Below are 922746 nucleotides of genomic sequence, written 5' to 3'. Positions count from 1 at the left end.
TCACGAATCTCCAGGCCACGTTCGGAGGTGGCGTAGTCGGCGATGAGCTGGTCGAGGATGATGCGGAAGTATTCGCGGAGGCGACGGTCCTTCTCCCTGGCTTCGCGGGCAAGCTTTTTGTCGTCCTTGTTCGCGGACGCTGATTCGGCAGAGGGGTCGGTTCCCTGCTCGGTTGCGGCGGATGCTTCGGTGGCCTCGGCTTCTGAGACCGCGTCTGCGGGAAGGCCGGCCTTGGCTGGAGCTTCTTGGTTGGCTTCCAAGTCGGCGTCCAGATCGTCAGCGGTGCTCATGGCGGCGGCATCGGCTGCGGCGTGCTCGCGAAGGGCGCGGGCATGGGCTGCTTCCTGTGCGGCAGCCTCGTGCAGATGGCGATGGAGCTCTTCAGCGTGACGTGCGTCGAGTTCCTCCCCCTGCGGTTGCGCTTCGGCGTCAGGCTCTGCTTGAGCATGAAACTCAACCTGGTTCGCGGCGGCTCCAGTGAGGACCTCGCTGTTGAGATCGTCTTCGTCCAGAGAGCGCGGCTCAAGCGAGGAGCCGGCTGCGTCGTCGAGCGCCAGAGAGTGCTGCGCGGAGTCGAGGTGGTCCAGCTCGGCCTGGGCTTCATGGCCGAGGAGACCGGCCAGCTGGGCCAGCGTTACTGGTTCTTCTGAGGCGTAGATGACGGCTTCGATCTTTGCTTTAAGGCTCATAGTCTCGTTGGTGTACTTCTAAGCATACCAACGCGAAGGCTCCCCTTCCCTGCGACTCAGATAAGTCGTTGTAAAAGACCGTGTGGCCGGAGTTGGAGGCGAATCAGGGGCGGCTGCACGGGTTCTTGCGGCCAGCAAAAAAGAAGACCCGCTGCTTCGCGGGCCTCTCTTCACTGTAGGTTCTAAAGAGTTATTTTGTGACCGTGTTGAAGAGCCAGAAGAGGCAGCCCGAGAGCAGCGCCGCAACCGGCAGGGTGAAGACCCAGGCCAGAGCGATGTCGCGCAGGGTGGACATCTGGAGGCCGCTCTTGTTCGCAGCCATTGTACCCGCCACGCCCGAAGAGAGCACATGCGTTGTGCTGACCGGCAGACCGTACTGGTCGGCGGCAAGAATGGTCAGCATGGCAACCAGTTCGGCGGAGAGCCCCTGCGCATAGGTCAGATGAGTCTTGCCGATCTTTTCCCCAACGGTGACGACGATGCGCTTCCAGCCGATCATGGTTCCCAGGCCAAGCGCGAGGGCAACCGCGACCTTCACCCACGGCGGAATGAACTTGGTCGAGTTGTCCAGCAGGCCCTTGTAGTTCTTGAAGATCTTTTGATCCGCATCGCTAACCTTGGGGCCGTACTTCGGCATCAGGCGCAGCGTCTCGCTGGTGAGATACATCTGGTTGCGAACGTTGGCCTGCATGTTCGACGGCACAGCGCCGAGCGACTTGTACTGCGTCGCCTCATTGCGGATATCGCCGACCATCTCCTGCAGCGCAAGCATGGTGTGCGGGGAGAACTTGTGGCTACTGACGAAGGCCTCGAGTTCGGGACCGCTGTCGGCCACCGTGGTGTTCGGATCAATATAGTTGCCGATCGCTCCGATTACCTGCTGCGAGACCGCCGCGAAGGTCTGAACCTGGTTGACACCGACGGTGTGATTCAGAGCGTAGGCCGTCGGAACCGTTCCGACCAGGATCAGCATGATGAGACCCATGCCCTTCTGGCCGTCGTTGGAGCCGTGAGCAAAGCTGACGCCGGTGCAGGTGAGCACCAGCAGCGCGCGGATGTAGAACGGCGGAGGAGCAGCTCCCTCCGGTGCTTTGTAGAGCCGCGGATCCTTCAACAGCGCTTTGAGCAGCAGGAAGACCAGAGCCGCGCAGCCGAAGCCGACCAGCGGAGAGATCAGCAGCGCCTTGAAGACCTTGGTGACCTGCTCCCAATCCACGCCGCTGACACCGCTGGTGCCGTGCATCAGCTGGTTGGCGACACCGACCCCGATGATCGAACCGATCATGGTGTGAGAGCTCGACGCAGGCAGACCCTTCCACCAGGTGGCCAGATTCCAGAGGATAGCCGCGATCAGCAGCGCGAAGACCATCGCAAAACCTGAACCTTTGCTCACCTTCAGGATCAGCTCGACCGGCAGCAGGGAGATGATCGCAAAGGCCACGGCGCCGGAGCTGGTGAGCACACCGATGAAGTTCCACAGGCCCGACCAGACCACCGCGACATGGGGTTCAAGCGCGTGGGTGTAGATGACGGTCGCGACCGCGTTGGCAGTGTCGTGGAAGCCATTCACGAACTCAAAGCCGAGCGCGATGAACAACGCCAGACCGAGGAGCAGGTAGGGGAAGATCGAGCCCTCGTGAACGGGCAGCAGATCGGAGTAAAGACGGTTGGCGATGTAGCCGAGACCGCCGATCAGCAGGACGCCGAAGATAATGCCGCCTATCTTGCCGGGGGACGACTTTCCCATCTTCTGGTCGAGTAACGATCCGGTGGGGTGTATTACAGGAGTGGCCATTATGGTTTCGCCTAGGATTCAAGATGAGTGCGTGAGGCTGACGATAGGCGCGCTATGCGAATGGAGTGTTACAAAAAGGTGAAACATGCGTTCTTTTGATCTCCTGAAGATTCGTGGTCAGACCGCGACGCGCAGCCACGGTAAAGGACGATCTCCGATTGTTTGTAAGACCTTGCAGCATGAGCAACGTCTGACGAAGGGTCTACAGGCGCTCCCGGATGGCCGGCCATAACCATTCGAGTTGTAACGGAATCGCTACAATCAGCACTATTCCCTCCAAACGGCGGTACACCCGCTTTTAGCCGAGGCACCGAGCTACAACTATCGTTCGTCGCCGCATCCAAAGACCGACACTATAATTCAACTTTTCGAGGGTCATTTCTATGAAACGTCCTGCACACTGGCTTCATGCCTCGGCCGCCCTTCTCGTAGCAGCCACGATTTTTGTCTGCCCAAAACCGGCAGCCGCGGATACTTACACGATCTTCGATCTGGGCAATGCCAACGGCCGGGGCATCTATGGCATCGATGCCGGTGGAGATGTGGTGGTCTCCCAGACCTATGGGTGCGGCCTCGCGAGCTTTACCTGTTACGTGACCTATGTGGACGGCGTAGCAGGAACCCCGAGCTCCTCTCTCCCGGACATGGTCTATGACGATGGCACACCGTGCAGTTCGACCCCGTCGGGCTTTGACGCCTTAAAGAACGTCTGTAACCAGGGCGTGGTTGGACTGGGAACGGTATACAACCCGAATGGCAGCAAAAACGGGACCTACATCGGATCAGGAAATAATATGCAATTTCTTAGCGGCGGTTCGGCTGACCAGGCGTTTCTCAACTCTGTGGGAGACTTCGCCTGGACTGATGGACAGGGTGAAGAGATCTTCGAGGCGATTGATACCTCTGCTACAGCGGTTTCACCAATCCCTGAGCCCGGAAGCCTGTTGCTGGTAGGGACTGGTCTGCTATGGTTCACCGCTGCTGTTCGTCGCCGGGCGAATCGCTAAAGTGCGCCCTGCGCGGGCAGCGGTCACTTCGTGACTTGTATACCCTTCGGTTGGCGATCCCGTTGGTCGCGAAGAAAGATCTTGTGCCGACCATCGGGAGGCTTGAGGCGAAGCCGGTATACACGTCACGAAGTGACCGCCCCACGCGCAGTGGGCCCGTCCGGCAGGACCGTTCTTACCGCCAGTCATCCCGAGCCTGAGCCTGATCGGTGAAGACCTGGTCGAAGTTTTCCGTCTTCTTGATGAGAATGTCGCCTTGCGCATCCGGCTGATGGAGCAGCACGGCCTGCAGCCGCACGAGTTCTAACATCGCCAGGAACATGCAGATCAAAGCACGCTCGGTGTGGGTGTTGTGGAGCAGGCGCTTAAGGCTGATCGGCTTGTCTTCCATCAACAGACGGCGTTTGACATAGTCGATCATCTGCGCGACCGTGACCGACTCTTCATCAACGTTGAGGATAGGCCGTTCGCGCAGACGGAGGAGGATGTCCTGAAAGACGCGGACCAGATCGACCGTATCGGCGTCAATCTCGCGGTCTTCGTCGAGCGTGGGAGCACCGGCTTCACCAATATCCTTGCGAAAGTTTCTGAGGCCGGAGTTCGTCCAGGTCGCCTCTTCGATCTGCTGTTTCTGCAAGAGCATCTGGGCGGCGGCTTTGAAGCGCTCGTGCTCGAGGAGCCGCTCGACCAGTTCGCGGCGCGGGTCTTCGGGGTCGCCGCTGAGGACGTCAGAGGGATCGCGCGGGAGCAGTGTCTTCGACTTGATGTGGATCAGCAGCGAGGCCATATAGATGAACTCGCCCGCGGCGTCGACGTCGACCTGCTTGAGGTGATGGGTGTACTCGAGAAACTGGCTGGTAATGCGCGCGATGGGGATGTCGTAGATGTCGATATTTTGCTTGCGGATCAGGTCGAGGAGAAGATCGAGCGGACCGTCGTAGACCTGGCCGACGGTGACGGAGAAGGGCGACTGCGAGGCCTCCTCTTTTTCCTTGTCCTTCTCCCTGGCGACGCGCTTGGGGTCAGGCGCCGGGGGTGGGACAGGCGGATGCTGGAGCGCGAAGGGTTCGCTGGCCTCTGAAGTCGCCGGTTCCGTCCCGCCGGTAGAAGAAGCTGCTGGCATGCCGTCCGGGGCGTCGGAGACAACGTTCTCCGACACGGCCTCTTCAGCTGCGGTTATCCGCTCGTTGGGCTTTGCCTCTTCTGTCACGAATTGGGGAGGTAGAGTTTCGTCGGGCATGGTCGTTACTCGAGGCCGATAGCCTGCCGGACGTGCTGCAGGGTCTGGATGGCGCGTTGGCGGGCGCGGGCGGATCCATCCCACAAGATGGCGTCGACCTGGCCGGGGTCGGCTTCGAGGGCGCGCCGGCGCTCCTGGATCGGGGCGATCTCGCGGACGATCGCATCTGCAACCCAGCCCTTGCACTCGATGCAGCCGATGCCTGCCGTCGTGCAGCCCTCGCGAACCGCAGCCCGCGTCTCCTCCGTGGAGAAGACCTTGTGCAGGTCGAAGACGGGGCAGATGTCTGGATTGCCAGGGTCGGTGCGGCGGATGCGCGCCGGGTCGGTGACCATGGTCTTCAGCTTGGCCCGGAGATCGGTCTCAGGCTCGGAGAGCATGATGGTGTTTCCGTAGCTCTTGGACATCTTGCGGCCATCGAGACCAGGGAGCTTGGGCGACGGGGTCAGCAAAACCTTCGGCTCGGGCAGGATGCCGTCTACGACGGTGTTGGCGGAGAGCTCAGCGGCGAGAATCTCCCGGTCGGAGTGGTCTTCGCGAGCCTTCTCGATGGCGGGGGTTGGCTGCGAGCAGTAAAGCGCGTTGAAGCGGCGGGCAACCTCGCGGGTCAACTCCACGTGCGCGACCTGATCCTGTCCGACGGGGACAAAGTCGGGCTGGTAGAGGAGGATATCGGCGGCCTGAAGCAGGGGATAGCCAAGGAAACCGTAGGTGTTCAGGTCCTTCTCGCGGAGCTGCTCCTGCTGGTCCTTATAGGTAGGGACGCGCTCGAGCCAGGGCAGCGGCGTGAACATGCTGAAGAGCGTGAACAGCTCGGCGTGCTGGGGAACATGGGACTGGATGAAGATGGTGCTCTGCTCCGGGTCAAGACCGGCGGACAAAAAGTCGAGCGCCACGTCGCGAATGCTTTGACGGAGGGTAGTCGGGTCGGCGTAGTCGGTGGTGAGAGCGTGGAGGTCGGCGATGAAGAAGTAGCAGTCGTACTGGCGCTGGAGCTGGACCCAGTTGTAGAGCGCGCCCATGTAGTTGCCCAGATGGAGACGGCCGGTGGGCCGCATGCCGCTAAGGACGCGGGGGCGTGAAGATGGCTGTAAAGATGTCTGTGAAGATTTCAAGGAGTCGTTGGTTTTTTCAGTCATTGCGATCAAGTGCTAAGGGTAAATGATTCGGGCCGACAATGGCGCCAGCGTCCCGGGTAGGAAGGACCTTCGGGGCAAAAAGCAGGCAGAAAAAAGGGACGACCTACTCCGGTAAAAAGCAGCAGCGAAAATAGTTGAGATTCGTGGCGTATTTTTCAGCGTCGGAAGACGACGGTCAAGCCACCACGTTTACCACGCACTCCACCACGATTCCACCAGCAAAAAACCACGTCGAAACACCCGCTTTTTCCAAAACACCCCTCAAAAACTCCGGAAAATCAACGGAAAACGCTCCGGCCACCATCTCCACATTTTTCTCACAAACATCTGTTCTACAAGGTGAACAGAATGTGGTTGAAGGTGTTCAAAAGCGGAGTGAAGAAGACGCCAAAGATGAAGCTTCCGCCCACCAGAAACAGAAGGATCATGCCGAACATGGCGAAGCGGTCATAGACCTGAAGGACCCTGTAAGGCAGGAAGTGCCGTAGAACGTGGCTTCCGTCGAGCGGCGGGATCGGAATGAGATTGAAAACAAAGAGCAGCAGATTGATCAGGATGACAAAGTAGAGAAAGAGCGCGATGGGAAAGAGCGCCGGAAGATTGTCGGTAGCGATGCCGGGGATGTGCGAAGCCAGCGCCATCGCGGTGCCGATCGCGAGAATTCCGCCAGGGACAAGGTGTTTGATGAGCACAAGAAGGAGGAGCGCGACGGTAGCCGAGAGCAGGTTGCTGACAGGTCCTGCGAGGGTGACGAGGATGTCATCGCGTCTGTAGTTCTTGAAGTTGCGCGCGGTCACCGGAGTCGGCTTGGCCCAGCCGATGAGCGGCCAGTGATAGACCAGGGCCAGCAGCGGCATGAGGACAGAGCCGAAGGGGTCAAGGTGCTTGAGGGGATTGAGCGTGACGCGCCCGAGCATCTTGGCGGTGGGATCGCCGAGACGCCAGGCGGTCCAGGCGTGGGCCGACTCGTGGATGCTGAACGCCAGGACCAGAACGACGACCTGAAAGACGATGAGGACAACTTCCTGATTCATACAGGCTCGAGTTTACTGAAGTTCGCGTGAGGAGACCGTAAAGATGTTGTTCCGCATTCAAGCCGTCCTCTCTCGCAAAAATCTGCGAGAGAGGACGATGGTGCTTTGCAGGCGGCAAATCTGCAGGCAGCCGCTATGACTAAAGCGTTTCGGCGGCGAGTTGGGTAGCCTGCTTGCGGGTCTTTGCCTTGGCAGGGATGCCAACCGAGACGGTCTCCTGTGGCACGGGTTTGGTCGCGAGCGCCATGGCTCCGAGCATGCCGTCTTCGCCAATGTTGGCTCCGGCGAGGACGGTGGCGTGATAGGTAACACGGGCGCGGGGGCCGAGTTCGGTCACCTTATTGGTGATGTTCGATTGATTGTTGATGTCGTGGGTGTGCGAGTAGATATTGGCGTAGTCGGAGACGCTGGTGCCCTCATGCAGGATGATCTCGCCGCGGTCGTCGAGCAGAACGTTCTTGTGGATGGTGCAGGAGTCTTCGATGGTGAGGTTGTAGCCGTAGGTGAACTCGACATTGTGAAAGATTTTGACGTGCTTGCCGAGGTGCCGGAAGATGTGGCGGCCAAGCATGCAGCGGAAGCGGAAGCCGAGCCAGTGGTTGAGGCCGAGGGGGGAGCGGTCGAACATCTGCCAGAACCAGATGAGCGGCTTGCGGATAGCGTACTGCTCGGCGTCGATGTCGCCGTAGTACTCGGGTTCGAGCGTGATGTTGCGGGGATCGAAGCTCTCGGAGAGGCAGTACATGGCGAGTTCGCTGTTGAGGACTGCTTTGATATGTCCGCCGTGGGGGCGGCCGAAGTAGATCTGGTAGAGCTCGTCGCGGACGACCTCAGAGCGGCGTTCGACCGACTGCTGCCGGGTAAACTCGTCGTTGAGCTTGGCGAGCCAGCGGCGATAGAGGGCCTCAGCTTCGGGAGTGGGTTTGAGTTCGCGGTAGGTGTGGATTGGCATGGTTCCCTCGCTGTCTTTCGTCCGGTGGAGGACTGGCGAATCTTTGGTTCGCCTATTCTATGGCGAAGACGGCATAGACGGTTGCGGTTTTTTCTATCTGCCGGGGGTTGATGGCCAAAGGTGCTACGTCGGTCTTGGCCATTGGAGCAGCAGCCATTGCTCGCATGAGCGGACGCGGCGGTTCAGCCTGGGTTTCGTTGCTGGCGTAGAGAAGTGTGCCAAGCTTCGCATTCAGGCCCTTCGCCATCTCTTCAGCGACGGTGCGCGCTCGCTGGAGCGCTTTGGTGGCGGCTTCGGACTGCGGGGCGTTCTCATCCTTGAGGCTCCAGTCGATCTGTCCGGATTGATTAGCCCCGGCTTTGACGGCGAGATCGAGGACTTTGGCGGCGTCGTTGGCGTTGGTCCGGACCGTCCAGCTCTGCGTGACCTGGAACTTGCGCTGGGCCTTCTCGGCTGGGGTGAGTTTGTCGACCTGGTACTCCTGCACCGGCGAGACGTTCTGGTTTTCGCTCTCGATAGAGTCGTTGGGGACTCCGGCGGAAGTGATCGCCTTTATTACGGCGTTGGAGGTGCGGGAGCCGGCGGCGTAGGCAGAGTCGTTGTCCGGGCCGTAGGCGATGAAGCCGATGTGGAGGGTCGCGACGTCGGCGAGGACAAGGACCTTGTCGGTGGCTGTGATCGCAATGGTGCGGTTTTCCTTGCTGACTTGAATGGTTTGAGCGGGTGCCGTCATGGCCAGAAAGGTAGCACAGAGGACAAACGGAGTGAGGCGAAGGGCGTTCATTGATCTTCTCCTGAGGAGTTGAGTAGGTCGGCCAGAGTTGGTTTGTGCTTGGGGTTGGCTGCAAGCTTTTGTTTGGGATCGGGAAGAACACGTTCTGAGGGCGGAGTACCGACGCGCTCGCGGGCGTTGGCCTTGACGGCCTTGACCTTGGAGAAGACTTGCTTTTTGGGCTTGCTCATCCGTTTCCTTCCTGCGCCGGTTTCGGGGCCCACGAGCCCCTCGCGTGATTATGCATGACTCTTGCTTGTGAGGGGGCATCTGAGGCAGGATTGCAGAAGAGATTTGACCCCACGTTGGAGTCGAGGATCGGATGAGGTGCTGGATGGAAGAGCGGGACTTTTTTGATGAGCGGCCGGAGCAGCGGACTCATGTGATGACCTGTCCTCACTGCGGGCAGCAGGGGGAGTACCAGATTGAATGGGTGGTGAGAAGGAAGAAGGCGCAGCTTCCGAGGGGTGCCGACGATCGCGACCGAGCTCGTTTTGCCAAGGCTCAAAGTTATATGGTTCGCCGCGATGATCCAATGGGATGCAAGAACATCCGATGCCGCAAGCGGTTCGACGTGGTGGGGATACAGTCGGTCGCGTTTATCTAGCCGATCGCGAGAGGCAGCTGAGTGCTGATTTGGGCCCTCCAGCAAAGAGTTTTTAGGGCGACTCGGTCGATCCGGGCAGGCTGTGATTTAATACAAACTTAGACGCTGTTCCGGAGACTTTGCCCGGCTCAGGCTGTGATTTGAACAGGAAAGATCAGGGAGACCAAGAACGCGATGGCGAATGCACTGCTTCCAATCGAAGAACGCAACTTGACGCCGGATGAGGTGGAACGACTGGATAAGCGCCGGCGTCGCGGCCAACTCTTCCTGGTGCTCAGTTTTCAGAGTCTGATCGTGGCTACGCTGCTGACGTTGTGGAGCGGACAGGACCTGACTTTGTCGCCGGGCTGGGCGCATCCGGTCGTTTATTGGAACGCGATCACCTTCACGGCTGCGCTGGTCTTCGCCATCGTAGGGGTTCGATTGAAGCGCGGTAGCAACGAGTTTCTCAGCTACTGAAGTGACAGAACGCCCTACCCTTGAGGGTCTACATGACTTAGGAGTTGGGCGTTTATAAATGCTGTTGCCAATCGTCGTGATGCTGATATTCTTCGCGTTAGGGTCAGGCGACGCTGATGCCAGAGATGCAACAGCGTTTTCTGCTTAGAGGAATCCCGGTTGCTGAGCGATTCTGTGGCAGCACATCCGTATTGCGCCAAAAGATGAAATCACAAAAGTAGCCCCACGATCGGGTGCGGCTTGAGCATAGCCGTCTGATCCACTGATTCTGCAGAGATTCCGGCTTTATTTAGCTTCGCTTTTTGAGCCATTTGCATCTAAAGTTTGTAGATATTGGCAGTTGGCATCCGGGTACGTTTTCTTGATGATTAACGATGGAAATACCGCGATTCTGGAGCTGGAAGAGCAGGCGTTTCAGGTTCCGGCCAGACTGCGAGACAAGTTTGGCAGGTGCATTACCGACCTGCGTGTCTCGGTGACTGACCGCTGCAACTACAAGTGCGTCTATTGCCGGACTGGTAATGAAGGAGCCCAATTCGCCGAACTTCCGATTGAAGACTATCTGAGGATGGTGCGGGTCTTCGTCTCACTGGGAGTGGAGAAGGTGAGGCTGACCGGAGGGGAACCTCTACTGCGGTCGGGCCTGATCGAGATGGTTCGCGAGCTGTCCGAGATGCGGACGGCATTTCTACCCGATGGAAGCCCGGCAGGCAATCAGGGTGATCCGTTGGATATCGCCCTTACCACGAACGGTCATCTGCTGAAGGGACTTGCTCAGCCGCTGAAGGATGCAGGGCTGAATCGTGTCACGGTCAGCATGGATGCGGTGGATGCGGAGACGTTCGGTGCGATCACACGCGTTCCGCAGAGCTATGAAAGGGTGCTGGCGGGAGTTCGTGAGGCTCAATCGGTGGGGCTGGGACCGGTGAAGGTGAACTGCGTGCTGCTGCGCGGGTTCAACGATGGACAGATTGAGCAGTTCGCGGAGTTCTCGCGGCGTGAGGGAGTGATCGTTCGGTTCATCGAATGGATGCCTCTGGAAGAAGACCGAAGCTGGAAGAGGGAGTCTGTCGTCTCATTGGACGAGATCGTGGAGCGGCTGAATGCGTACCGCCCCCTGGTGGAGATGGCTCCGCACGCAGCCAGCGAAACAGCGAAGCGGTTCACCTTTGATGATGGGCTGGGAGAGATCGGGATTATTGCGCCGGTGTCGCGTCCATTCTGCGGGCACTGTAGCCGAGTGAGGCTGACCTCGGATGGGAAGATACGGACTTGTCTGTTTTCGCAGAGCGACCACGACCTCTATGGCGAGATGGTGCGAGGCGGAACGGATGAGGAGCTGGCTGCGTATATTCGCAGGATCGTGATGCGGAAGGAAGCGCGCCATCACATTGGCGAACCGGGTTTTGAAAAGCCATCGCGAAGTATGGTTCATATCGGTGGGTGAGCAACGCAGTCACTATGTCGTCTCTGCCGTGGACTGTTGAATTATGGCGAGAGCTATGAGAGGCTGATATGTGATATGTGCAAAAAAATGCACATATGCATGAGGACAGCGATTGAAGGATCGACGGCAGTTTGAAGTGATCGAAAGTCGTCAAATGGACCACCTTCGAGTGTTCCACGACGTGGCACGTGCGCTGACTTCGAGTCTCGAACTGGAAGAGATTCTGGGGGCCATCATGAACAAGATGGCGCAGTTCTTCGGACCCGAGCGGTGGTCGCTATTGATGGTGGATGATAAATCGGGCGAGCTGTACTATGCGATCGCGGTGGGAGAGAATGCGGAGACTTTGAAGGGGCTGCGGGTCCCGATGGGGGAAGGAGTTGCCGGATGGGTAGCGGCGACGGGGAACCCATTGGTGGTTCCGGACGTGGCGCTTGATCCGCACTGGTCTGCATTTGCGAATAAGCATCCTGATCTGAAGATCCAATCGATTGCCTGCGTGCCGGTACGATCGGGCGATAAAACACTGGGCGTGATTCAGTTACTGAACAGCAAGCTCGACCTGCTATCTGAACATTCGATCTCGTTTCTGCGGATTCTTTGCGACTACGCTGCAATCGCGATTCAGAACGCACGGTCGATGACACTGATTCAAGAATTGACCATTACGGACGACGTGACGGGACTTTTTAATGCTCGGCACCTATACACCATGCTGGAGGAAGAGGTGAGGCGCGGGCAGGTCTTCAGTTTGATGTTCGTCGATTTGGATCACTTCAAGTCGGTTAATGATACCCACGGCCATCTGATTGGGAGTCGGCTATTGGCGGAGGTCGGCGGGTTGATGAGACGCAGCCTGGGGCCGAACAATGCGGCTTTTCGTTATGGGGGGGATGAGTTTGTCGCACTCCTGCCGGGGATAGGGAAAGCTGCGGCGAGCGGGACCACGATGGCGCTGTGCGAGGACTTGCGGTCGGCGCGCTTTCTGGAGGGTGCAGGGCTTGCGCTCGGCCTCTCGGGAAGCTTTGGGCTGGCGAGCTTTCCCGAGGACGGGAATACGGTTCAGACGATTCTGCGGGCCGCCGATACGATGATGTATGAGGCCAAGTTGACGCGGGACAACGTCGCGGTGGCGGGTAAGGGTACGATCGGACGCGCAGGGTCGGCCAATCTCAGCGGTTCGCGCAGAGAAGTCTCGGGAATGTTTCTTGAGCGCGACTCCATTCCCCGTCAATAGGCAGCTTCTCTACTGAATTTACTGACAGTTTCTAGTTTTGGCCGGGGCCGCGGTGTTCTAGCGTGACTCCCCGGCGGGGTTCGGGCTTCAGGATGTCGCGATTTTCAGGGGAGACGGGGTGGACTCCGAAGTCCCAGACGCCGAGGTTGACGGCCTTGTCGGAGAGAACCTCCATAAGGGCGAACTCGCCGAAGTCGAGGGGTTCCTTTGGACTTATTTTTAGCCAGTGCCCCCCCGGCAGCAGCTCAGTGGTGGTTTCGACGACGTCTTCCTGGCGTTGGACCCCGCCGAGGAGGCCGATGCGGAAGCTGGCGATGACCCGGGCCCCCCGGCGGACGTCGGCGCGGACGATGACGTAACGGCTCGTAGCGGAGCCGCCGGTGGGGTCGTTTCCGGCTCGGGTGGTGGCGCCGTGGGTGTCGACGGTCAGGGGAGTGCCGGCGGTTGCGCCTACGCTCTCGTCACCGATGCGGAGGTAGAGGACGGGGTCTTTGACGTGGAGCTGGATGGGCGAGGATTCGCCTTTGAGCTCGACGATCTGGTGGGAGGCCGAGAGGGGGTTGACGGCGGCTTTGAGGAGATTGTGGCCGGTGTTTCGATTGAGGTCGCTGTCGGTCTGGGCGATGGGGACCAGCTCGGGGGTGCCGTGGTAGGTGTCGAGGGCGAGGGTGCTGTCCTGTTCGGGGAGGCGGAGGTCTTTGGCGACCTCGGGGGTGAGGGCGGCGCGGTCGGCTTCTTCTTTTAGGAGTTCGGGGTCGATGGCGGGGGGCTGGGGGTTGTCGGGGTTTGCGACGGGCTGGGAGTGCTGGCGGTCCCAGCGTTTGGTGGCGTCAAGGTCTACGAGGGAGAGGGGGATCTCCTCTTCGGCTCCGCCGCGTTCGGCGCTGATGTAGTGGACCACGTTGCCGACGATTCGGTAGCTCATGATGACCTGGTAGCTGCCGTCCTTGAGGATGAGGCGAGTGCGGTGCGGAGCCGCATCATCGGGCTGCAGCGCTGTGGTGTGTTGCAGCACAGCGTGGACATATTGTGGCGCGCTGATGGTGGCAGCAAGGAGAACTGCGGCGAGTTTTGTGGTGCGGCGTGGATGTTCCATCAGGTGATTCCACAGTTTAGACGCAGGTTCAAGTTTGGCAGAGTAGAGCTACCCCCTCCCCCCTGGGGTTGTGGGGTATTTTGCAGCAAAGTCTATTCTTTTGTTTGGCTTGCGGGAGGCCGACGTCCGCAAAATATTCCATTGAAAGGACTTGCCTGCAAAATATTCAAAAGAAAAGAGTTGTACGGCTTGAATAAAGAAGCCCCGGTATTCTTCCCCGAGGCATGTCTTTTGTGTTCCTTTACTACCTTACTTTCCATTATAGCGGACGGAAGAGGGTGTATGCGCCACGCGAATCTGCCCGTCTGGAGCGGGTTTCGAGCGATCAGGGGCTTGACAGGTTTTCGCGCCCTCGTCTATTCGGTGCGCAGCGCGATCATAGGGTCCACCTTCGCGGCGCGACGGGCTGGAATCAGACAACCAAGCACGGCGACGGCGAGGAGAAGTACGGCGATGGCGATGAAGGTGCTTGGGTCGTCCGGTTTGATTCCGAACAGCATTGTCGCCAAGACGCGAGTCGCGAAGGCAGCGGCCAGCGAGCCCATTGCAAGGCCAATCAACACGGGAAGCAGGCCGCGGGTCAACACGTTGCGCAGTATGTTCTGCCTGGTTGCTCCCAGAGCGATTCTGATTCCAATCTCCTTGGATCGTCGAGCCACAGAGAGCGCGAGCGTTCCGCTGACCCCGACGATGGTGATGAAGAGAGCAACGGCAGCGAAGAGGCTGAGAAGCACGCTGGTCACACGTGGAGTGCCTAGCTGTGCGCTGCGAATCTGCTCAATGGTCCGAACATCGGCGACGGGTTGTTGCGGATCGATCTGGTGAATGATCTTCTCAATCTGAGCGGCCAGATACATCGGGCTGCCCGAGGTTCGGACTAAGAGCGAGCCGTTGGACATTCCAGCCTGGTCAGGGGCAAAGTAGATCGTCTCCGTGGGTGCCTTGTCCAGCCCGTACTCACGAATGTCACTGGTGACGCCGACTACAGTCGCCCACTTCCTTTCTTTCTCTGATCCGAAGGCAACACGACGTCCGATGGGGTTCTCATGCGGCCAGTAACGGCGAGCCATCCGGTCGTTGACGATAACCACTGGTGGGGCATCGACTGCATCACTTGCCAGGAAGGGACGACCTGCGAGCAGAGGAGTTCCGAGTACGCGGAAGTAGTCAGGACTGACGATCGCGAAGTCGATCTGCGGCAGGGGTTCGTCCGGGTGCACGGGCTGCCCTTCGATCAGGACTCCTGTCTTCATCGGGCCCATATCGCTGTTCAGCGGAACCGCCATGCTCACTGCGGCGCCCTGCACTCCCGGCAACACCTGAACCCGTTCGAGTGCCTGATGGAAGAAGGCTCTGGAGGTCTCGCTCTTCTGATACTTCGTCCAATTCAAGGACAACCGCATCGAGAGCACATTCGCGGTTTTGAAGCCGGGATCGACCGACAGCAGGTTGTAGAGGCTGTGCAGCATAAGGCCAGCACAGAGGAGGAGTACGAACGAGATTGTGACCTGCGACGCGACGAGTATGCTGCGCATCCTTGTGCCGGTACCGCTTCCCGTAGTGCGCTCCCCAGAGTCGCTCAAGCTTGTCAGTCGAACCCGGCTGGCAACGTATCCGGGGAGAACTCCAAACAGCAGACCTGCCAGCAGCGACAGGCCAAGGTCGAACAACAGAACGCGCCCATCCACGTGAATTCCGTCCGCCAGCGTGGTCATACGTGCGGCGTAGTCGATCAGGAGCCTGGAGCCGATTGCTGCGATGCCTATACCCAGCACCCCGCCGGCCAGCGCAATCAATAGACTCTCGGTGAGCAGTTGAGAGAACAGGTTCCATTGGCTGGCTCCTGTCGCCATGCGAATGGCCATCTCGCGCGACCGCTGCATCTGCCGCGATAGGGCGATGTTGGCGAGATTGGCGCAGGCGAGCAGGAGAACAAGGCCGGAGGCTCCCAGCAGAATTAGAAAAGTTGGCCGCGCCGCGTGTGTCAGTTCGCTCTCGACGGCTGCAGTCAGCGGAGCGATGCCTGCAGAGGCGGGATACGACTTCGGATACTGAAGAGCAAGCCGCTGGGTGAGTGCGGCAAGATCAGAGTTCGCCTGGGCCAGGGTGACTCCGGGCTTCAACGTTGCGTAGCTGGTGACCATTCGCCCATCGCGATTCGCAATCGTCGCCGGCGCGGAACGGAACGGGCACGACGTCGTGGGCATGTAGACATCATTGGCGTCGGGATACTCCGGTAGTGGCGGAAGCACGCCGACGACTGTATGGACACGATCGTTCATCTCGAAGGTGCGTCCGATGATGTTTCGATCGCCGTTAAACTCCTTCTTCCAGTAGGCGTAGCTCAGCATTAAAACTGGAGGAGCGGTTTGACTTTCGTCGGAGGCAACGATGAGGCGTCCCAGTAGCGGCTTCACTCCGAGGACGGTGAAGTAGTTTCCGGAGACGACGCCAGTCGCCACCCGCTCCGGTTCCTTCGCTCCGAGCAGGGTGAAGGTCATCGCGTGGTATTCGGCGAGGTCAGAAAAGACGTGGTTCTGCTCCCGGAAGTCTCTTACTTCCTGAACGGAGAGCAGGAGAGGATCAGGGCCAAGCTTCGCCGAAGTTAAATCCACGTGGACCAGTTGCGCCGCATTGGCGTAGGGCAGAGGCCGCAGCAGAACACCATTGATGACGGTGAAGATGGCTGTATTAGCACCGATGCCGAGGCCAAGCGTAAGGATGGCTAGAAACGCGTAGCCGGGATTTCGCGCCAGCATGCGTCCTGCAAAGCGCACGTTTCGAAGTAGAGTCTCAAGCGGTGCAATGCTGTTGCGAGTCCATGCCTGCTCACGAACCTTCGTGGGGCTTCCGAACTTCACATAAGCTCTTCGCGACGCCTCTTGAGGGGGTATGCCTCGTGCGACGTTTTCGTCGATCTCCTCGGCCAGATGAAGGTTGATCTCCTGAACTAACTCTGCATCCGCCGGACGGCGGCGAAAAAATCTGCGCCAACTCATTCGTTTCCTCCTTCGGACGGCATCTCCCCCATGACCAGAGCGATAGCCCGGGCCATCTGACGCCACCGGCTTGTCTCCGACGTAAGTTGCTTCCTGCCCACAGCGGTTAGCCGGTAAAACTTTGCTTTGCGGTTGTTCTCGCTGACACCCCAATGGGAGGAGACCCAGCGCCTGTCCTCCAGCCGATGAAGCGCGGGATAGAGCGAGCCCTGTTCGACCTCGAGCATTTCTTCTGAGGTCCGCTCGATGACTTTGGCAATGGTATGGCCGTGAGCATCGCCCGCAACGAGAGTGCGGAGGATCATCATGTCCAGCGTTCCTTTCAGCATCTCGTTGTTGTCACGCTTTATCTTTGCCACGTTTCCCGCTCTCCACTAGAAATTCTATGCAAGACAGATCATAGACCACTCGAAGTTCTATGGGAAAACAGAAATCAAGTTTTTTTGCTGGATCGAGGGAGGACAGTCTGAGTGGAGGAGTTGACTTGACTAGACGACCAGTCTATTATTAGAAGGTTATGAGCACTGCTCTCTCAACTCGCGACCATCTGCTTGCGGTGGGCTTGGAGCGGCTTCGTTCGACCGGGTATACCGCGACCGGAGTGAAGGAGGTGCTCGATCTGGCGCAGGTACCGAAGGGCTCGTTCTATCACTACTTTCCGAGCAAAGAGGAGTTTGCCGTGGAGGTGTTTCACCTTTACGCGAAGGGTGAGGCGGAGCGGTCGGAGCGAATACTTGGAGATCGCAAGGTTGCTCCCTTGAAGCGGCTGCGGCGGTACTTCGAGGAGTTGATCTCGGTCTATGGGCAGGCCGGGGAGATTAGTGGATGTTTGATGGGGAGCCTGAGTCTCGAGGTTGCGGACCACAGCCCCAGGATGCGGTCGGAGCTGCAGGGGGTCTTTGCGGTGTGGCAGCAGGGGATTGCGGATGTGCTGCAGCAGGCGATTCAGCGGGGGGATCTGGCGAAGTCGATGCGGCCGGATGCGCTCGCGCAGTTTCTTCTGAACAGCTATGAGGGGGCGCTGATACGGATGAAGGCGGAGAAGAGTGACAAGCCGCTGGAGAATTTCCTCCACTTTGCGTTTGACGTGTTGTTGAAGAAGTAGCAGGTGTGCGCGGTTAAGGTTTGAAATGGGCCTTTGCTCCTGCTGGGCTATGATCGAGTCGGCCGTTGGCGGCGGATATCCTCTCCAAGAGTGACTATGATGCGAACTCGGATGCGAACTCGCTTCACCTCGTTTGTTTTGACTTGTGCCCTGCTGTCGGCAATGGGTTTTGCTCAGTCTGGCCATCATGACGCTCCTGAGAAGTTGGGGACGGTGAGCTTCAGCACGTCGTGCAGCGGCACGGTGCAACCGCAGTTCAATCGGGCGGTGGCGCTGATGCACTCGTTTCAGTTTGCGAGTGCGATTGAAGCGTTCCATGCGATTCTTGAGAGTGATCCGACGTGCTCGATCGCTTACTGGGGTATTGCATTGAGCGACTGGGGCAATCCCTTTGCTACGGGGCTGAAGTCGCAGGCTCAGCTTGATGCGGGTCTGAAGACAGTCGAACAGGGACGAGGTGTGCCTGCTAAGACGGAACGTGAGCGCGCTTATCTCGAAGCTGTTGCGCATCTCTATACGGATAACGCGACCACCGATCAGCGCTCTCGGAAGCTGGCCTATGAGAGCGCGATGGCTGCGGTGAGCGCTGCTTACCCTGAGGATACGGAGGCGGCCATCTTCTATGCGCTGGCTGTGTCGGCCGCCGCAGATCCGGCTGATAAGACTTATGCCCGGCAACTGAAGGCTGGCGCGATTTTGGATCGCCTGTACGTTCAGTATCCCGATCATCCTGGGCTGGCGCACTACATCATCCACACGTATGACGTTCCGCCACTTGCGGCACGGGCGGCTGGGGCGGCACAGCACTACAGCGAGATTGCACCATCGACTCCTCACGCGCTGCATATGCCGTCGCATACGTTTACTCGAGTGGGCGACTGGCAGGCTTCGATTGACGCGAATGTAGCTTCAGTGGCTGCTGCACGCAGCGCGGGACAGCCGGCGGACGAGCTGCATGCCAGCGATTATCTGGAGTACGCCTATCTGCAGACGGCACAGGACAACGCTTCGAAGGGAGTTGTGGAGTCGGCCGATCAGATTTTTTCGCGTTTTGATCCGAAGATGCTGATTGGTGGAGCGGGCGGGGCGACGGCGGCCTACTTTGCGAGGGCGGCGATTCCTGCTCGGTATGATCTGGAACGGCGGGATTGGGCTAGCGCGGTAAAGCTCCAGCCGCTGGCGAGTCCGTTTCCTTATACAGAGGCCATGACTTACTTTGCCCGGGGTCTGGGGGCTGCACATTTGAAGGATGGGGTGGGGGCACGGGCTGCAATCGACTCTCTTGCGCAGTGTCGCGACCGGCTGAACACTATGAAAGAGGGCTTCTGGGCGAATCAGGTGGAGATTCAGCGACTGGAAGTAGTTGCATGGCTGGCGTCTTCGCAGGGGCAACCCGAGGACGCATTGGCCGGAATGCGCAGAGCTGCCGAGATGGAGGACGCGACCGAAAAGAGTGTGGTTACGCCGGGGCCGCTCGCTCCCGCACGCGAGTTGCTGGCGGAGCTTCTACTGGAGTCGAAGCGGCCCGCTGAAGCGCTGGTGGAGTTTGAAGCGACGCTCAAGCGGGAGCCAAATCGCTTCTGGTCACTCTATGGGGCGGCGGAGGCAGCGAAGAGGGCCGGCGATCAAGAGAGGGCGAAGAGGTACTTCAACGAGCTGGTCCGGGTTGCTGAGCGAGCCGACCGGCCTGGACGGCGGGAGCTGATCGAAGCGCGAGGTAGTTTGTCCGGGCAGGATTAGAAGAGGAACGGCGTGGGAAGAGAACTTTGTTTAGGGAGAGTATTTTTGAATCTACTAACCAACCGGTCTACTCTAAGTAAGCGAATCAGTTTTCTGGTTCACACTTTTCGCAGGGACGGAGATTTTTATGACTACCTCAGCTACTTCTTCAAAAGGCACTGCTCTTGGCACTGCTCTTATTACTGGCGCATCGACAGGAATCGGTGCAGTTTATGCGGATCGGTTAGCACGCCGAGGCTATGACCTGATCCTGGCGGCTCGCAATGGCGAGAAGCTGAAGGAGCTGGCGGCTTCGCTGACTTCGGCGACTGGACGTTCGGTGGATGCTGTGGCCGCGGACCTTACAAACAAGGCGGATCTGCGTAGGGTCGAGGAGAGGTTGCGGTCGGATGCGTCGATTACGACGCTGGTAAACAATGCTGGCTTCGGCGGGACGACTTCGCTGGTGGACTCGAAGATCGACGAGTTGGAGAACATGATTGAGCTGAATGTGACGGCGCTGACGCGACTGACCTATGCTGTGTTGCCGGGGTTTCTGGCGAGGAGCAAGGGCGCGATCATCAACATCTCTTCGATTGTGGCGGTGGCTCCGGAACTGCTGAACGGCGTGTACAGCGGGACGAAGGCTTATGTGCTGAATCTTACGCAGTCGCTGCATAAAGAGGTGGGCGGCAAGGGAGTTCAGGTGCAGGCGGTGCTGCCGGGAGCTACGGCGTCGGAGTTCTGGGACCGCGCGGGGATTGGCGGGCATCAGAATCTGCCGTCGGAGATCGTGATGAGCTCGGAGGAGATGGTGGACGCTTCCCTGGCTGCGTTCGATAGCGGAGAGTTGGTTACGATTCCGGCGCTGCCTGATGCTGCGGATTGGGAGAAGTTCAATGCGGCGCGTGTGGCGCTGGGGCCGAACCTTTCGCATAAGCATTCGGCTAGGCGGTATGGCGTGCGGGTGTAAGGGTGCTGTCCTGCCGGACGGGCCCGCTGCGCGCGGGGCGGTCACTTCGTGACGCGTATACCGGTCTTGGCAGCGCCAGCAGCATAGGGCCTCCCGCTGGTCGGCGCAATTCCCCTCCGACCAACGGGAGGCCCAGCCGAAGGAGTATACCTGTCACGAAGTGACAGCCTCCCGCGCAGGGAGCCCGTCCGGCAGGACCGTTCGTTCAGGCTTTTGCGGCCAGCGTGATGCACTCCTCAAGGATGTCGAGGGCGATGTCTGCTTCCTGCTGGTTGACGATGAGTGGGGGGCAGAGGCGGATGGTGGTTTCGCCGCAGCCAAGAATGAGAAGGCCGCGCTCGAAGGCTAGGTCTACGATCTTGTCGCGCATGGGGCCTACGGGTGTGCGGGACTGCTGGTCCTTCACGATCTCTACGCCGATCATGAGGCCGCGACCACGAACATCGCCTACGGTAGAGTGTTTGGCGACCCAGGGACGGAGACGGTCAAGCATCTTTTCGCCTATGGTGGCGGCGTTCTGGAGACCTTCGCGTTCGAGGATGTCCATGGTGGCGAGGGCCGCGGCGATGCAGATGGGGTTGCCGCCGAAGGTGCTGGCATGCGAGCCGGGTACCCAGTCCATGACGTCGGCCTTCGCCATGCAGATGCCTAGCGGCATGCCGGAGGCGATGCCTTTGGCGATGCAGACGATATCGGGCTGGACGCCGGAGTGTTCGATGGCCCACCACTTCCCTGTTCTTGCGGCGCCGGACTGGACTTCATCGGCGATGAGGAGGATGCCGTGACGGTCGCAGATGCGGCGGATCTCCTGAAGGAAGTTGGTTGGGGCTACGACGTAACCGCCTTCACCCTGAATGGGCTCGAGGATGATAGCGGCGACTTCTTCGGGCGGGAGGATGGTCTTGAAGAGCTTCTCTTCGATGTAGCGGGCGCAGCCGAGGGCGAAGGCTTCCTCTGCCTGCGGGCCGCCGCTACAACCGCGGTAGGCGTAGGGGTAGCGGACGTGGTGGACGCCGGGGACGAAGGGGGCGAAGCGGCGCTTCTGCTGGGGCTTCGAGCCGGTGAGCGAGAGTGCGCCCATGGTGCGGCCATGGAAGGCTCCGAAGAAGCTGATGATGTTTTGCCGGCCAGTGTGATAGCGAGCGAGCTTCATGGCGCACTCGACAGCTTCGGCACCGGAGTTGCCGTAGTAGAACTTATGCGGGCCGGGCATAGGCGCGATAGCGGAGAGACGCTCGGCGAAGGTGGTCATGTTCTGGTAGTAGAAGTCGGTGCCGGACATGTGGATGAGTTCGGCGGCCTGATCTTGAATGGCTTTGACGACTTCCGGATGGCAGTGGCCGGTGGAGTTGACAGCGATGCCGGCGGCGAAGTCGAGGAACTCGTTGCCGTCGACGTCGGTGACGCGGAGGCCGCGGCCGGATTTGGCGACCATGGGGTAGCTGCGGGTGTAGCTGGGGGAGATGAGGCGGTCATCATCAGCGACGATCTTTTTGGCATTGGGGCCGGGGAGCGCGGTTTTGAGCTTGGGGCCGAACTCGGCGTAGTGCTTGGAGCGGATGGCTTCGCCGGCGGCGGGAGTGACTCCTTGCGCGGAGTTTTGCTTGAGGTCTTGCAGGGTGTTTTCAGTGAGTGTCTTTTCGGTCAGGGTGGACATGCGGGTCTCTCCTTAGGGGCAGCGGTGCGTTTGGTCTTTCCGTTCGTGCTCGACTCCGTTCCAAAGTGTGGACGGCGGCGCTCTGTGGTTGCAGAGAGAACGGTTTGCGCTGGTGGCGAGGACTTCGCCGGCTGGAGGGTGGTGCGCTTAGTCGCCGGCGAAGAGACTAGGTCGCGTGAGGCTGGGCAGGACGCGGAGATGGCGGCGCGGCATCTGGTGGCGCGGCATCTGGTGGTGTCCAGAGCGGCACTGAAAGGCTGCGCTGCGATTGGTCCGGGCTGTGTCGAACAGCGATCTCATGGGGGAGTCTGCCTTTGGCGGTGAGTATACCTTATCGGGATAACGCTCGAAAACCTAGTTCGTAAACCGCTACGGGTCAATCAGTTTGAAGTTGGTTGTTTCGGCCAGGTCCATGCGTGCCAGACGATTAGTGCGGTCAAAGTCATCTCTATCAGTCCATAGAGAATGTAGAAATGCCAGGCGCCTTTGATCGCGAGCACCATAATCGCGGTGTATATGGCGCCGAAGACGATGTTCATCCAGCGGTTGGCTTTTGCAGGCAGAAGCAGGGACAAAAGAGGCATGAGACTCGGAGCGATCATGATCGCTGACATACCCATTAAATTCCCTTGAGAGACGGGGCCGAATGGAGTTCTGCCGGCGATCATGTCCCGCAGTTTGCTGGGTTGATAAAGCTCGAAGTAGTCTCCGTAGATGTAAAAGAACATCACAGAGGACCACAACGCGAAGAGCTTGAACCTCACATTGACCTTGATGTCCTCGAATACAAAAGCGCTTTTCCGGGGCATTTTTGCTCCTCAAGTCCTTAGCAAAGACCACTCAGGCTGAATTCTCTGTTCACAATAACTCTCCTTGACAGCTTAGGGAAGTGGGTTTAGCCTCCTAATCATCTTAGGGGGACACTTGACCACCCAGGCCCAATTACTTCCCGGCACACTTGATCTTCTGATTCTGCGCGCGGTCTCGCTTGGGCCGTTGCATGGGTATGGCGTGCTTTTGCGCATCGAGCAGATCTCGGGTGGGGCGTTGCTGATTGAGCAGGGTGCTCTGTATCCGGGGTTGTTTCGGCTTCTGCGGCAGGGTCTGCTAAAGGCCGATTGGGGCACCTCGGAAAATAATCGCCGGGCCAAGTTTTACGAACTGACTGCAGTGGGCCTTAAGCGCCTGCAGGAAGAGACGGACAGCTGGAATCGTCTGGCCACAGCGATCGCCAACGCACTTGCACCGCAACCGGAGGAAATATGAGACTCTTCCATTCTCTTCGCTCCTTTGCTTCGAGTTTCTTTCATCGCTCAGAGACCGATCGTGAGATCGACGAGGAGCTTCGCTCGCACATTCAGCATCGTGCCGATGATCTCGAGAGTGCTGGTCTTCCGCGCGCAGAGGCAGAGAGACGTGCGCGGATTGATTTTGGTGGCTATCAACGGCTGAAAGAAGAGAGCCGCGATGCGCTGGGCGGGCAGCTCGGCGCGGGGCTGCTTCAGGATATTCGTTTCGCGGTACGCAGGATGGCCAAGAAGCCTGGCTTTGCGGTTGTTGCGATTTTGACACTGGCGTTTGCGATTGGGGCGAATGCAGTGGTGTTTGCTGTTTTGAATGCGTTTATCCTGCGGCCGCTGAATGTTCCCCAAGCGGAGAGCCTCTACGGATTGTGGCGCCTGTCCAGCAACGACATGTCCGAGTCTTATCCGGACTATCTCGATCTTCGGGACCGCAACCACAGCTTTGAGAGTGTGGCGGCTTACAACGTAGAGCAGGCGGCGCTCGACACGGGTAACGATCCCTCACGCGCCTGGATCGATGAGGCCAGCGGAAATTACTTCGATGCTTTGGGGCTGAAGCCGTACCTGGGCCGGTTCTTTCATGGCTCCGATGAACATGGACCGAACAGCGCACCCTACATCGTGCTTACGTACGACTACTGGCGCAGCCACTTTCAGGGTGATCCCGGCGTCATCGGTCGCGTGGTTCGGCTGAACAAATTTCCGTACAGCATCATCGGGGTAGCGCCGCCTGAGTTTCATGGCACTCTGATGTTCTTCAACCCGGATTTCTTTGTGCCGATTGTGAATCATGCGCAGTTTGATGAGAACGATCTGAACAACCGCGGAGATCGCTGGGTCTTTATGACGTTGGGACACCTGAAGGCGGGAGTGACTCCGGCACAGGCGATTGCGGATCTGAACGCTGTGGGAGCTTCTCTGGAGCGGGCCTATCCCAAAGACGATCCCAAGATGAGCTTCAAACTGGCGCGACCGGGGCTTTATGGCGACTACATCGGCCGACCCATGCGGACGTTTATGACTGCGCTCATGCTGTTAGCGGGACTGATTCTGCTGGCAACGTGCGCAAATCTTGGCAGCTTGTTTGCTGCGCGAGCTTCGGATCGATCGCGTGAGATCGCACTGCGGCTGGCGCTGGGGTCGAGCCGCAAACGGATTCTGCGTGGGCTCTTTGCCGAGGCTCTACTGATTTCGCTGATGGGCGGGGCGGTTGGGCTGGCAGGCAGCGTGGTGCTGTTGCGGGCATTGAGCGTGTGGCAGCCTATCTCCCGCTGGCCGATTCATATGTCTGTGAATCCGGACGTAAAGGTGTATGCAGTTGCTTTGTTTCTGGCGTTGGCGAGCGGATTCCTGTTTGGCGCGGTGCCGGTGGGGCAGGTGCTTCGCACCAATCCGTATGAGGCCGTCAAGGGTGGCGCGGTCGAGACAAGACGCGGCAGGTTTGGTCTGCGGATGAGCTTCCGCGATCTGCTGCTTGTGGTGCAGATTGCAATCTGCGCGGTGCTGGTCACTTCTTCGATCGTCGCGGTGCGTGGATTGGCGAATTCGCTGCACAACAACTTCGGCTTTGAGCTGCAGAACACGATGCTGGTAGAGACGGACTTGAATATGGCGGGCTATCGCGGCGACAAGGTGCCGCCGATGCAAAAACGTATGATTGATGCGGTGTCGGCGATTCCTGGCGTTGAGTCCGTAGGCCTGGCCGATCAGGTGCCGTTGGGAGATGCGCAACCGGACTCGAACGTCTTCGCCGACAGCACGGCGGATCTGAGGCCTGCAAATGCTGCGTCAAACGCAATGATGTTCAAGGTCTCGCCGGAATACTTCCACGCGGCGGGGACAGCGCTGGTGTCGGGCAGAGTATTCACCTGGCAGGAGAACAAAGACACGCCGCGCGTCGCGGTGGTGAATCGACAGTTTGCGCGGAAGATCTTCGGCTCCGAGGCAAAGGCGATGGGCGCATACTTCAAGTTGCCGGATGGAGCGCGTCTTCAGGTCGTGGGGATTGCGGAGGATGGAAAGTATGGAAGCCTCACGGAAGATCCGCAGCCGGTGATGTTTCTTCCCATTCTGCAATCGCCCTCGAACTCGGCCTATCTTGTGGTGAGGTCAAGCCGGGATCCGGAGCAGCTGTCACAAACTATCAGAGATACGTTGCGGAATATGGATGCCGGACTGCCAGTTTATATCCAGACGCGCTACAAGGCTCTCGATGCATTTCTGTTTGGTCCACGAATGGCGACGATCTCGCTTGGGGTACTCGGGGTAATGGGCGCGATGCTGTCGGTCGTTGGGATCTTCGGCATGGCGTCATACTCAGTGAGCAAGAGGCTACGGGAGTTTGGGATTCGCATTGCATTAGGGGCGCAAAAGAAAGAGTTGTTACAGGCGGCATTGGGACGCACCTTCCAATTGCTGGCGTTCGGTTCGGTTGTCGGAATGTTGCTGGGTCTTGCGGCAGGAAAAGTAATTGCTTTTATCGTGTCTCAGGCTACGCCGTGGGATCCGGTTGTGCTGGGTGGCGTGGTGGCGACGATGCTTCTGCTGGGGTTGATGGCTGGCTGGATCCCTGCGCGGCGTGCGCTGGCTACTAATCCTCTCCTGCTGCTTCGCGAGGATTAAAACGTGCGGGTGCTATTGTCCCCGTTGCTCAACACCATGCATGAGCTCTAACGGATGACACTGCCGGGGACCAGAGGCTGGGGCGTGTCGTTGTCGAACTGCAGGCTGAAGGCAAACAGGAGATGGTAGAGGTCGTTGTGCAAGGTGGTGAAGTCGAAGCAGAGAACGTGACGGGTGGGATCGACCGGGTCGGACTTCTTCTTCGCCTTGACGGGGATGTTGCCGAGGAAGCAGGCCTTCGCGGCGTAGGTGGTCTGTGGGACTTTGCCGGGCGTGGCCGGCATGGGGACTGAGGCCAGAACGATGGCTGCGGGATGGCCATCGATGGAGTAGCGGGTGGCTTCCTGGGTAACGGTGGGTTCACCGTACTGTTTGAGCTGGCGGATGATCTGCTCGCGGATGAAGGGGCCCAGGGTGGTAGCGCCGCGCAGGACGTTGGGGCAGGCGTTGTCGATGGTGGAGAGGACGAAGGAGGAGGTGTCGATTGGGGTGACCGAGTTGGCGAAGAAGGTGGAGTGGGCACACTTCGGCGTCGCGGTGGTGGTTGAGCTGGAGGATGCTGGGACGGTTCTCTCGCCGACGCTCGCGGGGTCGGGAACGAAGCGGCCGGGATAGAAGTAGGTGATGCTCAGATCCTGATCGTGGAAGCTCCGCGGCAGGTTGGAGTTGGGCTGAGCGGAGCCCTGGTCGGGCGTTTGAGCGAGTGCAGAGACACAGACGAGAAGAAGGAGAAATGAGGCAGCCGGACGAAGCACCATCTCCTTATCGTAGCACCGGGAGAGCTTTGCCTGCAGGCGCGGAGGCTCGTGGCAAAGGCGCGATACCATTGAGGAATGCCCGTCAATTCTGCGCCAAATCGAACGCGGATTCTGCTGTGCTTTGCGTGCGTGTATCTCTTCTGGGGATCGACGTATCTGGCGATGCGGTATGGGGTGGAGGTGCTGCCGCCGTTTGTGCTGGGGAGCGTGCGCTTTCTGATGGCGGGTGTGCTGATGCTGGGGGCGGCGGCTGTGCTGAAGAAGAAGATGTGGCCGAACCGGCAGGAGTTAGTGCGGCTGGTCATCATCGGTGTGCTGATGCTGGGGTGTGGGAATACGTCGGTGATCTGGGCGGAGCAGTATCTTCCGACGGGGCTGGCGGCGCTGTTGGTGGCGGTAGTCCCTTTGTATGCGGCGCTGATCGAGATTGTGTTGCCCAGGGGTGAAGGGTTGAGAGCGAAGGGGTGGGTTGGGATCTGCATCGGGTTCGCGGGCATTGTGTTTCTGTTGTGGCCCGGGTTGCGGGAGGGGTTGCGTGGCGATTCGCGGCAGATCGTCGCAGCGGGAGTGACGCTGGGGGGAGCGATGTGCTGGACGAGCGCGTCGGTGATCTCGCGTCGGTCGACGTTTCGGATTAGCGGGTTCGCGGCGGCGGGGTGGGAGATGCTGTTTGGCGGCGTGTTCAACGCGCTGATGATGGTGGCGACGAAGGGATACCACGGGGCGCAGTGGGGGTTGCAGGCCTGGGCTTCGACGCTCTATCTGGTGGCGTTCGGATCGATTCTTACTTACAGCGCTTATGTCTACCTGCTGGATCACGTTGCGGTATCGAAGGTGGCGACTTATGCATATGTGAATCCGGTGATCGCGGTGATTCTTGGGGTGATCCTGCTGAAAGAGCGTTTTGTTGCGGTGGAGTATGTAGGGATGGCGGCGATCCTGGTGGCGGTGTTTCTGGTGACCAGCTCGAAGATGAAGAGTGGCGCGGCGACCGCGGTGGACGAGGATGTCGCCGCTGGGCTGGAGGCTTAGTGCGCTGGTTCGCGTCTGCTAGTCTGCGGGCATGAGGCGATTTTTACTCGCGGCGATATGTGTGGCGGGGATGGGCGTATTGCAGGCTGCGACTCCTGCCGCGACCGATGCGCGGGCGAAGGAGTTGATTCGCACGCTGAAGTTGTCGCTGCTGCCGAAGGAGTCGGGGTATCTCGGGATCATCGGCGTTTCAGCGCTGAGAGTGAATATCGGCGGTCGCATGCTTGCGGTACAGAGCCAGAACTACTACATGCTTACGCGGGAGAAGCCGATCAATTATCTGCATTGGCTGGAGCCGGATGATACCCACATTCTGGTGGAGGGAGGTCCAGTGGACTACTTCATCTTTCATCCGAATGGGCAGGTCGAGAAGGTGACATTAGGGTTTGATTATGCGGCAGGACAGAGGCCGGTGGTTGCTGTGCCGGGTGGTTGCTGGAAGGCGTTGCGGCTACACGATGGAGCGAGATACGCGCTGATGGTGAATACACTTTCGCCTGAATTTACTCCGGATCGCGTGAGGATTGGCGAGGGCGCAGCGTGGTTGAAGCGGTTTGCTGGTGCGGCGCCGTGGGCTACGCCAGAAAAGCTGCGGGAGTTTATTGGACCGAACTGGATTCCATGAGAGTTAGGACATGCCAGTGATCTCACCTGCTGCATCGACGTTGATGTCCATCGCGCGGGAGGATTTGGGCAGGCCAGGCATCAGCATCATGGAGCCGGAGATGACGACGAGAAAGCCTGCGCCTGCGGAGAGAACGACGTCGGAGATGTGGAGGGTCCAGCCGGTGGGGGCCCCCATCAGTTTTGGGTCGTCGGTGAGGGAGTACTGCGTCTTGGCGATGCAGACGGGAAGCGCGCCGTAACCCCACTTTGTGAAGCGGGCGAGTTTTTCCTCGGCTTGGGACGAGAGTTCTACATTCGCTGCGCCGTACACTTTTTGCGCGACGGCGGTGATCTTCTCGAGCGGTGAGGCGTTAGACGTGTAGGTGCTGGTTGGCGAGACGTTGGGGTTTGCAGCGATGACGCTGACAACCTTCTCGGCGAGGGCGGCGGCTCCGGGTCCGCCTTTGGTGAAGGCTTCCGAAAGCGCGAAGGCTGCGCCCTGCGCCTCGCAGTATTTCTCGAGGAACTTCAACTCTTCGTCGGTGTCGTTTGGGAATCGGTTGATAGCTACGATGGCGGGGAGGTTGAAGCCGCGCACGATGGCGATGTGTTTCTTCAAGTTTTCGAAGCCGGCTTCGAGGTCGCCTGCGCCCTGGTTGCGAACCGACTGCACCGTGGTGACCAGAACGGCGGCGGAGGGCTTGATGCCGGACGACGGCATGACAATGTCCATGTACTTTTCGAAGCCGAGGTCAGAGGCGAAGCCGGTTTCGTTGACGACGTAGTCTGCGAGGCGGAGACCCATCTGCTGGGAGAGGACGGAGCTGGTGCCGTGAGCGATATTGGCGAAGGGGCCGCAATGCACGAGGGCAGGCGTCCCTTCGGTGGTCTGGACGAGGTTCGGCAGGATGGCTTCGTTGAGGAGCGCCATCATGGGGCCTGTGGCTTTAAGGTCTTCGGCGAGGACGGGTTTGCCGGAGCGAGTGGCGCCGATGACGATACGGCCGAGACGGGTGCGGAGATCTTCTCGGCTGGAGGCCAGCGTCATGATGGCCATGATCTCGCTGGCGGCGGTGATGAGAAAGCCGGTGTGACGGTTGGCTCCGTCGCGCTTTCCGCCTGCCTGCACGATGATGTGGCGAAGGGCCCGGTCGTTCATATCGAGCGTGCGCGGCCAGGTGATGGCATCGGGATCGAGGTCGAGATCGTTGCCGTGGAAGAGGTGCGAGTCGATGAGCGCCGCGAGGAGATTGTGCGCGGAGGTGATGGCGTGGAAGTCGCCGTGGAAGTGGAGATTGATCTTTTCGGCTGGCTCCACCTGCGAGCGGCCGCCGCCTGCTGCTCCACCCTTCATGCCGAAGACGGGACCGAGGGAGGGTTCGCGCGAGGTGATGATGGCTTTCTTGCCGATCTTTTCGAGACCCTGCACGAGACCGATGGAGGTGACGGTCTTGCCTTCGCCTGAGAGCGTGGGTGTGGTCGCAGTGACAAGGATGAACTTGCCGCGTACGGGGAAGGCGGGGTCGTCGAGGAGATCGAGCGTGAGCTTTGCACCGTAGCGGCCGAGGCGTTCGACGTACTTCTCGGGCAGATTGAGTTTTTTGACGATGGCTTCGATGGGGAGAAGATCTTTGGTCATTGGTCTCGGCGTGTTCGGGTTAAAGAAAGCTAGGGGGCAGCGGTGCCCATGGGAACTGGATAGAGCGGCGCAGCCTCGGCGCGGCCGAAGCGGACGGTGGTCTTGGTGATGCGATTGAGTGTGTCGATGTTGTTCGAAGAGAAGTACCAGACGAGGAGATGGCTGTTCCAGTTTGTGGAGAGGCCCATGGTGTAGAGCGACTGCGGAACAGTGGGCTGGTTTGCGGAGTCGGTGGTTGGGGCCTGCGGCTGCGCTGGACCTTGCGCTGGGCCTTGCGCGGCGGCCATGTGGACCTTCTGCCAGCCGACGTTGTACCAGGAGGGTTTCACGATCGCCTTCATGCCGGGGACCTTGGTGACGATCTCGGCGAGGTCGCCGAGCAGGGTGGTGCTGCTGCTCTCGTGCTCGGCGTTGACGCAGTCGACGTCGAGTTCGGCTAGCAGGATGGTCGCGGTGATGGCGGGCGTGATGGTGACCTGCGTGCCGCCGTCCGCGGTGGGTTGAGTGCTTGTGGTTTGCGCGGGGCCGGACTGGGGGAGTTCGAGCAGGAGTGCCGGGCGCAGGCAGTGGGTCTCGGCGGCGAGTTTTGGGTTGTCGACGTTGAAGAGGGTGAGGTGGCCGTCGTGAAGGACTTTTTCGGGATCCGCCTTGACGAGGTCGGAGGGATAGAAGAGGCGCAGCTTGAGAGCTTCGTTCTCCCACTCGGTTGTGCCGGGCGCAGGGGCTTGTGCGGCCGCAGCGACTGACAGAGCGGCGAGGACGAATGTGGCGAAGGTGCGGGGTGCGAAGGTCATCGATTCCGCTCCGGCGGGTTTATTTCTGTTGCAGCGAGTTTACTTTCTCTTCCAGCGAACGCCATCTTTGGAGTCTTCAATTAGGATGCCCTTTTGGAGCAGGTCGTTGCGGATGGCGTCGGCGCGGGCGAAGTTACGGGTCTTTTTGGCCTGAGTGCGTTCGGCGACGAGGGCGTCGATGGCGGCGTCGGAGAAGGCCAGAGTGGCGACGAGCTCAGGAGCGGCCTCGTCGATGCGACCCTCGGCTTCGGCCCAGGTGAGCGCGGCGCGAGTGATGGCGGCGTCGCGGTCTTCGAGGACGGCGAAGACTCCGTCGAAGAGTTCAAGGAGCTGAATGATCTCTGTCGCATTTTCGTTGCGCAGCGTTCCATTGTCCGCGGCCGTGTTGGCTGCACGAACGAGGTCGAAGATGGCGGCGCGGGCTTCGGCGGTATTGAGGTCGTTCGCGAGGGCGATGGTGTAGGCCATCCTTGCCTCGTCGGTGAGCAGCGAGAGGGCCTGATCGCATCCCTGTGGGAAGCCGCCCTTCACCATGCGCTGGTGGAAGGTGCGCAGGCGGTCGATGGCGTTGGTCGATTCGATGAGGCTGTCGAAGGTGAAGTTCATCTGGTGGCGGTAGGGCACGGAGATGAGAAGGAAGCGGATGGCAGAGGCGCGGTAGCCTTTGAGGAGCAGGTCGCGCAGAGTGTAGAAGTTGCCCTCGGACTTGGACATCTTCTTGCCTTCGACGAGCAGGAAGCGGACGTGCATCCAGTGGCGGACGAAGGGTTTGCCGGAGGCGGATTCGGACTGGGCAATCTCGTTCTCGTGGTGCGGGAACATGAGGTCTTCGCCGCCGGTGTGGAGGTCGATGTTGTCGCCGAGGAACTTGGTGGCCATGGCGGAGCATTCGATGTGCCAGCCGGGGCGGCCGATGCCGAGGGCTGTGTCCCAGGATTGTTCCTGGATTCCGTTGATGGCGGGTTTTACTGCCTTCCAGAGGGCAAAGTCGCGGGCTGCGTCTTTCTCGTACTCGTCGATGTCGACGCGGGCTCCGTCTTCGATACCGTCAAAGTCTTTTTTGGAGAGCTTGCCGTAGTCCGGGAAGCGGGCGATGCGGAAGTACCAGCTGCCGTCTTCGGCCTGATAGGCGATGTCTTTGGCGGCGAGCTGCTCGATGAGACCCACCATGTCGGGAATGCAGGCGGTGGCGTGGGAGATGTGCTCGGGGCGCTGGATGCCGAGGGCGTCGAGGTCCTCGAAGAACGCATCCTCGAACTTCTTGGTGTACTGGGCGATGGGGACGCCGGCGGCTGCGGCGTTGCGGATGATCTTGTCGTCTACGTCGGTGATGTTCATGACGTGCTCGACGGGGATACCCTGCTGGCGAATGACGCGGCGCAGGACGTCTACGTGGAGGAAGGTGCGGAAGTTGCCGATGTGGCCGTAGTCGTAGACGGTGGGGCCGCAGCAGTACATTCGCAGAGCTTTTTGGTCGACGGGGGCGAGGGTTTCGATCTTTCCGCCGAGGGTGTTGAAGAGTTCTATGGTTGCCACGTTGCTCTAGTATCCTGCCGCAGCCGGCTCGTGGCGCGGTGCAGACTGCTCTCGCTTGAGATTCCCTGATGATTTTAGCTGATATCGCGGGGCAAATTGTGCCGGGTTGGGTTACTGCTGGCCGAGGCGGAGCTGAGGGGCTGCGCCGAGGTCTTCGGTGGCAAAGTCTCGGGCGACCAGCTTTGGCCAGGCGGCGGCGGCGATCATGGCGGCGTTGTCGGTGGAGAGGGCCAGAGACGGGAAGGCGATAGGGAGGTTGCGGCGGTCGGCTTCGGCCTGGAGGCGGCGGCGCAGTTCGCTGTTGGCGGCGACTCCGCCGGAGACGACGATCGATCGCGCCCCCAAAGATTCAGCAGCTGAAAACGCCTGGCGTTGGAGGTTGCCGACGACGGCGTACTGGAAGGAGGCGATGAGGTCGAGGGTCTGCTGGTCGCAGAGGTTTACTATGGCTTCGGACTTAGGCGTTAGCGTGGGATTGGCTGCGAGGGTGGTTCGGCGGACTTCAATGCTGTCGCGCATGTTGTGGGTTTCGACGTAGCGAAGGACTGCGGTTTTGATGCCGCTAAAGGAGAAGTCGAAGTGCGGGCCTGCGTTGCTGGCGGGGGCTTTTTTGTTGGTAACTCCGGGGCGCGGGGCGCGATGTTTGATCTCGCCGAAGTTGAAGGGGACGGCGCGTGGATTGCCGTGTGGGGCGAGAGCGTCGATCCAGGGGCCGCCCGGGTAGCCGAGGCCGAGGAGCTTGGCAACCTTGTCGTAGGCTTCGCCGGCGGCGTCGTCTACGGTGCGGCCTACGTTGTGGTAAGTCCACGTTTCGCTTCCCTGCTCGTGCGTGGCGAGATAGAGGTGCGTGTGGCCACCGGAGACGACGAGCGCGAGTAAGGGAAGTTCCATGGGGATCTCGCTTCGCTGGCGCGTCTCCATAAGGACGGCGTGGATGTGGCCTTCGAGATGGTTGACGGAGATGAGTGGCTTGTCGAGGCCGAAGGTCAGGGCCTTCGCGTAAGTGATGCCGACGAGGAGCGCTCCGGCGAGGCCTGGGCCGGCGGTGACGGCTACGGCGTCCAGGTCGGCGAAGGTGATTGGATGGCCGGCCGCAACGCTGGCGCGGGCTATGGCTTCGCGGACAACGGGAACTATGTTGCGGAGATGTTCGCGGGAGGCAAGCTCGGGGACGACGCCGCCGTAGTTTGCGTGGAGCGATATCTGCGAGGCGACGACGTTGGACAGGGCTTCGCTGCCGGCGCGGACCACGGCGGCCGCAGTCTCGTCGCAGGAGCTTTCGATGCCGAGGATGAGGCCAGTGCCGAGGCCTGTGCCGAGGACTGTCCTTTCGCCAGTTGTTTGGCCGTTCGTCTGGCCACCGTGGGGGCTTTCGCGCATCTCTCTATGATATGGGAAGCAAAGGCGAGCATAGGGGAAGCATGAGCGAGCATTGGGGCGATAACGCGAGGTACAGGGCGGCGCGAGGGATCGTGATGTCTCTGCGCGATGCGGGATATACGGCTTACTTTGCTGGCGGATGCGTGCGCGACCTGCTGCTTGGCGTTGAGGCGAAGGACTTCGATGTGGCGACCAGCGCGACGCCGGATGTGGTGATGGGGATGTTTGCGAAGACGTATTCCGTGGGGGCGCACTTTGGCGTGGTGCTGGTTTGCTCGCCGGATGAAGATGGCAGTGAGATTGCTACCGAGGTCGCTACATTTCGGCATGATGGGGCTTACAGCGATGGTCGAAGGCCGGATGCGGTGCGTTTTTCGACGGACCCGCGTGAGGATGTTCAGCGGCGCGACTTCACGATCAATGGAATGCTGTTCGATCCGCTGGTTGGGCCCGGCGAAGAGGCGATTCTCGATTTTGTGGGTGGACGTGAGGACCTGACGAAGCATCAGGTGCGGACGATTGGCGTCGCGAAGGATCGGTTTGCTGAAGACAAGCTGCGGATGCTGCGGGCGGTGCGGTTTGCGGCTCGGCTGGAGTTCGAAGTCGACTCTGCGACGGCTGCGGCGATCAAGGAGCTGTCAGGAGAGATCATGCAGGTCAGCCTGGAGCGGATTCGCGATGAGTTGACGCTGATGTTGACGGAGGGACATGCGCGGCGGGCGTTCGAGATGCTGTACGAGTTCGGACTGTTGCAGCATATTCTGCCGGAGGCGGTGAAGATGCGCGGGGTGCAGCAGCCGCCGCAGTTTCATCCGGAGGGCGATGTATGGGTTCACACGATGCTGCTGCTGGAGAAACTGACGCCGGGCGTGTCGCCGACGCTAGCCTGGGGCGCACTTCTGCACGACATAGGCAAGCCTGCTACGTTTCGTCCGCCTAATCCTAAGAAGCCGGGGGACCGCATCCGCTTCGATGGGCATGTTGAGGTGGGAGTTCGCATCGCCGAGACGATTCTTGCGCGGCTGCGATTTTCGAATGAGGAGACCGAACAGATCGTGGCGCTAGTGAAGAACCATATGCGCTTTGGAGATATTCTGCAGATGCGCGAATCGACGCTGAAACGGTTTCTTCGGCTGCCGAAGTTCGATGAACACCTTGGGCTGCACTGGATGGATTGCATGTCGGCGCATGGGGATTTGCGGCTGTACGACTTCGCGAAGGAACGCTATGAAGCGGCCCCGGTCGAAGAGATGCGGCCGAAGCTGCTGGTCACTGGGCGGGATCTGATTGCTGCGGGATATCGCCCGAGCCCGCAGTTCAAGGAGATGCTCGAGGCTGCGGAAGATGCTCAGCTTGAGGGCGTCGTGATGACCACCGAAGAGGGGTTGGCGTTGGTGAGGGAGCGGTGGGGTGAGCCCTCGTGATGTTGCCTGACTAAACAACAGTCTGCGATCCGCTTCTTTGGTTGAGAGCCTTGGATGCGTCGCGGAGGCTCGACGGGTGCACTTTTTTGTCACGATTTTGTCAGTGTGCGTTAGGTGTAATGTGGTGAGAGATGGGAGTGGTCAGACCGAGCATCGCCTGCTACTCTGCTTTGCATCTTAGAGGGCTTATGGCAACTACGAAATCGCTGTTGAATACCCCCGCCGAGCATACTCCGAATACACAGTTGACCATTGATGGACTGCAGGTACCTGGCCGCTCCGGGGAGCTGTTGATCGACCTTCTGAATCGGCGTACCGCGGTGAACGCGCAGAAGCCTGTGCCGCAGGTTTGTTATATGAAGCAGATGGGGCCGATCGAGAGCTGCGATACCTGCCTGATGAAGGTGAATGGCGAGCTGGCTCGGGCGTGCTCGACCAGAGTCGTCGCAGGGATGAAGGTGGAGACCGCAGGCGAGACGGTCGATATTGCGCAGCGCGAGGCCTTCGACCGCATCCTCGAGAACCACATGCTGTACTGCACGGTGTGCGACAACAACAATCAGAACTGCACGATCCACAATACGACGGCGGTTCTCGATGTGAAGCACCAGCACCGCGAGTACAGAGGGAAGCCGTATGAGAAAGATATGTCGAACCCGTTCTACCGCTACGACCCGGACCAGTGCATTCTGTGCGGGCGTTGCGTGGAGTCGTGCCAGAACGTGCAGGTGAATGAGACGCTTTCAATCGACTGGGAGAGTGCCAACCCTCGTGTACTGTGGGATGGCGGAACGCAGATCGAAGGTTCCAGCTGCGTCTCGTGCGGACACTGCGTCACAGTCTGTCCCTGCAACGCGTTGATGGAGAAGTCGATGCTGGGCGAGGCGGGTTACCTGACCGACCTGCCGGCGGCGACGCTGAACAACATGATCGACGTGGTGAAGGGGGTCGAGCCGCCGATTGGGTATGGCCCGATCCTATCGCTCTCCGAGATGGAGTCGGAGATGCGCAACGAGCGCACGAAACGCACCAAGACTGTGTGTACCTACTGCGCGGTGGGATGCAGCTTTGAGGTGTGGACGAAGGAACGTCACATTCTGAAGATAGAGCCGACGCATGGACCGGCGAATGGAATCTCTACCTGTGTGAAGGGCAAGTTTGCGTGGGGCCATATCAACGCCGACGATCGGCTGGTGAAGCCGCTGCTGCGCGATGGAGAGAGCTTTCGCGAGATCGAGTGGAGCGAGGCGCTCGACATTATCGAGCACACGTTCAAGCGGATCAAGAACGAGCACGGGGCGGATGCGCTGGCGTTTATCGCCTCATCCAAGTGCACCAATGAAGAGAGCTTCGTGATGCAGAAGCTGGCGCGCGCGGTGATCGGGACCAACAACATCGACAACTGCGCTCGCTACTGCCAGAACCCTGCGACGATGGGGCTGCAGCGCACTGTGGGTTATGGCGGCGACTCGGGTTCGATTGCGGATATCGAAAAAGCCGGGTTGGTGTTGATCGTTGGGGCGAATCCCGCGGAGAATCATCCGGTGCTCTGCACGCGTGTAAAGCGGTCGCATAAGCATCGTGGGCAACGGCTGATCGTCGCCGACCTGCGCAAGCACGAGATGGCCGAACGCGCGGACATCTTCTTCCGGCCGAACCCTTCGACGGACGCAGTGTGGATGTGCGCGGTGTCGAAGTACATCATCGACAGTGGCTTGGCGAAGATGGACTTCGTCAACAAGTGGGTGAACCACTTTGACGAGTTCAAGAAGTCGCTTGAGCCATTCACATTGGAATATGCCGAGAAGATTACCGGCGTTCCCGCTGCAACATTGACCACGGTAGCGCATGAGATTGCGGCGGCGGATGGAACGTGCATCCTGTTTGCGATGGGCGTGACGCAACATTGTGGTGGGTCGGACACCGCGACGGCGATCTCGAATCTGCTGCTGGTCACTGGCAACTACATGCGGCCTGGGGCGGGTGCTTATCCGTTGCGCGGCCACAATAATGTGCAGGGAGCGAGCGACTATGGCTCGATGCCGAATGTCTTCAGCGGATACCAGCATGTGGACGACCCGGAGGTTCGCGCGAAGTTCGAAGCAGACTGGGGCGTTACGCTGCCGACAACGACGGGCAAAGACAATCACCAGATGATTGAGGCAATTCTGGCCGGGACGTTGAAATCGCTATATATCAAGGGCGAGGACACGATCACTTCGGACTCGAATGCGAACTTTGTCGGGAGCGCGTTGGAGAAGCTCGAGTTTCTGATCGTCCAGGACATTAACTTCTCAGAGACTTGCCGCTTTGCGGACCTGATCCTGCCCGCAGCGACCTCGCTCGAGAAGGACGGGACCTTCACCAGTACGGAGCGTCGCATTCAACGCATCTACAAGGCGATGGAGCCGCTGGGCGAGTCGAAGGCCGATTGGGAGATTATTCAGCTGATCGCGAACCGCATGGGCGGCAATTGGAACTACAAACATCCCTCCGAGATTATGGATGAGGTGGCGCGTCTGACTCCGCTGTTTGCCGGCGTGAGTTACACGCGGCTGGAGGGCTTCGACAGCCAGCAGTGGCCGGTACACGCAGACGGAACCGACTCGCCGCTCTTGTTTACTGAGGGCTTTCCTTTCCCTGACAAAAAGGCGCGATTTTTCCCGATCGAGTACATTCCGCCCTCGGAGGAGACGAGCTCGGTCTACGATCTGCACCTCAACAATGGCCGATTGCTGGAGCACTTCGAGCAGGGCAGCATGACTTACCGCACCCCCGGGATCAGGGAGATTACACCGAACAGCTGGATTGAAGTTTCGCCGGAGTTGGCGGCGGAGCGCGGCGTGACGACAGGCCGATTTGTGCAGGTGACCTCGCCGCACGGCAAGGCTCGGGTGCAGGTGCTGGTGTCGGAGCGCGTGAAGGGCAAGCAACTCTACATGACGCTGAACTCGGTGGAGGAGCCGGTGAACAGACTGACCAGCAGCTTTACTGATCGCGCGACGCATACGCCTGCCTTCAAGGAGACGGCGGTGAGCATGACGGTGCTGCCTGAGCAGGGGGAGAATCCTTTGCCGCGCCGAAACTTCCGCTATGGCACGCGAACGCCTCAGCCCGGTCTCGAGATTGAACGCAAGTGGGCGCGCAAGGACTACCACCTGCCGGGAACCGCTGCCGCCGACAAGCTCGTTCAGATTACTTCCACTACTGTTTAGTTTTTCGACCTCTTTTTCGACTTCAGGAGCTGCTATGGCCAAGCCAATTGCTTTCAAACCGATCACTGTCGACTTCAAGGCGGATCTCGCCCGCAAGCTTGAGAAGGCTCCAGAGGAGCATGCCGAGGCGCTGCTGCTGGCCTACGATGTGCTCGAAGAGGCACACCGGAAGGGCCTGCTAAGCCTGCTGCATGGCGCGATCGGCGCGAAGGATACGATCTTCAACACGTTGTCGAAGTATGCGGCGCAGCCGGAAGGGATTGCGGCGATCCGTAATCTTTTGACCGCCGCGAAGATACTTACCGAACTCGATCCGGAGGTGCTGGATCAGCTCTCGAAGGTGATGGCTCATGCGACCAAGGAGCATCAGGCGGAGCGAGAGGCGCCGAGCCTGTGGCAGCTTGCCAGTCGGGCTACGAGTGAAGACAGCCGCCGCGGACTTTCGTTCATGACGCTGGTGCTCTCCGGACTGGGCCGGTCACTGAAAAACTGAGCGACACGATCTCAGGTTCAGACGCGGGGTCATGGGCTATGGTCAAATAAACGTTGTGACTCATTCCTTCGACATTGGCAGTGCACCTCATCAAGTTCCGGTAGGCCGGGGCAAGCTTTTTCTCATCGCTGGACCGTGTGTGATCGAGTCCGAGAGCCATGCGCGCAGGATGGCCGATGCGATTCAGCGCGTCACCTCCGACCTTAGCGTTCCTTACATCTTCAAGGCCAGCTACGATAAGGCCAATCGCACCTCGATCAAGAGCTTTCGCGGCCCCGGACTGGTGGAGGGCTGCCGCATTCTTCGCGCAGTCGGCGAAAGCACGGGTCTTCCTGTATTGACCGATGTTCATACCGCGGTTGACTGCGACGCCGTTGCCGAAGCCGTGGATGTGCTGCAGATTCCCGCGTTTCTCTGCCGACAGACAGATCTGCTGATCGCTGCAGCCGAGGCAACGAAGAAGACTGGCGGTGCGATCAACGTGAAAAAGGGTCAGTTCGTTGCTCCGTGGGACATGCGGCATGCCGTGGAGAAGATTCGCGAGAGCGGAAACGATCGCGTCTCGCTGACGGAGCGCGGCGCGAGCTTCGGATACAACAACCTGGTGGTGGATATGCGCTCGCTGCCAGTGATGCGTGGGTTTGCCCCGGTGGTCTTCGATGGCACGCACTCGGTTCAGACACCCTCAGCGGGCAATGGTGTGAGCGGGGGACAGCCGGAGTTCATCCCTGTGCTGGCTCGTGCGGCGGTCGCTGCCGGAGTGGACGGCGTCTTTCTTGAGGTACATGACAATCCAGCGGAGGCGAAGTCGGATGGAGCCAATGCGCTTCACCTGAACCATTTGAAGGCTGTGCTGGAGCAGTTGCTGGCTGTGCACGCAGCCGTTCGCTAGAAGCATGTGTCCTGCCGGACGGGCTCCCTACGCGGGAAGCGGTCACTTCGTGACTTGTATACCTTGTCTGGGTGGGTTAAGGACGGAGGGCCTTCCGTTGGTCGGCATTTTTTGCTTCCGACCAGCGGGAGGACCTATGCTGCCGTGTCGTCAAGACCGGTAGACGCGTCACGAAGTGACCGCTTCCCGCGTAGGGAGCCCGTCCGGCAGGACATTAGCGCGTTAAAAAAAGCGGCCCCTCAGTGAGGGGCCAATCTGCCTTGGTTCTCTCTGGTTAGGAGAGGTTTTTGCGAGTGCGCTCTAGGTCGCTATCTCGGCAAACTTGCGGACGGTGCGGCTGTCTGCACCGTCCTGGGGGAGGGCTACTGATTCACCTCTTGCGGCGAGCTTACTCCCGCGTTGGAGGTCTTTGGCGTTGCTGTTGCGCTGGATGCCGAATCAGAACTCATCGACGCCAGACTGTTGTGGAGCAGCGTGACGCGAACACCATTCACGACTGCCTGCTCGCCATCTGCGAGCTTGGCAGTGTTCTTGCCAAGGCCAGTCTTGTAGATCCGGTAGACTGGAACCTGATGCTCGGTGACGAGATAGCGGACGACAGAGTCGGCCATCGCCTGTGAGGTCTGGACGCCAGCCTTGCTATATCCCTGCACCTCGATGATGTAGCCCTTCTCACCGGCGAGGGTGGTGGCCAAGTTGTCGAGGTCAGACTTACCTGTCGGTCCGAGAGCCGTGCGACCTGAGGCAAACTTCACCGAGGTGGAAGAGACGGTCTGGTATTGATCGAGATTTCCAACCGTGTTGCCGAGAGCGTCGGTACGGCTGCTTGCGCTGCCTGCGAGGGTCTGGGCAGAGTTGGCGCGATTTGCCGCATCTTGAGCGTGCTGGTCGGCGGTATTAGCCGCGCCCATTGCGTTCTTGATACCAGCTTGTGAGCGGGAGTCTACATCTTTGATGTCGTTGGCGTTTTTGGACTGAAGCTGGTCAAGCTCATTGACCTGACCCTTGATCGGCGCAGTCTGCCGGTTTACCCACTTCTTGCGGGCAAAGGGGTTCATATGACCCCAGAAGCCTTCCTTCGACTGATCGGCCAGGGGCTTGCCGGTAGCGTAGGTGGACTTGTCATCGGGATTCATTGCGCCCGAGGTGGAACTGCCTGCTGCGGAGTCCGGAGTCTGTGATGCTGGAGTGCTCGACTGGGCAAAGGCTGAGATACCTAACGCACTGCATAAGAGTAAAGCTGGGAGGCCGAAAGTATTTCCGGATTTCATCATTTGGTCTACTCTCCTTTTTCTAACTTTGCGCCTGTGTTGCAGACGTCAACATGCACATAGCTAGAGCAGGTGGCGTGCCAAACTACTTAACGTGTCAGCCAGTTGAAAATAAATGGCTTAGAGAAGTGGGGCAGCCTCAGCCCGCTGGGACATTACAACCGACTCACGCAAAATCTTCCGGCCAGGCGGGTAACTATTACCCGATGTCCCAGTGGGCAGCTATTTTGTGTCCACACTAATAATGTGAATCTCGGGCATTTGCGTGTTCCAGTTGGCTGGAATCGTCTCGAAGATAAGGCGAAAGTCCCGTTCCTCGCCCGGCTTCAGGGGAGCCGCGCTTATGGGCTGGGTATCGATATAGGGTTCACGCATCCGAACTACAGATAGCGGCAGTGTCTCTACCTGCGGGGGCATGGCCTCGTCGTTGCGGAAGATGACCTGTACGCTGATGCCTGAGACGGTCTGCCCCCCTGCGTTTTGGATATGGCCGTCAATAAAGGTCGATTTTCCTCCTGAGAGGCTGGTCGACTCGCTCATGGCAAGCTGCGAAAGGGGAAGCTCAGCGGCATAGGCGGCTAACGGCTGGATCGTATTGGGGGACGCCTGGGACTTGTGCCGCGTGGCAAAGACCAGGCCGAGGAGCACCACCAGCACGACCAACCCAGCTACCCCCCAGGCTGCGACCGGCACTCCGCCGCCCTCGGGCGGCTTGCTGGCGAACATCGCAGGCTGGCCGCTGCTGGTCTCGCTGCGTGGTGGGATCGGGGTACTTTGGGAGACAGATGGATCAACCGGGGGATCGAGAGGACGACGCTGTTCGCTCATAAGCGGAGATTTTATACCGCTGGAGGCGGCCAGCAGCGTGGGCTCCTGGCTTCACTGCCCCCAGTGGTTCTCAAAAAGAGAATCATCCAAGAGTCGGTCACAAAACTTTGACAAATTTTCACGTCAAGACCAGAACTTCCTGATGCATTCTCGCGTTAAGGAACATCTATAGGGTGTCGAGTAATGCACTTGCACGAGACTTTACCCAGCGGCATCTGAGACGCGACTTGAGGAGAGGCCAGGCATGAACGAGCAGATCGATCTTACGCAGCAGCTTCCCTTCTCACCGCTGGATTTGAACAAGGGCCTGCAGACAGCCGAGGGTGTTGTGGTTCCAATTGCGGCCGACCGCATGTATCAGTTCGCTGCACTGACGGCTGGCTTGTTTCTGCTATTTACGCTGCTCTAACCCTCGCCGGGCCTGCGTGGTACGGGCCTTTCCCTGTGTCCTGAAGCTGCGCCGCTCTTACTTGAAACAACAACACTAAGCGAAGCTGGCGCGCTTGACCTTCTGACGGAAGTCCTCGCCCTGCATCTCCACGACAACGCACATCTCCTGCAGGCGCGAGCGCATTCGTTCGCCGATCCTGTCGCCAAGGGTCTCCTCGCGCATTACGCCGCGTGGCCCGCTCTCTGTGCTCAGAGGACCTGCGTTGGCGTAGTTCGTGGTGATGATCGTGGTGCGGCGGTCGTTGTAGCGAGTGTTCAGAATGTGTGCGACCGTGTCCCAAACCCAGTCTGTGGGTTTGGAGGCGCCGAGTTCGTCCAGCACCAGCACCTCAGCGTCAAAGACGGGCGCCAGCACCTCAAGTTCTGTCGCAGAGACCTTGTTGTTGTAGCTGTTCTGCACCTGCTTCAACAGGTCGCGGTAGTCGAAGAAGAGGCCGGTCGCGCCACGTTCGGCTACCAGCGCCTGCAGTATCCCCACTGCCAGATGCGTCTTGCCTACGCCAATTGACCCGGTGAGCAACAGCCCGGTTCCAACAGTCTCCAGAGGGTAGCCGTCGACAAACTTCCGTGCGCGAAGATGGGCCAGGCTGAGCGACCGATTCGAAGAGGGAAAGTTCGTCTCGTAACTCTCGAGCGAGCAGTGTTCATAGCGCTTGGGGATGTGGGCGCGACCCAGCATCCGTTCAGCGCGCCGCTGTAACCGGCAGACGCAGTCTTTGACGAACTGCCTGCCATCCTCCTGCAGGACCAGCATTCCCGCCCCACCGCATATCGTGCAAACTTCGCTCATAGCCGTCCCTTCAGTATGGCAGCATCTGAATCCAATTGCCCCCTGTGCGAATCTGAGTTAAACTGAGGAAACTGCTTGAGCGCTCCGAAAAAGGCGCAAGCGGCGGCGCGACAGGCCCTTCGATGTGACGTGAACTCTTCCGTTGCAAGCGATCCGCGAGCCGGCAGGCATACCCCAAGATTGAGAAAAAGGATTCTGATCATGCCAAAAGAAGGTATTCACCCGAAGTACGACAACATCCACGTCAAGTGCGCCTGCGGGAACACGTTTGAGACCCGCTCCACGCACAAGGGCGACATCGTCGTCGAAATCTGCTCCGCCTGCCACCCGTTCTTCACCGGCAAGCAGAAGCTGATCGACACAGCAGGTCGCGTCGAGCGCTTCCGCCGCAAGTTCGCCAAGTCGGACGCCGGCAAGGCCGAGACCACCGCGAAGTAAGCGGACGCCTACATTCACCCAGGGGCCTCCGCACCACGCGGGGGCCTTTGTTTTGTCTGGATTGTCTACACTAGTCACGAACAAGGACCACGAGCACTGTTGCCATGAAGAAGCGATACACCCTCGAGCAGAAGCGCTGGGACGACCCAGCCGAACACGCGATGCCCGAGCACTCCCGCGTCCCTGCGAGCTTCACCATCGGCAACGTCAAGATTGCGCCTGCGACGGTTCTCGCTCCCATGGCCGGGGTGACCGACACGGTCTTTCGCCGTTTCATCAAAAACGCCAGCCAGTTTGCGACTCCCGCCGACGGATCTACTGGCTCCTCGGCCAACGTCGACAGCATGACTTCGAACCAGCAGTCAGGCTGCGGCCTCATCATGACGGAGTTCACCTCCGCCGACGGCCTCTCCCGCATGCGCGAGACCAAGCGCAAACGCTACCTGACTTATTACGACGACGAGCACCCGATCTCCGCTCAGCTCTTTGGTTCGAATCCCGTGACACTCGCCGACTCGGCACGCATCGTCGAGGACGCCGGCTTCGATCTTGTTGACCTGAACCTCGGCTGCCCGGCCAAGCGCGTGGTCGCCTGCAACGGCGGCTCCGGTCTGCTGCGCGATCTGCCGCTGATTGAGACGATCTTCAAGACCGTCCGCGCCGCCGTCTCCATTCCCTTCACCGTGAAGTTCCGCATGGGCTGGAACGATAAGCACATCGTCTGCGTCGAGCTGGCGAAGATGGCTGAGGACTGCGGCCTGAACGCAGTGGCCCTGCACGCCCGCACCCGCGAAGACGGCTACACCGGCCAGGCGAGGTGGGAGTACATCGCTGCCGTCAAGGACGCCGTGAAGATTCCGGTCATCGGAAACGGCGACATCCGCACCCCTGAGGACGCAGCCGCGATGGTCGACATGACCGGCTGCGACGCCGTGATGATCGGCCGCACTGCACCGTCGAATCCGTGGATCTTCCGCCAGATCGCGCAGTACACCGCGTCGAAAGAGGCCACCGGCGTGGGCACTTACGATCACCCCACAGACCAGGATCGCTATCGCATGATCCGCACCTACTTCCAGATGCTGGTCGACGAGATCGCCATCGAGGAGCGAGCCGAAGCAGCGCGCGCGGAGGCCATTACTGCGGCAGGCCAGGTCGCACGCGAGCAGCGCCACCGCGACTGCGTCGGGAAGATGAAGCAGTTCGCCAGCTGGTTCACGCACGGCGTTCCCGGCGGAGGCGCACTGCGCAAACAGATCTTTGAATCGAAGAACGGCGACGCAGTTCTCAGCGCGATTGAGAGTTTCTTCGCCACTCGCGTGACGGCCACCGAGAAGGAAGACGCCGTCGCAGAAGTCGACGAGACGATGCTCGCCTCAGCCGCTGCCTACTGCGACTGATCGACGACCATCCGTCAGACATTTCATCGCGTAACAGTCGCCAGAGAGTCAGACTCTGCCCTGCAGCACGTGCGTCGAATGTGATCCGGTGTCGGTATTTCGTTTGCGCCATACAGCCTTCACCTTTGCACGCCAACGCTCATCCAGCGCTACGAGTGTCCATTCGACCCGCGGCGAAAGATAGCGCAGAACGACCTCCGTCGCCGGATGAACTCGCAGCGCGGGAGCCACAAGATACAGGCGCGGAGGCTCGGTCGACAGCCGCAACCCACCGAAGTATCCATGTCGCTGAAACTCTCCAAGGCCCGTGGCGTTGTCGGGGTTCTGCAGATGATGCCACCGCACCCGCACCCAATAATCAAGCCCCTGCAGAGCAAGATGAAGATCTTCGTCGGCCTTCAACTCGATGACCGCCAGCCGTCCGTCATCGGTGACACCGAGCAGGTCGAGCATTCCGCGATCCGCTGCGGCGAACGCAGGCACCTGCGTGTAGACATGCTTCGGATCGAGGCGCGTATCGAGCGGCTCCACATCGCGCCGCAGCACGCTCTCGAGCCAGCGTTCGGGCTGCATGCGATAGAGCGGATCGCGCTTGTCGCCGCCGGCAATGCGCCGTGCAAACAAGCGCTCCACCAACTCCTGCAACTCGCTCTGGTTCTCTTCGGTCAGCGGAGTCTCATTGGCGCCGGCGCCGAACGTGATCTCCTGCGCACTGTTGAACGAGTTCCCTGCGTAGCCCATTCGCACCCGTGCAAACTCCAGACCATGCAGCAGAAACGCAAGCTCCGTGCCACTGCGAAGACGCTGCTCCACCACCTCGCGCATCGTCTCCGGCACCAGCGCCATCACGCGCTGCTTCGAGTCGGCGAATCGTTCGTGTGCGGCCTGCTCGTTGGGCGCATGCATCAGGCGTGTAGTTAGGTTGCCGTGGTCGGCGGCGTCGCGCTGCTCCAGCTCTTCGGAGCTTTGATCCAACTCCCACAGCTCCCACTGCGCGACCGCCGGGTTGAGCCAAGCCATCCGCGAGAGTGTTAGCATCGCCATTCCACGCGGCACGATCAGCTTCAACCCCTGATACAGCCTTCGCCCATCGCCGGACTCGCGGCAGTGTTGCAGCCACAGGATCCCCAGGGTCAGGATGCCATCGACGGTTGCCTGCGTCTCCTCTTCATTGACGGCGATCACGGCCCACACCTTCTGCCCCTGCAGAAGCGATCCCCGCGCATACGCAGGCCCAAAGCTCTTTTCCAGATCCATCGCCGTGCGAAGCCCATCCACCTTGAACTCAGGGAAACTGCGCAGCAAAACGCGCTCCAACACCTTCAGATAACGCACTCGCGTCGCCTCACGCGTAGACGGCGTGCGGCGATCACGATCGGTTACAAGTTCGAGAGTCTGTAGTTTGGTCTGTCCGAAGCGGTGCGTGCTCAGCCGCAGCACACCATTGCGCAGTACCGTACCGCTGACTCGCCGGACGAGATTGCGGTCCTCTCCCCACAGATGCAGCGTGCAACGGCCATGCTCGGTCGCGAGCTTGTACTTCGCCTCACGCATATCGAAGAGAGCCCTGCCATCCTCCAGCACCACGGCGCGAGGAGACTCAGCAAGAAAACTTTCGAGGGCGGCGGATATCTGTTCCACCGTCTGTACGGGCTCCGCGGAGGAGGCTCTTGGCGGCATAGCCGAACGTTAGCACATCTGCGAGCTTGAAAAGTTTTCGCGATCTACAACGAAAGCTTGAAGTGAAAGTCGGAGATGCGTAGCCCATGGCGGAAGTAGAACGCGTGCGCCTCGTGCCGGTGCGTTCCTGAGTCGAGCATGAAGGTGGTGCATCCCGCCTCTTTGGCCAGCGCAATCAGCCACGTCAGCATCGACTCGCCATGCCCCTTCGACCGCGCCGCCTCGTCCGTCACCAGATCATCCACATAGAGCGTCTTGCCGCTCCACAGCAGATTCTGCATGCGGAAGCCGGCGACCGACACGATCGCGCCGTCCGACTCAAGATAGGCGAGCTGATACCCCTCGGCCTGTTGGGTTTGAATGCGGCCAACGAACTCCTCAGCAGCTAACATGGGCCGAAGCTGGCGCATCACCGGGAAGCAGAGGTCAATCTCGCTTGGCATCGTAGCGATCTGAATGGTGGTCATACGCGGACTTCCGCTACCATCCTTCAGTCGCGCGCAGATGCGTGATGTGTGCCACATGATGGCGCGAGTGCCAGGCGTAAGTCAGCGCCGACAGCTCTACCGTGACCCGGCCATCCTGGGGATGGTTGTATCCACGCTGCCACTGCTGTTCGTTGAGTGACTGAAGGAGCATCACCCATCGCGCATGAAGTGCTTCCACCAACTCCAGGGACCACTCCACCGGCGCAGCCATGTCATGCAGCTTCGCCCAGGCGGCTTCATCGTAGGACTTGACCGCCGGCCAGTCCTCGGTCAGCGCAAGCTTCACCCGGACGAGGGCGTTCATATGACTGTCTGCGACGTGATGCACCACTTGGCGCAGCGTCCAGCCCCCTTCGCGATAGGGCGTGCTCAACTGTCCCGAGCTCAATCCGTCCACTGCATTACGCAGCTGTTCCGGCAGCTCTGCGAGGGTTGCAATCGCCCCGGTACGCTCGTCCGCAGAGATGGATGCGGGCGCTTCAAAGTCGCCTATAGGGTACCTCGGGTCGATATCTGTAAGCGCCATGGCCTCGCCTCCATACCTCTACCAGCAACTTAGCACACGAAATTGTGTAACCTACCATGAAGATTCAGTTGCGCATCTCAAAGCTTCCCCTTATGCGACTCTCAGCGTTTCACCCACTCCTCCTTCTTGTTTGCGTTATCAATAGTTATGCGCAGCAGCCCGTCGGTTCGGTTCTCACCATAGGCCCCTATATCGGCTTTGACAGCAATGACTACCCCGGCGATGAGGCTCTGCCTGCGCTGCGTCGACACTTCGCCTTCGTGGGTTACTGGCTTAACAATCCTCCGGGCGAAAGACAGAACGGCTGGATTGGCAAGCGCGAGACATTGGTGCGCAATGGCTTCGGCTTTCTCGTCCTGTTCAACGGTCGGCTGGAGGCGGAGATCAAGAAGGAGAAGCGCTCCGGAACATCGCCTGCCTCGCTGGGAACGAAGGACGCCACAGCCGCCGTCGTCGCAGCGCACCGTCAAAACTTCGCCGCCAACACCATTATCTTTTTGGATCAGGAGGAAGGCGGCCGCCTCACCGAAGACCAGTCTGCCTATCTTCTTGCATGGACAGAGGCAGTCGCCCACCTGGGCTATCTGCCCGGAGTCTATGGCAGCGGCCAGCCAGTCGGCGACGGCCCCGGCAAGACCATCACCACCATGCAGAATATTCGCGAGCAGGTGGCCGCACAGCATCTGCACCACATCGTGATCTGGGCCTACCAGGACGCCTGCCCGCCCGCCAACGGATGCAGCCTGAAGCCCCCTCCGCTCGACTCCAGCGGCACCCCGGACATAGCGGTGTGGCAGTACGCTCAGTCGCCGCGACGCAAGGAGATTACCGCGGCCTGCGGCAAAACCTACGCTACCGACGGCAACTGCTACGCTCCGGATCTGCCAAATTTCCCGTTGGACCTTAGTGTTTCAAGCTCCGCCGACCCGTCGCATGGGCGCTGAAACGAGCCCGAAAGCGAGCTGACCTTCGCGAAAAAGGGAGATAGACGAGCATACTCCAGCCGCACCTCCGAAAGGGCGTTATTTGCCGCGGCTCCCTTGGAAGCCTAGAATCAATCTAGATGACCATACCCGCACCTGACCACAAACGCTACTTCATCGAAAAACTTGGTCTCTCGGAACGCCTGATGGAACGCTGTCTGGGCGAGGCCCTCTCAGCCGGAGGCGAGTATGCGGACCTTTACTTTGAGTCGGTTACGTCCACCTCTCTGGGTATCGACGAGTCCCTGGTCAAGTCGGCGAGTCAGGGGATCAGCGTTGGTTGCGGCATCCGCGTCGTCTCGGGCGAGCGCACCGGCTACGCCTATACCGACGATCTTTCAAGCGAGCGCCTGCTCCGCGCAGCCCGAACCGCGGCCCTGATCGCCAGCGGCCCGGCCAAAGAGCTGATGAGCGGATTTCGCCAGACCGACACCCCCTCGCTCTACCCTGTCGCCGGAGCCACCAGCGATGCCGAGATCGCCGCAAAGCTAGCTCTGATCCAACGCGCCGACAAGGCCGCCCGCGCCTACGACTCCCGCATCACGCAGGTCCGCGCCGGCTTCAACGATGAACTTCGCCGCATCCTGGTCGCCGCCTCCGACGGCACCTTCGCCTCGGACACCCAGCCGCTTGCCCGCCTCAACGTCTTCGTCATTGCAAAGGACGGAGTAAACACAGCACGGGGCACCAGCGGCGGCGGCGGTCGCGTCACCATGGATTTCTTCGAAAGCGCCGGCGGCCCCGGAGGAACAGACAAATCCCCAGAGCATCACGCACGCGAGGCCGCACGAACCGCGATCCTCCAGCTCGGAGCCGTCGACGCCCCAGCAGGCGAGATGCCCGTAGTCCTCGGCCCCGGCTGGCCCGGCGTTCTACTGCATGAAGCCGTAGGTCACGGTCTCGAAGCCGACTTCAACCGCAAGAAGACCTCTGCCTTCGCCGGACTCATCGGCCAACAGGTGGCAAGCCCCAAGGTCACCGTCGTCGACAACGGACTGATGCCCGGCCGCCGCGGCTCCATCAACATGGATGATGAAGGAAACCCGACGCAGGAGACCACGCTGATCGAAAACGGCATCCTCAAAGGCTTCCTCTCCGACAAACTCAACTCCCGCCTGATGGGCATGCCCAACACCGGCAGCGGACGCCGCGAGAGCTATCACCACATCCCCATGCCGCGCATGACTAACACCTATATGTTGAATGGGGAAGACATGCCCGAGGACATCATTAAGAGCGTCAAGCGCGGACTCTACGCGGTGAACTTCGGTGGTGGACAGGTCGACATTACCAACGGCAAGTTCGTCTTCTCGGCCAGCGAAGCGTACCTGATCGAGGACGGCAAAGTAACTCGGCCCGTGAAGGGTGCAACGCTGATCGGCAACGGCCCTGAAGCATTGAAGTATGTGTCGATGGTCGGCAACGATCTGGCACTCGACGAAGGCATCGGCACCTGCGGCAAGGCGGGGCAAAGTGTGCCGGTCGGCGTAGGCATGCCCACAGTAAAGCTCGACCGCATGACGGTCGGGGGAACGGGACAATAATGGCTGTCGAACGCGAAAAGATCTACGAGTGCGAAGTAAAACGCCGGCGCGTAAAAACCGGCGGAGGCTACGAGCCTTTCTGGAAGGTCAAGCCAGTGGCCGACGCGCTCGTCGACAACGACACCGAGTTTCGCTGCAAAGATTGCTTCGGCGAGGTGAAGCTGCTCGGCCGCAACGGCAAGACCGGCACTGTACCGTACGTCGAGCATAAGTCCCCGGCAGACTCCGAGTACTGCGCCAACGGAATGCTCTTCAAGAAAGCCACCGACGGCCGCGAGCCCAGACCTTCGCAGCACCCCGTCGAGTAGCCGACTGCTTCGTTGCACCAACTTTTCCCAGGGCTCTGTGCGCACGACACCTGAAAGTACGACCAAACGTACGAACTAACCGCACCGAATCTCGAGGTATCCCCATGGCAGTCGAACGTGAAAAGTTTTATGAGTGTGAAGTGAAGCGTCGCCGCGTCAGAGCAGCAGGTGGTTACGAGTCGTTCTGGAAGGTCAAGCCGATCACAGTCGCACTCGAAGACAACGACACGGAGTTCCGCTGCATGAGCTGCGGTGGCGCAGTGAAGGTCTTCAAACGCCGCTCCGAAGACGGCCCCGCTACGCACATCGAGCACAAGCTGAAGACCGACTCCGAGTACTGCGCAGCCGGCATGTACTTCCTCAAAGCCACCGACGGCCGTCAGGCACGCCCCTCAGCTTCCCCTGTTCGCTGAGTGATAGCTCCAGCCGGGGCGATCGTTCCTGGCTATGCCCTTGGAATGACGCCAAGCTGCTGCATCATCATCAAGTTATCCATCAGGATTCGACTGTCTGTCATCTTGCCCCCGACCAGGCGGTCGATGACGACACCTTTGACGTTGACGCTCCTGCCCGTTGCAGGAACACCGAGAAATGTTCCTCGATGGGTGCCTGTCCACGTAAAGCGAGTGACAACCTTATCTCCACTAGCCACTGTCTCATCCGCAACCCAGTGAATGTCCGGGAATGCAGCGCGCAGCATCCCGATGACCTCTTTCAAACCCTCTCGTCCCTGCCGCTGACCCGGAAGAGGATCAAACTCGACAAAGTCAACCGCAACAATTTCGTCGGCCTGCTCCAGCCGCCCTTGATTGATGACCTCTTCCAAAAACCTGGCGATGACTGCGACGTTCCCAGATGCACTTCCGAACTCTGACACTCGCATCTCCTGATTCAGCCGGTGTGAAATAACATCGAGCATCATATCAGCCACTCTCCGCCCACTAGATACACCTGTTGCATCCGTCAGAAAAGTCAGCTCAAACCAATTATCCTTAAGAGACCATGCCAACCCAGACGACCGCGAACCTCCGCCAGCTTGCCTCCGATGTCCTCAGCCATGCCCTCAAGGCAGGAGCCACCGATGCTGAGGCTGTCGTCTACGAAGGCGATGAGTTCTCCGCGTTGGTGAGGTTAGGACAAGTCGAAACCCTGAAAGAGTCAGGCTCGCGAGCAGTCGGTCTGCGCGTCTTCCTCGCCTCAGGGAAAGCCCAGCGCACAGCGAGCACTTCCTCTTCAGATTTTTCGAATGACAGCATCGCGCGCCTCGTCGAGGGAGCCATCACGCTCGCGAAGATCACCAGCGAAGATCCCTTCGCCGGCCTGCCCGAAGCACACGAGTTCGGCCAGATCGAAGAGGATCAGCACCTCTTCTTCGATGACGTTAACGAGATGCCGCCTGCCGAGCGCATCGAGATCGCCCGACGCACCGAGGCCGCAGCCCTGGCCTACGACACTCGCATCCAGAACTCCGGTGGTGGTGACTTCGACACCTCCACCTCGCACAAGATCCTGATGAACTCCCGCGGCTTCACCGGCGAGTACCGCCGCAGCTACTGCGGGTTCTCCGCCGCGCCCATCGCCCACGACGAGAAGGGCAACATGCAACGCAACTACTGGTTCTCGAACTCGCGCACCGTGAAGAAACTCGAGAACCCCGAAGAGATCGGCCAGGAAGCCGCACGCCGCACCCTCAAGCGGCTCGGCGCACGCCAGGTCAAGACGCAAAAAGCTCCAGTCGTCTTCTCACCCGAGATCGCACGTTCCATCATCGGCAACATCTTCGACGCGGCCAATGGCGACGCCATCTACCGCAACGCCTCCTTCTTCAGCGGCATGCTAGGCGAGCAGGTCGCCGGCGAAAACATCACCGTCATCGACGATGGCACCATCATTCACCGTTTCGATGATGGAGCAGGCATCGGCGGCTTCGGCACCCGCCCCTTCGACGGCGAAGGCCTGCCCACGCGCCGCACCGTGCTGGTCGAACGCGGCATCCTCAAGAACTACGTCTCGAACACCTACACCGCGCGCAAGCTCAACATGAAGTCCACCGGCAACGCCTCCCGCGGACTCGCCGGCAACCCCGGCATCGGCGCAGGCAACTTCTTTCTCGAAGCCGGCACGCTAACTCCCGAGCAGATCATCGGCGACATCAAATCCGGCCTCTACGTCACCGAGACGATGGGCTTCGGCGTCAACCTCGTCACCGGCGATTACTCGCAAGGCGCTAGCGGCCTCTGGATCGAGAACGGCGAACTCGCCTACCCGGTCGAAGAGATCACCATCGCCGGCAACCTGAAAGACATGTACAAAAACATCGTCGCCATCGGCAACGACCTCATCTTCCGCGGAGCCAGCGCCGCCCCCACCATGCGCATCGAAGGCATGACCATCGCCGGCGCGTAAGTTGTAGCGCATCTTCAGATAAAGCAAGACTACAATTCACGTTGTGGCAACCAGCTTCCATTTCGATCACGTTCTAGACTTCACCCCGGGCCAAGCAGACGAGATCCTCCGCACCATCCCCGCCCTCCCCGGGGTCTTCGCGCTCTTCGGCGCCCGCAAAGAAGACGCACCCTACCTCACCCAGACCGCCGACCTCCGCCGTCGCATGCGGCGTCTGCTCGATCCACCCGAGTCGCAATCCAAGCGCCTCAACCTCCGCGAAAAAGTAGCGCGCATCGAGTACTGCGTCACCGGCTCCGCCTTCGAGTCCTCCCTCGTCCTCTATCAAGCAACAGCAGCACACTTCGGATATACTGAGGCACGCCGCCGCCTCAAGCTCCACACTCCTTACTTCCTTCGCATGACCATGGAGAACGCCTTCCCCCGCGTCTACTCCACCAACAAGCTCTCCAAGCGCGGCCTCGCCCAGATGTACGGCCCCTTCCCCTCGCGCCTCGCCGCCGAGCGCTACTGCGACGCCGTCCTCGACCTCTTCAAACTCCGCCGCTGCTACGAAGACCTCGCACCCTATCCCGACCACCCCGGCTGCGTCTACGGTGAGATGAACAAGTGCATCGAACCCTGCAAACAAGCCTGCACGCCCGAAGAGTACGCCACCGAAGCCGAGGCCGTAAAAAAATTCTTCGACACCCGCGGCGAGAGCATGATCATCGCCATCGGCCTCGAGCGCGAAGTGGCCTCCTCCGCGATGCAGTTCGAAAAGGCCGCCGCCCTCCACGCGCAATGGCAGAAAGTAAAAGCCGCGCAGGCCCTCGCCGACTGGATCGTGCGCCCCATCCCGAAGCTGAAGGCCATCATCGTCCAGACAGCCGCGCAGGAGAAGGAGCACGCGGAACAAGCCGCCCTGTTCCTGCTCAACGGAGGCTGCATCATCGGCCCCGAGCGCCTCTCCACCCTTGGCGTGCGTGCCGTACGCGAGCAGACCAGCGTCGGCAGCTCCCTCTTCGCGCAGCCGCTGATGCTGCACGCCATCCCGCTCGAAGGCGCGGCAACCGACACCCCCGGCACCTCCGACTCTCCCGAAGCCCGTGCCACACACGTCCTCTCTCTCCTCGAAGCCCGAGCTGAGCCGTCCAGCGATCTCGCGCTCCTCAGCGACCATCTCTCCCTGCTGCGCCGCTGGTACTATCGCCCCGAAAAGCAACGCAACGGCGAGATCTTCTTCCCCAACGAAGACGGGGGCGACAAGGGCGCGTGGCCCATCCGCAAGATCCTGCGCGGCGCGGCCCGCATGGTCCTCGGCGATCCCAAACCCATGGCCGAAACCCAGCGCGACGCCGCAAAGGAAGCCGCAAAAGGAATCAAGACAAAGATCCTCCACGAAGGCCGGCCAGACGTCGAAAGGGTCGTTCCTGTTTTGCCGAAGAATCGCTAAGGTCAGCTGGGAGAGCGATCTTCTCAGCGCCGCATGAGCCGCATGACAAGCTCGCCTGGGCATAAGACGTGACCAGTGTGCAAAAATGCTCCGGTAGGGTTATTGTCTCAATGTATTCATTCCTGCCCCATGGAGCTGCCCGATGCCTGAAGATGTAGCCCCCGCAGTCCCCGTCAAGCCATTAACCTATGAGATTAAACGTGAAGGTGAAACTGCCGTTGTGACGTGCCACGGCCGTCTAGTGGCCGGTCTCACGGACGTTTTTTACCAGGAGTTGAAGGAGGTTGCCGCCAGCAGCAAAGTGCTGGTGCTCGATCTCGGAGACCTGACCTATGTGGACAGCATGGGCCTGGGAACGATCGTCCGGCTGTATGCACACGCGAAGGGCGCAGGGTGCGAGTTCCAGCTCCTGCACCTCGGCAAGCAGTTGCGGAATCTGTTGAAGATGACCAACCTGTTGTCGACGTTCGCCTCTGCAGAAGATCATGGAATCACAGTCGCCTGAGCGCTCATTGCAAGGTTGTCACGACGCCGTGCAGCTAAACTGATCGACGATGCCTATACTCACTCGCCGAAGCTTCGTGGCAAACGGCTCCCTGGCCGCATGTGCCTTCCGAACCCGCAATCTTTTCGCATCGACTACCGCAGCGCCGACCATCGTCCGCACGCCCAGCGGAGCCTTGCGCGGCGAGAGCAGCGCGGGAGTCCGCGTCTTCCGTGGCGTTCCCTTTGCCGAGCCGCCCGTCGGGCCGCTGCGTTTTCTCCCCCCACAAAAAGTGACCCCGTGGAAGGGCGAGCGGGAGGCAACGCAGTTCCCCGCCGCGCCCATGCAGCATAAACAGCTCGACGTACCGCACAGCGAAGACTGCCTCTTCCTGAACCTCTGGGCTCCCGAAGGCAGCGGCCCATTCCCCGTCTTCGTCTGGATCCACGGAGGAGGCTTCACCGACGGCCACGCCTTCGAGTCCATGTACGACGGTACCGACTTTGCCCGTGAAGGCATCATCAGCATCTCGGTCGAGTATCGTCTTGGCGTCTTCGGCTTCCTGGACTACGAACCTCTCCTCGGTGAGCAATACGCAGGCTCCGCGAACAATGCGCTGCGTGATCTGATGACTGCGTTGTCGTGGATACAGAAAAACATCAGTGCCTTCGGCGGCGATCCCGCCCGCGTAACCATCGGTGGGGAATCTGCCGGCGCCAAGCTGATCGGCACCCTGATGGGCATTCCCACGGCTCAGTCGCTCTTCCACCAGATGATCTCCGAGAGCGGCGGAGCCGAACGTATCTGGGATCATGCCGCAAGCGCAGCCGTCGCAAAGGGCTTCGGCGACATCTGGCAGAAGCAGTCAGGCAGCGACCTCGCAAGCCTGAAGACAGCCGCAGGAGCAGCCCTCATCCAGGCCCAGCAAGAGTTCATGGAGACCTGGCCGCATCACTTCCCACTGCGTGCCGAACTCGACGGAACCCTCATCCCACGTCTTCCCGTAGAGACGATCGCCGACGGCTCAACCCGAGGCAAGAGACTGCTGATCGGGACCAACCGCGAAGAGAGCGCCATCTTCCTCGGGCCGCATCCGGCCAAAGATGCGACGGCGATTCAACTCGGCAACATGAGTGTCACGAAGTTCGATGCCGTCTATCAAAAGTACAAGCAGATCTATCCACAACTCAGCGTCGAGCAGCGCCGCATTCGTGCCGTCACAGCAGAAGAGTATTGGATCCCCTCCCTCCGTGTCGCAGAGGCGCATCTCAAAGGCGGCGGCAGCGCGTATGTCTACGAGCTGGAGTTCCAGGAGACCAGCGGCCGACTCAAAGACAACGCCTATCACTCACTCGACGTCGGCATGGTCTGGAATCATCCTCACGAGCACGTTGCGGATGCCGCAGCCGAAGCCGCCCTCGGCAAGCAGATGCACGCTGCCTGGGCCGCCTTTATCCGCGGCGAAGCTCCAGCAGCGCCTGGGCTTCCCGCATGGCCGCTCTATGACGAACAAAGCCGCTCAACCATGATCTTTGGAGAGAAGGCCAGCGCCGAAAGCCGCGTAGAACAAGCCCCGCAAGACGCCGAACTCAGGTTATGGAACGAAACTCTATAAAATTTATTCACTGGTCCCGAGCAGAAAGGACGCTACCTCATGGGAGTCCAAGAAACTTGAACGGCTTGCTGACCACAAAATCCTTCACAGCATTCCCCGCATAGACATGGCTCTGGTTCTTTCCCAGGTCGAGCTTCTTCACCTTCCCGGTCTCAGCGGAGAAATCGATATCCTTGAAGTTCACCCAGAAGGTATTTGGTGTCACCGCGGACTCGAAGAAGTAAATCATCCTCTTCTGATCGGCCACCGTTCTCCATCGCGTCGACGAGATATTCGGTTGATCCGGTGTCGTAAGACCATAAGGCACCGAGACATTGCGGATCACGCTGAAGACGCTGGCAACCGTAATATCCGCACTCTCTCCCTGTGGAATTGCATTGATGTAGAAAGAAGCTCGCGCAAACCTGTCCGCCGCACGATTAGTCCCCGGTAGCATCACCGTTCCACCAATACCCTTCCAGTAGGTATCCAGCGCCAACTGCTGTTCGAATGCGGGTGAGTTCGTCATCACCTGATACTTGCGGTCATGGTGAATCGTCTGCTTCCCATCGATGTACTCCACAATCGCGCTATCGCCTGTCGCGTCCGACATCGATAGGTGCACGGTTGCGAGCCTCCTCTCTCCCGGCACATTCGCAGTGACCAGCGTAAACGGCTCCTGCTCCAGAGCGTCCACCGCCTCTGCCACCGTAGAGAAGTTATCCAGCACCCACTGCGCCCACAAAGAGATCGCCATCCCTGGCTTCCCTGCAACCGGCTTCGGATACTCCGACTCCACCAGCCACAGCAGATTCGTCACCATCCCCTTCTCATTCATCCCATCGGTCGTCGAGACGTCATATCCCGTAGCCACCACGCTTCCGTACTTCGACCTCCACTTCAGCGACTCCGCTCCCACCTCCCCGTTCCGCTCCATCCCATGGGGGAGGATATAAAGATCCGTGCCTATATCTACCTGCCAATCCATTGAGCGAGAGGTAATCACCTCGCCGTCCGGTCCCAGGTAGACAGCCCGCGTACACGCCCAAGCACGCAAGTCTGTCTCAGGGGAAAGAGCGACGGTCAGGAGAAGAACGAAAGAGCACAGCCAACGAGCCATCCTCAACATAGGAACCTCCAGTACGCAAAATGATTCGGCGGGAGTCACAATAAACCTCCGCATGCCAATCGCCAACGAAAAATACGTCATCTTGCGCTGATAAACTCTTCCGCAGGAGTTTATTCACGTGATTGAACTGGCAGCATCCATCCTCGCCGCAGACTTCGCCCACCTCGCCGATGAAGTCGCCCTCGTGGAGCAGGGCGGAGCCACCATCCTCCATGTCGACGTCATGGACGGCCACTTCGTCCCCAACATCACCTTCGGCCCGCCTGTCGTCAAAGCGCTCCGCCCCATCACCAGGCTCCCCCTCGACTGCCACATGATGGTCGAAGATCCCGACAACTTCATCGCCGACTTCGCCGAAGCAGGAGCGGATATGATGAGCGTCCACCAGGAGGTCTGCCGCCATCTCCACCGCACCCTCCAGCAGATCATCCATCACGGCATGTTGCCGGCCGTCGTCATTAACCCCGCAACTCCAGTCGACACACTGGTCGAAGTCCTTCCGATGCTGCACCATGTGCTGGTAATGAGCGTGAACCCCGGCTTCGGCGGACAGAAGTTCCTGCCGCTCGCGCTCGACAAGATCGCCCACCTCGCAGAGCTGCGCGAGGAGATGGGCCTCAACTTTCGTATCGAAGTAGACGGCGGCGTCGCTCACGATACCGTCGCCCAGGTCGTCGAAGCAGGAGCCGACATGCTCGTCGCCGGCTCAGCCATCTTCAGCCCCGGCAAGACCGTGCAGAACGCCGTGGAATTTCTCAAAATCGCCCGGGCCGCAGCCCCGGCACAAGTCGTGTAGGAACGATTAGAATAGAACACAGCCTGAGCGCCCAGTCGCGCGAGGCGGATGGGGTCTATACCGGATGACAAAGCGTTCTTTCTTTCCAACTCTTAAGGCCGGCACGCTGGCCGGAGTCGCAATCGCCAGCCTGATCTTCGGTTCGCTCGCAGCCCAGGCGCAGGTAACCGGCTCGTCCCAGACGACCACCGACGCCAACGGTCAGCAGCATGAGAGCGTCACCCTCTCCGCAACTCCCCCAGACAAGAAGGGTAAAGTCGTCCAGTCCAAGGACACAAAAAAAGAGTTCCGCAAAGAGAAGGCCATGAAGCCGGCCGAAAAGCCCGACGCCAAGCTTCCCGACAAAGTGCTCTACGATAAGGCCGTGGACGCCACCAAGCGCGGCCACTTCGACGTCGCCCGCCTCGATCTGCAGACCCTGCTCAACACCTATCCTGACTCCCAGTATCAGATGAAGGCCAAGCTTGCCATCGGCGACAGCTGGTACAAGGAAGGCGGCACCGCAGCTCTCACCCAAGCTGAGCAGGAGTACAAGGACTTCATCACCTTCTTCCCCAACGCCCCCGAGGCCGCCGAAGCCCAGATGCGCGTAGGCGACATCTACTTCCGCCAGATGGACAAGCCCGACCGCGACTACGCCAAGGCTACTCACGCCGAAGAAGAGTACCGCCTCATGCTGCAGCAGTTCCCCGAGTCGACCCTGGTGCCCCAGGCCAAGCAGAGACTGCGCGAGGTGCAGGAGGTCATGGCCACTCGCGAGGCCAACATCGCAGCCTTCTACGGCACGCACAACAACTACCCCGCGACCATCGCCCGATACCAGACCGTCGTCGACACCTATCCGCAGTACAGCCACATGGACGATGTTCTGGTCGGCCTCGGCGACGCCTATGAAGCAGAGGCCCGCTTCGTCCGCTCCATGAAGCTGCCCGAAGCAGGCAAGGCGCGCCTCGAAAAGATCTACGACGACCAGGCCATCTCTGCTTACAGCAGGGTTGTGCTCGAGCACTCGGCCTCGCCCCACGTCGAAGACGCCCGCGACCGCCTCGACGCCATGAACGTCAAAATTCCGCAACCCACGCCCGAGCAAGTTGCCGCCAGCGTCGCACTTGAAAACAGCCGCCGCCAGTATCGCTTGCAGGATCGTGCCCGCCTGCTCGTCCTCCACCAGCCGGACGTCGTCATGGCCGCGCGTGATGGAGAGCCGACCCTCGCCGACCCAACCCCCACCATCGCGCCTCACGTCGTAAACCAGATCAAGACGGACTTCAACGAATCGCTAAACCCCAACGCGCCGGCCACGGGGGGTGCTCTCACCGCGAAGCCCGCGACGACAACTGATGCTGCACCCGCCACAGCACCAGCCGGTCCTGCAGCCCCCGCCGCGCCTCTGACTCTCTCGGACGTTCCTGCCGCCGACGCCGGTGCCGCCAGCGGAGCATCCTCGACCACCAGCATCTCCGGCGCCACACCAACTCCGCCCGCCTCCTCCGGCAACGTTATCAACGGAGTCGAGATTCTCAACTCCGGCGCCTCCGGAACTACCGTTCCAGCCGATGGCGGCCTGAAGGCGGTTGGACCAACCAACTCCACGCCTCTCCCCGCGGTTGAAAAGGCTGCGGCTGCGCCCGATGCAGTGAACGACATCAAGCCCGGAACCCAGCCCGCCGCACAGACCGGCAACGCCAACGGAAAGAACAAGAAGCCTGACTTCGACAAGGGCGACGAGTCCGACAGCAAGCACAAGAAGAAGAAGGGCTTGAACAAGCTGAACCCCTTCTAACCTCTGCGAAAGCCACACGAAACAGAAAGAGGATGCACCTTCAGGGCTGCATCCTCTTCTTCGTCTGAAGCGAACCCGTTCAGGAACTCTGACTGACCGCAATACGCCGCCGCACCTGCGGCACGAACAAAGCCGAGAGAAGCAACAACACCAACACTCCCAGCAAAACCGAAAACAGCGGACTCAACGACAGCCGTGGGTGCGCGCTCACCTGCCCGTGCGCCAGCGGCACATGCGACAGATGTCCGCCCAGCACATACGCACTACCCCCAAACGACTCATCGCTCTCATATACCGCGTTGCCGCCCAGCACCGTCGTATCGCCGCCAATCCGCGCCTGCGAATCGACCACCGCGTTCCCCCCGATCACGGTCGCGCCCTTCCCCACCTGTCCGGTCACGTTCAGGCTGCCGAACAGCACGATCACCCGCCCCGTCACGTCACCCTCCACCTGCACCGAGCAGAAGACGCACATTGCATTGTGCACCAACTGGCCTGAGGCAACATAAACGTCTTCTCCGACATAAGCCCGGTTGCCCGGCGCCTGAGCGAGCGCGGTCGAGGCAAACAGAAGCGTAAAAACGAGGCTGCGGAGCGCAAAGTTCGGCAAAGTTCCCCCAGAGGATAACGGCGTGCAGAAGGTAGTACGCATACACCGCAAGCCAGGTTCCCAGATCTTCTACACTACCTCAGCCCGCAGCCGCCGCCTAGAACCCGCGCCCTCGCGGAGGAACCGGATATGGATACCGGTTACGCCGAACAATAGACACGATCAGCCAAATGAGACCGGCGAGTATCAAAAACGGTGCGAGTGGCAGCAGCAGCCAGAACCTACCCGGCAGAACCGTCTGCTGGCCATGAATCGACGCCCCATCGCCCAGCTTCAAGTCTCCCGCAGCAATCGCAACATCGCCGCCCACCGTCGCATCCTGACCCATCTCGAGATCGCCGCCTAGCGAAGCCACATCGCCCGAGATCGTCCTCCCCGAATCCACCACCACCGATCCCAAGAAGGTCGCGATATCTCCCTTCACCTCGCCATGCACGCGCACCGTGCAAAACGCGCAGGCGATATCCCCCGCCGTCTCTCCATCAGCAATCGTAATATCGCTTCCAACCCCGGCGCGATCCTGCGAAGAACGGGCGAAGGCGGGTGCACAGGCAACAGTCAACACAGCAAGAGCGAGGAGCAGTCTACGCATGAAGAACCTCGTGGGCTAGTGTACGTGGATGCATCTCTCAACGAACCGCATTCCTCAAGCTCGAGCCGGCCACCGCATACCAACGGTTAACGCCCGTGGATGCTACCCTTAAAACACCGATGAGCCAGGAACTTCCAAAAGCATACGATCCGTCCGTTATCGAACAGCGCTGGGCCGAGTACTGGGTCAAAGAACATCTGTTTGACGTTCCGACCCCCGAAACTACGCACGCCGCGCAAAAGAAGTTCACCATTCTTTTGCCGCCCCCCAACGTCACCGGCCGCCTGCACATGGGCCACATGCTCAACCAGGCGGAGATGGACATCCTCACCCGCTGGCATCGCATGCGCGGCGAAGCCGCCCTCTGGGTTCCCGGCACCGACCACGCCGGCATCGCCACCCAGATGATGGTCGAGCGCCAACTCGCTGCCGAAGGCACGTCCCGCAAGGACCTCGGCCGCAGCGCCTTCGTCGAAAAGGTCTGGGCCTGGCGCGAGCTCTACGGCGGAGCCATCCTCGACCAGATGAAGCGCCTCGGCGCCTCCGTCGACTGGTCCCGCGAGTACTTCACCATGGACGACCGCCTCAGCCCCGCCGTCAACGAGGCCTTCGTCCGCCTCTACGAGCAGGGCCTCATCTATCGCGGCGCCTACATCGTCAACTGGGACCCCAGCATCCAGACCGCCGTCTCCGACCTCGAGGTCGAGCACGAAGAGCGCGTCGGCAAGATCTACCACATCCGCTATCCCTTAGCCGATGGCCCTCTGCCCGATGGAACCGCCTCGATCGTCATCGCCACCACCCGCCCCGAGACCATGCTCGGCGACGTAGCCGTAGCCGTAAACCCCACCGACGAGCGCTACCTCGCCCTGCAAGGCAAATTAGTCCGCTTACCGCTAAGCGAGATCAATGGAAGTCCCGCGCGCGAGATCCCCATCCTCGCCGACGACTGGGCTAAGCCCGAGTTCGGCACCGGCGCAGTCAAAGTCACGCCTGCGCACGACGCCAACGACTTCGCCATCGGCCAGCGCCACAACCTGCCCAACCTCACCATCCTCGACGAGACCGCGCACGTCCTCCTACCCGGCTCGCCCTACCACGGCCTCGACCGCTACGCCGCGCGAGAGAAGATCGTCGCCGACCTCGAAGCCCTTGGCCTCCTCGTCGAGATCAAGGAGCACACCAACTCCATCGGCCTCTCCCAGCGCACCGGCGTCGTCATCGAGCCCCGCCTCTCCCAGCAGTGGTTCCTTGCCGTCAACAAAACCCCCACCACCGGCGGCGACAGCATCGCAGCGAAAGCAATCGCAGCCGTCGCCCAGGGCCACATCAAATTCACCCCCGAGATGTACACGAAAGTCTACGACGAGTGGATGAAGAACATCTACGACTGGTGCATCTCCCGCCAGCTCTGGTGGGGCCATCGCATTCCAGCGTGGTACTGCAAAGCCTGTTCTGCCATTACCGTGGCGCGAACGACGCCCACCCACTGCGCCACCTGCAACTCCCCCGACCTCACCCAGGAGACCGACGTCCTCGACACCTGGTTCTCCTCCGGCCTCCTCCCCTTCACCGTCTTCGGCTGGCCCAATCCAAACCCCGACACCGGCATGCCGGACCTCACGCCCGACCTCGCCACCTTCTACCCCACCGACCTCCTCGTCACCGGCTTCGACATCCTCTTCTTCTGGGTCGCCCGCATGATCATGCTCGGCACTCACTTCATGCTCGACGTCCCCATGCCCGATGGCTCACCGCGTTCGCTTGAGAACGCCGTCCCCTTCAAAGCCGTCTACATCCACGGCCTCGTCCGCGACGCCGACCGCCAGAAGATGTCCAAGACCAAGGGCAACGTCATCAACCCCATCGACATCATCGAGCGCTTCGGCACCGACGCCGTCCGCTTCACCCTCGCGTCAATGGCCTCCCCCGGCACCGACATCGCATTCAGCGAAGCCCGCACCGAAGGCTACCGCGCCTTCGCCAACAAGATCTGGAACGCCGCCCGCTTCCTCTTCATGAACATCGAACGCGCCAAAGAAGCCGGCATCATCATCGACCTCACCAAGCCAAAAATCACCGGGAATCCGGGTGCCCCATCCTTCGCGCAGTTTGCGAAGGGTGGGGTATCGAGCGAAGCGAGACCGTCCTCGCCGGATCTCCCACCCTCCGACTCTGGAACGTTGAACCTCCCCGACAACACCCCGCTCGAGACCCGCTGGATCTTCTCTCGTCTCAGCGTAGTCTCCGCCGAAGTAGCCCGCGCCCTCGACGACTACCGCTTCGACGAAGCCGCCAACGCCATCTACCAGTTCTTCTGGGGCGAGTTCTGCGACTGGTACCTCGAACTTGCGAAACTCCGTCTCAACTTCGGCGCTCCTTCCGAAGCTGTCACTCTGAACGAAACAAACAACTCTCAAGCTGTCATTCTGAGCGGAGCGAAGAATCCCGAAGAAGCCAACGCCACCCCCTCCGCCAAAGAGCTTTCGGCCGCAGAGACAAACCCCACCACCGCCCTCACCCTTGCCTCCCTCGTCACCGTCTTCGAGAGCGCCCTCCGCCTCCTCAGCCCCTTCATGCCCTTCCTCACCGAAGAGATCTGGCACGCCCTCTACGAAGGCAACCCACCAGCAAAATCCATCGCGCTCACCCGCTACCCGCAGGCCACCGACTTCCCCGCCGACCCCGTAGCCGAGAGCGCCATGAAGACGTTGCAGGACCTCATCGTCACCTTACGCGGCCTGCGCAAAGAACTCGGCGTCCCCGAAAAAGAAGCAACACCAATCACCATCCACGCAGGCAATCGTGTCCTCGCATTAGCCGATGCCAACGCCGACGTCCTCGCCAAGATGGCCCGCGTACAAACAGTCGAATTCGCCAGCGAACCACTCACCGGCTCGAACGCCCGCTCCACCGCCGACTTCGACGTAGCCATAACCTACGAACGCCAGATAGACGTCCCCGCAGAACGCGAACGACTCACCAAAGACCTCACCAAGTACGAAAAGGGCCTAGCCGCCGCTGACAAGCAGCTAAACAACGAAGCCTTCACAGCCAAAGCGCCCGCCCACATCATCGACGGCCTGCGCAAACAGTCCACCGAAACCCGCATCCTCTACGACAAAACCAAAGCCGCCTTAGACGCTCTCGGCGATTGACGGAGCAGGTCGATCACACCATCGAGCGATGGTCTCGCATAAGTTGATGGTCTAGAATCAACTCGTTCCCACGTCTCGGACCACGACATGAGTCGAGTTCTCATCATCGGAAGTCACACCCCGATCAGCCGCGAGATCGGCCGCGCACTCACTGCCGCTCACTTGCCCACGGTGTATTCGGCAGGCCCCGCCGATGCGCTCAGGCGGTTGCGTACCCGGCGCTTCGACGTCGTCATTACCAGCGCCGATAGCGATATCGATGAGAACCTCGCGCTCCTCGAAGAGATGCGCTCCATCAGGCCCGAACTGAAGTGCATCGTCCTCGCGCAACACAGTACCCCCGACAAGGTCATCGCCGCCCTGAAAGCCCGGGTCTTCGGCTGTTTCACGCCTCCCTTCGACACTCAGGAGATCGCGGCCATGGTCGCCAGTGCGGCTTCCGACAACCACTCGCGAGACGACATCGAAATCCTCTCGGCCCGTCCCGGTTGGGTCTCCATCCGCGCCAACTGCCGCCTCGTCACCGCCGAGCGCCTTCTCTCCTTCGCGAAGGAACTCAGCGCCCAACTCCCCGAAGATGCGAGACAGGAGATCATCCAGGCCTTCCGCGAGATTCTTATGAACGCCATGGAACACGGAGCGAAGTTCAATCCCGAACAGGTCGTCGAAGTGAACGCCATTCGCACCGCCCGCACCATGGTCTTCCGTGTGCGCGACCCCGGCACCGGCTTCCAGAAGGAATCCCTCGCCCACGCGGCCATCGGAAATCCCGCTACCGATCCCACGGCCCACATCCTGCTACGCAAGGAACAGGGGATGCGCGCCGGAGGATACGGTCTTCTTCTAGCAAGCGGCACCGTCGACGAGCTAATCTACAACGCAATCGGCAACGAAGTAATACTCATCAAGTACCTGGATACAACCGCGAACAACGAGAAGCCCTGAAGCATAGCTCCGTTCATCCAGCAGACCTCTGCATCGAAACCGCGCCCATCATAAAACACAGCGCCGCCAGCGCGGACAACACCGCAGGCCCAACCGAAAAGAACTGCAGCGAAAGCACAGTTCCAAAGCACTGCAGCACAAACATCCCCACGCAATCCTGCGCGCTGCCATCTCCCCGGCGCGCACCATCGACCCCAGTGTCCATGCCAGCCATGCGCCGAAGAGATAAAGGCTCGAGATAAACAGTCCAAAGCCCTTATAAAACCCGCCATAGCTGAACGTCGAGCTCCCAGCAGAAAAGCGCACGCTGTTCATCGCCTCCCACACGGCACGACCCTCCGCCGTGTCCGGGCGGAAGGCCAGAAAGCCGTACGTATGGCCCACGGCAAACAGCAGCAACACCACAGCCGCAGCGCGAAACCACGCCGCCGCCCTCATACCCACTCATCCGCCTTCGCCGCAAACCGCTCCATCACGCCGACCCAGCCGGAGTTCACCTGCTCGTGCATCTTCGACCAGCCCGCACCGTGTCGCTTCATGTGGCGATGCTCCAGCTCCACCAGCGTCGTGCCATCATCCGCCGGAGTAAATCGCACCTCCACCTCACTACACCTGCTCAGATCCGGTTCGAACTGCCAGTCCGGACGAATCTGCCACGCCATAACAAAAAGATGTGGAGGCTCCCACGTCAACACCGAACCCCACGGACAGTTCGTCCCATCCTCCTGCTCGGAATAGATCGCGCCCATCGGCTTGCCCTCCACCACCACACGCTTCATCGGTGAGCTGCCAATGTGGTGCGTCCGCGGCCACCAGCTATCCATCTCCTCCGTAAACACCCGAAACGCGCGCGCAACCTCTGCCTTCACGCGAACACTCTTCCGCACGGGCTCCAACTCCTGCGAGTCCGCCAGCAGCGTCGCTTCATCCATCATCAGTTGTCTCTCCGGCATATCACTTCTCCTCGACCTTCGCTTGAAATGCTTCCAGAGCCTCGCCCCAGAAGTTGTCCAGATACTTTCGCAGCGCCTCAAATCCCTTCGGATCCAAACTGTAGTAGCGCCGCGTTCCTGCTGCCTCATCGCGCACCAGCTTCGCCTCCTTTAAAACCCGCAGATGCTGCGAGACTGCAGGCCTGCTAACCGTAAGACCACGCGCGAGCTCGCCAACCGGCAACGGCCCCCGGCGAAGCCGCTCCAGCAGCATCCGCCGCGTAACATCCCCCAAAGCATTAAGTTGCACCTGTTCGTAAGCTTTCACTTACCGTAAGCTAGTACTTACATAAAAATCTGTCAAGCATTTTTAGAGATAACGAAGTGCCCGCTGCGCGCGGGGCGGTCACTTCGTGACTTGTATACCCCTTCGGTTGGCGCTCCCTTTGGTCGCGATCAAGAATCTCTCCGCCGACCAACGGGAGGCCCAAGGCGAGCCGGTACACCCCCCACAAAGTGGGCGCCGCCCGTGCAGGGCGCGCTAAAATCGGAAGTCGATTTATCATGGAGAGTATGCCGTTTCCGATCAAAGTCTGCGCCATCTGCTCAGAAGAGTTCGAGCTAAAGCCGGATAAGCCCGGCTTCGCCAACCGCTGTCCCGAGTGCAGCGCCGAAGAGTTCACCGACCCCGTAAGCAAGCAACGCATGGACTCCGACGAGCGCAAAAACCAGACCGAAGCCAACGCCGCCCGGCGCCAGGCCATGCGCGAGCTCCTCTACCGCAAAGACAGCTAGCGGCCCCCGCACTTCTGGCAACGACTCTGCACTTCAGCGGTTGATCGCGGCACCCGCCCCGCATACTCTAAGTCCATGAGTTCTACGGCCAAGCCGACGCCCCAGGCGCCCTCCCTCCACCTGCGCGGAGTCCGCAAGGCCTTCGCCGAGGTCGTCGCCGTCAACGGTCTCGATCTCGAGGTCACATCCGGCGAGTGCTTCGGTCTGCTCGGGCCAAACGGCGCCGGCAAAACCACTACCATCGAGATCTGCGAAGGCCTCACCGCACCCGACAGCGGCGTCGTCGAACTCCTCGGTCTCAACTGGAGCACACACGCCGAAGAACTGCGCCAGCGCATCGGCCTCCAACTCCAGGAGACCCAGTTCTCCGAGAAGATGACCGTCGAAGAGACCCTGCGCCTCTTCCGCAGCTTCTTTCGCCGCGGCATCACCGTCGAAGACTCCATCAAAACCGCCCAGCTCGAAGAGAAGCGCAGCGCCCGCGTAGGCACTCTCTCCGGCGGCCAGAAGCAGCGACTCGCCATGGCCTGCGCGCTCGTCGGCGACCCCGAGCTGCTCTTCCTCGACGAGCCCACCACCGGCCTCGATCCCCAGGCACGCCGCAACCTCTGGGATCTCCTCGACCGCCTCAAGCAGGAGGGCCGCACCATCATCCTCACCACCCACTACATGGACGAGGCCGAGCGCCTCTGCGACCGCGTCGCGATCATGGACCACGGCCGCATCATCGCGCTCGACACCCCGCCGAAGCTCATCGCCTCCGTCGGCGGAGAACACATCGTAGAGTTCGCCGCCACCAGCCAGGACAACGGAGCAACCGGAGCAAACGGAGCCGCCGCAGTCGATCCAGCCCTGCTGACAGCCATCGACGGAGTAGAGTCACACCGCCTCACCGCCGGAATCCACCAGCTCTCCGTGCGCGAGCTCCACACCGCAGTCCCGAAGATCTTCTCCGTACTCGCCTCGCAGGGGCTTCACCTCGACGAGTTCCGCACCCACTCGGCCACGCTCGAAGATGTCTTCGTAGCCCTCACCGGAAGGAACCTCCGCGATGAATAAGCTGGAGTTCAGCAGCCTCTATCAACTCACGATGATGCGCTTCCGCCTCTTCCTTCGCGAGCCCGAAGCCATCTTCTGGATCTTCATCTTCCCCATCCTGCTCGCCGCCGGCCTTGGCATCGCCTTTCGCAACCGCCCGCCGGAGGTCCTTCAGGTAGGCGCGACCACGCTGCAACTCACCCAGGCACTCAACGCCGACAAAGGACTGACCTCCACAACGATGGATGAAGCAGCAGGCACGCAGGCGTTAGCGACGGGACGCATTCTGCTCCTCGCAGTTCAGAGGCCGGACACGACTGTCTACCAGTATGACTCCACCAACCCGGACGCACGAACCGCAAAGCTCCTCGCCGACCGCGCCATCCAAACCGCAGCCGGCCGACACGACGCCCTCCCCACCAAAGAAGAGTTAGTCCACGAAACCGGCTCCCGGTACATCGACTTCGTCGTGCCAGGCCTGCTGGGAATGAACTTGATGGGATCCGCCATGTGGGGCATGGGATTCGCCATCGTTGACGCGCGCCAAAAGAAACTCCTCAAGCGCCTCGTCGCCTCGCCCATGCCGCGCTGGCAGTACCTCGCATCGTTTCTCCTCTCGCGTCTGGTTATGCTCGTCATCGAAGTCGCCGCCTTCCTCGGCTTCTCCCGCCTCGTCTTCGGTGTGCCCTTCCGCGGATCGATCACGCAACTCGCACTCCTCTGCATGCTCACTTCACTAGCCTTCTCTGCCCTCGGCCTGCTCACAGCCTCCCGCGCCAAAACCATCGAAGCTGTCTCCGGCCTCATGAACTTCGTCATGTTTCCCATGTGGATCTTCTCCGGAGTCTTCTTCTCCTCCACCCGCTTTCCCGCAGTCGTCCAGCCCCTGATCCGAGCATTGCCTCTCACCGCCGCCATCGACGCCATGCGCGGCAACATGCTTCAAGGAATGAGCCTCCAACAACTCATCGCCCCAGTAGCCATCCTTCTGGCATGGCTCATCATCCCCTTCGCCATCTCCCTCCTCATCTTCCGCTGGCGCTAGATATCGGGGGACGAAAACTCAAGGGAAATACCAGTGGTAGGCCAGCTTCGGGTCCGACACAAGGAGCTGCCGAAAACCTCGTTTTTCGTGAAGTGCGGATAGCCGCCTGATCGTCGATGAGTGACTCGGCGATTTAGCGAGAATCCAGAAGGATGTCTGGCGACATGCGTGTTTCGTTACTCATCACGTACTATGGGTAGAAAATTAGCTAGCTAGTGCCCGCAGGCCGTGTTGGCGGCGTTATGCCATAGCCGAAACCCGCAGAGGAGACGGATCATGAGAAAGCTCAAAGTCGTCAGATGAGACTCTCGCTATTCTCTGTGCTGCTGGTGCCGCTAGCCTTGTTGTCGCTCTTCCTCTGCGCGGCCTCTGGACTTCATGCCCAGAACTTCAACCTGCAAACCGGACGCGAGCCCGTCGCCTCCCTCGATGGCCTCTGGCGTTTTCACATCGGAGACGATCCCGCATGGGCCGACCCGAACTTCGACGATTCGCAATGGCCTCTGCTCCGGTCCGATGAGGCTCCTGGCCAACAGGGCTATAAGAACTACAGCGGATTCGCATGGTATCGCTTCACCGTAGTGGTGCCTGACGGTAGCAGGAATTGGTCCATCAATTTAGGGCCCATGGAAACGGGCTATCAGCTCTTCGTCGACGGACGTCTCGCCGGTTCATTCGGCCCAATCCTCAGTTCTCTGAACTACGCCGTTTTAAGCCGCGTCTTTGCCCTATCCCCCGCCGCAACCGCCGGCCCGCGTACGTTTCACATTGCCATCCGCACCTGGCACCTTCCGGCCTGGGCAGATTATGTGCCGGGAGGGTTTGGGGTTTTCGGTAGCAGCTATTTCGGAGACTCTCGCCTCATCGCACAACGTGCGGCGACGGCCAGATCGCTGCAGTGGAACGGGCTCGTCAACGAATACACCTATGCCGTGCTCAGCACGCTCGTCGGCCTCGTCATGCTCGTCTTGTTTTTCATCCGCCGCGAAGAACGTGAATATCTATGGTTCGCGCTGCTTCTACTGGCGAACGCGATAGACATCGGACTGAGCTTCGGTCAGGTACTTGCTCTGATGCCTTTGCCGGTCTTTGATTTTATCGATGGCTTAGTGCGATCGGCTGCTCTCTTTGCTGCCATGGCTTTTTTCTCCATCGTGCTGCGCGCGCCGCGCTCCAAAGCATGGTGGCTCATTGCCGCGTTGTTGCTCATCAATCCGCTAGGGATTTTTCTTTACGTCTTCAATATCAATATCACCTCCGTGGGAATTGCCAGCTTGATTGCCACGCTGTCTGTGCTCCCTGCCACCGTCTGGATTCTCGTAACCCTGCTTAGGCGCGCGCTCCAACGCGATCGCGACGCGCTCATCCTGCTTGTTCCTACTCTGCTCTGGCAGGGATTTCCCTTCATCGACAACCTCCTCCTCATCACGTGGCAACTGGGCTGGCAGCGTTGGGCGTCACACTGGACTTTCGCTTTGCTAACCAAACCGTTCGTGCTGTTGCCTGGTCCAGCCGTCGGTACAGTCTTCATCTTTGCGCTTCTTCTATTTCTGATTCGGCGCTTCTCGCTCGCTCGGCAGGAGGGGGCGCGCCTTGCAAGTGAATTCGAATCTGCCCGCAACATTCAATCGCTGCTCTTCCCGGCAAAGCCGCTTGCTACCCCCGGTTTTGCCATCGAAAGCGTCTATCTTCCCGCCAGTGAAGTAGGCGGTGACTTCTTCCAGATCATGCCCGCCAACGACGGCTCTCTGCTCGTTGTCGTCGGAGACGTCAGCGGCAAGGGCCTCAAAGCTGCAATGACCGTCGGCAGCATCATCGGCGCGCTGCGTGGCTGCCCAGTGCGAAGACCCGACGAAGTCCTCGCTCACCTCAACCGCGTTCTCCACGGCCAGATAACAGGCTTCGTTATCTGCACCGCCGCGCTTATCGCCGCCAATGGCAACATGACCCTAGCCAACGCCGGAAACCTCCCGCCCTACCGCAATGGGCAAGAACTAGAGATTGAATCCGGTCTGCCACTTGGTATCACGCCGGATGCTTATTATTCCGAAAACACATTCCAGCTCAATCCACACGACCGCCTCACCTTCGTATCGGACGGAGTCGTAGAAGCCACGAACGAACGTCGCGAACTCTTCGGGTTCCACCGAACCCAGGCCATCAGCACCCAATCTGCAAGCGCCATCGCCGAAGCCGCAAAGCAATTCGGCCAGAGCGACGACATCACCGTACTTACCCTCACGCTCACGCCCTCTCTGAAAGCATCGCCCCGATAGCCATCCTGCTGGCATGGCTCATCGTCCCCTTCACCATCTCCCTCCGCATCTTCCGCTGGCGCTAGATATCAATAGACGAAAAAGCGTCGGTAGAAAACCGGTGGCAGGTCAGCTTCGACTGCGGCACAAGAACCTGCCGAAAGCCCCTTCTGGGGAATGACTGGCTTTGCAATCACCTCACTACCGATAAGCAGACTTATAGGCCTGATGTGGGCATAGTCAGACTCTCGGCGCACAGTTTGTTTCTATCCTGGCCACTTCACTGTGGAATTGATCGAGCCGTTGATTGCTGGCGCCATGGCCACTGCAGGTAACTGATTCTGATTATCAAATGTAGAGTTAAAGACAATCGCCCATACAACGCCGTCCTGTCTCCGCATCAGAAACGCCGAAGTTCCCGAAAAGTTTCCGCCGTGGAACTCCGATCGACCTTCCGGCTCTGTCGAGCTAACATGCCATCCATAGCCGTAGTATTCGGTAAAGTCGATGCCATTGGAGGACGTTCCCGACTCCGCGGGGCGCGAAAACATCTTGTCAATGGACTCGCCAGTCAAAGGGCCGTTTGGGTGTGCGATGTCTAACGATGCGCCGAATCGCGCGAGGTCCGATGCGGTTGCGATCCATCCGCCGTGCGAATCCATCGCCTCGACCTGGAAACCTCCGTACCGCCAAACCACGTCTTTCCCGCCGAAGACGTTTTTGGAGGTCGGAGTGGGATCGTCGGCGGAATAATACCGGACTTCTCCTTCTGCCCGCATTTCAGCCAGCGAATGGCCGATGCGAGCGTCTGCAATGCCGAGCGGCTTGAACAGTTCACTCGTCACGAAGTCCGCGTAGGGTCTACCGGAGACCTTCTCGATTACTCTTCCAAGGACACAGTAGCCGAAGTTCGAATACGAATAGTGAGTGCCGGGATCAAAATCTAACGGACGAGTCATCATGAATCGAACGATGTCTACAGGGCGTGCCGGTGATTGGCTTCCAAGACTTTGCGCGATCTGCAAAGTGGAGAACATCGGGTCGAAACCGGTCCACGTTTCGAACGGATTCCTCGCGAGGTTGGCCGCCCAGCCACCTGTGTGGCAAAGCACTTGATGGACGGTAATGGAATTCAGTCTCGGATCGAGTGGTGTCCGCTCATGAAACGGCATCTCCAGTGCGAGCAACGGAAACACTGGATCGGTGAGCCGCAGTTTGCCCCGCTGCACGAGGAGCATGATCGCAGCGGAGGTGAATGTTTTACTTACGCTTGCGATCCTGAAAAGAGACGATGGCTGAGCGGGCAACCTGGCTTCCACATCTGCATAGCCGAACGCACGAGCATAAATGACATCTCCGTTCCGCGCGACGGCAAGACTCGCGCCTGCAAGTGATGGATTGTTGCGGAGATAGTCCACCAGAACCTCGTCGAGATGTTTCAATTCAGGTACGGACTTTCCAGTTGTGGGGACCGGACCAGTTTGCGCGAAACCGGTCCAGCTGAGAACCAGCGTCCCAAAACCCGTCTTCGCAGTCAAAGCCAATGCTTCACGGCGGCTCATCGAGTCGGCTCTTCTGATCATGATTCGTTATCTCCAGACTGGTCTGCGTTGCTGGCCATCGAAAAGTATGCCATCAGAAAATCCCGATGCTGCGCCGCATAGTGTCTTCTTCGGACTGAGTATCCTGCTGATGGGACATACGCAGGAAAGGCAGAGAGGTTCCAAGTCAAGTAACGAGAAACGCGCTTCTGTTGACCTATCCGACGCAGTTCCTTAAAATCAGCTTTTCGGCAAATTGACCCCTTCACATCAAACTGACCCACTATCGAAAAACTTTCAGTCTGCGCATATGCCGACCGCAAGACACACAATGAATGTGAATTTTCTGCTAATACTGGTTGATGCGGAAAAAAGTAATTGAAATCAACCCAGCCGATCGCCAGGCCATACTCGAAGAACGTCGTCGCCTGAAGATGGCACGCTCTGCCCACGCCTATGTCCGTGGAAACACCCTCCAGTTCTACCAGTGGCTCAAGGAAGACTCCGCCCGCAAGCTCCCCCAGGGCCCTCCCGTATGGATCTGCGGCGACTGCCACGTAGGCAACCTCGGTCCCGTCGCCAACTCCGACGGCAAAGTCGAGATCGAGATCCGCGACCTCGACCAGACCGTCATCGGCAACCCCGCGCACGATCTCATCCGCCTCGGCCTCTCCCTCGCCACCGCCGCCCGCGGCTCCGACCTTCCCGGAGTCACCACCGCCCTCATGATGGAGCAGATGGTCCAGGGATATCGCAGCGCCCTCGTCCCGCAACGCGCAAAGAAGATCCAGAAAACGCCTGAAAACCTGCGCCCGGTCGAGACCGTGCTTCGTCAGGCCGTCAATCGCGAGTGGCGTCATCTGGCCCAGGAGCGCATTGAGGACGTCGAGCCAACCATTCCGCTCGGCGATCGCTTCTGGGCACTCTCCGAAGAGGAAAAGGAAGAGATCAAACAGCTCTTCCAGAAGGAAGACGCCCGCAAGCTCATCACCTCGCTCAAGCATCGCGACGACGACGCCAAGATCCGTGTGCTCGACGCCGCCTACTGGATGAAGGGCTGCAGCTCCCTCGGCCGCCTTCGCTACGCCGTCCTGCTCGGCGTAGGCCCGAAGAAAGACAAGGAGTACTGCCTCGTCGACATCAAGGAGGCCGTGCGAGCCGCCGCACCGGCAGCCAAAAACGCCGACATGCCCAGAGACTTCGCCCAGCGGGTCGTCACCGGCGCCTCGAACCTGTCTCCATATCTCGGCGAACGCATGCTCGCCGCGAAGTTCCTAGGCCGCCCAGTCGTCCTGCGCGAGCTCATGCCTCAGGACCTCAAGCTCGAGATCGACCGCCTCACCCGCGAGGAAGCCGTCAACGCCGCCAGCTATCTCGCCTACATCGTCGGCAAAGCCCACGCCCGCCAGATGGACGCTGCCACCCGCAAGCGCTGGGCTGCTGAGCTCACCAAAAACCAGTCAAAGACCCTCAACGCCCCCGGCTGGATGTGGACCAGCATCGTCGAGCTCATCGCCAGCCACGAAACCGCCTACCTCGAACACTGCCGCCTCTACGCAACCGCCTAGTGAAGAAGAGCGGCCTGCCGGCAGCCCGCTACGCGCGGTGCGGTCACTTCGTGACGGGTATACCCCTTCGGTTGACGCTCCCGTTGGTCGCGATGAAATATCAGCCGACCATTGGGAGGCCCGGGCGAAGCCGGTATACACCCCACGAAGTGGGCGCGGCCCGCGCAGGGCGAACCAAGGCATCTCTCGATCCAGAAAGGCAGGCATAACCTACGCACTCAACCCTCCTCACTCCCAATCAAAGATTTTCCACAGAAAAATCTCTAACAGTTGGCTTATTTTTAGCCCACCAAAAACACGCAGCTAAAACACCACCTTTCACCAGCGAACCACCACGATCACACCAGCAAAACACCACGTCAAAACACCTACTTTTCCCAAAACCCCCTCAAAAAAAGCCCAAAAACAGCAAAAAACTCCCCCTCCACCACGCCCATATTTTTTCTGCAAAACCAAGAGGTTTAGGATTAGAGAATGGACTGGAAGAGCAAACGGATTCGCACCATCCTTGAAGCTGCCCTGGCTGAAGACAAAGTCGCCAACGACGTCACCACCGCTCTCACCATCCCACCCAATCTCCGCGCCTCCGGAACCATCATCGCCAAGCAGGCCTGCGTCGTCTCCGGACTAGGCTGCATCCCCGTATTTCTCGATATCTTCGCAAAGATGCAGACCGCGTCAACCGGGCGTTTCGAGGTCATCAGCCACCCCGAGATCTTCGACGGCGTAAGCGTGAAGAAGGGCCAAACCCTCGCCGTGATTCGCCATAACGCTGCAGCCATCCTCTCCTGCGAGCGCGTCATCCTCAACCTCATGCAGCGCATGAGCGGCATCGCCACACTGACCAACGAGTTCGTAAAAGCAGTCGCCGGCACCAAGACAAAAGTCCTCGACACTCGCAAAACCATACCAGGCCTGCGCGTTCTCGATAAGTACGCCGTCTGCTGCGGCGGCGGCGTCAATCATCGCCTCGATCTGCAGGACGGAATCCTCATCAAGAACAATCACATCTCGCTCGGCGGCGGCCTTCCAACAGTGCTAGAGCGCGCCCTCCAAGGCCGAAAAACAGGCCAGGTCGTGCAGGTCGAAGCCCGCAGCCAGGCAGAATTAGATCAAGCTATCGCTGGCGGCGCAGAGTCCATCCTGCTCGACAACATGACTCCTTCGCAGGTAAAGAAAGCGGTCAAGCAGATTCGCGCCACCCTGCCAAACGTCCCAGTTGAAGCCTCCGGCAACATGAATCTGAAGACGGTGCGTGACTACGCCTTAGCCGGAGTGGACTTCGTCTCCGTCGGCGCACTCACCCACTCAGCCGTTGCAGTTGACCTGAGCATGCGCATAACAGCGGACATCTACTGAGGGCAGCGTGGCTGATTCGTTCGATCTTTCCTCCATTGTCGCTGCACTCGCCCGCTCCCCCTTCGCCGGCCATCTGCAGCATCTCCCAACGGTTGGGTCCACCAACTTGCTGGCGTTGGAAGCCGCACAAGCAGGCGCATCGCATGGCAGCGTGTGGGTCGCCGATGAGCAAACCGCAGGGCGAGGGCGCGGCGGCAACACCTGGCACTCCATACCCGGCGACGGGCTTTACCTAAGCGTGCTCCTTCGCCCGCAAATAGCCTTAGTCGACGCACTCTGGCTATCCCTAGCAACCGGCCTTGCTGCGCAAGCAGCCATCGCCGCCGTAACAGGCCTTAGACCAGATATTCGTTGGCCCAATGATCTTCTTCTCGATGAAAAAAAATGCGGAGGCATCCTGGTCGAAACCTCCTCGATTCCCTCGCAGTCTGACACTCCCACGATGCTTCGATACGCCGTCATAGGGATCGGCATCAATGTAAATCACAGCAACTTCCCTGCCGAAATTGAACCCTTCGCCACCTCGCTGCGCCGCGAAGGCGGAAGTTCGCATCCACGGGAACGCGTACTGATCGAACTTCTGCGCGCTCTCGACGAAGAGATTCACCTTCTCGAGGATGAGCTCCGTGAAGCTTCCACGCGCCCCTCCCTGTTAGAGAGATTTGAAGCAGCGTCAAGCTGGGTGCGAGGCAAACGCGTTCGAGTCGACGAGGACGGCGGATATACTGGCGTGACGACAGGGCTCGACCCTCGCGGCTTTTTGCGTATCGCAGGAGACGATGGAGAGCTGCATACGGTACTCTCCGGCGGAGTTCGTCCGTTCTAGACCGAACAGGGTGGGAGATTCGAACCATGCTACTGGCAATGGATGTGGGCAACACCAACACGGTTCTCGGGCTCTACCGGCTGGCCAACGAAGCAACGGCGACGGGGCCGGAGTTGGTGGCGAACTGGCGCATCACAACACCCTCGTCGAAACTGACCAGCGATGAGTTCGGCATTCTCCTGCGCAATCTCTTCGGCTTAAAAGGGCTGGAGATTGGAGTAGTCGACGGCATCGCGATCTCCTCAGTAGTCCCCCCACTGGACTCAACCCTGCGCCAGGTCTGCGAGCTGTACTTTCATGTTAGGCCCGTCTTCGTCGAACCTGGCGTGAAGACCGGCATTCCCGTCTTGACGGATAACCCCGCAGAGCTCGGCGCCGACCGGATCGTCAACTGCATCGCGGCCTTCGAGCGCTTCGGAGGACCGTGCATCGTGGTGGATATGGGCACTGCAACAACCTTCGACGTGCTCTCAAAAAAAGGCGAGTTCCTCGGCGGCGCGATCGCCCCGGGGCTAGGCATCTCCGCCGATGCTCTGTTCTCGCGCGCGGCCCGGCTGCCGCGAATCGATATCAAAAAACCCGCAAAGGTCATCGGAACCGGAACCGTCGACAACATCCAGATTGGCCTTTACTACGGCTACATCGGGCTCGTCGACGGCATCCTCGAACGCATGATAGCCGAGATGGGACCCGAGACTAAAACCGTTGCCACTGGCGGCCTCGCAAAACTCATTGCCGGCGGATCGAAGTACATCGGAGCAGTGGATGAGTTGCTGACGTTGACCGGACTGCGCCTCATCTACGAGCGCAATCTTGACCGGCACAAAAAGCGCGGGACCTAACTACGAAGCACGTTTAGGCACGCTCGTCCGCGCTGGCTTAAGCTGTAGAGATTCAATGCAGAACTACTTCAACTACTTCACGGAGATCGAGGAACGCTTTCAGCAGCGCCGCGGCTCGCTCCTGATGCTCTCTACCTTGGATTGGGCTCTGATCGAGACATGGCGGGAAGCCGGCGTGCCTCTGGAAGCGGTATTACGCGGAATCGATAACGCCTTCGACAAACATGATGCGAAAGCTCTTCGCGCCACAACAAGAACGCGCAAGGTGAACGGCTTGGCGTGGTGCGCCCAGAGTGTGATGGAGGCCGTGGAGCAGGCGATGGAAGCGTCTATCGGTGCGGCTCCTACACCGAACACTCAGACAGCAGAGAGCGGCTTCGAGACCGAACGCGTTGGACGATACCTAGACGACAACGCTGCAGCAATCGAGTCGGCAAAGCTGACTCCGCCGGCAGACGCAATGGCCTCCGAAGTCGCAGCGAGACTGCGAGCCCTGGCCACCGGCCTGCGCGGTGAAACGACGCATTCGCTCGAAGAGCTCGATAGGACGCTCAGCGTGCTCGAAGAGAAGATGTTTGCCGCTTTGATGACCGCCGCGCCTGAAGACGAATTGGTCGCCTTACGCGAACAGGCGGCTCGCGAACTGGCGCCTTACCGCGGCAAGATGCAGGCCGTCCAGATCAAACAAGTACAGCAGCAGTTTCTTCAGAAGCGGTTGCTGGAAGCGCGCCGACTGCCTCGCCTCAGCCTCTTTTATATGAGCCACGAATGAAGTTACAAATTGAAAAAGCAATCTATGGCGGAGCTTGCCTTGCTCATCAGTCCGATGGAGATTCTGTCTTTATACCCTTCGTGCTACCAGGCGAATTGGTCGAGGTCCAGATTCAGCAGCAGAAAAAGAACTTTGAGGAAGCCTCTCTTCTGCAGGTGCTGGAGGATTCGGTAGACCGTGTCCAGCCAGCGTGTCCACACTTCGGAGAGTGTGGTGGATGTCACTACCAGCACACCCAATATCCCGCGCAGGTGAAGATGAAGGCATCCATCCTGCAGGAGACGCTCGAACGTGCCGGGTTGAAAACGCTACCTGAGATTCAGCTTCATTCCGCGGCTCCCTGGGCTTACAGAAATCGTATGCGCCTGCGGCTCGAAGAGCTGGACTCCATCCTGAAAGTCGGCTACAACCGGCAGGGCACCAATGTGTTTCTTGCGATTCAGGAGTGCCCCATCACTGCGCCGTTGCTGTGGCGCGCGGCTCAAAGCCTCTTGCAAGTGGCGACAGAGAACACTGCTTCAAGTCGCTGGCTACTCAACGCTGTCGAAGCGGAGTTTTTTACAACAGCCGACGAAAAGAAGCTGCAGATGACCGTCTTTGTCCGAAAAGATCAACCTGGGTTAGCCCCATTGTGTGACCGCATGAAACAGCTCGTGCCAGAGCTCACGGGAGCTGGCACCTCTCTCCTAAAACCCGCAGGACCACAGCGACAGCTACAGAAGCCGCGTCCTTTAGAGAGTTGGGGAGCACAAGGCTTGAGTTATCAGGCAGGAAACGAAGACTACTGGGTGAGCCGCGGCGCCTTCTTCCAGGTCAACCGCTTTCTCATCGAGGAGCTTGTCCGGATCGTCGCAACAAATCGTCAGGGACAACTAGCATGGGATCTATACGCAGGCGTGGGATTATTTTCTCGAGCACTGGCGAAGACGTTTCAGCAGGTCGTAGCCGTCGAAGCCGCCGCCACCGATCTGATCAAATCCTTCAAAGGAACAGGCAGGCACGCCATCGAAGCCACCACCATTGAATTCCTCCGTCAGGCTGTGGTGCAGCGAGAACGCCCTCAGTTGATCGTCGTTGACCCTCCGCGGGCCGGTGTCGGAGCCGAGGTTTGCGCACTCCTCGCGCGCGTTGCGGCCCCCGAGATCGTCTACGTCTCCTGCGATCCCGTAACTCTGGCTCGAGACCTGAAAATGCTGGTAGACGCGGGCTACAACCTCGAAGAACTCCACTTGGTCGACCTGTTTCCTCAGACGTTTCATCTTGAGACGATCGTGATTCTGCGCAGATAAACGTGGCCACCTTGTGGTGAAATGGTTGATAAGTGCGGTCCGCAGGCAGAGCAATGAAGACCGGAAGAACCAACGAGCCGAACCCCGATCTCTGGCCGAAGGCAGTCGCACGCGTTCCCCAGCTCAAGTTCCGTCGCGCTCCTCTGCTGACGGCGGTCTGCTGGTTTGCTCTGGGCGAAGTGATGGCTCGGAATCACGTACCAACGATCATCGTGCTCGTTGCCATCTCACTCTTGTGCGGTCTGACGCTAGCCAGCCTGCGATGGTCTTTCCGGATCGCAATCGTCCCTCTTGCCACCGTTTGGATGGCCCTTGGACTCTTCTGCGCGGAGGTGCAGCCCGCTCCGCCTACTCAACACGCTCTGAAAGCGTATGCAGACGGACTGAGCCGACAAGTCAGAGGACGCGTCGTACGGGTTCGCGAGTTAGCTCCCGTGCAGGAAAACTCGGATCAGGATAAGGAAGCAGGTTGGTGGCCGGAGAAAGAGGCTGACGAGGAGGCGGCGGCTGTCGGCGCACTCTCAGTCGATATTCAAGTCGATGCGGTGGAGGAGGTAACGCCAGACGTTGCATGGATGGCCCCTGTCAAAGGTGGCGTGCGCATGAATGTCGTTCCTGACAAGCTTGCAACGAACGCCGCCGTTACAGGTCTCGCCGTATCTGCCAGTCAACCGCTTCCCACGCTGAAGTGTGGCGACCTGGTGCAGGCTCCCATGCGACTGAAGGTGGCCGAGTACTACCGTGATCCTGGCGCGTGGCAGTACGCAGACTACCTGCTTGCACAGGGAATCGGCGCTCATGCAAGCGTGCGTACCTCGAAGGTCTCCGTCCTCGACGAAGCCGGCTCAAAACTTGCGATGCAGTCCGAACGCGCAGCGCAGTGGCAATGCAGGATCTTCGCAGCACAAAGCTGGGCTTCGGGCCGCGTGGTTGGCTACGTGCATTCGAAGGCGAATCGAGGACTTCCAAACATCCTGCGGCTCTGCGCGGACGACGCAGGGATGCTCAACGCAATGCTGTTTGGCGACCGCGCCGGCCTCAATAAAACTCAACGCGTAGGCTTCGAGCGAACAGGGTCGTTTCATCTCTTTGTGGTCTCAGGAATGCACGTCGGCCTACTCGCTGGCCTCGTCTTCTGGCTGGCTCGCCGGCTCAAACTGCACGATTGGCTCGCAACGTCGCTTACCATCGCCTTGACCTTTGGCTACGCGTTGCTGACTGGCTTTGGCGCGCCCGTGCAACGAGCGCTCTTCATGACAACGGTCTTTCTCATGGCGCGTCTTTTAAGTCGGGATCGCAACGTACTGAACGCTCTAGGAGCCGCTGCACTGGCTGTCCTGGTGTTATCTCCAAGCGCGCTATTCGAAGCCAGCTTCCAGATGACGTTCCTCGCGATCGTTGCGATCGGCGGCATCGCGATTCCATTGGGAGAGCGCAGCTTTCTTCCGTATGCCAACGCCGCGGAGAACCTCTGGGACAAGTGGATCGACACGGGCCTGCCCCCTCGAGTGGCGCAGTTTCGGCTGATGCTGCGAATGGCCAGCGAAGCCATCGCAAAGTTACCGGGTCACTGGTCCAGGGAGTTGCTGCCCGCACTGATTCGTTGCAGTCTCTGGGCGTTGGAGTTGTCGTTGATAGGCGTAGTGGCCGAGATGGTAATGGTCTTGCCGATGGCAGTTTACTTCCACCGCGCAACCATGTTCGCCGTCCCCACCAATATGTTGAGCGTGCCGCTGGTCGCTATACTCGCTCCTACCGCAGTCGTTACATTTTGCGCCTCCCTCGTCAGCCCCTGGTTAGCGTTGCTGCCGGGCGCCATGACGGCTCTGTTGCTCCACGGAGTTGCGGGAGTGATCGGCCACGTCAGCGCAGTTCATGCAGCCGATCTGCGCGTCCCCGCTCCAGCGTGGTGGGTCGCTATCCTGGCAGTTATTGCGTGGGCCTTCTCCTACTGGGCCGTGCGACGATCCCGCAACTGGGCCTGGGCTGCAGTCGTCGCGCTTCCGCTGGTCGCCTTGATCGTGCTGTGGCCGGAGCATTCGATCGTCTCACCCGGCATGATGGAGGTGACAGCGATCGACGTCGGACAGGGAGACTCCATCTTCATCGTCAGCCCCGACGGTGCAACGATGCTGATCGATGCCGGCGGACCAGTCGGGAGAGTCACCGAGGCCGCAGAAGCGACAAGCCGCTTCGACGTTGGCGAGGAGGTCGTCTCGCCGTATCTCTGGTCACGCAGATTTCGTCGGCTCGATGTGCTTGCCCTTAGCCATGCCCACAGCGATCACATGGGCGGAATGCCCGCAGTCCTTCGCAACTTTCGCCCTCGCGAACTATGGGTCAGCATCGATCCCAACTCCGATGCCTACCGTTCGCTGCTCGACGAAGCAAAAGATCTTGGAGTCACCGTACGTCATTTTTACGCGGGCACCCAGCTTGCCTGGGCAGGAACGCAGATAACGATGCTCGCGCCCGAGTCCGGGTACGTCAACCCTCGAGAGCCCATCAACAACGACTCGCTCGTGATGCGAGTGCAATACGGCGACGCGTCCGTTTTGTTGGAAGGTGATGCCGAAGCCCCCAGCGAACGCGAGATGCTCTCGCATGGAAGAGTTTCGCCAGTCACGCTCTTGAAGATCGGCCACCACGGCAGCCGCACCTCGACGACTCAGGAGTTCTTCGCTGTCGCCGCCCCAAAAGATGCCGTTGTGTCGGTCGGCAAGGGGAATACATTTGGTCACCCCCGTTACGAAGTGATCGAACGAATTGCTGACGCTCGCACTAAGCTGTATCGAACGGACGAGTTTGGCTTGACCACCTTCCTGCTGGGCCGGGATGGAAAGATCCGTGAGCTTGTCGATGCGTCTAATCCATAAGTAGCTGACTTGATCGGGAGGTTTCGATGGAGTTGAATGGGCCAAATGCTGAGGCTGTCGTGATCAGCGCGGAAGAGCGGGCAGAAGAACAAAAACTGATCCGCAGAATGCAGATGATGATGAACATGGTGATGCAGGTCATCGCGCAGGACGGGTCGCTGACAGTGGACGAGGCAGCCCAGATGATCGCCGACAGCAGAAGGGCTGCCCTGGCCATGTTCCCCGGAAAAGAGTTAGCCTATGACCTCATCTGGCGTCCTCGCTTCCAACGCCTCATGCGCGAACGTTTTCGAATCATGTAGCTTCGGTTGCTTCGCACTCTCATGCAGCAGAAATTCGCATCGCCGCTCCTGTTACGCTGAGAAGACGATGCAGATCCGGCTGGCAACACAAGATGATCTCCCGGCGCTGATGAACCTCGTCAGGCGCGTCGTTCCGCTGATGCGTGCGACAGGCAATCTCCAGTGGGACGAAACTTACCCAAACGACGCCGTCTTTCAGCGCGACATCGATCTGAACCAGCTCTGGATCGCCGAAGCGAACGGCAACATCGCCGGTCTCGCTGCAATCACCATGGATCAGGACCCCGACTACTCCCAGGTCGGATGGGACATCAACGAACCTGCAATCGTAGTGCACCGTCTTGCGGTCGATCCTGCATTCCGCGGCCAGGGAGCAGCCGGCGCACTCATGCAGAGAGCCGAAGAAGTTGCAGTCGAGCGCGGCATCACCGCCCTCCGCGTCGACACCAACACCAACAACGAAGCGACACAGAGGCTCTTTCCGAAGCTGGGTTACCTGCTGGCCGGAGAGATCGGCCTCGAGTTCAGGCCGGGGCTGCGCTTCCTATGCTACGAAAAGCGGCTCCACGTAACGCCAACCAAACAGTTGCTTCCTCACAAAGGTTAGAATTTCGTGAGGCTCGTAGAAAATCTCGTGCCGCTTTCCGAAGAGGAGTGCATTGCAATGGGTCGAACTCGTTTCCTTATAAAAATCTGGTTGGTAATGCTGACAGTCATCGTGCTATCGGTCTCTGGACAAGCTCTTGACAACGGCCTTGCAAAAACTCCCCCCATGGGTTGGAACAGCTGGAACAAGTTCGGCTGTAAAGGACTCAATGAAAAGGTCGTGCGCGAGACCGCGGACACCATGGTGAGCAGCGGCATGAAGGATGCGGGCTATCAGTTCGTCATCCTCGACGATTGTTGGCAGACCGGCCGCGACGCATCAGGCAACATCATCGCCGACGCCGAGCGCTTCCCCTCTGGCATCAAGGCGCTCGCCGACTATGTCCACTCGAAGGGCCTGAAGTTCGGCATCTACACCGATGCCGGCGCCATGACCTGCGCCAAGCGTCCAGGCAGCATCGGCCACGAGTACCAGGACGCAAAGCAATACGCCAACTGGGGCGTCGACTACCTCAAGGAAGACTGGTGCAGCACGCTCCCCGGCCAGAACAGCGAGTCCTCCTACACCGTGATGCGCAATGCACTTGCCGACTCGGGAAGACCCATCGTCTTCAGCATCTGCGAGTGGGGATCGACCAAGCCATGGCTGTGGGCAGGACCAATCGGAAACCTGTGGCGCTCCACCGGAGACATACAAGACTGCTGGGACTGTAAGAAAGACTGGGGCGGCAACGGCGTAACCCAGATCATCGACCAGATGAGTGGACTCGAGACCTACGCCGGTCCCGGCCACTGGAACGATCCTGACATGCTCGAGGTCGGCAACGGTGGCCTCACCAAAGAAGAGTCGCGCGCACACTTCAGCATGTGGGCGATGTTCTCCGCGCCCCTGCTGGCGGGCAACGACATCTCCAACATGACGCCCGACACCAAAGAGATTCTGTTGAACAAAGAGGTCATCGCTATCGATCAGGACCCGCTCGGACACCAGGCACGCAGAGTCAAAAAGACGGGCGACCTGGAGATCTGGTCGAAGCAACTACAGGACGGCGGCCGCGCCGTCGCACTGCTCAACCGCAGCCCCGCAGCCGCGAAGATCGCCGTCGCGTGGACCGACCTCGGCTACCCCGACTCTGTCTCTGCCTCGGTACGAAATCTCTGGACGGTGAGCGATCTGGGCAAACAGAGCGGGAGCTACTCCGCCGACGTGCCCAGCCACGGCGTGGTCATGCTCACGATCAAACCGTAGTTACGAATCGACAGCAAACGAAGAGGCTACCGCCGCGTATCGTTGCAAGCAGTAGCCTCAACTCTGCGTGGTCAACTACCGGCCCTAAGGCGTCTCTGGCGGCCCCAGCACAGGAGTCTTCACCGGCGTTGCCAGTCCAACGATCTCCGTAAGCGTGCCGTTGTTGAAGTCCGTCACCCACAGATTGCCACTGGCATCAACCACAATCGCATACGCCTCAATAAATCCAGCATCCGGCGCATAGCCCGCAGTTGGAGACAAAATCGCGCCAGGTGAAGCCGCGGCCGAACCGGCCAGTTCTGTAATGGTGTGACTATGCAGGTTTGCGACCCATACATGACCCACCCCATCGATCGCGATCCCTTGCGGAGCAAGAATGCTGGCCTTGTTATCGCTGTAGCCGCCCGAGACCACCGTTCCATCATTCGCAAGCTCAGTGATGCTATTCCCTATCTGATTCGCGACCCATACGTAGCCGCGTTGATCAACCGCAATACCGTCCGGGCCGCCGACACTCGGGAAGCTGGTAATCTGGTTCCCATCAGCGGAGACCTTGCTGACGGTATCGTTGCCAAAGTTCGCCACCCACCCGTAATGATTCGAATCAATTGCGACTGCAAGCGGAAAACTGAACTGCAGTGACTCATATCCGGTTGTGCCCGAGAGCGGTTGACCGGTGCTCGAGAGCAGGGTGACCCGAGAGTTTCCATAGTCCGGAATCCATACCGTCCCATTCGGATCGATCGCAATCGCCGTCGGATAACTGATCCCGCCAGCGCTGTATCCCGTGGCGCCCGAGAGCACTTGGCCGCTCGAACTAAGCTCGGTCACGCTGCCAAAACCGCCATTGACCCCGGAACTTCCCCCGTCAGGAATCCACAAATTCCCCTGAGGATCGATGGCAAGCGCTTTCGAATCTGATAACCCACCGCCTGTAATGCCACTTGGAAACTTTGGAGTTCCTGTCGTCGAAAACTCAGACACAACACCCGAGTAGGTCGAAACCCAAAGATTGCCGGCAGCGTCCACGCCCAGACCGGACGGCAGCTTACTGTCGAGTGGCACCCCGTCACCGATACCCCCGCCATGGTAGCTGATGGAGAGAGTCCAATCCGCCGGCGCCGCAGAGAGAACCGGTGAAAACGGCGCGCCACTCACGGGAAGCTGCGCAAATAACATCGCAACATTACTCCCCGGATTGCGCACCATATTCAAAACCGCATCCAGCGTGTTGGTCGGAGCCGCCCCACCATTCGGCGTAGTGGCTGCGAAGAGCGAGCCGCATCCCGACGCCGTGGCCGTGCAGTTGTTGAGAAGATCAGCGACGATATTGATCTTCTTTACCGCACTGGTAGAGTCTCCGGTGGCGGGAAAGGTCGTCCCCGGCGCGGATCCCTTTGTGAGGTTCGCGAGGTTCGCCACCGTAGCCACGGCATTGGCCAACCCCTGAACGTTCGTCGCGCTCGCCCCAAGATTGCCCTCAGTGCCAAAGAACTGTGCAAGCCCCCAGGCAGTGGCCGCCGTCGTTACCTCGTTGACTACGAACTGAGACCCCGCCGTAATCTGATTGCATCCGCCAAGCGCACTCGCAAGCGTAATCGCAGTGTTATTGGGAGCGCCTCCCACCTGTCCCCCGCGAGCCACAACATAGATCTCCGAGCCAGCGAGAGGACAGGAATAACCCGCAGCCACAGTAAATAAACCGGTCGCATCCGTGGTGAGTGCGCTCGCAAGCAGCGACGTCGAGGCCGAGCCACTCCCGCCGGTTCCAGCTGCATAAAGCTGGACGGCCGCTCCGACGATCGGCAGAGAACCAGCCATCGCCTTTCCGGAAAAACTCACGCCAGGATTAGTGGGCGGTGGTGGTGGTGGAGGCGGGGGTGGTGGTGGCTGAGTCGGAGTTGAGCCGCCCCCGCATCCCGCAAGCGAGCAAGCCAGAATCCCGACCATCGCCGCGCTGAAAAGTCCCTGAAAGTTGCGCAAAAGTAATCTCACTGGATGGCCCAAAGATATCAAAGCTGAATGCAGTTACTGTCGGTAAGGCTTCGTGAGTCCGTCCAGGTTCGCCGAGCCGAGGAAAGACTGAAGATCTGTCGTCAACTGCCGTCGCGCCACCTCCACCGGCATCGTTGTGTCAATCGTCTCGACCTTCAGCAGGATCGGGATGGGGCGCTGCGCCTCCTGCGACAACAGAGACTGAGTAGTCGGCTTGCTATACACGAATCCAAAGTGGGTGCGGTCGCTCGAATACTCTCCGCAGGAACCGCTATTGCAGAGAGTCGTCGCCTCAAGATATTGGGTCGCGCCGTCGTTGAAGAAGGAGCCCGAAAAACCAATCTGCCCGTTCGCAGTAGGTATCGAGAGCTGGTCCCTCCAGATCGGATCCTCCCCGCGCGCCGAGTGGCAGATCAGCGTATCGTGAGACCCCATCACCGGCGAAATCCCAATCGACACATGCGCTCCTCCATCTGCCGGAGCGTACTCGGCCCAGTGATAGATCAGCGGACCAGCGAAGAGATTCTCGTTCCAGGTACGCGCCAGGGTGTAGCTCCCAATGCGGTCAGGGAACTGTCCCGGCGCATTCTGATCGGCCTTCCTCTGAGCAGCGGCAGTCCCGCTGTACGTGCTCACGTAGGCCCGCGCAACCCCATAGCCACTGACTAGTACCAGCGCAAGCATTCCGGCAAAGCGAAGATAGAAAGGCCGTCCCGCGACTGCGCCAGCCGAAGAAGCCGGGGTCAGGGCAGGAGGCTTGATCTGGCCGGGCGACTCGCTCAGGCGGCGGACAACGTGGAACAGCAGAAAGGTTCCCAGCAGAAAGAGGCACGCCCCAATGACGTAATCTCCCATCTCAGCCTTGCTCCGCAGAGAGGGGATGTGCAGTGCCACGATGTAGTACAGAACCAGAATGCACAGTCGTGCAAAGTTGAAGACGTAACCCAGCAGGATCGCGCCGGCCACCACCGCAGCATGCGCATACCAGCGAAAGCGATACACATAGCCCGCGATCAGCGCAATGAATCCCATCGTGACCGCACCACGAATCCCATTGCATCCCGGAGCGATGAACATGCCGAACTCAGGAGTAAACATCAGCCGAAGCTGGTCCGGGCTCAGTGGCTGGCCCAACGCGATCGCAAAGGCGCGAGCCACGTGGGCGGAGGCGCGCTGCAACGGCAAATCGACAAACACATTGAAGATGTGAGGAATCGGATTAACAAACCACAGCAGGATAAGCGGAAACAGAGAAGCCCGGAACAGCCGCTTCCCGCCAAACAGCAGAACCACTCCCGCGCCATAGGCAAAGGCCACAAGCGAGTGCGGCGGAACATAAATCGACCACTTCGGGGAGAACACAAACACCAGAACCGCCTGGTCCCGTATGTGCACAACCGCGGCCGTGACCACCAGGACGGCCAGGCCCCACCAGCTGCCCTCCATCTCCCATCCAAGCGACTGCCATGCCCGCAGTACCAGCACAAAGCTGACCAGCGGAATGAACATCCCGATTGACTTGAGAGCGTCCGTCGTCCAAAGATTCCAAAGAGCAGTCACCGTCGAAAAGATGGTGAATAGGCCAAACACCGAAACGATCGCCGCAAATCCTGCGGCACGGGGCAGACTAAGCCCCGCCGCCCCAGCCGATCGGAGTGGGCTGACTTCAGCGGTAGCAGGTAAACTTGACATGCGGTCTTTTTGATCCAGGCCAGCGCACCAGGGGAGTATCAGGTGGCAAGTCCTAGTGGCGGCTTACTTGGAAGAGTTGCGACGAGCCTTGATGCGAGCACGTACCGATACGAAAAATGCACCTGCGGAGCCTACAACAGCAAGAATAGCTGTCGGATTCTCCGGAGAGTTCACGCATCCGTCTTGAGCGTACAGCGGGAGGGCGACGGATGAGAGGAGGGCGATGCCGGCTAGTAAGAGACAGGTTTTCTTCATTGGTGTCCTCAATTGGGAAGGTACCGTTACGAAAGTTGAAAGTCAACGCAGAATGACTTCCACTTCATAACACTTTTGGGTACCCTGATCATTTTTACCGACCGTCCACAAAACCCAGCCCGAAGCGCCTCCGGTTCACCCCCTTCCAGCCGCAAGACAGACGCTGCCAAAGACTTGCCTCTTCTCGCGCCTCGCCCCGAAACGAAGCAGCTATCTCTCAACTTTGGCTGGACTTAAGTTGTACAGACCGCGCCTTCCTCACCTGGCCTGACCCTGAAGCCACGCATGCAGCTTCGGCTCCTGGACAGTCTGCAATTTAATGCAGTCGTTGATACTGTCAACAGCCTTTGCAAGAGTCCGTTCCGCTGCCGCGACCTTATGCGTCGTGAAAAAACTACTTACCTGATCCCTCTGTTCGACCGTGCAGAAGGACCCGGTAGCCCCCACCACCTCGGCCCCGGACGACACCGTGAACTGAGCACTCACCTTCTCCCAGTTCTGCCGCATATACTCCCAGGCTTCGTCCCGGCTCACGCGCTCGCGAAGCAGCACCGTCAGCATGGCCCAGCTATCCTGATTTCGAACCTCTCCTGAGGCGATCAGGTCGAGCGTCCGCCTTACCAGCGCAGGATCGCGAAACCGTGCCAGCAACTGCAGTGCATCGGTCTGCTCTCCCGGGTCACTGAAGTTCCTGCTCACCGCGAGTACCTTATCGTAGAGCGCCGCATCCCCATTGGCCGCGCTCACCTGCACGGCCGCGTCGGCCAGCGCCGAATCAAGCGTCTTGTCCTTCACCTTATCCCCCGCGAAGACCCGGGCCGTCAGCAGCTTCGCCTCAGCCAGAACGGCGGTATCGTGCGCCTCGCCCAGCAGCTCAAACAGCGTTCCGCGAAGCTGACGTCGGTCAAACGGCTCCTTCTTCTCCGGGCTACCCAAGGCGGAATACACCGGCCCAAACTGCCTCTGCAGCACCGCAGCCAGCGCCGCCCGATCCTCGTCACTGGCTATCTCCGAATCGATCTTCTGGATCTGCTGATGCGCCGTATCGAGCACCGCCGCACTGGAGTCTTCCTTCAAAGCCAAAATTAGATTTAGAAAATCCCCCACATCCGCCTGTCCCGACTGCACCAGAGCCCACCGGTCGCCCAGCAGCCCGATCCGCTCCGACGGCGTCATCGAACTCTCCGCCTTTGTCACAATCGTGCTCAGCTGCGCTGGAATGTACGCCGTTCGGTAGTATCCCTTAGCCCCGGCATTCGCATAGAAGAACGGCATCCCGGCATCCACCGGCTGCGGCACGCTAGACTCCCCAGGCGTCATCACCCGGCAGATCGGCTGGCCGTTCGTCTTCAGGCATACCGGCACAGTCCACTCCGGCACCTGCCCGGCCACAGGTCGGTTCATCTCCTCTGCCGACAGAAAAAACCTGCTCTGCCCCACCGGAACGCCTCCTGCTTGCCTCTCGGAGAACGTCAGCAGCGGCACTCCAGGCTGCGTCACAAAGCTCGACATGATCTTGTCTACCGGCAGATGCGAGTTCGCCGTCTGCGCGCCCCAGAAGTCTTCCGCGGTCGCATTGCCATACAGATGCGCCTGCAGATAGTTGTGCACCCCCTGCCGAAAGACCTCCTTCCCCAGGTAGTTCTCCACCATGCCAATCACGGCCCCGGCCTTGCCGTACGCAATCCCATCGAACATCTCGTTGATCTCATCCGGCGTGCTGGCCGTCGCGCGTATTGTCCGCGTGGTCCGCTGAGCATCAAGGTTCAGCGTCTCGTTCAGCCCCTGCGCGTCGTCCTGGTCGAAGTTCCACTCCGGGTGCCACGCGGCCGCCGGCTTGGTCTCCATCCACGTGGCAAATCCCTCGTTTAGCCACAGGTTGTCCCACCACTGCATCGTCACCATATCGCCGAACCACTGGTGCGCCATCTCATGCGCCACCACCGTCGCAACCCGCTTCTTCTCGGGAATATCGCCGGTCTTTTCGTTTACCAGCAGGTCAGTCTCGCGATACGTAATGCAGCCGAAGTTCTCCATCGCGCCCGCTTCAAAGTCCGGCAGCGCAACCATATCCAGCTTCGGCATTGGATACTTAATCCCAAAGTAGGTGTCGTAATAGTGCAGAACGTACTTCGCCGACTCCAGCGCAAACCGCGTCAGCTCCACCTTGTCCGGCGTCGAACACACACGAATCGGCACGGCATCCGACTTGCCCTCCGTGCATTTGAAATCACCCACCAGAAACGCAACCAGGTAGCTCGACATCTTCGGCGTCGTCGCAAACCGAATCGTGTGTTTGCCCGCAACCGGCCCCGCTTTATCCGAGATCATGTTCGAGTTCGAGATCGCCGTATCGCCACTATCGACGACCACCGCAATGTCATACGTAGCCTTCAGCGCAGGTTCATCGAAGCCCGGAAACGCGCGCCGCGCATCGGTAGGCTCAAACTGCGTCACCGCGTAGTTGCGCGCCTTGGTCTTCGAAAGATAGAAACCCCGCAGCTTATCGTTCAACACGCCCGAGTAGCGAATCGCCAGCGTCACCCTCCCCGCGGGCAGCTCCTCCGCGAAGCTAAACGTAGCCTGCTCCTTCTCGCCATCAAGCGTCACCGTCGCGGTCTGCGGATGCCGATCAGCCTCAACCGGGTTCAGCGGCTTCGGCTGCGATCCCAGCTTGCCGTAAGAGTACGCCGCCACCGGCAGAACATAGGCCTTCACCTCAACGAATTTAAGCTCCGCTGCATTCAGCGTGATTCGCTTGCTGGGAGCATCCAGCGCAACATCGATTGTCTCTTCCCCGCTGAAGCTTGCCGCCTTCAAATCCGGCGTCACCGTCAGCCCGTAGTGCTCCGGGTGTACCTCTGGGGGCAGCCGCTGTGCCTGCACTCCAACGGGAGAGGCAAGGAAAAGTGCGAAGGCAGATGCCAGGACAGAAAAGAAAGAAACAGAGTGACGAACGAACATCAAAGGGGCCTCGAAACGAAGGAGTGTTGGCGTATGGGAAGTGCCTTCGCGAAAAATCTACTTACTTGACCCGCCCCACGCAAAGCCGCGCCGGACGGTGCTCATTGATTGAGACGTTCCCCACGCCAATCTCGGCAGCAGTACATAGCCTCTGCCAATCCTCCACCACGAAGCTGCGCCGGATCGACACCGGCCCATCGTTCTTCACGAACGGGTGCCAGTTCGCAAACCGCGCCCACAACCGAAACAGTTGGTACGGCACCGGCTTGCGGTGAAGATCGTCGATAAACCATCCACATCGCGCCGTCTGTTCCATCCATCGCAGAAACAGCACGATCTGCGCATTCGTCAGATGGTGCGTTAGCAAGGAACAGAGGACAACGTCGATAGGTCCCTTCGTGTGATCGGCCAGCGCATCCCCCACCAACCACTCAATCTGCTGATTCGGCGGAGTAGCCTCCCGCGCCGCACGAATCGCATCCGGATTCAGATCGATGCCCGTCAGCGTCACCGCAAATCCCCGTTTAGTCGCCCATCGATCGATCTTCCGCAGCGTATCTCCATAGCCGCACCCAACGTCCACCACGCGCAGGGGAGCCGCCGAAGGAGGATGCGCCGCCATCAGTTCTTCCAGCCAGCCCAGCGTAGGCCGCTGCGCAAACGTCAGCCGGTTCACGCGGGCAATGTCATGCAGACACGCGCGCAGCTCCTCATAAGGGCAAGGCAAATCCATCAACTCCACCAGATCGGCACGCTGCGTGAAGTCGAGCCCGCCCGCAAACGCCGGCGAAGGAAACGCCGATAGCGAAGCTACTGCAATATCTTCAGAAGAATGGGCATCGAGAACTTCCTGCGACGAGATTTCGGGGGACGTAATAGAAGAGGTAGGCAAGATTAGTCGTGATCAGTATAACGGCTTGAGAAAAAACGGCTTGAGGGAAACCTGCCCCACAAAAGAAATCCCATGAAACAAGGGAGCATCCCGATATCTTCGGGATCAGGCTCTCTCCTCTGACTCAATCTCTTTCGTAAAGAAAGCACGTTCCAGAGATTTCATCCCCCGCATCTTCTGTCAATCCCCCGAATGCAAAAGATTCCTCTTTCACAAACATTCATTAGAGTATGAAATTCTGTGACGCATCCACGGGCCGCGACAGCCAAGTAAACCTAACCCAGGTAGTTCTCGAGATCTGCCGGGACTGGTTGGCCTCTAATTATCAGAACTCTTTTGAGCATATTTAGCATGTATTCTTCGTTCATAATTCGTGCGATGACGATGTTTTCGTGCATTTCGAATTCTTCCTTATTGAGCTTGCCAGCCTCAAGACTTTTTACAGCCTTGCGTTGAATATTATTGGCAATCATGTCCGCCATCTGAAGGGCTGGAGTAATTTTGTCGTCTTGAATAGTGAAGCCAGCCATCATCTTGGCTGTCTTCGGATTTTTTTTCTTAAAGTCCTTATAGAGCAATAAGAGTTCAGGGTAATCGTCACCTTCATCGTGAACGAATGCTATTTGAATCTTGCGCCCGAGATCGCGCCTGACCTTTTTGCAAGTCTGAAAAACTAGGCTCTCCAGCGCACGATGATAGGTATTTTTGCTGAAAATGGATTTGGCTTCAGGTCGCAAACAAACCTTTAGATAATCCTGAACATTTACCGCAACTGCGACTCCAGCGATTGTTTGGTGGTGATTCTTTACAATCTGCTGAAGTTCCGCCTTTATCTGTTTAGCGGTAGTTCTGCCGACAGATCGAAATCGCTCAAACTGACCTTTCATCATCTTGTACTCGGAAGTCTTGTAATAAGCGATACCGTGACGAATTAGGCATCTGTTCCACTCGTCGGTTAGGTGGGACCAGTCAATCTTGTTCGCGAGAAATCCGGCGGAAACGAAGACTTTTTCCTGCTTTGAATCCTTACTGTCGTCGATGTAACACTTGAGGATGAGCATGAGGAACTATCCGGCGAGACCCATTCTTAGACGAATAAAGCAGCAAGGAAAATAAGCCTGATAAAAATGCCTTTAAGTGGTCTTAACCGAAGCAGCCCGCTCCGAATACCCCGAGTTCTCCGACGCACGGGCCTCCGCATAAGCCGCCGCCCCAAGCAGAGCGCAGGTATCATCCAGAATCACGCGAACCGGAATCGACTCAACCAGCGGCGACAACCGCCCTTTATCGATAAAGGCCTGGGTAAACGTCCCGTTCTTCAACGTCTTCAAGATCTTCGGCGCAATGCCCCCGCCAAGGTACATCCCGCCCGTCGCAAGTACCTGCAGCGCGATGTTGCCCGCCTCCGCGCCATACGCTCCAGTAAAGATCTTCATCGTCTCAAAGCATAGCGAGCTCGAACCATCCTCCGCGCACTCGCCGATCACCGCGTTCGGATCCTCCGTCTGCATTCGGTCATGCAGCCACCCCGGCTCGGCAATCTTCTCCACATCGCGCAGAAAGGTGTAGATGTTCTTGATCCCAAGACCCGAAACCACCCGCTCCCAGCTCACCCGCCCCTTCAGCGTAAAGCGCAGGTACTCCAGTAGCGCGATCTCACGATTACTCCGCGCCGCAAAGTCGGCATGGCCGCCCTCCGACGCAATCGGGCGGTGCTTCTGCCCGTCCCAGATCAGCAGCGCCTGCCCCAGCCCGGTCCCCGCAGCCATCAGGCCCGCATGTCCGGTAGCCTCGGCATCGCCCTCGTGCAGCGTAAAGATGCTCTCCGGCGCAAGCTCGGGGATACCATAACCGTTCGCCTCAAGATCGTTGATCAGAGAGATATGAGGAATCGAAAGAGACTTCACCAGATCGCGCGTATCCAGCGTCCACGGCAGGTTCGTCAGCTTCAGCCGGCCATCGCGAACCGGCCCTGGACACCCGAAACAAGCCCCAAAGATATCTCCTCCCTGCGTCGTATTGGTCCCGTCTCCAGCCAAAAACTTGTGAACCACATCATCCAGGCTCGCAAACTCATGCGCCGGGAACTTCTGGTCGCGGATCGGGTGCAAACGACCGTTGGCAAAATCGTACAGTGCAAGGTGAACCTTCGTTCCGCCAACATCCCCAGCGAGAATCATCTATTTAAGCTCCAAAGTTCCCGTCTTAAGCTCCAAAGTTCCCGCCGAATCCGAATTCGCCGGTGCAGGCAGCTTAGCCGCTGCCGCCGAGTCGAGCAAGAGGGTCAATTGCCCGCTGGCCGGTCGAATCAGCTGCGAGGGATGAACCTCGGGCTGGTACGATCCCAGAAAGACATCGTGCAGAACCTGCGCCTTCCCTGTGCCCTCGATCAAAAATGCTACCTCCCGGCCCTGATTAATCACCGGCCAGGTCAGGGTGATGCGCCACGTATCCTTCTGCGGAACGTGATTTGGCACCACGATGTGGCTCATCTCGTTCAGCGCCTCGGTATGAGGAAACAGTGACGCCGTATGCCCGTCATCGCCCATCCCCAGCAGCACCAGGTCGAACGTAGGCGTCTCCGCACCCTCCAGCTTGAACGTATTTCGAATCGTCGACTCGTACCGCGCCGCCGCAACGTCAGGGGGAAGCTCCCCCTCCATCCGGTGCACCCGCTCCGCCGGCAGCGGAACCTTCGAGAGCAGCGCCTCCTTGGTCATACGGTAGTTCGACTCCGCGTTGTCAGGCGGCACACAGCGCTCATCGACCCAGTACAGGTCGAGCTTGTCCCACGGAACCTGCTTGAGAAACGGCTCAGCCGGGTCCGCCAGCAGGCCGAACATCGTCTTAGGCGTCGTGCCGCCGGAGATGGCAATCCGAGCCAGCCCGCGCGACTGAGCGGCCTTCCCTGCCGCCTCCGTAAAGAGCTGCGCACCGGCCCGAGCTGTGGCCGCTGGTGTTGGCGATACGCGATAGGTAACCGAAACTGGACGAGGCATAGGATCTCGCAACGAAGAATTTGAACTACCAACAATCCGAAAACGGACGAACTCCGGAACAAGTTTCACATGTCCCGGAGTCCAGCCCAACATAAGATGCAGAACCAATGAATCCGGCGCCAAAGAGACCTCCTTCAGCGTTACGGAGTGCTGCCTACAGCTTTTGCCACTTCTGATCGTCCTTCGCCAGAAGCTCATCCGCGCACTCCGGACCCTCGCTGCCAGCCGCGTAGTTGGGGAAGTGCTTGGCTTCCACCTTGGCCCACGCCTCGAGGATCGGCGTAAACAGCGCCCAGGTCGCCTCCACGCCATCGCGGTGCGCAAACAACGTCGCATCGCCCAGCATCGCATCCAGCAACAGCCGCTCGTACCCATTCGCCGACGACTTGCCAAACGCATCCGCATAGCTGAACGCCATGTTCACCTGTGCCAGATTCGTCGTCGGCCCCGGAACCTTCGCGCCAAACTGCAGCGAAATCCCCTCATCCGGCTGAATCCGCATCTTGATAATGTTCGGAGCAATATTGTCTTCGCTGCTGTTGGACTTGAACAGGTGCAGAGGCGGCTGCTTGAACACAATCGTCACCTCCGTCACGCGCTTGGCCAGCCGCTTCCCTGCGCGCAGATAAAACGGAACGCCAGCCCATCGCCAGTTCTCAATCTCCAGCCGGATCGCAGCAAAGGTCTCCGTGCTCGAGGTCGGCGAGACGCGGTCCTCCTGCCGATAGCCAACGACCTCCTTGCCATCCACCTTGCCCGGACCATACTGCCCACGCACCGTGTTGTTGACAGGAATGCCCTCAATCGCCCGCCACACCTTCAGCTTCTCGGTCCGCACCGCCTCAGCCTCAAACGAGTCCGGTGGTTCCATCGCCACAAACGAGAGAACCTCCATCACATGGTTCTGCAACACGTCACGGGTAGCACCGGCCTTCTCATAAAACGGCCCACGCCCCTCAATACCAATCGACTCCGCCGCCGTAATCTCGACGTGATCGATAAAGTTACGATTCCACACCGGCTCAAAGATCCCATTGCCAAAGCGGAAGACGAGAATATTCTGAACCGTCTCCTTCCCCAGATAGTGATCAATGCGGAAGATCTGATCTTCAGCCAGGACATCGTTGATCTCATCGTTCAGCTTGCGCGCCGACTCCAGATCAGTGCCAAACGGCTTCTCGATGATCACCCGCACCCAGTGCTTATCTCCAGCCTCAGGCTTCGCCATGCCGTGCTTGCCCAGCCGCCTCGTAATGTCGGCAAAAAACTCTGGCGCCACCGCAAGGTAGAACAGCCGATTGCCCTGGGTGTTGAACTTGCTATCCAGCTCCGCCAGGTGCGCCTTCAACTTATCGAAGCCCGCGTCGTCATCGAACTCAGTCGTAAAGTAAGAGACGCGATCCATAAACGGCTTCAGCTTCGGATCGTTCTCCTCCACCCCGCCGCCCTTCATAATTCCGTCCTTCATATCAGGGCCAAACGTTGCGCTCAGGTCGCGACGCGCCACACCTACCACCGCGAAGTCCTTCGGCAGCAGTCCCGACTGGTCCAGGTGATAAAGCGCCGGCAGAAGCTTCCGTTTGGTGAGATCGCCCGAGGCTCCAAAGATAACCACGATGCAGGGCTCCGGGATGCGCTCCCCCTTCTTGGCGACATCTGCCGCCGCTGCCGATACGCCGACTGGTACTGTGCTTGCGCTCATAATCCGCTCCTTACAATCCTTCCGTGCTGTGCCGACCGATAAAAATCCGCCAGGCAGATGAAATTCAAGGTCCATGCGCGACGCAAACATCTCGCCTCGCACGTCCAGCAAAACTACGTCTTCTTCACCTCGCGACCACCAGGGAATCCCAGTTCCATCTCTCTTCCTTCCCTATGCGGCCCGCAGGCCAAGTTGTGCAAGCTCATCTCTCAGCTGACCCGGTGACTCAAAACAAATCGTCTGCATCCCCAGCGCTGCCGCCGCGTCGCAGTTCTCAGCCTTGTCATCGATAAACAGCGCACTCTCCGGCAGATGGCCCGAGATCTCAACCGCCGCGCGATAGATGCCGGGATGCGGCTTCATCTCATGCACATATCCCGAGCAGATAAAGTAGTCAAAAAAAGGCCGCAGCCGAAACGCATTCAGCCGATGCTCGTTCAACTCACGGCTCTCATTATTGAGCGTGGCCAGCATATATCGTCCAGAGGTAGCAAGCACTCCAAGAATATCCACGCACTCCGGATAAAGAATCCTGCTTTCCGCACAGACCTGCGGCCAAAGCTCCTCAAAGGTCAGATTTAGATTCTGATTCAGCACCGTAATCTGGAAGAACTGCTCAGCCGTCGAGAGCCCCCGCTCCCACAGATAGTTCGCCTCCTCATGACGCAACTCGTAGTCTGCCAGATCCACACCCAACCGAGTCAGCACCTCCGCACGCTCGTTTCTATCCCACCCATTCGTGAGCAGAACTCCGCCGATATCCCAGAAGATCGTCTTGATGTACGAGGAAGAACTCACTCACCCTCCGGAAAATCTGCTCCAACCGTCAACGGCTCCCACGCTGCAATCTCCTTCTGCCAGTTCTCCAGCTTGCCGCGAAACCGCTGCAGCGCGCTCACCCCCAGCAGAAGATGCAGCGGTGGATTCGGCGACTCCACAACCTCCATCATCGCCTGAACCGCACGCAACGGATCGCCCTTCTGCTTGCCATCATTCTCGGCAAAGTATTTACGCATATTTCCAGCCGTGTTGTCGTAGTCCGAAATCTTAGTCTTAGCCACCACACCCGAGCGCCCCAAAAAATCAGTGCGAAACGGACCCGGCTCAATCACCGTAACGCGAATGCCCAGCGGCGCAAGCTCTGCAGCCAGAGCCTCCGACAGCCCCTCCACCGCAAACTTGCTCGCGTTATACATCCCGATGCCCTGTCCGCCAATCAAACCGCCGATCGAAGACAGGTTCAGAATATGTCCGCTGCGCTGCTTCCGCAGATGAGGGAGAAACGCCCGCGTCACCCTCAACAAACCGAAGACATTGGTCTCGAACATCGGCATAAACTCCGCCTCCGAGACCTCTTCAATCGCGCCGGCAACCCCATAGCCCGCATTGTTGACCAGAACATCTACCTGCCCGAACTGCGCAAAGGCCTGCGTCACGGCCGAATCTACCTGGCCGGCATCTGTCACATCAAGCGTCAAAGCCTTCGCACTCTGCGGATACTCTCTTTCAAGATCCGCAATCTTCTCCAGTCTCCTGGCTGTCGCCACTACTTTGCCGCCAGACTTCAGAACCTCTTCGGCAAGCAGACGGCCAAAGCCGGTCGATGCTCCCGTAATAAACCACACACGTTGAATCGATTGAGTCATCTTCTCCAGTACTCCAAAGGGCTGCGCCTCCTGGCCCGAATCAATGAGAGCCCGTACGGCCGCCGAAGGAAAAGCGGCAACACCGTCTCTCTCCGCGCCGACTCCGTCAAAGCGATACAGGATGCATGATCCGTCCGCGATCCTCTCCGCCTCAAACATCGTCCTGAAAGCACCGCATAGCGTTCAGAATAAGATGCGCGTGCGGTGCCACAAGGCGCAAAGGAGTCGCAGTCAGGCTTGAGTAGACACGGAGTTTGTTGCCAGACGGTGAAAAGGCGGGGCCATCAGCCCCGCCCCTCCCTTAATTCTTTACCAGCTTCTTTGCATGATCAATCACATTCGCAACGGTGAAGCCAAGCTTCTCCATAGCAATGGGCCCCGGGGCCGACGCGCCGAACCGATCCAGTCCAATCACGCCGCCATTGTGGCCGACATACTTGTACCAGCCCAGCGTCGCACCCGCCTCCACCGCCAGCTTCGGTGTACCTTCGGGCATCAGCTTCGCCTTGTATTCGTCACTCTGCTCGTCATATACGTGGAAGCTCGGCATCGAAACCACCGTCGCATTGATCCCGATCCCCTTCATCTCTTCCGCGGCCTTGGTAATCAGTCCAACCTCGGAGCCAGTCGCGATCAGAATCAGATCTCTGCCATGCGACACCACCTCATACGCGCCAAATCGCGCCCCGGCCTGAGCGATCGCCGCATCAATCGTCGGCAGATCCTGGCGCGACAGAGCCATAAAGCTCGCACTCTTTCGCTCCAGCGCCAGCCGCCAGCACGCCGCCGTCTCATTGGCATCCGCAGGACGGAAGTCCGTAAGCTGAGGAACAGCCCGTAAGCTCATCAACTGCTCCACCGGTTGGTGGGTCGGTCCATCCTCGCCCAGTCCAATCGAGTCATGCGTGAAGATGAACAACGAGTGCACGCTCATCAACGCCGCCATGCGCAGCGCATTGCGGCAGTAGTCCGAGAACGTAAAGAACGTGGACCCAAACGGAATCAATCCGCCGTGCGCCGCCATGCCGTTCACCATCGCGCACATGCCAAACTCACGCACGCCAAAGAACACATTCCGGCCCGCGGGGTCCACATGAAAACTCGGGGAATCCTTGAAGATCGTCTTGGTCGAAGATGTCAGGTCCGCCGCGCCGCCAAACAACTCCGGCACTACGTTCTCAATCGCTTGCATCACGGCCTGCCCGGCATTGCGAGTCGCCATCGGCTTTTCGGTCGGGAAGGTTGGAATCTTCTTCTCCCAGCCATCAGCCAGCTTCGCCTTGATCGTCCGGTCGAACTGCGCCGCCGGCTCCGGATACGCCTTCGCATACTCCTCGAACTCAGCCGTCCACGAAGCATGCAGATCTTTCCCGCGAAGCTTGATCGTGTCCCAGTTCTTGCGAGCCTCCTCGGGAACATAGAAGCTCTTATCCTCAGGCCAGCCCAGATTCTTCTTCGTCTCCTTGGTCGCCTCCGGTCCCAGCGCCTCACCGTGCACCTTGTTCGTGCCGGCCTTCGGACTGCCATAGCCAATCACGGTGCGAACGCGAATCAGTGAAGGCTTCGTCGTCTCTGCCTTCGCGGCAAGAATCGCCGCCTCAATCGCCACCAGATCGTTGCCATCGGCGACATGCTGCACATGCCAGTGATACGCCTCAAACCGCTTGGTCACATCTTCCGTAAACGAGAGCTCCGTCGGTCCATCCAGCGAGATCAGGTTGTCGTCATACAGCACAATCAGCTTGCCCAGAGCCAGCGTTCCCGCCAGCGAGCACGCCTCATGCGAGATGCCCTCCATCAAATCACCATCGCCGCATAGGGCATACGTATGGTGGTCGACGATGTTGTACGTATCGCGGTTGTAGACCGCAGCCATATGCCTCTCCGCCGTCGCCATGCCCACCGCCATCGCGAGACCCTGTCCCAGAGGTCCGGTCGTCACCTCCACACCCGGCGCCTCACCGTACTCCGGATGGCCCGGCGTATGCGAACCCCACTGCCGAAACTGCTCCAGCTGCGACATCGGCAGGTCGTATCCGGAGAGATGCAGCGCGCCATACAGCAGCGCCGAAGCATGCCCGTTCGAAAGTACAAAACGATCCCGGTCGATCCACTTCGGATCGGAAGGATCATGCTTCATCAGCTTGTGATAGAGCAGATAAGCGATCGGAGCACAGCCAAGCGGGGCTCCGGGGTGGCCCGACTTCGCCTTCTCCACCTGATCGACAGCGAGAAAGCGGAGGGCGTTGATCGAGATCTGGTCAATTTCGTGCTGCTTCGAATCCTGCTGGTCGCTCATTCTGTTCCTTTGCTCGTTTTGAGGAGATTCGTGCGCCGTTGCCGAGCGCAATCTGGAAGATTTGGTCAAACTCTATCAGTGTACAAGCGGGACCCGACTCGCTGCATCCTTACACCTAGCTCGCTGGCATCCTTACACCTTGGTAGATGCCGGAACCGGATCGACGGAGACATCAATATTTCGCCCCAGCCAGCGATCCGGCTGTCCCTCCACCGGCCACGCCATCGTGAAGGTAATCTTGCCGACCTGATCCGCGCCCGTCGGAATATCCACAAACGACGTCGAATACAGCACCGATCGCGAATCAAGCGTAAGCGTCGTAGCCCAGTTGTCATAAGTGTAGACAACGCGAAAATGCTCCGGGTCGACAATACGAAGCGTATACCCCGACCATAGCGAGGAGATCGGACGCCCTAGTTCAAATATTTCAATACGGTTACTAAACTTTCGCTTCTCCTTCGGCACAGCATAACGATCTTCCACCGCCTGAATCCGGTCAAACACCCGTCCATCCGCCGCCGAACGCAGCAGCTTCAAATACTCCGCATGGGCCCACACCAGCGGCTGCGCCGACCCCGCCGACCGTCCCCGATACATCCCCCGCGAAGGAATATCGTCGTGATCCCAGACCTGCTCCGGCAGCATCCCGCCCACCGAACTAAACTGCTCAATCGCCTTGATGTACTTACTAAAATCGCTCCCTGCACAAAGCTCGTAGTGGCCCCTCTCACCGGTCAAAATCGGCCACGCCCGTCCCTGCCCGGAGCCGTCATACGGGCCGCCATCTTTCTTCTGCCCATACCCATCATGGTTGTATCGCCGCCACGAAACCCCAAACGGCGTCTCGATCTTCAGGCAATGATCCACAACCTTCAGCGAATCGACGATCAACGGATCATCCGCGCGCCGAATCCCATACCGCACCAGCTCCAGAAACCCGCCATCAATCACCTCACGCGCCTCGAACACATTCCTCTCCCCCGGCTCGCGATTATTAATTCGAATCATTCCCTCTGGCACACTGTCGTCATGAAACGGCTCGCCCTTGGCCGGCGGACGAATCCTCATGTAGTGATACTTAACATCTGGGTGCAGAATCCCTTCCGTCGTCGTCGTCCACTCATCCAGATGCGATTCAATCCAGTCCGCATAGGCCTCCAGGTAATCCGCCAGCTCCAGAGACTTGCGGTCGCGAGCAATATCAGCGGCACAGATCAGCCCCGCGATCACTGCCGCCAGCGTAGACGGCGAGTACCCCGCAGCCTCCTCCCACCGCTCCTGCTGCGTCACCGGAGCGTACCGCATCAGGAAAGCCGCCGCCCGCGCCACAAACGGAAACACATCAAAGTTTCCCAGCCCGTCCTGCTTCCACAACCGCCACGCCAGAATGATCGGAAACGCCACCTCATCCAGCTGAATCCCCGTCCAGTACGGCGTCCCGTCGATCCAGAAGTTTTGCGCAAAACTCCCGTCCGGCCTCTGCGTACAAGCCAGATAAACCAGCGCCCGCAGCGCCGTGTCCGTCCTCCCACAAGCCAGCAACGCACTCGCTGTCTGCACCATATCCCGTGTCCACACCAGGTGATATCCACCCAGGTCCGAATCCCCCTTCGACGCCCCCCACGGTACCGAAGCCGAAGCAATGAACGCCCCCGAATATGTCTTATCCTCATGCGTCAGCAGCACATTCTGGCTGATCCGCATCAATCTCCCGCCATCCGCCGACACCGCCGCCAAACCAGCCGGCGGGTTCACCCTCTGCCACTGATCTATAAACCGCTTCTGATGATCTTCATAGGAAGTCGCCAGCGTCTGCATCATGTGCGCAATCGCCGCATGATGGCCGTCCCCAAATGAGATCGCCACCGTAAACTCACGATTCCGCGCAATATCGATCTCCCCCATCAACGCGATATTCCCATCCAGAGCCTGCCCAAACTGCCAGCTCATCCGCATATCCTGCAACAGATTCTGGTACCCATCGCTGGTCCCCACATACCCGCATGACGTCCGCACAAACCCGCAGTCCGCCCCGAACGCCAGCGAAGTGTCCCCCTTCCAAGCCAGCAGGCATCGCTGTCCCGCCACATCAATCGACCGCGCCGAGTTTCCCGCCCCGCCCCCATTCAAGTGCGGCGCCAGCAGCGCATAACACTTCAGCCGCGACAGAATCTCTTCGTCCCCGGTGATCTTCACATTCATCAGCACCACCGGATGATGTGGATCGCTGATGAACTCCTTGGTCACCGTATACCGGCCATCCAGGTCGCTCGCCACCACCCGAACCGCAGGAGCCGCCGCATCAATGTAGTGAAAGTCATACTCAAAGTTGCGCTTCTCTTCATGGAAGAACGTCTCGCCATCGCTGAACAGCAGCTCCATATCGCGGGTCTGCGGACGGTCGATCGTCGGGTAATAAATCTCGTTCAACGTCCCATGCGATACCGTAAACCAAACCCGGCTCGAGGCAGCATACGCCGTCGACACAGCGTCTTTTTCGCTCGAAGTCCAGCGCGGTTCCATCCCGGGAGCGCCAAAGGCAGCTCCATCATCGTCAAGCCAGCGGTAAGAAGCAGTCAGGTCGTTCATTGGTTCCTATTAGAGCGCAAAACTCGAAAGTCGGTTACATCTCTCCGTCAAAGAGCGATGAATCCATGGGTAGATTATGATTTTGAGGGGCTGTGCCGACCCGCCCCGGTGCATCGCGCACCCTCCGGACAGCATCGAACTCACTCAGGCAGTCAGGATCCTCCTGACTGACAACACGAACGACGACAGGAGAACTACTGTGGCCTACGAACTACCACCTTTGCCCTACGATTACGCGGCGCTCGAGCCCTCCATCGACGAAGCGACGATGAAGCTCCACCACGACAAGCATCACCAGACCTATGTCACCAATCTCAACGGCGCGGTAGAGAAGCACGCAGAGCTCGGCAAAAAATCCCCCGAGGATCTCCTCAAGGACCTCGCCAGCATCCCCGAAGACGTTCGCAAGGTCGTCCAGAACAACGGCGGCGGCCACGTCAACCACACCATGTTCTGGCAGATCATGAAGCCCAAGGGCGGCGGAGAACCCTCCGGCGAGATTGCCGCACAGATCAAAGCCGACTTCGGCTCCTTCGAAGACTTCAAGAAGCAGTTCAACGAGACCACCGCCAAGCAGTTCGGCTCCGGCTGGGGCTGGCTCACCTTCGATGGCGGCAAGCTCAAAATCTCCACCACCGCCAACCAGGACAATCCCATCTCGCAGGGCCACTACCCCATCCTCGGCAACGATGTCTGGGAGCACGCCTACTACCTCAAATATCAGAACAAGCGCCCCGACTACCTCGCTGCCTGGTGGAACACCGTCAACTGGGACGAGATCAACAAGCGCTTCGCCACCGCAAAAAGCTACAAGTAATCGCGGCAGATCAGCTCTTATTCTCCTCCGACCAGCGGGAGGACGAGTAGAACCAGTCGAGCCCAGACAAGGTATACAAGTCACGAAGTGGGCGCCGTCCCTACAAACAGGTCTTCGTTTGTGGGGTGACTGAGCGCAGGAGGCCGTCCGGCAAGACGTCTCTCCAACCCAAAAGAAACCGGTGCAACGAATCTTCCCGTTGCACCGGCGACTTTCAATCCCTAACACAAGCGGTGGACTTCATCCCTTCGGCCCAGGACCAGAAGTGACCACAGCCGTGGGCGTAACAGTATCCGTGCCACTCCACGAGCCCGTCGAGTTTGAACCTCCGCCCCCTCTCGCGCCCCCGATCACAAACTGCTTCCAGCGTTGATTCCTGTTATTGACGCCTTCAGGAGCGCCGGCGTGATCCCCGTTGCTCTGGCCGCAAGCCGTCTCATGCCCAGCCTTCACCCCAAGCGAGTTCGGGTCAGTCGCGATGCTGGTATAAACGGCAGCTCCCCACTTCCAATCGATCGACATCCCCGGCGCTCCCGTCGTGTCGAACACGCCGCTCCAGGTCACGTTGATCCCTCCCAACACCCCGCCCGTCGGCACAGGTATCGCCACGCCACTCAGGAAGATCTCGTCGTCTCCCTTCAACGGAACCGTGGTGATCCACGTATTGGTCATCGTACTGAACGTCGTCGAACTACAGGTCGCCGTCGGCGAAAACGTGATCTGAGCATTTGGCGCCGCACTCGTAAACAGCGAGCCATTCTCTACATCTAGAATCCTCGAACCCGTAAAAGTAATAACACCCCCGGTCTTGGGAATATTCTTCACACTGAAGTTCCCGTTGAACCACACATAGTCCCCCGACACCAGAGGAGTTCCGTTGAAACTCGCCGTGTCGATTCCCTTGCCCGAGTTGGGCGGCGGCGGAGGCTGGCCGCACGACAGGCTCGTCGGCGAAAACGCGATCGGCACCGTATTATGCCCCACCAGGCTGGCCGTACCGTTGAAGTTATAAGTCCCAATCAGAGCCGGAAAAGAACCCCAGATCGTAGCCTCGAAGGTCGTCGTGGAGCTCGCAGTAAACGGAATAACCCCGGTAATGGCCGGCCCGGCATACGGCGAAGTCTCAATCGTATAACTGATCTCGTACTTCGTCCCCGGGGATAGCGCGGACGCGTCTACCGAAAGGCTGAACGCGTTGCAGGTCACCGTAACGTTGGCAGTGTCCACATGATTAGCAAAAGCTGGAGTCGCACTCAAAATAGCGAAACCCAGAATCGTGCAGTAAGTCCTGCGAAGTCCGTCAAGCATGATTCACGCCCTCTCTCTGGCTGGCTTCCTGTACTCACTTCAGGCACGCTGGAGTCGCCATCCTTCAAGCATTCCTGCGAACCCACTCCACTATGCAGTCACCCACTAGTAACTGCACTACAACTTTGTAGTAATTGCGAAACCATCGAAGCGCTCCCGCTCATCCTCCAGCCAACGGGAAGAACGGCGAAGCTGATCCAGCCCGACCCAAGGTATACGCCGGGTGCCCCATCCTTTCGCAGTCTCATCGCGATAGGGTGGGGTATTCGCGCCGGCAGGCGCGAACCGCCTCCGCTAAACTAACCCCATGTCCCTGGGCCTGAACCGATACCATCAAACTGGCCACCTCCACTTCATCACCTTCAGCTGCTTCCGCAAACGAAACATCCTCGGCACCCCGAAGCCCGCGACCGCTTCGTAGAAATCTTCGAACAAGCCCGCCAAGAATATCTCTTCCACATCAACGGCTATGTCGTCGTGCCCAACCACGTCCACATCCTCGTCTCAGAGCCCGAGTGAGAGCCACACTATCCCCCGCCATTCAGATCCTCAAGCAACGCCGGGAGCCCCATTCATCGCAGTCTCATCGCGTTGAGTGGGAGGTAAGGACCTTCAGTCAGGCTCACATTTGCACTTGATTCTTGAACCAACCAAGCCAACCCCCTATCGCAACCCGGAGTGGCGTGGATGACCGCGAACCCACCTGTCCCGCGCCAGAACCACCACGGCGACGATCATCCCGGCAAACGGCAGCAGAAAAAACAGATACACGTAAATGTTCATCATCTAACACCTCTCCAGACATCTCTTGCACAAACCGCCAATCAGGAAGGCAGAACACACACTGTTGCCGCTGCCATTGCTATTGCCGTTGCCGTCATCCTGAACGGAGTGAAGGATCCCGACACATTCCACTCGCCTATACCGTTCGTACCTTCCAACCCAAACACTCCAACCTCTCCGCTCTTCCCCTCACAAAAATCGTCCTCTCGACCGAAGTCGCGCAGCCGTATCGGCGACGCAGAGGGTTGCGGCCACATCTCTCAGTTGCAGCAGGCCGATGCATTCTGCGGTATCCGTCAAGACCCCTGTATTTCGCCTTTATCTTCACAACTAGCTAATCACAAATAATATCGTGTTACGATATTTATAGAGTGAAAGATACTCCTCGAGTGAAGCCAGTGTCCAGAAAAACCGATCGCAACGAAATCCAGCTGCTGGCAAAATTCCGATCTGAGATTCGGCGCTTCCTGCAGTTCAGCGAGCAGGCCGCCACCGCAGCAGGCCTGCAGCCGCAACAGCACCAGCTTATGTTGCAGATCGCCGGCGCCCCGGACGGCGCCCTGGTCACCATCTCCCACATCGCCGAGGTGATGGGCCTGCGCCACCACACCGCCGTCGAACTCAGCAAACGCTGCGAGCAGGCAGGTCTGGTGCGAAGAACCCACGACCAGAATGATCGCAGGCGCGTCGTGCTCGAACTCACCCCGCAGGGCCTGGAGGCGCTTCGTCAGCTCTCCGAAGCCCACGCTCAACAGCTTCGCGAACTGGCCCCCAGCCTCATCCAGGCCCTCACCCGAATACGTAACTCAAAGTGACCGGAACACCAATAGCCGGAACGCAACATCAAACACCACTCAGACAAGGAACTCAAACTTGAAGTCAGAACCATCCATTCTCAAAGATTTCACGGTTGATCAACGGGTCTGGCTGCTCTCCGGCGTCTCCATCGGCATCGGAGTATGCGCCACCCTGCTCGCCGTCGTCCTCCTGCGCGCTATCGCATTTTCAACCAACATCTTCTACTACCACCGCTTCAGCCTCGCCCCGGTCTCTCCCGCCGGTAGTCCCCTGGGACATTGGATGGTTGTGGTGCCAATCCTTGGTGGCCTGCTCGTCGGCGTGATGGCGCGCTTCGGTTCGGACAAGATTCGCGGCCACGGCATCCCGGAAGCCATCGAAGCGATCCTCCTTCATCGCGCTAAAGTTGCTCCGAAGATCGCCCTCCTGAAACCCCTCTCCGCAGCCATCGCGATCGGATCGGGTGGTCCGTTCGGAGCCGAAGGCCCCATCATCATGACCGGCGGTGCCGTGGGATCGCTCATCGGCCAATGGATGCACGTCACCGATGCAGAGAGAACCACACTCCTCGTCGCCGGTGCGGCAGCGGGCATGTCGGCAACCTTTGCCACGCCCGTGGCAGCCATTCTGCTCGCCGTCGAACTTCTCCTCTTCGAATGGCGTCCGCGAAGCCTCGTTCCCGTAGCCATCGCCAGTGTCACAGCGGCGCTCCTCCGAGTCTATTGGCTCGGCGCAGGACCCATCTTTCCCATGCCGGCCATCACCGGAGCTCATGGCGTCTCCTTCGTCATCGGCGCTCTCCTCCTCGGTGCTCTCCTCGGTCTCGTTGCGGCAGGCATGAGCCGCATGATGTATGCCTTCGAGGATCTGTTCGAGCACCTGCATCTCCACTGGATGTGGTGGCCGGCGATCGGCGGCATCGGGATCGGAGTCGGTGGCCTATTCTTCCCCCGCGGCCTTGGCGTCGGCTACGACAACATAGCCGAGCTGCTTCACGGAACTCCCACGATCGGCCTCATCGTAGGAATTCTGCTCGCAAAGTCGCTCATGTGGGCCTTCTCCCTCGGCTCAGGAACCTCCGGCGGCGTGCTCGCTCCCCTCCTCATGATCGGAGGAGCGGTCGGCGCGCTGGCCGGTCACCTGACTCATGCCCCCGCCGAAACTCAGGCGCTCTGGGCCCTGATCGGCATGGGAGCGATGCTCGCAGGATCACTTGGCGTTCCCCTCACCGCCATCCTGTTCAGCCTCGAGGTCACCCACTGTCTCCCTGCCCTGCTCCCTCTCGCCACGGCCTGCATCGCCTCCTACCTCATCACCGCTCTCATCATGCCTCGGTCGATTCTCACCGAAAAGCTCGCCCGGCGAGGCTACCATCTGACCCGCGAGTACGGTGTCGATCCGCTTGAGCTCGTCCTCGTCCGCGAGGTCATGTCGCCCGTCGTCGCAGGAGCCACAACCACCCGGCTCCCAGTCTCTTACTCCTACGCCGACGCAACCACCCGCGGAGCCGCAGAGCTGATGGCGACCGAAGGTCTGGAGACATTGCCGGTCGTGGATCGAACCAGCGGGCAGATCTGCGGCGAGATCTCGCTCAAAGATCTCCTGCGCGGCAGAGAACGCTCACTCGAACGCGAAAGCGAGCGCCTGCGCCTCTTCGACTACGTCCCGCCCGAACAAGGCGGCCACAACTAACCGTTGATTCCCAGGCATCCCGTTGGCGAAGCTCGGATGACCCCTTTGCTGTCATCCTGAGCATTGGGCATTTGCTGTCACCCTGAGCCTTGGGCCTTTGCTGTCATCCTGAACATTGGGCCTTTGCTGTCATCCTGAGCGCAGCGAAGGATCCCGACGAACTCCGCCCCGCCCAAACCGCTCGTACCTTTCCACCCACCGCTTTCACGCAGTTGCCTATTCTTTCTCACCCTGGCAAGATGCGACGGCCTCGCTTCAAGCCAAAAATAAACTTCAAAACCGTGTCACTTTTTCAGAAGCCAGAAAAGTGGATGTTTAAACTCCACATCTACCACGCAAAACACCTTGTCCTCACCACCAAAAAGCCACATCAAAACACCCGCTTTTTCCAAAAACCCCTGCAAAAACCACCCTCCAGCCGCGAATAACTTTTCTTCAGTCCACAAAAAACTACGGCCGAACCTCAAAGGGTCCGGCCGTCAAAAAAACCATCTGCTGTCGGTTGTTATTCACTGCCGCCCTTGCGCGGACGACGGTTCGCCTGAAGCACCTTCTTCCGCATCCGCAACGACTTAGGCGTAACCTCCACCAGCTCATCATCCGCGATGAACTCAATGCACTGCTCCAGCGTCAGCTGCTTGTAAGGAACCAGCCGCACCGCATCATCCGAGCCCGAAGCACGCATATTCGAAAGCTTCTTCTCGCGAACGCAGTTGACGTCGAGATCGTTATCTCGCGAGTGCTCGCCAACTACCATGCCTTCATACACTTCCACGCCATCCGAAACAAACAGAACGCCACGGTCCTGCAGACCCTCTAACGCATAAGCAGTCGTAGTCCCCTGCCGATCCGAGATCAAAGCACCCGACTGACGCTGCGGAATCTCCCCCTGATAAGCGACATACCCATCAAGAATCGAGTTCATGATGATCGTTCCACGCGTCTCGGTAAGCATTTCAGAACGCAGGCCAATCAACCCGCGCGAGGGGATGCGGAACTCCATACGGACACGGCCTGAACCGTGATTGATCATCTTCACCATCTCGCCTTTTCTCGGCCCAAGGCGCTCAATCACAGTACCGACAAAGTTCTCCGGAACGTCGATCGAGAGATGCTCAACCGGCTCCATCAACTGATCGTCGATGCGTTTGGTCACGATCTCCGGACGGCTGGCCATCAGTTCGAAGCCTTCGCGACGCATCATCTCAATGAGAATGCCGAGCTGAAGTTCACCGCGGCCCAGCACCTTGAAGGAGTCCGGCGAACCGGTGTCCTGCATCTTGAGAGACACGTTGGTAAGCAGCTCTTTGTCCAACCGATCGCGAAGGTTTCGCGAGGTCACAAACTTGCCTTCGCGTCCGGCAAACGGAGAGTTATTCACATTGAACTGAATAGCAATCGTCGGCTCATCAATCGTTATCTGCGGAAGCGGCTGCGGATTCTCGAGGTCGCAGAAGCTCTCGCCGATAAAGATGCCGGGAATACCAGCAATCGCCACGATGTCGCCTACCTGCGTCTCATCAATGTCGGTGCGCTTCAGTCCAGAGAAGCTGAAGAGCTTGGTGATCTTGTGCTTGGTAAAGCTGCCGTCGATCTTGGCAACGTTGTACTCCTGACCAGTGCGCATGGTGCCATTGAAGACGCGACCGATGGCGAGACGACCAAGGTAGTCGGAGTAGTCGAGGTTGGTAACCAGGATCTGGAGGGTGCCTTCGGGGTCGCCCTTGGACACGGGAATGGTCTGGACGATCTGCTCGAAGAGAGGCTGAAGGTCCGTGCCGGGGGTCGCGAGATCGTTCGTCGCGGTCCCGAGCTTTCCATTGGTGTAGAGCACCGGAAAGTCGAGCACAGACTCGTCCGCATCGAGGTCGATAAAGAGGTCATATACTTCGTTCAGAACCTCCTGGGGGCGCGCGTCAGGGCGGTCAATCTTATTGATGACAACCATCGGCGTGAGGCCAGCTTCGAGCGCCTTCGAAAGCACGTACCGCGTCTGGGGCAGAGGCCCTTCCGAGGCATCGACCAGCAGAACAACGCCATCGACCATCTTCAAGGCGCGCTCTACTTCCCCACCGAAGTCGGCGTGGCCCGGAGTGTCGACGATGTTGATCTTGTTGTCGTGATAGTAGAGGGCCGTGTTCTTCGCAAGAATCGTGATGCCGCGCTCTTTTTCAAGATCGTTAGAGTCCATAACGCGGTCGGTAACGGCTTCGTTAGAGCGAAAGGTCCCGGACTGCCGAAGCATGGCGTCGACGAGGGTAGTCTTGCCATGGTCGACGTGGGCGATGATGGCGATGTTGAAGATAGGCTTAACGGCTACTGCGGTTGAGTTGCTCACTGCGTGTGTGTCCTGTCTGTGCGCTTAGGAGTGATGTTTTGGGGAAAGTGCGCGTCTTTACTAGTTTAGCCTAGTTCGGCACGCATTGGCCTTCAAAATCTGCGGAACCGCAAGAAGATACGGTGAATGGCAGAGCGTAAAACATTGATTCGACGTCTCTGGAGCAAGAGTAAGCGTGGCGCCATTCCCTGAACATGCGGAAGAACGTGCCCCCTCCATCTATCTGATCGGACAGTATTCTTTCGTTTGCGCAGGTGTTCTACTGCATGTTTTCAATCATCATCAGATTGCTGGAATGCCCATCGATTTGTGGGAACAGCATCCACTTCCCATCCGGAGAGACCGGCATTGCGCCGATCCAATAGGGAGCAGCCTTTTCGAGCGCGAAGACAGGGCGAACCTTTTGGGTACTGGTGTCGAACAGCTCGATCGTCGTCTTCCCATTCGCGTGGGTCATGAAATAGATTCCTGCTTTGGAGGGAAACCATTCGGCTCCCTGGAAGCTTAGCTCCGGCATACCTTTTAGCTCTTCGGGCGAAGAGCCATCCGGCATCATTCGCCAGAGCCTCTTTTTTCGGTAGAAGTAAACATACTGACCGTCAGGTGAGGCCAGAGGCGTGGCTGCTGGGACACTCGCAAGCTGTACAGCGTGGCCACCCTGCGACGGCGCTTTCCAGATGGAGGGCTCGCCGGTGTCATCACCCTGTGTGAAGTAGATCCACTTACCGTCTGGCGTCCAGCCTGGCTGAGATTTGTCGGGTATGTCGATATTGAGCTTGGCCGGAACGCCTCCCTCCGGATCGACCGTGTAGAGATTGGATTCGCCGCCGTATCGCGAGTCAAAAGCGGTTAGACCTCCGTCGGGAGACCAGCGCGGTGTGCCACTCATAACACCGAAGGAGGTCAGTTGGAGGACGTTGGATCCGTCGACGTCGCAGACCCAAATTTCAATGGCTCCGCTGCGGTCGGACTCGAACGCTATTCTTCTGCCATCTGGCGAGATGCTGGCTGATTCCTGTTCTGCCGAGGAGACGATTAGCTTGTGCGCTTGCACTGGAGATGCTTCGAGATCAAGCCGCCAGATGTTGGTGTTGGTGGAGCTTTGCAGATAGACAAGGCGATGGCCGGACGAACTCACGGTTAGATCCGAAACGTCATGTCCAATCGGTAGTCTTTGCGCGCGCTCCGGGTGAGTGAGAACGACTTCCCAAAGACCACCTCCAATCAAGGGGGAGCTGTAAAGGATGCTGTCGCCATCTCTCGACCAGGCGACGCCGCCGATCATCTCATGCACCTTCAGTAGCTCTGTGGTGCTTCCATCGCCCACATTCAGGAGTCGTAACGACTCGCTTCCCCACTTATCCGCACAAACCCATGCCATAAGTTCGCCTTTTGGGGAAAAGGAAGGCAAGACGGCTTCCTTACAGTCCTTTGTCACTGGCGTTGCCTTCAATGTGCTCATCGAAAGCAAATAGAGCATGATCGACTGGTAGGAGGTTTCCGGGTGATCCGTGAAAGCAAGATACTTGCCGTCGGGAGACCAGCTGAGTTCATTCCCATACCAGTACGTGGAGCTTCGAGAAGAGATCTTCCGTTCCGGGCCGCCGGTCGGCGGAACCAGAAAGATACCGGAAGCCCCCTCTTTTGAAACGCGGCTGATTGCGATGGCGCGCCCATCCGGCGACCAGGCTATCGAAAGTTTCTCGGACGGGTGGTGAGTAATGCGCAAAGGGTTCTCGGAACCGATCGCCTTCACATAGAGATCGTATCCTGCGCCGTTGGTCTCCCCATCCCACCCGAATGCGACCTCGCTTCCATCCGGGGAAAAGGCAGGCGAGGTGACATTGCCTGGCAGTGACGTAAATGGAACAACTGTGAGACGCTGAATCCTTAGCAGTCGCGACGCTTCTTCAAGCCTGGCTTTAAGTCGAATGCATGCCAGGCTGATGAGGATGCATGCAGCGACGGCCAGTGCAATCCACCACCTTCGGGAAGGTAGCTTTGCAGGTGGTCTCGGAGGTTCCGTCGAAGCAATAGGCGGCAATGGCGGAACCTGCTCGTCTTCGACCTTGGTCGCAGCGATAAACCGATAACCCTGCCGCGGGATGGTCTCGATGTATTTAGGATTTATGGCGGAGTCGCCGAGAATCTCTCGAAGTCGATTTACAGCGGCGTTCAGTCCGTGTTCGAAGTCTCCAAAGGACGTTTCCGGCCAGAGCACCTTATGAAGATGTTCGCGAGTGACGAGTCGTCCACGTTCCGAGGCCAGAACGATAAGGACCTGAAGTGCCTGCCCAGACACCTTGACCCGTATTCCATTCCTGCGCAGCTCTTCAGGTTCGAGCACCAGCTCAAACGGAGCGAATCGTATTGAGCCGGGACCCTCTGCGCGGTCGGCCATCGCTCACCTGTGGCACGGAGTTTATCATTTCGGCCCTCTTTCTGAGGACGCAGTAGCGCCTCGCGAGAGTCGATATATCGCTGATCCTGCTCCACTAAATCGATGATGTAGAACTATTTATTTTTGAGGTCGCGCGAATCAGGGTAGTGGCTGGAACGGGCTCGCTCAAGACCGGAAAGTTCTATTCCCAGATCGGCATTGGCTCGGACATCACAGTCACTGCTATCTCGATAAGAACGCAGAAGTTTAGCAGTGATCTGTTTGAGACACCATTTCGACCTACCTCGCATTGAGGTAGCAGGCCAAAGGGAGCAACGTAGGCGGGAACCAATGAGGTGCCTGCCATGAAAATCTTCACCGCTGTCATCTTTCTATGGGTGTCCTCCATCAGTGCGCAAACGACCTCAATTAGAATCCAGCCGGTAGACCTTCCAAAACGTCCTGCCTCTCTCTCGCGCGCTATCTCGTTCTCCTGCACACTTGATTACGACCCATCTCAATGTCTTACGAGCGCCTCGCTGCTGGCAAAGGTTCTCGAAAGATATCCAACTGAAAAAATGGGCCAGTGGACCTTCGTGCTTGCAGGTTCAGCACACTGGAGAAAGACGATAAAGCAGTTGGGCGGGGACCCGGAATCGCCCGCGTTCAGCGAGCTCAGCGCTCGCGTCACCGTGTTGGAAGAAGAACTCTTTGAAACCGTGGACTCTCGTCAGTCAATGGTCGCTCGCAGATTTGGTCTGCCACCAGGAAGTATTCTCGATTATGCGGTCACCCATGAGATGGGCCACGCAATATGCGGGGAACTCCAGGAAAAACTCGCAGAGAAGTATGGATCGGATCTACGGCGAGGAACTGCTCCGATCTGCGCAATTTATGGAAAGCGTATTAACACTCCGTAGACACTAGGCTTCGGTCGCGGCAAAACCTTGTCAAGCCCCCGAACGGCGAAAACCCGCGCCAATCCAGCACATTCGCGTGGCGTATTAGTTATGGTCAAACCGCTATACTGGATACAGATCGCAATATAGCCCCGGCCAACTCTGGGGCTACATTGCTTTAAAGGGTAGAACTGACTCGTAACCCCTTTGCTTGGAGGAATCTGCAAGCAACCCGTTTAGAATGAATATTTTGCAGAGGGTATCAAGCTGTAACTCATTAAAAATAAAGGAGTTACACGCGGGTAATGGGGGGGGGGGAGGGGGCACCTCATAGAATCAATACCCGTACTGCTCCACCCGCCGCAGCAGCCCGAGCTTCCGCTCCGGAGGCAGAAAGCTGGCCTCCACCGCATTTGCCGCCAGCTCCCGCATCTGCTCGAGCGAAAACTCGAACCGGCTCTGCACCAGCACGTACTCTTCCAGCAGATTGCTCCCGAACATTGGAGGATCATCGGAGTTGATCGTCACCATCAGCCCCGAGTCAAAGTAATGCTTCACCGGATGCTCGTCGAAGCTCTTGCAACAGCCCGTCCGGATGTTGCTGGTCACATTCAGCTCCAGCGGAATCTGTCGCTCCGCCAGCACCTCCAGCAGCTCCGCATCATGTTGGGCGGACAAGGCATGGCCCACCCGCTCCGCCCCGATATTGATCGCCGCCCAGATGCTCTCAGGACCGATCGTCTCGCCCGCGTGAGCCGTCAGCCGCAGCCCCGCAGCCTTTGCCTCCGCATACGACTCCTTGAACAGATCCGCACTCCCCCGCGCCTCATCCCCGCCGATCCCGATCCCAACGATGCTCGGATACAGCCTCCGCAACTCAGCGGCCTTCCGAAACACCTTCACCGCCTCCTCCGCCCCGAAGTGCCGCACCGCATCGATCAGCCAGTAGACAGTAGTCCCAAAGTCCTTCTCAGCCCGAACCCGGCCCCGCTCGATCGCCTCGACGTAAGGCTCCACCTGCTGGTTCTTCCAGTAATAGATAATCCCGAACGAGATATACACCTCGGCATGCACCACACCCTGTGCCGCCAGATCCCGAACCATGTTGTAAGCAATCAACTCATAGTCGTCCGGTCCCACCAGACGGGCCGAAACCGCCTTGAACGAGTCCATAAATCCAAGAAAATTCTCATAGACATAGAGCTTCTTCGCCGCCTCACTCGTCAGCGGCTCCGCATCATGCCGCTTGCTCAACTCCAGCAAAGTATCCAGCTGAATCGTTCCCTCGAGATGCAGATGCAGCTCAACCTTCGGCAGCTTTCGCAGCCAGTCAACTACATCGATCTCAGCGTCTTGTTTCGTCTGTCTTCGCGCCATCTGTCTATCTTAGACTTCCTGGACCGACTTCTTGGCCCATCTCGTCAGCTCCAGCTTGTTGGCCAAGCTGCCTAAACCTTCGGCGTGTAGAACTCACTCCGCTTGCGACTGTAGAAGAAGTAAACCACCAACCCGATGATCAGCCACACAAAGAACCTCACCCACGTGATCGCCGGCAGTCCAGCCATCAACAGGATGCAGAACAGCACCGACAGAATAGGAATCACCGGCCCAAACGGCACGCGGAACCCGCGATGACGCTCCGGCTCTCTGTGCCTGAGGACAATGACCCCGATCGAAACCAGCACGAACGCGAACAACGTACCAATGTTCGACATCTCCGCGAACGTACCTACGTCAAACAGCCCCGCCGGAATCGCCACGAGCACGCCTGCAACCCACGTCGCGAACGCTGGCGTCCGGAACTTCGGATGCACCCTGCTGAAGACATCCGGCAGCAACCGGTCCCGCGACATGGCAAACCATACTCGCGCCTGACCCAGCTGAAACACCAGGATCGACGAGATCATGCCCACCAGAGCACCGATCAACACCGCCAGTTGCACCCAATGCAGCTTGTGCCCCCCTGGCGTCAGAGCCACTCGCTTCAGGGCATTCACCACCGGCGCAGCGTCTCCCGCCACCGACAGCCACGGCACCATGCCCGTCAGCACCACAGCAACACCAATGTAGAGAACCGTGCAGACCAACAGCGTTGCCAGGATTCCAATCGGCACATCGCGCCGGGGCTGCCTGCACTCCTCGCTGGCCGTCGAGACCGAATCAAACCCGATATACGTAAAGAATATGATCGACCCGCCCGCCAGGACACCCGACCACCCATTGGGCGAGAAGGGCGTGTAGTTCGCAGGGTGAATAAAGCTCAAACCGAAAAAGACGAACAGCAGGATCGCCGCGATCTTGACCAGCACCATAATGTTGTTGGTTCGCGCCGACTCCCGAATGCCGCGCACCAGCACAACCGTCAGGAGCAACACAATCAGAAACGCCGGAATGTTGAATCCAGCGTGCCATCCGCTGGCGTAGATGTCCTTACCCTGCAGGTCCTGCAGGCCGAGCGGCAGGTAAGCCGGCGACAACCACATGGGAGACAGCGGAATTCCGATCCAATCCAGCAGAGCCACCAAATGAGCCGCGAAGCCTACGCTCACGCTCATGTTGCTGAAGGCGTATTCGAGGATTAGGTCCCACCCAATCACCCAGGCGATCAACTCGCCCAACGTCGCATACGTATACGTGTACGCCGATCCCGCAATCGGAATCATCGACGCCAACTCTGCGTAGCAGAGCCCGGTTAACGCGCAGACGATAGCCACCAGCACCAGCGACAGAGCCAACGCTGGCCCGGCGCCGGGACGTCCCGCCACTGCGCCGCTTGTGTGGTGCAGCCACCCGACAATCAGGTCAACAATCGGCGAGCCCTTCCAGTCCGCAATCTTCGCAGGATTGCCACCAATCGCCGTGCCGATCACCGTAAAGATGCCTGAACCGATCACCGCGCCAATACCCAGCGCAGTTAGTGAAACGGGGCCCAGCGTCTTCTTCAACGCGTGCTCGGGCCTCTCCGATTCTGAGATCAGCTTGTCTATCGACTTAGTTGCAAAGATTTGCCTGGCCAGCGCGCTCGCTCCTGCTTACAGATGAATTGGTGCGGGGCGTTTCCGACTACACAATGCGATTTCAGAAGACTTCTACTTCAATGGAGGCCGGGGATCACGCGGCTCAACACTTTAGCGAGCGACCCCAGCAGGGGCTACCGCTTGCTTTGGCCGCGGGCTGCCTTCTTTACCTTTTGCTTGTTCTCGCCGCGGGCACCGGTGCGTGGACCCTTCGCTGGTGCGGCTTTGCGTGCTGCGCGCTTTACCTTCTTGCGCTCCTGTGTGTCGGTGATGCTCTTGGTGTTTGCCATGTATCTTTGCCAATCTTTCTTCTAGACGCGATTTTTCGAAACTTAGAGGCGCTCCAGCTGGGCAAACTTCTCAACCAACTTCTTTACGCCGTGCTGTTGGAATTGTACTGTAATCTTCGCGTCATCCCCATCGCCTTCGCGACGAAACACGGTGCCTTCCCCATACTTGGGATGCCTGACCCGCGAACCCTGCTTCAACCCGGTCTTCCCAGTCTGCTCCTGAACTTCAAGTTTTGGACGCGAAATCTTCTGTCCCCGTGCGGCGAAGAAGCTGGCAATGTTATCCATCGATTGCCCCAGCGGCGCGGTTTTGGCGGGGTATCCGGCGCGACGGTTCACACTGGGAAGCCCAGAAGGCCTTGCCGGAGCTCGCTCCCCGCTTTGATCTTCGTCTTCATAGCTGTAGTGTCGATCGCTCTGCTCGGTACTCGGACGGCCGAACCTGTTTGCCTTGGGATAGGGCGTCGCATACGTCCCACCATATCCCGAACTGTAATCTGATCCAGAGAACTGCGGTCGCGTCGGCGGACTTCCCAGATCTTCCACAAGTCGGCTGGGGACCTCTTCCAAAAATCGCGAAGCGATGCTCGATTCAGGCATGTCGCTTCCGTACCGCCGCCGATATCTGGCGCGAGTCATGATCAGCGTATCCATCGCCCTCGTCATGCCGACGTAGCAAAGGCGGCGCTCTTCTTCCAGCCCAGGTGGATCGGTCAGAGTTCGAGAGTTAGGGAACAGACCCTCTTCCATCCCACTCAAGAACACCAGCGGAAACTCCAAACCTTTGGCAGCATGCAACGTCATCAACGTTACTCTCGCCTCTTCGCTGTAACTATCTGCATCGCTGACCAGCGCGGCGTGATCCAGAAACTCATGCAGTGTTTCCCCACGCTCCTGTGCATCCTGGGCTGCGTTGGCAAGCTCCTTCAGGTTTTCGATCCGCGAGAAAGACTCCGGAGTAGCCTCTTCTTCCAGCGCTCGAATGTATCCACTCCGGTCGTTCAGAAACTTAATCAACTCCGGCAGCGTGGCAGCATCACCAGGTTTGCGGAACGCTGGCTTTTCGTCTGCCATCTTGATTTCAGCAGTTTTATCCACTGTTGTCTCTGCGGACTTCTTGAGTATCACCGGTGCAAATGGATTGAAACTCACTGAGTCGATTCCGTGTGCCGCATCCGAGTCTGAAGAGTTCTCCGCTGCGAGGGTGGAGATCTCTTCGCTCGGACCAAAGTCGAAGCCGAAGTTAAAACTTGTGTCGAACGAAGTATTCGCGCCCGTGTCCTCAGGTTCTGGATCACCAAACCCGAACGAAACATCCGCTTCAATGTCTTCAACGGTCTCGGAGCGCAGGAAAGTGTCATCGTCCTGTGCGACGTCCTCAGCTAGCTTCTCTGCAAAACCAGGGCCCAGCATTGCCCGCGCGTCTTCAATCAGCCGTCGGAAGCTACTCAGAGCCTGCAATGCTCGCGCAGGTAGCAGCTTATCTTCAATCGCGCGTCCGATCGCGTCCCACGTGCTCATGCCGCTTGACAGAGCCATACGCTCCAAGGTCTCCATTGTGGTCTTGCCAATTCCACGAGGAGGCGAATTCACCACTCTTCCCAGCGCGATCGAGTCATGCACATTCTGCACCAGCTTCAGGTAGCTCAGAATATCTTTCACCTCGGCGCGGTCATAAAAGCTGAATCCACCCACCATGTGGTACTGAATCTGGTATCGGCGCAGAGCCTCTTCGACGAGCCGCGACTGAGAGTTCGTTCGGTAGAGTACAGCGCATCTCGGTAGATCTACCTGCCCCCCTGCCTCACGCAGATACCGCTGAATGCGATCGGCAATAAACAGCGCTTCGTTCTCACCATCGGGGGCTTCGTAGTAGCCGATCAAGCTTCCACCCTCTCGCGTGGTGAACAGATTCTTGCCCTTCCGCTGTGTATTCTGTGCAACAACCGCTCCCGCGCCTTCCAGGATGACCTGCGTTGAACGGTAGTTCTGCTCAAGCCGGATCGTCTTGGTTGCAGGAAAGTCCTTCTCAAACTCCAATATGTTTTTGATGTCTGCGCCACGCCAGCTGTAGATCGACTGATCTTCGTCGCCAACCACGCAGACGTTGGAATCAGGTCCGGCCAGCAGTTTCATCAACTCATATTGAGGTCGGTTAGTGTCCTGGTACTCATCGATGAGAAGATATTTGTAGCGTCGGTTGTATCTTTCTCTAGTTTCCTCAGACGACTTCAGCAGACGGACAGTCTCGAGGAGTAGATCATCGAAGTCCAGAGCGTTCGCTTTAAATAACTCCTTCTTATAAATCTCAAAGAGGTGAGCAATCTTCTCCTCCATCGGGTTCGTGCTCGCAAGAAAATATTCCTGCGGGTCAATCATGTGGTTCTTCGCCCATGAGATTCGCCCAAGAGCAACACGTGGCTTCAAAGACTTGTCGTTAATTGCAAGCCGCTTCAGCGCCTGCTTCACTACCGCCTGCTGATCGGTCTCATCGTAGATTGCGAAGGTCTTGGTCAATCCAACGCCTCCTACGCGGAGCGCTTCAATATCTCGCCGCAGCACGCGGACACAAAAACTATGAAACGTGGCCAGCATTGGTTTAGCCAGACTGCTATGCCCCAGAATCTTATCGACCCGCTCGGCCATCTCTTTGGCGGCCTTATTCGTAAAGGTCACAGCGAGAATCGCGTCGGCCGGTACACCCCGTTCCTGAATTAAATAAGCAATGCGATGGGTAATGACGCGCGTCTTGCCAGATCCTGCTCCTGCCAGCAGCAGCACCGGCCCATCCACTGAGCGGATGCCTTCCTGTTGTTGCGGATTCATATTCTCTAAAAGTCGGCTCAACAGCACACACTCCAATACCTATTTTAAGCTCTCGGCTCTAACTCATTTTGCAACCCGCCAGAAAGCTGTCGATGTTCAGTCCGTTGTTCATTAGCGAACAGCTTGTCCACTGATGGACATTGGGGAATCAAATTAAGACTGGATGGTTAATTCGAAAACGAAATTGATTTTTTAGGGAACTGGCATCGTCTAACTTGCGTAACTCAATTCACGACGGGCTCCCTGATCCATGGCAGAGAACTTCAGTCGAAATCTTGAAGTATGGAGCGTAGTATGAAACGTCACAATCTCTTGACCGTCGCAGTCGTCGCTACCTCTCTTGTCGCAGTTCCGGCCATATATGCGGCTCCCACAAGCATCTCATCTCCCGTTCATGCCATGTTCGGCAAAACAAAGACCAGTGCGGTTAAACTGAATCTTCGCAATGATACCGGCACTTCTCTGCAGGTCCTGGTAGGGGATAAACCGATGACGCTCGAGCCCGGCAAATTGATTAACCTCGAGGTTCCAGTGGGAACACGTATCGTCGCCAATAGCGCCACACCAAACCACGCTGTAGGATCGCTCATCGAAGAGGTTATTAAAGATCATAACGGTGCCACGATCGCAATTCGTTAGAACGGGGGACGATATCAACTGAATGTCTCCAAGGCCGACCGCTACTATCAAATTCGGTCGGCCTGCAGTTTTCTACCCCTTCACTTGATTGATCAACATTCGGACCATCGACGTGAAGCGCTTGATATCCTCAGCAGTATGATTCGCAACGTCGCTGTCTTCTGTGCTTCCGCCAATGGCTTCCATTCTGCATACCGAGCAGCGGCCGAGGACCTCGGGCGTGCGCTTGCTGCCCGCAATATTGGCGTAATCTATGGAGGTGCAAACGTCGGCTTGATGGAAGCCGTTGCTGGGGCTGCCCTATCCGCCGAAGGCAAAGTCATAGGTGTTATTCCAGAGGTGCTCGTCGATCTCGAAGTAGCCCACCGCGGTATCACTGAACTTCACATCACAAGCACCATGCACACCCGTAAGGCGCTGATTGGAGAAAAAGCCGACGCGTTCATCGCGCTACCAGGAGGTTTTGGTACCTTTGAGGAACTCTTCGAAGTCCTCGCCTGGCACACCCTCAAGCTCCATGCAAAACCTATTCTCTTGCTCAATACGCACGGCTTCTACGACAGACTCCTCACCTTTCTTGATCACTGCGTAACCGAGGGGATGCTCAAGCCGAAGAACCGCCAACTCCTTCTCGTCGCGCAGACAGTTGAAGAGGCGCTTACCATGCTGCAGTTAGACGACCAAAGAGCGTCTGCAGATAAATTCGGCTGAGTCTCGACAGCTACGGAATCAACGACATCGTTCGCACAGTCTTCAATCTTTCCTCAATTCCATCCCATAAGGCGAGCCTTGCTCGGAGGGCGATCTCTGCGGCTTCTCCGGCCTCACCCCACTTCACGTTGTCATTCCCGCAGAGTTCAGCAATCATTCGCAGCGCCATCGGCCCATGTTCTTCGCCATCCACCTCGATATGCCGCTCCATATACCAGCGCATCAGTTCAAGCTTTCCACGTAGCTGTCCATTCTGGTCGCGAATGAAACCGCGAAACATATCAGGGATCAGGTCTTCACGGCCGAACGTAAACGCCGCCGCTATGGCATGCAGCTTGCCATCGTCAATGATCAAAAAGGTGTTTCGCACAAACCGTTGCGCGGCTTCGGGAGCGCCGCTCAACGCCAGTGCCGGTTTCCAGGGGGAGCCATCGTGCAAGCTGGCTATTAGCGCTTCAATTGCTGCTGTCGATGCCCCACACTCCCTCATCGCCCGCAAATATAGTTCGAAGTGACTCACGGTCTCCGTCCCGTACACGTCGCTTTCTTCGCCAAGCACGATCTCGTTTATCAGTCGGCGGCTCGCGGCATATTTGCTCGGAACCCACGGAACCTCTACGCAGGTAAGTCCACGTTGTAGAGTCTTCAGCAGCGACATGAAGTCCCAAACAGCAAAGACGTGCAGCTCCATAAAGACATGAAGGTCTTCTATGGTCTCGAACGATGTATACAACCTGTGGCTCGTCAAACGGTAATACAAGGGTCTTAACCGCTCAGTTAGTATCTGTAACTGCTCTGTCTGTTTCAAAATCATTGGCCCCTATAGTCCTCGCTTTGCCAAACAGCTTTCACAATGGCACACCCGTCGCAGATATTCCCAGGAGTAGATTCCACTTTCGTGTCCGTCATTCCACTTGAACTTCAGCGCATATTTGCCAACCGGTGTCACCTCCAGCGGTTTCACTGGAGCCTCATACATCTTCAGCAAAGTCTGACCTTTGGCTTTCGCTTCCCCCGGTAACCTGCCTGTCGTCTCCCGGTCTTCATGGCAAGTGGCGCACGGACACGCATTCCGCAACCACGCAAAGCTCCACACGCTTCGGTGCCCATCCTGCCACTCGATCTCAACGCCAGTTCCCTCGGTCTTCTTCACTCGCACCTTTACCGGAGTCACCGAACTCGCGGGCATCTGCTCGTGCTCCGTATCTTCCCGGCGCGCCTGCTCTGCATTAACAATACGAATTCCTTCATGACTCATCGCCCGTTCTCCTCATGCCGCTGTCACCGAATGACATCTTCAAGATCACTCACTCTGATACCGTGGTTAGCCATTTCTCCAGAAAAAATAAGCCGCCATCACGCATCCTGTAATCACAACGATCGTTCGCAGCACAATTGCATTCATTCGCCGAGCATACTGTGCTCCAACATATCCACCAACGCCGGCAAATATCATTGAGATCAGGCAGTAACGCCAGATGACTGCGCCACTCACTACAAACGTAACCACAGCGCAGAAGTTGGACAAACACGCCGCAAGCACCTTCAGTGAATTCAGCGCATTCATCTCTTCGACACCAAATAAAGCCAGCGCGCTCATAATCAAGAAGCCGGCGCCGGCGCCAAAGTACCCAATGTAAAAACATACCGGCAGCAACACAAAAAACAGCGGCTTCACCGCTGGGGATCTCTTGATATGAGGATCAGACGACCGCTTCCGCAGCCGCTGCGATACCGGACCACTGATTCCAAACAGCAGGGAAGCAACCAGCAGCAGCCAGGGCACCATATGCAGAAACGTGACCTGCCGGGTATTCAGCAATACAACAGCCCCGCTTACTCCGCCAAAAACTGAAGCCGCACAGACAACCGGCAAGAGTTCCCGTGTTAGGTCTCCACGTAACGCGGCAACTGATGTCAGTTGTCCCGGCCATAGCGCGACGGTGTTTGTCGCATTTGCCTGGATGGGAGCCACCCCAATGGATAGCATAGCCGGAAAGGATACGAACGACCCTCCACCAGCCATCGCATTCATAACGCCAGCGACAAGAGATGCTGTGACCAGCCAAACGTAATGCCAATGCGAACTGAAATTCGAGATCATCCATCTTCCATTGTATCGAGTCGCAGCTGGCCTGCTAATTCTGAGCCTCGACCCTCTTGCAGTTCACACGCTGCTCACATCTCCGGAGTCGCCGCAATCAAGCGGCGCGTATATTCTTCTCGTGGCGCATCACAAACCTGTTCGCACTCCCCTAACTCGACCAACCGCCCGCTTTGCATCACCGCCACTCTGTCGCACAAGTACCGCACCAGCGGAATAGAATGCGAGATAAATAGATACGTTAGGCCAAATTCTTTCTGTAGCTTCTGAAGCAAATTCACAACCTGCGCGCCCACGCTCACATCGAGCGCGCTCACTGGCTCATCCAACACCACAAACTCGGGCCTAAGTGCCAACGCGCGAGCAATATTAATTCTCTGTCGTTGCCCACCGCTGAACTCATGAGGAAACCGCTCCAGCGCCGACTCATCCAAGCCAACCGTCCGCAACATCTCGCTCAGCCGCGAGGCCAGCCCCGCAGGTGGTTTCTCACGGTTAATTTCAAATGGCTCGGTCAGAATCTGCTTCACTCGCATCCGCGGATTCAACGCCGCGTAGGGGTCTTGAAATACGATCTGCATCTGTCGTCGTATGCCTCGCATCTCCTGGGAAGTCATGGATAGGAGGTCCAGCTCTTTGTATCTAACTTGGCCAAGAGAAGGTTCTTCCAATCTCAGCAAAAGGCGTGCAACAGTGCTTTTTCCTGATCCGGATTCGCCGACCAATCCTAACGTCTCTCCCGTCCGAATGGAGAACGAAACGTCGTCCACCACTCGGCGTCCTTTTACGAACTCCTTTGTCAGCCCTCGAGCCTGCACCAACACCGTCTCATCCATAGGCATAGCCGGATGGTAGCATCCGGTATGCCAGCGAACTGGCATCTACAAATCGCATTGCGCGGACCGAGACTAAACCAATCAAAAATGCGGCCAGTGCGAGCTTTAGTGATGCGATGCGGCGAAAGCGTTAGTGTAGACGAACTGTGACCCGATGATCAGAAGCCAGACCCAAAGAGCGAATCGTAGAGGTCTCTTGGGTATCCAGCGCACGGTAGCTGTTCCTAGAGCAACGCCCGCAAGTCCTCCGAGGATCAAGTGCCGAAGAAGACTTGAGTCGGTCCCATGAAAGAAGCCATGGGCTCCACTACCGATCAGCGAGAGAAGAAAGCCAAAGACAATATCGGTTCCAACTACCTGCGCCGGTGCGAGAGAGGTCAAGCTGAGCAGCGCCGCAGTACCCAACGCTCCAGCTCCGGCAGAAGAGAATCCCACCTCAACCCCGAGGGGCAGCATTAGAAAAGGGAGCAGACGACTACGATCCTTCGGTAGTACTTCGGTTCGCGCTGGACGAAAGGAGAAAAAAATCTGCCAGAGTGCCGTTAGAACCAATATGCCGCCCAGAAGGCCGTTAAGCAGAAGTTGCGGGCCGTGGACGTCAAGATGACGTAGCGCGAGAGAGCCAATGAGCACCCCAGGCAACCCGCCGACGAGCATAAGACCGAGGACACGCCATGAAATCTGCCTGCGAGCGATCTGCGATGGCACCAGAACAAGTTTGACAACGGCGGAGAACATGAGTCCGGTGGCCACAGCCATTGGCGCAGGAACTCCAAGAAACAAGATGAGCAGCGGTGTTGTGATCGTGCCGGCGCCGACGCCGGTTAGAGCGATGAACACGGCGATAGTAAACCCGATAGCGTATTCCATGAGTCTTCCTTTCGGCGATCGTATTGACGCCGATCACCGGTTTGGAGCGGCCTGAATGTGAATGCCGCACTCGACCTTGCGGCCAGCCCACCGACCAGAGCGTGGGTCATTGGGATCTGTAGGAATTGAGGTGCAAGGCTTACAGCCGATGCTGGTATAGCCGACATCGTAGAGGGGCAGGAGCGGAATATCGTAGGAAACACATGCCTGCCAGATGTCCCGCGCCGTCCAGTCGGCGAAGGGGCTGAGCTTGCGAACAATGATGCCGCTCGGCAGTGTGAAGTCCGCAATCTCTTCAAGTGAAGTGCGGCTACGTGCCTGTTCCCGACGGAGACCGGTAAGCCAGATTCTGTAGCTGCCGACCGCAGAGAAAAGCGGCTCGACTTTGCGTAAGGCACAACAGCGGTCTGGTGCGGTCTGGTGGAGCAGTCCATGCTCAAGCTCCTGTTCCGTCACTGTTCGGGCTGGAAGAAGATTCGTAAGGTTCAGTTTCCAGTCGGCTGCAATCCGGTCGCGGTAGGCGTATGTCTCCGGAAAGTGATAGCCCGTGTCCAGAAAGAGAACTGGTATAGCCGACCACAGTTCTCGAGCGAGATAGAGGAGGAGAACATCCTCGGCTTGGAAGCTGCAGGTGAGGCAGGCATCACCTTCAATAGGTGTTTCTGGCAACTCTCGAACGAGAAGTTCGCGAACGTGCGCGAGTTTCGCATCAAGCATGGGCGACTGGAGCGTAGTCATTATCGGTTTCCTCCAGTAATGATGGCTTGAGCCTTGAGGAAACGAAGGAGATCATCAACGCCGGACAGAGCGGTCTGCCTTGCACCAAAACGAACTGCCGTTTCCTCAGACGTATCGTGAGTCAAGACGAGGGCTCCTGCAGTGGTAAGCGCGGCGATGGATTCCTCAGAGGGAAACTCGGGGCGAACGATGAACGCACCCCGAAGAAAGAGGACCCTTTCCGCCGTGTCGGCGAAGTCAGCTGGACCGAAGAGATGAATGTGCGCTCCAGAATGGCCCCAACGCTCGCGTCGGTCAGCCTCTGTCACTACGTTTGTCTTTTTGGTGATCGTTTCAGCGCCGACAAAACGGATCATCCCTGCAGCGACAGTCAAATTAGTTAGAGGATCAATTAAAACGAAGCTTCCTGTAGTGCGGTTGGTGGAGTAGTTGTCAACAAAGAGCGGCAGAACAGATTCAATCTCTACCAGGCCGATATCGTTGAATCTCAGCGTTTCGGCGGCGTTCCGTCCCAGGGTCTCTACGTCAAGGCGGTGTCGAATATCCGCGATCTGAACCTGAACGATCCTGCTGGTGTGCTTCAGTAAGTAGCGCCGTGCGAGGTCAAGAGGCTTCTCGTCCATCCAGACAAGGGAAGCTGTGAAGTTCTGTGTCGTAACCGCCGGAGATTCAGGAGCGACGATCAAGTCTCCTCTACTAATGTCCAGTTCGTCAGTAAGAGTAAGAGTTATAGATTGAGGAGTTTGTGCCTGTTCAAGATCGCCGTCGAAAGTAACGATGCTGCGCACGCAGGTGATTCGGCGGGAGGGCAGCACCATGACGGTGTCCCCAGGGCTGATTGTGCCTGCCGCAATCTGTCCGGAAAATCCACGAAAGTCCTGGTGAGGGCGAAGGACACGCTGGACCACGAAACGAAAAGGATGCGAAACTCCCGCCTCTACTGCTGGGACTGATTCAAGCAGTTTGAACAGCGAAGGTCCTTCGTACCAAGGCATGGCGACGGTTGGGCGAACGACATTATCGCCGGTCAGCGCGCTGACTGGAACAAAGTAGAGGTGCGGCGGACGGATATCGCCAAGTTCGTCAAAAAAAACAGTGAAGTCCGCGCGAATTGCGTCGAACACTTGCCTCTCGTAGCTCACAAGATCCATCTTGTTGACTGCCACGACGATGTGCCGAACACCCAGAAGCGCGGCGATGTAGGCGTGACGTCGAGACTGAATGAGCACACTCTTTCGCGCATCGACAAGAACGATGGCAAGCGAAGCAGTTGAAGCGCCGGTGGCCATATTGCGCGTGTACTGCTCGTGACCTGGTGTGTCAGCGATGATGAATTTGCGGTTGGCAGTGGAAAAATAACGATAGGCGACATCGATGGTTATCCCCTGCTCGCGCTCGGCACGGAGCCCGTCTGTTAGAAGAGCAAGATCGACACCATCCGCGCCCGTAGTGCCCTTGCCTGCAATCGAACGGACCTGATCTTCGTAGACACTTTGCGTGTCATAGAGTAATCGACCGATAAGTGTCGACTTCCCATCATCGACCGAACCGGCTGTGGCAAAGCGAAGCAGATCGCGGGCATGCTCATTCGCAAGAAAATTGGAGAGAGAAAACGTTGAGTCTTCTTCAAACTGTGCCTCCACATCAAACTTCAGAATGGATTCGCTGATAGGCATTAGAAATAACCCTCGCGCTTCTTAAGTTCCATTGACCCTTCCTGATCGTGGTCGATAACACGATGCGCGCGCTCCGACGAGCGGAAAGAAAGTAGCTCTTCGATAATCTTGGGCAGCGTGTCGGCGTCCGAGCGGATTGCTCCGGTGCACGGACTGCACCCAAGGGAACGTAGCCTGGAGAGCACCATCTGCGGTTGTTCCCCACGCCGCGCAACAAAGCTCTGTTCAATCGGAAGAAGCACATCTCCGCGAACATACATCGGCCGCTCTCTGGCGAAGTAAAGATCCACGATGGGAATGTCTTCCTGCAGGATGTACTGCCAGACGTCCATCTCAGTCCAGTTCGAGAGCGGAAAGACACGGATGGACTCCCCCGGGTGAATCCGCGAGTTATAGAGATTCCAGAGCTCAGGACGCTGAGCCTTCGGGTCCCATTGGCCAGCTTTATCGCGAAAAGAATAAATCCGTTCCTTGGCGCGAGACTTCTCTTCATCGCGACGGGCACCACCAAACGCGGCATCGAAGCCATAATGATTCAGGCCGTCGAGCAACGCCTGTGTTTTGAGAAGGCCACAGCACCGCTTGGTGTCGAGCGCGATCGGATTCGTGCCCGAAGCAATGGCAGTCTCGTTACGCCAGACAAGAAGTTCAGCTCCAACTTCAGCTGCCATGCGATCACGAAACTCGATCATCTCGCGGAATTTAAACCCCGTATCGATATGAAGAAGCGGGAACGGAATTGGAGCGGGAAAGAAGGCTTTTTGTGCAAGCCGCAACATCACAGACGAGTCTTTCCCGATGGAGTAGAGCATGACGGGGCGTTCAAACTCGGACGCGACCTCGCGAAGGATATGAATGCTCTCGGCTTCGAGAAGCTGTAGATGCGTAAGTGCCGGTGCGGCCAATACCATGACGGACTCCAGAGGGAGTTTCGAATGCAACTTGCCCAAGCGCAAGCTCGGAGAAAGAATCTGAGAAACAGTTTTTCGAGTGGGAAGACTAGCGCGTGAGTTGACATGCCTGCTCGACGTTGAAAGGACAACAACAACGGAGCTGGCATGAGATGCGCATTTCTCTTTTCAGAGTAGCAAAGCGCAGAGGCTGAGGCAAATCTTGATCAGTCGGTTCGGGTCATCCAATAAAGACCGCGGCCCTAAGTTGATAAACAAAGGTGCTTTCCGGCTACCTGACTTAAGGCGGAAGACCGTAAGAGTCTTGCTCACTCAAAGCGAGACTGCGATCCGGTTGAATAAAAAACTCTGTGCTACTATTCGGTTTATGGCTCTGACCTTCCACTATGCCGTTACTGGCTGTCGTTGTTGTGAAGCAGGTCTGCGCCTCTCGCCGTCGCGAAACTAGTCTCCTCTAAAGCAGAACTCACGTCGACCAGTATCAGAGCGGGTCATCGTTCATTCAGGGATTCAATGTACTCAAGAATTTCAAGGCAGTTCCGGCAGACCAGCATCATAGTTTCCTCTCTGGAAACGATGCCAACCTGTTGTTGACGCTAGCCTTTCCGTCTCTCGAAACTTTATAAAGCCATCCCCCACCTACATACGTGTCCCGTTGAAGGCACTTGGAGATATCTTCGATGTTCCGTCGATCAATTTTTCTCATAGCCCCATTTCTACTTGCAACCGTTTCCAGTGCCCAGATCGTAGGTGGGACGATCAGCGGTATTGTCACCGATCCCGCCGGAGCAGTCGTTCCCGGTGCCCAGGTCACAATTCGCAATCAAGAGACAGGCGGGGAGCGCCACCTCATCTCCGATGCAGCCGGAGCATACGCGGCACCCTCGATTCCGGTTGGTGTTTACTCGATTTCGGTCGTGCGCGAGGGCTTCGCTCCGCAGACACGCGCTGGGATCTCTCTCACTGTAGGTCAAGCCACGCGCATCGATCTCACGCTGCATCCGGGTAATATCACAGAAGAGATCACCGTTACGGATGTGCCATCGTCTGTCAATCTTTCCACCCAGCAGATCTCTGGCCTCGTCAACGAGCGTCAAGTCAAAGACCTCCCGCTCAATGGCCGCTCTTACGATCAACTCATCACGCTGAATCCCGCGGCAGTGAACTACACAGCGCAGCGCAGCGGATCGGTTGGAACCTCCAACTCCTCCGTGGGCAGTATGTTTGCGATCTCTGGTCGACGCCCGCAGGACAATCTCTACCTGCTCAATGGCATCGAATACACCGGCGCATCGCTGATCAATGTCACCCCAGGCGGCACCAGCGGTCAGCTCCTCGGGGTCGATGCGGTACGCGAGTTCAATGTCGTCAGTGACACGTACTCGGCAAGTTATGGAAAACGTCAGGGAGCCCAGATCTCCATCGTCACGGCCTCGGGTACTAATAACGTCCACGGCTCGGCGTACGAGTTTCTTCGTAACTCTTTCTTCGATGCACGCAATTACTTCGACCAGGCCCATATCCCGAACTTTCAGCGCAATAACTATGGTGCCTCTCTCGGCGGCCCAATTCGCACCAATCGACTCTTTCTCTTTGGCAACTACGAAGGCTATCGACAGAACCTCGGAATCACTGATGTTACGCTCGTCCCTGACAGTCAAGCTCGACAAGGTCTGCTTCCCGATCCGGCTAATCCTGGCGGACCTCGCAAAAACTACGGCGTCGCGAACGGAGTTAGACCTTTACTTAACCTCTGGCCGGCACAAAACGGCCCAGAGCTCCTCGACGCCAAAGGCAACCCGACCGGAATTGGTGAAGCCTTCTCCAGTCCCACCCAACACATCCGCGAGGACTTCGGCACCGCGCGTTTTGACGCCAATCTCACCTCGCGCGACCTCCTCTTTGCCGTCTACACTGGGGATGATTCCGCGGCCAACACGCCCACGCAAAACCCCTTCTCGCTCATCAACGAGTCGCTTCGCGAACAAGTCGTCAGCATCCAGGAGCAACACGTCTTCTCCGTTCACCTGTTAAACACGGCCCGCGTTGGTTACTCCCGCGCCAGTTTTTTCTTCCTCGGCAATATTCCCTCTTCAATCCAGGCTGAAACTCCCGGCTTCCTCGCGGGCAAACCGACTGGCGCTATCGTGATCGCGGGTTCTACAGCCTCAAATGGCTCGTCGCAGATCACTGGCGCCGGCGCCAACGTTGGATCGAATAATGCCACAACGCGCAACCTCTACACCTTCGACGACCACGTCTTCTATTCCCGCTCGCACCACCAGATTGAAGCCGGTGTGTGGCTTCAGTCGCTTCAGTCGAACGATAATCTCGCCCAGAACCAGTACGGCCAAGCCTCCTTCGCTTCGCTCACTACCTTTCTGCAAGGAACTGTCAAGACCTTCACCGTCGTGCCAAACCCCACGCCGCTCAATTGGCGGAGCTTTATGAGTGCCGCTTACCTTGAAGATACCTGGCAACTTACGCCAACGTTCGAGATTCGCGGCGGGATTCGCTTCGAATCCACCAATGGCTGGAATGAAGCCCACGGTCGTGCCTCGCGATATGGCTTCACGAACGGCATCATTAATACCACTCCAACGACAGGAACCTCCGCCCTGTCGAATAACCGCGCGAAGATTCTCCCCGAACCACGCGTCGGCGTCGCATGGAACGTCTTCGGCAATGGCAAAACCTCGCTTCGCTCCAGCGTTGGCCTTCATCACTCTCTTCTCGACAATCTCGACTATCGCCTCGACCAGGCCGCGCCGTACAACACAACGCTCTCCTACTCCAACGTGCCTATTGCAAGCCCGATCGGCGGGCCAGCAGGGCTCATCTCTCCCTCAAACGTCCAACCCGATATCTCGACTCCGAGCGTTGTCTCTTATGCACTCAGCATCGAACAGCAGCTCGATCAAACGACCTCAATCACTGTTGGCTATGTAGGCTCTCACGGCTATCACCAGATCCTCTCGGAGGATCAAAACGAACCTGGATCTATCATCTGCTCTCCGAGCTCAAGCTGCCCCGTAGGCACTTCGACCGGAACGATCTACTACCCTACGACCGTCAAAGCGAACCCTCTGGTAGCCAACACTACATCATGGACCTCCGGCGGCTCCAGCAACTACAACGCCCTTGAGGTTGATCTTCGCCGCAACCTGACACACGGTTTACAACTTCGAGCCAACTACACCTTCGCCAAGAATCTCGACGACGGTTCTGCCTGGAATACAAGCGTCTCGGCCAACACTCCCGCGTTTGTCTCCTATCCAGCAAATCCTTCGTTGGACTACGGCCCCGCAGCAACCGATATTCGCCATCTCGCTGCTTTCAACGCCACATACGAGCTACCCGTTGGTCGTGGTCACTCTCTCTTATCCAGCGTGTCGCCGTTGATCAACCACGCGGTATCTGGCTGGAGTTTCAGCACCATCGCAACACTCCAGACCGGATTTCCCTTTAGCCCCCAACTCGGCTATAACCCTACCGGCTCAGGTGACACCCGAAACCCCGTCCGACCCAATATAAATCCCGACTTCCATGGGAGGCTTTACGCTAGCGGCAGCACCTCTGCTCGCGTTGCGCAATTCTTCTCTCCTGCCGCTTTCACCGCGCCAGCATACGGCACCATCGGGAACCTTGGCCGCGATACTCTTACCGGCCCAGGTTATGCAGACTGGGATCTCTCACTCCTTAAGTCTACTGTGCTGACTGAGGGGACCAGACTCCAGTTTCGCGCCGAGTTCTTCAACGTTCTCAACCATACCAACCTGCAAACGCCCAATGAAGTCGTTTACACAAGCGGACCCACTCAGGGCACACCCGCTAATCAGACCACAGCCGCTGTTCAAAGCCCCACCGCTGGTGTCGTCACCGCAGCTTCTACCAGCCGTCAGATCCAACTCGCGCTCAAGCTCGTCTTCTAGCGAGAACTTAGATTTTCGGAGACTCCACAGAGGCATCGATGGGTCAAGGTGCAACGCGAAAACTGTTGATGCGTGATAGGTGGCAGTGGAACACTTAGCGAAGGATCTATAGATATACTTCTCCGGGGAAATAAATCAGTCATTTCCTTCCTGTGAAATAGAAAAGCTTTACGGGAATCCCATTCATTCAGGCTGGAGCCTTCGAAATGTTTATGCGCTACCGTTCCCTCTTCACCTCCAGCGTCATCGGAGTTGGCGCTCTCTTTTTGACGAGTCTTTTCAGTTCCGCACAGTTCGTTGGTAACAACCCGCAAGCTGTCGACAAGCGTGTCGATGATCTCCTCGGCAAGATGACGCTCGAGGAAAAAATTGATCTCATCGGTGGAGACACGCCGTTTCGGACCCATTCCATTTCGCGACTGAATATCCCCTACTTCCAAATGGCGGACGGCCCTGTGGGCGCACACATCCCTGCACCGACTATTGCATATGCAGCAGGCATTGGTCTCGCGGCTTCGTGGGACAGAGCGCTCGCTCTTAGCATTGGCCAGCAACTGGGCCGCGATTCACGCTCTCGCGGCGCAGCTTTTATCCTCGGCCCAGGCGTCAACATCTATCGTGCGCCCATGAATGGTCGTAACTTCGAATACTTCGGGGAGGATCCTTTTCTGGCAAGCGCGATCGCTGTCGGTTACATACGAGGCGTCCAGCAGGAAGGAGTTTCGGCGACGGTCAAGCACTACCTGGGTAACAACTCCGAGTATCTTCGTCACGATTCAGACTCGATCATCGATGAACGAACGCTTCGTGAGATCTATATGCCCGTCTTTGAAGCTGCCGTGAAGACTGCCAAGGTAGGCGCGATCATGGACTCCTACAACATTACCAACGGCGAGCACATGACGCAGAATGGGCGTCTAAACATCACCGTCGCAAAAGATCAGTGGCATTTTCCAGGGATCATTATGTCGGATTGGGTTTCAACCTACGACACCGCAGCAACCGTCAAAGGCGGCCTTGATCTCGAAATGCCCTTTGGCGTCTACTTCTCCAAAGAAAAAATACTCCCCCTACTGAAAGATGGCACCATTACTCAGGCCGAGATCGATGAGAAGGTGCGCCGAATCCTCCGCGTAGCAGTCGACTTCGGTTGGCTCGACCGACCACAGATGGACACCAGTATCCCGCGCTATAACCTCGACGGGCGCACGGCGTCTTTGCAGGCAGCGCTCGAAGGGGCAGTCCTGCTCAAGAATGACAACAACGCACTTCCTCTTAACAAAACTGCACTTAAGACGATCGCGGTCATCGGACCGACGGCAACCCAGACTGTCACTACCGGCGGCGGCAGCGGCGAAGTAGTCAGCTTCGCCAATACGAATCTCCTTGTGGGCATCAGCAACTTCGCCGGCCCGCAGACAAAAGTTCTCTACGCTCGCGGTCTGCGTAGCGTCAATCAGATGTCACGTTTGACTCACTTCACAACCGATCCGCAAGGCACAGCACCAGGAGTCACTCACACAACCTTCGCGAAGGCAAACCTAGAAGGAGATCTCACAGGCACAGTCACCGAGACAGCCATGCTGACCGCTGGCTCCACTCGCCGCGAACCAGAAGAACAAGAACTCAATGCGCTTACCTCCCATAGGAGCGCATCTCCCTACGTCCGCACCACCACCAGCAGCCGCTGGACGGGTTATTACACCCCCACCGAAGCCGGCAAGTTCGCAATCTTTGTCCAGACCGATGGGAAATATCGGCTTCTAGTGGACGACGCGATTGTCTTTGACAGTTCCATAGTTCCCAAATACATCCTCAATCAAACAACTTTGGACCTCACCCAGGCTCCGCACAAGGTGGTTTTAGAGCAACTCTCCCAGCAACTCGGTTCCGTCTCCGGCATGCGAGTCGGCATTGCTCCTCTCAAAACCATCGTCGAGAACGATGCTCTTGAGATGGCTTCGCACGCCGACACGGTCATCCTTGCGGTAGGATTCAACGCATCCTCCGAGTCAGAAGGCGGCGACCGCACCTTCGAGCTTCCCGTCGGCCAGGAGCAGCTGATCCAGCAAATCACCGCCCTCGGCAAAAAGACAATCGTCTTCATCACCTCTGGCGGCAGCGTCGATATTTCAAACTGGAAAGATAAGGTTCAGGGAATCTTTGAGACCTGGTATGCAGGGGAGGAGGGTGGCACCGCAGCGGCTCGCCTCCTTTTCGGCGAAGATAATCCTTCGGGTCATTTGCCCATCAGTTGGGAAAAGAAGATCACGGATAATCCCAGCTACCGCAACTATTATCCGGATGCCGGCACCAACAAAATCGTCTATCGAGAGGGTATCTTTGTAGGTTATCGCGGCTATGAGCATAATCATGTAGAGCCGCAGTATCCGTTTGGATTTGGGCTCTCCTACACGACATTTTCTTTCAGTAAGCTAAAAAGCACTCCTTCGGTCGATGGTCACCTCACAGTAACGTGCGATGTCACAAATACCGGAAATCGTACAGGCGCAACTGTAGCCCAGCTTTATGTCGGTCAGGCTTCAGCCACGATAGAGCGCCCGTCAAAAGAATTGAAGGGGTTTGAACGAGTCGTTCTGCAACCCGGCGAGACAGGACACGTCTCGTTTACCCTCGACCCTCGCAGCTTCAGTTACTTTGACGTCAAGTCTTCAAGCTGGAGGGCAGATGCAGGAGCATACGATCTGACGTTGGGCGACTCCTCACAAGACACTCAGCAGAAGATTACGGTCAAACTTGAAAAGCCGTTGACAACATCCATAAGCGACTAGCCGACTGATCGAGGTCGGCTAGGGGTAATACCGCATCAATGATGCGCCATGAGAGCCGCCAGAAGAACACAATGACGAAGGCGTGAGAGAGATTCCGCGTAGCTGAATCCCTTCCAAAGGCCAAAATTGTAAAATTTATGTCTCCACTCTGGTAAATTGCGGTTCAGAGGTAGTACAGTACCCTCCAAACACTGCACGAGCCGTCAATCTTTTTGATTAAAGTATTGATGCATAAATGGATAGGCAAACCTGCCTACCCGCAGATTTGCGAATAGACACGATTTAGTGGTAAGTTCCCCGTTCTTAGTCTTACATTCACGTCAATATCGCTCTTTGATTGGGTTTACGTTCGTTGTCATCGGCACCACAAGTCTTCCGCTTCTTAGAAGGTGTCCAGCGATGAAATCTCCGTTTCACCTATCGCCCATTTCCCTGGCAGGATGGCTATGTCTTTGCATCTATAGCCTGATCCACCCCTGCAGCACGATCTGGGCAGTTTCTTCATCGGCTCCGGCTGACACCCAGGCGCTCGCTATAAAGACGCCAACTATTCAAAGAGACACGGTCATCATCCCCGGCCCTCTTCGATCTTTTCTCCGCATGGCTGGTATTAGTCAGAAGGCCTCCAAAGACGATGTGCTGGCTCTGCTAGCCCGAAATGTCTATCTTCGTGGCTATCAACAGAGCAGTCCGACCGAATTCCTTATCTTGATCGATCGTTATGTGAATCAGGCGAGAGAACTTCAAATTCTGGCAGGAGCGAGCAGCACGATCCGTGTCACCGGCTGTGACGACGCCGGTACCCTCGTTCATATCCTCGGTTATCGTCTTCGGGAAGGGTGCGGTCAGAAAAACTTCACGTTGGAGACGGCAAACCCGGAGAGAGCTTTTCTTACGATCGATTCGGGCTTTCCTCTCGTCGAGCTGGAAGAAGCTCTCCAGAAAGGCGCTCCTTTCACGTATCCATATCCAGTGTCTCGAGTTCCAGCCCTATTCCACGAAAGCGATTGGATGGGTCTAAGCCAAAATCCGAAGGCAAGCTCGGGGAGTCTGTTAGACGCGGTGCTCGGCGACCCTTCCGTAGCCCGTTTGTATTGGGCACTGGCCAAAACAGACGACGAGACCAGTCTCGCTTTGCGGAACTCCCCGGGCCTTAGAAAACTGCTCCCGCTTGGAAGCATCCTGGATTTTTATGGGAGCCAGATATGCATCCGCTCAGGACGCGTAGCCGTCCCAGGAGGAGAGAGTGTAGAAGCGGATTGGAAGGAACTGGTCGGCACAAGTCCAGAGAAGTCGGGGGAGTTCGTCACCAATCTGCTGGCAAAGGATAACGGCTGGCTTGCTGCCTACTTCGATGCTTTGTCCCGTGTCAGCCGGACGCAGCAGGTACACCTCACAGAAACTCCGCGGCTAAAGCAACTCTACGACGTCTTTCGGAAGGGTGCTGCTGGCACCAATGCGGTGAGGGGAGTATTCCCAAAAGCTCCCGATCTGTTAGTGCTGTTTACGCGCATTCAATGGGAGTCTAACGGCGATCCACACGTGCCGGGAAATCTTGAGGTTTGGAAGGAGATTCTTCTCCAAAAGTCAGAATCTAAGACTGTTCGTAGCTGGGTTAAGCGAGCTCGGAGTTGGGATCGTCCGGAGCAGTTGCTCGAAACGATGACGGCACTTTCCTCAATAGACAGTGATAACGGGCCGCTCCAGATCTATCTCACTTTGAGTGAATTAAATCGTGGACGGCAACCGGGTAACCGCCTATCCGCCGAGACAGTACATCAAATGGCCGATCGGTTTTCAGAACTGAACAACTGGTACCTCGTGTTCGCTGAGTTTCCGGATCTGAACGACGCCGGCATCTCCAGCTTCATGAAATCGACGGAGGCGATCGACAGAATTTCAAATCCTACACTGCGTGGGAATGCCCTGGGAGCATTTCAGGCGACCGTCGGACTCTGGCAAATTCTTGCCCGCCAAGGCCAAATTCCAGAGCCCGAGCTGAACACATCTTGGCAAAAAGTGATCGAACCATTCACCGCGATCTCTTCCTCAACTCAACTCTTCGACAGCACTCAAAAATCCCTGCAGGAACTTCTGCTTGCGGCAGGCATGAAGGCGGACTCCTCTCAAGGAGAACTCGTCGAATTGCTTGCAGGCCCGCGTCAAGCAACCCCGGACGGACTACGCGAGCACACCGCATTAGGCGCGAGGATCAATTCGGTCTTGGATGACCAGCGGCTGGTCTCTCTTGATACATTATTCGCCCTTAGCGAAGGCCTGAAAGAGATGGCACAGGGCAAAGGCAAAAGCGATGCCCTTCTTCCACTTGCAGCAGAGCTCCGGGAATTTGACCTGCCACGCCCGATCTTCACCAACAGCGAAAAAATCAGTTGGGCGCCTCCAAACTACACCGCCCATCACGCAGAGCTGCAAGTCCGCACGGATTTGACGAAGGTCATTAAAGAGCCAGGTTCGCACGCGCAGCTCGAAACTGCTCGTGGCCAGCTCATGCCTTTTTTGAGGGATACTCTGGTCGGTTTGAACTACGCGTACTATGAACCCCCCGGAGCTCAAATGCTTCACCATAATCCGCTCTTCGTCCGCTCCCACGACTTTCTGGGGGTTTCGATACAGAGCCCCGATCGACTCTGGAGTGCTCCCATATTGTTAGGTGCTGGATCGCCTGCCGGCGGCGGAGCGTATCTCGTCGGATCTCTAGTCGACCTGTCGTATGCCTTGGCAACGACGGAGCAGGACTTTCTCTCTCCAGAAAATGTACAAGCACTCATTTGGAAAGATCTAGTACCGGAACTTTTAGTCGGCGCAACACTTCCGCGTTGGTGGAGCGTGACCCCAGTCGAACTTCATGCTGCCACTCTTTACCAAAAGGCTGGAGAAGAGTTGTTGACGGCCTCTGCAGGCAACGCCCAAATCAGGGAGAAAGTTATCGCCATCCTCTCTGATCGTTTGACATCGCAACGACTAGAACGAGTTCAACAGTCACTGTTCCGTGCGGAAGATGTAGCTGTAATGCTTCCGCGAATGACGCCAGCCGAGACCGCCTACATTGCTGCCGAGTACCATAGCAGGTTTCCCGAAGAAAATAGCTCCTGGGGACCGGCAGGTCAACAACTTCAGGAGCTGCAACGGCGATATCCAGCCGAGGTAAGCTGGGAGCACCTCTCGAGAGATTTCGGTGTGCCCCATCCGACGATGGCCCGAACCAACGCTTGCCAGTTGCTGAATGTAAAACCCTTTCCGTTCTTTGGCTCTTATTCCAGCCGCCTGTTTGGAGAATCATGGGAGTCCAGCAACTTATATTGGGCTCGCCTCGCAGACGAGATGGGTTACTCCCCTGTGGCGCTAAACAGCCTTGTTCCAGAGCTGAGTCGGCGTGCGATCACCAAAATCTTTGCGACGGAGCCTGACGATTGGCCCGCAATCCTTCGTGCTATTCAAGAAACAGGAGATGAGTTTCGACAGAGCAAAACTGCCGGGGTCTCAGGGGTTAACACTACTGCTACTGCATCGGAGAAGATGAGAAATGATGCCAATACATATTAGGAAGCTTATGGTGAAGCGACATCTTCTACTTCTCTGGTTGCTATTATTTCCTCTCTATGGCGACGGCTCCGGTGCTGCCCAGAATGATACGTCGCGCATTCGAGTAAGCGTCGTCCTTGTACAGTTGAACGTCGCCGTAACTGACGGAAAGGGAAATTATGTCAGCGGTCTCAGCCCAGAAGACTTCTCTATAACCGAGGATAAAATCTCAGAAAAAACTGCGACCTTCGAGGAAGGAAACGAACCACCTCGCAGACTGATTGACGCTTCTCCGTCGGGCAATCACCCTTCACAGGACACTGGAAAAGGTGCGATAACCATAGTACAGAAATCCTCTGCCGGGGATCAGGGGAAGACTCCAGACCTATGGTCGGCGGGTGCTAACGTTTTTATTCTCTTTGACACGAGCAATTACATGTACCGGGGATTCGTATTCGCCCAAGACTCCATCGCAGATTTCATCCGGTCTCTCGAGGGCGTGAGCAAGGTAGCTCTCTACTCCTATAGCCGGGATCTTTCTCGCGTATCTGGGCTTACGTCCGATCGATCACAAGCCTTGCGTGGCGTGCGCAGTACGGTTGCGGGGGATGACGCTGCACTCTACAACTCCCTGTTGCTCACAGTAAAGGATGCCGCTCGTTTGACCGGGAAAAAAGCCATCGTTGTCTTTTCTAATGGCCCCGACAATGCAAGTTTGGTGCCCCCGGAGGACGTAGCAGAGCTGGCTCAATCCACTGGCACAATCATCTACATGATCAGCACTCAGCAAGCCGAAGATGAACCAATCTCTACCGCCGTCTTTGAGCGAATGAGCAAGGTCACAGGCGGCAAAGCCTATTTCTCGAAGAGTTGGAGAGACGAGAAGCAGGCGTTTGCCTCCATCAGGGATGACCTGGCTCATCTCTACACTCTCAGCTACTATCCGCAACCCAATCCAAACCGGGGATGGCGCACGATAACGGTAAAGCTCGTTGGCAAAAACCTGCAAAAGTATCACCTCCGAACTCGGGATGGGTATCGCTTCCTTCAGCAGACGGCGTCTACAGACAATTTACCGTTGCCGGGACCGGATCCTGTCTCGCAGTGATCCAGTTCAAGAAACACGATCGTCCTGCACGCGGTGACACTTCAGTTCGCCGTCCCATGTCATATGCGGGAGTTCGGCTAACTTTCTACTAAATTCAGGCACTGCGTACATCTGGCTTTTCCAGGGCGTCGTAATCCGTTTGTAGGATCGAACCACACAGCGCGAAGGGTAGCTTGACCTGATGAGTGATCGAGTAATTCGCGTAGCGCTGCTGACCGTAATGATAGCCATCCTTCCGGCTTGGGGTAGTAGCCAAGTAGGAGTAGTACCGGAGGCGGCAGCGGCGAAACGGCCGATGAAATTTGAGGATTTGGCGCGGATGAAGCAGGTGAGCGATCCGCAGATCTCTTCATCAGGCAAGTGGGTGGTGTTCTCAGCACCAGAGATAGATCTTAATAGAAATGTGGTCATAAACCATCTCTGGGCGGTACCGCTTGAAGACAAAGCCGGCACCATCGCGTCTGAACCGCATGAACGGCAGATTACGTTTACTAATGATGGAGAGTTCGGAGGTAGATTATCGCCGGATGGCAAGATGCTGCTGTTTGTCGCGAACGACGAGCAGACGGCGCGTTTGCAGATCTTCGTTGCACCCTGGGACGAGAAGGCAGGCAAGCCCGGTGCTCCGAAGCGCCTGACAAATGTGATCACAGGCGCAGATAGGGCTGTATGGTCGCCGGACTCGCAGCGGATACTGTTTACTTCGCAGGTCTATCCTGAGTGCAGTGATGAAGCGGCGTGGGCAGCCGAAGACGCATGCGATAAAGCCAAAGATGACGTTGCTGATGTAATCCCAGCGAACGCGCAGTCTTTGGACCATCTACAGTATCTGCGCCCAGATCACGATACCGGACCGAAGCGCAGCCACATGCTTGTGGTGTTTGCCGCGAATGGCGACGCGATACGCGACCTGACGCCGCGCCAAAGCATTGGAGATGCGGACGTTCCTGCAACTTCGTCAGACGACCGAATCGGATATGCGTGGGCTCCGGATTCGAAGGAAGTTGCTTTTATCACCAGCCCCAACAGGGCTTCTGCAGCAACTACAAACAACGGAATTTTTACACTGAGTCTGAATAACGCCGCAGCGCGGCCGGAGCAGGTTGCGAAGTCGGCAGAAAATGACGAAGCGCCAGCCTACTCGCCAGATGGTAAATGGCTGGCATTTCGTTCGCAGGCGCGAGCGCAGTACAGCAGGGCCCAATCTCGTCTGGTGCTCTTAAACCGCCAGACGGGCACGGCTACTCCCCTCCTGCCGAAGTTCGAACGCTCAATCAAGGAATTTACCTGGGCAGCCGATTCGGCCTCGATCTTTTTTTCAACCGATGATCGCGAAGAAGATCAAATCTATTCCGTCGCGGTGGCAGACGAAGATACGATCCACTACGTCGCCGTGCCGACCGGCCATTTAACCCTGCTGGTGCCGGAGACTAAATCCAACTTCAGTGAACTTCAGATCTCAAGCGACGGAACATGGCTGGTTTCAAGCGCAGGCAATCTAGAGCGGCCATCGGAGATATTTCGTATCAGCCTCAGAATCTTCACCGACGAGGATCCTGAGATAAAAAAGAAGATGATAGGTCTAAAGCTGGCGATAGCAGCGGATAAAACGGCCCCGCGAATCGATAGCGCTGTCCCTGTCGTGCCCGAAGCCTTGACTCAATTGAACAATAAAATGCTGAACAGAGTGGTGTCGAAATCTGTGAAGCCTCAGCCAAAGACCTCCGTATCAGTCGAGTCGGCAGAACTGCATATTCAACTGCCGCCTGTGCCCATGCCATCTGCGCCAACGTGGAAAACAATCACACCTCAGAGTTTGAGGTCGAACTCGCACGTGGTATCGCCCCCCATCGCTGCCGCAGCTACTCCGAATGCGGTTGCGACACTAAAAACGCAACCTGAACTCCAGGTAGCAAGTCCGGTCATTCCGAAGGCCGTGCAACCAACAGAGCCCCAAAAGCCAGAGGCGGTGCCAGCTTCGATTCCCTCTGCGGCTCACAACATCTCACAGGGATCATTCGCGATCACGATCAATGCTCCCACTGGCGGGCTTAGGGTTGGAGAGGACGCACGCGTGTTCATTACGTTGACGAATATCTCAGATCATCCAATCCTGTTCTCTCATAGACCGGGAACCGACAATCCAGAGTTCTCGTTTATCTTACTGGTGAGAAATTCGACAGGCCGCTTGATGGGTGAAAATATCGCTGGAAGCCTACAACCGTCAGACCTTCAAAAGATAGATCAAATTCCTTCAGGCGGATCAGTCACGCAGACCGCTCATCTGTCGAAGTTGGTAAACTTGAGCCTGCCAGGACACTACACCGTGCGGGTGTATCGCCGGGACGCCGACACCAATCAGGTGGTGCAGTCGAATGAGGTCGCGTTGACAATCACTACGTCAGTGCGTGCTCGATGAGCAAACTTATCTTGGGAGAAAGTTAGTTTCGAATGCAGGTGAAGATGACAAATACCAATCAACGACCCGTCGAGCCAAATATTGTAAGCGACTTCTCTGACAGGCTAAGCTACTCAGGCTACCTCTCCCTTGACGGCCTGCTTGCGCAACAGCGACCTCTATCCCAACCGCCGCATCATGACGAGATGTTGTTTATCGTTCAACACCAGGTTTCGGAGCTATGGATTAAGCTGGTCATTCACGAGCTTACGGCTGCGATCGATCACATACGCCAGGACAGACTTCCACCCACCCTCAAAACTCTGTCACGCGTAAAGCTCATTCAGATGCAGCTCTTCGAACAGTGGTCCGTGCTCGAAACTCTCACACCGTCGGAGTATATGGAATTTCGATCCGTCCTTGGAAGTGCATCAGGATTTCAATCCTTTCAATATCGCAAACTCGAATTTTTACTGGGCAATAAGAACGCAGACAATATCAAAGTCTTCGCGCACGATAAGACGATCCATGACGACCTCAAGCGCACTCTTGAATCTCCCAGCTTATATGACGAATTCTTGCTATACCTTTCTCGGCATGGCTATAGCATTCCCGACGAGTGCCGCGACCGGGATTGGTCTAAGCCCCACACCAGGAATGAGGCGCTCGTAGAAGCCTTTCGACAGATATACCGCAACCCAAAACAGCATTGGGAGGCTTACGAAATGTGCGAAAAACTGGTAGACGTTGAAGAATACTTTCAGCTCTGGCGCTTCCGTCACATGAAAACTGTCGAACGCATTATCGGTTTTCGGCAAGGCACTGGCGGCTCCTCTGGAGTAGGCTTCTTACGTCAGGCGCTGGAGCTAACGTTCTTCCCTGAACTCCTGGCTTCGCGAACCGAGGCCCCACAGGAATGAGTCTTGTAGATGCTCTCGCCACCATAGGCTCAGGTGCGCTTACTGAAGATCTTCTGCGCCTGCATGTCTTCCCGCTCTTCTCCAACACGCTCGCGGCACCCGGTATCTATCTGGCGAATCACTCGCTCGGTCGCCCACTCAATCAAACGGAAGAGGATCTTCGTAAAGGCTTTCAACTCTGGCAAACTAAGCTTGGGGATGCATGGGACCCCTGGCTCGAAGAAGAGCATGCACATCGCACACGGCTGGCTCAGCTTATAGGGGCTACCAGGCCCGACTGTATTGTCCCAAAGGCTTCAGCAGGACAAGGGCTGCGAACAGTTCTCAACGCCCTTCCAGGCACTCCCCGTGTCGTCTCCACAACTGGAGAGTTCGACTCAATTGACGTAATCCTGAAGCAGTATGCAGCCGTAGGAAGAATCAACCTTCAGCTCGTCTCCTGTGAAGCACCAGATGGCGCCATCGATCTTTCGCAACTAATCCAGAAAGTCCACGACGGCGCGGATCTCGTCGTCATCTCCCAGGTAATGTTTATGACGGGGCGGGTCGTGCCGAATCTCGATCTTCTCGCCGATCAATGCCATGCGGCAGGCGCACGTCTCCTTGTGGATGCTTACCATGCCGTCGGCGTATTCCCAGTGTCCGTCACCGACATGAAGGCTGACTTTATGATCGGTGGCAGTTACAAATATCTGCGCGGAGGTCCTGGAGCGGCGTTTCTCTATCTCTCTCCGGACGCTCTCTCCAGCGGTCTAAGACCAGTTGACATTGGCTGGTTCGCCAAAGACAAACCTTTTCTCTACGATCGACCCGATCCGCCACGCTTCGCATACGGTGGAGATGCGTTTCTCGAATCAACCCCATCAATTCTGACCTACTATCAAGCCCGAGCTGGTCAGCAGTTAGTTCTTCAGATGGGAGTGGCCCGAATCCGCACCTATTGCCTCGACCGTCTCAGCAAACTCAAACGATATCTCGCCGATGCCGGGATTGCAGCAGAGGGCGCGGACGACCAGCACGGTGGATTTCTCACAATAGAAAACCCTGCGGCCGTGGCGCTGGCAGAAGCTCTGAAACGCACCGGCATTACGACAGATGCACGCGGAAATCGGCTTAGACTCTCACCCGACTACCTCACACCAGATAACGCCTTACGCAAAGTGGCGGCCACCCTGGCATCTATCGGCGCAGCAGTCTAGACAAACAACTTCAGCGCTCGAGCTTGGTCTAATGCGATACCCTTTATTCCGGTTAGGAGCCCGGCATATCTCCGAGGGCACAGATCACCTGCTGTTTGTGCTCACGCTGTTGCTGCCAGCTCCGCTGATTGTGCGGAGTGGACAATGGAAAGAGCATGCCTCGCTCCGCCGAAGCGTCGACCCTCATGCGATGCAAGCCGAAGCCATAATCTAAGTAAATAGTTGATTTAATTGAGTAATACGCGATTCCAAGTCTTCCAGGAGCCTTTGGTAACTCTGTATTACCCTCTTCGTACTCCTCCAGAGCATAAAAAACAGCGCTCGACCACAACTCACCACAATTCAAGATTGGTGCATTAGCTACCGGATGCTATTCACCACAGTACCTCTTGCTGAGAAACTCCTGCATTGTGGCTCTTCCGTGTCATAGTCTGAAGCAGTATCCCGCTGAAACAATGCATTGATTGGGCTGATTCGATTGTTTACCGGCCTAGGGAAAGAGTGTGTGCAGACATTGATCCGCCAAAATCGTGATCTTCGCGTCGACTTTTTCCGTGGCTTTGCCCTCTGGTGCATGCTCATTGATCACTTTATTAATGGCTGGCTGCGAGCGATTACGCTAAAAGAGTATGGATTCTGCGACGCTGCCGAGTTGTTCGTTCTGCTGTCTGGCATCTCGGCCGGCATTGTCTATCACCGGACGGTGGTGCGCGATGGTCTACGACCGGCGTGGCTCAAAATCGCGCGCCGCATAGTCGCCATCTATCGGACGCATCTGATCATGTTCATGTTGTTTGCCGCCGAAGTCAGCATCCTGGTCGCCTGGCTAAATCCACCTTCCTTCTTGGAGTTTCTCGCGCTGGATGGCTTCAGAGCCCACCCCTTTCGCAGCATCATGAACGTCGCCCTGTTGGGTACCGAGCCGAAATTTTTCGATATTCTTCCGCTCTACATCGTTTTGCTGGTAATACTCGCGCTAACGCTTCCGTTGATCCGTTGGCCACGTTCGTTATTGGTTGGTTCGATCTTGTTGTACGTGGCGGCCCGTGTGTTCCACCTGAATTTAGGCTCATGGACAGAAAACTGGTTTTTCAATCCGTTAGCCTGGCAGGTCATATTCATGCTCGGAGTGACCTCGCCGTACATTCTGAAAGCCAAAAATTATTGGCGCGGCTGGGATTGGCTGGCGGCCTTGTTTTCACTTTTCAGCTTGTTTGAGTCGCATACGCGGCACCTTGATAACCACCTCCCGGCGGCCCTGCTGATTCACTTCGACGTGGATAAGCCGACGGTGCATCCGTTCAGGCTGCTGGCTATTGTTTCGCTCGGATGGCTAGCGTGGCGCTACATCCCCGCAGCAGCCGATTGGCTTCGATCCCGTTGGGCAGAGCCATTTGTTCTTCTCGGCCAGCACTCGCTTGGAGTGTTCTCCTCGAGCGTCCTATTTGCAGTTTTGGGCGAAGCGATACTGTTTACGCATCCAGGATGGATCTCACAAATCTTGGTTCAGGGTCTGGGTACCCTGGCGTTGGTTGCGGTGGCTGCACTGTCTGCCTGGAACAGCAACAAGAGCCGCATTGACGGCCGCGCCACGAACATCTCAATAAACTCAAACGATCTCTCGCCGATGCAGGGATCACAGCGGAGGGCGCGGATGGCCTACACGGTGGATTCCTTACAATAAGAGACCCTTCAGCGGTGTTGCTGGCAGAAACACTGGAACGCACCGGCATTACGGCAGATGCACGCGGTGATCGGCTTAGGCTCTCACCCGACTACCTCGCACGAGATAGCGCACTACGCGAAGTAGCAACCACCTGGCATCTATCAGCTCAGCAGTCTAGGCAAACAATTTCAGAGCTCGAGCTTAGTCTGATTCGACGCTCTTCTCTCTCCAAAAACTAAATATCCAGGTTCTTCACGTCCAGGGCATTTTCTTCGATGAACTTCCGTCGGCTCTCTACATCCTCTCCCATCAGAGTCGTAAAGATTTCTTCACAGGCCGCGATGTCTTCAAGCTTCACCTGCAACAGCGTGCGACGCTCTGGATCCATCGTCGTCTCCCACAGTTGCGGCGCAGTCATCTCACCCAGTCCCTTGTACCGCTGAACCTGATACTCCTTCTTGCCTTGTTCGATGACATACTCGAAGACATCGCGTGCAGTCTTCTTCTCCACCGGATCTTGAGACGCCTTGCTCGCTCTCTTGCTCGGCTTTATCTCTGCCACCGTTCCTGGAGCAGAGGCGGTCTCCGCGACGCCTTCTTCAGAAGCAATCTCCTCAGCTTCTTCTGCGGCCGCCTCAGCCTTGGTCTTCGCGGCATACTCGATAAAAAACGGCGCAACCAGTTGCTCTTTAATCTGTGCATGTTTCGCCAGCATCTGCCGGCTCTCCGGAGCTGAAGCCAGTGCCCAGTCAATCGTTCTTACTGCACCTTGCGCATCGGTATAGCTTACCGAGTAGCTTCTATGCTCCTCGTCCATCACGACATCGCCAACATTCTTGAACTGATAGGTCTTCTGCATCCCTGTCAGCCGCTCGCGCATGGCCTCTACCTTGGCGGGTGTTTCGAAGTCCACGCGTCGCACAGAATCTTTGCCCTCATGAGCAAACAACTCGGCGAACGCCTGCGTCACATCGTCATTCCTCAACCGCTTCTGCACCTTATCGAAGAAGCTGAGGTAGTCGTTCAACTGTCCCATGTACTTGGTTAGCGCAGCGCCTTCAAGCTTGCCGCCGTCCTTACCGTAGCGAATGACCATGCCATCGGAGGCGCGCTTCACCATAACGCTCACATACTCGCGATCGTCTTTGATGTACTGTTCGAACTTGCCCTTCTTGATGCGGTACAACGGCGGCTGAGCAATATAAACATGTCCACGCTTGATCAGCTCCGTCATATGGCGAAAGAAGAACGTCAACAACAGCGTGCGGATGTGCGATCCGTCGACGTCGGCATCGGTCATCAAAATCAACTTGCCATATCGCAGCTTGCTTGCGTCGAAGTCGTCTTTGCCAATGCCGCAACCTAGCGCCGTAATCATGGCGCGAATCTCTTCGTGACCCAGCATCTTGTCATATCGGGCCTTCTCGACGTTGAGAATCTTACCCTTCAACGGCAAGATCGCCTGGAACTTCCGGTCACGACCCTGCTTGGCCGTTCCACCGGCGCTCTCTCCTTCGACGAGATAAAGCTCACACCGATCCGGTTGACGCTCCGAGCAGTCTGCCAGCTTGCCTGGCAGCCCACCGCCATCAAGCGCACCCTTGCGTCGTGTCAGGTCGCGAGCTTTACGAGCAGCCTCACGCGCCCGTGCCGCATCAATCGCCTTGTTGATGATCTTCTTCGCAACCTGCGGGTTTTGCTCCAGAAACGCACCCAGCCGTTCATTCACAAACGCCTGCACCGTCCCGGCGATATCCGAGTTCAGCTTGCCTTTGGTCTGCCCTTCAAACTGCGGCTGCGACAGCTTCACGCTGATCACAACCACCAGGCCCTCGCGCACATCATCGCCGCTCAGGTTCTCCTTCACGTCCTTGAACAGGCCCAGCGACTGCCCCGCCGCGTTGATCGTCCGAGTCAACGCAGTCTTGAATCCCGAAAGATGCGTGCCACCGTCCACCGTGTTGATGTTATTGGCGAAGGTAAACACGGTCTCGGAGTAAGCGTCGTTATACTGCAGCGCAATCTCCATGGCCACGTTATCACGTTCGGCCTCCATGTAGATCGGCTTGTCATGCAGCACCGCCTTGCCCTTGTTCAGGTGTTTGATGAACTCGGCAATCCCGCCAATGTACTTGAACTCCTGGTGTTTGTACTCCCCGGTCTTCGAGTCCGTCGTGCGCTGATCCGTCAGGTGGATCTCCAGCCCCTTATTCAAAAAGGCGAGCTCCCGCAAACGTTGCGCCAGCGTGTCATAGTTGAACTCCGTCACCGTAAAGATCGACTTGTCCGGCAGAAAATGGACCTTCGTGCCCTTGCGCGTCGAAGCCCCCATCTTGCGCAGCTTACTGATCGGCGCGCCCTTGGAGTAGTCCTGCTCCCATGCGTGATTATCACGCCAGATCTCGACATCGAACTCCTCGCTCAGCGCATTCACGCAGCTCACGCCGACACCGTGCAGACCACCCGAGACTTTATAGTTCGACGCATCGAACTTGCCACCCGCGTGCAGCATAGTGAGAACAACCTGCACCGCCGGCATCTTCTCTCCATTGATGACCTTGTCATCAACCGGAATCCCGCGCCCGTCGTCGACCACCGTAATCGAATTATCGACATGGATCGTCACATCGATTTTCGTCGCATGGCCACCCAGCGCCTCGTCGACCGAATTATCGACCACCTCATACACCAGATGATGCAGCCCCTGCTCACCGGTCGAGCCAATATACATCGCCGGCCTTAGCCGGACCGCAGCCAGCCCTTCCAAAACGGTGATGTTTTCAGCCGAATAGCCGCCACCCTCTTTTCCTTTTGCGGGAGCGTCCTTCATTTTGCCAGCTTCAAGCTCTAAAAGAGCACCTTCGGTGGGGATTGCAGTCGATGCCATGTATCTCCGTTCAGCGGTTGCTGAAGTTGCAGGATTTTCAGCCCGTTCCGTGTCCGCGCAATCCGCGAAAACCCGCGCCGTTACAGCGCTTTACACACGTTCTAGCCTGACTCTCAGTGTCTTAAGTATAGCACGCGGAAGGGGTCTTGCAGGCCTCGCGCACCTCGGCTGAGCCCTCCCGCATAGCAATCCCTGGCCCATTGGTAACCGCCTCTCCTGCGCCCAAAGTTGTACTCCCCTAACCCACATGGCTTGTTATGCTTCGGCTCGTAACTCCCCGAGGTGAACCAATGAAATTGAACCGTTTGATCGTAGTATCGATCGTTGGACTCTCACTGCTTACAACCTCCAGCTCAGCCTTCGCCTGTGACCACGATCACGATAGCGGCAGCTCGTGGTCCTGGTTCGGCTGGTGCCATCATGATCATGACCAAAACCACGACCACGACCATGACCACGACGGCGGCAGTAAAGGCGGCAACGGCGGTAACTGCCCCGGCCACGGTGGTAGCAGCTCTGGCGGTGGTGGCAGCAGCACCGGCGGCGGCTCCAGCTCTGGTGGTGGCTCCTCTGTTGGTCCAAAGGGATAACGGAACACGTAATCCCTACCACCTGACAAACGCTCGCAAGAGCCCAAAAATGACCCTCTTCGGAGGGTCATTTTTATTGTTCAGGAGACCAGCTTCAACCAAAGCCTTCTTTCCAGTCAAAAATGAAGAAGGCATAATGATTGAAGATGATCTTTGTTCCTGCTACTTATGCTGACATCGACGAGCTAGTCACCTTTGTTAACAACGCCTATAAAGGCAAAAGCGCTGAAGCTGGATGGGCAAGCGAAGCTAAGTTAATAGGCGGCCAAAGAATCGATTCGACTATCCTCGCCGAGACAGTCGCAAACGGTAAAGCCACGGTTCTATTGATGCGCGATGACCACAAGGCCCCTCTCGCGGGGTGTGTCTCACTTGAGACCACTGACGAACCGGCCGTATGGTATCTCTCGATGCTCGCGATCGACCCTCAACGCCAGGCCGATGGACTGGGCCGAACGCTCTTGTCTTATGCCGAGGATTATGTAAAAGCCCGTAGAGCGCAAAAAGTCAGAATTACAGTGATCTGGCTTCGCCACAGTCTCAGCGAGTGGTATGAGCGTCGCGGATATCGCCGCACCGGCAAAACGGAACCATTCCCGTATGACGATCAACGGTTTGGTGTGCCAGCGCGGAACGACCTTTATTTTGAAGTATTTGAGAAGGTCCTCGACTAGATCTTCCGTTCACTCAAATCTCTTATTCTCTCGGTTTGCGCATTGGTCCCCAACTCTCTTCATAAAAGGCCTGCAAAGAGTTGAGCCCGCAATCGCAACCCTCGTATATACTTAGTAAGTTGTCCAGAACACAGTTTTCGTCAGGAACACCATGCCAAAGTTGAAGACACACAGCGGCGCAGCCAAGCGCTTTCATAAGACCGGCACCGGCAAGTTCAAGCGTGGCCAGTCCAAGATGCGCCACATTCTCACATCGAAGGCCACCAAGACCAAGCGCAAGCTAGGCGGGTCAGTGCTTATCTCCGATGCGGATCATCACAAGGTTGCCCGGATGCTTCCTTACGCCTGATAGAAAGACCAAGCAGGTCTTTCCTCCTCAGGAATAAGGGAAGTATAAGTTTTTCAAGTCGAGCCGCTCAAAAAGCAAAGGGCCAGCAAAGCGTTCCGGCCCCTGGAACCGCGTTAGCGATTCCACGAGACTTGAAGTTGCATAGCGAGTGAAGAGGCCACCATCGTCGTTCTCACGAAGCTCGATCAGAACACCCACCAGTTCTGATTGAGATAAGAATGCGACCCTTACCTCCAGCCGCTTAAACGAAGTACGCAAAAGGAGAAGCAAGATGCCCCGTGTAAAACGGAGTACAAAACGCAACGATCGCCGCAAAAAGATCCTCAAGCGCGCGAGTGGTTACTTCCTCACCAAGTCCAAGCTCTACCAGGCCGCTCAGGAAGCCGTCGAGCGCGGACTCAAGTTCGCCTACACCGGACGTAAACAGAAGAAGCGCCAGTTCCGCGCTCTCTGGATCGTCCGTATCAATGCTGCCTGCCGCATCAACGGCATGAGCTACTCGACCTTCATCAACGGCCTCAAGCTCGCCGGCAATCAGCTCGACCGCAAGGTTCTCGCTGACATCGCCGCCAACGACGCAGCTGGTTTTGCCGCTCTTACCCAGCAGGCAAAGTCAGCCCTGAAGATTGCAGCAGATAAGCACGCCGCAAATCGCACCTCTGCTGCCGCCTAACAGCGCAGTAGTTTCAGAAGAGGCACGGCACACGCTGTGCCTCTTCCTTTTTAATCACGCCATCGCTATGAACCAGTATCCTGTCCTTATGCCAGATTCAACCGCAACAGAGGAAGCGACCTCCCCAATGCAATCTCCCTTCGAATCCTGGGGCCGCTACCCTACCTACGGCGCAAAACTTCTTCCGCTCCACTGGCAGAGCGACTTTCCCGCACTCACTGCCAACCTCCACAACGGCGCACTCCCCGTCGGCATGGGCCGCAGCTACGGCGACGTCTGCCTCCTCAAGGACGGCAACCTCCTCGTCACCACCGCAATGAATCGCCTCATCGACTTCAACCCCGAGACTGGCCTCCTCACCGCCGAAGCCGGCGTCTCCCTCGCGCAGATCCTCGACTTCGCCGTTCCCCGAGGCTTCTTTCTTCCCGTTTCCCCTGGCACAAAATATGTAACTCTCGGTGGAGCAATCGCCAATGACATCCACGGCAAAAATCACCACAGCGCCGGGACCTTCGGCCGCCACATTACCCAGTTCGAACTCGTCCGCTCCGACGGCTCCCACATGCTCTGCTCGCCCACTGAGAATCCCGACTTCTACGCCGCAACCATCGGCGGCCTCGGCCTCACAGGCGTAATCACCTGGGCCACCCTCCGCCTCAAGCCCATCGTCTCCCGCAAGATTGACTACGAAGGCATTCAGTTCCATGGCATAGACGAGTTTCTCGACCTCACCAACCAGGCACACGACATCGAGTACACCGTTAGTTGGGTCGACGTAACCTCCAAAGGCGGCAACTTCGCACGGGGCGTCTTTATGCAGGGCGATCACTCGGCCAAAAAAGACGATCTCAAACCCTCGCCCAAACCAAAGCTGATCTTTCCCTTTGAAGCTCCCGGCTTCGCCCTCAACTCACTCTCCGTCAGCCTCTTCAACACCGCGTTCTTCCACAAGCAGATCCACAAGCGAGCCGTTGCCCTGCAGGACTACGAGCCCTTCTTCTACCCGCTCGATAAGGTTCTCCGCTGGAACCGTATGTACGGCAAACGCGGCCTCCTTCAGTTTCAGTACGTCATCCCCTGGGAGCACGCCAAAGAGGGCACCGTCGCCATCCTCCGTGAAGTCGCAAACTCCGGCCTCGCCAGCTTCCTCGCCGTCCTCAAAGCCTTCGGAGACGTTCCATCCCCGGGTATGATGAGCTTTCCAAAACCCGGCATTACCCTGGCCCTCGACTTTCCCATCAAGCCTGACAAGAGCTTCCCACTCTTCCAGCGACTCGCCGACATGACCCTCGAGTTCGGCGGCCGCCTCTATCCAGCCAAAGACGCCGCCATGACCGCCCATCAATTCCAGTCCTTCTACCCACAATGGGAGCAGTTCGCACGATTCCGCGATCCCATGCTTACCTCCAGCTTCTGGGAGCGCGTCACCCCAAATTCATAAGACCGGACAAAGCAAGCCTATGAGCACCACCCCGCAATCAACCTCAACCCCTCGCAAGATCCTTGTCCTCGGCGCAACCTCCGGCATCGCCGAAGCAACCTGCCGCATCTGGGCCTCACAAGGTGCAAGCCTGTTCCTCGTCGCGCGCAACGCCGAAAAGCTGGCAGCAGTAGCCGCCGATCTCAAGACCCGCGGCGCCAGCTACGTGGACACTGCCGTCGCCGACCTCGACGACACCGACCAGCACCCTGCGCTCCTGGCCCACGCGGTAAACTCCCTCACCGGCATGGACATCGCCTACCTCGCCCACGGCGTCCTCGGCGACCAGCTCGAAGCCGAGCGCGACTTCAACACCGCCGCCCAGATCCTCCACACCAACTTCATGGCCCCGATCTCACTCCTCACCTGGCTCGCGAACTTCTGCGTCCAGCGCCATGCAGGCACCCTCGCCGTGCTCTCCTCGGTAGCAGGCGAGCGAGGCCGCAAGTCCAACTACGTCTATGGCTCCTCAAAGGCCGGCCTCTCCGCATTCCTCGACGGCCTTAGAAACCGTATCGACCGCGAAGGCGTCACCGTGCTCACCATCAAACCCGGCCCCACAAAAACCGCAATGACCGCCGGCATGCCCAGGAGCGAGAAGTTCGCCGACGTCGACTCAGTCGCCGAATCCATCGTCAGCGCCATCGACAAGCGCAGGGACATACTCTACGTCCCATTCCAGTGGCAGCCCATCATGTTCATCATCCGCAACATCCCCGAGCGCATCTTCAAGAAACTCAACCTCTGAAAGATAGGTCCTGCCGGACGGGCCTCCTACGCGGAGGGCGGGCGTTCGCACGCCTTTTTAGAGCTTCGCGTGGTCCTCCCGTTGGTCGGAATAATCTTCCTCGCGACCAACGGGAGCGCCAACCGAAGGTATACAAGTCACGAAGTGACCGCGCGCCGCGCAGGCGGCCCGCCCGGCAGGACACACGCCTCTCCCAAAAACCTGTCAAGCCCCAGATTCACCAAACCCCGCACCAATCCAGCGAATTCGCGTGGCGTATTAGTTACACCCAAATCGCTATAATGGAGACAGGAAGAAAGAAGATCCCCAGCAAATACCAGGGTTCCCTGTTTTAATCTCATAACCCCTTTGTTTGGAAGAATCTGCAGGCAACTCGTTTATTATCAATATTTTGGCGGCCAATACTTCGCGCAAGCCCATGATTAACAAAAGGCTTACACGCAGGTAATAGGGGGGGTATCCCTCTAGGAGTTCTCCTGCTGCTGCTGCGCCATCTGCTGCTGACGAGTCGGCGGCGGTGGCTGCTCTGGGAGCTGTGTCGCCTTCTCCACCAGAATCGACCAATCCTCGGGCACCGGCAGCTCCTGATCGAGCGAAAGGGTTCCCAGGCTCGGAGTCACCCGAACCGCCACGGTCAACTCACTCGCTGCGCGCCCGCGAAAGATGCCGTGAGTCGGCGGAACATCGGAGTAGTCCCTTCCGATTGCCGTACGAATATGCCGGTCCCCCGCCACCAGCCAGTTCGTAGGATCGAACCCCACCCATCCCAGGTGTGGAATCAAAACCTCAATCCAAGCATGTGTTGCCGAACTCACCGACCGGTCCATGTCACTCTCGCCATGAAACAGATATCCGCTCACATACCGGCAGGGGATCCGCAGCTTCGACCGCACCAGCGTGATCATGATGTGAGCAAAATCCTGACAAACACCAGCCTTAGTGCTCAAAGCCAGATCGATCGGTGAATCGACATGCGTCGACTTCGGTTTGTAGTCGAAGTACTCATAGATCTGCTGATTCAGGTGATGCAGCACCATCAGCGGATCGTCCCTGCGCCTCACGTCCAACTCGGCAGCAAGAGCGTCCAGCGCCGGCGTCGGTATAGCAAACTCGCTAGGCAGCAGCATCTCCCAGTAGTCACCGTTCTCCACCATCGCGTCCAGATCCGCCCAGGCATCAGGAGCTAGAAACGCCGGAACCTGCGCCGCTGGCTGTACCTCGACCAGCGACTCAGCAACGATCACCAACTGCCCGTGCATTCCTGGAATATCGAAGTGGTGGACATGGTTCGCCAGATGATCGCGATAGCTGAAGACTCGGCATCGCGGGCTTACCGAAAGATGAAACGTCAGGCAGCGCTGATTCTGGTCGCTCCGCGGGTGCATCCGCGTCTCCATCATGCTCTCGCTGACCTGGTTGCTGTACAGGAACTTCGTCAGATGGCGAATCGAATAATACATAGCCCGTCCCTTCCGGTCTTACGAAGATGCTGCATCTGCTAGAACGGCCAATGAAAGAGCCATCCCAACCGCCATCTGTCCCGCTGATACCAAACAATAGCAGGTAGAACTGTCGCGAAAGCCGTCGGCAACAACAATTGAAGCCACAGGTTGTTAGTGTGAAACAAGTCAGACAACACAACACGGGTTGCTCCCTGCGCAAAGGCGCTTAGCAGGAAGATCGCAAGGGATGCCCGTCCCACCCAGACCAGAGCCTCGCCGATCCAGTGGTTCTCAAGCAATCGGGAAAGGAGAAAAAGACCAGCAGTCCCAGTCAGGCCAAGCACAATATACGTCCCGCGATTCACGAAACCATAAAGATAGATAGCCGCGAATTGGAAGGCGGCAAGCAGCATAAAACCAACCGCCGCCATCCACTTTGGAGTATGTTCCAGCCGAAAGATGTGGTGTCCGACCCACATTCCCACGGCCACAAAACAGAACTCCTGCAACACGTGGTCCGTGGTGAACGTTCCGTAGATCGGCGCCACCCCGGCAAGCACTGAGAGCAAAAAGCGCAGCCAATTCGGAAATCGCACGGTCAAGAGCGCCAGAAGCAAACACCAAAATAAGGTGAATAGAAACCAACTCACACTCCCGTCGGCGACATTCCTCAGAAATGTATTCCAGTGAAATGGCGAATAGGACATCTGGAATCGTCGGATCAAAGGGCCGAGCGCAGCTGAGATGGCCGCGAATAACAAATAGGGATACAGTACGGTCTTCATTTTCTCGAGCGTGAACTTGGCCGGTCCCCGTCGCTGAATGCTACCGAACACGAACAGTCCGGAGGCAAAGAAAAAGGCAGGCATGTGAAAGCTGTAGATGAAAGCTTTAGAAAAATCAGCCCACGGACCGGACCACCAGCCCCGATGCACAACACCTTGTGCCGTATGGCCATAGACGACCAGAATGATAGCAAGACCCTTAACAAGGTCCACAAGGTTCGACCGTCTCCCGCTGGTAATCGGTCTCCGTGTCTCTTCTGCCAGTGCCTGTTCGATCATCTACCCTGCCAGGGCCGCCTGAATGGAATAGTCCACGTATAGCTCGTAGATCGTCTCATGAATAGCTCGGCACTGTGCCTGAATCCCACCCAGGTACCCCAGCACATCCTGGCTCAGGATCTCGTCGACGCTACTGTAGTTTAAGGAGGATTGCAGACGACCGCTCAGTCGACGCAAGGTCTCGGCACGGACCTTACCGCTGTCTCCCTGGATCTTCTCCAGCGCGCACTGCAAGCTGTCGATCGAAAATCGAACCGAATGTGGAAACTCCTCGTCGAGCAGAAGAAACTCGAAGATCTGATCCGGTGTCAGATCCGCGGTATACACCTTGCAGTACGCCTCGAACGCGGTCGCCGAACGCAACAGTCCCATCCAGTCCAGGTATTCATTCCCATCAACGATCCTCTCTGGGTGCCCCCACAGGTCGACATGGTAAGCCTGAAGCAACAGCGCGGTCGCACACGCCCGTTCGATATACCGTCCCACCTGAATGAACTGCCAGCCTTCGCCGTGGTTCATAGTAGAATCTGTGACACCCTGAAACTGATGTACCGCCTCCATCACCGATTGCAGAAACTCGCTGGGGTGCGTCATACCTTGCACCAGCGCCTCCGACTGCCTCTGACTCTGAATCTCCGGCCGCGTTACCTGTAGATAGAGGCTGTTCAGGCGGTGCCATTGCTCGGTAGAAATCTGCTCCCTCACGTGGCGCGAGTTTTCCCGCGCAGCGATGATGCAGGACAGGATCGAAGCCTTGTTTTCCGTATCGAAAGTCAGCGTCTGCGTGAGCGCATACGGCTCACCGGTCCACTCAACATTCTTCGGCTTACCCAGAGCTTGCAGCACCCGTTGCCATCGACGCTCTGCACTGATCGGGCTTTCATCGAGCATCAGATTCAGATTCACATCCAGTAGTCGCGTCGTATGCTCGGCGCGCTCGAGATACCGGCTCATCCAGTACAAACTATCCGCGACGCGTGACAGCATTGGTCACTCCTTTCACTGGCTCAGCACCCAGGTATCTTTGCTCCCGCCACCCTGCGACGAGTTCACCACTAAGGACCCTTGATTCAGCGCTACCCTTGTCAACCCACCCGGCACAATCGTTACCTTATCTCCATACAAAACATAAGGTCGTAGATCCACATGCCGCGGTTGCAGTTCGTCCCCGATTAAACAGGGCGCTCGCGAAAATGAGATCGTCGGTTGCGCAATGTAGTTCCTCGGATCAGCCTCTATCTTCTGCGCAAACTCCTCTTGTTGTGCTTTGGTCGATTGCGGTCCGATCAGCATCCCATACCCGCCGCTCTCGCCCACCGCCTTCACCACCAGCTTGTCGAGATTCTGCAGCACATGTTGCCGTTCCTTAGGCCTGGTCAACAGATACGTTTCAACATTCTTCAGCACCGGCTCTTCGCTCAGGTAATACTTGATGATCTCCGGCACGTACGCATACAGCGCCTTATCATCGGCCACACCGGTACCAAACGCATTGGCCAGTGTCACGTTACCAGCGCGATAAGCATTGAACAGACCAGCCACTCCAAGAATCGAATCTCCGCGAAACGCCAGCGGATCGATGAAGTCATCATCCACCCGCCGGTAGATCACATCCACCCGCCGCAGTCCGATCGTAGTCCGCATGTACACAACGTTGTCATGCGTTACCAGATCGCGTCCTTCAACCAGTTCGATCCCCATCTGCCGCGCAAGATACGCATGCTCAAAGTAAGCAGAGTTGAACACTCCCGGCGACAGCAGCACGATATTCGGCTCTGGTCGTCCCTCCGGCGCCAGGGACCGCAACGTTCCTAGTAGCAACTGCGTGTACTGCTCAATCGGCCGCACATTGTAGCTTCGAAACAGCTGCGGAAAGATCCGCTTCATCACCCTGCGATTGGTCAGCATGTAGCTGACTCCGCTAGGCACGCGCAGATTATCCTCCAGCACTACAAACTCGCCGTTCTCCAACCGAATCAGGTCGGTCCCGCATACAGCAATGTAGACATTTCGCGGAACCTGCAACCCCATCATCTGACGCCGGTAGTGTTTGCAGCTATAGACCACCTCACGCGGTACTATTCCATCATCGAGAATCCGTCCCTCGTTATAGATGTCCTTCAGAAAAAGATTTAGTGCCGTAATTCGCTGCGTCAGCCCGTGCTCTACTGTCGCCCACTCGGCCGCAGTGATAATCCTAGGAATCAGGTCATACGGAAAGATCTTCTCTGTCCCCTCTTCGCGGCCGTAAACCGTAAACGTAATGCCCTGATTCAGGAAACTGAGGTCGGCCGCCTGTTTTCTGCGTTGTAGCTCTTCCGAAGGCAGCGCCGAAAAATGCTCCAACAGTGGTTCGCAGTGTCGATGCAAATCGCCGAGCCCGGTGAACATCTCGTCATAGGCATGGTCCAGCAAATAGTTTTTAAGGGACGCATGCTCGAACTGGGATGACTGGGTGGGATGCATTAGGAGCTTTGAGTATAGCGGACATCCCCGAGCATCCAAACCCAATCTCACGCTCACAGGTACCCAACAAACAGCTGCAGCGGCGGATGCGTCGATGCTCTCGACATCCGGCAGCGCGAGCACCGGGACACCACCTGCTAGGAGATTTATGCAGCTTTGCCGAGGCTGCGACCGCCTTATCTTTGAAGAAGTAGAGACCCAGACGTAGTGCCGATACCAGTTCACGATAGGTCTTCGCATCTTATCGGCCGCGGCCAGCACGAGATAGTGCAGCAGGGGATGGGGTGCGCGGTGCAGTCGTAGCTTAGCGACTTAAGAGCTTCGCATACCGCGCGATTGCCCATGCTGTGGGCAATAAGGTGAATCTTCTGTGAACCGTTGCGAGCCTAAGGAGGCAGGAAGCGTTCCAGATGATTGGCCGTCCGGCTAACGTTTGCGACATCGCTGGCATAGTCCTCAAAGGTGCCGTTGGCTGAGCGACAACACTATGGTCGATTTGAGGCGAGAAGTTTTTCTACTTCGGCGTGGAGGCGGGCGGTGATGGCGGCTGCGGTGTCGTTTGAGGAGAAGCGGATGGGTTGGCCCACGTTGATCTGAAGGGTGCCAGAACGGAACCAGCGACGGCGGCGAGTTTTGAGTTCGCCTAAGCCCTGGATGGCCATGGGCAGTACTGCTGCTGAGGATTGCTTGACCAGCAGGCCGATTCCAGGGCGGAAGGGGGCGAGGGTGCCGTCGGTAGAGCGGGTGCCCTCGGGGAAGACGACGACGTGGAAGCCGTAGTCGAGGGCGTTGCCTGCGTGGGCGAAGCTGAGCTGGAAGTCGCGCAGACGCGGGAGGGGAAAGACGTTGAAGAGCGCGGTGAGAAGGAGCCAGGTGGGTGGGCCGAGGGGGTTGAGCCAGTAGGGTTGCTGGTTGCGGGCGTGGCGAAAGTCTTCGAGCATCTCGCCGGACATGGCTACGGCGGTGCGGAGGCGGATAGCACGGGGAAGGGCGTAGAGGAGGAGGGGGAGATCGTAGGCGGTGACGTGGTTGGCGATGAGGAGGAGCGGTTCGGTTGGCTGCTTGTCTGTTTGCTGCGTGTCTGCTTGTTGCGGGTGGATTGATTGATATGGCCGAGCTGCTGGTGACACGCGGGGTGCGGCTAAGAACCAGACCAGGGGTTGGGCTACACACTCGACGAAGGCGGTGCGAATCCAGCGGATGGGTAGTTGCCAGGACCAGTGAGGGTAGAGGTAGTGGGTAGCTTCTGCCGGGATCGGCGCTTCGGGCTGTTGGGTCGCCTGAAGCTTTTTTGTCAGCGCGTTGAGGTCGGCGGTTTCGGCGAATTCAATTTGCTCGGGACGCGTAACCGATTGATCTTCCGAGACTCCTCTATTGCCAGAGTTTGCGACGAGGTGGCATAGCTCGGGGAGCGTCTCTACCTTGTCGTATTGCTCTTGGGGAAATGCGACGCCGAGTTTTTCTTCGAGCGCGTCCTGGAGCTGGACGCGGCCAAGGCTGTCGAGACGCAAGTCTTCGGCGAGGCGTAGGTCTTTATTTTGGATTTCGTTTTCGGGAGGGACGCCTTCGCCTGTGATGCGGGCTATGAGGGTTAGGAGCCAGTCGGTGGAGGTGGTGGCTGGTGTTGACGGGGCTGCGTTGCCGTTGTTGGCTTCCCTGCTGGTCAGCCAGTTGGCTACGGCTGCGCGTTTGATCTTGCCGGTGGAGGTGCGGGGGAGATCGGGTTCGGACCAGAGGGCCCAGCGGCGGATGCGCTGGAACTCGGCTAGGCGGGTGTTGGCACGTTGCAGGATGGCGGGGGCGCGGTCTGGGGCATGGTCGGGGGTGGTGCGAAGGGCTAGGACGGCGCAGGGTTCGGGTCCAGTGGGGGTTGCGATGGGGACTACGGCGCAGGCGGCTACCTCGGGTTCTGGCTCGAAGGCGGCTTCGAGGTCTTCGGGGTGGAGATTGACGCCGGTGGCGGTGACGATGGTCTCGCTCTTGCGGCCAAGGAAGCGGAGTTCGCCGGTGGGTTGGGCTTCGGCGAGATCGCCGGTGGCTAACCACTCGTCGGTGCGGGGTTGAAGGGCACCACCGGACCAGGTGGCGGGGGAGATCATGGGGCCGCGGACGAGGACTTCGCCGTCGGGCTGGATTTTGACGTCGCGACCGGGGAGGGGCTTGCCCATGGTGCCGCGGGCGACTTTGAAGGGGTGGTTGAGGGTGATGAGGGCGGAGGTTTCGGTCATGCCGTAGCCCTGGACGAGGACGAAGCCGAGGGCGTTCCAGAACTGCTCGATGGGTACGGGGAGGGCGCCGCCGCCGGTGACGAAGGCCCAGTACTTGAAGCCAAAGAGGGAGTGGATGTCGCGGAAGCGCCACCAGCGTTTTTGCGCGGAGATGCCTTTGGCGGCTTCAATACGTGCCGTGAGGTTTGAGTTTTCGGTTTCCAGGTGGGTTTTGAGCAGGGCGAGTACGCGGGGAACTCCGGCGAGGACGGAGATGCGTTCGCGGCGAATGGTTTCGATGAGGCGGGGGGCGGTGAGGCGGGATTCGAAGTGGACCTCGGCGGCGAAGATGGAGGGGACCCAGAGGCCCATCATCTGGCCGAAGACGTGGCTGAGGGGGAGGGTGTGGAGGAAGCGGAGGGGGTGGACGATGCGCTCGTAGCGCATGTAGGGTTGGGCGGCGGTGCGGATGGGTTCGAAGCTGGAGAGGATGTTGCCGTGGGTGTGGACGATACCTTTGGGGTCGCCGGTGGTGCCGGAGGTGAAGAGGATCTGGAGGGGCGTGTCATGGGAGAGGGTGGGGATGGGGTTGGCTTGATCTGCCGTTACGGCGGGGGGAAGGGTGGTGGGCCAGTCTTCGAACGAAAGATGTGGCCAGTCGTTGGGGAGGGTTTGTAGGAGCATGGCGTCGCCGACGATGAGGGAGGGCCGGACGTCGGAGGCTACTCTTGTGGCGAAGTCGGGGGTGCCGTAGGCGTCGAGTGGGACGACAATGATGCCGCGGAGGATGCAGGCGTGAAAGGCGGCGACCCATTCGGCGCTGTTCTGTGCCCAGAGGATGAGGCGGTCGCCTGGTTGGAGGTTGCGTGAGACCAGGAGTGCGGCGAAGCGTCCGGCCAGGTTTGCGATCTCTGCGTAGGTTGTCGCTTTGCGGCGGTTGCCGGTGTACTGGACGATGGCTGTCTGGCGGCCGAAGCGACGGAAGTCGTCGAGCAGTACGGCCAGGTGGGGGCGGGTGGGCATAGGCAGTCAGCTAGACAAAGATAACCCATTGCTACGCCATGCTCGACCAACGCAAGCTAGCCCAGATTGATAAACACAGGAAGATTCCCTGATACTGAAGCGACGACTCGTGCCTTCGCCGAAGCGATACACGCAGCGCGCAAGCCTTCTAAAGCTACTCGGAAGCGTATCTTAGCGAGGCTAACCATAGGTCGTGTGCTCGATGCATGTAAAAGCTGCCTTCGGTCCCCAGCTTCTTGTCGGCTGGTCCCACGCCTACCTCTTCTGTCACTGCTCTGCAGCCGCCCTCGACAGGTATGAAGTGCCACGCATGGTAGTGACTCGACTCAGATGGCGCGACAGTTTCGGGTGTCCAGCTTAGGCGCTTTCCGGGAACCCACTCCGTGATCTTTGCTGTGATGGGTGTGTTGAAGATGGATAGCGAGAGAGTACGCCCTAGTCCTGGAGTTTTGTTCGGTCCCTCAACCCTGACATCTTTTACCAGGATGAACCATTCTGGCCATGCGGTAACGTTTGCCATCTGCGCGAAGACATGCTCGCATGGTGCCGGAATGAGAAGCTCATTATGGCTGAACTGCGCGGCCGTTGCAGGGTCGAAACCTTTTGGCCAGTGAATAGTAGTGTCTCGGCGTGCCAAATCGTTCAGGGCGATGTCGCGCGCCATGGCTGGGGTCTGTGCACGGGAGGGTTTATGCGAACCCACGAATATCAGGAACAATACACCTAACAATACAAAGCCTCGCTGCATAACCCTACGATACAGAATTCTGCGAGTGCTCGTTAATCCCCGCAAACGCGCTTTTCATCAGTGGAGATCACTGACGCTAAACCTACTTATCCGTAGTATTTCGCGTGCTGGCAAGGTGTGGAATCGAATCGATTCCGCGGCCATCTAAACGACGAACTGGTAGAAACCATGAAAGTCATTGAGCTAGCAGCGCCACGTGTCGATTCACTGCATTCCTGCACTTATCCTGATCCCGTCCCAGGCCCGGGTGATGTGTTAGTTCGTCTGCGGGTCGCTTCGTTGAACTTTCTTGATATCGCCGTTGCCACCGGTAAGTACTCCCTCAACAATTTTCCGATCATCCCCGTAACAGACGGGGCGGGCGAGATCGCGGATATCGGCGCGCCTGTGGCCGACTGGAAGGTTGGAGAACGGGTCATCCCGCATTTCATTCCCAACTGGCAAGATGGCCGGATGCCCACCGCCGATGGTGGACCGCGTCGTGGCATCGATCTTCCTGGTAGCCTTGCGGAGTATGTGGTGGTTCCTGCGTTCGCTGGTCCGCACGCCGGCGCATCTATCGAACGCTGAATCTGCCACCTTACCGATAGCGGCAACCACGGCTTGGCGCGCCATTCGCAGTGCTGGACTGGGACCGCACAAGACAACTCTCGTGCTCGGCACCGGCGGCGTATCGCTTTTTGCAATGCAGTTTGCAAAGGCGCACGGGGCGCGTGTCCTTGTTACATCGTCCTCTGACGAGAAACTGGAGCGCGCCCGTAAACTGGGCGCCGATGAAGGACCTGGGCAGAGCGCAGTACGGTGGCCAGCATGGCTTTCTCATGATCGAGCCGAGGGAGAATGCGGGAAGCATCTCCCGACCGTCATACCCATAATCCCTGCGCCGCGTGGGCCAGTTAAGAGCCAGTAGCAGATCTCGCACATAGCGGGGTACAGGATGGGTATCGCATGAGCGTTTCCAGCCATCGCAGCGCAGTCAGTCAAAGGGCCATCAAGGGTTGCGCACCTCAATCGTTTATTGTTGACCCTGGCGCATGCGAAGAAGCGGACCGGGAACCTGGCCGTTATAGGCGACTGTTCGAATGTGGTGTTTAGGGGAAGCCTCGAGCGTGTACGGAGCGATCTCCAGCGTGGCGTCCGGAGGGCGCCGCTCCGGACGCTGCGCCCAGGAGAACCGACCCCGTGGCCATGCCCGAAAGCTGTGCAAAGCGCCGACGAGTCAACAATGCCGAATATCCTTGGTCTGTCATTACATCAATATCCTGAATGCGAACGGGTGAAAACCTGTCTTCGCAATACGGGCCTTTCGCTTGATTGGCCGCGCCAGGAAGAGTTACGGATCACACTGCAGAAGTTGCTACGGAGAAAGCGGGGATCTTTGTCGGCGAGTACGTCTGCTTTTACGTTTCCGAAGGTAGTCTCAGACTTGTGTTTGATGTTGTCGTAGAAGGCCTGCAGGATGTCCTCTTTGAAATGGGCTGCGGAGGCAGACGTGCGTGAAATGGCGGACGCTCATACCAATGCGCTCAGCGAGCGATTCGACGGTGAGGTCTTCACGAACGTGCTGGAGGCTCCATACCTGAAGCTCGCGCAATGGCTTTCAGGTGATGCCTGATGCGAAGCATGTGGCTGTATTGTGCTTGCCCGCCCGGACGCACGAGAACCATGACCAGGAAACGCGCGATCTTGAGAGCTGTTTCGTGTCCGTGGTCTTCTTCAACCAGGGCAAGAGAGAGGTCAATACCGGCTGTAGTACCTGCCGATGTGCAGATAGAGCCGTCGTGCAGATAGATCGGCTCGGGCCGCACAACGACTTTTTGGTATTCCCTGGCGAGACGGTCACAGAAGTTCAGTGGGTAACGGCTTGCTTCCCGTTGAGGAGGCCTGCTCTGCGAGAAGGAATGCGCCGGTACAGATGGATGCGACGTGCGCGAGATAAGCGCCTTTAGGGCACAGTGCTGCAGATGTTCTCGAGAATGACGTCGACTGCAGCGCAAGCCAATCGCTCAAGCTCCGCGTCATTTTCATGCTTACCGACTCCTGCCAGCAGGCGGTATAGGACGTCTCCTGTCAATGAGTCGTGAAGGATCACCGCCATCCGATCAATTGGGATCGTTGTTTTTCGCAGCTCTTCACGACGACTTTCCAACAAAGATCGTATGAACGAAGCTGTCCTGGCGGGACCGTGTGTATACCATGCCTCTCCTACTTCGGGACAGTTCGCTGCCTCGCCGATGGCGAGTCGGTGAAGCTCCACGGACCGTTTTGCGGTGATGAGCTTCAGGATGTGAAAAGAGAGCTTCTTAAGGCTCTCTTCAAGATTCAATCCTGAGTAATCGATCTTCGCGAGCGGCTCATTCGATTCGCGGCACAGATTCTCGATACTGCTGATGAACAGCCCACACTTCCCACCGAATTCGCTATACACCGTGCTCTTCGAACCGCCAGCCACCTCGACAATCTTGTCGATGGTGACGCCCTCATAGCCGCGCTTTAGGAACAGGTCTGCCGCGACTCTTTGGAGCTTGCTGTTTCGAACTTCTCCTCGCGATGGTTTGCTAGGCATTCATCTGCCTGTCGTGAATAAATATTTCAACGCGGTCCATAGCCGGAATCCTCCTGTATTAACAACATTTTATGCGTCCACTCTTGTTCACATCTGGGAATTTTTAGTGCGTCGTATTCGAACTTGAGTGCATCTTATTTGTACTGTACAGTACAGTACATAAGATGACAATCGCAAACTGTCTGAAATATGAAGACCACATGGAAATCAATTTCGAAGATTCGCTCATTCACCCGACAGCGGGAGCCTCCATTCGGACGGCATCTCAAACGGGATCGAATTCAGCAATCAGCATTGTGCATCCCGCTGAGTTGAGCACGGAAACGCAGCAGACATCAGGATCGCTAAGGATGTCCGCCATTACAGCGATCCACGGTATTGTTTCCTCGCTCTGGGCAGGCATATTTTTGGTCGAGCCTTTAGTGAAGACCGGCATTCACCACCACGGCGAACAGGACACGGTCGTTTACGTCCTTGAAGGAGAAGCTACTGTACGGTGGGGCGATTTCGGAGAACATTCGGCCACTGTTGGAGCGGGCGACTTTCTCCATGTGCCAAGTTGGTTGCCACATCAGGAACTCAACCCTTCGAAGGAACACCCGTTTCGATGGGTCGTTGTCCGAAGTACGCCAGAGCCGATCGTTGTCAATCTGCCTGACGATTTCTGGCCCGCCACCTGAGCGCAAACTGTGGGCTGGTAATACATTCCAAACTCTCAACACGAAAAGGAGCAGTCTTATGAATACGAATGAGGAACAGATTCTTTCAGCCGCAGGTGCAGGCACATTTGCCATCGGTGGCGAACTTACGGTCAACCGGCTAGGCTATGGAGCGATGCGGATCACAGGGGCAGGCGCGTGGGGATCTCCCCCGGACAAAGCTGCTTCAATGGCGACCCTCCGACGGGCGATTGAACTCGGAGTGAATCTGATTGATACCGCCGACTCCTACGGACCAGGCACCTCCGAAGAGTTGATCGCAGAGGCACTCTACCCATATCCGGCTGGATTAGTGGTCGCAACCAAGGGTGGATGGGAGCGTCCAGGCCCGGGCCAATGGACCCACAATGCGAGCCCGGAACATCTCACCGAAGCACTTGAGGGGAGTCTGAAGCGCCTGCGTCTGGATCGTATCGACATTTACCAACTGCACGCTCCCGATAATGCCGTGTCATTCGAGGCGTCGGTAGAAACACTGGCCAGACTGCGCGAGCAGGACAAGATTCGCCATGTCGCGCTCTCGAATGTAACCCGCGAGCACATTGAAAGAGCGCGCAGAATAGTTCCGATCGTATCTGTGCAGAATCGCTACAGCTTTGCTGACCGGGAATCGGACTTCATTGTCGATTACTGTGAGCAGAGCAACATCGCTTTCCTTCCTTGGGCTCCGCTCGGTCAAGCGAAGGAGGCACATGACGCCATCAAGAAGGTTGCAAACGATCTTGACGTGACTCCCTTGCAGGTCGCATTGGCGTGGCTACTCAAGCGTTCCAAACTGATCCTGCCTATTCCTGGAACGTCCTCGGTCAAGCACCTGGAGGAGAATATCGCTGCTGCGGGTCTTGAACTTTCCCAAGCCGCGTACGACAAGTTGGCCGCTGTAAGCCATGCTCCCGCAAGTCTTCGTGGTTGAAGGACTGCCCACTACTAAGCCATTGCACGATCGATTTTCGCCACACCTGGAGATGAAAATTATGACCGGCTTACACTTAGCGAAATTCCCCGTATTAACCCTTCTCGCCTTCACCACGTTTCTTCATTCTGCGCTGCAAGCTCAGAAGACGATCACCGGTCAGGCCGCCTTAGCCGACTACACTCAGCAGAAGCCGGGTGTCCGGCGAAAGATCACTGTGGCAGATCTGCCAGAGCCGAAACCGTCTGAGTCTGTCGACAACGGCCCCTCTCTTGTTCAAAGGCCGGAGGGCGCGTGGCCCATTGCCCCAGCCGGTTTTACGGTTCAACTCTATGCGGGCGGTGACGCGGCCACTCCTATGCAGCGCTCCGAAAATAAGAAAGAGACGCACGCGCCCACGTCTGGAACCTTCGTGATGCCACGCATCATTCATACTGCACCGAATGGTGATCTCTTCGTAGCGGACTCGCAGGCTGGCTCTATAATGGTGCTGCGTGGCGTGACGAATGCGGGTAAGGTAGCCACCATCAGCACCTACGTTACGGGCCTCGATCATCCCTTTGGCATTGCGTTTTATCCCGCTGGCGCGAATCCTCACTGGATCTACGTCGGAAACGCCACGACCATCATTCGATTCGCCTATAAATCCGGAGATCTGAAGGCTGCTAAGGCGCCCGAGACAATCGTGCCCGATCTTCCCGGCTATGCTCAACTGCGTGGCGGTGGTCACTGGACGAGAGATGTCGTCTTCTCTCCCAACGGCAAGGAGATGCTCGTGTCCGTTGGAAGTGGATCGAATGCCGACGACCCTGACACCCATCCCAACGAGTTTCATCGGGCGGACGTGTTGGAGTACACCCCAAAGGGCAAATTTGTCGAAGTGTACGCTTACGGTATTCGTAACTGCGTTGGCGAGGCAATAAACTCTGTTACCGGTCAACTCTGGTGCTCCACGAACGAGCGTGACGCCTTGGGAAACAATCTCGTTCCAGACTACGTGACTTCAGTGAAGGAAGGCGGCTTCTATGGCTGGCCCTGGTTCTATATGGGTGGACATCAGGATCCGCGACTTATGGGCACACACCCTGAACTCAAGTCCAAAGTCATCACCCCCGATGTCCTGGTTCAACCTCATATGGCCTCACTCGGAATGACCTTCTATCCCATCAACAAATCCACCTTCCCCTCCGAATACGACGGCGACGGATTCGCGGCCGAGCACGGGTCCTGGAACCGAGCGAAGCGCGGGGGCTATGAAGTGATCCGAATTCCCATACGGAACGGCAAAGCCACTGGCGAGTACGAGGACTTTCTTACCGGATTCGTCACCGCAGACGGGCAGGTCTGGGGTCGCCCAGTGGGAGTAGCAGTAGGTCATGATGGCGCTCTCTATGTGACAGATGACGGCTCTCGCAGCGTCTGGCGCATATCGTACACCGACAAATAGCCAGACCGTGCCGAGTTTCGAGCAGACCCTTATCCCAAATGGAGACAACCGACATGCTTTCCAAATATCACAGTATTCGAATTGCCACTATCGTCACCGGAGCATCTTTGACAGCCGTGCTCGCTCAAACCCACGCGAGTAGCGTTGCAAGCGGTCACCGCGAAATCCTGCTGCAAACAACCCAATCGTGGAACGGCCAGCCCTATACACACTACCCAACGGGGCAGCCACAACTCACGACGATCAAGCTGACCATCGCACCACACACCGTCCTGCCGTGGCACACCCATCCATTCCCAAATGCCGTCTACGTGCTTTCAGGCACTCTTACGCTGCATGACAAGGCTAGCGGCAAGACACAGGTTGTTCATCAGGGACAAGCGGTAGGAGAATCCGTGCATGATGTGCATCGAGGCGAGTCGGGTGATGAACCCACCGTGCTGCTCATCACGTATGCCGGCACCCTAGGCGTTCCGACCTCAGTTCCTGCGGCAGGCGAAAAGGCGGAGTACTGAATCATATCTGCTCAACCGAACCGTTAATGAAAGACAGTGGAGGTACTTATGCCATCAAGTGGAAAGCAAGAGTCAGCAACGGCGATCGTATCGCGCCGGTTTTTTCTCGCAGCCGGTTCAGCAGCATTGAGCGGGATTTCACTCGCACAAAACACGGAGGGGCAGATGACACAAATGAAGACAGAACCTTGGGGACGTATTCTCAATGGGAGAGTAGCTGTAGTCACTGGAGCGGCACGCGGAATTGGGCGCGCTGTAGCCTTAGCCTTGGCGAACAGCGGAGCTCACGTGGTTGGAATCGACATCTGTGCCGTCGTCGATCCGCGTTCAGGAGTAGAACCTGCTAGCCGCGCCGAACTCGATCAGACCGGTGAGATGGTTAAGAGCGAAGGCGTACAGTGGAAAAGCTTTGTGCTGGACCAGCGCGACCTTCCCGCACTGCGCATTGCCGCGGAGAAGATCCACGCAGAGTTTGGCCGCATTGACATTCTGTTTGCCAACGCTGGTATCCAGGCGTTCCGTCCACTACTTCAGATGGAAGATCCTGACTGGCATATCCAGATCGACGTCAATTTGACGGGCACAGCCAATGCGCTCCGTGCCTTTGCGCCGTACATGGTGCAGCAGGAGCACGGCCGGATCATCATGACGACATCGACTCAGGGAAGGCATGGCACCTTGAACGGGTCGGCTTATTCGGCATCGAAATGGGGCATTATTGGCTTGATGAAGTCTGCAGCGATGGAACTGGGGCCGCATGGCGTCACCGTTAATTGCCTTGTGCCAGGACTCATCGATACACCGCTCACGCGCCATGAGGAACGATATGAGCAAGCTCTGCAGATGGCGGGACGCACGCCAACGGGCGACAAAGCCGTGGACGAAGAAGCGGCTCGCAAAGTGCTACAGAGCAAATCAATTCTCGGTGTGCCGTGGATCGATCCGGCAGAGATGTCGCCCGTCGTCGTATTCCTTGCATCCGACGCGGCGCGAATGGTTTCAGGCGCGACCTACGATGTAACAGGTGGTGACAGTGCCAATAACGTCTAGCCATGCAGTTGGCTGGAAGTTGCATTGGCCAAACCCTAGCGATTAACGTGGAACTCCGCGGTTTGGCTATACGAAGGGATAACGCACCCTGGTTCGAGGACTGCAGCGGTCTGAGCACCATCAAACGCCGAGGCACGACGTCTGCCGACAATGGGCAGAGGTCTCAGGGGTAAACCAAGTCAAAATCGAGAGCGCGAAAAGACCACAATAACTGTCCTTAGGGTGCCTATCAGCGCTAAATCACTGTCACAGAATAGGTACAGTTGATAAATAGCTGCTATCTAGTTGATCACGCAAGTGGCCGCTGACGATGAAGTGCATGAGAGGACCGGAGTGCGCACGAAGTGTGTCCGGGTAGGTATCAATCCGGTCAAGCATGACGGGTGAAACCGTGAACGTCGTGCCAGGAGGCGTAAACTTCCTTTCTCCCGTACCAGATCTTCTACATCCGCTTTATTGCGCGTCAGCACCATCACATAACCGTACAGATGATCAGAGCGGCATCCTTACTAGTTGAATTTGGCGTTCCAATACATACAACATAAATTCCTTAGGGAAGAACTCATTCGCAGCTGCAATCCGCGTCGTGCGGTCTGGGGACCGGCCTTCTTCATGAAATTGAACCAACACTTCTGCTTAGATCGGAGGGAAGATCGTTCCAGTTTTGAATGCCTCCTCAATTCGGTCGGCAGCGACTTCCAATCCGCGGGTTCGTTTTATAACCTTTTGGAAGTAACGGGCTCTTGCGCGGTAACTCCAATTCTTAAGCACTTCCCGGATCGCCTCTAACATGTTTTCCCTTGTAAGCGCCGCAATCTCCAGAGATCTCCCTACTCTGTGATACTCGATTCTGGCAGCCACACCGGGCTGGTCATAGCCGATTGGAACAGCGACCATTGGTACTCCCTGGGCCAACGCTTCAAGGGTTGTATTTAGTCCTGCATGGGTTATACAAAGTGCGGCACGCTTCAAGAGTTGCAGTTGAGGGGCGGCGCGAACGATGATTGCGTCCGGTGGAGTTGGCCGCAGATCATCGGGATTGATGGACAGTCCAACTGAAAGAACAAGCTGAACCTCTTGAAGTTTTTCGGCAGCTTCAAGTATCGCCTTATAGGCATGGTCCAATCCGTTGACCAGGGTTCCCAATGAGGCGTAGATCAGAGGCTTGCCATTTAATTTTTCCCAAGGAAAAGCTACAGGCTCACGGCCTTCGTCATCGTGAAGCGGTCCGGCATAGTGAAATTGGGAAGGCCACGGGATGCCGGGGAAGTCGAACTCTTTCGGCGTCTGTGTAATGACAGCAAGCTTGGACTGGGTTGATCCAGGCTCCTGCCAAGCGCTTCGAAGACCGGCGCTGTCGGCGTAGTGCGTCGCCTCGATCAGTACCTGCGAGAGTGTCTGAACGACCTGATGTACTCCTTCGACGTTCCTGCTCACCGCCTCCGGGGTGGTCTCGTGTGGCCAGTTGAAGATAAATGGGGGCGTCGTTCCTGATGCGTCAAGATGTAAGGCGCAGCAGACCTGGACATAAGGGATGCTCATGTTGATGGGAACCAGTTCAAGGAAGAAGTGAATGGGATCCATTACCAGAGCTTCAATGCCTGTGTCTTGCAATATCCGTGGAAGATTCTTGAAAGCTGCCCGGGCGAGAGGCGCGAACACTTTCTCGCATGTATAGGTCACAACCTTCATACCATGCATCTTCGCTATCGGAGCATAGGCTTCAGCCAGCGATCCCGAGGGAAATTCTTGTTCGCAATAAGGGATAAAGGTCAATCCTGCAGCCCGAATGGCAGACTCGGTATCCGGAACACCGATGCAAATCACTTCATGACCCCGCGCTTGTAGTTTGCGTGCGAGGGCCGTCATCGGATACAGATGCCCGGAGGCGGGATAAGCTATAAAACCGATCTTCACTAATACCTCTCCTAGTTATGTGCCGACGTTATGTGCCGGCTATTTTCAGCAGGCGAGTATAGAAGGCTCTGAGTGTTCGTAAATTCAGAATGTCCTTGTGATGGCAATGATGTTTCCTCTCTGAATGTAGCCAGGAATTCCATAATGATCTTTTGTAAAGCTGCGATCTTTACAGAATCTCGTCACAGGATCTCGCAGGTGAGTCGAACGATATGCGAACGCATCTAAGTTGCATGGATATGGCAGGGCGCAAACCTTCGCAGCTTGTCGGCCTGATCCCCTCCGGCGCACAAATGCTCGGGACCAGCGAGTCACTCCCTTGGAAGGGCTTCTTTATCGAGAAGCATGCCATGACGCCGGGAGAACGGCCGCTCGGCGTCAGCCGCTGGCATCTGATCTCCGCATTAGGAAAGCGTCCTGCCATCTTTGAAGGCAAGACCGCCCATGGAGGTGTGCTGCCGTTCACAAAAGCGCCCGGCGCGCTTACGCTAGTTCCTCTCGGAACGATTCCGGCGGTGCGGCTGTGCTCCTCTTCCGAACTCATCAGCTGTGCGGTCGAAGACGCAGTCGTGCAGGCGATCGCGATGGAAGAGCGCAAGGGACAAATGCCCGAGTTGCTCTTCAAAACCGGTATACGCGACCGCGCCACCGAACATATCGTCAACCTGCTATCGGAGGAGATGGAAGCTGGTGGTCTCGCGGGACGCATGTATGCGGAATCCCTTGTACAGGCTCTTGTCAGCCGTTATCTTGCCCTTGCATCCAGCAAGTCTGTCCCACAGGCTCCCGCAGCTCCCGTGATGCATCCCCGACTGCTAAGGCGTCTTCGTGATTGGATGGAAAGTAACTTGCATCGTGACATATCGCTAGCAGCGATGGCACGCGAAGCAAACTACAGCTCGACGCATCTTTTGCGCTCCTTCCGTGCGTCTACTGGTATGACCCCGCATCAGTACCTGCTCGAACTGCGTGTGGCAAAGGCGGAAAGCCTGCTGCGCGACAAAGCTCCCCGTCTGATCGATATCGCGAGCGAGTGTGGGTTTGCAAGCCAGGCTCACTTCACCCAGATCTTCAAAGCTCGTCGAGGGCTTACGCCTGGTCAGTATCGTCGCCAGTTTGCTTCTTAGTCTCGAAGCAGACCGGGCAATCGATACGGCACAGAGCGGGTGGCATTTGAGATTGTCAACAAGATTAATTGCTGTTGCAGTTTGCTGCTCCGGGTTGCTCGCAATAGAAGGCTCGCATGCTGGAAGTTGTGTCCATGACATGCTCTTCAAGGCGAAATCTGAGGCGAGATCATGTAAAGATGGCAGTTTTACAAAAAACTATTCCAGACACTGTGTTTACCCTCAAAGAGGAGGAAACATGATTGCTATTACAGGAATAACTGGACGTATAGGAGGAGGGCTTGCGGGACATCTGCTAGCCCAGGGTCAAGCGGTTCGGGGCGTCGTTCGCGACCCGAAGAAGGGTGAAAACTGGAGGCAGCAGGGGTGCAAAATCGCTGTCGCTGAACCCTTGGACAAGAAAGCTCTTACTGCCGCTTTTCGAAGTGCCGAGGCGGTGTTTATCTTGCCGCCACCAATATTCGATCCTCATCCAGGCTTTGCCGAAGCATTTGCTGCCATGACCGCACATAGAATGCTGCGCGAAACGCAGGTGTCGGCAAAGTACTCTACCTTTCAACCATCGGCGCGCAAGCCCGGCAAACGAACCTACACTCTCAGCATACCGTCGGGGAATCGGCCTTCAGCGAGCGCGCTGCCCCGGTCACGTACCTGCGCCCAGCCTGGTTCTTAGAGAACGTTTCTTGGGACATCGATTCCGCTCGTGATGTCGGCGTCATACACAGTTTCCTGAGTCCGCTCGATAAGCTGGTCCCGATGGTGGCAGGTGAAGACATAAGCCGCGTGGCAGCCGAGCTGATCCAAGGGCGGTGGGATGGGCTTCGGGTGGTCGAGCTTGAGGGCCCGAAGCGCACGATCCGCAGAATATCGCGGACGCTCTCGGAAGGCTCTACGCCGGCAGGTCCACGCCAAAGCGGTTCCGCGCGAGTCGTGGGAAGGTTTGTTCATCGCGCAGGGGATGGTCAATCCGCATTCGCGCATCCGAATGCTGGAAGATTTCAAATGAGGGTTGGATTGAGTTCGAAGGCTCGCGCAAGAGAGAGACAACCGCTGAAACCGTCATTCGCACTCTGGTCAACAATGCGATCAGTCAACTTGCGAAGCTAGAGAAGTTGGCGGGATGAGGCTCCACTGACGCGGTGGCGCGCGTTGAAAGTTTGCGAGTGCCGTTCCGACTCCAAGTGATGGTAAATCTTCTAAAGATTAAGTCAGAGTAACGTAAGCCGTAATCCCCACGAATCCATCTCATGAGATCTGCGCGTTGGTGCGCTCGAATTAGGCATCGCATGGCAACAGGAAAATTCTTTGAAGCTAGGAACCTTTTGGACTACTATCCGTTGGAAAATCCTGATCCTCTTTTCACTCTCCAGCGTGGTCTCGGTGATCATGGTGACTGGCTTTTCGATAGCAGTCCTGAACGTGATCATACGACGGGAGAGCGCGTACCTGATTGAGGAACGAATCAAGGTTATCGTTGAAAGCCGCAAGGGGCTCATGGATCCCGTCCTTGAGAAGGTACAGGGATGCCGGTACGCCTCCGATTTGCCCCCTTTCGCAGCCTTCACCGAACAGTTGAATGCTACGTGGCCGGGTAGTGAAAGCATGGTTTCAATCCTGTCCCCAGAGGCCCGCCACAACGCCAATCCGCGGTGGCTTGATGCAACGTCCTTCGCTGGTCTCGTTGAAGATCGGGGGAGTGCCGAAATTCGCTTCCTGCGCACCGTGAAACGCGAGGGTTGTTCGGTAAGGGTTCTTGTCAGAATTCCTCTTGGCGGAATGTTCCTGAATCAATTATCAAAGGCTTCGGGCTTGGAGATCGTAGACAGCAGGCCAGTGCTGCTTCGTCCCTACCGGCGCGATGAGGGGATTGCTGGAGAAATCAAAGCCAACTTTATACCGGGTTCGTCCCAGCCGGTTCCTGTCGTGATTGTCGCGCGGAACTGGGAGACCGGCGCCTCCGAAAGCTGGGTGATATGCCAGCTTCGCCCCAGCTATGCACGGACTATAGAGGATCTCAGCCGTATGGGCCTGCGCAGAGCATCGTGGGTCGCTCCTCTAATCACCATTGGGTTCGGTCTGGGTTCCCTCTACGCATGCGGCATGTGGTTTTCTCTTCGCCTGAGCAAACGCATCGTCACTGTAATTAATACCTTGACCCATGCCGCGCATGTCGTCGGAATGGGTGATTTTTCGATCAGCATTCCTATTATCGAACACGATCAACTGGGATCGCTCGTGGGTTCGTTCAATGCCATGACTTCTCAGCTAGCCGGTCTGTACAAACAAGAGAATCATCGTATTACGCTGGAACGCGATATGACGTTGGCTCGTGAGGCACAGCAATATCTCTATCCGCGCGCGGCGCCGGTCCTGTCAGGGGCGACGGTGTGGGGCAGCACCACGGCCGCCCGTATCGTAAGTGGTGATCTTTATGATTTCTTTTCCTGCAGCAGCAGCTCGGTGGGCCTGCTATGCGCTGACGTAAGCGGCAAGGGTATGTCGGCAGCATTGATGATGGCGCACCTTCAGGCGGTCACACACGGCAGAATGCTTACCCCCGATGAATCATACGCGCGGCCCTCTCCTTCCGCCTTCGCTGCGGCGCTCAACCGTGATCTCTGTGGACGCTTTGGCGACAACCGATACGTCACTATGTTCTATGGAGAATACAATTCCCACAGCGCGCGGCTGCGGTATATCAATGCCGGGCATTGTCGACCCATTTTCATCTCAGAGACCGGCGAAGTCACTGCGCTCCTCCATGGTGATTTGCCGATCGGGTTATTCCCGGACGCGATTTATCAGGAGTTTCAGGTCACTGTATCGAAGGGTTGCACCGTCGTCGTGTACAGCGATGGATTGATAGACGCGTTGAATGCGGAAGGGGAGGAATTTGGTGAAGAAAGGCTGGTGGAGCGCTGCAGATCTCTGCCGAAGGGAGCTACGGCTAAGGAAATCTGCTCACTGCTGTCCCAGTGTCTTGCTGTATGGTCAGCGGGTGCCGAACAGTTCGACGATACGACCATTCTCGTTCTGACCGTGACTGACGGTCAAATCTCGGTGAATTGACGGCACCCGAGAGGGTGTAAGTCTGCTTGCTGAATCATGCCGCAGGAGATAGCTTGGACGTATCAGAAAGACGAGTTACAGCACTTACGGAAGCGAAGAGTGAAGGACGCAAGGGTACATCTGCACCTGCTAAAACTAACTTTGCCGCGGAGGCCCTGGCTCAGGCGTAACTTGCCAGGATTCAAGGACCTTCAGGCACGCCTGAAACCCTCCATAATGCGCGCAACTGACAGCGGTAGTCTTTGTCGACATGCATGCAAGTTGAGGACCTGCCTGACTGCCTTTGCACTGACCGGTGGTCTGCTATGCAACCTGCATGCGGCGAACCTGAAACAACTTCCGCAATTTACACGGACCGCGTGGCGTGTTCAGGACGGACTGCCCGAGAACACTGTCCAGGCGATTCAGCAGGCCAGCGCCGGATATCTGTGGATTGGTACTACGGGCGGAGGCGCACGTTTTGATGGCGCACGCATGACGCCCATCAGCGTAGTAGATGGAAGCATCTTTTCGATGGCGGCGACGCGCGATGGAAGCATCTGGCTGGGCACCGAGGGCTCGGGTTTATTTCACCTTCATCATGGTGTGACCACACCTTTTTCGGCAGCGCAGGGCCTGACGGATGGCTTTGTTCGCGCGATTCTCGAAGATCGCAACGGCCGTATATGGGTCGGCACCGACAACGGCCTCTTCTGGATCGAAGGCGACCGAGCCCGACAGGTCGACACTGCGCAATTCGGGAATCCTCTCAGCGTGCACGCGCTGATGGAAGACTCCTCCGGCCGAGTGTGGGTGGGAGGCTCAAAGCTTCTCGTCTTTGGACCCTCATTGAGCACGGGAGCCCCGCAAGGCAGGATCGTTCAGCACACACTTCCCGGGGCTTTCAGCGAGAACCGCATCAAGTGCATGCTCGAAGCAAGAGATCATACGATCTGGATCGGCACCGTGGGTGGACTGGATCGTCTCGTCGAAGGAAACTTCGTGCGGGTACCGGGCATCGTGGGCACGGTGCGAACCATGCTGCAAACGTCGGACGGGCTCTTCTGGGTAGGCACCATCGGCCATGGTTTGTATGTTCGCCGCCAGGAAGATGCCTTCACTCGCATCGGCGGTGAAGGGCTGGGGGGGATCAATACCGTTCTAGCGCTGTTCGAGGACGATTCGCAGCAGCTCTGGATCGGTAGCCAGGATGGTCTCTTCCGCATGCGCCGCACGCCGATTCGCATCATTCCTCTGCCCGGCGATACCGCGCCTGACTTCGCCACGATCTCGAACGATCAGGGCAACTCGCTTTGGGTGGTCTCGAGCCAGGTTTTTCACATCCAGGACGGTGTCGCACGGCCCTTCACGTTTCCCGGACTGGCGGGCGTTACGATTCGCAATATCTTCCGTGACCGCGCAGGAACACTTTGGTTCGGCACGGACGGTGGCGGGGTCTACCACGAGACAGTCTCAGGCCTGGTTCATTTCCTCGCACCCTCGCGCCTGGTGAACAACTTTGTACGTGGATTCCTGGAATCCTCCGACGGCACAATCTGGATCGCCACGGATGAAGGAGTCAGTCGCATTCGAGGCGAGACAGTGGAAAACCTTCGCATGTCCGACGGTCTCGCATACTTCAGTACCCGTAGCCTTCTCGAAGACAAAGACGGTGATATTTGGATCGGCACGGAGCGTGGTCTTTCCCGCTGGCACCGCGGCCGCTTCGTGCAGGACAGCACAACGGTAGCGCTGCAACACGAGAAGATATGGTCTTTGCTTGAGACGAGTGACGGATCACTCTGGTTCGGTACACGCGATCACGGTGTCTATCGCAAGACCGCCTCGCACCTGGAGCACCTTTCCGTCTCGCAGGGACTCGCAAGCGATCGAATCTATCAGTTACTGGAAGGTCCCGGAAAGCGCGTCTGGTTAAGTGGACCTTCTGTCCTTTCGTCGTTTCTGCTTAATCAGCCGAATTCAACGAGCGAGGGACACCTTGCGAGTACGGTCTACGAACTTCCCGAAAGTGCCTCCGGCACCCAGATGTATGGAGGGCGCCAACCATCGGGTGTAGTGGATCCGCAGGGTAACGTATGGTTTCCCAGCACACGCGGCGCAGTCGAAGCCATCGACGGAAGGTCTGCAAACCAGAGACCGCCGCGCATTGAGATTACCGGAATTGTTGCGAACGGTCAGCCGCTTGATACCAGGACAACTGACCTGGTGCTGCCTCCTTCCCTCTCCAGGCTTGAGATCTCCTTTGCACCGCTTCTCCTTCGTCCCCAGGCTGGGGTTCGCTTCCGGTACAGACTCGAGGGTTTTGATCCTGAATGGATCGACGGCGGCCCAGGCAGGCTCGCGGCCTATACGAGTCTGCCAGCCGGCAGTTATCGCTTTCGCGTTCAGGTCTTTGAGGCCAACGCCCCCGATCGCCTCTCCGAGACCGCTCTGGCCATCCGTATTCACCCTCACTTCTACAAAACTCCCTGGTTTGTGGGTGCTTGTCTGATTGCGTCTGGTCTACTCGCATGGGGCATCTATGAAGGTCGTCTGCGGCAGATTCGTCTGCGATTCGCCGCGGTGATCGAGGAGCGAAGCCGCTTGGCGCGAGAGATGCACGACACCGTCATCCAGGGGTGCACCGGCGTCTCGGCCCTGTTGGAGGCAATGTTCAGCCTTGAGTCTGCAAATCAACCGCTGCGCGATGATCTTCTCAATCACGCTCGCGCGCAGGTACGGTCCACGATCGACGAAGCTCGCCAGGCGGTATGGAATCTGCGCCATAACACGCAGCTATGCGAGGATCTGCCGGTTCGGCTGCAACGCTTAGCGGCCCAGGTTCAGCAGGATCTATCGACCGAGGTCATCTGCAACACGGACGGCCCAAACATTCCCCTGGGTGACTTCGCGGCGAGGGAGCTTCTGATGGTTGTTCGAGAGGCTGTATATAACGCTGCCATTCACGGCACCCCCACGCAGGTAGCCATCTCCTTGCTTTCTCTACCCGAAAGCATCTCGATTGAAGTCCGCGATGACGGTATCGGATTCCAGCCCGATCTTTCTGCCGCCCGCGCGGGGCTACACTATGGTATCGCTGGTATGCGCGAACGGGTGGAACGGATGAAGGGCGAATTTACATTAGCCAGCGAGATGGGAAAGGGCACAACCGTTCGGGCAGCTATTCGCCGCGTCCATCTGACACCCCGTAGATCGCAGGATGCGGAGTCATTGTGACTTCAAATAGTCCCGAGAGGCCGGTCGCGGAAGTTCACCAGGCACCCATTCGAGTGCTGGTTGTAGACGATCATCCTATCCTTCGCTTTGGCGTAATTGCGATCATCCAGGGATGCGGGGATATGACCGTGGTTGGGCAGGCTGGAACCGCCTTCGACGCTGTCCGGCTCTTTGAGGAGCATCGTCCTGACGTGACCCTGATGGACCTGTCTCTGCCGGACGGCAGCGGAGTAGATGCAATTCGCAAAATCAGGCGCTCGCATCCAGTGGCGCGCATCATTGTTCTGACAACGTACGAGGGGGATGAGGACATCTATCAGGCTCTTGAAGCGGGCGCGATGGGCTATTTGATTAAGGGGATGCCACATCAGAGTCTTATCGACGCGCTCCGCCGTGTCCATGCAGGGCGTCGATTCCTGCCGGCGCCGGTAACAACCGCACTCTCTTCCAGAATGCCCGATGGTGAACTGAGCACACGGGAGCGTGAGGTACTTGCACTGCTGGTGCGCGGATTCAGCAATTACGAGATCGCCGAGCAGTTATCGATCAAGGAATCAACAGTGAAGTGCCACGTCAGCGTGATCCTGCAACGGCTCGAGGTAACAGACCGAACCCAGGCAGTGGTCACTGCCCTTAAGCGCGGACTGGCACACCTCTAATCTCGCGGCTCTGGTCATCTTCATGACCTTCTTCGTTCACTCCTACTTTGGTCGGATTCGCCGACGATTTGTTTTCGGTAGAGTCGTCCGGTGCGAAACTTGACCCTCCTCACCGTGCCGAAGTGGACGCTCCCTCGCAACAGGGTGCTGTCGTATCTACTTCCGTCACTTGTTTTTTTTCTGAGCTTTTCTACTATTGCGCAACAGCCGGTGGTGATCGATGCACGTGCGCCAGTCAGTGGTCCGAAGCCAGTCCAGGCTGCGCTTGGCACGAGTACGCGTCCCGATGGGCAGAGCCTGACCGTGAACTCACAGTACCTGTTGCTTGACGATAAGCCCTGGCTGCCAGTGATGGGAGAGTTTCACTATAGCCGCGTTCCACGTCAGGATTGGGAGGCCGAGATCCTTAAGATGAAGGCGGGAGGGGTCCAGATCATCGCGACGTACGTGATCTGGCTGCATCAGGAGGAGGTCGAAGGCAAGTTCGACTGGAGCGACCGTCGCGATCTGCGTGCCTTCGTTGCTCTTTGCTCGAAGCATGGCATGTATGTTTACCCGCGCATTGGACCGTGGGCGCATGGAGAGGTTCGCAATGGCGGCCTTCCAGACTGGGTTCTCTCCAAGGGGCCGGTACGTCGCAACGATCCAACGTACCTTGCCGAAGTAGGAACTTTTTATCAGCAGATTGCGGATCAACTGCAGGGCGAACTCTGGAAAGATGGAGGGCCGGTCGTCGGCATCCAGATTGAAAACGAGTACCGCGACGATGGAAAGCCGGGCAGCGGCGTAGAGCACATCCGCATGCTGAAGAAGCTTGCTCGCGATGCAGGTCTAGATGTGCCGCTTTACACCGTCACCGGCTGGGATGGCGCTGCCATCCCGCTCGATGCCGTGCTGCCTGTATACGGAGGCTACCCGGACGCGCCATGGGATGGGTTAGCGAAGAAGATGCCACCCAATGAGGTCTACACCTTCCGCACCGCCAATCGCATCGGCGGCAATATGGGCATCATCGGCGGGCGGGGACAAAATCCAGCGTCATCCTATGCAGGCACTCCCTTTCTTACCGCCGAGGTTGGCGGAGGCCTCGAAGACACCTATTTCAGACGGCCGGTTCTCTCGACAGACGACATTGCAGCCATCCCCACTGTGCTGATCGGCTCGGGCGCGAATCTGATGGGCTTCTACATGTTTCAGGGCGGACGCAATCCCGAAGGCAAGTTGACCACGCTTCAGGAGTCCCAGGCTACCGGCTACCCTACCGATGTTCCTGTCAAATCGTATGACTTTCAGGCTCCCCTTGGTGAGTTTGGCGGGGAGCGGCCCAGCTTCCGCCGGCTCAAGCTGGTCAACTACTTTCTCAACGATTTTGGAGAGCTGCTGGCACCGATGACACCGAGCTTTCCTGCCGCACTTCCTGCGAGCCCCGCAGACCTCAGCGTGCCCCGCCTTTCGGCTCGCACCTCCGGAAACCATGGATTTCTGTTCATCAACAACTACCTGCGCGGGGAGACGATGCCGGACAGGAAGCAGTTCTCCGTAGCTCTAAAGACCTCTTTGGGTATGGTCGTCGTGCCTGCGAAGCCGATCGATCTTCCGTCGGGGGCCTACGGCATCTGGCCCGTGAACCTGAACCTCGGCGGCCTCACGCTTCGGTATAGCACCGCCCAACTGTTCCATCGGTTCACCGTGGGCGAGGAGGCATACTTCTGTTTTTTCGCCATCCCAGGTATAGATCCGGAGCTAGCACTTGAGACTTCGCAGAATCCTGTTTCTCTCAGTTCGTCACTTATAAGACACACGGAAGACGGAGTGACTTACCTGAACACCCACGATCCCGCGCAGATTCAGCAGATCGTGTATCAGATAGGGGCGAAAAAGATTCATCTCCTGCTGTTCTCTCGCGAACAGGCTGAGCATACCTGGCGTGTGCCTGGGCAGAGTTTTCCCTTGCTGACCTCCGCCGATTTCTACGCGGACGAGCATACGGTGACGCTGCAGTCGAACGGAGATCCGAATATCTCGTTTTCTATCTTCGATCGAAGCTCAAGGCCGACGACCTCGGCTTCCCTCCGGTCAAGCAAGCCGTCGGATCTGCTCACCACCTACGCCTCACGGTTGTCGGCCGTCTCTCCAAAGGGCAGCCTTCAGCTTGTCTCTCTTGGATCGCATCGTGATCCCCTTCATTACGGCTCAACATTCTCCTGGCGCAAGCAGCCGATTCCCGTTGCTCCGGATGATCAAGACTTCGAACATGCTTCGAGGTGGACGCTCGACCTGCCAAAACTTGCATACGGCGATGTGAGCGACATTCGCATCTTCATCGAGTACCAGGGAGACGTCGCACGTCTCAGCTCCGGAGGCAAACTTGTCGATGACGACTTCTGGAACGGTAGACCGTGGGAGCTCAGCCTGAAGGATCTGCGACAGGAAGGGGTAGACCGTCAGGCTGAGTTAAAGGTTCTGGGATGGCCCAAAGATTCACCGATGTATCTCGAAGCTCCAACTCCGTCCGAGGCCCCTCGGGATGGTCTCTCCGCAAAACCTGTCCTGAGGTTGATTCCACAGTACCAACTTGAGGTGCATTTAGCCCCATGAAACAACACCTCGTTCAAAAAAATGCTCTTTTTGGGTACGCCTGGAGGTTTTTTACGTTCAGTCCGACTTTGGTCGGATTCGCGGTCCGGTGTACGAGGCGTAGTGTACGTCTGCTCGACTGTACCTAGAAGCGTCGCTCTGAAGAAAGACGACGGGCAAGCGAGTGAAGATTCACATTCAGGAGAAGGTCATGGTGATGTCAAAGTGTTTCCGTGTAGTAAGTTTGGTTTTATTCGTTGCTCTCGTTGTGTCATCCGCATTTGCACAAACGACGAACGCCCGGTTGAGCGGAACTGTTCGCGACAGTGCGGGAGCTGTTATCCCAGACGCGACATTGACCATAACGAACCTCGGTACGAACCAGGTACGGACACTACGTTCAGGCGCAGAAGGGCAATTTGCGGACCCGTCTCTCATTCCCGGAAGCTATCGCGTCACGATTGAACATGCGGGCTTCCAGAAGAGTGTCCAGACCGGGGTTGTGCTTAACGTGAGCCAGGATGCGACCCTCAACGTTACTTTAAATGTAGGGAACATCTCTGAGACGGTAAACGTCGAAGCGGGCGTAGAGCTTATCAACACAACAACGGCGGAGATCAGCAGCGTAGTCGACCAGCATGCCGTCTCCCAGCTTCCTCTGAACGGTCGCGATCCATCAAGCCTCGTGTTCTTGGCCCCGGGAGTGACCAACGTTCTAAACACGGGTGGTGGCGCCCTGCAGGGCGGCTTCGCCTTCCCAACGGAGACTGGAGGCTCAGCCAATGGAGGCCGTCAGGGCAGCACATACTATCTGCTGGATGGCGTCCCGAATATGGATACATACCTTCTTTTGGCCGCTCCATTTCCTAACGCCGATGCCACTCAGGAGTTCCGTGTCATCTCGAATAACTTCGATGCACGCTACGGGTTCGCACCAGGCGCGGTCGTCACCATTCAGACCAAATCCGGTACAAACGACTTTCACGGCGGAGCCTTCGAGTTTTTGCGCAACAACGTCCTGAATGCCTCTAACTACTTCACCGGTACAGTTGACTCGCTTAAGCGAAATCAATTCGGTGGCTATATCGGAGGACCAATTATTAAGAACAAGCTGTTTTTCTTTGTGAACTATCAAGGCACACGTTCCAGCAGCGCGGCGGCTACCAACGTAACCTATACGCCCACCGCGGCTATGTTGAACGGCGACTTTTCGGCTGTGCCTCAACCCATCACGGCGCCTGGATTTGTCAACAACCGCATCGATCCAAGCCTGTTCAGTCCCGCAGCGCTTGCGATTGCAAAAACGGCTCTGCCGCTTGGCCAGGATCCCGCGACCGGGCAGGTGAACTACCAGAGCGGCGCCATTAAGAATCAATTCGACGAGGGGACGGGAAAGCTGGACTGGGTAATTAACGACCGCCAGCATCTGGTCGCGCGCGCCTATATCAACTACTTCAATCAGGCCGCCGGTACGATCAACGGCAATATACTCTCTGTGCTCGCCCTGAATCCATACACGATCATTCAGGGCAATCCACAACAGTATTACAACGGCATTGCCAGTCATAACTGGGTAATCGACGCGAAGACAGTCAACGTGTTTTCGGCATTTTGGACGCAGATGTCGTCGCATAGCTCAGCGGCGGTCAAGGATATCAACGGACAAGATGTGTGCCTCTCACGATATACCAAGGTGAATGAGGAGGGTTGCTATATCGAAGGTCTCAATGTAACAAACGGCTTCAGCACTGGCTACACGGAGCCCTCCCAGGAGATACGAACCACCATCGGTTTGTCCGATACGCTGACCCGCACCGTCGGAAGGAACACCTACACCTTTGGGGTGGACGTCTGGCACCAATACGCTAAGGAGTTTACGCAGTATCCCACACAGCCAATCGAGTCTTTCTACAACTCCACCGGCTTTGGCCTGGCCGACTTTCTTCTAGGCCGCGTGGGAGGGTTTACGCAGGGCGCGGGTGAGATCGCAAACGTGGTTGGTTGGCAGCTTGGTCTTTATGCACAGGATCAGTTCAAGCTGAAGCCAAACCTAACTTTGACCGCAGGGCTGCGCTGGGATCCGAATGTTCCGCCAGCCTCGCAGGGCGGCCGCGGCTCGGTCTTTGTTCCCGGACAGAAGAGCACGGTCTTCCCGAACGCGCCGACCGGCCTTGTCTTTCCTGGTGATAAGGGCATCAGCGACGGACTCATGAAAACTACTTACGGATATTTCGAGCCGCGCATCGGAATAGCATTCCAGCCGCGCTCGCTGCCGAACACCGTTTTCCGCGCGGGTTTCGGTTTGTTTACCGCTCCCCTGTCGTACTCGACCTATAATCACACAGCCGATATCGCGCCGTTCAGCCCTACCTACACGGTCTATGCGAACTACTCGAACGGTTCGTGTGAGATCTCATTCGACGATCCCTATGCCAGCCCGTGCACTTTCAACGGTGTCGCTCCTTTTCCTCCCTACGCCTCGGTCTCCCAGGCACCTCCGTCCAACTCTGCTTTTCCCAGCACTGTTACAGTTCCGGCGACCTTCTCGCCTGACTTCAAACTCGGTGTAACCCAGAGTTGGAATGCATCGGTAGAACAGCAGTTTCCGGGTAATCTCGCGATGCACCTGGCCTACGTAGGAAGTGAGAGCTATCACCAGACAACAGTGCTGGATCAGAATCCAGGCGTCTACTCGGCGACGAATCCTGCTATTAGCGGATCGCGCACTATCTATCCGGCCTTCGGACAAATTCTGACCGATACGTCGATCGGCACCGCCAACTACCAAAGCCTACAGGCTGGGCTCGAGAAGAAGTTCTCGCACAACCTGCAGTTCCAATCCAACTTCACCTGGTCGCACACGATTGACCTGACCTCCTCAGGTAATATCTCCTTCGGCAATCCTGCGCTGCCGAACCCGTTCGACATTCGCTACAACCGCGGAGACTCGCTGCTCAATATTCCTCTCATCTCAGCGACAAATTTCGTCTACACCACACCGGGACTGCGAAACACCAATCCTTTCGTCCGGTACACACTCGGCAGTTGGGAAGTGAGCGGCATCTTCACGATACAGTCGGGGTTCCCCTTTACGGTTAGCGCCGGAGGAAGCAACAACAACTCTGGAGCGCAACAATATAGCGACCGAGCAGACATCGTTCCAAGCGTTCCGGTACATATTCACCAAGGCAGCAAGGTCCAGTGGTTGCAGCAGTACTTCAACCCAGCTGCCTTCCAGCCGAATGCTCCGGGTACCTTTGGCAATAGCCCGAAAAACGGCTTCCGGGGACCCGGCACCAACACCGCTGATGCGGCTCTGATCAAGAACTGGCAGGTGCATGAGCGCTACGGTATGCAATTCCGATTTGAGCTATTCAACGCGTTCAACCATCCGAGCTTCGGCAATCCGAACACCAGCTTGTCAGCGGGTAATGTGGGGGCTATCACCTCAATCGGTTCCATTCCGCCACGGGTCGGACAGGCAGCTATCAAGCTGAGCTTCTAGGAAACAAAAAGGCATCATCGTTCTTCTTGTGAACATCCCTCATCTGCGATGGAACTATCTCGCAGATGAGTGTTTTTGCCTGAAAGCTGCCCTTCCGTGCTGCGGAGGATGCTGCACTTGTAACTTTCATACCACTTCAAAGAACCACCACTCCGACTTTTGGCGGATTCGTGCGGTCATGTCGTGTGTCTAGTCTGTTGCCTGGCAAGTCCAGTTAGGAATGGCCGGAGGTTCAGCATGGCAATCGGAAGTATCTTCGTGTGCAGGCGGGTTGCGGTCGGGGTAATTCTTCTGGCCGGCGCGGCAAGGATGTGGGCGCAACAGCCGGTTGAGCCAGTGGATCGCACACCGCAGGACGGTCAGGTTTACGAACTGATGAACCAAGCCAACGCGATGCAGCTTGCAGGCACCGGCGCCACTACGGTACTCGCGCCAAGAGACCTAACCAGCTTGGCACAGCGTTGGGCGCTCGAAAACACGGTTGTTCTCTCTCCGCGGCTTAGGTGGGAGCAGAAGGGGGCTTCGTTCGCAGAAGACCTGGCTGCCGGCGGTGTACTTCTGCGGAAATCCGAGCAAGTTGGTGCTCGAAAAGGGGCTCTCGCTGGGATCCTGTTGGAAGTAATACCTGCCGGTAGAGTGTCCTTGTGCGAAAGCACATAGCTGAGTATTTAGGATAAAACACCTTGGAGCATAAAAACTATCCGCTGAAGCGACTAAATTGAAGCGCTTCAAGAAAAACACATGTATGATTCTGATCGATGATAAAGAGGCTGCAAGTCTTGTTACACAGAACGGCAGTTTTCGTCACGCTCATGACTTGGCCTTCGATTGCGCTATGCCAGAGCGAGCCAGTACCTCTACTGTTGAACGGCCAGCCGGCATTGCGGGTTAGTGGGCAGGGGGCGGACGTAACAGAACCTTCTGACGAACTGTCGGCGCTCTCATGTTAATTTATCCGGCGTATCTACAGGAAGAGGATCGACGGCCACGAGATGCTTCTGGCTTCCTTGACATCCCCATCCTGAAGTCTGCACCTCCAACGTTCCTTGTCCGGGCAGAAGACGACACAGCCGGGGTGGGCAACTCGTTGGGTGAGTATTTGGCATTGGTAAAGGAGAAGATTCGGGCAGAGATGCACCTCTATGCAGTTGGAGGGCATGGATACGGACTGCGTCCAACGGAGGCTGAGGTGACGCATTGGACGACTCCTGCGACCTCGTGGCTAAAAAAACTGGAGTTTGTTAAGAGTGGCACCCCATGAAGCGGCGCGAATTCCTGCGAGGGGCCGCGATTGCAGGAGGCTCGACAGCGCTTCGGATAGGATCTGCAACTGCGCAGGCTCCAGTCTCCGCTAACCGAGATTCAACAGGAAAATTCGTTGAGCGTTTTAGTGCGGAAGGCAGGGCGCGAAGCGGAATGGCCCTCGGCGGAATTGGAGCCGGATACTTCGAGATACGCAAAGATGGACGGTTCTACGCATGGAACATAGCTAATAATTTTCCAAAAGAGACCGGCCCAAAGTTCTTGCTTCCGGATGATGAGCGTGAAGATCGGATGGAGGCCAACTTGTTCTTTGAGGTGCGCTACCAGGTGCAGGGAGAGTCGCCACGAATGAAGCTGTTGCAGCTTAGCGATGGTCTCTATGAGGGTGCGGAGATGGGAATCGCATATTCCCTTCCCTGGATGAAAACCATCCGAGAGATTGAGTACAGCGCACGCTTTCCGCTTGCTACGTTGGTCTTTCGAGATCCGGAGATGCCATTTTCTCTGAAGCTTGAAGCATGGTCGTCCTTTATCCCGCATGACGTTAAGAACTCCGCGCTGCCGCTTATTTTTTTTGACTTTGAGGCGGAATCTACATGCGCCAAGCCAGTGAATGTTACGCTGCTGATGACGGCGCGGAACTTCACAGGATATGCAGACGAAGAACGCTTTTACACTACAGTGATCGATAGAGATTCTAAGGGATTGACCATTTCGATGAGCTCTGGCGGTATGGATCGGAAGGCGTCGAGTTGGGGTGAAATAGCTTTGGGGGTATCGTCGCCGAACTCATCCTTCTACGCAGGGTGGGGGCACCGGCATCCCTACTATGAGCAGGTGCTACGTCGATCGACACTGCCAAACCTCGACGATACCAACGGTCGAGAAAGTATCGGCAACTTTGTGCCGGATTGGCTTCCCGATACTACTGGCCGCAACCGCGTTGATCAGCAGACAGGAGTGCGGAAGATGCACGATGACGATCTCTTCAGCACGATCGCGTGCACTTTTAAGTTGCAGGCATCAGGGGAAAACGCCAAGAGTGCTTTTCAATATGCCTGGAATTTTCCGAATCTCTACAACGAAGTGATCGATGGGGTTGGTGGAGACAGGATCGAAGGCCACTTCTATTCCAACTTTTTTTCTTCGGCAGCAGCAGTAATTGCTTACGGGTCTAAATATCACCGCTCACTGAAGCAGAGCACTATGGAATTCTTGAATAATTTCTTTGCGAGCGATGGAGAGGTCGCTTTACTGGAACAGGCTAACTCGCAGTTGAATACGTTTTTCACCAGCGGAAGGCTCACCCGTGACGGAAGTTTTGGCGTGCTTGAAGGATTATCTAAAAGTTATTCGTGGGGGCCAATCGCCACCATTGACGTCATGTTGTATGGCACAGCCCCAATTATCGCGCTGTTTCCGGAGTTGCAGAAAGCTACGATGCGATGTCATGCTCTCGTCCAGCTTCCCTCCGGCGAGATTGAGCACGGTCTCCGCAAAGACTTTTTACGCGGCGAGGACAGTACAACTGGGGTCTCGCATCGCATCGATTTGCCCGGCCAGTTTGCAATCATGGTGATGCGGGATTTTTTCTGGACGAACGACATGAGTTACTTGCGAGAACTATTTCCAGCAGCGCAACGAGCCGTTGAATATGTCTTGCGAGACCGTTCTGCAGGCAACGGCGCGATGCCGGTCACGCAAGGAATTGAGACCAGTTACGACAACTTTCCGATGACGGGTTTTGCCTCTTATCTTCTATCACAGTGGATCTGTGCGCTTGAAAGCGTTGCCGCTGGAGCGGCTGCGTTGGACGACACGCCAACAAGCGCGCGGTATCTCGCTCTTGCCGGCAAGACTCGAGAGACGATGGAGACAAAGCTTTGGAACGGCAGCTATTACAAGCTTTACGCTGCCGATCAGAAGGAGCCTGCCACTTCGAACGGTGATGGGTGTCTAACAGATCAGTTGGTAGGACAGTGGGCGGCGCGATGTTCGGGGCTATCTCCTATTCTTCAAGAAGAACGGATAGGGCTCGCTTTGAAGTCAATCCTGACGCGGAGCTATCATGCCGGATTTGGATTGCAGAATTGTAGCTTTCGGACCGGTGAGCAGTTGAGCGACGTCGATCGCGATATCTGGAACGATCAAGCGAACACATGCTGGAGCGGCGTGGAGCTCGCTTTTGCATCGCTGCTTATGTTTGAAGGGCTGTACGAAGAAGGTGTGATGGTGGCTCGGACGGTCGATACGAGGTACCGGGAGAATGGCCTCTACTGGAATCATCAGGAGTATGGAGGGCATTATTTTCGGCCGATGTCAGCATGGAGTTTGGTTAACGCAATGCTGGGCTTCAGTATTAACTGCGACCGCATGACCTTTGATCCGAAGGTTCCCCAGCTTGATCTTCAACTCTTTTTTGCGACACCTACGGGTACTGCATTTTATCGCCGCTCGGGCAAAACTGTGCAGCTTAGATGTCTGACCGGCCAACTAGCGTTTCGGGAAGTATGGCTTGGAGGTGTCGGTCCGAAGATTGCGACGATTGAAGGCAGACAGATTGAGACCAATACGTCTAGGCAAGGTGGGCTACAAAGTTTTAGTTTCGCGACGCAGCAGAAGATATCTTCGGGGCAGACGGTCACGTTTTCATGAAGCCTGAAAATAGACGTTTTTGGCGAAGGCGGTTGTCGATGATACATCGAAGTATGGCAGGTGATTTTCAGTCAACTGCCTTTGAGTTTGCAAAGATACTGTAGTTCAACGAGGACAGCAAGTCATGCGAGGACATTCGCGGCGAAGTTTTATCACCGCAGGAGCTACCACACTGCTCGCTTCTTTCGGGTCGGGCCCTTTTTCTGCAGAAGCTCGCACAAACAGTCGAACGCAAACTTCCGCGTCTTCGCGTCCATGCCGATGGGCACATGCTGGAGACCGAAAGGGGAGAGCCGTTCTTCTGGCTGGCCGATACTGCATGGCAGTTGATGCATGCCCTCGCCTATACCGATTGTGAGTATTATTTCGTAGAGAGAGCCCGTCAAGGCTTCACCGTGATTCAAAATCGTCGTTCTGTGTTAGACCCATGGAATCCATACGCCAAATGCTCTTGGGCTCACGCCATTTTCCGATCTCGATTCACTCCAACCGAATCAGGCGTACTTTGACCATTTGGTGCATGTGGTCGATTGCGCTGCCTCAAATGGCCTTTATGTAGCGTTGCTTCCGACTTAGGGTGACAAACTGACGGCGCCGTGGGGAGAAGGCCCCAGGCTCTTTCGCAGCGACAACCTTGCGGCAACGGGTAACTATGCCAGCTATTTGGCGAAGCTGCTTCATGACCGCCCCAATGTTGTTTGGATGTTGGGAGGAGACCGTCCTGCAAGACTATCTCCTTCTTCCCCTGACTGGATGCTTGAAGCAGGAGAGCGGGCCGGCTTTGAACTCACAATTGACTGGCGTCCGATCTGGAAGAGCTTCGCCAATGAGATTCTCAGTACCAGTGAGAAGCCATGTCTGATTCTTTACCATCCGCAAGGTGGAGAAGATTCTACGTCGGTGCTGTTGCGAGATTCAGAGTGGCTCAGTGTAAATGGCATGCAGAGCGGTCACGGTTCTGGCCACGATGTGCCCGTATGGGAGTGGGTAAGACGCGACGTTGCTTTGCTACCGCCGAAGCCCACACTCGACCTAGAACCGAACTACGAGGATCATCTCGTGAATCCATGGCCGCAGTGGAATCCCACCAACGGATTCTTCCGCGACGACGACGTTCGGCGGGCGGTGTTCGCAGGTGCTTGCGGTACGACCTACGGACATCACGCTGTGTGGCAGTTCGCGAGCGTGCGCGGGCCCGTCATCAATCATGCGGATATGGGTTGGAGACTCGCTATGCAACGACCAGCCGCGAGACAGATGAGCTATCTGCGTCAATTGATGTTGTCCCGGCCATTCTTCGGACGGGTAGAGGCACCAGAGATGCTTCCTGCAGGATCTTCAGACGATCCGAGCCGACAGGCTATCGCAACCCGGTCGGAGGATCGATCGTATGCTTTTATCTTCTTTCCGCAGGCCAGGCAACGGATTGAGATCGATTTTGCTGCGGTCCGTGGGCCGCGCCGAGCATGGTGGTTTGATCCTCAAGCCGGCATGGCAGAGAAGACGGCCCTACCAAATACGAAGACGCTCATTCTTATGACTGCCCCGAATGGAGTTGCTGATGCGGTACTTGTCGTCGATTGCGTGGACCGCAACTTTCCTTCTCCTGGTCTTCTGCAAGGTAGAATGAGTTAGTGAAGTCTTGACACTGCAGACGAAGAAGTATTAGATTTGCAGCGATTGAAGCGCTTCAAATTTAGGTATAACGAAGAGACCCTTTTGAACTGTCTGCGAATCTCATTCCTCTGCTTCGCTGCGTTGGCCGGAGCCAGGTTGGTTGCACAATCTCCGGATAAGCAGATCTACCGCGATCCAAGCCGAAGCGCCTCAGACAGAGCCGCAGATCTCGTCGGCCGTATGACGCTTGAGGAGAAGGTCTCTCAAATGATGAACGACGCTCCAGGTATTCCTCGTCTGGGGGTTGCTGCTTATAACTGGTGGAGCGAAGGGCTTCACGGCATCGCCCGTTCTGGATACGCAACGGCATTTCCGCAGGCGATTGGAGTGGCAGCGACGTGGGATCCCGAGTTGATGGGTGAGATCGGCGCGGCAGTTGCCGATGAGGCCCGCGCGAAGTATCATGACGCGCTACGCCAGCAGAATCATAGGATCTTCTATGGATTGACGATCTGGTCGCCCAATATCAATATTCTGCGTGATCCTCGATGGGGGCGTGGACAGGAGACCTACGGCGAGGACCCTTTTCTCACCGCCCAGATGGCGGTTCCTTTTATCCAGGGGTTACAGGGCAACGATTCTCGATACTACAAGACGATTGCAACGCCAAAACACTTTGCCGTGCACTCGGGGCCTGAGTCGGATCGGCACCGGGAAGATGTTAACCCAACAGCTCACGATCTTTGGGATACGTATCTTCCAGCGTTTCGTGCTGCAATTACCGAAGGAAGAGCCGGATCGTTGATGTGCGCTTATAACTCTGTGTATGGTGAGCCGGCGTGCGGCAGCCGGATGTTGCTTGAAGACGTATTGAGAAAGGATTGGGGTTTCCGTGGTTTTATTACCTCGGACTGCGGTGCCATCGACGATTTCTTCGAGACAAAAGCGCATGGCTTCTCTCCAGACGCAGATCACGCCGTAGTCACGGCCCTACGTGCCGGTACAGACACTAACTGTGGAACTAGTTACGAAGCTTTGTTGTCAGCTGTTCGCAGAGGTCTTGTCGGGGAGAGCGAGTTGGACGTCTCGCTCGAACGTCTCTTTGAAGCGCGCATGCAACTGGGAATGTTTGACGACGACAAGATTGTTCCCTATGCGCAAACGCCCTTTTCCGAAGTAAACAGTAGAGCCCACTCCGAACTGGCACGACGCGCTGCGCGGGAGTCGATTGTGTTGTTGAAAAACGAGGGAAACATTCTCCCGCTCGACCCTGAACATGTGCGATCGATTGCTGTCATCGGTCCAAATGCTGCATCTCTATCGGCATTGGAGGGAAATTACAACGCGATACCCAAGTTTCCTGTCGTTCCGTTGGATGGAGTAAGAGCCGCATTCCAGCGTTCACAGGTGTTGTATGCACAGGGCGCTCCGCATTTAGAAGGCGTGGCGCTTCCGGTGCCAGAAACAGCGTTGCGTCCTCGAGTTGGCTCAGAGGAGCATGGATTGACGGCTGAATACTTCTCCGGAGACTTAACAGGTAAACCTGTGGTCACACGTGTGGATCAACGCCTCGACTTCGACTGGACGGCTGCTGCCCCGGTTCCTGGAACTTCGGCCAAGAAATTTAGCGTGCGCTGGACTGGAACAATCGCGATGCCGCGGGCAGGAAGTTACAAGTTTCGCGTTGGTTTTCCGGAGTGCTTTCCTTGCGACGATATGGAACGCTTTCGCGTGTATCTCGACGACCGGCTCATAATTGCCTCCGAACCCACCTCGCCTGTAAAAGAGCGTCCGGCTGAGACCTCCCAGTTCGAAATTAGCTTCGCGGATACGGCCCCTCATTCTCTTAAAATCGAGTATCAACATGAAAGCGAGTTGTTTGGAGCAGGATTCCGTCTTGATTGGTCGCCTCCACCTGCCGCCCTTCTGGATGAAGCTCTACGTGCGGCCCATGATGCCGATGTAATCGTAGCTTTCGTGGGGCTTTCCCCTCTCCTTGAGGGAGAGGAGATGCCCGTCAAGGTGCCAGGATTCGCGGGTGGAGACAAGACCGACCTTGAACTACCCGCCGTCCAGAAGCGCCTGCTTGAAGAACTCGGTAAGACAGGCAAACCGATGGTGGTCGTACTTATGAACGGGTCTGCACTTGCCGTAAACTGGGCAAAGGAGCATGCTGCTGCGATTCTGGAGGCGTGGTATCCGGGGGAATCAGGTGGAACCGCCATCGGCGAGACGCTGAGCGGCGAGAACAATCCCGCAGGCAGGCTGCCGATGACTTTTTATACCTCTGTGGCGGATCTTCCAGCATTTAGCGACTACTCAATGGCACATCGTACCTATCGTTACTACGACGGTAAGCCACTGTTTCCGTTTGGATATGGACTTTCTTATACACAGTTCCGTTATGACGCCCTAAATCTGTCCTCCTCTCATCTGACGGCAGGAATGAGTCTCTCGGTTGAAACCACCGTGACGAATACTGGTGCCCGTGACGGGGATGAGGTCGCCGAGTTGTATCTCATGCCGCCTCGCAGCACCATCGCGCCTCGTCTTGCGCTAAAAGGATTCACACGTGTTCATCTTCGCTCAGGAGAGAGCAAACAGGTGAAATTCGTTTTGAATGACCGCGCCCTGTCTACAGTGAGCGATTCAGGAGAGCGTGCGGTCGAACCTGGGAGGTATCAAGTTTGTGTTAGGGGTGGGCAGCCTCTGGAAGATAGCCGGGGAGTTGTGACTTTTACGATAGACGGCCGAAAGACCGTGCCTCGATAGACAAAACTTTTTCTTGCCCTCTCCCTCCGGATTTGGTCTACAGCGAGGCTCAGAAGTGGTTGCTATTCGAGGCTAACCTAGATGTGGCTCGACAACGAAGCAGTCGCGCAAACAGCATAGAGGAATATTTATGAAGTCTTGTCTTGACATCTGAGAGATGGATAGTTCAGAGTGGTGCGGTATTTGAAGCGCTTCAAATAAATCTTTCATTTTATATGCTGACAGGAGTTTCCGATGAATCGACTTGTCTCTATTGCTACACCGAGCAGCTTGCTCTTAGCCACCCTAATTCTTTCCTCTGTTTCCTATGGACAGGATAAAGACCTTACCAGAAGCTACACCTGGAAGCCGGTACAGATTGGATCCGGTGGGTTCGTTCGCGGCTTTGCCGTTCATCCCAAAGACCCCAACACTCGTGTCGCTCGAGCCGATGTGGACAACATTTACCGCTGGGACGCGGCCACGGGAGCATGGGCTCCCTTGAAAATAAGCAGTGCGTTCTCTTCGGAGATTACGGGTGCTCCTACCTCTGGAGTCGAGGGCGCAGTCGCTTTGGATCCGAATGATCCCAAGGTGATTCTTGTGGCTTACTCCTTTACCCGGTCTTCTGATATTGCCAATACAAATCCCTCCATTAACATGAATGTCTATCGCAGCATCGACAGTGGCGCGACTTTTACCGCCAGCAATCTCTCGCTCACAACTAGTCTGTCGGGTGAGACGCGTGGAGAGAGGCTTGCGATCGACCCAACCAACAGCAATCTCGTCTACTTCGGAACTCCGGGCAACGGCCTTTGGCGCAGTCTGGATGGTGGCCTCCATTTCGAAAGCATCACGGGCAACGGAGCCCCTTCGGCCTCTACCGATGTCGCTCTGCCGCGCTTTGATCCGAATTGCGGCACGGCCTCTCTTCTCGGCAATACGGTATCGAAGTGTGTCTTTCTCACTCTTACAAATGGTTCTATCCTCCGCAGTAGCGATGGCGGAAAAAGCTTCAAGAACATCAGTGCCGGGCAGCCTGTTGACGGTTCACCGGGCTTTACAACGATCGATTCCAATGGCTCGCTTTGGACAACTGACGGACGGAGCGCCAATGTCTACCGGTATACCCGCGCTGGGATTTGGACGACCTTCACGACCCCGATCAGCTCAATAGGGGGTATCGCGGTCGATCCGTCGAACCCGCGACGAATCTTCGTTATAAGCGGCAGCGGCGCGTTGGCCCGGTCGACCGATGGCGGAGCGGTATGGACTAACCTGGGCGGAGTCTTCTTCTCAGAGTCTCAGCCGATCCAATGGCTAGCGCCGTCGGCGATTCGTCCTCAGCAACATTACCTTTCGACAGGCGGTATCTACTTCGACTCGAACGGTACCCTCTACATCCCTGGTGGCAATGATGGCGTCGTCTCGACAGTGCCGAACGATAAGACGGATGCGGCCGCAAATCCGCCTGTCTGGGCGAGCGCTCCAGGAATCGAAGAGCTTGTAGCGACCAACGCTGTACTGCCGCCTGGACAGCGCCCCATACTTGCCGGAGATGACGAGACGCTGTTTACGATCAATGACCCGGATCGCTTAAACGCTGATCATTATCCGATCGATCTATGGGGATACAATCCGGCTCTCGGCTACAACAACAACGGACTCTCAAGCGCACAGGACATTAACTTTGTCCCAAATCAGCCACGTTACATAGCCGTAGCCTCCGACAACTTCTTCGCTGGCGACCCTCAGAAGCAGCAGTTCTCCGGCTACTCTGAAGACGGTGGTCAAACCTGGAATCTCTTCAACTCGATTACCTACGGGACAAATCCCTGCATTCTCTGGGGCGGCACGATTGCGGTCTCTGCACGCGCAAAAGGGCACGTCGGCGATGCTGCTGGAGCCGACAATCTTGTGCGTCTACCGACAAGTCAGTTCACCTATGGGCCCGTCGCTCCTGCCCCTTTCTATTCGAAGGATGGCGGAGCTACCTGGACCCAAACGACCTCGTTCGACAATGCGGTAGACACCGCCTTTACTGGGCAGAGCTCAACGAAACAACAGCCATGTGAAGGAAATACAAACCAGTACACCTACATGCCACCATTCTGGGGCGACTGGGTAGGTGCTCTTGTGCAGCACTCCGTTGTCGCCGATCCTGTGAAGCCTGGCGTGTTCTATCTCAACCTTGCTGCCGGCGGCTTCTGGAAGAGCATAGATGGCGGCGTGACTTGGGCTCAACCAGCGGGCGCTTCAGTACTTCCGCTCAAGATGCACCACGGCAAGATGTATGCGGAGCCTGGGATCAGCGGGCATCTTTGGCTCGTTGATGGCCGCGAGGGCGCAACTGCACACGGGCTGTACCGTTCGACGGACGGAGGGAACACGTTTTCGCGAAATCCAAACTTCGACTTCGCTTGGGCGTTGACACTTGGCAAGCCGGCGGATGGTAGCAAACACCCTGCGATCTATGTGTATGGCTTGCATCGCGGGGACGGGCAGTGGGGCGTATTCCAATCGGTTGATGAGGGGAAGACATTCAACCGCATAGCCAACTATCCGACCGGACTGTTCGACTATGTCACAACACTCGCTGCGAGCCAGGATATCTTCGGGCAGGTCTATATCGGCTTCGGTGGCAATGGCTATGCCTATTCGACCTACGAACCGTAAACGCATTTGCATTGTGGGTGCTCTCGATTGCGATCCTGGGAGCACCCGCTATCATCGACCTCTTTTCGGAACTGGAGCGGCAATTCACAGTCTCTGTTTTGTTGCTGCATATTGAGGTGTCTAAAGCTGCTCCTTCGAATTGTCCTTGATGAAGGATGCTTCTCGAGTTCCTATCTTCAAAGTCAGGAAAGTGAGCATAAAGATCCCTGCCGGTACGATAGTAAACAGAAACTTGATCCCGTCGAGGACATGACCCGGTTGAGTCGGTGCAGCCTGGAAGCCAAGATGTCCAAGACTGGAAGATACGAGTACGGCCCCGAGTGCGCCACCGAGTTTGAGACTTATTAGAGAGCCGGAAGCGATGAGGCCAGCTGTTCTGTAGCCTCCAGCTGCGTCAAGACGTCCAGGAAGTTCAGCGAAGAGGGAAAATAGTGCCGGAAGTAGTGTCCCAGTGCTTACTCCAAAGAGGATCTGCAGCAAGATAAGTTTCGGTAGGCGAGGGTTGCCCCAAACCGCGGGCGGCAAACAAAGCAGCGAACCTGCCATTGCTCCGAGGATTGCGATTCTTCGCGGCGGTAGCCAATTTTGCCGAAGATATGGCAGAACGATACATGCGGCAAGAGCCGCAATCGAGTTGCTGGCGAGTGTAAATCCAATCCATGTTGAATGGCCTGCGTTGTAGCTTACGTAGAAAGGAGTAATAGTCCCGCGGCAGGTAAGTGCTGCGAGAGAAAGCAGAGTAGCCAGCAGAAGCCGAATAAAACTTCTGCTGTGGATCACCGCTAGCAGTGGTCGCGCTGGCTTATTTATTGTCACCGGCAGTGGCTGAACGATCTCTCGCGTGCCGGCAAAGCATCCGATCAGCAGCAGAGACCCTATAACTGCATAAAGCAGACTCACGCGCTGCCACCCGAGAGCAGCGTGGCCTAGACCAAAGTGTCCAACCAACGGTAGGGTAAAGGATTGCACCAGAAGAACCGATCCTGCGGCGGCAGCAAAGCGTGCTGCAGAGAGACCTACCCGCTCTTTCGGATCGTTTGTGATTGCCGAGAGCAGTGCTGTGTAAGCAACGTTAGCCGTCGCATAAAAGGCTCCAAAGATCATTGCAGTCGCAAAAGCCCAGCGAACACCTTGGCTTGTCCCTACGTGGCGCTGCAGCAAGACAGGCCATGCCGCCGGAGCACTGAACAAGAAGACTGTCGCCAATGCTAGCGGAGCGGCCGCCCAGAGGAGAAAGGGACGATAGCTGCCGAATCGCGATCGGGTGCGATCTGCCCAAGTTCCCATCAGTAGGCTGCACACGAAGTCTGCACCTCTTCCGGCCAGCAGAACCGGCGTTAGCGCCCAAGCTGGAAGCGCGAATACTTCGGCATAAAAGTAGATCAAAAACGAATCGAACAGGACCCAGACTAGATTGAAGCCGGCATCTCCCGACGCATAAGCAATTCGTAGCGGCCAGCGTGATCGCCGTACCTCTAAGAGCGGCCCCGTCATGTCGCCGTTGTCACGGCTAAAGGGCAAAAACGATATTGGAGTGGCGCCCGCAACCTCATTCGCGATACTGTGCAAAGAAGAAGTTGGAGGCGTATAAAGCGGTTCAAATGAATAAACCAAAAAAAACTGTGAGTCTGAAGTTTTTGGCTGAGCATTTGGGGCTCTCGCAAGGTACGGTCTCGATGGCACTCAGTCCTGATGTGGAATCGACCGGGGTTGCATTGAAGACTCGGGAGCGCGTCCTGAAGGCAGCTGCGGAGTACAACTACAGGCCGAATCATTTTGCGCGGTCCCTTTCTATCGGTCGAAGTAACACGATCGGTGTCATCGTTCCCGCCATAAGTGAGGGCTATTATTCCACATTGATCGCAAGCATCGAGTTGCATTTGCTTGAAACAGAGTATTTCTTTTTCGTCACGAGCCATCGCTGGAATAGATCGCTGCTGGAGCGGCTGCCGCAAACCCTCATGCGCAGAGGGGTCGAGGGCCTTGTCCTCATCAATACAGTGTTTGACCATGACTTGGGATTGCCCTCAGTCCGCATCGGCGGTAGAAAACCTCACGAAAACGCTACCAATCTATGCCTGGATGAGGAGCGCGGCACCCGACTTGCGCTGGAACATCTCTACCAATTGGGTCACCGCCAGATCGCATTTATGCGAGGCGAACAAGAAAGCACAGCAACTGCGGAACGATGGGCGGGGATTCGTAAAGCTGCTAAGGCGCTCGGTCTCAAGATTGACCCGGATTTAACGATTCAGCTCGAACTCGGCGACGAGAGAGGTTCGGCTCGCTATGGCTATGTGGGCTATCATGCAGCCAACGAACTTTTGGCCCGAAGGCGCCCATTTACGGCTCTGTTTGCCTATAACGACTCGACGGCGATGGGAGCGATGCGAGCCTTCCAGAGCGTCGGCTTGCGTGTACCGGATGACATCTCCGTCGTCGGTTATGACGATATCCCCGCATCCGAGTATGAACGTCCCTCCCTGACGACCGTGCACCAACCGCTCGACAAGATCGGGATGCTCTCCTCCAGCGTCCTTCTTGAGGCCATTCAAGGCAAAGCACAGCCGCCACTGATACTAGTTGAGCCCGAGATGCGTATCCGAGCCTCGACAAGTCAGCCGAAAGACGGCATACCTCGACAGAATAAGATCGGTAAGAGGCACTGAGTTGCTCATCCGCAGGTTGATTCGAGGCAAAGCTGATTTTCCTTGACAATCTTCTCCTTGCTTAGCTACCTTTTCGCGTGTGATTTGAAGCGCTTCAAATCCTATCGCATTTGCAAACCTTTGAAGGAGCGCCCGCATGTTCGCAACAAACAGAATGATCCGAAGCCAAATACAGCTTCGACACCTCGCACTGGCATTAACCCTGTTTTTCTCCGCTTACTCTGCGTCTGCGCAGTTTACGAGCAATGTTCAGGGCACAATTAAGGATCCATCGGGGTCTGTTGTGCCCAATGCCACCGTAATATTGACCAACACGGACACCAACATAAGTCAGACATCAACGTCCAGTCCTTCAGGTCAGTACTACTTCAACCGGCTGCCCCCCGGACCGTACCGGGTCACGGTAGAGGCTAAAGGATTCGCCAAGACCGTTCGAGACGCACAACTTACCACGGAACAAACAGCTGGCATCGATATCCAGGTCGCAATCAACGGTACCAATGACACTGTGACAGTTTCAGCCGAGGATAGCCACGGCTTGAACCTGGACGAAACCCGTCTGCAATACACCTTGAGCGCCCGTGAGATCGAAGAGTTCCCACTCCAGAATCGTTCCACGTTGAGCTTACTGCGGTCCGCGCCAGGAGCGACGGGCATCGATGAGGGACAGGTAAATATCCCCGTCAACCGCACCACTTCTGGGGAGAGCGCAAACGGCCGTTCCAACGCTGGCAACTTATATCTGCTCGACTTTATTCCGGTCAATAGTCAGATCGGCGGCTTCACGCAGACAGATACAAACGGTGCAGGCCCAGGAGCTGTCACGATCGTTCCACACCCGGACATGGTCCAGGAGATTGCGCTTCAGACGACGACCTTCTCCGTCGAGAATGGAACGAGCAGCGGCATCCAGACCAGCATTACTACAAAGTCCGGTGCAAATAAATTTCACGGCGATGCGGACTACACCTACACCGGTACTCCATTCGCGGCCGTGGCGCCCTTCGGTGTGAAGACGCCCTTCCGGAAACAGTTCGTCTCCGGTGCGCTTGGCGGACCAATTTGGAAAGATCGCACCTTCTTCTTTGGCTCTTACTTCAATCAGCAAGTCGGAACCCCCAACGCGGGCTTTCAGACCTACTACTCGAACGACTTCATCGCATGGGGGTTGGCGCACTATCCAAACTCTCAAAACATCGCAAAAGGGCTGGCGCCATTCCCTGCGGATCGGGCGATCTCGAATGCGCAGGTCACCCTCAGGGGCAGCGATGTGGACTCCAGTTGCGACCCCTCAGGCACCAGCGCTACGGTAATTCCGTGTAGCCTCGCAATCAATCAGCAGTCTCCCTTTGCCACGCCGCAGACGGATAATGGCGCCCAGTACAACTTCCGTCTCGATCACACCCTGCGCAGCGGGAAAGACCGTCTTTACGCAAGCTTCTTCCGGTTTGACCAAAACAGCGTCTCCGCGAGAATTCAATCCACCTACGATGGACAGACCCCAAGCACGGGGTATTACATCGCTGGAAACTACACTCATGAATTCAGCTCCTCGCTGCTAAACCAGGCAAGCTTCGGACAGACTCGTTTCGCCTTCAATTACGCGCCTACGGCACATAGCACTGTCTTATTGACTGTGCCTTACGTCAATGGATGCGGTGGATGCGGTGGCGGGAACGTGTCGCAGTTTCTAGAGACGCAGGCAGAGCACCAGACCTATGGCCGCGACACAGTGTCCTACGTCAAAGGCAGGCACAACATGACTTTTGGCTTCCAGGGATCCTATAACAACGAGTTCGCCGACCAAAGCGCGCTGTATGGCCGTGTCTTTCTGCAACTCAGCTTTGGAATTTATAACTTCCTGGACGACGTCACGAACGGTCAACAGATTTACACCTTATCGGCGCAGGACGGCAAGTTTCTTCCTCAGCTCTTCGGTGCTCAGGGAAGTCGCTTTGGTCTCTATGCGCAGGACGCCTGGAAGATCACACCTCATCTTTTACTCACTTACGGACTTCGCTGGGATGACTACGGTAATCCGGCCAGTTACGGCAAGAATGCTGAGCCGTACGCAAACGTGGTCCTCGGATCTGGATCCTCTCTTCAACAACAAGTCGCAAACGCATCCAGCGTCTCGGTTAGCAATGTGTACGCAAGCTCGCGCAACAAGAACTTTCTTCCGCGGGCCTCGGTTGCATATACGCTCCCCGGAACAAACAACAACACGCTGTTGCATGCGGGCGCCGGCCTCTATAGCGACGACCTGACCCTAACCCTGGTTGCCAATAACCTCCCCACACAACCGCCGACTCGCCTCTCCATCAGCCAATTCGGAATCACCACACCCTCGCTCTACGGCAACAGCACGGTACAAGGGCCTCCGGGAGGCAATCCTTACGGCTTTGTTCTACCGACAGTGCCTGTCTTCGGATTTTCGAAGAAGGGCGCTCCGCTGGACGCAAACGGGAACCCCCAGCCGTATGGCCTCAACGGAACCGATCCAAATGTAAAGCCGCAGAAGGCGGTCCTATACAACATCGGAATCGAGCAGCAGATGCCTGCGAAGCTTGTCTTCGGCTTGCTCTACTCGGGGTCCTACGGTTACGACCAGATCGTTCAGACCGACGTGAATACCTATCCTGGCCTAACCGCAGACCCGGCCAATCAGCGCTACAACACTGATTTTGCGCAGATCAAGTTCTTCAGAAACGCTGGTATCTCCAACTACAACGCACTCATCGCTACCGCGCGGCAAACTATCGGAAAGCTGACCTATCAGGCGTCCTACACTTGGGGTAAATCCCTCGGCGATCCAAATGTTTCCTTCACCGATCAGTACAACATTCATTCGCAGTACAGCAACCTGAATGGCGATATCCGCAACCGCTTCAGTCTCTCTCAGGTTTACGAAGTTCCAGCCAAGTTTCATCAGACCGCACTGAATGAAGTGTTGTCCGGCTGGAGCATCAACAATTCGATCATCGCTCAATCTGGTTCTCCGTTCTCCATCGCGACCACCTCCGGAGCGCACGACTACAACCAGGATGGTGTGCAATACGATCTTCCTGTCTATAGCGGCACCAAGCGCAGCTTTAGCCGTTCGGACGAACGACGCGCCGGCTATAGTCAAACCTCTGTGTTTGCTGGCGGCGCCGCAGACTTCTCCACTCCGTCTGGTCTAGGAGAAGGGCAAGGCAACAAGCAGAACACATTTCGTGGTCCTGGCTACTTTACGCTGGATACCGGCCTGAGCAAGAACTTCCAGATCAAGTGGTGGGGTGCGGAACACTCGACCTTCACGTTACGCGGCGAAGCTCTCAACATCCTCAACTACGCGAACTACGGTAACCCCGATCCGAGCTTTGATGACTCGACCTTAGGCTACGTGCAAACAGCGCATCAGGGCCGAATCATTCAACTGGGCGGTCGGTTCCAGTTCTAGTCGTTTTCACCAGACCTCTGCAGATGGGCGGCTTCACGAGACTCATCTGCAGGGATCGGCTGTCCAAATCATCGCTACCAGGGAGTCTGTACGAATAGCGTCCTGATCCGCCGGGACAGACTTGAAGCCCAACTTCTCCGCGGGTTGTCTAACCGAACTTTCAGCCCTGTTGCGGTTGCTTATGCACTTAAGCATTTTCAGGAACGACTACAGGGTCGCTTGCACGAACTCCGTGAATAGACGGACAGCGCCGCGAACGGAGTAGCAGCACTTCAGGCGAAGCGGCAGGAATTGAAGATACAAGTGAATAGCGTAACCGATGCGATTGCGACAATCGGGCATTCGCATAATCTTTTGTCGAAATTGGCCACCATCGAAGCGGAGATAGGAAGGTTAGACGACCGTTTGGCTGAGATGAATCAGCCGCAAAGGCTGTCGCTGTCTCTGGAGGAGTTAAAAAAAATTCTCTGTTATCAGGCCGCTGAGATTTGCAGGCTTCTGCACGGCGATGTCGAAATTGCACGGCAGATTATGGCTAAACATATTTGGCAGCTTATACTTACGCCGAAGAAAGCTCCCGATGGTCCTCTACTCGAAGTCTCCGGGGACGTTGAATTATTCAACGTATTGGAAGACTCTGAGGAAGTGTGTAGAAGTAATGGTGGCCAGAGACGGGATCGAACCGCCGACGCCGGCCTTTTCAGGGCCGCGCTCTACCACTGAGCTATCTGGCCTTGGCATGCGCGCCTGTTATCGGGGATCGCCAAGAACCGCCGTGCGCTAATGCTACATCTGTCGGCCCGGCTTTTCACGGAGCCCATTGCCGGTGGGGAAGCCAGCAACGCAAACGCATTCTAAGTATAGCAATCCCGAGCCATACCGCCAACTCACCCGTATCGCGCTATCCTTTCTCATCATTCGAACTTCAAGGACGCCCATGCTCCGTCGCCTTCAAAGCCTCACGTCTGTAGTATTGTCTCTTTGTTTCGTCACCGCCGCCCACGCGCAAGTTGCAACGCCACCGGCCACAGCAGCGGCCGTTGGGAAGGGAGCCGGAACAACTCCCACGCCACGCGAACAGCGCGCCATCAAAGCCTTCAACACCGCAAGGCAAAGTCCTCTCCAACTCAACGCCTTCCTCACCCGCATGCCCAAGGGTGCCGACCTGCACATGCACCTCTCGGGAGCCATCTACGCCGAGACCCTTATTAAGGATGCAGCCTCTGATCTTCTCTGCGTCGACCTAACCACCCACACCCTGGTCAAGCCAAGCGGCACCACTCGCAGCATCCCGCCGCAGCCCGTTTGTGGCGAGGGCCACGCCCGCGCCGAGGGCGCCTTCAAAGACCAGAAGCTCTACGACGCTCTCGTCGACTCCTTCTCCATGCGCGCTTTTGTTCCCAGTGCAGGCGTCAGCGGGCACGATCAATTCTTCGCCACCTTCGACCGCTTCCGCACTCTCAACAAATCCCATGCCGGAGAATGGCTTGACGAAGTCGCCACCCGCGCCGCCGCTCAGAACGAGCAGTATCTGGAGGTCATGGAGACACCCATATTCACCGACCTCTCCAAGATCGTCTCAAAAATTGACTGGCCCACGACCCCCGCAGATCCGGCGCAAAACCGCACCGGCGACGCCACCGGTACCACCCGAGAGGACCTCAGCCATCTCCGCGAAACCCTTCTTAACGCAGGCCTCCGCAACGAAGTCGCCGTCGATCGCAAAGAACTTGATGACGCCCTCGACGCTCGTGACCGCATCGAAGACTGCGGCCAACCCAGCGCCCGATCGGGCTGCTCCGTCAAGGTTCGCTTTCTCTACCAAGTCCTTCGCGCCTTCCCCCCGGAGCACGTCTTCGCGCAGACCCTCCTGGCCTTCGAGGTCGCCTCAGTCGACCCTCGCGTCGTCGGTCTCAACTTCGTGCAGCCCGAAGACGCCTACCTATCCATGTCCGAATACCACCGCCAGATGTTGATGCTCGACTACCTCCATAGCGTCTACCCCAAGGTCCACATCGCCCTCCACGCCGGCGAGATCGCCCCTGGCCTCGTGCCACCCGATGGTCTCCGCTTCCACATTCGCGAAGCCGTCGATCTCGGCCACGCAGAACGCATCGGCCACGGCGTCGACGTCATGTACGAGAACGAGCCGCAGGCATTGCTGAAAGAATTAGCCGACCGTCACATCATGGTTGAGATCAACCTCACCTCGAACGATGTCATCCTCGGAGTCACAGCCCCCTGGCATCCGCTTCCGTCCTATCGCGCTGCCCGCGTTCCCATCGCCCTCTCCACCGACGACGAAGGCGTCTCCCGCATCGATCTCACCAACGAGTACACACGCGCCGCCATGGACTTCGACCTTTCCTACCTCGACCTCAAACAATCCGCCCGCACCAGCCTTGAACACAACTTCCTTCCCGGCCCCAGTCTCTGGCAGCAGCCCGATGTCTTCACCAAAACTGTCGCCGCCTGTGCCGGACAGCCTCTGGGATCCGCAAACCCCACACCAAACTGCCTGAGCTTTCTTCAATCCAGCGAAAAAGCCGCCGAACAATGGGAGCTCGAACACCGCTACGATCTCTTTGAGTCCAATCTGAATTAGGGCCTACCAGATCCGCCGAACATCAACGTCGTCACATCAAACGGTGGTCGCACGTTGTCCGCTATATCTTTATGGACGCATACGTCATCACACTAGACCCAACCCGAGAGTTCATCCATGAAAAAAGCAGCGGTCACTCTTCTTCAATTTGTTCTCTTCCTGTTAGTTTTCGTCATCGGCAGCTTTGCCCATCCGTTCAATCTACAGTGGGGCCTTACGGTGACTACTCCTGCCGTAACACGATACTTCGTGGCGGATGGACTCGTCCTTATATTTCTCCTCTACGCGCTTATTCTCGTTATTGAAGCCTTAACCAAGCGCCTGCGAAGCTACGCACCGTGGACGACGGTTGCCCTCATTCTCGCAACAGTGCTCGGGTTGATGATCAAGATAGGTTTCGTCACTCGGTCTGCCTACTAGGGTTCTATGCGATACGACATCTTCCAGCTCCTCGCCGAAGCTCAGAGCCGCCTCGATGAAGGCTTTGCCCATCTGCCGCCCGCACCCGCGCCCCCGCTGGACGAAACAGCCTCTGCGATCCTCAATCAGGTAGCCAGCCGCCTGCAGGACAACTACCCCTACGCCCATCCTCTCTACGCCGGCCAGATGCTCAAGCCGCCCCACCCCATCGCCCGCGCCGCCTACGCTCTGGCCATGTCGGTCAACCCAAACAATCACGCCCTCGACGGTGGCCGCGCCAGCTCCGCCATGGAGATCGAAGCCGTCGCCGCTCTTGCAAAGATGTTTCACTGGCCCCAGCATCTCGGCCACCTCTCAAGCGGTGGCACTTTCGCGAATCTTGAAGCCCTCTGGGTCGCCGGCCAACTCGCACCAGGCAAGGCCATCGCCGCCTCTGACCAGGCCCACTACACGCACAACCGCATCTCAAGCGTCCTCGGCCTGCCCTTTCTCGCCATCCCCTCCGACGACCGCGGCCGAATGGACCTCCACGCACTCGAGCGTCTCCTCGAAACCCAAAACATCGGCACCGTCGTCGTCACGCTAGGCACAACGGCCATCGGCTCGGTTGATCCACTCGACCAAGTCCTCGTGCTGCAGAAAAGGTTCAACTTCCGCATACACGTCGATGCGGCCTACGGCGGCTACTTCACCCTCGCCTCCAATCTCTCCCCCGAGACCCGCGCTGCCTTCGACGCCATCCCCCACGCCGACTCCATCGTCATCGATCCCCACAAGCACGGCCTCCAACCCTACGGCTGCGGCTCCATCCTCTTCCGCGACCCAGCCGTCGGCCGCTTCTACAAGCACGACTCTCCCTACACCTACTTCTCCTCTAAAGATCTCCACCTCGGCGAGATCTCCCTCGAGTGCTCCCGCGCCGGAGCCTCCGCCGTAGCTCTTTGGGCGACCCAGCAACTCCTCCCCTACATTCCCGGCGGCGTCTTCGCCCAGGGCCTCGAAGCCAGTCACACCGCAGCCTTGGAACTCCACCGCCGCCTCACCGAATCCCCCCACTTCCTCACCCCCTCCAGTCCGCCTCAGCTCGACATCGTCTTCTGGGCCGTGAACGCCCCCACACCAGAAGCCTCCTCGGCGCTGGCTCAGTCCATCTTCGACGAAGCCGCCAAAAACGATCTCCACCTTGCTCTCGCCAAGCTTCCGGTGCGTTTTTTTTCACATAATACCTGGCAAGATACCCCCAAAAACGACGCGGCAAACAAAGTCACCTGCCTCCGATCCGTCCTCATGAAGCCGGAGCATCTCCTTTGGTTAGACCACTTATGGCAACGCCTTCAGGCCGCGGCCGTCCGCCAAGTCGGGTCAATACCCCGATAGCATGAGAAAACGTAACCAGAGTTCCATCTTTTGATGGAGAGTCGTTTGGTAGAATCAGCCATAATTTCAAGTTTCCAACGATCTCTTTCGGATCTCGCAGCGCATCTCACCCGCCGATAGAGAATCATGTGTCATCGCAACCTGGGCCATCGTCGCGACGAGATACAAAATCGGATGAGAAAAGGATTAACCACCGCATGACTCTTCCCTCCGCCTCCATCCCTGTTACGACGCCTGATCTCTCCACCCGCACCATCGCTTACTTCTCCATGGAGATAGCTCTCTCTCCGGCCCTGCCCACCTACTCCGGTGGCCTCGGCATGCTCGCCGGCGACACTCTCCGCTCCGCAGCCGACACCGCCGCCCCTATGGTCGCCATCTCGCTCGTCCATCGCTGCGGCTACTTCCGCCAGAAGCTCTCCGACATCGGCCAGCAGACCGAAGCCGACGTCCCCTGGTCCCCCGAGACCACCCTCCCCAGCGCCAACCAGATCATCGCCCTCACCATGCAGGGCCGGCAGGTTCTGGTCCGTGCTTGGCGCTTCGATGTCGTCGGCGTCACCGGCCACATCATCCCCGTCTTCCTCCTCGACACCGACGTCGAAGGCAACGACCCCTGGGACCGCCGCCTCACCGACCACCTCTACGGCGGCGACACCTACTACCGTCTCTGTCAGGAGACTGTTCTCGGCCTCGCTGGTGTCTCCTTACTTGACGCGCTTGCATGTAAACCGAAGGTCTATCACATGAACGAGGGCCACGCCGCCCTCCTCGCCATCGGCCTCCTCGAAGACCACCTGGCAGGCACCCCGCTCAAGGACGCAACCGAAGCCGACATCGAGTTCGTTCGACAGCAGTGCGTCTTCACCACCCACACCCCTGTCCCGGCCGGCCACGATCAGTTCGGTGTTGATCAGATGTACCAGGTTCTCGGCAACGACCGCGCCGCCGCCATCGACCAGTTTGGCTGCCTCCACAACGGCCTAATGAATATGACCTACATCGCCCTGCGCTTCTCGCGCTTCGTCAACGGCGTGGCCATGCAGCACGGCAAGGTCTCTCAGCAGATGTTCCCCGGCTACAAGGTCTACTCCATCACCAACGGCGTCCATGCCGCTACCTGGCTCTCGCCCCAGTTTCAGGAGTTGCTCGACGAAGAGATTCCTCACTGGCGCACTGACAACCAGTACCTCCGGTCGGTTTACGGCATCGACCCGGCCCGCATCGCCGCCGCGCACAACAAAGGCAAACTCCGCCTCTTTAGCGCTATCGCCAAACGCACCGGCCATCACTTCAATCCCAACGTCCTCACCCTCGGCTTCGCCCGCCGCGTCGCCACCTACAAGCGCGCCAGCCTTCTTCTGCACGACCCCAAACGCCTCGTCGAAATAGCAGAGAAGATCGGCGGCCTCCAGATCCTCTACGCCGGCAAAGCCCATCCCGCCGACGTCGCCGGCAAAGGCCTCATCCGCGACGTATTCGCCTCTGCCGCCAAGCTCAACTCTTCGGCCCTCAAGATCTACTACATCGAAAACTACGACTGGGAGTTGGGCGCTCTCCTCACCCAGGGCGTCGATGTCTGGGTCAACACGCCTCGCCGCCCCTACGAGGCTTCCGGCACCTCCGGCATGAAGGCCGCCCTCAACGGTGTCCCCTCGCTCTCCATCCTCGACGGCTGGTGGATCGAAGGCTGTGCCGAAAACACCACCGGCTGGGCCATCGAAGACGGCGAAGACGAAGCTGCCGAAGCAACCAGCCTGTACGAAAAGCTCGAAGAGTCGATCGCTCCCATGTACGCCAATCCTCACGCCTGGGCGCACATGCAGCAGCACTGTATCGCCATCAACGGCAGCTTCTTCAACACCCACCGTATGCTGGCGCAGTACTTCGAAAACTCCTACTTCCCACCCACATTGTTATCCCCAACTCAGACCAGCTACCTCGAGCATCGTCGCTCGACGGACACGGTAGTAGCCGAACCCGCCTTGGTCTAAACCCAACCCCAACAAGGCGCCGAAGGCGCGTCAGCCTCGATGGGAGATCGCGCCGTGCGCGCAGCACGCGGTTGCCTGTTTTTAGCTTTCTCAAGCAGTTGACTCAAACCATCTAATCCCCAGCCACAACCTCAGCCACCCGCCGCCGCCCAGCCCGTCGCCCCCGCACCGCCCGAGCAAACCTGCCCCTCACCCGATCGAAAAACAGATAAACCACCGGCGTAGTAAACAGCGTAAGCGCCTGCGACACAATCAACCCACCCACAATCGTGATCCCCAGCGGTCTCCGCATCTCACTGCCGGTCCCGCGACCAAGCGCCAGCGGCAGCCCTCCGAGCAGAGCCGCCATCGTCGTCATCATGATCGGCCGGAACCGCAGCATACAAGCCTCGAAGATCGCCTCCTGCGGCGTCTTGCCATGCTGTCTCTCCGCCACCAGCGCAAAGTCGATCATCATGATCGCATTCTTCTTTACGATCCCGATTAAAAGAATAATCCCGATCATCGCGATCACACTCAAATCCACGTTGAACAGCAGCAGCGCCACAATCGCGCCCACCCCAGCCGAAGGCAGCGTCGACAGAATCGTCAGCGGATGAATGAAGCTCTCATACAGAATCCCCAGCACAAGATAGACCGCAATCAACGCCAGCAAAATCAACCACGGCTCACTCTTCAGCGAATCCTTGAAGGCCTGTGCCGAACCAGCAAATCCGCCATGAATCGCCGACGGCATCCCGATATCCACGCGAGCCTGCTGAATCGCCTGCGTCGCCTGACTCAGCGAAGCCCCCGGCGCCAGATTGAACGACAACGTCGTAGCCGGCGACTGCGACTGGTGATTTACCGCCAGCGGAATTCTCTGCGCCTCAAAGTGCGTCACCGCCGACAGGGGCACCATCGCCCCCGTCGTGCTCTTCACATAGATACTCTTCAGCGCATCCGGATCTTCCTGGAACTGCGGCGCAACCTCCATCACCACGTGATACTGATTCAGCGGCATGTACGTCGTCGAAACCTGGGTCTGTGCAAACGCATCCGACAGCGTGGAATCAATCGTCAGCGGCGACACCCCCAACCGGCTGGCCGTCGCACGGTCGATCACCAACTGCCCACGTAATCCCAGCGCCTGTTGATCCGTAGCGACGTCTTTGATCTGCGGCAGTTGATCCATTGCAGCTTGCAACTTAGGACCCCACTCGTTCAACTCCTTCAGATTATCTCCAGTCAGGGTGTACTGATACTCCGTCGCCGTATTCCGTCCGCCAATCCGCAGATCCTGAAACGCCTGCAGGTACATAATCACGCCAGGCAAGTTGCTGACCTTGGGCCGCAACCTGTTCACGATCACCTGCGCCGTGTCTCCCGCCTTCTTGCGCTCCGCATCCGGCTTCAGCGACATGAACATGAAGCCGCCGTTCGAATTTCCGCGCCCACCCGCAAACGCCGTAACATCTTCAACGCCTGGATCCTGTTGCGCAATCGCCGCCAGCGCCAGCACATTCTTCTTCATCTGCGCGAACGATACATCCTGCTGCCCCTGTACCTGCCCACCGATACGCCCCGCATCCTGCTCCGGAAAGAATCCCTTCGGTACCAGGATGTACAGATAAACATTCAGCACAAACGTCAGCACCGTAATCACCAGCACCAGCCGTTGATGCTTCAACACCCAGCGCAACCCCAACTCATACTCCGCCGCCATCCACGCCAGCGCCCGCTCGCCCGAACGATAGAACCACCCATGCTCCCGCCTGCCATGTGGCTCCAGAAACTTCGCGCTCAACATCGGCGTAGTCGTCAGCGACACCACCAGCGAGACCATAATTGCGACCGACAGCGTCACCGCAAACTCACGAAACAGCCGCCCTACAATCCCACCCATTAGCAGAATCGGAATGAACACCGCAATCAGCGACGTGCTCATCGACACCACCGTAAATCCAATCTCCTTCGAACCCACCATCGCCGCCTGCAACGGCGTCATCCCGGCCTCAAGATGCCGGCTGATATTTTCGATCACCACAATCGCGTCATCGACCACAAACCCCGTCGAGATCGTTAGCGCCATCAGCGAAAGATTATCCAGCGTATATCCCAGCAGATACATCACCGCGAAGGTCCCCAGCAGGCTCAAAGGCACCGCGACCGTCGGAATCAAAGTCGACCGCACCTCCCGTAGGAACAGAAACACCACCAGGATCACCAGCAGGATCGAGATCACTAGCGTTCGCGTTACATCCTTCACCGAAGCACGAATCGTCGTTGTCCGGTCGAGTGCCACATGCACCGAGATCGCCGGTGGAATCGATGCCTCGAGCAACGGCAGCATCTTCTTCACGTTGTCCACCGTCTGAATCACGTTCGCCGTCGAAGTCTTGAACACGATCACAAGAATCGCAGGCTTGCCGTTGAACACCCCGGTAGCATGAACATCCTCAACGCTGTTGACGACATTCGCCACATCCTGAATCCGTACCACACCATGCGCCGTTCCAGGCCCGGCGCCCTTCCCGGTACTCGCAACGACAGGTGCAGCAACAGCCGCAGTCGAACTGTTCGCCACGGGCGCATTCGCAGCAGTCCCGGCACCACTCGAACCCGCACTTCCACCAACCGCCTGCGGATTGCTCGTCAACGCGCTCGCCACCGAAGCCGGCAGCCCCGAACTCGCAGCCGCAGAACTCACCGGCCCTTTGTCCGTCGCAACAATCAACGGAGCATACGCCGCCGCGCCAAACAACTGATCCGTCGCACTGACACTCCACCGCCGCGTGTCATCCTGCAGGTATCCCTTCGGCTGATTCACATTCACCGTGCCGATCGCCGCCCGCAACGCCTCCAGCCCCACGCCATAGTGCGCCAGCTGCATCGGGTTCGCCTCGATCCGCACCGAAGGCTTTGCGCTTCCTCCGCAGAACGTCTGCCCCACACCCGGGATCTGCGCGATCTTCTGTGCCAGAATACTGTCGCAAGCGTCATACAGCTGCGGCACATTCATCGTGTCAGAGGTCAACGCGATAATCATGATCGGCGAGTCCGCCGGATTCACCTTGTAGTACCCAGGATTACTTGGCAGATTCGCAGGCAGTTGACTCCGCGCTGCATTGATCGCCGCCTGCACATCCCGCGCCGCTCCATTCACATCGCGCGTCAGATCAAACTGCAGCGTAATCCCCACCACGCCGGTTGAAGAATAGGACGTCATCTCGTTGACGCCGGCAATCTTCGAGAACTGCCGCTCCAGCGGCGTCGCCACAGACGAGGCCATCGTCTCCGGATCGGCACCCGGCAAATTCGCACCTACCGAGATCACCGGAAACTCCACCTGCGGCAGACTGGCCACGGGTAGCAGCGTATAGGCCACCGCACCCGCCAGAATCACCGCCAGCGACAACAGAAACGTCGCTACCGGCCGCCGAATAAATGGTGCTGAAAAATGCATAATTCTTAATCCTTAACCATCAATCAGCTGACATCGCGTGCGCGTGCAACTCCACATCCTTGGAACCTTGAGCCCGCCTCGACCTGCGCGCGATCCGGTCGAAGAACAGATAAACCACCGGCGTCGTAAACAGCGTCAACACCTGTGACACAATTAGTCCGCCAACAATCGTGATCCCCAGCGGCCGCCTCAACTCACTACCCGTGCCCGTTCCAAGCGCCAGCGGCAAACCGCCAAGCAGTGCCGCCATCGTCGTCATCATGATCGGCCGAAACCGCAGCAGACAAGCCTGATAGATCGCCTCCGTCGGCGTCATCCCCTGTTCGCGCTCAGCCTCCAGCGCAAAGTCGATCATCATAATCGCGTTCTTCTTCACGATCCCGATCAGCAGAATGATGCCGATCAGCGCAATCACACTCAAGTCCACATGGAACAGCAGCAGCGCCAGAATCGCGCCAACTCCAGCCGACGGCAGCGTTGAAAGAATCGTAATCGGATGGATATAGCTCTCGTACAAAACACCGAGCACGATATAAACCACGATCAGCGCTGCCAGGATCAGAATTGGCTCATTCGCAATCGAAGACTCAAAAGCCTTCGCCGAACCCTGGAACTCACCCTTAACGCTCGGTGGCATATTCAGCTCCGCCTGGGCCTTATTCACCGCATCCACTGCGTCGCCGATAGACTTGCCCGGCGCCAAATTAAACGAGATCGTCACAGCCGGGAACTGTCCCTGGTGATTGATCACAAGCGCCGTGGGCTTCTCTTCAAAGTGCGTAAACGTCGACAGCGGCACTTGCGTTCCGTTCGAACTCTTCACATAAATGTTGTCGAGCGCCGCCGGATTTCGCTGGTACTTCGGAGCCACCTCCAGCACCACGTGATACTGATTCTGCTGCGTAAAGATCGTCGAAACCTGCCGCTGCGCAAATGCATCATCCAGCGTGTCGTCGATATTCTGCGGCGTAATTCCCAGCCGAGAAGCCGTATCGCGATCGATCACCAGCTGCGCCTCAAGCCCGCTCATCTGCTCATCGCTCGCCACGTCGCTCAGAATCGGAATCTGGTTGAGCTTCGCGACCAACCTGCCCGTCCACATCGCCAACTCCTCAGTATTCGCATCTTCCAACGAGTATTGATACTGCGTCCGGCTCACGCGGTCTTCCACCGTCAGATCCTGCAGTGGCTGCAGAAAGCACTGAATCCCATCTACCGTAGCAACCTTCGGCTCCAGCCGCTGAATCACCTCAAGCGCGGTAGAACTCCTCTGCTCCCGATCCTTCAAGTTGATCTGAATGCGTCCGCTGTTCAGCGTCGAGTTGGTCCCGTCGATCCCAATGAACGAGGAAACACTCTCAACATCTTTATCCTGCAGAATGATTCTCGCCAACGCCTGTTGCCGCGAGCTCATCGCATTGAAGCTGATCGTCTGCGGAGCCTCCGTAATTCCCAGCAGCACGCCCGTATCCTGCACCGGGAAGAACCCCTTCGGCACAATCAAAAACAGATACACCGTCAGTGCAAACGTAGCCAGAGTCACGAGCAGCGTGGCTGTCTGATGCCGCAGTACAAACCGCACCCCCACAGCATACTTCGCAATCACATACTCGAAGAACTCTTCGCTCTTCTTGTAGAACGCATTCTGCTCGCTCTCCGGCGTATGCCGCAGTAGCTTCGCCGCCATCATCGGCGTCAATGTCAGAGAAACCAGCGCCGAGACCAGAATTGTAACCGCCAGCGTTACAGCAAACTCGCGGAACAGCCGACCCACAATATCGCCCATGAAAAGCAGCGGAATCAGCACCGCAATCAAGCTCACCGTCAGCGAGACAATCGTGAACCCAATCTGTTCCGAACCCTTAAGCGCAGCCTCCAACGGCGAGTCACCCTGCTCCAGAAACCGCGCAATGTTCTCGATCATCACAATCGCGTCATCCACCACAAATCCGGTAGAGATCGTCAACGCCATCAGCGAGAGGTTATTCAGGCTGTACCCGAGCAGGTACATCACCCCAAACGTCCCCACAATCGACAGCGGCACCGCAACCGAAGGAATAATCGTCGCAGCAATCGACCGCAGGAACAGGAAGATCACCATCACGACCAGCCCGATCGTCAGCACTAGTGAAAACTGCACATCCTTCACCGAAGCCCGAATCGTATTCGTCCGATCCGTCAGCACCTGCAGTTGAACCGTCGCCGGCATCGTCGACCGCAGCTGCGGCAGAATCTTCTGCACCTCATCCACCACGCCGATGATGTTCGCCCCCGGCTGCCGCTGGATGTTCACAATCACCGCCGGCTTCAACACCGCATCATGCACCTGCTGGCCGCCCGCACCAGCCTGCGCCGCGGTCCCCATCCACGCTGCCTGAAACAGGTTCTCCGCGCTGTCTACCGCATTCGCCACATCCGACAACCGCACCGGCGACCCATTCCGATACGCAATAATCACCTTGTTATAAGCATCACTCGACGGCAGTTGATCGTTCGCGCCGATCGTATACGATTGACTCGCCCCATTCAGGTTTCCCTTGGCCTGATCCACATTCGTCGTTCCGATCGCCGCGCGAATATCCTCAAGGCTAAGTCCATAGTTAGCCAGAGCCGTAGGATTCGCTTGAATCCGCACCGCAGGCTTCTGCCCACCATTGATCGACACCAGCCCCACACCCGAAAGCTGCGAGATCTTCTGCGCGATCACCGTATCCGCCAGGTCCTCCACCTTCGCCAGCGGCAGCGTATCGCTGGTCAGCGCCAGCGTCATAATCGGTGCATCAGCAGGATTCACTTTGCTGTACACCGGCGGATTCGGCAGGTCCTTCGGCAGATAGCTGAACGCCGCATTGATCGCCGCCTGCACATCCTGCTGCGCAATATCGATCGACTCCGACAGATCGAACTGCAGCGTAATTACACTGCCGCCGCCAGAGCTCGACGAAGTCATCTGACTCAGCCCCGGTATCTGCCCAAACTGCCGCTCCAGCGGAGCCGTCACCGACGACGCCATCACCTCCGGGCTCGCCCCCGGATAAAACGTCTGCACCTGGATCGTCGGATAGTCCACCTGCGGCAGCGCCGACACCGGCAGTTGCTCATACGCGACAAACCCCGCAAGCAAAATGGCCACCATCAATAGCGAGGTGGCCACCGGCCGAAGAATAAACGGCTTCGAAGGACTCACGAGGGCTGCCCCGTGGTGCTTGTCATACCCAACTCAGCAGTTGTTCCATCTCCAGCTTTCACCGGAGCCGTCCTCGGAAATACCTTGCTTCCGTTCTTCAACTTCTCCTGCCCATCCACCACAATCTGGTCTCCCGGCTTCACTCCGCCGCTCAGGATCACCTGCGTCCCCTCAGTCAGCTCCACATTCACCGTCTGCGCCATCACGTAGTAGTTCGTCTTGTTCTCTGGCAGCTCGATCACCGGCCCATCCGCATCCTTCTTCGCCAGCGGATCAGCCGGCGGCTGCCCCTGCTTCAGCAGGTAGACGAAGTTCCCCTGCGTCCCCGTCTGCAGCGCCGAAGCCGGAATCACCACCGCATTCCTCTTCTCTTGCAGGATCAACCGCACATTCACAAACTGATTCGGAAACAGCGCCCCATCCTTATTCTCGAAGACAGCCTTGGCCTTCACTGTCCCCGTCGTCGTATCAATCTGGTTATCGACCGTCAGCAAACTTCCGCTCGCCAGGTGAGTCGCAGCAGCCCGGTCATACGCCTCCACCACCAGCTTGTCGCCCGCCCGCGACTTCTTCAACACCTCCGGCAGCTGATCCTCCGGCAACGTAAAGATTACAGCGATCGGCTGCAGCTGCGTCACCACCAGCAGTCCATTTGTATCCGCTGCATGCACAATATTTCCGGCATCCACCTGCCGCAGCCCAACCACCCCATTGATCGGCGAAAAAATCTTCGTATACCCCAGGTTCACCTTCGCCGCTTCAATCGCCGCGCGGTCTGAGGCAATCGAACCCTCCGCCTGCCCCGCCGTCGAAGCCTGTGCCTGCTGGCTCTCCTTCGAAACCACGCCAGCCGACAGCAGCGCCTCATACCGCGCCGCCTCCGCGCGAGCATTCACCGCATTCGCCTGGTCCTTCACCAACTGCCCCTGCGCCTGCTCCAGCGCCGCCTGGTAAGGTTTCGGATCGATCTCCGCCAGCACCTGTCCCTGCCGCACCGCCTGCCCTTCGCGAACCGGCACCTGCATTAACTGCCCATCCACACGCGACTTGATCGTCACCGTGTTGTATGCCGTAACGGTTCCCAGAGCGGTAAGGAAAATCGGCATCGTCTTCTGTTGCACCGAAGACACCTGCACTGGCGTCGGCCTATCCGCCTGCGCCGCCATCATCATCTGGACGCCGGTCTGTTCTGCCGTGTTCCGGCGGATCTTCCATACCGCCGCCCCCACCACGGCCAGAATCACCAGCACCACAATCCACTTCCGCGCCGGCGATCCCTTCGGCCCCTCTACCAACGGCTCGCTCTCTCGCAGGTTCTTCTGCGACTCCGCTGCCGCTGCCCCGTCTACTCGTTCTTTCTCGTTCATCTGCGTTGACGGCATGGAGTCTCTCAAGCTCTCTCAGAAAAATTCACTGCACGAACAAAATGATAGGTGTGCCAGATATCTAAGAATAAACGATAATGACGTTGGTCGCTCAGACGCATCTCCTGCGTCAGGCAATGCTGAATCTACGAAACGCCCGTCATATTCGTTCCGATTTTTGTTAGACGCAGGACAATTATTCTTAGACGCAGGGAAGTTATTGTTGGTTAGACGGAAGAAAGGACACTTTTGTCTCTCACGGCCTCACAAATCGACACCGCCGCGCTCCCCATCCTCTGTGTCGACCTCGACGGTACCCTCGTCAAGTCCGACACCTTGCACGACTCCGCACTCGCCGTCGCCCGCCACCATCCGGCTGCACTCCTTAAAATCCCCTCCTGGCTCCTCCAGGGCAAAGCTGCTCTCAAGCGCCACCTCGCCGCCACCGTCCAGCTCGACGTCGCCCACCTCCCCTACAACCGCGAACTCCTTCAATATCTTCAGCAGCAGCACGCCACCGGCCGCCCCATCTACCTCGCCACCGCAGCCGACGCCGACACCGCTCGCCGCGTCGCAGACCACCTCGGCCTCTTCACCGGCGTCCTCGCCTCCGACGGTCAGCTCAACCTTGCCGGCAAAAACAAGCTCGCCGCCTTCCGCTCCCAATTCGGCGACAACTTCACCTACATCGGCAACGCCATGCCCGATCTCCCCTTGCTCGAAAGCTGCAGGGAGCCCATGGTCGCCAACCCCACCCCCGCCCTCCGCGCCGCGCTCCGCAAAGCCCGCGTTACCCCCGCCCGCACCTTCGACGAGACCGTCTCCCCCCTCAAAGCGTGGCCCAAAGCCATCCGCCTCCACCAATGGGCGAAAAACGTCCTCATCTTCCTCCCCCTCCTCCTCGCCCACGCCTGGGCACCCGGTCTCGTCGCAGCAGCAGCAGTCGCCTTTCTCAGCTTCGGCCTCTGCGCCTCCGCCACCTACATCGTCAACGACCTGCTCGACCTCGAAGCCGACCGCCAGCACCCGCGCAAGCGCCGCCGCCCCTTCGCCTCGGGCGACCTCTCCGCCCTCTCCGGCGTCTTCGTTGTCGTCCTCTTGCTGGCCGCCTCTCTCGTTCTGGCGCTGTCAGTGCCCCGCGTCATCACCGCCCTGTCGCCTCAACTCGTCTCCCTCATCAAGCCTCATTACTTCCTTGAGTGGCTCGGCATCTACCTCGTTACGACACTCGCCTATTCGCTGCGTCTCAAGCGCTCCGTCCTGGTCGACGTTATCGTCCTCTCCGGCCTCTACACCATTCGCATCATCGCCGGATCCGCTGCCTCGGGCGTGCCCGTATCCACCTGGCTCGGCAGCTTCAGCATCTTCTTCTTTCTCTCGCTCGCTCTGGTCAAACGCTTCGCCGAGCTTGAAAACCTCAGTGAGCGCGGCGGCTCCACCATCGGAGGCCGCGGCTACCACGTCTCTGACATCGAGCAACTTCGCAGCTTCGGCTCCGCTAGCGGCTTCGCCTCCGTCGTCGTCCTCACCCTCTACATCTCGACCCTCGAAGCGGCCCAGCTCTACCACCACACCCGGCGACTCTGGCTTCTCGTTCCCGTCCTTATCCTTTGGATCATGCGCCTCTGGCTCTTGGCCTCTCGCGGCCAGCTCAACGAAGACCCCGTCGTCTACGCCATCACCGACCGCCGCAGCCTCTTCATGGGCCTCCTCGTAGCCCTCATCGTCCTCTCCGCCCTCTAGCGCATCGACACATCCGCTCCGGATAGATGTCTAATCCGAATTGAAGTTGTCACCCAAAGCGGAGCCGATAGCCGCTCTATCGCGACCGACGTGGTCGAACGAATCCGCTAGACGTCACAGTCATGCCAAGCAGATCACGTCACACATCCACCTCCGGCACCCTCCTCCAGCCTCGCAGAATTCACTTGGCATCCCGCTCTGGCCGGAGTATGCTCCCGGGTAATCTCCCGTCGGCCTCCCGTATCGCGGATACGCTCAGTCCATACTGCTTCCGCTGAATAAATCTCTCCCGGCCCGGGCCCCTTCCAAGACCCTTTTATCGCTCGGCTAACGCGTCCCACGGCGCACTTGTCCCTCCACATCTCAACCAAGGAAGGAATCGACTGTCATGCCCGAAGAAAATCGCGAAAAACAATGCCCAATTCCACCTTCTGAACGCAATATCGCCGAGGCAGGCTTGCGCGTTCCCACCATCCGCATCAGCCCCAACAACGAGAACGTTCTCGCTGATCTTGGCCTACTGGCCGACCTCGCCGGAACCTGGCAGGGCTGCGGTTCCGGCTTCAACCTCATTGCGCGGCCCGACCAGGAAGGCCACGCCAACCTCTACCTTCAACTCAACACCACCACCGAAATCCTCACCGTCACCCCCATCGGCTCTCCCATCCCCAACCGGGGTTTCGGTCAGCCGGACATCACGCTCCATGGCCTCACCTACCTGCAAAAAATCGCCGACTCCTGCACCGGCGGAGCCATGCACATCGAGCCCGGCATCTGGATCACGCAGCCGCCCACCTCTTACCCAACCGAAACCACACCCATCGAAACCCAGATCATCGCCCGCATGGGCTCTATTCCCCACGGTAACGCTCTGCTCGCGCAAGGAATCGCCGAGCGTTTCAACGGCAATCCCACTCTACCCCTTGCTGGCCAACCCTATGCCTTCTCCCGATTTCCCTCCTTCAACAGCACTCCCTTCCCCATCGCTCCCGCCCCCGCCATCAACGCAGCCGGCTCCAACGAGAAGGACACAGCCGCCAACGTCCCGCCCCCCATCGGCCCCGTTCCCCCCTTCACCCAGTACGACATCACCATCCCCGAAGGCATCAAGAACCCCCGCACCCCCTACAACACCAACCCTCCCGACTGCCCATGGACGGCCAACTCCAAAATCGACGGCGTTCCAATCCAGAAAGTCATCAACGATCCCATCATTCTCCTTCAAACCCATATCGAAAAGCAGATCCACCAGGGTCACACCTTCGAAGGTGTGGTCCTCAACATCGCTACCCAGGCCAACATTCAGTTTCTCACCGTACCCAATAAGCCCGCCAGCCCAACTGTCAGTGCCAATATGGTCAACGCCGCCGGCGGGATCGAAAACATCCTCTTCCTCGAAGGCGGGGAGCCCACCGGACCTAAAGGCCCCAACGCCGACACTGCCACCGTCTATGCCACCTTCTGGATCGAGAAGGTTAAACACCACCACCGGGCAACCTTCATGCAGCTGCAGTACGCTCAGATGGTCGTTCTCAACTTCGGAGTTCTCCTCGCACCCCCTCCTCCTCCAGGCACATCACCGGTCATCCTTGGCTGGCCCCACATCTCCGTCGCCACCCTCACCAAATCTTTCAACTAGTCTCAAACGAACTAGCTGCCCCACTCTTTGCGGCCTCACCGCAGAGGGTGGGGAGTTCTTGCCATGCCACAACCGCGTTTCTCCGCCAGCCAACAAGTCTGTAAACTTATTAGATTGAAGCCATGAGCGAACAAACCATCCCAAGTCTGTCCGGCTATGAAGAGCCTACCCTCGAAGCCGCCTTCATTACCCTCAGCGAGGAAGTCCGCACCACTGCCGCTGAGACAGCCGCCGACCCCGAAGCCTTCCGCCTCCACTGGCTAGGCCGCAAACAAGGCCGTCTCAAGCTCATCAGCGAAGCCTGGTTAAAATCCGCCCCACCCGAGGCCAAAAAAGCCCTCGGCATCCGCTTCAACGAACTTAAAGCACTTGTGGAATATCAGTTGTCTCCGGAACGACTGGTGAAGGTCCCCGTCTCAGAACCGGGACTTGTCAGCGAATACGCCACACAAGGCGGAACGATCGCAGCCAGTCTCCAGAAGAAGAAGCATCCTCACCCGCTTGACATCACCCTCCCCGGTACCCTCCGCGCCCCCGGCATCCCTCATCCGCTCCTCAAAACGATGCACGAGATCGTATCTGTCTTCCATCATCTCGGCTACAGCACTAACCTCGGCCCTCAGGTCGAGTCCGACTTCTACAACTTCGAAGCCCTCAACTTCCCCGAAAATCACCCCGCCCGCGACACGCAGGACACCCTCGTCATCGCGAACCAGCAATCCCGCCCCAGCCGCGATCGCCTCCTCATGCGCACCCACACCAGCCCCGTGCAGATCCGCACCATGATCGCCCAGGCCCCACCCATCCGCATCGTCATCCCCGGCAAAGTCCACCGCAACGACGCCGCCGACGCCACCCACTCCCCCATCTTCCATCAGATCGAGGGCCTCTGCGTCGACACCAATATAACTTTCTCGGATCTAAAAGGAACTTTAGACCACGCCATGAAGGCCCTCTTCGGCTCCGACGTCAAAACCCGTTTCTTCCCCAGCTTCTTCCCCTTCACCGAACCCAGCGCCGACGTCCAAATCTCCTGCATCTTCTGCGGAGGCAAGGGCTGCCGCAAGTGCAAACACTCCGGCTGGATCGAGCTCCTGGGTTGCGGCATGGTCGACCCCGCCGTCTTCGCCGCAGTCATCGCCGAGCGCCGCAAAATAAACCCTGCAGACGACACCTACAACCCCGAAAAGATTACCGGCTTCGCCTTCGGCATGGGCGTCGAGCGCATCGCCATGATGCTCCACGGCGTCTCCGACATAGGCCACTTTTACTCAGGCGACATGCGCTTCCTCGAGCAATTCGCCTAGCCAAACTCAAACCCGAGCAACGCGAGGACCACAAACCCCGCATCCCCTAGACAAGGTATACAAGTCACGAAGTGACCGCTCGCCGCGCAGGCGGCCCGTCCGGCAGGACACCAGCATCACCCCACGCATCCTTACGAGTTCTTTACGCCAAACTAACGAAACCTTTACGCCCTGAAAGTTCAAATGAGACGATTGCTGCTCCAGGGAGGCAGCAGTCCTTCATGCGCGAATGGCCTGCCTGCCTCGTACTCCTAAATGCATTTTTGATCATGCTCTCTGCTCCCGCGATAGCCCAGGATCAAATCAACGCTCAACTCAACGCTCAACTCAACGCTCAAAGCGCCACGTCAAGCCCAGCATCATCCGCAACGCCGACTCCAGACGCTCCCAAGCCATTCTTCCCAGCTCTCATCGACGCTTACAAAGAAGACTGGCACCCAACCCAGCCCGCCGGACCCGACCCCGTCCGCCGAGGTTACCCAGCACCGCTCGACTCCACCCCCTTCCCCAGCAGCGACTACAGCGTAGGCGGAACCCCCGTCCTCGGCGCGCCAGACACCCAAACCTATCCCCTCATGCAGGCCATCAACCAGAACCGAACCCGCACCAAAATCTACGGCTGGCTCAACGGAGGCTTCAACATCAGCACCTCCAACAAAGGCGATAGCGCCAATTCACCCGCAGCTTACTACTACAATCCCAACCGCATCACGCCAGACCAGCAGGTCCTCTTTATCGAGCGCCTCCCCGACACCGTCCAGACCGAACACATTGACTACGGCTTCCGCTTCGCCCAGCTCTGGGGACAGGACTATCGCTACACCACCTCAAAAGGCATATTCTCCCAGCAGCTCCTGCTTGAAAACCACGAGTACGGCTACGACCCCGTCATGTTCTACTTCGACCTCTACATCCCCCACGTCGCCAAGGGCATGAACATCCGCATGGGCCGCTACATCTCGCTCCCCGACATCGAAGCCCAGCTCGCCCCCAACAACTACACCTACTCGCACTCCCTCCTCTACACCATCGACCCCTACACCCAGACCGGCATCGTCGCCTCCATCAAACTCTCCGACCACTGGCTTGTCCAGGCAGGATTCTCCGGAGGCAACGACGTAGCTCCCTGGACCAAGGACGTCAAGCCCACCGGCACCGCCTGCGTCGACTACACCTGGCACAAAGGCGGCGACGCCCTCTACACCTGCGCCAACTCCTTCAACGACGGCAAGTACGCCTACAACAACCTGCAGGGCTACTACGAGACCTGGTACCACAAGATCAACGCCACCTGGCACACCGACACCGAGGCCTGGTACATGTACCAGCGCGACGTGCCCAACATCGCCGGCAACGTAACCAACCCCATCAAGCCCGAGATCGGTTCCAACGGCGCCTTCTGCTCCTTCGGCGAACGCACCTGCTTCGCCCCCGAAGCCGCCATCGTCAACTACACCGAGAAAGAGTTCAACCACAAAAACTATCTCTCCATCCGCAACGAGTTCGTCGACGACATCAAGGGCCAGCGCACCGGCTACACCACCAAATACTCCGAGCACCTCATCAGCTACGGCCACTGGATCGGCAACACCGTTCTCTTCCGCCCCGAGATTCGCCTAGAGCACTCCTACAATCTCCCTGCCTACGACCTTGGCACCAAAAAGACCCAATTCATCGCAGCCGGAGACATCACCTATCACTTCTAAAACGGTTGTCTGTTCTTGCAGTATCCCGCGCCCCAAAACAAAATCCGTCATCTCGACCGAAGCAACGGATAGTCTCATCGTCCGTCGCGCAGTGGAGAGACCCCCGTGTCGTGCTGTTTTGACGCTTGCAACTACTCCGCCCCCAACCCAACGCGCAAACTCTCAAGATTCTGCGGATGCACCCGAATCACCCCACCCCGCGGGCTATCAATATCCGCAATCAAAAAGAACGCCACCGCCACCACCAGCGGCAACACCATAAACAGCCTCGGCTCCATCTGCCGAGCCCCATACCCCAGCAGCCCATTGCAAAAGATCGCTATCGCAAACATCAACGCCCAAGCCGCCACCGGAATCCGGTTCCACCACGCCGCCTGCGTGTACCCCTGCGAGTTCAGCACATCGTTCATTCCGACGACTGCCAGCGCAATCACCGGCGAAGGCTGCTCCATCGCAGGCTTCGAAGCCGCCGCCCAAAGCTCCCCCTGCACCCGCGTCGTATCCGCATCGATCCGCCGAAGCTCCCACGCATCCCGCGTCCTGTAAAACCGAATCCGCAGATCCGTATACTGCCTCAGCAGCGCCCGCACCTCGGCACCCTCCGCCGCCGGCAGCAGATCCGCCCTCACATACTCGGTCCCAATCGCATTGGCCTCGGCCTCCTCCGAAGTCTTCCTCTGGTCATACCGCGCCGTCGCCATTGAAAAGCTGAACCCGATAATCAACCCCAGCAGAGTCAGCGTAGCGGCCAGCACCACCCCAAAGTCGGTTCGCAGCTCATCGGTCAAATCCCGCCGCCGCTGGCTGATCTGTCCGCCCACCCAGGCCGCAAACCACAAAAGCACAAATGCAGTTACAAATATCAGCAAAGGATAGTCCAAAGGATTCCTCACACGCTACTCTCCAGAATTGTCCCTGCCTAAGACCGTTTCTTCATCGCAGAACCAAAGAATCCAAACAGTAAATGCAGCACCGCCAACGCCAGCGCCCCCAGAAACGCCGCCTTGAACGTCGTCACCGCAAACCCAGGCACAAACTTGCTCGAGAACCACAGAATCACCGCATTGATCACGAGAAAAAAGATCCCAAACGTCAGAATCCCCAGCGGCAGCGTAATGATCTTCAGCAGCAACCCGAGCGTCGCGTTGAACAACCCAATCACCACCACCGCGATCAATGCCGACACGAAGTTACTCACGTCGAAGCCCTCAACAAAGTGCGCCACCACCAGCAGAGCCACAGCATTCAAAATCCAGTGCAAAAGCAAACGAAGCATGGTTTACCTTTCGTCTAAAAAATGATCAAGCAAAATGGTCAAAAAACCTTCAGCAAAATTTGATACCGGAGTAGCGATCAGCATATCCGACCCCACCTGCCTCCGCCACAACTTCCGAAGAAGTCCCCGCTCGAAAACACACTCACTTCGCCGCCTCACAGTCATAGCTGATCACGCGCGAACCTCGCTCGCCACTTCGCACAAGCCAGGCGCGACGAGAGATTTGTGAGTCAGCAAAACAAGCGGGCTGCGCAATCTTTTGCCGTCCGCCGTATGGTATTCTCCCCTCGTTCCCTCGATCCCAGGCCCCAGCAACTGTAGTTTCGTCACCGTCTTTGTGCCGATCTGTCTTCGCGCACCGTGAGGAAAGCTCCGTGGCCGTCGCTTCACCAACCTGCACGCCATTAACGCCCGCAGTTGGCGCCGACCCGCAACCTCGGCTGCGTGAGCTCGACTCGCTTCGCGGCTTGGCCTCCCTCGTCGTTGTCTTTCACCACTTCATCCTCATGTGGCCCGCCTGGCCCTGGCCCACACACGGACCCCTCTGGCACCAGCTTCATCTCACCCTGCTCTTCTATCCGCTCTACGCCGGACACGAAGCCGTCATGCTCTTCTTCATTCTCAGCGGCCTGGTCCTGTCCTTCCCCTACCTTCTAGGCCGCGGCCAGCCCTATCCCATATTCCTCGCCCGCCGCATCCTTCGCATCTACGGACCCTATCTCGCCGCGCTGGCCCTCTCCGTCGCCGGCGCCGCAAAGTGGCACGGCAACCTCGGGCACGGTAAATGGGCCTCAGCCTTCTGGTCCGAGCCCGTCCGTTGGACCCTCGTCCTCCAGCACATCGCCTTCCTCGGCTTCTACAACTGGCAGCAGTTCAACTTCGTTATCTGGTCGCTTATCGTTGAGATGCGAATCTCCATCTTCTTTCCCTTCCTCGCCCTCCTCATCCTTCGAGTGCGAACCCGCATCGCTCTCCTCCTCGCAGTCGCTCTATCGCTCACCGAGTTTGTTGTGCTTCGCCTGTATCCCCAAACAGACCAGGCCACCGGCCTCTTGAGAACCGTTCACTACACCGCCTTCTTCATCTTCGGAATTCTTCTGGCCAGGCATCTAAAAACCATCTCAGCGCGATTCTGTTCTTTGCCCATCGCCATTCGCATCGGCATCGGCCTCGCTTCTTTCCTCCTCTACAACCTCAGCATCCCCTTTCTGTGGGACTATCGCCGTCCCTGGACCATGACCTCAGCCGAGTGGCTTGTAGCAGCAGGAGCGATCGGATTTATCGTCCTGGGCCTCAACGCATCACCGGTCCAACGCTTTCTTCTCTCCGCCATCCCGCGCTTCCTCGGCAGAATCTCTTACAGCCTCTATCTCATGCACGTCCCCGTACTTCTCGCACTCACCTTCTCGCTCCACAACGCGCTCTCTCCTTGGGGACAATTTCCCATTTACCTCATCGCAACCCTCACCCTCTCATGGCTCTTCTGCGCATGGGTTGAGGAACCTTTCATCCGCCAGGGCCAACGCCTCGGCAAGAAAAAGCTTCTCTCTCTCTCCGAACCATCCCCCAATCAGAAGCCCGCCGCTCTTCAACGCTGACCGCCAGTCGCCTTCGCCGTTCAGCGTTTTCGAAAGAACGGGCGCACTGCTCAGTGCACCTTAGGCGTCACCCCAATCGTCTTCATCCATACATCCACCAGCTCCGGCCACCCCGTCACCGGAAGCTTCGTCCGCCGCAGCCCATATCCATGCCCACCCTCGGCATACACATGCAGCTCCGTCGGAACACCCACGCTCTTCAGCGCCAGAAAGTACTCCACCGCATTCTCCACATGCACCGTATCATCCTCCGCCTGTACCAGAAACGTAGGCGGCGTGTCCTTGGTCACCGGAATATCCGCGCTGAACTTCATCCCATTCTCCGCATCCGCCAGGTACCCCGGATACACCACCACCGCAAAGTCCGGCCTGCAGCTCAACTTATCCGCCGCATCCACCCGCCGATATAGCCTCGTCTCATAGTGAGTACTCAACGCCGCCGCCAGATGCCCGCCTGCAGAAAATCCCAGCACCCCAATCTTCTTCGCATCCACCTTCCACTCCGCCGCATGCTCCCGCACCAACCCCACCGCCCTCTGCGCATCCTCCAGCGCCTCGTCCGACTTCGGATAAGGCCCCGTATCCGGCACCCGATACTTCAGCAGAAAACAAGCCACGCCCCGCGAGTTCAGCCAATCGCAAACCTCGGTCCCCTCCAGGTCCATCGCCAGAATCTTGTACGCGCCCCCCGGAAACACCACCACCCCAGTCCCATCGCCCGCACCCTTCGGCTCATACACCGTCAGCGTAGGCACCGACACATTCCCCACCCGCGCCACCCATCTCCCCGCCATCAGCGGACTGGCCGCCGTCGAAGTCTCCCCCTCCGCTCCCGTCGCCGTCTTCACCCCCGGAGCCCCCTGCGGCCACAGCGCCACCACCGCATGCTCAGGCCCCGCAGGCCAACTCGTAGATTGCGACCAACCCACGCCACAAAAACACACCACGACCAAACCGAACAAAACTCGCCGCATCCGCAAAGCCTCCCCAAACCACACAGCCATCATCAGCGGATAACTCTCTTCAGGCAAGCCACCACCAGAAGCGAATCATCAGATCGCACAAGTAAAAGGGATTTTTTCAACGAGAAGATCCTGGTCAATCCGTTGACCAGTCAATCCAGCGACCAGTCAAGGCCTACTTGGGATTCCGTCCATGTGACACGTCAAGGAGCTTTGAGGTCTTAACCTCCTGCACTGTCTTCATGTCATCAGCCTTAGGAACCCATGTCGCCTGGGGCTCGCCATTATCACGAGGCGTCTCAGGCTTCGGCTGCTCTCGCGGACTCTCCGGATCCTCAGGCTCCTCCTTCCGCTCTCTCATCCGCGAATCAAGGCTTCCCGCCAGCACAACCAGCGCCCCCACCAGCGCGAACCCCGACTTGAAATCGATCCACGTCATCTCACTCCGCCGTCCTTATTACGGCCGCGCACCCAAGAATCAATACCCCAATCCCGTAGTACCAGCTGTGCATCTGAACTAGGCCGTTAGGAATCATCGCCTTCGTCGTCTCGCTATGGAGCATCGTGCTGATCACCCCAAACTCAAACGAAACCATGACGGTGTATGCGATCACAATGCCAACCGTCAATATGTCCCAGATCGTCTTCTTGCGGATCATCACGAATCGTCCCAGACTGTCCCCAACCAGGGCCACACAGATCAGGTAGACATCTCCGCGTTCGATCGCTTCTCTAAACCCCCGGGCCGTTTCGCCCAGGTCATCCCCCGTCAGGGCAAAGACGAGCGGAATCATCGCAAACGCAAAACCAAAGATCCCCCACACTAGCAGCCCCTTCCACGGCAGCGTCTTCAGCGTGAGTGTTCTCATGCACGTCATTGTGCTCCCACTTTGACCCAAAGTAGGAGCTTTTTTTATGCGTCTCTTCCCACTGGCAGCATGGTTTTCGTTGGTTTGCTCCAACCTCATCAGCATGAGCAGTTAGACTGAAAGCCTTCCAACATGAAGAAAATCTTTCTACTGCTTGCCCTCTCAGCAACAAGCTTTGCTCAGCAACCACCCTGTGGTCTCACTACGATCACAGAAACGACCCCGCTGCTCTACCCGCCCATCGCGAAGGCCGCGCATGTGGGTGGAACGGTTATCTTCTTGGTCTCTTTCAAGCAAAGTGGCGAAGTCGAAAATATCGAACTTCTCAGTGGTCCGAAGATGCTTCGGGCTCCAGCCTCTCTCTATGTGAATGGCCTTCGAGTAAATGCGTACGGTGGGCCGCGAACGTGTCCCATGGTCATTCGTTATGTCATCCAGCAAGATGACGCAGATCTTCGCCCGGTGGAGCGGACTGACTATCAGCACGTCATAATTTACGCAAAGCCGCTCGTGATCTGCGACCCCGAGATGCACATCGAAAAAGTGCGCAAGCGTTTCTGGCCCATCAGTCTGCATAAGCCAAAACAGTTAGACTAAAAGCCGTACATCATGAAGATTCTTACCAGCTGGCTCCGCACATACGTCCCAAACATTCCGGTCGATGATCACCAACTCGCCGAAGACCTCACCCTCCGTGGCATTGCTGTTGAAGGGCTTTATTTCATTGATACAAAAGTGGCAGGTCGGTCGGTTAGCCACAATTCTCTCTTCGAGATGGACATCACCACCAACCGCGTCGACGCCATGAACCATTACGGCATCGCCCGCGAGGCCGCCACCATCTACAACCTGCCGCTGGCCCCCCTCAACCCCAAACTCCCCATCGGCACCCTCGTCGACGCACCCTTCTCCGTCCGCATCGCCCCCGAAGCCAAAGGCCTCTGCGGCCGTTTCACCGCGCAGGTCATCCGCAACGTCACCATCGCCCCCAGCTCCGCCCATGTAGCCGAGTACTTCACCCTCCTCGGCCAGAAGCAGATCTCAAACGCCGTCGACGCCTCTAACTTCGTCCTCCTCGGCATGGGCCATCCCACCCACGCTCTCGATCTCGACAAGATCGCAGGCGGCATCGTCGTCCGCCTCGCCCACAAAGGGGAGAAGTTAAAACTCCTCGACGGAACCGACCGCACCCTCGAAGCCGACGACCTCGTAGTAGCCGACGAAGTCAAAGCTCTCGCACTAGCCGGAGTCATGGGCGGCTGGGACTCCATGATCACCCCCGAGACAAAAAACATCCTCGTCGAAGCCGCCTGGTTCGACCCAGCCACCGTCCGCCGCAGTGGGCGCCGCCACGGCCTCCACACCGACGCCTCCCACCGCTTCGAGCGTGGAGCAGACTTCAACGCCCCCCCTATCGCCAACGCCCTCGTCACCCAGCTCATCCTGAACAGTGGAGTTGCCCAAAGCGGCGGCGGCGCAAGCCAACAAAACGGCAAGCCCGAAGGCGAACTCATAGACCTGATCGATCCCGAGGTAGCGGCACGCACCGCCCACCGCCCACCCATCGAGCTCTCCGTCAAACAAGTTCAGCGCCACCTCGGCACCACCATCGACCCCCAGGGCATCACCTCCGAGATCGTCGCCCAGTACCTCACCTCGCTAGGCTGCGAGCTCCTCCTCCACGGTCTGCGTGACGATCAAGCCGTCTACTCCACTAAACTCCCCAGCTGGCGTCTCGACCTCGAGCGCGAGATCGACCTCATCGAAGAGGTAGCCCGCGTCTACGGCTACAACCGCTTCGCCAACACCCTCCCCGCACCCGGCGTAGTCCTCACCCAACCAACCGCAGCCAAGGAAGCCGCCGTCCGCACCCGTCTCCTCGCCCTCGGCTTCAGCGAATCCATCTCCAGCACCTTCGCCTCCCAGCAAGACTCCGACCTCTTCTACGCGGCCACAGGTCCTGCCCAGAAAACGGACGAGGAACCGAGTGTCAAAGAACCGGAAGCCAAAGAACCGGAAACTAAAGAACTAGAAGCCAAAGAACTGGGTGCCCCATCCTTTGCGGTCTCATCGCAAAGGGTGGGTTATTCGCAAAGTGAACCGTCTTCTTCAAACATCGCCACCAATTCGAGTCCGAATCCGGGTGCCCCACACGTGGCAGCCTCACCGTCACGTGTGGGCCATCGCGACAGCGATCCGCCTTCCCCAACCGCAGCAACGATCCCGGTCCCAATGGAGAATCCCCTCTCCGAAGAGGCCTCCCTCCTGCGCCCCTCGCTGGTCCCCGGCATGGTCACCATGCTCGCTCACAACCTCAACCGCGACGTCCGCGAGGTCCGCCTTTTCGAGCAAGGCCAGATCTTCACCGGCACCATCCCAGCCGACGGCGCCTTCATCTCCGACGTCCACGAGATTCCGCAGCTCTCCCTCGGCCTCACCACCGCCTCGCCACAACCCACGGCCCCACTCCAAGTCGCCGCCGACGCCCCCTTCTTCGAGCTCAAGGGCGCCATCGAATCCCTCCTCTCCCTCTTCGACCTGAACGCGGCAAGGGACGCATTTCCACCCCGCGTTCTAGCATCAGAGAAAGAGTCGTCATCTCGACCGGAGGCGGCGCTTTTGCCGCCGGAGCGGAGAGACCCCCGCCTCTCGTCCGTACAGCCGCTCACCTTCTCGGCGGCCGCTCCCGCATGGCTCCAACCCGGCCGCAGTGCAACAGCTCTTCTGAACAACCGCCCCATTGCCCACTTCGGCGAACTAGTCCACACGCAAAAAGAAACCCGCAAGCTTCGCCAGCCCCTCTACCTCGCGCAACTAGACCTCGCAGCCCTCTACGAACTCCCCCTCAAAAAAATCACCGCCCACGATCTCTCCCGCTACCAGGCCGTCGAGCGCGACTTCTCCTTCGTCTTCCCGGACGCGACCCAATGGCAAACCGTCTCCGATGCCATCCAAGCCCTCGCCATCCCTGAACTGCAAAGCCTCAAGCCCATCGAAGTCTGGCGCGACGCAAAGAAGTACCCCGGCGTCTACTCGCTCCTCCTCCGTACGGTCTTCCAGTCCAACGACCGCACCCTCCGCGAAGACGAGCTGACCGACTGGTGGACCCGCATCATAGCCGCCCTCACCACCCTAGGAGGCACCATCCGCGACGGCGCAAACGAAGCCGCAAAATAATTGTCACCGGAGCGAGGTCGAGTCGTGAGAGGATCTCGGGCATGAGGAACGCAAACTTTCCTGTCTGGAGACGCAGGATCGGCATCGCATGCAGCGCGCTAGGCTTTCTCCCGTTCAGTGTCGCCCTCCTCATCTATGAGCGATATGCTGCACCCCTCATCGATATTCACGTTCAAGAGCGGCTTCAGCATGCGCGCGAATTGAATATGCTCTGGAGTGTCAGTTTTTACGGCTCCCTGGCTTTGCTTGTCGTTTCGCTATTCGGATCGGGCTGGGGTCGCCGGGTTGGACTTGCCGCCAATGCCGGAGCACTCCTTTACGCGATGATGACTTTAGGCGCAATGTGCGGCCCCTTTGCATGTTCGTGACGTAGCGACACGGGCACTTGAGCGGAATCTGAGTTAGCCAAAAAATAAATCCCAAAACCCTGTCACATTTTTCGAAGCCGAAAACATGACGGCAAGGAACCACACTCAGCCACACAAATCACCACACTCACACCACACATTCACCACATCAAAACCACCTAAAATCGCAAAAACCCCCTTGAAAAACAGCCACTACACCACAACCAGAAAATAACCCGTAAAAAATCCGCACCCAAATAGATTCCACCCCGTTTTTCCCCAGCAAATATCCTCGTCTCCGCCGTCTATACTGAAGACAATATGAGCACCTCCTCAATCAGCATCGATGAATTCCAGGCCCTCGAACAAAAAGTCCTTCGCGCCGTAGAAGTCGTCAAGCGCGAACGCGAAGCCCGCGCCACCGCCGAAGCCGAAGTAGCCACCCTCCGCGCTCAGCTAGCTGAGCAGCAAACCCTCTCCACCATGGTCGAATCCGAGCTCACCACCCTCACCAAAGAGCGTGAAGCCGTCCGCCAGCGCGTCGAAAAGATGCTCCAGCAGATGGACGAACTCCTCTAACCCCCAAGGAGACCCGATGAACCAGACTCTCGAAGCTCAGACACGCGAAGCCCAGGCCAGTCAATCACCCACCCCTGAGCCCGCGCAGAGCCAGTCCATCGCCGTCGAAATCTACGACCAGATCTATCACCTCCGCGGCACCGACCCCGTCTACATAGAACGTCTTGCCGCCATGGTCGACGCCAAGATGCGCGCCGTCTCCGCCCACGGCAACACCGTCGACTCGCTCCGCGTAGCCGTCCTCGCCGCCCTCAACATCGCCGATGAGCTCTGCTGCGCCCGCGACCGCAGCGACAACCTAGCCGGCAGCCTCCAGAACTCCCAGCAATCTCTCCGCTCCCGTGCCGGCAACCTATCCCACCTCCTCGACGAACTCCTCGAAGACCGCAAAGTCGGCTGATCAGCGCAACGTCGTATGATCCGGCTCCCTCCGTGTTTTTAACTTGAGCGCAAGACCTTGGCCTGTAATGATCGGTGCGCCACCATCATCGTTCCGGAGCCCTTCGATGCGCAGATGCATGTTTCCTGTCACTATTCTCTTTGTCAGCTTCCTCTCTCTGCCTGTTCTAGGCGAATAACTCTCCGCAGACTACAAATCAAATCCAAAGTTCCAGTCTGCGATCGCCGAAGGCAAACAACTCGCGCAGCACCGGCAGCTCTCCTTCGCGCTTGACGCCTACAAAAAAGCCAACAAAATTGCAGACGGAAAAGACGCCGACACCCTCAACGAAATCTTCTCGCTACAGTTGAAAACTGGCAGCTACAAAGACGCCGTCGCTACCGCCTCTTCCCTCGAAGCCCTCGCGACCACACCAGAGACGAAGTCTCGTGCCGAGGTCAATCGCGGCTACGCCCTCATTCTCCAAGCTGGCGACAAACACAAACCCGACCAGATGCACGCCGCCGACTCCGCCCTGAAAGCCGCCATCGCCGATAACCCGAAGAGTGCCCCCGCGTTTTACCTTGATGGCAAAGTACTCGCCTATCTCGGCAACATGGACGCCGCCCGAGATCAGTTCAAAAGCTGCCTTGCCTGCATCAACCCGAATGATCCCAGCTATCTCCGCGCCCAGCACTTCGCCGAAGACCCAGCTCTCGTCCTCCACAAGATGGCCCCTGCCTTCGAGGTCACCGCGCTCGACGGCTCCAAATTCAACCTCGACGCCATGGGCGGCCGCGTCGTTCTCATCGACTTCTGGGCAACCTGGTGCGGCCCCTGCAACGAAGAGCTTCCGCACGTCAAGAAGATCGCAAAAGAGTTCACCGGTCAGCCGCTGGTCATCATCAGCGTCAGCTGGGACTCCGACGAGACCAAGTGGAAGAACTTCATCAACAAGAATGAGATGACCTGGGTCCAGTATCGCGACGCCGACCACTCTCTCAGCAAAGAATTCGGCGTCGAAGCCATCCCTCACTACTTCACCATCGACTCAGACGGCGTCCTCACCGCCGAAATGCTTGGCTCCGGCTCAGATGTCGAAGGAAAACTCAAAAAACTCATCGCCCGCGCGAAATCGATTCCGCAGCCACAACCCGCAAGCCACTCGGGAAACTAGAGTTAAGCGGTTTCACCGCCCATCGAGTTGCGAATCTCCCCACATCCCGATAGCATCCAAATTAAGAAACCGGCCTGCAAAGCAGGTACGCGACCCACGCTGGTTGAACCAATATTCATTGAACAGGGGCCTGGCTCGTATACATGGTTCGGTGTGCTGTCCTCCAGTCAGGAACGCCTAAAGAACCACGGCAGGGTCCCGCCGTCTTAGACGGGTTCACCAGCGACTCGACGTACGGCCCAGTGGGTCGGTCTTCTTCTCTCACACTCCGCAAATCACCGTGAGTTATTAAAACGAAGGCACGCAACTCTCCTTCCACTGACGCGCTATGCAGGCACCACGCAGCTTTACTCCAGAGGAAACGCTCCTTCCCATAAGTCTGAAGGAACAAATCAGAGGGGTTGTCCGCGCGAAGTGAATCACGCGCTTTGTGAGTTCACAGTCGAAGAACATCTATATTTTCTTTTTCGCTCGTCCAGCACCAAAAAACAGAAGCACCAGCAGCAAAATAAACCACCCAGAACGTGCACCCCTACCTCTTCCACTCCGGCCATCTCCTCCTCCCCACCTTCGGCGTCCTCGCCGCACTTGGCCTCATGGCCGCACTCACACTCAGCCTCCGTACCGCCGCCCTCGTCGGCCTCAACCCCGACCGCCTCTGGAACGCCGGCCTCTTCACCCTCCTCTCTGCCTTCACTCTCTCCCGCATTCTTCTCATCGCCACCAATCTCCACAACTTCCTCGCCTACCCCATCCTTCTACTCATCGTGCCCTTCCTAACCGCCACAGGCATCCAACTCACCCTCGCAGCCACTCTAATCTACCTACGCATCCGCCACCTCCCACTGCTCGACACCCTCGACGCCTGGAGCCCGTGCGCTTCGCTCGTCTGGGCCTTCCTCGCCCTTGGCCACTTCGCCGAAGGCAGCGACGCCGGCCTCCCTACCACCCTCCCTTGGGGCATCCGAATTCCACCCAGCCACATCCGTCTCCACCCCGTCGCCCTCTACGCCGCCATTGCTGCAGCAATCCTCACCCCGCTGCTTCTCCGCCAACTCAAACACCGCCGCCAGCCAGGGGACACCGTCGCCATAGCCCTCGTCGCAGCAGGCACCCTCCAGTTCCTTCTCACCTTCTTCCGCCAACCTTACCCCTACACCACCACCTCCGCCTATATCCTCCTCGACCCCATCCAGTGGATCGCCCTCGGTATGATCGTTGTAGCGGCCGTCATCCTGCTGCTGCCAAGAAAGCTGGTCACCCATGCCGTCTAAGAACATGCTCCCCAAGGGCCAGCGCCGCCGCACCGTAAAACCCGAGTACCGCGCCACCCGCGGTGTGGAAGAGACCGCCCCACCCCCAGTGTCCGTCCTCGAATTCGACGAGGTCGAAGAAGACTCCGACGCAATCCGCACCTTCACCGCCGACCCTGCCGCCGCCAACCTTCGACTCGACCTCTACCTCGCCCAAGCCCTCCCCGACATCTCCCGCGCCCGCGTCCAGCTCCTCATCGAAGCCGGCCAGGTGCGCGTCGACGGCAATCCCGCCAAGCCAAAACAAAAGCTCCACGGCGGCGAATCCATCGAGATCGAAGGCTCCCCCCAGCCCGCGCCCCTCCACGCCGTCCCCGAGGACATTCCCCTCCATATCCTCCACGAAGATAAGTACCTCGCCGTCATCGATAAGGCCGCCGGCATGATGGTCCACGCCGGAGCCGGCTCTACGGACGACGCCCGCAACCGCGGCACCCTCGTCAACGCCCTCCTCTTCCACTTTGCCAAGCTCTCCGACGTTGGCGGCGACCTCCGCCCCGGCATCGTCCATCGCCTAGACAAACTCACCAGCGGCCTCATCCTCGTCGCCAAAGACGACAGCACCCACCGCAAACTTGGCGACATGTTCTTCCGCCGCCAGGTCACCAAAACTTACGTCGCCCTCCTCCACGGCCACCTCAAAAAAGACGACACTACCGTCAGCCTCCCCATCGCCCGCGACCTCATCCGCCGCAGCCGCATGACCACCCGCCGAGCCGATGGCCGCACCGCCGTCTCCCACTTCCACGTACTCGAACGCCTCACCACCCCACACGGCCCCTTCACCCTCGTCGAGGTCCGCATCGAGACCGGCCGCACCCACCAGATTCGCGTCCACGCCCAATCCCTCGGCCACCCCATCGTCGGCGACACCCTCTACGGCGCGCCCCACGCCATCCCCGGCCTGCCGCCCGAGACAAACCTCACCCGCAACTTCCTCCACGCCGCACATCTCTCCTTTACCCACCCCCAGACCGGCAAACCGATGGATCTCGCCGCACCTCTCCCTGTCGAACTAGAGTCGTTTTTGCGTGCAATTCGCACCAATTCGTCCGCAATTGAGTAAAATCATCCGAGTGACCGCGCCCAACCGAATGAACCCTGCCTTAAGCATTAAACTCCCCGCCTTTTTACGATCTGCCCTGCTCTCCCTCCTCCTGGCCGCACCGATCCTGCATGCGCAGACTACCCCGGGGCCGTCATCAACACCAGGGACACCATCCACCCCCGCGCCAGCCACACCAACAGCTGCGACCCAGACGCCGCAGCCGCCCACCTCCACACCTCAGTTGACAGCGACCCCGCCCCCAACAACCCAAACTTCCACGACAACGTCCCCCGCAACTACGCCGACTCAAACCCCAGGTCAGGCCGCCCCACCCCCAGCCAACGCCCCCCTGGACCAGCCCGTCGACACCATCAAGGTCCAGGTCAACGAAGTCAATCTCATCTTCACCGTCACCGACAAGCACGGCAAATTCATCACCGGCCTCAAGCGCGAAAACTTCGGCCTCCTCGACGACGGCCGTCCTCCCACCGCCGTCCTCCGCTTCACCCAGCAGACCAACCTCCCCCTGCGCGTCGGCATCATGCTCGACACCTCCAGCTCCATCCGCCAGCGCTTCCAGTTCGAGCAGGACTCCGCCATCGAGTTCCTCCTCCAGATCCTCCACCTCAACGACCGCGCCTTCGTCGAGGGTTTCGACATCGAAACCGACGTCGCTCAGGACTTCACTAACAACGTCGATCTCCTCAATCAGGGCATTCGCAAACTCCGTCCTGGCGGCGGCACCGCCCTCTTCGACGCCCTCTACAAAACCTGCAAAGACCAGATGCTTCCACTCCAGGAGACTGGAGCCGTCCGTCGCGCCCTCATCCTCGTCTCCGACGGCGACGACAACTACTCCCGCGTTCAGGAGTCCGACGCCATCAAGATGTGTCAGCGCGCCGACACCATCGTCTACACCATCTCCACCAACATCAGCCCCAGCAAAGACAAGGGTGACGACGTCCTCAAAGCCATCTCCGACGCCACCGGCGGCCAGGCCTTCTACCCCACCAAGCTCGAAGACGTAGCCATCGGCTTCCACAACATCGAAGAGGAGCTGCGCAGCCAGTATCACCTGGTCTACCGCCCCGCCGGCCTTCGCATGGACGGCTCCTTCCGCACCATCTACCTCCAGGCTAACGACCCCCGCTACAAAGTCCGCGCCCAAAAAGGCTACTTCTCCCCCCGCCCACCGCAATAACGGAGCGCCAACCGAAGGGGTATACAAGTCACGAAGTGACCGCCGTCCGCGCAGGGCGCTCGTCCGGCAGGACATCTCCTGAGTGAGCCAGCCGCAAAGCCCGAAACTTGCACCCTCACCCCAACAGGCAAATAATAGGTGCACCGGGGAGAACTCCCCGCCAAAATCCGGGTCCTATCCATGAGGGAGACATCCATGAAACTGCGTCCCGTCCTCTTCACCCTTGCCCTCTACACCGCTGTGGCTATCGCGCAACCACCCACTGGCCCGCCGCCGCCCCCGCCGCTCGACCTCCAGGGCGCGCTTATGAACCTCGCCGACCAGCCCGCCACCCACACCTCCTTCAGCTTCGATCGCAGCATGATCCAGATCGCCCAGAATCTCCTTGAGTCCAACGGCCTCGACGCCAACCGCGCTCCCGCCGCTCTCACCGGCATCTCGATCGATAACTATCGCTATCCTCGCCCCGCCTTCTACACCCCCGAAGCAATGGACGCCATCATCGCCTCCTACAACGCCGCCGGCTGGAAGCACCTCGTCAACGCCAACCAGAACTCCGCTAACACCGCCCAGCCCCGCAACACCGTCACCGATCTCTGGCTCCACTTTGCAGGCGCCGACATCACCGGAGTCACCGTCATCAACCGCTCTGCGCGCGATATGAGCGTCATCCAGATCGCCTGCGAGCTTCGCCCCCTCGACCTCGTCCATCTCAGTGGACACTTCGGCATCCCCAAAGTCGACCCCGGCGCCGTCATGGTCCCCGCGCCTCCAGGACGCTAGCCCCGAAACTCAGTCCTGCCGGATGGCATGGGCTTAATTCTTCAGCGGTGGCCACATCTCAACTGCCATGCAGCGCGTTTGCCGGTATTTACAGCTGCAATAAACGTCATGCCTGCGCCTTCGAACGAAGCGTTACCTCACCGATATTTACTCCTTCGGGCTGTTCCAGTATATAAACAACGGCTCTAGCCACAGTCTCGGGTGACATCGCGAACTTTTCTCCCGCCTTTTGCATCTGCGCTTTCATCTCAGGGTTTTTCACATGCTCGCTGAAGGCGGTGTCGGTGAATCCTGGCAAGATAGTGCTGACGCGTATCTGGCCTGCAAGTTCTTGACGGAGGCCATCGGAAAGAGCCAGCACCGCCGCCTTGGTGGCTGAATATACCACCTGATTCGGAACCGTCTTACGGGCAGCCGTCGATGCCGTATGAATGAAGTGCCCGGAGCCCTGCTGACGGAAGACGGGGAGTGCAGCAGCGATCCCGAAGAGCACGCCTTTGATGTTAACGTCCACCATCGTCTCCCAGTCATCGACGGCAAGCTCGTCGAATGGTCCGATGGGCATGGCACCGGCATTACTGAACAGAACATCGAGCTGACCGAAGGTCTCCTGGGCAAGGTGTACGAGTTTCAGAAGGTCCTCACGCCTGCTCACATCCGTAATGCGGTACACGGCCTCGCCTCCGGCAGCGCGGATTTCTTCGGCTACTTGCAAAAGAGCTTCTTCATGCCGTGCGCCCAACATAAGCTTTGCTCCCAGGCGAGCCAACTCAAGAGCGGTAGCTTTTCCGATGCCGCTACTCGCCCCTGTAATTGCAACTACCTGTCCCTTTACCATCGTGCCTCTTCCAGTGAAGATGATTCATGGGTTTGGTTGGATTCAGCAATCAAGCCTAGGCCCTTAGAAGACGTCTTGTGGGAAGAAATCGGGGCCGCCCCGGTCTCTTCCGCTATGAGCGTCTTTCAGAACGAACCATATAACAATCCTGTTATGTTCCCGGCCAAACTTGCATGGCAGCTTGCCCACCTGCATCAACTTTTCTCTCGATGCTCCGGTGCGAGACAGATGATCCATCGCGATCGACCGTATTGAGGGCTTCCTGACTTGGAGATCGAGAGTCAACTGTGGCGATGGCGTCTTGAAGGTGAGTCCTTAGATGATCCGATCCGCAGCGAAATGCCGTAGTGCTGTAAGTACATCGAAGGGCGAATTCAAGGATCGCCTATGCTCGGCTGTCTCTCGCAATCGCTTTGAGATCATTGCGGCGCCATCGTGAATAGTTCGGATGGCTTCGTCATCATCCAGTCTCAGGCGAGGACCTGCAACTGTCAGCCCGGCGCAGGTTTGCCCGGCGTCATCCATGATAGGCACCGCCAGCCCTCGGATTCTCATAAACAGTTCGCCGTTGCTCGTCGAGTGGCCACGCCTCCGGATATCCACCAGGTTCCGCATCAAGTCGTCTTTGGAGTTGATCGTTCTCGGCGATCGCTTTACGAGTTGCTGTGAATCGAGAAGTTCGCGCAGATCAGCATCTGAAAGCCGCGCGAGCAACATTTTTCCGATTGCGGTCGCATGTGCCGGGAAACTGGATCCCATTTCGAAATCGACACCATTCAGTTCGGGAAGTCCTGTTCTTCTCAAAATCGTAATGCGATCCTTGCAAAGAATGGCTATAATCACGGCCTGGCCAGTTTTCTCCGCAATCTCTTTAAGAATTGAATCCACTGCTCCCGGCAATCCTGTATCGCGGAGCACACCGTGCGCCAAGCCGAGAACTTTAATTCCCAGCTCGTAGCGCCGAGTTTCTTCTGACCTTGTCAGGTACCCGGTCCTCTCCAATCGTTGTAGCACATAGGAACAACTGCTCGTGGGAATCGATAGGCGACGAGCTAGTTCTGCATTTGTTGTACCGCCGCCGTTTCCTGAAACCATCTCTAAAATAGCAAGCGCGCGATCTAGAGACGTACCGAGATCTGTCCTTTCTGCTCGATTCCGACGGGTTGAAACTTCTCTTAAAGTCACCTGGGTAACTCCACAAATACCGCGTGTTCAGTCTATTAAGGAAATCCTTGCGAGGATGCCACCACGAGTGCCGGACTGTCAATGATGTTGCAGACTACGTCACGACAGAAAACCCCTCAATCTATTGAGCAGATATTTGACAGCCACACGCTGCGAAATTTCTAGTGATCCCGCACTGGCACCTAGAAAAGGGGAGGAACATGAGGCAAGCACTGGAGATGGGAAAGGTTGTGGAGGAGCGCTACAGGCATGTCCTGCACGCCATACTCCAGCTTGTGCTGGTCTTCCTGGCAGGAATGAATGTGGCCTATTCGCAGGGAGCCAAAGGAGGAATCACCGGTTCCTTGCTCGACCCCAGTGGCGCTTCCGTAGTCGGAGCTACCGTAACCGAAACGAACCTGGATACTGGCACCACTCGCTCCACGATGAGTAAGGCAGACGGCATCTTTCTTTTTACTCTCGTTGAGCCAGGACGCTATCGGGTAGAAGTGGTGGCGAAAGGCTTCAAGAAGCTAGTGCGGCAACCAGTCGTCGTGCTCGTGACGGAGACGGCCAGCTTGGGACAGGTAGCACTTGCCGTAGGGGACGTGACCGAGATCGTGACGGTTAGTAATCAGACGGAGCTGTTGCAAACAGAGTCTGCGACCACAGGAAACGTCTTCGATAGTAACCAGGTTTCGTCGTTGCCCCTATCGACCCGGAACTTCACCCAACTTCTCACCCTACAGGGCGGTGTGGTAACGGATGTGCCGGTCGCCGCAGCTTTCGGCAATGGCACTCAAGGGTTCTCCGTTGCTGGTGGCCGATATTATGACAACAGCATCAATCTCAATGGGACGAATGCAGTCGCCGCTGTGACGGGGGGTGCTTACTTTATTGCGGTTCCATCGCCAGACGTAGTCGAGGAGTTCAAGGTCCAGTCAAGCCTCTACTCGGCCGAATACGGCCAGGCGGGCGGTTCTAATGTGAACCTCGTCACGAAGAGTGGCACAAATAAATTTCATGGTAATGTGTTTGAGTTTTTTCGCAACAACGTGCTGAATGCAAACGAGTACTTCTACAAAGGCTCGCAGATAGAGGCTGGAAACGGAAACAAGACGCCGATTCTGCGTCAGAATCAATTCGGTGGCACGTTTGGCGGCCCTGTTATAAAAAACAAAGCTTTCTTCTTCTTTGGCTATCAAGGGACTCGGCAAATCAATGGGGCTTCGCCGGGGTTTGTCTATACATTGCCATCTTACCCGTTGCTACCCGCAGGGGATCGCAGCAATACAGCAAGCTTGATCTCCTCTTTGGGTGCAATCTATGGCGGACGAGTCGGCTATCCCGCCGGAGTTTGTGCTGCGGGAATCAATTGCGTTCGCACCGACGGCTCGAACATCAATCCGGTCGCTATCAACATTCTGCAAGCGAAATTACCGAATGGCCAGTATCTGTTCCCATCGTTTCCAGCCAGTGCCCTGAGCGACGGCTTGGGTGGTGCAGGCGACGGCCAGGTGTACTCAAACGCTAGTTTCAGCCTTCCCGGCCACTACAACGAGGATCAATACGCGCTTGACCTTGATTACCAGATTTCAAATCGCCAGCTGTTATCAGCCAAAATCTTTACGGCAAACATCAATCAAAATTCATTGCTCGGGAACTTGCCCGGCTTTACCAGCGTCGCAAAAAACCAGAATCGAAACTTTACTTTGTCGCATACGTTCACTGCTTCGCCCACGCTCGTGAATGAGGTACGCGCTGCATTCCTGCGGGTCGCATTGGTCACAAATGCCAAGGACCCCATTAGTGCATCGGACGTAGGGATCAAGCCTTTGCCGGATGGTGGTTCCTACTTTCCCTGGTTCCTCATAGCTCAGGCCGGGATATCGGCAAGCGCCAACTCGGTATACGCCGCGAACTCCGAGAATCAGTACATCATCGCAGACACTGTTTCGAAGGTTATCGGGAGACATAACATCCGCTTTGGCGGGTCATATACTCGTCACCAACTGCCTCAGGATTCGAATACCGGAAAACCTGGCGCCATTTTGATGGAGACCTTCCAGGATTTCCTTCTAGGCCAGAGTGCTGCTCAAAATGGTCTTGCCTCAATAGGCTTTCCTTACAGCAATATCATCGATACAGCGGGGGCCACCGGGAGCTTCGCTAAATCTTACCGCTTCAACGACATGAGTTATTTCGCTCAGGATGATTTTAAGCTTGCTAAAAACTTCACGTTGAATGTCGGCTTGCGGTGGGACTACTTCGCATGGCCGCACGATACTGAAGGTCGGATCGCAGGGTTTGATCCTTCACTCATTGCAGAGGGGGCCTTTGGCATCCCCAACGCCTCTCAGTCCTATACTGGGTACACTTTGGCGCGGGACTATGCTCGACTTCATCCGGGCAAGACCATTCCCAGTGGGGTAGCTCTCGAGAGTAATACGCTCGTGAAAGGAGAGGACCTCAAGAACTTCGGTCCGCGCGTTGGCTTCGCGTGGCAGCCGTTGGCACATTGGTCCGTGCGTGGGGGTTATGGGCTCTTCTATCCCCGCTCATCCACTGCTGCGGCCGACAATGAGGCCGACGGAATTCCCTTCAATGACGTTGAGCAGCTCGTCGGGCAACCTACTCCTACGCTGCAGGATCCCTTCGATGTCTTGAACCTGCCGGCCGATGATCAATTCCCCTTATGGCAACCTCGTCAATATGTCCCTGGCGGAACTCCTGGCTATTACAACCAAGTGCTAGATCCAAACGCGCGAAACCCCTACGTACAGCAGTTCAATTTCTCCATTGAGCGGGAGCTCGGAAAAAACTCTGTCGTTGAAATCGCCTATCTGGGTTCGCATGGACTGAGATTGCTCAACGCGCTGGCGGCAAATCAGCCAGACATCGCTAGCCCTTCGAATCCAATCCGTGGAATTACGACGAATACCTACGCGAATATTCAGGATCGTGTACCAGTTGCGGGCGTTATTGCAGATCGTGGCTTAACCCTGGATAGGTTCAATGGTAGTTCCAAGTACAGCGCGCTTGTGCTCACGTTCAACCAACGTATGAGCCACGGTCTGCAGTTTCTTTCAGCGTTCACGTTCGGAAGATCGGCGGACAACAATTCCCTTAACTCAGGTGCCCCAGGTGCAGGCTCGGGAGGTTTGAGTGGTGGCGCAGGTAACGCGCAGCCGCCTGGAGACAACAACCTTAATAATCACTGGGGTCTATCGGACTGGGACCGGAAAACACGTTCGACAACCAGCCTGGTCTATCAGCTTCCCGATCCTCTCAAGAACCGGCACGGGTTCGTTGAAAAATTTACCGGGGGGTGGGAGACAGCAGGCATTATGACTTTTCAGTCAGGCCAACCCATCACCTTTCTTATGTCGCAGGCAATCTACAGTGCTGTCATTTCGGACGGATACCTGACGCCGGATTTGATCCCCGGCGCGACACTAGCTAATCTTCAAGGCAGTGGATCGAACAAGAACAGATTGACACACTACTTCAAGTCTCCGGGCTTGACGCCAGGAACAGATATGCCTAAGCCAGGAAGTTCCTTTTTATTGCCTGGCCCGTTGGACTACGGCCAATTGGGGCGGGGACTGCCTATTCGGACCCCGGGCCAAAAGGATGTCGATTTCTCGCTGATCAAGGAGACTCCGATACACGAAGCGATTCGCCTGGAGTTTCGTGCGGAGGCCTTCAATCTCTTCAACTGGGCCAATTTTGGTGCGCCAAACGCTACGGTTGATTCTCCGACTTTTGGCTACATCAGTTCAACAACTGTGTCTCCAAGGATCATTCAATTTGGACTGAAGCTGGCTTTCTAAAGGCCAATAGGGAAGAGGATGTATGACACGACATAGCTGGGCAGGGTGCGTCTTCGCGTTTCTGTGTGCAACCGTGTCCATCGCGGCGGCACAAAACGCCGGAGATCTCGTCGTCGACCATAACATGCCGGCAACGATGCGAGACGGTATTAGGCTGCAGGCTGATATCTATCGTCCTAAAGGCGATGGAAAATATCCAGTTGTCCTGGTTCGTACACCGTATGGTAAAGCGGCTGGAGACCCTATCGCCCGTCTCATCACTTCGCACGGGTACATCACGGTTGTTCAGGATTGTCGTGGACGATTCGCTTCGGAAGGAAGTTGGTACGCGTTCCAGAACGAAGGTTCTGACGGTTACGACTCGGTAGAGTGGGCCGCATCGCTTCCAGGTTCCGACGGCAGGGTAGTGATGTGGGGTGGTTCCTACGTAGCAATCACGCAAGTGTTAGCTGCTGTCACATCACCTCCTCACCTGGTGGCCATCACCCCGTGGATGGTGCCCTCAAATTTTCACGAAGGCGTTATCTATCAGGGAGGAGCGTTAGAAAAAAATGTGACCGACAGCTGGGTGAGTGGAGTTTCAGCTGATCCCGTGACACAGAAACCACCTGCCGACCTTCACTCGGTAGATTTCTATCGCGACTGGCGTTTGCATCCGGACTATGACGAGTATTGGAAGCTGATGACGATCGACACGCGGCCAGAAAAGATACTTGCGCCAGGCCTTTACTTGAGTGGATGGTATGACGTCTTCATCTCGGGTGCCTTGCGTGACTACGAAAGCGTCAGCAAGCATGGCAATCCGGCAGTGCAAGCAAAGCAACGGCTGATCATCGGCCCGTGGACGCACGGAATGGCTTCCTCGAAGTCCGGCGATGTTGACTTCGGCCCTACGGCCAATCCTAATCCGTTGCTCGTCTTTGACTGGTATGACTTCATCTTGAAGGGAACAGCGAACCAGTTCAAGACCGAAAAGCCCGTAAAGCTTTTCGTCATGGGAAAGAACTCGTGGCGCGAAGAAGACGCATGGCCTCTTGCGAGAGCACAGAGCACTCGCTACTACCTGCACTCGGGCGGCAAGGCGAATTCACTCACCGGCGATGGCTCCTTGAGTCCCGCCACACCGAAGAAAGAGTCAAGCGATCAATATGTCTATGACCCCTCAAATCCTGTTTCAACTCAGGGTGGAGGGCTCTGCTGCGCCCCAACACCACCAGGTGGTGCGTTTGATCAACGCTCAATCGAACAGCGCCCCGATGTCCTCGTCTACACCTCAGAGTCCTTCAAGAACGACTTTGAGGTGACAGGAAACATACAGGCCGAAGTCTATGTGCGTTCATCCGCCGTGGATACCGATCTCACGGTTAAAGTCGTGGATGTAAGTCCCGACGGCTACGCCAAAAATCTTACCGACGGAATCTTGAGGTTGCGTTACCGAAACTCGATGGAGAAGCCTGAGCCGCTGAAGCCTGGTGAGATCTACAAAGCTACAGTGGCTGCCGGCCCTACCAGCAACGTATTTCTGCCCGGCCATCGCTTGCGCGTAGAAGTATCGAGCAGCAATAGTCCCCGGTTCGATTCCAACCCGAACACCGGAGCCAACTTCGATCAGGAAAAGAATCCGATCAAGGCGACGAACGCGATCTTTCATGACAGCGAACATCCCTCGGCAATCCTTCTGCCAGTTATTCCGCAGTAACAGAGCTGACTCACAGAAAATGCTGGTCCTTCGAATCCGGAGCAAAAAACCAAGGAGTTTGATTTGTCTCACGAAGAATCTCAGCTAAGCCGAAGAGAGTTGTTGAAGTTGGGTGCAATTGGCGCACTTTCAGCCGGCGTTTCTGCGCACGCAGCTTCTCTGGTCGAAGCTCTGCAGGAGCGGCCCCTTTCGCAGTCGCCTTCCATGAAAACCACTTACGATCTGTCACAACTGAGCTGGAAACTGATCGGTCTTTCTCCGTTTTACAGCAACTTTGCACAGACCCACGATGACGCTAGCTTTGCCGTGCCTGATGCTGGACCACTTACCGTTTCCATCCCGGTATCCGTGCAGGCCGCCTTGCTTAAAGCCGGCATCATCGAAGATTGGAACGTTGGCCTGAATGCGAGAAAGTGCGAATGGCTTGAAAATCGTGACTGGATCTATGAGGTAGCCATCCCTGATGAATGGCTGCAAAACGGTCAGCAAGTACGCGTTCGTTGCGCGGGCCTTGACTATGCTGGCGATATAGTCCTGAACAAAACAACGGTAGCTTCTTTCCGGAATTCGTTTGTTCCAGTTGTCGCCGACCTGACCTCTGCGCTCAAACCTTCTGGCAATGTGCTTTCCATTCGGCTGACACCGGGCCCTCGCTGGCTTGGACAGGTTGGCTACACGTCGCGCATGAACGAATGGAAACCACGATTCTACTTTGGTTGGGATTGGGTCAACCGCATCGTGCAGACGGCCATATGGGACACCGTCACGCTTGAAATCACTCATGGCGCGGAGATTAAGACACTCCGATGCTTTTCCGATGTCGATCTTGCTAGCGGCAAAGGCAAGCTAAAGGTCTGGGGCAGTGTTCATGGAGGCAGCAAGGTTCGAATCACGCTAACGGACCGCGCACGCGAGTTGAGAACTGTAGAGGTCAACGCTCCAGACTTTTCCAGTAGCGGCCTGCAATGGAATGAACTACCAGTCGATCTCTGGTGGCCGAATCGTATGGGTCCACAATCGCTCTACAACTTGGAAGTTGAGTTATTAGATGACCACGGACGTTTGCTAGAGCGTCAGTCCAGAAGAGTCGGTTTTAAGAGTATTGAGTGGCGGAGAACGAAGGGGGCGCCAGACACGGCCGATCCCTATCTTTGTGTTGTGAACGGGAAAGCCGTGTTTCTCTTCGGCGTTAACTGGACGCCGATCCGCCCTAACTTTGCCGATGTTCGAGAGGAAGACTACCGCAAGCGAGCGAACATTTATCGTGATTGCGGTATGAACCTGGTACGCGTCTGGGGCGGTGCCGTTCTCGAGAAAGAAAACTTCTACAACTTGTGCGACGAACTAGGGCTGTTAGTTTGGCAGGAGTTTCCTCTCTCAAGCTCAGGGCTGGATAATTACCCGCCGGACGACCCGGCCAGTGTGGATGAACTTGGCAAAATTGCTCAGTCATATATAGAACGCAGAGCGCATCATGTATCGCTTCTTCTCTGGTGCGGTGGTAACGAATTGCAGGATGACAAAAATGGCGTGAAGAGCAATCAGCCTACGCTGACCATCCGCAATCATCCAGCCGTCGTAAGAATGGCTGAAGTTGTCGCGCGCGAAGACTCAGGCCGACGTTTTCTTGCGACGAACCCGTATGGGCCCGTGGGTGTGTTTAGTCTCCAGGATTGTGGCAAGGGCGTGTTCTGGGATGTGCACGGACCGTGGAATCTCGACGGCCTACCGGAGGGGGAGTGGACGACGCTATGGGCCAGAGACGACGCCATGTTTCATTCCGAAATGGGTGCGCCCTCGACGAGTCCCGTCAGCATTATCCGGAAATATAAGGGAGATCTTCCTGAAGTGCCGGGCACGAGCGAAAATCCTCTATGGGCACGCCAATCCTGGTGGATCGACTGGCCGAAGTTCGCGAAAGAGAAAGGACGTGAACCACGAGATCTCGAAGAGTTCGTCGCATGGATGAACGCCCGGCAGGAAGCGGCATTGACGATCGCGCTACGATCGGTGCTGTCCCGCTTTCCGGCCTGCGGCGGTTTGATTATCTGGATGGGGCACGATTCTTTTCCGTGCACAGAAAATGCCTCCATCGTCGATTTTGACGGAAACCCTAAGCCTGTTGTTGCTGAGTTAGCGAAGCTCCTTAGCTGAAATTGACTTGATTCGAACCCAGTGGGCGAGCAAATATTGTCCGTAAATACAAGAACGACCGAGGACCCCAAACAACATGCATATCCCACTCACACCGCTTCGTTGCCTACTGCGGGCTTTGGACTTGTATCCCAACAAGATTGGGGTGGTTTCCGGGGATGGCCGATATACCTATGCGGAGTTCGTCGAGCGGTGTCGTCGAATAGCCGCAGGTCTCCTCGCCGAAGGAGTACAACCGGGCGACCGTGTAGGATTTCTCAGTTTCAATAGCAACGTATTGCTTGAGAGTTACTTTGCCGTTCCCCTAGCAGGAGGTGTTGTTATGCCTCTCAACGTTCGCCTTCATCGGAGTGAGCTTGAAGTCATTCTTAAGCATTCTCAACCTCGGTTAGTGTTCTATGAACAAGATTTCAGTCCTACTATCGAGCTCCTTCGAACAGCAATACCCGCCTGCCGCTTCATCCCCATCGACGAAGACTTGGATGACCGTCCGTCGCTTGTGACGTTAATGGCATTGGAGCCTGTGCCCCTACCTAATCTCATGTCTCTGGACGAAACAAGTATTGCCGAACTCTTTTACACAAGTGGAAGCACAGGCCGCCCAAAGGGCGTCATGTTATCTCATCGATCCCTCTACCTGCATGCATTGGCTCTTGCGGGCTGCCTCGACCACAGCGATAACCAGGTCATTCTGCACACGATCCCGTTATTTCACGCGAACGGTTGGGGCTTCCCCCATTTCGCGACGATGTGCGGCTTCAAGCACGTCATGGTTAGACGTTTCGACCCACTAGCTGTCTTCGGTCTCATGGAGGAAGAACAAGCATCGTTCACGATCCTCGTCCCCACCATGGCGGCAACTTTGGTTGCTTGCCCCGAACGCACGAAGTTCGATCTATCAAGCCTCAAACACATCATCATCGGTGGTGCAGCCGCATCGCCCGAACTGGTGGCGCAGCTCGAAGCCTTATTCCCTGGCTGCGCAATCATGGGTGGCTACGGTTTAACCGAGACATCGCCCGTCGTCAGCATTGCACGGCAGAAGAGCGCAATGACGTTTCCAGATGATGAACGCCGGCGGCAATTTGCTGCATCGGCGGGCTGGCCGAGTCTTGGCGTAGAGGTCCGCATCATCGACAATGCTGGAACTGATGTTCCGCAGGATAGTACTTCCGTCGGAGAAATTGTCGTACGTGGAGACAACATCATGGATGGCTACTTCCTCGAGCCCGACCTGACCCAAGATGCCATCGTGGACGGTTGGTTACGCACCGGAGATATGGCAGTTTGGAACGAAGAACGCTGCGTTAAGGTTGTAGACAGGAAGAAGGACGTCATCATCAGTGGTGGAGAAAACATAGCATCAATTGAATTGGAACATGCGATTCAGGCACATCCCGACGTCGTCGAGTGCGCCGTAGTCGCCGCTCCGGACCCCCGGTGGGGAGAGGTGCCAGTCGCAATCGTTGTTACACGGAACAACTCCACGATCACCGAGGAGCAATTGCTTGAGTGGGCGGGTAAGCAAGTAGCTAAGTTCAAGCTTCCGAAACAGTTTGTCCTCCAGAAGGAACCACTCCCAAAGGGAGGGACGGGTAAGATTCTGAAATATCAGCTCCGAGAGCAGTTTTGGAATGGCAAAGAGAAGCGAATACAGGGCTAGCGATGGAGAGTATTGACCCGAAATCGCAACTATCTAGTCAGCACACCTGAGCGGAAGCTTCGACACTACCAAATTCAGAAGAAAGCAGGCCACTATGATTGACAACACACACGACTCAAGGCTGTCTTGAGCGAGGACGAGAAGTTGCTTCAAGAGTCCGTGCGCAATTTCGCACGGAAAGAGATAGCGCCTTTGGGTGCATTCTATGGATGAGGTACAGAAGATTGATTCCGCCTTGGTGAAAAAGCTCTTCGATCAAGGCCTGATGGGGATTGAAATGCCGGAAGAGTTCGGCGGTGTGGGCGCTTCATTCTTTAGTTCGATTCTCACCATTCAGGAAATTTCCGCCGTTGACCTGCGGTCGGAGTGATGGCCGACGTACAAAACACACTGACTGTGAATGCACTCTTGCAGTACTCTAAAAACGCGCGGAAGCAACACCACCTTCCTCGAATTGTGACTGACCTGGTCTGTTTCTATGCGCTAAGCGAAGCGAGTTCGGGATCGGATGCTTTCGACTCACAACAACGCCCCGCAAAGATGGTGAGCACTACGTTTTCAATGGAAGCAAGCTATGGATATCAAACACTGCTGAAGCAGCTGTTCATTGTTTTCACGACCGTGGATTCGCTGCTTGGATATAAGAGAATTACGACATTCCTGGTGACCAGGATACTCCGGGCTTCTCGGTCGTCACAAGGATGACAAGCTGGGGATCAGAGCGTCGTCTACTTGCGAGCTCATATTTAAGATTGTCGGGTCCCGCTTCCTCGCTGCTTGGAGAGGTTGGTAAAGGCTACAAAATCGCAATTGAAACCCTGAACGAAACCGCATCGGTATCTCCGAGCAGATGCTGGGGCTCGCCATACGAGCATGGACACACGCGCTGAAGTACACGCAGGAGCGAATCCGTAAGCTGAAACGCCGAGGCGACAGCACTCTCCGGCAATTCCTCGCGGAAGACATCGAAGACGGTTCGGTCAAGAGTTGCTGCTTTCGCGATAGGTGTACCCTCAACTAAATTGGACGCTGTTAATCTCCAGGCACCAAGACTAACCCAAAGTGACCATCGAATCGTAAACGGATTACCTGGTGCGAAGACTGGCAAAGATATCACTTCCGCCTTGGAATGAAAAGGATCGCAAACCCAAAACCCGCGGCAAAGGCACTCCTCGGCGCTGAACCACCACGCCAGTGCGCCGGTCAATCCAGTACTTAATTCTGCAAATATACTCGTTCCGGTGCTGCTTCGCTCTCTCCTACACTTCACACGAGGAACACCAGACCATGTCTACCGATAACCCAATGCCTGTCGATCACTATGCCGGCTACCGCGGCTTGCCAGCGCTCGTCGGCCTGATGGATATGAAATCTGCCTCAACCCACGGCCTCACTATCACCGAATCCGTCGAACGCCTCAAACGTCTTCACTGGGCGCTCCGGCGTCTCCACGGGATCTTCGTCGCCCACCTTGCCTCCATGCCCATCTATGAACTCAAGATGGCCTTTTCGCTCCACGCACACTACTGTGCCGAACATGTTCTGCACCTCGCCGGCCGCATCCGCGAAATGCGTCAGCCTCCTTACGGTCTTGATAACACACCGCACCCGTCGCTCGACATCTTCTTCGATGAAATCCTCGCCGCTCCCAGCACGCCCGCTCTCATCCTCGGCCTCTACGAACACGCGATCCCCGTTGTTCACTCCTCACTTGAAGCCTTGCTCCGCGACACCAGCCGACTCTTCGATCATCCCACCTATCGCGCAGCTCGCTTCGCCCAAGTCGAGTTCTCCGAGATTTGCGATTATGCAGGCTCAGCCGTCCACGCTATGGTCACCAATACTGACCGCGCGACGCTTGGCGGGTGGTCCACATCTCTCCAAAGCATTCTCGCCCACGCAGGCGGTCTTGACGGCACTATGCCGCATGCCACAGCCGAACCGGTGCGTGTTTTCTCCGCCCAGCCTTTTCACTACAACTCCATCCCACAGCGCGACGAACGTTTCATCGATCCCTACAACATGGGCGTCAACGCCGAAGCTATGCTCTTCAACCCCGAGATCCCGGCGCAACCCAAGACCCTCATGCTGTTCTTCAAACGCATGCGTGAGATCGACGTTCCGGAGATGATGTCCTCCATCCTTGCCGAGACTCCCGGCAAGCCGTGGGAGTACTACCGCGACATGACCCGCCAACTCTGGGACGAGGCCCGTCACGCCATGATGGGTGAGGTCGGCTTCGTTTCGCTCGGCATCGACTGGCGCGCCATCCCCTTCAACTTCACCTGGTCGTTAGGTCTCAACACTATGCTGGAACCGCTTGAGCGACACGCCGTTCTCTTCACCATCGAGCAAGGGCTCATGCCCAAGAAGAACGGCAAGGAGTACGAGTGGGAGGTCGCCGTCGCATCTGCCAATCGCCTGTCCGAACTCATCCAAGACTATGACTGGGCCGATGAGATTGTCCACGCAAAGGTGGGCCGCGACTGGCTCGTTCCGCAGATCGGTTCACAGGCTGAAGCACTTGCCTTCGGGGACAAAAGCTGGTCACGCACTCTAGTTGACTGGGCAAAGTGGCGCGAAGACAGACTCACCGATCACCGCAACTGGTGGGCTGAGGTCTATAGCAAGGCATGCGAACACTGGGGCATTGCGCCCGATCCAAATATCCTCGCCTACAACGCTACCTACGAATCCCTCCGCCCTGACATGAAAGAAGTCAGTGCCTGATTTTCTTAGAAAAGGACAACGTCGAATACCGAATGTCTGCAACTTCCATCACCATTACCTTCTCCTTCACCGGCGAGACTGTGCCCTGGACCGGCGAGTACCCGACCATCCTCAAGCTCGCCGAGGCGCACGACATCGCTATCAGCGCCGGCTGCGAATACGGCGACTGCGGCACCTGTCTCACTGACCTTATCTCGGGTGAAGTCGAATACCTGCACAACACCGGCATTACGCCCGAGCCCGGCACCTGCCTGCCCTGCTCCTGCCGTCCGAAAACCTCCGTGGAGTTGCGCGCCTGATGCCCACCCAAGCTCAAGCCATTGTTACCGACGGGCGCGGGCACTTCGCGCTGGAAGACGTCACGTTGGATGATCCAGAGCGCAACGAAGTCCTCGTAAAAATTCGCGCCTCCGGTGTCTGCCATACCGATTTCGACTCCATGAGCTGGGGACGTCGCATCATCCTGGGCCACGAAGGGGCGGGTATTGTCGTTGCCACTGGTCCGGACGTCACACGCGTCAGCCCCGGCGACCGCGTGCTGCTGAACTGGGCCATCCCTTGCGGACAATGCTTCCAATGCCGCCGCGGCGCGGAAAACATCTGCGAAGAGCAGCCCGTAGTCCCCGATGCCCGCTACGGTGGCAATCTCAATTCCAGTTTTCACCTCGGCACCATGAGCACCCACGCTATCGTGCCTTCGCAAGCAGTCGTGCCAATCAATGTCTCGATCCCGTTCCCGCAGGCCGCCATCCTGGGCTGCTGCGTCATGACGGGCTTCGGCTCCGTCATCAATGTGGCACGCGTCCCAGAGGGAGACTCCGTCGTCGTCCTTGGCTGCGGTGGTGTGGGTTTGAGCGTGATTCTCGGTGCCGTTCACGCGCGCGCCGCAAAGATCATCGCGGTCGATCTCAACAGCAACCGCCTTGAGCTTGCGCGTCGGATCGGCGCTACCGATACGGTTCAGTCTCTGCGCGAAGATACAGGTCTGCTGGAAGCCGCTGCACGCGTCCGCACTCTCACCGGTCGCGGCGCCGATTTTGCCTTTGAGTGCACCGCCGTCCCTGCACTCGGCGCTGCGCCACTGGCTATGGTCCGCAACGGAGGCACCGCCGTCGCCGTCAGTGGAATCGAGGAATTCGTCTCAATCGATATGCAGCTTTTCGAGTGGGACAAGATCTACATCAATCCGCTCTATGGCCAATGCCGTCCCTTCGCCGACTTTCCTAAGCTTCTCTCGCTCTACGCCGCCGGTTTTCTTAAATTGGATGAGATGATTACCCGCACCTACCCGCTCACTGAGCTCGCCGAGGCCTTCGAGCACATGCATCTCGGGCTCAATGCCAAAGGAGTTCTTCTTCCGTATGGCGCCTGAATTCCACGGCCCCTTCGATCCAGTCGAGCTATCCGATCCGGAGCTTGAGCATGACGGCTTGCGTCACCTTACTTTCCATTCGCCAGCTCTCCGCGGCCGCGGTGACGTCAGCCTCTTCATCCCGCGAGGCTCTACGTTCCCAGCCGAGCTTCCCCTTGTGCTCTTGCTCCACGGCGTCTACGGCAGTCATTGGGCCTGGTTCCTGAAAGGCGCCGCGCACCGCACGGCACAAGATCTCATCGACCGCGGTGAAATTCGCCCTATGCTCCTGGCCGCACCGTCCGACGGGCTCAGCGGGGATGGCTCAGGTTACTGGCCTATGCCCGGCCGCGACGCTGAAGCATGGATAGCGCACGACGTTCCAGCTTGCATCCGCGAAAAGTTCTCCTCGCACGGGCCGACTTTTCTCTGTGGCCTCTCGATGGGTGGCTACGGCGCTCTTCGTATTGGCTTCAAATATTCCGACCGCTTTCGGGGCATCTCCACGCACTCGTCTATCACGCATGCCGAGCAGATGCACAACCTTGTCCGCGACCGCGACCTCAACTTGTCCGCCATGCCCGTGTATGAACACGACATTCTTCACTGGGCGCGCAAGCATCGTGATCAGCTTCCGGCTGTTCGCTTTGACTGCGGAACGGACGACTCGCTGTTCAACGCCAGCGCTATACTTCACCGCGAGTTAGACAACCTTAGCATCCCGCACACCTACGAGACCTTTCCAGGTGGACACGAATGGTCCTACTGGCGACAACACATTGAAAGCACATTGCGCTTCTTTCACTCACTCCTCAGCAAATGAAATCTTCTCAGGCTGACGAGGCAGTCGGCGTGAACCTCTCAAGCTCACCGAAGAATCAGCTCTGAGCAATGGCAGCCGCATCGGACTCGAGCGACCGTCCTTTGGTCTCCGGAAAGGCAAAAAACACGATGAAAAGCTGCAGCATCATCATGGCGGCGAAGAAGTAGAACGGTAGCGAGCGAGAGATGCTGAGTACAACCGGGAACGCCGCCGAGATGATGGCGTTGGTAATCCAATGCGCATTGCTACCCAACGCCTGCCCTTTCTCACGTACGTCCAGCGGAAAGAGCTCGGAGATATAGACCCACGTCACGGCACCCTCAGAGAATGAAAACGACCCGCAGTAGGCGATCAGCAGCCAGAGCAGCCAACTCGCGTGAGTACCGAATTGGAAACAGTACCCGATGAGTACGAGCACCCCTGCCATCGCAACCGAGCCCATCATCAGGAGAAAGCGTCGGCCAACTCTGTCAATGAAAAACATGGCGAGCACGGTAAATACAAGGTTGGTGGCTCCGATCGCAACGCCGCGCAACGAGCCCGAGACCGAGCTAAGGCCCGACGCCGAAAAAATATCGTTCAGAAAATAGAGAACAGAGTTGATCCCGGTCAATTGGTTGAAAGTTCCCATCGTCAGAGCAAGGAAGATGGCTCGCGTATGAGAACTTGTAAATAGGCGAGCACGGTAGCCCCGACGGCCCTCCTCCGCCAAGAGCGCATCCATCCGGGCGATTTGCGCCGCCGGATCGGCCTCGCCGATGCGTTGGAGAATTGCCAGAGCCTCATCACGACGATTACGTTTCACAAGCCAGCGCGGACTTTCTGGGATGGCGATAAGTGCGAGTAGAAAAGCAGCCGCCGGAATTGCAGTCACGCCAAGCTCCCATCGCCACTCCGTCGCACCCAGCCCACGCAGTCCAACGAGATAATTCGAAAAGTAAGCCAGCAGAATTCCGATGACAATGTTGATCTGAAACATCGCGACAAGCCGTCCGCGGAGGTCGGCTGGGGCGATCTCCGCAATGTACATTGGAGCCAGCACACTGGCGGCGCCGATGCCAAGGCCGCCTGCAATGCGGAAGACAATCAGCACTGGCCAGCTGAAGCTCAACGCGCAACCGATGGCCGATACAATGAAAAGGAGCGCCGAAATTCGCAAACAAGACGACCTGCCGGAGTGTTCGGCGCCGAAGCCTGCCAGAAGTGTGCCGATGATCGTGCCGAGAAGGGCGCTTGAAACCGTGAATCCCAACGTGATCGGCGTTAGATGAAATGCAGTGATGAGCGAAGCCGTCGTGCCGGAGATGACCGCTGTATCGAGACCGAAGAGCAGGCCCCCGAGAGCGGCGATCAGCGTGGAGAGAAGCAGCAAAGGGGTCCACCGCGATCGCGTAGCCGGTCGAGGGAAGTAAGCAGGGACAATTGACACGTGTAATGAGTCTCCGTCAGAACGTCAACCGTTCACAGAGAAAGTTATCGGTTGCGGCATGCGCATGCCCTCTATTTGATTGACGGGAATGTGTACTCAGTTGAGCGGTACAGCAGCATTGCTGAACATCTCAAAGAAGAGCCGGGACTTCCCTTTCCTGCGCTGAAACTACTTGTTGAAATGTGAAATGCAAAATGCGCGGCAACTGAGATACGTTAGCCGTTCACATTTACGCTCATGGTGCGGCCCTAGGCACGTTGAAAGAAACGGAGAAGATGGAAGGCTATTCACATACAGCTTCTGCGCAAACCGCACTTAGTTAATCTCCTCCTCATCGCAGCCTTTCACACACAGAAAGTTGCAGATGATACTGATGAGCTTCTGGTCTTCCGCCATTATGGCTGTAGCATGTGTGTACGCAAGAGTACTTCAGCAGTCGCTGTGTGGGCGAGCGCTTCCAATATCTCCAGCAGTTCAAGGATTTGAACCGAGTCGGATCGCGTTGGAAGAGTGCGAATTTACCATGGAGCAGGTCTTTTTGCTACCTAGCAAAAGAGAAAGCAAAATCCAGCGTGGCACGATGCAGAAAGCTGCCAAAGAAAGCACCTCGGCAGGGAGAAGAATATGTTCCCCAGAAGCTCAGCTACTTGTCTCGAACTATTTGCTTTCGAGGAAGGTCCAGTTACAGGCATCGCATCCCGTTCCTCAGCACCATTAATCGCCTATCTGTGCAACGCGTTGAATACGAGGATCCGTGAAGATGTCGAACTCGTCACGGCTGGCGCTAGAGAATTCAGACACGACTGCACCCTCAGGACCACCCTGAAACCAATGCAGCGTATTGTGTGGGATCGTATATTGTTCACCAGGTCGAAGCTCAACCTCGTGAAACACGGTATAGTACGGAGCACTCTCTTTCGGAACCTGAGACTGAATCGTTTCGGCCGCAACCCCCTCGACATAAAGCCAGACCAACCCTTGGAGGCACCGAAAGGTTTCATCTTTGCCGGGATTGTCTCCAAACGGAGGATGCCGATGCTCAGGAAAAGTCTGCCTCGCAAAGAGCACCAACTCTTTCGCACAATAGCGAGACGTGTTGATATAAGTCACAAGTTCGAGACCTTCGACTTCTAAATGGTTCAATCCCAAATCAGCCACTTCAATGTTTGCTGCCTCCGAAGCAGTCAACACAATTCCGGCCTCGTTTAGAACCTGAGCAGCTCGTGACTGAGCAGCCAACACTTCATCTCTTTTCATTGCACCTCTTTCCATATGTCCCGCCCGCTCACAACGAGCAGCTCAAACGACATAATCGCTTGCAAAAATTCCTTAGGCAGCGGCGCACCAGGTTAAAAACTGAGTACGCCGCCTACCGAAGCCGACTTCCAAAACTAGAAGGTCTGCTCTTCAAAGAAACCACGAGTCGGGTTTGCTGTAGCAGATACCGGTCGGGCGAAGTAGTCTTGCCCGCCATTGCTTGTGATGAGTGCACCACTGCCAACAGCCGGCGAAGCGCTCTCCACCTGATACCCGGTAACCGATCCGATACCAACGGGCGCCGTAGACAATGCACTCACAAACTGTGGGTCGCTTGTGATCTTGGATAGGTCGGCCGGCTCGGTGGCGGGGTGATTCCCATAAAATAAATTGTTCGAGATCACGCCTCCTCCCGTCGGTGTGGGTACCAAGTAGCCTCCAGAGCCGAAATTGGCAATGATATTGTTCTGAAAGCTGTATTGTCCACTTGGGCTGGTGCCGCAGCTATCACAGTAAATTGGTTGAGATGGCAATCCCGAGGCGATATATACGGTGTTGTTGTAGATCGAGGTATTGGGTATCACCCCACTGTCAGAGAAAGTAAAGACGCCCTTCACACCGCCATATGAGTCGTTGACGCTCAGGTTATAGCGCACGATCAGGTTTGAACTGCTGGCGTCTTCCATCACAATGAAGCCACCCTGATTATCGTGACTATAGTTGTATTGGACGATGGTGTTGACGGATGCGGCATCAACGTCATACCCTTCCCCATCGGTGTAATGCGTTAGAGTGCCGTACACCTCGTTATACTGCACGATGGTATTCTCCGAGCGCGTAGGCCAGAGTCCGGCCGAGGCTGGTTCCGTCGAACCTACGATGGTCTTCTGCCCCGCATTCGCTACAACGTTGTGATCGATCATTCCTCCCAGCGCGCCGGCGACTATAATGCCGTCACTGTCGATGTTGTTCACAGTGTTCTGCTCTACCGTTACTCCTGTACTGAGATGCGCAGCGTCAAGGTTCAGCAGGTACCCGGTCGAATAATCATAAAATGTGATGCCTGTGCGACCTACGTTCGCAACTTTGTTGTATCCGATGTAAACACCGTTATAGCTGCTGAATCCGAACCACAAAAGGGCGAGGGGATTACCTCCGTCAGCGACGACAACAATACCGCCATTCATATGTGCGTCATATCCGTTACAGTTGAAGCAGCCATTCACATCGTGGACATAGTTGTGCTGGATCGTAATCCCGCTTATGATGACCCCGCTCTCGTTGTCTACGAAGATGCCGCTCCGATTGACTCCCGGTGTAGTCAGCGTCCCGAAGTTATTCACTCCAGAGTCGCTCACGACCTCCAGATTTTCGATCGTCCAGTAGGACTGGGCAAGAAGGTAAACGGCCCCGCCACCACTGAGAGAGGCTCCGTTAATGATCGGCATCGGTCCGGTCGAATAGCTCGAAATCGTAATGGGCAAACCAGCCGAGCCAGAACCCAACGGATGCAGTTGACCTGCAAATGTGTCACCCGCACGAAACAAGATAGAGTCTCCGGGTGAAAACGTAGTAGCGCTTACCTTCGCGAGAGTTTGCCAAGGCGTCATTAAACTGGTGCCCGATGAAGTATCTGAGCCGTTTACTGAGTCAACGTAATATGTAGTTGCGTTTGCCGTTGCGCACGTTAAAAGCAGTCCCGAAACGAAAACAGCCAACAGTGGCGAGGCAAAAGACAGGCGTAGCACCCTCAATCCATTCTTTTGCATCCACCTTGACACATCGCAGAGCCGATTGCTCAATACTTTACTAGAAGATGAAGAGCCTGATGAACGGAACATAGATCCTCCTGAATTCTTGGCAAGCGCAAACACCCGGTAGAGGCGTGTGCGATGGTTGGATTTCAGGCATCTGAGGCTGTGCCATAACCAGTTCGTTACAGTACACCGGCAAACACCCAGGTCGATAACGCCGCGTTCCTTCGAGTGATCTCTACTACTGTTGTGCTCGAGGGTTACGATCTTTCTCACTTCCGTAATTGCAAGCTGTCGTTTCTTCGAGAGAGCGACGCTTTTGGTCGTAACGAAAGCGAATAGGACAACATAGAATGCAGGACTATCATGAGAGAAGAAAAACAAAACTCGTGACCTTACGTTTTGAAGCTGAAGTCAGTATTTTTGCCACACCCCTTTTAGCGGACTCTGTCCAACACCCGGTACGCTGTAATCGCATACTCCCAATGGAAAGATCGATTCCAGGCGAGCCATCTCACCGTGAGTGAATGGCCGCACGTAGTCTTTGGGGTCAATCGGCTTCAGGGTGCACTTCAGGATGTCTTCCCGCAGCGGTTCGCCTGCGGCGATTCTCGGATCTCCATGAGGTGGATACAGGCGATTGCAGCGTCCATCCCCTTCGTATGTTCTCTTCTCGACAATTTTTTCCCCTTCATCAGACCAACAGGCATCCGTAATATCTGCTGGCCTGGCGGCGGCGATCTTATCGATCAGATTTCGTTGCGATGTATCTTTCGAAAGAGCGTCGAGCCACTGATCCATCTTGGGAACAAGCGTCACTCCCACTCCAGCAAAGGAAGCAGATGGATTTGCAGTGGGTCTCAATGCGAGCGGGATAGTCATAATGACTTGGTTTTCGGCGCTGCCATTCGCCGCGATCAAACGCGCCCGAGTAGCAAACGATCTGTATTCATCGTGGATATCCGGTTGAGTATCGGTGTATTGGCGTACATCAATAATCGGAATAGAGCCCAGACCTCCGTGGCCGGTATCAACCCGTCCCGTTGAGTATGCGAGATGCAATGCCCCTGGATCTGCGGTCGTTCGCTGACTCACCACATTTCCGTCAGCATTGAAACCACCGATGCCCGCGTTCAATTCAAAGAATTCGTCCGCACTGATGGTCCCCTTGTTGAGGGCTGCCAAACCGTATTGGACACCAACGTTATCGAGCGCTCGCCGAGCGAGATGCGTGGCCGGGTCAGTGCCGAACACGTTGAGTGCATTGTCGTAGTAATCGCAACGAGCGCCCTTCGGATGCTTCACTGGGTCATAGACCAGATCTGCCGGCAGTGCTTCGTTGCATGCCGCAGCCCCAACAAGCTTGGGTGAAAATCCCTGCTGGATCCACGAGTCATTCGGATTCGTACAACTTCCCCACGTAGCAAATCCTGATACAGCCGTCTTCTTCTCATCGGACCATGCATGCGACGAGTGATCAAAGAAGTGCGCTAATAGGCTGCAATCCACAACACCGGGCAAAATCGTTGCGGCATCGGGAAAGCTTGCTATGGGAATAATGCCGTCTAGCACGCCGGGATAGTCCTGGGCGATCAAATGCTGCTGAATGGATCCGCCGGATCCGCCAAATCCGATAGTGTGCACGGGCACACCATAACTCTTGATGAAGTGTTCTTTCACCATCTCCGCAGTCTCGGCAGAGATCACATCATTGCAGTTGTTCTGTAACACGTTGAGCGAGGTGACGACGTCAGCGTAACCAAACGAAACAAACAACGGATTCACACCGTCGAAAGTGCGGCCTTGGTGGTAACCGCCACCACATCCGCCGGCAAAGTGAAAAACCAACCGCCCATTCCACCCGGCCGTTTTTGTCCATGGATCGGGCAGGGGCGTCCCTGGTTCATGCAGGAACGATATGTCATAAATCGCCCGGTTGATCGTGCCTCTTTCCCAGCGCACGACATACGGGACCTTCTTACCTTCTGTTGTGGTGGCCTCAGCCAAGTCACTCGGCCGAGGTGCTGTTGAATCGTAAACCTTGAATCCCGGAGGAATTGCGTCCGCTGCAGGCCGACCCTCCTGTCCCGCGACAGGAGGGTCGGTCGATTTGTACAGATACATCACTTTGGTCTTCACGCTGCAATCGGAATCAATCGGCGCGCCCAAGCCGGATTTCTCCGTCTCACAAACGAAGGGGGCTTGATGAAGGCCGGAGAAAACAGGGCCCGCGATAGCGTGATTCACGATCGTGAGGTGAGCTATGACGTTGTGGCCTGACTTCACGTTAAGATGGTTCTCTCCCGCCGATAGCCCCTTGACTAGACCGATCAATGTCTGGGTACGGGAGTTCAAATGAAAGACGCTTGTGACGTTTCGATTGTCGTCCCACACGGTTATTTCTTTGGCATCTTTCGGACCCGTGATTTGAACCAGCGCATCTCCGCCGCTCACCATGTCAGGCCGTGATGATAGAACACTGATTTCGACCACAGGATCACCGAAGGCAAAAGCTGGGAACAACGCGGTCGAGCTCAGGAAAAGCGACGCCACGGCAAAGCAGCAAGTCTTCGCCAAGTAACTGTTGGATCCTTGTCGGCGAACCGTACCTAGCATTAGGTGAAATGCAGTGATCAGCGAAGCCGTGGATCTAGAGGCGACTGCCGTATCGAGGCCAACGAGCTTGCAACCGAGTGCGGCGACCCGAGTCGACGACGACAGATGCGTCCACCGTGAACGCGTTGGAGGCTGGCGAAAGGAAGTAGAGGTCATGGACACGTGTAGTGATTCTCCGTCGGAACGGCAAAACATTCACAAAGAAAGGTATCGGTTGCGGCATGCACATGCCCTCTATGTGATTGACGAAAATGTGTACTCAGTTGAGCTGCACGGCAGTGTTGCCAAACGTGGCACGGAAGAGTCGAGGAGTCTTCCCTTTCCTGCGTTGGAACTGCCGGTTGAAATGTGAGTAGTTGCCGAAGCCGACCTCGAAGGCAATCTCCAAGATCGATTTGTCCGTCTCCTTTAGCAGATGTGCGGCGACAGAGATACGGTAGTTGTTCACGTATTCGGTCATGGTGCGGCCCGTCGCGCGGTGAAAGAAGCGGCAGATGGAAGCCTGACTCATATGCAGCTTCTTCGTAAGCCGCGCGTAGTCGATCTCTTGATCGTAGTGCTCACACAGAAAGTGGCAGATGGTATTGATGCGCTTCTGGTCTTCCGCCTTAACCGGCGGCAAAACGTGCGTGCGCGAGAGCGCATGGGCAGTGGCCGTGCTAGCGAGTGTGTCCAGTATCTCCAACAAAACTAGAATCTGAGCAGAAGTAGATCGTGTCGGAAGAGTAAGAATTTGCGCATGCAGCAAGGCTTTTTTGCTCTCATTAGCAAAAGAGAAGGCAAACCCTTGCGTGGCACGATCCAGAAAGCGTCGCAAAGAACGCATCTCAGGCAGGGAGAAGAATATGTTCCCCAAAAGCTCGAGGCGAAACTGGAGAACAAACGCGCGATTCGGGCCTCCTACTAGACCTGAACGATAGGTGTGCGGCAAATTCGGTCCCAGTAGGACAAGATCTCCAGGGCCATATTCCTCGATCGAGTCGCCAACAAGACGTTGCCCTGAGCCTTCGAGGATGAGCGTGAGTTCAAATTCGGGATGATAGTGCCAGTAGAAGGGAAACGAAGTCTCCGAGCGCTCAAAAGCGTAGAGAACCCGCTCTTCACCTCCGACCTTTTCAAAGCGAGCGCGCATGGAGGGACCACTTCAGTTATTACAGGACCGGAAGGATACTATACTGCCCGTTGCAATGAATCCAGTCAACTGAACACAACTCGGGAGACGACACTTAATTAGACCAGAAAAGCCGCGATGGTAATAGATGGCGCCGTTGACGCTCTCTCATCAGGATTCGATTAGACAAATATCACTGTTCGATCGTTTGCTCCAAAGAATATCGTTGGGCAGCGTATCGTGTTCTCGGAGGGAAAAAAACCTCATGAGCAATCATTCGGCGGCTACAGAAGCCAACCAGCGTAGAAGGCTACATGGTGATCAGCCAGCTTAGGCGCGGCCTGTCTCCACCGCAGAAAGCCCTCAATATATTGGACAGGCAGTTGACAGCCGCACGCTGCTAAATTTCTAGTTCTCCCAAATATGCATCCGCAAAGTCCTCACAGAAGTCTCTGGTTATTGATCAACCCAACTCATGGGCTAGAGGGCGAAGCTGCCCAGCTAACAGGAGGTGGTTATGTTTCAGTGGAAAGATTAACTTCTACTGATCCTTCTAGCTTTCAAATTGCAAGTCGCTGCGGGCGTTATCTCCGAGGCCTCGGAGTTCGCCGCGCGTTCAAAGCGTATGAGTACTACTCGCAATCGCTTTGTCACACGTCGTGGAAGAGGAACAAAAGTAATTACGTAGTCTCGCAAAGGGTCGTCTCCACTTGTCTGTATTGCAAAATCGCAATTTGATATTGGATATTGATGGAGAGGCATCGGCACTGCGCTCTTGCGGTTAGATAAAAAGGAGAAATGAAGAAGCACGTCTTAGAGATCTGAAGGATTGCAGGGTGCAGCTACATGCATGCCTATATCTCTTGTTCCAGCTGTCGCTTATCTATCGTCGTTGCACTGCTCTTTCTGGAGACCCGGGCATTTCTCGGGAAAACGCATCGAAGATCTTGGACGTCCCCGACGCGCTATCAACCTCTGAGACGACCCTGTGAAAAGATTAGTTCAATTGAATTCGTGCGAACTTAAGAGGAAGTTACAAATGACTTTTCTACCGCGTTTCGCGGCTGGGTTTAGCACAGCGATAACCCTCACCCTTGCCGCTGCCTTCCTCGCGCCTGCCTGCTCTTCGTCTGCTAAGGCCCAATCTCCAGAGCAGCTCTCAAGGATAATTCAGTCACTCTCACCTGAATCGCAAACGGTGATCGAACGTCTCTCGAACTTCGACAATCTTCCTGCCGCTGAGTGGCGCTATCACGCAGGCGACGTCCCTCACGGCGAAGCTCTTGACCTTGATGACACCAGCTGGCCTGTGATCAAAGCCCGCAGCGAGGCCCCCAATGAAGCCGTCTGGTATCGACGCGTCGTTGAAGTCCCCAAAACCCTCAACGGCTACGACCTCACCGACGCGCGCATCTGGTTCAGCTTCCATGCTAACGCCAACGGCCCCATGCCGCAGATCATTTACTTCAACGGCCGCCGCGTGGCGCTTGGCGATGATATCGAACCCATCTTCCTCTTCGATCATGCCAAACCCGGTGACAAAGTCCTCATCGCCGTCAAACTTCTTCACACCGTCGACAAAAAGACCTTTGCCGGCGCCACGCTCAAGATTGACTTCGCCCCCCACCGCCCCAATCCCGAAGATCTTCGCATCGAGTTTCTCACCTCTTCCATTCTCATTCCAACGCTCTCCAAAAATCCCACACAAGACATGGCAACTCTCCAACATGCCATCACCACAGTGGATCTCTCCGCGCTCAACGCCAATGACCAGTCGAAGTTCGACGCCTCGCTCACACAGGCGACCAAAGAACTTGAGCAGCTTAAGCCCATGCTGCAACAAGTCACTTTCCACCTTGCCGGCAACTCGCACATCGACGCCGCCTGGCTCTGGCCCTGGACCGAAACCGTTGACGTCGTCAAGCGCACCTTCAGCACCGCACTCCAACTCATGAACGAGTATCCCGACTACACCTACACCCAGTCCGCCGCACAATATAACGCCTGGATGGCCGACAAATACCCGCAGATGAACGACGAGATCAAACAGCGCATCAAGGAAGGCAGATGGGAGGTCGTCGGCGGCATGTGGGTGGAACCGGACCTCAACATGCCCGACGGAGAATCCATCGTACGCTCCATCCTCATCGGCAAACGCTGGTACCAGCAACACTACGGCGTCGATGTACGCATCGGCTGGAACCCCGACTCCTTCGGCTACAACTGGCAGCTTCCTCAGATCTATAAGCGTTCCGGCATCGATTACTTCGTTACCCAGAAGATGGCTTGGAACGACGCTAACCAGCTCCCCTTCAAACTCTTCTGGTGGGAGTCGCCCGACGGCAGCAGGGTCCTCACTTATTTCCCTCACGACTATTACAACGACAACCTCAATCCCCTTCGCCTCTCCGCCGATCTCGCCATCTCGCGCCAGCGCTCACCAGGAATGGAAGACATGATGGATCTCTATGGCATCGGCGACCACGGCGGCGGACCTACTCGCGTCATCCTCGATGAAGGCCAGCACTGGGCACAACCGGACAGGGTTATACCCAAAATGCACTTCGGCCTCGCCCAGTCTTTTTTCACCGACGCCGAACAAAAAGTCTCCACCACGTCACCCGAGTGGAACTACGAGTCCATCGCCAAAGGCTATACTTTTCCCAAACTAGAGGAAGGTAAAATCGTCATCCCCACCTGGAAGGATGAAATGTACTTGGAGTACACCCGCGGTGTCATGACCACCCAAGCTAACCACAAACGCAACATGCGCGAGAGCGAAGAGTGGGCCCTGAACTCTGAGAAAGTCGCCTCCCTCGCATGGCTGCAAGGTGACCCGTACCCTAATAATGGGTTCAATGAAGCCTGGAAAAAAATCGTGTTCAACCAGTTCCACGATCTCGCCGCCGGCTCAGGCATCGGCGTCATCTATAAAGACGCACAAGAAGACTACGAGCAGGTTCGCCGGGCCACCAGCGAAATTTCAACGAAGGCCCTGCAAACGCTCTCTGCGGAAATCAACACCAGCGTAGGCGGCGACGTTCCTATCCTCGTGTTCAATTCCCTTGCATGGCAGCGTGACGGTCTCGTAATGGCCGACGTCCAACTTACCGCAGCCAGCGCGAACGGCGTCTCAGTCATTGACGCGCGCGACCACGTCCTGCCATCAACCGTCCTCGAATCAAACTTGAAGACCAACACCTATAAGCTCCTCATCGAAGCCAGGTCCGTCCCCTCTATGGGCTATGAAATCCTCCACGTAATTCCCGGCAGAAAGCGCTTCGCCAGCGATCTCAAAGCCAGCGGCACCACCATGGAAAACGCCGCCCTGCGTGTTGTGATCGATCCTAAAACAGGTTGCATCACTAGCCTATTCGACAAGAAATCAAATTTCGAAAGCCTCGCCAAGGGCGCCTGCGGCAATCAACTACAAACCTTCACGGACACACCTAAGGATTTCGATGCCTGGAACATCGACCGGGGTACTCTCGATCGTATGACCCCCATTGAGAACGTCGATTCAGTCAAACTCATTGAGAGCGACGCGGTGCGCGCCATCGTGCGCGTCACCCGGACCTGGCAAAGCTCGAAATTCCTTCAGGACATAACCCTCTACGCTAATGCGAACACCATCAGCGTTGACAACGACATCGACTGGCACGAGACCCATATCCTCCTTAAGGCGGCTTTCCCGCTCGCCGTCACCGCACCGATGGCGACCTACGAGATTCCCTATGGCACCATCGAACGTCCCACAACCCGTAACAACTCCTGGGAGCAAGCCAAGTTCGAAGTCCCCGCGATGCGCTGGGCCGACCTTGGCGACACCCAACACGGCTTCAGCCTTATCAATGAATCAAAGTACGGCTACGATGGCGTAAACAACCTCCTCCGCCTCTCGCTGCTCCGCTCCCCAACATGGCCCGACCCCGAAGCCGATCGCGGCCATCATCACTTCGGCTATCAACTCTACCCGCACGCCGGCACTTGGCAGCAGGCGCTCACCGAACGTCAGGGCTACGAGTACAACTACAAGTTGTGGGCGGTCCAGGTCGAAGCCCACACTGGCACCCAGCTCGCCGAGCACTCCTACCTCTCCGTCGAACCGGAGAACGTCGTCCTTACCGCCGTGAAAAAAGCCGAAGACGCGAACGGCCTGATCTTCCGCGTCGTTGAGTGGGCCGGCAAGCAATCCAACGTCACCTTTACCCTGCCCTCGGGAGCTACAACCGTGACATGCACCAACCTTATGGAGAAGCCGCTCGGCGAACCCCTACCCATAAAAGCTAACGAGGTCACGCTTCCCATCCGCCCCTATGAGATACTCACCATCCGCGCCGACTATCCGCATCCGTTGGAGCAGGCACAAACAAAATAAACTGGAGTCAGCCACCAACCAACAAGAGCGGGCCCTGAGCAGCCGAGACACCCGCACATGTTCGTTTTAGTGGGATCTACGAGCTGCCCTTCGGTAAAGCACGCGCATTCCTGAACGACAGCCTGCCTCGCTGATCCTTTATCGGAGGATGGCAGACGGGGACCATCCTGCGCTATCAGAGCGGAGCTTCCCTACCGTTCCATTGCGCCTTCGGAGTTTATGACTGGGACAATTAGGTCCATCTGCCGGCAGTGCGAGCCTTGCCCAGGCAACGGTGAGCCGATGCCGTTTATGGAACTGTCTCTGATCTCGTGCGTAAGTTCCAAGCGGTCTGCACACTTGCCCATCAGGGCAGCAAGGCTATGACCTGTTGCACAGGCGAAAGGCAGCCAGAGGATTAGGAGCGAAGGTATCCCACGACTGAAAGAGCCCCGTCCAAAGCATATAAGGGCGAATGAATTCGCGCAGATCTTGCGCAAGACCGCTCGATATCGGGAGAGTCCAGATGAGCAGCGCAGCTACATGCATAACCACAACCCCCCTTGTCCATCCGCTGGGTCTGCTTTCGGTGGTTATAATGGAAAAGCTGCTTCTTTCCCTTAAGTACATTCATTGGTCGGTGCTCCTCATCGTTCGACCTGACTCGATTCAGTCAAACAACTGCTGTTAATATTTGCGTTCAGAATCGACCGTAAGCTCTGGGAATAACCGATGCCGACAGATTGCTAGTACGCAATGCTCTTCTGACGTTTCGTAGTCGGTATGGTTCCGAGTCTCTCACCGGTCACTTTGTCGAAGACCGCGAGCGAAGGCTAGTCTGCAGATTCGTCCCACTTGATATTCCAATTCGCTGCGGCAAAGAGAACTTCGTCGAGTTCTCTTCCTTTGTTCGTGGCAAAATATTCAAAGAGTGGGGGATGATCGCAATAGAGTCTGCGCTCGATAATGCCATCACGTTCCAAGCGCCGAAGCCGCGAACTCAGGAGATGAGATCCGATCTTTGTATGGGGATCCACCACGCATCATCCGAAGCAAAGAAGATGACTGGAAGAGCAACATCGTCGGGTTCGCCCATTCTCCCGAGGGGCGTTATGGATTCATAGTGCTTTCGCATCGGAATGTCTGCCAGACCGCCAGATACAAACCCTCGGTCATGATGATGCCAGGATTGAGTGAGTTAACACGTATCTCGCGAGGCCCAAGCTCCTTGGCAAGCACCATCTTAATCGCATTGACCGCTGCTTTGCTGGCTGACGAGATGACTGAGTTGGCGGGGGCGATAGAGTTGACTCTTGAACCGATGTTGATGATGCTTCCTCCATCAGCAGGAAATAGGTGTAATGCTGTCTTTGTCGTCAGGAGAAGCCATAACACGTTCAGGTCGTACTCATGATGGTAGCTTGCAGCCGTAATTGCTTCGAGCGGTCCGAAGGCATAGACCCCTGCATTATTGACAAGAATATCGATACGACCGTAGATCTCTTTGATTTGGAACATAAGGCGCGCTATGTCATCTTCGTTAGAGACGTCGGCCTTGACAGCAACTGCGGTTCCTCCCGACTTGATGATTTTGTTCACAACCTGGTCAGCACTATCGGCACTGGTGTGAAAGTTGACCACTACAGATGCACCAGCGGCAGCGAGTTGCTTCGCGGTCGCTGCGCCTATGCCCTTCGATGCGCCTGTCACAAGTGCTATTTTGTCTTGAAGTCTTTGCATTTCGTTCCTTCCGGATACTCAGTCTTTGTAAGGGCGCTCTGATGATGAGGGCTTAAGCTCGCATGGAACACATTGCTATGAGATCCAGTGCCCTGAACCAAGATGGCGCCCAGGTCATACCTGAGCGCCCAACCTTTAGTTCTTCTTTTCCATTCGCTTGAGAGCTTTCTTCTCGATGCTGTTGGCGAAGAGTGGTGTCTCTTGAGCGTTGTGAGCTGCCGAAGCAATGTTCTGAGCCTGCTTGGCTAACTCGAACGGTATTCCATTGCGATTCAGATTCTCCCAGTACTCGGGGTCGTCTTTCCGATGACATGCGTTTGCCCTCATCGCTGGTGGTGAAGCCAGCAGCGATGTGCGTTGGGGAACAGCGCTGATATTCCTTATCGGGAAGAGTAAATACCCAGTCTGCAATGTCTACGAAATCAATCGGAGCATTGATGATGGCGGCGGACGTTGATTCAGTAATAATTGTGTCGCTCATGTATACCTTTCTCTCTAATTGAGAGGGTGATCCGATCCTCATCGATCACCGCAGGATAGCGCCGAACTTCCGCGGCCAACTCCGACGGCATAGGGACGTAACGCACCTTGCCCTTCTTCAGCTTTGCCCGAGCCGCCAGCAATCCTTCGTTATCCATCACGTCGGACCACCGGAGCCGGTGGATCTCGGCTGAGCGCCGGCAAATGCGTGGGTGGTTTTGGGAAGAACGAGATTAGACACGCCTTAGTGTCGGAATTGACACACAATCGTCGGCATATTTCGATAATTGGCCCTATCTAAAGAAGAATCATAACTTGGCCACATTTCCCGATTATTGCCTCAGATGAAACAATCTGCTCGAAAAAGCAATAATCGGCACGTCTTTTTCGCTTACGTTGATCAGGTCCTGGCGATCGCCGAGGAGCGCAGCTTCACTCGGGCTGCAACGCGATGCCACGTCGCACAGTCATCGCTATCGAGACAGAACCGCAATGTAGAGGTTCGTCTAGAGGAGAAACTTCTGGAACATCTTCCACGCGGATTTCGTTTGACCAATGCCGGCGGTATCTTCCAGAAAGAGGCGCAAAGCACTCGAACACCGTCTCAGTGCAGCTTCGCTGGTACGTTTCCTCAGGCGTCAGAAAAAACAAACGCTGAAGATCGGCTTGTCGACACTCTGCGATCTTCCTCGCGTGCGATCGCTAATCGAGACGGCATGTAGGTCGGCAGAACAAATCTCCGTCAAATGCACTACAACTCATACGAATTGCCAACAAACGGAAAGTAGACAAGTTCGTGATAAGAGCGCACATTTACCGAGAAGACTGTGGAGATAGCATCGACACTTACTTTCTTGTTGCGTTCGCAGCCGTCACATCGATCACGGCTGAAGATAGCGAGAATACGGCGTTCCAATTTGTATCGCCACTGTATTTAGCCGTAATCACATTTCGCCCTTCAGGTAGCACCGGAGCAAGAGTTGCCAGGGTGGTTCCCCCGTTGCCAGTGTTCAGTGCCTGAGCGTGGCCAATTGCTTTTTCTGCTGCTCCGTTGACGGAATCATAGAACTGGATGGTTCCGGTTGGGGCCAACACGTTGGTTGAAGAAAGTCCGCTGCTCAGGATAGCGGTGAGACTGCTCTCGGTTCCCGCAACCACTTTGATGGCATTTGCCTTGAGCGCAAGAGTCGCCGTCGCTCGTGTGACTGTGATGGTGAACGAAGAGCTGCTGCTGGCGGAGAAGTTCGCATCTCCAGAGTAGACAGCGTAGACCTTCTCGACCGCAACATGACCCCACTGAACGAATCCCGTGGCCTGACCGCCCACGAGGTTCATGGAGCCAGCCAGTTGACCTTCCGCTGAGTAGAGAGTGACCGTTCCACTTAGAAGCTTGGTGGTCTTTCCAGTCGCTCCAACATGCACTATGAATTGGGTCTCCTGGCCCATCGCAGCCGTGCTGGCACTCGCCGATAGGGTCGTCCTGGTTGCCGATGTCCCGGATGACGTAGTGATGATCTGCTCATAGGAGAAGAGAAACCCAGGGAGATAGTTTGCATCGCCCTTCCAGCTTGCGAGGACGTTATATGTGCCCGCTGGGGCGAGGAATGGAATCACAGCCGTACCGTTCTTGCTGATGGTGCCTGTGGCGAGGATTGCGCCGGTATCGTCACGTGTAAGCGTCACCAGCCCTGTCGGCAACACAGCCGGATCGTTGTTGAAGAAGACCGTGCCCACAACTTCACCACCGGGAGGCGGCGTCTGGTTGTTTAGCGCTACGCCATATTCCAACGATCCCTTCGTGATGGTGAAAGGCACGCTCGACGTGCTCGGATCAAAGCTGCTGTCTCCGGAGTAGGAGGCGACGAAACTATAAGTACCTAGCCCGTAATCACAGTTTGTGTAGGGGCCGCACGGAACATAGATCTTCCCGGTAGAATCGAGCGGAAACTTGCCGATTGATTGCGAGCCCATACTCAGCGCAATCGTTCCCGTCGGTACGCCTTTGCCGGATTGCCCAGAGATCTGGAACTGGACGTAGAAGCTGTTTGCAAGCTGCGCCGAGGACGCTTCGACGATCGGCCGCTTCCCCAGAATATAGAAGCGGGAGGCGGTATATGTTGTACCGGTCGCGGTGCTGCCTTCAGGCGAAACCGTAAGTGTGACGGGACTGGAGGTGCTGCCTGTGAAGGTGGCGTCACCACCGTACTCTGCGCTAATGCGATAGGTGCCACCAGGAAGGTTATTGATCGCGCCCGAGTAGGTGCCCCCGGTCAAGACCTCCGGATTGAGAAGAGGCTGTTCGTTGCTACGCAGCACGATCGAACCGCTCGGTGTTCCATTACCGACTAGAGCTTGCACATCTGCCGTAACCGTGACTGACGTTCCGTGGGGAAAGGTGGTCTTCGAAAGCGCGAGGTTCGTCGCAGAACCGAGGAGTTTGACCTTCTCCCACGCGCCAACGAGTTTCGCGGCATCAACGGAACCAAGGCCGCTGGCCTGGTCGTAGCCTTTTGTGGCCGAATATCCGCTCAGATCGCCAAACACGGTACTGCCTGCAATCGAAACCGTGCAGTTGGGATCACGAAGAGGGCAGCTGATCGCATTCGAACCGGCGGTCACGTCGTGAAAGACGCAGGACGTCGGCTGGGTAGGATTTGTCTCCGCGCTCGAATTGCAGGCGGAGGGAGTCTGCTGTGCGGCGATCTTGTAGAGCTGATAGTTTGCCTGGCCCTGGTAGGTGCCATTTTTCTGTTCCACTAACGCCATGAGGCCAGCGAATGAAGGCGAAGCCGCTGAGGTTCCGCCGATCACAGAGGCCTGCGTCAGAGTCAAACTTCCATCCGAGTTTGTAGTCCACTGACACGAGCCGTTATAGCAGAGCAGAAACCCATCATGCCCGCCTGCTGCCGCAAGCGCCACATCCGGCAGATCGCGAACGGCATCCTTTGGAACACCTACTCCTGTCTGCCATGAGGGTTTTGGATAACCGGCTGCGCAAGTGACGTTGCCGTTTTGGTCTGTGGTCGTTGTAGCGCAGGAGCTAGCTCCGCCACCTCCGGCATAGGTGCTCTCATTGCTAGGACTGTAGTAGCAATTTGTCGCAGAGATTGGAAGAAAGACGTTGCAGCTCTCGTTCCAAACAGTTTCAGGCACATAGCCCTTGATCGAAGACAGGTTTGGACCGTTTGCGATATTCCAATAAGTATTCGTGTCGACGTCGTTGAGCTCCGTTCCTCCCACCGCCACGTTGTACGGCGTCGAGGCAAGGCCGTTTACGCCCAGGCCAAAAGGACTGGCACGGTATTCGCTTGGAATGACACAACCACTCGATCCACCGTCACCCGATGAGACTAGAACCGTGATTCCTTCAACCGACGCCTGCTGCCAGAGATCGTGATAGAAGGCCATCTCCGTTGCGCCTATCTCAGACTCACATTCGCCGAAGCTGATCGACATGATGGGCGCGAGGGCGTGGTCAACGATGTAGGCGGCGGAGATATCGACGCCGTCGGTTGTAAGTGTGCTGGCACCGATTACGAAGTTGATGTTCGCCTTCGGAGCGACGGCTCCGGACCATTCCACGTCGAGAATTGCCTCTTCGTCGTCCCCCGAGATTACACCGGGATCAGTTGTCGCGTAGGTGATCTTTGGGTCATTGAATGGAAGTTTGAAGAGCTTGCGAAAAGCCTCGACGTCCGACAGGCTGATATCGGAGCGTCCGACGATAGCGATCGAGACACCTTCGCCATTCACTCCCGCGTTGATCAGTGAGGTTGTATTGTAGAGCTTCGCAAAATCACCCGGCGCAAGGTAGTTCTCTTCCTGCGAACCGGTCGACGTGAAGGCTGGGCCAGCCGCGAGCATTGTGTCGACACCAGCGGTAGAGGGTGCCGCAGTACTACCTTTCACCCGCACCAGCTTGCCGTCTTCACTCCGTGCGACGGTACCTGGAGTGACATGCTGCGGATGCTTCAAGAAGTTATTGATGCTGACTACCCCGGAGACTGCCGGTGCGAGCGCGGCGGGCAGAGATAGCGCTGTGGCGTTTGCGTAGTGAGTAACATCCTCTACGGAGTACTTGTGAATCTCTGTCCCGAAGGCCTGCTCTACCTGCTGTGCCACCCCGGAAAAACGAATCCAGGTCTTCGCCGCAGAGACCTCCTCGATCTTGAAGCCATTGGTGGTCAGCCAGTCACTCGCAGCCTTTACGTCACTATCGGCGGCACCATATTGCGCGCCAAACTGTGCGGGCGTCAGCCAGTGGTGATAACTTGCCGAACTGGCGTTGTGGAGATCATCCGCCAACTGTTTGAGCTGAGCTTTTTGTGTCGCGCTGGCGTGAAGAGTTAGAACCATATCCTTCATGGCCAAAGATGCATCCACCCGCCCACGGTCATTCTGCGTATTAGCCAATGGGTGTACCGTGCCGGAGATCTGTGTTCGAACGCTTGCATCAACCCGCTGCGTGATCTGCGGGGTCACTTGCCCGATGGCGAGCGCCGGCAAGGAAAACGACACGATCACGGCGAGGAGGCCACGAACTGCAGCGAGTGAAATGCCCTTACCCATGCGATATCTCCAATTCCGTTGGACAGACAGAGTTCGGCTGCGTCCGCTGCAATAAACTGCCGGCGAGCGAAGGTGCTATTTACAAAGTGAGGGGAATCAAGTACAGCTTTGCGCAAAGCATAGACGAAATTCATCGGAATGCAACCGTCTGCCTAGAGTAGTTTTGAAACTACCCTTTCGGGTATCAGTCTCAAACGTCCAGCAGACCGCGCTGAATGGCGATCACGACCGCCTGGGTCCGGTCATTCGCAGGAAGCTTCCCCAGGATCTTCTTTACATGCATCTTGATCGTGTCTTCGGTTACAAAGAGCAGCCGGGCGATCTCCTTATTGCTGTTGCCCTTGGAGATAAGTTGCAGCACTTCAATCTCCCGCTCGCTTAGCTTCTTCGAGGCGACATGCTGTGATAACCTCTCGGCCGCCTCGGGCGACAGGCAGCGTCCGCCAGCCCATACTCGGCGGATGCTTTCGCCGAGCGTGGCGCCGTCGATTCCCTTTACCAGGTATCCGGAGGCGCCGTTGGAGATTGCATCGAAGATGCTCGCATCACCTTGCGAGGAGCTCAGAAAGATGATCTTTGCATCGGGGCGGTCGGCCAGGATTTTGCGCATCACCTTGATACCGCTCTGATCGGGAAGTCTTAGATCGAGTAACAAGATGTCGGGCAGATATTGAGCGAACATCTCGATGGCCTGGCGTCCGGTTGCCGCTACTCCGACGATCACCATCTCCTGCCGCTCGAGAATGCCGGCAAGTCCTTCTCGCACCATAGGGTGGTCATCGACGATCATGATGCGGAGCGGCGTAATCTTCACGCGGTCTTGGACGAGTACGTTGTCTTCCGAAGTATTATGTCGAATGCTCACTGTGTGCACTTATCCTAACTCGCATCGGTTCAACGCACACTGGGCGCCACGATATTTCTGACAAGCTGCCACCAGCGGCACGAGAGCGTCGGTACCTGCAGCCGCACGCGTGTCCCCAGATTGGGTTCGCTCTCGATCAGCACAGTTGCCCCAATACGTTGAGCGTGCGCCTGCATACCGCTCAAGCCGAAGTGTCCCGACCTGCCTATCCTGAGGGTCTCTTCATCCATTCCAGTCCCGTCGTCGCTGATCGAAATCTCTATCCCCTCGTCCGTATACGCAGCACACACATCGATCCTTGTAGCATTGGAATGGCGAAAGGCATTGGCTAGTGCTTCGCGACAGATGCGATAGACCTCATCGCGGACAAGCGGCTCAATAATTGGCTGTTTGCCCTTTGTTTCAAGCCTCAACACCGGTAGCTCCCCGAGACGAAACTCGGCGGCAGCTTCCCTCAACACTTCAAGAAGATGGTACTGAGGAGTGGCCATGGAATGCAGGCTCGACACCATGTTGCGGCTCTTACCTACCATCTCCCTCATTCGTGCAGTTAAGTCTGCAAGGAGATACGCTGTCTTCTCTGAGTTCTCTGGTATCTGCATGCCGATAAGCTCGAGTTGCAGAGCGGTGCCGACGAGATCCTGAATGATGGTGTCGTGAATCTGGTATCCGATTCGCTCACGTTCGGCGGCGCGCTCCTGGAATCTTAGCCGTTGTTGCTCCGCGACATACCTCGTTCGTCGCCGTGTGATCTCAACGACGATGACGAGCAAGGTTAGACATGCAAGCGTAATGAAGAGTTTGGTCTGATAGAAGAAGGGACGGATGTGCAGACCCACCGAAGCCTCTCCGTTACTCCAGACTCCCTCTTCATTAGCAGCGACGACTCGCAGTTGATAGTCGCCCGGAGGTAGTCCCGTGTAAGAGATTTCGCGTGCGGAGGCTGCGTCTAGCCACTCCTTGTCCCAGCCATTGAGCCGGTAGCGAAAGCGTAGCTGTTCCGGCGAGTGCAGATCTGGCGAGGTGAAGGTAACGGTAAGTCGATGGCGACCCGGCGGCACGATGATCCGATCTGCTGTAGGCTGGAGTACTTCGTCGATTGCAATCGATTCGATAAACACCTGAGCAAGTGGAGCGGAAGGGGCATGCGTGTCAGCGACGGAGAGACCATTCGCGGTCGCCAGCCAGATGTGCCCGTCGTGCGCGCGCTCCATGTCTACCTGGCCGATCGGCAAGACATCTCGACTTCCGAGACCATCGGCCTGCGTAAATCGCTTCGGCCACAGTGTGTTTTCTGCGCCCGTCAGCACGGCGTCCACTTGCTTGCGGTCTATCTGTGCGATCGTATTCGCAGTCGTGATCCACAGATTATCGGCGTCATCTGTTGTTGCCGCTAGGACGAAGTTACCCGGAAGACCCTGCGTCTGCGTGATGCGTCTCGCCGTGCCGGATTTCCAAAACACCAACCCGTCATCGGTTCCGAACCATAGTCCGCCGCGCTGATCGTCCCTTCCAAGGGAGATCACTGGAATATCTGCGATGGTTACGAATCGATCACCGCGGAACTCCGCAACACCCTCATTGGTAGCCACGAGCACTGCGCCTTGTTCATTGAGCAAAAGGGACGACATGCGCGTTCCGGGAAGTCCATCCGCCTTCATGAAGTGGCGAAGCGAACCATGGTCCAACCGAAACACTCCATTGCCGTTCACACCGAACCAAAGAGCGCCAGCCGTATCGCTGATCGGTGAGGTAATGTAACCATGCGGGATGCCGGCGATGGGCACAAAGCGTTTGCCGTTCAGTCGGAATAAACCATAGTCGGATATGGCAACGACGATTCCTTCATCGGAGTCCGCAAAGCCTCTCACCTGGCCGCGCTTGAGCCCCTCGCCAACACTGAATCGCTCAAACCTGCCATCGTGAAGTCGGCCGACGCCATCTTCGAGGGATCCGACCCAGATAGAGTGCTCCTTGTCTACAAAGACAGCGTCGTATTGGTTCTGGCCCTTAGGCAGTCCATCCGCAGCGGTGTAGGTTGTAAACCTGCCATTGTGCAGGCGCTGCAAACCGGCAATCGTACCGATCCAGATATCGTCCGAACGATCTTCGAAGAGGATGCGCGCATCGTTGCTCACGAGACCCTGTTCCGTCGTGAAGGAATCGATTTTTCCTGCCACATTGCGGCTGATCCCATGAAGGCCACCGCTTGCCATCCACAGGGCCCCGGTATGATCCGTCAACAGAGATACGAAGTTGTCGCGTCCAGGCGCATGAACGATCCTGAATCGCTCACCTTCCAGGTGGAAGAGATGATGTCCATCTCCGGCATACACATTCCCACGAGCGTCGGCGTCGACGAATGAGATGTTGGCCGCAGGTAGCCCCTCAACATCTCCATAGTGACGAGAGATCTTCCCTCCGCGAACCGCAAAAACACCTTCATTCCCTGCAACCCAAAGAGTTCGGTCGGTAGCCTCAGCAATAGCTTTCAATCCGCCGGCATGCCCATCCACGGGTAGGAGGCACGAAGTAAATGTGTGATTGTTTACTTTGAATAATCGGCTATGAGTGGCCACCCATAGGCCGCCTTCATGATCTGGAACAAGATCATCGACTGAAAATCTCTTTAATCCTGCCTGGTTGGCGATTGCAACGAATCTACCGTGTTCGTAGTGAGTCAGGCCTGCCGATGTGCCAATCCAGAGGCTTCCGTCTTCACCCGGTACCAACCCTGTCACTCGCTCCTGCAAGTTGTTTTCTCCTCCTCTTGAGGGGAAGGAAACGAACCGCACACCATCGAATCGGACTAGACCACTCATAGTGCCAACCCAGAGAAAACCATCCGAAGTTTGAGTGATAGCCGTAATAAAGTTTTGTGGCAGACCTTGATCCGTCTTCCATGAACTTAGCGCGTAGTACTTCAACGGTTTTTTGGGCACGTCCTCGGCGACCGAGGCGAAGAAGCAACCCTGGAGACAAACGGTGAGACAAAGAGTCGCGCTTTTGCGACAGAAACCTAAAGATATAAAGTCTTTGTGCAATCGCCAGATGTGACCCATAACTTGAGATTAAAGCATGTAGGAATCCGATCTCCCGACGCGACTCACTGGCTTTCAATACTGAGAAGGATCATTGAGCTATCAGCCCTGAACCCGCTCAGGTCCGTGTCCGCTTAGCCTTCCTTCGCGGCGAGAGCGATAGTGACACCGTCAGAAGCAAGAGACGCTGTGACCGTGTAAGAGCTATTGCCATTGATCCCTCCGATCATCGCTGAGGTCCGTGAATCTACAGTGCTTGCCCGGTCCTCCCGTCAAAACGCCTCCTGAAGCAGCGATGCTAAAAGAAGTACGTTGTGCTAGTGGCGACGGCAACTGACAAGGAATAGTTCGAGCCAGATCCTGAGGCCTTGACGGTGTGAATCGAAATTGGCGTTCCCGTTCGTTGAGGATTTGGACTATGCTAGACTTTCTCTATGACCTTCGCTGGCCAGATGACCGGATGTTGTACCGCCTGTATGTGCGGTACCCGCGTGTCTTCTGGCATGAGGCGATTGCAGAGCTAAATCAAGATTAGTTTCGCAAGCACTCAATATCACCCACCGCCAGGAGACCGCTGGCAGGTGGGTTTTGTTTTTTGGGCCGTCAACAAGGAGAAATCATAGTGAGCGTTCCGGAGATTCAAGCTGAAGAGCTGAAGCAGCGCCTCGACCAGGGCGAAAATGTGTTCCTACTAGATGTGCGTGATGAGTACGAATATGAGATATCCAATATTGGAGGACACCTCATTCCTCTGGCCCAGCTTTCGAAGCGTTTGAGCGAGCTAAATATGGGCGAGGAGATCGTGGCTGTTTGCAAGATGGGGCCGCGCGGTGTAAAGGCTGTCGAATACCTTCAGCAGCATGGATTTAGCAGAGTTTCAAACCTGCGCGGAGGAATCCACGCCTGGTCCGACAAGGTGGATCACAAAGTCCGAAAGTATTAGAGGCGTGTCTTGACAGGGCAACAGGCGGAGCTTGATTTGCCTGGTCAGGGTACACATGCGATTCGTTTTCCTCCACTGTCTCAGATAGAATTTCTGGGAAATCTGTAAGCGTTACACAAAGGAGCCCTCCTGTGGCGGAAACAACGACTCGTGTGTCTCTCGGCGAACAAGGTGCTTATCAGCTAGCCAATGTGACGAAGACAGCCCCTATCTATGGGCAGTTACGCCAAGATGGCTCGTCCGGCTGTTGGACTGGAAGCCGCTGGAGGCTGGTATCTTTCGTCGGAACCGCGTCGTCGAGGAAAAGCCAATCGAAGTGCTTTGCGGCCATGTGGATGAGTCGGAGATCCCTGAGACTTATGCTGAATACGAAACCGCGCCGCGCGAGTACCGTCTGAGCAGCATCAATGCTCTGATTAACGTCCAAACACGTATCGGCGACCTCTTCAGTAATCCTTACGATCAGGTCCGTGAGCAGTTGCGAGTCACTATTGAAGGCGTGAAGGAGCGGCAGGAGAATGAACTCCTGAACAATGCTGACTATGGGCTGATTAATAACGTGCCCGATTCTCAGAAGATCTCGACCCGGAAAGGCTCTCCTACGCCGGACGATCTGGATGAGCTGTTGACGAAGGTGTGGAAAGAACCGTCCTTCTTCCTTGCGCATCCGCGCACCATTGCAGCCTTCGGCCGTGAATGCACGCGGCGCGGCGTTCCACCGCCCAGTGTAACTCTCTTCGGCAGCCCATTCCTTACGTGGCGTGGTATTCCTCTGATTCCGACTGACAAGATACACGTTACTGGGAAGGTGCCAAAGTCGAAGATCCTCCTGATCCGCGTGGGTGAGCGTAAGCAAGGCGTCATTGGTCTCTTTCAGCCTGGTCTGACGGGAGAGCAGAGCCCTGGTCTTTCTGTGCGTTTTACAGGAATCGACAACCGCGGGCGTGCCTCCTATCTGATTTCTCTCTATTGCGCGGCTTCTGTTTTGACCGACGATGCGATCGCAGCACTCGAGAACGTCGAAGTCGGAAACTACCATGAGTACAAGTGATCCGGCCCAACCTTTCGTAGCCCCTGATGCAGACTCGCGAGCGGCGACTACTCATCTCCTCTCTGGAACGCTGCCAGGAGGCGTGCTGGACCCTGTAGCTCTGGCTCGCATGGCAAATGATTTTTTTACCGCGCTTCCCGACTCACTGGATGTGCCATCGAGCCCGCCGCCTGCCGATGCAGTTTCAACGGGCCTTCCTGCGTTAGTTCCAGTTCCTGCGACAGCGCCAGCCGCTCCTCCGGAGATATCACTACCATCGGATAAGCACTTCTCCGGTCTCCCTGCGAGCGTAGGCCCGGCCTCCTTTTCTCCGGTAACAGCGCCTGCGCAAGTAACGCCTCCGGCCATACCGGGAGTAATTGGAACCGCGGTCGCCGATGTTGCTGCAGAGGTTCCATCATTCTCGTTTCTTCAGGACGCCCGACCTATTTTCAGCGATCGGAACACTCTACCGGAGGGGCCAAACCCCAGGGTGAGCCCAATCACAGCGTTCGTCCCGCAGACCGCTTCGGCAAGTGCGCTACCTACCGATTTCAACCACGCTTTTCTCGCACAAGCGAACCCGCTATCGCAACCTCCAGTGAGAGGGCTGCCCAGTGCTCCCAGCCTTAGCAAGCCGTCTCCGGTCCCCGCGTTTTCATTTCTTGAAGAGTTGCGCCCTCTTTTCTCGTACCCTCCAACGGTTCCGGGCCCGGAGCCCGCAGCGCCTGAGACCGATCTACTCATGAACGCTTCGCTGCCCAATCTCGAGCTGCCTCAAGAGTTCAGCAGATCGCCCGAACTCACCGAGTTGGCAGGATACGGCTCATTTGGGTTCCTTGAAGGCAACCGCAATCTGTATTTCGTCAAGCCCACTGCCAACCTCGAGCCGACCGGCATAGAGCCGGATGTTCCACGCAATCTGAATCTCTCCTCTTACCCTTTCGACGCAGAGGCCATCAAGCGCGACTTCCCCATTCTTCGCGAACGAGTGAACGGGAGACCCCTGGTGTGGCTCGATAACGCCGCCACAACGCAGAAACCGCAGAGCGTCATTGATCGGCTGAAGTATTTTTACGAACACGAAAACTCCAATGTTCACCGTGCTGCACACGAGCTTGCGGCCCGAGCAACAGATGCTTATGAATCCGCCCGCGAGAAGGTGCGCCGTTTCGTCAACGCATCTTCAACCCGTGAGATCATCTTTGTGCGCGGAGCGACCGAGGGCATCAACCTTATCGCTCAGAGCTGGGGGCGGCGCAATATCCAGAAAGACGACGAGATCGTCATTACATGGCTCGAACACCACGCGAATATCGTCCCGTGGCAGATGCTTTGTTCAGAAAAAGGGGCCAAACTTCGAGTCGCACCCGTGGATGACAGCGGACAGGTTCTGCTCGATGAGTACGAAAAGCTGCTTGGACCAAAGACACGCCTCGTCTCCATCACGCAAGTTTCAAATGCGCTGGGCGTTATCACGCCTGCAGAAAAGATGATTGAGATCGCCCACCGTTATGGCGCGACCGTTCTGCTTGATGGGGCACAATCGGTCTCTCACATGCGTGTGGATGTGCAAGCGCTGGACTGCGACTTCTTCGTATTCTCCGGGCACAAGGTCTTCGGTCCGACCGGTATCGGCGTGGTGTACGGCAAACCCGAAGTTCTCGAATACATGCCGCCCTGGCAAGGTGGTGGAAACATGATTCAGGACGTGACCTTCGAAAAAACCTCCTACCAGGAACCGCCACAGCGTTTCGAGGCAGGCACCGGAAACATCGCCGACGCCGTCGGGCTAAGTGCAGCTATCGACTACCTAGATAGGGTAGGCATGTACAACATCTCGAAACATGAGCATGAACTGCTCGTGAAAGCTACGAGCGAACTTGCTTGTATCCCCGGACTGCATATCATCGGAACAGCGAAAGAAAAAGCCGGTGTGTTGTCGTTTGTGCTCGATGGCTTCCGCACCGAGGAAGTCGGTGATTACCTCAACCAGAACGGCATCGCTGTCCGCTCAGGTCATCATTGCGCACAACCCATTCTGCGTCGCTTCGGGCTGGAGAGTACGGTTCGTGCCTCGCTGGCCTTGTACAACACTAATGAAGACATCGACAGGCTTGTGGCAGCAATTTGGAATTTACGTCTAGGACGAACGTCGATCTCCTGAAATACCGTGCCGGGACCATCGCGCCCGGTTCTAGTTTAAAAGGAATAGTGTCAGAACTTGGCGATGAGGCTGATTCCGCCAACCAACAGCACGCCACCGATGATGCGACCCACGTTCAAAGGATGTGGCTGCATTCTGAACCACCCAAAGTGATCGATCAGCAGTGAGGTGATGAGTGCAGCTGTTACGGTAAAGCCGACGAATGGCCCCGCCCCCACTTTGTTGACCAACGTAAGGCCAGCATAAACTTGTACCGCTCCGACCAAACCGCCGACGACTGCCCACCAAGGCATTTCGGCCAAGTCATTCTGAGTGGGCAGCGGGTGCGGATGAATCAGCGAGGCTCCCGCGAAAAAGAAGGTAATTAGCGCAAACGAGATGGCCGAAGCCAGCCATGGGTTCACGACATGCTTGTTAAGTTGACCGTTCATGGCTGCGCCGCAACTCTGTAACGCGCCTCCAAAGATGATGAAAGGGATAATCCATCCGGCATTCATACGGCTCTCCTTTATGTTTTAACGTTGTCCAACGAGGATCTGCATCAAGATCGCTCCTCCCAAGGCGGCGAAGAGCGCTACCGGCATCGCGATGGCACCGATCTTCAGGAACTGCCAGAAGCTGACATCGAGGTTTCCTTCCCCTGTCTCACCACCAGAATCCTTACGTAGGGCCAGTAGCCAAAGGATCGTAGCCAATGACCCGGTTACGGAGAGGTTGGGCCCAAGGTCTACCCCAATTAGGACTGCATTCGCTATCGGTCCCGTGGCATGGGCAGCTTGGATTGTCCCGCCCGCGATAAGCCCCAGCGGCAGGTTGTTTACGAGGTTGTTTGCTACACCGACGGCGAAGCCGACAACCATTGCGCCCACGTTCTGGCCGAGACTTGATGCCCAGGCGAGCCATCGTTGCGTCAGGTCCAAGGCCCCTTGACTTTCCACTGCATCGACCATGACAAACAATCCTGCGACCAGCAGCAGTGTTCCCCAACTAACCTCTTTCGCGAGTGTGATGGGATTGCTCTTCGATTTGATGGAGACAACAGCGGTAATCACCAGCGCCGCAAGGCAGGTCGGCAGCCCCAGGTCCTTCTTCATGGCAGAGGCGGTGAGCAGAACAACGATCATCAGCGCGAGACCAGCGAGAACAAGTTTGCCGTTTGCGCTGAGCTTCGTATCTTCTACCTCGCACTCAATGGTCTTGCAGAGTTCCTTGCGAAACATAAGGCGCATGACGACAAACGTCACAACTATCGAAAGCAGCGATGGGACACCGAAGTCTGCCAGCCATGTCCCTAAAGGCGGCATACCGGTATGAAAGACCACCAGATTAGCCGGGTTCGAGATGGGCAGCACAAAGCTCGCGGCATTTGCAATCAACGCACAGACGAACAAGTATGGAAGAGGTGAGACTCTTGCCTTACGCACCGCTGTCAGAATGGCTGGCGTTAGTACGACCGCAGTAGCATCGTTCGACATGAAGATCGTCACGAGAGTTCCCACAACATAGACGAGCAGGAACAGACGCGAGCAACTGCCATTTGCGCCGCGTACTGCTACCGAGGCCACCCAGTCGAAGACGCCTTGTTCCCGCGCCAGTTCACTCAGAAGCATCATGCCGATCAGGAACAGGTAAACATCGCTACCTTTCGCAACAGCTTGCCCGGCCAGCTTGAGTGGTATCAAGCGGAGCGCGATCAAAATGAACGCTCCGCCCGATATCCACCAGACTTCGGGAATTCCGCGCGGGCGGATCAGCATAAGCACGATGCTAACGGCGACGATACAAGGTAGAACAACGTGCGCTATTTGTGCAGGGATCATCACCACTTCTTCCCGTTCTTATTGGGTCCGAGCTGCGTGCCAAGCAGTCCATGCTCCGGCCACGCCTCCAGCGCGTTATCCTGATCGCGTTCCACGCGCTGTCGTTCCGCGAGATCTCCGATCACAACACGAATCTCATCGGTTGCGACTTCCCCGCGTGCATCCTCGATTGAGACCTTCAAGGAAGAGATGCCCTCATGGGGAGTAGAAATATTTGCCTCCCAGACGTGGCTATTGTCGATCCGCTTCATAGGGACAGCATGCCCGTCCAGATAGGCTGTTGCTTTCAAGGCCTCAGCCTCGCCCCAGAATTTCGCTCGAACCTTCAGATTTTCTTTCGGACTTTCGGCCCTATTTGTCTGTAAGCGTTCATCACTCGGCGAGGTAATCACCACGACTGGCAGCTTCCCCAACTCAACAAATCGCCAGCTCACAACATCGCCATCGATGTTGATTACAGAGTAACCGACCGGGCCCTCTTCAATCTGTCCGGTAGACCGGGTGGCGGAGTAAAGCGTCCTTCCGTCGTTGGCAATCTCGTTGTAGTGCGTGTGACCCATGTCGATGAGTCGCACGCCAAAGTTGCGAACAGCATCCTTGAGTTCGCCACCCCCGACCTTTAGATCACTTGGGTAGCAGTGGAGCAGAAGAACGCTGGACTGTTCTGCCTCCGTCGCAGTCTGCAACTCGCGCTTCACCCAGGCAAGCTGATCCCCGCTCACAGCGAACGATCCGGGCTCCGGTACATCGAACGCATTCATCGCCACAAATCGAACGGAGCCGACCGTGAATGCATAGTGCGTTCGCTCCGACATCGCTTCCAGAAAATTCGTAAAGCTCTTCTCATGAACATCGTGATCGCCAATGATGGCGCACCATGGGACGTTGAGGCGATCGAGTTCTCCACGCACCACCGCGTAGGCGGCACGGCTGCCGTCCTCTGCTACGTCTCCAGGCAGGAAGACAAAGCTCAACGAATCGGCAAACGCTCGATTGACCCCGTTGACGATCTCTGCCAGATCGAGATGGTTTTGCTCGCCGGCTTTCGTCATGTGCAGGTCGCCGAGATGGACCCAGCTAATAATGCCAGCAGCATCGGGTAAGTGCGGTTGAAAGGGACTCTTCGATTCAATAGTTTTCATGCTGGAAGCTCCTGTGTAATGGCTGGGGAAGATGGATCGCTATCAGGTTTGTGGCGCTCCGGAAGCGTCTCTGGAATCGCCGTCCATAACAAGAGAAATGCGAGTGCAGCGATGGCTCCCAGAGATAGAAAAGAGATGCGATAGCTGAAGTGCTGAATCAGCTTTCCGCCGAACGTCGTACTGAGAGCTGCGCCTAACCCGACTGCCGTTGCGAGACTACCCTGCACAAGATTGAAGCGGCCTGTAGCGCGCGTGCGGTCTGCGACCACGAGGATCGAGACAACACCAAAGATCGCATTGGCGACGCCGTCCAGTAGTTGGATAGCGATCAGGCTTTCCGTGTTGTGGGTGAGGGTATAAAGAACTGCGCGGATGGGAAGAACGCCGAACCCAAGCATCAGAAGCGGCTTTCGTCCGTGCAAGTTCGCGAAGCGTCCAATGGCCGGGGCGAAGCACATGATGACGACCTGCGTGACGATGATGCAGGCCGACATGAATGGGGCGGCAGTGGCCCGCGCGCCGTGCGATAGCATCTCGCCGAGCTGTGGCAGCATGGCCGCATTCGCAAAGTGGAAGAGAAAAGCGCAGGCAAGAAAGAATAGGAGGGTCCGGTCTCCAACCAACGTTTTCATCACGGACGCTCTCGCAGGAACTTCTTTCCCATCTACTTGTTTCGCACCACCGCGTGCGAGGTCATAGTCGATGTCGCTACTTTTGATCGCACGGACGGCGAGCACTGTGGGGACAGTCAGCACCGCTGCCGTAATGAAGATGGCGCGATTGCCGAACAGGTGGCTCACGCCCGCAATCAGGAGCGCACAGGCCACGTTACCGGCGGAGTTGAAGGACTGGTTCTTGCCAAACTGGCGGTCGAAGAAGGTAACGCCGACTATTCCCATCGTGACTGCGGCGAGTGTTGGACCCAGAAATGGCCCCGCTCCGCCAATCAGAGCCTGAGATGTGTACACCGCCCAGGGAGCGGCAGTGATACTGAGCAGAACCGCTCCCAAAGCGAGGACAGCAGAGGCGAGAAGGAGAATCAACCTTTTTGACCTAAGTTGATCGACGATGGCACCAGCAGGAGCCTGCAGTACAACCGTGATGATGCCGGCGAGGGTCAACGCCATCCCGACGCGTCCCGGCTCCCATCCTGCTCCAGCCAGATACGCTGCGAGAAATGGACCGAGGCCGGTCTGCACATCGGCGAGAAAGAAGTTTGTCGCTTCCAGAGCATGGACACTCTGCTTCTTGCCGGAATCGATATCCATAGCATTGACCATCCGTTCTTTCTGGTAATCCTCGAGTCACTACAGCAGCAGTCCGATTTAGGCAGCAAGTAGCGAGGGCTACTCGCGGTGCTATGCGCCTTTGAGCTGCAGGTCCTTGTGCCCTCTCTCAAGCTTGAGTGGCCCACCCTGCTTTACATGAGCGAGGGCCTCCGCAGCACGCGCAAACTCGAGGGCCTGGTGATAGTCACGATCCTTGAACGCCCTCACTGCACTCCTGCGAGAGCTTTGATAGAGTGCATCCAAAATGCTGGATTGCCCCGTATGACCTTCCCAGTGCTCGTCTGCTCTTCGCGTCAGTTCATCGAAGTGTTCTGTGATGGACTGTTCAAGTTCGGCAGAGATACGAGTACTCCCATGACTATCGCCGGCAAGAGCGGCGAAGCTCAGGTGTTCTGACGCCCTTAAAAGATCGGCAGCATCTTTGTGATGTCCACCTTCTATCTCTTTCTGGGCTAGCTTGGTAAGTTCGCCAACAGCGTCCGCCGTTAATGATTTATGGGACTTTCGGAGAATCTCCAAACGGCCCATATGTTCATAGGCGCGGCGCAGATCGTTCGCCTGGTGATGCTTATCGTGGTGGCGACCTGCCGGTTTCTTGGCGGCCTTCTTTACAGCTTTCTTCGCGGCTTTTTTGGGCGGGAGCATAAAACATAGTCCTTTCTTTCCTCTGGTTAAGAGTTCGATGCAAGAAGAGTTGTCACCACCGAACGGATGAGATCAGTGCATCGAAAAATAGACTGCCTCCCCTCGGATGGCAGACTCACACGGCCTGCACATCCGGTCAGGAGCGGCATGGCGCATAAGACAGTTTTCAGTCTTGGGGCGGCGGTGGCGGGGGGGCCATTCCGTCGGGCGGTGGTGGTGGAGCCATTCCGGCCGGTGGCGGAGGAGGAGGCCCACCAAAATCGGGCGGGGGTGGAGGTGTGTCAGCCGACCCGACACGGCGGGGGTGAAGCAGCTTTATTCTTGCGTCGTGATGAAGGTGCAAGCGGCGGTGCTTGTGGTGTTGGTGGTGGCGGGGCCGCACCTTCAGCAACTACGCCAGGGGCGAGAGGAATGCCGGAGGGCAGGTTCGCAGAGAACGTCTGATCGTTCAGCCGGACACTCGCCGCTTCGACTAAAGATTGTCCATTGATCTCCGATTTCGTGCCGATCACGGTAATCTTTTCGCCCTTGCGAACTGCCGAGCCAAGTTGTTCGCCGATGGAGGGTGCCAAATCAACGACGCTGCCATTCTGAAGGTACAGACTGCGTACCTCTCCGCCTGGACCTGCGTTAAAGGCGCGGACGCGAGAGGATTGGGTCACTACGGAGAGTTGTGAAGACGCCGCAGGTGCAGCAGGCATACTCGGCGGCCCGTCTGCGGGCGAAATTGACGGAGCGGGAGGCGGACTCTGTGCAAACGCCAGAGGGCTAAATGCGAGCCCAAGAGCGGTGATTCGCAGGGAAGATGGAATGTTCATCGGCAGTACCTCTGCCCGCAGTAAGGCAAGCGGTGTGCCATTCATCGAAACGACCGAAGTCTTTCAATCGCAGCACACTTAGTGGTTCGGAGACATCGACAGCATCTTTACCCGACCGCAATCCCCTCAGGTTGTGTGCGGATTGCGTACAGTTGGGTTCCGTATCGGAGAGGCTGTGGCATCTGATCCCTGTAGCAGCCATCAATATCGGGCACGCCACCGATGGCAGCCAAGTTGCATACCATAGCGATAGATGCTCGATAAAAGCTGTACTAGAAGATGACGAGAGGAGCCGAATGCCGAAGATCTTTTGGAGAAGCCTTCGTTCACGCATCTTATTGCTCGTCGTTCTGACATTTCTTTTCCTCGCCGCCGCGGCAATCAGTCTGTTTACCTTCCTTCGCAACCGCCACGCGGAGACGCTCGCACTCACGGAGCATCATCTAGTCAGCGTAGCCTCCAATCTCGCACGGAACTATGCCGACGATCGGACTGCGGATAACTCCCTGCGAACGATTGAGCCGGGGCCACCACCGCCTCCGTTTCCTCCCGCCGCTCCTCCGCCGCCACGCTCTGAACGCGGCGAGCCACGTCACCCCAAGCCCGATCTGCTCAAAGAGATCACGGCAGAAACATTGCAGCACGAGGAAGGCATCGAGGGTGGCTTCTACGCTGCCAGAGCCGACGCTCTGATTGGATACGCCTTTCCCACCCATGAGGGGCCGGGGCCGGAGAAGGGTATGCCAGACCGCGAGCGGCCTACGATTGAGAATCTTGCGCGTGAAGCCGTTGCGGCAAACACCATCAAGACACTTCGCTTTGAAGGGCCGCATGACGCCATCCTCTTTGTAGCGGTTCCAATCCATGAGCAATCCGGTGGAGACCGGACGACTGGGACTACGGATGAAATCACGGGTGCCGTGTGGCTTATGGAGCGTATTCCCGGAATCGAAGGCGGACAGAGTCGCCAGCTCCTGTTTGGAAGCATTGGATTCGGCATCGCCGCACTGATGACAGCGTTGCTTGCAGTTTTCGTTACAACGGAAATTCGGAGCGGAGTGAACACCGTTCTTGAGCGTTTGGGCTCGATGGAGGGCGGCCTCACGGCGTCTGGTCCTCAAAGTACAGAGCGTCCGCCTTTGGAGGAGTTCAGTCGCGTACTCCACGGCATTGACTCCCTGGCACTCGCGTTGCACGAAAAGATCGAAAATGAGCGGACACTGGAGTCTCAGGTACGTCACAACGAACGGCTCTCCGCGCTGGGCCAGTTTGCGGCCGGTATTGCACATGAGCTGCGCAATCCGCTGGGCACTATCAGGATGCGGACGCAGATGTGGCAACGCTCCGCCGATCCCGAAGCAGCCATGCGGAGCAGCACGGTCATTCTCGAAGAGATTGACCGCCTGGACACGATCATCAGCCGTCTCCTCTACTTTGCCAGACCGATTCAGCTTCAACTTCAAGCTGTCTCGCTGGATGATCTGTGCACGGCCACAGCCTCGACATGGGCAGAGAAAGCAGCGGCAAAAGGTGTCCAAATCGTTTGCAAGGCTACATCTAAGAACATCGTCATAGCAGATCGAGGGCGATTGATCCAGGTGCTCGATAACCTGATGGAAAATGCCGTGTATTCAGCGGCATATCGCAGCTCGGAAGGAGCGGTCGTCACGATCAGCACTGCGGTGGAGAATGGCTTTGCGCGTATCGACGTCATGGACGATGGACGAGGCTTCACTCCAGCGGCTCTAAACCATGCAATGGACCCGTTCTACACGACCAAAGACAACGGAACGGGTCTCGGCCTCTCTATATCCTTCGAGATCGTTCAGTCTCACGGAGGCGAGTTGCTTCTCGCCAATGATGAGGGTGGAGGAGCCATTGCTTCACTCCGATTACCGTTGAATCGTGATGAGCGCGATACCCTAAGACAGGTGAATGAAGAGGCAACGCAAGATGGCTGAAGTACTCATCGTGGACGACGACCGCAACTTTCGCGAGACGCTCCGGGAACTGCTGACGGATGCAGGTTACAAGACCCTCGTCGCGACGAATGCTGAGGACGCGATCACCTCACTTCAGACCGCAACACCCGACCTTACGTTGTGCGATTGGAAGATGCCTGGCGGAGGAGGAGAGCAGTTTCTCAAGAGCCTCCAATCGGAAGGGCTACTGACTACCATGCCTGTCATCATTCTCACCGCCCACGGCACCGGCCCGAATGCGATGCAAGCGATGCAACTTGGAGCCTACGACTTCATTACCAAGCCGCTCGACATCGACCTGGCCCTCGCGACGGTTGCGCGCGCCATCCGGCACATGGAACTGCAGCGCGAGGTAGAGTTGCTGCGACAACAGCGGTTCAGAGATCGCTCTATTGAAGACATCAGTGGGCCAGAAGAAGACTCGAAGCCTCAGCTCATCGGTAACTCGCCGGCATGGATCGAAATCTTCAAGAACATTGGTAGGGTTGCTTCTACCGATGTCGGCATTCTGCTGTTGGGAGAATCGGGAACGGGTAAGGAGGTTATTGCCCGCACGATCCACAAAAACAGCGCACGATGCCGTCGTCCCTTCATCATCCTCAACTGTGCAGCTTTGCCGCCCGAGTTGTTAGAGTCAGAACTCTTCGGACATGAACGCGGGGCATTCACCGGAGCAATCGCCCAAAAACGCGGGAAATTCGAAGCCGCCGACGGAGGCACTATCTTTCTGGATGAAATCGGCGAGTTGCCGCTTTCTCTTCAACCGAAGCTGCTGCGTGTCCTTCAGGAACACACCTTCGAGAGAGTCGGAGGAACAGCCTCCGTCCATACGGATGTTCGGGTAATCGCTGCAACAAACCGTCCATTGGAAGACGATGTGGAACAAAAGACCTTCCGTGCCGACCTGTTCTATCGGCTCAATGCGTTTACCGTCTGCCTGCCACCACTGCGGGAGCGCCAGTCCGACATCCTGCCCTTAGCGGAGTATTTCCTCACGCGATATGCCAAACGAAATCAGGCCATCGAAACCGGGCTCGCCGCAGACGCCGTATCAGCCTTACAAGGCTATTCGTTCCCGGGCAACGTGCGGGAACTAGAGCACCTGATCGAACGCGCCGCCGTCAAAGCAGGCGGACGAGCCATAACAGGCGAACAGATACAGGAGGAATTGACCAAAGCAAAAACTCCAGCACCAGGCATATTCGATGTCCAGGCAGCAACGGGACTTTTATTTCATGAGGCGGTCGGGAGTTGGGAGCGACATCTCATCGAGCAGGCGCTGAAGGCAGCCCACGGCAACAAGTCGGACGCCGCTCGTCGACTCGGAATTCATCGACGGCTGCTCTACGAAAAACTCACCCAATTTGGAATGCTTTAGGCGGCGTTACCAATCCGGGTTCAATGAGTGAATCGCCACTTTGTCGTAGACCAAGGAAAGGACCGCCGTAAAGGTACCGTGAGCCGTAGATCAGATTTGTGACTACATTGGAATTGCGTATAAGCGAGAACGTCTTTTGCATGCGCGAGTGAAATCGATCGATTTGTTGGGCGGGAATGCTACCGGAAATGTGAACCAGGCGCCCTAGGCACTTCCGCATACTGAGATAGGAATAAGAGGGAGGCGAGAAAGAGATCTTCTCGCCTCCCGAAGGTTGGCAATCGAACTAGAAGTCGATCCTGAGCGCCGCCTGTCCCGTCCGATTTCCCGCGTTCTCCGCCGTTTGCGGGCCAGTCAGCTGACCGAATAGCGAGTTATCGATTGCCGTCACGGGTGGCGCAAAGTTGGTATGGTTCAGAACGTTTGTAAAAGTCGTCTCGAACCGTGCATTCACCTTCTCGGTGATAGCGAACCGCTTTGCCACGCCAAGGCTCACTGCGGCCGTCCCCGGGCCCTGAATGATCCCAACTCCTGCGTTCCCGAAGCGACCTGCTCCTGCGGGTGTCGCCAGGAAGGACAGCTTGTTGTAGGTCACTGCTCCGGCAGTACCCCTCGGCACCAGATCCGGACGCAGCACAGCGCTGCGATTGACGACGTTAGTGTTCGACTGATCGGCAGAACCGCTGATGCTGGGGGTAAGCCAGGGGCCCGTCTCAAGCAGTGTGATAGTTGTAAGATCCCAACCACCGAGAAATATATCCTTGGCTGTGCTGGTACTCATGTACTGTCGGCCCTTACCAAAAGGCAGTTGATACATCCCCGTGAGTAGCATGCGGTTGCGACGAGTACCGGAAACATTGCCGAGGTTTTCTTTGATATGAAACCGATCAGCGATGGGAAGTCCGTAGTTGACCTCGCCGGCGAACGCGCTCGGAGCATCACCCTGATTGTCGGCCGCACTCTTAGCGTAGGTGTAGTTTGCATCCACGTAGAGCCCATGCTCCAAACGATGCGTCGCCTGCAACTCGAACGCGTGATAGTTTGCCTCACCTGCATTGAACGTGCTGAGCAGCGTCGTCCAGTTCTGATATGGTGCGCGGGAATCCACGAAAGCTCCAGCCGTTGCTCCCATGTTGTACGGAATCGTGCTGGCGGGAATCTGGTTCAGGTCCTCGGTAATGCTCAGCCGGTAGGTGTGCATGCCGACATAGCTCGCACGAAGCGACGTTGCGTTCGTGAGTTGGCGCTCTACGGTCACGTTCCATTGGTTTGACTGGGGGTCGCGGAAGTTGGGATCAACTCCCTGGTCCAGTCCGCCACCGCCAAATATTGAACCGCCGGAGGTGGCAGGAGCCGTGTTCGGAAAGACAATTTGTGGCGTATTCGGTCCGGCGGTGTTGGAGTTGGAATAGGTGTGCAGATTCGAAGTTGGATTGCCGCTGTTATTGAACGATAACGGTCCGAGGTTGGTCATCGTATAGATGCCAAATCCGGCACGCACCACCGTCTTCGTGTCGTTGAACGGACGATAGGCAATCGCGAGGCGCGGCTGGAAGTCACCTTTATAGGTCTGACGCAGACTTTGCGGCAATCCATCCTGGCTGGCCGTGATATATCCGGTGCACGGTAACCCGTGAACGGTCGACCCAGCCGCCGTGCCGGACGGGCACGCATTGAAGGACTGCAGGAAAGCGGTGTTGGAAGAAGTGATGTTCTGACGCGTGAGGTATCCCGCCAAAGCATCAGGAACGACAATCGAGTTATTCCGTTGATCGAAGTTTGCCAGATTGCCGCCGTCCTCCTGGAAACCGGGGAGAATCTGCCAGCGGAGGCCGTAGCTAAGCGTTAGACGACTATTAACTTGGAATTCGTCCTGAGCGAAGAAACTATATTGCGTGGCGGTTCCTCCAACATCTGGGCTCGAGACAGCGAAGTAAAGTGTAGTTGGCGCGCCTTCGAGGAAGTCGCCAAAGGCATTGCCAATAAACTGATCGCTTGGGGCGTTTCCGTAAGATGGTTGAAATATGAATGCTCCGAAGTCGTCCGAGGCGAACTGTGGCGCAAAGCTCTCCAAATCGAAGTACCGAACGCGACGGATATCGATCCCACCCTTCACCGTGTGCTTGCCGAAGCTGTAAGTCAGGTTATCGCTGAACTGCGTCGTCTTCGACTGGGTTACGCCTGCTTTGTCTCTTCCAACGACTGGAAACGGAGTTCCCGCACTGAAATTGAAGGTGGGGAATGCATAGGTTAGCGGGTGCTGACTGATATCCACACCAGTCAGATCCAACTGACTCAGCGCAGTGGAGCCTTGAATCGGGAAGTTGACGTTGGTCGTAACGTTTGTGAAGCCGTAGCGGAACTCATTCAGCAGCCTTGAGGTAATCGTGTAAGTGTGCGAAATCAGCAGGCTCCGATTGTGAATGGAATCCGAATCATTCGGCAGAAAAGGGTTCGCAAAGTCTGTGGTAATGTTCTTGCGGCTGAAGCGCGCGTAAGCCGATTGCTTGGATGATATCGTCTGATCTACCCGGATATCCGCACCGTCGGTGCGTGCCGGAGTCGCTTGAAAGTTCTGATAGTTGATGGCCTGTGCCTGGTCAATAGCTCCAGCCACATTCGGCAATGGATAATAGGCGAGCAGCGCCTTTGCTGTCTGGTTGATCTGGGCAGATGGAATCGTAGGACCACCTATATCTGAAAGGTTTCCGCTCCTGTCCGCGGCCGTCGGAACGACATATTGCTGGAACACCGCAGTGCTGCGCCGGTTGCCCTCATAGTCCGCAAAGAAAAACGTCTTACTGTGTCCGTCATATAGATGCGGAATCACAATCGGCCCGCTCAACGAGAACCCAAACGTATTGAACTTCTTGGGGGCTTTGCCGCTGGAGCCATACGGATCGGCGTCCAGCGCCTGGTTTTGTAGATACTCGAAGACACTCCCGTGATACTGGCTTGTCCCATTCTTGGTCGTAAATGTCACATCGCCCACCTGCGAAAACTCCGCACTATTGTTGAATGCGGTCACTTTCACTGCAGCGATGCCTTCCTGTGAAGGATAGGCGTCCTGGAGCGCTCCATTCTGCCGCACGTTGGCAGTCGAAATGCCGTCGACGGAAAAATTTACCATCGAAGAACTCGCTCCTCCAAGAGCGATATTGCCGGAACTGTCTGTCTGAACGTTTGGAGACAGGCCAAGCGCGCCTAGCGGGCTCGTGGTGGTAGCGCGGTTATTCAGGGGCAACTGCGTCATTTCGATATTCGTTTTTGAATCGCTTATCGTTCCATTTTCCGTATTGATCTGGTCGGCTGCTCCCGATACCTCCACGGTTGTCATCTGTGCCGCAACATTGAGCGTAGCTTCAAGTCTCAAATCCTGTCGTGCTTCGACTGAGATCCCCGATACAACGGTATCGGCAAAGCCATCGCGATGAGCGCGCAACGAGTACTTGCCCGCCTTTACATTTTCAAGGATGAAGGTACCTGAAGTATCGGTATCGACTGTGCGCTCTGTGTTTTCATCTGTACTGTGCAGCACAATCTGTGCGCCTGGAATCGCCGAGCCGCTAGCGTCCTGCACCTGGCCTCTAACGCTCCCAAACGTAGATTGGGCATGGGCAAACGATCCCGCGGCAAACAACAGACAGCAAATAATCACGGAGACGACGCCCCATAAAATACGCCTCAGAACAAACCGTTCCCCACGCCCGTGAGTTTGTCGAATCCCGTTTTGCTTCTGTTGAAGCGACACGGTCGTATCCTCTAAAAGGGACGTACGTGCTGAAGGTAGGCCTCTAAGTAAGTTCATGTCGAATCACCTCATATGCCGGAAAAGGCCGACACCTTCAGTGAATCGTGACCGACGTTAGTAAGGCATAAGCTTCTTCTTAACGGTTTGTTTATGCCTGAATCGCTATAGTTCCGGCAGGGGCAACCGAATGATTGCCAAATCAATCCAGGGGGTCCTGTGCAGGATTGCCGGCGGCTGTGCCGCTGGAATGCTGTTGACGCTTCTCTCCTACCGCCTTCACTTTAATCTCTCCGCCGCAACCTCCATCCACCTCTTTTTGGTGGTCGTCATCGCGCTTCGCTGGGGATTATTCGAAGCGAGCGTAGTTTCAATTCTGTCTGTTGCCTGCCTCGACTACTTTTTCACCCAGCCTTTGTTCCAGTTCTACATCACGGATTCGCACGACTGGATCGCTCTGCTGGTCTTTGAAGCAACGGCCTTGGTCGTCAGCAGCCTCTCAGACCGAGTGAGTCACCACGCTCGCGAGCTAGAGCGACGGCAGGCTCAACAACAGAAGCTTTACGAACTCAGCCAGCATATTTTGCTCCTCAATCGGGAAGCGGCGGTCGATCAGCAGCTCGTCGATCTCATGCGGTCCAGCCTGCGCGTGAAAGGAGTAGCCCTTTGGAATGCCTATGAGATGCATCAATGGAAGAGTGGAGATTGTGATTTCTCCGATGACGAGGTACGCTCCGCTTATTTTCTCGAAACAAATGACGATGACTTGATCACAGGTGTTTCTCGGCGTGTCCTTCGACTAGGAACCCGGCCTATAGGATCCCTCTTCCTCTGCGGGCATTCGCTAGACTCAGCCTCTATCAATGCGGCCTCCTCGCTTGCCGCAGTTGCAATCGAAAGGGCACGCTCCTTCTCGACCGAAGCAAATGCAGAAGCTGCAAAACAAAGTGAGCAATTGCGCTCAGCCATATTGGACGGATTAGCCCACGCTTTCAAGAGTCCACTTACGACGATCAGAGCCTCAAGCTCGGGTTTGCTCGCGATGAATACGTTATCGGGTGCCGAAGAACGATTGGTTAGCCTAATCGATCGCCACGCTGGGCACCTTAGCGATCTTGCGAATCATCTCCTCCTGACCGCGAAACTGGATAGCGGTGATCTGAAGGTCAAGCGCGAACAGGTCGACGTGGCTCAACTGATTCGAAACACCATAGCCGAATCGTCGCAAGAGCTTGATGGGCATTCCATCGACTTTCAGTCGAGTGCGTTCTGCAACGCAGTATACGCAGACAGGAAGCTGCTTCAGATGGCTCTCTTTCAGGTCCTCGACAACGCGGCAAAGTATAGCCGTCCTAAGTCGCAAGTGATCATTGCCCTGCGAGAAGAAGAAGCGGAACTGATCATCAGCATCAGGAATGAAGGCTCGTTCATTCCTGACTACGAAAGAGAAAAGGTATTCCAACGCTTTTATCGCTGTTCCGAATCAGTAAAGTCAATTTCCGGTACCGGGATCGGACTCTCTGTAGTTAGGCGCATCGCCGAAGCACATCGCGGCCGAACATGGGTTGAAAGTGATTACATCAATGGAACTACGTTTGCAATCGCGCTACCTCGCATGGCAAAGGAGAAGGTGTGAACCAGAAGAGTAAGGTGCTAGTCGTTGAAGACGATGCAGGAATCCGCCAGAGCCTGTTTGAAACATTGGGGGCGCTAGGATTTGCGATCGGGGAGGCTCACAACGGCGAGGATGCCCTCGTTCAACTGCGCATGGTGAACTATGACGCAGTCATCCTCGATATCAATATGCCAGGCATGGGCGGTAAGGAAACGTGCCGAAGAATCTGTCAAACTTTTCCCGGGCTACCGATCATTATGCTCACCGTTCGTGACGATGAAGAGGATGTCGTCGAATCGCTAAACGCGGGCGCTTTCGACTATGTCACAAAGCCATTTCAGATCCGGGAGCTGACCGCGAGACTGCGAGGAGTCATTCGGCGCCGCCATGCCCCGATTGGAGAACCAGATCTGGTCAGCATAGTGGGTGATATTACGCTCGACGCCAATCGCCGCCTCGTAGAGAAGAAGGGCGAACCGATACATCTCGCTCCAAAAGAATACGAGACCCTCCGTTGTTTGATGGAGCATGCTGGTAGACCCGTCAGGCACGAAAATCTGCTGCGATCCATTTGGGGACCGGTTTACTGCAACGAGCGTGAATATTTACGCGTTGTCATCAATCAACTACGAAAGAAAATTGAAGACGACCCTGCTCACCCCGTTTATATCTTGACCGAGAGCCACATCGGCTATCGCTTCCGTGAAGAATAGTTCAACCGGATGCCTATGCGTATGCCCAGACCCGAGATTGAAGAGATTGGCAGCAAGCATTCAGTTCTGTCTGCATCAAGACCAATAGAGACATCGAACGAGGTCCTCAGATCGAACCTGAAAAGATATAGATAGGCGGCGAGACGCGTTCGGATCATTCGCAGCTCTCTACGGGCGCCTTGCGTGGCGCGGCAAGTCCGCCAGGCCACCAGTTCCAATCGCCGGCAATGCGAAGGAGTGCGGGACCGATCACAATACGCACCAGTGTCGCGTCAATCAGCACGGCGATTGCAAGCGTAAATCCAATCATCTTGACCACCAGGAAGTTGCCGAAGGTGAATGCCGCGAACACCACGATCATGATCGCTGCGGCGCTCGTAATCAGACCCGCAGTCCTGGCCATCCCCTCCGGAATTGCATCCACTTCACTTAGCCCGCTCCTCCTGGCCTCAAGAACTCGCGCGACCAGGAACACTTCGTAGTCCATGCTTAGGCCGAAGACGATGGCAAAGGCAACGATAGGAACAAGGGGGAATACGCTGCCCGTTCCCCCAGGTACTCCCAGCAGGCTACTCCCGTGCCCATCTTGAAAGATTAAGACCAAGGCTCCAAAGGATGCCGCAACCGAGAGCAGGTTCAATACGATTGCCTTCACCGCGGCGAAGAGCGATCGGAACCCGACCAGAAGCGCCAGAAGCGTGGCCACCACCACCATCGCCACTACCGGCACAAAATGCTTCGTAACAATCGTCTGATAGTCGGCGTTGAGTGCCGGAATACCACCAATCTGCAGCGTTGCTCCGGGCACACCGGTAAGAGTTGCCGCGCCGGTCTTGCGGAGTTCACGAACCCAGTCGACTTGATCCCGCAATGAGACCGAAGTCGCGGGTAGTACCTCAAGCAGCGCCTCGTGTCCGTCACTACTCAGAAACGTGCGCCGCGTCTCCCGCGAGATGTCTGTGAGCGAGGCACGGTTACCCTCCGCAATTGTTATGATTGATATGACTCTTGCACAACGAGGATCGCTCGCGATGCGCTTGCTGAGGCGATCGAGCGCGTTCCATCCCGCGTCGGTTTGCGCAATCGAATCCGCTGGCAGTTGGACAATGACGCGAAGTGAATACACCACGCCAGCCCGATCCATCTGTTCAAGGGTATGCAGCGCATGCACTGATTCCGCGGACTCCGGAAGCCAATCCCCTTTGGGGACACTTGTATCAAGATGCGTTGCTTGCCATGCAAGCAGAAGCAGAGGGGTGCCTGCAAGAAACAGGGCAAGCAACGGGTGGGCAACAATCACCTTTCCCCATCTCCTCCAGCGGTTTCCCGTATGTGCGGCCCGCTGCGCATCCAGTTTCGGAGTAAACGGCATTCGGCCAGCATCAATCCGCGGGCCGAGCAACCCCAGCACGGCCGGAACCAGAGTATTGGTAAGCAACACGCTGATCCCTGCTACCAAAAATCCCGCGACGCCGATGGAGCGGATCTCGCTGATGGGAACCGTCAACAGTGCTAAAAAGCCGATTGCTACTGTCGATGCTGAAATCAAAAGCGTATGACCGGCCTGACGTGCCGCCATGACGGAGGCTACAGATCCCTCGTGGCCAGCGGAGATCGCTTCCCGGAAGCGGCTGACCATCAGGAGCGCATAATCGATTCCTAAGCCTAATCCAAGCATGGTAGCCAGATTTTGAACCAGAATCGACAAGTGGAAGCGGTGGGCCAGCAACCCTGTAATTGCCAGGGTGGCTGCGATGGCAAGCTGACCAACGGCCAACGGAATTACAGCAGCGACCAGACTGCCGAAAGCCACCAGCAAAAGTACAAGGGTCGCAGGAATCACCAGGCTTTCGCCGTGCCGTACATCGTCCGCGCTCGCTTTCCGGATGTCAAAGTTAAGTGGAATCTCGCCCGTCAGTTCGATCTTGACTGCAGGATAGCGGCCTCGCAATTGATTGGCGAGAGTGTTTATCCGCTCGTGAAGCTTAGGGACCAGCAACTCCACCGGCCCCCCGGTCGACGACAGGCCCACCAGGACAAACGTTCCACCGCCCTTGCCCACAAAGATAGGATCGCGAAGGTCGAGATGAGAGACGACGCCAGACACGCCAGGTTCTTCTCTCAGACCCGCCACAATAGTTGCTAACGCCTGCTCACCCTCCACCGAATCGGCGGGAGGCAGTCCCTGAACGACCAGGACCACGCGATCCACAAATGGCGAATGAAAGCGACTGACAAGCTCCTGACGGACAGTCTCCGCTTCGCTACCTTCAACGCGGGTTGCCGTCTCCAGATGACGCTCAGAATGAAAAGAGAATGGAAGAAGGGCAACGACAGCGATAAGGATCACTCCGGCTACCCAGAAACGGCGCACATGCATGAGACCCATGATGTCATACAAATAATTGCGAGCAGGGGCAAATATGCCATTCTTTGCCTGCATCAAACAGATCGGAGGTCGAACAGGTACCCGATGGGTAGCCTGCCCGGCTCTCTGAATCTGCTAAATTGGTTCCGTCTGATGAGGAGGATCAATTCTTAAATTCGCGTTGCTCGCACTACTTGCCGCCTTTCAACCTGGAACCGCCGATCCACGTCTTGGCTCCTGGACGCTCTTTTCTGCGCAGTCGAGCCTGAATCCTCCCAACAAACTCTCCGTCACGGCTCTACATAACGCAGTGCACGTAGTGATGACCGGCGAAACCCACCTCGATTTCACTGCCAAGTCAGACGGACATGAGACGCCAGTTCCAGGCAATCTGGCGTTCAATCAAGTCGAATTGCGCAGGATCGACAAAAAGCAGGCCGAGGTTAAGGAAAAAAAAGATGGAGCTGTCGTGGCAACGGTTCGCGAAAAGCTCTCGAAAGATGGGAATGAGCTAACGATCACGACTACGAGCGCTGGCCACGCCGACCAGATCACCTTGTGGACGCGAAGCGGAGGCAAAAAAACTGCCGGGGACCTTCTCGCCGGCGAGTGGACCCAGGATCTCAGTAAGACCCGTTTGAGACAAGGCTTGGCGCTCAAGATTGAAACAGACGGAAACGGTGGGGTTCGTTTTTCAGGTGAGTTCAGCTACACCGCCCGTTTCGACGGAAAGCAGTATGTTCTTGCGAACTCCCGCAACGACTCCATCATGCTTCAGCTTATCGATCCACACACAGTAGATTCAATTTACCGGCGAGACGATCAAGTGACTCAAAAGGACCGGTGGGTGGTCTCCGCGGATGGTCAGCAGATGACGCTAACCACCACAGGGACATTGGAGACAGGCCAGCACCTAACCGAGAAGCTGGTGTTCAAAAAGCAATAGCGACTATGCATCCGTGAAGGCAAGAGGCTCGGCGAGCGATGGAACAGTACTAGACTCACGAGCCGCAACCGAAATAATCCCCTTGCGGTGCATGAATTTCAAAATGCCGTCGACCGTATCCTCAAGCGAAGGATCGGCGATGCCCCATGTAGAGGCATCGCGAGCCTCTTGATAAGTAGAACTGTCATACCGTTTGAACTCCATCGCCGAGATGTTGTCCACCGAGCCCACCAGAAAATCCAGCAGAGGAAAGAGTAGGTCTTCCTTACGGCATCTTCGGATCAGTTCGGGAACAAACTCCGAAATGCTGAATATTTCGAATTGCCGCCCGGTCGATTTGGTAATGAGCCCCGTAATATCCAGCATGTTCGCATAATCGTCCCGCACCACGTGATAGGTCTTATTCGCCGTGCCGGGAGTAGTGGAGATGGCAACGATATTGTTCGCCACGATGTCCGCAGGAACAAAACTAACTTGGTTTAGAGCATCGACTCCTATACCGTGATTCACCATGAACGCTACCAGACGAACGGCAATATCAAAGTTGTTGCCTCCGCCCGTAACCGAGGGACTCACCAGAGCGGGGCGGAAGATCCGAGTGGAGAGCCCTCGGTTACGGGCATCTGCAACCACTTGTTCAGCAACCCATTTGGACTGGCTGTATCCGAAGTCGAGAAGCTCCATATTCTTGTTGAAATCGGTCTCGTACAAAACCGATTTGACAGCCCATCCGAACACGAAGGTAGTCGAGACGTAATTGAATTCCTTGGACCGTCCCTCAAATGCCAGCCTCAAGACCTCGTTGGTCCCCATCACGTTCGCGTCACGCATGCGGTCGTAGTTGAATAAGTAGTTTACGGTCGCGCCATTGTGAAACACGGTGTCCATTTCACTTGCGAGAAAATCCCAGACGTCCTGCGTCAGGCCCAACATTGGCTGCCCAAGATCGCCGCAGATGGGAATAACGCGAGCCTCAAACATCTGCATCAGCCTTGCCGGGCAAGGCCCCATCGACTCCATCGCCGCTCGCAGCCTCTGCCTGCCCTGATCGTCGTCGGAAGCCCTGACGAGAACGTAGATCTTCGCCCGCGTCTGTTCCAGCAGGCTCTTCATCAGGAACGGTCCGATGAAACCGGTGCCACCCGTCAGCAGGACATGATTCGGGACTGGAAGCTCAGGCAAAGGTGCAGGTACCGGAGGTGCGAAGATGAGATTTCTATCGTTGCTCATCATCTCTTTTTCCGCTCTGCGCTGCTCATCTCGGAAAGCCCCAATGGAATGACGCAGCTGAACCAATGCTTCTTCAGGTGCATGCTCCAACTGTTGCGCCAGTTGAAACAAATCGGCTACGCTGACCTGCTGAATGACACCGATATCGACCTGACGCGCCAGCATGTCCGCGCCTTTTTCCTTCAAAAGCTCCTTCAGCTCATGCATGAAGACGACAAGATCCAGCGAATCCAGTCCCGCTTCCACCAGGTTGTACGTTTCCATGCCCGTCAGGTTGTACCGGGCCTTCAACTCGTCGAAAGACGACTTCACATCAGAATCAGACTCAGAGCACCCGGCGTCTTTCTCCCGCGAAAACTCGGAGAGAACAGTAAACTCGCCTTCCAGCCACATGTGCTTGGTCTTATGACGCATGATCTTGCCCGAACTAGTTCGCGGGATCGCTCGAGGAGCAATGAAGGTGATCAACGCCACTTCTACGTTCAGATAACTCCGAACTGCGGCGGCAATCTTTCGTGCATCCGGAAGCGCCTTAGGATTTTTCACTTCGGCCACGATTGCCAGCGCCGGTTCGCTGTCTTCATGAATCTGGAACGCAGCCACGCAATTATTCCGGATCATCCCGGACGCTCTCTCTACGACGTTCTCGATATCCTGCGGATAATAGTTCTGCCCGCGCAGAATAATCATGTCCTTGATGCGACCACACACGTAGAGTTCGCCGTCGTGGAAAAACCCCATATCGCCAGTCCGAAGATAGCCATCGTCATAGGGACTATCGTCCACCAGCCGGGCACGAAACTGCTTTAGCGTCAGCTCCGGATTATTCCAGTAACCCAGGCACTTGCCGCTTCCCGCGAGCCAAATCTCACCGACGTGGCCAGTATTTAAAGCGACGTGCTGTTCCGGGTCCACGATCTTAACGTCGATACCCGCGAGCGGAGTTCCGCAGCTGACAATCTGCGTAGCTCCGTCGATTTCAGAGACCTCCGTCGTCATACGCGCCTTCCCCAACGCGAGGGCACGCTTATTAACGGACACAATATTGCGGCCGCCGAGTGAAACGGCAAGAGTATTTTCAGCCAGCCCGAAAGCGGCATAAAAGCTCTCCGACTTTAGTCCACAACTCTGAAACTTCTCCAGAAACCGTGTGAACGTATCCGGTTTTACCGGTTCCGCAGCGCACATCAACACCCGCAGGGAGCTGAGATCGCAGCCTTCCAGGCTCTCCTTGGACAACCTCCCGGCGCGCAGGCAATAGTCGTAAGCGAAGTTCGGGGCTGCCGTCGCGGTAGCACGATAGGTTGTTATCGTGTCGAACCACAGGATCGGCCGCTGGATGAAGTCCATGGAAGAGAAGCCGTACGTTGTACCGCCTCTCAGGGCGGGATAAAGGTAGCACCCAATCAAGCCCATATCGTGATACTGAGGGAGCCAGGATACGACCACCGGCTCAGGATGGTCGATCACTAGAGGACAGGTCTGCAGGATGTTTTCATGCGTCACCATTACACCCTTGGGATCCATCGTCGATCCCGACGTGTACTGGAGAAACAATATCTTTGAAGTGCCGAAAAAAAGTTCGTCCGAAATCGGATCCACGAACTTTTCCGTGACAATCCAAGGAAGACCGGAGATGTAGTCGACGTCTACGCCGGACGCCGAGACCCCACTTCGAGTGAGATTTGTCTTCAAAGACGCATGGTAGTCTGCGCTGGTCAAAATCCCGGACGCCTGACAATCTTTCGCGATGTGGACCATCTTGTACAGAGCGCTCTGGAAGCCACGAGAACTCGGAGGATAGACGGGCACGGGGATTAATCCCGCACGCACACAACCAAAAAACGCGCAGATCATCTCAAGCCCCGGCGGATAGGCGAGCAGAACCCGGTCCTCCGCCGCGAAACAACCATCCTTTAGCAAGTGACCGGCTATGGCCTTCGTCCGTTTAAGAAACGACGCGTAGGAATAGCATTCGAGTGTATTGCCGTTCAGGTCAAGATACGAATAAAGGAGTTTGTGCGGGTGTTGCTCTCCCAGCCTATCCAGTTGGTCTAAAATCGACGCCATAATAAATCAGCAATACCCCCGAGGTTGAATAGCAAAACTCAGTACGAAAAACACGAAACATGTTACGGCGTGCCAGTATCCTGGTCAGGTGATGCAACTGAGTCTCGGAATATGAAATTACAGTGTAGGCCGAGTGTGACAATGGAAGGCCTAAAAGATTCTGTGCCGATTCATCGGTCGATCGGTTTATGTTAGCAGAGCAATGACCCAATCCAATGGATCTCCACTTTCAGCACGAGCCGTCGTAAGCTCCCCTCGCCTAATCCGAATTTCCTTGATTCTCAATAAATCCTCGCGTTACCATGAGATGTTGACGCAGAAGATGGTGTACCAGATGCCACAGATACGCTGCTGGCCTGGTTCGCTGATGCGACCGACCGGGGTGCGCCGGGCCGACTTAACAGATTGCGGAGGCTCCGGTGACGTCTGAAATCGAAGCGGTGATCACCCTAAAGCCCGATATAGATGATCTGGTACCTTCTGAAACTTTGGCGCGGCAGTCCGTCGGCGCGACCGGCCCGTCTTCTTTCCCGAAAGTCCTACGCCGTCGCCTCGACAAGTTCTTTGCCGATCAGAATCTTTCGCCCAAAGCCGACCTCACCATGTGGACCAAGATCGCCGCGGGGCTGGCAGTGCTGGTGGGCGCATGGATTGCTCTCTATGCACTCAAGCCGAATTCATGGAAGTTTGTCGCTCTCTACGTTTTAAGCGGTCTTGCCCAGACATTCCTTTTGCTGAACATCGCCCACGACAGCAACCACAACGCCATCTCGTCTGTGTCGTCCATCAACAAAAGCCTGAACTACGTCTTCGATGTTTGCGGAATCAACTCATACATGTGGCGCATCCTCCATCATCGAGGCCACCACTCCTGCATCAATCTCCATGGCGAAGACGATGCTCTTACGGGACGTGGGATCTTTCGGTTCACGCCCCACGAGCCCCGCGCACGCTGGCATCGGTTCCAACACATCTATGCGCTGTTCTTTTACGCGATGTTCTCTCTTGATTATGTCTTCGTCAGGGACTTTGAGTCGTTTTTCTCCCCATCCCACGAATATCTGAGACGCACCAACCATCCCAAGCGGGAGTACACCATCCTCTTTGCAGGCAAGGCGTTCTACTTCACTTACATGCTCATCTTGCCGGTGCTGCTGATGGGAAAATCGCTTTGGCTGGTCGCCGGATCGTTCGTGCTGGTCCATCTGATCATCGGTTTGACCGTATCCCTGGTATTCCAGACAACCCACACCATCGACAGCACTTACTTTCCCTCGGACCGCAGCGAGTTCGATAATGGCGTGTATCACATCTTCGCGACAACGGCCGATTATGCGACTAGCAATCCGATCGTCGGCTGGCTCACGGGCGGCCTCAATCATCACATTGCACATCATCTATGTCCTTTTGTCTGCCACACCCACTACGCACCGCTCACCCAAATTGTGAAAGAAACCGCGGAAGAGTTTGGCGTTCCCTACCGGCAACATCCCACGATGACTCGGGCAGTCTGGCATCATCTGATACTTTTGAAGCAACTAGGAACCGAAGGTTGAACGCCTGGTTCCTTGCCTGGAACTAACCCAACCACTTCAGACAAACCACATGAGATCTCCTACTGTTCTCCTGAAGCACCTCGGAAGCGAGACGTAACGTTGCCCACACTTATACCTGCTGTCTCACGACTTCGCTCTTTCGCAGATTCGCGTGCCATGGCCGCCAATCCTGTGCAGGTCTTGTCAAAGTACACTGAACTCTTCGGCGAAACGTTTCGCTTCTATTTAGGTGGCATTAAAGAGGCCATCGTAACGACCAATCCCGCCGTCATGCAGCATGTATTGAAGACCAACTCGGAAAATTATCAGAAGTCCGAAATTCAAGTAAAGCGGATGGGCCACTTCCTCGGCAAGGGTCTTCTCACCACCCACGGGGACCCCTGGCGCACACAGCGGCGTCTCATTCAGAAAGGTTTTGACCGAAAGCAACTTGAGGCCCTGTCCGCGATCATGCAGGACTCCCTCTCCGAGTCGATGCTGGACTTCAACCGGCAAATCCAGCTCGGCCCTGTCGATATCTACCCCCATTTGATGAAGATGACCTTCGCCATGGTCGCCCGTTCGCTCTTTGGCGCCAAGCTTAGGGACGAAGACATCGACACCGTAAGCCATACCATCTGCACCGTCCAGGAATTTATCGTTAGGCAGACCATTCAGCCCTACCTGAATCCCTGGTTTGAGGTCTCCGGCGAACTCCGCAGACACGAAGAGATGCGGACCCACGCCGACGCCATTTTGATGGACTACATCAAGACACGCCGCCAACAAGCACCCGGCAACGATCTGCTGCAGACCCTAATGGACGCTCGCTACAGTGATGGCGAAGGCATGAGCGACGAGATGGTTCTGAGCGAGAGCATGCAACTTCTAGTTGCCGGTCATGAAACCTCGTCGAATGCTCTATCGTGGCTTCTCTATCTTCTAAGCTCGCGTCCGGATACTCTCGAGCGAGTACGTCAGGAGTTCGATTCCGTCTTGGGCGATGCGCCGCTGAGCTTCGGCGACGTCACCAGGCTCGATTTCACGACTCAGGTCATCTACGAGGCGCTCCGACTCTACCCACCGTTCTGGATGGTCGATCGCATGGCTATCGCGGACGACCGCGTAGGCGACATCGCCATTCCTCAAGGATCGACGGTTATTGTGTTCGTCTACGGCGCGCACCATACGCCCCATTACTGGCCCAGCCCGGAGAGCTTCGACCCGGAGCGTTTCCTCAAAGCAAATGAGAAGTTGCGAACGCCATTCACCTATCTCCCCTTCGGAGGTGGACCCCGGGTCTGTATTGGCAATCACTATGCCATGCTGCAAATTCTCATGATTCTGAGCGAACTCCTCAGAACCTACGACTTTCAACTGATCCAGGACCAGACGATCGAAGCGCGCCCGATGGTTATTCTGCGCCCCAAACACGGAATCCGCATGACGTTCACTAAGGCAGTCGCACGCGAAGTCCCGGTATCAAAATAAGATCGGCGTTAAGTTAATCTGTTAATGCAAGCATTCCTTGGCGTCTACCCGTGTCACACACCTGACTTGACCTGCCGCTGAAAGGTAGGTGCCTTGGTCATGACGATTAGGAAATAACCCGCCACACCCACAAGAGACAATCCAAATCCCGCAATAGCGGTCGAGATGCCGAGAATCGGAATCAACTTCCCTAGAATCAGCGCACCTAGCGGTATTCCAGCGCGAAATGCCAGGTTGTAGACGCTCATCACCCTCCCTCGCATCGAGTCAACCACAATGAGTTGAACTACCGACAACATAAGAGAGGCGGACGCCATTACGGCTGTCCCGGCAAGAAAGATCAGAATGCAGGAGACCGGTAGCCACTTCGAGAAGGCAAACCCAGCCGTTGTAAGCCCAAGTGCGAACAAAGCGAGCACCGCAAGACGCCCCTGTCCCTTCAACTTCTCCATCGCCGCGACCAATAGCGCTCCACAGATCGATCCAGCACCTGAGAAAACCAGCAAAAGCTCATAGGTTCCTGGACCTCTATGAAAGATCGTCCGCACAATCACAGGAAGAAATCCAGTCAGAGAAAAGCCAAACAGTGTTGTGCAAAACGCCAGCACGACGAGCGGAGTCAACCCCTCACGATCTCTGATGAAACTTATTCCTTCCTTCATGCTCTTCAAAACGGACATCTGGGTCTTGGGTGCAGTGGACTGCGCCCTGATCACAAAGAGTGAAATTATGACCGCGACATAGGAGAAGCCGTTCAGCGCGAAACACCACGTCGCGCCGAAGACGGTATACGCGAGGCCTCCAAGGGTCGGACCGATAATCCGCGCAAGGTTGAACTGAATCGAATTCATCGAGATTGCATTGGCAAGGTCTTCGGGCTCCACCAGCGTGGGCAACAGGGCTGAATAGGCGGGTCCGCCAAACGATTGCCCAACCCCAACAACGAAAGACAAGGTCAGGATGTGCCAGACCTTGACCGCATGGGTAGCGAATAATGTTGCCAGGACGAAGGCGCAGATCATCTGGATGTACTGCGAAGAGAGCAACATCTTCTTTCGATCCAAACGGTCCGCAAAAACACCACCGACAAGAGAAAAGAGCATAATCGGCAGTTGTCCCAGAAAGAGATCGAGCCCAAGGTAAAAAGGGTCTTTGGTCAGGTCATAGACAAGCCAGCTTTGCGCGAACTGCTGCACAAAGGTCCCAATGGTGGAAACACAAGCTCCCAACCACATGATCCGAAAATCACGGTACCGAAACGCTCGAAAGATGCGACTAAGGAAGGCGACCACGAAAAGCTAAGGCTCCATTCAACGAACTGACTTTCCTCTTGTTGATCCAAGCCTAACCGAAATAAGGTTGAAAGATAGTGCACTTAGTCAGATGAGAATCCCCGTGCACGGTCGCAGTATCTCTCGGTTGGTCCGTCTTTACCTAAGTCTCTCGGCTCACTGGTCTTAGACGGGTCCAGATACGTCTGGGTGATCATGGTTCCGGACGAAAGACGAATGAGTTCGCCTTCCTTAGTAGCGGCTCTCCGCCGTTCTAGCTAGCCGCCATTATCTCGAACGGGTGCATCTTCTCCTTCGCGGAGCGCTCATGCAGTTTGAACTAATGACGAACGAGATATCATGATCCCGAACTCTGATTTCCAGAGCAGGCAAAAGTCAGAGAGAGCTTTAGAAGACCGGATGACGATGAGCACGCGAAGGAAGAATGACAAGCCCGTTCGTCCTCCCTTTCCAGGGGCTATCCCGACTGTCCCCACATCCCAGGCGAAACGCAGAATTCTACGGGATGGGGCTCGTGCGAACGAACTCCGTGACACAGCATTTCGTCGCATCATTCTTTCCATTCCTGCAGGAAAGGTCAGCACCTACGGACAGGTTGCGGCAGCGGCTGGCTATCCGCTCTACCATCGCGCTGTGGCAAGACTCCTGCGCACCGATCCGCCAGATCATCTTCCATGGCACCGAGTGCTCGGCGCTGGCGGTGAGATCAAACTTCGCGGGGAACCCGCAATCGAACAGCGAGCGCGATTGAAGATGGAAGGCGTCAAGTTCCGCGGCAAACTCGTCAATATGGAACTTTTTGAACACGCACTTCGCGCCTGGGAGTCGTTCGACTAAAGCGAGTTGAAACTTGGGAGCCGCGTGCTGCTAGCCGCCTTCGTGGCTTGATAGCGCTCCTGTACACCTGCGCCTTTCACTTCTAACATCGTTTAAAGGGAGTCCAACACAAATGGCAAAGCTTGGCTTTTTAGGATTGGGGATTATGGGTGGCCCAATGGCTCTTCGTCTGATCGAGGCCGATCATCAGGTGGCTCTTTGGTCGTTCAGCGAGGGAAAAGTTGCTGCTTTGGTTAACAAAGGCGGCATCGCATGCTCCACTCCGGCCGACGTTGCGCGCCAGAGCGACTGTACCTTCCTCTGCGTAGGCGATACCGAGATGTCCCGCAGTGTCATCCTCGGCGCAGATGGTCTGGCCGAAGGAGCAGCCGCCAGGTCGATCATCGTCGACTGCAGCACCATTGCCCCCTCTGCAAGCCGCGCTATCGCCGCCGAACTGGCCAAAAAGGACATCAGCTTTCTCGACGCGCCCTGTACCGGCTCCAAAGCCGGAGCAGAAGGGGGCACACTGACTTTTATGGTCGGTGGGCCAAAGGATATCTTCGAAAAAGTCCGCCCGTACTTTGAGGTGATGGGAAAGCTTTTGTACTACTGCGGAGAAGCAGGCATGGGACTTCACGCCAAGCTGTCGCAAAATATGATCCTTGGCAACCTGCTCCAGGCCTTCAATGAGAGCATCGTCCTGAGCACAAAAGCCGGCGTCGATCCCGAGATGATGCTCGATATCCTTAACAACAGCGCGGCTAAATCTGGCCTGCTCACCGCAAAAGCCCCTATGGTCTTCGCCAGAAACTTCACCACCAACTTCTCCGTCAAGTGGCTCGAGAAAGATATGGAGCTGATGCTGGAGTCTGCGGCTGAGCTCAACGTCCCGGCGCCCTTGACCTCGCTCTCGCGGCAGCTCTATCGCGCCGCAATCGCCAAGGGCTTCGGCGAGGACGACATCTGCGGCTCCATCCGGCTGCTGGAAGACATCACAGGCACCACAGTGGCAAGCCGTCCCAAGACATAGATACCAAAGACGCTGAAAACGGCCACAAAGAATCACGAGATCTCGGCCAGCGACAATTGGGATCGCTGATAAGGAAGCCGCTAGAACCGGCCCCGGAAGAGCCGTGGACTTTTAAGCGCTCATCTGTCGGACGCAGTTAGATTTTTTGGCTCTCTAATACAGATGCGACCGCGCAGTCTTGCGACAAATCCCCGCCGTTGAGATCCTCCAACGGATCTCCGGGGACTACGTTGCAGGTTCTAACAAAAAACCCGGGCCGCTCAAAGCTTCGATGGCATTCCGCAGACCAACACTGGCGTCCATGGCTTCGCGCCTCTGACACTTCTGTGTCAGTAGCTGGAAACATTTCCATGTTTTGGGTAAAAATGCCTGCATTTTGCGGGGTTTATGCTGCCACCTTTGGACTATGGATGAGAAGCCTCGGCTAAGTGATGCTAGTGAGGAGCAAAGGAGGCCAATAACTCTCTCATGCAGTTCCATTCTCTATCAGCGAAGATGCAGGCCTGATGAGAGCGTCACGAGAGTTCCTGGTCTCTTCGGGGTCCTAGCAGTACCAACATAGTTCTCGCCTCAGGAAGTTCTTAGCAGAAAACCAGCGCAGGAGTCGAAAGTGGCCACCATCCACCCACCCTTCTGCGTAAGGCGCACCTGTCTGCCTGGAAGCTTCTTGTCACGTCACTAGTCGTCACGGAGATAAGCATGTCGTCACACCGCGCCAAAGTCAAAAGCTGCCTGGCAATCGTCAAGTCCAGCTTCCGTTCCTTCTCAAAGTCTTTCACGGCTTTGACGGCTTTCTCTTTGGCGATGTCTGCTTCTCTTGCGTTTGCCCAGAGTGCCACGACGACGTCGCTCTCGGTGACGCCGATTAGCGCCGCGAACGGATCCGTACTGGCCATGACGGCGACGGTCAAAGCGGGTGCGACACCGGTCTCAGGCGGAGTAGTTACCTTCCTGGACACCTACAACAGCATCAGCAGAGTACTTGGCAGCGTCCAGGTGCAATCCGTGTCGGGCACCGCCGTTTTGCAGCAGGAGTTTGGCGGAGTTGGCAGTCACTCCATCATGGCGGTCTTCGGTGCGATCCAGGCCTATTCGTCTTCGTCTGATGTTCAAAGTGTAACTATTACAGGAACTTATCCCACAACCACCAGTCTCGTTCAGACCTCGGCCGGAACCACTCCACCGTTTTCGCTTACCGCAACCGTGACAGGAACAGGGAGCACCAACAGCTTCCCCGTCGGAAATATCTCCCTCCTGGACACGTCAAACGCCAACTATCTCATCGTCACTCCCCCTCCTGCCCTTGGCTCAGGCGTGTCCGGGCAGCAGACTGTAGCGGGCAGCACTTCGCCGGTAACGGTAGGCAGCGGCCCTCAGAGCATCGCTTCTGGCGACTTCAACGGCGATGGCTTCATCGATCTCGCAGTTCTGAACAGCAACGATAGAACTGTCTGGATTCTCTTCGGTGACGGTGCAGGCGGGTTCACCGCTTCCCCAACCAAGCTGACTACCGGCAACGGTCCCGTCGCCATCGTCGCAGCCGACTTTAATCAGGATGGCAAACTCGATCTGGCTGTCGTCAACAGCGCAGACGGAGCCGTCGCCATCTATCTCGGTGGAATTAACGGTACATTCAGCGCCCCTTCAACCTATTCCATCCCAGGCGTCTTCCTCGAAGTCACCACCCCAACCTCGTTGGTAGTTGGAGACTTCGACGGAGACGGAAAGCCTGACCTCGCGGTAGCCCAGAGCGCCACGCTTCTTGATCTGGTCCCGGTAAACGGTGTCGTGGACATCATGCTGGGAGATGGGTCCGGCGCATTTCCTGCTGCGAACGTCTCTCAAGTCAACGTCGGAACCAATCCAACCGCGATCGTCGCTGGCTACTTTAACGCCGGCGGCAATCTTGACTTTGCCGTTACTAACAAATCGAGCAACACCATCAGCGTCATGCTCGGCAACGGAAACGGCAGCAGCTTCACCCAGGCCACAGGGTCGCCAATCTCCACCGGAAATGGAACCGCTCCTAACTCGCTCGTTGCCGCGGATATCAATGGCGATGGCAAACTGGACCTTGCGGTGACCTACAGCAGCACAAAGAAGATCGGGATCTTCCGCGGCAACGGAGCAGGCGCCTTCGCCGTGCAGGCTACCTTGCTTTCCACCGGAACCACCCCCACCTCGATCGTCGCAGGAGACTTCAACGCCGATGGAAATGTCGACCTCGCTGTTGCCAACTCCGGACAGACCACAGCGAGTCTGTTCCTTGGAAACGGTGACTTCACCTTTCAGACGCCGACGACTCCTACCGTAGCGAAGACCCCTATCGCCGTCGCCTCGGCAGACTTTAATGGCGACGGTACCAGTGACCTCGCAATCGCCAACAACGGCAGCAAGAGCGTGAGCATTTTGCTCAATCAGGTCACCGACACGGCGAGTGTCTCTTTCACCGGCGTCACCATTCCCGGCAGCGGCAACCACAATATCCTTGCTTCCTTCCCGACTAATCTGGACTTTGCCGCAAGCAAGTCCGCCACCCTGTCCCTGGCAGCGACGAAGATCTCTACCTCGACCCTGCTCAGCGCCACCAACTCAGCGCCGGCTTTTGGTCAACAGATCGTCATCACTGCAATGATTCAGCCTTCTTTGGTGGGAGCGCTGACTCCGGGTGGAACCGTCACCTTCAAAGACAACGGCAACACCCTTGGCACCGCCATCACCGTGTCCGGCGGCGTCGCGACGTTGTCCACTGCAAGCCTCACAATCGGCGTGAACAACATCACGGCGTCCTACTCGGGCGACACTAATTTTGTCGCCAGCGCCGCTGTTACCCCTCTCGTCATAACCGTGGGTCCGGCAACTCCAGTCATCATCTGGGCTACTCCAGCGGCCATCAGCTATGGCACCCTGCTGTCCTCTACACAACTCAACGCTACGACGACGGCACCCGGAACCTTCTCCTACAATCCAGCTCCTTACACCCTGCTCGCAGTCGGCAACTATACGCTGACTGCCACCTTCACTCCGAGCAACACGAACTACACTCCGTTGACCACCACTGTCACCCTCACGGTAAACCCAGCGAATCCTCAGATCAGTTGGCCCTCGCCCGCGGCCATAACCTATCCCACGCCGTTGAGCAATATCCAGCTCGACGCGACGGTGGCTGTCTACACGCCGGTCCCGTTGACCTCGTACTACAACATCAACGCGATCTACAGCAATGGCACGCACTTTGCCAGTGGCTTTGATCAAAGCGGGAATGCTTACTCGTCGAATCTGCTGGGAACGTCCGTCACCTGGAACAACATCACCTACCAGTTGGGACCCGCCAACGCACTCGATGGAGTCGCCGGTCTAAGCAGCACAGGAACGACCGTGACCATCCCTCTTCCGGCTGGATACTACGCCAGCCTCAATATGCTTGGCGCGATGGTCAACAACACGACCGCGGCGAACCCATTCATCATAACGTATACCGACGGAACAACCTCGACCTATACGCAGAGCCTGAGCGACTGGGTCTATCCGTTGAACTGGCCTGGCGAAACGGAAGTCACCTGCGTCCCGTTCCGCAACACCTCCACTGGTGGCCAGGACGCCCACTTGACCTGCGTCTATGGCTATCAGATCCCGCTTAATAGCTCAAAGATTGTTCAGAGTGTCACGCTCCCCGCATGGCAGGGACCAGGAGATGTCTCGATCCTCGCCATGGATCTTGTCTCCCCGCCGGTGCCAGGCGCGCTGGTCTACAACCCAGCTCTGGGCGCGGTACTTCCAACTGGAGAAAATACTCTTTCAGCCACATTCACTCCCACGGACCAGACCGATTACACGGGCGCTTCCGCGAGTGTGCAACTACTCGTTAATCCCTCGAACGCCACAACGCTGGTCTGGCCTACGCCCGCACCCATCGTCTACGGAACAGCACTCAGTGCGACACAACTTAATGCAGTCGCACAGACAACACCAGGAACGACCTCCGTTTCGCTCTCGTCCTACTATCGCGTCAACGCCTTTGAGACCGATGGATCGACCTTCTCTACTGGAGGCTTCGATAACGGTGGAAATGCCTACTCAGCCACCCTCCTTGGCTCTTCCGTTGTGTGGAACGGGCAGACGTATGCACTAGGTCCCGCGAATGTTCCGGATGCCGTCACGAGCACGACGATTGCCTTGCCTCAAGGGAATTTTGTTAGCTTGTCACTGATTGGTGCGGCGACCACAGGGGGACAGACCGCACAGCCTTTCACAATTACCTATACGGATGGCACCACCGCAACCACAAAGATCAGCCTCAGCAGTTGGCTGGTTAATCAAGGTTACCCTGGCGAATCCTTTGTTGCGGTCACCGGATACTACAACAATGGCAGCGGAGGTCGAGTAACAGGGCAACAAGCCGACCTGTACGGATATCAAATAGCCCTCGATAACACGAGGACCGTACAAAGCATCACCCTCCCGAACAATCGCAACGTCGTCATTGTGGCGATGGGACTCAACACATCGTCTACTCCAACGGTAGTGCCAGGCACCTACGCCTACACTCCGGCTGCCGGAGTGGTTCCTGCGGTCGGTACCATTCCACTCAAAGTTGTGTTTACCCCGACCAACCCGAACTTCGGGACAGCAACAAAGACCGTCAACCTCGTCGTCACCAAACAGGCGCTTCTCTTCACCGCCAACAATGAGACTGTGGTCTACGGAACGGCAGTTCCCCCCTATACCTACTCGGTCACGGGCTACGTCAACGGCGACACCGCCGCGACAGCCTTCACCGGAAATCCTTCTCTGACGACGACCCCGGCAGCTCCCACAGCCGCAGGCACCTACACCATCACGCCCGCCACCGGCTCCCTCGCGTCCTCAAACTATAGTCTGACCTTCGCCACCGGATCGCTCACCATCACGAAAGCCACACCGGGGATCAACTGGTCGAACCCGGCCAACATCACGTATGGTACGGCCCTCGTCCAAAGCAGCACGGGCCAGCTGAACGCTACCGTCTCCGGGTCGATCCCAGGTACCTTCTCTTACAGCCCAGCCGCGGGCACCGTACTCCCTGCCGGCCCCCAAACCCTCACCGTCACCTTTACTCCGACTGACACCACCGACTACACCACGGCAACTGCTTCCGTTCAAATAATCGTCAATCAACGCAACCTGACGGTTACTGCCAGCAGCTACACCATCCCGTATGGCACGGCTGACCCCGCATACGCGGCCACCATCACAGGCTTCGCCACTGGCGACACGCAAGCCAACTCCACCACCGGCACTCCGTCTCTGACCACCAATCCCGCGGCTCCCTCGGCTCCGAACACCTACACCATCACCGCTGCACCCGGGACCCTCGCCTCTACGAACTACACCTTCACCTACGCCCCCGGAACCCTCACCATCACCAAGGGCACTCTCACCGTCACCGCCGGCAACGCCACCCGCGTTTACGGATCGGCTAATCCCACCTTCTCCGCCACCGCGACCGGAGCCGTGAACAGCGATACCTTCACCTTCGCTGAGACCACCACCGCCACCGCGACCAGCCCAGTCGGCCCCTACAACATCGTTCCGACTGCCTCAGGCACCAACCTCGCAAACTACAACGTCACCTACATCAACGGAACCCTCACCGTCACCAAGGCCCCCCTCGTCGTAACAGCCAGCAGCTACACGATCCCGTATGGCACCGCTGACCCAACCTATGCCGCCACGATCACCGGCTTCGTCAACGGAGACACCACCGCCACCGCCACCACCGGCACTCCGTCGCTGACAACCACCCCAGCGGCTCCCTCGGCTCCGAACACCTACACCATTACCGCTGCACCGGGAACCCTCGCCTCCACGAACTACAGCTTCACCTACGTCGCCGGCTCCCTCACCATCACCAAGGGCACTCTCACCGTCACCGCAGGCAATGCCACCCGCGTTTACGGCGCAGCTAACCCCACGTTCACCGCCTCCGCCACTGGCGCCATGAATGGTGACAGCTTCACCTTCTCAGAGACCACCGCCGCCACCGCCACCTCGCCAGTGGGTCCCTACAACATCGTCCCCACCGCCTCAGGCACCAACCTCGCCAACTACAACGTCGTCTACGTCAACGGCACCCTCACCGTCACCGCGGCTAACCTCACGGTCACCGCCAGCAGCTACACCATCCCCTACGGCACCGCAGACCCGGCCTACACCGCAACCATTACCGGCTTCGTCAACGGCGACACCGCTGCCACAGCCACCACCGGCACTCCGTCTCTGACCACCAATCCCGCGGCTCCCTCTGCTCCGAATACCTACACCATCACCGCTGCACCCGGGACCCTCGCCTCTACGAACTACACCTTCACCTACGCCCCTGGAACCCTCACCATCACCAAGGGCACTCTCACCGTCACCGCCGGCAACGCCACCCGCGTATACGGACAAGCTAACCCACCCTTCACCGCCTCCGCCACCGGCGCTGTAAACGGTGACTCCTTCACCTTCTCCGAGACCACCACCGCCACCGCGACCTCGCCAGCCGGCCCCTACAACATCGTTCCGACTGCCTCAGGCACCAACCTCGCAAACTACAACGTCGTCTACATCAACGGAACCCTCACCGTCACCAAGGCCAGCCTCACGGTAACGGCGAACAGCTACACCATCCCATACGGCACCACAGATCCGACCTACACCGCCACGATCACCGGCTTCGTCAACGGAGACACGACTGCCACAGCCACCACTGGCACTCCATCCCTCACCACTACCCCCGCAGCCCCATCAGCCGCTAACACCTACACCATCACCGCTGCAGCGGGAACCCTCGCCTCTACGAACTACACCTTCACCTACGCCCCCGGAACCCTCACCATCACCAAGGGCACTCTCACCGTCACCGCAGGCAACGCCACCCGCGCCTACGGAGCAGCGAATCCAACCTTCTCCGCAACCGCCACAGGCGCCGCGAGCGGTGATACCTTCACCTTCTCCGAGACCACCACCGCCACGACGACCAGCCCAGCCGGAACCTACAATATCGTTCCTACTGCTTCGGGCACCAACATCGGCAATTACAACGTCGTCTACGTCAACGGAACCCTCACTGTCACTGCAGTCAACCTCACGGTCACCGCCAACAGCTACACCATTACCTACGGCACCGCCGACCCAACCTATACGGCAACCATCACCGGCTTCGTCAACGGTGACACCGCTGCCTCAGCCACCACCGGCGCTCCGTCCTTGACCACCACCCCGGCAGCTCCCGCAGCCGCTAACACTTACACCATCACTGCCGCACCAGGCACACTCGCCTCCACCAACTACACCTTCACCTACGTCAACGGCTCCCTCACCATCAACAAGGGAAGCTACACCATCACCTGGGCCAGCCAGTCCATCGTCTACGGTACCGCCATCGGAGGCGCCACCGGCATCAAGGCCACCGCCTCCATCCCCGGCAGCTTCTCCTATAGCCCTGCCGGAGTCCTCCCCGTAGGCCCAGCCGTCACCGTCACCGCCACCTTCACCCCCACCGACACCACCGACTACGCCGGCCAGACCGCCTCCGCCCAGATCACCGTCACCCCCGCCGTCCTCACCGTCACCGCCAACAACGCCACCCGCGCCTACGGTCAGGCGGACCCCACCTACACCGATAGCATCACCGGCCTGGTCAACGGCGACACCCTGGCTACCGCGGTCACCGGAGCCGCCTCGCTCACCTCCACCGACACCGCCACCTCCCCGGTAGGCTCCTACCCCATCACCGCCGCCGCAGGAACCCTCGCCGCCAAGAACTACACCTTCCTCTACGCCCCGGGAACCCTCACCATCACCCAGGCCACCGGATCCAGCTACACCATCACCTGGGCCAACCAGTCCATCGTCTACGGCACCGCCATCGGCGGCGCCACCGGCATCAAGGCCACCGCCTCCATCCCGGGCAGCTTCTCCTATAGCCCTGCCGGAGTCCTCCCCGTAGGCCCAGCCGTCTCCGTCACCGCCACCTTCACCCCCACCGACACCACCGACTACGCCGGCCAGACCGCCTCCGCCCAGATCACCGTCACCCCGGCTGTCCTCACCGTCGCCGCCAGCAACGCCACCCGCGCCTACGGTCAGGCGGACCCCACCTACACCGATAGCATCACCGGCCTGGTCAACGGCGACACCCTGGCTACCGCGGTCACCGGAGCCGCCTCGCTCACCTCCAGCGACACCGCCACCTCCCCCGTTGGCTCCTACCCCATCACCGCAGCCGCAGGAACCCTCGCCGCCAAGAACTACACCTTCACCTTCAACCCCGGAACCCTCACCATCACCCAGGCCACCGGATCCAGCTACACCATCACCTGGGCCAACCAGTCCATCGTCTACGGCACCGCCATCGGCGGCGCCACCGGCATCAAGGCCACCGCCTCCATCCCGGGCAGCTTCTCCTATAGCCCTGCCGGAGTCCTCCCCGTAGGCCCAGCCGTCACCGTCACCGCCACCTTCACCCCCACCGACACCACCGACTACGCCGGCCAGACCGCCTCCGCCCAGATCACCGTCACCCCCGCCGTCCTCACCGTCACCGCCAGCAACGCCACCCGCGCCTACGGTCAGGCGGACCCCACCTACACCGATAGCATCACCGGCCTGGTCAACGGCGACACCCTGGCTACCGCGGTCACCGGCTCCGCCTCGCTCACCTCCAGCGACACCGCCACCTCCCCCGTTGGCTCCTACCCCATCACCGCAGCCGCAGGAACCCTCGCCGCCAAGAACTACACCTTCCTCTACGCCCCGGGAACCCTCACCATCACCCAGGCCACCGGATCCAGCTACACCATCACCTGGGCCAACCAGTCCATCGTCTACGGCACCGCCATCGGCGGCGCCACCGGCATCAAGGCCACCGCCTCCATCCCGGGCAGCTTCTCCTATAGCCCTGCCGGAGTCCTCCCCGTAGGCCCAGCCGTCTCCGTCACCGCCACCTTCACCCCCACCGACACCACCGACTACGCCGGCCAGACCGCCTCCGCCCAGATCACCGTCACCCCCGCCGTCCTCACCGTCACCGCCAACAACGCCACCCGCGCCTACGGTCAGGCGGACCCCACCTACACCGATAGCATCACCGGCCTGGTCAACGGCGACACCCTGGCTACCGCGGTCACCGGAGCCGCCTCGCTCACCTCCACCGACACCGCCACCTCCCCCGTTGGCTCCTACCCCATCACCGCCGCCGCAGGAACCCTCGCCGCCAAGAACTACACCTTCCTCTACGCCCCGGGAACCCTCACCATCACCCAGGCCACCGGATCCAGCTACACCATCACCTGGGCCAACCAGTCCATCGTCTACGGTACCGCCATCGGCGGCGCCACCGGCATCAAGGCCACCGCCTCCATCCCCGGCAGCTTCTCCTATAGCCCTGCCGGAGTCCTCCCCGTAGGCCCAGCCGTCACCGTCACCGCCACCTTCACCCCCACCGACACCACCGACTACGCCGGCCAGACCGCCTCCGCCCAGATCACCGTCACCCCCGCCGTCCTCACCGTCACCGCCAACAACGCCACCCGCGCCTACGGTCAGGCGGACCCCACCTACACCGATAGCATCACCGGCCTGGTCAACGGCGACACCCTGGCTACCGCGGTCACCGGCTCCGCCTCGCTCACCTCCAGCGACACCGCCACCTCCCCGGTAGGCTCCTACCCCATCACCGCCGCCGCAGGAACCCTCGCCGCCAAGAACTACACCTTCCTCTACGCCCCGGGAACCCTCACCATCACCCAGGCCACCGGATCCAGCTACACCATCACCTGGGCCAACCAGTCCATCGTCTACGGCACCGCCATCGGCGGCACCACCGGCATCAAGGCCACCGCCTCCATCCCCGGCAGCTTCTCCTATAGCCCCGCCGGAGTCCTCCCCGTAGGCCCAGCCGTCACCGTCACCGCCACCTTCACCCCCACCGACACCACCGACTACGCCGGCCAGACCGCCTCCGCCCAGATCACCGTCACCCCGGCTGTCCTCACCGTCACCGCCAACAACGCCACCCGCGCCTATGGTCAGGCGGACCCCGCCTACACCGATAGCATCACCGGCCTGGTCAACGGCGACACCCTGGCTACCGCGGTCACCGGCTCCGCCTCGCTCACCTCCAGCGACACCGCCACCTCCCCCGTTGGCTCCTACCCCATCACCGCAGCCGCAGGAACCCTCGCCGCCAAGAACTACACCTTCACCTTCAACCCCGGAACCCTCACCATCACCCAGGCCACCGGATCCAGCTACACCATCACCTGGGCCAACCAGTCCATCGTCTACGGTACCGCCATCGGCGGCGCCACCGGCATCAAGGCCACCGCCTCCATCCCGGGCAGCTTCTCCTATAGCCTTGCCGGAGTCCTCCCCGTAGGCCCAGCCGTCACCGTCACCGCCACCTTCACCCCCACCGACACCACCGACTACGCCGGCCAGACCGCCTCCGCCCAGATCACCGTCACCCCGGCTGTCCTCACCGTCGCCGCCAGCAACGCCACCCGCGCCTATGGTCAGGCGGACCCCGCCTACACCGATAGCATCACCGGCCTGGTCAACGGCGACACCCTGGCTACCGCGGTCACCGGCTCCGCCTCGCTCACCTCCAGCGACACCGCCACCTCCCCCGTTGGCTCCTACCCCATCACCGCAGCCGCAGGAACCCTCGCCGCCAAGAACTACACCTTCACCTTCAACCCCGGAACCCTCACCATCACCCAGGCCACCGGATCCAGCTACACCATCACCTGGGCCAACCAGTCCATCGTCTACGGCACCGCCATCGGCGGCGCCACCGGCATCAAGGCCACCGCCTCCATCCCCGGCAGCTTCTCCTATAGCCCTGCCGGAGTCCTCCCCGTAGGCCCAGCCGTCTCCGTCACCGCCACCTTCACCCCCACCGACACCACCGACTACGCCGGCCAGACCGCCTCCGCCCAGATCACCGTCACCCCCGCCGTCCTCACCGTCACCGCCAACAACGCCACCCGCGCCTACGGTCAGGCGGACCCCACCTACACCGATAGCATCACCGGCCTGGTCAACGGCGACACCCTGGCTACCGCGGTCACCGGCTCCGCCTCGCTCACCTCCACCGACACCGCCACCTCCCCCGTTGGCTCCTACCCCATCACCGCCGCCGCAGGAACCCTCGCCGCCAAGAACTACACCTTCCTCTACGCCCCGGGAACCCTCACCATCACCCAGGCCACCGGATCCAGCTACACCATCACCTGGGCCAACCAGTCCATCGTCTACGGTACCGCCATCGGCGGCGCCACCGGCATCAAGGCCACCGCCTCCATCCCCGGCAGCTTCTCCTATAGCCCTGCCGGAGTCCTCCCCGTAGGCCCAGCCGTCTCCGTCACCGCCACCTTCACCCCCACCGACACCACCGACTACGCCGGCCAGACCGCCTCCGCCCAGATCCCCGTCACCCCCGCCGTCCTCACCGTCACCGCCAACAACGCCACCCGCGCCTACGGTCAGGCGGACCCCGCCTACACCGATAGCATCACCGGCCTGGTCAACGGCGACACCCTGGCTACCGCGGTCACCGGCTCCGCCTCGCTCACCTCCAGCGACACCGCCACCTCCCCGGTAGGCTCCTACCCCATCACCGCCGCCGCAGGAACCCTCGCCGCCAAGAACTACACCTTCACCTTCAACCCCGGAACCCTCACCATCACCCAGGCCACCGGATCCAGCTACACCATCACCTGGGCCAACCAGTCCATCGTCTACGGCACCGCCATCGGCGGCGCCACCGGCATCAAGGCCACCGCCTCCATCCCCGGCAGCTTCTCCTATAGCCCTGCCGGAGTCCTCCCCGTAGGCCCAGCCGTCTCCGTCACCGCCACCTTCACCCCCACCGACACCACCGACTACGCCGGCCAGACCGCCACCGCCCAGATCACCGTCACCCCCGCCGTCCTCACCGTCACCGCCAGCAACGTCACCCGCGCCTACGGAGCCGCTGACCCCGCCTACACCGATAGCATCACCGGCCTGGTCAACGGCGACACCCTGGCTACCGCGGTCACCGGCTCCGCCTCGCTCACCTCCAGCGACACCGCCACCTCCCCCGTTGGCTCCTACCCCATCACCGCAGCCGCAGGAACCCTCGCCGCCAAGAACTACACCTTCACCTACAACCCCGGAACCCTCACCATCACCCAGGCCACCGGATCCAGCTACACCATCACCTGGGCCAACCAGTCCATCGTCTACGGCACCGCCATCGGCGGCGCCACCGGCATCAAGGCCACCGCCTCCATCCCGGGCAGCTTCTCCTATAGCCCTGCCGGAGTCCTCCCCGTAGGCCCAGCCGTCACCGTCACCGCCACCTTCACCCCCACCGACACCACCGACTACGCCGGCCAGACCGCCTCCGCCCAGATCACCGTCACCCCGGCTGTCCTCACCGTCACCGCCAACAACGCCACCCGCGCCTATGGTCAGGCGGACCCCGCCTACACCGATAGCATCACCGGCCTGGTCAACGGCGACACCCTGGCTACCGCGGTCACCGGAGCCGCCTCGCTCACCTCCAGCGACACCGCCACCTCCCCCGTTGGCTCCTACCCCATCACCGCAGCCGCAGGAACCCTCGCCGCCAAGAACTACACCTTCACCTTCAACCCCGGAACCCTCACCATCACCCAGGCCACCGGATCCAGCTACACCATCACCTGGGCCAACCAGTCCATCGTCTACGGTACCGCCATCGGCGGCACCACCGGCATCAAGGCCACCGCCTCCATCCCCGGCAGCTTCTCCTATAGCCCTGCCGGAGTCCTCCCCGTAGGCCCAGCCGTCTCCGTCACCGCCACCTTCACCCCCACCGACACCACCGACTACGCCGGCCAGACCGCCTCCGCCCAGATCACCGTCACCCCCGCCGTCCTCACCGTCACCGCCAACAACGCCACCCGCGCCTACGGTCAGGCGGACCCCACCTACACCGATAGCATCACCGGCCTGGTCAACGGCGACACCCTGGCTACCGCGGTCACCGGCTCCGCCTCGCTCACCTCCACCGACACCGCCACCTCCCCCGTTGGCTCCTACCCCATCACCGCCGCCGCAGGAACCCTCGCCGCCAAGAACTACACCTTCCTCTACGCCCCGGGAACCCTCACCATCACCCAGGCCACCGGATCCAGCTACACCATCACCTGGGCCAACCAGTCCATCGTCTACGGTACCGCCATCGGCGGCGCCACCGGCATCAAGGCCACCGCCTCCATCCCCGGCAGCTTCTCCTATAGCCCTGCCGGAGTCCTCCCCGTAGGCCCAGCCGTCACCGTCACCGCCACCTTCACCCCCACCGACACCACCGACTACGCCGGCCAGACCGCCTCCGCCCAGATCACCGTCACCCCCGCCGTCCTCACCGTCACCGCCAACAACGCCACCCGCGCCTACGGTCAGGCGGACCCCACCTACACCGATAGCATCACCGGCCTGGTCAACGGCGACACCCTGGCTACCGCGGTCACCGGCTCCGCCTCGCTCACCTCCACCGACACCGCCACCTCCCCCGTTGGCTCCTACCCCATCACCGCAGCCGCAGGAACCCTCGCCGCCAAGAACTACACCTTCACCTTCAACCCCGGAACCCTCACCATCACCCAGGCCACCGGATCCAGCTACACCATCACCTGGGCCAACCAGTCCATCGTCTACGGTACCGCCATCGGCGGCGCCACCGGCATCAAGGCCACCGCCTCCATCCCCGGCAGCTTCTCCTATAGCCCTGCCGGAGTCCTCCCCGTAGGCCCAGCCGTCACCGTCACCGCCACCTTCACCCCCACCGACACCACCGACTACGCCGGCCAGACCGCCTCCGCCCAGATCACCGTCACCCCGGCTGTCCTCACCGTCACCGCCAACAACGCCACCCGCGCCTACGGTCAGGCGGACCCCACCTACACCGATAGCATCACCGGCCTGGTCAACGGCGACACCCTGGCTACCGCGGTCACCGGAGCCGCCTCGCTCACCTCCAGCGACACCGCCACCTCCCCGGTAGGCTCCTACCCCATCACCGCCGCCGCAGGAACCCTCGCCGCCAAGAACTACACCTTCCTCTACGCCCCGGGAACCCTCACCATCACCCAGGCCACCGGATCCAGCTACACCATCACCTGGGCCAACCAGTCCATCGTCTACGGCACCGCCATCGGCGGCACCACCGGCATCAAGGCCACCGCCTCCATCCCCGGCAGCTTCTCCTATAGCCCCGCCGGAGTCCTCCCCGTAGGCCCAGCCGTCACCGTCACCGCCACCTTCACCCCCACCGACACCACCGACTACGCCGGCCAGACCGCCTCCGCCCAGATCACCGTCACCCCGGCTGTCCTCACCGTCACCGCCAACAACGCCACCCGCGCCTATGGTCAGGCGGACCCCGCCTACACCGATAGCATCACCGGCCTGGTCAACGGCGACACCCTGGCTACCGCGGTCACCGGAGCCGCCTCGCTCACCTCCAGCGACACCGCCACCTCCCCCGTTGGCTCCTACCCCATCACCGCAGCCGCAGGAACCCTCGCCGCCAAGAACTACACCTTCCTCTACGCCCCGGGAACCCTCACCATCACCCAGGCCACCGGATCCAGCTACACCATCACCTGGGCCAACCAGTCCATCGTCTACGGCACCGCCATCGGCGGCACCACCGGCATCAAGGCCACCGCCTCCATCCCCGGCAGCTTCTCCTATAGCCCTGCCGGAGTCCTCCCCGTAGGCCCAGCCGTCTCCGTCACCGCCACCTTCACCCCCACCGACACCACCGACTACGCCGGCCAGACCGCCTCCGCCCAGATCACCGTCACCCCCGCCGTCCTCACCGTCACCGCCAACAACGCCACCCGCGCCTACGGTCAGGCGGACCCCACCTACACCGATAGCATCACCGGCCTGGTCAACGGCGACACCCTGGCTACCGCGGTCACCGGAGCCGCCTCGCTCACCTCCACCGACACCGCCACCTCCCCCGTTGGCTCCTACCCCATCACCGCCGCCGCAGGAACCCTCGCCGCCAAGAACTACACCTTCCTCTACGCCCCGGGAACCCTCACCATCACCCAGGCCACCGGATCCAGCTACACCATCACCTGGGCCAACCAGTCCATCGTCTACGGCACCGCCATCGGCGGCACCACCGGCATCAAGGCCACCGCCTCCATCCCGGGCAGCTTCTCCTATAGCCCTGCCGGAGTCCTCCCCGTAGGCCCAGCCGTCACCGTCACCGCCACCTTCACCCCCACCGACACCACCGACTACGCCGGCCAGACCGCCTCCGCCCAGATCACCGTCACCCCCGCCGTCCTCACCGTCGCCGCCAACAACGCCACCCGCGCCTTCGGTCAGGCGGACCCCACCTACACCGATAGCATCACCGGCCTGGTCAACGGCGACACCCTGGCTACCGCGGTCACCGGAGCCGCCTCGCTCACCTCCAGCGACACCGCCACCTCCCCCGTTGGCTCCTACCCCATCACCGCAGCCGCAGGAACCCTCGCCGCCAAGAACTACACCTTCCTCTACGCCCCGGGAACCCTCACCATCACCCAGGCCACCGGATCCAGCTACACCATCACCTGGGCCAACCAGTCCATCGTCTACGGCACCGCCATCGGCGGCACCACCGGCATCAAGGCCACCGCCTCCATCCCGGGCAGCTTCTCCTATAGCCCTGCCGGAGTCCTCCCCGTAGGCCCAGCCGTCACCGTCACCGCCACCTTCACCCCCACCGACACCACCGACTACGCCGGCCAGACCGCCTCCGCCCAGATCACCGTCACCCCCGCCGTCCTCACCGTCACCGCCAACAACGCCACCCGCGCCTACGGTCAGGCGGACCCCACCTACACCGATAGCATCACCGGCCTGGTCAACGGCGACACCCTGGCTACCGCGGTCACCGGCTCCGCCTCGCTCACCTCCAGCGACACCGCCACCTCCCCCGTTGGCTCCTACCCCATCACCGCAGCCGCAGGAACCCTCGCCGCCAAGAACTACACCTTCCTCTACGCCCCGGGAACCCTCACCATCACCCAGGCCACCGGATCCAGCTACACCATCACCTGGGCCAACCAGTCCATCGTCTACGGTACCGCCATCGGCGGCGCCACCGGCATCAAGGCCACCGCCTCCATCCCCGGCAGCTTCTCCTATAGCCCTGCCGGAGTCCTCCCCGTAGGCCCAGCCGTCACCGTCACCGCCACCTTCACCCCCACCGACACCACCGACTACGCCGGCCAGACCGCCTCCGCCCAGATCACCGTCACCCCCGCCGTCCTCACCGTCACCGCCAACAACGCCACCCGCGCCTACGGTCAGGCGGACCCCACCTACACCGATAGCATCACCGGCCTGGTCAACGGCGACACCCTGGCTACCGCGGTCACCGGCTCCGCCTCGCTCACCTCCAGCGACACCGCCACCTCCCCGGTAGGCTCCTACCCCATCACCGCCGCCGCAGGAACCCTCGCCGCCAAGAACTACACCTTCCTCTACGCCCCGGGAACCCTCACCATCACCCAGGCCACCGGATCCAGCTACACCATCACCTGGGCCAACCAGTCCATCGTCTACGGCACCGCCATCGGCGGCACCACCGGCATCAAGGCCACCGCCTCCATCCCCGGCAGCTTCTCCTATAGCCCCGCCGGAGTCCTCCCCGTAGGCCCAGCCGTCACCGTCACCGCCACCTTCACCCCCACCGACACCACCGACTACGCCGGCCAGACCGCCTCCGCCCAGATCACCGTCACCCCGGCTGTCCTCACCGTCACCGCCAACAACGCCACCCGCGCCTATGGTCAGGCGGACCCCGCCTACACCGATAGCATCACCGGCCTGGTCAACGGCGACACCCTGGCTACCGCGGTCACCGGCTCCGCCTCGCTCACCTCCAGCGACACCGCCACCTCCCCCGTTGGCTCCTACCCCATCACCGCAGCCGCAGGAACCCTCGCCGCCAAGAACTACACCTTCACCTTCAACCCCGGAACCCTCACCATCACCCAGGCCACCGGATCCAGCTACACCATCACCTGGGCCAACCAGTCCATCGTCTACGGCACCGCCATCGGCGGCACCACCGGCATCAAGGCCACCGCCTCCATCCCGGGCAGCTTCTCCTATAGCCCTGCCGGAGTCCTCCCCGTAGGCCCAGCCGTCACCGTCACCGCCACCTTCACCCCCACCGACACCACCGACTACGCCGGCCAGACCGCCTCCGCCCAGATCACCGTCACCCCCGCCGTCCTCACCGTCACCGCCAACAACGCCACCCGCGCCTTCGGTCAGGCGGACCCCACCTACACCGATAGCATCACCGGCCTGGTCAACGGCGACACCCTGGCTACCGCGGTCACCGGAGCCGCCTCGCTCACCTCCACCGACACCGCCACCTCCCCCGTTGGCTCCTACCCCATCACCGCCGCCGCAGGAACCCTCGCCGCCAAGAACTACACCTTCCTCTACGCCCCGGGAACCCTCACCATCACCCAGGCCACCGGATCCAGCTACACCATCACCTGGGCCAACCAGTCCATCGTCTACGGCACCGCCATCGGCGGCACCACCGGCATCAAGGCCACCGCCTCCATCCCCGGCAGCTTCTCCTATAGCCCTGCCGGAGTCCTCCCCGTAGGCCCAGCCGTCACCGTCACCGCCACCTTCACCCCCACCGACACCACCGACTACGCCGGCCAGACCGCCTCCGCCCAGATCACCGTCACCCCCGCCGTCCTCACCGTCACCGCCAACAACGCCACCCGCGCCTATGGCAGTGCCAACCCAACATTTACCGGAGCCATTACCGGCGCAGTCAATAGCGACACTTTCACCGAGAGCTTCTCAACAACCGCCATCACCAGCTCTCCCGCAGGAACCTACCCCATCGTTCCTGCCCCAGTCGGCACCGCTCTGTCGAACTACACCGTCAATGTCACCAACGGAACTCTCACTGTCGGCAAAGTGACTCTGACCGTCACCGCCGCGAACGCCACCCGAGCCTACGGCGCCAACAACCCAACCTTCTCTGCATCCGCAGCCGGCGCGCAGAACGGTGACACCTTCACCTTCACCGAGACCACCACCGCCACTTCCGCTTCGCCCACTGGAATCTACTCCATCGTCCCAGTCGCTAGCGGAGCCAATCTCTCCGACTACAACGTCGTCTACGTCAATGGAACACTCACCATCACCCAGGCCACACTCACCGTCACCGCCGCCGACGCTAATCGCGCCTTCGGAGCCGCCAACCCGACGTTCTCCGCATCCGCAACCGGCGCAGTTAGCGGCGACACCTTCACCTTTACCGAAAGCACTCCCGCCACCACCTCATCCCCCGTCGGCACCTATCCCATCATCCCCGTCGCATCCGGCACGAATATCGCGAACTACAACGTCGTCTACGTCAACGGAACCCTTACCGTCGGCCAGGCTACGCTCACCGTCACCGCCGCTAACGCCACCAGGGCTTACGGCGCCGCCAACCCGACGTTCTCCGCATCCGCAACCGGCGCAGCCAATGGCGATACCTTCACCTTTGCCGAAACCACCACGGCCACCACCACTTCATCTGTCGGAAACTACCCCATCGTTCCCTCAGCATCCGGCACGAATATCGCGAACTACAACGTCGTCTACGTCAACGGAACGCTGACCGTCGGCCAGGCCACGCTCACCGTCACCGCCGCCAGCGCCACTCGAGCCTACGGCGCAGCCAACCCCACCTTCTCCGCCTCCGCCAGCGGCGCACAGAACAGCGACACCTTCACCTTCACCGAAACCACCACGGCCACCACCTCCTCCTCTGCAGGCACGTATCCAATCGTCCCCGCTGCCACCGGCACCAACATCGGCAACTACAACGTCGTCTACGTCAACGGAACCCTTACGATCAATAAGGCGACTTTGACCGTCACGGCAGCCGATGCTAACCGCACCTACGGTGTAGCCAATCCCGCCTTCTCCGCATCCGCCACCGGCGCGCAGAACGGCGACACCTTCACCTTCACCGAAAGCACCTCCGCAATCGTCAGTTCGCCTCCGGGCACTTACGCGATCGTTCCCGTCGCCACAGGCGCCAACCTCAGCAACTACACGGTCACCTACAACAACGGGACCCTCACCATCGGCAAGGCGACTCTGACCGTCACCGCAGCTGACGCCAGCCGAGCCTACGGTGTAACCAATCCCGCCTTCTCCGCCACCGCAACCGGTGCACAGAACGGCGACACTTTCACCTTCACCGAGAGCACCTCAGCCACCACAAGTTCAGCTCCCGGCACCTATCCGATCGTTCCCGTCGCCTCGGGCGCCAATATCAACGACTACACAGTCGTATACGTCAACGGAACGCTCACCATCGGCAAAGCCACGCTGACCGTCACCGCAGCTGACGCCAGCCGCGCTTACGGGGCAGCGAACCCAGCCTTCTCCGCAACAGCAGCCGGCGCGCAGAACGGCGACACCTTCACCTTCACCGAAAGCACCTCTGCCACGGCGAGTTCACCAGTCGGCAACTATCCCATCGTTCCCTCTGCCGCCGGGGCAAATCTTTCGAACTATACCGTCGTCTACGTCAATGGAACTCTCTCGATCGGCCAGGCCACACTGACTGTTACAGCAGCCAGCGCCAGTCGAGCCTACGGCGCTCCGAACCCAACCTTCTCCGCAACAGCGGCCGGTGCTCAGAATGGTGACACCTTCACCTTCACCGAAAGCACCCCAGCAACCGTAGCGTCCGCTCCTGGCACCTACGCCATCATCCCGGTAGCCACTGGCGCCAATATCGCCAACTACACCGTCGTATACGTCAACGGAACCCTCACCGTCACGAAAGCAACGCTGACCGTCACTGCAGCTGATGCCAACCGCACCTACGGAACGCCAAACCCAGCCTTCTCTGCCTCCGCAACCGGGGCACAGAACGGCGATACCTTCACCTTCACCGAAAGCACCCCGGCAACCATAGCGTCCGCCCCTGGCACCTACGCCATCATCCCGGTAGCCAGTGGCGCCAATATCGCCAACTACACCGTCGTATACAACAACGGCACGCTCACCATCGGCAAGGCAAGCCTGACCGTTACCGCAGCCGACGCCAACCGTACCTACGGAACGCCAAACCCAGCCTTCTCTGCCTCCGCCACCGGCGCGCAGAACGGGGATACCTTCACCTTCACCGAAAGCACTCCGGCGACCATAGCGTCCGCCCCCGGCACCTACGCCATCATCCCTGTAGCCGCAGGCGCCAACATCAGCGACTACAACGTAACCTACGTCAACGGAACTCTCACCATCGGCAAGGCAACCTTGACCGTCACCGCAGCCGACGCCAGCCGCGCTTACGGTGCAGCGAACCCAACCTTCAACGCTTCCGCCACCGGCGCGCAGAACGGCGACACCTTCACCTTCAGCGAAACAACCTCTGCAACCGCCGCGTCCCCTGTTGGAACCTACGCCATCGTTCCCACCGCAACAGGCGCCAACATCAACGACTACAACGTCGTCTACACCAACGGGACACTCACCGTCACTCAAGTTACTCTCACCGTCACAGCCACAAGCGCTAGCAGAACATACGGCGCCGCGAACCCAACCTTCTCCGCCACTGCGGCTGGCGCAGTCAACGGTGACACCTTCACCTTCACGGAGAGCACCACCGCCACCGCGACCTCCCCTGTCGGAACTTACGCCATCGTTCCCCTGGCCTCTGGCACCAACCTCAGCGACTACAACGTCATCTATGACAACGGAACCCTCACAGTAACCCAAGCCACCCTCAACGTCCTCGCTGCAGACGCGAACCGCACCTATGGTTCTCCGAACCCGCCATTCTTCGCATCCGCAACCGGCGCACAGAACGGTGACACCTTCACCTTCAGCGAAACCACCTCTGCAACCGCCGCGTCCCCGGTTGGAACCTACGCCATCGTTCCCACCGCGACAGGCACCAACCTCGCCGATTACAACGTCGTCTACACCAACGGGACTCTGACCGTAGGCAAGGCGAACCTCACCATCACAGCCGCTGACGCAAACCGCACCTACGGATCTCCTAATCCCGCCTTCTCCGCGTCGGCTACGGGAGTCGAGAACAACGACAGCTTCACCTTCACGGAAACCACTATCGCCACCGCCTCATCGCCCGTTGGTACTTATCCGATCGTTCCCTCGGCCATCGGGGCAAACCTCAGCAACTACACCGTGACGTACGCCAACGGAACCCTCACCATCGGCCAGGCAATGCTGACCGTCACAGCCGGAAGCACCAGCCGCATCTACGGCTCTGCAAACCCCGTCTTCTCGGCAACCGCCCTTGGCGCAGTCAATGGTGACACCTTCACCCTCACCGAGAGCACCAACGCAACTCCGTCATCCCCGATCGGCAACTATCCCATCGCGCCTGTCGCCACCGGCACAAATCTCAGCGACTACAGCGTGACCTACATCAACGGAACTCTCACCGTCACCCAGGCAACCCTGACCGTCACCGCCACCAACGCGAGCCGCGAATATGGAATAGCGAATCCCGGCTTTACGGCCACCGCTGTGGGCGCAGTCAACGGCGATACCTTCACACTCACCGAAAGCACCCTGGCTACGATCTCCTCACCGATCGGAACCTATCCCATCGTCCCCGCAGCCTCCGGCACCAACCTCAGCGACTACAACGTCGTCTACGTCAACGGGACCCTCACCATCAGCCAGGCCACACTCATCGTCACCGCCAACAGCTTCACCAAGCTCTACGGCTCGCCCAACCCCGTCTTTACCGGCACCATCACCGGCGCGCTGGATGGCGATACCTTCACCGAAATCTTCTCCAACTCCGCAAGCACGCTCTCTCAACCAGGACAGTACCCCATCATTCCTGCTGCAACCGGAACCAACGTCACCGACTACCTCCAGACCGTACAGAACGGAATGCTGACCATCACCAAGGCACCCGCCATCACCACGCTGAGCCTCAGCACAACCAGCACCGTCTTCGCTCTGCCAGTCACCTTTACTGCCAACGTCGCCTCCACAACCTCCGGAACACCGACTGGAACCGTCACCTTCTTTGACAACGGCAACCAGGTCAACACAGCTACCCTCAACAGCAGCGACGTTGCCACCTTCTCCACTACGGCCCTCTCTGTAGGCGTCCATACCATCACCGCCATCTATAGCGGAGACGCTAACTTCAACTCAAGCACAGCCTCCGCCGCATCCGGTGCGAACACCATCAACGTCGCGCCTCTCGACTTCACCATCGTCCTCACCAGCGCCCAGACCGTCGAAGGCATCTACGGCACCACCCGCCTGTACACCTTCCATGTCTCTCCCACCGGCGGATACTACCCCGGCGTCATCAACCTCTCTGCCAGCCCGACCGGCCCCATCCTCGCCACCTACACCTTCTCGCCCTCGACCATCGCCCAGTACGCCGGCCCAACCGACATCACCCTCACCGTCGCAACCCGCAAGCTCGCCTCACTCGAGTCGCCACAGGATCGCTCGCGCCGGCTCTCCCACATCGCGCTCGGCCTCTTCCTCCTTCCGCTCCTCGGCCTGCGCTACTCGCGTCGTTCCAGCCGCAAGCTCACCCGCCTCATCATCCACTCGCTGCTCATCCTGTCCTCTCTCGGAGCTATCGGAACACTCACCGGTTGCGGATCAGGTTACTTCGACCGCACCTACCCGATAGTTGTAACCGCCAACAGCAACGGAATACAGCACACTGTAAACGTGGATTACCACATCGACCAGTCCCCACAGTAAAAAGCGCAAGCTTCAAGAGAGATTCTCAGTATGAGCAACAGATCAGCATCTGAAAAAATCGCAAAGCGGGCAAACGATCTCCTCCTCGGAATCAAGATCTCTGCCCTACTCTGCCTCATCAGCTTCGCCGGCGCACGACTCCACGCCCAGGCACTCCCAACCGCAACCGCCGCCGGAGTCCTCCAGGCTGGCGGCGAGTTCAACTACGCCAACTCAGACTACGTCCCGCAAAAGATCAAAGGCGGAGGAGCCTACGTTAACTTCGACTTCAAATATCACTGGGGCATCGAAGCAGAGTTCCACCAAATCAACGATTCCGACCCAACCACAAAAATCTACGAACGCACCTACGAGATCGGCCCTCGCTACGTCCTCCACTTCGGCCGGATAGAGCCCTTCGCCAAAGTCCTGTACGGCCGCGGCGTCTTCAACTACCCAGAGGTTCCTAGCCTCACCCCCGGTGGTCCTCCACAAGGCAACGCCGCCAATCTCGCCTACAACATCGTAGCCGCGGGTATAGGCGTCGATTATCGCCTCACGCGCTCGGTCAACTTACGCGCAGAGTATCAATTTCAAAAGTGGCTCAGCTTCCCGCCCAACGATCTAAGCCCGCAGGTCTTGGGGATCGGCGCCGCCTACCGCTTCCACTAGAGCGCTCTTCACTGACTCTATCGCCGACCAGCGGGAAGACAACCGAACCCACCCCGCCCGGAAAAGGTACACACGTCACGAAGTGACCGCCCTCCGCGCAGGAGGCCCGTCCGGCAGGACGCTACCTCCCAGCAATCTCCAGCACCCCACCTTCAGCCCTCTCCGGCAACACAACCGTAAGCGAATGCGCCGCGCCATCGAACCTCGCGCCCGCAATCACCTGGCCGCCATACATAATCTTCCCCGGCGCGCCACTCCAACCGAAGATCGTCACCTGCACCCCATTCCACCAAGGCTGAAAGCTCCCCTCGCGCTTGCCGATCTGCAGACGCAATCCGTCCTGAGTCGATTCGCAGCTATACGTCACACGCAGAAAATCCTTCTCCTTATACCCGAAGCTGATCCCATCATCCTGATACAGCGAGCCCGCACATCCCTCACCCGGAAACACCTTCAGCGTCAGCGGCCCATCTGGCTTCACCTGCGTGCTTTCGACCACCGGCGCAAACGGCAGAATCGACCCCGCTCGCACAAACACCGGCAGCACATCCACCTGCGGCGTAATCTTCACCGACTGAAGCTCACCCACTCCCAGCGCCGCGCCCGTACTCACCGCAACCGCCTCGCGAGCGCTCCCCGCAACCTTTGCCCCCGTCCAATAGTCGTACCAACCCACCGGCGGAAACGTCACCGCATAGCTATCCGGCGCCTCTGGATAAGGCGCAGGCGCAATCAACAAATCCGGCCCCAGCATGAACTGATTGGCCGCATCCAGATCGAGCGGATGCTTGTCCGCAGTCGCATCCGGGAACTCCAGAAACATCGGCCGCATCATCGGAACGCCCGTGCGAGAGTTCTCCTCGGCCAATGTATAGAGATACGGCATCAGCCGATACCGATCCTCAATGTACCTCCGCCGAACCGCTTCCACCTCCGCTCCACCCACCCAAGGCTCCTGGTCGGCCGTGAACTTCTCTGTGTGGTCGCGATAGATCGGATTGAACTCACCCACCTCAATCCACTTCGTCAACAGATCCTGCGTAGAAGAACCCGCATACCCTCCAATGTCATCTCCAGCCATCGAAAACCCGCTCAGCCCCAGGTTCAGAAGCATCGGCGTACTCATGCGAAGGTGGTTCCAGCTGCTCGAATTATCTCCCGTCCAAGTCGACGCATACCGCTGGCCGCCAGCATAGGTCGCGCGCGTCAAAACAAAAGGCCGCTGGTGCGGCTTCAACGCAAGCAGTCCCTCATACGTCCCCCGCGAGTTCTCCATGCCATACACATTGTGAATCTCCGCATGGCTCGCAGTCCTCGATACAAACCCCGGCTCATCGATCCGATGCACCACATCCAGCGGCATCGTCTTCGAAGCCACTTCAAACACCGAAGGCTCGTTCATATCGTTCCAAAAACCCGCGGCCCCATCCTCATAAAAATCTTTATAAAGAGTCCCCCACCACGCCCGCGACTCCTTCCTCGTGAAATCAGGAAACACCGAAGGCCCCGGCCACACCTTGCCCACAAACACCGACCCATCCGGATTCTTCACAAAGTGATCCCCCGCCACACCCGAATCGTAAGGCGCATACCCCTGATTCGCGCGATCCGCAATATGCAGATCCGTAATCAACACCAGGTTGAAGTGCTTCTCCTTCAACTCCTGAATAAACTCAGGAAACTTCGGAAACGCCTGCTGATTCACCGTAAACGGAGCATTCCGATCCTGAAAGTCAATGTCCAGATACAGCGCATCGCACGGAATCCGATCGGCGCGCATACGGTCCGCCACCTCGCGCGCCCGCGCCTCCGTCATGTACGAGTAGCGCGACTGCTGAAAGCCCAGCGACCACTGCGGAGGCAGCGGCGTAAGACCAGTCAACCACGCATACCCCTCCACCACCTGCTTCGGCTTCGGACCATAAATAAAGTAGTAGTCAATCGGTCCACCATCGGCCCCAAACGAGTAAGCCTCCGAATCTTCCTTCCCAAAATCAAAACTCGTCCGCCACGTATTGTCGAGAAACAACCCATACGACCTCCCCGCATTGTCCGCAATAAAAAACGGAATTGCTTTATACAGAGGATCGCTGCTCTCCTGAAAACGATACTGATCGGTGTTCCACATCTGGTACGCACCGCCTCTGCGATCGAGCGGCCCCGTCTTATCTCCCAGGCCAAAGTAGTGCTCCTCGGCCGACATCCTCTTATAAATTCTGAAATGCTCGCCGTGAAACTCAACCGGTCGCGCATCCTGCAGCAGAACACCGCCACGGGTGTCGCTGATCGTTACGGCAAGCGTGGCGCGGTCAACCGACACCTGCAACGCCTTCGTGCTAAAACCTGTCTTGCCTCCCTCCGCGCGATAGGCCGTCGCAACCGAGCTGGTTCGCGAACCCGGAAGCACAGCCCACGACGCATCCTCAGGCATCTTCCCCGTCTTCGAAACGCGAATCCGCAGAACATCCTCTCGCAGCGCAGTGATCTGAACCCTCGCCTCGCCATCCCTCAGCTCTAAACCATTCGGCAGCGCCGCAGCACTCGTCGCACGATGCATCGAAATCAGATCACTCTTTGCAGCCGTTGCGCTCTGTGCCGATAAACCGGGAAGACTCATCCCGCAGCAGCCCAGCGCAAACAGGACAGCAACTCTTCCAAAACGCAATCGATTCATAGTTCCGTCAACCTCATTCACACGGTGAAGCGGAGTCTGACTACGAAGAAGCCTCCGAGTCACAAACCAACATTATGCACTTCACTCCTGACCATCCTTGGAAGCGCCCCCTAAAACGAAGATCGATCTGGATCGAGTCGAGTCCGTTTCATCGAGAAGGGAGACCGGGTTCAAGGTGAGTGGGGTCGCCCCTGGTGTGTCTCTTCGAAGGTAGATACGGTATCCGCGTTGGTGTTCCGGATCGCCGCCACGTTGTATGGAAAGAACGTAGCTCTGGTTCAGGAGGTTGGTGAACTGGGGCCAGAACTTCAGCTTGTCGTAGCCGCGAGCGTCGAACGTTGGCCATTGTTCATTGCTCAATACGATTATCCTTGGATCGGATTTTTTCAACTGCGCGAGAAACTCGTCTCGCAGTTGTTCTACCCGTGCATCGTTCCGATCGAGGAAGAAGACAGTGTCGTTGATGTAGCCGGTCGCCATGATGAGGTTCATGTGAAGGAGGACGTTGACACAGCCGGTGGTAGTGTCAAGACACTGCACCTCGCCCGGAGCATCCGAAGCGTGCAAAGCCGTCAGGTCACTCTGAAGCGCTACTTCGTTCCACTGGCTCCAAATGGCTGGACGTGAGACACGAGGGTAGAGGGCCGCGGAGAACAAAAGCAGTGCAAAAGCCAACCATTTGTAGCTTTTTGTACTTTGCCTCATCGTCGCTACAAGGACCCAGCCGACCCACAGAAAAACAAAAAAATGAAATGGCGCGCGGTGGTAAAGAAAACCTTTGTGTTGCAGGAAAAACGATGCGGCACCCATTAAGGAGGCGAGGAACAGGACTTGTTGACCAAGGTTTTTTCTGAGAGAGGTTTGCAGCGCCACGAGAAGCAGCGAGCCCATTGCAACCTCTGGTAATACATGGGATGGTTCAATGAGGACCGGAAGCATCTGCAGGAAGCTCTCATTAGCAGTAGTTGCATAGACCGGAACCATCACCCATTCGAGACTGAGGAAGGCGCCTACCGCTTTTTCGTAAACAAGATAGGCAAGTATGAAGGCCATGCCGGCGCAGAAACCTGCGAGGAGATACCCGAGATAAGAGCGAAGAGGGAGGTGCCGTTTGGGCAGTGCCACGATCACGGGCAGGGCGACGATAAGAAAGACGATGGATGTAGGCTTAATCGTCGAAGCGAGCGCGACGGAGAGTCCGAAAAAGAAGATCAACCGTGCTTGTTGGCGATGGACCGATTCGAGCAGGAAGGCGACGCCCACCCCGAGCAGGCAGGCCATGAAGAAGTCTCGCTGACCCAGGTCCATGATGCTGACCCAGGTGCCGGTATGCTCCAGCAAGAAGAAGGCGAAGCCGAAGACAGCGGCGAACCAGAGCTTTTGCCGGCGTGCAATGACGAACATCGAGACAAACGCCGTTGCCAGACCAAAGAGGTCAAATAAGCGGAATGCGAGGTCGCCGGCTCCGAAGAGGTGTCTTTCGAAGCTGTAAAGAAGGACTGCTCCGGGAAACTGAACTTCGACGATGTCACGATAGAGACGCATTCCATGCTCACTGAGGAAGACCATATAGAGCAGAATGGGGCTGTCGTGCACCATCGGCCAGTGGATGGAGCGAACGGTGATGATTGTTGAGAAGACCGCGTACCACACAGTAAGGAGAACGAACAGAATGCGCAAGGTCAACGGTTTGAACGCTACGGAAGATATATCAAAGTTGCGTTGCGTCAGGGGGGACCTCCAGCGGGTGCTGCAGGAAGAAATATAAATCCATAGTAAGGTATACGGAATTCTGAAGATAACAGGTAGGACCCATAATTCAACTGCTATAGACAACGTTTAATACGTCATCTGGCAAGCAAAGGCAAACTGAAGTGGCAAACGGTTGACGAGCCAATAGAAGGCCCATGGTGATTCCCCTCACTACACCGGCCTGCAAAATGTACGCTCTGCGGCTGCGAGATGGCGAAGCAGTGCATGTATCATAAGCCACAACCCTGGCTGGTTCTGCAACAAGGGCGAGGCTGAGACGTTCCCGAGGGAATGACGTGGTAGAAATGGTCCCGCATGGCTTGGTGATACTGTTGGTTTCGGCTATCGTCATTGTGGTCGGTACCATCCTCCTGAGGAGGAAGAAGAAACCATGAATCGACGAGGTTTTCTACACGCATGAACGCGGGACTCTACAACATCAACGCACCGATGGAAGCGGCTATCGAAGAAATCATCTCCGCGACACCAACCATTTTCAAGCGCGACGCCATCCTCGACAGGATGATCCAAGATCTAGCATCCGCGTCAAAGCCGCTCGTCCCGGAAGGCTACTGAGTGACGCTCAAAGGTAAGGGCTACTGGCCTTGGCTTCCCATTGTTCTTGTCGTCGGAGTGTTGCTCGGCATTGTGCTGGCTGACATGATTATACGCGGCTTCCGGCTACCCAACTTTACTGATGTCTTATTGGTGTCCTGGCCTTCATAAGTGCGCGGCCCTCTTAGCCTGGTTCGGATGTGCGCGATTCGCTTTATTTAGCTCGAAAGGTCACAACGGTCGCTGCGCTTTCCGCCCTCGGTCTCGGTGAACTCAGCAACCAGCTTCCATCGCCCGCCGTTGAGATGAGTGCGTGAAAATGGATCAGCGGAGAGATGCCGTCGATACACTTTGCGAAGTAACAGTAAAAGTAGCCCACCCAGCGCAAAGCGCTTTAGCCCCGGAAAAATCCTGTCAAGCCCCAAAGTCACAAAACCCGCGCCAGTCCTGCACTTTCGCGTGGCGTATGAGTTACTCTCAAACCGCTATAATTGAACTAGAAGAAAAGACAGGCCCCGGCAAAAGCTGGGGCCATTTATTTTAATCTCATAACCCTTTTGTTTGGACGTATTTGGACGTAACCCTTTTGTTTGGACATATTTGAGAGGAGGTCAGGCGCGTAACACTTTGATAATAAAAAGCTTACACGCGGGCAATAGGGAGGGGGGGCCCCCCCATCGGCACTCGTCATCATCAGTTGGAAGCCGCTGCTCGATCAAGATCCAGATTCAGCAGCAACACATTCACCCGGGGCTCTCCGAGGAACCCAAGCTGACGCCCCTCGGTATGCCGCGCCACCAGACGTCGAACAGCATCCTCGCTCATGTGCCGCTCCCTCGCAATGCGAGCTACCTGAAACTCCGCACCCGCCGGCGTAATATGAGGATCAAGCCCCGATCCTGAAGCAGTGACGAGATCAATCGGCACGTTCGCTCCGGGATGATCGACCTGCGCCGCCGCGACACCCCCCGCTACCCGGTCGACCAGCTTCTTATTCGTCGGTGCAAGGTTCGATCCACTCGAGTTCGCAGCATCGTATCCATTGCCCGCCATGGAAGGCCGTGAGTGAAAGTACTGCGGAGCCGTAAACGACTGACCGATAAGACGTGAGCCGACCAGGTCTCCGTTCTTGTAAACTAGCTGCCCGTTAGCCTTGTCATGGAACAGCACCTGCGCCAGTCCGGTCACAACGAACGGATAGATCAGGCCAAACAGAACAGTAGTAACAACGGTGTAGAGCACAGCGGTGATCACATTGCGACGCATAAAATTCCTCAGGCCAGGTGAATGGCAGTGATGATGATGTCGATGAGCTTGATACCAAGAAAAGGAGCAACCAGTCCGCCGAATCCGTAGATAAACAGATTGCGCTGCAACAACGCCTCCGCCGACATCGCCTTATAACCAACGCCCCTCAGCGCCAGCGGAATCAGCCCAACGATGATCAACGCGTTGAAGATCACCGCCGAGAGAATAGCCGACTGCGGAGTCTTCAGGTGCATAATATTCAGCGCACTCAACACCGGAAATGTAGCGGCAAACATCGCTGGAATAATCGCAAAGTACTTTGCAACGTCATTCGCGATCGAGAACGTCGTCAACGCACCACGCGTCATCAGCAACTGCTTTCCGATCTCCACAATCTCAATCAGCTTCGTCGGGTTCGAGTCGAGGTCGACCATATTCCCCGCCTCCTTCGCCGCTTGCGTGCCCGTGTTCATCGCAACGCCTACATCGGCTTGCGCCAGCGCAGGAGCATCGTTGGTTCCATCGCCCGTCATCGCAACCAGCTTGCCCTCAGCCTGCTCCCGGCGAATCAGGTCCATCTTGTCCTTCGGTTTCGCCTCCGCCAGAAAGTCGTCGACGCCGGCCTCACGCGCGATCGCCGCCGCGGTCAACGGATTATCCCCGGTAATCATGATCGTCCGAATCCCCATCGACCGAAGCTGCGCAAACCGCTCCTTCATCCCACCCTTCACAATATCCTTCAGATGGATCACGCCCAGCGCCTGGCGATTCTCAGCCACCACCAGCGGCGTCCCCCCACTGCGAGCAACCGTCTCCACTGCCGCTCGGACCTCGTTCGGTAAACTTCCGCCATTCTCCTTCAAAAATGCGGCGATCGCATCGGTCGAACCCTTGCGAATAATCCGCCCATCCATGTTCACACCCGACATCCTCGTCACCGCGCTGAACGGCACAAACTCCGCCTGCAACTCGCTCAACTCGCGCCCGCGAAGCCCATACAACTCCTTGGCCAACACCACAATGCTGCGCCCTTCCGGCGTCTCATCCGGCAGCGACGACAACTGCGCCGCATCCGCAAGCTGATCTTTGCTCACTCCAGGTGCCGGAATAAACTCCGCAGCCTGACGATTGCCCAGCGTAATCGTCCCCGTCTTGTCCAGCAGAAGCGTATTCACATCTCCAGCCGCCTCCACCGCGCGGCCAGACATCGCCAGCACATTATGCTGCACCAGCCGATCCATCCCAGCAATCCCAATCGCCGAAAGCAGCCCGCCAATCGTCGTAGGAATCAGACACACCAGCAACGAGATCAGCACAAACACCGTCTGCGGAGCAGTCGAGTAGATCGCGATCGGCTGCAACGTCACGACAGCCAGTAGGAAGATGATCGTCAAGCCCGCAAGCAGGATATTCAGAGCGATCTCATTCGGAGTCTTCTGCCGCTCGGCGCCCTCAACTAGCGCAATCATCCGATCCAGAAACGTCTCCCCTGGATTAGACGTAATCTTCACCTTGATCTGATCCGACAAACACCGCGTTCCACCAGTCACGGCAGACCGATCGCCGCCGGCCTCACGAATCACCGGAGCAGACTCCCCCGTAATCGCCGACTCATCCACCGAAGCAACGCCCTCGACCACTTCGCCATCACCGGGAATCATATTGCCGGCGATAACGACAACATGATCTCCCGCCCTAAGATCCGAGCTGGGAACCTCTTCCGTGCTTCCGTCCATGCGAAGCCGTACCGCAGTAGTCTCCGACTTCGCGCGCCGCAGCGCGTCCGCCTGCGCCTTACCGCGGCCTTCCGCCATCGCTTCAGCAAAGTTCGCGAACAGCACTGTGAACCAGAGCCACAGAGTAATCTGCAGATCGAATTGAAACGAGCCGCGATGCGACAGACTATCGCGAAGCAGATAGATCGTAGTAATCACGCTGCCGATCTCAACAACAAACATCACCGGATTCTTCATCATCGTGCGCGGGCTCAGCTTGACTAACGCGTCGACCAGCGCGCGTCGTACGATCTTGCTGTCCCATAAGGAGCGTTTGCGAGTATTTGCCATGGTTATCTGTTTTCTCTGGACTAGAAGCTTTTGCCAGCGTGCATCATTAAGTGCTCAAGAATAGGACCGAGCGAGATAGCGGGAAAGAAAGTAAGCGCACCAACGATAAGAACAACGCCCACCAAAAGCACCGTGAATAAAGGCGTGTGCACAGGAAAAGTGCCGGGCGACGGAGGAACCAGCTTCTTCTTCGCCAAACTGCCCGCAATCGCCAGCATCGGAACGATCATCAGAAACCGGCCGATCAACATCGCGGCGGCCAGCGACAAGTTGTACCAATGCGTATTCGCGCTGATGCCTGCGAACCCAGAACCGTTGTTCCCCGTCGCTGAGGTGTAAGCGTAAAGAATTTGCGAAAGACCATGAGGTCCAGGGTTGGTGATCGAAGAGAGCCCCAGTTGCGGCATCATCAATGACATTGCGGAAAATCCTAAGATCGACAACGGAAAGATCAGCACATACAGCATCGCCATCTTCACGTCATACGATTCGATCTTTTTCCCGAGATACTCAGGCGTCCGCCCAACCATTAGTCCGGCGATAAAGACCGCCAGCACAACGAAGATCAACATCCCATAGAGTCCAGCGCCGACCCCACCGAAGATCACCTCGCCCAGCATGATGTTGACCATCGGAACCAGCCCACCCAGCGGCATAAAGGAATCGTGCATGGCGTTCACGGCGCCGCAGCTTGCATCCGTTGTCACTGTCGCAAACAATGCAGAATTGGCGATGCCGAACCGCACTTCCTTGCCTTCCATATTGCCGCCGGCCTGCAACGTCGAAACATGCTGATCCACTGAGTGAAGGAGTGGATTCGTCTGAGCCTCCGCGTAGTACGCCACAAAGACACCAACAAAAAAGAGCGCAGCCATCGCAGCAAAGACTGCCCAGCCATGCTTCGGTGCTCGCGTCATTCGACCCAGCGTGACTGTCAGCCCAGCGGGTATCAGGAAGATCGAAAACATCTGCATCAAATTAGAGAAGGGCGTTGGATTCTCGAACGGGTGTGCACTGTTCGTATTGAAGAATCCTCCACCATTTGTCCCGAGCATCTTGATCGCTTCCTGTGAAGCAACCGGACCCTGCGCAATGCTCTGCGTCGTTACAGTTTGTGTCGTCGTCTTGCCGTCAGAGCCTGTCACAGTTGTCGTCTGCGCCTGCACGAGCTTTGCCTGATCATAGGGACGAAAGTTCTGCACTACGCCTTGCGAGACCAGCAGAAGCGCATAGATCAGACAGCCCGGAAGCAGAACCCACAACGACGCGCGCGTAGCATCAACCCAAAAATTTCCCAAAGTCTTCGATTCGCGCCGTGAAATGCCCCGGATCAGCGCAACCGCCAACGCCATTCCGACAGCCGCGGAGAAAAAGTTGTGGTAAGCAAGGGTGAGCATCTGGGTGAGATAGCTCATCGTCGTCTCAGGCACATAGGACTGCCAGTTGGTATTCGTCGTAAAAGACGCCGCCGTATTCAACGCAAGATCAGGCGCTACAGCTGCGAGGTGTTGAGAATTGAGGGGAAGCCACTGCTGCAGCCGCTCTATCGCATACGTTGCCAGCATAGAGACCAGACTGAAGAGCAGCATGACAACCGCATACTCGGTCCAGGCCATCTCACGCGTTTCGTCGATACCCGTCAGGCGATAGACGAGTCGCTCCAGCGGACGAAAGATAACATCCGCCCAAGTGTGTTCGCGCTCGAAGACACGAGCCATGTACACACCCAATGGCTTTGCACATACCAATACCAATGAAAAAAAGAAGAAAACCTGAAACCAGCCGTTCGCTGTCATAATGACTACTTCCTCTAAAACTTTTCGGGGCGCAGCAGCGCGTAAACCAGATAGATCAATAGCAGCACGGTTACCAGGCCAAGCAGCGTTGTCTCGATCATCCCTGCTTCTCCTTCATCCCCAACCGTTCACATCCCGTCGTATAGCCAATCGCAATCAGAAAAAACAAAACACTGGCAGCGACGCATCCCAAATCCCACATAGTCCTGCCTCCAACTGAAGCTATTGCATGCAAATTCGTCGCAGGAGATCGATCACGTCTCAGCACGCCATGAAGGCTTCCGAGCTCCCGCGTCAATCACCATTCAAGCAGTCAGCACATAAAGAAGACGTAGAAAGGCCATAAAGAAGTCATATGCGCCGTTAAGGGCGACAAGGAAGACCTCAGACTGCATCTCTTCGCGGTTAAATTTGATCTGCCATCACCCATTCAGCACGAGTCGTACCAGCAGATAAAGAGATCCGCTGCGAACTGAAGCACAGTTAGCTCGACATGTCGATTGCTGCAATGGAATGGGATAAAGTGCGTGGATTTGCGCGAGCGAAGGCCCCTGCACGAAGACTGCACCTTATGCTCTCCTCCAGCAGATCTCCACAAGACCGATTCGGAACAGAGCCTTAATACGTCGAGAGCCCCATGCAATCGAAATTCGCCATCTATCCCTGCTGCTATCTTCCAGGCAGGTGTTCCTTCAGCTTCAAGTGCTCCCGCAAAAGATCGTCAACGTCGCCGATCTTCTCCGTCAGCATATTCAGTTTGCCCGACAGGTTTTGAATCTCGGACTCAGCACGAAGATTCACATCGTAGTCCAACTCACCGCGAACCCGGTCTTTCGTGTCCTGACGATTCTGACTCATCATAATCACTGGAGCCTGGATGGCGGCCAGCATTGACAGAAACAGATTGAGCAAAATAAACGGATAGGGATCCCATGCTCTACCTCTTAGAATGATGTTCGCCGCAGCATAAACCAGGAGCACAGCTCCAAATAAGATGATAAAGGTCCATGATCCACCGAATCGTGCGACCGTGTCGGCTATGCGGTCCCCAAAACTCATCTCCTCTTCGATCACATCATTCGAGTTGCGATTGGCTCGAAGCCGCACCAACTCCTGGGACGCATGAAATTGGCGGCTCACTACTGTCAGCATGTCCATCCCCGCCATAGGCTTCTGCTGCAGCAGCGCGGCGATATCGTCACGACTCACCTCAACGCAGGTCGTCTCTTCGATCGCCAATGCCGTCGTCTGGTGGGGCGTATCCTCCAGCATCGAAGCAAAGCCGAAGAACTCGCCATCGCGCGGCTCATCCACCAACACCTCCTGGTGATCGCGATCCACCGTCGTCACCCGCACCACGCCAGACATCATCACATAAGCATGTTTTCCAGGTTCGCCCAGCTTGTAGATGCGTTGGCGTGCTGCAAACTTTTTGATCTCCACCTGTGCAGCCAGCACCCCTATCTCCTCCTCGTCGAGCAGCGCAAATAGAGGAATCTGTCTCAGCTCTTCCACCTTACAAGCCATCCTTCACCTCGTTTTAATCCTGTGCTATTTTGCACGGCGAACGGGCTTTTGGCATATCTTCTTTCCTTCACCATCGTTAAAAGAGCAATACAGCACCTCCAGGAGCAGGGAACCTCGATTAGCGTCATCCGGCAAGCGGCAACCGAAGGTCGGCCCTGCACCCTGTGTGACCGTCGGTACGGTTAGCCAACTGCACCGATCCCCGATGCGCCTGTGCAATCTGTTGCGCGAGAACCAGACCGATCCCTGTCCCCCCTGGCTTCGTTGTATAAAACGGAACAAACAGATTGCCTGCGTTCGTCAGCCCAGGACCATTGTCCACCACTCCAATCACAACCTCGGAACCAACCGTCGCCCAGACGATCTTGACATGGGGATCACCTTCACCAGCATGATCTGGACTAAGCGCAGCATCGGCTGCGTTGCGAACCAGATTAATCAGCGCCTGTTCAATATGGTCGGCATCCACCTGCACGACAACCTCTGCCGCACCTTCCACCGTCACTGCAACTCGCCTCTCCAGCAATGCCGCACTCTGCGCCAAAGTCGCCACAGAGACCGGAGCCAGCCGCGGTGCCGGCAGGCCCATCAACTGACGGTACGCCTGCAGAAACCGGTTCAGCGACTCGGAGCGATTCTCGATAACCTCGAGGCCCCTCTCAAAATCAGCACTCTCGCCAGATGCACTCCCCAAAGCCGCAAGACGGCCACGCAGACTCCCCGCAATCGACTTAATAGGCGTTAGCGAATTATTGATCTCGTGTCCCAGCACCCGAATCAACCTCTCCCACGCAATCCGCTCCTCCTCCCGCAAAGCAGCGCTCACATCCGACAGCACAAACAACGTATGCGGCACGCCGCGCAGGCGGAAGCCAGTCCTCTTCACCACCCATCGCACCGACTGTTGCCCGCTACCCAGCGACATGACCTCTTCATCCGCTACATCAAGCAGCTGGTCCAACTTCAACCCCACAGCCGAGTGACCGAGCGCCGTCTGAACCTGCAACCCAAACGCATGCTCCCCTGCGGCGTTCAGCAACTTCAATCGACCCTCGGGATCAAACGCCAGCACCGGCGACTGCATTGACTCCATAACGCGTTCCACCAACGCCATTGCTTCTAACGCGCTTGCACGTTGCCCCTGCAGCATTCCCGCGAGACGATTAATCTCAAGCGCCAGATCCCCCATAGCGTCGTTTCTCTGCCCTCCGCGAGCACGGAAAGAAAAGTCGTCCTCGCGCAACGCAGCCACGACGTTCGCCAGCGTCTGCAGCGGACGAACAATCTGCTCCATTAAAACGGAGACCGCAAAGATCCATCCCAGCGCAAGACTCAGCAGAACGATACTTTGCAGAAGAACATCCACCGAATGATGCCTCAACGGAAGCCAGCACAACACCAGCATCGGCAGCCCGGGAAGGCAAAGCCAAAGGCGCAATCGCTTCTCGAAGCTCACCCGCCGCCCCGATCGCCCCAGCGGCATGCGGGTCAGCCTCGAGTTGCCGCTGGATCTCTTCCCGTCTGGATCTTCAGAGACCATACTTTTCGATACGGCGATAAAGCGCTCCCCTGCTCAATCCAAGCGCATCGGCCGCATGGCTCACATTACCACCTGCGCGGGCAAGCGCTTTGCGAATCAGAATTGCCTCAACCGCCTCAAGGCTCATATTATCCATGCTCCGCGCCGAGCCCCGCTGTTGCGTATTCAGTCCCAGATCCGCGGGCTCAATCAACGTCCCCCGAGCCATCAAGACCGCCCGTTCAATCGTGTGATCCAACTCGCGCACGTTGCCCGGCCACCCATACTGCAACATCATCTGAAGCGTGGCCGGCTCCAGGCCCTGAATCTGCCTTCGATATCGTTCAGCGTATCGCGCCATAAAGTGCCCCGCCAACGCCGGAATATCCTCACGCCGCTCCCGCAACGGCGGCAGACTAATCTCGACCGTGTTCAACCGAAACAACAGATCCTCCCGAAAGCGTCCAGCCGCGCACTCCGCTCGTAGATCCGCATTGGTCGCAGAGAGCATCCGCACATCCACCTTTTGCGTCTTCGAAGAGCCCACCCGTTCCAGTTCACCGGTCTCCAGCACGCGCAGCAACTTCGCCTGCTGCCGCACCGGAATATTCGCAATCTCATCAAGAAAAAGCGTCCCGCCGCTCGCCAATTCGAATCGCCCGATGCGGTCCGTTCGAGCATCGGTGAAAGCCCCTCTCACATGGCCGAACAACTCGCTCTCGAAGGTTCCCTCAGGCAGCGCGCCTGTATTCACCGCCACCAGCGTTCGCTCTGCACGCGAGGACAAGCGATGCAGCGTCTGTGCCACAACCTCCTTCCCCGTGCCATGCTCCCCAGTTATCAACACGTTTGCGTCCGACGGACCGACCCGCGCCATCGTCTCCAGCACTGGCCTCATCGAAGCCGCCGCAGCGATGAAGTCCGGCGCCCCGGGAGCACGCAGAATGCGATTCTCCGCCTCGAGCCACCGCATTTTTTTCTGACTCCGGTGCAACTCCATCTGCGTCCGCAAAATACTCAGCAACCGCGCATTCTCCCACGGCTTCTGAATGAAGTCTCCCGCGCCGCGCCGCATCGCCTCCACCGCAAGATCGATATTGCCCCACGCCGTCATCACAACTACCGGCAGCTGCGCATCGATCTCCTTCACCCGCGTCACGAGATCCAAACCCTCCTGGCCCGAGGTCGTATCCCGCGTGTAGTTCAGATCGATCAACACGCCGTCGAAGCTCTCATGCGCAAGCGCGTCCAGCACCAGCGCAGGCGTTCGCACCATCTCCAACTGGTACCCCTCCGGCTTCAGCAGCAGCCGCAGCGCCTCCAGAATATGTGGCTGGTCATCTGCAATCAGGAGCCTGCACGACGCCTCCGCATCTTCCGCACCCGACTCCTTCTTATCCATCCGCTCCGCCAACATGATGTCCTGCTCCTGCGCTACTGCCCACTCGGGGCTATACCCGTCTTCGCCGATTCTATCGAAATATCATTTGCTTCTAATGTCGAGCCGACGGCGCGATCCACTTCAATCTTAGCCTTTTGATACGCTGTCATCGCCGCGACCAGTGTAGACTCCGCCGCTGCCAGATCGCGCCGCGCCGTGAGAGTCTGATAGTTTGACCCCGCACCCAGCTCTTGCTCTTTGGCGGTGATGTCGAAGGTCTTCTGTGCCAGATCGCGTCCTTTGCGCGCCGAAACTACCCGCGCCTCACTCTGCTCCAGCGCATATTGCGCGTTTCGAACTTCAATCCGAATCTGCTTCTTCAACTGCTGCAACCTCAGCTCCGACTGCCTCGTCTCCAGCTCCGCGCGATACTGGTCCGACTTCGCCACTCGATTTCGCAGAGGAATATTAACCGTCAGCCCGACATAATAGTCAGGAGCGCTGTTATTAAAAGCCGTCTGCACCGCTCCGCCAAAGTCAAGGGGCTTAGTTGAGATCGTGCCCGACGCAGGATTTTGCAACCCAGCCAGACCCGAGCCGCCGTAGTAGGCAGTCAATGCAACCGTAGGCAGCAAAGCGTTACGCGCCGCATCCCGGCTCAGTCGTCTGTTCTCAAGATCAATATCAGACTCCCCCAACTCCAGCCGATCCTTCAGCGCCCGCGCCGCCATATCTTCCGTCGGTCCCTGCGGAGTCGTGTCCGCCATCGCGCTCTGATCGGTCGGCCGCACCGGCATCGCCTCCAGAATCGGATCGTCCAGATTCTTCGTCAGCGCATTCTTGATCAGCAACTCCTGAAACTGCAATGTCGTCTTCGCAATCGTCAAATCCTGCTCTCGACTAGCCTCTTCCGCTTCATCCTTCATCACATCCATCGCAGGAATCGCTTGCAGCGCCAGCTGCTTGCGCCCACTCTCCAGCGCCTGGCGGGCAAACTCAAGCGAGCGGCTCTTGACGCCTTCATCTTCGTACGCGGCCACCAGATCCCAGTACATATTCGCAATCTGGGTCACCGTCGTCACGACTTGCAACTTGAACGCCTCATCCGAAATCCGCTGATTGTTTTTGGCGATCCGCAAAAACCGCAGGTTCGGCCCAAGTCCAAAGCCCGCAAGCAGCTGCTGCTGAATCGCAAAGTGGTAGTAAGAGTTCAGGTTAGGATTGAGAAAGCTCTCCGGACTGTTCGTCGTTCCGCGACTATTATCGAAGACCGCCGAGATTGAAGTCCCCGTAGGAAAAGCCTGAGCATACCCAACATTTCCCGTCGTCGTATTCTGCTGGAGCTGCGGAACTCCATACACGATCGTATTCGACAACGGCTGCGCATAATGCTCGATACTAAACGTTCCCGTGATCGCAGGATCATACGAGGAGACGTTCGTACCCGCACCAAGCGTCGACGAGACAAGGCCCGATGCACCCGAGCCAGCACCACCAGCGCCTCCCGAGGTGCCACCAGCGCCAGCCCCACTCGAGCCTGAGCCAAAGCCACCTACACCGCCTCCCGGAGTATTCTGCACCACCCCCGTGTTGACTCCGCGAAACGATCCGCCCGCCTGCGTGCGCAAAACGTCCGCAGCAGCAATTGGAATGTTGTATCGAGCAATCGCAAGGTCAAGATTGTTCTCCAGAGCCAGTGAGATCGCATCCTTCAAACTCAGCTCAAGAACTCCGTCCTTCACCAGCGCGTCGATCCGTGGCGAGTTCGCCAGATTCGGCTTCGGCACCAGGGAAGCCCGGTACGTATTCAGCGGGTTATCAGAGTGCGGAATATCCAGCCGCAACGCAGGTTGCGCCGGCGCTGGGGTCTGGGCCACAGTAGCCTGTTGCACCTGCGCCAGCAAAGGCATCTCCAGCAACACAACCAGGCCGAAGCACCGCAGCAGTGAAGAACTTCCTCTCACGCCCGTACCCCCGTTCCTTCAGCCGCTACAAGTCCCGCCGTATCTCTAGAGAGCCATCCATCTCGCAACTCAATCGTCCGCGAGCCATACTCTGCGTTTGTCTCCGAATGCGTCACCTGCACCACTGTCGTTCCCTCTTCATTCAATCTGCGAAACAACTGCATAATCTCCTTGGCCTGCTCCGAGTGCAGATTCCCCGTCGGCTCATCGGCCAGTAAAAGATCCGGCTTGTGAATCACTGCTCGCGCAATGCCCACCAACTGCTGTTGCCCGCCAGAGAGCTGGTTCGGAAACAGATCCTTCTTCCCCACAATGTTGAAGCGGTCCAAAGTATCCGCAACGAGTGCCTGCCGCTCCAACTTCGGAATGTCTTTGTAAGACAGCGGCAGATCGATATTCTCCGCCACCGTCAGATCATCCAGCAGGTGATAGCTCTGAAACACCATCCCAATTCGTCGCCGTGCCAGTTCGGCCCTCTGTTTGCGATTCATCGCATGAACAGCATCGCCTGCAAAGTAAAACTCTCCCCTCCATTGATCGTCCAGCATCGCCAACACATTCAACAGCGAAGACTTGCCCGCTCCAGACGGACCCATCACGGTTACAAATTCACCTTCTCGGATGGTGAGATTGATTCGTCGCAGAACCCACGTCTCGGTGTGACCCGTCTTATAACTACGCTCCAGCTGTTTCAACTCAATCATTCTTTGCTCCATCGACAAACTTCTGTTGGCTCAAATCGCGATAGTCGCGTCTCTCTGTTACTCCGTCCTCAACGCTTTGACCGGATCAGTCGAAGCCGCACGCCGCGCCGGGATAAGCCCCGCAACGCATGCAGAAACGATCAGCACTAAAACCGCTCCCGCAAGGACCAGAGGATCCTGCCCGCCCGTTCCATACAGTTGCGTCTTCAAAAAGCGCACGCACAACAACGCAACAGGCAATCCGATGGCAAGCCCAATCCCGGCCTGCAACATGGCCTCACGCAACACCATGCTCACCACGCTGCCGCGTCCAGCGCCTAGTGCCATCCGTATCCCAATCTCAGGCGTTCGCCGCGCAACCGTATAAGCCGTCACACCATACAGACCGACCGAAGCCAGCACCAGCGCTAACACGCCAAACAGCAGCGTCAGCCGCGCAATCAACTTATCCTGATTAAACTGGCCCTCAATCTGACCGCCGAAGGTATTGAAGTTAACCACGGTCAGATTCGGATTGATATTCGCAAGTGTCCGTCGCACCTGCGCCTCCAATCCCTCCGAAGGGCCACGCATCTGCAGCATGATCGCCCCTGCGAAGAGCGACCTCACATCCTGATTGTCAGACAGTGGAGCATGTTGCAAAAACGGCCGAAAATACATAGGCCGAACAGCCTCACGCGGATCCACATACTTCACATCTGACACCACGCCGACAATCTCTATCTCCCCCGCACTCTTCACACCGTCCAAGCCGAAGTGAATGCCAATCGGGTCTTCCCCATTCGGAAAGAACTTCTTCACGAACGTCTCATTCACAACGGCCACCATCGGCGAAGTCCCGGTATCTTGATCAGTAATTCCGCGCCCACGCAAAACCTGTTGCCCGATCACCTGGAAGAAATCCGGCGTCACACGGTCCCACGATGCGCCAACGTGATCGTTCCGTCCAGGCTCAGGACGTCCCTGTATCGTTACACCCTCGCCCCAGTTATCTCCTTCAAGCGGAGTGTAAAGCGACAACCCCACCCGTTCGACTCCCGGCAACGCCCGGAAGCGTTCCTGTATCTCTCCATAGAGAGCCTGCAACTGATCCGGTTTATAACCCGCATTATCCGGACTGATATGGATTACCACGCGATTCTCTGTCTGCAATCCAAAATTTTGATGCTCGAGCTTATTCAGACTTCTCGTCAACAGACCAGCGCCCACAAGCAACACCAGCGACAACGCAGCCTGCGTCACCACCAGCGACCGCTGCAGCAGAGAAGCGCTGTCCCTCGTCGACCGGTTCGCGCCGCGAAGAGATTCCGCAGGCTCCGAGTGAGAGGTAATCCATGCCGGCGCAATCCCAAAGATCAACCCAGTCAACAGCGACAAGCCAAATGCAAATCCCAGCATCGGCAGCGAGGGACTCGCATGAATCGGCAGACCCGGTGAATCAGGAAACGCCAGCGCCAACAGCGTCCGCGTCCCTGCATACGACACAACAAGTCCAGCCACACCTCCCAGGCACGCCAGCACCACACTCTCGGTCAGCATCTGGCGAATGATTCTCTTTCGCGCCGCACCAAGCGCCATCCGAATCGAGGTCTCAGCCCGGCGCGCCATTCCACGCACCAGAACCAAATTCGCAATATTCGCACAGGCAATCAGCAGCACCAATCCGGAGATCCCCATCAGAAGCTCCAATCCGCTTCTGTACTCCGTCTGCATATTCGCAATCCCCACTCCACCTGGCGTCAAAACCAGGTGCGTCTTCGGCAGAGCCTTCTTTCCGTCCGCGTTCTGATAGGACTTTAGCGGAACCAGCCAGTCACGCAACATCCCGCTCATCTTCTCTTGCAGTGGTCCCATCTGCGTACCAGGCTTAACGCGGCCAAGGACATAGAGCCAGCTAATCTCGGGACGATTCAGCAACGCACCCGGATCGAGAATCGGATCCATCGCCAATGGAAGATAAAAATCAGGCGGCGTATCAGTCATCCGATCGCCGTAAAAAGATGGTGGCGTAACTCCCACCACCGTCACAGGATGCGTATTCAATTGGAAGGTGCTGCCCACCACGGACGGATCCATAGCATAATCACGCTGCCATGCCCTGTAGCTCAACACCGCAGCCATCGGCGCTCCCGGCACATCGTCGGACGGCAGCAAAAGCCGCCCTACAAAAGGCCGCAGGCCAAAAGTTTGAAAGTAGTTCCCCGAGACAAACTCACCGGAGGAGGCCTTCGACAAGTTGCTGCCCGATCCCCGCTGTGCTGTGAGGGTACCCTGACCTACACCCGCCTGCATCGCCGCCAGTTGCTCAAACTCAGGCGTACTATCACGCAGGTGTTTATACGAATCGTAGGAAAATACAGAGTAGTCTTCGTTCTCGGGCCGTCCTCCCATCACGCAGCAATCATCTTTATCGCCCAGACGCACCAGCGCCTTCGGATCGCTAACGGGAAGATTCTGCAGCAGCACCGCATGCACCAGCGTAAAGATCGCGGAGTTCGCGCCGATCCCAAGGGCAAGCGTCAGAACTGCTGTCAAAGTAAATCCCGGCGCCTTTCGCAACTGTCGCAGCGCATACTTCACATCCTGCATGATCCCGCTCATCCTTGCTCCATTCCATTGCGCACATTAAATCGGCGACTCGCAGTCAGCGCCTTCGTTGTCGCACCGCCTTGATGACCAGAAACCAACCTGCCCGAAGCCGCGAAATAGCTCATCGAGTAAAGCTCTGCAACTCACAGCAGCGGTACGCCAAACACGCGCTCCGACCTCGCCACTCCAGCCCTCTTGCTAAAGGCTCTCAACCCAGTCGCTCGCCGCACACACTCTACGCTGCGCCTGTCCAATCGCCTTCACGGTCGAAACCACTGTCCGCACTACCTTCCACTCCGTCTGCGCCGCGGCTCGCAGCGTCGTCCTCTGGCATACCGGCTGCCTCGCTGTCCGCACACTCGCCACCAGGCCTAGAGCAGCAACGTTCAACGCAATGCCAAGCAGAACCACCGGCACCACGTTAGCCGCCGTTCCCGACATTCCAACCGCCCCGCACATCTGCTTGAGAAACAGCCTCATGTCCTCGATCAGCGCCATCATCCCTCTACCTCCGCTAACAGCCGATTCAGCTCACCCTCCGCCACTACCTTGCCGTCAAACAGGTGCACCTGCCGCTCCGCATGTGCTGCGAACCGCGGATCGTGCGTCACCATACAAATCGTCGCGCCCTCTGCATGAAGCTCCTGCAACAGCTTCATCACAGCCTCGCCATTCTTCGAATCAAGATTTCCTGTAGGCTCGTCAGCCAGCAGAATCGATGGTGAACCCGCCAAAGCTCTAGCCACCGCCACCCTCTGCTGCTGACCACCCGAGAGCTGCGCCGGATAGTGCCGCATCCGGTGCGCCATGTTCACGCGCTCAAGCGACTCCTGCACTCTCTTCTTCCGCTCCGTCGCCGGCATTCCCGCACGGTAGGTCAACGGCAGCTCCACATTCTCCGCAACCGTCAGGTCCCCAATCAGATTAAAGCTCTGAAAGATAAACCCGATCTCCTGGTTCCGAATCCGCGAGCGATCCGCAAAGTTCAGGTTGGCAACTTCCTTGCCATTCAACGTATACCGTCCGCCAGTCGGCGTATCCAGCAACCCGATGATCGACAGCAGCGTAGACTTCCCGCACCCCGACGGCCCGGACATCGCCACATACTCCCCGCGATTGATATTCAAATGCACGCCCGACAGCGCATGCGTCTCAATCTCGTCCGTATAAAAGATCTTCTTCAAGTCCTCAATCTGAATCATCGTGTCCATCGCCATTCCTGCTCTCCTTTATCCCGGCCGTCGCCTGGGCTCTGTCTAATTCAAGCGAATCCGATCCGTGTTATCCCACCGGCTCATGTCCGACAGAATCACCGTATCGCCATCCTGCAACCCTTCCAGCACCTGAATGCTGTTTACCGAGGCCCGTCCAACTTTCACAGGAACCCTTACCGCCGTCTTCCCGTCCGGTCCCAGCTTGAACAAACTGATCGTGCTGTTCTCATTCCCAAACGCCGGACGTCCCACATACAGCACGTCCGTCATCCGATCCAGGTCGATCGTTCCGTCAACACTCAAGTCCGGTCGAGCGCCCTGCGGCAGAGCGCCAGCAAGCTCTACGTCAACCGTCACCGTTCCGTTCAATACCCCCGGATCAATTCGCATCACCTTGCCGTTGATCACGCCGTTATGCGTATCCACCTCAGCCGGCTGCCCAATCTGAATATCGCGCGCCTGCGTCTCCGCAATCTTCAAACTCGCCTTCAACTGGTCCGGCTGCACCACCTTTGCCAGCGTCGTTCCCGGAGCGACATGCTCGCCCACCTGGTGCGGCAACTCCACCAGCACACCGCTGATCCCCGCCCGCACGCTCAACGCATCCAGCTGCTTCTGCTTCAACCCAAGCAGTGCCTTCGCCTGATCCACCTTGGTCTGCTGCACTGCAAGCTGCGTCTCAATCGCCTTCTCATTCAACGTAAGCCGCTGCTTCTCAAGATCGTTCCGCGTCGTCAGCTCATCGGCCTTGCCCTTCGACGCGCTGTAGGTCAACCCGCTGATCACGCCCAGGTCAAACAACGACTTATCCGTCTGCGCCTGCAGCTGAGCCTGATTATGATCCGCTCCCACCGTCGCCGCCGCGGCCTTCTGGTCCATCAGATCGCTCTGCACCTTCGCCCGCGTATTGATGTAGTCCGCCTCTGCGCCCTTCATCTGCAGCTGCGCGTCCAGCAACTCCTGCTGCAGCTGCGGATCGACCAGGTCCATCAGAATCGTGTCCGGCTCAACCTTTGCGCCTGGCAGCACCCGAATCCGCACCACCGTCGCCTCGGTCTCCGAGGGAATCAGTCGAATCTTGTCTTCCCGCGGAACCAGCGAACCCGGCCCACGCACCTGCCGCAGCAGCGGCCCACGCTTCACCGTGTCGGTCCACACGGTAGCCCGATCGACCTCAGGCGCCGCAGGCTTCAACCGCGTCACAAAAAAACCAATCGCCGCAAGCACCACCACGGCGCAGCCACCCGCGATCCACTGCCGACGCATCTTCTTCTGCTTTATATCTGGTCTGGAGATATCCATTGCGCCGAGTCTAAGTGCAACCGCAAGGCCATTCTTCATCAAATGCTTTCAATCACTTAGAACGAACCGCGCAACGCCCCTCGTCCGCAATCGAAACAAACTGTCCATTATCGAACAGGGATTCCGGGTGAGCCGACACTCACGCCCCCTGAGATATCTTCAAAGCCTCCAACATCTTCGGCGTGATCCGCTGCCGCAGCTCGGAAAACTGCTTCCACGGATCGCGACTCAACCGCCCGCGCCACTGTTCGAAATCCGCAACCCGAACCGCCGTCCGCTCCGCCGACTTCAACTCACTCCAGTCCAGCGGAAGCGAAACCGCCGCTCCCGCACGCGCCCGAGGAGAGAAAGCCGCCACCGCCGTCGCCCCGCGTTCATTTCGCAGGTAATCCAGAAAGATCCTGTCCCTCCGCGCCGCCTTGCTCATCTTCGTCAGATACTGGCCCGGCTGATCCTTCTCCATCTTCAGCACAAACGCATGAGCAAACTGCTTGATCACCGCCCAGTCGTATTCAGGCTCAAAGGGAATTACCACATGCAGCCCCTTGCCTCCCGTGCTCTTCAAAAAGCTCTCCAGCCCAAGCTCCTTGAGCTCTCTACGAACCTCGCCAGCACTATCAGCCAGCCTCGGCCACGCAATCGCAGCATCCGGATCAAGATCGATGATGATCCGATCCGGGTGCTCAAGATCGTCATTGCGCGACCCCCACGGATGCACCTCCAGCACGCCCATCTGCGCAAGCCCCGCCAGCGCCTCCGACGTCGAAAGCGTAATGTACGGGTCCATCTTCCCCGTCTTCTTATCCGGCACGTCCACCGCCGTAATCCCCGGCGGCAGCATCGCGTTCACATGCTTCTGATAAAAACACGGCTTCTCACTTCCATCCGGACAACGCACCAGCGACACCGGACGGCCCTCGATATACGGCAGCATATGCGGCGCAATCGCCCAGTAATAGTCAGCTAGTTGCTGCTTCGTAAGCTGCGTCTCCACATCCAAAACCTTCTCAGGATGCGTCAACCGCACCGGCGCAGACTCCAAGGCCGCTTTCTTCGAATCCTTCACAGCCGAACTCTTCGCGGCCGCAGCCTTCGTTGGAGTTGTCTTCGCAGCAGTCGCCTTAGCGGCAGACATCTTCGCTGGAGCAGGAGCCGTCTCTGCAGAAGCAGTCTTCGCCGCAATCGCTACCGACGCAGTATGGGAAGCGCTCTTCGTCCCGCGCACTCTGGCCGCGACTGTCAACTCCTCCCGTCGTACCTCGTTCGCAGGCTTATCCTCTCGCAGCCCTTTGAACGAAGCCTGCCGTACCAGGTTGTCCGCAGTCCACGTCGCAAAGTTCACCTGGGCCACCAGCTCCGGCCTCACCCAGTTCGCTCCCCGACGTGCCTCAGCCGGAGAATTCTCAAACGGATTCTCCTTCTCACGCAGCTCTTCCAACTGATTGCGCAGCACACGATGGGTCTTCTGCGTGAAACCCGTTCCAGTCCTCCCCGCATAGATCAGCTTCCCGCCGTCGTAGTACCCCAGCAGCAGAGCCCCAACTCCGTGCGTCCCATTCGAAGGCAAGGTAAACCCGCCGATCACAAACTCCTGCTCATGAACGCACTTCACCTTCAGCCAACTTCCCCCTCGACCACTCGAGTATTTGCTGGCAGCGCGTTTGGAGACGATCCCCTCGACATGCATCTCGCAAGCCTTTTCAAAGATCACCAGCCCGTCCGACTCCAGATGTTCATTGAAGCGCAGAAACTCCCCGTCGCCCTCTAGAAGCGTAGCAAGCAGCCCCTTTCGCTCAGCCAGCGGCACTCCCCGCAGGTTATGCCCGTTCAGATGTAGCAGATCAAACACGAAGTAACTGAGCGGCTTCTTCACCCCCTCCTGAAACGCCGCCTGCAGATCCGCGAAGCTCGTCGTCCCGTTCTCTGCCAGCACCACAACCTCGCCATCAAGAATCACCCGATCCACCGGCAACTTCCCCACCAGAGCTGCAATCGTCTTCATCCGATGCGTCCAGTCGAGCCCCGTCCGAGTCAGTAGCTGAACCTTGTCGCCATCCTTGCGAGCCTGAATGCGATAGCCATCCAGCTTTAACTCATGCAGCCATCCAGTACCGCTCGGCGGAGTCGTAGCCTGCAACGCCAGCTCCGGCGTAATAAACTCCGGAAGTCTTTCCTTCGGCGCACCCTCCGGCACCTTCAACTCCCAGGCAACACTCTTCGACCTGCGAGCCTTAGCAGGCTTATCGGCAGACGCCGGCTCAGGCGAAGCTTTCTCCGCGACGATCTCCCTCGCACTCGCAGCCCCAGCGTCTTTCCGATACCACGCATTCCCCTTCGCCGTCTCCTTCGAGTTCCAGACATGATCTTCGTTCCGTGCAATCTCCTCGAGACTCCGCCCCGTCACCACACTATCCGGCTCTTTGTCCGTCACAGCCGCGTCGTCCTTCGTGCGCTCGAAATCATCATGCTCTTTGATCAGCAACCAGTTCGGCTTACTCTCATTCGCGGCCTTCCCCCCCATGCGAATCAGCGCCCACTTCCCCTTCATCTTCGTCCCATGCAAAATGAACTTCAGCGACCCCGTCCGCAGCCCCTCATCCACATCGGTATGCCCAGCCTGAGGCTCCCACGTCCCCTGATCCCACACCATCACCGTGCCGCCACCATACTGGCCCTTCGGAATAATCCCCTCAAAGCCCCCATAGTCGATCGGATGATCTTCCACCTGAACCGCCAGCCGCTTATCTGCCGTGACGTAACTCGGCCCCTTCGCCACCGCCCAGCTCTTCAGCACCCCATTCCACCCAAGCCGAAAATCGTAGTGCAGCCGCGTCGCCGCATGCTTCTGAATCACGAAGGGCAGAGGCTGATCGTTAAAGAACTTCTTCTTCGCCGATCCGCTAGGCTCCCCCGTAACCTCGAAGTCCCGCATCGAGCGATAGAGTCCAAGCTGCTCATCCACGGCATCAGCAGCAGACACCGCCGACTTCGTCTTGGCTCTCTTCCTCGTAGCCATGGCGCACCCTACGCCGACTTACGCGGTTTGGATGCCTTCGCAGGCTTCACCAGCTCGATGCCCTTCTGCGCCTCCGCAGCAGTCGCTCTCGCCGGAGCCTTCTTCTTCGCCGCAGGCGCTTCATCACTCTGCACGCTCTTCCGCAGAGCATCCATCAAATTGATCACCTTGCCAGACTTTGGCGCAGGATCATCCTTCGGAATCGGCGCATGCTTCACCTTCGCCTCAACCATCTCGCGCAACGCCGCCTCGTACTCATCCTTGAACTTCTCCGGCTCGAACTTCGACGCCTTGCGCTTGATCAACTCCTTCGCCAGCGACAGTTGATCCTCATCCACCGCCACCTTCTTGATGTCTTCAAAGAACTCCTTGGGATCCCGCAACTCCTCCGCATACCGCATCGTGTAAGCCATCATGCCCGGCAGCTTGTCGTCGGTCCCAGCCGAAACCGCCACCAGGTGCTCGCGCCCACTAAACGCAATCTTCCCCAGCGCAATCTTCTTCGTCGTCTGCAGAGCCTTGCGAACCACCGCGAACGCCTCCGCCTGAACATCATTCTCCGGCACCACAAAATAGGGCTTCTCGAAGAACTCAGGATCAAGCTCGCCTTCATCGACAAACTGCGTCACCTCAATCGTATGCTTGGAAGGAATTCGAATCTGCTCGATCTCCTCCGGCTCGACCACGACGTACTCGCCCTTGCGGTACTCATAACCCTTCACAATGTCCGAGCTCTCCACCTTGCCCTCATCGCCAGAAGAGACCTTCTGGTGTTTGATCCGCTCCCCGGTCTTCCGGCTAAGCTGATGAAAACGAATCTCGCTCTTCGACTCGGTCGCCGTAAACAGCTTGACTCCAAACGAAACGAGTGAGATCTGTATCTGACCTGACCAGTACGGACGCGGCATAAAGGGTTCTCCAAGTGGATTGGAAGCAAACAAAGGCCCGGAAGATGCTTTTATCACCATAAACCCCGCAAATACAAGCCTTAAAACCAAAGAGCGCTGATTAGTGCTCTTATCGTCCTCTCCGACCAAAGGGAGGACCAGGCATTCCAATCAGCCAAGAAAAGGTATACAAGTCACGAAGTGACCGCTCGAATCGGGGGCCCCACGAACAGGTCTTCGTTCGTGGGGTGGCAAGCGCAGTGGGCCCGTCCGGCAGGACCGGTCTTTCTCAGAAGAAATGAGCCAAGCCACCATCTCCTCCCTATACTGAAACCCAGCAGATGTTCACCCCCGCCAACATCTTCGCTGGCATCTTCACCCTCATCCCCTTTCTCGCTGCAGCCTTCTTCGGCGAAGCCCTCCATCGACGCATCCACCGTCTTCCCACCTCCATCAGACTCGCTCTACCCTCAGCGCTGAGCCTCCCCTATCTCGTCGTAAGCCTCGCTGCATCGAGCTTTCATTGGTACTGGTTCGCCCTCTACGCCCTCCTCCCAATCGCCGTCACGCTCCTCCTGCATCAAGCCCAACAGGTCGACCCAGACCAAACTGGCACATGGCGAGACTACTTCGTCCTCATCACTCTCGGCCTTGCCGTCGACCTGCGCTGGTTCGAGCCCGCATGGCCACCCCATCTCGCCGTCTTCAACAAGATGATCCTGCTCAACGCCGGCATCTACGGCTTCCTATTTATTCGGGAATTAAGCGGCATCGGCTTCGACCTGCGCATCCGCTTACGCGACTTCGCGATCGGCCTGCGCGAATGGGCCTTGTTCACCCCCATCGCCATCGCACTAGGTCTAAGCCTCAGCTTTCTCCACTTCCACCCACATTGGCCGCGCCTCTCCCAACTCGCCGGAACCTACCTCTTCACCTTTCTCTTCATCGCAGTCCCGGAAGAGCTCTTCTTTCGCGGTTGGCTGCAAAATCTACTCGAACGCCGCCTGGGCCGCACGCAAGCTCTGCTCCTCACCAGCGCACTCTTCGGCCTCTCCCACTTCAACAAGCGCGCTCTGCACTTCAACTGGCGCTACGTTCTGCTCGCCGCCATCGCCGGCATCTTCTACGGCCGCGCCTGGCGTCAGGACCGCCGCGTCGGAGCTTCAGCCCTCACCCACACCACCGTCGACACCCTATGGTCCATCTGGTTCAGATGATGCCGCACATGCGGCCGATACCGCAGATAACCCAGCCCCACCCGCATATTGTGCTGCACCGACGCCGGCAAAGTCACCGCAACGCAGATCCCGAGAATCGCATGCGCCATCCCCAGCGTAAACAGGTTGCGATACCGCAAAAAGATCAGGCAAGCCACGACACCCCACACCAGCGTCATCACCGTCAACACCGGATTCGGCAGATGCGCCAGCGCAAAGAGCCCCGCCGCCCCAATCACCGCAACCCGACGATCATTGGTCAGCTTCAACAACCGCCGCATCACAAAATCGTTCAACAGAAACTGCTGAAAGAATGACCAGACCGTATAGCCCCAAAAACCCTGCACCAACCGCAGCACGCTATGCGGCCCATGCAGCGTCTGCTCCTGCAACGCAAAGACCACCGCTCCTGCCGCAAGACAAAGAGCAATCCCCACCACCCACATCGAACGGGAGAATCCAGCGACCCGCACTCCCATCGCATCCCAACCGCTAAAGGAGCTCCACGTTGCGTACCCGATCCACCCCAGTGTCACGAAATAAAGTACGGTCCGCAGCGGCGCCGGAGTCCAGATCACAATCAGGATCAGCCCATACCCCACGACTAAATCAAGCAGCGTCCGCCGTCTCCACCCCACAGCCCCCGGCCGCTCTGGCCCGGAGAAGTCCAACGCACTGGCTGCACTCGCACTCATAACATCCGATCCGAAAAATTCATCGAATCTTTATATTAGCGCGCGCAAACCTTTCTTTGTAGATACAGAAGCACAAACTTCCCCGACCAACGGGAGGACCAAGCCGCTTACCAACCCAGACAAGGTATACAAGTCACGAAGTGACCGCGTATCGGGGTCCCCGCAAACAGGTCTTCGTTTGCGGGGTGACGGAGCGCAGCGGCCCGTTCGGCAGGACGTCTCTGCACCTTTCAGCCTTTACTCCTCCCCATCATCATGAACCGGCTGCTTCGAAGCCGCCAGAATCTTCTGCGCCAGCAACGCCGGAACCACCTCATAGTGGTCCATCTCCATCCGAAAACTCCCCCGCCCCTGCGTAATTGAGGTTAGCGTCGTCCCATAGCTCAACATCTCCGCCAGCGGAACCTCAGCCCGCACCGTCGTCCCTGCGCCGCCGCTCTCCATCCCCTGCACGCGTCCGCGACGCCCATTCAGATCGCCAAGCAACGCCCCGGCAAAATCCTCCGGTGCCTCAATCTCCACTCGCATCACCGGCTCCAGCAGTACCGGCTTCGCCTGCTCCATGCACTTGCGAAACGCCAGCCGAGCCGCCATCTTGAACGACATCTCGCTCGAGTCCACATCGTGGTAGCTGCCATCAAACACCGTCACCTTCAGATCCACCACCGGATACCCCGCCAGAAATCCACGCGCAGCCGACTCCCGAACCCCCTTCTCCACCGCCGGAACATACTGCCGCGGAATCGCCCCGCCAAAGATCTCATTCCCAAACACCACGCCACTCCCCCGCGGCATCGCCTCCATGCGAACCTTGCAGTCTCCATACTGCCCATGTCCGCCGGTCTGTTTCTTATACCGACCCTGCGCCTCCGCCCGCCCCAGCACCGTCTCCCGGTACGGTATCTTCGGAGCCTTCAGCATCACATCCGTGTGGTACCGCCGCTTTAGCTTCGAAACCACCGCCTCAATATGCTGCTGTCCCGCCCCGGCCACCAGAAACTCATTCGTCTGCGGATCGCGGAAGAACTTCACCATCGGATCTTCTTCCATCACCTTATGCAGCGCAGGCCCAAGCTTGTCCTCATCCGCGCGAGACTTCGGCTCAATCGCATAGGTCATCGCCGGCTCCGGCATCGGCACCGGCTCTAGATAAACCTCATGAGCCTTGTCGCCCAGCGTATCTCCCGTCAAAGTCACGCGAAGCTTCGCCACCGCCCCAATATCTCCCGCATGCAGCTCCGAGACCTCAACCGCCTTCCGCCCCTGCATGATCGAAAGATGCGCCAGCCTCTCCGGCTCATGCCGCGTAAAGTTCTGCACTGTCTTGTCCGTCGTCATCATTCCGCTGACAACCTTGAAGAACGAGATCCTTCCCGCAAACGGATCGGTCATCGTCTTGTACACATAGAGCGCAAGCGGCTCTTTATCGTCCACCCTGCGCATCACAATCTCGTCCTGATCCCCCGTGCCGCTCCCATTCACGCCGTTCGAAACCGAGTGCAGAATCCCGCGCGTTGCCACCGGCTCCCTCTCCGTCGGCGCCGGCGCATACACCTTCAGAAAATCCAGAAGATGGTCCGTCCCAACATTCCGCAACCCGCTCACATACAGCACAGGAAAGATTCTGTCCTCGCGAATCGCCTCATGCAGCGCAACGATCAGATGCTGCTCCGGAATCGTTCCTTCGCGAAAGAACTCCTCCATCAACTCGTCCTTCCCCTCGGCGACAAGCTCCACCAGAGCCTCATGCGCAGCCTTCGCATCCGCCTTCAACACCTCCGGAATCACGCCAACTTCGCCCCGCCCATCTCCATCCGGCTTATACAGATAAGCCTTCATCGTCACCAGATCCACCACCCCATGAAACCCATGCTGATCCACAATCGGCAGCTGAACCGGCACCACCTGCCGCCCCCACTTCTCCTGCAACTGCTCGATCATCCGCTGCCGACCCATCCTGCTATCGGCCTTCGGATGATCCACCTGGTTAATCGCGATCACACGCGGCAGCGTCACCTCCGCAGCATACTTCCACACGCGGTCAGAGACCGCCTCCGCCCCGCACTGTGCGTTCACCACCACCAGAGCCACCTCCACCGGCAGCATCGCCGCGCGCGTCTCATGCACAAACATATGAAATCCAGGCGTATCAATCAGATTGATTTTGATACCGCTCCACTCTGCAAACGCCACCGCGTTCGACATCGTCGTCCGCCGCGCCACCTCTTCTTCGTCATACGCCGTCACCGCCGACCCATCCTCTATCCGGCCACGGGTCGCCGTCATCTTCGCCGCATGCAGCATCGCGCTGATCAAGGTCGTCTTGCCACTATGCGCGTGGCCCACCACGGCCACATTACGAATGTCGTTTCCCAGATAGACCTTCATGTCAGACTCTCCTTCAAATCAGAGCTGATAAATCTCCATCGGTTACAAATAAACATCACGGAATGGGTTATCGATCCGAACAGTCTCCGACAAACATCGACCACGGAAAGTGGACCTCGAGTTCAGCCCCTTCAGCGACCGCTATCTCGAGGAGCAGGGATGCTATCACAAACAGGCTTTCTGCTTCCCCCCCATTTGAGCCGAAAGCGGCCAGCCAGCGCATCTCTGAGAATCTATCCAGAAACTGTCTTTACGGACGGACGCCTTGCGCGGGCAGCGGTCACTTCGTGACTTGTATACCCCTTCGGTTGGCGCTCCCGTTGGTCGCGAGAGAAGATGATTCCGACCAACGGGAAGACCATGCGAAGCTCCAAAAAGGCGTGCGAACGCCCGCGCCACGCGTAGTGGGCCCGTCCGGCAGGACAGTTTCTGAAATAAAAAGTTAGCCTCGCACCGCTATCTCTTCCCCGCCGAAGGAGGGCAGGTCGACTCCCGCACCACCAGCTCCGGATCGACCACAATCTCCTGCGCGTGATTCCCGCCAGCCGCCGCCCCAATCTGCAGCAGCACCGTCTGGGCCGCCAGCATTCCCATCGTCCGCAACGGCTGCCGCACCGTCGTCAGCGCAGGATTCTGAAACGCCGCCGACTGCACATCGTCAAACCCCACCACCGAAACATCCTGCGGCACCCGCAGCCCGGCCTCCCGCAGCGCCTTGATCGCCCCAATCGCCGACACATCATTGAACGCAAACAACGCCGTAAAGCTCTCCCCACACGCCAGCAGCTTCTGCGTTGCCAGATAACCTGGCTCATGCGTCGGCTGCTCACCCTCCAGCTGCGCCACCAAAGTCGGAAGAATCCTCAACCCTCTCTTCTCCATCACATGCCGAATTCCCCTCCACCGCGACTCCGTATCCGAGCTGAACCTCTGCCCCTTAATAAACGCCAGCCGTCGATGCCCCAGCCCGCTCAGGTGATCGATCGCAAGCTCCGCCGCCAACCGATGGTTCAGCACAATGTTGGTCACACCCTTTGGCTCGTGATGCCCCGACACCGTCACCGTCGGAATCGCCCACCGGTCCCGCAGCAGCGTGTCCACCGCGATCACCCCCTCCACCGCCCGGTCCCGAAACAGCTGCTCGCTCCTCTGAATCATCTCCTCGCGATGATGATGGCTTATCAAAAAATAAAAATAATCCGCCTGCATCAGCTCCTGTTCGATCCCGCTCAGCACCAGGGTCGCGTACCCCTCACTCACCTCCGGTACAAGCACTCCAACCGTTTGACTTCGCCGGTTGCGCAGCGACCGTGCAAACAGATTCGGCCGGTAGTTCAGCTCCTCGGCCGCCTTGACGATCCGGTCCTGCGTCGCCTTCGGAATCGATCGCGCAGCAGGAGCCCCGCTCAGCACCCGCGAGATAGCCGCCATCGACAATCCAAGGTGACCGGACAACACCTTCAGGCTCGCCGGTTTATGCTCTTTCGTCTTCAACTCTGGCGCAGCAGATTTTTTTGTGCGTCCACGCATTCATGCAGTCTGTCACAACTACGACCCTTTGTGACTCTCTTATGAGCTCCGACATACTCCCCAACGGAATCTCGACCATCGCGCCGGCATCGCCCCACGCCGCCGCGGCATCAAACCCCAGAGACCGTACGCTCCAGGAACGACCTCGGAACCGGTCGTCTTCTACAACCTCCGCGTTACTTTTGCACGATTCACATAGTCACACACGTCTGCACTCCCGGCAGGAACGTACCATAGACAGAATGAGCTTCAACATCCCGACTCCGCCTAAGATCACGCGACGCAGCGCGACCAAACTCCTCGGCGGAGCCATCCTGTCCAGCTTTGCGGCAGCCCCGCTCGAAGCCCAGCAGGCCGCCGCCCCGGCAACACCCGCATACAGTCGCCTGCTCACCGACGAAGACCTCGCCTTCCTCGAAGAGATGGAGCGCGCCGGCTGCCTCTACTTCACCGAACAAGCCGACCCAGCCACAGGACAGATCCTCGACCGCGCCACCAACAAGACCGCAACCGGAGAGTTCGACACTCACTTTGCCTCAAGCATCGCAGCCACCGGCTTCGGTCTCACCGCTCTCTGCATCTCCGACAGGCGCGGCTATCAAGACACCGCTCGCATCAAAAAACAGGTCCTCACCACGCTTGACTTTCACCTCAACAAGATGCCGCACGAGCACGGCTTCTTCTCTCACTTCAGCGACGTCAAAACCGGCCGCCCCCTCATCAACGTCGAAGTGTCCTCCATGGACACCGCCATCTTCCTCTGCGGCGTCCTCACCGCCCGCGCCTACTTCAACGATCACGAAATCACTGCCCTCGCCACCCAGCTCTACAACCGCGTCGACTGGCCCTGGATGCTCAACGGCGGCAAGACCTTCTCCATGGGCTGGCATCCCGAGACCGGCTTCATCTCCACCCGCTGGGACCACTACTCCGAGCTCATGATGATCTACCTCCTCGCCATCGGTTCGCCCACCCACCCCATCTCCGCCGACTCCTGGAGCGCCTTCACCCGCCCTCCTATGACCTTCGGCCCCTACTCCTACATCAGCGGACGCGATCCTCTCTTCATCCATCAGTTCTCCCACGCCTGGTTCGACTTCGCCGGCAAACGCGACGCCTTCGCCAACTACTTCTCCAACTCCATCACCGCCACCCGCGCCCACAAAGCCTTCTGCCTCGGCCTCAAACGCGGCTACACCGACGACTACTGGGGCGTCTCCGCCTCCGACTGGGAGCACGGCTACGCCGCCTGGGGTGGACCTCCCCTCATGGGTCCCGTCGATGGATCCGTCGTCCCCTGCGCCGCCGCCGGTTCGCTGCCCTTCCTCCCCCACGACTGCATCCGCGTCCTCCGCGCCCTCAAAGACAACTTCGGCAAAGACGCCTGGGGCCGCTACGGCTTCTGCGACGCCTTCCACCCCGATCTCCACTGGTACGATCCCGATGTCCTCGGCATCGACCTCGGCATCAGCGTCCTCATGGCAGAAAATCTTCGCAGCGCCTTCGTCTGGGACATCTTCATGCAGAACCCCGAACCCGTCGCCGCCATGAAGGCCTGCGGCTTCCACGCCGCCCGCCAGACCACCAACCCCTCCGAGCCAAAACCCACCGCCATCCCCAGCTCCGACCAGCCCGTGGCTCCAAGCACCAATCGCCCCCACGCATAGTCTCGCGAAGCGAGTAGACCAGCCAGCCCGAGAGCATCCTCATCCGACCAAAGGGAGGACCAACGAGGCTCATCCCACCCAGAAAAGGTATACAAGTCACGAAGTGACCGCCCCACGCGAAGTGGGCCCGTCCGGCAGGACGAGCACTTACCCCAGCAACTCCAGCAACCCCGCCTCATCCAGCACCTTCACCCCCAGCGAGTTCGCCTTATCCAGCTTCGAACCCGCCTCCTCCCCCGCCACCACATAGCTCGTCTTCTTACTCACGCTCCCCGACACCCGCCCCCCCGCCGATTCGATCCTCTCCTTCGCCGACTCCCGCGTCAGATTCGGCAGCGTCCCCGTCAACACAAACGTCAGCCCCTCCAGCGTAGAGGTCGTCACCCGCTTCTCCGCCGTCATCTCCAGCCCCAGCCCCGCAAGATCCTTCACCAGATCCTTGTTCTTCTCCACCGCGAAGAACTCCGCGATCGCCTGCGCCACCTTCGGTCCCACCTCATTCACCGCTTCTAACGCCGCGCTCGCCTTCTCCGCCTCCTGACTCGCCGCCATCATCAACTCATCCATCGAGCCGAAGTGCTCCGCCAGCAGTTGCGCCGTCCGCTCACCCACAAACCGAATCCCCAGCCCCAGCAGCACGCGCGCCAGCCCCGCCTTCTTCGACCGTTTAATCTCTTCCAGCAGCGCATCCGCCGTCTTCTCGCCCACTCGCTCCAGCCCCAGCAGATCCTCGCGCTTCAGCCGATACAAGTCACCAATCGTATGGATCAGCGGCTTACGCACCACGACCGGCGCACCCGCCTCCGTCACCACCTCTCCATCGCCACCCAGCTCCGCACTCTGGCCAAGCAGCTGCGCCACCATCGCATCACCCAGCCCCTCAATGTTCATCACCCCACGCGCCGACCAATGCAGCAACTCCTCCCGAACCCGCGCCGGACAAGAGTTATTGACGCATCGCCAATCAACCTCGCCCTCGATTCGCTGCAGTTCGCTCGCGCAAACCGGGCAGCTCCTCGGAAACACAATCTCCTCCGCCCCTCGCGGATGCGCTTTATCCTCCACCACCTCTACGATCTTCGGAATCACATCCCCGCCCCGCTCCACCTGCACAAAATCCCCAATGCGAACCCCCAGCCGTGCAATCTCATCCGCATTGTGCAGCGTAGCCCGCGACACCGTCGTCCCCCCAATCAACACAGGAGCAAGCGCCGCCACCGGAGTCACCTTCCCCGTCCGCCCCACCTGAAACAACACACCTTCCAGCTTCGTAATCCCCGCCCGCGCCGCAAACTTATACGCAATCGCCCACCGCGGAGCCTTCCCCGTAAACCCCAGCCGCCTCTGCTGCGCCGTCGCATCCACCTTGATCACAACGCCATCAATCTCATACCCCAGCGAATCGCGCAGCGGCTCCGCATCCTCAATAAACCTCGCCACCTCATCGATACTCTTCAGCGCCTTCGCATACTTGTTCACGCGAAAACCCGACGTCTTCAAAGCCTCCAGCGCAGTCGACTGCTGCGGCAACAGAAACTCCCCATCCTTTAACAAAAAATAAGCATAAAAATCAAGCCGCCTCTGCGCCACGATATTTGGCTCCAGCGTCCGTATCGTCCCCGCCGCAGCATTCCGCGGATTCGCCGCGGGAGCCTGCCCCGCCGCCACACGCTCTTCGTTCAGCTTCACGAACGCCGCCTGCGGCAACACCACCTCGCCCCGCACCTCGAAGCTCTGCGGCAAACCCGCCGCCTTCAACTTCGCCGCCGAAATGCTCAACGGCACCGACCGGATCGTCCGCACATTGCTCGTAACATCCTCGCCGATCGACCCATCCCCACGCGTCAGCCCCCGCAACAGATGCGCAGCCCCGCCCCTGTCAGATCCCGGCCCAGATTCAGGCCCAGATCCAGCCCCATACTGCAGCGCCAGCGACAGACCATCCAGCTTCAACTCGCACACATACCGCACCGCCTCCGTACTCGGCAGCGCATCCCGCACCCGCTGATCCCACGCCCGCAGCTCCTCCTCGTTGTACGCGTTATCCAGCGACAGCATCGGCCGCGAGTGCGGCATCTTCGCAAAACCTTCCTTCGGCTTTCCGCCCACGCGCTGCGAAGGCGAGTCCGCCGTCACCAGCTCCGGATGCTGGGTCTCGAGCTTCTTCAGCCGGTTCATCAGCGCGTCATACTGCGCATCTGTCAGCTCCGGCGCATCTTCGACGTAGTACAGATACTCATGATGACGAAGCTGATCCCGCAGCTCCTCTATCTCTTGATCCGGTGTCAACGCAGTCGCCATAAGCGAAATTATAAAAGCTGATGTCCTGCCGGACGGGCTCCCTGCGCGGGAGGCGGTCACTTCGTGACGCGTGTACCGGTCTCGGCAGGATTGGCAGCCTAGGTCCTCGCGATGCTCGGAAGAAATATCGTTCGCGACCAACGGGAGCGCCAACCGAAGCGGTATACACCCCACGAAGTGGGCGCCCTCCGCGTAGGAGGCCCGTCCGGCAGGACACAATCTGCATCTCACACTTATGCCCTACCGCCTCCGCCGCTACCCGCCCGCTCCTCCCACCAATCAGGACGCGCAAAAAAACCTCGAGCGCCCCAGCGCCCAGGACATCTACGACCAGGTCGCCAACAACGCCCGGCAAGAACTCGGCCGCTCCAGCATCTCTCTCGCCATCTCCGGACTCGCCGGCGGGATCTTCATGGGCCTCTCCGCCCTCGGCAACGCCATCGCCATCGCCCTGCTCACCACCCCCGGCACCGTCCCCACCCACACCATCTTCTTCGTCGGAAAGATGTTCTACCCCCTCGGCTTCATCGTCGTCATCCTCGGCCGCTCCCAGCTCTTCACCGAAAACACCCTCTACCCCGTAGCTCTCGTCCTCGCCGAAAAGAAGCACTTCTGGAAGACCCTCCGCCTCTGGGCCACCGTCCTTCCCGCGAACGTTCTCGGCGCTCTCACCTTCGCCGCCCTCGCCGCCCTCACCAACGCCGTCAATCCAAGCGTCGTGCAAGCCCTCGCCGCCCTCGGCCTCGAAGCCATCCACAACCCCGCCGCCACCATCTTCTGGAGCGGCGTCATGGGCGGCTGGATCATCGCCACCGTCGCATGGCTCGTCTCCGGGTCGCACTCCATCACCGGCTCCGTCATGATCATCTGGATGTTGACCTTCGTCGTCGGCCTCGGCAACTTCGCCCACTGCATCGCCACCAGTGGCGAGATCCTCGCCGCCGTCCTCATCGGCAAAGCCGCCTGGACCAGCTATCTCACCTGGCTCCTCCCCGCCGTTGCCGGCAACATCTGTGGCGGCGTCGGCATGGTCACCCTCCTCGAATACGGCCAGGTCATCTACGGCGGCGACGCCGAAGCCGAAGCCATCGCTCCCCACCCGAAGGAAGATCCGAAACAGGAAGACTCCACCAAAGCCTGACTGTCATTCCCTAAAAAAATCCTCAAAACATTCCTCAACCGATTCCAGCCCCCGCGCGAGTCGTTCTCCTCCTCCACTCATCCAAATCCATAATCAAGAAGGAGTCCGAACATGCCCGACACCGCGAAAACCGTAAAGATCGTCCGCTTCCACAAGATCGGCGGCCCCGAAGTCCTCCAGTTCGATGAACTCCCCCTCCCCGAACCAGGCAAAGGCGAGGTCCGTCTCCGCGTCAAAGCCATCGGCCTCAACCGCGCCGAGAGCATGTTCCTCCACAACCGCTACCTCGAATCGCCCGTTCTCCCCTCCACCAACGGCTACGAGGCCTCCGGCATCGTCGAAGCCGTAGGCCATGGCGTGGACACCAGTTGGATCGGCAAGACCGCAAGCACCACCCCAGCCTTCTCGCTCAATCAATACGGCGTCTACGGCGAAGTCGCCATCGTCCCCATCCACGCCGTCGCCGAGTACCCCGCCAAGCTCTCCTTCGAAGAAGGCACCAGCATCTGGATGCAGTACATCACCGCCTACGGCGCACTCATCTACTACGGCCATCTCACTAAGGGCGACTACGTCATCATCACCGCCGCCAGCAGCAGTGTAGGCATCGCCGCCATCGAGATCACAAAAGCCGAAGGCGCCATCAGCATCGCCACCACGCGCACCACCGCCAAAAAAGCCGAGCTCTTAGCACTCGGCGCCGATCACGTCATCGTTACCGAAGAAGAAGACCTCGTCGCCCGCGTCAACCAGATCACTGCCAACCAGGGCGCGCGCCTCGTCTTCGACCCCATCGGGGGCAAAGGCATCGAAGCCCTCGCCCACGCCACCGCTGTTCTTGGCACCATCTTCGAGTACGGCGCGCTGGCGATGGAGCCAACCCCCTACCCGCTCTTTACCGCACTCTCCAAGCGTCTCATCATCCAGGGCTATACCCTGCGCGACATCCTCGCCGACCCCATCAAATCTCAGGATGCGAAGAAGTACGTCTTCGACAACATAGTCGCCGGCAAATTCAAGCCCCGCATCGACAGAACCTTCCCCTTCGCCCAGATCGTCGAAGCCCATCGCTACATGGAATCAAACGCGCAGATAGGAAAGATCGTAGTAACGCTCTAAGGAACCTCTGATTAAGTTGTTATTTGGGAAGATCGGTAAGAATAGCTTTTGCTTCTGGGTAGGCCAAGGCTTTAGCCTTGGCAATCAAACCCGCCAAAGACGAGGGCTTTAGCCCCTGGGGTCTGCTTTCGTAGCATCCATCGTCTGCAAGTGATTCTTATAAAGATTAACTGTCATCCTTCGACTACGCCTCTCGCAGTTTCATCGCGGAAGGACAAGTCGAAGGATCTGCTGCTGCTCAAACCGCCAACCCTCTCGTTTCAACTGGCTACGGCGCCTTATCCTCACCGATGTTCAGCATCGCATCCACATTATTCTTGTCGATCAGCGCAACCCCGGTATCGATAAACATAGCAACCGGCGAAAACGAATCCAGCGAGTAGTCCTGCGCCAACGGCTTCAGCGGATAGTGATGAATATCGTCCAGCGCCTTCAGCCCCACCATCGCCATCGTAAAAGGCTTCTGCGAGATGGTCGAATCGATCGTCCCATCCTTTACCCCTTGCAGCACTGTCTGATCCGTATCCATCGCGACCAGCACACGATCCTTCACATTCGCCCGTCGAAACGCCTCCGCCACATCCCTGCCTGAAGCCGCCTCCACGCAAACAATCGCATCAATCCTGTTCGCACCCGTTCGCGACAGATAATCCCGCGTCTGATCCATCGCCAGACCCGAGTCGCCCTTCATATCGAACACATCAACCACCTTGATCCCCGGATAGTGCGACAGCGCGTCTTTATACCCCTTCAACCGCTCATCGATGTTCGGCTGTCCCGGAATCGAAAAGAACGCCACATTCCCCTTGCCATTCAGCTTAGCCGCAACCCGCTGTCCACCCAGTCGCCCCGCCTGCAGATTATTCGTCCCAATAAAATACGGCCGCCCGCTCGCCGGAGCATCGGAGTCCATCGTAATCACCGGAATCCCCGCTGCCAGCGCAGCATTAATCTCCGGCGTCATCAACTGCGCATTCGCCACCGACACCAGGATCCCCGCAGGCTTGCGCGCCACCACCGTGCGAAACTCCGTCACCTCGCCCTGCGGATCGAACGTAGTGGTCCCGCGCATCTCCGACGACACCCCATACTCAGCCGCCGCCTTCTGGAACCCTGCATTAGCCGCCTTCCAGTAGGGCAGGTTGATGTTGGTAGCAATCAGGTAATAGTGCTCGTCTTTGCTGTGTCGGGTGCATCCCGCCAGCACTGGAAGAAACATAGCCAAAAGCAGGAAAAGAGATCGCCTCATAAAAGAGTTCATCGTCATCCTCTGGCAAAACTTCTGTCCGAACCGAAGATCATCGAAATCGGTACCGGTACAGGTCACTTCCTGACAAGTTCTTGGGGAGAGGAGCCCGACACTACTCAAAATCTTGAACAACTGTTCCATCCGCAGAGCGGCCAGACCTACTGATTCGCCTCCCTCTGCTTCTTCATCACCGCGCTCAGATTCGTCTTATCCACCAGGGCAACCCCCGTATTCACGAAAGCCGGAAACGGAGAGTAAGGATCCAGCCCAAAGTCGCCGTCCAGCGGCTTCACTGGATAGTGATGGATATCGTCCAGCGCCTTCAATCCCAGAAACGCCATCGTGTACGGCTTCTGCGAGATCGTCGAATCAATCGTCCCATCGCCCACCAGCTTCAGCGTGTCCGAGTCCACATCCATCGCAATCAGCAGGCGGTCCGTAGCATTCCGCCGCTTGAAAGCCTCCGCCACATTCGCACCCGACCGCGAATCCAGACAAATGAAAGCATCGACCCTCGCTGGCGCCTTCCGCTCAAGGTACTCTCCCGCCTTATCCAGCGCCGTACCCGGATCCGCCTTGATATCGAACGTCTCCACAACCTTGATTCCCGGATATCCCGCGAAGATATCCATATAGCCCTTCAACCGCTCATCCAGATTCGGCTGCCCGGGATTGGTAAAGAACACGACATTCCCCTTGCCATTCAGCACCGCGGCAACGCGTCGTCCGCCCAGCCGTCCAGCCTCCAGATTATTCGTCCCGATAAAGTACAACCGCTTGCTCTCAGGCGAATCCGAGTCAATCGTAATCACCGGAATACCCGCCGCAATCGCCGCATCAATCTCCGGCGCCATCAACTGCGAGTTCGCTACCGACACCAGAATGCCCGCAGGCTTCCTCGCTACCATCGCCTTGAACTCCTCCACCTCGGCCTGCGCGTTCAACCCCGCCGGCCCGCGCGTATCGACTGAAACGCCATACTGCGCGCCCGCGGCTGCAAATCCCGTTGCGGCCGCCTTCCAATAAGGAACCGCTGTATTTGTAGCGATCAGATAGTACTGCTCACTCTTGCTGTGACGGGTGCATCCCGCAATCAGTGGAAGCACCACCGCTAAAAGCGCAAAAAGATACCGCTTCCTCAAAGTATTCATGTCCATCCTCCGGCAGTATCTCTGTCCGAAGCCGAAAAACTTGTCGAAATCGGGCAGCAGCGCAGGCTCTATTTCCCTGCGGGTGCCAGATACTACTCCAAATCACTCGGCGGAGTAAACCCGTGCAGACTCCGCCTGATAACTCCACTTGATAAACTCAATCCAGCATGGTCCTACCCTTCGTCCGCGAGCTCCTCGCAGACCTGGAGCACTCTGAAGCTTTTGAGCGTGTACGCCGCCACCTCAGCGGAGGCACGGGGCGCAGACGTGTCTCCGGACTCACCTTCACCGCCCGCGCTCTCTACCTGCCCTTCTTCGTCCGCGCCGCTCAGGCCCCCTGCGTCATCATCGTCGCCGACAACAAGGCCGCCGAAGCCCTCCAGGCCGCCGTCATCAGCGCCTGCGAACTAACCGGTGCCCTCGCGCCCGAATCCGTCCTCCGTCTTCCCGCACATGACGTCCTCCCCTTCGAAAACCTCTCCCCCCACCCCGAAATTCAAGAGACCCGCGCCGCCACCCTCTGGAAGATCGCAACCGGCCAGGCCAAACTAGTCATCGCGCCAGTAGAAGCCGCCTGCATGCGTCTCTTCCCCCGCGACTACTACCGCGCCCTCACCCTCCATCTCAAAGTCGGCGAAGAGTACATGCCCGACATGCTCGTCGAGCACCTCCTCTCCGTCGGCTACACCAAAGTAGACGTCGTCGAGATGCCCGGCCAGGTCACCCTCCGCGGCGGCATCCTCGACATCTACTCCCCAGAGATGGACCGCCCCGTCCGCGTCGACTTCTTCGGCGACGAGATCGAATCCATCCGCCGCTTCGACCCCGACACCCAGCGCTCCGCCTCCACCCTCGACAGCGCACTTCTCCTCCCACTCACCGAAACCCCAGTCACCGACAAGCTCCTCACCGCCATCAACGCCCGCCTCACCCGCGCCGGCAAAGCAGGCGCATCCCTCGAAGGCGGCGAGATCCCAGCCGAACTCCAGACTCACCTCCAAACCCCGGGTCTATCCTCTGCGGCTTCATCGCAAAGGGTGGGATCCACAAACTCATACACCGCAGAAGCCACCATCTTCCCCGGCTGGGAGTTCTTCGCCCCCGTAGCTGGAGCCAACCTCACCCTCCTCGACCTCCTCAGCGCCTCCAGCCCCAACGCCCCGCGCGTCTTCCTTGAAGAGCCGGCCATGATCAAAAATCAAGGCGAGCGCTGGTGGAACAAGATCGAGCAGCGCCACGAGCGCTCCGGCATCGGCAACCTCGTCCGCCCCGAAGACATCTACCTCTCCCCCTGGGATCTCGACGACCGCCTCCACAAGTTCTCCGGCATCGAGCTTGACCAACTCGGCGCAGTCGACATCCTCGACGCCGACCGCAGCGACCTCTCCGAAGTCGACTTCGCCACCCGTCCCACCATGCGCTTTCACGGCTCCATTCCAGCCATGATCGACGCCATCAACTCCCTCATCAAACAGGAAGCCCGCATCCTCCTCACCGCCCCGAATCAAGGCGAAGTCGAGCGCCTCGCCGGCCTCCTGCAGGAGTACCAACTCCCCTACCGCCTCGGCTCCCGCAACGAGAGCCCGGGCTCCTCCACCGTCTACACCGAGTCCAGCTACCTCGGCGGCAACACCATCGACCTCCGCACGCCCGTCATCGTCAAAACCCCCATCGCCGCAGGCGTCCAGATCCTTGAACTTCGTGAACGAGCCCTCGACAAAGGCACCGCCCATGGCCAGATCGTCATCTTCGGCGCGCAAGACCTCACCGACGACGCCGACGTAACCGCCCGCCCGGTCCGCCGCGGCAAATCCAAAGCCGCCGCCTTCATCTCCGACTTCCGCGACCTAGCCGTAGGAGACTACGTAGTCCACGTCGAGCACGGCATCGCCCAATACTGTGGCCTCCGCGTCATTGAAGAGAACGACCAGCCTCCACTCGAACTCATGATCCTCGAGTTCGCAGACGAAGCAAAACTCTACGTCCCCCTCACGCGCCTCGACCTCATCCAGAAGTACCGCTCCAGCGAAACCGGCCCGCCGCCCGAATTAAACAAACTAGGCACACAAGCCTGGCAGAAGACCAAAGCCCGCGTAAAAAAGGCGATGGCCGACATGACCGCCGAGCTACTCAAGCTCTATGCGCAGCGTCAGGCCGCCGTCGGCACACCCTTCTCCCCCGACACCAACATGCAGCACGAGTTCGAAGATGCCTTCGACTTCAACGAAACCGACGATCAGCTCACCGCCATCGCCGACATCAAGGCCGACATGGAGTCAACTCGCCCCATGGACCGACTCCTCTGCGGCGACGTCGGCTACGGCAAAACTGAAGTCGCCATGCGAGCCGCCTTCAAAGCCGTGCAGGACTCCAAACAAGTAGCAGTCCTCACGCCCACAACCGTGCTCAGCTTCCAGCACTTCGAGTCCTTCAAAAAACGCTTCGCCAACTTCCCCGTCAACATCGAGATGATCTCCCGCTTCCGTACCGCCAAAGAAAAAAAGATCATCCTCGAAAAAGCCGAAACCGGCAAGATCGACATCCTCATCGGCACCCACGCCATCCTCTCCAAAGACCTGAAGTTCCAGGACCTCGGCCTCCTCGTCGTCGATGAAGAGCAACGCTTCGGAGTCCGCCACAAAGAGCGCCTCAAGCAGATGCGCGCCGCGATCGACGTGCTCTCCATGTCCGCCACGCCCATCCCGCGCACCCTGCATATGTCACTGATTGGGTTACGTGATATGTCCGTCATCGAGACCCCACCCAAAGACCGCATGGCCATCCAGACCATCGTCGCCAAGTTCGACGAAAAACTCATCCGTACCGCAGTCGAGATGGAGCTCGAGCGCGGCGGCCAGGTCTACTTCGTCCACAACCGCGTAGAAACCATCTACGAACTAGCATCCAAGATCCGCGAACTGGTCCCGCAAGCCCGCATCGTCATCGGCCACGGCCAGCTTCCCGAAGCCGAGCTCGAGCGCGTCATGCTCGCCTTCATGAACCACGAGTACGACGTCCTCGTCGCCACCAGCATCATCGAAAACGGCCTCGACATCCCCCTCGCCAACACCATCATCATCAACCGCGCCGACCGCCACGGACTCAGCGAGCTCTATCAACTCCGCGGCCGCGTTGGCCGAAGCAACCGCCGCGCCTACAGCTATCTCCTCATCCCACCCGAAACCGAACTCACCGAAGTAGCCCGCCGCCGCCTCGCCGCGTTAAAAGAATTCTCCGACCTGGGCGCAGGCTTCAAAATAGCCGCCCTCGACCTCGAACTCCGCGGCGCAGGCAACATGCTCGGCGGCGAACAGTCAGGCCACATCGAAGCCATCGGCTTCGAGATGTACACCACCATGCTCGAGGAAGCCGTCCGCAAGATGAAGGGCGAAGAAGAAAAACCCGCCCACGCCAACACCGTCATCAACCTCGGCATCTCTGTCCGCATCGACTCCGACTACATCCCCGAAGAGAACCAGCGCCTCCGCATGTACAAGCGCATCGCCGGCGCACAAACGCAAGCCGACCTCGCCGACGTCCGCGCCGAACTACAAGACCGCTACGGCACACCACCAGAAACAGTCTTGAATCTCCTCGCCGCAGGCGAAATCCGCCTCCAGTGCGAGCAACTCGGCATCTCCCAGCTCGACCGCAAGCGCACGCAAGTCGAACTTCCCAACCCCAACGGCAACAAGAAAGCCCCCATCAAAACCTTCGTCGAAATGCTCCACGTAAAGTTCGCTGCCGTCAACGCCGACCCCTCCCACTTCACCAACGGCAGCAACAAAACCGTAGACCCGGCCACGCTGATGAAGCTGGTAAGCCGCAACACCAAACGCGGAGCCCAATTCACTCCCCAGGGCACCCTGCGCTGGCCCCTCCCCTCCGCAAAATCCGAAGAAGTCCTCTCCGAGACCCGAGCCCTCCTCGACGCCCTCGACACCCCTCATCTCACCTAAAGACCTGAACACAACTCGTCATTCCACGCGACGCTCCGTCATTCTGAACGAAGTGAAGAATCCCCGCATTTGTCTTTGCACTTGTTGTTGCCCGTTTTTGCTGTCATTCTGAGCGCAGCGAAGTATCCCGAAGCACTCAGCGCGCCACAACCGTGCGAACCTTTCAGCCGCAAAGCCACCCCACACCTCATTGACTCACTCACACCAATAGCCGATGATGGCCGCAACATGAAGACCCTTCTCTTGTGCCTGACCCTCGCCCTCACCGTAACTCCTAGAGCCAATCCCCAGGCGAGTAAAGCAGCCGAAGCCACCCAACACGCCACCGGCCCCTTCGACGTAAAGATAGCCCCGCAGCCCGCCGACGAAACAGCAGGCTCGCCCTCTATCACCCGCATGCTCATCGACAAGCACTTCCACGGCGACCTCGAAGCCACCAGCAAAGGCACCATGCTCGCCGCAGGCTCAGGAGCCAAAGGCTCTTCAGGAGGCTATGTCGCCCTCGAGATCGTTACCGGCACCCTCAAAGGCCACACCGGCACCTTCATCCTCCAGCACACCGGCACTATGACGCGCGGCACCCCCACTCTCAGCGTCACCGTGGTCCCCGACTCAGGCACCGGTCAGCTCATCGGCCTCGCCGGCACCATGTCCATCAACATCGTCGACGGCAAACACTCCTACGACTTTGAATACACTCTACCGTAGCGCCCTGAACGCAGCTCCTCCCTGCTCTCCGTAACCTTTTCCTCCACTCGGTGTCCTAATAAGCAGTCACCGAAGCCGTCCTCCTCGTATCGAGACGGGAAAGGGTCTTATGCATCAGCCCATCCAGATCGGTAAACTCACCATCACCTTCCTTCAGAGCCGCCATGAGACCCAGGGTGCCGCGGACGTCTTCGAGCTCCTCATCCCACCTCACGCTCACCTCAACATCCCCCACCTTCACCGCGAATCCGAAGAGACGGTCTTTGCGATGAACGGCATCACGACCTGGATCGTCGACCAGCGCAAAATCACCCTCCATCCCGGACAGCATCTCCGCATTCCGCGCGGCACCGTACACTCCTACCTCAACGATCAGCAGCAAACCGCCCGCATCATCTGCCTGCTCACCCCCGGCCTCCTCGGTCCCGAGTACTTCCACGAGCTCTCCCGCATCCTCAAAGCAGAAGACCCACCCAATCTCGCCGACATCGGCAGCGTCATGGCCCATTACGACGTCATCCCGGCGGGCCTCCCGTCCCCGCCCGTCCAGGATCACGGCCCACTGATCCTTACTCTGCCGTAAACTGGTCGCACCTCATGACCAGCCGCATCTTTGCCTCCAAAGCTCTCTTCGTCGCCGCTCTCGCCCTCCTCCCCGGCATGCGGCTCGCCCAAGCCCAGCATGTTTCAGCCGACGGCGGCGTTCAGACCTTCAACTACCTCGCCGACCAGTACTTCTCCGACGTCTACTTCCACTTCGGCCCCACCGCCGGCACCTCCGCGGGCCTCCATCAGTACGACGACAAGCTCGAAGACTACTCCGCCGCCAACATCCAGAAACAAATCGCCGCTCTCCACACCTACGAGAAGAAAGTCGAAGCCATCGACCCCTCCGCACTCGACGCCTCCGTAGCCGGCGACCGCGCCATCCTCCTCAACAACATCCGCAGCACCCTCCTCACCCTCGAGGTCATCCGCCCCTGGGAGAAGAATCCCGACAACTACTCCACCGGCATCACCGCCTCCGCCTTCGTCATCATGGAGCGGCCCTACGCCTCCGCCGACACACGCCTCAAATCCCTCATAGCCCGCGAAGACCAGATGCCGCAGGTCCTCCTCGAAGCTCGCAAAAATCTCAAAAACCCTCCGCACATCTACACCGAAATAGCCCTGGAACAACTCGACGGCGACATAAGCTTCTTCCAGAACGACGTCCCCTCCGCATTCACTGACGCCACCGACCCCGACACCAAGTCCGCCTTCGCCAAATCGAACGCCGCTGTCATCGAAGCCCTCAAGTCCTACGAAGCCTGGCTCAAATCCGATCTCCTCCCTCGCTCCAACGGCGACTTCAAGTTCGGCGCCGACACCTTCGCCAAAAAACTCAGCTACGACGAGATGGTAGACATCCCCCTCGATCACCTCCTCGAGATCGCCTACGCCGACCTGCACAAAAACCAGGCCGAGTTCGCCCGCGTCGCGAAAGAAGTCGACCCCACCAAAACCCCGCAACAAGTCCTCGCCGAACTAGCCACCATCCACCCCGCACCCGACAAGCTCCTCAGCACCTTCAACGACACCTTCTCCAGCCTCATCGACTTCATCAACACCCACCACATCATCACCATCCCCTCCAAGGTCGAGCCCACCTTAGAGGAGACCCCGCCCTTCGAGCGCGCCACCACCTCGGCCTCCATGGACCCGCCCGGCCCCTTCGAGACCCACTCCACCAAGGCCTACTTCAACGTCACGCTGCCTGAAAAAACCTGGACTCCCGAACACATCGCCGAACACATGTCCGAGTTCAACGTCGGCACCATCATCTCCACCAGTGTCCACGAGGCCTACCCCGGCCACTACATCCAGTTCCTCTGGACCCCGCAGTTCCCCTCTACCATTCGCAAGATCCTCGGCGCCAGCACCAATATCGAAGGCTGGGCTCACTACACCGAGCAGATGATGCTCGACCAGGGCTACGGCCAACCCGGCACCGGCGCGCAGAACGAGCGCGAAGCCAAACTCATCCGCCTCGGCCAGATTCAGGACGCCCTCCTCCGCGACGCCCGCTTCGTCAACTCCATCAAGCTCCACACCGGCCTGGGCACCCCCGGAGGTCAGTGGACGATCGACCAGGCCGTCAACTTCTTCGTCACCGACGGCTATCAGTCCCACTCCGTCGGCCTCGTCGAAACCAAGCGTGGCACCGCCGACGCCACTTACCTCTACTACACCCTCGGCAAGCTCCAAATCATGAAGCTCCGCGCCGACATGATGAAAAAACAAGGCGCAGCCTTCAACCTCCAGGACTTCCACGACAACTTCATGCGTCAGGGATTCGCCCCCATCAAAATCGTCCGCAAAGCCATGCTCCACGACGACTCCCCCGTCCTGTAATAGGACACTGTACCGCTGTGTGGTACAGTGCCGTACAATGATTACGAGTTGGCGCGAAACCTGGCTCAGGAACTTCTTCGAAAACGATACTCGTTCGAAGAGAATCCCTGCCGACCTCGAAGACAGGCTATTCCGCAAATTGCAGTTGCTCGACGATGCAACCAGCGACGCAGACCTTCGCGTCCCACCCAGCAACCACTTCGAGAAGTTGAAAGGTAAATTGGAGGATTGGCACTCAATCAGGGTCAACAATCAATGGCGGCTGGTATTCCAATGGAGCGGCGGCAAAGCTGCTCAAGTCTACTTAGACAATCATTCTTATCGCTGAACATCATGCTGTCAGTTTGAATCTGGAAGCCGGTATCGGAGAACCTCTATGTTGAACACAAAAAGAAAGCCAGTCACAGTAGGTGAGATGTTGACGGAAGAGTTCATGGAACCGCTCAACATAACTCAGATCGAGTTAGCAGAAAAAGCGGGACTGCCACGGAAACATATCAATGAGCTGTGCCGTAACCGCCGCGCCATCACCGCAGATACTGCCTTGATCCTGGGGCGTGTCTTCGGCAACTCCGCCAACTTCTGGCTGAACACACAGCGCCGGACAGATCTGTGGGAAGCCATGCACACCCCCAAACGTCTATCGCGCATTCAGCGGGCCAAGCCGATAAAAAAATCGTACAAACTCAACCCCGCACTTACGGCATAGTCTCCTTAGCCCAACCGCCCATAAAAGCTGCCCTACTGATTTCAAAGATCCAACTTTCTTCCCGACCCGATCGGGCTATTCCACCATTCCTCCAGCCCTGTTAGCATTTTCAAAGTCAACCTGCATCCAACAAAATTGATGACATCAAACATGACTCCCCAAAAAATCCGCAAAGCCGTCTTCCCTGCCGCAGGGATGGGCACCCGCTTCCTTCCCGCCACCAAAGCCATGCCCAAAGAGATGCTATGTCTCGTCGACAAGCCGCTCATCCAGTATGGCGTCGAAGAGGCCGTAGCCGCCGGCTGCACCGAGATCATCATCGTCACCGGCCGCGGCAAGTCCACCATGGAAGATCACTTCGACTCCAGCCCCGAGCTCGAAGCCTCCCTCGCCGCCAAGAACAAAACCGCCCTCCTCGAAATCGCCCGCTCGGTCTCTAAACTCGCCAAGATCACCTACACCCGCCAGCCCGAACCCCTCGGCCTCGGACACGCCGTCCTCATGGCCAAAGAGCTCGTCGGCAACGAGCCCTTTGCCGTCCTCCTCCCCGACGACCTCGTCGACGCCACCACCCCCTGCATGAAGCAGATGGTCGAAGCGTTCAACGAAACCCAAGCCGCGAACGGAGAGATGTCCAGCATCCTCGGCTCAGAGATCGTCGAAGGCGCGGCCATCCAGAACTACGGCTGCCTCGACTGCACGCCCGACCCCAAAAACCCGCGCTTGCTCGCCGTCAAAAATCTCGTCGAAAAACCCAAACCCGAAGACGCGCCCTCGCAGAATGCGATCATCGGCCGTTACATTCTCACCCCGCGCATCTTCGACATGCTCGAGCACATCACCCCCGGCGCAGGCGGAGAACTCCAGCTCACCGACGGCATCAAGGCCCTCCTCCAGCACGAAAAAGTCTACGGCTTCGTCTACGAAGGCAAGCGTCACGACGCCGGCGACAAACAAGGCTACCTCCGCGCCACCGTAGAGTACGCTCTCAAACACAAAGACCTGGGCCCAGCCTTCCGCACCTGGCTACAGTCCTTCCCCGTTTAGCTACCCGTTTGCTGGCATTGCTGTTTATCTGGCTGTCCTTGGTCATTCCGCAACAACGCGGAGGAATCTGCTGTCGCAGCTGTTAACGCAGCGAGCCGATTCGTCCGTCGCCGCCCCAACGTGCACTTCCATTCCTGCATCTCACAAGCGAGACCATTACCGCAGAATCAACTGGAGAATTCATGTCAGACCAAAAAGCAAGCGCAACACCCACCGCCATCACCCGCGAAAAACTAATCGACCTCCTCAACGAAGATCTCTCCCGCGAATATCAGGCCATCATCGCCTACGTGAACTATTCGCAGGTCCTCAAAGGCGCCCAGTACATGAACATCGCCGACGAGCTCGCGGTCCACGCCACCGAAGAGCTTGCCCACGCCATCGCCTTGGCCAACCACATCGACTATCTCGGCGGCATGCCCTCCGTCACCCCGAAGCCTGTAAAGACCTCAGAAAAGAACGAGGACATGCTCAGCTTTGACCTCGAAAACGAGACCGAGACCATCCGAAACTATCGCCGCCGCATCCGGCAGTGTGACGAGCTCAACGAGTTCGCCATCGGCGAATCTATCCGCGAGATCCTCATGCAAGAGCAGGACCACCTCATCGCCTTAGCCACAGCCCTGGGCGTAGACCCACCCAACCCAGGCATCGCCGACTAGCGCGTTCCCGCAACCAGCCAAAGGTCCTCCTTCCGACCAAAGGGAGGACCAAGCATGTCGACCAAACCAGGACAAGGTATACAAGTCACGAAGTGACCGCACTCCGCGCAGGAGGCCCGTCCGGCAGGACATATCTTTTATCTGTACGAGACCAGGGCGAGCTACTTCCCAATCTTCAAATCAATAAAAAACTGATTCTTGTTATCGAACGAGCTGATCGTCTTCACGGCGCTCTTCTTCCCATTACTCTCCGCCCAGATCTCATAGTCGGTATTCTGCGCCAGCTGCCCAAACCGGTAGCCGCCCTCGTCATCGGAAAAGTAGCTCTTCACCGTCAGGCTATGGTCATCCTTCAGATAAACCACCGCACCCTTCACAATCGCCCCGCCGCTATCCATCACCTTGCCCTGCACAACCCGCTGCACAGGGCCCCGCTGCTCCGCCACCGCATAGACCGACAGCACAGCACCCGCGACAACCACCATCGAACAAAAGGCGAGGATCACTTTACCAGCAGACGAACGGAGCAAGAACCCGGTACGCTTCATAGTTTTCAGTATACGGCTATCCCCATCCAGATCAGCCGTTACTCCTCTTCCTCTTCGTCGGTATGCGTCACATCTTCATCGTCATAACCCGCCTCGTCGACAGCCGCCAGCTCCAGCGGATCCACAGAAACCACCTCGAGATCGACGCCGCACTCATCGCACTGCACCGTCTCTCCCTCTTCCACCTCATCTACGTCAACCACAATCGGGTTATCGCATTCAGGACAAACAACAGCCATGATCGTGCCTCCAGGATCTTTGGGCCCACTCGCCCGTCTATAGGATTACAGGAACATCCCCGGGGACGTCCTTGCTATTTACCCTTGCTATTATTTAGCGGCCCTCCCGCTCCCACGTCAAGCATACGATCTACCCCGTACTTCGGTTTTTTGCACAAGGAGAAATTTCGTGATCGCTCGATCCGCACGCCCAGCCCTCTCTCGCCTCCTCGCAACCTCTGCTCTCGCCTGCACCCTCCTTCACGCGCAACAACCACTCCCCACCGGCAAACCCATCACCCCCGCACCGGCCGACCCCGCCATCGCCGCCGCCCTCGCCCAAGTCTCACCCGACCACATCAAAGCCACCATCACCAAACTCGTCTCCTTCAACAACCGGAGCACTCTCTCCAGCCTGGACACCGACCTCGCCCCCAACACCGGCGTCAACGCCGCAGCCGATTGGATCGAATCCGAGTTCAAATCCATCTCCGCCGCCTGCAGCAACTGCCTCGAAGTCAAACGCGACACCTTCACCGAACCCGCCGGCACCGCGCCCAACGCCCGCATCACCAAACCCACAAAGATCTCAAACGTCTACGCCATCCTCCGCGGCACCGACCCCGCCCAGGCCGCCCGCATGGTCCTTGTCACCGGCCACTACGACTCTCGCAACTCCAAAAACGAAAACACCCACGACCCAGCCCCCGGAGCTAACGACGACGCCAGCGGAGTAGCCGTCTCCCTCGAGTCCGCCCGCGTCCTCTCCAAACTAAAGTTCCCCAGCACCATCGTCTTCGTAGCCGTAGCCGGCGAAGAGCAGGGTCTCAACGGCAGCGCCCACCTCGCCAAACTCGCCCGCGAAGAACACTGGCAGCTAGAAGCCGTCCTCAACAACGACATCGTCGGCGGCGACACCACCCCCGGCAACTCCACACCCCCAAACTTCCAGGACAAGACCACCGTCCGCGTCTTCTCCGAAGGCATCCCCGCCAACGCCACCCCCGAGCAGCTCCGCGCCATCGAATCCCTCGGGGCCGAAGGCGACTCCCCCTCCCGCGAGCTGGCCCGCGCCATCGTCGACGTCTCCTCCACCTACCTCCGCCCCACCTCGCAGCATGCGCCCAACCCCCCAGGCAGCCGCGTCCACAACAACCTCATGCGCATGGTCCCCGCCTTCCACCCTGTCCTCATCTTCCGTCGCGACCGTTTCCTCCGCGGCGGCGACCACACCAGCTTCAACCAGGAGGGCTTTGCCGCCGTCCGCTTCACCGAGTGGACCGAAAACTTCGACCACCAGCACCAGAACGTTCGCACCGAAGACGGCACCCAATACGGTGACCTCCTCCAGTACGTCGACTTCTCCTACGTCGCCAACGTAGCCCGTCTCAACGCCGCCACCCTCGCCACCCTCGCCTCAGCGCCCGGCCAGCCGCAGAACGTCCGCATCCTCACCCCCGCTCTCGACAACAACACGGAGCTCACCTGGCAGCCTCCCGCCGGCGCTCCCGCCAACACCACCTACGAGGTCGTCTTTCGCGAGACTGACCAGCCCGTCTGGACCGACTCCGAATCCGCCGGCTCCGCCCTAAGCCTCAAGTTGGCCATCTCCAAAGACAACGTAGTCTTCGCCGTCCGCTCCGTAGACCCAGCCGGCCACCGCAGCATAGCCGTCCTGCCCACCCCACAGCGAAACCAGCAACTAGCCCCCACAACCAAACCGTCGATAAACCAGTAGCATCCGATTTGCTCTGTGCAATTGATCATTTCCCGGCGCAAGCCGATTAGTCTCGAATTGAAGGCGAGGTTGGATTGTCGATTAGAACTGGCATTAAATGCACTTACCTCTATCACGACAACGACGTGATCGAACTACACATCACTGCCGGCAACAAAAAATTCTCCGGTAGCGCGGATGTTTACGTCGGAAGAGGTCAGTTATTGGAAGCAGCAGCCACACTGCAAGGATTTCCAAACAATTCTAAAGACGCTCGAGAGGTAGTATTTGGAGCCTTTGGATCCAAATACGCTGGGGGAGCAGTGCAATTGCAATTTTATTGCAAGGACTTGGCTGGCCATTCCGTTTTCCGCGCGACCATAGAAGGCGACTACAGAGATCAGGAAGGAACTCAATCTGCGACTGCGATTGTAGATTTCGAGCCTGCGAGCTTAGACAGCTTCCTTGCAGAACTGAGGCTAATCGACGAAAAACTCAGCGGTTCGGCAGAATTAAAAACTGCTGGCAGTTGAAGAAAATCCGCGACTTCATCCCTCGACCACAAGCCTATGATGAAATAAGAAAGCACCCATGCCCCGTTCCGGCCCCATCTCGCTCGCTCTTCCCGCCTTCGAAGGCACCACCCGCAAGCTCATCCTTCTGAACGTCGGCGCCTTCTTCGGCCTGCTTCTCCTCCGCTGGCTCGCCCCGGGACTTCAAGCCGTCCTCCTCGCCCACGTCATCCTCGAGCCCCTCGCCGTCCTCCACGGCGAAATCTGGCAACTCCTCACCTACTCTTTCGTCGAACAGGGCATCCTCGGCATCCTCTTCGGCATGCTCACCCTCTGGTTCACCGGCTCCCTCCTCGAGCCCTCCTTCGGCGGCCGCTGGCTGGCCGAGCTCTACCTCACCTCCGTAATCGGCGGCGCCATCCTCGCCTCCGCCATCTCCTTCACCCACGTTCTCGGCCTGCGCCCCGACATCGTCGCCGCCGGCGCCTGGTCCGGCATCTTCGGCCTCATGGTCGCCATCGCCATGATCTTCGGCGATCAGGAGTTTCTCCTCTGGTTTGTCCTCCGCATCAAGGCCAAGTACATGGTCGCGATCTACATCCTCATCGCCATCGCCATCCTCCTCAAACAGGCCGACAGCTTCAACGCCCTCATCCAGCTCTCCGGCGCTCTCTGCGGCGCGCTCTACGTCAAGTTCGCCCCCCGCCGCGGCCTCGCCTTCGGCCTCTCCGAGCAGTACTTCGGCGTACGCAACCGCTACTACCGCTGGAAGCGTCGCCGCGCCGCCCGCAAGTTCGAGGTCTACATGAAGAAGCAGAACCGCGAGGTCCACTTCGACAAGGACGGCCGCTACGTCGACCCCGACGAACTCCGCAAGAACCCCAACGACAAACGCTGGATGAACTAGCCGGCGCTGGATGAAATGGAGCGCACGGCCCCGCAGGGTTGTCTAGCGGAACCATATTTCATCGCGACCAGCGGGAGCGCCAACCGAAGCGGTATACAAGTCACAAAGTGACCGCCGACTCCGCAAACAGGTCTTCGTTTGTGGGGTGACTAAGCGCAACGGAATCCTTTCGTCCTGCCCCGCATCGAACAGCGCAGAGGACCACGTGCAAACCAGACCCCTAGGCCAGACCAACCTCCAGATCGTCCCCCTCATGCTAGGCGGCAACGTCTTCGGCTGGACCATCGACCAGCCCACCTCCTTCAGCATCCTCGACGCCTTCACCGATCGCGGCTTCAACTTCATCGACACCGCCGATGTCTACTCCCGCTGGGTCGCCGGCCATCGCGGCGGCGAATCCGAAATCATCCTCGGCAACTGGTTCAAGCAATCAGGCAAACGCGACCAGATCGTCCTCGCCACCAAAGTAGGGATGGACATGGGCGACGGCAAATCCGGCCTCAGCAAAAAATACATCCTCGAAGCCGTCGAAGCCTCCCTCCACCGCCTCCAGACCGACCACATCGACCTCTACCAGTCCCACAAGGACGACGAGTCCACGCCCCTCGACGAAACCCTCGAGGCCTACCAGCAGCTCATCCAGCAAGGCAAAGTCCGCCACATCGGCGCCTCCAACTACAAACCCCAACGCCTCACCCTGGCCGTCGAACTCGCCCAGCTCAGCAACCTCCCCGTCTACCAAACCCTCCAGCCCGAGTACAACCTCTACGACCGCCAGGACTACGAACAAAACCTGGCCCCCATCGCGGAAAAATTCCACCTCGGCGTCGTCCCGTACTTCTCCCTCGCCAGCGGCTTCCTCACCGGCAAGTACAAGACCATCGAAGATACCAAAGGGAAGAACCGAGGCTCTCGCGTAGAAAAATACTTCGACGACCGCGGCAAAAAAATCCTAGCAGCCCTCAACGAAGTCGCAGAACAAACCGGAGCGAAGCAAGCCTCCATCGCCCTCGCCTGGCTCCTCGCCCAACCCACCATCACCGCACCCATAGCTAGCGCCACCAGCACCGACCAGCTCGAAAGCCTCTTCGCCGCCGTAGACCTCAAACTCGACCAAGCTGCCCTAAACCAGCTCACCCAAGCCAGCGCCTACTAAATTACTTGTAGTTTCGCAGCGCGCGCTCCTTTCCCTCCCCCAAAAAATCGGGTGCCCCATTCATCGCGCTCTTTGCGATGAGTGGGAAAGTAGAATCCAACCCTGCCAGATCTTGCTGTTGTTCTTGCCATTGCCGTTGCTGTTGTTCTTGCCATTGCCGTTGCTGTTGTTTTTGCCATTGCTGTTGCTGTTAGATTTTCGCCGGGTCCTGCATCCTGCTCACTAAGGTTTGCCTCCTCGCCATTGCCCGCAGCGGTCGGCCCATAAAACCCTGTCAAGAAATCTTGTCAAGCCCCGAAAACCGCCAAACCCAAACCACACAGCAACTTACCCGTGGCGTATTAGTTTCCCTCCATGCCGTAAAATAGAAGCAGAGAACACAAAAGCCCCGAGCCAACAGGCCGGGGCTTCCGTATTTACCACCATCACCCAGCAAAAGGAGCTAAGTCCTTTGCTGCCACATATCTGCACGTAACTCCTTTGCCTGCACGTATTTAGAGGTCTAATCTCCCGCTATCTCCATGCAGCCAAAAGACTTACACGCAGGCAATAAGGGGGGGTACCCCCGGAGGAAACCCATGCAATACACGCTCTGTCGCCATGTCAAGGCCAACGGCACCCGCTGCCAGGCCCCATCGCTCACCGGCCAGACCTGGTGCTACTTCCACTCCCGCCTCCACCAAAGCCACCAGAAGTTCCGCTACACCGGTGCCGCCCGAGGCTACCTTATGGCCGGCCAGCACATCGAGCTCACCACCCTAGAAGACCGCGAGTCCGTCCAGGTCGCTCTCTCCACCGTCATCAACGCCCTCGCCACCGGCAATCTCGACATCCGCCGCGCCACCGCCCTGCTCTACGGTCTGCAGCTCGCCTCCAACAACGCCTCCAGCCTCATCACCAAACCCTACGCAGCCAGAGTCGTTCGCGACGTAGAGTCTAGTCCCGAAGGCCTCGACCTGGCCCAGCCCGGAGCCACCATTGAAATCGACGAAGACTACGATCCCCGAGCCGACCTGGCCCTCGACGATGGAGAAGACGAAGACGATATCGAAGACGAGGAAGACTAGGAAGAAAGGCCGATCTTGGGAACCGGCTTTTAAACCCCTCGTTGCCCGGCTCCAGCGCAGCAAAACCCTTAGGCAGCCAGCGCCAGGGTATGGCTATGGAGGTCTGCGAGCCAGCGGGCAAGGTCGAGCCTTCGGCTGATCAGGTCGCGCGTGGCGATCAGGCTCAGGATGGCGTCCTGCAGGTCGGTGTGGAGCTCCGTGAAGGAGTAGCCGGTGCGAGTGCGGGTAATCGTCTCAAGCTCGTCCAGGCCCAGGCGATAGTCGAAGGAGATCGGAGGAGCCGGAGCATCGACCTCGGCCTCGCCCGCGCTCGTGGTCAGGCTGGCGTCCAGCCGGCAAGCCGCATAACGCGACCCCGGATGCGACAGCAGCAGCGTAATGGCCTGCAGCGTAGCAAACTGGCTGGGATTCAGGTTCTGCGGGATATAAAGGGTGCCGCTGTCGATCAGGCGCTTCAACCAGACGGTCGGCGTAGGGTCAGTGATGACGCGCAAAGGAGTTGCAGTCAGCTGTTCGGCGTTGATGGCCACGATACGGCTCTCCTGTTGTTTCGGGCACTGCATATCAAGACGTCCCTCGCTCCTTATTGGACGCCCGATGAGCGAGGAAAAGACGAAAAATGAACCCGTGGTTCTCCCCCAAAGGTGGGATATCAAAACGTAAGATGCGGCGCGGGATGTGGATAAACGGTCCCCAACTCCGATTCGGGTAAAAATAGAGTTCGGTCGAAGTTTTTTGGAGGCTTTTGATGGCGCTGGAGCCAGGAGATGTCGTGCGGATTCGCGTGGTGAAGTTGCAGCCCGAGGCTCAGCTGCCCAGGTACGCTCACACCGGAGAGTTCGGAGATCTCGCTGCGGATCTTTACGCAGTCGCAGCCGCAACCCTCGACGCCGGAACCACGATGCCGGTAGCAACGGGCGTGGCAATGGAGTTCCCCTCCACCCATGGAGCGCTGGTCGAAGACCGCTCCGGACTCGCCGTAAAAGGAGTCACCACCCTGGCCGGCGTCATCGACCCGGGGTATCGCGGCGAGATCAAGGTCGTAATGACCAACCTGAGCACGAAAGCAGTAGAGATCAACCCTGGAGACAGGATCGCTCAGCTGCGCATCGTGCGCCGGATCGAAGCAGCCTTCGAAGAAGTAAGCGAGCTCGTCGCAGCTCCACGCGGAGCAAACGGCTTCGGCAGCACCGGAAGCTAGATTCCCCGCCGCGGCGTATGCTTTCCGCTACTGGTCTTGGGAATTCAGGAGGACGTTATGAGTGGAGTCGCGCAGTGGCCTGAGCTTGCGTGGAGTGATTGGGCAGACACCGCCGATACCCTGCACATGTGGACCCAGATCGTCGGCAAGACCCGCCTGGCTCTGACTCCACTCCAGAACCACTGGTGGAATGTGCCCCTCTACGTCACCGCCCGCGGACTGGGCACCTCGGCGATGGACTACGAAGACGACGTGCTCGACATCGAGTTCGACTTCGTCGCCCATGAGCTCCATCTCCGCATGAGCTCCGGCGCAAACCAGACAATGAAGCTGAGGCCCCGCAGCGTCGCCGACTTCTATGCAGAGTATCTCGGATGCCTGAAGGAGCTGGGCGTCGCAGTGAAGATCGATCCCATGCCCTGCGAGCTGGCGAAGCCGATCAGGTTCGATCTCGACACCGAGCACGCCTCCTATGATCCGGACTATGCGCATCGCTTCTGGCAGGTGTTAGCCCACGCAGAGAAGGTCTTTCGCGCCTGGGGCACAGCTTTCCTCGGCAAGGTAAGCCCCGTGCACTTCTTCTGGGGGAGCTTCGATCTCGCAGTCACCCGGTTCTCCGGCAGGCCCGCGCCGCCCCGGCCAGGAGCGGACAGCATTCAGCGCGAGGCGTACTCCCACGAGGTCATCTCAGCCGGATTCTGGCCAGGCAACGGTGGCTACGGTACAGCGGCGTTCTACTGCTACGCAGCTCCAGTGCCCGACGGCCTCGCCGATGCGAAGATTCGGCCCGATGGCGCAGGTTGGGATAAAGCGTTGGGAGAGTTTGTCTTCAAATACAACGTAGTACGTGCGCTGGCCTCTCCGGAGAAGGCGGTGATGGACTTTCTGGAGAGCTCCTACAGCGCAGCTGCCGATGTCGCAAGGTGGGATCGCGCCGCGCTCGAGCGGCGTTGAGTGGAAGTGTCTGCCGGACAGGCTCGCTACGCGCGAGGCGATCACTTCGTGATGGGTATACCGCTTCGCTTGGCGCTCCCGTTGGTCGCGAGGAATCATCATTCCGACCAACGGAAGGACCACGCGAAGCTCTAAAAAGGCGTGCGAACGCCCGCCCTCCGCGCAGGAGGGCCGTCCGGCAGGACAGCGTTTTTCCAACGTGCGACAATCTTAAGTAGCGAGCCATGCCAAATCTGCAAGCCCAGCAAGACAAAGCCCCCTCCCCAGCTACCATTACTCCGGCGCTGCTCAAGCAGCACAGTATCACCCCGGACGAGTACACGCGCATCGAAGCAGCCCTCGGACGTACCCCGTCCCTGACTGAGTTAGGGATCTTCTCGGTGATGTGGTCCGAGCACTGCTCCTACAAGTCATCGCGAGTGCATCTCAAGCGGTTGCCCACCAAGGGCGAGCGCAAGACCGGGCCGGGAAGCGTGGTGCAGGGCCCCGGAGAGAACGCCGGAATCATCGATGTAGGCGACGGGTGGGCCTGCGCGTTCAAGATCGAATCGCACAACCATCCCAGCTACATCGAGCCTTATCAGGGTGCAGCCACGGGTGTAGGCGGGATCCTCCGCGACATCTTCACCATGAACGCGCGTCCTTTGGCCGTAATGGATTCGCTGCGCTTTGGACCACTCGATGAGGCTGAGCCGGATGAAGCCCTGCGCCGCAGGAATCACCAGATCGCCACCGGCGTCGTGCATGGCGTCGCAGGCTATGGAAACTGCTTCGGCGTCCCGAACGTTGGCGGGGAGACGCGCTTTGAAGCCTGCTACTCCGGCAATCCACTGCTGAACGCGTTCGCCCTCGGGTTGGTGCGCAGCGATGAGATCTTCTACGCAAAGGCCACCGGCGTTGGCAATCCAGTGATCTACGTCGGCGCCAAGACAGGCCGCGATGGAATCCACGGAGCCACAATGGCGAGCGAAGAGTTCACCGAAGGCTCGGAGCAGAAGCGGCCCAACGTGCAGATGGGCGATCCGTTCCTGGAGAAGCTGCTGCTCGAGGCCTGCCTTGAGGCGATGGCGACCGGCGCAGTCCTCGGGATTCAGGATATGGGCGCTGCTGGTCTAACCTGCTCGACCTGCGAGATGGGTGCTCGTGGCGATCTTGGTTTGACAGTGGAGCTGGATCTGGTCCCGCAGCGTGAGACAGGAATGTCGAGCTACGAGATTATGTTGTCCGAGTCGCAGGAGCGAATGCTACTGGTGGCCGACAGGCCCCGAGCGCAGGAAGTTCTGGATGTCTTCGCCAAGTGGGGTCTCGATGCTTCGATCGTCGGAGTCGTGACCGAGAAGCCGAATATGGTGATCACGCAGCATGGCGAGCTCGTCGCGGATATCCCGAATCGCTCGCTCACCGATGATGCCCCGCTCTACCACCGCCCGGTTGGCGTCTGGAAGGCTCCGGTGCCGCTCGATCCTCCAGCCCACGTGCTGGAAGAGTTGAAGAAGCCAAGTGATTACACAGCGGACTTGAAGAAGCTGCTGGCGAGCGCGAATATCTGCGACAAACGTTGGGTCTTCGAGCAGTACGACTCGATGGTCCAGACCAACACGGTGCAGGGTCCCGGTGGTGAGGCCGGCGTGATCCGGATCAAAGGCACCGGCAAGAGCGCTGGAGCAGCGCGTCATCAAGGATTGCTCGGCAAGTTAGCAGACCTGGTGGCCTCTTCGACCCCCAAGGGCGAGGCAACACTTGCCACCGACAACCAGGATGCAGCGAACCCCGTCGTCGCGCCGGACGCTTCGCACGAGTTCACCGACACCGTAAAGGGCGATCGCGGATTGGCGATGGCGCTCGCGGGCAACGGACGCTGGACCTATCTCGACCCGAAGCTGGGCGCGATGCATGCAGTCGCCGAAGCTGCCCGAAAGGTCGCCTGCACGGGCGCGATGCCGGTGTCGGCTACCAACTGCCTGAACTTTGGCAATCCGGAGAAGCCTGAGATTATGGCGCAGCTCTCACAGGCGATCGATGGGATTGCCGAGGCTTGCATCGCTCTGGGAACTCCGGTTACAGGTGGCAATGTCTCGCTCTACAACGAGACCAAAGGTGAGGGAATCTATCCGACGCCGGTCTTGGGAATCGTTGGCATCATCGACGATGTGACAAAAGCTGTACCCTCCGCTTTTCGCAAAGCGGGAGACGCGATCCTGTTCCTCTCGGCGTTTCAAGGTGAAGGACGGAAAATCGAGAGGGAGTTTGGATCGACCGAGTATGCGAAGACCGTGATGCACGAGCTTTGGGGCGCTCCACCTTTGTTGAACCTGACGGAAGAGGCTGCCTTGCATAAGGCTCTTGCAGCCCTCTCGGCGAAGGGCCTGCTGGCTTCGGCAACTGACATCTCGGATGGCGGCTCGGCAGTTGCGTTGGCGAAGGCGTGCTTCCCTCGCGAGTTGGGTCTACGCGTATCGATGAACGTCTCTGAGACCGAGCCGTTTGCGTTGAAGGAGCGGTTCTTCAGCGAGATTAGCTCTTCGGTGATAGTTTCCGCAGATCCAGAACGGGTAGAAGCGATTCGGGCCGAGTTGGCTGCGCATCCAAAGATGTGGATGGCTCCGCTGGGAGAGGTCACCGCAGGCAACTACGAGTGTGTAATCAATGGGAAGAAAGTGATTGATGAACCAATCGCCGCACTGAAGGGATCGTGGACAGGCGCTCTGGAAGAACAGTTGGCCGCAGAGGTGGTGACGGCATGAGCGATCTTCTGGTTCAGGATGAGTTTGTGGTAGAACGAGAAGTCGCAACATTGCTGCGGAATGACGATCAAAAGAAGCTGGCAACGGAAGAAGTAGATCTAGACGAAGAAGACGAGACCCCGTTCGACAAACTACGCGAAGAGTGTGGCGTGATGGCCATCTATAACCATCACGATGCGGCGCGGATGACCTACTGGGGACTGTATTCTTTGCAGCATCGTGGGCAGGAGTCGGCGGGCATTGCCACCGCGGATGGGCAGCAGGTTAACGACATCAAAGGCATGGGGCTGGTGTCGGAGATCTTTACCGATGATGTGCTGGCGAGGCTGCCGGGCCACATTGCGATTGGACATACGCGTTATTCGACGACGGGTGACTCGGCGCTGCTGAACGCGCAGCCGATCTCGGTGGAGAGCACGAAGGGTTTGATTGCGATTGCTCACAATGGCAACCTGATCAACCTGGGAACGGCGAAGGAGAGGCTGGAACGCGATGGCGCGATCTTCCAGACCACGTCGGACTCCGAGATCATCATTCAGTTGATTGCGCACTCCACGAAAAACACGCTGATTGACTGCATGGCTGAGGCCCTGACACAGGTGCAGGGCGCATTTTCCATTGTGATGATGACGCGAAACCGCATCTTTGCCGCGAGAGATCCGCATGGGTTTCGTCCGCTGGCCATGGGCCGGATTGAAGGCAAGGACGGAGCCCCGGATACGTTTGTCTTCGCAAGTGAGACGTGCGCGTTCGACCTGCTGCATGCGAAGTACGAGCGCGACGTGAAGCCCGGTGAGTTGGTAATGGTGTCCGAAGATGGCGTGACCAGCCGCTACTTCAACACGACGACCCCGCAGGCGAGTTGCGTATTCGAGCATGTTTACTTTGCGCGCCCCGACTCGAAGATCTACGGGCGGTGGGTGCAGCAGTCGCGCGAAGAGATGGGACGCCAGCTGGCTCGAGAATCGGGTGTGCCGGCGGATTTGATTGTGCCGGTGCCGGACTCGGGCGTGACGGCGGCGATTGGGTACGCGGCAGAGTCGGGGATACCGTTTAACTTTGGTCTGATTCGAAATCACTATGTGGGACGAACGTTTATTCAGCCCGAGCAGAGGGTGCGGGACTTTGGCGTGAGGATGAAGCTTAATCCAATGCGAAACCTGCTGGAAGGCAAACGCGTTGTATTGATCGACGACTCGATCATTCGCGGCACGACGTCGAGGAAGATTGTGAGGATGGTGCGGGCGGCCGGGGCGACGGAGGTGCATCTGCGAATCTCTTGTCCGCCGACGATCTCGCCTTGTTTTTATGGGGTAGATACACCTTCGAAGAAGGACTTGATCGCGGCGAATAAGTCGATCGCTGAGATCTGCGCGTTTGTGGAGGCGGATTCGCTGGCGTATTTGAGCCTGGTGGGGCTGACGCACGCTTGTACGAAGGGGGAGCAGGTGGATGGGCTGTCTCCTGGGAGCTTCTGTACGGCCTGTTATACCGGGGACTACCCAACACAATGGGTGGACGTGTCGGAGATTCTGCCCGCAGTGACGACCGCGTAAAGTTGGCGGCGTAGGATGATTGGACAGACAGCGGGTAGGTCTGTTCCATGAAAGGATGACTGTAATCATTAAATGATAATAGGATATCAATAGTATTTGAGTGCACTGACTCGACTTTGCTTTTCGAAAGAGTTTCTCTGATGACCTCCTCGTTGCGTGCTTCAGCCTTTTCTGCGGATAGCCTTGGTACATGGGCTTCTGCTCTCTGTGTAGTGCACTGTGCTATAACTCCGGTTTTGATCTCGATGTCCGTGGTGATGGCTCGCTTCATTCCGGGAGAAGAAAGGACGCATCGTACGCTGGCGGTCGGGGTGGCCGCGCTGGGCGTGATGGCGCTGGTGAAGGGGTTTCGGACGCATGGACGCAGACGCATCCTCGGAATGATGGCGCTGGGGTTGGGTTTTATCTTCGCCGGGGCATTCTTTGGCGGGAACCTACCTTCGCATGGGTGTGAGGTGGCAGTAACGATGACCGGGAGCACGTTGATGATTTGCGCTCATCGAATGAATCACACGTTTTGCAGAGCGTGCATGCGGTGTTCGCACTCGGCCGAGGGAGTCTGTTGACGCTCTCGAACTGTCCTTTGTGCCTTGACTGTCTGGAGGTAGGCGAAGTTCTCCTTGAGGCTGTTGAGGATCGGGGGGGCGGTTTCGTCCTGATCGAGGCAGGCATAGCGGATGCCCTGCTTGTGGGCCTGGGCGAAGATGGCTGGCCAGTTCAGCGTCCCCTTGCCTAGCTTGGTGATGTGCTTGGCGGTGGGTCTATGACGAAGCCGGTGGGGCGTTGGCGATGCGGCCTTTGAGGTGGAGAAGACGGACGCGGTTGACGTAGCGGGCCAGCACGGTGAGCGGATCCTGGCCGGCCTGGGCGAGCCAGTACATGTCGAGCTCGAGTTTCACTAACGCATGATCGGCGTGCTTCATGAGTTTGGCGAACCTTGACGAGAGGGCTTGCGGAGCGAACTCCTAACGGTGGTTGAGAAAGGCGAACTGCATGCCAGTGCCGTAGATGCTTTGGGCCCCAGCGGCGGCTTTGTGGAAGCCTTCGAGCAGCGAGACGCAGATTCCTCTGCCACGCTGGGAACGAGAACAAAGATTGCAGTGACACGAAGGAAGAGGTTTAAGCAGCAGCTAGCGCAGGGCGCGATGGCCGATATCGCGGCGGAATTGCATGCCTTCAAATGAGATCTTTGCGACTTCGGAGTAAGCCTTGTCGAGGGCAGTCTGGAGATCAGGCGCAGTGGCGGAGATCGCGAGGACGCGTCCTCCAGAGGTGACAATCTTTCCGTCTATGATCGCCGTGCCGGAGTGGAAGATAAATACGTCTTCCTGTTTGGATTCGCCCTGAATTGCTTTGTCGGGTAGGCCGGAGATGGGTTTACCTGAGACATACTTGCCGGGGTAGCCTCCGCTGGCTGCGACGATGCAGACGCTGGCGCCGGGACGCATCGCAATGGTGAGCTGGTTGGCGGTGCCATCAATGGAGGCGTTGAACAGGTCGAGTATGTCGGTCTCGAGTCGAAGGAGGATGGCTTCTGTCTCGGGATCGCCGAAGCGTGTATTGAACTCGAGGACCATTGGGCCGCGTGGAGACATCATGATGCCGCAGAAGAGAATGCCCTTGAAGGGTTCCCCCTCGGAGCGCATGCCGTCGACGACCTTCTGCGCGACATTGTGGAGGAGCCAGTTGCGCATGGCGGGAGTGGCAATGCCATCGGTGGAGTAGGCGCCCATGCCACCCGTGTTGGGACCGGTGTCGCCTTCGCCGATGCGCTTGTGGTCTTGCGCAGAGGCGATTTCGATGGCGCGAGTGCCATCGCAAAGAGCAAAGAAGGAGAGTTCTTCGCCGGTAAGGAACTCTTCAAGGACAACTGCCTCCTCTGCTGTGCCGAGAAGAGAACCACTGAACATCTCGGCAGCCGCGGCTTCCGCCTGTAGGTGGGTCTCACAGATGACGACGCCTTTGCCGGCGGCTAGACCAGAGGCTTTGACGACGATGGGGACGGTGAAGCGGGGAAGTTCTTCGCGGACCTGCGCGAGGGTGGTGCAGATGCCGTACTCGGCGGTGGGGAGGTCGTGGCGCTGCATAAACTCTTTGGCAAAGGCTTTGCTGGTTTCGAGCCGGGCAGCGGCCTGAGTAGGGCCAAAGACACGGTGGCCACGTTTGGTGAGCTCGTCGACGAGGCCAAGGGAGAGCGGCAGCTCAGGGCCGATGACCGTGAGGGCAGGCTGCTCGATGGCGACAATGTTGACGAGCTCGTGGAGGTTGCCGGGATTGCAGGGGATGCAGCGGGCGAGCGAGGCGATGCCGCCGTTGCCGGGAGCGCATACAACCTCAGTGACCTGAGATGATTTAAGGAGAGCCCATACGATGGCATGCTCGCGGCCGCCACCACCGATTACCAGAACCTTCATTCGCTTACCTGCATTCGTGACGCGCTCCTGTGGGATGCGAATTTAGTTCGCAACTTTGAGGCTAGGCATGGTGAGAGATGAAGTCAAACGAGGAGAGCTGTAAGCTGTTGAGCGGGAGAAGAGAATGACTGGCGATGCGACGCAGTACCAGGAGTTGATAACGCTCTATGCGAGCTACGGTGATGAGGAGCTGGTGGGACTGGCTCGGGGAATGAGCGACCTGACGGAGATAGCGCAGGAGGCTCTGCGTGGCGAGATGTCGCGTCGCGGGCTGAAGGATTCGGCGGCTCCAGAGCGCGCGGAGGCGAAGGTGCTAAGCGAGGATGATTTGGCGGATCTGCGGGCGTATGCTGCGCTGGCACCAGCAGAGTGCGTCTTTGAATATCAAGATGGATACGGAGCGGCTGCGGCTTCGCTGGCTCTGAAGGAGGCGGGAATCGAATCCACTGTGCTGACAGATGATGGAACACCGATGGACACTCGGGGACCCCGCGTTGTGGTGGCTCCTGAGGATGCGCAGGACGCGGCAGCGCTGTTGTCGCAACCCTTGGCAAAGCGGTTTAGAAAGGCTCTCGAAGAGGCGATGCCGGAAGAGTTTGCGGTGCCGGCCTGCCCGAAGTGCGGGAGCCACGAGACTGTGCTCGAGGCAGTTGAGCCAGCGAACTTGTGGAGGTGCGATGAGTGCGATCATGACTGGCACGAGGATGACGTTTCACCAGAGGGTTGATTGAGCTTCGATTGAGAACAATGAAAAGACCCGCGCGAAGCGGGTCTTTTTACGTGCTGCGGCGAAGTACCTTAGTGTGGCTTTCCTTCTCCATGGGGAGCTGACTGCGGAGCGGGTCTTGATTCAGCCTGCTGCCTGGGTTGAGGTGCGGGGCGGGATTGAGGCTCGGGGCGCGACTGAGGTTGCGGCGCTGGACGCGACTGCGGTTGCGGCGCCGGGCGTGGTTGCGGTTGAGGAGCCGGGCGTGATTGCGATTGAGGAGCCGGGCGTGATTGAGGCTGAGGGCGCGGCTGCGGTTGATTTTGAGGACGGGCTACATTTTGTGGGGTTGGTGCAGGTCTGCTCTGCGGTGCAGGGCGAACCTGAGATTGGGGCTGTGGCTGGGCAGGACGGGCTTGGGGCTGTGGCTGGGCAGGACGGACCTGCGGTTGCACTGGTCTGGTTTCTGGCTGAGTGGGTCTGACCTGTGGCTGCGCCGGACGAGTCTCGGGTAGCATGGGACGAGTTTGAGGCTGACCGGGGCGGTTGACTTCGCCGGGACGCATGTTGGGCTGACCCGTATTCGATTGACCAGGCTTCGGTTGACCGGGACGAGTTTCAGGCTGTGTGGGGCGGCCTGGCTGTATGGCTGGCTGGCCAGGACGTGCAGGTTGTGTCGATGGCTGGCTAGGACGGTTGACTTCGCCGGGACGCGTATTCGGCTGGCCTGTGTTTGGCTGACCGGGACGCGTTTCAGGTTGGCCGGGACGGCCGGGTTGTACTGCTGGCTGGCCAGGGCGAGTGGGCTGTACTGCTGGTTGGCCGGGACGGTTGACTTCGCCGGGACGAGTGCCTGGCTGGCCTGGGTTTGGCTGATTGGGACGCGCCGGCTGAACCGCAGGACGCGCGACTGCCGCGATGGGACGCGGTGAGGCGACCAGAGCGGGACGACCTTTGTTCACGTTGTAAAACTGCTGACGATTCTGTGCGGCCTCGCGCTGGTTTTGCAGTTGCGTCGACATGGGTGGAACGCGGGGGCCGCGGTTGGCTGCGATCTCTGCTGCCTGCGGACGCACGTTGATGCCGCCACGACCGCCGTTGTAGGAGACGCGGTTGATGGTGGTGTTGTTTATGGTTGTGTTGTTGATGACCGTGCGGTTATAGACGTTGGTGATCCGCGTGGTGTTGATGTTGTTGACGGAGCGGTTGTAGTAGAAGTTGCGGCCCTGCCAGTAGCCGCCGTGATAACCGCTGCCGGTATAGCCGAAGCCATAGTTGACGCCGCCATAGAAGCCGATGTGCGGCCCCCAGAAGCCGCGATGAAGGAGATAACGTCCACCGAAGAAGCCCCAATAGCCGGGGGTCCAGAGGGCTCCGTAGAAGGGCGGAGCGCACCAGGCGCCGGGGACCCAGTAGTAGCCGACGGGAGCGTATCCCCAGTATCCGGGAGTCCAAAGGTAGTTGGGCGCGGGAGCTTCGGGCTGTTCGTATTGAGGAAGTGGTGGAGGTGGCTCGTTGGCCTCTTCCAGAGCCTGCTGGCCAGCATCTACCTGTGCCTCGTCGTACTGCTGAGGGGCGTTGTAGTTGTAGTTCTGGTCGTAGTTCTGATCAGAGGGCTGAGCACTCTGGGCAGCGGTGTAGGCCTCATTTTGCGGCGGCGGCGCTGCTTGCGGAGTGTACTGCTCTGAGCTTTGCTGCGGCGTAGATTGAGAACGGATGCCGAGCACTCTTGCCGGCGCGGGTTCCGGGGCAGGTGCGGCCTGAGGCTGGCTGCCGTCTACGGGCGCCATGTTGGCATCAGCAGGGTCGGGCCCCGAGTTGTCGGGGATGACTGCAGGCTCTACGCCCTTGTGGCAGCCTGAGAGTGTCACTGCTGCTGCAAGTGATGTGATGCCAAGCAATAAACCTAAAAAAAACCTGGGAAATGATTTGTACATACTGCCAGTCTCCTCGTATCTGCTGCGGGTATAAACACGAACTTCTTGAATGAGATGCATTTTTTCTTATAATTGCTGACTTTGCGAGTGATGACGCAATAGCTGGTGCGGCGCGTTATGCTGTGGAGTCTAGTAGTTGAGACGCCTTGAACGCTAGCCTGCCGCGTTTTGCAATCACCCTTTGGTGGGAGGGTCAGGCGCTTTACCGCAACCAGTCGGGACGCAGTAAAATCAGCTTGATGGCAGGCTGTCTTCCCAACACGAAGCGCTTTCGCCACGGTCGCCCTGACCGTGGACGCTGCTAGCTCGACCCCTCCCCTGAAAACTTGATAGGCTTCAGCCGTTGCCGTCTGCGGTTCGAAGATGTGACCACGGCCCCAACCATCGCGCTTTCAAGAGCGCGCCTCGGAGAAGATACCATGCCGACCCAATCGCATCCTGATTCGTTCAAGAGCTTGTCCACACTGGCAGTGGGGAAGACCACGTACGACCTGTTTCGCCTGAAGGCGCTGGAAGGAACCGGTGTCGACCTTAGCCGGCTTCCCTTCTCGCTGCGGATTCTACTGGAGAACCTGCTGCGGCATGAGGATGGCCGCACCGTGACTGCGGAAGACATCCAGTTTCTGGCTTGCTGGGATCCGAATGCGGAACCTTCGCGAGAGATTGCGTACATGCCGGCGCGGGTTCTGATGCAGGACTTTACTGGTGTGCCCGCTGTGGTTGATCTCGCGGCGATGCGGGATGCGATGAAGGCTTTGGGGGGCGATCCGGAGAAGATCAATCCGCTGCAGCCCGCGGAACTGGTGATCGATCACTCGGTGCAGGTGGATGAGTTTGGCACGCAGCGAGCGTATGACCTAAATGCCGCCCTGGAGTTTCAAAGGAATCGCGAGCGGTATGCGTTTCTGAAGTGGGGACAGACGGCATTCAATAATTTTTCAGCAGTGCCTCCAGGGATGGGCATCTGCCACCAGGTGAATCTGGAATACCTAGCTCGCGTCGTATTTACGACCAAGCCAAAACAGAATCTTGACGCTGTGGCTGTAGCGGGGCACAAAGCCAGTGTCGAAGAGCTTCGCGCATTTGCTTATCCGGATACTCTCGTCGGCACAGACTCCCACACCACGATGGTGAATGGGCTGGGCGTGATGGGCTGGGGCGTTGGCGGTATCGAGGCCGAGGCTGCGATGCTGGGACAGCCGGTGAGCATGCTGGTGCCGCAGGTCGTTGGGTTTAAGCTGACAGGCAAGTTGAAGGAAGGCACAACGGCTACTGACCTGGTGCTGACCGTGACCGAGATGCTGCGGAAGCTTGGCGTGGTTGGTAAGTTCGTGGAGTTCTATGGATCGGGGATCGCGGAACTGCCGCTGGCTGATCGTGCGACGATTGCGAACATGGCGCCGGAGTATGGGGCTACCTGCGGGATCTTTCCGGTGGATGCGGAGACGCTCCGGTATCTCCGGCTTACTGGGCGCAGCGAGGAGCAGATTGAGCTGGTCGAGGCTTACTACCGCGAGCAGGGACTGTTTCACACGGCGGATGCGAAGGAGGCTGTGTACTCGGCGACGATTGCGCTGGACCTTGCGACGGTCGAGCCCAGTGTTGCGGGGCCGAAGCGGCCGCAGGATCGGGTTGCGTTATCACAGGCGGGTGCAAGCTTCAAGGAACAACTGCCCGGACTGCTGGGGCCGAATGGAAACAAGCATGTGATTCGGCAGATGGTGCGCTGGGAGGGTGAGGGTGGAACGGCTTCGGAGTCTGGCGATCTGAGCAGCAGCGTCGGGGCTTCGGCTCCGGTGGTGGAGGCTCCAATCGTGCCGGTGATAACGATCAGCGATGAGACTATACCGCAGCTGGAGGCTCCGCATGTTTCGATTCGGACCAGGTTCGGCGTGGATCCGGATCAGTATCTTGATCACGGATCGATTGTGATTGCGGCGATCACCTCCTGCACGAATACTTCGAATCCTTACGTGATGATGGCTGCGGGTCTGCTTGCGAAGAAGGCCGTGGAGAAGGGGCTGAGCACGCCGCCGTGGGTGAAGACCTCGCTGGCTCCAGGTTCGCGCGTGGTGACGGACTACTACATGAAGGCGGGGCTGATGCCTTATCTCGATCAGCTGCGCTTCCAGGTGGTGGGGTATGGATGCACGACGTGCATTGGAAACTCCGGCCCGCTGCCGACAGATGTTTCAAAGTCGATTGAGGATCACGGACTGGTGGCGGTGTCGGTGCTCTCGGGGAATCGGAACTTCGAGGGAAGAATCTCGCCGGAGGTAAGGGCGAACTACCTGATGAGTCCTCCGCTGGTGGTGGCCTATGCTTTGGCGGGGCACATCGCGCACAACTTCGAGACGGAGGCACTGGGGCGCGATCTGGATGGCAAGCCTGTTTTTCTTCGGGATATATGGCCTACCCAGGCGGAGGTCTCGGCGACGGTGAACTCGTCGATCGACTCGGAGATGTTTCGCCGGCAGTACTCGACGGTGTCCGATGGCGACAACAACTGGAAGAGCCTGAAGTTTCCGGATGGCGAGACGTATGGGTGGGAGCCGGATTCGACCTATATTCGTAAGGCTCCTTACTTCGATGGGATGCCGGCTGCGCCTGCTCCGGTTGGAGACATCCATGGTGCTCGCGTGCTGGCGGTGCTGGGAGACTCTGTGACGACGGACCACATCTCGCCGGCGGGTTCGATCAAGCTGAATGGGCCTGCGGGCAAGTACCTGATCGAGCATGGGGTGAAGCCTTCGGACTTCAACAGCTATGGATCGCGGCGCGGCAACCATGAGGTGATGGTGCGCGGGACGTTTGCCAATGTTCGGCTGCGGAACAAGCTGGCTCCGGGGACCGAGGGCGGTGTGACCCGGCTGCTGCCGGAGGATGTGCCGATGTCGATCTACGATGCGAGCGTGGAGTATGCGAAGCGTGGAACGCCGCTGGCGATTCTTGCGGGGAAGGAGTACGGCTCGGGGTCTTCGCGGGACTGGGCGGCGAAGGGGCCGCGGCTGCTGGGGATCAAGTTTGTGATCGCGGAGAGCTACGAGCGGATTCACCGGTCGAACCTGGTCGGGATGGGGATTCTACCGCTGCAGTTTCTGCCGGGTCAGAGTGTCGAGTCGCTGCACCTGACGGGCGAGGAGGTGTTTGCGATCGGGGATGCGCCGGGTCAGTTGAAGGCGATGCTCGACAGCAAGTTCGCTGAGGGCAAGGTGGTGACGGTGTTCGCGGAGTCCGATCTGGGGAAGACAATCGAGTTCTCGGCTACCGTCCGCATCGATACCCCGCAGGAGATTCTGTACTACCAGAACGGAGGAATCCTGCAGTACGTGTTGCGGCAACTAGCGGGGAAGGTTCCGGTCTCGGTTTAGGTACTATCGCTTCTCCTTTCTCCCGTCTCTGGCATTTTCCGCAGGGGGGTTACCCCCCCCTATTACCCGCGCGCAAGTCGCTTGTATTCAGTAGTTTACAGCGAGATAGCACCTGCAAAATATAGATAACAAATGGGTTGCGTACAAAAACGCTCCTATCAACAAGTTAGCCCCAGAGGGAGAGTATCCCTGCGGGGCTTGCTTGATTTTGATCTCTGTATCCAGTGTAGCGAATGAAGTGAAACTAAAGTGCCAAGTTTGGAAGACTCTATTTCTTTTGTTATGTGTTGGTTAGTGGGTTTTTGAGAGTTTGGGGGCTTGACAGGATTTTTCGGGCAGGAACTGATCATCGAGCGCGACCAGTTACCTAAAGCGGATTTGCTGTTGGTGTGGAGGGAGGCAACCGCAGATTCCCTTCGGGAGTGACAAACAAAGGGGAACGGTCGACTTTACGCCAACTACTACTTTGCTCTAGTGTTTCCCATTATGCCGACCTAGCGGTACCACAGGTAATTCAAATCAAAAACAGCTGATGGGCAGGACTATCGAAAACGTTGTTCCCTGGCGGGGTCCATTCGTGTGGGAGCGAACTTGAATCGATCCACCGTGCTTTTCGACGATCTGTTTGCTGACCCATAGTCCGAGGCCGTTGCCGACCAATCCTTTGGTGGTGAAGAAGGGTTGGAAGATTTGATTGAGAGTGCTCCTGTTCATGCCGTTTCCATTGTCTGAGACTGAGATTCGGACGCAGCGGCGTTTGCCTCGAAATCCATCCGAAGTTGCGGCTCTCAGAGTGATTCTGCCGGCTTCGGGGATGGCGTCCAGACTATTGATGAGAAGGTTTGAGAGGACCTGTCTCAGTTCTCCCTGGAAAGCTGTCATTTGGAGTTCTTTTTCACACTGTTTCTCGATGATGGCTTGCTTGGAGATTTGTTTCGCTTGAAGCAGATTTACAACGGAGTCAAACAATATCGCGAGGTGGAAGGTTATCGGGGCAGAGGACTCACGATAAAACCCGAGGGTCTGACGGGTGATGTGAGCGATGCGACTGAGTTCCGCATCGGCCATTTGTAGATATTGACGGGCTGCGTCCGGAAGGCCCTTGGTTGTCTGGGCCAGAAACAGGACGTTTGTTACTGCTGCGAGAGGATTATTAATTTCATGGGCAAGGACAGCAGCCATGTGCCCAACAGAAGCGAGCTTCTCGCTGTTGATGAGGGCCTCTTCCGCCCTTTTTCGCGCGGAGATTTCTTCCTGCAGCTGAGCGTTCAACAGTTCAGCAACTTCCGTCAGTTCGTGTTGGCGCACCAGGCCCAGCATCAAACCTTCGTTTATCGCAGTAACATTTGCCTGGACAGGCTTAGCGTTATTTTTCAGCTTTCTTGCCATCTTTTCCCTCTAACGCAATGCCCGGCTTACCCAAAGCTTCCGTTTGGGGGCTTTCTATCCGTTCCGGGATACCCGTGATGAGGTGAGCGTACTCTCTTGGTCGTTCGCCGAGCACGATGCCGTCCGAGGTTATGTCGTATTCGCGGATGTCCTTGCTATGAGCACCGCCACGCATCTTGATGATCAACATAATCTTACGCAGCTGGCCCTCGATTTCTACATAGCGCATGCGAATGATGTCGTCGGTGAGAAATGAGATTAAGTAGCTACTGAACGGGAATTTATTGAATGACTCTTCCATCTCCAGGGTGCTCAGGATGGTAATTCCAATTCCGGTCAGAGCGAAGATCATGCGATAAAGCGATTCCCTGAAGTCGGTTCGGAATCCGGGAGCGAGCGCCATCTCGAAGCCCGCCAACGAGTCAATGACCAGCCGCTTTGCGCCTGTTCTCTGAACCGCATCGATGAGCTCTTGCATGGTCTCGTCCACGGACAGGTCGAGGGGCCGCAGATAGATGACTTCAAGGCTACCGTCTTTCAAAGCTGCACCTAGGTCAAGGCCGAAGGCGGCAGCACGATCGGCATACTCGTCAGGTCGCTCTTCAAAGATCGCCACAATGCCGGACTCCCCTGCGCGAAGACCGGCAGCGATGAACTGAGTGGCCATGAGCGATTTCCCCGTACCGGATGATCCTGCGACCAACAAGCTATCCCCTTCCGGGATGCCTCCACCCATCATCTCGTCAAGTGCCGGGATACCTGTGGAAAGGCGTCTCCGGTCCGGATCTTTCCTTCGAGTTCCTACCAATCCCAACGTTCTAGAGAAGGCTTGCAGTCCTGCATCGGTAATGCGAAAGGTATGCATTCCGGGCACAGACATCTGTCCGCGCAACTTCATGACCTGCAGCTTGCGCACCACGGAGTTTCGCTCGACCTGCTGAAAGAGCCAGAAGAGCCCGTCTGCCACGGTAAAGACGGGGTTGTCGACCAACTCAGATTCGCTGTACTCCCCAATAAGGAATGTCGTCGCCTCCCAACTGGTAAGAAGCAATGCAAGTTCTTGCACAAAGGTCTGAACCTCAACTTCGCGGTCGCCATGATGTTCGCGTCGCAGAACAGTTCGGAAAGAGTCCACCACGACAATGCCTGCATTGGTAGCCTGCACCTGCTTCGTGATCTCTTCCAGCACGCCTTTCAATCCACGTTCGACCAAGTCCTGGCTGAGGTTTACGAAACGAACAGCAGTGTTCAGTTTCGTCGCGTCGAAGAAGGTATATTGCTGCTGATAGCGCAGCATCTTGAGAGCTGGTTCCCCGAGAACCGTAAAGTAAAGGGCCGGCCTCTCCGGAGTGGCGTTCTTGAAGACGAATTGATGCGCCAGCGTCGTCTTTCCACATCCCGGCGCGCCTGCGATGATGTTGAACGAAAATTCCGGGAATCCGCCGCCCAGAATCTCGTCAAGCCCAAGAACTCCCGAACTAAGCTGTTTGATTTTTACCTTGCTGTTCTGGTTCATTGCAATTCCTTCCCCAGAGAATTTAAGCCGAGTCCGGGTAAATCCGGCCATATGTCATGCAGGAGCCGCATGGTAAGTGTTTCTCCAATGAATGTGATCAAAAGGCTAAGCAGGTAGCCGACAAGGATGGCGTGCGCCTCAGCGGCCGCGCCCTCCAAGCCCTCCAGAGATCCATCCGGTTTGACCTGTACCGGGCTGAGTGCAGGGGCCTCTCGCTTGGCCAAAGTCAAAGCGCGTGAGAGAAGAGAGCTGAACCCTGCGGTTCCCGTTAACATAACAAGAGGGCGACGCAGCTTCTCACAGACGCGGCACGTCGCAAGCTGGTCTGCTGCGGAGACACTTTGGGAACGAGCTTCAAAGGCTACAAGCTGTTTGGCGAGTTCTCTTGTCTCGGATTTAATACCAGCTTGCCTCATCGTCTTTCAATTGAAAGTTCGCGCGTGCGCATCCGTTTGTCCCCGAAGTTCATCATTTCACAAAAGATGGTCTAGTTTAGCTGGACTCGCACGATCATAGATGTGACACGGCTTCAATTTTGCATTCGGTCCGTTGTGTGCTGTCAACACACGCTTTTGAAGATGCGCATTACTGGAATCGATTTCAGATCCTGAAGTAACCTATCGATGGGATGAGCTGATCCGCAATTTTTCGCTGGTCTATTGTTCCCGCAATAGCCTTGTTTCGTTATGGCTGCGAAGGGGTTGACCGCTCGGCCTATAATGAACTATGGCAATCGCTCCTCCGGCCTCTACGCAGGCTGGCCCGCAGCCGAAGCCGCATGACGAACCGAAGAGTCAACCGGATGTGAAAGATACCGACACGGGGATCGAGCTGGAGGCAGCTCTTCCTGTCGCGGAACCATCGGTGGCCTTGGAGACGACCCCTCGTGGAAAGAAGAAGAAGACTGCGGCGCATGATGGCTCGGCGCTGGTGATTGCGGGCGTGGAGGAGTCTTCGGCGAGTCACCTGGCGGGGAGTTCGGCGAAGGATATCCATGCGGTGGATGCGAAGTTTCAGCGGCTGCTGGAGACGGTGCATGAGAACCGGCCGGCGGACGATCTAGAGATTATTCGTGGGGCGTGGGCGTTCTGCCTGCAGCAGCATGAGGGACAGAAGCGGGCCAGCGGCGAGCCTTACATCATCCATCCGCTAGAGGTGGCGCAGGTGCTGGCCGAGTTGAAGATGGATTCGACTGCGATTGCGGCGGGGCTGCTGCATGATGCGGTCGAGGATACTGATGTCACGTCGGTGGAGATTGCGAAGCGGTTTGGCGATCAGGTGGCGCACATCGTTGAGGGTGTGACAAAGCTTGAAAAGATCAAGTTTGCGAATCGCGAGGATCACCAGGCGGAGAATATTCGCAAGATGCTGCTGGCGATGGTGACCGATGTTCGGGTGGTGATTATTAAGCTCGCGGATCGGTTACATAATATGCGGACGCTTGAGCACCTGAAGCCGGAGAAGCAGCAGAAGATTGCGCGGGAGACTCTTGATATCTACGCTCCGCTGGCGCACCGGCTGGGCATGGGCAAGCTGCGCGGGGAGCTGGAGGATCTGGCGTTTCGGTATACCGATCCTTATGCGTATGAGCAGGTGTCGACTGAGGTGGATGCGCTGCGCGGGGCGGGCGAGGAGTTTCTGCAGAAGATCGTGACACAGCTTGAGGCGAAGCTGAAGGAGTTCAAGATTCAGGGGCGGGTGGAGTCGCGGATCAAGCGGCTTTATTCGATTCAGCAGAAGCTGGTGGATCAGAAGATTCCGGTGGATCAGGTCTACGATCTGCTGGCGATTCGCGTGATCTGCAATACCGTTCAGGACTGCTATGCGCTGCTGGGGCTGCTGCACTCGATCTGGCGGCCGGTGCCGGGAAGGATTAAAGACTTTATCGCGATGCCCCGACCGAATCTTTATCAGTCGCTGCATACGACGCTGATCGCGGAGGGGGAGCATCAGTTTGAGGTGCAGATTCGGACGGAGGATATGCACCGGGTTGCGGAAGAGGGGATCGCGGCGCACTGGAAGTACAAGGCGTCGGACAACGTAAGCGCGAAGGACGAGCAGAGGCTGGCGTGGGTAAGGCAGTTGATGGAATGGCAGCGGGAGATGACCGATCCCAATGAGTTCATGTCGACGCTGAAGATCGATTTGTATCCGGAGGAGGTTTACACCTTTACGCCGAAGGGCAAGGTGGTGGTGCTGCCGAAGGATGCCAGTCCGATTGATTTTGCTTATGCGATCCATACCGAGGTGGGGAATACGACGGTGGGGGCGAAGGTGAATGGGCGGATCGTGCCGCTGCGAACGAAGCTGCGGAATGGCGATATCGTCGAGATTTCGACGCAGACTGGACATGCTCCGAGCCGGGACTGGCTTAGCTTTACGAAGAGCTCGCGGGCGCGGAACAAGATCAAGCACTGGCTGAATGAACATCAGCGGGAGCGCGCGATCGAGATCGGTAAGAAGCTGCTGGACCGCGAGGCGAGGAAGTACAAGCTGGCGCTGGGCAAGTTTCATGAGGCCGACTACGACAAGGTGGCCAGTGAGTATGGGCTGGGGACGCAGGCGGAGTTGCTGGCGGGTGTGGGGTTTGGAAAGTTTTCGGCGCGGCAGGTTCTGAATAAGCTGGAGCCGGGTTCGACTATGTCGGCGGAGCCCCAGGCGCCGGAGGGTGGGGCCGGCAATACGATTGGGCAGATGTCGGAGGCGGTGAAGCGAGTCTTCTTTGGGAAGGGGTCGGACTCGCTGCAGGTGGAGGGGCAGGACGATCTGTTGGTATATCGAGCTCGTTGTTGCAACCCAATTCGCGGTGAGGAGATTGTGGGGTACGTGACGCGGGGCAAGGGCGTGGCGGTGCATGCGAGAAGCTGTCCGAATGTGCAGAATTTGTTGTATGAGTCGGATAGAAGGATTCAGGTGGAGTGGTCGCCGTCGCCGACGGAGCCGGGAACGAATAAGGCGCAGACTTACCCGGTGAAGCTGACGGTGCTGTGTGATGATCGGGCTGGGATGCTGAAGGAGTTTACGGCGATCATCTCTGATGATGGGACGAATATTCGCAGCGTGGATACGAAGCCGATGCCGGATGGCCAGGTGATGGTGGACTTTGTGGTAGAGACGGTGGATGTGCGGCATTTGAACAAACTGGTGCAGAATCTGCGCAAGGTGCCTGGAGTTCGGGATGTGCAGAGGGTGCAGAAGATTTGATCGTGCTGCAAGAGTTTGGGCGGATTTGCTGAAGCTTGCTTCCTGTTAACTTGCTTCCTGTTAAAATGAGACGTGGTCAGCCGGCGAGACGTTTTGCGAATGTCAGGGATGGCAGCTGTCGCGGCTGCGATGCCAGATAGCGTTGAGGCGCTTGGCGAAGCTGATGCCAGGATCGATATTGCGGCTTATTCGCTGGAGGTTGCGTCTGGCCACTTTATCAAAACGGTTGCCTACAACCAACAGGTGCCTGGTGCCTTGTTGCGTTTGAAGGAAGGGCGGCCGGTAACGATCGATGTCGCGAATCATACGAACAGCGACGAGATTGTGCATTGGCATGGGCTATTTCTGCCGCCAGAGGTGGATGGCGCGATGGAAGAGGGTACGCCCCACATCGCGCCAGGTGGAAGCGCGCGATACACCTTTACACCCAGCCCGGCGGGATTTCGCTGGTATCACACGCATACGTTTGCCGGACGAGACCTGAAGAAGGCCCAGTACACTGGGCAGCACGGTTTCCTGATAATAGAGCCAAGGGACAACCCTGCTCGTTATGACCAGGAGATCTTTCTGGCGCTGCATGACTGGAGCGGGAGTCTGCTGGCCAGCGATGATGGGTCGATGAATCCTGCCTACGATATTTCGACGATCAACGGAAGAAAACTTGGTTTCGGCGAATCGCTGCGAGTGAAACAGGGGGAGCGAGTGCTTCTGCATGTGCTCAACAGCAGCGCTACGGAGCCCCATTGGATCGCGTTTGCGGGGCACTCGTTTCGCGTGATTGCGCTTGATGGGAACACGGTTCCGCAGCCACGAACAGTGGCGATGTTGCGGCTAGCGCCTGCCGAACGTGTGTGCGCAGTGGTTGAGATGAATAACCCCGGTGTGTGGGTGATGGGAGAGGTACGCAAACACGTGATGGGCGCGGGGATGGGAGTTGTCGTGGAGTATGCCGGAGCCGGAGGGAAGCCGCGGTGGGAGCAGCCGAACAACCTGGTGTGGGACTATCCGCAGTTCGGCGTGGCGGGAGCGGTATCGGAGAAAGATGCTGTTGAGATTCCGCTGGTGTTCGAGTCCAAGTTTGCGGGGCATGGTGCGATGGATCGCTTTACGATCAACGGCAAGTCCTTCCCCGATACCGAGACGGTGGTGCTAACGCGGGGTCAGCGCTATCGGCTGCTGTTCAAGAACAAGAGTACGGAGGATCACCCGGTTCATCTGCATCGGCATACGTTCGAACTGATCCGGGTTGGAGATCAGGCTAAGACGCGCGGCATTTTAAAAGACGTTGTTCTAGTTGGAGCGGGCTCCGAGGTCGATGTTGAGTTTACAGCGAACCACCCGGGGCTTACGCTGTTCCATTGCCATCAACAGAACCACATGGACGATGGATTCATGATGCTCTTTCGCTATATGTGACTCGGAGATGATCCTGGATTTCTTCTTGACATGTCGAGGCAAGATCGCGGTTCTGTCGCTGGGTCTTGCTATGGCTGCATGCTCGACGGAGGTCGCACGTGCCCAAGGCAACTATGAGATTCAGGTGTATGGGGCCGATACGGTTCCACCGAAGAATTTGATGGTGGAGCTGCATACGAACTTCACGCCGGAGGGTCAGATACGGACGGTTGACGGGGTGTATCCAACGAATCATCAGGAGCACGAGACGCTGGAGCTTACGGAAGGACTGACCACGTGGTCCGAGGTGGGATTCTACGTCTTTACGAGTACTCAGGACGGCCATGGAGTGCAATGGGTCGGCGATCATATTCGACCACGGGTGAGGGTGCCCGACTCGTGGCACTGGCCGGTAGGAGTCAGCTTGTCAACAGAGATCGGCTACCAGAGGGCCGTGTATTCGCCGGATACGTGGACGTGGGAGATACGGCCGATCATCGACAAGTCGGTGGGGCGATGGTACTTCGCAGTGAATCCTGCGTTGGAGAGGACCTTCCACGGACCGGATGTTGCGCTGGGGCTGGGATTTTCCCCGGCAGCCAAAGTTAGTTATGACTTTACGAGGGTAATCAGCGGAGGACTCGAATACTACGCAGACTATGGACGCATCGGGTCGTTCGAGTCGCTCCACGGGCAACAACAGCAGATCTTTGCGGTGACGGATTTGAACGTCTCTCCGAAGTGGGAGATCAACTTCGGCGTGGGGATCGGACCTACAGCTGCTACCGATCACCTGATCGTGAAGGCGATTGTGGGCCGGCGATTTAACTGGGGGAAGAAGCAGTCCCCGGTCGATTAGCAGTTTTACTGAATGCAGCGGGAACACTCGGCCCCTCGGGTTGCAGAGCGGCGGTGCAGGATGTATGGTTGATACCAAGATGATTTTTCAGTCCAGCCGAATTTCGTTTATTCTCCGCTATTGGCGCACAATAGCGGCCTCGGCGGAGTAGGTTCATCTGAGAGATATCTGTAACTTCAGTTGATTCGAGATTCCTACGAGCCGCGACCTTCCAAGTCGCGGCTTTTGTTTTGTGCAGGGCGAGATTCGAGGAGAGGCCGATGAGTGCAGGGACAGCGAGTTCAGGGACTACGATAGGTGCGGCGGTGGCAGGGCGGTTTGGCGCGTATGGCGGAAGGTATGTGCCGGAGACGCTGATGGCTGCGCTTGAGGAGTTGGAAGAGGCGTATGCATTGGCTCAAAGGGATGCGGCGTTTCAAGCTGAGTTGGATGATCTGCTGCACCACTACTGCGGGCGGCCTACTCCGCTCTACTTTGCGAAGAGGCTGACCGGGCAGCTGGGCGGGGCGAAGATCTATTTGAAGCGCGAAGATCTGCTGCATACCGGCGCGCACAAGATCAATAACGCACTGGGCCAGGGGTTGCTGGCACGGCGGATGGGGAAGCAACGGATCATTGCGGAGACAGGTGCGGGGCAGCATGGGGTGGCAACGGCGACGGTTTGCGCGTTGCTGGGTCTGGAGTGCGTCGTCTACATGGGCGAGGAGGACATGCGGCGGCAGGAGCTGAATGTCTACCGGATGCGGCTGCTGGGTGCGGAGGTGCGCGGGGTTTCGGCGGGGTCGGCTACGTTGAAGGATGCGATCAACGAGGCGATGCGGGATTGGGTGACGAATGTGCGGACGACTTATTACATTCTCGGCAGCGCGCTGGGGGCGCATCCTTATCCGACGATGGTGCGGGACTTTCATCGCGTGATCAGCCGGGAGGCGCGGGCGCAGATGCTGGAGCAGGAGGGGAAGCTGCCTACGGCGATCGTTGCCTGCGTGGGCGGCGGCTCGAATGCTATTGGCGCGTTCTATGAGTTTTTGCCGGATGCGAAGGTGCAGCTGATCGGCGTTGAGGCTGGCGGTCGCGGGACGGCGTTGGGAGAGCATGCGGCGCGGTTTCAAAAGGTTGGCGGTGGCTTGCCCGGGGTGCTGCAGGGTACGTACTCGTATGTGTTACAAAATAATGCCGGCCAAGTGAGCAGTACGCACTCGGTCTCTGCCGGGCTGGACTATGCGAGTGTGGGACCGGAGCATGCGATGCTGCATGATTCGGGGCGGGCGAGCTATGTCTCGTGCTCGGATGATGCAGCCTTGAAGGCTACCGTGACGCTGTCGCGGACGGAGGGGATTCTGCCTGCACTTGAGAGTGCTCATGCGGTGGCTGAAGCGATTCGACTGGCTCCGACGATGGCGAAGACGGATGTGTTGATGGTGAATCTGTCGGGGCGCGGCGATAAGGATATGGGTATTCTGGCGCGAGAGCTTGATTTGAAGGGAGCTTGAGGCGCGACCGCGGATCTTCGCAGAGGAACGCGGATAGAGACAAGGGCAAGTGATTTGATTTGGAGGGTTTGTGGCGATTGAGTTTAGGAAGAAGCCGGGGATTGTTGCTTATTTGACGGCGGGCGATCCTGATTTGACGACTACTCGGGATATTGCGCTGGCTGCGATCGATAATGGCGCGGATGTGATTGAGTTGGGTGTGCCTTTCAGTGATCCGCTAGCGGACGGGCCGGTGATTCAGCGAGCCAGTGAGCGGGCCGTGGCGCGAGGGGTAAGGTTGACCGACGTGCTGGAGCTGGCAAAGGAGTTGCGCGCCGTTCGGCCTTCGGCTGGGTTGGTCTTGTTTTCTTATTTGAATCCTGTGATGCGGATGGGGATGGAGACGTTTTGCGCGCGTGCGGCGGAGGCTGGTGCGGATGGAGTGTTGCTGACGGACATGATCGTCGAAGAGGCGGGGGAGTATCTGGAGGCGATGAAGGCCCACGGGCTGGCACCGATCTTTCTGGCGGCGCCAACTAGTCCTGATGCCCGGTTGAAGGCGATTGCGGGAGTGTCGCAGGGGTTTGTGTACGCGATCTCGCGGGTGGGAATAACCGGGACGCAGCAGAAGGTGGCCGGTGATGCTTCGGAGCTGGTGACGCGGCTGCGGCAGTTTACGAAGCTGCCGATCGCCGTAGGGTTCGGGATCTCGAACGCTGAGCACGTGAAGGCGGTGGGGGAGTTTGCCGATGCGGCCATTATCGGGAGCGCTATTGTGGCTTTGATCGAGAAGACTCAGCCTACCGATGCCGCGACTGCGGTTGGACAGTTCATTGCGGGGTTGAGAGCATGAGGGCCGCTGAGCTGGCCAAGCAAAATGGCGCGATGGGACGTTTATCATTGTTGGTACAAAATACTTTGCAGCGAGCTGCGTTCAGGCCTGCTCCGCTGCACCGCGAGGCGAGTGGATGGATATCTCCGACTGGAGACAGAAGATCGACGAGTTGGATGTCGAGATTGTTCGACTCATCAACCAGCGGGCAGAGGCTGCACGCGCGATTGGAGAACTCAAAAAGACTGCGAACCTGCCGGTCTATGAGCCGCGGCGGGAGCAGGAGGTCTTCGACCGTGTCCGCAAGGCAAATCCGGGACCGCTGGCGGACGCTGAGTTGCTCCACGTGTATGAGCGGATCATCGACGTGATGCGGACGCTGCAGCGAAGAGATCTTTAACTGGCACGCGCGGGAGCCGGAAGTTGCAATTGGGCGGATCTATTTGTAGCTAATTTTGTTACGTAAAAGAGAGTGAAGCGAAGACGATGATAGTTGCGATGCATGACCAGGCGACGGAAGAGAATATCCAGCAGGTGATTGAACGGATGGTGGAGCTTGGCTTCAACGTTCACCGGACGACAGGCGCGGTACAGACGATTCTGGCGGGTGTGGGGACTCCGGAACACTTCGAGGTCGCCGAGTTCAAGGTGCTGGCCGGCGTTTATGACGCTTATCGCATCTCGTCGCCGTACAAGCTGGCGGGCAGGAGCTTCCGGCCGGAGGGAACGACGGTTACGTTTCCAAACGGTGTGGTGGTGGGCGGAAAAGAAGTGGTCGTGATGGCGGGGCCGTGCTCGGTGGAGTCTCGGGAGCAGATTCTGACCAGCGCGAAACAGGTTGCCGCTGCAGGTGCGAAGTTTTTGCGGGGGGGCGCGTTTAAGCCGAGGAGCTCACCGTATAGCTTTCAGGGCATGGGGCTGGATGGGTTGAAGCTGCTGCGTGACGTCTCAGATGAGACCGGGTTGCTGGTGATCACAGAGGTGATGGAGATCTCGCAGATTGAGCTGATGCTGCCGTATATCGACTGCTTTCAGGTGGGGGCGCGGAATATGCAGAACTTCAATCTGCTGCGCGAGCTGGGGCATGTGCGGAAGCCGGTGCTGATGAAGCGCGGGATCTCGGCGACGATTGAAGAGGTGCTGCTGAGCGCGGAGTACATTCTGTCCGGCGGCAACTATAACCTGATGCTGTGTGAGCGGGGGATCAGGACGTATGAGACTTATACGCGGAATACGATGGATATCTCGGCAATTCCGGTGCTGAAGAAGCTTACGCACCTGCCTGTGCTGGGCGATCCATCGCATGGCGTTGGGATTCGCGACCTGGTGCCGCCGATGGCTCTGGCGAGTGTGGCGGCTGGGGCAGATGGACTGCTGATGGAGATGCATCCGAACCCCGATAAGGCGATGAGCGATGGGGCGCAGAGCTTGTATCCGGAACAGTTACAGAAGCTGATGGCACAGCTGAAGTTGCTGGCTCCAGTGGTGAACAGGACAATGGCGTAAGGCGAGGTTTCGGGCATAATGGAGCGGGTTTTCATCATTGGGACGGGATTGATTGGCGCTTCGACGGGCTTGGCGCTGCGTGCGGCTGGCTTTGGGGGGCGCATCGACGGATGGGATAACAGTCAACTCGAAATGGCTTCCGCGGTGCAGATGGGCGCGATCGATGGCAGGGCGGCGAGCCGCGAGAACGCTCTGGAGCTGGCCAGGCTGGCGGATGTGATTGTGCTGGCGGTGCCGGTGCTTGCGATCAAAGACTGGATGCAACAGTTGGCGCCGGTGCTGCGTTCGGGGCAGCTGGTGACCGATGTTGGGAGCACGAAGCTCGAGATTGTGGAGCTGGCGCGGGAGTTATTTGCGGGAGATACAACCGCCGTTTTTCTTCCTGGACATCCGATGGCGGGCAAAGAGTCCGGAGGGGCTCTGCTGGCGGAGGCTGGACTTTTTGATGGCGCGATGTGGTTGTTCACGCCGATCACGCCCGAGACGACGGCGATGGAGAGGGAGTGGCGTGGATGGATTGGCTGCTTCGGGTCGCGGATGCTGGACATGGATGCGATGCGGCACGACGAGATGTGCGCGTGGGTGAGTCATCTGCCGCAGATGCTCTCGACTGCGTTGTCAGCACTGCTGGAAGAAAGGTTTGGCGATGCTCCGGAGATTGCGGCGATCGGAGGACGTGCGCTGAGGGAGACGACGCGGTTGGGAGCCAGCCCGTACAGTATGTGGCGGGATGTCGCGATGACCAACTCGGGGCCGGTCGCCGATACGCTGCTGGCGTTTGAACAGCGATTGCAGCATGTTCGGGAGAATCTGCGGACGCCGGAGTTGCGGGATGAGTTTGCGCTGGCGAATAGGTTTCGTCAGCGGCGATGATTCGATTTTTACGCTAGAGGATTGATGTTTTGCGAGTTTGAAGAGAGATCATAATGCCTGTGAAGGATTCGATAAGCCAACTCAGTATCAGCCTTGCCGATGTAGCCGCGGCGCGGGAGCGGGTGCGTGAGGCGATCTACTACTCGCCGTGCCCGCACTCGCAGATGCTGTCTGCGCTGACTGGGCAGCAGGTGTATCTGAAGCTGGAAAACCTGCAGATGACGGGCTCGTTCAAAGAGCGCGGGGCGCTGAACCGGATTGCGCTGCTGACGCCGGAGCAGGCTGCGCGGGGGGTGGTCGCTGCGAGCGCGGGAAACCATGCGCAGGGCGTTGCCTACCATGCGACGAAGCGGGGGATTCGTGCGCTGATTGTGATGCCGCTGGCGACGCCGCTGGTGAAGGTGACGGCGACGCGTGGATTTGGGGCGGAGGTGGTGCTGCATGGGGCCAACTACGACGAGGCTTGCGAGGAGGCTACGCGGCTTTGCGAGGCGGAGGGGATGACGTTTATTCATCCGTTCGACGATGCGGTGGTGATGGCGGGGCAGGGCACGATTGGGCTGGAGTTGCTGGAGCAGGTGCCTCAACTGGAGGCGGTGGTGGTGCCGATCGGCGGCGGCGGCCTGATCGGCGGGATCGCCTGCGCGATCAAGGAGGCTTGCCATCAGGCTTCGCGGGCTGAGATTCGCGTGATCGGGGTGCAGACGTCCAGATTGCCTTCGATGGTGGCGGCGCGCGCGGCGGGTCATCCGGTGACTCTGGAGGCCTCGACCACAATTGCTGATGGTATCGCGGTACGGCGTGTAGGAGACGCCACGTTTCCCGTTGTCGAGCGGTATGTCGATGAGATCGTGACTGTTGACGAAGATGAGATTGCTTCGGCGATTCTTGTTCTGCTCGAGCGGGAAAAGACTCTGGCCGAGGGCGCTGGAGCTGCGGCGCTGGCGGCATTGTTGCAGAAGAAGACGACGTTGAATGGGGCTCATACCGCGGTGATGGTGTGCGGCGGAAATATCGATGTGACGTTGCTGAGCAGAATCATCGAACGCGGCCTGGTGCAGGATGGAAGGATGATCCGACTGCGGATTCATCTGCTGGATAAGCCGGGGGCGCTGGCGGAGCTGACGCTGTTGATCGCGAAGTATCGCGCGAACATCGTGGATACGCTGTATAACCGAGCGTATTACGGCGTGAACCTGGGCGATACGACGATCGATATTACGATGGAGACTCGTGGGCGAGAGCAGGTAGAGGAGTTGCTGGCCGCGATGACGGCTGGAGGTTATAGGTACAGCCAGGTGGTTTGAGATGCGATGTCCTGCCGGACGGGGCGCCTGCGCGGTGGGCGGTCACTTCGTGACTTGTGTACCGGTCTTGGTAAGGTGAATGTACCGGGCAGCGCGTTGCTTGGCAGCGAGAGCAGCTAGGCTTTTTCGTAGTGGAAGTGAAGTTCTTGTTCGCTGGCTACGGGCTGGCCGTCTTTGGTGGCGGGATGGAAGGTCCACTGCTGGACGGTTGCGATGACGTTTTCGTCTATGCCGTGACCGAGGCCGCTGGTCATCTTGATGTCGGCGATCTTGCCTGTGGTGTCGATGACGATATCGAGGATGACGTCGCCTTTGGTGCCGCGGGGAAGGACGGAGAGGTCGGGCTTGGGTGTCGGAAAGTAGCTGACCAGGGCGATGTTGATGTTGCCGGAGCCTAGCGAGTCGGCGCCTGCGGCTGAGTCTGGCTGGGCGGAGGCTGGGGAGCTGGTGTTGGGAGAGGCGGTGGTTTCTTTCGGCTTTTGCGTGGGTGGAGTTGGCAGCGGAGTGGCGGATTGGGCCTGTCTGGGCTGGGTTTTGGGGTTCGGGGCGGAGGTTTGCAGCGGGGCTTTGCCGGGGGAGTAGGTCAGCAGGAGGTTGGTTCCGTGGGGGCTGCCGGGGAGACGGATGGGGGCAACCCAGGAGGCGCTCTGATGAAAGAACGCGGCGACGAGGAGCAAGTGGAGAAGGGAGGAGGCGATGGCGTACGTCGGTGGGCGGCGTGGAGATGTGACGGGCTTGCCGATGGTTTCCATGTCTCCTCCTTTCTCTGCGTCTCTTTGCATCGCGGGTGCTGTTTGTTTTGACTCTAGTTAGACGCGAGTGAAGGTGGTCTGTTGCTTTTCCTGATGGTGATCGGCGGCGAGGGCGATGAGGCGGTCGATGAGTTGTCTGTAGGGAAGACCGGTGGCCTCCCATAGCTTGGGGTACATGCTGATGCTGGTGAAGCCGGGCATGGTGTTGATTTCGTTGAGGTAGATGCGGGCGGGCTTTGATTCCCTGCCCTTCTTATTTACGACGGCCGGTTCCATGAGGAAGTCGACGCGGGCGAGGCCGGCGCAGTCACAGGCGCGGAAGGCGGCGATGGCCATCTCGCGGATCTGTTTTGACTCGGACTTGGAGAGCTTGGCAGGGATGATGGGGATGGAGGCGTCGGAGTGGTACTTGGCGTTATAGTCGTAGAACTCTGCGCCGGGTACGATTTCGCCGACGACGGAGGCTTCGGGGGAGTCGTTGCCGAGGACGGCTACTTCGAGTTCGCGGGGCTTTGCTCCGGGGCCGCCGACTCCCTGCTCGATGATGAGCTTGCGGTCGTAGCTGGCGGCGAGGTCCATCGCGGGGGCCAGCTCGGTGCGGTCGTGGACTTTGCTGATGCCTACGGAAGAGCCTAGATTCGCGGGTTTTACGAAGACAGGGTAGTCGAGCTTTTTTTCGATGCGCTTGATGCAGCGTTTGGCGTCGGCCTTCCACTCGCTACGCAGGAGGTTGACGTGCGGGGTTTGGGGCAGGCCGGCGGCGGCGAAGAGCTGCTTCATGACGGACTTGTCCATGCCGGTGGCGGAGCCGAGGACGCCGGAGCCTACGTAGGCGATGTCGGCTAGTTCGAAGAGGCCCTGGATGGTGCCGTCTTCGCCGAATGTGCCGTGGAGGACGGGGAAGATGACGTCGAGGGATTGGGCGAAGGAGCCGTTCTGTTGAGCGAGATTGGCGCTGGCACGGAGTTCGATGGAGTTAGTGGCGGCGCGTTTTTTCTGGATTGACGCGGGTTTTGTGTTGCCGGCGAGGAGGTGCTGGGCGGCGGTGGAGGTGAGCCACTGGCCTTGTTTGGTGATTCCTACGGGGATTACTTCGTATTTTCCCTGATCGATGGAGTTGAGGATGGAGGCGGCGGAGAGGAGGGAGACCTCGTGCTCGCCGGAGCGGCCACCGAAGAGGATGCCGACGCGGAGTTTTTTGGGGGAGGGCTGGGGGGTCTGTTTCTTTTGTTTCGTCGTTTTCGTCATGAGTAGGTACAAGTCTCTCCTAAATCCGGATGGTTCTGCGGGAAAAAAATGCTGGGTATCGAAGTGGTCTTTTGCTGGGGGTTTTGTGAAATTTGGTGTGTTTTGTGGTGGTTTTTTGTGGTGAAGATGTGGTGATTTGCGTGGTTGACGTGGTGTTTTAGCCGTCATTTTTCCGGGGCTAAAAAATACGCCAACTTTTTGCAAAATTTTTCAGGAATTTACATTAGGTGAAGGGATGGCTCCGCGTCTCCCTGCATCCTTCTTTTTATGGGCTTCTAACCCTTCTTTTATGTGGGCTTCTGCTCCTTCTTTTTATGCCGGACCGCAAGCGCAAACCCGAACGCATGACCCCGCACAAGGACAAGATCTGCAAGACGTGTGGGCGCTCGTTTGAGTGGCGCAAGAAGTGGGAGCGTGACTGGGATGTGATCAAGTATTGCAGCGATGCGTGCAGAGGGCACAAGCCCGGGGAGTTGGACGCTGCGCTCGAAGCAACGATCCTTGAGCTGTTGGCGGAGCGGGGGCGGGATAAGACGATCTGTCCTTCGGAGGCGGCGAAGGCGGTGGGTGGGCTGGAGAGCCGGCGGGATTGGGAGGGTTTGATGGAGCCTGCACGGGCTGCGGCCCGACGGCTGGTTGCGGCAGGGAAGATCGTGGTGACGCAGCATGGGCAGGTGGTTGATCCTTCCACGGCAAAGGGAGCTATTCGTTTACGACTGCGTTGAGGAGCGACGAGCTACGCGGAGGGAATCCCGGAGTCGCGGTTCGCAATAAAGCCTTCTCCAATCCATGCAACGATGAGAAGCAGCCCGCCAACTAGCATCAGAAGATAACCGGGGCCGAGGAAGAATCGAGCAGCAGAATACATCGGCGTGATTGCCCTTGATTCCCATAGCCGAATGAAGAAGCCGAGCAGAAGCACGAGCGCACCGCTTACAGCTATTCTCCGTCCGAGAGTGGTGATGCGGTGAAATCCTTCGCTTGCAGCCATTCAACCCTCCAGTCCTGTCGATGGAGAAGGATCGCGGTGCGTGTTCCTTCTCGACTTTGACACAGAATAATCGCATCGGGTGCGTCAATCAAGGAGATATATCCTGAGTTCCTGCCTTGTTTGCGCATCGACTGTGTGATTTAACGCTCGAAAAATCCTCGAGCTAATTGTTATCGCGTTGAAATGCCTTATGTTCTCTGGACATCGGACCGCTGCGAACAGATCATCTTAGCTACGATGACAACCGCGAAGAAAGCGACTGCAAAGAAATCAGTGAAAACCTCTAGGTCAAAGACATCAAGCAAGAAGACCTCAAGTTCCAAGAAGAGCAATCCGTGCTGGCCAGGCTTTGAACCTACCCCGGGGAAAACGCCTGGCACGAAGGGAAGCTGTGAGCCGGAGCCTGGTAAACACAGTAAGGCTACAAAACGCGCGACGCAGAAGGCTGCCGCCGCGAGCAAGCTGGAGAAGCAAGGCAAGCCGAATCCGCATCGCAAGGCTGCCTAACGCACGGACTATACTGCCGGGATGGACGTGGAACGGGTTCGCGCGTATCTGCTGAGTCTGCCGCATGTGGTGGAGACGGCGCAGTGGGGCGGGCTTTTGTTCTGGGCGGGGGATAAGGCGATTGGCGGCAAGATGTTTGTGATGCTGCCGCTGGACCAGAGCGAGGGACAGGAGCGGAGTGAGAGGGCTCGCGTGATCTCGTACCTCGCCGGGCCGGAGCGTTACCCAGAGCTGCTAGAGGTGGATGGGATCTTTCCCGCGCCGTACGTGGCTCGCATCTTCTGGGTCGCGGTGGCGGGATGGAGTGTATTTCGCAAGGCGGAGTGGGAGCGGGAGCTGAGTGCGGCGCATGGGCTGACGCTGGCGAAGCTGCCGCCAAAGGTTCGCGCGGTGCTTGAGATGCCTGCGACTCAGCAGAAGCGGTTGATTGCGGAGCGCAGGAAGGTGCTGGCTGCGAAGGCTACTAAAGGCCGGTGAGCGGTTTGATTGCTTCTGGCGGCCTTTATTCCAAGCGTAAAAATTACGGACCCGTCTATTCCATTTTGAGGGCTTTTATGGGGTCCACCGAGGCTGCGCGATGGGCGGGCAGCAGTGTTGCCAGAAGCGACGCAACGAGTAATATTGCGACACTAGCCGAGACGGCTACCGGATCGGCAGCCCTGGTTTCGTAGAGTAGACTTGCGACCCAACGTGTTGCCACCGAGGCAAGCACCAGTCCCGTAACCACACCCCCGACCACTGAGACAGCCGCCTGTTGTACGACGTGCCGCATCAACGCCGCTTTGCCGGAGCCGAGCGCCATACGAATCCCGAACTCCTGCTCGCGCAACGAGACCGAATAAGCCAGTACGCCATAGACCCCGAGCAGAGCAAGCAGAAGCGCCGCCAAGCCGAAGCTCCCTAGAAGCATCGTCTGGAAACGTTCGGTTGCCACCGAATCATTCACCTGATCGTCGAGTGATTTGAGCACCGGAATCGCTACCTGCGGATCGATCTTCCATACCTCACGGCGAATGGAATCGGTGAGCGCGGACGCAGGCTGCGAACTGCGGACGAGAAAATACGCCCGCCACCAGGGGTTCTGCCAGTACGGCAGGTAGATCATGCTGGCTGTCTTCTTAAGGTCGTTGATACGCGCATCGGCGACCACGCCGACGACGGTGAATGTATCGGTGTCTCCGGTCGTGAAGGTCTTTCCGAGAGGGTCTTCGCCGGGCCATATGGCGCGGGCCGTCTGCTGAGAGATCAGTGCGTTCGTCGGATGGTCCCGATCCGACGCCTGAAGATTCCGCCCCTCGATCAGGGGAATCCTGAGCGTATCGAGGTAACTCGGGCTGACCCAACGCATATTTGCGGTGGGCTCCTGATTTTGCGGCACTGGATGATCCGGCCGGTAGATGCCGTCTATCCACGTCTCGCCTGCGAGCGGCATCTCGCTCGTCATAGCTACCGATTGCACACCAGGCATCTGGCCCAGGCTCTCGAGTGCGCGATCCATAAATTGCGCCCGTACCTTATCCGAGCCATTCATCGTGTCGCCGTACTGTGGCGCATCGAGATCCACCTGCGCTAACGTGACATGACTGGAGTCGAACTCGCGCTGCTTCATCAGCAGCCGTGAAAAACTACGCATTATGAGCCCAGTAACGATCAGCAACACTACCGTGGAGGCCACTTCCCCGGCAACAAGGAGATTGCGCGTTCGCTGTCCCTGACGAGAGTTAGCGACGCGATTGGAGCTGGCCTGCATCGCCGACTGCGGATCGACCCGCATCGACCGCATTGCGGGAAGCACACCAAACAGTAAAGCCGTCAAAATCGACAGTCCTGCTGCGGCAAGTAGAATCGGCCAACTCACGTGTGTCTCGTTCAGCCGGGGCAAGCTGGAGGGAGCTGCCGCGATAAAGAGTCGCACCCCGGTAAACGACAGCAGGAGCCCCAGCGCTCCTCCGGCCACGGCCAGAACGACGCTGTCCATCAACGTGGAGCGCATCAGCCGTCTCCGGCTTGCACCAAGCGCTGCCCGCACGGCCACCTCGCGTTCGCGCGCGACGGCGCGGGCCATTTGCAGGTTTGCCAGATTCACGCAGGCGATCAGCAATACCGCACCGACAGCGGCCAGCAGCAGCCACAACGCCGTGCTCACGCCGCCGGCCACCTCCTGCTTCAGCGATTCCACAACGATCCACGGATGCAGAGCAATATGAGCATTCTTCACGAAGGCCTGTTGCAGGCCGCCCAGTTCGCTCTCCACCTGCGCCGGGGAGATGCCTGCTTTCATACGGCCAACTACGAGGAAATCGTAGCCGCCAGTATCGTTCATAAAGCTGGGATATGGGACGAGCGGTTGAAAGATCTCGTAGGCGTGGACCTCGCGCTGGGAGACGGCGGTAGCCATCTCGTTCATGTGGGGAAAGCTGAAGGCTTGCGGTAGAACGCCAACCACCGTTTGGGGGATTCCACCTATAGTCAAGGTGCGACCGATCACGCCAGGGTCACCGGCAAAGTATCTCTGCCAGGCGCTCCAGGCCAGTATGACAACACTATCGTGACCTTTGACCGTTTCGGACGGCAGGAAGCTTCGTCCCAGCATAGGCTCCACGCCAAGCACTGAGAAGAACTCCGGAGAGATATCCAACCCTCCCAAGATCTCCGGATGATCCGTACCCGAAGAGACACTGAAGGTATCGTTGCGAAAGATCGCCGCATCAGCGAGAGTCTTCGAGTTGGCCTTCCAGTTGAGATAGTGTTTGTAGTTGTCGGGACTGGGAGCGCCGTTCATCTCGCGTGTTGTCTCACGCAGCACGACCAGGCGGTTCGGCTGCGGGAAGGCGAACGGCTTCAGCAGGACGGAGTCTACGACGCTGAAGACCGAGGTGACTGAGCCGATTCCCAACGCCAAAGTAAGAATGGCGGTAAGCGCGAAGCCGGGCGACTTACGCAGGGTGCGAACGCTGAATCGTAGATCCTGGAGCAGTGTCTGCATCAGAGGCCTCCCGGCGCGACAAAAAACTGTCAAAGCGGTACAGCATTCCTTCAACCAAACGGCTTCGCAGCAAGTGCCTCGATTTCAGTTTGTTGCGACGGGTATCTCTCTCGGCGGCACACTGTTTCGTCCAGAATCGAGAAAAGATGTTCGTAAGCGGACAGTAAAGATAGGTCGGCTTGTCGTCACGGAGTTCCCATTGCTACCATGCCAACCATGAACAAAGTTGCGCCATTCCTGTGGTTCGATGACAACGCGGAAGAAGCTGCAGAGTTTTACCTGAGCGTCTTTCCGCATGCGCGCCGGCTCGACGAGCTGCGTTCCAAGGGCGTTGGTCCGTGGCCCGTGGGCAAGATTGCCACGATCACGATCGAGCTTGAAGGGCAGGAGATGGTCTTTCTCAATGGCGGCCCCGCGCATCAGCTCAGCCCCGCCTTCTCGTTCTTTGTCCGCTGCGACTCCCAGGAGGAGATCGACAGCTATTGGGGCAAGTTGATCGAAGGCGGCAAACCGATGGCCTGCGGCTGGCTGACAGACCGCTACGGCCTCTGTTGGCAGATTGTGCCACGCCATATCGGCGAGTTGGTCAATCACCCCAAAGCGATGCAAGCCATGATGGGGATGATCAAGATGGATCTGACCGCACTCGAAGCCGCCGCGAGGAAGAGCTGAGAGCCTTCGCTACATCGGTTCGGAAGACGAAAGCGGACAGCAGCTAGGCTCGGAGGCCGTTGGGGGTGAAGATTCCTTCGAAGGCTGGCCAGTAGGCCCAGATGAGGAAGATCTCCAGGACAGTGCAGACGAGGCCGGGTCCGATTCCTGCGCCTCCGGTCAGGGTCAGGTGGAAGACGAGGATATTGACAAGGATTGGGCCGAGGATCACCAGGGCTACGGGGACGTAGCGGCCTACGATCAAAAGGATGCCGGCGACGGTGTAGAGGACACCGTGGAAGGTGAGCCAGCCGTGAGTGTACATGAGAGTGGCCATGACGCCGGCGTCGCCAGGGATGGGCTGCATGGGGATGAAGTGGAAGAAGGCGTTGAGACCAAATACGAGAAAGACTAGTCCAAGCAGAATGCGTGCGATCAGGACGGCGATTTTCATGGTCGGCGAACTCCTTCGAGGGGATCTGGTAGAGAATTCTCTGTGTGTGCTTCAATGGCGTCAAGAAGAATGATTGGATAAGTGGAATCTATGTTGAGTAGCGGTGGCTCTGGTGTGACGATGTCGCTGGCCGGGAGGGTTGCGCTGATTACGGGCGGCTCACGCGGGATCGGCGCGGCGACGGTGCGGATGTTTCGGCAGGCGGGGGCGAAGGTGGTCTTCAACTACCGGTCTGCGACGAAGGAGGCCGAGGCAATTGTTGCTGAGTGCGGCGGTGCGGCGGTGTGCCGTGCGGTGGAGCAGACTTTGTCTACCCCGGAGGATGGCGCGGCGCTGGTGCGTGCTGCGGTGGCAGCGTTCGGGCGGGTGGACTGCGCGATTCTGAATCATGGGGTGTGGCCTGCTCATGATGCGCCGATCGCGGAGATGACTAGTGAGCAGTGGCGTTCGACGATGGGGACGAATCTGGATAGCGTGTTTGGTGTGGTGCGGACGGCGGTGGCGCAGATGAAGATTCAGCCGAAGGCTCAGGCGCAGGTTGGGTCGGCGCGGGGGCATATTGTTTTGATCAGCTCTACCGCGGGGCAGCGGGGCGAGGCGTTCCATGTGGACTATGCGGCTACGAAGGGGGCGCTGATCAGCTTGACGAAGAGCTTGTCGACGGAGCTGATCGGCGAGGGGATTTATTGCAACTGCGTTGCGCCGGGATGGGTGGCGACCGATGCTTCGGCTGGGGTGCTGAGCGACCCTGTGGTCTCGAAGAAGCTGCTGTCTCTGATCCCGCTGGGGCGGCCGGCGCATGTGGATGAGATTGCTGCTCCTGTACTTTTTCTTTGTACGCCGTTCGCTGGGTTTATCTCGGGCGAGATCTTCAATGTGAATGGCGGCGCGGTGCTGGTCGGATGAGCGTTACAGGCAGGAACAAACAACAACGAAATACGGGGATCCTTCCCCGTTCGACTTCGCTCAGGGTCAGGATGACGACAAGGAGATCGTGAAGATTATTAGACGCATTCTGAACTTCGGCATAGTGCTCGTCCTTGGTCTGGCGTCGACTCAGTCGCTGTGGTCGCAGGCCAGCGAGATTCCCAGTGCTGCGCCAGTGATGCCTGCGGGACAGACGCCAGAGCAGCGTGGGCGCAAGCTGCTGGATGAGATGGTGGAGGCGCTGGGGGGGGATGCGTGGCTCCATCGACGGAATATGCGGGAGCTTGGGCATATCGGGCGGTTCTTTCACGGTACGCCTACGGGGATTGTGATTGACTTTACTTCAACGCGGCAGTTTGCGACGGCTGACCGGTTCGCGGCGCTGCGGGTGGGATTTATTACGGATAAGAGCATCCTTCTGCCAGGTAAGAAGATCGATATTGTGCAGATATGGACGGCGGGCAAGGGGTACGAGGTGACGTATAAGGGCCGGGTTGAGCTGCCTAAGGATCAGGTCGAGGATTTCTACCGGCGGCAGGAGCACTCGGTGGAGGCGGTGGTGAATACGTGGCTGAAGGCTCCGGGGGTGGTGGTGGTGTATGAGGGGACGAGCATGGTGGAGCGGCAGTTGGCGGACAAGGTGTCGATTCTTTCGGCGAACAACGACGGGGTGACGCTGTACCTGGATGCAACGACGCATCTGCCGTTGCGGCGTACCTTTGAGTGGAGGAATGAGACCTTCAAGGACTACGACGAAGACGCGGAGGAGTATGCGGACTACCACACGATCCAGGGGCTTCCGACGGCGGTGACGATCAGCAGATATCACAATGGGGATCTGGCGAGCGAGACGTTTCTGCTGAAGGTGGAGTATGACGTGGATGCGGCTCCGGATATGTTCAATCCGGATGTGTTGCTGAAGAAAAAGCAGTAAGACGACCGGGCATGAGTAGACTCTGTGCAGACTGAAGGAGCGAGACGATATGAAACGGAAGTTCGCAAATATTCTGGAGACGGTAGGAGATACGCCGGTGGTTCGCATCAACAAGCTTGCGCCGCCGGATGTGGATCTTTATGTGAAGGTGGAGGCGTTCAATCCGCTGGGGTCAGTGAAGGACAGGCTGGCGCTGGGTGTGATTGAGGATGCGGAGCGCCGTGGGACGCTGAAGCCGGGGCAGACGGTGATTGAAGCTACGAGCGGGAACACGGGCATTGGGTTGGCGATGGTGTGCGCGCAGAAGGGGTATCCGCTGGTGGTGGTGATGGCGGAGACGTTCAGCATTGAGCGGCGGAAGCTGATGCGGTTTCTGGGGGCGAAGATTGTGCTGACGCCGGCGGCAGAGCGGGCCGTGGGGATGATCAAGAAGACTAATGAGCTGGCGGAGAAGCATGGGTGGTTCAGGACGCTGCAATTTGAGAATGAGGCGAATGCGGAGATGCACTCGCGGACGACGGCGCAGGAGATTCTGAGGGACTTTGAGGGCGACCGGCTGGATTACTGGGTGACGGGTTTTGGTACGGGGGGGACGCTGAAGGGTGTGGCTCGGGTGCTGGCGGAGAAGCGGCCGGAGACGAAGATTGTGGTGTGTGAGCCGGATGTGGCACCGATGATCTCGAGCGGGGAGGCACAGCCGCGGAATGCGGATCGGACACCTTCGGGGAGCCACCCGGCGTGGACTCCGCATCCACAGCAGGGTTGGAGCCCGGATTTTATCTCGAGCCTGACGCAGGATGCGATTGATGAACACCGGATCGACCAGGTGATCCGGATTGCGAACGCCGATGCGATCAAGTGCAGCCGGGAGCTGGCGCTGAAGGAGGGGATCTTCGTGGGGATTACGTCGGGTGCGACCTTTGCCGGGGCGCTGAAGGTGTGCGCGGAGGCGGCGAAGGGGTCGACTGTGCTGTGCATGCTGCCGGATACGGGAGAGCGGTACCTGAGTACGCCGCTGTTTGCGGATATTGCGGTGGATATGACGCCGGAGGAGCTGGCGATCTCGCGGTCGACTCCGGGGGCGCAGCTGCAGCCGGCGGGGTAGTCCTGCCGGACGGGCGCCCTGCGCGGGCGGCGGTCACTTCGTGACGGATATACCCCTTCGGTTGGCGCTCCCGTTGGTCGCGATGATAGGTCTGGCGTTTATACTCATCTTTGCCATGAGTGAGACTACGACGGATCAGATTGCCGACGAACAGATTGCGGCACGCACTACGATGGACATCCTCGAGATCATGTCCCTGCTGCCGCACCGCTACCCTTTTTTGCTGATCGACCGCGTGATTGAGATGGAGCGGAAACAGCGGATTGTGGCGATCAAGAATGTGACGATCAACGAGCCGCACTTTCAGGGGCACTTTCCGGACTACCCGATTATGCCCGGGGTTCTGATGGTGGAGGCTATCGCGCAGACGGGTGGGGCGCTGCTGCTGACGGAGATTCCAGATCGCGACCAGAAGCTGATGGTATTTACCGGGATTGAGAGTGCGCGGTTTCGGCGGCCGGTGCTGCCGGGGGATCAGCTTCGCATCGAGGTGACGGTGCAGCAGTGGAGGAGCCGCGCGGTGAAGATGCTGGGGAACATCACGGTGGATGGCAAGCTGGTGTGCGACGCTACGGTGATGTGTCAGGTGGTGCCGCGGGTGGTAAAGAAGGCGGCGCCGGAGGCTCCTGCGGAGTGAGCATACATCCGACAGCGATCGTTGCGGCGGGAGCGAAGATTCCTGCAAGCTGCACGGTTGGTCCTTACTGCACGGTTGGCCCTGATGTTGTGGTGGGCGAGGAGTGTGAGCTGATTTCGCATGTCGTGCTCGACGGGCATCTTACGATGGGGCGCGGGAATCGTGTCTTTTCGTTTGCGTGCCTCGGAATCTCGCCGCAGGATTTAAAGTATGCGGGCGAGCCGACGCGGTTGGAGATCGGCGATGGCAACACGATTCGGGAGTATGTAACGATCTCGCGCGGGACCCAGGGCGGCGGTGGAACTACCAGGGTCGGGAGTGAGTGCCTGATTATGGCGTATACGCACATTGGGCATGACTCGCAGATCGGCAATGGATGTATTCTTGCGAACTCGGCTACGCTGGCGGGGCATGTGACGGTGGAAGACTATGCGGTGGTTGGTGCGCTGTGTCCGGTGCATCAGTTCTGCCGGATCGGGAGGTACGCTTATATCGGGGGTGGGACGACGATTACGCAGAATGTACTTCCGTACTCGCTGACTTCGATTGAACGAAACAACCACGCCTACGGTTTGAACAAGGTCGGTTTGGAGCGGCGGGGATTTACTCCGCAACAGCTGAAGGAGCTACGCGTGGCTTATCGCACGCTGCTTGCTTCGAAGCTCAACACCACTGATGCCCTGGCGGCTATCCGCGAGACGATCGCCTCCGGCGGCGCGGGGGAGCATGTGGCGTATCTCGCCGACTTTATTGCTAACAGCGAGCGTGGGATTATCAAGTAAGAGTTTCGCAGTCTTCAGCACACAGAATCCGATTGGAGTTGGTCCGCTATGATCTTGCCGTTTGCGAATCGTTTCGTCGTTGCTGCTTCCCTTCTCGCCGCGACTCTCTCTCTTTCAACAGCCGGTGAGGCTCAAGCGGCACCGCCTGTGCGCGTGGCTATTGTTGGACTGGTTCATGGCCACGTGCAGGGTTTCCTGGGTAAGCTTGCGGCTCATCCTGAGATCACGCTTGTGGGCATCTCCGATCCTGATCCAGCGCTGCGCCAGAAGTATATTGCGAAGACTCACCTGTCGGGAGATCTGTTCTTCGCGACCGAAGCGGAGATGTTGAAGCATACGCAACCGCAGGCGATTCTGGTTTATACGTCGATTGCGGGGCACCGAGCAGCGATTGAGGAGGCTGCGCCGCTTCATATTGCGGCGATGGTGGAGAAGCCGCTGGCCACTACGGTGGAGGACGCGCTTGCGATTCAGGCTCTGTCCGAGAGGTACAACGTTCCTGTACTGACCAACTATGAGACGACCTGGTACAACTCGAACACTGCTGCGGTGAAGATGCTGGAAGAGGGCAAGATTGGCGATCTGCGCAAGCTGGTGGTGCATGACGGCCACGAGGGTCCGAAGGAGATTGGGGTTGATCCGGAGTTTTTGACCTGGCTGACGGATCCGAAGCAGAATGGTGCGGGTGCTCTGTTCGACTTTGGCTGCTATGGAGTGGATCTTGCGACGTGGATTCTGCATGGGGAGCTTCCGATTTCGGTGACTGCGGTTACGCTGCAGATCAAGCCGAAGATCTATCCCAACGTCGATGATGACAGCACGGTGGTTCTGACCTATCCGCATGCGCAGGCGATCCTTCAGGGCTCGTGGAACTGGCCTTTTGCACGGAAGGATATGGAGATCTACGGAGCGACGGGCTATGTGGATACGGTGTATGAGGATGCTGCGCCTGGTGCGAAGCTTCGCGCGCGATTGACCGGGGAGAAGGCGGAACACGTGGAGACTGCGCCACCGCTGCAGGCTCCGCAGAATGATTCGTTGAACTATCTTGCCGCGGTTCTGGCCGGGACGGTGAAGCCGGAGCATGATCTGAACTCGCTGGACACCAACATTACAGTGGTTCGTATTCTGGATGCTGCACGCCGGTCCGCGCAGAGTGGGAAGACGATCTATCTCGCTCGTGAAGTTGCGGCGGCGGCCAAGTAGTTTGTCTCGACGTGGAAAAATGAGTCTATCGAGTGCATCAGAGAAGTTGGGGTTGATTGCGGGGAACGGGCGCTTTCCGTTTCTTCTGCTGGATGCTGCGCGAGCGCATGGATTGCAGGTTGTGGTTGCGGCGATTACTGAGGAGACCGACCCTGAGATGAACGACCGTGCGGCTGCCGATGACGGAGTTCGCGTCCACTGGCTTTCGCTCGGCGAACTCTCCCGGCTGATCGAGACCTTTCGCGCAGAGGGCGTGACACGGGCCGTGATGGCCGGACAGGTGAAGCATAAGCAGATCTTCTCGAGCATTCGTCCGGACTGGCGACTGGCGAAGTTACTGCTGAACCTGCGCACGCGGAATACCGATATGCTGCTGGGTGCAGTGGCGAAGGTTCTGGGCGATGAGGGGATTGAGTTGATCTCCTCGACACAGTATCTGGAGCCGCTGCTGGCAAAGGCTGGGGTGCTTACGCGGCGGGCTCCTGATGAGAACGAAGAGAAGGACATCGACTATGGGCGTGGGGTGGCGCAGGCGATTGCGGGTTACGATCTTGGCCAGACGGTGGTGATTGCGGCGCAGGCCTGCGTGGCCGTGGAGGCGATGGAAGGGACCGATGCTACGATTGCACGTGCCGGGGAGATCTTTCGGACGTTTGAACCGGGAGGCGAGACGACGCTTCGGCGCAGGCTTACGGTGGTGAAGGTCGCCAAACCCAATCAGGATATGCGTTTTGATGTGCCTGTGATTGGCGTTGCGACGATTGAGACCATGAAGGCTGCGGGCGCCACCTGCCTGGCGATTGAGGCGGAGAGAACGCTGATGTTCGACCCGGCGGCGATCTTCAGCGCAGCGGACGAGGCTGGGATTACGATCGTCGCGAAGTAAAGATCTTGTCATTGCCCTGTAAAGGCCTGTGGGGGAAGGGTAGAATTGCCGTCAGGACATTCGGCGCGCGGGTTATGCGACGGCCATTCGTCTACAGCTAAGAGAAGGACATAAGGGGATCACCATGCGCAAAGCGGTTTGGATCGCAGCAATCATCGGCGTAGCAGCGGCGTGCGGCGTAGGCATCAGGGCGAATGCAGCGCCTGCCGCAGACACAATACAGGCTGGAGCGGTGGCGCCCAACTTTACCCTGCCCTCGCAGGAGGACAAGCCGGTGAGTCTGGCGGACTATAAGGGCAAGTGGGTGGTGCTCTACTTCTACCCGAAGGACCAGACGAGCGGGTGCACGATTGAGGCACATAACTTTCAGCGCGACCTTGCGAAGTATGACGCTCTGAACGCGGTGGTTCTGGGTGTGAGTCTGGATACGGTGGAGGGGCACAAGACGTGGTGCTCGAAGGATACGTTCGGTTTCAAACTGCTGGCTGATCCGAATCACAAGGTTGTCGATCTCTATGGCGTTCCGGTGAAGAACTTTGGCGTGATGAAGTTTGCCAACCGCGAGACGTTTCTGATCTCGCCCGACGGCAAGGTGGTGAAGGTTTGGGAGAAGGTCGACCCAAACGTCCACAGCACGGAAGTTCTGGCTGAGATTTCGGCCGCCAAGAAGTAGGAACTTATCAGCAGACGCAAAAAGGCCCGGGCTCTCAATTGAGGAGTCCGGGCCTATTTGCTTGCCTTGGTGTTAGTTACTTCTTTTTTGGAGCAGCCTTCTTTACAGCCTTCTTTACGGCCTTCTTAGCAGGAGCCTTCTTGGCTGCCTTCTTAGCAGGAGCCTTCTTTGCTGCTGCCTTCTTCGCTGGTGCCTTCTTTGCTGCTTTCTTAGTTGCCAAGGTAGTACCTCTCTTCTTTAGTTTTTTACTGCTTGCAGTGCTCTTGTTGCCGGCCGCCTTTTTGGGGGCGACCTTACCGCCGCGCAGAGCACTAACCTTCTTCGCGGCAGATTTTGATTTGGCGGCGGCCTTCTTGGGAGCGGCCTTCTTCGCCAGAACTTTTTTCGGTGCGGACTTCTTTGCCGCAGCTTTTTTGGCGACGACTTTCTTCGCGGCCTTTTTGGCGGCGGCTTTCTTCGCAGGAGCCTTCTTTGCCGGCGCCTTGACTGCTATGGCCTTCTTCACGGCTACAGCCTTTTTGGCTGGTGCGGCTTTTTTGGCTGGTGCGGCCTTCTTCACCGCGGGCTTTGCGGTGCCTGCGGAGGACGCGCCTTTTGTCGGCGGCACCGACTCTCTGGTTGGCGGCTCGTAGCTGCGCACCGGGGAGGGAGGCAGCGCGAACAGCTTCGCCTCTTCGGCGTGAGGATCGTCGTCGGTGTCTTCCGGGTCGAGCTGAGCCTCATCATCGTCCGAGGTCATCGTGACCTCTTCCTCTTCTTCGTCGTCGCTGAAGCGGCGGTTCAGATCGTCCTGGTCGTCATCGTGTTCCTCGCCGAAGTTATGATCGTCCTCGGCTGCAGTCGCGTGAAGCTTGATGGTGTCATCGAACATCATTGTTGTTATCCCCTCACTGCTCTCTACTTCTATCGCTCTCTGCGTTGTCTTACCAGCTTCGATGCAACAAAAAACGTCTTTACTCCCCGGGACGAGATTCTAGCAACAGGATGCATCCAAGCGCTACCGAAGGCAAGCAATCTTTTTCACGAGGTAGCTTATCGTGTAGCTTTCTTTTTCGTTTTGGTGACGGAACCAGGCTTCGCCGCACCTGAAGTTTTCTTGCCTGTCGACTTGGTTGCGGTTGAGGCTCCGCTTGTCTTCGCGCTGGTGCGACCGCGGGAGGGATGCGCGGAACCCTGATGAACACTGGCCGAAACGGTGCGAACGCCCTTTCTCCTGCGAGCTCCTCTGCCGCGCACATGCGTCCCGGGCGCGAGCTTGACCGGCTCGGCGACTGCGAGGGAGGCACCGGGCCTCACGCTGCTTGAGGGGAGATGATTCCATCGCCGCAACTCTTCGACTGAGACCCCGAATCGATCGGAGACGGTGATTAGCGTATCGCCACGACGCACGGTGTATCGCTGCGGTCGCGTGCTTTGGGCGACGGTCACCGGGATGACGAGCTCGTCTCCGGCGTCGACGTCGTCCGTCGGAGAGAGGCCGTTGGCGGTGACGACGTCGCTGAGACGGGCATGCAACGAGGAGACGATGCCGTCAAGCGACTCGCCGGAGCGGACCACGTGAAAGCGCCACGTGTTGCGTTTGTCCTCGGGAATCTCCTTGAGGCGCTCGGTGAAGACATCGCGCGTGCCGACGGGGATGTGCAGATCGAAGGGCATGTCGCCCGGCGTGGTCATGCGCAGGAGGCTGGGATTGAGGGCCACGATCTCGGGGAGAGAGGAGCTAGTGAGGTCGGCCACCAGGCGAAGATCAATTGCGTAGTCGACCGAGACGGTATCGGAGACGACGGGTTCGTTGGGCACCATCTTGTCGAGGCCGTACTTCTCTGGGTTCTTGGCCATGATGACGGCGGCGAGGATCTTTGGAACGTAGTCGCGGGTCTCCCTGGGCAGCGCGTTGCGGCGATAGAGCTCCCAGAAGTCGGCATAGCCGGTCCGCTGCACGGCACGCTGCACGTTGCCTGGACCCCAGTCGTAGGCAGCCATTGCGAGATACCAGTCGCCGAACTGGTTATAGAGGGACTTCATGTACTTCGCGTAGGCGATCGAAGATTTTTCGGGATCGAAGCGTTCGTCGAAGTAGCCGTTGCGCGCCAGACCGTAGGCGCCGGTCGGCATGAACTGCCACATGCCGCCAGCGCCTGACCTCGAATTGAGCGCCTGGGGCTGAAAGCCCGATTCGGCCACCGCGAGATAGATGAGGTCCTGCGGGACACCCTGATCGGTCAGCGCTCTTTGAATCATGGTCTTATATTTTCCGGCGCGCTCCATGCTCGCAAGCATGTGGGCGTGGAAGGAGGGCGAGTTCGCAAAGTAGCCGATGTAGCCTGCGACCTGATCGTTGATGACGAGGGGCAGGTCGGACGCGGTCTGCAGCTCGGCCTTCAGTTTTGCGGTGAGCTCAGGATTCGCGGGGAAGGTGAGATCTTCGGCGGTGTCGAGCGGCGCCTCTTCGATCTTCGGGGAGAATCCATTGCCCTGCTTCAGGGCTGCCATCTCGAGCGAGTTGACCGCGTTCAAAAGATGATCGAACTCATCGGCGAGCTGCGGATCAGTTTTGAGATCCATGCCGCTGGTGAGCATTAGGTCGACAGCAGAGTCGAAGTTGATCCGCGCAGCATCGAGACGGCCGGCGCGATAGTTGTCTACGCCGCTGCGATAGGCGGCCTCGGCGGAGTTGATCAACTGCTGCACCTTGAAGGCGCGGGCGGAGTTGTCAACTGATTGCTCCGTGGAGGTAGCGGCCTGCGGGGATTGCGATGGGGTTGCAGTTGAAGATTGCGTGATCGTTGGAGCGGTTGTCGCAGGCGAGGCGCTGCCGGGCGACGCTGTCTGATCCTGCGGGCAGCCCGCCAACAGTACAAGCGGCGCACACGCCACCACGAGTGCCACGGTTCGCACCGAATCGCTAAAAGTCATCCGCACCATCTTCGCTTTTCATTGTACGGGGTGCAAGAAGCAAATTCGCGGTGGCTTACGGAATGAACCGTCGAGTAGAACTTCGCGGAGGCGACGCGGCGCTCTCCCATCAGAACGCGGCAGCATGTTGTCGCAATCGAGTCAGCACTCTATTTTGGTTACCGGCTCCGTATCAGGACGGCGGTTGCGTCGTCGGTGTGGGTCGATCCGTGGCTGAATCTAGACACCTCCTCGATGAGCCCCTCCACGCAAGCCGATGGCTGCAGGAAGTGATCGGCCAGCCGGGCTGCGCCGTACTCTTCGTCGCTGTGGTTCGTTGCCTCGGTGATGCCGTCCGTATAGAAGAGGAGCTGCGTGCCCGGCTTGAGGGTGACCTTGTATTCGGGGTAGGTTGTTGCGCCGAGTCCGAGCGGCATGCCGGTGTCGATGTCGAGGAAGGAGCTCGAACCGTTGATGAGGAGAGGACGGAGGTGTCCGGCGCTGGCGATGGTGATCTCGCGGGACCGCGCGTCGAGCACGCCATAGATCATGGTGACGAACTTGCCCATGGGAAAGTCTTCCATCAGGATCTGATTGAGCTGCATAAGCGTTTTTCCGGGAGAGGGATCGAGCTTGACCAGCGAGCGCAGGATGGCGCGTGTGGCCGACATCAAGAGGGCCGCGGGCATTCCTTTGCCGGAGACATCGGCGAGTACGATACCGCAGCGATCGTCGCCGAGGTCGATCAGATCAAACCAATCGCCAGCGACGGCTCCGGCTGGGTTCCACGCGGTTTCAAATGCGAAGCCACAGACGAGCGGAACAGCCTTGACGAAGAGCGATTGCTGGACGGCGCGGGCATCGTCTGCTTCTAGCTGCATCTGCTCGCGCTCGTGGCGCTCGTTGCGGAAGAGCCTGGCGTTTTCGATGGCCACTGCGATGTGGCCGGCCAACGCTTCCATGACGGCGATATGATCGTCCGAGAAGGCGTTGAGCCGCTTGTGGTCGACGCACAGGACTCCGATGACTTCGCCGTGAAGCAGGAGCGGAACTGTAGCCTCAGACCGCACGTCAAGTTCGCATGCAACGTAGTAAGGATCGATGGTTACGTCGCCGGCGTAGCGCGTCACGCCGGTTGCGGCGACGTGGCCGACCATGCCTCGTTCGCCAATCCTGAAGCGGTCCCCTTTGCGATAGGTTGAGCATCCACGAACGCCGTGAAGGACCAGCTCGTCGCCGCCCGCTTCGCGCAGCCAGACGGAGACCTCCACGCAGCCGATGGCGTCGGCGATGTCGTTTACGACGCGATCGAACAGGACATCGAGGTCGAGGGTAGAGGTGATGAGTTGCGCCGCCCGCTGCAACTTCATCAGGGCCTGGATGAACTCGCAGGAGGAGTGAATGTTGTGGGGAAGTACTTCGAGGGCATCAAATGCATTGAGCGGGGGGAGTTGGGTCGCCATGGTGTCCTCCTTGGCAAGGACTGGACAGGAATCTATGCAGGTTTGATGTTGCGGCTTACGCCGCGATGCAAAGTTTGAGTTTGTGAACAGGCCTGATTTCGGGAGTGCCCTCGAATGAGATTGCCCGTTGCCGCAAGTCGTTGGAGATCAGTGCGGTCTGAGCATTTTCGCAACGTGGCCGTTCCTGCTTGCAGAGACGCATGGGTGTTAAGATGGATATTGAGGCTACCCAGCTACAAAATGGATCCAAGTCACATCCGCAACTTCGCGATCATCGCGCATATCGACCATGGCAAGTCCACTCTCTCCGACCGGTTGCTTGAACTCACCGGTTCGTTGACCTCGCGCGAGATGCAGGCCCAGGTGCTGGACGCCATGGATCTGGAGCGCGAGCGCGGCATTACGATCAAAGCCCATACCGTCCGCATGATGTACAAGGCGCAGGATGGCGATACCTATCAGCTGAACCTGATCGATACGCCGGGCCATGTCGATTTTTCCTATGAAGTTTCGCGCTCGCTGGCGTCGTGCGAAGGAGCGCTGCTGGTGGTCGATGCGTCGCAGGGTGTGGAGGCGCAGACGCTGGCCAACGCGTATCTTGCGATCTCGAATGGACTCGAGATTATTCCGATCATCAATAAGATCGATCTTCCCAGCGCGGACATCGAGCGCACGAAGGAGATGATTGAGAAGTCCGTGGGGCTGCCTGCGGATGATGCGATTGCTGTGAGCGCAAAGACGGGGCTGAATGTTGCGAGCATTCTAGAGGCTGTAGTGACGCTGCTGCCGCAGCCGGAGGGCGATCCCGAGGCGCCACTGCAGGCATTGATCTTCGATAGCTGGTTCGATCCTTATAGAGGCGTGATTGTTCTGGCGCGCATCATCAACGGCAGGCTGCGCAAGGGGATGAAGATCAAGGTGATGTCGAACGGAAAGATGTTCGATGTGGAAAGTATGGGCGTGATGACGCCGAAGCCGGTTGAGCTTGCGGAGCTGAGCGCAGGCGAGGTTGGCTTCTTCGTTGCCACGATCAAGAACGTTGCGGATACCAAGGTCGGCGACACCATTACTTCGGTCGAAAATCCCTGTGCGGAGGCGCTGCCGGGTTTTGAAGATATCAAGAGCATGGTGTTCGCGGGGCTTTACACCGTCGATTCGCATGAGCACGCGATGCTGCGCGATGCGCTGGAAAAGCTTCGCCTCAACGATGCTTCATTTTCGTTTGAGCCTGAGTCTTCGGTGGCGCTTGGGTTTGGGTTTCGCTGCGGCTTTCTTGGACTGCTGCATCTTGAGATTATTCAGGAGCGGCTGGAGCGTGAGTACGATCTTGATCTGATTACGACTGCGCCGGGCGTGCGCTACAAGATCACCATGACCGACGGCAGCGTGCGCGAGGTGGATAATCCCTCGCGGTGGCCGGAGACGACCGAGATCGAACAGATTGAAGAGCCGGTGATTGTGGCGAAGATTCTGACGAACGAAGAGTACGTCGGCGGAATTCTGAAGCTGGTGGAAGAGAAGCGCGGGCGTCAGCAGAACATGGAGTACGTTTCGGATACGCGGGTTCTGATTACGTATGAGCTTCCGTTGAATGAGATTGTGCTGGATTTTTACGATCGCCTGAAGACGGTCTCGCGCGGTTACGCATCGCTGGACTATCAGCTTGCGGGGATGTGGGTCTCGCCGATGGTGAAGATGGATATTCTGATTGGCGGCGATCCAGTGGATGCGCTCTCGATCATCATTCACAAAGATTTTGCGCAGCAACGCGGCCGGGCGCTGGTTTCGAAGATGCGGGAGCTGATTCCGCGACAGATGTTTGAGGTTGCGATTCAGGCGGCGATCGGCTCGAAGGTGATTGCGCGTGAGACGGTGACGGCGATTCGGAAGAATGTAATCGCGAAGTGCTACGGCGGCGACATCAGCCGGAAGCGTAAGCTGCTGGAGAAGCAAAAAGAGGGCAAGAAGCGGATGAAGCGGATTGGCAAGGTCGATATTCCGCAGGAGGCTTTTCTTGCGGTCCTCAAGGTGGGCGAGGAGTAGCCTGATTGCACAAGGGTTTAAGGCACTTCGAGTTTTAGCTCGAGCTTTGTTTTGTGAAATGCGGTTAGATCAGACAATTTGCGTGCAATTCTGGCACACATCTGGATTAGATGCGGAAATTTGTAACCTGGTCGTAACGACGATCTGTGGAAACCCTTGAAACAGCGATAGTTGCTGAGGGTCACCCCGCGCAAGCTCTCATTACTTTTGACAGGGTCTTTCAATACGCTGATTTTGATGCACTTAGACGTACATCGAAGAAGCGGCGTGGTTGGCAGGAGGGTCGGTTGAGCGACTTTCGCTTATGTTTTGGTTTCCACAATCCACAGGTTTTTCCACAGGAGTCCTGTGCTTAGCCCTCTAAGACAAGCAAAACACAGCGAGGAGATCGCTCCCCGCTGCGTTTTGACGTGGACTTCTGGAGTTATTGCTTCGGTGCAGCGGGCTTGGGCGTCGTTGTTGGACGTGGACGAGCTGTTGTGGGGGCCGGGGAAGATGGTCCGGACGGGGCTGGCGCAGCGACACCGGACGTGGTGTTGTACGCGGTCACAACGGCCTGGGTCACGTCGGTGTTCTGATTGGCCCACATCACGTTGCTCTGCTGTCCGCTGACATCGAGCAGAAGAGTGTAACCATTCTTGCTGACGTAATCCTTCAGCGTAACTGAGACTTTGGCGGCCACCTTGCCATAGGCTTCCTGCAGATCCGCGTTGTAGGCGGTCTGGGCATCCTCGGCGTTGCGGTTCAGCTCCTTCTCCTTGGTGTCGATGTTGCGCAGGCGAGTGGCGCGCTCTTCATCGGAGAGAGTTGCGGGAGCACTCTGCAGTTGAGCCTTGAGCGAGTCGACCTCCTTGGAGAGGGTGTCGATCTGATCTTTCTTGGGCTTGTACTTGTCCTGAATCTGCTGGACGGCGCGCTGGCCTTCGTTGGTGGCAAAGACGGCCTGCTCGAACGCGACGAGAGCAATCTTTGCGGGGATGGCCTGGGGCTCAACGGCAGCAGCGGCAGCGGGGGCAGGAGCTGGAGCGGCAGCGGTCTGGGAGACTCCGGCGGTGGTCATTAATCCGGCGCCTAGCGCGGAGATAAGAACGAGGGTGCGATTCATGCGGTCTGTGGTACTCCTTCGAAATTTTCGATCTCTTCGGTCGGTCGATGTCTGTTACAAAACGATGGTCGATGTCTGTTACAAAACGATGCTTGTTACAAATCTCTGGATAAGACCGATTCGGATCTTCGGGCTACATCGTCTTCAGCAAACAGGTTCGGTGCCTACGGAGGTCAGTTTTCTAAAACCAGCCAACTCTCCGTAGATTCCGTAGACCAACTCAGTCAGCCGCGTTACTGCTTGGGCAGCGCAGGCTTCGGGGTGGCCGAGGCGTGCGGGTGAGCGGTTGGTGACGGCGCAGACGGGACCGGAGGTGCGACGCCTGAAGACGCGTTGTAAGCCTCGAGAACGGCACGCGAGATATCGGTGCCATCGCTGGTCCAGAGCACGCTCATCGAGCCACCCTGCTGGCCTGTGATATCGAGGAGCATGGTGTAGCCATTGTCCTCCACATACTTCTTCACGACCGGCGCGAGCTTCTTGGCAACCACGCCGATGACCTGCTGCTGCTCGCCGGCGACGGACTGCTGTGCATCTTCGCCATCGCGCTGGAGCTGTTTCTCCTTGGTGTCGATGGCACGGAGCTTCGAGGCGCGTTCGGATTCGGTCAGGGTTGCCGGTGCGGCCTGCAGCTGCTTTTTGAGGGTATCGATCTCCTGTGCCTTGGCCTGGAGCTCTGCCCCTTTGGGCTCGTACTTCTTCTGCAGGGTCTGGAGGGCTCGCTGTCCTTCGTTGGTTGCTGCGGCGACCTGCTCGAACTCGATGGTCGCAATCTTCGCAGGGACTGCGTGTGGTGCGACGGGGGCTGGAGCTGCAGCCGGAGCAGGGGCGGTCTGGGTGGGAGCTGCAGTTGGTGTGCCGGCGGTCGTGGCGGAGGTCTGGGCCAGGGCGGCAGCGGATGTCATTCCCGCAGCGAGGGCGGTAACAAGAGCGAGGGTGCGATTCATGTAGTGTGTGGTACTCCTTCAGGGATTGATCAAACCTTATACGGCTTCTGGCGCACCATCGCGTGCCGTCTGGGCCGTTCCCTACCTCCACTCGATCAACGCACCCTTTGAGACAGAGCACGCCCATCTTTTGCCTCGCTCGGACCGCCTGCTGTGGGGCAGATCGGCGACAGAACGAGAGGGCTGCCGGAACACATAGATTATAGGGTCCAGCCAGAGCAGGGTCAATCGAGCGGGTTCGCTGGCGGTCCAGTGGTGACGCCGCAGGCCAAGGCCCGTCATGCTACGGAAAGATGGAATGGGTTTGCGGGAATCTACTGTTTTTCAGATTTTTGGGCGCTGTTTGGCAGCTTCTGCGGGAGATTGCCAGTGTACTGCGGGTTAGCGTTTTGGCGACCTAATTGCTTCTTCATGAAATGGAGCACGTTGGATTGAATCCGGTGTGTGCCAGTACCGCCCCGGCTGAGCAGAAGCTACACCCAACCGATGGTGTGGACCATAAGTCCGGAGGTCTGCTTCCTTCATCGGAAGTTCTTTCAGGAGGCCAGTGACTGGCCATTTACTGTAGAAGGGCCGCTTTGTTAAGCGGCCCTTCTAGTTTTGTGGGAATCGTGCCCAGGAAGTGGTAGAAGAGAGTTCTTGCCAAGTAGCTTCTTTCGGCGTACCCTAGGAGTTGCCTTGTGAACCGGCTGTGGGTGCCGATCACTGTGTGGTCATCAAAAAGCTACGAAGTTGGGTAGATTTGGCGACCGAAGACACAGGATTACAGTAGACCGGATTTGTCGGACTCTGTCGCAAACAGGTAGAGGGTGAAAATCAGGTTCGCTGCTGTCTGGCGCTCCAGGCTGTGCGTGACCGGCAGATTCGCCGGTGTGATTGCAGCCAAATACCAATAGAAGACGTCCGTTCGAGTAAAACTTGAGACCGTTTCATCCGACGCTGCAAAACCGGTTTGGTTCCTCCTCCGTGAGCTTCACGGGGCAGGAGAGGCCTTCTGCGTGGGAGAGAACGTTAATTGCGATCTAAAGCAATAGGAAGTGGAAGCATGACTTCAGAGCAGAATGTACCCGAGGTAGATTCTCACCAGGGTTCGACAATGTCTCCCGTCCAGCAGGACGGGGAGGCGCAATTTGCCGGGCAGAACGTCGCGCACGGCATGGGTCAGTCCAAGAGCAGCCGCCGTCGCCGCCGGAAGCGGAAGAGCAAGGGTGGAGACTCCCCTCAGGGCGCTCAACCCGGAAGCCAGTCCGGCGATCAGGGTGCGGGTCAGCCAGTTGGCTCGATTCAGGGTGCTGCCGCTCCGCAGACCTTTCAACCGCAGGGTGGCCAAGGCTTTCAAGCCAACGCCGGCCAGCAACAGAACGGCTCCTCCTCGAGCGGCAAACGCTGGAAGAAGAAGTTTCGGGATCGTGACCGTCAACGCTCGCCTGAGAATCCTGGCAATGTGGCCAGCGGCAGCAACGGCGGCGGATTCAGCAGCAATGGCGGCGGCTATCGCGATCGCGATACTCACCAGCCGGGCAATAACAGCGGCGGCTACAAACGCAAGGGCGGCGGCGGTAAGCAGCAGTCTCGGGGTCCACGCAGCTTTGTCGGCCCCATGGACCACAGCTATCGCGCCGTGAACGGCAACTTCGCCGACACTCCGCCTTCTACGATGGATTCGCACAATGGCAACTACCAGGGCCGCAGCAACGGCCATGGTGGCGGACGCAGCTACCAGAGTGACTCTCAGCCTATCGACTACTCGCAGGGCCGCGCTATTCCAATTGCGGATGACGCGCCGACAAAGATCTTCTTCTTCATCGAAGACCTCTTCTTCATCGCCAAGATCTCTGAGACAGCGCGTAAGCTCGGGGTCAAGGTTGCCTTCGTCAAGAACGACAAGGAGGCAATCGCCTCGCTGGTTGGCGGCGAAGAGGAAGATCGGCCAGGCTTGATCGTCTTCGACCTGAACAATGCAAACGCCAAGCCGTTGACGCTGATTCCCAAGCTGAAGACCAAGCTGAAGCGCAGCACCTCGATCATCGGCTTCCTGTCGCATCTGCAGGGAGATCTGAAGGCGAAGGCCGTCGAAGCGGGATGCGATACGGTGATGCCGCGTGCAGCCTTCTCGCAGAATCTTCCGAACCTCCTCCGCCGGTATGGCATGGAAGAGGAAGAAGAGCCGAACTTCAATATGTAACCGCGTGCGTCCTGCCGGACGAGCCCACTACGCTTGCCACCCCACGAACGAAGACCTGTTCGCGGGGACCCGATTCGGCGGTCACTTCGTGACGCGTGTACCTTTTCTGGGTGGGGATGAGACTCGTTGGTCCTCCCTTTGGCCGGAAGGAAACGCGCGCTAGCCCGGAGGCCAGTTCATGTGCCTGCCGCCGAGTAGATGCAGGTGCAGGTGATTCACTGTCTGGCCGCCGTCCTCGCCGGTGTTGACGACGATTCGATAGCCTTTGCTCAGCTTCTCTGCCCGCGCGATCTTGGCCGCCGCAGACATCAGGGAACCTAACAGCGCAGAGTGTTCCGCCTCCGCCTTCGCGGTGGAAGCGATGTGTTGCCTTGGGATGATGAGCAGATGCGTGGGGGCCTGCGGATTGATGTCGGGGAAGCCGATGCAGAACTCGTCCTCGTAGACGCGGTTTGCCGGGATGTCTCCTGCGACGATCTTGCAGAAGAGACAGTCGGACGATGCGGGATGACTCGGCTGGGTCTTCATTATGGTTGAAAGTACTTTGGATGCTGCCCTGCTGTCCAGGGGTCGTAGGCCAGAGCGAAGGCGGCTCGGCTTGCCGTGGATGGGTGCCCGTCATACCAAAAGTCGAGAAGGGGATGCGGGGTGGGGTCGTCCAACGAATTCTCACCAAGCTTCTGAAACCCTTGCTGGGTGGTGGTTTGTGGGTCAGAGACGATACCGTGGATAGCCTCCTGCCCGTAAATATCAGCGGCATGTTCGATCGAGCGGCTGAAGCTGTTTTCGATCGGCTCGGCGAAGAAGTTCAACACGTTTAGGACCAGCACTAACACCGCTAAACAGGCCCAGTCGTTCTGCGAGCGAATCTTCCATCGGGGACCGTATCTCGCCAGCAACCACCAGGTCATTCGCTGGCCTGCGAAGAATCCGAGGAGCAGCAAAACCGCGCTGAACAGGACGCCCTGCACGATGTGATGCAGCGCGTAGTGGCCCAGCTCGTGGCCGAAGACGCCGACGAGCTCATCGGGCGTGGCTGTGGCGATGGTCGTATCCCAGAGCACCAGGCGCTTCGACGGGCCGAAGCCGGTGACGTAGGCGTTCATGCTGGTGACCTTGCTGCTGGCTCGCATGAAGAACATTCTGTCGGGTGGCAGAGTGACGCCGCTGCGTGCGACGACTCTCTCCAACTGCGCTACAAGTGCCGGATTGCTTTGCTGCAACGGTTCAAACTTGTTGAAGAGCGGATCGACGAGGATCGGGGAGAGAAAGACGCCGAACAGTACCGCGACCATTGTCGGGATCCAGAACCAGAACCACCAGCGCTTCGGCGAACGCTGGATGACCCAGAACAGCACCATTACAAGGATGCCGGCGACGAGCCATTCGAGCAGAAAGCTTTTGCCTAGATCGGCGAACCAGCTTCCCCAACGCTGCACCGAGAGTCCGTACGCGAGCGATACATGGTGGCCGTAGAGCCGTAGAGGAGCGTTGAGGAGCGCGGTAAGAAGCAGGAAGAGAAAGACGAAGAGGAAGCATTGCCCCCAGCGGCTCTTCGTTGCCCTCTCGGCGACGTCGCGGAGGCGCGATGGAACACCCAGCGCCAGCAGCAGAATAAGCTGCAGGAAGCCCCAGCCTTCGCCTAGAAGATGCAGCGCGGTACGGTCGCGGAACAACTCCTTGGCGAGCTTGAGTTTTTCAGGCGGCAGCGTATAGGCCGTGTGATTCTGGGCGGCCTCTCGCAGAGCCTGGGCCTCAGTGGAGGTGGTTCCGAGGGCACTCGATGACGGAATCGCGATTGCGAAAAAGCTGATCAGCAGAAGCAAAGCTGAACGGACATTCATCAATCAAAAGGCTCCAACCTGATGAAGCCAGTGTGCATGATTCGTTTGCGAGGCGCAAAGATCGAACCGCGGAGTTGTAACTTACCGGTCCGATCCAGCTCCTGAGGATTCGGCACCGATCTCCAACCCGAAGCGCGATAGCTCGCGCTTCTGCAGGTTGTAGTCGATGAAAAAGCCTACTCCGATAGCCAGCGGAATGATGCCGACGGCTGATCCTGCCAAGACATCCCGCTCCTGCACGATGACGCTGAGCGCTACGAAGAACAGGATCAATCCCAGCCCAACCGAAACCAGGACAATTCCGGTGCGGCGTGCGTTGCCGAGGCTGCGCAGAGGATCTCTGACGCGCTTCTCCTCGTCACCGGAGCCCAACAGTCTCTCGATCTCGGCGATGGGAACACCACGGGCAATCATCGCCATACGCTGTTCGGCCTTGTTTCGGCGTTGTTGAGCTTCAAACCAGATGCCTGAGACGATTGCGACGGCACCGACGGCGCACCCGGCTACCGGGACAATAAACGGACTTGATAGAAAATCCATAAGCTACCTCCACTTTCTGCCCGCGTTAGACCGGGAGGCCCTGTGAAAGTTTCACTCGCCGGAATGAAACTTTCGGAGCACTCTATTGTCTAATCTCGCTTGGATGTCGATCTCACCTTCGAGCAGCTGGTACGCGACCATCAGGCGATGGTCTTTCGCACCCTGCTGCGTCTGACGGGGAGTCGCGAACACCTCGATGATCTTGCCCAGGACGTGTTTCTACGCCTTTATCGGGCGTTGCCCAGTTTTCGCGGCGAAGCGCTGATTACTACCTATCTTTACCGGATCGCGGTGAATGTTGCGCAGGACGAGTGGAAGCGGCGCCGTCGCGATGACCGCTCCCACGTCTCGCTCTCGGACGACACTTCGGCTTGGGAAGAGCGTTTGGCGCATCCCGACAGGAACGCGGAACAGAAGATCGAGGAGCGCGAATTCCAACAGGCGGTCGACGAGCAGTTGCAGCGGCTCAGCCAGATTGAGAGAACGATCCTGATCCTCTATCATCAGGAGGAACGAAGCTACGAGCAGATCTCGTACACGCTGGGAATGCCGATCGGAACGGTGCGGACCCATCTTCATCGAGGGCGCAAGAAGCTTCGCGAAGCGATTAAGCAGAATCAAACCAGTGAGAGGAGAACGGCATGTCAGACGAATTGATGAACTCGGAGTTCGCAAGCAGGATCGACGACGAACTGGACCAGCGTGTTCTCCGTGCCCTGGAGTCTGCGCCTCTGGTAGAAGTTCCGGCCGACTTTGCCGCCCGCGTCGCCGGCAGACTACCTGCGCGACGCCCGGTTTCGCTCACCGCCACTCACTACGGCCGAACCGCGGTGTTTCTCGGCATGATTCTTACGCTGATCATCCTGATTGCGGTGACACTGTACAACGGCAGACACGCTACCTTCGGATTGGCCGAATCTGTTCTTCTCACGGAGTTTCTCGCCCTGACAGTGTGGCTTAGCGTCCGCCGCCACGGCGTTGAGTAAGCTATCAACAAAAGCCGCCCGGCTGCGTCCAATCCTCAGTCGTCTGCGGAGATGCTGCACGGAAGTTGCACGAGCTGCGCGGCGTTACACGCTGAAGCGGCACTTCCGATACACTCGGCAGCAGGCGTATTTTGCAGGCGAAACGAGTTTCCTTTTCCATGAAGAGACAAAGAGCGGTAGTGGCCGGCGTTGGGTTTGCCGGTCTGGTAGCGGTGACGATTTCGTCTGTTGGTACCAGTGCAGTGGCGGCAACCCGCAGCTCCGAACCAGCGCCGGCGGCGGTTTTGATCGATACCATGGAGACTGAGCTGCATCGCGCGATGAGCTCGCTAGGTAACAACGCAACCGACGCAACCCAACAACCGAAGCCCTACTTTCTTAGCTACGCCGTCTCGGACAGCGACGGCATGAGCCTGACGGCACAGTTCGGCGCGATCACCAGCTCTCGTGAAAACCACCGCCGCACCGCCGATGTACAGGTTCGTCTCGGCACCGCTGCTGAAGACAACACCCATGGCGACCACCGGAATAGCGCACTGACCACCATCCCCTTGCCGCTCGCAAATGATAGCGACGCGATCGCCCGCACTCTCTGGTTCGCCACGAATCGCGGGTACGCGAAGGCGCTGGACGGCTACCTGAAGGTGAAGACGGAGCAGCAGGTCCGCGCAAAAGAAGAGGATGGCTCCGCCGATTTTTCGACTGAGAAGCCGGCTTCGGCGATCCTTTCTCACTCGCCCGCGCTGGTCGTCGATACTGCCGCGTGGCAGAACCGCCTACGTGAACTCTCTGGGCTGTTCAAACAATATCCAGACGTCTTCTTTAACAACGTTGCGCTTGAGGCGACCACCGAGACTGATTACTTTGTCTCCTCCGAAGGCGCGAAGGTGGCGACACCGAACCATGTTGCGCGTCTTGTTATCGTTGCCCGTACCCGCGCTGCGGACGGCATGGATCTCTTCCGCGCCGAGACCTTCGAGGCCGACGAGGTCTCGCATCTGCCTGATCAGAAGACGCTGATCGACAAGACGCTGGCCATGGCGAAGAATCTCGAAGCGTTGCGCGCCGCGCCGGTTACCGAGCCGTTCAACGGTCCTGCGATCCTGAGTGGGCGCGCGTCTGCCGTCTTCTTTCACGAGGTGCTTGGGCATCGCCTGGAAGGCCAACGCCAACGTGGGGATGACGAAGGGCAGACCTTTACCAAGCTGCTTGGCAAACAGATTCTTCCGCCGTTTCTCAGCGTCTCCGACGATCCCACGCTTGCCGATTTCCACGGTGTGTCTCTCAGCGGGCACTATAGCTACGACGACGAGGGCCAGCAGGCGCGTCGTGTGGACCTGATTAAAGACGGCGTCCTCGACACCTTCCTGATGTCGCGGCTTCCGATCGCCAGCTTCTCCACCTCCAATGGACATGGGCGAGCCGAGACGGGACACATGCCGACGGGCCGCCAAGGGAACCTGATCGTCACCTCCTCAAAGACTGTCAGCGATGCCGAACTGCGCGAGATGCTGAAGGCTGAGGCGAAGAAGCAGGGCAAAGCTTACGGTCTCTACTTTGAGGACATCTCTTCGGGTTTTGCCGTTACCACGCGCCGGTCGCCGCAAGCCTTTCAGGTAATTCCTCTGGTTGTCTACCGCGTGTATGTCGATGGCCGCCCGGATGAACTTGTGCGTGGCGTCAGCATTGTGGGCACGCCGCAGGCGGCATTGAATCGCATTCTCGCCACCAATGACAAGCAGGACATCTTCAACGGGATCTGCGGAGCCGAATCGGGGAGCATCCCTGTCAGCGCCGTGGCCCCGGCCATGCTGGTCAGCGAGATTGAGACTCAACGTCAGGCTCAGGGAACGGCGCGACCGCCTATTCTTCCGCCGCCTGGAGCAGCTGCTTCTACCGACGGAAAGGGTGGCCAGTAGTGAATTTACTTAATAAGTTACAAATTGGCAGCTTTTCGGCAGCTCTTTTTTTGACTCCTCTATTTTGTGCGATTGCAGTTACAAATCCTGCTTGCGCAGAGACTTCTCCTACCGTGAACGATCCCCTGCTCCACGCGATGCAGGTAGAGCTTGAGCGCGAGAAGGCTCTGCTGCTTCCCGGGATGCAGCATCCCTACTTCGTGGAGTACCGGCTGGACGATCTGGCCTCCTACGAGGCAGTCGCCAACTATGGCGCACTTACCCGCGAGGAAGAGAACCGTCAGCGCATCGTCCGGGTGACCGTGCGCATTGGAGACTATGCCGTGGACAGCAGCACGAGCCGCGGCGATGGCACCCTGGAGCTTGCGCCTACGGACAACGATCCCGAAGCGCTACGGTACGCGCTCTGGACGGCGACCGACACTGCTTACAAGAATGCGCTTCGGGCTTATTCGGCCAAGCAAGCTGCGCTGAAGCAGTTTCAGTCTCTGCAGGCCCAGCCCGACTTTGCGCAGGCTAAACCGGTTGTCCAGGTTTCGCCCGTCGTGACGCTTGAGCTTGATCGCGACGAGTGGAAGCGCCGCATCGTCGAAGCCAGCGGTCTCTTCGTCTCTGACCCCCAGGTTCGTACGTTCGCGGAGCACGTGCAGTATTCGGTCGCAAACATTCGCGGCATCGCGCTCAACCGCTACCTCGTCAACACGGAAGGGACGGTGGTACGGCACGGTTATACGGGTTACGAGGGAGCGATCAGCGTAGGCGGACAGGCAGCAGACGGGATGCGCCTGAGCCGCGATAACGGCACCGTTGCCGTAAACCCGAAGGAGCTCGAGAGCGCTGCGGCTTTCCACAAACGCACGATTGAGGATCTGAAGAGCTTTGAGGAGCTTCGTAACGCGCCGGTGGTCTCAGCGGATGATTACCATGGGCCTGTGCTCTTCAGCGGTGACGCTTCGGCTGACGTCATCGATAGGCTGCTGGTGCCTAACATCGAAGCCGATCGGCCCGAGATGGGAACTACGGCACGCACCAACGGCGCTTACTCCTCGAGCTTCAAAGCGCGTGTTCTTCCGCAGATGCTCAGCGTTAACGACGATCCGCTGCAGGCGAAGTTCGACGGTAAGGCGCTGCTTGGCGCTTACGATATCGATGACGAGGGCGTTCCAGCGCAGCCGGTCGATATCATCGTCAACGGCAAGCTTGAAAACTTTCTTATCGGCCGGGAGCCTATCAAGGACTTTGACACCTCGAACGGCCATGGACGAGCTGCCCCGGCGCAGGCAGCTCACTCCCGCGCCGGAGTCATCCTGGTGAAGTCGAACCAGCCATTGTCGCGAGGCGAGTTGAATAAGCGCCTCCTCTCGATGGCGAAGGAGCAGGGTCGCGACGTCTATTCGGTCGAAACACTTGGCGGCGAACTTCTGCCGCGCCTGCTCTATCTCGTACATCCTGACGGGACGCGCCAGCTCGTTCGCGGCGCGATCTTCGATGAACTCGACAATCGCAGCCTGCGGTCCGATATTGTTGCGGCGGGGAACGATCCTTACGTTTCGAACTCGCTCGGCACTGTGCCGCAGACCACCATCGCGCCGAGCCTGCTCTTTGACGATATTGGCGTGAAACGGGCGACACTGGAGCAGCAGAAGCTTCCGTACTACGAGCCGCCTGCGCTGCCTGGCAGGTAGAGTTTGCCGGGCAATGCTTCCTCGCCTGAGCGCTACCTCGCTAGTCGGTTCGAATCAGATAGGGTGCGGCGGCGGGATCCTTGGGGTGAATGCTGTCGGCGACCTCAGTCGCGTTGGTCTTGTTGGGGAACTTCGGACTGATCCTGACCCAGTGTCCTGTCGGCCCGGGGAACTCGATCACCTTGGCGGTGGCGTAGCGCCGCATCATCTCTTCTTTCAGCTTCACGGCGTCAGACTCTCGCGCGAACGCTCCGACCTGCACGCACCAATGGCCGCCGGGATCAGCGTTGGCGCGAAACGGAGCGGCGAACGCCTCCACCTTAACTCTGGCGACGCCGGCACGATAGACTCCGGTCGCCTTGGCTGCCGCGAGGGACAGATCGATGATGCGGCCATGCACGAAGGGCCCGCGGTCGGTGATCTTCACGACGACGGATTCGTTATTGGTCAGATTGGTGACACGCACCATCGTTCCCATGGGCAGGGTGAGGTGCGCGGCGGTCATCGCGTTCTGGTCATAGACGGTGCCGTCAGCGCCTTTTCGGCCAGCATAGGGAGGCCCGTACCAACTGGCCAGTCCGACCTCGCTTGAGACAGGCTTGCCCAAATTGCCTGGGACCGGAGCAGGCGGGGGTGAGATCTCAGCAGCAGCCCCGTCTGCGGTTGGGTTGGTTCGCGAGGAGCGAGAGTTTTTGCCGTGGTTTGAGGCCGTCATCGTGGAAGGTGGAGGCGGTGGCCGGTACGCTCGTGTTGTCTCTTTATGACAGCCGCAGATCGCCAGCGCGCACGCCGACAACACTACGGCCGTGCCAAGCCGGACTTTCATCACGGCTTCGGCGAGTCTTTTGGTTGTGGCGGCGGGGGAGCAGACGACCGTTGCGCGTGGTCGTCCATTCGCGATGCAAGCTTGTGGAGCTCTGCCGCCGCCGTTCGCAGAGCGTCGGAGCTATTGCGGCGCACGCCCGGTACTACCTCATCGTTGATGTACTTCACAACGTTCTTCAGGTCCGTCTCAAGATGTGTCGCCGCATCCCTCAACTGCTGCTCCCACGGTCGTTTCGGCTCTTCGGCTGCCATGTGCGCACCTCTACCATTTGATTAGATGACGCGGAAAACGCAAGCGTCAACGCTCATCCCATCAACGTGCCGGGATGGTAACGACGGGATCTGCTCCGCGGGCCGGGCAGATATAACTTGCTCTAACGTTCCTGCGTCCGTTATACCTAGGCAAAACGTTCATGATAATTTGTTGACCTCATGAAGCCGCCCGGCCTTCTCTAAGTGGCAGAGCTGCAGTTTATAAGGGAGTTTTTTTGACTATTGCACGAGCACGTTCCAGCTTCCGGATATTCTCCACCAAAATCACAGCCCTGACCGGCCTTGTTTTGTTCGTTTCCCTGGCTACCTCGTCGATGGCGCAATTAGATCTTCCAAAATCTTCCACTGCAGAGGCCATGCTCACTCTGCCAAACGCACCAGGGTTCTATAGCAATGGCACCTCTGTGGACGAATCCAGTTCGAGCAATGAACTCGCGGGATTCGTCAACCCAATGTCGACGAACTACGACATCAGCCTGCCGACGCGTCGCGACATGACCATCTTGCCTGGAGAGACGTCACATCCTCTTAGTTCTCACGGTAAAGTCGTACTTGGTTTTAAGGAGTCGATGTCGATATTTTCCATTCTCGGATGGTCAACCTCCGCGGGGTACAGCCATCTGGTCGACGGCAGCCCGAACTACGGCACGGACAAAGCAGCGTTCGGCGAACGGCTTGGCGCAACCGCACTCCGCAACGTCTCCGAGAGCATCTTCAGCGTCTCTCTGTTCGCTCCTCTTCTGCATGAAGATCCCCGGTACTTCGAACTGGGTCCGGAACATAATGCCGCGAAACGTGTCGTGTACGCGGCAAGCCGTTCGCTCATCACCAGGACTGACAGCGGACACTCAAGCGTCAACTTCTCGCTTCTTGCTGGCAATCTGCTAGGTTCAGCTCTAACCAACGCCTATTATCCCGAGCGGAACCGCGGCTTTGGTCAGACGATGGAGACCTTCGGGACGTCGGTCGGGGGCTCGGCCTTCGGCTATGTTGTCACTGAGTTTCTGAACCAGGCGCTGGTGGCGGCTCACCTTAAGAAGCCTGAGTGATCTTACTGGAATGGGATGGCCGGACCATGACATCGATTGGGATCGCTTAAGCATGCGTTGGTTGCTAGCGATGACGTTGCTGCTGGTTGCTGCGATGGCACATCCGCAGGAGGCGATCCCGGCATCCCCGACGACAGTCGCCAGCATCTCCGAATCAACCTCAGACGATCTTCCCGACGCTCCAAGCGTAGTCGATGCAGCTCAAAGCGACGTCGTCGCCGTAGCCCAGAGTTCCTTCCAGCAGACCGGCGATGGGATAAAGCCCTGCAACGCCTTTCGCGCCATGAAGGTCGTCTACTACAATCCACATCGTCTGGATGAGGTCCCCAAGTCCTGCAGCAACCTCATCTATCCCTATCAAAAGTTTCTCGGTACGAACATCATCATCCCCATGACCTGGCAGGAGAAGGGCTACCTCGCGCTTCACGATCTCGCCGACCCCGCTAACTTCGTCACCATCGTTGGGATATCGGCCATCTCGGTGGCCGCCGACTCCCACTCTGCCTACGGCCCTGGCTTTAAGGGATTCGGCAAATCTGTCGGCGTCAGCTACTTACAGGACGTGACGGGTCAGTTCTTTGGAGCCTTTGCATTCCCCGTCCTGTTCCATCAGGATCCGCGCTACTTCCGCATGCCGAATGCCCCTCTGTCCAAGCGAATCCTGTACTCGGTCTCCCGCACTGTCATCTCACGCCACGACGATGGCAGGCCTATGCCTAATTATTCTGTGTTGCTCAACTATCCAATCGGCGCGGTCCTGGCCAACCAGTATGTGCCCGGCGTCCACAATGATGCCTCATCTACGGTGACTCGCATCGCCACCGGATACGCCCTGGACCCCGCCAACAATCTGCTCAACGAGTTCCTCCCCGATGTGGCCAGCCACGTTCACGTCCGCATCATCTTCGTTCAGCGGATTCTGAACAACATTGCCAACGGCACCAATGGCGTTACTCTTCAGTGACTTTTTTACCAGATTCCAGGTAAATACTTCGCCCCATCCACCCACCCTAGTCGCCATTCAATGCAGATTATCGCCGTTTGATACCACATGCTTCGATTTGGCTCCTATGCTGGGTACTGTTAAGAGGTGAGTCAAACGGTATCGTCGCTGCATCTGACAGGAAAAGCAATAGATAGCTCGAATCAAGATGCACACCTCTTGCGACACGGAGCATCAGACTAAGCAGTCTGAAAACGGATCGAAGTAGATAGAATCAAGTAATAAATCCAGAAGATTTCAAGACATCAGATGGACACTCAGGAGACAAAGTAAATGCCGAAGGCCAAAATAGCGGAAAAAGCTCTCACGTATGGAGCAAAAGCAGGTTGGGCAGTATTCAACAAGCTGAACTCATTCAGCCCCAACGCCAGCTTCACCCCAAAGTGGAGCGACAAGCCGCTTCTCAAGAGCTATCAGAAAGAGAAGCCGCCCCTCGGCTGGCCCCGCACCACTGACTCCCTCTGTCCGAAGTGCATTCCGGAGATTCGTCAGCAGATCGTTGACGGCAAGCTGCCTCACGAGATCCTGCTCAATGAGAAGGTTGGCGAGATCAAGGCGCAGATCATCGAGCGCAACGGCGAGATTCTGATGGTCAAGGATTGCCCCATTCATGGCCACTTTGAAGACCTGATGTCGATCGACACCGCCTTCTTCAAGCATCTCGAAGAGGTCTTCCCCGGCCGCGATATTCGCGCCCACAATGACGAGAAGCTGCACAACCACGGCACCTCCACTGTGACGCACGGCCGCGGTTCGGTTCTCACCATCGATCTCACCAACCGTTGCAACATGATGTGCGATCCCTGCTTCATGGACGCCAATCAGGTCGGCTTCGTCCACGAACTGACGTGGGACGAGATCAAGACCATGCTCGACAACGCGGTCACTATCAAGCCCAAGCGTCAGATGTCGGTTCAGTTCTCCGGTGGCGAGCCGACGCTCAGCCCGTACTTCCTTGACGCCGTCTCCTACGCCCGTAAGGTTGGTTACACCTCCGTGCAGGCCGCAACCAATGGCATTGAGTTCGCCAAGTCGAAGGAGTTCGCCAAGGCCGCTGCTGAAGCCGGTCTCCGTTACGCTTACCTCCAGTTCGATGGCATCGGCAACGCGCCGAACTCGCACCGCAAGGTCGGCAACGCGTTCGACGTCAAACTCCAGGCCATCCATAACCTGCATGAGGCCGGTGTGGACATCGTCCCTGTCACCTGCATCATCAACGGCATTAACAACGAGCAGGTCGGCCGCATCATCGAGTTCGCGCTCGACAACCCGAAGAAAATCAACTTCCTCTCCTTCCAGCCTGTCAGCTTCACCGGCCGCGACGAAGACATCTCGGACGAGCGCCGCATGGCACAGCGCTACACGCTGTCGCACCTCGCCCACGACGTCAAAAATCAGACCGGCCTCGGCGAACCGACGCGCGATTGGTTCCCCATCTCCTTCATGTCCACCTTCTCGGACTGGGCCGACCTCGTCCACGGACCCGACCGCGACTGGGGCCAGCTCTCGTGCGGCTGCCACCCGAACTGCGGTATCTCGATGGCCCTGATGATCGACAAGGAGACCAAGGAAGCAGTTCCCGTCACCGCGTTCATCAACGCAGACCGCCTTGCGAAGGACGTCGCACGCATCAACGACGCCGCCCGCGGAAAGTGGCTCTCGATCATCGGCGTTACGCTCGCGCTGCTTCGCAACTATAAGCCCGAGGCCGCACCGACCCATTTCAAGATCAAGGACCTGCTGCAAAAGTTCGACAAGAGCTTCGGCGCGACCGGCCGTAGCTACGGCAAGGTCACTGCAGACCGCACCATGGCTGACATCGAGAAGCGCCGCGGCGACCGTTGGAACTTCCTCTTCATCGCCGGCATGTGGTTCCAGGATCTCTTCAACTACGACTTCCGCCGCACCGAGCAGTGCATCATCCCCTACGCCACACAAGAGGGTGAGATCAGCTTCTGCGCGTACAACACCGGCGTGGGTTGGCGCAACATCATCGAGAAGATGCACATGACCTCCACCCTCACCAAGTGGTACGAGGAGCATGGCCGTCACGAGATCTTCGCCGGCGGTAAGAAGGTCGGTCTCGAAGCCGAGATGAAGTACGACCTTGTCCTCAACGACGAGCATGTCAACGCCGCCGCCAACGACACCTTCGACAAGTCCGGGATCGCGAAGAACTCTCGCGAAGAGAAGATCCGCGCACGTGATGCGAAGATCAAGCAGGACGCCGAAAATGCCAAGATGGCCAAGCTCTACCGCAAGGAGATTCTGCAAGAGCCCGACGCTCCTGCTGGCTTCATCTCTATCGGCGAGATCAAAGCCGCTCCGGCGCCCAAGGTCGAAGAGACCGTCTCCGGCGACTGAACTCCGCGTTCGGCGAAAAGCGCTTCGCGCAAAACCACCAACTACAGAACAACAACGAAGGCCGCCAGCAATGGCGGCCTTCCTGCCTAAGTTTTCGTTTCATCTAAACTGATCAGATGATCTATAACGCCTTTATTTCCGCCTTTTCTTCGTCTCGGCGACTTCAATGAAAAACGTTGCCAGGGTAAACGCACCGTGTGATGCAAGACGTGCATGACGCGGTTCCAAGCGGAAGCTCGTTCGTCCGTCGTGTCCATGGGCCGAACCCCGCTTTGTCCGAAGCGATGCAATCCCGTCAACGATTGATGCCAAACCACTCAGGATTTTCTTCAAGCCATCATCCTGCATATCCGCTGGATCAAGCTGCAAATGACTCCTGACAACCTTCCATAGTGGCAAGATGCTTTGGTCAGACGGAAGAGTGAGTTTCTCGTCTGCGATGTATGTTTTGAATAGTGCTTCTAAGAGCGCACAAGACGCAGTTACAGCTGCTGCTGGATCACTTTCTAAGTTCGCGAAGATGAGATCAAATTCTAAATGAACGCCCTTGAGATCGCGATCATGCACAATCTGCTGCAAAGTCCGGCTCGCAGCACTTGTCCCCAATTGAAGAATGTGTCCACCTGTCTGATAGCACAGCCCGAGAGCACTCAATTGAGCGGAAATTCTTGCGCGATGAGCTTCTAACGGACTTTCTCCGCCGCCCAAAGTCGGAGGAGGTACCGTCTCCATTAGTTCTTCAATCAAACGACCAACCATCAATAATGGTGCTTCATCCTGCTGATTCGCGCGCAATAGCCATGCGTGGCACTTTTGCTGCTTATTTCCCACTGGCACATCAGCGGGGAACCCAGCAGCGAAAAAGCGGGAGTCTATTTCAGTGTGGGTGTAGTGGTTACTGAATACATCCGCAATCACAGCGACGAGCGGGACAGGGATTTTATATTCCAACAGTGTTCACCTTACTTTCGGTCTAAAACTCCACTAACTCCACCCCAAGCTTCTCGAAATCCTTGCGGTTCAGTGTTGCAACGGCCATTCCATTTGCTGCGGCGGTTGCTGCGATCAGGACATCCATCGAGCTTGGATTGTGGCCATTTTTCTTCGCACGCGCCATCAGGCTTCCGTAGCGCCTCGCGACATCGAGACTAAAACCGACGACACGGTTGAAGAACTGCATGTAGAGGTCGTCCTCGATCCAGCTTTCCAACTCCGACCGTCGCTTGCCCGGAGGAAGAAGGTTGATGCCGTACCACAGTTCGGCGTAGGTGATGCCGCAGATGTAGAGGTCGCTGTCGTCCGTGCGCTGCACCCAGGCATCAACGCGAGGGTCCGGAGGCCGCTTGGTATACTGTGACACCAAATCGGTATCGAGAAGGTACTTCAAAGCTCAACCTTCCTGGCCTTGGTGCGGGACCGCTTCAGATCAAGGCCGGAGCCTGCCAGCGGGGAGTTCTTGAAGAAGTCGGACATGGTTCGGGCGTTCCCCGTCGGGGTGTGCTTCGCCTTCTTCCAATCCTCAGGGGACACAAGCACACCGACGAGTTTGCCGTGGCGCGTAATCTCTTGCGCACCCCGCGCTTGCGCCATCTCAATTAATTCGCTGAACTTTGCCTTCGCCTCTGCCACTGCCCAGTTCGCCATCTCTCCCGCCTCCATTATGACCATTCTAGTCATTTTGACCACTGTAGTCATTTCTTTTTTCGCTCACTCCTCGCCCAAAGCCGCTTTACTCCTCGCGCTCTCGATTTCATCGCTTTTGTTCCTTCGCGCAAAGACCGCTCGATCACCTCTTCTGCCTCATCCCGCAGCGAGGCTTCCTGCATTGCAAGCAGTCCGAGACCTTCCACCGCAGAACACCTCACCACATTGCTCTCATCCTCAGCCAGCAGCGACATCGTTCGTGCGGCACGCAGCCGCTGCATACGAGTATGCGCAACCCTTGGAACCACCAGCCCAAGATGCCAACGCGTCCGCGACTCCTCCGCAGGCAGCGTCTCCAGCAGACCCGCGAGTTCGTCGGCATAGCGCTCCAGCAGTCTGCAGTCCTTCTCGGTGATCCGCCGCGCAACATCGGCTGCACGCTTGCGTACCTCGATGTCGTCGCCGAAGAGCTCCCGCACCAAAGAACGAACCGCGGATCTGTCGGCAAGGATCTTCGCGGCAATCTCGCGTGCCACCGGCAGACCCCATCGCTTTATCCTGAGCCGTCGCCCTAGAGACTCCATGCCGCGAAGTATAGTCGACAGACATTCTCTCTCGGCTACCCTCGAGCACATCCGAGGCAAACATTCTTCGCGCCGCTGCTACAACTAATTTAGGAATTTAGGAAGACAGAAGGCCCGGCACAATGCCGGGCCTTTCTGCTTAACAGGAATCGCTGTGTAATCCAGAGTCAAAGTCTTGCTTTGAAGCGGGTTTGCATACTTTGTACGGAAGTGGGAAGGAAGATACAACTGCAGGCCGAGCGAACTACATCCCCGTCGCCCTGGCGGCATGATAGCGGCGTCCTGGCTTGCGAGGTGCGGCACCAAAGACCCACTCTCGTACCGGACCCACATCGACGTGGACAAACTGCGATATCGGATAATAGCCGACTCCGCCGGCGTGGAGCGAGAGCGCCGTATTCCTCAGCTGCGCGGTCGAAACTCCCGGTACACGAAGGTCAATCGCATGACCTTCCATGTGCTGGCTGTGCTCAGCAACTCCGGTTTTTATCGACGAGTGCCGGAGCGCCTCATTCGTCTCCGGTGTTCTGTACCCGCAGACCACCTGGATGATGCCACTAACCCGTCCGAGCCGCGACATCATTGCGTGAAGCACGTCGAACTCCTTCGGCTCGTACTGGACCACGTCCTGCGTGTAGTGATCGCGCAAGAAATAGTTCAGCTTCTCCAGCGCCTCCGGAATGTAGGTATCGCCGACCCGGTAGATAATATCCAGACTCTCACCAGTGTGCAGATTCGTCATCCGCAGCTGATAGGGCTTTCCCTCATCGGGCAGCTCACCCGAGACCGCACCCGAAGAGACGACGTCTGGCATCACACCAGGCACCACCTCTTCGCCGGTGATGGCGACTGGATGCGTTTTGGTTCGAGCGGAGGTACGAAGAGTGCTGCGTAAGCCGGCGTGGACCCGGGTACGCACGGTTCTAGCCCAGGAGGAACCGCTCAACCCAAATACGAAAATCGTAATAGCCGCAACCGCGGCAAAACTGTTTGCGCGCAATCTCCGCATCCAAACTCTCCTGGTCCCATTGTCGAATGCGAGCCCCCAAATGCGGTCCGCAATTCGTCATTTCCTCTTTCTAGTTTATCGGACTCATCGACCAATACCCGGCGTTGCTTCTGTAACTTTAGTGTCATATTTGAATTGGCCTTCCAACTTCGGAGACTCTTGTCCGCAGAAGCCGTAAGCGTTTTGTTATCAATAATTAGCTTCTGACAGCTCCAACCATGCGGTCGTACACGAGTTTCGCCGAAGCAATGTCTTCGATAGCAATGCCGACCGATTTAAACACCACGGGTCTGTCTCTTCTCTCCAGCTCCTTTCCCTGTAGCAGTTCTCCGATCTCAGCGCTTACCTGCGCCTTTGCCAGCAGAATATCGCCCGGCTCTCGCAGGGCGGCTTCGCGGGACTCGACCACAACGGCTCCCTGCATCGCCTCGCCGTCTAACTCCCTGCGATTTGGCGTGACGGCGCCGACTGCACAGACCATCGCGTCCTTTTTGAGCCATCGGCCAAAGAGTACCGGCTCGGGCGAGCTGGTCAGCGTCAGCACGACGTCCGCGCCGGAGACCGCCTCCGCCGCCGTCGTTACCTGCGCCCCAACCTCCTCGGCGAACCTCTTCGCATTGCTCTCGGTTCGGCTCCAAACGCGAATCTCCTCAAACTTTCGAACCCGCGACAGCGCTCGCAGATGGGATCGGGCCTGAACTCCGCTCCCTAGAATGCCAAGCACCTTCGCCTCAGGCGACGCGAGCAGATCGACAGCCACGGCCGATACTGCCGCCGTCCTCATCGCCGTAATCAACCGGCCGTCCATTATTGCGAGCGGCTCACCTGTGTCTGCGCGAAATAGTTGAATCACCGCCTGATGCGTATGCTCTCCTCTATCGGCGTTGCCTGGGTAAAACGTGACCATCTTCGCCCCCATCACGTCTCCGTAGACGGCCGGCATCACGGCAAACCATCCGGAGTGTGGGGTCACCGAGATAACGGTTCGCAGTGGCTGCAACACGCGTCCGGCAGAGAGATCCTTCAGCGCCTGCCGCATCGCCGGAATCAGCTCGTCATAGGAGAGCGACGCCTTCACTTGTTCTTCGTCGATAGATAACACCCGGCACTCCTCAGGTCGTCCTCCCATTATCGAATGAACCAGACCAGAGTGCTTGTGGCACTCTAGTAGATATGCATCTCGACCCTATTCAGCTCCGCGTTCTCGGCGCACTCATTGAAAAAGAGATCACCACGCCTGAGAACTACCCGCTCTCGCTGAATGCCCTGGTCAATGCGTGTAACCAGCGCTCCAGCCGCGAGCCTGTGATGGAACTGACGGAGGAGGAGGTTCGGCAGGCGCTCCATGGCCTCGAAGATCTTGCCCTCACCAATCCGGTGCGCGAGTCCCGCGTCCCCAAGTATGAGCATCGTATCCGTACGGTCCTCAACCTCCGTCGCGACGAGACAGCCGTCGTTTGTCTGCTGTTGCTACGCGGCCCTCAGACGCCGGGCGAGCTTCGCAGCCGCGCCGACCGCCTCTACACCTTCGATGACCTTGCGGCTGTCCAGTCCACCCTCGAACGCCTTGCCGCTCGCCCGACGACGGACGAATCGACGCCGGAGAAGGCCAGTCCCTTAGTGACGGTCCTTCCTCGCCAACCGGGCTCTCGAGAGGCCCGCTATGCTCATCTTCTCGGCGCGCCGCCGGACCTCACTGCGTACCCGGCTGAACGGGTTGAGCGAGCAGAGACCGGCGCCTCGACCGCTCAACGGGTTATTCATCTCGAGGCCGAGGTTGCGAACCTTTATGCAGCGATTCAAACTTTGACGTCCCGTATTAGCCACCTCGAAGCCAGCCTTGAGGCGCAAGCAGAAGCATCTGGGGCTGGCGGCGATTCCTCTGTAAGATGAAGTTCTGCCCGTACTCTGTACCGCCATGCCTGACTCCATTACCAAAGCGCCTGTCACTATCAATCGCCGTGCTCAGTTCCGGCGGGAGAGCGACGCCGAGAACGACGGTCTCGCGCGACTGGTGGCACAGCTGCCGGAGGCAATCCTCTTCTTCGACCGCAACTGGGTAGTGACCTATGCTAACGCCGAAGCCGTTCGAATCAGCCGCATTCAGCCCTCCGATATCAACTCCAAGACCCACTGGCAGCTCTTCCCTGAGACGGTAGGCACGGCTCTGGAGCGCACCTACCGCACCACGATGCAGACCCGCGTCCCTCAGCACATTGAGCATTTCTACGCTCCCTTCGATGTCTGGGTCGACGTGCACATTCTCCCCACCGACGAGGGCGTCGCTCTTTATTACCGCGATGTGACCGGCCGCAAACGCGCCGAGAGCCTTCGCGACTCAGCGGTTCGTCAGCTGCAGCAGATCTTCGACGCGTCGCCCGACTCGATTGTCTGCGTTAATCGGAACTGGAGCTGCACCTTTGCCAACCGTGCCGCGCTCAACATATTCAAGACCGACACACTCATCGGTGAAGATCTCTGGGAGCGCTTTCCGTCGAACCAGAAGGAGCCCTTCCGCTCTCACTATCGCACCACGATGGAGCGGCGCATCGCTACCGAGTTCGAGGCCTACTATCCCGAGCCGCTCGACATATGGTTCCGAGTCTCTGCGCGCCCCTTCGAAGACGGCATCATCATCTTCTCGAGCGATATCACCGACCGCAAGGGCGCAGAGCTGCTTCGCAATGCTGCCGCCCGCCAACTCCGTCAGGTTCTTGAAACCACCACCGACGCTGTCGTAAGCCTGAACCGTGATTGGAACTTCACCTTTCTCAATCGCCGGGCGAGAGAGCTGCTCAATCCCATAGGGGAGCTTCTGGGTAAAAATCTGTGGGAGGAGTTTTCCGCTGCAGCCCAACCAAACAGCGAATACCGCTATCACTACCATCGCGCCATGGAGGAAGGCATTCCTGGCGAGTTTGAAGCCTTTTATCCAGAGCCGTTCAACTTCTGGCTCTCCATCCAATGCCGGCCTTATGACGACGGCATTGTTCTCTTCTTCCGCGACGTTACCGCTCGTCATCAGGCCGATCAGGCCCTCAAGCGGCAGCAGGATCTACTCGCTTCGGTCCAGCAGACCGCTCGCGCGGCGACCTGGGACATAGACTACGCCACGGGCATCGCGACCTACGGGGCTGGCTCTTATCCGGTCTTTGGCCATCCTCTTGCCGAGATCCCCGACGCTCGTACCTTCAAGAAATTTCTTCTCCCCAAATATCTGTCTACGATTGCTTCGGCAGTGCAGGCTGCGGTTGAGACCGGCCAGATGATTGTTGTTGAGTGTCAGATACGAGCGGCAGACGGTCGTGTTCTCTGGATTGAGAACCGAGGCCAGATTATCTTTATCGATGGCAAGCCAGTCAGCCTTCGCGGCCTCACCATCGACATCACGGACCGTAAAAAGAGCGAAGAAGCCCTTGTTACCAGCGAGGCCCGTTATCGCGTCCTCGCCGATCTGAACCCGCAAGCCATATGGATGGGTGCGCCTGATGGCAGCATTAACTATGCCAACCAAGGATTCCTCGACTACATCGGACTCACGATCGAGACACTTGGCGGCCACAATTGGCTCAATGCCTTTCACCTCGAAGACCGGCAGCGAGTCTTGCAAGCCTGGACTCACTCCGTCGAAACCGGAGCCGAGTATGATCTCGAGGCTCGGTTGATCCGCGCCAAAGATGGTTCCTCTCGCTGGTGGTGGCTTCGCGCTCAGGCAGTTCGCGACGACGCGGGCGAGATTCTTCACTGGCTTGGTGTCGCCATCGACATCGACGACCGCAAGACGTTCGCTGAGACGTTGCAGCGACGCCAGGAAGAGACCGAGCGTCAGCGCTCCGAGCTGGAGTCCATCTATCAAACCGCTCCCGTCGGGCTCGCTCTCTTCGACGCTGCCACTCTCCGCTATCTCCGGATCAACGATCGTCAGGTCGAGATCATCGGTTTGCCTCGGGAGAAGATTCTCGGGCAGGTCATCACCGATGTCATCTCCCTTCCGGGGCTTAGAGAACTACTACTGACTGCGGCATCAGGTCGACCAGTACGCAGCCAGCTACTACACGGCGAACTCCCTGGACGTCCCGACGAACAACGTTCCTTCAATGTCAGCTACTCTCCCGTCTTCGCAGCGGACGGCTCGGTAGAGGCTATCGCCGCTGTCATCCTCGAGGTCACTCTTCAGAAGAAGGCTGAGGCTGCTCTCATTCAGAGTGAAAAGCTGGCCGCGGTGGGTCGCCTGGCCAGCTCCATCTCCCACGAGATCAACAACCCGCTCGAAGCCATTACCAACCTGCTTTATCTCATCGACCTCTCCGCCGATCTGCCGGAAAACACACGCGAGTATCTCCACACAGCGCAGGGCGAACTCTCCCGTGTCTGTCAGATCGCCACTCAGACTCTCCGCTTCCATCGTCAGGCTGTGCGCGCCACCCAGGTCAACGCGGCTGATCTTGTCGATGCCGTCCTCAATCTCTATCAGGGCCGCCTCGCCAACTCGCACATCAATGTAGAAGCAAACTACGAGACGAGTACGACGATACTCTGCTTCGAAAATGACATTCGACAGGTCCTTAACAATTTGATCGCGAATGCCATCGACGCCATGCGCGGCAGCGGTGGCCGTCTTATCGTTCGCGCCCATGACGCTACCAACTTCTTGACAGACTCTGCAGAGCCGCGTCACGGCATTCGCATCACCATCGCTGACACTGGTCATGGCATGTCCCCCGCGGTAAAGGCTCGTCTGTTCGAGCCCTTTTACACTACCAAGGACCTCAACGGGACAGGCCTCGGGCTCTGGATCTCTGCTGGCATCGTCACTCGCCATCAGGGCAAACTTACTTATCGCAGCAGCGAACACCCAGTCCACCACGGCACCATCTTTTCTCTGTTTCTTCCCTGGACCGAGGTTGACTCGCCCGGCTCAGCCTAGGCTATCGCACTCATTCCCGCTGATTTCTACTGACAACCGCATCTCTCTTACCGCTCCGTCTCCTCCAATACGAAAAAACTCCATTGGGCAATTGTTCAAAGACCGAAGTATTATGACTCGATAGCTTTTTTTGCGCACCAGCGTCGAAACCCGCATCGCGACCGGAGAACGCCCTTATGCAGAAGTCCGCAACTCGCAGCACCCTGACCGCTATACTTCTCACCGCAGGATTCCCTGCCTTTTGCCAGACGAGTCCCCAAACCAACACCACCCTGCTCGTTGATATCGACCATCGCCCCGCCATCTCTTTGAATGGCGACTGGCACACCATCGTCGACCAGTATTCGACCGGCATCTATACCTTGCATCAGGAGCTTCGCAAGGACGGCTTCTTCATGAATGCCCCCTTCGATCCAAATGGCCATCCACAGGACTACAACTTTGCCAACGCAGCCACGCTTCGCGTCCCGGGCGACTGGAACACACAACGACCTGAGCTTCTCTACTATGAGGGGCCGATCTGGTACGAGAAGGACTTTCAGCACACCGCTGTTCCGAATACCCGCACCTTCCTCCACATCGGCGCGGCCAACTATCGCACGTTCGTCTGGGTAAACACCAAGAAGATCTGCGAGCACGAGGGTGGATTTACGCCGTTCGACTGTGACATCTCTACCGCACTCCACGATGGCAGCAACTTCATCGTTCTGTCGGTCGACAGCACCCGCATTGCTGATGGAGTTCCTACGCTCCAGACGGATTGGTGGAACTATGGCGGCCTTACGCGGGACGTCTCCCTTGTAGAGGTTCCCAAGCAGTTTATCGACGACTACGACCTGCACCTCAGCCGCACGGACCGCTCTGTTATTGAAGGCTACGTCCACGTGGAGGGGGCTCCGGCCGGCACCCCAGTTATGGTCAAGATTCCCGACCTGCATGCGAAGGTTGAGTCGACGGTCGACGCAAACTCGCGAGCCGCGATTAGCATTCCGACAAAGTCGCTTAGCTTGTGGTCGCCCGAAGATCCCAAACTCTACAAGGTCGAAATCTCCTCAGGCTCTGACAGGATCGAAGACACGATCGGCTTCCGCACCATCGAAACGCATGGTACGCAGATCCTTCTCAATGGCAAACCCGTCTTCCTTCGTGGCATCTCCATCCACGCTGAAGCGCCCTACCGCACAGGCCGCGCGTACACCCAGAAAGATGTTGACACGCTTCTCGGCTGGGCGAAAGAGCTTGGCTGCAACTACGTCCGGCTCGCCCACTATCCGCATGACGAACGGATGACCCGCACGGCCGACCGCCTTGGCCTCATGGTGTGGTCCGAGATTCCGGACTATTGGGCACTTCAGTTCGACAACCCGGCTGTGCTCGCGAAATCGAAACAACAGCTCTCCGAGATGATTCGACGCGATCGCGACAAGGCGTCTATCGTGCTCTGGTCGGTCGCCAATGAGACGCCGAATACCGAAGCCCGCACAAAATACCTAACGGCTATGGTCGAACTGGCGCATCAGCTTGATCCTACGCGGCTGGTGACTGCGGCTCTTCTGGTTCGAACGGAGAAGACTGCAAGCGGATCGAACAAGATCGTCGACGACCCGCTTGGCAAAGTGCTGGATGTTATTGGTACGAATGAGTATATCGGCTGGTATGAGCAACATGCGGAGGGGGCGGATACGACGAGGTGGGACATTCGCTATGACAAGCCGCTGATTATGTCCGAGTGGGGAGGCGATGCAAAAGCCGGCAACCATGCGGCTTCCGGCGATTTGCACCCTGCGCTGTGGACGGAGGAGTATCAGGCTGAGATCTATCGGCACCAGATTGCGATGCTCAACAAGATTCCTCAGCTACGCGGCACAAGTCCCTGGCTTTTGATGGACTTCCGGTCGGCTCGCAGGGTTAATCCGGGGCTTCAGGACAACTTCAACCGCAAAGGGCTGATCTCGGATCAGGGGGTCAGGAAGCAGGCCTTCTTCGTTTTGCAGAAGGCTTACCTGGACAAGTCGCTGGGAAAGGCAGAGTAGCGGATTCAACTTTGCAAAAAAAATGGAGCCTTGGTGGGAGCGAGATTTTTCGCGCTTTTGCTGTGTTTTTGAGGGGTGTTTTAGGAAAACGCGTGTTCTGGACGTGGCTTTTTGCTGGTGTAACTGTGGTGAGGTGCGTGGTAGACGTGGTGAGAAAGCAGTCGTTCGCGCGGAGTGGAAAAATACGCCACGGATTTCAACTTTATTTTCGCTGGGCGATCGTCAATCGAGATAGCGATGATGATTGGAGTCCGATCCCTCTGATTAGCTTTTCCTTCGGCCGATGCCCAGGTGTATTCCTGCCTTCGGGAAGAGAATATTGAAGCACTCATTACTCAGGGCAAAAAAGAGTGGAGACCGAAGTCTCCACTCTTGGATCGAGATTGAGTGCAATTAGAAGTGCAGCTTGAGTTGAAACTCCGTAGTTCTGGGCGCACCTTGAGCGAACGTACCAGATCCGCGCTGTGTGCGGGTCTGACTTAGATTCGCAAACGTGTCGGGAGCGTTGAGATTGCTCCCGAGGTTGGCTCCAGTCGGTCCATTCGCCGTATTGACGTCCGCAAGCGTCCCTGTCAACGTGCCAAAGTTCGCCATGTTGAAGACGTTATACATGGAGACCACTGGTTCGATTGAGAGGCCTTCACGAACACGGCTGAGACGAATCGGGTACGAGGCGCTGAGGTCGAACGAACGGAAGGCAGCGTTTGAGATAGCTCTGGTGGTTGGTAGAGTCGCGATAGGCTGTACGACAGCGTTAGCGGCGACGAGTTGTCCCGGCGAGAACAGCCCCGCCGTAACGAGTGCCTGACCTGCAGGAGTCAGATTGTTGGCCTTAGTCGCATTGAAGTTGTTGATCGTAGCGCCAAGGTTCGTCGGCTTTACACGGTGCATGTAATCGCCGGGAAGAGTTCCTGGGAGGAGATCGCCTGTCTGACCGTCGCCATCGACGTCCGTGCGGAAGATCTCACCAGGATTGCCGGAGGTGTTGTCGAGAGTGAGCGAAGTGGGAGGTGCAGAGAAGAAGTGGCCGATCATAGAGATGGTCGGTCCATACTTCACGAGGAAAGCTCCTCCAAAGCTCAGCTCATTCGTGTGATCGAGGCTTGCCCGACCCAGGCTTGAGTTCGGATCATCCTGATTCCAAACATATGAGTTGAAGAACTGGTCGGAACCACCGGTGCCAGGCTTTGACGCCGTTGTAACCATGGAGAGCGAGTAAGAGGCCTGGAAGTTGGCGCTCAAGATGCCGGGCGCCGGGTGGCTTTTCTGCTCTTTGACTACTACCTGCAGAGCATCGTAGCCGGACCGCCCCTGTGGGACGACGAAGTATCCGAAACCGACCGCGGGATTAAGTCCCGGGAAGGCAGCTCCCGTTGCTGGCGTATTACCGTTTATGATCGCCGGAAAACCGCCGCCGAACTTAGCGGCAGAGTCGAGGCCATTGCCAGCGAAGTCTGTGATGGTTGCACCGGCGGCAAGGGCGCAGTTAATAGCTGCCGACGAGAATCCGCCAACGCATCCGAAGGATGACGTTGTCGCGGCAATCGCATTTTGGGCTGCAGCTACGTTCAGTGTTCTCGCAGCACCGAGGTGATTCTGGTCAATGATGATCGGAACCTTGAGCGTCGCGTTGTGAACATAATCTACCGTCACGATCGTGCCCTTACCAAACTCATGCTGAACTCCACCATTGAATTGGATGGAATAAGGCGTGCGATAAGGAGCCGCGTAGATGGTGCCGGTGGCGCCAGTCGAGAGACCTCCGCCTCCGCCAATGAATCCAGGATTGGACGAGGTGTTATTTGCCTTTGTTGCCGCCTGGTATTGAGCAGAGACCTGCTGGATTGCAGGAGCTGACTGAGAGATCGGCTCCGCGCAGATGGTTGACAGTGGAACCCCGTTGACACTCGTAACAAGTCCACCCCCTGGCAGTGGCACCGAGTTAGTGCCTCCGCAGACCCCGGTTGCGTTGAAGAAGGGACCTGAGGCGTTGATAACCAGGCTGCGTGCGTTCGAGGTGTTGTTGAAGATGTCGCTTTCGTAGAAGATTCCGATACCGCCGCGAACCGAGGTTTTGTGGTCACCCGGGCTGAAGGCAAAGCCGAACTGCGGCGCTATATTGCCATACGGCTGGTGGACTTTGTTACCGTATCCAGGGTGCCCGGGCGCGAACTGATCGAGCAGATTCGCACTGCCGGAGCAGGGTGCGATCGATTGGTCAACGCTGGAGCAGGGTATCGCAGGCAGGTCCTGGTTTGCCCGGTCTGTGTCGATGCTGTACCGAAGGCCTGCAACAATTGTGAGGGAGGTGGTTGCCTTCCAGCTGTCTGCGAAGTAAACACCGGTGCGCCAGTCTTCGACTCCGCCACCGGGCAAACCGAAGCCAGGTTTCTCCGTGAAGATAGAGTTACCGTTGCCCAAGGTGTAACTGCTGGCAGCATATCCGTTGAGCGGATCATTCAAGCATGGAGCTGCGCCCATTACTCCACCGCAGCTTGCCAGCGCAGAGCCGGCCGAAAACTCCGTAAATAACGAAGCGCCGTAGAATTCAGCAAAGCCGCCGCCAAGGAGTCGATTCAAGTTGGCACCGTATTTAATGCTATGCGCGCCGCGGGTCCAAGTACCGTCATATCGTAACTGTTTATCGGACTGGAAGGTTCCCTGAGGAGCGAGGTAGTTCGGTCCCGCGTAGAACCCGTCCGTGGAGTCATATAAGGTGACGCCGGGCAAGCCCAAGTTCGCAGGGTTATAGATCGAGGTGACCCCGCCTGTTCCGTCGGCAATCAAGTTGTGAAACTTCTCATAGCCGCCACGGATGGAATGGGTGAAATGGCCTGTTGCGAAGTCTGCACCGCCATTGATTCCTGGGACGTTATCACGATTTTCGTAGAGTTGATAGAGCAGCCCGAAGTTGGAGGAGTCTGCATTCGATTCATAAAACCCGCGCACAAAGTAGTGTCCGCCAAACGGTCCGTTGTAGTCTAGGCGCGCCGTCGAGAAGGTGTCGCGGAAGGCTGCCGGGATTGTAGGAAACTGTTGCTGAACGCTAAGAAAAGTGGGGGGTGCACTGGCGGAGGTCTGCGAGTCCTGCTTGATTCGTTCCGATTCGCCGAAGAAGAAGAGCCTATCCTTCAAGATGGGGCCGCCCACGCCGCCGCCAAACTGGTTGCGCTGAAAGGGCGCATCGAACCCGTTGTCGGTGCGTGCAAACCCGACACTATGATCCTGGAAGTTGTAGAACAGGTCTCCGTGAAAGGCATTGGTACCGGACCGGGTCGCCACGAGAACCTGGCCGGTCGAGGTCACTTCACCCGAGACGTCCTGGGTGGAACGGTTTAGCTGAAATTCGTCGACTGCTCCGGACGGAACATTGACGATCGTGGTTCCGACAGTCTCGTCGGTGATGTCCTGACCATCCAGCAAGATGCGAGTGGTACGTCCGGACTGTCCACCCACCGAGATGGCGGAGTAGCCAGCTTTGGTTGGGTCGAAAGATTCGCCGCTCTGCAGGATGACGCCAGGCTGAATCTGCGCGAGGTCGAGAAAGTTGCGGCCATTGATCGGTAGACTTTCGATCTGCTCACGAGTCATGACGTCAGAGACTCCGGGCTGATCCGTATTGATTTGAAGAGCGCCTGCATTTACTTCAACGGTCTCAGCCGAAGAACCAAGGGTGAGCTTGAAGCTTCCAGGTGTCGATGTCCCGGTACGAACCACAGTCTTGACGGAGAGTTTTTGGAAGCCGGGTCCAGAGACCGTTACGGTGTAGGGACCAGGATTGAGAGGGCCGACGCTGTAGAACCCCGCGCTGTCGCTGGTAATCGTCTTCGTGGAGCCGGTATCGGTTCCGACGATCGTCACGGTCACGCCCGATACCACAGCCCCTGAGGGATCGGTGATCGTTCCTTGAATTGATCCGCCGTTGACCGAAGTGGCTTGGCCGTAGCTCAGTACCGTGGTGGCGAACAGCAATGTTATCAGCGTAAAAAGCCTTTTCATCTCTTCAAATCTCCCCTGGGTTCGGATCCGGAATACTTCCTGGTAGCAGGAGATTCGCTCGGCCGATCCTCAAGAGGGATGCAACTTTAGGGCCATTGCCAAGGAAGGGTTTGTTTCTCAGATTTTTCTAGGAAAGAGAGGGTTATTGCCTGGTGGGGATGAGGAGAAAAGCTCTTGGAGTTGAGTGGTTTATGGAATAAGAGATTTTCTCTACTAAAAATGGTATTGACAAAATGCACATTATGTGGTTATTGGAGTGAAACCGTTAAACACGTATTTAGGAGATAAGTTTTGGAAAGAAGGTCTAAATTCTGTAAATTACACCGAAAAGATGTTTATGAGATTGAAGATCTGAGATTTTGGGATCTGGTCAACTTTTATAGCAATTGGAGCGCCTATCGGCGATGCGCTCTGGGACGCTGGTCCGCCAGGCTTCCGATCGTTAGCACGGCTGAAGCTCGTGCGGCACGTTGCTGTCTTTTTATGCTGTCTATATATAGATAGAGCTCGCGCGGAATCTACATCTCGTCCCGGCGGGGCAGCAGATTGTGATAGATGCAGGTCGGTCCCACTGCTGCGGAGTGTCGGGCCGGGAACAGATCGATGGATGGCGGAGAGTTGGGTGATTCGCCGGCGGAGCATTGGCGAGCCAAATCGTCTTTGTTTTAGTTCATTGAATAGGTAGCCGATGTTTCCGACCCCCGTTTCGGAGTGGTTCAGCATCTCCACCAAGAAAATAGCCCGGTCTCAGCATTTCGCCGGAACCGGGCTTTTGATGTTAAACCATGACTTGCTGCATTGATCGGGGCGAGCCGCAATTAGCGGGCCACCCTGATCGATGCGCTTGCCTTTAGAAGGTATAGTGCAGTTGCAGACGAATAGTCCTTGCTGATTGGAACAGGTACGGCTTCCCGTACTGGCTGTTGATGGTGACATTGTCAGTCGTCAGGAGAGACTTGTAGTCATAGGGACGCATATAGGCTGCATATGCTGACTGCCCCACGGCGTGATAGAAGTTCTGACCATTCGGCGTGATGAAGCTTGGCGTATAGTTCGTGTCGATCTGCGAGTTGTACGCCGTTACCGCACGTTGGTTCAGAACGTTCGAGAACGTCGCATCAAAGCTCAACGCCTGAGCCTCTTTGATGTGGTAGGTGTGTTTGAAGTTCAGGTCGGACTGCGTGTAGGCAGGCGTCCGGCGGGAGTAGGCATTCCCCGTAGTAATGGCTCCCGACGTTGGATCCTGCGCAACATCAACCCACTTCCCGCGGCCTTCGATGAACGTTGGGAACCCGCCGGGGAAGGCGTATCCCACATCCAAGTAGCTGGTCACGGGAGATCCCTGATAGAGGACCTGGAAGATTCCAATGTCGGTTGTGTTGCGGTGAAGCCATCCGCTTCCGCCCCAAGGCAGGTCATAGTAGGCATATCCTTTGGCAACATTCGGGCGATCGGTCTGCAGCGGGCCGCTGGAAGAAACTCCGTGCGAACTCCACTGAAAGAATGGCTCGTCAAACGATCGGCTGTTGTTCGGGGCATTACGGCCGCCACCACCATCACCCACATCGCTGCTCGTAAGGCCCGAGTAGTTTCCACGCAGGTTGCTGTAGGTGTACGAGAACATCCCGAACCAGTGCTGGCTGATGCTTTTGGTCAAACGGAACTCCACACCGTCATAGCTTCTGGCGGCTGGAATCGTACCGTTAGGCGCGCAACCATCCCCGGAGCAAGGTGGTGGCGGAACGCCATAAAGGAAGTTATAGAAGCTGTTGAACGTCGCATCAACACCCTGCCCAGGATTGACGACCACGAACGTCTCACCCCCGGTAGCTGCGTTGAACAGGGCCGAGTCCTCGATCACGTGATCCAGGCGCCGGCGATCCCAACGCACCTCCAAAGCAAGACTATTGCGAAGCTGGTAGTCAACCCCGAATGCCGACTCATGCTGCTTGTAAGGCTTCAGCCCAGGAGCGGTTCCCTCTTCCGTCACAGTACACGTGGAGCAGGTCGTCGGGTTCGCGCGGAAGTTTTGGTTCTCCAGGAACGTGAACCCGGAAGGCGGAGCTCCACCGGTAACCAGCGCGGGTCCCCCAGCCGTCGGGCAATATCGACCCGAGGCATCCGGAGTTACACTCAGCGCCGTGTAGTCAGGATTGCTCATCGCGTAGGCGCAATTGTTCCAGTAAGCGCCGCCGAAGGAGCTGATCGCCAGGTTCAACTTCATAACGTCGTTAAAGACGCCATACTCGCCGAACACCTTCATCTTCCCATCTTTGAACACATCCCACGCCGCACCAATGCGCGGAGCGAGCTTGTCGCCCCAACCAAAGTTGATCGGATGACTGATTCCGCCCACTGGCTGGTTCTCAGCCGGCAGGAACTCCTTCTCAAGCCGAATGCCTCCGCTGACCGTGAGACCGTGCCCAATCTGCCACGCATCCTGCGCAAAGAAAGCATGGTTCACGCTGGTCGCTTTACCACCAGTACCCGCATCCTGAATCGTCTCGTAACCGTACTGACCTTGGCAGCCGGTCAAACTGCCGTCGGAACCATAAGCCCCATACTGCGGACCGTTAGCAGCGACCAGAGCAGCGCATGCAGTGCTCCCCTGGGTGCCCCCGAAGGAGTACGGCTGACCCGGCCAAACCTGGACGAACGGAGCGTTGAAACCCTGGAAGATATCGTTGGACTCACGATTCAACTGATAGCCGAACTTGAAACTGTGTGACCCACCCCAACCGCTCTTGAACCATGCAAACGCCTGGTCGAACTGCGTATGCTTCTCCGCATTGTGGTGGGTGAAGTTAGTCGAATAAGCTTGCGACTGAAAGCCCAACGTCTGCTGTAGACCTGTCGGCAAAGGGTTTCCGTTCACATCCACCGCACCGCTCGCCGGCGTACCCGCGGCTTCAAAGTAGTAGACATTTCCACCTGTTGGATACCCAAAATCGTGATAGTTCTGGAAGAAATATCCAAAGCGAGTCGTGGACACCAGGCTCTTATTGATCGTGTAATCACCGCCAAAGTTTGTAGTGATATTTGGCGCCGCGTACCCCAGCGAGTGCGCGTAGGCGCTTGGATCATTCGCCGAACTTACATTGAAGAGCCCGTTGACCGAATCAGCAAACGGTAAAGACTCTCCCGCCTGCCGCTGTCCCTGATAAAGCCACGAAGCAAATACCCGTAGTCTTTGTGTCACCGTCGCGTCCACTCGAGCAGTCGTGTAATACGTCTGCGTATTCTGGCTGAACGGCAGAGTCTCTCCAGAGAAGTTCACCTTGCGCCCTACATTGCGAAACTCAGGATTGAACGACGCGAAGAAGAAGACGCGATCTCGCCAGATCGGTCCGCCAACCGTGAAGCCGGGAGAGAAATCGTAAATCCTGTCCTTTTTCGGTTGGTATTGCTGATACCCGGCATCCAGGATCGCTCCATTGGCAAGCGTAGTAGTGGAAGAGGTTGGATCGTACCGGGAGGAAGCCACCGGCGAGCCGTCCATCGCGCTGTTCTCAAACAGCAGCAACACCGACCCATGCCAGTTATTGCTGCCCTTCTTCATGATCACGTTCACCGTGCCGCCAAGCGAGCCGCGATACTCGGACTCTACACCTGAGGTCTTCACCTGCATCTCTTGGATGAAGTCAAAAGGCACATTCGTGTGCGAGTAACCTCCGATGACGTCGCCTGTCTCCTGCCCTTCCACCAGGTAGGAGTTCTCCGAGTCAGCGCCACCCGCGACCGAATAACCAACCGAGCCGCCGTTGCTGCCGTTGCCCGGCGACGTGCCGCCAGTTCCATTGCCAGATACGGTATTGCCCTGCAAAGGCTCGTTGCGGGCCGATGGCGCAAACTGAATCACCGACTGAAACGAACGTCCATGCGGAACATCCGCAATCGCGTCAGACGTGATGTTCGTCTGTGTCGTCGTCGATGTGACATCGATCACGGGTGCCGTCGAACTTACTTCAACGATGGTGTTTTCACCACCCGCCGACAGAGTCAGGTCGAGGTTCGGAAGGTGACCCACTTCAATCACCAGCCCGTCGCGCTTCAGCTCGCTGAAGCCTTTAAACATCACCGTTACGACGTAGGTGCCCGGAGGCAGGTTGGTAAACCGGTAGTTACCGTGGCTATCGGTCTGGGTAGTTTTGCCGCCTGCAAGAGAGGGCGTTGAAACCGAGACGACTGCACCTGCGATGACTGCGCCAGAGGCGTCTTTGACCGTTCCCTGCAGGCCGCCGGTTGTTTCCTGAGCGTAAGCAATTGGAGAAATGGAGGTGAGAGAACCAATGGCACAGAAAAAGAGTGCCGCCAGAAGCGTGCCAAACAGCCTGGTTGATCGCATGAAAACGGATTAGCACGTTGGGGGCCAACGCATCGAAGCTGGAATCGATTTTCACCAAGTATTGACCGGCTCTCATTTACGAGGAACACCCGTCAAGACTCAGGCCAAGTCGGCTACAAAAAACAAAATCAATGAGCCGCATCAGCTAATTCACCAAGGTCTCAAATAATTGCTCGGCCATAGACGTAATGAGTTTCATGAAAGTTTCGGCAAGGAAATTTATTTTGACAGATCGACTAACGTTCCCCCGAATCTGTCCAATTTGAGAGCTGTTTTTTGCCTTTTGAAGACAACCCGGCGGAAAACGCTAAAAAATATAGAAATGCTAGTCCACAATCCCAAAAACAGTATTCCCTGACGCCTGCGAGAGTCGTTTTATGACGCAATCATCTGTTCGACCTTCGCCTGATATACAGGTACGCAAGAGTTCGAACATAGTTCCGAAGAATTTTAAATTACCTGCGCGGCCTATCAGATTCTTGAGATCGGCTTTGGGCCTGTGCCGACGCATCGCCTGTGCCGACGCTTGGCCTGCGTCTCCTGCCAGAATCGCTCGCGTCTCTATAAGACGTATTGAATAAGACTGTTGGATCTCATCGGGTGGGATATCTACATCTCGGCCCAGCGGCGCAATAGGTTGTGATAGACCCCGGTCAAGGGCACGGCCGCTGAGTTACCGGGAGTCTCGACTGCCAGGCGCTGGATGGCGGTGTCGAGGTCGTAGAGGAGAGTTCTGTCGGCGTCGCTGCGAATCATGCTCTGTATCCAGAAGAAGGAGGCGACGCGCGCCCCCCGGGTGACGGGGGTGACACGGTGCAGGCTGGTCGCGGGATAGAGGACCATGTGGCCGGCGGGAAGTTTGACGGAGTGAACGCCGTAGGTGTCCTCGACGGAGAGGTCGCCGCCGTCGTACTCCTCGGGGCTGGAGAGAAAGAGCGTTGCGGAGATGTCTGTTCTGATGCGCTGTCCGGTGGAGGCGTTGGCGCGAATGGCGGTGTCGACGTGGGTGCCGAAGTGGCCACCGCCGGTGTAGCGATTGAACATCGGGGGAAAGACACGCAGGGGAAGGGCTGCCGACATGAAGAGCGGCGACCGGGCCAGGGCTGTGAGAACCCTCTCGCCTAACTTGATGGATGTGGGATGGCCCTCGGGGAGTTGGAGGTTTTCTTTTACGCCCTGAGCCTGGTAGCCGGCTGTGACCTTGCCGTCGACCCAGTCGGCTGCGTCGAGCGCCGCTCTTGCCTGCATTACTTCAGTTGCGCTCAACACATCGGGAATCGTAATCAGCATGGTGTTGCTCCTTCGGATTAATAAATCTTCAAACACTGTCCTGCCGGACAGGCCCACTGCGCTTGCCACCCCACGAACGAAGACCTGTTCGTGGGGGCCCCGATTCGGGCGATCACTTCGTGATGGGTATACCGCTTCGCGTGGTCCTCCCGTTGGTCGGATTCGACTTCTCTTCCCGACCGACAGGATAGTTTCTTAGAACTTGAAGTTGATGCCGATCTGCGCGTTGGCTCCTGCGCCTGGAATCAGGTGACTGGGATGGGGGAGATCGATGTAGTAGCGATTGAGGAGGTTGTTGACGTTGGCCTGCAACTCGAGGCGATCGGTCAAGGGGCGTCGCACCATTGCGTTGAAGAGCCAGTAGCCGGGGACCTGCTTCATCTCGGTTGCGAGTACCTGGTAGTGAACGGCGGGGGCGCCGCTTGCGGTGAGATAGCTGATGGGGCCGGAGTAGGCGGTCGGGACATAGGGGACGGTGGAGCTGGCGGTGCGGCTGGCTACGTAGTTTCCGCCTAATCCAACGTTCAGCCGCAGCGGCAGGCGATGGGTCACAAAGAGATTGAAGGTCTGCTTGGGCACGTTGGCCAGCGGGAATCCGACGGAGGTTGGGAAGAACTTTGAGAAGATGACTTCGCTATCGAGATAGGCGTACCCGGCGACGATATCCATTCCCTCGGGCAGCCTTCCGACCAGAGAGAACTGCACGCCCTTCACAAGCTGATTTCCCGCTGCGACGATGTTGTTGGAGTTTGTGGGGTCGGTCTCGCGGGCGTTATCCTTCTCGGTTCTGAACCAGGAGCCTTCGGCCAGGAGCCGCTCGTTGAGGAAGCTCCACTTTGCGCCGACCTCGTAGGTTTCGTTTTCCTCGGGGGCTGCTGAACTGTTCGCGAGGCCGATGCTCAAGCTCAACGATTCGGCTGCGGGGTTGAAGCTGGTGCCGTAGTCGAAGTAGACGCTTCCGCGGCTCGACGGCTTGTAGACGAAGGCTGCGCGGTAGCTTGGCTGCTCGTCGATGCGGCTGATGGGCGCGACTGGCGCAGTCACGGTTCCGCCTGCGGGAGGAGTGGGCTGATACAAATTGTAACCAGTATCGAACCTATCCCATCGGACGCCGCCGCTCGCTTCGAACAGACGTCCGAGCTTGATGGTGTCGACAAAGTAGAGCCCGACACTTTCTGCTTTGGTATGCACGATTGAGGTGATGTAACCGGTGCCTCCGAAGGGCTGCTGGGCATTTGGATCGATCAGAGTCGCTGTGGGCACGGTGTTGATCTTGTTGATGTTGTAGCTGGTTCTAATGGGGTTCGAGATCTCCTGACCGCCTTCTACTCCGGCTACCAGGGCATGCTTTATGCCGAAGGTTTTGAAGCGCGCTGTGACCTCGGTCTGGTCCCACAGATCGCCTTCCACGCTTTTAGTCTGGATCTGATTTCGGTTGACGATGATCGTGCTTGGATCGCTTGCGGCGGTGTAGGCGCAGGGCAGAGCTGTGTTCACGGCCGAGGTGGGCAACGACGAGACGAATCCACCAACCGGGACGCTGGCCGGAGCGTTGGAACAGATCTGCGGTTCCGTGATCTGGGCCTGGCGGGGATAGTTTGCTGCACGCGCGATGGTATGCAGATTCAGGTCAGGGGAGAATTCGTGCTCGGCTTTCAATGTCAGAATATCGTCGTTCGTCTTGAGATAGTTTTCATCGGGGAAGCCGTAGTAGCTATGCCGAATGGACCCGGGTGCGACTGCGTTGTTGAACCACGGCAGCCCGTAGTCCGGCGTGTCGCTCTCGGTCATGTGCAGGTAGCTCAGGGTCGCGCGGGTCTTCGTGTTCAGCCCTATTGAGACGGAAGGCGCGATGCCGAACCTTCGTATCTCTGCGTAGTCCCGGCCAGCGACTCCGCCCTCCTGTCCCATAACGTTGACGCGATAGGCCGTGCCACCCAGTACATCGAGCTCCGGCTCGTTGATGTCCGCCGTGATCCTGCGCGTCTTGTCGGTGCCGAACTGCGTCAGCACGTTCACGAACTGCTGCACTCCCGGAACTTTGCTCTCCTGGTTGATGACGCCGCCGGTTGAACCTCGTCCGAACTGGATGCCTGCGGGACCCTCCAGTGCCTCTACCTGCTCGTAGTTGAACGAGTCGCGGTAGTAGCTTCCGAAGTCGCGAATGCCGTCGAGAAAGATATCGTTGCGTGCGGTGAAGCCACGGATGGTCAGATTGTCTCCCTGTGCACCTGCCTCGCCCGCCGCCAGGCTGATACCTGGTACGTTGCGCAGAGCGTCGCGCAGAGTGGAGACGCCCTCCTCCTTGAGCACGAACTGCGGCACCACGCTGACGCTCTGCGGCGTGTCGATTAAGGGCTCGGTGAACTTCGAGAGTGAGACGGAGTTCGTTACCGAATCAGTTACAGATACAGTATCCTTCGCCTGAACGCCGACAAGCATTGTCGTGGCATCATCCACACGGTAGTTCAGGCCTGTTCCTTCCAGCAGCAGGCGCAGCGCCTCATCTTCGCGATAGAGCCCCATGACGCCCTGCGAGTTGAACCCGGCCACCGTTCCGGCCGACAGCACGATCTTCACGGTCAAGCCGGTTACTCTCTCAAACGCCTTGACCGCAGCATCGAGCGGGCCTGCGGGAATGTCGAACTTCTTCAGCGGCAACGTCGCTTCGGCCGTTCCACTGGTTGCCGGATCTGTCTTCTCGACCGACGCTATCGTTTCGACCGAGGCTATCGCCGCCTTCGTGCCACCCATCGCCGCATAAGCCGCGAGCGTTCCTGCCGCGATCCATCCGCGACTCCCACCAATTCCTGCCCGGCTCTTTCTCTTCCCTGATATTGTCTTACGCGTCGACTGCTTCATTTCGTATCTCCGATTACAGCTCCGTGCTCGTGAGGGCGATCGCGTTCTCTGTCCTTGAGAACAGCGTCGATCTTCACTTCTCCCTGTCAGATCGAAGGCTGAGGGCAAAAACAGGCGCACCTCACCGTCGACCGCTAATCCTCAAAAATCCCGGTGATGACGTGATCTCCGGAGAAGTCTTGAGGGGCCTACTGATATGTCATGGAGTTTCGAGCCGAAGTAGAACGATCCGCAGATCGAACCTTATAATGTAGAGAACCTGCAGTCTCTCGGCTGTAGCTTCCAGGTCCTCGCGGTCTCGGCCAAGAGATACTCCGCGGGGATCTGGCCAAACACTCCAACTCCCAATCAAGCTTGTGAATCCAGTGCTGAACTGCGATGACTTGAATATACGACGTGATAAGTCCGATATCAAGTTAATAGGCGACAAAGTTAGTCTTAGATCGTTTAATTTGTTGCCGAGTTCTACTTGGCCGCTTAATGCTGAGTCGCTAGCCCGCGAAAAGATCGCTATCTATATTGTGCGAAGTTCTTCAAAAGGAGCTGCCCTTTTTTTGTCCCTCCTAATTCTGTTTCCGCCCTTGATTCCTCCTAAGTCCCGCCTTTTCTTCACCACATTCTGGCTTAGGAAAAACCGCATGCTCTGGCGGCTTTACCCCACCAAATCAAGCATTTATCATAGAAATACACATGGCTGACGATTTGTTTCCGCAAGACCCTAAAAATCCCAACGCACCCTCCCCGCAGGACGCGAACTCCAACAACCCTCCCCCCGCTGGATCTCCTCCGGACGGCTCGACCGTTCAGGGCCGCGGCGCTGCGTTTATGCTCTCCATCAATATTGAAGAGGAGATGCGGAGGTCGTACCTCGACTACTCCATGTCGGTCATCATCGGGCGCGCGTTGCCGGATGTTCGCGACGGATTGAAGCCTGTTCACCGCCGCATCCTCTATGGCATGCAGGAGATGGGTCTTCAGTTCAACAAGAAGTACACGAAGTCCGCCAAGGTTGTGGGGCACGTGATGGGTAACTACCATCCCCACGGCGACTCGGCGATCTACGACACCATGGTCCGGCTCGCTCAGCCATTCTCTCTGCGCTATCTGTTAGTAGATGGTCAGGGGAACTTCGGCTCGGTCGATGGCGACTCCGCTGCTGCGATGCGTTACACAGAGTCGCGCCTCACCCGCCTCGCTGGGGAGATGCTCGCGGACATTGACTACGACACGGTCGACTTCTCTCCTAACTACGATGAGTCGTCGCTTGAGCCTACCGTGCTCCCGGCTAGGGTTCCGAACCTTATCGTCAACGGCAGCTCCGGCATCGCCGTCGGCATGGCAACGAACATTCCGCCGCACAACCTGACCGAGATCGTGAACGCCTGTATCTCGCTGCTGCAGAAGTCTCCGCAGGATCATCGGCCTGATCTGGATCTGGTGCTCGAGCATGTCCTCGGACCGGACTTTCCGACTGGCGGCTATCTCTTCGGCAAGACCAATATTCCGCAGGCTTATCGGACTGGACGCGGGCGATTCATGATGCGCGCCAAGTGCAGCATTGAAAACATCTCCGGTGGGCGTCAGGCGATCATCGTTACGGAGATTCCTTATCAGGTCAACAAGTCGAAGCTTATCGAGCGCATTGCAGAGCTGGTTAATGAAGGCGTCATCACTGACATTTCACGGGATGAATTTCGTGATGAGTCGGATCGTGATGGAATGCGGATCGTCATCGGGCTGAAACGTGGAGCTGAGAGCCAGATTGTGCTGAATCAGTTGCACAAACACACGCAGATGCAGGAGTCGTTCTCGATGATCTTCCTGGCCGTCCACAATGGACAGCCGAAGGAGCTTCCGCTTGACCAAGCCATTCGGGCGTTCCTCGATCACCGAACGGAGGTGGTTCGTCGACGGACTGCGTTCCTGCTTACGAAGGCGCGCGACCGCGAACATATTCTGCTTGGTTACCAGATTGCGCTCGATCATCTGGACAACGTCATCAAGATTATTCGTCAGTCTTCGAGCCGCGCTGATGCTCGCGAGAATCTGTTCTCTTATTTCTCCAATAAGCGCATCAACTTGCGTGGTACGGAGCTGCGCGGGGTCACGCTCGACCCGGCGAAGTACGGCGTCGATATGACGTTCTCGACCACGGGCACGTTGATTCTTTCGTACAAACAGATTGACGCGATCCTTGAACTGCAGCTGTATCGCCTTACGCAGCTCTCTATCGATGAGCTGCTGAAGGAGCTTGCAGAGGTTCGCGATAACATCACGGAGTTCGAATCGATTCTGGCTTCGCCGGCGAAGTTGCGTAAGGTGATCGTCAAGGAACTTACCGAGATTCGCGATAAGTATGGTGATGCGCGGCGTACGCAGATCATCGACGAGACGGCGGAGCTGCAGCTTGAAGATCTGATTACGGATGAGCAGGTCGCGGTTACGGTTTCGAACACGGGATACCTGAAGCGGACGCCTATCTCTATCTATCGGCAGCAGCGGCGTGGCGGTACCGGGCGGCTTGGCATGAAGACTCGCGAAGAAGATTTTGTCGCGCAGCTCATCATCGATTCGACTCATGCGTATCTGCTTTGCTTCACCAATACAGGCCGTGTTTATTGGCTTAAAGTGTATGAGGTTCCCGATGTTGGTGCGGCCGGCAAGGGCAAAGCGATGGCTTCGCTGGTAGCGCTGCAGCCTGGGGAGAAGGTGGTTACGATTCTTCCGGTGAAGGATCTTGAGGAAGAGAACAAGTACATCCTGTTTGCGACGCGCAACGGAACGGTGAAGAAGACGGCGCTGAAGGACTTCTCGAATGTGATGGCGCGTGGGATTATCGCTATCAATATTGAGAAGGATGATGAGCTGATCATTGCGCGGATCACGGATGGGCAGCAGGTGATCTTTATCGCTACGCATGATGGGATGGCTATCCGCTTCAATGAGCAGGACTTACGCCCGATGGGGCGGCCGGCTACGGGAAATCGCGGGATTACGCTGAAGAAGGGCGACTATGTAATTGGGGCGGCGGTGACGCCTTCAAACGAGGCGCGCAACCGGCAACGGCTGGAACGTGCTGCACAGAAAGGGCTTACGGATCAGGTGGAGGCGGCGATTGATGAGGCTACGGAGTCGTCTGAGGCGCAGCCGCTGGAACTTGCTGAGCCTGGGGAACTTGCGGCACCGGTGGCTTCGGCGGAGGTTGCGGCAAAGCTTGAAAAGCTGGATAAACAGCTGGGTTTGACGCCTTGCCTGGTGCTTACGGTGAGTGAGAACGGGTTTGGCAAGCGGACCGATGTTGATCAATATCGCCTGCAATCGCGTGGTGGTAAAGGGGTTATCAACATGAAGACCACTCCCAAGATCGGCAAGGTTACCAGCATTCAGCTGGTGGATGACACGACGGAGATGATGGTGATCAGCCAGTTTGGGAAGATCATTCGCATTGATACGAAGAGTGTTAGGGCCGCCGGGCGTAGTACGCAGGGGGTGAAGCTGCTGGACCTGGAGGATCAGGATAAGGTGGCCGCCGCTGTCGTCATTCCTCCCGAAGAGGCGAAGACGCAGCCTGAAGAAGGCACTTTGTTGCAGTAACTTTTTTGACGTGGTAGTACGCCCGTTTTTGCTGGGTTTTTGGCGAAAACGGGCGTTTCTGCGTGGTGTTTTGGTGGTGTAATCGTGGTGGATTGCGTGGTAGACGTGGTGTTTTAGCAGTCACTTTTTGGGGCTCGAAAAATGCGCCACGATTTCCGGATTTATTTTTCGGGTTTCCCGTTTTGGAACGCGACACACCATACCATTTGGGCAATGACCGGTTTGTCTATTTTTGCGGGTAAACTGGCCGACGTGACACTCGGTTCTCATCCTGAGCTGCATACGATCTTCGAAACGCTCGCCTATACACTTGGCTACGCCGTTTACAGGCAAAACCGAAGTCATTCGGGTGACGTTCTTGATGATGACAAGCGTTGGCTCATCATCGCGGCAGCGGCAGTCGGTGCACTTCTCGGTAGTCGCGTCCTGGGACTTTTCGAACAGGCACCCAGGCTTCATCTCACATGGAGATCGCTTTTGCTGCCGGGCGGGAAGACTATCGTTGGGGGCCTGCTCGGCGGCTGGCTTGCAGTTGAGTTGATCAAACGCTTACGAGGTATTCAGTCTCGTACTGGCGATCTCTTTGCGGTGCCGCTTTGCCTCGGCATCGCAATCGGGCGGATCGGCTGCTTTCTCGCCGGCCTCGCCGATGACACGTACGGCACTCCAACCTCTCTTCCGTGGGCAATCGACTTTGGCGATGGCATCCCCCGCCACCCAACACAAGTTTATGAGATTGTCTTTCTCCTTGTTCTTGCTCTCATCCTTCATCGCTACAACCAACGCATACATCCCGAAGGGTCAACCTTCCGCCTCTTCCTCGCTGCCTATCTTTCGTGGCGGTTCCTGATCGACTTCATCAAGCCGCAACCGCTCGTCCTCGGCCTCAATCTGATTCAGTGGAGCTGCCTTGGCGGACTTGTGGTCCTCGCTTTCGGCGAATTCAATTGGAGTCGCAACGGTGAGATGACATTCCAGTCGCTCCCTGCTAGCGATCTTGCCCAATCGCGAAAAAAGCAACCCGAGGTGCCTAATGAGTGAACCTACTGAGTCCCCGGTGAAACGATTCCGACGGAACCTGGGGCTGAAGATGGTGGCTGTGGGTGCAGTCGGCCTGACACTCTTCTTCGGGCTCTGTCAGTTAGGCTTCTACCTGGGTCGAAACGTCCACGACGGAGCCCCGAGCGGTATCGATACGCTCGGGGGATTTGGCTTTCTTCTTTCCGCCATCCTCTTCTTAGTAGGAATTTTGGTAGCGATCGTCGAGGCAATATCGAACTCCGTTGGTAACGGTAAGTCATGAGCACGTCATGGCACCCCAAAACTGGCTTGGCGAAAGCCTTCCGTCTCGAACCCGAGGACTCTTAATGAACATGCCACCATCATCACAGGATCCACCGCGCGACTCTATAAGCCTGGCTAAGCTCGCTACGATATTTGCTGTAGTCTTTGGCATTGCGTTTGGTCTGTGCAGTGTCAGCGCTACCGTAGGAATGAGCGCCAGCGAGAATATAGCGCCATTCTTCATTTGGGCTTCCGTAATCATCGAGGCCGCCTGTGTACTCGGCCTCATAGTGGTGGGAATCATCGCTCTTATCCGCTCAGTTCGAAGCTAAGGATACCTATGTCCGCTCGCGTTCGCCCTTACCTCTTTTACGACACCGCCGTTTCCATCTGTACCACCTGCTATCGCCGCATCGACGCCAAGATCGTCTTCGAAGAAGACAATGTCTACATGCTCAAACGCTGCCCGGAGCACGGCTTCGAGCGTGTCCTCCTCTCTGACGACGTGGACTACTATCGCCGTTGCCGAGAGGTCTTTATCAAGCCGCCGGAGATGCCCGATCGCTACAACACTCCCGTCAAATATGGGTGCCCCTATGACTGCGGGCTCTGTCCTGATCATGAGCAACACTCGTGCCTGTCACTGCTCGAGATCTGCGACGCCTGCAATCTCACCTGCCCCATCTGCTATGCCCAGTCCGGCACTCACCGAACCGAGTACAAAGCGCTCGACGAGATCGAACGCATGCTCGACTGTATCGTCAGTAACGAAGCCGAACCCGACATCGTTCAGATCTCCGGCGGTGAACCCACGATTCATCCGCAGTTCTTCGACATACTGGACGCCGCCAAAAGCCGTCCCATCCGTCATCTTATGGTCAATACAAACGGCATCCGCATCGCACAGGACGAAGCCTTCGCCCAGCGCGTTGCCACGTACATGCCGAAGTTCGAGCTGTACCTTCAGTTCGATTCTCTCCGCCGCGAACCTCTTATGCAGCTGCGTGGGGCGGACCTGCGCAGCGTCAGAGAGAAGGCCCTTGAGCGACTCAACAAGCTGAACATCTCGACAACTCTTGTAGTGACCGTGGAGCGCGGCGTCAATGACGATGAATTAGGCTCCATCGTCGAGTTCGCATTGCAACAACCCTGCGTTCGGGGCGTGACCTTCCAGCCTGTTCAACAAGCTGGCCGCCTAGGGAACTATGACTCTGCAACTCACCGACTTACCCTCTCGGAGGTTCGCCGCCGCATCCTCTCTCAGACTGCAACGTTCAAACCCGAAGACCTCATCCCAGTCCCCCGCCATCCTGACTCGCTGGCCATGGGCTACGCCATGAAGCTCGCCGGAAAAGTCGTACCTCTTACTGGCCTCGTCTCGCCCGACGTGCTGATCAATGGCGGCCGTAATACGATCATCTACGAGCAAGACCCTGCGGTCCGAGCCAGCATCGAGCAGAATCCCAACCTCCGCAACCAGATATTTAAACTCTTCTCCACCAACCACTCCCCGCAGTCGCAAGCCAGTACCCTACGCGAACTTCTCTGCTGTCTGCCTCAGGTACTTGCCCCCAAAAATCTTGGTTACGATAACCTCTTCCGCGTCCTCATCGTTCAGTTCATCGACGCACAAACCTTCGATCTACGCTCTATCAAAAAGACCTGCATCCATATCGCGCATCCCGACGGTCAGCGGCTTATCCCCTTCGATACCTACAATATGTTCTACCGTGACACGCTCGAAGAGACCCGGCTTGCTCCGCTTCGCGACGAAACGCTTGCCTATCGGCGAGGTGCGGATAGTTGATTACATGTTGCGTTGATAGACCGGCCAGTTCCGAGTATTTCCTCGGAGCGCATCGCATCCACTTCACGTGAGGAATGTAGAAGAGGATGAGATGACCAACCCAACCTGAACTTTAGATGGCTGGGACCAGCGCGATGTCGTCGCCGACGAAGGCGTGGAGGGATTGGCCTTGTTTGATTTCTACGTTTTTGCCGTGTTTGATGAGGCCGATGGGTCCGAAGAGTACGGTTAGGACTACGGCGCCGGTGGTTCCGCTTTCGCCCTCTTTGCCTTTTGTGCCGCGCAGCTTAATCTTGGTGTCGCCTGCCTTGAGGTAGTTGAGGCGGATGCTCAGATCGCCAGCCTTGCCCATCATTCCTGACTTCTCGGCTTTGGTGACCTCGCCGATGGCCTTGTCTCCTGCCTTAGCGACGACGATGTTTCCTACCTTCAGGTCGTCGACCAGCGTGAGCGTTACTGGGTCGCCTTCGGATGCAGTCTTGGAGCTGAGATCCTGCGCGAACTGGAGATTTACGTCTGTGCCATCACGCAGCATGTACCTGCCTGAGGCGTCGGGTGCGTTTGGGTTGGCGGCTACAGCAGCGGCTGGGAGTGGTGCGGGAGCGGGTGGATTGGTGACAGCTTGTTGTGCGGATTGTGCGGATTGTCCGAGGGCGGGATTGCCGAATCCAGAGAGAACCAACAGGAGGGAAGCAAGGAGAGAACGCATTTTTTTTCGTACGACCTAGTCTCAACAAAGTTTTGAAGTCAGGTCGAACGGTACGCTGTCTCCGTGTGCAAGACAAGAGGTAAGTTGCTGATTTGCAACGAAAGTCGCAGAGGATCCGCCTCAGGGGGGCGTGCCTCGCTGGTTCCGCATCTAACGAGAGGAACGAGCTGAAAAGAACGAGCTAAAGGGGAATGGATTTATGTCGCATCCAAAAATACAACAGCGGGATGACCTTGAATAAAGACAGATACGGGGATCCTTCCCCGTTCGACTTCGCTCAGGATCAGGATGACGATCTTGAAGAATTAGTTCCTGGGGCCGATGAGTTTCAGGGTTTGAATTTTTAATTTCTAAACGAGAAAAGAGGAGTGAATCGATGTCTCATCCAGATCCGGCACGGCCGCATGAACACGAAGAAGTTGAGAAGTCCAAAGCTCGCACGCCTCACGCGGAGCATGTTGAGCCAGAGAAGGGTCCGCATGACCCGAAGGAGATCAATCCGAAGATGTCGTCCGATATTCACTACTGGGCGAAGGAGTTTGGAGTGACGGGAGACGCGCTGCATGAGGCGATTCGCGTGCATGGGACGCATGTGGATAAGGTTCGTGCGGCGCTGCAGCATCACAAGAGCTAACCGATCATCACAACAAGAGCTAACCGGTCATCGCAACAAGAGCTAACCGGTCATCACAAGCTGACCGACACAGCTGACCGACACAAAGATGCCTGCTTTCGTGATTGCTGCGTTGCTCACGAAGAGCGGGCATTGCTTTGTTACTTTGAGTTGTCGCACTTGCCGACTGCTACTGACCCTTGTAGGCGTTGGTGTAGCCTTTCACGAAGGACTCACGAAACTCCGTTTTAAAGGTGTCTTTGTCCATCCCCTTAGGGATCTTCGCGTGAGCGTAGGCTTTGTTCTCGGTGGGTTTGAATGACGTGCCACGGGATAGGTCGGCCTGGCCCTGGTTGAAGCCTGCGGCGTAGCCCTGACGAGCGACCATGTTGGGGGTGCCGTGCTCGGGATAAGCCATGTCGTAGCCGCGTGGCGCGGACCAGCTATTTACATCGCTGTCTTGCGAAGACTGCGCCAAGCCAGCGGGCACAACACTGAGAGAAAGCACACCAGCAAGCATGAGATGGGCCCAAGCGTTTTTGCGAAAGATCATAAAACCTCCGGATGGTCAGCGGTACTGCACTACTCCACCTGACAGGTACGACTCGGTATGGATGGGTGGGGTTGCCCTGAGTTGGGCTGCGCTGGGTTATTGCAGATGCGGGGATCGTTCGCTCGGTTCGACTTTGTTCAGGGTCAGGAGGATGGCCCGCTTTAAACGAACCGCTCATCTTAAACAAACCGCCCACCTTCGCAACGGAACATTGCGCGGATGGGCGGTTTTTGTTGCATGAGAACCGTGGGCCCAAATCTATTGCTGCAGCTTTGTTTCTATTAGTTCAATTCGTGGATGGTTTGTCCGACGGCTTCGCCGATGCGTCCTGCAACGTCTTTAACGTTGCCTACGACGCGGTCTGCTGCGCCTTCGTCAGCGAGATTCTGGTTGCCGGTGAGATTGCCAACGCCTTGCTTGATGGCTCCGGCGAAGGAGCCGACCTTGCCCTCGGCCTGTTTCTTTGTGCCCCAGGCGAAGGTCTTACGGGCGGCATCGGTAAATCCGTCATAACCGATGTCGTAGGCTGGCTCGGGTTTGTCCGAGAGTTGATCGAAGAACAGCACATACGTTGCGGCGATGCCAATTCCCATGCCGACCAGAATCCAAGGGAGTCCTTTCATAACAAACCTCCACTGAGTGAGATGCAAAGTGTAGGTGCGGCGAACAAAAAATTATCCAGGCCGAGGCAAGTGGCTCGGGTGCTGGCGGTGACGGGTTGGCTTGCTGGCCTGCTGGATGCTTGCCTACTGGATTTGATGGGCGATTTTAGTGGGTTGCGGCGCCTGCGCGAAGCGGCTGCAGATCCTGATCGAGCATTCCGGCGAGGTCCATGGCGAGGCCTGCGCCCTTCGCGTCGGTGTAGGTGCCTAAGGTGCCTTTGAGCTCGACGTCCTTCTTCTTGCCGGCGACCTCTTCGGTGCAGGGGGTTCCGGTGAGGTAGGAGGCGGTGAAGCCGATGGTGCGTTTGGCGGTGGTCTGCTCCTGGATGACGACGTGGAGGGTGCGGTCGGCGTTGGCGACGGTGTCGACTACGGTGACGCCGGTGAGGGCGCTGATGGCCTGACGGATCTGGCCGGCGATGGCACCGGTAGAGTCGTCGCCGGCGACAGTGAGCAGGACGTGGATCTGGCCGGAGGGTGCGGTTCCGCTGGCTGGGCAGACGAGCCAGTGCTTGCGTGGATCGGGTTTGGCGGAGTTCATGAGATTGTTGAGCTGGACCTGGGTGAGCTTGTTGAGGCCGTCGGTCTTGAAGTCGTCGGAGGAGATGCCGAGTGCCTTCTGGACGTCGGGCGACCAGGTTGCCATTGCTGTTTTGGAGGAGGTTCTTGGCTTGTGCGGGGCGGGCGATGGAGTTGTTTGCGCGGACATGAGAGAGCCGGCGAGACCCAGTGCCATGAAGCTTATCGCGGCGCCTGCCACTACGCCTGCCGAGATGGTACCGATTCGATGCTTCACAATCCCCCTCCAAATGCTGCTGTTTGAAAGCTACTGCAAGATGAGACGATCCTGCAGGGCAAATAGACGAAATCGACTTTACTGGCTTGTTTGATTCTTGTTGGATAGATGATGCCTGATCTTAAAAGGGATGAACTAATTGGGGATACACCCTTCGAGGTTACTTTCGGCGGCCTGGGTTCCGGCTAGTGCTCGATCTCCGGGGTTCCATCAAATCTCCGGGATTCCATCAAGGGGCTGGCTATATTCCTAACTGGCTATATTTCCTAACTTGTGGCGGATTGGCACTTACCTTCCCTGGCTGGACCTGCGAATTTAACTCTGCGCGACGAGGAGATTCGGCATCTAACCGGGGATGACCAAGCTACGAAACGCGGTCCTTCTGACTCCTCTGCTGCTTGCGAGCTGCGCTCCGGCGTTCGCACAGCGTTATAACAACAACAACGCCTACTACAGCGGGATGCGCAACGGCGGACGCGGCGGGAACTACTATAACGATCGGGATCGCCGCTACCACGACGATCACTACAGAGATAATCAGGGGGGCATCGGACCTGGCAAGGGCGCGCTGATCGGCGCCGGGGGCGGTGCAATTCTGGGCGCGGTGTTCGGTGGCGGCTTGAAAGGAACGATTATTGGCGGGGCCGCAGGTGCAGGTATTGGCGCCGTGGTCGGCAACGCTGCCCAGAACAATCGCGATGACCGCTATCACCGTTACTAGACGCCTTTCTAACCTACGAACGTAAAGGAACGATCCCCATGCGCCTCTTCTCTCGCCTCGCACTCTGCTTCGCTCTGACCGCAGTTGGCCTTTGCGCTTCGGCTCAGCAACCGTCGGCTGCGACGATTACTCCTTCGGCAGACTCGACTGCTGCCCACAACTGGACGAAGGAGCAGATTCTGACCTGCACGGTCTCTGACTGCTGGCAGCTTGCCGGCAAGAATGAGGGGACGTTCTTCGACATCGTTCAGCAACTGGCGGAGATCTCGGCGGAGACACGGGGCCTGACGCTTCCGGAGAGCGCTGAGGCCGGCAAACGCGCGGGCGAATACATCAAGGCAAAGGCAAAGGCCGATCATGGACAACTGCTCTATGCCATCGTCGATGCTTCTGTCCGTCGGGTGGGGACCAAGTCGGCAACGGCGCCGGCGAACTGAACTGGGTACAACCTTCCGGCGTCCATAACGGGAGGGAGACGCTAAGATAATCCCCATGCGTCTCCTCCTTCTGGTTATCGCTTCGCTTCTTGGTTCCGGAGCAGTTGCTCAGACCCCTGCGGCTTCGTCACCGCTGCCTGCCTCGATCGATATCGTCAAGCTGGAACAGAATCTTTGGACGACGATGGCTGAAGGCGACTTCGGGACGGTTCGCAGTCTGTTTACGGAAGACTTCATCCTGGTGGACGAGCACATTCAGGCTCTGGACACGCTGCTGATCACGCTGAAGCACTGCAAGCTTGAGTCGTATGAGCTTCGCGATCTGCAGGTTCGTATTCTGACGCCAGACTCTGCGCTTACTGCGTATCACGTAGTGAATACGTTCCAGTGCGGCACGCCAGAGAAACCCACCGTAATGAAGAATGACAATAACTCCGTCACGGTCTGGGTTCGTCAACCCAAGAGCGGGAGATGGCTTGCCCAGGTGCACACAGAGACGCCCGCGAAGCCCTGACGATGGGTGGAAAAATCCTTCGAGCCTCTGCTTCGCGAAGATCCCAATATGGGACGTGCGCGGACCTGCGGATTATTTTATTCGATAAAAACCGACTGTCAGTATTGAGGGCGGTCTAGAGTTCTGAATAGAAGTTCAAGACGAAATGCAAGATAAAAGATGTGTTTAGCTTTCGATACACGAAGTATTCATGGAACCGAAACTTTTGCCTGCGCATTGCGTCTTCACCTTCATTGAGATTGGGCCCCCTGAGGCACACCTCCCCAGAGGCAACAGAATGACTTTTGGTTTCAAGCGATTCGCGATCACGCTGATGCTCTTTCTAGCGCTCAGCTTTGCCTTTGAGCGCCAAGCCCATGCTTACGTTGATCCCGGTTCAGGCCTGCTTATGTTTCAAGGCATCAGCGCGGCGGTCTCAGGAGCGCTCTTCTACTTCCGCCGCCGGATTAAGAATCTGTTCGTCCGGAGCCAGGAGAGGCCGGAGACGGGAACGAGAACTCCATCCAGCTCTTAGCGGATTGGTGCTCACTTTGAGGAAGAGTTACGGCGGAGGATCGGCCGGCATGATCGCGCCTGCCTTTACCCACTGCTCGACGGTTGCGATGTCCGCGTCGGAGAGCTTTGGCTGCTTCGGTGGCATGGGCATGGGGTCCTTCGCTGGGCCCTCATGGCGGATCAGCCGCACCAGAAGACTGTTTGCGGGATCGCCTGGAATGAGCACGGTGCCCTCGTGGCCGCCCTTCAACATTCCTGCTCGCGTTTGAATATTCAATCCGCCACGGTGGTTCATTCCCCCATGGCAGCGGTAGCAGTTGGCCTGAAAGATGGGCTGGACCCTGGTCGTGTAGAACTCGGGCGCGACTGCCGCATCCTGCGCCGCCTGCACGGTTGCTGCCTGAAAGCCCCACCCAATCAACCCGACAGCGACCAGACCGAAGCCCAGCAACATTCTCCTCATCCACTCCCCCTGTTAACGACCAAGTATACGGAACCCACCTCGTCACTTCCATGCTCTCTCACGAACGTTTAACTTAGGAGTTGCTCTGGCGTCTCCGCGTCTCCAAAAACATGATGCGTTTGACCGCCCCCATCCCGGCCCTTCTGGCGCTTGCGGCTCTGTGTTTTTCTTGCGCAGGCAGCCTCGCCAAACCGATGCATCATCCCTCGGCCCATAAGAAGACTGTTGCCGCTGCGGTGGCGAAGCATCCGGACCGACGGAAGACCGCCGCGAAACCGTCGCATGCAACGCATAGCTCGAAGCATCACAGCGCGCCCACTCCAAAGACCGATCCACCTATGAGCGTGCGCGTTCATGGGCGGTCAGCAGGCGGACGCCATCTGCGCCATGCGGTTCGCGCCTCGCGCCAGAAGGCGACGCAACCTGAGCTGGCTGCCTCCGCCGGGACGCCGTTGAAGGCTACATCAGAGGATTTTCTGAAGGCGGCCGCGTCGACCCAGGTGGAGACCCAAACTGCTGTGGCGATCCACGGGACGTTGCGCCCCGAAGCGCGCCAGGAAGAGCGCTCCGAAGAACTGAACGAGACACGTCAGGCTACGGCTGCACCTGCGCGCAAGTCGTCGACTTCGTCGAAGCCGGTCTCTGTGGCCAAGCCCGTTCCTGTCATCAGCGTGGTTCGGCCGGCGGCGGAGAGGCCGCAACTGGCCAGCGTGGAAGAGGTGGCCTCGACTCCGGTGATTCTGCCTAATCTTTATAACAAGCGTGGGCGGCTCATCATGCCTCCGCCGTTGAAGGGCTCGCACGAGATTCTCGTTCATCAGAACGAGGTCGCCGATCGCGATGGGCTCTCCCGCATTCAGGATGATGGCGACCTGGTGGATATGCGCGGGAAAAAGTTGCTGGTTGCGCTGCCTGAGAGCGAGGCTCTCCAGGTGGATGATCGGCTACCGGTCAACCGGCGTTACTGCCGTCCGTGGACAGCGCAGTTTCTCGCAACGCTGGCGCGCGCCCACTACGCTCGCTTTCACTCGCCACTGCAGGTGAACTCCGCTGTACGCACAGTTGAATTTCAGCAGCACCTGGTGCACATCAACGGCAATGCGGCGCCGGCTGAGGGCGACACGGCCTCTCCGCATCTGACGGGGCAGGCTGTCGATATTGCGAAGCATGGCCTCTCGCTGACGGAGATTGCGTGGCTTCGGGGCTATCTTTTGCCGCTGGTGCAATCGGGAAAAGTGGATGTGGAAGAGGAGTTTCAACAGTCGTGCTTCCACGTGAGCGTTTACAAGAGGTATCTGCCGCCGGCGCCTGAGCGCGATCTTGCGATTCTGCATCACGGCGGGACTTCTGCCCTGGCTGCGGCTTTGCGCTAAGAGTCTGCGGAGGTGCGGAGGTTCTGGCGGGATCCGCTGCGCCAGCTCGCTATGGCTGCATCGAGCGCCCGCATGTTGTGGAGACCATCTTCGCCGGTAGCCGCGAAGTCGCCATCACTGCGCAGGGCAGCGGCGAAGCTATCCAGCATTCGCGTGTAGCCATCGCCGTTGTCGAGGGTGACTCGCTCGACCACCTCGCCTGCGCGGCGAACGACTATCTCTACTGGGCGATCGACGGTGAGACACCCTTCGGCGGTCATCACGCCATTGTTGCCGTTGACCTCGACCAGAGAGCGGTAGGGTGCACGGGCACTAGTGGTCACCGTGGCAAAGATGTCGCCAGTCATCTCCATCTGGAGCGAGGCGATGGCTTCGAGGTTGCCTGAGGAGGCGTCTTTGCGGGCCAGAGTGTCGACGCTGATGACGTCATTGCCTAGAACGAAGCGCAGGGCGTCGATGCAGTGCACGCCGACATCTCCGATGGGTCCGCCGTAAGCCAGCGTTGCGTCGATGATCCACTTTCTTGCGGAGTTGGTGGCGGGATAGCAGTACTCGGCGCGTGCAAGCTGTGGGGTGCCGATGAGGCCAGCGGCGATTTGGTCGCGCATCCACTCGAGGCTTCGGTTGTAGCGAAAGTTTTGTGCGACGCCGAAGAGTAGACCGGACGCGCTGGCTGCGGCGTTCATCTCTTTGGCCTGTGCTGTGCTCATGGTCAGAGGCTTCTCGCACAGGACTGCTTTGCCGTGCTTTAGCGCAAGGAGCGTGTCGTCGCGGTGCATCGCGTCAGGTGAGGTGATGAAGACGACGTCGACATCCGGCGAAGAGCAGAGCTCCTCCCGCGTGGCGAAGCAGTGAGGGATTTTGTACTCGGCGCAGTTGGCGATGGCGGCAGCGTGATCGCGGCGCCACATCCCGCTCAGTGTGGATTGCTCACACCTGGGAAAGGCAGGCAGCAGCCGACGAATTGCGTGGTGACCAAAGCCAAGGATCGCGAAGCGCACTGGCTGCTGCGTCATGAGACCTCCCGAGAGAGATGAGTGGCGATATTATTTGGAGAGTTAGTGGGCGTCGGTCTTGAAGATCTGTTCGGCGAAGAAGTTCTCCACCTTGGCCTGATCGTGCACCATCTCCAGGTAGGCGCTCTTGAGCAGCTGCGAACGCACATCGCGCAACTGCTGGCGGATGGCCTGCTGGACACGGGGATCGTTGACATCGCGCTGGCCTGCGGGGTCGCGGGAGATCAGCTTGTAGATTGCGTAACCGGCGGGGCGCTTCGTCTGAGCATCGAGCAGCGGAAGGATGTCGGTGATCTGGCCGGCCTTCAGCTTGGTAATGGCGTTGAAGGCGGTGGGATCCTGGTGCAGCTGCGACTCGTCGACGAAGCCCATTTCTCCGCCGTTGGGCGCGGTCTGGGGCTGCTCGGACCAGTTGCTGGCGATGGTGCCGAAGTCCTCGCCGCTGTCCAGGCGATTTTTCAACGCCTGAATCTTCTTCTTCGCTTCGACGTCGTTGGTCGCTTTGCTTCCCTGCAGGTTTCCCGGCTGAGGCGACGGTTGACCGGTCACCTGAATGGTTGCGAGGCGGTACTTGGTCTCAAGCAGATTGAACTCGGCCTTGTGCTGGTTGTAGTAGCTGGCCACATCGGCGTCGGTGACGGTGATCTTGGAGTTGATCTCTTTGTTGAGCAGCTTGTTGATGGTGAGGCTGCGACGCAATGAATGCTTTACATCGTCGATGGTCTGATTGCTGGCCTTCAGGCGTTGCTGAAACTGCTCCTCCGTGTAAGGAGCCTTCATCTCGGCTAGCTTTGCATCGACCTCTTCGTTGGTCGCGGTGAGGTTCATCTTCGCGGCGCGCTGTTCGACGATCTCTTCATCGATCAACTCGCGGAGGAGGTTCAGGCGCAGCGAATCGGCCTGTTCGGGCGAGGGCTGCTGCTGTTGTTGGGCGGCATCTCCGAGTTGCAGTTTGTAGGCTTTCTCGAGGTCGGCCTGCATGATGGCGTGGCCGTTGACCGTGGCGACGACGTCGGCGTTGTGACCGTGGTTGCATCCTGCAACCGGCAAGAGCCCGGCAGCCATCGTCAACAGCAATGGGAGCAATGGAATCGAGGCGGTGCGATAGGAGCGCGTGTTAGAAGTACGTTCGTTCTCGGCCGACAAGCTCGGCACATCCGTATTCCGCATCCAGATCTCCTGCATTCTTCTGCTAGTTGCCGGGTTTGGTCGCCGGCGGGGTTTGAGGCTGTGCCTGAATTGGTGTCGGCGGCGGTGGAGGCGTCTGCCCGGAGGCAATCAGCGCGCTATCGATCATACGATACACGTCCTCGAGGGGCTGCGCTCCCTCCACCTTTTCTCCGTTGATGAAGAGCGCCGGCGTGGAGTCTACCCCCAGGCTTTCGCCCAGCTTGATCGACGCTTTGATGGCCGTGTCATCCTGCTTGGCGAGGCACGCATTCAGCGACTCCGCGTTGAGGTTCTGTTTCTTCCCTTCGTCGCGCGCGAGGGTGTCGAGCGTCTCGTTAGCCTTGGCGAGACTCTTGTCTGTGCCGCCGAGTTCTGCGGCGTGAGCGTGGATGTAGTCCACCAGATTCCAATAGCCCATAGGGCTGTGGGCGCCTACGCAGTTGGTATCAATCGCCGCGCGCATGGCCCAGGGATGCTGATCCAGCGGGAAGTCGCGATAGACGATATGAATCTGATCCTTATAGCGCTCGGTCAACGCGGGAAAGAGCTGCTCGTGCATCTTTGCGCAGTAGGGGCACTCGAGGTCGTCAAAGCCGACGATGAGCACGGGCGCGTTTGCGGGACCGCCGCGTGAAGGCCGGCCATCGCCGCTTACGAGGAGCTTTGGATCCTTGCTGATGTCGAACTTACTGAATTGAGCCAAGGTATTGCCGTCAGTCGAGAGCAGAAATTCGGCGGGCTTGCTGGACTTGCCGTCGGCCAAGAACGATACGCTGATTTTGTCAAAGCCTGGCACGTCGCTGCGGGTACGAGATCCGATCTGAATCACATAGCCTGGAGGAATCGACGCCCTGGAACGGATGAGCACTTCTACCCTTCGCGTGAGCTCAGGAGAGAGCTTGCCCGAAGCATCGCCGGCACCAGGGGGCACAGTCTGCGGAGAGGTCTGTGCATGGCAGCCGAGGGCGGCCAGCGTAAAGGCAAAGATCAGGGTTCGGAACGGCTTCACAGCGATCAACACAATACCTCGATTATCTCACGCAGAGCCGATTTACAAGGCTTCGGACCCCTTGGAGCGGTCCCCGGAAGAGCGCGACTTCGGCGCCTTAGAAGAGGCTGGCTGCACGCCGCAGATTGCCCGCTGTTCCGATGTTCAGCAGGGTGAAGTTGAATCTCTCCGTGGTCTCATTTCGCACCGAGCCCAGCTCGTACTTGCGAACCTCGACGCTGAATCCGCAGCAGTCCCAGTTATAGGACCCCTGCACGGCACCGTACTGCACCAGGCCGGTGTTATTTGCGTTGAGATCCAGCCCTACGTTGCCTGCCACTCCGAGGCCCGGCTTGGTCGGCGAACCGTAGCCCAGGAGCAGCCGCAGCTGATTGAAGTCCGAGACTGCCGAGGTTACTCCTTCAGTATAGAAGCGGCCCGGAGCGTTCAACCGCGCGTAGCTGAGGCCGGCAAAGACGTTGTTCTGATGCACGTCCACGAATACGTTGTTGGAGGTAAACTTCTTTGCGCCGGTGTCGAGATCGAAGTCCCACTCCACGTCCATGTGCGAGGAGGTGCGCAGGCGCAGACGGGAGACCAGAGGGGAGATGGCCCTGGGCTCGGTGAGAAATGCGATTCCTGAGAAGTTCAGCGTCGTGTCGAAGATGTTTCGCCGGCCGTTGATGACGGCTCCGCCGAAGTTCTCGTTGAAGAAGTGCTTCTGCGTCAGCCGCCAGCTGAGCAGCGGATGACTGCCGCAGTTGGGCAGCGCATCTTTCTCGCTGCCACCCTGTCCCCTGGTCTGAACCTTGCCGCTATCGTCATCCCAGTACTGGGTCTGCGCGGTGGTCGTGGGTCTTTCTTTGCAGGGACGGGCCTTTGTGGGCCGCAGGAACAGCCGCTGGGTCACTCCGTACTCCAGTTCGTTGGTGTTGCTTACGATATCGGCATCGTCGAAGCGCAGGACGCTCAAGAAGTTGTTCACGCCGGTGACGTAGCGGTAGGTCAGCTCCGGCTCGATGGTGTGCTTCACGTCGTTTCCGCCGAAGAGCTTTTCGACGCGTGGCGAATCGAAGGTCCGCTCCACCACAGGCGCCCGCAGATCTGCCTCAACCTCAACATCGGACCGGTTGAGAGGGTTGGGAAGCTCGACTGGAACTCCGATCGGGGCGTAGGGAACCTGCCTGCTTCTGGAGTACGCGGTCTCGCGAGCGCCTATCGACGCGAGCATGTGCCATCCATCGAAGCCGAGACGATAGGAGAGCTCGGGATGCAGGTCGAACCGCTGGGTAAGCCCGCCGGTAGAGAAGTCCGGCTGCACGCGGGACAGTCCGGCGTGGGAGGCGTCTATGCTCCACAGCAGTCCGGTCCGGCCGATCTCGTGCTCGGTGCTGGTGAAGTCGAGCGACGGCGCATGAAAGATCTTCACCTGTTCTTCCGGGATTGCCGGCGTGGTCGGGGTCGCGGCTACGCCAGCCTGTTTCAGGCCCTGATATCGATCCACACGGGCCGACGCGGAGTATCCGTCCCACTGATGCACGCCATAGACGATCGAAAGGATGTCGCTCGACACTGCGACGCTGAAGTTCTCGGCAAATGCCTCGCGATAGGCGTACGAACTCAGATACTCCACATCCCCGACTACTCTCGTCTGCGAAGTGAAGTCGTGACGCCCCGAAACCGTCGCATCTTCTCCGCCTTGATTCAGGTACACGCCGCTGGTGAAGATGCCACGGTCGAGCAGGCCGGTGTATCGGGCCTTCGCAAAGTCATTGCCTAGTCCGCGGTATCGAAACGTTGCTGACTGCTCCCACCCGCGGAGGGAGTAATACTGCGCGCCTACGGTGAGGTCGGTGCTGCGGTTGATCGCCCAGTAAAACTCCTCGCCGAGGGTGAATCCCTTGGTCGATGAGTAACCCGGCACCGGGATCATGAAGCCGGTCTGCCTCTGCTCGGAGTCCGTTGGGTGGGTTACGTAGGGCAAAAAGAGCACAGGGATATTCATCAGCCGGAAGGTGCTGTTCTGGGCCTTCGCCTTCTCGCTGTCGACCGCAAACTTTCCTGCGTAGAGCATCCAGTCGGGGTGCGGGAGCTGACAGGTGGTCAAGGTGCCGTCGTAGATCTCATAGGACTGCGGCCCTGTCCGTACGACCATGCGGCCGGTGAACAGAAACGGATTGCTGCTGGAGTAGGTGAGCGTGTGGCCTGCGCTCTTGAGCCCGACAGAGCCGGTGACGTCGTAAAAGGTCGCCGTCTGCTGCTTGAGATTCATGGTGCCGTGGCTGGCGGTGAGGTCCTCGTGGTTTGCGCCACCGCTTACGTGCAGATGCCCCGTCGCGGTGAGCTCGCCTGAGGCCTGATCGAACTCGATGTGATCGGCCTTTACGATGCGATCGCGATAGGTCAGCATGACGTCTCCATCCAAGGTGACGACGCTTCCGCTTCTCGACAGCGTGTCTTCCTCTGTCTTTACGTCGGTGGTGTCCTCGGTGGCGGGGAGCACCTCGGCCACCGGATATTGCGTCGCTCGTGGATTTTGCGCCGTTTCTGGATAACGCGCCGCGCCGGGCTCATCCGGCAGGCGCTCATCCGGCAGGCTCGAGGACGTATCTTGCGCATCAGAAAGGGGGGTTGCCTGAGTCGTCACCTGCTGGGCCCGCAGATGTGGATGACTTGCGGGGAGCACCATGATAGTTATCAAGAGGTAAACAGCGGTTCGGAGGCTTCCGGAGTAGAAGCCGCAAGCCTTCGCAACGGGATGGAACGGCTTCGTGCCGCCGAACAGCAGAGCGAGCAGAGGCCGTCGGCGCTGCCCATGGGGCTTGATCCCAGGTTCGTCGGGCTTGAAACTTGATTTGAGACTAATCAGGCGCACCACTCTTTGAGGCTAAACGATTTTACGGAAGCGAGTTTGGAATTGAGCACAATGAGCTCTGCACAGCGTGACCTGCTACCACTGGACGAAACCGGGGCCGAAACGGAAGCGGGCGCACCATTTGCGCTCAGGGAACAGGTAGCCCAACGTCTTGCCGCCCATCGCGCCCGCCGGACGCAGCAGCCGGGCTCCGGGGTCACTGCCATTGCGCAGCCTGGTCCTGAGAAGACACGGTCGTCCCGCATCGCCGCGGCGGTTGCGGAGCGGTACGCCAACTCGCCAAGCTATCGCACGTTTCTCGCCGAGCAGGCCGAAGCTGCGATTCGCGAGGCCGAAGCGGCAGCCGAGGTGGCTGCTCTCAGCGCCAAGGCCGTGGCCGACGCCCAGTACCAGCTGCTGGCTGATCTCGACCAGTGGACGCTGACTCCTCCGGCGCCTGCGCTAGCCGAACCGAGACTCGCCAATGCGGAGCACTCTGACACCGCAACTCGCGCGCTCACTCTTCCAGCGACCGCTCAGGCTCCGGCCCCCGCACTCACGGTGCGGCTCTATGAAGACGCAACCCGTGGCCCGCTGCAGGAACAAGTCTTGCCCCCCAGCCGGCCTCTTATCTACGAGACGTATGGAGCTTTAAATGAGGAAGAGACTCTTGCTCTCGATGAGGAGATCGCCTTCCGCCAGGCTCCGATCTTTGAAGAGTCCGGACCTCCTATCGAGATTCCAGCTAACCTGATCGAGTTTCCGCGGCAGCTGGTGGCGGCGCGTAAGGCTCGTCCGCGGCTGGCAGAAGGGCCGTTGCGCGAGGAGGCCGACCAGGCACCGCACGGCAGCCAGACGGCGCAGCTTCGCATCTTTGAGGTGGAAGCTGCACAGATCTCTACCACTCCAGTGGTCGAGTCTGTCGCGCCGGAGTGGTCATCGATTCTGCTTGCGGCCCATCCTGTCGCGGCGCCAGTCGAAACTCCAGAGGCACCTTTTCAGCTTGAGCACAGACCAGAGGCTGCGCCTCTCAACCTGCGGCTGATGGCTACTATGGTTGATGGGTGCATCATTACGGCTTCTTTTTTGTGCTTTGTCGCGGCCTTCGCGCTGACCGTCGGGAAGCTCTCTGCTGACTCAGCAAATCTTGCTGCCAGCAGCGTGCCCATGAGCCTGCAGACCGCTGCTATCGGTACAGCCGGCACTCTGGCGGTTCTCACTCTGCTCTATCAGCTTCTCTTCTTTACCTTCAGCGAGGCGACTCCCGGGATGCGTTATGCCCGCGTCGGCCTCTGCACTTTTTCGGATGATAACCCTACGCGGTCGGCTATGCGGCGACGCATCTTCGCTACGGTCCTTGCTGCCTGTCCGCTGGGTATCGGCTTCCTTTGGGCGTGGATGGATGAAGACGGCCTTGGGTGGCATGACCGCATCTCCCGCATGTACCAGCGCAGCTACTAGAGGATCTTGTCCTGCCGGACGGGCCTCCTACGCGGAGCGCGGGCGTTCACACGCCTTTTTAGAGCTTCGCGTGGTCCTCCCGCTGGTCGGAATCAACTTTTCTTCCGACCAACGGAAGGACCACTACAGATCGTCGGTTGCAAGAAAGGTATACACGTCACGAAGTGACCGCCTCCCGCGCAGGGAGGCCGTCCGGGAGGACCTGTCTTTCTAGAAGGTCGTGCTTACCGTCAGGCGGAAGGTCTTTCTTGGCTCACGCAGGATGTAATCAGCCCCATAGAACTGAAGCGCCTGCTGGTAGCTGAACTGACCCGCTCCATTGGTTGGGAAGTAGCTCTTGAAGGTATTGACGTTGTCAGGACCGGAGTTCGGAACCGCCAGCTCCTGCGGAACGGTCTTGTAAAGACGCAGCGGATTGTAGGCGTAGAAGATCCTGAACGGCGCATTGACGATCGGCAGGATCACCTGAATCTCTGCGCCGAGAGAGTCCCGCGGAACGAAGTTTGTCCCTGGGACTATCTTCAGCAGGTTCGGGAACTGCACCGACTGGCCTCCGAAGCAGGCGCCGTTGACGATTGTGGGGCAACCGTACTGCGCGCCATCGATCAACGACTGACCCGCTGTGCTCTGACGCAACTGGCCGTGCAACGCGTCGAAGGTCATGCCAAAGTCGTTGAAGAAGGCGAAGGTCACCTGATTCACAATCGGAATTCGGTACTCGATGTTCGAGACAAGTTGCGTGTCTCCACCGATAGACACCATGCGGTAGATCGGCAGCGGAATCTGGACCGGGCCGAGTGCGGGGTTGGTCGGATCACGCGGAACCGAGGTCCCATCGGGGTTGGTCAGGATGTATTGAACTTTATTCGGGATGAAGGTGTAGGGACCGACCGACCGGATGTCGAAGCCGCGAAGATCCGATTCGCCGCCGCTGTAGAGACGATGCGTTGGGGGGGCAACCTCGCCTGCGAAGCCTTGCGTATGAGCCAGCTGGATACGGTAACCCAGCACATTGTGGCCCTCGCGGTTCACCCTCAGACCCTTCATCGGGAAGAACTGGCGATAGCTGGCAATCGGCGAGATGTACTTCACGTTACCGCCCACACCTGCAACCTGCATTGAGATGTTGAAGTCCTTGCCGCTGTGAGGTCCGACTGCGCGATCGAGGCTCGAGAAGGTGAAGCTCGGCGTCACGACTGAAGTGATGATGCCGCTCAGCTGATTCTGCCCCGCAACGCCCGACCGGAACGCGAGCGATTGAAAGACGTTGGTCGTGTTCTGGTTGAACGTTGTCACGGACGACCGCGACAGCGAGTAAGAGATACCGACACGAGTCACGCCAGTCTTTGCAAACAGATGCCGCAGAGGCTCGCTTGCCGAGATCGTCAACCCTGTTGTCGACTGGTTATAGTTCGTCAGCAGCGACTGTTGTGCCGTCGTCAGGTTTCCCGCCGCCTGGCCGGTCGCCGACTGGCTCTTCGACGGGTTGAAGTCGTACTTGCTGGTGAAGACCTGCGCGCCCAGCGAGATCGGCTTGTCCCGGAGATATGGCTCGGTAAATCCGAGGCTCAGGTTGCGCGACAGGTCGCCGATATTTGCCTGCACCGAGAGCGTCTCACCGAGTCCGAGAAAGTTATTGGTCTCGTAGTTCAACCCGACAAAGGTTCCTGACAGCCCGCTGATGCCGCCGTTGAGGCCGATGGAGTTCTTGCCCTTCTCTTTGAGCTTCAGCAGCAGGTCGACAGTTCCGTCGTCGGTGTTCTGGCGGCTCTCCGAGTCCTGCTCGGCCTTCAACGCCTCAAAGTAGTTGAGCTGATTGAGCCGCAGAATAGAAAGATCCCAGAGCCGACTGTTATAGACCTGCCCTTCTTCCAGAAGGAGCTCGCGCCGAATGACCTTGTCGCGCGTGATGGTGTTGCCGGTAAACTCGATTCGCGAGACGTAGAACGCTTTGCCTTCATCGATATCGATGTTCAGCTTAATCGTCTTGTTGGCTTCATCGATCGTCGGGACCGGTGTGCCTACGAAGTTGATGAATCCGCCTTCGCCGAAGGCCTTACGCAGCTGATCCAACCCTTTGCCGAACAGGGTTGCGTTGAAGTACTCGCCATCTTTCTGTGCAAACTGCGCACGCAGCGCCCTGGTATTGGTGAAGTGGGTGTTGCCGGAGAAGGTGATACCGGCGAGCTTGTAGCGCGAACCCTCTTCTACCGGCATCAAAATGTCGATCCGCTTGCCCTTGGACGGATGCAGAGTAAATGGGTTGATTCCACCCGCGTCGCGGATGTGCGTGGTCGGCTCGCTGGTCAGCGCCTTGAAGTAGCCGCGGTCGCGATAGGCCTGGCGTACGCGCTCAGTGTCTTCATCCAGCTTGCTCGCGTCGAAGGTTCGCGCAAAGAGATTCTCGAGGATGATCGAGTGCGGAATTCCGATCGGCCGGAGGTTCTTCATCGCGGCGCGCAGGGTGCGATCGTTGATGCTGTTGTTGCCCTGGAAGGCGATCTTGCCCACCTTTACGGTCGGCCCCTCTTTGATATTGAACGTGATCGCGACGGCCGCGGGCGGAATTGTCTTGACCTCGGTCCGGATGGTGGCGAACTGGTGTCCGTGCTCTGCGAGCAGGTCTCTCAGCACCACCTCGGCCCGTTTGATCTTGGTGGGGTCGTACTGGCTCTCGACTGAAAGCGGTACCTTTGCTTTCTTGAAGCGGTCCAGAATGTCGGACTGCGTTATCGCGCCCAGGCCCTTGTAATTGATCTCGCGAATGGTCGGCTTCTCTTTGACATAGATGATCAGCTGCACGCACTTAGGGCTGTCGACGCGCTCAATGCGCACATCGTCGAAGTAGCCAGTGTTCCAAAGCGAGTTGAAGTCCCGCTCCACCACCAGCGGGTCGTAGAGGTCGTTCTGCCGGCTGTAGAGCCTGGCCAACACCGACTCCTTGGGAATGCGTCGGTTACCGATCACCTGCGGCTGGCACAGCGTCTCGACGTTGCCGGACAGCGATCCGGCCTGACCTGAGAGCGTCTGACCCGAAAGCGGCTGGGCCGAAAGAGACGGGGCCGAGAGGGACGAGGCGGCCAGAGCCGTAAACGCAATCATGTACGCGGCATAAGCGATGCGGGAGCGTCTGGAGCGCGTGCACACAGTCTTGGTCTTGCTTTTCAGGGAGCTTCCGCTCTCTCGATTCACGGTAAAGATACGCACACCCTCACTGCTCTAAAAATGACGCTCGCCAGCAAAGTCAGCGAAGTTCTGATTATATGGGAGCGGCCAGCGGTTAGCGAGTTCGCCCCATGATTCTGGCCGGACAACCTCAATCCAACCAACGAATTTCAGCGTGATGCTTTGACGAAGGCACCCACCCAAAGGGCATCCGTTGCTGGCTTAACTCTCCAACTCGGCGGTAATGGTGAACTCCTGCGCCGATCTGTCCCACCGCACCGTCAGCACATTCGGCTGGCAGCAAACCTGGCAGTCCTCCACGTACTGCTGCTTTGAGCCGGCAGACTCGTCTACCGTTGTCTCTACCCACTCCCCACAACCCGCGCACTGAAAACCGGCTGCATGCATCTGTTACTCCTTACTGAACCTCACTGTGCCTTGGTCTCTCCTTTAAGATACTTGTCAAACCAACCGACGGATCGCGTCAGCTCGTCTACCTGGTGCTCCCGCTTGATGAACCCGTGACCCTCCTCCGGGTAGTAGACGGCATCCACGGTTCGGCCCTCCTTCTTGAGGATATCCACCACCTGTTCGGCCTCCTCTTTCGGCACACGAATATCCCGCTCGCCCTGCAGCACCAGCAGTGGAGCTTTCTCGTTGCGGATGTACTTGAGCGGCGAGCTCGCCTCGTATACAGCTTTGTCGGCCACGGGATCGCCCAGCAGCGACTTCTCATACTCCTGCAAACGCGCATCCTCATGGGCCAGCATGGTGTACCAGTCCAGAATTCCGTACTCATCGACGGCCGCGGCCCATAGATCGGGATTTTTGCCGATGGCCATGAGTGTCATGAAGCCGCCGTAAGATCCACCCCAGATGCCGACCTTCTTCGCGTCGATAAATCCGGTGGCTTTCAGGAAGTCGACGCCCGCGATCTCATCCTTCAGATCCGCGCCGCCGAGGTCCTTCTTATTGGAGTTCTGAAACTCCATCCCATAGCCCGTCGACCCGCGCACATTCGGCGCAATCACTACGTATCCACGCGAAACCAGTAGAATCGCGCGTGCGTTGAAGCTGTCTACCGTCTGGCCTGTCGGTCCGCCGTGTGGCATCACCACCACGGGCGCCGTTCCATCGCGCTTCAGATTGAAAGGCACCCAAACAAATGCGGAGATCAACTTTCCATCGAAGCTTTTGTACGTTACCAACTGCGAAGAAGGCAGGACTGCCGCCGCCAGCACCGGGCTCTCGTTGTGGGTCACCTGCGTAATCGCTCCGCCAGCACTCAGCAGGTAGAGATTCGCCACATGTGTCGAATCCTGATGTGAAAATAGATAGCTTCCGTCTTCACGAAACGCGGTCGGCTCCGCACCCGAGGTGTTCAACCCGGCCGGTATGCCGCGATCACTCGCCTTCAGTGTCTTCACATCGACAAAGTTGATCGTCGCTCGTCCATCCGCGTTGAGGGTATATGTGAATGTGTCACCCTTCGGCGAAAATTCGCCCGCGTGTACTTCCCACTGCGAATCCGTGACCCACCGCTGCTTTTTCGACGCAATATCCAGCAGCGCGACATTCAGATAGCCGCCCTTCTCATTCGAGGTCAGCAGAAGGGTCTTGCCATCCGGCGATACCGCGGTCGCAAAGACGAGCGCCTTTCCGGTGTGAGTCGTCAGCTTCTCGGTCGCACCACTCTTCACATCCACCCGGTAGACGTCCGCGTCGTCGAGCCCCACCTGGCGTACCGCGTAGAGACTCCGCCCATCCGGGCTCCAGTCTCCAATATTCCAGAACGCCTTCGGATCCGTCTCGTGGGTTAGGATACGCACCTTCCCCGTCTCCCAGTCCATGACCCCGACGTTAGTCGATGCCTCGACCTTGACCTTGTTGGTGAAGGCTAACCATTTGCCATCTTTGGAAAACAGCGGACTGCTTTCACTCGTCTTGTCTGTGTTCGTGAGGTTCCGCGGCTCGCCTCCACTCACTGGAACCGCATACAGGTCGTACAGCTCATCGCCACCCTTGTCCTGTTCGTAGACGATCTCTTTGCCGTCTTTCGTAAACACCGGGCCGGATTGACGGTCATCCGACTTCAGCAACTGCCGCGCTCCCGTCCCATCCCCCTGCATGACCCAAAGATTCAGCCGTCCTGAAGCGTTGCTGATATAGCCAATCTGCTTTCCGTCGGGTGACCATGTTGAACCACCGAGGCGCACCGTTTGCAGCAGTTCAGCCACAGGCATTGGAGACGATCCACTCGCGCTTGCAGCCGAGGTGACGCTCTTAGGGTCCGTCGCTACGCGATCACCCGGCCCCGAAGCAAATCCCGAAGCCGAAGCCAGCAAAACCAATCCCTGCCAAAAGCGGAAGCGTGTCATTGCAGACTCCGTAACAATCGAAGTGAACACCAGAAACCGACCGCGCCAGACTAGCACGCCACAAACCGCAATTTCTCGCGGAACAATCACATTCGGCCGCGGGGCGTTCAACGAACGCGAAGTGCTTCCTCTATTTTTCTAGACCGACCCATACCGGCCGCGGAGAATGACCAACGTCCCGCAAGCCCTTGTCAGCAATCTCGGTCAGGCAAGACCCACCTTCTCGACGGCGAGACTGGAGGTGAGACGACCGCGTTCGCTGGTGTTGGAGAGGCTGACCGTCTCGTAGCTTTTGGCGCTGAGATCGTAGACCTGACACTCATCGAAGGGGCGTGAGTAGATATGAAGAGTGACCGCGCGGGAGCCGAACGCAGGCGGATTGACGACGAGGTGGATCGGTTCATCAGAGTCGACCTCGGCAGGATTGTCAGCGTCGATGATGTAGCGGTCGGTGGGGGCGAGCTCACAGAAATGCGTCCCGGGGTCCTGGTGGACGAGGCGGTAGTTCTGCACCTGCACCTTGCCGAAGGCGATGCCCATCCAGCAACGTTGGTTCGTGTGATTGTGAATCCTGCTCTTCTGCCCGATGTCCCAGCAGATGGCGATGAGATCGAAGAGCGATGTGTGAAGAATGAGGTTTCGCGTGTAGCGCTCAGGGCTGAAGTAGAGATAGGGATTCAGGCTCGTGATGGAGACCGGATTCTCGCGCATATACTCGAGCACGGCGTTGTCAGTAAACTGCTGTTCCGGGATTTCGCTTAGCCCTGTGGCGAAGGCGGTGATGTCGATCATGAAAGTTCAACTCCTACAGTGTCACTCCCGATTGTTGCTGGTCGCGACAAGGGGAGTCAAGGAGCTCCATCGAGATGAGCTCATTCCGGGAAGCAAGAGTCCGCGGCTCAATCGGATTGAACCTTATCTGATTAAACCTTATCTGATATCGGCCTGCCCCTTCCGTACCTCAACCAAGGTCGAATAAAACGTAGCACCGCCCCCGATATCGGTCAGCGTCTCTGACGTCAGCGCGTTCACGTTCGCGCCGTTTGCCGAGAGCTTGTTCCAATCCAGACGCGCCGCCACGACGCCCGCCGTCACCTGCGCATTCACCAGCGCCCTGAGCGTGATACTCCCGCGACCATTGAATACCTCTACCGCGTCGCCCGTCGCGATCTCTCGCGCCGCGGCATCGGTCGCATGCATCTCCAGTATGCCAGCCGTGCGCGCCTCCATCCGCTGATGCAGGGGAATGTTCGCAAACGTGGAGTTCATGTAGTTGTCCGCCTTCCTCGGCAGAAACTCCAGTGGATATGCACCCTTTGCAGCATTCGCGCGGGACTCGGTTGGCGCAGCAAAGACCGGCACCGGCAATAACTCGCCGCGTCCGCTCGCCGTCTTGAACCACTCCGCTGTGCTGAAGGGCAGCACGTCACCGTTTGCATCCACCGGCATCTGCAGCGGTACGTGCCCCTCCCGCTCCAGCCGCTCACGGGTAATTCCGGCAAACCAGGGGTTCTCACTCTTCAGCGCCTGATCGATTAACTCGTCTTCGCGATCGTCAAAGCATGGCTCGTCAAATCCCATCCGCCGCGCCAGTTCGCCAAACATTGCGACGTTGCTCCGCGCCTCACCCAATGGCGCAATCGCACGGTTGCTCACCTGTGCGAACAGATGCCCATACGCTCCCTGCACATCCTTTACCTCAAGAAACGTCGGCGCAGGAAGCAGCATATCCGCATAGTCCGCCGTATCGGTAAAGAACTGCTCGTGCACCACCGTAAACAGATCGTCGCGCTTCATGCCACGTAGAACATCGTTCTGGTTCGGAGCGACCGCCGCCGGGTTTGAGTTATACACAAACAGCGCTTTCACCTGCGGCCCGTCAGTCGCATCACTCCCGAGCGAAGTCAGCGCGTGGCCCAGCTGACTCATATTCACTACACGCGCCGGTCGTCCCAGCGAGCTGGTCAGCATCAACTCCGGCATCTGCAGCGCCTTGTCGTTGAACGGAAATGAGCCCGACGTGGAGAGCAGTAATCCGCCGCCCTTGTGCTTCCACGCACCGGTTAACAGCGGCAGCATGCAGACCGCACGCGCCGCCGTACCGCCGTTCTCGCTCCGCTGAATTCCGTAGTTCAGCCGAATCACAGCAGGCCCTGACGAGCCGTTACGACCAGCCGCAGCATACGCCCGCGCCAGCCGCACAATCGTGCCCGCGTCAATCCCCGTCGCCTTCGCCACACTCTCGGGCGAGTGCTCCGGCTTCAACGCATGCGCCCGCAGCTCCTCAAATCCATGCGTGCAGGCCGCCACATAATCGCGATCCTCCAGCCCAATGCTTAGGATGACGTGCATCAGCCCCAGAGCCAACGCCGTATCGGTTCCTGGATTGATGGCCAGATGCTCATCGGCGAGCGCAGCCGTCCGCGTCCTGTACGGATCGATCACGACCAGTCGCGCACCCCTGCGCCGGGCCTCTTCGATGAACGGCCACAGGTGCACGTTATTGCCATGGATATTCGCGCCCCAGGCAATCACCAACCCGGCATGCACGAAGTCCTGCGGCACTGTTCCAAGCTTCACTCCATAGACTGCCTTCAGTGCTGTTCCACCCGCCTCCGCGCAGATGGTCCGCGCCAGCTGAGAGGCGCCGAGCCGATGAAAGAACCGCCGGTCCATCGACCCATAACCCAGCTGTCCAATTGTTCCCGCGTAGCTGTAGGGCAGCACACTCTCCGGGCCGAAATCCGCCGCGATCTTTGTCAGCTTCGCCGCAATCTCGTCCAGCGCCTGATCCCATGAGATACGCTCAAACGCATCTGCTTCGCGTCCCTTCACAGCGCCGTACCCGGCGGGGCCCTTTGGTATGCCCTTCTTCCTGCGCATCGGATACAGCAAGCGATCGGGGGAGTAGACCCGGTCGAGATACTTCGCCACCTTGCCGCATAGAAAGCCACGCGTTACAGGATGCGAAGGATCGCCCTGCACCTTCACTGCTTTGCCCGTCAACTCATCGACTGTCACCAGCACGCCGCACGAGTCCGGGCAGTCATGCGAACACACCGCATGAATGAGCTTCCTTGCGCCCGGTTGCACGGCCGTTTCGACAGGATTTGCAGCCATCCCATTATTTTAGTCTCAACAGCCCGTCCCTTCGCGCCAATCGTCGTTGTATGCTGCTCCCAACACCAGAGCCCAGCTACAAACCTATGCCCCGCCATCACCTCTCCTCCCCAGCCCGCCTTGAAGCCTTCTCCGACGGAGTCATCGCCGTCATCATCACCATCATGGTGCTCGAACTTAAGGTCCCCCACCAGGAGGGCGTCGCCGGACTCTCCGCTGTCCTCCCCACCCTCGCCATCTACGCCATCTCCTTCGCTTTTACGGGGATCTATTGGATTAACCACCACCATCTGGTCCACCGCACCGAAGAAGCCGACGAGTTGGTCCTCTATGCCAATCTCTTCTTCCTCTTCTGGCTCTCTCTCCTGCCCTTCTTCACCTCGTACGTTCTCGAAAAAAAACTTGACTCCTTCTCCGTCTTCCTCTACATCGCCTCGATGATCTTCACCGGGTTCAGCTTCCTTCTTCTGCGCCTCTCCATCACCCGCCGTCTCCGCATCGCCAACAAGCTCGAAGCGGAGGACACCTCCGTCCAGCGCAAAAATCAGCTCTCCCTCTTCGTCTATCTTGTCGCCTTAACCATTGCCTTCTCGCACCCCCACGTGGCCCTGGGCCTCTGCGCCTTCGTCACGATCATCTGGATCACCCCCACCGTAGGGGTCAAACCACGCGAAGACCTCGACAACACCCACTTCAACCGCGATTAGCCTCCGCTACAAAGCCGGCTCATGAAGCATCTCCGCATCTACCTTTTCTGCAACTCGCCGTTCGTAGCGATCCCGAAGCACCATGAATGGTCGCTCTACCAACACATACAACAGACCAGCCGCCAACAAGCATGTCACCGCATAGATCACCACCGTCTTCCAATCGGGAGAGGCCGTGAGCGAGGGTAGGTACCTGCGATCCAGATGCGCGATCTCTTTATGCGTTAGATAAAGGCTGAAGGCAAGCGTCGCCAGCAATCGTGACCCTGGCACTGAAAACCGGCTCAGCCATCCATCGTTGCTGACGCTCGAAACCACCAGTAACCCCAGCCCGACCGCCAACAATGGATACCCAACCACTGTGCCCCACGCCGCAATCTTCGTCGCATCCCCCATCCCATCATTCCGAAACATCCAGCACACCGCGCCGGTAAGCGCGATCCCAAAAATCAAGGCCGCGTTCCCCCTGCGCAGCAGCCACGACCACCAACCGGACCGGAAGATCCGCACCAACGCCAGCGTTACCCCAACCACCAGTCCATCGAGCCGCGAGTACGTCGGATAGTACAGATAACGATAGTAAAACGTCCCGAAACCGTCAGGCACCTCGCGTCCACTCCATCTCGCAGGCGCAATCAAAGGTAAGAGCATGTAGCCGCGAAAACAGATTCTAAACAAAATCACTCCGCCGACGATAAAGACCGTCTTCCGCAGCGACGGCCTTCGCATCAACCAGATCACCAGCAGCGGAAGCACCAGATAGAAGTGCTCCTCCACGCACAGAGACCAGACATGCGAAAAGGCATGTTGGCTAAAGTCGACGAAAAACAGATTGACCGTGAACGTCAAAAACTGCCACACCGGGGGCAGCACCGGAGACTCATGCCACGCAGGAAACGCCAGATAGAGCCACAGAACAACCAAATAGGCCGGAAGAATCCGATACGCTCTCCGACGGTAAAAACTCCAAATCGAAGGCCGATCGCCCGACGCATAAGGCTTCAGCAGTTGCGACCCGATCAGGTATCCGCTCAGCACAAAGAACAGGTCGACCCCCATCCAGCCAAATTGCGCGACAGGAACAATGCTGCTTGGAAGGTATCCCTCCAGGTGATACAACATCACTGCCACAATCGCGAGTGCGCGCAACGTGTCCAGACCCGGCAATCGCGATAAATTTGATCGTGCCATCGTGTATCAAAACTCCTTCTCATCAATATCCGTCAATCAACGAAAACGCCCGCTTCAACCGAGATTAGCCGACGCGAAAGCGCTGGCATAAAAATCCACCCATCGCTTTGACGATGAGTCTGCCCTCAGCATTATTTTTTCTGAAGCTTCTCTGCCATTAGCTTCTCTGCCGTCTCCAGCGCATCGTCCGCCTTCACCGGAACATCAGGCACCACTCCAGTCCCCTCCCAGTCCGTCTTTGAGACTGGATTCACCGCTCGCGCAAACGGCACCCCCACCGTAAAGTGATCGTTCACTCGCACCCCTCTCACCGGATGCGCTCCCCCGCCAGTTGTCTCACCGACAATCGTCGCCCGCTTCAAACTCTTCAGGTCATAGGAGAACTCCTCACCTCCTGAAAAAGTATCCTTCGACGTCAGCACAAACACCGGCTTGTCCCCAAGCCTGGGTCCCGGTACATAAGGCGAAGTCCAGTACTGCTCCGTTAAGTTCTCCTTACGGTTATAAAGATCGTTCACATGCGTCGCCTGATCGAAGACATAACTCAGGAGGAATGCCACCATCTTCGGGTCACCCCCGCCGTTGTCTCGCAAGTCAAAGATGATCCCGTCCGCATGCCCGACAAAGTTCATCGCCGCCACCACTGTCGGGCCACACACGGCAGGGTCCGAGAATGCGTCCAGCTTTACATACCCCACATTGTTCTCAAGCACCTCTACTTTGCGAAATGCGCAGTTGTCCCGCTCCATCTCCTGCCGCCTCTGCGCCACCTCGTCCTTGCTTGGCCCCTTCTCTCCGGTCTCTGCCGGTTGCTTGTAGGGCGTGAATCTCAGATTCAGATGCCTGTCATGGCTCACCTCTCGCAGATGATCGGTCAGCAGTTGCGCCAGGGCATCACCATCCGTTACGGAATCGTAGTCGCCACGCTTCTCGTGCGCTTGGAGGGCCTCCACCATCTTTTGCGCGGATTCAGGATAGACATAAAACTCCGTCAGCTTTGCTCCAACCCCGTCGATTACCAGCTTTCGACTCGCTGCATCCAGCTTCATCTGTTCAAAGACAGCGTTCGGAGGCGCAGCCACGAGATCGATATGCTCCACCGTCACCGGCTGCCCGTCCTTAACCCGGATGCTTCCAAACGCCACCGTGGGGCCAGCCTTTTCCTTCACCTTGAACTTGATCAGCAACGGTTCGCTGCTATCGATCTCCAGCAAATCAAGTCCGCCCGTCTGCTTTCTGAACGACGTCGCTGTCGCAAAGGTGCCTGTCCTGTCCACTGTCTTTCTGTAGGCATCGAGCTTCGCTTCGTCTCCGCTGTTGAACGCATCCAGCCATGCCTGAAGGGTATGCCCAGCTGGCGTTCCGGGAACGGACGTCTGGCAAAACGTGACACCAGCTCCCACAAAAATCCATGCCGCAACGCGAATCATCCTGCGGCCCAAACCGATACTGCCGGGGGATCTCCTCATACGCCTCCACATCTTCACCCGCACGCATCTCTATGAACCGATTGATACCATGCGTTTCCCACACAGGGATGAAAATACGCTCGGTGGCCACCTTTGCATGCCCCCTCGATTCCAGGGGTGCTCGAACAGTTACGGTGATGACATCTACCAGAGCCGAGATCTTCCGCATGGTCTACTATCAATCCGACCTGACACGCAATTCGTTTATGAAGCAACTACACGAAACGACGCCAAACCAGAGAGCTTTTCCTTCGAGGTTCCTTATGCCACTGCGCTCCTTTCTCCGCCTTGCTGCAGTCTTTCTCGTCCTTCTCGCACCGGTCATGCTATCCGCACAAGCGCCCGAGCCGCTCCACACCGCCTCACGCCAGGAGCTAGACGTTATCAAGGTTCTGCTGGCTCAGGAGGCCGCGTGGAACCGCGGCGATCTTACCGCCTTCGCGAGCGGCTACAAGGACTCCCCCGATACCCTCTTCATCACGCACCAGATCTCCCGCAGCTACGCAGGCATGCTCGATCAGTACAAGCGCGACTACCCCAACCGCGCCGCCATGGGCAACCTTACCTTCTCCGAGCTTGAGGTCCACACGCTCGATGAAAACTTCGCCGTCTGCATTGGCAAGTATCACCTTGACCGCGGCAAAAAAGATGGCGGCAATGCTGGAGGCATCTTCTCCCTCGTCTTCGAGAAGACGTCCGATGGCTGGAAGATCATCATCGACCACACCACCTAGCCAGGGAGCGCTATCCTCGCTCCCCACTAAGCTCCGCGATCAACCCCTCCAGCTCAACCCGCACCTTGGCGCTCATCGTCTCAAACAAAAAGCCCGCCCCGCGTGTCCTCACCATTCGGCTGGTCCCCTCGCAGCGCAACACACGGTCGTGCGCCCGAAACACAATCTCCACCGGCGTGCCTGGAGCCAGCCGCAGCCGGGCCTCTGTCTCGATGTAGCAGCCCCCCTGGCTCACATCGAGCACCTGCCCGCGAAACAGCATGGTCCCATCCTTCACCATTACCTCGGCCCATGCGTCCACGGCGTAGCGCGTATGCTCCCGCCGTTCGACGATCCCCTCCACCGCAAAGCTCCGCCGCTCCTTCTGTTCCTGCTGCTTCTCCTGTTCTTGTTGCTCCGCCTGCTCTTCCTTCTCCTTCTGGCCATCGAATTGGCTATCGACCTGACCCTCGAACTTGCTCACGCCAGCCTCCCGGAGATCTTGCCATCCCCACGAAGCGAGAACGGCTGATCCAATCATCGGCGCAGATTCCAAAAGCGTTAGAGCTTTGAAACTCAAGCCCAATTGCATATCTGCCGTAAATCTCAATTTATTTAATTCCCGGGATCTAAACGGCTGCTCAAAGTTGAGGAGCGGCAAATCCAACTCCAGCCGTCCGCCGTACCTCTTACCAGCATGCGGCCGCACCAGCCGAGCACAGCGGAGACATCCATGCAATGTACAAAATGCCACTTCGGCAAGCTCTCGCGGACAAAACGCGTCGGACTCTTTGAGGGCAACTTCCTCCCCTTCTTTGGCTACTTCCCCTGGATCTGCTCCGTCTGTAAGCAGCGAATTCTGCTGAGAGATCGTGGGGAACGAAGGCGACTCGTCCGCGACGACGATTCAGATTTAGCAAGGTCCGGCCACCCACAAAAAAACGACCTTCACCAGCTACAGTGAAGGCCGTCCGATCTCGAGTCTGAATATGCTCAGACCGTCATGATCTCTTTTTCCTTCGTCTTGAAAAGATCTTCCACACGCTTGATCTCCACGTCGGTCAGTTGCTGAACCTCTTCGTTCGCCCGCTTCTCATCATCGGCCGAGATGAGCTTGTCCTTTGCCGCCTTCTTGATCTGGTCGTTTCCATCGCGACGAATGTTGCGGATCGCAGTCTTATGGTCTTCGAGCGTCTTGTTCAGCTGCTTCACCACATCCTTGCGCCGCTCCTCGGTCATCGGCGGCACGGGCACGCGAATCACCTTGCCATCGGTCATAGGATTCAGCCCTGTCCCCGACGTGCGAATCGCCTTTTCGATCGCCGATACCATCCCCACGTCGTAAGGCTGCACCAGGATCAGCGTCGGCTCGGGCGTAGAGACTTGCCCCATCTGCGCCACCGGCGTATCTGTGCCGTAGTAATCCACCTTGATCTGGTCGAGCATGTGGACATTTGCCCGCCCCGTCCGCGCTGATAGCAGGTGTCCACGGAAGTCTTCTACCGTGCTCTCCATCTTCGCTTTCAGCTGCTGATGCGTACCTTTTAATGCCTCGATCCCTGCCATTGCCGATGCCATACGTTCTCCTCCACTGCCATCCGATATTTTACAGAGACACGCTCCCCCATGCGAGGCTAGCGGTGAAAAGCTACTTATCCGGATGTCCTGCCGGACGGGCCCACTGTGCGTGGGGCGGTCACTTCGTGACTTGTATACCGCTTCGCTCAGCGCTCCCGTTGGTCGCGACGATGATAATTCCGACCAACGGGAGGACCACGCGAAGCTCTAAAAGGCATGCGAACGCCCGCTCCACGCGCAGTGGGCCGTCCGGCAGGACATGAGGTCGCACTAAAGAGCAGCGAGGATCTGGTCGGCGATGGCGGCAGCTTCGACGGCAGGGCGGACATCATGGGTACGAAGGATATGCGCTCCAGCAAGGATGGCGGCCACGTTGGCGGCGGTGGAGGCCTGGAGGCGGTCGCCCATCGAAGGGGTTGCGCCTTCGAAAAAAATCGACAGGCTGGGGCTTTGGGCCAGAGTGTGGGCAAGGAAGCCTTTGCGCGAGATGCCGGCAAGGATCGGAAGGTTGAACTGATGAAGCTGGTCGAAGTGCGCCAGAAGTGGATAGTTTTCATCGAGACGCTTGCCGAAACCGAAGCCTGGGTCGAGGACAATCTTGTTGCGTTGGACACCCGCTGCAGTCGCGAATTCGAGGCGCCCGGCTAGCTCGGCAAGGACCAGAGGCATAACCGCTTCGGGCGCAAGAGGGGGAAGATTCGGCCAGTCCTGGGGGCGGCCTCGAGTGTGCATGAGGATGGCTCCGCAACCGGATTGGGCGCAGGTATTGGACATGTCGGGATCCCAGAGGTGGCCACTGACGTCGTTGATAATCTCGGCTCCCGTTTCGAGGGCGCGGCGGGCTGTGACGGCGTGAAAGGTGTCGATGGAGAGGATGGCGTTGGGTTTTTCTTTGAGGATGGATTCGAGTACGGGGAGGATGCGGGATTGTTCTTCATCTGGGGATAGAGGCGTGGCGTTGGGGCGGGTGGATTCGCCGCCGAGGTCGAGGATCTCGGCTCCTTCTTCGAGCATCTTCAGCGCCCTCTCGACGGCTCGCTCGGGGGCGTGTTGGGAGGAGTAGAAGTGGCCGCCGTCGGAGAAGGAGTCGGGAGTGACGTTGAGGATGCCCATAATGATGGTCCGTGCGCCTAGCGGAAGGATGCTGGTGCGGAGGTGCCAGTCGTGACCGGTGCGACGGGTAAAGGGCATGGTTGGATTTTAGCTGTGTGTCCCTGGCGGACAGTCTTTTCGAAAGAGAATGCTAGACTGCGCGGATGAAAAGGCTTTCGGGATGGCGTGCGGCTGGTTTGTTGTGGGTTGCGGTATGTGCTCAAACGACCTGGGCGCAGAGCGTTGGATGCGAGGCGTCGTGCACACCGCTGGCGCAGACTATTGCCGGGCTGTTGCAGGACCCTTCGGTAGCGCGGGATCATTGGGGCATCGCAGTAGAAGGGATGGACGGCGCACCGATCTATTCGCTGAACGAAGGACAGCTCTTTCAGCCGGCCAGCAATGCGAAGTTGTTTACGACTGCTGCGGCGATGGCTTTGCTGGGAGCGAAGGCCACCTACCAGACAAAGGTTCTGGCGCGGGGTGTCTTTGAAGATGGCGGGAAGCTGACGGGACACCTTGTGCTAATCGGGAATGGAGATGCGAATTTGTCGGGGCGGGTGCTGCCGTATGTGGCGCCGATGCCGGGGCAGAAGCCTGATGCGGCGGAGTCAGGCCCGGCTCCGTTGCGGTATCTGGAGGAGATGGCGGACCAGATCGCGGCGACGGGGTTGAAGAGTGTGCAGGGAGATGTAATTGGGGATGACACAGTCTTTCCGTGGGAGCCTTATGCGCAGGACTGGGCGATCGACGATGCGGTTTGGGGATATGGCGCTCCGGTGTCGGCTCTGTCGATCAACGATAACCAGATCCAGGTGACGGTGACGCCCGGAGGTTCGGTGGGCGCGCCGGCTAGCGTGTTGCTCGATCCGGCGATGCCTTACTACATGCTTGATGTTGCCGTGACGACAGGAGCTGCGAAGAGTGGGAGCACAGTGCAGATGGAGCGCGCTCCCGGGTCCAGGGTGTTGCGAGTCTACGGAGCGATTGGGTTGCATGGGCAGCCGGATGTGGAGGAGATAGCGATTCAGGATCCGGCTGAGTATGCGGCGATGGCACTGAAGGGAATGCTGGAGTCTCGCGGGGTTCATGTGACTGGCGGGGCCAGGGCGCGGCACCGGGTATTGATGGATACGGAGAGCTTCAGCCGCGAGTCGGGCGCGGTTGTGGATGCTGCGAGGAAGGAGGTTTCGCCACAGCAGAGGATCGAACCATCGGACGATGCGGCTTTCGACGTAGCTGTTACGGGGGAGGAGAGGACATTGGCGCGTCACGTGTCCGCGCAGCTTGTTGAGGATATCGTCGTGACGAATAAGACGAGCCAGAATCTGCATGCGGAGTTGTTGCTTCGGCAGCTCGGTCTGGCGCGCGGAAGAGATGGGACGATCGCGCAGGGGGCTCGAGTGGTGCGGCAGTTTCTTGGGAACGCGGGGATTGATAAGGATGATTTTGTCTTCCTTGATGGATCGGGGTTGAGCGGGCATGATCTGGTGACGCCGCGAGCGACGGCGCGGTTGCTGCGGTATGCGAGCGGGCAGGCGTGGTTTGCGGATTTGAAGAGCAGCTTGCCGGTGGGCGGAGTGGATGGGTCGCTGGAGGGGCGATTTACGAAGGCTCCGCTGAAGGGGAAGGTGTTTGCGAAGACGGGGACACTGGGGGAGGCTCGCGCCTTGAGCGGATATTTGGAGTGTGCGAGCGGGCGTACGGTGATCTTTTCGATCATGGTGGGGAATCACCTGCCGCAGGTTCATGCGGATCGCGAGGTGATGGACAAGATCGTGGAGGCGATTGCGGCGGCGAATTGATTTCGAAAAGATGGATGAGAGAATAAGAGGATGGTTCGGGCTTTTTCTCTGTTGTTTTTGTTGGGTGTGATGGTGGGATGCAAGTCGATAGCTCCACCGACTCCGCTCGCGGATTTGAACGCGCAGCAGATGCATGGACACGCGGTGTATCAGGCGCATTGTGCGCAGTGCCACTATGACCGCAAGGATGCCGCGCTGCATGGCCCGGCTTTGATTGGGATGTTCAAAAAGCCTTATCTGTCGAGTGGTGCGCCGGCGAATGATGAGCGTGTGACCGCGACGATTGTGCATGGACGCAACCTGATGCCGGCGCAGGGGAGTACGCTGGATCCGCAGGATCTCGATGACCTGCTGGCGTATCTGCATAGTCTATGAGCGATCCGGAAGAGATAAAGAAGCTCGAAGCGCGGGCGCATGGAATGTTGCCGGGAGTGGCGGGGATTGCGCTGTTCATGCTGGTGCTGACGATGGTGAATGCGTTCGCTGCGTTGAATGGCAAGTTTGGTGTGGGTGCGGGAAAGTATGGCGTGCTGGCGTTGTGCACGCTGCTGGCGGCGGGAGTGTTTGGACTACTGCGGCTGCGGCGATGGGGCTGGGCGCTGGTGCTGGGTGGGTGTTTGACGCTTTGCTTAGGGAATCTGTTTGTGTTTGAGAAGACGCGCGAATTGCCATATTTGGTGCAGGGATTGTTTGCGCTGGTGTTCTTTCTTTACCTGGTTAGAACGGAAGTTCGGGATAGATTGCGATGAGCTGGTGGCTGCGCCATATCGGGTGGTGGCCTCCGCTGTTTGGGACGGGTATTAAGGTGACACGGCTGGATAAGGATCTGCGCACGATTGATGTGGAGATGCCGCTGCGGCCTTGGAATCGCAACTATATGGGGGTGCAGTTTGGCGGGTCGCTGTTTGCGCTGACCGATCCGTTTTACATGATTATGCTGGCTACCAATCTGGGGCCGGAGTTTGTGGTCTGGGATAAGGCGGCGTCAATACGTTACAAAAAGCCTGGATTGGGGCGGGTTCGCGCGGAGTTTCGCCTGACGGCGGAGCGGCTGGAGGAGGTTCGGATGTTGCTCGCGGCGGAGGGGCGGACCGATGTTCGATTTCCGGTGGAGGTGAAGGACGATGCGGGAGGAGTGGTCGCGGAGGTGGAGCGGGTGATCTATTGCGCGACGAAAAAGGCGCATGAGGAGAGGAAAAAAATGCGGGGTGGTGGCGGGGGCTGATTTTGCGGTTTTGCTGGTGTTTTTTGAGGGGGGTTTGCGGAAAAGACGGTTTTGGGTGTGGTGTTTTGGTGGTGCGGTTGTGGTGGATTGCTGGTGCGAGGGTGGTGTTTCGCCGCGTGCTTTTGCGGGTTGAAAAGTACGCCAGCTTTTTTGATTTATTTTTCTGCACGGATCTCTACTCAAGATCTCTGCACCCGATTGTCCTGCCGGACGGGCCCACTACGCGTGGCGCGGTCACTTCGTGACGTGTGTACCGGTCTTGGTGGGTTAGCGGCTGGGGTCCTCCCTTCGGTCGGGGTGTTGGCGTGGCTGCTTGCTTATTTGCTGGCTTGTGCGTTTCCCGTGCGCAGATTTGCCGGATTGGCGTAGCTCGAATTGGTCTGGACTGACGCGATGGGCACACAGGGGCGAGGGGGGGCGTTCTGGCCAGGAAGCACCTGCGGGCCTGCCGTTCGCATCTGGCCTGCGGGGCATGGCTGGAGAAGCTGAGTCGGACGTAGATCGGCGGGCAGGGGTGGGGCGTCAATGGCGCCGGTCAGGACGGCGTTCTCCTTCGAACCGGGCCAGGCGTAGGGAGCCACCCGGATAGGTCCGTACCCCACCACGGGGAACTTGGTCGGCACCGAAAAACTCCGGTCAACCAGCACGTAGGCCGACTCCGGCACCTTGCCCAACAGGCGGGCGTCGGAGGCGAGCTGCAGGACGTGGTCGCCTACGGTTACGGTGAGGGTCTTGTCGTCGAAGGCCTTCTTTTGCTCGACGGCGCCGGGGAAGGGATCGTTCGAGATGATCGTCGTCCCAACGCCGGGCACGTAGATGTAGACGTATTTGAGGTCCTTGATCTCGTAGTTGAGTGCGGCCTTGCCGGTCATTCCGTCGACGGTGAGGGTGCCGCGGCTGATCGAGACCGAGACTAACTTGGGCGCCTTCTCTTTTGGCGGATGCAGCTTCTTGCCGTTCTCGTCGTATCCGAGCTCGTTCTTCGTCTGCATGACGGGCTTATTCTGTGCGTCGAAGAGGGGGTGTCCCTTCTTGTCGCGCTGCTGCCGGATCGGCGGGTTGAACATGAGCTTTCCGTCGGGGTCCTGCTGCTGCTTGCCCTCTGCGTCGAGCATCGGAGTTGGCGGCAGCTCTACTACGGTGTTTGGCCCGGTGTACTCCTGCTTGCCTTTTTTATTTTTCACAGCCGTTGCGGGTAGAAGGGCGGTTGGAGACGGTGCGGCTTTGGTCTCGGCGAGAGACGGACTGGTCTGCCCCTGATCGGGCGCGGGCTGGGATACTTCTGTGGACTCCGGGGCGGACTGCGGGGCCGACTGTACCTGGGGCGCGGTTTGTGTCTGCTGCTCGGGCTGGACCTGCGCGAGGACGTGACCAACCGAGGTAAAGGCCAAGACCACGCCCAGCAGACCAGAGAGCGATGGAGTATTTGTCCGGGTTATCGTCTGCATGATTGAGATTCGCGTCATTGAGGTTCCTCCTCCATGTTTCTCTGCTGTCGAAGACGGCGCACGTGATCGTAAAAGACCCTGTGGCGAGGATATCCCCAGTTCGTAATCTGTTCATGCTCTTTCTCCAATTACATCTACGACTTCCGGGTCATTACCTTGTGTGTACGGGGGAGGAAAAGATTGCCTGTGCAGCAGAACTTGGTTTAGAACGTCCTCCGCAGAGAGAAGCGAGCTTGGAATGGCTCCACAGGATGGAAGACCTCTGTGAAGGCCGACTCTACTTTGGGAGTGATGCGCGACTCGTAGGCGTAGTCGATGTCGTGATCGTGGCGGTTTAGCAGATTCAGGAACTCGACTGAGCCGCGCCAGCTTCGCAGGAAGGTGTAGCCAATCTCGCCGTTTAGCAGCGCGGTGGTGTTGGAGCGATAGATGCCGTCGGAGGTGAGGTCTCGCGGTCCGAAGAAGCGGAGTCTCAGGCTCGAGGAGAAGCCCTTCAGATCGTGCAGAGTGAGACCGGAGGCGATCACCACGCCCACAGCCTCAGGTACGCGCTTACCGCCCAAACTGTTCGGCGCGGCATCGCCCGCATCTGTCTCAGTGAACAGAGCTTTAGAGTTCGCAAGATCGAAGTCGAAGGTCCAGTGCTCCATCGGCGTGTAGAAGTTTGCCCAGTCGAAACCATAGCGTTCGCTTGGCTGCTGCGAAGCGACTGTGCCGCCCGTGTCACCGGATTGCTGAAGCTCCGACGCGCTGTGGAGATACCAGAGTGACAAGGTACTTTGCAGATGTGAAAGGGCCGCTGTGCGGATACCTATTTCGCCGCCCTTAGTGGGAATTAATGCAGGGATAGGCGTGGCTAGCGTGTTTGGGTAGGGATTTTCCGCTGAAACCGGTTCAACCTTTAGCGTTGTGCCGCGACCATCGTTGCTGTGAAAGCTGAATCCCGCTTGCGCATAGAACTCGGTGCGTTCCCACGGGCTGAAGATCAGGCTCGCCTTGGGGCTAGGCAACGCCTTGATCGCTGTACCGGAGTTGGCCGAGGTAACGAGGCTAGTGACGCTGAAACGCTGCACCTCTCCTCGCATAGCGACAACAGAGCGAAACTTGTTCGCCCATTGCACTCGGTTCTCCGCATAGAAGCCGACCTGCGTATCGGTAAGGAGGTCGGCCTGGGTCGTCGCTGGTAGCGTGTTGCCGGTTTCAGAGTCAGTCTTGTCGCCGCGTACGCGGTCCTGCGACTGGTACAGCCCGTTGTGAATCCAGTCGTTGCGCACCTGCAGACCGAACGTGTTCTCTACCCTGCGACCGAACCACTCGTTTTGGATCGTGTGGCGCGCATCCAACCCGGCGGCCCAGCGCCTGTCCTGCTGCTCGAACTGGTCGCCTCGATTCAAGTCCGTCAGAAAATAGGTGAAGTCGGAGAAGAGGTCGAGATCGTAGTAGAACCCATAAGCGGTGACCTTCGTCTGCGAGTTCGCGCCCTGCCGGTGCGACTCCCCCTGGAGGCTGTAGCGCTGGGAGTGACCCCCGTCGGTCGAGTTCAGCGTGCCGAAGATTCCGACGAGCGGCACTGCGTTTTCGGCAATCTGATCGCTTGAATGCCATTGCCCGTGATAGCCGCGTGCCGTAAGACTGAACCCATTGCCATCACTGTCCTGGCTGTAGGTGAGCAGACCGTTGAACTTGTAGTAGTTGTCGGGATGCGTCCAGGGACCGTTATCGTGGTATGCCTCGCCGCCATAGAGCAGGTTACCGGCGCCAAGCTTATGGGACGCCCCGAAGACCATCCGCCCGTAACCGTACATGCCGCCTTCAATCTGCACGAAGCTCTGCGGTAACGTCCTAAAAAACTCCAGATGGGCGGAGCCAGCGGAGCTGTAGTTGCCCACGTCCCCATAGTACGGGCCTTTCTCAAAGTTCACGCGCTGCACCAGCTCTGGAATCACGATGTTCATGTCCGCGTACCCCTCGCCGTGTGCATGCGAGGGCAGGTTCAGCGGCATACCGTCGATGAAAATGGCGAAATCTGTTCCGTGGTCGAGGTTGAAGCCGCGCAGAAAATATTGATTGGCCTTGCCGCCCCCGGCATGCTGCGTGATGATGACACCGGGGATCGTTTCCAGTAGCTCACCGGAACGAAGGATCGGCCGATTTTGAATCTCCTTTGCGCCCACGGTACCCTGCGTGCCAGAGTCAGCAATGCCTTCGAGATCGTCTTCGCGGCCCTGCACATCGACTGTTGTATTTACCGGGCGAAGACCAAGCGTGAGCCGAAGCGGATCAATATTCTCGCCAGCGTGGAGGGTCAAGACAATCTCCCGAGTCAAGAACCCGGGACTTGATACGAAGAGCCTATACTTTCCTTCAGTTGACAGCGCGATGGAGAAGGCTCCGGCATCATCAGCATTCTCCGTGCACTGCACCGAACCATCTGCACGCACAATACGCACGGTGGCTCCGCTGATCACGGCACCCGATGCATCGACGACAATGCCCACCACCTGCGTGGTCCGAAGTTCGGCCTCAGGCCTCGCTTGCGTCGTTTTGGTCCTATCAGGCATCTGCGCCAGTGCTGTCACAGCATAGGCCGCCAGAAGGAGGCAGGCCGTATGCAATAGGCCTCGAAATGTCACATGGATGCCGTGGATGTTCAAGACGAGGGTTCCTGATGTTGGTTTTACTAGCGGCCGGTGGTTGACTATTCGGCGGATGCGAAAAAGCAGAAACTCACGTTCCGGTGCTTCTTTATTTCCTTAAGCATACGGCTCATGTGCTTCCTAAACCGTAAGTCCTCACAAACGGCTTCCCCGAAGTTGGCCCGGACAGGGTTCTGTCTCTTGCCGGGAATGATAGAGTCGGGCTTGACATATTCTCATATGGGAATGTAATGTTTTGGCCATGGCACGAGCGACCACAACTTCGGACAGTTTCAACGCGGTTGCTGAGCCTCGCCGGCGGGAGATTTTGATTTATCTTGCTGGAGCGGAGCGGCCGGTTGGAGAGATTGTGGTGGCTCTTGGCCTCCCGCAGCCTTCGGTCTCCAAGCATCTGCGGGTGCTGCACGATGTGGGGCTGGTTCGGATGCGGTGCCAGGGGCGGCAGAAGCTGTATCGGACCAATGCTGAGGCGATACGGCCGCTGCACGAGTGGGCTGCGACGTTTGAGCGGTATTGGCAGCATCAGCTGCTTCGCGTGAAGGAGCTGGCGGAGGCGACGGTCCGCCAGGGCTCGGCAGATTTGAAGACGGCAGACGCACCCCGAGATTCAAACCCAAGGAGAGATGATGATGATTTCAACTGACAAGACACTCGAAGATTTGACTTTCACGATCAAGCAGGAGATCCACGTGAAGGCGCCGATGGATGTTACCTTTGCGGCGCTGCTGGAGCAGTTGGGGCCGAGCAACCAGATGCCTGACGGCAGGTCTCTGAACATGAAGATTGAAGCGTGGCCCGGGGGCAGGTGGTACCGCGACCTGGGCGAGGGCAATGGGCACTTCTGGGCTAATGTGCAGGCGATCAAGCGACCTACGCTGCTGGAGTTTGCCGGACCTTTGTTCGCCTCTACCCCACTTGTGTCGAACGTGCAGTATCGGCTGAGTGAGGTCGAGGGAGGAACCTTGATCACGTTCCGGCACAGTGCGCTGGGCTTCGTTCCCGAAGAACAAAAGGCGGGGGTGAACGAGGGTTGGGCGTCGATGCACGAACGGGTTCGCGCGTATGCAGAGGCCTTGCGCAAGTAGCGGCTCAAAGCCGAGGCAGGACTTGCACCGCTCTCCGTAGTGCACCGGTTGAACTTCTGATCGCCTTGAAGGATAGCAACCCGAAAGGAGAATCGCATGATTTCGCAATCCCTACTTGCAGAGTTTGAATCCCAGGCTCCGGTGACACGGAGGTTTCTGGAGCGGCTTCCCGCCGACTCGCTCACGTGGAAGCCTCACCCAAGATCCCTGACCGCTGGGCAACTGGCTTATCATCTCGCCTTCGTGCCTGGAGGCGTGGTTCGCGGAGCGCAGCAGAGCCAGATCTCTCCGCCGGGGTTCCAGTTTCCCCAACCCGCAAGCGTGCAGGAGGTCCTCGAGGCCTTTGACCAGAGCGTGGCCACCGTGCGCGAAGTGCTACCGGGATTCGATGACGCCGCGATGAACGCAACCTGGCGCATCGTGGACGGCGACAAGGAGCTTGCAGCCATGCCGCGCGTCGTCTTCCTGCGCAATATCATGCTCAACCACTGGTACCAACACCGGGGGCAGTTCTGCGTTTATCTGCGGCTGCTCGACGTTGCGGTGCCGTCGAGCTGGGGACCTAGCGCGGATGAGCGCTCCGCACTCCAGCCGGAGCCTCAGCCGGCTTAATCGCGGTTGAGAATGGCCGTAGTGCAAGGAGGAGAAGGCTATGTGTCCAGTGTGCCTGGCAACTGCAGCGCTGATCGCCGGCAGCGTCACCTCGTCGGGTGGACTGGCTGCACTTGCGATCAGAAAGCTCGGCGTGAAGGTGGCGCAGGAAGAGAGTGGAGCAGGAGAGATCGCTCCGAGGTCGGATCACTCAACTGAATGAATAAGGAGAGAGAAGATGGCAACGAAGACGATGGAGAAGGCGAAGGTGGTGTCGCAGGAGGATTGGCTTGCGGCTCGTGAGGGACTGATGGCGCGGGAGAAGCAGCTGACGCGGGAGCGCGACGCGTTGGCGGCTGAGCGCCGGCGGATGCCGTGGCAGGCGGTGGAGAAGCAGTACAAGTTCGAGGGGCCGAGGGGTAAGGCGAGCCTGCTGGATCTGTTCGAGGGGCGGCGGCAGCTGATCGTCTATCGGGCTTTCTTTGAGCCGGGCGTGTTTGGCTGGCCCGACCATGCGTGCCGGGGCTGCTCGCTGGGTGCGGACCAGGTGTCGCATCTGTCGCATCTGCATGCTCGCGACACGACTCTTGCCTATGCCTCGCGCGCGCCGCAGACGGAGATTGAACGACTAAAGAAGCGGATGGGCTGGACGATGCCGTGGTACACCATCACCGATGGCTTCGATGTGGACTTTGGCGTGGACCAGTGGCATGGCCATAACGCTTTTATCCGCGATGGCGACAAGGTGTTTCGCACGTACTTCATCAACAGCCGCGGGGATGAGGCGATGGGCAGCGTGTGGAGCTATCTGGATATGACTGCGCTGGGACGGCAGGAGGAGTGGGAGGATTCTCCGGAGGGTTATCCGCAGACGGCGCCGTACAAGTGGTGGAACTGGCACGACGAGTATGCGACCAGCGTCTCGCTCGATCCGAAATGGGCGAAGGTGGTCGACAGTGCCAGGGTGACGCTGGGTCTGAAGGACTGACTGCGTGAAGAGTCTGATAGAGGCGCGGGGCTTGGCGCGCCTGGGGATTCGGACCGGGGTTTTGGCGGGTTGGTTACAATTGAGGCATGACTCCGCCCGTGGCCCCGTTGACTCCAGAGCTGGTGCAGATTGATTTGACGCCGCGTAAGCCTGCGCCGAAACCGGCGTGGTTGAAGGCGAAGGCTCCGATGGGGGAGACCTTTCATAATCTGAAGAAGATGGCGCGCGAGCTGAACCTGCATACGGTGTGCGAGAGCGCGCAGTGTCCGAATATTGGCGAGTGCTGGAATCAGAAGTCGGCGACGTTCATGATGCTGGGGAACCTTTGCACGCGGCGATGCGGGTTTTGCGCGGTGCCTAAAGGTAAGCCGGAGCCGATTGATTTCGATGAGCCGCGACGGGTGGCGTATGCGGTGGCGCAGCTTGGGCTGGCGCATGCGGTGATTACGAGCGTGAATCGCGATGACGATAATGTTGGCGCGGCGCGGGCGTTTGTGAGTGTGATTGAAGAGATTCGGATGCAGGCTCCGGGGTGCAGGGTGGAGGTGCTGACGCCGGACTTTCAGGGGAACGAAGAGGCTCTGCGGCTGGTGGTGGCGGCGCGGCCGGAGATTCTGAACCACAATATCGAGACGGTGCCACGGTTGTATCGGGTGGCGAAGTCGGGTGGGCGGTATGAGAAGTCGCTGCGGTTTTTGGAGCGTGCGAAGGAGCTTGCTGCGGAGATGTTCGGCGATCGCGATGGGGGCGAGATTGTAACTCGGCCATTTGTAACCAAAACAGGCATTATTGTGGGGATGGGCGAGGAGATGCACGAGCTGCTGGGGGTGTTTCGTGACCTGGCGGATCGGAAGGTGGATATTCTGACGATTGGGCAGTATCTGCGGCCTAGCCGGGATCATCTGCCGATGGCTCGGTACTATACGCCGGAGGAGTTCGCGTTTTTGAAGCATGAGGCAGTGGGGATGGGCTTCAAGCATGTGGAGAGCGGACCGCTGGTGCGTAGCAGCTATCATGCGCAGGAGCAGGCGGAGAGTACTGGGCTGGCTTAGGAGGAGTTGCTATGAGTTGGACCGCCGTAAGCAGACACGACTATCTCCCGATTCTGGCGGGAGTGATAGGTGTGATGGCTGCTTATCTTGGGTTTTCGCGACAGGCTGCGCTAAAAACAGGCAGGGGAGACAACTTCAGCATGCCCGTTCGCATTGCTGGCGTCGCGCTCCTTATCACCGGCGCCGTGTTACTTGGCGTTGTAGTTTTTTCATGAACGCATGAAGAATGATGGGATGTGGCGGGACATTTGATCCTATTGCGTGATGGTGATGGGGACTTCTACGGTGTCGGTGTGGGGTGGGAGACAGACCCGGTCGTTGCAGGATTGATAGCGGATGAGGACGTGGAGCGCGGAGGGGCCGAGGGGTGCGTCTTTTGCCAGCGTCAGGTGCAGGGTGAAGTCGGCGGTGGTTTCAAAGAAGCCGGTTTGCAGGTTGAAGAGGGGATCGAGGAGGATCTTTGGCTTGGCCTCTTCTACGCGGAGGAGGTCGGCGGGGTCGCCTTCGGTGAGTCCGATGACGGTGGCGACGGGGCCTCCGGTGGGCTCTTCAAGGGCGTAGAGGTGCCAGCCTGAGTCGATCTGGCCGGTGAGGGCGAGATTGACCTTCGCTCCCTGCTTGAGGGGTTTGGTGGGCGGATTTTTGATCTGCCATTGGACGGGCGGCTTCGCTGCGTGGGCGGGTGTGAGACTTAGGACGGCGTAGGCTGCGGCGAGGATGAGGCGTGTGGGGCCCGTCTTCATTGTGGGGCTTGATTTCATGGTGGAGCCTGATTTCATTGTGGGGCTTGGCTTCATGGTGGAGCTTGATTTCATCGCGGAGTCTGGTTTCATTTTGCGGCTCCGGTTTTTACTGCGGCCTCGGACTGTTGGGCTGGTGGCTCCGATTGCGACTGATGGATCTGGCTGCCGGTAGAGGCTAGCGGGACGAAGGCTGCCTGGAGGACGCGGTGGGTGGTGGTGTCTTCGACCCAGGCGGTGATGGCGAGGTGGGTGGGTTCGAGAGTGGTGTCTTTTGCGAGGAACACGACCTTGCCGAAGCGGTCGTTCTTTTGCTCGTAGGTGTCGAGGTAGGTTTTGAGGGTGGCGCTGATGGCTGCGGGATCGAAGGTTGCTTCGAGCGCCTTTCCGGGTTTGACGAGGGACCCGGTGCCTGCCGGCTGCGCGAGAGAGCGGACGACCATGCGGTGGAAGCGGATTCCATTTTCGCCGCTGTAGCGGACGTCGTCTTCTACGAGGGCGAAGTTGACGACGAGGTGCGGTTCGATTGGAGCGGGCTGGGCTGCGGGGGCGGGCGGTGTGGCTGTAGCTACGGGGATAGCCGCGGGGGTCTTGGCGTCGGCCTCTTTCGCCGGTGGATCAGGGGCAAGGCTTTGCTGCAGGAGCTGTGGGTTGTCGATGGAGACGGTGGCGCTTGCATGGATCATGCCGTCCGGAGCGCGGGTTGCGGTGAGTTGTAGATTTACTCCGCTGGGTTTGGTGGTGTCGGCGTCGATCTTCTTGATGGCTTCGTTGTAGGAGGTTTCAGCGTTGGCGCGCGGGCCTCCGCCTTCCCATAGCGGTTTGCCGTTGAGTTTGGAGGTGGGCGTGAAGGCGACGCGGTAGGACTTGGCGCGGGCGATGGAGTCGGGGTTGGCAAGCGGATCGGGGTCGGGGATGTGCTGATCGAAGGCGAGGACGACGAGCTGTTTGCGGGAGTAGGTCTTGAGGAGGGCGTCGACGGCGAGGTCGGCGCTGACGCAGGGGTCGCAGGCGGAGCCCGTGAAGAGCTCGAGCAGTGCGGTGCGGCTGCCGTCGGTTGGCTTCGCCGGTTGCGGGGTGAAGGGATCGGGAAAGATGCGCGCGTACTGGGCGTCCATGTCGGCGAGGAAGCTTTGATCGCTGCCTCCATGGGAGTTGCGGTAGAGCTCTATCATCTTTTCGCGCCAGGGGGATTTGAGTTCGCCGGTGAGCTGGGCACGCTCGAGGTCTTCGAGGGCTTCAGCGTCTTTGTGTTGGTCGAGCGCCTGTTCGCCGCGCAGGAGGTTGACCTCGGCTACGGTGGGATCGAGGGCGTAGGCCTGATCGAGCAGAGCTGCAGCGGGCTCAGGCTTGTGCTCGTCCATATCGACTTTGGCGAGGGCGGCGAGGGCGTTGGCTCGTCCTTTGGTGAACCTGGAGTGCCTTGCTGCAGCGGAGGGGGCAGGGTACTTGTATTTCTTTGCGTTATCGAGGACGTCTTTGTCGCAGTCGGCTTCGTTGAATTTCCTGGAGGCATCTTTGGCGAGCTTTTCGGCGCGAGGAAGATCGACGCCAGTGTCGTTTGCTTCGGCGAGCGTGTCGGCGACATCAGTCTCGTAGAAGAGCCTGACGAAGCCTTTGCCGGCGTCTTTGATCTCGATCTTTGCCTGGCTGTCGATCTCGGCAGTGCGTTGCGGGAAGTATTTGACGAGGGTGTCGAAGATGTCGCCCTGGGCGCGACTGACTCTGGTGCTCTTGGGGTAGTTCTTGAGGAAGAGCTGCATGGCGGCGAGACGCTCTGCGGGATCGACGGTGGCGCGGGCGGCGTCGAAGGCTCGCTGGTCTGCGGGGAGCTGCATCTTTGGCGGGTTTGAGCCGGTGGCCTGCGCGTGGCTGCCGATTGCGAAGAGAAGTAGAACCGCTATCCCTGCTGCTGTTCCCAGTGCTCTGCCGATCCGATTGCTTCCAAACATTCTGGTCCCTCGTTCGCCGTGGTGAAAGTTCTAAATTTGCTTCCAGTCTACTGTGTTGCCCGGAGCTTTAATGAAGTCCTAAGGCTTTAGTTGACAAAAGTGGGAGATCTGCTGCTTAATCTACTAAAGCATTAGGAGGTGGATGGGTGACGACGCAGACGAAGACGAATCAAGGGCTGACGCCGCTGGAGCTGGAGATTATGCAGGTTCTGTGGGAGACAGGGCCGTGCACGGTGAGCGAGGTGCAGCCGAGGCTGAAGGCGGAGCTGGCCTATACGACGGTGCAGACGATGTTGAATGTGCTGCTGCGCAAGAGCAAGGTGAAGCGGGTGCAGGAGGGGCGTGCGTTTCGTTACCGGGCAGTGGTGAGCCGGGAGCGGGCGACGGGGAGCGCGTTGAACGACATGGTGAAGCGGATGTTTGGCGGCTCCAGCGAGGCGCTGCTGATGGCGATGGTGGACGCGCGGCAGATCAGCGCAGACGAGCTGGAGCGGGTAGGGAAGAGGCTGGCGGCGGCGGAGCGTGATGCGGGGAAGGAGGAGAGATGATCGAACGGACGCTGGTGGAGTATGTGGCGAATGCGCTGTGGCAGGTGCCGATGCTGGCCGGTGGCGCGTGGTTGATGCTTGCAGCGGTGAAGGCGGGGCCGCGAATGCAGCATGGAGTGTGGTTGATGGTGCTGGGTCTGGCGGTAGTGCTTCCGCTGCATGGAATGGGCGGAGAGCTGGCGCCGGTTCGAGTGCGCCCGAACGCACGGGTGCTTGTGGGAGCTAGTGATGTGGCGCCGGCTAGTGGGGATCTGGGGGCGCGGGGATTCGGCGAGAAGGGGGGAGAGACGCCGCTTCAGCCACGGCGTGTGGAGGTTTCGGTGACGGCGGCTCGTTGGGTGGTGGGTTTTTATGCAGGTGCGGTGATGTTTGGGTTATGGAGAGTGGTGTGGGCCTGGCGTGCGGCACGGCGGCTGGTGGAGCGGTCGCGAGAGGTGACCCTTGCGGGAGAACAGACGGTGGTGCTGGAGGACTATGGGCGGCGGCTTCGCATCAGGCTGCCGCAGGTGCGCGAGAGTGTGGAGATCTCGAGCCCGATGATCGTGGGGGTGATTGCGCCGGTGATTCTTCTGCCGGTGGAGTTTGCACGATATGAGGCCGAGGAGATGAGGGCGGCGCTGCTGCATGAGCTGGCTCATGTGAAGCGGAGGGACACGCTGGAGAGTGCGATCTGCCAGTTGATGGCGCTGCCGGTGAGTTGGCATCCGGTGACGCACTGGGTGCAGGGGAGGATTCGGCGGACGCGTGAGATGGTGTGCGATGCGATGGCCGCGGAGGAGATGCGGTCCGAGATTGGATATGCGCGATGTTTGTTGACGCTGGCGAGGGGCATGATGGCAGGGCGGGAGTTGGAGCGCGAGACGGTAGGGGTTGGGTTGTTCCAGTTATTTAACAGCAATGTACTGGAGGAGAGAGTGATGAGACTGATGAAGACGGAGTCGGTAGTGGGCGTGCGGACGAAGGTGATTCGCTTGACGAGTGGAGCGGTGGCGATGGTGGCGACGATGGCGGTGGCTGCGATGTTTCACTTGACTCCGACGATGGCGCAGGAGCAGATGCAGGCTCCGTTGCCGGAGATTGGACAGAGTGCGGCTCCGCAGGCTGCGCCAGATGCAGCACAGCAGGCCTTGCCAGATGCGGCTCCGCAGGCTGCGCCGAATGCCTCTGCTTCGGATTCAGCGGAGCGCAAGGTCACGGCCAGTGGGAAGCAGGCCGATGTTGTGGCAAAAAAAGGACAACATGTCTATCGCTGGGAAGGCTCGGAGGATGAGCCGGTCGCGATTGTTAATGGACAGGTTCGCAAGCTCACTCCTGAGGAGCGCAGACAGATAAAGCAGCAGATGGAAAGGGCGAGTAAGGAAATAGCGGCGACAACGGCGAGGATCAATAGCCCGGATTTCAAGAGAGAGATAGAAGAGGCCGCCGCAGCCTCGGCGAAGGTGAATAGTCCGGAGTTCAAGAAGCAGATCGAAGAGGCGCAGTTGCAGGCGATGAAGGCGAACGAGAGGGTCCATAGCGAGGCGTTCAAAGAGCAGATGGCAGAGGTGCAGAGAAATCTGAAGGCGATGGAGATGCCGCGGATCCAGGAAGAGATTGCGAGGGCGACCGCAAAGGTGAATAGTCCTGAATTCAAGCAGCAGATGGCAGATATGCAGAGGGAGCTCAATGGAGAGATACAGCAGCGAATGGCGGAGGCGATGAAGCAGATGAAGGAGGCGCAGGAGGAGATGAAGGACGTCTCGCCGAAGTAGAACAGAGCAAAGGATGCTGCGAAGCCACTCGATGGGATCGGGTGGCTTTTTTGTTGTCCTGCCGGACGGGCCCACTCCGCGTGGGGCGGTCACTTCGTGACGTGTATACCTTGCTTGGGTGAGGTTAGCTGCTTCGGCCCTCCCGTTGGTCGGGTTGAGATTTGGATTGCCTGGTCGGGCTAAGATGATTGCATCTTGGGTTTGGCATCTTGGCTTTGGGGGATCGGTTATGGGACAGGTTGAGGTTTCGTCGAGGCTTGGGCTGAGTGAGCTGGCGCCGCGGTTAGTGCAGTCGGAGATTCGCGCGATGAGCGTGGCGTGCGATGCGATGGGTGGGGTGAATCTGGCGCAGGGTGTATGCGACACCGAGGTGCCGGAGGTGGTGGCCGAAGGGGCGATTCGGGCGATTCGCGATGGGTTGAACATCTACACGCGGCTGGATGGAATTCCGCGGTTGAGAAAAGCAATTGCGGGGAAGGTCGAGCGGACGCTGGGGATTACGGTCGATCCAGAGCGCGAGGTGCTGGTGACCAGTGGGGTGACAGGAGCGTTTCAGGCGGCGGCGATGGCTCTGCTGAATCCGGGCGATGAGGTGCTGGTGTTTGAGCCGTTCTATGGGTATCACGTGAATACGCTGAGTTCGCTGCGGGTGGCTGCGGTGGCAGTGGCGCTGACTGCGCCCGACTGGGGGTTGGATCTGGGCGCGGTCAGAGCGGCGATTACGCCGAAGACTCGCGGCATGGTGATCAATACGCCGTCGAATCCTGCGGGGAAGGTGTTTACGCGTTTTGAGTTGGAGGGGCTGGCAAGGATTGCGGAGGAGTTCGATCTGTTCGTGTTTACGGATGAGATCTATGAACACTTTATTTATGGAGGGGCGACGCATCTGAGCCCCGCGTCGATTCCGGGGATGCGGGAGCGGACGATTCTGATGTCGGGGTTTTCGAAGACGTTTTCCGTAACGGGATGGAGGGTGGGGTATCTGATCGCAGACGCGAGATGGCTGGGGTCGATTGGATACTTTCATGATCTGACGTATGTGTGCGCGCCTGCTCCGATGCAACAGGGGGTGGCGGATGGAATGGAGCAGCTGGGGGAGGATTTTTACAGCGGGCTAGCGCTGGAGCATGAGGTGAAGCGCACGATGATTGTGGATGCGCTGCGGGAGGCTCACATGATGCCGCAGGCGCCGGATGGGGCGTACTACGTGCTGGCTTCTGCGGCTGGGTTGCCGGGGGTTACGGCGGCGGAGAAGGCGCGGGCGCTGCTGGCGAAGACGGGAGTGGCTTCGGTGGCAGGGTCGGCTTTCTTTCGGCTGGGGAGGGGTGAGGATCTGCTGCGGTTTTGTTTTGCGAAGAAGGATAAGGATCTGGTGGAGGCTTGCCGGAGATTGCGGGAGCTGCGTTAGGGCGGCTTGTTTGCGGGTCCACTAAGATAGTGGTGTATGCCGCCATTCTCTGAAGTGACGCGGATTGAAGCTGCGATCAAGAACAAGAGCTCGAAGGAGCTGGAGTGGTCGCTGTGGTACTGCCGGATGCGGCAGGCGGTGCCGAGTGCTCGTCCGGCGGATCTGAAGTACTGGCGTGGGATTGAGGCGCTGGTGAAGGAGACGATGGCGGGGCCGGTTGAGGCGAAGGTCTATCCGGCGAAGAAGAAGAAGGCGGGGCGTGGGTTGGGGCTGGGACCGGTTGAGGCGGGTGAGGATTCTTGAGAGGCTGTGTCCTGCCGGACGGGCCTCCTGCGCTAGGCCACCCCACAAACGAAGACCTGTTTGTGGGGACCCCGGTACGCGCGGGCGTTCGCACGCCTTTTTAGAGCTTCGCGTAGTCCTCCCGTTGGTCGGAATCATCTTCCTTTGCGACCAACGGGAGCGCCAACAGAAGGGGTACACAAGTCACGAAGTGACCGCCCCACGCGCAGTGGGCCCGTCCGGCAGGACATGATCTTCTAAACCGGATTGCCAGCCGAGTCCGTACTCCAGCTCTCAGTCTGAAATGCAATAAATACCGCGGTCCATGTGCCTTTCGACGGTAAGTTGATAAACAGCGCACCATCCTGCCACACGCCATTATCTCCGCTGAATCCGCCGCCTTTGCCACCGACCGGGTTTCCTTGATTCATGTGGATGTCGTGGATTCCGTCCACTTTTCCGGAGTCGGCGTACGCGCTGCCGAAGGCGTAGATCACGCCGTCTTTATCGGCGATCGTCATATTGAGCAGCGTGACTACGGCGTTCTCCAGCGCTTTTGCCCGCGCCCGCTGAATCATCTCCTGCTCTGCACCGCCACCTTTGGCCTTTTCACTTGCCTTCGGCAGTAGGGTCATCTGCGCCTTCGTGATCATGGAGGCGCCGTTGACGGTGCTCCGCACAAAGTCCAGCGCCAGCCCACCCGGCTCGCTCGTCAATGGCGTCATCCCCATGGGCAGCGCCTGCAGACCTGCCAGATCCGGCGGTGTGAAATCTTCAACGATGTCGTACAAGACCTCCGACCCGTCCATCGACTGAATATTGACCGCTACTGTGAACGGGCCGCCGGTGGCCTGCATCGTGATCTGATAGTGCGTGCTCGACCCGGTGACGACCTTGCCCGCAGTCGGCTTTCCCGCGAGGACACTGTAGTTGGTAATCGGCATCCTTATTCCTTCTCTCTGCGACGCGAATACATCACAGACACCATCTCACACACCCGCCTCATCTTCGACGTCCTCCTCTTCATTGTCTTCGTCGTCCTCTTCTTCGGCTGCGGCGTCGTCGTCTTCTTCCTCGAGTTCGTCGTCGTCCTGGTCACCGTCCACGGCAGTCGCGGCGCTAGTTGCTTCGCTGCTGGCGTGTTCGGTTGGATTGCTGGGGGAGTTATCGAATGTTGCCGTTGCATCCGACCCGATGTTGCGTAAGAGATTGTCGAATCCCTGGTTGTTCAGAGCGTCTGCCATTCAAATCACCTGTTTTCACTAAAAATTTACGTCCCGGTATGGCGATATCTCCAACCTGCCCGGTTGGATGCGTGTTTATTCAACTCGGCCACCCTCTCGATTTTTCAGAGCCCTCTACTCCGTTCGAGGCATGCAACCTGCGCTCGATAAATCTATTCTTCTGTGTAAATCACCTCGAGTAGTTCTGCAGCCAGACGATGGAGTGGCCGTAGCAACGGAATCCCTGCCAGTTTGAGGGTTACCAGAATCATCTTCAGTGTTTTTTCATAGAGCAGCATCGTCCTCTTCTGGCCACTACTCCGGTCATACACCCAAAATAAGATCAAACCCATCTGGTACATCCAAAGCAAACGTGGCAAGTAAAGTTTGATATTGGCTGGCAGCGTGACCCTGGAATCTGCAACCGCACTGTGAAAGAAACCGATGTCCTGTTCTCGGATCGTCGCAGTCTCTTTGCTAAACGGCGACAGCGGATGTTCGGGATCCGAATGAGCCGACAGCGCTCCAAGCAGCTTCCGGTTTGGTTCAAAGCATTCAAATTTTGTCGAGATGATCGCCCGCAAGCGCTCCTCTAAGGTCTTGCACTGAATCAGAGAGGCCTCGATCCGGGGGCTCATCTCGCTCTGCGAACGCTCGTAGAACGCCATTACGATTGCGTCCTTCGACTCGAAGTAGTAGTAAGCCGCACCCACTGCCACCTCGGCCGCCTTAGCGATTTCACGCATCGTGGCACGCTCGAAACCGCGCTCGCGAAACACCGCAAGTGCAGCTGCGAGGATTCGTGTGCGCGTCTCTTCAGACTTCTTGATCTTCGTCATTGAGAACTCATGCGATCCGCGGCGGTGGTGGCGCTGAACTAAAGCCGGTTGATCGGCTCCTCATCTTCGCAAAGACGAGAATGTTAAAAAAGTGCATGGCTCCAAGGATCAACAGGACCACTCCGATCTTGACACTCTCCAGTTCGATCACCTGCCGGACATTCGAAAGTGGATCGGTCGTCTTCAACGCCAGGGCAATATAGCCGATATTGATCAGGTAAAAGCCCACCACGAGCAGTTGGTTCACCGAATCTGCAAGCGCCTCGTTGCCGTGAAACGCATCCACCAAAAACACTCGGCCATTACGATGAAGGGTACGCGCTACCCAAACTGTAAGCGCAATACTTATAACGAGATAGCTGAAATAGCAGCTGGCGACGATCATAATTTGACTCCCCTTGTCTTTATTTTGAACATGTTCAATTATGAAGTTACACCTTCACTTCCATGATGTAAAGGTATTTTGAACACGTTCATTATTTTGTAGTTTACCCCCTATCCTCCGATAAAAAACGCACAACGTTCCACTGAACCTGATGCTATTCTGAGGCGAAGGAAAGTCGAAATGTTTACTGCCCTTCTCATCGTCAATCTCGTCCTTCTCCTGGCCGTCGTTCTGCTTTTGCTTCGCAGGCAGCCGGTGCCCGCGACGGATCCGCGGCTGATCCAGATGCCCGAGCAGCTGACGCGGCTGGACGCGCGGAACGAGGCGCTCGACGCCCATCTGCGAAGCGGCCTGGCCGAGATACGCCGCGACGCCGCCGACGATGCCCGGCGAACCCGCGAGGCAGCTGCAGCAGACTTCACCAGCCTTCGCACTGAGATTACCGCGACGATCGCCGAGCTCAGCGGGCTGCTGCAGAACGGGCTGAACGCCTTTCGCAGCGACAACAAAGCCTCCGACGAGGTTCTGCGCACTGCGGTTCAGCAGAATCTGGATTCGATCGCACAGCGGCTCTCCTACTTCATTGGCGAGGTTAATCGCAATCAGATCGAGGCTCGCGAGGCGTTGCACAGCCGCCTGAACGAGCTCTCCGGCGAGGCTAACGATCAGCAGGAAAAACTGCGCTTCACCGTCGAAGACCGCCTTTCGAAGTTGAACGATGCCAATACTGCGAAGCTCGAGGAGATGCGGGTTACTGTTGACGAAAAGCTGCATGCCACGCTGCAGACGCGGCTTACGGAGTCGTTCGGGCAGGTTACGACGCACCTCGGCGAAGTCCAGAAGGGCCTGGGTGAGATGAAGGAGCTTGCCACCGGTGTGGGCGATCTGAAGAGAGTTCTTTCGAACGTCAAATCGCGCGGCGTGGTGGGCGAGTTTCAGCTTGGCCAGCAGCTTGAGCAGATGTTTTCGCCTGAGCAGTACATCAAAAACGCCCGCATCAAGCAGGGGACGCTTGAGTCGGTGGAATACGCTCTCAAGTTCCCCTCGGGCGAAGGTGCCGACAGCCACACTCTGCTCGCCATCGACGCCAAGTTTCCCAAAGAGGACTGGGAGCGGCTGGAGCATGCCTACGAGACCGGCGAAGGCATCGAGGCCGCTGGAAAGGCCTTCGAGCGCTCCATTCGCGCCGAGGGCAGACGCATCTGCGATAAGTACATCGACCCACCCACTACCATGCCCCATGCCATCATGTTCCTGCCGACGGAGAGCCTCTATGCGGAGGTCGTCCGCCGTCCGGGGTTGCAGTCGGAGATACAGTCGAGCTGCCGCGTCACTATCGCCGGGCCGTCGACTTTTATGGCCATCCTGACCAGCTTCCAGATGGGCTTTCACACGCTTGCCATCCAAAAGAAGGGCGACGAAGTCTGGCGCGTGCTCTCCAGTGCCAAGAAGGAGTTCGAGACCTATGGGGGGCTGATGCAGAAGGTCGAAGATCAGGTGGGAACGGTTCAGAACACCATTCAGAAGCTCGGCGTCCGTACGCGGGCGATTAATAAGGCGCTGAAAAACGTCTCCGCCATCGACGCCGGCATCCCCGTATCCAACCTGATCGGCTTCGACGACGTCCCAGGGATCGCCCCACTGCTTGCCGCCTCTGGCGAGGAAGACTGAAAAGATCCTCTCGCCCATTTCCCACGGCTGCCTGCGGTTGCTTTACACTCACTGAGGCGCTCAGTATGCTTGAGGTTGGCCGTGTCGACCTTGAGCGACAAAACATCCAGGCTTCAGATTCCAGACGTAAACAGGAGAACGCAATGGCAGCAGTAGACGAGAAGGTAAAGCAGATTATTGTCGAGCAGCTTCAGGTGGATGAAGCGGAAGTCACCCCGGGTGCAAGCTTTCAGGAAGATCTCGGTGCAGACTCCCTCGACGTGGTCGAGCTCGTCATGCAGTTCGAAGAGGCCTTCGACATCCAGATCCCCGACGAAGATGCCGAGAAGATCAAGACCGTCAAAGACGCGGTCGACTATATCGAAAAGAACCAGAAGGCCAAGTAAACAATGGAGCATCGTCGCGTAGTTGTCACCGGCCTCGGCCTGATCTGCGGGGTCGGCAAAACCGCCCCTGAGGTTTGGGAAGGTCTCATGGCCGGACGCAGTGGCATGGCGGAGATCAAGGCATTCGATCTCACGGGCCATCCCGTCCGATTCGCCGCGGAGGTCAAGGAGTTCGATCCTCTTCTCTTCGTCGACAAGAAAGAGTCCCGCAAGATGGGACGCTTTATTCACTTTGCCCTGGCCGCATCGGCCGAGGCGATGGCTCACTCCGGACTGAAGATCACCGAAGAGAACCGCGATCAGGTGGGGGTCCATATCGGCTCCGGCATCGGCGGCTTCGATGTCATCGAGCGGGAACACCAGAATCTGCTCAGCGGCGGCCCGCGCAAGGTCTCGCCCTTCTTCATCCCCGGCTCCATCATCAACCTCGCCGCTGGCCACGTCTCAATCAAATACGGCGCGCGTGGGCCGAATGAGGCGACGGCGACTGCCTGCACCACGTCGGCTCACTCTATCGGCGATGCCTTCCGCATCATTCAGCGCGGCGATGCAGATGCCATGATCGCCGGTGGCACCGAAGCGTCCATCACGCCGCTGGGTGTGGCTGGATTCGCCGCCATGCGGGCGCTCTCCACGCGCAACGACGACCCCGAGCACGCCAGCCGCCCCTTCGACAAGGATCGCGACGGCTTCGTGGTCGGCGAAGGCGCGGGCATTCTCATCCTCGAGGAGCTTGAGTTCGCCAAGGCACGCGGCGCAAAGATCCTGGCTGAGGTTCTCGGCTACGGTCTCTCCGCTGACGCCTTCCACATGACCGGCATGGCTCCCGAGGGCGAAGGCTGCTATCGCTCGATGAAGCACGCTCTCAAAGTCGCGGGACTCTCACCGGACCAGATCGACTACGTCAACGCGCATGCCACCTCGACTCCTCTCGGCGATGCCCTCGAATCGAAGGCCATTGAGAATGTCTTCGGCGAACGCGCAACCAGCGGCAAGCTCATGGTCAGCTCCACCAAATCCATGACGGGCCATCTTCTCGGTGGGGCAGGCGGCCTGGAAGCCGGCATCACTATCCTGGCCATGCAGCACCAGATCGCGCCTCCTACGATGAATATCGTTGAGCTCGATCCGCAGTGCCGCCTGAACTACGTTCCGAACAAACCGCTGCCTGCGAAGATCAACTACGCTCTCTCGAACTCCTTCGGGTTCGGCGGAACCAACGGCTCGCTCGTCTTCAAGCGCTGGACTGAGTAATCAGCACCCAACCGAAAATCAACCAACAACCGTATCAACCAAGGCCCGGCTTCTGTCGGGCCTCTCCTTTGACTTCGAGCTTGACCTCCGCAACGAAGGAGCAAGCGAAACCTTCCCGCTGCGAGCCTCGTCAACACAAAGTCCAGCCGGTATAAAAGTAATCGGAGACCCCGTTCATGAAGCTTCGCCTCACCCTCTGCCTCCTCGCCGCCACCCTTGCTGCCCAAGCCGAAGTCTCCCTCCCCAAACTCTTCTCCAGCCACATGGTCCTGCAACGCGACATGCCCATCCATCTCTGGGGCAGCGCCACTCCCGGCGAGTCCGTCACCGCCACCTTCCACCACCTCACCAACACCGCTACGGCCGACCCCACCGGCCGCTGGAGTCTCTATCTGCCACCGCAACCCGCCGGAGGCCCTTACACGCTTACGGTTCGCGGCACCAACACCATCACCTATGACGACATTCTCCTCGGCGATCTCTGGTTTGCCTCCGGCCAGTCCAACATGGAGATGCCTCTCGACGGCTTCGGCCCCGACACACAGATTGAAGACGCAGAGAAAGAGATCGTCGCCGCCAACTACCCCGACATCCGCCTCCTTCTGATCGAAAAGGACGCCGCCGACTACCCCCGCGAAGACGTTCGCGCCACCACCGGTTGGTCCCTCTGCACCCCCGCTTCCGCAAGGACCTTCTCCGCAGTCGCCTACTTCTTCGCCCGCGACCTGCAGAAGGCCCTCGAGGACAAAAAGCAGCACGTCGCCATCGGCCTGATCGACTCCACCTGGGGAGGTACGCCCGCCGAGGCATGGACCAGCCTCGATGCTCTTGGCTCCAACGCGTCCCTGATGCCAGTCTTCGCGGCTCGCGCTGAACAAGCAGATCGCGAACCCACCGAGGCGCGTCTCGACGCTTTCGATAAACAAGCCCGCGCCGAGGGCAAACCCACGACGCCCAATCGCGACTGGCACCCCAACATCGAATCCTGGCGCCCCTCCGCGCTTTATAACGCGATGGTCGCCCCCTTCACTCCGCTCCCGATCAAGGGCGTCATCTGGTATCAGGGCGAGGCTAACTCTGCTCTCAACCGCGCTGGCCTCTACGACAGACTTTTTCCAACGCTTATCAAGGACTGGCGCCAGCACTGGGCCCAGGGCAACTTCCCCTTTCTCTACGTGCAGATCTCCGCGTTCGCCAGTTCGCCAAAGGAAGACTGGGGCGAACTCCGCGACGCCCAGCGCAAGACCCTCTCGCTGATCAACACCGGCATGGCCGTCACCATCGACATCGGCAACGAGCACAACGTCCACCCCGCCAACAAGCAGGCTGTAGGCGAGCGCCTCTCTCTGCTCGGCCGCCGTCTCGCTTACAACGAAGACCTCACTGCCTCAGGCCCTCTCTTCCGTCTCGCGTACCCGGACAAAGGCGCTATGCACGTCTGGTTCGACAACGCCGCCGGCCTCTACAGCAAGAACGGCGCAGCCGGAGGTTCCCAAGTCGAAGGCTTCGAAGTCGCCGGAGCTGACCGCGTCTTTCTTCGCGCCAACGCCCGCATCGATCACGAAGCGAGCGGCGACACTATCACCGTGGCCAGCCCTGCGATCCCCAACCCGCAGTACGTCCGCTATGCGTGGCCCAACTTCCCTCAGGCCAACCTCTACAACGGCGCGAACCTGCCCGCCTCCACCTTTACCTCACTCGAGCCCACTCGGCCTTAGCTGCTCATCGCCGCCGAAGCTACGCTCAAGATCAGCACCAGTGCCCACCAGCCTACGACCACGGCCGCAGCCTTCCCGCGGCTTACCTTCGCCACAATCGAGGTCCCAATCACCAGCAGAATCACATTCCAAATTCCGATCACGTCAAGAAAACCCAGCGCAGCCTTCAGCCATGGCGCAGCGTCAGGCATAAAGTAGGCGGGGTTGGTCCCCACCGGATTCTTCAGATTAAAGCTCTCCGCATTCCCGCCAAACATCACCGTCACGAGTGTCAGCAACCCGCTCAACAGCCGCGGCAGCGACGCGTACATCCACACGCAGAACATCTGGCCAAAGGTCGTCCGCGCGCCCAGTCCGAAGTTGAAGCTTGCCCAGTTCACCAGCGCCCCGACCGCTGAGATGAGCAGAATAATCACCGGCGTCCCATACGAGATATTCTTAGTAAACGACGCGATGCCGTGCATCCTGGCCGCACGCTGATCCTCAGGGAGGCTCTGAATCTGCTCCTCTTGTTTCGGGCTGTCGAGAATCATGTTCTCTGCCACGCGGCTGAAGCCTACCTGCCGGTCGATCGTGAAGGTCACCCCAATCGACACAATCACCGCCAGCAGAAACGGCAGCCACCAGCTTGTGCTCCGCAAAATATCGGTGAAGGTCTTCGAAGGAGCGATAAACGTATCCACCAGGCGCTCCACCTGGCTCAACCCCGGCTGTCCCGACTGCGTATCTACGGCTACGACATCGTTCATAAACTCTCCTCGAACATAGTCTTCCAGCCAATTCGGCAAATCACGGCTTACGAATGTCTTCGCATTCTAGCCCACCATCATCAACCATCCATCAGAAAACTTTAGTCCACACCGATCCATCATCAGTGCTCAGTTCCCAGTCCCCATCAGTTGAATATTGTCCGGTGAACTCGCAGCGCTACTCATAATCTGCAGAGTCGCACTTCGTGTCCCGGAGGAGGTAGGGTCGAAGGAGATCGTCAGGGTGCAGTGCACCGGCTGCTTTCGCAGCTATTGGCATCAATCGGAAAGCTCTGCAAAATAAAGAGCACCCAAAGACACACCTACCCCAAGGTGAATAACGCTTTAGGTGTAGGGTTTTTTTCCGGAGAGTGGTAGAGTTCCGCTGTACCTTGGATTGGTGCGCACTATGACGCATATCGCGCTGTTCCTTTTCTTTAGACGGGCGCAGATTCGACAGATCCTTTCCGCAGTACTCCTTCTCGCCTTGGCATGCTTCTTCGGCGTAATTGCAGGCTGCGGGGGCAGCTCTTCGGGCACTACACCGCCGCCACAGGGAATCCCGCCTGCCAATCTGGTCTATCCACAGACCACCGTAACTGTAACCGTTGGCAATGCCATCGTTTCGGATACTCCGACCGTCACAGGAACAGTAACCAGCTTTGCCGTCAGCCCGGCGCTTTCTGCAGGCCTCGGCCTCAGCGCATCGACCGGCGCAATCTCCGGCACGCCAACCGCCGTTACGGCGCAAGCCAGCTACATCATCACCGCAACCAACTCAGCAGGTTCTACGACGGCGACGGTGCAGATCGCAGTGAACCTTGCTCCGCCCACAAATGTCGTCTATCCGCAGACCACCATCACCGCGATTGTCGGTCAGGCGATAGCCACCGATACGCCAACGGTCACCGGAACCGTGGCCACCTTCGCTGTGAGCCCAGTGCTTCCTGCGGGTCTTAGCCTCAGTGCATCAACCGGCGCAATCTCCGGCACGCCAACCTCTGCTACCCCGCAAGCCAACTACACCGTCACCGCAACCAACTCTGCTGGCAGCACAACGGCAACGGTGCAGATCACAGTGAACCTTGCTCCGCCAACAAACCTCGTCTATCCGCAGACCACCATCGCCGCGATTGTCGGCAGTTCCATCGCTACGGATACCCCAACCGTCACCGGGACTGTAACCAGCTTCGCCGTCAGCCCGGCGCTTCCTGCAGGTCTCAGCCTTAGTGCATCGACCGGCGCAATCTCCGGCACGCCAACCACTGTTACCCCGCAGGCCACCTACACCATCACCGCATCTAACTCTGCTGGCAGCACAACGGCAACGGTGCAGATCACAGTGAACCTTGCTCCGCCAACAAACCTCGTCTATCCGCAGACCACCATCGCCGCGATTGTCGGCAGTTCCATCGCTACGGATACCCCAACCGTCACCGGGACTGTAACCAGCTTCGCCGTCAGCCCGGCGCTTCCTGCAGGTCTCAGCCTTAGTGCATCGACCGGCGCAATCTCCGGCACGCCAACCACTGTTACCCCGCAGGCCACCTACACCATCACCGCGACCAACTCAGCCGGCAGCACGACGGCAACGGTGCAGATCACAGTGAACCTTACTCCCCCCACAAACCTTGTCTATCCACAGACCGCCATCACCGCGATTGTCGGCCAGGCCATCGCCACAGATACTCCAACCGTCAATGGAACAGTAACCACCTATACCGTCAGCCCGGCGCTTCCTGCAGGCCTCGGCCTCAGCGCATCGACCGGCGCAATCTCCGGCACGCCGACCGCCGCTACCCCACAAGCTACCTACACCGTCACCGCAACCAACTCCGCCGGCAGCACGACGGCAACTGTGCAGATCACAGTGAACCTTGCTACGCCGCCCACAAACCTTGCCTATCCGCAGACCACTATCACCTCGAAGGTCGGGCAGGCGATCGCCACCGACACTCCAACCGTCAATGGAACAGTAACCACCTACACGGTCAGCCCGGCGCTTCCCGCCGGCCTCAGCCTCAGCGCATCGACCGGCGCAATTTCCGGCACGCCTACCGCCGCTACCCCGCAAGCCACCTACACCATCACTGCAACCAACTCCGCCGGCTCCACGACCGCAACGGTCACCATTACAGTAGCCAGCTTCACCGTCTTCAGTCTGCTCGACCTCGGCCAGACCGGCTCGATTGTCGTCATGCGTCTCCAGCCCACCCGCCTCTTCACCCAGGACGGCAACGGTCATTGGGTGCTCTGGGACTACACGACCACGACAGAGCTCGCCAGCGGCGATGGGGCCGGCACCCCTCTTTATCCATCCGATATGGCCGGCTCCGTCCTCGCCATCGGCATCGCAAACGCGGTGGAAGTTCGTTCCAATGTTGATGGAAGCCTCATCGCCACCCTCACCTCTCCCAGCCTCGACCCAGTCCCCACCGTCCCCCCCTCCGCCTGGTGGAAGCTCTCCACCGACGGCACCTACATCGCCTCCGGCTACGCTTCCGGTCTCTCGGTTTGGAGCACCAGCAACGGACATCTCCTGTTCTCTCGCCACGGCGACTACTCGATTGCAAACGCCTTCGCCGCGTCCGGACAGCTTCAAATTGCCCTGGGGCCCGCCGGCGCCAACGTCATCGAAACCGACTCCGTTCCCTCCGGAACCTCCTCCGTCGGTCCTGCCTTCACCGCCAACTTCAACACCTGGTTTACCGACGGCAGCCACTTTCTCACCAACACGCCAAACCTCAGCCCGCCCGCAAATTCGCCAGTCTACGACGTCTACACCTACTCCGCGGCCACAGTCCAGCAAGGGATGCTATCGCTCAGCGACCCGGGCGGTCTCAACGGCTACGCCAATTGGTTCTGGACTTACACTTTCAACAACATCCTCAGCCTCTACCCGATCGGCGCCACCACTCCCACCACCACGTATACGTTGGACACCGACACCGTCGTCATTCCCTCTGGTTCCACCCTCGGCGTGCTCCCCTACGGAACCCCAGCGGCGTCCACCATCGACCTGTCCGGCACCACTCCAACCCTCAGCAGCAGCACCGCCCTTCCCGTCGCCTATGAGCACGCCTTTGCTGCCCTCTCTCCCAGCCTGTGGGCCGTAGGCAATGTGCATGGCGTCGTCCTCGACGGCCCGAGCGCCACTACCACGCCGCGTTTCTTCGGCTACGGCACCGCCTACGACATTGCGGCAGCCCCCGGCAATGTCGTCATCTCTACCGCCATCGGCAAGATTCTAGAGTTCGAAACTTCGTCCCCAACCATCGTTGGCTCTATCAACTTCCGCGCCGGAAAGATTGTCCTCTCCAGCGATGGATCGGTCCTCGCCGCCTCAGCCAACCCCATTGACTCCCAATACGAACCCGACCGAACTCTCAACATCTACTCTCTCCCCGCGGGCACCGTCACCTACAACTTCCCCTATCAACTCACCTCCCATCCGCAAACAACGCCCGACCTCTCCGACTTCTCTCTCTCCGGTTCAGGCGCCGCATTGGGCCAATACCTGTCAACCCCCAACGGCTCTAACACCGTCTACACCCGCCAGGTCACACCACTCTCCGGTTCGCCGATCATCTGGTCCGATAACCCTCCCTCCGACCTCGACTTCGGAAACAGTGCCATCTTTCTCTCTCCCGATGGCACCCTCGTCGCTGTCTCCACCGGCGCGGAGTCGTCCACATCCACCACCAGCATCTACAAAAACGGCACCCTCGCTGCTACGGTCAATGGCTATGTCGTGGGCTGGATCGACAACAACCGCGTCCTCGTAAACACCTTCGGCACGGATATTCGCCCCGAAACCTTGCCCCCATACACCGGAACAGTCATCTATGACGCCACCGGCGCGCAGCTCACCACGCTCAACGCGCTCCCGCAACTGGCCCCGGGATTGGAGGGAGCGGGCGGCTTCCTCACCGTTGACTCCAACTCGATCTACTCCTACTACTCCATCTACTCCCTTACCACCGGCGCCGTCACCTGGACCGAACCCCTTTCTCTTGGCGGAGCACAAATACAACCTCAGGTTGGTCCCTCAGCCCTCTCCGGCAACTACCTCGTATTCAACTACGGCGCCCGCATCCTCGTCGACCTGCCCTGATTGCCGGATGCCTCCTCGCGCAATTCTGAGATGCGGCTTTGCGCCACACGCGAACTGTTCTCCGTCATCCCCTCAAGCCGCAAATCACCATGCTAATTCAGCGCATTCGTGCGGCGTACCAGCCATCCTCCAACCGCTATACTGGAGAAGGCCCGCGATCTGCACCATTACGCTAGCTGCATCTACGCTAACTGCGAGAAGAATCAAGACAAACCATGACGATCCAGCAAGAAGTCGAATCCATCCTCGCCACCCTCGGCGTCCCTGCGGCCGCAACCACCAAAGGCGAGCTTACCGTTCGCACACCGATCACCGGCGAAGTTATCGCGCAGGTCCCCACCATCACCGCCGAGGCCGCCCAAAAAGCTATTGTCCAGGCGCACGCCGCCTATCTCGAGTGGCGCAACGTTCCTGCTCCCAAACGAGGAGAACTCATCCGCATTCTCGGCGAAGAACTCCGCGCCAATATCGAACCTCTGGGCCGCCTCGTCACCATCGAAACCGGCAAGCTGCTCTCCGAAGGCCAGGGCGAGGTTCAGGAGATGATCGACATCTGCACCTTCGCGGCCGGACTTTCGCGCCAGCTAGCCGGACTCACCGTTCCTTCTGAACGCAGCAAGCATCGCATGATGGAGACCTGGCACCCCCTCGGCGTCGTCGGCGTTATCTCCGCCTTCAACTTCCCTGTTGCCGTGTGGAGCTGGAACGCCGCCCTTGCGCTCGTCTGCGGAGACGCCGTCGTCTGGAAGCCCAGCGAAAAAACTCCGCTGACCGCCCTCGCCACGCAAGCCATATTCGAGCGGGCGGCAAAGAAGTTCGGCAATACTCCGGCTGGCTTGGCGACCCTCCTCATCGGCGATGCCAAGGTTGGCGAACAACTGGTCGACAGTCCACTCATCCCACTCGTCTCTGCCACGGGATCGACTGCGATGGGCCGCGCTGTAGCTCCGAAGCTCGCCGCGCGCTTCGCCAAGGCCATCCTCGAGCTCGGCGGCAACAACGCAGCCATCGTCGCCCCCACTGCGGACCTCGACCTCACCCTCCGCGCCATCGCCTTCTCTGCAATGGGCACCGCCGGCCAGCGTTGCACTACACTGCGCCGCCTGATCGTCCACGAGAGCGTCTATGACAAGCTCGTTCCGCAGCTCAAGAAGGTCTACGGCTCGGTCGTCATCGGCGACCCAGGAGCACAAGGCACCCTGGTAGGCCCGCTCATCGACGAACGATCCTTCAACGCGATGCAGAAGTCGCTCGAAGAGGCTCGCAGCGCTGGCGCGACCATCACCGGAGGCGAACGCATCTCCACCCAGATAGACAACAAGCAAAACCCCGCGGCCTTCTACGTTCGCCCCGCCCTCGTCGAGATCTCGTCGCAGGCCGAGGTCGTCAAGCGCGAGACCTTCGCTCCCATCCTCTACGTCCTCAAGTACACCGACTTCGCCGGCGCGCTCGCCCTACACAACGATGTACCCCAGGGACTCTCGTCGTCGATCTTCACTATGAACCTCCGCGAGGCCGAGCTCTTCCTCTCAGCCACTGGCTCCGACTGCGGCATCGCCAACGTCAACATCGGCACCTCCGGCGCGGAGATCGGCGGAGCGTTCGGCGGCGAGAAAGAGACTGGAGGCGGACGCGAATCCGGCTCCGACGCGTGGAAGCAGTACATGCGCCGCGCCACCAACACCATCAACTACGGCACCGATCTGCCACTGGCGCAGGGAGTCAGCTTCGACATCAGCTAGCCGTCTGCAAATCGAGGTCAGGCCGCAAGTCCCAGCGTCGAGTTGATCGTCGCCAGTGCCGCCTTCTCCTCCTCCGAGACCAGAGTACCGCCGAAGCCGAGGAAGCCGCCCTCCTTCGTAGCCTCCGCGGTCGCTTTGGCGACTCCTGCCAGCCACTGCTTCACCTCGGTTGCTTCCTCAGGCGTGGCCTTCTGTGCCAGCAGATCGGAGGTCCGCTTCAGGATCTCGGTTGCCGCCGCCTGCACCTGAACAGGGGTTGCGCCTGCTGGCGGCTTCGGAATCGACATCTTCTGCGTCAGGTCTTGCGCAAGATCCTTCAGCAGCGGAGTCTGCGCTGATCCCGCTGCCTGGATAATCATCTTGCCTGCAGCCGTTGACTCCTGAACAAGGCCAATGGGACCGCTGGGGCTCGCCGCTACAACCAGAATGCTCGCCATAAACGGAGAGGATCGCAGGAGATCCCACTCATCAACGCTAAAATCTGCTCTTGTGCTCATTGAAAGTCCAGCCTTCTGCCCCCTTGCATCACGCGGAGTCTCCGCAAGGGCTTTTGGGATTCCGACAGCAAAAAGACTGGCCTACCAATCACCGTCGGACCTTGAGGCTATCGAGCCGGGTGATCCATGTCAATCGGGCGACGGTAAATTTAGCGAGAACAAAGAACGTTCGTGGCCGGTTCGCCTTGTTCTAATCCATTACCGCAACGATACGATGACTCCGAGGAGAGGACTATCATCAGTCTGATGAATCGAAGCAAAAGACCAGCGTTTCTCTTCGCCGTCTTCTTAGCCTGCACCCTCGCCGCTTCGGCTCAAACCGCGCCCCTCCGCCCCCGCATCCTCGGCATCTCGCACGTCGGTTTCTTCGTCTCCGATCTTCCAAAAGCGCTCGACTTCTGGCACGGCCTACTCGGTTACGACGAGCTCTACGATCTTAGGAACCCAGACGGCACTGTCCACATTGCCTTCATAAAGATCAACGATCACCAGCACGTTGAACTCTTCAACCAGCAGCCACTGACAGACTCTGGCCATCTCAACCACATCGCCTTTACGGTTTCAAATGCTGAGCAGATGCGCCGTTACCTCGCCTCTCGCGGCGTTACGGTCGACAGCAAAGTCAGCAACGGCAAGATCGGCGACCTGAACTTCGAGATCAAAGATCCTGACGGCAATCTCATCGAGTTCGTCGAACCCCAGCCGGACGGCATGGAGGCTCGCAACGCCGGCAAATTCCTGCCTGCAACGCGCATCTCCGACTCCATCTATCACCTCGGCTTTCTCGTCGGCAGCAGCGAAAAGTCCATCAAGTTTTATGGCGAAGTTCTCGGCTTTCACGAGTTCTGGCGCGGCAGCTCCAACGGAACACAACTAAGCTGGATCGACATGCAGGTGCCCGACGGCAACGACTACGTCGAGTTCATGCTCTACCGCGACCTTCCTGCACCCGATAAACGCGGCGGCCAAGAGCACATCTCACTTCTCGTGCCCGACGTCGCAAAGTCCATCGCAACCCTCGAGGCTCGCCCCGCGTTCGAAAGTTACGGCAAGCCCATCGCTCCACACACCGGCGTCAACGGCAAGCGCCAAGTCAACCTCTTCGACCCCGACGGCACTCGCGCCGAGCTGATGGAGTCCGACACCGCCAATGGCAAACCCGTTCCACCGTCTACGGCACCACCACCGCGCTGACTCCCTGACTCGCAAAAAAAATGGCTGTAGCGGAATGACTCCGCCACAGCCATCTCTCTAACCAAAGCTACTTCGCCGCTACAGCGACCTTCCCCGCCAAGCGGCCATCCATATCCGCCAGCACATAAGCCACGACGGACAACATAGCCGCGCTCTTCCGAAACTCCTTCGGATCGACCTTATCCAGCGTGTCCGCCTCGGTGTGATGCCAGTCGAAGTAGTGCAGATCCTCGGTCCGCGGAGCCAGCGCAGGAACTCCGTCATCGGTAAGCGGCTCGATGTCCGATCCACCTCCGCCCGGCAGTACTTTATCCGCACCGATCGACCCCAGTAGCGAAGCGATATCCTGCAACGCCGCAAACGACTGCTGTTGATCCGGCGGCAGCTTGCTCAAGTCAAACGGCGGCGCGCCTGGCATCAGCGACTCGAACCCGCCAAACCCAATCCCCAGCGGCTTTTCCGCTCCTTCATCCATCTCGATCGCCGCAACCTGTTCGCCGATCTTCGGCCCAATCATCTTTCGATACGCCTTTCCGCCTGCCTCGCCATTCTCTTCATTCACCCAGAACACCAGGCGGATCGTCCGCTTTGGTTTCAGCCCAAGCTTATGAATCAGCGTCACCGCCTGAAACGTTCCCATGATGCCCGAGCCATCATCCTGCGCGCCCTGGCCCACATCCCACGAGTCGATGTGTCCGCCAATCACCACCACCTGCTCCGGATGCTCGCTGCCAACAATCTCGCCGATCACATTACCGGCCTTCACCTCCGGCTCCATGTGCGCGTCCATTTGGAGGTGCACCTTCACCGGCCCTTCTTTGCACAGCCGCTCGATCATCAACGCGTCTTCGATTGAAATGGCGGCCGCAGGAATCTTCGTCACCTTCTCGTCGTAGTAGAGCGACCCCGTATGCGGTGTCTGCATCGCCAGCCCCGTAGCCGACCGCACCAGCACGCCCACTGCACCCTTCGCCGCAGCCTTCGACGGCCCAATCGCGCGATACATCACGTTCACTCCATAGCCATGCCAGCCCGGATTGAACACCACGATCTTTCCCTTCACCTGCTCCGGCGACAACGCATCCAGCGCCTCAAAGCTCGGCACAAACACTGCCTCAGCCGTAATGCCTCCCTTCGGTGTGCCCACGCTCATGCCGAGTCCCAGCATATGCAGCGGCTTCGTCACCGGCGCAACGATCGCGCCCGACTCCTCCCCCCTCACCCAATGCGGAACCATCACCGGCTGAACGGTCACGTTCTCGAGGCCGGCCTTGCGCATCAGATCCGCGCCCCATTCGACTGCCGTGTTGAGCTGCGGCGATCCGCTCAGCCGCTTGCCAATGTGATCGCACAGATACGTCAGCGCCACATATCCATCGTCATCCGTCTCGCTTGCTTGCAAAATTCGATCCGCATCTGCCTTATACTTCGCCGCGAGCGGCCCATGGATAGCCGGCATCGAGACCGGCGGCGGCGTATCCGGCGCGCCCATCTGTGCGACCCCCGGCTGAACAAAAAACAGTGCAGCCCCCATACCAAAAGCAGCAAGACCTTTCATGCGAATCTCCTTTTATCTGCAGCGGATTTATTGACCATAAAACCTCGCTCCTTCAAATACAAGGAGAGGAACAAAACTGCAGTCGGCGAACCCAGCCCAAACCGCCCATATACCGCCATCCCATTCCCCGGCCGTCTCGCGTAGCATCTCAATAACAACGCATGATCACCTCCCTCCGAACTCCCCGACATCTTCTCTCCTTCTGTCTCGCCTGCTCTCTCAGCGCAGCCGCTCCCCTCGCCTCATCGCAGACTCTCGCCCGCCCCGGCTGGGTTGGCTCCGGCATCACCACCGACCTCTGGTGGCAGCGCGCCATCATCTATGAGATCAACCCAGTCGACTTCAGCCCGGCCGGAGACAGCCCCCTTCATGGCATCGTCCATCGTCTCGACTACATCCACTCCCTCGGAACCGACGCCATCCTGCTCACGCATCTGCAGTCCGACCCCACTCATGCCGAGACCATCGATCCCGCCCTCGGCTCCCTCGACGAGTTCGACGATCTCCTTCGCGAAGCCAGCAGCCGTCATCTCCGCGTCCTGCTCGACCTCGACCCCGCCATACCCGCCGAGGACCTGCCCAACGTCGCGCGCTTCTGGCTCAACCGGGGCATCGCCGGCTTTCATGTCAGCGGCACCAACGAAGCCGCCCACCAACAGGCTGCAACCCTTCGCACCACAACCGTCAGCTACCTCGGCCAACGCATCCTCATCGCCGATGCGGACCCCAATTTAGTCGCAACCGCCCAGCCTCAACCGCAGCCGCAGCCCGCCACCCGAGGCCGCCACCACGCACACTCCCGCTCACGGCGGCAAGCACACACTACCACCCAGCCACGCAGCACCGTGCTCGACACGCAATCCCCGCAGCTCCTGCTCGACGACCGCCTCGGCGCTATCACCCCACTCAACGCATCCACCATCCGCCCCCTTATCGACCGCCTCCAGGACATCCAGCAAGCCGGCCACAGCCTTCCGCTCCTCGCCACCGATGGCCCCACCTTCACCCGCAGCATGAGCCGCTACGCCGACGGCCAGCACGACCTCGCTATCGCCAAATTGGTCGCAACTCTTCTCTTTACCACCCGCGCCGAGTCGCTGCTCTACTATGGGCAGGAACTCGGCGTCCGTTCTCCCTCTCTCTCCCGCGCAGCCACACCGCTGATTCTGTGGGACGCACCTCCTCTGCCCCCACAACCTGCCCCTGCTCCCGTCAGCGAAACTTACGTCCCGTACAAGCCCACCACCAGCGAGACCTACGTCCCCTACAAACCTGCCAGCCAGACGCCAGTTACAAACAACCCCCCGACGACCACGGCCAACTATTCACCCGATGCCACGCCGAACGCCGCTCTCGAGGACGCCGACCCCGACTCTCTCCTCAACTGGTATCGCCAGCTCGCCGCGCTCCATCATGGCAACTCCACCCTCGCTTTGGGGACCAGCCTCACCATCAACCGCGACGATCAAAACGTTCTAGTGCTGATCCGTAAACCAAAGCTCGTCTCGGCTACGTCTCCAGTCATGATCCTGCTCTTCAACCTCACGGCGCATCCCGTCATCCTGTCGGTCAAAGCAGATACAACAAGGCTCGATCTGCGTGGAAGCTTCCTCCGCTCGGTGTTGCGCTCAGACGACAACATCGGCACGATGAATCTCGAACAGATGACGCTCGCCCCATACGCCGCGTTCATCGGCGAACTCCGCTACTAGAGGGTTGTTATGCTGACGTTCCCATCCGAGGCGCGAATGCTGAACGGAACGCCGCCGTTATTCAAGTGCCCGTGCAGGTGATGTCCGCTCGACTCCCTGCTGTTGTAGTGATCCAATGTCAGCGGAAGCGTGCAGTTTAGATGTCCATCGCCGGTCGCCACATCCATATCCGCGGAGAGCGTCTGCGGCAGCCGGATAGAAACCCGTCCATCCGAACTCTTTATCTGCGAAGCACTCGTAAGCTGAGATCCAGGAGAAAGGGTGAAGTCCAGATTGCCGTCGCTGGTCTGCAGCTGAACCATCGTGAACTGTCCATCGATCTTCATACTGCCGTCCGAACCGCGAGCATCAACGGTGCCAATCGCATTGTGCAGGCTGACGCTGCCATCTGAGGCAACCAAGTGCACATCCCCTTTGATGTTGTTAAGCTCCACCGAACCATCGCCGGAGCGGACTTGAACCTTGCCCGTCAGATCCTGCGCAGACAGATTACCGTCCGCAACCTTCGCATCCAGATCCAGCTTTGCCGGAGTCTCCACACTTACCTTCGTTCTTCGACTCGCGTTCCATTGAACCCGGAAGGCGTGCGGTTTTTCTTTGATCGTGAACGAAACGTGATCGCCCTCCTGATGCTCCTCGATCACGTACTCGCTCAGGTTTTGCGTTGACTCGACATGAACTCTGATCTCCTTGCAGTCGCCGCATGAGTGGATCTCAAGGCCGCTGTCGCCCGTCTCCACCGTAAGCGAAGCAGTCCCACCACCCACGGCATAAACCTTCTGCCACTCGTGGTCTGAGCTCTGAGCAAACACCACAGTCGATGTGGAAGCGAGAACAATCGCCGCCACCGTAGCGGCGAATCCGATGGAAGGCGTAGCGAAAGACGGCATAGTAATCTCCTTGATTGCGAGAATGGCAAAGAGCAGTACGCGGAGGGGGCCGGCGCGGTTCCACGCCTGTTTGTTTTCCTCTAAGCTTTGTTTGCGTTGTCATGCTGGTCCCGAGCTTTGCCGAAGGGGAGTACTGTCACACCTGGCCTATCGCCTACGCCAGTTCGCCAATTGTCACACCAGCCCGGCGCACCGGCAGCAGCGTCTCGTAGCCCGCATACACACGGTCAAACACCGCATCCCAGCTGCACCCCAGCGCATACTCCCGCGCCTTCAGCCGCATTACCTCCAGCCGCGCCCTGTCTCTCACCAGATCCGCAACCGCTGTCGAAAATTGATCATCCTCCATTACAAATCCCGTCTCGCCATCCCGCACGATAAACTTCGGGCCGCCGTCGGGGGTCACCACCGCAGGCACACCGCTCGCCAGTGCCTCCAACACTACATTCCCAAAGGTATCGGTATGCGAAGGAAACACCAGCACATCCATATTTGCGTAAGCCTCTGCTAGCGCGGCCCCGCGCAACACGCCCGCAAACTCAGCGTCTGCCAGCTCCAGCCGCAACTCCGCCTCATCGCTGCCATGCCCGACGATCAGAAACTTCACGCCGCCCACTCCCATCGTCGCGAGCTCTCTCCGCACTCGCGTCAACAGCTTCACATTCTTCTCAATCGAAAGACGGCCCACATACCCCAGCACCACCGTCCTGTCGCTGGCCTCACGCGTACGGTGCGCAGGCGAAAACCACACCGTATCCACTCCGCGCTGCATCAGGTAGCAGGGCCTTCCTGTCGTCTTCTCCAGCATGCGGCAGAGCTCTTCGTTCGGCGCAAACAAGACCTTGGCCAACTGGTAAAACCGCGAAGTAGCCCACAACGCCCCCGCCTCCACGCCGCGCTCGGTCGTCGCGCCCGCCCGTGCCGACAACTTGCCGGTTAACCACCCCATTCTTCGTGCCGCATACTCATGCACATTCGTATGCCACGACGCCGCCAGCGGAATCCCCAGCTCCCACGCGAAGTACGCACCAAACATCCCCAACTCACTTGGCCCCGTAATGTGAATCACATCCGGCTGAAAGCGCTCCAACTGCCGCCGAATCGCTCCGCCGTGCCGCCAGAACAGTGTGTCGAACTCAAGGTCCTTCTCCATGCGAACCGATGTGCGACTTCGTTCCAGCTCCAGCGTCCTTAGCTCTCCCACCTGCTCGAACGCCCCCACCCGGCCGCCTGCGCGCACACACAGAAACGGCAGCTCATGGCGCTCCGCATACGCCACAAAGTTGCGGCTCGTATGCGCGACCCCATTCACCTCATGGAACGAGTCCGGAAAGTAGGCAACACGCGGCACCCGCATCGCTTTAGACTACCTCTCGTGCTCCGCAGTCCGGAAGTTTTTACCCAGAGAAAGACAAAGCCGACCGAAGGAGGCCCTATACCGATCGTCTACCAAGACCGGGATACAAGTCACGAAGTGACCGCCCCGCGCGCAGCGGGCCCGTCCGGCAGGACACCAGCCTCTACGCCCTAAGCATCCAGCTTAGCCAGCGTCGTCCGCATCTCCCCGCTGTCATTCCACGCCATCCGGAGCCCGCTCGAAACCGGCCCCGCGCCCATCATTCGAACCATCACCAGCACCGCCCGGAAGAATGCTGGAGCATGTCCGGTCGTCCATAGCCGCGTCATCGGCTGAATTACGCCTTCCGCGTCGGGATGGTACACCCGCTCATCCCACAATCTCGATCCCTCCGGAAAATCCGGATAGTTTCGAATCGCGTCCAGGGTCGACTGCAGAATCCTGTGCTTCCACGGTTCGGCATACTGCGGCATAAACAACACATGGCTCTGCCGCTCGCGCCTCACCTCGTGCACAAACTCGTTGAAGCTCGACGCCCGCGTCAGATTCACATTCGCATTCGGCTCAACGCCATGGCGATCGCCACCACTGATCACCAGCTGATTCCACTTCCCGGCAAGCGTGGAGGTCTCGCGATTCTCCTTCCAGTCGCGCAGCCCGTTCAACTCCAGCGCATGAACGAACTGCCCATTCACGGCCAGAAACTCATTCACCAGCACCTCATGCTTCTCCTTGCCCACACGATACAGATCCCACAGCGGGTGGTTGAACACAATCAACACTCCCGGCAGCTCATCGAGCTCCACCAGCATCTCCGTCAGCAGCTTCGGCGCACGGGTTGTGACCGGCATCGCGGTAAACGCTGCCATCCGCGTCATCCACTCCGTGCCAGTCGCGCTCGGAAGATTGTGAATTCCAAGATGAAAGGCAGTCGCCCCAAACGGCACCGTCCACTCTACCGATACCGGAATATGCCGCGACGAGGGCACCGTCCGCAGCAGCATCGGCGCGTTGATGTCGTCGTGATCCGTAATCGAGACCAGCCCCTGAATCTGTAGTTTCTCTTCGATCTGCTTCCGCTCAAGATCGAACGCCAGGCTCGGCGTCAACGGCGGCGTCCAGTAAGCCCGTGCATAGTCTGGATCGATTCCAGTCAGCCGCTTGCTCCGCCGCTCGCCCCACCGCATAATCGGCTGCAGAAAGCTCCAATCCTTCGACAGCTCCGAGATGAAATCCAACGTCTCCTTCGACTGATTCGTATGGCTGTGTAGCGATACGCCGGTCAGGAAGCCCTTCGCCGCCTCCGGTTCCCTCCACAGGTACGACACGCTCGACTGGCTCATCGGGTTACCCCCCTTGGCTCGTAAGCCCTCAGGCTGCTTACGAGGGCAGTATCGAGCCACTATGTGACGAGGGTATGACTGCACCAACAATGCAGCTTCAAAATCCCTAAACCCCGTATCTACAATGATTCCCCAAAGGTTGTAGGCGGTCCCAGCGCAACCTGATTCCAGGTGCATCAGCGCAAAATCGCCCTGAATGGCGTAATGACGCAGACGTCTAAGCCTTCAATAGCGAGGCGCGACGATGCAAGTTAGTTTGGGCTATTGCCTGAACCTCTGTTCGACGGTGGCCGAGACCCCGACGATGGCCTTCCCGCCGGCCTCGACTGTGAGGTGGGCCGGCTCTGGTTGGTCGGGCGACTTTGTTGTGTCGGCCGGGGCTGCGGCGCAGGTCTGCTCTGATTCGTAGGCCGGGGTTGTGTTGGACGAGGCTGCGGCGTTGGTCGGGTCTGTTGTGGCGGACGGGTCTGTTGCTGAGGCCTGCCACCCTGCCCCGGCTGAGACGGACGGCCCACACTCTGACCGCCGCCCGGCCGACTTCCATTCCCCGGCCGACTTCCATTCGAACCACCAGGACGATTCCCCGGCGTAGTTCCTGGGCGATTCCCATTCGACCCGCCCGGTCTATATCCCGGAGTTCCAGGACGCGAACCTCCTGGCCGGCTCCCAGGCCCAGAGGTTGGGCGCCCCGGACGGTAACCCGGCTGACCATACCCGGGACGGCTGTACCCAGGCCGATTCGCCGACATCGGTGGCCGATAGTTCGACGGACGATATCCCCAGTTGCCGCCGTATCCTGGACGGCTACCATAGGGCACCGGCCGTGGACGATAATAGGGCCGCGGCGGACGGTATCCGCCACGCCACCCACCCCAGGGACCGTGGTTGTAGTAGATGCTGCGCCCGCCCCAGTTCCATCCCCAACCACCCCAGCCCCACGGCTGGTTGTTCACCAACAGCGCACCAATCCCGATCCCCACCCCAAAGCCAATGAGCGATGCCGCGACCACGCTGCCCGTACTCGGCCCCACATAAACGACCGTCGGGTCGTACTGCGGGATATACACCACTTGCGGATTCGTCGGCTGAATCACATAAATTGGCTGCCCCGAACTCTGCTGCACCTCCACCTGCTGCTGCGGCGTGCTGCGCAACGCTCCCGCCGTATAAGCCTGCGAACGCAACCGCTGAATCGACGCCGACACCTCCGCCTGATTCGACGACACGGCACTCCCGATCGCAGCATAGTCGTCGATGTTCTCGGCCATCATCTCGATCACGGATGGAAAGCTGGTAAGAGCAATAAAGGCAGGGTCGAAGCCGTTTTTCTGCGCCGCGTCCGTCAACTCCGTTCCGCTTAGGTTTTTATTCAACGCCAGCCAGTTATCGACATCCAAAATCTCCTGAGGATTTGTCGAGGCCGTCGTAATCTGCGCCAGCAGCGAGTCAGGATAGAGCGCTATCGGCGCCAGCAGCTGATCCAGCTGATCGGGCGTTGGAGGAGGAGGCGCTGGAGCAGTCGCTTGAGCGAGAAGGGTCGCCCCGAAGCTTTGGAACATCAACACTGCGACGAGAAATAGAGCGGCAGGAACACTTGGTTTCCGTTGCATGCAAGACCTCGTACAAAGATAGGTGCCGCGAACGATCGAACGAACTTCTTCAAGCTTCAGCCAGAACAAGATCCTATCAGAGCATCTACAAGAAATGGGACGTTGATAGCTCTCAGCAATTAGGGTGACCGCTATCCCAGAACTGGTTCATATCTGTAACGACTGAGTACCAGCCTCTTTCAAGGCGTCGCAAGGAAACTACTTCGCAAGGAATACCAGCTATTTTCGCAGGCGTTCCGACGGTGTTTATTTGGGGCAAAGAATCGGCCGGATCGTATACGACATATCCCATCCAATCACCTACGGGAGCACCGCCCCATCCGTCCCCATACCATTCAGCATGGTGGAGCTCTGTAGAGGTGCTCGAGGACAACATCACGTCTCGTTTATACTGCCGCGACCAAATAAACCAGTAAACGCGGGAACGTAATCCATGCGGAATGTCGATGAACGTTAGAAACGAGATGACACCTAGAAGGACAGTAGATGCACCGACCACAAATAGGGGGTTGCGATATTTTCCGTTCAAGCCATCTGTCTTTCTCAAAGGAGCAACAGCGAAATACAGGTTTATTGGTATTCAGTTTCAAACTGAGGCACAACCAAGCTACGGCCTCATCTACCGGGTCTTCGCGATATCCGGCCCCATCATCTCCTGCACGCTGGGTGCCGGATGATCTGGAATCTCCTGCTTCTCCAGCTTCGTCTGCTCCCGCTCATAGTCCGACTCGAGGTGATTTTCCGTCAGCCCCGCCTTCAACAGCTCAAACGCCTGCTCCGGCGTATCCGCAAACTCAAACAGCTCCAGGTCAGCCGTCGCAATCGCGCCCTTTTCCGCCAGCAGCTCCAGGTTGATTACTTTCTTCCAATAGCTCGACCCATAGATCACCACCGTGATCTTCTTCGCCAGCTTCCTCGTCTGCGCCAGCGTCAGCAGTTCGAACATCTCATCCAGCGTCCCAAAGCCGCCCGGAAAGACCACCAGAGCCTTCGCCAGATAAGCGAACCAGTACTTCCGCATGAAGAAGTAATGAAAGTCAAAGCTGAGCGCCGGAGTAATGTAAGGGTTCGGATGCTGCTCAAACGGCAGCTTGATGTTCAGCCCAATCGTCTTGCATCCAGCCTCATACGCCCCGCGATTAGCCGCCTCCATAATCCCCGGCCCGCCTCCCGAGGTCACCACAAACCGGTGCCGTCGCCCCGGCAGCGTCTTCGACCACGCAGCCACCATCCCCGCCAGCCGCCGCGCCTCCTCGTAATACTGAGCCATCTCCACCGCAGCCTCTGCCAATCGCAGCTTCTGCGCGCTGGCCTCTCCGCTGGCTATCTCCTCAGGGCTCGCCGGCTGCTCATCTTTAGGCGCAGGCTCGCTTGAACCCGTATTCGCCAGCAGCTCCAGCTCCGAGCTAGCCACATCCAGTGCGCGAAACCGCGCCGAGCCAAAAAAGACAACGGTGTCCTGAATCCGCTCCCGACGAAACCGCGCCATCGGCTCCTGATACTCCGCTAGGATCCGCAGCATCCGCCCATCCGGCGAGTTCAAAAACTCCGCATTCTCATACGCCAGCGGAGCCTGTTCCAGCGTCTCGGGCACCTTGGGGTTCATACGCTCTCACTCACCTTCAAGTCGCTCATCCCCGGTAGTCTCGGTAGTGCACCGCCTCGGAGATGCCGATCCAGACATCCAGCAGCCCCAGCCCGGAGATCATTCCCCGCACCGCGCCATTATGCAACACCGCCGCCAGCCACGGCCGCGCCAGAATAAACTCGTTCCGGTCCCATATCCGCGTCCACCACGGCAGCACCATCACCAGCACGCCCAGGTACACACAAAACAGCACCAGCACAAACAGCGACAGCCGCTGCAGCCATACCGGCGCTGATCTCTTTGCAGGTTCTCCCTGATTCACCGGCCGCTCTTCCAACGCCGGTTCAGGATTCGGAAATAGTTGTGGCTGTCCGGACATCAAACTCCGCATCAAACATTCTGCGCAAAAACTCTTTTGCTCGAATAACTCTCAAGCGAATAACTCTCAAGTCTGACACTAGCAGAGCGCTTCGTCCTTGTCTCTCCAACAGAAGCATCATCCCAGGCTCCTCCAGCCCCACCTCGCTCATTTTGCGGGAGTTGGCAGCCTGGCCGGAGCCCGCGTGTCGTGCGGAAGATCCAACCTCAGGTCATACGTCGAACGCGTTCCCGTTACCTTGATCGGAAGCTCCAGTCCCGCGCCATTCTTCGTCAGCATCTTGTCGAACGGGCTCAGCAGCATACTCTTCCACCCCGTCGTCATCTGCGACGCCGTCGCCTGGGTCCTCACCTTCCCATGAAACTCAAACGTGCTCGGAACCAGCTGCATCTGCCCGTCCGCCAACATCTGCGCCCCAGGCATCTGGTAGTTCAGGTCCTTCACATCCAGCACCGCATTCGCGATCGAAAACTTTCCGCTCAGCGCAGAACCCACCACCTCCGCCTCCTGTGCATTCGCCTGCTTCGGCTTTCCCTGCGCCCTCATGCTCAGCGAATCCATCTTCGCCTGCATCTCCGGATTGTTCAGCATCCCATCCTTGATCGCAAACGTGCCCTCCAGCTTCATCTTGCGCGAAACACTCACCGGCCCAGCAGGATCGAAGAAATGCACCTTCGCCACAAGCGCCCCGCGCATCAGCGGCGGGTTCGACTTCAACGAAAGGCTCAAAATATCCTCAAGCCGACCCCTCTCAATCACAACACTCAGGTCGGTATTATGCCCCGGCACTCCCTCCGCTCGCGTCACCGCTCCACGCGCCGTAATCTCCGTCCGGCTCAGCCGCGCCCGCACCGGATCCAGCCACGTGTCTCCCGTCGTGCCATCCACCACCGCATGAAACTCCGTATGCAGAGGAATCGCATGATCGCTGATGTCCAGGCGAAAGTCCGGTGTCTCCGTTGTTCCATCTGCAGTTAAATTCCCCAGCGTCCCGCCAAATCTCCCCGTCGAAGACAAGATCCCACCCAGCCCATGAATCGAAGACAGGTCCGCATGAGTGAACTCGTAGTCTCCGTCCAGCGGCGTATCCCGCGGATTATCACCCTGCCACGGCCCAAAGTGCCCCGTCGACCGCACCTCTCCCACCGGCTTCGGATTCATCAGCACCGCTGTGTAGCCCAGCGGCTTCTTCGCGCCCACGTCGGTCAGCACTACGCTCTTGATGGCAAACTCCAGCGGCTTCTTCCCCGGCTTGCTCGTCTCGAGCGTCACCTTCGCGTCTGTGCACTCAATCCGATCCACCACAATTCCCAGCGCCGGCTGCCCCTTCCGCCTCGGATCATCCGGCTCCCGCTCACCGCGCTCCCCCTTCGGCGGAATATTCACCCGCAGCCCCTGCACCTTCACCGTGACCAGCCGCGTCGTAGGCCGCAGCAACTCGCGCCATCCTGTCCTGAACTCAAACCGATCAACCTCCAGCATCGGCGGCGCATTCGGCCTCGCATCCGGCTTCGTCGGTCCCGCCAGATACAGAATCCGCAGCCCTCCACCGGTCACTATCATGTCCCTGGTCATCGAAAGCTCAAGCTGATCCAGCTCTACCGGGCTGTGAAACCGCGCCGAGAGTGTCTCCACCACCTTCTTGCGCAGCATCGGCTGCATCTGCCTTAGCCCCCACTCCACCGCCAGCGCGGCGGCAAACCCCAACACGACAATACCCGTTCCCACCCAAAGCAGCCATCGTCTTTGCCACCATCTTGGGCAGTCCTTTAACTCAATCGTCTCTACTGCTTCTTCGCTCAATCTATACTCCTGGAGCTTCCATGCTACCCGTCTCGCACCGTGTCGTTATCGGTTAGACGAGCACACCCCCACGAAAGCCCCACAACGAGAGTTGAAGCGAAGAGTCTAGCAACGGTTAGGTCAGCAACGCCAACGACGCGCTAAATCCCCTCGGTGCTCCTGAATTGCGACAGCCGCTTCTCTCGCCCCCTCCACTCCTCGGACGAAAACAGCCGCGGCCCCACCTCGATCAGCCGCGGCATCATCTTAAACACCGCCACCCTGTTCCACGACCCGCCATTGCGCATTCGAAAGCCCTTCTCGTTCAGGTCGCTGACGATGCTCGCATACGAAAAGTCCTGCCCCAGCAGCTCCATCATCAACATCAGCGTCTGGTTCTCCCTTGGGTCCACCTCCAGCCGCGTGCAGTCCTCTGAGATCCGCAGCCCATAAGGAATCTCCTCTCGAAACGCGCCCTCCGTCGGAGCCTCCTGATCCGGCAGCTCCCGCCTCCACTCCATCGACACCAGTTGCCATCCGGCAGCCGTCCGCTGCCTCATCATCTCCGGGCTAAACGGCCCCGAGACTACATCTCTAACTCGTTCGAAATAAGCCATCCCAGCCTCCGCAATCGAGAACTCCGCTAAGAAAAATATGCAATTCCGCAGCCAAACTTTCGTTTGACCTCAAAAGCCTAACTCTTGCCAGCCCAGAACATAACGGAGAAGCGACCAGCAACATCCTCTCTGACCACTGTCCAAACACACGAAACACTGTTCGTTTTCGAACTGCTTGGAAGGGCGCCCTGCGCGGGCGGCGGTCACTTCGTGACGCGTATACCGGCTTCGCCTCGGACCTCCCGATGGTCGGCAAGAGATCTCCTCGCGACCAACGGGAGCGCCACCCGAAGGGGTATACACGTCACGAAGTGACCGCACCGCGCGTAGCGGTCCCGGCCGGAAGGCCACATCCCTACCGCTGTACCTGAAGCTGCGCCCGCTGAATCTTGGCCCGAACATCCTCCCCGCGAAAGATTGGCGACGAGCAAGCCTGTGCCGTACAAAGAAACAGCGCCGCCCGCTTCAACGGAGGATACGTAACGCTGGTCGGCAGCGGCGCCGGGTCCGCCGGATCGCGTATCTCAATCACCTCATGCGACGTAATCGAGCGCAGCGCAGCCGCATGCAGCGCCATTACCTCAGCACTCGCAGCCGAGCCAACCACAGTGACGTGAATCGGAGCCTCCGTCATATCCTCATTCGCAAGCAGAACCCCAGCCGACAGCGGCTGCAGCGCAACCGACTCCGCCGCAAGATACCGCATCGCCTCCGCAGCAGTAGCCCGAAACCGATCCTCTCCGGAAGCCACCGCAAGCGCCGAAGCGAACCTCACCAGAGCAACATTTTCATCCCGATCAGGATGCGGCCGATACGCAGCATCGGTCGGCGTCTGTGCCGTAACAAATCCCCTACCCGCCGCAGCCGGCGCAAAGTGTGCCGCAATGTACTGCGCCGCCGCCCCGGCAACCTTCAAATCCCCGCGATCCCCCGTAACGTTATAGAGCGCCAGAAAAGCCTGCCCCATCGCCAGCGTATCCCCAAGATAAGGCCCAGCCGCATCCACATCGTCGTGCCGAAAGCCTCCCCCCGGCAAACTCCGGTGCACCACAATCCATCCGGCAGCCTTCCGCGCCTGGGCCAGCGCAGACACGTCGCCGCTCGCGGCATAGTAATCGCATAGCGCACTAATCATCCACCCATTCTCGCGAGCATAAACATGCGTATCCACCCGAGGAATACCCTGCGCCCGCCGCGCCGCATCCGAAAGTTTGAAATAAGCCTCATTCTCCTGCCCATCATGCAGATCCGCATCCTGCGACACCAAAAATACGCCCGCCGAAGACGCAGTAAGAAAATTTGTAACGTAACCATGCACAGATTGCGCAGCATTCAGATCCTCCGGACTCTGCGTCTGCGCAAAGGCCAGCGAATACTCCCGCAACGCATCCGCCTGGATCGAGATCAGCTTCTCAAAATGCGGCTCCGTCCAATGCCGCCCCACCGAGTACTGATACATCCCACCCCAAACCGGGTCCAGCAGGTTCGTCGCATCATGCAGCGTATCAGCCGCACGCTTCGCATACTCGGCGTTCCCACGCGCACCCTGCCGCATCGCATACTCCACCGACTCTTCATCCAGATATTTATGAACAAACCCCCACCCGCCAATGGGCTTGTCATACTGCTTCTCATACTGCGCCTCAATCCTCGCCATCAGCGCTGGCCTGATCGCCGAATCCGAAGCCGGCCGAAACACAGCTTCCCTCTCGATGCTCGGCCCCGGCGAAGGATCGTCAATGATCGCCTGCAGCATCGACGACATCAGCCGCGGCGGCAGATACCCCTGCCGCTTCACAATCTCCGACCCATCCGCCGCAAACACCACAGTAGCGGGCCACCCGTAGTCCTGATACCGGTTCGAGATATCCGGCCGCGAGTCCTGATCCACCTTCACCAGTACATACCGCTGATTCAGCAGCCGCACTACCGCCGGATCGCGATACGTCACATCATCCATCACATGGCACCAGTGGCACCACACCGCCTCCAGGTCCAGCAGCACAAACTTATGTTCCGCCCGCGCCTCTGCAAACGCTGCATCCGACCACGGCTGCCAATGCAACGTTGTCTGCGCCGCAGGAGCCGAAGCCCAGCCTGAAGCCGTAATCGCCATCAAAAAGAGAAGGACTGCCGAACGTAATCGCATAGTCACTCCAAGTACGAACCGCAGCTCTCAAACGGATTCTTCGTGTGCCCTGCGCAGACGGAGGTCCTCCGTTGGTCGGCACAAAATCCAGTTCGCGACCAACAGGAGCCCCAACCGAAGGGGTATACAAGTCACGAAGTGACCGCCGCCCGCGCAGGACGCCGGTCCGGCAGGACCCACGCTTCTCCATGCAATCTCGCTCTACCAGCTATAGTGCACCGTATAGGTCAGGATCGCTTCGCCCTTCGCTGGCACCGTCACGGGAAAGTCGATCGTGGAGCTGTCTCGTTTGGTGAACTCAGAAGACTTCGCGGTGATCTCCCAGTTCTCTCCGCGGCCCATATGTTCCACGGCGTGAATCGTTACCGGCTGCGCTTTCTGATTCGAGAGCTTGATCTCAAAGCTCTCATCCATCACCCGCTTCATATTGTCCACCTTGAAGTCGGTCTGACGCCGCGCAGCAGTCAGGTCGAAGGCATTCCCGCTAATCACTTTGACCGTCTGCTCAGCCGGCGTGTGCAGGATCATGTTCTCACCCACAAACTGCATCTGACCACCGGTGTCGCGCCGATAAAGACGCAGTCGGCCTCCAGGTAAAGGCATCCCAAGATGGTTCGACTCAGAGTTCTTGATCTCCTCGAAGATCGAAACGCGGGTGTTGCCGGAGTTTGAAGATCCGATCTGATCGTTATGGTATCCAGGATAAAAACCCTGTGTAACCGGGCCGTTCCCTTCAAACTGATACGTGCGCCGAACGGTCACATTCGTGGCCTCGAGAAACTGCACCTGCTTGGTCTCTTCGTTACGAAGTGAGACCGTGCGATGCAGATCGTACAGATGAAAATCATCGAACGCTTTTTGCGTGACCTGCGGACCTGCCGAAGCCAGAATCATGGCGTTCTGGTTCATAGCCATCGCAGCCCTGTCACGGGCCCGCAGATCCTGGATCTTCGCCACATCCCCCGCCATCAACTGAATCGTCGCCTCAGGAAAGTCAGTCCCCGTCTTGTTTTCGATAGTCACCCAGCCGATAATCTCCGCCAGCTCCGGCCCCGTCGTATCGGCTGTCTCCGGCACCACCACGTTGTAGGTGGCCTGCCAGTTCATCCCATGCGTGATGTAATCGAGCTCCGCAGAAAACCGCGCAGCCTTCTCGGCATCGATCTGCCATCGCAGCGTAGGCTTCAACAACAGCCCGTCCGTCGTCGCCGGAAACACCGGTACTCCCGGCATCGAAAACTGCATCTTCCCGCCAACTTCGATCAATGGCTGGTTGTACGGATATCCATTCGCCGCCTGACCGCCCGCGCGAATGATCCGGCCCTCTACAGTTCTCGCCGGAATCACCCGTTGCTCACCCGTTGCACTCTCCATCACCTGCGGTCCCTGGATCTGAAAATCGATCGTCTTGCCCTCATACTTCTCCATCATCCACTGCTGGTCCACCACCGCCGCGTCATAGTTCTGCTCCGCCACATGCACCAGGTTGCGTCCGCTCGGCTCGCGAAGCACCACCGAATCCGGCTCAAGCTGTCCGGTCACATTCGTCGTCAGAACCTCGTTCGTTCCTGCATGAAGATCCAGCGGAACTGTCGTCCGGGCAACCGCAAAGTCCTGGTTGTAGATGGTGAGCCGGGTCGGCGCGGTCGTGGGCTCTTGCGCCACGACGTAAGAGAAGGCAAGCAGAGGCAGAAAAGCGAAGCATCGAATCATAAACAGTCCTTTGAGCAAAAGAATGCGTATCAAGAACATCGTGTTAGACGGAGAAGAGCGACAAACCTGGAAAACATATTTCTGTCCTGCCGGACGAGCGCCCTGCGCGGGCAGCGGTCACTTCGTGACGTGTATACCGGTCGTGGCAGGATGATAGACATAGGGCCTCCCGCTGGTCGGCGCTATCTTTTCCTTCGAGCATCAGGAGGACCACCGCAATCCCTTCACCCAAACAAGGTATACAAGTCACGAAGTGACCGCCCCACGGTAGTGGGCCTGTCCGGCAGGACACACCCACCAATGAGAAAATAGAAACAAATGCTCCAACTCTCAGCAGCCGGCAAACGCTTCGGCCAAAAACTCCTCTTTGAAGACGCGAACTGGCTCATCAACCCAGACGAGCGCACCGGCCTGGTCGGCGGCAACGGCACCGGCAAATCCACCCTCCTCAAGATTATCGGCGGCATCGAGTCCCTCGACTACGGCGTCATCACCCGCAACAAGGGTGTCACCCTCGGCTACCTCCCGCAGGACGGCCTCGCCCTCCGCGGCCGCACCGTCTTCAGCGAATGCCTCTCCGTCTTCGACCACCTGCACGAGCTCGAGCGCGAATCCATCGCCCTCACCACCACGCTCTCCGAAGCCGACCCAAAATCGAAGGAGTACGCCACCGCCGCCGAGCGCTACTCCGATATCGCCGACCAGCTCCACGTCCACGACATCTACAACCTCGACTCGCAGGTAGGCGCGGTCCTCGGCGGCCTCGGCTTCTCCAAAGAAGATTGGGACCGCAACACCGAAGAGTTCTCCGGCGGCTGGCAGATGCGCATCGCGCTCGCCAAGCTCCTCCTGCAAAAACCCTCACTCCTCCTACTAGACGAGCCCACCAATCACCTCGACATCGAATCCCGCAACTGGCTCGAGAACTACCTCCACGACTATCCCAACGCCTACATCCTCATCTCGCACGACCGCTACTTCCTCGACGTCACCGTCAACAAGACCGTTGAACTCTGGAACAAGCGCATGCACACCTACCATGGCAACTACGAGAAGTACGTCGCGCAAAAAGAAGAGCGCCGCACGCAACTGATGTCCGCCTACAAAAATCAGCGTGACCGCATCGACGCCCTCGAAGCCTTCATCAACCGCTTCCGCGCCCAGGCCACCAAAGCAAAGCAGGTCCAGTCCCGCATCAAGGAGCTCGAAAAGATCGAGCGCATCGAAGTCCCCGAGGACGAGTCCACGATCCACTTCTCCATCCCGCAGCCCCCGGCCAGCGGCCGCACCGTCATTGAGGTCTCCAACCTCACCAAGGTCTACCCCACTCCCACCGGCGGTGAAAAACTAATTCTGGACAACCTCAACTTCTCCATCGAGCGCGGCGACCGCATCGCTCTCGTAGGCGCAAATGGCGCAGGCAAATCCACCCTCATCCGCCTCCTCAGCCGACAGGAAGAGCCCACCGCGGGCACCATTCGCGAAGGCCACAACGTCCTCTCCGACTTCTTCGCGCAGGACCAGTACAAGGTGCTCGACCCCGCCGCCGGCATGCTCGACGACATCAGCGGAGCCGCCCCCAAAGTCCCCGTCGTCGAACTCCGCTCCCTCCTCGGCTGCTTCATGTTCTCCGGCGATGACGTCTTCAAAAAACTCGGCGTCCTCTCCGGCGGCGAACGCAACCGCTACGCCATGGCCAAGATGCTCGTCTCGCCTTCGAACTTCCTCCTCCTCGATGAGCCCACCAACCACCTCGACCTCCGCGCCAAAGACGTCCTGCTCGACGCCATCCGCAACTTCACCGGCACCGTCCTCTTCGTCTCCCACGACCGCTACTTCATCGACGGCCTCGCCACCCGCGTCTTCGAGGTCGAAGACCGCCGCCTCCACATCTACCCCGGCAACTACGAAGACTATCTCTGGCGCAAACAGGGCGGCCCCGAAAAAGTAACCGAACAGATTACAAACTCCCTCCCTCCAGCCCGGCCCGCCACAAATCCGGGTGCCCCATCCTTCACGTCTTTTGTGAAGGGTGGGTTATCGAGCGAAGCTCGATCGTCATCTTTCGAACCCGCTACAGATCTGGGTGCTCCACACATCGACTCTGATGTGTGGGCACCATCCTCCTCTGAACCCACCATCCCAATCAAGCGTCTAAACCCCATCAAGCTGAAGCAGCTCGAAGACCGCCTTCGCCACGCCGAAGAAGAGATCCCCCACCTGGAAACCCTCATCGCCGAAGCCGAAGCCCGCCTCGGCAACTTCACCTCCGCAGAGCAATCGCAAAAAGACGCTGCCGGCCTCGACGCCCTCCGTACCAAACGCACAACCCTCCTCGCCGAGTGGGAAGAACTCTCCCTGACCCTCGAAGAGCAGCAACTCGCCTGACTTGACGCCGCCCCCGACTACCTGGCGCCACTTCGAAATTCCGTGTGCTAATCTAATCGCGATTTGCGAGGAACTCTGGTCGACGATTCGGTTCTTTTCCTAAAAGGAAAAAAATTATGAAGTCAGAAACAGGTAAGGTGCGTCTCATCATCACCTGGTTTCTTAGAGTCCTCGTGGGCTTACTCTTCCTCGGCATCGGGATCGAAAAGCTCACCGGCACTATGGGAACAATCCCTTTCTTCAACGCAATCGGGTGGGGACAATGGTTCCGCTACGCCTCCGGAGCTCTGGATACAGCAGGCGCCCTGCTCGTGTTAGTGCCGCGCTGGACCTCCTACGGCGCTCTCATCATTACGGGAACGGTGGGTCTGGGAACCGTTCTGTGCTTCACGATGGGGCTTTTTAATCCCCTTTTTCCTCTCATGATGACTCTCCTGGCCGCAACGCTGGCGTGGCTCGCATGGATACCAAACCAGCAGGCATGACAGGTCCTGGCTCTCGGATTAAATACTTCGCCATCGCGTCATGGGACTGCCAATGTGCATCCGGCGTTGTATGCTTCTCTAGTTGTCGGAGGCAAAAATGGTTCTTCGTAAAGCAGTTTTGATTCCGTTCGTTCTTTTCTGTGTCGGGCAGTCTCCAACGTCGCGCGCCCAGTCCACGCTCGCCGCAACTCCGCCGATGGGCTGGAACAGCTGGAATCACTTCGCAGAACACGTCACCGACGCCGACGTCCGCACCGCAGCCGATCTCATGGTCAGCACCGGCATGCGTGATGCCGGATATGTCTACGTCAACGTTGACGACACCTGGCAAGGCACCCGCGACGCCAACGGAGAGCTCCATCCCAACAGTCGCTTCCCCGACATGAAGGCGCTCGGCGATTACATCCACTCCAAGGGCCTCAAGTTCGGCATCTACTCCTCGCCTGGACCGAAGACCTGCGGAGGCTTCGAAGGCAGCCTCGGTCACGAAGTGCAAGACGCGCAGATGTACGCCCGTTGGGGCGTCGACTTTCTCAAGTACGACCTCTGCTCCATGCAGGACCCCATGCGCGAGCTCACCGCAAAGAACAACGGCAACACCGACGCCGCCTTCAAGATGATGATCGACGCCTTTCGCAAGATGGGAGACGCCCTCAAGGCGACCAACCGTCCCATCCTTTACAGCCTCTGCCAGTACGGTATCGCTGAAGTCTGGAAGTGGGGTCCCGAAGTAGGCGCTCAGATGTGGCGAACCACCGACGACATCAACGACACCTGGGGCCGCATGACCATCATCGGCCTCGAGCAAGCCGATCTCACCCCATTCGCCAGCCCCGGACACTGGAACGATCCCGACATGCTCGAAGTCGGCAACGGCCACATGACCACAGGCGAGTACCGAACCCACATGAGCCTCTGGGCTCTCCTCGCCGCTCCTCTGCTTGCAGGCAACGATCTCAGCAAAATGTCTCCCGAAGACAAGAGCATCCTCCTCAACAAGGAAGCCATCGCAATCGATCAGGACCCACTTGGCAAGCAAGCCACTCGCCTCTACCAGCGCGGCGATTTCTCTGTCTGGACCAAACCTCTCGCCGACGGAAGAGTCGCTGTCGGAATGTTCAACACTGCTCTGGACTCCCGCGACGTAGCTCTCGACCTCAACCAGATCGGTTTCGCTCAAGGGGCGACTCTCCGCGACGTCTGGGAGAACAAGGATCTGGGAAGACGCGCCGGGCTCTACTCCCGCAACATCCCCGAGCATGGAGTCGCGCTACTCATTCTCAGCAAATAGTCATACCATCTGTTTTGCCGTCGTAATCACGAAGGTGATCGTATGATTCTGAAACAGTACTATCTGGGCTGCCTCGCCCACGCCTCCTATCTCATCGGAGACGAGGCAAGCTCAACCGCAATCATCGTCGACCCGCAGCGCGACATCCAGCAATACCTCACCGACGCCGAAAAGCTCGGCCTCCAGATCCGCTCCGTGTTCCTGACGCACTTCCACGCGGACTTCATCGCTGGCCATCTCGAGCTGCGCGACAGCTGCGGCGCAACCATCTATCTCGGCTCTCGCGCAGAGGCCGAATATCCCTTTGTACGCATCAAGGACGGCGACACGCTGAACTTTCCCGGACTGCGCCTGCAGGTCCTCGAAACCCCCGGCCACACCATCGAATCCATCTCGATCCTGGTCTTCGATCTCGAGAAAGACCCGGCAAAACCGCATGCAGTCCTCACCGGCGATACGCTCTTTATCGGTGACGTTGGCCGGCCCGACCTGCGAGCTTCCCTCGGCTGGACCGCAAACCAGCTCGGCGGACACCTCTATAACTCCCTCCACAACAAGCTCATGACGCTCCCCGACGAAACCCTCGTCTACCCAGCGCACGGTGCGGGATCGCTCTGCGGCAAAAACCTCTCCTCCGACACCGTCTCCTCTCTCGGAGATCAACGACGCTTCAACTACGCCCTCCAGCCGATGTCGAAAGAGGAGTTCATTCGTATCGTCACCGCCGACCAGCCCGACGCTCCGGCATACTTCACCTACGACGCGATCCTCAATACTCGCGAGCACGCCACCCTGGATAAGAGTCTTCAGGAGGGTCTTCATCCCGTCGATCTCAATGAGGTCCTCTCAATGGGTTACGTGGGCGCTCATATCCTAGACGTCCGTGATGCCGCCGAGTATGCCAAGGGTCACCTTCCCGGCAGTATCAATATTGGATTAGGCGGCCAATATGCAACCTGGGCAGGCACAATTCTCGATCGGGCCAAACCCATCGTCATCGTCGCTGAGCCGGGACGGGAACAGGAAGCCGCCTTGCGCCTGGGCCGTATCGGTTTCGATCACATCAGAGGCTATCTCTCAGGCGGCATGGAAGCGCTCGCAAACAGGCCAGACTTGGTGTGGCCAACAGAACGCGTCACCGCCCAGGTAGCCGCAGAAGAACTAGCAACAACAACTCCGCCTCTGGTGCTCGACATCAGAAACCCACGCGAGTGGACCACCCGGCACATCGCCGGCAGCGTAAACATTCCACTCGGCCACTTACAAGAGCGCATTGCCGAGATCCCCCGCGACCGCCGCATTGCGGTCCACTGCGCTGGCGGCTATCGTTCTTCCATCGCCGCCAGCATCCTGCACCAGCACGGCATCACGAACCTCATCGAAGTAGCCGGTGGTCTCGCCGCCTGGGAAGCCGCCAAACTCCCAGTCGTCTCCGAAGCTCAGGAACAGAACCGGGACCAGGCTGCCCAGCAAACTGCTTAAGCGCCGTCAAACCCAAACACGTCTCGACCGAAGCTACTCACAGTTTCATCCTGAGCAGCGCAGTGGATTGCTGCCACAACTCTCAACTGCAGCGGACCGGTGCGTTCTGCGGTATCCGGCAAAGTCCCCGTACTTCGCTCCTCCATCCGCATCCAAAAATAAAGTTGAAAAACTTGGCGCATCTTTCGTCACCACAAAAAGTGCATGTTAATTCACCACATTTACCACGCAATTCACCATGTTTACGCCACCCAAAAACCACGTTTTGCGCCCACATTTTCGCAAAACCCCATCCAAAAAAAACCATTCCAAAAAATTATCTTCCCTCGCGCAGACGAGCCGCCAGCCTCTCCGGCAACCCAGCCATCAGGATCCGCCCCTGAGCCGCCGTCAGGTCATACGGCACGCGATGATAAATAATCTCCCGCGCCTCCAGGTCATACACCACAAACGCCGCCCGCCAATCCGAATCCCGCGGCTGCCCCACCGACCCCGGATTGATCAGGTGCCGCGTTTCCTCTGGAATCAACATCTTCCAGCTCTCCGCCGCGTTCCTCGTCCTGAACTGCGTCTTGATCTCGTGCCAGTCATGCTCCTTCTGCGAGAATCCCCCTTGCAGATGCGTATGCCCAAAGAACGTAATCGCCGTAGCCGCCTGCTGCAGCGGAGCCCACGCATCCCGCTTGCTCAAGATGTACTGATCTTCATTGAGTGGCGACCCATGCACGCAAGTCACATTCGGCTGTTCCGGAACCACCGGCCCCTGCGGCATCGCCTTCAGCCAAGCCAGATTTTCTCTAGTCAATTCAGCCTTAGTCCACTCCGCAGCCGCTCTAGCCACAGGGTTAAACCCCACCGCCGAGGTCAACCCACAACACACCCGGTCATGGTTTCCCCGCACATTCACCTGCGCGTTCGCCCGCATCAGCGCTACAACCTCATTCGGACTTGCCCCATACCCAACCACATCACCCAGGTTCCAAAGCACGTCATACGGCTCTGCCGCGGCAAGAACTGCGTTCAATGCTTCGAGGTTCCCGTGAATGTCAGAAATAACCAGCGCGCGCATACGGTCAAAAGGGCCCTAAACGACATAAGACACAATTCTCAAGTCTATAGACATTCACTCGTTCAGGGAAATCACTAGGCTCCCGCGCTACAATCACCGCTCAACCCGAGGCCAGCGGCTCTGAAGCCAGAGGCATAGTCCGGTCCGTCTTCATTGTCGGAGCAGAAGCCAGCAGTCTGCGCGTATAAGCATGCTGAGGCTCCAGAAAGAGCCTCCTCGCCTCCGCCTGCTCCACAATCACCCCATGCTGCATCACCGCCACCCGGTCGGCCACCTTCGACACCACCGCCAGATCATGCGAGATGAACAGCATAGCCAACCCATACTCCCGCCGAAGCGCCTTCAACAGCTCCAAAATCTGTGCCTGCACTGTCACATCCAGCGCCGTCGTCGGCTCATCAGCGATCAACAGCCTTGGCCGATTCACAATCGCCATTGCGATCAAAATCCTCTGCCGCTGACCTCCGGAAAACTGATGCGGATAGTCCTTGGCTCTCAGTTCAACCTCCGGCAGACCAACCTCTTCCATCGCTTCCAAAACCCGCGCCCTCACTGCTCTTCGTCCCACCTCCGGATGATGGGCCGCCACGGCCTCCGCAATCTGTGCCCCCACCGGCATCACGGGATTCAACGCCGTCATCGGCTCCTGAAAGATCATCGCGATCTCGCGCCCCCTCCTTCGCCGCATCGCCTCTTCAGGCAGCACGAGCAGCTCCTCGCCGTCGAATCGAATCGTCCCACTCACTCGCGCGCTCTCCGGCAACAGCCGCAGCACCGCCAGCGAAGTCGCCGACTTGCCCGACCCCGACTCCCCCACCAGCCCCAGTGTCTCGCCAGCATTGATCTGGAACGAGATACCTTTTACAGCCGCATGCCGCCCAAAGCCGACCGTAAGATCCTTCACCTCAAGCAACATCGCAGAATCCATACCCTGCATGGTACCGAACATCCCCATCAACCAGGCCTTAACCCTAAAAAGTCAGCCGCGCAACTGGGCAGGACTTTGAGCTACAAATAGCGTCTAATCTCGATGACAGCCCTATGAGATACAGACCCCATCGCGTCCTCGTCTTCGCCGCTTTGCTCCTTTGCGGTCCCACTTCCTGGGCCCAGATGCACAAGGTCGCCAAGCCCGAACAGGTCGTCCGCGCGGTGGGCGTCTACGAGTGGACCGGCGACTTCGCCAAGCCAGCCGCCAGCCGCCTCATTCCCGTCTCTCTCTTCATCGACGGCAAGCTTGAAGACGCCGGCATCTACGTCGCCCGCCCCGTACCCTTTGCCTTGCTGAGCGGAAACGTCTACGAGCTCCAAACTGCAGGCATCGATAAGGGTTATCTCGATCTCGCTTACGCAAGGCATCTGCAGGCCGTCGAGGCCACCGGCGATCTCGCCTACGACGACGGCTGGTTCGGCTATGGCAGCGTCAAGCCGCTGGCCGCACCAAAGAAAGCTGCAGCTCTCAAGCCCTCGAAGACCTTGCCCGTACTCACCGGATCCAAAGGCGACACCAGCCATCACGCCGACGCTAAAACCGCCACCGACACAACTGCAGCGAACGACGATCCGACTCGCCCGACCATGAAGCGCCGATCCGATAGCGCCACCACCGACGCCTCCAGTTCAAGTACCCCCACTTCAACAACCTCTACTGCTTCCACCTCCACGGACGACCCCGATCGCCCCACCATGAAACGCCGGTCCGACAGCACCGACGGCACCACCACAACATCCACCACGCCGAACACCCCTGCCGACGATCCCGACCGACCGACCATGAAGCGTCAACCCTCTGGAACATCCGACACCTCCACCGCGGACACCGGATCGACCACTGCCAGCTCAACTCCATCCGACGACCCCGATCGCCCAACCCTGAAGCGCCACTCCGCCGAAGACGCCAAGAGAGCGCACGACACCAACTCAGTCACCGGTACCGGCTCGCTCAACGACGACCCCAACCGGCCCAACCTCCATCGCGGCAAGCCCACCAGCGCGATGACCGAGACCGAGCTTCCAAAACTCGTCGGCATCCCCCAAAATCTTCATCAGATGGTTGCGGTTTCTGATGCGGCCAGTCGAGACCCTCACGCCTTCACCCTCGAGTGGGAGGACGCTGCCCAGCACGCAGCCGTTCTCTCCAAGATGCAGACCATGGCCCAGGCGCAACTCGCCGCGTACAACGCAACGGGTGCCAAACCTGCCGCAACAACCCCCGTCCCGACAGTAAAGAAAACAACCACTACCACGCGGACCCACCGAGCCACCGCTTCGCCGTCCGTCCTCCTGTCTGACGAAGAGTTGAAGGCCTACACCCTCAGCTATGGCGGTGCCGCCACCTACGTATACTCCGCTCACACCGCGGGCACGGGAGCAGCTCTGCACTACGTCACTATCGTCGCGCAGGACAACGGCCTCGGCGAGCTAAAACCAGCCATTCAGAGCGTGACCGACGCAGCCCACCTCGACCGCACGCCGCTCATGCGCTTCGTCGATGTCGTCGATGCCGAGGCCAGCAATCGCGCCAGCCTGCTCTTTGAACTCCGCAGCCAGAACGCGCGACAGTTCGGTCTCTATCGCGTCATCGCGGCGCACTCTGAGCAGATCTTCCTCACCGGCACAACGCAATAGCGCTCCTCCTGCCCAGACGCGTCTGGTTTGAACTCACTGCCCGCGCGTAGTAGCGTCTTAGACAGTAGACCTTTTGAAACGCAGGAGGTTCCATGCACCGTCTCTCGGCCACCCTCTTTCTTCTCGCAGCCACCGCCTCGCTCGCACAATCTTCCACTGCCTCCGGCAGCAAGCCCGACGCCTCTGCAGTCATACTGCGAAGCATTCCCGGCGGAACGGACTGCCCTATCGGCTTCCGAGCAAACCGACAGTCAACCGCACAAGTCCTCTCTGCAAATAACGCTGACAAGAATGGCCCAGTTCTGGGACTGCATATCACCCTCGATCAACCCCCCATAGCTGCCATCGAGAGCATTGAAGTCACCGTCTATGGTGTCTCTCCGAAGGGTCGCATCGTTCCCACAGACTTCCGGTCCACCGAGGCAAACACACGCGACACCGTCTCAAAGTCGTTTCTGCTGGAGCGTTCGGCCGATGACAAAACCCTAAGCAATGCAGATGTCTGGATGAATCGGGTAGGCGCGCTCCGCTGGGTAGACCTCAATGAGATCCGCTACAACGACGGCACCATCTGGCGCCCATCCGGCTCCGAAAAGTGTCGAGCCGTTCCCAGCAACGTTGTTCTCGTCAGCGCTGAAAGTAGATAAGTTGTCACAGCGGAATGTTGCCATGCTTCTTGGCAGGATTCTTATCCCGCTTGGTCGCCAGCATATCGAGCGCCGAATTCAACCGTCGCCGTGTCTCACTAGGCCTGATCACAGCATCGATGTAACCCCGCTCTGCCGCCACATAGGGATTAGCAAACCGCTCGCGAAACTCCTCCACCTTATCCTTGCGAGCCTCAGCCAGAATCGCCAGCTTCTCCTCTTCCGTAAACGCCTTCCCCTGCGGCCACATCGCCTCAGCCCGGCGCACGGTTGAATCCAGTTCACGCTTGTAAACGATATTCACCGCTCCCTCAGGCCCCATCACCGCGATCTCCGCCGTCGGCCACGCCAGGTTTAAATCCGTTCGTAGATGTTTGGAGCTCATCACGCAGTACGCCCCGCCATAGGCCTTGCGCGTAATCACTGTAAGCTTCGGAACCGTCGCCTCCGCGAACGCATACAGCAACTTCGCTCCATGACGAATGATGCCGCCATGCTCCTGCTGAATCCCCGGCATGAATCCCGGCACATCCTCAAAGGTGATCAGCGGAATATTGAACGCATCGCAGAACCGCACAAACCTCGCGCCCTTCACGCTCGCGTTGATATCCAGCACACCCGCAAGAAACGCCGGCTGATTCGCCACAATTCCCACTGGCCGCCCCGCCATACGCGCAAATCCCACCACAATATTTCGCGCAAAGTGCTCCTGCACCTGAAAGAAGTAGCCATCGTCCACCACGCGCGAGATCACATCCACCATGTCGTACGGCTGGTTGCTCTCCTCAGGAATAATCGTGTCGAGCGCAGCATCCGCACGCCCTGGATCATCCTGTGTCGGCCTTCTTGGTGCGTCGTCGAGATTGTTCGACGGCAGAAAGCTCAACAACTCCCGCACCGTAGCCAGACACTCCTGATCGTCATGCGCCATAAAGTGCGCCACGCCGGAGATCTCGTTATGCGTCACCGCGCCGCCCAGCGCCTCCTTAGTCACGTCCTCGTGCGTCACCGTCTTGATCACATCCGGCCCGGTCACGAACATATAGCTCGTCTTCTCCGTCATCACCGTAAAGTCCGTGATTGCCGGAGAGTACACTGCGCCTCCCGCGCACGGCCCCAGAATCGCCGAGATCTGCGGCACAACTCCGCTCGCCAGCGTATTTCGCAGAAAGATATCCGTATACCCGGCCAGTGAAACCACGCCCTCTTGGATGCGCGCCCCACCCGAGTCATTCAGTCCCACCAATGGCGCGCCTACACGCATCGCCATGTCCATAATCTTCACGATCTTCGCCGCATTCGCCTCAGAAAGCGACCCGCCAAACACCGTAAAATCCTGCGCAAACACGAACACTACTCGCCCATGCACCCGCCCGTAGCCAGTGATAAATCCATCGCCGGGAACACGCTGCTCGGCCATGCCAAAGTCGGTCGCCCGGTGCGTAACGAACTTGTCCGTCTCCTCGAACGTGCCCTCATCGAGCAGAAACTCAACCCGCTCCCTCGCCGAAAGCTTGCCCGATTTACGCTCGCGCTCCCGCCGCTCCTCGCCCCCGCCCTCTTCGGCGATAGCGTGGCGAGCGGCAAGCTCTGCCAGTTTGCGTTGATGATTGAGGGACTTCTCCACAGGAACGTCTGCTTGAACGGGATGCTCGGCTGCTGCCATAGAACGGAATTCTAGCAGCGCACCACCGCAACAGTCCTGCCACTTTCATCGCATTCCAAGTCTCCACATTCCAGCAGGCGCCTACAATCAGTATCAAACGCTCCAAGAGGTGCCGAAAATGTTCAAATCCAACAACTGCGTCGCCATCCACCTCGAAGACATCACGGCCGCCGAAAACTTCTATACCAACGTGATGAAATTCACACTCCTGTCCCGCTCCGACGGCTACCTCGAATACGACACCGGCCACTTCCTCCTCTACGTCAACCGCGATCTGAACACCCAGCCGCCCATCCCCAGCTTCACCGTCGAAGACATCAACGCCGCAAGGCAATCCCTGCTGGACAACGGCTGCGAGATCCTCCGCGAAGGCCAGAACTCCCTATACTTTCGCGACCCTTTCGGCATCACCTACGACATCATTCAAGACAACGCCAAAAGCAAATAAAAGGCGAATATAATCTCCAGTACGAGCCGTGTCTACCCCCGCCCAACCCGACCGCTTCCATTTCCTGCACATCGACCTGAACAGCTTCTTCGCGTCGGTTGAGCAGCAACTGCACCCCGAATACCGCGGCCGTCCCCTGGCAGTGGTCCCCACCATGGCCGACACGACCTGCTGCATCGCCGCCAGCTACGAGGCCAAAGCCTTCGGCATCAAGACCGGCACCCGCGTAGGCGACGCCAAAAAGCTGTGCCCCGGAATCATTCTCATCGAAGGCAGCCACACCGAGTACTCCAAGTACTCCCACGCGGTAAAAGAAGCTGTTGAACAAGCATGCCATGTCACTTCAATACCTTCCATCGACGAAACCGTCTGCGAGCTTATAGGTCGCGAACAGGAGCCCCCTAACGCACGCAAGATCGCCCTCGCGATCAAGCAGTCCATCTATAAGAACGTAGGTGAAGCCATTCGCTGCTCCATCGGCATGGCGCCCAACCGTTACCTCGCCAAGGTCGCCAGTGACATGCAGAAGCCCGACGGACTCATAGGCCTCCTGCCCTCGCAGCTGCCCCGCGCCATCGCCCATCTCCCTCTCCGTGAGTTGCCCGGTGTAGGCGCCCGCACCGAAGCCCGCCTCAACAAAAAAGGCATTACCACAATGGAGCAGCTTCTCGCTCTCGACCGCAACGGCATGCACAAGCTCTGGGACTCCGTATGGGGCGACCGCCTCTACCACTGGCTCCGCGGCATCGATGTTGGCGACGACGGAGCTCCGCCTGCCTCCGACGTCCAGAAGACCCTGGGTCACTCCCACGTCCTCGCACCCCAGTTCCGCACCATCACCGGAGCCTGGGCCGTCGCCCATAAGCTTCTCCACAAAGCCGCCATGCGCCTGCGTATGGAAAAATTTCACACCACCTCGCTCTGCTTCAACATCCGTTTCGCCCTTACGCGAGAGCAGATCGCCCACGCAGAAAAGTCACGCCGCCACTCCAGCGGCATTGAGCACGCCTCCTGGGGTATGGAGGCCCGATTCGAGGCCTGCAATGACACCCTTACTCTCCTCGAAGCCCTGCAGGGCATCTGGCGGCAGTGCCCTAAAGGCTCGGAGCAGCAAAAGCCTTTCTTTCTCGCCATCACCCTGCATAACCTCATCCCCGACGATGAATTGCAACAGCGGCTCTTCCCGGACCCCAACAACCGCGCTAGCCTCTCGTCCACCATGGACAAGCTCAACCTCAAATACGGACACACCAAATTGCACTTCGCCGGCATGCTTCCTGCCCGCGAATCCGCACCCACCCGCATCGCCTTCACCCAGATCCCGACTAAGTACGGCGTTGACTATATGTAGTCTCGGTAGCAGCTTCCAAGCATGAGAGCCTATGTTTCTAAACTTGAAGGCTGTGGTTGATTAGCAATAATCCAGACCGCCGCGAGTATAAATCCGCCACCCAAAATTTGTAGCCTCGTCATCTGTTCTCCAAAGAGAAAGAATGCAAGAAGCGCTGTGATTGGCGCGACGGCAAGTAAGACTATTGAGGAGACCGTTGCGGGTACGTGTCCGAGGGCGTAGGTAAGGCAGAAATATCCCGTCAGTTGGCAGATAAAACCTAACCCCGCAACAGCTAAGAGTGACTGGAACCCCGGAATAGCTAGCGAGATATGCGCCGCAAAAGAAAACACCAAGAGAGCGGCCGCGCTTGCAGTAGTGGATAGCACGACAATTGTCACTGTATCCGTATTCGTTCTCAGTCGCTCTGTGGTCAAAAGATAAAACGCAAAGCAGATCGAAGCGATAGAGGCCAACAAATCCGCAGAGAAGGAGGACCGCATATGATTCCAGTCGATCGAAACGATAAGGCATGTTCCCAGAATGGCAATTGCCAGAGCCACCCAGAATCTGAAGGATGGTAGCTTTCTTGTTAGGAACCATGTGACTAGACCAACTACGATGGGAGCGTTGTTGCCTAGGAAAGTAGCGCTGCCAGCCGATGTGTGCAGAACGGCTACGTTGTAGAGACCTACGTCCGCCGCAAAAAAGATGCCCCCCAGAGCCGATAGCGGCACTGACCGCGACGAAATGCGCAGGCGACTGCCTCTTTGCGCCAACAGAATGATCCAAAGAGCGATCGAAGCAATCAGAACCCGGTAAAACGCGGAGGCCACTCCCGACATGTCAGTCCATCTCACGAAGATCGCTGACCAGGAGATCGAAATGATACCGACGAACAGCGCGGCGAAGGGAAGAATCTTTTTCTCATCGTGCATAGACTAAGCGTATCGGACGATTCTAGAAGACCGCTCTCCGGTCGACGGCAGAGCATGACATCTGTCACCTCCAACTCCTGACGTCCCACACTACTGTCGCCGCACAATCCGTCGCATCATCGTCCTGTAATTCAATACAGGAGACCGATCATGCCGCTGACCGCCATCGCCTACGAGACCGAAGCCCGGCCCACCAACGGAACTCAAATCGCGTCGAAGCAGCCCATCGCCAGCCTCACCGGCGTCACCAAGCGCTACGGCAACGCACTCGCCCTCGACCGTCTCAACCTCTCCTTGCATCCCGGCGAGATCGTCGCTCTCCTCGGCCCCAACGGCGCAGGCAAATCCACCGCCATCAAGCTCCTCCTCGGCCTCATCGCGCCCACCTCCGGCGCTACCCGCGTCTTCGGCAGTGATCCCCGCGAAGCTGCCACCCGCAACCGCGTCGGCGCCATGCTCCAGATCTCGCGCATCACCGAGATGCTAAAGGTCCGCGAACACCTCGACCTCTTTCGCAGCTACTATCCGAATCCTCTCCCCACCGCAGACATCCTCCGCATCGCGCAGCTCCAGGGCATCGAAGACCGTCTCTTCGGCCAGCTCAGCGGCGGCCAGAGGCAGCGTGTCCTCTTCGCCCTCGCCCTCTGCGGCAACCCCGACCTCATCTTCCTCGACGAGCCCACCGTCGGTATGGACATCGAGGCTCGCCGGGGCCTGTGGGCAGAGATCCGCGTCCTCTCCGCCATGGGCAAGACCGTACTCCTCACCACGCACTACCTCGAAGAGGCGGACGCCCTCGCCGACCGCATCATTGTCATCAACAAAGGCCGCGTCATCTGCGAAGGCACGCCTGCCGAGATCAAACGCAACAGCGGCGGGCGAAGAATTCGCTGCAGCACAAGCCTTTCAAGCGAGTTTTTGCGATCTCTTTCCACCGTAACCGGCGTCGAGCACCACGGAGAGGCAACCATCGTGACCGCAGTCAACGCAGAGGAGGTTGTCCGCGAGATGCTGCTGCGCGACGAAACTCTCAGCGGACTCGAGATCGCGAGCCCGGCCCTCGAAGATGCCTTCCTGGCCCTTACCAAGGCCTGACAATTCATGCCATCATCCGCGCCTCACCCAGACAAGGAGACTTCAATGTACCCCGCCGCCATCCTCCAACCCGCCGGAACCAACGTCCCCGACATCTACCGCAAAGAAGCAAAGTACGAGTTCGTAAAACTCCTTCGTACCCGTTCCTTCTCTCTTGCAACCATAGGTTTTCCCGTCATGTTCTACGTCATCTTCGGGCTGGCCAACCGCCACGCCTACGACGGCTCCGTCCACCTCGCCAAATACATGCTCGCCGGCTACGCCTGCTTCGGCCTCATCGGATCAGCTCTCTTCGGCATCGGCGTCGGCCTCTCCTCCGATCTAGCCGCCGGCTGGCTCGAACTCAAGCGCGCCAGCCCTATGCCCGTCTCCGCCTACCTGTTCGCCAAATGCGCCGCCGCCGTCGCCTTCGGCCTCATCATCGTCAGCATCCTCACCCTCGTCGGCACCGCCTTCGGCGACGTCCGCCTCTCCCCCGCCGAACTGGTCAAGATGCTCAGCATGACCGTCGTCGGCTCCGTCTGCTTCGCCAGCATGGGTCTGCTCCTCGCACTCCTCGTCCCCGCCAACGCCGCGCCCGGCATCATCAATCTCATCTACCTCCCCATGTCCTTCCTCAGCGGCCTCTGGGTCCCCATCCGCTTCATGCCCCACTGGCTGCAGGGCTTCGCGCCCTTCCTCCCCACCTACCATCTCTCCCAGCTCATGCTTCACGTCTTCCACTACGGAGACACCATGCCCCTCGCCAGCCACTGGAGCGCCCTCCTCGGCTTCACCCTCCTGATGCTGGGCCTCAGCCGCCTCCTCTTCCACCGCAGGGAACAGAACATGTAACCCTCAACCCTCAGTAAGGTATCGAGTCTCACAAACCGAGAGAGGCCTTAATGCAGGACTTAAAAGATCGGGACAGCATCTCAGATCAAGATCGGCGAAGTCTTGAACCGGTAGCGAGCTATAAACACACGCTTGGCCTGCTCGCAATCTTTTGTGCTGTCTTCGCAATCGGCTTTGCGCTCCAATACGGACCTGCTGCCGACCATACCGAAGTCGCGCAGCCGGCCCTCGGCTCACAGCCAATTCAGAGAAGAATCATTCCCGGATTCATCGAGTCGCTCCTCTTCGATTGGGGCATTCTTTACTATGTCTGGAGCGGCGTGCGATCCGGGGGCGGCAGCCTGCTGAAGCTCTCCGGCCGGCATTGGTCGAGTGTAGGCGACGTTCTCAGAGATCTCGCGATTGCGGCGCCTTTCTGGGTCCTCTGGGAAGCGACTGCATTTGCAGCGTTCGCGGTGCTTGCCCGGTTCTTCGCTACACCCACCGGCCCGCACGACGAGACCTTTCCAGTTCGCGGTTTGTTCGAGATCGGTGTCTGGATCGCGGTCTCACTCAGTGCCGGATTCTGCGAAGAGTTGATCTTTCGCGGTTACCTGCAACGCCAGTTCAGCGCACTGACGGGGCGCCTCTGGCTCGGCATTCTTCTCCAGGGCCTTGTATTCGGTTTGATCCACCCCCGGGGTTGGAGAGCTGTCGCCGTAATCAGTATCCTTGGTGTGCTCTACGGGATCCTGGCGGCATGGCGAAAGAACTTGCGACCCGGCATCCTGTCCCACAGCTGGAGCGACCTATGGGAGGGCTGGTTGAAGTTCACATTTCATCTCAACCTCTAGACCGGCCGCACTCCTCTACCTCTTATGTGTCCCTCGCAGCCATACACTTCCTTTTCTTGAGGTGCCCCCTCTAAGATCTGAACTCTAAACCCCGATAACCGGCGTAAACTGCACTGGAACAATCTATGAGCACCACCGACAACACCTCGAAGCGGCACACACGAAACTGGGCATGGCTCTGGCTCGCCTACGTCGGCTTCCTCTTCATCAACCCCATCCTCGAACCGAGCCCCCGCCTGTGGATTGGCACTCTCGCCGTCTTCGCAGCCTTCCTCGCCCTCTTCACCGGCTACGTTCGCTCCACCGACGAAGGCCGCCCTACCCGCTACTGGATGATCGCCGCCACCTTCGCCCTCGGCCTCATCACCTTTCCCTGGAACGGCGGGGGCTCCACCTTCTTCGTCTACGCCGCCGCCTTCCTTCCCTTCAGCATCGAATCCAAACGCCGCGTACTCTCTCTCTTCCTCCTGGAAGCTCTCTTCATTGCCGCCGAAGGCGCCCTCTTCAACGCACCCCACCGCTCCCTCTACATCGGATGGCCGAACGTCTTCATCGCCATCTTCCTTGTCTTCCTCATCGGCGGCGGCAACATCCTCTTCGCCGAGCAGAAACGCGCCGACTGCAAGCTCCGCCTCGCCCAGGAAGAAAACGCCGCCCTAGCCGCCGTAGCCGAACGCGAACGCATCGCCCGCGACCTCCACGATGTCCTCGGTCACACACTCTCTGTCATCGTGCTCAAGGCAGAGCTCGCCGGCCGGCTCATTGAGAGCGACCCGCGACGTGCAGTCCGCGAGATCGCCGACGTTGAAGCGACCGCGCGAACAGCCCTCAGCGAAGTCCGCGAGGCCATTGGTGGATATCGGTCTCAGGGCCTTACCGCCGAAATGGAGCGAACCCGGAAAACCCTCCAATCCGCCGGTGTCGCGCTCTCCTGCGAGTCTCCAGTCCCTCAACTCAATGCCCCGGAAGAGACCGTTCTGTGTCTCACCGTTCGCGAAGCGGTCACCAACATCGTGCGGCACGCCAAGGCCACGCAGTGTCGCATTCGCTTCGATCGCTCCGAAGACGGTTATCACTCTCTCCTGATCACCGACGACGGAAACCAGCCCAGGATCAGAGAGGGTAACGGCCTCCGCGGAATGCGAGAGCGCGTCCAATCGCTCGGCGGTCGCCTCTCCATCACAACCAGCCCAGGCGTCACAATCCTCATCGAGCTTCCTCACACTCCCAACACCCAGAGCGACCTAACATCGTCGACACATTCGAGCGAAATCAAAGCTCCCTTCGTGACCACATGAGCACCGCCATCCGAGTTGTTCTCGCCGAAGATCAAGCCATGGTGCTGGGCGCCCTCTCCGCACTGCTCGAGCTCGAAGCCGACATCTCCGTCATCGCCACCACAGCGAACGGCCGCGATGCCTTTGAAGCCGTTGGCCGCATGAAACCCGACGTCCTCGTCACCGACATCGAGATGCCTCACATGACCGGCCTCGAACTAGCCGCAAACCTGCGCACCAGCCATCCTAACGTTCGCACAATCATCCTTACAACCTTCGCCCGCCCGGGGTACCTACGCAGAGCGCTCGACGCCGGGGCCCGCGGCTATCTCCTCAAGGATCGGCCCGCGAAAGAGCTTGCCGACGCCGTCCGCCGCGTCCACCGAGGCATGCGTGTCGTCGACCCCGCGCTCGCCGCCGAGGCCTGGAACGCAGAACTCGATCCCCTCACCGACCGCGAACGCCAGATCCTCCAGCGCGCCGGCGACGGCCGCAGCAGCACCGAGATAGCCTCTGAACTCCATCTCTCCGAAGGCACCGTACGTAACTATCTGTCCGAAGCCATCGCCAAGCTGGGCGCCTCCAATCGCGTCGACGCAGCCCGCATCGCCCGCACCAAAGGCTGGCTATAAACTTCGCACCGCTCAGGCAACCATTTTCGTAGAAGACCTAACCAACATCTCCTGCATCCCACCCACTTGAAAGCCTGAAGCCAAGCCAGGCAAAGATAAGATCTCAGGAGACATTTGAAATGACCCGCCAAAACATCCGCATCACCCTCCGCGCAGCTGCCCTCTGTGGAGCAGCAGCACTCCTCGCAACCGGTTGTAACAAAAAAGCCGACAACACCGTCAACTTCACCAGCGCGATCAATACCTACTACTCGGCCCATCCCGCCTGCCTTTGGTCCGACCCGATCAAATTCCCAGTCCAGGCCGATACCTCTGACGCCAGTAAAACCTCCAGTTACGATGCCCTGGTCGATCAGGGTCTCTTAGTCCGCACCACCGCCGAAAAGAAGAAGTTCATCATCGCCAGCAAGCAGGTCAATAACTACGACCTCTCCGACAAAGGCCGCGCCGCCTGGACCGCTGACACCAGCCAACCTGGTTACGGAAACTTCTGCTACGGCCACCGCAAAGTCTCAAGCATCGACAGCTCCACCCCCACCACCGACGCCGTAGGCGCCACCACCCAGATCAACTACCACTACACCGTAGCCGATGCGGCCGGATGGGCCACCGCTGCTGAAACCCAAAACGCCTACCCTCAACTCCAAACCGAACTCGCCGCGCCTCAGAACGCCCGGGCCACGCTCACCAATACCAGCAACGGCTGGCAGGTCTCTTCAGCGAAATCGTCGAACACCTCCAGCAACGACGGCAAGATCGTCGAATAATTGAGCAAAAATGGTCGGCAGAGCAAATCACTCTGCCGGCCATTCACATTTAACCCTCTCTACTGATCATCCTCCGCATCGCCCGGGCCCGAACGCGCCGCCGCCATCGCCGCAGCATAAGACTTCATCTCATACTCATGCGGCGGCACATCCCCCGCGAGATTCTTCACGAAGTAATCCCACCGCCGCCGCGTCATGTACTGACTCGCCTCGCCATAGCCATGCGCGACATTAGGAATAATCAGCAGATCAAAGTCCTTGTTCGCCTTAATCAAGGCGTCCACCACAAGCAGCGTATTGTTCAGTGGCACGTTGTTGTCCATCGAACCATGCGCCAGCAGCAGATGACCCTTCAGATTTTTAGCCACATACTGATTTGCCTGACTGTCATAGTTCGTCGTCCCATCGGCATTCTTCACCAGCAGACCATTCCACTTCTCTGCCCAATCATCTTCGTAGTCGCGTTGATCGTGATTGCCACTCTCTGCAATCCCCACCTTGAAGAAATCGGGATAGTGAAACATCGCCGCAGCCGTAGCATTTCCGCCGCCCGAGTGCCCGTACATCCCCACCTTCTCAATATCGATCCACGGATACTTCGACGCCAGCTCCTTCATCCCAGCTACCTGGTCCGGAATCGTGTTGTCTCCCAGGTCGCCGAAGTAAAACTCATGAAACACCTTCGACCGGAACGGCGTCCCCATTCCATCAATGCACACGACAACAAACCCAAGCTCCGCCAGCGACTGCCAATCCCGATGCGCCGCCGCAAACCCCCGTCCACCGCATGATCCCGTCTGCGGTCCCGGATAAACACTGTTCACAATTGGATACTTCTTCGAGGCATCGAAGTTCGTCGGCTTGAACATGTAACCGTACAAGTCCGTCTTTCCGTCCCGCGCCTTTACCACAATCGGCACAGGAGGAACCCAACCGTAAGCTACCAGCTTCGAGATATCCTGCTTCGCTACATCCACCGCAACTTTGCCGCTCTCATCCCGCACCACCGCCGTCTGCGGCTCGGTCGCAGTCGAATAAACATCGACAAAGTACCTCCCATCCTCCGACACCGTCACCGCGTGATCTGCATTCTCAGGAGTCAGCAGCTTCATCCCCTTTCCATCAAACCCAATGCTGTAGTAGTGCGAAAAGTAAGGGTCGCGCCCCTGCTCCTTCCCCACGCCGAGAAAGTAGATCTTCCGCGCTGTTTCATCCACCCGCAGCACCTGCGTCACATTCCCGTCGCCATGCGTAATCTGGTTCTTCAGCTTGCCGGTCGCGGCGTCATACAGATACATCTGCCCCCAGCCATCTCGCTCGCTGAACCACAAGAGCTCATTCGTCTTCGATAGATACTTCCAGTTCACCTTGTCATTGCCGCTCTCAAAAAACTTCGGTGCGGTCTCGCCCATCACCTCGCGAACCTCGCCCGTCGAAGCATCTGCGATCCGCATCCACTCCTGCTTGTGGTCACGCGATGTAGAGACAAACGCCAGCGTCCTGCCATCCGCGCCCCACTGTACGTCGTCCCACCCACTCCCGCCACGGCAGCTAACGTCATCGCACAAGGTAGACCGGTGCTGATCCGGCGGCATCTTCAACCGAATTACCTTCGCGGCATCGACATCGATGATCACCCGCTCAATCATCGTCACATCCTTATCGCCCACTAGCGGATACTTCCACGCCTTTAACTCCGGGTGCCCATTCGTCACAGGCACCATGTACATCTCGCCTGTCTTTCGCTGATCCTGCTGAAACGTGGCGATCCTCTTCCCATCCGGCGACCACACCAGGATTGCGTTATCGCTCATCGTCCAGCCGGCGTTATCGGTCGCATACCCATAATCCTTCGCGCCATCGGTAGTCAGCTGCGCCTCCTTACCCGTAGCCACATCGCGCATCCAGAGATTCCAATCGCGAATAAAAGCTTCCTTTGTCTTATCCGGGGAGAGAACTCCGTGAATCTTGTTTGCCGCCTGCTCTCCGCCCGGCGCAATCACCTCCGTGCATACGCCCGCACCACTCAGGTCGCAATGAAACCTCCGGGAGCCACTCCCCACAACAACCGTCTTGTCTCCATCCGAAAACTCAATCTCTGAGATCACCAGATGCCACGCATCCGCCTTCATCTTGCCGCCTGTCGCACTCGTCAGCGCTGCGGCCAGCTTCGCCTGATCAAACGCAGGCACCTTCGTCCCCTTCCCAGGATCGACCAGGGTAAACGTAATCCCCTCCGGCCCATTGTCGCGATACCAGAACCGCCCGTCTGCCATCCACGTCGGCCGTGCCACGCCGTGATATACCAGCGCATTCACGTTGTACCCCATAAACTTCTCAGCGCGGGCATAGTCCTCGTTTGTAAGCTGTCTACCCTGCGCTGCTCCGTTCGCAGACAGGCAGCACCCCGCCACAACCGAAATCACCGACAATCGATTCTTCACAAACATGCCTCAAGCCTCCGGACGCATACCCTCACGAAAATTGTTACGAATGACGCTTAGTCTACAGTCCGCCAAGCCTACGTGATATATGGAATCGTGGCCCTCGTCGGCTTACTGCAGATGTTGTTCCATTTGCCATCCCTAGGAATCTGCCGTGTTGTCGCGGGCGCTTAATTTTTAAAAAACCTTTGACTGCTATTACCTCTCCTGCGCGCCCTCAGCCCCCGCGCACCCGCCACAACACCTGCCGCAGAATCCCCATCCACACCGGCACATCACTCGCCGTCAAATCCATCCGCAACACCAGCCGCCGGATCTGAGCCTCATCAGAGTTCGCAAGATGCCGTCTCGTATAACCCGTCGCCTCCAGCACATCGCCCAACAGCGCCGTCAGCCGCTCTACCTCTCCAGCACCAGCCGCCGCATCCACAGCATCGGCAACAACCGAATCCTTCCTCCGCACCATTTCATACAGACAAACGGCTACCGCCTGCCCAAGATTCATCGAAGGATGCCGAATCCCAATCTGATCCGCCATCGGAATCGTCAGCAGCCAATGACAGTGGCTCAGTTCCTCATTGCTAAGGCCGGTCTTCTCCGAGCCAAATAGCACCGCAACCCGTCCCCCACCGGCCGCCGCTGAACCGATCTTCTCTCCAGCGTCAGCGAGGGTATGCAAAGGATGCTGCAGCGCCCGCTCCCCCACTGCCGTCGTCCCCACCACAAGAGTGCAATCCGCTACCGCCTCCGCAACGCTGATATACGCCTCAGCCCCAGCCAAGACCTCCGACGCATCCACCGCCGACCGCGCCGTCTCAAACGGCACCGCATACTCATTCACAACTCGCAGATGGCGAAAGCCAAAGTCATGCATCGCCCTCGCCACCGCGCCGATGTTGTTCGGATTGCGCGCACGCACCAGTACCACTACCACCCGGTCCATCTGTTCCGTAAGCATTCCTAAGATTCTAGGCAAAAAAAGAGCGGCCGGCGAAACCTACACCGGCCGCTCCCGTTTCGCTCTAATACCGCCTACCGATGCCCTTCGCGCGCCTCAGCATGTGGATGTTCCTGCGTGTTTGCGTTGTGCTTGTCGTTATTGATTGATCTGCTGACGTTGTTCTGCCGCTGATTGATCTGCTGATGTTCCTGCGCAGTCAGATGTCCGCCGTTCGCCGCGCGGTCAGCCGCTGCCTGGTGATTGATGCTTGCGTCCCTGTGCTCCAGGTTGCCAGTCTCATGAGCCGTAAGCTGACCCGACTGCACACCCTGCCCGATACGCTGCTGCTGATTCGCCGCTCGCACTCCGGGCCGGGAGAAAGCTGCATTCTGAGGATGACCGCCATTGACCGATGCGAAGTTGCTGCGGTCCGCATGGGCCATCTGCACATGGCTTTGTTGCTCCGCAGTCGGCGCCACATGGTTCTCCCGCGCAAATGAAGCCTCCTGCGCCGAAGGACGAGCCTGTATCCCGCCGGTCCCGCCATTGAAGCTCGTACGGTTGTAGACCGTCGTATGGTTGATCACCGTATTGTCGACGTACGTATTGTGAATTACCGTCCGGTTCACATTGACGACCGAGGTGTTATACGCAAAGCTGTTGCCAACCCAGCGGCCGCCGCCAAAACCAACGCCGCCATAACCGAAGCCATAGTTCACCCCGCCATAGAAGCCCACATGCGGCCCCCAATAACCGGCGTGGAAGAGGTAAGCACCACCGCCCCATCCCCAGTAGCCCGGCGTCCACAAAAGTCCAACCTGCGGAGGCCGAACCCACACACCCGGAACCCAGTAGTAGCCTTCATCGCCATACGCCCAATAGCCGGGATTCCAAAGATAGCCATCGCCCGGGCAGATCGGCTGCGTATAAACCGGCAACACCGGCGGTGCAAAGCCCACCGAGATAAACACTCCTGCAAAAGAAGCTGCGGGCAAAAGCGCAAGAGCCGCGCCGACCACAAACTTACGGACTAAATTCGTCAATTTCATATACACATCCTTTGGTTGGCTTCACGGCGCCTTGGCCGCCGCTGCTCAAAATTGTTGAACGGCCTGAAATCGCAATCGGCCATTCGCTCTTTACTCTCCGTACAAACCCACGACCTCGGCGGAAGTTCCGCACGAATGTACGGTAGGCCCCCGAGAAATCTGCAAGATATCCCTCGATGGTTGTACGGAGACACATTGGGGGAGCCAAGCTCCGGTCCGCGCTGCAGGCAAATAAGTTCTGTCCCTACCGGCGGTTCATCCCAAGCAGGCTGAGAAAAAAGCTGCCAAATATAGCTTCCACCCCCAACATAAAACAGGTTGCTGACGGCAGAGTAAGACGCAGCATGCGCTGGGGCGAGAGGTTCCCAAATCCCGCGCCGTGCCAGATATGGATGGCATAGCCAAGGATTCCCAGACCAACGAGAAGAAGTGCTGCTCCGAACAACAACCCGACTTCGAGATTGATGTAGTTAAAAATGCGCTCAAACTCTGGGTTCGGCGGCAAAAATCCCTCCTGCGTGCCGAAGACCCGTGCGCTCACTGCAAAGACGGAGATGTGCGCTCCGATAAGGACAAGGCCCAACGCATAGGTGAGAGTGTCAACGTCGAAGGTCCATCGCCCCACAGTCTGCGGGCCGGGGATGAGCCACAGAGAAAGAAGGATGCCAACAAAGAAGGTGACGACGCCTGGAATCAAAAAGAGCCACCTGGGGCTGAAGAGAAGAAGAAAACGAAGATGACGCCAGCCATCGCGCCAGGATCGCAGATGGGGGGGGCGGCTGCGCCCATCGGGAGAGAGTGTGGTGGGAACCTCCGTCATGCGCAGTCCGGCGAGAGAGGACTTCACCACCATCTCCGAGGCGAACTCCATTCCTGTGGTGCGAAGGTTTAGTGCGAGGATAGGATCGCGCCGGAAGGCACGCAGTCCGCAATGGAAGTCGCGAACCGGGATGCGGAAGAAGATGCGGCCAATGGAGGAGAGAACCGGATTGCCGAGGTAGCGGTGAAGCGGCGGCATCGCTCCAGGCTCAATGCTGCCGGAGAAGCGGTTTCCCATGACGAGATCGTAGCCTTCGTCAAGCTTTGGCAGGAAGCGGGGAAGATGTTCGAAGTGGTAGCTCGCATCGGCATCAGCCATCAGGATGTACTTGCCGCGGGCTGCCTCGATCCCGGCAATGAGCGCTGCCCCGTAGCCGCGAGTGGGCACGTTGACGACACGAGCACCTTCCTCGGTGGCGATCTGTTGTGAGCCGTCAGTGCTGCCGTTGTCGGCGACGACAACCTCGCCAGCAACATTGTTATCGCGGAGAGCGGCAACCGCCTGACGAACGCAGAAGGCTAGCGTCTCTGCTTCGTTCAAGCATGGCATAAGAATAGTTACGGTCAGATCGCTCATGGTTTGCATGTACCAAAGTGATGATATGGGACTAGCCGCGTCAGGGGTGAGGGTTTTCCGCTGGGGCCGCCGCCGGAAGGTTAAGAGGAAGCGCGTAAAAAGGAGAACTGTCCAGCTCATGCCAACCCGCAGAGATGGGGTTCGTACCGGTCATGAGACCAGGAGTGAAGTAGCCGATCAAAACCTTGTCGCCCTGGCGGCGCACGACGTCAATGACCTCGTCGCGGTTGGGCATCGCAGCATAAGAGGGGTAGAGTGGCGTAGTTGGCACATAGATCTCTGTGAGGACGCGGACACCGGCCAGCCGCGCCCAATAAGGATCGTAGAGACAGGCAGTGGTTCCGATGCACGCGACCGTATCGCCTGGTCCTACGCCCATGTCGTTGAGTGCGTGGGCAGCCCCAAAGATGCTCGGGCTGTACCAGCCTGCCGGTAGTCCGGCGGAGGGCAGCTCTCGACGAAGTTCTCCGACCGTACGAGCCGATTCGCCGACAGCCAACAGCGCAAGCAGAACAACAGCTGCCGAGGCCGCTGTGCGCGTGGCAGAGGCTTGAACGGCAGTCGAAAGACGGAGTGCCGCAAAGAGAGGCAATAGAATCGCGAGAAGGCCGATGGTGATGTAGCGGTCCTCGATGTTCACCATACCGTAGATCCCGAGAACCCCGAGGCCAAGAAGAAATGGTGCGACCCAGAAGGCGTTGGAAGACGGTTGCCAGTCTCTGGACAAGCGTCCTCCCATAAGCAGAAGAAGTGCAAGGAGGAGCCATGCCTCGGGGTGATTTGCGATGTACCGAATGATGCGCACGATGCATTGGCCGACGACGACGATCTCGATGCGTGGGTTCATGTGCGCCTTAACCTGGTCGTTCCAGAACGAGTTGTCAAACCAGTCGGGATAGGTGCCGTAAGGAAGCTGACGATAACTGAAGATGCCGGGCGATTGCAGTAGCTGTTTTTCAGGGTGTTTGAGGTGAACCTCGGATGCGCCGAAGAGCGACGTCTGATTCGGCTGGAGATGCATCTTCTCTGTGCCGCTGATGAACCACGCGTAGTTGAGAGTGCCGGAGTCGCCGAAGTCGAAGCGCCCCTTTTGCCTGGAGAGGGCCGCAATAAATGGACCCGCAATCACCGAGAAGCAAACCAACGTGAGAAGACTTGCCGCTACGATCTTGCTGGCAGAATGCCGCTGCCACAGGGCGCGAAAAAGAATCAGTGCGAGAACGGAGAGCAAGGTGAAGAGGAATGCGAAGGACTTGGCGAGATAAGCAAAACCCAGAAAGACGCCCATCAGTGCGGCGTACCGTAGCTGGCTTGTAGCGAGATGTTTCAAGAGCGCGGCCACGCCGAGAAGCAGAAAGGCCTGAAGGAGCGCGTCGGGACGAACCTTGCCCATGCTGAGTTCGCGCTGGGTGGAGATGATGAGAAGGGCGACGCCGAGGTAGCGGAGGGCGTAGCGGTCTAAAACGAAAGATGCGGAAAGAAAGGATGTAGCGTTTAGTGTGGCGGCCGAGTCTTCGCGGAGATCGCGTAGTTGGACGAGAGCGTCGGTGAAAGCAACGATAGCCAGCATCTCCAGCAGAAAAATGCCGAAGTTGACCATGTAGTAGGCGTGAAGCTCGGTGAAGCGAGTAGCGTGGAAGAGAGTGTGGCCCAGTGCCAGCGCGGCAGGGTAGAGCGTGTTCCAGTAACCATTGACGACGCCGTGCCAGTTATGTGCGCGGATGAGGTCGCCAATATCCATGTAGGAGACCGCGTCGCCGTCGATCTGGTAAGGGTCGTAGAGCGCGTAGCCGAAGGTAACGAGGGCAGCAAGAAAGCAGTAAATGGGCCAGAGACGACGCAGCCAGTAGTGGAGACGGTTAGGCTCCGGCGTGGGGAGTGTCATGCGGTGGGGAGGTCCTCCGGGGTGCTGATCGATCTTTCCTATCATCGCAGAAGTAGAGAGAGAACTTATAAATCTTTTGTCCTGCCGGACGAGCCCGCTGCGCGCGGGCGGTCACTTCGTGACTTGTGTACCCCTTCGGTTGGACCTCCCGTCGGTCGGGAGATGGCGTTTGTTTTGCTGCAAAGGAAAGGGCGGCAGCTTTCGCTGTCGCCCCTTATTGTTTTTAAATTGTGATGGTCGGAGTTACATGTCCTTGACGCCGTCGACGAAGGCCTTTAGCTTACGGCTGCGGCTGGGGTGACGGAGCTTGCGGAGTGCCTTGGCCTCTATCTGACGGATGCGCTCGCGGGTGACCTGAAAGGACTGGCCAACCTCTTCGAGCGTGTGTTCGGAGCCGTCCTCGAGGCCGAAACGCATCTTAATCACACGCTCTTCGCGCGGGGTCAGGGTGCGCAGCACCTGCGAGGTGTACTCTTTCAGGTTAACGCTGATAACGGCGTCCGCCGGGGACACGGCCATGCGGTCTTCGATGAAGTCCCCAAGGTGCGAGTCTTCCTCTTCTCCGATGGGCGTCTCGAGCGAGATGGGCTCCTGCGCGATCTTGAGAACCTTGCGGACCTTCGCGACTGGGATGTCCATACGGCGGGCAATCTCCTCCGAGGAGGCTTCGCGACCAAGCTCCTGCACCAGCTGACGCGAGGTGCGAATGAGCTTGTTGATCGTCTCGATCATGTGCACCGGGATACGAATAGTGCGGGCCTGGTCCGCAATGGCACGAGTGATGGCCTGACGGATCCACCAGGTGGCGTAGGTTGAGAATTTATAGCCACGACGGTACTCGAACTTGTCGACCGCCTTCATGAGGCCGATGTTGCCCTCCTGAATGAGGTCGAGAAACTGCAACCCGCGATTGGTGTACTTCTTCGCGATCGAAACGACGAGGCGAAGGTTAGCTTCAATGAGCTCACGCTTGGCGCGCTCAGCGTCCATGTCGCCCTGGATCATCTCGCGCTGGGTGCGCTTCAGATCGACCAGCGAGATGCCCGCATCGGCTTCGACGCGTTCGAGATCGGTGCGGCAGTTCTTCTGCTGGCGGCGATACTCCTTGCGCAGCTCTTCAGACTTGGAGGCCTCGTGCTTGACCTCGAGGGTCTTGATCTGGCGCTCGAGGGTGCGCATGGCGTCAACCGTCTTGTTGACCTTGTCGAGCAGGCGCTTCTTCTCACCGTTCGTGTACTTCAGCTCACGAACGATGCGGTTGATATAAACGTGTTCGCGGCCGATGAGCCAGCGGGTCTTGCGGGTGTCTTTTGCCTTGGCCTTGGCATCCTTGCCTGCGGGCGCTTCAAGCTTTTCTTCGAGGGCGTGGAGCTTCTTCTGGTGCTTGACGATGACGTCGATGCGGCCGGCAGTGGCGCGAACGCGAGCCTGCAGAATCTCTTCGGTAAGCTCTTCTTCGTCGAAGGTAACGACTTCCTTGATGTTGCGAACGCCGCGACGCAGATCTTCGCCAAGCCCGACGATCTCGCGAATGACAATCGGCGAGCGCGAGATAGCCTTCATGACGCGAAGCTGGCCGCGTTCGATGCGCTTAGCGATCTCGACTTCGCCCTCACGGGTAAGCAGAGGAACGGTACCCATCTCGCGGAGGTACATGCGGACAGGATCGTTGGTCTTTTCGAGCGTACCGGGCGACAGGTCGAGCTCTACGTCATCGGACTCTTCCCCGGCTTCCGGCTCGTACTTGTCGCGGCCACTGGCGCGCTCTTCTCCCGAAAGCACGTCGATGCCCTGCGTGTTGATGGTGGTAAGAAGATCATCGAGATCGTCGGGGGTGGTGATATCTCCAGGCAGAAGGTCGTTAACCTCGCCATAGGTGAGATATCCCTTCTCTTTCCCGGTGTCGATGAGCTTGTCTATATCGTCTTCGTACTTGTCAATTTCTTCAGCCACGGCTGTGCGCACTCCTGCGAAAGATTCTGATAATTGGGATGCCGCTTGTGTCGTTTGTGGTATTCAGGCGGACTGATCCCTTGGTTGTAACGTAATGGGCAGGGAGCAGATTGCGGTTTAGACCGCGTTGGCAAGCCCGGTGACCCTAAAGAGGGTCTGGGCATTCGAAGGCACACTTCCCCAGCGAATCACAGGATACCACAATGGTTAGACGCATTCGGAGGAAAAAAGATTCGGCGGTGACTCACGAAGTGACTCGCCTTTCATGCCGTTTTGATGAATTGGACAGCGACGCAGGTGAATATCTTTGCCGGCAGAACCGTAGTCATGGTGGCAATGGCTGCAACGCAGGTGGTAGATGGTCTGGCCTGCGAATGATTCTGAGGGAAACCCAGTCCGGGAGATAACAACTTGGCCGTGTTTGTTCTTATATCCGGGGGTAGGGCTCTGAAAAGTGGTCTTTTTTTGCAGATGTATGTGGTGATGTATGAAGAATCAGGGGGTTAGCAGGTAATCTTAGCTTTCGAAGCCAGGTCTGGAGCGACGGATCCGGGCCAGAAGCGAAGCGGGCCGCAAGAACGACGGAAAGTGGAGCATACTAGCCAAAAAAGCCGGCAGGGTATCGTGGGCGATCTTTAGGCAGGCAGGCACGACGTACAAATTCATTACGATCTCGGAGATCAGAAGCGAGGCGGCTGCTCCATAGAGGCCGTAGGTTCGCGACATCAGGTAGCACAGGACGCAGGCGACACTGGTGCCGAGGATGTAGTAGGTTGCCAGCCGTTGATGCTGATTCGTTGAAGTCATCAGGGTGCCGCTGGTGGACCAAAGCGCGTAGAGGACAACGACGGCGAGAAGAATGCTGAGGAGCGGTCGGCTGGGCGGCACGTGGCCACCCGTCCAATGAACCAGGAACCATGGGCCGAAGCTCAGCATAACCAGAACCAGGACCAGCGCGACGAGAAGAGCCAACTGGCAGGCGCGGCGGAGCAGGGTGCGGGTTAACTCGTAGTTTCCCGCCCCAAAGGCGATCGACATCTCCGGTTCGAAGGTGGTGTTGACCATTTGGACCATCTGAAGCGCAACCCGCGAGACGGTGCGCGCCGTGCTGAAGATGACGACCTCGGTGGGCCCAAGAGCATAGCCGACGGCAAGCAGGCTGCCTTGAAGGCTCAGGGCATTGCCCAGGGGGAACGCCATATAAGCAAAGGCCGGGCGGGCAAGCTTGCGAATCTCGGCGAAGCTGGCATGTTGCCACCCATACTCGATCCAGGGAATGTCGCGGTGCACCAGAATGCAGAAAAATATGGTGATAGCCACGTTGACCGAGGCAAATACAAACGCCGTCGTACGTGCCCCCGCGCCTAGAGCGACCGCTCCGATCATGCAGCCAAAAGCGAACAGGGAAAACATGTTCTTGAGGAAGGTGCCATAGGGATAACGGCCAACTGCGCGGTAAGCAGATTGCAGCAGTTGCTCCAACTGCCCAAGCAGCACGGAGACTCCAAGATAGAAGATGATCCATTTGGTATCGGACTCCCCCAGCGTGGTGAGCCTGAGCAGGCGAGAAGCCGGTAGATAGTACAGGGTTCCCGAAAGCAGAACGATCGTAGCAGTGCAGATGAGGGCAATCAGCCACCAACAACTCTGGAAGACGCGCAGCGCAGCAGCTCGGTCATCGCGGGCAATCAGCATCGTCATCTCATTGCCTGCGACTGAACCGAAGCCGACGTTGCTGAAGCTGAGATACGCAGGAATGGAGTTGACGATCATCCATTCGCCATAGAGGGGGACGCTCCAGAAGTGGAGGAAGACCGGGATCTGGACGAACTGAATTACGGTCGAGGAGAGTTTCCCCACCCAGTTGGTCAGGAAGCCGAGCATCAGCCTTCGCTTTGTGGAGACGTCCATGCTCATAATTGAGATTTGTTTTCTAGATACAGGACAAGTCTACTTTCTTCTAACCCGCTGCTCGGAAGGATGTTCCTGAGAAATGATGAAGAGATGAAGATGAGTTACTACTCTTTCAGCCTTCGGTCTATCTGAATCTTCTCCGCAGTCAGGTTGGCCAGCATTTCATGGTCGCCTCGGCGGTCGGCTTCGGCAATCAAACTTCGGAGCTCGCGCTGATGGCGTTCGAGCTGACGATATTTGAGCGTTTCGAGCGTGTTTTCTACGCGCTCCGTCATGGATTGCGCGTTGGCGGGGGCGCTATCAGAGTCTTCTGTGTCCTGAAGAGTGCGAGCCAGAAGAATGCGGCTGGGTTCATCAGGAGCAGCGTCGAGAGGGTTAGAGGGAACTGGAGCGTTGGCAAGAGACTCCAGTAACGCAGCCGACGGAAGACTCTCGTACCACTCAGGATGTTGGGTGAGCTGTTCGGCGGCTAGAGTACGAGCCGGGTCACCTTCGGGAAGAACGAGCGCGCGGAGAAGCACTCGCTCGGTCTCGCTTGCGGGGTCGTGGGCATGGGAGCGAACGCTTTCGACGCGTTGTGCTGCAGCCTGTTTGAGCTCCTGGCGCAGAATCGCAGAGTCGATAAAGAGTTTTTGCGCAGCATCCGCGGCGAACTCGTCCCGCTGAATGCGATTCGGCATCCGGCGGATGTGAGGAAGGAGGAAGTTGAGAGCCTTCACCTTGGCATCGGAGGTTCGCCCGGGAAACTGTTCGCGTGCTCGGTCGATCAGGTAGTCCGAGTGGCGCTTCGCACTGCGCAGGGCCGCCATGTACTGCTGGATGCCATGTTCGCGAATGTAGCGGTCCGGATCGAGGCCTCCTTCCAGGGTGACGACCTTTACCTCGAAGTCTTCTTCGGTGAGCAGCGCGATGGACTTCTCCGTGGCCGCGGTACCGGCCGTGTCAGGGTCGAAGTTAACAATGACGCGTTTGGTAAATCGGCTGAGCAAACGAATTTGCATTTCTGTGAAGGCGGTACCGGAGGTCGCAAGAACGCCCTTGATGCCCGCCATGTAGACGGAGATACAGTCCATCTGGCCTTCCACGAGCAGCGCGAAGCCGAGGCTCCGGATCTCCGCCTTGGCTTTGTCAAGGTTGAACAGGACCTGGCCTTTGCTGTAGAGCGCGGTCTCTGGAGAGTTCACGTACTTTGCGATGTCGCGGCCCTTTTCGTCCTGGGCGTCAAGGGCGCGCGCGGTGAAGGCGATGGTCTTGCCTTGTTCGTTGGCGATGGGGAACATGACTCGTTTGCGGAAGCCCGCGTAGAGTTGTCCCTGGCTACCGTCGGCCTGCTCCTTCGACTTGAACAGGCCACTGGCTTGCATCACCTCTTCACTGAAGTGCGGCTTCAGAGCGTTGCGCATGTGGTTGAAGTCGTCGGGGGCAAAGCCGATGCGGAACTTTGCGATGGTCTCAGCCGTAACGCCGCGTCCAGTCAAGTACTCGCGAGCACGTGCGGCTTCCGGAGCTTTGAGAGCTGCTTCAAAGTACTGCGTCGCGGCCTCGTGAATATCCACAAGCTGGCGGCGAATACCGGCTTCGCGGGCCTCCTCGGGGGAGCTGAACTCGCGTTTGGGGAGAGGAATGCCGCATTTGGTGGCCACCACGCGAATAGCCTCCGGAAAGCTAATGTTTTCCAGCTTCATCACAAAGGTGAAGACATCACCTTTTTCGTGGCAGCCAAAACAGTAGAAGTAGCCGTGGACGGCGTTGACCGAGAAAGATCCCGTCTTTTCCTTGTGAAACGGGCACAGGCCGGTATAGTTCTGGGCGCCGGATTTGCGCAGCTTGAGGTAGTCCCCAATGATGCGGACGATGTCGGCCTGTTGCTTGACGGTTTGTGCGAAGTTGTCGGACATGCGTATGGCGAGGCGTCCTAACCAAACGTCCTGAATGAATGAAGGATCTTTTTTGTCGCCCTTATAAGAGTTTAGCTGGAGAAAAATCAGCGGAGCGCATCCCTCGCGCAACGCAGAAGAAAAGGCCCCCTAAGGAGCCCTCTCGTTTCTTGACCTCGCAGAGTTTTACCGCGGCGACTAAACGCCTGAGTTGTGCTTCACCGCAGCCTCATATCCAGCGGTAAAGTTCGAGCGGTACTCATCACGCGCCGCTCCCTTGACCGGAGGATGAACGTACAGGTGAGACGCCTTCGCGTCGATCTTGCGTTTTGCGGTCATGTCCAACTGAGCCGCCTCAACTCCGTCGCGGTAGGCTGACTGCGCCTGCTCAGTACCTGCAGGAGGCGTATTCCAGCTGCGGCTCTCGGTGGTGGGTGCCTGGTTTGCCTGAGCGTGTGCGAAAAGTGTTGCACCGCTCATAAGTACCACTGCAATCAGTGGTGTTGCCATTCGAGTTAGGTTCTTCATCATGTTTCCTCTTTCCTTCCAGTCAGTAGATGCACCGGAAGGCCAGACGGAACTTATCATAACCCGGCAATTACTGGCAAATTCACAGAGAACCGTTGCGTTACCTCTCAAAATGCAGGGTAGTTGAACCCACATTCTTCAGCTACATATTGGTATGGCCGCCGCGCATATCCTCATTGAACGTAGGTTTGATGAAGGCCAGCGCATGCGCAAGTTCAGCAGCATACTGCGCACGATGTCCCATCAAAGCCTCGGTGGGCGTGGCATACTCGGTATCCGCCGCCAGGTGAATCAGACCTTCGCCCGCAAGTGCCGCCGCGGTCTTCTTCAGCTCCTCCACAGTCGTGTTCAAATACTGCGCGTCCCGAGGATCCAGCAGCCACACCGGCTGTCCGCCGCCCAGCACGCCCGACAGCCAGAACACCTTCGCAGCCAGATACTCCTGCCGCTGCCCCTCGGTCGTGTCGTTGAAGTTGAATCGCTTCTTCCACGGGCTATAGAACCGCGTCGTCACCGGCACAGGCTGCCGATTCCCGCTCTTCACCAGCTCCAGCTGCCCCTGATCCATCGTCTTTCGCACCGCGTTATAGATAAATCCCTCAGCAAACGGCTGCTCCGGAGCCTTCACGATCTCCGCAAACGTCACCGTCATCGACGCCGCCACCTTCGCATGCAGCGGGCTTCCCTCGCCATCCTGCAGATGGACTTCGCCATGCACCAGGAACGTATCCGCACCCGAGGTCGACGCGTGGAACGGCCACGTAAACTTCTCAAAGCTCAGCGGCAGCCCATGCAGCGTCAGATAATAATCCTGCTGCGGATTCTTCAGCCGCTTCGCCGTCTCCCCCAGATAAACCCCAACCTCGGCCAGCATATCCGCCCGGCTGAAATCGAACTTGTCGCTCAGTTCAAGCACTTGAGTCTTCGAGTGGTCCGCAGCCAGTGCCAGCATGAACCGCGTCGTCGGGTTCCCTGAAAAATCCTGTCCTGTCGCGCTCGAAACCACAACCAGCCCAGCCGCCTTCGCCGCCACTTCAACCTGTCCAGCCAAAATCTCTTGCGTTCCCATTGCCATCTGCCTCGGTCGTCCTTTGCGTTTTGCGTATCTCTTCTATTTTACGGGTTTCGAACCTCCGATCCACCCAAACACTTCGAAAGTTAGAGAAAACCATGCGAACTAGGGATGCTTCGCAGCCGCAGCCTTGTCTGCCGCAGCCAACGCCTTCCTGAACTCCTCCACAGCAGGAACATTATGCGAACGAAGTCCATCCTTCGCGACATAGCTCCATCCCACCGGGCCCTCGAGAGGCCTCTCGGCATCGCCGTTGTACACAAAAAAAGTGTCCTCCGTCGTCCCAATCTCCGTCTGAGGATGTGTCGGCTCATGCGAGCTTGCATCCGGCATTCCCGCCCCGTTCCCATGCTGCGCCCCAACCGACACACCATTCGCCGTCGGGTCAATCACACCCGCCCGATTATTCTGGCGAGGATCACTGATCGTCGTATCCACAACCTGCTTGTGCCCTTTGCAAATCACGATAATCAGATCCACGTTTTGGGTGAAGATCACAGGCTGAAACCTTCCCCAGTTCAACAGCGCCGTCTCAACATCCTTCTGCGCCACTTGATTGGCTCGCGGATCCTTCAGATCGATACCCGCTCCAGGATCCACCATCACATTTACGGTCTTCGCTCGGAGAATGTAATCCGGCACATTTTTCTCAGCCTTGTTCTTCGCACCTGCTACGGTCGCCATCAACAGGCACGCCACTAGAGCTAAAAACTCTCGCTTCGGCATATCTCCTCCTTCGTCTTCGGCACAGATTTTACGCCGCAGTCTAAAGCAACCGGAATCGTCGCCGGCCGGGAGCCACAAAGACGGCGAGGTGCCACGTCGTGATTCAACCCTAGCGCGATGCCGCCTCTTCCTCCATCATGGAGTCACCCATGAATCTCGCCAACCTCGCCACCGAAGCCCGCAACCCCTTCACCGAACACATCGACGAACTCCCCACTCTGGACATGCTTCGCCTCATCAACGCAGAGGACGCCAAGGTCGCCGCCGCCGTAGCCGCCGTCCTTCCCGAAGTCGCTAAAGCCATCGACGCCATCGCAAAGCGCTTCGCGGAAGGCGGCCGCCTCTTCTACATCGGCGCAGGCACCAGCGGCCGTCTCGGCGTACTTGACGCCAGTGAGTGTCCTCCAACCTTCTCGGTTCCACCAACCCTCATTCAGGGCATCATCGCCGGTGGCGACAGCGCCCTCCGCAACTCCAGCGAACAATCCGAAGACTCCCCGGAACAGGGAGCCGCAAACCTCGCAGCTCACTCACTCACCGCCAACGACACTGTCCTCGGCATCGCCGCCAGCGGACGCACTCCTTACGTCCTCGGAGCCCTCACGCACGCTCGCCAACTAGGCGCACTCACCATCTCCCTCACCTGCGTCCCCAACTCCGCGATGGCCGAAGTTGCGGAGATCTCCATCGCTCCCATCACCGGACCCGAGATCCTGACCGGCAGCACGCGCATGAAGGCCGGCACCGCCACCAAGCTGATCCTCAACATGATCTCCACCGGCGTCATGATCAGGACGGGAGCCGTCTACGGCAACCTTATGGTCAACATGCAGACCACCAATATCAAACTCGTCGACCGCGCCCAGCGCATCCTCATGGCCGCCACCGGCATCGACCAGCCCGCCGCCGCAAAACTGCTTACCGATGGAGGCACCGTGAAGACCGCCATCGTGATGCAGAAGCTCTCCATCGACCGCCCCACCGCAGAAGCAAAGCTGAAAGCCCACCACGGCAATCTCGCCGCGCTCCTGAATCGGAAGCCCTGAATTCGAACCTTAACCCGCACCAGGGTCTCCGCACCAGGTCTCCCATGAAGCAGCGGTAGACTGAGCGTATGACGACCGGCCGCGTGATGGCGTTGGACGTGGGAAAGATTCGTGTGGGCGTCGCGCTCTCTGACCCGCTCGGATACACGGCGCAGCCTCTGTTAACGCTGTGGCGCAAGACCCGCGGCGAGGATCTGCGCAGCCTGCTACGCCTGATTCGCAAGCATGAAGTAGTCAAGATTGTGGTCGGTAACCCGCTGCATATGTCAGGCGAGGTAAGTCCCTGGGCCGCGAAGGTGCATGAGTTCGCCGAAGAGCTCGAAAAGCGCTCCGGCCTTCCCGTGCAGCTCTGGGATGAACGCCTCAGCTCGGTCGCAGCACACGAGATTCTCAACGAAGCCGGACACCGCCGCCGCGAGCGCAAGTATGTCATCGATCAGGTCGCAGCAGTCGTCATCCTGCAAGGTTGGATGGAGGCCACAGTACAGGCCGAAGCGAAGGCTGCGCTGGAGCAAAGCGACCTCGGAGACGTAAGCGATCGAGACGCTCGAGAAGGCAAATAACGCCTTGCACCGCGAGAACCGCATCTGCTATCCCTGTTCGGCATATGGGCAAACTCACAAACTACGCCATCCGAGAGATTGAGCGAATCCATTCTGACTGGATCGCGCACGAAGTCGCCGGAGAAGATCACAGCTTGATGGCACTATGCGCCGATGACATCGAACTGTGGCCGCCTGACGCCCAGCCCGTGCTCGGACGCCCCGCAGTCGCAGCGAAGATGACGCCCGCGGGGACAAAGATCCACTCCATCGAAATCACCGACCGTTGCATCCGAGGGTCCAACGAGATCGCTTACCTGACAGCAAGCTACAAAACCATCTTCTCCTCCACGGAAGACCCCGCTCCGAGACAACTCCTCGGAAGCCATCTGTGGATACTGCGAAGTCGGATCGGCACATGGAGAGTTCATCTCATAAGTTGGTCATTGTGGGACCGCGAAATGTGATCCTCCAACCCTTCGCGTTCACACCAAAGCAACTTCAACCCACTATCATGGGCCCTCATGTTAACCTCCACACGAACGGTTTTATCCGCCGCAAGTCTCCTTCTCACCACCGCGACCCTTACCGCCCAGCAGGCTCCTATGCAAAATCCCTTCGTTGGACTCATGACCGCAGCCGACAAGCACGCTAAGGCGCATAACGCCCAGACTCCGGTGCTCTCTCCCGTCGACGCAACTCTGCTGGGCGCCAATCCCCCTGTGAACGTTGCCGAGCTGCATAAGGCCGGCTTCAGAGTTATTCCATGGACCACGAACGATCCGGCAAAGATGCGCGCTCTGATTGATCTTCGCGTCGACGGCATCATCTCCGACTATCCCAACATCCTGCAGCAGGTCGTTGCCGAGCAAAAGGCCGCTCACCCTGAAGAAGCGGAATACTTCAAGACCTTTGTCGTCTCGGCCCATCGCGGAGGCCGCGGTCTGCGCCCGGAAAACACACTCCCATCCTTCGAATCCGGCCTCGACCATCTTGCCACCGAACTCGAAACCGACACCGGCGTCACCAGCGATCACGTCTCCCTGATATGGCACGATCAGTTCCTGAACCCGGAGTCCTGCCGCCGCGTGGACGGCAAACCGTATACCCGCGAAGAGCGCATCTACACCCGCGATATCTCGCTGGCAGAAGCTCAGAGCACCTTCATCTGCGACAAGCTTCACCACGGTCCGGCCTTCGGAAACGCCAAGTTCGACGACCAGCAGAACGATCTTGCGCTGTCTCCTGTTGCGGTGGCATTTGCAAAGCACGAGCACCTTATCAGCCCCTACGTTCCAACCTACGCCGAGCAGCTCTTTCGCTTCACACGCTTCTACGTGGACTACTACAGCAAAGGCGCAGGTAAATCTCATCCCGATGCCGCCGCCCGCGCAGCCAACGCTCGCACCGTCCGGTTCAATCTCGAGACGAAGATCACTCCGTTTCCTGAAGATCCGGCTGGTCAGCCGCTTCCTCCGCTGCCAGAGCATACCGAGCCTAAGACCAATCACACCTTCGACCCGCAGACCTTTGTGACTGCGCTGTGCGGTGCGATTGTTCGCAATCACATGGAGTCGCGAGCCGAGGTGCAGAGCTTTGATTTCCGAACGCTGATTCTGGTGGAGGAGCAGTTCCCGAAGATTCCCACCTACTACCTGACTGGACCGCCGAAGATGCTCAGCACGGAGTTCGCTCCGGCTACCTTGCGGCAGTAATTTTCCGGTTCTGTTGGCGGAGTTTTTTCTGTTGTGGTGGTTTGCAGGGGTTTTTGCAAAATTGTGGTGTCGTAACGTGGTGTTTTGGATGGTGAAACGTGGTGTAGATCGTGGTGAATGTGTGGCTGGAAACACCACAGATTTGGCGACGAAAAATATGCCACGTTTTTCAACTTTATTTTTGAAGTGCTAATGAAGCTGTCCTGCCGGACGGGCCTCCTACGCGGAGGGCGGTCACTTCGTGACTTGTGTACCGGTCTTGGTCGGTTCGGTGCCTACGTCCTCCCGTTGGTCGGGGCTAAAAGAGGCTTAGCTTGCGAGGCATCTCTATACCCAGGTGCTCGTAGGCAAGGCGGGTTGCAACTCGGCCTCTTGGGGTGCGGTCGAGGAAGCCGATCTGGATGAGGAATGGCTCGTAGACCTCTTCGAGCGCGTCCTGCTCTTCAGCTAACGCAGCGGCCAGGGTGTTGAGGCCTACGGGGCCACCGTCGTACTTCTCGATGATGGTGCGGAGGAGGCGGCGGTCGAGTTCGTCGAAGCCGTGGGCGTCTACTTCGAGGAGTGACAAAGCAGCTTGCGCCGTGGGGCGGTCGATGACGCCTTTAGCGCGAACCTGGGCGTAGTCGCGGACGCGGCGCAGCAGGCGGTTGGCTATGCGCGGGGTGCCCCGGGAGCGCATGGCGATTTCGGCCGCGCCATCCTGGTCGATGGGAACGCCGAGGACTTCGGCGGAGCGCTCGACGACGAAGCGGAGCTGGTCGTCGGTGTAGAACTCCAAGCGGAGAAGGATTCCGAAGCGGCTGCGTAGCGGGGAGGAGAGCAGGCCGGGGCGCGTGGTGGCGGCCACGAAGGTGAAGGGGCGAATCTCCATCACGTGGGTGCGAGCGGCGGGGCCCTGGCCGATGATGATGTCGAGCTTGTAGTCCTCCAGCGCGGTGTAGAGCTTTTCTTCAAGGACTGGCTGGAGCCGGTGGATCTCATCGAGGAAGAGGACCTGCTTCTCGCGGAGGTTGGTGAGGATGGCGGTCAGGTCGCCCTGGATCTGGAGGGCAGGGCCTGAGGTTTGCTGGTAGCCGACGCCTAGCTCGTTCGCGATGATGGTGGCTAGAGTCGTTTTGCCGAGGCCGGGAGGGCCGAAGAGGAGGACGTGGTCGAGGGCTTCGCCGCGTGACTTTGCTGCTTCGAGGGCGATGGCTAACTGCTCTTTGGCTTTTTCCTGACCTATAAACTCGGCGAGGCGCGTGGGGCGCAGCTTGAGTTCGAAGGCGTCATCGTCGTCGGCTTTGCCCGCCGAGACGAGACGTTCAGCTTCGGTGGATCGCGCTTGATTGAGGTCTATCTTCGCCATGCCCCTGGGGCGATACTAAGGCGAAGAACGGCGGGAAGCAACTTTATGTGAACCGCGCGCTTTGAATATCGCGCGCCAAGGCTTCTTCAGCCGCGTCGGCCCACCAGTCCTCTTTCGTGTGCCCGCGTGGTTTCTGAACTTACTTTCAGGTTGATCCCACTGAAACGGGTTTTGCCATCTCAGCTGCACCTAATCTCAAGGGGCATCCTACTTTCGAGTAGCACCGCAGGCATTTTCACTTTTCGATACACATCAACGGCAATTTTACCCAGGAGTTTTATGAAAAAAAATGTGACCGCAGTTCAGAACCAGCCGAACCATATGAGTGCTAACCGTCGGAGTTTTCTCAAAGGCGCGACCGCCGCCGGCCTGGGGCTTGCAGGCTTAACGCTCTCATCCGCTCCCAATAGTCTCGCGCAGGATAACCCTACGATTGGCACTGATCCCGGTGCCCACATGATGAACCCCAGTAATGTGAAAGAGTTCGGGATGGCTGTCATTGGTCGCGCAGAACTTTCGCTGGTGACAAGCAAGATCGCGGTCGAGCGCGCATCCAGGGCCGACGCCAAGGAGTTCGCCGGATTTGAACTGACTGAAGCGATCGCCGTGACGACCGTGCTAAAGGAACTCGACACGCCAGTACCAACCATGACCACGAAGGCAAAAGCAACGCTAGAAAAAATTAAGAATGCTCCGACCGGTCCGGAGTTTGACAAGGCTTACATTGCGGCTCAGCTGGAAAACCATATAGAACTCCGGGATTTGACCCAGGCTTATCTTGGGCATCCGGCTCCCCCGAAAAGCGACATGGCAGAAGGCCAGGGACGGCATCTCGGGACACTCTCGCTCGCCGTGTTTAAAGAGCACGTAAAAATAACGCAGAGGATCTCGGAAGAGCTCCAGGCCGGAGCGTAAACACTACGCCGGTACTTCGACGCACATTCTCCGAGCACCGGCAACATGATGGGACTTGTCCATGGCAAGACGCCATACGAGTTTCGTCATGGATGCATAGAGGCAAATCGTGAGTAATGCGCGAGATCCCCATGTGCTGCGGCAAGCGGGTGCCGACAAGGCAGAGTGACGCGGGGATGCAATGCTGAAGTCGCGCAGCATGTCGGCAAAGCCAGGTCGTTCAATTGGGGATCAAAGAAAAACGAAGTAACGTAAGAAATTGCGCATCCAAAGAAGTATGAAGTTTCATACAGTTCGTCGCGGATCAGGTAAACCGCTTTTACTCGTACATGGCATCGGCGGAAGTTGGGCATCGTGGGAGCTTGTCATCGACCGGCTCACAAAGGGCGGCCGTGAGGTCATAGCCGTTGACCTCCCCGGCCATGGCCGAACGCCGCCCCTATCCGGCTCCGTATCCATTGGCACGCTCGCCGATGCAGTCACGGAGTTTTTGAAAGAAGAGGGTCTACTTGGCATAGATGCGGTTGGAAGCTCGATGGGAGCACGCCTTGTTCTTGAGCTTGTCCGGCGCGGTGGTGTACTCGGCGCTGTTGTTTCACTGGATCCGGGAGGTTTCTGGGAAGGTTGGGAGGTTCCCGTCTTTTACTACTCAGTGGCGGCGTCAGTGCAGCTGGTCCGAGCGCTGCAGCCCGTGATGCCCGCCATCACGAGCAGTCCAGTGGGTCGCACCGCACTGTTTGCTCAATTCTCTGCACATCCCTGGTCCCTCCGCTCTGACCTTGCGCTTACGGAGATGCGGTCCTTCGCAGCGTCTCCTTCCTTCGATGAGCTCCTCAAAAACCTGGCACATGGTGAGGTGCAGCGTGGCAGCCCCAAAGGCTCGGTTCTGGCTCCTCTCGTGATCGGTTGGGGCGTAGACGATCACGTATGTCTGCCGCGTCAAGCTGCCCGGGCGAAGTCCAAGTTTCCGGACGCGCAACTCTACTGGTTCCCGAACTGCGGCCACTTCCCCCAGTGGGACAGCCCCGAACTAGCCGCGCGTTTGATACTCGCCGCGACTTCAGGGAATCCATTGCCTCAACCTGAGCGAAGGTACAAATCAATGGCATCTACTCGGGTCAAATGGGCTATAGCAGCCTCGCTAGCAGTCGCAACCGTTTTTTTATTAAGATCCCAAAGGCACTAACGAAGCGTTAGTCCTGTAAAACGCGCTTCTCGGAAGTGACCGGCTCGGCCTCACGTCGAAGGCGAAACCTTTACCCTGGAAACTATCCGCTCCGCCCGTCCTATAAATCATGGCTTACGTCGATGAAAAGAAGGACAGTCAACAGCAACAACAAAGACCGGGATCCTTCACTACGTTCAGGATGACGACCGTAGAGATTGTTTGTTTGCTACGTTGCAGATGACGACCTATAGAGTGTTTGCTGCAAGTGACCTCTGGCAGTTAGTCGTGGAGGGAGTAGACGACTGAGCCGTGTGGGGGTAGGTCGACCTGGAAGGAGTTGAGGAGACCTAGCTCTTTTCCCATGACCTGACTTCCCGCTAACCGATCCTTCCCGTCCTTCCCGGTGAGCGTATTGATGATCTTCGGACTTGACATTCACAGAAAACCCACTACCATTTGGTTGTGGATAGGTTAGATACAACATTTACGGCTCTGTCTGATCCAACCCGACGGGCGATGGTCGAACGACTCTCCCGTGGGCCTGCCTCTGTGCACGGATTGACGGAGCCGTTTGCAGTCTCGCAGCAGATGATTTCAAAACATATTGCCTACCTGGTGCGGGCGCGGATTGTAATCAAGACGAAGCGTGGACGAGAGAGTGTGTGCACGCTCAGGCCAGAGGCGATCAAGACAGTCAGCGACTGGGCGATTAGCTATCGCCGATTCTGGGAAGAGAGTTTCGACAAGCTGGATGTAGTTGTAAATCAAATGAAGAAAGAGGAGGTCAAGAGATGACAGAAAACACGGTTAGCGAAGTTGAGCGGATGGTAGTTACAAGAGTTTTTGATGCCCCACGCGAGTTGGTTTGGAAGGCGTGGACAGACCCGAAGTACGTGATGCAGTGGTGGGGACCGAAGGGCTTTACTGCGCCGGTTTGTCAGATGGATTTTCGCGTTGGAGGAAAATCTCTCCTCTGCATGAAGACACCGGATGGACAGGAGTTCTGGAATGCGGTGGAGTACCACGAGATTGTTCTGCACGAGAAGATCGTTTCTTCCATGTACTTTTCGGACTCGAAGGGAAACAAGGTCGAGCCTGAACAATTAGGAATAGAACATGAGGCTATAGACGGCGCGTACGACGTGACCCTCTTTGAGGATCTCGGCAACGGCCAGACGAAGCTTACCCACATTGGAAATGAACCCATGGAGAGCGCGAAAAATAGCGGTCAACTCGAGGGCTGGAACCAGATACTCGATAAAGTTGCTGCGGTTATTGCGGGCCTAAAGCAGGCGAAGTAGGAAGTTGACGTTTTGACGATCGTCATGCGCGAGATACAGCTGAGGCTGGCGGCGAAGGCCTGGTTAGAACAGGCTTCTCGCCGCTCGCTCAGAATGACAAGCAAAACGAGCAACCGCAACAGTTGGCTGGGAAAGATTGCATTCCCACTCATCGCAAAATGCGCGATGAATGGGGCACCCAGAAAGTGGGGTCAACTCGAGCAAAGACTAAAACAAATGCGAACGCAGATCCCCTTCGGGGATGACAACAAAAGGACAGGCAACGGCAGTTACAACGACTACATCAACCACGATGGCAACGGCAACCGCAACGGCAACCGCAAATACGGGGATCCTTCACTCCGTTCAGGATGACGACCATATCGAGCGTTTGCTACAACTCGGGTTAGGACAAATTAGTCGTGGAGGGAGTAGACGACGGAGCCGTGTGGGGGGAGATCGACCTGGAGGGAGTTCAGCAGGCCTAGCTCTTTTCTCTGCCAGAGGTCGCGGACTTTGTATTGTGCTTTGTCGACATAGCCGTACTGGGCGAAGGTCTTGTCGATGTGCACGGGTGCGTCGCTGAGATTGAAGAGGGCGAGGTAGTGCTTGTCTCCGCGGATGGAGTGGGAGGTCCAGGTGACGAGCGAGCCGTCCTCTGTGTTTCTTTCGCTGTTTGTGGAGTAGCGATCCATATCGAGGACTTCCTGGTTGGTGATCAGCGACTTGAGGGCGTCGTCCATCTGGGTTAGATTTCCGCCGAGGAAGAGAGGCGATCGCGTGATGGCCCAGAGGGTGATCATGGTTCTCTGCTCGTCCTGGGTGAGCCTTGAGTTTCGTGGTTTGCCGTAGCCGGGGTTTGGGCGGAGTTGGCCAATGGGGAGCATATCGGCATCGGGCCAGCTTCCAGGCTTTGCCTGATCGGCCCACTGGGCAAGGATGGGGAGCTGGCCCTTTATGCTTTGCGACCATTCGGCGTCGGGGTCCTTGTCCCAGTGGTCCCAGATGTCATCTGAGATGCGCCACATCTGCGCGTTCTTTGCCACTTCGCCAGCGTGGTCGATCGGTGTGGGCCCGGGCGAGAGGCTGAGGACCATGGGGCGGCCGGAGCGCTCGATGGCTTTGTGGATCATGCGAATCTCTGCGCTCTTGTAGGGGTGTGCGATGCAGTCGACCTTGAGGAAGTCGACGCCCCAGGAGGCGTACTGCTTTATCAGGGCGTCGTACCAAGCTTGTCCGGCGAGGTTGGCTTTGACGCCGAAGTTGTCCGGGTTCCAGGAGCAGGTGTCGGTGGTGTCCGCGGCAATGGCGGCGCGGTATCGGGTGGAGCCGATGTGGGTGTTGGCGAAGACGGTCTTTTTTGGGATGCCCCGGAGGATGTGGATTCCGAATCTGAGGCCGTCGTCGTGGACGGCGTCGCTGAGTGGTTTGAAGCCGCTGCCGGTCGCGGACGAGGGGAAGCGGTTGGGCGCGGGCTCGTACTGTCCGCGGAGGTTGATGGTGTAGCGCAGAGCCTGCGGCATGGAGATGTTCTCGGGGTTCTGGAGGTACCAGCCTTCGTCGATGACGACGTACTGCCAGCCGAACTCCTTCAACTGAGCGGCGAGAACGACCATGTTGGCGCGGAACTGAGACTCGTTGATGGTAGCGCCGTAGGCGTCCCAGCTGTTCCATCCCATGGGCGGTGTGGGGGCCAGCGTCTTGTCCTGGGCAGTTGCCGGGATTGCGAGGAGAATCGTCAGAGCTGCGCTAAAACGCTTCATCACCATGCGAATAAACATATCAAAAGGCCGCTACGCGCAAACAATATCTAGAAACCCGCTGCGCGCGGGGCGGTCACTTCGTGACTTGTATACCCCTTCGGTTGGCGCTCCCGTTGGTCGCGAAGAGATATCCCTGCCGGCCATCGATTAGACTCGTGGTATCCGAAGAATGCCGTCGTGCAGGAGCCTGCCTTGATGAAGATTCGTTCTGCCTCAGTTGTGGTTGCCGCTTTTCTCTCACTTTCCACCGCCTTGATCGCACAGTCGATTCCGCCAGCGGTGAAGGCGGCGGAGGCCTCGATTGACGGTGAGAAGATTCGCGCGCAGGTGCGCTTTCTGTCGGACGACCTGCTGGAGGGACGCGGACCAGGACTGCGCGGGAGCGAGATTGCGGCGAAGTATATTGCCACGCAGTTTGCACTGTATGGGCTGAAGCCGGGTGGGGATAACGGAACTTTTCTACAGCAGATTAATTTTGTGGGGATGAAGGTGATTCCGGAGAAGACGACGATGTCGTTGATTCCGAAGAAGCCTGCGGGGATGTCGATTGATCTGCATTCGATCGATCTGACGTATGCGGAAGACTATACGGTGAGCAACCGAAAGCTGACGCCTAGCGTGGATATCGATGCGCCGATTGTGTTTGTGGGCTATGGTGCGATTGCACCGGAGTTTCAGTGGGACGACTACGCTGGCGTGGATGTGAAGGGGAAGGTGATTCTGTGCATCGTGGGCGATCCACCTTCGACCGATCCGAACTTCTTTGGCGGTGATGCGCTGACCTACTATGGGCGCTGGACGTACAAGTTTGAAGAGGCGGCGCGAAGGGGCGCGGTGGGCGCGCTGATTATTCATCGCACGGACTTGGCGAGCTATGGCTGGGATGTGGTGAAGAACTCAAATACCAGCGAAAAGACATATCTGCGGGATGATAAGAATCCGCAGCTCGAGGCGGCGAGTTGGATTCAGCTTGATGTGGCGAAGAAGATCTTTGCTGCGAGTGGGCTGGATGCGGATGCGGAGATTGTTGCGGCGGGCAAGCGTGGGTTCAAGGCGGTGGAGCTTCCGGTGCGGTTGCAGGCGCATGTTGAGAGCACGGTGCGGCCGTTCCAGTCGCCGAATGTGGTGGGGATTTTGCCGGGTGCGAATGCTGGCGGCAAGGATCAGGCGGTGATGTATACGGCTCACTACGATCACCTGGGGTTTGTGGCGGGGATGGCTGGTGACAATATCTATAACGGCGCGGCGGATAATGGCACGGGCTGCGGGATGCTGCTGGAGATGGCGCGGGCGTGGGCGGAGTCGGGGGTGAAGCTGCCGCACTCGATCGTCTTTGCTTCGGTGACGGCGGAGGAGCAGGGGCTGCTGGGGTCGGAGTATCTGGGGCAGCATCCGCCGATTCCGGCGGGGCAGATTGAGCTGGATATCAATTACGACATGATTCTGCCGATTGGGGTGCCGCTGGAGACAAATGTGAATGGGGCGCAGAGGACGACGTTTTATCCGACGGTGGAGGCTACGGCGAAGAGGTTCAATCTTGCAATTGTGCCGGACCCGAAGCCTTCGGCGGGGAGCTACTACCGCTCGGACCACTTCAGCCTGTCCAGAGTTGGGATTCCGGCGTTCTCGATTGAGACGGGGAATCTTTATGAAGGGCATGATGCGGCCTGGGGTCATAAGCAACATGAGGAGTTCACGGAGCACGACTATCACAACTTCAGCGACAACTTCCACGAGGACTGGGACTTCAGCGGGAACGCGAAGCTCGACCGGTTTGGGATGGAGTTGGGGTGGGAGGCTTTGAGCGCGCCGGCGATGATTCAGTGGAAGGCGAAGGATGAGTTCGAGGCGGCGCGGAAGGCTAGCCAGGGGAGGTAGATCGCGCGAAGGTACGGCCTGAGAATCTGTCCAGAAACTGTCCTGCCGGACGGACCCGCTGCGCTTGCCACCCGATTCGGGCGGTCACTTCGTGACTTGTATACCCCTTCGGTTGGCGCTCCCGTTGGTCGCGAACAAAGATAATTCCGACCAACGGGAGGACCACGCGAAGCTCTAAAAAGGCGTGTGAACGCCCGCCCGAACCGGGGTCCCCGCAAACAGGTCTTCGTTCGTGGGGTGGCCTAGCGCAGTGGGTCCGTCCGGCAGGACAGTTTCTGAGAGGGCTCTGCGGGGCTCAGTCTGCGAGTTAGTAGAAGTCGGCGCAGCTTAGAAAGTAGCCGCAGGTTCGGCAGATAAGCTTGCAGCGGCTGTCTTCAAGGCGCGAGGAGCAGGTGGGGCAGAAACGGGAGTGGTGCTCGGTGGAGATGGGGCATGACGCGAGGGGCTGGTCTGCGGATGCTTCGACGGCTGGGATCGGCGGCATTTCAAGATGCTATCGCGGATGGGATTTTTTCAAGGTCCTTTGGCGCAAGCGGCGCATCGAAGAAGGTACTGTTGACAGGTAACAGTTGAAAACAAAAGGAGAACTACGATGGATCGCACTGGCAGCGCAGTATGGCATGGCAAGATTATGGACGGCACCGGCACCATCTCCACACAGAGCGGCACGTTGAAGGATACGCAGTACAGCTTCAAGACTCGTTTTGCCGATGGTGTGGGGACAAACCCCGAGGAGTTGATTGCGGCGGCACATGCGGGCTGCTTCACGATGGCTCTGAGCGGCCAGCTTACTGAGGCGGGCTTTACTCCCGACACCATTGAGACGACCGCGACGCTGACGCTCGATGTTCACGGCGCGCCTACGATCACCAAGATTCACCTGACCACTAAGGGGAAGATTCCTGGCATTGATAAGGCAAAGTTCGATGAGCTGGTACACAATGCCGAGGTCGGCTGCCCGGTGTCGAAGGTGTTGAAGGCTGCGACGATCACCGTCGACGCTACGCTGGTTTAGAGGATAAGTGTCCTGCCGGACGGGCCTCCTACGCGGAGGGCGCCCACTTCGTGGGGCGTATACCTTTTCTTGGCGGGTTATCGGCTTGGCTCCTCCGTTGGTCGGAATAATCTTCCCTCCGACCAACGGGAGGACCAGCCGAAGGGGTATACAAGTCACGAAGTGACCGCCGCCCGCGCAGGGCGCCCGTCCGGCAGGACTAATCAGTGAGCGTGACCGTGATGATCGTGGCTGTGGGCGCCGATTGCCTCGAGCTCTGGCGGGGCGGCGCAGCCATGGGTGGTCTCGCAGCCGGTGATCTCAAACTGAATCGTGGTGTGGGTGATGTGAAAGCGGTCGCGTAGAGCGCACTTGATGTCTGCGAGGATGCCGCTGCACTCAGACATGGGCATCTCAGCGATGGTGACGTGGCTGGCAAGCGCGTGGGACTGGGAGCCGAGGCTCCAGACATGAAGGTCGTGGACGTTGAGGACGCCGCCGACCGAGGCCATCGCCTGACGAATCTCGCCGAGCTCAAGATTGCGTGGCGTGCCTTCGAGCAGAATGTTCAGCGTCTCACGAATGATTCCGACGGAGCTGTAGAGGATCATGCCGGCGATGAGGATGGAGAGCACCGGATCGATCCACGACAGGTGGGTGAAGAAGATGGCTGCGCCGCCTGCAATGACCGCGGCGGTGGAGAGCGTGTCGCCGAGCATGTGCAGGAAGACACTGCGGATATTGACGTCGCCGGAGAACTTCCAGAGCAGGGTTGCGATGGTGCCGTTCATTAGCACACCGGCGGCCGCGACGTACATCATCAGCTTGGGCTGCACGTCGACGGGTGCGCTGAAACGGTGGACTGCGGCAAAGGCGATCCATAACGAGAGCACGACGAGGGTTGCGGCGTTGACGAACGCGGCGAGGACACCGGCACGCTGGTATCCGAAGGTCTTCTGATCGGTTGCGGGACGTGCCTGAAAATAAACGGCTACGAAGGAGAGCACAATGGCGAGCAGGTCGCTGACGTTGTGTCCTGCCTCTGAGATGAGGGCCAGGGAGTGTGCCCGTAGACCGAAGAAGAAGGTCGCACCAACATAGGCCAGGGTGAGCACCATGGACAGCTGCAAGACTCGCTGCATCTTGCTGTTCGGAGTGGCGACCATGTGCATGACGTTAAGTGTAGTCTGCGCAGGGATTCGGTTCAATCGGGATAACTGCCGGTTGAAAGACCAGGGAGGAGTTAAAGGCGATCTGAAACTGAAGCCGGCAGGCCTCGCGGCTAGATAGGTTCGCCGAGTTCCTCTTCGTCCGAGGTGGGATAGGGTACGGGTGTGCGTGTTCCCAGCCGTAGGCCGCTCCAGGTCTCCGCCACAATGATGCTATTGGCGGGATTTTGCGGAGCGTAGCGAACCTGAATGGGAAGATCGGTGCGAACGCCATAAACCAGCTCTGGAAGCATGGTGACGTCCTGGGCGCACTCGTAGGTCACGCCGGCGATGCGGTAGACGTAGACGATCATCTCTGGCGTTAGAGGGCCCTGGCGGGCTGGTTCCGGGTCGTCTGCGAGATCGAGGGCAGGTTTGCGAACCTCCGCGACCATGGTGTCCATGATGGTTCCGTCGGTGATGCGGCCGACTCGCGCCAAGGTCTCGCGACGCTCGCGCTCGACCTCTTCGGCAGTGGGTTTTTTGCGCGTGAGGACGTAGCTGACGACGCCGATTGCTGCCGCTGTCGTTGCTCCCATGGCGATGAGGACTCGCGGCGAACGGAGGACGTACGGCAGGTGGGTTGGAATCAGCGCAAACACAGTCTCTGCCAAAAAGCATAGTCCATGACGAGGGGATCGGGAGGGGGAAGGTGCTGTGTCAGTAACGTTCTTTTGGGGGATTGCGGCGAAGGTCAGGTGCTTCAAAAGAAATTTAAATAGAGGGTTTCTTATTCTTATCCGCTGAGAGTAGAATTCCGGCGAAGTTCAAACTAAATGACGTGGATGCTCCCGGGAGTGACGAATATGAATGGAACGAAATGGTTTAGATCTCTGCTGGGGCTTGCGTTGATCGCACCTGCATGGCCGCTGACTCTCCTCGCTCAAGCTCCTGTTGCGATTACCCCTGCGAAGATGCCGAAGGTCGGTACGGTAGAAGAGCGCTTTCAATCGTTCAACATCGAGATGGTTGAGGTGACTGGCGGACGTTTCTGGGCTCCTTACAAGAAACAAGGCAGCGCCGAGCAGGATGTGCCGGCCAGCGCGAAGAACTCGGCTCCTGCGGGGATGGATCCTTCCGCGTTTCGGTACCGTGAGCCGATCAACCTGGCGAACCCGCGGTTGCGCAAGCTTGCGGCGGGACTGGCGCCTTCGTATGTAAGGGTTAGCGGAACCTGGGAGAACACGACCTACTTCCATGATTCGGACGAGCCGGTACCGGCGACTCCGCCAATAGGTTTCAACGCCGTGCTGACGCGGCCGGAGTGGAAGGGCGTCATCGATTTTTCGAAGGCTGTGGATGCGAAGATTGTGACGTCTTTCGCGATAAGCCCAGGGGTGCGCGATGCCGAGGGCGTCTGGACTCCGGTGGAGGCAAAGAAGGTGCTCTCATACACGAAGGCGGCCGGGGGCAGTATTGCGGCGGCGGAGATGTTCAACGAGCCGACCTTTGCCGGGATGGGGGGCGCGCCGAAGGGCTATGATGCCGCGGCGTATGGAAGAGACTTCAAGGTGTTTCGCGGATTTGCGAAGGAAGCTGCGCCCGAGATGGTGATTCTCGGCCCCGGGTCGGTTGGGGAGATAGGGCTTGCGGTTGGACTGCCGCCGAATTCGATGATCAAGACCGAGGACATGATGGCTGCGTCCGGACCTGGTGTGGATGCATTTTCGTATCACTTTTACGGGGGCGTCTCGCAGCGATGCAAGATGATGGGCGCGGCGATGCAGACGACATCGGAGGCGGCGCTGACGGATGATTGGCTGTCGCGGACGAATCGGGATGAGGATTTCTATGCGAAGCTACGCGATCGATTTGCGCCGGGTAAACCGCTTTGGCTGACCGAGACAGGCGAGACGGCGTGTGGCGGCAATCCGTGGGCTTCGGACTTTATCGACAGCTTCCGTTACCTGAATCAACTTGGAACTTTGGCGAAGCGGGGTGTGCAGGTGGTGATGCACAACACACTGGCAGCGAGCGATTACGCGCTGGTGGATGAGGCTACGCTGATTCCCCGCCCGAACTACTGGTCTGCTTTGTTATGGCGGAAGCTGATGGGGACGACGGTGCTCGATGCTGATGCTTCGCCTTCGCCGAATCTGCATATGTACGCGCACTGCCTGCGGAATCAAGCGGGAGGTGTGGCGTTGCTGGCGATCAACGCCGATCGTACGACGGCTCAGGAACTCAAGGTGCCAGCGAAGTCGAAGCGCTACACGTTGACGGCGAAGGACCTGATGGACAACAAAGTGGAGCTGAATGGCGTGGAGTTGCAGGTTAACTCCGAAGGGGATCTTCCTTCGCTCGAAGGAGAGGCGCAGGCTGCCGGGGTGGTTCGTCTTGCTCCGGCAAGCATTACTTTTCTGGCGTTTCCGAATGCGGAGAACGCGAGCTGCCGCAGATGAACGCTTGTGCTTGGGAATCGCCCCTCTACCTGGATTGACGGATGGGCGATGCGCGGGCGTAGAGGAATGGAGGATTGACGATATACTGAAGGTTGCCCATGAAGCCGCCTTCGTCCTCTATTTCCAAGTTGTCCGCTCCCGCTAAAAACTCCACTCTTCCGCTTCGCATCGCCGAGCCGCTTGGCGTTCCCCACCCGCTTGGCATCGCCCACCCACTGGATTTGGGCGACGGGCGGCGGATTCGCTCCACTACCGTTATCTGTGTGCGTCGCGGCGACTCCGTGGTGATGGCTGCCGATGGGCAGGTGTCGCTTGGCTCGACGATTATGAAGGGGTCGGCGAAGAAGATCCGGCGTCTGTACCAGGACAAGGTTCTGGCGGGATTTGCGGGATCGACTGCGGATGCGTTCTCGCTGTTTGCGCGGTTTGAGACGAAGCTGGAGCAGTATGCGGGCAACCTGGGGCGGGCAGCGGTGGAGCTGGCCAAGGACTGGCGCACGGACAAGATGTTGCGGCAGCTTGAAGCGCTGTTGATTGTGGCCGATTCGAAACATACGTTTCTGCTGTCGGGCACCGGCGATGTGATCGATCCGGATGAAGGGATCGCGACGATTGGCAGCGGAGGCAGCTTTGCCCTGGCCAGCGCGCGGGCTTTGATGGAGAACACCGATTTAAGCGCCCGAGAGATTGCCGTGAAGAGTCTAAAGATTGCCGGACAGATCTGCATCTATACCAATGACCAGGTGACGGTGGAAGAGCTGAAGTCCGAGACGGCAGAGAACCAGTAGGCTCGACAGTTCGTAGAGGTTCAAAGATTCGTCGCTGCGACATGCGACAAGGAGTACAGCACGATGGCAATTTTTTTACCTGGAACTGCTGAAGATCAGGCGCTTGCACTGGACGAGATGACGCCGCGTGAGATCGTCACGGAGCTCGATAAGTACGTGGTGGGACAGCATGCGGCCAAGCGGGCGGTGGCGATTGCGCTGCGTAATCGCATGCGCCGGCAGAAGCTTCCGCCAGAGCTGGCTGATGAGATCATGCCGAAGAACATCATCATGATCGGGCCAACGGGCGTGGGAAAGACGGAGATTGCGCGAAGGCTGGCCAAGCTGACGAACTCGCCGTTTCTGAAGGTGGAGGCCTCGAAGTTTACCGAGGTCGGGTATGTTGGGCGCGATGTGGAGTCGATTGTGCGCGACCTGGTGGAGATCGCGATCGACATGGTTCGCGAAGAGAAGATGGAAGAGGTGGAGGACAAGGCGGAGCTTGCGGCGGAGGATCGTCTGATCGATCTGCTGCTGCCTCCGACGCCAACGGCCGCTCCTGCTGCAACTGCCGCTGCGGCGACGCACGAGCCTGGGAGCAATGTGATTCAGCTGCCTGTGGCGGGGGCAGTGGATGACTCCGAGGAGAAGCCGGGGGACCGTGAGCATCGGACGAGAGAGAAGCTGCGGCAACAGTTTCGCGAGGGCAAGCTGGATGAGCGCACAGTGGAACTGGATGTGCGCGACCGTAACCAGCCTAGCTTTGAGGTGATCTCAAATCAGGGTTCTGAGGAGATGGATATCAATCTGAAGGACATGCTGCCGGGGCTGTTTGGACAGCGCACGAAGAAGCGCAAGATGAAGGTGGCAGAGGCCTTCGACTACCTGGTGCAGGAGGAGGAGAGCAGGCTGATCGATATGGATCAGGTGAATCGGCTTGCGGTGGAGCGGGTTGAGGATTCGGGGATTGTGTTTCTGGATGAGATCGACAAGATTGCCGGGCGCGAGGGTGGGCACGGGCCGGATGTCTCGCGCGAGGGCGTACAGCGCGATATTCTGCCGATCGTGGAAGGGACTACGGTTAGCACGAAGTATGGGATGGTTTCGACCGATCACATCCTGTTTATTGCTGCAGGGGCATTTCATGTGTCGAAGCCTAGCGATCTGATTCCGGAGTTGCAGGGACGTTTTCCGATTCGCGTGGAGTTGAACTCGTTGACGGTGAACGACTTTATTCGCATTCTTACGGAGCCGAAGTCGTCGCTGGTGAAGCAGTCTACAGCGCTTCTGGAGACGGAGGGGTTGAAGCTGGAGTTTACCAAGGAGGCGATTGCGGAGATGGCGCAGTTTGCCTTCAGGGTGAACGAAACTACGGAAAACATTGGGGCTCGGAGACTGCATACGATTCTGGAACGCGTGCTCGATGAGATCAGCTTCCAGGCTCCGGATCTGTTCAAGAGCCCGCGGGCGGAGATTACGGAGGAGGGCGTTGTGGGCGAAGTGCCTGTCTCTGCTTCGCTTACGTCGGAGCCGCAGATGCCATCGCCGCCGCTGCCGGTGATCGAGCGGCAGACCGCAACGGGCGTGGAGAAGGTGATCGTGGTTGATCCGGAGTATGTGCGGCAGCAGGTGGCTTCGATTGTGAAGGATCAAGATCTTTCGCGTTATATTTTGTAGAAACTGTCCTGCCGGACGGGCCGCCTACGCGGCGTGCGGTCACTTCGTGACTTGTATACCCCTTCGGTTGGCGCTCCCGTTGGTCGCGAAGGGTGTTGATTCCGACCAGCGGAAGGACCGGGCGAAGCTTTAAAATGGCGTGCAAACGCCCGCCGCCAGCGCAGGGCGCCCGTCCGGCAGGACGCTTCGTAAAGAGACATAACTTTTACAACTGCCTTTGAAGGCTGTTTTCGGTGTCGAAAGATTCGTTTTCGGTGTCTTTGATGAAGTCTTGTCCCCGCCTTGTCATTCCTCCGTCGCCTTTGGTCAGGGCAGCAACTTATTGAACCACATGGGGTCCAATGGTCAGGCATGGGTTGAGCATAATGTTACGTTTCTCCTTCTGTTTCATCTAAATAAACAGAGGTTTTACGAATATGTCAGGGCTCAAATCAATCGTTCTTCTTTCCCTGGCGACTCTGCTTCCGCCTGTCATTGCTCAGCAGCAGAGCGCTCAGCAGCAAGGCGCGAACCCAGCCCGCCCAGGATCTCTCAACTACGTGGAAGGCCAGGCTTCGATCGACGGCCGCCAGGTTACGGCACGATCCGTGGGCCAGGCCGAGATACAGCCGGGCCAATATCTTGCAACGGCGGATGGAAGAGCTGAGATGCTGCTGACGCCGGGCGTGTTTCTGCGGCTGGATAAGAACAGCACCGTGAAGATGATCAAGCCGGATCTGACTCACACCGAGGTAAGCGTGGAGCAGGGGCGCGCCGAGGTGGAGGCGGATCAGCTCTATCCGCAGAATATGATCCTGATCGATCAGAAGGGCGGTCAGACGCAGATTCTAAAGAACGGCCTGTATGAGTTCAACGCGGATGCGAATACGGTGCGCACGTTCGACGGGAAGGCGGCGGTCTATCCCGGCAATGATCTTGAGAGCAAGGTGAAGCCGGTGGAGGTAAAGGGCGGCAAGCAGATCATTCTTGTTGGCGAGGCGGTGAAGCCGGTGAGCTTCAACAAAGACCGCTCGCAAGATGATCTATATCGCTGGAGTGAGCTGCGCTCGCAGTACCTGGGCGAGGCGAACGTGAATCTCGCTGCGCAGTATGCGGGATATGGGCCGGACTATGGCTATGGTGGGTTTGCACCGGGCTGGGCGTGGGATGCAGGTCTCTACTCCTATGACTGGCTGCCGGGTGGCGGGCCGTTCTTTAGTCCGTTCGGCTACGGCTTCTACTCGCCGTACTACCTGTATGGCGGCGGCTTTGTGTATGGCCGTGGCTTCTATGGGCGAGGGTACGGCTACCGTGGCGGCTATGGCTTCCGTGGCGGCAACGGAGGGTATCGGGGCGCAGCGGTCGCGGGCGGAGGCTTCCATGGCGCAACGGCCGCAGGTGGAGGTTTCCATGGCGGCGGATTCCAAGGGGGTGGCGGCGGCGGGTTCCACGGCGGTGGTGGCGGGCACCGGTAAGCGATCACCTAAGTAGGTTTACGCAAGTAGAGGGTTGGTTGGTCGTAATGACCTTCAACCCTCTACTTTTTTGCGGGCAGCGATAGTTGACTCGAATCGACGGAAATCGAAGAGCAGATCCCTGACATGCTCGTTTGTTTTTTTGTAGTGAATGTTGTTTCTAAACGAATTATGTCTGTAACGGTTTGCAGATTATGTTCACTACCATTGCGTTCCCACTCTTCGCCATGCTGAAGTTTTAGCGGGGCAGACTGTGGGGAGAACGGCTATCCGATTGATGCGATTGAGGTAATAAATTTAGTGGAAAAATCAGCAATGTTCCGTTGTTTGCAGCTTCTCTGCAGCGGAATTTTTATGTTCGATTGGCTTGGGAATACCGCATAATTGTGCGACAAACAGCGTTTCTATCTCTGTGAGACCGACGAGCTACCAGGGCCCCCGCAAGTTAGTGCAACGAAGTTTCAAAGATCCCGCGGGGGGGCAGAAATTTTGCTCTGTAATTTTTTCCGGCTGTCTTCAGAAGAGTTGACCGAGGCAGCGTTTGCCCGTCTCAGGAGGGTTCTGCGCAGTGCTTCCTCTGCAGTGTTGTTTGTTACAAATTTATTTTTGTAGAAGATGCTTTTGCCATCGCGCTGATGGTGTTTTTGGACTATTGTTTGGGTTTCAAAAGTTTCAGGGCTTTATGGCGATGGCGAAGCTGGCCGTCGCAGGTAGAGGAAGCAAACGCATCCCGCTTGGCCTGTGGCTGGGGCCAAATCCAAGTGCGACGGATGCCCGGGTCCCGATGAACTTTGCCTTTCTCCCCGATCTGCTGGCGTTGTTGATCCTGATTGTGATCCTGGTGTTGCTGCGGAAGCGGCATCCGCAGGAGCGTGCGGACCTGTGGCTGCTGGGCCTGTTCTTTACGCTGGTGGAGGCGGCGGCGCATACGTTCTACGCACCGAACGGACCACCGCAGAAGATTCTGCATGTGATTGTGATGGACTGCTACCTGCTGACGGGCATGATCTTTGTATGGGCGTCGGGAGTGAACCCCGTCTCGAAGAGTGCGCGGCTGCTGTACCTGGGCCTGAATGCGTTGCCGCTGCTGGCTTTGTGCACGGTGTATGGGCTGCACCTGTATACGGGGATTGCGTTCTTCCCTTGCATGGCAGCGGGTATGGTGGTTGGGGTATCGACCTCGCTGTATCTTCGCCGCAGCCTGACGGTGGCGGTGCTGCATGTGTGCGCGTGGATGGCGATGGGATATCTGATCCATCTCTCCGACTACCGGGCAGCGGTGTACTGGAGCCTGTGCTGCGTCTATGCGACGGCTGCGCTGAACTTCCAGCGGCGGCTGCCGGCGGGAAGCACCGGGAGGCTGGCGATTGTGACCGGCTTTACGATCTGGTCGCTGTGCCTGCTGCTGCATCCGTGGATTGTGCAGTATCGCGCGTATGCCGATATTGCGTCGCATATCTGGAATATGCAGAAGTCGCTGATCTCGATTGGGATGATCCTGGTGATGCTGGAGGAGCAGATCTCGAGCAACGAGTGGCTGGCGCTGCATGATGAATTGACGGGACTGCCGAACCGGCGCCTGCTTGCCGACCGGCTGACGATGGCGATCGACCGGGCGGATCGCACGGGGAGCCGGCTGGCGCTGATCATTCTGGATCTGAACGGCTTCAAGAAGATCAACGACACGATGGGACACCAGATAGGCGACCAGGTGCTGCTCGAGGTTTCGATGAACCTGCGCCGGGGGGTGCGGGCGTCGGATACGCTGGCGCGGCTGGGTGGGGATGAGTTTGTGATTGTGGCGGCGGATGTGGAGCCGGAGCAGGGGCTCGGACACCTGTTGGAGTCGGTTCGCGGGGCGCTGGAGCAGCCGCTGATGATGGAGGGCAAGCCGATGGTGGTTTCGGCGAGCGTTGGCATGGCGGTGTATCCGCAGGACGCGCAGGACTCGATCCGTCTGCTGCGGGTGGCGGACCAGAGGATGTATGCATCCAAGCACCGGCCGGGAGCGCAGTCGGCCAAGGGGGTGGGTGGACTGACGACAGCTGTGGTGGACTCGCAGATGGCTGCGGTGGCGAGTGGGAGAGGTAGAGTTTCGGTATTGTGAAGGTCGCGAGGTGAAGAGAGAGGGCAGAGACTGGAAACGGTCTCTGCCCCCTCTCTTGTAACTGCGGTGTTTCTTGATTCAAGGTATACGTAACTTTATTTGTTACATTTTTAACTCTTTTGGTTACGTATTGAGTTAGCGGTGTTCGCCGCCTGCGTGGCCATGGCCGTCGCGCGTCTCGTTGCCGTGGAAGTTCTCCATGTGGTCGACGTGGTTCTCAGGACGTGCGGCTTCGCCTCGGGCAGGATAGGGGCCGTGATATCCGTGTTCGGGATGGAAGTGATTGTCGACGTGGCCGTTGAAGTGGTCGGGACCGTGGAACCAGGGGCCTGAGCCGATGAAGACGCCACTGGAGAACCACTCGGGACCGTAGTAGCCGTAGGGAGCGCAGTTATAGGGGGCGACGTCATAGTAGCCGTAGGGGCACACCGGGGCGGGGCCGATGTTGACTGCGATTTGAGCCTGGGATTTGGGAGCAGCTACCGCAAAGCTGAAAGCGACAACCGTAGTTGCGGCAAGGATTTTAATCGGGTGCATGTTTCACCTCGCCTTATTTAGACAAAGTCTGAGGCGAGGCGGTTGGCCCTTAATAAAGTTTTGTTACAGACAACTCGGCGACCTTTTTGAGAGGCCGCCGAGAGGGAAAACGTTGAATTGGCTGTTGAGAATTAGCGAGCTGCTGCGGCTGGTTCGTTGATCTCGCTGAGACGTTTTTCGAGGATCACTTCGAGATCGACGATGGCCTTGGAGAAGCCGTCAATGCCTTCCTTCAGCTTGTCGGTGGCCATGCGATCTTCGGCGTGCATCTTGTCGAAGGTGGCTTTGTCGATCGGGATCTTCTTGATGTCCAGGCTCTGTGCTTTCGCGGGATCGAGCTTGCGCGGCAGCTCGCCCTGGGTCTTTTCAAGCTCGTCAAGCAGCTTTGGTGCGATGGTGAGCAGGTCGCAACCAGCGAGTTCAGTAATCTCACCAATATTGCGGAAGCTCGCGCCCATGACGACAGTCTTGTAGCCGAATTTCTTGTAGTAGTTGTAGATGGTGGTGACAGACTCAACGCCGGGGTCTTCGGCAGGAGCGTAGTCCTTGCCGGTGTCTTTCTTGTACCAGTCGAGGATGCGTCCAACGAAGGGCGAGATGAGGGTGGCCTTGGCTTCAGCGGCAGCGACGGCCTGATGAATGCCGAAGAGCAGCGTCATGTTGCAGTGGATGCCCTCCTTCTCGAGGATCTCAGCGGCACGGATTCCCTCCCAGGTGGAGGCAAGCTTGATGAGGACGCGGTCGCGCGAGATGCCGGCCTTGTCATAGAGAGCAATGATGGCGTGGGCTTCGTCGATTGACTTTTCGGTGTCGTAGGAGAGGCGGGCGTCAACCTCGGTCGAGACGCGGCCAGGGACGATGTCGAGGATCTTGAGGCCGAAGGCGACTTCGAGGGGCCGGAAGGCGATTGCAGCGACTTCTTTGTCGGAGGCGTTGGGGCCTGCTTCTTTGCGTACTGCTTTGAGCACGTCGTCGACAACAGACTGGTACTCGGCTTTCTCGGCGGCGGCGGCGATCAGAGAGGGGTTCGTGGTCGCATCCTGTGGGCGGAACTGCTGGATGGCGTTGAAGTCTCCGCTGTCGGAGACGACGGTGGTGTATCCGCGAAGCTGTTCGAGTAACGATGCCATAATCTTTCTCCTTGGCTGTTAGTAGAGATTTTATCAAGCTCTGAGGGATTGCGCTGTTTTGTGCAGCTGTCTGTTAGAGCGCGGCGGTGGTCAGCCGGCGGCAAATTGATTATCGAGGACGCCGAGACCGTCTATTTCCACTTGGATGCGGTCGCCAGGCTGGACGGCTCCTACTCCTGCTGGGGTTCCTGTGGGAATGAGGTCGCCGGGCTCGAGGGTCATGGTGGCGGTGATGTAGCGGAGCAGGTCGGCGATGGGGAAGATGAGGTCGCGGGTGCTGCCCTGCTGCTTGACGACGCCGTTGAGGCGGGTGGTGATGGTGACCGGCGCTGGGGCTTTGTCGGCGAATCCGACGGGGTCGATCTCGTCGGAGACGATGGGGCCGACGGGGCAGAAGGTGTCGAAGCCCTTGGCGCGGGTCCACTGGCCGTCGGACTTCTGGATGTCACGGGCGGTGACGTCGTTGACGCAGACGTAGCCGCGAATGTAGGGGCGGACGTCTTCGTCGGGACCGATCCGGTAGCAGCGGCGGCCGATGACGACGCCTAGTTCTCCTTCGTAATCAACGCGGTTGGAGATGGCGGGCATGCGGATGGTGCCTTTGGGGCCGAGCAGCGAGGAGGGTGGCTTGAAGAAGAGGAGCGGCTCTTTGGGGACTTCGTTGCCCAGCTCGGCAGCGTGGTCGCGGTAGTTGCGGCCAACGCAGAGGATCTTCGAGGGGGTGACCGGTGGGAGGAGATGCAGGTCGTCGAGCGGGGTGGGCTCGAAGTCGATTGCGAGGGTGGGGATGGGGACGCCGCCGAGGATGCGGGTGTTGAGGTCTTCCTGAGGGGCCTGCATGGGCAGTGTGGCCCAGAGGATGCCGTTGCGCTTCTCGACGAGGGCATAGCGTGGGAGAAAGGTGTCGTTTTCCGACGACAGGTACTTGCAGTAACGCATGTGTTTTTTTATTGCTCCCTTAATATTTCCTGCACTTCGGCGCTCGGGGCGCTCTCGTTTCCGATGGCATCGACCGCAGTGACGCGATAGGCGTAGCGATGCCCTGGGATGGCGGTTTGATCGCGGTAGGCAGGACCGACGATCGGGGATGGGTTCAGGCGCGTTGCTGGTCCCGCAACTTGGCCTGTCGAGGTAACTTCCTGTCGATACACACTATACCCGGCGAGATCGACATCTGTGTTGGGCGTCCATGAAAGATCGATGGACCGGTCGGATGGGGTGGCTCCCCCGGGCACGGCTTCGAGGCCGGTGGGGATGGCGGGGGGAAAGGTGTCGAGCATGGTAACGGTGACCGGAGTGGAGATCTCACTGCGAAGTTCGAGAGTGTGGCCGGCGAGGGAGATCTCACGAACCCTCCTGGCCGTGTAGCGGTAGCTGTCGCCCTTCTGTGTGGTCTGGTCGATGGTGCCGCCTGCGTCGGCTGTCTGTTTCGGGGTCTCTAACTTCACGTCGTCCGGCGTCTTCGGCTGTGCGGTCGACGTGGTCTGCGGTTTCGCGGAGGCGAAGGTGATGGCCGGCGATGGCTTTCTGGATTTGCTGCGGAGTGCGGGCCTGGCTGCGGGGGTGGAGGCTGAACTTGCCGGGGTGGGAGCCTGGGTGCTGGTCGTGGAGGCGATGACGTGGCGGTCAAGCTGTACCTGCGAGTTGCTTGAAGAGGTGTTTGGCTGCTGCCACTCCAGCTGAATGCCCTCTCGGACGGAGGTTGCCCGAAGCTGCTCGACTGGCGGCGGGGCTGTGCCGGCGGCGATGAAGGCCTCGGAGGAAGAGCCAGCTGAGCGGTTATGAGGGTTGAAGAGCTGGACCTTGTAGGCGAGGAGCGATGCAGGATCTGCCGTCAGCAAGGGGGAAAGGACCTCTTCGGTCTGGCTCGGTCCACTTTGTACGGTGAGACGCTTGACCATCGTGCAGGCGGAAGTGGAAGCGGTGGCCGGGAGAGAAGCACGGCAGATCTCTGCGGTGATTGTGCCTTTGATTGCAAGGTGATCGGTGGTCTTCTCGGAAGTCGTCCAATGAAGCGTGACCCTGTCGCCGACTCTCTCGGCGGTGAGGTCTTTTACGACCTCGGGCAGATTGAGGGAGGGGGCGTGGGGCGGGCCGGGACTGGCGCAACCCACGGCGAAGACGATCGGCAGCGCGATGACACCGAGGAATAGCCATCGCCGAGTCTGCGTACGGCTGGGGAGCAAAGACTTCATTGGTCTGTGACCATCATAGGGCCAGATCGAAGCTCTGTCCTGCCCGGACGGGCCCACTGCGCTTGGCCACCCCGCAAACGAAAACCTGCGGGGGGCCCCGGTTCGAGCGGTCACTTCGTGACGGGTATACCCCTTCGGTAGTTCCTCCCGTTGGTCGGCACGAGCTCAGCCTGCGACCAACGGGAGCAAGAGGGTTCGCTCAGAGCTCACCTCCCGCACACGCCAGATGAAGATCTTTTTTGCCAGAGTGCGGCGTGAATGTTAAAAAACTGCATCCAATCCAGAAAGTGAGGCCCTTCGTACATCTTTTGACGGGGTTTCAACGTCTGTTGGCGTAGCGAATAAAAATCTTATGAGCAAAACTATATCCTCCTCCCTTCTGCCCCTCGCCGAGACTCCCGCTCCCACTAGCAGCCTGATTCCAGGCGGCGAGGCAAACCCGTTGCTGGGTATTCGCCACCTTCAGATCGATGGAGAGGCCGCCGAGTCGTTTATCGCCGAGAAGCGCATTGGGGAGCGCATCAAGCACCTGCGATTGAAAAAGTCGATGGGCCTGGTCGAGCTGGGCCGTCACACCGGGCTGTCGGCCAGCTTCCTGTCGCAGCTGGAGACCGGACGCGTGGTGCCGACGCTGCGCAACCTGGCGCGCATCGCGATGGTTTTCTCGAAGGATCTGAGCTACTTCTTTGATCCTGAGCCGCAGACGCTGTTCCGGGTGCATCGCCGCGATGAGCGGGTGCGCCTGCCGCAGACCGGCGCCGACGACCCTGCCTATTATTTCGAGAGCCTGGGGTACCTGGTTCCCGACCGCCAGCTTGATCCTTACTTCGCGGAGTTTCTGCCGGAGAAAGAGGGCCGTTCGCCGCGCGCGCATCAGCATGTTGGCTGCGAGTTTCTTTACCTGCTTTCGGGCTCGCTCGCGGTGCGGCATGGCGAGACGATTCACACTGTGGAGGCGGGGGATGCGGTGTACTTCGATGCGAACACGATCCACAGCTATATGTGCACGGGCAAGACGGCGGCGACGGCGGTGATCGTGACGTTGCAGCATCCTGTGCTGATGCAGTTAGGGAGTGGAGCGCGGTCGACGAACGCCACCAATGGAAAAGTTCGCGGTGTTCCGGGCTCGATGCTCGCTCAGGCTGCTGCCGCTGCCGCTGGCAAGAAGGCCGCTCCACAGATGCACTAGATGTTTTCGGTACGGGGAGTCGCCGCGGCACCAAGTTCGTTGCGGCCCGCTGGGAGCGGGATCTCTCAGCGGGCCGAGATCGTCCTTTTCGGTGGGTTGGAAGCTGCCGGTAGCCTGGGGAGATCGACCTTCATAACATCGAGCCGCTGGAGTACTTTGCGCGCGAGTCCGGTGAGCGGTTTGGAGTTGAGCTTGTTGGTGGGGACCCAGTGCAGATCGCCCTTTGCGGCAGGAACGGCACGGCGCAGGCCGCGGTCCTGTGGTCCGCTGGCGGCGTAGACCTGGACATAGTAGTTGGTGTTGGTGATGGCGTGGCGCAGGCGCAGCAGAGGTTCGCGGCCTTGGACTGCATCCTGCGGAAGCGGGGGCAGCTCGTACATGTCCGGCATCAGACTGGCGTCTTCTGGGCGACGCTCAAGCAGGACTTCGGTGAGGGTGCCGCGCTTTCGCAGGTTGAGCAGATAGGCGGCGGGACGGCTGAGCTGCGCGGCGCGAGGCGGTGTGAGATGCTCGCCGCGGGTCTTGCAGAGGGCATAGACGGGGCAGTGCAGGCAGAGTGGGGCCTTGGGCAGACAGAGGGTGGCGCCTAGCTCCATCATGGCCTGGTTGTGATCGCCTGCGGCGTTGGTCTGCTCGCCGATTCGCCGTTTCGGCACCAGGGCCGAGGCTTGTTGCTGAACGAAGGCGCGGCCGGCGGCGTCTCTCTGCTCCGGCCGTCCGGTGAGGCGCAACAGGACGCGCTCCACGTTGCCGTCGACTACAGCGATACTCTCTCCGAAGGCAATGCTGGCGATGGCGGCGCTGGTGTACTCGCCGATGCCGGGAAGGGTGCGCAGCTCGGCGGCGGTGCCGGGCAGGATGCCGCCACGCTCTTCGATGAGGAACTGTGCGGCCTTGTGCAGCATGCGTGCGCGGCGGTAGTATCCGAGGCCCGACCAGAGGGCGAGAACTTCAGACTCCGGCGCGAGCGCCAGGGCGAGGATCGTGGGGAAGCGCCGGAGAAAGCTCTGGTAGTGCTCGACGACAGCGGCGACGCGGGTCTGCTGGAGCATAACCTCGGAGAGCCAGGTGCGGTAGGGATCGCTGACGTGACGCCAGGGGAGCTCGCGTGCGTGGGTGCGGTACCAGCTCATCAGCCTTCGCCGGAAGAGAGCGGCATCGAGGAGTGTAGTTTTCGGAGCAGCGGGATGCATTCGATCGTCGTTTGCGGTTGCTGGCCTGGGTACGGAGGACATCGCCCTCGAGTCTATCGTTTCGTGGAAGGATGCATACAGAGAATTTTGGTAAAGGGCGAGAACGTAAGTGTGATTGTTGATAGGTACGTAAGAACAGCTTACGTGGATTTGCCAGAGCGCAGACCGCTAGCAGTTTTGATACTTCCAGTTGCGCTGCTTGCCTTCGGCGATCCACTCGATTGCCGTTGCGATGCGTTTTTCGCGGGTCTCGGGGCGCTTGGCGTCGGCGATCCACTCGGTGTACTCGCGCTTGCAGCTGGGGCTGAAGGAAGCGAAGACTGCAGCGGCTTTTTTGTTCTTCTTGAGCGCGGCGGTGAGTTCGGCAGGGTCTTCGATAGCGGGCTTCGGCGGTTTTACCAATTTGTTTTTGGCTGCCATGGGGCTGGTGTACTCACCGCGATCGATGAAGCCGGTGGCCTGACGGATGAAGAAGAGCATCTGCTTATCGGAGGGCAGGTCCTTGACGGTGGTGATGCGTCCGAGGTTGCCCATGCCACCACGCTGGACGATGCCTGCCTCATGTAAGACCGCGGAGATCTCTTTGCCCCAGAAACCGAAGCTGCAGTGCTCTTTAAAAGCCGCCATGTTGCCGAGGTTGACGCCGCCATACTCGAAGAACGGCATGCTCCACTTGATGCTCTCTTGCACGTTGGGACAGGCTTTGTGAATAAGCTCGCGGAGGTGCTCGAGAATTGGCTGGGCAAAGGGCTTGGACTTCGCGACGTACATGTCTACGCGGGGGTTGAAGTTTTCAGCTGGCATGCTTTCTCTCCCTGTTTCGAGGACAGCAGTTTACACGGTGCTAGACCTTACACGATTGCTAGACCGTTTCGCCCTCCTTGGTTTTGGGCACGATGGGTTCGGGTTTGACCGGGTAGGGCGGCCCCTTGGAGAAGACCTTCTGCATCTCGGTGTCGTAGTTGTAGATGTCGTCGAAGAAGTGGACTTCGCCGCCGTCTTCGACGATGGCGGTGAGATAAAAGATGACGATGGGCAAAGGCGTCTTGAAGCTGACGGTCTTGTTGTCCGGGCCACTGTTCATCGCCTCGTTTACTTTGTCGAGATCCCACTCACCCTGGCCTTGGAGAACCCAGGTGGCGAGGTCGGCGGGTTTCTGAACGCGGATGCAGCCGTGGCTGAAGTCGCGGCGGGTCTGGTCGAAGAGAGATACGGCGGGAGTGGAGTGGAGGTAGATGTCGTACTGGTTGGGGAAGATAAACTTGACCAGGCCGAGCGAGTTCTTGGGGCCGGGCTTTTCGCGGACCATCACGGCGCCCTGGGCTACCTGGTGGGCGGTGTAGTCGGTCTGGACGATGCCCTTGTTGTTAGTGACCTCGAAGTTCTTGCTGGCGAGGTAGCCGCGGTTGGACTCGATGTGCGGCACCAGCTCTTTGCGGGCGATGTCGACTGGAACGCTCCAGTAGGGGCGGAAGACGAGGTACTTCATCATGTGCGTAAAGACGGGCGTTTCGTGTTCGCCTTTTACCTGGCCGACGACGACGCGCATGGTGAAGTCGAGCTTGTGGTCGGGGTCGAAGCCGCGCAGGACGAACTCCGGCAGATTGACCATCAGGCGGGCGTGCAGGTAGGGCTCGGGGAGCCAGCGCCAGCGCTCGAGCGAGTCCTGCAACTGCGCGACGCGAAGGTCCATGGGGACGTTGAGGGACTTGATGGTCTGCGGCGTGAGTTTGCCGTCTTCGGTGAGGCCGTGGCGATGCTGATAGTGCTTGACGGCGTCGGAGAGGGTAGGGTCGAAGGTGGTGGGAGACGCGACGGTGGCGTTGGGTTCGGCGTCGCCTTCGAGTTGGAGCCTGGCCAGCAGGGCTGGGAGCGCGGCATAAGTGCCGCCCACCGAGATTGCCTTCGGAACGGCGGGAAGTGCATCCGCATGGGCTTCGCCCTGCTTCTTCGCGAGGTCCATGTAGTGCGCGAGGGCAGCTTCGGTCTGGCGGTATTCTTCGGAGTCGGGTTCGACACTGGTGATGAGCTTCGGCACGTCGGTGGCGTCTACGGCGTTGTCGGAGACGAACTCGGCAAGGTCGTACTTCTTATCCTGTACCGGAATCTCGAAGTTGAAGTGCGATGGATTGACACGGCCCATGCGCTGATCGGAGATGTAGCGCATCACATTGACCGTCATCGCTACGTCGAAGAGCGAGATGGCGTCTTCGGATTTGCTGTTGAGGGCTTGAACGCGATCGGCCCAGCGCGGCGCGTCGTAGTCTTCCGGGATCAGACCCTTCGTCGCGGCGTCCTGGAATGCCTGGATGAAGCCCTTTGCGGAGGCAGTCGGTGCTCCGTCGCGGGTCCAGGCGACCTCGTAGTTGCGGTCGTCATAGAAGGTGGCCACGATGGATTGGTAGTCGGAGAAGTTCGGCCAGCGCAGGTTGGGGACCTTGGTGGTGTCGACCTTTTCGGGCGGCAGCACTTTTTTCTCGACCATCTCATGCAGCTTGTCTGCGTACGCCGTCGTGTTGGGTTGTGACTTCGACTTACGGTGGCGATGGCATCCGCCCACCAGCAGCAAAACGGTAAGAGCAGATGCGGTGCAGGCGGAGCGGAGAGAAACTTTCATCATCACGGGACGAGACCATCCTTCAGGGCGCAGCAGATTTATGAGGGTGCGGACCCATTATGCCGCATCAGCCGACAACTCCGCGCAACTGCCGGGTCCTGCCGGACGGGCGCCCTGCTTGGTCACCCCAAAAACGAAGACCTGTTTGTGGGGACCCCGATTCGGCGGCGGTCACTTCGTGACTTGTATACCCCTTCGGTTGGCGCTCCCGTTGGTCGCGAAAGAAGATGATTCCGACCAACGGGAAGATCGGAGCAGCCAGCCTCGCCCAAACAAGGTATACGCGTCACGAAGTGACCGCCCTCCGCGCAGGAGGCCCGTCCGGCAGGACCGCTTCTAACGCGCGATCTCTGGCAGGAGCGAGAAGCAGAGAATCGCCTGCATGAAAAGGATTGCTCCGGAGAGGGCGAGAAACATCCTGCGCTGGCGCGTCTCCAGAGCGTCCGCGAAGACTCCGCCGACGAAGGTGAAGAGAAAGGGCAGCGCCCACAGCCAGGGTTGCGATACTGTCTGCGTGGTGACCAGCGGAGAGAGCAGCAGAACCATGACGAGTGGGGCGGTGTTGCCAAAGTAGCGGCAGCGGCGGATGGAGACATAGAGCACAAGCGCTACGAGCGTGGCTACGACAATGGGAGCATTTGCGAAGTTCAGGAAGAAGCGTTTTGCTCCATCCAGCGCAAACCAGAGACGCGCTCCGCCGCCGGTGAAGATGTAGCTGAATGGAGCGAGGCGGAAGGCATAAGACGCGAAGAGGATCGCCAGTGCGCCGACCGCGGAGAAGACGAGGATCTGCATGACATAGCTGCGACGGCGCTGCGCGAGATACATCATCCACACGACCGCCATCACAAAGCCGAGGATGGCTGCGAGCAGATGCGCGGCGGCGGTGAGTCCCAGGGCGAGGGTGAGGAGCGCGATGCGCGGCCGCCATTTACGCCGCGGACCCTGCATCGCATGAGCGACTCCCATGGCGGTATAGACGAGGCCGTAGAGTCCCCACATCGCCAGGACTTCGTTGTTGGGTGTGACTGCGGAGCGAACGATCGCCGGACAGAAGCAGTAGAGCCCGAGTGCGAAGAATCCTCCTTCGTTGCCAAAGAGTCTGCGCGAGACCCACCACAGGCCGCCGCCAAGCCAGATTGCGAAGAAGAGGAAAGGCAGATGAAGGAGATATTTGACGCTGAAGAGCTCGTGCCGCGCCTCCCAGGTCGAGCCGTTCAACGAGCCTTGCGTGTAGAGTCGATTCTCCGGCTTGCGAAGCTTATCTGCGCCGAGCATTGCCAGGCGCTGCACGGTGAGCGGAAGACCGGCGACGCGATAGGCAAAGGTGCCGTCGCCATTGAGATTGCCGCAGGTGGTGAAGTAGCCGGCCAGCGGCGAGGGGCGCTCCCACATCTCGCGGCCGCACTCGGCATAACGATAGTCCTGCTGCGAGAGCTGCTGCCGCCCAATAACCCACAGGCACTCGCCTAGAAAAATCAGCAACAGCAACGCAGCCAACTGCTGCGGTCGTCCGAACTTGATGCGGGGGAGCTTCATTCCCATTCTGAAGTATGCCGGCCTTTATCTTTCCTTAAGTCTGATCTCGCATTTGGCTATCCGGGTGCAATTCGGGTGCAATTGCGGTGCAACTGGCATGCACATTGCCGCGCAACCTACACCGCCGGAGGGGTTCGGCAGCCGCCTCATCGAGTGTATCGTGAGAGATATGCAGTCGCTTTCTTTTACCCCTGGCCGTGCCTTTCTCTCAGTCAACTCGCCCGTCGTTCCGTGGACCGTGGTCTTCGAAGACGAAGGTGTCGCTGGATATTTTTATGCCTGCGATCGCTCGCAGGAGGTGCATGAACACAGCATTATGGACGCAATGCTGATCTACAACGTAGCCGCGCTGGCCAAAAGCGACGCCGAGTTGCAGCGCCCTGAGCCGCAACGCATCGCCTCGGTGGAGTGGTCGCGCGATGGCCTGCAGGCCGTGCTCTATCTCGATGGAACCGCGCAGGCTCTCTATGACTTTCAGGCGCGTTGCGGATACTGCCGCATGGACTTTCCGAACTTCATCTCGGAGCAGGGCGATACGTGGCGCAAGTCCAGCCATGCCTGGTCCGATGCCGCGTTGCAGCGCTTCGAATCGAACCTGTACGCCTGACGAAGCGGGTGCGTGGTCAGAGCAGAGAGTGCTTCGTGGTCAGCTCAAAAACAACTTCGCGGTCAGCCCAAAAACAGCTTCTCTACGTCGAGCCAGTCGTTGACGCGCCTGTAGCCGGTGACCCCGGCGTTGTGGGGTGAGGTATAGAGAATGCCTTCGCCCATGAAACGCCGCAGCTGCCGGGGATTGTCGTCTATTAGGTAGTCTGCGCGCAGGATGCTCTTGTCGCCGCAGTAGACGATGTTGGATGCGGGGATGAAGGGGAAGTGCTTCGCCAGCCAGCGGTACTTTGCCTGGAAAGAGGTGGGAACCTCCATTGCTGCGGTGGCGATAAAGACCTCATAGTTGGTGTGCAGCCGCTCGAGGACACGCTGCGACTCCGGCATCACGGCCAGGACCTCGAAGAAGTCTTCGGAGCGAAGGTATGCGTCGAGCACGGTGTGGCGATCCACTGAGACGACGTCCCACAACCACTTGCCCTGGAGGTCTTTGAGGGTTACGTTCTCGCCGAAGTGCTGGTTGTAGCGCAGGAGATGCTCGCCGAGCGCATCCGCCATCACCTCGTCCATGTCGATGCAGATTCGGGGGATTGCCATCAGGTCTTTGTTTTAGCAGGTGTCCGCGCAGGTGTCCAAAAAAACGGACCACTGCCTTCGCGTCTCGTTGTTTGGGCGCTTCACCGTGTAGAAATCGCGATAGGCTAAAGTCAATGCTCACGAACGCCTTCCGCAACCGGCTCTTCAGGTTTTTCCTGCTGTCCTGCAGTCTCTCGCCGCTCTTCGCGCAGACGTCGACGCCTGCTGCCAACGCAACGGCTCCGCCTGCGGTCAACAAACCAGCGATCAAAGAACCTACACACGCCGACCTTCTGCGCGGAGCCTACGGGCCTTATCGCGCCAATAACGATCTGCTCTTCTATCGTCTCGACCTGCGCGTCGATCCGGCCAAGAAGTTCATTAGCGGAAGCAATATGATTCGCTTCAAGATGCTTGCAGACGGCACGCGCATTCAGCTTGAACTCTTTGCTACGTTGCAGATCGACAAGATATCTATGGGCAAGAGCACGCTGAAGTATGAGCGTGACGGCGGCACCTTCTTCGTAGACTTCCCAAAGACCCTGCGCGCTGGCCATACCTACTCAATCGACGTTCACTACTCGGGAAGCCCCGTGGAGACTGGCCGTTTCGGCTGCTTCACTTTTAAGCAGGACACCGCCGGACATCCCTGGATCAACACCGCCTGTGAAGAGACCGGCGCGAGCGTCTGGTGGCCGAATAAAGACCAGTGGCGCGATGAGCCGCAGGAGGGCATGGAGATCAACGTCGCTGTTCCGAACGGCCTGATGGATGTGTCGAATGGAAAGTTTATGGGCAAGAAGGATCTCGGCGATGGATATACGCGCTGGGACTGGAAGGTGCATTACCCCATCAACAACTACGACGTCGCGTTGAACATCGGCAACTACGTTCACTTCGACGACAAGTTTGGCGACCTGCCTCTGGACTACTACGTTCTGCCGGAGGATCTTGAAGGGGCGAAGCGTCAGTTCGCTCAGGTACCTGGCATGATGAAGGCCTACTACCACTACTTCGGCGAGTATCCGTTCAAGAAAGACGGCTACAAACTCATCGAGGTTCCGTACGCGGGCATGGAGCATCAGAGCGCTGTCGCGTACGGCAACCACTTTCATAATGGCTATCTTGACCGGGACTGGACCGGCGTTGGTATCAGCCCGCGCTTCGACTTCATCATCATTCACGAGAGCGGACACGAGTGGTTCGGCAACGCGATCACGGCGGCTGACAAGTCCGATATGTGGATCCACGAGGGCTGGACCACCTACCTGGAGTGCCTCTACGTGGAGTACAACTACGGCCACGAGGATGAGGTGAAGTACGTCAACGCGCTGAAGAAAAAGGTGAAGAACGATCGTCCGATTATCACCGCGCGCGGCACCAATGCCGAGCCACCGCAGGACCAGTACTTTAAAGGCGCACTGTTTATCAACACGCTGCGCAGCATTGTGGATGATGACGCTCGCTGGTTTGCGCTGATCCACGACTTCTACCAGCACTTCAAATATCAGAACATCATGACCGAGGATGTCGTGCAGTACTTCAACCAGCAGACCGGGATGAACCTGACACCGGTCTTCGATCAGTATCTGCGCCATACGGCGATTCCCACGCTGGAGCTGAAGTTCGACGAGGCCTCAGGCACAGTCCAATATCGCTGGCAGGTCGACGAAAAAGACTTCGCCATGCCGGTGCGCGTAGGCTTGAAGGAGCACTGGGAGATGATTCATCCCACCACCGAGTGGCAGACCATGAAGACGCCGCTCACCAAGGATCAGTTTGAGGTGGCGACCGATCTGTACTACATCAACGTGGATAAGCTAGCCAAGCAATAAAGGCGCATACTTAACAACTGGCGCACGCGGTGCTAGACTTCGGGACTTCCGCTGTTGTTGAATTTTTCAGCGATCGAACCGAGGGGAAGGAGAGACGCGAGATGCATCCGGATCTTGAAAAGCTGATCGTATTGCAGGGGTATGACGTCGAGGCCAAGCGGCTTCGCGATGAGATGGTGGCTCTGTCGAAGCACGTCGCTACGCTGGAGACCAAGGCGAAGGCGACCCAGGGACAGCGCGCCGTCATCGTCGATCTGATCGCTAAAGAGGAGGCGATGCGGCGGCGGCAGGAGTCCGACGTCAAGGATCAAAAGGCCAAGATCGACCGCACGCGCAAACACATGGACCTCGCCACAACGACCGTGCAGGTGACCGCGTTCGAGCACGAGATCGCCTTTGCACAGGCGGAGATCAGCAAACTTGAGGACGCCGAGATCGAGAGCATGGAGCGCAGTGAGGGACTCGAGTTGCAGAAGAAACTCGCGGACGACGCCGTCACCGACGCGACCGCCACGCTGGAGCGCGAACGAGCCCGGGCGGCCGACACCGTTGCCGCCGATAAGACCCTGCTGGCAGCTGTCGAGGAGAAACGTATCGCCGTGCGTGCTGAGATCGGCGAGGCCGCGCTCTCCACTTATGACCGAATCGCAAAGGCAAAGGGAACAGGCGTAGCCGAGGCGCTCAATCAGAAGTGCATGGCCTGCCAGATGATGGTGAGGCCGCAGCGCTGGAACGACCTTCGCGATCGCAGCAATGACGAGACCATGATGACCTGCGAGAGCTGTGGCCGGCTGCTCTACTACGATCCGGCGCGGGATGCACCACAACGCAAGACCGTTCCAGTGGAAAGCATAGCGGCGTCGATTATTCGATCGCTCTAAAACCAAGCGGCAGGATGCAGTGGCCGACGCTGGATATGGTAAAAAAGCGGACCATTTCAATGGCGTTCACTCAAATTTTGTCTGAAACTCTCTGAATCCGGGCCTCCTCGAGGCAAATCCAATCACCACACATGGCAGCTACTGTATTAGACCTCCCCGAGGCCCAGCTCTCTGAAGCGAATAGTCCCGAGCATCACCCCGCAGTGGAACGCCCCTGGCGTCCGCGGATCAACCCGTGGATTATCGCCATGACGGTGACGCTGGCGACGTTTATGGAGGTTCTCGACTCCTCGATCGCCAACGTCGCGCTGCCGCACATCGCGGGCGGCTTGGGCGCAACCCAGGATGAGGCCACGTGGGTGCTCACCGCCTACCTGGTTGCGAATGCGATTATTCTGCCTGCCGGCGCTTATATGACGACGTTCATCGGGCGCAAGAAGTTCTACATGATCTGCGTCGCGCTGTTCGGCATCAGCTCGGCTCTCTGCGGCTTTGCTCCTTCGCTGCCGATCCTGATCTTCTGCCGCATCCTGCAGGGCGTTGGAGGCGGCGGCCTTGCACCGTCGGAACAGGCGATCCTGGCTGACACCTTTCCACCAGAGAAGCGCGGGCAGGCCTTCGCGATGTATGGCCTCGCCGTCGTCTGCGCGCCTGCCATTGGGCCCACGCTGGGCGGCTACATCACCGACAACTTCGACTGGCGCTGGATCTTCTTTCTCAACGTCCCCATCTGCCTGATCTCGCTGTTCCTTACCTCGCGCATCGTCGAAGATCCTCCCTACGTGAAGAAGCAGGTTGAGCTCTCGCAGAAGGGGGGTATCAAACTGGACTTTCTCGGCTTCGGCCTGCTGGGACTTACCTTCGGCTCGCTCGAGTTCATTCTTGACAAGGGCCAGGAGGATGACTGGTTCGCCTCAAAACTGATCACCTTCTTCACCGTCACCGTGGTGGTCGCTTTCGTGACCATGATCTGGTGGGAGCTCAAACAACTGCGCGAAGGCCACCGCCCAATCCTTAACCTCACCCTCTTCAAACGCCGCAACTTCGCCATCAGCTTCGTCCTGATGTTCGTGCTCGGCTTTTCACTCTACGGCACTACTATCCTGATTCCGCAGTTTGTGCAGACGCTGCTTGGGTACACTGCCGAACTTGCCGGGCTGGTGCTTTCGCCCGCGGGTCTGATGATGATGTGCATGATGCCGATCGTCGGCATTCTGGTGGGCAAGATCGATCCACGCAAGCTCATCGGCTATGGCTTCGTCATGCTGACACTGTCTCTGATCACGATGCACACGCTGAACCTTGGCGTGAGCTATGGCTACCTGGTCTTCGTGCGCTGCTTCCAGGCTTCGGGTATTGCGTTCCTGTTTATCCCGATCAACACCATCGCCTATATTGGCGTGAAGCAATCGGAGAACAACGACGTCTCGGGCCTTACCAACCTGGCGCGTAACATCGGCGGCTCATGCGGAACGGCGTTCGTCGCGACCATGCTGATCCGCCGCACCGCAGCGCATGAGAACAACATGGTTCGCAATCTTACCTCGGGCAATCAGGCCTTCATGAATCAAGTCGCAAAGCTGAAGGGGATGTTTGGCGGACACAGTGGCGGCAACCCCATGACAGGCGCCGGCTCCCACACTGCCCAGGCCTACCTTTACAACGAGCTGCACCGTCAGGCCGGCATGCTCGGTTATCTCGACATCATCCAGTACCTCGCGGTCTTCTGCGCCTGCATGCTGCCGCTGCTGTTTTTCATTCCGCGGCCGCCCAAGCATGCAAGCCCTTCCGCCGGCCACTAGTTACGCACGTTAGTCAAGAAAACCAAAGGGTTGCGTCCAAGTGGAGGCAACCCTCTCTCTTTTAGCCCAAGCTCAAAACTTCACGCCCTTTATGGATTCATTATGCCTTCTTGACGAACTCGTTATAGCAAGCTCGCTACGCTCTGAGTATCAGCGTCTTGCGGCTTGGCGGTTCCTTGCACCAGCCACGGCGGCTGTAAGGAATGGAGAGCGTCAGTGAAAAACAGAATAACCTTATGCGGTCAGCGATTCGGTCTGGCTGCGTTTACCTTTGCAGCGGGGATGGCTGTTTGCGCAAGCAATCTTCGGGCTCAGACGACAGAGCCGAATCTGCAGACGGCCGTAGAGAATACTCAGTCCACACCGGAGCACCAGACAGCTCAGGATCAGAAGATTCAGCAGTTGCAGGATAAGCTGGAGGAGATTCAGAAGGAGTTGACGGCTCTGAAGACGGCCAGTGCCATTGCGCCGGAGACGCACCACGTCACAACAGCCAAGGCCTCTGCCTCCTCTTCTGTTCTTACGGAGGCGGAGCCGGAGGTGACTGACCCCAAAAGCCCACACTCAGAGCCGTTCGCCTTTGCGGACTTTACCTGGCTGAACGGCAACGCACGCACCAAGGACACTCCTTATGCAACGAAGTTCTTTACCCCGGAGATTCGCTCCGATGTGAGCTATACCTATGACTTCCGCCATCCGCAGGACGACACCATCGTTGGTTCGAGCGAGGTCTTTCGGTCCAGCGAGGTAACGCTGACGGATCTTGGGATCGGCGGCGACTTCCACTTGAACAATGTGCACGCCCGGGTTTTGAGCCAGATCGGCCTCTACGCCACAGCCACACCGCGCAACGACGCCAGCCCCTCACGGGGGCAGTGGGACCTCGCCGACGCCTATCGTTATGTGGGCGAGGCCAACGCAGGCTACCACTTCAACGTGCAGCACGGCCTCAACGTGGATGCCGGTATCTTCCTCTCTTACGTCGGCCTGTTTTCGTTTTATCAGTTCGACAACTGGGCCTATCAGCCGTCGTACGTCTCCTCAAACACTCCGTGGTTCTTCAATGGCGTGCGCGTGCAGTGGTATCCGACGGCCAAGTTGAAGATCGAGCCGTGGTTCATCAATGGCTGGCAGTCATATGGCCGCTTCAACAATCGGCCCGGCCTGGGCGGACAGATCCTCTATCGACCCACCGGCAAGCTGGAGATTCTCGGCAACCAGTACGGCTATGGCGAGGACGCGCTTGGCATCGGCAACCGCACACGGTATCACACCGACGACAGCATCGAGTACAAGTACTATGACCGCCCCATGGCAACCATCAGCAAAGCTGCGATGACGCTTACCGGCGATGCTGGTTGCGAGAGTGGCGGCGGGGTCAGTTGCATGGGGAACGGCAAGAACGGGCCAAAGCAGAGCTTTCTCGGCTTCATGTTTTACAACCGGCTCTGGTTTGACCGTGATAAATACGGCCTGACCGTTGGCGGTGGACGCATCAACAACCCCGGCCGTTACCTCGTCCTTCTCCCACCGATCAACGGAGCGACCGCATCTTCAGGCACACCTTACTTCACGGAGAATCCGGGTGATCCCTTCAAGGCATGGGACGCTTCGGTGACAGCCGACTACATGCCGAGCCAGTACTTCACCTATCGGTTGGAGTACAACCACCGTGCAGCGAACGTCCCATACTTCGCCGGACCCGGTGGCGTCACTCCGCCAGGAGGAAATACATTCGGAGCACCGGGTTCAGTCGTTGCAGGGTGGAGTCCCGATCTTCGCGAGAGCGAGAACCGCCTGACCGTGGCGTTTCTGATGAAATTCTAACCGCAGCAACCAATGCAACGTCTAAGAGAGCCTCAGGAACGTGCCTGAGGCTCTTCTTTTTGAGGAGCACTACCGGGCTACGGGAGACTCTTTCGTTGGTGGTGCACCAAGTACTGGTTTGTCCAGCCCACGGACAGCCGCGCCCATCTTGCCCTGCAGATCGAATACGATCACTTCATTGCTTCCCGTCATCATCCACGGTGCCGGAGCATAGAGTGTCTTTTGTGGCCCGATGGTCCAGATGCGGCCCAGCGCGCGGCCATTGAGCCAAAGCTGGCCCTTCGTCAATTGGCTGGTGTCGAGGAAGGTATCGCCAAGGGTGCTTAGCTCAAAGCTGGCGCGATAAAAACAAGCGCCTTCGCAGGGCTGCTTTGAAAACTTCAAGCTCGCGGTATTGTTCATCGGCAACGGATAGATCTCCCAACCTGTGAGTTCCTTGCCGCCCAACGTGACCTGCTTTGTTATTCCGGCGCGTTCGCCACCAATGGCTTTGCCAAAGTTGATCCGGCCGGTATTTTCCACCAGAATGTCGAGACGCGCTTTGTCGGCAGTCGCAGGAAGTGTAAGACGATCCTGCTTTAGTCGCCTATCGAGAGTTCCAAGCAATTTGCCATCCAGATAGACCTGGGCGTAGCTGTGAAGTTCATCGAGAACCAGCTCACCCTGATCGGCTGACTGCAAGGTCGTGCGATACAGAATGTAGCCATAGGACTGGTCGACATCTTCCATGCTGAGCGGATGATCCGATCGGATGGGCGTGGGCAGATTCTCCCATAAGGATGCGGACTCGACAAATCTAGACTCCGGAGTTCGAATCGCCGGTGCGACTTCAGGCACGGGTGACGCGGTGATGCCGGTGGACTTTGCGATGAGGTCGCGAAACACGAAGTACTTCGGCGTGGGACGCCCCCCTTCATCCAGCGCTGCGTCGTAGTCGTAGCTGGTGACGTCCGGCTCGTAGCTGCCTTTCTGATCGCCGTTCGAGCCATTCATCCAGCCAAAGCTGGTTCCGCCGTGAAACATATAGAAGCTGACGGAGTAACCATGCGCCAGCATCCATTGCAGATTGTCTGCCTGCTTATCCGCGTGGGTGTTCGCATGGTCTGCTCCCCAGTGATCGAACCAACCGGCCCAGTACTCGCTGTTGATGAATGGTCCGTTCGGACGGACCTCTTTCAGCTTCGCGAATGCCCGCTCTGCTGCGCCATCTTCTTCGCCTCCAAAGTTGATCCCGACAGGAAGCTCCGGCAAGGAGCCATTCGGCACCTGCTCCGGGCCGTCCGCGGTATAGAGCTGCGACTGAGTGAATCCCGCATCGACGAGAAGCTTGTGAATCTGCTCCATGTAAGCATGATCGCGGCCGAACGATCCGTATTCATTCTCCACCTGCGTGAGGATAATAGGGCCGCCATTGCCCACCTGCAAGGGAGCAAGCTCCTTTCCCAGCCGCGCAATCCATCGAGCAGTGGGCGCCATGAACTTTGGGTCGCTGGTGCGCACCCTGGTCTCGTGATCCTTCAGCAGCCACGAGGGATAGCCGCCAAACTCCCACTCCGCGCAGACATAAGGCCCGGGCCGCAGGATTACGTAGAGGCCTTCCTGCTGAGCCTCACGAACAAACTCTGCGACATCGTTGTTGCCGGAAAAGTCGTATACACCCGGCTTCGGTTCATGCACGTTCCAGAAGACATATGTCGTGATCGTGTTCAAGCCCATCGCTTTGGCCATTCGGAATCGCTGGCGCCAATACGCTCGCGGAATTCGCGGATAGTGCATCTCTCCCGAGATGATCGGGAAGGGCTTGCCATCCAGTACAAAGTGATCGCCCTGAACCGTGAATCGATGCCTCTGCGCATACACATGATAGCGTCGCGGCATACCCAGGTATCCGAGAATGAACTGCGGCAGGAAGGTTACCGCCGCGTAGCCTCCAGCAAGAACTAAAAGACAAAACAAAACCAACGCAGGAAACCTTCGGCGCATTCAACCTCACAAGTACTAAAATTGGCGAGGCTCGCAGGGAGTCCACGAGGCCCCGAGATCATCGCCAATTCTACGCGTCTAAACCGGAAACGGGTTCCGCTCTTTGAACTGAGCCTGGTGCCAGTACGGATAAGCCTTCGGCAACTCGCTCGCCTTATCGAGCTTAGCCACCTGCTCTTTAGTGAGCTCCCAGCCGATGGCGCCGAGGTTCTGTTTCAACTGCTCCTCGTTTCTTGCTCCGACAACCAAAGTCGAAACCGTAGGCCTGCGCAACAGCCAGTTTAGTGCGATCTGCGGCACGGTCTTACCGGTCTCCTTTGCGATCTCGTCGATGGCGTCGACGACGGTGTAGAGATACTCCTCCGGCACCTGCGGCCCCGCATCGGTCACGATGTTTGAGTTCAGACGGCTGTCCTTCGGGATGCCGGTGCCGCGGCGGATCTTGCCGGTTAAACGTCCCCAACCCAGCGGCGACCAAACCAGCGCGCCGACGCCCTGATCGGCGGCCAGCGGCATCAGCTCCCACTCGTAGTCGCGGCCAACCAGTGAGTAGTACACCTGATGGCCAACATAACGCGACCAGCCATAACGCTCGCTCACGCTTAGCGACTTCATCAGATGCCATCCCGAAAAATTGGAGCAGGCGATGTAACGAATTTTGCCTTCGCGCACCAGGTCATCGAGCGCACGGAGCGTCTCCTCCACGGGCGAGGTGGCATCGAACGCATGCAGGTGATAGATGTCGATATAGTCGGTGCCGAGCCGCTTCAGCGAGCGTTCCGCTGACTGAATCAGATGATAGCGCGATGATCCTACATCGTTCGGTCCCTTGCCAAGCCGGAAGGTCGCCTTGGTCGAGATCATCACGTCGTCGCGATTGTGCTTGGCCAACGCCTTGCCCAGCGCCTTCTCGCTCTCGCCATCAGAGTAGACATCTGCCGTATCGAACAAGTTCATCCCCGCATCCATACAGATGTCGACGATCCGATTCGCCTCCTCCTGCGTCGTCTCCGACCAGGCTTTGAAAAACTCGTTGGCAGTGCCAAACGTACCCGCACCGAAGCAGAGCTCCGGCACCTTCAAACCCGATTTACCAAGCTGTCTGTATTCCATGGAGCTTAAGATGCATCCAGAGATCATTGGGTGTTAGATTTTTACCTCTGCGATTTTTTGTCTTCGGCCTATGGGTTGCCTTATCCATTTAGCTCATCAGTTGGAGATAGGTCAGATACTCCTGGTCCCCAACCGAGGTAAAAGGAACCATCTTTACTGGCCCGTTGGTGCTCTCCAATATCCACTCGCGTTGCTTGTCCTGTTCTACAGCGAGAGCTTGCGCTCTGCGTGCCACTACTGGCCCGGAAGCCAGTGCGAGCAACACCCTCGGCCCAAACAGGACCGCTGCCGTCTCGGGATGCGCCTCATCCAACGTCTCGATTCTCGGCTTCATCGGCAGTTGCAGCTTCACCGTATCGCCGGTCCGCCATCTGCGCTGCACCGTGGCGAACCCCAACGCTACTGTCATCGGAAAGGGGCTACCGTTCACCTGCAGCGTGGCCCCGTCGGCCCAGGCCGGAATTCGCAACTTCAGTGCAAACGGCACCACGCGCGTGGTCTTCAGGCGCAGGCGAACCTCCGGCGTCTCCGGATAATCTCCTTCCAATTCCATCTCGAGCTGTGCGCCGCCTTCGCTCCACCGAAGAACAGATGGCAGATAGAGGTTAACCCACATCGCTCCCGGCTCGTGGAAATATCCGTTGATCCAGTAGTCCGCGGCGACCTGCGGCAGCGTTCCCGAACAACAGGGCCACCGGTGGGTTGAATAAACCCGCTTTGCTCCGATGTCCAACGTGCCGTTTGTACCATCCCCTGCCTTCTCCGAAGGTCGCGAGCGGTAGTCCGAGTAATAGAAGGCGTGGCCATCGGGCTGCAGCGGCATGGCGCCCATGACGGTGTTGTACATTACCCGCTCCATGCTGTCGCCATAACGGCCGTCGCGTGTGCAGCGTAGCAGGTACCGCGTCAGTTTCATGTGCGCATAGGCTCCGCAAGGTGTCTCGAAGCTGTTGTGACTCGTTGCCAGGCTTGCGAAGACCTTACCCGATCCAGGAGCCTTCAACATCTCATCCGGTCCCCACCCGCCGGTTGCGAAGCTTTGAGCAAGAAGCATGTCGAAGCCATTCTTCGCGGCGCGCAGATGCTTCTCGCTTCCGCCGACAAGATAAGCCTGCATTGCGGAGCACAAGGCATTGACATAGCTGTACGCGTGCCTGCCTCCGAGCACGTTCTCTCCACGTGCCAGTGGATCGAAGTAGCTTGCGTCATCAAGATAACGCTCTGCCATCTCGCGGTAGATGTGCCCCTCTCCGTTCATCTGCAACGATACGAGATACAAATTCTCCGGAAGGGTGTAGCTCTCATCCCAGGTCCAGGAGACATCTTTGCCCTGCCTCCAAACGACCTCGCGGTCCACCGCGCGGGACGGCAACTCAGGCAATGCAGCCTTTCGTGTGCGCTCCAGGATCGCCAAGGCATCGTCGTCTCCCGCGAGCCGGTGCGCATCCATCAGCCCGCAGACCAGCCTGTCGAAGCAATAGGCGGGAAAGCGGTTGTTGGCATAGTACTCAGTGGCGATTGTCTTGGCGTAGAGACGATTCAGACGCACGACACGCTCGCGCAACGCGGGATCGCCCGTGATCGCATACATCCGCGACAAGGCCGACACCCACTGCCCGAACGTTGCACTCGGCGCCAGCCCCGCGTCTTCTTTTCTGTAGTCATAGTCCGCCCGGTACTGATACCACCCGCCGATATCTTCGCCCGGCGCATCCTGTCCCACCATCTTTCGGAACGGCATCAACAGGCTGTCGTCGCTGATCCCCATGAGTATGGCGCGCGCGTTCTCCATCTGAGCCAGGTGCGGCGCACTCTTGAGCGTCACCTGCGAATAACCAACCTCTTCGAGCGGCCCCGCGCTAACAGCGGCAAATCCGGTACGTTGCAGCGCCCCACCAGCCGCAACAGCAGCCCCACCCCGCAACAACTCGCGTCTCGAGATCTCAAGGCTCACTCCAGCATTCTCTGCCTGTTGAGATCGATCTGTCACCCGGTGGGCTGCGATCAATGAGGTACGGGCGCAGAGTCCGACATCGTTGCCGTTGACTCCGCACTGCTTCGCGTATTGCGCAGGTTGAGTTTGCAGGTGGCGGACTCCGGCGGATTTCGCCACCATATCTGGAAGTCGCGGGTTACGTCGGTCAGGCACATCGAGCGGAGTTGAGCCTGAACATCCGGATCGCGGTCGGTAAAGTACGGGACGTGCGTGGTGTCCTCGACCACCACCTCGGCCGCGCGAACACCGGCGATGATGCGCTCGCGATCCGCAGGAAGCTGCTGGTGCGGCATAAGAAACCATGCGTCCGGAGAGCCGATCGTTGGATAGTAGCCGTGAACGCCCGTTGCATTCGACATCATCAAAAGTTTCTTCGTCGAGGCGATCTCGAGGATCTTCGCCATCTGCTCAGCGTACTCAGGCTCTGCGTAGAGGTTTTTTGTAACGGGGTAGCGATGAGTCCCCCGCCACGCAGCCAGAGTGAGTCTGGCCTGCCCCAGCTGCGCACATAGTCCTATGCAGATAAAGAGGATCAGCGAGCGATTCTGCCAGCGAGGAATCGTGAGCAGCGAGATGCCAAGGAGTACGCCAGCTGCAACGATTGGGTCGTAGATAATGTGCTGCCCGTCGCCCTTGTACGCTGCGACGGCAAAGAAAAGCTGCAGCGCCGCGCAGAAGGCTACGGCGGCGTGCCTGGGATCGGGTCTGCCGCTGCGGATCATTACGCGCAGCGCCCAGGCTCCCATAGCAGCCAGGGCGAGCGTGCTGAGGATCCACCATGTAATCGGCGTGACGACGTAATACCCGAGGTAGTACTTCAAACTGTGGCCGGCGGGATGCAGGAAGCCCTTCAGGTCGTTGTAGTCCATCTTGCCCGCCGTGCCATAGTAAAACTTTAGTCCCAGCATGGGGAGCGCCGTTACCAGAGTGGATTGAACCCCAAAGTAGGCGCTTAGACCGGCGAACAAGACAACGTACGTCAGAACGCCGGGAGCAAAGCGACGGACCAGAAGCCGAATCGAACGGTCGCTGTTGAACCACCAGTCCGCTGCGATATAGAGAGCGAGAAGTCCAGTGAGAAGCAGCGGCAACGACGGAACGCTGAAGCAGCCAATCACCGAGACGGCAAGCGCCACGTCCGCACGCCCCTCCACAAGAAAGAGCAGAGCAAACAACATCGACAACTGCACCAGAGAGTAAGGGAAGTTGGGATTGACCCACAGAAGAAGAGGAGCGACCGCGACCACCGCGGCGAGATACAACCACCGCGAGGAGAGGTCACGCAGAAAATAAGTCCAGAACACCACCATCAGGATCAACACGACGATCGTGCAACCAATCATCGGCCAGTAGCCGCGGCCGAAGATCGCAAACAGGCCGTGCTGAATCAAGACCGGAAGAAGCCCGTACTGATAAAAGGCATCCACCCCCAGGTGAAGATGTTCGGCGAGCATGTAGTCGAGGTTGAGGAAGTTGCTTCTATCGGCAAAGACCCAGAGGTAGTACGAAAAAAAGATAGGCAGGGATAGAAGATCCAGCAGAACGAAGCTGATCAGTAGGACGACAAATTGGGTTACCCTGCCTGGCGCGTGGCTGTCTTCGATCATCGTCTCCCCGACGAACTAGGTGGCTGTGGAACGGACTTTAGCAGCCAGAGGGAGCCATAGCAATCAAGAAATACAAGGTTCTGTCGGTTAAACTCGGCGAGCCCGAAGGCTTCCTCGCTGCAGTCCTACCGGACAGCGTTCGGGTCATTCCACCGGTTTGTCGACCTGAGACTGATACACCTCTTCCACCCGCGAGACGGTATCAATCTCGGCCACAGGCTTGTCCGTCCGGATCTTCAGGATGCGCGGAAAACGAAGCGCAAACCCGCTCGCGTGACGGCCGCTGCGCATAATGTTGTTGAACGCTACCTCCAGCACCATCAGCGGTTCCACCGTGCGAAAGTGCCCCTGGTCTTCGAGAGTGTGCTCCATCATCCACGCGCTCATCTCGCCGATCTCGACGTCCGTCAGGCCCGAGTAGGCTTTGCCGACGTTGAGTAGCTCGCCCGCATCGCCGCGCACCGCGAACGTATAGTCGCTCAAGATGCCTGCGCGCCGCCCATGCCCAAACTCCGCGCCCGTCACCACCACGTCCAGCGTCGCCAACTCGCGCTTCAGCTTTACCCACGCCAGCCCCCGCCGACCCGGCTGATAGATTGACTCCGCGGCCTTCAGCATCACACCCTCATTCGCTCGCGCTCGTGCATCGGCGTAAGCCCGGTCAATATCTTCCGCAGACTCCACCAGCCGCGACGGCGAGATCATCAGCCTCTCCAATCCAGCGCTCTGCTCGCCTGCAAACAACACCGCCTGCGAATCACGCGCCCGCTCGTCCACCACCAGCGGAGAGGCCACGCGCTCTACCAGTCGCTCCACCACCGCCTCCAGCCGATTGCGCCGCTCCCGTAACGGCAGCTCCAGCAGCAGTTCGCCATCGGCGCACATCAGGTCGAAGGCCATAAAGATGACCGGCACCTGCTGGCGCCACTCGTTCGAAACTCGCTTACGCCCAATCCTCTGCCCCAGCACGGCGAACGGGAGAGCACGCGCCTGTTCGAAGTCCCATCCCAGAATCTCCCCGTCGAATATCAGAGAGTACGGGATCAGGGAACCTTCACTCGCATCTGCATCCGGGTCGGCGCGAACCTGCGCAAACGCCTCCTCGAGCTCTGGGAAGCTTTCGGTAACGTCTTCCTTGTTGCGAGAGTAGATCGCCACCCGCCCCGGCTGACCGGAGTCTCCGCAGTGTATCTGCGCCCGCATCCCGTCGTACTTGTCTTCGAGAAACGCCTGCACGCCCTGGGCATCTGTGGCGTTTGCGAGCGTCGCATTACCGCCCGCCTGCGTCCCTTTTGCAAGTACATCTTCGGGCGAAGCATCGGCAAACTGCTCGGCGTCGACATCGGCACTCGCATCAAAACTTTGCGGCACCGCAGCTTCTTCCATCACTTCGTTCGCCGCTTCTACGGTCACTGCCTTCTTGTCTTTGCGAGGCTTGCCGGTCTTCACAACCGGCACCTTCGCGGGCTTTTCGGTGAACCGCTCCACCGCCTCCTCCGGCGTCTCCACCGGCGACGCCAGCATGAATCCCAGCGGATGAAACAGCCGCATCCTTGCCTCAGGCAGGGTCCCGGAGAAGGCTCGCTGCACGGCGCTACCAAGATCCGCCTCGAGCATCACCGCTCGACGTACAGCTTCCACAGAAGCTCCAGCCGCAGCGGCAATCGCCTCCTCCACCAGGCTCTGCTTCACTCCAATTCGCATATCGCCAAGCATCAGCTTCAGCAGATACTTTGCCTCGAGCGGAGTCGCCCGCCGCAGCAAACCCTCGACCAGAGCCGCACGAATCGCCGTCGTCTTCGCCACGGCCATCGCAGCAAACGCTTCGGCTACCTCGGCCAGCGTCAGCTCAGGAGCATTCTCCTCTCTCGCTGCGATCAGCAGATCAAAGGCCGCCGCACCCATGTCTCCGTGCCGCCGGTACGCCGCCGTCAGCGCCTGATCGCTGGCTCCACTGACCGCCAGCAGCGCCTTCGAGAGTAACGCCCCGCCGGCGTTCAGCTTCCGCGAATCCGCCTCTGCAAACGGCGTTCCGGCAAGATAGAGCGCCAGCAAACCTGAGTCTTCGCTCTCCGACCCACTCTCCGGACTTGCTGAGTGCACCTTCGCGATCGCCTCTGCCATAACTGCGCGCTTCTTCAGCTTTCCAGCCTCCTGCGCCAACTGCTCTGCCAGCTCCGCCACCACCGCAAACAACGCCATAGCTTCAACCCTCACCCCGAATGCCCGATTCCCCGTTTGGGATCAACTGATTCCACTCAGTAAAGATGCCAAAAAGGGGCTGGCTGCACCGTAGGCACAAGGAGTAACATCTAAACAGACATGAACACAGCCGCAAATTCGGTGTCTCTCTCCCGCGTGGCCGAGTCTCCCGACCGCCACGATTTTGCCTAGCTGCGCCTCTCCTCTACCCCGACCCTTCTGATCCCCTAATTCCTTTTTACTCAATGGAGTAGCCATGTTCGACCGCCTCGATCAACTTGAAGCCCGTTACGAAGACCTCGGCAGGCAGATGTCCGACCCCACGCTGGTCAACGACCAGAAGAAGTTTCAGGGCATCGCCAAGCAGCACCGCGACATGGAGCCCACCGTCGAGAAGTTTCGCGAGTACCGCAAGATACGGGACGGCATCGCCGAGGCTACAGCCATGCTCGCCGACCCCGACCCCGAGGTAAAAGAGATGGCACAGGCCGAGCTCGACACCCTGGAGCCGCGCCTCGAGCCTGTAGAGGAGCAGCTCAAAGTTCTACTCCTCCCCAAAGACCCTAACGACGAGAAGAACGTCATCCTCGAGCTACGTGCCGGCACCGGCGGCGACGAGGCAGCACTCTTCGTCGCAGAGGTCTTCCGCATGTATATGCGCTTCGCCGAGCAGCACAAGTGGAAGGTCGAGATCCTCTCCCAGACCGAGTCTGGCATCGGCCATGGATTGAAGGACGTAACGGCGATCATCGAAGGCGAAAACGTCTACTCGCAGCTCAAGTACGAGTCCGGCGTCCATCGCGTTCAGCGCGTTCCCGCGACCGAAACCCAAGGCCGCGTCCACACCTCCGCCATCACCGTCGCCGTTCTACCCGAGGCCGAAGAGGTCGACATCAAGATTGAAGCCAAGGATCTGCGCATCGACACCTTCTGCTCTTCCGGACCCGGCGGACAGTCGGTGAACACCACCTACTCCGCAGTCCGCATCACGCATCTGCCGACCAACACCGTCGTCAGCTGCCAGGACGAAAAGTCGCAGATCAAGAATCGCGAGAAGGGAATGCGTGTCCTCCGCGCCCGCCTCTATGAAGTGGAGGCCGAACGCATCCACCAACTCCAGGCGAAGGATCGCAAGCAGCAGATCGGCTCCGGCGACCGCAGCGAGAAGATCCGCACCTACAACTTCCCTCAGAACCGCCTCACCGATCACCGCATCGGCCTCACCAACCACCAGCTCGCGATGGTGATGGAAGGCCAGATTCAGCCCACCATCGACGCACTCATCGCGCACTACACCGCGGAAAAGCTCAAAGCCGAAGCAGAGGCTGCCTGAACCCGTGCTTATGTTAGTACCGTTCAAATGACGGGTGGCTTAATAAGATTTTCGACATCTATTGCTATCTTGATAAGGAGTGAGTAAAGTGGTGTTATCCGTTACGCTCGTAGGCGAGCACTATACGCCCCCTTATGGGGGCTTTATATTTTTGGGGGAGCATTTTGAATGCCCGATGTAAGAGTAGCTGTTTTAATTGATGGTGGGTTTCTCAGGGTTGAGGCGAAGAAAGCAAAAAGGATCTACAACCCCGATTACATCGAACGATTTGCATTAGCCTGCAAAACAGCCGATGAATCCTTGTTTCGAATCCTCTACTACGATTGCGCTTTGTATTCGGGCACAGTAAAACTACCCGTCTCAGGTCTGCCTCACGTATTTCAGTCATCCGATGCGTGGCTCCATGAGCTTTCACATAAAGATCTCTTCGCAGTTCGTCGTGGAGTGCTGAAATTCAGGGGATTCAAACCAAAACGCACGCCTGTAACAAATCAGGCTCAACTCACCGACGCAGACTTTCAGCCAGATTTTGAGCAGAAAGGAGTCGATATGCGAATTGGTTTGGATATTGCGGCATATGCTGCCAATCACGCAGTTGAACGGATCGTATTGGTTTCGAACGACACCGATTGTGTTCCAGCTCTCAAATACGGCCGCCGAGCGGGCCTGCAAACTGTCTTAATTGAACCGCCAAAGGTTCGCCTCGCACCCGAACTACTCTCCCATATCGATTTCAAGCGTCCTGTGTTATGGCCGTAACTAATCTCCCAAGGAATCGCGGCATGATCAAACAGCACCTCAACGGGTGCTCTGGGCCGACTCTATCTTTAGCAAGATATTTCACTCTTGCTTTAATCCTCTTCGCACCCCTTCTTCACGCACAGCCTGATACCAGGACACCGCCCTTCAACGGCTTCGCCCACGTTGCTCTTCGCGTCCACGATCTCGCCGCCTCAGTGGCCTTCTACGAGAAGCTCGGCTTCGAACAGGCCTTCGATCTGCGCAAAGACAACGTCCCTTACGAGTCCTTCCTCAAGGTCAACGACACCCAGTTCATCGAGCTCCACGCGGCCAACCCAACCGAGCCCGATGCCGGCTTCCTGAGCCTATGCTTTGAAGGCGCCGACCTGCAGGCGATCAACGACGACTACCGCAGCCACGGCCTTACTCCCACTCCCATCCTTAAAACAACCGCTGGGAACCTTCGCTTCATCCTGGGGGGCCCTCTGCAAACCTCCAGTCCACAGACCATCGAGTACACCCAGTACCTCGCGGGTTCGCTCCACAGCGAAGACCAGGGCAAACATCTTGGTCCAGACCGCATCGGCGAAAAGCTGGTCGCGGTGTCAGTCCCAATGGCAGACCCCGCCTCGGCTCGCGACTTCTACATCAATCAGCTCAACTTCAAGCCCATCGCCAACGATCCGATGAGCCTCCACATGCCCGGCGAGAGCGGCCAGGAGTTGGAGATCATACCTGCAACCACCGGCATGCATGCTCGCATCACCCTCGAATCGAGCAACCTGGGCAAGGCCGCGCGCCACCTCCACAAAGAAGGCATCTTCGCCGTCAAAAACGGAGCCACCCTCACCGTGATCGATCCCGATGGCAACGTCCTGATCCTCGAAACCCGCTAGCGAACCATCTCCCCTCTGCTACCGTAAAGTCACGCATGCGCCTCTCTTCACTTCTCGCACGCCTGTCTCCCGTCTGCCTTGTCGGCTGCTTCGCCGCTGTCCTGGCCCAGCAGCCCGACCCCGCACTCGAGCAGATCCTCTCCCGCATCGAAGCCAACACCGAGCAGTACAAGTCCACCGTCCCCAGCTTTCTCTGTGACGAGCACATCACCTCTCAGGAGATCCATGACGGTCAGCTCAAACACGAAACCACCGTCGAAGCGCTCTTCCGCGTCGCGCGATCGCCTTCGCCAGACGGCGCCCTCGAAGAGTCTCGCGAAGTGAAGTCGATCAACGGCAAATCATCGAGCGGCAAGAAACTCGACATGCCCATCTCGTTCCGCGGAGGCTTCAGCGGCGTACTTGCAAAATTTCTCTCCTCCGATCGCCACGAGTGCTTCGACTACCAGTCCGATCGCTCCTCCCCAGCCTCTCCTGGTACGGAAGCTTTCACCTTCACCGCCCGTGAATCTGCCGCGAAACAATCGGCCTGCGTCTCCATCCAGCCTGGCACCACCGGCAAGTTCGTCATCGACACCGCCTCGGCGCAGGTTACGCACATCGAGCGCACCGTCCCCAATCCCGTTGGCAAAGATCAGGCAGTTCGAGGCACAGCCTCCGTTGACTTCGCACCCGTCACTCTCAACGGAAGATCCTTCTGGCTGCCCACCACGGTCATCGCCTTTACGACCGAGACCCCGAAGACCAACGCCTTCCGCTTCACCGCGAAGTACAGCAACCACCATCGCTTCGCCGCCAGCTCTACCATCCTTCCCACAACCTCAGACACCGCTCAGCCGCAGCCAAGGTAGCCGCCAGAATGACCCTCCGCCAGGCCATCACCAACGCTGCAGCCGAGCTGGCCGCCAACCCACACCTCAGCGAACACGCCCACCGCGACGCCGAACTCCTTCTCCTCCACACGCTGCAGATCTCCCGCGTCACTCTCATCGCATATCCCGACCGCGACCTCTCCCCCGCCCAAGACGCGCTTTATCAGATCGCTATCAACCGCCGCCGCCAGCTCGAGCCCATCCAGTACATCACCGGCGAGCAGGAGTTCTACGGCTTGCGTCTCCACGTCACTCCCGCTGTCCTCATCCCTCGCCCCGAGACCGAACATCTCGTCGAAGCGGTGCTCAAACTCATCCCTGCGAATCAGCCTGTAAGGCTCGTCGATATCGGCACCGGGTCGGGAGCCATCGCCATCGCCATCGCCGTCCACCTTCCACTGGCCGAGATCATCGCCGTCGATCTATCTCTCGATGCCCTCGCCATCGCAGAGCAGAACGCTCACGACCACAACGTAGCCGATCGGATCCAGTTCCTTACCTCCGATCTCCTCGCCGCCATCAAATCTCACGGCGCAACCTTCGACGCCATTGTCAGCAACCCACCCTATATCCCCGAATCCGACCGCCTCACCCTGCACCCCCAGGTTCGCGAGCATGAGCCCGCCGCCGCGCTCTTCGCAGGCGAGACCGGCCTCGACCTCTACCGGCGGCTCATCCCGGAAGCGCTGAGCGCACTCAAACCAACCGGTCTCCTCGCGCTCGAGATTGGCCACGGCCAGCAGCAGCCGCTCACCCACCTGCTAGCCGGATGGAACGATCTCACCTTCCTCAACGATCTCCAGCAGATCCCGCGCGTTGCCCTTGCGCGCAAGCCGAACACCAGCGACCTCACGGATAAAAACCCGAACCAATAAAATCTGTCACAATGAAACCCTCGACTCTGTCGTTCGTATTAACAATTGGAGTCTTCGTTCCATGACTAAGTCCGAACTTCAAGACCATCTCTATGCACTCGAAGAGCGTCTCCTCCATCCTGACCGGGAGACTGACCGCAGAGCCCTCATTCCACTCTTCGCCGACGAGTACAGGGAGTTCTGCACCTCCGGCCGCGTCTTCAATCGCCAACAGACCATCGATGTGCTCTTATCCAGCGCAGCTCGCCCCGCAACCATCCACCACTTCTACATCGCGCAGCTCGCAGAGAATGTCGTCCACGCCACCTATCGTGCCACCACCTCAGTCGCCGTCTCCCATCGCTCCTCACTCTGGATCTTTCGCGACAACCGCTGGCAGCTCCTCTTCCATCAAGGCACCATCGCCAGCTGACAGTGTCCTGCCGGACAGGTCCACTGCTCGTGGGGCGGTCACTTCGTGACGAGTGTACCGGTCTGCGCAGCGTGAGCAGCATCAGCCCTCCCGTTGGTCGGAATCATCATCCGTTTGCGACCAACGGGAGCACCACGCGAAGCGGTATACAAGTCACGAAGTGACCGCTCGCCGCGAAGGCGGCCCGTCCGGCAGGACTTAAGTCATTCAAAGCCCCGCATACCAGTCATACCCCAGCTTTGTCCAGTAGTCATCAGGCCGTCTGTCGGTGTATGCGATCAGCCCAATCCGTTTGATCTGTTTGTAACCGTACTTGATCGGCATATGTAACCGAATTGGTGCTCCGTGCCACTGCGCCAGCGGCCGCCCCGCCATCTCAGTCACCAACAGGCTCTGCGGATGCATGCAAGCCTGCAGACTAAACCCACAGTAGTAGTCCCCATCTGGCGTCTCCATATAGACGTATTTCGGCAGCGATCCATCCGGCTTCCTCTCCGGCGGATACTTCGCAATTAAATCCGCTAACCGGCGCCCACCCCAGTGCACCACCTGGCTCCATCCTTCGATGCACTTGAACTCCGTCACCAACTCGTGGTGCGGCAGGCTCGTCACATCGTCCATCGTCAACAGCAACCCCGGCGTACCAGGATCAAGCGTGTTGTCCGACATGCCTGCCTCTTCCTGCCCCCGCGGCCGCTTATTCCCCTGCGCTTTCTTCAACGCAGCAAACGCAGCCTCAAACGCGGGCGGCATCTTCACTTCGTTCTTCTTGTCGCCGCCCCCACCAACCATCGTGCTTGCAGCGCCACCCTGCATCATCGGCCCTTCGCCCATGCCCGCGTCGCCATTGGGATCTGCCTTGGCTTTCGATCCATTTCCGACAACAGCAGCAGCTTTGGGTGCGACCTTCGTATCGTGCTCCACCGGCCCAGCGTCTTGCTTCGCGACGTATTGATACTCCCACGCCGTCACATCCTCCACATACTGCGGAAGCCTCTTCGCGTCCTCCACTCCCACCATTTGCAGACGATAGCTCTCCGGGACCAGGTTCATCTTCAATCCATAGTTGCCGTTCGTCCGCAGCTCCATGGATCGAGCCACCGGATATGTCGGCGCGAGCCCGCGCTCATCAAACGCCCCACGCGACACTCTGGCATTGAACTCCAGCATCTTCCGCAGCGGCCTCGGTATCAGTTGGTCGCCCGGACTCCGATCGATCCACCGATAAAAACCATATCCGCTCGCAGCCGCTGCCGCCGCAATCACAAAACTCCGCCGCGTCCTCTGCCCCGACTGCGCCCTCACCCCGGCATCCAGCGCCTCTACCTCTGCGGCACGCGAATCTCTCCGCTCCCGCTCTCCCACGCGCTCCCAATCACGCTCCAGGTCGTCGTCGCGATCCTTCTTCTCGCTCTCCCACTTGCGCCTTTGCTCCTGCTCTTCACGCTCCTCCTGTCCGTCGCTCATCCCACCCTCCTCTCCTCTTCCAGCGAAGTCTTCGTCGCCGGAACAATCTCATATCCACTCACCATCGAGCGAAAGTTATTCCACCCCGCAAGGATCACCTGCATTACATGCACTACAAAGAACGCACAGAAGCCCATCGTCAGCCAGAAGTGCTCCCACCGCGCCATCTCATAGCCGCCCAGCAGCGACGTGATCCAGTGCACCTGCGTCGGCTTGTAGATCGAAAGCCCCGTGACCAGCGACCCCAACCCCATCAGAACAACCGACGTATAAGCAATCTTCTGCGCGCCGTTGTACTTCTTCTGCGGCGGCAAGCCCTTGCGAAGATGCAGATCCACCAGCGTCACCTGAATCGCATCCAGAAATGATCTGCGCTCCGGCACCAGCACCCGCCACTCCCCCGAGATCAACAGATACGACACATACAAGATCCCATTGATCGCAAAGATCCACATAAAGAAAAAGTGATACCCCAGCCCCTCGGTCACACGATAGGGCGCATTGATCAGCTTCCAGAACCACGGTGGAAACAGCCGCACCACCGTCAGCGATCCGACGCCCACCCGATACACCGCGTGCGGATGCTGATAGGCGTTATCAGAATCATTCCAGTAGATCAACAACCCGCTCCAGATCATCGTGAACAGCACCGGGAAGTTCACCCAGTGCATCCATCGAATCGCCAGGGAATGCTTCTTTTGAAGTCGTATCGTCGCCGCCGCAGGCTCTCTCACGTCCACTGGCGCGACGACTGCATTCGCAGTAACTGACGAAGCCGGACCCGTCGAACGGGCAGAGACAGCAGACTCATCTACCGCTAAATCACTCGCCTCCGCCATTGGAGCCGCAGAGATCTCCGGCGCAGCCTCGCCCCTCACTTGTGGAGTTTCAGCGGCCGGCTGCAACTCCTCGACCGGCTCCTGTTTGTCCGTAGGTTTCTCAGGCATTTGAGCTCCCGTCATGCACTCTCGCGTGCAGTTGTCTAACCCATCAAGGTCCGAATCGTTAGAGCTTTCCCCGCCGCAAAAGGTTACGCGCTATTTTACGTCGCAGCCTGGCTACCTCAACTGCACCCGAATCCTGGCGCCCGTCTCGTCCGCAAACGTAACCACCTTTGCGCTCATCGCCGCCTTGGCACCCGCACCACGTCCATCGAGCGGATAGACGGACGCGTGGTCCGCATCGGTCCAGCACGCCAGCCCTTGGACGCAGCCCAGAATCTGCGGCACTCCGGGAATCCCACTCCACCCCTGCACCAAATACCGCCGCTCTGTCCCCGGCTCCTCGACCAGCACATCGTTTGAAAAGTTGATGTACAGCCGTGCCCCATCGACTGCCACGTCATTTCTCTCCATCTTGCCCAGCGGATCACGCAGAAAGATTCGCTGCCGAAACACAGCCACGAAGATCACCAGAAGCATCGTTCCCACAACCAGAATCCTTGTCACTTTTTCTCCTCGTGGTACTCCTGCTCCGTGTTGATCCCCCACAGCGCAGCCTTATCGATGTGCCCAGCAACAATACCATCCACCGCAGTCATCGCAGTCAACATACTGTGATCCTGGTTGTTGTACTTATGCATCCCATTTCGTCCCACCAAAAACAGATTCTCGAACCCGTCGGTAAACTCTCTCAGTTCGTCGAACCGGTCATACGTGCCAAAGTACGCCGGATAGGTCTTCGGCACCCGCACCACATGTCCGTCGGAAACATCTTCTGCGTTCAAAATCCCGATCTTCGCTACCTCGGCAATCGCGAACTTCTTCAACTCTTCATCCGGCATCTTCCACAAATCGTCCGTGTCGTAGCAGAAGTACTCCAGCCCAATCCAAACCTTCGTCGGGTCCGCGACCAGGTACGGGCTCCAGTTGTTGAAGATCTGTAACCGTCCCAGTACCACATCAGGTTCCTGCACGTAGATCCACGTATCTTTCAGCAGCCCACCGTCCGGCTCCTTCACCTTCAGCCTGTCCACCAGCAGACCCACCGTGATAAAGTCGCGATACTGCAGCCCCGCGCTCACCTCGCGCACATTCTCGGGCACCGGAGCATCCATCGCCTCCACCAGTTCGCGCATCGGCATCGTCGAAAAGAAATAGTCTCCCGCAAACGTCTGCCGCTCTCCCTCCGCATTCACCGCATCGACCGACACAACCCGCTTCACGCCGCCTTCTCTCGAGCAGTGAATCCGATCCACCTTCAAACCCATATGAATCTCGCCGCCGCCCTCACGAACCAGATCCGCAACATGCTCCCACAACTGCCCCGGCCCGAACTTTGGATACATGAACCGCTCGATCAAGCTTGTGTCTGTGCCCTTCTGCGCCAAGTCACCCGTCTTTGCCTTGCCTCCAAACGCCTTCTTCAAAAAGTGTTTCACCGCCGTCGTCAAACTCAGCCCTTTGATCCGCTGCGCTCCCCACTCCGCCGAGATCTCATTGCAGGGCGTACCCCAAACCTTCTCCGTATAACTCTTGAAGAACGTTAGATAGAGCTGCCGACCAAACCGGTTGATCAAAAAATCTTCCAGACTCTTCTCCGGCGCAATTTGGCTCACCTGCGACTTCATATAGCTCGTACCGACACGGAACGTCCTGACAACTCCCAGATTCTTCAACGTCGTCGCCGTCAACGTAATTGGATAGTCAAAGAACTTCCGCAGATAATAGATCCTGCTCTTACGCGGACGGATCAGCATCACCAGGTCCGGATCAGGATCCGGCGTCGCTGCCGTCACCATCATCTCTACCGGCCCTTCGTTCTCTGCCTTATCCTCGATCTCTTCCGCCGCATGCGGATCAATCGGCCCGGCCCCACGCAGCACAGGCTCCTCCGGTAGCCGGGCCGGCACGGCGACCATCCGCTTCTTTCCCTGGTACGAAATCTCCGGCTCAGAACCCGCATCGCCGACATCGGGCGGCATCAGGTCCACCCACCACTGCATCACGCGATCGCTCTTGGAAAAAAAACGATGGCCGCCGATATCCATTCGGTTGCCCTTGTACTTGATGGTGCGCGAGATTCCGCCAATCTCCTCGCTCGCCTCAAGAATGATCGGCCTGACATCCGACCGTCTCAGCAACTCCAACCCTGCAGTCAGCCCTGCAGGTCCAGCACCGATAATCACTGCTCTCCGTGACATGCGCCCGCCTGCTCCAGACGCGCACACCGCGCCGCACCCAAGCTTATCGTAAACAAATCGCCCACTGCCAGAGGTCACCGTCATCCACTGGCTTCATCTCCATTTGCTACACTGAGCCCGTAGCCCCAAGGCAGCTGGCTAAGGAGCCCTTACAAAAAACATGCCCGAGCCTCCCCCGCGCAACGTCTCCTTGTCCGAGCGCCTCCGCGCCCATCTCGCCATCGCCAGACTCGATCACTCCATCAAGAATCTCTTCGTTCTGCCCGGCGTCATCGTGCCGCTCAGCGTCTATCCCGCGCTCTTCACACCCCATCTTCTCATCACGCTGCTGCTGGCATTTGTCGCGGTGACGCTCGTCGCATGCAGCAACTACGTCATCAACGAAGTCCTCGACGCACCCTTCGACCGCCTTCATCCCACCAAACGCAACCGCCCCGCCGCCCGTGGCCTGGTCAACATTCCCGCCGCCTATGTGCAATGGCTCCTGATGATGGTCGCCGGAATCGCCATCGGCCTCACTATCTCACGCATGTTCGCACTAGTCGCACTCATCCTCTGGATCATGGGCTGCCTCTACAACTTCCCTCCGATCCGCACCAAGGACGTACCCTACCTCGACGTCCTCACCGAGTCCATCAACAATCCCCTGCGCATGCTGCTCGGCTGGTACGCCGTCACCAGCGTCCTCGTCCCACCCGTATCGCTGCTTATCGCCTACTGGATGCTCGGTTGTTACTTCATGGGCCTCAAGCGCTTCAGCGAGCTCTCCGAGATCGGCGATCGCGCCGTCGCAGGCGCCTACCGCGCGTCCTTCAAGCGCTACACGCCCGAATCGCTGCTCGTATCCGTGGTGTTTTACGCCTCCACCGCGATGCTCTTTCTCGGTGCCTTCATCATCCGCTACCGCATCGAGCTCATCCTCGGCTTTCCTCTCGTAGCCTTTACCATGGCCGTCTATCTCAAGCTCGCCTTCAAGCACGACAGCGCCGTCCAGAACCCCGAAAAGCTCTATCGCGAACCTCTCCTCATGGCCGCCTTCACGTCGACGGCTCTCGTCATGGGCCTCCTCCTCTTCGTCCGCATCCCACGCCTAGAGATGTTCTTCACCCCAACGCTACCCTCCGCCACGCCGCCAGTAGTCCAGCCGGCGCCAGCTGCTTATCTCCGGCCCAACTCAGAGCAGCAGCGGCTTAGAGTCTCAGTCAAGATATGATTTCGTCGCAGAGTTCCAGTGTTGAAAGCAGATCCGACAGTCTTGCTCTCCCCTGGACAGCCGTCGCCTTTCTGATCCTCACCGCCGTCCTCTCCCTCCTCTGGTCGCATCACAAGCTCCTGTCGCAGGACGAGTTCTTCGTCCTCCAGACCGACAGCGTGCCCAGTTACGCCCAACTCCTCCACATTCAGCGCAGCTATCCCATCTCGCTCGATCCCCTCGTCTACCACACCCTTGCACACCTTGCGATCAGCCTCTTCGGCGCCGGAGCCTTCGCCCTCAGACTGCCCTCGCTGCTCGGCTATCTCCTCATGCAGCTCTGCCTCTTCTACTTTGTGCGCCGCATCGCCAATGAGCACGCCGCGATCTTCGCGATGGCCTTTCCCGCGATGACAGCGACTCTCTTCTACTCCGCCGAAGGCCGCCCCTACGGCCTGCTGCTCGGCTTCTACGGTCTCGCTATGGTGAGCTGGCAGAGTGCAACCCGTCGTAGCTCGCGACGCACCGGCTCCCTCATCCTTCTCGCCCTCGCGGTCGCACTCACACTCAACACCCACTACTTCGGTGTCCTGTTGCTTCTTCCTCTCTGCGGCGCAGAGCTCTTTCGCACTATCCAACACCGCCGGTTGGACCTTCCCGTCGTGGGTGCCATCATCCTCGGCATGGCCTGCATCGCCTTCGCGCTGCCGTTTGAAAGATCCGCCGCCGAGTTTCGCAAGAACTACTACAACGCCGGAGATGTGGGCTACCACGCCATCACCCAGGCCTATCGTTCGCTCTTCCTGGACTACACCCACGCGAGCCGCCGTATCCAGCACCTCGCCGCCCTCGGCCTCATCGTCTTCGCCGCTCTGCTCGTCTTCGGCAGCGTCCGGCAACTACGCAACAAAGAACTCCATCTCCCAGACGCAGAACTCGTCTTCGTCCTCGTTCTCGCCGCACTGCCCTTCTTCGGCTTCCTGCTAGCCTTGTTCGTCACCCACTCCATCGAGGTTCGCTACGTCCTCGGCGCAATCGTCGCGCTCAGCATTCTCCTGGCGATCGCCCTCTATCCATTACTTCGCCGTACAAGCACAGCCATCCTTACGCTATCCACACTCGCGGTGGCGATCATAGTCACGGGAGCCATCCGCATCCACGCCGAGCAGGCAAAGACTCAAGACTTCATGGCCTCGCTCACACTGAGCCCGCAGATCAAAGCCGCCATTCTCTCAAGCCCCAGCGGCCTGCTCTACCTTCAGGAGATGGGCACCTTCGAGGTAGCCAGCTACTACGAGCCTGACCCCGACATACGTTCCCGCATGGCCCTGGTCTACTCCAGCCCTCAGGAGCTGCTCTGGAGCCGGCGCGACACCGAGTCTCTCACCGCCGAGCACATGCGCCACTTCACCGGCTTTCCCATCATCCCCTACGAGCAGCTCTCCGCCCAACCCGGCGATCACGTCTTCGTGCTCCTGCACAGCGGCTGGAGCTGGACCGATCAGGCTCTCGCCGCCGCGCACGCCGACATCACGTCGTTAGGACCCGCCATGGGAGGCGACGCAGCGTCCGTGCAATTCGCACCCGGCTCCCAACCTCAACCTGAGAAATAATCTCGCGCGAGTCAGCAGGTAGAAGTTACGCAGCAATGGCTTCGTCAACTTCCGCACGACGTGCCAGCTGCATCAACAACACAAGCAACAGAAGCGCTCCAAAGTACATGTACGACTGCAGCACATTCCATCCGGACTTGTCTGCCAGCAGATTAGTCGCCGCCAGAAAGTTGGCGCAAAGAAAAAACGACAGCCCCCACAACCACGGCTTCTTGCTCTCCCAGCACCCATACGCAAACCAGAACCACGCAAAGATCCCGAACACAATGCCGTAGTGATGCTCCCACGCCATCGGCGACGCCGCCACCGACGCCAGCCCCATCGCAGCGATATCCGCCGTCGATCCCCTCATCTTCCTCCACGGAAACAGCAGCACCCCACCTACCAGCACCAGCGACGTCAGCACCGTCGCACGGTACACCCACGCAACGTAAGGGGTATAAACATGCGGCGTGTATCCCATGTTCTCGCCGTTGAAGATCATGCGATTCAACGTCCCGAACATCGACTGATTCGCATAGTGCGATTGCGCCTTATGGCTCAAGCTCGCAAGCACACCCACATAGTCGAGATTATTGTGCCAGCCAAAGACCGCCACCGACATCGCCACCAAAACACCGGAACAGACCAGGAACGCCCACACAGCACCCCATCGCCTGCGCACCACCATCCACACGAGCAGCAGCACATACTGAGGCTTCACAAACGCAAGCAGCGCCGCCACAACACCCGCCTCGCGCTCCCGCCCCGACGTCCACAGGTAAAGCATCACCGCAAATCCAAACGAAAGCATCGTCTGAGCATTCCCCAACGCGTATCCCTTCAACAACGGATAACACCCCAGACAAGCAAGCACCACCGCAAGAACATCCATCCAACTCAGATCCGCGCCGCGCCTCCGCAACAGTCTGCGCCCCATCGCCAGCGACACTGCCGCAACCCCAACCACCGAGAACCAGGAAAACACAGCCAGCAAACGAAGCATCGCCGCATCACCCACGCCAAGCCTGCGCAATGCAACCAACGGCAACTCACTCGCCAGCGAATAGATCAGCGTGTCGTACAGGGGAGCCGCATAGATCGGCTTCGTAGGATTCGCGTCGAAGTAATCAAGTGACTTCATCATCGGCAACCACGAGTCGGTCCACTGCCGCACGTGCAGAAACTTAGCGACGTCATCCTTGATGCTGCCAGGGTTTCCCAGATGCAGCGCGCGGCAGATCCCCCACTGAACCACATTCGCAAGAAGAAGGCTGCACACCACAAAAAGAAGCAGCCGTCTGCTGCGCGTGCCCACGCTGGAGTTGCCCACTGTCTTTGCCGTCACGCTCTCACTCTATCAAACAGTGACACTAGCCGAATCGAACCAGCGCTATCCTTCACTCCACGTCCTGAACTCGCGCATAGTCTGTGAAAACCTCCGTCGCAATACGACAAAAGAATAGCCCGCCATTGCAGGCGGGCCATCTCGTTACGCCGGGGACAAGTTGTTACGAGACTGCGACCTCGCGCCCCTGTACTTTGAACTCAAGGGCGTTCTTCCCAGCCGTCACCATCACATGGTCGCCATGCAGCACGCTGCCATCCAGAATCTTCACCGCCAGCTTGTCCTGCACCAGCCGCTGAATCGCTCTCTTCAGAGGACGCGCTCCGTAAGCCCGGTCATACCCCGCTTTGAAGATTGCCTTCCTCGCGCCATCGGTCAGCTCAAGCGTAATCTTTCGATCCGCCAGCAGCTTCTCCAGATCCTTCAACCGCAGATCGACGATATGGGTCAGCTGCTCATCAGCCAGCGGATGGAAGATCACAATGTCATCTACGCGATTCAGGAACTCCGGCTTGAAGTGCTTACGCAACTCCTCCAGCACGCGGCTCTTCGCCTCTTCAAATCCCTCTTCGCCTTGTGCCCACGCCGTCGACAACTGCCCCGCGCCAACATTCGAAGTCATGATCAGAACAGTGTTCTTGAAGTCCACCGTCCTGCCCTTCGAGTCCGTCAGCCGCCCATCATCGAGCACCTGCAACAGCACATTGAACACATCCGGATGCGCCTTCTCAATCTCATCAAACAGGATCACCGAATATGGCCTGCGCCGCACCGCCTCGGTCAACTGTCCGCCCTCGTCATACCCGACGTATCCCGGAGGCGCTCCAATCAATCGCGCCACTGCGTGCCTCTCCATGTATTCGCTCATGTCGATCCGCACCATCGCGGCCTCGTCATCGAACAGAAACTCCGCCAGCGCCTTCGCCGTCTCTGTCTTACCCACGCCCGTGGGCCCAAGAAAGATGAACGAGCCAATCGGCCGCTTTGGATCGCTCAAGCCGGCACGCGAACGCCGAATCGCATTCGCCACCACACTCAGCGCCTCATCCTGACCAACCACGCGCTCACGGAGACGCTCCTCCATCTGCACCAGCTTCTGCATCTCGCCCTCCAGCATCTTCGAGACCGGAATCCCGGTCCACTTCGACACCACCGCGGCGATATCCTCCTCGTCGACCTCCTCCTTCAACATCCGTGAAGGCCGCTTCGCCACGCCGGCAACTGCGCCCGACTTCGCCTCCGCCTCATCCTCGCGAACCGCCGCATCCTGCTCCGCCGTCAACTCGCGCAGCTCCGCCTCCAGCTTCGGAATCTCGCCATACTGCAACTCCGCCGCCCTCTGCAGATTGCCCTTCCGCGTCTCTTCGCCCATCTGGAAGCGCAAAGATTCCAGCTGCTCCTTCAACTCCGCCATCTTTCCGATCGCGCCGCGCTCCTTCTGCCAACGCGCACGCAGCCCAACCGCCGCCTCCTTCACCTCGGCCAGCTCACGCTCCACAATCTCCAGCCGCTCCTGCGATCCCGCGTCCTTCTCCCGCTTCAACGCTGCACGTTCAATCTCAAGCGACGTAGCCCTCCGCTCCAGATCATCAATCTCCACCGGCACCGAGCCAATCTGAATCGCCAGCGCTGCAGCGGCCTCATCCACCAGGTCAATCGCCTTATCCGGCAAAAACCGATCCGAGATATAACGATGGCTCAGCACCGCCGCAGCCACAATCGCCGAGTCCTTGATCCGCACCTTATGGTGAGCCTCATACTTCTCCTTCAGCCCACGCAGAATCGCAACCGTGTCCTCGACGTTCGGCTCGCCAACATACACGATCTGGAACCGCCGCTCCAGCGCAGCATCTTTCTCAATGTACTTCTTGTACTCACTCAGCGTCGTCGCGCCAATCGCCCGCAGTCCGCCGCGAGCCAGCGCAGGCTTCAGCATATTGCTCGCGTCCAGCGAACCCTCGCTCGCACCGGCGCCCACGAGAGTATGTAACTCATCGATAAACAAAATAATCTCGCCGTTCGACTCCTCAATCTCCTTCAGCACCGCCTTCAGCCGATCCTCAAACTCTCCGCGAAACTTCGCCCCGGCGATCATCGCGCCAAGATCCAGCGAGCACACGCGCTTGTTCTTCAAAATCTCCGGCACATCGCCCAGAAAGATCCTTCTCGCCAACCCTTCCACGATCGCTGTCTTGCCCACGCCCGGCTCGCCGATCAGGACAGGATTATTCTTCGTCCTGCGACTCAGCACCTGCACCACCCGCCGAATCTCCTCGTCCCTCCCAATCACCGGATCAAGCTTCCCGCGCCGCGCCAGATCCGTCAGGTCCTTCGCATACTTCTCCAGCGCCTGAAACTTCCCTTCAGGGTTCTGATCCGTCACCCGCTGACTCCCGCGCACCGCACTCAACGCCTTCAGGATCGCCTCATGCGTCCCGCCCAGAGACGCCAGCGCCAGCTGCACCGGGTCATTCTTCGCCTTCGACAAAGCCAGCAGCAGATGCTCCGTCGACACATACTCGTCCTTGAAGTTCTCCGCCTCCTTGAATCCCTGCTCCAGCACCTTCTGCAACGCATTCGACAGCCCCGGCTGCCCCCCACCCTGCACCTTCGGCAGCTTCGTAATTGCCGAATTCACCCCCGACAGCAGCTGCTCCACCGGCACCCCAATCTTCTCCAGCACCGGGATCACCACTCCCTCGCGGTCCTCCAGCAGCGCCGCCATCAGATGCAGCGGCATCACCTCCGGATTGCCATTCTCCCCGGCATATCCACTCGCCGCCTGCACCGCCTCCTGCGACTTCACCGTCAACCGATCCCACTTGATCGCCATAACTCTTATCACCTCAACAAATTTTAGCTTTCTGCATAACTTTAGACGCGCCAACGCACCCAGAAGATGCGGGATCTGATAACAAGTCACTCATATCTTCCATCATGACTTACCGCTTCAACGGCGCGTGGTCGTACGATTTCTCAATCAAGATCCATGCCAGACACCCTATACCATTGGGTTGGCCCCCACCGGATCCACATGGCTCTCGATACGACTCCTCAACCCAGCTCCCTCACCGATGCGGTACTCCTCGCCAGCGCCGGTGGCATGCTGGACGCTGTCGTTTTCCTCAATCACGGCCACGTCTTCGCCAACGCCATGACAGGCAACGTCATCTTTCTCGGTATAGCCGTTGTTGGCCAGCAATGGCGCGAAGTGATTCCCCATGTCATCCCTATCCTGGGCTTCTTCGCAGGCGTCACCACCTCCCGGCACCTCCGCTCCCGCGCCACCCACGCCGCCATCATCGGCCTCACCTTTGAGATCGTCTCCCTCTTCGCGCTTGGCTGGCTTCCCCTTGATTTCCCTCACATGGCCTTCACCGGCATCATCGCTTATGTCGCCGCGCTACAGGTAGCCAGCTTCCGCCGCGTTGACCGATTCGCCTTCAACTCTACCTTCATCACCGGCAACCTGCGCGATGCAGTCGAAGGACTCTACGACGGACTCGCTCCTTCCTCCACGCCGGAAGTTCGCGAGAAAGGCCGTTCTCAGGCCTTTGACCTCGGCCTAATCTGTCTTTGCTTTCTGGCTGGAGCCATCGTCGGAGCCTGGGGCGCCCCGCGCTTCGGCAACCACTCCCTCTGGATGGCAGAGCCTCTACTTCTTACCTTAGCTCTCCGGCTTCTTAGCGGCCCCGGATCTCCAATCTCCCCAACCACAGGCTTTCACAGCTGATCGAGCAGTAGAACAAAGCCTCCGAATCTGCGCTCAATCCGACGGTACACCAACCTAACGAAAACTTATCTTCCGTCCTCAGTCCCCCGGATAAACCCCGCCACATCCGTATGGAACTGCTTCAACACCTCTTCGTTCACATAGACCATGTGCCCGCTCTGGTAGTAGTGGTAGCTGATATTCGCCTGCAGCTTTTGCGGAATCTGCAGATGGTGCATCTCGAACTTGCCCTCAAAGTACGGTGTCGCCAGATCGAAGTACCCACCCACCAGCATCACCTTCATCTTCGGGTTGGACTTCATCGTGTACGCCAGGTCCGGCATCACATTCGTCCCTCCCTCCTGCTGGTTCGCCGGCGGACCACCCGGAGCCTGGTGCCGCAGATCCCACGTAAAGTCCGGATCCACATACGCCCCCGGCTTGTACGTCTGGTTCTCGCCATACTTCAACTCCGTCCGCATGTACTGGTTCAGCGCCGCCGTATACGCCGACGAGATCGCATTGCTCTGCGGGTCATACTCCGCATCCGCGCTCAGCGGATCGAGATCCGGCCCCTTGTACCGCGTATCCAGCCGCCCCGTCGTCGTCTCATCGTCCAATTGAAGCTGCTTGCTGAACGCCCCGCCCGTCACCCGCAGATTCGCCCTCATCAGGTACGCCACCGGCAGCCCCGTATATTGATGCAGCTTCTCCGCCACCGCCTGCTTCCTGGCCTCCGGCAGCTCCGACCCCTGCAGCAGCGCACTCATATAGTCGCCAATTGCATACTGCTCCACCTCAGTCAAAAACGGCTCCAGCGCCGCCGGCTGAGTCGGCAGCTTGTGATGATAAAAGGCGCTCGCCGCAAACGTAGGCAGACCCAGCGCATAAGCTTGATCCACGCCAGGATTCCACTTCGGCCCATCGATGCTGTTATCGAAGCTCAAGATCTGCGACAGCAAAACAATCCCATTCAAATCCACATTCTGCAATGCAGCCGACAGCACCGCACTCCGCGGCGTCCCATAGCTCTCGCCAAGCAGGTACTTCGGCGAGTTCCACCGGTTGTACTTGGTCAAAAACCTGCGAATGAACCGGTCGAACGCATGCGCATCCTGGTCCACACCCCAGAACGCCTTTTCCTTGTCCTTGCCCATAATCCGGCTGAACCCGGTCCCCGGCGCATCGATAAAAACCACATCGCTCACGTCCAACAGGCTGTAATCGTTATTGACGATCTTGTAAGGGGCGCCTTCATCATGCTGCGCATCAGTCGTCACCACGCGCTTCGGCCCAAACGAGCCCATATGCAGCCACATCGTCGCCGACCCCGGTCCGCCGTTATAAAGAAACGTTACCGGCCGTCCCGCAGGCGCATCCTTCTTGAAGTACGCCACATAAAACATCCGCGACGTAGCTGGAGCCTCCTCCGGCTTCTCCGGATCGGGAGTCTTCTCTCCCGTATCCGGCAGCAGCTTCCCATCCAGCCCCAGCATCGCGTCCTGCGAATCCGTCGATCCCACCGTCAGCGTCCCCGCAACCGCGCGGTAAGTGATCGTCTGCCCACCCACCGTCACCGAACCGTCTGTAGTCGAGTCCGAGGGCGGCTCCGCTGGATCGACCACCGGCGTTCCTGTCACCACCAGCTTCTGATCCTTCTTCTTCTCGCTGTCTTTCTTCTCCTGCGGTCCCGCTCCCATCGCCATCGCAGAAGCAAGCAACACGCCACAAGACACACCAATCCGAACCAGATTCCTCGACATCCTCGCACTCTCCAATAGGCAGATCTTCCAGTCTCAGCAGTATATCCACTACAGCAGCCGTCGCCGTTGCAGTTCTTGTTATGCGGTTGTCGTTGCAGTTTTGTTGGCATCCCCGAAGAGGATCTGCTGTTGCCCTTGTCACCCTCTCGTTCGCCAAAAACTAGGCAGAACCTTACTCCGCCCGCAGAGCCTCCACCGGATTGATCGACGCCGCCCTTCGCGCCGGAACGTAACTCGCAAGCAAAGCAACCGCAGCGAGCAACAAAGCCACCCCAGCCAGCGTCCCCACGTCCCACGAGTGCACGCCAAACAGCATACTGCGCAACAGCGAGGTCGCTGCCAGCGAGCACACCAGTCCTACGACAATCCCCAGCGCGGCCAGCCGCCCGCCCTCCTTCAACACCATCCGCTGCACCATCTCCCTCTGCGCCCCAAGCGCCATCCGCACACCGATCTCCCGCGTCCTCTGCCCCACCGAATAGGCAATCACCCCATACAGCCCAATCATCCCCAACAGCAGAGCCAACGCAGCAAATCCTCCCACCAGCCACGCCGACGACCGGTGCAGATAAGCAGTCTCCGACTCATTGATGTAACGAAACATCGTCGACTCCTCCGAAGTGCCGATCCCTCTGTCAAACTGGTGAATCGTCGACACAAGCGTAGGCAGTAGCGTCTTCTCATCCTGAGTCGTGCGAACAACCAGATTGAACTCCGTATCAGGACTCTGATCCGCGGGATAGTAGACCGCGGGCAGAGTCTTCTCATTGAGCTTTGACTCGCGCAGATCGTCCACCACCCCAACAACCTCCTTGATCGACTTCGGCGACAACGTGGTATCGCCAATCCTCGCGCCCAGAGGGTCCTGACCCGAAAAATACTGCTTCACAAAAGCCTGATTGATGATCACAACACGAGGCTTTGTCCCATCCTCGTCCGGATTAAAGAAACGCCCGCGAATCAGCTTCGTCTTCAAAGTCGAGAAGAAGTTCGCGGTCACGTCGCGCTCATTCACTTCATTATGTTCCCCGTTGTACTCACGCCCAACAAATCGTATCCACTCCGTGTTGCCGTTGTATGTGACCGGAAGCGTGCTCGTCGTCGCCACTGAAGTCGCGCCCGGTAGAGCCGCGATGCGATTCAGAAGTTGCCTGCGTGCTGCCACGATCTGCTCATCCTTCGTATATATCTTCTCCGGCAAAGCGACCGAAAGCGTCGCCAGGTGATCAGGCTGAAAGTTCAACTCGACATGCAGCAGACGGTAGAAGCTTTTGCCCAGTAACCCGGCGCCCACCAGAAGTACCGTCGCAATCGCAAGCTCCAGTACAGTTAGGTTCGCGCCGATCTTCCGCCAAAGCACACCCGCCGACCCCCGCGAACCCTCCGTCAAACCCTCCCGCATCTCGCCGAAGGAGAGTCGCACAATCGGCGTCAGCGAAAAGATCGCCCTAGCCAGAGTCGCAATCGCCAAGGCAAAGCACACGGCATGAAAGTTCAGCCCCAGCCCGCGAAGATATGGCATTTGCAGCCGCATGTCCTTCGGGATAAGTCGCAGCAAAGCCTGCGAGGCAAAGACCGCACAGACCAATCCAAGCAGCGTACTCCCCAGGACAAGCAAAACTCCTTCGGTTACAAATTGTCGGACAAGCCGCAACGGCGACGCCCCCAACGCACCTCGCACGACGATCTCCCGCCTGCGGCTCTCCGAACGCACCAGCAGCAGACTCGCCACATTGACACACGCGATCAGGAGAAGCAGACCCGCCCCCGCCAAGAGAAGAAGCAGAATCGGACGAATATCGCCAACAAACGCCTCCGTCAGCGTCTGCACTGTCGCCCCCTGCCCACGGTTTGAGTCGGGATACTGTCGTTCCAGTTGCTGCGCGATAGCCTTCGTATCCGCAAGCGCCGCCGCAACCGACACGCCGTCCTTCAATCGCGCAACACCCACCAGAGAATGGCAACTGCGCCTTAGATCACAACTGTTCGAACCACCCGCGTGCATCGTCGTCCAGAACTCCGCATTGTTGCGAGGCGCAAACTCGAAGCTGTCCGGCATCACCCCCACAATCGTGTACGGTGTGCCGCTCAACGAAACCACCTGCCCCACAATATCCTTCCGTCCGCCAAACCGCGTCTGCCACGCCGAGTAACTCAAGATCACCGTCCGCGGAGCACTCAGCAGATCCTCTCCCGAGTAAAAGTCACGCCCGAGCAAAGGTGCGACGCCCAGCGTGTGAAAGAACCCATCCGTCACTCGCAGCCCCGGTACCGGTTCCACTCCGGACGGCGTATCCAACAGATAACCCGCACCCGTGTAGACGTCCAGCGAACGAAAGCTGTGATTCATCTTCTTCCAGTCGAGATAGTCGGGATAAGAGAGATTTGCATGCGGAAATACCGCAACACTCTCCGTCACGTCCACCAAAGTACGCGGATCCTCGTAGGGCAGAGGCTTCAGCAGCGCAGCATCCACAAACGCAAAGATCGCAACACTCGCCGCAGTTCCCAGCGACAGCATCAGCACCGCCGTAATCGTGAACCCCGGATTCTTCACCAGCTGTCGCGCCGCGAAGCGCAGATCCTGCCACAGCGTCTCGAAGAAAGGAGCCGTGCCGCGCTCGCGATAAGCCTGCCGCGTCTGCTCCAGACCGCCAAGCTTCCGCAGCGCATCCCGTCGAGCCTCCTCCGCCGTCATCCCCGCGCGCACCTTGTCGTCGATGTGCATCTGCAGATGCCCTTCCATCTCGTTGTTAAACTCCTGCTCCCGCCGCCCGCCAGAAAACATCCCAACCAATCGTCGCAACGCCGCACGCAGCCTCTTCATGCCGGATCCTCCGTCCCTCGTAGAAACCGCGACAGGATCGCCGTCGTCTGCTCCCAGTTATCGGTCTCCCGTTCAATCTGTTTCCGTCCCACCCGCGTCAGCTTGTAAAACTTCGCCTTGCGATTGTTCTCCGACACCCCCCACTCCGACACGATTGCCCCCTCCTGCTCCAGCTTCAGCAACGCCGGATACAGCGTTCCATAGTTCAGCGAGAGCACATCCCCGCTGGTCTGCTCGATCCGCCGCGCAATCCCATACCCATGCAGCGAGCCCATACTCTCCAGCGTCTTCAACACCATCAACGCCAGCGTCCCCTGCCACACATCCGCCTTCTCACCCATTCCAAGCTCTCCTATTGCCTTCAAATAGGAGTATGCACCCGCCTCTATTGGAAAGCAATACAAGACAAGCAACCATCCCCACACGACGATCCTCAAACCAACGCTCCTCAACCGTCGACCTCCGCCGCTGCTTCGATCCCCTTGATCCGCCCCATCGCACTGTTCACTTGCGAACGAAGCAGTCCGTTTCCGGACAAATTCCACTCCCACCACCACCGCATCCCCGCCCTTATCCGCACAAAATAAATCACTTGCAGCACAATCCGTTTGGCGGGAGACGTGCCATCCTCTCTCATAGGCCGCTGTCCGCCCGGAGGACCCCTTTTTATGCAGACCCTGCTCCAGAACCTGCGCTTCGCCATCCGCCAGCTCCGCAAGTCGCCAGGCTTTGCCCTGACCGTCGTGCTCACCCTGGCCCTGGGCATCGGCGCCAACGCAGCCGTCTTCACCCTCTTCGACCAGGCCCTTCTCCGCATGCTGCCCGTCCAGCATCCCAAAGAGCTCGTCCGCTTCGAGTGGTCCGGCGGCTTCTCCGGTTCGGCCAGCAGCTTCGGGGGCGATCTCAACAACTACTTCTCCTACCCCATGTACAAAGATCTCCGCGATCAGAATCAAGTCTTCTCCGGGATGATTGCCGCGATCAGAGCTGGCAGCGGCATCTCCTGGCACAATCAAGCCGAGGACGAAGATGTCGAACTCGTCAGCGGAAACTACTTTGACCTGCTCGGCCTCAAGCCTGCCTTCGGGCGCCTCATGAACGCTCAGGACGACACCGCGAAGAACGCCAATCCTGTCGTCGTTCTCAGCTACGACTACTGGAAGACCCGCTTCGCCGCCTCCCCCGAAGTAGTCGGGCAGACCGTTCTCATCGAAGGACACCCCTTCACCATCCTCGGCGTCGCTCCAGCCAACTTCCAGTCAGCCATCGGAGGCTACAAGCCCGGCGCCTTCATGCCGATCAGCATGGTCGAAACGGTCCTGCCCGGAACCGCCTCCCATGACAACCTGAACAACCATCAGTCCCTCTGGCTCACCCTCGTCGCTCGCCTCAAGCCGGGAGTCTCTCCCATTCAGGCCCAGGCATCGCTCGAGCCTTTGTGGCACTCGCTGCGCGCGTACGAGCTCACGCTCTACAAGAACAGAACAGACCACTTCAAAAAGCGCTACCTCGATGACTCAACCCTCAAAGTCCTCGACGACTCAACCGGCTTCGCCCCCGACCGCATGGAGCTGAAGACGCCGCTGATCATCCTGATGAGCATGGCCGGTCTGTTAGTCGCGATGTGCGCCATCAACGTCGCAACCCTTCTGCTCCTCAAAGCCTCCAGCCGAGCCCGCGAGATGTCCATGCGCTACGCCCTCGGCGCGAAGCAGAGCCGGATCGTCTCGCAACTCCTGCTCGAAGGCGGACTCCTCGGACTAGTCGGCGCAGCAGCCGGCCTGCTCATGGCTCCGCTTGTGACCAACACTCTGGTACGTCTTCTCACCAGCGCCAATCCCGGCGAGGAGCCGTACTCCAGCGCCATCGACGCCCGCGTGCTCCTGTTCACGCTGGGCGTAGCTCTGGTCGCAAGCCTGCTCTTCAGCATGGCGCCCGTGCTCCACTTCCTCCGTCCTGACCTCGCCAACGCGCTCCGTCAAAGCACCGGAACCGCATCCAAAAGCTCGCAGAGATTCCGCAAGGTCGCAGTCGGCGTGCAGATCGCGCTCAGCGTAATGCTGCTCGACGGCGCAGGTCTCTTCGTCCGGACGCTCAGCAATCTTCACCACCAGCAGGTAGGCTTCGACACCAGCCATCTCGCCACCTTCAGCTTCGATCCCTCAGACTCCGGCTACGGATCGGATCGCATGGTCCCCACCGTAACCAGCGCGCTCGATGCCGTACAGCGCATCCCCGGCGTCCTCTCCGTCGCAGCCACCAACGATGCAGAACTCGCCGGAGACTCCCACTTTAGCGGCTTCGCCATCGAAGGCCATAAGACCACCGAAGACGAAAAGACAGACTTCGAGGCTCCCTGGGTCACAGCCGGTTACTTCGCCACACTGAAGCAGCCTCTGCTTGTCGGGAGAGAATTCACCGTCGCGGACTCGCACGATGCTCCAAAGGTAGCCGTCGTCAACCTGACCTTCGCCAAGCGATTCTTCGGCTCGGCCCAGAATGCCCTCGGCCACCTGATCTCCGAGAGCTCCGATCGCTCCGAGACTCCAGCGCTACCCGACACAACCATCGTCGGAGTTGTAGGCGACATCAAACACCAGAATCTGCGCACCGACATGGGAATGGCGGTCTATCGTCCCTATCCGCAAACGCCGCATCTATCCGGAGTTAAGATCTACGCACGCACCAGCCAGTCTCCCGCAGCGGTCGAATCAGCAATCCGCCAGGCCATCCACGGAATGGATCCCACCCTCGTCGTCGACGGCATGCGAACCATGGACGATCAGGTCGATCGCATCACCGCCGACGAACGCGCCCTGGCTCTTCTCGCCGTCGGCTTCTCTGCACTAGCAATCCTGCTCGCAGCAGTTGGACTCTACGGCGTGCTCGCCTACTCCACCGAACAGCGCACCCGCGAGATCGGCGTACGACTCGCCCTGGGATCGCAGCGCAGCGGAGTCGTCATGCTCGTACTCCGCGAGATGTCGATCATCGCCGCCATCGCCATCGTCGTAGCCCTCCCCTCCATCGTCTTACTCGCAAGACTCTTCCGCAGCCAGCTCTACGGCGTCACCACCGCCGACCCCATAACGCTGATCGGAGCAGTAGCTCTAGCCATAGTGATGGTCACTCTAGCCGCAGTCCTCCCCGCCCGACGAGCCGCCTCCATAGAACCCATGCAAGCCCTCCGCACCGAGTAGCCCGTTCATCAGAGGGAGGAGTGTACCGGGACACTCCTCAGATTGTGGACCTGAGACATTCGTGACAAGCCCCGCGCTGTGGGAGCGTTCAGGCAGCGTTATGGACGGCAGCATGGAAGGCTGGGGACGAAGAATCTCCAACGCAAACTGATTGAGTTTGAACAAAGCGACATCGACTCCATCGTTCGCCGCGAGCACGGTTTCGTGCCCAACTGGGCCTCGGCGACATGGCATCGGGCGGAAAGCTCGAGCCGTAAGAGCCAGCTCAGTTCAGGCTGAGAAAGGCAGAAGCCTTTCTGCGGATTCGGTCGAGTGCTTTCGAGACCGGGCTGTGGTTAGCGTACCCAAGCGTGGAGGCAATATCTGCCAGTTTGGTTGAACCGCTCCGAAGTGCCACCACGATGTGACGCTCTTTCGCATCGAGCAAAGAGGTGAAGTCCTGCCACAGGAGGCTGTCGGTGTACTCGCTTCGGGCACTGTACACCGGCAGTGTGTCCGTCAATTCGACGAAGGACACTCTGACCTTCGACCGCTTGGAATAGAGCTTCCGCTCAAAGTCCTCACGGGCATAAGACCAGATCGGCGAGAAATCATCCGCTACCCGGTTCGATCGCACAGCATCAATCAACTGCCGCAGCTGTCCTTGCCGGTCTGCCGCCTCCACCACGAGGTCCGTGACATCGCAGGCTTCTTCTTCGCCAATCCATAAGGTTCCTCCCCTCCGGGGACGGTCGATGGTGACTTCTTCGAAGTCTTCCTTCCGAGCCTTTGCGAGGAGCATCTTTTGGCGGTCGTTTTCCGGCTCACACCGCTCGAAGTCCCGCATGAGGTCTTCTAGGACTATCAGCACGTAGGGGAGCCAGAAATCCAGACTGTGGGAGAGCAGTTTCAAGGGTTCGGTCGCGCTGAAAGCTTGCAGACTGGAACCTGAGTCGACGTGACTCCAGATGTGCGCGGCGAACGCCTTGCTCAGGCGATGCTCGAAGTCGGAAGGCATCAACTTCTCATTCCACCAAGCCGCATGACCAGGCCAGAGTGGTCGCTTGACGGACGGCAGCCCGAACCGGTCCACGATCTTTTTGGGCAACAAGTGGAAGAGTGGGGCGTAGGCGTCGTACTTGCTTGGAGTGTCTGGGATGAGATAGGCGTTGGTATTCGGCAACGCGTTGATCCAACGAGCCAGTTCTGGATTTTCGTCGGCTCGGCGGATGTTTTCGAAGGTCTCCTTGCGATACTGAGCAGCCTCCCACAGGAAATTCCAGCTCGCCATGGCTCCGATGGTTTCGAGACGAGTGTCCTCCGATGTCGGGACAAAGACGACTTCTGGCAACTCCGGCTCTCTCGCCACGGGGACGAAGTTGTAGAAGAACGCAGACGACAAGGTCGATAGTTGGGGGAAACGTTCAGGCGCCAGCTCTTCGCCGGTCGCTAAGTGGGATTGGATGAATTCCTGCTCATCAAACTGTTCCAAAGCTCAAGGCCCTCCACTCCTCTAACGACAGTTTGACCCCGGATTGTTCCAGGGCCTAGGAAATTTCTGTTCCGCTCGAAGGAATGATATTGATCTCGGAACGGCCGGGTGCCCATATCTCGAATTTGAGATGTGGGCATTCGCGCAGAGCGCGAACCGCTCTCCCACTCTTCGCCGCAATACAACCCTGAGACGACCAACTCAAACCTCAACCAACAAACCTGTCAAGCCCCAAATCGCAAAACACCGCTTCAATCCAGCACATTCGCGTGGCGTATCAGTTATGCTCCAACCGCTATACTTAAAACAGAGAACAAACGGCCCCAGCTGCGCGAGGGGCCCTGTCGTAAGAAACCCGTAACTCCTTCATTTGAAATATTTTGTGCACAAATAACTTAGAATCAATATCGTACAGACACCGGCTCCCGCCAAGCACTTCAAACAAAACAACTTCCGTCCAAGATACCCCTTAGGGGGAGGGGGGAGGGGTCCAGCCGGCAGAAACGCTATGCGACCATGGAAAGATGCTTAGAAAAGTGGAAGATCGGGCCCCGCGAGTCGTCGCGGCCCAGCCGCACGGACCAGCCGCAGCCATCACCCGCCGCGCCGCAGACCGCCTCCGGGCCGGACACCTCTGGGTCTACCGGTCAGACATCGAATCCCTCGTCCCCCCAATCGGCGCCACCGAGATCCAGCCCGGAGCACTCATCACCGTCATGGACAGCCGCGGCATCCCCCTCGGCACCGGCCTCTACAGCGCCGCGTCGCAGATCGCAGTAAGAATCGTCTCGAACGAAGCCGCACTCCCCCGAACCGCCTACCTCGAGCAGCTCCGCGAGCGAGTCCTCGCCGCCCTCGCCCTCCGCGACGAAGTAGCCCCCGAGTCCATGGAAGACGACGCCTGCCGCCTCATCTTCTCCGAGGCCGACAACCTCCCCGGCATCGTCGCCGACCGCTACAACGACCTCGTCATCCTCCAACTCCTCACCCAGGGGACCGCACAGGACGACGTCCGCAACCTCCTCACCGAAGTCCTGCGCGACCGCCTCCGCCCCAACATACACCCCGACACCGGGGGTATCACCCTCTGGGAGCGCCCCGACCCAAAGATCCGCGAACTCGAACAACTCGCCCACCCCGCACCCGGTCCCCTCCACCCCCCACACCATCAGGACACCACCGAAACACCACAACTCACCACCATCTTCACCATCAACGGCCTTCGTTTTCACTTCGACGCAGGCTCTGGCCAGAAGACGGGAGCCTTCCTCGACCAGCGCCTCAACTACGCCGCCGCAGCCCGCTACGCAACCGGCTCCGCGCTCGACATCTGCACTTATCAAGGCGGATTCGCCCTCCACATGGCCCAGAACTGCCGTCAGGTCACCGGAGTCGACGCCAGCCTCAGCGCCCTCGAAGTAGCCGACCGCAACCGAGAGCTCAACCCCGACCTTCAAGCCCAGATCGAGTGGCTCGAAGCCGACGCCTTCGAGCTCCTCCGCGAGTACGAGTCCACCGGCCAGCAATACGACACCATCGTCCTCGACCCACCCGCCTTCGCCAAGTCCAAGCGCGCCGCCGAAGGCGCCATGCGCGGCTACAAGGAGCTCAACCTCCGCGCCATCAAGATGCTCCGCCCCGGCGGAACCCTCATCACCTGCTCCTGCTCCCACCACGTCCCTCTGCAGGAGTTCACTGAGGTCGTCTCCTCAGCCGCCTCCGATGCAGGCCGCCGAGTGCAGCTCCTCGAGACCCGGGGCGCCCCCCCCGACCACCCCGCCATCCTCACCCTCCCCGAGACCAGCTACCTCAAATGCCTCATCACCCGGGTGGGGTAACAAAAAACGCAAGCGACCAAATTCAAATCGCAAGTCCGAAGAAGGTCACGCTGCCTCCACACGTTGACGAATCTAAAATCACGCGAGCCACAGAATCTCCGATAGAGAATGACCACAAAACCGCACGTGCAGAAGGTTGATGTCGTAGTACTCGGCGCCGGCGCGGCGGGAATGATGTGCGCCATCGAAGCTGGCAAGCGCGGACGCCGGGTGGTCCTGCTCGATCACGCCGAACGCGTCGGGAAAAAAATCCTGATCTCAGGCGGAGGCCGCTGCAACTTCACCAACATCCACTGCCGCCCAGAAAATTTTCTTTCAGAAAATCTCCACTTCGCGAAGTCCGCTTTGGCGCGCTTCACACCGTCCGACATGATCGCCATGGTCGAACGACACGGCATCCGCTACCACGAGAAGACGCTGGGACAACTCTTCTGCGACCGCTCCGCCCATGATATCGTCACCATGCTCGAGCGCGAGTGCGCAGAGGCCGGTATCCGCATCATCCTCGGAGCCAAAGCCATCTCCGTCGAGCGCAACGATTATCTCGAAGTTCGTACCTCGGAGTCAGCGTTTCACTCCGAGTCGGTGGTCATCGCCACCGGAGGCCTCTCCATCCCGAAGATGGGCGCAACCACACTCGGCTACACACTGGCCGAGCAGTTTGGCCTGCGCATCGTTGCGTGCAGACCGGGCTTAGTCCCCCTCGTCTTCAGCGCCGAGGATCGCGAGCAGTGGTGCGACCTGGCTGGTTTATCAGCCGAGGTGGTGGCTCAAGCGAGAGCACGGCCACGAGAAGGAAGCTTCCGTGAAAAGATGTTGATCACACATCGGGGGCTGAGCGGGCCAGCAATCCTGCAGACATCGTCGTACTGGCAGCCGGGCGAGGCCATAACCATAGACCTCGCGCCCGATCTGAACGTCCTTGCCCCATTGCTGGCGAGAAATGCACGAAGAGATGCCTCCGCAGCAGCGAACGCGATACGCGCCGTCTTGCCGTCTCGCATGGCAGAGCGATGGGTTGTGCTCCACGATCCAGTCGACTGGACAAACGCATCCTTAGCGAAGATGGAACAGCATCTCCATCAGTGGCCTCTGACTCCCGCCGGCACCGAAGGCTATGCCAAGGCCGAGGTCACCGTGGGTGGCGTGGATACCGTAGAACTGGATGCAAAGACAATGCAGAGCCGCAAGGTGCCCGGCCTTTATTTCATCGGCGAGGTCGTCGATGTGACCGGATGGCTGGGAGGCTACAACTTTCAGTGGGCATGGGCCTCTGGAGTGAGCGCTGGACAGTCAGCCTGAAGCAAGCATCGACACTCGAACGGCTACTGCACGATGAGCGTGAGGTTGACACTTCGCGTCAAGCCAGCACTCGTTGCCGCCGCAACCACGGTGTAAGTCCCCGCCGCCGTTGGTGGGCCTGAAGGCCCGCCAGGGTTCGATCCACTCGTCAAAGGAATCTCCCTTCCCACACCACAACCGCTTGCTGCAAGCAGTAAACAAAGCAGAGCAAAACCAGCCACACTGGAGCGGCGCGCTGGACGAAGCACCAGCAAACCAAGCGGGAACAAAGCCACAAATAAAATAACGCCCGAGCGACCGATGAAAGGACGGTTGGACGAAGCAGAGGCTACGCCCGTCAACACAGTTACAGAAACAGTAGTCGTACTACCGAGCGGAATATTGGAAGGCGTGATATTACAAGTCGAGTTAGCAGGCATTCCCGAGCAGGTGAATTTTGCTGTCCCGGAGACATTGGACGCCGAACTGAGCAGCAAGGGAAAGACAGCATTCTGACCGCTCATGATAGTGACGCTGGTAATCCCATTGGTGGTAAGCGTAAAGTCCACACCCGGTCCCGTAAGCGAAAGCGCCTGCGGTGAATTGCCCGCGCTATCTGTCACCGTAAGCGACCCAGTACGCGGACCACCAACGGTCGGCGCGAAAGCGACCTGCAACACGCATGCAGCATCGGGAGCAACGGTCGCTCCACAGGTGCTGCTATTCGGCAAAATCACAAAGTCTCCCGTAAGCGAGATGCCTTGTATCGAGAGCGGGGCGCCGACATTGTTGGTTAACGTAATGGTTTGTGAAGCAGACTGAAGCCCAACACCTGTAGGAGGGAACACAACCATCGAGAAAGGCGCCAGTGACACACCGGGCGGTGCAATGCCGGTCCCGTTTAGCGTGACCGTCTGGGTTCGATACTGGTCCGATATCGAAAGCACGCCGCTGAGAGGGCCAACGTCCTTCGGAGCGAAGGCGACGTTCATGGAGCAAGTGGAGTGCGGGTTCAGCGAGTTGCCGCAGGCGTTGACGACTGTGAAGTCTCCGCTCGTGACCTGTGCTGCAATGAGAGTCAATGGCAGATCTCCCGTATTGGATAGAGTGATCTGCTGGGTGGCGCTCGCAGTATCTACCTGCTGTGCCCCAAACGTGAGTGTCAGCGGCGAGAGTGCGTCGGTTGCAGGAGATGTTCCAACTCCGCTCAGCGACGCCGTTTGAGTTCCTGCATCATCTGTCACGGCTAAAGTTCCAATTCGAGTGCCGGACGCGCTAGGCGTGAAGGCAATTCCAACTGTGCACCCAACCCCTGGCCCAAGGCTCGGACCACAGGTATTGACCGTGATCCTGAAATCGCCCCCGTTTACGATCACCCTCTGCAGGCCCACCGCGCTATTACTTGTATTGGAGATAGTAATGTTTTGAACCGGGCTGGTTGCGTTGAGAGTTGTTGAAGGAAACGTGAGCACAACAGGGTCGAGAACAATTGCCGCAGCAGCTAGTCCAGTACCTGACAGTGTCGCGGTCGCTTGGCCGCCGGCAACGTTGCCGTAGACAGTAAGAACCCCACTGCGCCCCCCAGTCGCAGTAGGTAGAAAGACTACTTGAATCGTGCACGTCGAGTTTATAGCGATGGGTCCCGCAACACAGTTGGCAGTCTCGGTGAAATCCCCCGTAACAGCGATCTGGCTGATCGTGAGCGGCGCGAGTCCCATATTTGTAACTGTAATAATCTGCGCCGCACTCGCATTGCCGATAGGTTGTGCACTATACGTGAGCGAAGTCGGATTTAGGCTGATCGTCGGTTGTGCTGCAATCGCTGCCGTCACGAGTGGAATCTGCCACAACCCGCGGCCATAGGTCGCAGCGCGCAACTCACCAGTGCGTCCATCACCGGTAGCCATGGCTGGTGCGGCCGCAAGCTCTACGACAGGGGCATTCGGCAAGCCGATGCCATAAACACTCCAGCAATTGGCAATGGTGCATGTCGTCACCGCGGTCGTAACGTACACGCCAGTATCCATCGCAACGTAAAGCGTATTGGCATCGTTCGGATCGACGACGACGCTGTTGGCCGGAGCGTTAGGCAGGTTGCTGCTAATGTTGCTCCAATGTGCACCGGCATCTATGGAACGATAGAGGTGCTCTGTATTGATCCCGTTTCCCACAAACCCCATCACTGTCGCATAGACAGTCTTTCCGCTCGCGTCATGGGAGTCTACCGCCACCGCCGAGAGATCAAAGCCTCCCGGGTTGAATCCGGTTCCTTGGCTATTTGTAACAGGTGATGTTGCAAGATCAGCCCAGGTTGTCGCACTACTTGCGGTGCCTGCCGTAGTGATGGAGTAGAGATGGCCTCCAGCGCTGCCGCCTCCATCGAGTTTCCCCGCCATACCGGCATAGAGGACCGGAGAACCAGAGTCTTGCACAGAAGATGCATTGTTTATGACCCCGCCTGCAGCCAGGGACCGCAGAACCGGATTTGTACTGACGCAAGATGTGCCTTGTGGCCCGGCCAGAAAGCTGCTGATGGCGTTCGAGGAAGGCCACGAAGACCCACCGCTCGCTGGGCCGCGCCATACCCTGCAAGTCCCAATAAGAACATTGGACGGGAGAGCGGGATCAAGTAGCCACGGAGCGTCGATGACTGAATTATCGCCATCAACCTGCGCAGGTCCAATCGTCGGTGTGCCCACAAAGTCCGCAGACGAGCAGCCCGTTCCCTTGGAACATTGACGAATACTCACACCAGAAGCAGTGGATACGTACCACAAAGAAGGGTTCTTCTGATCGATTCCAACGGTACCGCCTTCACCCGTTGAAAGCTGCGGCCACGAGCTCGCTCCGGAAGACGCCGTAGCTGCGGTGCCATTCGCACCAAGGCCGACGAGCAAGGTACCGGCATCAGTAGGATGCTGCGCGAAGCTGATGACCTCCGCCAGCGAACCAAGACCGCCGTTGAGATTCTGAAAGTGCGTTGCGTCATCGAAGGAGCATGGAGCTGACTGCTGGTTCACACCATCGGTCGATCGCCAGAGACCCCCATCGTTGCCAAGGTAAACCAGCGGCTGCGAGGCCGTAGCCATCGTGGCGATCGCATGTTGAGCCGGCGCTACCTGTGCAGGTGCAGCACATCCATTCAGCGCATTGGTAGTGTCCCGCAGTACACACCCCGCCGCGAGAGAGCAGCGGAAAAGATCAGTCGTCCCGGCATAGAGAATCGTGTCCTGGGTCGAACCAGCCGGTCCCAACGGCGCAGCCGCAAGCGCCAGGTTGTAGTCTGCCTCCGGCACGACGGTGCTCCCATTGCCAATCTCCAGTGCAGCCGACGGCAACTGTCTGCTAAACGTGATGATTCCATTGCCACAGTTTGCTCCGGAGAGACCACATACATCCTGCCACAGCCCTTGATCGAGATTGTTTTGATCAACCGTCAGCGCAAACGTGTCGCCTGTGTTGGCCTGCACGGCAAGCGCCCCGCGGAAGATCGGGCACGATGGGCTGCCCAACGATGTGGGATCCGTTGGGCAGTTCACCGCAGTGAGTCCTTGCCCAGGCTGGTTCGTCAACCGCGTCCAGGTCACACCATCTGCCGACTCGTAGTACCCGTGATAACGAATCGCACCATAAAAACGTTGGCGAACGGAGTTCCAGACAACTGCCGTCGCCGCTCTGCCACCGAGAAGTTGGCTAGGAAATTGTGGCGTCTGTACCGGCTGACTGCCGTCCATGATCGTGGACATCTGCCAGGTCACACCCGCGTCAGTCGAATAGTAGAGCCCCATGACGCTGTTCGTCGCATCGGCTGCGTTGACGAGAACACCCTCAGCCGCCTGCGAGACCGCTGCAACAACAGTGCCTGGCGTCGCCGTACTCCATGCAAAGCCTGCGAAGCCGAGTCCAGTGAAGAGGTGGTTGCCCGCAATGCCATCCTGCGACTCTTGAATAAGCGTCCACGTTACCCCATTATCTGCCGAGCGCAACAACCCGCTTCCGTAAAAAGAGTCGGAGGCGTCGTTAGGATCCCCGGTCCCGGCAAGGATCACGCCGGAATGAATACTGATCGCACCGATGCTGAGCGACGGAATCGCAGCGGTTCCCGCATTCGGGCTGAAGACCGGCAGCGTATCCGTTAGCGGGACAAAGGCGACGCTGACCGATGGTCCAGCCGCATTGATCGACTTCCAAACTCCGCCGCCAGTCGTACCTAGATACACCGTATTGCCTGTTGGATCAGCAGGGTCGATCGCAATCGCCGTAACGCGGCCAGTCACATTGCCATAGGCGATGCTGGCAACCTGATTCGGCCCTACTGCCTGCCACGGCGCACTCAAACTCGACAACTGCGGCGAAGCAGCTTGCTGTACCAACATCGCCGCATGCTTTTGACGAGCGGCATCCATGGCTTGTGCAGCGGGCGTGTTCCCGACGAGAGTACGGCCACCGAGAAAGCGACGCGACCCGATCGTGTGAGACGAGGGGGAGTTAGCCGAAAGCTCTCCGCCTTCATGCTGCTCAGCCGCCGCTGCGAAGGACAGCTGACCGAAGACGATAGCAGGCACGGTCAATGCGATAAAGAAAACGACTGCTGAAAAGAAGCGACTCGCCCTGGAGGAGAGGCGATCTGCGAGACGCTCGTGTTGTGACGATACAACCAGGCCCATAGCGTGTGATCCGCAACGTGAAAGACAGCTAACACTGATGCTGCAAGCTGACATCGGATGAGTCAACGCTAGAGCAGGAGAAGATACGACAGGCAGTGCCAGAACGGGATGAGAAATCTCTCATAAACGTTCCGTGCTTAGGGTTACCGGGGCTCTGTGGCCGCTTCTTTAAAAAGTTCCAACCGCACGATGCAACGAAAGACCAAGCACCGTCCGCTATTTCTCGAATCTACCATTAGCTACAGCAACGCCACAATCTCATCTTAGTTGTAGGTTTTTATTCGAGGATGGGCACAAGACATCTGCTGACCAGTCTCAACCGAGAACAGGACAGAGTAGTCTGACAATAAAACTTTTAGGGAACTCCTAAAATGCCAGCGACCCCTGCTGTGGCAGGACCTTCATCTGCCGCATGTACTCTTTCGAATCGAACTTCTTTCCCGTCGACGCTCCGGACATATATCGAATCTTGCCAAAGATAGGCCGCGTTCCCCAGGCACGATCGAACTTCCCCAAAATCGCCCAGGCAATCCCCGCGTATCCGTTCGGGTCACGGCCATCGAGAAAATACTTGTCGTTGAGATAGATGGAGTACTTCATCGCCGTGGCGACGTCAGGCGTCCACTCCAGGATCTTCTTTGCCCAGTACATTCGCAGGTAGTTATGCATCCAGCCATATCGAACCATCTGAATCTGGGCCGCATTCCAAAGGTCGTCATAGGTATGTGCATCTTCCAGTTGGCGAAGCGTATACAAATGCTCTCGTTCATCGCGGGCGTGCTCGGCAATCGTCGTCTTTGCCCAGTGCTCAGCGCAATCAGGCGAATCGTAGCTCGGCGTGTAGCGCACGAAGTTGACCGCCAGTTCGCGCCAGGCAATCAGTTCGTTGAAGTAGCTGTCGCGCGCAGGCTTTAACTTCGGGTTCGCCTTCGAAGCCGCTTCTACGGCAAGCGCAATCGTGATGGGACCGACATGTCCATAGTGCAGATAAGGCGACATGCAGGAAGTTCCATCCGTCTCTGGATGATTCCGCTGCGTGTCGTAATCTTCCAGAAGCTCTCCCGTAAAAAGTTTGAGACGCCGAAGCGCAGCATGAGTCCCCCCCTTCCACGCTTCAACAGGCAGAACGCTACGATCGAGGTCCTTCCAGTCGCGCGTCATGTCCTCATGAACGGAGTCGGCATAAAATGCCCGAGGTCGTTTCCATGCGCGTTCCACAGGAACATTTTCGTAGGGGTGTAGATACTCCGGCAGAAGGCGGTATAAGCGCGGCCGAATTGTGTATGCCCCATACTGAGCCTTTTCCATCAGCTTCGAAGGAACGACAACATCCGTATCGACAGTCCAGAACGGAATCTTGATCTTCGAGGCCAAATCCTTGCGCCACTGCTCCGGGACGCGCATTGGATTTTCATCCCCAATCAAAAACGCGGCATGTACATCAGACAACAGCTGCTCGTGCGATTCACGCGGCGCACGGCGCATAACAAACGAGATATTTCGCGCCGCAAGGTCAACCTCGATATCCGGCAACCCCTGATTGAGAAAGACATAGTGCCGTAGATTCGCGTGGGGAAAGTTAGAGATTCCTGCAAAATAAACTACAAGCGGGAGGCCAAGCAGGTTCGCGATTTTAGCGGCGAGATCGACAGCATGATTATCGATGCCTCGCTGCGCCCTTTGCATCCAGTACACAACACATTTGCCGTTGGGGTCCGGCAGTCCATCTCGCCGCATCGTCACACGGGAGTTTTTTGACCAGCTAAGCAACTCTTGCGACAAAGACGATCCGGCAATGGACATAACTCGAGTATATGAGCATGTGGCTACACAGCTTCGACAGCAACAAAAAATGCGACCCGAAGGCCGCATCCCTGTAACAACCACTTGCGTTACCAGAGTCCCCACGCCCGGCTGATGTAGTCGCTCATCGTCATGGTGATCAATACCAAAAAGGTAAAAAATCCAGCGGCAACCGTCAGCTTAATTAGGTTGGACTGATACTTGACGTGCATGAAAAACAGAATCACGACGACAGCCTTAAAGCTCGCAATAGCTAGCGCGACGACTGGATTGAAGATCCCTAGATCGACATAGGCCGCGCCTACCGTAATCCCGGTAAAGACCAGCAAGGTGGCAAAAACAATTCCATAGGTCACCGGCGTGATGATGTGATGATCGGCGTGTTCCGGATTGATTACATTCGACGGATCGTGATACTCGGACATGGTCTTCTCCTTCCAGCCAAAACGGCGTTGCAGTCGCGGCTAGGAGCCGGGGTGTCGGTTGATCAGATAAAGCAATGGGAACAGAAAGAGCCAGACAATATCCACGAAGTGCCAATACAATCCGAAGTTTTCGATAGGCGCGACATATCCTGACGAGAACTCCCCCCGATTGGCACGCCATGTAAGCCAGAACAAAAGCCCGATTCCCAGGATCATGTGGAACGCGTGCATGCCCGTCATCGCAAAATAGAGAAAGAAGAAGACCTGCGTCTTCTGTGCCATATCCGGTGCGAGCGGCTTCTCCTTCAATCCATACGCCTGGGGATTGATGAACTCGGAGACATCAAAGTGTGCGCCTGGGATGTGATGCTTCTCCCACTTCTCGTGATACTCAACCGCTTTGATCCCGAGAAAGGCGACCCCAAAGAAGGTCGTGAGCACCAGAAAAAGAACAAGAAGCCCCTTCTTCTGCACCTCCGCAGCCCACACCCCGAGCGCCATAAAGAACCCCGAGCTGATAAGGATAGCGGTGTTAGCCGCGCCCAAAGGAATACTGAGCTGATTGGAAGACACGACGAACGCATCATGGTACCAGTTGCGGTACAGCAGGTAGGCGAAAAACAAACCACCAAAGAACATGATCTCAGTCAGCAGAAACAGCCACATGCCGAATGTGGCAGCCTCGCGCTGCTGCTCCTTCGTCTCAAAGTGATGGCGGTGCTGTGGCAGAACGACGTGCTCATGTTCTGCCGCAACCGCAGTCTCGTGCGTGTGTGGATGCGTAGCTACGATCGCATTATCCAACGGTCGTCACCTCTTGTGCAGTCTTGTGGGCGAGCCATTCGTAGTCATAAGCTTCATGATCAACGACGGGCGTCTCGATAAAGTTTTCTGTCAGCGGTGGCGACTGAATCTGCCACTCCAGTCCGGTGGCCTGCCATGGATTATTGCCTGCAATCGCACCATACTTCAGCGACCACCCCAGGTACAGCAGCGGCAACATATAACCGACACCGAGTACGGTAGCTCCCGCAGTTGACAGTACATTGAGCACCTGGAACTCGGGCGGATATGCATGGTAGCGCCGTGGCATTCCCAGGTAGCCAAGAATGAACTGCGGCAGGAAGGTCAGGTTGAATCCGATAAAGGTCGTTACCGCGGCAAGCTTGGAGAGCGACTCAGGATACATACGCCCGGTCATCTTCGGCCACCAGAAGTGGATACCCGCAAGAAACGCCATCAACATCCCACCCACCATCACAAAGTGAAAGTGAGCAACAATGAAGTACGTCTCTGTCAGATGGATGTCCATGCCCAGGGCACCCAGAAATACTCCCGTCATACCACCAATCGTGAACAGCCCCAGAAACCCAAACGCATAGAGCATCGGAGTCTCAAAGGTGATCGATCCCTTCTGCAGCGTAAACGCCCAGTTGAAGATCTTGATTGCAGAAGGTACCGCCACAAGCATAGTCAGCAGAGAGAACACGAGTGCCGAGTAGTTCGACACACCCATGATGAACATGTGGTGAGCCCAGACAAAGAAACCGAACAGAGCAATCGCCACAGACGAGAATGCGACCGCCGTATAACCGAACACCCGCTTGCGACTAAAGGTACTAATCACCTCAGAGATCACACCCATACCCGGCAGAATCATGATGTATACCGCAGGGTGAGAATAGAACCAGAAAAGATGCTGAAACAGTAGCGGATCGCCGCCCTTAGTCGGATCGAAGACGCCAATCCCGACCAGCCTCTCGAGAGCAACGAGAACCAGCGTGATCGCCAGAACCGGCGTTCCAAGCACCATCAGAATCGACGCGGCGTAGTTTGACCAGCAAAAAAGCGGCATACGGAACCACGTCATGCCTGGCGCCCGCATCCGGTGGATTGTAACGATGAAGTTCAATCCAGTGAAGATTGACGAAAATCCAATGATGAAAACTCCTGTAGCGGCTGTCACCACATGGGTATTCAGATAATGCGTCGACAGAGGAGTCGTGAATGTCCAGCCCGTATCGACACCACCCAGAACCAACGCGGCCATGGTAAACAACCCGCCAATCCAGTACAGGTACCAACTCAGCAGATTCACTTTTGGAAACGCCAGGTCCTTCGCGCCGATCATAATCGGTATCAGAAAGTTCCCCAAGGTCGCCGGCACCGACGGAACCAGAAAGAGAAAGATCATGATAATGCCGTGCATGGAGAAAAACTTATTGTATGTATCTGAAGCCACTAGATCGGGTTGTGGTGTCAGCAGTTCAAGCCTGATGAGACCCGCAAACGCACCCCCGATGAAGAAGAAGAACGTGATCGAGATCAGATATAGGATCGCAATGCGCTTGTGGTCACCAGTAAACAACCAGCTGAGCAGCCCATCCTCATTGTTCAAATAGTTACGCTTCGGAAGCGTAGCCGTTCTCTGATCAGGCAAGTTGACTATTGTATGGGTTGCACTCATGGCTTCACCGTCCCTGGCGTTGTCGGCGCCGCTTGGTTCGACTGTGACGTGGTCAGCGTCTGCTGCACACGGTAGTTGTTCTGCATAGCTTTGATGTACTCGACCAGATCGATCAGGCCGTCTTCACTGATCTGTCCCTGATAGGTCGGCATAATCGGCGCATATCCAGCCGTAATATGTTGCGAAGGATTCAGGATCGAGTCACGGAGATACGCATCGTTGACCAGAACCTGCGACCCGCTGGCCAGTTGTAGCTTCGAGCCGTAAACACCCGCAAGATTTGGCCCACGCGCCGCAGCACTTCCCGAATGGCATGCGTTGCACCCCATACTGGCAAAGAGTCTCTCGCCATTTTGAGCTAGCGACATCCCGCTGGTGGACTCCTGTGTCCACTTGTCGTAGTCATCCGGACTTAATACAGTGACTTCGCCAATCATCGCCGAGTGATTCGTCCCGCAATATTGCGTGCAGAAGATATGGTAAGTTCCCGGAGTTGTGGCCTGGAACCAGACCGTCGAGTAGCGCCCCGGAATCACCTCGCGCTTTACGCGGAAGTCGGGAATAGAAAAGCTGTGAAATACATCCTGCGAGATCATCGTCAACTGCACGGGACGGCCGGTTGGCACATGCAGCGCGTTGATCTCGTGCTGGCCGCCGGGATGCTCCGCCTTCCACATCCACTGCTTGCCGACCACATAGATATTCATCGCATTGGTCGGAGGATTGTAGATGCGGAAGTACAACAATGCGCCCCAGACAAACACAATCAGGAACAGAGCGAGAGGAATGATGGTCCAGGTCGCCTCAAGCAGCGTCGAGCCCTCCACCTGGACCGCGACCGGGTGCTTCTCCTTGCGATAGCGAATCGAGAAGCCGAAGACCAGGACGCCTACCAGCACCAGACCAACCACCGTGATCAACAGCAGGAAGAAGTAGAGCGCGTCAGCGTAGGGCGCGATGGTCGATGCCTCGCGCGGAAAGAGCGCCGAAGCGTTGAGCCACTTCACCAAAAATTGCCACAGGACTGGACTGATATGCATCGTTACCCTTTATCCGTTTCTTTCTTAGTCAGGTCGTGTTCGCGCGCGGAGTTGACATCTTTCCGGAACATCAAAAACATGAATCCGCCAAGCCCTGCCACCGTTACGATCCCGCCGAGCTGCACCACGCGGGCGATTCTTAGGGATTGCTTGTTCGTCTGCGGATCGTAGTGATAGCAGTAGGTCAAAATGTTCGCAACCGGAGAACCAATCTTGTTGCCCGAAGCATCGATCAAGCCCAGCAGTATGTCCTTCGGGGAGTACTCCACGCCGAGGTAGTACTGCGCCAGCTTTCCGTCTGTCGTAACAATCTCAATCGAACTGGCGTGAGCAAACTGCGTCAGCTTGCCATCGGGTCCCGGAACCTTGACATATCCAAACCCGACCGCATTCGTCACCGCATCAATCGCCGGACGCTGCCCTGTAAGGAAGTGCCAGCCGGAAGCCGTCTCGGGGCGCCCATAACGCTTTACATAAAAAGCCTTCTTCGCAGCTGCAGTCTCCGGCGTCTCGCTGGGGTCGATGCTGATGATGACCACATCGAAATCTTTCCCAGGCGCGAGCTTCACCATCTCCAACGCACCGGTCAGTCCGTCCAGCTCCTCAGAGCACAACATGGGGCAGTTGTAATAGACCAGCGAAAGAATCGCGGGATGTTTTCCAAAGTAGTCACCCAGCTTTACAGTCTTCCCTGTGTCGTCCACAAACGAAGCGTCCAGTGGAAGCTGTTGGTTCAGATGCTGCGAAACCCCAACCTTCTGCAGCACCTGCGGCAGCTGATCGCCGGAGTTATCGCCACTCTGCTTATCCCCGTAGCTTGTGACTTGGGCAAACAGGGGGGCGCTCAACAGCGCGCAGCAGAAAATTGCCGCCTGCCACCCACCCCGAATTGTCCGCCCGTATCTCATATATCTCTCTCTATGCTAAATCTGCCAGCGCAAATTTTTACTTCGTTGGGGCAAGCTCTGCCTGGTTAGCTGCTTCCGCTTTGCCATAGCTCATCTTTTGTTCCCGCGCTTCTATGACCTCAAGCTCATATCCGGTTCGGGCAAATCCAGAGGTTAACGGAGCCAAAACCACCGGCTTCTCGTCTCCAGCCATCTCGACCGTAGCCGCTGCCGCCTGGCTATTGACCGGGAGACCACGCTGCACAATCAACTCCATCGCACGAGAGATAGGAATCCGAATCGAGCCATTCTCCGCAGGAGTTACGCTGTAGTTGTCAAGCAGCAGATCCTCGCGGGCATGCATATCTGCCGTCGCCTGGTTGCCGTCATCGATATCCAGGCGTGGCTCCGGAAAGGTCGACGTCATCTGCTGAAACTCTTTCTGCTGCATCTCCGGGTTGCTGGCCAGGTCCTGACGTTTGCCGTTGGTCGTCTCCGCACCAGCAAAGTCCGACAGCTTGTTCCACTTGGTCGTTGGCCCATCCGATTTTTCAATCGCCGAGTTGATGACCTTACCCATCACAAAGCAGAAGACAAAGAAGACCAGCACGAACCCGAACAGGCCAGCCAGAAACACAGCCACACCGCCGGCGTTGACGTCGGTCGTCTCATATCCCGGCGAGTCAGCATCGCGAACATGCTGGTCGTGCGGGCCCGGCGTTTGATGCATCTCGTGATCGTTAGTGGGCATGTTCAGGCTCCAACATCTCTTCAACGTGAGGATCGTTCACATTGAGCAAAGGACGTGCTTGCAGTTGCGTCATGTAGTAAGCCGCCCACAGCGAGATCACAGCTACGGGCACAGTGATATAGGCAAGAATTCCAACATTCCCGGCTAGGTGAAGATTACCCGCGGCATCGGCGAAGTTCGGCTCAATCAGCCAGAACATATCCACGCAGCGCGCAAAGATCATGAAGCACGTCAGCCAGATCATCTTCTGCTTGTTCCGCTTCAGGTCGCGCGATAGCAGCAGGCAGAAGGGAATCAGCCAGTGGCAGATGAAGTCCAGAGAGCAGACATACCACCATCCACCATGAATTCGATTCAGGTACCAAGGAATCTCGTCCGGCACGTTGCCCGACCAGATAATCAGGAACTCGGCAAAGCAAAGGTAGATATTGAGCATCACAAACGCAAATGCCAGCTTGCCCAGGTCGTGCTGCTCCGTCGCCCTCAGCATCGTCTTCATCGGCTCAAACCGCGAAAGCAGAATCACCGTCAGAATGCCGAGCGCGAGCACAGCGTACCCTTGCCCGACCAGGAACTGCAAACCCCAGATCGACGAGTACCAGGTGATGTCCAGTGACTTGATCCAGACGATCGCGCCATCAGTGAGCAGAATGACGTAGATCAAAATGCCAATGCCGCTCAGATTCTCAAACTTCACCCGCCAGCGATCAAAACTTGGCTCAGTCCCGCGCGCTGGATCGGCGTCGCGCTGAAGCGACCATTTGTTCAGTAGAAACACGAACAGGCCGAGGATCGCAAAGATCACGACCGTCTGGAAGATTGCGGCTGCCGGATTCAACATGGCCCTCTTGTCGTTGAGCGTCATCGCCTGCTCAAGCGACACGGCATGATTCGACAACGCCTGAGCCACGGCTCCAGCTGTCGGGAACGCTGCCCACTGATACAGATGCTTCCACAGGAAGATGATCGGCACGAACATAAGGCCCACCAGCCAGATCGTGCGCGACATCGCCTCTAGCGGGCGCCGAAGCAGCAGGCCCCACTTGCCTCCGCTGACATACTGCAGCATCAACATCACCAGCCCACCACCCGCAAAGCTGAAGCAGATCATGTAGCCCAACAGGTAGGCGCGGAGGATATGATTCTTTCCCTCATGGGTGAAGGCGAAGAAGATCGACAGAATCGAGGCAACCGCAAAGACAATCAGCGCGCGCATCCGCCACGCCGAGAGAATCTCCGGCGCAGCCAGCGACGCAGGCAGTACTCGCGGCCCGTGGTGGGAGTGATCGTGTTGCCCGCCGTTATGTTCGTGTCCAGATGACATGCGTTTCAAGCCTTCGTTCGGAAGCTTCCGAGGTTACTGCTTCGGTGCGGTTTGTCCGGCAGACGCCGCCGGCGCAGCTGCGTTGTTTCGTGATGGAGCAGCCGCCGTAGTTCCAGCAGCTCCGGCTCCTGTGACAGGGAGCACATAAAGTCCATTGTCGGGCGTGCCCGTCACAGCCGTTGGCGGTAGCACCCACTCATCGGCGAAGGAGGCCGGCAAACCCTCCCGTTCGGCGATGCTGGCAAGCGACTCAACATGAGATCCGGACGCCACGTCAGCCTGCGTCGCCTTCTGGCTCAGCTGCAGTGCCTTGATATAAGCGACAATCGCCCAGCGATCCGCCGGCACGATCTGCGCCGAATAATCAGGCATGGAACCATACCCATTCGAGATCACATGGAAGAAGTGTCCGAGCGGAGCAGTCTCGAGCCGAGCCGAATGAAAGCTGCCAGCCTTCGAGTACCCGCGCTGCACAATCATTCCAATCCCATTGCCAACCCGCGAGTGGCACGGCGTGCAGTAGACGTTGTAACGCTCCTGCCCCCGCTCGAGCACCTGCATGGTCGCCGGGAAGGGCATACCATCACCCTCTTTTCCATTTACCAGCCCGGTATAAAAGTAGGCATCTTCATGGAGCTGATTCCGAGCAACCGTATCCTCGACCTGCGGACGCACCGAACGGCCATCCGCATAGAAGTCTGTGCCACGTTGCGGGTAAAACTTCGGCTGATTATGCATATCCTGACGGCAGCCCGTCACCACCAGCAGAGACAATGCTGCAGTGGCGAGGCCAAGGCGTCGGGATGTCAATCTTACTTGCGTATTAATGATCCACCTCCACCACGGAGACCGCAGGGAACTGCTCAAGAAACGTCCGCGTCTCGCTCAACGAGAACTTCGGATCAACCGCCTCGAGACACAGGAAGAACTTATCGGTCGTCGCGCCATTCCTGAAGTTCGGCGCGTTGAAGACCGGATGATAAAGCTGCGGCAGACCATTCAGTGCGAGCATTCCGAGAGCCGCCGAAAAACCGGCGAATAAAATCGTCCACTCGTAGGCGGGAATAATAAACGCAGGCCAGGAAAATAACGGCCGGCCGGCGATATTCAACGGATACGCCCACACATTGATCCAGGTCTCCATCAGAAACGCCGTCGTTACTCCCATCAAGCCACCGATCAGGCACACCATCGGCACCCGCGTCTTATGGAAGTGCAGCGCCTCAGCCGCCTCTTCCACCGGATACGGCGTGTAGCACTCCATGCGTCGATAGCCCGCACGATGCGCCTCTTGAGTCGCATACACTAACTCGCTGGGCGTATTAAACTCGGCCAGCATTCCGTAAATTCCTTCGCGCGGCGGCATTAGGCGGACTCCTCACTGATCGTTTCGGCATTGGCTCCGCCAGGCGTTACCTTCGTCTGCGGCAGCATCATTCGAATCTCGGACATCGGAATCATCGGCAGGAACCGAACAAACAGGAAGAACAGGAACGTAAACAGGCCCATCGTTCCCACGTAAATCATGTAGTCCCACTTCGTCGCGCGGTAGGTACCCCAGCTCGAAGGCAGATACTCGCGGTAGAGGCTGGTAACCACGATGACAAAGCGCTCAAACCACATACCCGTATTCACGATGAGCGACAGGATAAACAGGAACGTCACATTCACCCGCAGCTTGCGCGACCAGAGCGTCGTCAGCGGAATCGCGATGTTAGTCAGGATCAGGATCCAGTACGCCCAGCCCATCGGCCCGAACATACGGTTCCACATCATGAAGAACTCCCAGTGGCTGGCCGAATACCACGCCATGAAGACCTCCATGCCGTAGCCGTAAGCCACAATCGAACCCGTCGCCAGCATCACCTTCGCCATGTTGTCCAGGTGCCGCAGCGTCACCAGATCTTCCATGTGGTAGAACTTGCGGATCGGAATCGCCAGCGTCAGCACCATGGCAAAACCCGAGTACACTGCACCGGCAACGAAGTATGGCGGGAAGATCGTCGTATGCCACCCCGCCAGCGCCGCCACCGCGAAGTCGAAGCTGATGACCGTATGCACCGAGAGCACCAGTGGCGTTGAAAGGCCAGCCAACAGCAGGGAAGCTGACTCATAGCGGATCCAGTGTCGGGTCGAACCACGCCAGCCCAGCGACAGCATCCCATAGAAGTACTTCGCCGCCGGCATCGTAGCCCGGTCGCGCAGTGTCCCAAAGTCGGGAATCATTCCGATATACCAGAAGATGATCGAGATCGAGGCATACGTCGAAACCGCAAAAACGTCCCAGGCCAGCGGGCTGCGGAACTGCGGCCACACGTTCATTGTGTTCGGGTAAGGGAAGAGCCAGTACGCCAACCACGGGCGACCAACGTGAATTAGAGGAAACGTTCCTGCGCAGACCACGGCAAAGATCGTCATCGCCTCAGCAAACCGGTTGATCGAGTTACGCCAGGTCTGCTTGAACAGCAGCAGAATCGCCGAGATCAGCGTGCCCGCGTGGCCGATACCGATCCACCACACAAAGTTGATGATGGCGAATCCCCATGCGCCCGGAATCGTGACGCCCCAGATTCCGACGCCCTTCAGGAACAGCCAGGTACAGCCGACCACCACGCCCATGGCCACGCCACCGCCTACCATCAGGCCAAAGAACCAGCCCAGCGGAGTGTTCGACGTCAGCACGATACCCGCAATCTTCTGCGTCACCGACTTGAAGTTATGGCCCGGCGCGATTACCGCGTATTCGCCGGTACGCGGGTCGATCATGGGATCGACGCTCGGGTCCTGCATGGGTCCTTTAGTCGCCATTATGCCAGCTCCGGGTGCGGGTTGATGACTCCGGCCGTATAGGTGGTGCGCGGACGGAAGTTGAGATCGGCGAGTACCTGGTAATCGCGCTCCTCAGCCTTGGCCTTTGCCACGTTGCTTGCCTTGTCGTTGATATTGCCGAACGTAATAGCGCTGGTCGGGCAGGCCTGCTGGCATGCCGTCACAATCTCGCCGTCACGAATCTCGCGGTTTTCCTTATCCGCCACAATCTTCACTGCCTCAATTCGCTGCACGCAGTAGCTGCACTTCTCCATTACGCCGCGCGAACGAACCGACACGTCAGGATTCCGCATGAACTTGAGGCTCTCCGTGTCATAGTCCGAGTACAACAGGAAGTTGAACCGGCGAACCTTATACGGGCAGTTATTGGAGCAGTAACGGGTCCCCACGCAGCGGTTGTAAACCATCGTGTTGATCCCCTCCGGCGTATGCACCGTAGCGCCCACTGGGCAGACCTGTTCACAACCTGCGTTTTCGCAGTGCTGGCAGGCCATCGGCTGAAAGTGCGCCTTTGGAGCATGTAGATCGCCCTCAAAGTAGGTATCGATACGCAGCCACTGCATGTTGCGCCCAACCTTCACCTGCTCGCGACCCACGACAGGAATGTTGTTCTCCGCATAGCAACTAACAATGCAGGCGTTGCAACCGATGCAGCTGTTCAGGTCAATCGCCATGCCCCACGCATTTTGAATCTTCAGCGTCGACGGATCCTGCTTCTCGTAGTTCCAGTTATCCGGGAAGAACGAGTTGTCGTGCGGAACCTTCTCACCCTGCGGCGAATACCCTACCTTATCGATCAGCGTTCCGCTTGTCCCGCCCTCGTGAGCGAAGTTCGGATTCTTCTTCACCTCATCGAGCGTGGCGTAGCGGATGATCGATCGCTCCTCCGCCTCATGCCCAGCCAGGGAGTACACACCGTCTTTATCCGAGAGTGGCTTCTCCAGATCGTGCTGCGCAAAGCTGCCGCGATGCTCGATGTTGTGGACCTTCGTGATGCAAAGATCGTACGTTCCCGGTACCTTCTTTGCGGTCGCGCCTGAAACCGATAGCAGCCCATCGGTAGTGCGAATCTGGTAAGCATCGAAGCCGACGCCCTGACCAACACGACCCGCCTCAACGCCTCGGCCAAAGCCAAGATGAACCGTGATCACGCCATCAGGATGCCCCGGAATCATCATCGCCGGCGCAATCACCTCGCGGCCATTCAACGAAATCTTCACTGGATCGGATTCATCGAGCTTCAAGTCGGCGAGCGTATTAATGCTCATGATGGCCGCGTTATCCCAGCTCAGATTCGTCACCTGCTTGGGCAACTCCTGCAACCACCCCACATTCGCGAACCGCCCATCGTAGATCGAAGGATCAGGCCGGAACGAAACTTCAAGTCCACTCGGAGCAGCAGCAGCGGGAAAGGACGCGACAGCACTCTTACTCGCACCACCAGCCTTCGCCGTGAACGCAGTTCCTTCCACCCAACCATCGTGGAGAGCCTTACGCCACGAGGTAGCAAAGTCGCCCTTGGTGTAGGTCTTCGCATTCGCAACAACAACGTCATAAGCCGACTGCTGCGGATCCGCCAGCAGCGCTTGCAACACATCATGCGATGACTTGCCGCCATACATCGGGTCGATCATCGGCTGAATAATCGAGATCGTACCGTCGTAGGCCCGTGCATCCGACCAGCTCTCCAGGTAGTGGCTTCTATTGATATGCCAGTTCGAGATCGCACCCGTCTCATCCACATGCGAGGCAAGCTGCGCCGTCACTGGAACATTTGCGAATGCGTCTCTGAAGCCAAGATCCCACGGTGCCGAGTAGATCGGATTGACGCCAAGCATCACCAGCCATTGCACCTTGCCAGCCTTCATATCGGCAACCAGCGACTTCAGCTCCGCAACCTGTTCGGTCGGCATCGGGTTCACCGTCTCGGTGTAAATCACCGTCTTGCCCACTGCCCCCAGAGAAGAGTTCAGCGCATAAGCCGCTGCATGAACCGTCGGCGAAGCTTGCTCTCCTGGAATCACAACGCACTTGCCGCCGCTATTCTTCAGATCAGCGCTCAACGCAGCAAAAAACTTCTGCTGTTCCGGTCCAAAACCCTGTAAGCCCGCGCCTTGCGGAGCGGAGCCGCTCGCCAACGCCTGCGCGAACGTCGCAATCTCACTCGGCTTCAGCGCCAGCCGATGCTCCGCCTTGAACCCCGTCACCGTCGGCATGGTCTCGACGACGTACAGCCGGTTCATCATCTTACCCTCTTCATACCGATGCCGTTCCGCATAGCCCGAAGCCAGCGGCAGGAAGCCCGGATGAGCGATGCCACCCAGGAAATCCGCATCGAGCGAGAGAATGACGTCTGCCTCTTCCAGCTTGTACTGCGTGTCCGTATAGCTACCGAACGCCGCCTTTGAAGCCGCGCGCGAGGAGTCCTGATTCACCGGCTCCCACTGCACCAGCTTTGCCTGAGGATAAGCCGCCTGCACCTGCTTCCATTGCGCCGCCAGCGTCGGCGAAGTAATCGTCTCACTCAGAAAATAAATGCCCTGGCCGCCAGAGGTCTTCTTCGCAGCGGTAGCAAACGCCTGCTGAAACTCGCCCCACGACGCAACTTCGCCGCGATGCAGCACATGCTGAGAACGGTCAGGGTCGTATAGATCAAGTAGCGTAGCCTGCGTAAAGGCGTCGGACTTACCCTTCGACATCGGATGTTCAGGATTGCCATCCACCTTGATCGGCCGGAACGAATCCGACTTCACCAGCACCGGAATCGCACCGGTCGGGAACGGATACGCCGTCGCAAAGTACATCGGCTTGCCAAGAACCAGATCCTCCGGCTGCTTGATGTACGGAAAGATCGGCTCATCCGGCTGCTTCGTACAACCCGCCAACCCCGCCAGCGCCAGCGACGCGCCCATCACCTTCAGGAAGCCACGCCGACTTACCGCATCGACCCACTCGCCCGCTCCAGCCTGCCGTGGAAACTCTTCCCTCATCAACTCGTGGAACGCCGGCGTATCCGCCAACTCGTCCAGATTCTTCCAGAAGCGTCGCCCCGTCTTGCCATCCAACTTGGCATGAACCTCAGCAAGCGTCATCTTCGCCGGTGCAATCTGAGTCACCACTACGGGTTGTCCTGCCGGTGCTTTCATCTCAGCCATCGTGTCTTCAGTTCCATTCCCGGTCGTCTTGTTTCCAGTCGTCTTCATCGGTGGCACGTCTCACAGCTCGACAGCTGCTCCGGATTGCGGATGTGGTACTGAGCCGTCAGATACTTGCCCAGGTCACTCTGGTTCGTAAACTTTTGATAGCTCGCTGGCATCGTGATCCCCAGCGGAGGAACATCGCTCGACGTCGGCCCATTCGCCTCAGTGTTCATCTGCAGCATCGCCAGCTCCGGCCCTTTGCCCGAAGGATTCATCGTCGTGCAGCTTACATTCTGCGCCGTCGGTCCAGAACCAGCCGCGCCCGTACCCGTACTCGAACACCACACCGGTCGCTCACTCGAAGGACCAGCCCACGCCATGTTGTAGATCTCGCTGGTCGGCCGCAGATTCACCGCCGGATTACGATGGCAGTTCAAACACCACTCCATCTGAAGCGTGTTTTGCTGATACATCAGCGGCATCTCGTCCACGCGCCCATGACAGCTGGCGCAGCCGATGCCCTTGTTCACGTGAATCTGGTGGTTGAAGTAAACGTAGTCCGGAAGGTCGTGCACCCGAATCCACTGAATCGAAGCCCCCGTCGCCCAACTCTGCCGCACCGGCTCCAGCAGTTGAGCATTTGTCCAGATCTGCGCATGACAGTTGATACAGGTCTTCGTCGGAGGAATCCCCGCATACGCAGCCTTCTCCACCTGCGTGTGACAGTACTGGCACTGCAGGCCAAGTCCCTCAACGTGGTGCTTGTGGCTGAACGGTATCGGCTGATCCGGCCGCTGGCCCTGCCGCGTCACCCACGGTGATCGCTGTAGCTGGTCCAGCGTTACGCCGAGCGCGATAACGATTACGCCCGTCAAAACAAGGCTGAATCGAGCCAGCGCGTTCGAACTGCGGTCAAAAACTTGCGCCATGAGTACGTTCCTGCTTCCTCTGCATTACCTGAGCTAAGGGTTGAGAAGTTGCTGTCAAGATTTTAGATACTGCGTCTCGCTACTTTTGCCGCGCAATCCATACGCGGCGATCGGAGCGTCCGTAATCGGAGCGACCCCGAAAATTTCTGTCTTCGAGACTCAGAGTATAGCAGTGGAAAACCCCACCTCAACTCATCCGCAACAACTCGCAACTGATTTTCCTGCCGCAACATCCGATTATCGAACCCGCTTCAAATCCATACACAACATCTCGTGCATGGCTGTTCATCGGCTGAAACTGACCGCTACATCTACCCTGCCCGAAACGTATCGGACTTGTAAATGCAAACCAAGTTAGTCCGAATTCTGCTAATCGCGCACAAGACTTTTCCGCCTCTCCTGCGATACCGTCAGTCTCATGCCGCGACCACACCACACTCCGCGCTCTCCCCGTTACGATGCCGCCCAGGCCTTATTAGATCTATCCGCCGCCGATCCCAAACTAGGCAAGCTCATCGAACGCGCCGGCCCCTTTACCCTCCGCGTCTCCAGCACCCAATCGCCCTTCGAGGCCTTAGTCGAGAGCATCATCTATCAGCAACTCCACGGCAAAGCAGCCGCCACCATCCACCGCCGCCTGCTCGAAAGCTTCTACCCCGTCACCGCCAACGAGCACTTCGCCGCCCAGCACCTGCTCGACTGCCCCAACGAGCAACTCCGCGCCGCCGGCCTCTCCCACAACAAATCCCTCGCCCTCCGCGACCTCGCCGCCAAAACCCTCGACGGCACCGTCCCCACCCTCATCCGCATCCGTCGCATGTCCGACGAAGCCATCATCGAGCACCTAACCCAGGTCCGTGGCATCGGTCGCTGGACCGTCGAGATGCTCCTCATCTTCCGCCTTGGCCGACCCAACGTCCTGCCCGTCGACGACTACGGCGTCCGCAAAGGCTTTGCCCTCACCTTCGGCAAACTCAAACCAGCCGACAAGGTCACCCCCGCCGACCTCCCCAAGCCCGACGTCATGCACCGCCGCGCAAAAAAATGGCAGCCCTGGTCTTCGGTCGCAAGCTGGTATCTCTGGCGCGCCTGCGACCTCGCAGCCGGAAAACTCACCCTTCCTTTGAACTCCGAGCCATAAACTGCATCCAAACCCATGTCCTGCCGGACGAGCCTCCTTCGCGGAGGGCGGTCACTTCGTGACGCGTATACCTTGTCCCGGTAAACTGAGCAACATAGCTCCTCCCGTTGGTCGGAAATAAATCTCTCGCGCCGACCAACGGGAGGCCCTTGCATTTTGTATCGTCCATGAAAGGTATACGCGTCACGAAGTGACCGCCCCACGCGCAGTGGGCCCGTCCGGCAGGACAAAAGGATCAATGGCAAAGTCGAAGACATCCACAAAAAGCAAACCCGCCGCCGTCGAAGCCCCCCGCTTCGTCTGCATCCACGGCCACTTTTACCAGCCACCCCGCGAAAACCCCTGGCTCGAAACCGTCGAGGTCCAGGACTCCGCCGCCCCCTATCACGACTGGAACGACCGCATCACCGCCGAGTGCTACGCCCCCAACGGCGCCTCCCGCATCACCAACAAGCAGAACGAGATCATCCGCATCATGAACAACTACGCCCGGATGAGCTTCAACTTCGGCCCCACCCTCCTCAGCTGGCTCCAGCAGAAAGCCCCCCGCGCCTACCGCATGATCGTCGATGCCGACAAGGTCAGCGCCCAGCACTACAGCGGCCATGGATCCGCCGTCGCCCAGGTCTATAACCACATCATCATGCCCCTCGCCAGCCGCCGCGACGCCCTCACCCAGATCCGCTGGGGCATCGCCGACTTCGAATCCCGCTTCGGCCGCAAACCCGAAGGCATGTGGCTCGCCGAGACCGCCGTCAATCGCAATGTGCTCGACCTCATGGCGCAGGAGGGCATTAAATTCACCATCCTCGCCCCCGTTCAATGCGCCCGTGTCCGCCGCCTCGAGCCGCCCGCTGGCACTACCTCCAAACCGAACCTCGACCCCGTCGCCGCAGCAGCCGCTCCAGCCGAAGAGCCCTGGACCCAGACGCCCAGCGCCAACGTCGACCCGACCCACCCCTACCTTGTAAAACTCGACGAAGGCCGCAGCATCGCCGTCTTCTTCTACGATGGCCCCGGCTCCCGCGCCATCGCCTTTGAAGGCCTACTCAACAGCGGAGAAAACTTCGGCAGCCGCCTCCTCGGAGGCTTCCACCCAGCCTCCCCCGGCGACCCCGAGATCGCCCAGCTCTCCCACGTCGCCACCGACGGCGAAAGCTACGGCCACCACCACAAACACGGCGAGATGGCCCTCTCCTATGCCATGCACTGGATCGAGGAAGGCGCACAGGCCAAACTCACCAACTACGGCGAGTTTCTCGAAAAATTCCCGCCCAAGTGGGAGGCAGAAGTCGCCGAAGACACCTCCTGGTCCTGCGCCCACGGCGTCGAACGCTGGCGCTCCAACTGCGGCTGCAACGGTGGCAAGGCCGGCTGGAACCAAGAGTGGCGCGCCCCCCTGCGCGAATCCCTCGACTACCTCCGCGACGCCACCGCACCGCTCGCCGAAAAGCTCTCCCAATCCCTCTTCAAAGATCTCTGGGTCGCCCGCGAAGCCTATATCCACGTCGTCCTCGACCGCTCCCCTGCCTCCATCATCCGCTTCTTCGCCGACCACGCCATCCGCCACCTCACCGAAGACGAGCGCGTCAGCGCACTCGAACTCATGGAGCTCGAACGCCACACCCAGCTCATGTACACCAGCTGCGGCTGGTTCTTCGACGAGATCTCCGGCATCGAAACTGTCCAGATCATCGCCTACGCCGGACGTGTCCTCCAGCTCGCCGCCAAACTCTTCGGCCCTCCCGGCGTCGCCCTCGAAGCCGAGTTCCTTACCCGCCTCGCCCGCGCAAAAAGCAACGTCCCCGAGATGGGCGACGGCGCCGAAGTCTACCGCCGCTACGTCAAGAGCATGAAGATCGGCCTCGAACAGGTCGGTGCTCACTACGCCATCAGCTCCATCTTCCGCGCCTATCCAGAGCACGGCGAGCTCTTCTGCTTCGACGTCCACCGCGAATCGCAGGAGGTCTTCAACTCCGGCCGCGGCCGCGTCGCCCTCGGCCGCGCGCTCCTCTACTCCCGCATCACCGAGGAGAGTGAAGAGCTCTGCTTCGCCGTACTCCACCTCGGCGACCAGAACCTATCCGCCGCCGTCAAAGCCTACAACTCCAACAACCCAGCCGAGGTCGAAGCCTTCGCCACCTTCTCCACCGACATCAGCACCGCCATCCGTCGCGCCAACCTCCCCGAGGTCATCCGCCTCATCGACCGCTTCTTCGGCGAAACCGCCTACTCGCTAACCTCCCTCTTCGCCGACGAGCAGCATCGCATCCTCAGCACCATCCTCAACCAGACCGTCTCCGAGATGGAGCACTCCCTCCGCAAGATCTACGAAGACCACGCCTCCCTCATGCACTTCCTCACCGAGTCCGGCATGACCGCCCCGCCCGCCCTCGCCACCGCAGCCCGATTCGCCATCAACGCCAGCCTCCGTCAGGCCATCGAGTCCGAAACCTTCGACAACGCCGAAATCGAAGCACTCATCAGCCGCGCCGAAGCCGATCAAATCCCTCTCGACACGCAACTCCTCAGCTACACCACAGGACAGCGCATGAAGCGCGCCATGATCCGCCTCGAAGCCGCAGCTTCAGGCGATCCGCAAGCCGCCGACGCCCTCGCCGCAGCCATCGTAGTCGCAGAGGCCACCCACAAGATGCCCTTCGAGGTAAACATCTGGCAGGCCCAGAACATCTGGAACGACCTCCTCCGTCGCAGCGACACCAACTACTGGACCGACGAGTGGAAGGAAGGCTTCAAAAAACTGGGCGAGACCATGAACATCAAGGTCGATCAGCTCGTCATCGAAGAAGGCGTCAGCACCTTCTAGCTCTCAGTACTCGGGAGTGACCTTACAAAGGATCAAAGCGTAGCCATTGTTGGACCTCGACACGCCCTTCAGAGCATAGAATCCATCGATCTATCTCCGTGAACTCTTCCAGCTCCTTGATCGTCCAGGGATTGCGAGCTCCTGGATACCAGGTTGTTACGCGATGCGTCAAAGAAGCTCTCTCCACGAGACGCTCCATCTCCCCTTGGGGATCGGCATAGATATGGGCATGAGTTTCGACGATGATCATCGAATCTTTCAGGAAGGCAAAAACTTCCTCGGTAAGTACTTTGAACTCCGCGCCTTCAATATCGATAAGAAACATCGTCTCGTGCGAGTTGATCTTGTGAGTGCGAAGAGTATCAACGAAACGATCCGATGCCGTGCCGAGAATCGTTATCTTGTCCAAGACGCCGTTTTTATCAGCCAGCCGACTGATGGCCGTGCGGCACTCGGGAATGGATTCGAAGGCTACGGAGCGATCGACTTTGCCACTATGAAGAAGACCGACAGCGTAGTATCCGTCCGCAGCGCCGACATCGACAAACACTCGAAAGTGAGCAGGGGCCCCTGCAAGGTTCTCGAGGACCTCCTGCTCGTACAGGCCGAGAATCATAACGCCCTGCTCCGATCGGCCCCAGCGAGGGTTGTCTAACCATTGCATCCCGGCAAACGGCCCATACTGCACAATGCCGCCGCACTTTGCAAAGATCTTCCGTGACAAGCGACGCCGATAAAGGCCTACGACACGGCGAAAGTTCAGGTGACGTCTAAAAGCTTTTGAGACATAGCCAAGCAACGATAGTTCCTCGATACGAATGGGCTGTTTCACTACATTCTAAACACCACCAACCAGCGCATGAAGCGTGCTATGATCTGCCTCGAAGCCGCAGCCCTCGAAGCATCGAAGCGCGCTACCGAGGCGACAACGAGATAATCAGTTGATCGAGCGGCAGCGAATTCTCTATCTGGTGCGGAGGAGAGAACACATTAATTGCAAGTGGTGTCCCGTTGGCCTCTGCTTCGTCGAAAGCCTCCGTGCCGGGCGTCGCACCCGTCACTTTGAAGGCATCAATTTGATATGGCAGCCCGTTCGAAGCAAGCGACAACTCCGAACTCATCACATGAAAGTGCAGATGCGGTGCTACAGAATTACCCGAGTTCCCCACCAGGCCAATGATCTGTCCGCGCTTCACTCGATCGCCGCGATGAAGATTGATGCTCGCCGACTGCATGTGCGCGTAACAGGCAAAATGATGCCCCCCGATATCCTCAATGATCGCGTTCCCATCCGCGTCTTCAATCGGAATATTCGTGGGATACTTCCCCGGCGTCTGTTCAGGCAGGCCCGTAATCGCAACGGCTACCACCCCATCTGCAACCGCATAGACAGGCTTTCCGAAGATCGTATAGCTCTCAAGTTTTTCTCTTGGACCTGAATAGATACGGCCGTTTGCATCCAACTGCTCCCAATCGACAGCGTAACGTTGAGCCACATAGACGCGCCCATTGATAGGTAACGCAGCCCGGGTGTGGCGCGTCGCATCGCAACACGAATCAGCAGAGACGTAACCATCCCCACGCAGAGGCGCACCGATCTGCGCAACCGGCTGAAGGTCCGGCGTCGTTGCGCCGCCAGTCTCGGTGATCTCCTGTTGTCCCGGAGGCGCAGCGCTGTAGTGCGCCTTGATCCGATGCAGAAGCTGCTTCGGAATTGGAGAACCATTCGGAAGAATGACGTTCAAAAAAAGTATCGACTGCGTGCCCCGGGCAAGCACCCCGGAAGCTTCGCGCAAACCCGCAGGCTGAAGACGACGAGAGACCGCCGCTGCGTCCAGCCTCTGCAGAACCCCACCGTCACCGATCACCTCAACATCTTGAATATCCGCCTCGCCACTCGAGATATTCGCCAGCCACACCTCATAGACCAGGTGCACCTGGCCGTCCGAACCTTTGAAAGGCACCGGCGCATCATGAACCGCAATCAGCAGCGGCGTCATCTGCTGCGCTACCTCACTCCATCCCAACCCTGCATAGATCGTGAAAAAACCGATCAACGAAACCGTAATCGACAAAGCGAAAGACCGTCTTGAAATATCTCGCATCACCTCTCCATTCACAACAGACTGTCCCGTCATAAAGCTGCACTACATCTGCTATAAGAGGCATCGATGAGAGCACTGGAAATCAGACGCTCAGATCGCATTCACGACAACAACCTGCTTTCAAGAGGCCGTAGGGAGTGTGCGAAACATACTATGTCAGCCCAACCAATCCATCAATCCAATCAGTCTCAACCCAACAGACCAGACCATCACTTGGTACGAGCATTAGAACGGAACCAACCCTATCGCAGCCGCCATACATGCATCAATCTCAGTCTGTTCGGTCTCTTCCGGGCAACTCAACATCCACGCAGGTACTCTCTTCCTTAGCGTCCATTATGAAAACCACACCGATTACCGCCAACGCCCATCAACTCACCCGCTTCGGCCTCATCAACTGCTATCTCGTCCGCGAGACCGACGGCTTCACCCTGATCGACGCCAACCTCGCCAACTCCGCCGACGATATTCTCGCCGCTGCGAAAGCCCTGGGCGCACCCATCCGTCGCATCCTGATCACTCATGCCCACGTAGACCATGTCGGCTCCGTAGATGCCCTCCTGGCAAAGCTAGGCGCCACACAAATAGAGTTTACCTCGAACGCCCGCAGCCTTCCGCTTCTGCAAAAGCCCCCCAACAAGTCTCCTCAGCCCGGCGAACCCAACGAAGAGATTCGCGGTGGCCTCCCCGGCATCGACGCCCGCCCTACGCGTCTCGTCACCGAAGGCGAACTCTACGGCTCCCTTCTCGCCATTGAAACCCCCGGCCACATCCCTGGCCACCTCGCCTTCCTCGACCAGCGCGACGGCACCCTCTACGCCGGCGACGCCCTCATCGCCATGGGCCACCTCACCGTTAGCGGCTTCGCCCCCTGGTACTTCCCTCTGCCGAACCTCGCCACCTGGGATAAATCCATCGCACTCGCCAGCGCCAACAAACTGCTCACCTACCCCATCGAGCGCTTCGCCTGCGGCCACGGCTCCGTCAGACCCGGAGGCATCCCCACCCTCCGCAAGGCAATCGCCAGCACAGCCAAATCGTAACCGCCGACCAACGGGAGGCCCTGAGCCGATCCCTCACCCAGAAAAGGTATACAAGTCACGAAGTGACCGCCTCCCGCGCAGGGAGCCCGTCCGGCAGGACACATTCTTGCAACAAGCATTCTTAGGCAGCAGTTAACTCCGCCAGTGCAGCGTAACCGGCCCACTTAGCGGATGCTCTCCCGTCCCCTTCAACCGAGCCTGCTTCAAAGCGAAGTACCACTTCGCCGGCTTATCCGCATCATCGATCAGCATCAATCCCGGATGAAACCTCAACCCCTCGGCCTGCTCAATCATCGTCTCCTGATCCTGCCGCACAAACCGGGCCCCAAAGAAAGTAGCAATCGAAGTTACAAATGGAACCCAGTAAAAGACATTCCACGCCGCAACCACATCAATCCTGCAAGTCGAAGCCGTCACCGGCGTAATCGTAGTCAAACTCGAGAACCACTTATCCCCAGCGCGTATCGTCTCGTACCGCCGATTCGGCAAGACAAAATCAATCGTCGTCGTAATCGGCTCGCCATAAACCCCCAGCAACTTATACGGCGCCGAGTTCGCGCTCGGAGCATGCGACGACATCCGAAACCCGGCATTCCTCCCGTTGTTCTCCCGGTCCTCCAGCGGCTCAAAGTGCTTCGTCTTCTCATGAATACTAGCCGCCGACCGCCACCACCAAGCCTGATGCACAAACGGCCCATGTGCCGGATCCATCAAACCGATAATCCCGTGATCCACATTGCAAGGCAGCTCCGCCACCAGGTGCGCGCTCCGAAACCTCGCCGAAAACTTCGGCACCTCCGGCACCGGAGGCAGCGTCTCCAACCCCTGCACTCGCCCCGCACCGGCCTCCGGCAGATACACCCACGCAAACCCATCGCGCTCCTCGCAAGGAAACGCCCCCGCATAGATCTTCGTCGGGTCCAGCGTCTCATGATTGGTCAGCGAAGGAATCTCCCTGCACTGCCCACTGCAAGGCTCAAACTTCCACCCGTGATACTTGCACGTCACCGTCTCCCCATCAAACCACCCAGCCGACAGCGGAATCCCCCGATGCGGACAAAGATCCCGCATCGCAAACAGCTTTCCACCAGTCTTCCGTCCCAGCAGCAGCGGAACCCCCAGCAGCAGAGCCTTCGCCGTCTTGCCTGGGCGCAGCTCCACGGCACACAGCGCAGGATACCAATCCCCAAAGATCAGCTCGGTCGGAGGACCAAAAGCAAGAGGACCAGACGCCCCACTCATTTGTGCAGGTTCACGCATCATCATCAGTCAGCCTGAGTCTACGACAAACCCCTCCCCCCACATAAAGGTCGACTGCGGATCAAAACGGATGAAAACGGATGAAAGGCAAAACACGGCTCCACGACGCCAGCATACAAACCCACAAAGCCGCTCGCAAAATAGCCTGCGTTCTATCCAATCGCTCCAATCCGGTCTTGATCGGTCTCTATCCTCCGCCTTTTTATCCGCGTGCCTCCGCGTTAATCCGCGGTCGCTCTCATTACACTGTTCACGTGACCACCCCAGCCCAGGAGACGCGCCGCAACCGCCTCATCCTCATCGTCCTCTGGCTCCTCTTCTACGCAACCCTCACCCTCTTCGTCCCCCCGCTGCTCGACGACGCCGACTCCGTCCACGCCGAAGTCGCCCGCGAGATGCTCCTCCGCCACGATTGGGTCACCCTCTACGCCAACGGCATCCGCTACCTCGAAAAAGCCCCCATCCTCTACTGGAGCATGGCCCTCAGCTTCAAACTCTTCGGCGTCAACACCGCAGCCGCGCGCCTGCCAATAGCCCTCACCGTCCTCTCGCTCGCCCTCCTCCTCGAAGGCTTCGCCCGCCGCGCCTTCTCTCCCCGAGCCGGCCTCTACGCCGGCCTCATGCTCCTCTCCAGCTTCGGCATCTTCATCTTCACCCGCATCCTCCTGCCCGACGCCGACGTCTGCCTCTGGCTCGCCCTGGCTCTCTTCTTCTACTGGGCCACCGAACAAACCGGGCAGCAAACAAAAGCCCACCCACAACCCCAAGCAAGCATCACCCTCTGCTGGCTCTTCGCCGCCTCCTGCGCCCTCAACGTCCTTACCAAAGGCCTCATCGGCATCGTCTTCCCCCTCCTCATCGTCCTCGCCCACCTCATTCTCACCCGCCGCAGCCTCCGCGCCGTCCTAACCCGCATCCGCCAGCTCCACCCACTCTCCAGCACCATCGTCTTCCTCGTCATCGCCGCGCCCTGGCACATCCTCATCGCCCTCGCCAACCCCACCCAGGGCCATCCCGGAGCACTCACCTTCTCGCACGGCCACTGGTCCGTTCCCCTCCCTACCGACGGCAACGTCCACGGCTGGCTCTGGTTCTACTTTGTCAACGAGCAGCTCCTCCGCTATCTCAACCTCCGCGTCCCCCGCGACTACGACACCGTCCCCCTCCCTCTCTTCTGGGCCTTCATCCTCGTCTGGATCATGCCTTGGAGCGCCTTTCTCTACCATGCCCTCGTCACCATCCCCTGGCGCAAAGCCCTCCGTCCGCGAGTCTCCATCCGCACCCTCACCCAGCGCGAAAACACCCGCCTCCTCCTCGGCCTGTGGGCCATCATCCCTGTCCTCTTCTTCTCCTTCTCCACCCGCCAGGAGTACTACGTCCTCCCCGCCCTCCCCGCTATGATCCTCCTCATCGCCGCCTGGCTCGACCATGAAGCCACCGAAGCCGAGTCCTTCACCGTCCCCGCCCCACTCGTCCGCTCCGGCCAGCGCATCTCCGTCGTCCTTCTCGTCCTCGGCTCCCTCGCCGCCCTCACCGCAGGCTTCTTCCTCCAACGCTCCGCCCCGCCAAACCCCGTCATCGACCTCGCCTCGCTCCTCAAACAAAATCCCGGCGACTACGCCCTCTCCTTCGGCCACTTCCTCGACCTCAACGCCCAGGCCATGGGCGCCTTCCATGACCCGCTCCTCCTCACCGCCATCGCGCTCTTCACCGGCACCCTCGCCAACTGGCTCCTCCGTCGCGCCTACCAGCCCCACGCCGCAAACCTCTGCCTCGCCGCCGCCACCTTTGGGTTCGTGCTCGCCGCACACGTCGGCCTGCAGATCTTCTTCCCCGTCCTAAGCTCCCGCCAGTTAGCCACCGCCATCGAGCCCGAACTCAAGCCCAGCGACCTCATCGTCATCCACGGCGAGTACGAGAGCGCCAGCACCCTCGGCTTTTATCTCGGACGCAGCGACCTCCACATCCTCGACGGCCGCAGCTCCAACCTCTGGTACGGCTCCTTCTTTCCCGACGCCCCACCCATCTTCGAGGACGCCCTCTCCCTCAAAGTCCGTTGGCTTGAACCTCGCCGCATCTTCCTCTGGCAGAGTCTCTCCGACCCTGTGCCTTCGCTTCCGGGCAAAACCTTCTTCATTGCGCAAAGCGGAGGCAAAGAGATCCTGAGCAACCAACCCAACCCATATTGAAGACTATGTCCTGCCGGACGGGCCTCCTGCGCTTAGTCACCCCACAAACGAAAGACCTGTTTGTGGGGACCCCGATTCCGCGGGCGTTCGCACGTCTCTTTAAAGCTTTGCGTGGTCCTCCCGTTGGTCGGCATAATCTCCCTTCGCGACCAACGGGAGCGCCAACCGAAGGGGTATACAAGTCACGAAGTGACCGCCGCCCGCGAAGGGCGCCCGTCCGGCAGGACTAAGAGTTCCTGATTTTAAAGAGGGGTCTTACAGAACGTTATTTATCCGTCTTCCAAACAAACAGAAACTCATCATTACTGGACGTAGCCAGATTGATCTTCTGCTGCCGGGCAGCCCTGCTCAACGCAGACCGCACATTCTCCTTCGTATCCGGAAGCTGATCCAGCGGGATCTTTAACGCGCTGCCAACCTTCAACTGCGCAATATCGCTCAACAGTTGCGTGATGATCTCTTTGTGCTTGCCTGCTCTACCCTTGGGTACATTCGCCTGCAGCACCGACTCAAACTTCATCTCTTTCGGATCGAACTCGTCGTCGCTTCCCACGCCCCCCCCTTGATGTGATCTGAAACTAACCTGACGTTAACGTAACACTAAGCAGATATGCCAGCTACTAACAAGTTGCTCTTTTCAACATTGCCTAACTGGTCGCTTTCTTTAGCACCGCCTAAACCTCTCCATAACTGAGAGATCTAAAAGAGTTAACCCGTATAACTCAAACAGGTCTATGCTTCGATTCAGAGGTACAAGTCATGACCGCGAAGATCAAATTTGAAGTTGTTCCCCTGACAGTAGTCCCGAACGAGGATGCCATCTCTATTTCGGAAAGAACCAAGCCAGTCATCCTCATCGTCGACGACGAGCACATCATCGCCGACACCCTCTCGATAATCCTCTCCCGCAGCGGCTTTTCCACCCTCACCGCCTACGACGGTGCCGCAGCCTTAGAGCTCGCACGAACGTTCAACCCCCAACTTCTCATCGCCGACGTCATGATGCCCGGCATGACCGGCATCGAACTCGCCATCGCTGTCAGTCAGAACATCCCCGAATGCCAAATACTCTTGTTCTCCGGCCAGGCCGCAACCGCCGACCTCCTCGTACACGCACGCAGCGCCGGCTACAACTTCACCACCCTCACCAAGCCCGTTCACCCCACCGACATGCTCAAGCGCGTCTCCGAATGCCTGGCAGTACAAAAGACCACCTTCGCCCCCCCGTACAACCCAACGGACGACTCTTCGCGACCCGCGACCTACCTCGTAAACTAGAACAAAGTCGCAGTTGGCATAGCGCCCGCAGTGCCCTTGTTGTCATTCCCGAAGGGAATCTGCGGTTGCCCTCCTCCACACCAATAGTCAATCCGCTCTAACCTGCCCAATACCCGCCGCAGCAACCGATTCGGAGACATAAGGCGGCTTGCCAACCTGCTTCACAAAGTCCTCCAGCCTCTGCCCCTTCTTCTGTACAAACTCGCGCCCCAGCACCTCCACCTCCTGCATCCGGTCGATCCGAAACACTCTGAAGTCCTTCCGCAGCTCGCACCAAGCCGCCAGCGTCCAGGCCCCACCCCAGAAGTACAGCGCCAGCGGCCTCACCTCGCGCTCACTGCTCTGTCCATCCTCCTTCGCATAGCAAAACGCAACGACCCGCCTGCCCACGCAAGCGTCGTGCAGTAGATCCAGTCGCTCCTTCAAAGGCTGCACCATCCGATGCCCCGGCGCGTACATCAGAATCGAATCCAGCCGCTCCCGCAGATCCGCCGGCAGCACCGCCTCAATCCGCTGCAGCGCCTGGTCCACCGAGGCCACGCTCGCCGCCCCACCCCACGCCTGCACCATCCGCGCCCCCAGCACCAGCGCCGTCAGCTCATCCCGGGTAAACATCAGCGGAGGCAGGTCCATATCCCGCCGCAGCGTATACCCAACCCCCGCCTCCCCCTCAATCGGCATCCCCGAGATCTGCAGATCGCGCACATCCCGATAGATCGTCCGCTCCGAAACCTCCAGCTTCTCCGCCAGCATCCGCGCCGTCTGCAGCCTGCCACCGCGCAGCACTCGTACGATCCGGAAGAGTCGGTCAGCCCGCCGCATGCATATATCCTAGATGGCCTGGAAAAGATGGCCTGGAAAAAGAATTGCGCCCGCTTCCAGTTAGCAGCCCGTATATCGCTCCCCGCGACCAACGGGAGCGCCAACCGAAGGGATATACAAGTCACGAAGTGACCGCCTCCCGCGTAGGGAGCCCGTCCGGCAGGACACTCAAACCGAAGTATGCAACCCAATATGATTTCCTTCCGTATCCTTCAGGCAAGCAAACGCACCATGCCCACCAGGAATCACCGTACGAGGCATCAGCATCAACCCCCCAGCCTCGCGAACCCGCGAAATTACAGCATCCAGTTCGCCATCGCAGTTCAGATAAACCATCGTCCCCCCACCACCGGGCTTCCTGAAGGTACGCTTCACCAGAGCCCCCGCCACGCCGCCAGCAGCCGCCGGAAACAGACGCATCGGATCCCCCAACTCCCCAAATTCATCCTTATTCATCCTGCGATCCAGAATCGTCTCGTAGAACCTAGCTGCCCGCTCCAGATTGGCACACGGAATCTCGAACCAAACCGCCACCGACTTCGGCTGTTCCTTCATATTGCCTCCCTGACTTAGCAAATGACCTTACGAACACAACCGCAGAATACTGACACCCTACTGACACCGTACTGTCAGGAGCCTTTCCAAAATCGAAGCTGTCCTGCCGGACGGGCCTCCTGCGCGGAGTGCGGGCGTTCACACGCCTTTTTAGAGCTTCGCGTACTCCTCCCGTTGGTCGGCACAATCTTCCCTCGCGACCATCGGGAGCGCCAACCGAAGGGGTATACAAGTCACGAAGTGACCGCCGCCCGCGCAGGGCGCACTTCCCGCACCGAACAAGCCTCCATATACGAGCAAGCAAAGAACACCAGTTCCCCCCGCATGCTTTCAAACTGCTTCTCCGGCGCATCCGACTCCAGCAGTCTCCGGCTCACCCCCACCATCGCCGCCACCAGCATCGACGCCACCAGCTGCGGCTCCTTCGTCAGCGACTCGCTCGACGTCCCCAGCATCCCCGCAATCGCCTTCAGCGACCGCAACGCCTTCTGCTTCGCAATCTTCGCCCCATCCACATCCGAGCTCACCGCATGCAGCGCCACGCTCGTCTTCGGATCCATCATCTTGGCCTCGAGAAACGCGTTGATCACCGCCGCAACCATCTCCTTAAGCGGCTTCCCCTTCTGCTCCCGGCACACCTGCTCCAGCGCCGTCGACACCCCGTTCAGATGTTGTAGCAAAGCCGCCTGCAGCAACGCACTCTTATTCGGAAAATACTGATACAACGTCCCAACCGAAACCCCAGCGCGCATCGCAACCTTCGTCGTCGTCAGCCGTTCCTTCCCCACGCTCAACAAAACCTGAATGGTCGCCTCCAGAATCGCATCCACGCTCGCAGCCGAACGAGCCTGCACCGGCGATTTACGCGGCTCCAACAGCATCTGAGGACGTGGGGTCAAATGCGAACTCCTAACCTGAGGCTTTCTTCATCTAACCACAGGTAGCCAAAACGAACCCGAACCGCGCACCTGACAAATCGCAACCGTGCAAAGACAAAAAGGAGCACCAGCAATGACGCAACAGACAAATCTAGGCGGAACCTTCACCTTCCCCGGCACCTCGATGACCGTGAACCGCATGGGCTACGGAGCCATGCAACTCGCCGGCCCCCACGTCTTCGGCCCGCCGAAAGATAGAAATGCCGCCCTCGCCGTTCTGCGCGAAGCCATCGCCGCCGGCGTCAATCACATCGACACCAGCGACTTCTACGGACCACACGTCACCAACCAGATCATCAAAGAAGCCCTCCACCCCTACCCCGATGGCCTCGTCATCGTCACCAAAGTAGGCGCACGCCGCGGCGCAGACGCCTCCTGGAACCCAGCCCTCTCCCGCCAGGACCTCATCGACGCCGTTCACGACAACCTCCGCAACCTCGCCCTCGACAAGCTCGACGTCGTCAACCTCCGCGTAGGAGGACTCGCCGGCCCAACCAAAGGCTCCATCGAAGCACCCCTCACCGTCCTCGCCGAACTCAAAGCCCAGGGCCTCATCCGCCACCTCGGCCTCAGCAACGTAACCCCAGGTCAACTCGCCGAAGCACAAAAAATAACCGAAATCGTCTGCATCCAAAACCTCTACAACGTAGCCCACCGAACCGATGACGCCTTCCTCGACGACCTCGTCAAACAAGGCATAGCCTACGTACCCTTCTTCCCCCTCGGAGGCTTCACGCCGTTGCAGTCCGCCAAGCTGGACGAAGCAGCCGCCTCCCTCCAATCCACGCCAATGCAAGTCGCACAGGCCTGGCTCCTCCACCGCTCTCCCAACATGCTCCTCATCCCCGGTACCTCTTCGCTTGCGCACCTGCGCGAAAACCTGAAAGCCGCAACCCTCAAACTCCCACCCGAAACCATCACCAGCCTCAACGCAATCGCAGCAGCACCCAAACCATAATCACTGCGGGTGCCCATCTCTTGAGCGTGGAGCGCCCGCGCAGCAATCAAAATCTTCTTCGCGACCAACGGGAGCGCCAACCGAAGGGGTATACAAGTCACGAAGTGACCGCCGCCCGCGCAGGGCGCAGTTTAATAGTCCGAAACAAGCAGCTGTCCCTCAGCGTCGTCACGCGATCCGCTGAACCCATTGGCTCCGCCACCCCGGCGCCTCGAACGGATCTGCGAAGTATTGTGTCTCATGCACCACCTTGCCGTTGCGAAACTCCATCGTGCTCACCGTGTATGCCGGTCGCCCCTGATAGATAATCGTGTACTCCGTGATCCAAAGATCTCCGCTTCCAACAATCCGCCTAACCTCGAAACCCGACGGCTTGCCCGGATGATGGCTCCGCAGCGCCTGCAAATTCTTCCTACCAAGGATTCGCTCGCCCGACTGTGGATAATCACAGATGGCATCGTCAGCATAGATATCGTGCTCCGCATCTGCATCGCCGGCCGCCGACGCACGCCAGTGTGCGTTCAATGATTCGCGTATCTGCTCCTCTTTCATAGTCTGCTCCAGGTGTTACTTGGCTTTCATGCCGATTGGACGCGTGGAATGAACCCCGGGCTGCCGGTATTCACCACGTCGTTGAGCCTCTGTCTCGTCTGAATCCGATTGATCTCCTCAACCGCGTCTTCCGGAATGGCTGAGACGTTGAAGTTCTCCTTCGCCCGCTCCGCCGTCCGCGGCGTCGTCAGCAAAGCTGTGCCGCGTTGCACCGCCCAGGCCAGCAGCACCTGCGCCGGAGTCTTTCCAACCCGTGCAGCGATGGCCAGAATCACCGGATCCTCAAGCGGCCCCGGCCTCATCCCATGACCCAGAGGCGCGAACGCCAACAGCACAATGCCCTTCTCCTTGCAGAACTCCAGAAGCTCCGTCTCCGGAAGATACGGATGCGACTCCACCTGGACCACGGCTGGCTTGATCCTCGCCGCTTCATACACCGGCAACAGCCCGTTCAAGGTAATGTCAGACAGTCCGATGGCCCTGCATCTGCCCTGGTCCACAAGACTCTCCATCGCCCTCCAGGTGTCAACCAGACTCACGCCCTTGTCGTAGATCACGTTGCCCTTTTCATCCCGAGGATCCTGCTCCTCCCCCGGTTGAAATGCGAACGGAGTGTGAATCAGATAGAGATCGAGATAGTCGAGCCTCAGCCTGTCCAAACTCGCCTCAAAAGCCGGTCTCACGCGCTCCGGCCGGTGATTGCTGTTCCACAACTTCGTGGTAACAAACAGATCCTCGCGCGCAATCCCTCCAGCCGCAACTCCTGCCTTCAAAGCCTCGCCCACCTCACGCTCGTTCCGGTAGCGTTCCGCGCAGTCGAAGTGCCGAAACCCCGCAGCCAGCGCGTCTTTGGTAGCGCTTATAGTCACGGCCGCATCGGGAATCAGTGTGCCGAATCCGAGTGCAGGCATCTGACCGGCTCCGCCGCTCAGCGGCATCCTCTTACTCCGAAGATCAGAAGACTCGATCATGATGACTCCTCGACTTTGTACGTGCGACCAACGGGAGCACCACGCGAAGCGGTATACCCATCACGGAGTGATCGCGCCGCGCGCAGCGGGCCCGTCCGGCAGGACCCAGAGCCTAGTACCCGCCCTAATCCCCGCCATGCGACAGATTCTCGAACCGAGTATAGTCCGACAGATACGCCAGATGAATACTCCCCGTTGGTCCATTCCTCTGCTTGGCAATAATGATCTCTGCCTTGCCCTTCAGATCCTCATTCTCCCGGTCGTAGTACTCCTCGCGGTGAATAAAGCACACCACGTCCGCATCCTGCTCGATCGAACCTGACTCGCGCAGATCGCTCAACAGCGGCTTCTTATCCCCGCCCCTCTGCTCACTCGCACGCGACAGCTGCGACAGCGCAACCACCGGCACCTTCATCTCCTTCGCCAGCGACTTCAGCCCGCGCGAGATCGCCGAGACCTCCTGCGTCCGATTCTCAAATCCCTTCTGCGACCCCGACGACCCGGTCATCAGCTGCAGATAGTCGATCACGATCAGATCCAGCTGCCCATGCTGCTGCTTCAACCGCCGAGCCTTCGCCCGCATCTCCGCCAACGTAATCCCCGGCGTATCGTCGATAAACATCTTCGACTCCATCAACCGCTCGAGCCCGGCAATCAGCTTCGCCCGGTCCTCCCGCATCAACATTCCCGTCTGAATCGCCTTCGAGTTCACCAACGCCTGCGAGGCCAGCATTCTGCGCAGCAGACTCGCCTTGCTCATCTCCAGCGAAAACACCGCCACCACCTTGCCCCCGCGCACCGCGGCATTCTCCGCAATGTTGATCGCCCACGCCGTCTTGCCCATCGAAGGCCGCGCCGCAATAATCGTCAGCTCCGACTCCTGCAATCCGCTCGTCATCCGGTCAAATTCTATGTAGTGCGTCGCCAACCCCGTAACCTCGCGCCCCTGCTCATACAGCGCATCAATCGACCCGAACGACTCCTTCACAATCGTCGCGATGTCCGAAAACCCATACTGAATCGCGCTATCGGCCACCTCCGACAGCTTGGCCTCCACATTGCTCAAAACATGAATCGCCTCCTCGGACTGGTCCGAGGCGAGCGTCAATCCATCGCCAAAGATAGCCATCAACTGCCGCAGCAAACTCTTGTCCTTCACAATCCGGACATAGCTCTCGATGTTGAAGTTCCGCGGAATCCCCTCCGTCAAAAACGCAAGATACGCAGGCCCGCCAATCGAATCAATTTCTCTCTTCCGAATCAGCTCCTCTCGCACAGTCAGGGAGTCCACGCCACGACCCCCCGCCAATAAATCGGTGATGGCTCGGTAGATGCGTTGATGCGAATCGAGCGAAAAATCTTCCGCCCTTAGCCTTCCTGTCGCATCGTTGACCGCAAGCCCGTCCAGAAGCATTGCCCCTAAAACAGCAACTTCGATATGAACCGAAGCGGGCAGACCTTCTGAAACATTTAGTTGAGCAAAAGATGCCATAATGGCTCTATTCTCCGCTGTCGCAAGGGCCGTTGCAACCAGCGCTTTCCTCACGTTATCAACGGGTTTCCCACACACCAAAGGGTTAATTCACAGATGAGCTGTAACCTGACAACTACAGACAAGTACATCCCAGAGTTTGATGAATACGAAGCGCGAAGCAAGCTCTCCGATCTCACAACTAAAAGTTGTCATCCTGAACGGGGTGAGTGGAATCTTATATCATGCTGAGTTTTCGGAAGATAATTAGGCCATTTTTGGCTGTGTAGGAACTGTGCAGACAATTTTTTGATTTCTGTGCATTTCTTGAACGCGGGATACCATTTTACAGGGACGATTCACAGCCTTCTGGAAGGCGCTGTGCCGCTGCCGGATAGCGACAGCGGCTCGGCTTCACAACACAAGACATAATATGAGTGCATGAAAATTCTAGACATAATGTTTGTTTTCATCTCGGTTTTCGGAGTTGGAGTTCTATGCGCGCAACCAATCGGCTCAGCAAAGCCACCAGGCTCATTCGTTGAAGTAGATGGTTCTCGTTTGCACTATGAGGAGTGCGGGACCGGGCCGAAGGCTGTGATTTTCCTCCATGATGGGGTTGTAAATTCGGCAGTCTGGGACGACATATGGGCCGCTTTCTGTAAACAGTTTCATACCATCCGATACGACCGGCGGGGGTATGGGAGCTCGCCCGCCACTACCAAGCCCTATTACGAAGCCGACGATGTTGCTGCAGTGCTGCACGATCGCAAGGTCAGCCAGGCTGCTCTCGTGGCCAGCTCACATGGCGGTAATGTGGCCTTGAATTTTGCACTTCGCTATCCCGCGCAGGTTAGCGATCTGGTGCTCGTCGGTCCGGCGGCGGAGGGTTTTCCATATTCTGAGCACTTTCTGATGAGGCAGGTGGAATCTCAGAATGCCAAGGACCAAGTAGAGGCGAGCGTCCAGAATCCCTACCTCATCGTTCCGGGGCATGACGCCGCCCGCAACCACCTTCGCGCTCTTCTCAAGGCTTCACCACAAGATCTTACACACGACGATATGCCACTGCCGGAGAAGCCAGTCTTTCCATATGTGCAGGACCTCCGAATGCCGACGCTGATTCTCACGGGTTCCGGCGACATTGCGGACAATCAAGCCGTGGCTGGCGCTCTAATGATGGCTATACCAGGAGCGGCCCGCGTTGTGGTACCCGATGTAGGGCACCTGTTATATCTGGAAAAGCCGGATCTTTTCTCTTCGATCGTCATTCGATTTCTTACGTCTCACGCGTTCTAAATCCACGGCCCATTCAAACCGTCGCTTGCGAAGTTCCTCGAAAACGGTCGAACCCACTGTTGGGCACATAAACCAAAGGGCCGGGAGCAGCGTAGGCGGCCGATTAGAGGCTGCTGAGATGACCTCTTCGCTAGAGCCGAGCAAAGGCACGGATTTGGTAGACAACAGATTCATATTTTGGGCTTCTGCGGGTTCCGATGATCTCGCCGTGGAGCTTCTCGGCAATGTGTCTACTGGCGGTGTTTTCTACTGCCACAGGGTACAGAAAGGTGTCTTTTCCGAGATCCTTGGCCGCCCATTCAGCAACTGCTCGAACGGCTTCTCCTCCGTACCCCTGACCGTGAGCTGCTTCCTTCATCCAGATGCCCAGTTCCGGGCTTGGCAGATCAGCCCTTTCAAGTGCAGTAATGCCTAGACATTCCTTTGTATCGCGCCGTCGGATGACGAACGCAAACTCTGTTGGATCGGCGGCCTGCAATCGCGCCTCTCGGCGTGCCTTGTACTCGGTGAAGGATTTGGGCGGCTCCCAGGACATGAAGCGAGCGACGGCCGGAGTAATGCAGGCAAACACCTCTTCTGCATCTGCCATTTCGAAGGTGCTCAGTTGCAGCCGAGTCGATTGAATTTGAACGGCCATCGTGTCCGCCTCGATAGATACGATAACGTCCTTTATCGTATGGTAACTACCACCGCGATCGCGTGGGCTGTCGTGTTCAGTTTTAGGTTTGCTGACCGTCGTCCTGCTCTGTGGGTCGTCAAGCACTTTAGACGCTCAATCGCATTACATGTCTTCGTTGGCCAGTTCTTCCCACTTCGCAAAATCCGGCTTGTAAAAACGTGTCGACAAAACCCATAAAACGAAAGCTGGGCGAGTTACGATCGACGGGATACGCTTCCACAATCGTTGCACCATTCGCCTTTGCATGGACAACCGCAGCTTGAATGATTTGTGGAACGAGTCCCGTCTTGCGGAACTCACGCCTGACGAACATACATGCCAATGACCAATCGGTCTCCTTGGATACCTGAACAATCGGCCAATTGTCTGGTGCTCGATTCAAGCTAGGGCCGTCAAGCCACTGCGTGCAGGCGAGTCAATGAACAGAGCCGATACTGATCCATGCCCTTAGTTCGGAAGCGCGACAGTATTCTGCCCGGAGGTAAACTTCCAAGTACCATCGGTCTGTTTGATTGCCAGATATTTGAAGTGGGTGACAAGCGTGCCTGGAGAAGACTCGACGATACCCGGTGGTAGACCCGCGAAGTTGATGACGGTCTGGTCGGTGTCGATCAGGACGGCCAAGTCAGAGATTTGGGCAAATTTGCGCAGAACGATGCCAATGGCGCTTCCCTTAAATGGTCCGGCGAATATTTTCGCGTGCTGTTGCTGAACCGCTGTCTTTCCGGTAAAGACTTGACCTCGAATATTGATGAAGTCTGCGTCCTCGGTATACTCGTCGGCGTATGACGCGCTATCGCCAGTGTTCCAAGCTGACTGTTCCCTGGCGAGCATCTTCTCGATGGCAACCTGAGGGGTATCTTCAGCGGCTTTTACCCCGCTGCAACCAGTGGTTCCGAATGTAAGCGTCATGATGAGTGCACCTATCCAATTTCGAATTCGCATTTTGGCATCCCTCAGCTGATGAGTCGACTTGTCATTGATAATGACAAGAACCTTTCCATAACTCCTGAACATGGTCTGGAATGTTTCTGAATATCGGAGAACGAGCGGTGAGCGATGGTATATGGAAGATGGACGGCATGGAACTCGACAGACGAAGCTTTTCGCTACGCCGTGATGGAACGATCGTGCGTCTGGACCCAAAGCCGCTGGAGCTATTGTTCCTCCTGGTCGAAAGCCGGGGCGGCGTGGTATCTCATGACGAGGCCCTACGCCGGGTATGGGGCGACGGCGTATTTGTAAACGGAGAAGCGGCGCTTTACACGGCGGTAAAGAAGATTCGCCAGGCGCTAGGCGATGCGACCCTGATCGAGACTGTCACGGGCAGAGGTTACCGGCTCCGGATGCCGGTCGCCCCCAAATCAGAAGGCGGCCGTCCTGACATCACGCGGCATGCACAGGAAGGTCAGAGACTCGCCATTCTTCCGTTGCTCAATCTCTCCAACGATCCGGAGCAGGATTATTTCTCTGATGGATTGACTGAAGAACTGATCAGCGCCGTCTCGCGTCTACTGCGTGGACAGATGGCGGTCATTGCACGGACGTCGGTGATGCGGTATCGCAATGTGAGCAAGCCGGTTGAGGAGATTGCCCACGAACTTAAGGTCGATTACTTAGTAGAGGGGAGCGTGAAGCGTGACTCTGAAAGAGTTCGCGTCACTGTTCAGCTCTTACGTTCGATCGACGGTACAGCGCTATGGAGCGAGAACTTTGAGCGCGTGGTCGGTGACGCGCTCGCTATGCAGTCGGAAATTGCACTTGCCACCGCAACCGCTATCGGTATCCAGATAGCGCCGCATGCCGCAGCGAGCATTCACACAGGTAGAGCTGGCCCAATAAACGCCGAGGTGCACGACCGTTATCTCCGAGCACGACATCTCTTGAGTCAGCGTACGAAGCCTGCTATCCAGGCGGCGATGCGCTATCTGCGAGAGGCTCTTGCTATCGATCCGGTCTTCGCTCCGGCCATGGCGAGTCTCGCCTTCTGCTATGCGGTGCTGCCGATTACCAGCCTCTTGCGCCCGCATGATTGCTTCCCGGCGGCACAGCATCTGGCAAGCGACGCGCTGTCGCTGGACGCATCGCAGACGGATGCGCACATTGCGTTAGGACTAGTGGATTTCTGGTATCGGCGTGACTGGAATGCCGCCCGGCACCACTTCCTCCACGCTTCCACACTGAACCCAGGCGACAGCGCTCCCCCAATGTTCTTGGCTCATCTTCATTCGATTCTGGGCGAGCACGAACAGGCGCTGACGACTCTGGGTTCAGCGCTTATCCTGGACCCAATCTCCCCTATTGTTAGAACCCATCATGGCCATTTCCTCTACAATGCGGGCCGGTCGATGGAGGCACTTCGTCCGCTCGAACAGGTTTTGGAGATGGCACCTCAGTTCTGGGTCGCCCATCTGATGCGCGGGAAGGCGCTCGCTACGCCTGATCATGTTCCGGGGCAAATTCCCGGTCTGTCGGCTACCTCCGGTGAGGCGATCAGCTCATTCCAGGTTTCAGAGCGTTTTGCCATGGGCAATAGCGAACCGTTGGCTTTTCGCATCCATACTCTAGCTGCAATGGGCCGAAACGGTGAGGCCGACGAGGCTTTCCGGACAATGCTGGAGATGCACTCAAGCACGCCGTCCCCACCACTGCATCGCGGGCTGGCTGCAATGGCTGTCGGTGCTCATTCCACTGCCCTCGAGATGATCGAAGAAGCATTCGGTGAGAACGATGTGCGCCTTGTCTTCTTGTTAGTTGAGTCGCGCTGGAACGGTTTGGGAGAAAGCACTTATGCGGACGCCTTGGAGCGAGCCAACCTGGTAATGCCTTCCTCGGAAGTTCCTAGTCGGGTCCTGTGAACAACGGATGATCGAGTAACGGTAATCCTGCTTCGCCAAGTCGAGCAATATTCCGCACCGTGACCGCATCGATCTAGAACCCGATTTAGGTTTGTGATCTCCGTCTTTCGGCTTAGTCAGAGAATCGCGCTTCTTGGATTCATAAACCAAAAGGCAGCTCTCGGAGAGTCACTGCTTCCGCCTCCACATTCCATGTAGTGCCAACCTTAGGGAGTCGCCTCGTCTCGAAGATAGAGCGAGCGAAGCTGAATACAGGCCCATGCTCTCGGGCCAAACTCTCTTCATACCTCATGCTCTCTACCATCATGCCTACGTCCTCCTGCGACGATGTGCGCCGCGCCAAGAAAGACAGAGTGCCCCGACCGCAACAAAGCGCGGCCTCTGCGTTCAATTCTTCCATAACTTCCAGGAATTCAATCTTGTCCCTGAGCACAACTCCGAATCTGCTATGGCTCGCGACTCAACTCTTGTATCCGGAGAAGCAGAACGTGTAAGCGGTCGAGGCAGGGAGGCTTCCGGACAGAATTAGCAAGCCTATCGCAGGATTTGATTAGTCTTTGAGAACTGTGGACGAACGGTATGTTCCAAATTCATCGCCCCGGAGGTAGACCAAAGTGATTGAAAGCGTCTCATATTATCCAAGCGTTCACGCCCGCCATCGTGCTGCTCCGCTCCTTAGAGAACGGGATGAGTATCTTACGCACCTCTTAGAAAAGGGTTTGGGAGCAACTCAAGTCCGGTGTGTTGCGGCCTTTCTTATTCACATCGTTCAACTCATGGCCTTAGACACACTTCGTGATGTGGAGCAGCATGAGATCGCAGAAGCGAGCAATCGCTGGATTGAGTATCGCAGTCCGCAGCGAAGGAAGACGGGAATCGGTGCCGGAGCGACTCCTAAGAACTTTGCCAGGATCGCGAAGGCCTGGCTCAGTTTCCATGGATGTCTTACTCTTCCTCCCACCTCAGGGTCAGGGTTTGATCCCATCATCGACGACTTCCGAGACGCGCTGACATCCAAGCGGGGACTCTCACCGGCCACCGTTCGCAGCTACACCCGAAGGACTCAGGATTTTCTGCGGTGGGCATCATCGTGGCACAGCGAGCTGGCGCTCATTTCGATGAATGATGTGGATCGGTTTCTGATGTCCAAGCGCGATGAAGGTTGGCAGCTCGCAACAGTCGCAACGCAGTGCCAGGCGTTACGAACGTTCTTCGGCTATGCAGAGGAACGTGGCTGGTGCCGACCAGGCATGGTACAGGGGATCTCGGATCTCTCCAAGACGGCAGAGGAAGACGGCTCTTGCGAGCGCGTTTCGGGCCTCCCCTTTGTTGAGGCCGGCGTGAACGCGGCGGCGGAGATCGACGCTTTGAAGCCAGGAGAGGATGAATAGGGTTCTTTCGATCCGGCCCAACTCGCGCAGGGCGACTGCGAGGCCATTCTGGCGAGGGTAGCTGCCCAGCTTGCGAAGCATGAGCGAAGCCGTCACGGTACCCTGCTTGATCGAAGTGGCGAGGCGGAGGATCTCGTTCCAGTGGTTGCGGATCGCTTTGAGATTGATGGCCCCGCCGATCATGGGCGCGAGTGCCTGATACTTGGTCTTGCCGTTTGGAAGGTACAGCTTGGTGTCGCTCAGATCGCGGATACGTGGAGCGAAGCGGAAGCCGAGCAGATGCATGAGAGCGAAGACGTGGTCGGTGAAGCCCGCAGTGTCGGTGTAATGCTCCTCGATCCGCAGATCGGATTCATGGTGAAGGAGTCCGTCAAGGACGTAGGTGGAGTCGCGCACACCGACGTTGACGACTTTGGAACTGAACGGCGCGTATTGATCCGAGATATGGGTATAGAAGAGCTTGCCCGGTTCGGCTCCGTACTTGGGATTGATGTGGCCGGTGCTTTCGGCTTTGCCTCCAGCCTTGAAACGCTGCCCGTCTGAGGACGACGTGGTTCCGTCGCCCCAATGCTCCGCGAAGGGTTGCCGAAACTGGGTATTGACGATCTCGGCCAAGGACGCGGCGTAGGTCTCGTCGCGGATGTGCCAGGCTTGCAGCCACGAGAGTTTCGCGTAGCTGGTTCCAGGGCAGGATTCCGCCATTTTGGTCAGGCCGAGATTGATCGCATCGGCCAGGATCGTAGTCAGCAGAGGTATCCGGTCCTTTGCCATATCGCCACTTTTCAGATGAACAAAATGCTTCGTGAAACCTGTCCAGGTGTCGACTTCGAGAAGCAACTCAGTAATCTTGACGTGTGGCAGTGATGCCGCAATCTGATCGATCAGGTTCTGTGCCGGTTGCGGCACCGTCGCGTCAAGCGGCGTGATCTTCAAGCCTGAGTCGGTCAGGATCGCATCCGGCAGGTCGTTGGCGGCGGCCATCTGATCGACCAATTTGAGTTGCTCATTTAGCGTTTCGAGCCGCACTTTCAAATATTCTTCGCAGTCTGGAGCGACAGCAAGAGGGAGCTCATGTGCGCCCTTAAGCGCCGCGAACTTCTGAGCAGGCAACAGGTATTCATTGAAGTTCTTAAACTGGCGAGAGCCTTCAACCCAGATGTCACCGGAACGCAGAGCGTTCTTTAGTTCCGCCAAGGCGCACAGTTCGTAGTAGCGACGGTCAATGCCCGTATCGGTAAAGATGAGCTTGGACCAGCGTTGGCGGATGAAGTCGAGAGGAGCATCGTCAGGCAGTTTGCGAGCATTGGCGGCATTCATCTCCCGCAGCAGTCCGATGGCATCTAGGACCGGCTTGGCGGCGGGAGCGGCGTGCAATCCGAGTACGTTCAACAGATCGGGCGCATAGCGCCGTAGAGTTGCGTACCCTTCGCCGATCCGGAAGAGAAAGTCGAAACCTTCCGGTTGCGCGAGCTTCTGCGCTTCTGTGATGCTCGCGGCAAAGTCATCCCAGGAGACGATTTGCTCGATGGCCAGGAATGGATCGCCGCCGTTTTGCTTTGCTTCGAGCAACGCCTGACCGACACGCCCATAAAGCCGGAGCTTGTCATTGATCGCTCTGCCGTCAGCTTGAAATTGATCCTGATGCTTGTGCTTCGCAGTGTTGAACAGCTTGCCGACGATCCGGTCATGCAGGTCGATCACCTCATCAGTAACCGTGGCCGTTCCTTCGGCCAGCGCGACGAGCGTTGCGTACCGGCGCTCTCGCTCGAACTTCATAAGGTCAGCCGAAGTCATTTGGCCGCCTTCCCGCGCAATCTTCAGAAGGCGGTTCTGATGAATCTGGCGTTCGATCCCGGAGGGCAGATCGAGAGCACGCCATGTCTGGAGCCGGTCGATGTGTTCGAGCATGTGCTTGGAGTTTGGTTTGAGCGGCGACTGGCGAAGCCATCCGAGCCGGGTCATGCTGCTGTCTTCTTTCCGCGCGAGCAGTTGGTCCAGCCGCTCGCGGTGGATATCTGTCAGCCCATCGGTCAGCTGTTTGTAGATGCGGCGATTGGCGCGGGTAATCGCCTCTGCGCAGACACGTTCGATGGCGTTCAGGCGTGGAAGAAGAATCGTTCGTTGGCGAAGTCTCTCAACCAGTTGGTTCGCAAGCACGATGCCTTTGTCCGTCTGCATCGCCGTTTCAATCAGTTCCTGGACGGCGAGCTTGTGATGGGCCGCCGTGAATGGTTCAAAGCCGAAAGCTGTTTGAAGTTCGACCAGATGCTCTCGCCTCGTCTGGGCGCGGCTGCCGTACTCGGCCCAGTGCTCGACCGGGATTTTCAACTGTCCGGCGGCAAGGTGAAGCAGAGGTGGAAAAGGCAGCTGATCGACACCGAGCACAACGCCAGGAAACCGTAGATAGCAGAGCTGCACCGCAAAACCGAGCCGGTTCGCCGCGCCGCGGCGTTGCCGAATGATCGAGAGATCGGATTCACTCAGGGGGTACTGCCGGATCAGGTCATCTCGGCTGTCGGGAATGGCAAGCAAACTCTCCCGCTCTGCGGCGGAAAGGATGGAACGACGGGGCATAAGGCTCCTCTTGAAAACAGAGGTTTATGAGAACACTCAACGAACATCGGGGAAAGTGGCTGAAACCTCACGTTCTGCGTTCTCATAAACAGTTCTCAAATGCTATTCTCAATCAACTCGCAAATCGATGAGTTCTGAGAATGAGGGGAGTTGTTCATGCTGATCGGCTACGCTCGTGTCTCCACCCAGGATCAGAACCTCGAACTCCAAACCGAAGCCCTAACCAAAGCTGGTTGCAAGAAGATCTTCTCGGACAAGATCAGCGGCAGCCGGGCCGAACGGCCTGGGCTGACTAAAGCGCAGGAAGCTCTCCGCGAAGGCGATACGCTTGTCGTTTGGAAGCTGGACCGACTAGGCCGAAGCGTCAGGCATCTCGTGGATCTGGTTGGCAAACTTCACAACGAGGGCGTGCAGTTCAAGAGCCTCACCGACGCGATCGACACCGGCACCGCTTCGGGGCGCTTCTTTTTCCACGTCATGGCCAGCCTCGCGGAGATGGAACGGGAGCTCACCATCGAACGAACCCGCGCGGGACTTGAAGTTGCCCGCCTGCTCGGCCGAAAAGGTGGCCGGAGGCGGCAGATGACCGACAGCAAGATCAAATCAGCCAAGAAGCTGCTCGCCAGCGGAGTGCCACCTCGTGACGTGGCTGGCAATCTTGGCGTCTCCGTCCCAACACTCTACAGATGGATTCCAGCCTCGAATCACCCTTAGTATGCTCTATTGTCCGTTTCTGACGTGACCCCAGGATGATCCTATGGTATTTCCACAGTTAGGGTATTTGACCTGACTAGGCTTTTCGTAACTGGATCGCGATCTACTACGTAGACGTTGTAGCTCCCGCTACTCAAGCTATATAACCGCTTAAGACCAACCAACTCTTGTGTGTTCGAGTGTGGCTGAACCATCGTACCAGCCCCTTCACGTCCGAGGGGGGCCTCCCCCTCGGACGTATCATTGCGTTGCATGATTTGAGAAGAGCCCTGCTTTAGTACGATTCTGTGATCACTCACGCTTCCCCTAAACGTTCGAATAACAAGCACTTTATCTGTTAAATTGGTCACGGTTATCTGAAGTAGCATTTCTTCCTTTTTTACTGATGGAAGCTCAACTTGTTTAATACTAAGAGAGAACCGCTGATTGACTCCTGGGGAATCGTTGCTTGAGGCTTTCTGAAAATCATCGTGAGCAGAAGGCACAATTGCAAGAGCTTGCTGCGATGCCGAGATAGATCCCACAATTGGAAACATCAGCAGTTGCGCTATCCGGCATCGAAAATTATCGAAACGGATAGATGTCGAAATCAGCATCGGAGCTAAGGAACCACCGTAAGCACAACGGTATTTGAGTACACATCCATGCGAGATTTTAGATCGCGTCTGTGAACCCGGAGCCTATAAACTCCAGGCATCAAAAATCCAGGCTCTGGTTTGAATCGCCATGTAAAATCGTCTTTGCTGTGTGGCTTTAGTATCAGCTTGTTGGTGTGAAGAGTTACGACTGGTTCCACCCCTTTACCGCCCATGGCGTGGATTCCAATGTCTTCGCCCTTGTTGTTCATCAGCTCCACTTCAACACCCACCCCATATCCGCTACCGGCGGACACAGTATCATCAGTTGAATTTGATGTAATCACTTTCACAATCAAGTCCTCCCCAACGTGCATAGTCGGTTCGGGCAAAGAAACTGTCATTTCGAACGTTGAGGGCTTCTGCTGTGCCACTGTAGGCGAACCTAATATTAATAGAATGGACGCAAGACCTATGACCATTTCATATCCACGCGGATAAAATTTCATACATCCCTTTCTACTGATTAAAGTAGCGCGCATTTTCTGTGAATGTCCAGTTTGGGTAGCCAGCTGCTCCTAAACCGGGTGTATTGGCTGTTCCACACTGAAGAATCCATGTATTTGTTCCTGCCCCTTGTCCCGGATTAAGAGTCTTGAGCGCATCTCCTGCGAAACCCCATGAGAGCGAAGCCATAGGTATTGGGATGGAGACGCACGTCGAGTCACTATAACTTATAGATCCGTTAGAGGCCTGTTGACTCGATGCCAAACTACAATCATGCGACCCATCCGTCGCGATCTGAGGGTCCCACAAAAGATAGGTTGTGAATTTTGCGCTTTCGGATTCCTCTCCCACCGAAACAAATTGAGTTCTGCCAAAGTGAGTTGGATCAAGCACCATACCGGGAGAATCCATGAACAAGATGTTCGCGCTGCTATGAGGGTACAACGTATCCAAACCGGGCTGTAAAACGAATGGGCTGCTTGTTGGCGAAGATGTGTACGAATATGACAACTGATTGATTACCTGTACGAACCTCCAATCACCACCAGAGAATCCGGTCGGAGCCGTTCCCGTGACTGTCAGTTCCATCCCATTGGTGTCTTCGTTATTTCCATTCGCAAGCTCGGGCGTAGTGTTTGCAGTTAATTGGCCAAAATACTGGCCGACGCCGTATATCTGTACCGGGCCAGCCGTCGGCGGCGTATTGTTGTCGGGGCCCTCCATGAAATTACCTCGGGAATCTAAATTTGGACCGGCCACTACGAACGTAATTGATACCGACGGTGGGGTGGTTCCATTGTTTGCAAGGTAGGAAAAAGTGAAGGTGTAAGTGCCAGGAGTGACAAAATAGAATTTGTTGAAATCACAATACTGCCCTGCTGCGCATGAAGTATTCGATATCTGCGTCAGAGCCTCAGTGAATTGCGAGGTTCCGTCAAAGCTTACGGTAAAGCCCGCAACCGCTGTCTGTGCAGAGAATTTACCATCTGGACTCCAAGTTTCACTTGCAACAAGAGGAGTGCCTGAAGGTGGAATACAGCCGGTAAATGTTATCGGTTGCCCAACTACAACGTTCTGACTTGACGTTACAGGTGATCCCGACGTGCACACGCCCGTAGTTCCAGATCCCAGGACAATGGTTGGAGCAGGGGCCGGAAACGCAACGATCACAGCCCCGTTGCTACCTGACGACGATTGTCCCGGTGTCCCTTGGACGAATCCATTTCCTCCTGAACCGTGGGACTGCACGGTCACAGTAGCGGGACCGTCCGGCGCATCGAGCGCTATGGAAACGCTTGTAGAGATGCTGGTGTCCGAACCCGTTGCCGCAGGACTGGGAGTGAGCACACCCACTCCAGCGATGGTGACAGTAGGCGCAATGCCGAAGCCCGATCCGGTAATGGTAAGCGGTATGACCGTACCGGCCGGCCAGAGATGCGGTTCCACATCAGCGACAACCGGAGAGGGATCGCCGACAGTAAATGTTTGTGGCTCGCTCTGACCGAAGCGATTGCTGAGGGTGAATTGACGCGCGCCCGTCGCGGCGCTGCCGTCTATCGAGTAATTCAAGGTTACCTGGGTTGCACTGAGGCTACCGGTGGTCAGAGAAAGCCCGGAACCTGATAGAACGGTTGGCGTTGTGGTGCCATCGAACACGTCTACAAGATGTGATCCTGTGACAGTGATTTGACCAGATGTTCCTCTGGCTGCGCCCGAAGGTGAGACCCCGGTAATCTGCGGAACGGCAGTCGAGATGGCGGCGGCCGTGTAGCCAAGAAAAAGGTTACTCACGTAGGTATAGTAGTCGCCGCCGCCGCTGGAGTAGTCGTAGCCGGAACTTTGATTCCCTTCTGTAAAGCCATATTGGTAGGGGTTTTCGTAGTAAGTGCCTCCATTTCCATCGTCGAACACGTAGAGCTGAGTGAGGTAATGAGCACCATCTACCTCGTAATCGTCACCAGTTTTGATGTTTGGAATACGACCGTCCAACGGAGCGTTCTGCCCATCGGTTGTGTAAGTGTAATTGCTGACAAGGAAACTTCCGTTGTCGTACAAATAGGCTTCGGTGTAAGGCGAGTAGTAGGCCGTGAGATCGTAGGTGATGTAGGTATTGGTAAAGGTGTAGATAGTGGTGGAAGTCGTAGAGGGGAGCACTTCAGAAATGCCTTCGACATAGCTCTGAGCATGCGCGGCAGTGGCAAAGATGAAAACGGCTGCTAAAACTACGAAGAGATAGAGACGTACACACGCTTTGAGCACAATGTTCATGGCTTCACCGCCGTGAAGACTTGATCGTTCGACGTTTGGGGGAGATGCGGTGGCCCCGGAGGATGCATAGGCTTGAATGCGACCGTTGGGAGAAAGTCTTTATGAAGAAACGCATCCATCGTCGCTGATGCTTTAGCCCCCAGCTGGTTCTTTAGATCGACAACTGTTTCAGAGATGATTGCTTCTCTTTCGGCCTGAAGCCGACTTAATTCCGGAGGTAGCGGAGGCAATGTGAGTACTTTGCCGGGTGGATAGTTATGGTGAAACGCGTCTATTACCGATTTAGCCTGCTCATCTTTTTGCTTAAGGCGAGCTGCCAAGGTCTGAGCCGCTTGACGAACTAGAGAATACTGAGAATCGTTGAACCCAAGTCGGCTCTGGTAATGGGTGCGTAGCATCTGCACGTCTGGATGCGACGGAGGCAGAGCGTCTGCTTTTTTGTCCAGGAACAACTGATAATCGAGAAAGTGCCAGTAGAGATGCTCCAGTGGCACTTCGTGACCATGACCAACGGACGGAGCGCTGGTAGGGGACTGGGCCGCTGCTGGGCTCAAAAGCAAGGAGCATTGAAGACAAACCCAAAAACACAAAACTTGAAAAATTGCCGTGCTGTGCATTCGCTTCATAACCAGTCCTCATTTTTTGTAGAAGCCCACTGATGGTGAAACCCAAAGAGTCAGAAAGGCGTTGCCGAGTCAAGGCGTAGAACAGCCAAAAGGAGCTGTAAGCGTGAAGTTGACCCCATTACTTGGCAAGCCACCGTCTGTGACGACCACGTTTCCACCTGAAACAATCGTCTGGGGAATCTGCACCGTGATTGCCGTGGGACTCCAGCTCAGAACCATGAGGAGACCTTGAAGGGGGTCACCCATAGAGACTGTGCTCGCCGGGCCAAAATTGCTGCCTGTAATGACAAATCCCATTCCTACCGGACCTTGGGGAAGCGATAGCCCTATGATGGTTGGACCGATGAGCGGCCCGATACTGTAGGGAAATGGATTACTAGGGAAGCCGTTTTGAAAGACCTGCGTCACACCATTACTCGCAGCACCAGCCGGGACAGTCACGACGATCGCCGTGTCACTCCAACTTGAAGCGCTTGCTTGAATGCCGCCTATGATTACAACGCCGTTACCCTGGGCAGCTCCAAAGCCGGATCCAACGATAGTGACCGGCGTTCCCGCAGGCGCGGGATTTGGAGTCACCCCAGTGATCTGAACGGAGGAGCCAGGCAACGTCCACGAGGCAGGAACAGTGCTTAAAATGGGGCCGAAGTCGGGAGACGACGGTATCGCATTGAACAGCGTAGTCAAATTCATATTTGGATTAAGAGCGATGTTTAGTGCAGCTTGAAAGGTATCGGTAGGAGCGGTTCCGCCGGGCGGTGTTGCAGCCGCAAAGAGGGTAGGACATTCGCTCGCCGAATTGACGCAAGCTTCGATCATGTCACCAAGAGTGTTTAGCGTTGTCTGCCAGGCGCTGCCGTTGGGAATGACTGCGTTCGCAGTATCGATGAGAGTGCTCGAATAGCCCACTGCGCTCTGCAAAGCAGACGTGCTATCGCTATTCGTGGCGAAGGAGTCTGTTGAGAGCGTCGCAAAACTACCTAATGCATAGGCTGCTGCAATTGTTGTGGTCTCGGAAATATCAACGAAGAAATGACCTCCGCCGCAGAGCGTAGGAATGACAGCAACCATTGCGATTGAGGGATTATTGGGAGCCGTCCCGACCTCGCCCCCGCTAATTAGGAAATACATGAAAGACTCGGAAGTCGGACAATTGTTCGAAGCACTGATGTGAAAATTTCCTTGCGCATCTGACATGACGTAGACACTTCCAGCGGGATCGGTCTGAGCTCCAGTCGCCGAGGAAGAGATCATTGAAATGGGAGGCGAGCCGTAGCCATTGGTGCTCATAGCAAACCAATAAACTCGCGATCCCGTCGCAGTAGGCGCGACTAGAGGGGTCAGGCCACCCTTATTCGCCGTCGTCTTGGTGTAATGAATCTTGCCGCTTTGCGCAGCAGCGTGCGAGATGCTGAAGGCGAATAGGCACGCTGTGAGGAGGGCAGCAAAGAAAAGTCTAGGGAGCGTTCGATGAGGCAACTTCTCTGAATCAACCATGGTATGAGTCCCATCTCGGGCTTCGAGGCGCAGTTCAACAGGAGCATTCCATTAACAGGTGGAATGCAAATAAGAGCTAGTTTGTAGTGATTGAGTCTGAGAGAAGGAGCCACAGGTAGTTCAGTCAGCAGGAACGATCTTTACTCAACTTTGCACGTATGAAGACTGTTGTTCAGCAGCCTGCATACATTGCCATGACCCTGAATCCGTGTCAAGCTGTTTTTATAATTTTTTTGTGAAACCACCCAAAACCTTCAAGTAAGGGGCATTTTTCTCAGGATGATATTGCGTGTTTTCACGCATGAGTAAGCCGGGCGACCGCGAGCATTCCCGGTTCTCCGTCCCTCAGAAGAGACGGCTCAGATGGCGTCGCCCGCCGTCAACCAGGCGGACGATCCTACTTGTTGACAGAGCGCTACGACCCCTGCGGCCTCAAATCAGTGAGCGTAGTTCTTATCACACAACTTCTAACGTTTGGTATAGCGACTCCATCAAAGCCACCCTCAGCGTAAACAAATTTCCTTTTCTTGAGGTGTCGCGATAACGACGGCTACGGATGGCTCTCGGCGAATGTAGACGCTTCTACTTTCTGAAACGTGCGTTTCTGCAATGAACTGTCTCAGCCCGGAACAATTTAAAAAGCGTTAGCGTGCTGTATTGTCCGTTTTCTGACGTGACCCCATATAGGACAGGCGGGCATTGGCTCTACGGAGAGGTATTTATCGCTGACACCGGAACGATTTCGAACACAACTGAACAAGCTGAGCCCAATTCGAGGAAAGAGAAGATGGCGTGACGACAAGGCACTAATGAAGTTTCTGGCGGAACTATAGGTCGGACACATCCTTCATTTGGAAGAATTGCGTCTGTTCAAGACAGTGTCACTGCAACGGGCCGTCCATCTTCAATACAAAGCCTGCGGAGGCGAGGGCTTCTTCTGTCGTTTCGCCAGTAGCGATGAGCGCATGGCCCTGTTGAGCCTCCAGGCTTACTGGCTCGGAGTCAGGGTAGACGAGTTCGGTTAAAGTGACAAAATCCGAAAACGGAATCGTTTTGATGCCTGGCTGAGGCGTGATGGTGGTACTAGCTTCCGTAAGCAGCGCAGCAGCTTTGGAATCCAAAAAACCAAGGGAAATCAGGATGTCTGCAACCTGTTGGATGACCATTACCTGCATTTCCCATGCCTGCGTCTGTTGCTCCGATTGCACGATGGCGACTAAGCGGAATCTCACGAATACATCCATGACCATAATCGTGGTTTTCATAAGGCCCTTATCATGCGAAGGTAGTGTTCTACCACCAGGTCTCCCCAAAGTAGGATAACTCGATGCCCCGTCCGAAACCTTGCCTCGGTTTGAACCCGGAGAATGCGCTGATCGCTGGCCCGAATTTATCTCACACGGTCGTGAGGCAGGCGGTGGCGGCAAGCGCGGACTCAATACATGTGGGCAGGCAGGCTACAGACCGATTCCATGCTCGTATTGCTGTTCATGCTTAGGTGCGATCTCCTGCTGAATCGACTTTGAGGTAGTGGTCTCTGTTGCGTGGGCGCTTTGGTGCGATACATCGTGGCCGAGAGCAGAGGAGAGTTTCTGCCGGTCGTTGGTGAAGAGCTGCGCGTCCTGCGCTCCGCGCGAGACGGCCACGTAGGCCATGCGATTGTTGAGCAGGTCCTTGGCCCCCAGCTCGGTATCGACGTGGATCAACACGCGGTCGGCGGTCTGACCCTGACTGGAATGACTGGTCACCGCATAGCCATGATCGAGATGCGGGTGCTTCTCCGGATCAAGCTCGACCGCGCGGCCCCCATCAATCTTGAGGGACAGCCTCCCATCCTCGCCGATAACCTCCACGGTCCCCAGCTCGCGATTGGCAACCTTCAGCTCATGGGAAGGCGCGGTGAGCTGCACCCGGTCTCCGATGGAGAACGCTCGCTCCTCTTCGCGATAAACGGAGACACCCTGTTGACGGCGCGGGTCGTAGGTCTTCTCCATACCGTCCTTCATCTCGACGGTAAGCCGGTTGCTGGCTGCGTCGATCTCGGTCACCTTTGCGTACTCGCCTTTGTGGATGCCGGTTTCTTTGGAGTCGCGCGAGTAACGCAGCACGTCGCCGACGTTGTACCGCTCGGCCCATGTACGATCTGCGCCGGTAAGATCCTGACGGGGAACGAGGACCTGCACGCGATGCTCTTCCTGACTGACAACGCCTTTAGACTGCATCTCCACATGAATCGCCTGGTTGATCTCCACTCGAGAGCGGTTGTCGGGAGAGACAACCAACGTGCTCTCCGGCGACCTCGCATACTCTTTTGCGATGGCTGCTACGCGTTCGTCATGGCCCTGCATTTCATGGATGCGGCCCTGCTGTTCTAACCCTGCCAGCGCCGCGCGGACATCGCCTCTCGCGAGTTGCTCGACGGTCTGTTTCAGCTCCGGGTCGCGCTGCCGCACGATCTCATCCAGCTTCACCGTCTTCATGCCTGCGTCCTGAAGCTGGGCGAAGATACGTCCTGCCTCTACTGACTCATGCTGCCGGGTATCGCCCACTAAGAGAACGCGGTCGTTCGGATGCAGGCGAGACACATACTCGTGCATCTGTTTCGTGGACGCGAGCGAACTCTCGTCCACTATATAGAGCCGGTGCTCGCCGGTGTCTACCCTCTGGCCTTGGGCCAGATGTGACTGTAAGGTCCTGGTCTCGATCCCGGCCTCACCGAGCTTCTGCGCGGCCCTCGATGTGGGCGCAAAACCCTCCACGGTATATCCAGCACTCTCCGCACCCTCGCGCACGACTGCCAGCGTCGTTGTCTTGCCCCCGCCCGCGACTCCATCCAAACCGACGATCTTCTCGCGCGAGAGAAAGATTTCATCGACGGCGCGGAGTTGACCGGAGTTCAGCTCCCGGTGGCGATCCTCCGTCGCAATTCGAATGTCTGGAGAAACTAGCATCGGGTCCTCGAAGCCGCGCCGGTTGCCTGCCTGCATGTGGGCGATGGTCTCGCGTTCCATGCGCAGCATCGCGGCGGTCGTGTACTGCGGTCCTGTGCCAATGTTCTCAACCTGGCGAAACTCCCCGGTTTGTACGCGGCACTCAAACTCCTCCCGCACATGGCTCGAAGTTGCCTCGCCGATGCCACGATCAAGGGCCGCCGCCAGAATGTCCTTTTTCGCATGCACAGCCCCGCGCTCGAAGAGATGATCGCGGGCGTAGGTCACGGCTTGTTGCGCCTGGTTCCCGCCTCGTTCCGGTTCCCGGGTCTGCTGCTGCCCTTGCTCCCTGGCCTGGGCGACAATGCGATCCGCTTGATGGCCGTACTGCGCGGCAAGATCCCGGTGCCGCTGCAACACCTCTTCAGGCGATAGCAGCTCCTTGCGATCACGCGTCCGATGCGCGGCGATCTGCGCCGCCGAGGAGCCATCCAAACCCTGCTCACGTTTGTAATCCTGAATCTGTTCCCGGCGCAAACTCGAGGCTTCGAGATACTCCTTCGTATAGCCCCTGATCTCGGGCTGCCCGTATTCCCCACGCTCCAACTGATACCCCAACCCCTGCAATCGTGTCGCCAGCTCCGACCGGTAGACAGCCGTCACGTACTTCTGGGCGGCGTACAGTTCGTGCGACTGCACGGAGCGGGTCAGCTTGCCGGGGCCGCCGTCGCGTTCGGTGACGTTGAAGATAACGGCATGGGTGTGGAGTTGAGGCGCAGCATAGCCATCGACGGGCCGCGCCGTGTCGTGCTCGAAGGTCGCGGCAACGAACTTCCCCGTCGTCTCGGGCTTATGGACGTTGCCGATCCGCGCCTGGGTGAACTGTTCCAACTCCCCTAGGGCGACACGGACGCTCTCACGGTGTGCCTCTCTTACGCGTTCATCACCGCCCACAAGCGCGGTGATCGAAACCGACTTCGGCGCGGAGATGGTTCCATCCCATCCAGCACGGTGCTCCACGCTAATGACTTCCTTGCCAATCTGGTTTTCGTAGGTCTTCTGCGGCTGATGGCGAACGAGCTGTTCGCCAGTCAGAGGATGTTGGCCTTCTGTCAGTCGGGCAAACTCTTCATTGCCGACCGGACCTTGCAGGCCCCACCTCTCGGCCAGTTTGCCCTGCCACTCGCTGTGGCCCTGCCGATCCCGGCTCCAGTAGCTCTGCTTCTGGGACACGAACTCTCGCTCGTGATACGTCCGCGCTTGCCCTGCTGACAACGGTTTTGGAGACATCGAGAGCATGGGGCTTGCTCCAAACGACTAGATGAGCCACAGCAAAATTCTACTCACGTTGGTAAACACATGCCGACTTCACGTCACTAATGCTTGAACTATCCAAGAGTGAAGGGCGAAGACCACGAGGGACGCTTCCGGTAGGCCACTCCGTGCACCTGCTACAGCAGGAAGCCTCCTAGGCGCTCTACTAGATTATTAGGGTGTGATTGTCACTGGAAGGATGGGGCCGGAGGACGGAAGACCGCTACGCGGCGCGGGCGTTGTTTGCATTGGTTCCGGCGCTGCGGGCGGAGGTATAAGGAAGTAGGTCCCGGGCGCGACTGCATATTTTGAATCCAGGCGCATCGTGAAGAACGGACTGGGCCGCGTGAGACTGCCGGAGATGCAGCTGTGTGGGGGGACCGGAAAATCGATGTTGCTGTCGCAGGCCATCACGCCACGAATCCGGGCGGCCAAACCCTTACCAGCTTTCCCCTTTTCGACCTCCTGCCGGGTTAGTACGAGACGCCCGGAAGAGTCGAGCACGTCGAAGGCCGAGTAAAGGTAGTTCTCCACGTCCATGCAGGTGAAAATCGAAACCGGCCTATCCGAGCGGTTATGTACCCAAACTGTGACCGGAACCCCTTTGTCCAACGCTCCTGGATGAGTTGCCAGACCCCACTCCAGATCGCCGCGAGTGAGGAACATGACGGGCATGCCGGTTTCGTCGCTCACGTTTTTCCTACAGTCGTCTGGTACGTTCGCCAGCGAAGGCTGGAAGTGCTGCTGTTGTAAAGATCGTTGCCGGTTGTAGGCGAGATTGAGCGGATCGTGATCGTAAGCGCCGCTTCGCCAGGCGGACACAGCGATCTGCCCGCAATCAGCGGTATCGAAGGAAAGCTTCGGTAGTCTGATGCCGCCGATTTTAAGATCGACAGCGGCCAACACAGTGCAGTTGTTGGCCAAGCGCTGCGGCAGCAGCGTAACGGCGACAAGGAAGTGAGCAGATTCGGCAGGGCGGAGGTCAATCCAGCGACTTTCGCGCGGCTGAAACAATGTAGTGGCGCAGTTTCTGCATATGTCTCCCGCCCAATAGGGGTTCGACGGCTGGGCACCTGGAATGAGGAAGTGGACGTCCGGAAGACCGCCGAGCCTGCAAGTCTGCGCAGAGGTATTGGTGACCTGGAAAGCCCGGCCATCTTGCCATTGCTGTCCATCGTCGGCGTAGCTCGTGGCGGTGCTCCAGTGCACCCCGAGATTAACCGACGGCGGGCTGAACCCAAGCTGACCGGCCGTGCACTCCGGGACCGACGCTTCGACCACTGGCAGCATTGGCTGCGTAGAGTCACGAACGTCAAAGCTCACCTCGGCGGTTTGAAGAGTGGGAGCGCCTCGCTGCGTGGTGACGGTGGTCATGCGGTACTGCACATTACCGGTGCGCTGGGCTAGCAGACCGTAATCCCGCAGAAGAAGCTCCTGCAGACCGTCGTGAATAGCCGGGCTGCCGTGCGCGATGTTTGCACAGTGATTCACATAGATGGTGTTCTCACCATCCTCTTCGCGCCGCTGCAGAGTGCGAAACGGACAGGTGGCGAGCGCGGTTGGCGACTCGGAAAGCAAGAGGACCATGAACTCGGCGTAACCGGATTCGAACGTGCTCTTGAGATACTCGACCGCATGAAGGGTGCGGAGGTGCAGGGGTGCGGTGCCTTCCAGTGGCAGAACGGGGCGAGCAACATCACTGGGCTTGATCTTGTAACTGTCTAGCCACTCCGCGGGGACATCTTCTGTAGCAAGGAAGGGCCCAGCGCGAAGCCTTGATGTCCAGATTCCCCCGCAACTGCGCAGCCAGAGGTGATGGGTGCGGAGCAGCTTGGGATTCCCCTGTCGCTCCAGTGAGAGAGTAAGGTCTTCGTAGCTTGAACAGCCGCCCCAGGCGAAGTTCTGATAGACTCCCGGCACCGCCGACCACCCGAACGTTAGATGTACCTGTTCACCGGGAGCAAGCCGATTGTGGGCCGACGTAAACAGCCGAGCTTCGTCGCTGTTGTCGTTACCACGTGCGTATGGGAATTGGGAGCTTTCTGTATCACCACTTAAGTCTGCATTTACCCCTGAGAACGTGCAGTGCGAGGCGCTACGATTCTGAAAGACCACTGCGAAAAGTCCGGCAGGCGATGAAGATGCATCATCAGAGGGAAGGAGCATGCTGACATCCAGCATGGCTTGAGTGCATTCAGGAACGTCGTTTGTCTGGCAGTGGGCCTTTGAGTCTGAAAAGGGAGCGCACGACACAAGAAGCAAGCCTCCCAACAGGTTGCGGAGCGCTGTGCGTCGCGACGGGTCGATGCTGAACGAGCAACGATTCATATGGCTGTTCTTCTGGAGGGTAGACGATATGAATCTCTCTTCGGCTGCATTCTGTAAGAAATCCTTTCCTGCCATGACACCTTCGGCACGGGTGGCGGCGAAACTTAGTATCCAGTGATGCAATGGACATGAGGCTTCTGAGCATCGTGTGTGTCGATCAGATAGTAACGACAAACGAACATCTCGTCACTCAATCCCTTTGCTCTCATCCCATACAAACCCTTCCCTGGGTCTTCTGTTAGTGGACGGCGGATCGGCAAGGGGTAGTGAAGCCTGGACTGCCGCCGTCGGCTCGGCTTGTTTCGGATGCGACGTGCGTGCCGACGACGCTGGCACAGGGGAAGTCGGCCTGGGCGCGGCCTGCCGAATCTTCCGCTCTACAAAATCAGGTTCTTTCGAGCGTTTCGTTGCCAATCGGAAAACGACGGGCACAACGCGATTTTCTTGTTTGATGAAACCGTGCAGCGGCTCAAGGCCGGAAATTTCCGACGGCATGATGAGCGCTTTGGTGGCAATCTCCATCGCATAAGACTTCTTGCTGCCAAGTAGCCCGATGCTGCGCGACTCCTTCAATCGCTCCACCTCGATCTCGCCAATCGCGTCAGAAATCCACTTGGCCGCGCGCGGTTCGGAGGTCTTGAAAAATACCTTCGTAGCGGGCTGAGAGAGCATGACTTCGGCGTCATGGCCGTAGCGTTTTTCGAGTTGGCTACGCCCCTGGAAGCCGAGCACGACGGGATTGCCGTACTTGCGATTTTCAGTCACGGCAGCGTGGAGCTGGGGTAGCTTGTTCAAGCTGGCCAGCTCATCAATAACGAACCATACCGGTTTGGCGGCGGGATCATCGCAGGGGCCTTGCATCCGCAGGATGAAAAGATCGAGCCATACCGAATGGAGCGGCAAGACCTTTTCCCGGTAGTCGGGGCTGGAGGTCAGAAACACCCAGCGCTTGCGCTCCTTCCTCCAATCCGCCGTTGCGAAACTCGCCCGTCCATTGCCACCCTCGGGCAGTAGCTCGAAGCAGTCCGCTACCAAGTTGAGGCTCGACAGCACCCCGGCCCTCTGCGCCGGAGCTGCCGGGTCGATCAGCGCAGCCAACGGTGTTCCCACCACCATGGAAGCAAGCGACTCAGGATCGCTCATCCACCGCAAAAGGAAGTGCGTCGGCATCCGACGCCGCAGCATGGCGGCAAGCAACCGACGCGGAGCGTCGGTGAAGAATGCCTTCTCGTACTCCTTCTCTGGAAGAAAAGCAGCGGCGATCGTAGCGGCGGTCTCATCGCGCACGATCTCCTGATCGAGACTCCAGTAGGGACACCGGGCGTCGAGAGGGTTCAGGATCAGGTCGCCGCGACTGGGGTCATAGAACTCCCCCACGAAATCCATTGCTGGGTCGTAGACGATGGCCGTCTCGCCGCGATGCTGGACATGGCGGAGAATCTGCCGGATGGCCGTCGATTTACCCGAACCGGTGTCGCCGATCAGCTCGATATGGCTGGACTCCAGACGGCGCGGAATCCGGAAATTCGGCCCGAACGGAAGCCAGCTCCAAGGAGCCTTTTCAAAGCGCAAGTGAAAAGAAATCCCATCCGTTCCGAGTCGGCGACGCCAGCCGCTTGACAGCAATTCGGGACCTTTGGTCCGCCGTCCGTGCCGCTCCTCGTGCTGCCCACTACGTCCTCGTCTAAGCTGAAGCCGGAGCGCGTACAGCAACAAAATCCCAGCCAAGCCGTAGATCATGGGCCGGGCGAAGAGCCACAAAACGCTCTCGCCGTCGTAGATCGTAGCCTGGAGATACGGAGCCAGCTCGGAGGAGCGAACCTTCTCCGGAGGGGTCTGAACCACTTCGCGCCAACCCTCTTCGATGGCCTTGGCCGAGAGGCTGACTGGCAGTTTTGGACTCGGCCCAGAGACCGCATCCTCGGGCAAAATCCTCTCGGGTTTTCGTCCGGGAGCGGTTTTCATCACCCACCGGATGGTCATCAGATTGCCGGGCAGGCGAGCACCAACGGTGCTCGCGGAGTACACCGGGAGATAGATTTTCTGGAGCGGGGGGAGTGTCCAAGCGAGCCAGGCCGAGACCGAAACAATGAGCGCGAGCGGCCCCAGCGTGACCCAGACAAGTAGCCAGAAGAGCCTCCCTGTCCGGCTCGGAAACTGCATCGGGCGGCTCAGGGTTTGCCCCCGTTCTGACTCCCGTCTTGCCCTCCCTGGGCGAGAAAATCCGCCATCAACTTCCGGGCGCTTTCGAGCTTCCGAACGTCGGCCTGGTCACGGATTTTTAGCACGGACTCAGGGAGCAGATGCTTGCCTTCGGCGTTCGCCTGGCCGGTCGCATGGAAGAGATTCAGGAGCATGTACCGGGTCGCCGAAACCTCCGAAAGCAGCAGCTCCATCGGGTCCGCCGGACGCTGCCGCGCTGTCTTCAGGGCCAGTTCGCGCAGCCATTCGGCCAGCGACTTCCCGTCGCGGCTGGCGGCGACTTCGACCTCGCGCAGCTCTTCCGGCGTGAGTCTGGTTGCTACCGTTTTGGCGCGGAGACCAGGGCGAACTTCATCGTCGGTTGGCGATGGAGGATGCGCTGGGGCCGGGATGCGAGGAGTGGTCATGGGGAGGGCCACCTCAAAAACAGAGTGCATCCGACGAAGGCAATAGTCAACCCATGAAAACCGCACTTGCCGGTCAAGTGCTTTGGTATTCAATGTGTTTACGCGAACGCTACACAATGGTCCCCGGCGGCAGCTTGCGTTTACGGACGTAAACGCGGAATGGCTAAGTAGCTGATGGTAATCGCGTTCACCGCCAGGAACTTCTGGTTTACTTGCAGCACCCATTTGGGGGTGATGTGTCAGGCATCCACCCGGTGCGCAGCACCGCCTCGGCTTGAGTTCGCGTATTAGACGTAGAATTTGAGGGGCTGCCTGTCGGCATCCCGAGCCGAACCCATCGTCAGCACGTCTCCGACCTTATTCGCAAAACGAATAGTGACGGGAAGACCGTCATTGTAGTTGCAAGCGTTGTAGTTGATCTTGGTTAGGCCCATGATGTCGGCGAGCACAGTGCGTATGTCGGGGAGCTCCCCCGAACTGCGCAGAATCGTGACCGATAACGGGTTTGGTGTTTCCGGGCCAATATAGGTATCGAGCCGGGGTACGAAGCCATTCGTCCACAATAAGGCATTACGGTCATTAAGGATTATTGCGGTTCCCCGCATCACAGGATAATCACCGTCACGAAACAGTTTTGACTCGCCATGAGTCTCCTTAATGCGAACTCCAACGACATTTGTGCCTTCCGGCGCGGCCTCCTCGAAGGCATTCCATTCGTCCTCGCTGAAAGTGGTGCGTCCGTGGATAAAGAACTCTTTCGGTGGCTCACCGTGCTTGTCCTTGAATGTTTCCAGGACTTTGGCAATCAGTTTTTTCGCTTCAGGAGCCTTGAGATGGAACTCGTAATCACCAGTTTTCCATGGGCCATTCGCTCCTCGAAAGACGACCGCATCGCCCTCATTGAGAAACATCTGTGCGGCGCAACACGCGTGCTGTTGCGGATCGTTCGGGATCATCTTGAAGACTAGCCCGATGTAACAAACGCTGGGTCTCACATGCGCCAACTTCCACGGGGGTTCTGCCTGGGTCTTGTAGTAAAGCCCCGTCGCCATATTCCACGCCACGGTCGCTGGATCTTGCAGTCCACGGATCGGATAGCCAGCACGATTGAGGAACTTGTCGGGTGCCAGCGTTGTCTCGCGGATGAGCTGTGATGTGTGTCCGAGCTTGAGTAGACGCGCCTTTACCTGCCGATGAAAATCCGGCACATCGTCGAAAATCTCCTCTGCGGTCTGGTCGATGACATCGCGAAAGAGCGGGAGATCAGACTTCTCCCTTTTCCCCTTCGAGAACTCGCCCATTGTTAGATCAAGCCCGGAACGTCGCGCGAGCGGTTTGCAACGCTCAAAAATGAGTTCAGGGAGAACGAATATCCAGACATCGACTGTCTTCTCCTCGTTCTTGTCATAACGCTCTATCTCATTCACATAGAGGTCCACTGCTTTTCGCACCGCTTCGTGCTGATTCAGTGTGCGCGTGGCTTCGTCGAGCGCCTTAAGATCGATCGTGCGCTGCACGAACTCTCCAGGACTAACGATCAGCCCGAATGCTTCCTCCAAGCCTGGGAAATTTGAGAGATGCAGCCGGTTAGCCTTGTCGGTCTTCTTCGGTGGAGGAACAGGTACAAAACCACCGAGCGCGATAGCCCAATTCAGAAAATACGACAAGCCATCTTTTGTCCCGACAACCCCAATCGAAACTTCGCGTGAACGAGCTAGAGCAGTATGAGGCCCGTAAAGGAAAAGACCGTCCTTTGGATGATCGCAGGTCTGCCCGTGGCCGAAAGACAACTCGGGTTCTTCAACATGAATGACTTCCAGATGTTGCTCAGGCAGATCCATCAATCCTCATCCTCCGGGTTGAACATCCCTAGCGTGGAATCGTCAGACTCCTCTGCATCATCTCCCATCGCGTCCGATATTGCGGTGCTCACCGGCGACGTAAACAGCATCGGTCTAGGGTCGAGAACGATGGCGCACACCGCGGCAAGGGGCACTGAAATTTGCGGCGTATCAGTGGACAACAGCCCGATAAAAGCCATCAATCGACCGTGCCATGCTTTATTGCGCCAGCCTTTGCAAATCGTCCGCCGCAGACGGTGTTGCGTTCCACTGTCTCCGATGACGGAACCCGCACGATTATTCGCAACCAGTTCCAAAAACAAGACGCGCGCTTTGAGCTTGAAGTGGGGAAAGGGCCAAAAGGAAGGCGTTGCGGACATACCATATTGCCAAACCTTGCCACCTGCTCCATTTCGCAACATCGAGGACCGCCGTTGACCCTGCTGGCCCCAGGAAATTCTCTTGCCCAACGGCATTTGTGACTCGCCGACGTGAAACGCCGTTTGCGAAGAGAAGAGATGCTCATACAGGCCTTTTGAGCGGCAGAAGTTCTCCCACGCACGGCGGAACATGGACGACACAAGGTTCTGTACCTCGCGCGGCTTTATGTTTGGTGATTGACTGCCGAATTCGAGCAAGTCTATTAACTTATGCTCGGAATGGATCTCAAAGATGGCGACGTTAGCGAAATCGCGCTCGATCTCCTCCGGCGAGGCGAACGAAAAAAAGCCACGTTGATAGACTTCGGCAGGTGTAACGCTCTCACGGCAAGCTCGTTCCATCAACTCAAGATTGATTGGTCCCGGCGGGTGGTAGTAATGAATCACGTCGGGGAGGCCGGCGACACGAAGCCAGTTCGATGTCAGAACCTCTGGCGCTTTCTCGACCCTGATTGCAAGTCGCTTTCGATAATGCTCCCAGTTCGGATTGATCGCGGCTCGGCCTGTAGCACGAGGAACGTCCTGCTTCTCAAGCGCGTCCAACAGGTCATGGAGGCCACTGGCCCAACTGCCTAAAAAGTCAATCCATTGAAGTTCACCGATGCCAAACAGCTTCTTATAAGGTTCAAGGCGGAGTGGGATGATGAAGCGTGGGTCTTTCAACTCCTTAACTAGGTCGGACGCGATACCGATTTCTTCTTGGACACCGATCTTATCGAGTGTGGCATCTCGGCAACATAGAAGCATCTTCACTGCCTTGTTCTGCAGCGTACCAGTGATCTCCCTACGCCAACGATCACCTGGCTCAAGGGTAAGGATATCTGCAAAAACCTTATATCCAGCCGCTTCGAGGCGAGGGGCGAGCCAGAGCACGAATTCATCGTCTTCGGGCGTGGCTTTACTTATGAACACGACCTCCCGCGTTCCTTTACTAGCACCCACAACCGTATTGACACTTCCTTGCGTATCGCTCAAGCCTGCGTCACTCCCGGAGCTTCCTGTTGAATATTGTCCATGTTCCCGTGCCCAACCAATGGAGGAAGTTTTGCTTCCGCCGCTAAAACTGCCTTTAGGTCGATGACGTGTATGGTGCTGAGGTATATGGTTATGTTTCTCTGCGCGAGAATGACCGCAAGTGCATTGCCAGTGAGGTTCTCGACCATATCGCGGATGATTTCTCTCGCCCCGTTTGTGTGGCGGTACATGGCCGAGTGATTTGGGCAGAGCGCGAGATAGTTCTGGAAGTGACGCTTCCTCAGTCCCGGCAAGAACTCGACGGTTTCGAAGAATTCGCTGCCGTCGTCGAGCTTGAAGGGCAACGGTCCCTTGCATATCTGGCACGTCATCTCGCCGTCTTCATTCCGGTAATGCTCCCGCAGATATGTGTCGGCCTGCTCTTTGACCTCATCTCTACCAATAGAGACGGAACGCTCGCGGATTTCACTTTCCTTATCAGGAGCCTTATTAGCTTGTTCGCTCACGTTGTCGGCGCGGCGTATGGGACTGGCAAGATCGCGGTCGGGTACAGCCGACTTGCCGCTGTTTTCATACTCGGCAAGAATCTTCTCCTGTTCAGACTCCGGCAGATCGTTGAAGCGCCGGGCGCGCTCTGCGGCGGCGGCATCTGCGAATCCGAGGCTCTTTGCGGCTTCGTCCTTTTGAAGCGCTTGGGAAGACTGCCGCACCACCGTCTCGCCGAATTGGACGGGTTTGAGCCACCGAAACCCGGGATCGAATGGGAACCCCTCCAGGAGCAACTCCCGTAATGCGTCTGCGGGCCGGACAAACCCGCCTCCATTCTGCGGAACCCAACTCGCCGCCCGAAGTTGGTGAACAAGCCGGGAGTCTGCAACGCGGGGACTGTGCGCTGAGTTGTTGCGGAACATTGCCTGTAAGTAGTCGGGATGAGCCGGGAGCGACGTAAGCGTGCGCCAAATCAGCCGCGAGAGTTCAAGAGATGGCGTTTTGAGCAATTCGTCGAGCTTGGGGATGAAATAGTCCCGATTGATTCCATATGCCGTCCAGCTACCTCCAGCAGAAAAGAGATGATTCCGGTCGGGGTTTTTGGAACAGCCGTCTTCCTTGATTTCCAGCCGAGCCCTGACACCTGCGGCCTGTGCGAACTTGACGAACCGCTTGGCTTCGATCCCGCACTCGCGGTAGCGGGCATGAATCATTTCCGGCTCATGATCCTGCTTGAGCGCCTTGTAATAGGCAGACAGACAAGTATCCATGTAGGGCTGGTCGAGGTAAGTGTCTACTGGCCGATACCACGCCTCGTTTTCGGCCTGAAAGATGTAGAAGTCGCCGAAGATGGTTGCCGTATCCGGCTTCTCCTCGGTGAGCGCGATAAAACGCTTCAAGTCGTCAAGATAGGTAGCGTCATCGGGCAATTCCGATTCTTTGGTGTAGCGACGCTTGAGGATGATTTCGATTTCTTCGGCTTTGCCGATTTCGCGCACGCCTATCTGGGACAAGAAGCTCTTGGCGCTGTCCTGTTGCTTCTTGCTTGTGCCGGACGTGAAGACGGCCTTGTCCACGACGGGTATGTCGCCACTTGTATTTTCCGTGGCGAAAAAAGCGCGGTCGGCCCTGCTCAAAGTCCCGTCCGCAAGGCGCACGATGTGAGGTAAGACTTAAGGCTCACCTCGTCGTACATGAGCGCATAAAACTCCTGCATCCAAGATTGGTCTTTGCACTTGAGCCAGGAGAGAAACTTCTCGTCGGGCTTTGTCGGGAACAATCCATCTTCTTCGCGCGCTTTCTGGCGCAAGGTTTCGATGAGGCGGTCAAGTCCCCAATCGCGGATGCTCAATCCCGTCAGAAAATTGTCGATGCGGCTGCTTCTCTGCGTCGCACCGATGGCCCATAGGGGCGTCGCGTCGTCGTAATCTACGAGAAACTCAATGTCGTCTTCGGAAAGTAGTTCCTTGAGAGAGGCCCTTGCCTGAATAAGGCGGTTCGCGGGCGCATGTTCGCGTGCATACGTCGGCGTCAGCGGTTGGGATTTCATTTCCTCGATGATCGCCGCGCGGATGCCCTTGTAGCGCGGCGAAATCTGGTCCTGCGGATTCGGGAGCACGGAAAGAAACTCTGTGCTCAAGAGGCCAAGTTCCTTGATTCGATGTAATGTATGCGCGGCCAGCGTCGCAATTTGCTCGTACAGCGGAGTGTTGGCTTCCGAATCTTTGATGCTGGCGCGGCTCATGGCCGGAACAAACGGGCCGTGAAGATGGAATCTCAAGCCGGACGTTTCATTCACCGCCGGGAAGAACACGGCCACATTGCCCGGCTCTGCGGGAATAATCTTCATCTGCTCGGACAGGTGTTTCCGCTGATCGAACTGAGGCATGGCCGGAAGAAGGTCCAATGGAAAGGCGACTGCGACACATTGCTTCTCAAGGCCGGGAACGGCCTGGTCAAACTTGAGGAAATGGGAGCTTGAGGTCGTCCTGCCGTCTGTTTGTTTCAGGACTTCAAAGTGAAAGTCCGAGTGCTTGTGGCGCAAGACTTCTCCGGGGGCGTCCGTCCCGATCCGCCACTTGACCGATTGAAGGTTGGACAGGAACAAGAGGGTCTTTTCATCCAGTCCGTTCAGCCCCGCCCCGATTTCCGCGTAGGCTTCTTGGGGCGGCTTCTTCGGATTGTTGAATGGGAACTCGAACCGGGTCCGGTGTCCGAGCGACGTATCGCTGGCAATCTGCTCCGGGAGAACCTGTTGGACGATCTGAAAAGCGAAGTCTCCGGACAGAATGGCCGGGACCTGCGTGTAGACGAACACGGATTTGAAGCCGACGCCGAATTTTCCAATCTTGTCCTTTGATTTTGCCTTTGTGCTGTCATGGATGCCGGTAATCGACGTGACATCCTCGATGGTGAACATGCGCCCGTCATGTTCACAGATGACCCGGTCGGCCATGAGAGTGAACGAAACTTCCGTCGCGCCTGCATCCTCGGCATTTTGGAGAAGCTCATAAACGAAGTGAGCGCGGTCGGGGTAAAAGTCCTCGAAAATATCGAGATTGATCTCGCCCCGATTGGCCTCAAGCCCGTCTATGAACTTGCGGCGGCGCTCAATCAACCGCCGGAAATCCGAGTTGTGATTCTCTTCGCCAGTCATCCGACGCTCCCTTACGCTGTAGCAAACGTCCCTACCAAGCCGTCCAGAGTGGAATTGGCCCTGATCTGGTCATCAGGGATGAGCAGATAGGCCCACGGCTTAGTGCCGCCGCCGGGTGCGAACTCCGTCGCTGTCTTACACCACTTCGTCGCGGCGGCGGCCTTGGCTTTCACGTCCGCGTCATCGAGTTCGTTCTGCGCCTTCACTTCGCAGATGAGCATTTTCGTTTTTGTCTCGACGACGAAATCAGGTTCGTAGGCTTCCCCGGAACGGTAGTCGATGCGGAACTGGTTGCGCGCGGGCTTTATCCACTTCTCCGTGCAAGAGTCGCCGTCGATGACGACGGCGAGCCGCCGCTCCGGGTCCGTATCGAATTTCTGGAGTGGGTAACAGCACCTCTTAAAGCCGCCGAAGACGTGCTTACGCGTCTCGGATAACGGTGCGATAGCTTGCTTGAAATCTCGCACGCGCTGGCCCGTCGGCACGTTCATAGCCTGCGCCTGGAGCAGCATGAATCCGCGCGTGACGGTTACCTCATAGTCGTTCTCGCCAAGCGGAGTTTCGCGGTAGTGGTTCATCATCTGCGCTAAGACGAAGTCCGCAAGCTGGCGTCCGTGACGTAGCAGAACGTTTTCAACCTCGGCGTCGTCCGCAAGGTAAGACTTTACGCGCGTGACGACCTGTCCTGCGAGTTTATAAAGCAAGGCGGCATGGGCGTCGTAGTCGATCTCGTTGCGCTCGATGAGGTGGCGTACGAGATAGTCCTCTGCGCGGGTCTCACGAGGATCGTCCAGCGTACGCGCAAGGTAGACGCGGGCTTGGGTGCGAATGTCTTCAATGATGAGGCCGTCCTCAATCGGCCTCATATTGATGGTCGAAAGGTTTTCGAGGTCGAAATCCTCGAACGTGAACGTGACCAGCTTCTTCGGCAAAACTACGATTTGGGGAATCGAAATAGTACGGTCGGCGACGGTGTCCGCGACGGTCTTCACGATCTCGTCGATGCGCGGCGCTTCAATGAAGCCTTCAAGAGTTCCCTGCACTGGGCGTACAAGCTCCTGCACCTCGTCGGCAATTTGCTTTTGAACGGCCTCGTCACGGAGGCCCTCGGCGCTCCCGAGCTTGCGTTCGTAACGCTTGATGACTTCAAGGGTGACTTCGGCGGCCTTGCCTTCCTGTGCGGAGTTCAGAGCAAAGCCGGAGCGCTCCGGCTGGACGAAGCCGGGAATCTCAGGCTTCGCCCCGGTCACGATCATTTCCGCTACGGACGGCGCGGTGACGAGTGTTGATCCGGCCGGGGAGATGTCGCCACCCTCGCCGATTTCGAGCGTCCTCATGACGATGGAACCGGGCTCACGGGCTTTGGAAATGATGTCGTCAAAACGCTCGTGGGCGATGACCGTGAGCCGGTCAACGGCGGCGAACTCATCATCACCGCCCTTGGACACACGCCTGCCGAATGGGAGGCGCAAGCCACGCCCCAATGTCTGTTCCGTCAAGATTTCGGACGCCGAAGCACGCAGTGGCACGATGGTGTAGAGGTTGGTTACGTCCCAACCTTCTTTAAGTTTGTTGACGTGAATGACGATCTCGGTGCGCCCATCCTTTTCCAGTGCTACAAGACGCTCCGTCGCTTGTTCGCTCTCCTCACCCCTGAGGGCGGAGTGAACTTCGGCGACTTTGCCTTTGAAGCGAGCTTTAAAGAAGTCTTCGGATTCGATGAAATCCCGCAGCCTCTTTGCTTCGGTCGTGTCTGATGCAACGACGAGAATGAAGGGCGTAACCTTCGGTGCGCCGGTTGTACGGTGATAGCGATCCAGCTCCACGGCCACATGATCGTGATAGTGGACGGCATCTTCAAGCTTGATGCGCTCCAACTCTTTCTCACCCACGGATCTCGGATCGAAATCTTTGCGGGTGGCGACGGCAGGTTCTTTGACGAACCCGTCGGCCATTGCCTGTCCGAGCGTGTAGCTGTAAATAACGTTCTTGAATTGAACCGGATGAGCGCCGACGGTCTTGGGCGTGGCTGTCAGCTCCAGGCCAAGAATGGTTTTAGGCCGTCTATGGCCGTGGCCCCGGCACTGGCGCGGTAACGATGGGCTTCGTCCATCAGCAACACAAGGTCGTCCAGCTTAGAGAGGTATTGGTAATAACTCTCGCCGATAGTCTCTTGGAGGCGCTTCATGCGCGGCTTTCCGCGCGGGCTTTCTTCCTTGTTGATCTTATCGACGTTGAAAATATTGATATGAACGTCCGAGTCGAAAAGGGTTGTTGAGCGACCAGACTCATATCGAACCCCAACACCGCTTTCGTAGTTGTCGCCGGTGATGATGAGCGGCGGATTGGCTGCGAACTCGGCAATTCCTTTGAAGACGTATTTAGGACTTTCGGGAGAGAAGTCGGAGATCAGCTTCTCGTAAATGGTCGTGTTCGGGGCGAGGACAAAGAAATGGCGGCTCTTACCCGTGAGATAGAGATAGGTAATGAAAGCGCCCATAAGGCGCGTCTTGCCGACGCCGGTCGCCAATGCGAAGCACAGCGAGGTAAACTCACGCTCGAAGTCTTCAACGCTTGGATAGAAGTCCTGGATGGCGGCGAGCGCGGCGGTGGTATCGCTACTCTTGGAGAGCGCTATTCTGCTCGCGACATCAGCGAGAATTTCGAGGGAATCGGACTGCGGTTTACGAAGGGAAAGCCGTTGGCTGATGTTACGAACAGTGCGATCGCTCACTTACCGACCTCCTGGGTGAAAAGGTCGTTCTGCAACGCATCTTTGCCATTGCTGCGCTTCTTGTGCGCTTTGCCTGTCAGAAAGGCATTGTCCGGGGTCTCCGTATCACGAGGCGCTTGCGGCAGATTGGCGACGTTGAGGCTGTAATCGTCATGGCTCCACTCGCATTTGCGGAGCACGGCCTGCGGAATTTTCTTGATGGTGAGGTTGGGAAATGCGTCAGCGTTGGCGCGGAACGCCTTGCAACAGACGAGCAACGTGCGCTCCTCCCCGACTTCCTCCGAAATGGCGGCGAGTTGTTGGTGGGTTAAGTTCTGTGTTGTGACGTAAATGAAATCCGTCTCGGACGAGCGACCTTGTATCCAATAACACGTTTCGTCCGGCTGATAGACGAAACCCATGAGCTTGCACACGGCCTGGGAGAGCTTCGCCGCATCAAATTCCTTCGAGATAACCCAATTCCCCCACTCATCTTTTTCAAGGAGCGAAGGCGCGAGACGATAATAACGAAAGCCCCCTCCACCTTTCCATGCGGTCACATCAGTTACGCCGCCTGAATCTTCTCCGTCAATGACCTTCTTAAGGCACGGAATGATGTGAGTGTGGCAATGATTTCCCAGCTCGATCATGATCCAACGACGGCCCATCTTCTGAGCGACAGCGCCTGTTGTGCCTGATCCGGCGAAGGAGTCCAGGACAACATCACCAGTTTGAGTGGCGATCCGCAGCAGGCGCTCTAAAAGTTTCTCGGGTTTAGGAGTCGTGAAGGATTCATCGCCCGGAAAGAGTGCGCGCATTTCATTCTTTGAAGTGCGATTGCTTCCTACATCTTGCTTGTGCCAGAGAGTGCGAGGTACGAGATCAGAAACCTCATTCAAATAGCGCTTGATACTCGGTCGAGCTTCTCCAGTTGGTCCCCACCAAACCCGCCCATCGCTGTCTAACTCGCGGAGCTTCTCTTCTGAGACACGCCAAAAGCGCCCTGGTGGTGGCTTAAACTCTCTTCCGGTCGGCCCCTTCATCGTATATAGCCCCTTGGAGTAGGGCTTATTGGCATATGGATCACCGGGGAGCCACACGCCACGCGGGTCATCGTCCGGATTGGAATAGATCGAATCAGACTCTTCAGTTCTGGGCAGTCGCTGAGGACTCCAATCTGGATTCTTCGAAAACACGAGGATGTAGTCGTGGTCATTTGAAAACTGGCGCGCGGAATTCCTGGGAGAGTCAGCCTTTTCCCAGATTATGGAGGTTACGAAGCATGACCTCCCAAAGATTTCATCGCAAAGCACCTTGAGATAGTGAGCCTCATTGTCATCAATTGTGATCCAAATCGAGCCATCTTCCGAAAGTAGGCGTTTAATCAGCTCCAAACGGTCACGCATTAGTGAGAGCCAAATGGAGTGTTCAACGCCATCGTCGTAATGGGTAAAAGCCGACCCCGTGTTATATGGAGGATCAATAAAAACACACTTGACCTTGCCAGCGAATTCCTGCTCCAGGGCCTTCAGTGCGAGCAAGTTGTCGCCAAAGATCAGTAGATTGTCAAAGATGTCGTGGCCGGTGACGCGGGCCTTCGCGTGGTACGACTTATCCGAATCCTCAAGGAGGACGCGCGGCTCAAGGCGTGGGCGTTCGTCTTTGCCTATCCATGTAAGTTCGAGGCGTTGCTTGCGGTTGCTCAAATGGCGGCTCCGTCATGCTTTGTAGTTGAATAAAGCAAATTCATGCTCATAACACCTCCCACCGGATTGTAAAGAGTGGGGTCAAAGAGGGTTCGAGCTTCAGGCTCTCCTGAATCTTGTCTAGCATGACTTCGACATCGGCTCGGATTTTTGCGCGCCGGTCGAAGAACTCCGCTTTCAACTTGTCGCGTTTGCCTTCCAGGGAGCTGATCCGGCGTTTCTCGGCAACTTTTTCGGCCATCGGAAGAGTCGAGCCGCGCATGGCCTTCTTTGCTGCTTTAATCTCCGCTTCGGCTGTCTTGATTTCCGTCTCGAAGGCGCGCTCCAGGTCCTCGGCGTAGTGGTCTAGGTTTTCGCTTTCAACATCAAGCCACTCGGCGTTCTGCTTTTCTGCCTCGTCGAGCAGGTCTTTGCGCCGTCCGGTTTCACAGCTTTGCAGCGCGTCCTCGGGCGGCGTGCCTCCCGGTGGTTCGTTGTGTGCCGGAACCCGGAACAGGCGCTCGAAGGTTTCGGAATGAACGGTGTTTCCATCATCTGCGACTGCCGAAATGACGAGGTGTTCACGTGTAAGGGCAGGAGTCTTTATATTGAGTTTGGCAACGCGCGCCCATCCGGCCTTGCCGCGTAGCAGCTCGACATCGGCGAGGCGTCCATTGCGATAGGCAGACAGGTCGAAGCGAAGGCAGGAGGTGGCGTCGAACTGGCGGTCCTTTGCCCTCTTGACGACATCCGTTGCCAGCGTGCCTTCAAGCAGGCGAAAAAACTTCCAGCCCTTTTCGTCGGCAAGCGGCCATTCAGTTGTATAGGTGTCGCCGCGATAGTCGAAGCGGCGCTCGTTGTTTGCGTGAAAGCGGGCGTCGGGTAGTTCCGCCCGCGCGACATAGAGAAGCTGTTTTTCTAAATCCGAGAGTTGGCTCTTGATCTCATCCTTGCGGGACTTAAGTCGGTCGATCACCTTTTCATCGACGGATTCGAGAAGACGCTTTCGTGCGTCGAGAATCTGTTCGTCGATCTGCTCCTGAAGGTCCTCTTGGAGCTTGTCAAATTCGGCGTCGATCTCGGTTTCGGTGCGTGCGCTCTGCACAATCTGAAAGATACGGCGCTCGATATCGACGCCGCGCTCGATAACGCCGAGCACCTCGTCGCTCGCGCCGAATACGCCTTTGAACAGGGTAAATTTTTGATCGAGAAGCTGGTGGATTCGCTGTTCGGCATGGTTCTTGAGGTTGAGAAAGTTGACGACGGTCACGTCGATCTTCTGGCCGTACCGGTGACACCGCCCGATGCGCTGCTCTACGCGCTGGGGGTTCCAGGGCAGGTCAAAATTGACCAGGAGCGAGCAGAACTGAAGGTTGATGCCCTCCGCGCCGGATTCCGTCGCGATGAGGATGGTCTTGCGGTCGCGAAACGCCTCGACGACGGCGGCCTTCATGTCCGCCGTCTTCGAACCTGACACGGCATCACTGCCTTTGTGCCGTGTCAGCCAATCCTGGTAGATCACTTTGCTCTGCGGATCGCTGTTCTGTCCGTTGAGAAGAACGATTTCGTCAGCATAGCCTTCGTCAGTGAGAAGCTGTACCAGGTATCGCTGAGTGCGGACGGATTCGGTGAAAATGACGGCCTTGCGCTCGCCGCCCTTCTTGACGATTTCATCAAGCACGCCGGGAAGCGCCTTAACGAGCTTATTGCCTTTCTCGTTCTCGCCGATGGCAAGCGCAAGCTTGCGGTATTCCTCAAGCTCGGCTATTTCGGCTTTGAGCTTGACGAGGTCAATGGGTGCCTCAGCGTCGTCGCTCTCACTTTCTTCAAGCTCCTCGTCTTGCTCTTCGATCACATCGTAATCGGCGATAGTTTCTACCGTCGGCGGTTCCATCTGCGTGAGCCGGTCAATGATCTTTTTAAGCGTATCGGCGATGGCGAAGGTTGATGAGCCGAGTATTTTGCGCACGACCATCGTGATGAGTTGGTTTGGCTTGTTGCCGAAGGCAATCGTGTCTTGGCGTTGGAGGTAGGCGGAAACATCGGCGTAGAGTTTCAGCTCGTTCTGCGAGGGCGCATATTCCATCGTCACCGGACTGCGTTCGGTGTACCGAATCAGGCCCGCCTGCTGGACTTGGCGACGCAATGTGCGCTTACAGATCGGCTCCAGCCGCTTTCGAAGGAATATATGACCGTTTCGTGCACCCGGCCCCGCAACGTACTGGCTGCGGAAAGATTCCTCGTCGCCGAAGTGACGCTCGTCGATTACGGAGACGAGGCCGTAGAGTTCCATCAAAGAGTTCTGTAAAGGAGTGGCTGTCAACAGAATCTTGAAGAATGGACGTGTCGCATCGCTCAGGCGCTTCGCGCGCGATGCACCGTCGTTCTTGTAGACGTTGCGGAGACGGTGTGCTTCGTCAAAGATCACCAAGTCCCATTGACCTGCGCGAACTTCGTCTGCCTTGAGCGCTGCGAATTCGTAGGACGTGATCACGACGCGGTCAACGTGCTCGAAGGGACGGGCAATACCTTTTTTGCGCAAGTCGTTATAGCTATTGCGTTCGACAATCACGGAGGGAAGAGAGAACTTGTCGTAAAGCTCCTGGCTCCACTGTTTGCGTAGCGACGCGGGCACAACAAGCAGGATGCGGCGCTTGCGTTCGGCCCAACGCTGCGCAATCACGAGACTCGCCTCGATGGTTTTGCCAAGGCCGACTTCATCGGCAAGCAGAACTCCCTTGGTGAGTGGTGAGGCGAGCGCGAAGAGAGCGGCGTCCACCTGATGCGGGTTCATATCCACGCGCGCAGTCGAGAGCGATTGGGCGAGCGCGTCCTCGCCTGTACCCTCCAGCGTGATGCGGTGGGCGAAAAATGTTCCCTGCTGGGGGGAATAGTGGGCGCTGATTGCGAGCTGCTCCGGCTCGATATCCGCATCGTCGCTGGACGAGGATAAGTCGGCAGTAGTTTTGGTCTTGAGCCATGCCGAAAGCGTCGTGCGGTCGAATCGCCACGATCCGCCAACCTTCACGCCTGGTATCTTCGCGGCGGCGGCCAGCTTGTAGACCGTTTTCTCGTTGATTTTCAGGAGGTCAGCAACCTCCCGAATGGTGAGAACATTTTCCGACATGCCTCACTATAGCACGGCGAGAAGAGAAAATTGGAGAAAATTAGAGAATCTCACGGATAGCGAGAAAACAAAGGTAGCAGCGATCTAAGTTCGTCTGAACCTTGATTGGTACGTGCTTCCTGGCCCCAGCCGCGTTCAAAGCGGCATGTGCCGTGACTTACTCCTGTCCAAGGCAAACGACTATGGGAGGGATTAGGACGACCCGGTGCAACTCATCAGGCAAACTTTTAATGAGGCTGACGTTTCAACCGGACACCCGGTTGTCCGTCGTTTAGGAATTCGACTCCAGCCTTTTCCAATGCCTTCTGCACTTGAGAGAGCGTTGACGTGCGCGCGCCAACTTCTTCATCAAAGGACTCCATCCTTCGGATGGTTCCTACCGCCACGCGTGAGCGCTTTGCCAGCTCAATCTGCTCCATGCCAAGCAGAGCGCGTGCAGCCCGTAACTGTCTTCCCGTGATAATCAAAACAAGGGAAAGCTAACACGCATACCTAGATAAGCCCAAGTATATGAATATGATATACAAGTAGTTGATTATCATAATCAACTATGAGATTATTCTGGCCATGCGAGACTCTCAGCATCCTCCGGTCATGAGAGGCGATTTCAGCCTTCATCTGCTCGCGCAGATTGAAATGTTGCGGGGCGATACTTCCCATGAACAGCTAAGCAAGAGACTGGGAGATGTAACGGAACGCTATCTCGCTCGATATGTTGCTGGCAAGGTTCATTTGCTGGAACGCGACTTCAATCAGCTTGCCAAAGCCCTCAGCATTTGTCCGCGAGTTCTGGCCGAACAATGGGCTATTGCGTGTGGCCTGCGAGTGCCGCCACGCCTGTCTGACAAAGACGCGGTGGAGTGGATCAGGCACCGAGCGTACCGCCAGTGGCGGCAATATTCCCGGATTGCGCGGCTTCCAGCCAATCGCGTTCCCCCTGACCCCTCTCCTATGACCATCATCCGTGAGAAGTATGCAGACATACTCCCTCGTAAAACACCGCGCCTCAGTTTCGGTTCCCACAGCACCCCGAAGTCGACGCCGGAGGGAAGGCAGCAATTTGCGCGGGCTTACAGAATGCTGATGCAGTTCGTTCATGACGGCGAATCGCAAAGAACCATCGGAGCCATGCACGGCATCAGTGGGGAGCGCGCGAGGCAGTTGATGGTATCGGCGGCCTATACCTGGGCCAGAAGAGCAGGTATTGAGCTGGTTGGTGACAGGTCTGTCCCATTCAAGAATGACGCCAAGCTGGTGAAGAACCTCTACGCTGGCCTGAAATTTTATGCGGAACGACAGTTCGCCGAGCTGGAAACGAGGGAATATGAGGATCAGCCGTGAGGAGTTCAACCAAGCCATAGGGGAAGCTCTGAGTGCTTTGCGGGTAGAACGTGGTTTCTCACAAGCAGAGGTCGCGGAGGGCATCAACGCGATTCCCGAAGTTGACAGGCAAGAGCGGAGCACACGCGCTGTTGCTGCTTATGCCGCTCTTTCTATCATTTTGCGGAACGAGCAGGGTCTGACGCAGGAAGAGCTGGCAAAGCGTAGCCAGGTGCCGGTTGAATTCGTGTGCGATCTCGAAGCTGGAAAAGACCCTAATCCCGACTTTTATTTTCTCTACTGCCTAAGCATCGGTTTCGATCTCTCTTTTATGGAATTTGCGCACCGGGCTGAAGAGCTATCGGATATTCCCGATGAAGTGCTTCTGGTGAACGAAGCCAAGGAAGATGGGGAGCAATCATGAGCAGAGCACGGGTGAAGACGATTCGCCTAGAGCATAAGCACGGCGCTCTCTTCGATTACAGCGTGAAGGGGAAGGAGGTCGATCACATAAGGTTCTCTCAAGCGGAGCGCAGCATAGTTTATGTGACCGTGGTGTTTGCTGATCGCACCGAGTGGTCCATCTCTATCGAGCCTTTTTCCCTGCCTACAGCGAGGGTTTCGCACTTTATCTCCATCGAAGACGACCCAATTGCCGAAAGCGGACAGATGTTCTTACCGAATCATCCAGACTGTTACCCCCAATACGACCAGATTGAGCAACCGCCGAAACAGCGAAAGCCTGTGAGGAGGTCTAGGAAATGAGGCCACGGAACAATGCCGCGATGCAACGGTACAGAGAGGAATACCACCGTTGTTGTGGTGATCTGGTTCGCCAGCTTCGCACCGAAAAGGGCTGGAGTCTTGCAGACTTTTCAAGGGAGACAGGAATTTCCGTTCCCCGGCTCAGGAAGTTTGAGGAGAACCAGCTTACAACGAACTATTCCATGCGCCTTCAAATGCAGATGGTTCAGGCTTTGGGTTTCGGTGTTATGGAAATTTATCAGTTCTACAAACGCGTGGACGAGATGACAGAGGAAAGCGTAGGACCGCCCCCTTGGCTCCTAGACAACGAAAAAGGGGAACCATAATCTGCGTTACTCGTACCCCAGATCCGATGCGCGAACAATGAATTCGTGTCTGTTCTGAACCATTGGAAGCACCATGCCGCGATGTGATTCCAGTTTGTTAGTGTAAAAGCGTCTGAGGCTTTCCAGAGCATTGTGAGCATAATGCAGCAATGCGACGGCAGCAGTGGCATATCGCTCAAGCTCGACTCCTTCGGCCAGATAGACATGAACGTCGCCAGTCTCTCGTTCAATCAGAAAATGGGCGATCGCATCTCGCATGTCCTTGAGCTTATGAAATAGATCCTGCGTTGTCTTAACTCCTTGGATGATCTCGGGGGCAAAGCCAAACTCTTTCAATTCCTCTTGGGTTACGGGTGGGTCGGATGGCAGCTTGTCTTGGATTCCGCGTTCGACACAACGCTCCTTCATCCATTTCCGAATCGTATTTGTCCCTTCATACATTCGCGCTGCACATAGCAGTCGGTAGAAAGGACTGCTCGATGTGAGAGCTTCGCGGTATATGGCATCGTAAGGCGCGAACGGGACAGCTTGCACAATTCCTCCTAGCGGCCCTGCAACGATTTTCGTGTTCGTTGGTAATAAGGCTTGCGAGATTAATGCGCCGTCATCTTTGGGGGATATAAGTTCTAGACGTTGAAGGGTCAGAGGAAGATTGAAGTTGCGGGCGATGACATCAAGCATGGCATTCAATGGCCGTCGCGCCAAAAGCAAAGCAACACTAGGGAGGCGTGATTCGACCTGAACCTCTATATATTGCAAGTTGTGCTTCTCGTCACCAACGAAATCATAGTAGACAGCCCTCTTGCCGCCAGCATGGAGGTAAATCGTAAGCGGGTCTTCGTTTAGAAAGAGCAGATTGTGCGCTGGGCGGTTGAGCGCTTCGAGGATTTCTCCAGAAAGTGGGACCGAATCAGAGATGATGCCGCGCACTTTCCAGACAATCTTTAGTCCAGAGGTCTCTAATTCTTTGATCTCTTCCAATCTCTCTGGCCGTGCCATTGCAGCCAGCATTCCCGGCTTTGGCGCGTATGGGCTGAAGATGCACAGCTCTTCTCCTATTGGTTCAACATTATTATTCATAGTCGCCTCGCCCCGAATCATATCTGACGATTGGAGTCACAAGCTCAAATGTAATTTGTGAATGGTATGCGCTCGGACCAGCATCAAGAGTGCAGGATGATTTGAGACCGGGCACAATGGGAACTGCATACGCTCGTATGCAAAATACGTTCCGGACCGGACTAAGCGGGACCAGCGGCTCCCGTCCGGACGACAGATGTCTCGCCTCGCTTGGACATTTTTCCTGATCGCAGCTTCCTACAAGTAAGTTTGGCCAAACTCGCATCTCAGTGTTGATTCCAACTGTTCTGACAGGCAAGTTATAAGGAGATTCAGAATGCCCAGAAGCGGAGCGAGTCCATGACCACTCAATTGCACGAGGAGTTAGCTGCTTTATGCACCCACTTTTCCTCTGGAGAGCTCTCAGAAGAGGAATGGGCTCTGCTGCAAATCCATTTAGCCTATTGCGATTGCTGTCATCGAGATTTCGTCAGAATCAACAGCTCGAATCCAATGAAAGCGCCGTACTGAGCGCGGGCCGGAGTGGCCCTAGTCCGGCTTCAAAACAAGACAGGATGGTTCCATCCTTGCCGAGATTGTGAACCGTTGTTTGGTGCGGGCGGAGGGAATTGAACCCTCCCGGCCTCCGGATTGTCTGTCATCAAGCAACCAGTGCCGCACTAAGAACAGCCGCCAGCGGCGGCTCGTGCGCGGAGATTTTCCGCTAAGAACGCCCCGGCGGGGCAGCGGCAAATCAAAACCATCTCAGCAAGGAACGTCCGGGCCGGACATTGAGACGATTGCCTCCCTACGCCAGCCTCCGCCAGCGGCTCCGGCCAAAGACGGCTTCGGGAGGTTCACAGTCAGCGCAGCTTGTGGCGCTGACCTCTCTTGCCTTTGTCATGTGTCTCCGCCGCTTTCGACGCCTTGGCCTTGGTGTCGTCCGGTTGCGGCAGTTCCCAACCTGCCATGCCTTGCAATACGCGGTCGGCGTGCTTGATGGTGTTCACGTGTCCGTAGTGGCTTTCGATCATGTGGACGGAAGTTCCCATCTGCTCGGCGAGGAAATACACGTCCACGCCTTCCTGCAAGCGGAGCGTGGCATACGTGTGCCGGAAGCAATACGTCGAGCGTGGAACGCCCTGCGTTCCTTCGCGCAGCTTCGCTTGGTTCAGCAGATCGGCAATCAAGGAACTATAGAGTGTCTTCGCAGGCTTGCCCGTGATGTTGGTAAACACTCTGTCGTCCTGTTCCGTGGCTTTGGAGATTGCGCGGATGCGGTCTAGGTAGTCTCCGACGCTCTTAGGCGCGACCAGCTTGCGCGACTTGCCCTTGCCCTGCACGAATAAGACAACGATCTCGCGGCCCTCGCGGTCTTTCGCGGGCATAATGTCGCGCCAGCGCAGGTTCTTCATCTCCGCTGGCCTCATGCCTGTATTGCAGGCAATCAGAATCATGTTGTAGGTAACGGTGCGATACCAGATGCTTGACGGTTTGTCGGCCTCGCCAATCCATTTGCGGCCTACGGTGTGGAGCTTGCGGTACTCCTCCAGCGTGAACTCGTCCCGCCGCATCGTCTTGAGCTTGGGGCGCTCGTCGAAACGCTGGCTTGCCGGAACATAGCGTTTTTTCACCGCATAGTTCATAATCGCCCCGAAGATGGACATCTCGAAGCGGATGGTGGAATCGCTGATAAAAGGAACTTCCCGTTCTTCGGAAGGTTTGACTTCAATCGGCTTCAATACTCTGATACCCAGGGTTTGCTGAACCTTGGTACGGCGCTCGGCTTCATGGTCCGCGAAGGATTGCGCTGCGTCGGCGGTAACTTCCCTCACGCCATTGCGCCGGTGGCGTCCCGCGCCGTTCTCCCGCCGCCATGCCGGATAGCCGCCCCACCGTTCATCACCGATAAGGTGTACCTGCGTGGAACCTGCGTATCTGTCTAAAGTGCCTTCAATAACGGCACGGAGTTTTTTGGGCCGTGCGGCGCTGATCTCTCCGCGCTTCGCCCGCGCCTCCTGCGTCAACAGATACTCTCGCGCTACGTCACGGAAGGGGCGATTGAATACAGGAACGTCATGCTTGATGCGGAACCGCACGTCCGCATCCTGGTCGAAGGCCCGCTCGCGGGCCGCGCTAATGTCGGTTGTTTTGAGCGAAACCGTTTTATAGCGGTCGGCCTTCGGCATCTTCATGCGGCAGTACCACATGCGATGATCCACGTCGCCGCGCCGGAAGAGAATCAGGCCGGGTTTCAGCTCCTCTTTCTCGGTAATAAACGCCATGTTCGCCTCCTGCGGTTATTCCGTTCTGTGCAGTTTCCGTGTAGATTCCTCGTGCAAGCCATTGATTCTTTATGGCTGTGCATACTTTGTATAGAATATTATAATAAATTATGTGTTTTATTTCTAGTTATTTATGATACAGTTCTCATCCTGAACGAGTGAAGGATCCCCGTATTTCGTCCTTGCCGTTGTTCGCTCTTATGCCCCAGTCCAAACCCAAACAAACATCGTCATCTCGACCTTTGCCGTTGTTCGTTCTTCGTCCCACCCAAAACATCGTCATCTCGACCGAAGCGGCAGACAGTCACACCGTCTGTCGCGAAGCGGATTGCGACCGCATCTCTCAGTCGCAGCGAACCGATACACTCTGCGGTATCCGTCAAGACCCCCGCATTTCGTCCTTTGCCAGCCACCTAGGCCAAATTAGCCCCGAAAACCTGGCACATCTTTAGCAGCCGGAAAGCTAACCGAATAGCACAAAGAAAAGAGAAGCTTCATGGGAGCAGAAAAAACCTTAGCCATCCCCGAACAAGCCCAGCGCGACAAAGCCTCCTTCGAGGTTCTCCGCGTCTGGATCGCCGAACAGGGACAGCACGTCAGCATCCGCAGCGGAGCCTGGGAGGACCCCTTCGCCTGGGGCATCGTCCTCGCCGACCTCGCCCGCCACATCGCTCTCGCCCACCAGCTCCAAAACAAAGACACCAACCCCGAAGCCTTCCTCAACCGCCTCCTCGAAGGCTTCGAGGCCGAGATCGAAAACCCCACCGACGAACCCGAGGGCGAAGTCACCCAATAACCCGCACTCTCTACGTGAAACCCATCCCCGCCCAGATCCCCAGCCCTTTTTGAAGTCATCCTGACCCTGGCTGGTATTGCCCCCTAAGGCCGCCACCATCTTTTGAAGTCGTCATCCTGGCCCTGGCTGTATTACCCCGTAAGGCCGCCACTTTTTTTTGAAGTCGTCATCCTGAACGGAGTGAAGGATCCCCGCATTTCGTCCTTTGCCTTGTTCGTTCTTCTATCCCCACCCCAATCCCCGTCATCTCGACCGAAGTCACGCAGCCTCAACGCGTGACGTAGTGGATTGCGGCCACATCTCTCTGTTGCAGCGAGCCGATGCACGGTATCCGTCAAGCCCCCCGCATCTTCGCCCGAACGCCACCAGTTCGCCCGAACCGCCATCCAAAATAAATCCCGAAACCCTGGCGTATTCTTAGCGGCCAGAATGTGTGGTGCAACGACACCACGTTCACCACACATTCCACCACATCCAGCCACACAAAAAACCACGTTCAGGCACCACTATTTCGCAAAAACCCCAGCAAAAACAGGTCCCTAACCCAGTCCCACCAGCCGAAATTATTTGTGCTTGTAATCCTGAAAAAGATCTGGAAACTGCTGCTTCAAAGCCGCCATCTTCGGCACATCGCAGACCTGAATATACGGATTGTTGGGATTCTTCTCCGCATAGTCCTGGTGATAGTCCTCCCCATCATAGAAGGCCTTCAGAGGCGTAACCTCCGTCACAATCGGCTTTCCAAACACATGCGCCGCATCCAGCTGAGAGATATAGGCCTTAGCCACCTTCTCCTGCTCCGGCGAAGTGTAAAAGATCACCGACCGATAAGAAGTCCCTACATCCGGCCCCTGCCGGTTCAACTGCGTAGGATCATGCACCACCGAAAAGAAGATCCGCAGCAGCGTCCCATAACTAACCTTCGCCGGATCAAACACAATCTTCACCGACTCCGCATGCCGAGTGCCCTCCGACGACACCTGATCATAAGTAGCTGTAGACGCGCTTCCACCCGAATAACCCGCAGTAGTAGCCGTAACCCCTTTCACCCGCTGAAACACCGTCTGCACGCCCCAGAAACAGCCACCCGCAAACACCGCAGTCTCATGCGTTGCCGCAACATGCGGCTCATCCATCGCAGGAGCCGGAATCGGCTCTTTTCTCTCTGCCCCCATCACCATTCTTTTTCCTCCTCCCAAAAGAATAAACGCAACAACCACAAGCCCTAACACGATCAACCCCGTCTTCAACCCAGCCGTCATCGCCTTCTCCAATCCACACAAGCTTGGACGCCAAAACCGCACCCACGGTTACATCTTCCTTCCGAGCATCGCGAGGACCAACGCACTACACTTGCCGCAACAAGGTACACAAGTCACGAAGTGACCGCCCCACGCGCAGTGGGCCCGTCCGGCAGGACAAGTCTTAAGCCACCCGAGCCCTACCCTGAATCTCGATATAAACATGAATCAAACTAACCGCAGCAGGCGTAACCCCACCAATCCGGCTTGCCTGCCCAATCGTCTGCGGCCGCACCCGCAAAAGAATCTCCTTCATCTCGCTCGAGAGCCCGCTCACCGTCGAGTAATCGAACCACCCCGGAATCGCCCGCTTCTCCGCCCTCCGCATCTTCTCCATCGAGCGCCGCTGCTGGTCCAGATACCCCGAGTACTTGATCTCCGTCTCCACCGTCTTCATCTCATTCCGAACCCACGCCGGCAACCTCGCATCGCCCGCAGCATCCATCGCCGCCACCCAACCGCCCAGCACCTCATCCCCATCCCGCAGCCTCTCCCGCAGCACCGGCGCAATCTCCTCCACCGGCACCTCCGGACGCTTCAAAAGCTGCGCAAACGTCTGCCCGCTAATCCCAGCCGCGTCCCCATCCAGCCTCTCCCGAAGCGCAACCGGCAACTCCTCCGCCCGCACCCGAGCCGAACCCAACAGCCTCTCAAACGCATCCGCCCGAGCCTGCTTCGCCTCATACTCCGCCCACGCCGCATCATCGATCAGCCCCAGCCGCCGCCCATGCGGAGTCAGCCTGCTATCCGCGTTATCGATCCGCAGATGCAGCCGAAACTCCGCCCGCGAAGTAAACATCCGGTAAGGCTCATTGGTTCCCTTGCTGATCAAATCGTCAATCAGAATCCCCGTATAGGCCTCAGTCCGGTCCAGAGTAAAACCATCCTCAAGTTCGCCGCTCAGGTCTGCCCTCACCGCCAGCGCCGCATTGATTCCCGCCATCAAACCTTGACAAGCCGCCTCTTCATACCCGCTCGTCCCATTGATCTGCCCCGCCAGATAAAGCCCCGCAAACGACTTCACCCGCAGCGTCCGATCCAGCTCCGTCGGGTCAATCGCATCGTACTCAATCGCGTACCCCGGCCGCAGCATCTCCGCCTTCTCAAGCCCAGGTATCGACCTCACCATCGCCGCCTGAATCTCCATCGGCAGGCTCGTACTCATGCCATTGATGTAGACCTCATGCGTATTCAATCCCTCCGGCTCCAGAAAAAACTGGTGCCGCGTCTTCTCCGGAAACCGCACAATCTTATCTTCAATCGAAGGACAGTACCGAGGTCCAATCGCCTCGATCTGCCCCGTGTACATCGGCGAGCGATGCACATTCTCGCGAATCAGCCGCAGCGTCCCCGGCGTCGTATGCGCGATATGGCAGTTGACCTGCCGCAGGTTCGGAACCCACCGCTGCCCCGCTGACTCGCTAACTCGCTGACTCGCTGATCTGAAGCTGAACGGCGTCGGGTCTTCATCCCCCGGCTGCTCCTGAAACTGACTCCAGTCAATCGTGCGTCCATCGAGCCGCGGCGGCGTCCCCGTCTTTAGCCTGCACTCCCGCAGCCCCAGCCGCTTCAGCGCCTCTCCCAGCAGCACACTCGCCGGCTCGCCACTCCGCCCCGCCGTGTACTGCTCCTCTCCACAATGAATCAACCCATTCAGAAACGTCCCAGTCGTAACAATCGTCGCCGCAGCATGAATCAGACGCCCATCCCGCAACTTCAAACCACGCACAACTCGCTTCGGAGAAAACTCGCCGGGTGCCCCATCCTTCGCGTTGTTTGCGAAGAGTGGGATATCGGAATTCTCGTCCTCCACAATCAGATCCACCACCTCAGCCTGCTTGATGAAGAGATTCTTCTGCCCCTCCAGCACCTCGCGCATCTTCACGCGATACAGCGCCTTATCGCACTGCGCCCTCGGCGACCACACCGCCGGCCCCCGCGATGTATTCAGCAGACGAAACTGTATCCCCGTAGCATCCGCAACCTCGCCCATCACGCCACCCAGCGCATCCACCTCCCGCACTAGATGCCCCTTGGCAATCCCACCGATCGCAGGGTTACAACTCATCTGCGCAATCAAATCCAGATTCAACGTAAAGATCGCCGTGCGCAATCCCATCCGCGCAGCCGCCATCGCCGCCTCGCAGCCAGCGTGCCCCGCACCCACCACCACCACATCGAACTGTTCCGAAAAGCTCACCCGTCTATTCTAGGCGTAACGGCATGATTCTCTGCAATTGCAGCAGCTTTACAAATCACCCTCCCCAAACAACAATCAACCATGCGCCCTCATCGCCATCTTGTCGCTCTCGCTCTTCTCTGCGCCTCACTGCACCTCTCTCTCAATGCCCAGCAACTCCCCACCGCCATCACCACCGACCCCGCCCACGACAAGACCAATCCCGCCGCCTTCGAAACCTTCCAGATCCCCAGCCACGGCGCGCTCCTCAACGCCCTCGCCTACATCGCTCCCGGGCCAGCACCACATCCCGTCGTCCTCCTCCTCCACGGCTTCCCCGGCAACGAAAAGAATCTCGACCTCGCCCAGGCCATCCGCCGCGACGGCTGGGACGTCGTCTACTTCGACTACCGCGGCTCCTGGGGCTCTCCCGGCGACTTCTCCTTCACCCACTCCATCGAAGACACCCAATCCGCCATCGCCTACCTGCGCGATCCCGCAAACGCCAAGAAACTTCACTCCGACCCGTCCAACATCGTCCTCATAGGACACAGCATGGGCGGCTTTATGGCTCGCTACGTCGCAGCGCAGGATCCCGCCATCAAAGCCGTAGGCCTCATCTCCGCCGCCGATATGGGCGTCGACAAGTTCCAATCACTCAAATCCGATCAGAGAGATGCAGCCGTCGCCGCCCTCGCCGCACATCTCGCCGAAGAGGGCATGGCCCCGCTAGCCGGATGCACCCCCGAAAGCCTCGCCAAAGAGGTTGCTGCAAATGCAACCGCATGGAACATCCCGGCCCTCGCGCCAAAGCTAGCCACCCGCCCCGTACTCGTCATCACCTCCGACGACGGCCTCGCACCCTCCAACGACGCCTTCGTCGAAGCCCTCCGTAAAGCCGGCAACCAGGAGATCACCGCCATCCACATGGCAACCGACCACTCCTACTCCGACCAGCGCATCGCCCTCGAAAAAGCTGTCCTCGACGGCCTCGACTACCTTCAACATAAATAGCGTTGTCACACCAGCAACGCCGCCGGCGATTAAACTGCTCTCAGCTACGTTGCATCTAAGCAGCGAAGTAGACGGAGCAACCTTGAACCAACTCGCGCTCAGCCCGGCCAACCTTCCTGCACCGCATCTGAATCTGCTCGCGCAGGCATTCCCGCACTTCCGCCACACCTGGTTCTTCGCCATCTTCCTGTTCTGCGCCGCCATCGTACTCGCAAACGTGGTGCACTACGTCCTGTTCCGTCTTCTGCGCCGCAAAGAAGAGAAGAGCAAAGGCCTCGGCTGGGGCCTCCAGCGCTACCTCGGCAAACCCGCCCGCGCCATCTTCTTCCTCACCTGCCTCCTTCTCATCCTCCCAGCCGCACCTGGCCTTTCCGACAAGCTCGAAGACACCATCCGCCAGGGCCTCATCATGGCGATGGTTGCCTCTCTCGGCTGGTTTGCCATCGGCTGCATCTACGTCCTCCAATCCGTAATGCTGCGGCGCTACGACCTCAACGCCGAAAACAACATTCAGGCCCGCCGCGTCCACACCCAGTTCCAACTCTTCCGCCGCATGCTCATCGCCTTCGTCGTCATCATCGACATTGGCGCCCTCCTCTGGACCTTCAACGACCCACGCATCTGGCACTACGGCTCCGGCCTGCTCGCCTCCGCCGGCATCGCCTCGCTCATCCTCGCCACCGCCGCCAAGTCCACCGCCGCCAACTTCCTTGCCGGCCTCCAGATCGCCCTCACCGAACCCATCCGCATCGACGACGTCGTCGTGGTCCAGGGCGAGTGGGGACGCATCGAAGAGATCAACTCCGCCTACGTCGTCATTCGCATCTGGGACCTCCGCCGCCTTATCGTCCCCTTGAGTTACTTCATCGAAAACTCCTTCCAGAACTGGACCCGCGAGTCCTCCGACATCATGGGCACCACCTTCCTCTACGTCGACTACTCCATCCCCGTCGAAGCCCTCCGTCAGCAACTCGAATCCATCGTCCACCCCTCGCCGCTCTGGAACAAACAGGTCTGCGGCCTCCATGTCACCAACCTCACCGACCGCTCCATGGAACTCCGCTGCCTCATGAGTTCCCGCAACTCCAGCGAAAACTTCGACCTGCGCTGCCTCGTCCGCGAAAAGATGACCGCATGGATCCAGCAGAACTACCCCGGAGCCTTTCCCACCACCCGCTTTGCCGCTAAACCGCAAGAAGAAAACAACCTTCCCTCCGATCAGCGGGAGGACCCAACCATCTACCCCATCAAGACCGGTATACAAGTCACGAAGTGACCGCCTCCCGCGTAGGGAGCCCGTCCGGCAGGACAAAATCTTTTCTCAAGCCAGCAAACAAGCTATAAACTAGCCGTCCATCGAGGTCCCCATGCTTGGTCAAACTCCGATCATCGCCTTCATCCCCACCCGCGACGCCGCCCAGTCTCGCACCTTCTACGAGGGCCTCCTCGGCCTGCGCTTCATCGACGACGATAAATTCGCTCTCGTCATGGACGCCAACGGCATCATGATCCGCATCGTTCGCGTCGGCAACTTTACTCCCGCGCCCTTCACCATCCTTGGCTGGGAGGTCCAGGACATCCACCAGTCCGTAGCCGACCTCACCGCCAAAGGCCTCACCTTCACCCGTTATCCCCACTTCGAGCAAAGTCCCGACGGCGTCTGGACCGCACCCGGCGGCGCAGCCAAGGTAGCCTGGTTCGCCGACCCCGACGGCAACACCCTCTCTCTCTCACAACACTAAGCCGCCCGTCTCCGACCAAAGGGAGGACCGAAGCAGTCAGCCTCTCCCAAACAAGGTATACCAGTCACGAAGTGACCGCCTCGCGCGTAGCGGGCCCGTCCGGCAGGATACCTCTTCGCATCAAAACTCCACCCTAACCCCCAACTGCACCTGCCGCTCCGGCGACTGCCCCGTCGACGCCGCCGTAAACGTCCCGAACGGCCGCACATTCAGCCCCTCCGCCGCAACCGTCGCAGCGCTTTGAAACACCAGCGGCGTAATCCCATTCGCCTCCGTCCCCACCAGATAGGCCCGCTGCATAATCGCCGAGTAGTTCACCCGGTTCGTCAGGTTGAACGCCTCGGCAACCCCACGCACCTTCACGCCCTCGCTCACCCGCACCGCCTTGCTCAATCGCAGATCAATACGCCCCGTATCCGGCAGCCGCAGCGTGTTTCTCCCCACCGTCGGCAGATAAGCTGCCCCGCCAGCACCGTTGATGCTCTCATGTCCACCGGTCAGCCTCGTGCCGCCAAAGATATCCAGGCTGTAAGGTCTCCCACTCGTCTCCGTAAAGATAGGAGCCACAGCCCAGCCATTCACTGTGCTCCTCAGCCAGTGTTGCTCGATCGTAAACCTCGGCTCCCACACCACACTGGCTACAAACTTATGCGGATAGTTCAACGCAGATAGGCCCTTGTCGTAACGCACGTCAAACGGATCGAACTGCCCATTCGTCCGCGGCGTCGCGCCACCGCTCTGTCCATAGTCGATCGCCTTGGCCCACGTCCAGCTCGCCCTAAACTCCACCCCACCACGGCTCCGACGCCGCGCCTCCAACACCAGCGCGTTATAGGTCGCATCGGCATTTGAAACAATGTCGGTTACAGGTCCAAAGTTCGTATTCAGCCTTTGCGAATAAAACGGAACCACAAACGTCTCGCCATCCCGAACACCCACTGCACTTGTCCCACCTTGCAGTTGAAACTCCTTCGTCGCCACCGCCGGCGCAATATTAATATCCACCGAGTTCGGCAGCTGCCGGTCGAGATTCAGTAAGTACGTCGCACTCGCAATCGTCCCCGCACCCATTTCACGCTCAATCGAAAAACTGCCCTGCTGCACCGCTGGCAGCCGAAATCTCCGATCGAATACCATCGCCGAAGTCGTCTTCCCCACAGCTGCCGGCGGCGGCGTCACGTAAGAGCAGGCATAGCCAAAACCCTGGTTCGCAACCTGTGGACAATTTGTAACCGTCGTAGGCAAGATCAAAACGCTGGTCGTAGATGAGGGCAGTGCAGTCCTTGTCAACGCGCTGCTCACAGTAGCGCCAGGCAGCCTGCCATAAAATAGCCCGTAACCAATTCGCACCACCCCCCGTCCCGACCCGAACGGCTCCCACGACACCCCCACCCTTGGGCCAAAGTTATTGCGATCCTCTGGAAACACGCTCGTCGCGCCCTTCTGCCCAAACACCGCGTCGAGCACTGCATTCGGCTGCTGCGGCAGCGGAGACAGTTCGTATTCGTAACGCAATCCGGCACTTATTGTCAGCCCCCGCCTCACCCTCCAGTCATCCTGCAAAAAACCTGCCCACTCCTGCGTATCAAATGTCACCGTCTTCTGCCCAAAGCTCTGCGTAAACGAGCGAAAGCAGAAATCATGCACCTTCGCGGTGATCGACGGACACCCGCCATTCGGATACGCGTTCACATTGAACGTATAGTCGGTAATCCAGTCCACCAGTCCACCCGCGTGTCCCGAAGTAATCCCGCTGTCGTAGTGAAACGCTCCCTGCGGATTGTTGAGACTCGAAATATCGTCATGAACGAAGCTGACATCCACCCCCGCCTGGATCTGATGGCGCCCCCGCACCAGCGTCAATAGGTCGGCCACCTGAACCTTATTCTCGTCCGGGAACGCCGTGCGCCCCAGCGAGGTCGAAGTGCCAAACGTAAATCCATCCGGCCCAATCGCAATCTCGGGAGCATATCCTTCGGGACCCACCGCCGGCTCCTGCGGCAGCGGCTTCGATGCCGTCTCAAACTGAAGATCCCGCCCATACTGAATACGCAGCTCATGGCTCAGCTTCGGCGACACCGACCACATCCATCGCCCCAACACCGAATCCACCTTCGCATAGCTGCTCCCCAGGCTTGCCGCTCCCAGATCCACCACCGGCGCAGACCGCGCCCCGGACGGAGAGCTCGATCGCGCCCGGTCATACTGCAAACTCACGCGATGACGCGCCGCCGCCTGCCAATCCACCTTGCCAAAGTTGATCGTCTGGTCATGTCGCCGCGGCACCGTCCCCGTCAAACTATCCAGGTAGGTCAGTGCAGCATCTATCTTCGTCTGCGTCACGCCCCGATTGCCCAGCAGTGCACTCTGAGTCGGCGTCAGCAAATAAAAGTTCGGATCGTCGGGAGTCGAGACAGCCGGAAACGATCTCCGCTGCTGATCGTAGGCATAAAAGTAGAAGAGTCTATCCCTCACCGCCGCCCCGCCAACGCTGCCTCCAAACTGCTGCCGAAGATCGCTTGGCTTCACCGCCGTGCTCATGCTCACACCATCCACATAAGTCGTAGCAATCGAAAAGGGATTCGTCGCGCCGAACGCACTAGACCGCACCAGGTAAAAACCCGTCCCGTGCAGCGTGTTTGCTCCACTCTTCGAAACAGTCGTAATAATCCCTCCCGCCGCATGCCCATACAGCGCCGAGTAGTTCTGTCCGCTCACACGAAACTCCTTCACCGCCTCCTGAGAAAACGTGGAAGCCGCACCCGCATGACGCCCATATCCGCCACCGCCATCCACACTACCCGCACTCACTCGCTTTGACGACCCAGTCTCTGCCGCATCTTCGATCTCGGCGCCGCTCTCCCCGCCCGTCCCTCGCGGCACCGCGCCAAAACTTTGGTCATCATCTCCGCCATCGACTCGACTGCTATTCTGCGTCGAAGCCACCCCACGAAAGCTCAACAACCCGTCCCCCCCCGGATCGGCGTTGACCGTCGGCGTCAACAGCGCAAACGTCTGCCATCGCCGCCCATTCACCGGCGTTCGCTCCATCTCTTCCGGGGTCACGACACTCGCCGTTGCCGTGGCCGCCGCCTCATCAACGCTCACTGAAGCCGGTGTCTCCGGCATCGCGGTCACATTCACCGAACTGACGACTCCGCCAACCTTGAGCCTGGCCTCCACCGAAGTCACCCCGCCAACCTCGACCTCCACAGGCTCCAGCGTCAGATTCGCGAATCGCTCATAACCAACCAGCACCCGGTACTCTCCCGCAGGCAGGTGTGCCACCACAAACTCGCCTCTGCCCTCGGTCTTCGCAACTGCAGTCAAACCGTTGGCGAGATTCTGCACCTGCACTACCGCGCCCTTGAGTCCAGCGCCCGTCGCATCCACCACAAATCCGCTGACCTCGCCATCCACCGGCGTCTGTCCCCAAGCGCACGCCCCCACGGCAGCAGCGGCACTACACCACAGCAAGCAGGCCCGGACCACGTTCCTCACACCCGCGCTCAACCTCGCGCGTCCCAGACAGAACGACATGCACTCTCCGCGGATTCTGTACCGCTCTACGCCGCAACCACGGGAAGATTGAAAAGTAAGCTCGCCATGCCCCTCGCTATCCAGGCAAAGCGTCGCAGCCACACTATGAGATTAGCCGCAGACACAGCAATTATGAAAGACCACTTCCGTGTTAACCGAAAAAGGGCAACAGCCGAAGCCGCCGCCCTCCTTCCCACAAACGCCTGCAATCTAGAACAACAGCCGCAAAGCCAATTGAATCTGCCGCGGGCTGTACGCGTAGTTCGAGTTAGCCGAGGTGATCGACTGGAACCCAGGCTGGAAGACCAGTTTCGCGCTCGGCCCCGTCGTCGGGGACCCCTGCGTCACCGTGCTAGAGTAGCCCTGCGTCGTCTCCCCCGTCACGTTCAGATGATTCGGCAGGTTGAACGCCTCACCGATCAGCTGCAGGTTGTACTTCTCCGCAAACGTGAAGTCCTTCTCCGCGCGCAGATCGGACTGCACCGTGACCGGATATTTGAAAGTGTTGCGTCCGATCTGCGGCACGTAACTGACACCCGTCCCCGAGAGCCCCGACCCCGCCGACTGCAAACAGCCTGCCGTGTAGTAGCACTGATTCGGCGTGGTACCCCCAACCGTCAAGCTGTAAGGAAGCCCCGACTGCGACTGCACCAGCGGCTTCAACGACCAGCCATTGGCAATCCACTTCAACGGACTACCCTCGTTCACCCCAGGAAAGTTCAACAACCCCCACGCCACGACGCGATGCGGAATGTTGAAGCTTGAGTTCCCGTAGTTTGCCCGCGCATTGCCATAAGGATCAAACCATCCATTCGTGCTCGCCTGCGTCACCGCGTTCTGCGCAAAGTCCAGCGCATGCGACCACGTGTAGTTCACATCGAAGGTCAGAAAATGATTCGCCCTCTTCTGAACCTCCGCCGTCACCCCGTTGTAGCTGGAGTTGATGTTGCTGATCACATCCGTCACCCCATTGAACGCAGGGTTTAGCGTGTTGGCCTTATAGCTTCCCGTGCAGCTTGCACCCGCCGCGCACGAGACAGACTGCGTCCGCGTCGAGTAGACCTTCTCCGGTATCACCGTACCGCAAGCCACCGGCCCGCAGTTGGTCGTATTCGCCGCAGGAGCCACCACGTAGTTGAAGGTATACGTCTTCGTCGGATCCAGGTTCAGGTTCAGATAATTCGGCAGCTCCCGGCCAAGCGCGCCGATATAGCTCACCGAAAACACCATCCCTCTGCCCAGATCCTGCTGCAGCGCCATATCGAACTGATACGTCATCGGGTTCTGCAGATTCTTATCCAGATACTGCACGCTCAGAGCGCCCGCCGACGCTGCCGGAGCAGTCGTCGCAACATTCGGGAACGTAGGCGCAATCGACACCCCATTCACCGACGTGCTGTTGTTGAACGTTGCCGACAACTGCGTATTCGCTGCGCCCGTCTGGTAGCGGGCATTCAGCAACAGCGCATTCCACAGGCGTCCGTAGTACATCCCCACGCCGCCGCGAATCACTGTCTTGCCCTGACCATAAGGATCGTAGGCAAATCCCACCCGCGGCCCGATGTTGTTCTTGTCGCTCGGCGTGATCGCCGACTGCGGAAACATAGCCGCATTCTGAACTCCGGTAAACGGCCCAGGCAGATGCTCATAGTCATACCGCACCCCCAGGTTCACCGTCAGCCGCGGAGTCACCTTCCAGTCATCCTGAAAGAAAAAGCCATAGTCCAGCGTGCTCAGATCGAACACCGCCGGCCCAAAGCCCTGATAAAAGCTGTTGTAGCAGGGCAGCGTCCCCACACCGCTCAGCGCCGCGTTGCACGTCCCATGCTGTGCAATCAAATCGCTGAAGTAATTAACGATGTTGCTCGTGTAGTTGTACTGGCCGTTGCCCTCATAAAGATTGTTCTGAATGTCATAGTTGTGCAGCAAGTCGATCCCAAACTTGATGCTGTGCCGCCCAAAGATCGTCGCCGCAGTATCACCCACCTGCCACTTCCGCTCGTCCGGATACGCCGTCCGGAAACTGTAGTACGGCGTCCCCGCAGTAAAGCCCGACACCGCGGTGTAGAGAGCAATGGCAACCGGAACGCCGCCCGAGTTATTCGGCGTCAGAAACTGATTCGTATAAGCGCTCGGAGTCTGTCGCCCTTCGTCATTCAGCTCGCGACCATATTGGTAACGCAATTCGTTACTAAATCGACCCCACAGGCTCTCCAACTCCACCAGGCCATAATCCAGCTTCACAAAGTCCGTACCAAACGCGTCCACCGCATACGCATTCGTCGCCTGGGTCTGCACCCCGCCCGGCGAATTCCAGCGCAGCCGGTGATACAGCACACTCACATGGTTCTTGCCGTTGATCTGGTAGTCCAGCTTCGGCGTATTGATGTCCTGGTTGCCGTAACGCGGAACCGAACCAAGATCCGTCAACGCATTCTGCAGCTGCTGGTTGTAGTCCGCCGCTCCCTGCGCATAGCTCACCTTTAATCGCGCTGCCAGCAGGCAGGTCTGCTGATCGATCGTGCTCGATCCACTTCCCGCAATCGTGCCGGTCGTTGCGCTGCAGGTCTGCCCCGCCGGAAGCGCCGCATCCGGAGTCGTAAAGAACGCACTCGGATTGTTTGCCTTCGAGACGCCAGGGAAGTTCCGGTGGAAGACATCAAAGGAATAAAACCAGAACAGCTTATCCTTGATCAACGCTCCGCCAGCACCGAAACCGTACTGATTGCGCTTATCCGTCGGCTTGAAGGGCGCCGTCACATACTTGCCCGTCGTTGCGTCGAAGGTCGTGTTATTAGTCTGGAACCCGTAAGCCGAGCGCGAGCTGTCCCGATTGTAGAAGTACAACTCACCATGAAGAGCGTTTGTGCCGCTCTTGGTTACAGAATTGATCACGCCGCCAACCGCGCGTCCATACTCCGCCGAATACACTCCGCTGTTCACCGTAAACTCGCGCACCGCGGCCTGCGAGGTCGAGTAGCCCTCCCGCGTGCGCCCGCGCTCCTCGGCATAGAAGCCCTGGTTGTCATCCGCGCCGTCAATCTCCACGTTATTCAGTAGCGGGCTGATCGCGCGAAACTGGATCAATCCATATCCATTCGCGTCCACCGTCGCGCCCGGCGTCAGCAGCGCCAGCGTCGACCAGCGGCGATTGTTGATCGGAATACTCTCGATCTCCGTATTCGAAAGATGGCCACCATAGGTCGCATCTTCAAAGTTCAGCACCGGTGCAGTCGCCGTCACCTCCACCGTCTGGCTCTCTGAACCCGTCTTTAGATGTTCATCCAACTGCGTCGCAAGGCTCACCTCCACGGTCACATTGCTCTCGCGCTGCACATCGAATCCCGTCGCCTTGACCGTAACCGTATAACTTCCCGGCGGCAGTTGCGGCGCGCGATACAGTCCCGCCGAATCCGACGTCAACGTCAGCGTCGCGTTCGTGCCGTTATTGCGAATCTCGATCGCCGCCCCCGGCACCACCGCGCCGGTATTGTCGAACACCGTCCCCACAATCGCACCCTGCGTCGTCGATTGCGCCCCCATCGGCCGCACCATCAAGCACGCCAACGCCAAAAAAACGCTCTTCCCTAAATATCGTGTCATCTGTCTCCTCAAAAATTGCTGCCGCCTCAGGCGCATTCGTTCGTTCCGCGCCTGACATTCGGAATGTCATGTATTTGTCTTAACCTTGTCACATCGCGATTAACACGTGATTACAAGCGCGACCCAACGATTTTCTGACGCAGGATCTCTGACGAAAGATCTCTTCTGTCACAAACTGAATCAATAAAGGAGGAGTGCCACAGTCAAGAGTCAAACAGTCAAACCCGTTCCGCAATCTCGTGCGCAACCGGCGATCTTGCTCGGACAATCCCAGTCTAGCGCAGACCCTAGTACACTAGACACTGAAGAATGTTTATTGATGAAGCAAAAATTCGCATCAAGGCCGGCGACGGCGGCAACGGCTGCATGGCCTTCCGCCGCGAAAAGTTCGTTCCCAAAGGCGGCCCCTCGGGCGGCGACGGCGGCCATGGGGGAGACGTCCTCATGTCCTCCTCCCTCAGCCACAACACCCTGGTCCACTTCCGTTTCAACCCCGAGCACAAGGCTCAGCGCGGAGGCCACGGCCTCGGCTCAAACTGCTCCGGATACTCCGGCGAAAGCACCACCCTCAAAGTTCCCGTAGGCACCCTCCTCTACGACGACGCCACCGGCGAGCTTATCCACGACTTCGCCCGACCCAACGAGACCATCGTCATCGCCAAGGGCGGTCGCGGCGGTCGCGGCAATCAGCACTTTGCGACGTCCACCCATCAAGCACCCCGAGAACACGAGCTCGGCCGCGCCGGCGAAGAGCGCGCCTATCGCCTCGAGCTCCGTCTCCTCGCCGATGCCGGCCTCGTCGGCTATCCCAACGTCGGCAAGTCCACCCTCATCTCCCGCCTCTCCGCCGCCAAACCCAAGATCGCCAACTACGCCTTCACCACCCTCGAGCCCAACCTAGGCGTCGTCCAGGTCGGCGACTTCCCCCACACCGAGTCCTTCACCGTCGCCGATCTCCCCGGCCTCATCGAAGGCGCACACCTCGGCGCTGGCCTCGGCATCCAGTTCCTCAAACACATCGAACGCACCAGCGTCATCGTCCACCTCGTCGACGTCTCCGACTCCGGCGCCGCGGAAGGCAGCGCCGCGGCAGTAGGATCAGCCCGTCCCGACCCCGTCGCCGACTACAAAGTCATCACCGAAGAGCTCAAAAGCTTCGACCCCGCGCTTGCCGCCAAGCCCACCATCCTCGTAGCCGCCAAAGCCGATGTAGCCAATCCCGAAAAGCTCAAAAAGCTCACCGCAATGGCCAAGCGCCGCAAGCTCCCCTTTTTCACCATCTCAGCCGTTACCGGCGAGGGCATCGAGCCGCTAAAATACGCCATCGCCGAGATGGTCGCCGCCCACCGCCCCATCGCCCTCGAACCCGAGATCGTAGAGCCCGTAAAGCTAAAACCCAACTACCCCCCACCCCCAGGCTCCGCCCGCGGCCGCGCCTAGCAGAGTGCAGTTTAACTTCTTTGAAACTTGATAGTCCGCTTGCGGACTGTCTTCCTCGCGGTCGACTTCGACCATGGCTTCAGCGAACGAACCAGTGAGGCCATTCCCTTTTCAAACCGCTCTAGGCTTCCGGGCCTTCGTGGTATTCGTGTTCGTTTTCATTGTTCTGGCTTTATTCTTGTTCCGACAGATACATATAACGCAAACCCAAAATTTGATTGCTGACCTGGATTTGCAAATGGTTGATATACCGACGGGTGAGTGCATGGATAACCCAACAGCGATAAGGCCTGCATTGCTAACTGAGACTCGCGTGTCGGGGGATCAGGCAGGCTACACCCAATCCCCTCTCCTTCCGACGATGAACGCTCAGATATGGAACGAAACTGTCCTAATTGAACATTTCTCTCGCGATATGGATTCCACCCGGCCTTATTGAAGACGTTTTCCAAGGTTAGCGTGAATTTTCCTATCTCTCCATCGTCACTAGCTTGAGTGGGGAACGTAATGAAGAATATCCGAGTCTCACTTCCTGCTCGCTTCAGGAGATCTACTGCCTTTGTTACATTATCTGGACTCAAGGTTCGATCGGGAGGAGGAACGCTTCCCAGTGTCCCGATCACAACCCCGCCCGGTTGATTTGTTCCTACACAGGCATTACCGCTGCCGCCAATACACCCCACGTTGGACGGCTGCTGCATGGGAGTCGGTGCGGGAGAAAGGTTTTCGGTCGGAGGTGCGGGTTGCGGGTTTCGCGTAACAGGGGGATCAGTCTTTTGTTCTTTTGATCGCGGGGTCAGTTTGACCTTAGGCGATACGGTAACGTCAGGGGCGACTGGTTTGATTGCCACAGTTTGTGGAATGACAGCTGGGACAGGAGCGGGATTTACAGGTTTGGCCATCGGTTCCAAAGACTGTGCTGAGATCTGTGATTTCGAAGGTGTGCGCAGCTTCGCAATTAAGAGAGACCCCGATGTCCAAAAAAAAACGAGTGCGATTAGGGCAATTATCGAATATGAGATGGGGTGTACCTGCCAGAGACTCCGCAACCTTCCCTTTTCGCGTTCTCTCCTATAAATCCAGACAAAAGTCAGTACCAATGGAATGGCACATATTAGCAATAAGCCCCACCAGCTTAATTGGCTACTAAACTTGTTTGAGATCACGCCCGCAGCGATCTCTGCTGAGCTTAGCGCTGATGCACCCCATAAGTCTTTTTGTCTTCAGACATATACTCAGCGCCTCAAGAGTATTCTCCTCTTCGCCTTGGACAGCAAGGATGATAAATGTCAGTTCAGAGAGCAATCCTAAAAGCTGTCAAGCCCCAGCCTCATGCAAACCAATTGCAATCATAGGTTTATCCCGTGCGCATTAGTTTCCGTTCAACCGCTATAATTAGTATAGTTAGATCGTTGCAAGGGCACTCTGTCACCTGCCAGAGACCAAAAAGCAATCTAACCCTTTTGTTTGCACGTATCTGCGCGTAAGCCGTTTAGAATGACGTATTTGAATGTGGCTTTCTTCTGTAAGCTACTGACAATAAAAGAGTTGCGCGCGGGTAATAGGGGGGGGTACCCCCCTAACTTTCGGGGATTCGATAGACGCCTTGCCATTCGGGCCACAAGACGCGTAAAGTCAATCACGGCCCAGGTACCTTCTGGGACAGGTGGTATCCAGCCAAAGTCGCCTTCCTAAGACGACACGCGGCGGAGCTGCACTGGAGATTGCAATGAGTCTGACCACGTTCTCAACGGAACGAGCCGATGCCCAAGCTGGGCGACAGGCCGATTCCCTCGCCAAAGTCACCGTCCCCTCCCTCCTCGAAAAGAAACTTCTACGCCGGCCCATCAGCGCCATCACCGCCTACGACTACGCCAGCGCCCGGCTCATCGACGAGGCTGGCCTCGACGTTCTCCTCGTAGGCGACTCGCTCGCCATGGTCATGCAGGGCCACGAGAACACCCTCGCCGTCACCATGGACGAGATGCTCCTCTACACCCGCGGCGTCCGACGTGCCGTAAAACGCGCCCTGCTCGTGGCCGACATGCCCTTCGGCAGCTATCACACCGGCGACCGCGAAGCCCTCGCCAACGCAATCCGCTTCGTCAAAGAGTCAGGAGCCGAAGCCGTCAAGCTCGAAGGTGGCCGCGACCGCGTCGACCTCATCCGCAGAATCACCGCCGCCGAGATCCCCGTCATGGGACACATCGGACTCACCCCCCAGAGCGTCCACCGCATGGGAGGCTACAAAGTCCAGGGCAAGACGATGCAGGCGATCGACGAGTTGCGCACCGACGCGCTGGCTCTCGAGGAGGCTGGCTGCTTCGCAGTCGTCCTCGAAGGGGTTCCCCGCGAACTCGCCCACATCATCACCGAAGAGCTCCGCATCCCCACCATCGGAATCGGTGCCGGCCCCGACTGCGACGGACAGATCCTCGTCCTCCACGACATGATGACCATGACCTTCTCGCCTCCGGCAAAGTTTGTCCGGCGATACGCCGACGTAGCGGGAGTCATGCGCAAGGCGTTGGAAGAGTACCGGCACGACGTAGACGCCCGAACCTTCCCCGCGGACGCCGAAAGCTACCACTTCTCCCGCGAGGTTCGCGAATTGATGAATGAATCGGCCGAATCAACCGAGCCGGCCGACCCGATCGAAGCAGTTGGGTAGCAACCAGACCGCAGCCACACACAAACGATCTCGACGTCAATTCGAGCCCGTCGACGGCGGTGCGTGTCCGTCTAAAGAAGATCAGAAGAATCAAAGAGAGAATCCCGCAGCTATGCGGTAGAGAGGAGCTGTTATTTGATGAAGATCATAAAGAGTGTTGCGGAGATGCAAGGCATCTGCCGCGATCTCCGGACGCAGGGCGTCTCAATAGGCTTTGTGCCGACGATGGGTGCGCTCCATAGGGGTCATCTCTCCCTGGTCCAGCGAGCCCGCTCTGAATGCCAGACTGTCGTGGCGTCGATCTTCGTCAATCCCCTGCAGTTCGCGCCAGGAGAAGACTTCGCCCAGTATCCACGAACCTTCGAGGCAGACTGCAGGCAGCTTGAGGCGGAAGGTGTGGCCATCCTCTTTGCCCCCGAAGCTCAAGAGATGTACCCTAGCGGCGCCGTAACCACCATCACCGTATCCGGCATCGGCGACCGGTTGGACGGAGCCTCCCGCCCAGGACACTTCACCGGGGTAACCACCGTTGTTGCCAAGCTGTTTCACATCGTCGCGCCGCATCGCGCCTACTTCGGTCAAAAAGATGCCGCGCAGATCGCCGTCTTGAGCCAGATGGTTCAGGATCTCAACTTTGACCTCGAGCTGGTCAGTTGCCCTATCGTGCGAGACGCCGACGGCCTGGCTCTGAGCAGTAGAAATAGATACCTTAGCGTTTCGGAGCGTGAACAGGCATTAGTCCTGCATCGTGCGCTGACTGCAATCGAACAAAGCATCATCCAGGGCGAACGCCGCAGTGCATTGCTCCTGCAAATTGGAAGAACCACTTTGGAGACCGCAACGTGCATAAAAGTGGACTACCTCGCAATCGTCGACGCCCGATCGCTTCTCCCTGAGTCATCGGCTAAGAGCGGTGTGCTCATCGCAGTAGCGGCTTATGTGGGCCGCACGCGTCTGATCGACAATCTTCTCGTCTCTTAAGCCTGTCAAACCGCTGATAGCGATTGAGCAGGCTCAGAGAGAATGACACGGAAGTACCATGCAACCCTTGTAATTACGCGTGTATTTCGTCTCCGCTTTAGTAACATGCAGGCAGCATCTTTATGGTTACGATTTGTCTCTGAACCGCCGCCATAGAAACACGAACCTTCAGGGATGCAAGACACACCGCTGAGTAGAGGCGACTTTCGATGCCGAGCACTTCCATTCACGAGCTTGCGATTCAGCAGATCGAGCGGCTTTCACGACGAGGTTTTCAGAGATTGGCGCTGCCGGTTCCTCTTGAAAACGCCTTCGAGCAGTCGACGCTCGCTCGCCGATCCGAACGTCTCTGGCTGGAAGGCCTGGTTGCGATTGGTCTCTTCAATGCTTATGTCCTCGTCGATCACCTTCTTCAGGGCGGTCGCTCCTGGCTTCCATTACAACTTCGCCTGTGCATCGTCACCCCTCTGGCCCTCCTGATTAATCTCACCATGCGCTGGAGTCCAAACAAGATCTATCGCGAAACGAGCATCGCCGGGGCGAGCTGTCTCATAGGAGTCGTGCACCTTTACCTCGAGAGCAATAAAAATGCGGCCTCCTCCGCGTACGCTCAGGTAGGCCTCATCGTTGCGGTCATCTTTGTCAATGTCGTGATGCGACTTCAGTTCTTTTACGCTCTCAGCGCATCGGTCGTTATGCTGGCAAGCGATCTTATCTTCATTAAACACGATCACTTCCTGAACTCTTCGGAAAAGCTGCTCGGAATTACCTTGGCGGTCTGCGCCATCTCCATGACAGTGATTGCGAACTACAGCACCGGCAGAGAAGAGCGGCTCGGCTTTTTGATGCGGCTGCGCAGCGAGATTCAAAGCAAAGAGCTCTCCTTCCTGAACGTTGAGCTGCAGAGAATCTCTAGCATCGATAGTCTGACCGGACTAGCCAACCGACATGCTTATGAGTTGCAGTTTGCCAAACTGTGGAGCGGGGCTGTTAGCTCCGGCACATGCTTATCCGCCATCGTGATCGATATCGATCATTTCAAGCTCACAAACGACACACGCGGGCATCTGTACGGCGACCGCGTCCTGGTGCGAGTAGCTTCTCTACTGCTGCAAGGCCTGCGGTGCAAGGACGACTTCGCAGCCAGATTCGGGGGTGAAGAGTTCGTCGTTCTGCTTCCCGGCACAACCGAGGAAGGAGCGGCGATCGTTGCTGAGCGCATCCGCAAACTCGTCGAGGTAGCTGGTTCTCCAGCGCTGCCTGAGCCGGGCAGTCATCCCAGGCTTTCAACGGTAAGCTGCGGCGGAGCATCCTGCTACCCGAGTGCCGCGAGCTGCAAGGAAGACCTGCTTGAGGCGGCCGATAAGGCGCTCTACCAGGCAAAGGCGCTGGGTCGCAACCGGGTATGCTGGGGCGAATTAGCGATCAGGCAAAACCAGCCGTCTTCCTCCTCCAGGCGACATAGGATTTCGGTGATGAGTGACCCGCTGCCACTGACGAGGATCGACTAGTCTGCGGCGTTTGTTCTCGCGGATTCAACAATTCTTCCGGCTGAAGTATCTTCACGGGTAGGCCAGTTCCACCAAGTATCACTGACATGAACTGTCGTTTAGGTAAAGTTATTTGCCGATGCAGAACTTGGTGAAGATGAGGTTCAGGATGTCATCGGTCGTTGTAGAGCCAGTAAAGGCATCGAGAGCGCGGAGAGCTTCGTAGAGATCGAGGAGGATCATCTCGTGAGGGATGATTTCGGCTGCGGCACGTCGTGCTTGATTAAGAGCTTGCAACGCATCCGAAATTGATTGCTGTTGCCGTCGGTTTGTTAGAACTGCGGTTTCAATGTTGGAGACCACTTTTGTCATTAGTGACAGGATTGCGCGACGCAACTCTGGGATACCCGATCCCATGAGAGCGGACGTCCCAACCACTTGAAGAGCACCTTCCCAGGTCTGCGATTGCGAGTGTTCGAGGTCTTGCTTGTTGTAAACAATAAGGGAAGGGCGGCCCACTAAAGCAGCTGCCGTTGCTTTATCTTCTTCGTGGGGCGCAGCGGTGGCATCGAGGACGAGAAGCACTATGTCGGCTTCTGACATGGCTTCACGAGATTTCTGGATGCCGATTGACTCGGCCTCATCAGCGGAGTCGCGCAGACCTGCGGTGTCGATGAGTTCTACTGGAATGCCGTCGAGGGAGACGCGTTCTGTGACCAGGTCTCGGGTTGTACCCGGTGAGGCGGTGACGATGGCGCGATCGCGTTCGACCAGACAGTTGAAAAGAGAAGATTTACCGACGTTGGGGCGACCAACGATGGCCATGGAGAAGCCTTCGCGAACGATGCGGCCGTAGGAAAAGGAGTGTTCGAGCGCGGTCAGGGGGGCTTCGATTGCTGCGATTTGGGTGATGATTTGGGCTTGGGGCAGGAGGTCGATGTCGTCTTCGGCGAAGTCGATGCCAGCTTCCATTGCGGCGATGAGGCTTATAAGTTGTTGTTTTATTGGAGTTATCTGGCGGGAGAGGGAGCCGCCAAGCTGCTGAGCGGCGATGCGGGCCTGGTGGAGGGTGGTGGATTCGATGAGGTCGTGGACGGCTTCGGCCTGGGTGAGGTCAAGGCGGCCGGAGAGGAAGGCTCGCTGGGTGAATTCGCCGGGTTCGGCGAGGCGGGCACCGTTGGCGGCGCATTGGCGGAGGAGCTGATCGAGGAGGACGGGGGAGCCGTGGGCGGCTATCTCTACTACGTCTTCAGAGGTGTAGGAGTGGGGGGACTGGAAGTAGGTGACGACAGCTTCGTCGAGGATTTCCCCTGTGGAATCAAGGACCTCTGCGAAGCGCGCCTGACCAGGGGCGAGGGGATGGCGGAGTTTGAGGAGGGGTTCGGCGATGGTGCGGGCGGCGGGGCCGGAGAGGCGGACGATGCCGATGCCGCCGCGGCCGGGTGGTGTGGAGATGGCTACGATGGTGTCTTCAGAGAAAAAGCCGGAGTTGGAGTTGGAGTCGCGCACGTGGATTTTTACATGGTAGCGGGAGAAAAAAATGGCGGGGTGCTTTGTGGGGTTTTTCGGGGGGTTTTGGCAAAAACCATGGTGCAGAACGTGGTTTTTTGCTGGTGTGATCGTGGTGGATTGCGTGGTAAACGTGGTGTTTAAAATTGCAACTCTGCAGCCGTTTGGAGTACGCCACATTCTGCAAGTTTATTTTCAACTTATGAAATGGCACCTAAATTAAGCCCTGTCAGCATTTGAGTCTTCTCCCTCGATGAAGAACGGCCTACCTTTTTCCTGCAAGAGTTTGCAATGTCAACATGTGGCGACGTGTTGAATACGGGGTTTATGGTGGCCCTTCGATTGCTTTTTGTTGGGAAAACATCACGACCGGGCCCTTGTACGTCATTTCAAGGAGACTCCACGATGAACAGCCTAAAACTCACAACTCTTGCACTGGGGTTTTTGCTCCCAGCTGCCGCATTCGCCACACCGGTCTGCCCAAACCTTGGGTTTGCTACCGGCTGCACTACGGTGATCACTGTAAATTCAGCTGGAACTCTCACGGCGGGGGCGGGCCCGAGCCCTTCTCCAAACTATGACGGGTCCGACGACCAGCTTGTCGGGTTCTACAATAACTCGTCTTTGACCATCAGCAGCATCAACCTCAATGGCGGGGCAGGCAATCCGATCTTCGGATTTGATGGAGACGGCATCACCACATTTGGGGATCCAGGCAATAAGTCGGATACCACAGGCTACGGTGGTCCCGACTCTAACTTCTCGAACATATCGCTGGACCTGACAAAAGGCACGGTTAATTTCGTCACTGCTATTGCCCCGGGCGGGTTCACCTACTTTGCTTTGGAAGATGCGTTTTCAGCAAGCACTCCGATCACTGGTACGGTTGGCGGCGGTGGAACCGGCGTCACTCCGGAACCAAGCACGCTGCTTCTTTTGGGAACCGGGTTAGTGGGTGTAGCAGCGAGCGTTCGGCGCCGCCTCTTTAACTAGCTAACTCTCCTCTCTTGGTATCTTTTCGAAGAGCATAGGCCTATGGCTTGTGCTCTTTTTTTGTCGAGTAAGTGATGATCTTTTGGAGGAGTTTGGGGTGGCGGAGGGCAACGCAGATTCCCTTCGGGAATGACAACAAGAAGGACAACGGCAAAGACCACAACAAAAGGGCAGCAGCAAAGGGTGACGACGAGCGGATAGGATTGAGGGATGGGGACACAGTTTTCGAATGAGGCTTTGAAGTTTTTGCGGGGGCTGAAGAAGAACAACGACCGCGAGTGGTTTGGAGAACGGAAACATATCTACGAGAAGCAGCTGAAGGAGCCGATGCTGGCGCTGATCAGCGAGGTAAATGAGGCGATGGCGGAGTTTTCGCCCGAGCACCTGCGGCCAGCGAACAAGATCCTGATGCGGATCTACCGGGACATTCGCTTCAGCAAGGACAAGCGGCCTTACAAGCATCATGTTTCGGCGTGGTGGGCGAGGGATGGTCTTCAGAAGACCTCGGGGGGCGGGTTCTATCTGCAGGTGAGTTCGACCGAGGTGTTGATAGCTGCCGGGGTATATATGCCGGAGCGGGAGCAGCTGCTGGCCATACGGCGATACCTGGTGGATCATCATCTGGAGTTCCGCAAGATTACGGCGGGGAAGAAGCTGCGGTCGCTGATGCAGGAGACCGAGACGCTTTCGCTGACGCGGCCGCCGAAGGGATTTGCTGCGGAGGATCCTGCGATTGATTTGATTATGTGCAGGCAGTGGGGATTGTCGGCTACTCTGCCGGTGGAGCGGGCTACTTCGCCCGGGCTGCTGAAGGATGTGGTGGAGCGGTTCAAGGTGGCTGCGCCTTTAATCAGGCTGCTTAATACTCCGCTGATTGGTAAGCCTAAGCGGCCTATGTTTTAAAGGCGTGTGTCCTGCCGGACAGGCTCCCTGCGCGGGAGGCGGTCACTTCGTGACTTGTGTACCTTTTCTGGGTAAGGCTGGGCGCTTCGGTCCTCCCGTTGGTCGGGTGAGACTATTCAAGACACAACTTGGCGGCTATCTTCGGGTTCGTTGCAGAAGAGCTGCCGTTGATACAGCAGCCGGTAGTTTCGTGGAGTCCAAGAACGTGAACAGCTTTGGGTCGCTGAGTTTTTCCCGCTTCAGACAGATGGCATGGCTGGGACTGGCCTCTGCATTTGTGTTGACTGGCTGCAGCAGCATACAGGTCCGGCTCGGACAGAGGATTTCTCTCGCTAAGACTCCCGTCACGTCGATAGAAGCCAGTCTCTCTAAAGATCCCGGTATTGCGCCGGGGCAGAAGGCTTCTCTGATAGCCACACTGATCGGCCCGAATGGGGCGGTGTTGGTGACGGAGGGCGCGGGAAAGGGCAAGGTTCTGTGGAAGGACCTGGCGGTCACAACCAGTGTTGTGTCGGTAAATAAGAAAGGTGTGCTATCTCTGCCTCGCGATCCCAGGGTCAGCGATGGAAAGACGGGGCATGTCACTATTACAGTGCCCAGCCAGCCAAGTGTCCGCGCCGATCTCGACGTTCCGGTCCGATACGACATCAGCTTTGTATCAAACTTCTCTGGTAGTGGTGGCTCGATCGGATTCAATGGAACCGATGGAATGAGCGGTTCGAGCGGCAGCATGGGATCTATTGATGGGAATAATCCTTCGGCTGGAGGAGACGCCACCGATGGGACCAATGGTTCGGATGGCCAGGATGGAGGATCTGGCGGCGATGGACCGTCTGTGCAGATGAGGGTTGCGTTGCGATCGGGGACTCATCCTCTGCTGCAACTGGGTGTCTCTGCCGCAGGACATAAGGAGCGTTTTTACCTGGTAGATCCGCAGGGCGGGTCGCTTTCGGTAACGAGTAGCGGAGGCGCGGGCGGGTCGGGTGGAAAGGGCGGGCGCGGAGGAAACGGAGGATCGGGCGGAATTGGAATACCCAGCGGACAAAACGGGCGCAACGGTCTGGATGGGAGAGATGGCAGCAATGGGACGGCGGGGAACGCTGGAGCGATTACCGTGATCTACGATCCGCAGACGAAGCCATTTCTGACGGCACTCCACATTGGCGGCCACGGTGGGCCGCAACCTGTGTTTGAGGAGGAAGCTGTAGCTCCACTGTGGTGACTTTATTCGAAGACAGTGTCCTGCCGGACGGGCTCCCTACGCGGGAGGCGGTCACTTCGTGACTTGTGCACCTTTTCTGGGTGGTTGGGCGCTTCGGTCCTCCCGTTGGTTGGGTTCAAATTGGCTGCGCAACAACTGGCTTTCGGTTGCGTACATCTAATCCGGCTATACGTGGAGGACAGGATGAGTTTGACTACTATTGCTGTTGTGGTGGTTTGCGTGTTGGTCCTTGGGTTTTTCGTGCGGCGGATTCTTGCCAGACGCGAGATTCGCGAGAAGAGCATTGAGCCTGAAGCTTTGTATGCGCTGCTAAAGGCGAAGAAGACTCTGCTCTACGATGTGCGCCAGCCGCTGGACTTTCTGGCGCATCCGGAGATTATTCCTGGCGCTACGCGGATCGCACCGAAGGATATTGCTGATCAGACAGCTCATTTCTCGCGTGATCAGAACTCGGTGATCTACTGCACGGGCGGCGACGAGGAGACCAGCCAGATGGTGCTGGGCAAGGCTCGTGCGCTGAACTTTACGCGGGTGAAGCTGCTGCGGGGCGGGATTGCGGCGTGGAAGGAAAAGGGCTATCCGGTGGAGGCTTACACGGAGTCCTTCCATCTGGATACGGCAACGTAGATTCGCGTTTTGTAACGGCAAAAACAAAATGCGGGGGTCTCTCCACTGCGCCGTGCGATGAGACTGCACGGCTCCGGTCGAGATGACGAATTTTCAGTCTGGGTTGAAATGACGCGCGCTTATTGGTTCCGATCGAGATAGTGCTTTTTATTAGAGTTTATTTTTTACTTCGGTCATTAGGGAACCAATCGGATTTGTGACGGCCTGCTTAGCGATGGTTCCTAACGATTCGCCTCGGCGGTACATCAGGTAGGCTGCGATGACTCCCGATGCGATGGTTGCGAACAGGATCAGCTTGCTCATGGAGCGGCGATCTTCGGTTAGTGCTAGTTCCTCTGTTTCCATGTTTCCCCCTGGTGCAATGGCTGACTATTGGATGCAGATTTGTCTGCGTGACGTGTTTACGGGGACGATCTTTTCTTTGATTAGACGAGGGGACGGAGAGCGTTGTAGCTGACGGCTACGGCTTCGAGCGAGGTCATGCCTTCGATGGGTGGATCCTGCTCGACGAAGATGTGCTGGAGGCCGGACTTTTCGGCGGCGGCGATGATGGGCTTGAAGTCGATGTGGCCGCGGCCGATCTCGGTGGGGCGATGGCTGGGGTCTACGCCGCTGGTGGTGTTGACGGGAGTGTCGGCGGGAAAGTCTTTGGCGTGCATGAGGGGATAGCGGCCGGGATATTTGGTGAAGTAGTCGATGGGGTTGTTGCCGGAGGTGACCATCCAGCCGCAGTCGAGCTCGAACTTCATTAGCTTGGGGTCGGTTTCTTTGAGGAGGATTTCGTAGCCGGTGTGGCCGCCGAAGTCGCGGAACTCGAAGTTGTGATTGTGATAGGCGTATTGGAGACCAGCCTTCTGGGCTTGCGCTCCGATCTCGTTGGCTTTGGCGGCGATCTTTTTGTAGTCGTCGAGGGTGTAGGCCTTGATCATGTCTCTCATCTTTGGCAGATCCATGCCCGTGATGGTGACTGGCAAAAGGACGGAGCTGACCGCATAGTGGGCGCCGAGGGCGTTGGCCTGATCGAGGAGCTGGGCCGTGTCGCCCATGCCGAAGAAGAGGTGGGCGCTGGGGCATTTGAGGCCGGCGTCGTTGAGCAAGGTTCGCATCTGCGCGGCGGTGATGTTCTGAAGGGGAAAGGACTCGACTTCGCGGTAGCCGATTTTTGCGAGGGCTTGCAAAGTTGCCGCGGCGTCTTTCTTCAACTCGTCCTGCACGGTGTAGAGCTGGACACCGATGGGCATGCTGGTTTCGCCGAAGGCCGAACGGAAGGGCAACAGTGAGGCGAGGCTAACGGCTGCGGACTGCTGCAGAAACAGACGGCGCGAGGGATTCATGCTTCTCCTGAGGTTGATTTGGCTTTAGTGCGGCTGCACGTGGGGCTTGTTGTTTTCTTTCGATTCGAATCGGGATAAGTCTACTTGGGTTGTGCGAAGGGGTGTCAAGGGAATAACAAAAGGGATGGCGATTAGAAGACGTGGCCGAGGCCGAACCACCACTTGCGATGGTCGTTGTTGCCGGAGGCTCCGCCGATGTAGATGGGGCCGAGGGCGGTGCGGGTGACGAGGACGAAGCTGCCGTCCCAGGCTTCGGACTCCAGTTCGTCCGCGGCGTTGAGGTTGTTGTAGACCTTGCCGCCTTCGAAGAATCCGACGGCGTAGACGCCTTCGCCGAGGAGGGGTGGGAGCTGGAAGATCTTACGCTCGTAGCCTCCTTGAAAGAGCCAATACTGGGTGCCGAGGAGCTCGTTGCGTCCGTAGGAGCCGAGGCGGAAGGGGCCGCCTAGAGGGAAGCCCTGGAGGTCGGTGACGCTGGGTGGTGCGCCGAAGGCTGTGCCTCCGCTGGCGGTGAGAAAGACAGAGGCCTTGGGGGAGAGAGGGAGATATCCGGCGACGCGGGCTTCGGCGAGGGTAAAGGGGTCGTTGCCTTTGGAGGGTTCGTGGCGTTCGACGCGGAAGAAGGTGTTGACGCCGTGGAAGGGCAGGACGGAGTTGTCGGTGTTGTAGGAGGTGAAGCGCAGGGAGGTGACACTCTGCTGTTGGGGCGGGATGGAGAGGTTGTCGAAGTCGATGCGCTTGGTGACGGAGTACCAATACTCGTCCTGGCCGAAGCGGAGTTCGGCGTTGCGCTTCCAGGTGTAGCCGGCGTCGAAGCCTACGCCGTTCTGGTTGATCTGATACTGCGAGGTCCTGGCGCCTGCGTTGTAGAAGTCGAAGCGGGTGCTGGTGGCGTAGGCGCGGGGTGCGTAGAAGAACTGGCTATGCGGGGTGAAGGGACGATAGTATTCGCTGCGGACGCCGTAGGAGTAGCCGAAGAAGATGTCGGTGCGCCACTCGGAGCGGAAGCCGCCGAGGTTCTGGAAGATGATGCGGCCGGCCATGCCGAAGAGGACATCCTGGGTGTCGGAGCCGTCGATGTTGATGGCGAGATCGAGGAAGGGCGGCCCGTTGTAGCGGGGGTAGGTGTTGATATTAAGGCCGGGGACGCCGTTGCGGTCGACCATGTTGTAGCCGGCTGCGTTGAGGGTTCCATAGCCGACGTAGCGGGTCATCTCCTGGTCGAGGAACTTTGTGTCGATAGGTTTGTTGATGGTCTGGTGGAGGCTGCGTTCAATCTCGACTGCGGCTGGAGTACTTACACCTGTTACGGTTACAAATTGCGGAGTGGGAGTTTCAGTCTTTCGTCGGGCGTTGCGCTGGGCGAGGTAGGCGGCCCATTCGGCGTCGTTGACGGAGAAGCGATCGAGGAGTTTGGCTTTGGCTTCGGAGGCTTGCACGCCTTTCGGGATAATCTCGGCAGATTTGGTGAACATGGTGCTGGTGAAGCCCTGGAGCTTGGAGCTGATGAGGATGTCCGCGGCCTGAAGGCTGCGCATCTCGTTAGCGGCGATGGCGATGCTGACGAAGTTTCCCGTGGTGGCGAGGAAGGAGCCGGGAGTGGTCTGGGGGCCGCCGGTGTTGTCGAGGTAGCTGGCGATGATGATGTCGGCTCCGTTGGCCTTGGCCACGTCGACCGGCAGATTGTCTACCGCAGCGCCGTCGGTGTAGGTGACGCCGTCGATCACGACCGGGACGAAGAGGGCGGGGATGGACATGGTGGCGCGCAGGGCGCGGGCGAGGGAGCCGTTGTCGAAGACGCGGGGGCGGCCAGTGTTCATGTTGGTGGCGACGCAGCGGAAGGGGGTGGGGAGGTCGTCGAAGGATTTCAGATTGTAGTCGGCGAGGGTGGCGGAGTCGAGGATGAGGCCAACCTGCTGGCCGGTGTTGAGGCCTTCGGGGAGAGAGAGGCCGTGGCGGAGGCCGAACTCGAGGCGGTTAGGGTACTCGACGCGATCCTGTTTGCGACGGTAGGAGAGGTCGGGAAAGGGCGTGCGGCCGCCGATGGCTCTGTCCCAGTCGATGTTCTGGATGAGGTTGCGGATCTCGTCTGGGCTGCGGCCAGTGGCGTAGAGACCGCCGACGAGTCCGCCCATGCTGGTGCCTACGATGAGGTCGACGGGGATGTGATGCTCCTCGAGATACTGGAGGACGCCGATGTGGGCGAAGCCGAGGGCTCCGCCGCCTTCGAGGACGAGTGCGACACGAGGGTGAGTTTTGGCGGCAGGTGAGGTTTCGCGGGATGGAACTGCGGGAGAGTTGGTTGATTCGGGCGTCTGACTGTGCACGATGCTGGCGACCAGGAGTGCGAAAGGCAGGAGCAAGATGTAGTTATTTCTTCGCAGCAGCGGCATTCCAAGGTCCTCCAACATCGGCAGCGCCTGGCGGTCCGGACGGGAAAGAGTTTGTGGAAGTGTGCGATCTTCCTCGCGGCAGAAGGGGTGGCCAACTGCCGCGCCCCATCAGCATCTCATCTTTTCCTTTTACGTGTTTGCTTTTTGCAATGCAGAGAGTCGAGGAGGGATGCGCTAGTGCATGCGGTCAGCCCGTGGAGAACTTTTCATGATTGTTTATCCATCTTCAATGAGGCGGCGATAAAACCCTCAGACGACAAGACCGAGCCACGTGTCGGAAAGAATCGCTGGATGAGACACTCGTGAAGCGCTGAGTCCAGGTCAGCGCAACAATCGCCGATGACCGCGAGACGGTAGTCGGCGTCAGAAGCCTCGATAAGAGTGGAGAGGACGACTCCGCTGGTCGCAATGCCGAAGAGAACCAAGGTACCGATGTCATTGGCGCGGAGAATCATAGCGAGATCGGTGCCGGCAAAGGCACTGATTCGGTGCTTGGTTATAACGATGTCATCGTCTTGCGGGGCGATGACATCTGGGATCGTTCCATGCGGTTCCAGAAACAGCTTCTGATGTTGCTCTGAGGATTTAATGGCGTTGAAGAGCGCATTTCGGGAGCTGACTTCGGGGAGTCCGGATCGAAAGCCTACCTGAATGTGGATGATGGTCATGCCTGCAGCACGAGCATGATTGAGAACACTTGCGGCTCGAGCCAGAAAGGCGTCTTTGTCCTCCCGGGTGTAGATGGAGACGATGCCGGCTTGACAATCCATGCTCAGGACGGCCGTGTGGGCCGGATCGAGGGTGAATGTGTCAGCCATACGAGACTCCCTTCAGCACACTGTACTGCCGGTCCACAATTGTAGTTGAGAGCCTTCGATCTACCTCACTTCGGCAGAGCCGGCAGAGCTTTGCGGATGATGGGGGCAACGCGGGTGCCAAGGAGTTCGATGGCGTGGAGGAGTTTGTCGTGGTGCAGAGCAGCGACGCTCATCTGGAAGCTGATGCGGGAGATGCCGCCGAGGGCTTCGTTCATCCTGAGGAGCTTTGCGGCTACGGTTTCGGGATCGCTGACCATCAGAGCGCCGGTGGGTCGGCGCAGCGCCTCGAACTGGCTGCGGGTGACTGGCGGCCAACCGCGCTCTCTGCCGATCTTGGTGAAGGCTTCGGCATAGCCGGGGAAGAAGTCGTCGGAGGCTTGCTGGTCGGTATCGGCTACGTAGCCGAGCGCGTGGATGCCGACTTTGAGCGAGTCGGGAGCGTGGCCTGCGCGCTTTCCGGCCTCACGGTAGAGGTCGATGAGAGGACGGAAGCGGTGGGGTTCTCCGCCGATGATGGCGACCATGAGGGGCAGGCCGAGCATGCCGGCGCGGGCGAAGGACTCCGGGGTGCCACCAACGCCCAGCCAGACGGGCAGCGGATTTTGCAGCGGGCGCGGGAAGACTCCCTGACCGGTGAGTGCGGCGCGATGCTTGCCGGACCAGCGAATGTTGTTTTCCTTGCGGAGGGCGAGGAGGAGATCGAGCTTTTCGGCAAAGAGGTCGTCATAGTCTTCGAGCTTGAGGCCGAACAAGGGGAAGGACTCGATGAAGGAGCCGCGGCCTGCGACGATCTCGGCTCGGCCGCCGGAGATGAGGTCGAGGGTTGCGAACTCCTGGAAAACGCGGACTGGATCGGCGGCGCTGAGGACGGTGACGGCAGAGGTGAGGCGGATGGTTTTGGTGATGGACGCCGCGGCGGCGAGGATCACGGCGGGGGCGGAGTCGAGGTACTCGGTGCGGTGATGCTCGCCGAGGCCGAACTGGTCGAGGCCTACCTCATCGGCGAGCTTAATCTCTTCGAGGAGATGGGCGATGCGCTGCTGCGCGGTGACGGTCTGACCGGTGATGGGATCTGGAACGAGTGCTGCGAAGCTGTCAATGCCGATCTGCATCGGTTTTCCCCTCAGAGTTGATTTGTCTCCTATGGTTGATGCGATGGTGGGGGATTTGATTCAGGGTTGCGCGGCGGACAGGTTGCAAAGCGGGTCGGGAGAGTTTAGGAAAAGACGAAGCCGATTTTTGATGCGGCGGAAGTGAGTTTCTTTCTCTGTATGTGCACGAATGTAAGACGACAACGTTGGCTATTTGGGCAGCATCACACGCCCTATGACGCTTGTTGCCTCTTCTCGCAGAAGCTTTCTTCGCTCCGCAGCAGTAGCGGGTGCAGTGGCGACTGCGGGTTTCGCACAACAAAGCGAACGAAGGCCAAATGAAGAAAATGAGGTCCAGCTGTCGCAGATTCACGGACCTTCGGAACAAAAAGAGAGCACACCGGGGCCGTTTCTTCCAGAGGACAGGCGCGTCGGCTTTGCGATTGTTGGCCTGGGCCGTTTGTCGCTGAATCAGATTCTGCCTGCGTTTGGTTCGTCAGAGTATTCGAAGCCGGTGGCGCTGGTGAGCGGCGATCGCGCGAAGGCGGCCAAGATTGCGGCGCAGTATGGTATCAACGGCTCCGCGATTTATGGATATGCAAACTATGAGGAGCTTGCGAAGAATCCCGAGGTGAAGGCGATCTACATTGTGCTGCCGAACGGGATGCACGAGGAGTACGTCGTGCGCGGTGCCAAGACCGGGAAACACATTCTGTGCGAGAAGCCAATGGCGACCAGCAGCAAAGAGGCGGAGCACATGATTACTGCGTGCAAGCAGGCGAAGGTGAAGCTGATGATTGCGTATCGTCAGCAGTACGAACCGCACAACCGTGCGTTGCGGCAGCTGGTGACGGAGGGCAAGCTGGGGGAGCTGCGCGGGTTTGTATCTTCGAACTCGCAACAGGAGGGAGACCCGACGCAGTGGCGATTGAAGCGTTCGCTCTCTGGAGGCGGGTGCCTGCCGGATGTTGGGCTTTACTGTTTGAACGCAGCGCGGTTCCTCTCCGGCGAAGAGCCGACGGAGGTGATGGCGCAGACCTGGCAGCCTAAAGATGATCCGCGGTTCGTTGAGGTGGAAGCTAGCTGTAGCTTCAGCTTGAGATTTCCGAGCGGGTACACCGCGACCTGCACGACGAGCTATGACGTGCACAAGAGCCAGTTTCTACGGGTGGAAGGAACAACAGCGTGGGCGGAGATGTCGCCTGCGTTTGCGTATCACGGGAATAAGTTGAAGTGGTCCCATTTGGACGGGGAGCATGAGAATGAGATTGCTCCGCAGATTGAAGAGAAGGATCAGTTCGCGTTGGAGATGGATCACTTTGCGGAGTGCATTCTGGAGGGCAAGGAGCCGAAGACTCCAGGAGAAGAGGGGCTGCGAGACCATCGGGTGATGGAAGCGATCTATGAGTCGGCGCGAACCGGCAAGAGGGTGAAGCTCTAGAGGGTGTCGCTCGTCCACCGCGCGAGTTGCACGATGGACGAGAGGACAGGTGCGGGTTTGCGCTTAATTGCTAGAACCAGTGGTCGTGGTCGTGGCAGCCTTTGTTGTCGGTGACGGAGGTTAGCTTCTGGTTGGCGGCGGTGAGTGACCTGCTGTAGCAATCGCCGAGGGAGTCGTTGCTGCGGTAGGAGGCGCTGGAACTGCCTACTCCGGGCGCCGTTACGTTGAAGCTGGCGTCGAACTGCAGCGTGTCTTGCGAGTTGACCTGCTCTTTGGCGCTGGACTGGAAGTATTGGAAGCCGTTGAGGGACTTCGCCTCGTTGTGGAGGTCCTGCTGGTTGGAAGAGACTACCTGAGTGAAGGTGCCGTTGGGATTGTTGAGGAAGGAGTAGTCGAGTGTGAGCGGGAAGGAGATGTGCTTCGAGGTCTTCTCGACGAGGAAGCCATCCCGGGTTGTGGTCTCAGAGTCTACGGTGCTGGTTTGGACGAGGTTCTGAATCTCGGGGCCGTTGGCTACGTTGACGTCGAAGGTCTGCGCGCTGAGGAAGTTTACTTTTTGTGCGACGGTAGTTTCGACGCGGCCGTGTGAGGTGTTGACGTATCCCGTGATGGAGAAGGTGCGGTTGGAGCCTACGTTGACGGTGCCGGTGGTGGTGCCGCTGGAGTCGGTGGAGAGGTTCTGGACGATCTCGGGATTGGGTGCGGCGGTGAGGGTGTTGCTGAGGACTCCGCCTGAGACTTCTTTGCTGCCGTGGTCGGTATAGACGAGCACATTGGCGGTGGAGAGGAAGTATCCGTTGGCGTTATAGACGCTGACCGCTACGGTGTGCTGGCTGCCGTCTGCGAGGAGTCCGGCGAAGGGTGTGAGGTCAACACGGTAGGGCTTGAAGTTGAGGGTCTGGACGCCGGTGATGGGCTCCCACAGGTAGGGGTCGAGGCCGCCGGTGTAGATCCAGGGATAGACGGGAGCGACGCCAGCGGCTTTACCGTCGATGGAGATCTCGGTCTCGCGAAAGGCGGTGTTGCCGCAGGTTTCGAGCTCGCCTGCGACCGGGGTGGGGACGCAGAGATACCAGAACTCGTCACCGATCTGGCTCTGAGAGATGACGTCAAGGTAGACCTTCTCTACGTTGCGCGGAAGGTTCAAGGTTGCGGTCGCCTGATCGGTGGTGGTGTTGAGGGTGACGGGGCCGTTGCCGGAGCTGACGGGGACGATGACGTCAGGCGTGACGGGCGCGGGGGCCTGCCAGGAGGCGGGGTAGAACTCGAGCTCGGCGCTGGCGTAGATGATGCCGGTGTAGGTGGAGTTAACTACGTTGCCGATGGAGGCGAGGCCGGTCTGCGGAGATTTGAAGAGTGCGGTGAGGTCGGTGAGGTCGCGCTCGATGTGCCAGGAGGGGCTGAGGGCGGCGCGGGGTTCGGCGGTGGTGCCGTAGAAGATGTTGGTGTCGCCGAGATAGAACCAGGCGCTGCGATCAAACTGGCGGCCGGCGGTGACGGTGAAGTCGGCGGTGAGGACCACCTTGGCCCACGGGCCGGGGCAGGCTGAGGGTGGAGCATAGGTGAGGGGCGCTCCGTTGAAGTTCTCAAAGGCCGCGTTGCTGAGAAGCGAGACGACGCAGGGTTTGGTGTGGGGACGGGAGACGAGAGGCTCGGCGGTGACTGGGTTCGAAGAGCCTACCTGCGGAGTCGGTGGAACAGGAACGACCTGCGCAGAGGCGGTGACGATGGCGAGCGATGCGAGGAGAAGGAGTTTTGAGACGGACGAGAGGGGACCAGCGGCGCGCGAGGGGGAGAATGCTTTGTGCATGGACTTCGCTCCTTGGGTTTACTGCGGAGGAAGATATCACATACTGATTGCGGGTGAATATTCGGGGGAACCAGTAAACAAGTATGGGTCAGTTGCGCTTGGCCAGTTATGGTCGGGTGAAAGAACAATTAGTAAACAAAAGCCGCCTTCTCAGGACCATTCTGTGATTTCGAGCGCATTGCTTGCTAGTCGTAATGCTTTTCGTCAGACCAGAGAAACTGAGCATCCGCTCGCCGGTTGCGAAGGAGGTATACGTTCTTGTGTTCGTAGGGCATCGCGTAAGGACTATTCAGATGGCCAAGCACCATGACACTGTAGTATTTCTGGCCGATCTCCTCAGGCGTATCGCCTATGACGGCGATGCTTATGTTGGGATCGCAATGATGTGATCCCCAGAGATAGTAGGTGTTGTGGCCACTGATCGCCGGCGGAAGGTCGGCATGCTGCAGACGATTGAAGAAATCGATGGAGCCTGCCTCTCCATAGTTATTGCCGAAGATGCACACATGCTGCTGTTGCTCAGGCGTCAGTGAACGGTAGCCGGCAATGACGATACTGGCTTCCTGCTGCCAGCCGAAGCGATCGGCAAAGAACTGAGGCAAAGGGCCGGTTGCGGCCCTTTCAGTGTTGTTGTGGGGGAGATGCAGGGCCGTCGTGTAGCGCACCCAGGTTTGCGGCTTTAGCACAGGCGAGGCCATGGGTAAAACAATGGCTGTAGTGACAACGAGCAATGCTTCAAACACAGGAAACGCAAAAATGCTTGAGCGCTGCACAAGCCGAGAAGCTGCAAAGCGGTGTTCCCAGGCAATGGCACCAGCAGCAAAGAACGCGGGATACACTGGGGCCAGATAGTAGTCCTTCGCATGGCTAAGGAAGGCCATCGCGAAGAAGAAGATAAACGCGAGCCCAAGCCAGCGACCACGGGGGATGGACTTGCTGCGCAGAAGCGCGATAACGCCGGTGACCCACAGCAGTGCGTTCACCGGCTGCATGTTGGCAAACTGCGCAAGAAAGAACGCCAACGGCCCCAGCGTAACGTTCTTATGGTGCACCGTGCCGTTGTGCAGAAATTCAGCCATGGGCCAGTGATTTCCGTACTGCCACGCGACATAGGGCAGCGGGATGATAAGCATCAGGAGAATGCCAATCAAGGCCCATCGCGAGAAAAGCACCCGACGTTCCGGTGTGCACAATAGCCCCAGGAGAAGCGCAACAAGAAACATAGGCATGGACGGTTTGTTGAGGATTCCAATGCCGCTGACAATGCCAAGCATGGGCCACCAGAAGCGTTCAGGGCGCCCGTTCTGCATCAGAACGAGCGCCAGTATGCAAAACGTCCAGAACATCGGCTCGAACGAGTTCATCGAGAGAAAACCATCGGCGCCGATGTACTGCGGGCAGCAGATCAGTCCGAGCATGGCCAGCGCCTGCGCAGACCGGCGACCACCGAGAGCCCAGGCGACCAGACCACCGAGGAACACCATGATCGCGCCCGCGATTGCGGAAAAAATGCGGATGGCAAAGAGCGAATCGCCAAATAGTAGCTCGCCCAACCTCGCCTGCACCGCGACCACCGGACCGTGGTCCACATAGCCCCAGGCCAGGTGCCGCCCGCAGGCGATGTAGTAAAACTCGTCCCGGAAGTAACTGTAGCCAATCTTCTGCGTGTACAGAGTGAGTCCGAAGGTGAGCAGTAGTTTGACGCTCGCAAAGATAACAGCAAGCCGTAGAGCGGATTTGACGGCCGGATCGCCGGGGTACGCGTCGCTTGTACTGGTCATAGACTTTGGTTACGTATTTCGGCGTTGTCAGGTTCCGAACTGCGTATGGCATCTCTCAGGTGCCTTATTTTATTTCTATTAATCGCTACGCAAATGAGAGATTTTGGGGCAAAAAAGATTCGTCCCTAAACGCACCTCGCGTCACTGGGACTGAATAGATCGACTGGTTAACCTGCGCGTAGAATCAGGGATTTTCTTGGTTATTTATGAGAAAAATGTACCTGTTTTCGAACAAAACCGAGAAAAACCGGAAAAAACCTGTGGAAACCGAAGAAAGGGAGTTGACAAAGCGCGCGGAAAGGCTGAAGGTGAATTGCGGTACGGTTCTCCGCACCCGCATGAACACTGGTGATTTCGCATTGCAAAACTGGATGCGGTTTACGAAATCTTTATGCGGGCAAGGCGAGCAGACCTTAGAATTCTATTTCGAAAGCAAGAAGGAGCAATACATGGCAAAGGGAATGACAAAGACAGCGCTGGTTCGCCACCTGGCGGAGAAGCTCGAACTGACCAACAAGCAGACCGCAGGTTTCCTGGAACTGTTGGCAGAGACCGCAGTCAAAGAGACCAAGAAGAATGGCGAGTTCACCATTCCTGGTATCGGCAAACTGGTAAAGGCAGAGCGCAAGGCGCGTCTTGGCCGCAACCCGCAGACGGGTGAGACCATCAAGATCAAGGCCAAGACCGTGGTGAAGTTCCGCGTGGCCAAGGTCGCCAAGGACACGATCGCACCGGTAAAGAAGTAGTTCGACAGCGACGCTCGCGTGCGCCAGTTGGTGCGATGGTGTCGCAGAATTAGGCCCTCCCCGATTGACGCGCCTCAGAGTTTAGGCTGCTGAAGCGCGAGAAAGACTAACCCGCTGTGTCCACGATCTGATCGTGTGGCGCGGCGGGTTTCCCCTTTATGGGCGAGAACTGCAAAGGCGTGCTGCGCGCACGGCGCGATCTGCCATCGAGGCTGACGCGTCTTCGACGCCTTCTAGCGCTTGGGGAGGAAGGCGCGGACGATGAGGGAGAGGCCGAGTGAGATGAGGACCCCCTTGATGATGAGCACAGAGTTGTAGCGCCAGCCGAGCGCCGCGAAGGAGATGGCGACACCCCACATGTAGATCTCGGAGAGGAATGCAGTGGGCCATGATGGGCGCATTGGGGATGCGGGGATGCGTGCAGTGAGCGATGGAAAGAGGCGTGGGACCTTGGCGCAGTAGTCTAGATAGGGGGCGCCGAGTTTTGCGGTGAGGAAGGACTCCTCTGCGAAGATGAGACGCAGCTGGAAGAGAACGATGGCGACGATGCAGAAGATGGCTCCGCTGGGCTGCATGAGGAGTGCGAGGGCGAAGGTGTGGAAGAAGGTGCCGAGGTAGAGCGGATTGCGAAGATAACGATAGGGACCGGCCGCTACGACGCTTTCGCTGTGCATCGCACCAGCTCGAGCGATGGAGGGATCAAGGTACGCTGAGCCCCATGTGCGCAGGAACGCACCGGCGACAGCGCAGAAGATGCCGAGAACAAGAACCATGATGGTGGCAGCGCTGAAGCTGAGCCATCCACTGCGCGCGGGCCATGCGGCGAGGTACTGCCAGGTGCGGATGGAGTCCAGGTGCAACAGACTGTTCCACGGGGCGATGAATCCGAGCAAATAAATGACGATGCCGATGATGAAACGAAGACGAAACTCAAGAGCTGAGGCTTTCATATTGATCCGGCGATTTCTTTCCTGCTACTTGTGTGTCTCGTCTTTGTAGACAACGCCGGACTTCATGACGAAGGGGACGTGCTGGAGGAGTTTGACGTCTTTGAGCGGGTCGCCGTCGATGGCGATGAGGTCGGCCCACTTGCCGGGATCGATGGAGCCGACGCGATCGGTCCATCCCATGAGGTCGGCGGCGTTGAGAGTGCCGGTCTGAATGCCTTGCAGGGGAGACATGCCGAACTGATTGACGTAGACATCGACCTCATGCGCGTTGAGTCCGTGCGGATAGACGGCGGCGTCGGTGCCGAGGGCGATCTTGACGCCGGACTGAATGGCATGGCGGATGTTCACCTTCTCGACTGCACTGACGTCCTTCATCTTCTGAGCGTAGATGGGAGGAAGGTTCGCATATTGTTGCGCCCAATCGATGAGATACGCCGTCGGGACGAGGTAGGTGCCCTTCTTCTTCATGAGGGCGATGTCCTCGTCGTTGATGTAGCTGCCGTGTTCGATGGAGTCGACGCCTGCTTCGGTGGCGAAGAGGATGCCTTGCGCTCCGTGTGCGTGGGCTGCGACCTTGCGCCCGAGACGGTGTGCGTCAGCTACGATGGCCTGCATCTCTTCGAGGGTGTACTGCGATGCCTGCGGGTCGTCGCCCTTGGAGAGGACGCCGCCGGTGGCTCCGATCTTGATGAGGTCGGCGCCGTACTTGATGTTTTCGCGGACCTGATGCTGAACGGCGGGGATGCCGTCGGCTACGCCCTGGCCGTGGACGTGGTACTCGTACGGGAGAAGGTTCTCGTCCATGTGTCCGCCGGTGATGCCGAGGGCGGGGCCGGAGACTTGCATGTGCGGGCCGGGGATGTGGCCTGCGTTGATCTCATCGCGGAGGGCGACATCGGTGAAGTCGTTCGCGCCTACATTGCGCACCGTGGTGAAGCCGGCTTCAAGCGTGACCTTTGCATTTTCGACCCCGATGATCGCCTCTTTGGCAGGAGTCATGGAGAGTTCGTAGTACGGGTCGAAGTTCGTCGCCATGGTGAGGTGGGTATGCACGTCGATGAGGCCGGGCATGACGGTGTATCGAGTGAGGTCGATCTCGGTGTCACCGGCTTGCTTCGGCGTGGTGGCCGTGGGTGCGATAGCGGTGATGCGATCGCCGGTGACGATGATGGTCTGCGCGGCAGGCTCGGCTCCGGTCTTTACGTCGAGGAGATGACCGGTGCGGAGGAGAATGCGGGGTGTCGTTTGGGCGTGGATGCTGAGAAAAGCAATTTGTAACAAAAAAAGGAATAAATATAGTTTCACGGGATGGACTTGACGCATGTGGAGTCTCCTGACGTGTCTGCGAGAGTCTTCGGTGTTTGTTGGGGTGCTTGTTTGAGTGCTTGTCCAGCGCGGCCCGAATTATTAGTGCCTTGATCTTTAGTGCATGCCCGAGACTACTGGCCGCCTACTACTGTCCGCCTAGCGCGGTGAGGATGGAGTCGAAGTCTTCGAGGCCGGAGTACTCGATGATGACGCGGCCTTTGCCCTTCTTGTCCTCGATGCGCACTTTGAGGCCGAGGGAGCGACGCAGGCGGTCCTGGGCTTCGCGGACGTTGGGGTCTTCGGGCTGCGCGTCGGCCTTGGACTCCTTCTTCTCCTTTGCCTCGGGGTTGATAAGGCCCTGGACGTAGCTTTCGGTCTGACGGACGGAGAGCGACAGCGCCATCACCTTTTGGGCGGCTGTGGTGATGGCTTCGGGCGAATCGAGCGCGAGGAGGGTGCGGGCATGGCCGAAGGAGAGATCGCCGGACTCCACTTTTTGCTGGACCGATTCCGGTAAACGCAACAAACGAAGGAAGTTAGCTACACTTGCTCGCTCTTTGCCGGTGCGGACGGCCATCTGCTCCTGGGTCATCTTGAAGTCGCTGCTTAGGCGTTGGTAGGCGCGGGCCTGTTCGATGGGGTTGAGATCGGCGCGCTGAAGATTTTCGACGATGGTCATCTCGAGCGTCTGCTCGTCCGAGACCTGACGCACGATGGAGGGGATGGTGGTCTTGTTTGCTTTTTTACTGGCCAGCCAGCGGCGCTCGCCGGTGATGAGCTGATAGCGGCCTCCGCTAAGTGGCCTCACGACAATGGGTTGCACTACGCCTGAGGCAGCGATGGACTGCGCCAGTTCGGCTAGCTTGGCCTCGTCGAAGTGGCTGCGCGTCTGGAAGGGGTTGCGTTCAATCTGGTCGAGTGGGATCTCGAGCGGCTTGCCGGTTGGCTCTGAGATTTGTGCTGCGGCTGCAGAGAGTGATACAGGTGCAGGACGCTGGGGGAGGAGAGATTCAAGGCCCTTGCCCAGGGCGCGACGTTTGGGATCTGCGGTGGCGGTTGGCATCGTTTGTGACTTTCTGTGTGTGAAGTATTTGTCCTGCCGGACGGGCCCACTACGCGTGGTGCGGTCACTTCGTGACGTGTCTACCTTGTTTGAGTTGAACGGATTGTGTCTCCCCTCCCGTTGGTCGGGTGTAATTTCTTTGCTATTTGCTGGACTGCCAGAAGCGAGGCTTCTTTTCTGGCTTGTTGAATGACTTGAGCGAGCTTGCGGCTGCTGCGGCTGCTGCTTTGCGGCGCTTTTCTTCGGGGCTGTCCATCTTGTTGCGGGTCAGGAGTTCGAGGGCCAGCTCTCGGTAGGCCTCGGAGCCGCGGGATCTGGGGTCGTAGAGCGAGACGGGCTTGCCGTGGCTGGGAGCTTCAGCCAGGCGGATGTTGCGGGGGATTGTGGTCTTGAGGAGCTTGTCGGCGAAGAAGGCCTGCAGATTCTCCGAGACCTGCTGGGAGAGGTTGGTGCGGTCGTCGTACATGGTGAGCAGGACGCCCTCGAGCGCGAGGCCGGGGTTGAAGGCCTGGCCGACGCGGTCCAGGGTGCTCATCAGCTCCGAGATGCCTTCGAGGGCGAAGTACTCGGCCTGCATGGGGACGAGGAGGCTGTCGGCGGCAACAAGGGAGTTGAGGGTGAGGAGGTCGAGGGCCGGTGGGCAATCGAGGAGGATGAACGGGTAGTCGCCGCGGATGGGCTCGATGGCTTCTCGGAGCTTGTACTCGCGGCGGTCGAGGGTGATGAGCTCGAGCGTGGCACCGATGAGGTTCTTGCTGCTGGGAATGAGCTTGAGGGTGTCGATCTCGGTGGAGAGGAGGGCTTCAGCGATGGTGGTTTGGCCGACGAGGATGTCGTAGATGCTGAGGCGGGCTTCTTCGCCGTCCCTGGCGCGGGCAAAACCGAGGCCGCCGGTGGAGTTGGCCTGGGGGTCGCAGTCAATAAGAAGGGTATTGAGGCCTTCGAGGGCCAGGGCTGCCGCGAGGTTGATGGCAGTGGTGGTCTTGCCGACTCCGCCCTTTTGATTGACGACCGCGATGACCTTGGACGGCTTGGGAGAAGATTTTTGGTCTGCGGGCTTTTGGGTGGTGTCTTCAGGTTTGGGAGTGAGTTGTTCAGTGGTCATTGCGGTAAAGGAAGGGTATCCGGCGGAAGGCGGCGTGGCAATGGGTGGGTGGTGTGCAGAACAGGCGAAGGCTGTGGAGAACTTGTGGGATACGTGATTTAGGGCCTGGATTGTGGGGTTTCCGAAGAAAAGATGTGGAAATCTTTGTTCCACGTGGAACAGTTAATTGCGGATTGCCCGGATCAGAATGCTTGATTCGGTAGTTGGGATCAGAATGGAAGCCTGGAGGGTGAAGCCAGGGGGAGCGGGTGGGGTGGCTCCCGCCATGATGAGAAGATCGTTGGTAGAGCGGGGCGCCGCGGCGATAAGGGCAGAGGACATATTGTCCACAGCGCGAAGGGTTACCGTGTGGAATTGACGGCCTTCGGGCATGGTTTCGACGCGGACAGGCCAGACTTCGACCGGAATGGCGAGCATCCGCCCGACTTCCCGGAGGAAGGTGGCCTTTTTATTCTGCGATTCAGCCAAGGTTACGGCAATCTCGGGGTGGAGGATAGCGATGGGCAGACCAGGAAAGCCTGCCCCGGAGCCGAAGTCGAGGAGGGTTTTAGTCTCCGAGGCTAGATGTCTCCCTGCGAAGAGACTTTCCCCGAAGTGCCGACAAACGATCTCCTTCGGATCGCGGATCGCGGTGAGGTTGGTTCGGGCGTTCCATTTGAGTAGTAGTTCGAGGTAGACGGCGAGCCTGGAGAGAACGAGAGGAGCGGCGTCTGGGAGATAAGGGGTGAGGAGCGAGGCAATCTCCGCTTCAGAGAGGGTTGGCATGGAGTTTCAGTATCTCAAGGTTGGAAAGCATGAAGGTGTTCCACGTGGAACATTCTGACAGGAGCGGTCAGGCTACGGAGGTGTGGACTGGGCGCGGCGTCCAATTGGCGGCTTGCGCCACAAAGCGGTCGAAGAGCGCGCGGGAGCTGGGGCTTAGGTCGTAGCTGCGCTCGGGATGCCACTGCACCCCCAGAACGAAGTGTGAGGTGGCCCCTTCGCTGGCCTGACCGCCCTCTACGGCTTCAATGACTCCGTCCTGCGGGCAGCGGGCAGCGACGCGGAGGCCATCTCCCGGGATGCCAATAGCCTGATGGTGACTGGAGTTGATGGGGAGGCGGAGGAACTCCTCCTGTACGGGGGCTTCTGCGGGGTCCAGGAACGATCCCAGGTGGGAATTGGGTGCGATTGCGGCGGTGTGGGCTATTGCTACGCTTCTGCCAGCGGTGTGGTTGACGGGAAGAATCGCGAGGTCCTGCACCAAGGTGCCACCGCGCCAAACGTTGAGGAACTGCAGGCCGAAGCAGATAGCGAAGACTGGTTTGTAGAGGTTGTGAGCGTCCTGGATGAGGAGCTCGTCGACGTTCTCCCGGGCGTGGTCGGCTGGGGAGCACTCGGGGATGGGGTCCTGGCCGTACTTCTGCGGGTTGACGTCGGCGGGACTGCCGGGGAGCAGGACCGCCTGGCAGGTGTTGATGAGGTTGGCGATCTCGGCAGGAGTGGCGGTGAGGGGTATCTCGACGGGAGTTCCACCGCTGCTTTCGACCGCTGCTGCATACTGGGGCCAGGAGCGCTGGTTATAGGCGAGGTCTGTGCTGGTGGGGACGGGAATGGCGATGCGGGGCTTCATGGCTGATTAATCATACGGCCTGTTGCTGTGTCCTGCGGACGGGCGCCCTGCGCGGGCGGCGGTCACTTCGTGACGCGTGTACCGGTCGTGGTAGAACGAACGCTAAAGGTCCTCCCATTGGTCGGAAAGAAAAATGGCTCGCGACCAACGGGAGCGCCAACCGAAGGGGTATACAAGTCACGAAGTGACCGCCGCCCGCGCAGGGCGCACTTTAGTTGCTGGCGGAGTACTGAGCGTAGGTCTCGGAGATGGATGCGTAGAGCCGCCGAGTAAGCGCGTCGGCATCGCGAGAGTTCAGGCCGGTCGTAGGGATCGGGTCCCCTACCACGATGAAGATGGGCCGGGGGTGCAGCGCGTAGACGTGGATCGGGAGAAGCTCGTAGGTTCCAATCAGCGTAAGGGGGACCAGGGGGACCTGCGCCTTGATCGCCATGTAGGCACAGCCGGACATCATCGTCTGGAGCTGGCCGGTGGCTGCGCGGCCACCCTCGGGAAAGAGGACGAGCGGCAAGCCTTGCTTCAGGGTGGCGACACCACGGTTGAGGCTGGCGACCAGCGAGCGGGGACTGTTCGAGTCGACAGAGACCTGACCCGAGCGGTTGAGGTACCAGCCAATAAACGGGATCTTCCAAAGAGACTGCTTCGCTAGGATGCGGAACTGAAAGGGAAGCTTCGCGAAGAGGACGGGCGTGTCCATGTAGCTGAGGTGGTTGGAGGCGTAGACGGCGGTCTCCTGCTCGTGAAGCTTCTCGCGGCCAATGATCTTGACCGGAGAGAGGCTAAAGAGGAGCATGGTGCGTGCCCACACGTGAGCAATGGCGTGCTGCTGGCGACCGGACTTGTCCCACAGGCCGGCGAGGAGAGAGAAGCAACCAAAGAAAGCGGTAGCCAGGCCTACGAGGGGGATCAGAAGAAGATAGGACAGCCAGCGCAGGGCGAAGGGCGGCTGCTTCGAGATAAAAGGAGAGGCGGGAAGGTCCGGCTCCTCCACAGAGAGGATGGGCTGGGCCGACGGCTTGGGCTCGGCGGATTCTGCGACGTTGCTGCTCCCGCCTTTGCCTTCCACACTCTTATGCGCCACGTTGTCCGCAAAAGGAGAGTCGTTCATAGCTCTCCGGCTAGACGGCGGATCTCGCCCACTAAATAGACGGAGCCGGTGGCGATAATGAGACCTTCTGGCGGCGTCACAGCACGGGCCTGGGCGAAAGCGGCGGCCAGGTGAGGGGCGGCGTGGGCGGGAATATCGAGAGCGTGAGCGGCCGCCAGGAGATCTTCGATGTGGGCCGCTCGCGGATTGTCGATAGGGGCGAAGACGATATGGTCCCTGCGGCGTTCCGGATCCGTCGAGGAGGCGTCGAAGAGCGGAAAGAGGATCTGGCCCATCTCTTTGAGATCTTTATCGCGAAGGCAGCTGAAGAGGAGAGTACGAGGCCGCGTGTCGGGGAGCTGAGCGATGGCGGCCCGTAGGGTCCAGGCCCCGGCCGGGTTGTGCGCTACGTCCAATAGGAGCTGCGGGCCTTCGGGGAAGGTAAAGAGTTCGAGGCGTCCGGGCCATTGCGTATTGCGGATTCCAGCTTCAATCTGCGCGTTGGTTATATTGTAACCGATTTGGTTACTTTCTGGGGTAATTTTTGCTAGTTTGTAACCTTTAGAGTTACGTAACTCCGCCGCAGCAGCGATTGCCAGGGCAATATTGCGCTGCTGATGGTGCCCGGGCAGTGGCGAATTGACTTCGAGGGTTTCACCGTCGAGGGTGACGATGTAGCGATTTGCAGGGAGCGACCGTGCTTCCTGGCCAGCGGTGTCGGCGGGATGTTGTGGAACACCCGCAGTATGGCCGGGCACGTTTGTGGGGATGTAGCCGGCAGCGTTGATGGCGCGGAGATTCAGTGTGGCCGCAGCCTCGCCGATCGCCTGGTTGGCTTCGGGGTGCTGGGGCAACGTGATGAGCGTGCCGTTGGGGCGCAGGATGCCGGCTTTTTCGCGAGTGATCTCGGCAATGGTGTTGCCCAGGTAATCCTGATGGTCGAGCGCGATGTCAGTGAGGATGGAGAGGAGCGGTTCGACGATGTTGGTGGCGTCGAGACGGCCACCGAGACCAACCTCAAGGATGACGATGTCTACCGGGGTCTTCTCTGACTGGGTTTCGCTCTCTCCGGCGAAGTAGAGAAAGCCTACCGCGGTGAGAACCTCAAAGAAGCTGGGCGGATAGGGCAGATCGCCAGACTCGACGAGATGGCGGGCAGTCTCGTCGACTTGAAAGTAGAGGCGAGCGAAGTCCTCGTCAGGAATCTGTTGCCCGTCGATCTGGATTCGCTCGTTGACGCGGACCAGGTGGGGCGAGGTGTAGAGGCCGGTACGGTAGCCCGCAGCAGTGAGGATGCTACTGAGCGTGGCGGCAGTGGACCCTTTGCCGTTGGTTCCGGCGATCAAAACCGAGGGGAATGCGGTCTGCGGGTCGCCCAGGGCAGCGGCCAAAACCCGCATATGAGCAAGGTCGAACTTCCGGCGAGGTGTACTGGGCGTTGAGGGGGCAAGTTCCTGGCCCAGGGCGTAAAGATGGTCGACCGCTGCCGTGTAGGACATGGGTTTATTTTAGGCGATGGCGCGAGTTTGAATACGCAGTTGGGCTGGCTGACCGGGCGAAACGATGCCAATTCCACTCACGTGCCCGCTGTAACACCAAGGTGGGATATCGAGGGTGGTTCGGCGGGTCGATATTGGGGTATCAACAGTTGCAACATGCAATGTTTTGCAAACCAATCTGCCCGTTCGAAACCTGGAGGGTTCTCAAGACCCAAGGGGATAAAAGGAGAAGTTTATGCGCTTAGCACTTGGTATCGCTTTTGGAATGATCGCTGTAGCACCGTTTTTTGGCCGTTGGAGAGCGAATGTCTGGTTGCAGAAGCATGCTCCGGCGGAACGCACGATGGAGAGCATAGCCGAAATTGCTTAACTAAACAGTTAACAGCCGTCTCAACACAAACAGGACCGTTGCCCACAGGGGTGCGGTCCTTATTTCTGTGGCTTTTGGAGCTCAATTCAGGCGGTAGATCTCGTAGTTGAGGGCAGTCGCGAAGGTCACCCAAACGAGATAGGGGAGCATAAGGCCTCCGGCGAGGCGGTCAACCTTCCAGAAGCGGAGAGCGGTGAGCAGAATCAAGCCCCAGAGACAAAGGATGACCACAAGCGCGGGCAAAAGCTGGTGAAAGCGGAAGAACACAGGTGTCCAGAGAAAATTGAGCAGCAGCTGAAGGGCAAACAGTATCAGCCCGGAGCGACGGGAGGTGGAGTTGCTTCCAGAGGTGGGTGTTCGCCAGACCAGCCAGGCCGCAACGGCCATCAGTCCATAGAGCACCGTCCAGACTGGAGCAAAGATCCAATTGGGTGGACTGAAATTCGGTTTGGAGAGAGTGGCGTACCAGGCAGGAACTTCGTGGGCGGTCACCAGGGCTCCCAGCGCGGCCACGGCATAGCATACGAAGAGCAGGCCGAGGAGCACGCTAATCGAGTCTGCGCGAGATGTCTGTCTAGGGGTAGATGCGATCATCGCTCGCCATCTTACTTGAACATAGTGGCGAAGAGTTGCGCTGGCCTGATCTTCAACTATTTATCTTGAGGCCGCGGAATCTACCTGTGGATGAGGCGCAGACGAGCCTTGGCCTTGCCGAAGAGCGATATGGGGAAGATGAGGCGGACGCAGGAGCGTGGCAATTTACGAGGAACAACGAGCTCGTTGGAGGATGGTTCCAATGAGGCGGGGAACTACCTCTCCCGATTCGCCCGCCTGGAGATCATGACCACTTTGGAGATATCGCTGGGGATGCGGGCCGGCCCTGCCAACATCGCAGTCCGGGTGAAGCGCGGCGAACCGCTCCAGCCAGGGAGCCGGAACAGGTCGAAAGGATGGGCTGCGGCAGTCTTGTCCCCACCCTGTTCTGGAGAGTGATGGTCGCGGAGCTCGCCGAGAACGATGGAGCGTGTGGTGGTGCGTTCGGAAGGGGAGCTCGACTCCCAGTAGAGCCGGAAGCCCTGACCGCAAACCGAACAGTGAATGTCCTGCCGGAACTCAGACCTTCTAAGTAAAACCTGCATGTTTGTTGTCGTCCTGTGGGCAGTTCACCCGAATCTCTGGACACTTCGAACATTCTTACCGTAGCCGGGCCATTGGAGCACGGCTATACCACGCTGGTGTAAGCGTTATGAGCCAGTAGTAACGTCGTAGTTATCCACCTCCCAGCGACTGTCTTCCGACCGGCTCCGCAGTCCCCGCCTCGACGCGCTTTGCGGCAACCATCTATTCTTGAAGATGTGAACGAGCAGATGATCAGGATTCAGCTTCCAGACGGTTCAGTGCGCGAGGTTTCGCGTGGTACGACAGCGTATGACGTGGCGATGAGCATCTCGCCGCGGCTGGCTGCAGCGGTGGTGGTGGCGCGGATTCGTCCGCTGACGCCGGTAACTACGGGAGCCGCGGAGGAGGATGAGACCTCAGAGGCAGCGATGTATGGCGGTGCCGAGAGCGGCGAGCGCCTGGTTGACCTCGCCGCCCCGCTCACAGAAGATGTTGCTCTGGAGCTGCTGAAGGAGAACGACGAGGCCGCACTCAAGGTGGTGCGTCACTCCGCCGCCCACGTCATGGCGACGGCGATCCTCGAACTCTTCCCCGAGACCAAGCTCGGGCATGGACCCGCGACCGACTCCGGCTTCTTCTATGACGTCTACCGGGAGACGCCGTTCAGCGATGAGGACCTCGCCGCGATCGAAACCCGCATGGCCGAGGTGGTCGCGCGAGATGAGAAGTTCCTGCGTGAAGAAGAGTCGCGCGAGATGGGATTGAAGGACTACGCCGAGCAGGGCGAGTTCATGAAGGTTCACTTCATCGAAAAATTTACGCAGCCGGGCGACGAGATCTCGCTCTATCGCAACGGCAAATTTGTCGACTTCTGCCGCGGCCCGCACGTTCCCTCCACCGGGCGCGTTAAGGCGTTCAAGGTGACCTCGGTCGCCGGAGCTTACTGGCTGGGCGATGAGAAGAATCAGCAGCTGCAGCGCATCTACGGCACTGCGTTCTTCAACACGAAGGATCTCGACGCGCACTTCAAGCGGCTGGAGGAGATCAAAGCTCGCGATCACCGCGTGCTGGGCAAACAGCTCGACCTGTTCTCCATCCAGGAGGTCGCAGGATCGGGGTTGATCTTCTGGCATGCGAAGGGCGGACTGATTCGCAAAACCATGGAAGACTGGATGCGCGAAGAATGTATCCGCCGCGGTTACGATATGGTCTACACGCCCCACATCATGCGGCGCGAGCTCTGGAAGATCTCCGGCCACGAGGGTTTTTACTCGCAGAATATGTATCCGCCGATGGAGCTTGACGACGCGGAGTACCGGTTGAAGCCGATGAACTGCCCCGGCCACATTCTGATCTACAAGAACTCGCCTAAAAGTTATCGCGATCTGCCCGTGCGCTACGCGGAGCTCGGCAACGTCTACCGTTACGAGCGATCGGGCACCATGCATGGACTGCTGCGCGTGCGCGGCTTCACGCAGGATGATGCGCACATCTTCTGTATGCCGGAGCAGGTTGTCAGCGAGATCGAAGGCTGTCTCGACTTCGCCGAAGCTGTGCTGAAGACTTTTGGGTTTAACGAGTACCGAGTCGAGCTCTCGCTGCACGATCCAAAGAAATCAGGAGAGTTCGTCGGCAACCCGAGCGACTGGGAGAAGGCCGAGTCCGCCCTTAAGAATGTACTCACCAAACGCGGCGTAGCGTTTAAGGCCATTCCCGGAGAGGGCGCGTTCTACGGCCCGAAGATCGATATCAAGCTCGTGGACGTTCTGGGACGGCTCTGGCAGTTGTCGACAGTGCAGTTCGACTTCAACCTTCCCGCCCGTTTCGAGCTCGAGTACAAGGGCGAAGACGGTGAGCTGCATCAGCCCGTGATGGTGCATCGTGCACTCTTCGGTTCTGTAGAGCGCTTCTTCGGTGTGCTGATCGAGCACTACGCTGGCGCCTTTCCAATGTGGCTCGCGCCGGTGCAGGTCGGCATCGTACCCATCTCCGAGAAACACGTGGACTACGCCGTCGCCGTCAAGGCAAAGCTCGAGGCAGCCGGCCTGCGCGTCGAACTCGACCAGCGTAACGAAAAGATGAACGCGAAGATCCGCGAGTTCACCCTCCAGAAGGTGCCGTTTGTCCTGGTGATGGGCGACAAGGAAGCAGCCACCGAAGCCGTCAGTGTAAGGACACGCGGAAAGGGCGATGAGGGCAGCGTCGCGCTCGCCGACTTTATCGAACGAGCCAAAGAGTTAGTCGCTTCCAAAACGGTTACGCTGTAAGAAACTGTCCTGCTGGACGGGCCTCCTGCGCGGAGCGCTGTCACTTCGTGACATGCATACCCCTTCGGTTGGCGCTCCCGTTGGTCGCGAGAGAGAATGATTCCGACCAACGGGAGGACCACGCGAAGCTTTAAAAAGGCGTGTGAACGCCCGCCCCACGCGCAGTGGGGCCGTCCGGCAGGACAGTTTCTAAGGAGGAGATGGAGATGGCATCGCTCTCCGATCAGGACCGCGCAGCGGCGATTGCGATTCTCGAGCAGCTACGCGAGCGGATCGTCGCCGTCGCCGGGGAGGATCGCGAACGGCTCTTCCAGATGCGGCGATACATCCTCAAGCGGTTGGAGTTTGACGAGCGTGGAACACCGACGCAGCGTCGCAGGTTGAAAGAGGCGAAGCGAAAGAGTCAGCTTGGCCTCTGCGCCCTCTGCCACACAGCGCTCCCCAACCGCGGCGCAGAACTTGACCGCTTTCGTGCCATCGATGGGTATACTGCAAGAAACACTCAGCTGGTTTGCCATAGTTGCCATCAGAAAGCCGAAGCAGAACGCGGATTCGCATGATGATGAGAACTTGTTCCTGAGAACTCCATCGCAGTTGATCAAACGACAAGGCATCCACAGAACGAGAGTACGGTTGGCTGCGGATCTGTTGACTGACAAAGGTTTAGATTGAGTCTGCAAGCGGAACAGAAGTACAATCAACAGGGGACCGATGTTTACGATTAGCGACAGTGTTCATATCAATGCTCCGATCGAGAGATGTTTTCTGCTTTCGACCAACATTGAGTTGGTGTCAAAGACGCTGGGAATGAAGCCGATCGAAGGAAAGACCCAGGGAATGATTGGTCCTGGAGACAAACTTCTGTGGGCAGGTTGGAAGTTCGGCTTTCCCCAGATGCACGAGACCCTCATCACCCGGTACGAACAGCCCGTCTTCTTTCAGGACACCATGGGACGTGGCCGCTTCAAACGATTCCAGCACGACCATCACCTCTTCTACATCGATGGACGGACCGTGCTGAACGACAAGATCCGCTTCACTCTCCCGCTCTCCTGGGTAGGACGATTGGTGGCCCGCGCGATCCTTGTGCCTTACATCTCCCGCGTTCTACGCCGCAGGATGAAGCTGCTGAAAAAGATCGCCGAGAGCCAGGAGTGGCGAAAGTATCTACCGGAAGAGATCGAACGCACTAGTGCCGCGTCCTAACCTGCGTCCTTAGGCGCAACAAACCTAAGCTGCATCGGGTTAACCTCCTCAGGAACAGGTATGCCGATATGTGCATCACACTGTTTTGAGGTGTTTCAATGAGGGCTGTCGTCCTGCATGAGTATGGTGGACCGGATAAGTTGAAATATGAGGTAGTTCCCGATCCGGTCGCCGGCAAAGGTGAGGTTTTAGTTCGGCTCGCAGCGACCAGCGTCAATCCAATTGATTACAAGATGAGAAGCGGAGAGGCGAAGGAGCATTTTCCGCTCGAACTTCCCGCCATCATCGGGAGAGATCTGTCGGGGATCGTTCGTGAGACAGGCGAAGGAGTAAGCGGTTTTGCGGCGGGCGATAAGGTGATGGCGTTTGCGACAAAAACATACGCCGAGCTCGTCGTAGTAAAGGCGACTGACCTTGCACTCGTTCCAGAGAAGCTTGATCTTGTGCACGCTGCGGCTTTGCCTCTGGTGACCCTCACCGGAGAGCAACTGATCACACGAGGGACCAAGATCCACTCCGGGCAGACAGTGCTGGTCGCGGGTGCAGTGGGTAGTGTCGGCCGATCTGCGGTGTGGGCCGCAAAGAAGGCCGGGGCAGTTGTGTTCGCAGGCGTAAGGAAGTCCCAACTGAAAGAGGCGGAGACCCTGAAAGCTGACCACGTGATCGCGCTTGACGACCCGGCAGCGATGAAGAAGCTCGGATTCATCGACGCGTTTGCGGACATCGTTGGAGGGGAGACAGCCAACCAGCTCTTGGCAAAAGTAAAGCAGGGAGGGGTCTTCGCCTCGGTACTCGGGCCTCCCTCGGACGCAAAGCTGCATCCCACCGTCAAGGTGGAGATAATTCGTTCCGAGCCAGACCCTAAAGTACTGATAACAATGGCCGAAGAGTTGGTTGCGGGGCGGTTTGCCGTTCCGATCGACAGGATGGTACCGCTCTCCGAGGCCGGCGACGCGCAGGCAGCATCAGCAAAAGGTGGAATAGGAAAGATACTATTACTGGCGTAATCTGTTCCTGTTACGCTAAGTACTCAAGAGTAAACGGTGACCGGGGCCCCATGGATACGATTCAACTAGAAACCTGGATTGACGCACCTGTAGAACGATGCTTTCTGCTTTGCCTCAGTGTTGATCTTCATCTTGCTTCGGCGCATTCGTCCCAGGAGCAAGCGGTAGAGGGGATCACGACCGGCCTGATCAGCGAGGGCGAGACGGTGACCTTTTGCGGCCGTCATCTCGGAGTGAAGCTGCGGCACAAGAGCCGTATCGACGTGCTGCGCCCCTACTCGTACTTTCGCGATGTCATGGTCTCGGGAGTCTTCTCGCACTTCGAGCATGAACACCACTTCGCGGCGATGGATGATGGCACTCGGCTGCGCGACGAGATTCGATTCACTGCTCCCTGGGGCGCGCTGGGACGGCTCGCGACGAAGATGGTGGTAAAGCGTCATCTTGTCGCGTTTCTGGCGAAGCGGAATGTGATCATCAAGCAGGTGGCAGAGTCCAACGACTGGCACCGCTATCTGGATGGTCAATCGGTGACCATCTCGATAGCTCCCGAAGGAATCTCGGCGAAGAAGAGATGGGAAGCAACCACTCTCCTGGCTCGCACGCAGAGTTAGCCGCATGCAGGATTAGCCGCTCCATCACTCGCACTCCAATAATCCAGAATGCTCTACTACGAACACATCAGCGCCGGCGGAAGCTGTTGCGAATAGCGCGCGTTCGATCGGCGGTCGGCACCGGTTGCGCCGCTGCCGGGCCCTCAGGATAGAGAACCACAAAACGCCTGGGGCCTTCGCCCGAAGAGGCCGTCGGCAGGCCGGACTTTGCCAGGGCAAGGTGAAGCAGGCGGCGCTCGCGCGAGGTCATAGGAGGAAAAGAGTACGGCCTGCCCGTGTCGCGAACCTGTTCGATGGCCGTCTCGGCAGAGTGCTGAAGCTCTCGGTCGCGATTTGCTTTGAAGCCTTCGGCATCGAAGAAGATCAGATCGTGCTCTTCAGGTTCCAACCGGAGGATTTTGGCGGCAAGATGCTCGATGGCGTGAAGGAGTTCGCCATTGCGGGCAAGGAGAAGGGGAGTATCTGTGCCGGTAAACTCGACGCAGATCACAGGCGACGAGTCGGGGGTAGAGGCGCCGTTTAAGCCAGGGGAGTTCACGTCGGCAGAAGCGTCAGCGTTGGGTTGCACGTGGCCGTTGCAGGCAAGAATGTGAGATTGCAAGTCGAGACTTCCAGTCTCTTTCAAAACTTCCAGGAAGTCCGCGATCTTCTTCACTGCACGGCCCTGATCCATCAGGGGGTTCGTCATCTCTATAAGACCAATTTCGAGGGCGTGAAGTTTCATCCCTTTTTATATGATTTTCTCAAACTAGTATACGGCTCGAATCGCTCCCAGCTCGGCAACGTTGCTCTATCGTTTTCCCGAGATGGTCGTAGGCGCTCCTGCCTTGCGGCGAGCCCGTTTGGCTGCGATCTCCCGCATCTCGCGCCCAAGGCTGGTGCGGTTCATCACCGACTGCTGCACGATGCTGATCAGGTTGCCGATGGTCCAGTAGAGAGCCAGGCCCGAGGCATAGTTCCAGGTCATATAACCGGAGACCGCCGGCATCATGAACGCCATCATCTTCTGCTGCTGGGGATCGACCCCGGGAGACGGCGTATAAAACTGCACCAGGAACTGGCTCACGATCATCACGATCGGCAGAATGTGATACGGGTCGGCGCTCGAGAGATCCGGCAGCCAGAACCAGTGCGCCTGGCGTAGCTCAACCACCTTGGGCAGCATGCTGAAGAATGCGAACAGCAGAGGCATCTGGATCAGCGTAGGAATGCAGCCGCCAAACATGTTGACGCCGTTATCCTTCTGCAGCTTCATGATCTCGACGTTCATCTCGTTGCGCTTCGGATCGGTCGCCTTGTACTTCTTGTAGCGCTCCTTGATGGCATCCATCTGCGGTTGAATGCGCTGCATCTTCAGCCCGCTCTGCATTGTCTTCACGCGCAGCGGAAGAATCAGCAGATTGATCAGCACCGTCAGAAGAACAATCGCCCAGCCCCAGTTTGACGTAATGTGAGCGTGGATAAACTGCAGCGAGAGGAACAGATACTTCCCTATCGGCCCGAAGAACCCAAAGTCCAGCAGCGGCTCAAGCGAAATCGTATCGCCGGTAGCATGAATGCCGCGCAGAATATTCACCGCCTTGGGGCCAACATAAACGCGGGTCTGCGTGTGGCCGCTGGTATCGCCCAGTGCCGCGCCCAGAACCGGCACCTCAATCGCTCCCTTCGCAGGCGCGCCAGCCCCAAGACCAGTGCGCCGGATCGTCTTCGCCACATCCAGCTGGTTATGCAGCATCGCCACCGTCGCGGTGTCCGGCGAATCCGGCAGGAAGATCGCAGCAAAGTAAGTATCGCTGGTGCCCGCCCAGTCAAGCGGCCCATTCAGCGTGTCGCCCCCCGAGACCTTCTTCGGCGCCAGGTGTTGCTCCTTGGCATGTTGTGCGTAATCCAGCTGCGCACCCGCATACGCCGATGCATTATCCTGATCCCCAAAGCCCCCCGGCCAATTCAGCAGTGCGCGAACCGGAACGCCACCCCGCGTCACCTCGACATCAGCGTGCAGAACATACGTCTCGTCGAAGGAGAACGTCTTACGCACCGTCGTTGCGCCATCGGAATATTTAAACGTCAGGCTCGCCGGAGCAGCGAGCGGCCCCGTAGCCGACGGCACATACAGCGCTTTGCTTAGATTCGCCGTCAACGCCGCATCGTAGGTATACAGCGACAGCGGATAGCCGAACTGCTGCGCTGCCTGCGTATGAACCAGGTTCAGCGGCTTGCCGTCCGAGTCTTTGTACTTCTTCAGAATCCAGCTCGAAACCTGTCCGCCGCGATTGGTGAACGTAATGCTGTAGAGTTCATTCTCGACCGTCGTAGTCGCCTCAGCAGGAGCCTGCACCGTAGCCACCGAGCCCGTAGGAGCAGCCGCAGCCGAAGGTGTACTCGTCGCAACCACCGTAGCCGGAGCCTGCCCTGGCGTCTGAGCGCCGGCAATCGCTGCAGCGCTCTGCCCAGCGTTAGGCGAACTCGTCTGCGGGTTATTCTTCGCGCGAAAGTACTGCAGGCCAAAGAAGACGGTGACCAGAACGGCCATCATGACCAGGAGCGATTTATTGTCGCCGCCGCCCTGTTGATTTGGGTTTTTAAACTCTGCCAAAAGAGACTTCCTATTCTTTGCTGAACGTAAGGCCGCCTCCGCAGACTGCGGAGACGCTACCGTTATGATAAATGGTCTGTGGAAATAGGGGCGGCCATGGTATCGGAGCTTCGCAGCGGAACCGGATCCAGCCCGCCCTTCGCAAACGGATGGCACCTCCCCACGCGACGCAGCGCCAGCCACGTTCCCTTCACCACACCGAAGCGAACCAGCGCCACATACGCATACTCCGAGCACGTCGGAAGGTAGAGACACTGGCTGGGGCTGAAGGCATGCAGCACCGGCGACACGATGCCCTTGTAAATCCCATAGGCCACGCGAACACCCACACCGGGCTCCATAGCACTGGACTCCCTCTGAGCAGCTTTCGCGAGACCACGTTCAGAGTTATTCATAGAACTATCGCGATGCAGCTGAGATCCGCTTGTCGGAGCGATCCTCACGCTGACGGCCGGGCTGACCTGCAGGCTCACTTGCAGGTCTCCGATCGGCCATCTTCTGAATCATCCGAAACACCGTCGCAACTTCGCGCTCCAGCGCCGGAAAGTCGAGATCGATCACACTGCGGCGCGGATGCAGAATCACATCCACCGGCGTGTTGAGCGTCGCAAGATTTCTCCGGACCGCCTCACGCATGCGCCGCTTGATGCGGTTGCGGTCAACCGCCTTCCCCATCACCTTCCCCACCGTCAAACCCACCCTCGGGCTTGACGCATCCGCATCCCGCAGCGGAGTTCCGTCAGACCCCAGCTGCGGCCGAAGCGCAAAGAAGTAGCTCATCTGCTTCGCAAACTGTTTGCGGCTGGCCTTATACACGCGCTGATAGTCAGCATGTTTGCGCAGGCGAAAGATCGAATTTGGCTTCGCATCCATTGGCGTACGAGGCAAGCCCGGCTTGCCACTCTTTCCATGGTACAGGCTTCCCTGATCGCTTCACGCAAAGTCGCATCACGCACGTAAAGAAGCCCGCCTTCGAGGCGGGCTTCTCGGGTCGACTTCTTAATGGGAGAACACCTATACGTCCCCCACGCTATGCGTCCCTCCACAGACGCTAATTATTTCTTATCACTCGGGGTGTGCTCGCCGCTCTTTACGGTAGTCTCCTGCCCCGGTTTCTTCGTCGTCGTATTCCCCTGGTTGTTGCCCTGCGAAGGATTGTTGCTGCCTTGGTTTCCCTGGTTTGGCGGATTCATATTCTGTGCCATACGATCATCTCCTTTGCCGGCCGTCGACCACTAACTCAACGTTGCCGACCCTCAATAGGAGACCAGCTGCAGGTGGATGGTTGCCCCAAAAATACTCTTCCAGAGAAAGCTTCATCCACTGGCAGAGGTGGAGTTAGGCACCAAAAACTCTCCCCGCCAAAAACCCGTTTTGAATCTGAGCGATGGCCCTGATAATCGCGGACAAGGCAGTGGTTAAAAAAGACACAGACCATCGAATGAAGCGCAATGGCTCCCTCGACGGTCTGTAAAACCATAGAAACTTCTTATGAATTTTTTCGTGTCTAGCTAGCTCTTAGCCAGACCAGCCTGGCACCAGCAACTGGACTAGTCGCGGAAACCGGCGCTGACGGCGATCTTGTGACGGCCCTTGGCGCGGCGACGGCTGAGCACAGCGGCTCCCGCCTTAGTCTTCATGCGGGAAAGAAAGCCGTGCGTCTTGGCGCGGTGGCGGCGGTTGGGTTGAAAGGTACGCTTCGGCATGACAAAAAACTCCTGCGCAGGTAGAACACCTGCTCAAACTTTTAGGCTGTTGCAACAATCTCTGAGTATACCCGATCGGACCGGATTTTTACAGCCCATATCGGCTGGAGAGCAGCGAGATAGGCAACAATCTACCCGGCATACTGCGGCCGTCGGCAACGAGCAGGGCTGCATCAATGCGGCCTAAACGTTTTGCCTGTTTCGATCAGTGTTTTTAGGCGGGAGAGGATGCGGGGCCAGCCATCCGCACTGGAGGCGTAACCGGTATCGTCTTCCGCCCACTGGTCATGTGTGACGGAAGCCCTTGTGGCCTCACTCTCTGGCACGAGCTCTACTGTAACCCGGGAGACCTTGCTGGAAGAGCCAAGGGCGAAGGTGTATTGCAATAGCTTTGGCGGCTCAGCCTGGAGCACCTCCCCGCGAACGTAGATGCTGCGCTTGCCGTCGGCCCCGGGGCCGACCCAGTTCATCGAACCGCCAGGCTTTAGCTCGGCTTCGAGTTCAGCCATAAAGAGGATGCGGTTGGATTCGAAGGAGACAAAGCCCTCCCAGACTTTATCGGGAGGTGCAGCGATGTAGAAGACGAAGTGCAATGGAGTTTGCTGGGCCATAGGACCTCCTTGCCTGTTGGTATGCTAATGGCATTGGCGCAGCAAGATCAATCGGCGCAGGTACGCCTTACCGGCAACATCATCTCCGGGGTAGCCCTAAAACCAAGAGAGCTATAAAGCGGCCGGCCATCACTCGACGCACTCAAGGTCACCTGATCCAGCCCAATACTCTCGGACCACTCCAGCATCGTCTCCATAAGCAGACGAGCCAGTCCCCGTCGGCGATGGGCCGGCACGGTGTAGATGTTCGCGATATGCCCCGAGCGCCCTACACGACAACAACCTGGAACCGGCCCCATCTCCCGCAGATGGATACCGCCTCCCGCGACGATCTCGTCGCCTTCTTCATCTTCGCCGCCCGTCTCGCCTCGCCAGACCACGAACCAACCGGCATACTCTCCCCTCGCAAGCAAACTTCTGAACCAGGGCGCACTTGCGGCAAAGAGGTGCTCCGTCTCCGCCTCTGCGTTCGGCGCCGAACCCATATCCTGAAACATCAGAGCTCTATGACGCGCCATCGTCTCTGCATCGGCCATGCTCGCGGTGCGTATCGAATACCACGCAAGGTCTACCGTCATAAAAAAAGAATAAATGACTCTCTCCCAAGATCGCATCGAAACGCCTGAGTCAAAGAAGATCGCATTAGACGTACTACGATAGTTGCAGCACATCTTCCAGCAGCGAGTCCGGTAGAGAGACCGTCCACCGCAAAGCTGCGATAGCATTTATTTCGTGGCCATGCATCGCGAAAAAAAACAGAACTGCAGAGCTCTGTCCATCGCGCGCCTGTACCACAAGAACCGGCGCAGCGATATCGGAGAAAGGCCCGCATTCAACAAAAAAATGTGGCTTTAGAGACGTTCCATTTCCTTTCTTCACTGCTTATGGTGCAACTTTTTTTTTTGGTAGAACACCATGAAAAAGGCCTTCTTTTCCGTGCTACTATCGAACCCGATTCGCAACACGATTTTCTGCAAGTCCAGCCGTTCCGCACTCTGGTTCACCATGCACCACTCCTCTTCGCAGCTTGGTCTCAAATGGGCTCCCAACGAAGAGAATTCTGGCAACTCGGGGCTGTCTTCTCCTGTCCTCCCAGGCAGGAACGGACTTCTGTTTGCTGATTATCGTGCGACACTGCACGACTGTAAAAGTGCCACGGTCTGGTTTGGAACAGGAAACTAGACAAGGAAACTAAAGAATGTCATTCGTTCCGACGGCTACCGCCGTACTGAATTATTGGGTTCGTATCCTGGCTGCTCTTGAGAAGAAGATCAACCGCCAGTCTTACGAGACCTGGCTCAAGCCGACACGGTTCTCACATCTCGAGGGCAAAAAGCTCTTCGTGCGAATTCCCTCCACGGACTTCCAGCACATCGGCGACCGGTACGCCGACCTCATCCAGGAGGCTATCGACAATCTGGGACTCGACGTAGAGTCGGTCGCCTTCACCACGCCCGAGCAGGACCCCCGCGCGCCCAAGGTGCGAGAAGATGGCGGCTTCGCTCCCGTTCCAAGTCACAGCCAGAGCGCACCCAGGCAGCGCCTCGGCGCATCAGGCTCATCGACTAACTCAGTCTCAGGGCCAGCGCCGGAGCAGGCTCGATTCGACTGGAGTGCAGCCTCGCAGCTCAACCCGCGCTATCAGTTCGACGCCTTCGTCATCGGCAGCGGCAATCAGTTCGCCACAGCAGCAGCCCAGGCCGTCGCGGAACGACCCTCCAAGGCCTACAACCCCCTCTTCCTCTACGGCGGCGTCGGCATGGGCAAGACCCACCTGATGCATGCCATCGGACATGACGTAAAGCGTAGGCAGCCGCACGCCTCCATCAGCTACGTCAGCGGCGAAAAGTTCACCAACGAGATGATCAACTCGGTCCGCTACGACAAGATGACCGGCTTCCGCGATAAGTTCCGCAACGTCGACGTTCTGCTAATCGACGACATCCAGTTTCTCGCCGGCAAGGAGCGCACCCAGGAGGAGTTCTTCCACACCTTCAACACGCTGCACGAGAGCATGAAGCAGATCGTCATCGCCAGCGACCGCCCGCCGAAAGAGTTGGCCGACTTTGAAGATCGTCTGCGCTCGCGCTTCGAGTGGGGTTTGATCGCCGACATTCAGCCGCCCGATCTCGAAACCAAGGTCGCGATCCTGCAGAAGAAGGCCGAGAGCGAGCAGACCCAACTCCCTACTGACGTAGCCATGTTTATCGCCTCGAACGTGCGGACCAATGTGCGTGAGCTTGAGGGCGCGTTGGTGAGGCTCATCGCCTGGTGCAGCATGCATGGCGTAGAGATCACGCTTGCCGTCACCCAGCAATGTCTGAAGCAGTTCATCGACACTCAGGTTCGCAAGATCACGATTGAGACCATTCAGCGCACCGTGGCGGAGCAGTTTGGCATGCGCGTTGCGGAGTTGAAGCAGAAGAACAACTCCCGGCAGATTGTGGTGCCGCGGCAGATTGCCATGTTCCTGGCCAAACAGTTGACGGAGGCTTCCCTGCCTGAGATTGGGCGGCAGTTCGGCGGCAAGCACCACACCACGGTGATGCACTCGATCTCGAAGATCGACGAGCAGCGCCGCGCCGACAAGGACCTGAATCGTACGATCAACAAGCTGATGGAGACGCTGAGCTAACTCCCCTGAACCCCAACGTCCTGCCGGACGGGCCTCCTGCGCGTGGGGCGGTCACTTCGTGACGTGTATACCGGTCTCGGCAGGATCATCAGCAGGGGTCCTCCCGCTGGTCGGCACGATCTACCCTCGCGACCAACGGGAGCGCCAACCGAAGGGGTATACCAGTCACGAAGTGACCGCCCCACGCGTAGTGGGCCCGTCCGGCAGGACAGTGCCCGAAAAATAAAGTCCAAAAACGTGGCGCATTGTTAGCAGCCAGAAAACACGCTGCTAACTCACCACGTCTACCACGCAAACCACCACGTTCTCACCACCAAAACACCACACCAAACACACTGTTTTTCCCAAAAACCCCAATTAAAACGCCCTTCTACCAGCGCCAGAAAAAAACCTACTTCGGAAGGTACTTCGCAGGGATCGGATTGGCAGCAGACTCAGAGTCCCAGAAGATATTGACGACCCAGTAGCGGTCCCCATCCTTCAGCAACTGAAAGCTATTGATCCCACGAGCAAAAGGAGCTGGGTCATCAGTGTTGTGGCGAGACTCATAAGTGCTCCAGATCTGAACAATATTGCCAAACTGCTCTATCTCATTGTGAATGGAGTGCTCAAAGAATCCATTGGCGGTCATACGCCCCTGGCTGCGCGCAATATAGCCATCGATGGTTAGAACAACCGCATCAGCACGGCCTGTAGTGGGTGACATCACCGCAGGAATAAGGCGCGCATCAGGAATGAAGAGAGAGCGCATACGGTCCCAGTCACGCGCCTGGCCTTTAGGACCAGAGATGACGCTGTACACAGCGTTGAGGATCGCTTCAGGAGATTTGACGTCCTCAGGTTTTGCCTGGGGCCAGTCGCTTCGAGTTGCGATGGAGCCGACCAGCGTGGGAGGAGTGGATGGCTGCGGGTTTGCTGCGGTTTGCGCCTGCGCGGCGATGGTCGCGAGTGAGACTAATAGGAAGGTGGCGGCGATTCGGTTCGCTGACTTCACGGAAGCTCCTTTGAGGGACAGTGTTACTTTACTGCGGCTGAGCGGATTAGGGTTAATGCAGCGTGCAGGCTCTGAAAGCGCAATGGATGGTGAAGCATAACTATCAAGCGCGATAGTGATAGCGAACCCCTCCGATTCTTTGCGGAATCGCAAACAAAGGACGGCGTGCAGTTGCAGGATTGCCGTTGCGAAGACGCGTGCAGCGGCATAGGCTGTGGAGCATGCGAAAGACTCTTCTTTTCCTTGGAACTTTGTGCGGAGCGATGTGCGCGATCGTGATGCCTTCCGGTGTCGCATATAGCCAATCAATGCCAGATATGCCGGCGGAGCACCATCATCACGACGATGCGGAGCAGACGCTGGGACGAGTTTCATTTCCGACCTCGTGCGCGGCACGATCACAAGGGGCGATGGAGCACGGCGTAGCGCTGCTGCACTCGTTTGGATACACCCAGGCAGAGATGCAGTTTCGTGCGATCTCGAAGGACGACCCGGCGTGCGCGATCGCTCACTGGGGCGTGGCGATGACGAAGTACCAGGAGTTGTGGGGAGAGCCGGAGGCCGCCGCGTTGAAGACGGGTGCAGAGGAGATGGCAGAGGCTCGAAAACTGGCTGCGCCCCCTGCGGTAGTGACAGCGCGGGAACAGGCGTATATCGGGGCTTTGAGTGCATTCTTCGATCCTGCCAATGGGAAGGACGCGACGTTTCAGCAACGGGCAGACGCGTATGAGGCGAAGATGAATGCGCTGCACACTGCGTATCCGGATGACGTGGAGGGAGCGGCGTTTGACGCACTAGCGATCCTCGCCGGGAAGTCACCAACAGATACCTCGCTAAGTCATGAGCATGAGGCTCTGGCAATTCTGATCCCGCTGTTCAAGGCCCATCCCGACCATCCAGGGTTGGCGCACTACATCATCCATACCTGCGATACACCGGCTCTCGCACCAGAGGGACTACAAGCCGCGCGGGAGTATGCGAAGATTGCGCCTGCGTCGGCCCATGCGCTGCATATGCCAGGGCACATCTTTGCGAGGCTGGGGATGTGGCAGGAGGATATCGATTCGAATGTGGCATCCGTGAAGGCTTCGGAGAAGGCTGAGGCCGCAGGACAGCCGGGAGCAGCTCACCAGATGCATGCGAAGGAGTTCCTGATCTACGCGTACCTGCAAGTGGGGCGGGACGCGAAGGCGAAGGAGCTAACCGATAGCATGCGGTCAGTTGGCCAAAAGATGGAGGCGATGCCCGGGATGGACGATATGAAGCATGCCGGGAATCGCCTGGATAACGAGGTGCGGGCGGTGTACGGGATCGAGATGCATGACTGGAAGACGTTGGCTGTGGCGACGCCTGCGCCGGGCTCGAAGGAGTACTTGAAGTTCGATACGTACTGGGGCCAGGGTGTCGCTGCAGGGCATCTTAAGGATTCGAAGCTGGCGGCATCGGCGCTGGTGAACTTTGACAAAGGCGTTGAGGCGCTGAAGAAGTCGCCGTATGCGTCGCACGTCAGCTCAACCGAGGTGGCTCGCAACGAGATCGTGGGCTGGAAGGCGTTCGCAGAAGACAAGCCGGAGGAGGCTGTGGCGGCGATGCGCAAGGCCGCAGACCAGCAGGACAAGCTGGGGCAGGGAGAGGTGGATATTCCGGCGCGGGAGATGCTGGGCGATCTGCTGATGATGGAGAAGAAGCCGGAGGCTGCGCTGGTGGAGTACAAGATGGCATTGAAGCTGAGCCCGAACCGTTTGAATGGGCTGCTGAGCGCGGGGATGGCTGCAGAGGAAGATAAGAAGCCGGTGGAAGCTCGCGCGTTTTATGCTGAGGCGTCTCGGCAGACGAACTTTGGGAAGACAAGTGAGCGGCCGGGGCTGGCGCATGCGGTAAAGGTAGTGGGGTCCGCGGAGACGGCGCGGAATTAGCCTTGCAATCGTTGGCAGTCTGAGTTTCTGACCGATGGGTTTTACTTCGGCAAGAACCCCTACTGCGATGTTGGCGGTTCGGCGCGAGTGAAGGTGTAAGCGTCGCGGAACTTGAAGTCTTCGCCCTGTCGGCGCGTCTCTTTGCGGTAGGTGTAGAGGTTGCGGCGCAAGGTGAGGGTAATGCGAACGTCAACTGGTTTGTCGTTCTCTTTGCCAGGCCCGCTGAGGATGAGCGTGCCGCGTCCGGTCTTTGAGAAGTCGTCGAGGCCCTGAAGGGTATAGGTGTCGCTCGATTTATCGCGATCGGAAGTGAAGGTAATCTTTGAGACGACGGGGTCGAGTGTGACGATCATGAGTTCGCGGACCGTCTTGGATGGGCCGTCGTCATAGACATAGTTGAATTGGAGAGCTTTTTGGTCGGTGGTTTCGGTGATGATGAGCCACGTTGGGAGGAAGACCTGTGCGTTGCTCTGGAAGTCGCGGTATTCGAGCTGTCCGACCCATTTGCCTACAAAGTTGGCGTTGAGATCCTTTTGAGGTGCTTGTGCGTTGGCATAGATAGAGGGAACGAGTGACGCGACAAGAATCAGAGTTTGGATTTTTTTCTGGAGCTGCGGGATCATTGGAGATCTCCTTCATTTGCTCTTTTGGTCTTGGGCTGGAAATGTGGCAACTAAGCGTGACTGGTTCCGGCTTGCGTGTCACCACGTGATGTACACACCTTTGCGGACCCATTGTGGGTTGCCAATCTGCTGCATCATGAAGTCGGCGACGTCTTCGCGGGAGATGCGGCTGCCATTCGGGGGGAGCGCCTCACCGTCGACGCGATAGGCTCCATGGCCGGGCGTGTTGGTGAGCATGGGAGGCATCACCATGGTCCAGTCGAGGCTGCTATGGGAGAGGGTATCCCACTGCGAGATCTGCGACGCCACGGGCCACTTGAGGAAGGTGTTGTAGACGATGTTCTGAACGATCCAGCGGCGCCATGCGGGTTGCTTGTCGAGCGAGGTAGGAAGCGCACCGGCAGAGCCGAGGACGATGATGCGGCGGACTGGTTTTGTCTGAGTGGATGTCTCCTGCATGGCGGCGACGATCTGAGGAACTGCTCGCTCAAGGACATCTTCCTTCTTGAGGGAGCTTGCCCCAAGGGCTGACAGGACTACATCGGCGTCTGCGATGGTCTGGCGGATCGGAGTGGGGTCAAAGGCGCTGCCCTGAATAACATCCACCCGGTCACGCATAGGAAAGGTTTCGGGTGTGCGGAGCAGTGCGGAGACCTCGTACCCAGCGGCGAGACAGCGCTGGGTAAGAAGTCTTCCGGTAGCGCCATTGGCTCCGAAGAGCGCGATCTTCATGGTGAACTCCTTTGAGCTTTGGCACTAATTATCCTCGCAGGTGAGATGGAGTTGTGAAAAAAGTGGTTTGGGTAAAGTCCTCATTCTGTTTTGTTTGGTGAACATTCCCACGTTTGGGGATGGGTCTTCTCAAAAGCCGGGGGCAGTGGCTGTGAAGAAGTGGGATAAGAAGACGGTTGATGCGGAAATGCGGGCCGGTCTTCCTGAATGTGCTCTTTGGTACGCCCAATTTTCTAAAATAGGACTGCCGCATAAACGTCTATTTATGAGATTGATGGAAAGGATATCCACTTTTCAAGCGACAACGGTTACTGCTACTAGTATTTCTCTCTTTTTCTCTTGTTTCTTAAAGGCAGTAGCCAGCGATGGTTGAGGTTGTGGCAGATTTCGGCATCGCACACAACTACCTTGGTTTCCACAAAGAAATCTGTCGCTTTGGAGGCGGTTTCACCCCTAGAATCAAGCAGACGTTGGACGGCAGAGATGCATCGTGGGTTCGATTCGGTGTACAGTTTGGCCAGCAGCCACCAACGCAGACGGAGAGACAACAGTGACCAGTGCGACCCAGGAGCCCGAGATGACTTTGCCGACCGAGACGAGCGCAGCGCCAGCCCCAACCGGCAACCTCGAGATCACCGTCTCCCGCGCGGAGTTGCTGCGTGAGTTGACTGCTGCCCAGAGCGTGGTCGAGCGAAAGACGACGATTCCAATCCTGTCGAACTTCCTATTCGAGGCGACGCAGGGCGAAGGCGGCGACCGGTTGACCATTACGGCGACTGATCTCGATCAGAGCCTGCGGACGAGCTGCGCGGCCAAGGTGAAGAAGGCGGGCGCTTGCACGATTCCCGCCCGCAAGCTGTACGACTACATCAAGCTGCTGCCCGAGGGCGAGATCTCAATCAAGCTGATGGACAACCACTGGGTGCAGATTCGGGCAGGGCGGTCGAACACGAAGATGGTGGGGATGGCGCGGGCGAACTTCCCGCAGGTCCCGGAGTTTCCGGCCAGCGGCGCGGTAAAGATTTCAGTGCCTTCGTTGAAGAACATGGTGTCGAAGACGATCTTTGCGATCTCGAACGAAGAGTCTCGCTACACGCTGAATGGTGCTCTGCTTGTCCTGAAGGCGGAGAGCATGGCGATGGTTGCGACTGATGGCCATCGGCTGGCGCATATCGAAAAGCTAGGCGAGACGCTGGATGGTGTGTCGGGTGAGAAGAAGACGCTGATTCCACGGAAGGCGCTGAGTGAGCTCTCTTCGCTGCTTGGGGCGACGGAGGCCGAGACGCTTGAGTTTGGCGATGACGATCAGACGCTGTTCTTCAGGGTTGGCGGCCGTGTGTTGACCAGCCGCAAACTAACCGGGCAGTTCCCTAACTATGAGGCTGTACTGCCGCGGGATAACAATAAATTTGTGATCGTTCGGTCAGAGGATCTAATGGGTTCAATTCAGCGCGTGGCTCAGTTCGCGGATGAGCGCAGTGGCGCGATTAAGATCCGTCTGGAGCAGAATGAGCTGAAGCTCTCTTCTTCGAGCACGGATGCAGGGGAGTCGGAAGATACGATCGAGACACCGTATAACTACGATCCTCTGGTAGTGGGATTCAACAGCCAGTATCTTATCGATTTTCTAAAGGCAATCGGCAATAGCGGTGAAGTGCGTCTGGAGTTCAAGGATGCACAGAGCGCCGGCCAGATGAGGCCAGAAGATGCGAATGAGGATGTGAAGTATAGATACATCCTGATGCCGATGAGGATCTGATTCGGGGCCAAATCTCTCTCTCGTTTAGCTTGGCTGTTTGCCAGACTATGTCTTATGTGAGTTGAGAATATGCGTGTTTTAGCACTGCTGCAGAGGCTTCGAGCGCCTTCTGTTCAACTTCATTGAGATGTAGTTCGAGAGCGGTTTCAACGCCGCAGTTGCCCACTATGCAGGGCGTACTGAGTGACACCTCGTTGAGGCCGTACTGACCTGTCATCATAGTTGAGACCATGAGAACAGAGCGCTCGTCGCGGAGGATAGCCTCGCAGATTCGCGTAACGCAGGCGGCGATGGCGAAGCAGGTGTTTCCCTTGAGCATTGCAACTTCTGGGCCAGCATGGCGGACGATAGCCAACAGTTCTTTCTGGGAAGGAAGTGTGTCTGCGCCTGGATATTGAGCGAGCGGAATGCCGGCGACCTGTGCGGCGCTCCAGACTGCAACTGAAGAGTCTCCATGCTCGCCGATAACGGAAGCGTGAACAGAGCGTGGATCTACGTTAAGCTTTTCACCGAGAATGTAGCGCAGACGCTCAGTGTCTAATAGAGTTCCAGTGCCTATGACCTGGCTGACAGGCAAGCCCGACTCAGTTTGTGCGATGTAGGTAAGAACGTCCAGCGGGTTCGTAGCGATCAAGAGCACGCCCTCGAATCCTTCTGCCATGAGCTTGCTAATGCAGCTACGAACGATAACCGCGTTGCCCGCCAGCATGTCGAGGCGTGAACCGCTGAACTTTCCGGGGGTTCCTACGGTCAGGATGACGATGGAGCTTTTCGCGGCGTCCTTATAACTTCCGGCGAAGATCTTTACAGGGGTGCCTAACGGGACCGACTGTTGGAGATCCAGAGCTTCGCCGTGGACAAGATTTTGAGTGTCACCGATGAGAACGATCTCGCGTGCGAGGTGGTTTTGCAACAGAGCATAGGCGCAGCTGGTCCCGACGTGACCACAACCGATAATAGTGATGCGGGTGCGATGGGCGGCCATGCTGGTGTCCTTTGTGCAGAGAGGATACCAGAGAAATGTAAAAAAACACCGGTTACTGCCGTAGTTCGACCTCGGTTGCGCCCTGTCCGCCCTGATTTTGCGGCGGCTCGGTGACGGTGGTGACGTGAGGATGATTGCGGAGATATTCTCGGAGCGTTCGGCGCAAAACGCCCATGCCGGTTCCGTGCACGATGCGAATGCGCGGCAGGCCGGCTAGAAAGGCGCGGTCAAGAAAGCGCTCTACTTCGGTTTGCGCTTCGTCGGCGGTGCGGCCGATCACGTTGATCTCAGAGGTCATGTAGTCGGTGTCGTTGCTGACTGTGGCGACGGTGATGCCTCCGCGTTTGCGCGCGGCTTCGAGCGGCGTGACGACCTTAACGGACTCAACCTCTGCAATGTCGTCGATAGGGGCGCGCATCTTCATCGGGCCCATGGAGACTTCGAAGTTTTTTGCGTCGATGATTCGGTCCACCCGCGCCTGACGGCCGAGGGATTTGAGTTTGACGAGATCGCCGACCTTGATTCCTTTGGGGATGTGGGGTTGAGCGGCGGGGTCGTTCTTGTCGGCTCGCGTTGTGTGAGCGACGACAGTGGAGTTGAACTGCTCAGAAAACTCCCGACGAAGGGTTGCCATGCGACGATCGGAGTCGCGGGCTATCTTTTGAGCAAGTGTCTTGTCGTCGATGGCTTTTACGGTCTCACGCAGCTGATAGGCGAAGTCTTCGAGGAGAGAGTTTAGCTTGGTTTCGAGCTCTTTGGTGCGGGCCTTTTGTTCGACGCGACCTTCGACTTCGACCCGGGCTTTTTCGCGGGATAACTCACGTTCGCGCTGCTGCATTGTTTCGCGCTGTACGGCCGCTGCGGTGAGTTGGTTATGAAGCTGGTCGAGGAAGGCTCCGATATCCGCGGTCTGCGTAGTCATCTGGGCGCGAGCAGCGGCGATGATGTTGGGTGCGAGGCCGAGTCGCGCTGCGATGTTGAGACCGGCAGAGGCGCCGGGGACGCCGAGGCGCAGCTCATAGGTGGGGGTAAGGGTCTGCTGATCGAAGCCGACAGCTGCATTGAGGACGCCGAGGTGATTGGCGGCGTAGACCTTCAGTGAAGTGAGATGAGTCGTGATGCAACACCAGGCCTTGAGCGTGAGAAAGTGGGATGCGATGGCAACCGCGAGAGCGGCACCTTCTTCTGGATCCGTGGCGGAGCCGAGTTCGTCGAGTAGGACGAGCGAGTCGGCGGTGGCTTCGCGGGAGATGCGATCGAGATTGACGACGTGCGCGGAGAAGCTGGAGAGATTGCGCTCGATGGATTGCGCGTCGCCGATGTCGGCGTAGATGCTCTGGAAGAGTGGAAGTTCCGCCTTCTCCGCAGGAACAGGAATGCCTGCCTGGGCTATCAGCGAGAGCAGGCCGAGAGTTTTGAGGGAGACGGTCTTTCCTCCGGTATTGGGGCCGCTGATGATGAGCTGCTTCGCTTCGGGAGGGAGGATGATGGTGAGTGGAACAGGCGTCCTGGGTTCTATACCTTCGTCCACGGCATCGGCACGCATGCGAAGCTCCAGCAGAGGATGGCGAGCGGCGGTGAGCGAGAGCTCCTGCGTGAAGGTTGGGCGAGAGCAGTTGAGGGTCTCGGCGAAGCGCGCGCGCGCGTGGTGCGATTCGACCTCCGCGAGGATGCATGCGCCAACGTGGATGGCGGCAGAGTTCTGACCGAGCGCGCGGGTCATCGCGACGAGGATGCGGTGTATCTCTGACTGCTCTTCGTCGAGGAGCCGCACTAGCTCGTTGTTCTGCTCGATCGTCTCGAGTGGTTCGACGAAGACGGTCTGGCCAGACGAGGACGAGCCGTGAATGACGCCGGGGACCTTGCGCTTGAACTCGGACTTTACCGGGATGACGAAGCGATCGCCGCGAATGGTGATGAGATCTTCCTGTGTGCTGCCACCTTCGCTGAGGCTCTGCAGCGATCTGCGGAGGCTTGCTTCGATGGCACGGTGCTGGCGCTCCATGGCGCGGCGGATGCGATTGAGTTCCGGCGAGGCGTCGTCGTTGAGGCTGCCGTCAGGCTCGATCTTGCCACGCAGCAGGCGAAGAAGTGGTGCGAGATCGTAGTCGAGCAGAGGCGTGGAGAGCGCGGCAATTCCTGGCCACTCGTAGCGGGTGCCATTTTGAGGAGGGTCGATGAGATTGCGCCATGCGGCAACGCGCTCGATGACGGCGAGGAGATCACGAATCTCAGTGGACTCGAGTGCCGCGCCTTCGATGCGGGCTTTGTCGAGAAGAGCGGTGGGGTCGAAGAGCCCGCGGAACTCGAAGCTGCCGCCTCGGGTGAGCACCGCGCGCAGCTCGGCGGTGCGTTGCTGCTGCTGGTCGATCCAGGCGAGGTCGGCGCAGGGTTCGAGCGCGAGAATCCAGGCGCGGCCCAGAGGGGAGAAGGTGCGATCTGCAATGTACTCGCGGAGGCGCGGCCATTCCAGGGCAGCCGCGCTCGCTTCACGCAGCGGGGAGGGGATGATCGGCAATAGTTCTGGTGAATTCACTTCTTTTATCGTACCCTCGCAGGGAACTGCCGACCGAATCCGTGCGTAGCAAGGAGAGCGCAGGGCCGGCGCGCTGAGTGGTTGGAGGTGTGAGATGGTCTGTCAAGCATGTGGTTCATCCCTTGTTGATGGTGTTCATTATTGTGCGAAGTGCGGGGCGCAGGTCGCTGCTGCGCAACCAATGTATGCTGCATATCCACTGGCGCCGATCCCTATGGCGGCTCCCCGAGTACAGCGGAACTTGCAGACACTTGGAGTGCTTTGGTGTGTCTTTGGAGCGTATCGGATTATCGGCGGGTTGATTGGGATGTTCTTCCTGCGGGCATTTGCGTTCCGCAACTTCGGCGGGTTCGACTGGCCGCTCAACGACCACTTTTTTGGAACGCATGGCCCAGCCTGGGTTGGTGCTCTCCTCCCCCTGATCGCTGCTTATACGGTGGTTATGGCGGCGCTTGCGGTGTTTGTTGGCTATAGCCTGTTGACGCGTCGACCGTGGGGAAGAACGCTCGCCATCGTCGTCGGAATCTTGACTCTGCTGAAGCCACTCTTCGGCACAGCGCTGGGGATCTATACGCTTTGGGTGCTGGCTCCAGGGGCCTCGGGGCTCGAGTACGACGCAGTCGCAGACCGAAGCTGAAGGCTGGACGTAAACTGGACACATGAACTTTCCAGCTACACGTCTGCGCCGTCTACGCAGAACCGAGGCTATGCGGTCTCTGGTTCGCGAGACTCATCTCCATCCCGGTGCTCTGATCTACCCGCTGTTTGTCTGTCCCGGCGAAGGAATACGCAAAGAGATCAGCTCGATGCCCGGGGTCTTCAATCTGTCGATCGATGAAGCCGTGAAGGAAGCTGAGGCCTGTGCCTCGCTTGGGTTGGGAGGGTTGCTGTTGTTCGGTCTGCCATCCGAGAAAGACGAAGACGCTTCCGGCGCCTGGGCAGAGGACGGCATCGTGCAGAAGGCGTTACGAACGTTGAAGAAGAACAGAGCGCTTGATTCGCTGGTCACAATCGCCGATGTCTGTTTGTGCGAGTACACCTTGCATGGCCACTGCGGTGTTGTGACGCGGGATGGTGATCACTACGAGATTCAGAACGACTCGAGTGTAGCTCTGATTGCAAAGACGGCTGCCTCTCTGGCCAAGGCAGGCGCTGATATTGTTGCTCCATCAGACATGATGGATGGTCGGGTTGAGGCGATTCGAGAGGCGCTCGACGCGGGCGGCCACGAACAGATTCCGGTGATGAGCTATGCGTCGAAGTTCGCATCGGCTTTCTATGGACCATTCCGAGAGGCGGCTGATTCGGCTCCGCAGTTTGGTGATCGTCGCAGCTACCAGATGGATGGCGCAAATCTACGTGAGGCAATGCGCGAGATCGATCAGGACATCGCAGAGGGCGCGGATATGTTGTTGATGAAGCCTGCGATGCCGTATCTGGACGTGATTCGTGCGGCGCGGGAACGATATGATCTGCCGATGGGCGCCTACCAGGTGTCGGGGGAGTACTCGATGCTACAGGCGGCGTTTCAGCGCGGCTGGCTTGAGCCTGAGCGGACGATGATGGAGTCCTTGTTGTCGATCCGACGGGCTGGAGCGGACTTTATTGTGACGTACTTTGCGAAGGATGCGGCAAAGGTGCTTGCGTAACAAGCGATTCGTCAGGATAATCCTGTCAAGCTAAGGCGAGTTGATGGGATCGTCGAAGTTGTCAGGAGGCAGCGGGGTGATGATCGCCTCCTCACCGAAGCGGGCGCGCAGCTGAGCGAGTGTAGAGTCCTGCTGCATTGGCGGGACGTAGCGAATGTTGTAGTTCGCGATGGTACTTGCAACGAGGTAGAGCTTCGCTCCCGGAATCGTGCGCCAGTAACTCTCGCGGGCCCTTTCTGCGCCGCGCTCTCGATCGCGTTCGAGCTCTGCCTGCTGATAGCGCGCGGCACGTTCCAAAAAGATACCCTCCAGCTTCCCATCTTGATCGAGAAACCAGTCGACGAGTTTCCCGCGATAGAGAATACCCGCTGCAAGGGCGTCGATCTCTACGTCGAAGTCCTGCTGGCTTCGCGACAGGGAACGCGTGGTGAACAACAGCTCCCATTCCGAGACATAGGTAAGCAGAAAGTCGTCGCAAAAGCGCTTCAACAACTGGTGCATCCGCTGGTTGGTACTGTAGTCGCCGTAGCGCGAGACGATCAGCCCGGACGCCCATCCCTCGAGCGCGCAGAAGAGCCATAGCAACAAGAGAAAACGTCCCTGCTCCAGAAACGCACGCAGGTAAGCGTCCGCCAGATGGACTTTTGCGATAAGAGGATTTGACGGGGTAAGTTCAGGACCAGGCAGAAGCGAACGAAAGACGATGCGATACGCCTCGGCCTTGGGAGGCCCGATCGCTAGTGTAGGCAACTTGCCTAAGGGTGTATGGACCAGCAGGATCCACGAGAGAACAAAGGGCACCATCGTCACGAGCAGGGAAAAGACAACCTCTTCGGTTCGAGTGCGTTGGTATCTTCTTGCAGGAATGTAGGCGGAGAAGAACAGGCGGTAGATCACGCCCGGCGCAAGCAGGTAGCCGATCAGCAGAAATCCCGCGACCAGCGCACTCATGGTCTAGGCGGGCTTGCGGACGAGGCGAAAGCGGTGGCCACGGTCATCCGTGAAGAGGGCTACCCCGGTTTCGGCAAGATCGCGCCGAACCGCGTCAATCTTTTCGGTAAGCGCGGTCTCCGGGGAAGGAGACAAATCAGCTTCATCTTCCTCAAAGACGCTGCTGCGCAGTGCGCTCGTCAACCGGGCTACATTACTTACCATCGAACATTCTCCCTGATTTCGATTATCAAGCCTGTGTCAAGCTTTTTCGCCGAAATTTCGCCCTGGTTCACTCCTTCGTTACCTGTCGGTGACATTTATTCAGGACGTGTCTTCGTCTGTTCATGACGATCAACAGTCCTCTTCGCGAAAGGTGCGATCGCGGCCTTCTGTCGGTAGGTCATCGCTTGAGCGTAAAATTGAGGTGTTTGAGTTCCCAACATCCTATGGAGTGTTCCTTTGGCAGATACAATCTTTGATCTTGTAGTGCTCGGCGGTGGACCCGCTGGATATACTTGCGCGATTCGCGCGTCGCAGTACGGTCTAAAGGCGGCGCTGATCGATGCGAATGACCGGCTGGGCGGAACGTGTCTGCTCTGGGGCTGCATTCCCACCAAGTCGATGCTCTTCTCTGCGGAGCTGTGGGATCACCTGAAGCACGCCGACCGGTATGGCATCGAAGTGACGCCACCCAAGCTGAACTGGAAGGGCGTTCTGGCGCGCAAGGACGATGTGATCTCGCGTCACGTCAAAGGTCTCGACTTCCTGATGAAGAAGAACAAGATCAACGCCATTAAGGGCTACGGTCGTTTGACTGGTCCGGCGAAGGATGGCGTTCACACCATCGAAGTGAAGACTGCCGATGGCAAAACCGACACGATTAAGGCCAAGAAGGTGGTGCTCGCGACGGGTTCCGACGCGCGCATGCTGCCGGGTTACACGCCGGATACGACTATCCTGACCAACTACGAGATTCTGAAAATCGACGACGCCCCCAAGTCGCTGGTGGTCGTGGGATCCGGCGCAGTTGGCGTCGAGTTTGCTTCAGTCTTCAAGAGCTTCGGAGCGGAGGTGACGATCCTCGAAGCGTTGCCGCGCATGGTGCCCGCGGAGGATGAGGACGTTAGCAAAGAGCTTCTGCGCCTCTTCAAAAAGCGTGGAATCGACGTGCACCTCGGAGCGAAGGTCGACAAGTTCGAAAAGAATAAAGACGGAGTAGTCGTTCACTTTACAAAAGCCGATGGCACCGGCGAGACCAAGCAAGCAGAGAAGGTACTGGTAGCAGTCGGTCGCGCACCACGCACCTACGATGTCGGTCTCGATAAGGTGAAGATCACTCCAGATCGCGGCTTCATTGTTACGAATGAATGGATGGAGACGACAGAGCCGGGCGTCTACGCAATCGGTGATATCGTCGCGGGCTTGCCGCAGTTGGCGCACGTCGGCAGCATGGCGGGTCTCGTGGTTGCGGCTCGAATTGCGGGCAAATTTGCGAAGCCTGTGAACCGCACGCGCATTCCGGGCTGCACCTACTGCGATCCGCAGATTGCCAGTGTCGGTCTTACCGAGGCGCACGCGAAGGAGAAGGGCTTCCAAGTCAAAGTCGGCAAATTCCCGTTCGTCGGCAACTCGAAGGCTACGATCCTCGACGCACACGATGGCTTCGTCAAGGTCATCTCGGATGCGAAGCACGGCGAGATTCTAGGCGTACACATCATCGGTACTACTGCGACGGAGATCATCGCGGAAGCCGTGACTGCAATTGAACTCGAGGCGACGCTCGAAGAGATGATGTTCACCATCCACGCGCATCCGACGGTCGCCGAGGCGCTCCTCGACGGCTTCTCAAGCGTTGAGGGCATGGCGGTCAACGTCTAGTCCGTGTCAAGGTTAAGACTGCAGCCGGACCACTTTGGCTCGGCTGTTTTCTTCAATTGCCAGAGCCACAAAAGCTCATGCATATCAATCTCCTCAATCTCGGTCGTGTCCCATACAACGAAGCGCTCGCCATCCAGCAACAGGTCATCGCCGCGCGAAAGCAGAATCTGATAGGCGACACGCTTCTTATGCTGGAGCATCCGCCCGTCCTGACGCTTGGCCGGAACGCGCATCGCTCCAACGTTCTCGCGAGCGACGAACAACTGGCCCAACGGGGAGTGGAGCTACATGAGATCAACCGCGGCGGCGACGTGACGTATCACGGCCCGGGCCAGCTGGTTGGCTACCCCATCATCGACCTGCGCGGCGACCTGCCCGTCAAAAAAGGACCACATCTGGGCCCGGTCGACTACGTTCGTTTGCTTGAAGAGGCCTTAATCCGTACCTGCGGCGACTTCGGCGTGATGACCCAGCGCATCTGCAAGCTCACTGGGGTTTGGACCATGGCAGGGGGAAGTATCCGCGAGAAAAAAATCGCGGCGATTGGCGTCCACGTCTCTCAAGGCGTCACCTCACATGGCTTCGCGCTCAACGTAACCACGGACCTAAGAGACTTTGACTGGATCATCCCTTGTGGCATCACCGACAGAGAGGTAACGAGCCTCGAATTGGAGGCCGACCCCAACCGCCAGCCGACGATGGAGTCTGCTCTCAACTCCGCCGCCAAAAACTTCGGTCGAGTCTTCGAGCGGCAGATGCTATGGTGTGAATCGGTCGATCAACTCCTTGCCACGCATGTATGAAACGCGAGATCCCGTAAGACGGCCACTGTTCGCTAACCGCACCGCGCAGCCAGGTTTCACCCAGCAGCCGTATAATCCCACTTGCGCACGCCCGACTGCGGACCGGGCTGATACTGGGCGGTTTTGCCGCTCGCACCTGTATTACCGCACCTCAAAGCCGCACCTGAAGTTAGGGGAGAAGAGAGATACATGCCGACTGACGTAGTTATGCCCCAGATGGGCGAATCCATCACCGAAGGCACCATCACAAAATGGCTTAAGAAACCGGGTGACGCCATTCAGCGGGACGAACCCCTCTTTGAGATCTCGACTGACAAGGTTGACGCGGAGATTCCGTCGCCCGCGGCCGGCACTCTGAAGGAGATCAAAATCTCCGAAGGGACTACGGTCCAGATCAATACCGTCGTCTGCAGCATCGACGAAGCAGGCTCGTCCTCCGCGCCTGCCGCCGCACCCGCAAAGGTTGAAACCGCAGCCGCTCCAGCAGCGGACACCGTCACCCCGGCCGCGGTCGATGCGCCTCCCGCAGTTCAGGGCAATCCACCAGCCCCGTCCAGTGCCACCGCAGGTCCGGGAACCGAAGTCCTGATGCCTCAGATGGGCGAGTCCATTACCGAGGGGACGATTACCAAGTGGCTTAAGAAGGTGGGCGATACCGTCCAGCGCGACGAGCCTATCTTCGAGATTTCGACCGACAAAGTTGATGCAGAGATCCCATCGCCCGTAGCCGGTACCCTCTCCGAGATCAAGGCTCAGGAGGGCGCTACCGTCACGATTAACACGGTCGTCGCGGTTATCGGCGGCGCTGCAAAATCGTCCGCTACGGCCGCTTCTGCTCCTGCTCCATCCGCGGCCGCTTCGGCCCCTGCGGTCTCAACAGTATCTTCCGCCTCTGCAGGGGAACACGTTCGTTCTTCACCGCTGGTCCGCAAGATCGCAAAAGACAACAACGTCGATCTCTCGCAGGTTCCTGGCACTGGAGCCTCGGGCCGCATCACCAAGACCGACATCGTCAGCCACTTGGAGCAGGGTCCAAAGCCTGTCTCCGCCACGTCCGTTTCTCCCACGCCCTCCGCGCCTGCGCCAGCTGCTGCCAAGCCAGTTGCCCCTCAGCCGCAACCCGGCGAGCTCGTTCCGATGACCAAGATGCGCTCCATCATCGCGCAGCGCATGGTCGAGTCCAAACGCACCAGCCCGCACGTCCACACCGTCTTCAAGGTGGACATGACGCGCATCGTCAAGCTCCGCGAGAAAGAGAAGTCAAAGTACGAGCAGCGTAACGGCGTCAAGCTCACGTACATGCCCTTCATCACCCGCGCCGCGATCGTCGCACTTCGCAAACACCCTATCGTCAATGGCTCAATTGAAGGCGAAGCGATCCGCTACAACAAGAACATCAACATCGGAATCGCCGTCGCGCTCGACTGGGGCCTCATCGTTCCCGTTCTGAAGCAGACCGAAGAGAAGAACTTCCTCGGCATCGCACGCGGCATCGTCGACGTAGCCGATCGCGCGCGCAACAAGAAACTCGCACCCGACGAGATCTCCGGTGGCACCTTCACGCTCACCAACTCCGGCATCTTCGGCGAGCAGTTCGGCACACCTATCATCAACCAACCGCAGAGCGCGATCCTCGGTATCGGCGGCCTCAACAAGGAAGCCGAAGTCATCACCGACAAAGACGGCAATGACTCCATCGCGATCCGTTCTATCCAACGCTTTACCCTTGGCTTCGACCACCGCATCGTAGACGGTGCAGACGCCGGCAAGTTCATGTCCGACTTCAAGGCATACTTGGAGAACTGGTCCGAAGACATCGGCTAGTTTCAAATAGCAGCCAAAGGCAAAGCAGCGGCAGATCTGTAGATCTGCCGCTGCTTTGCCTTAATTTGAAATGCGCTCAAGGCTCGATGAATTCAAATAAAAACTCATTCTTTGACTGAATATGTTCTACTGCGATCTCGCACAGCTCGTCAGCACTATAATCCCAATATTTTTTCTGCGAAAAATCCAGGCAAGCTTCATATTGGCGCTCGTATTCATCGTCTTCCCCAGAGCCGAAAACTTCTATCCCCAGCAGCCGAATGTCCCTGTGCTTAAATTCGCCTACAGCTTCTACAGCAACATCTGCCGGAAACAGCAGCGTACCTCTCCACACAACAACTCTATGCCGATAATCTTCCAGAAAGCTAAAATCTTCATCCACTAGAGTAGCTCCTTCGCTCTCAACACCAGCTCAACCGCCTCATCTGCCGTTGCACCAACCGCCGACAGATGCCCCATCTTCCGCCCTTTACGCGGCTTATGCTTTTCATACAAATGCAGCCGAACCCCGGGCACAGCCAGTGCCGCATCGAACCTGGGTTCGACAGCCTGCCCATCCTTCAGCCACAAATCCCCGAGCAGATTCGCAATGGCAGCAGGTTGCACAACACCAACATCACCGAGCGGCAGATCACACACGGCCCGCACCAACTGCTCGAACTGTCCCGTCACACACGCTCGGACACTCGCGTGATAGCTGTTATGAGGTCGCGGAGCTAGCTCGTTCACCAGCAGATTTCCATCGGTTGTGCAAAACATCTCAACTGCGAGAACTCCCTCAAGCTGAAACGTATCGGCAATAGCCTCCGCAATCTCTCGAGCCTTCTCCTCCATCTCCGAAGAGAGTGGAGCAGGAATCACACTCCATGCCAGAATCTGCTCCTCATGGTGATTCAGCGCCGCGGGATAAACCTTCACCTCGCCATTGGGAGCGCGCGCCACCAGTACAGAGATCTCTTTAGCCAGATCGACTGCCTTCTCGGCCACGCCAGCCCGCTCGCCCAGCGCCTCCCAGGCACCCCTCACCTCATCTTCGACAGAGGCACCTGCAGCAAATCCAACCTTACCCTGACCCCGACCGTCATATCCGCCAGTCGCACTCTTGCAAAAACATCTACCGCCAAGTGCAGTCACCGCATCTCGCAACTCATCCAGCGACCGAACCGCGCGATACTCCCCAACCGGAAATCCATTTCGCCGCAGCCAGTCCTTTTGCTCGATCCTGTCCTGAATCACGGCAAGCATAGCACCGCCCGGCCGCACCGGCGCGTAGCTCGACGCCGCTTCCATACTCGCCGGCGAGATCTGCTCAATCTCCAGCGTCACCACGTCGCATCCGCGCGCAAGATTCGCCGCCTCCCGCGAATCGTCCCATCCCGCCTCAATGCATCCATCCACCACAAACCGTGCAGGACAAGCCGGATCGGGATCAAGCACAAGGATGCGGTATCCCATCTCGCGAGCCGCCATCGCCGTCATCCGCCCAAGCTGCCCACCACCAAAGATTCCGATCGTCGCACCCGGCAGAATCGGTTTCGCGTTAGAAGAACGAGAGCTCACGCGCCAACCTCATCTTCTCCGACCACCTGCGCGAGAACCTCATCCCGTCGTGCTGCGCGCCAGGCCACCAGTCTCTTCTGCAGCGCCGCATCGGTAGTAGCCAATATCGCCACAGCCAACAATCCAGCGTTCGTAGCCCCGGCCGCTCCAATCGCCAGCGTTCCCACTGGAATCCCCTTTGGCATCTGCACAATGCTCAACAGCGAATCCATCCCCTGCAGCGCCGTCGCCGGAATCGGCACGCCAAGCACAGGCACCACAGTCTTCGCAGCGATCATCCCCGGCAGATGTGCCGCACCGCCTGCGCCTGCAATGATCACCCTAAGCCCGCGTTCAACGGCCGACTCAGCGTAATCAAATAGAAGATCCGGTGTCCGATGTGCCGACACCACTCGCACCTCATGCGCGACGCCAAACTCCTTCAGCACCTCGACGGCGCCTCGCATCACCGCATAATCACTGCGGCTCCCCATCACTACCCCAACCAAAACAGTGCCCAGCGGCTCGGCGTCCATGGCCCGATTATACGGTTTCCAGTGCACGCCGCGCCCTGGCAGCACTACGAGCGATTTGCCCACAGGCTCGCGTTCAGGCACATCACCACGCCGTCAATCGTCATACTCAGCCCCTTGGTGAACTTGTCCGCGTCGACGATGTGCTTCTTCGTCACTGCATCGGTAATGTTGATAGCAGTCCCGACGATCTCCACTGCCGCATCCTTCTTTTGCTCGCCGGTCTTCGCCCCAAACAAAGCCTCAGTCCCTTGAACCACCCCTGGAAGCAAGGCAATCGATCGAAAAAACAACTTCAGAAAATCCATAACTTCTCCTATCGCCTCAAGTAGTCAATCGCCATATGAAACATCGCCAACACAGCTCCACCTGCACCCAGCAGCCCCTTGATGCGCTGTACGCTCCGTTCATGCTGTTCAACCCTGTCCTCAAGCTGGGTCAATCTCCCCGGCTGTCCTATCCCCAGCAGATGTTCCATCTGGTTCTTCAGCACACTCAAATCCGCTAGTACCTGCCCTTCGAACTCTGTCACCTTCTCCTCCTTCCACCCATCACTCACTTACCGGTAAATTCGTAAACACCGCACTCGAAAATCGCGAGTACAACGGAGGCGTCGACCCATCGAACATCCTCACGTAGTAGTGCTCCACCTGTCCCTCGCGAGGAATCGAAAAACTCCGCACCGGACTCCTCAGCACCAGATCCTGATCCACTCCCGGCCCAAAATCTCCGTCCCGTCGTCTCACTTCGAACCCTCCTCCGGTTGGAGGAGCCGTTCCGGAGTCCACTTGCAAAGCCGTCCCTGTTGCGCTCACCACCTGCAACTCTTGCAGATTTGCCAGCACGCTGCCGCCAACCGGCAACGTCGAACTCAACGCCTTCTGTGGCAGCAGCGCATCGACAGCGATTGCCTCGGACAAGGTCAGCCCCAGGCCCTCAGCCCAGTCATTCGCAAACGCTATTCGATAAGTGAGCATCTCGGGACGCCCCATCCCATCCACGATCTCAACCTTTCGCACCATCACGCTCATCGTCTGTCCAGCGCTGGTAATTGCGAGAACATCTCCCGGCCAAACATCCTGAGAATTCACCGCCACGTAACTCCCGGAGACAGCCGCTGCACGACTGGCTGAAAAACTCAGCACTGCCATCGCTGCCCCCTCGCAATCCATCGAGCTCCGTGCCGCCGGCTTTACCACCTTCCCCAGCCACTGCGCCGTTCCCGGCATGCCACCGGCAGCCTCCTGGGCAACGCTTGCCTCATCTGCAAGCCGCGCCACAGCTCTCAGCCGCCCGCGGTACGTGACGGTTACAAGTTCCCCGGCCACAGGAACCCGGCCGGCAAAGAATGTAACCTTTCCTGCTGCAGATATCTTGCAATCAACTCCCTCGCCCGCAACACCGATCAGCCGCGTCATCTTCACGCCGCTCGGCAGCGTACTCACCACCCAGCCAGAGCCCGTCTGCGTGATCCTGCAGTAACCCATCGACCCAATCAGCTGCACGCTGTTCACCGCAGCAAAGGTGCAGTTGGCCGGCGAGGTCACCACCGATCCGTCATACAGAACCGTCGCCGGAGTATTCGAAGCTGCCCCAAGATCCTGCAGCTCAAACACCACAGACATCGGCGCCGATACCAGTCCCCCGCCGAACGACGCCACCACGCCATCCACCATCGCATAGTAGTTTTGCAGCACACGCTGCATCTCCACGCAGTGCAACCGAATGCGCAACGTATAGGTATGCCCCTGCAGCATCGTGAAAACCGTTCCTGCCTCGGCCCCATTCACGAATGGAACCGCGACCGTATTTCCGCCACTTTGCCGCACGTTGTAACCCACAAAGCAGTTCGCGCTCTGGGCAGCTCCCTTGTACAACCCGCACACCACCCCTGCGCTTGCTCCTCCAAGTTGCAGATTTCCCGCTTCAATCACCAGCGAGCCGCCCATCTCCACCTGATCGATCGCCGTCAATGTGGTCTGTCCGTCGAAGCCGTTTCCTCCGGTCATCGTCAGCCCGGATGCGCCTAGACCAAGATGCGACCCCGGATCCGCAACCTGCCAGATCTGTGTGTCGAGCACTGCCTCGTTGAAGTTGTCGGTAAGAAACTGCACAGAGTTCGCTGCCTTTTTTGGGCGAAACGGATCTTCCGAAAGCTGAAATACGGTTGTCGTCCCATCCCCCGCAAACGTCTCGGTGACATAGGCCGTCGGCTCAATCTCGCCACTCACCGTAACATCATTGGCAAGCTCCTTCACCGCCGTCGTCTTCAGCGTCGCCACCTGGAGCGAGCCATCCCCATCGCTCAAAGCGTGGGTCACCGTCCCCGCCGGCTGCAGTCCAATCGAGCCATTCAGAACCCGATACGCGGCATAGGTCGCGCTTGCAACGCCACCCGCATTCGCAGACCAGCTCTCCGTCTGCAAAGGTTCGTAGACTCCAACGGGCAACCCGTTCCTCACGCCCGTTGTCGTAAACAACCCAGCATCCACACGGTTCGTAAGAGTCGTCAGCAGCTGTCCACCGCTCTGCGCCAGCCCCGCTCCACTCAACGGAACGGACTGCTTATCCAACAGCCACTCATCGCTGACCGCGCTGAAGGCGTATCGGTATACTGAACCCTTAACCCCCGTCCCCGCATACACCGCCTCCGGGTCCGTTGCGATGTAGCCCGTAAAAAGAACAGTTCCGTTTGCCGCCGTAACCACAGCGCGCCCACGCCGTACCGGCACCGCCAGGCCAGCGTCACTCACATCCAGCATGCCGCTGCATATCGACGGAGCATTCAACGTGCGAGCAATCTTCAGCGGCCCGGTAGTACAAAGAGCAGCGCTACAGTCCACCGCACCCGCGCCATCCAGATTATCGATCGTCACCTTCACTGTGTCACCGCCGCCTCTAGCGGAGCTAACCCCCGCATCGCACGTACCTCATCCACCGTCAACACGCCCGCCTGCAGCAGCGTCGTCTGAATCTGCAGCTCCTGCATCTCGTCCCTGCTCTCCAGGTCGTTGAAGCAGAACTCGAACTCGCGCCAGCCCAGCTTCTTCGCGAATAAGTCGCGCGTAATATGCTCGGCGAGCAGCTTTGCCACCGGAACCACCGCGCTCTGGAACGCCTCGTCCGCCATCTCCCCGGCAGTCGATTTGTTAACATCGCTCGCCACCCCAAGCAGCATCGGCGGCAGATCAAACGCATTGGCGATCATGCGAACCAGCGTCTCCTGCCACTGCAGCCGAAGATCCGCATCCGTGCCGCCCGCAAACTGAATCACCTCCGGCTTCTGCTCACAACTCAAAAACGGAACCCGGCCCGTGCCTTCAATCTCGTCCTGCCACCACCGAATCAGCCGGTCATGCTCCTCAGGAGTGGCGTCGTTCAACCAGATCGCATACTGCGCCACCGAGTTGCTGGCCAGCTTCCCCGCATACCGGCTCGCGCTCAGAAACTGGTTCACCGTCTCAAACGCAACCTCCAGCCTCCCCAGGCCAAACGGCGTGTAGCTGCGAGGATTCAGCCTCAAATACATCAGCTCGTCATCGAGCAGAGGCACCAGAGACTCCTGTCCCATCCGCCCCGTAGCCTGCGCATAGCGAGGCTTGTTCGGATCGCCATCCCACTTCGTATCGATCTGGATCGTCGCGCCATCCACCGGCCAAAGATGAAACGGCCTCTCAGGATCTCCCGTGCTCTCCATCTCCACCGCGCCGAATCCGCCCACCAGCAGATCCTCCAGCACCTGCTCCCAAAGTACCCGAAAGCTATCCGACGCATTCGGCTCTTCGAGGCACTGCCGCAGAACCTTCATGCGAGCCTCTGCATCTTCCACCGTCAAGCCCGAGTAGCCGCGCCGCACCTTCACCTGCCAGTCCATGCTCGCAATCTTGTCCTTCACTACATTGATCGCCCGGCGCACCACCGGCGTCTCGGCGAACTTCCGCAGATTCGCCGCAGTCGGCTTCGGCAAAGCGTTCTGCCCCGGCCGTCCCGCAGGTCGGTAGGGACTCAGAATCGACGGAAGCATAGCCGTCTTCCTCGCGCCCATCCCCGCATCGCCCGCTGCCGCCTCAACTCCCGCCAGTCTCTGCCAAACATCCTTCACCATCGTCCGAACGCCCATCGCTACCCTCTCTTTCCGTCTCTGCTGCAAAAGAAAAAGGCACAGCCCCTGGGCCATGCCTAACCGTTAAATCAGTCGCTAGCTTTTAGCCTCTAGCTAAAGCTGTCCCTCAAACACTCAACTCCACCCGAGCCGTCGCCGCCACCCGGGCCAGATCGCTCAGGGTAACCACACGAATCTCCTGCCGCTCCATCGCCTCCACCCCAAACCGATACCGCTCCATCGCCTCGTCCTCAGTGTCCGACACCGCCCGCAGCGGCTCCACAACCGCAGTCAACTCCAGCTTCGCCCTCTCCACCCTCTGCACGCCCTCCACCAACTGCGGAGCCGAATAAGCCAGTCCCTTCGCCGCCTCCACATCCCCCTCCAGCGACACCGCCTGAAACATCCGAATGACTCCACCCGCAGTTGCCTCTCTCGATCCAGCCCTGTATCCGCAATCGATCTTCATCGGATCGCCCGCCCGCGTATAAAGCGAAGCCGCAATTCTCTTCCGCATCAACCCCCAAACGCCAGCCCGCTCAAACTCTGTTCGCATCGCCCCCGCGATCGCCGCCCGTCCCGTCCGCTTCCGCTCCGTCTTCACCTTCAACGGCTCCACATACATCTTCATCAACTGCTCAATCTCCGCCGGCAGGCTCTCCGCCAGGCAAGCCCGCACCTCGGTCATCTGCACCGAGTTCGCCAGCGTATCCTCGAGAATCTCCATCACCGGCTTTATTCCCGGAGCATCCCTGCCCACAGTCTTCAGCCGATCTCCAATCTCCCCCTCCAGCGCTTCCAGCAAAGCGATATCCGCATCCGCATCCATGCACTTCACCCGCGCCCAGTCCCGCGTAAAGCGCACCACCGCACTATCGTCGCGTCCCGCCTCCCGCAGCAGCACGCCGATATTCGCAAACTCGCCCTTCACCACATCCGGCACATACCGGATCAGGAAGAACTCGCATTGGACACGCTCAGCCATCAACCTCCAAACCTGCTACCCAACACCACCAACTACATTACAAATTTTCCCACCCCACCCACCTCAGCAAACTGCCTCGGCACCACAATTTTCTTACCTGACGCCCACATTGGGAACGGCTCTCTGTTCGAATCCCGAAACTCTCCGATCAACTCTCTCACCCGCGACCGCCGCCTCAGCATCTGCTCCATCAGCCGCTCGATCACCGCGGTATCCCCGCCGTACCACTCTGGCGGCACCGCTTCTGCAATATCCCACAGCGTCCCCGCCTCCATCGCCTCCACCTGGCTCAGCCAAGGCTCGAAGCTCTCCCACCCCGTCACCCGGGCATACACCTGGTTCCTTTGATACACCCCGCGCAGCGGCGAATCCGGAAACGTCCAATCTCCCGCATTGAAGCAAAATCCCTGATCGATAAACGTCGCCCGGTACTTCCTCTCCCGAGGCTTCCTCTCAAACACCGCCTGCCGCCCGTTACAGTTCCCCGCCCACTTATCGATGCATAACATCCCGGCGAACTCCCCCAGGTTTCTCACCTCATCCAGCTGCTGCTCCGGCAGATAGTCCACCACTTGTCCAGGCATCAACCCACCCACAAACTGCGATCCGAACTGCAACCCCGCCGCGTATCTCTGCCGCAGTCCCTTCGGCATCTCGACAAACATATCCAACGTATTCGACACCAGCCACTCGGTGACCTCGACCACATCGCTCACCGGCACCGTCAGCCCGACTGCCGCGGCCAACCGTGTTGCGATCAGCTCATTCGCCAGCACCCGCACATCCTGCGGATTATTTTGAAACTTCACCACCCAAAGCTTGCCATCCGCCCCCAGCATTAACTGGCTTTGCGCTCCGCCTCGCATCCTTCTAATCGCCTGTACTGCCAATACCGCCAAGCCGAACACCCCAGCAACAGAATAACCGAGGCTGTCCTGCCGGACGGCCCTCCTGCGCGGAGGGCGGTCACTTCGTGACTTGTATACCCCTTCGGTTGGTGCTCCCGTTGGTCGCGAACGAAGATGATTCCGACCAACGGGAGGACCAGGCGAAGCTTTAAAAAGGCGTGCGAACGCCCGCCCCACGCGCAGTGGGCCCGTCCGGCAGGACATCACCTCTTCCCCAGCAACTCAGCCCTCACCGCCTGCCCAATCGCCATAGCCATCAAGCAATCATCATGCGCCCCACTCACCGCCCCCGTTCTTCCCCCAGCCATAGCAACGAAATTCCGGCACTCCCCCAGCAACCGCCGGCTAAAAAACATCCCAGACGACTCCACCAGCAAAGCCCCCATCCTACTCACCATCCCGGGCTTCGACCCCGCCGTCGTCAACCAGCCCGCAACGCCCCCCTGCTCATACACACGCGCATACCGTTCCACACTATCCAGATAAGCAAGCACACCAGCTCCATGATTATTCCTCTCCACCGCAATCATCGCCCCGCCATACTCCCTCGCCAGCTCCGCCGAGACCCTCGCCAGCTCCAGCGTCCCCAGCCTCTGCTGCAGCTCCGCGCACTGCATCCCGGACTCCCTCTCGATCACCTGCACCGCCGCAAAGTCTCCATCCGCCCCACCCCCGGCTGTATCGACCGCAACCACATACTCCTTCCCGGCAATCGGAGGCAGCCAAACCTGCAACGCACCACCCCGCCGCATCTCCAAAGGCTCACCCACCGAAGCCAGCCGCTCCTCAACCGCCTCCACCTCAAAGCAGCACTCGCCCGTAGCCTTGAAGCAGCTCTCCGCATCCTCCGCGAACTCCTGCGACCGCAGCCCCCGGTAACTAGCCTCCAGCCCCCTGCGAAAACCAATCTGCCGCGCCGTCAAACCATACGCCGTCACCAGCCGAAGCTCATCCTCCCGCAGTGCAACGACAGAAGCATCGACAGGAGCAGCAACATAAGCCTCCTCCATCCACCACGGAAAAAAGTGCCGCACGACACCGCTACCTCGCTGACCCGCTGACTCGCCAACTCGCTGGTCTACGCCGACTCGCCGCTCCACCGCCCGTCCCCACTCCTCATAGAAGCATCCATAAGCTCCATTCGGCGTAGACTCCATCACCATCTCGCCCCCAGGAGCAAGCGCCGCCCGAAGCCCCGCCAGCGTAGCCCCCGCATCTCCCGGCCACCGGCTCACTTCACTGCAGTGCAGATACTGCACCGTCAACCCACGCCCAGCACTCTCATCTCCTGCGCTTACCACGCGAAACTCGCTATCCAGCGCCGGAAAACACATCTGCCCCGCATTCGCCTTACTCCGCCGCAGCGGTCCCTCCCGCAGATCCTCCGGCAGACACTCCCAGAATCGCTGCACAATCCGAAAGATTCCTTCTGCCGCCTCTCTCGTCTGCGCCACCTGCACCGTCATCACGCCGCGAGCCGTAATCGTCTTCAGAAAAAATCGTCCCGCCACCCAGGTCGTCATCCCCATCTGCCTGGCCTTCAACACAATGTTCTGCTTGCCGCACTCCCGTTCAAACGCCCTCTGCACCGCATTGGCCCGCAGCGGCCGCTCCACACCCTCACGATCCCGAACCCTTAACCACTCCTCAGCCGCCGTTAACAAAGCCGCTGGTTTCTTATCCATCAAACTGCCCAGCGCCAGCAACTCTTTCACATCCCACCGGGCTTCATCCATTCACCAACCTCATCCATCTTCAAGCGATGCAGCGCTCCCTCCTTCGCGATCGGTTGCGCCACATCGCCCTTTTCTCACGTCGCGTCTAGCATCCGTCAGCCGAGCTAGAAAGCGCTCAGCGCCACGCGTTTCCAGGTATTCGTAGCCGTGCAAACGTAGTGAAAGTTCGAATCGTCCGCAAAGTCACCCGCACTACACGGCGCAGACGAGCTCGCCGGTGTGCTCAATGACTCGTGATAGCTCGCAGCTGTGAACACCCCGCTCGGGCAGCTCAGTCCCGATGCGCCCAACATGCACGTCGCTGAGATACTCCCAATGCGAAACTTGAAATTACCCCCCGAAGGCACATCTATATACATGTTTGTGTCGTTCGTCGAAGGCCCGCCGCCCACCAGCCCAATGCGGCTGCCATCGGTGTTATTGCCATTCAGCGCAATGTTGCTATAACCCGACGACCCTCCCGAAGCTGCGGCCATCCTTATATTGCCGCCGGCAGTCTCAATCGAGTTCGACACCTCGGCTCCATTCCCATCCACCGTAAAACTCGACACCGGGTTCACGCACAACGTAATCCCATTCGGACACGCCGCACCCCCTGCATTCACGCTGAAACTCCCCGCCGCAGAACCCGTACTACCTCCGCTGGACGATCCCCCCGCAGGCACAGCCCATGTTCCATCCTCTCGCAGATAGCGTACCGTCCCCGCCGTCGCGCCAGGATCAGGAACCGCACCAGGAGAGTGGGTCGTCCCCGAGGCCCCAAACAATGGGAGCTGTGCCGCACTCACGGCGCCATTCAAAGTCGTTGCGTTCACTGTTCCGGCATTGATCGTCCCCGCCGTAAATCCCTGCGGAGCGAACTGATAACTCGCCCCGCGAAGGAAGATCTGCAGTGCACTCGTCGTCGGCTGGTAGGAGACTGAATCCGTCCCGGCACTGCTGTCCAACTCAAAAAGATCGTAGCCGGAGTTCCAGTTCCCACACCCATGAGAGTTGCAGTGAACCGAGAACACACTCTGCTCCCCTGCTTGCACATCCATCGTCCGTTGCCAGATCCCCAGCTCCTGGTAAGCAAAGCGCGGCGCCGTATGGGTTCCCCCATTGCCAAGATAGTTTGACGCGGGTACCGAATTCGTGACCGTCCATCCGGTCAATCCGGGGCCTGCATTCCCTTCATACTGCACCCCTGCCGTCTGCGCCAGAGTAGGACGAGGCATCGACTGTCCGATGAAAGCCGTGTCCTGCGCAACTCGCTGCTGATAATAGTGCGGCTCTTCCACAGAATCGTTCACGGCCCAGGCAACAGTATTCGGCGCCAGCGTCAGTTGCCCATCCACGTTCTTCGTCGCCGTATTAAAGACTCCCAACACCTCGGCCATGGGATACAAAACATATCCCCCCGTAAGCTCCGACACAGTACCGCCGGTGCTCGTACTGTTTGCGCCCGTCTCCGAGAACTTCAACGTGTTCGCCCCAGTAGTAGTCACAACAAAGGTGCCGTTGTAGCTCTGGTCAGCCACACCCGAAATGGTCATGCTCAATCCATTCACATCTACCGGCAACAAACCCGCCGTCGTAACCGCAACCACACCATTGCTCCTGGCAATCGCGGCAATCTGTAGCGACACATTCAGAAAGGCGCTGGTATTCTTCTGCACGCCTACAAGCGCAGTCAGACCGCCCGCATAGTAAAGTCCAGTGGTCGAGTAAGAACCAAGGACAGGAAACACCTGCCGGATTGCCCCCACCGTATCCACCGTCTGTTCCAGCCCATATCCGCACAACCCCCCAAACGCAATCGTGGTCCCGGCAGAGTGTGGCTTATTCAAAGCCATCTGAAGGTGTGTCCCATCCACCACAGAGTAGTTCGCCATCTCGTAATTTGTGGTCGAACTGACGGCCGGTGAGTCCATAAGGCAGGCCACTCCACTCGGACTCGGAATCGCGGCCGTACTCGTCGCGAATCCCGCCGTCACCCCGGTCGTCGCAATCGCTACTGTAACTGCTCCCGGAGCGATGTTGTTCGCCTGAGACGGTATCACCTGTGCCGTCGCTAGAAATACGCTCACCGGAAAGTTCGTCCCACTAAAGGTCGCGCTGGCGCCAGGCCCACTGTTGACCTGGCCCGTACCGCCTATCAACAACCCACTCGTAATCGTCTTCGCCGGATTCTTGTCGATAAGATATCGCCCCTCACCCTGCGTCCCCGATGCCAGAATCGAACCCACCGTTACCACCGTAGATCCCGGAGAACACCCCGCGCTGCAGACTCCCTGGAAGACCTCGAAGTCCTCCCGAATCTGAATATCGAATGGATGCGCGCCTTCATCTGCCTCATCGCGGAATCCCCCCGAAGAGATCAGGATCTGCGATCCCATCAGACAATCGCCAACCCCATAGCAGTTGATTGCCTGAGAATCCAGAACATGCTGACCCATCGTGTTGTACTGGCCGAATACGTTCACCGCGTTGTAATTCGTCTTGAAGTAGGGAACACTTCCGATCTCCTGTGGAAACAGATTCGATCCGCCTGTCAGGCCACGATGAACGATCGACAGCGCATACGAGTTCGGATCCTCCGACCCTCCCGCCGCAACCTCAGCCTGCGAACTCCTAGTCGAAGTCACATCGATGACCTGCCCGGCATCTACGCCGCCCGGCACCGAAGTTGTTGGATTGAAGTAGGTATCGCGCCGCTGTCCGCTCCTGTCGTCCTCCACATGGGTGCCCCCTGCGCCGCTATTCCATGTGGTCGCTCCATAGTTCTCGCCCACCGGATAGCTGCGTTCGACCTTCACCTCGCAGCCGTTCGCGCAATCAGGACTCGTCACAGCATTTGCGATCCCGTTGCCGCCAAAACCGGTTACATATTGGCTAGCATACTCATCGCCATTTAGGTTATTCACCTGCAGCTGCGTCCCCACCGGCTGAACCACAACCTGGGTCGCTGCGGGGATCGTCGAAACTTTCTGCCCCAGCCCCGCAGCAACACCCGCAACATTCACATCGACATAGTGCTTATCCGCGGCCTGGTTTGAGGTCACAGGATCGCCTGTAAGCACCAATGGCCCAGTCATCGTATCCCCCGCCTTCTCGACAAAAGGATTCGTGCTATCCAGCGGATGTCCCGACACTGCGGCCGCAATCGCCGTGTCCACATAGTTCTTGCTCACCGTCTGCATCGCCACCGACGTAGGAAGCACCGTGCTCTCGATAGTGCTCACCTGCACCGGAGACTGACTTGCAGGAACCACCCAGAACTGTCGGCTCACCGTCCCATCATCCAGGTGATACACAGCCGTATAGTAAGTCCCGATCGGAGTCGATCCCGCATTCGGAACCAGGGCTAGGTTTAAAGATCCGTTCGTGATCGTAGCCGAAGTGGTACCGCTCGGGACAGCCTGCCCGCTCGCCGCCGTAAAGGCCTGCCAGCTCACAATCACACTCCCATTCGCCAGCGTCCCATCACCGCGGTAGATCGTATCTGTAACCTGTGTGGTAGCAATTGCGCTCGGCGCCGTCTGAGCGGCAGCGGCTGCCTTCATCACTGTCATCGCGCCCGGAGCTGCCAGCAGCAGCATCCCGATCAGCGTCCATCCCTTAGGCTTCCAATGCATCTTCATTCTCCTCGTTCCTTATCCACTCGCACGGCCATCGCCATCGCCGTCGCCGCGTCGGTTGACGTTGCTGTCGCCTTTGTCATTGCTGCTGCTGCGTCCGTTGTCGTCGCCTTGCCATTGAAGTAGCAATCGCCTGTGCGGCTGCTTCTAGGTATCCCAAGGCGTTAGCCGTGGGTCTCCTCTGGTTATGTCTTCTCCGCCCCAGCAAACATCCCAATAACTAAACCGCCCGCATCGCTCCCGGCAGATAACTGCGGAAGCACAAGACCATCTCGCCGTCGTTTGCGTCCTTTACCGGTAGTGCGCGAAACGCTCCCGCCAGCTTCATCTTTTCCAACGGCCCCGCCAGCGCCTCCGCCACCTCGGCCGAGCCCTGCATGGCCTGCAACCGCGGATAGTGATAGATCACCCGGTCTCCCTGCTCTCCATCCATCACAAACAGCCCCGACCACTCCTGAAAAAACCCGCCGCCCTCACGATCGACAAACCCCATCAACGGACTCACCTGCATCCCCGAAGGCGGCGCCCCCGCCAACAGCGGTGCCCCCAGCTGCAACGCTCCGTTGGCAATCGACACCACCCGTCCCACATTCAACGAGACCCGCCGAATGTAGTTGATGTCGCCTCCCACCGAAGCCGGCGAGCTCACATACGCCGCGCTCACCCCGCTCCCCACAAACCCCACCTGCGCCACGTAATCTTCATCCACCGACACCAGCTGGCCAACCTGAAACTGCGCTACAGCTGCAGCCCCCACATTCAAAGAAGTCGCTGTTGATCCACTCCCAGCCGCCAGCGGAACAGCCTGTGCCGCCGTGCCTCCACTCCCATTCGCAGCGGCTCCAGTCGCTGTCTGCAACAGGTTCATCTGTTGCGACCCTGCAGCCAGCGCCAGCTGCAGCTTCCCCCAGCTCTCAAACTCGAGCTGCACCGTCGCCTCCATCTGCGTCACCACCTGGCTCTGCACCACCGCTGGAGCTCCCGTCGTCAGTGCGCCAATCTTCGTCTCGCTCTTCCTGGCAAACTTCGTACACCATCCCAGATCCACCCATGGCACCGGCGGAGCATTCAACGCAAACGTACCCATCTGTGCTGCATCGAACACCGTGGGTGCTCCCGCCGCTCGATTCACCGGAGCAAAGTAAGCCCTCACTCTCCGCGTCACCGGAGCCGCCGCTCCCACCAGACCAACCGCAGTAACCGTCGTGCTCACAGCTCACCCGCTTCCTGGTAACAAAACACCTCGACCACAGCCACCCGCTCCAGCCGCTCTCCGTTCACCACTGCTGCCCCAAACGCAGCATCACCCCAGAACACATTCGTCCCCATCGCCACTGGAGCCAGCCCCGACCCCGCCGCCGCGCCAACATAGTTCCTCTTCGTCACACTCTGTGGAGCCGCGCTCACCGCCGCCACTAGCTCCGCATCCATCGCCGACAGCAGCCGCCCCCGATCCATCCCCCCGTTGCCCGAGTCGCCATCGGTCGCATAGCTGATCTCGCAAGTCATCGCGGCCAGCGGCAGCGGACCCTGTGCATCCACGCTAAGCCCCGTCCAGCGAAGGCAAAACGCATTCACCGGCACAGCCGCAGAAGCCAGCTCGTTCTCCTCCACCAGCACTCCAGGCCGCACCACCCCGCGCAGCACCATCGTTCGTGCTGGATTCACCGCCGCCAGCCTGTCCCGCAGCGTGACATAAAACGTATCTCTAGCATTCTGCATTAATCTGTAACCTTTCCAGTAGCATTTACCTCGCAACTAAACCATCAACGCCAACGGTGCCCGCAACACCAGCCGATAAACGTAGGTAGTGCCCCCAACCTCCGACTCCGAAGCCGACTCAATCTCCATCAGCACGTCGTCGATCAACACTCCGAACGCCGTAGCAAACAAGACATTTGCAGCCGAATATCCCATCGATCCTACCAGCAAATTCACAGCCGTAGCCGAAACCACAAGCTCGCTCTTAGCCGCCTTACCATTGGCCATCGTGGCCCTGGCCTTCCGGAACACCACCGGCTCCAGCGCAACATCCTGAAACGTTGGCACCGCCAATCCCAGCTGCTCGGTTGTGTCACCCGAACTTGCCGGTGCTGGCATCCGTAGAAAAACAGCACGCCCACCGCAGCTCCGCAACAACACGTCCGCAGTCCGCTGCGCCCTTATCGATGCATCTCCCAGCTCTCCCATCGCCTCACCCAAGCCTCTCTGCAACATAGGGCTTCAGCAGCATCTGCACCTGTGGGTCGATCAGCGAGCTGCTGAAGTACTGCATCCACATCGTGTCCATCTTGGTCTGCTTTACATTCGTTCCCGGCGTCGCCTGCGCATTCTTCACAATCTGCACGCATGCCACCTTCACCGCATCTGGCACCGTCACCAGCCCCGAAGTGTAGGTCACCTCAACCTCGTTGTAGTCGATCCCCAGAAAGTTCCTGGGAAACGTAAGCTCGGCCGTCGCCGCATCCACATCGACCGTCGTCACATCCAGCGCACTCCAGCTTCCCGGCACGCTGAACGCCCACGCAATCTGCTCGTGAAACGGATCGGGCAACTCACCCCTACGTGGCCTCGCAAACCGAACCCGCACACCTACCAGCGCCGAAGCAGCTCCAACCGCAGCCGCCAGCGGACGATAGCTCAGCCGCACCGTCTGCGCGCCAGCAGTTAATCGCATTCGCTCCACATACTGCGTTACCAGCAGACTCGGCCGCCGGCAATAAGACTCCATCAGAGCCGAAGCCATCGTCACCCAGTCATCCGTAGTCTCTGCCGTTAGACCGTACTGCACGTACTCCGTCGGCAACAAATAGCCCATCGCATTCCTCTCTCAAAAAGCAACAGGGACCGGCACAAATAGCACCGGTCCCCCGGTAGTTATCAATCAAAACCAGCTAAAACAGGAAGCTCTAAGCTCTAGCGGTCAACCAGAACCTGATAGTGCGCATAGTTAGCGCCCTTCACCACCACGCCGCCAAACTTCACAACCACGTACTGCGAAGCCAGCGAGCCGGGAACGCCGAGTTGGAAGATGCGGGGATTCGGATCGCTCAACCAGTGGTACTCGATCAAGTCCTCGGTCACGATGTAAGCCGGAAGCACAGCCGAACCGGAACCAGGAGTACCGGTGTAGCTCAGCGTCCACTCAGGAATAAGCGGAATATCGCCGGCCTGGGTCGAAAGCGTCTTTACGCTAAAACCAGCAGCGATCTCCTTGCTCTGTAGAACCACGTTGAACTCTGACTTCATCTCGCGATCGATCAGATCAAGCAGCACAGGGTTGGCATAGATCGCCGTAGGACGAACGCCAAACGAGCTGTTCGAAACCATCTGGGCAATCGTCGACTTGAAGCCATCGACAATGCTCTGATTGGTACCGATCGAAACCGTGTTGCCGCCTGAAGCAATCTGCGCGCCCGCGCCAAAGTACTGCACAGTCGTAGGCGAACTCAGGCTGGTATCGCTGCCGTTCCACAAAGCAACATCATGCGTGCGCAGAACGCCGTCAACGGTATCGGCAAGGTCCTTCGCCTGCAGATAAGCAAACTGGCTCTGCTGCTGGCCAAGCTCGATATCGAACAGGTTGTAGTTGATCTGTGCCACCAGAGCCTTCAGTGGAACACTTCGCTCCACGCGAGTCGGGCTCACCAGCGGCGCAACGATATTGCGCGGATCGACAAATCCTGCCGAAGCCGAAGGCGACGGAATCGCAGTCTCTTCAAAGTAGCGTGAAGGATGGCCGGTTGCAGGAACCTGCTTGATTCGGCGGCCAAAGATCCCACGCCGCTGAACCAGGTCCAGAATCTCTGTCTGATACAACGGAACTTCAATCGCGCCAGGTCCAATGAAATCTGCAGCGCCATTAATATCGGTAAACTTCGCGTTCATCTTTCTCCCTTTCAAAACAAAAAAGGCGCAGCCAAAGCCACGCCATCTATAAACCCCATAACTGGCGCGTAGCGCGTCAGCCTCGATGGCAGATCGCGCCGTGCGCGCAGCACGCACTTGCCGTTGCTTGTTCTTAGCCCAGCAAGCCAGACCGCATCAACTGAGCCTTCACCGCAATCCTCTGCTCCACGCTCAAACTCACCAGCGCAGCATCGACAGCCCCAGCCTCCATCGTCTCTACCGTCACTCCCTGCTTCGCCAGTAGGTTCACCATGGACACAGGAAGAGTCTTCCGTCCATGTGTAACCTCAGCAGGCACAGAAGCAGCGGCGGCCTTCAGCTCAGCAATCTGAGCCTCCGCAGCAGCCAACTTCTCCTCCAGCTCTGCCTCACGCTGTCTCACGACAGTTGCGACGATCCGGCCAATCGAAGCCTCGGCATCCACGGCAAAGTCGTTATGCCGCTGTGCCAGCCTCTCGACCGCCTGCTCCAGCAAACCAGCCGCGTCAGCCAGACGTTCCACCGTGCTTCCCAGCTCCATCTCCAGTTCCATCTCCATGCTCTTTCGCCTTTCTCTTCGGTTAATCAGTCCACCCACTGAATCTCGTCTTAGGCCGCAACCGTCGTCTGGCCATTCTGCACGTTCAGAATCGCTACCACGGCCGAGACCACATTCGCGATATAGGTGCTATCGGCCGTGATGCCAGCCTTTGCCAGCAGCGCAGTTACCGACTGTTCGGTCAGCAGAAGAACCTCCGAAAGCTTCTGCGCCCCCGTGCCGCTCTGCGCGCCGGAGGCCGCATACTTCTGCTCCACCAGCAGCACCGCCGTCTGGATCAGCGAAGTAGCATCAGCCACCTCATTCGCAATCGGAGCCGCAACCGGAAACAGAAGCCCAACCAGCTTCTCTACTGGAACCGCATACTCCACCGCCCACTTCAGCCCCTTCGCAAAGCCCTTCCCAATCGTCTCCATCACGCTAACAAAACTCATCGTTCCCCCATTCGTTTAGGCGCCGAAGGCGGTCTGCCTCGATGGCAGATCGCGCCGTGCGCGCAGCACGCACTTGTCTTTGCTTGATAAACTACCGAGCTACAGCCACCCGTCGTCCAGCCGAAGCCGGCCGCTTCACCCGAAAGCTCGTACTCCGGTAAGCCGCCTTCTCCCGCAGCAGAATCGCTGCCCCGGTAAAGGTCGCGCGAGTCAGAGTCCAAACCTGCGCCCGCATATCCGCCACATGCGCATCCGCCAGCTCATAGCTCATCCCCATCAGGTTCGACGCGAGCCCGCTCCCCTGGATCTTCGCCTCCATCTCCGGAAAGTCCCGCGCAAACAAGTAGCCCGCAACCATCAGCTTCTGTCCATCCAACTCAGCGGCTGTAATGATGCCGCACTTCTGCCGCGCATCATGTCCATCCCACCCCGCCTTGTAGTCGACAGCCATTCCCAGCAGACTCGGCAGCGCAGCCTCCGCAGCCGCATGCGTCAGCACCACCCGGTGCCCCTTCGCACCACTGGGTGCCTTATCGCTCGCCACATCCACCAGCGTCAACACCCCTTCAAACGGCAAACGGTTCGGATGTCCGTGCACTACCGGAAACTCCACCGCCATCGCCCGCATCTCCAGGCCCGCCGCACCCTGCAAACCATCCCGTCTGCCTGCAAGCTCCGACCATCCAGCAAGCCCAGCACTTCGCCGATGAAGCCCCTCCGAGTGTCCCATTGCACCTCCTGAAATTTTTTCTTCGCGCAACCACCACACCGCTGCCTTGCCCCGCGAAAGTGCACGGCTGCCTTTTTTCTCAACCAGCACCCTCAGCAGAGACACGCCCCCACGTTATCCCGCACCTCAAAATTCATAATGGTCTAATAACGGTTACAAATGAATTCCGCCGAATTGCGATCAGTTACAAATACACCACGGAACAACCCCGACCACCCAGGAACCCTCTACTTCTTCTCCGGCTCGCGAGTCATCTTCTCCAGCAGCTTCTGCACAGCGCTCTTTCCGCGCCGCTTCGTCGTCTCCTGTATCTCGCCCCTGTCCAGGCCCCCCAGATTAGCCAGCATCTTTGCGTGCGCAATGCTGCCCTTCTTGGCCTCCTCCACAAATCGCTCCACAATCTCCGGCAGCGCCTCCGCCACCCGAGCCCGCGTAAACGTTCTGCAGAACTTCGGCCGCGGACCCTTCACCGCCGCTCCATCTGCCCCTGCCGCTTTCTCTCCCGCCCCCTGAACTCCACCATCCCCGTCCAGCCCCTGTCGCACAAACCTGCCCGCCACCCGCTTCCGTTCCACTTGGGTCTCCTCCCAAAAGCAAACGGGAGAGCAGCCCTCAGGCCCTCTCCCGTTTCAATTCTTTACTACCTTTCCAGAATAGCAGTTGGACCATAACTAATACGCCAACTTTTCAGCACAAATAATCACCATCGAAACAATGACTTACCCTCGCCAGGTCACTTTCTGCCTCTTGACAACTTTTTCCTCACTTCCCAAATCGGTACAGATCAACTCGCCAGAAAAGTAAACGGGAGAGCAGCCGCCAGGCGCTCTCCCGTCTCAATTTTTTACCTATTACCAGAGTAGCATCTGGCGCATAACTAATACGCCAACTTCAAGACAGAAATAACAGCAATTGAAACAGTTGTTTACGCCTTACAGGATAGTTCCAGCCTCTTGACAAGCCTTCGCAGGCTCCAGAAGTTTCCGTTCCAGGAAGATCTCCGTCAGCTCATCCAGCGCATCCGCATACTGCCGGTGCACCGACCTCAGGCTCAACCCCAGCAGCCCCGCCGTCTCCGCCTGCGTAAACTCCTGCAGTGCGATCCGTCGGATCAAATGTTGTTGTCCTTCGTCGAGCTTTTTGAGACATGTCTCCACGTCGCACACGAAGATCACCACATCCTCAAAGCTGTGCACTCGGTAGCTCGTCACCTTCCCGCGAAACATCTCGCGGCCCAGCAACGATGGCGCCCTTCCCGCCTCCATCGACAGCCTCACATACCGTCGCAGCATCCCCTCCGTATACTTCCGGTAGAACGCCAGCTCCGGAGCCGTCTTTTTCGGTTCCACAACCTCCGGCAGCGTCTTCTTACGAGAAGGCGCAGCCGTAGCCCACACCACCGGCAAAATCACCAGAGCTGCACTCATCGCGCACCTCCAGCAACCGCCGCAGTGCAGCCAACACTGCGTACCACCCCGCTACGCCCATGCCGACGCTTTCTTCCTCCAGCATGCTTGCCTCGCGGAGCCGGAAACTCTGCCAGTCGCCCAGCACATCCCCGGCAGTACACACCGTCAGAGCCCGTACGAAGCCAAAGCGCCCCGCACCCTTCACATACCTTCAAATCCATGCGCAAGTAGTTCACTTTGTTCCCTTTCAAGGCGTACTTCTCCCTCGGACGAGCCTCAATTTTTTACAACGGTCGAGTGGGCTCGCCTAAGCTGCTATGGAACGCCGTTCGCTTCGCCGCTTCGCTCTCCTGGCTCCATCGGACAAACGACAACATTCATCTATGTGTTGCTTCAGTTCAGTGTCGTACCTTGGGAAAAATCGATCACCCTGTCCCCCCACCCACACCTCTCCGATCGCGGTCCAGCTCCTCCGCCCCCAGCTAAGGGTCATCAGCCGCTCTACCACTCCGGTTCCGTATTGGGGAAGTGTCAAGGTTATAGCTTTTGACAAAACTACTGTCAATTGCGATTTTTCCTCAGGATATGTCTTCGCGTATATCCCTCGTTAGCAGTAGTTTGAAGTCGAAACTTATTGCGTCAAGTGAATATTTCGCTTTATATTCGCCTTGTCCAATGATATGGTTCGCCGAGGGTTACCCTCCATTATGAACTTTCAAGACCTTCACGAACTCCTGCGCCTTGAACTCCTTCGACGCATCGACCGAGGACTCCTCACCGGAACCCGCCTCGCCCAACAGGCCGGTTTCCAGCAAGCCCACATCTCTAACTTCCTCAACCGTAAACGTGCTCTCTCCCTCGAAGGCCTCGACCGCGTCCTCGCCTCGCAGAAGCTCTCCATCGAGCACATCCTTCCCCTCGATCTAAACGCCTCCACCTCCGCTCCCGCTTCCACCGAAAACAGCGATCCCATCGAGACCATACCCGTCGTCTCGCCTTCGGCCGCGATGGACGACGCACGCATCCTTCCCGCCTCCATCATCGAAACCATCCAGGTCTCTGCCTCCCGCCTTCAGGACAACCGCGCCCGCCCCTCTACCAAATACGCCAACTGGCAGCGCTTTCTCGCCATCCGCGCCGACGCCCAACAATCCGCCGCAATGGATCCACTCCTCTCCCCCGGAGCCATCGCTGTCCTCGATCGCCACTACAACTCACTCGCCCCCTACCGCGCCCACCAGCCCACGCTCTACGCCGTCCGCACCGGAGCCGCTCTTCTGCTGCGTTTTGTAGACTTCGACGAGGGTCGTCTTATCCTCCGCCCTTACTCCCGCGACTTCCCCGTGCAACTCCTGCCTCTGGCTTCGCACGAAACCCCGGCCGACTACCTCGTAGGCCGCGTCTGTCTCATCTTCTCCGAGCTGTGATGCTTGGCTGCAAGCACCCAGGCGCCGCAGGCGCGTCAGCCTCGATGGCAGATCGCGCCGTGCGCGCAGCACGCAGTTGTCTGTTCTTGCCGTCATCCTGAGCGCAGCGAAGGATCCCGAGGCTCTCGACCGTCCACCGCCCTCACGGCCCTTTCAACCATCATCCGTCGAGACAAGTGTCACCAAAGTTGATGACATTCATTTCATTACTTGCTTCGAAACATAGCGGGTGCCCCATCCATCGCGTTTTTGCGATGGGTGGAAAGGTACATCTCCCCAGCCAACAGCTGCCCGTCTCCCCGGCCGTATCAAACTCCAGTGTTACCCTGTCCCAAGCGATGAACCTCCGCATAGCAGCCATCCGCTCCGGCACTGACCCCGTCCGAAAGCTCACCATCGGCTCCTTCCAGCACTGGCTCGAAGCGCCCCTCACCTGCCCAAAGTGCGACGTCACCTACCTTCTCGCCGTCGACTGGGATCAGTCCTCCGACCGCTGGTTCCCCGAAACGTCCAGGCCTCTCATCACTCTTCTCAGGAAGGCGATCCACATGGGCCACACCACCAGTCACCGCGTCACGCACTTCGAAACCGAAGGCGTCATCGTCGAAAGCATTGTCGAAAGCATCACTCCGCCTTCGTGACGCAGAAGTCACCCGCCGACCAACGGGAGGATGAGGCGAAGCCGGTATACACCCCACGAAGTGGGCGCTGCCCGCGTAGGGCGAACTCAAATCTTCATCAGTTGTCGTTATCAGAAAAACCCAACCCCCAACCGCAATCAGCCGTCTCCCATCACCGGGACACACACCAACCGCGAAATCCCCGCAGAGCGCCCCTTGCGGCTCCCGGGGACAACCAGCCTAAGCTACCGCCAGCTCATACTCTTCCGCGCTGATCACCGCGCTGATATCGGTCACCGAACCAACACTGGTCACGCCCACTACAGGCTTCTTCCAATCGCCCAGCGAACGGCTCAGCATCGATGCTGCGCAACCCTCGCCGCAAAGTATCGTGATATCCCGGCTCCGCGCCAACTCCGCATCCCACGGCATAAATGTAACCCCGTGCGACGTAACCTTGGCCAAAACCCAATGATTGCTGGTCTTCTTCTGGACCCCGCAAACGCATGTGTAAATCGTAATTGCAGCCATATAACTCTCCTCTACGTTCCGCTGTTCCCGCGAACTGTGTGCTACATCTTGCATAGTTGCATTTGGCCTGCCAATGACGCTGAAACGCCCGTCTTTCTTTGTTTTCAACGCCGCTTCCAGATCTCATCACCACTTTTGCGATACCGCCGAGTGCCCAGGATCGCAAAATGTAGGAAAACATTTTCCACTCTCGCATTCGAAGGGTAATTTCTTCGGAAACAGAGCAGAACATACCATCTGATGCGGAAAAACCATCCCGCGGCCCACAAAAGCAACCACAAGCGAAGAATTAACGAAATACCACCTTCGTGCCACTCCCAGACCGTGTCAACGCTCTACCTAATCCCACGAATCATAGCGTTCTCAAATACTTAAGTTTATACTTGACAATTAGGCGATCACTATTCAATAGTAAAGCTGTAACTTAACTATTCTCTTTCCCGAGGTGGAACTCATGGAAAACTCAACAGTCATTCACAACACATTTCAAATCGAACGGAAGCTGAAGGCTTCCCCGGAGCGAGTCTTTGCAGCATTTGCCGACGAGGCCATCAAACGCCGCTGGTTCTTTGGCGGGAGCCCTCACTCGGTTGAGCACTACGAGCTCGACTTCAAAGTGGGAGGCAGGGAGCGCACGCAGAAGAAAATGGAGCCGGGCACCCCAGTCTCCGGCAAGACCCTGGTCAACGAAACCGTCTATGAGGACATCGTCCCGGCGCGGCGAATCGTGACAGCTTACCGGATGAGCTTTGACGGCAAGCCGTTCTCCGCGTCCCTGGCTACCATCGAGTTAGTGCCGGCTGGCTCGGGCACTGATCTCGTATTCACTCATCAGGGTGCCTACTTCGAAGGAGCTGACGGCCCAGAGATGCGCAAGGGCGGATGGGAGTCATTGCTGGATAAGCTGGTGAAAGAGCTTGGCGAGGCAGCTTGAAACCTGAAGACGAGCCGGCAGTGAGCGGGACCAGGGCGCGGAAGATGAATCGGAAGGAACACAATATCGACCGCGTCTTCCAGGCGCTTGGCGACGCGACGCGGCGTGCGATGCTCGAGCGCTTGAGCCCCGGCCCCATGTCGGTGTCGCTGCTGGCCGAGCCCTTCAACATGTCGCTCGCCGCCGTAGTGCAGCATCTGCAGGTGTTGGAAGAAGCAGGCCTCGTAAAGACCGAGAAACTTGGCCGCGTGCGCAGCTGCCGTGTCGAGGCCGCGGGCCTGCACGCTGCCGAACAGTGGCTCCGCGCTCGCCGTCCCGAATGGGATCTCAAGCTCGATCGATTGGCTGAGATCCTAGATGAATCAGATGAATCAGATGAATCGGATAAGCGACAACCAGACTAAGGCATGGAGCAGAACCGCTACCGTTGCAGAACCTGAATCAGCTCAATGCTGAAAGAGCCACTCGTCGCACCCTGCTCCGGGTCTACCCTCAGCTGCCTCAGGACACCGGACCACTTCGCGACCGAAGACATATCCACATCGTAAGCATGGAACCCCGCCGACTCCGGATACAACCGGACAGGTTCGCCCACTTCAGAGAGACAAGTGAAGGACACATTCAGCGAAAATTAAGCATGCAATGCTACCTTCTTCATGCTGTAGATCCAATGCATTTGGTTATTCCTTCAGTGCATCGAATCCAGCCCGGAGATGGAGATATATAGATGCGAACGATGCGAATGGTTGTAATGTCAATGGCGATGCTGCTGCCCGCCGGTCTCCTGCCCGCCATGGCCCAGACAAAGTGGGACGTGACAAAAACATGGCACATCGGCGGAGAGGGCTCAATGGACTATCTCACGGTTGATCCTCAGACACACCGCTTGTTTGTCCCCCGCGGTACCCACACGATGGTGATTGATGCAGACTCAGGCAAGGTGCTGGGCGATATTCCAGGGCAGAAAAATGCGCATGGCGTGGCGATTGTCCCTTCGCTGGGGCGCGGGTTCATCACGGACGGCGGCGGAGAGGGTGCTATCGTGATCTTCGATCTGAAGACCTATGCCGTGCTCGGCACGCTGGCCACGGTGCCCGATTCCGACGGCATTATTTATGACGCTGGACTTGGGCGCATCCTGGCTGTCTCAGGGGACAAGGGCGTGCTGATGTCGTTCAAACCGGATATCGATCCGAAGAGCGGCAAAATTGATCCGCCGATCGAACTGGGCGGAGCGCCCGAATTTCTCGCCTCCGATGGAACCGGAAAGATCTACATCAATCTGGAGGACAAGGACGTCGTCGCAGAGGTTGACCTGCAGACAAAGAAGGTCATCGCGCGCTGGCCCGTTACCCCCGGCGGCCACCCTGTGGGGATGGCGTTGGACAAGAAGACCCACCGCTTGTTTATTGGCTGCCGCAAGCCGCAGAAGATGATCGTCATGAGCACTGAAGACGGCAAGGTTCTCTCAGATCTGCCCATCGGAGCGGGCGTCGACGCGACTGCGTTCGAGGCGGGGCAGGCCTTCGCAAGCTGCCGCGACGGCTCCCTGGTGGTCGCTGGAGAGAGATCGGGAAAATTTGAGGTCGAGCAAATCGTGAAGACGCCCTATGGAGCGAAGACGCTGGCCATCGATCCGACCAGCCACAAGATCTATCTCCCAACGATGGAGTTTGAAGAGCTCAAGCCTGGAGCGGCTTCGGGGCGTCCGAAGGCGAAGCCCGGGAGCTTCATGATCGTTGAGGTCGGGCGCAATGCGACGCAGTAGATAACCCGAAGCCGGCCAACCGATAGCTCCGGTTGGTCGGCAACTCGGAAGTTGCATGTGACAAAAGCGACGGTCGATTAGTAGAGGCAAGTCGGCTTATAGCGACCAAACAGGATTAGCTTGATAAACACGCAAAGTGGATGTGCTGATGTGTTTACGGGCAGGTCAGTGTCAGCCGCTGCAGCGAGCCCTCCGTCCACCCGGACCCATCGGTCAGCAGATGCGTGAAGTAGACGTAAAACTGCTTGCCCAGAATGTGCGGATCGTCGCCCAATCCAACCGCAGTCGGATAAGCCGCAATCGGGCCATACACGCCAAGCAACGTAGGAACGGTCCAATGCAAAGCATCAACAGATTCCGCGTATCCAAACTGCGTGTCGTTGGAGATCAGCATCACATAGCGCTTCAGCTCGCTGTTGTAGTGGATATCCAGATATCCCTGATAGGCGGAGCTTGGAATCAGGTCCGTCGACGCTCCTCCAATCGCCGGCTGCAGATCCCACTGCCCCTCATAGAACTTCTCAAAGGCAACCGTATGCGGATGCGCCAGTTCGGTCGCCGAGCTCAACTCCGGCTGCACCGGCGAACGCGCCGTTCCGAAGGCAGCAGCCAGCACCGCAGCCACCGGGGCACGCGCCACCGAGACATTCGTCGTCGTCGACGCCCCGCCAGCATTGGTAACGTGCAGCGAGCCATTGGCCAGCCAGTCCGGAAAGTACAAGTAAAAGTACTTGCCATCCGGCGAGAGCACCAGCGGCCCGTCGCCGATCTCATAGCCGTCAAGCCCAACCGCGTAAGCCTGGTTCAACCGGATGATCTCGCCAAGGTCGGTCCAGTGCTGCCCATTATCAGAGGACGCCGCGAGTCCCAGCGCAGCGTACAACGCATCTTTGGGTAACTCCGCGTGGTACGTCGCTAAAAGATGTCCCGGCCCAGCCAGCTCCGAAGGCACCTGATAGACCGGGCCTCCCCCAATGTAGCCATAGCTCGAATAGTTCGGGTTCACCGCGGAGTTGGGATTGGGCGAGACGCCGACATCCAGCGGATCGCCCGAGCCAAGCGGCTTGTCGAGCGTGCCCACCGTCGTAACCACCGACCCTGCCTTATTGTTGCCGACCCACTTCCCCTGCCACATCTGACGCGCATGATATCCCCCATCGCTGGCAAAGAACTCGTAGCCGGTATCGGTCTTGATCACGCCCAGCGGCGTATCGGGCCATGCAAAACCGTTGTAGATGTCCGTGATCGGCGGTTGTGCCTTTCGCCCGGCCGCGAGACGTTCCGCCGGCGTGGCGACCACCACCTGCCCGGTCACCTTCGGCTGGCAGACCGCCGAGAGCGTTTGGGCAGCTAGCTCCCTGGACGAGAGACCTGCCAAGGACAGACTAAACAGGCTTACTAACAAGGCAAAAGTGAAGAACCGCATTCGGAGGAGCATAGATATCCTTGGATTGGATTTCGTGAGGATCATCAGGTCTTTCTTGCAGCGACTCTTTTCCCAAGAGACAACCATCGACCCTCTCTACAAAAAAACACAGCAGCCAAACGAATGTCGTGCAGTGTGCTGATGAATTGTCTGTAATTTCTCTCGATGTCTCCTCGCCGCTACCGTCGCAGAATCTGAATCAGCTCGATGCTGAAGGAGCCGCTGGACGCACCCTGCTCCGGGTCTACCCTCAGCTGTCTCAGGACGCCGGACCACTTCGCGACCGAAGCCATATCCACATCGTAAGTATTGAACCCCCGCCGCCGCCGGGCACACCAGAAGGGTTAGTCCATCATCACGCCGACCCAATCACAAAGAACTCCCGACAAAAGAATCTTGGAAGCCGTACGCTACTCAGTAGCAGGCGATCCGAACCAGGTAGTCAGCGCGTCAGCCAGACCCACCTGCGTTAGGTCTCCCACCCAGGCCACATATCCGTCGGGCCGAACCAGGACAGCGGTAGGGGCCGTGACCGCCCCGATCGCAGGAAGCTCCCACGGACCAGCGAACAGGGCGTCGATCAATGAAACGCGATCTGCCCATGGAGCGATGTCGAAGCCGCCAGATTCACCAAGGTTGAGCAGCAAGGGTCGAGCATCGTGCAGTAGGGCGAAGACGCGCTGCGGGCCCTTGGCGGTCACCAGGTCGAGATCGGGCATGCGGCGTCCGAGCAACGGGTGTCCCTCCCCAAAGTCGTACCGAATATCCAGGCCTGTCATCATGGCAGCGTACCGCTTGCGCGGCTCGTCCATCTTGAGCAACTCGGAAACGGCCTTCCATGCAGCCTGCGAGCGGTCATCCCGGCGCATAAGGGCGACCTGCGCCAGCGAGTTCTGCAGAACCTTGGCACCCACCGGGTGGCGCTCGGCCTCGTAGGTATCTAACAGCCACTCCGGCGACATCGCCTGAATCACCTGTGCCAGCTTCCATCCCAGGTTCACAGCATCCTGAACGCCGACATTGAGGCCCTGTCCGCCAGCCGGGTAATGCACGTGCGCGGCGTCGCCCGCCAGTAGCACCCGCCCCTTGCGGTACGTCTCTGCCTGACGCGCCGCGTCGGTGAACCGTGTGATCCAGACCGGACTGTGAACCCCGTAGTCCGTCCCATACACCCTGATGAGTCCTTCGCTGAGATCGCGAAGGGTCGGCTCGCTGGTGCCCCCCAGTTCTCTCTCAGTCACGAAAGCTCTCACCAGACCCGCCTCATCCAGCTTGCTCAGCGCGTGCAGACCAACGGCGTCGTACCGTACGCCCCATTCCGGCTCCTCGGCCAACTCGACCTCGGCGAGCAGGTGGCTGATCGTCGGATCCCAACCAGGGAATGCGATGCCGGCTGCTTTACGAACCACGCTGCGTCCGCCGTCGCACCCGACGAGATATTGGGCCCGCAGCAACTGACCGTCTGCCAACGCGACGTCGACGCCGGTCGGATCCTGCGCGAAGCCCGTCACCTCGCGCCCGCGATAGATCGGTATGGCCAGCTCTTCGATCCAGCCTGCCAGAATGCGTTCGAAGTGCTTCTGCCACAGCGCGAGCCCGTGGTTGTACCGGGTCGGCAGATCGCTCATGTCGAGGGAGATGTGAGCGAACCCCGCGGTCTGCATCGCCTTGCCCTCCGCGAGGAAGCGATCCGCGATCCCGCGCTGATCGAGAACCTCGATAGTGCGAGCGTGCAGGCCACCCGCACGCGAGCCGACTAACTCCGAGTCGGTGCGCCGTTCGACAATGGCGACGTCGACACCCGCCAATGCCAACTCGCCCGCCAACATCATCCCCGTCGGACCCCCTCCGGCAATCACCACCTCATGTTTCATCCCAGGACCCCTTGGCTGCGGTATCTATCTTCAACAAACGTCTGCTGAACCTACCGCATCTTGGAGCGAAATACAGTCTGTTTTATGTTGTTCCGAGTTGCTATCCTGGAAGCAGAGAGGATGAGGATCGCACTTGCGATTCGGCTCGAAATGGAGCGCCCTCTTTCCGCTCTCCGAGGCATCCCCTGGATAACCAGGCAAACTCCGATGTTCTGTACTGGGCCTCGCGAAGTTCAGGGTCAGTCCCCATGGTCAGCAACCATAAGTCGCCCTCTGGGAAGTAACTCCATACCTTGATAAACTCAACAAATGCTCTCAAGGCTTTATGCAAAGTGGATGTACTCCTGGGAGACAGCCCTCACCACCCGCGACACAAACCGCATCGTCCGCCCCCTCGAGTGGGGCTTCGACTGGCTCGAGGACTTCAGCCCCTTAGCCCGTGCAGCCAACCCGCACCTCGCCAACCCGCACCTCGATAGCACTCCCCTCACCGACACACCCGTCGCAGAGGACTTCGCCCGAATGACCGCCGTCAACCGCGACATCGTCGCCCGCGCCGACGAGTTCTTCGGCTACGAAACCCCCACCGACTTCCGCCTCGAGCGCCGTCACCCCCAGCTCTACCCCACCAACGTCCGCCCCGAAACCCTCGAAGAGGACGCCGAACTCCGCCGCCAGGCCGAAACCGGCGAGATCGAAGAGGCCGACTTCCTCCGCTTCACCTCGCCCATCCGCAGCCTCTACCCCGAAAACGATCAGGTCAACGCCCGCTGGTATCCCGCCCACGCAGACACGCAAAAGGGCAAGCCCAAACAGGCCATGATCGTCATGCCCCAGTGGAACGCCGACGCCTTCTCCCACAACGCCCTCTGCACCCTCTTCAACAGCTTCGGCATCTCCTGCCTGCGCCTCTCCAAGCCCTACCACGACGTCCGCCGCCCAGCCGAACTCGAGCGCTCCGACTACGCAGTCAGCTCCAACGTAGGCCGCACCACCGAGGCCTGCCGTCAGGCCGTCGTCGACATCCGCAGCTGCATCGATTGGCTCGAATCCCAGGGCTACGAGCACTTCGGCGTCCTCGGCACCAGCCTCGGCAGCTGCTACGCCTTCATCGCCGCCGCCTTCGACCAGCGCCTCCAGGTCTGCGCCTTCAACCACGCCTCCACCTGGTTTGGAGACGTCGTCTGGGCCGGCCAAAGCACCCGCCACATCCGCGCAGCCTTCGAGCAGGCAGGACTCACCCAGGATCAGGTCCGCGAGATCTTCTCCATCGTCAGCCCCATGTCCTACATGGACCGCTTCGCCGCAACACCAAAGCGAGTCCTCGTCGTCCACGCCACCTACGACCTCACCTTCCCGTTGAAGTACTCGTTAGACGTCCTCAAAAACTTCGACGCACTCAACATCGACTACGTCTCGAAGGTCCTTCCCTGCGGCCACTACACCACCGGCGAAACCCCCTACAAATACATCGACGGCTGGTACCTCGGCTCCTTCATCTACAAATCCTTCAAGCGCCTCTCACAGACAAAGACCGCAACAGCTCTCGAATCTCCCCAAACAGCGAAGGCTCAACAGGGTCGCTGAGCAGATTGGCAGCATTCATCCACTTCTCGTTACTCCAACACGCTTGCCAAAGTAGAACACGCAGTACTTGACGAAAGGCGTTTGTCGAGACTAAATCCAGAGAGCCTTACCCGCAGCGAATTTCAAAACAGGAAACGGAGTGTTTCGCCATTCAATGTTTGTAGACTTTGCAAATGTCTACCCGGAACACTTTGAATAGCCGCTTACTCATGCGCCCGATCTTCTGGAATATTCCACCCTATCGCAATGAGACTGCGAGAGGAGGAGGCACCCGCTGTCGAGGAGTTTGAAGAAGCGACAAAGGTAAAACGACAAGTGGGATCTTGATAGCTGGCAACCTACTTATTCAGGGTAACGGCGATGCCTTCGAGAAACATCTCCATAAAGTCGGGGCAGCGCATGCCCGCCCGCCGGTTGTTCGGGTCGTTGGTGACCCGCGGACCCCACCGTCCATCCCATCCGGCGCTCTCCGTGCGCGGAACCCACCATACCTGCGAAGTGCGGTCAATCACAAAGTCGTACTTGCGACCGTCAGGAGCCGGGGCAGTAAATGGGTTGACCTGCCAGTCGATCTGCCTGGTCGCCGTGAAGCCTGGAACGGTGATGGCGGCAGGAGCGAGGATCGTCCCAAAAGTAGTGGTTCCTGTCTGATCCGTCGAGACCGCGTTTGGGGTCGCGTCTACTTCGGTTGAGCCGAAAGTTGACCAACCTTCAGCTTCTTCGATACCAAGTACAACCCAACCAACTACCAAACCGAGGAGCTTTAGAACGACGACCCACGTAGGCGGGGGTTGAGTCCCGGGAGGCGTCCCCGGGCTGAGCACCGCCTCACCCGAGATAACGTCGTCAAGCTTCTCAACCGCGCCGCACGAACCACCACCGGCCGAGATGCCCGCGGTAAAAGGCGTTACATTATGCGGCCCGGGCGTAAGGTACAGTCCGTGGGTGCCAACTGAGACAAACAGGAGCGGATGCGCATCGCCGCCCGTGCCCAGCACAGCATCGGTCCATTTAAATACCTGCATACCGACTCGCTGGTCCTCGTCCCCAAGAATGCTCGGGTCGCCGATGTTCCTCGACGTCAGTCCGATGAAAATCGGTGTGTTGGACGAATCAATCAGGACGGCCATCGATGCCCATTCGCCCCCAAAGCTGGCGAAGTTCGCACCCTCGCCCGCAGCCTCGCATCCTTCCAGACCTTCAAAGTGAAGTGGAAAAAGGAAGTGATAGACCAGCGCAGATGGCGCGCTGAGCTGAGCGTTATTGGCCACCAGCCTGAAGAGGTCGAGGCCATTCGGTGTGCGAGTGCTGGTGAATTTGAGCAAATCCTGATTGCTCATGAACTCCACGTAGTACCAGGGTTGACTGCCCTTGAGCGGAGAGGAATAGTCGATGGCATTGAGCGCGGCGTGGCGGTTGATGGTTGCTGCCGTTATCTCGTTGGGAGGATCGACCGGGGTATCCCAGCCGGCAAAGTCGAAGAACCGCTCCTCGATCGGACGCGGCCTCTCGCCCTGCGGCCGATTGCCGACCAGCCCGCCCGCGCCCAGCGCACCCAGCCAGACCTTTCCGGCTGCCTCATTCTTCAGCGCGGCCAGATTCCCACGCTCGACCTGCGGCACCCTTGGAAACACAGTCTGCGGCGCTTCACCCCAGTTTGCCTTGTCGTCGAAGGGCGCCGGAGAGGCGCGCCACATCGAGCATCGCTCCAGATACCACTTCGGATCGACCGGCAGCATGTTTTCGTTCGGATGGAAGAGCAGGACTGGCTCAAATCGTTTTGCGAACGTCCGTGCATCAGAGGGTGGTGGCATCATCTCTCCTGTACGTCGGGTGTCCTGTTTACCGGATAAGGCGCGGCCCGCCAATCATCGCTGTTGGAGTGAGATTCGTATGGACTTCAAGGTCCCAGCGCTGCCTCTTCTTTTCCGATCAGGGCAAAGAACGCCTGCATCGCCGGATCGCACTTTGGGTCGATCACAGGTGCCTCCGTCTTGGCAGCGTTCAGCACCCGCTGCAGCTCCGCCATCCGCTGTCCGCGATCGGTGTCGAGGCCGTGCTTCTTCAGCAGCTCCAGCCACTGCCGGATGACCTTGCGCATGGCATCGCCGTCGATCTTACCCTCGCACCACAGCTTCATAAACCGGTTGAGGAGACCTCTAGCCTCGGCCTGGTCGGCGGGCGATAGCAGCTCCAGGCCGCCAAGCAGCGCCCGTCGTCCCTGCTCAGCCAGTTGGAGCAGAGAGGCAACCGCGGCCGGCTCCGCCTTTGCCCACGCCACAACGTCCTCAAAGAGTGCTTGCCAGCACGCCGCCGTCTTAGGGGTGTAGGGTCTGCAGAGGAACTCACGCTGCATGGCCTTGGGATCGCTTCGCCAGACCCTGACCTCATCGATGCGGCCGTTCAACGGATGGCTGCCACCGATGTGATTGCCGACGGCGATACTGCCCTGCAGCGGAGGCACGCCGCTCGAGACGTCAGCCTGTCCAACCAGTTTGCCATCCATGGTCAGCTGTATCTTCGAAAAACCGTCGTGGTAAAACCCAACGGTGACCCAGCGTTCCAGCGGCACAGGATGGAATTGTCCATCCGGGGCAAAGGCGTCAGCAGCCCTGACAAAGGCACCGCCCGGGCCTGCGATCTGTGCCGTCAGCGCCTTTTCGGAGATGGCGAAGGTGAAAGCGCCACTCGCATCGATGAGACCCTGTTCCCGCACGAACACGGCGTCAACAAATACAACCATCTCGACTTTGATTGCAAGCAGGCTGGCCCAGCCTTGTGCCGCAGTCGGCTGAATCGCAACCTGGCTGTCGTTGTTGGGAAAAGATACCGCGAACTGGCTGACTGCCGGGCCGGGTGCAGATGCAGTGTCGACGCCGGAACCGTGATTGCGGTACGGGCTTAGATCCACGGGAATACCGTCGACACGATAACGCTGCTGCAGGATGAGCTCAAGGGCCATAAGACCTCCTGCCAGACTCGGCAGTGTGGATTCAAGTCGAGAGGGCCCGGGATCGTCGGCCCGATTATAGCAAACGCTAGCGTCCCCGTTGGTCGCAAGCAGAATGATGATTCCGACCAACGGGAGGACCAGCCGAAGGGGTATACCCACCACGAAGTGGTCGCGCTCCGCGCAGGAGGCCCGTCCGGCAGGACAGTCACTTAGTGCCACACGTAAGAAGGGCCACGAACGAAAGCTCGTGGCCCCCCTAACCTCTGCTCGAAAAATCTGCTTATTGCTCGCTATTGAACGAGGACTCAAACTCCTCACGCGGCGTCCCGTTCCACTTGGCGACAAGAAGCGGGAGAATCACCATCATCGAAAACGCAATTCCAATATATAAAGTCTGCATAGGTGATCCTTTCCAAATGCTGCTTGCTTATGCCTGCTGATAGTAAGAACGCCAACTGCAAACGAATGGATGTCCACTTGGAAACCTTATTTGTTCGAAAACCAAACCAAATCCGGTTGCCAACCCTGAATATTCTTTTTCCACAGGCAACCTCTACGCTGCCACCCGCAATGTAATGGCCGAAGACCAAAAATAAAGTCCGAAATCGTGGCGTATTTTTCGTCGTCGAAAAGTGCACTGTCCTGCGTCCATCTCAGCCACGCATCCCACCACAAACTCACCATCCAAACACCACAACGAAACACCCCCTTTTCCCAAAACACCCCTCAAAAACAACAGCAAAACAGCAAAAAACCACGCCGCCCAACACCAGAAAAAATCCAAAAAAAACTGTGACATAAAATAACGTCATGCCCATCGACCGCAACGCCCCGCTGGCCGTCTCCGACCCCGAAATCGCCGCTCAGATTGAAAACGAAGTAAAGCGCCAGCACGAAGGCCTCGAGATGATCGCCTCCGAAAACTTCGTAAGCCGCGCAGTCTTAGAGGCCGCAGGCACCGTTTTCACCAACAAATACGCAGAAGGCTACCCCGGAAAGCGCTACTACGGCGGCTGCGAGTACGCCGACGTCGTCGAAAACATAGCCCGCGCCCGCGCCAAACAACTCTTCGGCGCCGACCACGTCAACGTCCAACCCCACTCCGGCTCCCAGGCCAACGCCGCCGCCTACATGACCATCCTCAACCCCGGCGACTGCATTTTAGGCCTCGATCTTGCCCACGGCGGACACCTCACCCACGGCCACAAGCTCAACTTCTCAGGCAAACTCTACAGAATCGTCGGCTACCAGGTCCGCAAAGACACCGAAACCATTGATTATGATGAACTTGAAGCCACCGCACTCCGCGAAAAACCCAAGGTAATCGTAGGTGGAGGTAGCGCTTACCCGCGCCAGTTCGACTTCCCCCGCATGCGAGCCATCGCCGACAAAGCAGGCGCCTACTTTATGGTCGACATGGCCCACTTCGCCGGCCTTGTAGCTGGAGGCGCGCATCCATCTCCCGTTCCCCACGCCCACATCGTCACCACCACCACCCACAAAACCCTGCGTGGTCCACGCGCCGGAATGATCCTCTGCAATCAGGAGTTTGCCGCAGGTGTAGATCGCAGCGTCTTTCCCGGCCAACAGGGCGGCCCACTCATTCACATCGTGGCAGCCAAAGCAGTCGCCTTCAAAGAGGCTCTGACACCGGAGTTCGCGACCTATGCGAATCAGGTAGTTACCAACGCCAAAGTCCTCGCCGAAGCCATCGCCTCCGAGGGCTATCGCATCATCTCCGGCGGCACCGACACCCACGTCATCCTCATCGACGTCTTCCAGGAAGGAATACTCGGTTCAGAGGCAGAACACGCTCTAGGAGAGGCTGGAATCACGGTCAACAAGAATGCAATCCCCTACGACACCAACCCGCCGATGAAGCCCAGCGGCATCAGAATCGGCACACCCGCTTTGACCACAAGAGGCATGAAGGAGCCTGAGATGCGCGTCATTGCCGGCTGGATCGCGCAGGCTCTTGAACACCGAACCGACTCTAGCAAGCTGCAGCAGATTCGCAATCAAGTGCTCGAAATGGCAGAGAAATTCCCTTTGTACAGTTGGCTGCGAGAAGCATAGCTCCCTCGAAATCAGATGGTTTCAGCGAAAGAGAAATCAAAAGTGCAGTGCAAGGCGTAACAACTTTCGATTCACCGCCGTGGCGGATAACAAATCTGCGAGTATAGTTTTCGATTGGAAGGCTGGCACAGACCCGATGAGGGCAACCGGTACGCTGGGAGATCCTGTCATTCTACTGACGCTCGATCTTCCAGGGAAAGGGGACTATATGATGCAAATGCTGACCTGGTTGATTGCCATCCCCCTGCTAGGTCTCGTCACCGGTCTTCGTACAATGACCGCCATGGCGGTGCTTTGCTGGTTCGCCTACGCAGGTCATCTATCAGTAGATGACAGTTGGGCGGCATGGAGCGGAAAGCTCGTGACCGCAATCATCTTCACCGTGCTCGCCTTGGGAGAGCTCATCGGAGATAAGCTACCGACAACGCCCAATCGGACGGCTCCGTTCCCACTGATCGCGAGGCTTGTCTTTGCCGGGCTGGTCGGTGCGATCGTGGCTGCAGGACTCAACGGATCAGGAGTCGAGGGCGTCATCCTCTGTGTGCTGGGAGCCCTGATCGGCGCCTTCGCTGGCTTCCTGATTCGCCGAGAGATCGTAGTGCGGTTGGGATCCAAAGACTGGCCCGTGGCGCTCGTCGAGGATCTCAGTGCTATCTTGGGCGCCATCCTGGCGATGGGGATTGTGACCGCATAGCGAGTATCACTACAGCTAAGTTGCAAGACATTGCAGCGTCCCGGATACACCGAAAAGTATGGCAAAATCCAATCACGTCAGAGTAGGATGTGCAATACCAAAGCCCGTGGATGCCGAAAGTGAATCCCCGCCTGGGCTTGGACTGGTAGGTAGAGACATGACAAGAAGCATCACACGCATCGTGCTGACGATTTTGATGTACGCAGGAGTTGTTGTCTTCCTATTTCCATACTTCACGGGACGACTTACGACAGGCATTCTTTTCATGATCATTGGTGCCGGGGCAACAGTTCTATTTGGAATACTTCGCTGCTACCTCACCGAAGGTGACTGCGGCCGCATCCCCCATCACAGCCGCGATTGGTAGGTTGTTTCCTAAACCGCTCGTGAACTCATTCGATTGCTTCCTAATCAAGCGATACGTCGCACGATCAAGTCAGCGATAGATCAAGCGCCAGTACTTCGGCGATTTTGGCGGCTGCTTGTAAAGGGGTACATAAACTTGTATCGATCGAGAGCTGAGGTTTTGGCAAAAAAGATCCCTCGAATCCACCCGCCGCATGAATTTGATCAAACAGCGTCTCTGAGGTCAATTTGCGATATTGAAGCCGCGAGGGACTATTCAGACGCTTCTTCAACTCGCTGAGCGGGCAGACGAGTTCGACAAACTCTACGTTGCCCCCTCTCTGCGAAATGGTATTCAGAGCGTTCTGAAGAAAGCTGTGCCGCACCGTCGGTTCGGGGGCGAAGGTAAAGATGAGGGCCGGCAGGTGGCTGAGACTGGCCTGATCAAATACCGAAAGCCAGATCTCTTCCCGAAGCGCGACGAAGCCTGGCGAACCAAAGTCGAACACCGATAGAAGCAAGTCGACCGTGAGATGGTTGTGGAAAAGCTTGTAGCCGGTCATCGCTGCCAACTCCTGCGCGACGCTCAACTTTCCAGTAGCGGGCAGACCATAGAGGAAGATCAGCTTCATCGATTCGTATCCTTCACACGCAATAACACCGCGCCAAGTATACGAGTCCATCCCTCAAGCCGATCGAGCCGCAGCAATAGATCGCAGCCATCCCTCCATCACGTCGTGCCCCACAACGCCAGCCTGCTGTTTCACCAGCTTGCCGGACGAAAAGACAGCAAAGTTGGGGATACCCCGCACCTGGAACCGCGCTGCGAGTTGCTGGTGCTTGTCGGTATCGACCTTCAACACAAGGGCGTCTCCTGCCATATCCTTCGCCGTGCGCGCGACCTCTGGAGCGGCAGTACGACAGGGGCCGCACCACTCCGCCCAGAAGTCAACAAGTACGGGGACGCGCGAGTTTTGGACAATCTCGTCGAAGAGCGCCGCGTCTACCTGCAAAGGCTCGTCGAGCGGTGGCAGAGGGGCTTTACAAGCTCCGCAACGGCCGGTGTCAGAAAGGTGATTCGCGGCAATACGATTCTTCTGGCCACACTGTTTGCAACTCCGAATTACAGGCATTGACGTCTCCCATCCCATGGAAATTAGATGTTTTTCTGCGTGAATACCACGGCCGACAGCTCAGGCGCGGCGGCGATATCGGATGGAAAACTCATAAGTAGGATTCGGCGGAAAAAACCGCGCCACCAGGCGAAGACGATCTGCAAGAGCCAGCGGAGCGAGCAGCGGATACTCCCGCTCTCGTAGTTCGGAGTAGTCGAAGTCCACCGAGAGCGAAAGCTGATAGATAGCGACGGCGTCCGAGAAGGCAGATTCAAGGAAAGCCGTTTTGGCCTTCTCATCGATCACCGGTTTGCCATCAATCTTTTCCGTCTTCCCGCCAAGCGCGAGACCGCGGTTCTCCCAGGCATCCTGGCTGGTCTCACCGCGAACATCAGCCAGAGCCTGTCCCCAGACGAGCTGATCAAAGGCCTGTGGAACGCCCACCGCATCGACGAAGGCGTGGCCAACATTGATGAAGAACTCGAACGCCAGCGCAAAGCGATCCCCAAGCAGACGAGTAGAGATGAAGACGCCTTCCGTGCCATCGTGCGTCACATTGCGATGGCAGATCGCCTGATCGCCAAGTTCAGGCGTATAGGCCGGCGCAACCATCGTAGCTTCGCTGCCTCGCGCCTCGCTCAAAGCAAGCGGCACAAAGTAATAAGTCTTGCGCGCGATGGCATCCGAGATGGTGACCGGCACAGCCTGTACCATGCGCTCGAGGTCAATTGCCTCAAGATTATTATCCCCAAACGCCGCGTAACGAATGCCGTTTGGCGTCTGCTGCACCACTGCGTCGCGGATCACCTGCGCTGCCTGTACCAACTCGCTCTGAACACCTTCTGCCATAAAGCAGTATTCTACTGGTATGGCGCAAGCATCGCAGAACGGAAGTTCAGCCTCGCCTCGAACCTTTGGCGCGGGCTATCTCTTTGGTGTACCTCTGGGCGACCTGGGCTGGTTTACCAGCCTCCTAATGAGTTTTGCATTGGGGTTTGCGGCTTTCTTCGCGGCGACCTTCTGCGCAATCTTCGGAGTTCTCTTCTACAACACGGCAACTCACCATGCGGTCGATTTTTCGCTGACTTATACGCGGATCGGATTGCCGGTGGGTATCTTGGTACTGCTGGTGGCGCTGTCTTACCTGGGTACCCTGTGGATACGCAGGCAGCTGCGCAGAAGCTGATAGTCAGTCAGATAGTTTTCGCTCGGTTCTCCAAATTAGGTCTGAGAGACATTTGCTCGATGCGGTCTGTCGGTGATATCTGCTATTCTTCGCTCTCAGAACACTTCCTGGAGGACCATTAAGCATGTCATTCGTTCGTGCCATTGCGCGTTGGAGCTGCTGTACGGCTGCAATCGCAAGCTTCGCCGTACCTTCCGTTGCCGCCGATAAGAAAGCCAAAGATGCCACGGTTGAAACCCCCTCCTACTACGGACCGCAACCCGCGACCGAGAACATCGATCTCACCATGTATGCGCGCATCCGAGAAGAGGGTTTCAAACACTCACACGTCATGGAATTCGGGGGGGCGTTGGCTGATGGGATCGGACCCCGGCTAACCGGCTCGCCGAACATGGCGAAGGCCAACGCCTGGACGCGCGACACGCTGACGAAGATCGGCCTGGAAAACGCGCACCTCGAAGATTGGGGTGAGTTCGGCATGGGCTGGCAGCAGATCAACACCTGGGTGCGCATGATATCGCCTGATCCAGAACCGCTCTGGGCACAAGCTGCCCCGTGGTCCCCTGCAACCAACGGTCCTGTCACCGGCGAAGTCGTATACATGAACGTGCAAGAGATGAGCGACCTCGAAAAGTACAAAGGCACGCTCAAAGGCAAGATCGTTCTCCTGGGCGCAATGCGTCCCACTCCGGACATCACCGAGCCGCTATTCCGCCGTTACACCGACGCAGAGCTCAAGGAGATGGAAACCTATGAGTCGCGTGGCGGACGCTTCACCCCGGGTTCCCCAGAGTTTGCAAAGTTCCTCGCCGACCGAATGAAGATCGCCGAGATTCGCAAAGCCGCTCTCAAGATGATGGCAGACGAAGGCTCGCTTGCCGTGCTGACACCGAGCCGCGACGGAGGAGACGGAGGCGGAACCGGCATCATCTTCGACGACAACGGTGCGAACCTCGCCCGCGATGCACAGAAAAAAGAAAACGCAGTCACCATTCCCAATGCCGTGATGATGATTGAGCACTACAACCGCCTCGGACGCATGGTAGAAAACCACGTCCCGGTAACGCTCGAGCTCAACATCGAAACGAAGTTCACTGGCGACCACGAGCATGGCTTCGACACAGTCGCGGAGATTCCTGGAACCGATTCAAAGTTGAAGGATCAGGTCGTCATGGTTGGCGGTCATCTCGACAGCTGGATCTCCGGTACCGGCGCAACCGACAACGGCGCAGGTTCGATCGTCGCAATGGAAGCCGTTCGAATCCTGAAGTCCCTCGGCATCAAACCAAAACGCACGATACGTATCGCGCTCTGGTCTGGCGAAGAGCAGGGCCTGTTTGGTTCGCAGGGATACGTCAAACAGCACTTCGGCACTTTTGCAGAGCCAAAGGTTCCCGAGCCTGCAAGCGTGCCTTCCTTCATGCGTCAGCGCGGCGCGCTGTCCACGACCAAGGAGTGGGAGACCCTCGACGCCTACTACAATCTGGACAACGGCACCGGCAAGGTACGTGGCGTCTATACACAGGAGAACTGGGCGATTGCCCCGATCTTCAAGCAGTGGATCGCGCCCCTCGCCGACCTCGGCGTAACGACAATCTCCTACCGCAACACCGGCGGCACCGACCACTTATCGTTCGATGCGGTTGGCCTTCCCGGCTTCCAGTACATTCAGGATCCGTTGGACTACGAGACGCGAACCCATCACTCCGACATGGACACCTACGATCGTCTGCACGCGCTCGATCTCGAGCAGGCAGCGGTAGTCGAGGCGATCTTCCTCTACAACACCAGCGAGCGCGACGTTATGATGCCGCGCAAGCCGTTCCCGCATCCGGAGTTGGAGAAACAAAGGACCGCGCCAATTCCCGAAATCTATCCCAACGCAGTCCCGCCCGCCAACGCAGCGAAGTAAAACACAAACAGCTATCGTCGCAAACTCACAGATACCCCCCTCATAGGGGGTATCTTCGTTGAGTGGGCCAACACTCAACTTGGGAGGGTTGATTTATGACCGATCAGCAGACACACGAAGGGATAAAATCCTGCACCAGCCGCTACTCTGTTGACGAAACAGTCTCCCGTCTCGAAGCTCTTCTCAAAGAAAAGGGAGTCAAGCTCTTTGCGATCGTGGATCACTCCGGCGAGGCGTCCGCAGCAGGCTTCGAGATGCATCCAACCAAGCTGTTGATCTTCGGAAGCCCGAAGTCTGGCACTCCTGTCATGCTTGCCGCACCCAGTGCAGCCCTTGATCTCCCGCTAAAAATTCTTGTCGCCGAAGGAGCCGACGGTAAGGTCTTGCTCTCCTGGAACGACCCCGTGTGGCTCGAGCAACGACACGGCTTCCCAGCGGAGTTTACCGCGAACCTCGCCGCAGCAGGGTTGCTTGCCGCCAAAGCCGCGCAATAGGCTCGCGCGCTACACCTATCAGACGACCTTACGCCGAAAGCAATCCGGGCTGTGGTCATTCACGATGCCGACAGCCTGCATCCACGCATACACAATCACAGGGCCTACAAACTTGAAGCCACGCTTCTTCAGTGCTGCAGAGATCTCTTCAGACAGTGGAGTCTTCGCGGGAACAGCCCCTGTATTTTTGATCGGCTTATTGCCAGCCATCTTCCAAACGAAAGTTGACAAGTCCTCTCCCGCGTCGGCCATACCCATGTAAATCCGTGCGCCATTGATGGTCGCTTCAATCTTGGCGCGTGAACGAATAATGTCTGCATTCTGCAGCAGGCGCTCAACATTGGCTTCACCCATACGAGCAACCTTCTCCGGATCGAAGTTCCGAAATGCTTTGCGAAAAGCCTCGCGCTTCCGTAGGACTGTGATCCAGGACAGTCCTGCCTGAAAGCCATCGAGCATCAGCGCCTCCCACAGCACGCGACTGTCGCGCTCCGGCACGCCCCACTCTTCGTCGTGATACGCGCGCATCAGTGGATCGTTGTCTGCCCATGCACACCGGTGAACAGCCTTCTTCGTCTTGGTCATTCGGCAGCCATCTCCTGATAACTATTCAATCCTACGATCCTACGATGGCTGGCACGCCAGTGGACATCAAAGCCATGCACTGAGCAAACGCCCCGCGCTCCCAAGCACCTTCAGCGAGTCGGATCGTCCAGTAAAGTAGCGGGTATTAATCTCAGCAGACTCAAGGTCTTCAAGATTGCGGAACGTGCTTAGTTCAGCAGCGATCTCAGGCGGAGTGAAGAAGAGTTTGAATGGCTCTCCGGCCTGTTGAACCCGCGAAGCGAGCGAGTCATGAGCCAGTTGTTCGAAGAATGGAAGCGCGGACCGTGGTTGACCGTAATCAAGAATCAGCGCACTGCCCAAAGCCTGCGATGCGAGGAATTTGGTGGTAGCGCGGAAGGCCTCAAGCGTAAGGTATGGGACCACCCCAAGCCAAGCGAACACAGTTGGCGCCTGCGTGTTGAATCCGCCGGCCTGTAGCTGAACGAGGAGAGATTCCTCTTCGAAGTTCACTGGCACATAAGTAAGATTCGCTGGCGCAGAGAGCGCAGTATTTTCCAGAAGCTCGCGCTTCCACTGCTGCGTAGCCGGGTGGTCTACTTCGAAGACGCGAAGTTGAGGATAGGGATTGCGATGGGCAAACGTATCGAGCCCCGCCCCCAGCAAAACATACTGCCTGACACCCTGCGAAACGGCCCGGGCAAGAATGTCTTCGGCGTAGCGACTACGCGCAACCAGGAAAGCCCGCAGGCTAACCGAGAACGGCCGATCCTTTCGATCAGGATTGCGAGTCGGAGTCCTGCGCAACTCCTCCGCATAGAAGTCGCCGAGGATCGGAACAGCAACTGGGTCTTCGAAGACAAGTGGCTTCGCATCGTAGAGTTGGTGCGCCGCGCGTCGCAAGGCTACGCGAAGTGCCGTGCGTGATGGACTCGCCGATTGCATACAATCCGCTAACCGCCCCTAAGCGCCCATCCAACTCAAGGTCTGCGAGAGGTACTCTTTCATCTCTTTGCGCGGAACGATCGCATCAAGGAACCCATGCTCCAGGAGAAACTCGGAGCGCTGAAAGCCTTCGGGCAGCTTCTGCCGAATCGTCTGTTCAATCACGCGAGGACCCGCGAAGCCGATCAACGCCCCAGGCTCTGCAATATTCAGATCGCCTAGCATCGCGAAGCTAGCCGTAACGCCACCCGTAGTCGGATCGGTCATCACCGAGATATAAGGAATCTTCGCATCATCCATGCGTGCCAGACCCGCAGAGATCTTCGCCAGTTGCATCAGCGAAGCAATGCCCTCCATCATGCGCGCACCGCCGGAGGCCGCAACAATTATCAGCGGATGTCGCGTTGCAAGCGAGCGGTCCACCGCCCGTGCAATCGTCTCACCGACAACAGCGCCCATGCTCCCGCCGATAAAGGCGTACTCCATTACGCTCAGGACAACGCTATGCGGCCCCAGTTGTCCAACTGCATTGACGATCGCGTCATTCAACCCTGTCTTCGCCTGCGCCTCCGCAAGCCGCCTCTTGTAGGGTTTCAGATCGGTAAAGTTCAACGGATCGGTCGAGCGAAGTTCCAGGTCAACGAGTTCATACCCCGGCTCCAGCAGATTCTCAATGCGCGTCCGAGCGTCAATGCGAAAGTGATGACCGCAGTGCCAGCACACCTGCTGGTTGGCTTCGAGCTCAGCCTTGAATAGAATTTTGCCGCAGTCGGAACAACGGATCCACAGCCCCTCGGTCCGAACTGTCTTCTCCGAGTCGTTGACGATCTCGTTATCTTCGCGCTTGAACCAACTCATCCTTGCATGCCCTTTCGACCGTCGCCCTGTTCATTGTAACGACTGAACAGTCTGCTCGGTGCGTTGGTGGTTGAGCTGGAGGTTAGAGCGCTTCGGCAAGACGAGAGTAGAGACCGGCATGATTGGTCTCATACAAAATCAGCAGCCTCTGCCGCATCAGGTAGTACGAAGAGGCCACTTCGTGCAGATAGAAGGGAATCCGCATCTGTTGCCTTCCCAAAAAGGTCGCCAGCATAATCTGTGTGACTGCGCGACGCAGCTGCAATCCATCGCGGCGCATCCGCTCGGCGATGATGATGCCTTCATCGAAGTTCCAACGTTCGACGTAGGAGGCGAGCGCGACCAGGATTCGGCCGTTTTCGCGCATCCGCTGTACCCCTTCTAAGCCACCCATCAAACTCCACATCTCGGCCGGTTCCAGCTCAAGAGCATCCTTCTGTGGCACAAGGTGATTCAATGCCACTGTCATCAAACCTTTTGACTCAATCGGATGCAGCTTGGCCACAAGCTCATCCCACGTACAGCGAGCCAGACGCCTTGCCGTCAAATAAGAATGGAGAAGGGCGCAGCCCAATAAAACAGTAACCAGTGCGGTGATGACTATGGGTGCCATATGGGTTACGTGTGGTCGCGCGTCCGAGTGACCTGCTGAAGATCGTACTGCACTCTGCTGTGAAGCGCAACGAGATAATCTTTCATTTCGTTCGAGAGGGGTGCACGGACGCGCTCCGGCCTCCAGAAGGCGACAGCCCAATACAGTAAGACGGCAATGTAGAGGAAAGAGGGGAAAAGCTGAACAACTCTATACTGTTGAGTCCAACCCAGAAAGATACTGGCCAGATCACTGACAGCGGAACCGAACGCCCAAAGCGTCAATCCCTGCGCAAGGGCCATCACGTGGTTGCGCCACTCCAGCCCTAACCTATTCGAAGCAAATAGCATAGCCAGAAAAAGCTCACAGTCGAGCAAGGCAGTGAAAAGGTCTCCTCGAATCTCCCAAATCCCCGCCGTCGAGCCCGGAGGCGTCTTTATTGCAAGACAAAGCCCAACAGCAAGGGCTGTGCCAGCCACCCCGGCAAAGACAAACGAAGAGCGCGCGTCGCGAACCCATGTCCCGGTCGGGCGCAAAACAACACGGGCGATCTCGAAGATCAGACCGAGTTGAAAGAGTACGTCGCCTCCACCGGTAATCCAATACGTAATCCCGTAGACCTTCGCTGTGCTGTAACGCGAAATCAGGAAAAGCCCAATGGCAACGAAGGTCGAATAACCAACGAAGCAGGTAAAAATAGGAAACTGGCTCCATCGCTGGCGAAACAGCAACACGAATAGCAGGGCGGCGAAGCCGATAAAGTTCGCCGCCCAAATCAGGTTGTCCAGAGCCGTAAAATTCATTCCTGCCTCGCAGGCGTATTCGGAACGATCTTACAGCCCGAAGACGGAGATGACGATACTTGCGTAATCGCCAAGAGAAAGAGCAACAGAAGCTACCTGCGGATGGGGATTTCCGCCCGAGATGTTCGCAAACATGGGAGCAGCGGTGGAGAAGAGGATAGCGGCGGTGAGCGCGAGATTGCGGATTGACTTATTCATGGGGAAGGCTCCTTGTGCGCAAATGTGCGCTTGCATCAGCCTAGGCCATGTATGCTTTCTAATTAAGAAAAAACATGCGCTAAACCTACACAAAAGAACCATCTATTGTGGGATGGACGATAAAGTCGTTCTCGATTACGACCATCTCCGGCCTGAACGAACAAGAGTCGGAGAGTCTGTAGTGGCGACTCCAGACGGTACTCTGAGAGCAGTGGCCGTCCCAAGTGAGGCAGTGGCAACACATGCCGGACACCTACCTGCTCGCGCACCATCATGCAGGGCCCCGTGTATCGTGTGTCAGGGGCCGCGGAGGGTCAATTGCCGTACATCTATATCGACAGGATCTTCCATGAACTGAGGCCGGAGCTGTTATCGGCCATGCACTCCGCCCTTGAGGCACAGGGACGCAAGGGGCAAGTCGACGTAGACCGTCTTTATCGTGCGTTTACCCGCGCAGCAGCCGGAAAATGTGCAAATCCTCAGCGCGTCTCCGAGAGATGCCTAGCCGAAACCACAGCCTCCAAGCCCCGCAAGGCCAAAGACGCGCGAATCGACGAGTAGAAGTGTGCTCGCAACTCTTACCTTTAAAGAGCAGATCTTCTGACCCTGCAAGCTCACCTCAGCTGAGGGGCAGGGCGACCATCGACCATCCCGCCAGATGCAACTGTAACTGTGTCTGTCGACACGCCAAGTCGATAAACAGCGACTGGCGAGAACCAACAAATGTTCAGTGCCCTGAGTGATAAGGGTGGCCAGCCAGGATGGTGAAGGCGCGGTAGACCTGCTCTGCCAGCACAACTCGCGCCAACTGATGGGGTAAGGTCATGCGCCCTAGAGATAGAAGCAGATCTGCTCGCTGCCGCGCCTCTGGTGACCAGCCGTCCGCCGGCCCAATTGCAAACACCAACCGCTGCGTTCCCTCATCGCGAAGCCGCCCGATCCGGCCAGCAAACTCCTCCGAGCTAAACTCCTGCCCTCGACTATCAAGCAAAATCCTATAGGCACGAGTTCGACCTTGGTGCTGTTCCAGCCATCCTATCAATGCTTTTTCCGATTCAAATGTCTGCGAGTCGCAGGGCGTATATCGAACGATGCGGTTGAGGTAGTCATCGAACCAACGTCCTCCGGCTTCGGGGAGCGATCGCCTTGATAACACCGCTGCGAGGGTAGTCTTCATGTTCATCAATCTCATATTTCGAAGAGTTTTGCGGCAGCCCATAAATCGCATCGCAAATCGCGTTCACCACAATCTGAATATAGGAGCCAAAATGTACTAATTTTCATATTATCGACTTTCCATATTTTCAAACGAAATTTACTTAGACAATCGCCCGATTTACGCAAGGAATTCAGCGATGGCAGTCACTCTCATAAGAGAGCGGCATCAGCACTAAATCTTGCCCAGTTGCAACCATATTTGATTTTCAGTAGATATTTATCGTCTCAAGGCGTTTCCGTTCTTTGCTAGACGGGAAATACGGCCAAAAGATTACATTCAGGGCCAAATTTTCATTTGGCCAGAAAATTGCTCCATTACTTCTCATAGCAACCAACTAGTTCTTCAGATTCAGGCGGGGTCACAAAGATGACCGGAAACCTATCTCTGATTTCGATTGGCTAACGCGCTAGAGGTATGCAGCGAGTTTTGAAAAAAAGGGGAATCTGAATGAAACGGTTATTGGGATTTGTTTTTGTGCTGGTGGCCCTGGCAACCATGAGTCTTGGTCAAGCCATTTCTGTGAATGGTGGCTCGATTCAGGGAACAGTAACCGACCCATCGGGTGCGGTCGTCTCCGGTGCCATCATTAGGGTTACAAGTGTTGACCAGGGCTCGGTAAAATCCGTCAAGGCAGATTCCGCCGGTATCTACGCTGTCGGTCCACTCAACCCAGGTTCTTACTCCGTTTCTATCTCCGCTCCGGGTTTTGAAAACCTCTTGGTAAACACCGTGGTTCGTACCGGAACTGTGACCAATGGAAACTTCAAGCTCACCCTCGGAAAATCGTCGGAGACAGTAGAAGTCAATGCAGGCGCCCTCCAGGTCAACACCGACCAGGTTGGCGTCAGCGACGTAATTACGTCAGAGCAGATCAAGAGCTTACCCGTCAATGGGCGTAACTTCCTCGACCTCGCCCAAATCGAGCCTGGCGTCATCCTTCAAAGCGGTGAATCGTTCGACCCGACCAAAGCAGGCTACTCCGCAATCTCGGTGGGTGGCGTCTCCGGTCGTACAACACGTATCCTCCTCGATGGCCAGGACATCACCGACGAGTACGTCGGAACCACCATGTTCAACGTCTCCCAGGGTGCCATCAGCGAGTTCCAGCTCAATCGCTCGACACAGGACGTATCCGGCGAAGTAACCTCAACCGGTCAGGTTCTCGTCTCGACCAACTCCGGAACCAACGCCTTCCACGGCGAACTCTTTTACGACTTTCAGGATCACCGCGCTCTATTTGCCCGCGCTCAGGACGGCCAGGACCCTCCGTTTCAGCGCAATCAGTTCGGTGGAAGCGTAGGCGGGCCCATCCTCAAGGACAAGTTGTTCTTCTTCGCCAACATTGAGCGAATCAAGCAGGATTCTTCCTCGGTCTCCCCTGTGAACGCCGCCGGACTCTTCTCGGCCATCTTCGATGCTTACCCAACCATCCCATCGCCGTACCGTCTCACGTACTCCACCGCGCGCGTCGACTACAACGGCCCGTTGGGAGGTCATTACTTCGCTCGTGTGAACTACGATGTCGATTCCGTCTCGTCGAACTTCGGAAATGGCTACTGGATCTATGCGAATCGGGACAACACTCCTGGTTATGCGTTTGGTGCCGACTTTCAGAACGGTCATTTCACCCATTCGTTCCGTGGAAGCTATGAAAAGTTCCACAATTTGATCGTCGACAAGACTACGGGCGATACAAGCATCTATAACGGCATACCTGGGTTTGCCTTCTATAACCTTGCTCAGAAACTTTATTCCGGTCCTAACGACAACGCTCCTCAGCAGACCTTCCTCTCCGATAAGCAGCTTCGCTACGACGGTACTTGGACAAAGAATAAGCACAGCTTCAAGTACGGATACAGCCTCAACAGGATTCAAGGTGGTGGGTTTGCCTCCTTCTTCGGCGTTGGGCCTCGCGGCTCGGAGTCAACCGCTACCCTTCTTGCGAATTGCAACGGCATTGCGGGCGCTGCCCCCTGCCCCGACGATCCCATCAAGGGCTACCACGTAAACACGCTCTATCTCGGCAACGGGCAAGGATCAGGTACCGAGACTCCTGGGTTTGGACTCACCGGCGGCGGCGTGGCCGACTGGCGTGAGGGAGCATACTTCTCCGACAGCTGGAAGGTGACCCCAACCTTTACACTTACGGCTGGTGTTCGCTGGAGTGTTGATACTGGCCGCGCCAACCAGGATCTCGCTACCCCACTCTGCAACACGATTGATCCCACGCAAGTCACCCCTGCGTGCTCAGGTACGTCTGCTATCTTCGCCCAATTCAATCCGGCATACGGCAAGAACGTTCACCAGCCCTATGGGAACTTCGGGCCTCAGATCGGATTCAACTACAGCGTCAGCCACAACACAGTCGTTCATGCTGGATTCGGTATCTTCTACGAGGGCGACGTCTTCAATAACACCTCGAACGCTCGTACCAATCTCCTGCAGACTGGTGCTTTCAATGTCTACAACCCGTATTGCAGCACTGGTGTCTACGCCGTCCCATTTGCAGATGGCACCTCAGTCACATCCGTGAATGGGGTCTCGATCCAAAGTCTTTGCAAGGCTCCTCTCTCTGTATCGGGCCCGGCTTTCATTACTCTTGAACAGGAGTATCAGGCAGCCGCCAGGACCAATCCCCTCTCCTCTAACTCGAACTACGTTGGAAATACCTTAAGCGTCAACAACATCTACGGGGCCCCCTACCGGACGCCGTACTCTGAACAATGGAACGCCGGCTTCCAGCGGGCCCTCTCCAGGGGCGCGATCGTATCCGTCGACTACATCCACAACTCGACCTTGAAGATCGGTCAACAGGTCGATCAAAACCACGTCGGTGCTGCCCGATATCTCAACACAGCGGCGGCGCAAAACGCCATCGCTACCACTACTGCCAATTTCGGCTGCGCTGGAGGCTACTCTTCCTCCGCAATCACTTGCGCCATCGCCGCAGGAGCTCTCATCACCGACTTTGCTTCGAGTGGATTGGATTCCGGCAATCAGTATCTCGGTGGCTTCCCAGCCTCCTACGTCGGCAACGGCTCTCTGACCCCGTCTACCGGAGCTGCCTTTCCTGGTGCCAACCCTGCTCTTGGAAACGGCAACTTTATTATTCCAATCGGCCGCTCTGGATACGATGCCTTACAGATCGTCTACAAACAAATCACAGCCCACCCCGCCCCTGGCATCGAAAACATGAACCTGCAGGTGTCGTATAACCTCTCGCAGATTGTCAGCAGCTCCAACAACTCGACAGGCGACCAGTTCTTCAGCGGTCTCTCCTACGATAACGACAATCCTAACGCCTACATCGGCCGCGCTGGGCTCGACCGCTCCAACCAGCTCTCAATGGGCGGTGCGTTTACGGTCAAGCATGGTCCGATGGTCAGTCTTGTCGGTCACTTCGCCTCAGCATACCCAACCACTCTGACACTCGATCAGCAGTCTCCTACAGCCGGTATCTTCCTTTCCGATATCACGGGCGATGGTACCATCGGCGATCTGGCTCCTGGAACCCTTCCCGGTGCCTACATGCACAGCGTCAAGCCAACAAACCTTGGCAAATACATCAACAACTTCAACGCAACCCAGGCAGGAAAACTCACTCCGGCTGGTAATGCCCTCGTCACAGCTGGGCTCTTCACCCCTGGTCAACTCAGTGCGTTGGGCGGCACGATTCAGCCCCTCGGCACTCTCCCGCAGACCAGGGCACTCAGCAATCCAGCCTTACGTACACTCGATGCCAGCTTCTCTTACCCGATTCGTCTGACTAAATTGCGTGAAGGTCTTAGCCTTGAACCGGCTATCTCTTTCTTCAATATTGCGAACTTCTCCAACTACTCAACCGGTACCACCAGCGCGGGGATTCTGGAGAACACAACAAGTACAGGTGGCCCCGTCAATAATGACAGTGGTTATCTGTCTGGCATCAACGACTTTGCAACGCTTAGCGCAAATCGCGATCAGCGCGGTTCGGGAACATTCGATCAGGGCGCCTCACGTAGTACTCAGTTCCAGCTCAAGCTGAACTTCTAACCTTGGCTGCATAACCAAAAGAAAGGCGGAGAGCTTTGGCTCTCCGCCTTTCTCTGTCTTTGGTCGTGCAACTCAATCGAAGACGCCTCATCTCACGAATAAAGCTCACAACAAATCAACTAACATTCCAGGCACGCCGCAAGGGGCCTATTTCTTTGAGGTCTTCTTCGGAAGAGTCTTCTTTGACGCAACCTTGGCTGCGGTCTTTTTCGATGCGGCTTTCTTGACAATCGACTTTTTCGCGGTAGTTGTTATGGCTGTCTTCGCAGTATTTTTCTTAACCGCTTGCTTAGCTGGAGTTTTCGTCTGTGATTTCTTCAAGCGACTCTCCTTGATTCGGGAGCTTACTTCGGCATCAAGATCCGCCACACTGATTGTGGTCGCTGACTTACGAAGCCGTTCCAATCCATAAAATGCGCGCTTCTCCGCAGAGAAAACATGGACGATGAAATCGACATAGTCCATCAAAATCCATTCGCCCTGGCGGCGTCCTTCGACAGAGTTGGGATAAACCCCAAACTCGCGCTTCAGGCGCAACTCAATCTCATCGGTGATGGCCACGTTCTGTCGGTCGTTGGTTCCGTTGCAGATCAGGAAGTAATCGGTCAGGCCGCTCTCGGCTGGATCCAGCGCGAGGATGCGGATATCTTCAGCTTTCTTGTCTTCGCAGGCGGCAGCGGCAGCAAGCAGCAGCTGATTGCTTTCAATTGAGGGCATGAGACTCCTTGGAGTTCCATGGTAGCGGGTTGCGGCCTCGGAAGCCAGCGTCTAAAGCGCACGGAAACTGGCAACTTCATCTCCACGCACCAAGATTCTCTGATCGCTCCCATGCCCTATCGTTTCTGAAGGTGAAACAAGATGCGCCTATTTGCCAGCGTCAACTCCTCTGAGACCGTGAAGTGCCTCCCGAAGGCCTCGCGAAATGCCGTTTCGGTAATGTGTCGGTAAAGTACATCGCGCCCGCGCAAAAGCTCACGAAACTTCGGATCCGTCGCGGGCACCCATTCCACAATCAGGTGTTGCGTCGTCAGCTCGCTGCAGAGTTCGGCGATGCGGTCCATCGGAATCTGATTGTGCAGCAGCAGATGGTGCAGTACGGCGAGCATGATCACCGTGTCGAAGTGGCCTGCACAACGGCTCAGGAAGGAAACACTCTCCCGGTTCTCCCATCCAGTAGCCGGGCTGGGGTGAGCAAGATCGACGCACAACGGAAGGATATTTTTTCCGGTCCCCTTCAGGCCAGAATACAGACGATCGATCGCCTGCAGGTCCGTGTCGATCGAGACCACCTCGGCACCGGCATCCGCGGCCAGATTCGAATACACCCCGGTGTTGCCGCCCACATCGAGCACCTTCGCAGGGCGCGCACTCCCCAGTGCATCGCTCACAAATCTGCGCTTGCCGGCATGGTCTTCCTCGCTGTAGTGGCTTGCCGTCTCAGCGTAGTGCGACCAAGTCGACAAGCGGTGGGACGGCGTCACATGCCGCATGTCTTCCAGCAGCGTCCTTATAGTCTTTAGCAGAATCTGTTTCGCAAGGTCGGGATCTCTCACGGATTGCGGCGTCCCCTTGCCTGTCCTACCCTTCTTCGTCTTCGCGAGCAGCGACGGTAGCGTCACGGTCGAGAGGGCAGGCCGCCGCAGCCGCGAAGCAAGCGAAAGTGCCGGGTAGACCTCCTCCGGTTCATATCCATCGCGACGGGTTAGCGAGGTTCGTAGAGGCCACCCCAGCCGGGAGTAGGCCAGCATTGGCAACAGAAACGTTCGGACGAACTGGCCGTACGCCAGCCAGATCGGCTGATGCGGCTCTCTGCGTTCGATCGAAAGCACGTCGACAAAGACCGGTCGCGCTCCCTGGAACAGCACATTTAATGGCGTTGCGTCCTTCAGCTGCCAGCCCTGTTCGACCAGATCACTGCACAGAGTCAGAGTAAGTTCTGCCGCAGCAAGCCACATTCTTGGACTCCACTCCCATGGGTAGGACTGGAACGAGATGCGCGGATGGCGTAGCACCAGCATCTCAGCGTCAGGGGATGACACTACCTCGCTAGCCACAAGCCGTCCCTGCGCAACTAAATCCGTAGCGAGCGGAGTCGCCAGGAACGTAAGAATCTCCGCGTCGAAAGGAGCTCGCACGCTCCGGTAAGCTCCATCGGGACGAACTTCGATGCTGCCCGCCGGATCGCGAAACGTGGGGAGTGAGGGAGGTGACAAAAGCTCAGCCATAGAAAGTTACGATTCTGCTGCACGCACAAAAGCGGCCGGTTAACTAGCGAAAAGGATCCTTGATAAGGTGCAATACTTGTACAGACACACTTCAATTCCAGAAAGTTTCGAGCAAAACAAAGTTTCGCGGTGACGAAAACCAAGGCTCAGAATGGGTCTGCCTATCGATAAAGATGGTGGCTCTGTATGTAATTCAGAACACCCGGCGCAATCAGGTCGACACAAGGATCACCCGCTTCCAGCCGTTCGCGAAGGTCAGTGGCTGCAGTATCGTCTTGTACGGTATCGAGCAGATGAACGCGGCTCTGCTGATGCACATCGAGCCCCAACGAAGAAAGATCCTGGATCGGAAACCCCGGCCGGCTCACCACGATCCACTCGGCGAGCTCCAGCAGACGTTTGGGTTCGTGCCATCGCGGCAGGCCGAGGAAGCTGTCCGCTCCCACTAGATTGAAGAGTGTGGCTGCTGGCATTCTCCGTGCCAACCCGCTCAGAGTCTCCACGGTGTAGTTCGGTGCGCCGTCGGATCGAGGCGCATCGAGCGCAGAGGCCGCAAATCGAGCGTCCTCAAGACACGCAAGCTTCACCATCGCGAGCCTGTCTTCGAATGAAGTCACCGTGCCATCAAGCTTCAAAGGTTGACGCCCAGCAGGAGCAAAAAAAACGCTATCCAGCGCAAACTCATCTGCAGCTGCGGTCGCGATGGCAAGATGTCCATGATGCGGAGGGTCGAAGCTTCCACCAAAGAGAGCTAAGCGCATGCACTATTCTCTCGTGAGCCCGCGCTCTTAGAACGGAAGATGAAAGACAAACCCCATGCTGACCTGTTTGATCGGGTAGTTGTGGCTGTAATTCCCAAAAGGATCCAACCCTCCGTACCCGAACTCGGCAACTCTCCAATCCATGATCGGCAGCAGCTTGAGATCCAGCCCAGCCAGTCCCTCATATTCGAAGTTGTTGTAAAGAATGTTTTGGCCAGTGGATGTTGTATACGAGAGACCATAATCGCTTCGACCAAGTCCTACCGAACCTTGAACGTAAGGTTTTAGCCAATTCTTAGGAGTATGAATGGCAGCACGAACTCCGCCCAAGACGGAGTAAATGCGCGTCCCATTATCGTTAAAACTGACATTGGCGCCTCGCTTGGTGGTTAGGATGCTGCCGCGCAGATCAGCCCCAAGCGTGATAGGTCCGAGCTTCTTGAAATCGTAGTAGATACCGCCTGTGCCGCCTAGAGGATCAGCTGTGTCGGTCCGTGCGTTCGGTCCGGTCGTCGTGGGCGCGGGTAGAGGCGAAGACTTAATATTGCTCAGCCGATCTACGGTGAACATCCCGTAAACGCCGAATTGCGCGTGAGCGGAGGAGACACTGACAAGGGCAAGGGCGGCAAGAAGGAGGAACGCTTTACGGAAACTCATGTGCCGTTAGTTTACTAGTTCGCGCGTCCCCGGTGCACGGGAGTCCGCGAATTGTACCCCGCGAGGGATCCTCTTCGGAAGGAAGGAACACTCCACGGAGACAGATCCCTCATTGTGCAGCCCCAATCCGCAGCTTTAGTACCTCGTCCAGAATTCGCTCCGCCATCTCCGTCTTACTCATCACCGGAAACTCAACCGTGCCGTCCTTGGTCAGAAAGCTGCCCGCATTCTGCTCAGAATCGAACCCGATTCCATCCTTCGAGACATCGTTGACCACCACCGCATCCACGCCCTTGCGCTCCAGCTTGGCGCGTCCATTCGCCACGGCATTCTCGGTTTCGGCCGCAAACCCTACCACCAGCGTTCCGTCCCGCCGCCGCCCGACGACCTCGCGCAAAATATCCACAGTTCCAGCCAGCTCCAGCGAGACCGCCTGCGCCCCCTCACGCTTCATCTTCTGACCCGCGACATCTTTCACCCGGTAGTCACTTACTGCCGCCGCCATCACCACTACCGTCATCTCATTGAGCCGAGCCATCACAGCCGCCCGCATATCCTCCACGGTTACCACATGCTCTACCTCAACTCCCACAGGACAAGGCAGTCCGGTCGGGGCACTGATCAACATCACCTTCGCGCCACGTCTCCTTGCCGCCGTTGCGACTGCGTAACCCATCCGCCCGCTCGAACGGTTCCCGATAAACCGCACCGGATCGATCGCCTCTCGCGTTCCCCCTGCGGTCACCAACACTGTCTCACCGGTGAAGTCCCGGCCCTGACCCACCGCGCCCTCGGTGCCCTCAGCCAATGTCTCCACAATCGCCGCGACAATCTCCGTCGGCTCCGCCAGCCTTCCGCCTCCAACCATCCCGCAGGCCAGATACCCGCTCCCCGGCTCAATCACTTTCACTCCACGCGCTCGCAGCGTAGCCACATTCGCCTGCACCGCCGGGTGCTCCCACATATTGACGTTCATCGCCGGAGCAACGATCACCGGAGCCGTCGTCGCCAGGTACATCGTGGAAAGAAAGTCATCTGCCAGTCCATGCGCAAACTTCGCCAGCATATTCGCCGTCGCCGGAGCTACCACCAGCAAACGCGTCGATTGCGCCGCCTGAATATGCTCCACGCTGCTGTGTTCCACCGGCTCATCGTTCTCAGCCGACCCCGTCCCTGCCTCCTCGCCCCATAGAGAAGTAATCACTTTATGCCCGGAGATCGCCGCAAAGGTCAGCGGCCGCACAAACTCCTCTGCCGCAGACGTCATCACCACATGCGGGTCATATCCGGCATCCTGCAGCAGACGTACCAGCTCCACCGACTTGTAAGCCGCAATCCCACCACAAACCCCGACCGTAACTTTTATCCGCCCCGCGTTCATCGCATCCTTTACGTTGTTACTTAGCGAAATGGTCTCACAAGCGCCCACTCCCCTTGAACGCCTCCCCCCGCTTTTACACCAATTAGCGCCCCAAGTCTGGTGCAAACCGAGCAGGGAGTATCAAACAAGTAATTCATGCAGCTAAAAATCTATTGTAAAAATTATTCGCACATGCTTGCGTCATCGGAGAGAAGGGGCATAGGCTAGCCTCGAAACAGGAACGACGGACCATGCTTTTCCATCCCCAGGAGGCAACACCCCGTGCAGAATTCCTCGCTCGCAACCCTCTCCGCTGCCCTCCCCGCTCAGTCAATTCAAAGCATTGCTAGCCACTTCGGGGCCTCGGAAACAAATGTCCTCGATGGCATTCAGTCTTCCATAGCCACTGTCGTCAGCGGTCTTACGCAGAAAGCGGGCGATCAGGGCTTTCTCAACCAGGTCTTGAAGCTGGCTTCGGCAACCCCGGAGAACGCCGTCAGCTCTGCGCTCTCTAACGGCTCCCTCACCAACCCCGCCTCTCCCTTCCTCACAGGAAGCTCCCAGTTCCTCTCGACGATCTTCGGTGGCAGGCTAAGCTCCATTACAGAGGCGCTTGGCAGCCAGACGGGCCTGCGTTCCGCGGCGGCCTCCAGTCTTCTGGCAATCGGCGCACAGACCGCGCTTGGTTTCATCGGCAGCAAGGTTCGCGACGGCAGCGTTAGCCTGAGTACTCTCCCAGGTCTCCTCGCACGCGAAAGTGATGCATTGAAAGGCCTACTCCCGGAAGGTTTCCACCGCCAGCCTGTCCCCGTCTCCACGCATAAGGTCGACGTCAATCCGGTCGTAGCTCAGTCGGTGCAGGTCGAAGAGCGTCGCTCCATTCTGCCCTGGCTCCTCGGCCTCTTGGCGCTCGCACTCGTGCTGGGCTTCTGGTGGTATCGCTCGCACCAGCCCACAGTCGCCACCCAACCCGAGACAACCGTTCCCGCCGTACCCACTCCAGCCCCAGCCACGATCACCTCTTCCACCGGCACCGACCTTGGCACTTTGGTTGACGCCGCCCTGCCCGACTCCACCACCCTTCGCATCCCCGAGCGCGGCGTTGAGGGCAAACTCCTCGCCTTCATTAAAGACCCAGCCCGCACTCCTGACAAAACTTCCTGGTTCGACTTCGACCGTCTCCTCTTCGACACTGGTTCTGCTTCCCTGCAGCCCCAGTCCACTGACCAACTCAACAATATCGCCGCCATCCTCAAAGCCTACCCTGCTGTCCATCTCACTATTGGCGGCTACACCGACAACACCGGTAACGCCGCGCAGAACCTGAAGCTCTCTCAGGATCGCGGCAACAGCGTCGTCACTCAACTGGAGACGATGGGCATCGCCCGAAACAGACTGGTCGCCAAAGGATACGGCGACGAGCACCCAGTAGCTGACAACTCCACCGCGGAAGGTCGAGCCCTCAACCGCCGCATCTCCATGTTGGTCACGGCTAAGTAGCAACCATCTCCCCAACCCAACGCTTTGCTTCGAGGTTCTTCATCATGAATCCGTCCCTTGATCACTCGGACGCGGTCGACACCGCAGTCACAAGAGTCGACCGCGAAACTGTCATCCCGGTCTTTGAAGAAGAGCTCTCCGTCGCCAAGCGTGTCGTCGAAACCGCGCGCGTGCGCGTCTCCCGCGTCACTCATACCCACCAGCAACTGGTTGATGAGCTCCTGCAGCAGGAAAAAGTTGAGGTCGAACACGTCCCCATCGACCGACAAGTCGAGGTCATGCCCTCCATACGTCAGGAAGGCGATGTCACCATCATCCCCGTCGTTGAAGAAGTCCTCAAAGTGGAACGGCACTTGGTACTCAAAGAAGAAGTGCACATTCGACGGATTAGAAAAACAGAGCGGTATCAGGAATCAGTCACATTGCGGAGGCAGGAAGCCCAGGTCACTCGCCTCCCCATAGAACAACCTGCAGTCCCTGAAGCGGGGGCTCAATCCAATGCAGCCGAACCCAGAAAGGAATACCGATGAGCACCTACGAGAAGATCGTCACTCTATTCGATACTGCAGATCATGCGCAGGCAGCCGAGACCAACCTCCAGCACGCAGGTTTTCATGATGACGAGATCAGCATCGTCAGCGGAAAAGATCTCCCCACGAGCGATACCGCCTTGCGCGAACCAGGCCTCTGGCACCGCCTCTTCGGTGGCGACATCGAACAGCATGAAGCGACCGTCTACGCGAAAGCCGTCGAATCCGGCGGAGTCGTCCTCACCCTCCGCGCCGCAAAAGAAGACGTGCCCAAGGCGATGGCCATCCTCAACCAGCACAACCTGGTTGACGTAAAAGATCGTGCCGTCGACACTGGCGTTATCTCCAAGGAATCCGCGGCAACCATCGCTGCTCCGGCCGCTGCTGCCGTCGCCACTGCGGCTGCTCTGCCAGCAAGACCCGTAACCTCCGATCTCGGAAAAGATCAGGTCCTCCGTCTCGCCGAAGAACATCTCGAAGTAGGCAAGCGGCTCGTCGAGCAGGGCACCACGCGCATTCGCCGCTTTGTCACCGAGAAGCCGGTCGAAGAGAACGTGACCTTGCACGAAGAGCATGCCGAAGTCGTACGCCGCGCCGTTTCAGATCCTAACTACGTCAAGGATATCGACTGGTCCGATTCAACGATCGAAGTGCTCGAAACCGCAGAGGAGGCCGTCGTCTCCAAGTCCTCTCGCATCGCTGAAGAAGTAGTTGTCGGCAAGACCGGTTCCGATCACGTCGAAACCGTACATGACACAGTTCGTCGTCAACAGGTCGAAGTCGAACGTGTACCAGCTAACAAGAAATAGCAGTAAAGATAGACTGCATCCGGGCACAACCGCAGGAGAGGTTATCTTCCTTCGGTTGTGCCGGGAAGCTACCTTCTTTGCACTTGAATCTCAGACTTCGTCCCGGGAGAGGCAGCCGTGGATCTTCATTGGATTTACGACTTGTCCAACTGGCTTCTCGGAACGCTAATCGTCGGCGTCTTCACCGTCGTTGGTTTAGCCGGACTCTATCTCACCCGGCCCCTGGTCCGTCGCCTTCACCTGATCGACCACTCCCACAACGACATCGTTGGCTTCTACCTCGCCGCAGTCACCGTCTTCTACGGCATCACCCTCGGTCTTGTCGCCGTTGGAACTTGGGAGACCTACTCCGAAGTCGAAAACAGAGTAGACCACGAAGCCATCGCCGTAGGCGCCCTCTACCGCGACATCGGCGCCTACCCTGAGCCTGTGCGCTCGGCCTTGCAGAACGATCTGCGTACCTACACCCGGCAGGTCATCGACGTAGGCTGGCCCATGCAGCAGCGAGGTATCGTACCCAACAATGCCAGTGGCGCCCTCTCGGATTTTCAGAGAGACTTTATGTCCTTTGAGCCCACCACCGAAAGACAGAAGATTATTGCGGCGGAAGCCTACCGCGCCTTCAACGACCTCACCGAAAGCCGTCGCGCACGTTTGAACAGTGTCACCGCCGAGCTACCGGGACCCCTCTGGCTTGTCGTTATAACGGGAGCGGTCCTCAGCATCGCGACCACATGGTTCTTTCACACGGCAAGTTTCAAGATGCACTTGTGGATGACGGTCATGTTTTCAGCCCTCATCGGGCTGCTTATCTATCTCGTAGTCTCGCTCGACAATCCTTATCGCGGACGTGTCAGCGTTACCCCGGAGCCGCTCGAGCGTGTCTACCAGCAGATTATGGTCTCGCAGCCGAAGTGATCCCTACGCACTGACCCCAACGACCGGCGCCGGCTTCAGCTCTAAGCCTCGGTAAGCTCCTCAACCAACCTGACCGTCACCGACTCTCCGTTTTCGATTGCCACCAGATAGCCCATCTGCGGAACGATCACCACATGCGAACTAGCCTGGCAGTTACCATCCTCACGTAGTTCGTGCTCGACGATTGCAGCCAATCTTGCCCGGGTGAACCTGCTCTTTAGCTCTTCAGCCATTCGGTTTCCTCTTTCGTTTGAAGGACCTTGGCACTCCAAACATAGGGAGTGGGTGTCCAATATCAAAATCTGAAGAATTATTTTTGCCAATCATACATAAGTTGCACAGAAAATAGTGCAACTAAAGTGTTGCTCTCGCACCAGTCCGATCACACAGGTCTCTAACTTGATTCACGGCGCTGGAATGAGCGAAAACATGAGTCCTCTACAGCGACGACTAGCTAACCACAGGCGAGCTGAAGGCCGTACTCTTCTACGCAAAGCTTTTTAAGCTGTCGCGGAAAGCGAAGCTGGTTGGGATTGGGGGTTCTTGCGGAGGATGGCTGCGGAGATAAGGGTAATGAGGAGTCCGACGGGGAAGGGTTCGATGAAGGTATAGAGGGCGTTGACGAAAGGGTTTTCGTAGAGCTGTTGGGAGTGGCGGATGGCAGCGACCTTGGCCTGGATGGCTTCTGTGGTGCCGGGCGAGGATTGAACCTTCTGGATTTGGTGAGCGAAATAGCTGTCCATGAAGCCGTGGAGGAAGTTGAAGTAGACGATCTCCCACGTGACGACATAGAAGAGGCAGGAGATGAGGGTGATGCCAATGCCGATGCCGAAGGCGCGGCCGAAAGTGATGGAGCCGCCGGCGAGGTTGTCCCGGTAGGAGCGGATGCCGAAGTAGACAAGGAGGAAGGAAAGCACGATGGTGGTGTACCCGATGACCAGGGCTTTTTGGCCGTGGTTGAGGTCGCTGAGGAAGCGGAGGGTGCCGCACATCATGACGGAGGAAAGAACGCCGGAGATGAGGCCAAAAACGAGGATGGTCTTCTTCAATGTGAGGCTCCTGTGGAGGTGGACTTGAAGACACTTTGCGGGTCAGAGGCGGCGTTTGTCGTCATGCTTTTGGGTGATTTTGGGGTGTGCAGAATAAATCATGCTTTCGGAGGACGGTTTTAGGGGAGGAGACCTAGTTGTTTGCCCAGCTGGACGGCCTGGGTGCGGCGGCGGGCGCCCAGCTTGTCGAAGGCCCGGCTGCAGTGGGTTTTGACGGTGTTCTCGCTGACGAAAAGGCGGTCGGCGATCTCCCGGTTGCTGAGGCCCTGAGCGATGAGGTTGAGGATTTCGAGCTCGCGCGGAGTGATGCCGAGGGCATCGAGCTGGGGTTGGTTCAGGGCGAAGGGGGCTTGCTCGGCTGGTGCGGCGGCGGGGATGAGGACTTCGCGGAGGATGATCTTTTCCCGTGGTTTGGTAAGCTTGATGCCCAGCCAGATGCCGAAGGCGGCGAAGAGGATGGCGACAATGGTGCCATAGATTTCGAAGGAGTGCTCGATGACCAGGAACTGGTACTCGGACCAGCGGAGGACGGCGATGAGGACGCCGCCGACGAGGCCGAGAAGCAGGACGTGGCTGAGGACGGAGCGTTTCATGTCTGTTGGGTGGATTTTACTGCGTGTCCCATGCCGGAACCAGTTCGGCTAGAGATCCTTATCTCGATGGCGAAATCTTCAGGGCCTGCGCATCGCACTGTCGCAGCCCCTGGCAAGAGATTGGCAATAACCCATCCTTCGCCAGACAAACCTCAACCGCCGTCAGACGCTCCTTCTCACAACTCACAACAACGCTGTTCTGGGGAAACGAAGGATTCGCCTTCCTAAACAGATCGAGAATATCCGCTGCGTGAACTAAAACATGAGGAGCCGATGAGGCCGAAGGCAGCTTTAGAGAACAGCCTCAATCCAACACGCTACAATCACCAACAGCATGATCGCCCACCTTCGCGGACGCCTCCTCTCAAAAACTCCCAACCAGGCCATCCTCGAGTGCGCCGGTGTGGGCTACGACGTCACCATCAGCGTCACCACCTTCTCGGCACTCCCCAACGAAGGCGTAGAAGCCTCGCTTCACATCCACACCCACGTGCGTGAAGACCAGATCGCGCTCTTCGGCTTCTCGGAAATGCAGGAAAAACGTCTCTTTGAGAAGCTACTCACCATCTCAGGCATTGGCCCAAAGCTTGCTATTACGGTTCTTAGCGGGATTGATGGGAGCCGCCTTATCACCGCGATCCGTTCCGGCGATCATGCTACTTTGACGAGGATTCCGGGCATTGGCAAAAAGACTGCTGAGCGCGTTGTGCTTGAGCTTAAGGACAAGCTGGATGACCTTGCGACGGCCATTCCTGCGACTAGTGGGGGCGCTTATCATGGCCCTGCGGGCGATGATGCGCTCTCTGCGCTGGTCAACCTTGGCTACCCTCGCCCTGTGGCTCAAAAGGCTATTGAGACTGCCGTCACCAAGAACCCAGATGTCGCACATGACTTCGAAACTCTTTTTCGTGCCGCCATGGCCGCTATTCGGTAGTTATTTTTCTGGTTTGGCCGGGATTTTTTCTGGCGTGGTGGAGTGGGGTTTTTGCTGAGGGTTTTCGCAAAATGTGGGTGCGAAACGTGGTGTTTTGGATGGTGAAGTGTGGTGAGGTTGTGGTGTTTTGCGTGGCTGGAAGTGCACTTATTCTGGCGACGAAAAAAGTGACATGGTTTTGAGATTTATTTTTTGGGGGTCCTGCCGGACGGGCCCACTACGCGTGGGGCGGTCACTTCGTGACTTGTATACCCCTTCGGTTGGCGCTCCCGTTGGTCGCGAGTGATGGTTATGCCGACCAGCGGGAGGACCATGACCATCATCCTGCCGAGACCGGTACACGCGTCACGAAGTGACCGCCGCCCGCGCAGGGCGCCCGTCCGGCAGGACACTAGCTTCAAAGAGATGGCCTCGAAACCGTTTGAGCGATTTCGAGGCCATAGGTTCGCAGACGGCCCGTAAGCCGAATTCTGTTTTAGACGATCATTCCTCTACGCGACGCATTACTGCGGCGCTTTAGCAACCTACCCGCAAGTTTCGGCTCTCTTTCGAGTCTCTCCGCCTAGACGCATCGGGCCGATACGCTCGCGCCGCCTGAAGAGAAGCGGCACGATCCCTGCCTATTTGGTCTTGCTCCGTGTGGGGTTTACCCTGCCGCGTCCATTACTGGCCGCGCGGTGCGCTCTTACCGCACCTTTTCACCCTTACCTCAAACCGCTTACGGATTCACCGAGGCGAATCACCAGCTTGAGGCGGTTCATTCTCTGTTGCACTTGCCGTCCAGAGGCCTTAACGCCTCCGTCCCGGACGTTATCCGGCACACTGCCCTGCGGAGTTCGGACTTTCCTCCCCCGCCCAACGCCTTGCGGCCCGGGCGGCAGCGATCATCCAGCCGTCTGCAGTTCCAAGTGTATCGCAGCCTTAGACCGTATAGCAATTATGCTATACACTGAGGTCGAGGGCACGTGACGGGTGAAGCTGGCAGATATCTCGTGGGAGGGTGATTCGCTGAAAGTATTGCAATTCTGGCCTAAGCCGATACGGCCACGTTTACAGTCAGGCCCATGACATCGATTGCCGCAAGCGTTGGTTGAGTTAAAGGACCAGGACGGCAGCAAGTGGTACAGGATGATCTACATGGCGCGAGTGAAGGACGTCATCTATGTTCTGCACTGTTTCACGAAGGATAGTGCAAAGACGGAAAAGAGAGATCTGGCCACCGCCAAGGCCAGATGGAAACAGATACAACAACGGTTAAGAGGGAAGCCTAAGGATGTCGAGGGAGCAAAAGAGGAACTCACCACACATGACAAAGGGAAGCGTGCTGGATGATCTTGGGTTCAGCGCAGCAGAGGCGTTAGAGATCAAAGTAAAGGCCGATATCTATCGCGAGCTGATGAAACATATTGAAGGGTGCAGCCTCACGCAGGAGCAGCTTGGATCGATCCTCGGGATTCATCAGCCGGACGTAAGTCATCTGCGCAACGGAAGAATCTCGAAGTTCAGCGTGGGCAAGCTAATCAAGTTTGCAGGGAAGATGGAGCTGGGTGCGGAGGTGAGGTTGATCAAGCCTAAGCCGGGCCGGGGCCTTTCGGTACGTGCTTCCGTTGAACGACCGGCCGCCGGGTTGGCCGTTAGGAAACTGGCGCGATAGCCCGTTGATACAACGTCTTGCGGCCCCGGGCGGCAGCGATCATCCAGCCGTCTGGGAACACAAGTGTATCCCACCGGTTGTCTGGGGGTGGGTCAGCCTGCCCGCACTTATAGTCTATTCACTGGACCACCAACGTAAGCGCCATCGCTTCCGACACCCCAGACCCGGTAGCCGTTACCGTCACCTTATAGGTCCCTGCGGGTGTCGCGCCACTGCCGCCTCCTGCGGAGCTGCCCCCTCCCCCTCCTGTGGAGCTTACGGCGCCCCCGCCTCCGCAGCCGTTGAGGCCGATGACTGAAGACACGAGTAGCAACAACAAGATCTTTCCGATTCGTCTGACAGATCGTTGCCCACGGCGAGTCCTCGGTATAAAAACGAGTAGGCTTGGGAGTATGAACGCAAGGAACACACCCTTGCCGCGCTCAAGTGGTTTCTGAGAAATCGAGGAAGATGTCGCGGTGGTTGAAATGATCAGCGTTGTTTCGGCAACTCCGCTGCTCGGCGTCACGCTCGAAGGACTGAAAGAGCAGCTTGCGCCTGTCGGCAATCCGCTACAGCTGGAGTCGCTGAACGTGATTGTTTGGTTAAATCCATTCCGAGGCGTTATTGTGACGGTCGTCGTCCCTTGTTGTCCGGGTGAAGCTATCGTTATAGTCGACGCATCGGCACCAATCGCAAAACTGGGAGTAGTCAGGCTGTATATCACTCCTTCACCTCTGCCGGTGGCTATGGTGCCCCCTCCAACGGCCATCCCATACAGGGTGCCAAAGGCATCTTCGACTAAGCTACCGGCGGGGTCGAATCCATAGGCGTAATTGGGGTCGTTAAGAAAGCTAAAGGTGTGCAGAATGGTGTAGTTGCCAGCGCTATCGAGCTTGAAAACCTCACCGTCGTAACCATCGATTGTTGTCCCGTAAAAGTTTCCAGAACTATCTTTTATGAAACTGCTTGCTGGACTGCCACCGTCCGCGCAGTTGCCCTGCTGGCAAAAGGTATGAAGCACTGTAAATTTGCTCGAACCGTCTATCTTGAACGCCACCCCACCGCCAGGACTTAAACCGCTGTTAGTATTGCCGCCGTTAAAGGTGTTCCCATAGAGGTTTCCGGAAGCATCTCCGACCAAGCCCGCAAAGGGATAGGCACCATCGCTGCAATAGGCTTGGGAGCAAAAGTTGTACAGCACAGTGTAATGACCAGCAGTGTCCAATTTGAAAACGGTTCCGTATCCGCTAGCGCCGCCATTGACAGCGGTTCCGAAAAAATTACCGGAAGCATCCTCGAATAAACCCGCGTTGGGAGATGCACCATCGATACAGTTAGCCTGGGAGCAAAAGCTATACAAGATGGAATGGTTGCCGGCGGGATCCAGTTTGAAGACCGTGCCCCCATTATTTGCTCCTCCGTCTTGGGTGGTCCCATAGAGATTTCCAGAACCGTCTTCGACCAGTCTTCCGTACGGATGGAGGCCGTCGGTGCAATTGGCCTGAGCGCAAAAGCTGTAGAGGAGGGAGTAGTTGCCAGCGCTGTCCAGTTTGAAGATGGTTCCCGCGCCGAGTGTTCCGGCGGGAGTAAACTGGTCGGCCCCGCCGCCAAGTGTCGTTCCATAGAGTATTCCCGAGACGTCCCGGATCAGGCTAGTTGGAGCGCTACCTCCGGGACAGTCCTGGAAACAGAAGCTATGCAGGACAGTGTACTTGCCACTGGTGTCTAGTTTGAACAGTGCTCCCCCGCTGTTCGCGCCGCCGCCATTTGTAGTCCCGTAGAGATTCCCAAAAGAGTCGATAACAAGGCTGTCGTTGCCTTGCAACTGTGTACTCGGTCGGCCGTCCTGGCCGCCGGTAAAGGAGTACAGAACGGTTTCGGTATATGAAGCCGATTCTTGCTGCGCGTTGGCCTTCGCCACACCAACTCCACTTGCCACTGTGACAAGGATCAGCATTAGTAGTAACTTCCGCATAAAACTGGCTCCCAACTGTAGAACGCTCGCGCAGAAAATCGTGCATTTGTAGCGATAACCAATCCCCAGCTTGCGCATCGGAGTGGTCTCAAAAAATAAAAAGTAGACGGCGACGAGTTTACCTTATTGCCCCGTGACTTTAGCCGAAATAGACCCTGACCAGCATGCCGAAGGGGCAGCTGGATGAGCGTCGCGAAGTAAAGGCAAATACGGGTCTCTCTATTGCGCGACGGACGGTGAGACTGTCCGTCGCTTCGGTCGAGATGACGGCTTTTTTGCTTGGGTGAGGAGAACAGGCACTTCTATGGGGTGGCGGACGAGAATAGGCAAGGGCAAATGCGGGTCTTTCGGCTGCGGCACTCACGATAGTGCTGTGAGTGCCTTCGCTCTGGATGACACCTCTTTGGGGCTAGGCGAACAAAACGCTGCTCGATTGCGTATGAGAGAGCAAGGGAAATCTCGCTTTGGAGGCCACTGGCTGATAGTCTCAAGCGTACCCAAGGTAGACAAGCTCAAGGTAGACAGGGCGATGGAATTCAAAGAGGCCGTAAAGATCGCGCTGCAGTCGTTATGGGCGAACAAGCTTCGCTCCGTGCTGACCCTGCTCGGCGTTGTCATCGGCGTGGCCAGCGTGATCGCGGTGGTGACGCTGGTTAACGGCGCGAACACCTATGTCACTACAAAGTTCGCCAGCTACGGCGCGGATGTCTTTACCGTCTCGAAGATGCCTCAGATCATTACCAGCCCGGAGGACTATCAGCGATACCAGAAGCGCAAGAACATCCTGTACCCCGACTTTCAGTATGTGGCGGCGAACTGCAGGCACTGCGTGGGGATTGGCGCGCAGCAGGCTGTGACAGGGAAGATTGTGCGTGGGACTGAGTCCACGACCGATTCGAACATCCGGGGGTATACGTGGCAGATGCCTTCGCTGCAGAACCTGAACATCATGCAGGGGCGCGGGTTCACGGAGGCGGACCAGGAGCACGCCTCACATGTGGCGATCATCGGGACCGATATTGAGGACCATCTTTTTGTGGGGATGGATCCGCTGGGACAAGAGTTGCGGGTAGACGGCACCCCGTACACGATCATTGGGATCAGCGAGAAGCAGGGGAGCACGTTTGGCGCGAGCCAGGATAACTGGGTGGCCGTGCCGCTGACGGCGTTTCAGAAGAGCTATGGGACGGAGAAGACGCTGACGATTTATGTGAAGGCGGGCGAGGCTGGACCGGTGCTGGAGACGGCGGCGGACGAGGTGAGGGTTCTGATGCGATCGAGCCGGCATGACGCTCCGGGAGTCGAGGACTCGTTTGAGTTGGATACGAACAATACGCTGGTGGGATTCTTCAGCATCGTGACGCGGTCGTTTGGAGCGGTGGCCGGGGCGGTGGCGCTGATCTCGCTGGTGGTTGGCGGCATCGTGATTATGAACATCATGCTGGTGAGCGTGACGGAGCGGACGCGGGAGATTGGCATCCGCAAGGCTCTGGGCGCGCGTCCAAAGGATATCCTGATGCAATTTTTGATTGAGTCCGGAACGATGGCGCTGGTGGGCGGAGTCTTCGGCGTGATCGGGGGAATTCTGGTGGCGCAGGCGATTACGATTCTGGCAGGATTTCCTTCGACGATTGCGCTGTGGAGCGTCATTGCCGGGCTGGTGATGGCTACCGGTACGGGAATCTTCTTCGGGGTCTATCCGGCTCGAAAGGCCGCGCAACTGGATCCGATTGTGGCGCTGAGATCGGAGTGAGGCCGGGGCTGGGTAGGGGTAGAGGGCAGGGAGGTCGTTAATGCAGATCGCCGATACTAAAGAAACGGTAGTGATGGCTCTGGATACGCTGCGGGCGAACAAGCTGCGTAGCGGCCTGACGATTCTGGGAATTGTGATTGGCGTGATGACGGTGATTATCATCTCGTCGGTGATTAACGGATTGAACTCGAGCGTGTCCGGCCTGGTGGAGTCGCTGGGGACGAATGTGATATGGGTCTTCCGGTTTCCGGTTATTGGGGTGCGGCCTACGACAGAGATGCTGACGCGGAAGCAGTTGACCTACGAGGATGCAATGGCGATGAAGGAGTTGCCGCATGTGGTGGCTGTGACGCCTGGATTGCAGTATCGGGATAAGACCGGGGTGGAGGGTACGGTCGCGGTGAAATACGGCAGCAAGATCATGGAGGGGACGCTGCTGGAGGGAGATACGGACAGCGTGAAGGACGTGTATGAGCTCAACTTGAAGGATGGGCGGTTCTTCAACGAGAGCGACGTGGAGCGGGCGGCGAATGTCGTCGTGCTGGGGATTGATACGGCGGATGGGCTGTTCGGCGCGACGGATCCGGTGGGCCAGGAGGTGACCATTGCGGGCATGAGGTTTACCGTCGTGGGGGTGATGGACAAACAAAAACAGGCGTTTGGGGGAGGCAAGAACCCGGAGGACAACAAGGCGTTCTTCCCTGTGTCCACGTTCCATAAGATTCACCCGGAGATACTGGACTACTGGATCAGCCTGAAGTTTGATGATCAAAAGAACAAGACGCTGGTGCAGGATGAGCTGGAGGAGCTGCTACGGCGCAGGCGGAAGGTGAAGAACGAGGCGCCGGACAACTTTGCGATCTTCGGAACCGATTCGCTGACTCGTTTGTGGACCACGATTACGGGTGGCCTGTTTTTACTGCTGTTTGCGCTCTCCAGCGTGGCGTTGCTGGTGGGAGGCGTGGGTGTGATGAATATTATGCTGGTCAGCGTGACGGAGCGAACGCGGGAGATCGGGGTGCGCAAGGCGATCGGCGCGAGCAAGCAGACCATCCTCGCGCAGTTCACCCTGGAGGCCATTACGCTGTGCGCTGTCGGCGGCATTATTGGCGTGCTGATCGGCAGTGCGATCGCTCTGGTGCTGCATCTCTTCTTTCCGTCGATGCTGTCGGCGCTGTGGGTTGCGCTGGCCTTCTGCTGCTCGTGCGGGATCGGACTTCTCTTCGGTATTTATCCGGCTTGGAAGGCGGCGAATCTGAATCCTATTGAGGCTTTGCGTTATGAGTAGCGCAAAAACCCACTGCGCGTGGGGCGGTCACTTCGTGACTTGTATACCGCTTCGCGTGGTGCTCCCGTTGGTCGCGATGGAGATGATTTCGGCCAATAGATGCCGGTAGACTAGTGGGATGGCCATCTTCATTGAGGCGATCACTACGCTGTTGACCCTTGCGGGTCTCGCTTATCTGTTGCTGGCGCTGTGGGGGACGCGAGATTTCGCGCACTATTGGCGGCGAAAGAGCGTCGATGCGGGCTTTGCGCCTGACGTTACGATCTTGAAGCCGGTGAAGGGTGTGGACCAGAGGATGTATGCCGGGCTGGTGAGCCACTGCAGGCAACAGTATGCTGGTAGGTTCGAGATTGTTTTTGGCGTGAGCAGTCGGAACGATCCGGCTGTCAGCGAGATCGAGCGATTGCAGGTGGAGTTTCCTGAGTGCGCGATCCGGCTGGTGGAGTGCCGGGAGCGACTGGGGACGTCGGGCAAGGTGAGCAATCTGGTGCAGATGCTGCGCGAGGCCCGGTATGAGTATGTGGTGATCAATGACAGCGATATTCGTGTCTCGCCGCACTATCTGACGCGGGTGATGCAGTGTTTTTCGGATGCGAAGGTGGGGATGGTGACGGCTCCTTATATTGGGCGGACGGCGGAGGGTGGCAGAGGCTTGACGGTGTGGTCGCGGCTGGAGGCGTTGGGGATCTCGACGGACTTTCTGCCGGGAGTGCTGACGGCGCGGAGGCTGGAGGGCGGGATTCACTTTGGGCTGGGATCGACGCTGGCTACGAGCAAGAGCGTGCTGGCGAAGGCTGGGGGGTTAGAGTCGCTGACGGAGTATCTGGCTGACGACTATGAGATGGGGGCGCGGATCTCTGCTGCCGGGTATCGGGTGGAGCTTTCGAACGAGGTGGTGGAGACGACGGTGCCGGAGTATCACTTTGGCGGTTTCAAGGACCATCAGCTGCGGTGGGCGCGGTCGACGCGGGACTCGCGCAAGCTGGGCTACCTGGGGCTGGGAATTACGTATGCGGTGCCGTGGGCGGTGATGACCTGCGTGGCGAGCGGGCTAGCGCTGTGGAGTTTTTCGTTGCTGAGTGTGGTGCTGCTGGCGCGGGTGGCGGTGGCTCTTTCGGTTGGAGTGGGCGTGCTGGGGGATGAACAGGTGCTGCGTGATCTCTGGCTATTGCCGCTGCGGGATTTTTTTGGGTTGGGGTTCTGGATGTGGAGCTTTGCGGGGGATACAGTGGTGTGGCGCGGGGAGTTGTTTGCGCTGCGGGATGGGCGGATTCGTCCTGTGCACCCTGTTGGCTCTCAGTAGCCGGTGGTGTCGACACTTCCAGACCCGGACCATGACGATGTTGCCCCCGGGGGTACCCCCCCTATACACCGCGCGTAACTCTTTTTGATTGAGTAATATGCGGGGAGGCTTACCTCGTAAATACCTCCGTGTAAAGGGGTTACCTGCAGATTCCTCTTTATAAAAGGGTTAGTGGTAGTTATTCGCACAAGAAGAAAAAGCCCTCGGGATGGCGATCGCGCAGGTTTTGTACTCTTGTGTATTTATTCTCTACTTCAAGGGTAGCTAATTTGACATAACTCGTGCGCAAGGTGGATCTCGTTGACTGTTATAGAGATAGATGAAACTGGGACTTGACAGACGAATTTTCCTGTAAAAACGGGAGTTGACGAGCTGCCACCCTTCAAATTTCGGGCCTGTTCTCTGATCAAGCCTGTACCTTCATTCGATGCGTTGCCGGTAGTAATTCCTGGATGGGTGACTTGGCGATTTATCACTCATTGAGGACTCGGATCTAGAGTCCTTCCATCTACGCCATCCAACACGAGTCGACGCTTTTGCGGTGATCTGAGGTTCTACCGGCAGATTGAGCTGCTCGGTCGTTCGAGAATTCTGGATAAAATTCTTCGTTTTTAGGTGGACGTGCCATACAATTGGCCGCAGAAATCCACCCAAAAATCCACCGTTTTGAGCTAAATGACCAAACTTCTAAAGTTTCTTTCCCTGCCTATACTGTTTGTTGCTCTTTCCCTAAGCATAACGGGATGCTCTGGCGGCTCCAGCCGCAGCGCAACTACTAACGGCGGCGGGAGCACCACGCAGACTCCGGCACCCGCCGTCACGGGCGTGTCTCCAGCAAGTGTTCCTGCGGGCTCGGAAGCGTTCACGCTGACAGTAACGGGAAGCAATTTTCAACCGCAGTCGGCGATCAAGTGGAACTCAACCGCACTCACGACCACTTATGGGAACGCAACGACACTCACCGCGACAGTGCCCGCGAACCTGGCGGCGGCGACGTTGGTTGCAAACGTAACGGTTGCAAATCCGGATGGTCAGGTTTCGGTCGGCGGTTCTTCGTCCCAGCAGGTCTTAGTGACGAACCCGAAACCGACGCTGACGGGTATAACACCGAACTCTCTGTATGCAGGCTCTGCGGATACAACATTTACGCTGACCGGCGCAAACTTTAGCTCTTTGTCGGTGGTTGCATCTGGAACGACTTCGCTCGCGACCACGCTGGTCGGCAGTACGCAGCTTACGGCTGTGGCTCCGGCCGCGCTACTGGCATCTGTGGGCACTTTGAGCTTGACGGTATCGAATCCCGCACCGGGCGGTGGCAGCTCGCAGAGCGTCGCAGTTTCTCTTCTTCAACACCCGGCTGAGCTTGACTCGCTCGCTCCCTCCACCGTGCCGCTCAGCAATTCACCACAGACGGTCACGTTGAGCGGCAGTTACTTTACGCCTACGACGGTCGTCTATGCCAGCGGCACCGCGCTCTCCACGCATTTCATCTCGACTACTTCGATCCAATTCACGGTTCCTGCCAGCTTAATCTCTTATACGACGGGAACGATACCGATCGCGGTTGTCGATTCAGCATCTGGAGTTAAGGGCGATAATACGGTCACGCTGCCGATCGTGAATCCTGTGCCTGTGCTTAACAGCCTCTCAGCGATGGCAGTGACGGCAGGAGCGCCGGATTTCCTGCTTGTGCTCAATGGAAGCAACTTTCTTCAATCGTCAACGATTCTCATCAACGGAACCGCGGTGCAGCCGTTCTCCACGGGCCAGTTGAGCGCTGTTGCCACGGTCACGGTACCGGCGAGTGTGCTTTCGACCGTCGGCCCGGTCACGATTGCGGTCTCGAATCCAGCCCCCGGTGGCGGCACGTCCCAGGCGCAAACGTTGAATGTAATCAGTGCGAGTAATCGTGTGCGGACAGTGAACGTCGCGGCGGCGGATCTGGGCTGGGATAGCGTCCACAATGTCCTTGTCGCGTCGACTCTTTCCAGTTCGACGAACAATCCAAACAGCATCGTGACGATCGATCCGCTCCAGGGAACCGTGATTGCATCCCAGACGCTGCCGAGTCAGCCGGCCGGCATCTCTGTCACCTCCGACGGCACCTACATCTACGCGACACTGCCGTCGACGGGCCAGATCGAACGCCTCATCCTTCCATCGCTTACACCGGACATCACATTTGCCCTGGGCGAGGGCGCCAACGGCGTGATGAATACGACGGCGGCTGTGACTGCTGCTCCGGGAAAGCCGCATACGGTCGCCGTTTCGCTCCATACAGGCGACACGAATCCCGAGAGCGCAGTCGGAGGCGTTGCGGTCTACGACGACGGTATCTCGCGAGCCGCAATTGTTGGTCCGCCGGCGTACCCCAATGTTTATGACACGCTGGTCTGGGGCAAAGACAGCACAACTCTTTACGGGACAGACTCGGCTTATTCGGGTGGACCGGAGGATGTGTTCTCGGTAACGGCCAGTGGCATCACCCTCGCGCAAACGTACACCGGCGCACTTGGTGATTTCGTGAAGCATCTCGCCTACGATCCTTCGACCGGGAACCTGATCGACGGCTATGGGCATATTTTGAATGCAGCGACCGGTCAGTCGATGGGACTGCTGCAGGTCCAGAACACCCTCTCCAACGGGCAAAATCCTTTTGCGCTGGATACTGCGCAGCGCGTCGGCTTCTATGTGAACGTCAACAGCTCTTACAGCAGCAATCCCGCTCCGAATGGAGAGTACATTCAGGCTTTCGGCCTCGATCGGTTCAATTACATCAACTCGATGCTGGTCGAAGGTCTCGAGGGCGCTTCGACCATTGTTCGCTGGGGAGCGAGCGGGCTTGCGGCAAATGGCGCCTCGCAGGTCTACCTGATCGATGGCTCGTTTGTTACGCCTACGGGTGTTACGTCCGCGGTTGGCGGCTTTGTCGCGCCCTCGCCTACGCTCGCGTTGGTAACGCCGGTCAGCGTTGCGGTGGGGAGTGCGGACACGCAGGTGACGCTGACGGGCCGCGACTTTACGCAGTCCTCTCAAGTGACGTGGAACAATCAGAACCTGTTGATTGACTCCATCTCCGACACCCAGATGGTCGTCACGATTCCCGCGGCAGCGCTAGGCCAGCCGGTGGCAAGCTTACTCGCGGTCAGCAACGGTCCGGGAACAGGCAGTTCCAATTCGATAGGCTTCACAGTGGTTCCAAATCTGGGTGCCAACGCGCAGATGCAGGTACTCAATGTCTCAGGCAACGATCTTGCCTGGGACGCCGCACGCAACCTGCTTTACGTTTCGGTTCCCGCTGGCGATCCCATATCGCCCAACACCATTGCCGTCATCGACCCGGTCGCTGCTGCTGTCCGGCAAATGATTCCCGTTGCCGACCAACCGAGCACCATTGCGCTCTCTGACGATGGAAGCTATCTGTATGCGGGCTTTTCAGGCCAGGCAATCGTTCAGCAGTATTCGTTGCCGTCCTTTTCACTGAGTCTCACGATTCCGATGGGTGCGGGAGCCACGGGCACGGTAGGCACGCAAGGTAGTTGCGCGTTTCCTGCAGCGATGAAGGTAGCTCCCGGCAATCCTCAAACGATTGCGGTATCGGAAGGCATAGCGAACGTTGAGCCCAACGGCTGTCTTCTCGCAATTTATGACAACGCTACTGCTCGTCCGAACACCCTCTCGTACTATACAAGCGGCGTCGAGTTCAGCAGTCTTGCATGGGGCGCGGATGCGAATACGCTTTACGGTCAAGTGCAAAATGGGATTTCGCCGCAAGAAATCTACAGCGTTACCGTTTCCCCGTCCGGCGTATCGCCTGCGAACGGTCTCAATTCGGGCGGCTTCGGATTGCAGGTTCATTTCGATCCGGGAACCAAGCTGCTCTACAGCGACTCGGGTGTGATTACAAATCCGGTCGGGCCGGTGCAGGTCGGTAAGTTCGATTCTGGTCAGGGCGTCCTGGTAGCCACGGACTCGGCATTGAAGCGAGCCTTCGTCCTCACGTCCTCGAGCACGGTCGGGATCAACAACTCAGGGCAGGGAGCCAACTCGTACACGCTGAACATCTATGACCTGAACACGCAGGCGCTGCTGAAGACGATAGCGATTCCGGACGTGCTGGGCGCTCCAGTGCGCTTTGTTCGCTGGGGAACGAAGGGGCTGGTCTTCGTGACTTCGAACTGGCCGAGTGAAGGCACCACAGTAGGTGCCCTGTATATCCTTCAGGGTAGCGACATCTCTGGCACGCCATAGCCGAAGTGCTGTACACGACAAGCCAAAGTTGTGGCTTGCACTAGCTTTCGTGAAGAAGGCTCAGGCCTTTTACTCGGCAATGTTGCTCGAGCGAGCCCGGGAACTTGACCCTCGACTGTTGCTAACAGGCCAATGCGCTTATCCAGCACCGATCTGGTCAGGATTGGCAACGCTAAATGCGCCTTCGTCATTTTCTATGGATTGTCCGCAGCTTGGCATGGACGGCGATGGGCTGAATTTGGAGACCTACTGTTTCTGTCACTGCTTCTTTTCGAGGATGGGGGCTATGGCCTTGCCGGCGTTGGCGGGGATGGTTCTGGGGCGGGCGGCGGGGGCTATCTGGGTGGCGAGGTTGGGGGGCCAGTAGGGGTCGGTGGCGGCGACGGGGCCTAGTGGGACGTCAGGGATCTTGGTGCTGATGGTGGCGTTCATGGTGTCGATAAAGGCGTTGGCGACGACGGCGTATCCGACGTTGGTGGGGTGAATGCCGTCGAGGGCGAAGATGCCGCCGAGAAAGCTGGAGGTACCGGTGTAGCCGTTGATGGTGACACCATTGGTGAAGGCCTGGTTGAAGAGGGCGTTGATGTCGACGAGGGTGGCGTTGGCGGCTTTGGCCTGGGCGGCGATGACCTGGTTGAAGGCTGTGACCTGGGACTGGACGGTGACGACCTCGGCGGCGGAGAGGACGCCGGCGTCGCTGATGGGTCCCTTCTGGAGGCCTCCGAGGATAAGCGGGATCTCGGCGGTGCCGGTGGGGTTGACGAGGTCGCCGGGAACGATGCCGAGGATGGCGCTGAGTTCGGCAGTGGGGAGGCCGGTTTCGGCAGAGACTTCGCCGAGGACGAGGGCTGCGGGGGTGAGATAGGGGACGCGGGTGACGTCGGGGATGTTGCCGATGACGAGATGGGCCGGGGCCTTGGTGGTGAGTTCGGTGATGAGGGCCTGGTACTGGCTGGTGAAGGTGGCGACGGAGGTCATGCTGCTGGGCATGCCGGTCTCGTCGGCGACGAGGGCGTCGTTGTTGCCGATCCAGAGGAAGATGGTGGTGGGCTGGGCGTTGACGGCGAAGGTGGCCTGGCTGTTGGCCTGTCCGTAGCCGAGGCCGGGGAAGCCGAGGACGAGCTGGTTGAGCTGCTGCTGGCCGGGTGCGGGGTTGACCAGCGGGACGGTGTTCATGACGTCGTTGAGCAGGGCTCCGGGGACGGCTAGGTCGGTGACCTGGGTGGCGAAGTTGTCGCGGCCAGTGGTTGTGCCGGGAGCGGAGGTGATGACGGGCGGGGGGCCGAGCGATTCGAGCTGGAGGACGTTGGGCGCGCCGGGGTAGGCGATGAGGGGCTGGACGATGTTGAAGCCGGCCTGAGCGGCGAGGACGGGCGCCCAGCCGTGGACCTGGGTGGTGTCGAGGAGGGAACCGCTCTGGAAGCCTGCGGTGAGGGAGTCGCCGAGGAAGACGGTGTTGGAGAAGTTTCCTGCGTTCTTTGCCTGCTGGGCCTGGAGAGCGGCGAGCTGTTTGGCGGCGTTGCTGCTGGCGCTATCGCTATTGCAACCGGCGAGGGGGACAAGGGCGAGAGTTGCGGCTAGGCTGGTGTGCAGCAGGACTGAACGACTATTCATTTTCATGGCGACAGACTTACCCCTTGGAGACCGTCGCGAACTCCGGGTGGAGGCGCGTCGGGTGTGCTTTCTTCAGACGTGGCTTTGTATCACACTCGGGGTGCGATGGGGAATAAGAAGCTGTCCTGCCGGACGGGCCTCCTACGCTCGGCCACCCCGCAAACTAAGACCTGTTTGCGGGGACCCCGGTGCGTGCGGGCGTTCGCACGCCTCTCTAAAGCTTCGCGTGGTCCTCCCGTTGGTCGGAATCATCTTTCCCTCTGACCGGTGGGCGGGTTGAAGACGGGCAAATGTTCAACCGTATGCAACGAAGGAGAGGACGTTGCCGTCGGGATCTCGCACATGGAAATCAGTTCCGCCCCAGGGGTGCTTTGTGACCTTTTGGGCAAACTCCACATTTCGTGACTTGAACTCTTTGAAGAGGTCTTGAACGTTTGCGACTTCGATGGAGACGATGATCAGCGACTTCTCCTGAGCGGCGACTTGAGCGAAGAAGGGTTGGTGGACGAAGCGGAGGTGCAGGCAGACGCCATCTCGAGAGACTGCGCCATAAAACGGTGGCAGACCGTGGAGGAAGTCGATCTCAAAGCCCAGCTTCTGTTGGAAGAAGGCAGCGCTTGACTCGACATTGTGCACGAGCAGGATGGGGGTGACCTTTTTCAGGAATGGCTGGCTGGACGGAGCGCGCGGCGTCCTGGTGGCTCCGGCGGTTGCGGCTTTCAGATCCGCCCATCTTTGATATCCGGCTTCAACCGCGACGATCTCCTGCGCTAATGCAAGAGTGAACTTGAGCGCCAGCACCTCCTGGTCGGTTAATGACCGATAGCGTTCGAGGCGGCGTACTCGTTCGCCTATGGAGTAGTCTCGTTCGCGATGCCAGCGGAGGAACAGTTTGGCTTGCTTGCGGTAGGTTTCAATGGTGGGCATAGGCGCATCCCTGCTGAGATTTTTTCAGCGGGCGGGCCTGGCCCTTTCGGCGGGATGCCGACGTGCCCCACGGGAACAGCCTTATGGTAGGGCGGAAGATATCTACTGTCAATCGGCATCATTCGCTACTTTCAGCGTCTCCGCGCGTTCGCCGAGATTCGCCGGAGGTCCGTATCTGGAGAGGTATCTGCTGGAGTGGGCGGCGACGGTAGGATAAGGATGTGAAGAGCTGGGTGGAGGTTTCGGAGCGGCGGCTGACGGCGAACTATGGGCTGCTGCGGGAGGCGGCGGGTGGTGAGACCGCGGTGCTGGCGGTGGTGAAGGCCAATGCGTATGGGCATGGGGCGGCGGTGTGCGCTCCAGTGCTGGCGCGGGCGGGGGCGGAGTGGGTGGGGGTGACCGATGTGGCAGAGGGTGCGGCGGTGCGGGAGGCTCTGGCTGCGGCTGGGATTTCGCGTAGAGAGCAGCCGGAGATTCTGGTGATGTCGGGGTTGCTGCGGGAGGATGCCGGGGATGTGATTCGGCATGGGCTGACGCCAGTGGTTTGGCTGAGGGAGCAGATGGAATGGCTGGCGGAGGCTGCGGGTCGGAGCGGTGGAGTGGTGGTGCCGGTTCATGTGGAGATAGATACCGGCATGGCTCGGCAGGGAGTTGCGCCAGGACGTGAGTTGGAGCAATTACTCGCTTGGGTGTCGGGACAGACGGCGGTGCGGGTGGATGGGGTGATGACGCACTTTGCGTCGTCGGAGATGGCGGGGTCGGCGCAGACGGTGGAGCAGAGGAAGAGATTTGAGGAGGCGATGGGTGCGGTTGCGGCGGCGGGGTTGCGGCCGGAGTGGGTGCATGCGGGGAACTCTTCGACGGTGGATAACCAGGGTGCGGAGGGAAACCTGGCTTGGCTGCGTCGGCTGGCGACTCGAGTTGGGGCGCGATCGATGGTGCGGGCGGGGATAGCGCTTTATGGGTATTGTCTGCCGATTGAGGGTGGGGGTGTGAGTGAGGTGCGTCAGGCGCTGCAGCCGGCGATGACTTGGAAGACGCGGGTGATTGGGGTGCGCGAGGTAGAGGCTGGAGAGACGGTTGGGTACAACGGGATCTTTGTGGCGGAGCGGGCGATGCGGTTGGCGCTGCTGCCGGTGGGATATGCGGATGGACTGCGGCGGGAACTTTCGGCGTCGAATGCACGACCGGGTGGGTGGGCGATGGTGAAGGGGCAGCGGGCGGCGATTGTGGGGCGGGTGTCGATGAACCTGACTATTGTGGATGTGAGCGGGATTGCGGGGATTGCGCTGGGGGATGAGGTGGTGGTGCTGGGGGATGGGGTTACGGCGGAGGATCATGCTTGGCTGGCGGGCACGATCGCTTATGAGATTGTGTGCGGGGTGCGGCCGGCGCATCGGTGTGGGATTGCGGGTTAAGTGCGCCCTGCGCGGACGGCGGTCACTTCGTGACTTGTATACCCCTTCGGTTGGCGCTTCCGTTGGTCGCGAGGGATGATTGTGCCGACCATCGGGAGGCCCGGGGCGAAGCCGGTATACGCGTCACGAAGTGACCGCAGCCCGCGTAGGGCGCCCGTCCGGCAGGACTTCTCTGAGGAAGGCGAGCATGGCCTCGTTGAACTGCTGGGGGCGCTGGAGCGGGGCGAAGTGGCTTACACCTTTCAGGAAGAGAAGCTTTGCGTCCGGGATGTTGTGGGCGAGATATTCAGCGTGTTCGTCGCGGATGAACTCGTCGTGTTCGGCTTGAACGATGAGGACGGGCACGCTGATCCGGGATAGATCGTGCGCGGTGTAGTTGGGCTGCGACTTCATCATGACGCCGACGGCTTCGGCGAAGTGGTGGAAGTCGTCGGGTGTTGGGGAGAGCTGGGCGTAGTCCTGCAAGTGGCGGGAGAGGCAGCGGGAGAGTAGGGGGTTATGCTGGTCGATTTGTTTGAGGCCGGAGGGATCCATGTTGCAGCCGAAGAAGAAGGCAGCGGCGACACGGTTGGGAGCTTGGGCGGCGGTGATAAGAGCGATGCAGGCGCCGTCGCTCCAGCCGATGAAGGACGCTTGTTTGAGGTTCAGGGTGTCCATGACGGCGAGGACGTCTGAGGCCATGAGTTCGTAGGAGTAGGGACGGGTGTCGCGGGTGCTGCGACCGTGGCCGCGGCTGTCGATGAGGATGACGCGGTGGCCGGCTTCGAGGAGCGCGGGGGACCTGGTAGCCCCAGTTGCCACTGTGGCCGAGGCCGCCGTGGAGCAGGATGACGGGTGCGCCGGTGCCATAGGTGGCGTACCAGATGCGTGCTCCCTCGTGTTCGACGTAGCCGTGGTCGTTGCCGTGGTTCGGGAGTGGCGGCAGTGCGACGCCCTGGGCTTCGAACTTGTTCAGGTCGTCGTCATGGATCTCATCTTGAATCTTGCTTTGGATCTTGCTATGGATCTCTAACTTCATCTCTGTGTGGACCTCCTCGAGCTGCTGTAGGAGAAGTCTATCGTTGTGGTGGAGTGGCAGTCATTTGCGTGCATGACGGGTGGGCCATTAACATCAGGCTAAGAGAAACGAGGAATCATTTCATGGAATCCATCAACGGAGCGCGTCGTACCGAAGATATCGCGCTCGATCTACTCAAGTTCGTGGCATCGCACGCTAATGTTGGAAACAAGTCGGCTGGCTCGACTGGTTTTGGTTTGCCGACGTCGTCGAAGAGTGAGGACCAGGTGACGCATCTGCTCGAGCTGTATGCCCGCTGCCGCGAGGTGGTTGAGGCTCCGGTCGAAAAGAAGTAGTGGCACAGGAAGGTGTGGCGCAGGAAGGTGTGAGGCCGACGCAGGCTCTGCGGGTCGCGGTGATTGGGGCGGGAGCCTTTGGGCGAAATCATCTGCGGGTGCTGCGGGAGTTGCAACAGGCTGGGCAGGCGGTAGAGCTGGTAGCCGTGGTGGATCGCGATTCGGCAACTGTGGCTGCGGCTTCGGAGAGGTTCGGTGTGCCTGGCTTTGCGACGATTGAGGCTTGCCTGGCTGGAATCCGGAATGGGGTGGGGCGGCTTGATGCGGCTTCGGTGTGTGTGCCGACCGTGCATCATGCGAGCGCTGCTGCTCCGCTACTGGCGGCTGGGGTGGATCTGCTGATCGAGAAGCCACTGGCGGCTAGTCTGGCTGATGCTGATGCGATTCTGGAGATGGCTCGCAGGCACGGGCGCATCGTGCAGGTCGGGCATCTGGAGCGGTTCAATCCGGCGGTGACGGCGGCACGGGAGCACCTGCATAAGCCGATGTTCTTTGAGGCGCACCGGTTGAGCATCTTTACGCCGCGTTCGCTCGATGTGGATGTGGTGCTGGACCTGATGATTCATGATCTGGATATTGTGCTGAGCCTGGTGGCGTCGCCGGTGCGCGAGGTGCGGGCGGTGGGACTGCCGGTGCTGTCGCGCAAGGTGGATATCGCGAATGTGCGGGTGGAGTTTGAGAACGGATGTATTGCGAACTTTACGGCGAGCCGGGTGAGTACGGAACGGGTGAGGAAGCTGCGGTTCTTTCAGCCGCATCAGTATCTTTCGCTGGATTTTGCGCGGCAGGATCTGTTGATGATCGACGTGACGGCGGCTGCTGGGATGGATCCGGCTATGCTGGCTGCGATGGCGGAGAAGGCGCAGTTGGCTGGGGCGCTTTCTGGTGGGCATCCTTCGGCGGGGCTGTCGCTGAAGAAGGTGACGGTAGAGCTGGGGGAGCCGCTGCGACTGGAGATTGAGGCGTTCCTGCGGGCGGTGCGGGAGCGGACTCGGCCGGTGGTGTCGGGCGAGGATGGAAGGGCTGCGCTGGCGTTGGCGCTGGAGATCAATGAGGCGATTGCAGTGCATGCGGAGCGGGCAGGGCTGGGGGATTTTCTGTAACTCAGGAGCTCTTGTGATGGAAGCCGCGCGGATGCTCTGAGATTTTCAGTTGGTTGGTTAGTGCGATCACATGCCCGAACAACTGCCATTTAGCTGCGGAGCACGAAAGATTAAAAAGCTTTCGTGCTCCGTGACTTGAAACGGCTGTCAACGAATTTAACGCCAATATCCACGGTGATAGCGATAACCGCCGTGCCATCGGTCATAGCTGCCTGGAATCCAGACAACACCTGGACGTGGGGGACGACCCCAGTGACCTGGGGCCCAAACATACCGCTGTCCATCCCACCGATGATAGCCGCCCTGCCATACGTACCCCGGTCTTGGTGGTGGTCCATAATGCTCGACGACGGGCGGCGGTGGACCGACGCGGATGACGACCTGCGCTTGAGAGGCAAGGGGTAAGAGCGAAGAGTACAACGCTAAGACTGCGAGTCTTTTGAGCATGAATCCCTTTCTTGGTTGGATACGTATGACTTGGGCACGTAAAAGCCGAGTTGCTGTGCTTCTCGGGAAGGCACTACAGACTTTTAGCGCGGCGGGACGCCTGGGTCAGTAGCGGCATTGTGATTGCGGTCATAAATATGCTGAGAAGTACGATCCTGCTGGCGAGCAATTTTGTGGCGGTCCTGTGCCGTAAGGTGGCCGTTATCGGCGGCGCGCATCTTGCTCTGTTCCGCGTTCAGATGAGCTTGGTGGGCGTCGGCGGCTGCGGCGCCCTTAGGTGTGATCTGGCCATCGGCGACGCCTTTATTAATGCGAGCCTGTTGATTGGCGTCTCGGGCGTTCACCGAGTGACGTTGCTCATACGTAGTGCTCTGGGCCAACAGGTTGGAGACGGGTAGTGCCACGAGTGATGCCGCGAGCAGAGTAGCTTTCCAGTTCATAGTGTATTTTCCCCTTGATAATTGCCTAATTGGAGATCATCGAACTGTCTCCCGTGCTCTCTGTAGGAACCCAGGAATGGCTTGCGGGTTGCGTTCGTGTCCGAAAAGTATCAAGAGGAGTGAACCTGTATCGAAAGATGCGAGATATTCACTTTGGAGATTTTCCCTGTGTCCTACTGCTGTATAACAGGCATCTCGTCCAAGCCGCTGGTAGCAGCATGGTGAGAGGTCAGCTTCGCGCTTCGACAGATCTCGCCGGAATAAAGCGATCGGTCTGCTCCCAGGAGTCAGTCCATTTTTTTTACGGGGACGGTGTCGGGGATCTTTAGTTCGAACTGATCGTCTTCGAGCTTTTGATTGAGGGTCAGCTTGGTGAGGGTGAGGGTCAGGGTGTACTGGTCCTGCGGGCGCACGATCTGGATCTTCATGGGAAAGGGCGTGTCGCCGAACTTCTGGTAGTTGCTGTAGAAGGCGCGAGTGATGATGGTGCCATCAGGGCCGTAGATGTCCTGCTGGTAGGGGAGCAGGTTGGCGCGGCCGATGTGAATGACGCGAACGGCATGGGCAGTCTGGCCCTTGGGCTGTGCGAGAAACTCTAGGTCGTAATCCTGCTCTTCGATGAGATCTTTGGCGTTTTTTTCGTTGGCGACGACCCT

At 58.1% G+C, this 922746-nt stretch carries 725 protein-coding genes, 1 tRNA gene, 2 other RNA genes and 5 pseudogenes (2 of these 733 cut by a window edge); 350 read left to right on the top strand and 383 right to left on the bottom strand.

The genetic code is table 11. The features are described from left to right. Both scpB and RBB75_RS10840 read right to left on the bottom strand, forming a co-directional pair. Positions 1-689 carry the 5' portion of an SMC-Scp complex subunit ScpB gene (scpB, locus tag RBB75_RS10845; protein ID WP_353068098.1) on the bottom strand. It extends 667 nt beyond the left edge of the window, so the window shows 689 of its 1356 coding nt (coding positions 1-689); its start codon is at positions 687-689; its stop codon lies off the left edge, out of view. A 190-nt stretch (positions 690-879) separates the two neighbouring features. Beyond that, entirely contained in the window at positions 880-2484 is a 1605-nt protein-coding gene (locus RBB75_RS10840; RefSeq protein ID WP_179636602.1) for an inorganic phosphate transporter, read from the bottom strand. A 383-nt stretch (positions 2485-2867) separates the two neighbouring features. Here RBB75_RS10840 and RBB75_RS10835 point away from each other — a divergent pair, with 383 nt between their 5' ends. After that, positions 2868-3491 carry a PEP-CTERM sorting domain-containing protein gene (locus RBB75_RS10835; RefSeq protein WP_353068097.1) on the top strand — a complete coding sequence of 208 codons (624 nt, stop codon included), beginning with the start codon at positions 2868-2870 and terminating at the stop codon, positions 3489-3491. Between the two features lie 175 nt (positions 3492-3666). Here RBB75_RS10835 and RBB75_RS10830 read toward each other — a convergent pair whose 3' ends face one another. The 6 genes from RBB75_RS10830 to RBB75_RS10805 all read right to left on the bottom strand — a co-directional run bounded on the left by RBB75_RS10830 (position 3667) and on the right by RBB75_RS10805 (position 8819). Continuing rightward, positions 3667-4614 (bottom strand): segregation and condensation protein A, encoded by a 948-nt coding sequence (locus RBB75_RS10830; RefSeq protein ID WP_434557155.1) that lies wholly within the window; start codon positions 4612-4614, stop codon positions 3667-3669. 122 nt (positions 4615-4736) lie between these two features. After that, positions 4737-5870 (bottom strand): tryptophan--tRNA ligase, encoded by a 1134-nt coding sequence (trpS, locus tag RBB75_RS10825; protein WP_434557131.1) that lies wholly within the window; start codon positions 5868-5870, stop codon positions 4737-4739. Positions 5871-6202: 332 nt separating this feature from the next. Beyond that, complete coding sequence (locus RBB75_RS10820; protein WP_353068094.1) at positions 6203-6904, bottom strand: site-2 protease family protein; 702 nt, start codon at positions 6902-6904, stop codon at positions 6203-6205. 139 nt (positions 6905-7043) lie between these two features. Further along, positions 7044-7856 carry an acyltransferase gene (locus tag RBB75_RS10815; protein ID WP_353068093.1) on the bottom strand — a complete coding sequence of 271 codons (813 nt, stop codon included), beginning with the start codon at positions 7854-7856 and terminating at the stop codon, positions 7044-7046. Between the two features lie 52 nt (positions 7857-7908). Continuing rightward, positions 7909-8640 (bottom strand): SIMPL domain-containing protein, encoded by a 732-nt coding sequence (locus RBB75_RS10810; protein ID WP_353068092.1) that lies wholly within the window; start codon positions 8638-8640, stop codon positions 7909-7911. After that, complete coding sequence (locus tag RBB75_RS10805) at positions 8637-8819, bottom strand: hypothetical protein (RefSeq protein ID WP_353068091.1); 183 nt, start codon at positions 8817-8819, stop codon at positions 8637-8639. The genes RBB75_RS10810 and RBB75_RS10805 overlap by 4 nt, the downstream gene beginning before the upstream one ends. 143 nt (positions 8820-8962) lie before the next feature. Between RBB75_RS10805 and RBB75_RS10800 the strand changes: the two genes are divergently transcribed. The 4 genes from RBB75_RS10800 to RBB75_RS10785 all read left to right on the top strand — a co-directional run bounded on the left by RBB75_RS10800 (position 8963) and on the right by RBB75_RS10785 (position 12378). Then, the gene (locus RBB75_RS10800; RefSeq protein ID WP_353068090.1) at positions 8963-9235 is read left to right on the top strand and encodes a hypothetical protein; all 273 of its coding nucleotides are present in this window, start codon (positions 8963-8965) and stop codon (positions 9233-9235) included. Positions 9236-9409: 174 nt separating this feature from the next. Next, on the top strand, positions 9410-9694 hold the full coding sequence (locus RBB75_RS10795) for a hypothetical protein (RefSeq protein WP_179636595.1): 285 nt from the start codon (positions 9410-9412) through the stop codon (positions 9692-9694). A gap of 364 nt (positions 9695-10058) precedes the next feature. Further along, entirely contained in the window at positions 10059-11141 is a 1083-nt protein-coding gene (moaA, locus tag RBB75_RS10790; protein ID WP_179636594.1) for a GTP 3',8-cyclase MoaA, read from the top strand. 112 nt (positions 11142-11253) lie between these two features. Then, positions 11254-12378, top strand: coding sequence for a GGDEF domain-containing protein (locus tag RBB75_RS10785; protein ID WP_353068089.1), 1125 nt, complete (start codon positions 11254-11256; stop codon positions 12376-12378). Between the two features lie 31 nt (positions 12379-12409). Here the strand turns inward: RBB75_RS10785 and RBB75_RS10780 are convergent, their stop codons facing one another. From RBB75_RS10780 to RBB75_RS10770, 3 genes are all read right to left on the bottom strand, one after another. Next, positions 12410-13474, bottom strand: a complete 1065-nt coding sequence (locus RBB75_RS10780; RefSeq protein ID WP_353068088.1) for a hypothetical protein — start codon at positions 13472-13474, stop codon at positions 12410-12412. A gap of 356 nt (positions 13475-13830) precedes the next feature. Beyond that, the gene (locus RBB75_RS10775) at positions 13831-16473 is read right to left on the bottom strand and encodes an ABC transporter permease (RefSeq protein ID WP_353068087.1); all 2643 of its coding nucleotides are present in this window, start codon (positions 16471-16473) and stop codon (positions 13831-13833) included. Further along, positions 16470-16802: a PadR family transcriptional regulator gene (locus RBB75_RS10770; RefSeq protein ID WP_353070379.1), complete on the bottom strand. Its 333-nt coding sequence runs from the start codon at positions 16800-16802 to the stop codon at positions 16470-16472. Before RBB75_RS10770 ends, RBB75_RS10775 begins: the two co-directional genes overlap by 4 nt. A gap of 188 nt (positions 16803-16990) precedes the next feature. Between RBB75_RS10770 and RBB75_RS10765 the strand changes: the two genes are divergently transcribed. The 3 genes from RBB75_RS10765 to RBB75_RS10755 all read left to right on the top strand — a co-directional run bounded on the left by RBB75_RS10765 (position 16991) and on the right by RBB75_RS10755 (position 20270). Beyond that, a complete protein-coding gene (locus tag RBB75_RS10765) occupies positions 16991-17578 on the top strand; it encodes a TetR/AcrR family transcriptional regulator (RefSeq protein ID WP_353068086.1) in 588 nt (195 codons plus the stop codon). 96 nt (positions 17579-17674) lie between these two features. Beyond that, complete coding sequence (locus RBB75_RS10760; RefSeq protein ID WP_353068085.1) at positions 17675-19318, top strand: hypothetical protein; 1644 nt, start codon at positions 17675-17677, stop codon at positions 19316-19318. A gap of 127 nt (positions 19319-19445) precedes the next feature. Further along, on the top strand, positions 19446-20270 hold the full coding sequence (locus tag RBB75_RS10755) for an SDR family NAD(P)-dependent oxidoreductase (RefSeq protein WP_353068084.1): 825 nt from the start codon (positions 19446-19448) through the stop codon (positions 20268-20270). Between the two features lie 205 nt (positions 20271-20475). Here the strand turns inward: RBB75_RS10755 and RBB75_RS10750 are convergent, their stop codons facing one another. Continuing rightward, the gene (locus tag RBB75_RS10750) at positions 20476-21927 is read right to left on the bottom strand and encodes an acetyl ornithine aminotransferase family protein (RefSeq protein WP_353068083.1); all 1452 of its coding nucleotides are present in this window, start codon (positions 21925-21927) and stop codon (positions 20476-20478) included. Positions 21928-21951: 24 nt separating this feature from the next. Here RBB75_RS10750 and RBB75_RS10745 point away from each other — a divergent pair, with 24 nt between their 5' ends. Beyond that, a complete protein-coding gene (locus RBB75_RS10745) occupies positions 21952-22251 on the top strand; it encodes a hypothetical protein (protein WP_353068082.1) in 300 nt (99 codons plus the stop codon). 56 nt (positions 22252-22307) lie between these two features. On the opposite strand, the gene RBB75_RS10740 is transcribed toward RBB75_RS10745, so the two are convergent. Beyond that, positions 22308-22736, bottom strand: a complete 429-nt coding sequence (locus tag RBB75_RS10740) for a DUF6326 family protein (protein WP_353068081.1) — start codon at positions 22734-22736, stop codon at positions 22308-22310. 115 nt (positions 22737-22851) lie between these two features. Here RBB75_RS10740 and RBB75_RS10735 point away from each other — a divergent pair, with 115 nt between their 5' ends. Further along, complete coding sequence (locus RBB75_RS10735) at positions 22852-23193, top strand: PadR family transcriptional regulator (RefSeq protein ID WP_353068080.1); 342 nt, start codon at positions 22852-22854, stop codon at positions 23191-23193. Continuing rightward, a complete protein-coding gene (locus RBB75_RS10730) occupies positions 23190-25853 on the top strand; it encodes an ABC transporter permease (RefSeq protein ID WP_353068079.1) in 2664 nt (887 codons plus the stop codon). The genes RBB75_RS10735 and RBB75_RS10730 overlap by 4 nt, the downstream gene beginning before the upstream one ends. A 47-nt stretch (positions 25854-25900) precedes the next feature. On the opposite strand, the gene RBB75_RS10725 is transcribed toward RBB75_RS10730, so the two are convergent. Beyond that, positions 25901-26680, bottom strand: coding sequence for a hypothetical protein (locus RBB75_RS10725; RefSeq protein WP_353068078.1), 780 nt, complete (start codon positions 26678-26680; stop codon positions 25901-25903). Between the two features lie 6 nt (positions 26681-26686). On the opposite strand from RBB75_RS10725, the gene RBB75_RS10720 reads away from it, so the two are divergent. Then, entirely contained in the window at positions 26687-27643 is a 957-nt protein-coding gene (locus RBB75_RS10720; RefSeq protein WP_353068077.1) for an EamA family transporter, read from the top strand. A gap of 31 nt (positions 27644-27674) precedes the next feature. Continuing rightward, positions 27675-28268 (top strand): cupin domain-containing protein, encoded by a 594-nt coding sequence (locus RBB75_RS10715; protein WP_179636581.1) that lies wholly within the window; start codon positions 27675-27677, stop codon positions 28266-28268. 3 nt (positions 28269-28271) lie between these two features. Here RBB75_RS10715 and RBB75_RS10710 read toward each other — a convergent pair whose 3' ends face one another. The 4 genes from RBB75_RS10710 to tsaD form a co-directional block, all read right to left on the bottom strand. Then, positions 28272-29888: a formate--tetrahydrofolate ligase gene (locus RBB75_RS10710; RefSeq protein ID WP_179636580.1), complete on the bottom strand. Its 1617-nt coding sequence runs from the start codon at positions 29886-29888 to the stop codon at positions 28272-28274. Between the two features lie 29 nt (positions 29889-29917). Further along, entirely contained in the window at positions 29918-30682 is a 765-nt protein-coding gene (locus tag RBB75_RS10705; RefSeq protein WP_179636579.1) for a hypothetical protein, read from the bottom strand. 39 nt (positions 30683-30721) lie between these two features. Further along, complete coding sequence (gene cysS / locus RBB75_RS10700) at positions 30722-32218, bottom strand: cysteine--tRNA ligase (protein ID WP_179636578.1); 1497 nt, start codon at positions 32216-32218, stop codon at positions 30722-30724. Positions 32219-32329: 111 nt separating this feature from the next. Next, positions 32330-33598 carry a tRNA (adenosine(37)-N6)-threonylcarbamoyltransferase complex transferase subunit TsaD gene (gene tsaD, locus RBB75_RS10695; protein ID WP_179636577.1) on the bottom strand — a complete coding sequence of 423 codons (1269 nt, stop codon included), beginning with the start codon at positions 33596-33598 and terminating at the stop codon, positions 32330-32332. Positions 33599-33639: 41 nt separating this feature from the next. On the opposite strand from tsaD, the gene RBB75_RS10690 reads away from it, so the two are divergent. The 4 genes from RBB75_RS10690 (at position 33640) to kdsA (ending at position 39622) form a co-directional block, all read left to right on the top strand. After that, complete coding sequence (locus RBB75_RS10690) at positions 33640-35022, top strand: CCA tRNA nucleotidyltransferase (protein WP_179636576.1); 1383 nt, start codon at positions 33640-33642, stop codon at positions 35020-35022. Positions 35023-35210: 188 nt separating this feature from the next. Then, the gene (gene fdhF, locus RBB75_RS10685) at positions 35211-38237 is read left to right on the top strand and encodes a formate dehydrogenase subunit alpha (protein ID WP_179636575.1); all 3027 of its coding nucleotides are present in this window, start codon (positions 35211-35213) and stop codon (positions 38235-38237) included. A 34-nt stretch (positions 38238-38271) separates the two neighbouring features. Next, positions 38272-38730 (top strand): DUF1641 domain-containing protein, encoded by a 459-nt coding sequence (locus RBB75_RS10680; protein WP_179636574.1) that lies wholly within the window; start codon positions 38272-38274, stop codon positions 38728-38730. Positions 38731-38761: 31 nt separating this feature from the next. Then, positions 38762-39622, top strand: a complete 861-nt coding sequence (gene kdsA, locus RBB75_RS10675; protein WP_434557130.1) for a 3-deoxy-8-phosphooctulonate synthase — start codon at positions 38762-38764, stop codon at positions 39620-39622. 362 nt (positions 39623-39984) lie between these two features. Here kdsA and RBB75_RS10670 read toward each other — a convergent pair whose 3' ends face one another. Next, a complete protein-coding gene (locus tag RBB75_RS10670; RefSeq protein ID WP_179636572.1) occupies positions 39985-40896 on the bottom strand; it encodes an OmpA family protein in 912 nt (303 codons plus the stop codon). Between the two features lie 219 nt (positions 40897-41115). After that, on the bottom strand, positions 41116-41721 hold the full coding sequence (locus RBB75_RS10665) for a DUF2393 domain-containing protein (RefSeq protein WP_257030817.1): 606 nt from the start codon (positions 41719-41721) through the stop codon (positions 41116-41118). A gap of 244 nt (positions 41722-41965) precedes the next feature. Between RBB75_RS10665 and RBB75_RS10660 the strand changes: the two genes are divergently transcribed. Next, complete coding sequence (locus tag RBB75_RS10660) at positions 41966-42130, top strand: hypothetical protein (protein ID WP_179636571.1); 165 nt, start codon at positions 41966-41968, stop codon at positions 42128-42130. Positions 42131-42205: 75 nt separating this feature from the next. Here the strand turns inward: RBB75_RS10660 and RBB75_RS10655 are convergent, their stop codons facing one another. Beyond that, the gene (locus RBB75_RS10655) at positions 42206-42961 is read right to left on the bottom strand and encodes an ATP-binding protein (protein WP_353068075.1); all 756 of its coding nucleotides are present in this window, start codon (positions 42959-42961) and stop codon (positions 42206-42208) included. Between the two features lie 201 nt (positions 42962-43162). Here RBB75_RS10655 and rpmE point away from each other — a divergent pair, with 201 nt between their 5' ends. Together rpmE and RBB75_RS10645 are read left to right on the top strand one after the other, a co-directional pair. Then, the gene (gene rpmE, locus RBB75_RS10650) at positions 43163-43399 is read left to right on the top strand and encodes a 50S ribosomal protein L31 (RefSeq protein WP_353068074.1); all 237 of its coding nucleotides are present in this window, start codon (positions 43163-43165) and stop codon (positions 43397-43399) included. 104 nt (positions 43400-43503) lie between these two features. Continuing rightward, positions 43504-44799 carry a tRNA dihydrouridine synthase gene (locus RBB75_RS10645; protein WP_353068073.1) on the top strand — a complete coding sequence of 432 codons (1296 nt, stop codon included), beginning with the start codon at positions 43504-43506 and terminating at the stop codon, positions 44797-44799. A 48-nt stretch (positions 44800-44847) separates the two neighbouring features. On the opposite strand, the gene RBB75_RS10640 is transcribed toward RBB75_RS10645, so the two are convergent. Genes RBB75_RS10640 through RBB75_RS10630 form a run of 3 tightly spaced genes read right to left on the bottom strand, consistent with a single transcriptional unit; the run spans position 44848 to position 47493 of the window. After that, complete coding sequence (locus RBB75_RS10640) at positions 44848-46479, bottom strand: hypothetical protein (RefSeq protein WP_353068072.1); 1632 nt, start codon at positions 46477-46479, stop codon at positions 44848-44850. A 44-nt stretch (positions 46480-46523) separates the two neighbouring features. After that, entirely contained in the window at positions 46524-46946 is a 423-nt protein-coding gene (locus tag RBB75_RS10635) for a GNAT family N-acetyltransferase (RefSeq protein WP_179636567.1), read from the bottom strand. Between the two features lie 13 nt (positions 46947-46959). Then, on the bottom strand, positions 46960-47493 hold the full coding sequence (locus RBB75_RS10630) for a YfiT family bacillithiol transferase (RefSeq protein WP_179636566.1): 534 nt from the start codon (positions 47491-47493) through the stop codon (positions 46960-46962). Between the two features lie 56 nt (positions 47494-47549). On the opposite strand from RBB75_RS10630, the gene RBB75_RS10625 reads away from it, so the two are divergent. The 4 genes from RBB75_RS10625 to RBB75_RS10610 all read left to right on the top strand — a co-directional run bounded on the left by RBB75_RS10625 (position 47550) and on the right by RBB75_RS10610 (position 50741). Beyond that, the gene (locus RBB75_RS10625; RefSeq protein ID WP_353068071.1) at positions 47550-48437 is read left to right on the top strand and encodes a glycoside hydrolase domain-containing protein; all 888 of its coding nucleotides are present in this window, start codon (positions 47550-47552) and stop codon (positions 48435-48437) included. A gap of 119 nt (positions 48438-48556) precedes the next feature. Next, on the top strand, positions 48557-50020 hold the full coding sequence (gene tldD, locus RBB75_RS10620) for a metalloprotease TldD (protein ID WP_353068070.1): 1464 nt from the start codon (positions 48557-48559) through the stop codon (positions 50018-50020). Beyond that, entirely contained in the window at positions 50020-50328 is a 309-nt protein-coding gene (locus RBB75_RS10615; RefSeq protein WP_179636564.1) for a hypothetical protein, read from the top strand. Before tldD ends, RBB75_RS10615 begins: the two co-directional genes overlap by 1 nt. Before the next feature lie 104 nt (positions 50329-50432). Continuing rightward, positions 50433-50741 carry a hypothetical protein gene (locus RBB75_RS10610; protein ID WP_179636563.1) on the top strand — a complete coding sequence of 103 codons (309 nt, stop codon included), beginning with the start codon at positions 50433-50435 and terminating at the stop codon, positions 50739-50741. Positions 50742-50773: 32 nt separating this feature from the next. On the opposite strand, the gene RBB75_RS10605 is transcribed toward RBB75_RS10610, so the two are convergent. After that, positions 50774-51205, bottom strand: a complete 432-nt coding sequence (locus RBB75_RS10605; protein ID WP_353068069.1) for an ester cyclase — start codon at positions 51203-51205, stop codon at positions 50774-50776. A gap of 125 nt (positions 51206-51330) precedes the next feature. On the opposite strand from RBB75_RS10605, the gene RBB75_RS10600 reads away from it, so the two are divergent. The 4 genes from RBB75_RS10600 (at position 51331) to RBB75_RS10585 (ending at position 56268) form a co-directional block, all read left to right on the top strand. Beyond that, positions 51331-52734: a TldD/PmbA family protein gene (locus RBB75_RS10600; RefSeq protein ID WP_353068068.1), complete on the top strand. Its 1404-nt coding sequence runs from the start codon at positions 51331-51333 to the stop codon at positions 52732-52734. A 43-nt stretch (positions 52735-52777) separates the two neighbouring features. Further along, a complete protein-coding gene (locus RBB75_RS10595; protein WP_353068067.1) occupies positions 52778-54169 on the top strand; it encodes an excinuclease ABC subunit C in 1392 nt (463 codons plus the stop codon). 142 nt (positions 54170-54311) lie between these two features. Next, positions 54312-54674, top strand: coding sequence for an STAS domain-containing protein (locus tag RBB75_RS10590; RefSeq protein WP_179636559.1), 363 nt, complete (start codon positions 54312-54314; stop codon positions 54672-54674). 76 nt (positions 54675-54750) lie between these two features. Then, on the top strand, positions 54751-56268 hold the full coding sequence (locus RBB75_RS10585) for a carboxylesterase/lipase family protein (protein ID WP_353068066.1): 1518 nt from the start codon (positions 54751-54753) through the stop codon (positions 56266-56268). A 37-nt stretch (positions 56269-56305) separates the two neighbouring features. On the opposite strand, the gene RBB75_RS10580 is transcribed toward RBB75_RS10585, so the two are convergent. Further along, entirely contained in the window at positions 56306-57457 is a 1152-nt protein-coding gene (locus tag RBB75_RS10580) for a linear amide C-N hydrolase (protein WP_353068065.1), read from the bottom strand. Positions 57458-57494: 37 nt separating this feature from the next. Between RBB75_RS10580 and rpe the strand changes: the two genes are divergently transcribed. After that, positions 57495-58172, top strand: a complete 678-nt coding sequence (rpe, locus tag RBB75_RS10575; protein WP_353068063.1) for a ribulose-phosphate 3-epimerase — start codon at positions 57495-57497, stop codon at positions 58170-58172. A gap of 64 nt (positions 58173-58236) precedes the next feature. Then, positions 58237-59955, top strand: a complete 1719-nt coding sequence (locus RBB75_RS10570; protein WP_353068062.1) for an outer membrane protein assembly factor BamD — start codon at positions 58237-58239, stop codon at positions 59953-59955. 79 nt (positions 59956-60034) lie between these two features. On the opposite strand, the gene RBB75_RS10565 is transcribed toward RBB75_RS10570, so the two are convergent. Continuing rightward, entirely contained in the window at positions 60035-60565 is a 531-nt protein-coding gene (locus tag RBB75_RS10565) for a hypothetical protein (protein ID WP_353068061.1), read from the bottom strand. 97 nt (positions 60566-60662) lie between these two features. Continuing rightward, positions 60663-61157, bottom strand: coding sequence for a polymer-forming cytoskeletal protein (locus tag RBB75_RS10560; RefSeq protein ID WP_353068060.1), 495 nt, complete (start codon positions 61155-61157; stop codon positions 60663-60665). A gap of 119 nt (positions 61158-61276) precedes the next feature. Here RBB75_RS10560 and RBB75_RS10555 point away from each other — a divergent pair, with 119 nt between their 5' ends. Together RBB75_RS10555 and RBB75_RS10550 are read left to right on the top strand one after the other, a co-directional pair. Next, on the top strand, positions 61277-64315 hold the full coding sequence (locus RBB75_RS10555) for a valine--tRNA ligase (RefSeq protein ID WP_353068059.1): 3039 nt from the start codon (positions 61277-61279) through the stop codon (positions 64313-64315). A gap of 87 nt (positions 64316-64402) precedes the next feature. Further along, positions 64403-65260 carry an ATP-binding response regulator gene (locus RBB75_RS10550; RefSeq protein ID WP_353068058.1) on the top strand — a complete coding sequence of 286 codons (858 nt, stop codon included), beginning with the start codon at positions 64403-64405 and terminating at the stop codon, positions 65258-65260. Between the two features lie 48 nt (positions 65261-65308). On the opposite strand, the gene RBB75_RS21105 is transcribed toward RBB75_RS10550, so the two are convergent. Genes RBB75_RS21105 through RBB75_RS10535 form a run of 3 tightly spaced genes read right to left on the bottom strand, consistent with a single transcriptional unit; the run spans position 65309 to position 66520 of the window. Then, positions 65309-65698, bottom strand: a complete 390-nt coding sequence (locus tag RBB75_RS21105) for an LIC_13387 family protein (protein WP_434557129.1) — start codon at positions 65696-65698, stop codon at positions 65309-65311. Further along, positions 65695-66213 carry an SRPBCC family protein gene (locus tag RBB75_RS10540; RefSeq protein ID WP_179636549.1) on the bottom strand — a complete coding sequence of 173 codons (519 nt, stop codon included), beginning with the start codon at positions 66211-66213 and terminating at the stop codon, positions 65695-65697. Before RBB75_RS10540 ends, RBB75_RS21105 begins: the two co-directional genes overlap by 4 nt. A gap of 1 nt (position 66214) precedes the next feature. Beyond that, entirely contained in the window at positions 66215-66520 is a 306-nt protein-coding gene (locus RBB75_RS10535) for an ArsR/SmtB family transcription factor (RefSeq protein WP_179636548.1), read from the bottom strand. Between the two features lie 245 nt (positions 66521-66765). Here RBB75_RS10535 and RBB75_RS10530 point away from each other — a divergent pair, with 245 nt between their 5' ends. The 4 genes from RBB75_RS10530 (at position 66766) to RBB75_RS10515 (ending at position 71346) form a co-directional block, all read left to right on the top strand. Next, on the top strand, positions 66766-66987 hold the full coding sequence (locus tag RBB75_RS10530) for a hypothetical protein (RefSeq protein WP_179636547.1): 222 nt from the start codon (positions 66766-66768) through the stop codon (positions 66985-66987). Positions 66988-67062: 75 nt separating this feature from the next. Beyond that, positions 67063-68046 (top strand): ABC transporter ATP-binding protein, encoded by a 984-nt coding sequence (locus RBB75_RS10525; RefSeq protein ID WP_179636546.1) that lies wholly within the window; start codon positions 67063-67065, stop codon positions 68044-68046. Continuing rightward, on the top strand, positions 68039-69070 hold the full coding sequence (locus tag RBB75_RS10520) for an ABC transporter permease (protein WP_179636545.1): 1032 nt from the start codon (positions 68039-68041) through the stop codon (positions 69068-69070). The genes RBB75_RS10525 and RBB75_RS10520 overlap by 8 nt, the downstream gene beginning before the upstream one ends. A 299-nt stretch (positions 69071-69369) precedes the next feature. Then, the gene (locus tag RBB75_RS10515) at positions 69370-71346 is read left to right on the top strand and encodes a PP2C family protein-serine/threonine phosphatase (protein WP_353068056.1); all 1977 of its coding nucleotides are present in this window, start codon (positions 69370-69372) and stop codon (positions 71344-71346) included. A gap of 245 nt (positions 71347-71591) precedes the next feature. Here RBB75_RS10515 and RBB75_RS10510 read toward each other — a convergent pair whose 3' ends face one another. Beyond that, positions 71592-72908, bottom strand: a complete 1317-nt coding sequence (locus tag RBB75_RS10510; RefSeq protein WP_353068055.1) for a serine hydrolase domain-containing protein — start codon at positions 72906-72908, stop codon at positions 71592-71594. 320 nt (positions 72909-73228) lie between these two features. Here RBB75_RS10510 and RBB75_RS10505 point away from each other — a divergent pair, with 320 nt between their 5' ends. The 10 genes from RBB75_RS10505 to RBB75_RS10460 all read left to right on the top strand — a co-directional run bounded on the left by RBB75_RS10505 (position 73229) and on the right by RBB75_RS10460 (position 84555). Then, positions 73229-74434: a DUF2252 family protein gene (locus RBB75_RS10505; protein WP_353068054.1), complete on the top strand. Its 1206-nt coding sequence runs from the start codon at positions 73229-73231 to the stop codon at positions 74432-74434. Positions 74435-74908: 474 nt separating this feature from the next. Further along, positions 74909-75793 (top strand): carboxylating nicotinate-nucleotide diphosphorylase, encoded by an 885-nt coding sequence (gene nadC, locus RBB75_RS10500; protein ID WP_353068053.1) that lies wholly within the window; start codon positions 74909-74911, stop codon positions 75791-75793. Between the two features lie 7 nt (positions 75794-75800). Further along, on the top strand, positions 75801-76619 hold the full coding sequence (locus tag RBB75_RS10495; RefSeq protein WP_179636541.1) for a biotin--[acetyl-CoA-carboxylase] ligase: 819 nt from the start codon (positions 75801-75803) through the stop codon (positions 76617-76619). A 26-nt stretch (positions 76620-76645) separates the two neighbouring features. After that, positions 76646-77461: a type III pantothenate kinase gene (locus tag RBB75_RS10490; RefSeq protein ID WP_179636540.1), complete on the top strand. Its 816-nt coding sequence runs from the start codon at positions 76646-76648 to the stop codon at positions 77459-77461. Positions 77462-77516: 55 nt separating this feature from the next. Beyond that, the gene (locus RBB75_RS10485) at positions 77517-78233 is read left to right on the top strand and encodes a hypothetical protein (protein ID WP_179636539.1); all 717 of its coding nucleotides are present in this window, start codon (positions 77517-77519) and stop codon (positions 78231-78233) included. Continuing rightward, a complete protein-coding gene (rlmD, locus tag RBB75_RS10480; protein WP_179636538.1) occupies positions 78230-79522 on the top strand; it encodes a 23S rRNA (uracil(1939)-C(5))-methyltransferase RlmD in 1293 nt (430 codons plus the stop codon). The genes RBB75_RS10485 and rlmD overlap by 4 nt, the downstream gene beginning before the upstream one ends. Before the next feature lie 53 nt (positions 79523-79575). Continuing rightward, positions 79576-82398 carry a ComEC/Rec2 family competence protein gene (locus tag RBB75_RS10475; protein ID WP_353068052.1) on the top strand — a complete coding sequence of 941 codons (2823 nt, stop codon included), beginning with the start codon at positions 79576-79578 and terminating at the stop codon, positions 82396-82398. Between the two features lie 26 nt (positions 82399-82424). Then, positions 82425-82700 (top strand): hypothetical protein, encoded by a 276-nt coding sequence (locus RBB75_RS10470; protein ID WP_179636536.1) that lies wholly within the window; start codon positions 82425-82427, stop codon positions 82698-82700. Between the two features lie 67 nt (positions 82701-82767). After that, positions 82768-83307, top strand: a complete 540-nt coding sequence (locus tag RBB75_RS10465; RefSeq protein ID WP_179636535.1) for a GNAT family N-acetyltransferase — start codon at positions 82768-82770, stop codon at positions 83305-83307. A gap of 57 nt (positions 83308-83364) precedes the next feature. Further along, complete coding sequence (locus RBB75_RS10460; RefSeq protein ID WP_179636534.1) at positions 83365-84555, top strand: glycoside hydrolase family 27 protein; 1191 nt, start codon at positions 83365-83367, stop codon at positions 84553-84555. Positions 84556-84639: 84 nt separating this feature from the next. Here the strand turns inward: RBB75_RS10460 and RBB75_RS10455 are convergent, their stop codons facing one another. The 13 genes from RBB75_RS10455 to RBB75_RS10395 all read right to left on the bottom strand — a co-directional run bounded on the left by RBB75_RS10455 (position 84640) and on the right by RBB75_RS10395 (position 103588). After that, a complete protein-coding gene (locus tag RBB75_RS10455; RefSeq protein ID WP_179636533.1) occupies positions 84640-86538 on the bottom strand; it encodes an NHL repeat-containing protein in 1899 nt (632 codons plus the stop codon). A 45-nt stretch (positions 86539-86583) separates the two neighbouring features. Continuing rightward, positions 86584-88242 carry an exosortase J gene (gene xrtJ, locus RBB75_RS10450; RefSeq protein WP_353068051.1) on the bottom strand — a complete coding sequence of 553 codons (1659 nt, stop codon included), beginning with the start codon at positions 88240-88242 and terminating at the stop codon, positions 86584-86586. Between the two features lie 63 nt (positions 88243-88305). Next, positions 88306-88497 (bottom strand): PExPT-CTERM protein, encoded by a 192-nt coding sequence (locus RBB75_RS10445; RefSeq protein ID WP_179636531.1) that lies wholly within the window; start codon positions 88495-88497, stop codon positions 88306-88308. Positions 88498-88755: 258 nt separating this feature from the next. After that, entirely contained in the window at positions 88756-91461 is a 2706-nt protein-coding gene (locus tag RBB75_RS10440; RefSeq protein WP_179636530.1) for a M1 family metallopeptidase, read from the bottom strand. A 61-nt stretch (positions 91462-91522) separates the two neighbouring features. Then, positions 91523-92353, bottom strand: coding sequence for a methyltransferase domain-containing protein (locus RBB75_RS10435; RefSeq protein WP_257030815.1), 831 nt, complete (start codon positions 92351-92353; stop codon positions 91523-91525). A 275-nt stretch (positions 92354-92628) separates the two neighbouring features. Next, on the bottom strand, positions 92629-93414 hold the full coding sequence (locus RBB75_RS10430; RefSeq protein ID WP_179636529.1) for a DUF3800 domain-containing protein: 786 nt from the start codon (positions 93412-93414) through the stop codon (positions 92629-92631). 72 nt (positions 93415-93486) lie between these two features. Next, positions 93487-94533 (bottom strand): glucokinase, encoded by a 1047-nt coding sequence (gene glk, locus RBB75_RS10425; protein WP_353068050.1) that lies wholly within the window; start codon positions 94531-94533, stop codon positions 93487-93489. Continuing rightward, the gene (gene pgl / locus RBB75_RS10420) at positions 94534-95352 is read right to left on the bottom strand and encodes a 6-phosphogluconolactonase (protein ID WP_353068049.1); all 819 of its coding nucleotides are present in this window, start codon (positions 95350-95352) and stop codon (positions 94534-94536) included. Positions 95353-95506: 154 nt separating this feature from the next. Beyond that, positions 95507-97054, bottom strand: coding sequence for a glucose-6-phosphate dehydrogenase (zwf, locus tag RBB75_RS10415; protein WP_353068048.1), 1548 nt, complete (start codon positions 97052-97054; stop codon positions 95507-95509). 171 nt (positions 97055-97225) lie between these two features. Next, positions 97226-97852, bottom strand: coding sequence for an HAD family hydrolase (locus tag RBB75_RS10410; protein ID WP_353068047.1), 627 nt, complete (start codon positions 97850-97852; stop codon positions 97226-97228). After that, on the bottom strand, positions 97849-98859 hold the full coding sequence (locus RBB75_RS10405; RefSeq protein WP_353068046.1) for an oxidoreductase: 1011 nt from the start codon (positions 98857-98859) through the stop codon (positions 97849-97851). Before RBB75_RS10405 ends, RBB75_RS10410 begins: the two co-directional genes overlap by 4 nt. A 142-nt stretch (positions 98860-99001) precedes the next feature. After that, positions 99002-100999, bottom strand: a complete 1998-nt coding sequence (tkt, locus tag RBB75_RS10400) for a transketolase (RefSeq protein WP_179636524.1) — start codon at positions 100997-100999, stop codon at positions 99002-99004. 132 nt (positions 101000-101131) lie between these two features. After that, the gene (locus tag RBB75_RS10395) at positions 101132-103588 is read right to left on the bottom strand and encodes a glycoside hydrolase family 15 protein (RefSeq protein WP_353068044.1); all 2457 of its coding nucleotides are present in this window, start codon (positions 103586-103588) and stop codon (positions 101132-101134) included. A gap of 199 nt (positions 103589-103787) precedes the next feature. Here RBB75_RS10395 and RBB75_RS10390 point away from each other — a divergent pair, with 199 nt between their 5' ends. Then, positions 103788-104405, top strand: a complete 618-nt coding sequence (locus RBB75_RS10390; RefSeq protein WP_353068043.1) for a superoxide dismutase — start codon at positions 103788-103790, stop codon at positions 104403-104405. 240 nt (positions 104406-104645) lie between these two features. On the opposite strand, the gene RBB75_RS10385 is transcribed toward RBB75_RS10390, so the two are convergent. Further along, on the bottom strand, positions 104646-105713 hold the full coding sequence (locus RBB75_RS10385; protein ID WP_353068042.1) for a hypothetical protein: 1068 nt from the start codon (positions 105711-105713) through the stop codon (positions 104646-104648). Positions 105714-106376: 663 nt separating this feature from the next. Then, complete coding sequence (locus RBB75_RS10380) at positions 106377-106499, bottom strand: hypothetical protein (RefSeq protein ID WP_257030814.1); 123 nt, start codon at positions 106497-106499, stop codon at positions 106377-106379. Positions 106500-106894: 395 nt separating this feature from the next. On the opposite strand from RBB75_RS10380, the gene RBB75_RS10375 reads away from it, so the two are divergent. Both RBB75_RS10375 and RBB75_RS10370 read left to right on the top strand, forming a co-directional pair. After that, on the top strand, positions 106895-107311 hold the full coding sequence (locus RBB75_RS10375; protein ID WP_353068041.1) for a MarR family winged helix-turn-helix transcriptional regulator: 417 nt from the start codon (positions 106895-106897) through the stop codon (positions 107309-107311). 58 nt (positions 107312-107369) lie between these two features. Further along, entirely contained in the window at positions 107370-108986 is a 1617-nt protein-coding gene (locus tag RBB75_RS10370) for a chloride channel protein (RefSeq protein ID WP_353068040.1), read from the top strand. Between the two features lie 505 nt (positions 108987-109491). Here the strand turns inward: RBB75_RS10370 and typA are convergent. Further along, positions 109492-111324, bottom strand: coding sequence for a translational GTPase TypA (gene typA / locus RBB75_RS10365; RefSeq protein WP_179636518.1), 1833 nt, complete (start codon positions 111322-111324; stop codon positions 109492-109494). Positions 111325-111583: 259 nt separating this feature from the next. Further along, positions 111584-113725 (bottom strand): winged helix-turn-helix domain-containing protein, encoded by a 2142-nt coding sequence (locus RBB75_RS10360; RefSeq protein ID WP_353068039.1) that lies wholly within the window; start codon positions 113723-113725, stop codon positions 111584-111586. A gap of 344 nt (positions 113726-114069) precedes the next feature. On the opposite strand from RBB75_RS10360, the gene RBB75_RS10355 reads away from it, so the two are divergent. Further along, on the top strand, positions 114070-114624 hold the full coding sequence (locus RBB75_RS10355) for a hypothetical protein (protein WP_353068038.1): 555 nt from the start codon (positions 114070-114072) through the stop codon (positions 114622-114624). Positions 114625-114939: 315 nt separating this feature from the next. Here the strand turns inward: RBB75_RS10355 and add are convergent, their stop codons facing one another. From add to RBB75_RS10335, 4 genes are all read right to left on the bottom strand, one after another. After that, positions 114940-115980 carry an adenosine deaminase gene (gene add, locus RBB75_RS10350; protein WP_179636515.1) on the bottom strand — a complete coding sequence of 347 codons (1041 nt, stop codon included), beginning with the start codon at positions 115978-115980 and terminating at the stop codon, positions 114940-114942. A 71-nt stretch (positions 115981-116051) separates the two neighbouring features. Then, positions 116052-117608: an amino acid permease gene (locus RBB75_RS10345; RefSeq protein WP_434557154.1), complete on the bottom strand. Its 1557-nt coding sequence runs from the start codon at positions 117606-117608 to the stop codon at positions 116052-116054. A gap of 146 nt (positions 117609-117754) precedes the next feature. Beyond that, positions 117755-117910 carry a hypothetical protein gene (locus RBB75_RS10340; protein WP_179636514.1) on the bottom strand — a complete coding sequence of 52 codons (156 nt, stop codon included), beginning with the start codon at positions 117908-117910 and terminating at the stop codon, positions 117755-117757. A 42-nt stretch (positions 117911-117952) separates the two neighbouring features. After that, positions 117953-120757, bottom strand: coding sequence for an ATP-dependent helicase (locus RBB75_RS10335; RefSeq protein ID WP_353068036.1), 2805 nt, complete (start codon positions 120755-120757; stop codon positions 117953-117955). A 273-nt stretch (positions 120758-121030) separates the two neighbouring features. On the opposite strand from RBB75_RS10335, the gene RBB75_RS10330 reads away from it, so the two are divergent. Both RBB75_RS10330 and RBB75_RS10325 read left to right on the top strand, forming a co-directional pair. Continuing rightward, positions 121031-121375 carry a hypothetical protein gene (locus RBB75_RS10330; RefSeq protein WP_179636513.1) on the top strand — a complete coding sequence of 115 codons (345 nt, stop codon included), beginning with the start codon at positions 121031-121033 and terminating at the stop codon, positions 121373-121375. A gap of 84 nt (positions 121376-121459) precedes the next feature. After that, positions 121460-122086: a TIGR00730 family Rossman fold protein gene (locus RBB75_RS10325; RefSeq protein WP_353068035.1), complete on the top strand. Its 627-nt coding sequence runs from the start codon at positions 121460-121462 to the stop codon at positions 122084-122086. A 10-nt stretch (positions 122087-122096) separates the two neighbouring features. Here RBB75_RS10325 and RBB75_RS10320 read toward each other — a convergent pair whose 3' ends face one another. From RBB75_RS10320 to cysD, 8 genes are all read right to left on the bottom strand, one after another. Next, the gene (locus RBB75_RS10320) at positions 122097-122900 is read right to left on the bottom strand and encodes a DUF3050 domain-containing protein (protein ID WP_179636511.1); all 804 of its coding nucleotides are present in this window, start codon (positions 122898-122900) and stop codon (positions 122097-122099) included. 6 nt (positions 122901-122906) lie between these two features. Next, entirely contained in the window at positions 122907-123344 is a 438-nt protein-coding gene (locus RBB75_RS10315) for a gamma-butyrobetaine hydroxylase-like domain-containing protein (RefSeq protein WP_179636510.1), read from the bottom strand. Positions 123345-123410: 66 nt separating this feature from the next. Beyond that, positions 123411-124190, bottom strand: coding sequence for a sulfite exporter TauE/SafE family protein (locus tag RBB75_RS10310; RefSeq protein ID WP_179636509.1), 780 nt, complete (start codon positions 124188-124190; stop codon positions 123411-123413). A gap of 74 nt (positions 124191-124264) precedes the next feature. Next, positions 124265-125026: an ATP-binding cassette domain-containing protein gene (locus RBB75_RS10305; RefSeq protein ID WP_179636508.1), complete on the bottom strand. Its 762-nt coding sequence runs from the start codon at positions 125024-125026 to the stop codon at positions 124265-124267. 105 nt (positions 125027-125131) lie between these two features. Further along, the gene (locus RBB75_RS10300; protein WP_179636507.1) at positions 125132-125896 is read right to left on the bottom strand and encodes a sulfite exporter TauE/SafE family protein; all 765 of its coding nucleotides are present in this window, start codon (positions 125894-125896) and stop codon (positions 125132-125134) included. A 33-nt stretch (positions 125897-125929) separates the two neighbouring features. Continuing rightward, positions 125930-126634 carry a phosphoadenylyl-sulfate reductase gene (locus RBB75_RS10295; RefSeq protein WP_218884464.1) on the bottom strand — a complete coding sequence of 235 codons (705 nt, stop codon included), beginning with the start codon at positions 126632-126634 and terminating at the stop codon, positions 125930-125932. Then, complete coding sequence (gene cysN, locus RBB75_RS10290) at positions 126634-128310, bottom strand: sulfate adenylyltransferase subunit CysN (RefSeq protein ID WP_179636506.1); 1677 nt, start codon at positions 128308-128310, stop codon at positions 126634-126636. The genes RBB75_RS10295 and cysN overlap by 1 nt, the downstream gene beginning before the upstream one ends. After that, entirely contained in the window at positions 128310-129221 is a 912-nt protein-coding gene (gene cysD, locus RBB75_RS10285; RefSeq protein ID WP_179636505.1) for a sulfate adenylyltransferase subunit CysD, read from the bottom strand. The genes cysN and cysD overlap by 1 nt, the downstream gene beginning before the upstream one ends. Positions 129222-129901: 680 nt before the next feature. On the opposite strand from cysD, the gene RBB75_RS10280 reads away from it, so the two are divergent. The 9 genes from RBB75_RS10280 (at position 129902) to RBB75_RS10240 (ending at position 146797) form a co-directional block, all read left to right on the top strand. After that, positions 129902-133153 carry a TonB-dependent receptor gene (locus tag RBB75_RS10280; RefSeq protein ID WP_353068034.1) on the top strand — a complete coding sequence of 1084 codons (3252 nt, stop codon included), beginning with the start codon at positions 129902-129904 and terminating at the stop codon, positions 133151-133153. Between the two features lie 212 nt (positions 133154-133365). Then, complete coding sequence (locus tag RBB75_RS10275) at positions 133366-135945, top strand: glycoside hydrolase family 3 C-terminal domain-containing protein (RefSeq protein WP_179636503.1); 2580 nt, start codon at positions 133366-133368, stop codon at positions 135943-135945. Between the two features lie 399 nt (positions 135946-136344). After that, positions 136345-139509, top strand: coding sequence for a hypothetical protein (locus tag RBB75_RS10270; protein ID WP_353068033.1), 3165 nt, complete (start codon positions 136345-136347; stop codon positions 139507-139509). After that, positions 139490-140596, top strand: a complete 1107-nt coding sequence (locus RBB75_RS10265) for a VWA domain-containing protein (protein WP_306459653.1) — start codon at positions 139490-139492, stop codon at positions 140594-140596. Before RBB75_RS10270 ends, RBB75_RS10265 begins: the two co-directional genes overlap by 20 nt. Before the next feature lie 181 nt (positions 140597-140777). Continuing rightward, positions 140778-143015: a hypothetical protein gene (locus RBB75_RS10260; protein WP_353068032.1), complete on the top strand. Its 2238-nt coding sequence runs from the start codon at positions 140778-140780 to the stop codon at positions 143013-143015. Between the two features lie 32 nt (positions 143016-143047). After that, positions 143048-143914, top strand: a complete 867-nt coding sequence (locus RBB75_RS10255; RefSeq protein WP_257030811.1) for a tryptophan 2,3-dioxygenase — start codon at positions 143048-143050, stop codon at positions 143912-143914. After that, complete coding sequence (locus tag RBB75_RS10250) at positions 143911-145113, top strand: aminotransferase class V-fold PLP-dependent enzyme (protein WP_179636499.1); 1203 nt, start codon at positions 143911-143913, stop codon at positions 145111-145113. The genes RBB75_RS10255 and RBB75_RS10250 overlap by 4 nt, the downstream gene beginning before the upstream one ends. Before the next feature lie 31 nt (positions 145114-145144). Next, a complete protein-coding gene (locus tag RBB75_RS10245) occupies positions 145145-145327 on the top strand; it encodes a HupE/UreJ family protein (protein WP_353068031.1) in 183 nt (60 codons plus the stop codon). 291 nt (positions 145328-145618) lie between these two features. Further along, entirely contained in the window at positions 145619-146797 is a 1179-nt protein-coding gene (locus RBB75_RS10240) for an OpgC family protein (RefSeq protein ID WP_179636497.1), read from the top strand. Positions 146798-147014: 217 nt separating this feature from the next. Here the strand turns inward: RBB75_RS10240 and gyrB are convergent, their stop codons facing one another. Then, the gene (gene gyrB, locus RBB75_RS10235) at positions 147015-149609 is read right to left on the bottom strand and encodes a DNA topoisomerase (ATP-hydrolyzing) subunit B (protein ID WP_257031003.1); all 2595 of its coding nucleotides are present in this window, start codon (positions 149607-149609) and stop codon (positions 147015-147017) included. A 347-nt stretch (positions 149610-149956) separates the two neighbouring features. Between gyrB and RBB75_RS10230 the strand changes: the two genes are divergently transcribed. The 6 genes from RBB75_RS10230 (at position 149957) to RBB75_RS10205 (ending at position 154180) form a co-directional block, all read left to right on the top strand. Next, a complete protein-coding gene (locus tag RBB75_RS10230) occupies positions 149957-150256 on the top strand; it encodes a hypothetical protein (protein ID WP_353068030.1) in 300 nt (99 codons plus the stop codon). 146 nt (positions 150257-150402) lie between these two features. After that, on the top strand, positions 150403-150930 hold the full coding sequence (locus RBB75_RS10225; RefSeq protein WP_353070378.1) for a GNAT family N-acetyltransferase: 528 nt from the start codon (positions 150403-150405) through the stop codon (positions 150928-150930). A gap of 151 nt (positions 150931-151081) precedes the next feature. Continuing rightward, the gene (gene rpmI, locus RBB75_RS10220; RefSeq protein WP_179636493.1) at positions 151082-151279 is read left to right on the top strand and encodes a 50S ribosomal protein L35; all 198 of its coding nucleotides are present in this window, start codon (positions 151082-151084) and stop codon (positions 151277-151279) included. A gap of 271 nt (positions 151280-151550) precedes the next feature. Then, positions 151551-151952 carry a 50S ribosomal protein L20 gene (rplT, locus tag RBB75_RS10215; protein ID WP_179636492.1) on the top strand — a complete coding sequence of 134 codons (402 nt, stop codon included), beginning with the start codon at positions 151551-151553 and terminating at the stop codon, positions 151950-151952. Positions 151953-152079: 127 nt separating this feature from the next. Continuing rightward, positions 152080-153393 carry an FAD-binding oxidoreductase gene (locus RBB75_RS10210; RefSeq protein WP_257030810.1) on the top strand — a complete coding sequence of 438 codons (1314 nt, stop codon included), beginning with the start codon at positions 152080-152082 and terminating at the stop codon, positions 153391-153393. Positions 153394-153412: 19 nt separating this feature from the next. After that, positions 153413-154180, top strand: a complete 768-nt coding sequence (locus RBB75_RS10205; protein WP_179636490.1) for an SDR family oxidoreductase — start codon at positions 153413-153415, stop codon at positions 154178-154180. A 464-nt stretch (positions 154181-154644) separates the two neighbouring features. Here the strand turns inward: RBB75_RS10205 and RBB75_RS10200 are convergent, their stop codons facing one another. The 7 genes from RBB75_RS10200 to RBB75_RS10170 form a co-directional block, all read right to left on the bottom strand. Next, a complete protein-coding gene (locus RBB75_RS10200) occupies positions 154645-155640 on the bottom strand; it encodes a transglutaminase family protein (protein ID WP_179636489.1) in 996 nt (331 codons plus the stop codon). A gap of 38 nt (positions 155641-155678) precedes the next feature. After that, the gene (locus RBB75_RS10195; RefSeq protein ID WP_179636488.1) at positions 155679-156686 is read right to left on the bottom strand and encodes an acyltransferase family protein; all 1008 of its coding nucleotides are present in this window, start codon (positions 156684-156686) and stop codon (positions 155679-155681) included. Beyond that, complete coding sequence (locus tag RBB75_RS10190) at positions 156687-157673, bottom strand: alpha-E domain-containing protein (RefSeq protein ID WP_179636487.1); 987 nt, start codon at positions 157671-157673, stop codon at positions 156687-156689. Between the two features lie 12 nt (positions 157674-157685). After that, positions 157686-159152, bottom strand: coding sequence for a circularly permuted type 2 ATP-grasp protein (locus RBB75_RS10185; protein WP_353068029.1), 1467 nt, complete (start codon positions 159150-159152; stop codon positions 157686-157688). Positions 159153-159373: 221 nt separating this feature from the next. Further along, complete coding sequence (locus RBB75_RS10180; RefSeq protein WP_353070377.1) at positions 159374-159517, bottom strand: alpha/beta hydrolase; 144 nt, start codon at positions 159515-159517, stop codon at positions 159374-159376. A 120-nt stretch (positions 159518-159637) separates the two neighbouring features. Then, a complete protein-coding gene (locus RBB75_RS10175) occupies positions 159638-162382 on the bottom strand; it encodes an AMP-binding protein (RefSeq protein WP_179636484.1) in 2745 nt (914 codons plus the stop codon). A gap of 154 nt (positions 162383-162536) precedes the next feature. After that, positions 162537-163046, bottom strand: a complete 510-nt coding sequence (locus RBB75_RS10170) for an SRPBCC family protein (protein WP_353068028.1) — start codon at positions 163044-163046, stop codon at positions 162537-162539. A 252-nt stretch (positions 163047-163298) separates the two neighbouring features. Here RBB75_RS10170 and RBB75_RS10165 point away from each other — a divergent pair, with 252 nt between their 5' ends. The 3 genes from RBB75_RS10165 to RBB75_RS10155 all read left to right on the top strand — a co-directional run bounded on the left by RBB75_RS10165 (position 163299) and on the right by RBB75_RS10155 (position 164745). Continuing rightward, on the top strand, positions 163299-163700 hold the full coding sequence (locus RBB75_RS10165; RefSeq protein WP_353068027.1) for an alcohol dehydrogenase catalytic domain-containing protein: 402 nt from the start codon (positions 163299-163301) through the stop codon (positions 163698-163700). After that, positions 163597-164040: a zinc-binding dehydrogenase gene (locus tag RBB75_RS10160; protein ID WP_353070376.1), complete on the top strand. Its 444-nt coding sequence runs from the start codon at positions 163597-163599 to the stop codon at positions 164038-164040. The genes RBB75_RS10165 and RBB75_RS10160 overlap by 104 nt, the downstream gene beginning before the upstream one ends. A gap of 549 nt (positions 164041-164589) precedes the next feature. Next, positions 164590-164745, top strand: a complete 156-nt coding sequence (locus RBB75_RS10155; RefSeq protein WP_179636482.1) for a hypothetical protein — start codon at positions 164590-164592, stop codon at positions 164743-164745. A 330-nt stretch (positions 164746-165075) separates the two neighbouring features. Here the strand turns inward: RBB75_RS10155 and RBB75_RS10150 are convergent, their stop codons facing one another. Further along, complete coding sequence (locus tag RBB75_RS10150; protein ID WP_179636481.1) at positions 165076-165696, bottom strand: TetR/AcrR family transcriptional regulator; 621 nt, start codon at positions 165694-165696, stop codon at positions 165076-165078. A gap of 164 nt (positions 165697-165860) precedes the next feature. Between RBB75_RS10150 and RBB75_RS10145 the strand changes: the two genes are divergently transcribed. The 5 genes from RBB75_RS10145 to RBB75_RS10125 all read left to right on the top strand — a co-directional run bounded on the left by RBB75_RS10145 (position 165861) and on the right by RBB75_RS10125 (position 170340). Beyond that, complete coding sequence (locus RBB75_RS10145; protein WP_179636480.1) at positions 165861-166376, top strand: cupin domain-containing protein; 516 nt, start codon at positions 165861-165863, stop codon at positions 166374-166376. Positions 166377-166434: 58 nt separating this feature from the next. Continuing rightward, the gene (locus RBB75_RS10140) at positions 166435-167328 is read left to right on the top strand and encodes an aldo/keto reductase (protein ID WP_353068026.1); all 894 of its coding nucleotides are present in this window, start codon (positions 166435-166437) and stop codon (positions 167326-167328) included. 61 nt (positions 167329-167389) lie between these two features. After that, positions 167390-168775, top strand: coding sequence for a PQQ-dependent sugar dehydrogenase (locus tag RBB75_RS10135; RefSeq protein WP_179636478.1), 1386 nt, complete (start codon positions 167390-167392; stop codon positions 168773-168775). Between the two features lie 53 nt (positions 168776-168828). Continuing rightward, positions 168829-169290 carry a cupin domain-containing protein gene (locus tag RBB75_RS10130; protein ID WP_353068025.1) on the top strand — a complete coding sequence of 154 codons (462 nt, stop codon included), beginning with the start codon at positions 168829-168831 and terminating at the stop codon, positions 169288-169290. 48 nt (positions 169291-169338) lie between these two features. Further along, on the top strand, positions 169339-170340 hold the full coding sequence (locus tag RBB75_RS10125) for an SDR family NAD(P)-dependent oxidoreductase (RefSeq protein ID WP_353068024.1): 1002 nt from the start codon (positions 169339-169341) through the stop codon (positions 170338-170340). A 636-nt stretch (positions 170341-170976) separates the two neighbouring features. On the opposite strand, the gene RBB75_RS10120 is transcribed toward RBB75_RS10125, so the two are convergent. Further along, the gene (locus tag RBB75_RS10120; RefSeq protein ID WP_353068023.1) at positions 170977-172257 is read right to left on the bottom strand and encodes a glycosyltransferase; all 1281 of its coding nucleotides are present in this window, start codon (positions 172255-172257) and stop codon (positions 170977-170979) included. Between the two features lie 239 nt (positions 172258-172496). On the opposite strand from RBB75_RS10120, the gene RBB75_RS10115 reads away from it, so the two are divergent. The 14 genes and pseudogenes from RBB75_RS10115 to RBB75_RS10050 all read left to right on the top strand — a co-directional run bounded on the left by RBB75_RS10115 (position 172497) and on the right by RBB75_RS10050 (position 197372). Continuing rightward, complete coding sequence (locus RBB75_RS10115; protein ID WP_353068022.1) at positions 172497-173384, top strand: AraC family transcriptional regulator; 888 nt, start codon at positions 172497-172499, stop codon at positions 173382-173384. 139 nt (positions 173385-173523) lie between these two features. Continuing rightward, the gene (locus tag RBB75_RS10110) at positions 173524-174057 is read left to right on the top strand and encodes an NmrA family NAD(P)-binding protein (protein ID WP_353068021.1); all 534 of its coding nucleotides are present in this window, start codon (positions 173524-173526) and stop codon (positions 174055-174057) included. Between the two features lie 632 nt (positions 174058-174689). Continuing rightward, a complete protein-coding gene (locus RBB75_RS10105) occupies positions 174690-176453 on the top strand; it encodes a PP2C family protein-serine/threonine phosphatase (protein WP_353068020.1) in 1764 nt (587 codons plus the stop codon). Positions 176454-176714: 261 nt separating this feature from the next. Beyond that, positions 176715-179669 carry a sensor histidine kinase gene (locus RBB75_RS10100; protein WP_353068019.1) on the top strand — a complete coding sequence of 985 codons (2955 nt, stop codon included), beginning with the start codon at positions 176715-176717 and terminating at the stop codon, positions 179667-179669. Further along, positions 179666-180328, top strand: coding sequence for a response regulator transcription factor (locus RBB75_RS10095; protein ID WP_353068018.1), 663 nt, complete (start codon positions 179666-179668; stop codon positions 180326-180328). The genes RBB75_RS10100 and RBB75_RS10095 overlap by 4 nt, the downstream gene beginning before the upstream one ends. A 90-nt stretch (positions 180329-180418) precedes the next feature. Then, a complete protein-coding gene (locus RBB75_RS10090) occupies positions 180419-182926 on the top strand; it encodes a beta-galactosidase (protein ID WP_179636473.1) in 2508 nt (835 codons plus the stop codon). Positions 182927-183116: 190 nt separating this feature from the next. Beyond that, positions 183117-186410 (top strand): TonB-dependent receptor, encoded by a 3294-nt coding sequence (locus tag RBB75_RS10085; protein WP_353068017.1) that lies wholly within the window; start codon positions 183117-183119, stop codon positions 186408-186410. A 943-nt stretch (positions 186411-187353) separates the two neighbouring features. Then, a complete protein-coding gene (locus tag RBB75_RS10080; RefSeq protein WP_353068016.1) occupies positions 187354-187671 on the top strand; it encodes a hypothetical protein in 318 nt (105 codons plus the stop codon). Then, positions 187668-190328: a GH116 family glycosyl hydrolase gene (locus RBB75_RS10075; RefSeq protein ID WP_353068015.1), complete on the top strand. Its 2661-nt coding sequence runs from the start codon at positions 187668-187670 to the stop codon at positions 190326-190328. Before RBB75_RS10080 ends, RBB75_RS10075 begins: the two co-directional genes overlap by 4 nt. 269 nt (positions 190329-190597) lie before the next feature. Beyond that, positions 190598-190837: a DUF4038 domain-containing protein gene (locus RBB75_RS10070; protein ID WP_179636469.1), complete on the top strand. Its 240-nt coding sequence runs from the start codon at positions 190598-190600 to the stop codon at positions 190835-190837. Beyond that, positions 190761-191615 (top strand): annotated as a pseudogene (locus RBB75_RS10065) (DUF4038 domain-containing protein); the annotation flags it as partial. The gene RBB75_RS10070 and the pseudogene RBB75_RS10065, both read left to right, overlap by 77 nt. Further along, a complete protein-coding gene (locus RBB75_RS10060; RefSeq protein WP_306459684.1) occupies positions 191607-191963 on the top strand; it encodes a putative collagen-binding domain-containing protein in 357 nt (118 codons plus the stop codon). The pseudogene RBB75_RS10065 and the gene RBB75_RS10060, both read left to right, overlap by 9 nt. 222 nt (positions 191964-192185) lie before the next feature. Further along, positions 192186-194717 carry a glycoside hydrolase family 3 C-terminal domain-containing protein gene (locus RBB75_RS10055; RefSeq protein ID WP_306459683.1) on the top strand — a complete coding sequence of 844 codons (2532 nt, stop codon included), beginning with the start codon at positions 192186-192188 and terminating at the stop codon, positions 194715-194717. Between the two features lie 234 nt (positions 194718-194951). Beyond that, entirely contained in the window at positions 194952-197372 is a 2421-nt protein-coding gene (locus tag RBB75_RS10050) for a hypothetical protein (protein ID WP_179636467.1), read from the top strand. Positions 197373-197492: 120 nt separating this feature from the next. On the opposite strand, the gene RBB75_RS10045 is transcribed toward RBB75_RS10050, so the two are convergent. Then, positions 197493-198893: an MFS transporter gene (locus RBB75_RS10045; RefSeq protein WP_353070339.1), complete on the bottom strand. Its 1401-nt coding sequence runs from the start codon at positions 198891-198893 to the stop codon at positions 197493-197495. Positions 198894-198949: 56 nt separating this feature from the next. Here RBB75_RS10045 and RBB75_RS10040 point away from each other — a divergent pair, with 56 nt between their 5' ends. The 3 genes and pseudogenes from RBB75_RS10040 (at position 198950) to RBB75_RS10030 (ending at position 203483) form a co-directional block, all read left to right on the top strand. Continuing rightward, positions 198950-200041, top strand: coding sequence for a LacI family DNA-binding transcriptional regulator (locus tag RBB75_RS10040; protein ID WP_179636465.1), 1092 nt, complete (start codon positions 198950-198952; stop codon positions 200039-200041). Positions 200042-200177: 136 nt separating this feature from the next. Next, positions 200178-200513 (top strand): annotated as a pseudogene (locus tag RBB75_RS10035) (carboxypeptidase-like regulatory domain-containing protein); the annotation flags it as partial. Positions 200514-200579: 66 nt separating this feature from the next. Further along, complete coding sequence (locus RBB75_RS10030) at positions 200580-203483, top strand: TonB-dependent receptor domain-containing protein (RefSeq protein ID WP_353070431.1); 2904 nt, start codon at positions 200580-200582, stop codon at positions 203481-203483. Between the two features lie 659 nt (positions 203484-204142). Here RBB75_RS10030 and RBB75_RS10025 read toward each other — a convergent pair. Continuing rightward, positions 204143-204217: transfer RNA gene (locus tag RBB75_RS10025), tRNA-Phe, on the bottom strand. Between the two features lie 203 nt (positions 204218-204420). On the opposite strand from RBB75_RS10025, the gene RBB75_RS10020 reads away from it, so the two are divergent. The 4 genes from RBB75_RS10020 to glgP all read left to right on the top strand — a co-directional run bounded on the left by RBB75_RS10020 (position 204421) and on the right by glgP (position 209879). Further along, a complete protein-coding gene (locus tag RBB75_RS10020; protein WP_353070338.1) occupies positions 204421-206088 on the top strand; it encodes an adenosine deaminase family protein in 1668 nt (555 codons plus the stop codon). A gap of 117 nt (positions 206089-206205) precedes the next feature. Beyond that, positions 206206-206508, top strand: a complete 303-nt coding sequence (locus tag RBB75_RS10015; protein ID WP_353070337.1) for a hypothetical protein — start codon at positions 206206-206208, stop codon at positions 206506-206508. 6 nt (positions 206509-206514) lie between these two features. Beyond that, positions 206515-207885 (top strand): pyridoxal phosphate-dependent decarboxylase family protein, encoded by a 1371-nt coding sequence (locus tag RBB75_RS10010; protein ID WP_353070336.1) that lies wholly within the window; start codon positions 206515-206517, stop codon positions 207883-207885. Positions 207886-208082: 197 nt separating this feature from the next. Then, positions 208083-209879, top strand: a complete 1797-nt coding sequence (gene glgP, locus RBB75_RS10005) for an alpha-glucan family phosphorylase (RefSeq protein WP_353070335.1) — start codon at positions 208083-208085, stop codon at positions 209877-209879. Between the two features lie 112 nt (positions 209880-209991). Here the strand turns inward: glgP and RBB75_RS10000 are convergent, their stop codons facing one another. Genes RBB75_RS10000 through RBB75_RS09990 form a run of 3 tightly spaced genes read right to left on the bottom strand, consistent with a single transcriptional unit; the run spans position 209992 to position 217893 of the window. Then, a complete protein-coding gene (locus tag RBB75_RS10000) occupies positions 209992-213324 on the bottom strand; it encodes an efflux RND transporter permease subunit (protein ID WP_353070334.1) in 3333 nt (1110 codons plus the stop codon). Positions 213325-213343: 19 nt separating this feature from the next. Next, positions 213344-216511: a multidrug efflux RND transporter permease subunit gene (locus tag RBB75_RS09995; protein WP_353070333.1), complete on the bottom strand. Its 3168-nt coding sequence runs from the start codon at positions 216509-216511 to the stop codon at positions 213344-213346. Further along, on the bottom strand, positions 216508-217893 hold the full coding sequence (locus RBB75_RS09990; RefSeq protein WP_257030806.1) for an efflux RND transporter periplasmic adaptor subunit: 1386 nt from the start codon (positions 217891-217893) through the stop codon (positions 216508-216510). Before RBB75_RS09990 ends, RBB75_RS09995 begins: the two co-directional genes overlap by 4 nt. 231 nt (positions 217894-218124) lie before the next feature. Here RBB75_RS09990 and RBB75_RS09985 point away from each other — a divergent pair, with 231 nt between their 5' ends. The 4 genes from RBB75_RS09985 to RBB75_RS09970 all read left to right on the top strand — a co-directional run bounded on the left by RBB75_RS09985 (position 218125) and on the right by RBB75_RS09970 (position 224270). Beyond that, positions 218125-219618: a UbiA family prenyltransferase gene (locus RBB75_RS09985; protein ID WP_179636425.1), complete on the top strand. Its 1494-nt coding sequence runs from the start codon at positions 218125-218127 to the stop codon at positions 219616-219618. A 388-nt stretch (positions 219619-220006) separates the two neighbouring features. Further along, positions 220007-221257 carry a heme-binding protein gene (locus RBB75_RS09980; RefSeq protein ID WP_353070332.1) on the top strand — a complete coding sequence of 417 codons (1251 nt, stop codon included), beginning with the start codon at positions 220007-220009 and terminating at the stop codon, positions 221255-221257. A 122-nt stretch (positions 221258-221379) separates the two neighbouring features. Further along, on the top strand, positions 221380-222564 hold the full coding sequence (gene pheS, locus RBB75_RS09975) for a phenylalanine--tRNA ligase subunit alpha (RefSeq protein WP_353070331.1): 1185 nt from the start codon (positions 221380-221382) through the stop codon (positions 222562-222564). 221 nt (positions 222565-222785) lie between these two features. Further along, on the top strand, positions 222786-224270 hold the full coding sequence (locus RBB75_RS09970) for an outer membrane beta-barrel protein (RefSeq protein ID WP_353070330.1): 1485 nt from the start codon (positions 222786-222788) through the stop codon (positions 224268-224270). A gap of 131 nt (positions 224271-224401) precedes the next feature. On the opposite strand, the gene RBB75_RS09965 is transcribed toward RBB75_RS09970, so the two are convergent. Further along, complete coding sequence (locus tag RBB75_RS09965) at positions 224402-225163, bottom strand: hypothetical protein (protein WP_179636421.1); 762 nt, start codon at positions 225161-225163, stop codon at positions 224402-224404. Between the two features lie 26 nt (positions 225164-225189). After that, the gene (locus RBB75_RS09960) at positions 225190-225546 is read right to left on the bottom strand and encodes a phage holin family protein (protein WP_179636420.1); all 357 of its coding nucleotides are present in this window, start codon (positions 225544-225546) and stop codon (positions 225190-225192) included. Between the two features lie 374 nt (positions 225547-225920). On the opposite strand from RBB75_RS09960, the gene RBB75_RS09955 reads away from it, so the two are divergent. Next, on the top strand, positions 225921-227144 hold the full coding sequence (locus RBB75_RS09955; protein ID WP_353070329.1) for an acyltransferase family protein: 1224 nt from the start codon (positions 225921-225923) through the stop codon (positions 227142-227144). Between the two features lie 50 nt (positions 227145-227194). On the opposite strand, the gene RBB75_RS09950 is transcribed toward RBB75_RS09955, so the two are convergent. The 3 genes from RBB75_RS09950 to RBB75_RS09940 form a co-directional block, all read right to left on the bottom strand. Continuing rightward, positions 227195-228175, bottom strand: a complete 981-nt coding sequence (locus RBB75_RS09950) for an alpha/beta hydrolase (RefSeq protein ID WP_353070328.1) — start codon at positions 228173-228175, stop codon at positions 227195-227197. Positions 228176-228281: 106 nt separating this feature from the next. Then, positions 228282-228545: a hypothetical protein gene (locus RBB75_RS09945; protein WP_353070327.1), complete on the bottom strand. Its 264-nt coding sequence runs from the start codon at positions 228543-228545 to the stop codon at positions 228282-228284. Position 228546: 1 nt separating this feature from the next. Then, positions 228547-228975, bottom strand: a complete 429-nt coding sequence (locus tag RBB75_RS09940; RefSeq protein ID WP_353070326.1) for a hypothetical protein — start codon at positions 228973-228975, stop codon at positions 228547-228549. Between the two features lie 132 nt (positions 228976-229107). Here RBB75_RS09940 and RBB75_RS09935 point away from each other — a divergent pair, with 132 nt between their 5' ends. The 11 genes from RBB75_RS09935 (at position 229108) to RBB75_RS09890 (ending at position 238979) form a co-directional block, all read left to right on the top strand. Next, complete coding sequence (locus RBB75_RS09935) at positions 229108-229572, top strand: hypothetical protein (protein ID WP_353070325.1); 465 nt, start codon at positions 229108-229110, stop codon at positions 229570-229572. Between the two features lie 12 nt (positions 229573-229584). Then, a complete protein-coding gene (locus RBB75_RS09930) occupies positions 229585-232152 on the top strand; it encodes a phenylalanine--tRNA ligase subunit beta (RefSeq protein ID WP_353070324.1) in 2568 nt (855 codons plus the stop codon). A 41-nt stretch (positions 232153-232193) separates the two neighbouring features. Next, positions 232194-232520 (top strand): hypothetical protein, encoded by a 327-nt coding sequence (locus RBB75_RS09925; RefSeq protein ID WP_353070323.1) that lies wholly within the window; start codon positions 232194-232196, stop codon positions 232518-232520. 300 nt (positions 232521-232820) lie between these two features. Continuing rightward, positions 232821-233078, top strand: coding sequence for a hypothetical protein (locus RBB75_RS09920; RefSeq protein ID WP_179640712.1), 258 nt, complete (start codon positions 232821-232823; stop codon positions 233076-233078). Between the two features lie 16 nt (positions 233079-233094). Continuing rightward, a complete protein-coding gene (locus RBB75_RS09915; RefSeq protein ID WP_179640711.1) occupies positions 233095-233478 on the top strand; it encodes a cell division protein ZapA in 384 nt (127 codons plus the stop codon). A 346-nt stretch (positions 233479-233824) separates the two neighbouring features. Continuing rightward, positions 233825-234634 carry a TlpA disulfide reductase family protein gene (locus RBB75_RS09910; RefSeq protein ID WP_353070322.1) on the top strand — a complete coding sequence of 270 codons (810 nt, stop codon included), beginning with the start codon at positions 233825-233827 and terminating at the stop codon, positions 234632-234634. 68 nt (positions 234635-234702) lie between these two features. Next, a non-coding RNA gene (gene ssrS / locus RBB75_RS21100) (6S RNA) lies at positions 234703-234887 on the top strand. A 271-nt stretch (positions 234888-235158) separates the two neighbouring features. Continuing rightward, positions 235159-235908 (top strand): prolipoprotein diacylglyceryl transferase family protein, encoded by a 750-nt coding sequence (locus tag RBB75_RS09905; protein ID WP_179640709.1) that lies wholly within the window; start codon positions 235159-235161, stop codon positions 235906-235908. After that, positions 235898-237013, top strand: a complete 1116-nt coding sequence (locus tag RBB75_RS09900; RefSeq protein WP_179640708.1) for an RluA family pseudouridine synthase — start codon at positions 235898-235900, stop codon at positions 237011-237013. Before RBB75_RS09905 ends, RBB75_RS09900 begins: the two co-directional genes overlap by 11 nt. 28 nt (positions 237014-237041) lie before the next feature. Then, on the top strand, positions 237042-238196 hold the full coding sequence (locus tag RBB75_RS09895) for a VWA domain-containing protein (protein WP_257031333.1): 1155 nt from the start codon (positions 237042-237044) through the stop codon (positions 238194-238196). 195 nt (positions 238197-238391) lie between these two features. After that, positions 238392-238979, top strand: coding sequence for a hypothetical protein (locus RBB75_RS09890; protein ID WP_179640707.1), 588 nt, complete (start codon positions 238392-238394; stop codon positions 238977-238979). Between the two features lie 106 nt (positions 238980-239085). On the opposite strand, the gene RBB75_RS09885 is transcribed toward RBB75_RS09890, so the two are convergent. After that, positions 239086-239817 (bottom strand): SDR family oxidoreductase, encoded by a 732-nt coding sequence (locus RBB75_RS09885; RefSeq protein ID WP_179640706.1) that lies wholly within the window; start codon positions 239815-239817, stop codon positions 239086-239088. 315 nt (positions 239818-240132) lie between these two features. Beyond that, the gene (locus tag RBB75_RS09880) at positions 240133-241002 is read right to left on the bottom strand and encodes an IclR family transcriptional regulator (protein ID WP_179640705.1); all 870 of its coding nucleotides are present in this window, start codon (positions 241000-241002) and stop codon (positions 240133-240135) included. Between the two features lie 200 nt (positions 241003-241202). On the opposite strand from RBB75_RS09880, the gene RBB75_RS09875 reads away from it, so the two are divergent. From RBB75_RS09875 to RBB75_RS09835, 9 genes are all read left to right on the top strand, one after another. Next, the gene (locus RBB75_RS09875) at positions 241203-244814 is read left to right on the top strand and encodes a TonB-dependent receptor (protein ID WP_179640704.1); all 3612 of its coding nucleotides are present in this window, start codon (positions 241203-241205) and stop codon (positions 244812-244814) included. A gap of 22 nt (positions 244815-244836) precedes the next feature. Then, the gene (locus RBB75_RS09870) at positions 244837-246513 is read left to right on the top strand and encodes a CocE/NonD family hydrolase (protein ID WP_179640703.1); all 1677 of its coding nucleotides are present in this window, start codon (positions 244837-244839) and stop codon (positions 246511-246513) included. Between the two features lie 102 nt (positions 246514-246615). Beyond that, positions 246616-248667: a glycoside hydrolase family 2 protein gene (locus tag RBB75_RS09865; RefSeq protein WP_179640702.1), complete on the top strand. Its 2052-nt coding sequence runs from the start codon at positions 246616-246618 to the stop codon at positions 248665-248667. A 76-nt stretch (positions 248668-248743) separates the two neighbouring features. After that, a complete protein-coding gene (locus tag RBB75_RS09860) occupies positions 248744-250330 on the top strand; it encodes a long-chain-fatty-acid--CoA ligase (RefSeq protein WP_353070321.1) in 1587 nt (528 codons plus the stop codon). A 205-nt stretch (positions 250331-250535) separates the two neighbouring features. Beyond that, complete coding sequence (locus tag RBB75_RS09855) at positions 250536-250700, top strand: acyl-CoA dehydrogenase family protein (RefSeq protein ID WP_257031332.1); 165 nt, start codon at positions 250536-250538, stop codon at positions 250698-250700. Positions 250701-251617: 917 nt separating this feature from the next. After that, a complete protein-coding gene (locus RBB75_RS09850) occupies positions 251618-253060 on the top strand; it encodes a hypothetical protein (protein ID WP_353070319.1) in 1443 nt (480 codons plus the stop codon). Between the two features lie 32 nt (positions 253061-253092). Continuing rightward, positions 253093-253359, top strand: a complete 267-nt coding sequence (locus RBB75_RS09845) for a 2Fe-2S iron-sulfur cluster-binding protein (protein WP_179640699.1) — start codon at positions 253093-253095, stop codon at positions 253357-253359. Continuing rightward, entirely contained in the window at positions 253359-254432 is a 1074-nt protein-coding gene (locus RBB75_RS09840; RefSeq protein ID WP_353070318.1) for an alcohol dehydrogenase catalytic domain-containing protein, read from the top strand. The genes RBB75_RS09845 and RBB75_RS09840 overlap by 1 nt, the downstream gene beginning before the upstream one ends. After that, positions 254422-255234 carry an alpha/beta hydrolase gene (locus RBB75_RS09835; protein WP_179640697.1) on the top strand — a complete coding sequence of 271 codons (813 nt, stop codon included), beginning with the start codon at positions 254422-254424 and terminating at the stop codon, positions 255232-255234. Before RBB75_RS09840 ends, RBB75_RS09835 begins: the two co-directional genes overlap by 11 nt. Before the next feature lie 55 nt (positions 255235-255289). On the opposite strand, the gene RBB75_RS09830 is transcribed toward RBB75_RS09835, so the two are convergent. The 5 genes from RBB75_RS09830 to RBB75_RS09810 all read right to left on the bottom strand — a co-directional run bounded on the left by RBB75_RS09830 (position 255290) and on the right by RBB75_RS09810 (position 263422). Then, the gene (locus tag RBB75_RS09830) at positions 255290-256663 is read right to left on the bottom strand and encodes a sugar porter family MFS transporter (RefSeq protein ID WP_353070317.1); all 1374 of its coding nucleotides are present in this window, start codon (positions 256661-256663) and stop codon (positions 255290-255292) included. Positions 256664-257377: 714 nt separating this feature from the next. Further along, on the bottom strand, positions 257378-257920 hold the full coding sequence (locus tag RBB75_RS09825; RefSeq protein WP_179640696.1) for a D-lyxose/D-mannose family sugar isomerase: 543 nt from the start codon (positions 257918-257920) through the stop codon (positions 257378-257380). A 134-nt stretch (positions 257921-258054) separates the two neighbouring features. After that, positions 258055-259368, bottom strand: coding sequence for a right-handed parallel beta-helix repeat-containing protein (locus RBB75_RS09820; protein ID WP_179640695.1), 1314 nt, complete (start codon positions 259366-259368; stop codon positions 258055-258057). Positions 259369-260088: 720 nt separating this feature from the next. Continuing rightward, positions 260089-262251 (bottom strand): DUF6351 family protein, encoded by a 2163-nt coding sequence (locus tag RBB75_RS09815; protein ID WP_353070316.1) that lies wholly within the window; start codon positions 262249-262251, stop codon positions 260089-260091. Positions 262252-262549: 298 nt separating this feature from the next. Beyond that, on the bottom strand, positions 262550-263422 hold the full coding sequence (locus tag RBB75_RS09810; protein ID WP_179640693.1) for a helix-turn-helix domain-containing protein: 873 nt from the start codon (positions 263420-263422) through the stop codon (positions 262550-262552). 1018 nt (positions 263423-264440) lie between these two features. Here RBB75_RS09810 and RBB75_RS09805 point away from each other — a divergent pair. Next, a complete protein-coding gene (locus tag RBB75_RS09805) occupies positions 264441-267779 on the top strand; it encodes an alpha-mannosidase (protein WP_179640692.1) in 3339 nt (1112 codons plus the stop codon). Between the two features lie 812 nt (positions 267780-268591). On the opposite strand, the gene RBB75_RS09800 is transcribed toward RBB75_RS09805, so the two are convergent. The 3 genes from RBB75_RS09800 to RBB75_RS09790 form a co-directional block, all read right to left on the bottom strand. After that, complete coding sequence (locus RBB75_RS09800; protein ID WP_353070315.1) at positions 268592-268795, bottom strand: winged helix-turn-helix transcriptional regulator; 204 nt, start codon at positions 268793-268795, stop codon at positions 268592-268594. Between the two features lie 73 nt (positions 268796-268868). Continuing rightward, on the bottom strand, positions 268869-269498 hold the full coding sequence (locus RBB75_RS09795) for an SDR family NAD(P)-dependent oxidoreductase (protein WP_306459736.1): 630 nt from the start codon (positions 269496-269498) through the stop codon (positions 268869-268871). 52 nt (positions 269499-269550) lie between these two features. Continuing rightward, a complete protein-coding gene (locus tag RBB75_RS09790; RefSeq protein WP_218884928.1) occupies positions 269551-269979 on the bottom strand; it encodes a hypothetical protein in 429 nt (142 codons plus the stop codon). 343 nt (positions 269980-270322) lie between these two features. Here RBB75_RS09790 and RBB75_RS09785 point away from each other — a divergent pair, with 343 nt between their 5' ends. Further along, positions 270323-270700, top strand: coding sequence for a LysR family transcriptional regulator (locus tag RBB75_RS09785; RefSeq protein ID WP_179640689.1), 378 nt, complete (start codon positions 270323-270325; stop codon positions 270698-270700). Positions 270701-270824: 124 nt separating this feature from the next. Here the strand turns inward: RBB75_RS09785 and RBB75_RS09780 are convergent, their stop codons facing one another. The 4 genes and pseudogenes from RBB75_RS09780 to RBB75_RS09765 form a co-directional block, all read right to left on the bottom strand. Further along, entirely contained in the window at positions 270825-274547 is a 3723-nt protein-coding gene (locus RBB75_RS09780; protein ID WP_353070314.1) for an Ig-like domain repeat protein, read from the bottom strand. A 190-nt stretch (positions 274548-274737) separates the two neighbouring features. Next, the gene (locus tag RBB75_RS09775; protein ID WP_353070313.1) at positions 274738-275412 is read right to left on the bottom strand and encodes a response regulator transcription factor; all 675 of its coding nucleotides are present in this window, start codon (positions 275410-275412) and stop codon (positions 274738-274740) included. A 29-nt stretch (positions 275413-275441) separates the two neighbouring features. After that, on the bottom strand, positions 275442-277907 hold the full coding sequence (locus RBB75_RS09770) for a sensor histidine kinase (RefSeq protein ID WP_353070375.1): 2466 nt from the start codon (positions 277905-277907) through the stop codon (positions 275442-275444). A gap of 330 nt (positions 277908-278237) precedes the next feature. Continuing rightward, positions 278238-278474, bottom strand: a pseudogene (locus RBB75_RS09765) (two-component regulator propeller domain-containing protein); the annotation flags it as partial. Between the two features lie 601 nt (positions 278475-279075). Between RBB75_RS09765 and RBB75_RS09760 the strand changes: the two are divergent. From RBB75_RS09760 to RBB75_RS09750, 3 genes are all read left to right on the top strand, one after another. Then, the gene (locus RBB75_RS09760; protein WP_353070312.1) at positions 279076-279396 is read left to right on the top strand and encodes a rhodanese-like domain-containing protein; all 321 of its coding nucleotides are present in this window, start codon (positions 279076-279078) and stop codon (positions 279394-279396) included. Positions 279397-279643: 247 nt separating this feature from the next. Next, complete coding sequence (locus RBB75_RS09755; protein WP_353070311.1) at positions 279644-280447, top strand: family 2A encapsulin nanocompartment shell protein; 804 nt, start codon at positions 279644-279646, stop codon at positions 280445-280447. A gap of 790 nt (positions 280448-281237) precedes the next feature. After that, on the top strand, positions 281238-282593 hold the full coding sequence (locus tag RBB75_RS09750; protein ID WP_353070310.1) for a family 2A encapsulin nanocompartment cargo protein cysteine desulfurase: 1356 nt from the start codon (positions 281238-281240) through the stop codon (positions 282591-282593). Between the two features lie 50 nt (positions 282594-282643). Here the strand turns inward: RBB75_RS09750 and RBB75_RS09745 are convergent, their stop codons facing one another. The 6 genes from RBB75_RS09745 to RBB75_RS09720 all read right to left on the bottom strand — a co-directional run bounded on the left by RBB75_RS09745 (position 282644) and on the right by RBB75_RS09720 (position 288307). Further along, positions 282644-283090, bottom strand: a complete 447-nt coding sequence (locus RBB75_RS09745; RefSeq protein WP_179640687.1) for a DMT family transporter — start codon at positions 283088-283090, stop codon at positions 282644-282646. 18 nt (positions 283091-283108) lie between these two features. Next, entirely contained in the window at positions 283109-284413 is a 1305-nt protein-coding gene (locus RBB75_RS09740) for an arsenic transporter (protein ID WP_179640716.1), read from the bottom strand. Further along, positions 284413-285555 (bottom strand): metallophosphoesterase family protein, encoded by a 1143-nt coding sequence (locus RBB75_RS09735; RefSeq protein WP_179640686.1) that lies wholly within the window; start codon positions 285553-285555, stop codon positions 284413-284415. Before RBB75_RS09735 ends, RBB75_RS09740 begins: the two co-directional genes overlap by 1 nt. Then, entirely contained in the window at positions 285552-286823 is a 1272-nt protein-coding gene (locus tag RBB75_RS09730) for an MFS transporter (RefSeq protein WP_353070309.1), read from the bottom strand. Before RBB75_RS09730 ends, RBB75_RS09735 begins: the two co-directional genes overlap by 4 nt. Positions 286824-286913: 90 nt before the next feature. After that, positions 286914-287489 (bottom strand): hypothetical protein, encoded by a 576-nt coding sequence (locus tag RBB75_RS09725; RefSeq protein WP_179640684.1) that lies wholly within the window; start codon positions 287487-287489, stop codon positions 286914-286916. Between the two features lie 281 nt (positions 287490-287770). Next, the gene (locus RBB75_RS09720; protein ID WP_353070308.1) at positions 287771-288307 is read right to left on the bottom strand and encodes a hypothetical protein; all 537 of its coding nucleotides are present in this window, start codon (positions 288305-288307) and stop codon (positions 287771-287773) included. A 296-nt stretch (positions 288308-288603) separates the two neighbouring features. Here RBB75_RS09720 and RBB75_RS09715 point away from each other — a divergent pair, with 296 nt between their 5' ends. Both RBB75_RS09715 and RBB75_RS09710 read left to right on the top strand, forming a co-directional pair. Next, on the top strand, positions 288604-290268 hold the full coding sequence (locus tag RBB75_RS09715) for a sensor histidine kinase (protein ID WP_179640682.1): 1665 nt from the start codon (positions 288604-288606) through the stop codon (positions 290266-290268). Further along, on the top strand, positions 290261-291667 hold the full coding sequence (locus tag RBB75_RS09710; RefSeq protein ID WP_179640681.1) for a sigma-54-dependent transcriptional regulator: 1407 nt from the start codon (positions 290261-290263) through the stop codon (positions 291665-291667). The genes RBB75_RS09715 and RBB75_RS09710 overlap by 8 nt, the downstream gene beginning before the upstream one ends. A 286-nt stretch (positions 291668-291953) precedes the next feature. Here the strand turns inward: RBB75_RS09710 and RBB75_RS09705 are convergent, their stop codons facing one another. Next, on the bottom strand, positions 291954-295475 hold the full coding sequence (locus RBB75_RS09705) for a carboxypeptidase regulatory-like domain-containing protein (protein ID WP_179640680.1): 3522 nt from the start codon (positions 295473-295475) through the stop codon (positions 291954-291956). A gap of 130 nt (positions 295476-295605) precedes the next feature. Here RBB75_RS09705 and RBB75_RS09700 point away from each other — a divergent pair, with 130 nt between their 5' ends. Together RBB75_RS09700 and RBB75_RS09695 are read left to right on the top strand one after the other, a co-directional pair. Continuing rightward, positions 295606-297051, top strand: a complete 1446-nt coding sequence (locus RBB75_RS09700; protein WP_179640679.1) for a sensor histidine kinase — start codon at positions 295606-295608, stop codon at positions 297049-297051. Further along, positions 297048-297743: a response regulator transcription factor gene (locus RBB75_RS09695; protein WP_179640678.1), complete on the top strand. Its 696-nt coding sequence runs from the start codon at positions 297048-297050 to the stop codon at positions 297741-297743. The genes RBB75_RS09700 and RBB75_RS09695 overlap by 4 nt, the downstream gene beginning before the upstream one ends. A 154-nt stretch (positions 297744-297897) precedes the next feature. On the opposite strand, the gene RBB75_RS09690 is transcribed toward RBB75_RS09695, so the two are convergent. Beyond that, the gene (locus tag RBB75_RS09690; protein ID WP_353070307.1) at positions 297898-300132 is read right to left on the bottom strand and encodes an MMPL family transporter; all 2235 of its coding nucleotides are present in this window, start codon (positions 300130-300132) and stop codon (positions 297898-297900) included. 160 nt (positions 300133-300292) lie between these two features. Between RBB75_RS09690 and RBB75_RS09685 the strand changes: the two genes are divergently transcribed. Next, a complete protein-coding gene (locus RBB75_RS09685) occupies positions 300293-301057 on the top strand; it encodes a hypothetical protein (RefSeq protein ID WP_179640676.1) in 765 nt (254 codons plus the stop codon). Between the two features lie 3 nt (positions 301058-301060). Here RBB75_RS09685 and RBB75_RS09680 read toward each other — a convergent pair whose 3' ends face one another. Further along, on the bottom strand, positions 301061-304357 hold the full coding sequence (locus RBB75_RS09680; RefSeq protein WP_353070306.1) for a fatty acyl-AMP ligase: 3297 nt from the start codon (positions 304355-304357) through the stop codon (positions 301061-301063). 419 nt (positions 304358-304776) lie between these two features. Here RBB75_RS09680 and RBB75_RS09675 point away from each other — a divergent pair, with 419 nt between their 5' ends. Continuing rightward, entirely contained in the window at positions 304777-305913 is a 1137-nt protein-coding gene (locus RBB75_RS09675; protein ID WP_353070305.1) for a fatty acid desaturase family protein, read from the top strand. Positions 305914-306069: 156 nt separating this feature from the next. After that, entirely contained in the window at positions 306070-307383 is a 1314-nt protein-coding gene (locus tag RBB75_RS09670) for a cytochrome P450 (RefSeq protein ID WP_353070304.1), read from the top strand. 53 nt (positions 307384-307436) lie between these two features. Here the strand turns inward: RBB75_RS09670 and RBB75_RS09665 are convergent, their stop codons facing one another. Then, on the bottom strand, positions 307437-308675 hold the full coding sequence (locus tag RBB75_RS09665) for an MFS transporter (protein WP_353070303.1): 1239 nt from the start codon (positions 308673-308675) through the stop codon (positions 307437-307439). A 399-nt stretch (positions 308676-309074) separates the two neighbouring features. Between RBB75_RS09665 and RBB75_RS09660 the strand changes: the two genes are divergently transcribed. From RBB75_RS09660 to RBB75_RS09645, 4 genes are all read left to right on the top strand, one after another. Continuing rightward, positions 309075-309512 carry an MGMT family protein gene (locus RBB75_RS09660; RefSeq protein WP_257031329.1) on the top strand — a complete coding sequence of 146 codons (438 nt, stop codon included), beginning with the start codon at positions 309075-309077 and terminating at the stop codon, positions 309510-309512. Positions 309513-309624: 112 nt separating this feature from the next. Then, positions 309625-310524, top strand: coding sequence for an NAD(P)-dependent oxidoreductase (locus tag RBB75_RS09655; RefSeq protein WP_179640671.1), 900 nt, complete (start codon positions 309625-309627; stop codon positions 310522-310524). 699 nt (positions 310525-311223) lie between these two features. Beyond that, positions 311224-333342, top strand: a complete 22119-nt coding sequence (locus RBB75_RS09650) for an MBG domain-containing protein (RefSeq protein ID WP_353070302.1) — start codon at positions 311224-311226, stop codon at positions 333340-333342. 30 nt (positions 333343-333372) lie between these two features. After that, positions 333373-333993, top strand: a complete 621-nt coding sequence (locus tag RBB75_RS09645; RefSeq protein WP_179640590.1) for an outer membrane beta-barrel protein — start codon at positions 333373-333375, stop codon at positions 333991-333993. A 121-nt stretch (positions 333994-334114) separates the two neighbouring features. Here the strand turns inward: RBB75_RS09645 and RBB75_RS09640 are convergent, their stop codons facing one another. Then, positions 334115-336667, bottom strand: a complete 2553-nt coding sequence (locus RBB75_RS09640; protein ID WP_353070301.1) for a glycoside hydrolase family 31 protein — start codon at positions 336665-336667, stop codon at positions 334115-334117. Between the two features lie 81 nt (positions 336668-336748). Next, positions 336749-338503 (bottom strand): hypothetical protein, encoded by a 1755-nt coding sequence (locus RBB75_RS09635; protein ID WP_353070300.1) that lies wholly within the window; start codon positions 338501-338503, stop codon positions 336749-336751. Between the two features lie 333 nt (positions 338504-338836). Between RBB75_RS09635 and RBB75_RS09630 the strand changes: the two genes are divergently transcribed. After that, the gene (locus RBB75_RS09630) at positions 338837-338995 is read left to right on the top strand and encodes a hypothetical protein (protein ID WP_353070299.1); all 159 of its coding nucleotides are present in this window, start codon (positions 338837-338839) and stop codon (positions 338993-338995) included. Positions 338996-339667: 672 nt separating this feature from the next. Here the strand turns inward: RBB75_RS09630 and kdpC are convergent. The 15 genes from kdpC to RBB75_RS09555 form a co-directional block, all read right to left on the bottom strand. Then, complete coding sequence (gene kdpC, locus RBB75_RS09625) at positions 339668-340240, bottom strand: potassium-transporting ATPase subunit KdpC (RefSeq protein ID WP_353070298.1); 573 nt, start codon at positions 340238-340240, stop codon at positions 339668-339670. An 8-nt stretch (positions 340241-340248) separates the two neighbouring features. Next, positions 340249-342288, bottom strand: coding sequence for a potassium-transporting ATPase subunit KdpB (gene kdpB / locus RBB75_RS09620; RefSeq protein ID WP_353070297.1), 2040 nt, complete (start codon positions 342286-342288; stop codon positions 340249-340251). Between the two features lie 20 nt (positions 342289-342308). Then, positions 342309-344084 (bottom strand): potassium-transporting ATPase subunit KdpA, encoded by a 1776-nt coding sequence (kdpA, locus tag RBB75_RS09615; RefSeq protein WP_353070296.1) that lies wholly within the window; start codon positions 344082-344084, stop codon positions 342309-342311. A 14-nt stretch (positions 344085-344098) separates the two neighbouring features. After that, positions 344099-344185, bottom strand: a complete 87-nt coding sequence (kdpF, locus tag RBB75_RS09610; protein WP_179640669.1) for a K(+)-transporting ATPase subunit F — start codon at positions 344183-344185, stop codon at positions 344099-344101. Between the two features lie 568 nt (positions 344186-344753). Then, positions 344754-345611 carry a DUF1003 domain-containing protein gene (locus RBB75_RS09605; protein WP_353070295.1) on the bottom strand — a complete coding sequence of 286 codons (858 nt, stop codon included), beginning with the start codon at positions 345609-345611 and terminating at the stop codon, positions 344754-344756. A gap of 124 nt (positions 345612-345735) precedes the next feature. Beyond that, a complete protein-coding gene (locus RBB75_RS09600) occupies positions 345736-347151 on the bottom strand; it encodes a sensor histidine kinase (protein WP_353070294.1) in 1416 nt (471 codons plus the stop codon). Continuing rightward, complete coding sequence (locus RBB75_RS09595; RefSeq protein WP_353070293.1) at positions 347141-348547, bottom strand: sigma-54-dependent transcriptional regulator; 1407 nt, start codon at positions 348545-348547, stop codon at positions 347141-347143. The genes RBB75_RS09600 and RBB75_RS09595 overlap by 11 nt, the downstream gene beginning before the upstream one ends. A 17-nt stretch (positions 348548-348564) precedes the next feature. Beyond that, complete coding sequence (locus RBB75_RS09590; RefSeq protein WP_353070292.1) at positions 348565-350475, bottom strand: TolC family protein; 1911 nt, start codon at positions 350473-350475, stop codon at positions 348565-348567. Further along, positions 350472-351179 (bottom strand): ABC transporter ATP-binding protein, encoded by a 708-nt coding sequence (locus RBB75_RS09585; RefSeq protein WP_179640580.1) that lies wholly within the window; start codon positions 351177-351179, stop codon positions 350472-350474. Before RBB75_RS09585 ends, RBB75_RS09590 begins: the two co-directional genes overlap by 4 nt. 57 nt (positions 351180-351236) lie before the next feature. After that, positions 351237-353780, bottom strand: a complete 2544-nt coding sequence (locus RBB75_RS09580) for an ABC transporter permease (RefSeq protein WP_353070291.1) — start codon at positions 353778-353780, stop codon at positions 351237-351239. A gap of 186 nt (positions 353781-353966) precedes the next feature. Beyond that, positions 353967-354269 carry a hypothetical protein gene (locus RBB75_RS09575; RefSeq protein WP_179640579.1) on the bottom strand — a complete coding sequence of 101 codons (303 nt, stop codon included), beginning with the start codon at positions 354267-354269 and terminating at the stop codon, positions 353967-353969. Continuing rightward, positions 354266-354985, bottom strand: a complete 720-nt coding sequence (locus RBB75_RS09570) for an ABC transporter ATP-binding protein (protein ID WP_179640578.1) — start codon at positions 354983-354985, stop codon at positions 354266-354268. Before RBB75_RS09570 ends, RBB75_RS09575 begins: the two co-directional genes overlap by 4 nt. Before the next feature lie 39 nt (positions 354986-355024). Continuing rightward, positions 355025-356284, bottom strand: a complete 1260-nt coding sequence (locus RBB75_RS09565; protein ID WP_179640666.1) for an efflux RND transporter periplasmic adaptor subunit — start codon at positions 356282-356284, stop codon at positions 355025-355027. Positions 356285-356423: 139 nt separating this feature from the next. Continuing rightward, positions 356424-359300, bottom strand: coding sequence for a DNA ligase D (ligD, locus tag RBB75_RS09560; protein ID WP_179640577.1), 2877 nt, complete (start codon positions 359298-359300; stop codon positions 356424-356426). Between the two features lie 8 nt (positions 359301-359308). Then, entirely contained in the window at positions 359309-360208 is a 900-nt protein-coding gene (locus RBB75_RS09555) for a Ku protein (protein ID WP_179640576.1), read from the bottom strand. 320 nt (positions 360209-360528) lie between these two features. Between RBB75_RS09555 and RBB75_RS09550 the strand changes: the two genes are divergently transcribed. Further along, positions 360529-361404 (top strand): CPBP family intramembrane glutamic endopeptidase, encoded by an 876-nt coding sequence (locus RBB75_RS09550; RefSeq protein ID WP_353070290.1) that lies wholly within the window; start codon positions 360529-360531, stop codon positions 361402-361404. Here RBB75_RS09550 and RBB75_RS09545 read toward each other — a convergent pair. The 3 genes from RBB75_RS09545 to RBB75_RS09535 form a co-directional block, all read right to left on the bottom strand. Then, positions 361329-362099 (bottom strand): CPBP family intramembrane glutamic endopeptidase, encoded by a 771-nt coding sequence (locus RBB75_RS09545; protein WP_179640574.1) that lies wholly within the window; start codon positions 362097-362099, stop codon positions 361329-361331. The two genes, RBB75_RS09550 and RBB75_RS09545, sit on opposite strands and share 76 nt — an antisense overlap. A 237-nt stretch (positions 362100-362336) precedes the next feature. Next, positions 362337-364487: an elongation factor G gene (fusA, locus tag RBB75_RS09540; RefSeq protein WP_179640573.1), complete on the bottom strand. Its 2151-nt coding sequence runs from the start codon at positions 364485-364487 to the stop codon at positions 362337-362339. 456 nt (positions 364488-364943) lie between these two features. Next, positions 364944-366017, bottom strand: coding sequence for a LacI family DNA-binding transcriptional regulator (locus RBB75_RS09535; protein ID WP_353070289.1), 1074 nt, complete (start codon positions 366015-366017; stop codon positions 364944-364946). 242 nt (positions 366018-366259) lie between these two features. Here RBB75_RS09535 and RBB75_RS09530 point away from each other — a divergent pair, with 242 nt between their 5' ends. Then, positions 366260-367684 carry a glucoamylase family protein gene (locus tag RBB75_RS09530; protein ID WP_179640571.1) on the top strand — a complete coding sequence of 475 codons (1425 nt, stop codon included), beginning with the start codon at positions 366260-366262 and terminating at the stop codon, positions 367682-367684. Positions 367685-367831: 147 nt separating this feature from the next. Here the strand turns inward: RBB75_RS09530 and ligA are convergent, their stop codons facing one another. Beyond that, positions 367832-369985 carry an NAD-dependent DNA ligase LigA gene (gene ligA, locus RBB75_RS09525; protein WP_179640570.1) on the bottom strand — a complete coding sequence of 718 codons (2154 nt, stop codon included), beginning with the start codon at positions 369983-369985 and terminating at the stop codon, positions 367832-367834. 235 nt (positions 369986-370220) lie between these two features. On the opposite strand from ligA, the gene RBB75_RS09520 reads away from it, so the two are divergent. Both RBB75_RS09520 and RBB75_RS09515 read left to right on the top strand, forming a co-directional pair. Beyond that, positions 370221-371126 (top strand): formate/nitrite transporter family protein, encoded by a 906-nt coding sequence (locus RBB75_RS09520; RefSeq protein WP_179640569.1) that lies wholly within the window; start codon positions 370221-370223, stop codon positions 371124-371126. Positions 371127-371237: 111 nt separating this feature from the next. Next, positions 371238-372245 (top strand): zinc-dependent alcohol dehydrogenase family protein, encoded by a 1008-nt coding sequence (locus RBB75_RS09515; RefSeq protein ID WP_179640568.1) that lies wholly within the window; start codon positions 371238-371240, stop codon positions 372243-372245. A 268-nt stretch (positions 372246-372513) separates the two neighbouring features. Here the strand turns inward: RBB75_RS09515 and RBB75_RS09510 are convergent, their stop codons facing one another. Together RBB75_RS09510 and RBB75_RS09505 are read right to left on the bottom strand one after the other, a co-directional pair. Beyond that, entirely contained in the window at positions 372514-373494 is a 981-nt protein-coding gene (locus RBB75_RS09510) for a substrate-binding domain-containing protein (RefSeq protein WP_179640567.1), read from the bottom strand. 158 nt (positions 373495-373652) lie between these two features. Continuing rightward, positions 373653-374645, bottom strand: a complete 993-nt coding sequence (locus RBB75_RS09505; protein ID WP_353070288.1) for a substrate-binding domain-containing protein — start codon at positions 374643-374645, stop codon at positions 373653-373655. Positions 374646-374812: 167 nt separating this feature from the next. Here RBB75_RS09505 and mfd point away from each other — a divergent pair, with 167 nt between their 5' ends. From mfd to RBB75_RS09465, 8 genes are all read left to right on the top strand, one after another. After that, a complete protein-coding gene (mfd, locus tag RBB75_RS09500) occupies positions 374813-378604 on the top strand; it encodes a transcription-repair coupling factor (protein ID WP_353070287.1) in 3792 nt (1263 codons plus the stop codon). A 228-nt stretch (positions 378605-378832) separates the two neighbouring features. Beyond that, positions 378833-379312: a DUF3224 domain-containing protein gene (locus RBB75_RS09495; RefSeq protein ID WP_353070286.1), complete on the top strand. Its 480-nt coding sequence runs from the start codon at positions 378833-378835 to the stop codon at positions 379310-379312. Between the two features lie 109 nt (positions 379313-379421). After that, entirely contained in the window at positions 379422-379895 is a 474-nt protein-coding gene (locus tag RBB75_RS09490; RefSeq protein WP_353070285.1) for a cupin domain-containing protein, read from the top strand. A gap of 14 nt (positions 379896-379909) precedes the next feature. Further along, positions 379910-381706, top strand: a complete 1797-nt coding sequence (locus tag RBB75_RS09485) for a DUF885 domain-containing protein (RefSeq protein WP_353070284.1) — start codon at positions 379910-379912, stop codon at positions 381704-381706. A 37-nt stretch (positions 381707-381743) separates the two neighbouring features. Next, positions 381744-382034: a type II toxin-antitoxin system RelE/ParE family toxin gene (locus RBB75_RS09480; protein WP_179640562.1), complete on the top strand. Its 291-nt coding sequence runs from the start codon at positions 381744-381746 to the stop codon at positions 382032-382034. A gap of 48 nt (positions 382035-382082) precedes the next feature. Next, complete coding sequence (locus tag RBB75_RS09475) at positions 382083-382415, top strand: HigA family addiction module antitoxin (protein ID WP_353070283.1); 333 nt, start codon at positions 382083-382085, stop codon at positions 382413-382415. A gap of 150 nt (positions 382416-382565) precedes the next feature. Continuing rightward, positions 382566-383462 carry a UTP--glucose-1-phosphate uridylyltransferase GalU gene (gene galU, locus RBB75_RS09470; protein ID WP_353070282.1) on the top strand — a complete coding sequence of 299 codons (897 nt, stop codon included), beginning with the start codon at positions 382566-382568 and terminating at the stop codon, positions 383460-383462. 182 nt (positions 383463-383644) lie between these two features. Next, positions 383645-384124, top strand: a complete 480-nt coding sequence (locus RBB75_RS09465) for a ferritin-like domain-containing protein (protein ID WP_353070281.1) — start codon at positions 383645-383647, stop codon at positions 384122-384124. Positions 384125-384285: 161 nt separating this feature from the next. Here RBB75_RS09465 and RBB75_RS09460 read toward each other — a convergent pair whose 3' ends face one another. Then, positions 384286-384672, bottom strand: coding sequence for a carboxypeptidase-like regulatory domain-containing protein (locus RBB75_RS09460; RefSeq protein WP_179640558.1), 387 nt, complete (start codon positions 384670-384672; stop codon positions 384286-384288). 38 nt (positions 384673-384710) lie between these two features. After that, on the bottom strand, positions 384711-384911 hold the full coding sequence (locus RBB75_RS09455) for a hypothetical protein (protein WP_179640557.1): 201 nt from the start codon (positions 384909-384911) through the stop codon (positions 384711-384713). A gap of 169 nt (positions 384912-385080) precedes the next feature. On the opposite strand from RBB75_RS09455, the gene RBB75_RS09450 reads away from it, so the two are divergent. From RBB75_RS09450 to RBB75_RS09435, 4 genes are all read left to right on the top strand, one after another. After that, the gene (locus RBB75_RS09450) at positions 385081-386628 is read left to right on the top strand and encodes a M20/M25/M40 family metallo-hydrolase (protein ID WP_353070280.1); all 1548 of its coding nucleotides are present in this window, start codon (positions 385081-385083) and stop codon (positions 386626-386628) included. A 74-nt stretch (positions 386629-386702) separates the two neighbouring features. Continuing rightward, positions 386703-387140, top strand: a complete 438-nt coding sequence (locus RBB75_RS09445) for a hypothetical protein (protein WP_353070279.1) — start codon at positions 386703-386705, stop codon at positions 387138-387140. Positions 387141-387198: 58 nt separating this feature from the next. Continuing rightward, positions 387199-388026, top strand: a complete 828-nt coding sequence (locus RBB75_RS09440) for a rhomboid family intramembrane serine protease (RefSeq protein ID WP_353070278.1) — start codon at positions 387199-387201, stop codon at positions 388024-388026. Positions 388027-388231: 205 nt separating this feature from the next. Beyond that, complete coding sequence (locus RBB75_RS09435; RefSeq protein ID WP_179640554.1) at positions 388232-389182, top strand: aldo/keto reductase; 951 nt, start codon at positions 388232-388234, stop codon at positions 389180-389182. On the opposite strand, the gene RBB75_RS09430 is transcribed toward RBB75_RS09435, so the two are convergent. After that, positions 389179-389460, bottom strand: coding sequence for a hypothetical protein (locus RBB75_RS09430; protein ID WP_179640553.1), 282 nt, complete (start codon positions 389458-389460; stop codon positions 389179-389181). The two genes, RBB75_RS09435 and RBB75_RS09430, sit on opposite strands and share 4 nt — an antisense overlap. Positions 389461-389760: 300 nt before the next feature. Between RBB75_RS09430 and RBB75_RS09425 the strand changes: the two genes are divergently transcribed. Continuing rightward, entirely contained in the window at positions 389761-390249 is a 489-nt protein-coding gene (locus RBB75_RS09425) for a hypothetical protein (RefSeq protein WP_353070277.1), read from the top strand. Positions 390250-390317: 68 nt separating this feature from the next. Here the strand turns inward: RBB75_RS09425 and RBB75_RS09420 are convergent, their stop codons facing one another. Continuing rightward, positions 390318-390812, bottom strand: coding sequence for a hypothetical protein (locus RBB75_RS09420; RefSeq protein WP_353070276.1), 495 nt, complete (start codon positions 390810-390812; stop codon positions 390318-390320). A 185-nt stretch (positions 390813-390997) separates the two neighbouring features. Between RBB75_RS09420 and dut the strand changes: the two genes are divergently transcribed. The 5 genes from dut (at position 390998) to RBB75_RS09395 (ending at position 397270) form a co-directional block, all read left to right on the top strand. After that, complete coding sequence (gene dut, locus RBB75_RS09415; RefSeq protein ID WP_179640550.1) at positions 390998-391450, top strand: dUTP diphosphatase; 453 nt, start codon at positions 390998-391000, stop codon at positions 391448-391450. A gap of 57 nt (positions 391451-391507) precedes the next feature. Continuing rightward, positions 391508-392404, top strand: coding sequence for a DUF5996 family protein (locus tag RBB75_RS09410; RefSeq protein ID WP_179640549.1), 897 nt, complete (start codon positions 391508-391510; stop codon positions 392402-392404). Between the two features lie 224 nt (positions 392405-392628). After that, a complete protein-coding gene (gene purL / locus RBB75_RS09405) occupies positions 392629-395148 on the top strand; it encodes a phosphoribosylformylglycinamidine synthase subunit PurL (RefSeq protein ID WP_353070275.1) in 2520 nt (839 codons plus the stop codon). A gap of 152 nt (positions 395149-395300) precedes the next feature. Further along, a complete protein-coding gene (purF, locus tag RBB75_RS09400) occupies positions 395301-396704 on the top strand; it encodes an amidophosphoribosyltransferase (protein ID WP_257031328.1) in 1404 nt (467 codons plus the stop codon). 140 nt (positions 396705-396844) lie between these two features. Next, positions 396845-397270: a MerC domain-containing protein gene (locus RBB75_RS09395; protein ID WP_353070274.1), complete on the top strand. Its 426-nt coding sequence runs from the start codon at positions 396845-396847 to the stop codon at positions 397268-397270. A 195-nt stretch (positions 397271-397465) separates the two neighbouring features. Here RBB75_RS09395 and RBB75_RS09390 read toward each other — a convergent pair whose 3' ends face one another. Both RBB75_RS09390 and purD read right to left on the bottom strand, forming a co-directional pair. Beyond that, the gene (locus RBB75_RS09390) at positions 397466-397627 is read right to left on the bottom strand and encodes a hypothetical protein (RefSeq protein ID WP_353070273.1); all 162 of its coding nucleotides are present in this window, start codon (positions 397625-397627) and stop codon (positions 397466-397468) included. Between the two features lie 207 nt (positions 397628-397834). Beyond that, entirely contained in the window at positions 397835-399118 is a 1284-nt protein-coding gene (purD, locus tag RBB75_RS09385; RefSeq protein WP_179640545.1) for a phosphoribosylamine--glycine ligase, read from the bottom strand. Positions 399119-399242: 124 nt separating this feature from the next. On the opposite strand from purD, the gene RBB75_RS09380 reads away from it, so the two are divergent. Beyond that, on the top strand, positions 399243-399845 hold the full coding sequence (locus RBB75_RS09380; protein WP_179640544.1) for a hypothetical protein: 603 nt from the start codon (positions 399243-399245) through the stop codon (positions 399843-399845). A 71-nt stretch (positions 399846-399916) separates the two neighbouring features. Here the strand turns inward: RBB75_RS09380 and RBB75_RS09375 are convergent, their stop codons facing one another. Continuing rightward, positions 399917-401761, bottom strand: coding sequence for a hypothetical protein (locus RBB75_RS09375; protein ID WP_257031311.1), 1845 nt, complete (start codon positions 401759-401761; stop codon positions 399917-399919). Between the two features lie 419 nt (positions 401762-402180). Between RBB75_RS09375 and RBB75_RS09370 the strand changes: the two genes are divergently transcribed. Beyond that, the gene (locus RBB75_RS09370; RefSeq protein WP_179640543.1) at positions 402181-405132 is read left to right on the top strand and encodes an aconitate hydratase; all 2952 of its coding nucleotides are present in this window, start codon (positions 402181-402183) and stop codon (positions 405130-405132) included. Between the two features lie 519 nt (positions 405133-405651). Here the strand turns inward: RBB75_RS09370 and RBB75_RS09365 are convergent. Next, entirely contained in the window at positions 405652-406521 is an 870-nt protein-coding gene (locus RBB75_RS09365; RefSeq protein WP_353070272.1) for a sensor histidine kinase, read from the bottom strand. After that, positions 406499-408037, bottom strand: coding sequence for an ATPase domain-containing protein (locus RBB75_RS09360; protein ID WP_353070271.1), 1539 nt, complete (start codon positions 408035-408037; stop codon positions 406499-406501). Before RBB75_RS09360 ends, RBB75_RS09365 begins: the two co-directional genes overlap by 23 nt. A 726-nt stretch (positions 408038-408763) precedes the next feature. On the opposite strand from RBB75_RS09360, the gene RBB75_RS09355 reads away from it, so the two are divergent. The 9 genes from RBB75_RS09355 (at position 408764) to RBB75_RS09315 (ending at position 419485) form a co-directional block, all read left to right on the top strand. Further along, positions 408764-411241 (top strand): RelA/SpoT family protein, encoded by a 2478-nt coding sequence (locus RBB75_RS09355; protein ID WP_353070270.1) that lies wholly within the window; start codon positions 408764-408766, stop codon positions 411239-411241. Between the two features lie 108 nt (positions 411242-411349). After that, the gene (locus RBB75_RS09350) at positions 411350-412657 is read left to right on the top strand and encodes a multicopper oxidase family protein (protein ID WP_353070269.1); all 1308 of its coding nucleotides are present in this window, start codon (positions 411350-411352) and stop codon (positions 412655-412657) included. Between the two features lie 70 nt (positions 412658-412727). After that, on the top strand, positions 412728-413495 hold the full coding sequence (locus tag RBB75_RS09345; protein ID WP_353070268.1) for a hypothetical protein: 768 nt from the start codon (positions 412728-412730) through the stop codon (positions 413493-413495). Between the two features lie 260 nt (positions 413496-413755). Then, on the top strand, positions 413756-414988 hold the full coding sequence (trpB, locus tag RBB75_RS09340; RefSeq protein ID WP_353070267.1) for a tryptophan synthase subunit beta: 1233 nt from the start codon (positions 413756-413758) through the stop codon (positions 414986-414988). A 70-nt stretch (positions 414989-415058) separates the two neighbouring features. Next, positions 415059-415820, top strand: a complete 762-nt coding sequence (trpA, locus tag RBB75_RS09335) for a tryptophan synthase subunit alpha (RefSeq protein WP_179640536.1) — start codon at positions 415059-415061, stop codon at positions 415818-415820. 115 nt (positions 415821-415935) lie between these two features. Next, on the top strand, positions 415936-416199 hold the full coding sequence (locus RBB75_RS09330) for a chorismate mutase (RefSeq protein WP_179640535.1): 264 nt from the start codon (positions 415936-415938) through the stop codon (positions 416197-416199). Between the two features lie 86 nt (positions 416200-416285). Next, positions 416286-417305, top strand: coding sequence for a 3-deoxy-7-phosphoheptulonate synthase (aroF, locus tag RBB75_RS09325; RefSeq protein ID WP_179640534.1), 1020 nt, complete (start codon positions 416286-416288; stop codon positions 417303-417305). Positions 417306-417323: 18 nt separating this feature from the next. Beyond that, positions 417324-418178 (top strand): prephenate dehydrogenase, encoded by an 855-nt coding sequence (locus RBB75_RS09320; RefSeq protein ID WP_218884880.1) that lies wholly within the window; start codon positions 417324-417326, stop codon positions 418176-418178. Positions 418179-418231: 53 nt separating this feature from the next. Continuing rightward, positions 418232-419485, top strand: coding sequence for a threonine ammonia-lyase (locus RBB75_RS09315; RefSeq protein ID WP_179640533.1), 1254 nt, complete (start codon positions 418232-418234; stop codon positions 419483-419485). A 116-nt stretch (positions 419486-419601) separates the two neighbouring features. Here the strand turns inward: RBB75_RS09315 and RBB75_RS09310 are convergent, their stop codons facing one another. Both RBB75_RS09310 and RBB75_RS09305 read right to left on the bottom strand, forming a co-directional pair. After that, positions 419602-420237, bottom strand: a complete 636-nt coding sequence (locus RBB75_RS09310; RefSeq protein WP_353070266.1) for an energy transducer TonB — start codon at positions 420235-420237, stop codon at positions 419602-419604. A 57-nt stretch (positions 420238-420294) separates the two neighbouring features. Further along, positions 420295-421485, bottom strand: coding sequence for a D-alanine--D-alanine ligase (locus RBB75_RS09305; RefSeq protein ID WP_179640531.1), 1191 nt, complete (start codon positions 421483-421485; stop codon positions 420295-420297). Between the two features lie 227 nt (positions 421486-421712). On the opposite strand from RBB75_RS09305, the gene RBB75_RS09300 reads away from it, so the two are divergent. Then, positions 421713-422210, top strand: a complete 498-nt coding sequence (locus RBB75_RS09300; protein ID WP_353070265.1) for a DUF2256 and DUF3253 domain-containing protein — start codon at positions 421713-421715, stop codon at positions 422208-422210. 11 nt (positions 422211-422221) lie between these two features. On the opposite strand, the gene RBB75_RS09295 is transcribed toward RBB75_RS09300, so the two are convergent. Next, positions 422222-422476 (bottom strand): hypothetical protein, encoded by a 255-nt coding sequence (locus RBB75_RS09295; protein WP_179640530.1) that lies wholly within the window; start codon positions 422474-422476, stop codon positions 422222-422224. A 528-nt stretch (positions 422477-423004) separates the two neighbouring features. Here RBB75_RS09295 and RBB75_RS09290 point away from each other — a divergent pair. Next, positions 423005-423460 (top strand): MmcQ/YjbR family DNA-binding protein, encoded by a 456-nt coding sequence (locus RBB75_RS09290; protein ID WP_179640529.1) that lies wholly within the window; start codon positions 423005-423007, stop codon positions 423458-423460. A 55-nt stretch (positions 423461-423515) separates the two neighbouring features. Here the strand turns inward: RBB75_RS09290 and RBB75_RS09285 are convergent, their stop codons facing one another. After that, on the bottom strand, positions 423516-425969 hold the full coding sequence (locus tag RBB75_RS09285) for an ABC transporter permease (protein ID WP_179640528.1): 2454 nt from the start codon (positions 425967-425969) through the stop codon (positions 423516-423518). Between the two features lie 207 nt (positions 425970-426176). On the opposite strand from RBB75_RS09285, the gene RBB75_RS09280 reads away from it, so the two are divergent. Beyond that, positions 426177-426641, top strand: coding sequence for a VOC family protein (locus RBB75_RS09280; protein ID WP_306459734.1), 465 nt, complete (start codon positions 426177-426179; stop codon positions 426639-426641). Between the two features lie 43 nt (positions 426642-426684). Here the strand turns inward: RBB75_RS09280 and RBB75_RS09275 are convergent, their stop codons facing one another. Beyond that, positions 426685-427074 carry a DoxX family membrane protein gene (locus tag RBB75_RS09275; protein WP_179640527.1) on the bottom strand — a complete coding sequence of 130 codons (390 nt, stop codon included), beginning with the start codon at positions 427072-427074 and terminating at the stop codon, positions 426685-426687. A 90-nt stretch (positions 427075-427164) separates the two neighbouring features. Between RBB75_RS09275 and RBB75_RS09270 the strand changes: the two genes are divergently transcribed. The 8 genes from RBB75_RS09270 (at position 427165) to RBB75_RS09235 (ending at position 434224) form a co-directional block, all read left to right on the top strand. Beyond that, positions 427165-427980, top strand: coding sequence for an SDR family NAD(P)-dependent oxidoreductase (locus tag RBB75_RS09270; protein ID WP_179640526.1), 816 nt, complete (start codon positions 427165-427167; stop codon positions 427978-427980). An 88-nt stretch (positions 427981-428068) separates the two neighbouring features. After that, positions 428069-428935, top strand: a complete 867-nt coding sequence (locus RBB75_RS09265) for a hypothetical protein (protein ID WP_179640525.1) — start codon at positions 428069-428071, stop codon at positions 428933-428935. Between the two features lie 49 nt (positions 428936-428984). Further along, complete coding sequence (gene cysK / locus RBB75_RS09260; RefSeq protein ID WP_353070264.1) at positions 428985-430040, top strand: cysteine synthase A; 1056 nt, start codon at positions 428985-428987, stop codon at positions 430038-430040. Between the two features lie 115 nt (positions 430041-430155). Beyond that, complete coding sequence (gene fabZ / locus RBB75_RS09255) at positions 430156-430677, top strand: 3-hydroxyacyl-ACP dehydratase FabZ (protein ID WP_179640658.1); 522 nt, start codon at positions 430156-430158, stop codon at positions 430675-430677. Continuing rightward, positions 430674-431459 carry an acyl-ACP--UDP-N-acetylglucosamine O-acyltransferase gene (gene lpxA, locus RBB75_RS09250; protein WP_179640523.1) on the top strand — a complete coding sequence of 262 codons (786 nt, stop codon included), beginning with the start codon at positions 430674-430676 and terminating at the stop codon, positions 431457-431459. The genes fabZ and lpxA overlap by 4 nt, the downstream gene beginning before the upstream one ends. 48 nt (positions 431460-431507) lie before the next feature. Further along, on the top strand, positions 431508-432665 hold the full coding sequence (locus RBB75_RS09245; protein WP_353070263.1) for a Gfo/Idh/MocA family protein: 1158 nt from the start codon (positions 431508-431510) through the stop codon (positions 432663-432665). Positions 432666-432684: 19 nt separating this feature from the next. Continuing rightward, positions 432685-433551 (top strand): LpxI family protein, encoded by an 867-nt coding sequence (locus RBB75_RS09240; protein WP_179640521.1) that lies wholly within the window; start codon positions 432685-432687, stop codon positions 433549-433551. A 124-nt stretch (positions 433552-433675) separates the two neighbouring features. Continuing rightward, complete coding sequence (locus RBB75_RS09235) at positions 433676-434224, top strand: peroxiredoxin (protein ID WP_179640520.1); 549 nt, start codon at positions 433676-433678, stop codon at positions 434222-434224. A 76-nt stretch (positions 434225-434300) separates the two neighbouring features. On the opposite strand, the gene RBB75_RS09230 is transcribed toward RBB75_RS09235, so the two are convergent. The 3 genes from RBB75_RS09230 to RBB75_RS09220 all read right to left on the bottom strand — a co-directional run bounded on the left by RBB75_RS09230 (position 434301) and on the right by RBB75_RS09220 (position 438582). Further along, positions 434301-435098: a hypothetical protein gene (locus tag RBB75_RS09230; RefSeq protein ID WP_179640519.1), complete on the bottom strand. Its 798-nt coding sequence runs from the start codon at positions 435096-435098 to the stop codon at positions 434301-434303. A 158-nt stretch (positions 435099-435256) separates the two neighbouring features. After that, positions 435257-437140, bottom strand: coding sequence for a lytic transglycosylase domain-containing protein (locus RBB75_RS09225; RefSeq protein WP_353070262.1), 1884 nt, complete (start codon positions 437138-437140; stop codon positions 435257-435259). A gap of 158 nt (positions 437141-437298) precedes the next feature. Beyond that, complete coding sequence (locus RBB75_RS09220) at positions 437299-438582, bottom strand: PP2C family protein-serine/threonine phosphatase (RefSeq protein WP_353070261.1); 1284 nt, start codon at positions 438580-438582, stop codon at positions 437299-437301. Positions 438583-438822: 240 nt separating this feature from the next. Here RBB75_RS09220 and lepA point away from each other — a divergent pair, with 240 nt between their 5' ends. Then, positions 438823-440625 carry a translation elongation factor 4 gene (gene lepA, locus RBB75_RS09215; RefSeq protein ID WP_353070260.1) on the top strand — a complete coding sequence of 601 codons (1803 nt, stop codon included), beginning with the start codon at positions 438823-438825 and terminating at the stop codon, positions 440623-440625. A gap of 424 nt (positions 440626-441049) precedes the next feature. Here lepA and RBB75_RS09210 read toward each other — a convergent pair whose 3' ends face one another. Beyond that, the gene (locus RBB75_RS09210) at positions 441050-441730 is read right to left on the bottom strand and encodes an OmpH family outer membrane protein (RefSeq protein WP_179640515.1); all 681 of its coding nucleotides are present in this window, start codon (positions 441728-441730) and stop codon (positions 441050-441052) included. A gap of 233 nt (positions 441731-441963) precedes the next feature. Next, positions 441964-442677 (bottom strand): OmpH family outer membrane protein, encoded by a 714-nt coding sequence (locus RBB75_RS09205; protein ID WP_353070259.1) that lies wholly within the window; start codon positions 442675-442677, stop codon positions 441964-441966. A 1045-nt stretch (positions 442678-443722) separates the two neighbouring features. Here RBB75_RS09205 and RBB75_RS09200 point away from each other — a divergent pair. Continuing rightward, positions 443723-444862, top strand: a complete 1140-nt coding sequence (locus RBB75_RS09200; protein ID WP_179640513.1) for a response regulator — start codon at positions 443723-443725, stop codon at positions 444860-444862. A 159-nt stretch (positions 444863-445021) separates the two neighbouring features. Here RBB75_RS09200 and RBB75_RS09195 read toward each other — a convergent pair whose 3' ends face one another. The 3 genes from RBB75_RS09195 to RBB75_RS09185 all read right to left on the bottom strand — a co-directional run bounded on the left by RBB75_RS09195 (position 445022) and on the right by RBB75_RS09185 (position 447246). Beyond that, the gene (locus RBB75_RS09195; protein WP_353070258.1) at positions 445022-445390 is read right to left on the bottom strand and encodes a histidine triad nucleotide-binding protein; all 369 of its coding nucleotides are present in this window, start codon (positions 445388-445390) and stop codon (positions 445022-445024) included. After that, positions 445390-446706, bottom strand: coding sequence for a M48 family metallopeptidase (locus tag RBB75_RS09190; protein ID WP_353070257.1), 1317 nt, complete (start codon positions 446704-446706; stop codon positions 445390-445392). Before RBB75_RS09190 ends, RBB75_RS09195 begins: the two co-directional genes overlap by 1 nt. A gap of 81 nt (positions 446707-446787) precedes the next feature. Continuing rightward, positions 446788-447246 (bottom strand): DUF6249 domain-containing protein, encoded by a 459-nt coding sequence (locus tag RBB75_RS09185; protein ID WP_179640510.1) that lies wholly within the window; start codon positions 447244-447246, stop codon positions 446788-446790. Between the two features lie 99 nt (positions 447247-447345). Between RBB75_RS09185 and RBB75_RS09180 the strand changes: the two genes are divergently transcribed. From RBB75_RS09180 to RBB75_RS09165, 4 genes are all read left to right on the top strand, one after another. Further along, positions 447346-447903, top strand: a complete 558-nt coding sequence (locus tag RBB75_RS09180) for an RNA polymerase sigma factor (RefSeq protein ID WP_179640509.1) — start codon at positions 447346-447348, stop codon at positions 447901-447903. Continuing rightward, positions 447888-448232, top strand: a complete 345-nt coding sequence (locus RBB75_RS09175; protein WP_179640508.1) for a hypothetical protein — start codon at positions 447888-447890, stop codon at positions 448230-448232. Before RBB75_RS09180 ends, RBB75_RS09175 begins: the two co-directional genes overlap by 16 nt. 158 nt (positions 448233-448390) lie before the next feature. Beyond that, positions 448391-450151, top strand: a complete 1761-nt coding sequence (locus tag RBB75_RS09170) for a metallopeptidase TldD-related protein (RefSeq protein WP_353070256.1) — start codon at positions 448391-448393, stop codon at positions 450149-450151. Positions 450152-450264: 113 nt separating this feature from the next. Then, on the top strand, positions 450265-451836 hold the full coding sequence (locus RBB75_RS09165; RefSeq protein ID WP_353070255.1) for a metallopeptidase TldD-related protein: 1572 nt from the start codon (positions 450265-450267) through the stop codon (positions 451834-451836). A 40-nt stretch (positions 451837-451876) separates the two neighbouring features. Here RBB75_RS09165 and RBB75_RS09160 read toward each other — a convergent pair whose 3' ends face one another. Together RBB75_RS09160 and RBB75_RS09155 are read right to left on the bottom strand one after the other, a co-directional pair. Continuing rightward, positions 451877-452662 (bottom strand): septal ring lytic transglycosylase RlpA family protein, encoded by a 786-nt coding sequence (locus tag RBB75_RS09160; protein WP_353070254.1) that lies wholly within the window; start codon positions 452660-452662, stop codon positions 451877-451879. Continuing rightward, entirely contained in the window at positions 452662-452913 is a 252-nt protein-coding gene (locus RBB75_RS09155) for a hypothetical protein (RefSeq protein ID WP_353070253.1), read from the bottom strand. The genes RBB75_RS09160 and RBB75_RS09155 overlap by 1 nt, the downstream gene beginning before the upstream one ends. Before the next feature lie 377 nt (positions 452914-453290). Here RBB75_RS09155 and RBB75_RS09150 point away from each other — a divergent pair, with 377 nt between their 5' ends. The 3 genes from RBB75_RS09150 (at position 453291) to RBB75_RS09140 (ending at position 457350) form a co-directional block, all read left to right on the top strand. Further along, positions 453291-453983, top strand: a complete 693-nt coding sequence (locus RBB75_RS09150; protein WP_353070252.1) for a hypothetical protein — start codon at positions 453291-453293, stop codon at positions 453981-453983. 52 nt (positions 453984-454035) lie between these two features. Then, the gene (locus RBB75_RS09145) at positions 454036-454947 is read left to right on the top strand and encodes a hypothetical protein (RefSeq protein WP_353070251.1); all 912 of its coding nucleotides are present in this window, start codon (positions 454036-454038) and stop codon (positions 454945-454947) included. A gap of 312 nt (positions 454948-455259) precedes the next feature. Next, positions 455260-457350 (top strand): radical SAM protein, encoded by a 2091-nt coding sequence (locus RBB75_RS09140; RefSeq protein ID WP_353070250.1) that lies wholly within the window; start codon positions 455260-455262, stop codon positions 457348-457350. A 132-nt stretch (positions 457351-457482) separates the two neighbouring features. Here RBB75_RS09140 and RBB75_RS09135 read toward each other — a convergent pair whose 3' ends face one another. The 6 genes from RBB75_RS09135 to RBB75_RS09110 all read right to left on the bottom strand — a co-directional run bounded on the left by RBB75_RS09135 (position 457483) and on the right by RBB75_RS09110 (position 461689). Then, entirely contained in the window at positions 457483-458301 is an 819-nt protein-coding gene (locus tag RBB75_RS09135; protein ID WP_353070249.1) for an abortive infection family protein, read from the bottom strand. Positions 458302-458323: 22 nt separating this feature from the next. Beyond that, the gene (locus RBB75_RS09130) at positions 458324-458737 is read right to left on the bottom strand and encodes a PIN domain-containing protein (RefSeq protein WP_257031308.1); all 414 of its coding nucleotides are present in this window, start codon (positions 458735-458737) and stop codon (positions 458324-458326) included. After that, entirely contained in the window at positions 458734-458994 is a 261-nt protein-coding gene (locus tag RBB75_RS09125; RefSeq protein ID WP_179640498.1) for a type II toxin-antitoxin system Phd/YefM family antitoxin, read from the bottom strand. The genes RBB75_RS09130 and RBB75_RS09125 overlap by 4 nt, the downstream gene beginning before the upstream one ends. Before the next feature lie 47 nt (positions 458995-459041). Further along, entirely contained in the window at positions 459042-459530 is a 489-nt protein-coding gene (locus tag RBB75_RS09120) for a hypothetical protein (protein ID WP_353070248.1), read from the bottom strand. A 292-nt stretch (positions 459531-459822) separates the two neighbouring features. Further along, positions 459823-460587 carry a YcbK family protein gene (locus tag RBB75_RS09115; RefSeq protein WP_179640496.1) on the bottom strand — a complete coding sequence of 255 codons (765 nt, stop codon included), beginning with the start codon at positions 460585-460587 and terminating at the stop codon, positions 459823-459825. A 196-nt stretch (positions 460588-460783) separates the two neighbouring features. Then, positions 460784-461689 carry an ornithine cyclodeaminase family protein gene (locus RBB75_RS09110; RefSeq protein WP_353070247.1) on the bottom strand — a complete coding sequence of 302 codons (906 nt, stop codon included), beginning with the start codon at positions 461687-461689 and terminating at the stop codon, positions 460784-460786. Between the two features lie 71 nt (positions 461690-461760). Here RBB75_RS09110 and RBB75_RS09105 point away from each other — a divergent pair, with 71 nt between their 5' ends. The 3 genes from RBB75_RS09105 to RBB75_RS09095 all read left to right on the top strand — a co-directional run bounded on the left by RBB75_RS09105 (position 461761) and on the right by RBB75_RS09095 (position 467547). Beyond that, positions 461761-462480 carry a YceH family protein gene (locus tag RBB75_RS09105; RefSeq protein ID WP_353070246.1) on the top strand — a complete coding sequence of 240 codons (720 nt, stop codon included), beginning with the start codon at positions 461761-461763 and terminating at the stop codon, positions 462478-462480. A 25-nt stretch (positions 462481-462505) separates the two neighbouring features. After that, on the top strand, positions 462506-465514 hold the full coding sequence (locus RBB75_RS09100) for a PAS domain-containing protein (protein WP_179640493.1): 3009 nt from the start codon (positions 462506-462508) through the stop codon (positions 465512-465514). A 176-nt stretch (positions 465515-465690) separates the two neighbouring features. Continuing rightward, positions 465691-467547, top strand: coding sequence for a glycoside hydrolase family 2 protein (locus tag RBB75_RS09095; RefSeq protein WP_179640492.1), 1857 nt, complete (start codon positions 465691-465693; stop codon positions 467545-467547). Between the two features lie 393 nt (positions 467548-467940). On the opposite strand, the gene RBB75_RS09090 is transcribed toward RBB75_RS09095, so the two are convergent. From RBB75_RS09090 to RBB75_RS09075, 4 genes are all read right to left on the bottom strand, one after another. Beyond that, a complete protein-coding gene (locus tag RBB75_RS09090) occupies positions 467941-471546 on the bottom strand; it encodes a TonB-dependent receptor (RefSeq protein ID WP_179640491.1) in 3606 nt (1201 codons plus the stop codon). An 850-nt stretch (positions 471547-472396) separates the two neighbouring features. Continuing rightward, entirely contained in the window at positions 472397-475891 is a 3495-nt protein-coding gene (locus RBB75_RS09085; protein WP_179640490.1) for a TonB-dependent receptor, read from the bottom strand. A gap of 609 nt (positions 475892-476500) precedes the next feature. Beyond that, the gene (locus tag RBB75_RS09080) at positions 476501-477181 is read right to left on the bottom strand and encodes a Fe2+-dependent dioxygenase (protein ID WP_179640489.1); all 681 of its coding nucleotides are present in this window, start codon (positions 477179-477181) and stop codon (positions 476501-476503) included. A gap of 195 nt (positions 477182-477376) precedes the next feature. After that, a complete protein-coding gene (locus RBB75_RS09075; RefSeq protein ID WP_353070245.1) occupies positions 477377-480043 on the bottom strand; it encodes a TonB-dependent receptor domain-containing protein in 2667 nt (888 codons plus the stop codon). Positions 480044-480733: 690 nt separating this feature from the next. On the opposite strand from RBB75_RS09075, the gene gyrA reads away from it, so the two are divergent. From gyrA to RBB75_RS09055, 4 genes are all read left to right on the top strand, one after another. Next, the gene (gene gyrA, locus RBB75_RS09070) at positions 480734-483637 is read left to right on the top strand and encodes a DNA gyrase subunit A (protein WP_353070244.1); all 2904 of its coding nucleotides are present in this window, start codon (positions 480734-480736) and stop codon (positions 483635-483637) included. 141 nt (positions 483638-483778) lie between these two features. Beyond that, positions 483779-484678 (top strand): prolipoprotein diacylglyceryl transferase, encoded by a 900-nt coding sequence (locus tag RBB75_RS09065; protein ID WP_353070243.1) that lies wholly within the window; start codon positions 483779-483781, stop codon positions 484676-484678. After that, positions 484671-484940: a hypothetical protein gene (locus RBB75_RS09060; RefSeq protein WP_353070242.1), complete on the top strand. Its 270-nt coding sequence runs from the start codon at positions 484671-484673 to the stop codon at positions 484938-484940. The genes RBB75_RS09065 and RBB75_RS09060 overlap by 8 nt, the downstream gene beginning before the upstream one ends. A gap of 321 nt (positions 484941-485261) precedes the next feature. Further along, on the top strand, positions 485262-486728 hold the full coding sequence (locus tag RBB75_RS09055) for a radical SAM protein (RefSeq protein WP_353070241.1): 1467 nt from the start codon (positions 485262-485264) through the stop codon (positions 486726-486728). A gap of 112 nt (positions 486729-486840) precedes the next feature. On the opposite strand, the gene RBB75_RS09050 is transcribed toward RBB75_RS09055, so the two are convergent. Then, positions 486841-487437, bottom strand: a complete 597-nt coding sequence (locus RBB75_RS09050; RefSeq protein ID WP_353070240.1) for a hypothetical protein — start codon at positions 487435-487437, stop codon at positions 486841-486843. Positions 487438-487813: 376 nt separating this feature from the next. On the opposite strand from RBB75_RS09050, the gene RBB75_RS09045 reads away from it, so the two are divergent. Continuing rightward, positions 487814-488071: a DUF3606 domain-containing protein gene (locus RBB75_RS09045; protein WP_179640485.1), complete on the top strand. Its 258-nt coding sequence runs from the start codon at positions 487814-487816 to the stop codon at positions 488069-488071. 169 nt (positions 488072-488240) lie between these two features. Here the strand turns inward: RBB75_RS09045 and RBB75_RS09040 are convergent, their stop codons facing one another. The 3 genes from RBB75_RS09040 to RBB75_RS09030 all read right to left on the bottom strand — a co-directional run bounded on the left by RBB75_RS09040 (position 488241) and on the right by RBB75_RS09030 (position 490061). Further along, positions 488241-488603 (bottom strand): hypothetical protein, encoded by a 363-nt coding sequence (locus RBB75_RS09040; RefSeq protein ID WP_353070239.1) that lies wholly within the window; start codon positions 488601-488603, stop codon positions 488241-488243. 281 nt (positions 488604-488884) lie between these two features. Beyond that, on the bottom strand, positions 488885-489226 hold the full coding sequence (locus RBB75_RS09035; protein ID WP_353070238.1) for a CsbD family protein: 342 nt from the start codon (positions 489224-489226) through the stop codon (positions 488885-488887). A gap of 145 nt (positions 489227-489371) precedes the next feature. Further along, entirely contained in the window at positions 489372-490061 is a 690-nt protein-coding gene (locus RBB75_RS09030) for a hypothetical protein (protein ID WP_353070237.1), read from the bottom strand. A 355-nt stretch (positions 490062-490416) separates the two neighbouring features. Here RBB75_RS09030 and RBB75_RS09025 point away from each other — a divergent pair, with 355 nt between their 5' ends. From RBB75_RS09025 to RBB75_RS09010, 4 genes are all read left to right on the top strand, one after another. Then, positions 490417-490782, top strand: a complete 366-nt coding sequence (locus RBB75_RS09025) for a hypothetical protein (RefSeq protein WP_353070236.1) — start codon at positions 490417-490419, stop codon at positions 490780-490782. Positions 490783-490820: 38 nt separating this feature from the next. Then, positions 490821-491219, top strand: coding sequence for a hypothetical protein (locus RBB75_RS09020; RefSeq protein ID WP_179640481.1), 399 nt, complete (start codon positions 490821-490823; stop codon positions 491217-491219). A gap of 55 nt (positions 491220-491274) precedes the next feature. Further along, positions 491275-491733, top strand: coding sequence for a nuclear transport factor 2 family protein (locus tag RBB75_RS09015; RefSeq protein WP_179640480.1), 459 nt, complete (start codon positions 491275-491277; stop codon positions 491731-491733). A 277-nt stretch (positions 491734-492010) separates the two neighbouring features. After that, positions 492011-492247 carry a hypothetical protein gene (locus RBB75_RS09010; RefSeq protein ID WP_179640479.1) on the top strand — a complete coding sequence of 79 codons (237 nt, stop codon included), beginning with the start codon at positions 492011-492013 and terminating at the stop codon, positions 492245-492247. 27 nt (positions 492248-492274) lie between these two features. Here the strand turns inward: RBB75_RS09010 and RBB75_RS09005 are convergent, their stop codons facing one another. After that, the gene (locus RBB75_RS09005; RefSeq protein ID WP_179640478.1) at positions 492275-492691 is read right to left on the bottom strand and encodes a c-type cytochrome domain-containing protein; all 417 of its coding nucleotides are present in this window, start codon (positions 492689-492691) and stop codon (positions 492275-492277) included. Positions 492692-492801: 110 nt separating this feature from the next. On the opposite strand from RBB75_RS09005, the gene RBB75_RS09000 reads away from it, so the two are divergent. After that, positions 492802-494064, top strand: coding sequence for a DUF5715 family protein (locus tag RBB75_RS09000; RefSeq protein WP_353070235.1), 1263 nt, complete (start codon positions 492802-492804; stop codon positions 494062-494064). On the opposite strand, the gene RBB75_RS08995 is transcribed toward RBB75_RS09000, so the two are convergent. From RBB75_RS08995 to RBB75_RS08980, 4 genes are all read right to left on the bottom strand, one after another. Then, positions 494061-495080, bottom strand: coding sequence for a Gfo/Idh/MocA family protein (locus RBB75_RS08995; RefSeq protein ID WP_353070234.1), 1020 nt, complete (start codon positions 495078-495080; stop codon positions 494061-494063). The two genes, RBB75_RS09000 and RBB75_RS08995, sit on opposite strands and share 4 nt — an antisense overlap. A 42-nt stretch (positions 495081-495122) precedes the next feature. Continuing rightward, positions 495123-496250 (bottom strand): SurA N-terminal domain-containing protein, encoded by a 1128-nt coding sequence (locus tag RBB75_RS08990; RefSeq protein ID WP_257031305.1) that lies wholly within the window; start codon positions 496248-496250, stop codon positions 495123-495125. Positions 496251-496272: 22 nt separating this feature from the next. After that, entirely contained in the window at positions 496273-497271 is a 999-nt protein-coding gene (locus tag RBB75_RS08985) for a DsbA family protein (RefSeq protein WP_179640475.1), read from the bottom strand. An 85-nt stretch (positions 497272-497356) separates the two neighbouring features. Then, complete coding sequence (locus RBB75_RS08980) at positions 497357-500113, bottom strand: LPS-assembly protein LptD (protein ID WP_353070233.1); 2757 nt, start codon at positions 500111-500113, stop codon at positions 497357-497359. A gap of 51 nt (positions 500114-500164) precedes the next feature. Here RBB75_RS08980 and RBB75_RS08975 point away from each other — a divergent pair, with 51 nt between their 5' ends. After that, positions 500165-501553, top strand: coding sequence for an RDD family protein (locus tag RBB75_RS08975; RefSeq protein ID WP_179640474.1), 1389 nt, complete (start codon positions 500165-500167; stop codon positions 501551-501553). 210 nt (positions 501554-501763) lie between these two features. Here RBB75_RS08975 and bamA read toward each other — a convergent pair whose 3' ends face one another. The 5 genes from bamA to RBB75_RS08950 all read right to left on the bottom strand — a co-directional run bounded on the left by bamA (position 501764) and on the right by RBB75_RS08950 (position 510216). Continuing rightward, a complete protein-coding gene (bamA, locus tag RBB75_RS08970) occupies positions 501764-504760 on the bottom strand; it encodes an outer membrane protein assembly factor BamA (RefSeq protein ID WP_179640473.1) in 2997 nt (998 codons plus the stop codon). 180 nt (positions 504761-504940) lie between these two features. After that, positions 504941-505126: a CPXCG motif-containing cysteine-rich protein gene (locus tag RBB75_RS08965; RefSeq protein WP_179640472.1), complete on the bottom strand. Its 186-nt coding sequence runs from the start codon at positions 505124-505126 to the stop codon at positions 504941-504943. Between the two features lie 20 nt (positions 505127-505146). Beyond that, entirely contained in the window at positions 505147-507096 is a 1950-nt protein-coding gene (locus RBB75_RS08960; protein WP_353070232.1) for a S9 family peptidase, read from the bottom strand. Positions 507097-507300: 204 nt separating this feature from the next. Further along, complete coding sequence (locus RBB75_RS08955; protein WP_353070231.1) at positions 507301-507888, bottom strand: cysteine dioxygenase; 588 nt, start codon at positions 507886-507888, stop codon at positions 507301-507303. A gap of 138 nt (positions 507889-508026) precedes the next feature. Then, positions 508027-510216: a molybdopterin-containing oxidoreductase family protein gene (locus RBB75_RS08950; protein ID WP_353070230.1), complete on the bottom strand. Its 2190-nt coding sequence runs from the start codon at positions 510214-510216 to the stop codon at positions 508027-508029. A gap of 86 nt (positions 510217-510302) precedes the next feature. On the opposite strand from RBB75_RS08950, the gene RBB75_RS08945 reads away from it, so the two are divergent. After that, positions 510303-510923 (top strand): TMEM175 family protein, encoded by a 621-nt coding sequence (locus tag RBB75_RS08945; RefSeq protein ID WP_179640468.1) that lies wholly within the window; start codon positions 510303-510305, stop codon positions 510921-510923. Positions 510924-510929: 6 nt separating this feature from the next. Here the strand turns inward: RBB75_RS08945 and RBB75_RS08940 are convergent, their stop codons facing one another. Both RBB75_RS08940 and RBB75_RS08935 read right to left on the bottom strand, forming a co-directional pair. Further along, positions 510930-512114 carry an acyltransferase family protein gene (locus RBB75_RS08940; protein WP_353070229.1) on the bottom strand — a complete coding sequence of 395 codons (1185 nt, stop codon included), beginning with the start codon at positions 512112-512114 and terminating at the stop codon, positions 510930-510932. A 131-nt stretch (positions 512115-512245) separates the two neighbouring features. Further along, on the bottom strand, positions 512246-513583 hold the full coding sequence (locus RBB75_RS08935; RefSeq protein ID WP_179640466.1) for a S41 family peptidase: 1338 nt from the start codon (positions 513581-513583) through the stop codon (positions 512246-512248). Positions 513584-513720: 137 nt separating this feature from the next. On the opposite strand from RBB75_RS08935, the gene RBB75_RS08930 reads away from it, so the two are divergent. Then, positions 513721-514317 carry a YybH family protein gene (locus RBB75_RS08930; RefSeq protein ID WP_257031304.1) on the top strand — a complete coding sequence of 199 codons (597 nt, stop codon included), beginning with the start codon at positions 513721-513723 and terminating at the stop codon, positions 514315-514317. A 10-nt stretch (positions 514318-514327) separates the two neighbouring features. On the opposite strand, the gene RBB75_RS08925 is transcribed toward RBB75_RS08930, so the two are convergent. From RBB75_RS08925 to folP, 3 genes are all read right to left on the bottom strand, one after another. Then, entirely contained in the window at positions 514328-514780 is a 453-nt protein-coding gene (locus tag RBB75_RS08925) for a PilZ domain-containing protein (RefSeq protein WP_179640465.1), read from the bottom strand. A 509-nt stretch (positions 514781-515289) separates the two neighbouring features. Next, a complete protein-coding gene (frr, locus tag RBB75_RS08920) occupies positions 515290-515874 on the bottom strand; it encodes a ribosome recycling factor (protein ID WP_179640464.1) in 585 nt (194 codons plus the stop codon). Positions 515875-516144: 270 nt separating this feature from the next. Next, positions 516145-517065, bottom strand: a complete 921-nt coding sequence (gene folP, locus RBB75_RS08915) for a dihydropteroate synthase (RefSeq protein WP_257031302.1) — start codon at positions 517063-517065, stop codon at positions 516145-516147. Between the two features lie 65 nt (positions 517066-517130). Between folP and dacB the strand changes: the two genes are divergently transcribed. From dacB to RBB75_RS08895, 4 genes are read left to right on the top strand one after another with little or no spacing between them, the layout of a single operon-like run. Further along, positions 517131-518771, top strand: a complete 1641-nt coding sequence (dacB, locus tag RBB75_RS08910) for a D-alanyl-D-alanine carboxypeptidase/D-alanyl-D-alanine endopeptidase (protein WP_179640463.1) — start codon at positions 517131-517133, stop codon at positions 518769-518771. A gap of 30 nt (positions 518772-518801) precedes the next feature. Beyond that, positions 518802-519146 (top strand): c-type cytochrome, encoded by a 345-nt coding sequence (locus RBB75_RS08905; RefSeq protein WP_179640462.1) that lies wholly within the window; start codon positions 518802-518804, stop codon positions 519144-519146. Next, positions 519143-519520 (top strand): hypothetical protein, encoded by a 378-nt coding sequence (locus RBB75_RS08900; protein ID WP_179640461.1) that lies wholly within the window; start codon positions 519143-519145, stop codon positions 519518-519520. Before RBB75_RS08905 ends, RBB75_RS08900 begins: the two co-directional genes overlap by 4 nt. Continuing rightward, positions 519517-519996, top strand: a complete 480-nt coding sequence (locus tag RBB75_RS08895) for a DUF4442 domain-containing protein (protein ID WP_353070228.1) — start codon at positions 519517-519519, stop codon at positions 519994-519996. The genes RBB75_RS08900 and RBB75_RS08895 overlap by 4 nt, the downstream gene beginning before the upstream one ends. A gap of 317 nt (positions 519997-520313) precedes the next feature. Here the strand turns inward: RBB75_RS08895 and RBB75_RS08890 are convergent, their stop codons facing one another. After that, positions 520314-521462, bottom strand: a complete 1149-nt coding sequence (locus RBB75_RS08890) for a hypothetical protein (protein WP_179640459.1) — start codon at positions 521460-521462, stop codon at positions 520314-520316. Positions 521463-521647: 185 nt separating this feature from the next. Next, a complete protein-coding gene (locus RBB75_RS08885) occupies positions 521648-524059 on the bottom strand; it encodes a TonB-dependent receptor (protein WP_353070227.1) in 2412 nt (803 codons plus the stop codon). Between the two features lie 283 nt (positions 524060-524342). Here RBB75_RS08885 and RBB75_RS08880 point away from each other — a divergent pair, with 283 nt between their 5' ends. From RBB75_RS08880 to RBB75_RS08850, 7 genes are all read left to right on the top strand, one after another. Then, positions 524343-524744 carry an ArsR/SmtB family transcription factor gene (locus RBB75_RS08880; protein WP_353070226.1) on the top strand — a complete coding sequence of 134 codons (402 nt, stop codon included), beginning with the start codon at positions 524343-524345 and terminating at the stop codon, positions 524742-524744. Next, positions 524725-525186 (top strand): SRPBCC family protein, encoded by a 462-nt coding sequence (locus RBB75_RS08875; RefSeq protein WP_353070225.1) that lies wholly within the window; start codon positions 524725-524727, stop codon positions 525184-525186. Before RBB75_RS08880 ends, RBB75_RS08875 begins: the two co-directional genes overlap by 20 nt. 96 nt (positions 525187-525282) lie before the next feature. Then, positions 525283-525798, top strand: coding sequence for a DinB family protein (locus RBB75_RS08870; protein ID WP_353070224.1), 516 nt, complete (start codon positions 525283-525285; stop codon positions 525796-525798). Positions 525799-525838: 40 nt separating this feature from the next. Beyond that, positions 525839-526000, top strand: coding sequence for a hypothetical protein (locus RBB75_RS08865; protein ID WP_353070223.1), 162 nt, complete (start codon positions 525839-525841; stop codon positions 525998-526000). Between the two features lie 15 nt (positions 526001-526015). Then, positions 526016-526765, top strand: coding sequence for a DUF899 domain-containing protein (locus tag RBB75_RS08860; protein ID WP_353070222.1), 750 nt, complete (start codon positions 526016-526018; stop codon positions 526763-526765). Between the two features lie 86 nt (positions 526766-526851). Beyond that, positions 526852-527817 carry a lipoyl synthase gene (gene lipA / locus RBB75_RS08855; protein ID WP_353070221.1) on the top strand — a complete coding sequence of 322 codons (966 nt, stop codon included), beginning with the start codon at positions 526852-526854 and terminating at the stop codon, positions 527815-527817. Positions 527818-527828: 11 nt separating this feature from the next. Further along, positions 527829-528032 (top strand): hypothetical protein, encoded by a 204-nt coding sequence (locus RBB75_RS08850; RefSeq protein ID WP_353070220.1) that lies wholly within the window; start codon positions 527829-527831, stop codon positions 528030-528032. A gap of 39 nt (positions 528033-528071) precedes the next feature. Here RBB75_RS08850 and RBB75_RS08845 read toward each other — a convergent pair whose 3' ends face one another. Beyond that, positions 528072-528650 carry a protein-disulfide reductase DsbD domain-containing protein gene (locus tag RBB75_RS08845; RefSeq protein ID WP_353070219.1) on the bottom strand — a complete coding sequence of 193 codons (579 nt, stop codon included), beginning with the start codon at positions 528648-528650 and terminating at the stop codon, positions 528072-528074. Continuing rightward, the gene (locus RBB75_RS08840; protein WP_353070218.1) at positions 528647-530509 is read right to left on the bottom strand and encodes a tetratricopeptide repeat protein; all 1863 of its coding nucleotides are present in this window, start codon (positions 530507-530509) and stop codon (positions 528647-528649) included. Before RBB75_RS08840 ends, RBB75_RS08845 begins: the two co-directional genes overlap by 4 nt. A gap of 146 nt (positions 530510-530655) precedes the next feature. Here RBB75_RS08840 and RBB75_RS08835 point away from each other — a divergent pair, with 146 nt between their 5' ends. From RBB75_RS08835 to RBB75_RS08820, 4 genes are all read left to right on the top strand, one after another. Beyond that, positions 530656-531057, top strand: coding sequence for a BlaI/MecI/CopY family transcriptional regulator (locus RBB75_RS08835; RefSeq protein ID WP_353070217.1), 402 nt, complete (start codon positions 530656-530658; stop codon positions 531055-531057). Continuing rightward, complete coding sequence (locus RBB75_RS08830) at positions 531054-532808, top strand: M56 family metallopeptidase (protein ID WP_353070216.1); 1755 nt, start codon at positions 531054-531056, stop codon at positions 532806-532808. The genes RBB75_RS08835 and RBB75_RS08830 overlap by 4 nt, the downstream gene beginning before the upstream one ends. A 229-nt stretch (positions 532809-533037) precedes the next feature. Beyond that, the gene (locus RBB75_RS08825; RefSeq protein WP_353070215.1) at positions 533038-534216 is read left to right on the top strand and encodes a pyridoxal phosphate-dependent aminotransferase; all 1179 of its coding nucleotides are present in this window, start codon (positions 533038-533040) and stop codon (positions 534214-534216) included. 36 nt (positions 534217-534252) lie between these two features. After that, positions 534253-534519 (top strand): hypothetical protein, encoded by a 267-nt coding sequence (locus RBB75_RS08820; RefSeq protein WP_179640449.1) that lies wholly within the window; start codon positions 534253-534255, stop codon positions 534517-534519. Between the two features lie 236 nt (positions 534520-534755). Here the strand turns inward: RBB75_RS08820 and RBB75_RS08815 are convergent, their stop codons facing one another. The 4 genes from RBB75_RS08815 to RBB75_RS08800 form a co-directional block, all read right to left on the bottom strand. After that, positions 534756-535442: a YukJ family protein gene (locus tag RBB75_RS08815; RefSeq protein ID WP_353070214.1), complete on the bottom strand. Its 687-nt coding sequence runs from the start codon at positions 535440-535442 to the stop codon at positions 534756-534758. A 45-nt stretch (positions 535443-535487) separates the two neighbouring features. Further along, positions 535488-535742, bottom strand: coding sequence for a hypothetical protein (locus RBB75_RS08810; RefSeq protein ID WP_353070213.1), 255 nt, complete (start codon positions 535740-535742; stop codon positions 535488-535490). Positions 535743-535894: 152 nt separating this feature from the next. Further along, a complete protein-coding gene (locus RBB75_RS08805; protein WP_353070212.1) occupies positions 535895-536560 on the bottom strand; it encodes a TetR/AcrR family transcriptional regulator in 666 nt (221 codons plus the stop codon). Between the two features lie 7 nt (positions 536561-536567). Beyond that, on the bottom strand, positions 536568-536945 hold the full coding sequence (locus tag RBB75_RS08800; RefSeq protein ID WP_179640445.1) for a hypothetical protein: 378 nt from the start codon (positions 536943-536945) through the stop codon (positions 536568-536570). A 180-nt stretch (positions 536946-537125) separates the two neighbouring features. Here RBB75_RS08800 and RBB75_RS08795 point away from each other — a divergent pair, with 180 nt between their 5' ends. From RBB75_RS08795 to RBB75_RS08780, 4 genes are all read left to right on the top strand, one after another. Beyond that, positions 537126-538616, top strand: a complete 1491-nt coding sequence (locus RBB75_RS08795) for a DNA recombination protein RmuC (RefSeq protein ID WP_353070211.1) — start codon at positions 537126-537128, stop codon at positions 538614-538616. Between the two features lie 143 nt (positions 538617-538759). After that, positions 538760-539002, top strand: a complete 243-nt coding sequence (locus RBB75_RS08790; RefSeq protein ID WP_179580522.1) for an acyl carrier protein — start codon at positions 538760-538762, stop codon at positions 539000-539002. 3 nt (positions 539003-539005) lie between these two features. Continuing rightward, positions 539006-540256, top strand: a complete 1251-nt coding sequence (fabF, locus tag RBB75_RS08785; protein WP_179640443.1) for a beta-ketoacyl-ACP synthase II — start codon at positions 539006-539008, stop codon at positions 540254-540256. A gap of 176 nt (positions 540257-540432) precedes the next feature. Further along, positions 540433-541974 carry a sialate O-acetylesterase gene (locus tag RBB75_RS08780; protein WP_353070210.1) on the top strand — a complete coding sequence of 514 codons (1542 nt, stop codon included), beginning with the start codon at positions 540433-540435 and terminating at the stop codon, positions 541972-541974. Here RBB75_RS08780 and RBB75_RS08775 read toward each other — a convergent pair. After that, positions 541971-542723, bottom strand: coding sequence for a Yip1 family protein (locus RBB75_RS08775; protein ID WP_353070209.1), 753 nt, complete (start codon positions 542721-542723; stop codon positions 541971-541973). The genes RBB75_RS08780 and RBB75_RS08775 overlap by 4 nt on opposite strands. Before the next feature lie 409 nt (positions 542724-543132). On the opposite strand from RBB75_RS08775, the gene RBB75_RS08770 reads away from it, so the two are divergent. Then, positions 543133-546837: a beta strand repeat-containing protein gene (locus RBB75_RS08770; protein ID WP_353070208.1), complete on the top strand. Its 3705-nt coding sequence runs from the start codon at positions 543133-543135 to the stop codon at positions 546835-546837. A 215-nt stretch (positions 546838-547052) separates the two neighbouring features. Continuing rightward, positions 547053-548579 (top strand): L-piperidine-6-carboxylate dehydrogenase, encoded by a 1527-nt coding sequence (amaB, locus tag RBB75_RS08765; protein ID WP_353070207.1) that lies wholly within the window; start codon positions 547053-547055, stop codon positions 548577-548579. 17 nt (positions 548580-548596) lie between these two features. On the opposite strand, the gene RBB75_RS08760 is transcribed toward amaB, so the two are convergent. Beyond that, positions 548597-549076, bottom strand: a complete 480-nt coding sequence (locus RBB75_RS08760) for a hypothetical protein (protein WP_179640438.1) — start codon at positions 549074-549076, stop codon at positions 548597-548599. Between the two features lie 246 nt (positions 549077-549322). Here RBB75_RS08760 and RBB75_RS08755 point away from each other — a divergent pair, with 246 nt between their 5' ends. After that, the gene (locus RBB75_RS08755; RefSeq protein WP_353070206.1) at positions 549323-550270 is read left to right on the top strand and encodes a VOC family protein; all 948 of its coding nucleotides are present in this window, start codon (positions 549323-549325) and stop codon (positions 550268-550270) included. 67 nt (positions 550271-550337) lie between these two features. On the opposite strand, the gene RBB75_RS08750 is transcribed toward RBB75_RS08755, so the two are convergent. Then, positions 550338-551828, bottom strand: a complete 1491-nt coding sequence (locus RBB75_RS08750) for a M20/M25/M40 family metallo-hydrolase (RefSeq protein WP_353070205.1) — start codon at positions 551826-551828, stop codon at positions 550338-550340. A 161-nt stretch (positions 551829-551989) separates the two neighbouring features. Here RBB75_RS08750 and RBB75_RS08745 point away from each other — a divergent pair, with 161 nt between their 5' ends. Next, positions 551990-553540, top strand: a complete 1551-nt coding sequence (locus tag RBB75_RS08745; protein WP_353070204.1) for an alpha-amylase family glycosyl hydrolase — start codon at positions 551990-551992, stop codon at positions 553538-553540. Here RBB75_RS08745 and RBB75_RS08740 read toward each other — a convergent pair. The 10 genes from RBB75_RS08740 to RBB75_RS08695 form a co-directional block, all read right to left on the bottom strand. Further along, the gene (locus tag RBB75_RS08740) at positions 553537-554430 is read right to left on the bottom strand and encodes a DUF4097 family beta strand repeat-containing protein (protein WP_179640435.1); all 894 of its coding nucleotides are present in this window, start codon (positions 554428-554430) and stop codon (positions 553537-553539) included. The genes RBB75_RS08745 and RBB75_RS08740 overlap by 4 nt on opposite strands. 154 nt (positions 554431-554584) lie before the next feature. After that, positions 554585-555787 carry a glycosyltransferase gene (locus tag RBB75_RS08735; RefSeq protein ID WP_179640434.1) on the bottom strand — a complete coding sequence of 401 codons (1203 nt, stop codon included), beginning with the start codon at positions 555785-555787 and terminating at the stop codon, positions 554585-554587. A gap of 170 nt (positions 555788-555957) precedes the next feature. After that, on the bottom strand, positions 555958-557130 hold the full coding sequence (locus RBB75_RS08730; protein WP_353070203.1) for a hypothetical protein: 1173 nt from the start codon (positions 557128-557130) through the stop codon (positions 555958-555960). Between the two features lie 251 nt (positions 557131-557381). Then, entirely contained in the window at positions 557382-558740 is a 1359-nt protein-coding gene (locus RBB75_RS08725; RefSeq protein ID WP_353070202.1) for a DUF3300 domain-containing protein, read from the bottom strand. Positions 558741-559359: 619 nt separating this feature from the next. Next, positions 559360-560346, bottom strand: a complete 987-nt coding sequence (locus RBB75_RS08720; protein WP_353070201.1) for a TIGR00730 family Rossman fold protein — start codon at positions 560344-560346, stop codon at positions 559360-559362. A gap of 25 nt (positions 560347-560371) precedes the next feature. Next, entirely contained in the window at positions 560372-560707 is a 336-nt protein-coding gene (locus RBB75_RS08715) for a hypothetical protein (protein ID WP_179640431.1), read from the bottom strand. Positions 560708-560854: 147 nt separating this feature from the next. Continuing rightward, entirely contained in the window at positions 560855-562510 is a 1656-nt protein-coding gene (locus RBB75_RS08710; protein WP_353070200.1) for an AsmA-like C-terminal region-containing protein, read from the bottom strand. 140 nt (positions 562511-562650) lie between these two features. Beyond that, complete coding sequence (locus RBB75_RS08705) at positions 562651-563106, bottom strand: hypothetical protein (RefSeq protein WP_179640429.1); 456 nt, start codon at positions 563104-563106, stop codon at positions 562651-562653. Between the two features lie 355 nt (positions 563107-563461). Continuing rightward, the gene (locus RBB75_RS08700) at positions 563462-565255 is read right to left on the bottom strand and encodes a DUF255 domain-containing protein (RefSeq protein WP_353070199.1); all 1794 of its coding nucleotides are present in this window, start codon (positions 565253-565255) and stop codon (positions 563462-563464) included. Between the two features lie 201 nt (positions 565256-565456). Continuing rightward, positions 565457-566968, bottom strand: coding sequence for a DUF4139 domain-containing protein (locus RBB75_RS08695; protein ID WP_353070198.1), 1512 nt, complete (start codon positions 566966-566968; stop codon positions 565457-565459). Positions 566969-567286: 318 nt separating this feature from the next. Here RBB75_RS08695 and RBB75_RS08690 point away from each other — a divergent pair, with 318 nt between their 5' ends. The 4 genes from RBB75_RS08690 to RBB75_RS08675 all read left to right on the top strand — a co-directional run bounded on the left by RBB75_RS08690 (position 567287) and on the right by RBB75_RS08675 (position 572614). Beyond that, positions 567287-569356, top strand: coding sequence for an ABC-F family ATP-binding cassette domain-containing protein (locus RBB75_RS08690; protein ID WP_353070197.1), 2070 nt, complete (start codon positions 567287-567289; stop codon positions 569354-569356). 116 nt (positions 569357-569472) lie between these two features. Continuing rightward, complete coding sequence (locus RBB75_RS08685) at positions 569473-569841, top strand: DoxX family membrane protein (protein ID WP_353070196.1); 369 nt, start codon at positions 569473-569475, stop codon at positions 569839-569841. A 97-nt stretch (positions 569842-569938) separates the two neighbouring features. Next, a complete protein-coding gene (locus RBB75_RS08680; protein ID WP_353070195.1) occupies positions 569939-571132 on the top strand; it encodes a glycoside hydrolase family 27 protein in 1194 nt (397 codons plus the stop codon). A 42-nt stretch (positions 571133-571174) separates the two neighbouring features. After that, positions 571175-572614: an MBL fold metallo-hydrolase gene (locus tag RBB75_RS08675; RefSeq protein WP_353070194.1), complete on the top strand. Its 1440-nt coding sequence runs from the start codon at positions 571175-571177 to the stop codon at positions 572612-572614. Positions 572615-572930: 316 nt separating this feature from the next. On the opposite strand, the gene RBB75_RS08670 is transcribed toward RBB75_RS08675, so the two are convergent. Continuing rightward, the gene (locus RBB75_RS08670; RefSeq protein ID WP_353070193.1) at positions 572931-573683 is read right to left on the bottom strand and encodes a metallophosphoesterase family protein; all 753 of its coding nucleotides are present in this window, start codon (positions 573681-573683) and stop codon (positions 572931-572933) included. Positions 573684-573783: 100 nt separating this feature from the next. Further along, complete coding sequence (locus RBB75_RS08665; protein WP_353070373.1) at positions 573784-574611, bottom strand: ABC transporter ATP-binding protein; 828 nt, start codon at positions 574609-574611, stop codon at positions 573784-573786. A 113-nt stretch (positions 574612-574724) separates the two neighbouring features. Between RBB75_RS08665 and RBB75_RS08660 the strand changes: the two genes are divergently transcribed. Continuing rightward, on the top strand, positions 574725-576311 hold the full coding sequence (locus tag RBB75_RS08660) for a hypothetical protein (RefSeq protein WP_353070192.1): 1587 nt from the start codon (positions 574725-574727) through the stop codon (positions 576309-576311). 92 nt (positions 576312-576403) lie between these two features. Then, entirely contained in the window at positions 576404-576958 is a 555-nt protein-coding gene (locus RBB75_RS08655; RefSeq protein ID WP_353070191.1) for a hypothetical protein, read from the top strand. 4 nt (positions 576959-576962) lie between these two features. Here RBB75_RS08655 and RBB75_RS08650 read toward each other — a convergent pair whose 3' ends face one another. After that, on the bottom strand, positions 576963-578624 hold the full coding sequence (locus tag RBB75_RS08650; protein WP_179640418.1) for an acyl-CoA carboxylase subunit beta: 1662 nt from the start codon (positions 578622-578624) through the stop codon (positions 576963-576965). A 118-nt stretch (positions 578625-578742) separates the two neighbouring features. Here RBB75_RS08650 and RBB75_RS08645 point away from each other — a divergent pair, with 118 nt between their 5' ends. Both RBB75_RS08645 and RBB75_RS08640 read left to right on the top strand, forming a co-directional pair. Next, entirely contained in the window at positions 578743-579072 is a 330-nt protein-coding gene (locus RBB75_RS08645; protein WP_179640417.1) for a VOC family protein, read from the top strand. A gap of 28 nt (positions 579073-579100) precedes the next feature. Then, on the top strand, positions 579101-580423 hold the full coding sequence (locus tag RBB75_RS08640) for a DNA polymerase Y family protein (RefSeq protein ID WP_353070190.1): 1323 nt from the start codon (positions 579101-579103) through the stop codon (positions 580421-580423). A 29-nt stretch (positions 580424-580452) separates the two neighbouring features. On the opposite strand, the gene RBB75_RS08635 is transcribed toward RBB75_RS08640, so the two are convergent. Continuing rightward, entirely contained in the window at positions 580453-581340 is an 888-nt protein-coding gene (locus RBB75_RS08635) for a DMT family transporter (protein WP_353070189.1), read from the bottom strand. A 150-nt stretch (positions 581341-581490) separates the two neighbouring features. Between RBB75_RS08635 and RBB75_RS08630 the strand changes: the two genes are divergently transcribed. The 6 genes from RBB75_RS08630 to RBB75_RS08605 all read left to right on the top strand — a co-directional run bounded on the left by RBB75_RS08630 (position 581491) and on the right by RBB75_RS08605 (position 586778). Further along, a complete protein-coding gene (locus RBB75_RS08630) occupies positions 581491-582435 on the top strand; it encodes an ABC transporter ATP-binding protein (RefSeq protein ID WP_353070188.1) in 945 nt (314 codons plus the stop codon). 45 nt (positions 582436-582480) lie between these two features. After that, positions 582481-583269 carry an ABC transporter permease gene (locus RBB75_RS08625; RefSeq protein ID WP_353070187.1) on the top strand — a complete coding sequence of 263 codons (789 nt, stop codon included), beginning with the start codon at positions 582481-582483 and terminating at the stop codon, positions 583267-583269. 50 nt (positions 583270-583319) lie between these two features. Beyond that, positions 583320-584102: a CPBP family intramembrane glutamic endopeptidase gene (locus tag RBB75_RS08620; RefSeq protein WP_353070186.1), complete on the top strand. Its 783-nt coding sequence runs from the start codon at positions 583320-583322 to the stop codon at positions 584100-584102. Positions 584103-584227: 125 nt separating this feature from the next. Next, complete coding sequence (locus RBB75_RS08615; protein ID WP_353070185.1) at positions 584228-585400, top strand: sensor histidine kinase; 1173 nt, start codon at positions 584228-584230, stop codon at positions 585398-585400. Then, the gene (locus RBB75_RS08610; RefSeq protein WP_179640410.1) at positions 585397-586011 is read left to right on the top strand and encodes a response regulator transcription factor; all 615 of its coding nucleotides are present in this window, start codon (positions 585397-585399) and stop codon (positions 586009-586011) included. Before RBB75_RS08615 ends, RBB75_RS08610 begins: the two co-directional genes overlap by 4 nt. 119 nt (positions 586012-586130) lie before the next feature. After that, positions 586131-586778 (top strand): hypothetical protein, encoded by a 648-nt coding sequence (locus RBB75_RS08605; protein WP_353070184.1) that lies wholly within the window; start codon positions 586131-586133, stop codon positions 586776-586778. A gap of 59 nt (positions 586779-586837) precedes the next feature. Here RBB75_RS08605 and RBB75_RS08600 read toward each other — a convergent pair whose 3' ends face one another. The 11 genes from RBB75_RS08600 to RBB75_RS08550 form a co-directional block, all read right to left on the bottom strand. After that, positions 586838-589228 (bottom strand): S9 family peptidase, encoded by a 2391-nt coding sequence (locus RBB75_RS08600; RefSeq protein WP_353070183.1) that lies wholly within the window; start codon positions 589226-589228, stop codon positions 586838-586840. Between the two features lie 211 nt (positions 589229-589439). Beyond that, complete coding sequence (locus RBB75_RS08595) at positions 589440-590180, bottom strand: RNA methyltransferase (protein ID WP_353070182.1); 741 nt, start codon at positions 590178-590180, stop codon at positions 589440-589442. A 74-nt stretch (positions 590181-590254) separates the two neighbouring features. Continuing rightward, positions 590255-591211 (bottom strand): YXWGXW repeat-containing protein, encoded by a 957-nt coding sequence (locus RBB75_RS08590; protein ID WP_179640406.1) that lies wholly within the window; start codon positions 591209-591211, stop codon positions 590255-590257. 244 nt (positions 591212-591455) lie between these two features. Further along, positions 591456-592607: a glycosyltransferase family 2 protein gene (locus tag RBB75_RS08585; protein WP_218884875.1), complete on the bottom strand. Its 1152-nt coding sequence runs from the start codon at positions 592605-592607 to the stop codon at positions 591456-591458. A gap of 40 nt (positions 592608-592647) precedes the next feature. Continuing rightward, positions 592648-594492 carry an ArnT family glycosyltransferase gene (locus tag RBB75_RS08580; protein ID WP_353070181.1) on the bottom strand — a complete coding sequence of 615 codons (1845 nt, stop codon included), beginning with the start codon at positions 594490-594492 and terminating at the stop codon, positions 592648-592650. 243 nt (positions 594493-594735) lie between these two features. Beyond that, complete coding sequence (rpoD, locus tag RBB75_RS08575) at positions 594736-596445, bottom strand: RNA polymerase sigma factor RpoD (protein ID WP_179640403.1); 1710 nt, start codon at positions 596443-596445, stop codon at positions 594736-594738. Between the two features lie 516 nt (positions 596446-596961). Next, complete coding sequence (locus RBB75_RS08570; RefSeq protein WP_179640402.1) at positions 596962-598362, bottom strand: lipopolysaccharide biosynthesis protein; 1401 nt, start codon at positions 598360-598362, stop codon at positions 596962-596964. 101 nt (positions 598363-598463) lie between these two features. Then, positions 598464-600257, bottom strand: coding sequence for a DNA primase (dnaG, locus tag RBB75_RS08565; RefSeq protein WP_179640401.1), 1794 nt, complete (start codon positions 600255-600257; stop codon positions 598464-598466). 177 nt (positions 600258-600434) lie between these two features. Then, positions 600435-600767 carry a hypothetical protein gene (locus tag RBB75_RS08560; protein WP_353070180.1) on the bottom strand — a complete coding sequence of 111 codons (333 nt, stop codon included), beginning with the start codon at positions 600765-600767 and terminating at the stop codon, positions 600435-600437. A gap of 139 nt (positions 600768-600906) precedes the next feature. Next, entirely contained in the window at positions 600907-601839 is a 933-nt protein-coding gene (locus tag RBB75_RS08555; RefSeq protein WP_179640400.1) for a hypothetical protein, read from the bottom strand. Positions 601840-601941: 102 nt separating this feature from the next. Next, a complete protein-coding gene (locus RBB75_RS08550) occupies positions 601942-602562 on the bottom strand; it encodes a hypothetical protein (RefSeq protein ID WP_257031295.1) in 621 nt (206 codons plus the stop codon). A gap of 149 nt (positions 602563-602711) precedes the next feature. Between RBB75_RS08550 and murQ the strand changes: the two genes are divergently transcribed. From murQ to RBB75_RS08530, 4 genes are all read left to right on the top strand, one after another. Next, positions 602712-603608, top strand: a complete 897-nt coding sequence (murQ, locus tag RBB75_RS08545; RefSeq protein ID WP_179640399.1) for an N-acetylmuramic acid 6-phosphate etherase — start codon at positions 602712-602714, stop codon at positions 603606-603608. A gap of 68 nt (positions 603609-603676) precedes the next feature. Further along, positions 603677-604171: a Holliday junction resolvase RuvX gene (ruvX, locus tag RBB75_RS08540; protein ID WP_353070179.1), complete on the top strand. Its 495-nt coding sequence runs from the start codon at positions 603677-603679 to the stop codon at positions 604169-604171. Positions 604172-604215: 44 nt separating this feature from the next. After that, the gene (locus RBB75_RS08535; RefSeq protein WP_353070178.1) at positions 604216-604617 is read left to right on the top strand and encodes a nuclear transport factor 2 family protein; all 402 of its coding nucleotides are present in this window, start codon (positions 604216-604218) and stop codon (positions 604615-604617) included. A 57-nt stretch (positions 604618-604674) separates the two neighbouring features. Beyond that, positions 604675-605865: a glycerophosphodiester phosphodiesterase family protein gene (locus tag RBB75_RS08530; protein WP_353070177.1), complete on the top strand. Its 1191-nt coding sequence runs from the start codon at positions 604675-604677 to the stop codon at positions 605863-605865. 298 nt (positions 605866-606163) lie between these two features. Here RBB75_RS08530 and ruvB read toward each other — a convergent pair whose 3' ends face one another. Beyond that, positions 606164-607213 carry a Holliday junction branch migration DNA helicase RuvB gene (gene ruvB / locus RBB75_RS08525; RefSeq protein ID WP_353070176.1) on the bottom strand — a complete coding sequence of 350 codons (1050 nt, stop codon included), beginning with the start codon at positions 607211-607213 and terminating at the stop codon, positions 606164-606166. 279 nt (positions 607214-607492) lie between these two features. Between ruvB and RBB75_RS08520 the strand changes: the two genes are divergently transcribed. Next, positions 607493-608128, top strand: a complete 636-nt coding sequence (locus tag RBB75_RS08520) for a DUF4142 domain-containing protein (protein WP_353070175.1) — start codon at positions 607493-607495, stop codon at positions 608126-608128. Positions 608129-608405: 277 nt separating this feature from the next. Next, positions 608406-609314, top strand: coding sequence for an alpha/beta fold hydrolase (locus RBB75_RS08515; RefSeq protein WP_353070174.1), 909 nt, complete (start codon positions 608406-608408; stop codon positions 609312-609314). 261 nt (positions 609315-609575) lie between these two features. Here the strand turns inward: RBB75_RS08515 and RBB75_RS08510 are convergent, their stop codons facing one another. After that, a complete protein-coding gene (locus tag RBB75_RS08510) occupies positions 609576-609731 on the bottom strand; it encodes a hypothetical protein (protein WP_353070173.1) in 156 nt (51 codons plus the stop codon). Positions 609732-609758: 27 nt separating this feature from the next. Here RBB75_RS08510 and RBB75_RS08505 point away from each other — a divergent pair, with 27 nt between their 5' ends. From RBB75_RS08505 to RBB75_RS08495, 3 genes are read left to right on the top strand one after another with little or no spacing between them, the layout of a single operon-like run. Further along, positions 609759-610091, top strand: a complete 333-nt coding sequence (locus RBB75_RS08505) for an ArsR/SmtB family transcription factor (protein WP_353070172.1) — start codon at positions 609759-609761, stop codon at positions 610089-610091. After that, positions 610088-610597 (top strand): SRPBCC family protein, encoded by a 510-nt coding sequence (locus RBB75_RS08500; protein ID WP_353070171.1) that lies wholly within the window; start codon positions 610088-610090, stop codon positions 610595-610597. Before RBB75_RS08505 ends, RBB75_RS08500 begins: the two co-directional genes overlap by 4 nt. A gap of 12 nt (positions 610598-610609) precedes the next feature. After that, on the top strand, positions 610610-610951 hold the full coding sequence (locus RBB75_RS08495; RefSeq protein WP_353070170.1) for a hypothetical protein: 342 nt from the start codon (positions 610610-610612) through the stop codon (positions 610949-610951). A 41-nt stretch (positions 610952-610992) separates the two neighbouring features. Here RBB75_RS08495 and RBB75_RS08490 read toward each other — a convergent pair whose 3' ends face one another. After that, positions 610993-612357: a glycoside hydrolase family 27 protein gene (locus RBB75_RS08490; RefSeq protein WP_353070169.1), complete on the bottom strand. Its 1365-nt coding sequence runs from the start codon at positions 612355-612357 to the stop codon at positions 610993-610995. A gap of 177 nt (positions 612358-612534) precedes the next feature. On the opposite strand from RBB75_RS08490, the gene RBB75_RS08485 reads away from it, so the two are divergent. Both RBB75_RS08485 and RBB75_RS08480 read left to right on the top strand, forming a co-directional pair. Next, entirely contained in the window at positions 612535-614217 is a 1683-nt protein-coding gene (locus RBB75_RS08485; RefSeq protein WP_353070168.1) for a M28 family peptidase, read from the top strand. Between the two features lie 592 nt (positions 614218-614809). Continuing rightward, positions 614810-615232, top strand: coding sequence for an OsmC family protein (locus tag RBB75_RS08480; protein WP_353070167.1), 423 nt, complete (start codon positions 614810-614812; stop codon positions 615230-615232). Positions 615233-615435: 203 nt separating this feature from the next. Here RBB75_RS08480 and RBB75_RS08475 read toward each other — a convergent pair whose 3' ends face one another. Together RBB75_RS08475 and RBB75_RS08470 are read right to left on the bottom strand one after the other, a co-directional pair. Further along, on the bottom strand, positions 615436-616383 hold the full coding sequence (locus RBB75_RS08475; protein WP_353070372.1) for a cation diffusion facilitator family transporter: 948 nt from the start codon (positions 616381-616383) through the stop codon (positions 615436-615438). Positions 616384-616493: 110 nt separating this feature from the next. Continuing rightward, entirely contained in the window at positions 616494-617033 is a 540-nt protein-coding gene (locus RBB75_RS08470; RefSeq protein ID WP_179640386.1) for a hypothetical protein, read from the bottom strand. A gap of 192 nt (positions 617034-617225) precedes the next feature. Between RBB75_RS08470 and RBB75_RS08465 the strand changes: the two genes are divergently transcribed. The 5 genes from RBB75_RS08465 (at position 617226) to RBB75_RS08445 (ending at position 624826) form a co-directional block, all read left to right on the top strand. Further along, entirely contained in the window at positions 617226-618821 is a 1596-nt protein-coding gene (locus tag RBB75_RS08465; protein ID WP_353070166.1) for a hypothetical protein, read from the top strand. Positions 618822-618919: 98 nt separating this feature from the next. Beyond that, on the top strand, positions 618920-619609 hold the full coding sequence (gene hslV / locus RBB75_RS08460; protein ID WP_306459732.1) for an ATP-dependent protease subunit HslV: 690 nt from the start codon (positions 618920-618922) through the stop codon (positions 619607-619609). A gap of 63 nt (positions 619610-619672) precedes the next feature. Next, positions 619673-621265: an ATP-dependent protease ATPase subunit HslU gene (gene hslU, locus RBB75_RS08455; RefSeq protein ID WP_179640385.1), complete on the top strand. Its 1593-nt coding sequence runs from the start codon at positions 619673-619675 to the stop codon at positions 621263-621265. 416 nt (positions 621266-621681) lie between these two features. Continuing rightward, positions 621682-622719: a hypothetical protein gene (locus tag RBB75_RS08450; protein ID WP_179640384.1), complete on the top strand. Its 1038-nt coding sequence runs from the start codon at positions 621682-621684 to the stop codon at positions 622717-622719. Positions 622720-623401: 682 nt separating this feature from the next. Beyond that, positions 623402-624826, top strand: coding sequence for a GGDEF domain-containing protein (locus tag RBB75_RS08445; RefSeq protein WP_353070165.1), 1425 nt, complete (start codon positions 623402-623404; stop codon positions 624824-624826). Positions 624827-624961: 135 nt separating this feature from the next. On the opposite strand, the gene RBB75_RS08440 is transcribed toward RBB75_RS08445, so the two are convergent. The 4 genes from RBB75_RS08440 to RBB75_RS08425 form a co-directional block, all read right to left on the bottom strand. Then, entirely contained in the window at positions 624962-625363 is a 402-nt protein-coding gene (locus RBB75_RS08440; protein ID WP_179640382.1) for a hypothetical protein, read from the bottom strand. 131 nt (positions 625364-625494) lie between these two features. Beyond that, positions 625495-626493 (bottom strand): transaldolase, encoded by a 999-nt coding sequence (locus RBB75_RS08435; protein WP_179640381.1) that lies wholly within the window; start codon positions 626491-626493, stop codon positions 625495-625497. Positions 626494-626583: 90 nt separating this feature from the next. Then, a complete protein-coding gene (locus tag RBB75_RS08430; RefSeq protein ID WP_353070164.1) occupies positions 626584-627432 on the bottom strand; it encodes a fumarylacetoacetate hydrolase family protein in 849 nt (282 codons plus the stop codon). Between the two features lie 8 nt (positions 627433-627440). Further along, positions 627441-628688, bottom strand: a complete 1248-nt coding sequence (locus tag RBB75_RS08425) for a fibronectin type III domain-containing protein (protein WP_353070163.1) — start codon at positions 628686-628688, stop codon at positions 627441-627443. 352 nt (positions 628689-629040) lie between these two features. On the opposite strand from RBB75_RS08425, the gene RBB75_RS08420 reads away from it, so the two are divergent. Further along, positions 629041-629877, top strand: a complete 837-nt coding sequence (locus RBB75_RS08420) for a helix-turn-helix domain-containing protein (RefSeq protein WP_353070162.1) — start codon at positions 629041-629043, stop codon at positions 629875-629877. Positions 629878-629942: 65 nt separating this feature from the next. Here the strand turns inward: RBB75_RS08420 and RBB75_RS08415 are convergent, their stop codons facing one another. From RBB75_RS08415 to RBB75_RS08400, 4 genes are all read right to left on the bottom strand, one after another. Then, positions 629943-631112 (bottom strand): A/G-specific adenine glycosylase, encoded by a 1170-nt coding sequence (locus RBB75_RS08415; protein ID WP_353070161.1) that lies wholly within the window; start codon positions 631110-631112, stop codon positions 629943-629945. A gap of 126 nt (positions 631113-631238) precedes the next feature. Next, positions 631239-631874: a YdeI/OmpD-associated family protein gene (locus RBB75_RS08410; protein WP_353070160.1), complete on the bottom strand. Its 636-nt coding sequence runs from the start codon at positions 631872-631874 to the stop codon at positions 631239-631241. 58 nt (positions 631875-631932) lie between these two features. Then, positions 631933-633690 carry a L,D-transpeptidase family protein gene (locus RBB75_RS08405; RefSeq protein ID WP_353070159.1) on the bottom strand — a complete coding sequence of 586 codons (1758 nt, stop codon included), beginning with the start codon at positions 633688-633690 and terminating at the stop codon, positions 631933-631935. Positions 633691-634023: 333 nt separating this feature from the next. Continuing rightward, positions 634024-635226 carry a hypothetical protein gene (locus tag RBB75_RS08400; protein ID WP_179640376.1) on the bottom strand — a complete coding sequence of 401 codons (1203 nt, stop codon included), beginning with the start codon at positions 635224-635226 and terminating at the stop codon, positions 634024-634026. A gap of 169 nt (positions 635227-635395) precedes the next feature. Here RBB75_RS08400 and RBB75_RS08395 point away from each other — a divergent pair, with 169 nt between their 5' ends. Next, complete coding sequence (locus tag RBB75_RS08395; RefSeq protein ID WP_179640375.1) at positions 635396-635833, top strand: DUF2251 domain-containing protein; 438 nt, start codon at positions 635396-635398, stop codon at positions 635831-635833. A 62-nt stretch (positions 635834-635895) separates the two neighbouring features. On the opposite strand, the gene RBB75_RS08390 is transcribed toward RBB75_RS08395, so the two are convergent. Further along, positions 635896-636429, bottom strand: coding sequence for a 5' nucleotidase, NT5C type (locus tag RBB75_RS08390; protein ID WP_257031291.1), 534 nt, complete (start codon positions 636427-636429; stop codon positions 635896-635898). 113 nt (positions 636430-636542) lie between these two features. Here RBB75_RS08390 and RBB75_RS08385 point away from each other — a divergent pair, with 113 nt between their 5' ends. The 4 genes from RBB75_RS08385 (at position 636543) to RBB75_RS08370 (ending at position 642753) form a co-directional block, all read left to right on the top strand. After that, positions 636543-638243: a M1 family metallopeptidase gene (locus RBB75_RS08385; RefSeq protein ID WP_353070158.1), complete on the top strand. Its 1701-nt coding sequence runs from the start codon at positions 636543-636545 to the stop codon at positions 638241-638243. A 101-nt stretch (positions 638244-638344) separates the two neighbouring features. After that, a complete protein-coding gene (locus RBB75_RS08380; protein WP_353070157.1) occupies positions 638345-639124 on the top strand; it encodes a zinc ribbon domain-containing protein in 780 nt (259 codons plus the stop codon). 131 nt (positions 639125-639255) lie between these two features. Then, a complete protein-coding gene (locus RBB75_RS08375) occupies positions 639256-640926 on the top strand; it encodes a DHA2 family efflux MFS transporter permease subunit (RefSeq protein WP_353070156.1) in 1671 nt (556 codons plus the stop codon). Positions 640927-641142: 216 nt separating this feature from the next. After that, positions 641143-642753 carry an outer membrane beta-barrel protein gene (locus tag RBB75_RS08370; RefSeq protein WP_353070155.1) on the top strand — a complete coding sequence of 537 codons (1611 nt, stop codon included), beginning with the start codon at positions 641143-641145 and terminating at the stop codon, positions 642751-642753. A gap of 69 nt (positions 642754-642822) precedes the next feature. Here RBB75_RS08370 and RBB75_RS08365 read toward each other — a convergent pair whose 3' ends face one another. From RBB75_RS08365 to RBB75_RS08345, 5 genes are all read right to left on the bottom strand, one after another. After that, positions 642823-644631, bottom strand: a complete 1809-nt coding sequence (locus RBB75_RS08365; RefSeq protein WP_353070154.1) for a glycoside hydrolase family 35 protein — start codon at positions 644629-644631, stop codon at positions 642823-642825. A 183-nt stretch (positions 644632-644814) separates the two neighbouring features. Next, positions 644815-645849 (bottom strand): aldo/keto reductase, encoded by a 1035-nt coding sequence (locus RBB75_RS08360; RefSeq protein ID WP_353070153.1) that lies wholly within the window; start codon positions 645847-645849, stop codon positions 644815-644817. A gap of 88 nt (positions 645850-645937) precedes the next feature. Continuing rightward, on the bottom strand, positions 645938-647965 hold the full coding sequence (locus RBB75_RS08355) for a beta-L-arabinofuranosidase domain-containing protein (RefSeq protein ID WP_353070152.1): 2028 nt from the start codon (positions 647963-647965) through the stop codon (positions 645938-645940). After that, positions 647854-649452, bottom strand: coding sequence for a hypothetical protein (locus RBB75_RS08350; protein ID WP_179640369.1), 1599 nt, complete (start codon positions 649450-649452; stop codon positions 647854-647856). The genes RBB75_RS08355 and RBB75_RS08350 overlap by 112 nt, the downstream gene beginning before the upstream one ends. A 144-nt stretch (positions 649453-649596) precedes the next feature. Continuing rightward, positions 649597-651654 (bottom strand): ATP-dependent DNA ligase, encoded by a 2058-nt coding sequence (locus RBB75_RS08345; RefSeq protein WP_179640636.1) that lies wholly within the window; start codon positions 651652-651654, stop codon positions 649597-649599. Positions 651655-651910: 256 nt separating this feature from the next. Here RBB75_RS08345 and prfA point away from each other — a divergent pair, with 256 nt between their 5' ends. The 6 genes from prfA (at position 651911) to RBB75_RS08315 (ending at position 656783) form a co-directional block, all read left to right on the top strand. Further along, on the top strand, positions 651911-652987 hold the full coding sequence (prfA, locus tag RBB75_RS08340) for a peptide chain release factor 1 (protein ID WP_179640368.1): 1077 nt from the start codon (positions 651911-651913) through the stop codon (positions 652985-652987). 168 nt (positions 652988-653155) lie between these two features. Then, the gene (locus RBB75_RS08335; protein ID WP_179640367.1) at positions 653156-653746 is read left to right on the top strand and encodes an NYN domain-containing protein; all 591 of its coding nucleotides are present in this window, start codon (positions 653156-653158) and stop codon (positions 653744-653746) included. A gap of 23 nt (positions 653747-653769) precedes the next feature. Continuing rightward, positions 653770-654624: a VOC family protein gene (locus RBB75_RS08330; RefSeq protein ID WP_179640366.1), complete on the top strand. Its 855-nt coding sequence runs from the start codon at positions 653770-653772 to the stop codon at positions 654622-654624. Positions 654625-654659: 35 nt separating this feature from the next. Next, positions 654660-655475 (top strand): hypothetical protein, encoded by an 816-nt coding sequence (locus tag RBB75_RS08325; RefSeq protein ID WP_353070150.1) that lies wholly within the window; start codon positions 654660-654662, stop codon positions 655473-655475. 8 nt (positions 655476-655483) lie between these two features. Further along, positions 655484-656371, top strand: a complete 888-nt coding sequence (prmC, locus tag RBB75_RS08320) for a peptide chain release factor N(5)-glutamine methyltransferase (protein WP_353070149.1) — start codon at positions 655484-655486, stop codon at positions 656369-656371. 61 nt (positions 656372-656432) lie between these two features. Further along, complete coding sequence (locus RBB75_RS08315; RefSeq protein ID WP_179640363.1) at positions 656433-656783, top strand: DUF4440 domain-containing protein; 351 nt, start codon at positions 656433-656435, stop codon at positions 656781-656783. Between the two features lie 207 nt (positions 656784-656990). Here RBB75_RS08315 and RBB75_RS08310 read toward each other — a convergent pair whose 3' ends face one another. From RBB75_RS08310 to RBB75_RS08295, 4 genes are all read right to left on the bottom strand, one after another. Beyond that, positions 656991-658250: a molybdopterin-dependent oxidoreductase gene (locus tag RBB75_RS08310; RefSeq protein WP_179640362.1), complete on the bottom strand. Its 1260-nt coding sequence runs from the start codon at positions 658248-658250 to the stop codon at positions 656991-656993. After that, on the bottom strand, positions 658247-659197 hold the full coding sequence (locus RBB75_RS08305) for a cytochrome b/b6 domain-containing protein (RefSeq protein WP_306459731.1): 951 nt from the start codon (positions 659195-659197) through the stop codon (positions 658247-658249). The genes RBB75_RS08310 and RBB75_RS08305 overlap by 4 nt, the downstream gene beginning before the upstream one ends. 111 nt (positions 659198-659308) lie before the next feature. Further along, on the bottom strand, positions 659309-659698 hold the full coding sequence (locus tag RBB75_RS08300; RefSeq protein ID WP_179640361.1) for a hypothetical protein: 390 nt from the start codon (positions 659696-659698) through the stop codon (positions 659309-659311). Further along, entirely contained in the window at positions 659695-661392 is a 1698-nt protein-coding gene (locus RBB75_RS08295) for an NAD(P)/FAD-dependent oxidoreductase (protein WP_179640360.1), read from the bottom strand. Before RBB75_RS08295 ends, RBB75_RS08300 begins: the two co-directional genes overlap by 4 nt. A gap of 160 nt (positions 661393-661552) precedes the next feature. On the opposite strand from RBB75_RS08295, the gene RBB75_RS08290 reads away from it, so the two are divergent. Then, on the top strand, positions 661553-662605 hold the full coding sequence (locus tag RBB75_RS08290) for a UbiA prenyltransferase family protein (protein ID WP_179640359.1): 1053 nt from the start codon (positions 661553-661555) through the stop codon (positions 662603-662605). Next, positions 662602-664197 carry a glycosyltransferase family 39 protein gene (locus RBB75_RS08285; RefSeq protein ID WP_353070148.1) on the top strand — a complete coding sequence of 532 codons (1596 nt, stop codon included), beginning with the start codon at positions 662602-662604 and terminating at the stop codon, positions 664195-664197. The genes RBB75_RS08290 and RBB75_RS08285 overlap by 4 nt, the downstream gene beginning before the upstream one ends. Positions 664198-664222: 25 nt before the next feature. Here RBB75_RS08285 and RBB75_RS08280 read toward each other — a convergent pair whose 3' ends face one another. Beyond that, positions 664223-665524, bottom strand: coding sequence for a glycosyltransferase family 87 protein (locus RBB75_RS08280; protein WP_353070147.1), 1302 nt, complete (start codon positions 665522-665524; stop codon positions 664223-664225). A 163-nt stretch (positions 665525-665687) separates the two neighbouring features. Continuing rightward, positions 665688-668357: an ATP-dependent chaperone ClpB gene (gene clpB, locus RBB75_RS08275; protein ID WP_353070146.1), complete on the bottom strand. Its 2670-nt coding sequence runs from the start codon at positions 668355-668357 to the stop codon at positions 665688-665690. Between the two features lie 156 nt (positions 668358-668513). Here clpB and RBB75_RS08270 point away from each other — a divergent pair, with 156 nt between their 5' ends. Beyond that, the gene (locus tag RBB75_RS08270; protein WP_179640355.1) at positions 668514-669257 is read left to right on the top strand and encodes a YoaK family protein; all 744 of its coding nucleotides are present in this window, start codon (positions 668514-668516) and stop codon (positions 669255-669257) included. A 65-nt stretch (positions 669258-669322) separates the two neighbouring features. Here RBB75_RS08270 and RBB75_RS08265 read toward each other — a convergent pair whose 3' ends face one another. From RBB75_RS08265 to RBB75_RS08250, 4 genes are all read right to left on the bottom strand, one after another. Beyond that, complete coding sequence (locus RBB75_RS08265) at positions 669323-670999, bottom strand: S10 family peptidase (RefSeq protein WP_257031290.1); 1677 nt, start codon at positions 670997-670999, stop codon at positions 669323-669325. Between the two features lie 172 nt (positions 671000-671171). Continuing rightward, on the bottom strand, positions 671172-673826 hold the full coding sequence (locus tag RBB75_RS08260; RefSeq protein ID WP_353070145.1) for an ABC transporter permease: 2655 nt from the start codon (positions 673824-673826) through the stop codon (positions 671172-671174). Next, on the bottom strand, positions 673823-674167 hold the full coding sequence (locus RBB75_RS08255; RefSeq protein ID WP_179640353.1) for a PadR family transcriptional regulator: 345 nt from the start codon (positions 674165-674167) through the stop codon (positions 673823-673825). The genes RBB75_RS08260 and RBB75_RS08255 overlap by 4 nt, the downstream gene beginning before the upstream one ends. Before the next feature lie 107 nt (positions 674168-674274). Next, complete coding sequence (locus tag RBB75_RS08250) at positions 674275-674463, bottom strand: hypothetical protein (RefSeq protein WP_353070144.1); 189 nt, start codon at positions 674461-674463, stop codon at positions 674275-674277. A gap of 31 nt (positions 674464-674494) precedes the next feature. Here RBB75_RS08250 and RBB75_RS08245 point away from each other — a divergent pair, with 31 nt between their 5' ends. Then, positions 674495-677026, top strand: a complete 2532-nt coding sequence (locus RBB75_RS08245) for an ABC transporter permease (RefSeq protein WP_353070143.1) — start codon at positions 674495-674497, stop codon at positions 677024-677026. 265 nt (positions 677027-677291) lie between these two features. Here the strand turns inward: RBB75_RS08245 and RBB75_RS08240 are convergent, their stop codons facing one another. After that, complete coding sequence (locus RBB75_RS08240) at positions 677292-678497, bottom strand: hypothetical protein (RefSeq protein WP_353070142.1); 1206 nt, start codon at positions 678495-678497, stop codon at positions 677292-677294. A gap of 524 nt (positions 678498-679021) precedes the next feature. Here RBB75_RS08240 and RBB75_RS08235 point away from each other — a divergent pair. Both RBB75_RS08235 and RBB75_RS08230 read left to right on the top strand, forming a co-directional pair. Continuing rightward, positions 679022-680335 (top strand): class I SAM-dependent rRNA methyltransferase, encoded by a 1314-nt coding sequence (locus RBB75_RS08235; protein ID WP_353070141.1) that lies wholly within the window; start codon positions 679022-679024, stop codon positions 680333-680335. A gap of 108 nt (positions 680336-680443) precedes the next feature. Further along, complete coding sequence (locus tag RBB75_RS08230) at positions 680444-681637, top strand: NAD(P)/FAD-dependent oxidoreductase (protein ID WP_179640347.1); 1194 nt, start codon at positions 680444-680446, stop codon at positions 681635-681637. Between the two features lie 23 nt (positions 681638-681660). Here RBB75_RS08230 and RBB75_RS08225 read toward each other — a convergent pair whose 3' ends face one another. From RBB75_RS08225 to RBB75_RS08160, 14 genes are all read right to left on the bottom strand, one after another. Further along, a complete protein-coding gene (locus tag RBB75_RS08225; protein WP_353070140.1) occupies positions 681661-686283 on the bottom strand; it encodes a choice-of-anchor D domain-containing protein in 4623 nt (1540 codons plus the stop codon). Positions 686284-686649: 366 nt separating this feature from the next. Then, positions 686650-688086 (bottom strand): deoxyribodipyrimidine photo-lyase, encoded by a 1437-nt coding sequence (locus RBB75_RS08220; protein WP_179640345.1) that lies wholly within the window; start codon positions 688084-688086, stop codon positions 686650-686652. Positions 688087-688175: 89 nt separating this feature from the next. Continuing rightward, positions 688176-688511, bottom strand: coding sequence for a cytochrome C oxidase subunit IV family protein (locus tag RBB75_RS08215; RefSeq protein WP_179640344.1), 336 nt, complete (start codon positions 688509-688511; stop codon positions 688176-688178). Between the two features lie 39 nt (positions 688512-688550). Further along, positions 688551-689315 carry a cytochrome c oxidase subunit 3 gene (locus RBB75_RS08210; protein WP_179640343.1) on the bottom strand — a complete coding sequence of 255 codons (765 nt, stop codon included), beginning with the start codon at positions 689313-689315 and terminating at the stop codon, positions 688551-688553. Beyond that, positions 689308-690978 (bottom strand): cytochrome c oxidase subunit I, encoded by a 1671-nt coding sequence (locus tag RBB75_RS08205; protein WP_353070139.1) that lies wholly within the window; start codon positions 690976-690978, stop codon positions 689308-689310. The genes RBB75_RS08210 and RBB75_RS08205 overlap by 8 nt, the downstream gene beginning before the upstream one ends. Next, positions 690975-692018, bottom strand: a complete 1044-nt coding sequence (gene coxB / locus RBB75_RS08200; RefSeq protein ID WP_179640341.1) for a cytochrome c oxidase subunit II — start codon at positions 692016-692018, stop codon at positions 690975-690977. Before coxB ends, RBB75_RS08205 begins: the two co-directional genes overlap by 4 nt. Positions 692019-692020: 2 nt before the next feature. Then, positions 692021-692926, bottom strand: coding sequence for an SCO family protein (locus RBB75_RS08195; RefSeq protein ID WP_353070138.1), 906 nt, complete (start codon positions 692924-692926; stop codon positions 692021-692023). A 37-nt stretch (positions 692927-692963) separates the two neighbouring features. Further along, positions 692964-693656: a hypothetical protein gene (locus tag RBB75_RS08190; protein WP_353070137.1), complete on the bottom strand. Its 693-nt coding sequence runs from the start codon at positions 693654-693656 to the stop codon at positions 692964-692966. Further along, positions 693646-694980: a hypothetical protein gene (locus RBB75_RS08185; RefSeq protein ID WP_179640338.1), complete on the bottom strand. Its 1335-nt coding sequence runs from the start codon at positions 694978-694980 to the stop codon at positions 693646-693648. Before RBB75_RS08185 ends, RBB75_RS08190 begins: the two co-directional genes overlap by 11 nt. Positions 694981-695013: 33 nt before the next feature. Further along, positions 695014-695790, bottom strand: a complete 777-nt coding sequence (locus RBB75_RS08180) for a c-type cytochrome (protein ID WP_353070136.1) — start codon at positions 695788-695790, stop codon at positions 695014-695016. A 13-nt stretch (positions 695791-695803) separates the two neighbouring features. Then, positions 695804-696346, bottom strand: a complete 543-nt coding sequence (locus tag RBB75_RS08175; protein ID WP_353070135.1) for a DUF3341 domain-containing protein — start codon at positions 696344-696346, stop codon at positions 695804-695806. Then, a complete protein-coding gene (nrfD, locus tag RBB75_RS08170; protein WP_353070134.1) occupies positions 696346-697788 on the bottom strand; it encodes an NrfD/PsrC family molybdoenzyme membrane anchor subunit in 1443 nt (480 codons plus the stop codon). Before nrfD ends, RBB75_RS08175 begins: the two co-directional genes overlap by 1 nt. Next, positions 697788-701012, bottom strand: a complete 3225-nt coding sequence (locus RBB75_RS08165; protein ID WP_353070133.1) for a TAT-variant-translocated molybdopterin oxidoreductase — start codon at positions 701010-701012, stop codon at positions 697788-697790. Before RBB75_RS08165 ends, nrfD begins: the two co-directional genes overlap by 1 nt. Next, positions 701009-701878, bottom strand: coding sequence for a cytochrome c3 family protein (locus RBB75_RS08160; RefSeq protein ID WP_179640334.1), 870 nt, complete (start codon positions 701876-701878; stop codon positions 701009-701011). The genes RBB75_RS08165 and RBB75_RS08160 overlap by 4 nt, the downstream gene beginning before the upstream one ends. A 418-nt stretch (positions 701879-702296) precedes the next feature. On the opposite strand from RBB75_RS08160, the gene RBB75_RS08155 reads away from it, so the two are divergent. Both RBB75_RS08155 and RBB75_RS08150 read left to right on the top strand, forming a co-directional pair. Then, the gene (locus RBB75_RS08155) at positions 702297-703019 is read left to right on the top strand and encodes a DNA-3-methyladenine glycosylase family protein (protein ID WP_179640333.1); all 723 of its coding nucleotides are present in this window, start codon (positions 702297-702299) and stop codon (positions 703017-703019) included. 238 nt (positions 703020-703257) lie between these two features. Continuing rightward, a complete protein-coding gene (locus tag RBB75_RS08150) occupies positions 703258-705846 on the top strand; it encodes a DUF3536 domain-containing protein (RefSeq protein ID WP_353070132.1) in 2589 nt (862 codons plus the stop codon). Positions 705847-705868: 22 nt separating this feature from the next. Here RBB75_RS08150 and RBB75_RS08145 read toward each other — a convergent pair whose 3' ends face one another. Continuing rightward, a complete protein-coding gene (locus RBB75_RS08145) occupies positions 705869-706678 on the bottom strand; it encodes a hypothetical protein (protein ID WP_179640331.1) in 810 nt (269 codons plus the stop codon). A gap of 82 nt (positions 706679-706760) precedes the next feature. Then, positions 706761-707951, bottom strand: a complete 1191-nt coding sequence (locus RBB75_RS08140) for a M23 family metallopeptidase (protein ID WP_179640330.1) — start codon at positions 707949-707951, stop codon at positions 706761-706763. Between the two features lie 338 nt (positions 707952-708289). Between RBB75_RS08140 and RBB75_RS08135 the strand changes: the two genes are divergently transcribed. Next, positions 708290-708994: an MBL fold metallo-hydrolase gene (locus RBB75_RS08135; RefSeq protein ID WP_179640329.1), complete on the top strand. Its 705-nt coding sequence runs from the start codon at positions 708290-708292 to the stop codon at positions 708992-708994. Positions 708995-709126: 132 nt separating this feature from the next. On the opposite strand, the gene RBB75_RS08130 is transcribed toward RBB75_RS08135, so the two are convergent. After that, entirely contained in the window at positions 709127-710260 is a 1134-nt protein-coding gene (locus RBB75_RS08130; protein ID WP_434557150.1) for a Rieske 2Fe-2S domain-containing protein, read from the bottom strand. A 74-nt stretch (positions 710261-710334) separates the two neighbouring features. Here RBB75_RS08130 and RBB75_RS08125 point away from each other — a divergent pair, with 74 nt between their 5' ends. Then, entirely contained in the window at positions 710335-712443 is a 2109-nt protein-coding gene (locus RBB75_RS08125; RefSeq protein ID WP_353070131.1) for a phospholipid carrier-dependent glycosyltransferase, read from the top strand. 265 nt (positions 712444-712708) lie between these two features. On the opposite strand, the gene RBB75_RS08120 is transcribed toward RBB75_RS08125, so the two are convergent. After that, positions 712709-712996 carry a hypothetical protein gene (locus tag RBB75_RS08120; protein WP_353070130.1) on the bottom strand — a complete coding sequence of 96 codons (288 nt, stop codon included), beginning with the start codon at positions 712994-712996 and terminating at the stop codon, positions 712709-712711. 206 nt (positions 712997-713202) lie between these two features. Here RBB75_RS08120 and RBB75_RS08115 point away from each other — a divergent pair, with 206 nt between their 5' ends. Continuing rightward, positions 713203-713721, top strand: a complete 519-nt coding sequence (locus tag RBB75_RS08115; protein WP_179640328.1) for a response regulator — start codon at positions 713203-713205, stop codon at positions 713719-713721. Between the two features lie 87 nt (positions 713722-713808). Here RBB75_RS08115 and RBB75_RS08110 read toward each other — a convergent pair whose 3' ends face one another. From RBB75_RS08110 to RBB75_RS08100, 3 genes are all read right to left on the bottom strand, one after another. Continuing rightward, entirely contained in the window at positions 713809-714543 is a 735-nt protein-coding gene (locus tag RBB75_RS08110; protein ID WP_179640327.1) for a helix-turn-helix transcriptional regulator, read from the bottom strand. A gap of 168 nt (positions 714544-714711) precedes the next feature. Next, positions 714712-715098: a VOC family protein gene (locus RBB75_RS08105; RefSeq protein ID WP_179640326.1), complete on the bottom strand. Its 387-nt coding sequence runs from the start codon at positions 715096-715098 to the stop codon at positions 714712-714714. 233 nt (positions 715099-715331) lie between these two features. Beyond that, a complete protein-coding gene (locus RBB75_RS08100) occupies positions 715332-715997 on the bottom strand; it encodes a TetR/AcrR family transcriptional regulator (protein WP_257031288.1) in 666 nt (221 codons plus the stop codon). A 112-nt stretch (positions 715998-716109) separates the two neighbouring features. Here RBB75_RS08100 and RBB75_RS08095 point away from each other — a divergent pair, with 112 nt between their 5' ends. Then, a complete protein-coding gene (locus tag RBB75_RS08095; protein ID WP_179640325.1) occupies positions 716110-716994 on the top strand; it encodes an aldo/keto reductase family oxidoreductase in 885 nt (294 codons plus the stop codon). A gap of 168 nt (positions 716995-717162) precedes the next feature. Here RBB75_RS08095 and RBB75_RS08090 read toward each other — a convergent pair whose 3' ends face one another. The 3 genes from RBB75_RS08090 to dnaB form a co-directional block, all read right to left on the bottom strand. Beyond that, entirely contained in the window at positions 717163-717546 is a 384-nt protein-coding gene (locus tag RBB75_RS08090) for a nuclear transport factor 2 family protein (protein WP_179640324.1), read from the bottom strand. Positions 717547-717572: 26 nt separating this feature from the next. Beyond that, positions 717573-718517, bottom strand: coding sequence for an aldo/keto reductase (locus RBB75_RS08085; protein ID WP_353070129.1), 945 nt, complete (start codon positions 718515-718517; stop codon positions 717573-717575). A gap of 124 nt (positions 718518-718641) precedes the next feature. After that, positions 718642-720009 carry a replicative DNA helicase gene (gene dnaB, locus RBB75_RS08080; protein ID WP_179640322.1) on the bottom strand — a complete coding sequence of 456 codons (1368 nt, stop codon included), beginning with the start codon at positions 720007-720009 and terminating at the stop codon, positions 718642-718644. Between the two features lie 576 nt (positions 720010-720585). Between dnaB and RBB75_RS08075 the strand changes: the two genes are divergently transcribed. Then, positions 720586-721287, top strand: a complete 702-nt coding sequence (locus RBB75_RS08075) for an alpha/beta fold hydrolase (protein ID WP_353070128.1) — start codon at positions 720586-720588, stop codon at positions 721285-721287. A 130-nt stretch (positions 721288-721417) separates the two neighbouring features. Here the strand turns inward: RBB75_RS08075 and RBB75_RS08070 are convergent, their stop codons facing one another. Beyond that, complete coding sequence (locus RBB75_RS08070) at positions 721418-721924, bottom strand: GNAT family N-acetyltransferase (protein ID WP_353070127.1); 507 nt, start codon at positions 721922-721924, stop codon at positions 721418-721420. Positions 721925-722413: 489 nt separating this feature from the next. Next, the gene (locus tag RBB75_RS08065) at positions 722414-722983 is read right to left on the bottom strand and encodes an SgcJ/EcaC family oxidoreductase (protein ID WP_353070126.1); all 570 of its coding nucleotides are present in this window, start codon (positions 722981-722983) and stop codon (positions 722414-722416) included. Positions 722984-722991: 8 nt separating this feature from the next. Between RBB75_RS08065 and RBB75_RS08060 the strand changes: the two genes are divergently transcribed. Continuing rightward, entirely contained in the window at positions 722992-724824 is a 1833-nt protein-coding gene (locus tag RBB75_RS08060) for a winged helix-turn-helix domain-containing protein (protein WP_353070125.1), read from the top strand. Between the two features lie 776 nt (positions 724825-725600). Then, positions 725601-726002: pseudogene (locus RBB75_RS08055) on the top strand (site-specific integrase); the annotation flags it as partial. 84 nt (positions 726003-726086) lie between these two features. Here the strand turns inward: RBB75_RS08055 and RBB75_RS08050 are convergent. Then, positions 726087-728789, bottom strand: a pseudogene (locus RBB75_RS08050) (Tn3 family transposase); the annotation flags it as partial. A 156-nt stretch (positions 728790-728945) separates the two neighbouring features. On the opposite strand from RBB75_RS08050, the gene RBB75_RS08045 reads away from it, so the two are divergent. Further along, a complete protein-coding gene (locus tag RBB75_RS08045; protein WP_353070124.1) occupies positions 728946-729503 on the top strand; it encodes a recombinase family protein in 558 nt (185 codons plus the stop codon). Between the two features lie 601 nt (positions 729504-730104). On the opposite strand, the gene RBB75_RS08040 is transcribed toward RBB75_RS08045, so the two are convergent. From RBB75_RS08040 to RBB75_RS07960, 17 genes are all read right to left on the bottom strand, one after another. Next, positions 730105-730587: a hypothetical protein gene (locus RBB75_RS08040; RefSeq protein WP_353070123.1), complete on the bottom strand. Its 483-nt coding sequence runs from the start codon at positions 730585-730587 to the stop codon at positions 730105-730107. A 10-nt stretch (positions 730588-730597) separates the two neighbouring features. Next, positions 730598-732853, bottom strand: a complete 2256-nt coding sequence (locus tag RBB75_RS08035; RefSeq protein WP_353070122.1) for a hypothetical protein — start codon at positions 732851-732853, stop codon at positions 730598-730600. Beyond that, positions 732850-733479, bottom strand: coding sequence for a hypothetical protein (locus tag RBB75_RS08030; RefSeq protein WP_353070121.1), 630 nt, complete (start codon positions 733477-733479; stop codon positions 732850-732852). Before RBB75_RS08030 ends, RBB75_RS08035 begins: the two co-directional genes overlap by 4 nt. Positions 733480-733548: 69 nt before the next feature. Then, complete coding sequence (locus RBB75_RS08025) at positions 733549-734610, bottom strand: IPT/TIG domain-containing protein (protein ID WP_353070120.1); 1062 nt, start codon at positions 734608-734610, stop codon at positions 733549-733551. A 1247-nt stretch (positions 734611-735857) separates the two neighbouring features. Then, the gene (locus tag RBB75_RS08020; protein WP_353070119.1) at positions 735858-736241 is read right to left on the bottom strand and encodes a hypothetical protein; all 384 of its coding nucleotides are present in this window, start codon (positions 736239-736241) and stop codon (positions 735858-735860) included. A 192-nt stretch (positions 736242-736433) separates the two neighbouring features. Next, positions 736434-739196 (bottom strand): MobF family relaxase, encoded by a 2763-nt coding sequence (gene mobF, locus RBB75_RS08015; protein ID WP_353070370.1) that lies wholly within the window; start codon positions 739194-739196, stop codon positions 736434-736436. Positions 739197-739394: 198 nt separating this feature from the next. After that, complete coding sequence (locus RBB75_RS08010) at positions 739395-741140, bottom strand: hypothetical protein (protein ID WP_353070118.1); 1746 nt, start codon at positions 741138-741140, stop codon at positions 739395-739397. Positions 741141-741734: 594 nt separating this feature from the next. Then, positions 741735-743711: a type IV secretion system DNA-binding domain-containing protein gene (locus tag RBB75_RS08005; RefSeq protein WP_353070117.1), complete on the bottom strand. Its 1977-nt coding sequence runs from the start codon at positions 743709-743711 to the stop codon at positions 741735-741737. An 8-nt stretch (positions 743712-743719) separates the two neighbouring features. Next, the gene (locus tag RBB75_RS08000; RefSeq protein ID WP_353070116.1) at positions 743720-744157 is read right to left on the bottom strand and encodes a plasmid mobilization protein; all 438 of its coding nucleotides are present in this window, start codon (positions 744155-744157) and stop codon (positions 743720-743722) included. A 287-nt stretch (positions 744158-744444) separates the two neighbouring features. Further along, the gene (locus RBB75_RS07995; protein WP_353070115.1) at positions 744445-745998 is read right to left on the bottom strand and encodes an argonaute/piwi family protein; all 1554 of its coding nucleotides are present in this window, start codon (positions 745996-745998) and stop codon (positions 744445-744447) included. After that, a complete protein-coding gene (locus RBB75_RS07990; RefSeq protein WP_353070114.1) occupies positions 745998-747413 on the bottom strand; it encodes a toll/interleukin-1 receptor domain-containing protein in 1416 nt (471 codons plus the stop codon). Before RBB75_RS07990 ends, RBB75_RS07995 begins: the two co-directional genes overlap by 1 nt. Beyond that, a complete protein-coding gene (locus RBB75_RS07985; RefSeq protein ID WP_353070113.1) occupies positions 747410-749038 on the bottom strand; it encodes a hypothetical protein in 1629 nt (542 codons plus the stop codon). The genes RBB75_RS07990 and RBB75_RS07985 overlap by 4 nt, the downstream gene beginning before the upstream one ends. Beyond that, a complete protein-coding gene (locus RBB75_RS07980; RefSeq protein WP_353070112.1) occupies positions 749035-750558 on the bottom strand; it encodes a sacsin N-terminal ATP-binding-like domain-containing protein in 1524 nt (507 codons plus the stop codon). Before RBB75_RS07980 ends, RBB75_RS07985 begins: the two co-directional genes overlap by 4 nt. An 11-nt stretch (positions 750559-750569) precedes the next feature. Beyond that, a complete protein-coding gene (locus tag RBB75_RS07975) occupies positions 750570-752513 on the bottom strand; it encodes a hypothetical protein (RefSeq protein ID WP_353070111.1) in 1944 nt (647 codons plus the stop codon). Positions 752514-752590: 77 nt separating this feature from the next. Continuing rightward, positions 752591-753292, bottom strand: a complete 702-nt coding sequence (locus RBB75_RS07970) for a DEAD/DEAH box helicase family protein (RefSeq protein WP_353070110.1) — start codon at positions 753290-753292, stop codon at positions 752591-752593. Continuing rightward, complete coding sequence (locus RBB75_RS07965) at positions 753289-754977, bottom strand: site-specific DNA-methyltransferase (RefSeq protein ID WP_353070109.1); 1689 nt, start codon at positions 754975-754977, stop codon at positions 753289-753291. The genes RBB75_RS07970 and RBB75_RS07965 overlap by 4 nt, the downstream gene beginning before the upstream one ends. 46 nt (positions 754978-755023) lie before the next feature. Beyond that, entirely contained in the window at positions 755024-758083 is a 3060-nt protein-coding gene (locus RBB75_RS07960) for an SNF2-related protein (protein WP_353070108.1), read from the bottom strand. 531 nt (positions 758084-758614) lie between these two features. Between RBB75_RS07960 and RBB75_RS07955 the strand changes: the two genes are divergently transcribed. The 4 genes from RBB75_RS07955 to RBB75_RS07940 are packed head-to-tail and all read left to right on the top strand — an operon-like array spanning position 758615 to position 760494. Then, positions 758615-759424 (top strand): hypothetical protein, encoded by an 810-nt coding sequence (locus RBB75_RS07955; RefSeq protein ID WP_353070107.1) that lies wholly within the window; start codon positions 758615-758617, stop codon positions 759422-759424. After that, positions 759408-759827: a helix-turn-helix domain-containing protein gene (locus RBB75_RS07950; RefSeq protein WP_353070106.1), complete on the top strand. Its 420-nt coding sequence runs from the start codon at positions 759408-759410 to the stop codon at positions 759825-759827. Before RBB75_RS07955 ends, RBB75_RS07950 begins: the two co-directional genes overlap by 17 nt. Beyond that, positions 759824-760168 carry a hypothetical protein gene (locus RBB75_RS07945; RefSeq protein WP_353070105.1) on the top strand — a complete coding sequence of 115 codons (345 nt, stop codon included), beginning with the start codon at positions 759824-759826 and terminating at the stop codon, positions 760166-760168. The genes RBB75_RS07950 and RBB75_RS07945 overlap by 4 nt, the downstream gene beginning before the upstream one ends. Continuing rightward, complete coding sequence (locus tag RBB75_RS07940; RefSeq protein ID WP_353070104.1) at positions 760165-760494, top strand: helix-turn-helix domain-containing protein; 330 nt, start codon at positions 760165-760167, stop codon at positions 760492-760494. The genes RBB75_RS07945 and RBB75_RS07940 overlap by 4 nt, the downstream gene beginning before the upstream one ends. 6 nt (positions 760495-760500) lie before the next feature. Here the strand turns inward: RBB75_RS07940 and RBB75_RS07935 are convergent, their stop codons facing one another. After that, on the bottom strand, positions 760501-761574 hold the full coding sequence (locus RBB75_RS07935) for a hypothetical protein (RefSeq protein WP_353070103.1): 1074 nt from the start codon (positions 761572-761574) through the stop codon (positions 760501-760503). 842 nt (positions 761575-762416) lie between these two features. Beyond that, positions 762417-763838, bottom strand: a complete 1422-nt coding sequence (locus tag RBB75_RS07930; RefSeq protein WP_353070102.1) for a tyrosine-type recombinase/integrase — start codon at positions 763836-763838, stop codon at positions 762417-762419. Positions 763839-764334: 496 nt separating this feature from the next. Here RBB75_RS07930 and RBB75_RS07925 point away from each other — a divergent pair, with 496 nt between their 5' ends. Continuing rightward, positions 764335-764634, top strand: coding sequence for a DUF5076 domain-containing protein (locus RBB75_RS07925; protein ID WP_179640321.1), 300 nt, complete (start codon positions 764335-764337; stop codon positions 764632-764634). Positions 764635-765197: 563 nt separating this feature from the next. On the opposite strand, the gene msrA is transcribed toward RBB75_RS07925, so the two are convergent. Next, positions 765198-765815, bottom strand: a complete 618-nt coding sequence (gene msrA, locus RBB75_RS07920; RefSeq protein ID WP_373563247.1) for a peptide-methionine (S)-S-oxide reductase MsrA — start codon at positions 765813-765815, stop codon at positions 765198-765200. A 244-nt stretch (positions 765816-766059) separates the two neighbouring features. Then, entirely contained in the window at positions 766060-768135 is a 2076-nt protein-coding gene (gene mnmG / locus RBB75_RS07915) for a tRNA uridine-5-carboxymethylaminomethyl(34) synthesis enzyme MnmG (protein ID WP_353070101.1), read from the bottom strand. 81 nt (positions 768136-768216) lie between these two features. On the opposite strand from mnmG, the gene RBB75_RS07910 reads away from it, so the two are divergent. The 3 genes from RBB75_RS07910 to RBB75_RS07900 all read left to right on the top strand — a co-directional run bounded on the left by RBB75_RS07910 (position 768217) and on the right by RBB75_RS07900 (position 770870). Next, a complete protein-coding gene (locus RBB75_RS07910) occupies positions 768217-769128 on the top strand; it encodes an alpha/beta hydrolase family protein (RefSeq protein ID WP_353070100.1) in 912 nt (303 codons plus the stop codon). 82 nt (positions 769129-769210) lie between these two features. Continuing rightward, positions 769211-770404, top strand: a complete 1194-nt coding sequence (locus tag RBB75_RS07905; RefSeq protein ID WP_353070099.1) for a mechanosensitive ion channel family protein — start codon at positions 769211-769213, stop codon at positions 770402-770404. 91 nt (positions 770405-770495) lie between these two features. After that, positions 770496-770870: a VOC family protein gene (locus tag RBB75_RS07900; RefSeq protein WP_353070098.1), complete on the top strand. Its 375-nt coding sequence runs from the start codon at positions 770496-770498 to the stop codon at positions 770868-770870. 120 nt (positions 770871-770990) lie between these two features. On the opposite strand, the gene RBB75_RS07895 is transcribed toward RBB75_RS07900, so the two are convergent. Together RBB75_RS07895 and RBB75_RS07890 are read right to left on the bottom strand one after the other, a co-directional pair. Then, positions 770991-774410 (bottom strand): TonB-dependent receptor, encoded by a 3420-nt coding sequence (locus RBB75_RS07895; protein ID WP_353070097.1) that lies wholly within the window; start codon positions 774408-774410, stop codon positions 770991-770993. A gap of 210 nt (positions 774411-774620) precedes the next feature. Continuing rightward, positions 774621-778013, bottom strand: a complete 3393-nt coding sequence (locus RBB75_RS07890) for a TonB-dependent receptor (protein WP_353070096.1) — start codon at positions 778011-778013, stop codon at positions 774621-774623. 309 nt (positions 778014-778322) lie between these two features. Here RBB75_RS07890 and obgE point away from each other — a divergent pair, with 309 nt between their 5' ends. The 4 genes from obgE to RBB75_RS07870 all read left to right on the top strand — a co-directional run bounded on the left by obgE (position 778323) and on the right by RBB75_RS07870 (position 784616). After that, positions 778323-779453 carry a GTPase ObgE gene (obgE, locus tag RBB75_RS07885; protein ID WP_179640315.1) on the top strand — a complete coding sequence of 377 codons (1131 nt, stop codon included), beginning with the start codon at positions 778323-778325 and terminating at the stop codon, positions 779451-779453. 1729 nt (positions 779454-781182) lie between these two features. Next, a complete protein-coding gene (gene panB, locus RBB75_RS07880) occupies positions 781183-782124 on the top strand; it encodes a 3-methyl-2-oxobutanoate hydroxymethyltransferase (RefSeq protein WP_353070095.1) in 942 nt (313 codons plus the stop codon). 138 nt (positions 782125-782262) lie between these two features. Next, positions 782263-783105: a pantoate--beta-alanine ligase gene (gene panC / locus RBB75_RS07875; RefSeq protein ID WP_353070094.1), complete on the top strand. Its 843-nt coding sequence runs from the start codon at positions 782263-782265 to the stop codon at positions 783103-783105. 209 nt (positions 783106-783314) lie between these two features. Continuing rightward, complete coding sequence (locus RBB75_RS07870) at positions 783315-784616, top strand: GGDEF domain-containing protein (protein ID WP_179640312.1); 1302 nt, start codon at positions 783315-783317, stop codon at positions 784614-784616. A gap of 108 nt (positions 784617-784724) precedes the next feature. Here the strand turns inward: RBB75_RS07870 and mnmE are convergent, their stop codons facing one another. Beyond that, positions 784725-786104 (bottom strand): tRNA uridine-5-carboxymethylaminomethyl(34) synthesis GTPase MnmE, encoded by a 1380-nt coding sequence (gene mnmE / locus RBB75_RS07865; RefSeq protein WP_353070093.1) that lies wholly within the window; start codon positions 786102-786104, stop codon positions 784725-784727. Positions 786105-786509: 405 nt separating this feature from the next. On the opposite strand from mnmE, the gene RBB75_RS07860 reads away from it, so the two are divergent. From RBB75_RS07860 to RBB75_RS07845, 4 genes are all read left to right on the top strand, one after another. Next, positions 786510-787097: a PEP-CTERM sorting domain-containing protein gene (locus RBB75_RS07860; RefSeq protein WP_257031286.1), complete on the top strand. Its 588-nt coding sequence runs from the start codon at positions 786510-786512 to the stop codon at positions 787095-787097. A gap of 210 nt (positions 787098-787307) precedes the next feature. Continuing rightward, a complete protein-coding gene (locus RBB75_RS07855) occupies positions 787308-788000 on the top strand; it encodes a DUF2461 domain-containing protein (RefSeq protein WP_353070092.1) in 693 nt (230 codons plus the stop codon). Positions 788001-788205: 205 nt separating this feature from the next. Further along, complete coding sequence (locus RBB75_RS07850) at positions 788206-789222, top strand: hypothetical protein (protein WP_353070091.1); 1017 nt, start codon at positions 788206-788208, stop codon at positions 789220-789222. Positions 789223-789405: 183 nt separating this feature from the next. Continuing rightward, complete coding sequence (locus RBB75_RS07845) at positions 789406-789849, top strand: rhodanese-like domain-containing protein (protein ID WP_353070090.1); 444 nt, start codon at positions 789406-789408, stop codon at positions 789847-789849. Between the two features lie 150 nt (positions 789850-789999). On the opposite strand, the gene RBB75_RS07840 is transcribed toward RBB75_RS07845, so the two are convergent. The 5 genes from RBB75_RS07840 to RBB75_RS07820 form a co-directional block, all read right to left on the bottom strand. Next, the gene (locus RBB75_RS07840) at positions 790000-790152 is read right to left on the bottom strand and encodes a hypothetical protein (protein ID WP_353070089.1); all 153 of its coding nucleotides are present in this window, start codon (positions 790150-790152) and stop codon (positions 790000-790002) included. Between the two features lie 122 nt (positions 790153-790274). After that, entirely contained in the window at positions 790275-791183 is a 909-nt protein-coding gene (locus RBB75_RS07835; protein ID WP_353070088.1) for a sugar phosphate isomerase/epimerase family protein, read from the bottom strand. Positions 791184-791314: 131 nt separating this feature from the next. Continuing rightward, positions 791315-793594: a patatin-like phospholipase family protein gene (locus RBB75_RS07830; RefSeq protein WP_353070087.1), complete on the bottom strand. Its 2280-nt coding sequence runs from the start codon at positions 793592-793594 to the stop codon at positions 791315-791317. A 188-nt stretch (positions 793595-793782) separates the two neighbouring features. Then, positions 793783-794394 (bottom strand): isochorismatase family cysteine hydrolase, encoded by a 612-nt coding sequence (locus RBB75_RS07825; protein WP_353070086.1) that lies wholly within the window; start codon positions 794392-794394, stop codon positions 793783-793785. A 65-nt stretch (positions 794395-794459) separates the two neighbouring features. After that, the gene (locus tag RBB75_RS07820) at positions 794460-795506 is read right to left on the bottom strand and encodes an LLM class flavin-dependent oxidoreductase (RefSeq protein WP_353070085.1); all 1047 of its coding nucleotides are present in this window, start codon (positions 795504-795506) and stop codon (positions 794460-794462) included. A 214-nt stretch (positions 795507-795720) separates the two neighbouring features. On the opposite strand from RBB75_RS07820, the gene RBB75_RS07815 reads away from it, so the two are divergent. Beyond that, complete coding sequence (locus RBB75_RS07815; RefSeq protein ID WP_353070084.1) at positions 795721-796926, top strand: Gfo/Idh/MocA family protein; 1206 nt, start codon at positions 795721-795723, stop codon at positions 796924-796926. A 70-nt stretch (positions 796927-796996) separates the two neighbouring features. On the opposite strand, the gene RBB75_RS07810 is transcribed toward RBB75_RS07815, so the two are convergent. Then, on the bottom strand, positions 796997-798736 hold the full coding sequence (locus tag RBB75_RS07810; protein WP_353070083.1) for a peptide-N4-asparagine amidase: 1740 nt from the start codon (positions 798734-798736) through the stop codon (positions 796997-796999). Between the two features lie 185 nt (positions 798737-798921). Further along, positions 798922-800517, bottom strand: coding sequence for an ArnT family glycosyltransferase (locus RBB75_RS07805; protein ID WP_353070082.1), 1596 nt, complete (start codon positions 800515-800517; stop codon positions 798922-798924). 449 nt (positions 800518-800966) lie between these two features. Here RBB75_RS07805 and RBB75_RS07800 point away from each other — a divergent pair, with 449 nt between their 5' ends. Beyond that, positions 800967-801263 (top strand): HU family DNA-binding protein, encoded by a 297-nt coding sequence (locus RBB75_RS07800; protein ID WP_158792936.1) that lies wholly within the window; start codon positions 800967-800969, stop codon positions 801261-801263. A 233-nt stretch (positions 801264-801496) separates the two neighbouring features. Here the strand turns inward: RBB75_RS07800 and RBB75_RS07795 are convergent, their stop codons facing one another. The 10 genes from RBB75_RS07795 to RBB75_RS07750 form a co-directional block, all read right to left on the bottom strand. After that, positions 801497-802213 carry a methyltransferase family protein gene (locus RBB75_RS07795; protein WP_353070081.1) on the bottom strand — a complete coding sequence of 239 codons (717 nt, stop codon included), beginning with the start codon at positions 802211-802213 and terminating at the stop codon, positions 801497-801499. Positions 802214-802237: 24 nt separating this feature from the next. Further along, positions 802238-803536 (bottom strand): metal-dependent hydrolase family protein, encoded by a 1299-nt coding sequence (locus RBB75_RS07790; RefSeq protein ID WP_353070080.1) that lies wholly within the window; start codon positions 803534-803536, stop codon positions 802238-802240. Between the two features lie 130 nt (positions 803537-803666). After that, positions 803667-804584, bottom strand: coding sequence for a ParB/RepB/Spo0J family partition protein (locus RBB75_RS07785; protein WP_179640298.1), 918 nt, complete (start codon positions 804582-804584; stop codon positions 803667-803669). Between the two features lie 142 nt (positions 804585-804726). Beyond that, complete coding sequence (locus tag RBB75_RS07780) at positions 804727-805689, bottom strand: ParA family protein (RefSeq protein WP_179640297.1); 963 nt, start codon at positions 805687-805689, stop codon at positions 804727-804729. A 162-nt stretch (positions 805690-805851) separates the two neighbouring features. Continuing rightward, complete coding sequence (gene rsmG, locus RBB75_RS07775) at positions 805852-806454, bottom strand: 16S rRNA (guanine(527)-N(7))-methyltransferase RsmG (protein ID WP_179640296.1); 603 nt, start codon at positions 806452-806454, stop codon at positions 805852-805854. Positions 806455-806521: 67 nt separating this feature from the next. After that, positions 806522-807301, bottom strand: a complete 780-nt coding sequence (locus RBB75_RS07770; RefSeq protein WP_353070079.1) for a gamma-glutamyl-gamma-aminobutyrate hydrolase family protein — start codon at positions 807299-807301, stop codon at positions 806522-806524. Between the two features lie 211 nt (positions 807302-807512). Then, positions 807513-808409: a lysophospholipid acyltransferase family protein gene (locus RBB75_RS07765; protein ID WP_179640294.1), complete on the bottom strand. Its 897-nt coding sequence runs from the start codon at positions 808407-808409 to the stop codon at positions 807513-807515. Then, on the bottom strand, positions 808406-809887 hold the full coding sequence (locus RBB75_RS07760) for a bifunctional folylpolyglutamate synthase/dihydrofolate synthase (protein ID WP_179640293.1): 1482 nt from the start codon (positions 809885-809887) through the stop codon (positions 808406-808408). The genes RBB75_RS07765 and RBB75_RS07760 overlap by 4 nt, the downstream gene beginning before the upstream one ends. A 451-nt stretch (positions 809888-810338) precedes the next feature. After that, entirely contained in the window at positions 810339-810851 is a 513-nt protein-coding gene (locus RBB75_RS07755; RefSeq protein ID WP_179640292.1) for a TspO/MBR family protein, read from the bottom strand. A gap of 215 nt (positions 810852-811066) precedes the next feature. Next, entirely contained in the window at positions 811067-811396 is a 330-nt protein-coding gene (locus RBB75_RS07750) for a hypothetical protein (RefSeq protein WP_179640291.1), read from the bottom strand. A 228-nt stretch (positions 811397-811624) separates the two neighbouring features. On the opposite strand from RBB75_RS07750, the gene thrS reads away from it, so the two are divergent. The 5 genes from thrS (at position 811625) to RBB75_RS07725 (ending at position 816470) form a co-directional block, all read left to right on the top strand. Continuing rightward, a complete protein-coding gene (gene thrS, locus RBB75_RS07745) occupies positions 811625-813643 on the top strand; it encodes a threonine--tRNA ligase (protein ID WP_353070369.1) in 2019 nt (672 codons plus the stop codon). 206 nt (positions 813644-813849) lie between these two features. Next, positions 813850-814203, top strand: coding sequence for a hypothetical protein (locus RBB75_RS07740; protein WP_179640290.1), 354 nt, complete (start codon positions 813850-813852; stop codon positions 814201-814203). A 151-nt stretch (positions 814204-814354) separates the two neighbouring features. Beyond that, on the top strand, positions 814355-814849 hold the full coding sequence (locus RBB75_RS07735) for an SRPBCC family protein (RefSeq protein WP_179640289.1): 495 nt from the start codon (positions 814355-814357) through the stop codon (positions 814847-814849). A 98-nt stretch (positions 814850-814947) separates the two neighbouring features. Further along, positions 814948-815856 (top strand): NADP-dependent oxidoreductase, encoded by a 909-nt coding sequence (locus tag RBB75_RS07730; protein ID WP_353070078.1) that lies wholly within the window; start codon positions 814948-814950, stop codon positions 815854-815856. A 50-nt stretch (positions 815857-815906) separates the two neighbouring features. Further along, positions 815907-816470, top strand: a complete 564-nt coding sequence (locus RBB75_RS07725; RefSeq protein WP_179640287.1) for an SRPBCC family protein — start codon at positions 815907-815909, stop codon at positions 816468-816470. 67 nt (positions 816471-816537) lie between these two features. Here RBB75_RS07725 and RBB75_RS07720 read toward each other — a convergent pair whose 3' ends face one another. The 8 genes from RBB75_RS07720 to RBB75_RS07685 all read right to left on the bottom strand — a co-directional run bounded on the left by RBB75_RS07720 (position 816538) and on the right by RBB75_RS07685 (position 821961). Beyond that, on the bottom strand, positions 816538-817194 hold the full coding sequence (locus RBB75_RS07720; protein ID WP_353070077.1) for a protein jag: 657 nt from the start codon (positions 817192-817194) through the stop codon (positions 816538-816540). Between the two features lie 66 nt (positions 817195-817260). Beyond that, positions 817261-819066 carry a membrane protein insertase YidC gene (yidC, locus tag RBB75_RS07715; RefSeq protein WP_353070076.1) on the bottom strand — a complete coding sequence of 602 codons (1806 nt, stop codon included), beginning with the start codon at positions 819064-819066 and terminating at the stop codon, positions 817261-817263. Between the two features lie 62 nt (positions 819067-819128). Then, positions 819129-819461 carry a membrane protein insertion efficiency factor YidD gene (yidD, locus tag RBB75_RS07710; RefSeq protein WP_353070075.1) on the bottom strand — a complete coding sequence of 111 codons (333 nt, stop codon included), beginning with the start codon at positions 819459-819461 and terminating at the stop codon, positions 819129-819131. Between the two features lie 4 nt (positions 819462-819465). Continuing rightward, the gene (gene rnpA / locus RBB75_RS07705; RefSeq protein WP_353070074.1) at positions 819466-819954 is read right to left on the bottom strand and encodes a ribonuclease P protein component; all 489 of its coding nucleotides are present in this window, start codon (positions 819952-819954) and stop codon (positions 819466-819468) included. A 167-nt stretch (positions 819955-820121) separates the two neighbouring features. Next, positions 820122-820271: a hypothetical protein gene (locus tag RBB75_RS07700; protein ID WP_353070073.1), complete on the bottom strand. Its 150-nt coding sequence runs from the start codon at positions 820269-820271 to the stop codon at positions 820122-820124. A 345-nt stretch (positions 820272-820616) separates the two neighbouring features. After that, positions 820617-820772 (bottom strand): 50S ribosomal protein L34, encoded by a 156-nt coding sequence (rpmH, locus tag RBB75_RS07695; RefSeq protein WP_123490004.1) that lies wholly within the window; start codon positions 820770-820772, stop codon positions 820617-820619. A gap of 173 nt (positions 820773-820945) precedes the next feature. Further along, positions 820946-821383 (bottom strand): SRPBCC domain-containing protein, encoded by a 438-nt coding sequence (locus RBB75_RS07690; RefSeq protein ID WP_353070072.1) that lies wholly within the window; start codon positions 821381-821383, stop codon positions 820946-820948. A 47-nt stretch (positions 821384-821430) separates the two neighbouring features. Beyond that, a complete protein-coding gene (locus tag RBB75_RS07685) occupies positions 821431-821961 on the bottom strand; it encodes a GNAT family N-acetyltransferase (protein WP_353070071.1) in 531 nt (176 codons plus the stop codon). A 620-nt stretch (positions 821962-822581) separates the two neighbouring features. Here RBB75_RS07685 and dnaA point away from each other — a divergent pair. After that, the gene (gene dnaA / locus RBB75_RS07680; protein WP_353070070.1) at positions 822582-824018 is read left to right on the top strand and encodes a chromosomal replication initiator protein DnaA; all 1437 of its coding nucleotides are present in this window, start codon (positions 822582-822584) and stop codon (positions 824016-824018) included. Between the two features lie 391 nt (positions 824019-824409). On the opposite strand, the gene RBB75_RS07675 is transcribed toward dnaA, so the two are convergent. Continuing rightward, positions 824410-825012, bottom strand: coding sequence for a hypothetical protein (locus RBB75_RS07675; RefSeq protein ID WP_353070069.1), 603 nt, complete (start codon positions 825010-825012; stop codon positions 824410-824412). Between the two features lie 308 nt (positions 825013-825320). Here RBB75_RS07675 and RBB75_RS07670 point away from each other — a divergent pair, with 308 nt between their 5' ends. Continuing rightward, positions 825321-826928: a tetratricopeptide repeat protein gene (locus RBB75_RS07670; protein ID WP_353070068.1), complete on the top strand. Its 1608-nt coding sequence runs from the start codon at positions 825321-825323 to the stop codon at positions 826926-826928. A gap of 59 nt (positions 826929-826987) precedes the next feature. Here the strand turns inward: RBB75_RS07670 and RBB75_RS07665 are convergent, their stop codons facing one another. Beyond that, entirely contained in the window at positions 826988-827551 is a 564-nt protein-coding gene (locus tag RBB75_RS07665; RefSeq protein ID WP_353070067.1) for a hypothetical protein, read from the bottom strand. Between the two features lie 78 nt (positions 827552-827629). Beyond that, positions 827630-828283, bottom strand: a complete 654-nt coding sequence (locus RBB75_RS07660; RefSeq protein ID WP_353070066.1) for an NAD(P)-dependent oxidoreductase — start codon at positions 828281-828283, stop codon at positions 827630-827632. 67 nt (positions 828284-828350) lie between these two features. Here RBB75_RS07660 and RBB75_RS07655 point away from each other — a divergent pair, with 67 nt between their 5' ends. Then, a complete protein-coding gene (locus tag RBB75_RS07655) occupies positions 828351-828656 on the top strand; it encodes a hypothetical protein (protein ID WP_353070065.1) in 306 nt (101 codons plus the stop codon). A 204-nt stretch (positions 828657-828860) separates the two neighbouring features. Next, positions 828861-830042 (top strand): DNA polymerase III subunit beta, encoded by a 1182-nt coding sequence (gene dnaN / locus RBB75_RS07650; RefSeq protein WP_179640279.1) that lies wholly within the window; start codon positions 828861-828863, stop codon positions 830040-830042. 52 nt (positions 830043-830094) lie between these two features. Here dnaN and RBB75_RS07645 read toward each other — a convergent pair whose 3' ends face one another. Both RBB75_RS07645 and RBB75_RS07640 read right to left on the bottom strand, forming a co-directional pair. Next, positions 830095-831027, bottom strand: coding sequence for an L-lactate dehydrogenase (locus tag RBB75_RS07645; RefSeq protein ID WP_353070064.1), 933 nt, complete (start codon positions 831025-831027; stop codon positions 830095-830097). A gap of 52 nt (positions 831028-831079) precedes the next feature. After that, complete coding sequence (locus RBB75_RS07640; RefSeq protein ID WP_353070063.1) at positions 831080-833563, bottom strand: endonuclease MutS2; 2484 nt, start codon at positions 833561-833563, stop codon at positions 831080-831082. 241 nt (positions 833564-833804) lie between these two features. Between RBB75_RS07640 and RBB75_RS07635 the strand changes: the two genes are divergently transcribed. After that, positions 833805-834200: a hypothetical protein gene (locus RBB75_RS07635; RefSeq protein ID WP_353070062.1), complete on the top strand. Its 396-nt coding sequence runs from the start codon at positions 833805-833807 to the stop codon at positions 834198-834200. A gap of 22 nt (positions 834201-834222) precedes the next feature. Beyond that, positions 834223-835212, top strand: a complete 990-nt coding sequence (gene hemB, locus RBB75_RS07630; protein WP_179640276.1) for a porphobilinogen synthase — start codon at positions 834223-834225, stop codon at positions 835210-835212. A 30-nt stretch (positions 835213-835242) separates the two neighbouring features. On the opposite strand, the gene RBB75_RS07625 is transcribed toward hemB, so the two are convergent. Then, positions 835243-836163, bottom strand: a complete 921-nt coding sequence (locus tag RBB75_RS07625; protein WP_179640275.1) for a hypothetical protein — start codon at positions 836161-836163, stop codon at positions 835243-835245. 3 nt (positions 836164-836166) lie between these two features. Beyond that, a complete protein-coding gene (locus RBB75_RS07620) occupies positions 836167-836367 on the bottom strand; it encodes a hypothetical protein (protein ID WP_179640274.1) in 201 nt (66 codons plus the stop codon). Positions 836368-836604: 237 nt separating this feature from the next. On the opposite strand from RBB75_RS07620, the gene lpdA reads away from it, so the two are divergent. From lpdA to RBB75_RS07605, 3 genes are all read left to right on the top strand, one after another. Beyond that, the gene (gene lpdA / locus RBB75_RS07615) at positions 836605-838023 is read left to right on the top strand and encodes a dihydrolipoyl dehydrogenase (protein WP_353070061.1); all 1419 of its coding nucleotides are present in this window, start codon (positions 836605-836607) and stop codon (positions 838021-838023) included. Positions 838024-838100: 77 nt separating this feature from the next. Beyond that, complete coding sequence (gene lipB / locus RBB75_RS07610) at positions 838101-838826, top strand: lipoyl(octanoyl) transferase LipB (RefSeq protein WP_179640272.1); 726 nt, start codon at positions 838101-838103, stop codon at positions 838824-838826. A gap of 189 nt (positions 838827-839015) precedes the next feature. Further along, positions 839016-840650, top strand: coding sequence for a 2-oxo acid dehydrogenase subunit E2 (locus RBB75_RS07605; protein WP_179640271.1), 1635 nt, complete (start codon positions 839016-839018; stop codon positions 840648-840650). A gap of 76 nt (positions 840651-840726) precedes the next feature. On the opposite strand, the gene RBB75_RS07600 is transcribed toward RBB75_RS07605, so the two are convergent. The 22 genes from RBB75_RS07600 to RBB75_RS07495 form a co-directional block, all read right to left on the bottom strand. Further along, the gene (locus RBB75_RS07600; RefSeq protein WP_353070060.1) at positions 840727-841032 is read right to left on the bottom strand and encodes a hypothetical protein; all 306 of its coding nucleotides are present in this window, start codon (positions 841030-841032) and stop codon (positions 840727-840729) included. Next, a complete protein-coding gene (purK, locus tag RBB75_RS07595) occupies positions 841032-842210 on the bottom strand; it encodes a 5-(carboxyamino)imidazole ribonucleotide synthase (protein ID WP_353070059.1) in 1179 nt (392 codons plus the stop codon). Before purK ends, RBB75_RS07600 begins: the two co-directional genes overlap by 1 nt. After that, entirely contained in the window at positions 842207-842683 is a 477-nt protein-coding gene (gene purE, locus RBB75_RS07590; RefSeq protein ID WP_434557149.1) for a 5-(carboxyamino)imidazole ribonucleotide mutase, read from the bottom strand. The genes purK and purE overlap by 4 nt, the downstream gene beginning before the upstream one ends. A gap of 86 nt (positions 842684-842769) precedes the next feature. Continuing rightward, entirely contained in the window at positions 842770-843030 is a 261-nt protein-coding gene (locus RBB75_RS07585) for a hypothetical protein (RefSeq protein ID WP_179640268.1), read from the bottom strand. An 8-nt stretch (positions 843031-843038) separates the two neighbouring features. Then, complete coding sequence (locus RBB75_RS07580) at positions 843039-843254, bottom strand: hypothetical protein (RefSeq protein WP_179640267.1); 216 nt, start codon at positions 843252-843254, stop codon at positions 843039-843041. A gap of 19 nt (positions 843255-843273) precedes the next feature. Then, positions 843274-845604, bottom strand: a complete 2331-nt coding sequence (locus RBB75_RS07575) for a hypothetical protein (RefSeq protein ID WP_353070057.1) — start codon at positions 845602-845604, stop codon at positions 843274-843276. Next, positions 845601-846842, bottom strand: a complete 1242-nt coding sequence (locus tag RBB75_RS07570; RefSeq protein ID WP_353070056.1) for a phage portal protein — start codon at positions 846840-846842, stop codon at positions 845601-845603. The genes RBB75_RS07575 and RBB75_RS07570 overlap by 4 nt, the downstream gene beginning before the upstream one ends. Before the next feature lie 109 nt (positions 846843-846951). Then, positions 846952-847809 carry a DUF3037 domain-containing protein gene (locus RBB75_RS07565; protein WP_179640264.1) on the bottom strand — a complete coding sequence of 286 codons (858 nt, stop codon included), beginning with the start codon at positions 847807-847809 and terminating at the stop codon, positions 846952-846954. Positions 847810-847841: 32 nt separating this feature from the next. Continuing rightward, entirely contained in the window at positions 847842-848675 is an 834-nt protein-coding gene (locus tag RBB75_RS07560; RefSeq protein ID WP_257031278.1) for a HipA family kinase, read from the bottom strand. A gap of 245 nt (positions 848676-848920) precedes the next feature. Further along, a complete protein-coding gene (locus tag RBB75_RS07555; RefSeq protein WP_353070055.1) occupies positions 848921-850453 on the bottom strand; it encodes a terminase in 1533 nt (510 codons plus the stop codon). Positions 850454-850557: 104 nt separating this feature from the next. Beyond that, positions 850558-854070 (bottom strand): hypothetical protein, encoded by a 3513-nt coding sequence (locus tag RBB75_RS07550; protein ID WP_353070054.1) that lies wholly within the window; start codon positions 854068-854070, stop codon positions 850558-850560. Positions 854071-854293: 223 nt separating this feature from the next. Then, positions 854294-855286 (bottom strand): hypothetical protein, encoded by a 993-nt coding sequence (locus RBB75_RS07545; protein ID WP_353070053.1) that lies wholly within the window; start codon positions 855284-855286, stop codon positions 854294-854296. Next, complete coding sequence (locus RBB75_RS07540; RefSeq protein WP_353070052.1) at positions 855283-855795, bottom strand: hypothetical protein; 513 nt, start codon at positions 855793-855795, stop codon at positions 855283-855285. The genes RBB75_RS07545 and RBB75_RS07540 overlap by 4 nt, the downstream gene beginning before the upstream one ends. A 36-nt stretch (positions 855796-855831) precedes the next feature. Then, the gene (locus RBB75_RS07535; protein ID WP_353070051.1) at positions 855832-856290 is read right to left on the bottom strand and encodes a hypothetical protein; all 459 of its coding nucleotides are present in this window, start codon (positions 856288-856290) and stop codon (positions 855832-855834) included. Further along, positions 856268-856891, bottom strand: a complete 624-nt coding sequence (locus RBB75_RS07530) for a hypothetical protein (protein ID WP_353070050.1) — start codon at positions 856889-856891, stop codon at positions 856268-856270. The genes RBB75_RS07535 and RBB75_RS07530 overlap by 23 nt, the downstream gene beginning before the upstream one ends. A gap of 98 nt (positions 856892-856989) precedes the next feature. Continuing rightward, positions 856990-857961 carry a hypothetical protein gene (locus tag RBB75_RS07525; RefSeq protein WP_353070049.1) on the bottom strand — a complete coding sequence of 324 codons (972 nt, stop codon included), beginning with the start codon at positions 857959-857961 and terminating at the stop codon, positions 856990-856992. Between the two features lie 133 nt (positions 857962-858094). Continuing rightward, on the bottom strand, positions 858095-858520 hold the full coding sequence (locus tag RBB75_RS07520) for a hypothetical protein (RefSeq protein WP_353070048.1): 426 nt from the start codon (positions 858518-858520) through the stop codon (positions 858095-858097). Between the two features lie 50 nt (positions 858521-858570). Next, positions 858571-858954: a hypothetical protein gene (locus RBB75_RS07515; protein ID WP_179640255.1), complete on the bottom strand. Its 384-nt coding sequence runs from the start codon at positions 858952-858954 to the stop codon at positions 858571-858573. Positions 858955-859045: 91 nt separating this feature from the next. Further along, complete coding sequence (locus RBB75_RS07510) at positions 859046-859684, bottom strand: hypothetical protein (RefSeq protein WP_257031277.1); 639 nt, start codon at positions 859682-859684, stop codon at positions 859046-859048. 227 nt (positions 859685-859911) lie between these two features. Continuing rightward, entirely contained in the window at positions 859912-860259 is a 348-nt protein-coding gene (locus RBB75_RS07505) for a hypothetical protein (RefSeq protein ID WP_179640254.1), read from the bottom strand. A 357-nt stretch (positions 860260-860616) separates the two neighbouring features. Continuing rightward, positions 860617-861111, bottom strand: a complete 495-nt coding sequence (locus RBB75_RS07500; protein WP_179640253.1) for a sigma-70 family RNA polymerase sigma factor — start codon at positions 861109-861111, stop codon at positions 860617-860619. Continuing rightward, the gene (locus RBB75_RS07495; RefSeq protein WP_179640252.1) at positions 861053-861298 is read right to left on the bottom strand and encodes a hypothetical protein; all 246 of its coding nucleotides are present in this window, start codon (positions 861296-861298) and stop codon (positions 861053-861055) included. The genes RBB75_RS07500 and RBB75_RS07495 overlap by 59 nt, the downstream gene beginning before the upstream one ends. A 502-nt stretch (positions 861299-861800) precedes the next feature. On the opposite strand from RBB75_RS07495, the gene RBB75_RS07490 reads away from it, so the two are divergent. Then, a complete protein-coding gene (locus RBB75_RS07490; RefSeq protein ID WP_353070047.1) occupies positions 861801-862520 on the top strand; it encodes a hypothetical protein in 720 nt (239 codons plus the stop codon). A 338-nt stretch (positions 862521-862858) separates the two neighbouring features. Further along, a complete protein-coding gene (locus RBB75_RS07485) occupies positions 862859-863161 on the top strand; it encodes a hypothetical protein (RefSeq protein WP_353070046.1) in 303 nt (100 codons plus the stop codon). 219 nt (positions 863162-863380) lie between these two features. Here the strand turns inward: RBB75_RS07485 and RBB75_RS07480 are convergent, their stop codons facing one another. Then, the gene (locus RBB75_RS07480; protein WP_179640249.1) at positions 863381-863671 is read right to left on the bottom strand and encodes a hypothetical protein; all 291 of its coding nucleotides are present in this window, start codon (positions 863669-863671) and stop codon (positions 863381-863383) included. A 454-nt stretch (positions 863672-864125) separates the two neighbouring features. Between RBB75_RS07480 and RBB75_RS07475 the strand changes: the two genes are divergently transcribed. The 3 genes from RBB75_RS07475 to RBB75_RS07465 all read left to right on the top strand — a co-directional run bounded on the left by RBB75_RS07475 (position 864126) and on the right by RBB75_RS07465 (position 866373). Continuing rightward, complete coding sequence (locus RBB75_RS07475) at positions 864126-864605, top strand: SRPBCC family protein (protein ID WP_353070045.1); 480 nt, start codon at positions 864126-864128, stop codon at positions 864603-864605. Positions 864606-864649: 44 nt separating this feature from the next. Then, on the top strand, positions 864650-865009 hold the full coding sequence (locus RBB75_RS07470) for an ArsR/SmtB family transcription factor (protein ID WP_353070044.1): 360 nt from the start codon (positions 864650-864652) through the stop codon (positions 865007-865009). A gap of 323 nt (positions 865010-865332) precedes the next feature. Then, the gene (locus tag RBB75_RS07465; RefSeq protein WP_353070043.1) at positions 865333-866373 is read left to right on the top strand and encodes a hypothetical protein; all 1041 of its coding nucleotides are present in this window, start codon (positions 865333-865335) and stop codon (positions 866371-866373) included. A gap of 154 nt (positions 866374-866527) precedes the next feature. On the opposite strand, the gene RBB75_RS07460 is transcribed toward RBB75_RS07465, so the two are convergent. Beyond that, positions 866528-867751, bottom strand: coding sequence for a hypothetical protein (locus RBB75_RS07460; protein ID WP_353070042.1), 1224 nt, complete (start codon positions 867749-867751; stop codon positions 866528-866530). Positions 867752-868209: 458 nt separating this feature from the next. After that, positions 868210-869673 (bottom strand): FAD-dependent monooxygenase, encoded by a 1464-nt coding sequence (locus tag RBB75_RS07455; RefSeq protein WP_353070041.1) that lies wholly within the window; start codon positions 869671-869673, stop codon positions 868210-868212. 309 nt (positions 869674-869982) lie between these two features. Between RBB75_RS07455 and RBB75_RS07450 the strand changes: the two genes are divergently transcribed. Then, entirely contained in the window at positions 869983-871260 is a 1278-nt protein-coding gene (locus tag RBB75_RS07450; protein WP_353070040.1) for an alpha/beta hydrolase family protein, read from the top strand. A 338-nt stretch (positions 871261-871598) separates the two neighbouring features. Here RBB75_RS07450 and RBB75_RS07445 read toward each other — a convergent pair whose 3' ends face one another. Both RBB75_RS07445 and RBB75_RS07440 read right to left on the bottom strand, forming a co-directional pair. Continuing rightward, on the bottom strand, positions 871599-873077 hold the full coding sequence (locus RBB75_RS07445; protein WP_353070039.1) for a hypothetical protein: 1479 nt from the start codon (positions 873075-873077) through the stop codon (positions 871599-871601). A gap of 83 nt (positions 873078-873160) precedes the next feature. Beyond that, positions 873161-874222: a LamG-like jellyroll fold domain-containing protein gene (locus RBB75_RS07440; RefSeq protein ID WP_179640241.1), complete on the bottom strand. Its 1062-nt coding sequence runs from the start codon at positions 874220-874222 to the stop codon at positions 873161-873163. An 801-nt stretch (positions 874223-875023) separates the two neighbouring features. Here RBB75_RS07440 and glyA point away from each other — a divergent pair. The 3 genes from glyA (at position 875024) to RBB75_RS07425 (ending at position 877350) form a co-directional block, all read left to right on the top strand. Then, positions 875024-876289 (top strand): serine hydroxymethyltransferase, encoded by a 1266-nt coding sequence (gene glyA / locus RBB75_RS07435; protein WP_353070038.1) that lies wholly within the window; start codon positions 875024-875026, stop codon positions 876287-876289. 208 nt (positions 876290-876497) lie between these two features. After that, entirely contained in the window at positions 876498-876983 is a 486-nt protein-coding gene (locus RBB75_RS07430) for a DUF4126 family protein (RefSeq protein ID WP_179640239.1), read from the top strand. Positions 876984-877140: 157 nt separating this feature from the next. Continuing rightward, positions 877141-877350 (top strand): hypothetical protein, encoded by a 210-nt coding sequence (locus RBB75_RS07425; protein WP_179640238.1) that lies wholly within the window; start codon positions 877141-877143, stop codon positions 877348-877350. 64 nt (positions 877351-877414) lie between these two features. Here the strand turns inward: RBB75_RS07425 and RBB75_RS07420 are convergent, their stop codons facing one another. From RBB75_RS07420 to RBB75_RS07410, 3 genes are all read right to left on the bottom strand, one after another. Continuing rightward, positions 877415-877891: a hypothetical protein gene (locus tag RBB75_RS07420; RefSeq protein WP_434557148.1), complete on the bottom strand. Its 477-nt coding sequence runs from the start codon at positions 877889-877891 to the stop codon at positions 877415-877417. 123 nt (positions 877892-878014) lie between these two features. Beyond that, complete coding sequence (locus RBB75_RS07415; protein WP_353070036.1) at positions 878015-878461, bottom strand: thioredoxin family protein; 447 nt, start codon at positions 878459-878461, stop codon at positions 878015-878017. Between the two features lie 60 nt (positions 878462-878521). Beyond that, positions 878522-879292 carry a hypothetical protein gene (locus tag RBB75_RS07410; protein WP_353070035.1) on the bottom strand — a complete coding sequence of 257 codons (771 nt, stop codon included), beginning with the start codon at positions 879290-879292 and terminating at the stop codon, positions 878522-878524. Between the two features lie 19 nt (positions 879293-879311). Here RBB75_RS07410 and RBB75_RS07405 point away from each other — a divergent pair, with 19 nt between their 5' ends. The 3 genes from RBB75_RS07405 (at position 879312) to RBB75_RS07395 (ending at position 882035) form a co-directional block, all read left to right on the top strand. Further along, positions 879312-879629: a hypothetical protein gene (locus tag RBB75_RS07405; RefSeq protein WP_179640234.1), complete on the top strand. Its 318-nt coding sequence runs from the start codon at positions 879312-879314 to the stop codon at positions 879627-879629. Positions 879630-879753: 124 nt separating this feature from the next. Continuing rightward, a complete protein-coding gene (locus RBB75_RS07400; RefSeq protein ID WP_353070034.1) occupies positions 879754-881541 on the top strand; it encodes a M20/M25/M40 family metallo-hydrolase in 1788 nt (595 codons plus the stop codon). 95 nt (positions 881542-881636) lie between these two features. Then, on the top strand, positions 881637-882035 hold the full coding sequence (locus RBB75_RS07395) for a DUF302 domain-containing protein (protein WP_179640232.1): 399 nt from the start codon (positions 881637-881639) through the stop codon (positions 882033-882035). 18 nt (positions 882036-882053) lie between these two features. Here RBB75_RS07395 and RBB75_RS07390 read toward each other — a convergent pair whose 3' ends face one another. The 6 genes from RBB75_RS07390 to RBB75_RS07365 all read right to left on the bottom strand — a co-directional run bounded on the left by RBB75_RS07390 (position 882054) and on the right by RBB75_RS07365 (position 885995). After that, the gene (locus RBB75_RS07390) at positions 882054-882620 is read right to left on the bottom strand and encodes a DNA-3-methyladenine glycosylase I (RefSeq protein WP_353070033.1); all 567 of its coding nucleotides are present in this window, start codon (positions 882618-882620) and stop codon (positions 882054-882056) included. A 66-nt stretch (positions 882621-882686) separates the two neighbouring features. After that, positions 882687-883544: a class I SAM-dependent methyltransferase gene (locus tag RBB75_RS07385; RefSeq protein ID WP_179640230.1), complete on the bottom strand. Its 858-nt coding sequence runs from the start codon at positions 883542-883544 to the stop codon at positions 882687-882689. Positions 883545-883562: 18 nt separating this feature from the next. Beyond that, on the bottom strand, positions 883563-884402 hold the full coding sequence (gene accD / locus RBB75_RS07380; protein WP_179640229.1) for an acetyl-CoA carboxylase, carboxyltransferase subunit beta: 840 nt from the start codon (positions 884400-884402) through the stop codon (positions 883563-883565). Positions 884403-884484: 82 nt separating this feature from the next. Beyond that, positions 884485-884871, bottom strand: coding sequence for a hypothetical protein (locus RBB75_RS07375; RefSeq protein ID WP_257031276.1), 387 nt, complete (start codon positions 884869-884871; stop codon positions 884485-884487). A gap of 149 nt (positions 884872-885020) precedes the next feature. Beyond that, a complete protein-coding gene (locus RBB75_RS07370) occupies positions 885021-885797 on the bottom strand; it encodes a hypothetical protein (protein WP_179640228.1) in 777 nt (258 codons plus the stop codon). A 30-nt stretch (positions 885798-885827) separates the two neighbouring features. Next, positions 885828-885995: a hypothetical protein gene (locus RBB75_RS07365; RefSeq protein ID WP_179640227.1), complete on the bottom strand. Its 168-nt coding sequence runs from the start codon at positions 885993-885995 to the stop codon at positions 885828-885830. Between the two features lie 318 nt (positions 885996-886313). Here RBB75_RS07365 and RBB75_RS07360 point away from each other — a divergent pair, with 318 nt between their 5' ends. Continuing rightward, on the top strand, positions 886314-886556 hold the full coding sequence (locus tag RBB75_RS07360; RefSeq protein WP_179640226.1) for a hypothetical protein: 243 nt from the start codon (positions 886314-886316) through the stop codon (positions 886554-886556). A 166-nt stretch (positions 886557-886722) separates the two neighbouring features. On the opposite strand, the gene RBB75_RS07355 is transcribed toward RBB75_RS07360, so the two are convergent. Beyond that, complete coding sequence (locus RBB75_RS07355; protein WP_353070032.1) at positions 886723-887178, bottom strand: 23S rRNA (pseudouridine(1915)-N(3))-methyltransferase RlmH; 456 nt, start codon at positions 887176-887178, stop codon at positions 886723-886725. 483 nt (positions 887179-887661) lie between these two features. Here RBB75_RS07355 and RBB75_RS07350 point away from each other — a divergent pair, with 483 nt between their 5' ends. Continuing rightward, positions 887662-891246, top strand: a complete 3585-nt coding sequence (locus RBB75_RS07350; RefSeq protein WP_179640225.1) for a TonB-dependent receptor — start codon at positions 887662-887664, stop codon at positions 891244-891246. Between the two features lie 147 nt (positions 891247-891393). Here the strand turns inward: RBB75_RS07350 and rsfS are convergent, their stop codons facing one another. The 5 genes from rsfS to coaBC form a co-directional block, all read right to left on the bottom strand. Continuing rightward, positions 891394-891963: a ribosome silencing factor gene (gene rsfS / locus RBB75_RS07345; protein WP_179640224.1), complete on the bottom strand. Its 570-nt coding sequence runs from the start codon at positions 891961-891963 to the stop codon at positions 891394-891396. A 116-nt stretch (positions 891964-892079) separates the two neighbouring features. Next, positions 892080-893471, bottom strand: coding sequence for a class I SAM-dependent methyltransferase (locus tag RBB75_RS07340; protein ID WP_353070031.1), 1392 nt, complete (start codon positions 893469-893471; stop codon positions 892080-892082). A 161-nt stretch (positions 893472-893632) separates the two neighbouring features. Beyond that, positions 893633-894232 (bottom strand): nicotinate-nucleotide adenylyltransferase, encoded by a 600-nt coding sequence (gene nadD / locus RBB75_RS07335; protein ID WP_353070030.1) that lies wholly within the window; start codon positions 894230-894232, stop codon positions 893633-893635. Between the two features lie 27 nt (positions 894233-894259). After that, positions 894260-894889 (bottom strand): hypothetical protein, encoded by a 630-nt coding sequence (locus RBB75_RS07330; protein ID WP_179640221.1) that lies wholly within the window; start codon positions 894887-894889, stop codon positions 894260-894262. Positions 894890-894998: 109 nt separating this feature from the next. Beyond that, positions 894999-896270 (bottom strand): bifunctional phosphopantothenoylcysteine decarboxylase/phosphopantothenate--cysteine ligase CoaBC, encoded by a 1272-nt coding sequence (gene coaBC, locus RBB75_RS07325; protein WP_353070029.1) that lies wholly within the window; start codon positions 896268-896270, stop codon positions 894999-895001. 261 nt (positions 896271-896531) lie between these two features. On the opposite strand from coaBC, the gene RBB75_RS07320 reads away from it, so the two are divergent. From RBB75_RS07320 to RBB75_RS07305, 4 genes are all read left to right on the top strand, one after another. Then, positions 896532-897749: an OmpA family protein gene (locus RBB75_RS07320; RefSeq protein ID WP_353070028.1), complete on the top strand. Its 1218-nt coding sequence runs from the start codon at positions 896532-896534 to the stop codon at positions 897747-897749. Positions 897750-897793: 44 nt separating this feature from the next. Further along, complete coding sequence (locus RBB75_RS07315; protein ID WP_179640219.1) at positions 897794-898279, top strand: YsnF/AvaK domain-containing protein; 486 nt, start codon at positions 897794-897796, stop codon at positions 898277-898279. Continuing rightward, positions 898276-899088, top strand: coding sequence for a YsnF/AvaK domain-containing protein (locus tag RBB75_RS07310; RefSeq protein WP_353070027.1), 813 nt, complete (start codon positions 898276-898278; stop codon positions 899086-899088). The genes RBB75_RS07315 and RBB75_RS07310 overlap by 4 nt, the downstream gene beginning before the upstream one ends. Before the next feature lie 141 nt (positions 899089-899229). Continuing rightward, positions 899230-900006, top strand: a complete 777-nt coding sequence (locus RBB75_RS07305; protein ID WP_353070026.1) for a hypothetical protein — start codon at positions 899230-899232, stop codon at positions 900004-900006. A 41-nt stretch (positions 900007-900047) separates the two neighbouring features. Here the strand turns inward: RBB75_RS07305 and RBB75_RS07300 are convergent, their stop codons facing one another. The 3 genes from RBB75_RS07300 to RBB75_RS07290 all read right to left on the bottom strand — a co-directional run bounded on the left by RBB75_RS07300 (position 900048) and on the right by RBB75_RS07290 (position 901648). After that, positions 900048-900239: a hypothetical protein gene (locus RBB75_RS07300; protein ID WP_353070025.1), complete on the bottom strand. Its 192-nt coding sequence runs from the start codon at positions 900237-900239 to the stop codon at positions 900048-900050. Positions 900240-900506: 267 nt separating this feature from the next. Next, positions 900507-901055: a DUF4199 domain-containing protein gene (locus tag RBB75_RS07295; RefSeq protein ID WP_353070024.1), complete on the bottom strand. Its 549-nt coding sequence runs from the start codon at positions 901053-901055 to the stop codon at positions 900507-900509. Between the two features lie 119 nt (positions 901056-901174). Then, complete coding sequence (locus RBB75_RS07290) at positions 901175-901648, bottom strand: helix-turn-helix transcriptional regulator (RefSeq protein WP_353070023.1); 474 nt, start codon at positions 901646-901648, stop codon at positions 901175-901177. Between the two features lie 334 nt (positions 901649-901982). On the opposite strand from RBB75_RS07290, the gene ruvA reads away from it, so the two are divergent. After that, on the top strand, positions 901983-902582 hold the full coding sequence (gene ruvA / locus RBB75_RS07285) for a Holliday junction branch migration protein RuvA (protein WP_179640213.1): 600 nt from the start codon (positions 901983-901985) through the stop codon (positions 902580-902582). A 443-nt stretch (positions 902583-903025) separates the two neighbouring features. Here the strand turns inward: ruvA and rnpB are convergent. Continuing rightward, positions 903026-903482, bottom strand: an RNA gene (rnpB, locus tag RBB75_RS07280) — RNase P RNA component class A. A 174-nt stretch (positions 903483-903656) separates the two neighbouring features. Between rnpB and RBB75_RS07275 the strand changes: the two genes are divergently transcribed. Next, a complete protein-coding gene (locus tag RBB75_RS07275; protein WP_353070022.1) occupies positions 903657-903914 on the top strand; it encodes a type II toxin-antitoxin system RelE/ParE family toxin in 258 nt (85 codons plus the stop codon). Further along, a complete protein-coding gene (locus RBB75_RS07270; protein WP_179640211.1) occupies positions 903889-904236 on the top strand; it encodes a helix-turn-helix domain-containing protein in 348 nt (115 codons plus the stop codon). Before RBB75_RS07275 ends, RBB75_RS07270 begins: the two co-directional genes overlap by 26 nt. Before the next feature lie 118 nt (positions 904237-904354). On the opposite strand, the gene RBB75_RS07265 is transcribed toward RBB75_RS07270, so the two are convergent. Next, positions 904355-906271 carry a choice-of-anchor tandem repeat GloVer-containing protein gene (locus RBB75_RS07265; RefSeq protein ID WP_179640210.1) on the bottom strand — a complete coding sequence of 639 codons (1917 nt, stop codon included), beginning with the start codon at positions 906269-906271 and terminating at the stop codon, positions 904355-904357. 86 nt (positions 906272-906357) lie between these two features. On the opposite strand from RBB75_RS07265, the gene RBB75_RS07260 reads away from it, so the two are divergent. The 5 genes from RBB75_RS07260 to RBB75_RS07240 all read left to right on the top strand — a co-directional run bounded on the left by RBB75_RS07260 (position 906358) and on the right by RBB75_RS07240 (position 914788). After that, on the top strand, positions 906358-906480 hold the full coding sequence (locus RBB75_RS07260; protein ID WP_257031274.1) for a hypothetical protein: 123 nt from the start codon (positions 906358-906360) through the stop codon (positions 906478-906480). Positions 906481-906722: 242 nt separating this feature from the next. Further along, positions 906723-907946 carry an ABC transporter permease gene (locus tag RBB75_RS07255; RefSeq protein WP_179640209.1) on the top strand — a complete coding sequence of 408 codons (1224 nt, stop codon included), beginning with the start codon at positions 906723-906725 and terminating at the stop codon, positions 907944-907946. A gap of 40 nt (positions 907947-907986) precedes the next feature. Continuing rightward, positions 907987-909234: an ABC transporter permease gene (locus RBB75_RS07250; protein ID WP_179640208.1), complete on the top strand. Its 1248-nt coding sequence runs from the start codon at positions 907987-907989 to the stop codon at positions 909232-909234. Between the two features lie 118 nt (positions 909235-909352). Beyond that, positions 909353-910537 (top strand): bacteriohopanetetrol glucosamine biosynthesis glycosyltransferase HpnI, encoded by a 1185-nt coding sequence (gene hpnI, locus RBB75_RS07245; RefSeq protein ID WP_179640207.1) that lies wholly within the window; start codon positions 909353-909355, stop codon positions 910535-910537. 675 nt (positions 910538-911212) lie between these two features. Next, positions 911213-914788, top strand: a complete 3576-nt coding sequence (locus RBB75_RS07240; RefSeq protein WP_353070021.1) for an IPT/TIG domain-containing protein — start codon at positions 911213-911215, stop codon at positions 914786-914788. Between the two features lie 258 nt (positions 914789-915046). Here the strand turns inward: RBB75_RS07240 and RBB75_RS07235 are convergent, their stop codons facing one another. Beyond that, positions 915047-916402: an SGNH/GDSL hydrolase family protein gene (locus tag RBB75_RS07235; RefSeq protein WP_353070020.1), complete on the bottom strand. Its 1356-nt coding sequence runs from the start codon at positions 916400-916402 to the stop codon at positions 915047-915049. 294 nt (positions 916403-916696) lie between these two features. Next, complete coding sequence (locus RBB75_RS07230; RefSeq protein WP_179640204.1) at positions 916697-917329, bottom strand: glyoxalase superfamily protein; 633 nt, start codon at positions 917327-917329, stop codon at positions 916697-916699. A gap of 221 nt (positions 917330-917550) precedes the next feature. Here RBB75_RS07230 and alr point away from each other — a divergent pair, with 221 nt between their 5' ends. Then, entirely contained in the window at positions 917551-918747 is a 1197-nt protein-coding gene (alr, locus tag RBB75_RS07225) for an alanine racemase (RefSeq protein ID WP_353070019.1), read from the top strand. Positions 918748-918870: 123 nt separating this feature from the next. On the opposite strand, the gene RBB75_RS07220 is transcribed toward alr, so the two are convergent. Then, positions 918871-919548: an alpha/beta fold hydrolase gene (locus RBB75_RS07220; RefSeq protein ID WP_353070018.1), complete on the bottom strand. Its 678-nt coding sequence runs from the start codon at positions 919546-919548 to the stop codon at positions 918871-918873. Between the two features lies 1 nt (position 919549). Here RBB75_RS07220 and RBB75_RS07215 point away from each other — a divergent pair, with 1 nt between their 5' ends. From RBB75_RS07215 to RBB75_RS07205, 3 genes are all read left to right on the top strand, one after another. Beyond that, on the top strand, positions 919550-919759 hold the full coding sequence (locus RBB75_RS07215; RefSeq protein WP_353070017.1) for a hypothetical protein: 210 nt from the start codon (positions 919550-919552) through the stop codon (positions 919757-919759). A 128-nt stretch (positions 919760-919887) separates the two neighbouring features. Beyond that, on the top strand, positions 919888-920100 hold the full coding sequence (locus RBB75_RS07210) for a hypothetical protein (protein WP_179640202.1): 213 nt from the start codon (positions 919888-919890) through the stop codon (positions 920098-920100). Continuing rightward, positions 920100-921203 carry a Gfo/Idh/MocA family oxidoreductase gene (locus RBB75_RS07205; protein ID WP_353070016.1) on the top strand — a complete coding sequence of 368 codons (1104 nt, stop codon included), beginning with the start codon at positions 920100-920102 and terminating at the stop codon, positions 921201-921203. The genes RBB75_RS07210 and RBB75_RS07205 overlap by 1 nt, the downstream gene beginning before the upstream one ends. A gap of 156 nt (positions 921204-921359) precedes the next feature. On the opposite strand, the gene RBB75_RS07200 is transcribed toward RBB75_RS07205, so the two are convergent. The 3 genes from RBB75_RS07200 to RBB75_RS07190 form a co-directional block, all read right to left on the bottom strand. Next, entirely contained in the window at positions 921360-921650 is a 291-nt protein-coding gene (locus tag RBB75_RS07200) for a YXWGXW repeat-containing protein (RefSeq protein ID WP_179640201.1), read from the bottom strand. 83 nt (positions 921651-921733) lie between these two features. Then, positions 921734-922090, bottom strand: coding sequence for a hypothetical protein (locus RBB75_RS07195; protein WP_179640200.1), 357 nt, complete (start codon positions 922088-922090; stop codon positions 921734-921736). Positions 922091-922377: 287 nt separating this feature from the next. Next, positions 922378-922746: the final stretch of a LolA family protein gene (locus tag RBB75_RS07190; protein WP_218884865.1), read on the bottom strand. Its footprint extends 516 nt past the window's final position; only the last 369 of its 885 coding nucleotides appear in the window; the start codon falls outside the window, past its right edge — the gene reads right to left on this strand; its stop codon occupies positions 922378-922380.

It is taken from the genome of Tunturibacter empetritectus (genome assembly GCF_040358985.1).
GTDB classification, from domain to species: domain Bacteria; phylum Acidobacteriota; class Terriglobia; order Terriglobales; family Acidobacteriaceae; genus Edaphobacter; species Edaphobacter empetritectus.
The sequence above is the reverse complement of the archived record's forward strand: the minus strand, read 5'-3'. Positions and strand labels throughout refer to the sequence as shown.

Coding starts and splice junctions, on each gene's coding strand:
- RBB75_RS10840 (WP_179636602.1), bottom strand. CDS start 2,484: ATGGCCACTCCTGTAATACACCCCACCGGATCGTTACTCGACCAGAAG.
- RBB75_RS10835 (WP_353068097.1), top strand. CDS start 2,868: ATGAAACGTCCTGCACACTGGCTTCATGCCTCGGCCGCCCTTCTCGTA.
- RBB75_RS10830 (WP_434557155.1), bottom strand. CDS start 4,614: ATGCCAGCAGCTTCTTCTACCGGCGGGACGGAACCGGCGACTTCAGAG.
- trpS (WP_434557131.1), bottom strand. CDS start 5,870: ATGACTGAAAAAACCAACGACTCCTTGAAATCTTCACAGACATCTTTA.
- RBB75_RS10820 (WP_353068094.1), bottom strand. CDS start 6,904: ATGAATCAGGAAGTTGTCCTCATCGTCTTTCAGGTCGTCGTTCTGGTC.
- RBB75_RS10815 (WP_353068093.1), bottom strand. CDS start 7,856: ATGCCAATCCACACCTACCGCGAACTCAAACCCACTCCCGAAGCTGAG.
- RBB75_RS10810 (WP_353068092.1), bottom strand. CDS start 8,640: ATGAACGCCCTTCGCCTCACTCCGTTTGTCCTCTGTGCTACCTTTCTG.
- RBB75_RS10805 (WP_353068091.1), bottom strand. CDS start 8,819: ATGAGCAAGCCCAAAAAGCAAGTCTTCTCCAAGGTCAAGGCCGTCAAG.
- RBB75_RS10800 (WP_353068090.1), top strand. CDS start 8,963: ATGGAAGAGCGGGACTTTTTTGATGAGCGGCCGGAGCAGCGGACTCAT.
- RBB75_RS10795 (WP_179636595.1), top strand. CDS start 9,410: ATGGCGAATGCACTGCTTCCAATCGAAGAACGCAACTTGACGCCGGAT.
- moaA (WP_179636594.1), top strand. CDS start 10,059: ATGATTAACGATGGAAATACCGCGATTCTGGAGCTGGAAGAGCAGGCG.
- RBB75_RS10780 (WP_353068088.1), bottom strand. CDS start 13,474: ATGGAACATCCACGCCGCACCACAAAACTCGCCGCAGTTCTCCTTGCT.
- RBB75_RS10775 (WP_353068087.1), bottom strand. CDS start 16,473: ATGAGTTGGCGCAGATTTTTTCGCCGCCGTCCGGCGGATGCAGAGTTA.
- RBB75_RS10770 (WP_353070379.1), bottom strand. CDS start 16,802: ATGCTGAAAGGAACGCTGGACATGATGATCCTCCGCACTCTCGTTGCG.
- RBB75_RS10765 (WP_353068086.1), top strand. CDS start 16,991: ATGAGCACTGCTCTCTCAACTCGCGACCATCTGCTTGCGGTGGGCTTG.
- RBB75_RS10760 (WP_353068085.1), top strand. CDS start 17,675: ATGATGCGAACTCGGATGCGAACTCGCTTCACCTCGTTTGTTTTGACT.
- RBB75_RS10755 (WP_353068084.1), top strand. CDS start 19,446: ATGACTACCTCAGCTACTTCTTCAAAAGGCACTGCTCTTGGCACTGCT.
- RBB75_RS10750 (WP_353068083.1), bottom strand. CDS start 21,927: ATGTCCACCCTGACCGAAAAGACACTCACTGAAAACACCCTGCAAGAC.
- RBB75_RS10740 (WP_353068081.1), bottom strand. CDS start 22,736: ATGCCCCGGAAAAGCGCTTTTGTATTCGAGGACATCAAGGTCAATGTG.
- RBB75_RS10730 (WP_353068079.1), top strand. CDS start 23,190: ATGAGACTCTTCCATTCTCTTCGCTCCTTTGCTTCGAGTTTCTTTCAT.
- RBB75_RS10725 (WP_353068078.1), bottom strand. CDS start 26,680: ATGGTATCGCGCCTTTGCCACGAGCCTCCGCGCCTGCAGGCAAAGCTC.
- RBB75_RS10720 (WP_353068077.1), top strand. CDS start 26,687: ATGCCCGTCAATTCTGCGCCAAATCGAACGCGGATTCTGCTGTGCTTT.
- RBB75_RS10715 (WP_179636581.1), top strand. CDS start 27,675: ATGAGGCGATTTTTACTCGCGGCGATATGTGTGGCGGGGATGGGCGTA.
- RBB75_RS10710 (WP_179636580.1), bottom strand. CDS start 29,888: ATGACCAAAGATCTTCTCCCCATCGAAGCCATCGTCAAAAAACTCAAT.
- RBB75_RS10705 (WP_179636579.1), bottom strand. CDS start 30,682: ATGACCTTCGCACCCCGCACCTTCGCCACATTCGTCCTCGCCGCTCTG.
- tsaD (WP_179636577.1), bottom strand. CDS start 33,598: ATGCGCGAAAGCCCCCACGGTGGCCAGACGAACGGCCAAACAACTGGC.
- RBB75_RS10690 (WP_179636576.1), top strand. CDS start 33,640: ATGAGCGAGCATTGGGGCGATAACGCGAGGTACAGGGCGGCGCGAGGG.
- fdhF (WP_179636575.1), top strand. CDS start 35,211: ATGGCAACTACGAAATCGCTGTTGAATACCCCCGCCGAGCATACTCCG.
- RBB75_RS10680 (WP_179636574.1), top strand. CDS start 38,272: ATGGCCAAGCCAATTGCTTTCAAACCGATCACTGTCGACTTCAAGGCG.
- kdsA (WP_434557130.1), top strand. CDS start 38,762: ATGGGCTATGGTCAAATAAACGTTGTGACTCATTCCTTCGACATTGGC.
- RBB75_RS10670 (WP_179636572.1), bottom strand. CDS start 40,896: ATGATGAAATCCGGAAATACTTTCGGCCTCCCAGCTTTACTCTTATGC.
- RBB75_RS10665 (WP_257030817.1), bottom strand. CDS start 41,721: ATGAGCGAACAGCGTCGTCCTCTCGATCCCCCGGTTGATCCATCTGTC.
- RBB75_RS10660 (WP_179636571.1), top strand. CDS start 41,966: ATGAACGAGCAGATCGATCTTACGCAGCAGCTTCCCTTCTCACCGCTG.
- RBB75_RS10655 (WP_353068075.1), bottom strand. CDS start 42,961: ATGAGCGAAGTTTGCACGATATGCGGTGGGGCGGGAATGCTGGTCCTG.
- rpmE (WP_353068074.1), top strand. CDS start 43,163: ATGCCAAAAGAAGGTATTCACCCGAAGTACGACAACATCCACGTCAAG.
- RBB75_RS10645 (WP_353068073.1), top strand. CDS start 43,504: ATGAAGAAGCGATACACCCTCGAGCAGAAGCGCTGGGACGACCCAGCC.
- RBB75_RS10640 (WP_353068072.1), bottom strand. CDS start 46,479: ATGCCGCCAAGAGCCTCCTCCGCGGAGCCCGTACAGACGGTGGAACAG.
- RBB75_RS10635 (WP_179636567.1), bottom strand. CDS start 46,946: ATGACCACCATTCAGATCGCTACGATGCCAAGCGAGATTGACCTCTGC.
- RBB75_RS10630 (WP_179636566.1), bottom strand. CDS start 47,493: ATGGCGCTTACAGATATCGACCCGAGGTACCCTATAGGCGACTTTGAA.
- RBB75_RS10625 (WP_353068071.1), top strand. CDS start 47,550: ATGAAGATTCAGTTGCGCATCTCAAAGCTTCCCCTTATGCGACTCTCA.
- tldD (WP_353068070.1), top strand. CDS start 48,557: ATGACCATACCCGCACCTGACCACAAACGCTACTTCATCGAAAAACTT.
- RBB75_RS10615 (WP_179636564.1), top strand. CDS start 50,020: ATGGCTGTCGAACGCGAAAAGATCTACGAGTGCGAAGTAAAACGCCGG.
- RBB75_RS10610 (WP_179636563.1), top strand. CDS start 50,433: ATGGCAGTCGAACGTGAAAAGTTTTATGAGTGTGAAGTGAAGCGTCGC.
- RBB75_RS10600 (WP_353068068.1), top strand. CDS start 51,331: ATGCCAACCCAGACGACCGCGAACCTCCGCCAGCTTGCCTCCGATGTC.
- RBB75_RS10590 (WP_179636559.1), top strand. CDS start 54,312: ATGCCTGAAGATGTAGCCCCCGCAGTCCCCGTCAAGCCATTAACCTAT.
- RBB75_RS10580 (WP_353068065.1), bottom strand. CDS start 57,457: ATGACGTATTTTTCGTTGGCGATTGGCATGCGGAGGTTTATTGTGACT.
- RBB75_RS10570 (WP_353068062.1), top strand. CDS start 58,237: ATGACAAAGCGTTCTTTCTTTCCAACTCTTAAGGCCGGCACGCTGGCC.
- RBB75_RS10560 (WP_353068060.1), bottom strand. CDS start 61,157: ATGCGTAGACTGCTCCTCGCTCTTGCTGTGTTGACTGTTGCCTGTGCA.
- RBB75_RS10555 (WP_353068059.1), top strand. CDS start 61,277: ATGAGCCAGGAACTTCCAAAAGCATACGATCCGTCCGTTATCGAACAG.
- RBB75_RS10550 (WP_353068058.1), top strand. CDS start 64,403: ATGAGTCGAGTTCTCATCATCGGAAGTCACACCCCGATCAGCCGCGAG.
- RBB75_RS21105 (WP_434557129.1), bottom strand. CDS start 65,698: ATGAGGGCGGCGGCGTGGTTTCGCGCTGCGGCTGTGGTGTTGCTGCTG.
- RBB75_RS10540 (WP_179636549.1), bottom strand. CDS start 66,213: ATGCCGGAGAGACAACTGATGATGGATGAAGCGACGCTGCTGGCGGAC.
- RBB75_RS10530 (WP_179636547.1), top strand. CDS start 66,766: ATGCCGTTTCCGATCAAAGTCTGCGCCATCTGCTCAGAAGAGTTCGAG.
- RBB75_RS10525 (WP_179636546.1), top strand. CDS start 67,063: ATGAGTTCTACGGCCAAGCCGACGCCCCAGGCGCCCTCCCTCCACCTG.
- RBB75_RS10520 (WP_179636545.1), top strand. CDS start 68,039: ATGAATAAGCTGGAGTTCAGCAGCCTCTATCAACTCACGATGATGCGC.
- RBB75_RS10515 (WP_353068056.1), top strand. CDS start 69,370: ATGAGACTCTCGCTATTCTCTGTGCTGCTGGTGCCGCTAGCCTTGTTG.
- RBB75_RS10510 (WP_353068055.1), bottom strand. CDS start 72,908: ATGATCAGAAGAGCCGACTCGATGAGCCGCCGTGAAGCATTGGCTTTG.
- RBB75_RS10505 (WP_353068054.1), top strand. CDS start 73,229: ATGCGGAAAAAAGTAATTGAAATCAACCCAGCCGATCGCCAGGCCATA.
- nadC (WP_353068053.1), top strand. CDS start 74,909: ATGGACTGGAAGAGCAAACGGATTCGCACCATCCTTGAAGCTGCCCTG.
- RBB75_RS10490 (WP_179636540.1), top strand. CDS start 76,646: ATGCTACTGGCAATGGATGTGGGCAACACCAACACGGTTCTCGGGCTC.
- RBB75_RS10485 (WP_179636539.1), top strand. CDS start 77,517: ATGCAGAACTACTTCAACTACTTCACGGAGATCGAGGAACGCTTTCAG.
- rlmD (WP_179636538.1), top strand. CDS start 78,230: ATGAAGTTACAAATTGAAAAAGCAATCTATGGCGGAGCTTGCCTTGCT.
- RBB75_RS10475 (WP_353068052.1), top strand. CDS start 79,576: ATGAAGACCGGAAGAACCAACGAGCCGAACCCCGATCTCTGGCCGAAG.
- RBB75_RS10470 (WP_179636536.1), top strand. CDS start 82,425: ATGGAGTTGAATGGGCCAAATGCTGAGGCTGTCGTGATCAGCGCGGAA.
- RBB75_RS10465 (WP_179636535.1), top strand. CDS start 82,768: ATGCAGATCCGGCTGGCAACACAAGATGATCTCCCGGCGCTGATGAAC.
- RBB75_RS10460 (WP_179636534.1), top strand. CDS start 83,365: ATGGGTCGAACTCGTTTCCTTATAAAAATCTGGTTGGTAATGCTGACA.
- xrtJ (WP_353068051.1), bottom strand. CDS start 88,242: ATGTCAAGTTTACCTGCTACCGCTGAAGTCAGCCCACTCCGATCGGCT.
- RBB75_RS10445 (WP_179636531.1), bottom strand. CDS start 88,497: ATGAAGAAAACCTGTCTCTTACTAGCCGGCATCGCCCTCCTCTCATCC.
- RBB75_RS10440 (WP_179636530.1), bottom strand. CDS start 91,461: ATGTTCGTTCGTCACTCTGTTTCTTTCTTTTCTGTCCTGGCATCTGCC.
- RBB75_RS10430 (WP_179636529.1), bottom strand. CDS start 93,414: ATGCTCATCCTCAAGTGTTACATCGACGACAGTAAGGATTCAAAGCAG.
- glk (WP_353068050.1), bottom strand. CDS start 94,533: ATGATTCTCGCTGGGGATGTTGGCGGAACGAAGGTTCACCTTGCACTG.
- pgl (WP_353068049.1), bottom strand. CDS start 95,352: ATGCCTCGTCCAGTTTCGGTTACCTATCGCGTATCGCCAACACCAGCG.
- zwf (WP_353068048.1), bottom strand. CDS start 97,054: ATGAGCGCAAGCACAGTACCAGTCGGCGTATCGGCAGCGGCGGCAGAT.
- RBB75_RS10405 (WP_353068046.1), bottom strand. CDS start 98,859: ATGTTTGAGGCGGAGAGGATCGCGGACGGATCATGCATCCTGTATCGC.
- tkt (WP_179636524.1), bottom strand. CDS start 100,999: ATGAGCGACCAGCAGGATTCGAAGCAGCACGAAATTGACCAGATCTCG.
- RBB75_RS10395 (WP_353068044.1), bottom strand. CDS start 103,588: ATGAACGACCTGACTGCTTCTTACCGCTGGCTTGACGATGATGGAGCT.
- RBB75_RS10385 (WP_353068042.1), bottom strand. CDS start 105,713: ATGCTTGACGGACTTCGCAGGACTTACTGCACGATTCTGGGTTTCGCT.
- RBB75_RS10380 (WP_257030814.1), bottom strand. CDS start 106,499: ATGATGAACATTTACGTGTATCTGTTTTTTCTGCTGCCGTTTGCCGGG.
- RBB75_RS10360 (WP_353068039.1), bottom strand. CDS start 113,725: ATGGCCGACCGCGCAGAGGGTCCCGGCTCAATACGATTCGCTCCGTTT.
- RBB75_RS10355 (WP_353068038.1), top strand. CDS start 114,070: ATGAAAATCTTCACCGCTGTCATCTTTCTATGGGTGTCCTCCATCAGT.
- add (WP_179636515.1), bottom strand. CDS start 115,980: ATGGCGCGAAGACAGACGAAACAAGACGCTGAGATCGATGTAGTTGAC.
- RBB75_RS10340 (WP_179636514.1), bottom strand. CDS start 117,910: ATGGCAAACACCAAGAGCATCACCGACACACAGGAGCGCAAGAAGGTA.
- RBB75_RS10330 (WP_179636513.1), top strand. CDS start 121,031: ATGAAACGTCACAATCTCTTGACCGTCGCAGTCGTCGCTACCTCTCTT.
- RBB75_RS10320 (WP_179636511.1), bottom strand. CDS start 122,900: ATGATTTTGAAACAGACAGAGCAGTTACAGATACTAACTGAGCGGTTA.
- RBB75_RS10315 (WP_179636510.1), bottom strand. CDS start 123,344: ATGAGTCATGAAGGAATTCGTATTGTTAATGCAGAGCAGGCGCGCCGG.
- RBB75_RS10310 (WP_179636509.1), bottom strand. CDS start 124,190: ATGATCTCGAATTTCAGTTCGCATTGGCATTACGTTTGGCTGGTCACA.
- RBB75_RS10305 (WP_179636508.1), bottom strand. CDS start 125,026: ATGGATGAGACGGTGTTGGTGCAGGCTCGAGGGCTGACAAAGGAGTTC.
- RBB75_RS10300 (WP_179636507.1), bottom strand. CDS start 125,896: ATGGAATACGCTATCGGGTTTACTATCGCCGTGTTCATCGCTCTAACC.
- RBB75_RS10295 (WP_218884464.1), bottom strand. CDS start 126,634: ATGACTACGCTCCAGTCGCCCATGCTTGATGCGAAACTCGCGCACGTT.
- cysN (WP_179636506.1), bottom strand. CDS start 128,310: ATGCCTATCAGCGAATCCATTCTGAAGTTTGATGTGGAGGCACAGTTT.
- cysD (WP_179636505.1), bottom strand. CDS start 129,221: ATGGTATTGGCCGCACCGGCACTTACGCATCTACAGCTTCTCGAAGCC.
- RBB75_RS10280 (WP_353068034.1), top strand. CDS start 129,902: ATGTTCCGTCGATCAATTTTTCTCATAGCCCCATTTCTACTTGCAACC.
- RBB75_RS10275 (WP_179636503.1), top strand. CDS start 133,366: ATGCGCTACCGTTCCCTCTTCACCTCCAGCGTCATCGGAGTTGGCGCT.
- RBB75_RS10270 (WP_353068033.1), top strand. CDS start 136,345: ATGAAATCTCCGTTTCACCTATCGCCCATTTCCCTGGCAGGATGGCTA.
- RBB75_RS10265 (WP_306459653.1), top strand. CDS start 139,490: ATGATGCCAATACATATTAGGAAGCTTATGGTGAAGCGACATCTTCTA.
- RBB75_RS10260 (WP_353068032.1), top strand. CDS start 140,778: ATGAGTGATCGAGTAATTCGCGTAGCGCTGCTGACCGTAATGATAGCC.
- RBB75_RS10255 (WP_257030811.1), top strand. CDS start 143,048: ATGCAGGTGAAGATGACAAATACCAATCAACGACCCGTCGAGCCAAAT.
- RBB75_RS10250 (WP_179636499.1), top strand. CDS start 143,911: ATGAGTCTTGTAGATGCTCTCGCCACCATAGGCTCAGGTGCGCTTACT.
- RBB75_RS10245 (WP_353068031.1), top strand. CDS start 145,145: ATGCGATACCCTTTATTCCGGTTAGGAGCCCGGCATATCTCCGAGGGC.
- gyrB (WP_257031003.1), bottom strand. CDS start 149,609: ATGAAGGACGCTCCCGCAAAAGGAAAAGAGGGTGGCGGCTATTCGGCT.
- RBB75_RS10230 (WP_353068030.1), top strand. CDS start 149,957: ATGAAATTGAACCGTTTGATCGTAGTATCGATCGTTGGACTCTCACTG.
- RBB75_RS10225 (WP_353070378.1), top strand. CDS start 150,403: ATGATCTTTGTTCCTGCTACTTATGCTGACATCGACGAGCTAGTCACC.
- rpmI (WP_179636493.1), top strand. CDS start 151,082: ATGCCAAAGTTGAAGACACACAGCGGCGCAGCCAAGCGCTTTCATAAG.
- rplT (WP_179636492.1), top strand. CDS start 151,551: ATGCCCCGTGTAAAACGGAGTACAAAACGCAACGATCGCCGCAAAAAG.
- RBB75_RS10210 (WP_257030810.1), top strand. CDS start 152,080: ATGCAATCTCCCTTCGAATCCTGGGGCCGCTACCCTACCTACGGCGCA.
- RBB75_RS10205 (WP_179636490.1), top strand. CDS start 153,413: ATGAGCACCACCCCGCAATCAACCTCAACCCCTCGCAAGATCCTTGTC.
- RBB75_RS10200 (WP_179636489.1), bottom strand. CDS start 155,640: ATGTATTATTCGATTCGCCATCTGACGAAGTTCCTGTACAGCAACCAG.
- RBB75_RS10195 (WP_179636488.1), bottom strand. CDS start 156,686: ATGATCGAACAGGCACTGGCAGAAGAGACACGGAGACCGATTACCAGC.
- RBB75_RS10190 (WP_179636487.1), bottom strand. CDS start 157,673: ATGCTGTCACGCGTCGCGGATAGTTTGTACTGGATGAGCCGGTATCTC.
- RBB75_RS10185 (WP_353068029.1), bottom strand. CDS start 159,152: ATGCATCCCACCCAGTCATCCCAGTTCGAGCATGCGTCCCTTAAAAAC.
- RBB75_RS10175 (WP_179636484.1), bottom strand. CDS start 162,382: ATGCCCACCCGCCCCCACCTGGCCGTACTGCTCGACGACTTCCGTCGC.
- RBB75_RS10170 (WP_353068028.1), bottom strand. CDS start 163,046: ATGGCGCGCGACATCGCCCTGAACGATTTGGCACGCCGAGACACTACT.
- RBB75_RS10165 (WP_353068027.1), top strand. CDS start 163,299: ATGAAAGTCATTGAGCTAGCAGCGCCACGTGTCGATTCACTGCATTCC.
- RBB75_RS10160 (WP_353070376.1), top strand. CDS start 163,597: ATGGTGGACCGCGTCGTGGCATCGATCTTCCTGGTAGCCTTGCGGAGT.
- RBB75_RS10155 (WP_179636482.1), top strand. CDS start 164,590: ATGTCCTCTTTGAAATGGGCTGCGGAGGCAGACGTGCGTGAAATGGCG.
- RBB75_RS10150 (WP_179636481.1), bottom strand. CDS start 165,696: ATGCCTAGCAAACCATCGCGAGGAGAAGTTCGAAACAGCAAGCTCCAA.
- RBB75_RS10145 (WP_179636480.1), top strand. CDS start 165,861: ATGACAATCGCAAACTGTCTGAAATATGAAGACCACATGGAAATCAAT.
- RBB75_RS10140 (WP_353068026.1), top strand. CDS start 166,435: ATGAATACGAATGAGGAACAGATTCTTTCAGCCGCAGGTGCAGGCACA.
- RBB75_RS10135 (WP_179636478.1), top strand. CDS start 167,390: ATGACCGGCTTACACTTAGCGAAATTCCCCGTATTAACCCTTCTCGCC.
- RBB75_RS10130 (WP_353068025.1), top strand. CDS start 168,829: ATGCTTTCCAAATATCACAGTATTCGAATTGCCACTATCGTCACCGGA.
- RBB75_RS10125 (WP_353068024.1), top strand. CDS start 169,339: ATGCCATCAAGTGGAAAGCAAGAGTCAGCAACGGCGATCGTATCGCGC.
- RBB75_RS10115 (WP_353068022.1), top strand. CDS start 172,497: ATGGCAGGGCGCAAACCTTCGCAGCTTGTCGGCCTGATCCCCTCCGGC.
- RBB75_RS10110 (WP_353068021.1), top strand. CDS start 173,524: ATGCTCTTCAAGGCGAAATCTGAGGCGAGATCATGTAAAGATGGCAGT.
- RBB75_RS10085 (WP_353068017.1), top strand. CDS start 183,117: ATGGTGATGTCAAAGTGTTTCCGTGTAGTAAGTTTGGTTTTATTCGTT.
- RBB75_RS10080 (WP_353068016.1), top strand. CDS start 187,354: ATGTTAATTTATCCGGCGTATCTACAGGAAGAGGATCGACGGCCACGA.
- RBB75_RS10075 (WP_353068015.1), top strand. CDS start 187,668: ATGAAGCGGCGCGAATTCCTGCGAGGGGCCGCGATTGCAGGAGGCTCG.
- RBB75_RS10070 (WP_179636469.1), top strand. CDS start 190,598: ATGCTGGAGACCGAAAGGGGAGAGCCGTTCTTCTGGCTGGCCGATACT.
- RBB75_RS10060 (WP_306459684.1), top strand. CDS start 191,607: ATGTTGTCCCGGCCATTCTTCGGACGGGTAGAGGCACCAGAGATGCTT.
- RBB75_RS10055 (WP_306459683.1), top strand. CDS start 192,186: ATGACGCTTGAGGAGAAGGTCTCTCAAATGATGAACGACGCTCCAGGT.
- RBB75_RS10050 (WP_179636467.1), top strand. CDS start 194,952: ATGAATCGACTTGTCTCTATTGCTACACCGAGCAGCTTGCTCTTAGCC.
- RBB75_RS10020 (WP_353070338.1), top strand. CDS start 204,421: ATGCTCCGTCGCCTTCAAAGCCTCACGTCTGTAGTATTGTCTCTTTGT.
- RBB75_RS10015 (WP_353070337.1), top strand. CDS start 206,206: ATGAAAAAAGCAGCGGTCACTCTTCTTCAATTTGTTCTCTTCCTGTTA.
- RBB75_RS10010 (WP_353070336.1), top strand. CDS start 206,515: ATGCGATACGACATCTTCCAGCTCCTCGCCGAAGCTCAGAGCCGCCTC.
- glgP (WP_353070335.1), top strand. CDS start 208,083: ATGACTCTTCCCTCCGCCTCCATCCCTGTTACGACGCCTGATCTCTCC.
- RBB75_RS10000 (WP_353070334.1), bottom strand. CDS start 213,324: ATGCATTTTTCAGCACCATTTATTCGGCGGCCGGTAGCGACGTTTCTG.
- RBB75_RS09990 (WP_257030806.1), bottom strand. CDS start 217,893: ATGCCGTCAACGCAGATGAACGAGAAAGAACGAGTAGACGGGGCAGCG.
- RBB75_RS09980 (WP_353070332.1), top strand. CDS start 220,007: ATGCCCGAAGAAAATCGCGAAAAACAATGCCCAATTCCACCTTCTGAA.
- pheS (WP_353070331.1), top strand. CDS start 221,380: ATGAGCGAACAAACCATCCCAAGTCTGTCCGGCTATGAAGAGCCTACC.
- RBB75_RS09970 (WP_353070330.1), top strand. CDS start 222,786: ATGCGCGAATGGCCTGCCTGCCTCGTACTCCTAAATGCATTTTTGATC.
- RBB75_RS09960 (WP_179636420.1), bottom strand. CDS start 225,546: ATGCTTCGTTTGCTTTTGCACTGGATTTTGAATGCTGTGGCTCTGCTG.
- RBB75_RS09945 (WP_353070327.1), bottom strand. CDS start 228,545: ATGACGTGGATCGATTTCAAGTCGGGGTTCGCGCTGGTGGGGGCGCTG.
- RBB75_RS09940 (WP_353070326.1), bottom strand. CDS start 228,975: ATGAGAACACTCACGCTGAAGACGCTGCCGTGGAAGGGGCTGCTAGTG.
- RBB75_RS09935 (WP_353070325.1), top strand. CDS start 229,108: ATGAAGAAAATCTTTCTACTGCTTGCCCTCTCAGCAACAAGCTTTGCT.
- RBB75_RS09930 (WP_353070324.1), top strand. CDS start 229,585: ATGAAGATTCTTACCAGCTGGCTCCGCACATACGTCCCAAACATTCCG.
- RBB75_RS09925 (WP_353070323.1), top strand. CDS start 232,194: ATGAGGAACGCAAACTTTCCTGTCTGGAGACGCAGGATCGGCATCGCA.
- RBB75_RS09920 (WP_179640712.1), top strand. CDS start 232,821: ATGAGCACCTCCTCAATCAGCATCGATGAATTCCAGGCCCTCGAACAA.
- RBB75_RS09915 (WP_179640711.1), top strand. CDS start 233,095: ATGAACCAGACTCTCGAAGCTCAGACACGCGAAGCCCAGGCCAGTCAA.
- RBB75_RS09900 (WP_179640708.1), top strand. CDS start 235,898: ATGCCGTCTAAGAACATGCTCCCCAAGGGCCAGCGCCGCCGCACCGTA.
- RBB75_RS09895 (WP_257031333.1), top strand. CDS start 237,042: ATGAACCCTGCCTTAAGCATTAAACTCCCCGCCTTTTTACGATCTGCC.
- RBB75_RS09890 (WP_179640707.1), top strand. CDS start 238,392: ATGAAACTGCGTCCCGTCCTCTTCACCCTTGCCCTCTACACCGCTGTG.
- RBB75_RS09885 (WP_179640706.1), bottom strand. CDS start 239,817: ATGGTAAAGGGACAGGTAGTTGCAATTACAGGGGCGAGTAGCGGCATC.
- RBB75_RS09875 (WP_179640704.1), top strand. CDS start 241,203: ATGAGGCAAGCACTGGAGATGGGAAAGGTTGTGGAGGAGCGCTACAGG.
- RBB75_RS09870 (WP_179640703.1), top strand. CDS start 244,837: ATGACACGACATAGCTGGGCAGGGTGCGTCTTCGCGTTTCTGTGTGCA.
- RBB75_RS09860 (WP_353070321.1), top strand. CDS start 248,744: ATGCATATCCCACTCACACCGCTTCGTTGCCTACTGCGGGCTTTGGAC.
- RBB75_RS09855 (WP_257031332.1), top strand. CDS start 250,536: ATGGATGAGGTACAGAAGATTGATTCCGCCTTGGTGAAAAAGCTCTTC.
- RBB75_RS09850 (WP_353070319.1), top strand. CDS start 251,618: ATGTCTACCGATAACCCAATGCCTGTCGATCACTATGCCGGCTACCGC.
- RBB75_RS09845 (WP_179640699.1), top strand. CDS start 253,093: ATGTCTGCAACTTCCATCACCATTACCTTCTCCTTCACCGGCGAGACT.
- RBB75_RS09840 (WP_353070318.1), top strand. CDS start 253,359: ATGCCCACCCAAGCTCAAGCCATTGTTACCGACGGGCGCGGGCACTTC.
- RBB75_RS09835 (WP_179640697.1), top strand. CDS start 254,422: ATGGCGCCTGAATTCCACGGCCCCTTCGATCCAGTCGAGCTATCCGAT.
- RBB75_RS09825 (WP_179640696.1), bottom strand. CDS start 257,920: ATGAAAAGAGATGAAGTGTTGGCTGCTCAGTCACGAGCTGCTCAGGTT.
- RBB75_RS09820 (WP_179640695.1), bottom strand. CDS start 259,368: ATGCCGATCATTAACGGAGCCTCTCTCAGTGGTGGCGGGGCCGTTTAC.
- RBB75_RS09810 (WP_179640693.1), bottom strand. CDS start 263,422: ATGCGCGCTCGCTTTGAAAAGGTCGGAGGTGAAGAGCGGGTTCTCTAC.
- RBB75_RS09805 (WP_179640692.1), top strand. CDS start 264,441: ATGACTTTTCTACCGCGTTTCGCGGCTGGGTTTAGCACAGCGATAACC.
- RBB75_RS09795 (WP_306459736.1), bottom strand. CDS start 269,498: ATGCAAAGACTTCAAGACAAAATAGCACTTGTGACAGGCGCATCGAAG.
- RBB75_RS09790 (WP_218884928.1), bottom strand. CDS start 269,979: ATGAGCGACACAATTATTACTGAATCAACGTCCGCCGCCATCATCAAT.
- RBB75_RS09785 (WP_179640689.1), top strand. CDS start 270,323: ATGAAACAATCTGCTCGAAAAAGCAATAATCGGCACGTCTTTTTCGCT.
- RBB75_RS09780 (WP_353070314.1), bottom strand. CDS start 274,547: ATGGGTAAGGGCATTTCACTCGCTGCAGTTCGTGGCCTCCTCGCCGTG.
- RBB75_RS09745 (WP_179640687.1), bottom strand. CDS start 283,090: ATGAATGCCGGATGGATTATCCCTTTCATCATCTTTGGAGGCGCGTTA.
- RBB75_RS09740 (WP_179640716.1), bottom strand. CDS start 284,413: ATGATCCCTGCACAAATAGCGCACGTTGTTCTACCTTGTATCGTCGCC.
- RBB75_RS09735 (WP_179640686.1), bottom strand. CDS start 285,555: ATGAAAACTATTGAATCGAAGAGTCCCTTTCAACCGCACTTACCCGAT.
- RBB75_RS09730 (WP_353070309.1), bottom strand. CDS start 286,823: ATGGATATCGATTCCGGCAAGAAGCAGAGTGTCCATGCTCTGGAAGCG.
- RBB75_RS09725 (WP_179640684.1), bottom strand. CDS start 287,489: ATGCTCCCGCCCAAAAAAGCCGCGAAGAAAGCTGTAAAGAAGGCCGCC.
- RBB75_RS09720 (WP_353070308.1), bottom strand. CDS start 288,307: ATGAACATTCCATCTTCCCTGCGAATCACCGCTCTTGGGCTCGCATTT.
- RBB75_RS09715 (WP_179640682.1), top strand. CDS start 288,604: ATGCCGAAGATCTTTTGGAGAAGCCTTCGTTCACGCATCTTATTGCTC.
- RBB75_RS09710 (WP_179640681.1), top strand. CDS start 290,261: ATGGCTGAAGTACTCATCGTGGACGACGACCGCAACTTTCGCGAGACG.
- RBB75_RS09705 (WP_179640680.1), bottom strand. CDS start 295,475: ATGAACTTACTTAGAGGCCTACCTTCAGCACGTACGTCCCTTTTAGAG.
- RBB75_RS09700 (WP_179640679.1), top strand. CDS start 295,606: ATGATTGCCAAATCAATCCAGGGGGTCCTGTGCAGGATTGCCGGCGGC.
- RBB75_RS09690 (WP_353070307.1), bottom strand. CDS start 300,132: ATGGGTCTCATGCATGTGCGCCGTTTCTGGGTAGCCGGAGTGATCCTT.
- RBB75_RS09680 (WP_353070306.1), bottom strand. CDS start 304,357: ATGGCGTCGATTTTAGACCAACTGGATAGGCTGGGAGAGCAACACCCG.
- RBB75_RS09670 (WP_353070304.1), top strand. CDS start 306,070: ATGGCCGCCAATCCTGTGCAGGTCTTGTCAAAGTACACTGAACTCTTC.
- RBB75_RS09660 (WP_257031329.1), top strand. CDS start 309,075: ATGACGATGAGCACGCGAAGGAAGAATGACAAGCCCGTTCGTCCTCCC.
- RBB75_RS09655 (WP_179640671.1), top strand. CDS start 309,625: ATGGCAAAGCTTGGCTTTTTAGGATTGGGGATTATGGGTGGCCCAATG.
- RBB75_RS09650 (WP_353070302.1), top strand. CDS start 311,224: ATGTCGTCACACCGCGCCAAAGTCAAAAGCTGCCTGGCAATCGTCAAG.
- RBB75_RS09645 (WP_179640590.1), top strand. CDS start 333,373: ATGAGCAACAGATCAGCATCTGAAAAAATCGCAAAGCGGGCAAACGAT.
- RBB75_RS09640 (WP_353070301.1), bottom strand. CDS start 336,667: ATGAATCGATTGCGTTTTGGAAGAGTTGCTGTCCTGTTTGCGCTGGGC.
- RBB75_RS09630 (WP_353070299.1), top strand. CDS start 338,837: ATGAACGCGGGACTCTACAACATCAACGCACCGATGGAAGCGGCTATC.
- kdpC (WP_353070298.1), bottom strand. CDS start 340,240: ATGCGTCGCAATGTGATCACCGCTGTGCTCTACACCGTTGTTACTACT.
- kdpB (WP_353070297.1), bottom strand. CDS start 342,288: ATGGCAAATACTCGCAAACGCTCCTTATGGGACAGCAAGATCGTACGA.
- kdpA (WP_353070296.1), bottom strand. CDS start 344,084: ATGACAGCGAACGGCTGGTTTCAGGTTTTCTTCTTTTTTTCATTGGTA.
- kdpF (WP_179640669.1), bottom strand. CDS start 344,185: ATGATCGAGACAACGCTGCTTGGCCTGGTAACCGTGCTGCTATTGATC.
- RBB75_RS09605 (WP_353070295.1), bottom strand. CDS start 345,611: ATGGCTTGTAAGGTGGAAGAGCTGAGACAGATTCCTCTATTTGCGCTG.
- RBB75_RS09600 (WP_353070294.1), bottom strand. CDS start 347,151: ATGGTCTCTGAAGATCCAGACGGGAAGAGATCCAGCGGCAACTCGAGG.
- RBB75_RS09595 (WP_353070293.1), bottom strand. CDS start 348,547: ATGTTGGCGGAGCGGATGGATAAGAAGGAGTCGGGTGCGGAAGATGCG.
- RBB75_RS09585 (WP_179640580.1), bottom strand. CDS start 351,179: ATGATTGAGTTGAAACAGCTGGAGCGTAGTTATAAGACGGGTCACACC.
- RBB75_RS09580 (WP_353070291.1), bottom strand. CDS start 353,780: ATGAGCGGGATCATGCAGGATGTGAAGTATGCGCTGCGACAGTTGCGA.
- RBB75_RS09575 (WP_179640579.1), bottom strand. CDS start 354,269: ATGATGGCGCTGATCGAGGACATGAGGCTGTTTCTCAAGCAGATGTGC.
- RBB75_RS09570 (WP_179640578.1), bottom strand. CDS start 354,985: ATGGCGATGGACACGATGATTCAGATTGAGGACTTGAAGAAGATCTTT.
- RBB75_RS09565 (WP_179640666.1), bottom strand. CDS start 356,284: ATGGATATCTCCAGACCAGATATAAAGCAGAAGAAGATGCGTCGGCAG.
- ligD (WP_179640577.1), bottom strand. CDS start 359,300: ATGGCTACGAGGAAGAGAGCCAAGACGAAGTCGGCGGTGTCTGCTGCT.
- RBB75_RS09555 (WP_179640576.1), bottom strand. CDS start 360,208: ATGCCGCGTCCGTACTGGTCAGGTCAGATACAGATCTCACTCGTTTCG.
- RBB75_RS09550 (WP_353070290.1), top strand. CDS start 360,529: ATGTTCACCCCCGCCAACATCTTCGCTGGCATCTTCACCCTCATCCCC.
- RBB75_RS09545 (WP_179640574.1), bottom strand. CDS start 362,099: ATGAGTGCGAGTGCAGCCAGTGCGTTGGACTTCTCCGGGCCAGAGCGG.
- fusA (WP_179640573.1), bottom strand. CDS start 364,487: ATGAAGGTCTATCTGGGAAACGACATTCGTAATGTGGCCGTGGTGGGC.
- RBB75_RS09535 (WP_353070289.1), bottom strand. CDS start 366,017: ATGCGTGGACGCACAAAAAAATCTGCTGCGCCAGAGTTGAAGACGAAA.
- RBB75_RS09530 (WP_179640571.1), top strand. CDS start 366,260: ATGAGCTTCAACATCCCGACTCCGCCTAAGATCACGCGACGCAGCGCG.
- ligA (WP_179640570.1), bottom strand. CDS start 369,985: ATGGCGACTGCGTTGACACCGGATCAAGAGATAGAGGAGCTGCGGGAT.
- RBB75_RS09520 (WP_179640569.1), top strand. CDS start 370,221: ATGCCCTACCGCCTCCGCCGCTACCCGCCCGCTCCTCCCACCAATCAG.
- RBB75_RS09515 (WP_179640568.1), top strand. CDS start 371,238: ATGCCCGACACCGCGAAAACCGTAAAGATCGTCCGCTTCCACAAGATC.
- RBB75_RS09510 (WP_179640567.1), bottom strand. CDS start 373,494: ATGAGGCGATCTCTTTTCCTGCTTTTGGCTATGTTTCTTCCAGTGCTG.
- RBB75_RS09505 (WP_353070288.1), bottom strand. CDS start 374,645: ATGAATACTTTGAGGAAGCGGTATCTTTTTGCGCTTTTAGCGGTGGTG.
- mfd (WP_353070287.1), top strand. CDS start 374,813: ATGGTCCTACCCTTCGTCCGCGAGCTCCTCGCAGACCTGGAGCACTCT.
- RBB75_RS09495 (WP_353070286.1), top strand. CDS start 378,833: ATGAAGACCCTTCTCTTGTGCCTGACCCTCGCCCTCACCGTAACTCCT.
- RBB75_RS09490 (WP_353070285.1), top strand. CDS start 379,422: ATGCATCAGCCCATCCAGATCGGTAAACTCACCATCACCTTCCTTCAG.
- RBB75_RS09485 (WP_353070284.1), top strand. CDS start 379,910: ATGACCAGCCGCATCTTTGCCTCCAAAGCTCTCTTCGTCGCCGCTCTC.
- RBB75_RS09480 (WP_179640562.1), top strand. CDS start 381,744: ATGATTACGAGTTGGCGCGAAACCTGGCTCAGGAACTTCTTCGAAAAC.
- RBB75_RS09475 (WP_353070283.1), top strand. CDS start 382,083: ATGTTGAACACAAAAAGAAAGCCAGTCACAGTAGGTGAGATGTTGACG.
- galU (WP_353070282.1), top strand. CDS start 382,566: ATGACTCCCCAAAAAATCCGCAAAGCCGTCTTCCCTGCCGCAGGGATG.
- RBB75_RS09465 (WP_353070281.1), top strand. CDS start 383,645: ATGTCAGACCAAAAAGCAAGCGCAACACCCACCGCCATCACCCGCGAA.
- RBB75_RS09460 (WP_179640558.1), bottom strand. CDS start 384,672: ATGAAGCGTACCGGGTTCTTGCTCCGTTCGTCTGCTGGTAAAGTGATC.
- RBB75_RS09455 (WP_179640557.1), bottom strand. CDS start 384,911: ATGGCTGTTGTTTGTCCTGAATGCGATAACCCGATTGTGGTTGACGTA.
- RBB75_RS09440 (WP_353070278.1), top strand. CDS start 387,199: ATGCCCCGTTCCGGCCCCATCTCGCTCGCTCTTCCCGCCTTCGAAGGC.
- RBB75_RS09425 (WP_353070277.1), top strand. CDS start 389,761: ATGCAATACACGCTCTGTCGCCATGTCAAGGCCAACGGCACCCGCTGC.
- RBB75_RS09420 (WP_353070276.1), bottom strand. CDS start 390,812: ATGCAGTGCCCGAAACAACAGGAGAGCCGTATCGTGGCCATCAACGCC.
- dut (WP_179640550.1), top strand. CDS start 390,998: ATGGCGCTGGAGCCAGGAGATGTCGTGCGGATTCGCGTGGTGAAGTTG.
- RBB75_RS09410 (WP_179640549.1), top strand. CDS start 391,508: ATGAGTGGAGTCGCGCAGTGGCCTGAGCTTGCGTGGAGTGATTGGGCA.
- purL (WP_353070275.1), top strand. CDS start 392,629: ATGCCAAATCTGCAAGCCCAGCAAGACAAAGCCCCCTCCCCAGCTACC.
- purF (WP_257031328.1), top strand. CDS start 395,301: ATGGCCATCTATAACCATCACGATGCGGCGCGGATGACCTACTGGGGA.
- RBB75_RS09395 (WP_353070274.1), top strand. CDS start 396,845: ATGACCTCCTCGTTGCGTGCTTCAGCCTTTTCTGCGGATAGCCTTGGT.
- RBB75_RS09390 (WP_353070273.1), bottom strand. CDS start 397,627: ATGAAGCACGCCGATCATGCGTTAGTGAAACTCGAGCTCGACATGTAC.
- purD (WP_179640545.1), bottom strand. CDS start 399,118: ATGAAGGTTCTGGTAATCGGTGGTGGCGGCCGCGAGCATGCCATCGTA.
- RBB75_RS09380 (WP_179640544.1), top strand. CDS start 399,243: ATGACTGGCGATGCGACGCAGTACCAGGAGTTGATAACGCTCTATGCG.
- RBB75_RS09375 (WP_257031311.1), bottom strand. CDS start 401,761: ATGTACAAATCATTTCCCAGGTTTTTTTTAGGTTTATTGCTTGGCATC.
- RBB75_RS09370 (WP_179640543.1), top strand. CDS start 402,181: ATGCCGACCCAATCGCATCCTGATTCGTTCAAGAGCTTGTCCACACTG.
- RBB75_RS09365 (WP_353070272.1), bottom strand. CDS start 406,521: ATGGCAAGAAAGCTGAAAAATAACGCTAAGCCTGTCCAGGCAAATGTT.
- RBB75_RS09360 (WP_353070271.1), bottom strand. CDS start 408,037: ATGAACCAGAACAGCAAGGTAAAAATCAAACAGCTTAGTTCGGGAGTT.
- RBB75_RS09355 (WP_353070270.1), top strand. CDS start 408,764: ATGGCAATCGCTCCTCCGGCCTCTACGCAGGCTGGCCCGCAGCCGAAG.
- RBB75_RS09350 (WP_353070269.1), top strand. CDS start 411,350: ATGGCAGCTGTCGCGGCTGCGATGCCAGATAGCGTTGAGGCGCTTGGC.
- RBB75_RS09345 (WP_353070268.1), top strand. CDS start 412,728: ATGGCTGCATGCTCGACGGAGGTCGCACGTGCCCAAGGCAACTATGAG.
- trpB (WP_353070267.1), top strand. CDS start 413,756: ATGAGTGCAGGGACAGCGAGTTCAGGGACTACGATAGGTGCGGCGGTG.
- RBB75_RS09330 (WP_179640535.1), top strand. CDS start 415,936: ATGGATATCTCCGACTGGAGACAGAAGATCGACGAGTTGGATGTCGAG.
- aroF (WP_179640534.1), top strand. CDS start 416,286: ATGATAGTTGCGATGCATGACCAGGCGACGGAAGAGAATATCCAGCAG.
- RBB75_RS09320 (WP_218884880.1), top strand. CDS start 417,324: ATGGAGCGGGTTTTCATCATTGGGACGGGATTGATTGGCGCTTCGACG.
- RBB75_RS09315 (WP_179640533.1), top strand. CDS start 418,232: ATGCCTGTGAAGGATTCGATAAGCCAACTCAGTATCAGCCTTGCCGAT.
- RBB75_RS09310 (WP_353070266.1), bottom strand. CDS start 420,237: ATGGAAACCATCGGCAAGCCCGTCACATCTCCACGCCGCCCACCGACG.
- RBB75_RS09305 (WP_179640531.1), bottom strand. CDS start 421,485: ATGACGAAAACGACGAAACAAAAGAAACAGACCCCCCAGCCCTCCCCC.
- RBB75_RS09295 (WP_179640530.1), bottom strand. CDS start 422,476: ATGGCTGCAAGCGAAGGATTTCACCGCATCACCACTCTCGGACGGAGA.
- RBB75_RS09290 (WP_179640529.1), top strand. CDS start 423,005: ATGGACGTGGAACGGGTTCGCGCGTATCTGCTGAGTCTGCCGCATGTG.
- RBB75_RS09285 (WP_179640528.1), bottom strand. CDS start 425,969: ATGCAGACACTGCTCCAGGATCTACGATTCAGCGTTCGCACCCTGCGT.
- RBB75_RS09280 (WP_306459734.1), top strand. CDS start 426,177: ATGCCAACCATGAACAAAGTTGCGCCATTCCTGTGGTTCGATGACAAC.
- RBB75_RS09275 (WP_179640527.1), bottom strand. CDS start 427,074: ATGAAAATCGCCGTCCTGATCGCACGCATTCTGCTTGGACTAGTCTTT.
- RBB75_RS09270 (WP_179640526.1), top strand. CDS start 427,165: ATGTTGAGTAGCGGTGGCTCTGGTGTGACGATGTCGCTGGCCGGGAGG.
- cysK (WP_353070264.1), top strand. CDS start 428,985: ATGAAACGGAAGTTCGCAAATATTCTGGAGACGGTAGGAGATACGCCG.
- fabZ (WP_179640658.1), top strand. CDS start 430,156: ATGAGTGAGACTACGACGGATCAGATTGCCGACGAACAGATTGCGGCA.
- RBB75_RS09245 (WP_353070263.1), top strand. CDS start 431,508: ATGATCTTGCCGTTTGCGAATCGTTTCGTCGTTGCTGCTTCCCTTCTC.
- RBB75_RS09240 (WP_179640521.1), top strand. CDS start 432,685: ATGAGTCTATCGAGTGCATCAGAGAAGTTGGGGTTGATTGCGGGGAAC.
- RBB75_RS09235 (WP_179640520.1), top strand. CDS start 433,676: ATGCGCAAAGCGGTTTGGATCGCAGCAATCATCGGCGTAGCAGCGGCG.
- RBB75_RS09230 (WP_179640519.1), bottom strand. CDS start 435,098: ATGATGTTCGATGACACCATCAAGCTTCACGCGACTGCAGCCGAGGAC.
- RBB75_RS09225 (WP_353070262.1), bottom strand. CDS start 437,140: ATGACTTTTAGCGATTCGGTGCGAACCGTGGCACTCGTGGTGGCGTGT.
- RBB75_RS09220 (WP_353070261.1), bottom strand. CDS start 438,582: ATGGCGACCCAACTCCCCCCGCTCAATGCATTTGATGCCCTCGAAGTA.
- lepA (WP_353070260.1), top strand. CDS start 438,823: ATGGATCCAAGTCACATCCGCAACTTCGCGATCATCGCGCATATCGAC.
- RBB75_RS09210 (WP_179640515.1), bottom strand. CDS start 441,730: ATGAATCGCACCCTCGTTCTTATCTCCGCGCTAGGCGCCGGATTAATG.
- RBB75_RS09205 (WP_353070259.1), bottom strand. CDS start 442,677: ATGAATCGCACCCTCGCTCTTGTTACCGCCCTCGCTGCGGGAATGACA.
- RBB75_RS09200 (WP_179640513.1), top strand. CDS start 443,723: ATGACTTCAGAGCAGAATGTACCCGAGGTAGATTCTCACCAGGGTTCG.
- RBB75_RS09195 (WP_353070258.1), bottom strand. CDS start 445,390: ATGAAGACCCAGCCGAGTCATCCCGCATCGTCCGACTGTCTCTTCTGC.
- RBB75_RS09190 (WP_353070257.1), bottom strand. CDS start 446,706: ATGAATGTCCGTTCAGCTTTGCTTCTGCTGATCAGCTTTTTCGCAATC.
- RBB75_RS09185 (WP_179640510.1), bottom strand. CDS start 447,246: ATGGATTTTCTATCAAGTCCGTTTATTGTCCCGGTAGCCGGGTGCGCC.
- RBB75_RS09175 (WP_179640508.1), top strand. CDS start 447,888: ATGTCAGACGAATTGATGAACTCGGAGTTCGCAAGCAGGATCGACGAC.
- RBB75_RS09170 (WP_353070256.1), top strand. CDS start 448,391: ATGAAGAGACAAAGAGCGGTAGTGGCCGGCGTTGGGTTTGCCGGTCTG.
- RBB75_RS09160 (WP_353070254.1), bottom strand. CDS start 452,662: ATGAAAGTCCGGCTTGGCACGGCCGTAGTGTTGTCGGCGTGCGCGCTG.
- RBB75_RS09155 (WP_353070253.1), bottom strand. CDS start 452,913: ATGGCAGCCGAAGAGCCGAAACGACCGTGGGAGCAGCAGTTGAGGGAT.
- RBB75_RS09150 (WP_353070252.1), top strand. CDS start 453,291: ATGCTCACTCTGCCAAACGCACCAGGGTTCTATAGCAATGGCACCTCT.
- RBB75_RS09145 (WP_353070251.1), top strand. CDS start 454,036: ATGCGTTGGTTGCTAGCGATGACGTTGCTGCTGGTTGCTGCGATGGCA.
- RBB75_RS09140 (WP_353070250.1), top strand. CDS start 455,260: ATGCCGAAGGCCAAAATAGCGGAAAAAGCTCTCACGTATGGAGCAAAA.
- RBB75_RS09125 (WP_179640498.1), bottom strand. CDS start 458,994: ATGGCGAACTGGGCAGTGGCAGAGGCGAAGGCAAAGTTCAGCGAATTA.
- RBB75_RS09115 (WP_179640496.1), bottom strand. CDS start 460,587: ATGCGGAGATTGCGCGCAAACAGTTTTGCCGCGGTTGCGGCTATTACG.
- RBB75_RS09105 (WP_353070246.1), top strand. CDS start 461,761: ATGCATCTCGACCCTATTCAGCTCCGCGTTCTCGGCGCACTCATTGAA.
- RBB75_RS09100 (WP_179640493.1), top strand. CDS start 462,506: ATGCCTGACTCCATTACCAAAGCGCCTGTCACTATCAATCGCCGTGCT.
- RBB75_RS09095 (WP_179640492.1), top strand. CDS start 465,691: ATGCAGAAGTCCGCAACTCGCAGCACCCTGACCGCTATACTTCTCACC.
- RBB75_RS09090 (WP_179640491.1), bottom strand. CDS start 471,546: ATGAAAAGGCTTTTTACGCTGATAACATTGCTGTTCGCCACCACGGTA.
- RBB75_RS09085 (WP_179640490.1), bottom strand. CDS start 475,891: ATGCGATCAACCAGGCTGTTTGGCACGCTTCTGGCGGCACTCTTTTTC.
- RBB75_RS09080 (WP_179640489.1), bottom strand. CDS start 477,181: ATGCTGATTACGATTCCCGATGTGTTGAGCGCAACTGAAGTAATGCAG.
- RBB75_RS09075 (WP_353070245.1), bottom strand. CDS start 480,043: ATGAAGCAGTCGACGCGTAAGACAATATCAGGGAAGAGAAAGAGCCGG.
- gyrA (WP_353070244.1), top strand. CDS start 480,734: ATGGCTGACGATTTGTTTCCGCAAGACCCTAAAAATCCCAACGCACCC.
- RBB75_RS09065 (WP_353070243.1), top strand. CDS start 483,779: ATGCGCCACGATTTCCGGATTTATTTTTCGGGTTTCCCGTTTTGGAAC.
- RBB75_RS09060 (WP_353070242.1), top strand. CDS start 484,671: ATGAGTGAACCTACTGAGTCCCCGGTGAAACGATTCCGACGGAACCTG.
- RBB75_RS09055 (WP_353070241.1), top strand. CDS start 485,262: ATGTCCGCTCGCGTTCGCCCTTACCTCTTTTACGACACCGCCGTTTCC.
- RBB75_RS09050 (WP_353070240.1), bottom strand. CDS start 487,437: ATGCGTTCTCTCCTTGCTTCCCTCCTGTTGGTTCTCTCTGGATTCGGC.
- RBB75_RS09045 (WP_179640485.1), top strand. CDS start 487,814: ATGTCTCATCCAGATCCGGCACGGCCGCATGAACACGAAGAAGTTGAG.
- RBB75_RS09040 (WP_353070239.1), bottom strand. CDS start 488,603: ATGATCTTTCGCAAAAACGCTTGGGCCCATCTCATGCTTGCTGGTGTG.
- RBB75_RS09035 (WP_353070238.1), bottom strand. CDS start 489,226: ATGAAAGGACTCCCTTGGATTCTGGTCGGCATGGGAATTGGCATCGCC.
- RBB75_RS09025 (WP_353070236.1), top strand. CDS start 490,417: ATGACCAAGCTACGAAACGCGGTCCTTCTGACTCCTCTGCTGCTTGCG.
- RBB75_RS09020 (WP_179640481.1), top strand. CDS start 490,821: ATGCGCCTCTTCTCTCGCCTCGCACTCTGCTTCGCTCTGACCGCAGTT.
- RBB75_RS09015 (WP_179640480.1), top strand. CDS start 491,275: ATGCGTCTCCTCCTTCTGGTTATCGCTTCGCTTCTTGGTTCCGGAGCA.
- RBB75_RS09010 (WP_179640479.1), top strand. CDS start 492,011: ATGACTTTTGGTTTCAAGCGATTCGCGATCACGCTGATGCTCTTTCTA.
- RBB75_RS09005 (WP_179640478.1), bottom strand. CDS start 492,691: ATGAGGAGAATGTTGCTGGGCTTCGGTCTGGTCGCTGTCGGGTTGATT.
- RBB75_RS09000 (WP_353070235.1), top strand. CDS start 492,802: ATGATGCGTTTGACCGCCCCCATCCCGGCCCTTCTGGCGCTTGCGGCT.
- RBB75_RS08995 (WP_353070234.1), bottom strand. CDS start 495,080: ATGACGCAGCAGCCAGTGCGCTTCGCGATCCTTGGCTTTGGTCACCAC.
- RBB75_RS08990 (WP_257031305.1), bottom strand. CDS start 496,250: ATGCGGAATACGGATGTGCCGAGCTTGTCGGCCGAGAACGAACGTACT.
- RBB75_RS08975 (WP_179640474.1), top strand. CDS start 500,165: ATGAGCTCTGCACAGCGTGACCTGCTACCACTGGACGAAACCGGGGCC.
- RBB75_RS08965 (WP_179640472.1), bottom strand. CDS start 505,126: ATGCATGCAGCCGGTTTTCAGTGCGCGGGTTGTGGGGAGTGGGTAGAG.
- RBB75_RS08960 (WP_353070232.1), bottom strand. CDS start 507,096: ATGACACGCTTCCGCTTTTGGCAGGGATTGGTTTTGCTGGCTTCGGCT.
- RBB75_RS08955 (WP_353070231.1), bottom strand. CDS start 507,888: ATGATCGACATCACCGCCTTCGCCACAGGGCTAAGCGAAATCCCGGAA.
- RBB75_RS08950 (WP_353070230.1), bottom strand. CDS start 510,216: ATGGCTGCAAATCCTGTCGAAACGGCCGTGCAACCGGGCGCAAGGAAG.
- RBB75_RS08945 (WP_179640468.1), top strand. CDS start 510,303: ATGCCCCGCCATCACCTCTCCTCCCCAGCCCGCCTTGAAGCCTTCTCC.
- RBB75_RS08940 (WP_353070229.1), bottom strand. CDS start 512,114: ATGGCACGATCAAATTTATCGCGATTGCCGGGTCTGGACACGTTGCGC.
- RBB75_RS08935 (WP_179640466.1), bottom strand. CDS start 513,583: ATGAGGAGATCCCCCGGCAGTATCGGTTTGGGCCGCAGGATGATTCGC.
- RBB75_RS08930 (WP_257031304.1), top strand. CDS start 513,721: ATGACATCTACCAGAGCCGAGATCTTCCGCATGGTCTACTATCAATCC.
- frr (WP_179640464.1), bottom strand. CDS start 515,874: ATGGCATCGGCAATGGCAGGGATCGAGGCATTAAAAGGTACGCATCAG.
- folP (WP_257031302.1), bottom strand. CDS start 517,065: ATGCCCTTTACCCGTCGCACCGGTCACGACTGGCACCTCCGCACCAGC.
- dacB (WP_179640463.1), top strand. CDS start 517,131: ATGAAAAGGCTTTCGGGATGGCGTGCGGCTGGTTTGTTGTGGGTTGCG.
- RBB75_RS08905 (WP_179640462.1), top strand. CDS start 518,802: ATGGTTCGGGCTTTTTCTCTGTTGTTTTTGTTGGGTGTGATGGTGGGA.
- RBB75_RS08900 (WP_179640461.1), top strand. CDS start 519,143: ATGAGCGATCCGGAAGAGATAAAGAAGCTCGAAGCGCGGGCGCATGGA.
- RBB75_RS08895 (WP_353070228.1), top strand. CDS start 519,517: ATGAGCTGGTGGCTGCGCCATATCGGGTGGTGGCCTCCGCTGTTTGGG.
- RBB75_RS08890 (WP_179640459.1), bottom strand. CDS start 521,462: ATGACGCGAATCTCAATCATGCAGACGATAACCCGGACAAATACTCCA.
- RBB75_RS08880 (WP_353070226.1), top strand. CDS start 524,343: ATGGCACGAGCGACCACAACTTCGGACAGTTTCAACGCGGTTGCTGAG.
- RBB75_RS08875 (WP_353070225.1), top strand. CDS start 524,725: ATGATGATGATTTCAACTGACAAGACACTCGAAGATTTGACTTTCACG.
- RBB75_RS08870 (WP_353070224.1), top strand. CDS start 525,283: ATGATTTCGCAATCCCTACTTGCAGAGTTTGAATCCCAGGCTCCGGTG.
- RBB75_RS08865 (WP_353070223.1), top strand. CDS start 525,839: ATGTGTCCAGTGTGCCTGGCAACTGCAGCGCTGATCGCCGGCAGCGTC.
- RBB75_RS08860 (WP_353070222.1), top strand. CDS start 526,016: ATGGCAACGAAGACGATGGAGAAGGCGAAGGTGGTGTCGCAGGAGGAT.
- lipA (WP_353070221.1), top strand. CDS start 526,852: ATGACTCCGCCCGTGGCCCCGTTGACTCCAGAGCTGGTGCAGATTGAT.
- RBB75_RS08850 (WP_353070220.1), top strand. CDS start 527,829: ATGAGTTGGACCGCCGTAAGCAGACACGACTATCTCCCGATTCTGGCG.
- RBB75_RS08845 (WP_353070219.1), bottom strand. CDS start 528,650: ATGAAACCAGACTCCGCGATGAAATCAAGCTCCACCATGAAGCCAAGC.
- RBB75_RS08840 (WP_353070218.1), bottom strand. CDS start 530,509: ATGTTTGGAAGCAATCGGATCGGCAGAGCACTGGGAACAGCAGCAGGG.
- RBB75_RS08830 (WP_353070216.1), top strand. CDS start 531,054: ATGATCGAACGGACGCTGGTGGAGTATGTGGCGAATGCGCTGTGGCAG.
- RBB75_RS08825 (WP_353070215.1), top strand. CDS start 533,038: ATGGGACAGGTTGAGGTTTCGTCGAGGCTTGGGCTGAGTGAGCTGGCG.
- RBB75_RS08820 (WP_179640449.1), top strand. CDS start 534,253: ATGCCGCCATTCTCTGAAGTGACGCGGATTGAAGCTGCGATCAAGAAC.
- RBB75_RS08815 (WP_353070214.1), bottom strand. CDS start 535,442: ATGCCGATTACCAACTACAGTGTCCTCGCGGGAAAGCCGACTGCGGGC.
- RBB75_RS08810 (WP_353070213.1), bottom strand. CDS start 535,742: ATGGCAGACGCTCTGAACAACCAGGGATTCGACAATCTCTTACGCAAC.
- RBB75_RS08805 (WP_353070212.1), bottom strand. CDS start 536,560: ATGACGAAGATCAAGAAGTCTGAAGAGACGCGCACACGAATCCTCGCA.
- RBB75_RS08800 (WP_179640445.1), bottom strand. CDS start 536,945: ATGATCGTCGCCAGCTGCTATTTCAGCTATCTCGTTATAAGTATTGCG.
- RBB75_RS08795 (WP_353070211.1), top strand. CDS start 537,126: ATGTTTACTGCCCTTCTCATCGTCAATCTCGTCCTTCTCCTGGCCGTC.
- RBB75_RS08790 (WP_179580522.1), top strand. CDS start 538,760: ATGGCAGCAGTAGACGAGAAGGTAAAGCAGATTATTGTCGAGCAGCTT.
- fabF (WP_179640443.1), top strand. CDS start 539,006: ATGGAGCATCGTCGCGTAGTTGTCACCGGCCTCGGCCTGATCTGCGGG.
- RBB75_RS08780 (WP_353070210.1), top strand. CDS start 540,433: ATGAAGCTTCGCCTCACCCTCTGCCTCCTCGCCGCCACCCTTGCTGCC.
- RBB75_RS08775 (WP_353070209.1), bottom strand. CDS start 542,723: ATGAACGATGTCGTAGCCGTAGATACGCAGTCGGGACAGCCGGGGTTG.
- RBB75_RS08770 (WP_353070208.1), top strand. CDS start 543,133: ATGACGCATATCGCGCTGTTCCTTTTCTTTAGACGGGCGCAGATTCGA.
- amaB (WP_353070207.1), top strand. CDS start 547,053: ATGACGATCCAGCAAGAAGTCGAATCCATCCTCGCCACCCTCGGCGTC.
- RBB75_RS08760 (WP_179640438.1), bottom strand. CDS start 549,076: ATGAGCACAAGAGCAGATTTTAGCGTTGATGAGTGGGATCTCCTGCGA.
- RBB75_RS08755 (WP_353070206.1), top strand. CDS start 549,323: ATGAATCGAAGCAAAAGACCAGCGTTTCTCTTCGCCGTCTTCTTAGCC.
- RBB75_RS08750 (WP_353070205.1), bottom strand. CDS start 551,828: ATGAAAGGTCTTGCTGCTTTTGGTATGGGGGCTGCACTGTTTTTTGTT.
- RBB75_RS08745 (WP_353070204.1), top strand. CDS start 551,990: ATGATCACCTCCCTCCGAACTCCCCGACATCTTCTCTCCTTCTGTCTC.
- RBB75_RS08740 (WP_179640435.1), bottom strand. CDS start 554,430: ATGCCGTCTTTCGCTACGCCTTCCATCGGATTCGCCGCTACGGTGGCG.
- RBB75_RS08735 (WP_179640434.1), bottom strand. CDS start 555,787: ATGCGGGTGCCGCGTGTTGCCTACTTTCCGGACTCGTTCCATGAGGTG.
- RBB75_RS08730 (WP_353070203.1), bottom strand. CDS start 557,130: ATGAGCCAGTCGAGCGTGTCGTACCTGTGGAGGGAACCGGAGGCGGCG.
- RBB75_RS08725 (WP_353070202.1), bottom strand. CDS start 558,740: ATGCAACGGAAACCAAGTGTTCCTGCCGCTCTATTTCTCGTCGCAGTG.
- RBB75_RS08720 (WP_353070201.1), bottom strand. CDS start 560,346: ATGAACCCCAAGGTGCCCGAGACGCTGGAACAGGCTCCGCTGGCGTAT.
- RBB75_RS08715 (WP_179640431.1), bottom strand. CDS start 560,707: ATGTCCGGACAGCCACAACTATTTCCGAATCCTGAACCGGCGTTGGAA.
- RBB75_RS08705 (WP_179640429.1), bottom strand. CDS start 563,106: ATGGCTTATTTCGAACGAGTTAGAGATGTAGTCTCGGGGCCGTTTAGC.
- RBB75_RS08700 (WP_353070199.1), bottom strand. CDS start 565,255: ATGCGATTACGTTCGGCAGTCCTTCTCTTTTTGATGGCGATTACGGCT.
- RBB75_RS08695 (WP_353070198.1), bottom strand. CDS start 566,968: ATGATTCGATGCTTCGCTTTTCTGCCTCTGCTTGCCTTCTCTTACGTC.
- RBB75_RS08690 (WP_353070197.1), top strand. CDS start 567,287: ATGCTCCAACTCTCAGCAGCCGGCAAACGCTTCGGCCAAAAACTCCTC.
- RBB75_RS08685 (WP_353070196.1), top strand. CDS start 569,473: ATGAAGTCAGAAACAGGTAAGGTGCGTCTCATCATCACCTGGTTTCTT.
- RBB75_RS08680 (WP_353070195.1), top strand. CDS start 569,939: ATGGTTCTTCGTAAAGCAGTTTTGATTCCGTTCGTTCTTTTCTGTGTC.
- RBB75_RS08675 (WP_353070194.1), top strand. CDS start 571,175: ATGATTCTGAAACAGTACTATCTGGGCTGCCTCGCCCACGCCTCCTAT.
- RBB75_RS08670 (WP_353070193.1), bottom strand. CDS start 573,683: ATGCGCGCGCTGGTTATTTCTGACATTCACGGGAACCTCGAAGCATTG.
- RBB75_RS08665 (WP_353070373.1), bottom strand. CDS start 574,611: ATGGATTCTGCGATGTTGCTTGAGGTGAAGGATCTTACGGTCGGCTTT.
- RBB75_RS08660 (WP_353070192.1), top strand. CDS start 574,725: ATGAGATACAGACCCCATCGCGTCCTCGTCTTCGCCGCTTTGCTCCTT.
- RBB75_RS08655 (WP_353070191.1), top strand. CDS start 576,404: ATGCACCGTCTCTCGGCCACCCTCTTTCTTCTCGCAGCCACCGCCTCG.
- RBB75_RS08650 (WP_179640418.1), bottom strand. CDS start 578,624: ATGGCAGCAGCCGAGCATCCCGTTCAAGCAGACGTTCCTGTGGAGAAG.
- RBB75_RS08645 (WP_179640417.1), top strand. CDS start 578,743: ATGTTCAAATCCAACAACTGCGTCGCCATCCACCTCGAAGACATCACG.
- RBB75_RS08635 (WP_353070189.1), bottom strand. CDS start 581,340: ATGCACGATGAGAAAAAGATTCTTCCCTTCGCCGCGCTGTTCGTCGGT.
- RBB75_RS08630 (WP_353070188.1), top strand. CDS start 581,491: ATGCCGCTGACCGCCATCGCCTACGAGACCGAAGCCCGGCCCACCAAC.
- RBB75_RS08625 (WP_353070187.1), top strand. CDS start 582,481: ATGTACCCCGCCGCCATCCTCCAACCCGCCGGAACCAACGTCCCCGAC.
- RBB75_RS08620 (WP_353070186.1), top strand. CDS start 583,320: ATGCAGGACTTAAAAGATCGGGACAGCATCTCAGATCAAGATCGGCGA.
- RBB75_RS08615 (WP_353070185.1), top strand. CDS start 584,228: ATGAGCACCACCGACAACACCTCGAAGCGGCACACACGAAACTGGGCA.
- RBB75_RS08610 (WP_179640410.1), top strand. CDS start 585,397: ATGAGCACCGCCATCCGAGTTGTTCTCGCCGAAGATCAAGCCATGGTG.
- RBB75_RS08605 (WP_353070184.1), top strand. CDS start 586,131: ATGACCCGCCAAAACATCCGCATCACCCTCCGCGCAGCTGCCCTCTGT.
- RBB75_RS08600 (WP_353070183.1), bottom strand. CDS start 589,228: ATGTTTGTGAAGAATCGATTGTCGGTGATTTCGGTTGTGGCGGGGTGC.
- RBB75_RS08595 (WP_353070182.1), bottom strand. CDS start 590,180: ATGCTTACGGAACAGATGGACCGGGTGGTAGTGGTACTGGTGCGTGCG.
- RBB75_RS08590 (WP_179640406.1), bottom strand. CDS start 591,211: ATGAAATTGACGAATTTAGTCCGTAAGTTTGTGGTCGGCGCGGCTCTT.
- RBB75_RS08585 (WP_218884875.1), bottom strand. CDS start 592,607: ATGAGCGATCTGACCGTAACTATTCTTATGCCATGCTTGAACGAAGCA.
- RBB75_RS08580 (WP_353070181.1), bottom strand. CDS start 594,492: ATGACACTCCCCACGCCGGAGCCTAACCGTCTCCACTACTGGCTGCGT.
- RBB75_RS08570 (WP_179640402.1), bottom strand. CDS start 598,362: ATGAGCATGGACGTCTCCACAAAGCGAAGGCTGATGCTCGGCTTCCTG.
- dnaG (WP_179640401.1), bottom strand. CDS start 600,257: ATGTCCGACAACTTCGCACAAACCGTCAAGCAACAGGCCGACATCGTC.
- RBB75_RS08560 (WP_353070180.1), bottom strand. CDS start 600,767: ATGATGAAGAACCTAACTCGAATGGCAACACCACTGATTGCAGTGGTA.
- RBB75_RS08555 (WP_179640400.1), bottom strand. CDS start 601,839: ATGGCAATGGGAACGCAAGAGATTTTGGCTGGACAGGTTGAAGTGGCG.
- RBB75_RS08550 (WP_257031295.1), bottom strand. CDS start 602,562: ATGCCGAAGCGAGAGTTTTTAGCTCTAGTGGCGTGCCTGTTGATGGCG.
- murQ (WP_179640399.1), top strand. CDS start 602,712: ATGAATCTCGCCAACCTCGCCACCGAAGCCCGCAACCCCTTCACCGAA.
- ruvX (WP_353070179.1), top strand. CDS start 603,677: ATGACGACCGGCCGCGTGATGGCGTTGGACGTGGGAAAGATTCGTGTG.
- RBB75_RS08535 (WP_353070178.1), top strand. CDS start 604,216: ATGGGCAAACTCACAAACTACGCCATCCGAGAGATTGAGCGAATCCAT.
- RBB75_RS08530 (WP_353070177.1), top strand. CDS start 604,675: ATGTTAACCTCCACACGAACGGTTTTATCCGCCGCAAGTCTCCTTCTC.
- ruvB (WP_353070176.1), bottom strand. CDS start 607,213: ATGGCGAAGATAGACCTCAATCAAGCGCGATCCACCGAAGCTGAACGT.
- RBB75_RS08520 (WP_353070175.1), top strand. CDS start 607,493: ATGAAAAAAAATGTGACCGCAGTTCAGAACCAGCCGAACCATATGAGT.
- RBB75_RS08515 (WP_353070174.1), top strand. CDS start 608,406: ATGAAGTTTCATACAGTTCGTCGCGGATCAGGTAAACCGCTTTTACTC.
- RBB75_RS08510 (WP_353070173.1), bottom strand. CDS start 609,731: ATGTCAAGTCCGAAGATCATCAATACGCTCACCGGGAAGGACGGGAAG.
- RBB75_RS08500 (WP_353070171.1), top strand. CDS start 610,088: ATGACAGAAAACACGGTTAGCGAAGTTGAGCGGATGGTAGTTACAAGA.
- RBB75_RS08490 (WP_353070169.1), bottom strand. CDS start 612,357: ATGTTTATTCGCATGGTGATGAAGCGTTTTAGCGCAGCTCTGACGATT.
- RBB75_RS08485 (WP_353070168.1), top strand. CDS start 612,535: ATGAAGATTCGTTCTGCCTCAGTTGTGGTTGCCGCTTTTCTCTCACTT.
- RBB75_RS08480 (WP_353070167.1), top strand. CDS start 614,810: ATGGATCGCACTGGCAGCGCAGTATGGCATGGCAAGATTATGGACGGC.
- RBB75_RS08475 (WP_353070372.1), bottom strand. CDS start 616,383: ATGCACATGGTCGCCACTCCGAACAGCAAGATGCAGCGAGTCTTGCAG.
- RBB75_RS08465 (WP_353070166.1), top strand. CDS start 617,226: ATGAATGGAACGAAATGGTTTAGATCTCTGCTGGGGCTTGCGTTGATC.
- hslV (WP_306459732.1), top strand. CDS start 618,920: ATGAAGCCGCCTTCGTCCTCTATTTCCAAGTTGTCCGCTCCCGCTAAA.
- hslU (WP_179640385.1), top strand. CDS start 619,673: ATGGCAATTTTTTTACCTGGAACTGCTGAAGATCAGGCGCTTGCACTG.
- RBB75_RS08450 (WP_179640384.1), top strand. CDS start 621,682: ATGTCAGGGCTCAAATCAATCGTTCTTCTTTCCCTGGCGACTCTGCTT.
- RBB75_RS08445 (WP_353070165.1), top strand. CDS start 623,402: ATGGCGATGGCGAAGCTGGCCGTCGCAGGTAGAGGAAGCAAACGCATC.
- RBB75_RS08440 (WP_179640382.1), bottom strand. CDS start 625,363: ATGCACCCGATTAAAATCCTTGCCGCAACTACGGTTGTCGCTTTCAGC.
- RBB75_RS08435 (WP_179640381.1), bottom strand. CDS start 626,493: ATGGCATCGTTACTCGAACAGCTTCGCGGATACACCACCGTCGTCTCC.
- RBB75_RS08430 (WP_353070164.1), bottom strand. CDS start 627,432: ATGCGTTACTGCAAGTACCTGTCGTCGGAAAACGACACCTTTCTCCCA.
- RBB75_RS08425 (WP_353070163.1), bottom strand. CDS start 628,688: ATGAAGTCTTTGCTCCCCAGCCGTACGCAGACTCGGCGATGGCTATTC.
- RBB75_RS08420 (WP_353070162.1), top strand. CDS start 629,041: ATGAGCAAAACTATATCCTCCTCCCTTCTGCCCCTCGCCGAGACTCCC.
- RBB75_RS08415 (WP_353070161.1), bottom strand. CDS start 631,112: ATGTCCTCCGTACCCAGGCCAGCAACCGCAAACGACGATCGAATGCAT.
- RBB75_RS08410 (WP_353070160.1), bottom strand. CDS start 631,874: ATGCCAGCTGAAAACTTCAACCCCCGCGTAGACATGTACGTCGCGAAG.
- RBB75_RS08405 (WP_353070159.1), bottom strand. CDS start 633,690: ATGATGAAAGTTTCTCTCCGCTCCGCCTGCACCGCATCTGCTCTTACC.
- RBB75_RS08400 (WP_179640376.1), bottom strand. CDS start 635,226: ATGAAGCTCCCCCGCATCAAGTTCGGACGACCGCAGCAGTTGGCTGCG.
- RBB75_RS08395 (WP_179640375.1), top strand. CDS start 635,396: ATGCAGTCGCTTTCTTTTACCCCTGGCCGTGCCTTTCTCTCAGTCAAC.
- RBB75_RS08390 (WP_257031291.1), bottom strand. CDS start 636,429: ATGGCAATCCCCCGAATCTGCATCGACATGGACGAGGTGATGGCGGAT.
- RBB75_RS08385 (WP_353070158.1), top strand. CDS start 636,543: ATGCTCACGAACGCCTTCCGCAACCGGCTCTTCAGGTTTTTCCTGCTG.
- RBB75_RS08380 (WP_353070157.1), top strand. CDS start 638,345: ATGCATCCGGATCTTGAAAAGCTGATCGTATTGCAGGGGTATGACGTC.
- RBB75_RS08375 (WP_353070156.1), top strand. CDS start 639,256: ATGGCAGCTACTGTATTAGACCTCCCCGAGGCCCAGCTCTCTGAAGCG.
- RBB75_RS08365 (WP_353070154.1), bottom strand. CDS start 644,631: ATGCCGCGACGCTATCATGTGTATGCGCAGAGGCATCGATTCACGGTT.
- RBB75_RS08360 (WP_353070153.1), bottom strand. CDS start 645,849: ATGGAATACAGACAGCTTGGTAAATCGGGTTTGAAGGTGCCGGAGCTC.
- RBB75_RS08355 (WP_353070152.1), bottom strand. CDS start 647,965: ATGGTGGCGAAATCCGCCGGAGTCCGCCACCTGCAAACTCAACCTGCG.
- RBB75_RS08350 (WP_179640369.1), bottom strand. CDS start 649,452: ATGATCGAAGACAGCCACGCGCCAGGCAGGGTAACCCAATTTGTCGTC.
- RBB75_RS08345 (WP_179640636.1), bottom strand. CDS start 651,654: ATGGCGTTGTTTGCGGTGGTGGCGGAGCTGGCAGAGCAGTTGGCGCAG.
- prfA (WP_179640368.1), top strand. CDS start 651,911: ATGTTCGACCGCCTCGATCAACTTGAAGCCCGTTACGAAGACCTCGGC.
- RBB75_RS08335 (WP_179640367.1), top strand. CDS start 653,156: ATGCCCGATGTAAGAGTAGCTGTTTTAATTGATGGTGGGTTTCTCAGG.
- RBB75_RS08330 (WP_179640366.1), top strand. CDS start 653,770: ATGATCAAACAGCACCTCAACGGGTGCTCTGGGCCGACTCTATCTTTA.
- RBB75_RS08325 (WP_353070150.1), top strand. CDS start 654,660: ATGCGCCTCTCTTCACTTCTCGCACGCCTGTCTCCCGTCTGCCTTGTC.
- prmC (WP_353070149.1), top strand. CDS start 655,484: ATGACCCTCCGCCAGGCCATCACCAACGCTGCAGCCGAGCTGGCCGCC.
- RBB75_RS08315 (WP_179640363.1), top strand. CDS start 656,433: ATGACTAAGTCCGAACTTCAAGACCATCTCTATGCACTCGAAGAGCGT.
- RBB75_RS08310 (WP_179640362.1), bottom strand. CDS start 658,250: ATGAGCGACGGACAGGAGGAGCGTGAAGAGCAGGAGCAAAGGCGCAAG.
- RBB75_RS08305 (WP_306459731.1), bottom strand. CDS start 659,197: ATGCCTGAGAAACCTACGGACAAACAGGAGCCGGTCGAGGAGTTGCAG.
- RBB75_RS08295 (WP_179640360.1), bottom strand. CDS start 661,392: ATGTCACGGAGAGCAGTGATTATCGGTGCTGGACCTGCAGGGCTGACT.
- RBB75_RS08290 (WP_179640359.1), top strand. CDS start 661,553: ATGCCCGAGCCTCCCCCGCGCAACGTCTCCTTGTCCGAGCGCCTCCGC.
- RBB75_RS08285 (WP_353070148.1), top strand. CDS start 662,602: ATGATTTCGTCGCAGAGTTCCAGTGTTGAAAGCAGATCCGACAGTCTT.
- clpB (WP_353070146.1), bottom strand. CDS start 668,357: ATGGCGATCAAGTGGGATCGGTTGACGGTGAAGTCGCAGGAGGCGGTG.
- RBB75_RS08270 (WP_179640355.1), top strand. CDS start 668,514: ATGCCAGACACCCTATACCATTGGGTTGGCCCCCACCGGATCCACATG.
- RBB75_RS08265 (WP_257031290.1), bottom strand. CDS start 670,999: ATGTCGAGGAATCTGGTTCGGATTGGTGTGTCTTGTGGCGTGTTGCTT.
- RBB75_RS08260 (WP_353070145.1), bottom strand. CDS start 673,826: ATGAAGAGGCTGCGTGCGGCGTTGCGACGATTGGTTGGGATGTTTTCT.
- RBB75_RS08255 (WP_179640353.1), bottom strand. CDS start 674,167: ATGGGTGAGAAGGCGGATGTGTGGCAGGGGACGCTGGCGTTGATGGTG.
- RBB75_RS08250 (WP_353070144.1), bottom strand. CDS start 674,463: ATGAGAGAGGATGGCACGTCTCCCGCCAAACGGATTGTGCTGCAAGTG.
- RBB75_RS08245 (WP_353070143.1), top strand. CDS start 674,495: ATGCAGACCCTGCTCCAGAACCTGCGCTTCGCCATCCGCCAGCTCCGC.
- RBB75_RS08235 (WP_353070141.1), top strand. CDS start 679,022: ATGCTTAGAAAAGTGGAAGATCGGGCCCCGCGAGTCGTCGCGGCCCAG.
- RBB75_RS08230 (WP_179640347.1), top strand. CDS start 680,444: ATGACCACAAAACCGCACGTGCAGAAGGTTGATGTCGTAGTACTCGGC.
- RBB75_RS08225 (WP_353070140.1), bottom strand. CDS start 686,283: ATGGGCCTGGTTGTATCGTCACAACACGAGCGTCTCGCAGATCGCCTC.
- RBB75_RS08220 (WP_179640345.1), bottom strand. CDS start 688,086: ATGTCCATTGCCGGATCGTCTTTGTCGCAAGAGTTGCTTAGCTGGTCA.
- RBB75_RS08215 (WP_179640344.1), bottom strand. CDS start 688,511: ATGTCCGAGTATCACGATCCGTCGAATGTAATCAATCCGGAACACGCC.
- RBB75_RS08205 (WP_353070139.1), bottom strand. CDS start 690,978: ATGAGTGCAACCCATACAATAGTCAACTTGCCTGATCAGAGAACGGCT.
- coxB (WP_179640341.1), bottom strand. CDS start 692,018: ATGCATATCAGTCCAGTCCTGTGGCAATTTTTGGTGAAGTGGCTCAAC.
- RBB75_RS08195 (WP_353070138.1), bottom strand. CDS start 692,926: ATGAGATACGGGCGGACAATTCGGGGTGGGTGGCAGGCGGCAATTTTC.
- RBB75_RS08190 (WP_353070137.1), bottom strand. CDS start 693,656: ATGCCCACTAACGATCACGAGATGCATCAAACGCCGGGCCCGCACGAC.
- RBB75_RS08185 (WP_179640338.1), bottom strand. CDS start 694,980: ATGTCATCTGGACACGAACATAACGGCGGGCAACACGATCACTCCCAC.
- RBB75_RS08175 (WP_353070135.1), bottom strand. CDS start 696,346: ATGCCGCCGCGCGAAGGAATTTACGGAATGCTGGCCGAGTTTAATACG.
- nrfD (WP_353070134.1), bottom strand. CDS start 697,788: ATGGCGACTAAAGGACCCATGCAGGACCCGAGCGTCGATCCCATGATC.
- RBB75_RS08165 (WP_353070133.1), bottom strand. CDS start 701,012: ATGAAGACGACTGGAAACAAGACGACCGGGAATGGAACTGAAGACACG.
- RBB75_RS08160 (WP_179640334.1), bottom strand. CDS start 701,878: ATGGCGCAAGTTTTTGACCGCAGTTCGAACGCGCTGGCTCGATTCAGC.
- RBB75_RS08155 (WP_179640333.1), top strand. CDS start 702,297: ATGCCGCGACCACACCACACTCCGCGCTCTCCCCGTTACGATGCCGCC.
- RBB75_RS08150 (WP_353070132.1), top strand. CDS start 703,258: ATGGCAAAGTCGAAGACATCCACAAAAAGCAAACCCGCCGCCGTCGAA.
- RBB75_RS08140 (WP_179640330.1), bottom strand. CDS start 707,951: ATGCGAGATATTTCAAGACGGTCTTTCGCTTTGTCGATTACGGTTTCG.
- RBB75_RS08135 (WP_179640329.1), top strand. CDS start 708,290: ATGAAAACCACACCGATTACCGCCAACGCCCATCAACTCACCCGCTTC.
- RBB75_RS08130 (WP_434557150.1), bottom strand. CDS start 710,260: ATGATGATGCGTGAACCTGCACAAATGAGTGGGGCGTCTGGTCCTCTT.
- RBB75_RS08125 (WP_353070131.1), top strand. CDS start 710,335: ATGAAAGGCAAAACACGGCTCCACGACGCCAGCATACAAACCCACAAA.
- RBB75_RS08115 (WP_179640328.1), top strand. CDS start 713,203: ATGACCGCGAAGATCAAATTTGAAGTTGTTCCCCTGACAGTAGTCCCG.
- RBB75_RS08110 (WP_179640327.1), bottom strand. CDS start 714,543: ATGCGGCGGGCTGACCGACTCTTCCGGATCGTACGAGTGCTGCGCGGT.
- RBB75_RS08105 (WP_179640326.1), bottom strand. CDS start 715,098: ATGAAGGAACAGCCGAAGTCGGTGGCGGTTTGGTTCGAGATTCCGTGT.
- RBB75_RS08095 (WP_179640325.1), top strand. CDS start 716,110: ATGACGCAACAGACAAATCTAGGCGGAACCTTCACCTTCCCCGGCACC.
- RBB75_RS08090 (WP_179640324.1), bottom strand. CDS start 717,546: ATGAAAGAGGAGCAGATACGCGAATCATTGAACGCACACTGGCGTGCG.
- RBB75_RS08085 (WP_353070129.1), bottom strand. CDS start 718,517: ATGATCGAGTCTTCTGATCTTCGGAGTAAGAGGATGCCGCTGAGCGGC.
- dnaB (WP_179640322.1), bottom strand. CDS start 720,009: ATGGCATCTTTTGCTCAACTAAATGTTTCAGAAGGTCTGCCCGCTTCG.
- RBB75_RS08070 (WP_353070127.1), bottom strand. CDS start 721,924: ATGGCCGTTCAAATTCAATCGACTCGGCTGCAACTGAGCACCTTCGAA.
- RBB75_RS08065 (WP_353070126.1), bottom strand. CDS start 722,983: ATGTTCAGGAGTTATGGAAAGGTTCTTGTCATTATCAATGACAAGTCG.
- RBB75_RS08060 (WP_353070125.1), top strand. CDS start 722,992: ATGTTTCTGAATATCGGAGAACGAGCGGTGAGCGATGGTATATGGAAG.
- RBB75_RS08045 (WP_353070124.1), top strand. CDS start 728,946: ATGCTGATCGGCTACGCTCGTGTCTCCACCCAGGATCAGAACCTCGAA.
- RBB75_RS08040 (WP_353070123.1), bottom strand. CDS start 730,587: ATGAAATTTTATCCGCGTGGATATGAAATGGTCATAGGTCTTGCGTCC.
- RBB75_RS08035 (WP_353070122.1), bottom strand. CDS start 732,853: ATGAACATTGTGCTCAAAGCGTGTGTACGTCTCTATCTCTTCGTAGTT.
- RBB75_RS08030 (WP_353070121.1), bottom strand. CDS start 733,479: ATGAAGCGAATGCACAGCACGGCAATTTTTCAAGTTTTGTGTTTTTGG.
- RBB75_RS08025 (WP_353070120.1), bottom strand. CDS start 734,610: ATGTATTTCCTAATTAGCGGGGGCGAGGTCGGGACGGCTCCCAATAAT.
- RBB75_RS08020 (WP_353070119.1), bottom strand. CDS start 736,241: ATGAAAACCACGATTATGGTCATGGATGTATTCGTGAGATTCCGCTTA.
- mobF (WP_353070370.1), bottom strand. CDS start 739,196: ATGTCTCCAAAACCGTTGTCAGCAGGGCAAGCGCGGACGTATCACGAG.
- RBB75_RS08005 (WP_353070117.1), bottom strand. CDS start 743,711: ATGCAGTTTCCGAGCCGGACAGGGAGGCTCTTCTGGCTACTTGTCTGG.
- RBB75_RS08000 (WP_353070116.1), bottom strand. CDS start 744,157: ATGACCACTCCTCGCATCCCGGCCCCAGCGCATCCTCCATCGCCAACC.
- RBB75_RS07995 (WP_353070115.1), bottom strand. CDS start 745,998: ATGGATCTGCCTGAGCAACATCTGGAAGTCATTCATGTTGAAGAACCC.
- RBB75_RS07980 (WP_353070112.1), bottom strand. CDS start 750,558: ATGACTGGCGAAGAGAATCACAACTCGGATTTCCGGCGGTTGATTGAG.
- RBB75_RS07975 (WP_353070111.1), bottom strand. CDS start 752,513: ATGGCCGACGGGTTCGTCAAAGAACCTGCCGTCGCCACCCGCAAAGAT.
- RBB75_RS07960 (WP_353070108.1), bottom strand. CDS start 758,083: ATGTCGGAAAATGTTCTCACCATTCGGGAGGTTGCTGACCTCCTGAAA.
- RBB75_RS07950 (WP_353070106.1), top strand. CDS start 759,408: ATGAGGATCAGCCGTGAGGAGTTCAACCAAGCCATAGGGGAAGCTCTG.
- RBB75_RS07945 (WP_353070105.1), top strand. CDS start 759,824: ATGAGCAGAGCACGGGTGAAGACGATTCGCCTAGAGCATAAGCACGGC.
- RBB75_RS07940 (WP_353070104.1), top strand. CDS start 760,165: ATGAGGCCACGGAACAATGCCGCGATGCAACGGTACAGAGAGGAATAC.
- RBB75_RS07935 (WP_353070103.1), bottom strand. CDS start 761,574: ATGAATAATAATGTTGAACCAATAGGAGAAGAGCTGTGCATCTTCAGC.
- RBB75_RS07930 (WP_353070102.1), bottom strand. CDS start 763,838: ATGGCGTTTATTACCGAGAAAGAGGAGCTGAAACCCGGCCTGATTCTC.
- RBB75_RS07925 (WP_179640321.1), top strand. CDS start 764,335: ATGGGAGCAGAAAAAACCTTAGCCATCCCCGAACAAGCCCAGCGCGAC.
- msrA (WP_373563247.1), bottom strand. CDS start 765,815: ATGGTGATGGGGGCAGAGAGAAAAGAGCCGATTCCGGCTCCTGCGATG.
- RBB75_RS07910 (WP_353070100.1), top strand. CDS start 768,217: ATGCGCCCTCATCGCCATCTTGTCGCTCTCGCTCTTCTCTGCGCCTCA.
- RBB75_RS07900 (WP_353070098.1), top strand. CDS start 770,496: ATGCTTGGTCAAACTCCGATCATCGCCTTCATCCCCACCCGCGACGCC.
- RBB75_RS07895 (WP_353070097.1), bottom strand. CDS start 774,410: ATGTCGTTCTGTCTGGGACGCGCGAGGTTGAGCGCGGGTGTGAGGAAC.
- RBB75_RS07890 (WP_353070096.1), bottom strand. CDS start 778,013: ATGACACGATATTTAGGGAAGAGCGTTTTTTTGGCGTTGGCGTGCTTG.
- obgE (WP_179640315.1), top strand. CDS start 778,323: ATGTTTATTGATGAAGCAAAAATTCGCATCAAGGCCGGCGACGGCGGC.
- panB (WP_353070095.1), top strand. CDS start 781,183: ATGAGTCTGACCACGTTCTCAACGGAACGAGCCGATGCCCAAGCTGGG.
- panC (WP_353070094.1), top strand. CDS start 782,263: ATGAAGATCATAAAGAGTGTTGCGGAGATGCAAGGCATCTGCCGCGAT.
- RBB75_RS07870 (WP_179640312.1), top strand. CDS start 783,315: ATGCCGAGCACTTCCATTCACGAGCTTGCGATTCAGCAGATCGAGCGG.
- RBB75_RS07860 (WP_257031286.1), top strand. CDS start 786,510: ATGAACAGCCTAAAACTCACAACTCTTGCACTGGGGTTTTTGCTCCCA.
- RBB75_RS07855 (WP_353070092.1), top strand. CDS start 787,308: ATGGGGACACAGTTTTCGAATGAGGCTTTGAAGTTTTTGCGGGGGCTG.
- RBB75_RS07845 (WP_353070090.1), top strand. CDS start 789,406: ATGAGTTTGACTACTATTGCTGTTGTGGTGGTTTGCGTGTTGGTCCTT.
- RBB75_RS07840 (WP_353070089.1), bottom strand. CDS start 790,152: ATGAGCAAGCTGATCCTGTTCGCAACCATCGCATCGGGAGTCATCGCA.
- RBB75_RS07835 (WP_353070088.1), bottom strand. CDS start 791,183: ATGAATCCCTCGCGCCGTCTGTTTCTGCAGCAGTCCGCAGCCGTTAGC.
- RBB75_RS07830 (WP_353070087.1), bottom strand. CDS start 793,594: ATGTTGGAGGACCTTGGAATGCCGCTGCTGCGAAGAAATAACTACATC.
- RBB75_RS07825 (WP_353070086.1), bottom strand. CDS start 794,394: ATGGCTGACACATTCACCCTCGATCCGGCCCACACGGCCGTCCTGAGC.
- RBB75_RS07820 (WP_353070085.1), bottom strand. CDS start 795,506: ATGCAGATCGGCATTGACAGCTTCGCAGCACTCGTTCCAGATCCCATC.
- RBB75_RS07815 (WP_353070084.1), top strand. CDS start 795,721: ATGACGCTTGTTGCCTCTTCTCGCAGAAGCTTTCTTCGCTCCGCAGCA.
- RBB75_RS07810 (WP_353070083.1), bottom strand. CDS start 798,736: ATGCACAAAGCATTCTCCCCCTCGCGCGCCGCTGGTCCCCTCTCGTCC.
- RBB75_RS07805 (WP_353070082.1), bottom strand. CDS start 800,517: ATGACCAGTACAAGCGACGCGTACCCCGGCGATCCGGCCGTCAAATCC.
- RBB75_RS07800 (WP_158792936.1), top strand. CDS start 800,967: ATGGCAAAGGGAATGACAAAGACAGCGCTGGTTCGCCACCTGGCGGAG.
- RBB75_RS07795 (WP_353070081.1), bottom strand. CDS start 802,213: ATGAAAGCCTCAGCTCTTGAGTTTCGTCTTCGTTTCATCATCGGCATC.
- RBB75_RS07790 (WP_353070080.1), bottom strand. CDS start 803,536: ATGCGTCAAGTCCATCCCGTGAAACTATATTTATTCCTTTTTTTGTTA.
- RBB75_RS07785 (WP_179640298.1), bottom strand. CDS start 804,584: ATGCCAACCGCCACCGCAGATCCCAAACGTCGCGCCCTGGGCAAGGGC.
- RBB75_RS07780 (WP_179640297.1), bottom strand. CDS start 805,689: ATGACCACTGAACAACTCACTCCCAAACCTGAAGACACCACCCAAAAG.
- rsmG (WP_179640296.1), bottom strand. CDS start 806,454: ATGCCAACCCTCTCTGAAGCGGAGATTGCCTCGCTCCTCACCCCTTAT.
- RBB75_RS07770 (WP_353070079.1), bottom strand. CDS start 807,301: ATGAAGCCCCGCATCGCCATTCCCGTCCCCACCAGCACAGACCTCGCC.
- RBB75_RS07765 (WP_179640294.1), bottom strand. CDS start 808,409: ATGAACGACTCTCCTTTTGCGGACAACGTGGCGCATAAGAGTGTGGAA.
- RBB75_RS07760 (WP_179640293.1), bottom strand. CDS start 809,887: ATGTCCTACACGGCAGCGGTCGACCATCTTTACGCCCTGGGCCAGGAA.
- RBB75_RS07755 (WP_179640292.1), bottom strand. CDS start 810,851: ATGATCGCATCTACCCCTAGACAGACATCTCGCGCAGACTCGATTAGC.
- RBB75_RS07750 (WP_179640291.1), bottom strand. CDS start 811,396: ATGCAGGTTTTACTTAGAAGGTCTGAGTTCCGGCAGGACATTCACTGT.
- thrS (WP_353070369.1), top strand. CDS start 811,625: ATGATCAGGATTCAGCTTCCAGACGGTTCAGTGCGCGAGGTTTCGCGT.
- RBB75_RS07740 (WP_179640290.1), top strand. CDS start 813,850: ATGGCATCGCTCTCCGATCAGGACCGCGCAGCGGCGATTGCGATTCTC.
- RBB75_RS07735 (WP_179640289.1), top strand. CDS start 814,355: ATGTTTACGATTAGCGACAGTGTTCATATCAATGCTCCGATCGAGAGA.
- RBB75_RS07730 (WP_353070078.1), top strand. CDS start 814,948: ATGAGGGCTGTCGTCCTGCATGAGTATGGTGGACCGGATAAGTTGAAA.
- RBB75_RS07725 (WP_179640287.1), top strand. CDS start 815,907: ATGGATACGATTCAACTAGAAACCTGGATTGACGCACCTGTAGAACGA.
- RBB75_RS07720 (WP_353070077.1), bottom strand. CDS start 817,194: ATGAAACTTCACGCCCTCGAAATTGGTCTTATAGAGATGACGAACCCC.
- yidD (WP_353070075.1), bottom strand. CDS start 819,461: ATGAATAACTCTGAACGTGGTCTCGCGAAAGCTGCTCAGAGGGAGTCC.
- RBB75_RS07700 (WP_353070073.1), bottom strand. CDS start 820,271: ATGGCACAGAATATGAATCCGCCAAACCAGGGAAACCAAGGCAGCAAC.
- rpmH (WP_123490004.1), bottom strand. CDS start 820,772: ATGCCGAAGCGTACCTTTCAACCCAACCGCCGCCACCGCGCCAAGACG.
- RBB75_RS07690 (WP_353070072.1), bottom strand. CDS start 821,383: ATGGCCCAGCAAACTCCATTGCACTTCGTCTTCTACATCGCTGCACCT.
- RBB75_RS07685 (WP_353070071.1), bottom strand. CDS start 821,961: ATGACGGTAGACCTTGCGTGGTATTCGATACGCACCGCGAGCATGGCC.
- dnaA (WP_353070070.1), top strand. CDS start 822,582: ATGTCATTCGTTCCGACGGCTACCGCCGTACTGAATTATTGGGTTCGT.
- RBB75_RS07670 (WP_353070068.1), top strand. CDS start 825,321: ATGCCAGATATGCCGGCGGAGCACCATCATCACGACGATGCGGAGCAG.
- RBB75_RS07665 (WP_353070067.1), bottom strand. CDS start 827,551: ATGATCCCGCAGCTCCAGAAAAAAATCCAAACTCTGATTCTTGTCGCG.
- RBB75_RS07660 (WP_353070066.1), bottom strand. CDS start 828,283: ATGAAGATCGCGCTCTTCGGAGCCAATGGCGCTACCGGAAGACTTCTT.
- dnaN (WP_179640279.1), top strand. CDS start 828,861: ATGACTTTGCCGACCGAGACGAGCGCAGCGCCAGCCCCAACCGGCAAC.
- RBB75_RS07645 (WP_353070064.1), bottom strand. CDS start 831,027: ATGGCCGCCCATCGCACCCGCATCACTATTATCGGTTGTGGTCACGTC.
- hemB (WP_179640276.1), top strand. CDS start 834,223: ATGAACTTTCCAGCTACACGTCTGCGCCGTCTACGCAGAACCGAGGCT.
- RBB75_RS07625 (WP_179640275.1), bottom strand. CDS start 836,163: ATGAGTGCGCTGGTCGCGGGATTTCTGCTGATCGGCTACCTGCTTGCG.
- RBB75_RS07620 (WP_179640274.1), bottom strand. CDS start 836,367: ATGGTAAGTAATGTAGCCCGGTTGACGAGCGCACTGCGCAGCAGCGTC.
- lipB (WP_179640272.1), top strand. CDS start 838,101: ATGCATATCAATCTCCTCAATCTCGGTCGTGTCCCATACAACGAAGCG.
- RBB75_RS07605 (WP_179640271.1), top strand. CDS start 839,016: ATGCCGACTGACGTAGTTATGCCCCAGATGGGCGAATCCATCACCGAA.
- purE (WP_434557149.1), bottom strand. CDS start 842,683: ATGGGGAGCCGCAGTGATTATGCGGTGATGCGAGGCGCCGTCGAGGTG.
- RBB75_RS07585 (WP_179640268.1), bottom strand. CDS start 843,030: ATGGATTTTCTGAAGTTGTTTTTTCGATCGATTGCCTTGCTTCCAGGG.
- RBB75_RS07570 (WP_353070056.1), bottom strand. CDS start 846,842: ATGGGCGTTCGGACGATGGTGAAGGATGTTTGGCAGAGACTGGCGGGA.
- RBB75_RS07565 (WP_179640264.1), bottom strand. CDS start 847,809: ATGGCTGAGCGTGTCCAATGCGAGTTCTTCCTGATCCGGTATGTGCCG.
- RBB75_RS07560 (WP_257031278.1), bottom strand. CDS start 848,675: ATGCGAGGCGGAGCGCAAAGCCAGTTAATGCTGGGGGCGGATGGCAAG.
- RBB75_RS07555 (WP_353070055.1), bottom strand. CDS start 850,453: ATGGATGAAGCCCGGTGGGATGTGAAAGAGTTGCTGGCGCTGGGCAGT.
- RBB75_RS07550 (WP_353070054.1), bottom strand. CDS start 854,070: ATGCATTGGAAGCCTAAGGGATGGACGCTGATCGGGATGCTGCTGCTG.
- RBB75_RS07540 (WP_353070052.1), bottom strand. CDS start 855,795: ATGCAGAATGCTAGAGATACGTTTTATGTCACGCTGCGGGACAGGCTG.
- RBB75_RS07535 (WP_353070051.1), bottom strand. CDS start 856,290: ATGTTGCAGAGAGGCTTGGGTGAGGCGATGGGAGAGCTGGGAGATGCA.
- RBB75_RS07530 (WP_353070050.1), bottom strand. CDS start 856,891: ATGGGCTATTTGTTGCCGACGGAGTACGTGCAGTACGGTCTAACGGCA.
- RBB75_RS07525 (WP_353070049.1), bottom strand. CDS start 857,961: ATGAACGCGAAGTTTACCGATATTAATGGCGCTGCAGATTTCATTGGA.
- RBB75_RS07520 (WP_353070048.1), bottom strand. CDS start 858,520: ATGGAGATGGAACTGGAGATGGAGCTGGGAAGCACGGTGGAACGTCTG.
- RBB75_RS07515 (WP_179640255.1), bottom strand. CDS start 858,954: ATGAGTTTTGTTAGCGTGATGGAGACGATTGGGAAGGGCTTTGCGAAG.
- RBB75_RS07510 (WP_257031277.1), bottom strand. CDS start 859,684: ATGGGACACTCGGAGGGGCTTCATCGGCGAAGTGCTGGGCTTGCTGGA.
- RBB75_RS07500 (WP_179640253.1), bottom strand. CDS start 861,111: ATGAGTGCAGCTCTGGTGATTTTGCCGGTGGTGTGGGCTACGGCTGCG.
- RBB75_RS07490 (WP_353070047.1), top strand. CDS start 861,801: ATGAACTTTCAAGACCTTCACGAACTCCTGCGCCTTGAACTCCTTCGA.
- RBB75_RS07485 (WP_353070046.1), top strand. CDS start 862,859: ATGAACCTCCGCATAGCAGCCATCCGCTCCGGCACTGACCCCGTCCGA.
- RBB75_RS07480 (WP_179640249.1), bottom strand. CDS start 863,671: ATGGCTGCAATTACGATTTACACATGCGTTTGCGGGGTCCAGAAGAAG.
- RBB75_RS07475 (WP_353070045.1), top strand. CDS start 864,126: ATGGAAAACTCAACAGTCATTCACAACACATTTCAAATCGAACGGAAG.
- RBB75_RS07470 (WP_353070044.1), top strand. CDS start 864,650: ATGAATCGGAAGGAACACAATATCGACCGCGTCTTCCAGGCGCTTGGC.
- RBB75_RS07465 (WP_353070043.1), top strand. CDS start 865,333: ATGCGAACGATGCGAATGGTTGTAATGTCAATGGCGATGCTGCTGCCC.
- RBB75_RS07455 (WP_353070041.1), bottom strand. CDS start 869,673: ATGAAACATGAGGTGGTGATTGCCGGAGGGGGTCCGACGGGGATGATG.
- RBB75_RS07450 (WP_353070040.1), top strand. CDS start 869,983: ATGCTCTCAAGGCTTTATGCAAAGTGGATGTACTCCTGGGAGACAGCC.
- RBB75_RS07445 (WP_353070039.1), bottom strand. CDS start 873,077: ATGATGCCACCACCCTCTGATGCACGGACGTTCGCAAAACGATTTGAG.
- RBB75_RS07440 (WP_179640241.1), bottom strand. CDS start 874,222: ATGGCCCTTGAGCTCATCCTGCAGCAGCGTTATCGTGTCGACGGTATT.
- glyA (WP_353070038.1), top strand. CDS start 875,024: ATGCCCATCGACCGCAACGCCCCGCTGGCCGTCTCCGACCCCGAAATC.
- RBB75_RS07430 (WP_179640239.1), top strand. CDS start 876,498: ATGATGCAAATGCTGACCTGGTTGATTGCCATCCCCCTGCTAGGTCTC.
- RBB75_RS07425 (WP_179640238.1), top strand. CDS start 877,141: ATGACAAGAAGCATCACACGCATCGTGCTGACGATTTTGATGTACGCA.
- RBB75_RS07420 (WP_434557148.1), bottom strand. CDS start 877,891: ATGACCGGCTACAAGCTTTTCCACAACCATCTCACGGTCGACTTGCTT.
- RBB75_RS07415 (WP_353070036.1), bottom strand. CDS start 878,461: ATGCCTGTAATTCGGAGTTGCAAACAGTGTGGCCAGAAGAATCGTATT.
- RBB75_RS07410 (WP_353070035.1), bottom strand. CDS start 879,292: ATGGCAGAAGGTGTTCAGAGCGAGTTGGTACAGGCAGCGCAGGTGATC.
- RBB75_RS07405 (WP_179640234.1), top strand. CDS start 879,312: ATGGCGCAAGCATCGCAGAACGGAAGTTCAGCCTCGCCTCGAACCTTT.
- RBB75_RS07400 (WP_353070034.1), top strand. CDS start 879,754: ATGTCATTCGTTCGTGCCATTGCGCGTTGGAGCTGCTGTACGGCTGCA.
- RBB75_RS07395 (WP_179640232.1), top strand. CDS start 881,637: ATGACCGATCAGCAGACACACGAAGGGATAAAATCCTGCACCAGCCGC.
- RBB75_RS07390 (WP_353070033.1), bottom strand. CDS start 882,620: ATGACCAAGACGAAGAAGGCTGTTCACCGGTGTGCATGGGCAGACAAC.
- RBB75_RS07385 (WP_179640230.1), bottom strand. CDS start 883,544: ATGCAATCGGCGAGTCCATCACGCACGGCACTTCGCGTAGCCTTGCGA.
- accD (WP_179640229.1), bottom strand. CDS start 884,402: ATGAGTTGGTTCAAGCGCGAAGATAACGAGATCGTCAACGACTCGGAG.
- RBB75_RS07375 (WP_257031276.1), bottom strand. CDS start 884,871: ATGACAGTGGCATTGAATCACCTTGTGCCACAGAAGGATGCTCTTGAG.
- RBB75_RS07370 (WP_179640228.1), bottom strand. CDS start 885,797: ATGAATTTTACGGCTCTGGACAACCTGATTTGGGCGGCGAACTTTATC.
- RBB75_RS07365 (WP_179640227.1), bottom strand. CDS start 885,995: ATGAATAAGTCAATCCGCAATCTCGCGCTCACCGCCGCTATCCTCTTC.
- RBB75_RS07355 (WP_353070032.1), bottom strand. CDS start 887,178: ATGAACATGAAGACTACCCTCGCAGCGGTGTTATCAAGGCGATCGCTC.
- RBB75_RS07350 (WP_179640225.1), top strand. CDS start 887,662: ATGAAACGGTTATTGGGATTTGTTTTTGTGCTGGTGGCCCTGGCAACC.
- rsfS (WP_179640224.1), bottom strand. CDS start 891,963: ATGCCCTCAATTGAAAGCAATCAGCTGCTGCTTGCTGCCGCTGCCGCC.
- RBB75_RS07340 (WP_353070031.1), bottom strand. CDS start 893,471: ATGGCTGAGCTTTTGTCACCTCCCTCACTCCCCACGTTTCGCGATCCG.
- nadD (WP_353070030.1), bottom strand. CDS start 894,232: ATGCGCTTAGCTCTCTTTGGTGGAAGCTTCGACCCTCCGCATCATGGA.
- RBB75_RS07330 (WP_179640221.1), bottom strand. CDS start 894,889: ATGAGTTTCCGTAAAGCGTTCCTCCTTCTTGCCGCCCTTGCCCTTGTC.
- coaBC (WP_353070029.1), bottom strand. CDS start 896,270: ATGAACGCGGGGCGGATAAAAGTTACGGTCGGGGTTTGTGGTGGGATT.
- RBB75_RS07315 (WP_179640219.1), top strand. CDS start 897,794: ATGAATCCGTCCCTTGATCACTCGGACGCGGTCGACACCGCAGTCACA.
- RBB75_RS07310 (WP_353070027.1), top strand. CDS start 898,276: ATGAGCACCTACGAGAAGATCGTCACTCTATTCGATACTGCAGATCAT.
- RBB75_RS07300 (WP_353070025.1), bottom strand. CDS start 900,239: ATGGCTGAAGAGCTAAAGAGCAGGTTCACCCGGGCAAGATTGGCTGCA.
- RBB75_RS07290 (WP_353070023.1), bottom strand. CDS start 901,648: ATGAAACGCTCCGTCCTCAGCCACGTCCTGCTTCTCGGCCTCGTCGGC.
- ruvA (WP_179640213.1), top strand. CDS start 901,983: ATGATCGCCCACCTTCGCGGACGCCTCCTCTCAAAAACTCCCAACCAG.
- RBB75_RS07270 (WP_179640211.1), top strand. CDS start 903,889: ATGACAAAGGGAAGCGTGCTGGATGATCTTGGGTTCAGCGCAGCAGAG.
- RBB75_RS07265 (WP_179640210.1), bottom strand. CDS start 906,271: ATGCGCAAGCTGGGGATTGGTTATCGCTACAAATGCACGATTTTCTGC.
- RBB75_RS07260 (WP_257031274.1), top strand. CDS start 906,358: ATGCCGAAGGGGCAGCTGGATGAGCGTCGCGAAGTAAAGGCAAATACG.
- RBB75_RS07255 (WP_179640209.1), top strand. CDS start 906,723: ATGGAATTCAAAGAGGCCGTAAAGATCGCGCTGCAGTCGTTATGGGCG.
- RBB75_RS07250 (WP_179640208.1), top strand. CDS start 907,987: ATGCAGATCGCCGATACTAAAGAAACGGTAGTGATGGCTCTGGATACG.
- hpnI (WP_179640207.1), top strand. CDS start 909,353: ATGGCCATCTTCATTGAGGCGATCACTACGCTGTTGACCCTTGCGGGT.
- RBB75_RS07240 (WP_353070021.1), top strand. CDS start 911,213: ATGACCAAACTTCTAAAGTTTCTTTCCCTGCCTATACTGTTTGTTGCT.
- RBB75_RS07235 (WP_353070020.1), bottom strand. CDS start 916,402: ATGAATAGTCGTTCAGTCCTGCTGCACACCAGCCTAGCCGCAACTCTC.
- RBB75_RS07230 (WP_179640204.1), bottom strand. CDS start 917,329: ATGCCCACCATTGAAACCTACCGCAAGCAAGCCAAACTGTTCCTCCGC.
- RBB75_RS07210 (WP_179640202.1), top strand. CDS start 919,888: ATGGAATCCATCAACGGAGCGCGTCGTACCGAAGATATCGCGCTCGAT.
- RBB75_RS07200 (WP_179640201.1), bottom strand. CDS start 921,650: ATGCTCAAAAGACTCGCAGTCTTAGCGTTGTACTCTTCGCTCTTACCC.
- RBB75_RS07195 (WP_179640200.1), bottom strand. CDS start 922,090: ATGAACTGGAAAGCTACTCTGCTCGCGGCATCACTCGTGGCACTACCC.